Genomic DNA, 922,746 nt, shown 5'->3' on the forward strand with positions numbered 1-922,746 from the left:
CGCTCGTCGGAGTCCGGCTCGATCGTCAACGCAGGCTGACCCTTCGACGGGGTCTTCCGATGCAGCTTGTCGACGATCACATGCTGATCCACCGGGTGTGGCGGCGCGTCCAGATCGGTGCGCTGGAAGAGCTCCCCGAGCCCGCGTCCGAGTCCTGCTCGTCGTTCTGCCATCAGTCCTGCTCCGCTCCTCGTCGTGCCAGTTCTTCTGCTGCCGCCAGGTAGGCCTGGCCGCCCGCCGAGGCGGGCTGGTAAGTGATGACCGTCTGCCCGTAACTGGGTGCCTCGGCGATCCGTACGGACCGCGGGATGATGGTCTCCATCGTCTCCTCCGGGAAGTACTGCTTCACTTGCTCCGCCACGTCGGAGGAGAGACGCGTACGTCCGTCGTACATCGTGAGGAGGACCGTGCTCAGCACGAGCGACGGGTTGATGTTCGCCTTCACCATCGAGATCGAACGCTGCAGCTGGGTGAGGCCCTCGAGTGCGTAGTACTCGCACTGGATCGGGATGAGCAGCTCGGCGGCCGCGACGAAGGCGTTGATCGTGAGGATGCCGAGCGAGGGCGGACAGTCGATGATGACGTAGTCCACGTCGTTGTCCGCCAGGTAGGCGTCGATGGCCCGCTTCAGCCGTGTTTCACGTGAAACAACCGAGACCAGCTCGATCTCGGCGCCGGCAAGGTCCATCGTCGCCACCAGCACCTTGAGGTTCGGTGCCTCCTCCGACACCTGCACATGGTCCGCGATATTCTCCTGCTCGATCAGCACCTCGTACGTGCCGGGCTCCTCGTTGCGATGCTCGCCACCGACAGCCGTCGACGCATTGCCCTGTGGGTCGAGGTCCACCAGCAGAACGCTGAGGCCACCGAAACCGAGCCCGGCGGCGAGGTTGACCGCCGTGGTCGTCTTCCCGACACCCCCCTTCTGGTTGACCACGGCAATGATCCGAGGGGCGGATGGGTGAGGAAGGGGGCGGTGTGTTTCACGTGAAACATCGTCCAGGTCGTCCGGCTTCTCAACCTCAGGGATCTCGTCCGTCTCATACAGAGCCCGCTTCGGCCCATGGGGGGCCGAAACGCGCCGCTTGAATAGAGCCATCTGGGTAAGACCTTTCGCGGCCAGCGGGGGAGGTTTCACTGTTCATCCCCCATCGACGGTGCCAAGATCGCTCGGCGGACCGTTCGGTGTGTGACATCCATGAAATCACATGCACGTGATTCATGCATCCGCCACTCCGTTGATCGACACGATTCAACGCATCTCACTTCTCGTCTATATCGCGTTCATGATAGATAGCGGAATATATCCCCATCGCACGACGTCGACGGTCTCTCTCGGACCCGTGGCCCCGCCGCGGCGACGAACCGCCGGCGCCCCGAGGTTCGCCCCATGGACCTTATTCTTGCCACCGGATCATCGACGCGGGCCCAACGGTGGCGAGCCCGGACGGCCCAGGCCCAGGCCCCACTGCTTCCCAGAGATGTCACCGACTCGGCCGGGCGGCACCGCCAGAACGTCTCACGGAGGTGAGTGTTTCCCGTGAAACATGTCCGAACTGTCCCAAAGGACCGCGCTGCCCACCCGACATCGCCTGACTCACACCCGAATCTCGGGTCACCACACCGAAAGTCGTAGCGACGCCGTCGCAGGCACTCCGCTCAGAATCGCTCCTGACGAATCGTGCGCAACCGCACCACGCTCGTCGGCTCGGCCCGTGGATCCGCGCGTACGCTGAGGATCTCCGCTGTCAGGCGTGCCTTGCGCAGTTCCTTCGCAGCCTTCTCGATCTCCGCACCGGCCGAGGCGCCTTTCAGTGCCAGGATCTGGCCGCCGCCGTCCGCGCCACCGACGCGCACCAGCGGAAGGCACCAGCCGATCAGCTTGGTCAACGCCCCGACAGCGCGAGAGGTGACCACATCGAAACCGACCCCCGGATCGAACTCTTCGGCGCGGCCGCGCAACACCTCGACCCGCTCCTCCAGGCCGAGGTCCGACACCGCCTGTTCGAGGAAGTTCACCCGTCGCTGCAGCGGTTCGATCAGACTCACCCGTACGTCCGGGCGGCCGATCGCCACGACGAGACCCGGCAAGCCGGCACCGGAGCCCACATCGGCGACCGTGCACCCCGTGGGGAGAAGCTCCAGCAGTGCGGCGCAGTTGAACAGGTGGCGTGCCCACAACCGCGGCGTCTCTCGCGGGCCGATCAGTCCCCACTCGATCCCCCGGGTCGCCAGGATGTGGGCGTACGCCCTGATCACTGGTTCCTCGGAACCGAAAACCGCCCGGACGACGTCCGGGTCGGGAATCTCGACCTGGGCCTCGCCGGGCGGCGTCGTGTCCGACATCGGTCAGTCCTCGGCGACCATCACCACGACCCGCCGGTTCGGCTCCTCGCCCTCCGACTCGGAGAACAGCCCGGCGGCGGCCACCGCGTCGTGAACAATCTTTCGCTCGAACGGGTTCATCGGAGCCAGCCGCACCGACTCGCCGGTCTCCTTGACCTCGTCGATCGCGTCGGCGGCCATCACCTCGAGCTCACGGCGCCGGTGCTCACGGTGACCGCCGATGTCCAGCATCAGTCGGCTGCGGTGTCCGGTCTCGACCAGGACGGCCAGCCGGGCGAGCTCCTGGAGCGCCTCGAGCACCTCGCCGTTGCGACCGATCAGGACGTCACTGTCGGTGATGATCGCCACGTGTGCACGGCCGGACTCGACGAAGGTGTCGATGTCGCCGTCCTCGTCGGCGATGTCGAGCAGCTCTTCCAGGTAGTCGGCCGCCACCTCCCCCTCGATGTCGAGCGGGCCCTCCGGGCCTTCGTCCTCGTCGGTGTCGTCTGCGTCGTCGGCGTCCGCGTCGTCCGCGTCGTCGGACGTACCGGCATCGTCGCCGGCCTCCTCCGACTCGACATCGCCGACCGTCGCCGCACCGCGGTCCTGGTCAGTGGCCTCGTCCTGCTCGCTTGCGAGGTCGGGCCCGCCGGCAGCCTCCGGCGAGGGGTCCACGGTCTCGGCGCTGACATCCGTATCGGTCATGGGAAACTCCTCGATGGGAACGGTGAAAACCAAGGGGTACGTACGCCACCGGACCTCCGTCGGGCCCGGCGCCACGACGACCTGACTGTTGCGGGCTACTTCTTCTTGCCGGAGCGCTTCGCCCGGCTGGTCTGTGCCTGCTGGTGTCGGGTCGCGGCCGAGGGCGGCGGAGTCTTCTTCTCCTTCTTCGGCGCGGCCTGCTGCTGCGCTGCCACCTCGGCGGCTTCCGCCTCCTTCAACTCGGCGATCCGAGCGCGGGTCAGCTTGTCACCTGGGCGCACCTTGCGGGGGTTGAGACCCTTCGCACGGATCCGCTCCTCCCAGTCCAGGTACGCCGGCGTGCCGGGCGAGGGGTTGTTCCGGATGATCCACTCCTGCTGACCGAACGACCACAGGGTGGTGGTCAGCAGGTAGATCAGCACGCCGACCGGGATGGTGGCGCCGAAGAAGATGTACATCGCGGGGAAGAGGTACACCATCATCTTCTGCTGCTGCGCCATCGGCCCGTTCATCGCCGCCGGCGACATGTTGCGGGTGTACATCTGGCGGGAGGTGAAGAACTGGGCGACCACCATGATGATGGTCATGATCGCGGTGAGGACCTGGATGCCGCCGAAGCCGGCCTCACCGAAGGGCCAGAAACGACCCGACAGCGGCACCGTGAACATCGTCGCATGGGTCAGCGAGTCCAGCAGCTGCTGGTGCTCCGGGCCCGCCAGCCAGGAGCCGCGCGCCTGCCCCCGCGAAGCGCCGTCGATCACCCGGTAGAGCGACAGGAAGAACGGCGTCTGGATCAGCAACGGCAAGCAGGAGGCCATCGGATTGACGCCCTCCTCCTTGTAGAGCTTCATCGTCTCCTGGCCGAGCCGGTCACGATCGTCGGCGTACTTCTTCTGCAGCTCCTGCAGCTTGGGCTGCAGCTCCTGCATGCCCCGGGTGCTGTTGATCTGCTTGACGAACAGCGGGATCATCGCCGCCCGAACGGTCACGGTCAGCAACACGATCGACAGACCCCAGGCGGCCCCGGTGCCGGCGCCGAAGATCGGCGCGAGCAGCCAGTGGAAGGCGACCATGATGCCGGACACGAGCCAGTAGAAGGGCTGCGCGATGGTGCTGAAGAAATCGTTGATCCCGGCCAGCGGGACCAGGAGCGGCTGGAGCAGATCCATTCGTTACAGACCTCTACGACGTCGAGCGGGTGGACAAATCATCGGGGCCCGACCGTCCTGCCGGGCTCGTAGTGGAGCCCGTCGGCGGCCAGGCTGGCCTTGGCGGCCTGTTCCTCGGCCCACTCCTCGGCTGCAGGTGTTCCCGGTACGGGATCGTACCCACCGGCGGCCCAGGGATGGCAGCGGCCCAGGCGTCGGGCGGCCAGCCAGCTGCCCTTGATCGCCCCGTGCACCTGCACCGCCTCCAGGGCGTACGCCGAACAGGACGGGTAGTAGCGGCAGACCGGACCGTAGAGCGGACTGATCAAGGCGCGATAGAGCTTCAACAGGCCGATCAGCAGGTACTTCATCGCATGATCCTTCTCCGTGCCCGTGCCCCGGATTCAGCCTACTCGGGAGATCGCACGATCCCACGCCGCGGTGAAGTCGTCGACGAGACGCTCCGGCGTGGTGGCGGCCGCCGGCAGTGCCCGGACGACCACCCGCGCTGTCTCCGGCAGGCCGGTCAGCCGGGCAGCCACCAGATGGCGCAACCGACGCTTCGTACGGTTCCGCGTCACAGCGTTCCCCACGGCCTTGGATACGACGAAGCCCACCTGGGCAGGCGGGCTGTCACCGAGTCGCGCGTGGACCACGACGCTCGGTCGGGCCGCACGGACCCCGCGACGCACCGTGAGTCGGAACTCATCGGAGGAGCGCATCCGGGCGCCACTGGACAACATCCGTGCGACGGATCGTCGTACGCTCAGGCGGAGAGCTTCTCGCGACCCTTGGCGCGACGGCGGGCGATGGTGGCCCGACCGGCACGGGTCCGCATCTTGGTGCGGAAGCCGTGGGTACGGGCCCGGCGCCGGTTGCTCGGCTGGTAGGTGCGCTTGCTCACGAATATCTCCCCAGGACTGAGATCGACAGAACGTACCGAGGGCCGATACGCGTACGGACACCACGGTGGTGACCGGTCCACGGTACGCGGAGGGGTCCGCAAAGGCAATTCGCGCCACCACCGTCGACAAACCTCTGGCGTGTCCGACACCCACGGTGCAAGAATCCTGCCTACCGGCATTGTCCACTCGACACGCCGACCAGTCCGCGAGAAGTCCTCCGCCAGGTTGCACGGGCAGGATCGTCCGAGTACTCTCAAACGCTCCGGCCTCCGCCGCACAACCCCATAGCAAGCCCCCTGGAGCATCCCCCGCGGCACCGCCGCCGCGGGGCGTGATCTGTTTTCCACACCTGTGGAAAGATGTGTGGATGCGGGCTCCCACCGGGCCGTATCGAGGACAGGAAGGGCACGCGTGACTGGGACCGCCCCCCAACACCCACGGTTCACGACTGACCAGTTGCCGGAGGCTTGGGCGTACATCGTCAAGCATTCCGGGGCCCGGCATCGTGGGTTGTTGCGCAACGCGAAGCCGCTCACTGTGGTCCAGAACACCGTGATGGTGGCCGTCCCGAACGAGTACACCCGTGACCAGTTGGAGAACCGGCTGCGCCCCGGGGTGGAAGAGGCGCTGTCCGACTGCTTCCGTCACCTCACCCGGCTCGCCGTGACCGTGGATCCGGACATCACCCTCGACCTGGAGACCGAACTGCCGCTCGAGGCGCCGGAGTCGGCCACCGACGAAGACCTCGACGACGAGTGGTCCAACGAGGACGTCGCCTCCGGGGACCGGATCGGCCCGTTCGTGCCCCGCCCCAACCCGGACACCAGCCGCGACGGCAACCTGAACGGGCACGCGTTGGAGAGCACCCGGCTCAACCCCCAGTACTCCTTCGACAACTTCATCATCGGCCCGTCGAACCGGTTGGCGAACGCGGCTGCCCGCGCGGCCGCGGAGACGCCCGGCAAGGTGTTCAACCCGCTGGTCATCTACGGCGGCTCCGGGCTGGGCAAGACGCACCTGATGCATGCCGTCGGCCATTACGTGCTGCACCTCTACCCCGACGCGCGAGTGCGCTACGTCTCCACCGAGGAACTCACCAACGAGTTCATCAACGCCATCTCGGAGAACCAGACCGTCGAGTTCCGCCGCCGTTACCGCGAGGTCGACGTGCTGCTGATCGACGACATCCAGTTCCTGGAGGGGAAGATCCAGACCCAGGAGGAGTTCTTCCACACCTTCAACACCCTGCAGAACGCCGAGAAGCAGATCGTGATGACCTCCGACCGGCCGCCGAAGCTGCTCGAGGCGCTCGAGCCGCGGCTGCGGTCCCGGTTCCAGTCCGGCCTGATCGCCGACGTGCACGCCCCCGATCTGGAGACCCGCATCGCCATCCTCTACAAGAAGGCGCAGCAGGAACGGCTCGCCGTCGACCCACAGGTGCTCCAGTTCATCGCCGAACGGATCCAGACCAACATCCGCGAGCTGGAGGGTGCGCTGATCCGGGTGGCCGCGTTCGCCTCGCTCAACGGCGAGCCGGTCGACCTGCCGCTCGCCCAGGTGGTGCTGCAGGACCTCATCCCGGCCGGCAACAGCTCGGAGATCACCCCGGGCCTGATCATGGCCCAGACGGCCGGCTACTTCGGTCTCAGCGTCGACGAGCTGTGCAGCGCCTCGCGGACCCAGAACATCGCCACCGCCCGCCAGATCGCGATGTATCTGTGCCGGGAACTGACCGACCTGTCGTTGCCGAAGATCGGCCAACAGTTCGGCGGCCGCGACCACACCACGGTGATGCACGCCGAGCGGAAGATCCGCCAGCTGCTCTCCGAGCGCCGAGAGGTCTACACCCAGGTCACCGAGCTCACCACCAGGATCCGTCAGAAGGCCGACAAGGCCTGACCGTCACGCCCCGGCTTCGTCGGCCGACACCATATCGCCCCCCGGAAATCGTCCGGGGGGCATTTTTTGGCCCAGATCCCGTCTTGTCAACACCTGTGGACAGCGTTGTGGACAATTGTGGACAGCTACCCCGTGGTCTGCGGACAGATCCGGGATTGCGGTGGGCGGCCGTCTTGTCCGTCCACATCTTCTGCACCTGTAAGAGGGAGTTGCCCACCGCAGCTGTGGACGGAAATTCACGGGCTGACCAGCGGAAACGGTAGTTCTCCACACTTTCCACATGCCCTATGACTACTGCTGTATCCAAATATCGATGACCATGGCGTAGAGGCAGGGTCGGACCGCGAGCCGGCCGGCGACGAGCCCGTACGCGCCCGAAAAGACGCACGCACCGTCAGCCACCAAGAGCAGGAGGAGCGTACGTCTGCAGCAGACGGGCGCCGAAGCGCGACGCAGTCGATATGATCAGGTGGCCACGACAATCCCCTCAGGAGGGCCAGTGAAGTTCGAAGTCGACCGCGACGTGTTGGCGGAGTCCGTTGCCTGGGTCGCCCGGAGCCTGCCGACGCGCCCGTCGATCCCGATCCTGGCCGGCCTGATGATCCACGCCGAGGGCGAGTCGCTGACCCTGTCCAGCTTCGACTACGAGACCTCGGCCCGAGTCGACCTGCCCGCCACCGTGCACGACGAGGGCACCGCCCTGGTGTCCGGACGACTGCTCGCCGACATCACCCGCTCCCTGCCGCATGCCGGCGTCTCGGTCGACACCTCCGGCGCGGCGATGGAACTGACCTGTGGCAGCGCCCACTTCACCCTGCAGCTGCTGCCGACCGACGACTACCCGATGCTGCCGGCGATGCCCACCGAGACCGGCACGGTGCCCAGCGACGCGCTGGCCGAGGCCGTCTCCCAAGTCGCCGTCGCCGCCGGCCGTGACGAGCTGCTGCCGATCTTCACCGGTGTCCGTGTCGAGATCGACGGGGACACCCTGTCCATGCTCGCCACCGACCGCTATCGGATGGCCCTCAAGGAGCTCACCTGGAACCCGGCCCGGTCCGACTTCCGTGGCAACGCACTGGTCCCGGCCAAGGTGCTCTCCGAGGCGGCCAAGTCGATGTCGGGCGGCGAGACGGTCAGCATCGCCCTGTCCCAGCCGGGCAGCGGCGAGGGGATCATCGGCCTGGCCGGTGAGTCCCACGGCACTCGGCGCCGGATCACCACCCGCCTGCTGGACGGCGAGTTCCCGAAGGTGCGCCACCTGATGGACATCCAGGCCGCGCTGACCGTACGGTGCGCTACCGCCGACCTGATCGACGCGGCCAAGCGTGTCGCCCTGGTGGCCGAGCGCAACTCGCCGCTGCGGATGGTGATGGGGGAGGACACCGTCACTCTGGAGGCGGCCAGCGGCGACCATGCGCACGCGTCGGAGCAGATCGAGGCCCAGTTGGACAGCACCGGCGAGCCGATGATCGCGGCCGGCTTCAACCCGCAGTACCTGCTCGACGCCCTGGGCGCGCTGGACGCGGCGTACGTGAACTTCTCCTTCACCCAGCCGGGCAAGCCCTGCCTGCTGACCGGCGTGGCCGGCGCCATCGGCGACCCGCTGCTCGACTACCGCCACGTCATCATGCTGATGCGGCTGCCCGACTGATCCCGACGATCGACACCCACGCCGACAGACACGATCGGAGCGAGATGACATCCCTGGGACTGGTGGGTCTGGGCCGGATGGGCGGCAACATGCGGGAGCGCTGGCGGGGGGCCGGCCTGCAGGTCATCGGCTACGACCTGAACCAGGAGCTCAGCGACGCCACCGATCCGGCCGATCTGGTGGCCCGGCTCGATGCGCCGCGGGTGATCTGGCTGATGCTGCCGGTGCAGCACATCGACGCGATGCTGGCGCAGGTCGTCCCGCTGCTGTCCGCGGGCGATGTCGTGGTCGACGGCGGCAACTCGAAGTACACCGACGACCAACGCCGGGCGGGCGTCTGTGCCGAGCACGGGGTGGCCTTCGTCGACTGTGGCGTGTCCGGCGGGGTGTGGGGCCGCACCAACGGCTACGCCCTGATGGTCGGCGGTGAGGCCGCCGTGGTGGAGCGGCTGACGCCGTACTTCCAGGCACTGAAGCCGGCCGGCGACTTCGGCTTCGTGCACGCCGGCCCGGTGGGCGCCGGGCACTTCGCCAAGATGGTCCACAACGGCATCGAGTACGCCATGATGGAGGCGTACGCCGAGGGCTGGGAACTGTTGGCGACCGCCGACCTGGTGACCGACGTCCCGGCCGTCTTCCGGTCCTGGCGCGAGGGTTCGGTGGTGAAGTCATGGCTGCTCGACCTGCTCGACAACGCGCTCGAGGACGACCCGGACCTGTCCGATGTCCGCGGCTATGCGGAGGACTCCGGCGAGGGCCGATGGACCGTCGAGGCGGCGATCGAGCTCGGCGTACCGACCCCGGCGATCAGCGCCTCGCTCTACACCCGGTTCATCTCCCGGCAGACCGATTCGCCGGCGATGAAGATGATCGCCGCGCTGCGCAACCAGTTCGGCGGGCATGCCGTGCTGCCCGAGGACGACTGAGCCTGGTGTACGTCGACCACCTCACGCTGGCCGACTTCCGGTCGTACGCGTACGTCGACGTGGACCTGGCGCCGGGGGTGGTGACCTTCGTCGGGGCGAACGGCCAGGGCAAGACCAACCTGGTGGAGGCGGTGGACTACCTGGCCACCCTCGGCTCCCACCGGGTCTCCGCCGACCTGCCGCTGGTGCGGCACGGCACCGAGCGGGCGACGATCAAGGCCCGGGTCCGGGCCGGACGTGCGGACGACCGGGCACTGGTGCTGGAGATCGACATCCATCCCGGCCGGGCCAACCGGGCCCGGCTCAACCGGGCACCGCTGTCGCGGCCCCGCGAGCTGCTCGGCATCCTGCGCACGGTGGTCTTCTCCCCCGAGGACCTGGCCATCGTCAAGGGCGACCCGGCCGCCCGTCGGCAGTTCCTCGACGCCCTGGTGGCGACTCGGTGGCCCCGGATGGCCGGCGTGCGCCACGACTACGACAAGGTGCTGCGCCAGCGCAACAGCCTGCTGAAGACGATGTCCGGCCGGGGCGGGCGGGTCGCCGACCCGTACGCCGACGACACGCTGCGGATCTGGGACGAGCAGCTGGCCACTGTCGGGGCCGAGGTGCTCTCCGCCCGCCTGGACACCCTCGCCGCATTGATGCCGCACACCGCGCGGGCGTACGCCGACATCGCGCCGGCCAACAACGTGGCGACCGCGCGCTACCGCAGCTCGTTGGACCCGGACGGGCCGGCGGACCCGGACGGTGCGCCCGGGACCGACCGCGAGGAGCTGCGGGCCGCGCTGCTGGCCCGGATGGCCGAACGCCGCGGTGAGGAGATCGCCCGGGGGGTGTCGCTGGTCGGGCCGCACCGCGACGACATCGAGCTGTTCCTCGGCGAGCTGCCGGCCAAGGGCTATGCCAGCCACGGGGAGTCCTGGTCGTACGCCCTGGCGCTGAAGCTGGGCGGTTTCCAGCTGCTGCGGGCCGACGGGATCGAGCCGGTGCTGATCCTCGACGACGTCTTCGCCGAACTGGACGCCACCCGCCGGGACCGGCTCGCCGGCGGCGTGCTCGGCGCCGACCAGGTGCTGGTCACCGCCGCCGTCGCCGAGGATCTGCCGGCCGCCCTGGCCGGCCAGCGGTTCCGGGTCGCCGCCGGGGAGGTGCTCCCCGATGCCGCCTGACCCGGATCGGCCGGACGAGCCGCTGTCCGACACGCCGGAGCCGGAGCCCGGCGCGGCGACGCCCGGCCCGCCCGAGGACCCCGAGCCCGCCCCGGACACCCCCGATCCGGACGGTCTCGAGTTGGCCCGGCGGATCGCCCGGCAGGTGAACGCCGGGACCCCCGCACCGCAGCGTCCACCGCGGCGGAAGCGCCGCCGGCCGATCGAGCCGATGTCATCGGGGGCCCGCCCGGACGACCGGGACCCGCAGCCGATCGGTGATGTGCTGCGCCGGATGGTGGAGGACCGCGGCTGGCGCACCGACTTCGACGTGCACGCCCTGATTGCCCGCTGGCCGGAGCTGATCGGCCCGTCCAACGCGGCGCACTGCCGGCCCGAGGCGTACGAGGACGGGGTGCTCACCGTCCGCACCTCGTCGACCGCGTGGGCGGTGCAGATGCGCTCGATGGCGCCGGCCGTGGTCGCCCGGCTCAACGAGCAGCTCGGCTCCGAGGTGGTCCGCCGGATCCTGGTCAAGGGGCCGGACGCCCCGTCGTGGAGCCACGGCCGGCTGCGGGTGCGTGGTCGCGGCCCTCGCGACACGTACGGTTGATCCGCGGCTCCGGTGGTGGACCTCGACACGTACGGGTGATTCTGGCGCGCGGATGCCCCGCCGACGTGGTGACCCTTGCGAATGACCCTCCGGGGTCCGCAGACCGCCTTCCAGGGCCGTCTGCGCGGGTGTGTGACGTCCACTACACCCCCGGTGGGGTAGACTGCACCAGTGACCGAAGCCGAGCAGAGCACCCACGTGGCCCCTGACACGTACGACGCCAGTTCCATCAGTGTCCTGGAGGGCCTGGAGGCGGTTCGCAAGCGACCCGGGATGTACATCGGCTCCACCGGTGAGCGGGGCCTGCACCATCTCGTCTACGAGGTGGTCGACAACTCCGTCGACGAAGCACTGGCCGGCTACTGCGACACGATCCGGATCGAGCTGCTGCCCGGCAACGGGGTCCGGGTGGTCGACAACGGCCGCGGCATCCCGGTCGGCATCCACCCCAAGGAGGGCATCTCGGCCCTCACCGTCGCGCTGACCATGCTGCACGCCGGCGGGAAGTTCGGCACCGGTGGCTACAAGGTCTCCGGCGGCCTGCACGGCGTCGGCGTGTCGGTGGTGAACGCGCTGTCCGAGCGCCTGATCGTCGACGTCAACACGGATGGCTTCCACTGGCGGCAGGGCTTCCACCTGGGCACCCCGGACGGTCCACTGCAGCAGCTGGAACCGGCCGATGACACCGGAACGACGGTCACCTTCTACGCCTCGGACGACATCTTCGAGACCACCGAGTACTCGTACGACACGCTGGCGACCCGGTTCCGGGAGATGGCCTTCCTCAACAAGGGGCTGGCCATCACGATCATCGACCTGCGCCCGAGCGGCGAGCGGGACGCCGACGGTGCCGACCTCGACCAGGCCGCCGCCCCGGGAGCGGCGAAGCCGGGACGGGGGCCGCGGACCGACACCTTCCTCTACGACGACGGCCTGATCGACTACGTCAAGTACCTCACCGGCAGCAAGGAGACCGTCCACTCCAGCGTGATCGCCGTCGAGACCCACGACCCGGAGCACGGCATGGGCCTGGAGGTCGCCATGCAGTGGAACCAGTCCTACACCGAGTCGGTGCACACCTTCGCCAACACCATCAACACCACCGAGGGCGGCACCCACGAGGAGGGCTTCCGCTCCGCGCTGACCAACACGGTCAACAAGTGGGGCGAGACCTGGGGACTGATCAAGAAGCGCGAGGACCGGGTCTCCGGCGACGACATCCGCGAGGGGCTGACCGCGGTGATCTCGATCAAGATCGGTGAGCCGCAGTTCGAGGGCCAGACGAAGACCAAGCTGGGCAACACCGAGGCCCGCTCGTTCGTCCAGAAGGTCGTCAACGAGAAGCTCGGCGACTGGTTCGAGCAGAACCCGTCGGAGGGCAAGGACATCGTCCGCAAGGCCCAGGCGGCCGCGTCGGCGCGGATCGCGGCCCGCAAGGCCCGGGATCTGGCCCGCAACCGCAAGAGCCTGCTCGGCGGCGGCTCGCTGCCCGGCAAGCTGGCCGACTGCTCGTCGACCAACCCCGAGGAGTGTGAGGTCTTCCTGGTTGAGGGCGACTCCGCCGGCGGCTCCGCCAAGGGCGGCCGCGACCCGCGCACCCAGGCGATCCTGCCGTTGCGCGGCAAGATCCTCAACGTCGAGAAGGCCCGGATCGACAAGATCCTCCAGAACAAGGAGGTCGAGGCGATCATCAACGCCCTCGGCACCGGGGTGCACGAGGAATTCGACGTCGAGAAGCTGCGGTATCACAAGATCGTGCTGATGGCCGACGCCGACGTCGACGGCGCGCACATCCGTACGTTGCTGCTGACCCTGTTGTTCCGGTTCATGAAGCCGCTGATCGCCGCCGGGCACGTCTACCTGGCCCAGCCGCCGCTGTTCCGGCTGCGCTGGACCAACGCCCCGCACGAGCTGGCCTACACCGACGAGGAGCGCGACCGGCTGCGCGAGGCGGGTCTGGCGGCCGGCAAGAAGCTGCCGAACATCAACCCGATCCAGCGGTACAAGGGTCTGGGCGAGATGGACCCGGAGGACCTGTGGACCACCACGATGGACCCGGAGAACCGGATCCTGCTCCAGGTGACGCTGGAGGACGCCGCGGCCGCCGATGCGATGTTCACCATCCTGATGGGCGAGGACGTCGCCGAGCGCCGTGCCTTCATCCAGCGCAACGCCAAGGACGTCCGCTACCTCGATATCTGATCGATCGGAAGAACTGAACAATGAGTGACATCCCCCCGCAGAACGAGGACGCCCAGGGCGAGGGCCCCGACGAGCAGGCCGTCGCCGACCAGCAGGGCCTGGCGGTGGTCGCGAAGACCGACAACGTCGAGCAGGTCGACCTCGAGGCGGAGATCCAGAAGTCCTACCTCGACTACGCCATGTCGGTGATCGTCGGGCGGGCGCTGCCCGACGTCCGGGACGGCCTCAAGCCGGTGCACCGCCGGGTGCTGTACGCCATGTACGACGGCGGCTACCGCCCCGACCGCGGTTGGAACAAGTGCGCCCGCGTCGTCGGCGAGGTGATGGGCACTTACCACCCGCACGGCGACTTGGCGATCTACGACACCCTGGTCCGGCTCGCCCAGCCGTGGGTGATGCGGGCCCCGCTGGTCAACGGTCAGGGCAACTTCGGCTCCCCGGGCAACGACCCGGCCGCGGCGATGCGCTACACCGAGTGCAAGATGGCGCCGCTCTCGATGGAGATGGTCCGCGACATCGACGAGGACACCGTCGACTTCCAGCCGAACTACGACGGCCGCGACATGGAGCCGACGGTGCTGCCGGCCCGGTTCCCGAACCTGCTGGTGAACGGCTCGACCGGCATCGCCGTCGGGATGGCCACCAACATCCCCACCCACAACATGCGCGAGGTCAACGCCGCGGTGCAGTGGGCGCTGGAGCACCCGGAGGCCTCCGAGGAGGAGCTGCTCGAGGCCGCGATGGAGCGGATCAAGGGCCCGGACTTCCCGCTCGGCGCGCTGATCGTCGGCCGCAAGGGGATCGAGGAGGCGTACCGGACCGGCCGTGGCTCGGTCACCATGCGCGCGGTGATCGACATCGAGGAGGACGACAAGGGGCGTACGCAGCTCGTCGTCACCGAGCTGCCGTACATGTGCAACCCGGACAACCTGGCGCTGAAGATCGCCGAGCTGGTGCACAACGGCAAGCTCAACGGGATCGCCGACATCCGCGACGACACCTCGGCCCGTACGGGCCAGCGGCTGGTGATCGTGCTGAAGCGCGACGCCCAGCCGCGGGTGGTGATGAACAACCTCTACAAGCACACCCAGTTGCAGGACACCTTCGGCTGCAACATGGTGGCGCTGGTCGACGACGTGCCGCGGACGCTGCGGCTGGACCAGTTCATCTCCTACTGGATCACCCACCAGATCGAGGTGATCCGGCGCCGCACCGAGTACCGGCTGCGCAAGGCCGAGGAGCAGGCGCACATCTACCGCGCCCTGGTGAAGGCGCTGGACGCCCTCGACGAGGTGATCGCGCTGATCCGCCGCTCGCCGACCACCGAGGCCGCCCGGGAGGGGCTGAAGGATCTGCTGGAGATCGACGACGCGCAGGCCACCGCCATCCTCGACATGCAGCTGCGCCGGCTGGCCGCCCTGGAGCGGCAGAAGATCATCGAGACCCTGGAGGAGATCGAGGCCAGGATCGCCGACTTCCGCGACATCCTGGCCAAGCCCGACCGCCAGCGGGGGATCATCGCCACCGAGCTGCAGGAGATCGTCGACAAGTACGGTGACGAGCGGCGGACCCGGATCGTGTCGGCCGACGGCGACCTCTCCGACGAGGACCTGATCCCGGACGAGGACGTCATCGTCACCATCACCCTCGGCGGCTACGCCAAGCGGACCCGCTCCGACCAGTACCGGGTGCAGAAGCGCGGCGGCAAGGGCGTCCGCGGTGCGACGCTGCGGGCGGACGACGAGGTGGCGCACCTGTTCGCGACCACCAACCATCAGTGGATCCTGTTCTTCACCAACATGGGCCGGGTCTACCGGGCCAAGGCGTGGCAGCTCCCGGAGGCCAACCGGGACGCCAAGGGCGGTCACGTGGCGGGGCTGCTGAGCTTCCTGCCCGGCGAGTCGATCGCCCAGGTGCTCGCCATCCCGTCGTACGACGTGGCCGACTACCTGCTGCTCGCCACTCGCAAGGGGCTGGTGAAGAAGACCACCCTGTCGGCGTACGACTCGCCGCGCCAGGCCGGGGTGATCGCGGTCAGCTTCCGCGACGAGGACGACGAGCTGATCGGCGCCGAACTGGCCGGCAGCGAGGACGATGTGTTGCTGGTCTCCCGCAAGGGGCAGGCGATCCGGTTCCGGGCCGATGACGAGCAGCTGCGGCCGATGGGGCGGGCCACCTCCGGGGTGACCGGGATGAAGTTCCGCGACGGCGACGAGCTGCTGGCGATGATGATCGTCCGTGACGACTTCCCCGAGGACGACCGGTTCGTCTTCACCGTCACCGACGAGGGGTACGCCAAGCGCTCCCGGGTCAGTGACTACCGGCTGCAGGGCCGCGGCGGACTCGGCATCAAGGCGATGAAGCTCAACTCCGAACGTGGCAGCCTGGTGGGCGGCCTGATGGTGCAGGAGGGTGACGAGGTGATCGCCATCAAGACCTCCGGCCAGGTGACACGGAGCGCGGTCTCGGAGGTCGCGGTCACCTCGCGTGACACTATGGGGGTGAAGTTCGTCGGGGTATCCGGCAGCGACGCGGTGTCGATCATCGCGCTCAACCCGGAGCGCCCCGAGGACGACGACACGACCGAGGAGAGCACCAGTGAGTGACGCCCGACCGGACGGCGATGTCGATGCGACCGTGCTGCGGTCCACCGAGGAGTTCTACGGCCCCGCCGGGGTGCCCGAATCGCCCACCCCACTGCGTCGGCCCGGCCAGGAGCCGGCCGACGCGGTGTCCCGCCGGACCCGGAAGGCCACTCTGCGACTCAGCCACGTCGACCCGTGGTCGGTGATGAAGACCTCGTTCGTCTTCTCCATCGCCTTCGGCATCGCGGCGCTGATCCTGGTGCTGATCACCTGGCTGGTGCTGTCGGTCTCCGGCGTGTTCAACCTGATCAACGAGCAGATCGGGGCGCTGCTGATGTCGCCCGGCGACACTCAGCAGTTCCGGATCCAGGACTTCTTCGGGCTGTCCAAGACGATGGGCCTGACCATCCTGCTGTCGGTGCTGAACGTGGTGATCCTGACCGCCATGTCGACGCTGATGGCGTTCCTCTACAACACGGCCTGCCGGCTGATCGGCGGCCTGGAGGTCACCCTCGCCGAGGACTGACCCGGCCGACCCGGCGGCGACCCGTTCGCCGCCGGGTGCCGATTTTGCCGGCCGAGCGGCATGGGGTAGTGTTTCTCCTCGGCGCGGCAAGCGTGAAGGGCCCATAGCTCAGGTGGTTAGAGCGCTGTCCTGATAAGACAGAGGTCGCTGGTTCAAGTCCAGCTGGGCCCACCGAACAAGGCCTCCGACCGGGCGAAACGCCAGGTCGGGGGCCTTCGGCTTGTGGCTGGCGCAGATCACTCGCGGTCGAGCCGTTCCAGATCCTCCACCGCCGGGCCCTCGAGCTGGGATCCGTCCGCCGCGAAACGCGAGCCGTGCCAGGGGCAGTCCCACGTACGTTCGGCGTCGTTCCAGCCGACGATCCCGCCCAGGTGCGTGCAGACCGCCGAGACCCGGCAGGTCGTCCCGTCCACCGTGGAGACGGCCTCCGGCCGGTCGCCCGGGCCCAGTCCCACCACCCCGGTGCCTTCGGCCGGGAGGCGGTCGGGGAGGGCGTGCAGGTCGACCTGCCAGTCCTCGGTCGTCTCGCCGCCGGACGGTGCCTGGTGCCGGAGCCTGTCGGCCCACGGCATCGAGCCGCCGAGGATCCGTTCGGCGAGGGTCAGGGCGGCCGCGACGGCGTTGGTCAGGCCCCACTTGTTGAAGCCGGTCGCGGTGAACACCCGCTCCCCGCCGTCGGGCAGCGGCCCGACGAACGGGAGCCGATCGGCGGAGCGGTAGTCCTGCGCCGACCAGGCATGGGTGCGTTCGGCTCCCGGGAAGTGCTCCCGTGTCCACGCCTCGAGGTCCGCGACCGCCGCGGCGGGTGAGGCGGAGCGGCCGACGATGTGCTCGTTGCCGCCGACCATCAGCAGCTCGTGTCCGTCGACCGGCACGGTCCGCAACGAGCGGATCGGGGTGTCGGCGGACAGGTACATGCCCTGCGGGATCGGTCCGGGCAGCCGGTAGGTCGTTGCGTACGACCGGATCGGCACCATCGTCGTGAAATGGCTGCGGTCCAGGATCGGCGTGCCGGTCGCAAGGATCACGCGGTCGGCCCGCATCCGTCCCCGGGTGGTGGTGACCGTCACCGGAGCAGCCGGGTCGAGGCCGGTGACCCGCACCCCCTCGACGACCTCACCACCGTGCGTCGCCAACTCGGCGTGCAGCATGTCGAGCACCCGCAACGGATGGATCTGCACCTGGTCGGGCAGCAGGAGGGCGCCACGCACCGGGAAGGGCAGCTCGGTCTCGTCGGTCCACTGCACGTCCAGCCCGGCGATCCGGGAGGCCTTCTGCTCGACCCGGAGGTGGGCCAGCCCTTCCTCCGTCGTGGCGTACGTGCCGGCGACGCGCCGTTCGTACGGGACGCCGCGGTCGTCCATCAGCCGGGCCAGGAACGCCTGCCCCTCGCGGTTGGCCTCGACGTACGCCCGCAACACCTCGTCGGGGTGCCGGGCGTGGATGCCGGACAGGGTCAGCCCCTGCAGCACGGAGAGCTTGCCGGTGGTGTAGCCGGTGGTCACCGCCCCGATCCGGCGCGCTTCGAGGACGGTGACATGCAGACCCGCGCGGGCCAGCAGGGCCGCGGTGGCCAGTCCGGTGAGGCCGGCCCCGACGACGATGACGTCGGTGTGGGCATCGTCCTCGAAGGTGTCGGTGGCGGGGGAGGCGGTGTGCGTGGCGAACCAGACCGAGTCCATGCCCCCATCATCGGCCCGCCCCGCCGGAATGTGTAGTGGATCACATCTTCGATCTGGCCGGAGGACAGGGGACAATCAGCCATGACCTATGACGTCGTACGTCTCGCCGTCGACGAACGGCACACCCAGCTGGTGAAGAAGAGCGTCGGGCCGGTGCTGCTGCAGTTCCGGGCGTACGCGATGATGCCGCCGGAGGAGCGTCCGGACTGGCACGACCAGTTCTACATGACCTGGATGGACCTGGATCGGCGCGGCGTCCCGGTGATCGAGGTGATCCGCGCCGCGCTGGCCCCTGCCACCGCCCGCGCGATGACCGCCCGGGTGTTCGGTCACGGGGCGGATCCGGTGCCCGGACGGCTCGACTGGTGGCGTGCCGCCGACCTGATCGGGTCGCCGCAGGGCTTCGAGGCGAGGGTGGCTGCCCGGCTGGCCTGGCTGGCCGACGAGGACATGGGCGCCTTCCTGCGCTGGGACGCCCCCGAACCGGCGGAACTGGCCGCCCTTCCGCCGGCCGTCGCGCCGATCGACGCGGTCGGCCGCTGGGTGTTCGACCGCTTCACGCTGACCGACCCGGCCTCCTGGGCGCCGACCAGCCGGGCGCTGGAGGCGGAGCCGGACCTGCGGACCCGGCGGCGGCTGATGGACCTGCGGACCGATCTCGAAGGCCCCGAACCGACCACGCTGGGCGACGAACTGGCCCACGCCCGCGCGCTGGTCGCCGCCGGGGATCGGACGACGGCCGCCTCCCTGCTCTCGGCGCTGGTCACCGTACGCCCCTTCGACCCGGAGCTGCTGGACGAACTCGCCGGGGCGGTCACCGATCCCGAGCATGCGGCCCTGCTGACCCGCCGCGCGGCCAGCTATCGCGCCGTGGACGCCCTGATGGCGTGACGGTTGGCCCGGGGCGCACGCTCACGCGAGACGGCTGGACCGACGCGCCCCCAGGGCCTGAAGGTGTGGTGTCGGCGTCGGCGTCGGATCGCTACGCCCAGAGCTCGGCCAACAGCCGCAGGCTGCGCAGCCGCACCTGCGGGTCGTGGGCGTACGTCACCACGATGAGCTCGTCCGCCTCGGTGGCCGCGACCAGCTCGTCCAGCTGGCGCCGCACCGTGGCAGGGGAGCCCACCGCCCGGCAGGCCAACATGTCCTGGGCGGCCCGCCAGCCTGCGTCGTGCGGCAGCTCGACACGCGGCGGCTGCAGCGGACGTCGGTCGCCGGTGGCGTTGCCGATCGACATCTGTACGTGGGTGGAGTACTGGTACTCCGCTTCCTCGTCGGTGTCGGCGACGAGCACGGAGACCCCGACCATGGCGTACGGGGTCTCCCGGCGCGCGGTCGGCGAGTCGGTGGAGAAGGAGTTGCGGTAGACCGACAGGGCCTCGTACAGCTCGGCCGGGGCGAAGTGCGAGGCGACGGCGAACGGCAGCCCGAGCTGCCCGGCGATGGAGGCGCCGTTGGTCGTCGAGCCGAGCACCCAGATCGGCACCTCGGTGCCGCCGGCCGCGATGGCCGACACCCCGCGGGGTGAGTCGCCCGAGCCGAACCAGGACTGCAGCTCGTAGATCTGGTCGGCGAAGGACTGGGCATCGGAGGCGCCGCGGCGCAGCATCCGGGCGGTCATCGGGTCGGTGCCGGGTGCCCTGCCGAGCCCCAGGTCGACCCGGTCACCATGCAACTGCACCAAGGTGCCGTACTGTTCGGCGATCGTCAGTGGTGCGTGGTTGGGGAGCATCACGCCGCCCGACCCGACGCGCAGGGTGCTGGTCGTCGCCAGCGCGTGCGCGATCAGCAGGCTGGTCGCGGAACTGGCGAAGGTCGGAGAGTTGTGGTGCTCGGCGAACCAGTAGCGGTGGTAGCCGCACTCCTCGGCGAGAGTGACGGCCGCATACGTGGCCGCCAGCGCCGCCCTGACATCAGACCCATCGGAGACGGGAACGAGGTCGAGGAGGGAGAGCGGGACGCGCGTCATGCCCCGATCGTACGTGCGCGGAGCCGGCGGGGCCGTACGGTCGGCCGCGGGTGGATCGGATTGGGGCCGAAGGTCCCCAACGCCGTACGTTTCGCCGCGGCCACCAGGGCTTCGCGGTGGGCCTGGGCGAGATCCCCGGCCTCACGTTCGGCCTGGGCCTCCCGGATGGTGGCCGCCAAACGGCGCCGGACGAGTTCCGGCATCGGGGGGACGGACGCCTGGCGAAGCAGTTCGTCCAGTCGGTCCCCCCATCCCTGATCGTTCGCGTCGAGCGGGCGCTCGGCCTGCTCCTGCGGGTCGTCGATCACCACGCCTCCTGATGGTAAGCACGGGCTGCCCCGTGCGATGTACCCCCGTACGCCATGTTGCTCAGTGACTGACGTGTCCCATTCTGACTCATGCCGGGGTCGGGAAATCGCGCAACAGTTGCGCCAATCGGGCCCTGCCGCGGGAGCACCGGGACTTGATCGTCCCGGGGGCGCAGCCGAGCATGGCGGCCGACTCCTCGACGCTGAATCCCTCCACGTCCACCAGGATCAGCGCGGCCCGCTGGTCCGGGGTGATCTGCCCCAGAGCCTCGGTGACGGCGTCCGCCAGGGTGTCCGACGGGCGGTAACCGTCGACCTCGGAGGCGAGCCGCTCCGGGTCGAGCGGGGTGGTGGGCCGGCGCTTGAGATAGCGGATCCGGTCCAGGCAGGAGTTGATCACGATCCGGTGCAGCCAGGTGGCGACACGGGAGTCGCCGCGGAAGGTGTGTGCCCGGCGGAAAGCCCGCAGGTAGGCCTCCTGCAGGGCGTCGGCGGCGTCGTCCGGATCTCCGAGAGTCCGCAGCGCCACCGACCAGAGCCGGTCCTGGTGGCGCCCGACGAGCACGGCGAACGCCTCGGGGTCACCGTCGACGTGCGCGGCCAGCAACTGCTCGTCGGAGGGCGGCTCCCCAGACCGGGTCATGGTCGCACCTGCACCTCGTAGACCCCCCCACGGAACTGCCCGTTCCCGTCCGACGGGAGCGATGTCAGGTAGATCATCACATAGCGCGTGGTGACCGTGTGGTCGGTGGTCAGCTGTACGGTCCCGCTCCCCTCTGTGACGTTCGCCACAGTCCGCCAGGACCTCTGGGAGTCCATCGGCGCCGAGGTGGCGGCCGTGTCGGAGGGGACCCGCATCTCGAGGGCCACCCCGGTGCCGGCGATCTGGGCCGTCACCCCGCTCACGTCACGGGGCCGGCCGAGGTCGAGGACCAGGCCGACGCCCGGCTTCAGTTTGCCGAAGCGGGGGTCGCCGACGTACGTCATCGTCTGCCACGCCGTGGCCGGATCACCGTCGATCGCCCGCGGTGCGGTGCGGTCGTTCTCCTCGTCGTTGCCGCCGTCGGCGGCCGGGTCGAAGGCGGTCGCCCGGTCGACCTGCCAGGCGCCGCCGCCGGCTGCGCTGGCGGATGCCGACCGGCCGCCGGTCGTCGTGGTGGACGTGGTCGCGGGGGCCCCGGCACCGCCGGGGCGCGCGGTGCGTCCGGCGTTGATGGCGACCCCGATCAGGCCGATGACGACGGCCAAGGCCACCAGGACCAGCAGGACGACCACCCAGCCGCGCCCGGGGGTCTGCCGGGGCACCACCTGCAGCGGCCGGTCGATCGGATTCGCGGAGACCGGGGTGGTCTCGGCGACCGGCGGGACGGGCGGGGCGGCCGGGACGGCGGGCTGCTCCCGGGTGGCGTCGAGCGAGAGGGTGCCCTGGGCGGTCCGGACCCGCTGTTCGAGACGGTAGGAGGCGTCGGTCACCCCGAGCACGGTCGACAGTGCGGCGACCACCCCGGCGGCGGTGGTGATCCCGGACTTGCCCGAGGCGTTGTCCATCAGCGGGCTGACCCCGCCGATCACCTGCTGGCAGATCCGGTCCAGCGCCGGCGGGACGTCGGTGCGGACCCGCCGGGGAGAGGGCCACATGCCGCCACGGGTCGGGGCGGCGGCCAGTCCGGGCATCTCGCCCGGCCACATGCCGGTGAGACACGTGTAGAGCAGGCGGCCGAGGGCGAACACGTCGGTGCGCTCGGCGCCCTCCACCCTCGAGTCCCGCTGGTCGCCGGGCAGCAGTGCCTCGTCGATCTGGAACCCGAGGATCTTGACGTTGCCGGTGTCGGTGATCATCACCGCGTCGGGATCGAGCCGCTCGTGGTAGCGACCCTGGGCGTGCACGGTGGCCATCGCGTCGGCGATCTCGCGGACCAGCCAGGCCGACTCGGTGCCGGACAGCGGGCCGCGGGCCAGCAGGTTGGTCAGGGTCTGGCCGGGGGCGAACTCCCGCACGACGTACGCCTCGCCGTCCTCGGAGAAGTCGAGGATGCGGACGAACCGGGCGTCGGTGACCTGGGCGGCCCGCCGGGCGGCGGCGAGCAGCAGCGGACTGCGCGGGTCACCGGCCGGGAAGAACTGACAGACCACCCACCGCTTCAAGCTGAGGTCGGTGGCCCGCCACAGGTCCTGGCGACGGCCGTCCAGCGGCTCCTCCAGGCGGAAACGGCCGCCGAGCAGCCGCCCGCTCTGGTAGACGGGCGCACCGAGCGGCCGGGTGTACTCGTCGTCCGCACCGAACGCGTCGGCGTCACCCGGGTCGTCGCCGTTCCCGATCTCAGGGGTGTCCGACACCGCGCCCTCCTCCTGCCGTGGGGGGATGGTCGGTGGGGTCCGGGGGCCGCGCCGGCGCAGCAGCGCCGCCACCATCTCCTCGACCTCCTCGATCCGCAGCCTACGGGCCAGCAGCACGAAAGTCCCGACGGCGGCGGCTCCGGCGACGATCAGCGACACCAGCAGGAGCAACTGGCCGTGCCCGCCGGTGAACCGGACGATCAACCAGGCGAGCAGTCCGGCCGGCGTGACGGCGACCAACAGCCGGGCGATGTGGCGGACGATCGGTCCGAACCGGAAGTCCGGCAGTCGTCGGCGCAGCAACGGGACGGCGATGCTCAGCCCGACCACATACGCCAGGGCGTACGCCCCGCCGAGGCCCGCAGCGACCCAGCCGGGCGCATGCCAGGGGATCACCAGGGCGATCGCCAGGATGATGTTGGTCGCCACGATGGTGCTCTGCACCAGGAACGGCGTACGGGTGTCCTCCAAGGCGTAGAAGGAGCGGATCACCAGGTAGTGCAGGCTGTACGGCACCAGGCCGAGGGCCATCACCAGCAGCGTACGGCCGATGAAGTCGGCGTCCCGGGCGCCGGCGCCGTTGCCGAACATCAGCCGGCTGACCGGGAAGGCGAGCGCGAACAGTGCGACCGCACTCGGCACGATGACCGCCAGCGCGGTCCGCATCGTCCGGGCCGACTCCTCGGCCACCCCGGTGAGGTCGCCCTCGGCGGCCATCCGGGAGCTGCTGGTCATCATCTGGGTGGCCAGCGACAGGGTGATCAGCGAGTGCGGGACGATCCAGATCAGCGAGGCGGTCTGGTAGGCGGTGATGCCGGCGCCCTCACCGGTGCCACCCAGCACGGCCGTCGACCCGAGCCGGTTGACGACGAAGATCGCCAACTGGTTGACCAGCACGAAGTAGAGCGTCCACTGCGCCAGCCGGAAGGTGTGGCCCAGCCCGACCCCGCGCAGATCCCAGCGAGGCCGGTAGCGGAAGCCCGCCCGGCCGAGGAACGGCAGCAGGATGAAGAACTGGGCCGCGATCCCGACGGTCGAGCCGAGACCCAGCAGCAGCACCTGGGACCAACTGAACGGGGCACCGTCCGAGCTGCCCCACAGGCCGAGGTAGAGGCCGAAGACGGCGATCGAGATGACGTTGTTGGCGATCGGCGCCCACATGTAAGGGATGTAGACCTGGCGGGCGTTGAGCACCTGCCCGACCAGGACGGTCGCGCCGTAGAAGAAGATCTCCGGCAGGCACAGGAAGGCCAGGGCGACCATGTTGCTCCAGTAGGGAGCCATCGCCGGTGCGCGCCACCCCTCGGCGGTGTAGAGCGTCATCACCCAGGGTGCGGCGACCGTCACCAGCACCGTCATCAGGCCCAGCGCCGCGAGGAACGCCGTCATGATCCGGTTGGTGTACGCCTCGCCGCCGTCCGCGTCGTCGTCCATCGCCCGGACGATCTGCGGCACCAGGACAGCGTTCATCACACCGCCGGCGAGCAGGATGTAGAGGCTGTTCGGGATGGTGTTGGCGAGGTTGAACGCCTCGGCCGGCCGGGTGCCGTTGCCGAGCACGACCGCGATCAGGGCGGCCCGGACGAAGCCGAGCAACCGGGAGGCGAGCGTGCCGCCGGCCATCAGCACCGTCGTGGACATCACCGAACGGCGCCGCGGGGCCTCCCGCGAGGCGTCGATCATGCGTGGCTCCGCTCGGTGCGGACCTGCTTGATCCGCAGCACCGTGGTCCCGATCACGACGATTCCCGACACGATCATCAGAATCCATCCGACCCTTCCGGCCTGCGTGGCCTGTACGTCGATCTCCTCCGGGACGCCGATCACCGTCCCGGCGGGAGTGGTGAGGCGGGCCACGACGGTGTAGTTGCCGTTGGCCTCCACCCGCGGCACGGCGCCGACGGCGATCGCCTCGCCGGCGCCGATGGTGCGGATGTCGACCGAGGGTACGTGCAGGCGCTCGGCGTTCTCCGACTCGAACTCGAGACGGACCGAGACGGGGACGGGCAGGTTGTTGGTCACGGTGACCGGGAACTGGGTGTCCTGCCGGGCGGTGAGCAGCACCGGGCGGGCGCTGATCGCCACGGCGTCGCCCCCGGTGATCTGCCACACCCGGTCGCGCTGCAGGTTGCGGTAGGCGACGTACGCCTCGGAGGCGGCGGTCGGGTCGGGGGCGGGGGAGAGCGGGGTGGCGGCGGCGCCGGTCCACTGGGTGCTGGCCAGGATGGCGGTCGCCCGCCAGGTCCGGTCGGCGGCCACCCCAGGATCGGTGAACATGCTGGCCAGCCCGGTGGTCGAGGTCGCCGCCCGGCGTACGTCACGGGTCTGGTCGTCCTCGTCGCTCGGTGGAGCCTGCAACAGGGCGTCGCTGATCGGCGCGGAGGACCCCTCCGTCAGGGAACTCAGCGAGACCCGGGTGGCCGAGGTGTCGAGGTCGTCGGCGTGGGCGGTCGCGACGTCGGTGATCAGCCGCACCTGGACGGGACGCCCGGCGAGGGCGTCGAGCTGGTCGACCGCGGCGAGGGACTGGCGCTGCTGGGCGTCGGAGCCGCCCGCGTCCGGCCCCGCGGCGAAGGCCTGCGGGTCGTACGTCACCACCGGGGCGCGTTCGGCCGTGGTCCAGTAGGACGGCGCGGCGCTGCGAGTGGTGCCGGATCCCTCCGCCGGCCGGGCGGTCAGCACGATCGGGGGCTTGCCCGGGGTCGCGGAGGGCGACGCGGTCGGGGATGAGCCGGCGGACGGGCCGGCGCCGGCTGTCGGGGTGGCGAGGGTGGCCAGGCCGCGCCGGGTGAGCAGCCCGTCGGCCGGCAGCACCGCGGTCGGCAGCTCGGCGACGTCTGCCGGCAGCTCCGCCGGGTCCAGCGCGGACTGCACGATGTCGGCGTGGTCGATGCCGGCCAGCAGGTCGATGTCGGCCACGCCGTAGGGCAGCCGGTAGCCGGAGGTGGGGAGGGTGTCGAACGTCGCCAACCAGGCCTTTGCGTCGCCCTCGCCGGCTCCGGCGCTGCCGTCGGTCAGCTCGTAGCCCGCCGCCATCTCCTGCAGCGAGAGGATCAGCGCCGGGTCGACCAGATAGCTGCGGCCACTGCCGGCGGCGCTGCGCAACAGCAGGTCGAGGCGTCCGCCCGGGGCGATCTCGTGGGCGAGGTGGTCGTCCAGGAAGGTGCCGGCCGCCACCCGGGAGGGCGTCGAGGCGAGCAGCACCACCGAGGCGAGGCGCACCGGGGTGGTCTGCGGGCCGAGGTCCTGCGGCAGCCAGGCCCGGGCCCGGCCGAGGGTGGTGTTGCCCTCGCCGTACGATCCGCGGATCTGGACCCCGATCATCGTCACCCCGTCGCGGGCCGGGATGCCGAGGGCCGACCAGGGGGCGCTGACGATGAACGTGCTCTGCTGCCCCGGGGCCAGCGTGCCGGAGGGGTCGGTGCCGAGGATGGCGTAGCGCGTCACCCAGCGGGCGCCGACCGGGCCGTCGGTGGTGGCGAGCTCGGCCCTGGTGGTGCGGACCTGTTGGTCGCGCCAGAGGTAGGCCTGGACACCGGTGAGGGGGGTGTCTCCGGTGTTGGTCACGATGCCGCTGATCGTGACGGTGTCGGTGGCCGCGGTGACCGCGGGGGTGATCGAGGTGAGCTCGACCCGCACCCGGTCGTCGGCGCGGGCGGGGGCGGTGCCGACCAGCACGGCGAGCATCGCCAGCAGGAGCGCGGTGAGCAGCGCGGGTACGCCGAGGATCCGGCGGCCGGAACGGCGGCGCGGGAACGGCAGCGGGCGGAAGCTCACCACGCCATCGTACGGGCGGGCCCAGGTAGACTCGGTCAGCGTGCCCTCCCTGACCCAAGCCCAGGACAACGCGGTGACCGAGCTGATGCGGATCGCGCCGGTCATCGACCGGCTCGGCGAGGTCTTCGCGTCGGCCGGCCACGAACTGTATCTGGTGGGAGGGTCGGTCCGGGACGCGCTGATGGGCCGGCTGGGGCACGACCTCGACTTCACCACCTCGGCCCGGCCTGACGAGATCGAGCGACTGGTGAAGAAGGTGTCCCGCCAGGTGTGGGACATCGGGAAGGCGTTCGGCACCATCGGCGCCAACGTCGACGGCGGCTGGGTGGTGGAGATCACCACCTATCGGGCCGACACCTATCGGCCGGATTCCCGCAAGCCGGAGGTCGCCTTCGGGGACACTCTGAAGGGCGACCTGGTCCGCCGCGACTTCACCGTCAATGCGATGGCGGTCGACGTCCGGACGCGGACGTTCGTCGACCCGTTCGGCGGCCTGGCCGACCTGGCCGCCGAGGTGATCCGGACGCCGGGGACCCCCGAGCAGTCGTTCTCCGACGACCCGCTGCGGATGATGCGCGCGGCGCGGTTCACCTCCCAGCTCGGCTTCGTGCCGGCGCCCGAGGTGGTCACCGCGATGCGGGAGATGGCGGAGCGGCTGGACATCATCTCGGCCGAGCGGGTGCGCGACGAGCTCTCCAAGCTGCTGCTGACGCCGCGCCCGCGCAACGGGCTGAACGTCTTCGTGGCGACCGGGCTGGCGGCCCGGGTGCTGCCGGAACTGCCGGCGCTGCAGCTGGAGGTCGACGAGCACCACCGGCACAAGGACGTCTACGAGCACTCGCTGACCGTGCTGGACCAGGCGATCGCCCTGGAACAGGCCCGCGGCCACCGGCCCGATCTGGTGCTGCGGCTCGCGGCGCTGCTGCACGACATCGGCAAGCCGGCCACCCGGCGCTACGAGGACGCCGGCAAGGTGTCCTTCCACCATCACGACGTGGTGGGCGCGAAGATGGCCCGCAAGCGGCTGAAGGCGCTGCACTTCAGCAGCGACGAGATCAAGCAGGTCAGCATGCTGATCGAGCTGCACCTGCGGTTCCACGGGTACGGCGAGGGCGGGTGGACCGACTCGGCGGTGCGCCGCTACGTCCGCGACGCCGGCGACCAGGTGGAGCGGCTGCACATCCTCACCCGGGCCGACTGCACGACCCGCAACCGCAAGCGGGCGGCGGCGCTGCGGGCGGCGTACGACCATCTCGAGGCCCGGATCGAGGAGCTGGCGCAGCAGGAGGAACTGGACGCGATGCGCCCGGACCTCAATGGCGACCAGATCATGGCGATCCTCGGTGTGCCGGCGGGGCCGGTGGTCGGCCGGGCCTACAAGTACCTGCTGGAGCTGCGGATCGACAACGGGCCGTTGGGCGAGGAGGAGGCTGCCCGCCGGCTCACGGAGTGGGCGGCGGACAACCTCTGAGGTCTGTCCCCGCCGGACGGTGCCCGGCGGGCGGATCAGCTCTGGTCGGACGTGGCGAGAACGCAGTGCAGCAGGACATTGATGCCGTCCTCGCAGGCCTCCGGCGTCGAGTATTCACGGGGATTGTGACTGATCCCCTCGTACATCCCGGGGATGAAGATCATCCCCGCTGGTGCGACGGCGGCGATCTCCCCGGCGTCGTGCCCCGCTCCCGAGATGATCCGCTCGTGGGAGAGGCCCAGCCGTTCCGCAGTCGACTCGACGAGGTCCACCATCCCCGGATCGAAGGCGACAGGCGCCGTGTGGGCCGTCTCCTTCACGCTGATGCGGGTCCCGGTGCGTTCCTCGACCTCGGTCAGATAGGCCCGGAGATCTGCTCGGGCTCGGTCCATCGCGGCCGTGTCAGGATTGCGGAGGTCAACGGTGAGTAGGGCCGCCCCCGGCACGATGTTCACCAGGTTGGGCCGCACCTCGAGGCGGCCGACCGTGCTCAGCAGCGCACCCCATCGTCCGGAGTCGACCATCTCCTCGGCGCGCACCGTGATCAGTGCCGCGGCGAGGGAGGCGTTGCGACGCAACCGCTGGGGAGTCGTTCCGGCGTGAGCTGACCGCCCCTCGATCGTGACCTCCCACCAGTTGATCGCCTGGACCCCTGTGACGACGCCGATCCGGCGTCCGTTGTCGGCGAGGATCGGACCCTGCTCGACGTGACACTCGAAGTAGGCGTACGGCCTTGTCGACATCGGTACCGCGGTGGTGCCGAGCTGATCGAGGCGCTCCAGCTCCGCTCCGACCGACAGGCCGTCCCGGTCGGTGAGCGCGTACGCCTCCTCGAGGCCGATCCGCCCCGCCGCGACAGCGCTGCCGAGCATGTCGGTGCCGAACCGTGCCCCCTCCTCCTCGGTGAAGAAGCAGACCTCGACCGGACGCCGCGTGCTGATGCCGTGATCGTTCAGGGTCCGCACCACCTCCAGCCCACCGAGGACACCGAGGCACCCGTCGAACCGACCGGCGGTGGCGACCGAGTCGATGTGCGAACCGACCATCACCGGCGCCAGGCCCGGCTCGGTCCCGGCCCGCCGAGCGAAGACATTGCCGATCCGATCCTGGCGGACCTCCAGACCGGCCGCACGGAACCAGTCCACGACGAGGTCGCGGCCGGCACGGTCGGCATCCGTCAGGGCGAGCCGTCGTACGCCGGTCAGGCCGGTGGCCTCGTCAGGGTAGGCGCCGATCCGTCCGAGAGTGCTGAGGGAGTCCCACAGCCGGGCGGCGTCGACGCCCAGCTCCTGGGTGGTGCGGGTGAGGGTCACGCTTCCTCCTGAGTGCGGGTGAGGCCGGCGGAGAGGACGTCGCCGCAGATCCGTCGGTAATTGTCGGGGTCGGTGACGCCCTCGGTCGACACGATGAGGACGTGGTCGTCCGTCCCCAGTCCGAGGGCCCGGTGGTGACGGAGCAGACCGGCCAGCCCGGCGGCTCCGCTCTCGCCGGCAGGGATGCCGTCGGCAGCCAGCAGCCGCATCGCCTCCTCGGCATCGGCGTCCTCGACGGTGACGAACGTGTCGAAGCCGCGCGACACATCGGGCCAGGCGGTCAGCGAGGGGGTGCCGCAGTTGAGCCCCGCCATGGCGGAATCCTGCGGACCCGGGATCGTCGTGGGGACGCCCTGCTCGATGCTCACCGTGACGCAGTCCGCGCGTGTCGGCTCCACACCCACCAGGATCCGGGCAGCGGACCGGCCGAAGCCCCTGGCGATGGCCGCGGCGAAGGCGCCGACCCCGATCTGGGCCGCGACGACCGTGGGCTGCGGGAGGCGCTCGGCGTCGATCCGGTCGATGATCTCGGCGGTCAGGGTGGCATACCCGTCGATGACCCAGCCGGGAACTTCCGTGTATCCGGGCCAGGCCGTGTCGGAGATCACGACATGGTCCGCGTCGGCAAGGGCCGCGCTCGCGGCGATCGCATCGTCGTAGCCGCCGCGCACCACCCGCAGGTCCGCTCCCTCGGCGAGGATCGCCTGCCGCCGAGCGCCGACCATGTCGTCGGGCACCAGGATCGTCGCCGCCTGACCCAGCAGTCGGGCCATCCGGGCGACCGCGCGACCGTGGTTGCCGTCGGTGGCCGCGACCAGGGTCACCGGACGTCCTGCGAGCAGCGTACGGAGTTCGTCCAGGGTGCGGGGCTCGTCCAGGGTGTGGGGGGTCGTCACCGGGTCGACGTGGTCGACCAGCGCCCGATACGTGGCCCAGGACGCTCCCAGGATCTTGAACGACGGCATGCCCATCCGGCTCGATTCGTCCTTCACCAGCACCGATCCGACGCCGAGGGCGGCGGCCACTGCGGGGGCGGACCGCAGCGGCGTCGGCCGGTAACCGGGGAGACCTCGGTGGAAGGCGGTGCTGTGTCGGTCCGGGTCGGGGAGGCTCTGACGATCGACGTACGGATTGGGGATGATTCGGGTCGGCATCGGGTCTCTTCCGTGGGGCGGCGTTTCCGTCAGGCTAGGAATTTGTAGGACAACTGTCAAGAGTCATCCGAGGGTGTCGATGCTAGGTTGGCATTTGTCCGGTAATTGAGAGGAATGCTGTCGTATGAGTCAGGTGGCGGGAAGTGGTCGGGCCGCTGGAATCCGTTCCAGAAGGCAGCTCCAGTCCGAGATCAAAGATGCGATCCTGGCGGACTTCGTGTTGTCCGGACGGGTGCCCCCCGGGGGGCGGTTGCCCTCGGAGGCCGAGCTCTCCGAACTGTTCGGTGCCTCCCGGGTCACGGTGCGTGCCGCGCTGCAGAGCTTGAAGGACCAGGGCTACATCCGGATCAGTCGGGGCTCGGGGTCGCACGTCCTGCCGCGACCTGAGCTGATCCCCTCCGGGCTCGACCGGCTGGTCTCCTTCGACACCTTCGCACGCCAGTCGGGCCAGGAGATGCAGACCGCCGACGTCGAACTCGGAGTCGCCCCGCCGGGCGATCCGGTGGTCCCCGATTTCGATGTTGACAAGGGAGAACTTGTCATCCGGGTGTCTCGGACCAAGGTGCTGGACGGTCATCGGTGCGCTCTGGTCGTCGACCATGTGCCGGCGTCCATCCTGTCCCTCGACGTGCTCCGGGAGCGGTTCCGGGGATCGGTCCTCGATCTCCTGCTGGACACCCCCGGCGCCGCCGCCTACTCCGAGTGCACGATCACCCCCACCGTCGCCGACGCCTCGCTGGCCGCCATCCTGGAGGTGCCGATCGGCACCGCCCTGCTCCGGCTGAGTGAGCACACCCGCGATGGTGACGGTCGGCTGGTGAACCGCAGTGAGTCCTGGTTCAACCCGGCCTACTTCGAGTTCCACCTCCGTCGTCGCCGCGACGACTGAGGTATTCGTAACGGCACTGTTTCGAACCTGTTCCGATCACCCCACAATCCCTGATTCGGTTGTCCCGAGGCTGGTCAGCCCGAAATCCGGCGTGATAGACAACGGTTAGTTGTCCTACAAGTCACCCAGGAGGGGCAGTGGAAGCCGAGATCGTGATCAGGGCTGCCGACGTCGTGGAGGCGACCGGTGTCCGCCGGGCCGATGTCGCCCTCGAGGGCGGGCTGATCGCCGCGGTCGGCACGGAGCTGCCGATCGACAGTGCCGCCGAGGTCATCGACGGGCGCGGCCTGCTCCTGGTCCCGGGGTTCATCGACCTGCACGCCCACAGCGCGCTGCACGCCTTCGACGAGCCGCAGATGTCGGCCAAGGTCGGCCAAGGCTTCACCACCGAACTCGTCTCGCTCGACGGGCTGGGCCCCGCCCCGCTGTCCGACGCCGTACGCGAGGACCGCCGTCGCTACCTGGCCGCGCTCGAGCCGAGCGCCGCGGCTCCCTGGGACTGGACCAGCCTCGCGGACTATCTCGAGGCCCTCCGGGCGGCCGGGCCGACCACGTCCATGGTCACCTGCGTCCCGCACAGTGCCGTCCGGGAGGTGGTGATGGGTGGAGCCGACCGGCGTCCCACCGACGTGGAACTGCGCGAGATGCAGGACCTGGTGGCCGTGTGCTGCGAGGCCGGCGCCCGGGCGGTGTCGTTCGGGATGATCTATGCGCCGGGGCTCTTCGCCGACACCGCCGAGCTCACCGCGATCGCGGAGGTCGCCGCGCGCTACGGGGTGCCGCTGGTGCCCCATGTCCGCAATGAGGCGAGCGGAGTGCTCGACTCGATCCGCGAGTTCGTCCAGGTGGCCGAGCGCACCGGTGCACCGCTGCACATCTCGCACCTCAAGCTGATCGGGTCCGCCGACCTCTTCGGGGACCTGATGGCGCTGCTGGCCGAGGCGGCCACCCGGATCTCGCTGACCGTCGACCAGTACCCGTACGGCGCCGGGAGCACGATCCTCGCGGCCCTGTTGCCGCCGTACGCGTTCGCCGGCGGACCGGCCGCCCTCCTCGACCGGCTGTCGAGCCGCACCGAACGCACCCGGATGGCGTACGACATGATGCACGGGTTGCCGGGGTGGGAGAACCTGTTCGGTGCCTGCGGTCCGGAGCACATCGTCATCACCCAGGCGGCGGCGCCGCGCACCGACGAGGTCGGGCTGACCGTGGCCGCGATCGCCGAGCGCACCGGGGACGATCCGGCCGGAGCGGTGCTGCGCCTGTTGGCCGACACCGCCCTCGACGTCGGGATGATCGACCACTACGCCAGCGAGCAGATGGTCCGCGACATCTATCGGGAGTCCGGATCCCTGGTCGGCACCGACGGCGTGTTCAACCCACACCCCCACCCGCGTCTGCACGGCACCGCCCCGAAACTGCTCGGTCGGTTCGCCCTCGAGGAGCGCCTCGTCGACGTGCCCGAGGCGGTCCGCCGGATGTCGACCGAGCCGGCACGTGTCCTCGGCCTGCGTGACCGGGGGATCATCGCCCCCGGTTATCGGGCCGACCTCGCCCTCCTCGATCCCGCATCCTTCCGCGACAGTGCCAGCTACCAGGATCCGATCCGTCTGCCCGACGGTGTCCGCCGGGTCATCGTCGACGGGCATGTCGTCTGGCGCGAGGGCCGGCACACCGGACTGCGCCCTGGTTCCGTCATCCGTACGGCCCCGGTCGGGGCCTGACCCCCTGGTCGCCGGGTCGCTCCCGGTCCGAGTTCCACCACCCCCCTCCCGCTCGGGTCGCTCCCGGCCGGGGCCTCCGCATCGCCGCGGCTCCACCCCTCGAAAGGACCACGACCATGAGCACCATCAACGAGCAGGCCGAACGTACGACCACCGCCACCGCGTCCGTCTGGGACGTCGAGGAGGGTGAGGTCCGCAAGCCCGGCCTCCAGCACTTCGTCATGACCGCCCTCTTCACCGGTATCGGTGTGGTGGTCGGCACCTTCGGCAGCCTGGCGATCCCGCTCGGCTACATCACGGCGTTCTGGCCGGGTCAGGCCATCCAGACGGTCGGCGGCATCTGGTACGGCGGCTGGGGCGGCATCGCCGGTGCCGTCTTCCCGCTGATCTCCAACGCGATCTCCGGATCCGCTCCGCTGCCGGTGTCGCTCGCCTACCTCCCCGGCAACCTGGCCCAGGCGATCGTCGGTGGCCTCGCCTTCCGGATGCTGAAGGCCGATCCGCGCCTGCGGTCCGGCAAGGACTGGGTGGTCTTCACCGTCTTCGGCATCGTCCTCTCCAACGTCATCGGCGCGCTCTGGGGTGCCGGCGTGCTCGTCGCCTTCAGCCTGATCTCGCCCGACGCCTTCGTGGTGACCTTCATCGGTTGGTTCCTGGGCAACTCGATCGCCTCGTGGGTGCTCGGCGTCGTGATGCTGAAGTTCATCTCGCCGATCGTGCTGCGCTCCCGGGCATTCGTGAAGCGCGTCTGGGCCTGATCCAGCCCGCCCCAGCCGTACGACCCCTCACCCCCACCGAACCAGCCGGGAGGCAGTCAGATGACCACATCGGTGCACCACGAAGCGCTCACCGGAGGCGGCCCCGGGGCGACCTCGCCCCTCGAGGTCACCCGGCCACGGGAGCGCGCACTGCGCAAGACGATCGTCGGGTACATCCCGGCCCAGTCGCCGATGTATCACCTGCACCCGGCCTCCCGGCTGGTCCTCTACCTGGTGACTTCGGTCATCCCCCTCTTCATCGAGGCGCCGGAGGTGAACATCCTGGTGGTCCTGCTGAGCCTGGGCCTGTTCGCGTACGCCAATGTGAAGCTCGCTCGGCTGAGGATGTTCCTGCCGATGTTCGCCACGGTCTTCGTCATCCTCGGCCTGACCTACACGGTCTTCCCTCGACGTTTCGAGACCGACTCGGCGGTGCTCTTCGCCGTCGGCCCTGTCACCGGTCACTTCGACTCCCTGATGTGGGCGTTCGCGACCTACTGCCGGATCATCGCCCTCGTCCTGGCCTCGATCTTCTACTTCTCCACCAACCGGGAGAGCGACATCCTGGTGGCGTTGCGGACCTTCGGCGTGCCCTTCGTGGTCTCCTACTTCGTCGGTCTGACCCTGCGGTCCGTCGGGATCTTCCTGGAGGACTACGCGGTGATTCGCGAGGCCGAGATCGCCCGCGGACTGGACACCCGCACCCTCGGCCCGATCGGACGGATCCGGCACTTCGCGATGAACCTGGTGCCGTTGTTCACCCTGTCGATCCGGCGCAGTGACGACATCAGCATCGGTCTCTACGCCAAGGGCACGCGGCTCAGCGGCCGGGTCAACGGCGTGCGCCGCCCCGACTACCTGCGCTCCCGCTTCGTCATCCGGGCGAGGGATCGGGTCCTCGTCATCCTGCTGCTGGTGACGCTGGCCGGCGTGATCGCCCTGCGGTCGGCCACCCCCTGGCTCGGCCTGACCCATTCCGCCGTGTACTCCGGCCTCCTCGGCCTGCTCTGACCACCCGCCCGTCCCCTCGAAGGCAGGAACATCCATGACCTCCCCCCACGACCCTCCGGCCATCAGGTTCTCCGAGTTCTCCTGGAAGTACCAGGACGCGAAGCGGTTCGCGCTCAGCGACGTGGACCTCACCGTCCGGGAGGGGGAATTCGTCGGGATCGTCGGCCCGAACGAGGCCGGCAAGACGACACTGGTCTCCGCGATCAAGGGCATCATCCCGGAGAATCACCACGGGGTCTACCGCGGCGTCGTCGAGGTCTTCGGACGTGAGGTGCGCAGCCTGTCGACGCTCGAGGCGGCCGGTGCGGTGGGGATGGTGTTCGCCGATCCGGACGCCCAGTTCACCTCGATGAGCGTCGAGGAGGAGATCACCTTCGGCATGGAGAACCTCGGTGTCCCGCTGCCCGAGATCCACCGTCGACTGGCCTCCGTCGCCGCGCTGGCGGACCTCGCGGACCTGCTGGAGAAGTCCCCGCACGAACTGTCCGGTGGCCAGAAGCAGCGCGTCGCGATCGCGTCGGTGCTGGCGATGGAGCCCAGGATCCTGATCCTCGACGAGCCGACATCCATGCTCGATCCGCGGTCGAAGACGATGGTCTATCGCCTGCTGGCCGACCTCAAGGAGCGTCGCCGCCTCACCATCCTCGTCGTCGAGCACAACCTTGAGCGCCTGGTCGAGGTCTGCGACCGGCTGGTGCTCGTCACCGACGGCGGGGTCCGCGTCGACGCCCCCACCCGGACCTTCTTCGACCTCCTCGACGAGGACGACCGACGCAGCATCCGTGTGCCGTCGTCGATCGGCTTCCTCGGCAGGGTACGCCGCGACGGCAGCGGCGGGGCGGTCACGGTTCCTCAGGTGGCAGCCGCGGCCCGCCGCCTCATCACGTCAGGAGCACACGCATGAACAGCGCCACGGCACCCATCATCGATGTCCGCGGGGCGGCCTTCCACTACGAGGACGGCACCGAGGCGCTGACCGAGATCGACCTGAGCGTACGGTCGGGGGAGTTCCTCGCTCTGATCGGCACCAACGGTAGCGGCAAGACCACCCTGTCGAAGTGCCTCAACGGCATCCTCAAGGTCACCCGCGGCTCGGTCACCGTCGACGGCCGGGCCATCGGGCGCGACACCCGCACGTCGGACCTGATCGGCAGCATCGGTTACGTCTTCCAGAACCCTGACCACCAGCTCTTCAATGCCACGATCCGCGACGAGATCGCGTACGCGCCGCGCAACCTCGGCCTCGACGAGGCGGAGGTGGATCGCCGGGTGCGGGAGGCGGCCCGGACCGCCGGGATCGGTGCGGACCTCTTCGACGAACACCCGTTCTTCCAGCCGAAAGGCATCCGTCAGCGGATCGCGATCGCCTCGATCCTGTCGCTGCGCCCGAAGATCATCATCGTGGACGAGCCCACCACCGGCCAGGACTACCGGCAGTCGATGGAGGTGATGACGTTCCTCAAGGAGCTCAACGAGCAGCACGGCCACACCATCATCGTGATCACCCACGACATGGACATCGTCGCCGAGTTCGCCCATCGGGTGGTCGCGATGACGGCGGGCAGGGTGATCATCGACGGCTCCACCCGCGAGGTGCTGAGCCGTGCCGATGACATCGCCCGGGCCGATCTGATGCCGCCGGTGATCACCCAGGTGGCCCAGTCGCTCGGCGATCTGGGGGTGCGCCCGGACGTCCTGGACGAGGACGAGATGGTCGCGGAGTGGGAACGGATCGCGGCCGGCACCGGCAGGGCGGAGCTGCCGGCATGAGTGAGCTGATCGCCTTCGTCGGCGGGGAGATCGCCGACGAGTCCGGCAGCCGTCCCGCGGACGTCCTCGTTCGCGACGGGGTCATCGTCGGTGTCGGGATGTCCGACGCCTGGAACCTCACCGCCGCGCGGATCGTCGACTGCACCGGGCGGGTGCTGCTGCCGGGCGGCATCGACGTGCACACCCACATGGAGTCCGGCTCGTTCGAGCAGCGGACGTCCGACGACTTCTTCACCGGGACCCGGGCCGCCGCGGTCGGGGGCACCACCACGATCATCGACTATGCCTCGCAGTTGCCGGGGCTGACGGTGTCCGAGTCCGTCGCTCGACACGCCGGGTCGGCCGCCGGGAAGGCCGTCATCGATTTCGGCCTGCATGCCGCCGTCACCCGGCTCTACGACGGCTTCGACAAGGAGTTCCGTACGCTCGCCGGCGACGGGATCACCAGCGTCAAGACGTACATGGCCTATCGGGGCACCCTGATGATCGACGACGGCGAACTGTTCCGGGTGCTGTCCCGGGCCGGTTCGGCCGGCATGCAGGTGTGCGTCCATGCGGAGAACGGCGACATCATCGACGTCCTGGCGGCCGACCTCGTCGCCCGAGGCGTACGAGGCCCGGAGGGCCACCTGCTGTCCCGACCGCCGTCGACCGAGTCGGAGGCGGTCGCCCGCGCGATCCGGATCTCGCGGATGGCCGAGGCGCCGCTCTACTTCGTGCACATGTCGACCTCGGAGTCGGTCGACCTGATCGGTGAGGCGCGGGTCGGCGGGTGGCCGATCGGCGGCGAGACCTGCACGCATTACCTGTCTTTGGGGCCCGACGAGTACTACCGGCCCGACTTCGGCGGCGCCAGGGCCGTCCTCACGCCGCCGCTGCGCGAGGAGCCGCACCGCAACGCCCTGTGGCGGGGACTGTCGTCCGGGGTGCTCGGCATCGTCAGCTCCGACCACTGCCCATACTGTTTCGCCACCCAGAAGACCGACGGGCGCGACGACTTCCGGAAGATCCCCAACGGAGGGCCCGGGGTGGAGCACCGGATGCTGGTGACGTATTCCGAGGGCGTGCACGGGGGACGGATCGACCTGGGCAGGTTCGTCTCGATCACCGCCGCCGAACCGGCCAGGCGGTTCGGGCTCTACCCTCGCAAGGGTGTGCTGGCACCCGGGTCGGACGCCGATATCGTCGTCCTCGACCCCGCGGGCACCACCCACATCTCTGCCGCGTCGCAGCTCCAGAACATCGACTACACGCTGTGGGAGGACGTGACCGCACACGGCCGATTCGACCAGGTCTGGTCGCGCGGCGAACTGGTCGCCGAGCAGGGGCGCCCGACCGAGGCCGGCAACCGTGCCGGGCGAGGGCGCTTCCTCCTCCGCGCCACCGTCGGCTGAGCGGCCTGGCTCGGCGATGACCCGCATCCTGGTGATCAACCCCAACTGCAGCGAGACGATGACGGCCACGATCCGACGGTCGGCGACCGGCGCCGCACCGGCGGACACCGAGCTGGAGGTGGTGAGCACTCCCGGTGCGCCGGCGGCGATCGACACGCCGGAGGAGGAGCGGGCAGCCGTCACCGCGATGCTCGCCTCCCCGGCCATCCCGACCGGCGCGGGGACACCGGACGTCGTGGTCGTCGCCTGCTTCGGCGATCCCGGTGTCGAGGAGATCGGTGAGCGGACCGCGGTGCCGGTGATCGGTATTGCCCGGACGACACTGGACCATGCGGCGGCGACCTACGGGACCTTCGGCATCCTGGCCGCCTCCGAGGAGGCCGTCGGCCTGATGACGGACCTGGTCGACCGCTACCGGCTCAGCTCGGCATGTGTCGGCGTGGGGGCGATCGGCGTGGGGGTGGCCGCGCTGGACGCCGACCTGTGGGGGCACTGGGACAGGATCACGCAGGCGGCCGAGCGGTTGGTGGCGTCGGGCGCGGCCTGCCTCTGCCTCGGCTGCTCCGGGCTCGGGCCGGTGGCCGAGCGGCTGTCCGCCGCGGTCGGTCGCCCGGTCCTGGATCCGGTGTCGATCGCGGTCCGACACGCTGTGTCCTTCGGAGCTGCCGGAACATGTGCCCGCCGGAACATACACCAGGGGCCGCCGGTACGACACCTGACGGCCCCTGGGGATTCTGTGCTCTCGCTACGAGATTGACTCCAGAGTACTCCGTAGTCACCTTTTGGCTACCACCGTGCCGGTGTGGCGATCGCCACATCTTAGGTAAGGCTCATCAACTCGGCCCGGGAGGCCATGAAACCGGCCAACACTAGGGGTGTTGCGGACAACACCGGGGACAACACCGGATCGCGACGATGGGTGCCGTGTTCCGTTGTTCGATACGCCGCGCCCCGTGTTCCCGATGTGTTCATCCACAGCGGCCTGCTGTTGACACCACGACTCCTAGCCTCAGGGGCAACACCCGAGCCGACGACGCCTTGGAATGACGATGCTGCCCCTGAAGACACCCACCCCGTACGCCGCTGCCGCGCCTGCCCCGGTCCCTTCCACCGCCGAGAGTGTGCGTCCGCCGGGCCTCCCCGCCGGACGACCACTGCCTGCCGTGCGTCGGCGCCGGCCACGCTGGATCCTCGCCGGCGTGCTCGCCATGGTGATCGGCGCCCTGGGATCGGTGGTGCTCTGGACCCGGGTGGCTGACACGTCGTCGGTGCTCCGGCTCAACCGGACCGTCTACCGCGGCGAGATCATCCAGGCCCGGGATCTCAGCCCGGTCACCGTCGGCCGACTCAACGGTCTCGACGTGGTGCCCGCGGACGCGGTCGACACGGTGGTCGGCAAGCCCGCCCGGACCGACATCGCAGCAGGCGGTCTGCTGACCACCGCCTCCGTGGGCCCGGCGGACCTCCCGGCCGGCACCGCAGTGGTCGGGCTTCGGTTGGACGAGGGCCGAGTGCCACGGATCCCCCTCGAGCCGGGGTCGTCGGTGGTGCTGGTGGAAGCGGCCTCCGACCAGACCGGCGCCAAAGGTGGGGCCCGGGCGTTCCGTGCGGAGATCCATCGCCCTGTCGAGACCAGCTCCGACCAGGTGGCCGTGCTGGTCGACGTCGCGGTCGCCCGACGTGATGCCGAAGAGGTCGCGCGGCTGGCCGCAGCGGACCGGATCGTCCTGGTGCGGGGAAGCTGACATGACCGTACGTCTTCTGCTCGGATCCGCCGGATCACCGGGAGTCACCACGACCGCGATCGGCCTGGCGCTCCATCTTCCTGCCCCCACCCTGCTGGTCGATGCCGCCCGGGACGCGGCGCAGGCGCCGCTGGCCGGCTACCTGCGCGGCACCGTCGCCACCGGGACGGGGCTGGAGGAGTTCGCCCGACGTCGGCGCATGGGCGCGCCGTTCGACCTTGAGACGGCCGGACTGCCGCTGGACGACGCAGGGACTCGACGGTTCCTGCCCGGATTCGGACACCTGGCGGCCGTCGACCTGTTCGAGCCCAGCTGGCCGGCACTCGCAGATCTGCTGCACCAGACCGCCGACGCCGGCACCGAGGTCGTGGTGGACGGCGGACGGCTCAGCTCCGTACGGCCCGTCGAACCGTTGCTGCGCATCGCCGACCAGGTGCTGGTGGTGACCCGCACCAGTCTGCGTCACCTCGCTGCGGCCCGCCCGGTCTGCGACGCGGTGGACGAGATGCTCCGGAGGTCTCCGCGGGCCACCCACGCCGGTCTCGCCCTCGTCGGGGAGGGGATGCCGTACGACCGCCGGGAGGTGACCGAACAGTTCGGTTGGCCCGTCGACCTGGTGCTGCCCTACCTTCCTGACCATGCCGCCGTCCTCTCCGACGGGGCGCCCCCACCGCGGCGGTGGGAACGATCCCCGCTGCTGGACGCGTTGCGATGCTTCGAGCAGGTGCCCGCATGACCGACCACCTCCCGCTGGACCAGGTCCCGTTGTGGGGCCGACGTCCCGTCACCGACGTGGTCGACCGGACGTTCGAGGGCGACAACCTTCCCCGTCCGAGCCTCGCTTACGAGACTGTCGCAGGGCTCGACACCGCCCCCGACGCCCGTCCGGGCGGTCCGACCACGGTCGACTGGGGTGTCGTGGTGACGCTGCGTCGGCAGGCCGCCGCCGAGATCAGCGACCGGGTGCAGCACCACCACGACCAGTACGGTCGGACGATGCCCGAGGCCGACCGTCGGCTGATGGGGCGCGCCGTGATCCGTCAGGTGGTCCGGGCCTACGCCGAACAGCTCCAGGCTGCGGGGACCGCCCTGTGGGACCTCGACGACGAGGAGGCGTACGTCCGCGCGGTGTCCAGCGCGGTCTTCGGCTACGGCCGACTCCAGCCGCTGTTCGAGATCCCGACGGCCGAGAACGTGGAGTTGCATGGCTGGGACTCCGTCGTCATCCAGTACGGCGACGGCCACCGGGAAGAGCACCCGCCCGTCGCCGACTCCGACGAGGAGCTTGTCGAGGCGATCCGGTTCCTCGGTGAGCAGGCGCGTCCTAGCCGCCCGTTCGACGACGCTCACCCCAGCATGACGCTGGCTCTCGGTGACCGCTTCCGCCTCCACGCGATCGGCTTCGGCCTGTCCTTCCGCCCGGCGATCACGATCCGCCAGCACCTGCTCACCGACGTCACACTGCCGGACCTGGTGGCCGGCGGCATGCTGCCGGAGGAGCTGGCCCGGCATCTGCACGCCGCGGTGATGGCGCGCCGTTCGCTCGTCATCTCGGGTGACCAGGGCGCCGGCAAGACGACCCTGCTGCGGGCGCTGATCGCGGCAATCCCGGCCAACGAGCGCTTCGGCACGTTGGAGACCGACTACGAACTGCTCACCCACCTGCTGCCGCACCGACGCAACATGGTCGCGCTGCAGGCCCGCGTCGGCCAGGGGGAGGTGGTCGGCGGGCGCCGAGTCGGCGAGGTGACCGTCGCCGACCTGGTGCCCGAGGCATTGCGGCAGAACCTGTCCAGGATCGTTGTGGGTGAGGTGCGCGGGGCCGAAGCGGGCGCGATGTTCGAGGCGATGCAGTCCGGCGCCGGGACGATGAGCACGACCCACTCGCATTCCGCAGCCTCGACGATGGATCGACTCGCCGGCCGGGTGGCTCAGGGCGGAGTGCTCACCGTCGAGGAGGCCTATCGCCAGATCGCGCACAACATCGACCTTTTCGTGCACCTGCGGCTGATCGACGACACCTGGCGTGGAGGGACCCGGCGACGTCTGGTCAGTGAGGTACGTCAGGTGACCGGTGCCCTCGAGAACGGGCGGCCGGTGACCCATCTCCTCTACAACGCCCTGCCGACCGCGCTGACACCGGCGGTCTTCGATCCCGAGCCGTCCCTCGGTGCCGAACTCGAGCGTTACCGCTCGGCCTGGCCAGGTGTCCGATGACGGCCCTGATGGCGTTGTGCGGCGCGCTGCTCGCCGCCGGCCTGTGGCTGGTCGTCGCGGGCCTCATCCCGGGTGACGTGCCCGCGACAGGTCGACCCGTCACCCGCGCTGCCGGCCGGACGGCGGCGCAGAGCCTGCCCGAGCAGTGGGCGGCGCTCACCCGGCGTCCACCGGGAAGGGCCGGGCGACGTCGTGACGCCCGCCTGCTGGCCGGAGTCCTGGGCGGCTTGGTGGCGTACGCACTCACCGGGTGGGTCGTCTGGCTGGTGATCGTCCCGTTGACAGTGATCGCCCTGCCCTACCTCCTCGCCGACCCGCCGGCGCTCACCATCGAGCGGCTCGGTGCGCTGGACCGGTGGGTGCACAGCCTGGTGGCGACCCTGCCGACCGGTCAGTCGATCGGCGATGCCATCCGGACGTCGCGACGAACCGCCCCGGCCTCGTTGGCCCCGTACCTCGATCGGGTCATCCGCCGCCTCGACCAGCGCTGGACCGTCCGCGACGCGCTGCGCGAGATGGCCGATGCGCTGGCTGTCCCGGAGGCGGACGCCGTCCTCGCGGCCCTCGGGCTGGCGGCGCACCGGGGTGGTACCGGCGCGACGGCGACACTCGAGGCGCTGTCCGGATCACTCCAGCAGACCTTGGCGGCCCTGCGCGAGATCGAGGCAGAACGCGCGAAGCCGCGCATCGTCGTCCGTCAGGTCACGGCGATCACCCTCGGCATGCTGGCGATCGCCCTGGTGTTCGGCCGGGACTTCTTCGCCCCGTACGCCACCGGGGTCGGCCAGGTGCTGCTGCTCGGACTGGTCGCTGCCTACCTCGGTTCGCTGGCGATGTTACGGCGGCTGACCCGGCCACGACCTCGCCAGCGGATCCTTGCGGGAGGTCCGTCGTGACCGCCCCCACCTGGATCCTGCTCGTCGCGCTGCTGGGCGCGGTCGTCGGCGTGGGATGCATCTCTCTGCTCCGCGGGATGCGTCCGGCGGTCCCCACCTTGAAGGACGGCTTGGCACTGCTCGACACCGCTCCCGTCCCCCCGGCGGAGAAGGACGTGGTCGGGTCGACTCCGGCCGCGCCGAGGGAATCCCTGACGGATCGGGTCGGACGATGGTTGGCGACCCATCCGCTCACACCCCTGCCGGCCGCACAGCGTCGGGCCCTCGATGCCCGCGGCGTCGCGGTGAGCGATTTCATGTCGGAGAAGGCCGCGTACGCCCTGATCGGCGCGGTGACGCCCGGCGTCGTCGCCGGCTGCGTCGGGTTCCTCGCCGGCTGGACCCCGATGGTGCCGGTGGGGGTCGCGGTGGCCGGTGCCGTGGTCGGCTGGTTCTTGCCGGACCTCACGCTGCAGCGGCGGGCGCCGGCGATCCGCGAGGACCTGGCGGAAGCGCTGTTCACCTTCTTCGACCTGGTCACCCTGGAGCGACTGGCCAATCGGTCGGCGACGCAGGCGCTCACCGCTGCGGCGGCGGTGTCCGACGCGCCGTTGTTCCTGCAGATCCGTGCGGCGCTGGAGCGGGCCCGGCTGGAGCAGCGCCCTCCGTACGCCCATCTTCGCGCGCTCGCCGGCCACTTGGACCTGCCGGAACTGGCCGACATCGCCGATGTGATGCAACTGGAGGAGTCCGGTGCCTCGCTCACCGGGGCCCTGCGCGCCCGGGTCCGCGAGTTGCGCGACGCCCATCTGAGCGCGCGGAAGATCGCGGCGGCGAAGGTCTCGGAGCAGATGACCGTCTTCATGGTCGTCCCGTCGATGGTGTTCGCCCTCGCCTTCCTCATACCGCCCCTGCTCCGCCTGACCGGCGACGGAGGTGTCCCATGATCGACCGCTCCGACCGCTCCGACCGCTCCCGACGACTCGACCTTCCCGACCCATCCGACCTGTCCGCCTTATCCGACCTGAGGAGACCCGATGCGGGCCCTGACCACCCTGTTCACCACACTGTTCCTGCTGACCATCGGCCCCCGCGCCCGCGACGAGCGGGGGCTGTCACAGAGCACGGAGAACGCCATCCTCCTGGCCGGTGCAGTGGCCGTTGCGACGATCGTGATCACCGCGGTGACCGCCTATGTGCGTGCCCACATGCCGACCTGATTCCCGCCCGATGGCATGCCGGTGACGAGCGAGGGCTCACCGAGAGTCTGCAGTGGGCGCTGCTGTGGCCGCTGGTGATGCTGCTCGTGCTCGGCACTGTGCAACTGGGTGTCTGGTGGCATGCTCGCCTCACTCTCGGCGCCGCGGCCGCCACCGCCGCCGACCTGCTGAGTGTCGAGGGGACGAGTCCCACGTCGGCAGAAGCAGCAGCCCAGCGTGTGGCGGCCGCCGGCGGCGTCGAGTCCGTCACGGTCAGCGCCAGCCGTGGGCCACGACAGGTCGACGTCGTGGTGCGCGGCACCGCCCCGCTGGTCATCGATCTGGGCCTGTCCCGACTCGAGGTCAGCGCCGCCGCTCCGCGGGAGGTGGCACGATGACGACGCGGTCGCGGTCGGATCGTGGTGCCGTAGCCCTCGAACTGGTCCTCCTGGTGCCGGTGCTGATGATGCTGGTCGGGTTGGTCGTCGGCAGCGCCCGGATCTGGACCGCCCGGGCGACGGTCGACGAGGCCGCCCACCGTGGCGCCAGGACTGCCACCGTGCTCTCCGACGCCCGCAGCGCTGTCGGGGCGGCCGAGGCTGCCGCCCGGGCCAATCTCGTCGACGTGCCCTGTCGGGAGTCGACGGTGAGCGTCGACGCGTCTGCCCTGCATCGCCCGCCGGGGACGCCGGGAACGGTCGGGGTGACGGTCGGCTGCACCGTGACGTTCAGCGATCTGGTGCTGCCGGGCCTGCCGGGCGAGCTGACCCTGCAAGCGAACGCGGCCAGTGCCGTGGACCGATATCGGGGGCGATGATGCGGACCGTACGAGGGCTGATCGCCCTGACAGTGCTGCTGGGATCGGTGATCGCCGTGCCTTGGCTGCTCCTCACCTGGGGACGCTACCCGGCGCCGGGCGACCTCACCGTGGATCGGCTCCTGTTGACTCCCGACGACGGGCGGGTGTTGTTGTGGCTGGTGACCGGGATCGGGTGGGTGGTCTGGCTGCTGTTCACCCTGTCCGTCGGCGCGGACCTGGTCGGCATCCTCGGGGGACGCGCCGTACGGCTCCCCGGCCTGCGGTGGATGCAACTGGTGTCCGGGACGCTGCTGGTGGCGGTGCTGCTGATGCTCGGCGTGGGGCAGCGGTCGCGGCCTCCCTCCGTGGGGAACGACGATCTCACGGGCGCATCCCAGGGAGTTGCCGTCGCGGTGGCGTACGCCGCTCCGCCGGAGCCGGTCGCCGCCCAACAGCCGGAACCGCTCCTCGCTGAGCCGCCGGGAGGGCCGAACAACGTCCCGGAGCGGCCGACCGATGGGACGGAGTCGGGGGCTCTGGACGCCACGCGGTCGAAACCGGTCGTGACCGACGCGACAGCGATGCTGCCGGAGACCTTCGAGTACCGGGTGCAGCGCGGTGACGACTTGTGGAGTCTGGCGGAGACCTACCTCGGCGACGGTCTGCAGTGGCGCCGGATCCGTGATCTCAACCAGGCACTCCTGCGCCACGACCCTGACCATCTCGAGGTGGGGTGGGTGCTCACCATGCCGTTGCCCCATCCGACGCCGTCCGGGCCGCCGGAGCAGACCTTGGGGGCTGAGACCTCTGTTCCGACCGCGGTCGAGGCGCCGGGAAGGACCTCGGCGGTGGAGACCGATGACCCTGCCCCGGTGGAATCACCAGTCGTGGCAACGGTGCCGGCCCCCGGCGCGACCGCTGAAGAGGCCCCGTCCGGACCGACGGAGACTGCGCCCGAGGAGACGGAGTCTGAAGCGGCGAAGACGGCGTCCGAAGCGGCGGAGACGGCGTCCGAAGCGGCGGAGACGGCGTCCGAAGCGGCGGCGTCCCCTCTGGACCCCGAGCGGGAGCGGAGGTTGCTCCTGGGCGGCATCGGCGCCCTCACCGCCACCACGGTCGTGGCGGGGCTGGCCGGCCGCCGGCGCCTGCAGCTCGTCCAGCGGCCGGTCGGGCAGGTCCCGCAGCGTCCCGAACAGGGCGCCGAACGTCTTCGCAGCGTTCTGGCGGCCAGCCAGGTCTCCGATGACGTCGACGTGCTGGAGTGGGCTGTCCACATGGTGGCTCGCCACGCGCTGCGGACCGGAACGATCGGCGGTATCGATCGCTTGCGGGTCGGCGAAGCCGAACTGGAATTCGTCTGGGACGACCGACCGACCGGATTGCCCTGGGCTGCCGGATCGCCGGGTCCTGCTCCGGAGCCGTTCGTCGACACGGGGTCGTCCTGGGTGGTGTCCCACGCCGAGGTGCTGGCCGATCGTCGAGCCTCGGTCGAGGAGGACGTGCTGCGCCCGTGGCCCGCCCTGGTCACCCTCGGCGCGGACGACGAGGGCACCTACCTGATCGACCTCGAACGGTGGGGTCGCCTGAGCGTGCAGGCCGAAACGGCCGAGCGTGCCGGCGAGGTCCTCACCTCCCAGGTCCTGGATCTGATCGCCAGTCCCTGGTCAGGCGGGGCCCGGGTCACCGTGGTGGGCGACGACGGCGGTCTGGTCGACGTCAGCGGGGTCGACCACGTACGCCACGTCGATGCACTCGACGACATCATCACCTGCTGGGAGACCACCGCGGCCACCCAGCAGTCCCTGGTCGCCGTCGCTGACACCCCGGTGCCCTTACTGCGACTGGATCCCGACTTCGCGGAGGCCTGGTCGCCGCAGGTCCTCATCCTTCTGGCGGACATCACCCCCGCACAGCGGCGCCGACTCAACGAACGGTTCGGCCGCACCCACCGAGGACCGATCGTCCTCGTCTCCGAACACCCCGGTGGCGAGGCGACGCTGGTCGTCGACGAGGCGCCGCTGCGGGCACGGTTCGAACCCACCGGACTCGACCTGAGCCCGCAGCGGGTCGCCCGCCAGACCCGGGACGACGTGATCCACCTGCACCGGGTCACCGCCCCCGAAGCGCTCGTCCCCGCGCCATGGGCCGACGAGCACCCGGATGTCACGCCGTTCACTGCGCCGGCCGACATCGACACCACCGTCGAGGAGGAGCCTCCGATGTCAGACGATCCGAGGCTCCTGCTGCTGGGCCCGATCGAGCTCGAGGGCGCCCGAGGGGAACCGCCGAGACGAGCGCCGCGCCAGTGCCTCGAGTACTGCGCCTGGCTCCTGGAACACCCGAACGCCAGCTCGGTGGAGATGACCCGCGCGCTGCTGGTGGCGGAGAGCACGCGCCGGTCCAACATGAGCCGGTTGCGCGGTTGGCTGGGCCACGCCGCCGACGACCGGCCGTACCTTCCGGAGGCCTACTCGGGCCGGATCCGGCTGCACCCGGCGGTGCGATCCGACTGGCAGGAGGTACAACTCCTGCTCGGGCAAGGGATCGCCCGGACCAGCAGTGCCACACTGGCCTCGATCCTCGACATGGTCCGGGGCGCCCCGCTCGCCGACGCCCCGCCCGGTGACTGGGCCTGGGCCGAGGAGCTGCGGATCGAGTCCGCCTGCGCCATCCGTGACGTGGCCTACGAACTCGCCGATCGAGCGTTGGAGGAGAGGAAGCTCGACCTCGCCAAGTGGGCGGTCGGCCGAGGTCTGGTGGCCGCCCCGGCCGACGAACTGCTGCTGCGCCAGTTGCTGGTCGCCGAGCACCGGTCGGGCAACACCCGCGAGGTGGAACGGTTGGTGTTCACGCTGAACAAGCAGGCGCACATCCTCGGTATCGATCTGCTCCCCGAGACCGTCGCCACGATGCAGGAGGTCCTGGAGGGACGGATCAGAGGCCGATCGGCCAGTGGGTCGCGGCGGACGGCGGTCTAGAAAGCGGGGGACAGCGGCCTGCGGCTCCGGCGGAAGAAGCGGGTCCGTCGAGCAGGGTGTCCAACAGGTGTGTCCCGGTGGCGTTTCCTCGATCCATGACCGGGACCATCGGATGTCGTCCGACAGAAGAGAACGAGCGGATCCTGCGAGCGCCAGCGCTCCCCGGGAGTCCACTCGGACACACGCGTCGTACCCTCGGTTGCTCGACCACGGACCCTCCGTTGTCGACCGGCGTTGTCATCCCGACATCGACACAGGCCAGGCCCGCGTCTTCCGGCCGACCTGCAAGATCGCGGTCGCACCCGGTGCCTGCTCGTCGATCAGATCTGCGCCATCGACACCGACTATCTGGCCCGTGCCCCGTCGACTTCCTGACTCGAGGACTGGCCGTCGTCGAACTCGGCGTGGCCCACGACCTGGGCATCCGGTCCGAGACCCTCGGCGAGAGTCGTCGCCGGTGAGGCCAATGGGTACAGGGGTGTCCAGTTGGGTTCGCGACGTTCCCGCGGGAACGCGGGCTGGGATGTTTCCTGTGGGGACGCGGGCTGGGATGTTTTCCCCCGGTGACGCGGGCCGGGACGTTCCCGCGGGAACGCGGGGCTGTGATGTTCCCAACGGAAACGTCGCGAGCGCGCCGGGGTCCCGCGGGGCCGTGGCCCGCGGCACTCGGTCGTCGACATCCTGAGTGGGAGAGACCGTACGGGCGCTTCGTACGCGTCCACGATCCTGAAGGCTGCCGCTCGAGCTTGGGGGACTGCCGGTCCAGGTGACTCCCTCGGGCACCCTGCAGCCTGGTGTCTCCGTGTATCCGCGGGAGCGATGCCGGGACGCCAATACTGGCCGACGCACTGGCAACGTCAGGCGGGCACCTCGGTCTTCACCGTGGTCGTTGTGATGCACGAGGCCGCCCGGCGGTGCCGTCCGTCGCACCGTCACCCGCTGCTCGACCGCTCAGGACAGACAGACACCTGCGCCAGGTGATCAGCCTCGCCTTGACAGCGGCGGGCGGTGCGTCCACTCTAGGTGTAACAGCGTTACACCAAAGGAGGATTTGTGACGCCACTACTGGAAGACCTCTTCTCACTCAGCGGCAAGGTCGCCGTCGTGCTGGGGGCCTCTGGCGCCATCGGCAGCGAAGCCGCCCGCACCCTGCACGCACTGGGAGCCAACGTCGTGCTGTCGGGCCATTCGGTCGAGAAGCTTGATCAGGTCCGAGCATCCCTGCCGAGCGACGGCAGAGTGTCCGTCGTCGCGGCGGGGGACTGCCGTGACCAGCACCACGTCGAGGACGTGGCTGAACTGTCCCGCTCACTCGGCGGAGTCGACATCCTTGTGGACTCGATCGGCACCCAGCGGAGGCGCCCCCTGCTGGAGGCGACGTCGGAGGACCTCGACTATCTTTGGTCGGTGAACGTCGCGGGTGTGTTCGCGATGACCCAGGCGCTGCTGCCCCAGATGGTCGCCAAGGGCTACGGCAAGGTGGTCCACCTGTGCTCGATCGGCTCGTTCGTCGGTCTCGTGGACAAGACCATGTACGCGATCACCAAGGGTGCCCTCGCTCAGTACACCCGGAGCTCCGCGGTCGAGATGGCGCCGCACGGCGTACGCATCAACGCGATCGCTCCCGGCTACGTCGAGACGCCGATGACGTACGACTACATCCACTCCGAGCGCGAAGCGGAGTTCCTCAGCGCGATCCCGCTCGGTCGGTTCGCCCAGCTCGGCGACCTGGCCGGTGCCTTTGCCTACCTCACCACGCCGGCCTCGGACCATGTGACCGGGCAGGTGCTGGTGATCGACGGCGGCGAGACGGTCTAGGGAGGACATCATGGACAAGCAGACCCTCACCGACGCGGTCGTCCTCGACCGCATCCTGGCGACGGGCATCGTCGCCGTCGTCCGGCTCCGGGAGAGCACGGGCATGATCCCGCTGGCCCACGCCCTCGACGAGGGCGGGGTGGCCGCCATCGAGATCACCCTGACGATGCCTGGCGCACTCGAGGCGATCCGATCCGTTCGTGACGCGATGGGCCCGGAGTTCGTCGTCGGCGCCGGCACGGTCCTGGACGCGGACCAGGCGGCGGCCGCCATCGCCGCCGGCGCTGACTTCATCGTCGGCCCCACGGTGTCCCCGGAGGTGATCGCCACTGCCAAGGAGGCCGGACGCCCCGTTGTCGCCGGTGCGCTGACTCCCACCGAGGTGCAAAAGGCCCTCGTGCTCGGAGCCGACATCGTCAAGATGTTCCCCGGTCGGGTCGCCACGCCCGGCTACTTCCGCGACATCCTCGGGCCGCTGCCGACCGCTCGACTCATGCCCACCGGCAACGTCGACCTTGAGACGGCGCCCCAGTACATCGCGGCGGGCGCCGTGGGCGTCGGGGTCGGGAAGGCCCTGGTCGACCCGGTGGCCGTTGCCGACGGCGATTGGGGCACGGTGACCGCTCGCGCCCGGCGCTTCCGTGAGGCCATCGACCAGGCGAAGCGAGGCTGAGCAGATGAGCGACCAGACAGCCTCCTTCGTCGGCTTCGGCGACCTGCTGATGAGGCTCCAGACTCCCGACAAGCAGCGCATCGTCCAGGCGTCGTCGTTCGACGTGATGTACACCGGGGCGGAGGCCAACGCGGCGGTCATGCTCTCCCAGTTGGGCGTGCCGAGCCGGGTGGTGTCCCGTGTCCCGGACAACCCGGTCGGCCAGGCGTGCGTCAACTCGCTTCGCCGCTTCGGCGTCGACACCACCCACATCGCCCGCGGCGGGGAACGGCTCGGGATCTTCTACCTCGAGACCGGCGCCGCACAGCGCGCCTCCACGGTCGTCTACGACCGGCTCCACACGTCATTCGCCACGGCGGCCGCGGAGGAGTACGACTGGGACGAGATCCTTGCGGGCGCCGGCTGGCTGCACTTCTCCGGCACGGCGCCGGCGCTCGGCGAGCCGGTCCGCCGCGTGCTGCGCGACGCGCTCCGTACGGCCCGCGCACGGGGCGTCACGGTCAGCTGCGACCTCAACTACCGCGCCCGACTGTGGACGAACAACGATCAGCAGGCCGTGATGGAGGAGTTCGCGCCGCTGATCGACGTGCTCTTCGGCAACGAGGAGGACACCGCCAAGGTGTTCGGCATCCGCGCAGCCGGCAGCGACGTGCACCAAGGCGCCCTTCCCGTCGACTCCTACCGGCAGGTGGCCGAGCAGCTCACCGAGCGCTACGGGTTCCGTGCCGTGGCGACCAGCCTCCGGACGAGCATCTCGGCCTCCGTGAACAGGTGGGCCGGGATGATCTACGACGGCACCGACCACGCACTCAGCCGCACGTACGAGATCAACCCGATCGTCGACCGCGTCGGCGGCGGCGACTCGTACGCGGGCGGAGTCATCTTCGGGCTCCTGAACGGCTGGCCCCTCCAGCGTGTGGTGGAGTTCGCGGCCGCGGCCTCCTGCCTCAAGCACTCGATCCCGGGCGACTTCAATCTTGTGGACCTGCAGGAGATCGAGAGTCTCGTGCAGGGCGACGGCTCAGGCCGTGTGCGCCGGTGAGCGGCACCGTCAACTCTCTGAACGAAGGAACACGTGATGTCCACGATTCTTGGCCACACCCTCGGCACGCCCGACCGCACGCTTGAACAGGCATTGGACCTGTTCCGCGACGCGGGCGCGGACGGGGCGGAGATCATCTGGCAGGACGGATACTCATCGGCTCTCCCCGAGCCTCGTGGCGCCGTCGATCTCACCGCCGTGGGCCGCATGGCGGATGAGCGTGGCCTGGTCATCGGCGCGCTGACCCCGTACGTCACCGGGATCAACTCCCTCGACGAGGACGAGCGGCGGCACGATGTCCAGCGGCTCAGTTGGTGCATCGACGACGCCGCCGCCCTGGGCTGCCCGCGCATCCGGGTGTACGCCGGGGCGTTCTCCACCGAACAGCACCGTGCGAACGCTGATGCCATGTGGGACCGTCTCGTCGAGTCCCTCGGCGAACTCGGCCAGTACGCCGCCCAGCGGGGCGTGACACTGTGCGTCGAGAACCACTTCAGCACGATGACGGTCTCCGCGAAGCAATCGGTGCGCCTCATGCAGGCCGTCTCCCACCCGGCGGTGGGGATCCTCTACGACCAGGCGAACCTCACCTTCACCCATGACGAGGAATACCGCGAGGCCATCGCGCTGCAAGCGCCGTGGATCAAGCACGTCCACGTCAAGGACCTCGAGTTCATCGACCCGAACCGGCGACTGAGCACGCCGACGGTGAGCCACATCCAGGACGAGGACCGGGTGCACCGGTCCCGGATGATCGGTGAGGGCGTGCTCGACTGGACAGCCGTCCTGACCGCGCTCGTCGCGACCGGCTACGACGGCTCCTACTCTCTGGAGTACGAGTACCGGTGGAATCCGCAGGATCTTCCCGAGCCGGCCGTCGGCTTCGCGGAGAGCACCCGACGACTGCAGGCAGCCCTCGGCGCCGCAGGAGCGCGCCGAGTCGACCCTGCCGTCCGCTGACGCGCGCTGTCGCTCTGGCGGTCGCTCCCGACCTGGCCGACCGCCGGGTGACGCACCCGGGGAGACTGCTCCCCGGAGCTGGTGGGGAGCGGGGCAGACATCCCTCCCCAGGACAACCAACCACTCCACGTCAAAGAAGACCCAGGAGAAGAAGAATGACAGCACATATGGGTTACACGTACGCCGACCTGCACGAGGGACTCCGGTTCCGCAGTCCGGGGCGGACGATCACCGACGCCGACCTCGTCGGATTCGCCGGTCTCACCGGCGACTTCTCGGAACTGCACACCTCCGACGTGTACGCCAAGGCCAGCCAATTCGGGCGCCGCGTGGCGCACGGCATGCTCGGCCTCGCGTACGCCCACGGGCTGATGTGGGCACGCACCGGAGAACTGAGGCAGACGGCGATCGCCTTCCTCGGCATCGGCGACTGGCGGTTCGTCGGGCCGATCTTCGTCGGTGACACGATCTTCGTCGACTACACGATCGCCGAACTCCGGGACAGCCGCTCCAAGCCCGACCAGGCGATCGCGACCTTCGACGTCCAGGTGGTCAACCAGCACGGTGACGTGGTGCAGCGTGGCACGAAGGCCTTGCTGTGCTCGAAGGTGCCGCTCGCGGCCGTCGCCGCGGGCGAAGCCGGCGCGGCACGATGAACGGACGCTTCGCGGGTCGTGTCGCCGTCGTCACCGGTGCGGCCCAGGGAATCGGGGCCGCGGTCGCTGGTCGGCTGGTCGACGAGGGTGCCCGCGTGCTCGTCACGGACCGAGATCGGGCCGCGGCCGCCACAACGGCGACCCGTCTCGGGCCGGCGGCGGCACCGGCGGAGGTCGATGTCACCGACAAGGCGAGCGTCGAGGCGATCCCCGAACACGTCCGGCAGGCGTTCGGATCGTCCTTCGACCTGATGGTCTGCAACGCGGGCATCCAGACCTGGACCCGGGGCACCGAACTCACCACCGAGGAGTGGGACTCCGTCCTCGACGTGAACGCGCGTGGAGTCCTCTACTCCCTCCAGCTCGCCGGTCGGGCGATGACTGCCGCCGTCCCCGGCAGCGCGGGAGCACCGGCCGTGGTGGCGATGGCGTCCATCCAGGCTCGCCTGCCTGGCCCCTTCTACCCGCACTACTCGGCATCGAAGGCGGCGATCCTGAGCCTGGTGAAATCGTTCGCCGCCGAACTCGCCGAGCGCGGGATCCGGGTCAACGCCGTCGCCCCCGGGATCGTCGAGACGGAGATCTGGGAGCGTGCCGACCAGGCGCTCTCCGCGATGCGAGGGCAGGAGCCCGGGGTGGCCCGCCGCCAGCGGGTCGCCGCCGTCCCGCTGCGTCGGGCCGGCACGCCGGAAGACGTCGCCGCTGCGACCGCATTCCTGCTCTCGCCGGACGCCTCCTACATCACCGGTGAATGCCTCCACGTCTGCGGAGGGGACGTGATGTTGTGAAGCGCGACGGATTGCAGATCTCGCTCGACGAGGCGGCCGCGCTGGTCGGCGACGGCGTCACCGTCGTGGTCGGGGGCAGTGGCTCGCTCCTGCAGGTCCCGGAGTCTCTGCTCGGGGCGTTGGGTGATCGCTTCGAGCGCACCCACGCACCCCGTGACCTTCAGGTGGTGCACGTCATGGGCCTGGGCGACCATCAGGGCCGGGGCACCGACCACCTGGCTCGGCCAGGTCTGGTCCGCCGATTCATCGGATCGCATTTCGTGCTGAGCCCGCGTCAGCAGGCGTTGATCGCCGACGGACAGGTCGAGGCCTTCGCGCTGCCTGCCGGCACGATCACCCTGCTCTACCGGGAGATCGCCGCCGGCAGGCCCGGCCTGACGACCGACATCGGCATCGAGACCCATGTCGATCCGCGCCAGCACGGCGGCCGGATCAGCGAGACGACCAGTGGTGCCCTCTCCCAGGTCATCGAGCTCGGTGGCCGGGAGTGGCTGCACTATCCCACCTTCCCGATCGACGTGGCGCTGATCCGAGCGTCGGTCGCCGACGAGGACGGCAACCTGACGATGACCGACGAGGCGGCGTTCAGCGACAACCTCGCGATCGCGCAGGCGGCGCACAACAGCGGCGGTCTGGTGATCGCCGAGGTGCGGCGGGTCGTGCCCCGCAGGACGCTGCCCGGTGCGACCGTCCAGGTGCCGGGCGTGCTGGTCGACCACGTCGTGATCACCGAACACCCCTGGCAGACCCCGCTGACCCGCCTCGACCGGAGCCGGACCGGCACGGTGCCACCGGGCACCGGCCGGATCGCGCCGATCGCGCTCGACCACCGCAAAGTCGTCGCCCGGCGGGCCGCGATGGAGCTGCATCCCGGTGACCTGGTCAACCTCGGCGTCGGCATGGCCAACGGCATCTCCTACGTCGTGCACGAAGAAGACCGGATCGACGACGTCACGTTCACCGTCGAGCAGGGCATCTACGGCGGAGTCCCCGGCATCGGGCTGGACTCTGGCACCGCCGTCGACCCGGCGGCCATCATCGACATGTCCGCCCAATTCGATCTGTACGACGGCGGCGCACTCGACTTCGCCGGCCTGGCGTACGCCCAGATCGACCGCGCCGGGAATGTCAACGTCACCCGCGCCGGCCGGACGGTGATCGGCCCGGGCGGGTTCATCGACATCGCGCAGAAGGCCGGCACCGTGGTGTTCTGCGGCACGTTCACCGGCGGTGGTCTGCGTACGGTCGTCGAGGACGGCGCCCTGCGGATCGAGACGGAGGGACGTTACGGCAAGTTCGTCGACAGTGTCGACGCGATCTCGTTCTCGGCCCGTCACGCCCTGCGCACCGGCCAACGCGTGCTGTACGTGACCGAACGCGCTGTGTTCGAGCTGCGCGACGAAGGCCTGACCCTGGTCGAACTGGCTCCGGGAGTGGACCTGGTCGACGACCTGCTGGCGCTGCTCCCGTTCACCCCCGCCATGCCCGAACCGCCGCGCCCGATGGACGCTCGCCTGTTCCGCCCCGGCCCGACCGGGCTGGTGCTTCCGCGTCGGGACACCGCCATGGCGTCCCCCACACATGAAAGGGAGGCCCGCGCATGATCGACGCGTTCAGCGGGATCCGCATCCTGGATTTCACCCAGCTCGAGCAGGGCCCGAGCGCCACCCAGGTCCTCGCCGACTTCGGCGCCGACGTCATCAAGGTCGAGCGTATCGGCGCCGGCGAGATCGGCCGAGGTCAGTTCCCCACGATCAACGGGTACTCGCCCCACTGGTCCGCGACCAACCGCAACAAGCGCTCGATCTCGGTCGATCTCAAGCATCCTGAAGGCCGCGGGCTCATCCTGGCCTTGGCCAAGGAGGCCGACATCGTCGCCAGCAACTTCCGTCCCGGCGTGATGGAGAAGCTCGGTCTGGGCTGGGACGAGTTGTCCGCGGTGAATCCGCGGATCATCGTGGCGTACGCCTCCGGCTACGGCCAGACCGGCCCGTATGCCCAACGCCGGGGTCAGGACCTCGCCGCGCAGGCCCTCTCCGGCCTGATGGCGCTCACCGGCGCCGTCGACGGGCCTCCGACACCGTCAGGGACCTTCATGATCGACTACCTCGCGTCGATGCAGTTCGCCCAGGGGATGATGATCGCCCTCGCGGCCCGCGAGCGGACCGGCCGGGGACAGGTCGTCGACTCCTGCCTCCTGAACGCGGCCGTCGCCAGTCACCTGCAGGAAGGGACCACCTTCCTCACCCATGGCCAGGAATATCCCCGACCCACCGCCGGCATCGCCCACGCACACAACACGGCCCTCTACGGGACCTATCAGTGCCGCGACGGGCGGTGGCTGACACTGATCGGCGAGTTCTACATCGCCCATCCGTGGCAGCAGTGCGCGAGGGCGCTCGGGCTCGCCCCGGAGATCGTGAACGACCCGCGTTTCCAGACCAACGACGGCCTGCTGGCCCACACGGAGGAGACGGTGCGGATCGTACGGGAGGCCAGTCTCCGCTTCGACCGCGACGAACTGATGGGCCGGTTCGCGGCGGAGGACGTCCTGGCCACCCCGGTCAACCAGTACCCCGAGGTCTTCGTCGACCCCCAGGTCCTGCACAACGAGATGGTGCTCGACGCCGAGGTCCCCGGTGTGGGCCCGGTCAAGTTCGTCGGCATCCCGGTCAAACTGTCCGACACCCCCGGCCGGGTCCGGATGATCCCGCCGACCCTCGGCCAGCACAACGACGACGTCCTCGCCGAACTCGGGCTCGAGCCCGCCGAGATCGCCCGGCTCAAGGCCGAAGGCGTCGTCGGCGACGAACACGACCGGCAGACGGCCGGTGCACCCGCGACCTGGTGATCCTCGGCGCGCGCCGCCCCGTCCAACCACTCACCACTCCACCCCCACCGTGCCGCGGATCCCTTCGGACCACGGCCGGCCGATCGAGCGGATCGACACATCGCGCCGCTCTCCACACCGACCGTGCTCGCGACAGCGGGCATGGAAGACCGCTTCACTCCGAAAGGAACGAGCAATGACGCTCCAGAGCACAGCAGCCGCACCGCCCAAAGAAGCCGTGATGACCGAGTCCGCGGTCCGCCGCGTAGCGCTCGCCGGTGGGATCGGCACCGTCATCGAGTACTACGACTACGCGCTGTTCGGATATGCATCGACGATCATCGCGCCCCTCTTCTTCCCGAACGAGGACCCGGTCGCGGCCCTGTTGTCCACCCTCGCCGTCTTCGCCCTCTCGTACGTCATCCGGCCGGTCGGCGGCATCGTGTTCGGATGGGTGGGCGACCGCCTCGGCCGGCGACAGGCCCTCCTGATCACCATCCTCGGTGTCGGGGTGGCCACGACCCTGGTCGGCGTACTGCCCACGTACGCCTCCATCGGTCTGCTGGCCCCGATCCTCCTGTTCCTCGTCCGACTGGCCCAGGGCTTCTTCGCCGGAGGCGAACTCGGTGGCGCCGCCACGGTGATCTCCGAGAACGCGCCGGCGGGCAAGCGAACGCGGTACGGCGCGTACGTTCCGATGGGCACCAACGGCGGGTACGCGCTCGCGTCGGCCGCGATCGGCATGGTCGGAGCACTGCTCGGCGACGGAGACCTGAACAGCTGGGGATGGCGGATCCCGTTCCTCATCACCCTGCCGCTGACGATCTTCTGCTACTTCGTCCGGCGCACCATCCCGGACATCGACAAGGAGGTCGAGCACAGCGGCTCGCACACCTTCCCGCTCTTCTCGGCGTTCCGCACCTACCCCGGCGCTCTGCTCAAGGGACTGGGCCTGGGCATCGCCGTTCAGGGCGGCGCCTTCATCGGCTCCACGTTCATCGCCATCTACCTCGTCGCAGATCTCGGCTACCCCAAGCGGGCCGTCTTCTGGGTGACCGCGGGCGTCACTCTCGTCGCGGTCCTGCTGATGCCGCTCACCGGACGCCTCGCGGATCGGATCGGCGTTCTGCCGGTCGCCTTCACCGGGATCATCGGATATGCCGCGCTGACCTACCCGGCTCTCATCCTGATGAACCTCCACAACCTCGCCCTCGCCACGCTCGCGTACATCCTGATCATCGTGAACATGTCGTTCCTGCAGGTGGCCTCCTTCACCTTGACGCCCCGTCTCTTCCCGGATGCGGTCCGCTACACCGGCACCGCACTCGTGACCAACATGGCCGTCGTCATTGCCGGCGGCACCGCGCCGTTCATCGGCACGCTGCTGATCTCCCTCACCGGCGATCTGCGCTCGCCGTACTACTTCGTGGCGGCCACCTGCTTCATCGGTCTGGTCACCCTGGTGTTCCTCCGCCGTGACCGCGCCGTTCTGGACATCAAGCAGTAGGAAGGAGACGCGCTCCGGCGTCGGTGCGTCATCGCCTGCGGTGGCGCACCGACGCCCGGTGTCATGCCCGCTCGCCGCTGAGGCGGCGGTTCGGCCCGCCGGTCGCGACACTGCGGACACGCTCGGCGGTCTAGCATCGCGATCAACCACAACCCACCGACGAGAGGCACTGACGTGTCGAACCTGAGCCGGGCCATCGAAGTGCTTGAACTGATGGCCGACGAGCCCGACGGCGTACGTGTCAGCGACGTGGCGACCACGATGGGTCTCAATCGCGCGATTCCCTTTCGGCTCCTGACTGAGTTGGTCCAGCTCGGGTACGCGATCCAGGACCCGGACTCCGAGCGATATCGAGCCACTTTCGCCCTCGGCAGCCTGGGTTTGCGGCAGCTCGAGTCGTCCGGCATCGTGGACTGGTCGCAGGACGAACTCGGTGCTCTCGCCCGAAGCTCGGGAGAATTGGTCCGTCTCGCGATGGTGAGTGATCACCGACTCCGGTTCGTTGCGCAGGCACAGGGAGCGAACTCGTCGCTCATCGTGCACAGCCCGTTGCGCCCCGAGCTGGCACTCGGCGCGACGGCATCAGGGAAGGCCTACCTGTCCACGCTGCCCGAGGCGACGGTGCGGGAGATCGTCACCGAGCGAGGACTCGAGGCCTTCACCAACAGGACCATCACCTCACTCGATGCTCTCCTCGACGAGCTGGTGCTCACCCGTCAGCGTGGCTATGCGGTGGTGGTCGAGGAGATGGAGGTCGGCGTCAACGCCGGCGCAGCTCCGATCATTTCCGGCAACGGAGGTTCCGGGCAGGCCGTCGGAACGATCAGCATCGCTGGTCCGTCCGTGCGTCTGAGCCGCGAACGGATCGAGGAACTCTCGGACGATCTGGTCACGACGGCGACCCGGCTCGGCAAGCAGTGGAACGTCTACCGCTACCTGCAGGCGTCGCGCTAGACACCGGCGATCGGCTGACCCCGGCGATCGGCTGACCCCGGCGATCGGCTGACACCGGGGACGTCGGGTGGTGATGATGGACACACCCGTCTCATCTCCGGAGGTCAACGATGACCGATCCATCCACCGAGCCCGCGCGGGTCCCCGACGCCGTACGGCTCGATCTCTACTCCACCATGGTGCTGGCCCGCACCTACGAGCTCGCCATCCAACGCGAGTATCACGCCGACAAGGGTCCCGGCTTCGACATCGGCAAGGGGCTCGTCCCCGGCGAGATGCACCTCGCCGCCGGCCAGGAGCCCGTCGCCGCCGGCGTCTGCGCCCACCTGATGGTCGACGACGCCGTCACCGCCACCCACCGCCCCCACCACTTCGCCATCGCCCACGGCGTCGACCTCAACCGGATGACCGCCGAGATCTTCGGCCGGGAGACCGGCCTGGGCCGTGGCCGCGGCGGCCACATGCACCTCTTCGACCCGTCCACCCACTTCTCCTGCTCCGGCATCATCGCCGAGGGCTACCCGCCGGCGCTCGGCCAGGCGTACGCCTTCAAGACCCGTGGCACCGGCAATGTCGCCGTCGCCGTCACCGGCGAGGGCGCCGCCAACCAGGGTGCCTTCCACGAGTCCCTCAACCTCGCCGCCCTGTGGAAGCTGCCCGTCCTTTTCGTCGTCGAGGACAACGCCTGGGGCATCTCGGTGCCGCGCAGCGCCTCCACCGCGGTCTCCTCCAACGCCGTCCGCGCCGCGGCGTACGGCATCCCCGGCGTACGTGTCGAGGACAACGACGTCGACGCCGTCTACGCTGCCGCCGGCGAGGCGATCGCCCGGGCCCGCGCCGGGCAGGGACCGACCCTGCTCGAGGTCGCCACTCTGCGCATGCTCGGCCACTTCGAGGGCGACGCGCAGGGCTACCGGCCCGAGCTCGCCGAGGTGGCCAGCCACGACCCCATCCCGGCGTACGCCCGGCGCCTGCAGGACGCCGGCATCCTCGACGAGGACGCCATCGCCCGGATCGCCACCTCCGCCGCCGCGCGGGTCGAGGCCGCGATCACCTTCGCCAAGGAGAGCCCGCTGCCCGACCCGGCCGACGTGCTCAAGTACGCATTCGCCGAGGAGGCCTGAGATGACCACCGCACCCAGCACCCCGGTCCGCCGGCTCAACACCTCCAAGGCGATGGCTGAGGCGATCGCCCAGGAGATGCGCGCCAACCCCGAGGTGATCTACCTCGGCGAGGATGTCGGCAGCTACGGCGGCATCTTCAGCTCCACCGTCGGCCTGCTCGACGAGTTCGGCCCCACCCGGATCATCGACACGCCGATCTCGGAGACCGCCTTCATCGGCCTCGGCATCGGGGCTGCTGTCGAGGGCATGCGCCCGATCGTCGAACTGATGTTCGCCGACTTCATGGGCGTCTGCCTCGACCAGATCTACAACCACATGGCCAAGATCCACTTCGAGTCCGGCGGCCACGTCAAGGTCCCGATGGTGCTCACCACCGGCGTCGGCGGCGGCTACTCCGACGGCGCCCAGCACAGCCAGTGCCTGTGGGGCACCTTCGGGCACCTGCCCGGGATGAAGGTGGTCGTGCCGTCCAACCCGGCCGACGCGAAGGGCCTGATGACCGCCGCGATCCGCGACGACGGGCCGGTCGTGTACATGTACCACAAGGGCGTGATGGGCCTGGCCTGGATGGCGAAGAACCAGCGCTCCATCGGCCCGGTGCCCGAGGGGGAGTATCTGGTGCCGATCGGCACGGCGGCGGTCGCCCACGAAGGCGCCGACGTCACCGTGGTCACCCTCGGCCTGTCGGTGCACCACGCCCTGGACGTCGCCGAGAAGCTCGCCGGGGAGGGGATCGGCGTCGAGGTCATCGACCTGCGCTCGGTGGTGCCGCTCGACCGGGAGACCATCGTCGCCTCGGTCGCCAAGACCGGTCGGCTGGTGGTCGTCGACGAGGACTACCTGTCGTACGGCCTGTCCGGTGAGGTGATCGCCTCGGTCGTCGAGGCCGACCCCGGTCTGCTCACCGCCGCCCCCAGACGCCTGGCGATGCCGGACATCCCCATCCCGTACGCCCATGTGTTGGAGTACGCGGCACTGCCGCGGCCGGAGCGGATCGAGGCGCTGGTGCGGGAGGTGCTGGCGTGACCGACGTGCCGTTCCCGTTGATGAGCGAGGAGCGCCGGGAAGCCACCGGCGTCGTCGCCACCTGGTACGCCGCCGAGGGGGAGCAGGTGGCTGAAGGACAGCTGCTCGCCGACGTGCAGATGGACAAGGTGGACGCCGAGGTGATGGCGCCCGCCGCGGGCACCATCACCCTGCTGGTGGCGGAGGGAGAGGAGGTCGTCCAGGGCTCCGTGATCGCCCGGATCGCCTGACGACATCTCCGAGGTGTGACGTAGGTTACATCTCTTGCTGTGTGGGTGGGGTGGTGGGGCGGTGTTTGGTTATCGAACCGTTACCTTGGGTGACCGAATTGTGGTCGTCTTTCCTCTTACGGGTACGCCACCGAATCGCTAGGGTGACGACGGTCTCACAACCCTGTGAGCCGTTTCACTCCAGGAGCGATCCCATGCCCAGCCCCGCCCACTACAGAGAGGTAGAGCAGTCGGCTGAGTTCGTCGAATTGCGGAAGAGGTTCCGCAGCTTCGCGTTCCCGATGACCGTTGCCTTCCTCGTCTGGTACTTCCTCTACATCCTGCTGTCGGTGTACGCCACCGCCTGGATGAGTACTCGCGTCTTCGGCACCATCACCATCGGTCTGATCATCTCCCTGCTGCAGTTCGTCTCGACCTTCCTGATCACCTGGCTGTACATCCGCCACGCCAACACCAAGCTCGATCCGCTGTCCTCGAAGCTCAAGGCCGACCTCGAAGCCGACATGGAAGGGAGCGACCTGTGATTCCGCTCGCCACGCTGGGCGATCCCAGAGTCAACATCGCCATCTTCGTCACCTTCGTCGTCATCACCATGGCGGTCGTCATCATGGTGACCCGCGGTGGCCTGAAGCGCTCCGGCGACTTCTACACCGGCGGCGCGTCCTTCTCCGGGCGCCAGAACGGGTTCGCCATCGCCGGCGACTACCTGTCGGCGGCGTCCTTCCTCGGCATCGTCGGCGCCGTGGCCTTCTACGGCTACGACGGCCTGCTCTACTCCGTCGGCTTCTTCGTGGCCTGGCTGGTCGCCCTGCTGCTCGTTGCCGAGCCGCTGCGCAACACCGGTCGCTACACGATGGCCGACGTGATCTCCTTCCGGGTGAAGGACCGCCCGGTCCGGATGGCCGCGGCGATCTCGACCCTGCTGGTGTCCTTCTTCTACCTGCTCGCCCAGATGGCCGGCGCCGGCGGCCTGGTGGCCCTGCTGCTCGGCATCTCGAGCCCTGTCGGCCAGAACCTCGTCATCGTCATCGTCGGTCTGCTGATGGTGGCGTACGTTCTCATCGGTGGCATGAAGGGCACCACCTGGGTGCAGATGATCAAGGCGATCCTGCTGATCATCGGTGTCATCGTGATGTCGGTGTGGGTGATGGCGCGCGTCGGGTTCAACCTGTCCGAGCTGATGCAGCAGGCCATCGACCACGTCAACTCGGTCAAGCCCGGCAAGGGCGAGGGACTGCTCTCCCCGATGGGCAAGTACGGCACCAACAAGCTCGGCTTCATCTCGCTGTCGATCGCCCTGGTGCTCGGTGCCTCCGGCCTGCCGCACGTGCTGATGCGCTTCTACACCGTGCCGACCGCCAAGGAGGCGCGTCGCAGCGTCACCTGGGCGATCGTCCTGATCGGCCTGTTCTACCTGCTGACGATGGTCCTCGGCTACGGCGCCGCCTGGCTGGTGGGTGCGGAGAACATCGCGAAGATGCCTGGTGGCGCCAACGCGGCCGCACCCGCGCTGGCCTTCGAGCTGGGCGGCACCATCCTGATGGCGCTCATCTCCGGCGTGGCGTTCGCGACCATCCTCGCGGTCGTCGCCGGCCTGACCATCACCGCCTCGGCGTCGTTCGCGCACGACATCTACAACTCGGTGATCAAGGAGGGCAAGGCCGATCCCCGGCAGGAGCTCCGTGTCGCCCGGATCACCTCGATCGTCATCGGTCTGATCTCGATCGTCGGCGGCGTGATCGCCAACGGCCAGAACATCGCCTTCCTGGTGTCGCTGGCCTTCGCGCTGGCTGCCTCGGCCAACCTGCCGTCGATCCTCTACACGCTCTACTGGAAGCGGTTCAACACCCGCGGCGCCCTGTGGAGCATCTATGGCGGCTTGATCTCCGGCATGGTGCTGATCATCTTCTCGCCGGCCGTCTCCGGTAACGCTGCGGCGATGTTCCCGCACGCCCACTTCGCCTGGTTCCCGCTGGACAACCCGGCGCTGGTGTCGGTGCCGCTCGGCTTCATCCTCGGCTGGCTCGGCTCGATCACCTCCTCGGAGCACAACGAGGAGAAGGCTGTGGAGATGGAGGTCCGCTCCCTCACCGGTGCCGGTGCGGGCGGCGCGATCGACCACTGACCCCTCCGGGCGTACGCTGCTCTCGATCGCCGACCGCCACGGCACGGACCGTGCGGTCGGCGATCGGAGCTGTCAGAGTCATACAACCTTAAAGTTCCCTGTGAAACCTTGTGGTTAGGGTAACCTTTCGACTAAACTCGCCGCAGGTGCATGCAGGGTGCCCCTGCAAGGTCGTCGCACGCTGACATCATCCCCCCCGTACGCCAGCGCTGCGACAAACCCCAGTGGTCGGCCACCTCGGTGGTCGACCACTGTTGGGTTTCACCGGGCATCGGGCCTCTGGGTCTTGCCGGGCGCATCGGGCTCCCGGCCGCAGCAGTCCGGCCACCTCGGCACCGGCAGCGGCAGGTTCCGCGGGTCCGTACGCTGGGGGCGTGACTCCCGCCTCCGTCCTCATGCTGGTCATCGGTCTCGTGGTGACCGCCATCACCGTGCTGGCGATCGTACGGTCCCGCCGCACCGGCCTCGACGAGATCTACCAGGGGGTCACCCCTGGCCAACTCCCCGCGCCGGGCCAGCCGGCCCTCACCCGACGGGTGACTGACGGGGAGTACACCAAGGCCGTCGCCGTGCAGTTCACCCCGCCCAAGGGCCTGCGCCCCGGACTGGTCGGCACGGTCTTCGACGGGGTCGCGGAGAGCCGTGACGTCACTGCCACGATCGTCGACCTGGCGGTGCGGGGTTACGTGAAGATCACCGCGGTCGAGGCCGAGGGGGTCGCTCCGTCGCGGGGGCGGCAGCGCCCGGACGGCGGCCGCGGCGGCAAGCCCCGGCCGGACTGGGAGATCGTCGCCCAGGACCCGCCCGCCGGTGACGAGCTGTCGGTGATGGAGGCCCACCTGCTCAACGGCATGTTCGCGTACGGCCCCTCGGTGCGCATCTCGCAGTTGACCGGTGACTTCGGCCAGGTGATGCGCGAGGCCGTCCAGGCGCTCTACACCGAGGTCGTGCACCGCGGCTGGTACCGCCGCCACCCGCGCGCCAGGAACGGTCTGAGCGGTGCCGCCCTGTGGGGGCTGGCCGTCGGTGGTGCGCTGGTGATGGTCGTCGTCGCCGCGGTCGGTGGTGGCGCACTGGGCGGGATCGTCGGCGGGCTGCTCACCCTGGGGTCGGCCGGCGCCTGGGCCCGGTGGGGACGCGTACGCCCCGGACGGACCGCGGAAGGCACCGCCGTACGGATCCAGGCGTTGGCCTTCGAGGAGTACCTGCGGACCGCCGAGGCGGACCAGATCACGTTCGAGGAGGCGGCCGCCATCTTCTCCCGCTACCTGCCGTACGCCATCGTGTTCGGCGTGGCGGACCACTGGGCGAAGGTGTTCGGTGAGGTGGCGGCCAAGGCCCAGATCGCAGGCTACGACACGCTGGACTTCGGTCTGGACTGGATCGACATGGTGATCCTGGCCGATCTGCTCGACGTGCCTGAGCTCGCCCTGCTGCTCGGAGAGGGAGTGGCCGAACTGGTCGGCGACCTCGACGTCTCGGGGATCGCCGATGCGGTCGGCGGCGGTCTGGAGGCGTTCAGCGGCGGGGTGGCCGACTTCGTCGACTCCACCGGCGGTCTGGACAGCCTGGGGGACGGCTGCGACGGCTGCGACCTCGACTTCGGGTGAGGCGGGGACGTCGGTCAGGCCGCACCCGGCCCTAGGACTGCTGGTCCAGTGCGGTGGGTGGGATCGACGGATCCTCGATGCCGGCGATGTGCAGGGCCGTACGGATCCGGCTGAGCGCCTCGCGCTGGAAGCCCCACTGTTGGTTGGCGAGGGTGTCGGCGGTCGCGCGTAGCTTGGTCTGCACCGCGTCCATGCTGTCGACGCCCAGCACGACCGGGTCGGCGATCAACACCTGCTGCCACTCCTCCAGGGCCGCCATCTCGGTCAGCACCTGTTGCATGATCTCGATCGCGGCCCCCGGGTCGGCGGTCAGCGCGATCGGCACGTCGATGATCGCCGTCGAGGTGCCCTGGGAGGAGTTGCCCAGCTCGGTGATGTCACCGTTGCGGACGTACCAGACCACGCCGGAGAAGGCGCGCAGCCGGGTCACCCGCAGGCCGACCTCCTCCACCCGGCCGGAGATCTTGTCGTTGACCTGCACCCAGTCGCCGACCCCGAACTGGTCCTCGGAGATCATGAAGATCCCCGACAGGTAGTCCTTCACCAGCGACTGGGCGCCGAAGCCGAGCGCGACGCCGCCGATGCTGGCGCTGGCCAGCAGCGGGGCCAGCGGGACGCCGACCACGTTCATCACCGTCATCACCACGATGATCACCATCACGATGTCGGTGACGTTGCGCAGCAGGCTCGCGGTGGTGTTCGCCCGGGCGGCGTAGCGCTCGTCCGACATGTCCGCGGCCCGGCGGAGGATCTCGGTGGCCCGGATCCGCTTGCCGCTGGCGTCCTTGATGAGCATCCGGGTGATCCGGCGGATCGCCCGGACGAGCAGGCCGCGGACGATCAGGGCGACCAGCACGGTCACCACGATCACGCCGGCGTTGTTGATCCATTGCTCGGGAATCGTCCAGGGCACCGTCAACCTCCGATCTGGGCTCGGGTCGATCCTGCCACGGACCTCAGACAGCCCGTCACGGGCGGTCGGTCACGAGCTCGGCGTACGCGTCACGAGCTCCATGCGGCCAGCAGGGCCGCGGCGGCGTCCCGGGGCGACGGCCGGCCGCAGATCGCCGACACCACACTGATCCCGTCCACGCCGGTGGCCCGCACCCGGGGGACCCGGTCCAGGCTGATCCCGCCGATCGCGACGCTCGGCCACGGGCTGGCGGCGGCGATCGCGGTCGTACGCTCCGGGCCGCCGGCCTCGGCGGCGTCCGGTTTGGTCGCGGTGTCCCAGACCGGGCCGATGCCGACGTAGTCGATCAGGTCCTCGCCGAGTGCGCGCGCCACCTCGAGGTGTCGGGTGGTCTGCACCGACAGGCCGAGCAGCCGGTCGGGGCCGAGCAGCGCGCGAGCCTGGTCGATCGGCAGGTCGCCCTGGCCGACGTGGGCGCCCTCGGCGCCGATCGCCGCCACCAGGTGCACCCGGTCATTGACGATCAGCGGCACCCGGCCGGCCAGCGCGGTGTGCAGCGTACGGCCGATCCGGACGAACTCGTCGTCGTCCACCTCGGTGTCGCGCAGCTGCACCAGCGTCACGCCGCCGTCGACCGCCTCCAGGACCGTACGCACCAGACCGTGCTCGGCGGTCATCGATGGGTCGGTGACGAGGTAGAGCCGGTAGTCGGGGAGGGGCCGGTAGTCGGGGTGCGGCGAGTGGTGGCGGCGCGGCCGGGCGTCGCGGGGGAGGGTCATCGCTCCGCCAGCGCGACGCGGGCCGCGAGCTTGTCCGGGGTGATCGACCCGAGCGCGTCCAGCAGGCCGACGGCGAAAGAGCCGGCGCCGTTCTTCGGCGCCTCCTCGGCGGCCAGGCAGAGCAGCGTGGTGGCCGTGGCCGCGGCGATCAGCCGGTCCTCGGTGACCGCGGCGAAGCCTGCCATCAGGGAGCCGAGGGCGCAGCCGACCCCGGTGACCTTGGTCATCAACTGGTGCCCGTTGCTCAGTGCCAGCACCCGGCTGCCGTCGGTGAGGTAGTCGGTCGGGCCGCTGACGGCGACCACGGTGCCGAGGTCGGTGGCCAGCCGGCGGGCCGACTCCACCGCGTCGTCGGAGGAGTGGGTGGACTCGACGCCCCTGCCGCCGGTTCCGCCGCGCAGCGCGAGGATCTCCGAGGCGTTGCCCCGGACGATGGCCGGATGCGCTGCGAGCAGCTCCACCGCGACCTGCGTACGCCATCCGATGGCACCCGCTGCGACCGGATCCAGCACCCACGGCACGGCGTGCTCGTGGGCCGACGCCGCGGCCAACCGCATCGCGGCGACGGTGTGCTCCTGCGGGGTGCCGAGATTGATCAGCACGCCACCCGCGACGGCGGCGAACTCGCCGGCTTCCTGCGGGTTGTCGACCATCGCGGGAGCGCCGCCGGCGGCGAGGACGACGTTCGCGGTGAAATTGGTCACCACGGAGTTGGTGAGGCAGTGCACCAGCGGGACGGTGGCGCGGAACTGCTCCAGGGCGGCGGCGAGGGCGGACGGGACGACGGACGTGGTGGCTGCGGACGGCATGCCCCGACGATATTGCAGCGACATCTGCGCGGATCTCGGGTGATCAGTAGATGGCGCCATAGAGTGTCATCGTGGACCCGATCCAGAACCCGTACGCACCGGGGGCCGGGCAACGACCGCCCGCCCTGACCGGTCGTGACGACGAGTTGGCGGCGTTCGACGTCGTCCTCGCCCGCGTGGCGAAGGGCCGCCCCGAGCGGTCGATGGTGCTCACCGGACTGCGCGGCGTCGGCAAGACCGTGCTGCTCAACACCCTGCGCTCCTCGGCGGTCCGCGCCGGCTGGGGCACCGGCAAGCTGGAGGCCCGGCCCGGCCAGTCCCTGCGCCGCCCGCTCGGCGCCGCGCTGCACATGGCCGTCCGCGAGCTCGGTCACCCGTCGCAGACCGAGACCGTCCTCGGCACCGTACGATCCTTCGTCGAGGCGGACGCGAAGCCCGGAGCCAAGCTGCGGGACCGGTGGAACCCGGGCATCAACGTGCCGCCGACCAGGGGCCGGGCCGACTCCGGCGACATCGAGATCGACCTGGTCGAGGTGCTCACCGACATCGGCGGGCTGGCGCTGGACCTCGGGACCGGCGTGGCGCTGCACATCGACGAGATGCAGGATCTCGAACCGCCGGACGTCTCGGCGGTCTGCGCCGCCTGCCACGAGCTCAGCCAGCAGGGGCTGCCGCTGATCGTCGTCGGTGCCGGACTGCCGCACCTGCCCGCGGTGCTGTCGGCCTCGAAGTCGTACTCGGAGCGGCTGTTCCGCTACGTACGGATCGACCGGCTGCCCCGCGAGGCGGCCGACGCCGCACTCGTCGAGCCGGCCGCCGAGGAGGGGGCGGCGTACGCTCCGGAGGCGCTGGCGGCGCTGTACCGGGCCACCGGCGGCTATCCGTACTTCATCCAGGCGTACGGCAAGGCGGTCTGGGACGCGGCGCCGTCCTCGCCGATCGGCCCGGACGACGTCGCCGTGGCGGTGCCGCAGGCCGAGTCCGAGCTGGCCGTCGGCTTCTTCGGTTCGCGCTACGAGCGGGCCACCCCGGCGGAACGGGAGTACCTGCGGGCGATGGCCGAGATCGGCGGTGAGGACCCGGTGGGCACCGCCGAGGTCGCCGCGCACCTGGACCGCAAGCCGCAGAGCCTGTCCCCGGCCCGTGATTCGCTGCTGAAGAAGGGGCTGGTCTACTCCGGCGAGCGCGGCAAGGTGCAGTTCACGGTGCCGCACTTCGGCCGCTACCTGCGGGGTGCGACGGTGGCCGAATAGGCCGTCGCCGGAGCGTCTGCGGGGCGATGTCAGAGGCCGGTCCTAGCGTTCAGGCATGCGCATCCTGCACACCGCTGACTGGCACCTCGGGCGGACCTTGCACGGCGAGAGCCTGCAGACCGCCCACGAGACGTTCGCCGACCACCTGGTCGAGGTGGTCGAGGCCGAGCAGATCGACGCCGTGCTGGTGGCCGGCGACGTGTACGACCGGGCCATCCCGCCGGTCGAGTCGGTCGCGTTGCTCGGCGACACGCTGGCCCGGCTGACCGCGCGCACCCGGGTGGTGATCACCTCGGGCAACCACGACTCCGCGGTCCGGCTGGGCTTCGGCGCCGGGATGTTCCAGGACCGACTCAGCGTCCGCACCCGGGTCGCCGAGGTCGGCCGACCGGTCGTCGTGCCGGCCGCCGACGGGCACGCCGGTCTGGTCGTCTACCCGGTGCCCTACCTCGATCCGGACGGCACCCGCCAGGAGTTGGGCGGGGTGGAGCGGACCCATGCCGCCGTGGTCGGTGCCGCCATGGAGCGGATCGTCGAGGACCGCGCCCGGCGCGACCCCGCGGTGCCGGTGGCGGTCCTGGCCCACGAGTTCGTCGGGACCGGCGAGACCTCCGACTCCGAGCGGGACATCCGGGTCGGCGGGATCGACTCGGTGCCGTCGGCGGTGTTCCGGACGGCCGACCCGGCGTACGTCGCGCTGGGTCATCTGCACCGGGCGCAGCGGACCGGCGACCCGGAGCGCGACCCGCTGATGCGTTACGCCGGGTCCCCACTGGCCTTCTCCTTCTCCGAGGCGGGCCAGGTGAAGTCCAGCGTGATCGTCGATTTCGACGGTTCGGCTCCGGCGGTGCAGACCGTGCCCGCGCCGGTGCCGCGCCGCCTGGTCCGGGTCCGCGGCACGCTGGCCGAGTTGGAGTCGTCGGCTTGGGATGCCGACCGGGACGCCTGGGCCGAGGTGATGGTGACCGACCCGATCCGGACCGCCGACATGATGGCCCGGGCCCGGGCGTGCTTCCCGCACCTGCTGACCTTCGCCCACCAGCCCGCCGATCGGGTCTCCGACGGCCCGTCCCGGATCACCGCTGCGGTCGACCCGCTGGAGGTGCTGACCGACTTCGTCGCGGACGCGGGCGGTAGGGTCGCCACCGCCGACGAGGAGCAGGTGCTCCGTGAGGCGTACGAAGCCGTCCGGACGTTGGCGGTGGCCTGACATGCAGCTGCACCGGCTGGCCCTGCGGGGCATCGGGCCGTTCCCCGACGAGTGTGTGATCGACCTCGACGCGCTCGGGGCGGGTGGTCTGTTCCTGATCGAGGGGCCCACCGGCTCGGGCAAGTCGACCCTGCTCGACGCGGTCACGTTCGCCCTCTACGGCGGTCTGGCCGACTCCGCCGCCAGCGACGAGCGGCTGCACTCCGCGCATGCCGGCCCGGAGGTGGAGCCGTACGTCGAGCTGGTGTTCTCCACCGGGGCGGGTGACTTCCGGATCTGGCGCCAGCCGAAGTACGAGCGTCCCAAGCAGCGGGGCACCGGCACCACCACGCAGAACCAGCAGGTGAAGCTGTGGCGGCTCAGCCCCGGCGAGCTGGAGGAGGTGCTCGGCGGCGGTGAGGCGGGACGCCTGATCTCCAACCGTGCCCAGGAGGTCGGCGCCGAGATCCCGGCGCTGACCGGGCTGACCAAGGACCAGTTCACCCAGACCGTGCTGCTGCCGCAGGGGAAGTTCGCCACGTTCCTGCGCTCGAAGCCCGATGACCGACGGACCGTGCTGCAGCAGGTGTTCGGCACCGAGGTGTACGACCGGGTGCAGAAGCGGCTGATCGACGGGGCCAATGCCCTGCGGAAGACCTTGGAGGGCCACCGGGGGGCGATCGGGAAGGCTGTCGCCGTCTACGGGAGCCGGCTCGGGGCCGAGACCGCGGACACGGCCACGTTGGAGACCACGGCGATCGAAGGCCGCGAGGCCGTCGCCCCGCGTCTGGAAGCCGATGCGGCCCGGCTGGCCGCCGAGGTGGCCCGGACCGCGGCCGTCGCCGAGGGTGCGGAGGTCGTCGAGGCCGCGGCGCGCGGCGCGCTGGACGGCGCCGAGAAGCTGGCGGAGGCGCTCCGGCGGCGGGCGGACCTGCTGGCTCGCGATCGCGCACTGACTGCCGGGGCCGCAGAGATCGCCGCGCTGCGAGAACGGCTCGACCGACATGCCGGCGCCGCCTCGGTGGTGCCGCTGGTGCCGCCCGCGGAGCAGGCGGCCGCCGTCCTGGCCGCAGCGTTGGCCGATGGCGAGGCAGCAGGTCTGCCGCTGACCCAGGGGAGTGGCGCCGCCGACGAGCTCCTCGCGCTGGCCGATTGCGAGGACGATCGGCATGCCGTCTGCACCAGGGCTGTCGGGGAGCTGGAGCCGTGGGCCGGCACTGAGGCCGGCCTGCCGTCCCGCCGGCAGGGCCTGGCCACTCGGCGCGACCGGCTGCTCGCCCAGCGGGAGACCCTCACCCGGCGCCGCGCCGAGCTGGACGCCCGCCCCGACGCGGACGCCACGCTGGACGCGCGACTGTCCGCGCTGCGGCAGGACGCCGGGGACCTCGCCGCGGCTGAGCGGGACACCGCTCGCGCTCGCAGCGCCGTGGCCGCGGCGACCGATGCGGAGACGCTCGACCGGCAGGTCGCTGAGTCGGCGACCATGTTCGCCCGCCTGCTGGCGGCCCAGGAGCGGGCTGACGAGACGGCGCGACAGCGCCGGCTCGCCCGGTTCGCCGGGATGGCCGGAGAGATGGCCGCCGCTCTGCGCGACGGCGAGGCGTGCCCGGTCTGCGGTGCGATCGAGCACCCGGCCCCCGCCCAGCAGGATGCCGCGCACGTCTCGGCCGAGGCCGTCGAAGCAGCCGAAGAGGAGCGGACCCGGGCCGTGGCCGCGGTCACCGCCCACCAGAAGGCCCTCAGCGCGTTGGAGGCCCGGCTCGCCGCCCGGCGTGCCGAGGCCGGTGGACTCGACGTCGTCACGGCCACCACGGCGCTGGGCGAGGCCGAGGAACGGCAACGGCAGATCGTCCTCCGGCATGACGAGATCGCCGCCGGGGAACAGGCGCTGCGCGCTTTCCGGGCCGACACCCAACGGCTGGAGGCGGCGTGGACCCGGGACCAACAGAGCTGGGACCATGCCGACCAGGACCTCGCCCACGATGCCGCCCGGCTCGAACAGGACACTGCTCGGTGCGCCGAGGTGCGCGGTGCGGAGGAGTCGGTCGCCGACCGTGTCGCCGCGCTACGCCAGCAGGCCACGGCCGCCCGTCACCGGGCCGACACGGCGCGGGCCGTGGTCCGCGCCCGCGCCGAAGAGCACACCGCCCGCCTCGCCCTCGACGCCGCCCTGGCCGATTCCCCCTTCGCCGATCCCGCCGACGCCCTGGCCGCTCGGCTGGAGCGGACCGCCGAGGCCCAGGCCCAGCGCCGGGTGCGGGCGTACGACAAGGAACGCGACGCGGTCGACAGCGGACTCGCCGACCTGTCCGGGCTCACCGGCGACGAGGATCCCCGGCTGGACGAGTGCAAGCTGGCAGCTGACGAGGCCCACGCCGCGGCCCGGAGCGCCACCTCGGCCGCTGACGCTGCCGCGACACTGGCCGCCGACGTGGCCGAGGCCCGCACCGCCCTGGAGGACGCGATGGCGGCGTACGCCCGGGCTGCCGACAGCGGCCGGGCGCTGCTGCGGGTGTCCGACCTGGCCAAGGCGGGATCCCAGTCACTGATCCGGACCGAACTGGTGACCTGGGTGCTGGTGCGCCGCTTCGAGGAGGTCGTCGCCGCGGCCAACGACCGATTGCAGGTGATGTCCGACGGCCGCTACCTGCTGGAACGGGTCGACGACGAGGCCGGACAGCGCTCCCACAAGCTCGGACTGGGCCTGCAGGTGCTCGACCAGCTCACCGACCGGCCGCGGTCGCCCGGCACCCTGTCCGGCGGCGAGACGTTCTACGTGTCGCTGGCGCTCGCCCTCGGCCTGGCCGACATCGTCCGTGCGGAGGCCGGCGGAGTGGATCTCGACACGCTGTTCATCGACGAGGGCTTCGGGTCACTCGACCCGTCCGCCCTGGAGAACGTGATGGCGGTCCTCGACGGTCTGCGGGCAGGGGGCCGTACGGTCGGCGTGATCAGCCATGTCGCCGACATGAAGGACCGCATCCCGGAGCGGATCAGTGTGCGACGGCGTGCCGACGGCGCGTCGACCCTGACCGTCACCGCCTGACCGTCTCCGCTGACCGTCAGCCCTGAGCCCGTGCGTCAGTCCCTGAGCGTGGGTGCCTGGGACCGGTCGACGGCGAATCCTTAGGATCGGTCCGTGACATCCACGACAGCCCCCGCACGTCCGGTCGACCCGGTCGATGCCGTCCCGCCGATCCCGAAGCTGACGGTCCTCGGCGTCCAGCACGTCCTGGCGTTCTACGCCGGGGCCGTCATCGTGCCGCTGGTCATCTCCCAGGGCCTCGGCCTCTCCCAGCAGGACACCATCCACCTGATCAACGCCGACCTGTTCACCTGCGGCATCGCGTCGATCATCCAATCCGCCGGACTGGGCCGGCGGATCGGCGTACGACTCCCGCTGCTGCAGGGCGTGACCTTCACTGCCGTGTCGCCGATCATCGCCATCGGGCTGGCCTCCGGCGGTGGCACCCACGGCCTGGCCGCGGTCTACGGGTCGATCATCATCGCCGGCCTGGCGACCTTCTTCGGCGCGCCGTACTTCGCGCGGCTGCTGAAGTACTTCCCGCCGGTCGTCACCGGCACGCTGCTCACGGTGATGGGCACGACGCTGATCGGCGTCGCCGCGGGCGACGTGGTCCGCTGGGGGCAGGCCGATCCGGCGACGATGGTGCCCGGGCTGCTCTATGCGCTCGGCACGCTGGCCGTGATCGTCCTCGTCCAGCGCATCTTCAAGGGTTTCCTGGCGACCATCTCGGTGCTCATCGGCCTGGTGCTCGGCACCGCGGTGGCGGCCGTGCTGGGCCACGCCGACTTCTCCGGGGTGGCGAGCGCCGCTCCGCTCGGCGTCACCTCGCCGTTCTTCTTCGGCTGGCCGGCGTTCTCCCTCACCGGCGCCATCTCGATGATCATCGTGATGGCGATCACCGCGGTGGAGACCACCGGTGACGTGTTCGCCACCGGCGAGGTCGTCGGCCGGCGGATCACCCCGCGGCACATCGCCGCCGCACTGCGTGCCGACGGCCTGTCCACCACCCTCGGCGGTGTCCTCAACTCGTTCCCCTACACCTGTTTCGCCCAGAACGTCGGGCTGGTCCGGCTCACCCGGGTGAAGTCGCGCTGGGTGGTCACCGCGGCCGGTGTGCTCATGATCATCCTCGGCGTGCTGCCGAAGGCCGGCGCGCTCGTTGCGGCCATCCCGGCGCCGGTGCTGGGCGGGGCCTCGCTGGCGATGTTCGCCAACGTCGCCGTCGTCGGCATCCAGACCCTCGGCAAGGTCGACATGCACGACAACCGCAACGCGGTGATCGTGTCCACCTCCATCGGGCTGGCGATGCTGGTCACCCTGCAGCCGACGATCGCGCAGTCCGTGCCGGCGTGGCTGCAGATCCTCTTCGGCTCCGGTGTCACCCTCGGCTCGATCGTCGCGATCGTCCTCAATCTGCTGTTCTTCCACGTCGGCCGGCGGCGCGGCCCCGATGTCGCGGTGGCACACGGCAAACCGGTCCGCCTGGACGAGGTGAACGCGATGACCAAGAAGGAATTCGTCGCCGCCTTCGGTGGCCTGTTCCCGGTCAGCTGGCCGGTCGCCCGGGCTTGGGAGGACCGACCGTTCGAGAGCACCGAGGAGTTGCGGGAGGCCTTCCAGCAGGTCGTCCTGTCGGCGGAGCCGGACGAGCAGCGCGCGCTGATCGACAGCTACCACGACATCTCCGAGCTCGTCCTCACCGACCCCGAGGAGGCCACCGAAGACGTCCGGGCCCTCCAGGAGACCGGATCGCTCGCCGTCGACCGCCTCGACGACCGGGATCGTACGGAGATCGCGGCCCTCAGCGAGGCCTACCGGGAGAAGCACGGCATGCCTTGGGTGGTCTGTCTGGCCAATCTGGCCAGCCGTGACCAACTCGTCGGCGACGGCTGGCATCGCGTGGCCAGCTCCCCGGTGCGCGAACTGGCCACCGCCATCGCCGAGGTCGGCCATATCGCCGACGCCCGGTTCGATGCGCTGGTCGCCGACGCCAACCCGATCCGGTCGGCCTGGGCCCGGAAGTTCGAACAGCTCAGCTGAGCCGGCATCCCCGGGCGGTGCTCCTCGCGGTCGATCCGGCTGATCGGCCCCGGGGATCGCCGATCGGGGCAAGGATGTCGACGGGGGACACAAGGATGTCGAGGGGGACACGTGATCGACCCTGACGATGAGGAGGAACAGTGCGGTACGCGGTGATCGGGGCGGGGGGCCTCGGCGGGTTCTTCGGTGGGTTGCTCGCGGCCGGCGGCCACGAGGTCCACTTCGTCGTCCGGGGACGTACGTTGCACACCCTGCACACCTCCGGACTGAGCGTCAGCGGCGGGTTCCTGGCCCGGCTCGACCGGGTCGAGGCCACCGACGACGCGCGGACCATCGGGCACGTCGATGTCGTGCTGGTCGCCGTCAAGGCCGGCCAGCTGCCCGACATCGCCCACCAGCTGCCGCCGCTGGTCGGGCCGGACACCCTGGTGATCACCATGCAGAACGGTGTCGACGCCCCCGATGTCGTCGCCGCGACGGTCGGCCGCGACCACGTGGCCCCCGGGGTCGTACGCGTCTTCACCCAACTCGACGAGCCCGGACGGATCAGCCATCACGGCGGGCCGGACAGCATCACCTTCGCCGGCTGGGACAACGTGGAGACGCCCCTGGTCGAGGCCGCTCGGGCCGCCTTCGAGGGCGTCGGAATCCACGCTCCCGAGCCCGCCGACATCTGGGTGGACCTGTGGAACAAGGCGATGTTCATCATCCCGACCGGTGCCCTCGGCGCGCTCAGCGGGGAGCCGCTCGGGGAGTTGCGCACCGCACTGCGGGACGAACTGACCGCCTGCATCACCGAGATCGACGCGATCGGCCGGGCCCGTGGCGTGGCGCTGCCGCCCGATGCGGTGGCCCGTACGCTCGCCTTCATCGACCAGCAGCCGGCCGAGGCCACCGCCTCGCTGCAGCGCGACCTGCTGGCCGGCCGGCCCTCCGAACTGGACGGCCAGGTCGGCGCCGTGGTGCGGATCGGGCGCCAGCTGGACGTGCCGACGCCGCGCCACGCCTTGATGTACGCCGTGCTGTCGCTGCGGGAGAGGGCCGCTCGGGGCTGAGGCCGCGTACGGGACGGGACCCTGGGGCTGAGCCACACCTGCGGAGTTCACGGCACCCCCCGCGGTTCCTCAATCCGAGTTGAGCGCCGTCGCGCGAGGATTCGTGGTGGTGGTCGTCGTGGTCGTGCGGCTGACCGCCGTCGTGAGGGGCCGCCGCCCCGCAGACGCGCGGGTGTCTGCCAGCCGCCGCGTCTTCAGTCAGCTGCGGCCTACCCGCGGGCCGCGGATCGCTGAAACAGCCGCGGCTGGCAGAAGGGGCCGCATCTGCGGCGGCATGACGATCACGTCCCACGTCCTGGCCTGCCGGCCTAGCGCCCCGCGCCGAGTAGGCGGCAGCCGAAAACCTGGTCGTGGGACAGGCCGGGATCGGCGAGCAGTCCTGTGACCGGGGTCGACAGGCAGACCGGGGCTGATGGATCATCGTGGGCATCCTTCAAGGTGTCACGGTCGTCACTCCGAATCCACGGTGACCCATCCCCGCACCCGACACTCAAGGACGCCCTCCGGGCCACAGGATTCCCTCCAGCGAAACGACTCACCCCGCCGAGGGACTCACCCCACCCCACACGACTCACCCCGCCAAGGGACTTGACTCGTACAAACGCTCGGCTCTTCACCTCACCCACGCGTTCGTGCTGAATGACAGACACCTCTGCACGGGCGAAGTGCAGAGGTCGTCGAATGTGTCTGAGCCGGTGCAGCGGCAGCTGCTGTTCCGAGCCAGACCAGCCTCTCTTGTCCCCGTCGGGTCCCGGTCGCGACGTCGGTCGCGGTTCCTCACGTGTTCCCGTCGCTCGACGGGTCATGCCGAGTGGATGATTGATCGTCGCACCCTCGCCCCTGTACCTCCGCCTCCCCCCTCGCCTCTGTACCTAGAGGTATGTACACTCGAACCATGGATACGCGGGAACGGGGCGACTCACGGGAACGGCTCATCGTGGCGATGAGCGAGCTGATGTGGGAACGCGGCTACGCCGCCACCAGTCCCCGTGAGGTCCGTGCCCGCTCCGGTGTCGGGCAGGGCAGCATGTACCACCACTTCCCGAGCAAGCGAGACCTCGCCCTGGCCGCGCTGGAACGTAACTGCCAGGAGTTGCTGCCCGACACCGAGGACCCGCTCAGCGCCCCGGGCGACCCGCTGGAGAAGCTCGCGGTGCACATGACCAAGCCGCGCGAGGCCCTCAAGGGCTGCAAGGTCGGCCGGATGACCCAGGACCCGCTGGTCGCCGCCGATCCGGGCCTGCTCGCCCCGGTCGCCGACGCCTTCGAGCGGGTGCACGTCGTCCTGGTCGGCGTGATCCGTGAGGCGATCGACGCCGGGGAGCTGCGCGACGACCTCGATCCCGACCGGATCGCCTCGCTCCTTCAGGCCACCATCCAGGGCGGCTACGTGCTCGCCATCGCCCAGCAGGACCGCGCCCCGTACGACGAGGCGATCGCCGGCGCGGTGGACCTGTTGCGGGCGGCGGCGCCCGTTTCCGTCGCGCCCGCCGACACTCCGACCGCCGACACTCCGACCGCCGACCCTCCGACCGTCGGCACCCCGGTCCCCGTCGCGCCGGTGCCGGTCGCGCCTGCCACCACTCCGGCCGCCGGCGCTCCGGTCCCGGTCGCTCCGAGCCAGGACGCCCCGGACACCTCTGCCCCCAGCGCCCCTACTCCCACCACCCCTACCCACAGAAAGGTACGGCCATGACCGTACGTATCGGTATCAACGGATTCGGCCGGATCGGCCGCACCTACCTGCGCGCCGCGCTCGCCAACAACGCCGACGTCGAGGTGGTCGCCGTCAACGACCTCACCGACGCCGACACGCTGGCCACCCTCCTCGAGTGGGACTCGGTCAGCGGTCATCTCGACGACGTCTCCGTCCACGGTGGCGACTTGCGGGTCGGTGACCACGTGGTGCGGGTGTTCTCCGAGGCGCACCCGGCCGGCATCCCCTGGGGCGACGTCGGCGCCGACGTGGTGATCGAGTCCACCGGGCACTTCACCGACGGCGGCAAGGCGCTGGCGCATCTGGAGGGTGGTGCCCGCAAGGTCATCATCTCCGCCCCGGCGAAGGGCGACGTGCCGACGTTCGTGCTCGGCGTGAACGACGACACCCTCGACCCGGCGGCCAGTGACGTCTTCTCCAACGGCTCCTGCACGACGAACTCCCTCGCCCCGCTCGCCAAGGTGCTCAACGACACCTTCGGCGTCGAGAGCGGCCTGATGACCACGGTGCACGCCTACACCGGCGACCAGCGCCTGCACGACGCCCCGCACAAGGATCTGCGTCGGGCGCGCGCCGCAGCCGTGTCGACCATCCCGACCTCCTCGGGCGCCGCGAAGGCGATCGGCAAGGTCATCCCCGAGCTCGACGGACGGCTGACCGGATTCGCACTGCGGGTGCCGGTGCCGGTGGGCTCGATCACCGACCTGACCGTCGTACTGAATCGGGAAGCGACCGTCGAGGAGGTCAACGCCGCGTTCCGGGAGGCCGCCGCGAACGGCCCGATGTCCCACGTGCTCCAGTACTCGGAGGCGCCGCTGGTGTCGCACGACATCGTCGGCAACCCGCACTCGTCGATCTACGACGCCCCGCTGACCCAGGCCGTCGGCCGCCAGGTCAAGGTGCTCGGTTGGTACGACAACGAGTGGGGCTTCTCCAACCGGCTCGTGGAGTTCTCCGAGCGGATCGGCCAGGCGCTCTGACCGTACGGCGTCCGTCGGCGTCGGCACCCGCCAGGTGACCGGTGCCCGTACGGTGAGCTGTCCTTGACAACAACGATCCGGCGTCCCGTCGCGGTGACAACCGCGACGGGACGCCGGATCCTACGGGCCGGGCTCAGCAGGCCTGCGCCGTTGCAGGGCCACCCGGCAGCTCGGCTGTTGTCATCTGGACAGCTGTCTCATCTGGACAGCTGTGCTCAGAAGGACAGCAGCTTCATCCACGGCAGGATCGGCGTGAGCAGGCCGGTCGACATCCAGAACATGCCGAAGTTCATCGCGAAGCCGGCCAGAGCGGACAGCCGGAAGGCGGCCGACCCGACCGGACGCACCTCGTGGCAGGTGGCCGCAGCGGCGGCGGTCTGTTCGACAGTGCGGGTGGCGGGCATCGTCTGCGTCGAGCCGTGTCCGACGGCGGAGCCGGCCGCGCCCGCGTCTGTGTCCTTGGTGGCGGTGCCAATAGCGGTGGCGGCGGAGGTGGCCGTGGCGTCGGTGTGGACGTGCTCGTGGCCGGCCACCGCGGGGCGTACGGCCGCGACGAGCTCCCGGACCGCGGCGATCAGTAGGTAGACCATGAATGGGATGCCGACCAGGGCGATGATCCACATCGAGCCGCCCGGCTGCGAGGCCGCCTGGACGGGAGTCATGCCGCCCATGCTGCCCATGCCGGTCATGCCCGTCATGCCGGACGTGCCCATGCCGCCCATGCCCTGCTGCATGCCGCCCATCGCGGCGCCCGGCTGCGCTCCGCCGTGCTGCATGCCCGCCATGGAGCCCTGCTGCATGCTCGCGGCCATCAGCGGCATCTTCGTCACCATGCCGACCAGGTGCCAGGCCATCGCGCCGAACATCGCGGCGTGGCCGAAGAAGTGGCCGCGCGTCCCACGCCGGGCCACCGCCAGCCCGACGAACCAGGCGGTGGCGAGGCCGAAGACCGCGATCAGCACCGGGCCGGTGACCAGGCCGACGAACGGCTTCCAGGTCACCGTCGACACCATCAGCACCATGACAAGGGACATCACCAGGTGCAGCACATTGGACACCCGCTGGGATCGATCCTGCGGGCGGGTCAGTTCGTAGACCGACCACGCGGTGCACCACACGAACAGGACGAACAGGACGATGAATTTCACCGGTGTGTCGGCGAGCGTGAACACGACGGACCTCCTGGAGGACGACTGACGGGACGAACGGATGTCATCGGGTCGAGTCGTGTGGGAGGGACACGGCAACGCTGGGACGACGCTCGGTGGACCAGGCTAGGTCGCCGCGAACCCGCTGATACCCCCGGTGAGTAGCGGAAATGGAACGGCGTCAGCCGAAGTGGTAGACGATCAGGTCGGCGAAGTGGGTCACCTCGATCACCACCGCGGTCCCGGACGATCCGGCCCGTACGGCGAGGTCGTCGATCCGCCAGGTCCGGTTGACCCGACCGCGGGAGTCGCATGCGCAGCCCCACGGCTCGCCGTACGCCACGGCCAACAGGCCCAGCAGCTCCCCGGCATACGTGCGGACGGCGCCGGCCGACCGCCAGGCCTCCAGCACCGTCAGGTCGATGGTCCCGGCCCGCACCCGGACCCGCCAGCCCGCCCCCGACCGCAGCTCGGGGATGCCGTAGCGGTTCGCCGCGGCGACCAGCTCGTGGTGCTCGATGAAGCGGGCCACGCCCACCCGCACCACCTCGTCGATCAGCCCGACCGTCTCCTCCGGCGAGACGTACGCCGTCAGATAGGCGCCCCTCGTCCGGGGCGACGGCTCGACGGCGGGGACCGGGGCGGTGAACGGCAGCAGGTCGATGACGGTGGCCGGTTCGGGCGGCTGCTCCGGCACGACCGTGCCGTCCGGCCCGGCCGGTGGCTCACCGCCCGGGGCCGGCAACAGTCGGAACGGCGGGCTGGTCGGACTGACGTCGATCGTCAGGTCGCCGGGCCGGTGGTCGCGGTAGCTGGTCGCCCAGACCCGCCCGATGACCTTGCCGGCGCGCCGGGCCTGCTCCGGATCGAGGGTCGCCTCCATGCCGTCGACGCTGATCGTCAGGCTGTCCGAGTCGGCCCGGGCGGTGACCTCCCGACCTCCCAGACGGCTGCCGAGCACCACCGGCTGGCCGAACCACGACGGCGGGATCGTCGCCAGATCGGTGGGCAGCAGGGCCAGCAGGAAGCCGATCTCGGTCGCCACGTCCGACCAGGTCGGCAGCTGGAACGGCCCCGGCTGCCAGGCCGGCGCCGGTCCCTCCGCGGGGGAGAAGGACCACAGGTAGGGCGGGGACAGCTCCGGACCGGCCGCCTCGAAAGCCTGCCGTTCCCGTCGACTGACGTCAGGTTCGTACGGGAAGGCGCGGACGCCGATCTCCCACTCGTCGTAGAACCGGTCGACCCCTGCCTCGACCATCACGTCGTCGAGCAACCAGCGGAACCGCGCCTGTGGCCCGTGCACCTCGTGCGGCGGCCCGCCCAGCGCCTCAGCGATCGCCAGCAGCGTCGGGTGCGCGTCGCTCGGCCGGGGCAACAGTCGGCCCGCCAGGGCAAGGACGGTGGCCTCGACCGCGGTGAGCTGCTCGTTGATCCGCATCCTCACCCCCTGGGTCTAAGGTCGCTGCATGAAGATCTCCCGGCGTTCGGGCATCCAGGCCTTCGAGGTGATGACCATCCAACAGAAGGTTGCCACGATGCAGGCGGCGGGTCAGGACGTTCTGCTGCTCAGCGTCGGTGAACCCTGTCAGGGAGCCCCTCGGCCGGTCCGGGCGCGGCTGGCGCAGGTGGCGACCGACGGCACCGACCTGGGCTACACGCCCGGCTTCGGGCTCGGGCCGCTGCGGGCGGCGATCGCACGGCACTACGCCGACTGGTACGGCGTCGACGTCGACCCGGCGCGGGTGTGCGTCACCATCGGCTCGTCGGGCGCGTTCCTGCTGGCCTTCCTGGCCTGCTTCGACGTCGGGGACCGGGTGGCGGTGGGACGGCCGACGTACCCGGCGTACACCAACGACCTGCGCGCGCTCGGCTGCGAGGTGGTCGAGCTGGACTGTGGCCCGGCCGAACGGTTCCAGCCCACCCCCGAACTGCTTGCCGCCGCCCACGCCGAGTCGCCGCTGGCCGGCGTGGTGCTCGCCTCGCCGGCCAACCCCACCGGGACGATGCTCGACGCGGCGCGGATGGCCGCGCTCGCCACCTGGTGCCGGGAGAACGACGTCCGGCTGATCAGCGACGAGATCTACCACGGGATCAGCTTCACCGGCAGCCGTGGCGAGTGCGCCTGGACGTACGACCCGTCGGCGGTGGTCATCTCCTCGTTCTCGAAGTACTGGTCGATGACCGGCTGGCGGCTCGGCTGGATGCTGTTGCCCGAGGACCTGGTCGATCCGGTCGACCGGCTCACCGGCAATCTCTTCCTCTGCGCGCCAGCCCCGGCGCAGTGGGCGGCCGTCGAGGCGTTCACCCCCGAGGCGTACGCCGCGGCCGACCGCGCCGTCGCCGACTTCGCCGCCGCCCGCAAGGTGGCCCTGGGCGTCGACATGGGCTGGGGCACCGTCGCCCCGCCGGACGGCGCGTTCTATCTCTACGCCGACATCAGTCCGGTGCTCGGGCCGTACGCCGGCTCGCGCGAGTGGTGCGCGGCGCTGCTGGACCAGCAGCACGTCGCCGTCACCCCGGGGCTGGACTTCGACAGTCTCCACGGGGACCGGACGATCCGGTTGTCGCTGTCGGCCGGGGCGCCCGCCGTGGCCGAGGCGTTGCGCCGGATCCGTACGTTCCAGGAGGGTCTGGCCGGACCGGGCGTCAGCGGACCGGCGTGACCACGGCGACCGGGCACTTCGCGCCGTACAGTGCGTGCTGGGCGACGCTGCCGAGCTTCAGTCCCTTGAAGCCCTCCTGACCACGGCGGCCGACGACGAGCAGATCGGCCTTCTCGCTGGCCTTGACCAGGACGTCGCGGGGATGGCCGGGACGCGCCTGCAGGTCGATGGTGACCCCGGGCCTCGTACGCCCCGCAAGGGTCTGCTCCAGCATTGCGTGCGCCACTGCGGGGACCGGGTCGGTCGAGTCCTGCGGCATCGTCGACCAGCACAGCATCAGCGTGACGGTGCCGCCGTCGGCGACCAGATCGAGGGCGAAGTCCAGCGCCGCGGTGCTCGACGTCGAACCGTCAGCCCCCACCACGACCGAGGTCGGCGCGGCGTCGGTGACGTCGTCGCCGTGGACGATGACGACCGGGCAGGCGGCGTGCTGGGCGGTGGTCATCGAGACGGTGCCGAGCAGGGCCGAGGTGATCCGGCCACGGCCACGGTTGCCGAGCACCAGCATGGCGGCCTCGTCACCGGCCCGCACCATCACCCCGGCACCGGAGCCGGTGCGGTCCACACCGGTGACGGCCAGCGCGGGATGGGTCTGGTGCACCCGCTGCACCGCCTCGGCGCTGCGCAGTGGCGCCGCCTCGTTCTCCCGGGCCGACAGCACGGTCAGGGGGAGCCCGAGCCGCTCCGCGGTGCCGGCGGCCCACAACACCGCCCCGCTGGCCATCTCGGAGGAGTCGTAGCCCACGATGACAGGACGGGAACCGCTGGTGCCTTCGGACATGGCCCCAGTCTAGGAGTCCGGATGCGCCCGGAGCGGCCGTACGGTCCGATGAAGCCGTACGGTCCGATGAAGCCGTACGGTCCGATGAAGCGGTGGGACTCCGGGAGAGACACTGGTGCCATGAGTGACACCGATGACTTCCGCATCGAACACGACACCATGGGCGAAGTGAAGGTGCCCGCCCGGGCGCTCTACCAGGCCCAGACCCAGCGCGCCGTCGAGAACTTCCCGATCTCCGGCAGCACTCTCGAACCCGCCCTCGTCGTCGCCCTCGCCCGGGTGAAGAAGGCCGCCGCGGGCGCCAACCAGTCGCTCGGCGTGCTTGACCCCGACACCGCTCTGGCGATCCGTGACGCCGCGGACGAGATCATCGGCGGGGAGCACCTCGGCGAGTTCCCGGTCGACGTCTTCCAGACCGGCTCGGGCACCTCCTCGAACATGAACACCAACGAGGTGCTGGCCACCCTGGCGTCGCACCGGCTGGGCCGCCGGGTGCACCCCAACGACCACGTCAACGCCTCCCAGTCGTCCAACGACGTCTTCCCGACCGCGGTGCACGTGGCCGTCGCCTGGGCGCTGAAGCACCAGCTCTATCCGGCGCTGCAGCACCTGGCGACGGTGCTGTCCGGGAAGGCGGAAGAGTTCAGCACCGTGGTGAAGTCGGGGCGTACGCACCTGATGGACGCCACCCCGGTGACGCTCGGCCAGGAGTTCGGCGGCTATGCCACCCAGGTCAACCTCGGCATCGAGCGGATCTGGGCGTGCCTGGATCGGGTCGCCGAGCTGCCGCTGGGCGGCACCGCCGTCGGGACCGGGATCAACACCCCGCCCGGCTTCGCCCAGAAGGTGATCACCGCGCTGGCCCGGGAGACCGACCTGCCGCTGCGCGAGGCCCGCAACCACTTCGAGGCCCAGTCGGCGCGCGACGGGCTGGTCGAGGCGTCCGGCGTGCTGCGGACCATCGCGGTGTCGCTGACCAAGATCGCCAACGACATCCGCTGGATGGGGTCCGGCCCGCGCGCCGGCCTGGCCGAGATCCACCTGCCGGACCTGCAGCCCGGGTCGTCGATCATGCCGGGCAAGGTCAATCCGGTGCTCTGCGAGGCGATGATCCAGGTCGGCGGCCAGGTGATCGGCAACGATGCGGCGGTGGCGTACGCCGGCACGACCGGTGTCTTCGAGCTCAACGTGATGATCCCGATGATGGGCAACAACCTGCTCCAGTCGATCCGGCTGTTGGCCAACGTGTCGCGGCTCTTCGCGGACCGTACGGTCGCCGGGATCGTCGCCGACGTCGAGCGCTGCCGGACGTACGCCGAGTCGTCCGCCTCGATCGTCACGCCGCTGAACCGCTGGATCGGTTACGAGCACGCCGCGACGGTCGCGAAGACCGCACTGAAGGAGAACAAGACGATCCGCCAGGTGGTGCTGGAGCAGGGTTTCGTCGACCGGGGGCTGCTGACCGAGCAGCAACTGGACGAGGCGCTGGACGTGCTGGCGATGACGGTCCGTCCGGAGGGGATCGTACCGTCGGAGTGACGCCGGTCGTCGGTCACGCCGCGCGCGGCGGTGGGAAGGTGCGCGCGGCGAGGCCGAAGGCGATGGTCATGCCGACGGTGTCCGTGACGGCGCAGACGAGGTGCCCGTCGCCTCGGTCGACCAGCAGGTACGGGTCAGGGCCCTGGGCGTGGACGCCACGCCACCGCTGCAGGACCCGGGGCGCACCCAGTCCGAGGAGGTCGGTGACCTCGGCCAGCACCAGGTCGGTCGCACCCTCGTCGAGGAAGGGCGTCGGCGTCGGAGCGTACGTGTGCGTGTCGCCGGCGAGAATCGTCCCGTCGGGCCGCTGGGTGGCCATGACGTTCGCCTCGATCGCCAGCAGGTCGGGGCGCCGCTCCGCCAGACGGGCGCGCAGCGGCGTGAGCGTGGCCAGATCGGCGAACGCGGCGTAGTGCAGCAAGGAGGTGCCGCTGAGCACCGCCGGCCCGATCCGGAGGCCGGGATCGGCGAGCAGCGTCATCTGCAGCACGCAGCGCTCCAGTCCCGCGTCGTCGGCGATCTGTGGCAGCAGCCGGTCGAGGTCGGGGCCCACACAGGTCACCGTCCGCTCGGCCCGGATCATCCCCCGGCTGGTGGTGGTCACCGCGCCCTCGGTACCGAGCGAGGTCGTGTTCCACAGGAAGCGGACGCCGTCGGCCTCCAACCAGGCGGCGAGGCGGCCGACCGCCTCACGCGGATCGACCCGCAGATCGGCGTGCAGGGCGAGCCCGCCGACGACGGAGGTGGCGGCCCCGCCGAGCCGGTCACGGGTCTCGGCGGCGGTGAGCAGGGCGACCTCGTCGGCACGTACGACATCAGGGCCTGGTCCGGCGCCTGCGCCCGGCCTGGCGTCAGTGCCACGTGCAGGAACGGAGCCCCATCCGGTGTCGCCTCTGGCACTTGCCCTGTCTCCGGCACTGGTGCTGTCTTCGGAACTGGTGCTGTCTTCGGCACTGGTGCTGTCTTCGGCACCAGCCCTGCGGACCGCGGCGTACTCCTCGAGGACCGCCAGTTCCTCGGGGCTGCGCGCCGCTACCAGTCCGCCGGAGGCGACCGCCCAGAACCCTGCGCGGCGGGAGAGGTCCAGCCAGCGTTGTCGGGCGACGCGGGCGAGATCCAGCAGGTCGCCGGACTGAGCCGTCACGCAGCAGTGGCCGAAGTTGCGCACGGACTCCCCGACGGCCCGGTGGTCGCGGTCGATGACGACGACGTCGAGCCCCAGGTCGTGGGCCGCGGCGGCGTGGGCGAGGCCGACGATGCCGGCGCCGACCACCAGCACGTCGCAGGATGTCCGCACAGTGCTCACGCCGCGAATGTAAGGCCGGCAACGCCACGCCGCCAGCCCTGCAGGGCCACTGGTGTGAGGTGCCTCGGGTGGCCACTGGTGTGAGGCTGCTTCGGGTGGCCACTGGTGTGAGGCTGCTTCGGGTGGCCACTGGTGTGAGGTGCCTCGGGTGGCCACTGGTGTGAGGCTGCCTCGGGTGGCCACTGGTGTGAGGGGGCCGCGGTAGGCAGTGCCGGTCCGAGGCATGGGTGTTCAGCCGCGGTGCGCGATGTGCGGTGCACCCGTGGTGGAGGCGCTGGGTGCGCGCGTGCCTGGTGAGGGTCAGCTCGGCATGCGGTGGGCGGTGCCAGTCCGGTACGGCGTGCGGCCTTGGCGTCGAATCCGAGGTCGGCACGGTTGTGCGGATGCCAACGCGTGCCAACGAGTCCGGACAGGCACTCGTGCCCGCCCGCGCGATGCGGTCATGCGTTGTGCTGATGCGTTCATGTGTGTCTTCACGCACCAACGCATCAGCACAACGCATAACCGGGGTCGGGCGGCGATGGTGCGGTCCAGGACCGGGGTCGAGCGGCGATGGTGCGGTCCAGGACCGGGGTCGGGCGGCGATGGTGCGGTCCAGGACCGGGGTCGGGCGGTGATGGTGCGGTCCACGACGGGGTTCGGACCCGTGTGTCGCGGCGGACAGCGTGCGTCATGTCGGACCCGTGCGTCATGTCGGACCCGTGCGTCATGTCGGACCCGTGCGTCATGTCGGACCCGTGCGTCATGTCGGACCCGTGCGTCATGTCGCGCACCCTGCCTCACGCCGAACGCGGCACAGGACGCCGCCGGGGCGCCAGTCGAACGCCCCGGCGCCCCCGCCCCGCACCTCAGAGGAAACCTCAGATGAAGATGACCTGGGCCCCCTCGCTGATCACGATGAAGTCGGCGGCCGAGATGACGCCCTCGACGGCCGGGTGCAGATCGGCCTCGAGCAGCTTCATCATGTCGAAGGTCAGCCGGCAGGCGTACAGGTGTGCGCCCTGGGCGGCCATCAGGTCGAGGAACTCCGGGACATCGGGGATGTCGAGCTCGGCCATCTCCTTCTTGAAGTAGCGCGTGGCGTACGCGCCCATGCCCGGCAGGCCGCCGAGCTGTTGGGGCACCGAGAAGTGCTCGAGCCCCGGACGTACGTTGCCCAACGCCGGCATGTGCATGGCGGTGTTGCCCGAGATGGTGAACTTCAGGTTCTGGTTGGTCTTCTGGTTGACCATGTCGAGGCCCCAGAAGGTGAAGAAGATGTGCACCTCGCAGCCCTCGCTGAGGGCGGCGTTGCCCATGATCAGCGCGGGGTAGGCCATGTCGAGATTGCCCTTGGAACAGATGAAGGCGATCTTGCGCGGCCCGGCGTACGCGGGGGTGGCTCCGGCGTACGCCTCGGCGGGGGCGGTGGTGCCGGCGGGGCCGGCGGTGGTGCCGGCAGGAGCGGGGGCACGGCCGAAGTCCGGCATGATGAACCCGTCGGGGATCCGGGCGGGGCTGGTGCGGGCCTCCGTGGTGGTGGCAGTCATGATCTGGGTCTCCTTGACACAGTCGACGTGACGCGGGCGACTAGACGCAGCCGACGGGCTTGGGCAGGCCGGCGATCCAGGCCATCTTCTTGGCCGGCTTGCCGGGGTAGAGGCGGTAGAGCTCCTTGATGTCGAAGCCGCCCACGGTCTGCATCCGGCGCAGCGTGGGGGTCGGCCCGTTCTTCGCGGAGTCCTCGCGCATGAAACGGATCGGGGCCCAGTGCTCCTCGTCCATCTCGATGCCGATGAGCTGGGCCAGGTCGGTGGCCAGCTCCTCGCTCCACTCGTCGCGGTCGGTGAAGAAGCCCTCGTCGTTCACCTGGAACGTACGGTCGTTGAGGGTGTTGGTGGGCACGTCAGTCCTCCTCGTGCTTGCCGGCCATGGACATCAGGGTCGGGACGGGCAGCTTGTGGCCGGGCAGCAGCACCTTCCAGTAGATCTGCTCGAAGGCGAGCTTGCCCAGATGGTTGAGCCGGGAACGGCCGAGCAGCTTCATCGGGCCGACGCCGGCCAACGGGAAGGTGCCGGTCAACGGCTGGGTGTCGTAGTTGAAGTCGAGCAGCAACGCCTGGCCGCGGCCGGACTCGACGAAGCAGTTGGCGTGCCCGTCGAAGGAGTTGGGCATCGGTCGGCCGTCGATCAGCGCCAGGAAGTTCGGGACGAACGTCTCGACCGCGAAGTGGGCCACCGCCCCGGCCTTGGAGGTGGGGATGTTGCTCGCGTCACCGAGCACGAAGATGTTGTCGTACGCGGTGGACCGCAGGGTCTTCTTGTCGACCGGGATGAAGCCGGCGTCGTCGCCGAGGCCCGAGTCGAAGACGTACTGCTGGCCGGTGTGCAGCGGGATGGTGACCAGGAGGTCGAAGGGCTGTTCGCGGCCGTCGTACGACACCAGCACCTGGCGGTCGTTGTCGATCCGCTCCAGGGCGAAGTCGGTGACCTGGCGGATCGAGCGGTCGGTGAGCAGGTGGCCCAGTTCGCGGGAGGCGATCGGCTTGGTGAAGGCGCCGTCCAGCGGCGTGACGTACGTGATGTCGACCTTGTGGCGGATCCGGCGGGTGCGGAAGTAGTCCTCGACCAGCAGGACGAACTCCAGCGGCGCGACCGGGCACTTGATCGGCATGTCGGTGAGCTGCACCAGGAGCTTGCCGCCCTGGAACGTCTCGAGCGCATCGTGGAGCCTGGTGGAGCCCTCCAGGGTGTAGAAGTCGAAGACCTTCTTGTACCAGAGCTTGCCGTCGGCCATCCCGGGGGTCAGGTCGGGTCGGGGCACCGCGCCGGTGGCGATCAGCAGCCAGTCGTACGGCAGCGTACGACCGTCCTCGAGGTCGACTTCGTTGTCGGCGGCGCGGACCTTGCGGATGCCCGTCTGGACGAAGTCCACCCCCTTCGGGAGGAACTGTGTACGGGGCTTGACCACCCGTTCGGGCGTCGAGGTGCCGAACGGGATGAAGAGGTAGCCCGGCTGGTACGGATGGTCGTTGTCTTTGTCGACCACAGTGATCGACCAGTCGTCAGGAAGCTCGCGACGGAGGATGTTGGCGAGCATGGTGCCGGCGGTACCGGCACCGAGGATGAGGAGCCGTCTCATGCTGTGAGGATACCCCGGCGGGTATCTGAGTACTACCCCTTCCGTAGAACCTGTGGGGTGTGATCTCGTGCACCGTGGACGCGGCGCAATGACGCCGTTCCGTGGTCGACGGCGAGCGTCGTCGGGTCGCCGAAAGACGCTCGAGGCGGCCCCACTACTCTGGCGGCATGTCCCGGGCGCAGGCACTCGGATCGGCGGTGGTGGCGTGGTTGTGGCCGACCCACCCGCGCCGCTGGCGCGACGTGCCCGGACGTCTCCGGGTCACCGGGGTGTGGATCCTGCGGCTCACCACGGCCACCGTGCTCGCCTACCTGGCGAGCATGCCGATCGTGCAGGGCCCGCCCGACCTGACCGGCCCACTGACCGCCCTGCTGGTCGTGCAGGGCACCAATCTGGGCACCCTGCGCAGCATGGTCGTACGGATCGGCGCGGTGGTCACCGGGGTGATGCTCGCCGTGCTGGTCTCCCAGTTCGTCGGACTGTCGTGGTGGAGCCTGGCGATCGTGGTCGCGCTGTCGCTCGGGTCGGCGAAGGTGTTCCGGCTCGGCGAGCAGTCCCTCGAGACGCCGATCAGCGCGATGCTGATCCTGGCGGTGCAGGGCCAGCAGGTCGCGGTGGAGAACCGGGTCCTCACCACCCTGATCGGGGCGGCGATCGGCTTCCTGTTCGTCGTCATGCTGCCCTCCCCGGTGCCGTCGCGACTGGCCGCGCGGCTGGTCCGGCGGGCGGCCGGCGGCACGTCCACGCTGTTGACCCGGGTGGCCGAGTCGATGCGGTCCGAGCCGATCACCCGGGCCCGCGCGGCGTCCTGGCTGACCGAGGCTCGGGCGTTGAGCACGCAGGTGTCGCGGGCCGGGGTGGCAGTGGCCGAGGCCCGGGAGGCGCGCCGGATGAATGCCCGGGCGTTCGGCACCACCGATGTGGGCCCCGTGCTGGAACTGGGCGTGGAGACGATGGAACGGATCGTCCTCGACATCCGCAATCTGCTGCACGTGGTGACGATCGAGGCGCCGGTGCACGAGACCCCCGACGACGGCTACGGCGAGGACGTACGGCCCGCCTTCGCCTGGGTGCTGGAGACCCTCGCCGAGGCGGTCGCGGCGTACGGCCGGTTCGTCGAGGCCGAGGTGGAGGGCGAGCGCCCCGCCCGGCGGGGCCCGGCGGCCGTGGTCACCCATGCGGGTGCCGATGCCGAGCGGGAACTCGACGAGGCGCTGACCCAGGTCGGCGAGGCCCGCGCGATGCTCACCGATCTGATGACCGTCGACCCGGCCAAGGAACAGGGGCTGTGGCTGCTGCGCGGGTCGATCCTCGGGGTGCTGCATCAGATCATCAGCGAGTTGGAGGCCGAGGAACGGCTGCGTACGGCCGATCGGCTGGCCGAGGAGCGGGCGATGGGCCTGTGGCCGCGGGTGATCCCGATCCTCGCCGGCCCGACCGACCGGCCCGACGGCGAGGGCTGGATCGACCCCGATGCGTCGCTGCAGACCTCGGAGCTGCCGAAGATCGAGGAGTAGGGGCTGAGGGGAGCGCTCGTTCCCACCGCACCTCAGGCCTGCCGGTAGCGCGTGTTCCTGTCGCCCCACCGGCCGAGCATGACGACCCGATCTGCCTCGATCAACGGTTTGAGTGCGTAGCCGACCTGTCCGCTGGTGAGTCCCGTCCGAGCGACGATGTCGGCCTTTTTCAGTGGACCGTCCGCAAGGGCCTGGAGCACCAGGGGGCCGTTCTTCGTGTCCGATCGGCGCGCCGCGGATTCCGCGGTTGAGTCCTCCTCAGGCAGGGTGTCTTGATCGGGCGATGCCTCCTCGGTATCGAGCGCGGAGCGGAGGACGACCTTGGGAAGATGGGTCGACGTCGCGGGCGTGGCAAATTCTGGACGAATCTGGTAGGACGTCTGTCCGCGCTCGCCGTCCGTGGTGGCGAACCCTGCGTTCACAAGCCCCTGTAGGGCGGTGCGAGCATCCCGGGAGTCGATGGGGGAATACTGGTCTCGCACTCGTCCATTGGTCCAGACCTCCCCGTGTCGCATCGAGACAAGAATGCTTCGCTGCATATCGGTCAGGCCAGCCGGATCGGCATTCTCGCTGAGCCATTCGAGATCTTTCGCGGGGAGCAACGCGTGGCGAGGGATGATGGCCGTGAACATGACGCCTGAGTCGGAGAACTTCGGCTGGCTCATGCCTGCCGCCTCCAGAGCGGATCGGACTTCCCGGATGCCGCCGCCCTCGCCCTCGATCACTCGCGCTCCGGCCGTAGTACGGGTGAGTTTGCAGATCTCGTACAGGAACTCGTTGACTGCGGATTTGCCTCCCGGTCGGCCGAGTTGCTTTCGACTGATTCCCCACAATCCGCCGGGGTTGGTGATGACGAGGACGTCATCCTTCAGTCGCACCTCGACGCGCTTCGTCTGCGTGTGTGGGCTGAGGTCTCGATGCACCAGGGCGTTGGCGATGAGTTCCCTGATCGCCACCATCGGGATCTCGGGTTCGTCCCGCCCATGCCCGTCCGAACCGAAGCGGATCGTCGTCCGGGTGTTGCGCTGGACCCAGTCCATCGCCTGGTCGAGCAACTCAGGAAGAGGTCCGTCCAGGTGCACCAGGTCACGCGACCGCTCCTGACCGCGACCGACCACGGCAGCGGTGATGGAGAGTGAAGGCGCGAAGCGTTGGGGGTATGCGCCCAAGGCATACAGACCTGCGACCGTGAGTCGGTCACCTTCGGCTTCGAGAGCGCCCTTGCTGCGGAGGATTTCGGTGTCGATCTGAGCCCCCAACCGCCTCGACGATGCGCGAGCCGCAGCCAAGAACTGTGCCAGCAGATCCTGGTCGAGATCGTTGATCTTCGAGCCGTCGACCGGTTGCCTGTCGAACCGTGGGCGGTCGCGGACTGCCAGCAGCTGAGCTACTTCCTGTTCAGACATCTGGTAGTCGCCGTCCGACTGGCGTAGGTATGCCTTTCCGCCTGTCATGCATGGTTTCACCGAGGTGGCCAGCCCGGAGACCTGAGCGAGGAGAACAGTCTGCCCATCCACCTCGGCCTCATCGAACGCGACCTGCACCGGCGGAATGACGGCTTGGCGGGCCTGACTTGCGATGGCCGCCTCAAGTCTCCCGACGGAGTCGACCCCCGTAGCCGCGAAGTCGTCCGCCTCGTCAAGACCCAGGATGATCAGGCCGCCGCCGGGCATGTTTCCGAACGCGCACAGGGTTTGGGTCAAGTCAGGTGCGCCGCCTGCAGCCCTCTTCACTTCGACTTCGGTCCTGTCACTTCCTCGTGTGCGCAGTGCAGTGATCAAGGACTGGAGCTCGTCCACCGTCAGAGTCACAGTTGAAGTGTACGAGAGAAGAGATTCTGAGTCAGAGATCGACTCAGAGTTTCAATCTCTGACTTGATCTCTGACTCACCGAGAGGCAGAGTCAGCGCCAGAAAGTCGCAGAGTTGGGCTCGACAGAGTGAGGGGCACCCGGGTACGTGGTTGATCGGGCTCGAGTCACCGTCGATCGATACTCCCGCCGAGGGCCGGTTGCGGCCTGTCGGTGCGCCCTACCGCCGGCCCCAGCGCAGCAGCAGCGGCTTCCCGTTCTCCTCCAGCACGACGTCGGCGCCGGGGCACAGTGCCTCCACGGCCCTTCCGAACCGCAGCCCCAGCGTCGCGCCGCGTGCCGGGCAGTCCGAGCAGGCGCCGTCCAGGGCGATCGTCGCGACACTGCCCTCGATCCGTACCAGTCGGGCGGTGCCACCGTGGGAGCGTACGTACGCTCCGACGTCCCCGGCGATGACCTGCTCGACAGCCGCAGCCAGGACCGATCCGTCGTCGGCGGTCCGCCACTCGGCGGGCTCGGTCAGGGCGTCGATCAGTGCCGTCCGCACGCGGGGCCCGAGCGTACGCCACTGGCCGTCGTACGCCGCGGTGGTCAGCACCGCAGCCGGTTCAACGGTCAGTGACGCGAGGGTGCCGTCATCGAGCAGCGCCTGGAGCGGCGCCGGGACGACCTGCGGCACCCCGACGAAGTCGAACGTTCCCGCGGGAACGACCCAGCGGACGGTCCGCGGGTCCGCGGTCGCCTCGGGGTGGACGGCGATCGGCGCGGTGGATGCCGCCTCGGCCATCAGACGAACGCCCCCACCACCAGATGCGTCAGGAAGCCCATCACCCAGGCGAGCGTGAACATGTACGCCCACGCGATCAGCGGCCATTTCCAGGTGCCGGTCTCGCGGCGCATCGCCGCCATGGTTGCCATGCACTGCAGGGCGAACAGGAAGAACACCATCAGCGACGCCACCACCGGCGGGGTGAAGAGCGGTTCCCCGGCCCGGGGGCCGTGGTCGACGGTCATCGTGGTGAGGGCGTCACCCGGATTCGACGGGTCCGACGCCGCCGCGACCTGTCCCATCGTCGAGACGAACGTCTCGCGGGCCGTCAGCGAAGAGATGACGCCGATGTTGATGCGCCAGTCGAAGCCGAGGGGCGTGAAGACCGGCTCGATCGCCTTGCCGACGGCGGCCGCGGCCGAGTGCTCCAGCGTGTACGTCGCCACGGCTCCGCTGTCGGCGGGGTTGATGCCGGCCGCATCGAGGCGCGCCGCCGATGGCATGGGCAGACTGAGCAGCAGCCACATCACCACCGTCGCGCTGAGGATCACCGTCGACATCTTCTTCAGGAACGCGGCGCACGCGTCCCACACGGCGTGGACGACGGTCGCCAGTCGCGGCATCCGATAGGGCGGCATCTCCATGTAGAACGGCAACTGCCCCTGGCGGCGGCCGGTCACCCTGCTGAAGAACCACGCGGTCCCCATCGAGGCGAAAGCACCGCCGAGGTAGAGCAGGAACATCACCGCACCCTGCGCGCCGACCGGCCCGAAACGTACGTCGGAAGGCACCAGCAGGCTGATCAGCATCACGTACACCGGCAGTCGGGCCGAACACGTCATCAGCGGCGCCGCGAGCATCGTCGCGAGCCGGTCCTTGGCACTCGGCAGCGAGCGGGTCGCCATGATGCCCGGGATGGCACACGCCAGCGAGGACAGCAGCGCGACGAACGCCCGCCCCTCCAGCCCGACCTTGGCCATCACCCGGTCCATCAGGAACGCCGCCCGGGACATGTAGCCGGTGCCCTCGAGCAACGAGATCACGATGAACAGCAGGGCGATCTGCGGCAGGAAGACCAGCACCGATCCGACGCCGCCGATGATGCCCTGGCCGAGCAGCCCGGCCAGCCAACCGATCGGCACGTACGCCTGCACCAGCCCCGCCAGCCAGTCGAAGAACGACTGGACCAGGCCCTGCACCGGCGCCGCGACGGTGAAGATCACCTGGAAGAACAGGAACATCGTCACGAAGAAGACGATCGTCCCCCACACCGGATGCAGCAGGACACCGTCGATCTTCTGCGTACGACCGTCGATGTCCGGCACCCGGTAGTCGGCGGACTCCAGCACCGAGGACACCCAGCCGCTGACCTCGTCCGGGTCGGTCGGCGGGGGGATCACCGGGCGGTCCCAGTGGTGGGTGTGGTTGAGGTGGGCGCGGAGCTCGACGACGGCGCGGGGGTCCCCGGCGGCGATGCCGCGCACCGGGACACCGAGCGCACGTTCCAGGGCGACGAGGTCGAGGCGGCCGTGCCGGCGGGCGAGTTCGTCGGTGAAGGTGACGACCACGGTGGTCGGCAGGCCGACACTCAGCACCTGTGCGATCAGGCCGAGCGAGCGGCGCAGCGTGGTCGCGTCGACGGTGGCCAGGACCGCGTCCGGCGTGGCCGGGATCTGCCGCTCGGGGTCGAGGACGTCGTCGACGACCTGCTCGTCGGGGCTGATCGGGTCGAGGCTGTAGGCCCCGGGCAGGTCCTCGACGACGACCGGTCCGGCCGGAGTCTGGACCAGGCCCTCGTAGCGGGCGACGGTCACCCCGGGGTAGTTGCCGGTCTTGGCGTGCAGGCCGCTGAGAGCGTTGAAGAGGGTGGACTTGCCGGAGTTGGGGCTACCGACCAGCGCGATCCGCGGGGTGCCCTCGGCGACGGCGACCGGGCCGCCCCCGCCGCCGTGGTGCTCGTGACTCATGCCGCCGACGACCGCGCGGACTCGGCCTCGACGGTCAGGTCGGACGCCTCGGTGTCGACCAGGATGGTCAGGGCCTGGGCCGGCCGCAGGGCGATCTCGTAGTCGGCGATGCGGTAGACGGCGGGACCACCGAAGGGAGCCCGGCGGACCTTCTCCACGCGTGCCCCCGGCACGAAGCCCAGATCGAACAGCCGGCGCGCGCATGCGGCGTCGGGGCCGTCGCAGACCCGTACGATGACCGCCGGTGCGCCCTCGTGGAGTTCGGCCATCCCGCGGAGGGTGTGGTCGGCGTCGGTGTCAAGGGGGCGGTCGACCTGGCGCTGGGACAGTGTGGCGGTGATCTGGGACATGCGGCTACCTCGGGAAGAGTGCTGGGGATCGGCATCGCCGCCGACATTGGTAAGGCTAGCCTTACCTAGTCCTGAAGAGGAACCTCGAACTCCTGTTTGTGGGTGATTTCACACCGTCGCACCGCCCGATGGAACCAGGCGTGCCATTGGTGAAGCCGGGGCGCCGGTCAGGTGACCGAGGCCCCGGCCACCCGGAGATACGGCGTACTCCCGCTCAGATGACCCAGTCGTCGAAGTCCGCGGTCGACGCGTCCGGACGAGCGGTGGCGACCACCCGATCGCCGACGGCCAGACCGAGCTCGTTGGCGTCGGCCCGGGTCAGCGCGACGGTGAAGCTCTCCCCGGTGCCGATGGTGACCAGCTCCACCCGGGTCTCGAAGCCCAGGTGGGTCACCCGCTCCACCACGGCGTGCTCGGTGACCGCGTCGGCCGCTCCGCCCGGCCCACCGCTGGCCTCGTCGGCGTCCACCTTGTGCAGCTGGATGTGTTGCGGGCGGACCAGGGCGTCGCCGATCCGCGACACCGAGCCGAGGAAGCCCATCACGAACGGGTTCGCCGGGTGGTCGTAGAGCTCGGTCGGTTCGCCGACCTGCTCCAGCCGACCCTGGTTGAGCACGGCGATGTGGTCGGCGACGTCGAGGGCCTCCTCCTGGTCGTGGGTGACCAGGATGGTCGTCACGTGCACCTCGTCGTGCAGCCGGCGCAGCCAGTCGCGCAGTTCGGCGCGGACCTTCGCGTCGAGGGCGCCGAACGGCTCGTCGAGCAGCATCACCTGCGGCTGGATCGCCAGCGCCCGGGCCAGCGCCATCCGTTGCCGCTGGCCGCCGGACAACTGGGCCGGGTAGCGGTCCTGCAGCCCGCCGAGGCCGACCAGGTCGAGCAGCTCGTCCACCCGGGAGCGGATCAGCGCCTTCGGCTCCTTGCGGATCTTCAGCCCGAAACCGACGTTGTCGCGCACCGTCATGTGCCGGAACGCGGCGTAGTGCTGGAAGACGAAGCCGATCCCGCGTCGCTGCGGCGGGACGTCGGTGACGTCGCGGCCCTCGATCTCGATCCGGCCGGAGTCGAGGAGCTCCAGCCCGGCGATCGCCCGCAGCAGGGTCGACTTGCCCGACCCGGACGGGCCGAGCAGTGCGGTCAGGGAGCCGTCCGGCACGTCCAGGCTGACATCGTCGAGGGCACGGAAGTCCCCGTAGTGCTTGACCGCATGGGTGACGGTGATCATCGTTGCTTCCTCCAGTGGTCGAGCAGCGTGGTGGCGACGAGGGTGAGCAGCGCCAGCCCCATCAGGACCGTCGAGGCGGCGTACGCCCCGTAGAGGTTGTGGTCCTCGATGAAGCGGGCGTGCACCAGCAGGGTCAGCGTCTGGGAGACACCGGGAAGGTTGGACGAGACCAGCAGCACCGCGCCGTACTCGCCCAGGGCCCGGGAGATGGTCAACACGGTGCCGTACGTCAGCCCCCACCGGATGCCGGGCAGGGTGATCCGCCAGAAGATCTGCGACCGCCCGGCGCCCAGGGTCGCGGCAGCCTGCTCCTGGTCACGACCGATCTCGCGGATCACCGGCTCGACCTCCCGGACGACGAACGGCATCGTCACGAAGGCGGTGGCCAGCACCATCCCGGGCAGCGCGTAGACGATCCGGATGCCGTGCTGGGGCAGCCAGCCGAACCACCCCGAGACGCCCCACAGGGCGATCATCGCCACGCCGGCGACCACCGGGGAGACGGCGAACGGCAGGTCGACGACGGTCTGCAGCAGCGCCTTGCCGGGGAATCGTCCGCGGGCGAGCGCGAGGGCGGTGATCACGCCGAAGACGATGTTCAACGGGATGACGATGGCGATGATCAGCAGGGTGAGGTTGAGCGCCGAGACGGCCGCCGGGGTGGTGACCCACGACCACCAGGTGCGCAGGCCGGCCCCGAACGTACGGATCAGGATCATCCCGACCGGGACGGCGACCAGCACGCCCAGGTAGGCGACGGCCAGGATCCGCAGACTCCACCGCAACGTACGGGTCTGTCTCATGACGCCTCCTCGCGCTGCTGCATCCGGCTCGACACGCCGCGCAGCGTGGTGAGGACGACGAACGAGACCACCAGCAGGACCACCGAGACGGCCGCGGCGGACGCCGGGTCACCGACCTCGATCAGCTGCTGGATGTACTGGGAGGCGATCTGCGTACGTCCCGGCAGGTTGCCGCCGATCAGCACGACGGAGCCGAACTCGCCGATCGCCCGGGCGAACGACAGCCCGGTGCCGCTGGCGACGGCGGGCAGCAGCACCGGCCAGACGATCTGGCGGAAGATCGTCCAGCCCGGGGCGCCCAGTGAGGCGGCGGCCTCCTCGGCATCGGTGTCGAGTTCCCTCATCACCGGCTGCACCGCCCGGACCACGAACGGCAGCGTGACGAAGGCCAGCGCCAGCACCACTCCGGCGCGGGTGCCGGACAGGTGCACGCCGATGGGGCTCTCCGGGCCGTAGAGGGACAGCAACACGATGCTGGCCACGATCGTCGGCAGCGCGAAGGGCAGGTCGATCAGGGCGTCGATGACCTGTTTGCCGCGGAAGTCGTCGCGGACCAGCACCCAGGCGATCACCGTGCCGGCGACCGCGTTGAGCAGGCTCACGCCGGCGGCGAGGGCGAGGGTGAGGACCAGGGTGTTCAGGGCGCTCGGCCGGGAGACTGCGGCGAGGAAGCCGCGCGGACCGCCGGTGAGGCTGGTGGCGACGAGGGCGGCGATGGGCAGCGCGACCAGCACGCTGACCCACAGCACGACGACGCCGAGGGCGGCCGGGCTGACGCCGCCGAGGCGGAAGCGTTCCCGCATCCGGCGTGCGGGGCGTACGGATCGCGGGGTCACTTCGTCGCCTCACTGTAGATCGCGGTGATCGCGCCGGTGTCCTTGGCGAACAGCTCCGAGGTCACCGCGCTCCAGCCGCCGAGGTCGGCGACCGTCCACAGCGTGCCGATCGCCGGGAAGTCCCCGGCGTGGGCGGCGGCCACGACCGGGTCGACGGGCCGGTAGCCGGCTCCCGCGAGGGCCTCCTGGCCGGCCGGGGTGGCGACGAAGTCGACGAACCGCTGCGCCTCCACGTGGTTCGGGGAGACGCTGACGGCCGCCACCGGGCAGTCGATGCGTACGGTCTGCGGCGGGACGACGTACTCGAACTCGTCGCCGTTGCGGATCGCGGCGATCGCCTCGTTCTCGTAGCTGAGCAGCACGTCACCGTGACCCTGCCGGAACGTCTCGGTGGCTTCCGAGCCGGACGACGGCCGCGTCGTCACGTGGTCGTGCACCAGGGAACGTACGTAGTCCAGGCCCGCCTGCCGGTCGGTGCCGCCGTTGCTCTCGGCGGCGTACGGCGCCATCAGGTTCCATTGGGCCGAGCCGGAGCTCAGCGGGTTGGGGGTGACCACGTCGATGCCGGGGCGCAGCAGGTCGTTCCAGTCGTGGATGCCCTTCGGGTTGCCCTTGCGGACCACCATCACCACCACCGAGCTGATCGGGGTGCCCTGGTCGGGGCCAGCGGACCACGCCTTGTCGACCATGCCCGCCTTCACCAGTCGGGTGAGGTCGGGGGTGATGGAGAAGGTCACCACGTCGGCCGGCGCGCCGGCGACGACCTTGCGGGACTGGTCACCGGAGGCACCGTACGAACTGAGCACGGTAACCCGGGATCCCTGCGGGGTCGCGGCGTACGCCTCGGCGAGCGCCTCGAACCCCGGCTTGGCGACCGAGAAGCCGTACAGGTTGAGCACCTGACCGCCGGCCGGGGCCGGTGCGGCGCCGGGCACGTCGCTCGACCCCCCTGCGCAGCCGGTCAGCGTGACGAGGACCAGTACGCAGCTCAGCAGCAGCGCGCGGCGCGCTGACAGCGGACGTTGTCGGGATGCCTGCGGCAGCAGGTGTGACCGGAGACGCGGTGACAGGAGACGTGGCCGGACGCGCCACGTCCGCGGGCGGGCGTGGCGGGCGGTGAGGCGCGCGGTGTCGGGCATGGGCGGCTCCGGGGGACGGCTGTCCATAAGGACAACTTAAACGAGGGCTAACCGATGAGGATTATAGGAAAGAATCCTTGTGGCGCCCGACCGGGGTCCGGGGGATGGGCCTCCGGACCCCGTCAGTCTCGCTCAGTTGCCGTCGTGGCCCGCCAGGAGGTGGGTGAACGGGGTGATCGAGCTGATGTCGTATCCGTCGCGGACGTTGCTGCGGGCGCCTCGATTGCCGTGGGCAGCCGGCCCGGTCGGCACGAACCCCTCCACCGCATCGGCGGTGGTGACCATCAGTCCGGCGAGCTCGGTGGCGGCCCGTACGATCCGGCGGGTCAGCTGCTCCCCGCCCGCCCCGGCGCCGAAATCCTCGGTGGCCGCGAAGACGCCGGTAGGGACCACCCGCATCCGGAAGTAGGTGAACAGCGGGCGCATCGCGTGGTCCAGCACCAGGGAGTGCCGCGGGGTGCCGGCTGTCGCCCCGATCAGCACGGGGATGCCGTCCAGGTCGTCGGGTTGGAAGGTGTCCCAGAACATCTTGAAGATCCCGGCGTAGCTCGCCGAGAACACCGGGGTCACCGCGACCACCCCGTCGGCGGTCCGGACGATGTCGTGGGCGTGCTCGACCTCGGCGATCGGCAGGCCGGCCGCTGTGGTCATCGTGGCGAGGGACGCGGCGAGCTCGCGGACCTCGATCACGTCGACCCGGACGTCCTCGCCCCGGGCGCCGACCTGGCTGCGGACGGCGTCGGTGATCCGGTCGGCGAGCAGCCGGCTGGATGACGGGGTGCCGACCCCTGCGCTGATGACGGCGAGTCGGCGGGTCATGCGTTCTCCCGGGTGGTGGTCTCGGCGCCGGTGTGTCCGGTCGCGGTGCGGTCCTCCGGCAGGGTGGCCGGTTGGACCAGGTGGTGCCTGCCCTCAGGTCCCTGGGCGACCAGCGAGGCGTGCGTCGGCGGATCCGACGGCACGTCGGCCGGGCGGCGAGCCTCGAACTCGCGCCGCAGCACCGGCACGACCTCCTCGGCGAGCAGGTCGATCTGCTCCAGGACGGTCGTCAGCGGGAGCCCGGCGTGGTCCATCAGGAACAGCTGGCGCTGGTAGTCGCCCACCACGTCGGCGTACGTCAGGTACTTCTCGATCACCTGTTGGGGGGAACCGGCGGTCAGCGGGGTGAGGTTCATGTACTCCTCCAGCGACGGGCCGTGGCCGTAGACCGGAGCGTTGTCGAAGTAGGGGCGGAATTCCCGGACGGCGTCCTGGGAGTTGCGGCGCATGAAGACCTGGCCACCGAGCCCGACGATCGCCTGGTCGGCGCGGCCATGACCGTAGTGCTCGAACCGCTGCCGATAGAAGTCGACCATCTGGGCGACGTGGCCCTTGTCCCAGAAGATGTTGTTGTGGAAGAAGCCGTCCCCGTAGAAGGCGGCCTGCTCGGCGATCTCGGGGGAGCGGATCGACCCGTGCCAGACGAACGGCGGGGTGTCGTCCAGCGGCGCCGGGGTCGAGGTGTAGCCGCGCAGTGGCGTACGGAACTCGCCCTTCCAGTCGACCACCGGCTCGCGCCACAGCCGGCGCAGCAGGTGGTAGTTCTCGATCGCGAGGGGGATGCCCTGGCGGATGTCCTTGCCGAACCAGGGGTAGACCGGGCCGGTGTTGCCGCGGCCCATCATCAGGTCGACCCGCCCGCCGGCGAGGTGCTGCAGCATGGCGTAGTCCTCGGCGATCTTCACCGGATCGTTGGTGGTGATCAGCGTCGTCGAGGTGGAGAGGACGATGTTCTTCGTACGTCCCGCGAGGTAGCCCAGCATCGTGGTCGGGCTGGACGGGACGAATGGCGGATTGTGGTGCTCGCCGGTGGCGAAGACGTCGAGGCCGACCTCTTCGGCGTGCTCGGCGATGGCCATCATCGACAGGATGCGTTCGTGCTCGGTGGGCGCCCGTCCGGTGGCCGGGTCGGGGGTGACATCACCGATCGTGAAGACGCCGAACTGCATGACAAACCCTTTCGGTTGAACTGTCAACTATCGTACGAGGTGGTCGGTCCGGAACCAAGTCAGCCGGCGCGGTCCGGCGCAGTTGCTCGGACGGCCGGAGGCGTCAGTGCTCCGACGGACCGGTAGCCGCGGCCCGTCCGGTCGCCGCGGCTCGTCCGGTCAACCGCGGCCCGTCCGGTCAACCGCGGCCCGTCGGCGGGCGGCAGCTGCCTGAGCACGCGGCGGTTGGTTGATGGCGCGGCGGATTCGCCCGCGCGGGACCCGTTGCCCCTAGGGTTGGACCATGAAGGTCCTGAAGTGGCTTCTCGTGCTTGTCGGCGTCGCCGCGCTCATCGGCGCCATCATCTACAGCTACCTCGGCTGGCTCGATCTGCAGCGGCTCGTCGCCGCGGCCGAGTCGATGCGCAGCACTCCGCAGCCCAATCCGCAGCAGGAAATGATCCTCGCGCTCGGCCTGTGTCTGGTCAGCGGGCTGGTCCTCGGCCTGGGCCTGGGCCTGCCGCGGCGTACGGCCGGGCGGATCCGCAAGGAGACCCTCGAGTCGTCGGCTGCGGCGCGTGAGGCGGACATCCGGCGGCGTGCGGCGGGTGGCCGGGGCGAGACCCCGGCCACCGGCCAGGGCAATTCGCCGGCGCCCGGCCCGAACGATCCGACCGGTCAGGCGGGACCGACCGACGGGGGCGAGGCGTGACCGACGCCGCCGAGGCCGACTACATCCAGGTGACCTCCTACCCGCCGCATGCGGACCCGGTCATCAGCGTCGAGCGGGTCGCCGCGCTGTCCGATCTGCGGCTGGCCTACTGGTTGCCGGACGGTGCCGGGGTGGCCGAACGCTTCGCGGCCGGTCCGGTGGTGAGTGTGCGGCCGTGCTCCCGCGCCGGCAAGCCCAAGCTGGAGGAGCCGGTGCTCGAGGGACGGGCGTCGGTGGTCACCGAGGGACCGGTCTTCGACGAGGCCAAGGCCGCGATCAGGAGCAAGTACGGGCTCGCGGTGGCCGTCGTCGGGGCGGTCGACCGGGCCCGGGAGCTGTTGGGGGAGCGTACGCCCGAGGCCGTCGTCGTGATCGACGTGGTGTCCTAGGCCCTGGCAGCACCGGGCCACCGGGCGATCCGGGCTGCCGATGCGGGCGCGGCCGTCGGGCTCGGACGGTCCTAGCGGCCGGGGTGCCCCAACTGGCTGCGCAGCTCGGCGTCCAGTTCAGGATCGGAGTGGAACACCCGCTCCTGGTGGCATTGCACGGCGGTCTCCCGGGCCGATGGGGTGCCGAGGTCGGGGTTGGCGCCGACCGCGAGGAGGAGCCGGGCGACCCGCTCCTCACCCTTGAAGATCGCCCCCGACAGCGCCGTACGCCCCCGGTGGTCGACCACGTCGAGTTTCGCGCCCCGGGCGACCAGGGCGGCCACCAGCTCGGCGTTGCCGTAGAACGCGGCCAGGTTGAGCAGGGTCGCGCCGTCGTGGCTGGCCGCTTCGATCGGATGCCCCGCATCCAGGGCTGTCATCAGGGCGGTGGTCTCCCCGTGACGGGCAAGATCCAGGAGCGCGTCGGGCGTGAGACCGTCCGGCGACGAGGACGTCGCGTTCATGCCCGGCAGCCTAATCCGGTGCCGAAGGAGAGCAGCCTCAGCCCCCGAAGCCGTCGAAGCCTGCCTTCGCCTCCTTCAGGAGCGTACGGACGATCGGGTCGGGGTTGTCGCCGCTGAGCTGGGGTGCGAGCTTCGCCGTGGCCCGGGCCGCCTCCTCGGCCAGCCGCTCGGTGTCCTCGGGCGCCACGATCGCGACCCGGAGGTGGGTCCGCATCCAGTCGGTCAGGGCGTCCTCGTTGGTCACCGCCGGCTCGGGGCCGCGGACCAGGATTGCGCCGAGCACGCGTCGCAGCGGCGAGAGTCGTACGGATCGGCCGAGGTGCACCCAGGCGATCTGGTTGCGCAGGGTGGTGGTGGCGCTGAGGCCACTGCCGGGACGTACGGCGCCCGCCTGGCCGATCCAGATCAGACCGGGGGCGATCCGGCAGCCGAGCCCGGCGCTGAGCTGGGTGGCGCCGGCGTCGTCGACGAACCAGCTGTAGATGCCGGGACGGCGCAGCGTCGGGTCGATCCCGGCGAGCAGGTCGGAGGGGCGGGCGGCCCGGGACGCGTCGCCCAGGGCGGCGATGATCGGGTCGCCGTCGGCGTCCGCCGGGTGGCTGGCGAGCCCCGCGGTGCGTGGGACCGTGCCGTCGTACCAGGCGATCCGGTCGGGCACCGACAGGCCGCGCAGCGGCTCCAGCACGTACGCCCCGTAGCCCAACAGATGGGGCCGGAGCGCGTCGGAGACGGCCGGCGTCGGGGCGTGCAACTCGACCCGGGCCCGGCGCAGCGAGCCGGCGGCGAGTTCGAGACGGGCGACGGTCCAGGCGCCCCAGGCGGTGCGGTACTCCGCGGAACCGGTGAGCAGGCGCCGTTCGTACGGTCCGATGACCTGGTCCGGGGCGAGCAGTCCGAACTCGCCGGACAGGATGTACCACGGCGCGCCGGTCCACCGGGCATAGGCCTTCTGGCGGGCGAACAGTTGGCCGGTGTAGAGGTCCTCGGCCGGCGCGGCTTCGGTGGCCTGTTCGCGGCCGGCCTCGATGAGGACGATGTCGGGGCGGGTCGCCATGGTGCGGGTCTGGTCCGAGGCGGCCGCGGTGGTGCGGGCCGCGGTGGAGCCGGTGAACGTGGTGCGGGCCGAGGCGGTGCGGCTCGCGGCCGACCGGGCGGCGGGCGCCTCCGCAGCGATCGGCGCCGCCGACGTGGGTGCGGCTTCTGCCGCCGCCGATGGTGCCGGTGTCGATGTCGCCGGTGTCGATGTCGCCGGTGTCGATGCCGCCGGTGTCGATGCCGCCGGTGTCGCGGGCGGCTCGGACGTGGGCGCGGACGGGACATCAGTCGGCTCGGAGAGGGCAGCAGCGGGCTCGGATGGCGCGGAAACGTCGTGGGATGGCGGCTCGGAAACGGCTTCGGCCGGGGCGGCCGCCGGCGGTGTGGCGGCGCCTTCGAGCGTGACGTCCGGTGCCGCGACGGTCTCCGACACCTGTTCGGACTCCGGCGTGCCGACGATCTCCGGCTCGGGCGCGGACTCCGGGGTGGGCACGATCCCCGCCTCGGGTTCCGCCTCGACCTCGGGTTCCGCCTCGACCGCGAGCTTCGGTTCCGGCGCCACCTCGGGCTCCGGCTCGAATCCGTGCCTGGGCCGGGGCTCCGGCTCGTACTCCGGCTCAGACCCGGACTCCGGTTCGGCTTCGACCTCCGGCGTGCCCACAGTCCCCACCGAGCCCTCAGGCACCGGCGCGACCTCCGACACCGGCTCGTACGCAGGCAGGGGCTCGTACGCAGGCACCGGCTCGTACTCCGGCTCCGGCTCGGGATCGGCCAGATCCGCGGCCAGCGGCGGTGGCGTCACGGAGACCGCCCACGGCGACGGCCCGGCGACGAATGTGATCGAGCTGCCGGGCCTGATGGCGGAGATCCGCAGTCCCGCGTCGATCCAGGCCGCAGACTCCGGTCGTTCCGCGATGCCGGCCAACCACCAGGAGTCGGACGTACGAGCCTCGGTGGGCAGGCCGCCGGTGAGTTCCTCCAGCTCGGCCCAACCGAGCGTGATCGCACCTGATCCCGTCGTCAGACGCTCCGCCAGAGTGTCCGACAGTCGTTCCCAGCTGCTCATCGCACCTCCTCGTTGTCCCCGTCCGCTTTCCCTGGTCGATTCTGCCAGGCAGCGGTGTGAAGCGGTGCGGGACACTGGTCGGGTGTCCTCCTTCGACCTCGCGAGCATCGGCGCCGGCCTGCCGGCCGCGCACCTCGTGCCCGCCCTGACGGCGGCCCTCGCCGATCGTAGGGCGGCGGTGGTCCAGGCCCCGCCGGGCACCGGCAAGACCACCGTGGTGCCGCCGGCGGTGGCCTCGCTCACCGGTGACCGCGTCGTCGTCACCCAGCCGCGCCGGATCGCGGCTCGCGCCGCCGCCCGCCGGCTCGCCGCACTGACCGCCACCCGGCTCGGCCACGAGGTGGGCTACACCGTCCGCGGCGAACAGCGCACCGGAGCAGCGACCCGGGTCGAGTTCGTCACCACCGGTGTGCTGGTCCGTCGGCTGCTCCGCGACCCGGACCTGCCCGGCGTCGGTGCGGTCGTCCTCGACGAGGTGCACGAACGCCACCTCGACTCCGACCTCGCCGTCGCGATGACCCGCGAGGTGTCCGACCTGCGCGACGACCTGCTGGTGGTGGCGATGTCGGCGACCCTCGACGCCGGCCGGTGGGCGTCGCTGCTCGGCGACCCGCCGGTCCCGGTCGTGGCGGCCGAGGCCGACCGCCACGCGCTGACCGGGGAGTGGGCCCCGGTGCCGCCCGGAGTGTCCCGGTTGGACGCCCGTGGCGTGACGTACGACTTCCTCGATCACGTCGCGCGGACCACCCGACGTGCGCTCGACGCACACCCCGAGGGGGACGCACTGGTGTTCCTGCCCGGCGCATGGGAGGTCGGCCAGGTGGTGACGCGGCTGTCCGGGGCGTACGACGCCGTCGATGTGCTGCCCCTGCACGGGCGGTTGAGTCCGCGCGACCAGGACCGGGCGCTGGCGCCGGGACCGCGCCGACGGGTGGTCGTCACCACGTCGGTCGCCGAATCCTCGCTGACCGTCCCGGGCGTACGCCTCGTCGTCGACGCCGGCCTGGACCGCCAGCCGCGCTACGACACGTTGCGCGGCATGTCCGGTCTGGTCACGGTGACCGAATCGCGCGCCTCCGCCGACCAGCGGGCCGGCCGGGCGGCCCGGCTGGGCCCAGGGGTGGTCGTACGCTGCTTCGCCGAGGAGGACTGGGCCCGGATGGTGGCGTACGCGCCGCCGGAGATCGCCACCGCCGACCTGACGGGATTCGCGCTCGACATCGCCTGCTGGGGAGCTCCTGGTGGTGAGGGCCTCGCGCTGCCCGACCCGCCGCCGGACGCCGCGATGGCGGCAGCCGTCGAGACGCTGACCGATCTCGGGGCGTTGCGGGACGGCCGGGCGACGGACCGTGGCCGGGCGATGGCGGCGGTGCCGGCCGATCCCCGGCTGGCCCGGGCGCTGCTCGATGCCGCTCCCCAGGTGGGGGCGGCCACCGCGGCGGAGATCGTCGCCCTGGTCGCCGGCGACGAGCGCCCGCCCGGCGGTGATCTGGCCGCGCAGTGGCGGGCCCTGCGTCGGGGTGACACCCCGACGGCCCGGCGATGGCGGCGGGAGGCGGAGCGGTTCGAACGGTTGGCGCGGGACGGCGATGATGGGCGATCCGGAGTCGCCGGACACGCCGGCAGCGGCGGGCCCGGTGCCGAGGGCCGACCCGGCGCCGTCTCGTCCCGGGACGCTGCCCTCGGCCTGGTGGTGGCGCTGGCGTTCCCGGACCGGGTGGCGCGGCGGCGGCCGGGCCGCGACGACCCGGCCTATCTGCTCGCCTCCGGGACCGGGGCGGTGCTCGAGCGGGGCTCGGCCCTGGTGGGCCAGGACTGGTTGGCCGTCGCCCAGGTGGAGCGGTCGGCCGCCGCGGGAGCGACCGGTGCGGTGATCCGGGCCGCTGCCGCGGTCGACGAGGCGACCGTACGGGTCGCGGCGGCGCCGCTGCTGGTCGAGGAGGAGGTCGCCGAGTGGACCGGGCACAAGGTCAGTGCGCGTTGGGTGCGGCGGCTCGGCGCGATCGAGCTGTCCGTGGTGAACGTACGCCCCTCGGCCGACGCCGGTCGGGCTGCGGTCCGTACGGCCCTGGCCGACCGCGGGCTCGGCCTGACCAGCGACGGCGGGGTGTTCGGCTGGACGGAGGCGGCCCGCACGCTTGCCGGTCGGCTGGCGCTGCTGCACCGCGTGTACGGCGATCCGTGGCCGGCGATGGACGAGGCGACGCTGTTGGGCCACTGGCAGGACTGGTTGGTGCCGGAGGTCGACGCCCTGATCGCCGGCACTCCGGCCTCCCGGCTCGACCTGACCGGTGCACTGCGCCGGCTGTTGCCCTGGCGCCTGGCCGGGCGGCTGGACGAGTTGGCGCCCGAGCGGGTCGAGGTGCCGACCGGGTCGCACATCCGGGTCGACTACCCGGCGGTCGACGAACCCGACGGGCGGCCCGTGCTGGCGGTGAAGCTGCAGGAGTGCTTCGGCCTGACCCAGACCCCGCGGATCTGCGAGGGACGGGTGCCTTTGCTGCTGCACCTGCTGTCTCCGGCGCGGCGACCGTTGGCGATCACCGACGACCTGGCGTCGTTCTGGCGGAATGTCTATCCCCAGGTGCGCGCCGAGAATCGCGGTCGTTATCCGAAACATCCGTGGCCGGAGGATCCGTTGACCGCGCCACCACGACGAGGCACCACACGGTCGGGTCACTGAGGCCGGACATTCTTCGGCCTCGGGAGGGGTCATCTCCGAGCAGCTCAGCAGGGCTTGTTCCATTCTGGATACGTGACTTTCGGCACACAGATAGACCCCTAGTGGTGTAGAGCTACACCACTAGGGGTGTGGAGATCGAGATCATAGATGTGATCCGCGCCACACCGGGAACCCTGCCAATTCGCCCTGCAGTCTGTGATCAAGGCACAGCAGGAGACATTTGATACTTTTGGCTACCTAGGTGTGACCTGTGTGCCGGGATATCGTGACCCCGCAGGCGGCGAGTGGGATGAGTCGAGACAGGGGTCACGAGTGGAACTGCGGGATTACATCGCGGTGCTGCGTAAGTATTGGCGGAGTACGGTTGCCGTCACTCTTTTCGCCGTACTCGGCGCGACAGCTTTCAATTTCTTTTCGGCGCCGACCTACACCTCGAGGACGGCGCTTTTCTTTTCGGTGAACGGCGCGACCTCGGCGAGTGATCTCGCGCAGGGCACCACGTTCACGCAGAAGCAGGTCGAGTCGTACGTCGAGGTGGCCACCTCCCCGCTCGTCCTGCAGCCGGTGATTGCGAAGGTCCCGCTGGCCACCACCCCGGCCGCCCTGGCCAAGCAGATCAAGGTCGGCGTGCCCACGAACACGTCGGTGATCACGGTCGAGGTCGTGGACCGCGATCCAGCGACGGCCGCGGCGATCGCCGACGCCGTCGGCACTCAGCTCGTCTCGACCGTGCACGATCTCTCGCCGGACGACAGTCGGGGCCAGAAGACCGTCGTGGCCACAGTGATCACGCCGGCGACGGTGCCGTCCTCGCCGACCACCCCGAAGGTCGCGCAGAACCTGGCGCTCGGCCTCTTGCTGGGCTTGTTCCTCGGCGTCGGGCAGGCGATCCTGCGGGCGGCGCTGGACACCCGGATCTGGTCGACCGAGGACGTGGCGACGGTGACCGACGCCCCGGTCGTCGGCCGGATCCCCTTCGACAAGACGATCGTCGGCCGGCCCGGTGCGGCGGTGGACGGACGGGACACGGTCCGCGCCGAGGGCTTCCGCAGGCTGCGGACGAACCTGCAGTATCTCGATGCCGGTCAAGGCCGGCGCTCCTTCGTGATCACCTCGTCGATCGCTGATGAGGGCAAGACCAGCACCTCGGTCAACATCGCTGCCACGCTCGCTGCTGCCGGTCTCCATGTGCTGCTGCTCGATGCGGACATGCGCAAACCGAGCGTCGGTCGCGCTCTCGGGCTGGAAGATGCCGTGGGGCTGAGCACCTTGCTGATCGGGCGGGCCCAGCTCCGCGACGTGCTCCAGGGCGCCGGCGTGCCCGAGTTCCATGTCGTGACGTCCGGACAGGTGCCTCCCAACCCGTCCGAGCTGCTCGGATCGGCTGCGATGTCGCGGCTGTTGGAGACGGTCACCGCCCAGTACGACGCCGTCGTGATCGACGCTCCTCCGCTGCTCCCGGTCACCGACGCGGCGATCCTGTCGCGGATCACCAGCGGAGCGCTGGTGGTGGTCGGCAGCGGCGACGTCCGTACGCCGCAGCTGGCCGGGGCACTGGAGAGCCTGGAGTCGGTCGACGGCCGGGTGCTGGGCCTCGTGCTGAACAAGCTGCGCCGGGGAACCTCCGGGTACGGGAGCTACTACGGGCACTACGGCCACTACGGGCATCACGGGCAAGGCGCGGAGGATCATCGGCCTACCGCCCGGCGAGCCACCGCTGAGGAGCCGGTGGCTCGGCAACGTGAGACGGCCTGAGCACAGGAGACGCGCGGTCCAGCGGGTCCAAGAGTCTTTGGGGGAAAGATGACTCAAGAAACAGGCATCTGCAGAACCATTGGAGTTGCAGCATGAGGTCGCATTCAATTTTCTGGCGCCGGTTCGTCCTGGCGAGTTGGGACGCAGTGTCGTGGATGATCGCTTTCGCGGTCTTTGTGACGATTCGTTATGACCTGAACCTGACTGATCCCCAATGGGTGGCAGCGCTCGAGTACGCATTGGTGGCGATCCTGGCGACGGCGGTCGGCGGGTACAGTTTTCACCTTTATATGGGGCGGTCCAGGGTGGGCAGTTTCGCTGAGGCGACAGCGCTGGGCCTGCTCGTGATCGCGGTGGCGCTCCTCCTGGGAGGGTTCAGCTTCTTCGTTCCGAATTTCCCGAGGGGGATCGCCCTGCTGCTTCCCCCACTGGCGTTGGTCTTCATGGGGTTCGGTCGGTGGGCGTTCCGGAACTTCTTCAGCCAGCGGCGCCGCCGGCTCGCGACCCGCACAGGCGATGCGGGAGTAGGAGCAGCGCCTCGGGCGCTCGTGTACGGAGCGGGTAACGACGGCCACGACGTAGCGAGGTTGGTGGATTTCGCCGAGGAACCCCCGTATCGGATCGTCGGCTTTCTCGACGATGATCTGGAGAAGAAGCACCGTCGGATCCGTTCCTATCGGGTGCTCGGTCAGGGGACCGATCTGGTGGAGGCTGCCCGGGCCTCGGAGGCCGAGGTCGTCATCCTCGCGATCAGCGGCGCGTCGCGTGACCTGATGGATCGTGTCGCCACCGAGTGCCGGGCCGAGGGCCTCAAGTTCGTCACCGTGCCGCCGGTGCGGGAGCGGATCGGCGGCCGGGTCCGTCTGCACGAACTGCGTGAGTTCAACGTGGCCGACCTTCTCGGCCGACGCCCGATCCACACCGATCTCGGGGCGATCTCCGATTACGTGGCGGACAAGGTCGTCCTGGTGACCGGCGCGGGTGGATCCATCGGTTCCGAGCTGGCTCGCCAGGTCCACCAGCTGAAGCCTCGCAAACTCGTCGTGCTGGATCGGGACGAATCCGCGCTGCACGCCCTGCAGCTGTCGTTGTACGGCGTGGGGCTGCTCGACACCGATGACATGGTGCTGTGTGACATCCGCGACCGCGCGGCACTGCGAGAGGTCTTCCGGAAGCACCGTCCCGAGGTCGTCTTCCATGCGGCGGCGCTGAAGCACCTGCCGATGCTGGAGATGTACCCACTCGAGGGCTGGAAGACCAACGTCCTCGGCTCCCTCAATGTTCTCGAGGCGGCGCATGGCGTCGGTGTGGAGACCCTGGTGAACATCTCCACCGACAAGGCGGCGGACCCCTCCAGCGTCCTGGGCCAGTCCAAGCGGATCGCCGAGCGGCTGACGTCCTGGTACGCCCGCCAGCACGGCGTGCGCTATCTGTCGGTGCGCTTCGGCAACGTCCTGGGCTCCCGCGGATCGGTGCTCTACACCTTCCGGGCCCAGATCGAGCGTGGCGGCCCGATCACGGTCACCCATCCCGACGTCACGCGCTACTTCATGACCATCCCCGAGGCGTGCGAGCTGGTGCTCCAGGCCGGCGCGATCGGTGATCCGAGCGACGTCATGGTGCTGGACATGGGAGAGCCGATCCGCATCGTCGATGTGGCCCGGCGCCTGATCGAGGAGTCTCACCGCGACGACGTACGCATCGAATACACCGGGCTGCGACACGGCGAGAAGCTGCACGAGGTGCTCTTCAGCGCGCGGGAGGAGGGCATCCCCAGCGCTCATCCGCTGATCAACAGGGTCACGGTGCCTGAGATGACTCCGGGCGAGATCCGCGCGACTGATCCGCAGGATTGGAACGCGGTGCATGAGGTCTTTTCACGCCAACGGCTGTCGGATCAACCGTTGGCGATGATCAAGGCGGCCTCCTTCTCCAGTACAAAGGTCTAGGCGCGTGTCCGGGGTGCCGAATCTGCCCGGCCAACCAGGAGTGCTTGCGTGCCGATCATCCGCTTGTGGCCGCCCACCGAAATAGGTAACTCCATGATCCTTTCGGCAAAGAAGGCCGCGCTGAGGCCAGATATTGGTGGCGACGATCTTGGGCGCTGGCAATACGGAACTGAGCGAATCGCCACCTCGGGCCGACTCCGTCTCCCGCTCTATCTAGCGTTCCTTGCCGCAGCATTGAATCAATCGAACATCGTGTTAGGGGTAAACCTATCACTCGCCGACATTACTGCACTGGTAGCGTTGGTAGTTGCAGCCATCGATGGCAGGCTCTGGGTTCCGGAGAAGGCCCTTGGTTTTCTCTTGGCGGTCGCGGCCACATCGACGGCCGCAGTGCTCTTCTTCGATCCCCAATGGTTGTCGACACCGGTTCCGCTGAGAGAAGTGGCAGCCGGGCAGATAAAACTTGCAGTGGCATTCGCATACTTCATCCTCGGAGTAAATTTCACCAGATCTAGTCAGGCCCTTCCGATTCTCCGAATATTTGCCTATGCCGGATCCGCAGTTTCCATCTTGATATTCTTTCCAAGTTTATCCGAGTTGCTTGGACTGTATATGGGGGGCTTCCGTTTCAAAGGCCTTATGAATGACCCGAATTACTTCGCCGTGCTCTCAATTGCAGCGTTGGCCGTAGTTTGGCGCGACACCTCGAGACGTCGAGTCTTGCGTATCGCTAGTTCTACTGTCCTGATCTCGGCCGTACTACTTTCCGGGTCGAAAACGGGCCTTATTGTGCTTACCGCCTTAGCGACTTGGCGATTACTCGATCACGCAGGTCGCGAACGACGCAGCGGAATTTGGTCAACCTGGCGTCCGGTATTCGTACTCCTAGCGGTCGGGATGGTCGCGGTCGTTCTCTCTTCGGCTTGGCAAGGTGCCGCCACGCGCCTGACCCTTTCGACACAATCGAACCCGGCCATTCAGCGCGTGATGCCGCTGTTGACCGACTTCGGCTCAGCGATACGACAAGATGGGTCTGGGCGCGATGATACCTGGACCAACGCGCTTACCGTCATCCAGATGTCTCCTATTGTCGGTGTTGGCGCCGGCGCCTATGAAGATATCGATAGTGCCGTTAACGGGAGCGTCCTCGTCGCCCACAACACATACCTCCAGATCGCGGCGGAGTGGGGATTGCCACTTGCCGCGCTATTCCTGCTTTGGGTGTTGATCACTCTGCTACGCAAGCCCGTCGACGACCGCCAGTTTCGAACCTGGAGGACCGCTCGTGACGTGTGCGTGGTTCTACTAGTTGGGTCGTTCTCTGTCTCTCTGAACAACGCCAGAGTCCTGTGGATGGTCTTGGGAATTCTGGCGGCTGTTCTGGATCCGTCTTGGCGACATGTGGGTAGCGGGCACCGCAGGCAGCTACATGCCGATTCGGCAGAAACAGCGGTTCGACCTGAGTGAACTGGAGCGAGACGGCATGGGAATATGGGACATAACGTGGCAGAGGAAGACCGTCCGCCTGGGCTCAAGAGAGGAATCAGAGCAAGCCCCGCGGTACCAGGTTCTTCAGGTTGCCGACACGGCCGTCACGGGAGAATGAGAAGAAATGGATCTGGCAATCTGGATTTCTGTCATAGTGGTAGGACTGGCGGCCGGCCTTAGCCCGGCGCTATGGAGGCCCCTTCTGCGGCTTCTGTCAGTGGTCGATGTTCCTAACGAAAGATCCTCCCATACTCGAACGACTCTTCGAGGTGGCGGGCTCGGCCCACTTTTCGGCCTTCTTGTTGGAGCAGTTCTAATCCTTGTTGGGTCCAGTGGTTTAGCGAACAGGTCAGTTTTTCCTATCATCTCCATCATTGCGACCGGAATGATAATGTCCGGCGTCGGCCTCTTGGAAGACGTTCGGGGACTATCTGTACTCTCTCGCGCTGGTCTGCAGGTAGTCGTCGGAGCCGGGTTGGGCCTGGTCCTGTACATTTCCGGCGGCTTGGCGCTGCTGTGGACTCCGGTCGTCGCCATCGGATTCGCGGCTTTTGTGAACTTCGCTAACTTCATGGACGGAATTGACGGAATATCTAGCCTTTACGGGCTAGCTGCAGGGCTTTCCTATGCCGTTATAGGTGTCATGGCGCAACGTGATTGGCTGGTTCTCATCGGATTGATGACAGCGGTAGCATTCGCAGTCTTTCTTCCCTGGAACATATCGCCACCAAGGCTATTCTTAGGCGACGTGGGAAGTTACCTCCTAGGGGCGGTACTTGGCGGATGTGCAATTAATTCGATGGTATCAGGCGTTCCGTTCCTAGTCGCCCTGGCTCCCCTGACGTTGTACCTGGTAGATCCGCTGTCGACTTTGTACCGACGCGCAAGGAAACACGAGCGTATCTTCGACGCGCATCGAAATCATACCTACCAGCGCTTGGTCGATGCAGGCATTTCTCACATGAGCATAGCGGGTCTGATCGCAGTGCTTACATTGATCACGAGTGGAATCAGCCTGATGGTGCTGATCAATCGAGGCTGGGCTTGGTTTGCCGGAATATCTATCGTCGGGATTGCAGTCGGCTATCTCTCGCTGCCGAGCCTGTGGCGGCGCCGTGGGGTCGCCACGGCGAAGACGCTTCATGCTTGGAGACCTGATGTCGAAGTCATCTCGCCACGAGAGGCTTGGGCTCCGTCTCGGTGGGCGGTAGTGGGGGCATCAGGGTTCATCGGAACGGCAGTGGTTGATCATCTGAGATCGAATGGTGTGGAAGTGGTGCCAATCGTTGCACCGCGGGTGACGCTCGACCGAACCTCAACTGACCCCCAGGTAGTCGCGTCCGCGGCTGAGGGGCACGCTGCCACTGATGCGATGGCGCGCTCTCTGATCGGAGTCGATGTAGTGGTCAATGCAGCTGGTATGGCTGTCCCCGACGGCGAGGCAAGTCCGAGTCTATACGGAGCGAACGGCCTACTTCCTGCGATCGTCGCTCACGCCGCCATGAGAGCCGGCGTCGGGCGCTGTATTCATCTGAGTTCCGCCGCGGTCCAAGGAACTCGTCCCATGCTAGACGCCTCTACGGAAGTCCGGCCATTTTCTCCCTATTCTAAGTCGAAGGCGCTGGGGGAATTCGCACTGTTGGCGGCAGGAATGTCAAGATTGGAGACGTTTAAAGAGACGGACTTGCTCCTTATACGGGCGACGTCGGTTCAAGGTCATGGGCGACGCACTACCGAGAATCTTCGACGAGTCGCGCGCTCGCCGTTGGCAAGCGTCGCGGCTCCGGGTGACTACCCTACCGTAGTAAGTAGTCTAGACGGACTGGTAGATTTTGTGGAACGCGTTGGAGAATCGAAGGAGGCGATGCCCCAGATTCTGCTTCAGCCGTGGGAAGGGCTGAGCGTTCTCGACGTAATGGCCTTGGCTGGTGGGCGAAGACCTGCGGTGCTTCCGGCCTGGATTTGCCGATCAATTTTGCGGTCGGGGCATATTCTTAGCCGTATTTTTCCTCGAGTCGTAGGGCCTCTGCGACGTTTGGAACTAATGTGGTTTGGACAGGCGCAAGATCTCAACTCTCCTATTGAGGTAAGCAGCAACAGGACGCATATTCAGAGAGTCCTGACGAATGAGGGTAGGTAGGGTGCGACGACGTTTCCATACGAAGACAATTGTCATGGGTGTCACCATTGACTACCAGTTGAGGTACCATCAAGGGCTAGAAGAGTATTTGGTCGACGATGGCTGGGAGGTTCATATCGTTAGCAGTCCCGGGGCGACTCAAGCCGATCTCGCTGCGAGGAACGTCGCCAGCATTCACGAAGTTCACATGGATCGCAGCCCTAATACATTCCGTGATCTTGTCGCTCTTGGAAAATGGGTAAAACTCATTCGGAAACTGCGGCCCAGCGTCGTGCTGCTGGGCACACCAAAAGCGGCTCTCCTCGGGATGTTCGCTTCGAGCATTTGCGGCGTTCCTCGTAGGATCTATGAGGTTCATGGGCTGCGTTTAGAGAGCGCCTCGGGGTTGTCTCGGAGATTTCTCTCACTGCTGGAGAGAATTACCTGTCGGCTTGCAACCGACGTGGTCCCGGTGAGTCGCTCCTTGGCGGAGGCAATGGCGAACGAGAAGATCACGGCGGAAACGAAAATCAGGATTCTCGGACACGGAAGTCCCGGCGGGGTCGATATCAGTCATTTCGCCACTGTCGTATGCGATGAGAGCCTCAAGAACCGAATACGACAAAGACTAGATCTCGACTCAGGCATACCCGTGGTAATCTTCGTGGGACGACTAACAGAAGATAAGGGCTTGGCTGCTCTGTCGGCTGCGGCGGGAATTCTTTCCGCCGCACGGCCAGTTCAGTTTCTGATTGTTGGTCCCGTGGATGACGAGTCGGGGAAGGCGGGAGTCAGAACGCTGACTGAGGCCGCTTCGAGGGTGACTTTCACGGGAAACGTAGACGACGTGGCACCGTACCTGGCAGTGGCAGACGTGCTGTGTCTCCCGAGCAGACGGGAGGGTCTTCCGACGGTAATCCTTGAGGCATTTGCCGCGGGCGTTCCTGTTGTGGCCACACGGGCTACCGGCGTTGTAGATCTGGTGACTGATGGCAGGACTGGACTCCTTGTTCCGATTGACGATCCGGTTGCATTGGAAGACGCTTTAGAACGTCTATTGGATGATCCTGAGGCAGCCCGACGTCTGGCTGATTCGGGGCGTGAGATAGTGGAGGCATATTTTGCGAGAGCCGATGTTCATCGGAGATGGACAGATTTCCTAAGTCGCGATTTCGGCGACGATGTGGATAATTTTCTTCTGTGTTGAAGTAATTGACGGCACTCGAGATTAGTTACTCGTGAGGTGATGAAATAATGACGGTGACTGTGGCTATCCCGTTCACTGGCGCGAACCTTGACGCCTTCCGCCAGGCTGTGCGTTCGGTATTTGCCCAGGATTGTACGGACTGGCTCCTGCTTCTCGTGAACGACGGCGCCTCGCCAGAGCTATCTGAGGTTGCCGACAGTATTGCCGACAGCCGCGTGACACATTTTAACGACGGAGTTAATCGGGGCTTGGTGACCAGGTTGAATCAGATCGCTGGTTTGTCCGAAACACCATTGCTTGCACGGATGGATGCCGACGACATTATGTTTCCTGATCGGCTATCACGTCAGATTGAACGTTTTCGCAGGAATCCGGAATGCGACGTTCTCGGGGGGCGTGCTGTAGCGATTGATGGTCACGACAAGGTCCTTGGTCTATACACCGAACGGCCCCTCCCCGTCGAACCGGTGGGCTATCTACGGTCGAACGTCTTCACGCATCCGACGGTGACAGGTCGGACCGATTGGTTTCGTGCTAACCCATACCGAGAGATTACGCGGGCAGAAGACAAGGAACTCTGGCTGCGGACTTTTCGGTCGTCGGTCTTCGACAAAGATGTTGATCCAGTTCTCTTCTATCGAGTGGAAACCGAGTTCAATCCAGGCAAGGCCGTCAACGGAACGCGCGGTGATCGCTTGGGCACGCGGCCGTATACAAAGGAGTTCCTCAGTCCGTTAGGCAGAGCGAGATTTCTGGGTAATTCATATGCGAAGGAACTGGTCTATTCCACGGTCGGGCGTTACGTGTGGCCATACGTTCACCGCAGGCATATTTTGAAACTTCCGGGAAATGCTGTTGAGGGATATCGGAAGATGGTTCGGATCGTGTCGGATACTCACGTCCCGGGGTGGACTAGATGAGCGGACATTGGGTGGTTCTGGGCGGGGGAAACGGAACCTCCAATCTAGGTGACGAATCGATGTGGCTGGCGGCGGCTCAAATTGTTCGTGAGCTTGATCCGGAGGCTCGGATTCTGACTGAAGGGTATGGCGACTTTGACCCGTTCGTCTCGAATGTCGGGATACTTCCCCATCTGCATCTGGCGCTGCGTCGTGGGCGCGCTTTCCCGGGGCTACTCGGATCCGCCGTATCTAAGCCGTGGGCTCTAGATTACGCCGCCCGACGCGCCTCCTGGCTTGTTGATCACCCAGTAGGTTCGTCGAAGCTCTGGGCAGATGCGATCCGTTCCGCGAAGGGACTTGTCTTGGCTGGCTCGGGCGCCATATGCGACGACTATGCCGTACATGGGGTCTTCGGTTGGTCGCTTGCAGTGGAATACGCGCGTGCTCAGGGCGTGCCGATCTTGTTCATCGGTGAAGGCATCGGACCGTTGGCAGACGATCGGGTGCGGCAGGTCGCGGCTCGTATGCTCTGCGCGGCGGAACGGGTAGGAGTCCGTTCGTGCTCAAGCGCGACGTGTGCAGAAGAAGTCGGTGTGCCGGCTGCCAAACTGGTGGTGACACCGGACTGGGCGATTCCCCTTAAGCCTTCTCCGGAAGTCAGACTTGCGGCGCTTAACCATGTGAATGCTCTGAGCGGTGGGAAGCCGTTTGTCGGAGTCTCGTTCCATCGACGTGGATATGGTTCAGGTAGACGGCTCAAGGAATTGGCCGTGTTTCTCGACGATGTGTCGAGATGTGCGGATGCTTCCGGTGCGACGGTCATATTTGTCCCAAATATGACCGGCCACGGGTATTCGGATGATCGCAAGACGGCCGATCTGCTACTTCGACGGTGCACGCCAGCCACGAGGAAGAATGTTCAAGTGTGGCGACACCGGGGAAATCCGCAGCTCGTACGTGCTGCTTTGGGGCTGGGAATGTGTCTATTCACTACACGGTATCATCCGATGGTGTTTGCTCTGTCGGAAGGCGTGCCTGTCATCGGGTTGTCGTACGATGAATATTATGATGCGAAGCTGGAGGGAATCTCCAGTTTGTTCGGCGTGAATGATGCCGTGTTTCGCGTCGACCGTCTTCCGATGGCAGAAACACTCCTAAAGGCGGCCGCTACTGAGAAGGTCCTCCGTATGCGGCCATCCGAGATTAGCAGTATCACGTCACCCTTGGAATCGTTCGTTCGGGCCCATCGATGAGCTCGAATACGCGGTGAGGTGTGGCAATGAGTCTAAATCTGGTCACTAAGCATTCATTGCATATCGGAACTACGGCGTGGATCCTGGCAGGAAATTTATCGCGTTATGCTGCTCAGTTTCTTGTCTTATGGTCGCTGTCTGTCCGATTCGGCGCTGACGCTGCCGGCCGCTTGGCATTCGCGATTGCGGTTACCTCCCCGGTCTTCATTCTTTTTGGGTTGGGGTTGCGGAACTTGTACTTCACGCTCGGCCCGGATCTGGGGATCGCCAGTTTTCGGCGTGTGAGGTTTCTTTCCTCAACCGTTGCCTTAGTCCTGTCCGCGGCGGGCGTCTTTTTGCCGCTCGGGTTTCCGGCATTGGCCGTTCTTGCTGTGGCTGTAGGCAAGTGGCTTGACGGTGTGATGGACCTGGGTGCTGCGGTACTTCAGGACGTGAATCGAACCCGCAGGATGGCTCTTGCATATGTTGCACAGCTTCTCGCTTCCGTCGTCGCCATTTGCGTGACCTGGGCGATTGGCGTCGGGGAGGGGTGGTCGCTTGCCGGACCGTTGGTGGTTGGCGGAGGCGTCGGTGCAATGCTGATTCAGAGGTGGTCTGCTGTTCTGGGGCGCCAAGGAGCAGAGGGCGGAGTTCGCCCGATTGTTGCGGCGGGGGTGCCGACCGGCGTCGGGTACGCCGTGGTTGGTCTTCTCGTCAATGTCCCGCAGTATTTCCTGTTTGCTCATTTCGGGCCGGGAGATGTGGCTAGACTGGCTTCAATTCTTTATATTGGCACCGCCATTGAGATGTTGCTTAACGCACAGTCGCAGTCCGCGATCGGTCGACTGGGAGGCCTCTCACCTGCCAACGCAGTGACTTTCGTTATCAATTCTGGGTTGCGTTGGGCACTTTTTTCAGTGCCAGCAGGAATACTGGGGTCCGCAGGCTATTGGCTTCTTGCCCCACGCGTTCTGGGGCCAACCTTCACGCTCGACGCGGCTTCTGCGCTGGCGGTGGTAGTGCTGTCCGCCGCCTTCCCTCTGGTGTATTCTGCCGGGGCGTCAATCACCTTGGCGCGGCTCTATCGTTGGTTGCCGCTGATCAACCTATTCTCATTGGTCATCGTTTCAGCGACGTCGCTCGTACTAGTGCCGGTACTGGGCGTGGCAGGGGCGCTCATGTCAGTTGCTGCATCGCAGATGGGTCGGGGGCTTGTCGGATTGGTAGTCGTGCGTTTGGCAGCGCGCCGGTACGGAGGCTAGCTGTGTTTGAGTGGTTAGAATCGGGCCGATTCCGTCGAATGATAGTGACTGGCCTCAATCTTTCACCGGTCGTGCTCGCGACGTTGTCGGGGCTGGGATCTCCGCCTCCAGGCCTGATTCTGGCACGTGGGTTTGACGACGGGCCGCGTGGCGACGCGGTGGCGGGCGGTCCAGGCCGGCAGGGGGTCCTTCAGGTGGTGGCGGTCAGCGGGTAGGGCCGGCGTCAGCCGGCCGGCGCGGGTAGGCCCCGCAGCCTGCCGATCGCTTCGGCGACGAGCCCGGACCACCGGTGCCGGGCCGAGACATGCACCACGAGCCGTCGCGATCTGCGGACCAGCGTCGCCGGGACCGTGAAGAGGCGGTAGCGCAGCCGTTTCGGTTCCCAACGTCGGGCCTCGTGGGCGGATGGGCGAGTAGTCCCATCCAGGCGGTGATCTCGCCGGCGAGCGCGACGATCTGGCACCAGATCCGGTTCTGGTCGAACCCGTGCAACGGCAGGTTCGTCAGGCCGGTGTCCTTCGCGTTGCGGATCCTGTCCTCGCACCTGGCCCGAAGGCGGTGACGGACCTCCAGATCAGCCAACTGACCGGTGCGGGTGTTCGTGGCGAACGCGGTGAGGCGGTAGCCGTTCGACGTCGTCGAACCGCAGTTGGGCGCCCCGATGGGGGCGCTCGCGCCGCACGATGACCCGCATCCCGGCGGGCCATCCGGCCAGGTCGAGCAGATCGGTGAACTCGGCGACGTCGGGGCCGTCAGGGGGCTGGCCGTCGGTGTTGTAGGCCCGACTCCCACACCCGATCGGGGACGAGCCGGTAGAGCTCGGGGGTGTTCATCGGCAGGGTGAACCCGACCGAGTACGCCACCCGCCGGTTTGTCAGCGTGCCGATGGTGTCCTTCGTCGACCCGGCCCCGTCGATCCTTACCAGCACCTTGCGTCCGGGCCGTGGCCCCAGACCGATCTGGTCCAGCGCGTCCGCGATCACCGTGCGGTGGTCGGCGGCCGTGTTGGACCCGGCATTGCCGGGGCGCAGCAGGATCGTCAACGGCTCCCCAGCCCCGTCGGGGCCGTGGTCGGCGAACGCGCACAACGGGTGGAAGCCATAGCCCTTCTTGAACGTCGGACGCGCCCGCTCCTTCTCGCTGTGGGCGGTGACCAGGGTCGCGTCCAGGTCAATGACCAGCGGATCCGCCACTGTCGCCCGCCGGGCCGGGGACGCCTCACCGGCCAACTGCCAGGCTGTTTATCGGGCGATCTTGCGGACCCGCCCGATCGCGGCGACCGCCCGCTTCGCATCCCTCGCGAGCAGGCTGATCAGCCGCGAGACCGTCGGGTCGGACGCGACCCGGCTGAAGCGCCCTGAGTTTGTTGGAGGCTCCTGACCTTGGAAACGAGGATGGAGTTATGCCGAAGGAACTGGCGTCGGGGAAGCCGACGACGCGTCGCTACTCGAGCGAGGAGAAGGCCGCTGCAGTGCGGATGGTGAGGACGCTGCGGGCCGAGCTGGGTGTCACGCAGGGGACGGTGCAGCGGGTCGCGACGCAGCTCGGTTACGGGGTGGAGTCGGTGCGGATGTGGGTGAAGCAGGCCGACATCGATGACGGCGTCGCCCCGGGCGTGAGCACGGCCGAGTCGGCTCGGTTGCGGGAGTTGGAGCAAGAGAACCGGGAGCTTCGCCGCGCCAACGAGGTGCTCAAGCGGGCTGCGTCTTTCTTCGGGGCGGAGCTCGACCGCCACTACCGGAAGTAGTCGTGTTCATCGACGCGAACAAGGACGACGTCGTGGACGGTCGCCGGCTCGGAGTCGAGCTCATCTGCAGGCTGCTGCAGGTGGCTCCGAGCAGCTACTACTCCGCCAAGACCCGCGCGCCCTCGGCGCGCGCGGTGCGCGACGAGGAGCTGATCCCGCAGCTGGTCGGGCTCTGGGAGGCGAACTATCGGGTCTACGGCGTCCGCAAACTGTGGAGGGCCGCCCGCCGCGCCGGGCTCCTGATCGGGCGGGATCAGACAGCCCGGCTGATGCGCGCCGCGGGGATCGAGGGCGCCAGACGGTCGAAGCGGGTGAAGACCACCAGACCCGACCCAGCCTCGGCCAGACACCCGGATCTGGTGCAGCGGGAGTTCACCGCGACCGCCCCGAACCGGCTCTGGGTGACCGACCTGACGTTCGTGGCGACCTGGGCCGGCGTCGCGTACGTGTGCTTCATCGTCGACGCGTTCTCCCGCATGATCGTGGGGTGGCGGGTCGCGTCGCACATGCGCACCGAGATGGTGCTCGACGCGATCGAGATGGCCCGCTGGTCCCGCGGCCGCCGCCACGACGACCTGCGATGTCATTCCGACCCGACTTGCGCCACCCTGCCTGTTTTTGAGGACCGATGTGCTGGTGACTAGGGCTTACGTCTCGGGAAGTGTGCACTAAGAAGTCGCCCCGGTAGCCTGTCGGGGTGGGGTCGTTCGTGCGGAAGGTGAAGACCGCGTCCGGAGCGACCGCGGTCCAGATCGTGCACAAGCGCGGTAAGCAGCGCCTCGGTATCGACCACATCGGCTCGGCCCATGACCAGGCCGAACTCGAGTTGCTGTTGCAGGTCGCCCGCGAACGATTGGCGCTGGGCCAGGACCAGCTCGATCTAGGCTGGGAGCCTGCGGGTCGCCCGCCCGGCCAAGCAGTGGTCGAGTCGACCGCTTCCACGGTGTTGTGGGAAGCGCTCGTCGGGGTCTACGACCACCTCGGGTTCGACGTCCTGGCCGATGAGTGTTTCCGCCAGCTGGTCCTGGCGAGGGTCGTGGAACCGACCAGCAAGGCCGATTCGATCCGGGTCCTGGAGGGGCTGGGCATCACGCCGGCCTCGCTGCGCACGATCACCCGGGCTCTGCCGCGGATCAACAAGGGCGACTACCGCGACCAGCTTGCGACGGCCTGCTGGAGCCACGTCAGCGCCCATGGTGCTGTGGCCTTGGTCATGTATGACGTGACCACGCTGTACTTCGAGGCCGAGAACGAGGACTCGCTGCGCAAGGTCGGCATGTCCAAGGAACGCCGCGTCGACCCGCAGATCACCGTCGGACTACTGGTCGACCCCTCCGGCTTTCCCCTCGACCTGCACGTCTTCGAGGGCAACAAAGCAGAGACGACCACCCTCCTGCCCGTCATCGAAGCGTTCCAGGCCCGCCACCAGGTCAGTGATCTGGTCGTGGTCGCCGACGCCGGCATGCTGTCGGCGGCGAACCTGAACGCGCTGGAGGACGCCGGCTTCTCCTTCATCGTCGCCGCCCGGCAATCGAAGGCTCCCGCGGAGCTGGAGGACCATTTCGAGGCCCACGGCAACTACCTGGCCGACGGTGCGACGTTCGAGGTCACCCGCCCGATGGGTGTCGGGAAGGACCGGCGCGACCGCCGGGTCGTCTGGCACTACCTCGCCGCCAGGGCCCGGCGCGACCAGCAAACGCTGAATAAGCAGATCGAACGCGCCGAGAAGATCGCCACCGGCAAAGCACCCATCGGAAAACACCGCTTCATCAAGCTCGAGGGCGCCACCAAGGGCGTGGACTGGCCCCTGGTCGAGCGCGCCCGCGCAGCCGCGGGTTTCAAAGGGTACGTCTCAAACATCCCTGCCGTGACGCTGGACGGGCCGGCGGTCGTCGCGGCCTATCGGGACCTGTGGCACGTCGAGGCGTCGTTCAGGATGGCCAAATCCGACCTGGCCGCCCGCCCGATCTTCCACCACACCCGCGACTCGATCGAGGCCCACCTCACCGTCGTGTTCGCCGCCCTCGCCATCGCCCGCACGATCCAGGCCCGGACCGGTGTCTCGGTCAAGAAGTTCCTGCAGATCCTGCGGCCCCTGCACTCAGCGGTCATCAACACCGGCACCCAAACCATCACCATCCCGCCCGCCATCCCACCCGATGCCCAAGAAATCCTCGATACTCTCCAGGGTGGTCACTAAAGTGGCGCAACTCGGGTCCGACGCAGGCAGTCAATTCACCTCGATTCGCTACGGCGAACGGCTCGCGGAGATCGGCGCGACGCCGTCGATCGGGACCGTCGGCGACAGCTATGACAACGCCCTGGCCGAGACGATGAACGGCTACTACAAGGCCGAACTCGTCCGCGGTCCCGCACGACCCGGACCCTGGAAGACGGTCGAGGATCTCGAGCTCGCCACGCTCGGCTGGGTGCACTGGCACAACACGCAGCGCCTCCACGGCTACCTCGGCGATGTCCCGCCCGTCGAGTTCGAGACGGCGTTCTATGCTGTCCAAGCCGACCGCAAAGAGCCGGTCGGTATCAAATAGCGCGAGTCTCCATCAGACCCAGGGCGCGTCAGGCCGTAAAGGCCCGGCTCGTCGCGCAGCTGGGCGAGGTCGGCCAGACAGTCACCACCCAACGCCAACGTGAGTGCCAGGTCGCAGAGGATCTTGCCCGGGTCGTGCACCGCCAACGGTTTGCGCCAGCCCGCCAGCTCTGTCGAGAGGGCCCGGTCCAGACCCGTCGCCCGGACGGTTTCGACGAGCAGCAGGCCGCCTGCCTGCCCGACCGCTGGGACGCTGGTCCGGTCAATATGGACGCGTGGGTAGGAGCCGGTAGTCTTCACCGCAGAGGTGCTCCTTGCTACGGGCAGGAATGTGATCGAGACACTCCCATTCTCCCTAGCCAGGAGCACTTTCACATCTCCAGCCCAGCCCTCAAGACGCCCCCGCATGAAAGGGGCAGGCTAACGGGCTTACGGCCAGCTGCCCGACGCGCTCGCGTGGCTCGAGGCGCGGCCCAGTCAGTCGCTCCCGAAAAGATCCCTGGTGTAGACCTTGTCGGCCACATCGGCCAGCTTCGCGGACCGCCGGTTGGCGACGATCACGTCCGACCGCCGTTTGAAGTCGTCCAGGTCGCGTACGACCTCGCTGTGGAAGAAGGCGTCACCGTCGTACAGCGGCTCGTACAGCAGCACCGTGATGCCCTTGGCTTTGATCCGCTTCATGATCCCTTGGATGGAGGACTGGCGGAAGTTGTCCGAGCCGGCCTTCATCGCCAGTCGGTAGATGCCGACGGTCCGCGGCTCGCGGGCGAGGATGTCGTCGGCGATGAAGTCCTTGCGGGTGGAGTTGGAGTCGACGATCGCCTGGATCAGTGTCTGCGGCACCTGGTCGTAGTTGGCCAGCAGCTGCCGGGTGTCCTTCGGCAGGCAGTAGCCGCCGTACCCGAACGAGGGGTTGTTGTAGTGCGTGCCGATCCGCGGGTCGAGGCCGACGCCGTCGATGATCTGGCGGGTCGACAGGCCGAAACGGGCGGCGAAGGTGTCCACCTCGTTGAAGTACGCCACCCGCATCGCCAGGTAGGTGTTGGCAAAGAGCTTGATCGCCTCGGCCTCGGTCGCCCCGACCAGCAGCACCGGCGTGTCCTCGTCCAGCGATCCCTCGCAGAGCAGCCCGGCGAAACGCTCCCCCTCCGGTGACGGATCGGCCACGATGATCCGCGACGGATGCAGGTTGTCGTAGAGCGCCTTGCCTTCCCGCAGGAACTCAGGGGAGAAAAGGATCGCCTGGTCGGGGAACTCCGTACGCACCCGCTCGGTGAAGCCCACCGGGATCGTCGACTTGATCACGATCACGGTCTCCGGGGAGATCTCGGCGATCTGGGCGATGACCGATTCGACGATCGAGGTGTCGAAGAAGTTCGTCTGCTCGTCATAGTTCGTCGGTGCGGCGATCACGGCGAAGTCGGCGCCGGCGTACGCCACGACCGGGTCGGTGGTCGCGCACAGGTCCAGCTGGCGGTGGGACAGGTAGTCCTCCAGCTCGGCGTCGACGATCGGGCTGCGGCGGGCGTTGACCTGGTCGACGCGCTCCCGGTCGATGTCGATGGCCACCACCGTGTGGTGCTGCGCCAGCAGGACGGCGTTCGCCATCCCGACGTACCCGAGTCCGCAGATTGCGATCTTCATCGTGTGAGCTGTCCTCTGTCCGGTGGTCACGCCCTGGGGCCCGTCGCCCAGGCGTACGTGACCTCGATGACGACAGGCCGCGGATGCGGGCAGTGGCCGAAACGCCACCAACGCGAGTCTAGTCGCCGCAGACCCAGGGCGAGTCGGCCGGTCTCCCTGGAGCGGCCGGATCGCCTGGTAGCGTCCGGAGTCATGGAGGTCGTCCACACCACCCCGGCGGAGTTCTCCACCGACCGGCTCGACCTGCGTCGGATCGTGCACACGGATCTCGACCATCTCGCCGAGCTCTACTCGGTGCCCTCCGTGCTGCACTTCCTGGGTGCTGAGGGCTGGAGCACCGGCGGCCGGCCGCCCTCCCTCGACCGCACCCGGGCCCACCTCGCCGCGATCGAGAAGCACTGGGAGGTCTACGGCTTCGGCCGCAGCGCCGTGATCGAACGGGTCACCGGAGACTTCGTCGGCCTGGTCGGGCTGCAGGTCCGCGAACCGTGGGACGACATCCAGCTGGACTTCCTCATCGCCCGGGACCGTCAGCGGCGCGGTTACGGCGTCGAGGCGGGCCGCGTCTGGGTCGACTGGGCCCGCCGGGAGGACCTCACCGACCGTCTCGTGGTGGCCACCGACGCCCGCCACGAGGCCGCCTTCCGGACCGCCCGGGCGCTGGGCTTCCGCCCCGACTGGGGATCACCCCCGGCCTGGGCCAGCGGTCGGGTCGTGCACCGGCTCGCCGACCCGGCGTCCTAGCGGACGGCTCAGCGGCCGACGATCTCCCGGTACTGGCTGCGCTCGTACGCCGACGGGTCGGGCACCGACGCCGCCGACATCGAGCCGCGCAGCTGGTCCACCGACGCGTAGTCGTGCTCGGCCAGCCAGTCGCGCAGCCCGGACAGCATCCGGGTGATCGCCGCCGGACCGTCCTGGATCACCGCCGCCGTCGTACACGCCACGTCCGCCCCGACCAGCAGCGCCTTGACGACGTCCTCCCAGCCGTGCACCCCGCCGGTCGCGGCGAGGCCGGTGCCGGGCAGCTGGGCGCGGAGGATGCCGAGCCACCGCAGCGCGATCCGCAGGTCCGCCGACGCGGACAGCGCCAGCTGCGGTGCCACCGCCATCGCGTCCAGATCGATGTCGGGCGCGTAGAACCGGTTGAACACCACCAGGCCGTCTGCCCCGGACCGGCTGGCGGCACCGGCGAACTGGGCGAACGACGAGTAGAACGGCGACAGCTTCACCGCGAGCGGGACCTCCAACGAGGACCGTACGGACGAGATGACCTCGAGTTGGCGCGCCTCCACGTCGGCGGCGGACTCCGTCGGGTCGGCCGCGACAGTGTAGAGGTTGAGCTCCAGGGCGTCCGCCCCCGCCGCGGCCATCATCGTCGCGTAGCGCTCCCACGATCCGTGCCGGGTGGCGTTGAGCGAGCCGATCACCGGGATGTCCAGCGCCGCCTTCGCCCGCTCGAGCAGCCGCAGGTGCCGGTCCGCCCCGAGCTCGGGCAGCTCGATGGTCGGCAGCGGCCCGGCGGTGAACTCGGCGAAGTCGTCGCCGGCCTCCATCGCGTCCACCAGCCGCAGCTCCTCCGCCAGCACGTCCTCCTCGAACAGGCTGGGCAGCACGACGGCCGCGGCGCCGGCCTCCTGCAGTGCCAGCAGCGACTCGACGGAGCGGGTGTTCGGACCCGCGGAGGCGATCACCGGGCCGCTCAGTGGCAGGCCGAGATAGCTGGTGGCGAGGACGGGCTCGGTGGTCATCGGTCGTTCCCTTCATCGTGGATCGTCCGCAGGGGCGCGGCGCCGTCGGTCGCGGCGGGGTGGTCGGCAGGCGCGTCAGGGTCGTCATCGCCATCGACGACGACCGTACGCTCCATCCCGGCCAGTTGAGAGTAGTAGCGCCACCGCTCATCCGCATCGGCTTGGGCCAGAGTAGCGAGTTCCGCAGCCCGCTGCGGATCCGACCGCGTCAGCATGGAGAACCGCGTCTCGCCCCGCATGAAGTCGGTGACCGGCTTCGTCGGCGCCTTCGAATCCAGGCGCAGCGGGTGCCCGCCCTCGGTGGCGTCCGGGCGGAACCGGTAGAGCGGCCAGTAGGCGCTGGCCACCGCATCGGCCTGGTGGGTCATCGACGTCTCCATGTCGATGCCGTGGGCGATGCAGGTGCTGTACGCGATCAGCAGCGACGGCCCGTCCCAGGCCTGCGCCTCGAGCATCGCCCGGATCGTCTGCTGCTGGTTCGCGCCGATCGCGAGCTGGGCCACGTACACGTTGCCGTACGACTGCGCCAGCAGGCCGAGGTCCTTCTTCGGCCGGCCCTTGCCGGAGGCGGCGAACTTCGCCGCGGCCGCCCGCGGCGTCGCCTTCGACGCCTGCCCGCCGGTGTTGGAGTAGACCTCGGTGTCCAGCACCAGGATGTTGACGTTGCGGCCCGAGGCGAGCACGTGGTCCAGACCACCGGAGCCGATGTCGTACGCCCAGCCGTCGCCGCCGACGATCCACACCGTCTTCTCGACCAACTCGTCGGCCAGCGTCGCCAGCCGGCGGGCCACCGGATCCGCCGGGTGCCCGGCCAGCACCTCGCGCAGTTGCGCCACCCGGGCGCGCTGGGCGGCGATGCCCGTCTCGGTGGACTGGTCGGCGTCGAGCAGTCCATCGGTCAGCTCGTCGCCGAGCAGGTCGCGGCACAGCCCGACCAGCCGGCGGGCCTCGGCGTGCTGCTGCTCCCAGGCCAGCCGCATCCCCAGTCCGAACTCCGCGTTGTCCTCGAACAGCGAGTTCGACCAGGCCGGGCCCCGTCCGCGCGGATCCTGGGCGTACGGCACCGTCGGCATGTTCGCCCCGTAGATCGACGAACAGCCGGTGGCGTTGGCGATGATCATCCGGTCGCCGAAGAGCTGGGTGAGCGTACGGATGTACGGCGTCTCCCCGCAGCCGGCGCAGGCCAGCGAGAACTCGAACAGCGGCTGCAGCTGCGCCGCCCCCTTCACCTGGTCGTGGCGCACCAGGGAACGGTCGATCTCCGGGATGCCGAGGAAGAACTCGAAGTTGGCCCGCTCCACGTCGCGGTGCTCGCGGGCCGGCTCCAGGTTGATCGACTTGTGCTTGACCTCGGTCTTCGACCGGGCCGGGCAGACGTCGACGCAGATCCCGCAGCCGGTGCAGTCGTCCGGCGCGACCTGGACGATCAGCCGGTGGTCCTTCAGCGTACGGTCCTTGTACGGCTTGGACTGTAGTGTCTCCGGCGCACCCTCCAGTGCCGACTCGGGCATCACCTTGACCCGGATCGCGGCGTGCGGGCAGGTGATCGCGCACTTGCCGCAGTCGATGCAGATGCTCGGGTCCCAGATCGGGATCTCGGGGGCGATCGCCCGCTTCTCCCACTGCGAGGTGGCGGTCGGCCAAGTGCCGTCCACCGGCAGTGCGGAGACCGGCAGCTCGTCGCCACGGCCGTGCAGCATCGCCTGGGTGACCCGCTTGACGAAGTCAGGGGCCTGCGCGGGCACGGGCGTCTGGCGGTGCTCCGTGCCGGTCACCGCGCCGACCGGCAGCCGCGACAGGTGCTCGACCGCGGCGTCGATCGCCTGGTGGTTGCGCTCGATCACGGTGCGGCCCCGCTTGGCGTACGTCGTCGAGACAGAGGCCTTGATCGCGGCGATCGCCTCGGCCGGCTCCAGCACCCCGGAGAGGTAGAAGAAGCAGGTCTGCATCACCGTGTTGATCCGCCGGCCCATGCCGACGTCACGGGCGACCGTTTCGGCGTCGATGACGTACGGGTGCAGGTCGCGGTCGACGATGAGCTGCTGCACCTCGACCGGCAGCCGGTCCCAGGTGCCCTCGGGGCCGTACGGCGAGTTGAGCAGCACCGTCGCGCCCGGCCGGGCGATGTCGAGGGTGCGCATCGCGGCGAGCAGGCCGAACTGGTGGACGCCGACGAAGTCCGCCTCCTGCACCAGGTAGCTGGCATGGATCGGCGCGCGGCTGAACCGCAGGTGCGACACCGTGGTGGCGCCGGACTTGCGGGAGTCGTAGACGAAGTAGCCCTGGGCCCAGGTGCCGGGCCGCTCGCCGAGGATCTTGACGGTGTTCTTCGACGCGCCGACCGTGCCGTCGGAGCCCAGCCCGTAGAACACCGCGGCCCGGCCGGTGGCGGGCAGCTCGAAGGTCGGATCGAGAGTCAGCGACAGGCGGGTGACATCGTCGACGATGCCGACGGTGAACCGCCGCTTCGGGGTGGGGGCGGCCAGCTCGTCGAAGACGGCCTTGGCCATCCGCGGATCGAACTCCTTGCTGGACAGCCCGTAGCGGCCGCCGATCACCCGCGGGTGCGGACGATCCGCGGTGGTGTCGGTGGTGTCGGTGGTGTCGGTGGTGTCGGTGGTGTCGGTGGTGTCGGTGGTGCCGGTGGTGTTGGTGTCGGTGTCGGCGCCCGTGGAGCTCACGTCGCTTCCCGCCACCGGCAGGCCGTCGGCCAGCGCGGTGAGCACGTCGGCGAGCAGCGGCTCGGCCGGTGCACCCGGCTCCTTCGTACGATCCAGCACGGCGATGCCACGCACCGTCGGCGGCAACGCGGCGAGGAAGGCGTCCACCGGGAACGGCCGGTAGAGCCGGACGGTGACCACACCGACCTTCTCGCCGCGGGCGTTGAGCGCGGCCGCGGCCTCGGCGACGGTGCCGGCGGCCGACCCCATCACCACGACCACCCGGTCGGCGTCGGGGGCGCCGGTGTACTCGACCAGGTGATAGGCCCGGCCGGTCAGCGCGGCGAACTCGTCGAACACCTGCTGCACCGTCGCCGGCACCGCGTCGTGGAACGGGTTCGCCGCCTCGGCGGCCTGGAAGAAGGTGTCCGGATTCTCCGCCGTGCCGCGGACGGTCGGGTGGTCGGGGGAGAGGCCGCGGGCCCGGTGCGGCTCGACGTCCTCGTCGCGGACCAGCGACCGCACCGTGTCGTACGGCAGCAGGTCGATGGTGGAGATCTCGTGCGACGTACGGAACCCGTCGAAGAAGTGGACGAACGGCACCCGCGTGCGCAACGTCGCCGCATGCGCGACGGCTGCGAGGTCCTGGGCCTCCTGCACGCCGCCGCTGCACAGCATCGCCCAGCCGGTCTGGCGGACGGCCATCACGTCGGAATGGTCACCGAAGATGCTCAGCGCGTGCGTCGCGACCGCCCGGGCCGCGACATGGATCACCGCCGGGCTGAGCTCCCCGGCGATCTTGTACATGTTCGGGATCATCAGCAGCAGGCCCTGGGAGGCCGTGAACGTTGTGGCCAGCGACCCCTTGGTGAGAGCGCCGTGCAGCGCGCCGGCCGCGCCGCCTTCGGACTGCATCTCGATCACCTCCGGCACCTGGCCCCAGAGGTTCGTACGCCCCTGGGCCGACCACTGGTCAGCCAGCTCACCCATCCCGGAGGACGGGGTGATCGGGTAGATCGCGATGACCTCGCTGAGCGCGTGGGCGATCCGGGCGACCGCCTCATTGCCCTCCACGGTGGCGTGGACGACTGCTTCTTCGGTCTGATCCTCGGCCTCGTGCTCCTGAACCGCCATCGCTCCCGATCACCCATCTTCCTACGACGCTTTGTAGGACATTCTTCCACTCGTGCGGGCTCGACAGCGAGGGTGGTGGTGGGGTCTTAGGGATTTTAGGGTGGTTTATTCATGGTGGATAAAGGTGGGTAAAGCTTGTAAGGTGAGGACATGGATCCCGTACGGAACCCGTACACACCCAACGCCGGGGCGAAGCCGCAAGCCATCGTGGGACGCGACGACCAATTGGAATCGTTCGATCTGCTGCTCCGTCGACTGAAGCTGGGGCGCACTGAGCAGTCCATGATCATCACCGGCCTGCGGGGGGTCGGGAAGACCGTGCTCCTGGGGCAGTTCCGGTCCAAGGCGCTGACGGCGGACTGGGTGGTGGTGGAACTCGAGGTCAGCAAGCACGACGACGGTCGGTTCCGACTCGAGATCGCCTCGCGCCTGCGGACCGCGCTGCTGGAACTGTCCCCCAAAGCACGCTGGAACCAGCGTTTCGACCACGCTCTGTCAGTGTTGCGGTCCTTCACCGTGTCCATCGACCAGTCGGGGTCGCTGTCGCTGGGCCTGGGGCCGGGGCCCGTGGCGGAGGGTTTCGCCGACCACGGGGACCTCCTTCTGGACCTGACTGATCTGTTGGTGGCGGTCGGGGAGGCAGCGCAATCCGTCCGCCGCGGAGTGGTGCTGCTCTTCGACGAGATCCAGTTCCTCAACCGTGGGCAGATGGAGGCCCTCATCGCTGCGCTCCACAAGGTCGTCCAGCGCGAGCTTCCGGTGACCCTTGTGGGTGCCGGCCTGCCCCAGATCGCCGAGCTGGCGGGAGACGCCAAGTCCTACGCGGAACGTCTGTTCAAATTCCCGGAGATCGGTCGTCTGTCGGACCAGGATGCTCGGCGGGCCTTGGCAGAGCCGGCGGAGTCGGAGGGGGCTTGCTTCACCGAGCAGGCACTCGATCGGGCAGTTGAGCTGACCGGTGGTTATCCGTACTTCATCCAGGAACTCGGGTATGCGGTGTGGAGAGAGGCGCAGAGCGAGCAGATCTCGGCCGCAGACGTGGAACGTACGATCCCGGTCTACGAGTCCAAGCTTGATGCGTCGTTCTTCAGGGTGCGGTTGGACCGCGCGACGGAGCTCGAGCGTGCGTACCTGCGGGCGATGGCAAGTCTTGGTCCCGAGCCGCAGAAGGCGGCCGATGTCGCTGCGGTGCTCCGGCGACAGTCGACCCAGCTCGGTCCGACGCGAGCCAGTCTGATCAATATGGGCCTTCTGTACACCCCCGAACACGGCTACGCGGCGTTCACCGTTCCCCATTTCGATCAGTTCCTGCTGCGGGCGATGCCCGAACTCGTCGTTCCCGAGGCACGGCCGCGCAAGAAGCGGTCGTAAGAGTCCGGCGCGAGCTGCCCTGGCCGGATGCACAGGCGGCCATCGGCGGTCGGTCGCACCGTGGGGCTGGCGTGGCCCCTGTGGTCGGCGAGGATGGAGCGCATGAGCAGCAACGTGATCACCTGTCCGTCGTGCGGCACCCGCAACCGGGTGCCGGCCGCCGCCAAGGGCATCCCGCGGTGTTCTCAGTGCCATCAGCCGCTGCCCTGGATCGCCACCGCCGATGACGAGACCCTGCAGCGGGTGATCGAGTCCTCGACGGTGCCGGTCATCCTCGATCTGTGGGCGCCCTGGTGCGGCCCCTGCCGGATGGTCTCGCCGGCGCTCGAGACCCTGGCCCGGGAGCGGGCCGGCGAATTGAAGCTGGTCAAGGTCAACGTCGACAACGCGCCGCGCACCCAGGCTCGGTACGGCGTGCAGTCGATCCCGACGCTGATGATCTTCCGCAAGGGCAAGCAGGTAGCGCGGCAGACCGGCGCCATGCCGCTGAACCGGCTGCGCAGCTGGGTGGACCGGGCATTGAAGGGCTGAGCCCGGCGTGGCGGAGCGGCGTGACTCCCGCCGTGCGCAGATCAGGGGCCCCAATCTGTGGGGCCGAAGTGCCCGACCGTACGACCCTCCCGACGGCCGGTCGCTCGGTAGACTGACCGCACAGCCGTCCGTGGAGGACCTCATGGAGACCGTCCGCCCGCCGGCAGTGGCCGGCACCTTCTACCCCGGCGACCGGGACGCCCTCGCGACGATGATCGCCCGGTTGCTCTCCGACGCCCGCGCCGAGCTCGGACCGGATGACCTGGGCCAGGTGCCGAAGGCGCTGATCTCCCCGCACGCCGGATACGTCTACTCCGGCCCGACGGCCGCCCGGGGGTACGTACGCCTCGAACCCGCCCGCGACGTCGTACGCCGCGTCGTGCTGCTCGGCCCCGTCCACCATGTGCCGATCCGCGGCCTTGCACTGCCCGGCGCCAGCACGCTGCGGACCCCACTCGGCGACGTGCCTGTCGAGGTGCCGGAGGCGCTCGGCCGGTTCCGCCAGGTCGGGACCGACGCCGAGGCGCATCGCTGGGAGCATTCGCTGGAGGTCCAGTTGCCGTTCCTGCAGACGGTGCTGGAGGAGTTCACGGTGGTGCCACTGGTCGTCGGACAGGTCACCCCGACCGCGGCCGGCCAGGTGATCGAGGCGCTGTGGGGCGGACCGGAGACGGTCGTGGTCGTCAGCTCGGACCTGTCGCACTACCTGCGCTACGCTGCCGCGAACGGGGTGGACGTCGCCACCGTCGAGCGGATCCTGGCGCTCGAGGGACCGCTGGAGTCGCGCCAGGCCTGCGGCGCCTCGCCGGCGAACGGGCTGTTGGAGTTCGCCCGGCGGCGTGGGATGCACCCGGTGCTGTACGACCGGCGGACCTCCGGTGACACCGCCGGCGACAAGGATCGGGTCGTGGGGTACGCGGCGATCGGCTTCCAGGAGGCTCAGCCCGGGACCGAGGCCGCATGACCAGCGGATCCGACGAGCAGGCGGGCCGGTCCGCGGACGACGCCGTGTCCGGGGGACGGCTGCCGGCCGACGCCGGCCGGGTGCTGTTGCCGTGGGCCCGCGGCGCCATCGCCGGGCACCTGCGTCTCGAGGCAGGGGTCGAGGACGGTTTCGAGGCCGAGTCCCCCACGCCGGGGAGCCGGGTCCGGCTGCTCGACGAACACCCGGCCTGGCTCGGTGCCCCCGGCGCCGCGTTCGTGACGCTGCGGATCGGCGGGGATCTCCGCGGCTGCATCGGCACCCTCGAGGCCTTCCGCCCGTTGGGCGAGGACGTCCGGATCAACGCGATCAACGCGGCCTTCCGCGACCCCCGGTTCGACCCGCTGTCGGCCCGGGAGTTCGACCTGATCTGCATCGAGGTCTCGGTGCTGTCCACCCCCACACCCGTCGGCGACGTACGGTCCGCGGCGGAGGCGGTCGCCCTGCTGCGCCCCGGCGTCGACGGGGTGATCCTCCGCTCCGGACCGCATCGCGCGACGTTCCTGCCCCAGGTGTGGGGGCACCTGCCGTCACCGTACGACTTCCTCGCCCGGCTGCGGCAGAAGGCCGGCCTGGGGCCGGACTGGGACGAGCCGGCCCGGATCCTCCGCTACACCGTCCAGGCCTGGGAGGAGGAGTGACCCAGCACCTGCCCGGCCAGCCCTTCCCTGCTCGTTGGTGGCATGTCGGCGCCGACGACCGCCTGGTCTGCGACGTCTGCCCGAAGGCCTGCGCGCTGGCCGACGGGGAGGCGGGATCCTGCGCGGTGCGGGTGCGTGAGGGCGACCGGATGGTCCTCACCACCTACGGGCGCGGGGCCGGGTTCTGCGTCGACGCGATCGAACGGCGGCCGCTCTACCACTTCCTTCCCGGGACACCGGTGATGTGCCTGGGCACCGCCGGCTGCAACCTGTCCTGCCGCAGCTGCCGGGTGTGGCGCCCGGAGACCGTCGCCCAGGTCTCCGGGCTGCTCGAGGACGCCTCGCCCCGGGCAGCGGCCGGGCTGGCGACCGAATGGCGGTGCAGCAGCATCGCCTTCACCTACAACGACCCCGTCGTGTACGCGGAGTACGCCATCGCCGTGGCCCGGGCCGCCCACGTGGCCGGCCTGCGGACGATCGCGGTGACCGCCGGATTCCTGTCGCCGGTCGTACGTCGCGACTTCTTCGGCGTGATGGATGCCGCGGTGATCGAACTGAAGGTCTTCGACGAGGAGGCGCATCAGCGCTACGCCGGCGGCAGCCTGCTCACCGTCCTGGACACCCTGAGCCATGTCGCGCACCGCCACGACACCTGGTTGGAGATCAGCACCGTGCTGCTGCCGGGCCTGAACGACGATCCCCTGCAGCTCCGGGCGATGTGCACCTGGATCCGTGCCGAACTGGGCCGGGACGTGCCGCTGCACTTCTCGGCGCCGGTGGCACTGCGGCGGCCGGGGGCATCATCGGCGGGTCCCTCAGGAGGGGCGTCCGGCTCGGCGGGCCTGCCCGATCCGGCGGGCTCCGCCGGCTCACCTTCGGGTCCCTCGGGAGTCCGCCCGGCCTCTCCAGGCTGGGTCGACGTGGCGCGGGCGCGGGAGATCGCGATGGACGCCGGACTGCGCTACGTCTACACCGACGACCTCGCCGTTCCCGGCGGGCGGACCACTCGATGCCCGTCCTGCGGTGCCGTGCTGATCGAGCGCGGCCTGACCATCCAGCGCTATCGGCTCACCTCCGAGGGCCGCTGTCCGGAGTGTCGTACGGCGGTGCCCGGGCACTTCGGTGATCGTGCTGGTGAAGCCCGGGGACAACGGATCCCGGTGCGGGTGCCCTGAGAGGTGGGCCGCCGGCCGGGGGCCGTCACGTTCGTACGGCCTTCCCGAGGTAGGCCTTCTGCACTTGCGGGTTGTCGAGCAGTTCGGTCGCCGCCCCGTGGAGCACGATCTGCCCGGTCGCCAGTACATAGCCGCGGGAGGCGATGGAGAGCGCGAGTTCCGCCTGTTGCTCGACGAACAGCACCGCCACGCCGAGATCCCGGTTGATCCGTACGATCTCGTCGAGCACCTGGTCGACGAGCTTCGGGGACAGCCCCATCGTGGGCTCATCCATGCAGACGAGCTTCGGGCGGCTCATCAGGGCCCGGGCGAAGGCGAGCATCTGCTGCTCCCCGCCCGACAGCGTGCCGGCCGCCTGGCGTCGCCGCTCGGCCAGGCGCGGGAAGTGATCACGCATCCGCTCGAGGTCCTCGGCGACACCGGCCTTGTCCCGTCGGGTGTAGGCGCCGGCGAGGAGGTTCTCGTCGACGGTCATCTGCGGGAACACCCGTCGTGCCTCGGGGACCGAGGCGATGCCCGTCCTGACCCGGTGGCTCGTCGAGGTGTGGGTGATGTCCTCACCCTCGAAGTGGACGGTTCCGGACCTCACTGTGACCAGCCCGAGGATCGTCTTCATCGTGGTCGACTTGCCGCTGGCGTTGCCTCCGAGCAGGGAGACGATCTCCCCCTGCCGCACCCGCAGCGAGTTGCCACGCAGGGCGTGGAACGGGCCGTAATAGACGTTCACGTCGGTGAGTGCCAGCAGGTCACTCACGCCGGATCCGCTCATGCGAGTACCTCTCTTCCGAGTCCGCGACGGCGCCCGAGGTAGGCCTCCACCACCGCCGGATCGTGGCGCACCGCCTCGGGTGGCCCCTGGGCGATGATCCGGCCGCCGTCCATCACGATGATCCGGTCGGAGACCGCCATCACCAGGTCGAGCTTGTGCTCCACCAGGAGGATGGCCTGCCCCTCTGCCTTGAGGTCGAGCAGCTGTTCGAGCACCTCGGCGGTCTCGGACGGATTCATCCCCGCGGTCGGCTCGTCGAGGACGAGCAGCTTGGGCTTCAGTGCCAGCGCCCGGGCGATCTCGGTCCGACGCCGGTTGGCGTAGCTGAGCGAATAGGCCGGGTCGTCGCGGCGCGACCCCAGCCGGTCCTCGAAGCGGCGGATCTCGGTGTCGACGGTGGCCTCGATCTGCCGGCGCTCCCGTCGCGAGGCCGGGGTGCCGATGATCGCGATGAACAGCTCGCCGAGCAGGGCGATCCAGCGCAGCAGGAACAGGTGCGACAGCCCACGGAACGGCCGGTGCGCCTGCAGCGTCGAGTGGATCCCCACCTCGACGTTGTCCGCCACTGAGAGGGTGGCGAAGACCCGACCGTTCTGGAACGTACGGGCGACGCCGTGCTCGGCGATCCGCGCGGGCTCGGCCTGGTCGATGGGGACGCCGTCGAGGGCGATCCGCCCGCCGTGCGGAGGGATGGTGCCGGTCACCAGGTTGAGTGTCGTGGTCTTGCCCGAGCCGTTCGGGCCGATGATGGACACCACCTCCCGCGGTGCCACCGTGAACGAGATCCCGTCCACCGCCGTGAGGCCGTCGAACTGGCGCCTGAGATGGTCGACCTCGAGCAACACATCGTTCCTTTGTGGTGCATCGCTTCTCTGTGGTGCATCGTGTTCCAGCAGCGTGTCGCTCATGAATTCCTCACCAGGATTCCGCCCGGACGGAACCTCACCACGAGGATCAGCACCAGGCCGTAGACGATGATCCGCAGCTCGGGGGTGAACCGCAGCAGTTCCATCGCGCCGATCAGGACAATGGCCCCCACGACCGCCCCGTACGGCAGGCTGACCCCGCCCATGATGACGATCGTGACCACCAGCAGCGACATCAGCATCGTGAAGATCGTCGGGTCGATGTAGGTGTACTGGTGGGCCAGCAGCGAGCCCCCGACACCGGCGAAGAACGCCGAGACGGCGAAGGCGAGGGCCTTGTAGTCCCGTACGCGGACGCCGGAGGCCAGGGCCGCGACGTCGTCAGCGCCCACCGAGGAGATCACCTTGCCCAGGTGGGACCGGCGGATCCGCCACATCACCAGCAGGGTGAGGACGAGCACCGCGAAGTCGATCAGGTAGTAGGCGCGTGGCGTCGCGAGCGGTGTGCCGCCCCACGAGGGCATCGGGATGCCGTAGATGCCCTGTGGCACCGCCAACCGGATGACGGCCACGATGACCGTCCCGACGCCGAGGGTGGCGATCGAGATGTAATGCCCTTTCACGCCCCAGACGGGTGAGGCCAGGATCGACGAGATGATCGCCGCGACGAGCCCGGCGAGGGGGACGGCGACCCAGAACGAGACCGGCGTGTGCAACGTCAGCAGGGCCGACGCGTAGGCACCGATGGCGATCGGGCCGGCCTGGCCGAGTGCCATCACCCCGGCCTGCCCCGCGGTGACCGTGAAACCGGCGGCGATGATCGCGTAGATGAGCACCTGGGTGCCGGTGGTGAGCACATAGTCCCCGGCCACGAGCGGGATGACGAGGCCGCCGACGACGAGCGCGGCCGGCCACACCCAGCGGGGCAGCTGCAGTGGGCGGCCCTTGCCGAGGAAGGTGCCGGTGAGCGGTTCGGTGGAGATCAACGGCACCTTGCCGAGCAGGCCGCCCGGCCTGACGATGAGCACGACGATCAGGATGGCGAAGGTGATGATCTCGCGGGCCGAGTCACCGAAGAAGTGGATCCCGAAGGCCTCCAGGATGCCCAGGGCGAAGCCACCGACGACCGCCCCGAGCAGCGATCCCAGCCCGCCGAGGGTGGCGGCGACGAACGCGGTCATGCCGGTGTTGAGGCCCGAGGTCGGGTTGGCGACGCCGACGTACAGGGCGATGAAGACACCGGCCAGGCCGCCGAGCGCGGAGGCGATGACGAAAGCCACGTGCTGGACCAGTCCCACCGGGATGCCCATCTGGAGCGCGGCCTCCTGGTCCTGGGCGGTGGCGCGGATCGCCTGACCGACCTTCCCGTACTTGAGGAAGGCACTGATGGCGACCATGACGACGGCGGTGACGGCCAGCATCACGAGGTCTGACGTGCCGAACCGCATGGTCCCGAGGTGCAGGTTGGAGGTGGGCAGCACCTGGGGAAAGACCCGGAACTGGGCGGTGAAGGCGATCTGCGAGGCGTTGTCGAGGATCTGCGAAACCGCGTACGTGGACAGCATGGCCGCCAGCGGCAGGAACTGGGCCAGCGGCCGCACCACGATGAGGTTGATCAGCAGCCCCAGCCCCGCGCAGATGACGATCACGAGGGGCAGAGCGATGCCGAAGGACAGGCCCAGCTGTGCCACGAAGAACCAGGCGAGCATGGCACCCAGTCCGAAGAAGGAGAACTGGGCGAAGTTGATGACGTTCATGACGCCGAAGACGAGAGAGATGCCGACCGCTCCGAGGGCATACACGTTTCCTCGGAGCAGGCCGGCGATCAGGGTGTCGACCATGATGAGCAGACGGACCTTTCAGGCCTTCTTGTACTCGACCCACTTGCCATCCTTAAGGATGGTCGGGGTGAGCTTGGGATCCTGCACGCGCCGGGTGGCCGGGTCGAAGCTGACCGCGCCGTAGACGACGCTCGGGACGTCCTTGACCTCACGGAAGCCCTTGAGGATGCCTTCCCGGGTGGTGCCACCCTGCTTGGCTGCGGCCACGGCGACGTGCAGCGCGTCGTACGCGGTGGCCTCGAAAAGCGTGACGTGCTGCTCGGCGGGGTACTTCTGCTTGAAGGCATCGACGAACGCCTTCACCGCCGGATCGGTGCTGGTCTCCACGAACTGTGCAGCGATGATCGAGCCGGCGGCGTCGGGCGTGCCGTCGAACGACTTCTCGTCCTGGCCCCCGTAGAAGGTGCCCTGGTAGCCGATCGCACGCAGCTGGGTCACCAGCTTGGCGGCGTCCGGGCCGTAGCCGATGTGGACGAAGGCCTCGGGCTTGCCGGCCACCGCCTTGGTCAGCGACGGGCGGTAGTCGTCGGATGTGTCCAGCACACCTTCGGCATCGGTGATGGTCAGGCCGACCTTCTCGGCCTCGGCCTTGAAGGCCTGGAAGGCCGGGATGCCCCAGTCGGCGGTGTTGAGATAGCTGACACCGACGGACGTGACGCCCTGGCTCTTGATGTAGTCGGCGGTCCACCGGTAGTTCGCGGTCGTGGTGATCGCTGTCGACCACTGATACTCCGAGCCCTTCTCGGTGAAGGCCGGGTTGGAGTTGTTGAATCCGTACTGCACGAGTTTGCCGGAGGTGTAGATCGGCGAGGCGGGGATCGAAGCCGCGGAGGAGTAGTCACCGAATGCCAGGATCACGTCCTTGTCGGAGACGAACTTCTGGGCGACAGTCACCGACTGCTTGGGATCGGACTGGGAGTCCTCGTACTTGAGGGCCACCGGACGACCGTTGATGCCGCCCTCGGCGTTCACCTGTTCGACGGCCAGGTCGAACGCCTGCTTGAACTGCTGTCCGTACTGCGCGTATTGGCCGGTGGTCGCCGAGGAGACGCCGAAGTAGACAGGGGCGGTGCCGGAGCCGCCGCCGGCGGAGGCCGACGAGGAGCAGGCCGCTGTGGCCAGGGTGGCCGCGGTGAGGACGAGGGCGGCGACTCGCCGCCCGATGGTCGTGGGGAACGTCATGGTGGGGTCCTTGGTGGTGTCGGGGTGGGGTGATGTCAGTGCGGCCAGGTGTGTCGCAGGATCGGCGGTGTGAGTGGGACCGGGGTCGGTCGTTGGCTCTCGCCGGGTCAGACAACCTCGCGCAGTCGTTTCAGGGCGTCGGCGGCGGCCGGGGTGGGGACGGTGCAGCTCGGCGCGAGCAGGAAGGGGCGGTCGGGCGCCGCGGCGAGCGTCGCCCCCAGCTGGGCGGCGACCGCCGTGGGGTCGGCGTCGACACCGAACAGGTCCTTGTTCGCCCCACCGACGACCGTCACGCCGACCGGGGTGTCGAGCGGCGGATTGCCCGGCTGGAACTGGTCCCAGTGCAGGGCATCGATGCGGAGGTCGGTGAACCGCTCCGGGTGCGAGTCGGGCCCGCAGGTGTGGAGGACCACGAGGCTGTCCCCGACGGCGTCGAGCACCTGCTGGTCGTACGGCCGGGAGAACTCCTCGAACGCCCGCTCCTCGATGAGGCCGTTGTTCGCCGTGCCGGTGACGGCGTAGAAGATGCCGTCGAGCCCGGAGCCTCCCGCGGTGATCGGTGAGGTCAGGTGTCTGGCGTAGTCGCTGAGGGTCTGGGCGATCGCCGCCAGGGCCTGGTGGGTCGCGGCGGGGTCGCTCGTCAGCAGCTCGTCGGCCGAGAACTCGACGGTGGCGCCGGGGACGACGTCGCCCGGGTAGAGCGGCAGGCCGGCCAGCTGCAGCAGCACCGACAACGGCGAGAAGACCGTCTGGAGCAGTGCCCGGTCGGGGAGCTGCTCGCGGATGAGGGTCGCCGAGGTGAGGTGCTCGGCCAGGACCGGGTTGGTCGTCGGATCGAGCGGACGGATCGTCGCCAGGTCGGCGACACCGGTGATCGCCGGTGCGACGAGCCGGGGGATCACGCCCACGTAGTGCGCGGGGTCGTAGATCGCGCCCCAGGCCTCCGCGTAGTAGACGGCGCGGGGGTTGATCTTCACCCAGTCCCAGTCCCAGGTCCGATTGAACTCGACGGTCGCGGTGGCGAAGCGTACGGGGTCGTACTCCTCGCCGACGAAGTGCTGCCAGGCACTGGTGAGGAAGCGTCGCGGTGGGTCGTCGTGCAGGGCCTCGTCGCCGTGTTGTGGGGCCGAGTCACCGCGCAGGAGAGCGGTGAAGGCGGATCGTCGGTCCGCGGGGGGCTGACCGGGGCGTGCGGGGGTGCCGGGGGCGGCGGTGGTCTGCACTGCCATGTGAATCTCCTGAATCATTGGCGAGAACAACTGTAGAAAAAGTAGGAATTGATGATCTCGGGCGGCCTGAAGGCTTTGGTGAGAGCGCCGTCAGCGTGATACGCGGGCGATGGCTGGTTCGGTGCTGGGCCTGTGGGCGGTTTGTGTGTCCTTCGGCTCAGGGCCGAGGTGAGTCCCTGGCCGACGGGCGACGGTCATCTGTGGCCCTGTGGCCTTGCGGCCCTGGGGTGTGCCGGCTCTCGCTGACATGTCACGAGCAGGGGACGGCGCGACCGGGGCCGGCGGGAATGCGGTCCAGCGCTCGGAGAGCCCGAGCCGGGCGCACCCCGCTGGTGGGCTCAGGGTGACGGGTCAGCCCGCGCTCGGCATGCGGTGTCGGCGGCGACAACAGCTGCGGGTCATGATGACGGGCACCGTCAGATGGCTCAGGCCACCGATGGATCGGCTCATGTCAGACCCCTTCCTGCGCCCGGGACGCCGGGCGGCTCGCGTGATGCACTGCTGGGAGCACCGCGCGAAGAACATAACATCGGCTTAGGGGATCGTTCAAATCAGCTTAACTTCGTGCACCTGTACACCGGCCCGGGGACGTCACCGGCGGTGTGGGGCCGCCGGGCCACAGCTGAGCCATATCGTCGCGGCCGACGCGACGAGCGAGTTCGATCACGATCATCGCTGCGGTGACCGCGTCGTCCTCGGCGTCGTGGTGGTGGAACGCCGGCAGGGCCAGGGCCATGGCGACAGTGTCCAGCTTGTAGTTCGGCAGCGGCCGGTGCAGGTGGGGGAAGGCTCGGCGGGCCAGGTCGAGGGTGCAGACGAACGGCGCGGTCCCCGTCGCGATCCCGCTCTCGGCGTTGGCTGCAGCCCAGACGGACCGGTCGAACGGTGCATTGTGGGCCACTGCGACGCGCCCGTCGGTCATCGCCTCCAGCCGACGGGCCGTCTCCGTCCAGGTGAGCCCGCGGGCGGCGCAGTCGGCGGCCGTGATGCCGTGGATCGCGATGTTGCGGCGCTCGAACCGGCAGGCGCTCGCCGGCGGCCGGATCAGCCACCCCTGCTGGGCCGTGACGAGGCCGCCTTCCACCACGGCCAGGCCTACCGCGCAGGCGGAGGCGCGCGAGGAATTCGCCGTCTCGAAGTCGATCGCCACGAAATCGAGGCCCATGGTCTTCCCCTCCGGGCGGCCGCATCACCGGCGACGGACATCGTCGCCCTGGGGCCGCGCTCCGGAGGGACATTAGGAGGGGGTTATGACATTCCGCCGGAACCGGGGCCGGACATCCGGTGTGATTCTGGGCTCACCGTTCAGCCGGTCACCGCCCCGTCCGAGGCCGAGTGCACCAGGCGGGTGTACTTCGCCAGCACCCCGCGGGTGTAGCGGTGCGGCAGCGGCCGCCAGCCCGCGCGCCGTACGGCGAGCTCGTCGGGGGCGACCAGCAGGTCGAGCGTACGAGCGGCCAGATCCACCCGGATCGGGTCGCCGTCGCGGACGAAGGCGATCGGGCCACCGTCCACCGCCTCCGGCGCCAGGTGGCCGATGCACAGCCCGGTCGTCCCGCCGGAGAACCGGCCGTCGGTGAGCAGCAGCACGTCCCGACCCAGCCCGGCGCCCTTGATCGCGCCGGTGATGGCGAGCATCTCCCGCATCCCCGGCCCGCCCTTCGGCCCTTCGTAGCGGATCACCACCACGTCGCCCGCCCGCAGCAGGCCCTGGTCGAGGGCGTCCATCGCCTGCTGCTCGCGGTCGAACACCCGTGCCGGCCCCTCGAACACCTCGGCCTCGAACCCGGCCGACTTCACCACCGCACCGTCCGGCGCCAGCGTCCCGTGCAGCACGGTGATCCCGCCGGTCGGGTGCAGCGGCCGGTCCATCGGCCGGATCACCGTGCCGTCGAGCGGGCGCGGCGCGATCCGCTCCAGGTCCTCGGCGAGCGTACGGCCGGTGACGGTGAGGGCATCGCCGTGCAGCAGACCGGCGTCGAGGAGCGCGGCCAGCACCACCGGGATGCCGCCGTGCAGGTCCAGGTCGGCCATCACGTAGCGGCCGAAGGGCTTCATGTCGGCCAGGTGCGGCACCCGGTCGCCGATCCGGTTGAAGTCGGCCAGCTCCAGGTCCACGTCCGCCTCGTGCGCGATGGCGAGCAGGTGCAGCACCGCGTTGGTCGACCCGCCCAGCGCCATCAGCAGGGTGATCGCGTTCTCGAAGGCGTCGCGGGTGAGGATGTCGCGGGCCGTGATGCCCTGCCGCAACAGATCCACCACGGCCTCGCCGGAGCGATGGGCGTACGTGTCGCGGCGCCGGTCGGCCGCCGGGGGTGCCGCCGACCCGGGCAGGCTCATCCCGAGCGCTTCGGCCATCGAGGCCATCGTGTTCGCGGTGTACATGCCGCCGCAGGCACCCTCGCCCGGGCAGATGGCACGTTCGATCGTGTCGAGGTCCTCACGGCTGAGCAGCCCGGCCCGGCAGGCACCGGCCGCCTCGAAGCCGTCGATCAACGTCACCTCCCGTACGGTGCCGTCACTCAGCAGCGCCGTCCCGGGGGCGATCGACCCGGCGTAGAGAAGGACGGCGGCCAGGTCGAGCCGGGCGGCGGCCATCAGCATGCCGGGCAGCGACTTGTCGCAGCCGGCCAGCAGGACCGCGCCGTCCAGCCGCTCGGCGGCCATCACCGTCTCCACCGAGTCGGCGATCACCTCGCGCGACACCAGCGAGAAGTGCATGCCCTCGTGGCCCATCGAGATGCCGTCGGAGACCGAGATGGTGCCGAACTCCAGTGGATAGCCGCCGCCGGCGTGCACCCCCTCCTTGGCGGCGCGGGCCAGCCGATCGAGCGAGAGGTTGCAGGGGGTGATCTCGTTCCAGGAGCTGGCGACGCCGATCTGCGGTTTGTCCCAGTCCTGGTCGCCCATCCCGACGGCGCGGAGCATGCCGCGGCTGGCGGTGGCGTGCAGGCCGTCGGTGACAGCGCGGCTGCGGGGCTTGATGTCCGGCATGGTCGTCCTCGATCCGTGCGCATGTGACTCTGATCACAGTACGCCCGGGTGGGGTGGGACGAAGGGGGATGGGGATGGTCGTGGATCGGGGCGATCGGGCATCCAGGCCCGCGCCGCTCGGGGCAGCCGGACCACGCCGACGTGCTCAGCCCAGCGTCCGCCGCATCACCACGCGCGGGAAGCCGCCGGAGACCGAGTCGGTGTCCGCCGCCCAGTGGAACCCCTCGGCCTCGAACAGCCCCCGGGTGCCCACGTACGCCATGGTCAGGTCGACCTTCTCGCCGCGGTTGTCCACCGGATAGCCCTCGACCGCGGGGGCGCTGTGGGAGGCGGCGTACGCCACGGCGCCGGCGAGCAGAGCATGGGAGATGCCCTGCCGCCGATGGCCGGACCGGACCCGGATGCACCAGATCGACCAGACCGGCAGGTCGTCGACGTGGGGGATCTTGCGCGAGTGCTCGAACGGCAGCTCGGCGCGCGGCGCCACCGCCGCCCAGCCGACCACCTCGTCCGCGTCGTACGCCAGCACCCCCGGCGCCACCGGACGGGTCGTCAGCCGATGCGCGTACGCACCCCGATCCGGCCCGACGAGGGAACGGTTCGTCTTCGCGTCGAGCCGGTGGCTGAGACACCAGCAGACGGATGAGGCGGGGTTCTTGGGGCCGAGCATCGTGGCGAGGTCGGCGAACCGGTCCTCGGTCGCCGGGTGGATCTCGATGGTCACCGATCGCCCTCCTGTCGGGCTGTGCTCAGCGCGAGCGGCTCGGGTGGGTCGGCCAAGGCGAGTGGCCGGGAGTGAGTGGCCGGGAGTGAGCGGCCCGGCGGACGGCCCCGGCGGGAGCGGCGCGGGACAGGCGCCGCTCCCACCGGGCCGTCAGGGCGCGGGCCATCGGGCCGCGGGCCGTCAGGACGCGGGCCATCGGGCCGCGCGCCGTCAGGACGATGCGCGCCGGCCCCGCCGTGCGGTGCCCTCGGGGGCGTCGAAGAGCGGCTCGCCGGTCGTCACGTGCTGGCCGAGCAGGTCCGAGGCGATGCTGCCGGGGGCGGTGTCGAGCACGCAGACCAGCACCACCGGGGACAGCCCGCGGGCCTCGACGTCAGTCGGATCCCAGCGGATCATCTCCTGGCCGGCGACCACCTCGCCCTTGACCGGGCCGACGATCTCGAAGCCTGCGCCGTCCAGCTTCACGGTGTCGATGCCGAGGTGGACCAGCAGCCCGAGGCCGTCGGGGGTGGCGATGGCGTACGCGTGCGGGTGGACTTTGGCGATCTTGCCGGAGACCGGCGCGACGGCGATGCCGGGCGTACGATCCGGGTCGATCAGCACGCCCGAGCCGACCATCTCGGCGGCGAAGACCGGGTCGGGCGCTTCGCTCAGCGGTCCGACGGTGCCGGGGACAGGGGCGACGACCTTCACATCAGGTCCTGCATGTCCTCGGCGATCGTGTCGGCCTCGGGGCCGACCACGACCTGGACGATCCGGCCCTGCTTGACCACTCCCATGGCGCCGGCGGCGCGCAGGGCGGCCTCGTTGACCAGCGAGGGGTCGTTGACCTCCGTGCGGAGTCGGGTGATGCACGCTTCCATCTCAGCGATGTTGTCGGCGCCGCCGAGGCCGGCGAGGAGCGCTTCAGCCTTGCTCATGGCTGTCCCTTTCTGTGTCCCGGTCAGCCCTGACCGGGTGTGGTCGTGTCCGCCGCCGAACCGCAGTCGGCGAGCGTCTCCATTGTCACCTGACGAGTGTGTCTCGCGCCGCTTGACAGGAGTGCCGTCGCGGATGAAGACTTCGTGGTACGTACCGGACTGTACCAGACCGAACCGGTGCGGGCCAGAGGTCCATCAGGGACTCCCCGGAGCGTCCCGGACCTCGTGCGATCGAGGAGGATCACGTGAGCCAGACCAAGGTGCTGAAACTGGGCGCCGTGCCGAAGTACGCCCAGTTGGAGACCCAGCTCCTGGCTTATGTGGCCGACCTCGAACCGGGTGAGCCGATCGAGTCGGAGCGCTCGCTGATGGAGACGTACGGCGTCAGCCGCGCCACGGTGCGCCGGGCAATCGCCGACCTGGTCAACGACGGGGTGCTGGTCCGGCGGGCCGGCCAGGGCACCTTCGTCGCCGAGCCCAAGGTGCAGACCAACCTGCACCTCGCCTCCTTCACCCAGGACATGACCCAGCGCGGGCGGGTGCCGTCCACTGCGGTGCTGTCCATGCAGCTGGCCACCCCGGACGAGGACGTCGCCCAATACTTCGGCTCCTCCGCCCCGGCCTGGCACCTCGAACGCGTCCGGAGCGCCGACGACGAGCCGATGGCGTACGAGGAGCAGTGGATCAACCCCCGGTACGCGCCCGACCTGGGCACCAAGGACCTGCGCGGCTCGGTCTACGCCACCCTCGCCGAGGACTACGACTGCCCGGTCGACGCGGCCGAACAGACGATGTGGGGGATCAACGCCGACGACCGCCTCGCCGAACTGCTCGACGTGGAGGTCGGCCAGGCTCTGCTGGTCTTCGACCGGGTCTCCAGCAGCCGCGGCCGCCCGATCGAATCAGTGCGTTCCTGGTACCGCGCCGACCGCTACCGGGTGCACATGAGCCTCGACACCTCGATGGAGGCCTGAGCACCCCACTCCTCGACCGCCTCCCCTGAACAGCCACCGACCCCCAGGACCACCCCCGAACGACGTACGGCCCCCGCGACGTACGCCCCACTCCGACACGTACGACCCACCCCCGACTCCCTCGAACACTTCTCTCTCTCACCCCAGGGCCTGGACACCCCATGGCCCATTGGCGGCCGCAGGTGCGGCCACGAAAGGAACACCTCATGTCCACTGCCACCGAAGGCGTTGGCGCCGACGCCGGCAAGAACAGGGCCTGGCTCGCCTGGCTCCAGAAGCTCGGCCGCAGCCTGATGCTGCCCATCGCGTCCCTCCCGGTCGCGGGCCTCATGCTGCGACTGGGCCAGGACGACCTCCTCGGAAAGAACGGTCTGCACTGGAACGCCGTCGCCTCCGTGATCGGTGCCGCCGGCGGCACCCTCTTCGACAACCTCCCCATCCTGTTCGCCCTGGGCGTCTCGATCGGCATGGCCAAGAAGGCCGACGGGTCGACCGCGATGGCCGGCCTGGTCGGCTACCTCGTCTTCAAGGCCGTGGGTGACGCGATGTCGCCGCTGATCGGCCTGCCGATGGCCGACGGCGTCCAGGAGAAGATCAACTACGGCGTGCTCGGCGGCATCCTCGTCGGCATCATCGCCGGCTACCTGTGGCAGCGGTTCCACCGGGTCAAGCTGCCTCCGTACCTCGCGTTCTTCGGCGGTCGCCGGTTCGTCCCGATCATCACCGCGTTCGCCACCCTGGTGCTCGCCGTGCTGATGGCCTTCATCTACCCGGCCTTCAACACCGGCCTGTCCGGTCTGGGCCAGTGGACCGCGCAGAACCCGGTCCTCGGTGGTTTCGTCTACGGCACCGCCAACCGTCTGCTCATCCCGCTGGGCCTGCACCACATCATCAACACCACGGTCTGGTTCCAGGTCGGTGACTGCCTGAAGGCCGGCGCCGTCGCCCACGGCGACCTGACCTGCTTCTTCGCCACCGCGGGTGGCCAGGGCGGCACCTTCATGACCGGCTTCTTCCCGATCATGATGTTCGCCCTGCCCGGCGCGGCGCTGGCCATCTGGCGCAACGCCCGCCCGGAGACCCGCAAGATCACCGGTGGCCTGATGGTCTCGACCGCCCTCACCGCGTTCCTCACCGGCGTCACCGAGCCGCTGGAGTTCTCCTTCATGTTCGTCGCTTGGCCGCTGTACATCGTGCACGCGGTCCTCACCGGCACCTCGTTGGCGTTGGTCAACGGGCTCGGCATCCACGACGGCTTCACCTTCTCGGCGGGCCTGTTCGACTACATCCTCAACTTCAACATCGCCTCCAAGCCGCTGTGGTTGCTGGTCATCGGACTGGCGTACGGCGTCCTCTACTACTTCCTGTTCAGCTTCATCATCAAGCGGATGAACCTGAAGACCCCGGGACGGGAGGACCCGACGGACGCCAACGCCGCCGACTCCGACCCGACCCGCGCCTGAGCGACCCCGACCGTGATCGCCCGACCCGGTGCACCGCGCCGGGTCGGGCGGTCGCCGGCCGTCCCACCGACGTGGCCTCCCCGGGGAAAGCTCGGGGTGGCCCCCCTCAACCCGAACGGAACGTGACGTGGAAGTCATCATCAAACCCGCAGCAGACGACCTCGCACCGGTGGCCGCCGACATCGTTCAGCGGCTGGTGCACGACAAGCCGGCGGCCGTGCTCGGGGTCGCCACCGGATCCAGCCCGGTCGGTCTCTACGCCGAACTGGGGCGCCGGGTGGCCGCAGGACAGCTGTCGCTCGCCGACTGCCGGGCCTTCATGCTCGACGAGTACGTCGGGCTGGCGGCCGACCATCCGGAGCGCTACCGCAACTTCATCGAGCGCGAACTCGTGGCCCGTACGGACCTCCCCAGCGCCCACGTGATGGGGCCGGACGGTCTGGCCGAGGACATCCCCGCCGCCTGTGCGGCGTACGAGCAGGCGATCAGCGACGCCGGGGGCGTCGACCTGCAGATCCTCGGCATCGGTGCGGACGGGCACATCGGCTTCAACGAGCCGACCTCCTCGCTCGGCTCGCGGACCCGGATCAAGACCCTCGCCCGGCAGACCCGGATCGACAACGCGCGGTTCTTCGGCGGTGACGTCGACCAGGTGCCGACGCACTGCCTCACCCAGGGCGTCGGCACGATCATGGCCGCTCGCCGTGTCGTGCTCCTCGCCGACGGGGAACGCAAGGCGGAGGCGGTCCACCAGATGGTCGAGGGACCGGTCTCGGCGATGTGGACCGGCACGGCGCTGCAGTGGCATCCCCATGCCACGGTGATCGTCGACGAGGCCGCGGCCTCGCGCCTGGCGTTGCACGACTACTACCTGGACGTGTACGCCGACAAGCCCGGGTGGCAGGAATGACCACGATCTTCCGGGCCGCCCGGGTGCTCACCCCCGAACCGCTGGAGGACGCCTGGGTGCGGGTCGAGGGCGAGCGGATCGTCGAGGTCGGCACCGGGCCGGCTCCGACCGGTGCCGTCAGAACGGGTGGATCGGGTGGTTCGGCCGGCGTGGGTGATGTGTCGGGCGGCGCGGCCGAGGTGGTGGACCTGGGCGATCGGCTGCTGGTGCCCGGGTTCGTCGACATCCACTCCCACGGCGGCGGAGGCGCGGCGTACACCGACGGCGCCGAGGCGGCCCGGACGGCGTTGGCCACCCATCTCGCCCACGGCACCACCTCGGCGATGGCCTCCCTGGTCACCGACACGATCGACGTGCTGGAGCGCCAGGTGCGCGACCTCGTGCCACTGGTCCGCGACCGGGAGTTGCTGGGCATCCACCTGGAGGGGCCGTGGCTGTCCGAGCTGCACTGCGGTGCCCACGACCCCGACCTGCTCCGCGACCCGGTGCGCCACGACGTCGACGCCCTGCTGGCGGCCGGTGAGGGCACCATCCGGATGGTCACCCTGGCCGTCGAACTGTTGGGCGGTCAGCCGGCCGTACGCCACCTGGTGGAGTCCGGCGTCGTCGTCGCCCCCGGCCACTCCCATGCGACGTACGCCGAGGCCAATCTCGCCATCAACGGGGGCGCCCGCGTCGCCACCCACCTGTTCAACGCCGAACGCCCGATCCACCACCGCGAACCCGGGCTGATCGTCGCCCTGCTGGAACGCCCCGAGGTGGTGGTCGAGATAATCGCCGACGGGGTGCACCTGCACGCGGCGATGGTCGGCGACATCGCCCGGCTCAAGCCGCGGCAGTTCGTCCTGGTCACCGACGCGATGGCCGCCGCCGGCAGCGCCGACGGCGACTACGACCTCGGGCCGCTCAAGGTCGAGGTCCGCGACGGTGTCGCCCGGCTGGCCGGTGGTGGAGCCATCGCCGGCAGCACCCTCACCCTGGACCGGGCCGTACGTTTCTGCGTCGAGCACGCCGGGATCGACCTGGTCGACGCCGTACGCGCCGCGACGCTGACCCCCGCCACCGTCTTCGGGCGCGACGACATCGGCCGGATCGCCCCCGGGACGTACGCCGACCTGGTGGTCCTCGGGCGCGGCCTCGGCGTCGAGGCCGTCTACCGCTGCGGGCGACAGGTGCGCTGAGCCGGCGGCGGCAGGTCCGGCGGCTGGGCGGTCGGGCGGTCGGGCGGTCAGGAAGTCAGACGGTCAGGCGGCCGGGCCCGAGGAGCGTACGGTGGCCGGGCCGGACCGGCCTGCCCCATACTGATGGCCGGGAGAGGAGCCCGAGGAGGGGTGGTCCCGCGGCGCGCTCCCGAGACTGAATCGGTGGCGGACGTCGAAGGCGGTAGGGGTGTCGGATCTCACGGGCGCGGTGGTCGAGGCGTCGCGGTTCCTCGACCTGATCGGCGTGCTGTCCAACGCCATCCTCGGCGGTGTGGTGGCACGCAACGAGCGATTCGATGCCATCGGCTTCGCCATGCTGGCGATCGTGTCCGGGCTGGGCGGCGGCCTGATCCGCGACGTGCTGCTCCAGAAGGGCACCCCGATCGCGCTGACCGACCCGGCCTACATGGTGATCGCGCTGATCGGCGCGGCGATCGCCTTCCTGATCCCGGTGGCCGGCCGCAGCTGGAACCTGGTCTTCCCCTGGGTCGACGCCCTCGCCCTGGGCACCTGGGCGGTCGCGGGCGCCACGAAGACGCTGACCGTCGGTCTCGGCCCGCTGCCCGCGGTGCTGCTCGGCGCGGTGACCGCGGTCGGCGGGGGTGCGGTCCGCGAGATCCTGCTGCGGCACGTTCCCTCCGTCTTCGGTGGCAACACGCTGTACGCCACACCTGCGCTGCTCGCCAGCGGCGCCCTGGTGCTGCTGGACTGGCTGGGGCACCCCACCGTCGGACTGGTGGTCGGAACGTTCATCGGCGCCGGTCTGGTGCTGATGTCGCGGTGGCGCAACTGGCAGCTGCCCGAGGCCTACCACCTCAAGCCGATCCGGGTCTGGCGACGGCTGCCCTCGGCCAGGAACCGGCGGCGGAAGGAGCACAGGTGACCGGACCGCGTTCCACGCCCCCGCCGCCCGGCGCTGGGCCGTCCAGCGCGTCCCGTGGCTACCGGGTGGTGCCGATGAGCCGCGCCCGACGGGCGCTGGCGGTGGGCCAGGAGGCTGCCCGCCGCAAACACACCATGTTCGGGCTGGTCGAGGCCGACCTGACCATCCCACGCCGGCTGCTCCGCGACCACCGCGACGCCACCGGGGAACGGCTGTCGTTGACGGCGTACGTGGTGACCTGCGTGGCCGCCGCGCTGGCCGAGTTCCCGGCGGTCAACGCCTTCCGCCGAGGCCGCTCCCTGGTGTTCCTGGACGAGATCATCGTCGAGGTGCTGCTGGAACGGACCATCGACGGCCAGCCGGCGGTGGGATACCTGCCGATCCGGCACGCCGACACCAAGTCGCTGCGGGCGGTGCACGACGAGATCCGGGCCGGACAGGCCTCCCGACCGCAGACCATCGCCGGGCAACGCTGGCTGGACCTGGTGCCGAGCTTCCTGACCCGACCGCTGATGGAGTACATGAGTCACAGCCCCCGCTGGGTGCTCCGCCTCGGTGTGGTCGGGGTGAACAACCTCGGCATGGGCGCCTCGGTCGCCGGCTGGGGCCTCGCCCCCGGAGCGGGGACGCTGGGCGTGTCGATCGGCGGCATCACCACCCGCCCAGGGCTGGTGGCCGATGCGCTGACCCGCCAGGAAGTCGCCCACCTCACCCTGGCGTTCGACCATGACGTGATCGACGGTGCGCCGGCGGCCCGATTCACCGCCCGCCTGGTCGAACTGCTCGCGGCCGGCGAGTCGATCCGCGACCTGGGATGACTGACTTCACCTTCACCGCGCCGCTGTGGCGCTGGCCCGGGGAGAGCCCGTGGCATTTCGTCGCGCTCCCCGAGGAACTGACCGACGACGTACGGATGCTCGCGGGGCCGCGGAAGGCCTTCGGTTCGGTGCGCGTCGAGGTCACCGTCGGTGCGACGACGTGGCGTACGTCGCTGTTCCCCGACGGCGGCCGGGACACCTACCTGCTGCCGGTGAAACAGGCCGTACGCCGCGCCGAGGGACTCGGCGAGGGCGACCCGGTCGCGGTGACGCTGCGGTTGGTCGGCGCGGACGAGTGACCATCGGGGAAGGGTGACCGCTCCGCCGGCGTTGACACTCCAGGACACTCCAGCAGCGATCGGAGGCGGGTCATGGAACCCAATGACCAGAGACCTGTCGACCAGGAACCCGGCGACCAGGAACCCGGCGACCAGGGACGTGACGATCGGGAACGTGACGATCGGGAAGGTGACGATCGGCGGTCCGCCGACCAGGGGCCCGGAGCCCGCGGGGCCGCGGACGACGGGACCGACGGGACTGACGGCGAGGCCCTGGACGCCTACTCCCGGGTCGTCACCACGGTCGCCGAACACCTGCTCCCGCGGGTGGCGGCGGTCCGCATCCGCGACACCCGCGGAAGAGAGTCGGAGGGCTCGGCGGTCGTCCTCACCGCCGAAGGGCACCTGCTCACCAACGCCCACGTCGTCGGCCGGGCGCCCGCCGGGGAGGCACTCTTCGCCGACGGCAGCACCTCGCCCGTCGAGGTCGTCGGTCGGGATCGGCTGGCCGACCTCGCGCTGCTGCGCGCCGAACGCGAACTGTTGGCCCCGCCGACCTACCGCGACGTCGACGATCTGCGGATCGGCTCCCTGGTCGTGGCGGTGGGCAACCCGCTGGGCCTGACCGGCAGCGTCACCGCCGGGGTGGTCAGCGGGCTGGGCCGGTCGCTGCCGGTGCAGACCCGCAGCGGGATGCGGCTGATCGAGGACGTCATCCAGACCGACGCCTCGCTCAATCCGGGCAACTCCGGGGGTGCGCTCGCCGACTCGGCGGGCCGGGTGATCGGCATCAACACCGCTGTCGCCGGCCTCGGCGTGGGTCTGGCGGTCCCGGTCAACGCGACGACCCGGCGCATCATCGCTGCCCTGATGCACGACGGCCGGGTCCGCCGGGCCTACCTCGGGTTGGTCACCTCGCCGGCGGTCCTGCCACCGCGATGGGCCGAACGGACGGGGCGTCGTACGGCCCTGCGGGTGATGGAGGTGGTCCCCGGCAGCCCGTCGGCGTCCAGCGGCATCCTTCCGTACGATCTCGTCCTGGCGGTCCAGGGCCGTCAGCTCGGCGACGCCCAGTCGCTGCAGCGGCTGCTCTTCGAGGACGCCATCGGCAGGCGCCTGGAGATCACGGTGCTGCGTAACGGGGCGCTGGTCGACACGGTGGTGGTGCCGGCGGAGCTGGCCGACTAGGACCAAGGCCCCCGGCGGAGCTGGCCGACCAGGACCAAGGCCCCGGCGGAGCTGGCCGACCAGGGCCAAGGCTCCGGTGGCTGGCGGCCTGCTGCACCCCATGGCCGAGCAGCGCCCGGACCCGGCCGCGTCGGCCTGCTCGTGCGGGCTCGGGCTCTGCCGAGTCGATACCATAGGTCATACCTATGTGAGAGGGTGCGGAATGCCGGCGCACCGGCTATCCTGCCGGATTCGACCCGCTCCACCGTACGGCCGAAAGGGGCACCATGGCCAGCAAGAGTTCTGAGCTGTTTTCTGCCGTCCACGTCAATCGCGCATCGCAGATCATCGTCGATCAGATCAAGCTGCTCGCGCGTGAGGGGAAGCTGCAGGTGGGCGACCGCCTGCCCAGCGAGCGGGACCTCTGCGAGCGCTTCGGCGTCAGCCGTGTCACGGTCCGTGAGGCGTTCCGGGTCCTGGAGTCGAACGGCATGCTGACGATCCGGGTCGGTTCCCACGGCGGCGCCTTCCTCACCGCGCCGACTGCGGAACGACTCGGGGAGGGACTTGCCGAGCTCATCTCCTTGGCGCCGCTGACCGCCGCGGACATCACCGAGGCCCGCTTCATCGTGGAGCTCGGCACCCTGCCCCTGGCGGTCGAGAGGGCCACCGAGGAGGACATCGAGGCGCTCTTCGCCATGGTGGAGGAGGGCGAGGCAGCGGTCGCAGCGGGTGACTACCGCGTCCAGCTCTCCGCCGACTTCCACGTACGGATCGCCCACTGCGCCCACAATCCTGCCGTCGAGATGCTGATGCAGAGCTTCCATGGTCCGATGCGCATGTCGATCGAGACCTCGCACGCGGCGGCGCCGATGACCATGCGGGGCGTGGCCGAGCACCGGGAGATCGCCGAGGCCATCAAGCGGCGGGATCTCGAGGCCGCGCGGACGGTGATGACGCGTCATCTGGGTCGTACGGCGGACCGGGTCCGCACACTGCCCGCGGAATGATCCGGGGCACCTGAGCCCGACTCGCCGATCCTGACGGAGGACCTGCGTCGCAAGGTCGCCGGACGACGCCGTACGAACGAGATCGTTCGTACGGCGTCGTCGTCTTCGCGCACCGCGAATGCCGACGACGAGACGGCCGGTCAGGCTCGCACGCTGGTGACCGTGCACAAGTTGAACTGAGGATCAATGGATTGACCAATGTGATCTGGGCCACTACCGTCGTCGCCTAAGAGGTGGGTCGCCTCGGCTCCACCACGAACCCGTTTCAGGCTGACCGCAGGGAGTTCCAATGACGTATCGTCCCCGCAGCCGGCGCCGCCACCCGGTAGCGCTGTGCTCCGTCCTCCTGTCGGTCGCACTCGGTCTGACCGCGTGCGCCGGCAGTTCGCAAGCCAGTCCGCCATCCAGCGTGGAAACGCCGTCCGTCACGATCGGGAAGGCCGTCGACACGATCGGCTTCTCCGCCATCGACGTCGCCCAGGAGATGGGCTACTTCGAGGACGCCGGTGTCACCGTCAAATCGCAGCTGCTCGAGGGCAGCAGCCAGACCACCGCCGCGCTGCAGAGCCACAGCATCCAGTTCGCCACCCTCTCCTCCAGCGCGCTGCTGCTCGCCTCGAGCAAGGGCGTCCATCTTCAGGCCATCTGCAGCCTCGACCACGGCGTCTCGGTGCAGATCGTGGCGGCGTCGTTGGCGCTGTGCACGCCGTAGCCGTCGCGCATCGCCTGGACCTCGTCGGCGGTCAGTGGGCGGGTCGGGTGGTAGTCGTAGCTGAACGCCCAGCAGTGCTCGTCGTCGATCGGCACCCAGAAGTGGCCGTGCACCGGGTTGTCCGCACGCGGGGGGACCATGGTGAAGTTGGGCAGCACCCAGGGGGTGATCCGCCAGTAGTAGCTGTCCTCCTGGGCGTTGCGACGCGCACCGATGAGCAGCCCGCCCTCGTGGTCGATGACCTCGAAGAAGGGCTTGAGATCACCCTTGTTGTACGCGTTGGCGCCGCCGGCCGCGCTCTTGAACAGGGGGTCGGTGTCGACGTTGCCGCCGTGCAGGAAGGTGACGTGGCTGGAGTCGATGCCGCCCTCGAGGGCCTGCAGCCAGTTGCACTCCTGCAGCCTCTTGGAACAGAACGCCTGCTCCTCGGGCACGGTCGCGAACTCCCACTCGGGCAGCGGCGGCTGCTGCTCCGGGTCGCCCAGGTAGGCCCACAGCACCGGGCCGCGCTGGACCATCGGGTAGGACTTGAGCTTGACGCTGGCGCAGAAGTTGCTGTTGTCGGCCTCGCTGGGGACGTCGACGGCCTGGCCGGTGACATCGAACTTCCAGCCGTGGTAGGGGCAGCGCAGACCGTTCTCCTCGTTGCGGCCGAACCACATCGAGGCGCCACGGTGGGCGCAGAACTCGTCCATCAGACCGTAGCGGCCCTCGGTGTCCCGGAAGGCGATCAGCCGCTCGGAGAGGATCTTGACTCGTACCGGCGGGCAGTCGTTCTCGGGCAGTTCCTCGGCGAGCAGCACGGGCTGCCAGTAGCGGCGGAACAGCTTGCCCATCGGGGCGTCCGGGCCTGTTTGGGACAACAGTTGATTGATCTCAGGGCGCAACATTGCGGCGGATCCTTTCGGTCTGGCTGGGGCGGAGCGGCTGGAGTCCGGACCCCGGAGGACTCAGGTGGCCCGGATCCGGGGACTCAGTACTGGGTGGGCGGGACGTCGACGACCAGGCCGTCGAGTTCGTCGTTGAGGATGATCTGGCATCCGAGTCGGCTGCAGTCGCGCGGCTCGGCGACGCCCAGGTCGATGATGTCGGCTTCGAGGTCGCCGGGTTGGCCGACGAGCCCTCGGAACGGGTCCCGGACCCACACATGGCAGGTGGCGCAGGAATTGTTCCCGCCGCACTCGCCGATGATGCCGGCCACGCCATGGCGCAAGGCAGCGGACATGACCGAGTCACCGACTTCAGCGGTGACGACCGTGGTGTCGCCGTCGGCGCTGACGTACGAGATCTGGGGCATCGGATCGAACCTCCTTGGTAATGGTCTAATCATTGTACTGTTAGCCAAATCACAGTGTCAACGGATTGGTGAGACGTCCCGCTCCCGGCGCTGGGGGTCGTCCTGGCCGGTGAGAGGGACCGTCGCCCAGCGCTGCTCGATCCGGCCGAACTTCCATACACCGAGGGCGAGGATCCAGGCCGCGGCGAAGAGCCCGACGATGGCGAAGCCGGCGTAGTCCAGGTCGATCCCGGCGATGACGGCCAGTGGGCCGGTGGAGATCTCGAGCTGGTTCGCGACGACCCCCAGCAACTCGATGCCGCCGATCACCAGGGCGACCAGGACGGAGATCACGGTGATGGTGAGGTTGTAGTAGACCTTGCGGACGGGCTGGGAGAAGGCCCAGCCGTACGCCGCGTTCATGAACACCCCGTCGACCGTGTCCGCCAGGCTCATTGCGGCGGCGAAGAGCACGGGGAGCACCATGATCGCGTACCAGGGGAGGTTGAACGCCGCCGCGCCGCCGGCAAGGACCAGCAGCCCGACCTCGGTGGCGGTGTCGAACCCCAGGCCGAACAGGACGCCGACCGGGTAGATGTGCCAGGGCTTGCGGACCAGATGGGTCAATCGGCGCAGCAGGCGATTGAAGAATCCCCTCGAGTCCAGGTGCCTCTCCAACTCGGCTTCGTCGAAGGTGCCGGCCCTCATGTCGCGGAAGACCCGGCCGATCCCGACCAGTGAGCCGAGGTTGAGCAGGCCGATCGCCAGCAGGAACACCCCGGAGACGAGGGGGCCGATGATGCCGGTCAGCTGGTGCAGGAGGGAGGAGTCGTCACCGAGCTGGGTGGCGAGCGTACGGATCCCGACGGCGAGGAAGGCCGAGAGGCCGAAGACGATCGTGGAGTGTCCGAGGGAGAACCAGAACCCCACCGAGAGTGGTTGTGGCGACTGGATCCCGTCGATCGTGCCGGTCCGCGCCCGGTCGGCGATCAGTTTCCGGGTGACGTTGTCGACGGCTGCGATGTGGTCGGCGTCGAACGCGTGGCGCAGGCCGAAGGTGTAGGCCAGCAGTCCCACGGCGACGGTGAAGACGGGGTGGTCGCCGCCGAGGTGGAGCTGTGCCGGGGTGACGAATCCCAGCAGGATGCCGAATCCGAGGAGGTGGAGGATGGCGACCACCAGGAGCATGCCGCCCAGGCTTCGTCGATCCCGCGAGCTCAGACTGTGGGCGAACTCCGTCAGGCGTCCTCGGCGTGGCGTCGATGCATCCATGGGTCCCTCCAGATTCTGCTAATGGCATAACCATTATTCCCATCTGGGTTGGGTGGTCAAGGGATTTCTGTTAGCTGGGTCACATTTGATGTGAGGTCGTACGCCGCGTCGCCGTCACCGCCGGGTCGTACGCCGCGTCGCCGCCAGGGCGGTCGTACGCGCGCCGGAGGTCTCGGTATCGCCGCAGCCGTGGTGGACGTCATGCCGGCCGCCATCGTCAACCGCTCTGCCGCTGGGTATCGTTCACTTCCAAAGGGATCCGCCGGGCCGGTTCTGTGTAGGCCCACGACTCCCGGTGCACAGCTCCGGGTCCCGGGCCACCCTGAGACCCAGGTCTTCACCCCGAGTCTCCGACGTCGACGCAGGAGGCGCGATGAAGGTTCTGGTGGCATACGCGACCCGCCATGGAGCGACGGCCGGGATCGCGTCCCGGATCGCCGAGACGCTGACCGCGGCCGGTCATCAGGCGACCGCGTCGCCGGTCGATCAGGTCACGACTCTTGACGATTACGCGGCGGTGGTCCTGGGATCGGCTGCGTACATGTATCACTGGCTGAAGCCGGCGGTCCAGTTCGCCCGGCGGCACCGGGGTGCGCTCGCGGAGCGGCCGTTGTGGCTGTTCAGCAGCGGTCCCGTCGGGGCGACGACGGTGGACGACGCCGGCCGGACGGTGGACGACAAGGGGCGGGACGTGTTCGAGGGATCCCGACCCAAGGAGTTCGAGGACCTGTCCGCTCTGCATCCGCGAGGTGACCGGGTGTTCTTCGGGGCGTACGACCCGGACGCCGATCCGGTGGGCTTCGGCGAGCGCATGCTCAAGCGGATGCCGGCCGCCAAGGACTCCCTGCCTGCCGGCGATTTCCGCGATTGGCAGGCGATCGAGGAGTGGGCCCGGGAGATCGCCGCCTCGTTGGATGCGATGCCCGCGGACTGAGGGTTGGCGTGGGCGGGACATCGGGACGGGCGGACGAGGTGCCGTCACCCGGCGTGCTCAGTTTCGGGGGAAGTCGTCGGCGGTGAGCCCGTCGGGGTGTCCGCGCGGCCATTCCACCAGCTCGATCCGGTAGCCGTCCGGGTCCGAGATCCAGGCCGTCCGAGGACCGTCCGGTCCGCCGGGGAGCTCCGGCGTGCTCGGCCGCAGCCCGGCGAGGGTGAGCGCCGCGATCGACGCCTCGAGGTCATGGACCTGGACGACCAGGTGATGGAATCCGGTGCCGAGGTCCACCGGGCCGTCGGTGGGCCGGTATGCCAGTTCCAGACTCGCCACCTGCTCACCGGGGAAGGCGAGCACGAGCAGCAGCGAGCCCTCGCCGAGGTCGACGCGTCCCAGTTCGCGGTAGCCGAGCACCCGGTAGAAGTCGAGTGACGTGTCGAGATCGGTGACGCGATAGGCGGTGTGCAGTGTCTTCATCCGGAGTCCCTTGATTGCTGTCCCTCCATGGTCGCAAGCAAGGGGGTGGGCCTCAACAGGAGGTGCCCCACCCCTGCCCGGCGTGCCCCCACGTAGCCTGGACGGGTGGCCACCGTCCTCGTCGCAGCCTCCCGCCGTCGGCGGCCGTGGCTGTTCCTCGTCCTTGTCATGGTGCTGGTCCTCCCGCTCTGGTGGGCAACCGTCGCCACCGGCGGTCGGGCGTTGGTCCTCGGGCTGCCGGTCGCCGTGGTGGGGATCGTCATCCCTGCGGCCCTCGCCAGCGTCCTGGCCTGGCGTGAGGAAGGGTGGACCGGACTACACGCGGTGTGGTCCGGGTTGGTCGACGTCGCCCGGGTACGGCCGCGGTGGTGGTGGACGGTCGGTCTGGGCGCCGCCCCCGTCGCGGCGGCGCTGGGCTGGCTCATCGGCCCCCGTCCCGGTGACGCCCCGGCGGTTCCCTGGTACCTGACGCCGCTCCTCTTCGTCGTGTTCTTCCTCGGCGCCATCCCCGAGGAGGTCGGCTGGACGGGCTATCTGACCGCGCGGTTGACCGCTGACCACGGGGTGCTCGGGGCCGGGGTGATCATCGGTGCGGCCTGGCAGTTGTGGCACTCGGTGCCCTATCTCGCCCAGGGACACACCTGGTCGTGGCTCGCGGGCCAGTTCCTGGTGAGTGTGCTGGCCCGGATCCTGATGGTGTTGCTGTACCGACACAGTGGTGGCGGCTTGGCACTGGCCTGCGCGGTCCACGCGATGCTCAACACCGTGCAGATTTACCCCGATGGTTTCGCCGCCTTCGACCCGTGGCCGTCGGTGCCCGGCATGCTGTTGGTGCTGCTCGGTGCCGCCTGGTTGGCCCGCCGGACCACTCGTTCCTGATCCGGCCTCCGGGCGCGAGGTGACCTGCGCCGGCTGGGAGGGTGGACTCGAGTTACTTGACTGAGGAGAAAGCAACTCGGATGCTTGAAGCATCGTCAAGTAACTGAGGAGCGATCATGGGTGTCGACCCGCTTCCTGACCCGGACGGCGCCCAGGCCGCACTCGAGAAGGCTGCCGACGCTCGCCGCACGGCGGTCGACGGCACCCGCCGGCCGGCCTGGATCGACGCGATCCTGGCTCTCACGATGGGGATGACGATCCCGGTGGCCCTGCTCGGCCAGTGGGTCGTCGCCGCCATCGTGCTCGTCGTCGGTTCGGTCGCCGGCGTGCTGGCCGACCGAAAGTTCACCCGGCGGCGAGGCAGGATCCTCGATACCCGGGCACTGGGCGCCCGCACCCTGCCGTACGCCCTGGTGTACGGCGCGATCTTCGTCCTCCTGCAGTTCCGCGCTCCGGCGGCCTGGCAGCCCTGGTATGCGCTCGGGGTCGGTCTGTTCGCCGCGATCGGTGTGTTCGCCTGGTTGCGCTGGGAGGAGCGATATCAGGCCCGGCGCATCGCTGCCGGCGATTACCACCGCTACGACCTGCTGTGAACGGGGCTCGTAGCGTCCCTGGGTGTGTATTCCGGCCGTCGTGGATCCGGGTGCTCGTGAACCGCGTGCCCGTGAACCCGGCTGCTGGTGAATCAGATACTGTCGTAAACCGGGGTCCGCGATGAGCTGGGGGTCGATCGTCGCCCGGTTCGACGACCTCATCCACGTGCCGGTCCGGTTGCGGATCACCGCCGCGTTGGCGGCGACACGAGACCTGGAGTTCGGTGCCCTGGAGGAGTCGCTGGGGATCTCCACCTCCCTGCTGTCCAAGCACTTGCGGCTCCTCGCCGATGCCCGGTACGTCGTCCTGGAGAAGCGGCCGCAGCCCTTCGGTCGGCCGCGGACCTGGATCCGCCTCACGCCTGAGGGGCGTACGGCCTATCTCGGGCATGTGGCGGCACTCCGGGAACTGCTCGAGGGGACGGGTGGGCCGGGCGAGGTGTGAGCGGCGCAGCCCCATCTGCCTTGCGCGGGCCGCTCATGCGTTGTGTTCATGCGTTCCTGCGTGTCATCCAGCACCAACGCATGAGCACAACGCATCACTGGGGTGACCGTGTGTGCTGGGGCACTCCACGGGGATGGATCCGGCGTCCACCGTGCCAGCGGTGACCGTGTGTGCTGGGGCACTCCACGGGGATGGACCCGGCGTCCACCGTGCCTGGGGTGACCGTGTGTCCTGGGGCACTCCACGGGGATGGACCCGGCGTCCACCGTGCCAGGGGTGACCGCGTGTGCTGGGGCACTCCACAGGGATGGATCCGGCGTCCACCGTGCCAGGGGTGACCGCGTGTGCTGGGGCACTCCCTCTGGGTGGTGGCTCCTTCCCCTGAGGGCGCAGGCCGCATGCCCGCGGATCACTCCATTGAGAGCGGGGCTGTGTGACGGAGCCCTGATAAGCCTGCCGAGTGAGGCTCCTTGCAGGGATCGCTCGGCCCGGCTCAGTCGCGCCGGGCGGCTTCGGCGGGCGTGGGCTGCACCTCGACACCCAGGTCGACGAGCAACGCGGTGACCCGGCGACGGATCTCGTCGCGGATCGGCCGTACGGCCTCGACGCCCTGGCCGGCCGGGTCCTCCAGGACCCAGTCTTCGTAACGCTTGCCCGGGTAGTACGGGCAGGTGTCGCCGCAGCCCATCGTGATCACCACGTCCGAGGCCTGGACGGCCTCGGGGGTGAGGATCTTCGGCTTCTCCGCGGAGATGTCGATGCCCTCCTCGAGCAGGGCTTCGCGGACCGCCGGATTGATGGAATCGGCCGGAGCCGAGCCGGCGGAGCGGACCTCGACCATGCCGCCGGACAGGTGGTGGGCGTACGCAGCGCCCATCTGGGAGCGGCCGGCGTTGTGTACGCAGACGAACATCACGGATGCCTGGTGGTCGGACGGGGTGGTCATAGCACGCCTTTCATCGGAGTGGGGTTCATCGGAGTGGGGTGAGGACGGCGTCAACGGGTGGGGAGAGTGGGGTCGTTCGGGAACAGCCGGGGGGCGAGCCAAAGCGCGACGTACACCAGGCCGACCAGGACCGGCACCTCGATCAGCGGACCGACCACACCGGCCAGGGCCTGGCCGGAGGTGACGCCGAAGGTGCCGATGGCCACGGCGATGGCGAGCTCGAAGTTGTTGCCCGCGGCCGTGAAAGCGACGGTGGTGGAGTGGGCATAGTCCAGCCCGGTGGCGCGGGACAGCAGCAGACCGCCGAGCCACATGATCGCGAAGTAGACGACCATCGGCACCGCGATCCGGGCGACGTCCCACGGGCGGCTGGTGATCTGGTCACCCTGTAGGGCGAACAGTAGGACGATCGTGAAGAGGAGCCCGTAGAGGGCGAGTGGGCCGATCCGGGGCAGGAAGCGCTGCTCGTACCAGGTGCGGCCCTTCGCCCGCTCCCCGAGGTGTCGGGTGAGGAACCCGGCGACCAGCGGGATGCCGAGGAAGACGAGGACGGAGACGAAGATCGCCCCGAAGGAGAAGCCCGCCGAGGTGGTCGGCAGTCCCAGCCAACCGGGCAGCACCTGCAGGTAGAACCAGCCGAGGGCGGAGAAGGCGATCACCTGGAAGACGGAGTTGATCGCCACGAGCACCGCGGCCGTTTCCCGATCGCCACAGGCGAGATCGTTCCAGATCAGCACCATGGCGATGCAACGGGCCAGGCCGACGATGATCAGGCCCGTACGGTACTCCGGCAGGTCGGGCAGCAGCAGCCAGGCGAGGGTGAACATCACCGCCGGCCCGATGATCCAGTTGAGCACCAGCGAGAGGCCCATCAGGCGTCGGTCGGCGGCGACCCGGCGGGTCTCGTCGTAGCGCACCTTGGCCAGGACGGGATACATCATCACCAGCAGGCCGATGGCGATCGGCAGCGAGACCGAACCGATCTTCACCGCGTCCAAGGCGGCGGACAGCCCGGGGACGAACCGGCCGAGCAGCAGCCCGACGACCATCGCCGCGAGGATCCAGGCCGGCAGGAAACGGTCGAGCAGGCTGAGCTGTCCCGCGACCGACCTGTGGTGGGCCGACCTTTCGGGGATGACGGTCTGCGACACGGAAACCCTCTCTTCATATCGATGATCCTCAATGGGAGCCTGGCTTAGTGATTGACATTTGTCAATGTGGCCGACGAGGTCAGGGGCAGCAGGCGGGAGCACCGCTCTGATGGCTGCATTGAATCTCTCCGGGCTCACACGCACCGAACGACGACCACTCCACAACATCGACGGATCTCAATATGAGGATGGTGAGGCATGTATCGACAGTTGTCAATGCGGCCGGTAGGCTGGGGGGATGACGCAGGTTGAACTGGACAGGACTCCCCTCGTCGAGTCCGACGAGGTCTGTATCGAGGGGTCGGCGCTCATGTCGTCCGAGCGAGCCGCAGGGCTGGCCGAGATCTTCAAGGCGCTCGCGGATCCGACCCGGGTGCGCCTCCTGGCGCACATCCGTTCGTCCGAACACGGCACCGCCTGCGCCTGTCACCTTCCTGAGATCCTGGGGATCAGTCAGCCCACCCTGTCGCATCACCTGAAGAAGTTGGTGGATGCGGGGTTGGTTGTCCGCGAACAGCGGGGGCGGTGGGCACACTACACCGCCGTCGCCGACGCTCTGGGTGTCGCTCAGGGCTTCCTTGCCGAGCCGATCGTCACCGACGCCCGGTGTTGCTGACGCCATATTGACGCCGGTCAATGCAAGTGATTGACTCACATCGACAGTTTTCGATGTGAGGGGTTGTTCATGGTGGCGTTGAAGGTCTTTGAAGGGCCGTTGTGCTGCAACACCGGTGTCTGCGGGCCGGATCCGGAACAGGCGCTGGTCGACTTCACCGCCGATGCCCGCTGGCTCGCCACCCAGGGCGTCGAGGTCACCCGGGCCAACCTCGCCCAGGACCCCGCGGCGTTCGCCGAGGACCCCTCCGCCCGCGCGTTCGTCCGGGTGGCCGGTGCCGAGGCACTGCCTCTGGTCGTGGTGGACGGGATCACCGTCCTCACCGGCCGCTACCCCTCACGGGCCGAACTGGCGCGCTTCGCCGGCCTGGCCGCGCCCGCGTCGGCACCTGCGGCGGCGACCGAGTCCTCCTGCTGTGGCGCCGATGATCAGGCGTCGGGATGTTGTAGCCCGGCGCCGCAGGTCCTGCAGATCTCCGCCCCCACCCGATCCTGCTGCTGAGGCGAGCCATGCGGTATCTCGATGGCGTTCCCCGTTACCTCTTCTTCACCGGCAAAGGTGGGGTCGGCAAGACCAGCGTCGCCTGCGCGACCGCCGTCGACCTGATCGACCGGGGCCGGCGGGTGCTGCTCGTCTCCACCGACCCGGCGTCCAACGTCGGCCAGGTCTTCGGCCAGACGATCGGCAACCGGATCACGCCGGTGGTGGCCGCTCCGGGTCTGGACGCCCTGGAGATCGACCCCGAGCAGGCCGCGGCCGACTACCGCGAACGCACCGTGGCGCCCCTGAAGGGCTTCCTCTCGGCGGCGGATCTGGCGTCGGTCACCGAACAACTCTCCGGCGCCTGCACGACCGAGATCGCCTCGTTCAACGAGTTCACCGATCTTCTCGCCGACAGCGACCTGACCCGCGGCTACGATCACGTCGTCTTCGACACCGCCCCGACCGGCCACACCATCCGGCTGCTCCAACTACCTGGCCAATGGACCCGGTTCATCGACGACGGCTTGGGTGACACCTCGTGCCTCGGCCCGATGTCGGGGCTGGAGAAGTCCCGGGCCACGTACGGTGACGCCCTCACCGCGCTGGCCGACCCCGCCCGGACCCGTCTTGTCCTCGTCGCCCGCGCCCAGATCGGTGCCCTGACCGAGGCCGCCCGTACGGTCGATGAACTCGGCGAGGCCGGCGTACGCGCCACTCACCTGGTGGTCAATGCGATCCTGCCACCGGGTCCCGACCATGATCCGCTGGCCGACGCCATCCACCGGCGTGAGGAGGCCGCGCTGGCGGCGATGTCCCCCCGGCTCGCCGACCTGACCCTCGACCTCCTCCCGCTGCGCGGCACCGACGTGGTCGGAATGCCGGCCCTGCGGGATCTCCTCTGCGAGGAGAGCGCCGCCGTGACCCTCTCGGCGGCCGAAGACTCGAGCACCGCCGATCCTGTGCTGCCCGGCCTTGACTCCCTGGTCGACGTCCTGGCGGAACAGGAGCACGGGCTGGTGATGTGCATGGGGAAGGGTGGCGTCGGCAAGACGACCATCGCCACCGCGATCGCGCGCGGGCTGGTCGCCCGGGGCAAGGACGTTCACCTGACCACCACGGACCCGGCCGCCCATCTCGACCTCTCCCTGGCACGCGAGGGCATGCGGGTGTCCAGCATCAACCCCGGACAGGCCGTCGCCGACTACCGGGCCCACGTGATGGCCACCAAGGGCGCCACCCTCGACGACGACGGGCGCGCGCAACTCGCCGAGGACCTCAGATCTCCGTGTACCGAGGAGGTCGCGGTCTTCCAGGCCTTCTCCCAGGCGGTCCTCGACGCGCGTCGACGCTTCGTGATCATGGACACCGCCCCGACCGGTCACACCCTGCTCCTGCTGGACGCCACCGGCTCCTACCACCACGACGTCGCCCGCAACATGGCGCCGGGCACCCGCTTCACGACACCGATGATGCGCCTTCAGGACCCCGACTACACCAAGGTCATCCTCGTCACGCTGGCCGAGACCACCCCCGTCCTCGAGGCCGAGCAACTCCAGGCCGATCTCGAACGCGCCGACATCCATCCGTGGGCGTGGGTGGTCAACCAGACCCTCACCGGCAACCCGACCACCGACCCCCTGCTGCGTAGGAGGCAGGCCGCCGAGCGCGGCCCGCTCGACCGGGTCGGCCGAGCGAGTGCCCGCGCCGTCCAGGTCCCGCTGACCGCCGATGACCGGGCCACTCCCGGGATCACGCTCCACAGCGCCCTCGCCTGACGTCCGCTCGGCGCTCCGTTCCGACCGACCCCTGGCCCTGAGAGGATCCCCTCGTGCCCCATCTGATCGCTGTCGGCGGCTCCGACGCCGGCATCTCCGCCGCACTCCGGGCCCGCGAACTCGATCCGAGTGCAGAGGTCACCGTGGTGGTGGCCGATCGCTACCCGAACTACTCCATCTGTGGCATCCCGTACTACGTCTCCGGTGACGTCACGCCGTGGCAGTCGCTGGCCCACCGCACCATCGCCGATCTCGAGGCCGCCGGCGTACGCCTCCTGCTGGACACCCGGGCCGAGGCCATCGACGTGACGGGCCGGCGGCTGAGCGTACGCGGGCCCGGCGGCGCCACCGAGGTGGCGTACGACGAGCTGGTGGTCGCCACCGGCGCGCTGCCCTCCGGTGCCGGCATCGCCGGACTGGACCGGCTCGGCCCGGACGACGGGCTGCACGTGATGCACTCGATGGGGGACACCTTCGCCCTCGATCGCCACCTCGCCGAGCGGGCCCCGCAGACTGCGATCATCGTCGGCGCCGGCTACGTCGGACTCGAGATGGCCGAAGCGTTCACCGTCCGCGGCATCCGGGTCACCCAGCTCCAGCGCGGTCACGAGGTGCTGTCGACCCTCGATCCGCAGCTCGGGGCACAGGTGCACGCCGAGCTGTCCGCGCACGGCGTCGAGGTGCTGGTCGACACCACGGTGACTGGGGTCGAGCGGTGCGGGGCGGGGCTGCAGGTGTCCGGCGTGCACCAGGGTGCTCCGTTCACCCGATCGGCCGATCTGGTCCTGGTGGTGGTCGGCGTACGGCCCAACACGGCCTTGCTGGCCCACGCGGGAGCCACTCTCGGCGCGGGTGGCGCGGTCGCCGTCGACGAGCGGATGCGCACCGGGCTGCCGCACATCTTCTCGGCGGGCGACGGGACGGTGACCCACCACCGGTTGCTCGGCGTCAGCTACCTGCCGCTGGGCACCACGGCGCACAAGCAGGGACGCGTTGCCGGGGAGAACGCGGTCGGCGGCGACGCCCGGTTCGCCGGATCGGTCGGCACCCAGGTGGTCAAGGTCTTCGACCTCGTCGCGGCACGGACCGGGCTGCGGGACCGGGAGGCCGTCCGGGCCGGGTTCGCGCCGGTCACCTCCGCGGCCGCCGCCGACGACCACAAGCGGTACTTCCCGGGCGCGCATCCGATCGCTTTTCGGATCACCGGTGACGAGCGGGATGGTCGGCTGCTGGGGGCTCAGCTGGTGGGCCGGCTCGGCACCGAGGTGGCCAAGCGCGTCGACACGTACGCCACGGCGCTCTACGCCGGCCTGACCGTTGACCAGGTCTCCGAGCTCGACCTCAGCTACACCCCGCCGCTCGGATCGCCGTGGGACGCGGTGCAGGTCGCGACCCAGGCATGGGCGCCGGCCCGGCGGTAGCGGCCGGCCTGGCGGTCGCCACCGTCGTCGTGGCTCACCAGGTGGCGTCGCCGCGGATCGCCACGTCGGAGCCGCCGTCCACGAAGACGATCTGCCCGCACAGGTGGCTGTTCTCCTCCGAGACCAGCCAGGCGTGCAGGTGGGCCGGGACTTCCGGCTCCATCGGCCCGTTCAGCGGCATCGGGACCTGCTGCAGCAGGGCGTCGACCGCCTCCTTGGTCGCCATCAGGTCATGGGTCATCGGGGTCACCACGATGCCGGGCGCGATCCCGTTCAGCGGGATGTGTGCGCCGGCCCACTGCGGGCCGGTCGCATGGCGGCGGATCCACTTGGCGAGCGCCTGCTTCGTGGTGCCGTAGATCAGCGTCCCGGTCTGGGTGTCCGCCGCCAGCTCCTCGGCCCGGGCGAGGGCCGCCGGCTCGTCCTCGGCGAGCAGTGCGTCGAGTAGTTCGGCGTCCGGTGGGTAGAGCGAGGCCATCGAACAGGTCACCGAAGCCCGTGGCGCCGCCGATCCGGCCAACAGTGGCCGCAGCCCCTCGAGGGTGGCGAGCGCGCCGAAGAAATTCACCGCCACGGTCTTCGGGATGGGCAGCGCAAGCCCGGCGTTCGCCACGATCGCGTCGATGCTGCCGCCGGTCAGTTCCCGGACTCCGTCGACCAGCGCCGTACGTCCCTCGGTCGTGGTCAGGTCCACGGTGACATCAGCGTCATGCAGGTCGACACCGATGACGCGCTCACCTCGTTCGGTGAGGATCCTCGCCAAGGTCTTGCCGATGCCGGATGCCGCCCCGGTCACCACGATGGTTCGCATGATGATTCGCCTCCTCGGGCACAGCCAGCCCGTGAGGGGCCGGGCCCGCACGGAGTGGGGATGCTCCGTCATCGCGGCCGGCGGCGGGGCTGATCCCTTTCAGGATAGAAACCCGGCGGGACGTACGTGGGGCGATCGGTGATCTGGATCACGGCGGCTCGAAGGTCGTGTCGGCGTGGGCCACGGTGACCTCGGGGGTGCCCATGGTGACCGCGGGGAGTGCTCAAGGTGGGCCTTGGGGCAAGGGGACCTCGGAGGGGGCGCCGGAGCGTGATCGATCAGATCTATTAGAGGGATTTGTCTAATAATGGTAGGGTAGGTGCCATGACAGTGCCTGCACGGGTGCCGCAGCGCGCGGCACGCCGCCGCGCCGACATCCTCCGGACGGCCCGCCGGCTGTTCGCGGAGGAGGGGATCGGCCCGGTCACGCCGGGGCGGATCGCCAAGGAGGCGGGGATCAGCCCGGGGAACCTCTATTACTGGTTCGGTTCCAGGACCGAGATCGTCCACGAACTGTTCGCCCAGTGGATCGCCGATTCCGGACTGCCCGCCGACCTCGGCCAGGACCCGTCCCCCGATCCGGCGGACATCCTGGCGCTGCTGTGGGGACGGATCCCGGCCCAGCACCGGATCAACGAGGACTACGCCTTCTTCCAGCGCGAACTGCTGCCGCTGCTCCACGCCGAACCAGCCCTCGCCGCGGAGTACCGCCGCAACCACGCGGCGCGGGTCGATCTGCTCGTCGAACTCACCGAGCAGGTCATCGCCGCCGGACTGCTGCGACCCCCGCGGCCTCCGGCCACCGTCCGTGTGCTGGTCGAGGTGCTGTGGCTGGTCGCCGAGACCGCCGGGCCGTTCGCCCGGGCGACCGGGGACGGTGGCCTCGATGCCACCCGACTCGCCCGGGCGGTGATCGGGCCGTCGTTGACCGACGCCGGGCGCCGGGCGCTGGCTCTCGCCGACCCGTCCGACCCCGCCGCCGACCCGTCCGATCCTGCCTCCGGCCCGTCCGATCCCGCCGCCACCCCGGCCGACCCCGCATCCGCTCCGACCGACCCCGAGTCCCGACCATGACCGCCCGACCGGAGGACCTCATGCCGCAGCCCGCTGACCCACGCCCTGGCGTCTCCCCGTCGGCCGAGCCAGTGCGGATCTCGCGCCGCACCGTTCTCAGAGGTCTCGGGATCGGCACTGGCGCGGTCGCGCTGACCGCTGTGGCCGGGGCCGGCATCCGCGGAGCGGCGAACGGCGTGTGGGCGCAGGGCAAGGGGGCGCCGTACGCGCTGTGGTCGAGCTGGCAGGACGTGCCCGGCCCGGCGGCGGTGGTGGCGGCCGGGGTGCTCGCCGCCAACCCGCACAATCTGCAGCCGTGGACCTTCACCCTCGATGAGGGCGCGGTGGACACCGTCCCGGGAGCGGCCGAGGGGACGGCCACGATCGACCTCGTCGACGATCCTGCCCGGGCGACGCCGACCTGCGATCCTGACGGCCGGGAACGGGTCGCCGGCCTCGGCTGCGCCGTGCAGAACATGGTGATCGCCGCCCGGGCCCGCGGACTCGCGGCCACCGTCGAGGTCTGGCCCGGTGGCGACCCGGCCGGCCCTGCCGCGCGGCTCCGTCTCGGACCGGGCCCTGCGCCGACCGTACGCGAGCGTGAGTTGGCTGCGGCGATCTCCGCCCGGCACACGAACCGCGGACCGTACGCCGACCGTCCCCTCGACGCGGGGACCCTGGCCGCACTGACCGTGGATGCCCCGTCCGGCGCCGCCGTCCACTGGGTGACCGCACCGCCTCGGCTCGCGGCGCTCGGCGCCCTCTACGTCGAGGCGACCCAGGCAATCGTCGACGACGAACCGATGTCGGTGGAGGCGTTCTCGTGGTTCCGCAACGACCGCTCGGCCATCGACGCGCACCGCGACGGGCTGACCCTGGACTGCCAGGGGTTGGACGACGCCACCCTGGCGATGGCCAAGATCCTCCCGGCACAGTCGCGCACGGCCGGCGACCGGTTCTGGGTGAACTCCACCCGCGACGTGCACACCGCCACCGCCGTGGCGTACGGCATCATCCGGGTGACTGACACCACCGATCCGGCCGCCCGCCTGGCTGCTGGGCGGCTGCTGGAACACCTCCACCTCGTCGCCACCGCGGCCGGGCTGGGCCTGCACCACATGAACCAGATCACCGAACGGATCGCCCGGGACACCACCACCGGGGCGCCCGATCGGTTCTCCGCCCGGTGGGCCGACGCCACCGGCCTGCCCGCCGCCGAGGGACTGCTCTCGTTCCGCCTCGGGCACCCGGTGCGCACCGCAGCCCCGAGCCCCCGCCGGGCGCTGGAGGACGTGCTGCGGGTCCCCTGAGCCCGGCCGGTCGCGGGCGGTGTGAGGCCGGCGCAATGTCAGCCGATCGAGCCGGCTGCCCCGGTGGGGACGACGGTCGATTCGACCAGTCGACCGTCGCTGAACGCTGCGGCGATCTCCGCCCGGGGCCGTCCGGAGGCGCAGAGCGCGGCCAGCAGGATCCTGGCCTGGCCCGGACGCAGGGAGCGCGAGTGGATGGCGCCCGCGGCGGCAAGATCGGCGCCGCCGCCACCGCCGCCGTAGCTGGCGACCAGCGGCCCTTCGGGCACTCGACTGGACACCACCACCGGCACGCCGGCAGCAGTGCAACGGCGTACGCCCTCGACGACCTCGGGGGAGGCGTTGCCCGATCCCAGGGCGGCGAGCACCACTCCGTCGGCGCCTGCCCGGAGACTCGTCTCGAGGTGCAGCGCGTCGACGCCGGGATGGACGGCCACGATGTCGATCCGGACAGCGGCGACCGAGCCGGGCAAATGTGGTCGGCCAGCGAGAGTCTGCGACCCGGCGGGAGTGTCGTGCCGGCCCGTGGGAGGCGTGGGCGACCCGATGGGGGGAGTGGGCGACCCGGCGGGAGTGGGCGACCCGGCGACCCGGAAGGCGTCCGACTCGTCCGTGCTGTGCTTGTACGCCGTCCACGCCGGCAGCAGACGGTCACCGAAGGCGATGACCACAGCCGGCTCTCCCGCGGGGTGATCCGTGATGGCCCTGATCGCCGCCGCGACGTTGCGTGGGCCGTCCGGCTGCGGATGGTCCGCCGTACGTTGCGCGCCGGTGAACACGACGGGCTTCGGGCTGCGGTGCTGAAGGTCGACCAGCAGTGCGGTCTCCTCCATCGCATCGGTGCCGTGCAGGACGATGACCCCGTCCACAGCGTCGTCGGCGAGCTGTTCGCCGACGGCATCGCTGATCCGCTGCATGTCACGCAGCGTCAGGGCCGAGGAGTCCTTCGCCATCAGATCGACCAGGCGGAGGTCGGCCGAAGCCGCCGGGAAGAGGGCGAGCAGGTCGTGCCCCCCGAGGGCCGGGGCGCTCGTGCCGTCGGCACTCCGCCGGCTGGCGATCGTGCCCCCGGTGGCGATGACGGCGATGAGCCGATCCGCAGTACGCATCATGCGAGCGACTGTACGTCCACGCCTGCGGGACCCGTTGCGGAGTGCCCGACGCTCCAGATGGCTGGCCGTGGCGTCACCGCGCGTACTGGCCGGCCTCTGTTCCCAAGACGTTGAGCAGGGCCAGCGCCTCGGCGCTGGGAGAGCCCGGTTGCGCGCTGTAGAGCACGAGATGCTGGTCGCTGTCGGCGAGCATGAGGGTGTCGCAGTCGAGCGTGACGTCCCCGACGACCGGGTGGCGGAAGGTCTTGGTGAGCATCGGCGGTGCCTGCACGTCGTGCCGGTCCCAGAGCCGAGCGAAGTCGGTGCTGCCGTCGCGGAGGTCGTCGACGAGGCCACGTACGGCCGGGTCCGCCGGGTAGCGGGCGAGTGTGGTGCGCAGCTGCATCACCACGCTCAGGCGGAACTCGGCGATGTCGGACACCCCGTACAGTGCGGCACCGGTGCCCTGCGGGCCGAGAAAGGCCCGGCGTGCGAGGTTGCGGTCGGCTGGGGCGAGCGGGGCGAAGTCCTCCATCAGTGCCGCTGCGAGATCGTTCCAGGCGAGCACCTCGAACGCAGCGGACGTCACGATGCCGGCCGTCTGCGGCAGCCGCTCGAGCAGGGCGCGGATGCTCGGACGTACGTCGCGCCGGTGCAGCCCGGTCCGGTTCGGTGCGGTCCCCGCCAGGACGTGGAGGTGGTCGGACTCGGCGTCGGTGAGCCGCAGCGCGCCGGCGATCGCGGCCAGGACGTCGGCCGAGGGTCGTGGCGCGCGCCCCTGCTCGAGACGGACGTAGTACTCGGTGGAGATGTGTGCCAGGACCGCGACCTCCTCCCGACGCAGGCCCGGCGTACGACGTCGCGGGCCCGAGGGCAGGCCCACATCCTGCGGACGCAGCCGCTCGCGGCGGCTGCGAAGGAATGCCCCGAGATCCTGCTTGTCCATATGCCCAGTGTGTACGCGGCCGAGGCTGCGGAGGGTGGTACCGCCTGTGCCTGTCTCCGACGGGCAGCCTGACGGACGCTGGAGGCATGGCACACACCACGAACACCGCCGTCAGCGCGCCCGTCGGGCTACTGGCCGGCAAGGTCATCTTCATCACCGGCGCCAGCCGCGGCATCGGGGAAGCCGCCGCCCGGCTCTTCGCCGCCGAGGGCGCCACGGTCGTGCTCGCCGCACGCAGCACCGATGCCCTCGAGCGCATCGTGACCGAGATCCGCGCCGGCGGCGGCACCGCCGACGCCGTCACCCTGGACCTGGCCGACCGGGCGAGCATCCGCGCGGCGGTCGAGCGCGTCGACGACCTGCACGGGCGGTTGGACGGCGCCTTCAACAATGCGGGCGTGGCCCAGCAGCCCGGCCCGGTCGACGCGACCAGCGACGAGGACATCGACACCCAGTTCACCGTGAACTTCCGGTCGCACTGGACCGCCATGAACGCCGAGGTCGCGCTCATGCGGCGTAGTGGCGGCGGGGCGATCGTCAACACCTCCAGCATCGGCGCCCGCCGCGCCAACTCCGGCCTGGCCGCCTACGGGGCCATGAAGCGCGCGCTCAACAGTCTCACCGAGACCGCCGCGGTCGACCTGGCCCCCGCCGGCATCCGGGTCAACGGCATCACGCCTGGCGGCACCTCCACGGACATGGTCGACGAGTGGGAAGCGGCCGCCCCGGGGACCATCGAGCGGATCAGCGCGACCATCCCGCTGGGACGGATGGCCGAGCCCCGGGAGGTCGCCGAGGCCGCCGCATGGCTCCTCAGTGACCGCGCCTCGTTCGTGACCGGCGCGATCCTCCCGGTCGACGGTGGAGCGGGCGCCTGAGAAGCGGGTGCCAGGCTCTACCGGGCGTGACGAGATGATCATGAAGGCACCGGACTATTGGATGAGCCACTACGTCCTGGCGACCGACCCCACATTCAACGGCAGGGTCTATCGGATGCTCTCCCACCCTCGACAAGCCGCCGCGCTGGTCGGTGATTGGTTCACGCGCTCGCTGACACCCACAACGGATCAGGAGATGTCACCGGCAACAACCGCATCGCGACGCGGACTCAACGGCTCAGCGACCGAACAGGTAGAGGAGCTCAGCCACGCCCCAGACCCCGGCGATGGCGAGGAGCGGCCACTTGAAATCCGAGTCGATGAGCACATTCACGACCGCCATCGTTCCGATCGAAGCGGCCCCGGCGATCGCTGTGACGACAGCGGCGGCCGGCGAGCGCCGTCGGATCCCCGACTGCGCGACATAGACAGTCAGGACACCGGTCGCGATCACGTATCCGCCGAGCACCCAGAAGACCTGCCTGAGCCACGTGGCAATCGCCGGAGCCACCGCCTGGATCTGTGAGAGCGATGCACCGACGTACCGCGCGTCTTCCGGCAGGAGCGACGGGCGGAAGGCTGCGAAGTACATCCCGATCACGACCAGAACGATCCCGAACGCCGTCAGCAGGATGGCCGAGAAAGGTTGGGCGCGTTCGACTACCTGTGCCCGCTTCCGCCCACGATCTGCGCTTCCCATGCTGTCTCCAGTCGAAGTCGGCTCCACACAACGCACTGACAGCTGCCGGACCGAAACGGGCCAGGATCTCCCCCCTAACCCCTGGATCCTTCGCACGGGTGCAGTGTTCGCACGATTGCAGTGTTCGCACGATTGCAGTGAAGTAGAGCGCTAGCACACTAGCATTCTTGACGGCGGCTCCGCCCTCGGCTTCCGCAACCTCACGAACGACATTGCGCGCAGCATGCTCGAAGCAGGAGGCTTCAGACCCGCGCTACCGCCTCAACCATGAGGAGTCCGTTCAGTGCGCCATGTCGGTGAACCGGGAGTAGTGGCCCTGGAAGGCCACCGTCACCGTCTTGGTCGGGCCGTTACGGTGCTTGGCGACGATGATGTCGGCCTCACCGACGCGGCTGGAGTCGTCCTTGTTGTAGTAGTCGTCGCGGTGGACGAGGATGATCACGTCCGCGTCCTGCTCCAGCGAGCCGGACTCACGCAGGTCGGAGACCGACGGGCGCTTGTCGTCGCGCTTCTCCGGGTTACGGTTCAGCTGCGAGATCGCGATCACCGGCAGCTCCAGCTCCTTGGCCAGCAGCTTCATCTGCCGGGAGAACTCGGAGACCTCCAACTGTCGGGACTCGACCTTCTTGCCGGAGCTCATCAGCTGCAGGTAGTCGAGCACGATCAGCTTCAGGTCGTGCTGCTGCTTGAGCCGGCGGGCCTTGGCGCGGATCTCCATCATCGTCAGGTTGGGGGAGTCGTCCACAAACAGCGGCGCCGACCCGATCAGGCTCGCCTTGCCGGAGACCCGGTCCCACTCGTCACTCGACATGGTGCCCTGGCGCATGTGCGACAGCGGCACCGACGCCTCGGCCGAGAGCATCCGCATGGTGATCTCGGTCTGGTTCATCTCGAGGGAGAAGATGCACGAGGTCAGGCCGTGCTTGATCGAGGCAGACCGGCAGATGTCCAGCCCCAGCGTGCTGTTGTGGGTCGGAATCATCGACTCGGTCGCCAGGTAGAGATGCTCGGCATTGTCGACCTGCACGCAGCGTACGGGCACTGAGTCGATGCGCTCGACCGCCGTGACGTACCGCGTGTCGGTGCGGGATGTGCGCCGGCTGACCGGAGCCTGCAGTGCTGCCTTGCGCGAGAGGTGGAAGACCCGGGCGTCAGGCGTGAAGTTCAGGAGATAGGCGGTGCTCCGCGCCGCGTCACGACCACGGACCGCTTTCGTCCGCGCGGTGCAGCGCCATCCGAGGCTCACGACCAGTTCGCGAACGTCGTCCGCGAGTTGCTCGTCGGTGACGACGAACTGGCAGGCGCCGGCATTCGTGACTGTGCCGTCGGTGTCCATCAAACCGCGCAGCAGTTCCAGACGCTGGGCAGCGGAAGCTCGCTGGTAGGCATCGGGAATGTGCTTGTTGCCCAAGACTCCCAAGGTCCGCAGATCTGCCTGGACGGACTCCGTACGCGATTCCCGACGCAGGCTGTGGTTCAGACCAGTCCGACGTTCGATCACCAGACCGGTGGCGCGCAGAGCGTCAACAATTTCCTGGTCCGCCGTGACGAAGCGAGCCCCGTCCGTGTGGCCGTCTCCCAACCACACCCCCAAGGCGTATGGAGGGACCGGGAGCTGCGCTTCAGGAAGATCGAGCGGTGCACAGGTGCGTACGGCCCAGTTGGCGCGACCGTCGGCGCATCGGACAGACGCGGCCATCACCTCAGTGGTGACTGTGATCGGGTCGGTTGTGTGGGCGGGCACGGGGGCCGTGCGTGCGTGCAGCCGGGTCAGCATCTCGCGTCGGGAGTAGGCAGGCGCGCCCCAGGTGTACGAGCGCGAGGGGCCCTGGACCTGGACGGGGAGACGGCCCTGCACGCGCCCGCGGCCGACGGCGTGGAGCGTATTGCGGTATTCATCGCCGACCTCGTTAAGCAGATCAGCCATGGTCACCTGACGGTCCGGTTCGCCAGTGCCGGCACTGACGAGGGCGGCCAGGGAGGCCACTCGCGGGTCTTCCGCGCGACGATCCGAAGCGGGCCCCCAGCGTCGGATAGTGCGGTTCGTGGCATTCCACTCGTGCTCGGCATCGGCCACCACGGTCGTGCCGTCGGAGAACGTGATCCGGTAGCACGGGCGTTCGGTCATCACCTCGGTCGCCGCGACCACGGTCGTCGGAAGGCCGTTCGCGTCGAGCAGCCGGTCGCCGACGCGTACGTCACCCATGGTGGTCCACCCGGTCGGGGTGGGCAGCGGGGTGTCGAGAGCGAGCGCCTTCCCCATGCCCGGTCGGGCCGCGATGATGATCATCTGGCCCGCGTGCAGGCCGGCGGTCAGCTCGTCGAGCTCGGCGAAGCCGGTGGGGACGCCGCTCATCACGCCGCCCTGGGCCTCGATCAGCTCCATCTGGTCCATCGTCGGCTCGATCAGCTGCTCCAGCGGCTTGTAGTCCTCCGTCGTCCGCCGATCGGCGACGGCGAACATCGTGGCCTGGGCCTCGTCGACGATGTCGTCCACGTCGCCCTCGGCGTTGTAGCCGAGTTGGGCGATCTTGATCGAGGCCTGTACGAGGCGGCGCAGGACGGCCTTGTCGCGGACGATCTGGGCGTAGTAGCCGGCGTTCGCGGCGACGGACACCGAGGCGACCAGGTCGTACAGGTAGGTGTGGCCGCCGACGCGGGCGATGTCGCCGCGCTTGGTCAGTTGCTCGGCCACGGTGATGGCGTCGGCGGGCTCGCCGAGGGAGTACAGGTGGATGATCGCGTCGAAGATCAGCTCATGGGCGGGCTTGTAGAAGTCGTCGCTGCGGACGAGCTCGATGACCTCGGCGATCGCGTCCTTGGAGATCATCATCGCGCCCAGCACGCTCTGCTCGGCAACCAGATCCTGCGGCGGCTGGCGATCGGGACCGGGCCCAGGGCGGTCAGGCTCCCGATGGTCGGCGTTCCAGGCCTGTTCCAGCCCGACGACACCCATGACTCCCCCTTTTCCGACGCTGCGCCCATTGCTGGGACCGACCCTAGGCGCAGGCTCTGACACTGCGCGTACGACCGCTGTGCGACGTACGTTCACTGCCGGATGACGGCGCATAGAACCTGCCGCCGGACCGTCCCTCTCGGCCGTCGGGGTTCGTCTCCGCCCGGTCCTCCGGACCGGCGGAGCTCCACCGTAGACGCTCGCAGGCCCGCTCGCCAGACCGGTTATCCACAGGCCATGTGGACAACCGGGGGATGCTTGTGGAGACTGTCTCTGGGTAGGGGGACAACTTGTGGACTGCCTCGGTCCGGGATCGGTCCGACCTTTGCCGACATAGCCCTGACAAGGGCTTTTAATCTTGGCTCGCGGTGGATGAAGTTTCTTTCAAGGCAATCGTCAGACCAGTGGCATCGCTGGTCTGGCAGGTTGACAGCGGCCTTGGAATGTGGCATTTCCACACGCGTTGTGTATAACTCTTTCGATCCGTGGCGGTTCGATCGGGGCGTGACTACGGCGAACGAATCAAGAGATGTTGCGCCGCCGTGATCCCGTCGTGACCTTTTGTATACCGTGCCACCGAGCGGCTGTCCCCGGTGTTCGGCGGGTAGTCTGGGGGGACGATCCCCCCAGTATGCGGATCGGGGGCCGGGTGGATACCCCACCGGGCATCATGGGGGTGAACGGAGGAGGTTCATGATGGAAGCCGAGACGACGGCAGTCGCCGGATCGACGGACGCCACGACCTCGGTCGGGTCGGCGCCGAGCTGCTGTGGCGGCCACCGGACGACCGTTGCGGATCCCGCCCGGGTGGTCGCCCTGACCCTCGAGGAACGTACGGACGTCTCAGCGGTGGTCGATGCCGAGGACGAGGCCGTCGTGACCGACGCTCCCGCCGCACAGGAGGGTGCCGCCGGCTGCTGCGCCACCGACAACCCGTGGGGCTACGCCGACAGCAAGCAGGACTACGTCCGTCGACTGCGCCGGATCGAGGGCCAGGTCCGCGGCCTGCAGCGGATGGTCGACGAGGATCAGTACTGCATCGACATCCTGACCCAGATCTCTGCTGTCACCAAAGCCCTGGAATCGACCGCGCTGCGGCTGCTCGACGAGCACCTCTCGCACTGCGTCATGCACGCGATCGAGGCCGGCGGTGAGGAGGCCGACCAGAAGTTGGCCGAGGCCTCCGCGGCGATCGCCCGGCTCGTCCGGTCCTGACCCCGACGGTGCTGCTGAGGGTGGCACGCCTCCGCTGAGCGAGTCGTCCGGCCCGGCCGGTGCGGCGTACGCTTCTCACCAGCACAACCGCCGTGGCGCCCGTTCGCCGCGACGCCGACTCCACGGGAGGACTTCCATGGCCACCACCGCCTACACCGTCTCCGGCATGAGCTGCGGCCACTGCGTCACCTCGGTGACCGAGGAGGTCAGCGCCGTCGACGGCGTCACCGCGGTCGACGTGGACCTGGAGTCCGGCCGGATGGTCGTCACCGCCGACACCATGATCACCTTCGAGGCCATCGCCGCGGCGGTGGACGAGGCGGGCTACACGGTCGTCCCGGCCTGAGGCCCGCCGGATCCTGGCTTCACTCCGGATCAGACGTCACCCCGGATCCTGGCCCATCGGCCGGGCCGGCTGCACCCCCGGGCTTGGCCGAATCACTGATCCCGATCGCATGCCCGGGTCGACCGTATGCCCGGGGTCGACCGTATAGTCCATCGCGGCCCGCCGCCGGGTCCCAGTGACGCCTCGTGGTTCGCCCCGGGCCCTGCCTCAGCCCGGCGACCGGCTCAGTTCGGCGAGATGTCGCCGACGTTGCGCCGGAACGGCAGCGAATGCGTGGCCCGGATCAGCCCCGCCTCGCGCCGCAACCGGTCCCGCGCCACCACCAGCCGTTCCTCGGTGGTCGCTGCCGCCAGCAGCTCTTGTTGGTCGGGAATGCTGAGCGGGACCAGTGCCCCCACCGTGTAGGCCAGCTCGTCCGGATCCTCCGGCAGCGGCGGGATCTCCCCGTTCAGCGCAGTGGCGTACGTCTCCAATGCCCGGCGCACCTCGCGGGCGTGCTCGGCCACCCGGGTCGCGCTGCCCCGCATCTCCGACAGCGGCGTCACCAGACCGGTGGCGTACGGCGTCTCGGCCGCCGCGTCGATCCCGTCCAGCCGGAACCGCCAGGTGCCCATCACCCGGATCACGAAGCGCTCCCCGAGGGAGCGTGCGGAGGCCAGCCGGGCCGCGCAACCGACACTGTGCACGCTGTGGACCCGGCGGGTGCCGACCTCGGAGCCCTCGCGGATCGCGACCACGCCGAACTCCCGCTCCTGCGGATCCTGCTCGGCCAGATCCTCCAGAAGGCGCAGGTAGCGGGGCTCGAACACCTGCAGCTGCAGGGGCATGCCCGGAAACAGGACCACCCCGAGCGGGAACAGCGGGAGTCGCCTCATGAGCCCGCACCGCCGACCCCGCCACCGTCGCTCCCGGCGGTGTGTTCTTCGGTGGTGTGCGCTTCGGCGGTGCTCGAGCCGGTGGTGTGTGCTTCGGCGGTGTGTGTTTCGGTGGCGTCCGGTGCGGTGACGTCCGAGGCGGTGCCCTTCGTCTCGGCCGCCAGCGTCGCCTCGACCCGGGCGACCTTGCCGGTGAGTTCGCCGCTGTGGCCGGGACGGATGTCGGCCTTCAGCACCAAGGAGACCCGGGTGCCGTACGCCCCGACCGCTTCGGTGGCCCGCTTGACCACGTCCATCACCTCGTCCCACTCACCCTCGATCGTGGTGAACATCGCGTCGGTGTGGTTGGGCAGGCCGGACTCGCGGACGACGCGGACAGCGGCCGCGACCGCCTCGTGCAGGGAGGCGTCGGGGTTGTCCCCACCGGAGGGGGCCACGGAGAAGGCGACGAGCATGTGCCCACCGTAGCCATTCACGGACCGAGCGGAAGACCTTCCGAGCGGAGTCGGCCCGGTGCGGCCGTACGACTCCACAGCTTGGGTCCCGGACCCGGGGTGTAGCGCCGACCGCCGGTCGCCGACCACGAATTGCCCGACCGCCGGCCGACCGCTCCGTCGGCCTCAGCGCTTGATCAGTGGGGAGTTCACCCCGGCCTGCTTGTCGCCCTCGTTGAAGAAGTCCTCGTGGAAGATGTCGCGCGGGAACAGCCGCCGGCTCATGAACGACTTCAGGCAGCCCTCGACCATCCGTGGCGACCCGCACATGTAGCCCTGGTAGCCGATCAGCTTGTCGAAGTCCTCCTCCATCGCCGTGCTGACGAAGCCGGTGCGGTAGCCGTCCGGTGCCGTCTCGTCGGAGACACACGGGTGGAAGGTGAACTGGTCGGGGTACTCCTCGGCCAGCTCACGGAAGACGTCCACGTCGTAGAGGTCCGCCACGGTGCGGCCACCCGCGTAGAGGGTGATGTGGCCGTCGTACGCCTCGTCGACCAGGGCGTGCTTGACCATCGACGCGAGCGGGGCCAGGCCGGTGCCGCCGCCGAGCATGATCACCGGGGTGTCCTCCTCCCAGGTGCGCAGCACGAAGCGGCCGTACGGACCGGAGAGTTGCACCGTGTCGCCGACCGCGGCGTCCTTGAACAGCCAGCCGTCGGTGGCCACACCGCCCGGGACATTGCGCACCTGGAACTCGACCACCCGGTGCTCGGTGGGTGGGTTGGCCATCGACCAGGTCCGGTCGATGCCGTCGGTGCCCGGCACCACGACGCGCAGGTACTGCCCGGCGTTGAAGAAGAGGTCGCGGTCCAGCTCGATCCGCAGCCGCTTGATCTCGTGGGCGATGTCGGTGATCTCGACGATGGTGCCGGTGTAGTCCTGCACCGGGTGGATCTCCAGCTCCTCGTCGATGTCGATGTCGGCCTCGATGGTGACGTCGCTCTGCGGCCGGGCGCAGCAGGTGAGGGTCTTGCCCTCCTCGCGCTCGAAGTCCATCAGCGCGAAGCTGGACGCCTCGCCGTGGTCGACCTCGCCGTCGAGGACGTCCACCTTGCAGGTGGCGCAGGTGCCGTGGGTGCAGGAGTGGGGCAGCCAGACACCGGCCCGCAGGCAGGCCTCGAGGATGGTCTGGTCGTCGGCGACCTCGACCTCGCGGCCGAGCGGTTCAACGGTGACGGTGTGGCTCATGGTGTCCCTGCGGTTCTCTCTGACGGGTGGCGGAATGGGGTGGATCGGTCGAGATCGGTCGGCGATCGGACCGTTGGGCTGGGGATGCCGGGAGGGGCCGGGGTCGTCCCGGCCCCTCCCAGCGGTCGTCGGTCAGGCCCGGGTGAAGCCCAGGGTGTTCTTGTGCCGGACGCCGAGCTCCTCGAGGGTCTGGTCGTCCTGCGGGCTGAAGGCGTCGTCGACCAGGGTCCAGGCGTACGATTCGTCACCCGTGGTGTGCGGGTTGGCGGAGACGTACGGCAGGAACTGGGTCTGGTAGAAGTCCTTCCAGGTCATCGCCCGGGGCACCCGGACGGTGGCCGGCGAGCAGAACCACCGGTCGTCGATCTGCCACAGGTTGACCAGCATGTCGTCGCCGTAGAAGGACTGTGCCGACCGGGACGGGTAGGTGTAGTCGTAGAGAGCCTTGATCGCCATGGTCAGGCGTCCTTTCCGAGCTTGTCCTCGATCTGCTGGTGCCACTTCTGCCAGTTGACGTCGTCGACGCTGCCGACGAACTCCCCGTTGTCGCCCTCCTGGTAGCCGTACCAGGCCAGCACGTCGGGGATGGTCGGGCCGCCGCAATTCCCCTGGTAGATCTGGTGCACCGGCAGCCACGCCTGGCGGTACTTCTCCGGCTCACGGTCGAAGATCCACTTGCAGGCCTCGGAGCAGAAGTTGTAGTGCTCCCCCTCGTGGTCGGAGTGGAACTGCGCGATGTGGGCCGAGTCGCCGTGCACCTTGAAGGCCATCGGGATCTGACAGGTCTGGCACAGCTCCGGCAGACCCGGATAGGTGAAGCGCTTGCCGGCCTCGTCCAGGGCCCGCATCTCGTCCCACTTGGCCCGGTACTCCTGGTCGAAGGTGTCCGGGTAGGCCTGCGACAGCCAGTCCATGTGCTCTGCGTCGGGCACCGTGGTGGTGAAGTTCGCGGCGTGGCTGAACTGGTAGAGGACGTCGTACAGCCAGTGGGAGAGGTGGTCCTTCTCCCAGACCGCCTGCTCGACGTGCTTCGGCGGGCGGATGCCGTAGAGCGCCAGGTCCGGGAAGAGGCCCTTCATCATCTGCTGCTCGAAGTAGAGCTCAAAGGCCTCCTTCCAGCTCATCACCGGGCGCGGCAGCATGTAGTCGAGCATCGCGGCGACCAGGCCGGTGACCCGGTAGCCCCGCCAGAACCACTTGTCCACCCACTCCTGGACGATCGGCACGTTGGCCTCGTCCTGCTCGAGGATGAACTTGATCGCCTCCAGGCCCAGCGTCATGTGCCGGGACTCGTCGGACTGCGCGGAGAAGCCGAAGGTCATCGTCGGCAGATCGCCGTTGAAGCTGGCGGCCGACATGAACGGCACGAACAGCAGGTTGGTGAGCAGGTACTCGAAGGAGAACCCGATCGCGATCATGAACTCGAACGGGCCGGCCGACAGGGCGTCGTCGAAGTACGACTTGGTCACCGACAGGTACCAGACCCGGTCGTGCTGGGTGGTGAAGTTGTGGAAGCCGCTGTAGTACTTGTTGTAGTTCGACAGCGTGTGGATCTCGGTCTGCGCGTGGCGGATCTCGTCGACCGACTGGCACAGTGCCGCGAACCGCGGGCCCGGGCCGTTGAACTGGCGCGCCAGATACGCGAAGTGGCGGTGCGCCTGGTACTCCAGCGGGGTCACCCCACCGAGGAAGATCTTCATCGCGTTGAGGTAGCTGGCGTGGGCGAGGGTGAGGTGGCCCTGGCCCTGTGCGAAGCCGTCGAGGACCGAGTAGAGCCGCTTGTCCTTCTCCGCCTGGTAGCGGTAGTAGGCGTCGACGGTCAGCCGGAACGGGTCGTCCCACTTGGACCAGTCGTGGATCTTGATGCCCTCGTACGTGGTGTGGGGGTACATCTCCTCCTCGGAGACGTACGACGGCTGCCAGTCGAGGTCACGGGTGAGGGCGCTGTAGCGCGCCTTCATCGACAGCTTCTTCGGCTTGCCGGCCGGCTTCGGGGACTGGGCCTGCGGCTGGTCGGGCGCAGCGCTGTTGGGAGTGATGGTGGTCATGGGTCAGTCCTCGTCTTCCTCGTCGTCCTCGACCTTGGGGCCCCACGAGATGACGATGCGGTCCTCGTCCCACTCGGAGATGTTGCCGGCCAGGGTCACGATCGCCATCTGGAACTCGTGGGTCTCCCACAAGCGGCCGAGCTGGGCCTCGACGCTCTCGCGGTTGATCTCCAGACGGCCGGGGGCCTGCAGCTTCACCAGGCCCGGGAAGTGGTTGATGATCAGGTCCGGGTTGTCGCCCTCGATCGCGGTGATCAGCGCCCGGTTGTTCTCGGTCTCCTGCAGGTCGATGCTGACCGGCCGGTTGTCCAGGATGTTCTCGGTCATCTCAGGCTCCCTGGGTGTCGAGGACGGTGTCGATCGGGAGGCCGAGGGCGCGGAACTTGTCGGCGACCACGGCGGCGTGCGTACGGACGGCGGCGACCGAGTCGGTGCCGGCCAGCTCGGCGGCCCGCGCGGCCAGCGGCTCGACGGCAGCCAGCGCCCGCGGCAGCCACCCGGTGACGGCGGCGGCGATGGCGGCCTTGTTGGCCTCGCCGTACTGCTCGTCGGCGAGCCACGCCTTGTACAGCGGGTCGAGCCACTTGCGGTGCTCGGTCCACCAGGTGCCGATGTGCTGGGCGAGCAGCGAGTACGCGCCGGCGCCGGAGAGGATCGCCTCCTCGTCGAGGTGGCGATAGACCAGCGCGTCGAGCAGCTCGTCGACCAGGTCCAGCCCGATCACCGCGACCGCCCAGTCCTGCTCGACCAGCAGCTTCTCCTCGACCTCCCGCAGCCCTTGGAGGTGCGGGGCGTCGATCCACTGGGCCTTGGCGGTCTTCAGCACGGCGGCGCTCTCGGCGCCCAGGGCGATCCCGACCCGGGAGATCAGCTGGGCGTTGCCGGCCCGGTCGAAGCCCTCGTACGCGCAGCACTGGGTGATGGAGGCGCCGTAGCCGAAGCGGCAGGCGTTGGAGTAGAGCATCTGTGCGCCGGACTCGTAGTGGCGCAGCGGGATGATCACCTCGGCGATCAGCTGCTGCCAGGTCTGCGGCGTACGGTCCAGCAGGCCGTGGTCGGTCACGTAGTCGAGCGTCTTGCCGAAGGCCTCGTGCATGGCGGCCCGGTTGGTGACGTACGGCGTGTAGTAGTACTGCCGCGGGTCGGTGTAGGAGTACGGGTCGGTCAGCTTGAGAGCGCTGTAGTCCGGGTCATAGAGCTCACGCTCGGAGTCCCAGGTCGGGCGGTAGTGGAAGTTCTCCACGGCCTGCAGGCCGATGGTCCCCTCCTGGTAGCGGGTGGCGGGCTTGTCGCCGTAGCGCTCGATCAGTGGCGTGAAAGTCTGGCGAAGCGGCTCGATGATCTGGGTCTTCAGCTCGTACTGCACGTGACTGACCTCCTTCCTGTGTGGACCGGTCCTCGTCGACCGGGGTCGGGGGTGCGCACCGAGTGGTGCGGTGGGGTGGGGCGGCGGGCTGGTGGGAGTCGCCGGCCGGGAGTCGCTGGGGCCGACCGTACGATCGCGGTGTCGCCGGGCTCAGCTGATGTGGACCTGCCGGTCGTTGTGCAGACCGGCGGCGACGACCAGCCGGACCAGCAGGTCGGGCAGCGACTCCGGCCCGACCAGTTCCTGCGGTTCGCCCTGGGGCAGGTCGGCCGAGAGGATCCGGCCCACCGTCCGACCGCCGGTGTAGTGGGTGGAGACGCGGGCACGGTGGTCGCGGCAGGTGATGGTGAAGGCGAGATCCTCCCCGCCCAGTTCGTCGTCCAGCGACAGGTGGGAGTCCGGGTCCTCGATGACCGCGTTGGCCTCGCAGACCAGCTGCTCGGCCAGCGACCGCAGGGCGACCTGGCGATCCGTGCCCTCGTTGCGGGCGAGGGGGAGCGCGGGACGCAGCGCGGGCTGCGGGGCCTCCTGGGGCTCCGGTGCCCCGAGCACCTCGGCGAGCCGGTGCATGAAGAACGTCATGGACTCCTCCTTGAGTCGTGTCCGTGGCCATGAATGTAAGGTGGGTCACAGATTGCTCGGTATCCGTAGAACTACCCGTATCCGCCCCCGCGGCGCGGGTGCCGACGGGCCCGGGCGATCCCCCGTGCCGGGTGCGGGGCGGACCGGGTCGGCCCTGGTGACCCGTGGTCCGGCGTCCGCGCGCGTTACGCTGGGGAGAATCTCGCCGTCGAGGAGCCACCCGTGACCGAACTGTCGCTATCACCGGCGCCGGCGACACCGCTGACGTCCTTCATCGGCCGCGAGGAACTGGTGTGCCATCTGGTGGACCTGGTCCGGCAGCGCCGGTTGGTGACCCTGGTCGGGCCGGGCGGCATCGGCAAGACCCGGCTGGCGGCCGAGCTGTGCACCCGGCTGGACCAGGACTTCCCCGACGGGACAGCCGTCGTCACCCTGGACGCCATCTCCGACCCGGCGGACGTGCCCTGGCGCACCGCCTCGGCGGTGCAGCCGGTCGACCAGTCGGTGCAGGACCCGGTGGAACAGGTGCTCGGCCACCTGCGTCCGCGCAGCCTGCTGCTCGTCCTCGACAACTGTGAGCACCTGCTCGAGGCCGCCGCCGAGCTGGCCCGGGTGATCCTCCAGGAGTGTCCCGGGGTCCGGATCCTGGCGACCTCCCGCGAACCGCTGGGGATCCGGGGTGAACAGGTGCAGGTGGTGCCGCCGCTGCAGGTGCCCGCCTCCTGTGCCGACCTGGACGTCGTCCGGGAGTCGGAGGCGGTCCTGCTGCTGGTCGATCGGGCCGATCGGGCCGGTGTCCGGCTCATCGTGGGGCCGGACAACTGCGCGCAGGTCGTCGAGTTGTGCAGCCACCTGGACGGGATGCCGTTGGCGATCGAGCTGGCCGCCGCCCGGCTGCGGGCGCTCGGCGTGGGGGACCTGCTGGACCGGCTCGACCAGCGGTTCTCCCTGCTCAAGGGGTCGCCCCGCGACATCCTGCCCCGGCACCGTACGCTCGAGGCGCTGGTCGACTGGAGCTACGAGCTGTGCACCCCCGCCGAACGACTGCTCTGGTCGCGGCTGTCAGTGTTCCGCGGCGGCGCCGACCTGGACGCCGTCGAGACCGTCGCCGGGTACGGCGCGATCGACCCGGCCGACGTGATCGACCTGCTCGACGGTCTGGTCGCCAAATCGGTGCTGATCGCCGAACCCGTCGACGGCGGCACCCACTACCGTCAACTGGTCACCATGCGCGACTACGGGGCCCGTGTCGCGGTCCGCGCCGACGAGTGGGAGGACCTGCGCCGACGCCACGCCCGGCTCGTCCTCGAGCGCAGCGGCCAGATGCACCGGGAATGGGCCGGGCCACACCAGGCGCAGTGGCTGCGCCGGGCCCGCCGCGACGTCGCCGAGGTGGTGGCGGCGATGGACTGGGGGATCGCCGATCCGGCGGCCCACGACACCGCCGCGGCGATCGCCGCCAACCTGCGCTACTTCTGGGCCGGCGGCCACACCATGGCCGCCGGCCGCTACCGACTGGAGCGGGTGCTGGCGCTGCCCGACGTCGCCGCGCCGCTGCGCTGCGAGTGCCTGCTGGTCGTCTCCTGGGTGGCGATGCTGCAGGGTGACCACGCGGACGCGGCCCGTACGTTGGCGGAGGCGTACGACCTGGCGACCGAGCTGGGCGACCGGCGACGGCTGGCCGAGGTCGACACCTGGAACGGCCTCTACTGCCTCTTCGAGGGCGAACCGGCCCGGGGCGTCGAGCTCTACCGGCGTGGCATCGCGGTGCTGCGAGAGGTCGGCGACATCGCCGCGATGCAGACGGCCATGTTCCAGCTCGCGCTGTGCCAGATCTACTCCGGCGATCCGACCGGCGGCGGGGAGACGTGTGCGGAGATCCTCGCCGAGAGCCGCCGCAACGGTGAGGCCTGGGTCAAGGCGTACGCCCTGTGGGTGAGCGGCATCGTCCGCTGGCGACAGGGCGACCTGGCCGGGGTGCGGGCGTACGCCACGGACGCCCTGCGGCTGCAGGAGGTCTTCGAGGACGGCATCTGCACCCCGCACGTCCTCCTACTTGCCTGCCAGGTGGTGATGGCAGGCGGCGAGGTGCGCCGGGCGGCCCGATTGCAGGGCGCCGCGGACGCCCTGTGGCGGGCCCAGGGCACCGGCATCGACGCGTTCGGACCCGGTCTGGCCGGAGACGCCCGGGAGAGCCGCGAGCGGATCCTGCGGGTGCTCGGCCGTGAGGAGGCCGAGGCGCTGATGGCGGAGACCGCCGATCTGGACCTGCGCCAGGCGATCGAGGTGGGGCTTGCCGAACTCGCCCTCACCCCGGTGACGACACCGGCGGAGGCGGGCCTGACGAAGCGCGAGGCCCAGGTCGCCGAGTTGGTGGCCGAGGGGCTCAGCAACAAGCAGATCGCCACCCGGCTCACCATCTCCACCCGCACCGTCGACGGGCACGTGGAGCACATCCTGGCGAAGTTCGGCGTCACCTCGAGGGGCCAGGTGGCCGTACGCCTCCGCGAGACCAGGCCGATCCGATGAGCCCGGAGGCGCCGATGAGCCCGGAGGCGCCGATGAGCCCGGAGGCGCCGATGAGCCCCGAAGCGCCGATGAGCCCGGGTCCCGGCAGGCCACCGATCCGCCGGCTGACCGGCACCGAGCCCGCCCTGGGTGACCTCGACCTGGTCCGGGCACTGGGGGAGGAACCGGGCGTACGGGCCAACATGGTCGAGTCGGTCGACGGTCACGCCACCATCGCCGGCCGGGTCGGTGCCCTCACCGGTGCCGCCGACCAGGCGCTGCTGGCGGCGTTGCGGGGGTGGTGCGACGTCCTGCTGGTCGGCGCGGGTACGGTCCGTGCCGAGGGCTACGGCCTGCTCGACCTGCCGGCCCCGGTCCGCGACTGGCGGCTCTCCCGCAGGCGTACGCCCCGGCCGCTGCTCGCGATCGTCTCCGGCAGCCTCGACCTCGACCCGGCCCTGCCGGCCTTCGCCGATGCCGCGGCGCAGGGGCCGGATGCGCTGCCCTGGGTGGTCACCGTGCCCGGGGCCGATCCTGGGCGGCGGGCCCGGCTCGCCCCGTACGCCCACTTCCTGGAGGTCGAGCCCGGGCCGGACGGCCGCCCGTCGCTGCCCGGCGCGGTCGCCGCGCTGCGGGCGGCGGGCATGGTGCGGGTGCTCAGCGAGGGCGGCCCGGCGGTCCTCGGCAGCCTGATCGGTGCCGGGGTGGTCGACGAACTGTTCCTCACCGTCTCGCCGGTGCTGGTCGGCGGGGACGGGCCGCGGATCCTGCGGACCGACGGCTACGACGCCCCCGTCCCGCTGCAGCTGCTGGAGGTGCTTGGCGCCGGCGACGAACTGTTCCTGCGCTACCGGGTGGGAACGGGACGGCGGATGTAGCCACGACCTCCCGGGCCTCAGATGGGGCGTCGCCGGACGGGGTGTCGGGACGGGAGAGTGTCAGGTGGTCGGGTCAGCCGCCGCGTCGACCGGTGCTCCGGACCGGGCATAGCGTTGGGCCAACGCCGAGCAGGCCATCAGCTGGGCCTGGTGGAACACCATCAGAGGCAGGGCCACCAGACCGATCGGCTGGCCGGCGAAGAGCACCGCGGCCATCGGCAGACCGGTCGCCAGGGACTTCTTCGAGCCGCAGAACTGGATCGCGATCCGGTCTTCATGGCTGAAGCCGAGCCGGCCCGCCAGCCACCAGGTCAGCCCCAGCACCACGGCCAGCACCACCAGGCAGGTGGCGACCAGGGCGAGCACCTGGAGCAGCGAGACCTGCGCCCACATGTGCTCGCGGCGCCCGGCGGAGAACGCGGAGTAGACGACGAGCACGATGATGCCCTGGTCCACCAGGCGCAGTGGCTTCTTGTGCTTCGTGACGTACGCCGCCGTCCAGCGCCGGGAGAGCTGGCCGAGCACGTACGGCACCAGGATCTGCAGGACGATGTCGAGGACCGCCTCGGGATGCACCGAGGCATGCCCGGTGGTGTTCATCAGCGCGATCACCAGCAGTGGGGTGAGGAACACCCCGATCAGATTGGACATCGAGGCGGAGACCACGGCGCCCGCGACGTTGCCGCGGGCGATCGAGGTGAAGGTCACCGACGACTGCACCGTGGACGGCAACAGGGTGGTGTAGAGCAGGCCGACGTAGAGCGCCGGGGTGAGCACCCCCAGCGGCACCAGGAAGCCGAGCGCCAGCCCGATCAGCGGAAACAGGACGTACGTGAAGCCGAGGATCACCACGTGCAGCCGCCAGTGCCTGAGGCCGTCCAGGGTGTCGCGCGGATGCATCCGGGCGCCGTACAGGAAGAACAGCAGGGCAATGCCGACGGTGACCGCGTTCGACAGTGCCGTCGCGCCCGCGCCTCGGGCCGGCACCAGCGTGGCGACGATCGCCGAGGTGACGATGGCCAGCAGGAACGGGTCGAGGCGCAGGCGGGCGAACATGTCTGGCAGGTTACCCGGGCGGTGCCGCCGGCCCGCGGAAAGGGCCGGTCGGTCAGCCGGTCAGTCCCGGGCGCGGGCGGTGAGCAGTGCGGCCAGCGCGACGGCGTCCTGGTGGTCGAGCCCGTCGACGAACTCGCGGAGGGCGTCGCGGCGCTGCACGGAGGTGCCGACCAGGGCGGCCCGCATCTCCTCGGCGATCAGCGTCGCGCGCGACTCGGCGGGTCGGTAGTACCAGGCGCGCCCGTCGAGGTCACGGGTCACCCGGTCCTTCTTCGCCAATCGGTCGAGTACGGTCATCACGGTGGTGTAAGCGAGGTCCCGATCGCGAGTCAGCTCGGCAAGTACCTCCCTGACCGACATCGCGTGGTCGGAACGCCACAACACCTCCATGACCTGGAGTTCGAGGTCACCAAGGTTCGGCATGCTGCCATCCTAGAGCAACGAGGGCCTTAGTACTACAGCCCGCGTAGCAAAAATGGAACGGCTCGCACAGGTCACGCTTTGCAACGACACAGCGTCGTATGTGACGTGGGCCTCGACAGAGGCGGTCAAGGGGGCGTGCCGTTACATTCGCCTCATGGATCCGGTCTTGCTGGCCCGGTGGCAATTCGGCATTACCACCGTGTACCACTTTCTCTTCGTCCCCCTCACCATTTCGCTGTCACTCCTCGTAGCGGTGATGCAGACCATGCATCACCGCACCGGCAAGGAGTCCTACCGTCGCCTGACCGACTTCTTCGGGAAGCTCTTCCTGATCAACTTCGCGATGGGCGTCGTCACCGGCATCGTGCAGGAGTTCCAGTTCGGCATGAACTGGTCCGAGTACTCCCGCATGGTCGGCGACATCTTCGGAGCCCCGCTCGCCTTCGAGGCGCTGGTGGCCTTCTTCCTCGAGTCGACCTTCCTGGGCATCTGGATCTTCGGCCGTGACCGGCTGCCCAAGGGCGTCCACCTGGCGTCCATCTGGCTCGCCGGCATCGGCACCATGCTGAGCGCCCTGTTCATCCTGGTCGCCAACTCCTTCATGCAGCACCCGGTCGGCTTCACCTACAACCCGACCACCGGTCGGGCGGAGATGACCGACTTCCTGGCGGTGCTCACCAACCCGGTGGCGCTCACCACCATCGCGCACACCCTGACCGCCGCGTTCATGACCGGCGCCGCCTTCATCCTCGGCGTGGCCGGCTGGCATCTGCTGCGGATCGCCCGGGCCAACAGGGCGGCGACCATCACCGAACTGAGCGGTGACGCGGCCGACGACGCCGAGGGCTACAGCTGGGCGACCAAGTTCGGCGCCTGGGTCCTGATCATCGCCGGCGCTCTGGTCGCGATCTCCGGTGACGTGCAGGGCAAGGTGATGACCGACGTGCAGCCGATGAAGATGGCTGCCGCCGAGGCGATCTGGGAGACCGAGACGCCTGCCTCGTTCTCGCTGTTCACCATCGGCACCCTCGACGGCTCCCGAGAGGTCTTCTCCATCAAGGTGCCCGGCGTGACCTCCTTCCTGGCCACCGGCTCCTTCAACGGCACGGTGCAGGGCATCAATCCGCTGCGTGAGCAGTACGACGCCCAGTACACCCAGATGATCCGCGAGCGCTACGGCGACGAGGTCGCCAACTCGATGACCTACACCCCGTCGGTCCCGGTCAGCTACTGGTCCTTCCGACTGATGATCGGTCTGGGCATGCTCGCGATCGCCGTGGGCATCATCGCCCTCGTCCTGGTGCGCGGCGGCAAGCTGCCTCCGGTGCGCGCCGGCTGGTTCTGGACCCTGATGATGGTGGCGGCCCCGCTGCTGCCGCTGATCGCCAACTCGTTCGGCTGGATCTTCACCGAGATGGGTCGCCAGCCCTGGATCGTCTTCGGTCTGATGCCGACCGCCCCCGCCGTCTCCATCGGTGTGCCGGCCGTCCAGGTCCTGATCACGATGATCGGCTTCACTCTGATCTACGGCGTCCTCGCTGTGATCGAGGTCCGGCTGATGCTACGCGCCATCCGCAAGGGTCTCGCGCCGGTCCCATCCGTCCAACCGGCCGGCGCCGAGAGCGACGCGCCGCTGTCGTTCGCGTACTGAGGGGATGCCCACCATGGAAACCGCACTTCCGATCGTCTGGTTCCTGCTGATCGCCGTCCTGTGGACCGGCTTCTTCGTCCTGGAAGGTTTCGACTTCGGGGTCGGCATGCTGATGCCGTTCCTCGCCAAGGACGACCGCGAGCGGCGCGTGCTGCTCAACACCATCGGCCCGGTCTGGGACGGTAACGAGGTCTGGCTGCTCACCGCCGGCGGTGCGACCTTCGCCGCCTTCCCGGAGTGGTACGCCAGCCTCTTCTCCGGCCTCTACCTGCCGCTGTTCCTCGTCCTGCTCGCGCTGATCCTGCGCGGGGTCTCCTTCGAGTACCGCCACCAGCGCGGTGAGGTCTCCTGGAAGCGCGGCTGGGACGCCTGCATCATCGGCTCGGCGTACGTCGCCTCGCTCGTCTTCGGCGTCGCCTTCGCCAACTTCGTCCGCGGCCTGCCGATCGACGCCACCCGTACGATCCACCAGACCGTCGGCAGCTTCTTCGGTCTGTTCACCCCGTTCGCCCTGCTCGGTGGGATCACCTTCGTGGCCCTGTTCCTCACCCACGGTGCCGCCTTCGTCGCTCTCAAGACCTCCGGCGAGCTCCGTGACCGGGCCAGGACGATCGGTTCACGCACCGGCATCGTGACCATCGTCGCGATGGCCGCTCTGGTGGTCTGGATGAACCTCGGCTTCTCCGGGGCCGCTCGCGGCGTGGAGGGGGCTGCTCCGGCACTGTCGCTGTGGCCGGCCGCTCTGCTGGCCGTGCTCGGTACGGTGGTGCTGTGGCTGATGAACACCCGTGGTCGGGAAGGCTGGGCCTTCATCGGTGGCGGCGTCGCGGTCCTCGCCCTGATGGTGAACGTCTTCGCGGCGATGTTCCCGTACGCGATCCCGTCCACCCTCGACCCGGCGAACGGGCTGACCGTCTTCCAGGCGGCCTCCAGCCCGTACACGCTGACGATCATGACGATCGCCGCGTGCGTGATGACGCCGATCGTGCTGGCCTACCAGGCCTGGACCTACTGGGTGTTCCGCAAGCGCCTGTCGGTCAAGGACATCCCGGCCGACGAGTCGGTCGTCGCCGCGATCCCCGGTCCCGTCGCTGGCTGATGCCGGGACCTGTTCACCGCAACCTGCTGGCGAGGGCCCGGGCGACGAGGATCTACCTCGTCGCCGGGGTCCTCGTCGGCACGTTGACCGCGTTCCTCGTCGTCGCCCAGGCCTGGCTGCTGTCGCACCAGATCGCCGGGGTGTTCGACACCGGTCGCCTCGACGGCCTGGGCCGGACCGTCGGGCTGCTTGCCCTGGTCCTGCTCGGCCGCGCGGCACTGCGCGGGATCAACCCGTGGCTGGGCCAGCGCGCCGCCGCCCTGGTCAAGGGTCAGCTCCGCCACGAGGTGGTGGAGGCCCGGCTGGGCCGGCCGCTCGATCCGCGTACGGACACCGGCGGCCTGGTCGACCTGGTCACCCACGGGCTCGACGCGCTCGACGGCTACTACGCCAAGTACCTCCCGCAGCTCCTGTTGGCGGTCACCGTGCCGCTGGTGGTCGGGGTGGCGATCCTCAGCTCCGACCTCTGGTCCGCCCTGGTCCTGGTGCTCACCGTGCCGCTGATCCCGTTCTTCATGGCGCTGATCGGCTGGGCCACGGAACGCCGGATGGCCCGTCGCTGGGACGTCCAGGCCCGCCTCGCCCACCACTTCGCCGACCTGGTCGCCGGTCTGCCGACCCTCCAGGTGTTCGGCCGGGCCCGTGCCCAGGCGATCGGACTGCAGCGGATCGAGGCCCGCAACCGGGCCGAGACGATGGGCACGCTGCGGATCTCCTTCCTCTCCTCGATGACCCTGGAACTGCTGTCGACGCTGTCGGTGGCGATCATCGCCGTGTCGATCGGCATCCGGACCGTCAACGGCGAGATGGACCTTGCCGCCGGCCTGTTCCTGCTCGTCCTCGCCCCCGAGGTCTATCTGCCGCTGCGCGAGGTCGGCGTCCACTACCACGACTCCGCCGAGGGCGTCGCGGCCGCCGACCGGGCCTTCGCCGAGATCGACGCCCCCCGGATCGGGGCCGGCCCGTCCCAGACCCCGGGATCGGAGACCCCGATGGTCGATCCCACCGCGCCGACGGTGCAGATCCGGGACCTGCAGGTCACCTACCCCGGTGCCGGGACCCCCGCGTTGCGCAGCCTCGACCTCGACCTGGCGCCCGGTGAATTCGTCGCCGTCGTCGGCCCCAGCGGTGGGGGGAAGTCCACCCTGCTGGCGACCCTGATGGGCTTCGTCCGCCCCTCCGCCGGCGAGGTGCTGCTCGGCGGGGTGCCGATCGACCGGGTCGACCTGGCGGCCTGGCGTCGCCGCGTCGCCTGGGTCGGTCAGACTCCCGGACTGCCGGAACGTACGGTCGGCGCGAACGTCGCCCTCGGGGCGCCGGACGCCCCGGTGGGGGCGATCCGGGCTGCGCTGGACCGGGCCGGTGCCGCCGAACTGACCCTCGACCACGAAGTCGGCGACGAGTCGGAGGGGCTCTCGGACGGTGAACGGCGACGGGTCGGGCTGGCCCGGGCCCTGCTGCGGCTGAGCCACGGTGGCGGTCACCTGCTGATCCTCGACGAGCCGACCGCCGGTCTCGACCCGGACACCGAACGGCGGGTGCTGGCCGCCCTGCGCGACGCCGACCCCAGCACGAGCGCCCTGGTGGTCACCCACCGGCCGGCCGTGGTGGCCGCCTGTGATCGCGTGGTCACCGTCGGTGCGATGGAGGTGGCGGCATGACCGCACGTACGTCCGACCGTTCCCGCGACGTCGCTGGAGGCTCCCCGGCCGGATCCCGGGCCCGCTCCGACGTCGCGGGGGCTTCCCCCGCCGGCCCCGTCGGCCTGCTGTCCGGCCTGGTGCGCACCCTGCCCGAGGGCCGTGGCCGGGTGCTCGCGTCGGTGGTCCTCGCCGCCTGTGCGTCCGGCGCAGCAGTGGGCCTGCTCGGCACCTCAGCCTGGTTGTTGTCCCGCGCGGCGCAGCACCCGCCGATCCTCTACCTGATGGTCGCGATCACCGCCGTCCGCACCTTCGGCATCTCCCGCGGGGCGTTCCGCTACGCCGAACGCCTCCTCGGACACGACCTGGCGCTGCGGATGCAGAGCGCGCTGCGGCTGCGCGTGTACGACGTGCTCAGCCGGACCACGCTCCTCGGCCGGCGCCGCGGCGACCTGCTGATCCGGATCGTCGACGACGTCCGGGCCGTGATGGACGCGGTGGTCAGGGTCGTCGTGCCCGCGGCCGCCGCCGGCCTGGTCGCGGTGGCCACCACGGTGATCATCACCCTGTTCTCCGTGCCGGCGGGGATCCTGCTCGGCGCCAGCGCGGTGCTGGCCGGAGTCCTCATCCCGTGGCTGGCCGGCGCGGCCTCCCGGCGGGCGGACGCCTCGCTGGCGCCGTTGCGCGGCGAACTGGCCGACGCGGTGGCCGCGCTGCATCGTACGGCCCCCGATCTGGTGGCGTACGGAGTGCAGGACGCGGCACTCGCCCGGATCGACACCCTCAACGCCCGGCTCACCGCTGCCGAGGAGCGGGCGGCACGAGTCCGCGGACTGTCCGGTGCCTTGCAGGTGCCGGCCGCCGGGGTGGCAGTGCTCGGGTCGCTGATCGTCGGTGCCCCGGCTGCCGCGGGGGGCACCCTGCCGGTCGTCCAACTGGCCGTGCTGGTGCTCACCCCGCTCGCCCTGCACGAGGCCCTGGAACCGCTGGCCGAGGCGGCCCAGACCTGGACTCGGGTGCGGTCCTCGCTGCGGCGGGTCGACGAGGTGCTCGCCACCCCGCCGACCGGGCGCGAGACCGGCCCCGAGCGACTGGTCGGCGGCCCGTCCCTCGACCTGCGCGGGCTGGCCGCCGGCTGGCCCGGCGCCGACCCGGTGGTGACCGGTCTCGACCTGCACGTCGGTGCCGGCGAGCGGGTCGCCCTGGTGGGCCGCAGCGGTCTGGGCAAGACCACGGTCGCCGCGACCGTGATGGGGCTGCTCCCGCCGCGGGCCGGTGAGGTCGAGGTGCACGGCACGGTGGGCTACCTGGCCCAGGACGCCCACGTCTTCGACACCTCCGTCGACGAGAACGTACGGATCGGCCGGCGGGACGCCACCCCGGACGAGGTGGTCGACGCGCTGCACCTGGCGGGCCTCGACCTGGCCCCGGAACGGACGGTGGGCGAGCACGGCGGCCGGCTGTCCGGCGGAGAGGCCCGACGGCTCGCGGCCGCCCGGTTGTTCGTCGGGGACGCGAACGTGGTGATCCTGGACGAGCCGACCGAACACCTCGACGAGGAGACCGCGGCCGCCCTGGTCGCCGATCTGTGGGCGGCCACCGCAGGCGCTGCGGTGCTGGTGATCACCCACGACCCGGCGGTCCGCGACGCCTGTGATCGGGTCGTCGACCTGTCCGCGTACGCCTCGGGGGCTGCGGTCCCGACGCGGTGATCGACGGGGCGGCGGCTGCGCAGGCAGCGGCCGTCCTGCCGGGGGGGAGAACCACGCCGGCCGACTGGTCCGTGCGGCGGGGACGTCGAGGTCCGTCCCCGCCGGGCGGCGCCGCGCCGGCCGGCGTGGGCCCATCCGCCGCCCGTGCCGGGTGGGCGCTTCCGGCACGGGTGGCGGACGGGCGTGGTAGCGCATATCCCCGTGGGGGTATTATTCGAGGCCAGAGCAGTACGAGAAGGAGGGCGCCATGGAATTGCCCAGCGAGGACTTGCGCCCGGTCGTCAATCGGCTGAAGCGGGCCCGGGGCCAGCTCAACGGCATCATCGACATGCTGGAGGAGGGCCGCGACTGCGAGGAGGTCGTCACGCAGATCGCCGCCGTGGCGAAGGCGCTGGATCGCGCCGGGTTCGCCGTCGTCGCCGCCGGGATGCGCCAGTGCGTGCTGGCCGATGAGGGCCTGGACACCTCCAAGATGGAGAAGCTCTTCCTCTCCCTGGCCTGACCCGCCTCCCGGCCGCCCCGCATCCTGCCGGCCTGGCTTTGTGTCGGCCTGGCTTTGTGTCGGCCTGCCTCGTGCCAAGCTCGGCCCCCTGGGCCGGCTCAGTCCGCCTCGTCCAGGGCCTGGTCGACCTCGTCGAGGATCAATTGCATCGCGGCCCGGGCCGCCTTTGCGTCGCCGTGGAAGACCGCCTCGGCTACCGCCTCGTGACCGTCGAGGGCCTCGGGCTTGGGCGGCGACGGCATCAGACCGATTTCTTCGCGCCCGGCGAGCACCGACGCGATCTGGTCACTCAGTGCGGCGAACAGTTCGTTGCCGCTGGTGGTGAGGATCAATCGGTGGAACTCGATGTCGAGCTGCAGGAACTCCTGGCGCAGGCCGCCCTCGCCGGTCCGCCGCAGTTCCGCGGCCAGCGGCAGCAGCAGGGCCCGGTCGTGGATCGAGGCGCAGCGCGCCATCCCGTAGACGGCGGCCGGTTCGACGGCCATCCGCAGCTGAGTCAGTGACCGCAGCTGCTCGCGCCGTCGACCGGAGTGCAGCCGCCAGTCGATCAGCGTGGTGTCGAGGACGTGCCACGCCGACGCCGCCAGCGCGACGATTCCGCGGCGACGTACGGTCTCCGTCAGCCCCATCGACTCCAGCAGTCGGGATGCCTCCCGGGCGACCGTACGTGAGACGCCGAACCGTTCCTGGATCTCCTCCAGTGTCCGCGCTTCGCCGACCGGCCACTGCCCCTCGATGATCTCGGTGCCGAGCTCGCGGGCCACTCCATGGTGCATCAACGGCCGCTCGGAGTTCGTCGTCATCGCTGCCTCCTCAGGGCGTCCTTGGAGCGAGCCTAGTCGCATCGGGCCCTGAAGGCTCCCCGGTGCCGTTCGCTGCGTCACACCGCGAGTTGAGAGACTCTTTAAAAGGTGTAGCATCATCTGCAATGAGGCAAGGGTGCTTCTCAAGAGAGGTCAAGGATGACTGAAACACATGTGGTGGTGATGGGAGTCGCCGGCAGCGGCAAGTCGACCATCGCCCACGGACTGGCCGATCGGCTCGGCTGGCCGGTGGCCGAGGGGGACGACTTCCACTCGGCCGAGAACATTGCCAAGATGACAGGCGGCCATCCGCTCACCGATGAGGATCGGTGGCCCTGGCTGGACAGCATCGCCGCCTGGACCGCCGCGCAGGACGAGGCCGGACGCTCCACCCTGGTCACCTGCTCCGCCCTCCGCCGGGTCTACCGTGACCGGCTGCGGACGGCTCCCGGACGGACCGTCTTCGTCCACCTGGTCGGTTCCCCCGAGCTGCTGGCGGCCCGTCTCGCCGCCCGTACGGACCACTTCATGCCCGCCTCGCTGCTGCCGTCCCAGCTGGCGACTCTGGAGCCGCTCGACTCCGACGAGGACGGCGTCGTGATCGACATCGAGCAGAACGTCGAGCAGATGCTCGACTGCATCGTCGCCGCTCTCGTCTCCGGCGACCGTGAGGTCAAGGGGTGTGCAGAATGACCGGACTCGTCCTCGCCGCTCTCGCCGGCATCGCCACGATCGTCCTGCTGATCGTCTGGCTCAAGATCCACCCGTTCCTGTCCCTGATGGCCGGCTCCGCCGTGATGGCGCTGGCCGCCGGTGTCCCGCTGGAGAAGCTCTTCAGCAGCTTCACCACGGGTCTCGGGTCGACCATCTCCGGCGTCGGCCTGCTGATCGTGCTGGGGTCGATCATCGGCACCCTGCTGGTGTCCTCCGGCGGTGCCGATGTCATCGTCGACACCATCCTCAGCAAGACCCCGGTCCGGCGGCTGCCCTGGGCGATGGCGCTGATCGCCTTCATCGTCGGCATCCCGCTGTTCTTCGAGGTCGGTGTGGTGATCCTCATCCCTGTGGTGATGTTCGCCGCCCGACGGGCGAAGGTGCCGGTGGTCCTCTTCGGTATCCCGGCGCTGGCCGGCCTGTCCGCCCTGCACGGGCTGATCCCGCCGCACCCGGGCCCGCTGATCGCGATCTCGGCGCTGAAGGCCAACCTCGGCCTGACCCTCGCCTTCGGCCTGATCGTCGCCGTCCCGTGCGTGGTCCTCTCCGGTCCGGTGCTCGGCCGGATGATGGCCCGTTGGGTGCCGCACGAGGTCCGTGAGGACTTCCTCGGGCACAGTCCGGCCGAGGGTGTGAAGCGCCCCGGCTTCGGCGCCTCACTGACCGTCGTCCTGCTCCCCGTCGTCCTGATGCTGGCCGCGACCATTGCCGAGATGACCTTCGGCACCAAGAATCCGGTGGGCGCGTTCCTCGGCTTCGTCGGCACCCCGCTGATCGCCCTGATCATCACCACCGTCGTCGCGATGTTCGTCTTCGGCTACGGGCTGCGGAAGTCCCGCAAGGAGGTCGACAAGCTCGTCGGCTCCGCGTTCGGCCCGATCGCCGGCATCCTGCTGATCGTCGCCGCCGGCGGTGGCTTCAAGCAGACCCTGGTCGACTCCCACATCGCCGACATGCTCGCCAAGGGCCTGCTCGCCGCCGCCCTCCCGCCGCTGCTGGCCGGCTGGCTGGTGGCCGTCGTCATCCGGCTCGCGACCGGCTCGGCCACCGTGGCCACCATCACTGCGTCCGGCATCGTCGCCCCGCTCGCCGTCGGCCTCTCGCCGGCCCACACCGCCCTGATGGTGCTCGCCATCGGCGCCGGCTCGGTCTTCTTCAGCCACGTCAACGACGCGGGCTTCTGGATGGTGAAGGAGTACTTCGGCATGACAGTGGGGGAGACCTTCAAAACCTGGTCGTTGATGGAGACCGTGCTGTCCGTCGTCGGGATCATCGCAGTGATGGGGCTCAGCCTCGTCGTCTGACCCGACGTCCCCACGGCCGTCCTGAACATCGGCCGACCGTACGCCACACTCCGCGGCGCCCCGCCCGTACGGGCCGATGATCCGGTCCGTACGACAGGGCGCCGCGGACTATCGGAAAGAGGAAACACATGCAACTGGGACTGGTCGGCCTGGGCCGGATGGGCCGTGCGATGGGCGAGCGGATCAGCTGTGCCGGCCATGACGTCATCGGCTACGACCGCGACCCGGAGATCTCCGACACCCGCGACCTGGCCGACCTGGTCAGCCGGCTCACCGCACCGCGGACCGTCTGGGTGATGGTGCCGGCCGGCGCGCCGACCCAGGACACCGTCGCCCGGCTCGCCACGCTGCTGGAGCCCGGCGACCTGGTCATCGACGGCGGCAACTCGCGCCACACCGACGACACCGAGCACGCCGGGCAGCTGGCCGAGCGGGGCATCGGCTACCTGGACTGCGGTGTCTCCGGTGGGGTGTGGGGCCTCGACAACGGTTATGGCCTGATGGTCGGTGGCGCCCCCGAACTCGTCGAACGGGCGATGCCGATCTTCGACGCGCTGCGCCCGGAGGGGCCGCGGGACGAGGGCTTCGTCCATGCCGGCGGAGTCGGCGCCGGCCACTACGCCAAGATGGTGCACAACGGCATCGAGTACGGCCTGATGCAGGCGTACGCCGAGGGCTGGGAGCTGTTGGACGCGACCGACGTGGTCGACGACGTGGCCGGCTGCTTCAAGGCCTGGACTCGGGGCACCGTGGTCCGCTCCTGGCTGCTCGATCTGCTGGTGAAGGCCCTGGCGGCCGACCCCGGTCTGGCGGGCATCGAGGCGTACGCCACCGACTCGGGTGAGGGCCGCTGGACCCTGCACGAGGCGGTGGACCACGCGGTGCCGATGCCGGTCACCGCAGCAGCGCTGTTCGCCCGGTTCACGTCGCGGCAGGACAACAGCCCGACGATGCGGATGGTGTCGGCCTTGCGGGCGCAGTTCGGCGGGCACGCCGTACGGCCCGCGGAACAGGCCTGATCGAGGGGCGAAGGTGGGGCACCGCAGGGCAGCGGAGTGGTGTGCGGTGCCCCACCCGGATCGGTCAGCGAGCCGCCTCGACCTCGGCGGGCGTCTCGCTCCAGGCCGGCCGGGCGATCGGCCGGGTGGCGGTGGACCAGGTCTGGTAGCCACCGGTCAGGTTGCGGACCCGATGGCCGGCCTGGCGCAGGATCCGCTCGGCCACGTGGCCGCGCAGCCCCACCTGGCAGGTGATCACCAGTTCCCCGGCGGGCACCTCGTCGAGGCGGTCACGCAGCTCGTCGACCGGGATGTTGATCGAGCCGGGGATGTGGCCGCGATGGAACTCGCCAGTGGTCCGTACGTCGATCAGTGGCGTGCCGGCCCGGTGGACGGCCTCCACCTCGTGCCACTGGATCAGCTCGGACTGACCCGTCACCACGTTGTCGTCGATGAAGCCGAGCATGTTGATCGGATCCTTGGCGGAGCCGAACTGCGGGGCGTACGCCAGCTCGAGGTCGGCCAGGTCGGCCGCCCTGAGTCCGCCGCGCATCGCCGTGGCGATGACGTCGATCCGCTTGTCGGCGCCGTCGCGACCGATCGCCTGGGCGCCGAGGATCTCGTCGGTGTCCGCGTCGACCAGCAGCTTCAGGTGCAGCGTCTCGGCGCCGGGGTAGTAGCCGGCGTGCGAGCCCGGGTGGGCGTGGATCGCCCGGTAGGTGCGGCCGGCGGCCCGCAGCCGCTTCTCGTTCCAGCCGACCGAGGCGGCCATCAGGTCGAAGACGCCGACGATGGCGGTGCCGAGCACCGGCTGCGACGCCGTCGTACGTCCGGCGATCACGTCGGCGACCAGCCGACCGTGCCGGTTGGCGGTCTGCGCCAGCGGCACCATGGCGGCCTCGCCGGTGAGCGCGTCGCGCTTCTCGGCGGCGTCGCCGACGGCGAAGATGGCCGGGTCGGAGGTGCGCTGGCTGTCGTCGACGACGATCCCACCGCGCGGGTTGACCTCCAGGCCGGCGTCCTTCGCCAGGTGCGAGTCCGGCCGGACCCCGATCGACATCACCACCAGGTCGGCCGGGATCTCCGCGCCGGAGTCCAGCGTGACGGTCCGCTCGCCGATTGCGGTCACCTGGGCCCCGGTCAGCACGTCGATGCCGTTGTCGACCAGCTCCTGGGCGACGTACGCGGCCATCTCCGGGTCGAGCGGGGGCAGGATCTGGTCGGCCAGTTCGATGACCGTCACGTCGATCCCACGGTGCTGCAGGTTCTCGGCCAGCTCGACGCCGATGAAGCCGCCGCCGATCACCACCGCGGTCTGCGGCCGGCGGGCCACCGCGGCGACCATCGCGTCGACGTCGGCGATGTTGCGCAGGGTGAGCGCCCGCTCCTTGCCCGGGATGTCCGGGACGAACGGCGACGCGCCGGGGGAGAGCACCAGGGTGTCGTACGACTCGGTGGTGATCCGGTCGGTGTTGAGGTTGCGCACCGTCACCTGCTGGGCGGCCCGGTCGATCGAGACGACCTCGTGGCCGACGCGGACGTCGATGCCGAAGCGGCGACCGAGCGACTCCGGCGTCTGCAGCAGCAGCGCCTGGCGGTCCTCGATCACGCCGCCCACGTGGTAAGGCAGGCCGCAGTTGGCGAACGAGACGTACCAGCTGCGCTCGAAGACGATGATCTCGCATGTCTCGTCGAGCCGGCGCAGCCGGGTCGCGGCGGACATGCCGCCGGCGACGCCACCGACGATGACGACCTTGCGGGAGTGTCCGGGCTTGCGGGACTGTTCGGGCTGGCCGGAGTGCTCGGGCATGGTGGCGGTGCGCTCCGTGCTCAACGGCGGAAGAAGGACATGAACGAGCCGGAGGCCGACGAGCCGGCACCGGCGTTCCGGTCACAGGTGCACCACTGGCCGGCCGGGACGGTGGCCTTGACCGCGTCGATGTGCTGGCCACAGCCGGCCCAGGTGGTCTTGCCGCAGGACGAGCAGGTGACGGGACGGCACATGAGGGATTCTCCTTCGTGGAGGGGCTGGAAACATCCACCATGATGCCCCCGGGGGTATTCAGGTGCAAATCGAGGTGACCCGGAGGGTGGCACGGCCCGGGACACTCGACGAGTGTCCCGGGCCGTGGGTCGCCACGCCGTCGGGGCCGGATCGTGACGGCGGCGGGGTGGCCGGTCAGTCATGTCGTGGCCGATGACGCGGTCGGGCAAGGAGGAGGTGGGCTCAGGCGACCTCCGCCTCGATCGCCCCCTCGAACTGCGACCGGTACAGCCGGTAGTACGCGCCCTCCCGGGCGAGCAGCTCCTGGTGGTCGCCCTGTTCGACGATCCGGCCGTGCTCCATCACCAGGATGGTGTCCGCGTCGCGGATCGTGCTGAGCCGGTGGGCGATCACGAAGCTCGTACGATCCTTGCGCAGAGCGTTCATCGCGCGCTGCACCAGCAGCTCGGTGCGGGTGTCGACCGAGCTGGTCGCCTCGTCGAGGATCAGCAGGGCCGGGTCGGCGAGGAAGGCCCGGGCGATGGTCAGCAGCTGCTTCTCGCCGGCGGAGATGTTGCTGCCCTCCTCGTCGATCACCGTGTCGTAGCCGTCCGGCAGCGAGTGCACGAACCGGTCGACGTACGTCGCCCGGGCCGCCGCCAGGATCTCGCCCTCGCTGGCGTCGGGATTGCCGTACGCGATGTTGTCGCGGATCGTGCCGTGGAACAGCCAGGTGTCCTGGAGCACCATGCCGATGTTCTGGCGCAGTGCGTGACGGGGGACGGAGGTGATGTCGACCCCGTCGAGGGTGATCCGGCCGGCCTGCAGCTCGTAGAACCGCATGATCAGGTTGACCAGAGTGGTCTTGCCCGCCCCGGTGGGGCCGACGATCGCGATGGTGTGGCCGGGCTCGGCCACCAGCGAGAGGTCGGTGATCAGCGGCTTCTGCGGATCGTACGAGAAGTCGATCGACTCGAACTCGACCCGCCCACGGGTCGGGTTGAGCTGCCCGGGGGCGTCCGCCGACTCCTCCGTGGCGTCGAGCACCTCGAAGACCCGCTCCGCCGAGGCCACCCCGGACTGGAGCAGATTGGCCATCGAGGCCACCTGGGTGATCGGCTGGGTGAACATCCGGCTGTACTGGATGAAGGCCTGCACGTCGCCCAGCTGCATCTGGCCGCTGGCCACCCGCAGGCCGCCGACGACGGCGACCGCGACGTACGACAGGTTCCCGACGAAGAACATCGTCGGCATGATGATGCCGGAGATGAACTGGGCCCGGAAGCCGGCGCCGTAGAGCTGGTCGTTGCTCTCGGCGAAGGCCGCCTCCGCCTCGTGGCGCCGACCGAAGACGGTGACCAGCGAGTGACCGGTGTAGGCCTCCTCGATCCGGCCGTTGAGCTCGCCGGTGTAGCGCCAGTTGAGCACGAACTGCTTCTGTGACTGCTTGCCGATGATGGAGACCAGCACCACCGAGACCGGGATCGCGGCGATCGCGATCGCCCCCAGCACCGGGGAGACGACGAACATCATCACCCCGACGCCGAGGATCGTCAGCAGTCCGTTGAGCAGCTGGGAGAGGGTCTGCTGCAGGGTCTGGGCGATGTTGTCGATGTCGTTGGTGACCCGGCTGAGCAGCTCTCCGCGGGGCTGGCGGTCGAAGTAGGACAGCGGCAGCCGGTTGATCTTGCCGGCGACCTCCTCGCGGAGCCGGTAGACGGAGCGCTGGACGACACCGTTGAGGATGTACGCCTGGCCCCACATCAGCAGGCCGGACAGCAGATAGAGGCCGAGCGCCAGCCCCAGCACGGTGCCCAGTGCGGTGAACTGGATGCCCTGCCCGGGGACCACGTTCATCCCCTGCAGCATGTCGGCGAACCGGCCGGCGGTGGCCGGGGTGACCGCGCCGCCGCTGAGCCCCGGCATCGCCGGACCGCCCTGGGCGTACGACCGCAGACCCTCGATCACCATGTCCTTGGTGACTGCGACGGTGCGCCCCGCCACGGTGACGGTGGCCGGCAGGGACTTGCCGATCACGCCGGCGAAGATGATGTCGGTGGCCCGGCCGATCAGCTTGGGGCCGACGACGGTGAAGGCGACGCCGGCCGCGGCCATCACCACGACCAGGCCGATCAGCGCCCGCTCGGGCCGCAGGTGCCCGAGCAGCCGGCGCAGCGAGGGGCCGAAGTTCGTCGCCTTCTCCGTCGGGCGCCCGGCCATGTGGCCGCCCGGGCCGCGGCCGGCCCCGCCGGGACCGAACGCGGGGCGCTGCGGGGCGGCCTTCGGGGAGGACTGGGCGGTGCTCATGCTGCGGCCTCCTCGGCGCTCATCTGGGACTCGACGATCTCGCGGTAGGTGGGGTTGTCGGCGAGCAGTTCCTCGTGGGTGCCGCGGCCGACGATCCGGCCGTCCTCGAGCACCAGGATCTGGTCGGCACCGGCGATCGTCGACACCCGCTGGCCGACGATCAGCACCGCCTCGTCCACGATCTCCCGCTCCAGGGCCGCCCGGAGCCGGGCGTCGGTGGCCACGTCCAGGGCCGAGAACGAGTCATCGAAGATGTAGAGATCAGGTTTGCGGACCAGCGCCCGGGCGATGGACAGCCGTTGTCGCTGGCCGCCGGAGACGTTCGTGCCGCCCTGGGCGATCGGTGCGTCGAGGCCGCCCGGCATCTCCTCGACGAAGTCGCGCGCCTGGGCGACGTCGAGGGCGTGCCACAGCTCCTCGTCGGTCGCCTCCGGGTTGCCGTAGCGCAGGTTGCTGGCCACCGTCCCGGTGAACAGGTACGGCTTCTGCGGGACCAGCCCGATCCGGCTCCACAGCAGCTCCGGGTCGAGCCGTCGTACGTCGACACCGTCCACCTCGACCGTGCCCTCGGTCGCGTCGTGCAGCCGGGGGAGCAGGTTGACCAGGGTGGTCTTGCCCGAGCCGGTGGAGCCGATGATCGCGGTGGTCCGCCCTGGGGCCATCGAGAAGCTGATGTCCTGCAGCACCGGCGAGTCCGCGCCGGGGTAGGTGAAGCCGGCGCCGGTCAGCGTGACTGTGCCGTGGGTGGTCACCGTACGGACCGGCTCGGCCGGCGGCGCGACGCTGCTCTCGGTGTCGAGGACCTCCATGATGCGCTCCGCGCAGACCGCGGCGCGGGGCACCATGACGATCATCATCACGGCCATCATGCCGCTCATCAGGATCTGCATCAGGTACTGCAGGAACGCCGTCAGGCCGCCGACCTGGATGCGCCCGGCGTCGATCTGGTAGGCGCCGAACCACAGCACGGCGACGCTGGACACGTTGAGGATCAGCATCACCACCGGGAACATGCTGGCCATCAGCCGGCCGACTGCCACGGCGGTGCCGGTCAGGTCGCCGTTCGCGGCGGCGAACCGTTCGGTCTCGTACGGCTCGCGGACGAACGCCCGCACCACCCGGATGCCGGAGATCTGCTCGCGCAGCACGCGGTTGAGGACGTCGATCCGCTGCTGCATGGACTGGAAGAGCGGCACCATCCGGCTCACCAGCGCTCCGATGCTGGCGCCCAGGACGACCACCGCGACGACGATCAGCCAGGACATGTGCCAGTCGCTGCGCAGCGCCATCACCACGCCGCCGACCATGGTGATCGGTGCGCCGAGGATCATGATGCAGGTCATCAGCACCAGCATCTGGACCTGCTGGACGTCGTTGGTGTTGCGGGTGATCAGCGACGGTGCGCCGAACCGGTTGACCTCGCGCGAGGAGAAGGAGAGCACCCGGGAGAAGATCGCCGCTCGGGTGTCGCGGCCGAAACGCATCGCGACCATGCTGCCGAGCAACACGGCACCGATCTGGCAGATCACCTGGACCAGGCTGACCGCCAGCATGATGGCGCCGTGGCTCCAGATGAAGGGGGTGTCGCCCTTCGCCACGCCGTCGTCGATGATCGAGGCGTTGAGGGTGGGCAGGAAGAGGGAGGCGATCGTCGCGGCGAACTGCAGCGCGACGACCCCGACCAACTGGCCGGAGTAGGGGCGCAGATGGCGCACCAGGAGCCGATTGAGGGGATGCTTCACGTCAAGTCCTTCTGGAGTGCCTTCAGGAGCAGGTGGGTGAGGAGGTCCGGATCCGCCAGCAGAGCGTCGCCCAGGATCGGGTGCAGGGTCGCGGTCACCACCGATCGTACGAACGCGGCGGCGGTGGCCGGATCGGGGTCGAGGTCGGCCCCGTCGCCGGCGGCCAGCACGTCGGCGACGGCTGCGGTGAGCAGCTGGCGGTCGTGCAGGTCGGGCGGGCCGGGGTGGTGATGGCGGTGGTCGGCGTGCGGGTCTGGCGGTCCGGGGAGGTCACGGGCGGCCTCGCCCGCGGCGGTCTCGCGGCCGGGCCGGGGACGGTGCAAGGCGGCGAACAGGCCACTCACCCGCCGGCTCCGCGCCGCGAGGACGTCGACGACCTGTCGCAGCCGGGCGTCCAACGGCAGCGTCTGATCGATCGTCCGGAGCCGGGCGATGTCGGCGCTGGGGTCGAGTGAGGCCCGCAGCGTCGCCTCGAGCAGGTCGTGCTTGGTCGGGAAGACCCGGAACAGGGTGCCCTCGGCGATGCCACAGGCGGTGGCGATCTGCCGGGTCGACACCTCGGGCCCCGACTCGGCGAGCAGCGGCATGGTCGCGGCGATGATGGCGTCGCGCCGGGCTGACGGGGGCAGTGGTCGTGCTCTGGTCACTCCGCGAGTGTAGTGAGTGAGTGTTCACTCATCAAGCGCGGGGTGATCGGGAGATGTGCCCCGCGCGGGCGCCGTACGCCGCTGACGGAGTGCCGGGGTGAGGGGCGTCGGGATGGGGGCGTCGGGGTGAGGGGTCGCGGCCGCCCGGGGGCGTCCGGTCCGGGCGGCGACTAGGTTGGGGGGAAACAGCGGCCGACCGACGCGGAGGAGGGGCGATGACGGGACGTACGTTCGACGGTGTCATCTTCGACATGGACTCGACACTGGTGGACTCGATGCCGGCGATCGTGCGGGTCTGGTCGGCGTTCGCGGACCGCTACGGGCTGACCGTCGACGAGCCGACGCGGCTGCTCGGCCGGTCCACCCGCTGGATCATCGACCAGTACGTCCGGGCCGACGTCCGCGACGAGGCGATGGCCTGGATCACCGAGCACGAGCTGGCCGACCAGGACGGGGTGGTGGCCCTGCCCGGCGCAGCCGAGGCGCTGCAGGCGGCGGGTCCGCGGGGCGCGGTCGCCACCTCGGCGAGCCGGGAGATGGCGTACGCCCGGCTCGGGGCCGCCGGGCTGCCGATGCCCGCGGTGCTGGTCACCGCCAGCGACGTGGTCCGGGCCAAGCCCGATCCGCAGATCTTCCTGGCCGCGGCGGCCGGGCTGGCGGCCGTTCCGGCGGACTGCCTGGTCGCCGAGGACGCCCCGAACGGCCTGCGGGCGGCCCGGGCCGCCGGGATGGCGACCGTCGCGGTGACCACGACACACCCCGCGGAACAGCTCACCGCACTGGCCGACGTCGTGGTGCCCGACCTGAGTCACCTCGGGCTCCGCCTCGACGGTGGCCGGGTGCAAGTCAGCCGTCGGTAGCCGCCGCCCGGCGTCGGCCACCGACGGCGGGGCTACCGCCCGGCGTCGGCTGTCAGCCGGCGGTGGGGGTCTGCGGGTGGCTGGCGCTACCGCCGACGGACGGCCGCGGCAGGTCGATCCCGGGCGCGCTGAACCCCGAGGTCTCGGCGAGCCGCACCGCAGTGCCGTACGCCACGACCTCGATCACCTCGGCACTGACCTGGCAGGTGTCGAAACGCATCCCCACCACGGCGTCGGCATGGGCCCCGAGCGCCATCCGGACCATCCGGGTGACCGCCTGCTGCCGCTCGGTGAGCAGCGTCCGCGCCTGGATCTCGCGGTTGCCGCCCAGCTCGCGGGAGCGGGAGACCACCCCCATCACGTCGCCGATCACCCCGGTGATGGTGCGGCCGGGCATCGCGTCGGTCGTGGTGACCGGCAGACCGTGGTCGACCCGTCCCGGCGGGGTCGGGGCAGGGGCCTCGACACTGGTCGGGGTGGGTTGAGCGGTCTGTCCCGGGCGCGCCGGCTGGGAGGGCGGCGCGGCGTGCTGCGGCACCGGACTCAACTGCGGGGTGGCGATCCCCGATCCGGGTGTGCTCGGCACCGGTCCGCCGGTGCGGGCGGGCTGCGGGTGGCTGGTCGGCGGCTGGCCGGGGCCCGGGGTCGTGCCCTGGAGCAGAGGGTTCTGGACCGCTGGGGCGACCGGCGGTGCCTGGACCGGTGGGCCCACGGGCGCGCCCGCGGGCGGCGGACTCCATGCGGTCGGCGGCTGGTTCATGCCAGTAACCCTAGTGGTCAGAGGTCACGAAAGCGCCGTTATGGTGACCTTGACAAACATTTCCGAGTCGCCACCGGCGTACGTCCCGCGTAGTGGAGACACGTCGGAGTAGTCGCGGCCGTGCCCGATCCGGACGTACGACTCGTCCACCCGGTGCATCGCCGTCGGATCGTACGTCTGCCACGATCCGCACCAGAACTCCACCCAGGAGTGGGACTCGCCCTCGACGGTGTCGCCGCGGACGGCGTCCGGCCCGGACGGGTGCAGGTAGCCGGACACGTACCGGGCCGGGATGCCGAGACTGCGCAGCGCCCCGCAGGTGACGTGGCTGAAGTCCTGGCAGACGCCGCGGCCGCCCGCCCAGGCCTCCGCGGCGGTCGAGGTCACCCCGGTGGCGCCCGCCTCGTACGCCATCCGGTCGTGCACCAGGGCGCAGACGTCCAGTGCGGCCAGCCGGGACGGCCGGTCGGTGAGCTCGGCGGCCAGCGCGGCCAGCTCCTCGTGGGGCGCGGTCCGTCCGGTGTTGAGCAGATACTCGCTCATCGCATCCCGCACCGCCGGGCCGCGCAGTGTGGCCCAGTCGAGGTCGTCGGCGGGCACCCGGCGCTCGTCCTGGCCGGCGTCGCGCACCGGGCGGGTCTCGACCAGTGCCCGGGCCTCGATCTGGAGGCGGTCATGCGGCTCGTGCACCTCGAAACAGGTCACCGGGGTGCCCCAGTAGTCGGTGTAGGCGGTGCGCCAGGCATGCGGGGTGATGGTGAGCCGGGAGGTCCAGACCACCTGGGTCGGGGTGGAGACAGGAGTCATCCGCGCCTCGTTGTAGGACGCCCGGACCGGGGAGGCGTAGCGGAACCCGGTGACGTGGTCGATGCTCAGCCGCATGTCAGTCCTGCCTCGTGTCGGACGGCCTCATGTCAGTGCGTCTCCTCGGTCGTCCAGGCCACCTCGGTGGCCGCGGCGAAGAAGCGGTGGGTGATCGCCGCGGTGACCCGCTGGCAGGTCCGCTGCACCTGGGCCATCCGGCCGGCCAGGTCGTCCACCAGCGCCTCGGTCGGCAGGTAGGCCAACTCCTCGGTGAGCCGGCCGAGCTCGTAGCGGGCCTCGCCGGGCAGCCCGACCCCGTGGGCCCGGCCGGTGATGCCGGTCAGCGCCTCGGTGGCCCGGGTCAGTCCGTGCATCACCGAGCGCGGGAAGGCGGCGTCCTGCACCAGGAACTCCAGTGCCTGGGCCGAGGCGTGCCAGCCGCGGTAGGTGCGCAGGAAGGCGTCGTGGGCGTCGCAGCCGCGCAGCGCCGCCGACCACGGGATGGCCCCGTGGGCGAAGGTCGTCGCGGTGACCAGCCGGGCGGTCATGTCGGCCTGTTCCAGGCTGCGGCCGAGCTGGAGGAACTGCCAGCCCTCGTCGCGGACCATCGAGCCGCGGGCCAGGCCGTAGAAGAGCGCGGACCGTTCCCGGGCCCAGTCCAGGTAGCCGTGCTGGGAGCGGATCGCCCGCGGCGTGGTGCGGGGCAGCGCCTGCCAGGTGGTGTTGACCACCTCCCAGACGGGCGACGGGATCACCTCCCGAGCCCGGCGGGCGTTGTCGCGGGTCTGTTCCCAGCTGTACGCGATCGACGACGGCTGGTGGCGGTCGTACGCCAGCAGCCCGACCAGCGCCTCATGGGCCGCGCGGGGATCGGTCCGCACCAACAGCGGCTCGTACGTCGCGCTCGGCACGCCGAGCAGGGTGAGCAGGTTGCTGCAGGCGGTGTGGGTGGGCACCGCCGGCTCCTCGACGAACAGCCGCAGCTGCACCTGGAGCAGCCGGGCGGTGTCCTCGGCGCGCTCGACGTAACGGCCGATCCAGAACAGCGACTCGGCGATCCGGCTCAGCATCGGTCGACCCCCTCGGTCCTGGTGATCTCCGCGGCGGCCCGGGCCGTGAGACGGTGCGGTGGCGTACGGCCGGCCTGCTGCTGTTGCTCCTGCTGGGTCTTGCGGGCCGGCAGCTGGTCCGGCGGGCGCTGGGTCGGCACCGGCAGCGCCGCCAGGTCGGCGAGTTCGGTGGTCTCGGTGTGCGGGCCCGACTCGGCGTGGCCGGCCGTCTCGGCGGGGGTGCTCGGCGCCGGCTCGGCGAGCGGTCCGGGCTCGGCGAGCGGCCCGGTCTCGATGGCTGAGTCGACGGGTGCCGACTCGGCCGCTTCCGTCCCGTCGGTCGTCGCGGTCGGCACCGACGGCGGTCCGGCGATCACCCAGGTGTCCTTGGAACCGCCGCCCTGGGAGGAGTTGACGATCATCTCGCCCTCCGGCAGCGCCACCCGAGTCAGTCCGCCGGGCAGCACCCACACGTCGCTGCCGTCGTTGACCGCGAACGGCCGCAGGTCGACGTGCCGCGGCCCCAGCGCGTCGTCGACGAAGGTCGGCACCGTCGACAGCTGGATCAGCGGCTGGGCGATCCAGCCGCGCGGGTCGGCCTCGACCCGGTGCCGTAGCGCGGTGACCTGCTCGGGGGTCGCGAACGGCCCGATCACGATGCCCTTGCCGCCCGAGCCGTCGACCGGCTTGACGACCAGCTCCTCCAGCCGGTCCATCACCTCTTCCCGGGCGGCCGCCTCGGCCAGCCGCCAGGTGTCGACGTTCTTCAGCACCGGCTCCTCGGCGAGGAAGTAGCGGATCAGGTCGGGGACGTAGGTGTAGACCAGCTTGTCGTCGGCGACCCCGTTGCCCAACGCGTTGCACAACGCGACCCCGCCGGAGCGGACCGCGTTGACGATGCCGGGGATGCCGAGCAGGGAGTCGCGGCGGAAGTGCACCGGGTCGATGAAGTCGTCGTCGATCCGCCGGTAGATCACATGCACCGGCTGCAGGCCGCGGGTGGTGCGCATGTAGACCTTGCCGCGCCGGCACTCCAGGTCGGATCCCTCGACCAGCTCGACGCCCATCGTCCGGGCCAGCAGGGTGTGCTCGAAGTAGGCCGAGTTGTAGACGCCCGGGGTGAGCACGACGACCGTCGGGTCCTCGATGCCGTCCGGGGCGGCGGCCCGCAGCGCCCGCAGCAGGTGCTGGGCGTAGTCGCTCACCGGCCGGACCCGCTGCTCGGCCATCACCTCGGGCATCACCGAGGCCATCGCCGTACGGTTCGTCATCACGTACGACACCCCCGAGGGCACCCGGACGTTGTCCTCCAGCACCCGCATGTCGCCGGCCGGGGTGCGGATCAGGTCGATGCCGGCCACCTGGACCCGCGCGCCGTTGGACGGGTTCATCCCGTGCAGCACCCGGTGGAAGTGCTTCGAGGTGGTGATCAGCGATCGGGGAACCACCCCGTCGGCCACTGCCCGTTGGTCGTTGTAGGCGTCGTCGAGGAACGCCTCCAGCGCCCGGACCCGCTGGCGTACGCCCCGGTCGATGATGTCCCAGTCCCGGGCGGTGATGATCCGCGGGATGGCGTCCAGCGGGAACGGCCGCTCGACCCCGCCGACGTCGAAGGTGACGCCTGCGGCGAGATAGCTGTTGGACAGGGTCTCGGCGATCGCCTTCAGGTCGCCCGGCGCCATCCGGCCGAGCATGTCGGCCAGGCGGGCGTACGGTTCGCGGACGGTGCCGTACGGCCCTACCATCTCGTCGAACGCCGCGCCCGGACGGTAGTGGGCGACCATGTCTGCCATATCCGGAACCCTATTGCACCAGGTACGTCCGGGAGCGCTGTCGACCGTCCGTTCACCGCTCCGTAACACGGTGGTGCGGCCATCCCCTCGTCCCCGGCACCGCGTCCGCCGCGCTTCTGTTCAGCCGCCGCGCTTCTGTTCAGCCGCCGCGCTTCCACGCAACCGCGGCCTGCCGACGGGCCGCATCGAACTGAACGCGCGGCGGATCGTCGAACGCGCGGCGGATCGTCGAACGCGCGGCGGATCGTCGACCGCGCGGCGGCTGTGGTCGCTGACCCCGCGAGCTCGGCCGGCGCGGTGATTCCGACTCGGTCGGTCCGGGCGGGTGTCGGTAGCATGTCCCGGTGAGTACTGAGCAGAATCCGCCGGCCGAGCTTCCTGACCACGAGGTGTCCGAGCAGATGCAGGTCCGCCTCGAGAAGCGGGCGCGGCTGCTGGAGGAGGGGCGTCCCCCCTATCCGGTCTGGCTGGATCGTACCCACACCCTTGACGAGGTCCGCCGCCGGTGGGACCACCTGGAGACCGGTGAGGAGACCCAGGACGAGGTCGGGGTCGGTGGCCGGGTCGTCTTCCTGCGCAACACCGGCAAGCTGTGCTTCGCCACCCTCCAGGGCGGCTTCACCGCCGAGCACGACGCCCCGCGCCTGCAGGTGATGCTCTCGAAGGCCGAGGTCGGCGACGAGGCGCTGGCCGCCTGGAAGGCCGACGTCGACCTGGGCGACTGGGTCTTCATCCATGGCCGGGTGATCCGGTCCAAGCGCGGCGAGCTGTCGGTGATGGCCGACCGCTGGGAGATCGCGTCGAAGTCGCTGCGGCCGATGCCGACACTGCACCACGAACTGTCCGAGGAGACCCGGGTGCGGCAGCGCTACGCCGACCTGGTGGTCCGCCCCGAGGCCCAGAACGTGCTGCGGGCCCGGTCCGCGATCACCCGGTCGATCCGCGAGACGCTGCACGGTGACGGCTATCTGGAGGTCGAGACTCCGACCCTGCAGCTGGTGCACGGCGGCGCGACGGCCCGGCCGTTCTCCACCCATCTCAACGCCTTCGACATTTCGATGAGCCTGCGGATCGCCCTGGAGCTCTACCTCAAGCGGGTGATGGTCGGCGGAGCCGAGAAGGTGTACGAGTTGGGCCGCGTCTTCCGCAACGAGGGCATCGACTCCTCGCACTCCGCCGAGTTCACCATGCTCGAGGCCTACCAGGCCTGGGGCGACCAGACCACCATCGCAGCGCTGATCAAGCAGATCATCCTCGACGCGGCCGACGTCGTCGGGATGCGCCAGATCGAGACCGAGAAGGGCGTCATCGACCTGGACGGCGAGTGGAAGTGGCTCGGCGTCTACCCCGGTCTGTCCGACAAGGTCGGCGACGAGATCACCCCGGACACCCCGCTGGACCGGCTGCGGTCGATCGCCGAGCTCTTCGAGGTCGAGTACGACGCGCTGTGGGGCCCGGAGAAGATGGTCGTCGAACTGTTCGGCGAGCTGGTCGAGCCGCACCTGCTGCAGCCGACCTTCGTCTGCGACTACCCGCCGGTCGCCCAGCCGCTGGCCCGGCCGCACCGCTCCGAGCCGAACAAGATCGAGGCCTGGGACCTGATCATCGGCGGCATGGAGCGCGGCACCGGCTTCTCCGAGCTGATCGACCCGGTGATCCAGCGCGAGCGGCTGACTGCGCAGTCGCTGGCCCGGGCGGCCGGTGATGTCGAGGCGATGCAGCTCGACGAGGACTTCCTGCAGGCGCTCGAGTTCGGCGCCCCGCCGATGGGTGGCCTGGGGCTCGGCGTCGACCGGCTGGTGATGCTCTTCACCGGGGTCGGCATCCGCGAGACGATCCTCTTCCCGCTGCTCAAGCCGCTCGGCTGAGCAGCGTACGGGGCAACAGGCGACGGCGGCGTACGGAGGCAGGCTGATGGTCGGCGGTGAGGCGGTGTACGGCGGCGTCGAGGCCGGCGGCACGAAGTTCGTCTGCTGCCTGGGCACCGGCCCCGACGACATCCGCGCCGAGGTGCGGTTCCCCACCACCACGCCGGAGGAGACCCTCGGCCGGGTCGTGGCGTTCTTCCGGGAGGCCGCCGGTCGAGGCGCGGCCTCTGCCTTCCGGGAGGCCGGCGGCTCAGGCGCGGCTTCTGCCGCTGCGGCGGAGGGGGCGCGCCCGGCCGCGGTGGGTGTCGCCTGCTTCGGGCCGGTGGATCTCGACCCCGCCTCGGCGACGTACGGCCACATCACCACCACCCCGAAGCCCGGCTGGGCCGGCACCGACGTGGCGGGCGTCCTCCGGGCCGCGCTGGGTGTCCCGGTCGGCTTCGACACCGATGTCAACGGGGCGGCTCTCGGCGAGGCCCGCTGGGGCGCCGGACAGGGCATGGACCCGTTCGTCTACGTCACCGTCGGCACCGGGATCGGTGGCGGCGCGATCGTCAACGGCGCACCACTGCACGGCCTGGTGCACCCGGAGATGGGCCACGTACGGGTGCGCCACGATCGGGGACTCGACCCGTTCCCCGGCGGCTGCCCGTTCCACGACGACTGTCTGGAGGGCCTGGCCTCGGGGCCGGCGATGGAACGGCGGTGGGGTGCGCCGGCGCAGACCCTGCCGGCCGGTCACCCGGCCTGGGAGCTGGAGGCCTCCTACCTCGCCGAACTGGCCGCCGGACTGGTCTGCACCCTGTCACCACGCCGGATCGTGTTCGGCGGCGGGGTGATGGCGGGGCCCGGCCTGTTCCCGATGATGCGGCAGCGGACCCGCGAGCTGTTGGCCGGTTACGTGTCCTCCCCGGCCGTGACGGACCGGATCGACGACTACCTCGTCCCGCCGGGCCTGGGGGAGCGGTCCGGCCGGCTCGGCGCCCTGGCGCTGGCCGAGGCCGCGCTCGCCGCCGGATAGCCGACCTCGTGGCCCGGCGGTCGCGGTCACTGGGCGGTCGCGGTCACTGGGCGGTCGCGGTCACTGGGCGGTCGCGGTCACTGGGCGGTCGCGGTCACTGGGCGGTCACCCAGCGAGACTGTCAGCCCTGTCGGGTCGACGTCACTTCCACTGGGTGGCGACGACGAAGGAGGCCGCGATCAGGCCCATCCCGACCGCCAGGTTCCAGTTGCCCATCGCGGCCATGAACGGGATCAGGTAGCCCGCCACGTAGAACACCACGATCCAGGCGACGCCGAGCAGCAGCAGAGTGACCATGGTTGGCACCACCCAGGGGGCGGTGCCCGGTGCGGCGGTGCGTCGCCGGGCGCTCCCGGACTCGGTCCCGGCGTCGGGCTGGGCGTCGGGCTTGGTCGTCGCCTCGGCCTTGCGGCCCGCCGAGCGCCGGTCTGCGGTGCCCCGATCACCCTTGCGGCGATCGGCGACGGACTTGCGCTGCTTGGTCTCGGCCACGACCACTCCTCGTACGGCGTTCTGGTTGGCTATGCCGGTAGCCTAGTCGACGACGCCTGGAGGCCCGATCGGCGGACCGGAGGAGATGGACGGTGACCGAACCGACCCTGCTGGACATGGTGCGCATCGGCGCCCGTCGGCTCCGTACGCTGTTCGCACGCCGGGCGACGCGAGGCCCCCGGTCGCGACGTACGCGCCGGATGGTCGTCTCCGGCACCGCCACGGTGGCGATCTGCGTGTTGGCCGGCTACCTGATCGGCGTGAGCGGCGCGCTCGCCCGGGGCACCGACCTGCGCGGCGGCCGCAACACCGACCTGATCTCGATGGTGCAGACCGGCTCGCAGCGCAACGCGGCCCTCGCCCAGCAGGTCTCCACCACCCGGGCCGAGGTCGACCGGCTGACCAACCGAGCAGGCACCGGGGTGGACCCCGCCCAGCTCGCCGATGCCGCCCAGACGGCCCAGACCGTGCCGCTGATCGGTCCCGGGGTGACCGTGGTGCTCGACGACGCGCCCGCCTCGGTGTCCCCGCCGGGGGTCGATCCCGACCTGCTGGTGGTGCACCAGCAGGACATCCAGGCCGTCGTCAACGCCCTGTGGGAGGGCGGTGCCGAGGGGATGATGATCCAGGGGCAGCGGGTGATCTCGACCACCGGCATCAAGTGCGTCGGCAACACCGTGGTGCTGCAGGGCATCCCGTACGCCCCGCCCTATCGGATCCAGGCGATCGGCGACCCGGCGATCCTGGAAGCGGCGTTGACGTCGTCGACGTACGTCCGCAACTACCAGGACTACGTCGCGGCGTACGGGCTGGGCTACCAGGAGCGTCGCGAGGACGCTCTGAAGCTGCCCGCCTACACCGGCGGCACAGAGCTGTCGTTCGCGTCGGCGATCCCATCGCCGACGGCCACCCCCACGCCGCGCTGAGCGCAGGGACTCAGGCCAGGTCGACCAGCGGCGTCAGTCCGGCCGCGCGGTCGGGGGCCTCGGTGTCACCGCAGACCGCCAGCCAGTTGGCGAAGATCCGGTAGCCGCCCTCGCTGAGCACCGACTCGGGGTGGAACTGGGTGCCCTCGACGGCGAACTCGCGGTGCCGCAGCGCCATCACCACACCATCCTCGGTGGTCGCGGTGACCTCGAGGACGTCCGGGACGGTCGGCGGCAGCACGGCCAGCGAGTGGTAGCGCGTCGCCGTGAACGGCTCCGGCAGGCCGGCCAGGCAGCCCGCGCCGTGGTGGTGGATCGGCGAGGTCTTCCCGTGGCGCAGCTCGGGGGCCCGGTCGACCGTGGCGCCGTACGCCTCGCCGATCGCCTGCATGCCCAGGCAGACGCCGAAGATCGGCGTCCGCCCGGCCTGCTCGCGGATGATCGGGATGCACTGTCCGGCAGCGGCCGGGGTGCCGGGGCCGGGCGAGAGCAGGATGCCGTCGAAGGGATCGGCCCAGCCGGCGTCGTCCAGTCGACGGTCGTCGTTGCGCCACACCGTCACCTCGGCCCCGATCCGGGCGAGGTACTGGACGATGTTGTAGACGAAGGAGTCGTAGTTGTCCACGACGAGGACGTGGACGCCGGTCGGATCAGCCATTGCCCTTGTCCCGCCCGGCGGGGGTGTCGCTGGCCGGGCTGGCGGGCGTCGTCGTCGGCGTCGACGGCCCGCCGGAGGTCGGCGGCGGGGTCGCCTGGGGGGCCTTGGCGAGAATCACGGTGATCGCCGCGTCACGGGAGACCTTGCTGCCCGCAGCGGGGCTCTGGGAGATCACCGTGCCCACCGCGGCATTGGAGGCCTGTTCAGTGAAGGTGACGTTGGTCAGTCCGATGCCGGCCGCGTCGGTCATCACCGCCTGCCGGTTGAAGCCCGACCAGTCCGGCATCGTTACTTTTCCCGAGGCGTACGTCACCTGGATCGGCGCGTCCGGCACCACCTTGGAGCCGGACGGCGGGTTGATGCTGAGCACCTCGTTGGCGGGCCGCGACGACTCGGCGGCGACCGTCGTGACGTTGGTGAACCCGGCGGACTTCAGCTGGGACTGGACCTTGGACAGCTGTTGGCCGACCAACCCGTCGGGGATCGCCGTCGTCGACGGGCCGCCGTTGACGGTCAGAGTGACCACGCCGCCGTTGGCCAGTCGGGTCCCGCCGGGCGGGTCCTGGGCGGTGACAGTGCCGACGGTCGGCCCGGCCGGACCCTCGGTGACGTTGACCGTGGAGGTCAGCCCCTGGGCCTTGATCAGCTCCTCGGCGACCACCTGGGTCTTGCCCCGCACGTCCGGAACGGGCTGCTTCGGCGTCAGGCCGCCGTTGGCGGCGAAGATGCCACCGCCGGTGAGCAGCACGACGAGCACGGCGGCGACGACGATCCAGATGTTGCGACGTCGGCGTCGGCGGGCGAGGTCGTCCGCCTCGTCGGCGTCCGGGTCGACCATGGCCCGCTGCGGGCTGGTGGCCAGGGCGGCCTCCTCGCCCTGCGGCAGGGCGCCCATCGCACGAGTGGGCATGGCAGCCTCCACCGGGGCCATCCCGCCGACCGCGGTGGCGGTCATCGCCGCGGTCGGTGCGGCCACAGCGCCGGCCAGGGCGAGCGGAGCCTGTCCGGCCAGCACCCGGGCGATGTCGTCGTGGAACTCCCGGGCGTTCTGGTAGCGCCGGTCGGGGTCCTTCTCCAGGGCCTTCAGCACCACCGCGTCGATGCTGGGGCTGATCGTCGGCACGATGGCCGACGGAGCGGCGGCGTGCTCACGGACGTGCTGGTAGGCGACCGAGACCGGCGAATCACCGACGAACGGCGGCCGGCCGGTGAGCAGCTCGTAGAGCAGGCAGCCGGTGGAGTAGAGGTCGGACCGGAAGCCGACCTTCTCGCCGCGCGCCTGTTCGGGGGAGAGGTACTGGGCGGTGCCGATCACCGCAGCGGTCTGCGTCATCGTCGCCTGGGTGTCGGCGACGGCGCGGGCGATGCCGAAGTCCATCACCTTCACCTGGCCGCCGAGGTCGGTCAGCATGACGTTGCCCGGCTTGATGTCGCGGTGCACGATCCCGGCGCGGTGGGAGTAGCCCAGCGCATCGAGCACACCCTGGGTGATCTCCAGGGCCCGCTCGGAGGTGAACGCCTCCCCGGAGTTCATCACCTGGCGCAGCGTACGGCCCTCGACGAGCTCCATCACGATGTAGGGCACCACCTGGCCGGAGACCGGATCGTGCTGCTCGTCGGTGTCGTAGACGGCGACGATGTTCGGATGGTTCAGACCGGCCGCCGAATGGGCCTCCCGGCGGAAGCGGGCCTGGAACGTCGGGTCGGAGGCGAGGTCGATCCGCAGCCGCTTGATCGCCACCTCGCGCTGCAGACGCAGGTCGCGGGCCCTGTTGACCTCGGCCATGCCGCCGCGCCCCAGTGTCGGGCCGAGCTGGTAGCGGCCACCGAGGATCGTGGGTTGGATGTCCATTGACAGTTGACCTTCCGGGCTCACAGGAGTGCCTGCATCACGCTCTTGGCGATCGGTGCGGCAACCACGTTGCCACCGACCTCCGATCGCGGGACGTTGGCGGATTCGACGAAGACAGCGACAGCGATCTTCCGGTTGTCCTTCTCGGCGAACGCCGTGAACCAGGCGTACGGAGGCTTGTCCGGCGTCGTCTGGGCGGTGCCGGTCTTGCCGCCGACCCGAGCGCCGTTGATCTGGGCGTTCGTGCCGGTGCCTTTGCTGACGACGTTGACCATCATGCCCTGCAGCTGTTGGGCGTTCGCGGCGCTCATGGCCTGGGACAGCTCCTTGGGTTTCGTGGTGCTCACTGCGGTCAGATCGGGGGCGCGGACGGTCTGCACGACGTACGGCGTCATCAGTTTGCCGTCGTTGGCGATGGCTGCCGAGACCATCGCCATGTGCAAGGGGTTGGAGGCCACATCGTACTGGCCGATGCCGCTCAGTCCGGTCTGGGCCGGATCGGGGTCAGCAGGGAACCGGGCCGCGACGCCGTTGACGTCGCTGAGCTTGTAGTCCCAGCCGAACTTCTCCGCCTGCTTGCGCAGGGCGTCGGGTCCGAGCTTGATCGCGACGTTGGCGAACGCGGTGTTGCAGGACAGCTGCAGCGCCCGGTCGAGCGACTGCTGGCCGTTGCCGCACTGGCTCTCGTTCGGCAGCTGGGTGGTGGTCCCGGGCAGGGTCAGCTTCGCCGGGGTGTCGACCATCGTGCTCGGCTGCATGCCGTTCTCCAGCGCCGCCGCGGCGGTGACCAGTTTGAACGTCGAGCCGGGCGGGTAGATCTCGCCGGCGGCGCGGTTCGTCAGTGGTGAGTCGGGGTCGTCGAGCAGCGCACCGTACGCCTGGCCGGCGCTCTGGATGTCGGTGGTGGACAGCGTCGACGGATCGTACGAGGGGCTGGAGACCATCGCCAGCACCGCGCCGGTCTCAGCGTCCATCGCCACCACCGCACCGTGCTGGTGGCCGAGCGCCTGGGCGGCGGCGGCCTGGGCCTTCGGGTCGAGCGTCGTCTCGACGGTGGCCCCCTGCGGGGAGCGGCCGGTGACGACGTCCACCAGGCGGCGGACGAACAGCGAGTTGGAGGTGCCGGCCAGCTCGGCGTTGTAGGCGCCCTCCAGCCCGGTGGTGCCCCGGTCGTACGAGAAGTAGCCGGTGACCGGGGCGTAGAGGCTGCCCTGCGGGTAGTTGCGGCGGTAGGCGAACTGGCTGCCCTGCGGGCTGGTGTCGGAGATGGCCAGGACGGTCTTGCCCGCGACGATGGAGCCGCGGTTGCCGCCGAATTGTTCGTCGCGGACCCGCCGGTTCTGCGGATTGGCGTTCAGCGAGTCCTGCTGGAAGACGACGATCTGCGAGACGTTCAGCAGCAGCGCCACGAAGAGCACCATGGTGAGCACCGCGATGCGGCGGATCGGCTTGTTCACCGGCGAGCCTCCCCGGTGGGGACGGCGATCAGCTGGGTGCTGTCGTCGGCCATCGTCAGCTCGCTCGGAGCGGCCACCGGCCGGCGGACCTGGTGGGAGATCACCAGCAGCAGTCCGACGATCATCCAGTTGACCACCATCGACGAGCCGCCATGGGTCATGAACGGGGTAGTCAGGCCGGTCATCGGGGTGAGCCGGGTGACACCGCCGACGATCAGGAACACCTGGAGGGCGAACACGAAGGACAGCCCGGTGGCCAGCAGGGTGGAGAAGTCGTCGCGGGCGGCCAGCGCGGTGCGCAGGCCGCGGAAGGCGAACAATGCGTAGACCATGATCAGCGCCATCAGTCCGGTGACGCCGAGTTCCTCACCGATCGCCGCAGCAATGAAGTCGGACTTGGACAGTGGTGTCAGGCCGGGCCTGCCCAGCCCCCAGCCGCGGCCGAGCAGGCCGCCCCAGGCGAAGCCGAACTGGGCGCTGATGATCTGCAGGTTCTGGTCGTAGTGCTGGAACGGGTGCAGCCAGGCGTCGATCCGCACCTGCACGTGGTGGAAGACCGCCGAGGCGGCGAGCGCGGCACCGGCGAAGGACACCCCGCCGAGCACCAGCCAGGCCGGTCGTTCGGTGGAGACGTAGAGCATCATCACGAACAGGCCGAAGAAGAGCATCGACATGCCGAGGTCCTTCTGGGTGACCAGCACCGTCATGGCGATCGCCAGCATCACGCCCAGCGGCGCGAGGTCACGCGGGCGGGGGAAGGTGATGCCGAGGAACCGGGGGCCGGCCACCGCCAGCGCGTCGCGCTTGTCGACCAGGTAGGAGGCGAACGCGATCGTCATCACGAACTTCGCCGCCTCGGCCGGCTGGAAGGAGTATCTCCACACCCGGATCCACACCCGCGAGCCGTTGAGTTCCGTGCCCAGGCCCGGCACCATCGGGAGCATCATCAGCACCAGGCCGACCAGGAACAGGGTGTACGTGTAGCCCTGCAGCGGCCGGTGGTCGCGCAGCACCACGATGATCGCCACCGCCAGCGCCATCCCCAGCCCGGTCCAGACCAGCTGGGTGAGCACGTCGTGGCGTGGCGGCTCGGCGATCAGATCGATCCGGTGGATCATCGCCAGCCCGACTCCGTTGAGCAGCAGGGCGCACGGCAGCAGCAGCGGGTCGGCGTACGGGGCCCGCCAGCGTACGGCCATGTGCAGGGCCAGCCCGAGCCCCACCCACACCATCGCGACCGACAGCATCTCCGGTGGGAGCCGACCGTCCAGGTTGAGGTGGGTGAGGGCGTAGCCGGACAGCCCGATGAACTGGGCGACGAGGATCATCGCGAGCTCGACGTTGCGTCGTTTGCGGTAGACGACGACGGAATCGGTGGCGTCGGGCATCAGCACTCCCCGTAGTCGGGGACGACCGGCGTCGGCGGGGCGGCCGGCGTCGGGGAGGGCGACTGCGGTTGGGCCTGCGCGGCCGCCTGGCGGGCTTGTTCCTCGGCGGCCGCCGCGTCAGCCTTGGTCCGGACCGTACGGCAGTAGGCGGCGTTCTGGGAGAGCTCGGTCATGCTGGCCTGCGCGGCGGACAGTGACTCGACGGTGATGCCCTCGTGCACCTGCTGCTGGTAGCGGGGGGAGAGATCGGCGATGGTGATGTCCTCACCCTGGACGATCCGGTTCAGTCGCCAGGACCCGATCGTCGTGTCGAACCCGCGGTAGAGCGCGACCTTCGCGCCGTCCGCACCGATGAAGTAGCTGTTGCGCCACACCACCCAGGTGCCGGCGACCGCGCCGCCGATCAGCAGGACGGCCACCAGCAGCGAGATCAGCAGGACGACGGCCCGGCGACCCCATGACGGGTCCTCCCGGGGCGCATAGCGCTCGTCCTCCGCCAGGACCGGCCGGCGCCGGGTGGTCGAGGGCGCCAGGACCGCAGGGGTGGGGTCGATGTCGTGGCGTTGCCGCATCTCCAGTGCCTGCGCCTGGCTGGCGACGTCCTCCGGCACCGGCAGGCCCTCCGCGTCGACCAGCAGCGGCGCGACGAACTGCGCGGGATCGAGCGGGATCTCCTGCGTACGCTCCGAGACCGGGGGGATCTGGCGGGTCGCGGCGGCGCCGACAGTGACCGGCGGTGCCGCGTCCGCCGGCTCGGCGACCACGTCGGCGAGGATGATCGTGATGTTGTCCGAGCCGCCGGCGGCGTGCGCGGCGGCGATCAGCTGGTCGAGGGCCTGGGCACGGTCGGGGATCGCGACCATCCGGGCCAGATCGGTGTCGTCGACCAGCCCGCACAGGCCGTCGGAGCACAGCAGCAGGCGGTCGCCGGGGAGGGCGTCGACCAGGCCGATGTCCGGATCGTTGTTCGGGGTGCCGTTCAGCACCCGCAGCAGCAGCGAACGGTGCGGGTGGGTGGCGGCCTGGTCGGGGGTCAGGCGGCCCTCGTCGACCAGTGACTGCACCCACGAGTGGTCGTGGGTGACCCGGACCAGACTGTTGTGGCGCAACCGGTACATCCGGGAATCGCCGATGTGGACGACGGCCAGGTCGGTCCCATCGAACGCGGCCGCGGTGACAGTGGTGCCCATCCCATCCAGCGCGGGATTGTCCGCGTCCAAGTCGGCGATCAGCTCGTTGGCGTCGTGGACCCGTTGGGTGACCCGGCTCAGCAGGTCCTCCCCGCGTGGTGGCGCCGGGAGGGTCGACAACTCCTCGTCGAGCGCGCGCAACTGGGTCACCGCGACGGCGGAGGCCAGGTCGCCGGCGGCCGCACCGCCCATCCCGTCGGCCACCAGGAGGAGGTGCCCGGAGGCATAGCCGGAGTCCTGGTTGTTCTTGCGGACCAGCCCGATCTCGGAGTGTGCCGTGAAACGGAGGGACAACGGCATGCTCAAGACTCCAGTTTCAGGATCGTCCGCCCGATCCTGATCTCGTCGGCCGGCCCGATGATCGTCGCACCGGTGATCCGGATCCCGTTGACGAACGTGCCGTTGGTCGAGCCGAGGTCCTCCAGATAGAGGCCGGCGTCCCCGTTGACCACCCGGGCGTGGCGGGTGGAGACGAAGTCGTCCTCGAGCACGATGGCACACTCCGGTGATCGGCCGATCATCACGTACGTGCCGGCTTGGTCGACCTCCGCCGCCATGCCCAGGTGCGGGCCGTTGGTGACCACCAGCCGGGCCGGCGGCGCGGGCGGCGGGGCGATCGGTGCGGCGGCCCGGGGCACCCCACCGCGTCGCCCGTCACCCGGACGCGGTGCGGAGGCGGCCGGGAGCTCGGAGGTCGGCATCCGTCGGCCGAAGAGATCGGTGCGGATGACGTTGGCCGCGAGCAGGATGAACAGCCACAGCAGTGCGAGGTAGCCGATCTTCAGCGCCGTGAGGAGGATGTCGGACATCACTGATCCGTGCTGGGTGAATGGATGAGCATCCGGGTCGAGCCGATCTCGATCCGGGAGCCTTCGGTGAGGATGGCCTGGGCGACCCGCTGGCCGTTGACGATGATGCCGTTGGTCGAGCCGAGGTCGACGATGGTCACCTGCTGGTCGTCGCCGGTGCCGGAGACCTTGATCTCGGCGTGCTGGCGGGAGATGCCCGGGTCGTTGATCCGCAGGTCGGCGCTGGTGCCGCGGCCGATGATGAAGCCGGGCGGGGTGAGCGGGTGACGCATCCCGTTGACCTCCAGCACCAGCCGGGTGCGGTGCAGCGGGGTGGGCGAGCCCTGGCCGGCGGCCGGTGCCGGCCCGCCGCCGGCTGTCCCGCCGGCCACCGCCTGGGAGACGACGGTGAACTTGCCGGTCGGCAGCGAGGTGTCGAGCTCGTACGTGATGGAGATCGGGCCGTTGAAGATGTATCCCTGGCTGGACGCGTGCTGCTTGAGCTCGGGGACGATCTCGCGGCTCAACGTCTTGCCGTACGGGGTCAGGCGTTCGTAATCGTGTTGGGACAGGAAGACAGTGAACTCGTTGGGCACCAGACGGCGGTCGCGGGAAACGACCTTGGCCTCGGCATCGAGCTCCCGCTGCAGGCGGGCGGCGATCTCCACCGGCTGCACGTCGCCCTTGAAAGCGCGGGCGAAGGCACCGCTGACGGCACCCTCGAGCTTCCTTTCGAAGCGGTCGAAGACTCCCACCTTCAGTTCCTTCCGGCCGACGGTAACGGGTATCGCACCTCTGATCTTATGCGTCGGCCGTGGCGGTACGCTGACCGCCGGGCGGGGTGAGCCCCCGGAATCGAGGGTCGATCGGCCGAGTTGACGGGCCCGGCGGCGGGTGTGCTATGGTTCTCCGGTTGCTACGGGCAGGGAGACTTGCTCGGATCACTCTTGCGCGAGTGGCGGAACGGCAGACGCGCTGGCTTCAGGTGCCAGTGTCCCTTGGGACGTGGAGGTTCAAATCCTCTCTCGCGCACCAATTGATGCCCTACGGCATCCTGGACGCCCGGCCTTGGAGGTCGGGCGTTTTTCGTCTCGTGATGTCGCGTGTCTCGACTCTGCTGCGTGGTCGGCGTTGTCCGGCTCTTCACGGACGAGGGGGTCGAGGTCGGGATCCGCCGAGCGTTCGCTCGGGGCACCCGCGGACAGTCGTAACCGCTGGGCCGGGTGGGCCGGCGGACGTGGCGTGGCGCGGGCGGGGGTGCTGGCTGGGGTGGCCCGGCGGGTGGCGTTGGGGTGGCCGGACCGGGGGTGCGTCGCCTGGGGGTGGCTCGGGCTGGGGTGCGTCGCTTGGGTGGTCGGACCGGAGCCCTTGCCTGCCAGACCGTACCCGTGGTGTTCATTCCCTCCCGGTCGCCCGAGCGGGAATGAATACGAAGCGTACGGTCTGCTACGCGGCGTACGGTCTGGGTCGGGGCGCCGCAGGCTTGGCCCAGACGCGGACGAGTGCGCGTGGGCCCGTCGGACGAGCGTTGCCGGGACCTCCGTCATCGGAAGGCCGCACCCCCGTCCTCCCTCGCCCACTCCCATCCCAATGCGCGGGATGACCGCTAGGACTGGCCGGTTCCTGGGTTCCTTCGAGTCTCCGGGGTTCCCCATCTGCGGGTGACTTCGTTGCAGGTTTGCCTCGGTCCCGCGGCTGTGGGCGGGGTGCGTCCTGAAAGGCGCCTCTGGCGGCGTGTGCGTCTGGGTGTGGTGGTCGGTGTGGTGGTGGGGTGGGCGGCAGCCCTGTATAGCTGTTGCGGGTGGCTGAGGTGGCGTCGGCGTACGCCCTTGCGTGGCGCTCCCGTCGGGATGCCGTCCGGCTGTGAGGATGCGAGGTGTTCCACATGCAGGGAATGTCCACATTGGCAAGAGTCGAGAATATGGCGTCGGCCACATTGTCCGAGAATCTCGAACCAATCTTCGATATGCCTTATCTAATTTTAGCGAGGTGAGGCTTAATTGACTATTTCGGGCGTAGTACGACGCACAGTAAGAGTTAATCCTGAGTTTTCCCTGAATTGATCTGGTTGACATTGCCCGTCGATTCCATGGAGCCGTCCGGGTGACGGGAACCCTGCCGCCGCGTGGCGGCCGACGTCAGGTCGGACGGACCAGAGGAGAGGGAGAGACGTGACTCCGTTCCGCAAGGGTGTCATCGCTGCCACCGCCATCACCGGCTCACTGATGCTGGCCGCCATGCCCGGCGTGGCGCACGCCACCACCGACTCGATCGACTACGCGATCGACAGCCCGTACGCCGACGTCGACTGGGGCTGGACCCAGTACAAGGCCGGGTTTCACAACCACACCACCGAATCCGATGGCGGCAACAGCCTGCGCGAGATGATCGACCAGGCGTACGCCCTGGGCTTCAATGTCTACGCCGCCACCGACCACAACTTCCACATGGAGGACTGGGTCGGCGACTACAAGGAGGGCCCGCTCGGCTCCGGCGAGCAGCCGAAGGCGAACTACTACTACACCCAGGCCGAGGTCGACGCGATGCTGGCCGGTGAGGGCCGGGACGGCAAGCCGGGCCTGTTGGGTGTCCCCAACACCGACGAGCAGTCGATCGCCGACCACCTGAACACCTTCTGGACTCCGTGGAACAACTCGGGATCCGCCACGCTGGAATCGAAGATCGAGCACGTCGACGGGATGACCGGACAGCCCTCCCCGCTGATGCACATCAACCACCCCGGCCGCTACTACGGCGGCAGCACCACGAAGCTGGGCCCGAACGGTGAGGATCTCGGCGGGCTGGCGGCGACCGACCCGGCGAAGGTCGCCCGGTACGTCGGCCTGTTCGAGCAGTACCCGGACTCGCTGGTCGGCATGGAGATCGTCAACAAGGTCAGCGACGGGGACTCCTACTCCGACCGCATCCTGTGGGACAGCGTGCTGGCCGAGACCATGCCCGAGCGGAACGTCTACGGCTTCAGCAACGACGACGCGCACAGCACGGGCGCCCTCGGCTACGACTACAACCAGCTGCTGATGCCGGAGCTCTCCGAGCAGGCCGTGCACGACGCCATGACCTCGGGCGCCTGGTACTCCAGCGCCCTGGTCGCCAAGCGTGAGCTCGGCTCCGGCTTCAAGGGTGACCGCACCGAGCCGGCCCCGACGATCAGCAGCATCGCCGTCGATCAGACCGCCGACAGCATCACCATCCAGGGTGCCGGCTACCACCGGATCGAATGGATCGCCGACGGCAAGGTGATCGCCACCGGCAACACCCTCGACCTGGACGACGTCTCGGCCTCGGTGGACAACTACGTCCGCGCCCAGCTGATCGGCGACAACGGCATCTCCTTCACCAACGCCTTCGGCGTCACCATGAACACCACCGGCAACGACGGTGAGTTCCTCTCCGACAGCGAGGCGGCCCAGGCCGCCGTCGCCTCGGTCGGCCGCACCACCGCCGCCGTCGAGGTCGTCCGCGCGTTCGGTGCCTCGCAGGGCGCCAAGCGCTTCGATGTCGCGGTGACCACGCCCGAGGGCACCACGATGGTGAAGGTGGACGCCGTCACCGGCGCCATCCTCTGAGTCGGCGCTGCCAACACGTCTTGGACCGTACGATCGTGGCCCGCTCCCTGCCCGGGGGTGGGCCACGGTCTTCGGTGCCGGGTGCCGGGTGCCGGGTGCCGGGTGCCGGGTGCCGGGTGCCGGGTGCCGGGTGCCGGGTGCTCGGGCAGGGCGACCGTGGCTGGTCAGCGGTCCGCGGGCCGCTCGTGCTGGGGATCGGTCCGCTGCAGGATCTGCTCGGCGACGGCGGTCAGCTGGGGCACCTGGGCGTCGGTCAGCGCGTCGAACACGTACGTCCGTACGGCCTCGACATGGCCAGGCGCGGTCCGGACGACGAGATCCCACCCCGCGTCGGTCAGCGTCGCCAGGGTCGCGCGGCGGTCCTCCGGATCGGGCGAGCGGACCACCAGGCCACGGTGCTCGAGCTTGGCGACGACCTGGGAGAGTCGCGACAGCGAACCCTCGGCGAAGGCGGCGAGCTCGCTCATCCGCCGCGTACGATCCGGCGCCTCGGACAGCCCGGCCAACACCATGTACTCGAAGAACCGCAGTCCGGCGTCGCGTCGCAGTTGGCCGTCGAGCGCGGTCGGCAGGCGCAGCACCACGCCGCCGAGGGCCAACCAGGCACGCCGTTCCTCGGCGGTCAGCCACTGGGGTGCGTTCGTCTGCTCCGGCTCCATGGGCCCATCGTACGTTAGACGTTAAACATTGAAGTAATTCTGGTCCGGTGTGCTGCGTGGCGGCTCGCGGTCGCGTCGCCCTCGCCGCCGTCCCGGCTCACTGGCCGGCGGAGGCCTCCATGGCACCGATCCAGTCGAGGATGTCGGGGCGGTCGAGGCGCAGCACGCCGGACGAGCCTGCGCAGGCGGGGTTGCGGGTGTAGGAGGTGACGCCGGCGATGACGGTGCTGGTGCCGAGGAAGTTCGGACCGCCCGAGTCGCCCGTGCAGGTGCCGCCGGTGTCGGCGTTCGCGGAGAGCAGCATCCCGAAGTCGCCGACCTCGGGCATCCCGGTGTTGATCTGGAGCAGGCGCGGGTGGGCGACCCGGCGCGCCACGTCGTCCTGGTTCTTCCAGGACGCGGCCTCAGGGAAGGATGCCTGCAGGCCGTAACCCACCGAGGTGAAGGTGGTGCGGCCGCCGGGCCGCAGCGCGTCGAGCTGGTCCGCCGCGGGAAGCCGGCCGTACGTCGCCATCGGCACGGGGCGATCGAGGATGACGACGCCGACGTCGTGGGTGTAGAACGCGTCGGGGTCGTACGCCGGATGGGCGTACGGCGTCCCTCCGACGGCGCCGGGGCTCTGCGGGGTGGGGACGGCGTCGAACCACACCGTGGTGTACATCAACTGGCCGCTCGTGCAGTGCCCCGCGGTGAGGAAGACCCGCGCCGAGATCAGCGTGCCGCTGCACCTCAGCTCGGTCCGGGTCGCGACGTCGTACGTCACCATCATCCCGACGTACGGGTGGTCGTCGCCGTCGAGACTGCCGTGCGTGATGGCATGAGCCGGTGAGGCACCCGCCACGAGCAGGAGGCTCGCGAGGAATGCCGTGATGAGTGCGCGCATGTGGGCCCCTTCGACGTCAGCCGGCCCCATCGGCCGTGGTACGGCCCACAGTAGAGCGTCGGGGGTCGGGCCCGGACGAGGCGACGAGCGCCCTCAGGCGAACTGCTCGACCAGCGGAACGATGTCAGCCACCGAGGCCAGCACCCGGCTCGGCCGGAACGGGAACCGGGCGATGTCCTCCCGCTGGGTGATGCCGGAGAGCACGAGGATGGTCCGCATGCCGGCCTCCAGGCCGGAGATCACGTCGGTGTCCATCCGGTCGCCGATCATCACGGTGGTCTCGGAGTGGGCGCCGATCGCGTTCAGGCCCGAGCGCATCATGTACGGGTTGGGCTTGCCGCAGTAGTACGGCTCGATGCCGGTCGCCTTGGTGATCAGCGCGGCGACGGCGCCGGTCGCCGGCAGGATGCCGTCGGGTGACGGGCCGGTCGGGTCCGGGTTGGTGGCGATGAACTTCGCCCCGCCGAGGATCAGGTTGATCGCCCGGGTGATCGCCGGCAACGACCAGGCCCGCGTCTCGCCGAGGACCACGTACTCGGCCTCGGTGTCGGAGAGGATCATCCCCGACTCGTGCAGCGCCGTGGTCAGGCCGGCCTCGCCGAGCACGTACGCCGTCGCCCCCGGCGACTGGTCGGCGAGGAACGCTGCGGTCGACAGGGCGGAGGTCCAGATGTTCTCCTCCGGCAGGTCGATGCCGCTGCGGGCGAGCCGGGCACGCAGGTCGCGCGGGGTGAAGATCGAGTTGTTCGTCAGCACGAGGAAGCGCCGCTCGGTGCGCTTGAGCGCCTCGATGAACTCGGCCGCTCCGGGAATCGCCTGGTTCTCGTGGACCAGGACACCGTCCATGTCGGTGAGCCAGCTGTGGACGGGGGTGTCGTGCATCGGGCCCTCCTCGGGGCGGCGGCGGATGTCTCCAGCAGTATTCCAGCCGCCCTCGCGACGCCTTTCGGAGGGGGCGGGTCAGTGCGGGGCCGGGAGCCTGTGTTCCCGGATCCGCCACGGCGGCATACCGTAGAAGCATCAACTATCAGTGGAGTGTCGATTTCTTGCTGCGGGTCCCACAAGGACCTCGGGAGGTGCACCGTGAAGCTCGCCGAACAACTCGTCGCCCAGCTCCGACAGGCCGGCGTCCGACGGATCTACGGGATCGTCGGAGACTCGCTCAATCCCATCGTCGATGCCGTCCGCCGCTCCGGTGGCTCGGCTGCCGGCGGCATCGACTGGGTCCACGTCCGGCACGAGGAGGCGGCCGCGTTCGCCGCCGCCGCGGACGCCCAACTCACCGGTGAACTGGCGGTCTGTGCCGGCTCCTGCGGCCCGGGCAATCTGCACCTGATCAACGGTCTCTACGATGCGAACCGCTCCGGTGCCCCCGTCCTGGCCATCGCCTCCCACATTCCCAGCCAGCAGATCGGCACCGAGTACTTCCAGGAGACCCACCCGGACCGGCTGTTCACCGAGTGCTCGGTCTTCAACGAGCTGGTCACCGACCCGACGGTGTTCCCGCGGCTGGTGGACTCCGCCATGCACCACGCGATCGCCGAGCGCGGTGTCGCCGTCCTCACGATCCCCGGTGACGTCGCCGACCGGGACGCGACGGTGCCGACGCCGGCCTGGCATGACGTCCGCGAGGCCAGCCTGACTCCCGACCCGGCCGCGGTGCAGGAGCTGGCGGACCTGATCAACGCCGCCGAGACGGTGGCCGTCTTCGCCGGCGCCGGCGTCGAGGGGGCGCACGACGAGGTGATCGAGCTGGCCGAGAAGATCGCCGCCCCGATCGGGCATTCGCTGCGCGGCAAGGACTTCATCCAGTACGACAACCCGTACGACGTCGGGATGACCGGCCTGCTCGGCTACGGGGCGGCGGCCGCGGGGATGGAGGGGGCCGACCTGCTCCTGCTGCTCGGCACCGACTTCCCGTACGACCAGTTCCTGCCCGACACCCGGACGGCCCAGATCGACCGCAACGCGGCCACCATGGGCCGGCGGACGGGCGTGGACCTGGCCGTGCAGGGCGACATGGTGCCCACCCTGCGGGCGCTGCAACCGCTGGTCGAGCGGAAGACCCGGCGGGCGTTCCTCCAGGAGATGCTGAAGAAGCACGAGAAGTTGATGACCTCCACGGTCGGGGCGTACGCCCACAAGCCGGCCCGCAAGCGCCCGATCCACCCGGAGTACGTCGCGAATCTGCTCGACGAGGTCGCCGCCGAGGACGCGATCTTCACCGCCGACACCGGCATGTGCAACGTGTGGACCGCGCGCTACATCAACCCGAACGGTCGCCGTCGGTTGATCGGCTCCTTCCTGCACGGGTCGATGGCGAACGCACTGCCGCACGCGATCGGGGCGCAGTTCGCCTACCCGGACCGGCAGGTGATCTCGGTGTCCGGCGACGGTGGCCTGGGGATGTTGCTCGGCGAGCTGGTGACCGCGCAGATGTACCAGCTGCCGATCACCGTGGTGGTGTTCAACAACTCGACCCTCGGCATGGTCAAGCTGGAGATGCTGGTCGACGGGATGCCCGGATACGGCACCGACGTGCCGCCGGTCAGCTACGCGCAGGTCGCGAAGGCCATCGGCTACCACGCCGCCACCGTGTCCGAGCCGAAGCAGATCGAGCCGGCGCTGAAGGCGGCGCTGGCCCATCGCGGCCCCTCGCTGGTCGAGGTGATCACCGATCCGGACGCGCTGTCCCTCCCGCCGGCGGTGACCGGCGAGCAACTGATCGGTTTCGCGACCGCGATGAGCAGGACCGTCCTCAACGGGGGCGCCGGTGAAGTGGTGTCGATGGCCCGCTCGAACATGCGCAACATCCCGCGGAGCTGGAAGCTGTGACGCCGACGGCTGGGGTGCTCGTCGGGCTCACGCGTGGGTGAGCACCCAGTCGGCGGCCTCCTCCGGCGCCTCCACCTGCTCGATGCCCTCCGGTGCGGCGGGCCGGCGGACGATCACCACGGCGATGCCGAGGTCGGCGGCGGCCTGCAGCTTGGCCTCGGTCAGGGAACCGCCGGAGTTCTTCGTGGTGAGCACGTCGATCCGCCGGTCCCGCATCAGCGCCGTTTCCGACTCCAGGTCGTACGGTCCGCGGTCGACCAGCACCTCCCAGTTGGTCGGCACCCACCAGTCCGCCGGCTCGACCAGCCGGACCAGGACGTAGCGGTCGGTCCAGCCGGCGTACGCCCGCAGCGACTTGCGGCCGGTGGTGACGAACACCCGCGTGCCGAGCCGTTCAGCGGTCGTCACGGCCTCGGCGGTGCTGTCCACCCAGTGCCAGTCGGCCGCCTCGGGGCGGGTCTCCCAGCCGGGCCGTTGCAGCCGCAACAGCGGGATCCCGGTCTCCTGGTGGGCCGCCGCGGCGTTGGCGCTGATCCGGGCGGCGAACGGGTGGGTCGCGTCGACGACCGCGGTGATGCCATGGTCGCGCTCGTACGCCACCAGACCCTCGACGCCACCGAAACCGCCGACCCGCACCTCGCCGGCCGGCAGCGCCGGAGTGGTCACCCGTCCCGCGAGGGAGGAGATGACGTCGAGGCCGCGGTCGACCAGTAGGATCGCCAGGGTGCGCGCCTCCCGGGTGCCGCCGAGGATCAGCACGGTCATCTGACCAGGCCCCTCTCGGCCAGTGCGCTCGTCCCCGGCAGTTCGCCACCGGCGACGGCACCGATCACGGTGACCGCCGGCGAGCCGATCCCGGCGGCCTCGACCGCGTCCGGCAGGGCGGCGAGGGTGGAGCGGACGACCCGCTGACCTGCCAGGCCTGCGTCGGCGATGGTGGCCGCCGGGAGGGCGGGGTCCATGCCGTCGGCGAGCAGTCGGGTGCAGATCCGGCGCAAGGTGTGCACGCCCATCAGGATCACCAGGGTGGTGCCGGAACGGGCCAGCGCCGCCCAGTCGACGCCCGAGCGCGGGTCGCCGGGGGCGACGTGGCCGGACACCACGGTGAAGCCCTGGCTCAGTCCGCGGTGGGTGACCGGGATGCCGGCGAGCTCCGGGGCGGCGATCGAGGAGGTCACCCCGGGGATGACGGTCACCGGGACACCGGCCTCGGTGAGGGCGACCACCTCCTCGCCGCCACGGCCGAAGACGTACGGGTCGCCGCCTTTGAACCGGACGACGTGCGCGCCGCGGCGGGCACGGTCGATCAGCAGGGCGTTGATCGTCTCCTGGGAGGTCTGCTCGCCGCGCGGGATCTTCGCCACGTCGATCACCTCGGCGTGGGCGGGGATCTCGGCCAGGCACTCCTGCGGGGCGAGCCGGTCGGTCACCACGACGTCGGCCTGGCGCAGTGCCTGCAGCCCGGCGACGGTGATCAGCCCGGGATCGCCGGGTCCGCCGCCGACCAGGGTGACCCGTCCGGTGCCGGGCTCGGGGGCGGGGCGGGGGGCGGCCGGGTCGGCCCGGTCCGGGCGCGGACCGAGAACCAGGTCGTACGTTCCCCGGTGGTCGGCGGCCGGCGGCTCGGGGGCGTGGGTGACCAGCCCGCGCTGCACCAGGTCCTTCAGGGCGGTGGGGAGTTCTTCGACGGCGAGGGTGACCCGGGCCCCGCCGCGGAGCAGGGCGGCAATGTGCGCGGGCATGGTGGCGTCCAGACCGGTGATCAGCACCCGGCGGTCGGTGACGTCGATCTCAAACACGGGCGGCCTCCACGAGGGCATCGATGACGGCGGGCGGGCGGACGGCGACCCGGACCCAGCCGGGACCGAGACCGGGGAACGTGTCGCCGCGGCGGACCGCGAACCCGCGTGCCCGCAGCCGCGCGCGGGTCGTCGGATCGTGGGTGTCGGCCAGCACGAACGGTCCGGAGGCCGGCGTGACGACGTCCCACCCCAGGCCGGTGAGGGCCTCCACGAGGTGGTCGCGGTCAGCAGTGGTGCCGATCACCGCGAGCTGGGACTCGATCCGGGCTCGGTCGGAGGTGGCGGCGATCATCGCGGCGAGCGCCGGGGCGGAGACCGACCACGGCGGCTGCTGGGCGGCGAGCCGGGCGATCAGCCGGGGGTCGCCGACGACGTAGCCGGCCCGCAGCCCGGCCAGGCCCCAGGTCTTGGTGAGGGAACGGACGACCAGCAGGTCGGTCATCTCAGCGTCGATCTGGGTCTCGTGCTCACCGGGAACGGCGTCCATGAACGCCTCGTCGATCACCACGATCCGCCCCGGTCGGGCCAGGCCGCGCAACGCCTCCCCGTCGTGCAGGACGCTGGTCGGGTTGGTCGGGTTGCCGACCAGCAGCAGGTCCGTGTCGGGCAGCGCCGCGGTGTCGAGGGTGAACGGCGGGGCCAGGACGTGCCGGTGCGGCGTACGACCGGCGGCGAGCAGGGCCGCCTCCGGCTCGGTGAACTGCGGGTGCACGACCACCGGTCGCTCGCCCGGGACGGCCCGGGCGATCAGGGTGAACGCCTCCGCACCGCCCGAGGTCGGCAACACCATGTCCGGGGTGACCCCGTGGTACGCCGCCAGGGCCTCGCGGGCCGCGGTCGGATCCGGGTAGGCGCCCAGCCCGGTCAGGGTGGCGGTGATCTGTGCCAGCATCCAGTCCGGCGGGCCGGGGAGACGTACGTTGACCGCCAGGTCGACCAGCCCGTCACCCACCTCGGTGTCGCCGTGGTGCTGCAGGTCGGGTCGAGAGGCGGCATACGTGTGCGCGGCGTCGCAGAACTCCTGGGCCAGCTCCGGTGCCCCCGCCCAGTGCACGTGCAAGTAGGAGGCGTGAACGGTGGCGGGCATCGTCGGGGCCGCCGGGTCGGTGGTCGTCCGGTGGAACTCGTGGCCGTGCGTCCCGTCGACGTCGCGGTAGCCGAGCGTCAGCTTCGGGCCCATCGCCGCGGTGGCGTCGACCGCGCCGACCATCGGGTGGCCGTCGACCTCGCGGCACAGGTAGAGCAGGCCGGCGCACTCCCCGACGGTCGGCGTGCCCGCGGCGATCGCTTCACGGATCGAGGCGATCATCGACGCATTGCCGGACAGCCCCTCGGCGTGCACCTCGGGGAAACCGCCGCCCAGGTAGAGGCCGGCGGTGTCGGGCGGCAGCGCCACGTCCTCCAGCGGGTCGAACTCCACCGGCTCGCAGCCGGCCGCCTCCATCAGCTCAGTCGTCTCGGCGTAGCGGAAGGTGAAGGCGCGGCCGCCGGCGACGGCGATCCGCGGCCGGGCGGGATGGTCGGTCCCGGCGGTGTCCGGTGCGGCGACGGTGGCGTCGGGGAGAGCGGCGTACGCCTCGGGCGGGTGCACCACGGCAGCCGGGTCCCAGGGCCGTGCGGACAGTCGCGGGGCGGTCATCGCGATCTTCACCACCCGGGCCAGGTCGACCTCGTCGGAGATCCGCCGGGCGAGGGCGTCGAGGGCCTCCAGCGCTTCGTCCCGCTCGGCGGCGGGCACCAGGCCGAGGTGTCGCGACGGGACGTGGATCGCCTCGTCGCGCGGCAGCACCCCGAGCACCGGAATGCCCAGCCGGCGCAGCGCGCGGCGCACCTCGTCGGCGTGGCGGGGCGAGCCGGCCTTGTTGAGGATGATGCCCTCGACCTTCACGCCCTCCTCGAACGCCGCCAGGCCGCCGACCGTCGCGGCGATCGTCCGGGAGGCGTGGGAGATGTCGACGGTGAGGATGACCGGGGACTCGGTGAGCTCCACGACATGGGCGGTGGAGGCGAAGCCCTCGGTCTCCGCTTTGCCGTCGAACAGCCCCATCACGCCCTCGATGATGGCGATCCGGGCCGGTGTCGGGTGCTGGGCGGTGGTGTGCAGTGCGCCGTGCAGCAGCAGCGGGGCGATCCGCTCCTCACCCTGCAGCCACGGGTCGAGGTTGCGGCCGGGACGGCCGGTGGCGAGCTGGTGGTAGCCGGGGTCGATGTAGTCCGGGCCGACCTTGAAGCCGGCCACGTCGAGGCCGTACGGCTCGCGCGACAGCGCCGCCATCAGACCCGTCGCCACGGTCGTCTTGCCCTGACCGGAGGCGGGCGCGCCGATCACCACCCGGGCCAGCGCGGTGGTCGGGCGCTCGGCGGTGGGGGTGTCGGTGGTTCCGGGGGTGCTGGGGTCGATCACCATTCGATGCCCTTCTGGCCCTTCTGGCCGGTGTCGAAGGGGTGTTTGACCTTGGTCATCTCGGTCACCAGGTCGGCGACCTCGAGCACCTCCGGGGCGCAGTCGCGGCCGGTGATCACCACGTGCTGGGTGCCGGGGCGGGCCCGCAGCGTCTCCGCGACGTCGACCGGGTCGATCCACCCCCAGGTCATCGGATAGGTGAACTCGTCGAGCACGTAGAGCGTGTGGCGCTCGTCGGCGAGGCGGCGCTTGATCTCCGCCCAGCCCTCCTGAGCGGCCAGCGCATGATCCTCCGCGGAGCCCTCCTTGCGCGACCAGGACCAGCCCGAGCCCATCTTGTGCCACTCGATCGGGCCGCCCTGGCCGGTGGTCTCGTGCACGGTGGCCAAGGCTTCGAGGGCGGTCTGCTCGCCGATCCGCCATTTCGCGGACTTCACGAACTGGAAGACACCGATGTCCCACCCCTGGTTCCAGCCGCGCAGGGCCAGCCCGAACGCGGCGGTGGACTTGCCCTTGCCGGGGCCGGTGTGCACGACCACCAGCGGCCGGTTGCGGCGCTGCTTGGTGGTCAGCCCGTCCTCGGGCACGGTCAGTGGCTTGCCCTGCATGTCAGGCTGCCTTTCGTCGGGGGTCTGGGAGGCGGTCCTGGACGGTGGTCACGATGGTACGACCGGCCGCCGACACCTGATCACGGCCGATCTCGCCGAGCTCCACCAGGTCGGCGCCCATCGCGGCGGCAAGTCGGCCGGCCAGGCCCAGCCGGAACCGTCCGGTCTCGCAGTCGATCACCACGGCGTCGTACCCGGACAGGAACTCGGCGACCCGGCGGGCGCGGGGCAGGGCGTCCGGACCGGAAGTGGCCCGCCCGTCGGTGAGGACGACCAGCAGCGGCCGACGGCGCGGGTCGCGGATCCGTTCGCGCCGCAACACCTCGGCGGCGGTCGCCAGACCTTCGGCCAGCGGCGTACGCCCCCCGGCGGGCAGCTCGTCGAGACGGCGCGCAGCCGCGTCGACCGAGGAGGTCGGCGGCAGGACCAGCGTCGCCTCGGCGCCGCGGAAGGTGACCAGGCCGACCTTGTCGCGGCGCTGGTAGGCGTCGAGCAGCAGGCTGAGGACAGCCGTCTTGACCGCCTCCATCCGCCGCCGGGCCGCCATCGAGCCGGACGCGTCGACGACCAGCAGGACCAGGTTGGACTCGCGGCCCTCGGCGACGGTGCGGCGCAGGTCGCTCGGGGCCAGACGAAGGGCGCCGGTGGAGCGGCCGCGGGTCGCCTGGTGCGGCGCGGCGGCGCGGATCGTGGCGGGCAGGTGGAGCGTACGTCCCTCGTCGCCGGCGCCGACCGCCCGCCCCTGGGCGGTCCGTGCCCGGGAACGGCGGCCGGCCTCGCCCGCGCCGATGCCCCGGGCCTCCAACCGACGGGTGCGGTAGGGGCGGCCGGCGGTCGCGAACAGCATTGTCGGGGCGGGGTCGGAGGGCCGGCCGGGGTCGTCCTCGGTCGAGTGAGCGGTGGGGTCGGTGGCGGGGTCGGCATCCGCAGGGCCTGAGCCGGTGCCGTCGGTGCCGGTGTCCCGGCGCGCGGCCGGGGGCGTCGGACTGTCCGGCGCCGGATCGGCGGATGACGTGTCGGAGCCGGCCGACCCGGTCTCGTCGGGCAGGGTGTCGTCGGGCTGCGGAGCCGGATCGTCGGGACGGTCGTCCGGGTCGGGATCGTCGTCCAGGTCGTCGAGCAGACGGTCCAGCAGGTCCTCGTCCAGGCCCGGGGCATCGAACGGGTTGCGCCGGCGGCGGTGCGGCAGCGCCAGCCGGGCGGCGGCCCGCAGGTCCTCCTTGGTGACCCGGTCGCGCCCGTTCCAGGCGGCGTGGGCCGCCGCGGTGCGGGCCGTGACGATGTCGGCGCGCATCCCGTCGACCTCGAAGGCGGCGCAGATCTCGGCGATCTTCAGCAGCGCCCGATCACCGAGGGTGACGTGGTCGAGCAGTTCCCGGGCGGCGGTCAGTCGGGCCCGGGTGGCCTGCTGTTCGGTGTCGTACGCCGCCGCAAAGGCCTCGGGATCGGCGTCGTACGCCAGCCGTCGGCGGACCACCTCGGCGCGCAACTGCGGGTCACGCGGCGCGGCGACCTCGACGGTCAGCCCGAAGCGGTCCAGCAGCTGCGGGCGCAGCTCGCCCTCCTCGGGGTTCATCGTGCCGACCAGGACGATCCGGGCGGCATGCGAGATCGACACGCCGTCGCGTTCGACGGTGTTGCGGCCCATCGCCGCCGCGTCGAGGAGCAGGTCGACCAGGTGATCGTGCAGCAGATTGACCTCGTCGACGTAGAGCAGGCCGCGGTTGGCCTCGGCGAGCAGCCCCGGTTCGTAGCGGACCCGGCCGGCGCCGAGCGCCTGTTCGAGGTCGAGGGAGCCGATCACGCGGTCCTCGGTGGCCCCCACGGGGAGCTCGACGAGCCGGGCGGGGCGGGTGCCGGTCGGCTCGTCGGCGTCGTGCGGGCCGTCCGGGCAGCGGGGGTCGGGGGCGACCGGGTCGCAGCCGAAGCGGCAGCCGTCGATGATCCGCTGGGCGGGCAGCAGCTCGGCCAGTGCGCGGACGGTGGTCGACTTGGCGGTGCCCTTCTCGCCGCGGACCAGGACGCCGCCGATCGCCGGCGACACCGTGGTCAGCACCAGCGCCAGGCGCATGTCGTCGGAGCCGACGACGGCCGAGAACGGGAACGTACGCATGCAGCCTCCCTGCGGGTGCCTCGCCCGCGTGGTCGTGGGACGGGCGTACGCGGAGGCGCACGTCCCGGCGCCCGGCGATGCCCTGACTCGGCCTGTCGACACGACGGGTCTCACAGTGGCGGGACCGTTCCGGATTCTCACCGGATTCCACGCCGGGTGCAGGCCCGATCCTAGCGGCCGTCGGGAGGGCTGCGCCGCCGGCGATGGCCGGGGCTGCGAGAATCGGTGAGGTGTTCGAAAAGTGTCAGTGGGTGGCCCTAGCGTGATGGATGTCCGGAAGGGCGACTCGGAGTGGGTCGTCGGTCGGTCCGGGCGAGGCGTGAGGGGGAAACGATGACGACGATGTCGGTGGCTCCGCCGGCGTGGGCGAAGGTGCCCGCGTGGGTGGTGGCGGAGCGGTCAGGTGATGATCCGCCCTGGCCGGACGACCTGTTCGGCGACCCGCCGGGGCCGCTGCGGGCGACCGAGGTGGATCTGCCCGACCTGCGGCAATGGGCCCGGTGGCTGGGGGATCCGGAGGCGTTCGGGGCGACGGACGGCACGGCCGAGGATGTCTCGACGCGCTGCATCGAGGTGATCACGGCGCTGGAGCGGCTCAAGTGTGCCGCGGCGGCCGCCCAGGCACGGGTGACCGAACGGTTCGACCGGACACAGCGCCGGCTGCAGCAGGAGGCCGGGGTGCCGGCGGATCGGCTCGGCGAGGGGGTGGCCGCCCAGGTGGCCCTCGCCCGTCATGAATCGCCGGCCAAGGGTGGTCGGTTCCTCGGGGCGTCCCAGGCGTGGGTGCGGGAGATGCCGCACACGCTCGAGGCATTGGCCGATGGACGGCTCAGCGAATGGCGGGCGACCCTCGCGGTCCGGGAGAGTGCGTGTCTGTCGGTCGAGGACCGAGGTGCGGTGGACGAGGAGTTCGGCCGGATCCTGGCCTCCCGCCCGTCGATGGGCGACCGGGCGGTCGCCGATGCGGTGCGGCGACTGGCGTACGAGCGGGATGCCGAGGCGTACGTCCGACGGCTCGACGGTGCCGTGAAGGGCCGTCGGGTGACCTGCCGTCCTGCCCCCGACGGGATGACGTACGTGACAGCGCTGCTGCCGCTGCAGCAAGGGGTCGCGGTGTTCGCTGCGCTGGCCCAGGTGGCTGACGCCGCTCGTGCCGACGGTGACGCTCGCAGCCGCGGACAGCTGATGGCCGACACCCTGGTGGAGCGGGTCACCGGACACCCCGCGGAGCGGCCGTGCGACGTCCACCTCGACGTGCTGATCACCGATCGATCGCTGTTCGCGGAAGATGACGGGGCCGCGGAGGTCGATGGTGTCGGACCGGCGCCCGCCGGCTGGGTTCGCCGGATGCTGGGATCCATCGAGGACCCGGAGACACGGGTGCAGGTCCGCCGGTTGTTCCGGGAGCCGGACGGGTTGATGGCGACGAAGAGCGCCGGTCGATTCTTCACCCGCGGGATGCAACACCTGATCCGGGCCCGCGACCAGCACTGCCGGACACCCTGGTGCGATGCCCCGATCCGGCACGCCGACCATGTGGTCGGCCACGCAGAGGGCGGCCCGACCGACCTGGACAATGCGCAGGGTCTGTGCGAGCGGTGCAATCACACGAAGCAGATCGACGGCTGGTCGGCGAACGTCGAGCCCGGGCCCGGCCAGGTGATCCGGCTGGTGACGCCGACCGGCCACACGTACGCTTCCCGCCCGCCGCGTGGCCCGGGGGAGGTGCGCGATTAGGGTGTAGCCCGTGATCGAGGTCGTGGGAGTGAGGGCGGACGGGCCGGACGAGGCGGCTCGCGAACTGCTGGCGGAGGCCGAGGTGGTGCTCGGCGGTGAACGCCACCTCGCCATGGCACGCGCCCTCGGGGTCGACGCCGAACTGATCCCCTGGCCGTCGCCGATGCGTCCCGCGCTGCCCGGCCTGCTGGCGTCGGTCGCCGACCGACGGGTGGTCGTGCTCGCCTCGGGCGACCCGATGGTCTCCGGCATCGGCTCCACCCTGGTCCGGCTGCTCGGTCCGGAGGCGGTCCGGATCCGGCCCGCCGCCTCGTCGCTCGCGCTGGCCCGCGCCGAGATGCGCTGGCCGGAGGAGACCTGCGACTTCGTCAGCCTGGTCGGGCGCGATCTCGACCGGCTGCGCCGCCATCTGGCGCCGGGCAACAGGGTGATCGCCCTGTCCGGCGGCGCCCGGACACCGGCCGCGCTCGCCGAGATGCTGCGGTCGGAAGGCTTCGGGGCGACCCGGATGACGGTGCTGTCCGACCTCGGATCGGCGGATCAGGCGCGGTTCGACGGCGTCGCCGAGGACTGGCCGTACGTCACCGTCCCGCCGCTCAACGTGCTCTGCCTGGATGTCGCAGTGACCCCGGGTGCCCGACCGGTCGGGCTGTCGCTGGCACCCGGCCTGCCCGACGAGGACTTCACGCACGACGGACAGTTGTCCAAGCGCGACGTCCGGGCCTCGGCACTGGCCCACCTGCGGCCCTGCCCCGGCGAACTGCTGTGGGATGTCGGCGCCGGTGCCGGTTCGATCGGCATCGAGTGGTCCCGGCTCGACCGCCGCAACCGTACGATCGCCGTCGAACGCGACCCGGAGCGGGCCGCCAGGATCCGGCGCAACGCGGCCCGGCTGGGTGTCCCCGAGCTGCAGGTGGTGCAGGCCGATGCGCTCACCGGGGTGGCCGAGCTGCCGACGCCCGACGCCGTGTTCATCGGCGGCGGGGCGACGGAGGAGACGATCGAGGCCTGCTGGGGCGCTCTGCGCACTGGCGGCCGACTGGTGGTGCACACCGTCACTCTGGAGACCGAGCGGGTCGTCATCGATGCTTGGCAGCGCCACGGTGGCGAGCTCACCCGGCTGTCGATCGAGGTGACCCAGCCCATCGGGCGGTTCACCGGCTGGAAGCCGGCCCGCCCCGTGGTGCAATGGGCCGCCACCAAGAACCAGGAGAATGCGTGACCGTCCACTTCATCGGCGCCGGCCCCGGCGCCGCCGATCTGCTCACGTTCCGCGGCGCTGCCCTGATGGGTGCCAGCCCGGTCTGCCTCTACGCCGGGACGTACGTCACCGAGGAGATGCTGGCCCACTGCCCGGACGGTGTCGAGTTGGTCGACACCGCCGTGGTCAACCTCGACGAGCAGGTCGCCATCATGAAGCGGGCCACCGAGCAGGGCCGTGATGTCGCGCGGCTGTGCTCCGGCGACCCGTCGATCTACTCTGCGATCGCCGAACAGACCCGCCGCCTCGACGCCGAGGGCGTCGACTGGGATGTCACCCCCGGTGTCCCGGCGTACGCCGCGGCGGCGGCGCTGGTCGGCAAGGAACTGTCCGTGCCAGAGGTCGCCCAGACGGTCATCCTGACCCGTGCCCAGCGTGATTCGACGAAGATGCCACCCGAGGAATCGCTCCGCGAGCTGGCGAAGACCCATGCCACCCTCGTGCTGCACCTGGCGATCCGATTCGTCCGTGAGTTGCAGGAGACGCTGATCCCGGAGTACGGGGCGGACTGCCCGGTGGTGGTCGTCTCCCGCGCCGAACAGCCCGACGAGCTGATCATCCGCGGGACCCTCGCGGATTTCGCCGACGCCGTCGAGACGCACGGCCTGCGGCAGGCGGCGATCATCATCGTCGGCTGGGCGCTGGACGCCGAAGACTTCCCGGAATCGCACCTCTACCGCACCCGGCATATCCGCTGATCAGCCGGCCGCGCCGTCCGGGACGAGGCAGGCCGGATGGAGTGTGCCGCGAGATCGTCCTACTATCTGCATATGCATGCAGATAGTTGTATGGATCCGGACAATCCGAACGTCGTGCTGGCGGCCGAGATCTTCAGCATGCTCGCCGACGTCACCAGGGTGCGGATCGTGGTGGCACTGGTCAGCCACGACGAGATGTCCGTGGGCGAGCTCTCCAAGCGCGTCCACAAGTCTCCGGCCGCAGTGTCGCAGCATCTCGCGAAGCTGCGGTTGGCCCGCATCGTCGTCGGCCGTCAGGAGGGGACGTACGTCCACTACCGGCTGGCCAACGAGCACGTCGAGCTCCTGGTGCGGGCCGCCCTGGAACAGGCCGAACACGCCGCGTCCGACGTGCCGGCCCACCACCGGGCGCAGACAGCGGGGCTCGGGACGGCAGCGGTCACCCGGAGCGCCGGGTCCACACCGTCGGCCGACGTCGTCGCGGACCGCGCGGAGGTGCGGCGATGACCGCGCCGGACGTCGAGCGCGAGGCGATCGGGAACGGTCACACCTTTCCGCATGATCATCACCCCCACGACCACCCCCACGACCACCCCCACGACCACCCCCACGACGATGGCCACGATCACGATCACGACCACGACCATCACCATCCACACGGTGGTTGGCGCGGAGCCCTGTACGAGACCTTCGTGCCGCACAGCCACGATGCGGCCGAACGGGTCGATGACGCCCTGACCGCCAGTGGCGAGGGCATCCGTGCGGTCCGGACGAGCCTCGTGCTGATGCTCCTCACCGCCGTGGTGCAGTGCCTGATCGTGGCGATCAGCGGATCGGTCGCGCTGCTCGCCGACACCATCCACAACTTCTCCGATGCGCTGACCGCGGTCCCGCTGTGGATCGCCTTCGTGCTGTCCCGCCGCGCCCCGACCCGACGGTTCACGTACGGCCTGGGGCGGGCCGAGGACCTCGCCGGGCTGTTCATCATCGCGATGATCGCCGCGTCCGCGGTGGTCGCGGCATGGCAGGCGGTCGACCGGCTGATCACGCCCCGCCCACTCGAGCACCTGGCGTGGATCGCGGTCGCCGGTGCGGTCGGCTTCCTCGGCAACGAACTGGTCGCCCGTTACCGCCTGCGGGTCGGGCGTCGGATCGGTTCGGCGGCCCTGGTGGCGGACGGCCTGCACGCCCGCACCGACGGGTTCACCTCGTTGGCTGTGGTGGTCGGCGCGGCCGGTGCTTGGCTCGGCTTCCCGCTGGCCGACCCGATCATCGGGCTGGTCATCTCGGTGATGATCCTCGCCATCCTGTGGCGTACGGCCGGCGAGATCGGCGTACGCCTGATGGATGGGGTCGACCCGGCGCTGGTGGAGCGGGTCCGCGCCGAACTGGCCGGGGTGCCCGGCGTCCGGGACGTACGGGAGCTGCGGCTGCGCGCGGTGGGGCACGCCTACCGGCTGGAGGCGGTGCTGGAGGCGCCCGCGGAACTGACGTTGGACCAGGCCGAGGCGCTCCGGGCCCGGGCCGAGGCCGGCGCCCGGCGCCAGGTGCTGCGGCTGGACCAGGCGATGATCACCTGCCGTCCCGCGCTGCCGAGTGCCGGCGTGATGTCGGACTGAGTCCGGGCCTGCCCCTCAGGCCTCCGCCAGCAGCCGGTCGATCACCTCGGCCACCCCGCGGGGGCGTTCCGACCAGCCGAGTCGGGCGGCCAGCTGCAGCGGCCACGGGATCCGCAGATGGGCCTCGGCGACCAACTGTGCGTCGCCGAGCAGTTCGTCGACCGGGCCTTGGGTGGTCCGGCCGCCGGTGACGATGATCGCCGTGGTGGCCCAGGCGAGCGCCAGGTCCACGTCGTGGGTGGCCATGATCACTGTGGTGCCGGACGCCTCGAGGCGGGTGATGGCGGTGAGCATGTCCTCCACCGCGTCCGGGTCGAGGCCCGCGGTCGGTTCGTCGAGCAGCAGGTAGTCGGGACGCATGGCCACCGCACCGGCCACCGCGACCCGCTTCTTCTCGCCGTACGACAGCTGGTGGGTGGCTCGGGCCGCCAGATGCGTGACCCCGAGCAGTGCCAGCGCCTCCTCCACCCGGGCTCGCGCCGCGTCCTCGGACAGGCCGAGGTTGAGCGGGCCGAAGGACACGTCCTGGGTGACGTCGGCGCTGAACAGCTGGTCGTCGGGGTCCTGGAGCACCAGCTGCACCCGGCGGCGGTGGGCGATCAGGCCCCGCCGGTGGTGTGCCAGCGGCGCGCCGTCGACGACCACCTCACCCTCGTCGGGGACGATCCCGCCGGCCAGGCAGCCGAGCAGCGTCGTCTTGCCGCAGCCGTTGGCGCCGAGCAGGGCGGTCCGGTGGCCCGGGCGGATCTCGACGTCCACGCCGTGCAGGACGCGGCCGCGGGAGGGGTAGCCGGCGGCGAGGTGGCGCGCAGTGAGGCTCATGGCAGTAGTCCGAATCCGTGCGTCCCGACGGCGACCAGGGCCAGCAGCCAGGTGGTGGTGAGGGCCAGGAAGGCCGGGGAATGGGGGCGTACGTGGTGCAGTGTTCGCAGGTCGTCGGTGTAGCCGCGGCCGGCCAGGCCCTGTTCCAGCCGTCGGGAGCGCTCCCAGGCCCGGACCAGGACGCCGGCGGCGAGCGAGCCGAAGGAGCGCACCGAGCGGCGGAATCCGACGTAGCCCAGCCGGGCCGCCTGGGCCGACCGGATGGTGACCGCCGACTCCCACAGCACGAACAGCAGGCGGTAGGTGAGTGCGGCGACGTCCAGGGCGGGCCCGGGGATCCGCATCCGTCGCCCGGCGTCCACCAGATCGACCATCGGGGTGGACACGGCGAACAGGATCACCGCGCAGGTGCCCGCGATGCTGCGGCCCAGCACCGTGCCGGCCCGCGCCACCGACTCCGCGGTGACGGCGAACGGGCCGGCACTCCACCACACGGTCGACGCGTCCGCGACACCGCCGACCTGCAGCGCGATGGACACCACGCCGGTGACGACGAAGGTGAGCGGCAACAGCAGCGCTCCGAGCCAGGTCCCCCAGGGGACCTTGGCCAGGGTCAGCGCGGCGACGCTGAGGCCGACCGCGATCACCGGTCCGACCGGCCAGGCAGGCAGCGACAGTCCGACGAAGAGGGTGCCGAGCATCAACAGCGCCTTGTCCGCCACGGCGACGTCCCGCCAAGGGCTGCCCCAGGCGGCGCCGTCGATCGAGAACGCCATCAGACCCCGTCCCCGGGACCGTCCCGGTGCACGGTGTCGTCGGCAGCATCGTCGACGTCCGCGCGCCGGCTCTCCCGGAGCCGGCGGATCTCGCGGCGCGACTGGAGCCGGCCGACGGCCCAGCCCAGCACGGCACCGCCGAGCGCGGCCTGGGCGGCGAAGAGCCCGGACTCCAGCTCGGGGCTGTTGAGGACGAGGACCGGGTGGAACCACGGCGTGACGCCCTGTTCCTCCAGGGCGGCGACGGCGTTGCTGTCCGCCCCGCCGAACTGGGCGTCGGGGGAGTGGGTGCGCGCGATGGCGAAGGTCACGGCGAGCAACACCACGACCAGCCCGGCCAGCGCCCAGGTCACCCAGCCGCGCTGGGCCGGCCGATGCGCCTCGGGGTGGGAGAGATCAGCATGGGGGCGATCGGGGTGGCGGGGCTCAGACATGAGCGGCCCCCGGCACCGGCGCGACCGTACGCTCGGCGGGCAGCACGCCGAGACCGACCAGCTCGGGCCGGGCGATGGACCGCAGCACCCGGAACAGCACGACACCCACCAGCCCCTCGATGATGGCCAGCGGGATCTGGGTCACCGCGAAGATGGTGAGGAACTTGCCCACCGCGGCGCCGAACGTCGGGGTGGCGTACGCCAGCGCGAGCTGCACCGACGTGACGACGTACGTCGCCAGGTCGGCCAGGGTCATCGCGAAGAACACCTGCACCTCCAGCGGCGTCCGCAGCGTCCGCAGCGCGACGTACGCCCCGTAGCCGACCCACGGGCCGACGATCGCCATCGAGAAGATGTTGGCGCCGAGCGTGGTGATGCCGCCGTGGGCCAGCAGCAGCGCCTGGAAGAGCAGCACCACCGCCCCGAGGAACGCCATCACGGGTGGTCTGAAGAGGACGGCGCCGACGCCGGTGCCGGTCGGGTGGGAGGAGGAACCGGTCACCGACGGCATCTTCAGCGCCGACAGGATGAAGGTGAAGGCGCCCGCGGCGGCGAGCAGCACGCGGTTCTCCGGGTGTTCGCGGACCTGACGGACGGTCGACCGGACGCCGTGGACGACGAACGGCGCCGAGGCGACGGCCCAGGCGATGCAGTGTGAGGCGGGGAGGAACCCCTCGGCGATGTGCACGGTGTGTCCTTCCGGGATGACGCGTCCCGATGCTGGGTGTGCGCTCTCGGGCCGAGTTCCTGACTTGACTCACAGTGGCGCGACCGTGCCGGATTCCCACCGGCTTCCTCGGAGCCCGAGTGCGTTGCTCTGCGCCACGCTAACACGGCCGCCCCCACGGGCCCTCCGACAGCAGGGAGAGCGGCTGCGGAGCGGGCTGGGGTGCAGGGGCTGCGGCCGCCGGCGTCACTCCGGTTCGGTGACGTCCAGCACCGTCGCCGCCAGCACCCGGACCAGGTCGTCGGCCGCCAGCACCAGCGCCGTCGCGTGGTCACCGCCGCCGATCGACACCTGGCGGCCCGGCGGATCGACGAGCGTACGGTCCGCATAGACCGGCCAAGGATGGGTGGCACCGAACGGGGTGATGGTGCCCCGCTCGTAGCCGCTGGCCTCCCGGGCCTCCTCCGGGTCGGGCATGGTCAGCCGGTTCACCCCGAGGGCGGCCCGCACCCGTTTCCAGGACACCTTCCGGCCGCCCGGGACGAGCAGGAAGAAGTAGTCGCCCCCGCGGCGCCGGACGACCAGGGTCTTGGTGAGGTCCGACGGCGGCACCCCGATCGCGGCGGCGTGCTCCTCCAGGCTGGTGCTCGGCAGGTGCGTACGGACCGCGTACGTCACGCCGGTGCGGTCAATGGCATCCAGCGCGCGCCGGGCGCCGGGGGAGGGGGTCTCGGTCACGGGTTCAGCATGCCCGGCCGGTCAACCGGGTGGTCGGTCCGGCGCCGGTCATCAGTCCCGGTCGACGGTCGGGCTGCCGCTGCCGGCGGCGGCCGGTGTCCCGGGCCAGAGCCAGATCCCGTCGCCGCGCAGTTCCACCCGATGGGTCCGTTCCGGCACCGTCGCGGGCGGGCGCAGCGCCTCCCCGGTGGCCAGCGAGAACCGGGCGGCGTGCACCGGGCACTGCACCCAGCCGTCCTCGATCCAGCCGTCGGCCAGCGAGGCGTACTGGTGGGTGCAGATGTCGTCCAGGGCATAGAAACGCCCGCCGCTGCGGAACACCGCGATGTCGCGGCCGGTCCCGTTGACCATGCCGTCGACGACCAGGGCATGGCCCTCGGCCAGGTCACCGACCGCGGCGACGCGGATCGGCGGCAGCGACGCCTCCGGCGGCGCTGGTACGGAGGGTGACCGGCCCAGCGCCCGGCGGAGCCATCGTGCAGGCGATGGCCCTCGCCGGGCGCTGTCGGTCATGATCCGCGATCCGCGGCTCAGTTGTTCGTGATGAACTCGTCGACGAGGCGGTTGAACTCGGCGGCGTGCTCGATCTGCAGCCAGTGGCCGCAGCGGTTGATCAGCACCAGCCGGCTGTCCGGGATCAGCGAGGTGAGCCGCAGGCTGTGCTCGAAGTGCACCACCCGATCGTCGCGACCGTGGAACAGCAGCGTCGGCGCCTGGATCGTCCGCACCTTCGCCTGGTCCAGCTCGACCACCGCGCGCTTGCCGACGGCGTCGAGGAAGTTCTTGTTGTGCTCCGGGTGGGCGGCGACCATGTCGGCGCGGCCCTGGATCAGCGCGTCGGTGGCGAAGGTCGAGTCGTACGTCATCACGTCGACGAGTTCCTTCATCACCGCGAAGGACGGCTCGCGGTAGCCCCGCTGGAGGATCTTCAGCCCCTCGGTGAGGCCGGCCGGGCCGAACAGCGTGGTCGACCCGGAGGACGAGCCCATGGTGATCAGCCGCCGCACCCGCTCCGGGTGTTCGTAGCCGAACCGGATGGTGGTGCCGCCGCCCATCGAGTTGCCGATCAGGGTGGCCTGCTCGATGCCCAGCGCGTCCAGCAGGTCGGCGACGGCCTGCGGATGGTTGCGCTGCTGCCAGGTGACCGGGTCGGACTCGCCCCAGCCGGGCATGTCCGCCGCGACGACGTGGTACTTCTCGGCGAAGACCGGGATGTTGTTGGAGAAGTTCGTCCAGCCGGTGGCGCCCGGCCCGGAGCCGTGCAACAGGACCAGCGGCTCCCCGCCGGCCGGGCCGGCCTCGTTGATGTGGATCCGCCCCGAGGGGGTGTCCACGAACCGGCTGGTGTTCTCGTACGTCAACTCCATGGCAGTCCTTTCTGCATGCGGGCCACGGGGGCCTCAGCGGGCGAGCTTCTTGAGCTCGATCGACGGATCGGCGAGCTTGAGCGGATCGATGACCAGGCCCCGGTCGATGATCCGGCGGGCGGCCCGGACAGCCGTACCGCCGTCGATGGTGGCGGCGCCGATCATCCGGCCGTCGGCCTCCATCCGGAAGGCGGCCACCGGCGCCCCGTCCACCGACCGGACGATCGGGGTGCCGTTGACCAGGTCGCCGACGGACTCGACGTGGACACCGTAGCGATCGGACCACATCCACGAGGCGCCGTGTGCCGGCAGCGGCACCCCGGCGATCGCCGCGGCGACGGTGCGGCCGGCGTTCATCGCCGACTCCCAGTGCTCGTGGCGGCGGATCAGCGTGCCGTCGGCCAGCCGGATCCGGGCCACGTCGCCGGCGGCGTAGACCCCAGGATGGGTGGTGCGCTGGGTCGGGTCGACGATGATGCCCTGGTCGGTGGCCAGCCCGGCGGCCTCCGCCAGGTGGGTCTCCGGGACGATCCCGACCGCCACCAGCACCGCGTCGGCGGCGACGCTACTGCCGTCGTTGAGGGTGACGGTGTACTCCTCGCCGGCCAGCGAGATGCCGGTGGTCATCGCGCACCGTACGTCGACACCGTGCGCGGCGTGCATCGCGTGCAGGCGGACCGCCAGTTCGGCGCCGACCAGCGGGACCAGCGGCACCGGCACCGGGTCGATCAGGGTGACGGTGGCGCCGTCCTTGACGGCGGTGGCGGCCACCTCGGCGCCGATCAGGCCGGCGCCGATGATCGCCAGCCGCAGCCCGGGCACCAGCAGGTCCCGCAGTCGGTCCGCGTCGTCCTTCGTCCGCAGCGTCAGCAGGCCCGGCAGGTCACCGCCGGGGATCGGCAACGTACGGGGCCGGCCGCCGAGCGCCAGCACGGTGGTGGCGGCGCTGACCGTCCTCCCGCCGCCCAGCTCGAGCAGCCCCTCGTCCGGGTTCAGGGCAACCACCCGGTCGGTGATCAGCTCCACCGCGTTGTCGCGGTACCAGTCGTCGGGGACGAAGGACAGCTTCGCGGCCGGCAGCGAGCCGTCGAGGTACTCCTTGCTCAGCGGCGGCCGGTCGTACGGGATGCCCTCCGGGTCGATGATGGTGACCCGGCCGTCGAAGCCGTGCTTGCGCAGGTCCTGGGCGGTGGTGAAGCCGGCCAGCCCGCCGCCGACGATCACGACGTTGCCGCCCGCACCGGGCGCGACGGTGCCGGACATCAGGCGGTGACCTCGGTGACGGCCCCCTCGACGGGGACTCCCGGGTGCAGCCAGATCTCGTCACCGCGGAGCTCCACCTTGTGGGTCCGGGCCGGGATGCTCGCCGGCAGGCACAGCGCGGCGCCGGTGCACAGCGAGAACCGGGCCGAGTGGATCGGGCACTCGACCTCCTCGCCCTCGATCCAGCCGTCGGCCAGCGAGGCCTCCTCATGGGTGCAGGTGTCGTCGAGGGCGTAGTACTGGCCGTCGGAGAAGAAGACGGCGATGTCGCGGCCGGTGCCGTTGGCCGCCCCGTCGACGACGAGGGCCTCCTCGTCCTCGATGTCCCCGACGTCGGCGACCTTGATCGGCTCGATCTGCGTGCTCATGGTGGGTCCTTCCTCGGTGTGTCGGGCCGCTCAGCCGGCAGGCCAGGACACGGTGGTGGCGTAAGCGTACGAGTCGGCCGGGAGCCAGCGCTCGTAAAGGTGCCGGAATCTCTGCCGGCGGTAGAACTCGCGGGTCTCCGGTCCGCGTTGCGGCCGGGCGGGGATCCGCAGGGTGTCGCCGCGGAACGCGGCGGTGGCCCCGCGCAGGGCCCAGTGCCGGTCGTAGATGACCTGGTCGGCCCACAGTTCGACGAGCAGCAGGTGCCCGGGCAGGTCGACGTCCTCGCACCAGTGGTAGACCAGGCAGCCCTCCTCGCGGCGGGTCTCGGCGACCTCGGCGCCGATCCGCTCGTACATCGCCGGCGTCGCCTGCACCGCGTGCTGGATCACCACCCGTACCGCGCCGACGGCCGGCCAGCGGATCGCCCGGTGCGACTCACCGAGCCGCTCCGGCTCCCACACCCCGTTGCGGAGTGCGAAGATCTCCCGCCGGTAGAACTCCGTGGTCACCGACGTGTCGGCGTACGCCCCGGTGACCAGATCGGTGAGCACCGGGTAGTCCCCGGCCAGGGCCCGGCGCCAGAACGCGTCGTACGCCTCCTCGGTCTCCCACAGCATGGTGAGCACGTGGAAGGCGCTGCCGTCCAGGCTGGCGTACAGCTCGGCGCTGGCGCAGCCGGGGGCCCGGCGCAGCACCGCCGTCTCCTCGCGCAACGGGCCGGGGTCGGGGAGGTCGTGGAATTCGTGCAGGACGCGGAGCATGTCAGTCCTTCTCGACGAGGGTGCTGAAATCGACCTCCCAGTCGGGGGCCATGTACCTATCCTCCGCCGGGAAACGCCGGTGCACCCCCTCGATGAGGAAACCGCCGAGCCGGTCGAAGGTGTCGAAGTAGCCGTACTCCGAGGCGCCACCGCGCAGGTCGGAGCCCATGCACAGCGGCGCGCCGAGCGCGGTCATCGATTCGACCGTCGCCGCCCAGTCGCCGGCGTCGGTGGTGAGGTAGGGGAACAGGTGGTGGATCCCCGGGCCGCGCTGGTCGGTGAACTCGCGGTTGTAGTGCGAGGGACCGTACGTGCACTGGATGATCTCGAAGCCGACGTCGCCGGCGGCGCCCTGGGCGGTGAAGTAGCCGTGCTGCACCGGGGAGATGTCGCGGTAGAAGGGGTTGTCAAGCCGGCCGGGCTCGGTCTGCCAGGTCTTCACCGCGAACCGGTCGATGCCGAGGATCCGGTGGTAGTGCTCCAGGGCGGCCATGGTGTCGTCCACCACCACCCCCACGTGCCTGACGCCCTGCACCGGCAGCGCTGGCCGGCCGCCGCGCAGAGCGGCGCCGTCCAGCGTCCGGGTCTCGCCGAGGGGAACGTACGCCGTTGGCAGCACCTCCAGCAGGTAGCCGCCGAGCGCCCGCCGGGTGTCCCAGAACGTCCGGCGGACGTCCCCGTCGACGACGTGGGAGTGCGCCGCCGGGATGCCCAGGGCGGCGAAGTGGGCGGCGATCGCCGCCGCGTCGGCGCCCTCGGCGCGGACGGTGAGGTAGCCGATGCCCTCGCCCCGGGAGAGGAGGAACTCGTTGAACGGTGTCTCGCCGCCGGTCGGTTGGACCAGCTCGAACGGGACGACGCCCTGCGCCCGGCCGTACGCGGTGCGGTAGGTGCCCGCACTGCGTCGGCCGTACGACACCATCGCCGACAGCCGGTCGGCAGGGTGGTCGTTGAGCGTCCACACGGTGGTGTCGAGGACGGTGGCGTGCTGGTGCATGGCGCGGTCCAGGTCGCGGACCACCACGCCGACCTTCTCCAGGGTCGTGATCTTCATGTCTCTCCTCTCCCGGTCATCTGGTGGGCAGGGTTCCGCGGTCCTGCGGTGGACAGCCTTCCCCGGTCCTGCGGTGGACAAGGCGAGCGGGGAACGGTGTCTCGTTGCGGTTCCATAGGGCCGCCCTATGGAACGGCTCAGTAGAACAGGCTGAGGTTCTTGTTGAGGATCGTCGACATGTCGAAGAGGACCCGGCGCTCGCGGATCAGGTAGCCCCACGGCGACGAGGGATCGCGGACGATCCGGTCGATCCGCTCACCGGTGATCGAGTCCTGGGAGCGCTGGCCGTTGGAGCGGTAGTCGTAGAAGTTGGACTTCACCACGTACTCGTCGTCGGCGAGGCCCTTGGTCACCCGGATGTTGGCGATGATGTGGCGGGACCGCGACGGCGGCTCCTCGCCCCAGGCCTGGTTGGTCAGCAGGCGGTCGACCCGCTGCTTCAACTGGACCGTGGTCTCTTCGAAGTAGGCCGAGGTCCGGAAGTCGTTGATGCGCTGGCTGCGCTCGCGGGACAGCCGGTCCTCCTGGGTGGGCGCCCAGTACATGGCGTCGTCGGCGAAGAAGTCGAGCCAGGCACCCCAGTCCCAATCGTCCAGCACCTGCACCTCCTCATAGAGGAAGCGGGTGAGGGCGCGCTCGACGGCCGGGTCGATGTCGGCGAGCAGGGCGGTCAGCCGGTCGGTCGTCGCGGTGACCGGGCGGGCGGCGGCGCCGGGGTCGCCGAACGGGATCTCGGTGCCGGCGGTCTGGATATCGGCGGTCTGGATATCGGTGGTCTGGGTGTCAGTGGTCACGGTCATGGGTCACACCTCGTCGTGCGTCGGGTCTGGTGGTGGGTCGTACGGGGGTCGGCTCGTACGGCGGCGGGATCGTACGGGCGCTCAGGCCTCGGCCCGGTCGCCGGCAGCGGAGACGGGCGCCAGGCCCATCCGGTGCTGGGCGCGCTTCTCCATGAGTTCTTCCCAGGAGTCGGAGGTCATCATGTCGAGGTAGGTCGCGTACATGTTGATCGCGGCGTTGTCGGAGAAGACGTGCGCCGAGGAGCCACCGGGGTAGCAGCCCTCGTCCCACTGGATCGGCGCGCCGACCATCTGGTAGAGGTAGCCGGTGTCGCGAGCCACCCGGCCCTTCAGCACGTGCTGCATCTCTTCCCAGTTCAGGGCGTCGTCGGCCTCGAACATGCCGGCGGGGGTGAACGTACGCAGCACGTCGCGGCGGATCGAGTCCTTGATGTCCTCCGGGGCGTCCTTCGGGACGAAGGTCCAGGCCCAGACCTCCATCTCGTGCGGGCCGCGCGGGTGGGTGACCCGGATGGTGTAGTTGCCCAGCACCATGAAGGTCGGCCAGATGTTCAGATGGCCGCGGATCTCGCGGTCGTCGCCGAGGCGGCGGGCGATCATCTCGGCGATCTCCGGCTGGGCTTCGTAGCGCTGCATCGCCTGGCCGGTGTTCGGCACCTCGGCGCCCTTCTCGCCGTACCAGGCGCCGCCGTGGCCGTAATCGGAGAAGAACTGCCGGCCGGTCGGGTTGGTGCCGCGCTTGGTGCGGTCGGCGGCGTCCGAGCCCTTGTTCAGCACGGTGGCGGCGGAGACGTGGGTGATCTCGGAGTGCTGCATGTCCGAGGTGGGCTGCTCGGCCATGAACTTCCAGTTGTTCGGCAGCACCCAGCGGTGGAAGGCCACCTGCTCCATGCCGCCGTCCCAGCGGTCGATGTAGCCGTCGAGGTAGTACTTGGCCGACCCGAGGTACTCCTCGAAGTCGGGGGCGTCCTCGTCCCAGGTGCCGAACCAGAAGCCCTTGTAGTACTGCACCCGCGGGACCTTCACGGCGCCGAACCGGCCGCGCTCGAAGGTCTCCGGGTAGGCGGTGTCCTGGCGCGGGACCTGGATCAGGTCGCCCGCCAGGTCGTACGCCCAGCCGTGGAAGGTGCAGGTGAAGGCCTTGGCGGTGCCCTTGTCGACCCGGCAGATGCGCATCCCGCGGTGCCGGCACTGGTTGAGGAACGCCTTGACGCCGCCGTCCTTCTGGCGGACGACCATCACCGGGTCCTCGCCGATGTAGGTCTGCAGGAAGTCGCCCTTCCTGGGGATCATCGAGTCGTGGGCGAGCATCACCCAGGCGCGCTTCCAGACCTTCTCCAGCTCCTGCTCGTAGATCTCCTCGTCGGTGAAGATCTTGCCGGAGAGCCGGCCGTTCTCGATGTCGATGAGTGAGGCGATGTCAATGGATGACGCGGTGTCGGTCATGGAAACTCCCTTGTCAACGGACCGGCGGTGTCGGCTCTGGTGACGGTCGGCCGACGAACGGCCGAGGGCGTCCGCCTCCGGAGCCTGCGAGGTGCGGTTCTGAACTGAGCGGTGTGACGTGGAGCAGGTCTGGTGTGACCCGCTCTTGAGTGAGCACTCAAGTCTGTGGTGGGCATCACGTTAGGGGGCCCTGGCGTACGATCGACAGAGACCGTTCCACCAGGAAGGACACGAGTGGCCAGGACCCCCGGCGATCCCCGCTCCACCCGGCAGCGGATCCTCGACGCCGCGCGCCGGATCTCCGCCGAACGCGGCTACAAGGGCACCACGTTGGCGATGATCCAGAAGGAGGCCGGCGTCCACCCGGGATCCTTCTACTGGCACTTCGAGGACAAGGACGCGCTGTTCGCCGCGCTGGTGCGCTATGCGTACGCCGAGTCCCGCCCGATGGTGGACCACCTCGGCCCCGGCGACGCCGCCAATCCGGTGAAGGTCGTGCTCGACTCCATCGTGGACAATCCGGCCCGTCACGGGCTGTGGCGGTTCAACGTCCAACTGATGCTCGACGCGGACATGCAGCAGTCGAAGACCGCCGAGGAGATCCGTACGCTGCGCGAGATCACCCAGCGTGCGTTGACCAGCGCCTGGCTCGACCTGGTGCCCCCGCGGGTGCTGGCGGAGGTGCCGGAACTGCCGGTACGGATGGCTGACTTCTCCCTGGCCACCGTCGAGGGCTGCATCCTCTCCCGGGTGGCCGGCACGCCGCGCGACGAGGCGTTCATCACGGCGGTGGCCACCGCGGTGATGGCTCGGATGGTCACGCTGGCCTGCGAGGAGGTCGGTGAGCCGGTGCCGGAGTTCTTCCGGGAGCGGGCCGCCGGCATCGAGACGCTGGTGCTCGGCCGACCCGCCGGGGTTGACCTGTCCGGCCCGGCCACCTAGCCTCGGATCACCGTTCACGGCCGGAGGGCGCCCGGCCGCGAGGGGAGCGAGTGAGCACTCCGACGTTTCTCGAAGGACCCCTCATGTCGCTCGCCCTGATCGCGATGTCCCACAGTCCGCTGCTGCACACCGCGGAACTACCGCCCGCCCCCGAGGTTCGTGCCCGGGTCGACGCGGCGTTCGACCGGATCCGCGAGGTCGCCCGGGCGTACGATCCGACCCTGGTCGTCGTCTTCGCCCCGGACCACTACAACGGCTTCTTCTACGACCTGATGCCACCGTTCTGTGTCGGTCTGTCCGCCGCCGGCATCGGTGACTACGACACCGCGGCCGGCCCGCTGTCGGTCGACGAGGCGCACGCACTGGCCGTCGTGCAGCACGTCCAGCAGGCCGACATCGACATGGCGCTGTCCCGACGGATGGAGGTCGACCACGGTGCCGTCCAGCCGCTGGAGACCCTCTTCGGCGGGCTGACCGCCCGGCCGGTCGTGCCGGTCTTCGTCAACGGTGTCGCCGGGCCGTTCGTCCCGATGCGGCGGATCCGGGCGATGGGTCAGGCGATCGGCGACTACCTGTCCACCCTCGACGAGCGGGTGCTGGTGATCGCCTCCGGCGGCCTGTCGCACGACCCGCCGGTGCCGCAGTGGGACACCGCCTCGGCGCCGGTCCAGGAAGGGCTGATCGACGGCCGCCACCCCACGGCGGAGGCCCGCGCGGCGCGCCAGCGTCGGGTGATCGAGGGGGCTGCGGCGTTCGCCCGCGGCGAGGCGTCGATCCGCGACCTCAATCCGGTCTGGGACCGGGCCTTCATGGCCGACTGCGCGTCCGGGGAGCCGAGCCGTTTCGATGCGTACGAGGCCGAGGCGATGACCGCCGACGCCGGTCACTCCTCGCACGAGGTCCGTGCCTGGGTGGCCGCGTTCAGCGCGCTGGCCGCCGCCGGACCGTACGAGACGACGTACGACTACTACGAGCCGATCCCGGAGTACATCGCCGGTTTCGGTGTGATGGCGGCCCGGACCCGCTGAGCGGGCCGCGGCGGAGGAGGACTCAGGATGGGTTGGTTGGACGGACAGGTCGCGGTGCTCACCGGCGGCGGCTCGGGGCTCGGCCGGGCACTGGTCGACACCTTGCTGGAGGAAGGCGCCCGGGTCGTCGTGCTGGAGTATTCCCCCGACAAGTGCCGGGCGCTGGAGGCCGAGTGCGACCCCGACCGGGTCGCCGTGCTGGCAGGCGATGCGGGGACGTACGCCGCGAACCGGCAGGCCGTCGACCTGGCGGTCTCCCGGTGGGGCCGGCTGGACACCTTCATCGCCAACGCCGGGCTGTGGGACTTCGGCCGTACGCTCGACGAGATGTCGCCGGAGGACCTGGAGCGCGGCTTCGACGAGCTCTACCGGCTCAACGTCAAGGGTCCGCTGCTGGCCGCGAAGGCGGCCCTGGACGCGCTGCGGGCCAGCAACGGCTCGCTGATCGTCACCCTGTCCAATGCCGCGCTCTATCCCGGGGGCGGCGGGGCGCTCTACATCTCCAGCAAGCACGCCGGCGCGGGTCTGGTGAAGCAGCTGGCGTACGAACTGGCCCCCGACGTACGGGTCAACGGTGTGGCGCCGGCCGGGATGGTCAGCGATCTGCGCGGGCCGGCGTCGATGGGTCTGGCCGACACCTCGGTGAGCGGCTTCGACATGGCCGGCATGGTGGCGCGGAAGTCCGCGCTGCGCCGCTGTCCCGAGGCGGTGGACTACGCCGGGGCGTACGTCCTGCTGGCCTCCCGGAAGTACGGGATCACCACGTCCGGGTCGATCCTGGACGTCGCCAACGGGAAGGGCTTGATCGGCCGGGTGGCTGACGATCTGCTCGCGTGAGGCGCAGATGTGTCGGACTAGGTGTGATACTCGTCACATGTGTGCCGCTGTGTGAAACCTGTGGGCTAGCCTGTTTGCGGGGCGGCCCACACAGGTGGGGGACAGGTGGTGGACAGGCTGTCCCGACAGGGATTGCACGACCACTTCTGAGAGGGGCACACGATGTCCGACAACACCTCGACCCGCTGGACCCGCAGCCACAAGATTCGCGCTCTCCTCGCCGGTGGAGTCGTGCTCGGTGTCGGAGCGGCCGTCACCCTGGCCGCCTGGAACGACTCGGAATTCGCGCAGGGCGACTTCACGGCGGGCACGTTCAATCTGGAGGGCAGCACCGACGGCACGACCTACGCCCAGCACAGCACGTCCGCCGCTGCCGCGCTCGTGTTCGACTCGACGACATACAGCGGGAACATCACGCCCGACGACGTGCTCTACAAGGCCTTCTGGGTGCGCCTCGACAGCGCCACCACGAGCGATGCGACGCTGGGGCTCGCGACGACGACGCCGGATCCGACGACCGGCACCAATGCGGACCATCTTTCGTACGACATCTACCAGCTCGCCGCCGGCGACACCTGCGACGCCGCCACGGTCAGCACGGCGACAGCCGTGTGGTCCGGCGCCACGCTGAGCGCTCGTCCGGCCATCCCGCCCACCATCCACCTCACCAAGGGCGCCACCACCGGGACCGCGGGCACCGCCGTGCAGCTCTGCGTCAAGGTCACCGCCGGCCCCGAGGGCAGTCTCGTGCAGGGCGGCCCCGCCTCGACCGTCTGGGAGTTCAAGGCCACCAGCGTCAGCTGATCGGTGACCGGCGCAGCAGCGCCACGGGCACGTGAGGACCGTCCGGGAGGACGGCGGGCGATGGAGGGCTGACGGATGAGCCGTGAGTCGGCGGGATGGTCGCGGCGCGCAGGGCTGTGGAGACGTCTGCGCGCCGTACTGGCCGGCGGGCTGGTGTTCGGGATCGGGGCGACGCTCACCCTCGCCGCCTGGAACGACAGCGAGTACGCCGCCGGCCAGTTCGCGGCGAGCACGTTCGCCACCGAGTCCAGGTCCAACAGCGGAGCGATCTGGGTGAGCACCACCCAGGGCTCACCCGCCACGCTCGATTTCGCCGCCGCCACGATGTCGCCGACCGTGTCGCACTACGCGTACTTGGACGTCCGGACCACCGCGGCGAGCACGGTGGGCGGGGCAGTCGCGCTCGACTCGGCCAGCAAGACGGGCACCCTCGCCGCTGTTCTCGAATACCGCACGGTGCTCATCGGCTCGACCGCCACCTGCAACGCCGCCGCCTTCTCCGGCTCGCCGACCTGGGTCGCGGGTGGCGCGAGCACGTACCTCGCTGGGGGCACGATGCCCACCACTCCGCCGAACACCGCCCTGTCGGCCGGCGCCGCCAACACCCTGCGCTACTGCTTCGACGTCCGCGTCACCACGGGGGCCCCCAACACTTACCAAGGGACCAGCGGCACGCTCACCTGGGGCTTCCTGGCGACCTCGTCCAGCTGAGAGGAGGTGACATGGGCGCCGTACGACGCATCGCGCGCGCCACCGAAGAGGTGGTGCTGACCGTCCTATCGATCCTCGGTGCCCTGTGTCTGGTGCTGGTCGTGCTGGCGTTGGTCTTCGACGTCACGCTGATCATGTTCAAGACCGGATCGATGAGCCCGACCATTCCGGCCGGTTCGGTCGCGGTCGTCCGCAAGATCCCTGCCTCGGCGGTGAAGGTCGGCGACGTCGTCACCGTCGACCGTGCCGGACAGTTGCCGGTGACCCACCGGGTCACCTCGGTGAGGCCGGGCCCGGCCCCCGACCAGCGGGTCCTCACCCTGAAGGGCGACGCGAACGAAGCGGAGGATGCGGCCCCGTACACCGTCTCGACCGTACGCATCACTCTCGCCTCGGTGCCCGGGCTGGCGCGGGTGATCGTCCGGATGTCGAATCCCTATGTGCTCGGCGCGATCACTATCGGGGCGTCCCTGCTGGTCACCTGGGCGTTCTGGCCGCGCGACGGCGGGTCCGGGGACAAGGAGCCCCCGGCGGGCGGTGGGCGGGCGTCGGGTGACTCGGGCGAGGGGTTGATCCGACGGGAGGGCGCGGGCTTGGGTGAGGCGTCGACCTCGGACGAGGGGGCGATCCTGGGCAAGGGCCCGGTTCGCGGCGAGCGGGCGATCCCGGGGCCCTGGTCGCCGCCCGGGCACGTCCCCCCTCGGCATGCGGTCGAGTCCCCGCGCAGCGGTCCGCGACGTGCCGGCCGGTCTGCGGTCGACTCCGCGCCCGGTCCCCGCGGCCACCGCCGCCCCCGCCGCGCCGGCCTGGTGGTGACGGTGCTGATCGCTCTGGCACTGGTGGTCGGTGGCCTGGCCGCGCTCGCGGTCACCCTCCCGGCTGCGGCGGCGCAGCCGCAGACCGTACGCGGCAGATACCTCACCCTGGTCTCGGTCCCTGATCCCCGGATGGCCACGATGGGCCCCGGGGAGACCGTCCACTGGCAGGTGGGAATCTCCGTCGACGCGCCCGACCCGGGCACTGTCGACATCGGCCTGTCGGCCACCGGCAACGCCAGCATGGGGCTGACCGCCGCCGCGACGGCCTGTTCGGTCGCATGGGTCGACGGGGTGTGCGCCGGCCGGTCCTGGCCGTTGCCCGCTCTCGACCCGCTGCCGATCGACGGGGCCGAACACGCGTTGCTCACGATGCCGTCCGGCGAGGAACGGTGGGTGTTGCTGGCCGTCACGATGCCGGCCACGGCTCGACCCAGCCCCGGCGCCGGCGTGTCGGCGCTGGTGCACGCCTCCGGCCACGGCGACTCGCTGGCGGTCGGGCCGGGTGGTCTCGCCGGCACCGGTGGTCCGAGCGCCCGCTGGCCGCTGCTGCTGGCCGTCGCGGCGCTCGCCGCTGGTCTCACGCTGACCCTGTGGGCGAGGCGACCGAACCGACGCCACCTCGGTGACGCCGACAGGACCGGGGTCCGGTCGTGAGTCGACGCGCACGCCGGTCGGGCGGGAGCCGGGCAGCTCGCCGGTCGGGCGAGGGAGCAGTTCGCCCGACGTACGGGACTCGAGCAGTACGCCGGACGAGCGGGACTCGACGCGTACGCCGCTCGACCCGGGCCCGGATCATGGCCGTCCTGTGTGCGCTGTTGATGGTGCTGCCGGCCGGGCTCGGCGCATCGGCCGGCCAGACGGAAGCCTCCTGGGCCGGCAGCGAGTACGGCGAGGGGAGCTTCACCGCGAAGACGGTGCCGCCTCCCACGGTGTCCCATCCCTGCGGCGTTGACACTGTATTGATCACATTGGTGTTCACGGACGCCTGGGTCGATTTCGCTCCTCCCGCCGGATACACCAAGGACGACATCACGTGGCGCACCGGGAAGAGCACCACGAGTCTGGCTACGGTCACTCCCGCAGTCACCCCAAACGGCAACGCTTACCGTGCCAAGTTCAGTCGTGGTCTCCTCGAGTCAGTCCTGGGAGCGTTGTGGGATGCGCTCACCGGGAGCACGTTCTACATCGAGGCGAGGACGATGGATGGGACATGGACGTCCGAGTCCAGGTACTCGAAAGTCGACACCGGTCTCCTCGGCCTCAACTCTTCCTGCACCGACAACGTCACCCCCTGACCAGTCCGCCACGATCACGACGGTGTGACCGGCGTGGCGTCGGCCACCAGGACCAGCGCGTCGTACGCATCGGCCGGAACGGTCGGCACCGTCACCAGCGGCGGCACCCAGGCCTGCCAGGCCGCGAAGCTGTCGCCGGCACTGCCCATCGGCACGCTCCGGCGCAGCAGGGCGGCGTTGGCGGGGCTGGCGGTGCCCACCTCCAGGTAGCCCTGCCGTGTCCCCGCGAACATGCCGCGCAGCGGAGTGGGGTGGTCGATGACGAACTCGCGTCGCCCCGCACCGCCGTCGGCGAGGAACCGGGTCCGGATGAAATCGGTGCCGATCACCCGATAGCCGTCGCCCCACCGCCGCGCGGCGAGCGTGCCGAGGTCGTCGTGACGATAGGCGGCACTGGCCTTGTCGACGTGGCCGTCGTGGGCGAACAGCAGGACGTGGGCCCCGGTGTCCGCGGCGCCCGCGGCGCCCGTACTGTCGCGCGCGACCGCGCGGTCGAGGTTGGCGTACATCACCTGCGCCCGGGTCGCCATGTAGTCGGCGCCGTGCTGCTGCAGGTCGCGGCCCTGTTGCAGTGCTTGTGCGGCGTCCAGGGCGATCCGGCCGGTGGGATCGGTGGCCCCGGTGGCCTCGACCGCGGCCGCCAGCTCGTCCAACGCCGGCGCGATCGCGCGGTAGTCGGCGGCCGTACGGTGCTCGTCGGTCAGTCCCGCCAGGGTGTCGGACAGGCGTGCCGCAGCGGCCGGATCGTACGCTGCCAGCCGGCCGAGGGCGAGCCGCTTGTTGGCGTCCACGCGCTGCACGTCCATCCCGACCAGGTGGGTGCGCTCCCCCGCGGGCAGCGTCGCGTTCCGATCGCGGAGGACTTGCAGGAAGTCCGCGACCTGTCGGGTCTTGTTCAGTCGGAAGCCGAAGCGCAGGGCGGCCTCGCGGGCGGTGCCCGGCCCGCCCTGCACGAACCGGTCGACCATCGCCACCGAACCGACGTCCTCCTCCAGCACGATGGTGCGGAACTGCGGCAGTTTGCGGGCCAGCTCCGTCCGCAGCGTCTGGAACTCGGCGTTGCCGTGGGTGGCCTCGCCGAGCGCCAGCACGGTCGCGCCGGTCAGCTGCGGCCCGAGGGCGGCCGCGGTGAACTCGACCGCCTGCGGTTCTCCCTGGGCCCGGGTCGTCCAGGCCCGCCGACCGACGCCAGCGGCCGCGACGACCACCACGGCGAGGAGGATGCCGACCGTACGCCGCCAGGCCCGGGATCGTACGGTCCTCATCGGATCTCCGCCCGTATCTCGCGAGCGACGCCGACGGCGGCCGGCGCGACGACCCAGACCAGGAGGCTCACGGCGATCCGGCCGAGGTCGGTCCCGGTGGTGTCCTGGGCCAGCCGGGCGGCGGCCGCCGGATCCAGCCAGCTGAGCACCTCCGCGGCGGTCGGGCCGGCCTGCGCGATGAGGCTGGCGAGCATCGGCCACACCAGGAGGATCACGATCGGTGCGGGAGCGTTGCCGCACAGGTATGCCAGGGCCCAGCCGCTCAGCGCCAGCGCGATGTTCGCGACGGTGAACGCCGCGAGCGTGCGCCAGTCGACGGTCCACACCACCTGGTGGCCGGTGAGCGTCGCCCCCACCGGGGCGATGACCAGCGCGGCGACCAGCGCCGCCACCGTGACGACCAGGGCGACGGCGGCCGCGGCCGCGGCCTTGGCGGCGATCACCCGGCCACGGCGCGGCGTGAGGGCGTACGTGGTCAGGGCGGTCCGATGGGCCCGCTCGCCGGTCACCAGCAGGACGGCCGCCACGGCCGCGAGGGTGCCGCCGGGCACGCCGCTCATGGTGACGACATCGGTGAAGGTGACCGGGTCGCGGTAGAGCACCGTGCCGCCGCCGAAGACACCGGCGAGCGCGGCCGCGGTGACCACCAGGGCGATCCCGGAGCGGGTGTCGACGAGCTTGCGCAGTTCGACCAGCCAGCTGCGGGCCGCGCCGGGGACGGCCGATCCGAGCCGGGCGTCGAGGGCATCGGGGCTGCTGAGGGGATCGAGGCGACCGGGACGGTCGAGGGGATCGAGGGGACGTGTGGTCATCACAGGGCTCCGTCCGTGGCGGATGGTTAGGCGGTGAGGTCGAAGTAGAGGTCCTCGACCGAGGCGTGCCGGGTGCGGAGGACGTCCAGCCGGTCGTCGGCGAGCACCCGGCCGGCGCCGATGATGACGAGACGGTCCGCGACCCGTTCGACCTCGCTCAGGGCGTGGCTGGACAGCAGGACGGCACAGCCGCGCTCGGCGCGGGCGCGCAGCAGGTCGGCGAGCCAGCGCTGCCCCTGCGGGTCGAGGCCGTTGGCGGGCTCGTCGAGCACCAGGGCCACCGGATCGCCGAGCAGCGCCTGCGCGATGCCGAGCCGCTGCCGCATCCCCAGCGAGTAGCCGCCGACCCGCCGCCCGGCGGCCGGGGTGAGGCCGACCTCGGCGAGCACCTCCTCGGCGCGGCTGGCGGGCAGGCCGATGGTCCAGCAGGCCAGCCGCAGCGACTCGCGCCCCGTACGCCCCGGATGGAACGCGTCGGCATCCACCAGGCCACCGACGACCCGCCCAGGGGCGGGCAGCTCGGCGTAGCGGCGCCCGGCGACGTGGGCATGCCCGGAGTCGGCGTGCCCGAGCCCGAGCAGGATCCGCAGGGCGGTGGACTTCCCGGCGCCGTTCGGCCCGAGGACGCCGGTCACCGAGCCCGGTGCGACGCTGAACGAGACATCGGTGAGCGCATCCACGCCGGGGTAGTGGACGGTGAGGTGGCTGAACTCGATCATGGCTCCACTCCAGCGGATCCGGCCGGGTCGGCACATCGGCAGAGCGGCCGCGCCGCTCCGGACCATCGGCCACGGACCGGGGTCACTCGACCAGCCGATGGGCCAGCGGTCTGTGGCCGAAGGTCGCTCGTCGCCGAGCGTGCGGCCTGGGAGACTCAGGTCATGTCCACCGCCTCCCCGGTCAGTCCATCCGCGGTCAGTCCATCCGCGGTCACCCGGCAGGACGCCGCGATCGGCTGGATGGTCGCGGTGCTCTTCTGGCTGTACTACCTGTCGCCGGTCGTCGTACGCCCCGATCGGTGGACCTTCGCGCTGGTAGCCGGCCTGCCCGGGCTGGCGGCCCTCGCCGCCCTCACCCTCCGTCATCGGCGCCCGGTCGCGACGGTCGTCCTCACCGGCGCCTGCCTGATGGTGACCGCCACGGCCACCGGCGCCGTCCTGGTCGCCCAGGTCAGCCTCGCCCACCGCATGCGCCGGTTCGTCCCGGTCCTGCTGTCGGCGGGCGGCCTGCTGGCGGTCAAGGTCGTGGAAGTGGCCGTCTACGCCGTCGTGACTCGGCAACCCGTACGTTCCTCGGCGGTCGGGTTCGAACTCCTGCTGCTCATCGCCGGCCTGGTGATCGCCACCCTCTCCGGCCGGCTGCGACGCAGTCAGGAAGAGGAGGAGGTGAGCCGGGCCGCGTCCGAGCGGGCCGAGCAGGAGACGGCACGGGCGCGGATCGCGGCAGAAGAGGCCCGGCTGGCCGAGGCGCGGCTGGCGGAGCGGGCCCGGATCGCGAGGGAGATGCACGACGTGGTCGCCCACCGGATCTCGCTGGTGGCGATGCACGCGGGTGTCCTCGCCCACACGGCCGTCGACGACAGTGGCCGGGAGACGGCGCGACTCATCCAGTCGAACGCCCGGGAGGCGCTGGCCGAGTTGCGGGTCGTCCTCGCCGATCTGCGCGACGAGGATCCCCCTGGCGTACGAGGCGGTGGCGGGGGAGATGTGGGCGTACGTGGCAGCGAACCGCCCGGCACCGACCGCGCCGCAGGCCCGCGGGGCGCCGACGCCCCGCCCGAGCCGCCCCAGCCCACGCTGGCCGACCTGCCCCGGCTGGTGGCCGACAACCGGCAGGCCGGCCAGCGGATCGACCTCGCCCTGTCCGTCGTCGCCGACGAGGTGCCGCCCCGACTCAGCCGGCAGGCCTACCGGATCGTCCAGGAGGGCCTCACCAATGCGCGCAAGCACGCCCCGGGTGTGCCGGTCACCGTCGAGGTGACCGGGCGCTCCGGCAGTCGGCTGGCCGTCGCCGTCACCAATCCGCTGACCGACCTCGCCCCGCCCGACACGACCGGCAGCAGGCTCGGACTGGTCGGCATCGCCGAGCGGGTCGCGCTGCTCGGCGGGTCGGTCACCCACGGGATCCGGGAGGGGCGGTACGAACTCACCGCCTCGCTGCCCTGGACGGTGCTGGCATGACGAAGGGGTTGGCATGATCACCGTGCTGGTGGTCGACGACGATCCGCTGGTCCGCACCGGGCTGCGGATGATCCTCGGCCTCGACGTCGATCTCGCCCTCGCCGGGGAGGCGGCCGACGGCGAGGAGGCGCTGGCCCGGATCGGCGAGCTGCGGCCCGACGTGGTGCTGCTCGACGTACGGATGCCGGAGCTGGACGGGCTGGGCGTGCTGCAACGACTCCAGGGCCGCGCCGACGCTCCCGCCGTCGTCGTGCTGACCACCTTCGACACCGACGACTACGTGCTGCGGGCCCTGGCGGCGGGCGCGCGGGGCTTCCTGCTCAAGGACGCCGACCCCACCGAGATGATCGCGGCAGTCAAAGCCGCCCACCGCGGCGAGCCGGTGCTGTCGCCGTCGGTGACAGCGACGGTGATCCGGGCGGCCACCGCGGCCCCGACGACCGACCCGACGGCGGTGGCGATGGTCGCCGACCTCACCGACCGGGAACGCGAGGTGGCCCGGCTGCTGCTGGCCGGGCGGACCAACGCCGAGATCGGCGGCAGGCTGGCGATGAGCCTGGCCACGGTGAAGGCCCACGTCACCCGGATCTTCACCAAGGTCGGCGTCGACAACCGCGTGTCGGCGGCGATGGTGCTGCGCGACGCCGGTCTGTGATCAGTGCGGGCTCAGGATTCCTGGCCCGGACCCCTCGGCCACCCGACCTGGGGTGCATCTGGCGGGTGGTCTGGACGGCGGCCGGCGACACCGCCGCCGACCTGGCCACTGCCTACCCCGCTCAGTCCTCGACGAACCGCGGCGTCCAGACCTGCCCGCCCGGCGTCACCCGGGTGGAGCGGGCACCGATCATCACCAGGCACTTCATGTCCACCTCGGCCGGGTCCCACGCCCCGAGGGTGGTCACCCGCAGGGACTCCCCAGCGCGGCCGACGTCGCGGCCGATCACCACGACGGTCTCCGGCCCCCGCTCGTCGAGCAGGATGTCGCGGGCGGCGAAGAGCTGCTCCGGTCGGGCCTTGGACCGCGGGTTGTAGAGGGACAGCACCAGGTCGGCGCGGCTGATGTGCCGCAGCCGGTCCTCGATCACCGACCACGGCTTGAGCCGGTCGGACAGCGACACGATCGCGAAGTCGGCGCCCATCGGCGCGCCGGCCCGCGCAGCCACCGCCTGGGCAGCGGTCACCCCCGGCAGCACCCGGATCGGGACGCCGGCGTACGCCTCGTCCTCGGCCGCCTCGAACACCGCCGCGGCCATCCCGAACACGCCCGCATCGCCGCCGGACACCACAGCCACCCGTTCACCGCGCCGGGCCAGGTCCAGGGCGAACCGGGCCCGGTCGACCTCGACGGTGTTGCCCGAGGCGTGCCGCTGCAGTCCTTCCCGCTGCGGCACCCGGTTGACGTACGGCCCGTAGCCGACGATGTGGTCGACCGAGGCGAGCGCGGCCGATGCCTCGGGGGTCAGCCAGTGGTCCGGGCCCGGGCCCAGCCCGACGACCACCACTTCGGCGTGCGTGGCGGCGTCCTGCCCCGGTGCGGCCGGTGCGGCCGGTGCGATCCGGTCGGCGCTGTCCGATCCCGGGGCGTCGTCGGCATCCCGGCGTACGGCACTGCCGGTGGCCCGGCCGGCGGCGTCCGCACGGGTGTCCGGGCCGGGCACCAGCACCATCGACATGTACGGCACTCGGGCCGGGTCGACGTCGGCGACCCGGGCGACCACCTGGTCGGCACCACTGGCCCGCTCGACGTACCAGGCATCGGCCAGCCGGCCGGCCTGGCGCAGCGCCTCGATGACACCGGGGAACGTACGCCCCAGTTTCATGATCACCGCAGCCTGGGTGTCCGCGAGCCGACGGGCCAGCTCGGGCACCGGCAGGGTGCCCGGCAGCACGGTGAGGACGTCCTCGTGGCGGGCCAGGCCGGTGCCGGCCGCCGCGGTCGCCGCGGCCAGGGCCGGGACCCCCGGCACCACCTCGCTGGGGAACCGGTCGGCCAGCCGGTCGTGCAGATACATGTAGGAGCCGTAGAACAACGGATCGCCCTCGGCGAGCACCACGACGTCACGTCCGGCCGCCAGATGGGCCGCCAGCCGCTCGGCCGCAGCGTCGTAGAACGCGCCGATCTCGCCGTAGTAGCCCAGCGGGTGCACGGAGACGCCGGTGGTCACCGGGTAGCGGAGCAGTTCCTCGATCACACCCGTGGGGACCAGATCGTCGGCGATCCGCCGGGCGATCGAGTCGCCCTTCGGCCCCGAGTGGTAGGCGATCACGTCAGCCGCGGCGATCAGCCGGGCCGCCTTGCGGGTGATCAGCTCGGGGTCGCCAGGACCCACGCCGACACCCCACAGGTGCCCGACGCCAGCCGTCATCGGGTCGTCTCCGTGCTGCCCTCGTCCGTGCTCATCAGTCGCCTCTCCTCGATCGCATCGATGACCGAGACCACGTGGCGCGGGGCCACCACGTCGACGTACGTCCCGCGGGGGGCGCCGCAGCGGCGCTCGCACCCCGAGATGTGCACGTCCTCGGTGAGGATCACCTGCCCGTTCGTGGCGGCGTCCACCAGGCGCTCGGCCATCGCAAGAGTATCGACCTCGGTCCGGACGCACCCGATCGTGCCAGGGCAGGCGCTCACGTGCGCCCACGGTTCGGTCGGGTCGATGGCGAAGCCGGCCGCCCGGAAGGACGCCATGTCGTACATCCCGGCGGTGATCAGCAGCTGCCGCCACGGGGTGATGGTGACCTCGCCGCGGGGCAGCACGTCGACCATCTCGGGGGTGAGCAGGCCCAGCGGGACCCCCACCAGCAGGTCCTCACCGACCGGTCCGACCAGCCGGCGCCGACCGCGGTGGACCGGCCGGGATGAGCCCGGCCCGAGCTGCACCGACAGCTTCGCGCCGAATTTCGACCGGGAGCGGAAACCGAGCTGGTAGGGGTGCAGCGGCGGCGGGTCCTCCTTCACGCGCAGCCGGGCGAACTCCTGAGCCAGCCAGGTCATCGTCTCCACCGCCTGGCGGGCCAGCACGTCCCAGGTCTCGCCGGTGTTGGTGGCCACGATGCCGGCGGCGGGGGTGACCGCCTGGTAGAGCAGGTCCCAGTGCTCGGCGGCGATGTCGCCGCGGCCGTTGTCCAGGGCCCAGACGAAGCTGCCGGGCAGGTCCTCCAGCTGCGGGTCGGCCTGGATCGCCGCGTCCAGATCGGCGACCATCGGGTGCAGGTCCGGGTATTTCTCCGACGGCAGCGGGGAGCACAGGATGCTGCGGACCCGCTCGTGGCTGAGTGGGACGACGTCGGTGGCGAGGAACGCGTTGATCGCGTCGGCACTGATCGCCCCGCGCGAATCCAGCGCCATCGACCGCAGCTGGATGTTGCCGCGGACGGTCAGCTGGAGCAGGCCGTCCGCGTACGTCGCGGAGATCTCCGACAGCTGCCGCAACGTCCGGGAGGAGATGCGTCCACCGGGAATGCGCAGGCGGACGAGACCGCCGTCCTTGGCGCGGTAGGGGCGGGTCAGGCCGGGGGACCTGTCGGGGGGCGTGTCGAGACTCGGCACAGTGCGGATCTTAGGCTTTCGATCCAACTGAAGGGAACCCCACGCCGTGTATTCTCCTCGCCCCGGTCAGATCTCTTGCTCCTGAGCCAAGGCGTTGATCGCCGACGTGGCCAGTGCCGAGCCGCCGCGTCGACCGTGGACGACCAGCCATTCCAGACCGTACGGATTCTCCGCCAGCGCCTGCTTCGACTCGGGCGATCCGACGAACCCGACCGGGATGCCGATCACCGCGGCCGGCCGCGGCCCGCCCGCTGCGACCACCTCGAGCAGCTGGAACAGCGCGGTCGGGGCGTTGCCGATGGCGACCACCGCCCCCTCGAGGCGGTCCCACAAGGACACCGCGGCCGCGGTCTTGGTGGTCTGCCAGGCCGTGGCGATCTCCAGCACCCGAGGGTCGTGCAGGGCACAGATCACGTCGTTGTCGGCCGGCAGCCGGCGTCGGATGATCCCCGAGGCGATCATCGTCGCGTCGGTGTAGATCGGTGCCCCGGCGCGGAGTGCCTCGCGCGCGGCGTCGACGAGACCGTCGGAGAAGGCGATCTGCGGAGCCAGCGCCGGGTCCCCGGCGGAGTGGATCATCCGGACCGCGACGGTGGACTGCGCCGCGGTGAAGCGGGACAGATCGGCCTCGGCCCGGATCATCCCGAAGGACGCCCGGTAGATCGAGGCGCCGTCGGTGTCGTAGTCGTAGAGCTTCGGGGGACGGGCGGGGATGGTCATGCCACGGTCACCTCCCGCAGCGCGGACAGCGCGGCGGCCGGATCGGCCGGCGCCAGCAGGTCGACGTGCTCCCCGTGCGGCTTGCCGCAGCGGCGGTCGCAGCCGGAGATGTGCACCGGGCGGTGGACCAACGAGGGATCCTTCCGGGCGGCCTCGACGAGCCGTTCGGCCGCGGCCACCGTGTCGATGCTGGACTTCACACAGTTCGGCAGGCCGGTGCAGGCGCTGACCGACGCCCACGGATCGGCCGCGTCGACGACGTAGCCGGCAGCGGCGTACGCCTCGGCGTCCCGTGCGGCGCCCGGCACCAGCACCTGGCGCCACGGGGTCAGCGTGACGTCGGCCAGCACCGGCAGGGCACGGATCATCTCGGCGGTGAACAGCCCGAGCGGCACACCGGCCAGCAGAGCGTCACCGTACGTTCCGACCGCCAGCGGGCCGGTCACCTGCAGCGGCCGATCGGTCGGGTCAGGGATGTCGTCGCCGAGGTGGTAGGCCAGCTCGCGGGAGTGCCAGACCGGCCGCTCGGTCTCGGTCCGGGCCAACTGGACCTCCTGGGCCAGGGCGAGCATGGTCGACACCGCATCGGTGCGGGAGACCTCCCAGGCCCGGCCGTTGTCGAGGGCGACGATCCCGCGCTCTTCGTCCAGCGCCTGGTAGCAGACGTCCCACGGCTCCCCGGCGACGTCGCCGGTGCCGTTGTCGAAGGCCCACATGAAGCGGCCGGCCAACTGCTCCAGCAGCGGGATCTCCTGGAGCTCCTCGTCCAGTTCGGCGACCATCGGCTGCAGGTCGATCGCACCCAGCGGGGAGCACAGGATGTTGCGGACCAGCTCGTGCGTCGGCGGGATCAGGCCGGTCGCCCGGACCGCGTCGGCGATCTCGTCGGGGACCGCGCCGTCCTCCTCGATCGGCAGTGCGCGGACCTGCAGGTTGGTGCGCGTGGTCACCTGCACACGTCCGTCACCCCACCGCTCGGCGATTCCGAGCAGGTGACGCAGGACGGCGGTGGGCAGCCGGCCCCCGGGACGGCGTACGCGGACAATGGCTCCGTCGCTGGCCCGGAACGGTCGGGTGAGCCCCGGGCAGCGGTCGATCAGGGGACGAGGGTCACTCATGGGCGCTATCCTACGTGCGCCGTAGACGAGGTCTGCGCGGCGGTCGTCTGCCGCGGGCCGAGGGGTGCCGGGATGGCTAGGCTGGGCGGGCGTGCCGCGGATCACATCCGCGGGTCGCAAAAGCCCGTCCGCGCCGCGAGCGCGGCCCGCCGAGAGGGCGGCCGCCCGTCGTGACCAACAGGTCCACCCCCCCCGCCGAGGAGCCCGAATCCCGTGACGACCATCGCCCTGTTGTCCACCTCCGACACCGACCTGCTGTCCGCCCGGGCCAGCGGCGCGGATTGGGTCTGGGCGAATCCGACCCGGGCCGACGAGGCCGAGGTGGCCCGGCTGACCGCGGCCGCGGATCTGATCGTCTTCCGCTTCCTCGGCGGCCCCCAGGAGCTGCCGGCGACGTACGCCGCCGCCCGCGCCGCCGGCCGGCCGCTGGTGGTGCTCGGCGGTGAACAGCGCCCGGACGCCGCCCTGATGGCGCTGTCGACGGTGCCGATCGGGGTCGCGGCGCAGACCCACGTCTACCTGGCCCAGGGCGGCGCCGAGAACCTGCGGCAGGTGCACGGCTTCCTGTCCGACACCGTGCTGTTGACCGGGGAGGGCTTCGAACCGCCGGCCGAGCAGCCGCTCTGGGGGGTGCTGCGGGAGGTGGAGCCGGCTGCGTCCCCCGGCTCGGCTGGGTCGCCCGCCGGCACCGACGCCCCGAGCCCCCGGCCGCGGATCGGCATCCTCTTCTACCGGGCCCAGTGGGCTGCGGGGAACGTGGCGTACGCCGAGGCACTCGCCGACGCGATCGACGCGGCCGGCGGGACCGGGGTGCCGATCTTCGCCGCCTCGTTGCGGGAGGCTCCGGCCGATCTGCTGGCGCACCTGGGGACGTACGACGCCCTGGTCACCACCGTGCTCGCCGCCGGCGGCACCCGCGCGGCGACCGCCCAGGCCGGCGGGGATGACGAATCGTGGGACGTCGACGCGCTGGCCCGGCTCGACGTGCCGATCCTGCAGGGACTCTGCCTGACCTGGAGCAGGGCGGCATGGGCCGCCTCCGACGAGGGGATGACGCCGCTGGACGTCGCCTCGCAGGTGGCGGTGCCGGAGTTCGACGGGCGGATCATCACCGTCGCCTTCTCCTTCAAGGAGGCCGACGCCGACGGGCTGCCGCACTACGTCGCCGACCCGGAGCGCACCCGCCGGGTCGCCGAACTCGCCGTCCACCACGCCCGGCTGCGGCATATCCCGCCCGCCCAGCGTCGGATCGCCATCGTGCTGTCGGCCTACCCGACCAAGCACGCCCGGATCGGCAACGCCGTCGGCCTGGACACCCCGGTCTCGCTGATCCGGCTGCTGGCGGCGCTGCGGGCGGCCGGCTACGACCTCGGTGCGCCCGGCGACATCCCCGGCACCGAGGCGTACGCCGATCTGGCGGCCCGGGTCGGCGCCGTGCCCGCGGGGGAGACCGAGGACACCACCCGCGGCAACGCGCTGATCCACGCCATCATCGCGGCCGGCGGCCAGGACGAGGACTGGCTGACCGCCGAGCAGCTGTCCGGCCAGCCGATCCGGATCCCGGCGGCCCGCTACCGGGAGTGGTTCGCCGGCTTCCCCGCCGGACTGCGGGAGGCGGTCACCGGGGCCTGGGGCCAGGCGCCGGGTGAGCTCTTCGTGGATCGTACGAGCCCGGACTCCGGCGACCCGGACGGCGAGATCGTTTCGGCCGCCCTGCGCGCCGGCAACGTGGTCATCCTGGTGCAGCCGCCGCGCGGCTTCGGGGAGAACCCGATCGCGATCTACCACGACCCGGACCTGCCGCCGACCCACCACTACCTCGCGACCTACCGCTGGCTGGCCGAGGATTTCGGCGCCGACGCGATCGTCCACCTCGGCAAGCACGGCAACCTGGAGTGGCTGCCCGGCAAGAACCTCGCGCTGTCCGCGGCCGACGGGCCCGACGCGGCGCTGGGCTCGCTGCCGGTGGTCTACCCGTTCCTGGTCAACGATCCCGGCGAGGGCACCCAGGCGAAGCGGCGCGCCCACGCCACGATCGTCGATCACCTGATCCCGCCGATGGCCAGGGCCGAGACGTACGGCGACATCGCCCGGCTGGAGCAACTGCTGGACGAGTACGGCAACGTACGGGCGATGGACCCGGCCAAGGCCCCGGCCCTGCAGGCGGAGATCTGGACGTTGATCCGGGCCGCCCGGATGGACGCCGAACTCGGCCTGGACGACCGTCCCGAAGGGGATGCCTTCGACGATTTCGTGGCGCACGTCGACGGCTGGCTGTGCGAGATCAAGGACGTGCAGATCCGCGACGGCCTGCACGTCCTCGGCCGGGTGCCCGAAGGGGAGGAACTGATCAACCTGGTGCTGGCCGTGCTGCGCGCCGGCCAGGTGTTCGGCGGTGCGGTGAACGCTGTGCCGGGGCTGCGCCGGGCGCTCGGTCTCGCCGACGATGCGGCGCTGACCGAGGTCGACCGGGTGGAGGGGCTGGCACATGCGCTGGTCGCCGGGCTGGCCGCGCGCGGCTGGGAGGTGGCGGCTGTCGACGAAGTGGTGGCCGAGGTGCTGGGCGCCGCGGACGGTGAGACCGCCGTGGACACCGCGGATGCCACGGCCGCCGCGGACGGTGCGGCCTCTCGGGCCGTTGCCACGGTCTCGGCCTTTGACCGGGCCGTGGTGGCCGCGTCGCTGCGGTTCGCCTGCGAGGAGGTCGTCCCCCGGCTGCTCGGCACGGCCGGCGAGATCGACGCGGTGCTGCACGCCCTCGACGGCGGCTACGTCCCGGCCGGCCCGTCCGGGTCGCCGCTGCGCGGCCTGGTCAACGTGTTGCCGACCGGCCGGAACTTCTACTCCGTCGACCCGAAGGCGATCCCGTCCCGGCTGGCGTACGAGACCGGCTCGGCGATGGCGGAGTCGGTCGTCACCCGCTACCGCGAGGAGACCGGCGAGTATCCCCAGTCGGTCGGCCTGTCGGTCTGGGGCACCTCGGCGATGCGGACCTCCGGGGACGACGTCGCCGAGGTCCTCGCCCTGATGGGCGTGCTGCCCCGCTGGGACGAGGCGTCCCGGCGGGTCACCGGCTTGGACGTGGTGCCGCTGGCCGAGCTGGGCCGCCCCCGGATCGACGTGACCGTACGCATCTCCGGCTTCTTCCGCGACGCTTTCCCACACGTCATCGCGATGCTCGACGACGCGGTGCGACTGGTCGCCGGGCTCGACGAGGCCGACGAGGACAACTACGTCCGCGCCCACACCCGGGCCGATCGGGTCGCGCACGGCGACGAGCGCCGGGCCACCACCCGGATCTTCGGCTCGAAGCCCGGATCGTACGGCGCCGGCATCCTGCCGCTGATCGAGGCGGGCAACTGGCGCACCGACGCCGATCTCGCCGAGGTCTACACCACCTGGGGCGGGTATGCGTACGGCCGCGACATGGACGGCCGACCGGCCCGCGACGACATGGAGACGAACTACCGCCGGATCCAGGTCGCCGCGAAGAACGTCGACACCCGCGAGCACGACATCGCCGATTCCGACGACTACTTCCAGTACCACGGCGGCATGGTCGCCACGGTCCGGGCGCTGACCGGCGCCGATCCCAAGGCGTACGTCGGTGATTCGACGGTGCCCGACGCGGTCCGTACCCGGTCCCTGGCCGAGGAGACCGCTCGGGTGTTCCGCTCCCGGGTGGTCAACCCGCGTTGGATCGCCGCGATGCAGCGCCATGGCTACAAGGGGGCGTTCGAGCTGGCCGCGACGGTGGACTACCTGTTCGGCTTCGACGCCACCGCCGGGGTGGTGGACGACTGGATGTACGAGCAACTGGCCGGGGCGTACGTGCTGGACGAGGACACCCAGCGGTTCCTGCGGCACGCGAACCCGTGGGCGCTGAACGGGATCATCGAGAAGCTCCACGAGGCGGCCGACCGCGGCCTGTGGGAGCAGCCGGACCCCGAGCTGCTGGCCCGGATGCAGCAGGTCTACCTGGACGTGGAGGGCGATCTGGAGGAGTGACCCCAGATTCGGCTCGTGTTGCGGTGGCCACTCCTGTCGCGTACGAGATCGGTGGGCCGACCCTGACGTCAGTGCTCCCGGTGATGCCGCAGGATCCGCCCCACCAGATGCCACGTGGTCGGCGGATCGGCGCGGGTGAAGGCCCACTCCGGGTCGGTGAGCATCCGGGCGCCGGAGAGCCCGGCCACCATGGCGATCACCACGAGCAGGGTCGACACGCCGTTCTGCATCGCCTGGACGACGTCGGCCTGGTCGAAGTAGAGCAGCGTCCGCAGCGCGGCCGACCCGGGGATCGACACCAGCACGGTCGGGACGGTCATGATGATCTTCTCCATCGAGAAGAGCCGGGCGGCCCCGGCGCACAGCAGTCCCATCAGGAAGCAGCCGACGAACGTCGCCACATGCGGCTTCACGCCGGCCTGCAGCATCAGCAGCCGGGGCGTGTTGCCGAGGATCGCGACGACCGCAGAGGCCAGCGCCATCCGCCACGGCGAGTTGAACATCGTCGCCCAGCCGAACACTGCGAAGAAGCTCGCCGCCAGCAGGGCCGCCCAGACGGCCACCGGGTCGCCGGCCAGCGGAGGCACGGCGGCGGGGGAGACACCGCTGAGGGTCGCGACGCCCCACACGCCGATCGCCATCGCCAGCAGCACCATCGCGGCGTACATCAGGCGCGGGATGCCGGTCACCAGGTCGATCCGGGTCAGATCGAGGCCGGCGGTGACCAGCGGGAAACCCGGGATCAGAAAGATCGCCGCGCAGACCAGCCCGGCCGCCATCCGTTCACTCGGGCCGCCCAGGGCCAGGTCGAGCAGGTCGGTGAAGCCGACGTACAGTCCGGTCGCGGTGGCGGCCGAGGCCATCACCACAGCCAGGTGGTTGAGCTGCCAGCGGCTGAGCGTACGGTGCAGCCAGTACGCCAGGGCGGAGGCGGGCAGCACGGCGAGGACCTCGCGCCACCCGCCGTTGCTGAGCACCGTGACCGAACCGCAGGCCAGCGCGACGAGCAGCACCAGCCCCCAGGTCGGGTAGAGCCGGGGGGTCCGTTCGACGTCGTCCAGCATCGCGTTGACCTCGGCCACACTCGCGCGCGACGGCAGACTGTGGGCCAGCTCCTGCATCATCGCGATCCGGTGGGCGTTCACGCCCGGCGCGCTGATCTCGGCGACCTGGGTGCGGAAGATGTCGCGCCGCTGCACGGTGAGGACGATGTCGGTGTAGGTCACCTGCGCCCTGATCCGGCCGATCCCGACCGTACGCGCCACCGCCTGCATCACCTCGCGCACCCGCAGGCCGGAAGTGCCGGCGACCAGCATCATGATGCCGGCGCGGAGCACCACGTCCGAGCGGCGGATCAGGTGGCGCGGCTCCAGGGCATCCTCGTGCTCGTGTTCGTCGAACGGCGGTTCTGCATCGGGGTCGGAGGTGTCCACCGCCCCACGGTAAGGCTGGGCTTTCCTCGGACCGACCTGGGGGTGGGCCTTCGCCGGTGATCCGAGGAGTCCGGCCGGCGATCAGGCGATCCTGAACGTCTCGTCGCCGATCTCGACCTCGACGCGGAGTTTCCCGCCGATCGCCGCCACATAACGGCGAAGCGTGTCGACCTGGGTGTGCTCGATGTCGCCGCTCTCGATGCGCGACACCCGCTTCTGGCTCACGTCGAGGTGCTCGGCGACCCGGACCTGGGTCAGGTGACACTGCTCCCGGATATCGCGCAGCCGATAGGCGCGCACCTCGGGGTCGGCCGGACGTCCCGGGCGCCTCTCCGGCTCGATCGGACGCCTGTCGCTGGCGTGCTCGTCGCGGTTCATCTCGTCGTCCCTGGACCGGGCGACTAGGGGCGCAACAGGTAGGTGTCCATCACCCAGCCGTGCTCCTCGCGGAGCCTGGCCCGCAGCGCCACCAGGTCGTCGATCACGTCGGCCAGACGTCCGCTGAGCAGCACCTCGTGCGGGCCGCCGAGATAGGCACCCCAGTAGATGGTCAGGTCGGGGTAGCGGTCGACCAGTTCGCGGCAGGTGAGGTAGCCGTCCAGCATCACGACGACGTCGCCGAGGTCGGGGACGTACTCCTCGACCAGCCGGCGGCCGGTGGTGACGTGGATCGAGGTGCCGATCCGGTTCAGCGCGATGGCGTGCCGCGCCGCCAGCAGCTGCGGGGCGCTGATGCCGGGGATCACCCGTACGTCGAAGGGGCCGCACACCGGGCGCAGCCGGTCGACCACGCGCAGGGTGGAGTCGTAGAACGCCGGGTCGCCCCACACCAGGAACCCGACCTGGGCGTCGGCGGGCAGCCCCTCGATGATGTCGGCGTACGCGCGGACCCGGGCGTCGTACCAGTCCCGGACCCCCTCGGTGTACGCCGCGGTGTCACGCTCGGCGTCGGGCCCGCGGCGCGGATCGGGCACCTCGACGAAGCGGTACGGGTGGGAGTCGCCGATGAAGCGTTCGCACAGGGCCTGGCGGGCCTCGACCAGATCGTGCTTGACCTCGCCCTTGTCGGCGACGAGGAAGACGTCGACCGTACGGAGGGCCTCCGCCGCCTCGTACGTGACGAGGCCCGGATCGCCCGTGCCGATGCCGATCACCCAGATTGTGCTGACCATGGGGGTCATCCTGCCACCCGTGGATCGGGTCGTCGGCCGGGGTCAGTGGGCCGGTCGGCCCGCCGTCTGGTAGGGCCGGACCTCGGACCTCAGTCCTCGGCGACCCGCCCCAGGAACGTGCTGATGTCGCGGGCCTCCTCGGCGCTGATCCCGTGGCCCATGCCCGGGTAGCTGCGGTCCTCGAGGGCCGCGCCGGAGTCCTCGACCAGCCACCGATGGCTGCGTGACATCAGGTCGGCCGGGATGACCGGGTCGGCGGGATCGTTGCCCCAGAAGATCGGCATCCCGGACAGCAGTCCCTCCGGCGCGTCCAGGCCCGCGTCCCACGGAAGCGTCCCGGACAGCAGGACCGCGCCGGCGAACCGGTCGGCGGCGCTGAACAGCAAGCCGCCCGACATCGCGGTGCCGCCGGAGAAGCCCAGCAGGACGACCCGGGTGTGGTCCTGCTCGACCGTCGCCAGCCACGCCAGCAGGGCCGCCGCGGTCTCCTTGATGGAGGCCTCCAGGGGACGGCCGATGCCCTTGTTCTCGAACCAGGTCCAGCCGCCACCGACCGGGATCGGGCCGCGCGGAGCGACCAGGGTGGCCGACTCGGGCAGCAGCGCTGCCAGGGCGAGCATGGACGACTCGTCACTGCCACGACCGTGCAGGGCGACGACGAGGGTGGTGCCGGGGCGCTCCGCCTCCGGGCGGGACCAGGCGGCGGTGGTGATCCGGGACATCGGGACTCCTCAGGTGACGGTCGACAGTGCAGGGCAGGTAGGCGGTGGCCAATTAAGGCAGCGCCCAAAAGGCAGCGCCCGAATAATGCAGCGTTCAACCAATACTCGGCGAGTCCAGGGCTGTCCAGCGGGCGTTTCTCAGTCGACCCGACTCAGCGCCAGGTCCAGCAGCGCCGGGGCGTGTTCCTCCACCGCATCGGCCAGCGTGTCGATCATCGTCTCGCGGCGGGCGTCGAAACCGGGCGCCGTGGGATCCGGCCGCCACGTCGCCCCTGCCACCTCGGCCGCCTCGGTCAGGAAGGCCCGGCGGAACGCGTCGTCCTCCATCGTCCCGTGCCACATCGTGCCGAACACCGCCCCGGCCCGGGCGCCGTCGAGGAAGGGCTCGACGCCGGCACCCTCCGCCCCGTCCGCGACCGTCGCCACGCCGTGGTGGATCTCGTATCCGGTGACCGTACGGCCGTGCCAGGTCCCGGTCGGTCGGCCGAGGGACTTCTCGGCGCGGAACACGGTGTCGACCGGCAGCAGTCCGAGCCCGCGGATCAGGTCGGGATCGTTCCCGTGGGAGCGGTCGGGATCGGTCGCGTGGGCGCGGTCGGCACCGGTCCCGCCGGCCGCTGCCGGAGCCGTCGTCCGCTTCGCCTCGACCCCGTCGGGATCGGCGATCGTACGCCCCAGCACCTGGTAGCCGCCGCAGATGCCCAGCACTGGCCGGTCGGCCGCGGCGCGGGCCTCGAGCACCGCGCCGATGCCGGTCTCCCGCAGCCAGGACAGGTCGCCGACCGTCGAGCGGCTGCCCGGCACGACCACCAGGTCGGCCGCGGCCAGCACGTCCGGGCGCGTGGTCACCGTCAGGTCGATGCCCGGTTCGGCGGCCAGTGCGTCGATGTCGGTGGCGTTGGAGACCCGCGGCAACCGGACGACCGCGACGGTGAGCCGCGGCCCGGTGTCACGCGCGGTCGCCGTCGGCGTGCCCACCAGCAGGGTGTCCTCGCTGTCCAGCCAGACCCCCGACAGCCACGGCACCACGCCGAAGCAGGGCAGCCCGGTGCGCTGCGTCAGCGTCTCCAGGCCGGGCCGCAGCACCGCCACGTCACCACGGAACTTGTTCACCAGGTAGCCGGCGAGCAGCGTACGGTCGGCCTCCTCGAGCAGCCCCCAGGTGCCGTACACCGCCGCCAGCATGCCGCCCCGGTCGATGTCGCCGACCAGGGCGACGGGCAGCCCGAAGTGCCGGGCCAGCCCCATGTTCACGTAGTCGCCCTCGCGCAGGTTGATCTCCGCGGGCGATCCGGCGCCCTCGCAGACGATCAGGTCGTACGTCGCATCGAGCGCCTCGTACGCCGCACGGGACGCCTCGATCAGCGCACCGCGGCCGTGCGCGTACTCGCCGGCCTCCAGCGTGCCGTACGGCTGCCCGCGCAGCACCACGTGCGAACGGCGGTCGGTGGACGGCTTGAGCAGCACCGGGTTCATGTCGACGGTCGGGGTGACCCGAGCGGCCCGTGCCTGCAGCCACTGGGCCCGGCCGATCTCCCCGGCGCGACCGTCCGGGCCGGCGACGACCATCGAGTTGTTGGACATGTTCTGCGCCTTGTACGGCGCGACGCGGACGCCCCGCCGCGCCGCGGCGCGACACAGTCCGGTGACCAGCAGCGACTTGCCGGCGTCCGACGACGTCCCGGCGACCAGCAGGCCGGCCATCAGGACAGCGCGGCGATCAGCGAGGCGGCGGCCGCCTGACCGGAACGGACGACCGCGGCCATCCCCATCCCGTCGACCCCGGCGCCGGCCAGCGCCAGCCGCGGGTACGCGGTGGCCAGTTCGGCCCGCAGCGCGGCGACCCGGGCCGGATGACCCACCTCGCACTGCGGCATCGCGGGCCACCGGATCACCGTCGAGTCGAGCACGTCGGCGTGCACCCCGGTGATGCGGTGCAGATCGTCCAGCAGGCGGGCGGTCAGCTCCTCGTCGTCGAGCCCGTCGACGACGTGCAGACCGACCCGCCCCGCCGACACCCGCACCAGGAACGCGTTGTCGTCCCGCCCGTCCGCGGTGCGACGCAGGTGTGGCCACTTGGTGCCGAGGAAGGTGGCGGCCTTCATCGTCCATGGGGCGTCGGAGGGCATCAGGATGCCGTTGGTCTCCGGCGTCGCCCGCAGCGGGAACCGGTCGCCGGCGTCGTGCTGGAAGACCTGGTCGGCCCGCAGTGCGAGCAGGACGTTGACCACGGAGGCGAACCGCTGCTCCCGCAGCGTCTCCGCGGCGCGGGTCAGCGGGGAGAGCAGGGTGATGGTCGCCGGGGTGGGGGTGGCCAGCACAACGCCGTCGGTCTCGAAGCCGCCCTCGGACGTCCGCACCTGCCAGCGTCCACCGGCCCGGACGATCTCGCGCACCGCGATGCCGCGGGCGATCCGGCCGCCGTGCCCCTCGATGTCGGCGGCCAGGGCGTCGACGAAGGTCTGCAGGCCGTCGGCCCAGCTGACGAAGGTTGGCCCGTTCGTCGTCGGCCGCGGGGCGCTGCGACGCATCAGCGAGGTCCGGTGTTCCGCGGCGGCGACCAACTGCGGGGCAGTGCCGCGCAGCGACAACCGGTAGACGTCACCGCTGTGCAGGCTGCCCAACATCGGGTCCACGAACCGGCGGACGACCTCATGGCCGAAGCGGCCGGCAAGGAAGTCGCCGACACTGATGTCCTGGTCGGGCGCCAGTGGCGGGGTGAGCTTCGCCAGCAGAGGCTCCAGGCCGGCGCGGACCAGCCCGGGCAGCGACAGCATGCCCGACTCCAGCACCGGACGGATCCGGGTCGGCCCGGAGGGTCCGAGGCCGGCCGGCATCGGCTGTGCACCGCGCGGGTGGCCGAGCAGGCTGTGTCCCTGGTGCGAGCCGAGCGGCGCGTCCCACAGGCCGAGCTCGCGGAGCAGGGCGGACAGGTGCGGCGGTGTCGCGTGGATCGCCTCGGCACCCACGTCGACCCGGCGGTCGGCGAAGTCGATCGTCCTGACCTGGCCGCCGAGCCGGTCGGAGGACTCCATCACGGAGACCCGGACCCCGGCCCGGGCGAGGTCCCGGGCGGTCACCAGCCCGGCGACCCCGCCGCCGACGACGATGACGTGTCCGGACCGACGGTGACCGCCGCTCGCGATGGTCTCCTCAGCGGGGACGGGGGCGGTCGCGGGCGCAGGGGTCTCCATGTCTGCAGATTAACCGGTGGGATGCCACGGTGCCCGTACGGGGCTGGATCCGGTCGGGCGGGCGGAATCGTCAGCATCGCTCCCCGTCGGGCGCCCGCCGGTGTCACGATGGGGACAGACGTGATCCGGATCACGGAACGGTGGGGTCGGTGATTGTGGAGATCCGCCAACAGGGACTCGGGACATTCTGTGGCACCCCCTTCCTGACTCGGCAACCTACGGTCGCGTAAGGTCGCTCCCAAACAAGGCTACGGAAACGTAGGTTTCCGGGCTGCCGGACGTACGAAGGAGGCCTCATGGCCGTGCAGACCCCTGCCCGACACGGGCGGGCGACCCCATCGGGGGCATCGGGACGGGCCACGCCGCACGGCACCGAGGTCCGGATGATCAGCCTGCTGGGCGTCGACGGTGTCCGCGTCACCGACCCCGACCACGCGTACGGCGGGACCGATGCGGACATCGCCCAGCTGCTCCGTGACATGGTGCTGACCCGCCGACTGGACGCCGAGGGCACCGCTCTGCAGCGGCAGGGCCAGCTGGGGCTGTGGCCGCCGACCCTGGGTCAGGAGGCGGTCGGCGCCGGGACGATGCGAGCGATGAAGCCGGCCGACATGTGCTTCCCCTCCTACCGCGAACACGGCGCGGCGCTGGTCCGCGGGGTCGACCCGCTCGACATCATGTCGCTGTGGCGTGGCGTCGACATGGGCGGCTGGGACCCGATCGCGACCCGCTTCAACCACTACTCGATCGTCATCGGCTCCCACCCGCTGCACGCGGTCGGCTGGGCGATGGCCCTGCAGGCCGAGGGGGCGACCGGCGCCGGCGGCCCCGACGACGCGGCCGTGCTGGCGTTCTTCGGTGACGGGGCCAGCTCCGAGGGCGACGTCAACGAGGCGCTCGTCTGGGCGGCCAGCTACCACGTCCCGGTCGTCTTCGTGGTGACCAACAACCAGTGGGCCATCTCGGTGCCGTCCACCCGCCAGGCCGTGGTGCCGCTCGCCCGCCGCGGCGAGGGGTTCGGCATCCCTGGCGTACGTGTCGACGGCAACGACGTGCTCGCCGTCCAGGCGGTCACCGAGGCCGCGCTCGACCAGGCCCGGTCGGGGGAGGGGCCGCAGTTGATCGAGATGTTCACCTACCGGATGGGTGCCCACACCACCTCGGACGACCCGACCAAGTACCGCTCCCACGCCGAGGAGGAGCGCTGGCGCGCGAAGGACCCGATCGACCGGGTGCGCACCTACCTGCAGCGTGTCGGGGCGATCGACGACGGCTGGCTGGCGGCGCTGCAGACCGAGGCGGACGCGTTCGCCGCCGACCTGCGGGCCCGGACGATCGCGCTCGATCCGCCGGACTTCGCCGACTGGTTCGACGTCGTCTATGCCGAACAGACCCAGGAGCTGGCCGACCAGCAGCACGCCTTCCGGGCGTACGCGGCCTCCTTCGAGGAGCACGCCGAGAAGCAGGAGGGACGCCGATGACCCCGCCACCCCGTGGCACCCAGGCCGCCCGTCGCGCGCCGGTGCTCGACGCCCCGACCACGCTGACCTTCGGCAAGGCACTGACCGCCGGCCTGCGCGCCGCGATGGCGGCCGACGACAAGGTGGTGCTGGCCGGCGAGGACGTCGGCACGCTCGGCGGGGTCTTCCGGATCACCGAAGGACTGCTCGACGAGTTCGGCGCCGACCGGGTCCGCGACACCCCGCTGGGCGAGTCGGGCATCGTCGGCACCGCCATCGGGATGGCGATGCGCGGCTGGCGCCCGGTGCTGGAGATCCAGTTCGACGGGTTCGTCTTCCCGGCGTTCAACCAGATCACCACCCAGCTGGCCCACATCCACTCCCGCAGCGGCGGGCGGCTGCCGATGCCGGTCGTCGTACGCATCCCGTTCCAGGGCGGGATCGGGGCGATCGAGCACCACTCGGAGTCGGTGGAGAGCTACTTCGTGCACACCCCGGGCCTCAAGGTGGTCAGCCCGTCGACGCCGCACGACGCGTACTGGATGATCCAGCAGGCCGTCGCCGCCGACGACCCGGTGATCTTCCTGGAGCCGAAGCGGCGCTACCACGTCAAGGGCGAGGTCGACCCGGCCGCGCCGCCGCGCGGGCTCTTCGAGTCGGCCGTCGTCCGTCCGGGCAGCGACGTCACCGTCGTGTCGTACGGCTCGACGCTGACCACCTGCCGGGAAGCCGCCGACGCCGCGGCCGCGGAGGGCACCGACATCGAGGTGATCGACCTGCGGACGCTGTCCCCGCTCGACCTCGGGCCGGTGGAGGCCTCCGTACGCAAGACCGGCCGGCTGGTCGTGGTGCACGAGGCACCGCAGACCCTCGGCCTGGGCGCCGAGGTCGCCGCCCGGATCCAGGAGCGCTGCTTCTGGTCGCTGGAGGCGCCGGTGCTGCGGGTCACCGGCTTCGACGTGCCCTACCCGCCGAGCAAGGTCGAGCGCCACCAACTGCCCGACCTGGACCGCATCCTCGACGCCGTCGACCGATCCCTCGACTACTGAGCGCAAAGGACATCCCATGAAGCGTTTCCCCTTGCCCGATCCCGGTGAGGGTCTCACCGAGGCCGAGATCGTCAGCTGGCTGGTCGCCGTCGGCGACGAGGTCGCGGTCAACGATCCGATCGTCGAGGTCGAGACGAGCAAGTCCCTGGTCGAGCTGCCCAGTCCGTGGGCCGGCCGGGTGGACGCCCTGCTGGTCGAGGTGGGGCAGACCGTCGAGGTGGGCACGCCGATCATCGTGATCGACGACCGCTCCGAGGACGACACGGAGCAGGATCTCGGCGGCGGCGAGGCCGCTGCCGTCGTGGCGGGCGACGTGCTCGGCGGAGAGACGGCCGCCGAGGCCGCCAGCACCGACGAGGCGCCCGGCGCGGCGTCCGCGAACCTCGTCGGCTACGGGCCCGAGGCCGCCGCCACCGTGCGCCGCCCCCGCAAGCCGGGCGCGGCGATGGCCAAGCCGCCGGTCCGCAAGTACGCCCGGGACCGCGGCGTACGCCTCCGCGAGGTCCCCGGCACCGGCCCCGGCGGCACGATCACGTACGCCGACGTGGACGCCTGGCTCGCCGCCGGCAGCCGGCCGGTCGAGGCGGCGCCGCGGGTGGAACCGCCGGTGCCGGTGGTGGCCCAGGTCGCCGGCCCGGAGCACGAATACCTCGCCGGACCGCCCAAGCTGTCGTACGGTCGGGTGCCGGTGCGCGGCGTCCGGAAGGCGACCGCCCAGGCGGTGACGAAGTCGCTGTTCACCGCCCCGCACGTCACCGAATGGCTGACCTGCGACGTCAGCGCGACGATGGATCTGGTCGAACGGCTCCGGGACGCCCGGGAGTTCAGCGACGTACGGGTCTCGCCGATGCTGGTGGTGGCCAAGGCGGTGTGCCTGGCGCTGCGGACCAACCCCGAGCTCAACGCACGGTGGGACGAGGACGCGCAGGAGATCATCTACTACGGCGATGTCAATCTCGGCGTGGCCGCGGCGACCCCGCGGGGGCTGTTGGTGCCCAACATCAAGGGCGCCGACCAGATGGGTCTGCTCGAGCTGGCCCGGCACTTCGGCGAGTTGACCCGGACGGCACGGGACGGTCGTACGCCTCCCGCCGACCTGCGTGGCGGCACGTTCACGATCACCAACGTCGGGGTCTTCGGGGTGGATGCCGGCACGCCGATCCTCAACAACGGCGAGTCGGGGATCCTCTGCCTCGGAGCCATCACGCGGCGGCCGTGGGTCGTCGGGCGCGGCGCGGAGGAGCGGATCGAACCGCGCTGGGTCACCACCCTGGCGGTGTCCTTCGACCACCGGCTGGTCGACGGCGAGGGCGGCTCCCGGTTCCTCGCGGACGTCGCCCGGCTGCTGGCCGATCCCGCGCTGGCGCTGCTCTTCTGAGGTCGGGCGGGAGCTACGCCGTGGTGGTAGAGGGGGCGTCGGCGTCGTCCGACGTCTCCTCGGCCGCCGCGGCCGGTTCGTCGTCGGACGTCTCGTCGGACTGCTCCGTGGCGGCGAGCCGGGTGCGGATCTCCCGGGCGTCCGCGCCGAGGCGGATCACCGACAGGGCGACCTCCAGGACGATCCGGACGAGGAGGATCCACGCCGCCACCGCGACGCCGCCGACCACCAAGGCGGTGAGGCCCGCCGCGCCGCCGGCCGAGAAGCCGGAGACCGTCGTGCTGATCCAGGCGAGCACCCCGACGACGATCAGCAGCACGTAGAGGTGCTTGGTCACCTGGGGGGCGACCGGCTCGGCGAAGGACAGGTCCCGCAACCCGCTGAACGGGCTCTCGGACGGCGCCTTCTTCTCGCGCGGAGTCGCGTCGGTCGTCCGGCCGAAACCGCGCGACTGCAGGAAGGACAGCGGCTGGGAGTCCTCGGCGTGCGGGTCGGCGGACACTGAGGCGTACGGCCCGCCCACGCCATCGGAGGGCGCCGACTGGCCGAACGCCGGCTCGCCGTAGGCCTGACCACCGGGGGCCTGGCCGCTCGGCTGGGCGCCGGTGATCTGGGTCGGGTAGTCCTGCGCCTGCCCGGGATAGGCGTGGTCGGCGTAGCTCTGCGCCTGACCGGGGTAGCCGCTCAGGTAGCCCGGGCCGGACCGGGACTGGTCGTAGCCGCGGCCGGCGTACCCGCTGTCGGGGTAGCTCTGGGCGGACTGGTCGTAGCCCTGCCCGGCGTACGGGCTGCCGGGGTAGCCCTGCCCCGGCTGGGCCCGGTCGGCGTAGCCGGGGCTCGGGTAGGGCTGGGGACGGTTGTCGTACGGCTGTTCGGGAGACGCCGGAGCGTACGACTGACGGGGGGACGCCTGTCCGGTCGGCCGGCCGGCGGCGGCGTAACCGGTGGGCGCGCCGGACGCGCCGGACGAGCCGCCGGTGCGGTCCTCACCACTCAGACCGATGCCGTCGCCCCAGATGTGGGTCGGGTCCTCCGGACCGGCCGACGGGGAATCGGCCGCGCCCTGCGGCTGCTGGGAGCGGTAGCGATAGCCGTCCGGACCCTGCGGGTCGTACGGTCCGGTCTGGTTCGTGTCCTGGATCATCGTCCGTCCTGTATCGAGAGGGCCGCGGGTCTCCGGTCCTCGCCGGAGGCGTCCGGGGCAGGCGACCCGGCGTGCTGGTCGGGCCGTCGGACATGGCCCCCGCCCAGCCGTGTCATGTGGTGCGCACGCCTGTGCGGTGGACACCGGGGGCCGACCATTCCCTCGCGAGGGGTGCCCCACCGACCCGGTATCCCGGTCCGACTTGGGGCCGACTCTAACCGAGGTGCGCGCCGGAAACGGCGGTCCGGGGCCGTCTCCGGGCGGTTGCCACGCCGTACGTGCCCTGTCGGCGACAGCGCCCGGGAGACCGTCGTACGCCGTCGGGCGGGTCGGGTCCGCCCGGCCGGGACGCCCCGCGGACGTGGCCGTCCGGAGCGGCCCCGGCACCCCGGAATGCCGCGCTGACGTGGGCGTCGACCGGTCGTCACGGCGACACACCGGACGATCCCCGGCCCGCCGCCCCGGCCGTCGGATCGGGGCCGCGCGGGGAGCGATCGCGGGGTGCCGACCGGCGGGTTCCTATGACTTGCTGTGGATCTGACGTGGGGGGATCTGACGTGGGGGGATCTGACGTGCTGTGGATCTGGCGTGCGGGGATCCGCCCTGCGGGGATCCGCCGGTCACCGGGCCAGCAGGGCCGCCAGGTCCTCGGTGCCCGCGGTCAGCGGCACGAACTGGTCGAGCAGCGCGCGCTGGTCGGGCCCCAGCTCGCGGTCGAGGTGGGCCAGCAGCGGGTGACGGACCCGGACGGCCGTGGTGCCGTAGAGGGCGGCGAGGTTGAGCAGAGCCGTGCTGTTCGCGCCGAGCGCCACCCGGGCGGCGACCACCTCGGGATCCATCTCGGCCGGGCCGTGTCCCTCGGCGACCGGCAGGCCCCGATACAGCTCGACCGGGTCGGCAGGATGGGGGCGCACCACGAAGTCGAGACCGGCCGCGGCGGCTGCCGCGCCGACCTCCCGCAGATGGGTGAGATAGTCCGCGGCCGGCAGCAGCCCCAGGGCGACCCACGGCTGCGCGAGGTAGACCGCCCGCTCCGTACGTTCCCCGGGCGCCGGCACCCGGCCGCGGAACTCGTCGGCTACCGGCGGGTTGAGTCGCCAGCGCGCCGGGCCGGGCGTCGTGCCGGGGCCGGGCGTCGTGCCGGGATCGGGCTCCTCCCGCAGATAGAGCGGCCACCGTTCGTCGGTGAGCCGGGCGACGGCGGTCGTCACCGCCACCGCGCGGACGGTCGGCCAGATCCGACCGCCACCCTGCCGCACCCAGGCGTCCCGCCGGGTCCGCCAGGTGCCGTACGTCCCCAGTCCTTCGTCGACCACCACCACGTGCGGACGGTGCAGCGGCTGGTGGGCGACCATCCGGGCCCACGGCTTGATGCCCGGGGCGCCGACCGCCAGGTAGATCCAGTCGACCCCGCGGCCCGGGCGCATCGCCGCCGGATCGGGGTCGGTCCGCACGGTGAGCCGCGGATCGTCGGGCAGGAAGCCGGTCACGTCCTGCGCCGCCACCGTGGTCCGCCCCAGGAACCCGCCGGTGCCCAGGCTCCGCACGACCACCTCGCCGGCCCGGGTGTCGAGCAGGTGCCGGACGTACGACGCGCAATGGACGAGGTGGGTGCGGTTGCGCACCCCGGACAGGGTCACGGCGACCGGCCGGTCGGTCATCGGCGTACCTCCTGGTGGCTCACCGCGTCAGGCTACCGGTCCCCGGTCGGCGGGCGGTCGTCCGGCCGTGCCGGTGCTCACCCGGATCGTCCGACCGCCGGGCGTCGCCAGGTCGAGGGTGTGCACCCGCAGCCCGGTGCCCGCCGCCGGGTCCGTCGGCAGCCCGTGCAGTCGGATCCACACCAGGATCGGGGTGTCGGTGAGCTTCGCGCAGACCTCCGCCCGGGTCCATCGGGCCCAGAAGTCCTCGCCCCCGAACCTCCGCGCCAGGGCGACCGGCACCGGCCGGTCGGCGTATTCGGCGTCCAGGGCATAGCGCGCGATCCCGGAGAGGTCGGCGGGCCGCCAGGACAGCACGGTGTCGTCGGGCAGATGGGTGCGGGTCGGCGCACCGTACGGCGGCCGGCTGCCCCCCTGCGGGCCACGGGGCCGCGCCGGGTGCTCGGTGGAGAGGACGATCTCGGCCGGCTCCGGGGGACGGTCGGGGCCGTCGGGCCCGTCGGGGTGATCGGCCATCGGGTCGCTCAGATGATCGGCGGCCGGCCGAGGGCCGTCATCCGGGCCACGGTGCGCCAGGAGATCGGGTGGCGCGGGCCGGGGTCGGTGGTCCAGCCCTCCCGCAGCCCCTGGAACCAGATCCTCAGCGCCGCCCGGTCATGCACCCGGGCGAGGGTGATCAGCACCCAGGTCGCCACGTACGCCCAGCCGAGCGGGCGGGGCAGGTTGCGGCGGGCGACCCAGACCCGGTTGCGGGCGTTCATCCGGTAGAACACCGCGTGCCGGCTGGCCGGCAGCGCCGGATGGTGCACCCGGATGCCCGGCGTGTAGGTGATCCGCCAGCCCGCGTCCATCATCCGCATCGCCAGGTCGATGCCCTCGTGGCCGTAGAAGAAGTGCCCCGGCCAGCCGCCGACCTGCTCGAACGCGGCCCGCCGCTCCAGGTGGACGCCCTCCCAGAAGACCACCGTGTCGCCGCCGCGGTCGGCGGTCCGGGCGTCGAGGCGGGGGACCCAGCGTCGCGGCCCCGGCTTGCCGTCGGGATCGGTCGGCCGGGGCTGGACGATCCCGATGTGCGGATCGGACTCCATCACCGCCACCATCCGGGCCAGGGTGTCCGGTTCGGGCAGCCAGGCGTCGTCGTCGTAGAAGAGGATGTAGTCGCCCTTCGCCAGCCGGGCGCCCACGTTGCGGCCCTCGGGGATGCCGAGGTTCTCCGGCTCGTGGTGCGTCCGCACCCCGTCGGGCAGACCGGTCGGTTCCCAGGCGTTGCCGACGACCAGCACGTCGAGCTCGACCCCGGTCTGCGCCAGCAGTGTCTCCAATGCCGTGGCGAGCTCGGTGGGGCGGGTGCCCTGGGACAGCACGACGGCGGCGACGGTGGGCAGTGGCATGCGGACCTCCAGGGACGACGGCAGCCAGCCTAGCGGCCCGACCCGGCCCGCTGGTACGGAAGACTCCGGCCATGAACGACCTGACCCGACCGGCAAATCGCAGATCCGAAGGTCGCTGTCGGCGAGGTCGACATTTTCACCGATCAGGCGGCGTTCGTCGTCCATCCCCCTGGGCAAGTGGCTGATCGGGTCGGTGAGCAGTTGTTCGGCATGACCGGCTTCGGCTGGCGGTTCTCCTCGGTGGTGTTCGGCGCGCTGCTGGTGTTGTTCACTGTCCGGCTGTCCCGGCGGCTGTTCCGCTCGACGTTGATCGGCGCGATTGCCGGGCTGTTGCTCACCCTCGACTGCGGGGGTCGTACGGGCCGATGGTGTGGTGGCGTGGTGGGGCTGCTTGCGACCGATGGCGGTTGGGATCGCTCCTGGGGAGAGGACCACCCGTCCGCTCCGTTGACGGTGACCTTGGGGACGCGGTTGGCGTCTTTCGTGCAGTTCCACCGCGATATCTATGCCTTCCATACGTCGGACTTTGGTGCTCGGGCTGGTCCTGGGGCCACCGGGCCGGCTTGGACGGCGATGGCGCGCCGCGCTCGTCGGCGCCGTGATCGTCGGCGCCGTGATCGTTGTCGTGGCACTGGACTTCGTCTACATCTACCCCGTGCTGACCGACCGGCTGATGCTCTACCAGGACTGGCTGTCGCGGTTGTGGCTGCGCTCCTGGGCCTAGGCGCCAGGGTGTCGGTGAGTGCCGGGCCAAGTCACGACTGCCTCGTACTCGCAGCGAGCCAAGAAGGCGGCCCAACGACGATTCGCCCGTCGATGGGAGGGAGGTACCGATTCTCAGGATGGCCTCCGGGGAGATATGCTGAGCCCGAGTTCATACGGGGACGCCAGCGAACGGGCGGCACTTCAAGATCCGCTGCTTTGAGCAGGACTACGCGGCAGCTCCGACCCTTGCCACGAGTGCGAATCCGGGCAACGCTTGTCGGCGATCGGCCTTGACGGCGACGGATCACGGGGAACTGGAGACCATGCACACCAGACGCGATGGAATCGCTCGAGTGACGACCTCATCGAGGGTTCGATTCACCATCGCAACGCTCATGGCGACCTTGGTAGGCGTGTTCGTTGCAGTCCTCCACACTCATCTCGGGCTGGGTACCCTGCCCGCGGCTGCACTCGACGGCACGATCCGAGGTCTCTTCGTCGGTCTCGTGGTGGGAGTCACCGCTGACCGGGCCCTGCGTGCTCCTTGGGCTGTCCTCGCAGGGTGCATCGCCAGTTTGATCACCGGGGCCGTGAGCGCTCGTAGGGTACATCTGGACACGGCGTTACTGTTGGCCGGGGCGTTCACGGTCGTGACGGGGATCGTGGTGGTATGGGCGCTGACTCGCCTGTCCCGAAAGGTCAAGACGAGCACACTGGGCCTCGGGAGCCTGGGCGTTGTGCTTGTCAGCGCGATCGCCCTGGCGGGTTGGACACCCTGGCGGCCCTCGGACGAAGTCGCAGCGAAGCGGTTCGTCGACCTGGCGTCGCAACCGGTCCCTCTGCACTACGCCTTCGATGGTTGGACCTATTTGCGGGCCCGCGACCTCATGATCCAGGGCCAGCCGTTCTACTCCGCGATCACCCAAGCCCTCAGGGACGACTCGCCGGCCCACCGGACCATCGTCGAGAGCCCCTTCAACATTCGGCAGCCTCTCCTCTTCGAGCTGTGGAGGATACTGCCCGGCGAATTGCCATACCACCTGTTGGGCTGGTTCATCGCTTTCAGCCTCCTCGCGATCGCCGGCGCTTACCTCCTCGCGCGCACTTTTGTGGAACCCGGACCGGCATTGGTCGCACCGGTCCTGATGACCTCGTGGCTGTATTTCTTCTGGTGGTCGTATTCCTATGGTGAAGGACCCTGGTTCACCATGATGGAAGTCTGGGCGGGCTTCGTGGCCATCTTCGCCCTCGCCCTCCTACTGCGCCGCCGATGGCTGGCGAGCTTGGCTCTCCTCTGGTGCGCAGTCGCGACCCGCGAGTTCATGGTGCTGCTGATCCCCGCTTGGCTGGTGGCATGGTTTGTGGGGCAGCGGCCGGTCGGCCGCCGGCGCACCTGGTGGATACCGGTGGGTGCAGTCGTCGTGCCCGTTCTTGTGTTGCTGCTCCATATGTGGTTGGCGTCCGGGTTCCTCGAAAGGACACCGTCCAGCACACTGGGGCTGGCACACTGGCTGCACGGTGGGCCGGCGACACTCCAGAGGGCGCTCCAGTTCGGCTGGTATCACGTCCAGTTCCGCACCTATGTGGTGCCCGCCCTCAGTGTGCTCGCGCTCGCCGGCGCGTTGACCTTGCGGCAGGCTTGGCACCGTGCGACGCTGGCCGTCACGCTGGTCCTGATGTTGTTCTTCCTCTTCCGGTTCAGTCACGGCGAATGGGCCTACTACTGGGGAGGAATATTCACCCCGATCGTCGTCAGTCTGGTTCCTCTGGTCGTCAGTCGTTGGCTCCCTTCCCGGGACCGCTCAGGCTACCCCGACCCGGCCCGCCGGCCCGGCCCTGACGCAGACCGTCAGTATCTGCGGGCCTAAGGTGTGTCTCCTAACGTGTTGGTGGTGGGGGCGGCAGGGGTGGGACTCGTGCGTCCCCAACATCGTGCTGTCGTCGGCCGGGGTGCTGCTGATGGTCGAGGTGTTCGGCTGGGACCAGCGGATCGCGCCGTTGATCGCGACCGTGCTGGCGGTTCCGGTGAGCTACGGCATCGCCCGGACCATCCTCCTCGGCCCGGTCCATCGGGCCGAGGCGGCCGCTGCGGCGGCGATGGCGGCGGGGGAGCACCTGGCGGAGCGTCCCGGGCACCCGAGCCACCTGAAGGACCACTGAGGACGCCGGCCGTGACGGGCACGGCGGCGGACGATCACGCAGCGTTATAGTTCCGGCATGGGCAACCCCCCGGCGGCGCCGACGGAGCGCTGTGCTTTCCTCAGTGTGGTGGTCCCCTGTCACAACGAGGCGGCCAATCTGGAGGAACTGCACCGCGGGCTCGCCGCGACCCTGCCCGAGGTGGCCCGGACCTGGCAGATCGTTCTGGTCGACGACGGCAGCACCGACGGCACCGAGCGGATCGGTCTCGAGCTGGCCGCCCGCGACCCGTACGTCCAGTTCCTGTCCTTCTCCCGGAACTTCGGCAAGGAGGCGGCGATGCTCGCCGGCCTCGAGCACGCCCGCGGTGACGCGGTGGTGCTGATGGACGGCGACCTGCAGCACCCGGTCGCGATGATCCCCGCGCTGGTCCGCCGGCACCTCGACGGGTACGACCAGGTGATCGCGCGGCGTGATCGGCGGGCCGACCCGCGGCTGCGGACCGCCCTGTCCCGGGTCTTCTACCGGCTGGTCAACCCCCTGATCGATGTGCCGCTCGATGACGGGGCGGGCGATTTCCGATTGCTGAGCCGCCGGGCGGTCGACGCCCTGGTGGCGCTGCGGGAGACGAACCGCTTCTCCAAGGGCCTCTACAGCTGGATCGGCTTCCCCACCGCCGTTCTCGACTACACGAACGTACGACGCGACGCCGGCCGGTCCAGCTGGACCCTGCACAAACTCCTCGACTACGCCATCGACGGCATTCTGTCGTTCAACACCAAACCCCTGCGGGTGGCGATCTGGATCGGCCTGTGGATGGTCGGACTGATGCTGGCGTACGTGGTCTGGCTGGTCGTCGGCGTCGCCGCATTCGGCGTCCAGACGCCGGGCTACGTGACGACCGTGGCCGCGGTGGTCCTGCTGGCCGGTGTCCAGCTGATCGTCACCGGGGTGATCGGGGAGTACGTGGGCCGGATCTACTCCGAGGTGAAGCGCCGGCCTGCCTACCTGCTCCGGGTGGACACGGCGGAGGCCGCCGCGGGGCTCCCGGGAGCCGCCGTCCGCGGAGCCGGCGTTCCGGGGACGACCGACGCGTTCCGGGCTGGGCCGAGCCTGCCGGCCGACGGGGCCTGATGGTGGGGTTCGCCCGGGTCTGGTGGCTGCGCCTGTGGCCGCTGGTGAAGTTCTGCCTCGTCGGAGTGGTCAACACCGGGGTCTACTACGGCGTCTATCTGGTGGTCCTCCGGTTCCTGCCCTATCCGGTGGCGCATCTGATCGGCTGGACCGTCTCGGTGGTGGTGTCGTACCTGCTCAACTGCGTGTTCACCTACCGGGTGCGGCCGACCTGGCGGAAGCTGCTGGTGTACCCGCTCTCCAGCCTGCCCAATGTGCTCTTCACCACCTTCGGGGTGGTGCTGCTGATCGAGGTGTTCCACGTCGGGGAGAGGCTCGCCCCGTTGATCGCCGGCCTGGCGGCCGTGCCGTTCAGCTACCTGTTGGCCCGGCTGCTGCTGGTCGGTCGGGGGAAGCAGGAGCCGGATTCGGCCGGTGCGGTCGATGAGGCTGTGGTCGGTGAGGCCGCGGTCAGTGAGGACGGCGCGCCCGGCGACGCCGGAACAGCTCGATGGCGATCGTGAGCATCAAGGCGGCCGCGGCGATCCCCAGCCCCGGCGCCAGGCCCTGCTGCCGGTAGGTGCAGGTCAACCGGGTGACCCCGTGCACCGGGACGGTCAGCATCCCCGCCCGTGCCGTGACGGTGGCCGGCCCGGCGTCCGTACGGCACGACCAGCCGGGCAGCGCGGTGGTCAGCACCACCGCGTCGCCGGTCTGCGGAGCCGGCCAGCTGACCGCGACCTGCGATGGCGCGAACCGTACGGTCGCCCCCTGAGCCCGGGAGCCGGCGACCACCCGATCCAGCGCTGCCGGGTCCAGGCAGCCGACGTCACCGGAGCGTACGTCCGGGCGGCCGCCGGAGTCAGCCAGCACGGTGAACGCCACCCGGCCGTCCGCCGGGACCGGGCCCAGGGTGAGCACCTCGGGGGTGCCCAGGGCGACCGTACGGTCCTGCCAGGTGATCGATCCTCGGGGCGGGCGCTGCTCGGAGCCGGTGCGGACCTGGAGGATGCTGCCGGGCGTGCACCGGGCGGTGACGTCGACCCGGCCGGTGCCCGGCGTGGATCCGGTGCCCCGGCCGGCGCGACCGGCCCCGGCCAGGTCGAGGGCCGGGACCGTGTAGAGGCGGGCACCCGCGAGGGTGTCCCGGGCGGCCCAGACGGTGCCCGGCGCCGCCGGGTCGGCGGCCACTGGGTCGGCGGCCACTGGGTCGGCGGCCACTGGGCCGGCCGGCAGCACGGTGACCGGAGCGTTCACCCGGTCGCCGGCGCCGGCCTGATCCGCCGTGGTGTGGATGCCCAGCAGGGCCCGGGCCGCCGGGTCGTCCACGTCGAGGCCGATCCGCCGCCGGGCGTACGGCAGCCCGAGTCCGGACAGCGCGTCGGTGGTGATCCGCGGGATGGCGCTGGAGTAGTAGTCGATCCCGTTGTAGTCGAGCAGCAGCGGGTCGTTGTCCGAACTGTGCGGCACCCGGGTCCGTTCACCCGCGGTCACCGCCGGCACCTCGGCCAGCCGTGCCGCCAGGAACGACGCACTCAGGGTGGTCGGTGCGCCGTGGTATTTCGCCTTGTCCCGGTAGATCGCCCCGGCCGTATAGGCGCTCTCCGCCAGCACGGTCACCAGGAGGACCAGGGCCACCCACCGGCGCCGGTCGAACGCCGCCGCGGCACCGAGCAGGACGAGGGTGGCGACGGTGAGCACGATGGTGAGCGTGGACAGCCGGCCCACCACCAGCGCCCCGAGCACGGCGACGCTCAGCGTGCCGGCGAGCAGGGGCCGACGGCCCGGCAAGCCCGCGGCCAGTCCCAGCCAGGCGGTGACGACGAGGATGCCGGCCACCACGAACGCCTCCCGGTAGCCGCTCCCGTTGGGCGCGGCGAAGCTGTGCCAGGCGAGCTGGGTGGCCGGCACCTGCATGCTGACCACTGCCGCCACCGGCAGCACCGCCAGCGCCACCCGGGACCGTACGCTCAGCTCACGGTGCCACGGCGCCGCCGCGACCAGCACGAGGGTGCCCAGGCCGGCGAAGATGCCGGCGGACCCCAGCGTCCAGTTGCCCGGGAAGAGCCGGGCCAGGGTGATGTCCCAGGGCATCTGGTAGAGCGCGGCGCCCGGCACCGGGGCGGCTGCGGCGACGGCGGCCAGCACCGGCAGGATCAGCCAACTGATCATCGCGATGCCGAGCGCGAACCCGCCGATCACCCGGCCCAACGCCGCGCCGGACGCCGCCCAGCCGGCCCGGTCGACGACCAGCAGCGCGAGGAGCACCAGCCCCACCCCGAGAGTGGCCATCACCGCCGTGTAGTAGTTCGCTGTCCAGCACAGCGCGACCACCAGCACCGGCAGGACGATTCCCCGGCGTCGGGCCAGCCGCAGCGCGGCCCACAGTAGCAGCGGGAACGCGATCAGGCCGTCCAGCCAGGACAGCACCACCATCGCGTCGCCGGTGACCCAGCCGCAGCAGGCGTAGCCGGCCCCGAGCGCGGCGGCCACCCCCCAGCCGGCGCGCCGGTGCAGGCACAGCAACACCAGGGCCATCGCTGCGGCGGCGACCGCGATCTGCAGCCCGGTGATCAGCTGCACCCCGACGGTCAGTCGGTCGCGCGGGACCAGCACCAGGAGGAGGTTGAACGGGCTCGCGGCGTACGTCGCAAAATCGCCGAGGTAGGGCGCACCGAGGGCGCTGTGCCAATTGAAGAGCAGGGAGTTCGGGCCGGCCGGGTGCAGCAGCAGGTCTCGTACGTACGCCTTCTGGGGCAACAGCTGGTTGTAGGCGTCGTTCACCGCCCACGGCCGTTTGCCGAACGGAAAGACACTCGCCATCGCCATGCCGGCGACCTGGGCCGCCACCGCGAGTACCGCGGCGACCACCGCGGCCCGGAGCCGGGTCCCGGGTGGGCAGTCGGCACGTCGAGGCGCCGTCAGCACCCCGGCGGGGGCCGTCGGGGCGCCGGTGCCGGGGTTCGCGACTGCGGGGGGCTGCACGGGGAGCATGCTAGGGCACCGCGAACCAGGGCACCGCGAACCAGGGCACCGCGAACCAGGGCGCCGCCGCGGGTCTCTCCTCGGTGAGCGGCTCGTTCAGGATGCGATCAGTATCGAGCGGATAGTTTCCGGGAGGCATCGGCGGGTCCGATCGCCGCACAGCCGCCGCGGCGCGGCCTTGAGGTCAGGAGGCAGGGCGAAATGTGGACCGATCGGGAGCGGGAGACCCGCGCCGTCGGGTCGGCCCGTTCCACCGCTGTCGCTGCCGCGTCGGCCGGTGCGTTCTCGATCGCCATCGTGGTGCTGCAGTACGTGGCCAACCACGAGTACCCGTTCGGCGCGAAGACCCGGAACTACGACGACTACTTCGCGCAGTTCGTGCCCTCCTACGCCATGTTCCACGACCTGCTGCACGGACACCCGGCGATCGACGCCCAGTTCACCTGGTTCGTCGGCCTGGGGCAACCGTTCCTGCCCGGCTACGCGGCCTACCTCGGCGGCCCCTGGACGTTCCTGATCGCGCTGTTCCCGACCACCGCGGTGGAGGTCGGGATCTTCGTGGTGACGCTGGCGAAGGTCGCCGCCGTCGCGGCGTCCATGGCCGGGGCGTCGGGTGCGGATAGAGTCCTGGTCGGCCGTCACGGATCCTCCGGAGGCACAGCGAGAGGGGACCCGATGATCGACGACGGGAAGCGCGCCGCCGGGCGCCGGCGACCGATCGGCTGGGCCAGTGCCTGGGGAGTGGCGGTGATCGTCGTGGCGCTGGTGCTGCTGAAGGTCGCTCCGCCTGCTCGGCAGGTCCCCGACCAGGCGCCCGCTCCTTCGACGCCGGCCTGCACTGGGGGCGCTCTGCAGGTGGTGGCGCACCAGGACGACGACCTGTTCTTCATGACTCCTGACCTGCTGTCCGACCTGCGCACCCGCGCCGATCAGTGCTTCCGGACGGCGTACGTCACTGCGGGCGATGCGGGCAAAGGCCCGGACTACTGGCGGGCCCGGGAAGCCGGGATGGAGGCCGCGTACGCGAAGGCGGCGATGGTGGAGAACCGGTGGGAGACCAGCTCCGCATCCTTCGGGGGCCACCCGGTGCTGGTGCGGAGCCTGGTCCCGCGGCGATCGATCTCGCTGGTCTTCCTACGGCTGCCGGACGGGTTCCCGGACGGCAGCGGCACGGCCCTGTACGGCCGACAGAGTCTGCCCAAGCTCCTCGACGGGCGGATCACCCGGATCAGCGCCGTCGACGGCTCGACCGAGTACTCGGCCGTCGGCCTGCGTGACGAACTGGTGGCCCTGATCGACGCGACGCGGCCGACGCTGATCCGCACCACCGACTACGTCCACCCCTTGGGCGACGGAGACCATGGCGACCACCACGCGGTCGCCTACCTGACCCGGGATGCCAGTCGGCTGGCACATGTCGACCACACGATCCTCAGCTATCAGGGCTACCCGTCGCAGCAACGGCCGCGCAATGTCTTCGGGGACGATCTGGCGCTGAAGAGGGAGATCTACGACACCTATCAGGAGATCGCGTTGCCGAGCGAGCCGATGTGGCGCCCGGGCTTCCTCTACCGGCAGTACACGGTCGACGTCGCGACCGTGACGGCGGCCCGGGGCGACGCCCGGTTCCCGGGAGCATCCGACCTGGTGGGGCTGTCGCCCGCCTCGGCGGCGCCGGCGTACCGCCCCGGCCCTGGGAGGTGACGTCGATCAGATGGAGCTGCCGCCGTCGACGGTGATCACCTGGCCGTTGAGGTTGGTGTCGTCGAAGAGCAGCATCCGGGCGATCGGCACGATGTTCTCCGGCTCGACCAGCCGGCCGGACGGCGTCCGCCGGGTGATCGCGTCCAGTTGGTCGGCGCCGAGCACCGAACTCATCTCGGAGGCGAAGAAGCCGGGGGCGATGGAGTTGACCAGCACCCGGCCGTGCATCTCCCGGGCCAGCGTACGCATCGCCGCGTCCAGACCGCCCTTCGTCGCGGCGTACGTGGTGAGCCCGGCGTAGCCGCGCTGCGCGCCGACCGAGGTGATCATCACGATCCGGCCGCGCCCGTTGCGGCGGATCATCGTCCGCAGCACGGCGCGGGTGAGGACCAGCGGTGCGGTGAGGTTGGTCGCGACGATCCGGGCGATGTCCTCCGGCGAGGTCTGCAGGTGCATCGAGTCCTGCCCGACGGCCGCGTTGTTGACCAGGCCGTCGATCCGGCCGAGCCGGGCGCTCGCCTCCTTGACGAAGGCAGTGACGGCCGCGGTGTCGGTGATGTCGACCGACGCGACGTACGTACGCTCGGGGAACGCGGCGGCGAGGGCCTGCAGCTCGGGGGTGATCGTCCGGGCGAAGGTGGCGACGCGGGCGCCGGCGGCGAGGACCATCCGGACCAGCGCCAGGCCGAGGCCCCGCGACCCGCCGGAGACCAGCACGACCTGCGCCGGTGGGACGGCGGTGTCGCCGGACGGCACGGTGCCGGACGGCACGGTGTCGGAGGGCACGGTGTCGGTGGGGGTGGCGGCCGGAGTCACGGCGACGGGATCGACAGGTTCAGACATCGGACTTCAGGCTCTCCTTGAGCGGGATCTCGGGCAGTATCTTCAGCCGGCGCGGCACGGCGTAGTCGGGCAGCCGGGCCGCGCACCAGGCGGCGAGTTCCTCGGTCGTCGCTCCGGCCCCGGGGGACAGCACGACCTCGGCGGTGACCATGTGGCCGACGATCGGCGCCTTGCGGCCGCGGACGGCGGCCCAGGCGACCGCCGGGTGGCCCAACAGAGTGGTCCGCACCGCCGCAGCGGAGACCTTCGAGCCGCCGACGTTGATCTCGTCGGAGGCGAGCCGGCCGACGATGAGCACGCGCCCGTCGCGGATCTCGACCCGGTCGCCGGTGTGCAGGTCGGGATCCATCCCCTCGGCACGGAACGGGGAACCGATCACCAGTTCGTCGTCGACGACGCTCAGCCGGGGCCGGCCCTCGGCGTGCCGCTCCAGCCAGGCGACCGGGAACCCGGCGCGCCCGTCGTGCACGGCGATTGACGCGCCGGCCTCGGAGGAGGCGTAGATCCAGGAGATGCGGGCCGCAGGGTAGACCTCGTGCAGCCGGTCGAGGATCGCCTGGTCCACGGGCTCGCCACCGAGGGTGACCTGTTCCAGCGGCAGCCGGGCCATCGTGTCGCCGGACCGTACGATCGCCTGTCGCCAGAAGGTCGGGGTGCCGGAGGCGGCGGTGACGCCGTGCTCGAGCGCGAGCTCCGGCCAGTCCTCGAGCTGGTCGGGCTCGACGAAGACGAGGTCGTTGCTCGGGTGCGCCAAGGACAGGGTGACCAGCTGCCACCAGGCGTACGCACCGGGGGTGTACGGGCACAGCCAGGTGCGGGGCGGCTGGTCGCCGGTGACCGTGGTGAGCGAGGCGAGGGTGTGCGCGACCCGCTTCGGCCGGCCGGTCGAGCCGGAGGTGAGCAGCCAGAGCCGGCCTGGGTCGGCGGGGCGTGAGGAGGCGTTGGCGGACTCCAGCGCGACCTGTTCACCGGCGGTGCGGGCGATGGCCAGGCCGTTGCTGCGCAGGTCGGCGAGCAGGCCGTCCTCGGCGCGGCTCGCCGACGCGACCAGGGTCTCCCGTCGGGTGGTCGCGTGGGTCCAGACCGTACGGGCCGCCTCCGCGTGGTCGGCGACGAACACCGCGGCGGCCGGCGGCAGATCGTACGTCCCCAGGTCGGCCCAGGTGCCGGTGAAGCCGCGCGCCACGATCCGGTTGCCGGCGCCGGGTGGTGTCGGGGAGGTGGTCCCGGAGGCCGTCGGTTCGGCGGGAACCGACGCCGCGGCGTTCGGCCCGGCGGCGTTCGGCTCGGAGATGTCCGCGGGCATCAGGCGCTCTGCAGCTGCTCGATGAAGTCCAGAACGTCGGAGACCGTGGTGATCGACCGCAGGCCGGGGGCGTCGAAGTTCAGCTCGGTGCCCAGTTCGTCCTCCACGGACAGTGCCAGCTCGGAGAAGTCGAGGGAGCGGAAGCCGATCGCGTCCAGTGCCGCGGCGTCGTCGGCGGGCAGTTCCTTGCCCTGGTTCGTCAGCACCTCGGCCATCATGGTGCGGATCTGGTCGCGGCTGAGTCGGCTCATGCTCTCGGCTTCCTGAGTGTCGTACGGATGACGCGCCCACTCTACCGAGCGCTGCCTGTCGCGGCTCCGCGTCGGCGTACGCGGTGGATCGGCCATCGGTCGGCCATCTGACAGGCCGCCCGGCGCGGGTCCGCGCGATGCGCGCGTGAACCGTTCATACGTTCGAAAAGTGTCTGAGGGGTGCCGTAGCGTTGAGGGTATGGGGGAGGTGTCGGGCGGCTGGGCCGTTCCGGGGGTGACTGGTCGTACGACCGGTCGTTCTGAGGGTTGCCTGCCGGTGGGTCTGGTGCGTGCCGGGGAGGAGCTGGAGGGGTTTCTTGCCGACGGGGTGGATCGGTTGGGGGATGCGGATCTGTTGGCGGCTGCGGCGCGGTTGGCGGTGTTGGGGTCGATGGTGCGGGCGGGCGAGCTTGCGGTGATCGCGGGTCTGGAGGCTCGTGGGGCGACGAGTGCGGTGGAGGGACTGTCGACGCAGGCGTGGTTGCGTACGACCACAGGACTGACGCCGCGGCAGGCGAAAGGGCGATTACGGCAGGCCGAGGCGATGGCCGCGCACCCGCATGTCGCTGCCGCGCTGGCGTCGGGGCAGATGTCGATCGAGCAGTGTGAGGGGGTACTGGCGGGGCTGGCGTTCCTGGATGATCCGCAGGTCGCTGGTCTGTTCGACCCTGGTCAGGCCGATGCGGTCGAGGAGCATCTGGCCGGTCATGTGGGTCAGGATCCTGATGAGTTGCGCAGGCTGGCGAACCATGCGGTGGAGGTGGTTGCTCCGGCGGTGGCCGAGGAGGTGGATCGGCGGCGGCTGGAGGGGGTGGAGGCGCGGGCCCGGCTGACGCGTCGGCTGGTGTGGTCGCGGGATGGTGCGGGATCGGTGTGTTTCCGGGCGAAGCTGCCGACGCTGGAGGGTGAGGAGTTGATCTCGCTGGTCGGGGCTCACACGGGGGCGGCGTTGCGGCAGCAGCGGGAGGAGGCTGTTGCCGATCCCGGCCATGTGGCGTTGTCGGTGGCTCAGTTGCGGGCTGATGCTTTGGTGGCGATCGTCGATGCGGCGAAGGCGGTGGGGAGTGCGCCGGTTCATGGTGGTGATCGGCCGCGTGTGACGATCCTGCTCGATCCGGCTGCTGTGGTGGATCGGTCCGGTCCGGGAGTGGTGCTGGATTCGGGGGAGCCGGTGTCGGCGTCGGCGTGGCGGCGGCTGGCCTGTGATGCGGATGTTCTGCCCGCGGTGTTGGGTGGGGCGGGGCAGCCGTTGGATGTCGGGCGGACGGTCCGGCTGGTTGGTGGGGATCTGCGTCAGGCGCTGCATCTGCGGGACAGGGGGTGTGCTTTTCCGGGGTGTGACCAGCCGCCGCGTCAGTGCGAGGGGCACCATGTGGTGCCGTGGGCGGCGGGTGGAGTGACTGCTGTGGACAACCTGGTGTTGTTGTGTCGGCGCCATCATGCTCTCGTCGAGCCGGATCCGCGGTCGCGGCCGGGGACGCGTTGGGAGGTCCGGATGGGGCCGGACGGCATTCCCGATTTCCTTGCGCCGGTGGGTCGGGGCGGTGGTGGCCGGCGAGTGTTGCGCAACTCCCGTTACCGGGTGCTGCATCCCGACTGCGGGCCTCCCGGCCGCGCAGACCCAGCCGATCGTGCAGACCCTCCTGACCGTGCAGACCCGCCTGACCGGGCAGACCCGGCCGACGGCGAGGCCTCCGTCTCGCGCGAGACGGGCGCGCAGGGCCCATGACCGACACGGGCGAAGGACTGCTCGGATCGTCGTACGGACGCTGGACAGACCGCCGCTACGCTTGCGGCCCGGCGGGGGGACGGATCCGGCCGATCGTCTCCCGACGGAGCTTGCGGACGATCCGTCCGGTGAGGTTCTCGGCGCGGAAGGTGAGGTACTGCTTCTCGTCCCAGTGGAACCGCGACCAGGCGCCGCGCAGTTGTTCGCGCTGGCGTTCGATCACCGCGGCCATCTCCTGGCCGGTCATCGGGCGATCGTCTGCAACCTCGGCACCCGGCCAGTAAGGGGCCACGTCGTCGGGCGCGGCGACGCCGGCCATCGCGGCCAGCGCCCGGAACACTGTGTGCGGATGCATCGAGCTGGGCCAGGGCGTCCGGATGCCTGCTGCGCGCCACGTCGCCAACAGGTCGCCGAGGGCCCGCCACCGGGCTTCATCCAGTCGCGCGGGAACGCCGGTCGACTCCAGCGGCGTCGGCTCCAGCGGCGTCGGCTCCGGGGTCGCCGGGTTGTTGGCATTCGGCGAGCCTGCCAGCAGGGTGCCGAACCGCAGCTCGGCGTACGCCGTGGGCAGCCATCCGGCGGTATCCGCCTTCGTGCCCGACCAGTCGCGCCACTGAGCGAGGATCCGGCGCAGACTCGGGGTGTCGGAGGCGATCGCGGCCTCGGTCAGCTCGAGAAGCAGCGTCCGGCCCTGTGGCGGCACGGTCAGCGGGCCGGCGATCGTCACGCCGTTGCCGTTGCCGTTGCCGTTGCCGTTGCCGTTGCCGTTGTCGTTGTCGTCGCCGTCGCCGTCGGTCGCGGTGACGCGGCCGTCCGGCGCGGCCAGCCAGCGGAGCGTACGACCGTCGCCGCGCGCCTGCAGGACGGCCGGGGCCTCCTCGGCGGGGGCGGCGGGCCCCCAGACCAGTACCCATCCGGCGCAGACCTCGGGCCAGCGGTCGGCCATCGCGATGGCGCGTCGCTGCAGTAGCCCTGGGGCGGCCGGCCGGTCGGCGACCGGGCGTCCGGCGAGCCCAGCCAGCAGGTCGCGCAGCGACCGGGCGGCCTCGTCCAGCCGGGTGCCCGCGGTGTGCGGAGCCCGCCAGTCCGGAAAGAGCTGGTAGCAGGTGGCGTTCGTACGATCCGCCGGACCGACCAGCGTCTCCCCGACGGCGGCCGCGAACTCGGCGATCTGCCGCCCGGTCCGTGGCCGGGTCGCGTCCCAGGTCATCAGCGGCGACCAGTTGGCGTCCAGGTCGCGGGACTCCTCCGACCGGGCGGCGAGCAGCCGGTGCAGGCCCAGGTCGTTCTCCACCCCGAGCGCCAGGGTGCCACCGTCGGCGACGCAGGCCACCACTTCATCGGCCAGCTCGCGCCAGGTGCGCGGGGCGTCCTCCAACGAATGCACCCGGGTCACGTCGTCCAGAGCAAGGACCAGATCGTACGTTCCGCTGTGTCGCCGGGCGTCGGCGAGATTGCCGCAGAACACTGCCGCGGCGGGCAGCGCCGTCCCGATGGCTGCGGCGTCGGGGATCGCGCGGACCACCACGGTGAGATCGCCGACCTCGGCGAGCCGGGCCAACAGTCGCGGATCGTGCGGCCCGACCACGAGGATCCGTCGCCGACCCCCGGGCAGACCGCCGACCAGCCGGTCGACGAGCCCGTGCAGCAGTGCGGAGGTGGCGCCGGGACCGGGGATGTCGCCGGTGTGCGGATCGAGGTAGGTGTCCGCGGACTCCTCGGCCGGTGGATAGGCCGGCGCGCTGGTGGTGGGCGCCGCGTCGGTGGGCGCCGCGTCGGTGGGCGCCGCGTCGATGGGAGCAGCGGCGTCCGCCTCCACCGTCGCCGCTGCGGCCTCCGGGGCCGGCTGCTCCGGCAGGTCCCGCCAGTTCTGCGTCGCCCCGGGCAGCAGGGTGACGTTGGCCGGATAGGTCAGTTCGACGATGCGAGCCATGGTTCCTGCCATCCCAACACGTAGCGCAACTCTTCCGGCGACATCACGTAGTCCGATCCCAGCTCCGTACGGGTCACCGCCCGGGCGAGGTCGAGGTCGATCTCCTTGCCGAACAGGTTCGGCAGCGTCGCCTCCAACAAGCCGGTGCCGTCGAACCCCGCCTTCGCCCCGACGAACTCCATCGGGTCGCCGTACACGGCAGGTTCACACCCGGCGGCCACCCCGTACAGCACGGCGGTGGTCAGCCGGTTGGAGGCGACCCGGCGGTGTCGGCGTACCTCGGCCAACTGCCGGAAGAGGAAGAACCGGTCGGTGCCCTGCCACATCCGGCCGCGATGTCCGTGGGTGATCACCCGGAAGCCGGCGTCCTCGTACAGTCCGCGGATCTCGGGGTCCTCGTACTCCACGAAATAGAGGCACATCGTCACCGGGCCCTCCTCGGTGTCGCGGATCTCGTCGATCAGCGCTTGGTGGCTGCCCTGCACCGATTCGTAGTCCCGCGTCCCGTGGAACGGATACCAGATCGTCCCGACGCGTTCCTCGTGCGGATCCTCGAGGAGATCCAGCAGGTAGAGGTACGGCGCCCCGATCACCAGGTAGTTGCGCCAGCCGATCGCCTCGCCGCGGCGCCGGCAGACGTCGGACCAGGCGTACTTGGCCATGCTCCAGTCGGCGTTGTGATAGCCGAAGCCGTGGACGAAGGTCCAGCCGTGCTGGACCAGCCCGCGGATCGGCGGCGGGCTCTGCGGGTCGAGGCCGGCGTACTCGGCGAGGATGTGCGCGTGACCGTACCAATGATTGGTCTGGTCCACGCTGCTGCTACCTCCGGACGGTGACGCCTGTTTCGCGCCGACTTTATCAGCGCGGCCCTTGCCGGCACGGCGTCCATCAGCACGGCGTCCATCAGCACGGCCTCTGTCAGCACGGCCTCTGTCAGCACGGCGTCCATCGGCGCGGCCGCGCGCCACTACGATGCAGGCATCCGCTGCGAGGAGGTCCCGTGAGCCCACTGGTGAGCGCCGTCGTGCCGTTCTGCGGGGTCGAGGAGTACATCCGGCCCTGCCTGGACTCGATCCGCCGCCAGACCCTCACCGACTTCGAGGTGGTCCTCGTCGACGACGGCTCGCGCGACCGGTCGGCAGAGATCGCCGCCGAGGTCTGTGCCGCCGACTCGCGGTTCCGGATGGTCAGTCAGGAACGCGGCGGCCCCGGCCCGGCCCGCAATCTGGGCGTCGGGCAGGCGACCGGCCGCTACCTGATGTTCGTCGACAGCGACGACTTGCTCGCCCCCCGCGCGTTCGCGCAACTCGCCACCAGCCTGGAGGAGTCCGGGTCCGACGTCGCCGGCGCCCACGTGTGGCGGCTCGGCCTGCAGCGCGGGCTGGAGACGTCCTGGGCGCACCGCGAGCCGTTCGCCGAGCGGCTGCAGCGGACCAGCATCCGCGAGGTGCCGCTGCTGATGCGCGACCGGATGGTGTGGAACAAGATGTGGCGTCGTACGTTCTGGGACGACCACGGGTTCGCCTTCCCGGCGATGCTCTTCGAGGACTACCCGATCGCGATGCGGGCCCACCTCGAGGCCGCCGCCGTCGACCTGCTGCCCGACCCGGTCTACGTCTGGCGGGAGCGCCCGTCCGGCGATTCGATCTCCCAGCAGGGCGACCAGGTGCACAACGTCCGTGACCGGGTGACGGCCGCGGTCGCCGTACTGGACCTTGTCGACGAGCGCGGCGACGACGAACTGCGTGAACTGGTCCACAGCCACTTCGTCGACGTGGACGTCCGGGAGGTGCTCGGCTCGCTGGTGGCCGCCGCCCCGGCCGACCGGTCGGCGATGCGCCCGCTCGCCGCCGAGTTGGTCGACCGGATCGACCCCGAGCAGGTCGCCCTGGCGGTGCCGGACCTGCGCCGGGCGTACGTCGCGCTGCGGATGGGAGACGTCGAGCAGGCGCTGGCGATCGGCCGGTACCGCGCCGGCGACCGGGCCCCCGAGGTGCTCGCCGCCGCCGGAAAGACGGTCCGCCCACTGCCGGCCCGGGCGGTCCACACGGGGCTCCGGGTCGCCCGGCGCGCCGTCCCGTCCCGGCCACGGCAGGCCCGGCTCGCCGACCTCACCGTCCTGCCGCACGCCTTTCATTACCGGCTCACCGTGCCGCTGCCGAAGCCGCTGGCGATGGTCGCCACCGCCCGGGTGACCATCGGGTCCGTACGACCCGCGGTGAAAGCCTCGCCCCTGCCGGGTGGCCTGCAGCTCGACGTCACCGTCGACACCGCTGACCTGGCCCGGCTCGCCGCCATCACGCCACTGCGGATCGCCGTGCAGGCCGGGCCGCTGTCCTGGGCGGGTGGCGTGGCCGTCACCGAGGACCAGCTGCATGGCGTACGCCGCGCCGGCTACTGGGTGCAGGCGGTCCTCCGCGACGGCGCCCTGGCGTTCTCCCGGGTCCGCCGGGTGCCGGTGATCGACCGGCTCGACCTCGGTGACGCGACGGTCCGGGTGCACACCGTCCAGTCGTCGGGCGCTGTCGTCGTGGAACGCCCCTGGCCGACCCCGCCCGTCGAGGCGCCGATCATCGACCACGTCGCCCTGATCGCGGTGGACGCACTGCTGTCCGACGATCCCGCCGACGACCCGGTCGGGCGTACGGCGACCCGGCGGGTGCTGGTCCGCCGCGACGGATCCGCCGAGGCCGAACCGGCCGTGCTGTCCGGCCCCGGGATCGCGACCGTGGTTGCGGGCCGCGAGGGTGCGGGGCTGCCGGGCCGCGAGGGCGCGGGGCTGCCGGGCCGCGAGGGTGCGGGGCTCGGCGGCCGGCGGCTCCGCTGGGGCCGCGACGCCGACGGTCGTGCGGTGCTCACCCACGGCCCCGCGCTACCGTAGGGCGTCGGGCCGCCGGTCCGCCCTGCCAGGAGGTCATCATGCTGCGTCCCGCCACCGACGAGGACCGGGAGCCTGTCCGGATCTGGCGCAACCACCCGGACGTACGCGCCGTGTCGCTGACCCAGCACGAGATCGGCGCCGCCGAGCACGCCGCCTGGTGGCAGCGGGTGGCGGCCGACCCGACCCGTACGGTGCTGATCTACGAACGCGGCGGCATCCCCGCCGGGGTGGTGTCGTTGTGGGACATCGACTGGGACGCCGGCAGCCTGTGGTGGGGCTACTACCTCGACAACGCCGGACTCAGCGCCCGCGGCGAACTGCTGCCCGCCTGGATCCAGATCCAGCGCGACGCGCTGAGGTACGTCGACGCGCTCCGTGACGGGGAGCGGGCGATCACGGTGATGGAGGCCGAGGTCCTCGACGCCAACGAGGCCGTCCGCTCGTTCAACAAGCGCCAGGGCTTCGCCGACATCGAGACGTACGACCGCGAGATCGACGGCCGCACCGTCCTGGTCCACCACGTCCGCCGGACCCGGCCGGCACCGATCACCCAGCCGGCACCGACCACCCAGTCCGCCCAGCCCGAGGAGAAGTGAACATGCTCGACGAGATCCGCATCGGCCACACCGCGATCGGCCCGGGCCACGAGCCGTTCATCATCGCTGAGATGTCCGGCAACCACGACGGCTCCCTGGACAAGGCACTGGCCATCGTCGACATGGCCGCGGACGCCGGCGCGCACGCGCTCAAGCTGCAGACCTACACCGCCGACACCATCACTCTCGACGTCGACAGCCCCGACTTCCGGCTGAAGGACGACCATGAGCTGTGGGGTGGCCGGCGCCTCTACGACCTGTACGAGGAAGCGCACACCCCCTGGGAGTGGCACCGGCCGATCTTCGAACGGGCCGCCGAGCGGGGCCTGCTGGCCTTCTCCAGCCCGTTCGACCCCACGGCCGTCGACTTCCTCGAGTCGCTCGGGGCCCCGGCGTACAAGATCGCTTCCTCCGAGATCGTCGACCTGCCGCTGATCCGCCGGGCCGCCGCGTGCGGCAAGCCGATCATCATCTCCACCGGGATGGCCTCCCTCGGCGAGATCAACGCCGCGGTCGAGGCGGCCCGGTCGGTCGGCAACGAGCAGATCGTCGTGCTGTCCTGCACCACCTCCTACCCGGCCGACCCGCGCGACTCCAATCTGCGGGCGATCCCGGTGATGCGCGACGCGTTCGGCACGATGATCGGCCTGTCCGACCACACCCTCGGCATCGGTGCGGCGGTCGCCTCGGTCGCCCTCGGTGCGGTGCTGGTCGAGAAGCACGTCACCACCGACCGGTCCTCCGGCGGCGTCGACTCCGCCTTCTCCCTCGAGGGCCCCGAGTTGGCCGCACTGGTCCGCGAGACCCGGACCGCCTGGCAGGCGATGGGGGAGCCGGTGATCGGCGCCCGTGACGTCGAGGCCGAGGGACTGAGGTTCCGCCGCTCGCTCTACGTCACCCGCGACGTGGCGGCCGGCGAGGTGGTCGGCCCGGACAACGTACGCTCCGTACGTCCCGCCCTCGGCCTGGCGCCCGACCTGTACGCGGTGGTCGAGGGGCGTACGTTCCGCCAGGATGTCGCCCGGGGCACCGCGCTGTCCTGGGACCTGATCTGATCCCGGCCGCCGCTGACCGAGGGGAGGACTGTCGATGTCCGAGGTGCCGCCGAAGGGTGAGTCGTCGTCGTACGCGCCGCTGCTGAGTGTCGTCGTGCCGTTCTACAACGTGCAGGACTACATCGGCGCCTGCCTGGAGTCGCTGCGGGTGCAGACCCTCACCGACCTCGAGGTGATCCTGGTCGACGACGGCTCCCGTGACGGGTCGCTGCAGGTGGCCGAGGCGTACGTCGCCCGTGACCCGCGCTTCCGGCTGGTCCGCCAGGAGAACCAGGGGCTCGGCCCGGCCCGCAACACCGGCACCGCCCACGCCACCGGTCGCTACCTCACCTTCGTCGACAGCGACGACCTCGTCGCGCCGCGGGCCTACTCCCTGCTGATCGGCTCGCTGGAGGCGACCGGCTCCGACCTCGCCGGCGGCAACGCCTACAGGTTCAGCGCGGCGCGCGGCGCCTACCAGTCGTGGACCCACGAGGAGCCGTTCGCGACGACCCGGCTCGCGACCACGATCGATGCGTTCCCGGCGCTGATGCGCGACCGGATGGTGTGGAACAAGGTCTACCGGCGCGCCTTCTGGGACGCCGAGGGGCTCGCCTTCCCGGCGATCCGCTACGAGGACTATCCGGTCACTCTGCCCGCCTACCTGCGGGCGCGGTCGGTGGACGTCCTCGCCGACCACGTCTACTACTGGCGCGACCGCGAGTCGGGCGACTCGATCACCCAGCAGACCTTCCGGCTCGACAACGTGCGGGACCGGGTCGCCTCGGCGCTCGCCGTGCTGGACGTGCTGGACCGCTCGGCCGACCATGCCGAGGTGCGTACGCGGGTGCACGCCTACTTCATCGACGTCGACCTGGTGGCGCTCGCCGAGGCCCTGCTCGCCGCGCCGACCGACGATCTGCCGGCCCTGGCGGCGTTGGCGACCGGCCTGGCCGATCGGCTGGACCCGCGGGCCGATCGGCTCGCCACTCGGCTGGCCCGCCAGATCCACCGCTCCGTACGCTCCGGCGACCTGGCGACGGTCCGGCTGCTGGCGCGCCGGCGCGGTGGTGCGGGCGTGCGTCAGCTGGTCGCGGATCTCCGGACGGTGCCGCGCCTGCTGGTGAAGCTGCCGGCCATCGCCCGGGCTGTCGCGCCGCGGACGCGGCCGCAGCACCCGCTGCGTCGGCGGCTGCGCTCCATCCTGGTGAGCGCCGCGTGGCAGCGGGAGACGCTGCACCTGGAGATCGACTCCGCGCTGCGCGGTCGGTGGGCGGCGCGGGTCACGCCGCGCGCCGTCCTGCGGCTCGGGACGGGCAGCGGCGAGGACCTCGAGGTCCCTGCGCAGGTCACGCCCGGCAGCGACGGGCTGCGGTGGAACATCGACCTGGGCCCCGAGGTGCTGGCGCGGCTCGGCGGCCCGGCGGGGCTGGGCGGTCCGGCGGATCGTGGGCAGATCACCGGCGGGGTGCTGGCCCGCGGGGTGCTGGCCCTGCGACTGCGGGCCGGCGCCTTCCGGTGGACCGGAGACGTCCGCTACACACCGACCTCACTGCCTGCGGCGTCCCGCCTCGCCGACGGCACCCTGGCCGGGCTGGGTGGTCCGGTCGCCGACCCCGCCCCGGATGCCGGCGGACGCGATCTCGCCGTCGTCCGCTGGGCGGACCTTCCCACGGTCACGTCGATCCGGCAGGACGGCGAGGAGTTCGTGCTCACCGTGGCCGGGGTCCCCGCCTCCGGCGGACAGCTCGTCGTGGCCCGGCCGGACCCGACGGCCGACGTCGTCGCCCCGGTCAGCGTCGCCCCGGTCGGGGCGGCCGGCGTGGTCGGCGGATCGGGCGAACGGACGGTGGGCGAGGTCCGGCTCAGCGCCGCGGCGCTGCTCGCGGACGACCCGGCGGACGACCCGGTGACCGGGGTCGCCGAACGGGCGGTCGGCCTGCAGCTCCCGGAAGGACCGCGGGTGCCGGTGCTCCTCGCCGGTGACGGGGCCCGGGGCGAGGCCGGCGACCGCGTCGTCGAGCTCACGGTCGGCTGGACGGGGCAGCTGGTGGTGCGCCAGCGCCGTCGGACGGCCTGATCCCGTCTGCCCCGCACGCGCGAGGCGTCAGGCGCCGAGAATGCCCCGCAGCGTGTCGATCACCCGATCCTGCTCGTCGTACGACAGGCGGGCGAACATCGGCAGCGAGATCTCCTCCTCGTAGAACCGCTCGGCGTTCGGGCACAGGCCCCGCCGGTAGCCGAGGTCCTCGAACACCGGATGCCAGTAGACCGGGATGTAGTTGACCTGCACCCCGATGCCGGCCGCGCGCAGCTTCTCGAACACCTCGCGGCGCCGCCCACCGAGGATCCGCACCGGATACAGGTGCCAGGTCGGATCGACCCAGGAGCGTACGGTCGGCACCCGCAGCCCGTCGACGCCGGCCAGCGCCTCCTGGTAGCGAGCGAACAGCGCCGTGCGGCGGGCCTTGAAGTCGTCCAGCTTGCCCAACTGACTCAGCCCCAGCGCGGCGTGGACGTCGGACAACCGGTAGTTGAGGCCGATCGACGGCACTTCGTACCACCAGGCGCCCTCGTCGGGGTGGCGGTAGGTCGAGCGGTCCCGGGAGACACCGATCTTGTGGAACTCGTCGGCGCGCAGCGCCAGCGCGTCGTCGTCGGTGAGCACCGCGCCGCCCTCGGCAGTGGTCATGTTCTTGGTCGGGAAGAACGAGAAGGTGGTCAGATCGGCCAGCGCGCCGACCGGGCGCCCCTTGTCCGTGGAGCCGACCGAGTGCGCGGCGTCCTCGACGGTCACCGCCCCGACCCGGTGGGCGATCGTGTTCAGCCGGTCGATGTCGACCGGTTGCCCGGCGTAGTCGACGCCGGCGATCACCCTGGTCCGTTCGGAGACGACGGCCTCGACCGCGGCCGGATCGATGTTGCCGGTGTCCTCCTCGATGTCGGCGAAGACGACGGTCGCCCCGTGGTGCATCGCGCCGGAGGCGGTCGCGACGTACGTCATCGGGGTGGTGATCACCTCATCGCCGGGACCGATCCCGGCGGCGGCGTACGCGATGTGCAGCGCGGCGGTGCCGGAGGTGCAGCTCACCGCATGAGCGACGCCGGCGCGGGCGGCGAGGGCGTGCTCGAAGTCCCGTACCCACGGGCCGGTGGTCAGCCAGTCGGAGGTCAGCACCTCGGTGACCGCGGCGACGTCCGCCTCGTCGATCCACTGGCGACCGTACGGCAGCATCACTCAGTCCTCCGGCAACATCGCTCGGATGTCCGCCACGCTGTACCACAGGTCGTTGGTGCCCGAGTCGAGCCGGAAGCCGTCCGGCACCGGGACGCCGTCGGCCGGCGGCTGGTAGCCCCAGGTGGCGAGGTCGGGCTGCATCACGTAGCGATCGCCCAGGCGCAGGACGCGACGCCCCTCGTCGATGGAGATCATCTCCTCGTGCAGCTTCTCGCCCGGTCGCAGACCGATGTGTTCGAGGGCGGCGCCCGGCACCAGGGCCTCGGCCAGGTCGGTCAGCTTCATCGACGGGATCCGCGGCACGTAGAGTTCGCCGCCGCTCATCAGCTCGAAGCTGTTCAGGACGAAGTCGACCGCCTGCGGCAGGGTGATCCAGAACCGGGTCATCCGCTCGTCGGTGATCGGCAGCGGCTTGCCCTCCGCGCCGAGCTGGCGCCACTTCGGGATCACCGAGCCGCGGGAGGCCATCACATTGCCGTAGCGCACGACCGAGAACCGGGTCGGGTAGGCGGCGGCGTAGTGGTTGCCGTTGATGAAGAGCTTGTCGGCAGCCAGCTTGGTGGCGCCGTACAGGTTGATCGGCGAGGAGGCCTTGTCGGTGGACAGTGCCACGACCTTCTTGACACCCGCGTCGATCGAGGCCTCGATGACGTTCTGCGAGCCGATCACGTTCGTCTTCACGAACTCGTACGGGTTGTACTCGGCGGTGTCCACCTGCTTGTACGCCGCGGCGTGGACGACGTAGTCGACACCGTGCATCGCCCGGTTGAGCCGCGGCAGGTCGCGGATGTCGCCGAGGAACCAGCGCAGCCGCTTGTCGTCGCCGAACAGCTGGCGGCATTCGTACTGCTTGAGTTCGTCGCGTGAGTAGACCACGACCCGCTTCGGGTCCACGTCGTTCAGCAGCTTGGTGATGAAGGCCTTGCCGAACGAGCCGGTGCCACCGGTGATCAGGATCGACGAACCCGACAGAATGCTCACGAATGCTCCGCAGATGGTGGAGCGCCCCGCGCTCCGGGCTGATCCTGCGTGCCGTACGCAGTACGCAGCGCACCCAGGGACTGGCGTCCCTCAGGCTAACACTCGACCGCCGGCGCACCGTGTTTGTGGTGCACGGACAACCATGCTGGTGGTGCACGGACAACAATGCTGGTGGTGCACCAAGAAACAAGCCGGCCCGCACGCTTGGGGGGTGCGCACGGACCGACTCCGTAAAACTACTACGCCTTTCGGACACGTGCAAACGACCCGCCGCGGGTGATCCCGCACACATCGCGGTGCCTGCTGGCGTGCTCGTTAGGGTGAGCCCATGACGAACGATGACCGCCGGATCGGGGTCCGCTGCGATGGGGGCCCACGGATGGGGGTCGGCCACATCCTGCGTCAGCTCGCCCTGGCGGAGGAGCTTCGTTCCCGAAGGATCGGGGTCACTCTGCTCGGTCGGGTCGAGGGCTCCGGACTGGTCGATCGGCTGCTCGCCGCGCACGGTCTGACGATGGTGCCGGTGGACGCGGGGCCGGCGGCGCTGCTGACCGAGGTCCGGCGGCGCCGACTCGACGCGGTGATGCTGGACGGCTACCAGCTGCCGGTGGATCTCGGTGCCGCGCTCCGCGGAGCGGGCGTCCCGGTGGCGGCCATGGTCGACGGCGTCTTCGGACTGCACCAGGACGCCGACCTCTACATCGACCAGAACCTCGGGGCCGTACGTCCCGCCGCGGTCCCCGCCGACCGCCGATTCCTGGCCGGGATCGAGTACGCGCTGCTCCGCGACATCGTGCGGTCCCGGCGTGGGCGGATCGGACGCGGGCGGACCGGGCGCGTCGGGGCGGAGCCGGTCGGCACGGCTCGCGGGGAGACCGGTGACCTCGCAGGTCCGGCGGGCGAGACCCGTGATCCGGTGTCGCCACGCCTGTTGTGCGTCTTCGGCGGCACCGACGCGTACGGCGCCGCGCCCACGGTGGTGTCGTTGCTGCTGGGGACCGCAGCGCCCCTGGAGGTGGTCGTGGTGGCCGGCCGGGAGCAGATCGCCGCCGAACTCGCCGGCCTCCCGCTCGGGCCGGGGCAGCGGCTCGACGTGGTGGCCCCGGTCGACGACCTGCCCGGACTGGCGGCCGGCTGTGACGGCGTGGTGAGCGCGGCGGGAACGTCGGTCTGGGAGTTCTTCTGCCTCGGCCTGCCGACGGCGCTGGTCGCCGTCACCGCCAACCAGTTGGTCGGCTACCAGGCGGTCCTCGGCACCGGACTGGTCGCGCCGGTCGGGCAACTCGACGACCTGCGCGACGATCCGTCGGCCCGCGCCGCGGCGACCGAGGTGCTGCGGCGGTTCACCACCGACAGGACCTGGCGGGACGGCCTCGGTGCCCGCGGTGCGGCACTGGTCGACGGCGACGGCCGGGTCCGGGTGGTCGACGCGATCCTCGAGCTGATCGGCTGATCGGCTGATCGGGTTCTCCTGACTTCCGAACACCCGACCGCCTGAGCCGGGCGGACCCGACGTCCGGTGTCGGTGGCCTGCCGTATCGTGACGGCTACGTCAGCCAGGAGGTCCGTGTGCGTACCCGTGTCGTCATCCAGTCCCGCCTCAACTCGTCCCGGTTGCCGGGCAAGGCGATGATGATGATCGGCGGGATGCCCCTGATCGAGCTGGTCGCCCGGCGGGCCAGCCGGGGCGGTCACGAGGTCGTCGTGGCGACCAGCCGGGAGGAGTACGACCAGCGGATCGCCGACCACCTCACCCGGCAGGGCATCCGGGTGCTCCGCGGCCCGCTGGACGACGTGCTGGCCCGGTTCGTCGCGGCCACCGAGGACCTGGACGACACCGACCGGGTGGTCCGGCTCACCGGGGACAACCCGGTGGTCGACGCCGAGCTGGTCGACGAGCTCATCGCCGCCGTCGAGGCGTCGGAGCACTCGTACGGTCGGATCGACCTGGCCCGGGTGTCCGAGGGCCTGGGGGTCGAGGTCTTCACCGCCGCCGACCTGCGACGGGCCGCGGCCGAGGCCACCACGGCGTACGACCACGAGCACGTCACCCCATGGATCCGCCGTCACCTCGGCGAACTGCCGTACGCCCCCGAGGGCATCACCTTCGACATCGTCGCCTACCGCTGCACCGTCGACTCGCTCGCCGACTACGTCCGGGTCGCCCGGCTCTTCGACCGTCACGACGACGCGATCGGGGTGTCCTGGCGCGCCCTGATCGGTGACATCGTCCGCGAGGTCGCGATCACCGGCCCGGCACTGCCCCGGACCGGCCACGGCGGCCTGACCCTGTCCCGGCTGCTGCTCGGCACCTCCCCGCTCGGCCGGGCCACCGGGGCGATCGAACGTCACCGCCCCGATGCCGCCGAGGCCCGCTCGATCCTCTCCGCGGCGGTCGCCCGCGGCATCACCCACGTCGTCACCGGCCGCGACGACGGCGACTCCGAGGCGGCGGTCCGGGTGGCGTACGATCCGGCGCTGCGCCAGCGGGTCGGGGTGATCACCACCCTCCATGCGTTGGACGAGGTGCCGGCGGACGCCGTGGCGTACGCGGTGGAGGCCTCCCTGGAGCGCTCCTTCGCCGAGCTCGGCCGCCGGCGGGCCGATGCCGTGCTCTTCGCTTCGCCCGACGATGCCCTCGCCGGTGGCGGAGCGGCCTGGGCACGGCTGGCGGCCTATTGCGCGGACGGCGTCGTCGGACGGGCCGGCGTGGTGCTGACCGATCCGGCCCAGCTCGGCCGGATCGCGGACCTGCCCGGCCTCGGACACGTCGCCGTCCCACTCTCCGTGGTCGACCGGCGGGTCACCGCGTACGCCGCCGATCTCGCCCGGCTGGCTGCTGCCGGAGTCATCATCACGGTGCACGGGGTGTTCGGTCAGGGCGTGCTGACCACCCGCACGGCCCTCGCCCCGGTCGCGCCGGACCTGGTTGGCGCGACGCCGGCGCTGCGCACCGCCGTGGCCGACGAGGTGGCGACGCTGCGGGCCGCCGTGGCCGATGCTGCGGTCGCGCTGGGCCGGACCGATCCGGTCGACCTGTGCCTGGCGTACGCCGCGGCCCAACCCTGGGTCACCGCCCTCGTCGTTGGGGTGGACACGGCCGAGCAGTTGGTCCGGGTGATGGAAGGCGCCACCGCCCCCGCGCTCAGCGCTGAGGAGGTGGCGCGGCTGGAAGGCGTCGTGCCGGCCGCGAGTGACGCCCTCAGCGAGTGGCTCGCCCGGGCGTGACGCGGTGAGTGCCGCGCGGACCTCGGGACTGGCCTCGTGGGCGGCGCGGGCGGCCGCCGCGGAGCGATCCGTCGGCGGACGTCACCTGCACCGACCCTGGCTCACGCCGTGGGCGCGGCTGGCCTGGACGGCGTACCCGCCGACCCTCTCCGCCCGGTCGTTCGTCACTCTGCACTACTGGTGGCAGGCGCAGGTCCTCGACTGCCTCCTCGACGCTGAGCGGCGGGCCCCGTCGCCGGCGCGCCGGCGGATGATCGCCCGCTGGCCGGCATCGATGGCGGTGCACAACCGTGGATGGCTCCGCGACTACTACGACGACATCGCCTGGCTGGGCCTGGCGGTCGACCGGATGGAGCGCGAGCTCGGTCTTCCCGTCCCCACCGGTCGGGGCCGGGAGCTCGCGGTGGACCGGATCATCGCGCGGTTGGAGGCCGGCTGGGACGAGCGTCCGCTCGGCGGTGGTGTGCCCTGGCGGGTGGGCGATGCCTTCCGCAACGCCCCGGCCAACGGGCCGATGACCATCCTCTTGGCGCGCCGTGGCCGGCTCGGCCGGGCCCGCGAGGCGCTGGTCTGGATGCGGGAGCACTACCTCGATCCGGCGACCGGCCTGGTCGTCGACGGCGTTCGCCCCGACCCGTCCCGGACAGCGCCCTGGCTGGTCGACCGCGTGTTCTACACCTACAACCAGGGGGTCATGCTGGGGGCTGAGGTCGCCGTACTCCGCGCCTCCCTCGACCGCAGGCTCGGCGGCAGGGCTGATATCCGCGACACAGCCGCCCGGGTCCTGCGGCTGGTGGAAGCCATCGATCGATGGATGGCCGACAGGCACGTCCTGGTCGGGTATCAGGGGCGCGCCGAGCAGGGCGGCGACGAGGGGATCTTCCGCGGAATCCTCGCCCGCTACCTCGCTGTGGTCGTGACCGATCTCCCGGGTGACAGCGCCGATGCCGTGTCCGCCCGCCGGCTCGCCGCCACGCTGGTGCAGACGACGGCCGCGGCCTGCTGGGAGCATCGGGCTGTGCTGGGCCCGGAGGCGGTGCTGGGTCCGGAGGCGGTGCCGGGTCCACAGATGTGGTTCGGGCCCGACCCTCGGGTGCCGGCGACCATCCCGCGACGGGCGGACGCCCTGGCCGGCGGTGCCTCGGCGGCCGGGGTGGGGTCCGCGGCGGTGCCGGAGCGGGATCTGTCGGTGCAGGTGGGGGCCTGGATGGTGGTGGAGGCCGCCGCGCGGTGTCCGGGGGAGGGGCTGGGGCCCGTGACGCCGGCGTAGCGTGCGCACCCACTCCGCCGTACAGCGTGCCTGGGACGGAAGGCCGTAGGTCCCCGGCTGCGCGGGTCGGTGGTCGAAGAATTTTCCATAGGGCGGGCCTATGGAAAATTTGTCGACAACCACCTGGCGTTCGTGAGATTCGCCGTCAGGCCGTCGATGGTGGAAGTGGCCGGTGGAAGTGGCCGGTGGGAGTGGCCGGTGGAGGTGGCCGGCCTCCGACGCCCGTACGCCCTCCTGCTCCGAGCTGCGGCACGGCGAGGGCTGCGGTCGGCGGCCGTGGACCGCCGGTGTGGGTGCCCCGGGGTAGCCTGTCGGCAGCTTTGACTCGTCAGGAAGAGACACCGTGCCCGCACCCCACCCCTCCACCCCGGCCGCTCCGGACGCCTCGGCCCCCGCGACCGCGCTGGGACCGACTGCGCTGGCACCGACCGCACTGGGACCGATCGCCAGGGTCGCCGCCGGGGTCGCTGCCCTCGCCGGGGTCGTCGCGATGTGGCTCGTGATGCGCTACCTCGCTGGTCAGCCGCCGCTGCCCGCCCGCCCGGAGACCGACCCGTTCACCGGATTCGTGTCCGGGCTCGGCGATGTCGCCGCCCGGTTCGCGGCGCTGGCCACCCTCGGTGGTCTGATGGCGATCATCGGCTTCACCCCGGTCGCCGGGCACTATCGGCTCACCCCGGTCGGTGACCGGCTGCGCCGCTGGGTCGGCCGTGCCGCCCAGGTGTGGTTCTGGGCCTCCTTGGTGCAGACCGCGGCCAATGCGGCGTACGTCAACGGCGTGCCGCTGGTCTACGCCCTGACGCCCGGCGCGTGGTGGACGTTCATCACCAGCACCACGGCGGCGCTGGCCTGGTTCGTCTCGACTGTGGTCGCCCTGGTCATTGTCATCGTGGCCTACACCTCCCGGGCGTACGCCTCCTACCTGCTGCTCTTCCTCGCCGGCACCCTGGCGACCGTGTTCGTCACCGCCACCGGCAACGTGTCGGTCGGCCAGAACCACGACTGGGCCACCGACTCCGCCATCTGGCTCTCGCTGGCCTGGGCGCCGCTCGGCGCCGCGGCGGTGGCCGTGGTGCTGCGGGCGAACGACCTCACCGGCCCGGACTCGGCGACCGCCGCGGTGAACCGGCTGCGCCGCTACCAGAAGGCGGTGCCGCTGCTGCTCCTGATCGTCGTCGCCGGCCATGCCGTCGTCGCATGGCAGCAGCTCGCCGGCCATCCGTTCACCGCCAGCGCGTACGGCTGGGCGCCCCTCGGTCTCTTCGCCACCCTCGTCCTGTACGCGCTGAGCTGGCTGTGGCGGCTGCTCCGTGGGGAGGCCGACCCGGCCCGGACCACCCCGGCGATCGCCGCCCGCTCCGCGCTGCGCGACGTGCTGATCGCGCTGGCGTACGTCACCTTCCGGGCGGCCGAGAACCACCTGCCGCCGCCCCGCTTCCTCGTCCCGCAGTCGATCCAGGTCAACTACCTCGGCTACCAGGTCGACATCCCGTCGACCGCGGCCCGGATCGCCGCACTCGGCCGGCCGAACCTGCTGTGGGTCGGGCTCACCGTCGTGGCGTTGGCCGCCTACTACTGGGGTGTCCACCGGGTCCGGGCCAGGGGCGGCCACTGGCCGATCGTCCGGACGCTGTTCTGGACCCTCGGCTGGGTGCTGGTGCTCTACCTCGCCACCGCCGGGCTGTGGGAGTACTCCACCGTCCAGTACTCCTGGCACATGCTCGTGCACATGACGGTGAACATGCTCGTCCCGGTGCTCTGTCTGCTCGGCGGCCCGATCACGCTGGTGCAGGCCGCCGGCCGTCCGCATCCGAAGGGGCAGCTGCTCGGCCCGCGCGACGTCACGGTCGCGCTGCACGACCACCGTCCGTTGCGCCGGGTGATCAACCCGCTGGTGGTCTGGGTGCTGTACGCCGGCTCGCTCTTCTTCGTCTACCTGACGCCCGTGTTCCCCTGGCTGATGCGCTACCACTGGGCCCACCAGCTGATGCTGCTGTGGTTCATGCTCACCGGCTACCTGTTCTTCGACATGGTCGCCGGCATCGACAAGTGGACCAACCTGCCGCACATCGGCCGGTTGGCCCTGGTCATCGGCGTGATGCCGTTCCACGCCCTGTTCGCGGTGTTCATCCTGCAGGCCACCCAGGTGATCGGCGAGGACTTCTACCGGGCGATCGACATCCCGTGGATCCCGGACCTGTTGGCCGACCAGGTGATCGCCGGCCAGATCACCTGGATCGTCGGTGAACTGCCGCTGCTGATCGTGATCCTCGCGCTGAGCATCCAGTGGTTCCAGGCCGACTCCCGCGACGCGAAGCGCCTCGACCGGGCGCAGGACTCCGGCCTGGACGACTCGTACGAGGTCTACAACGAGATGCTGCGCGAGCTCGCCGAGCGCGACCGCGATCGGACGACGGACGAACGGAAGCTGCAGCGGTGAGCACGGACACCACTCCCGCCGGCGCCACCTCCTCGGGCCCCGCCCTGCTGGCGTACGACGGCCTCGAGCAGCGGCTGGAATTCGACATCTCCGGGATGACCTGCGCCGCCTGCGCCGGCCGGATCGAGCGCAAGCTCAACAAGATGGACGGCGTACGCGCCACCGTCAACTACGCCACCGAACGAGCGGTGGTCACCGGGCTGGGCGCCGACCGGGCGGCCGAAGCGATCGCCACGGTCGAGAAGGCCGGCTACGGGGCCACCGAGGTCACCGAGGGCGAGGAGTCCCGCGGCGCGGACGACCGGGTGCGGATGCTGCGCAACCGGCTGATCGTCGCGGCCTTCCTCACCGTGCCGCTCGGCGACGTCGCGATCGTGCTGGCGCTGACCCCGCACATGCGGTTCCCCGGCTGGGAGTGGCTGCTGGTCGTGTTGTCCCTGCCGGTGGTCTTCTGGGCGGCGCTGCCGTTCCACAAGGCGGCGTGGCGCAACCTGCGGCACGGCTCGACCAGCATGGACACGCTGGTCTCCCTCGGTGTCCTGGCCGCGTTCACCTGGTCGGTGGTGTCGATCCTGCTCGGTTCACAGGACCGGGAGGGCTACTGGCTGGTCTACGGCATCACGCCCGCGGGCGCCGACTCGCTCTACCTCGAGGTCGCCTCCGCAGTGACCACCTTCCTGCTCGCGGGGCGCTACTTCGAGGCGCGCTCGAAGCGCTCGGCCCGTAGCGTGCTCTCCGCCCTGGCCGACCTCGCCCCGCGGACCGTACGGGTGATCCGCGACGGCCAGGAGACGGTCGTGCCGCTCGGCGACCTGCGGGTCGGGGAGCGGTTCCTCGTCCGGCCGGGAGAGCGGATCGCCACCGACGGGGCGGTCGTCGTCGGCCACTCCGCGGTCGACACCTCGATGATGACCGGCGAACCGATCCCGGAGCAGGTCACCGAGGGCGACCGGGTGCTCGGCGGCACCATCAACACCACCGGCGCGCTGATCGTCGAGGCCCGCCAGGTCGGCGCCCACACCCAGCTGGCCCAGATGGCGGCCACCGCCGACCAGGCGCAGGCCCGCAAGGCCCGGGTGCAGACCCTCGTCGACCGGGTGGTGGCGATCTTCGTGCCGACCGTGCTCGGCATCGCCCTGGTCACCCTCGCCGCCTGGTTCCTCTCCGGCGCCGGGCCGCGGACGTCGTTCAGCGCCGCCCTGTCGGTGCTGATCATCGCCTGCCCGTGCGCCCTCGGCCTGGCCACCCCGACCGCCCTGATGGTCGGCGTCGGCCGCGGCGGCCAGCTCGGCATCCTGATCAAGGGCCCCGACGCGCTGGAGGCCAGCGGCCGGATCGACACCGTGGTGCTGGACAAGACCGGCACGCTGACCACCGGCCGGATGGCGCTGGAACGTACGGTCCGTGCCGCCGGTGGCCCGCTGGCCGACGACGCCGCCCTGCTGGCCCTGGCGGCGACGGTGGAACGCCACTCGGAGCACCCGATCGCCCGCGCCGTGGTCGAGGCACACGCCGAGCTGGAAAGCCGGGCCGAGGCGCACGCCGAGCTGGGAGCCCGGGTCGAGGCGCACGCCGAGCTGGAGAGCCGGGTCGAGGCCGCCGCGGCCGTACGCCCCGGCCTGGGGGAGATCGTCGAGGCCGCGGCCCTGCCCGGGATGGGCGCTCGCGCCCGCCTGGTGCACGACGGTGTCACCTCGGAGGTGCACATCGGCGCCCCTGGCTTGATGGCCGATCTGGGGGCGGACCTGCCCGACGACATCGCCGCCGCGCTGGAGGCCGCTGCCGAGGAGGGCCGGACCGGGGTCGTCCTCGCCGTGGACGGTCGGGTCGCCGGCGCCTTCGTCGTCAGCGACCGGATCAAGGAGTCCGCGGCTGCTGCGGTCGCCCAGCTCAAGGCGATGGGGCTGCGTACGGTGCTGCTCACCGGCGACCACGCACGGGCTGCCCGGGCGGTCGGTGACCGGGTCGGCGTGGACGAGGTGATCGCCGAGGTGCTGCCGACCGACAAGGCGGCGACGATCGAACGTCTGCAGGCCGAGGGCCGCCGGGTCGCGATGGTCGGCGACGGCATCAACGACGCCGCCGCGCTCGCGACGGCCAATCTCGGGCTGGCCGTGGTCACCGGCACCGATGTCGCGATGAAGTCGGCCGACATCATCCTGGTCCGCAAGAACCTCGAGGTGGTGCCCGACGCGATCGCCCTGTCGCGGCGTACGCTCCGGACGATCCGGGGCAACCTCGTCTGGGCTTTCGCCTACAACGTCGCGGCGATCCCGCTCGCGGCGGCCGGACTGCTCAACCCGCTGATCTCCGGCCTGGCGATGTCGCTGTCGTCGGTGTTCGTGGTGACGAACTCGATGCGGCTGCGGAAGTTCGAGGGCGGCCGGCGGCGCTGAGCCTGGGTCAACGGCGGCGCAGCACCACGAAACCGCCGCCGCCCAGGGCCAGGGCGCCGATCCCCGCGATGGCCCACCAGGTGCCGCCGGTGCCGGCCAGGTCCGATCCGTTGCCCGATCCCGCGAAGCTGTCGACCTGGGTGGCGGCGAAGCCGGGCGGCAGCGCCGAAGCGGACGGCGAGGGCGTGTCCGAGGCGGTCGCCGAAGGGACCGCGCCGGTGCCGTCATGCCCCGGCTGGGGCGGCAGGGCGATCAAGGGCACCGGGTCGGTGACCGAGGCCTCGGCCGACGCCGTCGGACCTGCCGTGCCGGTCGGCTGCGGGGGCTGGTCGGTGGCCAGTACCGGCGGCACCGGCCGCTGATAGTTCGCCGAGCGGGGGTTCGTACGCGAGGGATTGTCCGTGTTCGTCTCGGCGGCGGCCGGCAGCACCGGCCCCGCGATCCCGAGCGTGACTACACCGAGAGCCACCGCCGACGCGCCGAGGCGTCGCAGTGCCAGTCCCATCGCTGTCCTCCTCGTCGCCATCCCGCCGGACATTGTGTCACGGTTCGGCGGTATACGCCCCGCCGCACCGATCGGCGTCGGAACGACCGTACAACGGCACGCCATTGGCGCGCGCGGCACTGTCGCGGCCTGACGACGGGCCCGGCGGGCACGTCTGCGCGGCAGTGTCACTGCGACCTGAGAGGATAGCGCCGATGATGCTCACCGACCTGATCCCTGCCGACCCCGATCCGGATTCCCTCTACGAGGCGTTCACCGGGTGGGTGGAGGGGCGTGGCATCTCCCTCTACCCGCACCAGGACGAGTCGGCGATCGAGCTGTTCTCCGGCAACAACGTGATTCTTGCCACACCGACTGGATCGGGCAAGACGCTGGTCGCCACCGCGGCCCAGTTCGCCGCCCTCGCCCAGGACGGCGTCAGCTTCTACACCGCGCCGATCAAGGCGCTGGTCTCGGAGAAGTTCTTCGCGCTGTGCGAGATCTTCGGCGCCGAGAACGTCGGCATGCTCACCGGCGACGCCTCGGTCAACGCCGACGCCCCGATCATCGCCTGCACCGCCGAGGTGCTCGCCAACATCGCCCTGCGGGAGGGGCGGTGGGCCGACATCACCCAGGTGGTGATGGACGAGTTCCACTTCTACTCCGAGCCCGACCGCGGCTGGGCCTGGCAGGTGCCGCTGCTGTGCCTGCCGCAGGCGCAGTTCCTGCTGATGTCGGCGACCCTGGGCGAGGTGGACTTCTTCCGCAAAGACCTCACCGAGCGGACCGGGCGGCCCACCGCGGTGGTCGACCAGGCCGAACGGCCCGTGCCGTTGTCGTACGCCTGGTCGATCGACCCGATGCACGAGCTGCTCGAGGAGCTCGTCACCACCCACCAGGCGCCGGCGTACGTCGTGCACTTCACCCAGAAGTCGGCCCTGGAGACCGCTCAGGCGCTGCTGTCGGCGAAACTCGCGTCCAAGGAGGAGAAGGAACGGATCGCCGCCGAGATCGGCGCCTTCCGGTTCCACGCCGGCTTCGGCCGGACCCTCTCGAAACTGGTCCGCGCTGGTATCGGGGTGCACCACGCCGGCATGCTGCCGCGCTACCGCCGGCTGGTCGAACAGCTCGCCCAGGCCGGTCTGCTCAAGGTGATCTGCGGCACCGACACCCTCGGGGTGGGGATCAACGTGCCGATCCGTACGGTCGTTTTCACCGGCCTGACGAAGTTCGACGGCACCCGCCACCGGCTGCTCAAGGCGCGCGAGTTCCATCAGATCGCCGGGCGGGCGGGGCGGGCGGGTTTCGACACGTCGGGGCACGTCATCTGCCAGGCGCCCGAGCACGTCATCGAGAACGAGCGGGCGCTCGCCAAGGTCGGGGACGACCCGAAGAAGCGTCGCAAGGTGGTCCGCAAGAAGGCGCCGGAGGGCTTCGTCTCGTGGACCGAGGAGACCTTCGACCGGCTGAAGGCCGCCGAGCCCGAGGCACTGGTGTCCCGGATGCGGGCCAACGAGGCCTTGATCCTCAACGTCGTCGCCCGTCGCGGCGACCCGTTCGTCAACATGCGCGAGCTGCTGCTCGGTTGTCACGAGGACGAGCGCGGCAAGCGCCGGCTGGTCCGCCGGGCGCTGCGGCTGACCCGTGGCTTGCTGGAGTCGGGCGTGCTGGTGCGGCTGCCGGTGCCCGACCCGACCGGGCGCCGCTACGAGATCGCCCCGGAGTTGCAGGACGACTTCGCCCTCAACCAGCCGCTGGCCCCGTTCGCACTGGCGGCCCTCGACCTGCTCGACCCGGAGTCGGAGACGTACGCCCTCGACATGGTGTCGATCGTCGAGTCGATCCTGGACGACCCGTTCCCGGTGCTGTCCGAACAGCAGCACAAGGCGCGCGGCGAGGCGATCGCCGAGATGAAGGCCGACGGCATCGACTACGACGAGCGGATGCGGCTGGTCGAGGACATCACCTGGCCCCGCCCGTTGGCCGAGCTGCTGGAGGCGGCGCTGGAGATCTTCGCGCAGACCCATCCGTGGGTGTCCGCCGACCAGCTGTCGCCGAAGGCGGTGGTCCGCGACATGTACGAGCGTGGCCAGACCTTCACCGAGTTCGTCAGCCACTACGGGGTGGCCCGCAGCGAGGGCCTGGTGCTGCGCTACCTGTCGGATGCGTACCGTACGCTGCGCCAGACCGTGCCGGAGGCGCGGCGGACCGAGGAACTCGACGACCTGCTCGAATGGCTCGGCGAGACCGTCCGGCAGACCGACTCCTCGCTGCTCGACGAGTGGGAGGCACTGACCGATCCGGAGAAGGTGGCCGAGGCCGCCGCCAGGGTCGCCGCCGGCGAGCAGCTCGCCCCGACCCGCCCGATCACCGGCAACGCGCGGGCGTTCGGGGTGATGGTGCGCAACGCGATGTTCCAGCGGGTCCGGTTGGCGGCCGACGACCGGTTCGCCCAGCTGGCCGCGCTCGACGCGTACGCCACCGGCCTGCTCGGCGGACATCCGCCGATGAACGAGGCGGCCTGGGAGGACGCCCTCGGCGACTACTGGGACGAGCACGAGACCCTCGGCGACGGACCGGCGGCCCGCGGCCCGTCGCTGCTGATGGTGGACCAGAAGCCGAAGCAGGGCGTCTGGGAGGTCCGTCAGGTCATCGACGACCCGGCCGGCAACCACGACTGGTCGATCCTCGCCACGGTGCACCTGCGGGCCAGTGACGAGGCGGGCGAGCCGGTGGTGGTCACCGAGTCGTTCTCCCGGATGGACTGATCGGCCTGCCGGGTCACCGGAACAGGTCGAGCTTGTCGAACTTCTCCGCCAGCAGGTAGTAGACGGCCAGCCGGCCGTTGCGGGTGCCGTCCTTCATCGCCGCGCCGACCTCCTTGATGGCGGCGTCGAGGGTGGCGTTGTCGGCGGTGAGTCCGAGCTTCTTCTTGAGGAAGCTCTCCCGGACGGTCTTCAGCTCCTCGGCGTCACCGAACGACACGAGGGCGCTGTCGGGGTGGCTCAGGACCAGACGGTAGGTGCTGAGCATGTTCTGCAGTACGGCCTCGTCGGCCGTCGGGGCGTACTTCTTGACGTCGGCGATCCAGTCCGTGGTCATCCTCTGCTCCTTCGAAGGGATGCCCCCTCGCCCACGGTGGACGAGGGGAGGGTGTTCCGGTGTCTCTCCGATCATGTCAGGGCGTGCCATTCCCTGTCGTGACCTTGGGCACATTGCCCGCCGACGAGGTGGCGTACGGTCTGGGTTTCCGTCCGTGACGAGTGGCCCACCGCCCGGTGGCGGTCGTACGGCCTGCCCGCCACCGGACGTCCGCGTAGGCTCCGCCGGGTATGGAGGTGCCGGGGATGACAGGTTATCCACAGGTTCCGCGGGCTGCGTGACCGATTTGTGATCTTTCTCGTGTCCCCTCTAGGATCCTTCTCAGTCTTCGGATCCTTACCACCGTCCCCCACCGGAAGGCATGGCTCGTGACCCAGGCACGCCGCGCGGTACAGCGTCATCCTTGGGAGTCCGTCCGCGACACCATCCGTCACCGACCCGCTCAGCGGGGCACCAGGGCACACCACGGGATGTCGGCCCCGACGCCCGAACGGGCGCTGATCGACCCCGATGAGCCGACCAGGTCCGGCGTACGACGACTGCTGGTGCCCGGCGTGGCCGCCACCGTGGTCGCCGTCGGCACCGCGGGCGTCGTCCTCGGTGCGCACCGCGGCAGCGGGATGGAAGCCGTCCCGGCGGCGGTGCCCCAGGACATCTCGCTGCGCGAGATGGGTGGCGTGAGCCGCTCCGAACGGGGCCTGCGACCGGAGGCGTCGCAGACCCCGAGCGCCTCGGCGATGGCCTCGGCCACCCCGACGGCGTCGCCGGCTCCCGCGTCCCCGCGCCCGTCGGCGACCTCGAAGCCGACGGCCACCCGCAAGGCGACCACCAGCACCGCCTCGACGGCCAAGTGCGGCACGCTGACCGGCTGGCTGGCGCCCAACGGCATGAAGGTCTACCAGGCCAGCTGCGCCAACTTCCCGTACGTCACCTCCTACGGCGGCGCCCGTCCGGGCGACCCGGGCGAGCACGGCACCGGCCATGCGGTCGACATCATGGTCTCCGGTTCGCGGGGCTGGGACATCGCGAACTACATGCGCGCCAATGCGTCCAAGCTCGGGGTCACCGAGGTGATCTACCAGCAGAAGATCTGGACCACGCAGCGCTCCTCGGAGGGCTGGCGCCCGATGGCCGACCGCGGGTCGGCGACCGCCAACCACATGGACCACGTCCACGTGACGGTCAGCTGAGGTCCGGCGCCACCGCGCCGGTCTCGATCGGGGCTCCCTCAGCCGCCGCCGTTTCGCGCAGCCGCCGCTCCCTCAGTCAGCCGCCGCGATGTCAGTCAGCCGCCGCGATTTCAGTCAGCCGCCGCGCGTCGGCGGGCCGCATCTGACTGAAACCGCGGCGTGTGGCAGAAACCCGCGCATCTGGGGAGTCGAAGCGCGAGTTGCCGGGGTGGGGTCAGCGGATGTTGACCAGGTCGCAGACGAAGATCAGGGTCTCGCCGGGCTGGATCACGCCGCCGGCACCACGGTCGCCGTAGGCCAGGTGCGGCGGGATGACCAGCTTGCGCCGTCCGCCGACCTTCATGCCCTGGACGCCCTGGTCCCAGCCCTGGATCACCTGGCCGACACCGAGCTGGAAGGCCAGCGGGGTGCCGCGGCGGTAGGAGGAGTCGAACTCCTCGCCGGAGGAGAAGGCGACGCCGACGTAGTGGACGTCGACGACGTCGCCGGCCTTGGCCTCGGTGCCGTCGCCGATGATCTCGTCGACGATCTGCAGCTCGGTGGGCGCGGGGCCCTCGGGCGGATCGATCTCGGGGATGTCAGTCATGCCGGTGAGCCTACCGGCATCAGGGGTGGGACCAACCCTGCGGCGCCGAGCAGCATCCAGCCGCCGACCCCGAGCCCGAGCACGGCGACGACCAGGAACAGCCCGGTCCACAGCGGCTGGGGCAGGTGGGTGAGCCGGGCCAGCTGGGCGGCGTCCGAGCCCCGGTCGCGGGAGCCAGCGAGCTCCAGAGTGGGGCGTACGGCACCGAACAGCAGCACCCAGCACAGCAGGTAGCCGAGCCAACCCTGGAGCTCCACCGGCAGGTACCAGGTGGCGAGTCCCAGGCCGCCGCCGACCACCACGATCACCGCCAGGCCGTAGAGGTTGCGGATCGCCAGCAGCATCAGCGCCAGGACGAGCAGGAACGCCCACAGCAGGGCGCTGGCCCGGCCGGTCCCGAGGATCGCCGCGGCGCCCACTCCGACGACCGCCGGCGCCGTGTAGCCGGCGAGCAGGGTGGCGACCATCCCGGGCCCGCGCGGCCGTCCGCGGGTGACCGTCACTCCAGAGGTGTCGGCGTTGAGCCGGATCCCCTCCAGCTCCCGGCCGCACAGCCGTCCCACCACGGCATGGCCCGCTTCGTGGGTGATCGTCACCAGCATCCGGGTCGTCGGCCACAGTGGCCGGAACAGCACCAGGACGAGCGCGGCGGCACCGAGCCCCACCACCACCTCGGGGGCGGGCAGCGGTTGGCTGAGCAGGGCGCGATGGAGGAGCGCGGTGACGGAGTCCACGCCCCCAGTCTGGTGTCTGCGGCAAGCCAGCCTACGGACGCCCCTCAGCGCGCGCCGGTGAAGACCGGACGACGCTTCCCCTGGAAGGCCCGGAACCCCGGGTGCCCTTCCGTCAGACGGAGCCGCCCCCCCACAGCAGACCGGAACCACCGCGCAACCGGGACGCGGTCGCCTCCGCCTGGTGGTCGGTCATCCCCGCGACGTAGTCGATGATCCCGCGGCCACGCCCCATCCGGAGCACGTCCTCGCGGGAGGTCATCCCGTCCAGCCAGTCCGGGTGACGTCGTGCCACCCGGCGGTAACCCTCGGTGGCGGTGGCGACCAGGTCGAGCAGCCGCCGCGGCGCCCGGGTGGCGTCCAGCCGGTCGGACAGCCAGTCGTCGAAGGCCTCGACGATCTGGCGTACGACGTTCGCCTGCCCGCGCTGCATCAGGGTGAGGTCGGGGCGGTGCAGCACGAAGTACTGGTGGATGAACTTCAGCACCTGCACCTGGTGCCAGGCGCCCTGGGAGAGCTCCACCGAGGAGCCCCGGACCGGCGGGTCGTCGACCAGACGGACCGAGTCGACCAGGGCGTCGATCCAGGTGGACGTGAAGCCGGACAGCGACCGGTCGGCGGCCATCGAGCCGTCGTACGGGATCGCCAGCACCCCCTCGACGAACTCCTGGCCGACCCGCAGCACCGCCTCGAGATAGGCGTCCTCGTCGAACATCCAGGCGTCCCGGGCGGCCAGCCGGCGCCGCAGCGACTCCAGCCCCGCGCCCGGTGCCCGGGTCATCGCGGCGAGCCGGGAGTCGGTGATCATCGCGAACTCGTCGCGTTCCCCGGCCCAGGTGCGGAACTCGCTGGACACCGCGGAGAACTGCAGCACCCCGGCCCGATGGAAGTCCTCCAGGTCGTGCAGCGAGTAGGCGACGTCGTCGGCCAGGTCCATCACCGCGCAGTCCAGCGTCTGTTGGTCGCGGCGTACGTCGGGGAAGGCCGCCCGGACGGCGATCAATTCGTCCAGGTCGGGGACGTACGCGTTGAACTTGTACGACCCGCCGCTGATGTCGGGCCGGGCTCCGCGGGGCTGCTGCGGCCAGCTGCGCGGATGCGGATCCGGCCAGTGGTGGCGCCCCCACGGGTACTTGAGCACCGACGCGCGGACCGCGGAGGTCAGGTTGAGGCCCTGGTCGCCGGGTCCGTGCACCTCCAGCTCGGTGAGCACCCGGAAGGTCTGGGCGTTGCCCTCGAAGCCGTCGTTCAGCCCGAAGCGGGTCCGCGCCTGCCGGTCGAGCTCCTGTTCGCCGAGGTGGCCGAACGGCGGATGGCCGAGGTCGTGGGAGCAGGCGCCCGCTTGCGCGACCACGTGGTGCAGCCCGCCGCGGGCGGCGATCCGCTCCGGCGCGCTGGCTTCTTCGAGGCGTACGGCGATCGCCCGCGCCACCGCGGTGACCTTGATGGTGTGCGTCAGCCGGTTGTGCACGATGCCGCCGGTGGTGCCGGCGGAGACCACCTGGGTGACCTCGGCCAGCCGGGAGAACGCGGGCGAGAAGCGGATCCGTTCCAGGTCGACCCGGAACTCCGAGTCGGTGCCCGCCGCGAGTGGCCGGGGGACGCCGATCTCGGCCCGGGCCCGATCCGTACGTGTCGACATGCGGTGTCCTCCGGCCGGGCCTGTGCTCAGGCCAGGCTTCGCCTGGCCCCGGCCGGCCGTTGGGTACGGTCGACGGCGATCCGCTGGTGCAGGGTGTGCGACTGGCCGGGGGCCAGGGTGATCGCCGAGGAGCCGATGTTGGCGGCCTCGACGCACAGCATCTCCTGCCATTCGTCGTTGCCGAAGTCGCCCATCTTCACCGACTTGCCGACGAACGGGTTCCACACCACGGTCTGTGCCGAGCCGCGCTTGTTGATCCCCAGGGTCCTGCGCAGCGTCGGGTCCTTGACCGTGACGTCGCCGGCGTGCCGGTAGATCCGGTCGGTCTCGCCGACGACCACCAGCGAGCCGCGCTGCTGGTAGTCGCCCTCGAGCACCTTGTCGTGGTAGCCGCAGCCGTCGAGCCCGTCGACGGTGATCCGGCGGGCGTCGCCGACGTGCAGGTAGGTGTGCACCGCCTCCTCGTACGTGAACGGGGTGGTGCGGCGGGCGGAGGTCTGGACCTTCAGGTCGATGTCGAGCACCTGGCCCACGGTGTAGGTGATGTCGGCGGACCAGTCCCGGTCGAGGTCCTCGATGCCCTCGAGGTCGACGTCGTGGCCGTCGAGGTGGAACCGCAGCCGGACGCTGTCCGCCACCGGGGTGGCTTCGGCGAGCCGCCACGGGGTCAGCCGGGCGACGCCGTGCGGCGGGTAGTGTCGCCCGTCGCGGCCGGCGCCGAACCAGGGGAAGCACAGCGGGACGCCGCCGCGGATCGCCGCACCATCCTCGAAGCGGGACTTCCGGCTCAGCCAGACGACCGGGTCCTGTCCGGCCGGCTGCCACCCGGTGAGGTGACCTCCCTGCAGGTACGCCTCCGCCGTGCACGAATCGATGGCGACTCGCACCATCGGCAGACCTCCGCGGCCCGCCTCGAGGGTGACACCGTCGGGCAGCTCAGACTTGTCCATGGCGTCACGGTAGCCGGTGGAGCGCCCGGTGGGCGAGGATGCGGCCCGGTGGGTGAGGGTTCGGCCGGTGGATGAGGGGACGGCCGGTCGGTGAGGGGGCGGCCCGGCCGGACGGGGCGGGCCTGCGGCCATAGTCTTGCCTCATGCAGTCTCCCGTTGATGCCACCGCCACCGAGGCCTGGGAGCGGCTGAGCTCCCTCGCCCACGACTACCGACCGAACATGCGTACGTGGTTCGCCGAGGACCCGGGACGCACCGAGCGATTCTCCTTCACCGCCGGCGACCTCTTCGTCGACCTGTCCAAGAACTGGCTCGACGGGACCGTCCTGTCGGCGCTGGTCGATCTCGCCGACCAGGTGCAGCTGACCGACCGGATCGACGCGATGTTCCGCGGTGACCGGATCAACGTCACCGAGGACCGTTCGGTGCTGCACACCGCGTTGCGCAAGCCGGCCGGCCAGTCGCTGATCGTCGACGGCAAGGACGTGGTGACCGACGTCCACGGCGAGCTGGAGCGGATCTACGCCTTCGCCCGCCGGATCCGTTCCGGGGAGTGGCGCGGCGTCACCGGCAAGACCATCCGGACGATCGTCAACATCGGCATCGGCGGCTCCGACCTCGGCCCCGTGATGGCGTACGAGGCGCTGAAGCCGTACGGCCAGCTGGGCCTGGAGTGCCGGTTCATCTCCAACATCGACCCGACCGACGCGGCCGAGAAGACCTTCCTGCTCGACCCGGAGACCACGCTGGTCATCGTGGCGTCGAAGACGTTCTCCACGCTGGAGACGCTGACCAACGCCCGGACCGTACGCAACTGGCTGATCTCCAGCCTCAAGGACCGCGGCGCGATCGTCGAGGGCCAGGAGGGTGAGGCGGTCGCGAAGCACTTCGTCGCGGTGTCGACCGCCCTCGACAAGGTCGCCGCCTTCGGCATCGACCCGGCGAATGCCTTCGGCTTCTGGGAATGGGTCGGCGGGCGCTACTCGGTCGACTCGGCCGTCGGCACCGCACTGGCCGTCTACATCGGCCCGGAGAACTTCGAGGCCTTCCTCGCCGGCTTCCACGCGATGGACGAGCACTTCCGTACGACGCCGATCGAGCGCAACGTCCCGGCGCTGATGGGCCTGCTGAACATCTGGTACACCAACTTCCACGGCGCCCAGTCGCACGCCGTGCTGCCGTACGCCCAGTACCTGCACCGCTTCCCGGCCTACCTGCAGCAGCTGACCATGGAGTCGAACGGCAAGCGGGTGCGGTCGGACGGGACCCCGGTGACCTCCGACACCGGCGAGATCTTCTGGGGCGAGCCGGGGACGAACGGCCAGCACGCCTTCTACCAGCTGATCCACCAGGGCACCCGGCTGATCCCCGCCGACTTCATCGCGGTCGCCAATCCGGCGAACCCGACTCGGGACGGCGAGAACGACGTGCACGAGATGTTCCTCGGCAACTTCTTCGCCCAGACCAAGGCGCTGGCGTTCGGCAAGACGGCCGACGAGGTGCGGGCCGAGGGCACCCGTGAGGAGATCGTGACGGCCCGGGAGTTCCCCGGCAACAAGCCGACCACCTCGATCATGGCGCCCGAGCTGTCTCCGTCGGTGCTGGGCCAGCTGATCGCGCTGTACGAGCACATCACCTTCACCCAGGGCACCGTCTGGGGCATCGACTCGTTCGATCAGTGGGGCGTCGAACTCGGCAAGGCCATGGCCAAGGAACTGACCGGTGCGGTGGCCGGCGACGAGACGGCGATCGAGGCCCAGGATCCGTCGACCCGGGCGCTGATCCGCTACTACCGCGCGGAGCGGCGCCACTGAGGCATCGCCTCGGTCTCTGCGGCCCTCGACTCCCGGTGGCACCCTTCGCCCGCGCGTTTCTGCCTGTTTGCTCGGCGGGAACGTGCGGGCGAGTCCGTCCCGCGTGCGGCGAGTCCGTCCACGGGGAGTGTCCTGGTGTGCTCGGCGCGTCGCGCGGGGAAGGCATGTGTCCTCCAAACTTCCATAGGCCTGCCCTATGAAAGTTTGGAGGACACCAACCTGGGTGGCGGGCCCGCAGAGTCGTCGGCCCGTACGAGTCGGGGCCCGCAGAGTCGTCGGCCTGTACGAGTCGGGGGTCGCAGAGTCGTCGGCCTGTACGAGTCGGGGCCCGCAGGGTTGTCGTATGGGTTCTGTTAGGGGACCGACCGGTGAGGGGCTGACGCGGGTTCCATCGGGGGTGCGTCCATCGACGCCCGGGTCCTGACCGGGACCCGGCCCTTCGTCAAGGAGCTCCCATGCTCGACGTCATCTTCATCGTGGGGATGATCGTGCTCTTCGCCCTGTTCGCCCTGCTCGGCAAGGCGGTGGAGCGACTGTGATCGTCGTCGACCTCGTCGCCGCCGTCCTCGGCGTGGCGGCCCTGGCCTACCTCGTCGTCGCGTTGCTGAAGCCGGAGTGGTTCTGATGACGGCCCTCTACACCGTCGCGGCACTGCTCACCGTGGTGGTCGTCCTGGCCGTCCTGCACCGCCCGCTGGGCGACTACATGGCCTGGATCTTCACCTCGCCGAAGGACTGGCGGGTCGAGACCGCCCTGTACCGGCTGATCGGCGTCGACCCCCGGTCGGAACAGACCTGGCGCGCTTACCTGCGGGCCCTGCTCGCCTTCTCGCTGGTCGGCCTGCTGCTGCTCTACCTGCTGCAGCGCCTCCAGCAGTGGCTGCCGTACTCGCTGGGGCTGGGCGCCCCGTCGCCGCACCTGGCGTTCAACACGGCGGCCTCCTTCGTCGGCAACACCAACTGGCAGTCGTACGCCCCGGAGTCGACCCTCGGCTACACCGTGCAACTGGCCGGCCTGGCGGTGCAGAACTTCGTGTCCGCGGCGGTCGGGATCGCCGTCGCCGTCGCCCTCGTCCGGGGCCTGGCGCGACGTACGTCCACCACGATCGGCAACTTCTGGGTCGACCTGCTCCGTTGCACCCTGCGCCTGCTGCTGCCGATCTCGGTGATCGGCGCACTCGTGCTGCTGGTCGGCGGCGTGGTGCAGAACGTCGACGGGTTCACCGGCATCACCACTCTCGCCGGGGCATCGCAGAGTGTGCCCGGTGGCCCGGTGGCCTCGCAGGAGGTGATCAAGCTGCTGGGCACCAACGGCGGCGGCTTCTTCAACGCCAACTCCGCCCACCCGTTCGAGAACCCGTCGGCCTGGACCAACGTCCTCGAGGTCCTGTTGATGCTGGTCATCCCGTTCTCGCTGCCGCGGACCTTCGGCACGATGGTCGGCGACCGGCGCCAGGGCTACACGATCCTCGCCGCGATGGCCGTCCTCTACGTCGCGTCCTTCGCGATCCTGACCGCCCTCGAGGCGCATGGGGCAGGGACCGCGCCGCAACTCGCCGGTGCCGCGATGGAGGGCAAGGAACAGCGGTTCGGCATCATCGGCTCCACGCTGTTCTCCACCACCAGCACCACCACCTCGACCGGCGCCGTCGATGCCATGCACGACTCGTACACCGCGCTCGGCGGGATGCTGACGATGATCAACATGATGCTCGGCGAGGTCGCTCCCGGCGGGGTCGGCTCGGGCCTGTACGGCATGCTCGTCGTGGCGGTCATCGCGGTCTTCATCGCCGGCCTGTTGATCGGTCGTACGCCGGAATACCTCGGCAAGAAGATCGGGCCGCGGGAGATGAAGCTGGCCAGCCTCTACATCCTCGTCGTGCCCGTGGTGATCCTCGCCGGAACGGCGCTCAGCTTCGCGCTGCCCGGCGTCCGGGAGAGCGTCACCGGCACCTCGATCCTCAACCCCGGTCCGCACGGCTTCTCCGAGGTGCTGTACGCCTTCACCTCGGCCGCCAACAACAACGGCTCGGCCTTCGCCGGGCTGACGGCCAGCACCCCGTGGCTGGACACCTCGCTGGGGCTGGCGATCCTGATCGGCCGGTTCGTGCCGATCGTCGTCGTGCTGGCCCTGGCCGGCTCGCTGGCGGCCCAGGACAAGGTCCCGGTGACCGCCGGGACGCTGCCCACCCACCGACTCCAGTTCGTCGGGCTGCTGGTCTTCGTCGTGTTGATCGTGAGCGCCCTGACGTTCTTCCCCGTCCTCACCCTGGGCCCGTTGGCAGAAGGGTTGCTCTGACACCATGTCCACTCCCACCACCACTCCAACGTCCGCGACACCGGCGGCGTCCGCGACACCGTCCGGCGGACACCCGAAGCACCCCCGTACGCCGCGCGGCGCCTTCTCCTGGCAGCAGCTGTGGACCTCGCTGCCCGGCGCCGTCGGCAAGCTCGACCCCCGCGTCCAGTGGCGCAACCCGGTGATGTTCCTGGTCTGGATCGGCGCCGCGCTGACGACCGTCCTGGCCGTCGTCGAACTGTTCCAGGGCGGTCCGGCCGCCTCCGGCGGGTCCGAGGTGCCGCGCTCCTTCACCTGGGCGATCGCCGGCTGGCTGTGGCTCACCGTGCTCTTCGCCAACCTCGCCGAGGCCGTCGCGGAGGGCCGGGGCAAGGCCCAGGCCGACTCGCTGCGGCGCACCCGCACCGACACCACGGCCCACCGGGTGCTGCGGCACGACGAGGCCACCGACCCCGGGGCCGAACGGGCCGGCACCGAGGAGGTGACCTCCTCCGACCTGCGCCAGCACGACGTCGTCGTGGTCTCCGCCGGGGAGCTGATCCCCGGCGACGGGGACATCATCTGGGGCATCGCCTCGGTCGACGAGTCGGCGATCACCGGCGAGTCGGCCCCGGTGATCCGCGAGTCGGGCGGCGATCGTTCGGCCGTCACCGGCGGCACCCGGGTGCTGTCCGACCGGATCGTCGTACGGATCACCTCGAAGCCCGGGGAGACGTTCGTCGACCGGATGATCGCCCTGGTCGAAGGGGCGTCGCGGCAGAAGACCCCGAACGAGATCGCGCTGTCGATCCTGCTGGCGTCGCTGTCGATCATCTTCGTGGTCGTCATCCTGACCCTCGACCCGGCGGCTTCGTTCGCCGCCAGTCCGGTCAGCGTCACCGTGCTGGTCGCCCTGCTGGTCTGCCTGATCCCGACCACCATCGGCGCCCTGCTGTCGGCCATCGGCATCGCCGGGATGGATCGGCTGGTGCAACGCAACGTGCTCGCCATGTCCGGCCGCGCGGTCGAAGCGGCGGGCGATGTCACCACCCTGCTGCTGGACAAGACCGGCACCATCACCCTCGGCAATCGGCGCGCCACCGCCCTGATCCCGCTCGGCGGGGTGGCGGACACCGAGCTGGTCCGGGCCGCGGCGCTGTCCTCGCTGGCCGACCCCACCCCGGAGGGCACCTCGATCGTCGAGCTCGCCGCCGCGGAGGGGTTCCGGGCCGATCCCGGCGCCGAGCCGGGTGTCATCGTGCCGTTCACCGCGCAGACCCGGATGTCGGGCCTGGACCTGCCGGACGGGACGATGATCCGCAAGGGGGCCGCCTCGGCGATCACCCGCTGGTTGCAGGAGGAGGGGAGGATCCCCAGCCGTGCTCTCACCGAGGTGCAGGAACACACCGAGCACATCTCCCGCAGCGGCGGCACCCCGCTGGTCGTCGCCGAGCGCGACGCCGCCGGACGGGGCCGGGTGCTCGGCCTGGTGCACCTCAAGGACATCGTCAAGGAGGGCCTGACCGAGCGGTTCGCCGAACTGCGGGCGATGGGGATCCGTACGGTGATGATCACCGGCGACAACCCGCTGACCGCCGCGGCGATCGCCAAGGAAGCCGGGGTCGACGACTTCGTCGCCGAGGCGGTGCCCGAGGACAAGCTCGCGCTGATCCGTTCCGAGCAGCAGGGCGGCCGGCTGGTGGCGATGACCGGCGACGGCACCAACGACGCGCCGGCGCTCGCCCAGGCCGATGTCGGGGTGGCGATGAACTCCGGCACGTCGGCCGCCAAGGAGGCCGGCAACATGGTCGACCTCGACTCCGATCCGACCAAGCTGATCGACATCGTCCGGATCGGCAAGCAGCTGTTGATCACCCGCGGCGCGCTGACGACGTTCTCCATCGCCAACGACATCGCGAAGTACTTCGCGATCATCCCGGCGATGTTCATGGGCGTCTTCCCCGGGCTGGCGGCGCTGAACGTCATGCAGTTGCACTCGCCGGCCTCGGCCGTGCTGTCCGCGATCGTCTTCAACGCGATCATCATCGTGCTGCTGGTGCCGCTGGCGCTGCGCGGCGTACGGTACCGCGCGCTCGGCGCCGCGCAGACCCTCAACCGCAATCTGCTCGTCTACGGGCTGGGCGGCATCATCGCACCGTTCATCGGGATCTGGCTGATCGACCAGTTGGTCCGCCTGATCCCGGGATTCTGACCGACAGGAGGTCGGACATGAACACCACCACTCGCGTCACCGGACGCACCCTCTGGGCGGCGCTGCGCGCCATGCTGCTCCTCACGGTGCTGCTCGGCATCGTCTACCCGCTGGTCGTCACCGGGGTCGGCCAGGTCGTCGCGCCCGCCCAGGCACACGGCTCGCTGGTCCGCGCCGCGGACGGCCGGCTCGTCGGGTCGGCCCTGATCGGCCAGTCGTACGCCGACGCCCACGGCGATCCGCTGCCGCAGTACTTCCAGCCGCGGCCCTCGGCGGCGGGGGAGAACGGCTACGACGCCGCCGCCTCCGCCGGCTCCAACCTCGGCCCGGAGAATCCGACGCTGGCCGAGGAGATCCGCACCCGGATCGACCAGGTGGCGGCCTTCGACCAGGTCGCACCCGACCAGGTGCCGGCCGACGCGGTCACCGCCTCGGCGTCCGGGCTCGATCCCGACATCAGCCCCGCCAACGCCGCGATCCAGGTCGATCGGGTCGCCAGGGCTCGTGGTCTGGCCCCGGACGTCGTACGATCCCTGGTCCAACAGCACACCAGGGGCCGTGACCTCGGCTACCTGGGCGAGCCGCGGGTGAACGTCCTGCAGCTCAACCTGGCCCTGGACACGTGGAAGGGATGACCGATGACTGATCGGGGGCGGCTGCGGGTCCTGCTCGGGGCCGCCCCCGGCGTGGGCAAGACCTTCTCCATGCTGGAGGAGGGGCTCCGGCTGCAGGACGAGGGCCGCGACGTCGTGGTGGCCGTGGTGGAGAGCCACGGCCGCGCGGCGACCGCCGCCAAGGCCGCGGGACTGGAGACCGTGCCGCGTCGTACGGTGTCCTACCGCGGGGTGGAACTGACCGAGATGGACCTCGACGCGGTGCTCGCCCGGCGTCCCGAGCTGGCGCTGGTCGACGAGTTGGCCCACACCAACGTGCCGGGATCGGTGCACGAGAAGCGCTGGCAGGACGTGCAGGTGCTGCTCGACGCCGGCATCGACGTCATCTCCACGGTGAACATCCAGCACATCGAGTCACTCAACGACGTCGTCGAGCAGATCACCGGCGTCCCCCAGCGGGAGACCATCCCCGACCACATCCTGCGGGCCGCCGACCAGATCGAGGTCGTCGACCTCGCCCCCCAGGCGCTGCGGGACCGGCTGTCCGGCGGGTTCGTCTATCCGGCCGACCGGATCGACGCCGCGCTGTCCAACTACTTCCGGCTCGGCAACCTGACCGCGCTGCGGGAGCTGGCCCTGCTCTGGCTGGCCGACGAGGTCGACCAGGCGCTGCTGACCTACCGCGAGGAACACGGCATCAGCAACACCTGGGAGGCCCGGGAGCGGGTGGTGGTCAGTCTGTCGGGCGGGCCCGAGGGGGAGACGCTGCTGCGGCGCGGTGCCCGGATCTCCGCCCGCTCCGTCGGCGGTGAACTGATCGCCGTCCACGTCACCAGCCAGGACGGCCTGCGCGCCGGACGCCCCGAGGCGTTGGCCCGGCAACGCGCCCTGGTCGAGAAGCTCGGCGGCAGCTACCACCAGGTGGTCGGCGAGGACATCCCCGAGGCCCTGGTCGAGTTCGCCCGCTCGGTCAACGCCACCCAGTTGGTGATGGGCGTCAGCCGACGGGGTCGCGTCCAGGCCGCGCTCACCGGGCCCGGCATCGGCGCGACCGTCATCCGTGACGTCGGCAGCATCGACGTGCACATCGTCAACCATGCCGCCGCCGGCGGCCGGTTCCAGCTGCCGCGGCTGGGCCGGGCGCTCAGCCTGCAGCGTCGGATCGCCGGGTTCGTGTTGGCGCTGCTCGGCGGCCCGGCGCTCACCGCGCTGTTGGTCAACGTACGCACCCCGGACGCGATCACCGCCGACGTGCTGGCCTACCAGTTGCTGGTCATCCTGGTCGCCCTGCTCGGCGGGATCTGGCCGGGGCTGTTCGCCGCGCTGCTGTCCGGTGTCTCGGTGGACTTCTTCTTCATGGAGCCGGTGGGGACCATCACCATCGCCAAGCCGGTGCATCTGATGGCGGTCGGCCTCTACGTGGTCAACGCGTTGCTGGTCAGTTATCTGGTCGACCGGGCCGCTCGCCGGTCCCGCTCCGCCCGCCGCTCGGGCATCGAGTCGGAGCTGCTGCAGTCCATCGCCGGCAGCGTGCTGCGCGGTCAGCAGGCGGTGCCCGCGCTGATCACCGAGACCCGGGAGGCCTTCGGGCTGAGCGCGGTCCGGCTGGTGCAGGACGACAGCGTGGTGGCCGCTGACGGTGACCCGGCGCCGACCGAGGTGCCGACCGCCCTCCCGGTCGGGGACCACGCCGTCCTCGAGCTCTACGGCGGCGACCTGCAGGCCTCCGAGCGGCGTCTGCTGGCCGTCATCATCGCCCAGCTCGAGGCGGCCCTGGAACACCGCGACCTCGAGGAGGTGGCCAGCGAGGTCGCCCCGCTGGCGGCCTCCGAGCGGGTCCGCAGTGCCCTGTTGTCGGCGGTCGGCCACGACCTGCGCCGCCCCCTGGCGGCGGCCGTCGCGGCGGTCAGCGGGTTGCGGGCGGCGTACGACCATCTCAGCGCCGACGACCGCGACGAGCTCCTCTCCACCGCCGACGAGAGCCTGGCGACCCTGTCGTCGGTGGTCACCGACCTGCTCGACGTCAGCCGGCTGCAGGCCGGGGTGATCGCGGTGTCGCTGAGCCCGACCGACCCCGCGGAGGTGATCGTGCCGGCCCTCGACGAGGTCGGCGTCGGCCCCGACCGGGTGGAGATCGACCTGGCGCCGGACTGTCCGCCCCTGCTGGCCGATCCGGTGCTGCTGCAGCGGGTGCTGGTCAACCTGCTGCTGAACGCGACCCGCCATGCCCCGCCCGGGACGCGGGTACGGATCGCGGCGAGCTCGTTCGGCGCCACCGTGCAGATCCGGGTCGTCGATCACGGTCCGGGCATCCCGCCGGAACGGCTCGACGACGTCTTCGTCCCCTTCCAGCGGCTGGGCGACACCGACAACACCACCGGCCTCGGGCTGGGACTCGCACTGTCCAAGGGCTTCACCGAGGGGATGGGTGGGACACTGACACCGGAAGACACCCCCGGCGGCGGGCTGACCATGGTGGTGTCGTTGCCGGTTGCCGACCCGGCACGGCCGGAGGGGGACTGACCGACGATGAAGATCCTGATCGCTGACGACGATCCGCAGCTCGTCCGCGCCCTGCGGATCACCCTCGGCGCGGAGGGCTACCAGATCGTCGCCGCGCCCGACGGCGCTCGGGCCATCCAGGCCGCGGTCGACCATCAGCCCGATCTCGTCCTGCTCGACCTGGGCATGCCGGGCCTCGACGGCATCGACGTCATCCATGCCCTGCGCGGCTGGACCCAGATCCCCGTGCTGGTCGTCTCCGGGCGGACCGGGGCGGCGGACAAGGTGGAGGCCCTGGACGCCGGCGCCGACGACTACGTGACCAAGCCGTTCTCCATCCAGGAGCTGCTCGCCCGGGTGCGCGCCCTGACCCGGCGGGTGCCGAGCGCCGAACCCGAGCCGATCGTACGGATCGGCGACGTGTCGATCGACCTGACCGCCCGCAGCGTGACCCGGACCGTCCGTGGCGAGACCCACCACGTACGCCTCACGCCGACGGAGTGGCGGGTGCTCGAGCTCCTCGTCCGCAACCCCGGCCGGCTGGTGACCCGCCAGACCCTGCTCACCCAGATCTGGGGGTCGGACCACGTCGCCGACACCGGCTACCTGCGCCTCTACATCTCCCAGCTGCGCAAGAAACTCGAGCCCGATCCGCACCTGCCGCGCTACCTGCTCACCGAGGCCGGCATGGGTTATCGGCTGGAACTGCCCGATCAGCCTCCTCGTCCGGGCAGGAATGCGTAGCCTGGGGACACGGCCGATCGTCGGCGCCGGCGCGGCCGATCCCATCCGACTTGAGCAGACATCCCGACTCGAGCACACATCGGAGGCATCGTGTCCGTCCACAAGGAGTTGCCCACCCTGGATGACCTGATGGAGCTCGCCGCGCCCCATCAGCTGGCCGTCACCGTGTACCTGCCGTCGGCTCCCACGGTGATCGGCAGGGCCGAGACCCGTACGGCCGTGCACAGTGCGATCACCGCGGCGATCGGACGGTTCCGGGAGACCGGCCAGCTGACTCCCGCGCTGGAGAGCGGCCTGCGGGCCCAGCAGGACGAGCTGGAGGCCGACCCGGAGGTGTGGGGGGCGTTGTCCTCGTCGCTGGCCGTCTTCCTCACCCCGGAGTTCCACACCGAATGGGTGCTGCCGAACAAGCTGGTCAGCCAGTGGCAGGCGTCGAGCTGGTTCGACCTGGGCCAGCTGGTCCGGGCGTTCGCCGGCGAACAGCACGCGTACGTGCTCACCCTGTCGGTGAACCGCTGGGCGCTGTGGGAGGCGACGCCCACCCGGCGGGCCGAGAAGCTGACCGTGGCCGGGGCCGAGGCGATCGCCGACGCGGCCGCGGCCACCAACCGCGACTCGCTGCGCGACGCCCGGGAGGACCGCCAGTGGTCCGGCGACGAGGGGCGTACGCAGCTGCTGGAGACGTACGCCTCGCGGGTCACCGAACTGGTCGATGCGACGCTGCTGAAGGCCGACCCGTCGGCCGACGTGCCGCTGTTCCTGCTGGCCGCGGAGCCGCTGCTGTCGCGGGTCCGGCCCGCCGACGAGCGTCGTCCGGTGGTCCGGGTCCCCGGGACGCCCGACGAGGCCGGCGCCGACCAGGTGGATCGTACGGTCCGCGACCGGTTGCCCGACCTGAACGCCCGCCGGATCAGCGACCAGCTCGCCCGGATCGCCGACGACACCGCCCAGGGACTGGTCGTCACCGAGCTGGCCGACATCGCCCGGGCGGCGGTGCAGGGGGCGGTCGACGTGCTGGTCTACGAGTTCACCGTCGACGTGCTCGGCACCTTCGACGAGGCGACCGGCGAGATCACCCTCGACGAGAACGGCTACGACCTGGTCTCCCGGATCGTGGTGGAGGTGGTCCGGCGGGGCGGCCGGATCATCCCGGTGCGCGACGCCGAGGTGACGTCGCCGGTCTGGAACGGGACGGCGGTGGCCCACCTGCGGTTCGCGGTCTGAGCGCGGCGGCCCCGGGGCGGGTGGGGGACCGGGGCCGCGGTCGTCGGCCGGGCCGGGTGGCTGGCCCCGCGGTCGTCGGCCGGGCCGGGTGGCTCGCATTGATAGCCTTTGGCGGTGCGCCCCTTCCTCCGGCGGCTGGCTCCCGAACTGGCTCCCGTCCCGATCCCTGTCCTGCTCGTGGTCATCGCGATCGCGCGCCACGGGGGGATGGGAGCGAGCCCCGACTCGTTGATGTATCTCCTCGGGGCCCGGTCGCTGACCCGCGGCCAGGGGTTCCTGGATCCGGCCGGCGTACACCAGACGCTCTATCCGCCGGGATACTCGGCCGTGCTGGCCCTCATCGACCTGCTCACCCCGATCAGCGTCTTCGCCGCCGCGGCGCTGGTCAATGTCCTCTCCGCCGCCGCGATCGCCTGGGCGACGGGAGCCCTGCTCCGTTCCGTCCCACTGTGGGTCCGGGTGGTCACCGCCGCGCTCGCCGGCGCGGGCCCGGCGCTGATGTTCATCAACGGTTTCATCTGGTCCGAGCCGCTCGCCATCGCGCTGATCATGGTCGCGCTCGTGCTGCAGGTGTCCGATCGGGAGACCCGGGGTCGATGGTGGCTGCCCGTCCTCGTCGGACTGGTGCTCGGGGTCGCCGGCCTGGTGCGTACGGCCGGCACCTTCGCCGGGGCGGCGATGATCCTCGGCTACCTGCTGCGTCGGCAGTGGTGGCGCTCCGTCGTGGCCGCGGTGCCCGCGGTGGCGCTGCCCGTCGGGTGGGCCGTCGTCAACCTGCTGCTCTCCGGCAACGCCGCGGGCGATCGGTCCAAGCCGATGGACGACGTCGCGAAGATGGTGATGGACGCGGTCCGCGTCGTCGGAGGATGGTTCGCGCCCGTGCGGCTCGCCGATCCGACCGCGCTCAGCGTGGTGCTGGTCGTGCTGGCGTTGGGCCTGGCCGCCCTCTCGTGCCGGGACAGGACCGGTGTCCTCACCACGGTGTACCTGGCCGGGCTGCTGCTGGGCACGGTGGCGGCGAAGATCTTCACCCCGATGGACCAGCTGGACGACCGGCTGCTGTCGCCGGTGGTGCCGCTGCTGGCGGTGGCGCTGGTGCTCGGCTGGGATGCCGTCGGGCGACGGTGGTGGGCCACCGTGATCGCTGTCCTGCTGGCGATCGGTGCCCTGGTGAACGCGGTGGAATGGCCGTCGCGGGACGACACGATGGTCGGGCCGGCATCGTTCGACTGCAGCGTGCTGCCCGGCGGTGTGCTGATGTCGGACTCCGACGGACTGATCGCCCTGCGGTGCGATCGCCTCGTCGAGCACGCACCGCGCCGCATCTACTACGACACGGAGATCCCCACCGGGGAGCTCCAGGCCTTGCAGGAGCGCGGGACCCGGGAGTGCGTCCACGTGGTGTACACCGCGGCGTCCCCGGGCTACTGGGAGAACAAGGCGGCGCTGCTGAGTGCCGGCCTGGTCGAGGTCTCGGTCGCGCCGGGGCTCACCATCCTGGACACGCCGGCCTGCGGCTGACGGTCCGCGGCTGACGGTCCGCGCTGACGGCGGCCGCTCCGGCGGCCCGCAACGGCGCCGCAACACCGACCGTTTACGATGGTCCGCGGCGTACGCCGAGTATGCCGTGGATCGGAGGGACCGTGGCCAACACATCCAACACCCCGCAGCCCAACACCCCGCAACCGAAGGCGTCGCGCTCGTTCCTGGGATGGACGGTGCACGGCGACGGCTACCGGATCGCTCCGGGCGAGGTGGTCCGGCCGTCCGAGCGGCTGGCCTGGCCGGCGACGATCGGCATCGGCGCACAGCACGTCGTGGCGATGTTCGGTGCCACCTTCCTGGTGCCGCTGATCACCGGCTTCCCGCCGTCGACCACGCTGTTCTTCTCCGCCGTCGGCACCCTGCTGTTCCTGGTCATCACCGCCGGCCGGGTGCCCAGCTATCTCGGCTCGAGCTTCGCCCTGATCGCCCCGATCACCGCGGCCACCGCTTCGCACGGCATGGGGTCGGCGCTCGGTGGCGTGATCGCCGTCGGCGCGCTGCTCGCCCTGGTCGGCGTGGTCGTCCACTTCGCCGGTGCCCGCTGGATCAACCGGGTGATGCCGCCGACCGTCACCGGGGCGATCGTCGCGCTGATCGGTTTCAACCTGGCCCCGTCGGCGTGGACCAACGTCCAGACCGCCCCGGTCACCTCCGTCGTGACGATCGTCGCGATCATCCTGGTCACCGTGCTCTTCCGCGGCATGCTCGGCCGGTTGTCGATCCTCGTCGGCGTCCTGATCGGCTACCTCACCGCGGTGGTCCGTGGCGAGGTCGACTTCTCCGCCATCGACAAGGCCGCCTGGATCGGCCTGCCGACCTTCCACGCCCCGACCTGGGAACCGTCGGTGCTGGCGATGTTCCTGCCGGTGGTCGTGGTGCTGATCGCCGAGAACATCGGCCACGTGAAGTCGGTGTCGGCGATGACCGGCGACGACCTGGACGACGTCACCGGCCGGGCGCTCTTCGCCGACGGCCTGTCGACGGTGCTGGCCGGCGTCGGCGGCGGCTCCGGCACCACCACGTACGCCGAGAACATCGGCGTGATGGCGGCGACCCGGGTCTACTCGACCGCCGCCTATCTGGTGGCCGGCCTGTTCGCGCTGCTGCTGTCGATGGTGCCGAAGTTCGGTGCGCTGATCGCCACCATCCCCGCCGGCGTGCTCGGCGGGGCGGCGACGGTGCTCTACGGCATGATCGGCATGCTGGGCGTACGGATCTGGGTGCAGAATCGGGTCGACTTCTCCGATCCGGTCAACCTCAACACCGCGGCCATCTCCCTGATCGTCGGCATCGCGAACTACACCTGGACGGTCGGCGGCCAGGTCGTCAACGGCCAGCAGGTCGGCGGCGTGGTGTTCAACGGCATCGCCCTGGGCGCCTTCAGCGCGATCGCGGTCTACCACGTGATGCGGGGGATCGCCCGGTGGCGCGGGACCAGCCTCGAGTCGGCCTCCCCGGCCTCTGCCCCGGCCGGTGCCGAGTTGCATCCCGGGGAGCTGCGGCGGACACCGGAGGACGATCCTGTCGAGTAGGCCGCCGACGGTGGTCTGGCGGGGTGTGGGCCTTGAGTCATCCGGTGACGTTGCGGTCGTGAGGTGAGAGCCATGCGGCGCGGACGGTCGGCGAAGAGACTGTGGTTCGTGGTTGTTCTTGCAGGTGTGGCGGTGGTGGCTGGAGTCGACTGGTGGATGCGGGGGGCCGCGTTCAGAGCGGCTGCGGCTGACGTCCCGGGGGTGGTGGCGTGTGAGGGGCGTCGCGTCCTCGTCCGCGAGGACTTGAGCGCGCAGCAGCTCCAGACTGTCAGCGACACACTGGTCGCGGAGTCGCGGAGACGGGCGCGCCTGGTCACCGCGCCGCACTTCGAGGTGGCGTACGCGAACTTCGTGATCGATCCCTCGGCGAGTTTGAGCTGGACTCCGCAGCGTGGCCCTGCCGGGAACCCGCCGGCAGCCTACGCCGCGCTGTTGCGCGGGGTGCGAGGGACTCGGTCGGGGACCGTGTACGGGGTGGGATCGACGCCGTACGTGGCGCAGGTGGACGTAGAGGACAGCGTGGATCCTGACCAGTGGGGAGCAGACGCCGCAGCCAGGGCCGAGGGCGTCCCGGTCGGCGACCCCGACGTCTCCGGTGATGTTCCAGCTGTCGTCGAGCTCAGGCAGGGGTCCTCGCCGCCTGTCCTGATCAACCTCTCGGACGGAGGCCGCCGCATGCGGTGAAGCTCATAGCGGCTGGGGTACCGTGAGCGCATGGTTGGTGGGGGTGATGGATTCCTACGTGCACTATGGCGCGTTGTCGGTGATGCCCTGCGGGGCGCGGGCCGGCGTTCGGATGCGACTACGTTGTCAGGGACCGCCGTTGGTGTCACCACCCCGCGGATCATGCCTCCACAGGTGCGCGAGGGGCGACAGGCCACTGGCGAGCGAGCCGTTCCGGCCGCTGCCTCCGCTGATGCAGCGGCCCGGACCGCGGCGGCCGGCAGTGCGTACCCGGGTGACTTCACCGGCCGCCCGGCGATCAGCTACCGCCCCGCCGAGGACGGCCGACCCGACCCGGGCGAGGTGGTGTGGACCTGGGTGCCGTACGAGGAGGACCCGAGCCGGGGCAAGGACCGGCCGGTGCTGCTGATCGGTGCCGACGGGCAGTGGCTGCTCGGCGTGCAGATGACCTCCAAGGACCACGATCGGGACGCCGCCCAGGAGGCCTCGGTCGGCCGCTACTGGATGGACATCGGCGCCGGCCCGTGGGACCGGGAGGGACGCCCCAGCGAGGTCCGACTGAACCGGATCATCCGGATCGACCCGGCCGCCGTACGCCGCACCGCCGCCCGGCTGGACGAGCGACGCTTCCGCGCCGTGGCCGACGGCGTGCTGGCCCACTGCTGAGCGCCGTGGCGGTCAACCGAGCGGCGGGCTACGGGCGGCCACCGCGGCCTCGTACGCTGGGCGCATGAGCGCTGGAATGCCCGACAACATCCGGGCGTCGGATATCGACCGAGCCCGCGTCACCGACCTCCTCGATGCGGCGTACGCGGACGGTCGGCTGACTCTGGAGGAGCACCGGGAACGCGTCGCCCACGCGCTCGCGGCGCGGACGTTCGCCGAGCTGGGTCCGCTGACCGCCGATCTCGGGATGCCCGCGGGAGGGGCGGCCGGCGGACCGGCCGACACATACGGGACGGGGCCGGCCGGGCTGCCGGCGGTCAGTGACGCCGGCGCGATGCCCATCCCGACCGAGCCGGGCGCGGTGGCCCGTCCCTGGGGTGTGGTGGTCGACCCGTCGACGGAGAGCCCGCGGGACACGGTCGTCGCGGTGTTCAGCGGCGCCGAACGCAAGGGCGTGCTCCGTGTCCCCCGCGGCACCACCGCGATCGCCCTGTTCGGTGGGGCGTCGATCGACCTGCGCGAGGCGGTCTTCGAGTCCCGGACGATCACCATCGACGCGTACGCGGTGTTCGGCGGTCTGGAGGTGGTGGTGCCGGACGGCGTACGCGTCGTCAACCAGGTGTTCCCCATCTTCGGTGGCGCGTCGTCCCAGGCGCGGTGCGCCGACCCGAACGCCCCGACGGTCATCCTGCGCGGTCTCGCCGCTTTCGGGGGCGTCGCCGTCACGATGAAGCCCTCCGATGAGTGACACCGCGCCGCAGGGGGCCGGTGCTGCCCTCCTCTTCGACGGGCCCGATGTCGACTGGCACGGCATCGACCGACGGTGGCGTCAGCTCTCCTGGCTGACGTCCGGGCTGGTCGCGCTCCTCGTCGGGGTGGTGCTCGCGGTCGTGGCGCAATTGGTGTTCGGCGAGTGGCTCTTCACCGTGATCCCGCTGGTGGTGGTCGCTCTGGTGTGGGGGTGGAACGCCGTGCTGATCGGGCGTCGGTGGCCCCGCTGGGGGTATGCGGAGACGGCCGACGAGCTGTGGGTGCGTCACGGGGTGATGTTCCGTGCGTTGACCGTGGTGCCGTACGGCCGGCTGCAGGTGATCGACGTGAACGCCGGGCCGCTGGAGCGTTCCTTCGGTCTGGCGACCGTCACCCTGGTGACCGCGTCCGCCGACACCGATGCGCGGATCCCCGGGCTGCCCGCGGCCGAGGCGGCGCGGCTGCGTGACGTCCTGACGTCGCACAGCGATCCGCGGAGGTCGGGTCTGTGAGCGATCCGGCGGAGCCCGGCACCGAGCCGAACAGCGGTGTGGACCGTCCTGGTGGTGTGGACCTGCCGGGCGGTGTGGACCGATCGGGTGGTGTGGCCGAGCCGACCGACGGTCACCCGGTGATGGAGCGGCCGCACCCACTCACCCCGATGGTCCGCGGCTGGATCGTCCTCGTCGCGGGTGCCTACGCGGTGCTGCGCGACGGGGTCGACCGGACCGCCGGTGGACAACGCGGCGGCCTGCCCAACGGCTGGGTGATCGCCGGGATCATCCTCGTCATCGCCCTGATCGCCGCTGTCGCCGGCTGGGCCACCTGGTGGTTCACCCGGTTCGTCATCGACGAGCACGAGGTCCGGGTCGAGACGGGCTGGCTGCAGCGCCGGTCCCGCCGGGTCGCGTTCGAACGGATCCAGTCCGTCGACGTCGACCAGCCGCTGATCGCGCGGCTCTTCGGCCTGGCCGAACTGCGCATCGAGGCCGGCGCCGGTGAGGCGGCGACCCGGCTGCGGTACCTGTCCCGCGGCCGTGCGTACGATCTGCGCGACTACCTGCTGCGTCGCGCGGTCGGCGAACGGACCAGCGTCGCCGCCGTCGGCCTGCAGCCGCGGCCCGGGGTGATGGTCGACGCCTCGGCGGCGGACGAGTTGCTGCTGACGATGGAAGCAGGCCGGATCATCGGCGCCTTCCTGCTGTCCAGCGAGCTGTGGTGGTCGGTGGTGATCAGCTTCGGTCTCGTCGTGATCACCTGGGCCGCGGGGGCCGGCGCGTTCTCGCTCGCGGCGCTGCTACCGATGGTGCTGGCGTTCTTCTCGATGCTCTCCCGCCGGTTCAACCAGCAGTTCAACTTCAAACTGCTCCGTACGCCGTCCGGTGGGCTGCGGGTCACCTCCGGGCTGACCCGGCTGGTCTCCCAGACCCTGCCGATGGACCGCATCCAGGGCGTACGGATCCGCCAGCCGCTGCTGTGGCGGATCCCGGGCTGGTGGCAGGTCGACATCGACATGGTGGGGCTGGCCCGTGGACGCAACGCCGAGGACAACGACCGGCGCGAATCGACCGTCCTGCCCGCCGGGACCGGCGCCGAGCTCGCCTTCATCCTGCGCCAGGTGCTGCCCGGGATCGACCTGGACGCCGTGCCCCTGCGCGGGGTGCCGCGCCGGGTCCGGCTGATCCGCTGGATCGACTCACACACGCTGCGGTGGGGCGCCAGCCCGCAGGTGGCCATCGCCGACCACGGGGTCTTCCACCGGCGCGGGGCGATCGTGCCGCTGCGGAAGTTCCAGTCCGTACGCCTCACCCAGGGCCCGCTGCAACGATGGCTGGGCGTGGCCAGCGTGCACATCGACACCACCCCCGGCCCGGTCCATTTCGTGGCCCGCCACCTGCCGGCGGACGAGGCCCGTACGTACGCTCGTACGGTGCTGACCTGGGGAGCGCAGGCCCGCCAGGCGCAGGACCCCGGTGCTGGGCCCCTCGGTTCGGAGTCCGTCGCGCCGCTGTCGGGGCCGGGTGCGGGGCGGCGACCGGAGCCGATCTCGGAGCCGACACGTGAGCCGATGTCGGAGCCGACACCGGACACTCCGCAGTCGCCACCACCCGGGTCCTGACATCCGGAGCCCGGCCTCGTAATCTCGGTACATGACAGTGCGACCAGTGCTCGGCATCGACATCGGTGGGTCGGGGATCAAGGGAGCCCCGGTCGATCTGGAGGTCGGCGACTTCGCGACGGATCGGCTGCGGATCCCGACGCCGAAGAAGTCCACACCGAAGAAGGTGGGCGCGGCGGTCGCCGAGATCGTGACGCATTTCGCGGACCTGATCGGCGATGGTCCGGTGGGGATCACCATCCCGGCGGTGGTCACCCACGGTGTCACCCGATCGGCCGCCAACATCGACAAGTCGTGGATCGGGTTCGAGGCCCAGAAGATGTTCGAGGACCTGCTCGGCCGCCACGTCCTGGTCGTCAACGACGCCGACGCCGCCGGGCTGGCCGAGGCACACTTCGGAGCCGCCAAGGACCACCCGGGCCTGGTCCTCTTGGCGACCCTCGGCACCGGCATCGGCACCGCGCTGGTCCACCGCGGCGTGCTGATCCCCAACAGCGAGTTCGGCCACGTCGAGATCGACGGCCACGACGCCGAGACGCAGGCCTCCTCCGGCGTCAAGGACCGGCTGGGACTGTCCTACAAGGAGTGGATCCCGCGGATCGAGCGCTACTTCCAGGTCGTCGAGGCCCTGCTGTGGCCCGACCTCATCGTCGTCGGCGGCGGCATCAGCCGCGACGCGGACAAGTTCCTGCCGAAACTGCGCCTCCAGACGGCCATCGTGCCGGCCGAACTGCGCAACCGCGCCGGCATCATCGGTGCGGCCTGGCTGGCCGCCCACCAGGACGAGGACGGTGTCAGCGACCTGACCGTGGAGGCGGCCACCGAACGCGCATTGCGGCACGCCGCGGAGCGTACGACCCTCGTCCGAGTCGCCGACGAATCCGACCAGGTCCTGCCCGACGATCAGGCCGTGCTGGAGTCCGCCGCGGAGGAGTGACCGCCCAGGGGGTGGCTGCGACCGGGTGGCCGCGGTCGCAGTGGCGTACGCGGCGGTCGGTGATTCCTGGTGTCGGAGCGGGTGGTCCGGCCATCCGCCGCACCTTCAGCCATCCGCCGCACCTTCAGCCAGATGCCGCACCTTCAGCCAGATGCGGCGCGTCGGCAGGCCGCGGGTGACTGGACCGCGGGCGGCTGCATGGAAGCGCGGCGGATAGACGGAAGCGCGGCGGATAACGCCGGGGATGGCCGTTGTCTGAGGCGGTCTGTCGGGGGAATCGGCGGTCCGAGGTGTTGTCCGCCCGCCCCGAGGTGTTGTCCGTTCGCCCCGGGGTGTTGTCCGTTCGCCCCGAGGTGTTGTCCGTTCTCCTCAGGCGGTTCCGATCCGCCTCGTCCTTGGGTTTCATGGCTTCATGGACCCCGATTTCACGTTGCCTGTGATCCGTACGCGACAGGCCATCCTGGACACCGGACTCTGCGACAACGAGATCCGTCACGCCTTGGCGGCCGGAACCTTGGTCAGGATCCGTCGGGGCTGTTACGGCGATGGGGTGCCGGCCGACGGGGAGGGGACCCAAGCGGGGAAGGCGTCAGGGGAGCGGGGATCGGAGACCCTTGCGCCAAGGGTTGCCGCCGCCGCGATCCGGCTCGGCGACGGGCACGTCTTCAGCCACGCCACCGCGGCCGCCTTGTGGGGGCTGCCGTTTCTCGGGGATCCTTCGGAGACGATCCATGTCACGGTGCCCCGCACGGCACATGGATGTCGCCGGGCGATGGTCCATCAGCATCCAGGTGCGCTTCTGCCGGAGGAGATCGTGGTTCGACAGGGGATCCGGATCACCGGTCTGGCCAGGACCCTGGTGGACGTCGCCCGCACTGAAGGCTTCCGTCCGGGAGTGGTGATGGCGGATCACGCCCTTCGCCTCAGTCCGGATCCGGAAGGTCTGATGGGCGCCATGAGAGTATCGATCGGCCGACTCAAGGGAGCCTCGGGGATCGGTGAGGCACGTCGCATGGCGTTGTTCGCGACCGGCGCGGCCGAGAGTCCCGGCGAGTCACTGAGTCGTATCGTCCTCAGTGAGCAGCATGTGCCGATCCCGCAGCTGCAGTACCGTCTGACGCTTTCCATGCCCGGCGGAAGACGACAGACCTACCGTACGGACTTCGCCTGGGAACGGCAGAAAGTGATCGGTGAGTTCGACGGCAGGACCAAGTACGAGCGATATCGACGTCGGGGCGAGACCCCTGGCGACGTGGTCTTCCGGGAGAAGGTCCGGGAGGACGCCATCCGGGCAGCGGGGTGGCTCGTTGTGCGCTGGACCTGGGAGGACCTGACCCGTCCGGATCAGCTCGGTCGGCGTCTTCGCGACGTGCTGGCCGGCCGAAGCTGAGGGGCGGGTCGGGGCGTCCCTGCGGCGCCGGCCGTGGGTCGATCGTGGTCCGGCTACACCATCCCAGGGAGTCGACGACGGTCGACACCGGTCGGGGAGCGGTATCAACCGCCCGTAGGGGGCTTGTCGCTGCCGGTCGAAAATTGGGCCGCCTGGGAGTCCTGGGCCGCCTGGGAGTCTGCGATATCTGCCGCTTGTTCAGACATCCGCCGCGCTTTCGGTCAGATGCGGCTCGTCGGCAGGCCGCGGTTGCGTGGAAGTGCGGCGCCTGCGCGGAAAGGCGGCGCCTGCAGGAAGGCGCGGTGAATGTGGCGGAATGGGCCGGGCGGACACGGCGGCCGGGATGCCCACAGGGAATCCCGGTCCCCGTGTCACATCCGCTCGAGCGCCTCGATCCCCAGCATGCCCAGGCCGGCGGCCAGCACCGTACGTACGGCCCGGCACAGGCCCAGTCGCGAGTCTCGCACCGCGCCCTCGGACTTCAGGATCGGGCACTGCTGGTAGAAGGCCGAGTAGTGCTGGGCCAGTTCGTACAGGTACGTGCACAGCTTGTGCGGCTGCAGCGTGCTGGCCACCTCGGCCACCACCTCGCCGAAGCCGGACAGCGCCAGGGCCAGTGCCTGTTCGGTCGGCTCGTCCAACACGCTCACCTCGGTGTCGAGGGCCAGGCCCTTGGCTTCCGCTTCCCGCATCACCGCGCAGGTGCGGGCGTGGGCGTACTGCAGGTAGGGGCCGGTGTCGCCGGTGGTCTGCACCATCCGCTCGGCGTCGAACACGTAGTCCTTGTTCAGCCCGTTGGACAGGTCGGCGTACTTGATCGCGGCCAGCGCGATCGGCGGGGCGGCGATCTCCTCGGCCGCGTCGAGCAGTGAGGACAGCGTGACAGCGGATCCGTCGCGGGTCTTGAACGGTTTGCCGTCGGAGCCGAGCACCATGCCGAAGCCGATGTGCTCGGCGGTCACGGTCTCCGGCAGCCAACCGGCCTTGCGGGCGACGGCGAAGACCATCGCGAAGTGCTGGGCCTGGCGGGCGTCGGTGACGTACACGATCCGTTCGGCGCCCAGCTCGTCGACGCGGTGCCGGATGGCGGCCAGGTCGGTGGCGTCGTAACCGAAGCCGCCGTCGCGCTTCTGCACGATCATCGGCGCCTCGAAGCCCTCGACCCAGACCACCAGGGCGCCGGCGTCCTCGACGGCCAGGCCCATCGCCGTCAGGTCCTCGACGACCCGGACCAAGCCCTCGTTGTAGGTGGACTCGCCGGCCAGGTCGTCGTCGGTGAGCAGGATGTTCATCCGACGGTAGGTGGCGTTGAAACCGGCCAGCGACACGTCGATCAGCTGGCGCCAGATCGTACGGGTCTGCTCGTCGCCCGACTGCAGGGCCACCACGCGGCGGCGGGCCCGGTCGGCGAACTCCTCGTCGGACTTGAAGTGCGCCGCGGCCCGCTTGTAGAGCGCCTCGGCCCCGGCCAGGTCCAGCGTGCTTGCATCGATCCCCTCCTCGAGGATCTGCTCGACCAACTGGCCGAACTGGGTGCCCCAGTCGCCGATGTGGTTCTGTCGGATCACCTCCGAGCCGGTCGCCCCGAGCACCCGGGAGAAGCAGTCGCCGATGATCGTCGAGCGCAGGTGGCCGACGTGCATCTGCTTGGCGACGTTGGGCGAGGAGTAGTCGATGATCGTACGCCGCGGGTGCGGGTCCTGCGGGACTCCGCGGTGCGGATCGGCCATCAGGGCGTTGGCCTCCGCGGCCAGCACGGAGTTCTTCAGCCGGATGTTGATGAAGCCGGGGCCGGCGATCTCCAGCGGCTCGCACAGGTCGTCGATCCGGATCTCGTCGACGATCCGCTGGGCGATGTCGCGCGGCTTCGCGCCCTCGTCCTTGGCCAGCCGCATCGCCACATTGCACTGGAAGTGGCCGAACCGGGGCTTGGTGGCCGGCCGCAGCTCGGGATCGACGCCGCCGGTCACCGCCGCGAACCGTTCACTCAATGTGGCTACAAGGGAGGACATGGCCGCCATTCTCCCATGTCCCGACGGTCCGTCTCCCACCCGCATCGCCAGCCGGGCGGCCGGCTCGAGCACCCCACCGGCGGCCGGCCCGAGCATCCCACCGGGCGGCTGGCCCGACCCCGCCGGCCCGAGCACCGCACCGGCCTGAGCATCCCACCGGTCCGGGCTGAGGCTCTCACCACGGACATGTGCGGCACGTACAGGATGGAGGGACAGAATCGGCGCGTGCGACGATCGCTGATCTTGGCCGGCGGGCTGACCCTCCTCGTCCTCGCCGGCGGATGCTCCGGAGCGGGCGCCGGTGTCGCGACGGCGCCGGCCCCGGCCCCCACCGCCACTCCGACGCCCACCCCGACTCCGACGCCCACCCCAACGCCCTCGGTCGATCCGGAGGCGCTGCGGGCGTCGTGGGCCGACCTCGAGAAGGGGCTCAGTGGCACGGCCGGACTGGTGGTGATGCCGGTCGGCGGCGACGGGGACGAGGCGATCGCCCTCGGTGAGGTGACCACGGCGATGGCGTGGTCGACGATCAAGGTGCCGATCGCGGTGGCCGCCCTGGAGGCCCACCCCGGCTCCTCGCAGACCGGGTCGCTCGTCCAGCAGGCGATCACCCAGTCGTCGAACGACGCAGCCGAGGATCTGTGGATCGGCCTCGGATCGTCCAACCAGGCCCGCGCCGCGACGGACAAGGTGCTCACCGCGGCCGGCGACGGGGAGACCCGGGTCGGTCAGAACCGTACGTTGGGGCGTACGACCTTCGGCTACACCACCTGGGACCTGGACGACCAGGCGACCTTCCTCGCCGGGCTGGACTGCACTGACGCGGGGGCGCCGGTGATCACCCGGATGGGTCAGGTGGTCGACGACCAGTCCTGGGGCCTCGGCCACCTCGACGGAGCGCACTTCAAGGGCGGCTGGGGCCTCTACGAGAGCACCTACACCAGCCGCCAGATGGGCCTGGTCCCGGTCGACGGCAGCCTCGACGACAGCCCGGCCGTCGTGGTCACCGTGGCGGTGATCAATCCCTCCGGTGACGGCACCGCCGACCTCAACGCGATCTCCGAGTGGCTCGAGGCCCACCTGGACCAGCTGCCGGCCGGGACCTGCGACCGCGACTGAGCAACCCGGCGACTGCGACCGCGACTGAGCCCGGCGACCGAGCGGCCCGGCCGCGGAGGCGGCGACCGAGCGGCCCGGCGACTGCGGGGCCGTACGCTGGGGCCATGTCGACGCAGCCCAGGGTGACCATTCCGCATGGGGTCGACGTCACCACCGAGCTGGAGGTGAAGCGGTCGCGGTTCATCACCCTGCTGCGCCGGGTCGACGACGAGGCGGCGGCCCGGGCCCTGCTCGCCGAGGCCCGCGACGTCTTCCCGGACGCCCGCCACCACTGCAGTGCCTGGGTCGTCTCGGTCCCCGACGCGCAGCCGCTGTGGCACTCCTCCGACGACGGCGAGCCCAGCGGCACCGCCGGCCGGCCGATGCTCGACGTCCTGCTCGGTTCGGGCCTGACCGACGTGGCGGCGGTGGTCGTCCGCTACTTCGGCGGCACGCTGCTGGGCACCGGCGGTCTGGTCCGGGCCTATTCCGACGCCGTCGCCTCGGCGCTCGACCAGGCGCCCCGGGTGCTCCTGGTCACCTCCGAGCTGTGGTCCTTGCTGCTGCCGCACGCCGAGGCGGGGCGGATCGAGTCGGAACTGCGCGGTCGCGGCGTCGCGGTCCACGACGTCGCGTACGTCGCCGACGGCGTACGCCTCACCCTGGCGACGCAGGACCGGGCCGGCCTCGGACCACTCGTCGCCGCGCTGACCCGCGGCGAGGGGGTGCTCGTACCGGCCGGTCGTACGGTCCTCGAGGAGCCGTGCCCCGGACCGTCGGACGCCGACCCGGAGGCGTAGCGGCCGGCGCCGCTGACCGGACCCAGCTGAGTGACAGCGTGGCGGGCTAGGCTGAAGCTCCGACCGAACGGCGAGCGCAAGGCCTCCGCATGCAGATCCTGATCACGAACGACGACGGCATCGACGCTCCGGGGCTGGCGGCGATGGCGCGGGCGGCGGCGCGGCGCGGGCACACGGTGCTCGTGGCGGCGCCGGATCACCCGTCCTCCGGAGTCAGCTCCGCCCTGGGCATGCGTACGCCCACCGAGTCGATCGTCGTCCAGGAGGAGCATCCCGAGGGCATGCCGGCGGGGGTGCGCTGCCTGGTGGCGGAAGCGACGCCCGCCCAGATCGTCTATCTGGCGGTCCAGGGGGAGTACGGCGAGGTGCCCCGGATGGTGCTGAGCGGGATCAACAGCGGGGCGAACACCGGCCGGGCGATCCTGCATTCCGGCACCGTCGGGGCCGCGCTGACCGCCGCCGTGCTCGGGATCCGGGCGATGGCGGTGTCGCTGGCCGGCCACGCGCCGCGGCATTGGGATGCGGCCGAGGAGATCACCCTGCGGATGATGGAGTGGCTGGAGTTCCAGGCCTGTGACGGCCGGGTGCTCAACCTCAACATCCCCGATGTCCCGTTGGACCGGCTGCGGGGGCTGCGGGCGGCGCCGCTGGCCGCGTTCGGGGAGCTGCAGGCGCCCGACATCGCGTTCCCGACCGCCGGCCGGCCGGACCTGCGCCGCGCGGCCCTGACGTACGAGCCGGCGCTGGCCCGCGACGAGCCGGGCAGCGACCACTACCTGCTGGCCCGGGACTGGGCGACGGTGACGATGGTGCGCAGCCTCACCGACGACTTCTCCGGGGTCACCCTGCCGCCGCTGGACCAGCTCGACCCCGCCCACGCGCCCGATCGGCGTCGTACGGCGGCCTCGCACACCCCTTCGACCCCTTGGAGTGACTGACATGACCACCGCCGCAGTGACCGAACTGCACCGCCTCGCCCTCACCGTCGCCGAGGAGGGGGCCCGGATGGCGAAGGAGATGCGGGACGCCGGGGTGGCCATCGCCGACCGCAAGTCCTCGGTCGCCGACATCGTCACCGAGGCCGACCGGGCGGTCGAGACCGCGATCCGCGATGCGATCGCCCGGGCCCGGCCCCAGGACGGGTTCCTCGGCGAGGAGACCGACCAGGCCGGGTCGGCCTCCGGACTCACCTGGGTGGTCGACCCGATCGACGGCACCGTCAACTACGCGTACGCCATCCCGGCCTGGGCGGTGTCGGTCGCCGTCGTCGAGGGAGACCCCGATCCGGCGACCTGGACCGGCCTGGCAGGTGTCGTGATCAACCCGGCGGCCGACGAGACCTGGGAGGCGTACGACGGCGGCGGCGCCCGCCTCAACGGTCGTACGCTGCACATCGCCAAGGACGTCGACCTGCCTCGCACCCTGGTCGGCACCGGGTTCGGCTACCTGCCGGAGCGACGGATAGCGCAGGCCCGGGTGGTCACCCAGCTGTTGGGGACCGTACGGGACATCCGCCGCGCCGGGGCGGCGAGCCTGGACATCTGCGCGGTCGGCGCCGAGCGCCTCGACGCCTACTACGAGGTGGGCCTGCACCCGTGGGACCTGGCCGGGGGCACCGTGGTCGCCCGCGAGGCCGGTGCACACGTCAGCGGGCTGCGGGGCGCGGGCCCGGGCGAGTCGTTCTACCTCGCCTGCAACCCGGTGATCGCCGGGCCGCTGGAGGAGCTACTGATCGCCGCGGGTGCCGAACCGCTGGCGCCGGCCACCAAGTGACCGGGGACGGCGAGCGACCCACGGCTGTGACGGGACACGGGGCGTCGGAACGGAGCAGTCCCGGATCCTTGACGGCCGGATCCTTGACGGAAGTTTGATCCCGTCGCCCCGTGCCACCTGCCACGGGAGAGCTGACGTCGGAGGAGACGGGCACCTCAGTGACGAGACGGGCACTCGACCCGACGCCGAAAGGAGCGACGAGATGGCACGCGACCACGTACTCCCGGAGGACGAAGCCCGCTGTTTCTCGGCCGACGGTGGCCTGCCGGACTACTACGACGGTGGCGGTCCGGCTGACAGGCTGGTCCGCTGTCTCGTCACCGGCAGAACCGGTCCGCGACGGGATCGTGCCGTGCCAGGGAGGCGAAGAGCCGGGCGACCTCGATGATGAGATCGGCACCGCGATGGGCGAGGTCATCGTGGGCACCCGTCCTCTCGTCTCGGCGCCAAGCGTTGCGGACGCCGCGGGCGCCGGTGGGACACGCGTGTCCTACCGGTCGCGGGGTGTCACCCGTCAGTGATGATCCCGTCAGTGATGATCCCGTCAGTGATGATCCCGTCAGTGATGATCGTGGTGGTGGTCGCCGCAGTGTCCACAGCCGTGTCCCGACCCGGCCTTCTCCCCGAGGAAGGATGCCGGATCCTTGACGAACGCTTTGCGGCATCCCGGCGCGCAGAAGTAGTAGGTCCGGGCATCCACCTCCGCGGTGGGGGTCGACGGGGAGACCTCGACATCCATCCCGCAGACGGGATCGACAGCTGTGGTGGTCATGGGATTCCAGCCTCTCGACTCAGGGTGCATCGGACAGCACCTCCAGTACCCCAGGGGGGTATGCCTCACGCTAGGGGATTCCTGCTGCGGGACCGTCGGGAGACGGCCAAGATTCGGTCAAGACTCGCTGCCGGCCGGGCCGCTACCTTCCCACGGCCAGGAGGACGGACTCTGGCCGGTTGACCGGCCGGGTGAAGAACAGGTCGCGCTCCGCCCAGACCACGACGGCGGACACGACCAGGAGCAGGCCCGTCTGGATCACCTTGGTGTCTGGGTGGGTGAGCAGGATCTCGTTGCCGAAGTTGGCGGTGAGGTGGAAGAGGATCGCGAGCAGGACGCTGCGGCCGCCGCGGTAGTAGAGCCAGTTCATCAGGATCACGAACGGCACCATCGACAGGGCGAAGTTGACCGTGTGGATCGGGCCCTGCTCGACTACCTCGGCCTGGTAGTAGCCGTTGATGAAGCCGAGCGGGACGTGCCACAGCACCCAGATGACGCCGAACACCAGCGACGTCCACAGGATGTTCATCCGGGCTGCCAGCGCGTCGGTCCCGTAGGAGTGCCAGGCGAGTTCTTCGAGGACGGGGGCCAGGGCGAGGGTGATCCAGGCCGGGATCAGCCCGGTCGTGAAGGAGAAGCCGGCCCGGAACTGGAATTGGGATGGGTCGTAGCCGAGCGCGACCGAGACCGCGGTGGCGACCAGCAGGGACGCGGGAAGCAGTCCGACGGCCGCGATCCATACCCATGACCGGGTGCCGCGCGGGATGAGCAGGCGGCTGAGGGCGTCGCGGATGAGGCCGTCCCGGTGGAGGAACCAAGCTGCCGCGGCGGCCGGCGCGGCCAGTCCGGCAAGGCCGAGTCCGGCGATCAGGACCAGGGTGGTCGGCGCGGGTTCGGGCTGGCGGGACAGCCAGGCGGCGGTGAACCACAGCGCCCAGGGGATCGCGGTCGCGAGGACGTAGAAGGCCACCGGGTGGCGATACCGGCTGATCATCGTGTGTGGGCTGGTCGGTGCCGGCGAGGAGAGTGAGGGGGTGCTCATGGCCGCATCCTCGCGGCTCGATCCGGGCCTCGCCACCCCTCCCGCACCGGTTCCGGGAAGGCTCCCAGACGCCCATGGGGTCCACCGCACGGGCTGCATCAGCGACCTCGGGGCGATCGCCCAGGGTGGCGCTCAGGGCCCCGTAGCCATCCGGCCTCCGGCTGTAGAAGGGGTCGTCATCTGGCGGGTGCGGGATCACACTGGTGGCTATGGCCATCCAGCTGAGGCACCTGCTGTGGAGCGTGATCGGCGACCTGCGGGTTCATCCGGTCCGCAAGTGGATCCGGGCCGTCTCCCGGGACCGCACCATCGCCGACACCCGGAACGCCCGACTCGTCTGGGAGCCGCGTCGGGTGGTCGGCTCGTACGCCGTTCCCGAGACCGACCTCGACGGCGAGCTCGTTCCGGACCGCGGCGAGGCAGCGGCGGAGAATCCGGTGTCGATGGAGGACGGGCCGCCCGTCCTCGACCCGCACACGCCATTCACCGCCCACACCACCCCGGGAACCTCCCTGACGATCCGGACGCCGGACGGTGACCTGCCGGGAGCCGCGTTCCGCGCCGACGACCCCGACCTGGCCGGCTACGTGATCCTGGACTGGGCCGCCTTCTCCCAGTGGTACGAGGAGGACGAGCCCGTCATGGGCCACCCCCACGACCCGTTCGACCGGATCGATTGCCTGCGCTCGAGCCGCCACGTCCAGATCTCGTTCAACGGCGTCACCCTGGCCGACACCACCCGGCCGACGCTGCTGTTCGAGACCCCGCTGCCGACCCGGTTCTACCTTCCGCGCGAGGAGGTGGCCATGGAACTGCTCGAGCCGACGTCCACCCACACGGTCTGCGCCTACAAGGGCCTGGCGTCCTACTGGACGGCCCGTGCCGGCGAGACCGTCCTGCCCGACATCGCCTGGTCGTACGAGGATCCGCTGCACGACGCCGCCCCCGTCCGCGGCCTGATCGCGTTCTTCACCGAGCGGCTCGACCTGACCATCGACGGCGAACCCCAGCCCCGGCCCCGCACGCCCTGGTCGTGACGGGGTGTCAGATAGACGGTGTGTGGGGGCGGCGGACCGTTGGCTCTCGTCTGCGGCAGCGTCAGTGGTGATGTGCCGCCGTGGCCCCGCCGACGTACTTCTCGGGATCGGCGAGGAACGCCTTGCGGCAGCCCGGCGAGCAGAAGTAGTACGTCTGCCCGTTGTGCTCGGCGGAGCCGGCGGCGGTCGCGGGGTCGATGGTCATGCCGCAGACTGGATCGGTGGTGGTCATCGGGCGGGGTCCTTCCGTGTCGTGGTCGTGGTGTTGAGTGTGCTGGTCGTGCTCGTGGTGAACGTGCTCGGGCAGCTCGTGCCCGACGTGCTGCTCGGTCGGGTGCGGCTGCTCATGCGGTGACGCACCGGCGACGGTCTGGCCGCCGATCTCGACCACCGGGGTGGTCGCCGGGCCGGTCGCGATGGTGGGGCCGGTCGAGGTGGTGGGCTGCGGGGCCCGGTAGCCGCGCAGGCGATTGGCGTTGGTGACCACCGACAGTGACGACAGGGCCATCGCCGCTGCCGCGATCATCGGGCTCAGCAGGAGTCCGGCGACCGGGTAGAGCACGCCGGCCGCGATCGGGATGCCGATGGCGTTGTAGATGAACGCGAAGCCGAGGTTCTGTCGGATGTTGCGCATCGTCGCCCGGGACAGGTCGATCGCCGTCACCAGGCCCGACAGCGCACCCGAGATCAGGGTGATGTCGGAGGACTCGATGGCGACGTCGGTGCCGGTGCCGATCGCGGAGCCCACGTCGGCCTGGGCCAGTGCCGGCGCGTCGTTGATGCCGTCGCCGACCATCCCGACGACCCGTCCCTCCGCCTGCAGCCGGCGGACCTCGCCGGCCTTGTGCTCGGGAAGGACCTCGGCGACCACCCGGGTGATGCCGACCTGGCTCGCGATCGAGGCCGCGGTGGCGCGGTTGTCGCCGGTCATCATGACCACCTCGAGGCCTCGCTGCCGCAGCGCGGCGATGGCTTCGGCGGCCCCTTCCTTGACCGTGTCGGCGACGCCGATCACCCCGGCGGGGTGCCCGGCGATGGCGACCAGCATCGGGCTCTTGCCGTCGGCCGCCAGTCGTTCGGCGTCCGCTGCCAGCGGGCCCGGGTCGATGCCGGCCCCGGCGAGCAGCCGGGCGTTGCCGACCAGCACTTCGGTGCCGGTCACCGGGCTCTCGGCTCCGCCGATGATGCCGCGGACGCCCTGACCGGTGATCGAGTCGAATCCGGTGACCGGTCGGAGAGCGATCCCGCGGTCCTGCGCACCGGCCACGATGGCCGCTGCCAGCGGGTGCTCCGAGGAGCGTTCGACGGTGGCGACGGCGGACAGCAGCTCGTCCTCGGCGTACGGTCCGACCGCGACCACGTCGGTCAGGGCGGGGGTTCCCTCGGTGATGGTGCCGGTCTTGTCCAGCACGACGGTGTCGAGCCGGTGTGCGGTCTCCAGTGCCTCCGCCGACCGGATCAGGATGCCGTGCTGGGCGGCCTTGCCGGTGCCGGTGGTGATGGAGAGCGGTGTGGCCAGGCCGAGGGCGCAGGGGCAGGCGATGATCAGCACCGAGACCGAGGCGACCAACGCGAACACCACGGTCGGCGGTGGGCCGACCAGCAGCCAGACCACGAACGTCCAGATCGCGATCAGCACGACGGCCGGCACGAAGTAGCTCGACACCTTGTCGGCCAGCCGCTGGATCGGCGCCTTGGAGCCCTGGGCCTGGCGGACCATGGTGATGATCTGGGCGAGCAGGGTGTCCGCGCCGACCTTCGTCGCCCGGTAGGTGAAGCTGCCGGTGCCGTTGATGGTGGCACCGATCACGGTGTCGCCGGTGCGCTTGGTCACCGGGATCGGTTCACCGGTGACCATCGACTCGTCCACCGCGGAGGACCCGTCGACCACCTCGCCGTCCACCGGGAGCTTCTCTCCGGGACGTACGACGACGATGTCCCCGGCGACCACCTCCTCGATCGGCAGGTCGCGCTCCACGCGCTCGCGGACCACGTGGGCGGTGTGTGGCTGCAGGCCGATCAGTGCCCGGATCGCCTCGCCGGTGCCGGCCTTGGCGCGGGCCTCGAGCAGACGGCCGAGCAGGATCAGGGTCAGGATCACCCCGACCGCTTCGTAGTACACCTGCTGCAGGTCGCCGGGCAGCACGCCGGGGGCGATCGTGACGACCAGGCTGTAGAGGAAGGCCGCTGTGGTGCCGAGGGTGATCAGGGCGTTCATCTCCGCCGACCGGTGGGCCAGCGAGAGCCAGCCGGTCTTGTGGATCGGCCAGCCGGTGTAGACCATCACCGGCGCGATCAGGGCGAGCTGGACCCAGTGGTTCATCAGCACCATCGGCACCCAGTCCACCCGGAACAGTTCGGCCGCCATCACCGCGAAGAGCACCGGGGCGGTGAGCACCGCACCGATGATCACCCGGCGGGTCAGGTCGCGGATCTCGGCCCGGCGCTCGGCCATCTCGGCCTGTTCCGCGGACGCGGCGTCCTCCGGGGAGAGCGTGGCGGCGGCCGGCTGTCCGCCGGTCCTCCCGGATCCGATGTCGCGGACCGGTGCCAGCGTCGAGGTGGCCGTGCCGGCAGGCGCGGTGCCCTCGGCGGTGCGTACCGTGCCCGTCCCGGCGGACGGTTCGTCGAGGACGTCGAGCCGGCCGTGGATCATGTTCATCCCGCAGGCGAACTCGAACTGTCCGGCCTGCGTCGGGGTGAACTCGACCGCCGTGGTGGCGTACGCCGGCAGTGCCTGGTTGATCCCGAAGTCGGGGAACACCACGTGTGAGGTGCACTCGCCGGTCTCCCGGCGGTCGAACAGGATGCGGACCGGCAGGTCCTTGCGGACCTGCAGCAGGTCGGGGGAGTAGCCGCCCTGCACCCGGACGTCGATCACCTGGACGCCCTCACTGAGGGCAGCCCGTCGGGACGTACGGGGCCCGAAGAAGAACCACAGCGCCCCTGCGGTCAGGGCGAGTGCGGCGAGGATCGTGACGATGGCCAGTGCGCTCATCTTCTGCCTCCTTCCAGGCAATCCTCTCTGCCGAGGGTGCCTTCGTGCGGGGGACGCGGTCCCGCAGTGGCGCACGCCGACGGGCGCCGTTCCTGCAGTCCTGCACATACCCCCTGGGGGTATGCCTTGAGCGTAGTCGTCCGACGACCGGGACACCAGAGCGGAGGGTCAAGGTCGGGTCAAGACCGCACCGGTCGGGTCAGGGCCGCACCGGTCGGGTCGTCGTGCCGGGCCTCGTCCAGCGTTCAGGAAACCTTGACGGCGCCTTCGCCGTTCCGCCGGAATCCGTGCGGCACGCTCGACGCATGGTCACTTCCGCCGGCCCCGCCGAGGCCGCCACCGCCCCCGACGACGCGCCCATCGACGTCCCGGACCCTGCCGCCGCCGCGGTGCGGGCGACTGAGTGCCCGAGTCATGCCGTCGCTGCGGCATCGACCCGACCGACGCCGCGGCGCAAGGGCCCGCTGACCGCCCTCACCGGGGCGCTGGGCGTCGTCTCCGGCGCTGCGCCGCACGTGCTGCACCACGTCACCCCGCTGCTGGGAGCCGCTCTGGTGGCCGGCGCGGGCGGGACGATCCTGTTCGCCGCGCTGGGGTTCGCCGCCAGCGTGCCCTTCCTGCTCCGGCTGCGGCGGCGGTTCGGCACCTGGTGGGCGCCCGCCGTTGCCACGGTCATCTATGCGGTGATGTTCACCGCGTCCACGCTCTGGGTCGCCCCGCTGATCAACGACGTCATCCGCCCCGACCCCACGCCGCCGGTGCCCGCGATCTCCCAGGCGGACCATGCCGCCCACCATCCGTCCTGACCCCTGCCGCCAACTCCGCCGCTTCACCGCCGTCCGATCCACCGCCGTCCGATCCACCGCACCCTCATCCCGCTAACCCTCTCACCGCTCAGGAGACCCCATGTCCCACCCTGTCCAGACCTCCGATCGCTCCGACAGCCCGCGCGATCCCGTGACGTACGTGGCTGCGGACGACCCGGCGCAGCACGACCACTGCGCGCAGCACGACGGGGCGCCGGCCGGCGACCGCCCGGCTCGCGACGGGCACGGTGGGCACGGCGGACACAAGTGGATGATGATGCTGATGTGCGTGCCGATGGTCGCTGTGGCCGGCTATCTCATCGTCTTCCGGCAGGCCAGCCTCAGCACCCTCCTGCCGGCCCTGATGTGCGTCGGCATGATGCTGGTGATGCACCTGGGTCTCGGTGGTCACGGCGGGCATGGCGGTCACGGCGGGCAGAGCCGGTAGGGCTTGATGCCGCACCCTCTTGACCGGATCTTTGTGCCATCCTGACCCGTTCGCCGGGGGACCGCCGGTCAGACTGGCCGCATGAGCTCACCCCACCTGACCCGCCGTACGCTCCTGCTCGCCGGCCTCGGCCTGGCGGGGAGCGGCGCCCTCGCAGCCTGCTCCCGGACCGCCACCCCGCTCGGAGGAGCGATCGGCCCGGTCCCGAGCGCCTCACCGGCCCCCGGTCAGCGGCTGGTGACCGCCGCGCTGACCCCGAAGCCGACGACCCTCGATCTCGCGGGCACGAGCGTGCAGACCTGGGCGTACGGCGATGCGGCGCCCGGGCAGCTGATCCGGGCGGCCGCCGGCGACTTCCTGCGCGTCACCGTGGACAACCAGTTGCCGGTGGACACGTCGGTGCACTGGCACGGCGTACGCCTCCGCAACGCCGCCGACGGCGTGCCCGGGGTGACCCAGGATCCGATCAAGCCCGGGACGCAGTACGTCTACGAGTTCACTGTGCCCGATCCGGGCACCTACTTCTTCCACCCGCATTCCGGGGTCCAGCTCGACCGTGGCCTCTACGCGCCGCTGATCATCGACGATCCGCAGGAGCCCGGGGCGTACGACGCGGAGTGGGTCGTCGTGCTGGACGACTGGATCGACGGCACCGGGACGACCCCCGACGAGGTGCTGAAGAAGTTGCTCGCCGACGGCGGATCGATGGGCGGGATGAGTGGCAACGGCGGCATGGACCACGGGTCGATGGGACACGGCACGACGGGGTCCGGGATGATGGGCGGCGCCTCGACGTCCTCCTCCGGCGCGATGATGATGGGCCCCTCGCCGTGGGGTGACGGCGGCGACGTCACCTACCCGCACTTCCTGGTCAATGGCAGGGTGCCGGCCGATCCGGAGACGTTCACCGCGAAGCCCGGCCAGCGGGTCCGGATCCGGGTGATCAACGCCGCCTCCGACACTCTCTTCAGCGTCGCCCTCGGCGGGCACCGGCTGACCGTCACGCACACCGACGGGCATCCGGTGCGCCCCACCGACGCCGGCGCGTTCTGGATCGGGATGGGCGAGCGCTACGACGTGGTCGTCACCCTCGGTGACGGCGCCTTCCCGCTGGTCGCGCAGCCGTACGGCAAGACCGGCCGGGCGATGGCGATCGTCCGCACCGGCGCCGGAGCCGCCCCCACCGCCGACGCGAAGCCGTCCGAACTGGACGGTGACGTGCTGGTCGGGTCGACGCTGCAGCCCGCCGACGCCGTACGCCTCCCGGAGCGGACCCCCGACACCACGCTCGACCTGACCCTCAACGGCCAGATGCAGCCGTACGCCTGGGGCATCAACGGCGCACCGTTCGGCAAGAACACGCCACTGACCGCCACAGCGGGCCGGCGGCTGAGGATCCAGGTGGCCAACCAGACGATGATGACCCACCCGCTGCACCTGCACGGGCCGGCGTTCGCGCTGGCCGACAGTGGCCTGCGCAAGGACACCGTGCTGCTCGCCCCGATGGAGTCGCGGGCGATCGACCTGGATCCCGATGCCGGCGACTGGGCGGTCCACTGTCACAACATCTACCACGCCGAGGCCGGGATGATGACCCTGCTGAAGGCCACCGCCTGACCGGCGTCCGGGCGGGCGCACCGCCTCGGATCCTTGTCGACTTCTTGACTCGGTGTCGGTCCGCTCCCGACCGCACCGACGCAGCATGGAGATGCGGGGTGGTCCGGAGGAGGTGGCCGAGATGGTCAGTGCGAACGTATCGGCGGCAGTTGGCCGGGCCCGGGCCACTCGCTGGGGGCGAGGACAGGCGCAGGGGCGGGGGCAGGTCAACGTTCCGCTGGTGGCCGAACTGCTGGTGGCCCGGGGACGCGTACGTCGACGTGACCGGTGGCGCCCCGAGCAGGTGGCCACCTACCAGCGGCGACGGCTTGACGAGCTCCTGGCCTTCGCCCGCCAGCGGTCCTCCTTCTACCGGACGCTCTATCAGTCGCTGCATCGCGACCTGACGGCCGTACCGCTCGCGCAGCTCCCACCGGTGACGAAGGGGACGCTGATGTCCTCGTGGGACGACGTGGCGACGGCTCCGGGTCTGCGGCTCGCCGACGTCGAGCAGCGGCTGGCCCAGGTGGACGAGGTCGGCGGGGACGCCGGCAGCGCCTGGCGGGGGCGGTGGCGGATGGCGGCGACGGCCGGCTCCACCGGGCAGCGCGGGGTGTTCGTCTGGGGCCCCGCCGAATGGCTGCAGGTGTTGGCCTCGTACGCCCGGGTGAACGATTGGGCCGGGGTCGAGGTGGGGGTCCGGCGTCGGTTGCCGACGGCGATCGTCAGCACCACTCGCCCCAGCCATCAGTCGGCCGTGGTGGGCGCCACCCTGCGCAACCCGCTGGTGCCCACGCTGCGGTTGGACGCCACCCGTCCGCTCGACGAGATCGTGGCGGCCCTCAACACGTTCCGGCCGAGGCTGCTGGTCTGCTACGCCTCGATGCTCGGACCGCTGGCGGAGGAACAGCTCGCCGGCCGGCTGCGGGTCGGCCCGGAGCGGGTGATCACCGCGTCCGAGGAGACCCCGCCGGCGGCCCGCGCGGCTGCGCTCGAGGCGTGGGGCGTGCCGATCGTCGCCACGTACGCTGCCACCGAGACCGCCACCATCGCCTCGACGTGCCCGCTGGGGTCGCTGCACCTCTACGAGGACTTCGTCATCGTGGAGCCGGTCGACCAGGACTACCAGCCGGTGCCCGACGGTGAGTTGGCGGATCGGGTGCTGGTGACCGTGCTGTTCAGCCGGACACTGCCGCTGATCCGCTACGAGCTGACCGACACCGTACGGCTCGCCACCGAGCCCTGTGCGTGCGGATTGCCGTTCCGATGCCTGGCCGAGGTCGGCGGGCGCACCGACGACACGCTGACCCTGCCGGGCCACGCCGGCCTCCCCGTCGCGGTGCATCCGATCGTGTTCCATGACGCGCTCGCCGCCCTGGCGGTGCACGGGTGGCAGGTGGAACAGACCCCGACCGGGCTCGACATCTTCGTCGTCGACCCGGCCCGGGTGCTGGACCTGGCGGCCGCCCAGCGTCGGGTGGCCGAGGCACTGGAGTCCGTCGGTGTCGGTGTCGGTGTCGGTGTCGGTGTCGGGGGAGCCACCGGTCTGCGGATCGAGGTCAGCGCCGTCGACGGACTCCGCCGTACGACGCTCGGCAAGGCCCGACTGATCCGGGCCCTCGCCGCCCCGTCGCCTGACCGGCCTTCTTGATCGGATCTTCACCGTTCCCGGCGAAGGTCTCGACATCGCCGGGGCAGGCTCGTGAACGTGATGGAAGACGAGCAGGAGCCGGCACCCGATGCGGCCGTCGTGACCATGGTGACCGCCGAGGCCTGCCATTTCTGCGCCGAGGCGGAGACCGTCGTCGCCGAGGCGGGCCGCGAGTTCCCGCTGGTGGTCGAGCGGATCGACGCCCGCTCCGGGGAAGGGCGGGCGTTGCTCCAGGATTTCCGGGCACCGATGACCCCGCTGGTGCTCCTCGACGGGGCGTACGTCGGCTCCGGGCGCCTGTCGCGCCGCCGGCTGCGCCGACTGCTGCGCACCCGGGTGCGGAAGGCGGCCTGACGGATGGGTGACCTGCTCACCACCGGCTCGGTGCTGGCGGCTTTCTTCGCCGGTGGGGTGGCGCTCTTCGCGCCCTGCTGCATCGTCTTCCTGGCCCCCAGTTACCTGGCCGCCGCGGCCAAGAACCGTCGCTGGCGGCTGCTGCCGCTGACCTTCGTCTTCGCCGCCGGTCTGGCGCTGGTGATGCTGCCGCTGACCTTGGGCATGGGCCTGCTGTCCGGGGCGATCGCCCACTACCACCGGGTGCTCTACTACGCCGGCGGCCTGCTGATGATCCTGTTGGCCGTCTGGTCGCTGACCGGGCGGATGTGGTCGCTGCCGTCGATCCTGCGCGCCCCGGACACCCGGCGCGGCGACTCGGCCAGCTTCTTCTCGCTCGGCGTGTTCTCCGGGGTCGCGTCCGCGTGTTGCGCCCCGGTGCTCGCCGGCGTGATGACCCTGTCGGCGCTGTCCGCCAGCCCCGTCGGCGGGCTGGCCCTCGGCTTGGCGTACGTCTTCGGGATGGTCTTCCCGCTGTTCGTGATGGCCCTGCTGTGGGACCGGTTGCGGCTGGCGGATCGCCGCTTCCTGCGGGCCCGGCCGGTCACCCTGCGGCTGGGCCGGTGGACCGTCCATACCAACGTGGTGAACATCGTGGTGGCGATCGCCTTCGCGGTGATGGGCGGCTTCGTGATCCAGTTGGCCAACAGCGGGACGATGACCGAGGGACCGGGCTTCCAGGTCGCCATCGGCAAGGGCGTCGCCGCGGTGTTCCGGCAGATCGAGATCTGGACCCGGCCGGTCCCGGAGGCCGTGCTCGGGCTCGTGCTGCTCGCCCTGGTGGCGGTGTTCGTCGTCGCCACGCTGCGCGATCGGCGTCCCGCGCCGGCCCCCGATGCGTTCGACGGGGACGTTCCCGCGGGAACGTCCGATGGAGAGGCGGACGACGGAAACAGGTCCGACGGGGACGCGGACGCGGGGGACGCGGCTGGGGACGTTCCCGCGGGAACGTCCGGGGCCGCTCGCCCAACGCCGGAGTCCGCCGCGGCTGCCTCTGCCGCGCACTCCAACAGGCCCTCCTGCCACTGACGCCCCCGGCCTCCAGGCACGGACCATCCGACTCGTACGACGAGGTGTGACCACATGAGCACGAAGACCCGCACGTCCCCGACACCGACCTCCCACCAGGCGCAGGCGCGACAGAAGCTGGCCGAACTGGAGCGTCGCGACGCCCGGCGGCATCGCAATCGGCTGATCGCCTGGGGCATCGGCATCGTGGTGGCCGTCGCCCTGGTGGCGGCGGGCATCGTCACCAGCCTGCCGACCCGATCCGACGGAGCACAGCAGGCGCCGGACTTCACCCTGACCGACACTGCCGGGGTGACCCATCGGCTGGCGGACCTGCGCGGCAAGAACGTCGTGCTCTACTTCAGCGAGGGCGCCGGCTGCCAGATCTGCCTGGTCCAGATGGGCGAGATCGAGAAGCGGAAGGCGGACTTCGACGCCGCCGGCGTGGTCGTGTTGCCGATCGTGATGAACTCCCGCGACCAGATCATGGCCGACATGGCGGCGAACAACGTGACGACACCGTTCCTGCTGGACGACGGCACCGTCTCCAAGGCGTACGGCACCCTCGGCAAGGGGATGCACCCTGGGCTGCCCGGCCACAGCTTCGTGCTGATCGACGCGGCGGGGCAACAGCGGTGGTACGGCGAGTACCCGTCGATGTGGCTGGCTCCGGACGACCTGCTGAGGGAGATCAAGAACCATCTGGCCGGGTGAGGTGTCGGGGGTGTCGGGGCTGCGGGGGTGTCGGGGCACCGGGTCAGGGTGCGGCGATGAGCTGAATCTGGCGGCTCAGCTCCGAGATCGTCGATGGGGCGCTGCCCGAACCGCGCCGTTGCGACGATCGAGGTGATCACTCCGAGTGACCACGATGCTGAGCCGCCAGATTCGGCTCACGCTCGGCCCGGACCCGTGGGCGGTGGCGCCGTGATCGGTCGGTGGGGCGCCGGAATTGGGGCGCGCGCCCGCGAAGCGGGCGGTGACCCGTCCGTCTCTTCGCCGCCCCGAGATGCAACTCCTGCCGGGGGCTGCTAAGCTGTCCCAGCAGTTTCGCGGATGTAGTTTAATGGTAGAACATCAGCTTCCCAAGCTGAGAACGCGGGTTCGATTCCCGTCATCCGCTCCACACAAATGGTCTAGTCAGAGCACGATTCAGACGGCCGACCGTTCGATTCCGGCCAACCGTACCCACCGCGTGCCAGATACGTGCCAGATCAGAACCGGTCTTCTTCCACAGCCACCTCGGCTGGTTTGTCCGGGGCGGGCACGACCGCTGCAAGAACTGGTGGCGATGGCCGCCCCGGGCGTTCCCCTGAGCCGGCGCCCCACCCGCCGTGCTCTCAGGCGATGCCCTCTCAGGCGATGCCGGCCACCGTCAACGCGGTGCGGTAGAACTCACTGTCGGCGCGCAGCGCGGTGGGGGTGTCGAGCGCCGTCATCCGGCCCCCCTCGATCACCATGATCCGGTCGCAGATGTCGAGGGTCGACATCCGGTGCGCGATGATCACCACGGTCAGCCGGCCGTGCAGGTCGGCCAGCGTGGTGCGGATCAGCGATTCGCTCATCCCGTCCAGCGCCGAGGTCGGCTCGTCGAGGATCAGCAGTTCGGGCTTGCCGACCAGTGCGCGGGCGATCGACAGGCGCTGGCGCTGGCCGCCGGAAAGCTGGCTGCCGCGTTCGCCCAGGTGGGTGTCGAAGCCCTGCGGGAGCGCCTCGATGTCGTCGAGGATGTTGGCCTGGCGGGCGGCGGTGCGCAGCTCGGCCTCACCGATCCCGTCCCGGAAGAACCGGATGTTCTCGGCGACCGTGCCGGTGAACAGCCGGGCGTCCTGGGCGACGAACGCCACCCGTTCGCTCCACCACCGGCGGTCGATGTCCTCCAGCGGCACGCCGGCGGCCTGCAGGGTGCCGGTCGTCGGCGGCCGCAGGCCGAGCAGGAGCTGGGCCAGGGTCGACTTGCCGGCACCCGACGGGCCGATCACGCCAAGCGCCTCGCCCGGCTCCAGCCGGAAAGTGACGTCCGCCAGGGCGGTCCGCTCCGGGGTGTACGCGTACGACACGTCCTCGGCCTCGAAAGGGACCACGCCGGCGGGGCGTACGTCACCGCCCGGTGCGGGGGAGCCGGCGTAACCCTTGACGACCTCGTCGACCCACTCCAGGAAGGGCAGGAATCCGGAGATCGAGGCAGAGGCGTTGGACAACTGCTGGCCGTAGCTGAGCGAGCGCAGCATCAGCAGCATCACGGCGCCGATCACCGCCAGGTCCCGGAAGCCGACCAGTGACAGCACCGCGAGGCCGGCCAGCACCGCGCCGTACGCCAGGGAGGTGTAGATCTGCGGCTGGGCGCCCTGCAGCACCTGGGTGCGCCGCTGGGTGATGGTCGATTCCTCGGTCAGCTCGTCGATCCGGCCGGCGAAGGCGTGCTGGGCGCCGTACGTCTGCATCTCCAGGCCCAGCGCACCGAGCTCGGAGACGGCGTTGGCGAAGTCGAGGCCGGCCCGGGCGTTCTTGGCGGAACGGCGGCGGATGGCGCGGCGCATCGGCGACAGCACGCTGCCGACCAGGCCGAGGGCGAACAGGACCGCGGCGGTGGACACCGGGTCGACCGCGACGCCGGCGGCCAGGAACGCCACCAGGCTCAGCCCCGCGGTGATCGCGGTGGCGAGGACGGACACCGCCTGGGTGATCCGGCTGACGAACGAGGTGAGCAGCTCCTGAAGTCGTCCGGCGGGCTCGGTCTGCTGCACCGACCAGCTGGTCTGCAGGAACGCATGGGACAGCCGCTGCCGCTGCTCGGTCGACACGACCGCGGTCAGCGCCGCCGACAGGTGGACGGCGATCAGGCTGAGGACGACCCGCAGGACGAGGCTGCTGGACGCGACGACGAGGGCGGTGTCCATCGGCAGATAGCGCCCGAACGCCGGGCCGACGTCGTTCTTCCCGCCGACCAGCGCCATCCCGATCCCGGTCAGCAGCACGATGAACAGCGCCTCGAGCAGTGCGCTGGCGAAGGAGGCGAGGGACAGCCAGGCGATCCGTGCCTTGTGCGGGGTGAGGAGCGATCGCATCACGCTCCACCCGCCCCGCTTGGGACTCGTGGCCTTCGCGCCCTGCCCGCCCTGCTTCCGCTCAGAGCGCGTCATGCGGCCACCGTCCCCGCGACGGCATCGCGACGGGTGCACCGGCCCTGCCTGAGCGCCGGTGCTCGGCACGGACCGGTCGGAGGGACGCTGAAGATCATGGGGTCGATTCTGCCTCACCGCTCCGACACCACGAATCCGTGCCCGGCGGCGGTCCCGGGCACAGAATGAGTCCATGTCCCAGCACATGTCCCACCCGGTCCCGACCGAGGCTCCTGTACCTGGAGCCAGCACCGTCCCCGCCTCCGCTCCGGTATTGCGCGTCGGCCTCGCCGGATATGCCTCGGCCAGTTGGCTGCACGTCGGGCCGATCGTGGCGGCCGGCGGTCAGGTCTCCGCGGTCGCCACCCGACACCCCGAACGTCGCGCCCAAGCGGCGGCCGACACCCCGGGCGTACGGATCGTCGACGACCTGAACGCCCTGCTGCGGCTGCCGGACCTCGATCTCGTCGTGTTGAGCACGCCCAGCGGGATGCACCACGCCCACGCCCTCCAGGTGATCGAGGCGGGGGTGCCCGTCGTGGTGGAGAAGCCGCTCGGGGTCCACGCGGGTGAGGTGCGCGAGGTCGTCGCGGCGTCGCGGGCCGCCGGGGTGCCGTTGACGGTGTTCCTGCAGCGTCGCTGGGATCCGGCCCACCTCGTCGTCCGTCGGCTCGCCGCCGAGGGGACGCTCGGCGACCTGTGGCGGCTGGAATACCGCTGGGAGCGCTGGCGCCCGGAGCCGAGGCATCGGTGGCGCGAGGACACCCCCGCGTCGCGCGGCGGCGGACAACTGCTCGACTTCGGGCCGCACATGGTCGACCTGGCGGTCCAGCTGTTCGGGCCGGTGGCGTCCGTGTACGCCGAGATGGCCGCGCATCGTCAGGTCTCCGACGACGACACCCACCTGGCCCTGCGGCACACCGACGGGCGGGTGAGCCATCTGGACATCGGTTCGCTGGTTGCGGCACCGGGGCCGCGGCTGCGGCTGATCGGCAGTGCCGGAACGTACGTCCACAACGACTTCACCGATAACGGCAAGGTGGTGCCGATCTACCCCGATCTGGCCGACGCCCCCGGTGCGTGCGGCTGGCTCTACCGTGGGCCGCAGGAGCGCGAGCCGGTCGTACGATCCGCGGGGGACTCGGCCGACTTCTATCGGCTGCTGTTCGCCGACCTGCGCGGGCCCGACCCGATGGCCCACCTGCCCGTGCCGCCGGACGACGTCGTGCACATCGCCGAGATCCTCGACGCCGCGCAGCACAGCGCCCAGACCGGCCAGGTCGTGGCGGTGGCCCGGGGCGGAGCCGCGGTCTGAGCCGACAGGCACATCGGCCGGGTCATGTCGGTGGCATCGGTCTGTCGCTCGGCATCGGTCTGTCGCTCGGCATCGGTCTGTCGCTCGGCATCGGTCTGTCGCTCGGCATCGGTCTGTCGCTCGGCATCGGTCTGTCGCTTGACATCGGGGTCTGTCGCTCATCGGGGTCTGTTGCTCGGCATCGGGGTCTGTCCGGACCTTCGCGGTTCCGCAGGGGCGGTCCGTGATCGCCGCGATCCGGCGGGGACCGTAGGATCACGCCGATGGACCGGTGGGGGACGCCCTCCCGTCCGGAGGGACACGCACCGGCCCGTACGCCATCGGGTGCCGTTGCCTCACCCGCTCACCCGCTCACCCGCCACCGCGTCCCGCTCATCGCTCACCACTCGCCCCACCATCGTCCAGGAGGTCCCCGTGCTCGCCGCTCTGCTCCAGGTGGTCCTGCCGGTGGCGATCGTGGCCCTGGTCGGCATGGTGCTGGCGCGGAAGTTCGTCCTGGATCCGGACACCATCGGCAAGATCAATCTGTACGGGTTGACCGCGCCGCTGGCGTTCGACTCGTTGATGAAGACCAAGGTCACCCTCGGCGAGGGGCTGGTCCTCGGCGGGGCACTGCTGCTGGTGTCGGCACTTGGTGCCCTGCTCGCCTGGGCTGTGACGTTCCGCTCGCCGCGGAGCACTCAGGCCGGGGTCGTCGGGGCGGTGGTCCTCGGCAACAACGGCAACTTCGGCCTGCCGATCGCCCTGCTGGCGCTCGGCCAGGTCGGGATGGACCAGGCGATGATCCTCTTCGTGGTCTCTCTGGTGGTGATGTTCACCGTGGGGCCGATCCTGATGGGCTCCGGCGGCGGGCTGTTGACCGGTCTGAAGACCTTCGCCGCCCTGCCGGTGACCTGGGCGATGGCACTGGCCGGGGTGCTGCGGCTGCTGCACTGGCAGCTGCCGATCGGGGTCTCCCGCGGGATCGAACTGCTCGCCGGCGCAGCTGTCCCGATGGTCCTGCTGGCGCTGGGGGTGCAGCTCACCCAGTCTCGTCGGCTGCACCTCACCCGGCCGGTGCTCGCCGCGGTCGGCCTGCGGGTGGTCGCCTTCCCGCTCCTCGCGTTCGCCGTCGCCGCCCTGCTGCGGATGGACGCCATGTCGACCAGCAGCCTGCTGCTGGCGTGTGCCATGCCGACGGCGGTCAATGCGTTCATGCTCGCTCGGGAGTACGGCTCCGACCCGGAGACCGCGGCCAGTGCCGTCGCGCTCAGCACCCTGCTCAGTGTCGGGACGCTGACCTTCGTGATCTCGGTGTTGCCCGCGTCGATCGTCTGAGCGTACGGGAGGACCGCGTACGGGACGACGGCGTACGCCCCCGCCGCCGCGCTGTCAGTGCGCCGGCGAACTCCACCGGCAGCAGCGCCAGATCCAGCAGTTGCACCCACAGCAGGTCAACCGCCTGATGGCCGACCCGACGCAGGTCCGCCGCCCGCGCGACGAGGAACGGCGCCGTCGCGAGCACCGCCAGGGGACTCACCGGCGTGCCCACGGCGATCAGCACCAGCGGCAGGATCACCGCCGGGCAGGTCCAGGCGGGCGCCGCGAGTCGGTCCACCTGCAGCAGCACGCCGACCCGGTCCACCCGCTGCCCACGCACCCGGCGAGCCACGACGACGTCGCGGATCCGCGGCACCAGGGCCGACCCGCCGCGGGCCCGTCGCCGCCGCTGGGTCACCAGTGCGCCGATGTCGGAGGGGGCCTGCCGGTAGCTGAGGCGTTCCGGGTAGTTCGCCACCCGCCAGCCCCGCGCCGCGAGGTCCATGCTGGTCTCGGTGTCCGCGGTCGCCGTACGGTCCTGGAGATAGGCCCGCACCCGGAAGCCGCGTTCGGGGCGCTCGGTGGCCACTTCGTCGAGAGCGGGCCGGCGGATCACGGCGCTCCCGCCGTTCCACAGGGCGGCGTCGAGGGCGGTCCGGCCCAGGTCATCGAGGTGGCGCAGGTCGGTGGTGGCGCCGGCGACCTGACCGACCGTCGTGGTGGCGCCGGGGATCGCGCAGGACGGGGCCTGGATCAGCGCGACGTCCGTGTTGCCCGGCTGCTCCATCTCGTGTGCCAGTCGCAGGCAGTGATCGCGCACCAGCAGCGAGCCGACCTCGAGCGGCAGCACATAGTCGGCGTCGGGGACGACGCGGTCCGCCGCCTCGCCCTCGGCGGCCGGCACCAGCACCTCCGCCGTACGGGTCCGGACGATCCGCCAGGCTCGGCCCATCAGGGACAGGTAGCAGTTGAGGTTCGTCGCCATGCCCGGCACCTGCGAGAGCGACGCGTAGCGCCGCCGTTCGAAGGAGTCGGTCTCGACCGAGAAGAGCCGGACCAGCCGCCGGTGCCGGTCGAGCATCTCGACCGCACCGGGCCGCGTCCCCCGCGCGAGACCCTCCCGGAGACTTTCGGCGTCTCCCAGCAGGTCCTCGGCCAGCCCGAGGAACACCTGGTCGACGAGGAAGGTGCCGGTGGGGTCGTCCGTCGCCTCGTCGGCGGCCAGATCACGCAGCCACAGTGCGGCCTGTTCGTACGCGTCGACCAGTCGGCGGACCTCCCCGACGGTCACCTCGGGCCCGGGCGCGGCCCGGAACCGTTCCAGCGCCGCGGTGCAGAACCGTCGCGGTTCCTCCAACTGCAGGGCGATCTCGCCCGGGAGCCGGCGCATCGCCTGCAGCCGGGCGCGGGCGGCCGGTGCGGCCGGGAACGGCTGGTCGTCGATGAGCAGGACCAGCCGGAGACGCGGGAACTCCTGCAGGGCCGCCGACCACAGCGTCGCTCGGATCGCCGCCAACCCCTCGGCGTACGTCGGCACCAGCACCGTCAGCGCGGCATGCGAGAACCGGAAGTGCCGGTCCAGTTCCGTCCGCGCCGTCCGGCGGTGCGTACGCAGCGCCCGCAGCGTCGCGGCCCGACCCACCTGGTGGAGCACGGCGGAGACGCACAGGCCGGTCACGGCGAGCAGGAGCACCGCGACCGAGGTCAGCCGCAGCGTCGACGGGTGGGGGCCCATCAGCCGCAGGGTGTCGAGGACGACCGCAAGCCACAGCGCCGCGGTGAGCCCGGCGGCGAACCGGGCCGTGGTCACCGCGTGCGCCGACGGCGCGGCGTGGGTGAACGACGGGTAGTAGCTCGCCGAGGCCGCTGCCCAGCGGCTGTCGGGGCGGGGGCTGCCCGGGCGGGGTCGCGCGTCGGCCGCCGGGTCGCCGCGCCCCGGTTCGTCCTCGGCCGCCTGTTCGCCCGGCCTCGGGTACGTCGGATCGAGAGGCGGCGACTGGAGGTCGGGCACGCGACGTGCACTCCGTTCGAGTGGTGAGGAAGCGAATGCTGGGGAACGAATGCTGGGCAGACGAAGGCTGGGCAGACGAAGGCGTGGAAAAGAACGGTGGGGAAGACGTGGAGAGGGACGGCGTCGGGGGCCGGCTCCGGCCGGGCCGCGCCCCGGCCGGAGCTCAGTGTAGGGGGACGAGAGTCTAGGGGCGCAGGCCGGCGCGCCAGTGGGCCTTCTGGGCGGCCACCTCGCGCAGTTCCTCGGTGATCGCCGCGACCGCGCGGCGGGCGAACTCCCGGGGATTCGCCGCCGGATCGGCCGGTTCGGGGACGATGCGGTGGATGATGCCGTCCTCCAGCAGCTCCTCGGCCCCGACCCGCTGCAGCTCGGACAGCTCCCGGGCATGGTCGCCGTCCTTGTAGACGATCGCGCTGGCGCCCTCGGGCGGCAGCGGGGAGAGCCAGCCGTGCTCCATGGCGATCATCCGGTCCGCCGGCAGCATCGCCAGCGCACCGCCGCCGGTGCCCTGCCCGAGGATCATCGACACCGAGGGGACGGTGGTGCGGGCCAGCCAGGCGAGCGTACGGGAGATCTCGCCGGCCAAGCCGCCCTCCTCCGCCTCCGGGGACAGGTCCGCGCCGGGGGTGTCGACGACGGTGACCAGTGGCAGGCCCAGCATCTCGGCCAGACGGATGCCGCGCTGGGCGGCCCGCAGACCCGCCGGGCCGAGCGGGCCACCGGTCATCTGGATCCGCCGGTCCTGCCCGACGACGACACACGGCAGGCCGTCCAGCCGGGCCAGTGCCAGCAGCATGCCGGGGCCGTGCTCTGCACCGGTGCCGGACAGCGACAGCACATCGGTCGCGCCGTACCGCAACAGCTCGCGGATGCCCGGTCGGTCACCGCGGCGGGTGAGTTCGATGGAGTCCCAGACCGATCCCTCCCGGGCCGGCAGCGGTTCGGGAGCGTCCTTCTCGCAGGGCGCGCCGAGGTCGACCGGGGTGAGGAGACGCAGGGTGGTCGCGGCGAGCGTACGCAGGTCCTCCGGCGCGACGATGGCGTCGATGATGCCGTGGTCGACGAGGTTCTCGGCGACCTGGACACCCTCGGGGAACGGCCGGTCGTTGAGCACCTCGTAGACACGCGGGCCGAGGAAGCCGAGCATCGCCTCCGGCTCGGCCACCGTGATGTGCCCGAGCGATCCCCAGGAGGCGAACACTCCGCCGGTCGTGGGGTGGCGCTGGTAGACGATGTACGGCAGGCCGGCGTCCTTGTGGGCGATCACCGCTCGGGAGATCGACACCATCCGGACGAAGGCCGGCGTACCCTCCTGCATCCGGGTGCCACCCGACGAGGTCGAGGCGATCAGCGGGAGTTTCTCGGCCGTCGCCCGACGGATGGCGGCTTCGATCCGGATCGAGGTGTCGCGGCCGATGGAGCCGCCGAGGAACCGGAAGTCACCGACGATGTAGGCCATTGGCCGGCCCTCGATGGTGGCGCGGCCGGTGATCACCGCCTCATCCAGGCCCGACTTCTCCCGGGCGGCGAGGATCTGGTCGCGATAGTCCGGCGGGTAGCCACTGATGTCGATCGGCTCGTCCCAGGACTGCTGAGACCCCGGATCCACCACGAGATCGACCAGTTCCTGGGCACGCCATCGTTTCGCCATGGCGCACAGTGTGGCAGAGGCCGGTTCAGGCCGCAGTCGGCAACTCGATAGCGAACAGCCGTGCGGCACACTCATTGAGCCGGAAGCCCTCGCCCGCTCCGGCGGGGAAGATCTGATCCGGGCAGATCGCCGCGGTCTCCGCCGCCCGGCGGACGATCTCGTCGATCCGGTCGGGTGAGGGTTCGGGACAAACGGAGCTGACCGTCGTGCCGTCCGGCAGGACGAACCGCCACGCTCCGGGTCGGCCGGTGAGGCGTACGCCTCCTTCATGAACGTACGTGTGGTGGGTCTGGCACAGCAGGATCAGGTTCGTCAGGTCGGTCGCGCCGCCCTGGGCCCAGGCCACGACGTGGTGGGCCTTGAGACGTCGATGCTGGGCGCAGCCGGGGAACTGACAGGATCCGTCGCGTACGCGGAGTGCGCGACGTTGGGCCGGACTGGCGAGGCGTCGGGTGCGGCCCATGGCCAGGATGTCGCCGTGTCGGTCGATGATCATCCCGACGATGGTGGCGTCGCAGGCGTGCCGGGCGGCGGTGGCGGCCTCGATCGGGCCACCGCGTTCGATCCAGGCGTGGGCGGTGCGCGGCCGGTCAGGGTGGGGCCCATCCTGAAGCCTCCTGTCGTACGGCGGGGGGACGACGTCGGGCTGTACGAGCGTTCCCGCGGGAACGTCCGGGATGTCAGGAACCCGGCCGACGCCGGGACCCATGGGCGGGTCGAGCACCTCGGGCAGGTCGGCCACCTCGGGCAGGTCGGACAGTTCGGACAGTTCGGACCCCTCGGACATGTCGGGGAGGTTGGGAACCTTGGGCGCTGTCCGGCCCGGGGCAGGTCTGTCGGTGGCCGCGGTGCCGGCGAGGAGTTCGGCGTCGACGTGGACGACGACGAGATGGGGATCGTCGGTGAAGCTGGCCGGGCTGGAGGCCAGGTACCCACGAGCTACCTCGCACAGTCCGGTGACCGGGTCGATCGTCGCCTCCCTGGGCACCGCGTCCCCGGAAACTGCCTCGGTGGGCACTGCTTCGGTGGGCACTCCCTCGTGGGGACCCGGGGCGCTGGGCTCCATCCCCTGGGTGCCGAGGGTGTCGAGCTGCCGGTCGACGGCGGCGTCGACGGCCCCGCGGAGGACGGCTGCCTCCTCGGGGAGAAGGGTGACGCTGAGCCGTACCATTCCGTCGTCGGTGTCGTGCCACGACAGTCTCCGACGCGCGACCTGCGCGAGGTGGGTGCCGTCCTGGGCGCGGTAGCTGCGGACGGTGCGGGCCAGTTGTGAGGCCGTCTGCAGGCTCGCGAGGTCGCACAGTTCGACCTCGTCGACCCGGCCCGCCAGCCGGGTCAGCTCCCGTACCTTCGAGTAGGTGAACTCGCCGTTGGCGAAGCGTGCAGCCAGGGTGGGCATGGAACGCAGCGCCCGGGCGACGCGGAGGTGTTCCCTGGCGGTGCCGGGACTCATCGAGCAGGCCCAGGCGAGCCAGTGTGCGCAGGAGAGGATCCCGTTGAACCAGGCCCATCCGGTCCCGGCGTCGAACTCACCGATCAACTCCAGCAGACGGGCGTCGCAGCATGCCTGGGCGGTGGCCGCGCCCTGGATGCCGAGGCCGACGTCCTCGGCCCGGTCCTGCGGCATCTGCTCGGTGCTGTCGCTCTGCGGTCGGTCCCCCATGATCCCCCCATGTGGACAGGTGTTCGATATTGGACGTTTCCATGGTCGCTCAGGGGTCTGACATCGCTCAGGGGTCTGACATCGCTCAGGGGTCTGACATCCCGGGCCCGACATCCCAGGGACCCAGCCTCGGACCGGGCATCCGGTCTCGCCCAGGGTCGGCCGCTGCGGCCGCTGCGGCCGCTCCGACTGCCGGACGCTCTCGGGCGACCGACATCGCCCTGGGAGCGGCCGAAGCCCCAGCTCTAAGCTGTGGGCCATGAGGCATCCGCGACCAATCGCATCCGTGATCGGCATCGTGCTGGTCCTGGCCGCCCTGCTCGGGCTCGGTGGCTGCGGGTCCGCAGCGCGTTCGACGTCCGGGCCGTCGGGCGTTACGTCGGCCGCGCAGGGTGGTTCGACACCGCGGGTCACCCTCACCGTCTTCGCCGCCGCGTCGTTGGCCGGCCCGTTCGACGAGATCGGCACCGCTTTCGGCGCCGCGCACCCCGGGGTCACCGTCCGCTACAGCTACGGCGGTTCGTCCGATCTGGTCAGTCAGCTCGCGGCCGGGGCGCCGGCCGACGTGCTGGCCACCGCTGACGAGCGGACCATGCAGCAGGCCCGGGACAAGGCGTTGGTGCCGCAGTCGACACTGTTCGCCACCAACCAGCTGGCCATCCTGGTCGCCCCGCACAACCCCCTGGGCATCACCGGAGCCAAGGACCTCGCCCGTTCCGGACTGAAGGTCGTCGTGTGTGCCCCCCAGGTGCCCTGCGGTGCGGCCACCGAGCGCGCCCTGCAGGCCGCCGGGATCCCCATCACGCCGGTGAGCGAGGAAGCCAACGTCACCGACACCGCCGGCAAGGTCACCTCCGGCCAGGCCGACGCCGCAGTCGTCTACGCCACCGACGTCGCCAAGGCCGAGGCCGCCGGCACCGGCACCGGGGTCCCGTTGGGCGTCGAGCAGACACCCAACCGCTACCCGATCGGCGTGACCGCGGGCGGTGCATCCGGTGCGAACGCCGACGTCGCCCGGGCGTACGTGGCGTACGTGACCGGTGCGGAGGGGCAGGCGATCCTGGCCAGGGCGGGTTTCGGCAAGCCGTGAACCGTCCATGAGTTCCGCTGAGGAGGCCCGTCGGGGTCGTACGTCTGACGGGGGTCGTACGTCTGACGGGGGTCGTACGTCTGACGGGGGTCGTACGTCGAACGGGGATCGCGGGCGCCGGCCGGAGCACCCCGTCGACCGGTACGCGGTCCCCGGCTGGCTGTGGGTCCCTGCGGTGGTCGGCCTGCTCTTCCTCGCGCTGCCGCTCGCGGCGATGGTGCTCGGCACCGACTGGCGCCACTTCGGCGTCCTGGTCACCTCGCCGTCGGCTCGGATCGCGCTGTGGTTGTCCTTGCGCACCGCCGCGGCGGCCACCGTGCTCAGCATGGTCTTCGGCACCCCGCTGGCGGTCGTGCTGGCCCGCGCCCGGCCGCGCGGCCACCGCCAACTGCGCGCACTGGTGATGCTGCCGCTCGTCCTTCCGCCGGTCGTCGGCGGTCTGGCCCTGCTGCTCACGTACGGCCGCACCGGTCTGCTCGGCCGGTGGCTGGAGGTCGCCGGCATCCACATCGCGTTCAGCACCACTGCGGTGGTGCTCGCCCAGACGTTCGTCGCGATGCCGTTCCTGGTGATCTCGCTGGAGGGGGCGCTGCGCTCCGGCACCGAGGCGTACGAACGGGTCGCGGCCACCCTCGGCGCCCGGCCCGGCCTGGTGCTGCGGCGGATCACCCTGCCGCTCGTCGCGCCGGGACTGGCCTCCGGGGCGGTGTTGGCGTTCGCCCGGGCGCTGGGGGAGTTCGGCGCCACACTGACTTTCGCCGGTTCGCTGCAGGGCACCACCCGGACCCTGCCGTTGGAGGTCTATCTGCAGCGCGAGGTCGACCCGGCTGCGGCGGTGGCCCTGTCGTTGGTGCTCGTCGCCGTCGGGGCGCTCGTCGTGCTGACCGTCGGGGCGCGGGCCCTCGGGGGTGACCGTGGCTGACGTACGACTCGACGTGACGCTGGCGGCCCGGCAGGTGGCGGTGGACCTCGAGGTGGCCGAGGGCGAGGCGGTCGCCGTCCTCGGCCCGAACGGCGCCGGCAAGTCCACCCTGCTGGGACTGCTCGCCGGCACCCTGGCGCCGACCTCCGGCCGGGTGCTGATCGGCGGCAGGGACGTCACCCGGCTGCCGCCGTACCGCCGCAGGGTGGCGCTGCTCGCCCAGCAGCCGCTGCTCTTCCCGCACCTGAGCGTGCTGGAGAACGTCGCCTTCGCCCCGCGCGCCGCCGGACTCGGCCGGGCCGCCGCCCGCGCTCTGGCCGGGGAACGGCTGGAGACCGTCGGCATGTCCGGCTACGCCGACCGGCGGCCGGGGCAGCTGTCCGGCGGCCAGGCCCAGCGGGTGGCGATCGCCCGGGCGCTGGCCGCCGACCCCCAGGTGCTGCTGCTCGACGAGCCCCTCGCAGCCCTCGATGTGGCGGTCGCCCCGCAGCTGCGCGGGGTGTTGCGGGAGGTGGTCGAGGGACGTACGACGCTGGTCGTCACCCACGACCTGGTCGACGTGGTCACGCTGGCGGAGCGCACGGTGGTGCTGGGGGCCGGCCGGGTCGTCGAGGATCGCAGTGTCCGCGATCTGGTGGAGCGCCCGCACAGCCGGTTCGCCGCGGAGCTGGCCGGCCGGGTGCTGTTGGCGGGGACCGTGGCGCCCGGTGACGGGACGGCGGGGCGCGGTGACGGGGTGGTGCTGCAGACGGCGTTGGGCCCGGTCGCCGGCCTGTGGGAGGACGACACCGCCGCCGGCCCCGGGGCCCGTGCAGTGGCCCTGGTGGATCCGGCGGCGGTGAGCCTCCATCGCGAGGCCCCGGAGGGGAGCCCCCGCAACTGCTGGCCGGTCGAGGTCGAAGGGATGGAACCTCGGGGCGGGCAGCTGCGGGTGGTGGCCCGGGGTGTGACGTCCGATGGGCCTCCTCTGGGCCCTGTGGGCCCTCGCGATGGCGGGATCCGCGGTCTGTCGGACGTCTCGGAAAGGGGACCGGACGTACGCCTCGCCGCGGACATCACCCCCGCGGCGGCCGCCGAGCTGGCGGTCGCGCCGGGGCGACACCTGTGGTTCGTGGTCAAGGCCCAACAGGTACGGGTGTACCGCGGGCACTGACCGGTGGACGGGGGGGACGGGAACGGGGAACGGCGGGCCCGGATCAGCTGGCCTTGGGCAGCCGGTCGCCGACCCAGGAGGTCGACCAGGCGGTGTCCGCCGGCGCCGGATCCACCACGTACGCCCGGCAGCCGCGCTCGCCGGCCGCCCAGATCGCACCGTCGCGGCCGGCGACGATGAGGGCGGTGGACAGGATCTCGGCCAGGCCGGCGTTGAGCGCGACGACTGTGGCGGACCGGGCGCCGTGGGCCGGGCGGTGGGTGCGCGGGTCGACGATGTGGTCGCCGCGTTCGTACGCCCCGGAGGTGGCGATCGCCGCGTCCTCCAGCTCCTCGACCCGGACGATCGCCTCCGGGTCGTCGGGGTGGCGGATGCCGATCCGCCACGGCTGGCCGGGGACGGGGTGGCCGCGGGTGACGATGTCGCCGCCGGCGTTGACGCAGACGTTGTCGAGGCCGCGCTCGACGAGCAGATCGGCGACCAGTTCGGCCGCCCAGCCCTTGACATAGCCGGACGGGTCGAAGCCGCCGGGCACCGCCCACGGGTCGAAGCGGCCGCCGGTGACCTCGCGGCCCCAGCGGCAGGCGGCGATCACCTCCATCATCGCGGCGTGGTCGGGATCGGCGGCCCGCAGGTCCGTCTCGGCGAGCCGGCCGGCGCGCAGGGCGCTGACCAGGGACGTCTCACGGAAGGGGGAGAACACGGCGTCGACCCAGTGCATCAGGTCGACCGCCTCGTGGATCGTCGCCGCCAGCTCCTCGTCGGACGGCCACGGCCGGGTGCCCTCGACCAGGTCGATCACCACGACCGTGCCCCACATCTCCTGCAGATGGGTGTAGTGGCGGGCGTCTGGGCGGCGGCGGGTCACCTCGGGGCGGGCGGAGGCCTGCGAGCCGGGGCTGTCGGGGACGGCGCTGTCGGGGACGGCGCTGCTGGGGACTGGGGTGCCGGGGGCGGGAGTGGGGACGGCGTCGGACATCACAGACCTGCCTTCTGGATCGCTGAGGCGAGGGACGTACGGAAGCCCTCGGTGGTGTAGGTGGCGCCGGAGACGCCGTCGACGGTGGCGGACTGCGCGGCCATTGCCTGGTCGACGAGCAGCGGCGCGGCATAGCTGTTGATCCGGTTCGAGTGGCCGGCGCTCATCGGGAGCTGGGTCCACTGGATGCCGGTGATGGTGGTGCCGGAGACGGTGATGGTGACCTGCATCGGGCCGTACGGCGACTGGTAGGTCGTCCCGGCGTACCCGGTGCCCGTTGCCGTGCCGCCGGACCCGGACCCGGTGGACCCGGACCCGGCCGTGCCCGATCCCGTCGTGCCCGATCCCGTCGTGCCCGATCCCGTCGTGCCCGATCCCGTCGATCCGGAGCCAGTGCTTCCGGGGCCGGTCGACCCGAGGCCGGTCTGTCCGCCGAGGCGCCGGCCGTCGTGTTCGTCGTCGCCGTGGCGGTCGCCGTGGTCGTACGCCTCGTCCTCCCCCTCGTCGTCGCCCCGGAACAGTTCGGGGACGGCCAGTGGGCCGGACTGCCGGGTGGACGCCGACGCGCCGCCGGACGGACTGGCGCCGGGGAGCTGGCCGGTGCCGGGGAGCTGCCCGGTGCCGGTCAGGGTGGCGCGGGCGGGGTTGAGGACCAGCACGCCGGCCACCCCGGCGACGGTGGCCCCGAGGACGAGGGCGGTGGTGATCGCAGGCTTCATCGCTGCCTCACAGGTCGAAGATCTCGTGATGGATGTTCTCGGGGCGGGCCCCCAGGGCCCGGGCGGAGCGGACCACTTGGCGGTTGAGCGCCGCCGGCCCGCAGACGTAGACCTGGGCGTCGTCGAGCCGGCCGACGGTGGCCCGCAGGTGCTCGGGACTCAGCGGGTAGGCCCGTCGGTGGCCGGGCATCAGGTGCACCCGGACCCGCGGCCGGGCCTGCAGACGCCACAGCTCGTCGCGGTGCGCCATGTGGTCCATCGACTGGGACCGGTAGATGATGTCCAGCGGTGCCTCGCCGGCCACCCGGTCGGCCAGGGCGGCCACCGGGCCGACCCCGACGCCGCCGGCGACGAGCACCGTACGACGGGTCCGGTCCGCCGGATCGGGGGCCACCCGGCCGGGGGTGATCGCCCCGTACGGCCCCTCCACCAGCACCCGGGTGCCGACCCGCAGGCCGGCCATCGCTGCCGACGCGTCGCCGAGCGCCTTGACGGTGAGCCGCATCATGTCGCCGCGGATCGCCGAGATCGAGTACGGGTGCGCCTCGTAGCCGAGCCCGGGGTGCAGGAAGCGCCAGTTGAAGAACTGTCCCTCCCGGGCGCCGAGCCTCGGCAGATCCCGGCCGCGCACCCAGATGCTGGTCACGCCGGGTGCCTCGGGGACGACCGCCGCCACCCGCAGACCGTGGCGCAGCGAGCGGACCAGCGGCAGCAGCACCCGGTAACCGACGATCGCGCCGAACACGACGAGGTAGAGGCCGACCCACAGGGCCCGCGACCAACCGGAGAGGAACGGTCCGCCGGCGGTGATCTGGTGCGCGAAGGCCAACGCGACGCCGAGATAGGTGTACAGGTGGACCGTCCACCACGTCTCGTGCTTGATCGTGCGTCGGACCCGCTTCCACGAGGTGGCCCCGGCGGCGAGGAGCGCCAGCGTCCCGGCCAGCGCCGGCAGGATCCACGGGGTGGTGCGGGTGAGGTCCCACAGTTCGGCGAACCAGTTGGTCCGCGCGTCCATCCCGTAGCTGGCCACCACCAGCACGAGGTGGACCAGCACCAGCGACATCGCCCAGGGGGCGATCCGCTTGTGCCAGCTGACCAGGTGGTCCTGACCGATCGCCCGCTCCAGCACCGGCAGTCGGGAGATCAGCAGCAACAGCAGGAGGACGCCGTACGTGCCGATCGAGGCGGCCAGCACGGAGACGACGTACAGCACGTTGGACAGCGTCCCGGTGAGCGGGAGCACGGCCTGGATGGTCAGGCCCAGCACCACGCCGCCGAGCGCACCGACCGCGGCGAGGAACCAGCTCGCCACCCGGCCGTTCGCGTTGTCCTGTGCGGCCTCGACCGTCAGCGGCGTACGCCGTGGTCGGCGCGCGGTCTCGGCGGTCGGGGTGTGCGGGGCGGTCGGGGCGGTCATCGGGCCCGGTGCGTACGTGGGCTGCTGCATGACTCCACAGGACCGCCGGATCCTGTGCCCGATCTGTGTCGGCTCCCCTCGGTTTCTTGTGAACGGCCGCGGTATCTGGTGAACGCCCGTGAGGGTCCCCGAGCGGGGTCGGGGGGCATCCCTGAACGGTCCCCCGAGAGCCCGGCGCCGCGCCGCGAACGCTCGATCGGTGCCACCGACGAACCTAGACTGGCCCCACCCGCGTGGCGGGGACGGGACCCGCCGGGGTCCCGGGAGCCGTACCAGGGGGAGGAGACGGGGCGCATGGTCGCCGGACAGACCACCACGGTCGAGGCCACCGGGGTGCTCTTCGAGCCCCGCCCGGACGATCCGGGCGCGCTGGTCGACGCCGCCGGACGCCAGCCGGTGATCGACCTGACCCGCCGGCTGCGACCGGCCTCGACCCCGATCGACGAGAAGAAGCTCACCCCGTTCCTCGGCTACTGGGGCCAGCTGCGGCCGGGCCAGAGTCCCGAGGCGTACGTCATCAAGGTGATCCTGGCCGGCACCACGCCGCCCGGCCGGCCCGACGCCGGCGCCCCGATGGTCGGCCCGCAGGCCGCCCGGCTGCTGGCGAATGAGGAGGAGGCGGCCCGGCGCAACGGGCTGCTGCCCGACGGTGTGCCGGCCACCGGGGTCGGCGGCGGGTACGCCTGGGTGGTGCGGCGCTACATCCACGGTCTCACCCTCACCCAGACCCGCACTCAGGGCGGCCTGGAGGGCAACCGGGCGGTGCTGGCCCGGCTGATGCTGGAGCGGATCGTCGAGCTGCACACCCGCACCTACAACGGCCACCCGCTCTACCACGGCGACATCAAGCCGGCGAACGTCATCGTCCAGGTCTCCGGCCGGGAGATCACCGGGGTGGAGCTGATCGACTACGAGTCGGGCGGCGCGACGGGTGACGAGGGCCCGGCGTGGCGGCACGCGACGTTCCAGTTCGCCAGTCCGGAGCACTTCCTCTCGCCGCGGATCGACCAGGCCTCCGACGTCTTCTCCTGGGGGCTGACCGTCCTCGACATGTACGCCCCCAACCGCCACCCGTTCGTCGGCGGGCTGGACGATCCGCGGGAGTACGAGGACGCGTACGGCACCGGACGCAGCGCCGACGAGGCGGTGCTCGCCGCGATCACCGACCCGGTGGTGCGTGAGTGCGTCCGTCTCGCGCTGACCGTACGGTCCGACAACCGGCCCAGCGCCCGCGCCCTCTACAGCCGGCTCACCTCGGGCAGCACCGCCCGCCCGGCCGGCCCGGTGCAGGCGCCGACGACGACCTTCGAGCTGCCCCGCCGCGATCCGGAGGACCCGGATGCGACCGCCCTGCGGTCCTACGCCCTGCCGCCCGCCGCCCCGTCGGCCGGCGGGACGACGGCCCCGTACCCCGGCGTGACCGCGCCGCAGGCCGGCGTGACCGCTGCGTACGACGACGGGACCCGGGTGGCGCCCACCCGGGCGGTCTACCTGCCGCTGGCGGCGGAGGAACCGCCTCCACCGGTGGCCTGGCCCCGCGCGGGGCTGTTGGCCGACACGGCCGATCCGGACTCGGTGCCGGCCCAGCTCGGCGCGTGGTGGCGGCAAGTGTTCGCCGTCGAGGGCTATCTCGGCGCGGAGCGGTTCGGCCCCGGTCACTGGGTCGGCTATCTGGTCGCGGCGGTGTTCGCCGGCGGCGTGGTGGGCGTGCTGGTGGGCGTGGTCCTGCTGGCCCTCGGAAGGGTGGTGGTCCCGTGAGCGTGTCCTCCTTCGACGAGGCCGAGCGGCGCCGGCTGGCGCGGCTTGCCCGGCATGCTGCCCTGCTCCGCTACACCCGTCGGGTGCGGATCCTGCGATCGGTCGGGCTGGTCGTCGCGGTGCTGGTCGCCCTGTTCGTGGTGATCCACTGATGACCCGCTATCTGTGTCCCCAGTGCGCGGTGCACTACCGGGCGAACGAGTTCACCACCTACACCGCGCAGAGTGAGCGGTGGGCCCCGCCGCATCGCGACGCGATGAGCACTCTGGTCCGTGGGGTGCGGACCCTGCTCGGCGTCACCGTCGCGGACCACGACCGGGCGCGGGCCGAGCACCTGGAGATGCTGCGCCTCGGCGTGCACCACCGGTGTCCGCGCGGCCATGTGATGCCGGCCGAGTTCCTCCGCCGGGAGACCCTGCCGATCGGCCTGATCGGGCCGTCCTCGGTGTCGAAGTCGACCTATCTGGCGGTGTTGCTGCAGCGGATCGTCGGGATGACCGACCTCGCCCCGATGGGCCTCACCTTCACCGTCGAGGAGCGTTCCAAGGGCATCTACCAGCGCGACTACGTCACCCCGCTGGCGATGCGCCGCCCGCCCGAGCAGACCCGGCTGGAACGTACGTCGCCGCTGGTGGTCCGGATGCACCGGGACTGGGCCGCCGACGAGGACGTCAACTTGCTGTTCTTCGACGCCGCGGGGGAGGGATATCGCGACGCCCGGTCCAGCGCCGACCTCAACCCGTACCTGTCGGTGATGGCCGGCGCTCTGGTGTTCTGCTCGCCGGTCAACCTGGCCTTCGGCCCGGAGACCGGGTTCGCGCTCGCACCCGGGATCGAGGGGGCGACCGCGCCGGGAGCGGGCACGGTGGTCGCGGCGTTGCAGTCGGCCCGTACGGTCGCGGACGGTCGACGCGACCCGGTGCCGACCGGCGTCGTGGTCGCCAAGTGCGACGAGCTCGCCCCGCTGGAGGCCCGCCAGCCGCACCCGGGCCAGGCGATCCCGCTGGACGCCCGGCTGTTCTACGGACACGAGGACGCCTACCTGCGCCGGCAGTCCCGCTGGCCGTACGAACTGCTGGCCGCGCACGGACAGGCGATCCTGGCCGAGGCCGAGCGGTTCTCGCTGCTGACCCGCTACCACGCGGTGTCGGCGACCGGCAGCCCGGTGAACAACCTGGGGATGTTCGACACCATCGCGCCGGTCCGGGTGCACGAACCGCTGCTCGGGCTGCTGCACGACATGGGTCTGCTGGTCGGGGCGACCGCGCTGTACGGGCCGGAGCGGGTCCATGGCTGAGATCCAGCAGGCCGTCATCGGCTGGGGCCCGACCAGCAACGGGCTGGGGGTGCTCGGCGCCTCGGTCGGGTGGCCGACGATCGACGGTCTGCCGTGGCTGCCGGACGCCGCGCGGACGTTCCTGCCCCGCGGTTCCGACGCCGAGGTGATGCGCGGCACCGAACCGCCCTGCGGGCTCGAGGCCCGGCCCACCGAGCACGGCACCCTGCTGGTCTCCAAGGTCTACCTCGGCCGGGTCGGCCGGCCGGGCACCTTCACCGCGCACTGCCTGCTCGACCCGACCGGCCGGCAGTGCGCCCACGACCTGTTGGAGCTGGCCCGCGACGGCGTGTTGCTGCGCCGCGAGGAACAGCCCGTCGGCGGCACCCTCGAGGTGCTCGGCCTGCCCGCCCGCCGCACCCGGCCCGAGCCGGGCGGCGTCCCGGCCGACCTGCTCGCCCTGCTGTTGGCGCACCTCGCGGACCGTACGCCGCTGCTGCTGCGGACGGCCGACCGGGGCGGCGGGGTGGAGACCCTGTCGGCACTGGCCCACGCGCTGCCGCGGAAGGTCGCGGCGGACCTGTGGTGGTCCACCTTCGTCGCCCAGCCGGACGACCCGGCGGAGGTCGGTGGGCCGGGTGTGGGGCTGGTGGTGCCGCCGTTCTCGGCGACCGGGGCAGCGGAGCCGGACGCCTTCGGCGCGCCGGTCCGGCTGGACCTGGCCGGGCGGGCCGATCCGCTGGGCCGGGCCGATCCGCCGGGGCGGGCCGGCCTGCCGGAATCGACCGGGGAGGTCATCGATCTCGACCGCGGGCCGGTGCCGACCGACGACCGTGCCCGTGCTCTGCTCCGCAGCTACCTGGACCAGCCGGAGCGGGCGGCGGAGGCGGACGGGGCCGACGCGTTCAGCGCCGGACTGGACGCCCTGGTCGTCGACCCGGCGCTCCCGCTCGACGAGCGCGGCATGGACCTGCTGGCCGCGGAGGTGGGCCCGTCGATCTTCGCCCGGCTGCTCGCCGGCCCGCACGCGATGGCCCGGCTCGCCGAGATCGTCCGGGCCCGTCGCCGGCTGCCGTACCGCACCCTGTGGACCGCCGTCCCTGCGCTGACCGACGCGATGTTCGCCTGGTTCGGGCCGGTGCAGGCCGACCCGGAGACCCAGGCCCGGGCCCAGCGGGTGATCTGCACCACGATGGACTCCCGCAATCTCGTCCGCCTCGTCGCCCGGCCGCTGGGCCGTGACGCGGCGGACTACCGGCCGGTGGTCGCGGACCGCAGGCTGGCCTCCGCGTTGGCCGGGCTGGCTGGCCCGCTCGAGGCGTACGAGTGGCGGGTGCTGACCGAGGAGTGGAGCCCGGTCGTCGACGCCGCCGTGGTGTCCTGGCTCACCGGCTGGACCGACGCCCCGGCAGACCTCGCCCGGCTCGCCGCGGACCATCCGGCATTCGTCGCCGGGCTCGACGCGGCCCTCGCGGAGGTGGCCGCCGACCCCGGCACGACCCCGGCGGACGTACGCTCCCGGCTGGCGACCTGGCGGGGACTGCCGGCGGAGGAATGGGCCGACCTGCTGCTCGACTGCCCCTCCGCCCCTGCCGGCGCTCCCCTCGCGGCACTGGCACGTCTCGACGTCCGTGACGTACGCCAGGTCCTGCGCCGGGCCTGGCCCCGGCTGGCCGCCCAGGCCGGCATCCCGGCGGCGGTCGCCGACGAACTGCGGGTCCGGGGGCTCGGCGGCTTCTGAGGGCGGAGGTGCTCCCGCAACCACTGAGCCCGGACGTTCCCGCGGGAACGCGGCCCGGCCGAACATGGCGTGGGGTCGGCCGGATCAGCTCCGTGCGGCAGCCCGCAGCCGCGCGTCGGCGGTGTCCATGTGCTGGTTCATCTGGGCCACTGCGGCGTCGGCGTCCCCCTGGGCCATCGCGTCGAGGATCTGCCGGTGCTCGAGGAAGGCCGTGCGCATCTGCTCCTTGTCCTGGATGTGGTGTTCCATCCAGATCCGCAGCAGCGCCCGGATCGTCCCGAGCAGTTCCATCAGGGTGGCGTTCTCGGCGGCGTCGGCCAGGGCGACGTGGAAGCGCAGGTCCGCCTCGACGAACGCCTCCTCGCCGAGAGTGTGTTCCTGGGCTTCAAGGGCTTGCCGCAGCGCCCGCTCGTGGTCGGGGCTGAACCGGTCCGTCGCCAGGCGTACGGCATGGGTCTCCAACGCTCGGCGGACCGACAGCAACTCGTCGATCCGGTCGGCGTTGAGCAGGATCCCCCATTGGAGGGTGCGCGGCAGCAGTTCGGAGGTGGTGTCCCGTAGATAGGTGCCGGAGCCTGGCCGGATCTCGACGATGCCGAGGATCTCCAGCGCGGCCAGGGCCTCCCGTACGGCCGACCGACCTACTCCCAGTTCCTGCGCGAGGGTCCGCTCGCTGGGCAGCCGCTCGCCGATCGCGAAGTCCGCCGAGGTCAGCCGGGTCAACAGGGCCTGGGCGGTCTGGGCGGCGAAGGAGGCGCCGCGGATCATCGCCGGTTCGCTCGTCTCCAGGGCGATACGGGGCTCCGGCGTCGACATGGGCCCATGGTACGAGCCGGAGCGACCGACCTCGCGGCGCCGGGCCGGGCGGGAGCTCGTGTCGGCGCCGGAGCGTGAATCGGATCACCCAACAGGTCAACCGGTTGACCAATCTGCTTCGCGTATTCCATGATGGTGCCGTCGACAGAGTGGTCGGCGACCGGGCCCCCAGCGTCGCGGCCCGGTGTCCCTGAAGGAGTCAATGTGGATTCTGCACAGGCCGCTGCGGCGGCTCATCGGAGCGAAGCCGATGTCCTGGAGCGATCGGCTGTTCGCAAGGTGTCGTTCCGACTCGTGCCCTTCGTGGCACTGATGTTCTTCATCAACTACCTCGACCGGACCGCCATCTCCTTCGCCGCGCCGAACGGGATGCGGACGGATCTGGCGATGACCGCCGCCCAGTTCGGCTTCGCCTCGGGCGTCTTCTTCATCGGCTACATCATCCTGGAGATCCCCTCGAACCTGGCCCTGCACCGGTTCGGAGCACGCAAGTGGTTGGCCAGGATCATGGTCTCCTGGGGCGTCGTCGCGGTGCTCTTCACCTGGGTGCAGACGACGGGCCAGCTCTACTGGCTGCGGTTCTTCCTCGGCGTCATGGAGGCCGGCTTCTTCCCCGGCGCCATCCTGTTCCTGTCCATGTGGGTACCGGCCAAGCATCGTCCCCGGGTGCTGATGCTCTTCTATCTCGCCCAGCCACTGACCACCGCGATCGGTGCGCCGCTGGCCGGTGCCCTGATCCAGCTGCACGGCCTGTGGGGCCTCGAGGGCTGGCGAGTGATGTACCTCTTCGTCGGCGCCCCGGCCATCCTCGTCGGCGTCCTGTGTTGGTTCTACCTCAAGGACAAGCCGCGGGACGCGGCCTGGCTCACCCCCGCCGAGCAAGACTGGCTGACCGGTGCGCTCGCCTCGGAGGAGCGGGCCAAGGAGGAGACCGAGCGGATCGGCGTACGCCAGATGTTCGCCTCCGGTCGGGTGTGGGTGCTCTCCTTCGTCTACTTCGGCTTCATCTACGGCCTCTACGCCCTCGGCTTCTTCCTGCCGACCATCGTGGCCGGATTCAAGGCGCAGCTGGGCGAGATGACCCCGTCGCTGCAGGGCCTGATCACGGCCGTGCCGTACGTCATCGCCGCGGTCGTGATGTACCTGTGGTCGCGCGACGTGCAGTCACGCGGTCTGCGGACCTGGCACATCGTCGTCCCGGCGGTGGTCGGTGGCATCAGCATCCCGCTGGCCCTGTTCACCTCCCACCCGGTGCTGACCATCGCCATCGTCTCCGTCACCGCCTCCTCGATCTTCGCCGTGCTGCCCAACTTCTGGACCCTGCCGACCAAGTTCCTCACCGGTGCCGCCGCAGCCGGCGGCGTGGCGCTGATCAACACGATCGGCAACCTGGCCGGCTTCTCCGCCGGCTACATCACCGGCTGGGTGCACGATCTGACCAACGGTTACCTCGTGCCGATGATGGTCGTCGGCGGCTTCATGATCCTCTCCGGGATCCTGCTGGTCCTGTTGGCCTCGCGCGGCAGTGTCACCACCACCGACGCCGACGCGCCCGCCGGGAAGGTCCTCGCGTGAGCCTCGGACTCGGCACCTACGCCCTCTTCTGGGAGTGGTCGGACCGTGCCCCCGACCCGATCGACCTGCCGGGCATGCTGCGGCGCACCCGCGATCTGGACGCCGACGTCTTCCAGATCTGCGACTATCCGGCGCTCGAGACGTACGGGGACGCGCGGCTGCGCGACCTGCGGGCGACCGCCGAGGATCTGGGGGTCGAGCTGGAGCTCGGGACCCGCGGGACGGACCCGGAGCACCTCCGCCGCTATCTGCACCGGTGCGACCTGCTCGGGGCGCGCGTGCTGCGGTCGATGGTCCAGGTCGGTCCCGGGACGCCGAGCCTCGACCGGGTGGTGACGACGCTGCGGGACCTCCGCGGTGACCTCGACGCCCTGGGGGTGGACCTGGCTCTGGAGACGTACGAACAGCTGCCGTCGGCCACCCTGGTCGACATCGTCGAGCGGGCGGAGCACCCGCGGATCGGCATCGCTCTCGACCCGGCCAACTGTGTCGCCGCGCTCGAGCACCCCGACGACGTGATCGACCGCTGCGCGCCGTACACCCTCGACCTGCACGTCAAGGACTTCGCCTTCAGCCGGCAGGCCGGCTGGGTCGGGTTCAGCTACGCCGGGGCGCCGATGGGGGAGGGACTCCTCGACTACGCCCACGAGCTCGACGCCGTCCGCCCGCTCGAGCGCGGCATCAACCAGATCGTCGAGCACTGGCTCGTCTGGCAGGGCGACCCACAGACCACCATCGCCGAGGAACGGCGATGGACCGAACGAACACTCACCTACGCAAGGGAACGGATCCAACCATGACCGAGAACCTGACCATCGCAGTGATCGGCGCCGGCGGCAAGATGGGCCAGCGCGTGTCGAACAACCTGCGGCGTACCGATCACACCGTGTACTACTGCGAGACCAGCCCGGCCGGCCAGCAGCGGGTGCGCGACGCCGGCCTGGCGGTGACCCCGAACGAAGAGGCCGTGCCCGGTGCCGACATCGTCATCTACGCCGTGCCGGACGTCGCTCTGGAGGCCGTCACCACCGCCACCGTGCCGCTGCAGAAGGGCGGGTCCATGGTGCTCACCCTGGATCCGGCCGCTGCGTACGCCGGGCTGCTCTACCTGCGCGCCGACCTCGACTACGTCGTCGCCCACCCGACCCACCCGTCGGTGTTCCTCGAGCGGACCACCGCCGAGGAGTGGGCCGACACCTTCGGCGGGATCGCCGCCGCGCAGAACTCCGTCGCCGCCCTGCAGCAGGGCGACGAGTCGATCAAGCCGCTGGCCGAGGAGATCATCGCCACGATGTACGGCCCCGTCGACGGCGTCTACTGGGCCTCGGTCCACGATCTCGCGGTCCTCGAGCCGACCCTCAACGAGACCATCGGCTGCATGATCGGGCAGTTCCTCAAGGACGCCATGGACACCACGGTCGAGAAGACCGACATGGACGAGGACACCGTGAAGGCGATGTTCTACGGCCACGTCTACATCGCGCTGACCAACGCCCTGCGCGGCTCCAACCCCTTCTCCGACGCCTGCCTGCTGGCCATGGACTACGGCCGGGAGGCGCTGATCAAGGACGACTGGGAGCGGATCTTCAACGACGACGACCTGGAGATCGTGATCTGCAAGATGCTCGGCATCGAGGCCGTCAACCACCACCCCGAGGTCCACGCCCCGCAGCCCGCCACAGTCTGACCGCCGGCAGCAGGCAGCCACCAGGAGATCCCGATGACCCACCTCGTCAATGACCCCACCACCTTCGCCACCGACAGTCTGAGGGGCTTCGTCGCCGCCCATCCGACGTACGTCCAACCGGTCCACGGCGGCGTCGTCCGGGCCACCGGCTCGCCCTCGGGTGAGGTCTCGGTCGTCGTCGGCGGCGGCGCGGGGCACTACCCCGCGTTCGCCGGCTGGGTCGGACCCGGCATGGCGCACGGAGCCGTCTGCGGCAACGTGTTCGCCTCGCCCTCCGCCTCCCAGGTGCAGGCGGTGGTCCGTGCGGCCGACAACAGCGGTGGCACCGTCCTGCTCTACGGCAACTACGCCGGGGATGTGCTGCACTTCGGACAAGGCGCGGTGCACTGCCGGGCCGAGGGCGCCGACGTGCGCGAGATCGCGATCAGCGACGACGTGGCGTCCCGCCCGGTCGCGGAGTGGCGGGGGCGGCGCGGTATCGCCGGGGATCTCCTGGTCGTCAAGGCCGCCGGTGCCGCCGCGGCGACGGGCCGCGACCTCGACCGGGTCGTCGCCGTCGCTGAGCGGGCCAACGCCCGGACCCGCTCGGTGGGGGTGGCCTTCACCGGCTGCACGCTGCCGGGATCCCGGGAGCCGCTGTTCGGCGTGCCGGCCGGTGGCTACGCTCTCGGTCTGGGCATCCACGGCGAGCAGGGACTCTCCGTCGCACCGATGGTCCCGGCGACGGAGATCGCCCGGACCATGGTGGACACTCTGCTCGCTGAGGAACCGACGCCCGGCGTGGCCGGCTACCAGCGGCGCGCCGCCGTCCTGCTCAACGGGCTGGGGGCCACCACGTACGAGGAACTCTTCGTGCTCTACGGCTCGGTCGCCGACCTGCTGACGGAACGGGGCATCGTCATCGTCGCCCCGGAGGTCGGTGAGCAGGTCACCAGCTTGGACATGGCCGGCTGTTCGCTCTCCCTGATGTTCCTCGACCCCGAACTCGAGGAGCTGTGGACCGCACCCGCCGACACCCCGGCCTTCCGCCGCGGTGCGGTGCCGGCCGGGACCAGCCGACGGATCGTCCCCGAGGACCGCGCGGCGGCGCCGGTGGTCGAGGGATCGGCGGAATCCCGTGGCCAGGCGGAGGCCGTCGTCGCCGTGCTCGATCGGGTGGCCGATCTCGCCCGGCGGGTCGAGACCGAACTGGGCCGGATCGACGCGGTGGCCGGGGATGGCGACCACGGGCAGGGGATGGTGCTCGGCTCGGCGGCGGCCGCCCGGGCCGGCCGGGCCGCGCTCGGCGAGGGTGCCGGCGCCCGGACAGTCCTCTCCCGGGCCGGGGCAGCCTGGGCGGAAGGGGCCGGCGGCACCTCCGGCGCGCTGTGGGGCGCTGCCCTGGGCACCGTCGCGACCGGGCTCAGCGACCAGGATGCCCGTGACGGCGCGGAGCTGATCGCGGCGGTCGTTGCCGGCGGGCGGGCGATCCAGGACCTGGGTGGCGCCGCCGTCGGGGACAAGACCATGGTCGACGCCGTCGTTCCTTTCGTGGAGCGGCTCGTCGAGACGTACGCCGACGACCCCGACCTTCCCCGGGCCTGGACCGAGGCCGCCGGCCGGGCCACCGAGGCCGCCACCCGTACGGCGCTCATCCCGGCCCGGCTGGGCCGGGCCCGCACCCACGGCGACGACTCGATCGGCACCCCGGATCCGGGGGCCGTCTCGTTCGCCCTGGTGATGGCCGAGATCGGCCGGGTGCTGGCCGACTACGACGTCGACCACACCTGCGATCCATCGTCCCGATCCACGTCCACGGTCAACGCCATCGTGGCCTTCGAGGCGGAGGGAGTGCGATGACGGTGGACGAGCCGCTCACCTGGATCGGCACCAGCTGGAAGATGAACGGCTCGCTGGCGTTCGCCCGGGCGTACGCCACCGGATTGCGGGCACGCGCCGCCGCGGGGTGGCCCGGGATCCAGCCGTTCCTCATCCCGCCGGCCACGGCGTTGGCCGTGGTGAGTGAGGTGCTCCGGCCGGCCAGCGGGATCATCGTCGGTGCCCAGAACGCGCACTGGGAACAGCGAGGCGCGTGGACCGGTGAACTGTCGGTCGAGCAGGTCGCCGACGCCGGGGCGACGCTCGTGGAGATCGGGCACTCCGAGCGCCGGGCGTGGTTCGGTGACACCGATGAGGTGGTCCATCGGAAGGTCCTGGCGACCCTGCGGGCGGGCCTGCGACCGCTGGTCTGCGTCGGCGAGTCGGCCGAGGATTTCGCCGCCGGCCGCTCCGTCGAGGTGGTGACCGCCCAGGTCTCCTCCGCGCTGGCCGGCGTCGCCCCGGGAGAGGGACAGGCGCCGCTCGTCGCCTATGAGCCGATCTGGGCCATCGGGGAGCACGGCCGGGAGGCGACGCCCGAGGACATCGTCGCGACGGTGGGGGCGATCGCCGACCACGTCGGGGATCGGGTGGGATCAGTCCTGTACGGGGGGTCGGTCAACCGGGAGAACCTGACCGACATCCTCGGTGTCCCGGGGGTCGGTGGTGTGTTCGTCGGGCGGGCGGCCTGGACTCTCACCGGCTACCTCGCCCTGCTGGATCTCGCGGCAGACCAGCTGGCCGGTCGGCTCAACGTCGGATGATGGGTGCCGCCGACACCGAAGGACTGGTTGATCGTTGAACTAAATCCTTCTACTCTGGAGGGGGTCGGCCGAGGGATCGGCCCCGGCGGCGGCCCGCGGACCAAGGAGCATCCATGAGCACCCGGCTGCCCACCTATTTCGTCTCCCACGGCGGTGGGCCGTGGCCGTGGATCAAGGACATGATGCCGGGGATGGAGAAGCTCGAGGCCTCGCTCCGGTCCATCCCCACCGAGCTCGGCCTCACACCGCGGGCGGTGCTCGTCATCTCGGGCCACTGGGAGGAGCCTGAGTTCACGGTCCAGACCAGCGCCCACCCGCCGATGATCTACGACTACGGCGGCTTCCCCGCGTTCACCTACCGCATCCAGTACCCGGCGCCGGGGGCACCGAACGTCGCAGCCCGGGTCGGCCAGCTGCTCGAGGACGCCGGCATCACCACCCGCTACGACGCGCAGCGTGGCTACGACCATGGGCTGTTCGCCCCGCTGTACGTCATCTACCCGCAGGCCGACGTCCCGATCCTGCAGCTCTCCCTGAGAAGCGGCTACGACCCGGCCGCCCACCTCGCCGCCGGCCGGGCGCTGGCCCCGCTGCGCGACGAGGGCGTGCTGATCATGGGCAGCGGATTCAGCTACCACAACCTCGCCGCCTTCGGCCCGAGCGCCGGCCCCGCCTCGACGGCGTTCGGCGACTGGCTCAACACGACCTTGGTCGAGGGGCCGGTCGAGGAGCGTACGCAGCGCCTGCTGCACTGGGACGCTGCGCCCGGTGCGCGGGCGAGTCACCCGGCCGAGGATCACCTGATCCCGCTGATGGTCGCGGTGGGTGCCGCCGAGACCGAGGCCGGCGTACGCATCTACCACGAGCACGAGTTCATGGGTGCGATCGATTCTTCCAGCTTCCGCTTCGGGGAACTGCCGGGGTCGGGTCGCTGACGCCGTCCTGACCTCGTGGTCGCTGGAGTATGAGGTCGCTGGAGTATGAGGGCGCTGGGGTGATCCCCGGCCCGAGCCGGCGCCGCTCAGGGAATCGGATCGAAGTCGCCGCGCCAGCTCTGCAGCACCACGCTCGTGTCGGTGCCGGCGATCTCCTTGTGGGAGTTCAGATCGGTGACCACGAAGTCCCGCAGCGCCTGGGAATCCGGCACGGCCACCCAGACGATGAGATCGGAGTGGCCGGAGGTGAAGAACACGTGCAGGACAGAGGGTGATTTCGCCAGCCGCTGGGCCTGCTGCTCGATCTCGTCGCGCATGCCCGGATGGATGCGGACCGAGATGAGCGCCAGCAGCGGCCGCCCGACGGCCGCGGTGTTCACCTCCGCATGGAACCCGGTGATCACGCCCGCGTCGACGAGGGCCTGGATCCGGGAATGGCTGGTGGACTCCGCGGTCGCCGTGGCGGCCGCGAGGGCTGCGTTGCTCATCCGGCCGTTCTCCATCAGGAGCCGGAGGATCTGGTGGTCGATGGCGTCGAGCTGCCTGTGTCGGTGCCCCTTGCCGGGCTGCGGGACAGGGCGAGGGTTCGGCTGCTTTGCCACGGGAAAACAGTACGCTCCGCGGCTCGCCCTCGGGAAGGCCACGTACGGACGCACAGGGAGGGCCAGGTACGTACGCACCGGGAAGGCTACGTACGCACCGGGAGGGCTACGTGCGCGCTTCCTCGGCCGTCCGCACTTCCTCGGCCGCCCGGACCCGCTCGGCATCGAAGTCGATGGGCGCGGCGCCGCTGCGGGTGTTGCGCATCAGCCGCCAGACGATCGCCATGAACGCGATCCAGATCGGCGCGGCCAACAGGGAGATCCGGGAGTCCTTGGACAGCCCCAGTGCCACGAAGATGAGCAGGAAGAACACCAGGGTCGCCCACGACATCGCCGCGCCGCCGGGCATCTTGAAGGTCGACTCGGCGTGCCGCTCGGGGTGCTTGCGGAGGAAGGCGAGGTAGCTGACCATGATCAGGCCCCAGACCGAGAGGTAGAGCACCGAGGAGACGCCGGCGACGAGGCTGAAGGCGTCCATCACCGTGTCGCTGAGCATCACCAATGCGATGGCCGGGGAGATGCACAGCGCGGTCAGGATCAGGGCGTTGCGCGGAATGTGGTGCGAGGAGAGGCCCTCGAACACCCCTGGCGCGTTCTTCTCGCGGGCCAGCCCGTACATCACGCGGGAGGTCGAGAAGACGCCCGAGTTGGCGGACGAGGCCGCGGAGGTGAGCACCACGAAGTTGACGACGTGGAAGGCGATCAGGATGCCGATGAAGCTGAACATCTCGACGAACGGGCTCATGTCGGGGTTGATCAGGTCCCAGGGCTGGACCGACATGATCACGGCGAGCGCGAGGACGTAGAAGATCAGCACCCGGGCGGGGATCGCGTCGATCGCCTTGGGGAGGTTCTTCTGCGGATCGGCGGTCTCGGCGGCGGCGGTGCCGGCCATCTCGATGCCCTGGAACGAGAAGATCGCGATCTGGAAGCCCGCCAGGAAGCCCATCCCGCCGGTCGGGAAGAAGCCGCCGCGGTCCCACAGGTGGGCGAAGGAGGCCGCCGGTGCGCCGGCGGTGGGGGGCGTGAACGCCGTGATGGCCAGGTAGCCGCCGACGACGACCAGCGCGACGATCGTGACGATCTTGATCATCGCGAACCAGAACTCCAGCTCGCCGAAGACCTTGACCGCGACCATGTTCAGGCCGGTCAGCAGCAGGATGACGCCCAGGGCCGGGATCCACTTGGGCAGGTCGGGGAACCAGAGCCCGAGGTAGCCGGTGATGGCGGTGGTGTCGGCGATGCCGATGACCACCCAGCACATCCAGTACGTCCAGCCGATGTAGAAGCCTGCCCAGGGCCCGATCAGGTCGGTGGCGAAGTCGGCGAACGACTTGTAGGCGAGGTTGGACAGCAGCAGCTCGCCCATCGCCCGCATCACGAAGAAGAGGAAGAAGCCGATGATGGCGTAGACGAGGAGGATCGACGGTCCGGCGAGGTGGATCGTACGTCCGGAGCCGAGGAACAGGCCGGTGCCGATGGCGCCGCCGATGGCGATCAGCTGCAGGTGGCGGTTCCGCAGGCCGCGGCTCAGGTGCGGTCCCTCCTGGGTCGGAGTGCCGGTGCGGGAGCGGGTGGGCGCGGCCTGTTCGGCCGCGGTGGTCAGGGAGTGGGTGGTGGAGGCGGACACGCGGGCTGCGGTGGTGGGGGAGTGGCCGGGTGCCGTGGATGCTGTGGAGGTCATGTCGGGACTCCTTTGTCTCCGGTGGATGTTTCTCCGCGGGGATGCAGTGGGGGTGGGCGCCGTACGCCCACCCCCCGGGTGCCTGTGTCAGGCAGTGAGAACGTACTGGACGGCGACGGACTCGATCGAGAAGGCCTCCGCCACCGGGCGGCAGGTGAGCAGCCCGGCGGTGGTGTTCAGGCCCTTGGCGAGGGCGCTGTCGTCGAGGCAGGCCTGCTTCCATCCCTTGTCGGCCAGCTTGATCGCGTACGGCAGTGTCGCGTTGGCCAGCGCCCAGGTGGAGGTGTTCGGGACTGCGCCGGGCATGTTCGCCACGCAGTAGAAGGTGGAGTTGTGCACCTGGAAGGTCGGGTTGTCGTGGGTGGTCGCGTGCGAGTCCTCGAAGCAGCCGCCCTGGTCGATGGCCACGTCGACGAGCACCGAGCCGGGCTTCATCTGGGCGACCATCTCGTTGGTGACCAGCTTCGGCGCCTTCGCGCCGGGGATGAGCACGGTGCCGATGACCATGTCTGCGGCCAGCACCTGCTCGCGGACGGCGAGGGCCGTCGACGTGATGCCCTGGACCCGGTTGCCGTAGCGCCAGAACGTCATCCGCAGCTTGTCGAGGTCGGTGTCCAGGACGGTCACGTTGGCGCCCATGCCGAGCGCGACGTTCGCCGCGTTCTGTCCGGCGGTGCCGCCACCGAGGACGACGACCTTGGCGTTCTGTACGCCGCCGACGTCACCCAGCAGGACGCCACGGCCGCCGTACGGCTTCATCAGCGCGTGGGCACCGACCTGCGGGGCCAGGCAGCCGGCGACCTCGGACATCGGGTAGAGCAACGGGAGCATCCCGCTGGGCAGCTGCACCGTCTCGTACGCGATCGCGGTCGTCCCGGCGGCGAGCAGCGCCTCGGTCTGCGGCCGGTCGGCGGCCAGGTGCAGGTAGGTGAACAGCAGCAGGTCGTCGCGCAGCAGGCCGTACTCCTGCGGGACGGGCTCCTTGACCTTCATCACCATCTCGCCCGCCGCCCAGGTGGCCTCGGCACCCTCGACGATGGTGGCACCCTGTTCGGCGTACTCCGCGTCGGCGAAGGACGAGCCGGCACCGGCGCCGGCCTGCACGAACACCTGGTGACCGTGGCGGACCAACTCATGGACGCCCGACGGCGTCATCGCGACGCGGTACTCGTTGTTCTTGACCTCGGTGGGGACTGAAATCCTCATGGGAGACCTCCGATTTCGGCTGTGCCGCGGACCCTCCGCGGCACCGATGGAGTGAGTCTCGAATGGACAGACGCACACAGGGAGGTTCGGGGCGCAAAACCGAAGGAACCTCGATCCGGAGGGTCCTTCGACGGGCTTCGTCCGGGCATCGGGGGCACGAATCGCGAAGAATCCTCGGTGACTGGTCCGCACCTGTGCGTCGTACGTCGGTGGCCTCACAGGGTTGGACGGAACGACCGTCGCGACCCCCTCGGTCCGGCAGGCCGGTGCCCTCGGTCGGGCAGGCCGGTGCCCTCAGTCCGGCAGGCCGGCGCCGTTCCAGCTGAACCGTGCGGGCCGCCGCTCCAGGAAGGCCGCCGTCCCGTCGGCGAGGTCGGGACTGTTCGCCACCTGCTCCATCCAGGCGTCGACCCGCTGCGCGGTGAGCGTACGGTCGACCATCCGGTCCACCAGGTCCTTGGTCGCCTGGATCGACAGCTGCGAGCGCTTGGCGATGTCGTCGGCCAGCGCCAGGGCGCGGTGCAGCACGACGTCGTCGGGCAGCAGTTCGTCGACGAACCCGATGTGGCGGGCTCGTTCGCCGCCGATCAGGCCTGCGGTGAAGATCAGGTACTTCGTGGCGGCCGGGCCGATCAGCCGGACCAGGCGCTCCAGCGGGATCGGCGGGTAGACCAGGCCGAGGTTGGCCGGCGGCACCCCGAAGCGGGCCGACAGGCCGGCGATCCGGATGTCGCAGGCGCCGGCCATCAGCACTCCGCCGCCGACGCACGAACCGTTGATCGCCGCGATGGTCGGCTTGGGACAGCGGGCGATCGCCTCGTGGGCGTTGGTCGGCCGGTCGTTGTCGAGGATGGTGTCGAGTTCGCTGATGTCGGCGCCGGCGCAGAAGTGCCCGGAGGCACCGGTGATGACCACGACCCGTACGTCGTCGTCCGCCACCACCCGCTCCATCAGCGCCGGCCAGGCCGACCACATCGGAGTGGTCATCGCGTTGCGCTTGCGTGGGTGGTCGATGGTGATCAGGGCGGTCGCGCCGCGGGTCTCCAGGGTCAGTCTGCCGGTCTCGCTCACAGGCGCATTGTTCCCCCGCCGAGGGGCGTCGGCAGCCGGACAGGTCCCGATGCACCGGACGACGGCACGCCGGACGTGTCTCCGGTCACCTCGCGACGGTTCGGACGCTCCTCGGACGTTCCCGCGGGAACGCCTCGGCACCGTCACCAGCGCTCGGCGATCACCTTGTCGTACAGCTCGGAGAACTGCGCCAGCCGCTCGGAGTAGTAGGCGGTCCGGCGCGGGTGCGGTTCGGCGATCGGGCCCAGGTCGGGGGGCGTACGCTCCACGCCCGGCGCCAGCATCTCGAGTGCCAGCAGCGCCGATCCGTGCAGCGTCGCGCGTTTGATCGTCACCGGCGCGACCGGGCGGCCCATCACGTCGGCAAGGATCTGCAGCAGTTCGGGGCGGTCCTGGGTGACCCGGCCCTGGGCGAGGATCCGCACCGCCCCGGGGGCGTGCGCGACGAGCTGGACGGCGATCCGGCGGTAGGACAGCCCGACCCCCTCGACCACCCCGCGGTAGAGCGCGACCGGATCAGTGGTGGCGTGCACTCCGGTCATCAGGGCGGTGGCGTGGGAGGCCCAGCCGGTGGACCGCTCGCCGCTGAAGAACGGCAGCACCAGCGGGGTCTGCTCGGACGGCTCGGCCAGCAGCGCCCGACCGAGCGCCGGTTCGGGCGGCAGGGCGAGGGTGTTCGCGGCCCAGCTGAGGGCCCGGCCGACGTCGTTGACGGCGCCGCCGAGCAGCGAGCGGCGGCGATCCACCCGGTAGCACCACAGCCCGGTCGGCACCTGCTCCAGCGGGCCGGACACCATCACCCGCAGCGCCCCCGAGGTGGCGGCGGAGGCGCCGATCGTACGGTTGTCGGTCGCCCCGGCGCCCACGCTGGCGCCCAGCCCGTCGGCGATCGTCGGGAACCACCGGGCGCCGCGCAGTGCCGGCCAGCGGGCGTCCAGGCGGTTGTCCGCCGCCTCCAGTGGCTGGTCGGGGTCGCGGACGGCCGACAGTTGGGCGGCGCCGATCCCGCACAGGTCGAGCATCTCGGGATCCCACTGGCCGGTGCGCCGGTCGAGCAGGCCGCTCCACGAGGCGGCGGAGGTGCCGACGGCCGTCCGGCCGAGGAGGTGCAGGTGGAGGTATTCGCCGAGGCTGATCCACCGGTCGACCTTGTCGAAGGTCCGCGGATCGGTCGACGACAGCCAGCGCAGCCGCGCCGGCAGATAGGAGGCGTGCAGGCGGACGCCGGTCCGCTCGTGGATGGCGTCCTCGTCGACGAGTTTGCGCAGTTCGTCGACCTGCTGGCCGGAGCGGGCGTCGGCGTACGTGTAGCAGGGGGTCAGCGCCATCCCCTGCCGGTCGATGCCGATCAGCGAGGAGGCGAAGGTGTCGAGGGCGACGCCCTTGAGGCGGCCCTTCAGGTCCTTGGTGGCCAGGCCGTCGATGATCTCGATCACCTCGGCCAGCACCCGGTCCGGGTCGATGGTGGAGGTCCCGTCGGCGCGGGCGGTGAAGGTGTGGGCCACCTTGACCCGCTGGCCGGCCGGGCGGCCGTGGGCGTCGTAGAGCGAGCCCCGGCTCGCGGTGCTGCCGATGTCGATCGCCAGGACGAGCGGGTCGGTGGCCTTGGCGAGTTCGATCTGGAAGATGCTCCTGGCCATCCTGCCTCCGGGGGTCGTACGGGCTCGCGTCACCCGGCGCGGGCCGTGGGTCATGTGTGCTCGGGGACTCGGCTCGCCGTCAGGCGCCTGTTGCCCTCGGGGTGGTCGTGTCGTCCATGGCCCGATGTCCTCCGACAGCGTAGTCCGTTGCCAGGCAGGTGATCAGCCCGGTGCCGATCGACCGGACAAAGCCGTCGGTACGCCGGCCTGGACGTCGCCTGGGGCGGGACCCGGACTCGGATCCCGCCCCAGGCGGTCGTACGTGGCTTGGCGGCCGTCACCAGGTGGTGTCGGCGATCAGGCCTTCATGGTGCCGGTGGACAGCATCCGCTGGTGCCAGGACAGCGCCTGGGACAGGTCGTGCGGGGTGTGCTGGCCGTTGGCGACCTTGACGGCGACGGCGTAGTAGTCCTTCAGCATCGCGCGGTAGTCGGGATGCGCCACCTTGATCATCTCGGGAACGCGCTGACGCGGCGACTTGCCCCGCAGGTCCGCGACGCCGTACTCGGTGATCACCAGGTCGGTGTCGTGCTCGGTGTGGTCGACGTGCGACACCATCGGGACGATCGCCGAGATCGCGCCGCCCTTGGCGGTCGACGGGCTGACGAAGACGGTCAGTGCAGCGTTGCGGGCGAAGTCGCCGGAGCCACCGATGCCGTTCTGCATCCGCGAGCCCATGATGTGGGTGGAGTTCACGTTGCCGTAGAGGTCGGCCTCGATCATGCCGTTCATCGCGATCACGCCGAGACGACGGATGACCTCGGGGTTGTTCGAGACCTCCTGGTTACGCAGGATGATCTTCTCGCGGTAGAACTTCGCGTTGTCGTTCATCTTGGTCGCGTACTCCGGCGACAGCGAGAACGCGGTGGCGGAGGCCACCTCGAGCTTGCCGGCGTCGATCAGGTCGACCATGCCGTCCTGGATCACCTCGGTGTAGGAGGTGAGGTTCTCGAACTGGCCGTGCAGCAGTCCGGCGAGCACCGCGTTGGCGACGTTGCCGACACCGGACTGCATCGCCGGCATCGGGTCGGGCAGCCGGCCCGCCTTCGCCTCGAGGTCGAGGAAGTCGAGCAGGTGCCCGGCGATCGACTTGGAGATGTCGTCCAGCGGCTTGAACGGCGAGTTGCGGTCCGGGCTGTCGTTCTCGACGACGGCGACGACCTTGGCCGGGTCGACGCTCAGGTACTTCGAGCCGGCGCGGTCACCGGAGTGGTAGATCGGCAGGGCGAAGTCGAGCGGCACCTTGTGGATGTTGCCCAGGATGTCGTGCATGCCCTCGAGGTCCTCGGACTGCCAGGAGTTGACCTCGAGGATGACCTTGTCGGCCAGGTCGAGCCAGGCCTGGTTGTTGCCGACGGAGGAGGACGGCACGAGCGAGCCGTCGGCCTTGATGGCGCTGAGCTCGATGATCGCCAGGTCCATGTTGCCGTGGAATCCGTTGCGGAACTGCGGCGCGATGTGCGACAGGTGGACATCGGAGTAGTTGATGTCGCCGGTGTTGATCTTCTTGCGGGTCTCCGGATCGGACTGGTACGGCGTCCGGAAGTCGACCGCGTTGGCCTCTGCCAGCTCGCCGTCCAGCTCGGGCGCGGTCGAGGCGCCGGTGCCGAGGCTGACGCGGAACGGCTTGCCCGCTGCGTGCAGCGCCTTGGCGCGTGTGGCCAGGGCGATCGGCACCGCCTTCGGGTATCCGGAGCCGGTGAAGCCGGAGACACCGATCATGTCTCCGTCATTGACCAGCGCGGCGGCGTCCTCAGCGCTCATCACCTTGCTCTGGTACGCAGCGTTGTGGATCCGATTGCCCATGAAATGTCCTCCAAGTCAGGTGCGGCTTTGCAGTCCAAACTTACTGGGAAGGTATCCTGCCCGACCCCTGGGGTCGGGCCAACCGATGCGAGTGTGTCGTACGCCACACGACCCCTCGATCTGGCGTGCATCGCACGTAACGGATGGTCGCCTTTCGGTGATCCGGCTCTCACCCGGATCGGCGTCGTGCCGCGGAGCGGAACCAAGGGTGTGGGTCAGCGGGACCGGCGGGCCTCCTGGGCCATGTACTGCTCGTGCTCGCCGTGCGCGCGGCGGACCAGATCGCGGTAGTGCTGCTCGTTCTCGATCAGCTCGGACTTGAGGTGATCGGGGATCTGCGGCATCTTGCCGAGCTTGCCGGCCAGCTGGTTGTTGATCTTCGTACGCTCCTCGACGGGCGCCTCGGCGGGCAGTGCCAGGTAGCGTTCGGCCAGGTCCTCGGTGGCCCGGATGATCGCCATGGCCCGGCCGCGGGGGCTGAGCAGTGAGCTGGCGATCGTGACCGCCAGGACACCGACGATGACGACCAGCGACATCTGGGTGGTGATCTCGACGACGCGGACGGGCTCGCCGTCGTTGATGAACGGGAGATTGTTCTCGTGCAGGGCGTGCAGGATCAGCTTGACCGCGATGAACCCGAGGATCCCCGCCAGGCCGTACGACAGGTAGATCAGTCGGTCGAGCAGCCCGTCGATCAGGAAGTAGAGCTGCTTGAGCCCCATCAGCGAGAACACCACGGCGGTGAAGACCAGGAACACCTCCTGGGTCAGCCCGAAGATCGCCGGGATCGAGTCGAGGGCGAAGAGCACGTCGGTGCCGCCGATCGCGACCATCACCAGCAGCATCGGGGTGAGTGCTCGGCGGCCGTCGACGACGGTGAACAGCTTGTTGCCGTCGTACGTGTCGGAGGTGTGGAAGACCCGCCGGACCAGCCGGACGAAGAAGTTCTCGCTCTCCTCCTCCTCGTCGGAGAGGGCCTCCTTGAGGGTCGAACCGGCCGTCACCAGCAGGATCACGCCGAAGATGTAGAAGACCCAGGCGAAGGCGTTGATCAGGCCGGCACCGACGAAGATCAGTGCCGACCGGAAGATCAGCGAGACGACGATGCCGAAGAGCAGCACCTCCTGCTGGGACTGCCGGGGCACCTTGAACGAGGCCATGATGATGAGGAAGACGAAGAGGTTGTCGACACTCAGCGACAGCTCGGTGATGTAGCCGGCGTAGAACTGGGTGGCGGCGTGGCCGCCCCAGGTGGCGAGGACGAACAGGCCGAACGACAGAGCGATCGCCACGTACAGCGCGGACCACAGGGCGGATTCCCTGATGCCGGGGGTGTGTGGTCTGCGGGCGTGGAAGAGGAAGTCGAACAGCAGCATCCCCACCACGAAAAGGGTGGTGAGCGTCCAGGTGAGGCCGGAAACCTCCATGCGGGTCCTTTCAGGGGAAGGTGGGCGGTCCGGGAACGCCCCGGCGGTGGCCGTCGACCGCCGGTCCCGCGACTCGGGTGCCGCTGGGCCCTCGCGCTGCGGAACCCTTGGAGTCTACCAATCGGGTCGGCGGGCGACGGCGCATCCGCGGTGGGCCCCCGGTCACGGAAGGGCGGTCGGAGGGGCTATCCGGGGTGGTCCGTGTCGGGTCGGGAACGGTGTCGCGGGGGCAGGGCGCCGCTGGTGTCCAGCCCGGTGCCGTGCACCCGTTCGAGCAGGTCGAGGAAGTGGCGCTTGTCGGCGATCAGTTCCTGCTTGAGGTCGTCGGGGATGGCAGGCATCCGCTCCAGCTGCTGGGCGAGGCGGTGGCGGATCGCCAGCCGGTGGGCCTCGTCCGCGTCCTCCTCGAGGGCCAGGTAGCGCTCGGACAGCGACTCGGTGGCCGCGATCGCCGCCACCGCCCGGCCGCGCCGACTGAGCAGTGAGGCCGCGACGGTCGCGCCCAGCACCCCGACGATCACGCCGAGAGACAGCTGGGTGGAGATCTCGACCACCTGCACCGGCTCGCCGTTGTTGACGAACGGGAGGTTGTTCTCATGCAGGGCGTGCAGGCCGAGCTTGACCGCGATGAAGGCGAGGATCGCCGACAGGCCGTACGACAGGTAGATCAGTCGGTCGAGCAGACCGTCGATCAGGAAGTAGAGCTGCTTGAGGCCGAGCAGGGAGAACGCGACCGCGGTGAAGACGAGGTAGGTCTCCTGGGTCAGCCCGAAGATCGCCGGGATGGAGTCGAGGGCGAACAGCAGGTCGGTGCCGCCGATCGCGATCATCACCAGCAGCATCGGGGTCATCACCCGCACACCGTCGATCCGGGTGAACAACCTGTTGCCGTCGTACGTGTCGGAGGTGTGGAAGACCCGGCGGACCAGCCGGGTGACGGTGCTCTCGCCCTCGTCCTCGTCGGGGGAGATGGCGCCCTTGAGCGTGCTGCCGGCGGTGACCAACAGGATGGCCCCGAAGATGTAGAAGACCCAGGCGAAGGCGTTGATCAGGCCGGCGCCGACGAGGATCAGGCCGGTCCGGGCGACCAGGGAGAAGGCGATGCCGAAGAGCAGCACCTCCTCCTGGTACTGCCGTGGCACGGCGAACGAGGCCATGATGATGAGGAAGACGAAGAGGTTGTCGACGCTCAGCGCCTTCTCGGTGAGGTAGCCGGCGTAATACTGCCCGGCGAAGTCGCCGCCGGCGGTGGCCCAGACGAACAGGCCGAACGCCAGCGCGATCCCGACGTACGCCGCCGACCAGAGCGCGGACTCCTGGATGTTCGGCACGTGGGGCGTACGGGCGTGGAAGAAGAAGTCGAACACCAACATGGCGACGATGAGGGCGACGGTGAGCGTCCAGACGAGGGCGGAGACCTCCATGAGGGGTCCTTTCGGAGACGGCGGATGCCGGTCTCGCGAGTCTCTCCGCCGGCCGAGGGCTGGATGCCCGCCGCCGACCACACCATCCGGTCCGGCCCGGGGCCGGACGTGCTGACGTCTGATGTGTCGGGATACTCCCCCACGATTACTTCGAAAGTAGCAGGGGTGGCCCAGGGGAGCGAAATGCCCGTTCCCGGGAAGACCCGGTTCCGGTGACCCGGTCCGGCCCCCATGCCGGCGGGCGACCCGGGCATCGTCACCGTGCGACGTCCGGCAGCGCAGTGATCTCGGAAACGGGAGCGGAGCTTGCGTGGTGGACGACGTCGACGATCGTGGCGTGGAGCGCTGCCAGCGCTCGGCGGAGCGCCAGTCCGTCGGTGGCGGCGAGCCGGAGAGTGAGTCCCGCTCCCGCAGGCAGCTCGGATGCGGCTGCGTACGCACCGGTCGAGTCGCCGGCCACGGTCAGCCGGGCGAGGCAGCTGGGGCACGACATGTGGCCGGGGGCGGCAACGACGACGGAGGCGAATGCTCGGAATCCGACCGGCAGCAGCGCGATGTCGTCGAAGGACTGCCGTTCGATGGCGAGTGGGGCGGCCGCGTCGGCGACCCGCACCTGCGTGCACGACAGGAACCGGATGTCGGGCGTGTGCAGGGCGTCGGGGTGCAGCACGAACGACTCGACCAGCGCCACGGCCCCGCCGTGCTCGACGACGATGTCGCAGTCCTGGGTGAGCCACGCATGGGGGGTGAGGATCCGCGGACCGAGGTCGACGATGACCGATGATGCTGCCGCGGCTCGCACCAGGAAGGACTCGTGAGCGGCCGATCCCCCGGGGGCCCCTGAGACGTACGTGGCGCCCTGACCGCGGACGTCGACGCGCACACCGTCTGTCGCCTCGAGGCGGGCTCGCAGCTCGTCTCCGGGCTGCAGCCCGGCGCCCGCGCCCTGCACCATGACGACTGCCTGCGAGGGATCGGCCGCCGACGGCCGGAACAGTCTGTGCACGACGTACGGCCAGCGGTAGCGGTGGCGCCGGTAGGTGACGCGGCCGTGCACCGAGGTCCACGCCAGGTCGAGGACCCCGGTGGTCGGCCGGGTGGGCATGCTCACACGAACAGCACCTCGCGCTCCAGGTGGCTGATGAGGGCATCAACTCCGCCGCCCGTACGGGCATTCGTGCAGAGCACCGGTCGCCCGTCGCGCACCTGGTGGGCTTCTCGCACCATCCGGTCGATATCGGCACCGACGTACGGGGCGAGGTCGACCTTGTTGACGACGAGTAGATCGCAACGCACGACGCCGGGGCCACGCTTGCGTGGGATGTCGTCTCCACCGGCGACGTCGATGACGAACAGCCAGTAGTCGACCAGATCGCGCGAGAACGTCGAGGCGAGGTTGTCTCCGCCGCTCTCGAGCAGCACGAGGTCGGTCCCGGGGAAACGTGCCTCGAGGTCGGTGGTCGCAGCGAGGTTGAGGGAAGGGTCCTCGCGGATCACAGTGTGCGGGCAGCCACCTGCCTCGACTCCGACGACGCGCTCGGGATCGATCACCCCGGAGCGCTTGATGCGATCGGCGTCCTCCGTGGTGAGCAGATCGTTGGTGATGACGACGAGGCCGCGACCGCGTGCCTGGAAGCCCTCGGCGAGTCGCTCGACGAGGGCGGTCTTTCCCGAGCCGACGGGCCCGCCGATGCCGATCCGGGCAGCTGGCGTCGATGTCGTGGGCGCGGTCATCGCAGCAGATACCTCCGGGAGAACGGCAGGTCCTCGGCGGGCTCCGCCCGGAGCAGGGTCCCATTGATCGTGACGGCGAACGTACGTGGATCGACCTCGACCTCGGGTGTGGCCGTGTTGCGCACCATGTGCTCCTTGCGGAGCGCCCGGGTCGAGGAGATCTGGAGCACGTCCTTTGCCAGTCCGAGGCGTTCGGGCACACCGGCGGCGATCGCCAGTTCCGACATGAACACGAGCCCCAGGCGGGATGCGGCCTGCCCGAGCGCACCCCAGCTCGGTCGCTGCAGCACTGGTTCGGATGTCGGGATGCTGCCTGCCGCATCGCCCATCGCCGCCCACGCGACGTACCCCCGTTTGATGACGAGCCGAGGTTTGACGCCGAAGCTTGCCGTGGGCCAGATGACCAGGTCGGCGATCTTGCCGGTCTCGATCGAACCGAGGTGCGCGCCGGCACCGATGGAGATCGCCGGGTTGATCGTGAGCTTGGCGAGGTAGCGCTTGACCCGTTCGTTGTCGGCGCACCGGGTGGTCTCCTCGGGGAGCCGGCCGACACGGCGTTTCATCACGGCTGCGAGCTGCCAGCAGTTCGCGATGTTCTCCGCCAGGCGACCCATCCCCTGGGTGTCGGACCCGAAGATCGAGATCGCGCCGAGGTCGTGCAGGTAGTCCTCGGCCAGCATGGTCTGAGGGCGGATGCGACCTTCGGCGAACAGCACGTCCTCCGGGACCTCGGGGTTCATCAGGTGGGCGAGCATCGTCATCGGCACCCCCTCCTCGAGCCCGCCGGTGGTGGCCGGGTTGGTGGGGTTCGTCGAGCCGGGGATGACGTTGGGCAGACTGACGCACCGGAGGATGTCCGGGGCGTGGCCACCGCCGGCTCCCTCGACGTGGTACATGTGGATGGTCCGGTCGCCGATGGTCGCGAGCGTGCGCTCGGAGAATCCGAACTCGTTGATCGAGTCGGTGTGCAGATGCACGGCGAAGTCGTGCTCGTCCGCGGCGCGCAGCGTTGCGTCGATGACGGCCGGAGAGGCACCGAAGTCCTCGTGAATCTTGACCGCGCCGGCCCCCGCAGCAACCGACTCGATCACTGCGGCCGGGTCCGATGAGCCGCGCCCGAACGCCACGATGTTGATCGGGCTGGCGTCGGAGGCCTGCAGATACAGCCCCAGACCGGTCGTGCTACCCGAACCCACCTCGAAAGCCGGCCCCGGAGAGCCACCGATCAGCGTGGTCGTGCCCGTCGACAGGGCGTGCTGGACCTGTTCAGGCGAGATCACGTGGGCGTGGGTCTCGATCGCGCCCGCGGTGACGATCGCGCCCTCGGCGGGGATCGGTGTGGTCGTGTGCCCGACCACCAGACCCGGAGTCACGCCGGGCATCACGTCGGGGTTGCCCGCCTTGCCGACGCCGACGATCCTGCCGTCGCGGATGCCGATGTCGGCCTTGATGATCCCCAGCACCGGGTCGATGATCAGCGCGTTCGTGATCACAAAGTCCAGCGCACCGTCGGAGTGCTTGACCGCAGGGTGATATCCCTCGGCGTCGCGGACCGACTTGCCGGCTCCTGCCAGGAGCTCGTACCCGGGCACAGTGAGGTCGTTCTCGACCTCGATGAAGAGCTCTGAGTCGGCCAGCCGCACCAGATCGCCCGTCGTCGGGCCGAACATCCGGACATAAGCCGCCCGATCGATCGCGGTCATGCGGACTCCTTGCCTTCCTCGTCGGATCCCTGCGCGTCCACGCCGTCCCAGGCCCGGCCGGCGATGCGTACGAGCTCGACCTCCAGGGGGATCCCGGGCTCGAACCGCACCCCCGTTCCCGAGGCCACCGCAAGCTTGTAGCCCCAGGCCGCCCGCCGGTCGAACTCCAGAGCGGGGTTGGCATCGAAGAAATGCGTCTGGCTGCGCACCTGGATGTCGCGATCACCGGTGTTGACCACGACCAGTCGTCTGGTCGGTGCACCGTTGAAGAGCACGACGGGCTCGGCAGCGGGAATGATCTCGCCGGGGACCAGCCCGTGCTCCCCGGGCGGGATGGGGTCGAACACGGCGACGAGTTTGGTGCCGTCGGCGAACGGCGCGTCCACCGTGATTGTCCGGATCATCTCCGGCACGCCCGGCATGACCTGGTCGGCGGTGAGCAGGCCCGCGGCGAGGTCGCGCACCTCCTCGAACGGCAGGTCCTTGCGCGCGGCCAGCAGTATCTCGTCCGCGATGTAGGAGACCGCCTCGGGATGGCTCAGCGGCACGCCCTCGCGCAGGTTGCGGCGGGCGAGTTCGGCTGCGGCGTACAGCAGGACGCGTTCGATCTCGGTCGGTGTCAGGTTCATCTGTGGTCCTCCTTCAGCTGGCGAACAGCCGGGGGGTGGTGTGGGATCGGCATGAAGCGATCTCGGCGAATGCCGAGAAGCCGCCCGGTTCGGCCGGCGGGATCGTCGCCAGGATGTCGGCGACGGGACACTCGAGCGCGGTGAGGACGCGCTGTGCGCCCACGTGCCCCACGAGGCCCAGGCGCAGGCCGGCGGAGACGATGGCGGACGCGGCCTGCCACGCCGTCAGCATCTCTGCGTCGGCGCGCTCGACGCCGGAAGCACGCAAGCACACGGCCTGCGCCACGGGCAGGTGGCCGTGCAGGAGGCCGGACGTCACTCTCGCCTGGAGCCGTTCCGCGGGGGCACAGCCGAGCGCGGCGAATGTGCCGAGCAGCGCCCGGCCGGCTCGGCGCGAGGCCTCACGGAGCCGAGCGAGGCCGGTGGTGGCCTCGGCGAGACGGTCGGCGGCATCCCAGGCCGCTTCAACCTCGACATCATCGGTTGCCCGGGTCGCCGGCCAGGCGCGGCGCAACAGCACCCGGTCCTGACGGTGCCATCGCAGCGCCACGTGCTCGTGGACGAAGGCCGTCAGGTCGGCCTCCGAGGTCACCAGGCCGTCGGCGTGTGCGCCTTCCAGCCCGGAGGAGAACGCGAACCCGCCGGCAGGAAACGCAGAGTCGGCGAGCCTGAGCAGCCGCAGCTGGGCCGCCTTCATGCGGTCACGTCCGGCCCGGCGAAGGTCCGCTCGACCGGGGTGACCTCGCGCGATGCGATGAGGTCAGCCACTCGGTCGAGATAGTCGGAGTCGGCGCCTTCGACCGTCACCGTGACCTGGTCACCGTCGAAGGACGATGCCCAGTGCAGGTGCCCGGCCAGGAAGCCCAGGCGCAGCCCACTCTGCACGGTGGTGGCCCGGAAGGTCAGCGTGCGTCGGGTGCCGGCGCGTACGACGACGGCACCGTGGTCGTCGAGGGCCAGCACAGCTCCGTCGGTGAGTGCCTGATCCCGGGGCAGCACGATGGCGTACTCGGTCCCGCCGTCGCTCCTGACCCGGAGCCGGCGCCGCTCCAGATCGGGCGCCGTCAGGCGGAGGTACTCCACTGCGCCGTGATGCCGGAGGTGATGCAGGGCCGCGGCGATCTCTGCCTCGGTCTCATGTCCGAGGATCGAGCACAGCAGGCGCGGGCCGGCCGTCGTCGGCGCGGGCTCGATGAGCTCAGGGGCATCGGACGACATGTCAACTCCACTTCACATCGGGACCACAGTGACGGGATGGGCAGGCGGCGGGGCCGCGCGATCCGCGAGCCGGCGGATGGCGGCCCCGCCGGGCTGTCACACCGCGGCCTCGGCCGCGATCACGGGGGCGATGCGGCCCACCACGTCGGAGTGCTGTTCCAGGGCGTACCCGACCTGGAGGATCTCGCGCTCCGCGAACGGCTTCCCGATGATCTGCACCGCGATCGGCAGGCCCTCGGACGAGAAGGCCGACGGCACGACCAGCGACGGCAGACCGGTGACATTCGCCGGTGCCGACATCCGTGAGTACACGCTGGTGGCGCTCTCGACCACGCCGTCCTCCCACGTGATGTACGGGTCGTCGCGCTTGGCGGCAGTGGCGGCCACGCCCGGCGCCAGGATCACGTCGAGTCCCTCGTACAGCTCCTTGAAACCCTGCTGGATCCGGGTGCGCAGCCGCAGCGCCTGGAGGTAGTCGGTCGCCAGCACCGCCTCACCCATCTCGTTGAGGGTGCGCACCTCGTCGGTGAACAGCTGGGGAGTGTTGCGGGTGTAGTCGCGGTGGTACGCGGTGGCCTCCGGGCACAGGATCGCCCACTCGACCGATAGGAGGTACTCAGCGAAGGGGATCTCGATCTCCACCAGCTGCGCACCCAGGGATTCCAGCTTCGCCGCTGTGTCCTTCCACGCGGTCACCACCTCGGGCTGGATGTGGTGCGTGTAGAAGTTCGTGGGGATCCCGACCTTCTTGCCCGCGATGCCGGCGTCGATCCCGGTGACCAGGTCGGGCACCGGCAGGTCGACGGACGCGGGGTCTCGCCGGTCGTACCCGGACATGGCGGCGAGCACGATGCCTGCGTCGGTGACGTTGCGGGTCAGCGGGCCCACATGGTCCAGCGACCAGGACAAGGAGGCGACCCCCGCGCGGGAAGCACGACCGTACGTCGGTTTCAGACCGACCGTCCCGCACAGCGCCGCGGGGATGCGGATCGAACCGCCCGTGTCGGAGCCGAGGGCCACGTGCACAACACCGGCGCCGACGGCCGCACCCGAGCCGCCCGACGAACCGCCGGGCGTGCGGGTCGGGTCCCACGGATTGCCGGTCGTCGGCGTGGTGGCGCCGTAGGCGAATTCGTGCGTGTGGGTCTTGCCGATCAGGGTCATGCCCGCGTCGTAGAGCTTCGCGACCGCCGCCGAGTCGGTCGCTGGGACATGGTCCGCACGCTGCGCCGAGCTCGACGTCGTACGGATGCCCGCCGTGTCGTACAGGTCCTTCACCGCCATCGGGATGCCGTGCAGCGGGCCCCGGTAGTCGCCCCGGGCGATCTCGGCCTCGGCGGCCTTGGCCTGTTCCAGCAGCAGCTCGGGCGTCACAGTGACGAAGGCGGTGAGCGCCGGCTCGACCTCTTCGAGACGATCGAGCGAGGCGTGGGCCAACTCGACGGGGCTGATCTCCTTGGCGGCCACCTTGCCGGAGATCTCGGACAGGGACAGGGACAACAACTCGTTCGTCATCGTGATCACTCCCAGCTCGCCTTGAATGCCGTCTGGGGGACCGTCTCGCCGAGGCCGGGCACGTTGGCACCGCGGATCAGCTCGAGGAACCCGACGTACTCGGGCAGTTTCTCTTCCAGGCGTTCCGGCGTCACTGCGATGCCGGCGTACTCGAAAGCGGCGGCGAGCCGCTCCTTGGTGATGGGGCTGGTGGACATCAGTCCTCCTTCGTTGGTCGTCTGGCTGTGAATCCGGTTGTTGTGCTCACGTGCCGAGCACCGGGCGGGCGGGGCCGCCCTCGGCCGTGAGGCGTTCGAATGCCGCACCGATGCGCAGTGCGAGTGACTCGCCCCAGCGGGGAGTCATGACCTGCAGGCCGATCGGCAGTCCGTCCGTCCCGAGCCCGGCCGGCACGGTGAGTGCCGGCATGCCCGTGACGTTCGCCGGCACGGTGAGAGCGTTGAGCGCGGAGAGCACATCGGTCTCCGTGCTGCCGAGCGGTGCCCTCGTCGAGCCGAACCTCGGAGCCGTCATCGCGACGGTCGGCGACACCAGTGCGTCGACCTGCGTGAACAGGCGCTCGAAATCACTGATGACCCTCGCGCGGACGCGGTGCGCGTCCACGTACGTGACGCCGCTGACGAGCAGGCCCTCGCGGATCGCCGCGGCCACGTCCTCCCCAAGAAGCTCCGGGCAGGTCTCGAACCGCTCCCGGTGATAGGACGCCGCTTCCACGCTCGCGATCGCGGTCACCACGTCCGGGGCCGACCAGACGGAAGGGATGGAGACGCCGACGATCGTCGCGCCTGCCGTCTCGAGCGTCCGCAGCGCGCCTTCGAAAGCGGCAGCGACGTCGGGCGCCAGCCGGTCACAGAAATAGTCTTCCGAGACGCCGAGCCGCAGCCCGGCGATGCCGCGACCGAGTTCCGCCAGGTAGTCATCGACGGGAACATCGGCGCTGAACGGGTCGCGTGGGTCGTACCCGGACAGGGCGTTGAGCGCGACAGCGGCATCCTCGACGGTGGACGCCAGCGGCCCGGCGTGATCGAGGGTGTAGCTGCACACGGACACTCCGCGCTTGCTCACCCGGCCGTAGGTCGGTTTGATCCCCACGACTCCGCACAAGGCGGCCGGGATGCGGATCGAGCCGCCGGTGTCGGTGCCGAGCGCGATCCGTACGCCCCCGGCGGCCACAAGGGCGCCGGAGCCACCGCTCGATCCGCCCGGCACGTGCTCCAGGTTCCATGGGTTGCGCGTGGGAGGAGTCGTGACGCCGTACGCATATTCGTGTGTCGTGGTCTTCCCGAGCAGTATCGCCCCGGAATCGACCAGGTGGTGGATCGCGCCGGACGACTCGGGAACCGGGCCTGCCGGAGATGCCAGAGACCCCGAGCGCGTCGGCCGACCCTCGATGTCGTAGAGGTCCTTGGCCATCACCGGCACGCCGCGCAGCGGACCACCGGGGTGTCCGCTCGCGATCTGCTCACGCTGCGCGGCCGCGGCCGCGACCGCGTCGTCCTCGTACAGGTCGACGACCGCCTGGATGGAGCCGTCGACGGCCCTGATGTGGGTGAGGTGGGCGAGCACGACCTCGACCGGGTCGAGGTCGCCGGCCTCCACGGCACGGTGCAGCTCCGCCACGCTGAGCAGGCTGGGGTCGAGAGAGATGCTCACGATGCGACCTCGGTCGCGGCGGTGAAGAACGGACCCTGTGGGCCCGAGCCCTGGGCTGCGGCGCCGAGCCGCGTCGCCATCAGGTCGACTGTCCGGGCGGCGAGATCGGCCGCCGCGCCGCCGACGATGATGTCCGGCACGCCCCGCAGCGTCAGGGCGGCCGTGCCCCACGACGGGCGTGCCCCGGTGTCGGCCGTGGCCCCGGTGTCGGCCGTGGCCGCGGTCATCCGGCCACCGCCTCGGGCTCGAGCACGGCCTCGGGCTCGAGCACGGCCTCGGGCTCGAGCACCGCGTCGACCAGTTTCTTGGTGATCTCGGTCCGAGGATGGTGCAGCAAATCGTCCACTGCGCCGGCCTCGACGAGCTTCCCGTGGTCCAGCACGCCCGCGTTGTCACACATGTGCTCGACGAGCGCGAGGTTGTGCGTGATGAGGAGCATCGTCAGGCCGCGCTCCTGCTGCAGGTCCTTGAGCAGGTTGAGGATCTGGGCCTGCACCGACACGTCGAGGGCGGCCGTCGGTTCGTCGAGCACGATGAACTCGGGAGACGTGATCAGGGCCCGTGCGATGCCGAGGCGCTGGCGCTGGCCCCCGGAGAACTCGTGGATATAGCGGTCGTAGTGTGCAGCATCCAGTCCGACGCGTTCGAGCATCTGGATGACCCGGTCCTCGATCTCATGTCCGGGGCACAGGTCGAACTTCTTCAGGGCGTACCCGACCTGGGCTCCGACCCGGCGCCTCGGGTTGAAGGCGGAGCCGGAATCCTGGAAGACGATCTGCATGTGCTTGCGCAGCGGACGCAGCTGGGCGGCGCCCATGCCGGTGATCTCGTCGTCGCCCAGGTGGATGGTCCCGGACGAGGCGGAGATCAGTCCGAGGACGGCGCGCCCGGTGGTGGTCTTTCCGGAGCCGGACTCGCCGATCAATCCATAGGTCTCGCCCTTGAGGACGTCGAACGAGATCCTGTCGACCGCGGTGAAGTCGACCTTCTTCCCGCCCTCGCCCGTCACGCGATACAGCTTGGTCAGCTCCCGGACCCGCAGGAGCGCGTCGGGGTTGCCTGTGTGCGTCATGGTCGGGTCTCCTTTCAGCCCGCGAATTCGATCAGCCGACGCTCGGAACGGGGCACCGCCCGCGCGTCGTCGCTCAGCGAGAGGCGCGGGACGGCCTTCATCAGGCCTTGGGTGTACGGATGCTGCGGAGCCAGCAAGATGTCCTGGGCAGGTCCGTTCTCCAGGATCTGGCCGCGTCGCATCACCGCCACGTGAGTGCACACGTGTGCGACGACGCCGAAGTCGTGGGTCACGATGAGAATCGATGTCTTGAGCTCGTCGTTGATCGTGAGGAGCAGGTCGAGGATCTGCTTCTGGACGGTGGCGTCCAGCGCCGTCGTGGGCTCATCAGCGAAGAGCAGCTCCGGCTGGCCGGCCAGGGCCATCGCGATGACGACCCGCTGGCGCTGGCCGCCGGACAGCTCGTGCGGGTAGGCCTTCATCCGCCGTTCCGGGTCAGGGAGGGCGACCTTCTCGAGGGCGTCGAGCGCCATCGCCCTCGCGGTCGGCACGTTGACACCGTGCAGGCGGAAGACCTCGATGAGTTGTGCGCCGATCGTGAAGGACGGGTCGAGCGCGCTCAGCGCGTTCTGCGACACCATGCCGATGTGGTTGCCGCGGATCTGCTGCAGTTCGGCTTCGGACTTCAGCAGCAGGTCCTCACCGCGGAACAGGATCTGCCCGCTGGTGACCCGGGCCCGACGCGTCCCGAGGAGACCGAGCACGGTGAGCGAGGTGACGGACTTGCCCGACCCCGACTCGCCGACGAGGCCGAGGATCGATCCGCGCTCGACGGTCAGGTTGACGTTCCTGACCGCGTGGACGATTCCGGTGTCGGTGTGGAAGTCGACGCTGAGGTCCTTGACCTCGAGCAGGGGCTCGTGAGACTGGGGTGTGAACGGCATGTCAGCTCGTCTGCTTCCTGGGGTCGAGGGCGTCACGTACGCCATCGCCGACGAGGTTGAAGGCGAGTGCGACGATGAGGATCATCAGGCCGGGGATCGTGGCGACGTGGAACTTCCCCTCGAGAAGGACGCTTGCTCCGTCGGACGTCATGATTCCCCAGTCCGGTGTGGGCGGGACGACGCCGACCCCGAGGAACGACAGACCGGACGCCACGACGATCATCAGGCCGCACAGCGTCGTGGCGTACACCACGAGTGCCGTGACCACGTTCGGGGCGAGTTCGCGGAAGAGCAACTCGGACGTCGTGGCGCCGTAGGCGCGAGCGGCTTCGATGTACTCCTTCTGTGACTCCTGCACCGCCGCCGTGTAGGCGACGCGGGCCATGTAGGGGATCAGGGTGATCCCGATGGCCAGCATGATGTTGCCCAGCCCGGCACCGAGGACGGCCCCGAGCGCGATGGCAAGGAGCACCAGCGGGAACGCGAACAGGACGTCGAGGACTCGCATCAGGATCTCGCTCCCGACGCCTTTCGCATAGCCGGCCAGTAGTCCGATCATCAGGGCGATCGGGAAGACGACCGCGACCGGCACCACCGCGACGGTCAGCGAAAGGCGTCCCCCGAAGAGGAGCCGGGACAGGATGTCCCGCCCTTGTCCGTCCAGGCCCAGCGGGTGGCCGGGAGTGCCGATCCCCGACAACCGCTGGGTGGAGTCGCCCACCGTCGGGGCGTACGGCGTGAGCAGCGGGGCCGCGATGGCGGCGAGTGCCACGACGATCAGGACGATCGCCGAGATCACCGCCAGGCGGTCCTTCGCGAACGCGCGGAGCCCGAGCTGGAGCCGGGACACCCGGTGCCGGCGGAGCACGACCGGGGTGTCGATGGAGATTTCTGCGGCGGTCATGCGCCCGCCCTCCTTCTCGTACGCGGGTCAAGGAAGGTGACTGCAACGTCGGTCAGCAGGTTGATCAGCACGAAGACCAGGGCGATGAACAGGACTCCGGCCTGCACCACCGGGATGTCGCGCTGGGTGATGGACGTGTAGAGCTGCTGCCCGAGCCCGGGCCAGCCGAACACGACCTCGACGAAGATGACCCCACCGAGCAGGTAGCCGACCTGCAGACCGATCACCGTGGCGATCGGCGGAAGGGCGTTGCGAAGGCCGTGCTTCCACAGCAGCGACCGCTCGGGCAGACCGGATGCGCGCAGCGTCCTGATGTAGTCCTGGGAGAGGACATCCACCATGGCGCTCCGGGACATCCGTGCGATCACGGCGAGCGGCACCAGCGCCGCCGCGATCGCAGGCATCACCAGATGCAGCAACAGGTCGGGCGTGCCGCCGGGAAAGCGGCTGTTGTACATCCCGGAGGTCGGGAACCAGTCGAGCGTGACCCCGAAGACACCGATGAGGACGAGTCCGAACCAGTAGACCGGGACGCTGGCGCCGGCCAGCGAGATGAACATCGCCACCCGGTCGAAGATGCTGTGCTGATATCGGGCGGCGATGATCCCGAGCGGGACCCCGACCACGATGCACAGCACCAGCGCAGCGACGCTGAGGATGATCGTGTTCCCGAACCTGGGGACGATCACCTCCGACACGTCCTTGTTCACCGTCAGCGAGCGGCCGAGATCGCCGTGCAGCAGATTGACGATGTACTGGACGAACTGAACGGGCAGAGGCCTGTCGAGGCCGAGCTGGCGGCGGACCTCGATGACCGCCTCTTTCGTCGCCCCCATCCCGAGGATGGCGCGGGCCGGGTCCCCTGGGACGAGCTGGATCAGGAGGAAGACGACCAGGCTGACGCCGAAGAGCACCAGGAGGGTGGAGAGCAGCCGCTTGCCGATGAACACCATCCGGGTCACCCCTTGTCGATGCTGACGCTCGTGAGGTCGTACCACTCCTCGCTCGGGGACACGAAGCCCTTCACGTACGGAGCGAGGACGTACGGCGCCTTGTCGTTGACGACCGGCGCCAGGGCGTTGTCCGCCACCACGATGTCGTTGGCCTGCTGCCAGAACTTGTCGGCCGTGGCCTCGTCGGTGGCCGTGATCGCCTTGTTCATCGTGTCCATCAGCGGCTGGCTGCAGTAGTGGCCGACATTGGGACCGTTCGGCGCCTGGAGGGTGCATGAGGTGACGATGTAGAGCCAGTACGGCGTGGTCATGCCCCAGGACATCTGCGCCATGCCGGTGCCCTCGGGCGAACCCTGCGCCCACGTCCCGAGATAGGAGATCCACTCCTGGGTCTGTACGTTCACCGTGATGCCGATATCGGCGAGGTTCCGCTGGAGGTACTCGGCCATGTCCTTCGGGATGATCTGGCCGGAGCCGTCGACCGAGGTCGTCAGCGTCGTGGTGAAGCCGTCCTGCAGGCCGACCGAGGCGAGAAGCCTCTTGGCCTCCTCGATGTTGCGGGCGTACGCCGCGGTCCGCTTGGTGTACGCGCTGTTGGCCGGCGCCTGGATGTCGTACGCCGCGTTCGTCGTGTCGCGCAGCAGGTCGTGCGACATGCCTTCGCGGTCGATGGCGAGGTTGATCGCCTTACGGACCTCCGGGATCGAGGTGTACTTGTCCGTCATGTTGAAGCTCAGGTACCAGACGTGGGGCGGTGTGCCCTCGGAGACCTGGAAGCCGGCCTTGGCCAGACCATCGACGGAATCGGGGCTCGGCACCGCGATCATGTCGACGTCGCCGGAACGCAGCGCGGCCACTCGCGCCGAGGCGTCGGGAACCGGGCGGAACACGACACCCTCCAGCTTGGGCTTGGTCCCCCAGTAGTCCTCGTTGCGGTCAAGGACGATGCGCTCGCCCCGTACCCGCTCCACGAACGTGAACGGACCCGTGCCGACCGGGTGATCGGCGATGTCGTTGCCGTACTTCTTCAGTGCGGTCGGACTGATGATCGCCGTCGACCCGTTGCCACCCTGGGCGAGCATCCGGAGGAACGGCGAGAACGGCTGGCTGAGTGACACGACGACGGTCTTGTCATCGGTCGCCTCGACGCCGGTGACGTACTGCCAGATGAAGCTGGTCTGACCCGCGGCCTTGGCGTTGTACTCCGGGGAGTCCTTCTTCCACATGCGGTCGATGTTGTAGACCACCGCGGCGGCGTCGAGCGGCGTGCCGTCCTGGAACTTCACGCCCTGACGGATGTGGAACGTGTAGGTCTTGCCGTCCTCGGAGATGTCCCAGGACTCGGCGAGGGCCGGCTTCAGGGCAGGTACGGCGGCCTTGTCGGACGGGGTGGTGAGGTCCTCGGTCACCAGGGGCTCGAAGATCTGGCTGTTGATGCGCCAGGTCACCCAGCCGCCGGCGACCTGTGGGTCGAGGATGTCCGCTTCGGACTCGATCCCGATGACGAGGGTCTGCTGCGCAGCTGCGTTGTTGGAACCGGAGGCTGCGCCGGAGCACCCGCTGAGGGCGAGAGTCGCCGCGAGGGCCACAGCTGCCACGCCGGCCACTCGGCGTGCCAGCGATGTACGTCGGATTCCGCTCATGTGATCTGGGGTCCTTGTCTGCCGGGAGGGTGGTGAACGCACAGCGCTGACCCGACGACTGTCAGGTGACTCGTCGTCGGGTCAGCGCTTTGCGTTGAAAGGACTCTATGTGCGGAGCGGATCTCGGTTGAATACGCTCTTTTACGTAACCGTGCGGGCTTTGTGACTCGGGATCTACAGGGATGTTTCGACCCGGTTTCATCACTCTGGTAATCGTTAAGGACGTGTTTCGGGTGGCTCGGGGTCGGCGTGTGCTGACTAGTCTTTCCGCATGAGGACCGCTGAGTACGTGCAGGCGGCGCTCGCCATCTCCTCCGCTGCGGGCGAAGAGCGTGCTGTGTCGGTTGAGCAGCAGGCCTTCGAGGTGCTGACTGAATTCCGTCGCCTGGTGCCGTGGTCAGGAATCGAGTTCGCACGGTGGGATGCCGCTTGCAGTGTGCACCGGACCCTTGTGCAGGTCGATTACCCGGGTGATGTGCTTGATCACCTCAATGGCCGCATGTTCGTCGATGACATCTGCTGGCCGGAACTCCATCGCGACCGTCGCACGTTGTCCTGGAAGGATATGACTTTCGACCCGGGTATCTCGGAATTCTATTCGAACGTCCTGGTCCCCAACGGTCTTGTCGAGGGGATGTACACGCCGTTGATGTCGTCCGACGGTCAGTACCGTGGGATGCTCACGCTCAACACCGACTCGTGGACGTTCCCCACTCCTGAGGCCAAAGCGGTCACCGACCAGCTCGTGCCGGTGCTGACCCGCCTCGTCGGGCGTTTGGCAGGCCCCGACGCAGGGCAGGCGCAGCGTACGAGTGATCAGATCGCGGTCGTCGACGCGTCGTTGTCGTTCAGCTCCGAGCTGAGCTCGGGTGTTGACGTCCCCGAGCATGTTCAGCTGGCGGTCGGCAAGGTCCTGATGTCCGGTGAGCGCCTCGCCCGGTTCCTGGTGTGGCCGGAGAGCGAGCCGCAACCCACCCACGTCTCGCTTTCGCTGGGATCTGCCGACGGTGACAGCATGTTGGTCGTCTGGCAGGAGGTGGCGCCGCCGCACGCACTGACACGCCGGCAGCTGGACGTCGTCGCCGCGGTCGCGGACGGTCTTTCGAACCAGGAGATCGCGCGCAGACTCCAGGTCAGTCCACGCACGGTGACCACCCACGTCGAACATATCCTCGTGCGTCTGGGGCTGTCCGGACGCTCGGCCGTCGTACGGATGGCGCTCGCCCAAGGGCTGTATCTGGTGGACGTGGCGGACAGCTGAGGCTGCCGCGCCGTCGGGCGCAGCGGTGAGGCCCTGCCGGTCCCCCTCAGGCCGTCGCCAGGGCGAGGCCGACCAGCGCCACGCTGAACATCGCCTCGGCCAAGCCGAGCTGTCGGGGAGTGAAGGCCGGCCCGCTGGGGCGCATCGGCCCGATCAGCGGCAGCGCGAGGGAGCGTACGGTCGTCAGGCCGAAGAAGACGGCCCACCACGGTGCGGCGTGGGCGAGCAGGGTGGCCAGGACCGCCACCGCCGTCGCGGCGACGTGCCAGCCGACCGAGAGGGCGAGGAAACCGGCGTTGCCGCGCTCGCGGATCATCGACTTCACGAAGAACACGGTGCCGCCGAAATAGCCCAGGCAGATCAGCGCCAGCCCCACCGCCCGGCCGACCGTCGGGGTGCCCCAGCCGTCGACCACCTCCAGCGGGGAGGCGAACCGGGCGACGAGCACCACCAGGCTCGCCGCGGCCACGGTCAGCAGCCCGCCGATCAGCGCGCGCTCACGGCGGCGGGCCGCGAGCAGCAGGGCGACGGCCAGGACGGGGACGAAGGGCACCGCCCAGCCGATCAGCGCCGGACCGGCCGACCACCAGGTCGCCACCCCGAGGACGGCGGCCGCTGCGGCGTACGTCACCGTCGGGCGCAGGTAGCGGTGCTGGCGGCGCGACTTCAGCCACAGGGAAGTGGCGTGGAAGGCGAAGTAGCCGACCACCCAGAACAGTCCCAAGAGCAGGGCGTACGCGGCGCCCTCACCGTCCCGGAACCGCTGCCAGGTGCCCAGGGACCACGGGATGACGACCATCGCCCAGGCGCCGTGTTGGTTGGGCACCCAGCCGCCCGTGCGGTGGCGACGGGTGCGGGTCGAGGGTGCGGTGCTCACCGGATCATTAAACCTGATCGTGCCGGAGGAAACGTTGTGGATCGTTCTCCCGAGGCGCCGAGCGGTCGATCCGCGCTGTCCGGATCGACGTTCCCGCGGGAACGTCGAGGCCTTCTCACGGCGTCGTCTCACCGTGCCGCGCGGATGCTCCGGGTGACCAGGTAGCTGCGGTCGCGCGTGATGATCTCGGTGGGGCCGACATCGCGGCGCAGGGCCGGCAGGTAGGGCAGGTGGGCGTTGTAGACGCACCACAGCTCACCGCCGGGGCGCAGCGCGCGGGCAGCGGTGCGGATCATCCGGAACGCCGGGCTGGAGTCCTTCGCCGTGCCGACGTGGAAGGGCGGATTGCACACCACCAGGTCGAGGTCGGCCGCCGGCCAGTCGGTGAGGGCGTCGGCGCGGCGTACGTCGATCGTCAGGCCGTTCGCGGCGGCGGTGGCCGCGGTGGCGGCGACGGCTGCCCGGGAGGTGTCGACGCCGGTGACATGCCAGCCGTTGCGGGCCAACACCGCGGCCAGGATGCCCGACCCGCAGCCCAGATCCACCGCCCGGTCGGCGCCGTCGCGGGGACACAGCGACGCGATCCGGTCCAGCAGCAGCCGGGTGCCGAGGTCGAGCCGGTTGCCGGCGAAGGTGGCGCCGTACGCCACGACGGTGAGGTCCGCCCCGTGGGGCGCTGTCGCGTTCGGTGCTGTTCCGGTGGGTGCTGTTCCGTTCGGCGCCGGCCTGTTCGGTTCTGCTGCGCCCACCTCCGACGCGGGCAGCACCGCGGTCCGGGGCCAGCTCGGCGCGGCGCCGGTCGCCCGTGCCGCCGGCAGTGGGGACGCGGCGTGCAGCACCCGGCACTTGCGCACCCCCAGGCTCGCCCGCACCTCGGCGAAGTGACCGGCGAGCACCTCGTTCATGCCACGGGTCATGTGCTTCACCCGGGCACCGGCGACCAGCCGGACCTCCGGGTGGCAGTGCGCGGCGACCGCCTCGGCGAGCTCGTCCAGGGCGTTCAGATTGGCGGGCAGCCGCAGCAGCACGAGGCGTACGTCGCCCAGTCGCAGATCGTCCCAGGACTCGACGACGCCGCCGGGGATCGCCTCGCCCAGGGGCTCCTCGTCGGCCAGCAGATCGGCGCGGTGCAGCACCGTACGACCCTGACGGGCGAGCTCGGCGGCGAGGGCCGGCGCGTCGAGGACGAGCACCGGGGCCCGCCCGGAGCCGACGGCGGCGACGGCGACGGCGGCGGGGACGGCGGAGCCGGCCTCGACGGTGGCCGCCTCGGCCAGGATCAGGTCGTCGACGGCATCCAGGGTGAGCACGGTCGCCAGCCTATCGGGCCGCCGCCGAGCAGCCTGTTCCTCAACTGGTATCCACCTGCAGACCACTGAAGGGGGAGCGCTAGGGTTCTGACCGTGGCGGGCGAAGTCCTCGAGGTCCATGTCATTGCCGACTCCACAGGGGAGACGGCGGCTCGCCTTGCCCGCGCGGCCCAGGCGCAGTTCCCGTCCCGCCGTTTCCGGATCATCCGCCACCCGCGGATCACCTCCGTCGAGAGCGTCGTCGCGGTGGTGGAGAGCCTCAAGGCGCCGACCACGGACAAGATCGTCATCTCCACCCTGGTCAACCCCGACCTGCGTGAACTGGTCGGCCGGGCCTGCCGCAGCCTGGGCATCAGCCACTCCGATCTGCTCGGCCCGACCCTTGCCGCGATCGAGGAGATCACCGGCACCGAGGCCGATCTGGTGCCGATGCGGCCGGTCGGCGTCGAGGCGGACTATTTCACCCGCATCTCGGCGATGCAGTACGTCATCCAGCAGGACGACGGCCAGCATCTCGAAGGGCTCGGCCAGGCCGACATCATCCTGCTCGGCGCCTCGCGCAGCGGCAAGACGCCACTGTCGATGTACCTGGGCTACCTCGGCTACCGCACCGCCAACATCCCGCTCGTGCTCGGCATCGAGCCGCCCGCCCAGCTCGCCCTGGTGGACCGCTGGCGACTGGTCGGCCTGACGATGGACCCCGAACGGCTGGTCGAGATCCGGCGCGAGCGGATCGGCCGGCTCGGGCTGGGCACCGGCCTGCGGTCCCGCAAGGACGGATACGCCGACCTCGTCCGGGTGTACGACGAGGTCGACCAGATCGTCGCGATGGAACGCCGACTCGGCGCCGTGGTGGTCAACACCACTTCGGTGGCCCTGGAGGAGAGCGCCGCCAAGATCATCGAGATCGTCGAGCAGCGCGCCCGCCAGGCCGGCGGCCACCTGCGGGAGATCGCCGGAGAGCCGCGGGCCACTCCGCGGTCCGCGGTGTCGGTCGTCCGGGGAGCCCCGGGCGCCGCTGCTCCGGACACCCCTCCGGTGCCGCCCGGCGCCCTCCTACCGCCCCGCAAGGGGCATGGTCCGGCACTCGCCTAGAGTGCCGATCACCGGCTGACCACCGAGTTGAACGTCGCCGGACATCGAGGTCCGACACGAACGAGGAGAAGTTGATGACTGAACAGGCCCCCCACAGCCACTACATCTACGATCTCGCCGAGGGCAACGCTGAGATGAAGCCCCTCCTCGGCGGCAAGGGCGCCGGTGTGGCCGAGATGCACCGGATCGGTGTCCCGGTCCCTGATGCGTTCACCGTCACCACCACCGCGTGCGTGGAGACCATGAGGACCGGCGTGTGGCCGGCCACCCTGTGGACCGAGATCGAGGACGCCATGCACCGCCTCGAGGCACGTACCGGGCGCACCCTCGGTGGTGCGGAGAAGCCGCTGCTGGTCTCCGTACGCTCCGGCGCCGTGCAGTCGATGCCCGGCATGATGGACACCATCCTCAACCTCGGCATCAACGACACCTCGGTCGAGGCGCTCGGCGCCGAGGCCGGCAACGCCCGGTTCGCCTGGGACTCCTACCGTCGCTTCATCCAGATGTACGGCGAGGTCGTGGAGGGCATCGCCCCGCACATCTACGAGGACGCCCTGACCGCGATGAAGCAGGCCAAGGGGGCGGCCAGCGACACCGACCTGACCACCGAGGACCTGCGGGAGCTGGTCGCCGAGTTCAAGGAGCTGTCCGCGCAGGCGCTGGGCGGCGCCTGGTCGACCGATCCGATGGAGCAGCTGCGCCGCGCGGTCGACGCCGTCTTCAAGTCCTGGAACAACCCGCGCGCCGAGGTCTACCGCCGGGCCAACAACATCTCCGCCGAGCTGGGCACCGCGGTCAATGTGATGCAGATGGTGTTCGGCAACATGGGTGACACCTCGGCCACCGGCGTGTGCTTCACCCGCAACCCCTCCACCGGCGCGAAGGAGCTCTACGGCGAGTTCCTCACCAACGCGCAGGGCGAGGACGTCGTCGCCGGCATCCGTACGCCACGGCCGCTGGAGGAGATGGAGCAGGTGCTCCCCGACGCCTACCGCCAGCTGATCGACACCATGGACCGGATGGAGAAGCACTACCGGGACATGCAGGACATGGAGTTCACCGTCCAGGACGAGAAGCTCTACATGCTGCAGACCCGCAACGGGAAGCGGACCGCCCGGGCGGCGATCAAGGTCGCCGGCGACCTCGTCGACGAGGGCATCATCGACAAGCAGGAGGCGGTCCGCCGGATCGACCCGGGCCAGCTCGACCAGCTGATGCACCCCGGCATCGACCCGGAGGCCAAGCCCGAGCCGGTCACCGTCGGCCTGAACGCCTCCCCGGGGGCCGCGGTCGGCGCGGTCGTCTTCGACGCCGACACCGCCGAGGAGCGCGGCAAGGCCGGCGAGGACGTCGTGCTGGTCCGGTGGGAGACCACCCCGGACGACATCCACGGCGTGATCCAGGCCCAAGGCGTGCTGACCTCGCACGGCGGCATGACCTCGCACGCGGCCGTCGTCGCGCGCGGCATGGGCCGACCGTGTGTCGCCGGTGCCCACGAGCTGTCGATCGACGCGGCCAACAAGGTCTTCATGATCAACGGCCGGACCTGGCACGAGGGTGACGTCATCTCCATCGACGGGTCGACCGGCGAGGTGTTCGACGGTGCGGTGAAGCTGATCCCGCCGTCGATGAGCGACGACTTCGAGCGGATCATCGGTTGGGCCGACGAGGTGCGGTCGCTGACCGTACGGGCCAACGCCGACAACGGCCCGGACGCCGCGAAGGCCCGCGAGTTCGGTGCCCAGGGCATCGGCTTGTGCCGGACCGAGCACATGTTCATGGACGAGGTGCGGCTGCCCGCCGTGCAGCGGATGATCCTCGCCGACAACGAGGCCGACCGGGCCGCGGCGCTGACCGAGATCCTGCCGCTGCAGCAGTCCGACTTCGAGGCGATCTTCGAGGCGATGAGCGGTCTGCCGGTCAACATCCGGCTGCTCGACCCGCCGCTGCACGAGTTCCTGCCCGGCCTGGTCGAGCAGAACCTCAAGGTCCAGGAGATGAAGCTCACCGGTGCCGCCACCGAGGACCTGCTCCGCGAGGAGGCGCTGCTGGCCCGGGTGAAGAAGCTGTCCGAGGCCAACCCGATGCTCGGCACCCGTGGCTGCCGCCTGTCGCTGCTCTACCCGGAGATCCCGGACATGCAGACGAAGGCGATCGTACGGGCCGCCATCGCGGTGAAGCAGCGCGGCTTCGAGCCGATCATGGAGATCATGGTGCCGCTGGTCGCCTACCCGGAGGAGCTGAAGCGGCTGCGGGAGATCATCGTCCGGGTCGCCGACGAGGAGATCGCCGCTGCCGGTGTGCCGCTGGAGTACACGGTCGGCACGATGATCGAGCTGCCGCGGGCTGCCCTGGTCGCCGACCAGATCGCCGACTACGCCGACTACTTCAGCTTCGGCACCAACGACCTGACCCAGACCGGCATCGGCCTGTCGCGTGACGACGCCGAGGGATCCTTCCTCAACGCCTACATCGACAACGACATCATCCCGGCCAACCCGTTCGCCCAGATCGACCGCGACGGTGTCGGCGAGCTGGTCCGGATCGGCGTCGAGAAGGGCCGCGCCAAGAAGGCCGGTCTGAAGACCGGTGTCTGCGGCGAGCACGGTGGCGACCCCCAGTCGATCGAACTGTTCAACGAGATCGGGATGAACTACGTGTCCTGCTCCCCGTTCCGGGTGCCGATCGCCCGTCTGGCCGCTGCCCGCGCGGCGCTGGGGCAGCGCGCCTGAGGGCAGCCGCCCGAGGCGTGTCGTAGGCCCAGTCGTCGGGCTTGTCGACGTGGCTTGTCGACGTGGCTTGTCGTCGGCCGCACCGGCCGGGAAACTGGCACGGGCGGCGCCATGCTGTTGGCGTGGTTGGCGTGGTTGGCGTGGGCAGACGACGGTGGTGTTCCAGAAAACTTCTATAGGCCTGCCCTATGGAAATTTCTTCGGAACCGCCCGCCGCCAGCCGCCCGCCGCCCGCCGCCAGCGGCCGCTCGGGCCTTTCGTGCGAGGGGCGACAGGGGCGACCTTTCGGCGTCACGGCGCGGTCATCGGGCGGTCGGAGGGCTGTCTTCACTAGGATCACTGGAGTGGAGACCCTGAGTTACGCCGCCCGCACCGACAAGGGGCCGGTGCGCCCGGAGAACCAGGACGCCGTCCTGGCGGAGCCGCCGGTGTTCCTCGTCGCCGACGGGATCGGCGGCCAGGCGGGCGGCGGACTCGCCAGCCGGGCCATCGTCGAGGAGTTCCAGACGCTGGCCGGTCGCGAGCTCGATGTCGAGACCGTGTCGGCCGCCGTACGCGCCGCCCACCAGCGGGTGCTCGCACTGCACGCCGAGATGCCGGGGGCGGGCAGCACGCTGTGCGCGGTCGTCGCCGTACATGTCGACGGCGAGGATCGGTGGATGGTGCTCAACGTCGGCGACTCCCGCTGCTACCTGGTGCACGACGACGTCCACGAGGACGGGACGCGGCGGATGGTGAGCCAGGTGACGGTCGATCACTCGCTGGTGCAGGAGCTGATCGATGCCGGCGTCCTCGACCCGGCCGACGCCGAGGGGATGCCACTGCGCAACGTCATCACCCGGGCGATGGGTTCGGAGCAGGAGTCGGAGGCGGACGTACGGTGGCTGCCGGTGGTGCCCGGACAGCGGCTGATGCTCTGCACCGACGGACTCGTGAACGCCGTCCCGATGACCGAGATCGAGGGCGTGCTGATCGGCCGGACCGAGACCGAACCGGCCTGTCAGACTCTGCTTGATCTGGCGTTGGGTTACGGTGCACGTGACAATGTGTCGGTAGTTGTTGTCGATGTACAGGATGGGCGTTGATGGTTCAGGACCCGCGGCAGGCCGGTGCCCCCGAGGGCGCCGAGACGATCGGCACCTGGCGCGTGACGTACGCGCCGGGGGAGTGGGTGGTGCTCGCCGGCCCCGATGCGCTGGTCGTGATGCCCCCGGCACCCGCGCGGGTGGAGGAGTTCGTCACCTCGGTCTGGGAGAGCATCGTCCCGGCCGCGTCGATCGACGACCTGGTGGCGCAGCTGGGTCGCGCCGGGGTCACCGACATGCCCGACATGGCCGCGTTGTTCTGGGATGCCGGGTCGATGCACAGCCTGATCCGCGGCCGGCTGCGGGTCGTCGACACCGCCTCGGGTGAGGTCATCGCCAGCGGGGAGGGCGTACGGACCTGGAGCGAGAGCGGGCTCGGCGGCGTGGGCTCCGTCCGTATCGAGGCCGTCGACGGGGGCCCGGCGCCCGACGCGCTCCGCCTGCCGCTGGTCGTCGGTGCGGTGCGCGCCCACTCGCTGCTGGTCGAGACCAGCCCCGACCGTCTCGTCGCCGCGCCCGTCGCGGCGCCCCATGTCGCCGGCGCCCGGCCGCCCGCCGACCGTCCGCCGGTGGCTGAGCCGGTCCACGGGCAGGTCTACGACCCGATGCATCCCGAGCACGACGAGGCCGCCCATCTCGTCGCTGCTCCGGTCCCGGCGCCTCCCGTCTCCGCCCCTCCGGCCGCTGTCCCGCCGGTCTCGGCAGCCCCGCCGGTCGTCGGCCCGGACGCCGCGACCCAGGTGATCGGCGCTGCCGCCGCGGAGACCACCCAGCTGATCGGCACGCCGGCCCCCGCACCTGCCATGCCGGTGCCCCCTGCCGCGCCGTCGTCCGCGGGCGCGCAGGACCATGCGATGCAGGGTGCCGGCGGCCCGTCGCCGGTGATGGCCCTGCTGCGCCCGATCACCGGTGCACCGGTCGCCGTCGACCGGATGGTGTTGATCGGCCGGGCGCCGAGCCCGGATCGCGCCGGCGCCGGCGTCGTGCCGAAGCTGATGACCGTCCCCAGCCCGTCGCACGACATCAGCCGTACGCACGTGAAGGTCGAGCCGGTGGGGCGTACGGTGCAGGTCACCGACCTGCACTCCACCAACGGCACCGTGCTGATCACCGGCCCGATCGGCGGGGACCCGTCGCTGGCCGGCCAGCGGCACCAGCTGGTCCCCGGTGAGCCGGTGGCGGTGCAGCCCGGATGGATCCTGGATCTCGGCGACGGTGTGACGATCCTGATCGACCGCGCCTGACGTGACCGGTGAACGCCACCGCGTGGACCGGGGGGTGCGGCAGGGGTCCTTGCGGGAGGCCAATCTCGAGCTGATCACCCGGCACGTCTTCGCGCACAGTGACGACGCCGTGCCGATCTCGCGGGCCCGGCTGGCCGAGGAGGCACGGCTGACCCGATCGACCTCCTCGCGGCTGGTCGACGCGCTGATCGAGGGGCGGATCCTCGAGGCGCTGCCGCCGATCAACAGTGCCGGGCGGGGCCGCCCGGCCGTGCCGCTGATCCCGGCCCGCAACTCGTACGTCGGGCTCGGTCTGGAGATCGGCGTGGGCCTGCTCGCAGCGCGGTTGGTCGACCTGTCCGGCCGCGTCCTGGCCGAGAGCCTCGACGAGACGGCCGTGGCCGGCGCGGAGCCGGGCAAGTTGTTGCGTCACCTCGGCGTGATGGTCCGCGAGATCCTCGACGATCTGGCCCCCGGGTTGCTGCTGGCCGGGGCGACCCTGTCGGTGCCTGGGCTGGTGGATCGCGACGGTCGACGGCTGCTGGTGGCGCCGAACCTCGGCTGGACCGATGTCGACCCCTACCCAGTGCTGTCCGCGGTGATCGGCCCGCAGGTCGGCTTCCGCGTCGGCAACTCGGCGAACCTGGCGGCCCGTGCGGTCGCCCAGACCCGGCCGGGGCGCCCCGGGCCGTGGCCCAGCTTCGTCTACCTGCACGGCGATATCGGCGTCGGCGCGGCGATCCGGCTGGACGGGCGGGAGTTCCTCGGGGCCCACGGCTGGGCCGGGGAGATCGGCCACATGACGGTTGATCCGGCCGGTCCCGAGTGCCGCTGCGGTTCGCACGGGTGCCTCGAGCAGTATGTCGGCCGGCTCAGCCTGCTGCAGGCCGCGGGTCTGCCGCCGCGCGCCTCGATCCACACCTTGCTCACCAGGCTGGAGAGCGGGGAGCCGGCCGCGGCGCGGGCGGTGAACGCCGCCGGGCACGCGCTCGGGTCGGTCCTCTCCAGCGTTGTCAACCTGCTGGACCTGCCGACTCTGGTGCTCGGCGGTGACCTGGCCGTGATCGGTGGACATCTGCGTGGCCCGATCGCCGAGGAGATGCGGCACCGGCTGTTGTCCGACGCGTTGGCGGCTCCCGAAGTGGTGCTCGCTCCGGTGGGGACGGCGCCGGCGGCGACCGGTGCGGCGTACGAGGCCTTGGACCGGGTGATCCTCGACCCGGCGCGGTGGCTGCGCGGCGAGGGCCGGGAGGACGATCGGCCGGCCGGCGGCTCGGGTACGGTCACCGGTGGACGCGGGAACGACGTGACGGCGCCCACGATGGGGGGCGCGGACTCCGGCGCGTCGGTGTGGCGCTAGGCTCGGGCCATGCTGCTGTCGGACGGAGATATCGCCGCGGAGATCGCATCGGGCCAGATCCGTCTGGATCCCTATGATCCCGCGATGATCCAGCCGGCGAGCGTCGACGTACGCCTGGACAAGTTCTTCCGGATCTTCCAGAACCACCGCTATCCGAACATCGACCCCGCCGTCGAACAGGCCGAGCTGACCCGGCTGGTGGAGCCTGAGGGGCCCGACGAGCCGTTCATCCTGCATCCGGGTGAGTTCGTCCTCGCCTCGACGTACGAGGTGGTCACCCTCGGTACCACCCTCGCTGCCCGGTTGGAGGGCAAGTCGTCACTGGGGCGTCTCGGCCTGCTCACCCACTCCACGGCGGGCTTCGTCGATCCGGGGTTCAGTGGACACGTGACCCTCGAGCTGTCGAACGTCGCGACCCTGCCGATCAAGCTGTGGCCGGGCATGAAGATCGGACAGCTGTGCTTCTTCCGGCTGTCGTCGCCGGCGGTGGAGCCGTACGGCTCGAAGAAGTACGGATCGCGCTACCAGGGCCAGCGGGGGCCGACCCCGAGCCGCTCCTTCGTCAACTTCCACCGGACGCCGATCAGCTGATCGGCGTCACCGGGGCCCATTCCTTCGCCCGGCCGGTTCATTGACGGTGGCGGTTCATTGACGGTGGCGGTTCATTCGCGGTGGCGGATGGTGCCGTGGTTGATCAGGGGGTCAGCCGGAACCGGCAGTGGTGAGAAGTCCGACCCGAGTTGCGCCACTTTAGTGACCACCCTGGAGAGTATCGAGGATTTCTTGGGCATCGGGTGGGATGGCGGGCGGGATGGTGATGGTTTGGGTGCCGGTGTTGATGACCGCTGAGTGCAGGGGCCGCAGGATCTGCAGGAACTTCTTGACCGAGACACCGGTCCGGGCCTGGATCGTGCGGGCGATGGCGAGGGCGGCGAACACGACGGTGAGGTGGGCCTCGATCGAGTCGCGGGTGTGGTGGAAGATCGGGCGGGCGGCCAGGTCGGATTTGGCCATCCTGAACGACGCCTCGACGTGCCACAGGTCCCGATAGGCCGCGACGACCGCCGGCCCGTCCAGCGTCACGGCAGGGATGTTTGAGACGTACCCTTTGAAACCCGCGGCTGCGCGGGCGCGCTCGACCAGGGGCCAGTCCACGCCCTTGGTGGCGCCCTCGAGCTTGATGAAGCGGTGTTTTCCGATGGGTGCTTTGCCGGTGGCGATCTTCTCGGCGCGTTCGATCTGCTTATTCAGCGTTTGCTGGTCGCGCCGGGCCCTGGCGGCGAGGTAGTGCCAGACGACCCGGCGGTCGCGCCGGTCCTTCCCGACACCCATCGGGCGGGTGACCTCGAACGTCGCACCGTCGGCCAGGTAGTTGCCGTGGGCCTCGAAATGGTCCTCCAGCTCCGCGGGAGCCTTCGATTGCCGGGCGGCGACGATGAAGGAGAAGCCGGCGTCCTCCAGCGCGTTCAGGTTCGCCGCCGACAGCATGCCGGCGTCGGCGACCACGACCAGATCACTGACCTGGTGGCGGGCCTGGAACGCTTCGATGACGGGCAGGAGGGTGGTCGTCTCTGCTTTGTTGCCCTCGAAGACGTGCAGGTCGAGGGGAAAGCCGGAGGGGTCGACCAGTAGTCCGACGGTGATCTGCGGGTCGACGCGGCGTTCCTTGGACATGCCGACCTTGCGCAGCGAGTCCTCGTTCTCGGCCTCGAAGTACAGCGTGGTCACGTCATACATGACCAAGGCCACAGCACCATGGGCGCTGACGTGGCTCCAGCAGGCCGTCGCAAGCTGGTCGCGGTAGTCGCCCTTGTTGATCCGCGGCAGAGCCCGGGTGATCGTGCGCAGCGAGGCCGGCGTGATGCCCAGCCCCTCCAGGACCCGGATCGAATCGGCCTTGCTGGTCGGTTCCACGACCCTCGCCAGGACCAGCTGGCGGAAACACTCATCGGCCAGGACGTCGAACCCGAGGTGGTCGTAGACCCCGACGAGCGCTTCCCACAACACCGTGGAAGCGGTCGACTCGACCACTGCTTGGCCGGGCGGGCGACCCGCAGGCTCCCAGCCTAGATCGAGCTGGTCCTGGCCCAGCGCCAATCGTTCGCGGGCGACCTGCAACAGCAACTCGAGTTCGGCCTGGTCATGGGCCGAGCCGATGTGGTCGATACCGAGGCGCTGCTTACCGCGCTTGTGCACGATCTGGACCGCGGTCGCTCCGGACGCGGTCTTCACCTTCCGCACGAACGACCCCACCCCGACAGGCTACCGGGGCGACTTCTTAGTGCACACTTCCCGAGACGTAAGCCCTAGTCACCAGCACATCGGTCCTCAAAAACAGGCAGGGTGGCGCAAGTCGGGTCCGACGAAGGTGGTGCGGCCGAGTGGCCTGTGCCCCTCCACCTGGGCCAGGGCGTTCCGGGTGGAGGGGACATACGGATGGACCACCGGGGCTTGGTCAAGGTCCGCGATCGGTCCCGTCGCGCGGATCTCCCCGAAACGGTCACGATGGCGCCGGTGAACCTGTCAGGCTGGGTCTGCGTGCGTCGACAGGTAGACCAGGGTGATGGCGCCGCAGGCGGGCACGGTCAGCTGTTCTTCTGCTTGGGTGCCGACCTCCTCGTCGAGCCTGCTCATGTGTGCGATGTGGCCCTGGATTGTTGGTGTTTCCACCGTCACCGCGCTCCAGGTGGGGTTGAAGAAGCGCACGGCGTAGCCGCACCCCGACTCAGTCATCTTGACGGTGCTGAGCACGACGGAGGAGTCGAGCGTGAACAGTGAATAGCTGGGTGGGATCCGCTTACCGGTGGGGTTGAGCCGGAAGTCGTTGTACCTCTTGACCTGGAAGGTGCAGTCGTCGGTGTTCAGCAGGTGGGCGGCCTGGCTTGCCTGAAGAATGCCGTCCTCGCCGTCCACGAAACCGACGGCGAGATCGAATTCCACGTGCTGTTTGAGTTGTCCGTCGGGCGATGGCACCTTGATGCCGGAGGCGCGGCCCGGTCGACGCGTCAGGTCATCCTTGCCGATCTCGCCGTAGGACCGGTAGAGGGTGACGTTGAGCTCGTTGTGGGCGTCGCCGGACGCTTCGTACTCGCGCAACCCCTTGGTGGCGACGAAGGTGCCCATGGTGTCCTGCGTCAGCGCGCAGAAGCTGAGCATCGGGTAGATGGGGTCCGGTCGTTCGTGCCAGCCCAGTTCCTCGAAGCAGGAGGCCTCGGGGTGTTCCAGCTCGCGCCTGATGATGCCGAACTGGTTGTCGGCGATGGAATACTCAGGCTCCAGATCGGTGATGACCTTGAGACGGACCCGATGGTTCTCGGCATTGTTGTCGTGGCTGAGATGAAGGCGGGCGAAGCTTTCGGCATCCCGCAGCTCCACGGTTCCGGTGAAGACCGCTGCCACACTGAGGGCGCCACTTGCTCGCTCGTCGAGGTCTGCCGGTACCTTCCTTTCGGCACGGAACGCGAGCCGCTGGACCCCTTCGACGGCTGTCACCCCCTGCGGCTGGAAGACGAAGTCCTGCAGTACGAGGTCGTTGGGCGGCGGTGAGTAGTCGTAGCTGTCTCCCTCGTCGCCCGATTCTTCAAGCGTGGCGAGGACTTCAGACCCGTCGCCGCGGGTCAGCCGGATCCCGTCGGCCGTCACGTCGGCAGCCAGCATGTCGTTCCCGATGCGGGCGCCGAGCGGTCTGCGCGTTTCCACCACCGCCGCCGCGCGGCCAGGCACGATGCGATAGGTGGTGTAGCCCAGGCCGTCGAACGTCGCGTTGAAGGAGATCACCACCCGGAACATCGGGATGTGCTGGTTCAGGTGGGCGATCTGCCGGTCGAGCTTCTGGGCGTCGTACGCCTCGACGTCGACCACCGAGTACGGCACCTCGTTGCCGTCGACGTCGAGAAGAGCGAAGTCGCGGGTGCCGACGAACAGTTCCTGCTCCACCAGACGAACCGCGGGTGACGCGACGGCGTTGAAGACCAGGAGCAGGTCCTCATCGTCGCTCTTGTCGATGCTGCTGGCCATCAGGCGCAGGGTCATGTTGGTGTGGGCGTCGATGACCTCGCGGGCCTTGACGAACCGGTGCTTGATATCGGCGTTGACACGGTCGCTGTTGCAGCAGCCCATGCTGTCGTGAGCGTGGCACTGAAGGATAGTCCTCCACGCTTGGGCGACCAGCGATGGCGAGTAGTCGAACCCGAGCAGGCTCGCCACCGACAGCAACGGCTCCAATCTGTTCGTGAGCCCGGCTTCGGCCGCCGCGTTCGCCATCTTGATGTCCATGCGGGTCGAGTAGATCGAGCGATGCACCCGCATGTACTTGCCTTCGATGAACTCTCCCTCGTACACCTCGAGGCCATCGGCATCGGCGAACGTGTCGGCGATGTAGTCCTCGATCGTGCTGATGCGGTAGGAGTCGCCGCAGTTGGCCTTCTCCAGTCCGGCGAGCAGGGTCGGCAGATTCTTCTGGATCGGCATCTGGTCATGGCCGGCAGGCAGAAGGACATTGTCCGATGTCGAGTCGCACCCCAGGTGCGCCAGGATGTTCTGCATCCGTTCCTGAAGTACCTCGGGATCGGACTCGAGGTACTTGGCGACCTGATAGCCCATGGCGATGTTGGTGGCGTTGACCTGGCTGCCATCTGGGCTTCTCCACCGGAAGTTGACGTCCCGGGTGTGGCGTTCGGTCCTTCCACGCCAGAAGACGGCCGACTGGATGCCGAAGCCGTTCAACAGTTGCGGGATGCTCGCGCTCTGTCCGAACGAGTCCGGAATGTAGCCGGTTCTCATCGCCCCGCCGGCGCGTTCGGCGGTCTGCAGCCCATAGGTGAGGTTTCGGACCATCGACTCGGCCGAGACCACCTGGGAGTCGGTCTGCGTGAGCCAGGGCCCGAGCTTGAGCCGTCCCGCCGCGGCCAGCGCCCGGATGCGGTCGTGGTCCTGAGGTCGGGTCTTCAGGTAATCCTCGACCACGATGGCTTGGCCGTCGAGCACGAAGTAGCCGAAGTCCGGGTTGTCTTCCAGGTGGGTGAGGATTTCCTCCAGGTCGTGCATAAGCAGGGAGCGAGATTCTTCAATCGTGAAATACCACTCTCGATCCCAGTGGGTGTGGGGGACCACGTAGACCTTGTTGCCCATGATGTGCTTCTCCCTCAGATGCGTTCGGCGTGGGTCAGGACACTTTCGGGCTCGACCTCCTCGACGGCCCGATCGGGTCCGTGCTTGCGAACCTTCATGCGCTTGGTGACCACGATCCCCACCGTGGTGATAAGCAGACCCGCGACCAGCGCGGCAATCCAGTTGAGTGGGTGCTGGGTGATCGGGATGGTGATGACCGAACCGCCGGTCGACGGCAGTGACGAACCGCCGGTCAAGGAGATTGCAGCCGCGATCCCACCGCCGATCATGGACGGCGCGATGATGCGGATTGGGTCACGCAAGGCGAAGGGGATCGCCCCCTCGGTGATGCCGAACATGCCGAGCAACCAGACGCCCTTGGCGGTGTCGCGTTCGTCGTCGGTGAACCCCTTCGCCGCGAAGATGGAGGACAGCGCCACCGCGATCGGCGGGATGCACTTGGCAGCGGCGAACGCCGCATACGGTGCACCGTTGCCCTCGGCGAGCGCGTAGACAGCGAACAGGTAGCCCGACTTGTTGATCGGGCCGCCCATGTCGGTGCAGGCCACTGCGCCCAGCACGAGGCCGAGCACGATCAGGCTGCCACCCTGGAGGCCCTTGAGGAACGCGGTCAGGGCGGTCGTGACGGCAGCGGCCGGTCCGCCGAGCAGGAACAGCATCAGCGCGCCAATCACGAACGAGCCGATCAACGGGTAGAAGACCAGGGTCACGATGCCGGCGAATGACTGCGGGTAGGGGATCTTCTTCAAGTACTTGATCAGATAGCCGGCGGCCAAGCCGGCGATCACACCCCCGATGAATCCCGAGCCAACCGGATATACGTGGGCGTTCACGGCCGCGACCAGGCCTTCCACCGTGGTGGCCTTGCCTGCCGAGATCGAGGCGGCGATCCCGACCGGCACTCCTTGGGCGGCGATTCCGCCGACCAGGCCCGGAATCAGCGCGGCCTTGTCGGCGATGCCGTACGCGATGTAGGCGGCCAGCATCGGCACGAGCAGGACCATCAAGGATGCCCCCAACAGCCTGATCTGGTCCTGCGGCGTGCCCGCCGTGTTCGCGCCCGCCGGCCCGTAGATCAGTGTGGTGATCGACTGCAGCAGACCGCCTGCGACGACCAAGGGAATGATGGCTCTTCATAATCCGGGGTGTAGGTGGGGTCTGAATCCGCCGGCTTCGAGCAGGCAGCGGGCGATGTAGTTGGTGAGGTTGCGGAAGCCGAGGGCTGATCCTCGCAGGTGTTCCAGCCGACCATTGATGGCCTCGGTGGGGCCGTTGCTGGTGCCCGGGCGCTCGAAGTAGGCCAGGACGTCGGCGGCGCGCTTCTTCATCGTGCGGCCGAGGGTGATGATCTCGATCAGCGAACCGGGGACGCCGCTGCTGATGGCCTCGATCACGGCCTGCATACGGGTGCGGCCCTGGCCGGGGTCGGGGTCGCGGTAGGCCGCGATCATCCGCTGGTAGATGGCCCAGGTGGCCTCGACCTCGACGTGCTCATCGCCGGCGAACAGGGCCTGGATGCGTGTCTTCTGTTTGTCGGTGAGCAGGTCGATGCCGGTGTGCAGGGTCCGTCGGGCCGAGTAGAGCGGGTCGCCGGCCCGGCCGCGGTGACCGTGGAGGGCCTGCTGGACCCGGCGCCGGCAGGTATCGAGAGCCTCGGCGGCCAGGCGGACCACGTGGAAGGGATCCATCACGGCGATCGCGTCGGGCAGTTCCTCGCTGGTGGCGGTCTTGAACCCGCTGAAGCCGTCCATAGCGACAACCTCCACCCGGTCGCGCCAGTCCTGGTCCTGTTCGGCGAGCCAGGCCTTGAACGCCTGCTTGGAGCGGCCCTCGACCATGTCGAGCAGGCGAGCGGGACCAGTTCCGTCGCGGACCGGGGTGAGGTCGATGATCACGGTGACGTACTTGTCGCCGCGACGGGTGTGGCGCCACACGTGCTCATCGACCCCGATCGCCCGCACCCCGTCGAGGCGGGCCGGATCGGCGATCAGGACACGGCGTCCTTCGGCCAGGACCGCGGTATTCGCGGTGTTCCACGAGACCCTCAGTCCTTCGGCGACCCGTGCCATGGACAGGTGTTGGCAGACGATCCCGACCAGGGCCCACCGCAGTCCTGCACGGGAGATCTTGGCCCGCGGCTGGGCCGCCTTGGTGGTGTCCTGGCGCCACACGTGGCCACACTCGGTGCAGCGGTAGCGCCGAACGGTGACCAGCAGCGTGGTGGGGCGCCACCCGAACGGCTCGTGCGCCAACCGCCGCAGGACCGTATCGCGCGCCACGCCCTGACAGCCGCACCGCCCACACCAGTCGTCGGGCTCGACGACCCGGCAGGCCAGAACCGTGTGGTCGGACTTCAGGAGCTGGGCGGTGACTTCCAGGCCGAGGTCGTTCAGGCGAGTGAAGGTGGTCAGGTCGGGGCATGTGAAGGTAGCGTCAGGCACGTCGAGGTCTTCTGGATGGGCTGTGTGAGAACTCCCATCTTCGGAAGGCCTCGACCCCTCTCCGGCCCCGACGCGCCGCCCAGCCTCAAGCAGCCCCTACACCCTCAACTGCGAAGAGCCGGAATGATGTACGAGACCCCGGTCAAGATCCCCTTGTACATCTCGTGCCAGACGGTCTGCTTTTTCTTGCGCTCAATCTTGGCCATGGTTCACTTCACCGCCTCGACGACTTCGTCGATCACGCGAACCGACTTCTTGATGGCTTCCGACAGCGAGCATTCCAAGGTGGGTACGGGCTCGAACCGTTCAGCGCCGGCGATGCTGACATCGGACGCGATGATCACGGCGTCAGCGCGGGCGATGTCCTGGGCGGTGATTTCGTTCTCTCTGCCGGTGCACCCCTGGGTTTCCACCTTGATCTCGATGCCACGTTTCGCCGCGGCCTTGATGAGGTTTTCGCGCGCCATGTAGGTGTGCGCAACACCAGTTGGACATGAGGTTACTGCGACGATGAACATGTTATGCTCCTCGGGTTTGAAGGGCCGATCGGATGTCGGCTTCGGTTGTGGCATTGACCAGAGCGGTTCGGAAGCCGTCGTCCATGAGCGCAGCAGCAAAGGTCGACAGCATCTTCAGGTGGGTGGTTCCGGCTTCGCGCGCAGGAACGGCCAGCATCACGACCAGATTCGTGGTCTCGTCATCATCGGCGTCCCACAGGAACGGATCCGACAGCGTGGCGACCGCATAGGCGGCTGTCGAAACGACCTCGGACTTCCCATGCGGAATCGCCAAGCCCCGACCGACTCCGGTCGAGAACGACAGCTCGCGCGCCTGCAGATCCGCTATGAACCGTTCGAGATCGGTGACCTTCCCCGCCTCGACGAACAGGGCGGCCATGGAGCGGAGGATCTCGGTCTTCGTTCGGCCGGGCAACCTGATCCGGACCAGCCGGGAATCGTACAAGTCAGTGAGTTTCATGCGTCTGACCTCCTTTGGCTAGAACGCACTGGCACAGTCCTCCCGACAGGCGTCCCAGGCATGGTTTCGGAACTGCGGCCGGCGATAGGGTGCTGTGCTACGTCAACGTTGACCGTCAACGTTGACGTAGGATAGTGGATCATGGGCTGTAAGCGCTGTCAAGATGCCGTCGAAGTGACGTAGACGACGCGGCGCAGTGCGTCCATTGGTTGAGTCCGGTCCGTCGCCGACAGATGATGGGCCGCGTGGGGCGACGACAGCCGCCAGGGAGGATCTGAGCGTGGACAGCCACCAGGTTCCGGCCCGGCCGACGATGCGAGACATCGCCGACCAGGTCGGCTTGAGTATCAAGAGCGTGTCCCGGGTGCTCAATGGCGATCCGGGGGTGTCTGAAGCGAGGGCCGAAGAGGTGCGGGCGGTGGCCCGTGAGCTGGGGTTTCGCCGTAACGACCTGGCCCGCGGTCTGCGTCTGCACGTTGGCACCGAGACCATCGGTGTGGTGATTCGGCAGGCCTCCACCCGGTTCTACGACAGTTTGATCCGCGGCATCGATGAGGTGGCCGATCGCCACGGCGCGCTGGTGCTGACGGCGACAACGCCGGGTGTCGAACGCGAGCGGTCAGCGGTGCTCGCACTGTCCTCTCGGCGGGTTGACGGGCTGATCATCGTGCCTTCGAGCAGCGATCAGTCGTATCTGCGCGCCGAGGAAGCCACCGGGATGCCGATGGTCTTCGTCGACAGGCCGGCCAAGGGCATCAGCGCCGACACGGTGCTTGCCGACAACGCTTCCGGTGGCTACGCCGCCACCAAGCACTTGATCGCTCACGGGCATCGGCGCATCGGCGTGATCGGACCCGACCACTCGGCATTCGCGCCGAAGGAACGGGTACGTGGCTACCGTGACGCGTTGAAAGGGACGGCGCCGCTCGACGAGAACCTCATGCGTCTCGACGCCAAGGGCCAAGCGGGAGCCCGGCAAGCATGTGACCAACTGTTGGCGCTGCCGGACCCGCCGACCGCCCTGTTTGCGCTCAACAATGTCTGCACCATCGGAGTCGTCCGTGCCCTGCAAGCCGCGGGGCTGTCCCATCAGATCGCACTCGTCGGATTCGACGACTTCGACACCGCGGACCTGCTGAGCCCTCCGGTGAGTGTGATCACGCAAGAGGTGGAGGAGATGGGCCGAACGGCCGCAGAAATGGTGTTCGCGCGCATCAGCGGGGAACCGGCAGCCTCGGGCCCAACACGAACAATCCTGCCGACCCAGCTGATCATCCGCGGGTCGGGCGAGATCGAGCCTGGCGGGGTGACGGGGCGACGGCACAGCGCTTGAAGTGGCACCTACGACTTGCACACGTGCGACTTGCACACGTGCTCTGGGCGACGCGGCAGAGCAACGGTCAGACAGTCAATCGACCCCCCGATCGGATCGAGGGGTGGTGTCAGGATTCTTGATCGGCGCTCCTTCGGGCCCCGCCGGCGCCTCGAAACCCGCCGGCGCCCCGAACGCCGCCCGCCGGGTCACCCGGGCGAAGGCCCGCAGCAGCCCACGCCCGAAGGCCAGCACCAGGACCGCGGTCACCACGCCGCGCGGCAGGTCCCAGCCGAGCGACGTGGTCAGCCAGAACGCCGCATAGCGACTCACATTCGTCGCCAGCGGATCCCCGGCGACGTACGACAGGCCGGTGCCGTTGGTGGTGAACGGCCAGAACCACAGGTTCATCACCAGGCCGTACGCGAGGCCGGCGACCAGCCCGTAACCGGCCAGCAGCGCCAGCCGCACTGCGCCGATGGTGCCGCTGTGCTCGATGACGCCGTTGTGCCCGCCGGTGCCGCTCCCGACCGTGCCATGCCGTCCTCCTCCGGCGCCCGGCAGCAGACCGGCGAAGGCCCCCACCCAGCCCGCCGCGAACATCTGGAACGGCAGCCACGGCCCCACGCCGGCGGTGATCAGGCCGCCGGCGACGATGGCGAGTGCGCCGAGGACGAACCCGAATCCCGGTCCGAACGCGTAACCGGCGAGGACCAGCAGGAAGAAGCTCGGTTCCAGCCCCGCCACACCGGGCGAAATGGCCCGCAGTCCGGCGCCGACCGCGGTGAGCATGCCGAGCAGGGCGACGACCTTCGCATCCATCCCGCCCTCGGACAGCTGGGCCAGCACCACCCCCGCCAGCAGCGGCAGCACCAGCACGAACAGCCACGGCGCGTCCTGGGTGTGGCTCACCGCGCTCGCCCCGCCGGCCTGGACGACCGGCGTGAGGAACGGCCAGGCGAAGCCGAGCAGCCCGACCAGCGACGCGGCGACCAGCACCGCGACCGACCGGCGGCCGAGCGCCACCAGCGGACGCCGGGCCCCGCCCCGTCGAGCTTCGCCCGGGCGGGCCCCGCCCTGTCGAGCGTTGCCCTGGCCCCCGGTCATGCCGCCGCCCGGGCCGCGGTCACCTGGCCCACCGTCAGGTACGGGAGCGGGGCGAGCACCTTGGCGACCTGCGGAGCGAACATCGGGGAGCCGGTGACGACCCGCTGCGCCGGTCCGTCGGCCACCGCCTCCCCGTCGGCGAGCACGACGACCCGGTCGGCCACCGCCGCGACCACCTCGACATCGTGGGTGGACAGCAGGATCCCGTGCCCCTCGGCCGCCAGACGGGTCAGCTCGGCGCACAGCCGTTCCTTCGCGGCATAGTCCAGCCCCCGGGTCGGCTCGTCGAGGACCACCAGCGCGGGCGCCCCGCTGAGCACCACGGCCAGCGCCAGGCACATCCGCTGCCCTTCCGACAGGTCACGCGGGTGACGGTCGGCGGGGACATCGGGCGCGAGTTCCGCGAGCAGCGCCGCACAGGTGCCCGGCGGGACGGAGAAGTCCCGGTCGGCGGTGGCGCACTCCTCGGCGACGGTCGAGGCGTAGAGCAGGTCGGCCGGATCCTGGGGGACCATCCCGACGCGCCGTACCAACTCGTGTGGGGCGGCCCGGCGGGGCTCCAGACCGTCGACGTCGACCGACCCCGAGGTCGGGGCGATCAGCCCGGCGAGCACCGACAGCAGGGTGGACTTTCCGGCGCCGTTGCGGCCCATCAGCGCGCACACCTCGCCGGCCCGCGCGGTGAAGTCGAGACCCCGCAGGGCCTCCACCCGCCCGTACCGTACGGTCAGCCCGCTGGCAGCGGCCAGCGTCCGGCCGGGTGTGGCGGTGCCGGCGAGGCGCTGCGGCGGCAGGTCGGGGAGTTCGGCGCGGAGCGTACGGGCCCGTCGGCGGGCATCGCGGACGGACAGCGGCAGCGGCTCCCAGCCGGCGAGCCGGCCGAGCCGGACGATCGGCGGGACGACGGTGGCCTCAGCCATCACCTGATGCGGATCGCCGGAGCGGAGCAGCCGGCCGGCGGCGATCTCGGCGATCGTGTCGGCGTACTGGATGACCCGCTCCAGCCGGTGCTCGGCCATCAGGACGGTCATCCCGAGGTCGTCCACCAGCCGGCGGATCGCCGCGAGGACCTCCTCGGCGGCCTGCGGGTCGAGTGCCGAGGTCGGCTCGTCGAGGACCAGGACCCGTGGATGCGCGGTCAGCGCGGCGCCGATCGCGACGCGCTGCGCCTGCCCACCGGACAGCGCGGTGAGCGGGCGGCGGCGCAGGGCGGCCAGGCCGAGCAGGTCGAGGGTCTCCTCGACCCGGACCCGCATGGTCTGCGGCCCCACCCCGAGGGACTCCATGGTGTAGGCGAGTTCGTCCTCGACGGTGTCGGTGACGAACGTCGCGGCCGGGTCCTGGCCGACCAGGCCCACCACGTCGGCGAGGTCGCGGGGCTGCCACTGCGCAGTGTCCCGCCCGTCGACCCGGACCCGGCCGCTGAGCAGACCGCCGGTGAAGTGCGGCACCAGCCCGTTCGCGGCGCGCAGCAGGGTGGACTTCCCCGAGCCGGTGGGGCCGACCAGCAGTGCCAGTTCACCCTCCTCGACGTGCAGGTCGACGTCGTCGAGGGTGAGCGCCGGTGCACCGGCGTAGCGCAGGGACACGTGGTCGAAATCGATCATCACGAGACCATCTCCGTGGGCGGTTCGGTGGCGGGAGGAACGGGATCGGGCACGGTACCCGGGGCGTAAGGTGCAGCATCCGGAGCGTACGGTGCAGTGCCCGGGGCGTACGGCGCCGCGACCGCGGGCAGCAGCCCGACCAGGACGGCGACCAGGGGCAGCGGATGCAGCGGCGGGACCGCCAGGGCGCCCGGCATGGTGAGCCCGCCGACGCCGCGCAGCGAGCACCAGACCAGCACCCCGGCGACCAGCGCCCCGGAGCCGGCGACGAGCCATTCCGGCAGCGCCCACGGGTCGGGCCGGTAGCGGGTCCGGACGGCCCGGGTGCGGCCGGCCAGCAGCGCGCCGGTGACGAGGGCGACGCCCGCGATGACCGCGCCCAGCGACAGGGCCGGCCCGATCGACGCCGACAGCAGGCCGTACAGGCCGACCAGCAGGCCCAGCGCGCCGAGCAGGCTGAGGGCGCTGATCATCCGGCGCCGCGGGCCGGCCAGCTGCCGCATCCGGCCGTAGCCGCGGGCATCCATCGCGGCGGCCAGGTCGACCGAGCGGTCGAGGGCGGACTCGAGCACCGGCATCGCCGTGGTCCGGAAGAAGTCCCGGGCCCGCACCCGGCGGCCGCGCAGCCGGCGGGCGTGGTGCACCCGCCGCGCATCGATCACCAGCTGCGGAGCGAAGGACAGCGCCACCACCAGGGCGACCTGCACCTCGTACAGGGCGGCCGGGGCGAGCCGCAGCATCCGGCGCGGCGCGGCCAGCGCGTTCGCCGCGCCGAAGCAGATCAGGATCACCGCCAGCTGCCCGCCGGCGTACACCGACGACAGCAGCGCCTCCCAGGTGACCGGGCCGCCGAGCTTGATCCCCACCACCCAGTCCGGCAGCGGCACGAGCGGCAGGGTGACCAGGACGTGGGTGCCCTGGGTCTGGGTGGCGAGGACCGCCTGGATCACCACCCGCAGCCCCAGCACCACCAGGGCGATCCGGACGAACAGGGCGTACGCCCGCGCCCACGGTGCGTCGGAGCGCTTCAACGTCACCACCAGGCCGGCGACCAGCGCCAGCAGGACGAGCAGCACCGGGTTGTCCGTACGGCTCGCCGCGATGCCGAGGCCGAGCGCCCACCACCACCACGCCACCGGGTGCAGGTCCCGCGGGTGGCGTGGGTCGTGGGCGCTCGTACGGCGGCCGACGGTCACGAGAGGCGATTCGATCGGGGGACGGTCGTGCCAGCAGGTCAGGCCGTACGACGCCGGCGGGCGACGACGACGCCGGCGCCGGCGAGGAGGACGACGATCACGCCGACGGTGACCCAGGCCCACACCGGGGTGGCCGGGGCGGCGTTGCCGGCCGCGGCGGTCAGCGACGGGACGACGGCCGGCTCGGTCGACGGCACGGTGATGTCGGCGACCGGGTCACCGCAGCCGGTGGCCGGGAAGCCCGCGACGCCACAGACCATCCCGCTGGAGTCGGTCCGTACGTCGGTCGCGGCCTGCAGCACCTGGGTGGCGGTCGCGTCGGTCGGGGCGACCACGCACGTCGCCGTCACCTGGCCGGGGGTCGTGCCCTGCGGGGCATCCTCCGCCGTGCCCGGGTCGATGATCAGCCCGACCCGCTTCTGCCCGTCGACCGGGCGCACCTTGCCGCAGATCTCGTTGAACGGCGGGATCGTCCGCGGCGGGCGGGAGCTGGTGGCGCCGGAGACGGCGAATCGCCAGCCCTGGACCGATCCGTCGGCCGGGGTGGTGGTGCCCGGGGCGGTCTGGGAGAACGTCCACTGGCCGTTGTCCGCCTGATAGAAGCCCCAGTAGCGGTAGCCGTCCTCGGCACGAGCCACCCCGGTGCCGAGCGGCGCCACGAAGAGGGCGAGCGCGGCAAGAGTGACGAGCGCCCAGCGATGGCGGGACGGGTGATGACGGACGGACATCGGGCCTCCTGGCGACGATGTGGATGCGCGCGGGCCAGGACGGCCGGCTCTCTCGCAGTCCACGACGAGTGATTGAGCGGCTCCCGTTCCGGTGTTCCGGCTCGCCCGCGGCAGCGGGACTAACGGTTGCGGGTCAGCGCCGGCTTCTCACCGGCTTCCCCGGAACGCGAGTATTCCGAGGGGCGATTCTACACGCGACGGCCGGCGGCAGCACGGATGGCCGAGGCAGCACGGTCGGGCAGGGTCAGCACGGTCGGGCAGGGTCAGCACGGTCGGGCCGAGGCAGCACGGTCGGGCCGAGGCAGCACGGTCGGCCCCGAGCGTTGCGCAGCGACCGTACGGTCCGGGCGGTCTACCGTGGGTCCGGTGGCGCCCCTTGACGTGATCGTGATCATCGTGGCCGGCCTCGCCGCGGGCACCATCAACACCGTCGTCGGGTCCGGCACGCTGATCACCTTTCCGACGCTGCTGTTCCTCGGCTATCCGCCCGTCGCGGCCAACATCTCCAACAGCCTCGGGCTCAGTTTCAGCGGCCTGACCGCGACCCAGGGTGCCCGGGCCGAGATGGATGCGGTGGGGCCGGTGGTCCGTCTGATGCTGCCGGCCCAGCTCCTCGGGTCGGCCCTCGGCGCCGGGCTGCTGCTCGTGCTGCCGCCGGAGGCATTCACCGCGATCGTGCCGGTGCTGATCGTTCTCGCCGCACTGCTGGTGGTCCTCGGCCGTCGGATCAACGGCTGGCTCGGCCTGCACCGGGCCGATGCCCCCTTGTCGGGCGGCCGCCGGGTGGGCCTGCTCGTCGGTGCTCTCTTCACCGGCGCGTACGGGGGCTATTTCGGCGCCGCCCAGGGCGTCCTGCTGATCGGGCTGCTCAGCGCCCTCACCGGCCTGTCGCTGCTGAGGATCAACGTGGTGAAGAACATCCTGGCGCCGGCGGCGAACTTCCTCGCCGCCCTGGTGTTCGTGGTCGTCGCCTGGCACCAGGTGCGCTGGGCGGTCGCCGGACTGCTAGCGATCGGGGCGCTCGGCGGCGGCTGGCTGGGGGCCCGGATCGGCCGTCGCCTGCCGCCGGCCGTGCTGCGGGCGTTCATCGTGCTGGTCAGTGTGGTGGCCGTGGTCAAGCTGGTCTGGTTCGGCTGACGGGCCGCCGGGTAGGTTGGCTCCGATGCTCCTCGTCGATCCTCCGCTGTGGCCGGCCCACGGCACCCTGTTCGCCCACCTGGTGTCCGACACCTCGCTGGCCGAACTGCACGGTTTCGCCGACGTCCTCGGGCTGCCCGTGCGGGCCTTCGACCGGGACCACTACGACCTGCCCGCGTCGCGCTATGCCGACGCGGTCGCCGCCGGGGCACGCGAGGTGAGCCCGACCGAGGTGGTCCGGGCGCTGCGCCGGGCCGGGTTGCGGCGGACCAAGCCCCAGGCGCTGGCCGCCGAACGGCGCCGCGACGACCTGCTCCGGGCCCAGTGGGCCGCGCTGCTGCCCCGCGCCGTCGATCTCGGCGAGGACCTGTTGGGCCGCTGGTCGGAGCCGCACCGGCGCTACCACACCCCGCAGCACCTGGCCGAGCTGCATCGGGCGATGGAGGAACTGGTCGCCGACCTGCGTCGTGGCACCGACCCGGGGCGTACGCTCCGGCTGGCCGCCTGGTTCCACGACGCGGTGTACGAGGGCCGTCCGGGGGACGACGAGGAGGCGTCGGCCGTCCTCGCGGAACGGTCGCTGGATGGGCTGGTGCCGGCCCGCGAGGTCGAGGAGGTGGCGCGGCTGGTGCGGCTCACCGCGGCCCATCGGCCCGCCGACGGCGACCCGGCCGGTGACGTGCTCGTCGACGGGGACCTGGCGATCCTCGGCGCCGACGAGGCCCGCTACCTGGAGTACACCCGGCAGGTCCGGGCCGAGTACCAGGACGTTCCGGCCGAGGACTTCCGGCGGGGCCGGCTCGCCGTGCTGCACCATCTGGCCGGGCTCGATCCGTTGTACCGTACGCGGTCCGGTCAGGCCTGGTGGACCGATCCTGCGCAGGCCAACCTCGCCGAGGAAGAGCGCCGCCTGCGGCGTGCCTGACGCGATCCGTCCTCGAGCCCCCTCGCTCCGTTCATCAGCCCGCCCTAGGCAGGGGCCAGCGGCAGCAGGACGGTGAAGGTGGTCCAGGTGTCCGGGTCCTCGGCCTCGGCTCCGGCGAGGTCGTCGGCGCACCGCGAGGTCACCGTGACCTGGCCGTTGTGTGCGGCCACCACGGCGGCGACGATCGACAGACCGAGGCCGGTGCTGCCGTTGGGGGCCGAGGCGTCACGGATCCTGGACCGCGAGGAGTCGGCACGGACGAACCGGTCGAAGACCTGCCCGATCACCGCGCTGGGAATGCCCTGCCCGTTGTCGTGGACGGTGAGGATCGCCTCCTGGGCGCCCCACCGGGACGGTACGGAGGTGACGGCCACCCCCGCCGTCACCAGGGTGTCGGGCGGGGTGTGGGTGCGCGCGTTGGCCAGCAGGTTCACCACCACCTGGTGGAGCTGGTTGCGGTCGCCGATGACGACCACCGGCTCGGGCGGGACGTCGAGGGACCAGCGGTGGTCGGGGCCGGCCGCGTGGGCGTCGGCGACGGCGTTGACCACGATCTCGGTGAGGTCGACAGGCTCGGCGGCGGGAGCGGACCTGTTGTCGAGCCTGGCCAGCAGCAACAGGTCCTCCACCATGGCCGACATCCGGGCGGCCTCGGCGTCGATCCGGTCGAGCGAGCGGGCGGTCTGCGGGGACATCGTGCCCCGCTCCCGGCGGGTGAGCTCAGCGTAGCCGCGGATCACCGCCAGCGGGTTGCGCAGCTCGTGGGAGGCATCGGCGACGAACCGGCGGACCCCCGACTCGGACGCCTGTCGGGCCTTCAGGGCCGCCTCGACGTGGCCCAGCATCTGGTTGATCGCCTCCGCGACGTCGCTCACCTCGGCGGCGTGGGCGGAGCGCGGTGGCGAGACGCCGCGGCCCAGGTCGACGTTGCCGTGCTCCAGCGGCATCGTCGACACCTCGCGGGCGACCGCCGCCAGATCGGTGAGCGGGCGCGTCTTGCGTACGACGATGACGTAGACGGTGACGACACTGACGGCCACCGCGAGCAGCGAGAGGATCGCCACCGTCCAGACCAGGGTGACCACCGCGGTCCGGGTCTCGGTCAGCGGCAGGCCGATGATGACGCGATCGGTGCCGTCCTTGACCGCCATCGCACGGTAGGGGCCGAGCAGTTCGAGGTCGACGTTGTGGGCGCCGGTGCCGACGGGCAGGTTGTAGAGGGCTCGCAGGGCGGCGTTGCTGGGCACCGGGTGGATGCCGTCGGTGGCGAGCATGCCGTTCTGGGCGATGGTGGTGACCTTGCCGTCGGCGGCCACCTCGTCGGTGATGACGACCACCACGGTGCCGATCGGCTGGCCCGGCAGGTCGATGCCGCCGGGGAAGGCCTCACCGGGGTTGTTCGCCGCGTTCTGTTGACGGGCCAGGGCACTGGTGAGGCGGGCGTCGAACTGTCGCATCAACACGCCGTGGGCAACGAGCGTCGTGACCAGGCCGAGAGCGATCGCGACGACCGCGATGATGCCGCTGACCTGCACCACCAGGTTCCGGGTCAGGGTGCCTCGGGCGGGCAGCGGGCCGGCGCCCACCCGGTGCGGGGCGGCGGTGTCCGGGTGGGCGCGGGCCGGTGGTCCGCCGGACGCGGACGGGTCCAGCACGGCACCGGCGGACCGGGTGCCGGTGCGCCGCCGACGCCGGCCGCCCACCAGCCCGCCGAGGGCCGCCGGGGGAGGTTGCGGCGGCGGCGCGGGCACGTCACTCATCGGCCGGGCGCAACATGTACCCCGCGCCGCGCAGGGTGTGGATCATCGGCTGGCGACCGACGTCAATCTTCTTGCGCAGGTACGAGATGTAGAGCTCGACGATGTTCGCCTGGCCGCCGAAGTCGTAGTTCCACACCCGGTCGAGGATCTGGGCCTTGCTGAGCACCCGGCGCGGATTGTGCATCAGGTAGCGCAGCAGCTCGAACTCGGTGGCGGTGAGGTGGATGGAGTCGCCACCGCGGGTGACCTCGTGGGAGTCCTCGTCCAGGGTCAGGTCGCCGACCACCAGGGTCGAGGTGTTGACCGCCTGGGAGGCGCCGGTGCGCCGCAGCAGGGCGCGGAGCCGGGCGATCACCTCCTCGAGGCTGAACGGCTTGGTGACGTAGTCGTCCGCCCCGCTGGTGAGCCCCTCGATCCGGTCGGCGACCGCGTCGCGGGCGGTCAGGAAAATCACCGGCAGGTCCGGTTGGTCGGCGTGGATGCGGCGCATCACCTCGAGGCCGTCGAAGTCGGGCAGCATGATGTCGAGCACCGCGGCGTCGGGACGGACCTCGTGGGCCACCTGCACGGCCTCCTGACCGCTTGCCGCGGTCCACACCTCCCACCCCTCATAACGCATGGCCATCGACAGCAGCTCGGTCAGCGCCGGTTCGTCGTCCACCGCGAGGATGCGGATGGGGGAGCCGTCGGGGCGGGAGAGGGTGCCGTGGGAACGGTCGGTCATAGTCATGAGACTGCCACGCTGATCGATGGGTGGAGTCATTAAATCTGTGTGTCAGCTGTGAATGGCATGTGTGTCTGAGGGGTTGCGGGGTTCCGCCACAGCTCGAAAGGCTGCCGACGGAACCGGCCGCCTCTAATGTGGGCCCGTGGAGATTTCTGGACCGGGAGAGATGTTCGACGTACGTGCCGAGATCGAGCGTCTGCGCGACCGCGTCTACGAGCTCGAGCAGCAGGTCGCCTGGCTGCTGGACAATGCCGGTCGCGAGGCCGCCGAGAAGTCACTCGACGAGGCGGTGCACGATGCGCTGGTCCAGCGCAGCTACATCGATGCCGTGATGCTCTACCGCGAACGGACCGGGGCGGGGCTCGCCGAGGCCAAGCAGTACGTCGACCGGCTGCGCCGGACCGGGGTGCTCGGCAACGAGACCGGGGTGCTCGGCAACGAGGACGAGGCGATCGCGGTGACCGGTGACGGCCTGGCGGCCGCCGAGGCCGTCGACCGTCCGGGAGCGACCGAGGCCGGGTCCGTCGAGCCGTAGGCCCGTCGTCCGGTGCGTCCGTCGGTGCGGCCGACCCTCAGTGGTCCGCGACGACGACCGTGATCGGCTTCCGCCCCGGCAGGGCCACGGTGACGCGTTGGCCGAGCTGCAGCTGACGTCCCCGGCGGGTCTCCACCTCGCCGTCGACGCGTACGTGGCCGCCCTGGATCAGCGTGCGGGCCTCGCCGCCGGTGTCGACCAGATCGGCCAGCTTGAGGAACTGCCCGAGACGGATCGCCGGCGCGTCAGGGGCCTGGCCGGCCGGGCCGTGTGGGTCGGGGCTGTGCCGGTCTGGGTCGTGTGGGTCTGGGCGGTGCGGGTCGGGACTGTGCTGCATGCGCCCATTGTCCAGCCGCGGCCTAGGGTGGCGGCATGACCGCCACGGTACGTACGCTCCTCGACGACCTCGGATCGCCTGTCCGGCTGCCGGCCGACGGACCGCGCCGGATCGTGTCGCTGGTCCCGTCCCTCACCGAGGCGCTCGCGGTGACCGTCCCCGACCGTCTGGTCGGTGCCACCGACTGGTGCATCCGGCCCGCGGACCTTCGGGTGGCGCGGGTCCGGGGCACCAAGAACCCCGATCTCGCCGCCATCGCTGCCCTCGAACCGGACCTGGTGGTGTGCAACCAGGAGGAGAACCGGCGCCTCGATGTCGAGCGGCTGCGGGAGCGCGGGATCCCGGTCTGGGTGACCGTGATCGAGTCGGTGGAGCAGGCGATCAGCTCGATGCGACGGCTGTTCGTGGCAGGTCTCGGGGTCGGTGAACCCGGCTGGCTGGTCGAGGCCGCCCGCGCGTGGGAGATCGGATCGGTGTCTGGCGGGCCCTCCGCCGCTCGGCCCCGGGTCGCCATCGCGATCTGGCGCGACCCGTGGATGGTGGTCGGGAGTCGTACGTACACGGCCGACCTGGTCGACCGGCTCGGCTTCGACAACGCCTTCGGCGAGGCGGTCGACCGCTACCCGCATGTCGAGGTCGCGGCGATCCGTGCGGCGGCGGACCTGGTGGTGCTGCCCGACGAACCGTACGCCTTCGGCCCCGACGACGGCCCGGAGATGTTCCGCGGTGGGGCCGATGCGGTGCCCACCGTCTGCCTCGACGGCCGCGCCATCACCTGGTACGGCCCGGCGATGGTCGGTGCCCGGGCGTACCTGGAGGACGTCCTCGGGCCCTGGCGCGGCTGACAGGGGAGCCTGTCGGCTCTTACCGCTGGGTGACTACCGTGCAGGGTGTCCGCATCAACAAGGAGGTCAGATGTCCACCACCGTACGTGCCTGGGGAGCTCCCGGGGCCGGCAAGCCGCTCGAGCCGTTCACCGTGGAGCGCCGTGATCTGCGTCCCGACGACGTGCAGATCGACATCTCCTATTGCGGCATCTGCCATTCCGACGTCAGCACCGTCACCGGGGAGTGGGGCGACCGGCAGTGGCCGCTGGCGCCCGGCCACGAGATCGTCGGCGTGGTGTCCGCGGTCGGCGCGGCGGTGACGCAGTTCCAGGTGGGTGACGTCGCGGGTGTCGGCTGCATGGTCGACAGCTGTGGTGAGTGCGAGTACTGCCTGGCGGGCGACGAACAGTTCTGCGACCGCAAGGTGCTCACGTACGGCCAGACGATGCCGGACGGGGAGTACACCCAGGGCGGCTACGCCCAGCAGATCGTGGTCCGCGAGGCGTTCGCCCTGCATGTCCCGGAGACCATGCCGCGGGAGAACGCCGCGCCGCTGCTGTGCGCCGGCATCACCACGTATTCTCCGCTGCACCACTGGGGCGTCGGCGAGGGCAGCCGGGTCGCCGTCGTCGGCATGGGCGGCCTGGGACACATGGGCGTCCAGATCGCCGCGGCGATGGGCGCCGAGGTCACCGTGCTGTCGCACAGCCCCGCGAAGAAGGCCGACGCGCTGCGCTTCGGCGCCGCCGACTACGTCGCCACCTCGCAGGACGGCGCCCTCGCCGGCGCCCGCGGCCGCTTCGACTTCGTCCTCAACACCGTCGCCGCGCCGCTCGACTTCGCCGCCTACCTCAACACCGTCCGCGTCGACGGCGTGATGTGCAACGTGGCCCTGCCGCAGGAGCCGTTCCAGGCGCCGGTGCGGATGTTCACCAATCACCGCCGCTCGTTCGTCGGGTCGCTGATCGGTGGCATCGCCGAGACCCAGGAGATGCTCGACTTCTGCGCGGAGAACCGGATCGGCGCCCAGGTCGAGGTGATCGCGGCCGATCAGGTCAACGAGGCGTACGACCGGATGATGCAGTCGGACATCAAGTACCGCTTCGCGATCGACGCGTCGACCTTCTGAGAGGCTCTTGTTTCCTAATGGTGTGAGGTTTACCTTCTACATGTAGGAGGTGAATGTGGTGAGCGTCACATCTGGTCAGCGCCGTCAGCTCCGACGTCAGGCCACCATCGACGAGATCGTCGGCCATGCCGTGGACATCATGACGACCGATGGCGTCGCGGGTCTGTCCCTGGGAGAGATCGCGCGTCGGATGGGCGTCCGTACACCGTCCCTGTACACCTACGTGAGCTCCAAGGATGCGCTCTACGACGAGCTGTTCCGACGGGGGTGGGAAGCCACCCTGGCCGCTCTCAACGATGTCCGTGTCGACCTCGGACCGGTCACCCGGGAGACCGACCCGGTCTCCCGGGCGGTGACCCTCGCGGAGGTCATCACCCGATGGGGGGTGACGAACCATGCGCTCGGGCAGTTGATGTTCTGGCGTCCCGTGCCGCAGTTCACCCCATCCGTCGAGGCGTACGCCCCGTCGCTCCGCGTCGCTCAGGTCGCCCGGGAGGAGATCCGTGCCTGGATCTCCGCCGGCTGCCTGGATCCGCTCGTCGACCCGGACCTGCTGGCCGAGGCGATCATCACGGTCATCGCCGGCGTGATGACACGCAAGGTCGTCAACGAGCCCGGCGCTCCGTACGAGGACGGGCCGATCGCCCCGGTCCTCCCGTACCTCATCACGCACATCGTGAGTCCGTATGTCAGGAGTCGTCCATGAATGCCGGTGGACGTCGCGCGGAGGAGGTCCCGCTGACCGGTCTCGACCTCGGCAGGTCCGTCGTCCTCGCCCAACGGACGCGCCTGCTGGAGGAGCTCCGTGCGCTCAGCCCCGAGCAGTGGCTGGTGCCCACGGAGTGCCCGCTGTGGCGAGTCCGGGACATGGTCTGCCATGTGGTGGCGGCCATGGACGAGCACCGCCATCCTCAGTTGTTCGTCTACCACGCCGCTGTGGGGCTCATCCGGCATCGGGGCAGGGGACTGCTGGATGCCATGAACGAAGCCCAGATCGACGACCGTCGCTGGGCGCCCGTCGACTCGGTCCTTGCGGATGCCGAGAGGTTGGCGCCGACCGCCTTCTTCCCCAAGGGCCTGCACCGCGTGCTCGTCAACGACGGCTCGCTCCCACCTGGGTCCGACATCTACTACCTCCAGTACGTGATCGAACCGCGCGACGTGTGGATGCATCGCCAGGACATCGCCCGCGCCACCGGGGGAGTCGTGACACCTGATCACTCGGACACCGAGATCGTCGCCCAGGTGGTGCGTGATCTCGCGCGTCGCTGGGCCGGGCCTGCCGTTCAGCTGGAGCTGGTCGGCTCGGGTGGTGACACGTTCCTGCTGGGCGGCGGCGGTCCGGTTCCGGTCGTGGTCCTCGACGTCGTCGCCTTCCTCCGCCACCTGTCCGGCCGCGAGGCAGGATCCGGCTGGCTCGACACAGTTCCGCCGCCTCTTGCTCGCGCCCTGGGCGACGCTCGCGTCACCTTCTGACGCCCCTCCGACGTACGACACGGTGCTCTTGCCGCACCCGCCGGACGTCGATGATCCCATCCATCTGAGCCTCCTCGAGGAGACCCTCGACAACCAGGGGACATCATGACCATCGATCCATCAGGGCCTACCGACACCCGCAGCATGACCATCGCTCATTCGGCGATGCGCCGCACGCTGGTCCGGGCCCGACTCGTCCTCGCCACCCCCGGGACGCTGACGCAGCAGCGCCGCCGCGCCGTGGCCTTCGAGCTGCAATGGCTGGTGGAGTTCATCCTCCACCATCACGCCGGGGAGGACAGGGAGATCTACCCCAACCTGCCGGCCGACGACCCGCTGGCGCGTGACCTGATCCGGCGGATGGGCGAGGAACACGAGGTGATCCACCCGCCCATGGACGTGTTGACCGATGTGGCCGGCCGGTTCGCCGACGGCCGGGCGTCGGCGTCCGAGGTGCTGGCGGCGATCACGGCGTTGGAGGCGCCCTTGCTGTCCCATCTGGCCCGAGAAGAACGAGAGGCGATGCCGTTGGTCAGCCGATCGGTGACCCATGCCCGGTGGCACGAGATGGAGCGACGTGCCTGGGTCGATGATCTGTCCCCGGCCCAGCGTGCGGCGTACGGTCTGTGGCTCGTCGACTCCCAGACCCCCGACGACGCCGCGATCATCATGGCGAACGTGTCCAAGGTGCAGGAGCTCGCCCTCAAGGCGATCTTCGGCGGCAGCTACCGTCGCCGGCGTCGGCGTGCTTGGGGCGGCACCCCTGCCGATGCGGTCCCGGCGCTGTCGATCGAGCAGCAGGCCGCGTGGCCGACGCCCGTGTCGCGGTAGCCCGCACCGCACCCACGTGTGGGGCCGTCCCTTCGGACGAGCCCACACGTGAGTGACAATAGGTCCACCTGGAGGGTTGTATGGTCTGTGCCACATTCTTGGGCCTGGACAGGCGACCGCGTGATCTGCGAGCCCCCTGGTCAGGGCTCACGCACGTCGGGCCCGGTCACCAGGAAATCCCGGCGCCGGGCCCGACGTGCACACCTCACGGAGCGACCGTCAGAGCGCCCCGTAGACGGTCCTGGCCTTCTCCAGAGCGGTGATGTAGCCGGCCCGCTGGTAGGCGTTCTCGTCGTCGTGGCGCACCGACAGCTGACCGCGGAACGCGTCGAGGGAGTCGAAGCCCTTGGTCTCCATCCAGTCCTCCAGGCCGTTGAGCAACTGGCGGCCGTATTCGGAGCCGTTGCGCACCAGGGCGGAGGTGCTCATCACCACGTCGGCCCCGGCCAGCAGGTTGCGGACCAGGTCGTCCGCGTCGCGTACGCCCGAGGTGGCGGCCAACGAGCAGCCCACCCGGCCGCGCAGCGCGGCGATCCAGGTGCGCGGCAGCCGGCCCTCGTACTGCGACGACAACACCACGTCCGGCTCGACGTCGACGGCGTCGATGTCGATCTCCGGCTGCAGGAAGCGGTTGAACAGCACCAGACCGTCCGCACCGGCGTCGGCCAGCTGCAGGCACATGTTGCCGACCGAGCTGAAGTACGGCGACAGCTTCACCGCGACCGGGATCGACACCGCCTGCTTCACCGACCGGACGATGTCCAGGTGGCGCTCCTCCACGTCGCGGCCGGACAGCGACAGGTCGCCCACCACGAAGTAGATGTTGAGCTCGATCGCGGCGGCACCGGCGTCCTGCAGCTGGCGCGCGTACTGCGTCCAGCCGCCCTGGGTCGACCCGTTGATCGACCCGATGACCGGCACCCCCGCCACCGTCGCGCCCTCCTCGAGGAGCCGCAGGTAGGCCGACGGCACGTCATCGCCGGCCACCCCGGGCAGGTCGGGGAAGTACGACAGGGCCTCCCCGAAGGCATCGGCGTGCTGCTCCTCGAGGGCCAGGTCCAGCTCGGCCTGCCGCCGGATCTGCTCCTCGAACACCGAGTAGAGCACGACCGCACCGACCCCGCCGTCAGCGAGGCGCCGGATCCCGTCCACCGTCTGCGACAGCGGACCGGCCGAGGCGACCAGCGGGTTGCGCAGCGGCAGCCCGAGGTACGTCGTGCTGAGGTTCATCTCATCATCCCTTTCGTGCGTCCGCGGCGAACCGGTCGGCGCCGCGGGTGGCCATTTCCTCGTACGACTGCCAGCGTCGGTCGGCCGACTCCTGGCCGAGCTCGAGCAGCCGCTCGGCCTCCGCGGGGTCGGACTTCTGCAACATCCGGAAGCGCAGTTCCTTGGAGCGGTACTCCCGCAGCGGGATCCGCGGGCGCTGGGAGTCGAGCAGGAACGGGTTGCCACCCTCGTCGCGGATCACCGGGTTGTAACGCATCAGCGGCCAGTGACCGGTGTTCACCGCAAGATACTGCTGGTCGAGGCCCTTGCGCATGTCGATGCCGTGCGCGATGCAGTGGCTGTACGCCAGGATCAGCGACGGGCCGTTGTAGGCCTCCGCCTCACGGAACGCCCGCAGTGTCTGCTGCGGGTCGGCACCCATCGCGACCCGGGCGACGTACACGTTGCCGTACGCGATCGCCTGCATCGCCAGGTCCTTCGACTGGGTCACCTTGCCGGCCGTGGCGAACTTCGCCACCGCGCCCAGCGGGGAGGCCTTCGAGGCCTGGCCGCCGGTGTTGGAGTAGACCTCGGTGTCGAGCACCAGGACGTTGACGTCGCGCCCGGAGGCCAGCACATGGTCCAGACCGCCCGATCCGATGTCGAAGGCCCAGCCGTCACCGCCGACGATCCACACCGACCGGCGGATCAGGTGATCGACCACCGACCGCAGATTGTCGACCTTCTCCTGGTGGTAGGCGTCCAGTCCGCCGGCCTCCAGCTCGTCGAGGCGGGCCTTCAGCAGGTCCACCCGGGCGCGCTGGGAGGCGAAGTCGGACTCGCTGAACTGCGGTGCCTCGAGCAGGGAGTCGACCAGGTCGCCGCCGGCCAGCTCGCGCAGCTCGCCGGTCATCTTGCGGGCCTGGGCGGTGTGCACGTCCGCGGCCAACCGCAGCCCCAGACCGAACTCCGCATTGTCCTCGAACAGGCTGTTCGACCAGGCGGGGCCGCGGCCCTCGGCGTTCTTCGCCCACGGGGTGGTCGGCAGGTTGCCGCCGTAGATCGACGAACAGCCGGTGGCGTTGGCGACGGTCGCCCGGTCACCGAAGAGCTGGGTGAGCAGCTTGACGTACGGCGTCTCGCCGCAGCCGCTGCAGGCTCCGGAGAACTCGAACAGCGGCTCCAGGAACTGGGTGCCGCGGACGGTCCCGAAGTCCACCCGGGTGCGGTTGTTGGTCGGCAGCGTCTTGAAGAACTCGATGTTCTCCTTCTCCTGCTCCAGCCGCGGCAGCACGTGGGTGAGGTTGATCGCCTTCTTCTGCGGCTGACCCAGCGGGGAGACCGGGCAGGCCTCGGTGCACAGCCCACAGCCGGTGCAGTCCTCGGCGAACACCTGCAGGGTGAAGCGGGTGTTCGGCAGGCCGGCGGCGGCCAGCTCGGCGGACTGGAAGCCCTCCGGGGCGTTCTCCAGCAGCTCGGGGGCGTAGAACTTCGACCGGATCACACCGTGAGGGCACACGATCGAGCAGTTGCCGCACTGGATGCAGGTCTCCGGGTCCCACTCGGCGACGATCTCGGAGACGTTGCGCTTCTCGTACTGCGTGGTCCCCGACGGGTAGGTGCCGTCGACCGGCAGCGCGCTGACCGGCAGCGTGTCACCGCGGTCGGCCATCATCACCGAAGTGACCGTACGGACGAACTCCGGCGCGTCGGCAGGGATCGGGTTGCGCAGACCGTGGTCGGAGGTGACCTGGCCGTGGATCGTCACCTTGTGCAGATGCTCCACGGCCATGTCGACCGCGGCGTGGTTCTTCTTCACCACGTCCTCGCCCTTGCGGGAGTAGGTCTTGGTGATCGACGCCTTGATCCGGGTGAGCGCCTCGTCCCTCGGCAGCACCCCGGAGATCGCGAAGTAGCAGGCCTGCAGGACGGTGTTGGTCCGGTTGCCCATGCCGGCGCTGCGGGCCACCGCGGTGGCGTCGATGACGTACACCTCGAGGTCCTTGGCCAGGATCGTCTCCTGCATCGGCTTCGGCAGCCGGTCCCAGACCTCGTCGACGCCGTACGGGCTGTTGAGCAGCAGTACGGTGCCGCGCCGGGCGAAGGTCAGGGTGTCGACGTTCTCCAGGATCGACCAATGGTGGATGCCGATGAAGTCGGCCTTGGCCACCAGGTACGGCGCGTCGATCGGCTTGGGGCCGAAGCGCAGGTGGGAGGTGGTCCGCGAGCCGGACTTCTTCGAGTCGTAGACGAAGTAGCCCTGGGCGTAGCGGTCGTCATCGGCACCGAGGATCTTGATGGTGTTCTTGTTCGCGCCGACGGTGCCGTCGGAGCCGATGCCGTAGAACACCGCGCGGCGGGTCTGCGGGTCCTCGATGTCGAGGTCGGCGTCGTACGCCACGGACAGGTGGGTGACGTCGTCGTCGATGCCGACGGTGAACCGCGGCCGCGGCTCGTCGGCGGCCAGCTCGTCGAAGACGCCGACCAGCATCGCCGGGGTGACGTCCTTGGAGCCCAGGCCGTAGCGGCCGCCGTGGACCCGCGGCATGGTGGCCCGGGCGCCGGTGGCGTACGCCTCGCCGAGCGCGGTGACCACGTCGAGGAACAACGGCTCACCGTTGGAGCCGGGCTCCTTGGTGCGGTCCAGCACGGCGATCCGCTGGGCGGTCGCCGGGATCGCGGCGAGCAGTTCGGCGGTCGGGAACGGCCGGTAGAGCCGGACGTTGATCACGCCGACCTTCTGGCCGTGCGCGTTGAGGTACTCGGCGGTGGCCCGGGCGGTGTGCACCGCCGAGCCCATCAGCACGATCACCCGGTCGGCGTCGGGCGCGCCGGTGTACTCCACCAGGTCGTAGCGACGACCGATCCGCTCGGCGAACTCGTCCATCGCCGCGGCGACGATGCCGGGCACCGCCTGGTAGTAGCTGTTCGACGACTCCCGGGCCTGGAAGTAGACGTCCGGGTTCTGCGCGGTGCCGCGGATGAACGGGTGCTCCGGGTCGAGGGCGCGGCGGCGGTGCTCGCGGACGAGCTCCTTGGGCACCAGGGCGCGCAGGTCGTCGTCGGAGAGCATCTCGACGGTGTTCAGCTCGTGCGACGTACGGAACCCGTCGAAGAAGTGCAGGAACGGCACCCGGGAGCGCAGCGTGGCGATCTCGGCGACCGCCGCCATGTCGTGGGCCTCCTGTGGGGAGCAGGAGGCGAGCAGCGCGAAGCCGGTCTGCCGGACCGCCATCACGTCCTGGTGGTCACCGAAGATCGACAGGCCCTGGGTGGCGAGCGCCCGGGCGGCGACGTGGAAGACCGTGGAGGTCAGCTCGCCGGCGATCTTGTACATGTTCGGGATCATCAGCAGCAGGCCCTGCGAGGCAGTGAAGGTGGTGCTCATCGCACCGCCCTGCAGGGCGCCGTGCATGGCGCCGGCGGCGCCGCCCTCGGACTGCATCTCGATCACGCTGGGCACGGTGTCCCAGACGTTGCGCAGGCCCTTCGCGGACCATTCGTCGCACAGTTCGGCCATCGTCGACGACGGGGTGATCGGGTAGATGGAACAGAGTTCGTTGAGTCGGTAGGCCACCGAGGCGGCGGCCTCGTTACCGTCGATGATCTTGCGCATCAGAGTCCAATCCTGGTCGAGGCCTCGTGGGACTGTGCGGCGGCCGCCAGGTCGGGCGGCAGCGCGACCCCCTCGGGCACCATCTCGATCGCATGGACCGGGCACTGCTCGACGCAGGTGGCGCAGCCCGTGCACTTGTCGTAGTCGAAGCGGTAGCGGTGGCCCTTGCCGAGCCGGATCACGGCGTCCTCGGGGCAGGCGCCCAGGCAGCCGTTGCACTCGAAGCAGTTGCCGCAGGACAGGCAGCGCTGCGCCTCGAACAACGCCTGGTCGGGGGTCAGCCCGCCGACGATCTCACCGAAGTCGGACAGCCGGGTCTCCGCGTCGAGTTCCGGCTGGGTGCGCTGGGAGTCGCTGTCGCGGAAGTACCACAGGTTGAGCTTGTCGAAGGTGGCCTTCGGGTGCTTGGGGGCGTCGGCGACCTGTCCCTGGGTGAGGTACATGTGGATGTTGTGCGCGGCCCGCTTGCCGTGGCCGGTGCCGACGGTGACCGTACGCTCCGAGGGGACCGCGTCGCCGCCGGCGAAGATGCCGGGGACGTCGGACATCAGCGTCTGCGGGTCGACCTGCAGCGTGTCGTCCTCGAACCGCAGGCCGCGGATGTTGTGCAGGAAGCCGGTGTCCGGCTTCTGGCCGACGGCCATGATGACGGTGTCGGCGTCGAGCTTCTCGAACCGGCCGGTGCCGCGCGGGCGGCCGTCGTCGCCGAGTTCCATGATCTCGACGGTGAGGTCGTCCCCCACCTCGGTGATGGTCTGCAGCCAGTTGATCCGGACGCCCTCGCGCTCGGCGGCCTCCGCCTCGTCGGCGTGCGCCGGCATCTGCTCGCGGGTGCGGCGGTAGATGATCGTGGTCTCGTCGGCACCGAGCCGGCGGGCCGTGCGGGCCGCGTCCATGGCGGTGTTGCCGCCGCCGTAGACGGCCACCTTGCGGCCGATCAGCGGCCGTCCGCCGCCGGCCACATCGCGCAGGAAGGAGACCGCGTCGACCATCTTGGAGGTGTCCTGGGCCGGGATGTCGACCTTCTTGGACAGGTGGGCGCCGATCGCGATGAAGCAGGCGTCGAACCCGCCCTCGGCCATCTCCAGGGCCAGGTCGTGCACCGGGTGGTTGCAGCTGATGGTGACGCCCAGGGTGACCAGCCGGGCGATCTCGGCGTCCAGGACGTCGCGGGGCAGCCGGTACTCCGGGATGCCCCAGCGCATCATGCCGCCGGGCTTGTCGGAGGCGTCGCGGATCTCGACATGGTGGCCGAGCCGGGCCAGGTGATAGGCGGCGGAGAGCCCGGACGGGCCGGCACCGATCACCAGCACCTTGTTGCCACTGGGATGGCTCGGTCTGTCGAAGTTCCACCCGCGTTCGATCGCCAGGTCGCCGAGATAGCGCTCGACGGCGTGGATCGAGACGGATTGGTCGAGCTCCGCCCGATTGCAGGCGACCTCACACGGGTGGTAACACACGCGGCCGTGGATGGCCGGGAAGGGGTTGTCGTCCGTCAGCTGGCGCCAGGCGTCGTACGCCCGGTCCTGCTTGATCAGATACAGCCAGTTCTGGATGTTCTCACCGGCGGGGCAGCCCGCATTGCACGGGGGGAGCAGGTCCACATAGACCGGTCGGCGAGATCGCTGGGGGGTGACCCGTCCTTGCGTAGCGCCGAGGTCGGGGAGCTTGGTGACGTCCTTGCGGCTCTGCATGGCGCCACATTACTACTGACTGTCGTACCTCTTGGCACACAGGTTTGCGGACAATTCACAGTTTGTCCGCCGACGGCCTCCGGGGGTCGTGCCGGACGGATCCCGCGGGCTGGTGGCGGCCGGATGGCACGCCGCGCGATGTGATGAATCTCTCGTTGCGGGGGCTTTCAGGATGTGGCCGTGAGGGCCTCGGGGGTGACGTTCGCCAGCGCGTGCGCCACCGCGCCGAGCACGTGGGCGCGGGCGCCCAGCTCGGCCCGGACGATCTCCAGGGAGCGTACGGCGCCGGGGATCCCATGCAGGCGTACGGACTGCCGCATCGGGTCCAGCAGCAGCTCCTCGGCGGCGGACAGCTCGCCGCCCACGATGAGCAACTGCGGGTTGACGATGTTGCAGAGGTTGGCGACGGCCAGGCCGGCCACCCGGCCGGTGTCGCCGAGCACCCGCCGGCAGCCGGGGTCGCCCTCGCGGGCGAGCTCGACGATCCGCGGGATGGTCATCCGGCCGCGGGTGGGGGCAAGCAGGTCGATGACGTGGGCCGAGCTGGCCACCGTCTCCAGGCAGCCGCGGTTGCCGCACTGACACATCGCGCCGGACTCGACGACCGTGGTGTGGCCGAGCTCGCCGGCCGACCCGGTCGCGCCGCGGAAGATCTCCCCGTTGAGGATCAGCCCGGCGCCGATGCCGTTGGCCATCTTGAGGTAGACGAGGTTGCGGATGTCGCGGCCGGCGCCCCAGGTGGCCTCGCCGACCGCGCCCAGGTTGGCATCGTTCTCGACCAGCACCGGCAGGCCGAGCACCTCCTCGGCGCTGCTGGCCAGGTTGACCCCGTTCCAGCCGGGCATCAGGGTGGAGGCGCTGATCGACCCGTCGGCGTCCACCGGAGCGGGGATCGACAGACAGGCGCTGATCACCCGGGTGCGAGGCTGCCCGAGCCCGTCCAGCAGGGAGGTGAGGATGTCGTCGGCGGCGCCGAGCCCCTTGGTGAGCGAATGACCATGGGGGAGCGTACGGTGCTGCTCCGCGACCACCTGGTGGGCCAGGTCCGCCAGGGCGACGTGCACGTGGTCACGGCCCATGTCGATCCCGGCGACCAGCCCGGCGGAGGACGACAGGGCGACCAACTGGCCGCGCCGGCCCTGTTTGTCGGTCTCCATGTCCACCACGCCCGCCTCGAGCAGGGTGTGCACGATCTTGGAGACGGTCGAGGGGGCCAGCGACGTCCGTCGGGCCAGCTCTGCCTGGGTCAGTGCGCCGCGGCTGCGCAGCGCCTCCAGGACCCGGGCCTCGTTGGCGCTGCGCAGCGCCGACTGCGAACCACCGGGGCCGAAACCCTCCGGAGAACCTTCATTGGTCGACGACATGCGGAAAGTAAACCACGGGCGACATCCCGGTGACATCGCCCGGCGGCGTACGGTCGGCACCCCGGCGGGCACCGACCGTACGACCCTCACAGCCGGTACGCCGCCTCAGCAGCAGCGCGCGGAGGGGTCCCGGCCCTCGGCCTCCCACGAGCACCGCCAGAACTCGGCCTCGGAGAGCATCGGCTCGTCGGGATGGGTGCGCCGCCGGTGCTCGACATAGCGGTCGTACTTGTCGAGTCCGGACAGGCCACGCACGATCGCCACCGCGCCCCGCCAGGCGCGCCGGACGACCGTGCCGTCCCCGGTCGGGCGGGTCGGCGTGGAACCGTCGCCCCGTGCCGGTTCCGTGCTGACGGCGAACCGGGCGCCGGTCACAGCTGGTTCTCCTCCTGGACGATCTCCTGGCGGCTGGTGTGGTGCATGCCCGGCAGCCGGTCATCGCCGGACGGGTCGAGACCGGCGACCTGCCACTCGGCCAGCACCTCCTTCTCCAGCGCGGTGGGCACGAACCCGGCCGGCGCGAAGATCCGCGACGGCACGCCCTCGGCCTCGGCGTCGGGCAGGCCGCCCCGTCGGACCGCCCGGACGGCGATCGCCACGCCGACCGCGAAGACGATCAGCACCAGCCCGGCGTACAGGATCGACAGGGTGCCCTGGACCGTGGTGTTGCGGATGACCATGTCGATCTCGTGCGGGGTCTTCGCGGTCTGGAAGGTCTGCGCACCCTTGGCCCGGGCGGCGCGGGCCGCCGCGTTCAGCGCCCAGTAGCCGATCTTCGGGTCGGCGGAGAAGATCTTCTGCCAGGACGCCCACATCGTGATGAAGAGGTCCCACAGCAGCGGCAGCGCGGGGATCCAGGCCCAGCGGAACAGCCCCTTCTTCATCACCACGGTGAACACCACGGTGAGCGCGATCGCCGCGAGCAGCTGGTTCGCGATGCCGAAGAGCGGGAAGAGCATGTTGATGCCGCCCAACGGGTCGGTGACGCCCATCACCACGATGGAACCCCAGCCGAGCACCACCAGGGCGGTGCAGAGCCACGCCCCCGGCCGCCAGGACGGATCGCGGAATCGTCGCCAGCCGGGGATGTTGGCCAGCGAGTCGGACAGCATGAAGCGGGCCACCCGGGTGCCGGCATCGACCGTGGTGAGGATGAACAGCGCCTCGAACATCACCGCGAAGTGGTACCAGAAGGCCTTCGCCGCGCCGACGATCGGGATCTGGCTGAGGATGTGCGCCATCCCGAGGGCGAGGGTCGGTGCGCCGCCGGTCCGGGAGATGATCGACTTCTCCCCGACCTCTGCTGCCGCCCGGGCGAACAGGTCCGGGGTGGCCGGGGCCAGCGGTGCGCCGGTGCCGGTGGTCAGCTGCAGGCCGTTGGTGTACGCCGCGGCGCTGGCCGGGCTGCCGCCGGTCAGGCCGAGCGGGGCGTTCATGCCGAAGTAGAGGTGTTGGTCGATCACCGCCGCAGTGATCAGCGCGGAGATCGCCACGAACGACTCGGTGAGCATGCCGCCGTAGCCGATGATCCGCGCCTGCGACTCCTTCTGGATCATCTTCGGGGTGGTGCCCGAGGAGATCAGCGAGTGGAAACCGGACAGTGCGCCGCAGGCGATGGTGATGAACAGGAACGGGAACAGGTTGCCGGCGAACGCCGGGCCGGTGCCGTCCAGGGCGAAGTGGGTGACCGCCGGCATCGACATCACCGGGCGGACGACCAGGATCGCCAGCGCCAGGAAGACGATCGTGCCGACCTTCATGAAGGTGGACAGGTAGTCGCGCGGGGCGAGCAACAGCCACACCGGCAGGATCGCGGCGAGGAAGCCGTAGATGGCGATGGCGTACGCCAACTGGACCGGGGTCAGGGTGAAGATCTGCGCCAGCACCGGGTGGGAGTTGACCAGCGACCCGCCGGCGATGGCCGCCACCAGCAGCACCACGCCGATCAGCGATGCCTCGCCGACCTTGCCGGGCCGCAGATAGCGCATGTAGAGGCCCATCAGGAAGGCGATCGGGATGGTCATCGCGATGGAGAAGACGCCCCACGGGGACGACGCCAAGGCGCCGATGATGACGATCGCGAGCACCGCGATCAGGATGATCATGATGGTGAGGACGCCGATGATCGCGAACCAACCGCCGACGGTGCCGAGTTCGTCGCGGGCCATCTGGCCGAGCGAGCGGCCGTTCCGCCGGATCGACAGGTGCAGCACCATGTAGTCCTGGACCGCGCCGGCGAGCACCACGCCGACGATGATCCAGATCGTGCCCGGCAGGTAGCCCATCTGGGCGGCAAGGACCGGCCCGACCAGCGGCCCGGCGCCGGCGATGGCGGCGAAGTGGTGGCCGAAGAGGACCGACCGGTTGGTCGGCTCGAAGTCGCGCCCGTTGGCGTACTCCTCGGCGGGGGTCGCCCGGGTGTCGTCCGGGCGGTGGATCTTGCGTTCGATCAGCGTGGAGTAGAAGCGCAGGAAGATCAGGTACGTGCAGACCGCGGCGAGCACGAACCACACCGCGCTCACGTGTTCGTCCCGCAGCGAGGCGATGAAGTACCAGGCGATCGCGCCGATGATGCCGAGGACGGTGAAGAGGATCTTCTGGCCGGTGGAGATGCCCGACGGTTCGATCACCGCGACCGGGGGCAGGGACGGGTCGGTCTTCAGTTTCTGACCCGCGTCGCGGGTGGGGGACATGACGGCTCCTGTCGTCGTCGGGACGCCGCGACAACGACGGTGCGGCGGCCCGGGAAGGGAAAAGGCAGAGCGGACGCTGGCACCCTCCCCGGAGGACGCAGGATCGCCGCATCGTACGGGCACCCGGGGTGACCGGGGCCGGGGGAGGACGTCGGGTGGTGGATCGCCGCGGTGGCACCATGTCGTGGTGCTCGATCGATACCGAGAAGTCCTTGGTCTGCCCGGTGCGTGGCGATTCTCCCTGGCGGGGGTGATGGCCCGCCTTCCGATCGGCATGACCGGCCTGGCGATGGTCATACTGATCTCGTCCGGATACGGATCATATGCCCTCGGCGGAGCAACGACCGCAGCGTACGTGCTCGCGGTGGCGATCGGGGCGCCCCAGCTGTCGCGGGCCGTGGACCGGCACGGGCAGTCCCGGGTGATGCTGCCCGCGGTCACCTTGTCCGGGCTGGCCGGCCTCGGCGTGGCGTACGCCGCCGCCCATCACGCGCCGGGGGCGGTGCTGGTCGTCCTGGCCCTGGTCGCCGGCGGGGCGCAGGGCTCGATGCCCACGCTGGTGCGGGCCCGGTGGACCCACGTGGCGCGCTCGGCGAGCCAACTGCACACCGCGTTCGCGATGGAAGCCGCGTTGGACGAGATCGCCTTCATGGTGGGGCCGGTGCTGGCCACCGGGTTGGCCAGCGCGGTCGCCCCCTGGCTGCCGCTGGTCCTTGCGTCGGGCGTCCAGATCGTCGGCGGCTGGGCCTTCCTCGCCCAGCGGGAGACCGAACCACCGCCCGCCGGCGCCCCGGTGCGGGGAGACGGGGCCGGGTCGTTGCTGCGGATCCGGGTGCTCTGGCTGGTCTTCGCGGCGTACCTGATGCTGGGGATCGTCTTCGGCGGGGTGGACGTGTCCACGGTGGCGTACGCCACGGAACTCGGCCGGCCCTCCGCGGCGGGACCGGCGCTGCTGGTGTTCTCCCTCGGTTCGTTCGTCGCCGGGTTCGTCTACGGTGCCCGTCGGTGGCGCGGCGCGCCGTGGCAGCACTTCGCGGCCGGGACCGTGCTGATCGGGCTGGGGGCCGGATCGTTCTTCTTCGCGACCTCGATCGAGGTGCTGGCCGGGTTGATGTTCCTCACCGGGCTGATGCTGTCGCCGACCTTCGTCGCCGGGCAGACGCTGGTGCAGCACCTGGTGCCGGCCGAACGGGTCACCGAGGGATTCGCCTGGGTCGCGACGTCGATCAATGCCGGGGTGTCGCTGGGGTCCAGTCTGGCCGGCCTCGGGCTGGACCGCGCCGGATCGACGGGCGGTTTCGCCGTGACGCTGGCCGGGGCCGTGCTCGCCGTACTGGTGGCGGTGACGGCGGCGCCGACCCTGCGGCGGCGGGTCGCACGATGAGGGTGCCGCATGACGCTGCTGTGCCGCACGATGAGGCTGTGCCGCATGACGGTGCTGTGCCGCATGATGAGGCGGTGCCGCACGATGAGGCTGCGGCGGCGGGCCGCACGATGATGCAGACCGCCGCCGCGTTGGGGGATCGGAAGCAAGCGTCGGTGTGACGCCTGCGGGGATCAGTCCTCGCCGTTGGCGGCGCGCTTCAGCGCGGCGCCGGGGGTGAGGCGGACGGCCCGCTTGGCGGCGATCTCCATGGTCTCGCCGGTGCGGGGGTTACGGCCGCTGCGGGCGGCGCGATCGACGACCTCGAGGGTCAGCAGGCCGGGGATCTGGACCTTCTGGCCGCCGCGGGCGGCGTCCTGGAGGACGTCGTCGAGGGCGGTGATGGCGCGGTTGGCGTCTTCCTTGGACAGTCCGGCGCGCTCGGCGACGGCCGCCACGAGTTCGGTGCGGTTCATGTGTCTCCTTCAGTGATGGTCCGAGACGTGGTCGCGGACGACCCCGGCACGGTTCGGCGCTGCGCATCGACACAACGCACATGTCGTAACAACGCAGGATGCTAGTGATCGTCGGCGGCCTCTGCAATGAAGAACCGCGCAGACACGCCGATCTGCAGGGTCTGAGGGGCTCTGGAGTCGCTTTTCGGGGTGCTGGGGCGGGGCCGCGGGCGTTCAGCGGGCCGGGCGGTCCGCCGCGGGGCGCACCGGGAGGGCGGCGACCAGGGCGCCGAGCGCGGAGACGCCGCCGGCCGTTGCGGTGGCCAGCAACGGGTCCACGGCGTACAGCGGGAGCAGCGCGGGCACCGCCGCCGAGCCGAGGAACTGGATCGCCATCGTCACCGAGGTCGCTCCGCCCGGATTCTCCGGCGTGCTGCGCAGCGCCATGGTGTTGGTGAGGATCCGACCTGCCGTGCCGGCGGCGCCGATCACCGCCAGCAGCGCCACCAGTGGCACCACCGCGGGAGTGAGCCCGACCAGCGCCATCGCGACCCCCAGCACGAGCAGCGCGACGATGCCGAACCGCCGCATCCCCCAACGGTCGGCGAGGCGGCCGGCGAAGCGGCCGCTGACCAGGCCGGCGACGCCGTAGAACGCCACCACCAGACCGCGGGCGGTCGGGGAGAGCCCGAACCGGTCGGTGGCGACCAGCGCCGCCAGCACGGTGATGCCGGTGGCGGTGACCTGGGCGGCGAAAGCGACCGCCGAGGACTGGGCGACCCGGGGGTTCGCCAGCGCCCGCCAGCTCGTGGGGGTGCTCCGGTCGCCGCCGGCCCGGCCGACCGGGGTGACGACGGCCAATAGCAGCGCCGCCAGGCCGGTGAACGCGAACGCCAGCCGGTAGTCGGTGTCGGCAGCCGCGCCGCCGACCAGCGGACTGAACGCCTGACCGGCGGCCTGCATGGAGGCGAACAGCCCCAGTGCGCCGCCGAGTCGCTGCCCGGCGACGAACTCGCTCAGCAGCAGCACCATCACCGGCGTGGTGAACGCATTGCCCATGCCCTGCACGGCCCGCCCGGCCATGAATGCGGGCACCTCCGCGGCGACGGGCAGCTGCTGGGCGAGGACGCACACCAGCGACCCCACCAGGTAGAGCCCGAAACCGCCGCGGATCGTACGTCCCCGTCCCCACCGTTGGGCGAGCGAACCGGAGACCAGCAGGGTGACGCAGAACGGCAGCATGTACCAGGTCACCGCCGAGGATGCCGCGGTCAGGTCGGTGTGCAGGGCCTGTGCCAGCTCGGGGAGCATCGTGTTCGTCACCGCACCACCGAACGGTCCGAGGAAGCCCCCGACGTACAACGGCCAGACGCGCGGACGCGCAGGGGTGCTCGGCGAGGACATGATGGTCAGGCTAGCGTCCGCCGGCCTGGTGGTTGAAGGATCATGCAGGTGGGTGGACCACGGCGGGAGCTACGGATCCGGCGGTGCGGACCGTCATTAGAGTTGGCGCCATGAACATCGCGATCCCGGTCACCGCCGACGGTCAGGTCGAGCCCCGGTGGGGACGTGCGCCGATGGTGGCGGTCGCCACCGTCGAGTCCGGTCAGGTCACCGACTGGGTGGTTCACCAGGTCGGCTGGGACGTCGCCCACGACCAGGGCACCGAAGGATCCCACCACGCCCGGATCGTACGGTTCCTTCGGGAGAACGCCGTGGAGGCCGTCGTCGTCGACCACATGGGACAGGGCATGTTGCACACCCTCGGCAAGATGGGGATCCCGGTGCTGCCGGCCCGTGCCGCCGATGCCCGTGAGGCCGTCGCGCTGATCGCGCCGCGCGACTGACCGGCGTCCCCGCAGCCCATCACCAGATCGGCTGCACCGCCATCCTCACAGTCAGCCCAGGTAGGCGGTCGCCTCGATCTCGACGAGGAACTGCGGGCGCCCCAGCGCGGCCACCCCGACCACGGTGTGGGTCGGCTTCACCTCCCCGGTGAACCACTGTGCCCGGGCCGCGCTGACCACCGGGGCGTCCGTCACATCCACCAGGTAGGTCGTGGTGGCGACGATGTCGTCCATCGTGCCGCCGGCCGCAGTGACCACCTCCGCCATGTTCCGCAGCGCCTGGTCGACCTGGGCGGCGATGTCGCCCTCGCCGACGATCGTCCCGTCGGTGGCGAAGGACACCATCCCGGCGATGTGCAGCATGTCGCCGGCCCGGACGCCGTAGGCGTACGTGTTGTTCACTGCGGGGGCCGCGGGGAGCGAGCTGGGCATGATCGCCTCGTGGCGAGGGTGTGCGGCCTCACGGCGAGGACTCTCAATCGCCTCACGGCGAGGACTCTCAGTCGCCTCACGGCGAGGGGTTGCGGTCACGGTTCCTCCGTCGTCGGGCGCCGGGGCGGCGCGGTCTGCGGCGTACGTCGCTGGTCACCGTACGGGCAAGCCGTCGGCGGTGTCGCCACCCGGTGCCGCCCGACGGGTCCCACGCCACGGGGGTCCCACGCCACGGGTCCCACGCCACGGATCCCGGACGGCCGATCACGGCCCGCGACCGTGGGGCGGTGCCCCCGGGCCGTAGGCTCGGGCCATGGCAACTGTCTTCACGCGCATCATCAACGGTGACCTGCCCGGCCGCTTCGTCTACCGCGACGACACGGTGGTCGCGTTCCTGTCCGCCGGGCCGGTCGCCTGGGGCCACACCCTGGTCGTGCCGGTGCAGGAGGTCGACCAGTGGATCGACGCCGACCCGGTGCTCTGGGCGCACCTCAACGAGGTGTCGCGGCTGGTCGGCCGGGCCATGGTCACCGTCACCGGGGCCGCCCGCGCCGGCCTGCTGATCGCCGGGTTCGAGGTGTCCCACCTGCACATCCACGTGTTCGGCGCCGACGACATGCGGGGCTACGACCTGCGGGCGATCGACGTGTCCGAGGCGGAGATGGACCGCGCCGCCGCCGCACTGCGCGCGGCGCTGCGGGACCTCGGCGCCGGGGAGCACGTCCCGGCGTGAGCCGCCGCCCACCGTCGGCGGCCACTCCGTCCCGCCACGCCCGGTCCCGAGGGACTCACGCGGTGACGTCCCTGGGCATCACCGCGGAGCCTTCGCGGTGGGCACGTACTGGACGAGAACGTTGCGGGAGCCGGGCAGCACCCGGGACGCGATCGGTGTCAGGGACGTGGGCGCGGTGAACGCGGGCACCCCCTCTCCGATGGAATCCGGACCGACGATCAGGTCGAGGCGGTCGACGAGCCCGTCGGCGAGCAGTCGATTCCACAGGAGATGGCTCGCGTAGACGATGATGTCGCCACCGTCGCCCGTCTTCTCGTCGCGCACCGCTTCGCTCAGGTGCGTGGCGGGAATGACGCGTGTGGTGGTCTTCCACGGGTTGTCGTCCGGGACCTCGTAGCGGTCGCTGACCACGATCTTCGGGATGTCGCGGTAGCGACGGCTGAACTCGCGGTTCGTCTCGCTGAGCGCGGGGTTCGACGGGTCGTCGGGGGCATCGGCGATCATGGGCCAGAACGAGCTGAACAGCTCGAAGGAGGCCCGCCCGAGCAGGACGGTGCCCGCACCACACATGAGCTCGAGGTTGTGCGCGTCGAAGGCGGCGTCGAGGTTGAGAACGAGGGGGTTGCCGCCGGGGCCGGCGAAGAATCCGTCGAGGGTGACGGCGTTGGCGACGATGAGTGATCGCATGATGGGTCCTTTCGTGTCGGCGGGATGCCTTCATTCGTTGAGAGACACGCCGCGCGGCGAACTCATCGGTCGAGAGGGAAAGATCTCAGCGGTCGGCCGCTGCGAGGAGCCGAGGATCGAGGAAGGACGCGATCCAGCGGATGCCGTCCCCCTCCACGGTGAACACCATCAGAGCGGCCGGCCGCCACTTCCCGTCGATCGACCGGTCGGCGAGCACCGCGGCGCACCCGTTGACCCGCAGGCGGCGTCGGACCCGCCACGGCGTGACCAGCGACCGGTGGGCGAAGAACGCGGTCACCGCGTCCACCCCGTCGAACCAGGCGGGCAGCGGAGGCATCGTGAACCGTACGTCCACCGTCAGCAGCTCCACGATCCCGGTCACGTCGCCGGCATCGAACGCGGCCACGAATCGGTCCACCGTGCGTCGTACGTCGGGATCATCGGGCGGCCGCTCCATCGGGGACGGTGCCCCGGTCCCGATCGTCACTCGGGCACGCTGCAGCGCGCTCGTCACCGAGGCGACGCTCGTTCCGAGCTGCTCGGCGGTCTCCACAGCCGAGAAGCCGAGGACATCGCGCAGGATCAGCACCGCCCGCTGGTTCGGCGGGAGGCGCTGCAGTGCGGCGAGGAACGCGAGCGAGATCGTCTCGCGATGCTCGACCAGCTCCGCGGGGTCGTCCGCGGGCTCGATCCACGGATCGAGCCAGGCCGTCTCGGTGTCCACCCCGCCGAGATCGCCGAGCGGATCACCGGCCGGATGAGCGTCCCACGACAGCATCCTCGGCGGTCTCTGTTCCGCCAGGCGCAGACTCGCCCTCGTGGCGATCGTGTACAGCCAGGTGCGCAGCGAACTGCGGCCCGCGAAACCGCCAAGCCCCTTCCACGCGGCCAGCATCGTCTCCTGCACGGCGTCGTCGGCATCGGGGACCGAGCCGAGGATGCGATAGCAGTGAGCTGCGAGCTCGCGGCGGTGCGGAGCGGTGAGATCGCGGAACGCGTCTTCGTCTCCGGCACGGGCCCGGTCCAACAGTGCGGATGTCTCGTCGGGATGCATTGCTTCCCAGCGTGCCACGCTTCCGGCCCTCTGGTGCGGTTCCGAGCCCCAAACCCTGTCCTGCGCCCGCTGTCACAGCCAGGTGCAACACTGAACCCATGTCCGCGCTCGACCGTTTCGCCCCCGCGACCCGTGCGTGGTTCGCGGGGGAGTTCGGCCGGCCGACCGCCGCCCAGGAGGGCGCCTGGGTGGCGATCAGTTCGGGACAGCATGCCCTGGTGATCGCCCCGACCGGCTCCGGCAAGACCCTGGCAGCGTTTCTCTGGGCGCTCGATCGGCTGATGGTGGGTGCGTCCGCCGCACCGGCGCAAGGACCTGCACCCGTCGAAGCCGATGACCCGGCTGGGGCCGATCACCCGGCTGGGGCCGATCACCCCACCGGGGATCCGTCGGCCGAGCCTGATCCCGACCGACGGCCGACCCGGATCCTCTACGTCTCCCCGCTCAAGGCACTCGGCGTCGATGTCGAACGTAACCTGCGCCGGCCCCTCGCCGGGATCGCCAGGGTCGCCGCCGAGCGTGGTGAGGCGGTCCGCGACGTACGAGTGGGCGTACGGTCCGGCGACACACTGCCTGCCGACCGCCGTCGGCTGGTGCGCGACCCGCCCGACATCCTGATCACCACCCCCGAGTCGCTCTACCTGATGCTGACCTCCTCGGCACGCGAGACCCTGACCGACGTCGCGACGGTGGTGATCGACGAGGTGCACGCCGTCGCCGGCACCAAGCGCGGCGCCCACCTGGCCCTCTCCCTGGAGCGGCTCGACGACCTGCTGGACACCCCGGCGCAACGGATCGGCCTGTCCGCCACCGTCGAGCCCGCCGCCGAAGTGGCCCGCTTCCTCGCCGGCGGGGCGCCGGTCGAGATCGTCCGACCGCCCTCCGACAAGGCCTGGGACCTCACCATCACGGTGCCGGTGCCGGACATGGCCGATCTCTCCCGGGACCGTACGGCCGACGACGACCCGGAGCGGATCCACTCCATCTGGCCCGACATCGAGGAGCGGCTGGTCGACCACGTCCTGGCCCACGCCTCCACCCTGGTCTTCGCCAATTCCCGGCGCTCCGCGGAGAAGATCACCACCCGGATGAACGAGCTGTACGCCGAGCGGCTGCGCGCCGCCGGCGACCTCGGCGACGACGAGGACCCACCGGTGCTCGCCCGATCGCACCATGGCTCGGTCGCCAAGGAGCAGCGGGCCCGGATCGAGGGCGACCTCAAAGCGGGCCGGTTGCGCTGCGTGGTGGCCACCAGTTCACTCGAGCTCGGCATCGACATGGGCGCGATCGACCTGGTCATCCAGGTGGCCGCGCCGTTCTCCGTCGCCTCCGCGCTGCAACGGGTCGGCCGCGCCGGACACCGGGTCGGCGAGGTGTCCCGCGGCATCATCTTCCCCACCCACCGCGCCGACCTCGTCCACGCCGCCGTCGTCGGGCGGCGGATGCTCACCGGCGCCATCGAACCGGTGCACGTCGTCACCGGCCCGCTCGACATCCTCGCCCAGCAGACCGTCGCCGCCTGCGCGCTCGGCCCGATCGAGGTCGAAGAGTGGTGGACCACGGTCCGTCGGGCCGCACCGTTCACCGATCTGCCGCGCAGCGCCTTCGAGGCGACCCTCGACCTGCTGTCCGGCCGCTACCCCTCCGACGAGTTCGCCGAGCTGCGCCCCCGACTGGTCTGGGACCGCGACCACGGCACGTTGACCGGCCGGCCCGGTTCGCAGCGGCTGGCGGTCACCAGCGGCGGCACCATCCCGGACCGCGGCCTCTACCCGGTCTACCTGCTGGCCGGCGACGAGACGCGTGGCCCGCGCCGGGTCGGCGAGCTCGACGAGGAGATGGTGTACGAGTCGCGGGTCGGCGACATCATCGCCCTGGGTGCCACCAGTTGGCGGATCGAGGAGATCACCCCGGACCGGGTCTCGGTGCTGCCGGCGCCGGGCATCCCGGGCCGGTTGCCGTTCTGGCACGGCGAGGACGACGGGCGGCCCGCCGTGCTGGGGGCGGCGATGGGGGCGTACGTCCGGGAGCTCGACGGTCGGGTGACGGCGGCAGGGGAGACCGCCGTCCGCGGGGAGCTGCGCGAGGCCGGCATGGACGCCTGGGCCGCGGACAACCTGCTCGACTACCTGCGTGATCAGCGCCGGGCCACCGGGGTGGTGCCGGCCGACGACCGGCTGGTGGTGGAGCGGTTCCGCGACGAACTGGGTGACTGGCGGGTGGTCTGCCACAGCCCGTACGGCAAGCCGGTCAACGCCCCCTGGGCGCTGGCGGTGGCCCGCCGGGTGCGGGAACGGTACGGGGTCGACCCGCAGGTGATGGCAGCTGACGACGGCATCGTGCTGCGGGTCGCGGCGACCGACGCCACCCCGCCCGACGAGTCGTTGTTCCGCTTCGACCCCGACGAGCTGGCGCGGGCGGTCACCGCCGAGACGGAGCACTCGGCGCTGTTCGCAGCCCGGTTCCGGGAGTGCGCCGCCCGGGCGCTGCTGCTGCCGCACCGCGACCCCGGCAAACGGTCCCCGTTGTGGCAGCAGCGGCACCGGTCGGCCCAGCTGCTGAGGGTCGCGGCCCGCTATCCGGCCTTCCCGATCGTCCTGGAGGCGTTGCGGGAGGTCCTCCTCGACGCGTACGACATGCCGGCGCTGCGCGCCCTCCACGAACGGCTCGAGCGCCGCGAGGTCGCCCTGGTGACGGTCGAGACGGCGAAGCCGTCGCCGTTCGCCGCGTCGCTGCTGCTGGGGTACGTCGGCCAGTTCCTCTACGACGGGGACGTGCCGCTGGCCGAGCGCCGGGCCGCCGCGCTCGGGCTGGACCAGAAACTGCTCGGTGAGCTGCTGGGCAGTGACGATCTGGCCGATCTGCTCGACCCGGCGGTGATCGACCGGGTGGCGGCCGAGCTCCAGCACACCGCCGCCGACCGGCAGCTGCGCGGTGTCGAGGGCGTGGCGGACCTGCTGCGGATGCTCGGCCCGCTCCCCATCGAGGAGATCGCCGGACGGATCGCAGTGCCGGCCGACGTCGCGGGCGAGGACGAGGTCGTCCCCGGTTCCGCGGGCGAGGCCGCCGTGTCGTACGCCACCGCGCTGGTGGACGCCGGCCGGGCGATCCGGGTGGACGTCGGCGGCCGGCCGCGGATCGCAGCGGTGGAGGACGCCGCCCGGCTGCGGGACGCGCTGGGCACCGTACTGCCGGCGGGGATCCCCGCCGCCCACCTGGTCGCGGTGGCCGACCCGGTCGGCGACCTGGTCGCGCGGTTCGCCCGCACCCATGGGCCGTTCCTCGTCCCGGAGGTGGCCGCCGCACTGGGGGTGGGGGCCGCCGTCGTGCAGCGTACGGTGCACCGGCTGGTCGAGGAGGGCCGGCTGGTGGCCGGCGAGTTCCGTCGCCGGCCGGCGACCCCTGAGGCGTACGCCTCCTCGCAGTACGTCGACGCCGAGGTGCTGCGGGTGGTCCGGCGGCGCTCGCTGGCGGCGCTGCGGTCGCAGGTCCGACCGGTCGCCGCGGACCGGTACGCCGCCTTCCTCCAGGTGTGGCAGCACGTCGGCGGCGCCGAGCGGCTCTCCGGGGTCGACGGCCTGCTCACGGTGGTCGATCAGCTCGCCGGGGTCCGGCTGCCCGCCTCCGCCTGGGAGTCGCTGGTGCTGCCGGCGCGGATCGACGACTGGAGCCCCGGTCTGCTCGACGGTCTGGTGGCGTCCGGCGAGGTGCTCTGGGCGGGCGACGGCGCGGTCGCCGGCGGGGACGGCTGGCTCACCCTGCACCTTGCAGAGGCCGGCGACCTCACCCTGCCGCAGGACCTGGCGGAACGTGCCGAGGCGCTCACCGACCCGTTGGCCCGGCGGATCCATGCGCTGCTGCAGGAGCGCGGCGGTGCCTTCCTGGTGGAGGAGATCCTGGCTGCCCTGGAGCGGCAGGACGCGGAGCGCGGCGCACCGGCGGCCCAGGACACTTCGGCTCCGGTCGGCGGTCGGGCACCGTTGACGGTCGCGGCGGTCGCCGAGGCGGTCACCACGCTGGCCTGGTCGGGGCTGGTCACCTCCGATACGTACGCCTCGGTGCGGGCGATGCTGCGGGCCGGGCAGGGCACCCATCGGGCTCCGTCCGCCCCGGTCCGCGGCCGGCCCGGGCGGCCCGGCCGGCTGCGCCCGCTCGCGGTGCGCTCCCTGCTGCCGGGGCGGTGGTCGGCGCTCGGCCCGCGCCCGCTGGACGACACGGTCCGGGCGACCGAAGTCGCCCAATTGCTGCTCGACCGGCACGGCGTGGTGACTCGGGGCGGGGTGGAGATGGAGGGCCTGCCCGGCGGGTTCGCCGCGCTCTACCGGGTGCTGACCGCGCTGGAGGAGAACGGCCGGTGCCGGCGCGGCTACTTCGTCGCCGACCTGGGACCGGCGCAGTTCGCCGAGGCCGGCACCGTCGATCTGTTGCGCCGCGCCGAGGCGCCGGGTGTGGTGCTGCTGGCGGCGACCGATCCGGCCAACCCGTACGGTGCGGCGCTGGCCTGGCCGGACGTCCCCGGCGACGCCGCCGGTGGGGCGCGGCCAGGGCGGCGGTCCGGGGCCCTGGTCGTCCTGGTCGCGGGAGCCCCGGTGCTCTACCTGGAGCGCGGCGGACGTACGGTGCTCGCTTTCGACGAGGACCGGCAGCGTCTGGCGCAGGCCGCCGCCGCCCTCGCCGCCGGGGTGCAGCGCGGCGCGGTCGACACGCTCTCGATCGAGACGGTGAACGGCGAGCCGGCGATCGCGGTGGCCGGTGCGCCCGCCACGGTGCGATCCGCCCTGGTCGAGGCCGGTGCCTACACGTCGCCGAAGGCGATCCGGCTGCGCCGGACCTGACGGCGAGCCGCCGGTCGTCCGAGGAATGTCAGAGGCCGCGGCCATCATGGAGTCATGGGGGACCTGACTGACAACCTCACCACCCTGCTGCGTCTGCTGGAGTCGCGGACGCGGTGGTCGTCGACCGATCTCGCGGCGGCGCTCGGTGTCACCGCACCGACGATCCGCCGCTACGTCGCGCGGCTGCGCGATCTCGGCCTGGGGATCGCCCACGAGACCGGCCCGAACGGCGGCTACCGGCTCGCCGCCGGCCGGGTGATGCCGCCGCTCTTCCTCGACGACGAGGAGGCGGCCGCCACGGCGCTCGCGCTGCGCCGCTCGCTGCTGGCCCCGACACCGCTGACCGAGGACGGCACGCTGCGGGCCCTCGCCACGGTCGAACAGGTGCTGCCGGCCAGGGTCCGCGCCGCGGTGGACGCCCACGAGACCGAGCAGACCGTGCTGGGGGAGCAGCTGACCGGGACGCTGGCCGTGATCACCGCCGCGCTGCGGGACAGCCACCTGCTGCGGTTCGCCGTCTCGACCGATCCCGCGCCCGGGCCGGTGCACCGGGTCGAGCCGATGGTCGTCAGGGCCCGGATGGGCCAGTGGTTCCTGATCGGCCATGACCGGCAGCTGCGCCGGATCGCCACCTGGCCGGTGGAGAAGATCGTCGATCCGCAGGTCACCGACGTGCCGTTCGACGCCGAGCGACACCGTCGGCCCCGCCGGGCCCGGGAGATGGTCCCCGACGACCTGCCCGCCCCCGTCGTCGCTGTCGTCGAGGTGCAGGCGTCGCCGGCGCGGGTGCGGGCGGGGCTGCCCGACGGGGTCGGTTTCATCGAGCCGCTCGACGACGGCCGGTCCCGGGTGGTGATCAGCGGCACCAGCACCACCCGGATCGCCCGCCAACTGCTGCTGCTCCCGGAGGTGTTCACCGTGGTCGAGCCGGAGGAGCTGCGCGTCGAGCTGCGGGCGATCGCCGAGGTACTGGCCGGGGTCTGACGCTCACCGCCCGGGCGTCACTCCTCGGTCGACGGGGTAATCCGGGTGAAGTCGGTGTCCAGATCGCCGATCGGCCCGGTCAGCGGGGCCTCGTCGCACGGAGTGGCGTTGGCGTACGCGGCGTCGAAGAAGCCCACCTCGGCCCGTACGGCCCGACGGAACAGCGACCGGCAGCTCACCGCAGCCTGCTCGCTGCTCGGCTCCGCGTCGTCCAGTTGCTGGCGCAGGAAGCGCACCCAGTCGCGGAACTCGTGGCCCCTGTGCAGGTCGATCCACTCGCTGTGTTCGCGCCGGGTGGTCCGCACCGTACGCCCCGGGGCCTCGGCCCAGTCGAGGTAGACCCACTCCAGCACCAGCAGCACCGACAGCACGTGCGGCCAGGAGTGTGATCCGATCGCCTCGTACATCAGGTCCAGCATGTCGACCGTCGCGCAGCTCAGCGCCGGGTGCAGACGGTCCTCCAGACTGACGTCGAAGGCGTTCAGTGTCCGCTCGAAGTAGCCGTTCTCCTCGGTGGTCAACATGCCCAGCTGACGGCCCAGCCGCAGCCGTGCGGTGGCGGTCGGCGCCGTCGCCACCGCTTCGCCGAGCAGGCGCAGGAACGGGTCGAAGAACTGGTAGTCCTGCACCAGATAGTCCAGCAGCACCGGGTCGGGCAGCGTCCCGGCGAACAGTTCCTCGACGAAGCGGTGCCCCGTCGCGGCATCCCAGTCCTCCGCGCACTCCTCACGCAGACGGCGGGTGAAGTCGGTGCTGGGCGCAGTCCTCATGCCTCCAACGTACCCGTGGCGGGCCCGCTCAGGCGGCGGCCGCCGCCTCCTCGACGAATCGGTGTCCTCCGCCGTCCTGCGGTGCCGGGACGAAGGTCGCCCGGCCGGCGAGCAGCGTCGTGGTCCACAGCAGGCACACCATCGTCAGCGCGTAGACCGAGGACAGCGCGGGGTTCGTGCCGCGGGCGAGGATCACCAGGCCGACGCCCAGTTCGATCACCAGCAGGGCGGCCGCGACGACGGCGGTCGCCCGCAGCCGCGGCGTCCGCACCCCGGTGACCACCGCCACGACGACGAACGCGATGGCGACGACCGCCAGCACCATCCGGGCCCCCTGCAGCCAGACCGGGCCGTCGATCGGGACGACTCTCCACACCGGGCAGCTCACGCAGCGGGTCAGCGAGCCCTTGCCGGCCGCGAAGACCCCCGTCACGTGCACCAGCCACAGGGTGCCGACGGCCGCCCAGGCGGACGTCCCGGTCACTGTGCGGTAGGTCGTACGCGGCGTCCGGGCCAGCGCGACCGCCGCCGTGGTCATCGCGATCATCGCGATCAGCGAGGCGCCCAGGTCGGTGGCGCCCTGTGCGGTGGTCAGCCCCACCCGGATCGCCAGCATGCCGAAGACTCCCGCGGCGATCGCGCCGGCCAGAGCCACCCACGGCAGCACCGCGACGGTGAGGTCGCGACGCCGGCGCAGCCCGACCAGGGCGGCGGCCAACAGGGCCGGTCCGGTGCTGACGGCGACCACCCGATGGACGAACTCGATGATCGGGTTCAGGGCCACCCGCGGCATCAGCTGACCCACGTAGCAGCCGGGCCAGTTCGGGCAGGCCGCGCTGGAGTCGGTCGCGCAGACCAGCGAGCCCAACGCCACGGCGGCGAAGGTGAGGACGGCCGCCACGCGATAGAGCGTGACGGTGGCGGTCGCGGGGGTGGGGCTGTCGTTCACTGAGGTCTCCGCAGGACGAGGTGCTCGGTCACACACGGCCGTACGCGTCGGTGGGATCCACGCTCCCTCGGTGCTCCCAGGGACCGGCAGTTCCTACGACACACGTACTACGTCGTGTCGTCGCACATCCTACGGGGAGGCGAGGTGTCAGCGGTGGTCGGACTCCCAGTCCAGCAGGGACGCCTTGATCGCCGCTCCGTACCGGTAGTCGCCCAACCCGGCGGCCGAGCGGACCACCCGGTGGCACGGCACCACCCAGGCCAGCCGGTTGAGCAGGCAGGCCCGGGTCGCGCCGCGGACCGACCGGGGGCGCCCGGCCCGTTCCGCGAGCTCGCGGTAGGTCATCCGCTCGCCGGCGGCGCTGGCGCGTAAGGAGGACCAACAACTCTGCCGGAACGGGGTGCCAGGCTGGTTGACCCGCAGCGAGGCGAAGGCGGTGAGATCGCCGTCGAGGACGTCGCCCACCGCGCGTCGGACGGCGCTGTCGCCGTCGTTGGGCCGGATCCGCAGGCGTCGGGCGCTGCGGGGGAGCACCGGTGCGACGTCGCCGAACTCGCCGAAGCCGCAGGCCCGCAGCACCTCGTCATCCGGGGTCCAGAAGGCCGTGAACGCCCCGAACGGGGTGGCCAGGGTGGTCGCCTCCAGGCTCCTGGTGGTGGACATGTCGGGCCTCCTGGTGGCGGGGTGGTGCTGGCGATCCCATTCTGCTGACTCGATGACCGCAGGTCGAGACGGGTGCGGGGTGGATGTCATGGGCTGCGCAACGCCCGGCGTCCGGGGATGGCCACCCGGATCACGATGCTCGCCGCAATGACCAGCGCGATGCCGGCCCATTCGGTCCCGACCAGTCGCTGGCCCAGCACCACCAGCCCGGCCATCGCGGCGACGGCAGGCTCCAACGACATCAGGACGCCGAAGACGTTCGGTGCGATCCAGCGCAGGGCGATGTTCTCCAACGAGTACGGGACCACCGAGGAGAGCAGCGCGACACCCAGGCCTCGGCCCAGCACCTGCCCGCCGAGCAGTCGGCCGCCGGCATCGACCAGCCCCCAGGGGGTCACCAGCACCGCGGCGATCAGCATCGCCCAGGCCACCCCGTCGATCCCCTCGAAGTGCCGGGCCGTGTGCCCCGACGCGAGGATGTACATCGCCCAGCCGGCCCCCGCCAGCAACGCCAGGCCGATGCCGACCAGGTCCAGCTGCGTCCACGGGGTCCACAGTGCTCCGGAGATCAGCAGCACCCCGGCCAGCGCCAGCGCCACCGCGAGCAGGTCGCGTACGCTCCGCGAGGTCGCCGCGGCCAGGGTCAGCGGGCCGAGGAACTCCAGCGTCACCGCGACTCCCATCGGCAGTCGGGCGACCGCACCGTAGAAGGCCGAGTTCATGGCGGCCAGACTCAGCCCGAACCAGAGGACCACCCACCAGTCGCGGGCCCGGTGGCCGCGCCAGGAGGGACGTACGGCGACCGCCAGGATCACCGCTGCCAGGGTGAGTCGGAGCAGCACCGACCCCATCACGCCGGCCAGCGGGATCAGCGTCACGGCCAGAGCACCGCCGAACTGCACCGAGAGGATCGAGCCGAGCACGAGGGTCGGGGCCCACGCCGGTGTCGGGCGGGCTCGGCGATCCATGCCCGCCATCCTGCCACCGGCCGTACGTGACCGGACGCGCGGTGCGGCGGTCCGGGCCCGCCGGCGCAGGGTGTATGGGCGCCGGCCGGCCTGAGCCCATGGAGCCGGTGGACCTGAGCCCATGGATCCGGCGGACCTGAGCCCATGGAGCCGGCGGACCTGAGCCCATGGAGCCGACGTACCCGAACCCATAGAATGGAGCACCGGGTGGCATCCTGGCCGGCCGGCGTCGTCGGCCCGCCGCCCGTGGCCCCGGCGGCCTCCTCGGAGTGGGGGTGCGCAGGGATGGACACGGCGGTCATCTACCTGGCGATCACCTTCGCACTGGGTTTCGGGGCGACGGCCGTGCGGCTGCCCCCACTGGTCGGCTTCCTCGCCGCCGGGTTCGTGCTCCGTGCGCTGGGGGTCGGTGTGCTGCCTGCGCTGCCGGTGCTCTCCGACCTGGGCGTGATGATGCTGATGTTCACCATCGGCCTCAAGCTCGACGTACGCACCCTGCTGCGGAAGGTGGCCTGGGGGACCGCGCTGCCGCACATGGTCTTCAGCACTCTGATCGGGGCGGGGTTCCTCGGACTGCTGGCCCTGATCGGGGCGCCGATGCTGCGCGGGGCCGACGCCCGGCCGCTGTTGCTGCTCGGCTTCTCCCTGTCGTTCTCCAGCACGGTGTTCGCGGCCAAGCTGCTCGAGGAGCGCTCCGAGGACGGCTCCCTGTACGGGCGTACGGCGCTCGCGATCCTGGTGTTGCAGGACATCGTGGCGGTCGGCTTCCTGGCGGCCCGGGAGGGGTGGCAGCCCGACCCGCGGATCCTCGTGCTGGTGCTGTTGTGGCCGGCGACCCTGCTGCTGCGCCGGCTGTGGGACCGGGTGGGCCACGACGAGCTCCAGGTGCTCTTCGGCATCGCCGTCGCGCTGGTGCCGGGAGCTTGGCTGTTCGCATGGGCCGGTGTCAGCGGTGACCTCGGTGCGCTGGTGATCGGCCTGCTGCTCGCCCCCTCGAAGCGGGCCACCGGGCTGGCCGCCGCCCTGTTCAGCATCAAGGAGGTGCTGCTGGTCGGCTTCTTCCTGACTATCGGCACCCTGCATCCGCTCACTCTGCCAGCGGTGCTGATGGGCCTGGCGCTGCTGGTGCTGCTCCCGGTCCAGGCATTGCTCTACGTCCTCCTGCAGCGGCTCTTCGGGCTGCGCAACCGCACCGCTGTGCTGTCGGGATTCATCCTCGGCACCTTCTCCGAGTTCGGGCTGATCGTCGCCTCGTACGTGGTCGGCCAGGGCGTGCTCGGCGAGGACTGGCTGACCGCTCTGTCGATCGCCGTCGCGGGCAGCTTCATCGTCGCCTCGATCGCGAACCGCCGCGGCACCCGGCTGATCGCCTGGCTCGCCGACGCGCTGCCGACCCGCGCCACGGTGCGGATCATTCCCGAGGACCGCCCGGTCGCCCTCGGCGACGTCCGGGCGATCGTGCTCGGCATGGGCCGGATCGGCGCATCGGCGTACGGCCATCTCTCCCGCGGGTACGGGCTGAGTGTGGTGGGGGTGGAGAACGACCTCGACCGGGCCGCCGACCTGCAGCGCCGGGGGATGAACGTCATCGTCGCCGATGCCACCGACGCGGAGTTCTGGCAACGCCTGCACCCCGGTCGGACCGTGGCGATCGTGGTGCTGGCGATGCCCGAGCACGGCTCGAACGTCTACGCGCTGCACCTGCTCGAGGGCAGCGGGTACGACGGCACCGTCGCCGTCGTCGCGCACAACGACGACGATGTCCGCGAGATCCGGGAGCTGGGGGTGGAGGCGGTGTTCCACCTGTACGACGGCGCGGGCGACAGCCTGGCCGACCGGGCCGCCGTCCAGGCCGGGGTCAAGCGGGCCGACGGGACGGACTGAGCCCCGTCGGGTGCAATCCCGTCGGGGCTATCCCTTCGGCCCGTCCTGTCGGCCCGTGCCCGTCAGTCGATCGTGATGGCGATCTTGCCGCGGACGTGGCCGGTCATGCTGAGCCGGAAGGCATCGGCCAGACGTTCCAGCGGGAACGTCTCGGCAACGTCCACCCGCAGCCGGCCATCCTCCAGCATCGTCGCCAGGGTGGCGAGGTCGTCGGCGTCCGGGCGCACCCAGATCCACTGGCCGCCCTCGGCCAGCACCCCGGCGTCCGCGATCGAGGCGTGCCGCCCGCCTTCGGCGAGGACCGCGAGGGTCGCGTCGAGCACGCCGCCGATGAAGTCCGCGACCACGTCGACCCCGCCCGGGACCAGGGCGCGGACCGCATCGGCCAGCCCGTCCCCGTACGCCACCGGCTCGGCGCCGAGCGCCCGCACCCGCTCCGCGCTCGCCGGGGAGCAGCTGGCCAGCACCCGGGCGCTCAGGGCATGGGCGATCTGGACGGCGGCCGACCCGACGCCGCCGGCGGCGTTGTGGATCAGCACCGTCTCGCCGCGCTGCAGACCCAGCCGGGTCAGTGTCTGGTAGGCGGTGAGGCCGGCCAGCGGTACCCCCGCCGCCTCGGGCCAGGACAGCCCGGCGGGCTTGCGGGCGAGGTGGCGGACGGCGACCGTGACGTACTCCGCCATCGTGCCGCCGTGCACGTAGTCCTTGCGGGCGTAGCCGATGACCTCGTCCCCGACGGCGTACTCGGGCACGTCGATGCCCACCCGCTCGACCACGCCGGCGACGTCCCAGCCCGGCACCACCGGGAACCGGATGTCCATCAGGCCGTCCAGGCCACCCGCCATCAGCTTCCAATCCACCGGGTTGACCCCGGCCGCCTTCACCCGCACCAGCACCTCGCCGGGCCCGACCTTGGGCAGCGGCATGTCCACCAGGCGCAGCACCTCGGGTCCGCCGTAGGTGTCGTACGTCATCGCGCGCATCGTCTCAGCCATGCGCCCATCCTGCCTCGGGGGACCGACATCGCGGTCCGGCACGCCTGAGGCGACCCTCCCGGGTCGGGCCGCAGGGCGTGTCGATCAGCCGGCCAGCGCCTCCAGTCCGGCCAGCGCCTGGTCCAGGTCGGGGGCCACCACGAGCCGCTGCACCGCCGCTCCGCGGATGAAGCCGGCCTCGGCCATCCCCCGGACACTGGCCAGGAACGGGTCCCAGAAGCCGCCGAGGTTGAGGAAGCCGACCGGCTCGTCCAGCACGCCGAGGTAGCTCCAGCTCCACACCTCGACGATCTCCTCCAGGGTGCCCAGCCCGCCCGGGATCGCCAGGAATGCATCGGAGAGCTCGGCCATCAGTGCCTTGCGCTCGTGCATCGTCCCGACCACGCGCAGTTGGGTGAGGTCGTGGCGGCCCCACTCCCGCTGGATCATCGCCTCGGGGATGACGCCGATCACCTCACCGCCCGCATCGAGCGCGCCCTGCGACAGGGCGCCCATCAGACCGGCCCCACCGGCGCCGTAGACCAGCCCGATGCCGCGGCGGGCCAGCTCGGCCCCGACGTCGTACGCCGCGCTCCGTAGCGCGGGGTCGGTGCCGTCGCTGGCGGCGGCGAAGACGGCGAGGCGGCGCAGTGGGCTCATGGACCGATTCTGCCCACAGCCGGCGCGTGCATCATCTCGGTGAGCCGAATCTGACACCTCAGCGCGTGCGACCGAGAGCGGGATCCGGCCGATCCGCGCCATGGCGCGGTTTCTCCGCACGGAGCGGGCCGCCGGTCGGATCGAGCCGCCAGATTCGGCTCACGTTCGGCGGGCACTCGTCGCGGGATCGCGCGTTCGGCGGGCACTCGTCGCGGGATTGTGTGTCTGGCGGGCGACCGCCGCCGAAATCCGTGCGTCAGGCCGCGAGCGCCAGCTTGCCGGCCAGGCCGAGCATCATCACGCCTACCCCGGCGTCGATCCACCGCCAGGTCGTCGGCCGGCTCAGCGGCCCGGACAGCGCCCGGGCACCGAAGCCGAGGATGACGAACCACAGGATGCTGGCCGACACGGCGCCAGCGGTGAAGATCCACCGCCCCGGGTCGCCGAACCGGTTGGCCAGGTTGCCGAGCAGCACCATGGTGTCCAGGTAAGCCTGCGGGTTGAGGTAGGTCGCGGCGAGGATCGCCAGCAGGACCGTACGTGTCGTCCCCGTGCCGGTGGCCACCATCGCCTTCGGTCGGGCGGCGGAGCGGAACGACATCACCGCATAGCCGAGCAGATAGGCCGCCCCGACCCAGGCGAGCACCTCCATCACCAGCGGGTGCGCGGCGGCGAGCACGCCGACCCCGGCGGTGCCCGAGGTGATCAGCACGATCTCGCTGAGGATGCAGACGAGCACGACCAGACCCACGTGGTCACGGCGGATCCCCTGCCGCATCACCATCGTGTTCTGCGCACCGATCATCGCGACGAGCGTGAAACTCGCCACGAACCCGGTCGCCCAGACGCCGATCCCGATCATCCTGCACCTCCGTCGTTCCGCGCCGGAGCGGCCGGCCGACCGGGTTCCCCGTCAGGTCCCAGATCCGACGCTAGAGCGGCCCGAAGAGTAAGACAAACGTGTGATTCTGCAGCTGCATTAGAATTTCTTCATGAACTTCGAGCAACTCAGGGCCCTGTTGGCGGTGGTCGACGAGGGCACGTTCGAGGCGGCCGCAGACGAGTTGCGCGTCTCGCCGTCGGCGATCAGCCAACGGATCAAGGCGTTGGAGGCCTCGGTCGGCCACGTCGTCGTGCGGCGTACGGTGCCCTGCACGGCCACCGAGGCGGGCGCGGTGGTGCTCCGGATGGCGCGCCAGGTCGCCCTGCTGGAGATCGAGACGCGGGAGGCACTGGGAGCCGACGATCCGGGTCTGGAGGGCCCGGGACAGGCGGTCCCCGGTCGGGCGATGCTGCCGTTGGCGGTCAACGCCGACTCGCTGGCCACCTGGTTCCGGCCGGTGCTGCGGGAGGCCGCCGACTGGCGCGACACCATCCTGCGGCTGCAGTTGGAGGACGAGGAACACACCAGCGATCTGCTCCGTGGTGGGGACGTGGTCGGAGCGGTCACCGCCGCGCCGCGGGTGGTCGCCGGATGTCGTACGGAGAAGCTCGGCGTGATCCGCTACCAGCCGGTCGCCTCGCCCGATCTGCTGGAGCGGCACACCCGGCTGCGCGGCGGACGGCGGATCGTCGAGTGGAGCCGGATGCCGGTGCTGCGCTACGGGCCCAAGGACGACCTGCAGAACAAGTTCCTTCGCGCCCGGGGCGTCGAGCAGCTGCCGGTCGCCCACCAGATCCCGTCCTCGGAGGCCTATCTGGAAGCCGCCCGCGCCGGGCTCGGTTGGGGCCTCGTCCCCGAGGTCCAGATGCGGTGGGCGCTCGACGACGGGTCACTGCGGATCGTGGTGCCGGACAGCGAACGCGACGTGCCGCTCTACTGGCAGGTCTGGAAGCTCGGCTCCTCGCGGCTGGAGCGGCTCACCGCGGCGGTACACCGGGCTGCGGCGTCCTTGGGGCCGGCGGGGTCGGCCTCGGCGGGGGCCACGGCGGGCTCGCCCGGCTGACCTGGAGCGGACCCGTCCGGGGGTGGGCTCCTCCGCTGCCCTCGCCGGGGCGCTGCCCTCGCCGGGGCGCTGCCCTCGCCGGCGGCGCTGCCCTCGCCGGGGCGCTGCCCTCGCCGGCGGCGCTGCCCTCGCCGGCGGCGCCCGGGGCCGGTCACACCCGGCCGGGCCGCACCGCGTACGTCAGGTGGGCGAACTGGCCGTAGCGCTGTGCCGACACCAGGTGCAGGCGCTGTGGGCCGACGTCGCGGGGGAGCAGTGGTTTCCCGCCGGCCAGCGTTGCCGGTGCGATCGACACCTGGAGCTCGTCCAGCGCGCCAGCGTCCAGGAACTGCCCGGCCAGGTCGCCGCCGCCGACCACCCACAGGATGCCGTCGCCGACCACCTCCGCCAGTGTCGACAGGTGGTCGGCGACCGGGCCGGAGAGGAACCGTACGTCGACGCCGGCCGGCACCGGCAGGTCGCGGTGGGTGAAGACGAACAGGGGGTTGGTGCCCATCGTGGGTGCCCAGCGCTCGGGGTGCTCCAGCATCTCCTCGTGGTGCAGCACCCACTCGTACGTCGTGGAGCCGCAGACACCGGCCCGGGCGGTGGCGATGAACTCCAGCGGATCGGGTCCCTCCTCGCCCTCGACGTCGAACAGCCACTGCAGGTCGTCGTCGGGGCCGGCGAGGAAACCGTTGAGCGTGCTCGCGGTGTAGAAGACCGTACGCATGCTCCACGGTAACCACGGAAACCCCCGCGGCGACAGGGGGTGCCGGGGCAGAATCGGTCCCGTCCCTGCAGGATGGCCGAAGGAGCGACGATGCTCATCGCGGTGCCGACCGAGATCAAGTCCGAGGAGTACCGGGTCGCCGTCACCCCTGCCGGTGTCCGGGAGTTGCTGGCCGACGGCCACCAGGTGGTCATCCAGTCCGGCGCCGGGCAGGCGTCCGACATCTCCGACGAGGACTACCGGCGGGTCGGCGCACGGCTGACCGATGACGTCGATGCGCTGTGGCACGAGGCGGGCCTGATCTGCAAGGTGAAGGAGCCCCAGCCGACCGAGATCGCCCGGCTGCGCGAAGGGCAGCTGCTCTTCGCCTACCTGCACCTGGCGCCGGACGAGGCGCAGACCCGTGCGCTGATGGCGTCCGGAGCCAGCTGTGTGGCGTACGAGACCGTCACCGACGACCGCGGGCGGCGGCCGCTGCTGGCGCCGATGTCGGCGGTCGCCGGACGGCTGTCGGCCCAGGTCGGGGCGCGGCTGCTGGAGGGGATCCACGGTGGTCGCGGCCTGCTGATGGGCGGTGTGCCGGGCGTGCCGGCCGCCCGGGTGCTGGTGCTCGGCGCGGGGGTGGTGGGCAGCAACGCCATCCGGGTGGCCCTGGGGATGGGGGCCGACGTGACCGTGCTGGACGTCGACCTGGACATCCTGGCCCACCTGGACGCCCGGTTCGGCGCGGCGTTGACCACTCGGCACTCCTCCCGGCTGGCGGTCGAGGAGTCACTGGCCAGGGCCGACCTGGTGATCGGGGCGGCGCTGGTGCCGGGGGCCCGTACGCCGCAGTTGGTCTCCTCCGAACAGCTCGACCTGATGCCGGCCGGATCGGCGGTGGTCGACGTGGCGATCGACCAGGGCGGATGCTTCGCGACGAGCCACCCCACCACCCACCACGACCCGACCTACTGGGCCGGTCACGTGCTGCACTACTGCGTCGCCAACATGCCCAGCGCGGTCGCGGCCACCGCCACCCGGGCGCTGGCCAACGCCACCCAGCCCTACCTGGTACGTCTGGCCAACGGGGGCGTCGACGGGCTGCTCACCGACCATGCGCTCCGCACCGGCCTCAACGTCCACCGCGGCATGGTCACCAACACCGCCGTCGCCGACGCACACGGGTTGCCCCACGTCCGCGCCGACGAGGCCCTGCTCGACGACTGACTCGGCAGGCGTCGAACAGGGCCTCGGACCGTCGACCCGGACGGCCGACCCGGGCAGTCGGCTCAGGCGGTGGCCAGCGCCAACTCCTGCTTCGGGGCGTCGTACGCCGCCTGGTCGAGGATGCCCTCACGCTTCGACACGATGACCGGGACCAGCGCCTGACCGGTCACGTTCAGCGCGGTGCGGACCATGTCGATGATCGGGTCGATCGCCAACAGCAGACCGACGCCCTCCAGCGGCAGACCCAGGGTCGACAGGGTCAGGGTCAGCATCACCGTCGCGCCGGTCATCCCGGCGGTGGCGGCCGAACCGAGCACGGCGACCACGGCGATCAGCAGGTAGTCGACCAGGGTGAGCTGCACGTGGAAGAAGTTCGCCACGAAGATCGAGGCCAGCGCCGGGTAGATCGCGGCGCAGCCGTCCATCTTGGTCGTCGAGCCGAGCGGCACGGCGAAGGAGGCGTACGAGGACGGGACGCCGAGGTTGCGGATGGTCACCTCGCGGGTCACTGGCATGGTGCCCATCGACGAGCGCGACACCAGGCCGAGCTGGGTGGCCGGCCACACGCCGCGGAAGAACGGGGCGATGCGCAGGCCGTGGCTCTTCAGGATCAGCGGGTAGACGATGAGGCCGACGATGAGGCAGCCGACGATCACGTCGAGGACGAAGACGCCCAGCGATCCCACCGCTCCCCAACCGTACGAGGCGACGGCGTTGCCGAGCAGACCGACGGTGCCGATCGGGGCGAGCCTGATGATCCACCAGAGCACCCGCTGGACGATCTTCAACGCGGAGTTGACCAGGGCGAGGAACGGCTCGGCCTTGTGTCCGGCACGCAGTGCGGCGGCGCCGACGACGATGGCGATGACGAGGATCTGCAGGGCGTTGAAGCCGACGGTGGAGGTGCTGCCGTGGGTGGTGACCTCGAGGCCGAGGAAGTTCTGCGGCACCAGGCCGTTGAGGAAGTCCAGCCAGGTGCCCTGGGTGCTGGAGGCCTTCGCCGCGGTGGCCGCCACGGTGGTGCGGGCGCCCGGGGAGGTGAGGGTGCCCAGGCCGATGCCGATCAGCACGGCGATCAGCGCGGTGATCGCGAACCAGATCAAGGTCTGGACGGCGAGTCGGGCGGCGTTGGCGACCTCCCGCAGGTGGGAGATGGAGGACACGATCGCCAGGAAGATCAGCGGCGGGACCACGGCCTTCAGCAGGGTGACGAAGATCGTGCCGATCGTCTTCAGGGTCGCGCCCAGCCAGTTGGGGACGGCGCTGCCGTCGGGCGCGTGGCCCGCGGGCCCCATCCGGAGGGCCACCAGGCCCAGGATGATGCCCAGGGCGAGGCCGATCAGCACCTGGGTGCTGAACGAGAGGTGGAAGCGCCGCGTGGCGGGTCCGGCGGGGGTGGTGCCGGGCCGGTCGGCGGGTGTGGTCGACGTCGGGTCGGACGGTGTCGGGTCGAGTTGGGTGTGGCTCACGGGGTGAAACCATACAACGCTAAATAAGCTGATGCAAAGTCGCCCATAAGTAAAGCTGTGGTGTGCTGGTCGCTCGGCGCTCCGCCCGCGTCAGGCCGACGCGGGGACGCCGGCCAATCGTTCGGCCAGCGTGGGCAGCGCCTCCTGCAGGGGCGCCTCCCACCGGAGGGTGACCAGGTCGTCGGCCCGGGTCCGCCCGCGGGTGATCAGCACGATCGGCAGGTCCTGCTTGGCGGCGCGTCGGACGAACCGCAGGCCGCTCATCACCTGCAGCGAGCTGCCCAGCACCAGCAGTCCCTCGGCCCGTTCGACGAGGTCGAAGCAGTGGTCGACCCGGGGCCGGGGCACCACGTCGCCGAAGAACACCACGTCCGGCCGCAGCCGGTCGGCCGAACAGCGGGTGCACAGCGGCGCCCGGAAGTCGTCGACCGCCATCGCGGAGAGCACCGCGTCGCCGTCGGGGCGGATCTCGGTGCCGGCGCCGACGAAGCCCGGGTTGGCTGCGGCCATCCGGGCGTCGAGGGTGGCGCGGTCAGTGACCTCGCCGCACGCCTCGCAGACCACGCGGGCGAGTGACCCGTGCAGTTCGGTGACGTCGGTGCTGCCGGCCGCCTGGTGCAGCCCGTCGACGTTCTGGGTGATCACCGCGCCGGTGATGCCGGCCCGCTGCAGTGCGGTCAGCGCCAGGTGGCCCGGGTTCGGCCGGGCCCGGCGCAGGTTCTGCCAGCCCACGTACGACCGGGCCCAGTAGCGGCGGCGCGCCTCGGACGACGTACGGAACTCGTCGATCCGCATCGGCTGGACCCGCCGGGTGCCGTCCGGGTCCCGGTAGTCCGGGATGCCGGACGCCGTGCTCATCCCGGCGCCGGTCAGCACGAGCCAGCGTCGGGAGGGCAGCAGGGTGGTGAGGCGGTCGAGCACGCGTCGAGCGTACGTCAGTCGGCGTCGGGTCGGCGTTCCCCGGCGGTCACCGGAAAGGGGATGACGTTCTCGGCCACCGGCCGCGGGCAGATGGCGTACGAGGGCACGAAGGCGGCCGGGAAATTGAGCGCGCGGTTGAAGTCCATCGAGGTGCCACCCTCGGGATCGACCTCGCCCAGCGCCACGAACCGCCAGTCGGCGGTGTCGACGCCGTTGGTGGGGTCGTGGAAGACGACGTACGCGTCCCCGTGGCCACCGCTGACCAGCAGTTGGACGTCCTGTCCGTCGCGGGTGAACCACACCTCGCCCCAGAACGTCATCGGCTGGCGTACGTCCGGCTGGGCGGTCTCCACCTCACGGACCAGGTCGGTCGGGAACCGGTCGAAGTGCGCCGGGACGATCCATCCCGGATCCCAGTCGTACGTGGGCACGCCGGTGAAGTCGGTCCGGGTCGGCGCCTGCGGGTCGCGCAACCGCACCATCGGCCGCCCGCCCCGGACCCCGGCCTCCGCGACGATCCCGTCGTGGACGAGGGAGTCGTCGGACTCGTCCTCCTCCAGCGGGATGTCGACCGATCCGCTGACCGGTGCGTCGTAGCGCAGCACGGCGTCCTCGTCCGCCAACTCGACCCGCACCTCGACCTCGTCACCGGACCACAGTCCGGGGAACCCCTCGATCGGGCGGGGCTCCTCGTCCAGCCAGTGCAGGGCGGTGATCGACAGCCAACCGTGGGGTGCGGCGAGGCCTCTCTCCCGCATCAGGTGCCAGCGCTTCCACTCGCTGCGCTCCCACCTCGTCCAGTCGGGTCCGCTGCCCATCGCTCCTCCTGCGTCGTGTTGCAGCGAGGGTAGCGCGCGCGGCCCGGATGGCGGCCGGACCGCCACCGGGCGACTCAGGCGGGGACCGCCGCCAGCGCGTCGGTCAGCGTCGCCACGAAGGCGTCGACGTCGGCCTCGGTGGTGTCGAAGGTGCACATCCACCGGACCTCGCCGGCGGCCTCGTCCCAGTCGTAGAAGAAGAACCGCTCCCGCAGCCGCTCGGCGGCCTCCTTCGGCAGGATCGCGAACACCGCGTCGGCGTCGACGGACTGGGTGATGCGTACGTCCGGCAGGTCGCGGACGCCGGCGGCCAGCCGGGTGGCCATCGCGTTGGCATGTCCGGCCGAGCGCCGCCACAGGTCGCCGTCGTACAGGGCGAGCAACTGGGCCGAGATGAACCGCATCTTGCTCGGCAGCTGGGTGAGGAACTTGCGGACGTACTGGGGTCCGCGGACGGCGTCGGGGTTGAGCACGACCACCGCCTCGGCGCCCATCAGGCCGTTCTTGGTGCCGCCGAGGCTGAGCACGTCCGCCCCGATGGCGGTGGTGATGTCACCGAGCCCGCACCCCAGCGAGACGGCCGCGTTGGCCAGCCGGGAGCCGTCGATGTGCAGCTGCATCCCCAGTGCGTGGGCGTGGTCGGCCAACGCCCGCAGCTCGTCGGGGGTGTAGACGGTGCCCACCTCGGTGCACTGCGCCACGCTCACCACCGCGGGCTGCGCGTGATGTGCCTCACCGAAACCGTGGGCGACCCGGTCGATGAGGGCAGGGGTGAGCTTGCCGTCCGGGCTCGGCACGGTCAACGTCTTGACGCCGACCAGCTTCTCCGGGGCGCCGCACTCGTCCACGTGGATGTGGGCGGTCTCGGCGCAGATCACGGCGTCCCACCGCTCGGTGAGGGTCGCCAGCGACATGATGTTGGCGCCGGTCCCGTTGAAGACGGGGTAGGCGACGGCGCGGTCGCCGAAGTGGCGTCGGATGACCTGCTGGAGCCGTTCGGTGTAGGGATCCTCGCCGTAGCTGACCACGTGGCCGCCGTTGGCCGCCACGAGCGCTTCGATCACCTCGGGATGGACCCCGGAGATGTTGTCGGACGCGAAACCGTGGCGGGTCGGATCATGGAGCGGTGCGGGCATGCGGCCCACTGTAGTAGTGCCGGATGCCCGCACCGCGGGTGCCCCGAGGGGATCCTCAGCCCAGCTTGATGCGGTACTCGGCCTCGAGACGGCCGGTGACCTCGTGCTTGCGGGTGCGGCCGGTGGCGTTCCAGCCCATCGCCTCGTAGACCCAGATGGCCCGGGTGTTGTCGGCGTACACCCACAGGATGATGTCGGTGAAGCCCTCCTCGCGGCAGGCCTCGGGAAGGGCGATCAGCAGGCGGCGGGCCCAGCCCTCGCCCCAGTGCTCGGGGGCGACGCCGAGGAAGCGCAGCTCGCCGCGGCCCTCCTGGGTGGCCTCGCGCTCGGGCTCGACGGCGGCGAAGGAGATGATGGCCTCTTCGTCATCGGCGATCGCCAGGAGGAACGAGTGCTCGGAGGCGGCCAGCACCTCCTCGATCAGCGGGATGGAATCGTTGATCTTCACATCGCTCGCGTCGACCAGGTCGCGGTGCGCGGTGGCCTCGGCCCAGATGGTGGCAGCCTGCTTGACCAGCTTGGGGTCGCGGGTCTTGGTGGCACCCATCTCGAACTCGGTCATGATGGCTCCTTCCGTGTCATGCCGCGTCAGGCGGGAATGCCAGGACGCCTCGTGCACGAGTCCCGGTGGTGGCCGGGGTGGCACGTCCATCACTCTAATGGTTACCGGGTCGGTGCGGGATGGGCTGACGCGGCGACGGTCCGCGGGTCTCCGGGAGCCTTCGTCGGTGCCCGCGGGATGACGGCGTGGCCTGTGGAGACGCGTACGACCTGTGGGCAGCGGCCGCTGTCGGCACAGCCTGATCTCAGCCGGCGAGGACCTGGAACAGGACGTGGTCCTGCCAGCGTCCGTTGATCTGCAGGTACTGCGGAGCCCGGCCGATCCGGACGAAACCGTTCGTGATGAGGACATGCTGGGAGGCGATGTTGTGCGGCAGGGTGGCCGCCTCCAGGCGGTGCAGGCGCAGGTCCCCGAAGGCGTACGCCTTGACGGCGCTGACCGCCGCGGTGGCCAGACCTCGGCCGGTGTGGTCCAGTGACACCCAGTAGCCGATCCCGCCGGACAGGAACGCGCCGCGGGTGATCCGGGAGATGGTGATCCGGCCGACCGGCTCCTCGCCGTCGAGGATGACGAACGGGGCGACCAGCCCGGCGTCGCGTTCGCGCAGCGCCTCGGCCAGGTAGGCCTGCTGCCCCGGAACGGTGAACCAGGACTCGTCGCGCTGCGGCTCCCAGGGCTGCAGGAAGGTGCGATTGCGGCGGTAGAGCGCCGCCAGGACGGGCGCGTCCTTGAGCGTCACCGGGCGGATCACAGAACGGTGCATGTGGCAATTCTGCCAGCGCACCGTTCCGCCGGCGCGGTCGCGAGCATTGATTAGCTTGGGTAATGAACTATGCTAACGATGTGACGCCGGGTGATCGGTGTCACGACGGGGCTGGTTCCGACGGACGGCGACACCCGGCTGATCGAGCCGGATGACCGATCGAACTGCCCGGCTCCGTGAGACGGCAGGGCCCGACGAGTGCCGGACCGGAACAGGCGGAGGACGACTCACGCACAGCACGGACAGGGACGGCATGGACGGACGAGACAGCCGCAGCATGGACAGGCGCACCACGAACAGGTCGGGCGTCGACCCGCACAGCGCGGAGGATCCGGCGCCGACCGGCGCGGAGATGCCGACCCCCGACTCCGAGGCCCTGTTGAGCCTCGCCAATGATGTCCGGCTGGTCTGCCAGCAGATCAGCCGCCGGGTGCGCTTCGAGAGCGGCACCGACGTGGCGCCGCACCAGTTCAGCGTCCTGGTGAAGCTGAGGAACCGCCGGTGGACGCCGGGCGAGCTGGCGGAGGCCGAGCGGGTGAGCCCGCCGAGCATGACCCGGACGGTCAACTGCCTGTGCGAGCTCGGGCTGGTCGAGAAGGTCGGCAACCCCGACGACGGCCGCCAGCGCGTCCTGCACCTCACCCCCGCGGGGGAGGACGTCGTCGATCGTACGATCAACGCCCGCGACACCTGGATGATGCAGCGCCTCTCGGAACTCTCCGACGAGGAGCGCGCCGTCCTGGCCGCCGCCACCACGGTGCTGCAGGGGGTGCTCGCCCGATGAGCCGCACCGCCACTCCGGCCGAGGCTCTCGACCGCACATCCGAGGCCGGCGATCGTACGTCGCCCACGGCCTCGTCCGCCCGCTCGTCGGTCGGGGCCACAGCCTCGTCGGCCCGGACGTCGGCCGCCGCGTCCCGGCGTCGCTCGCGCCGGCCGCTCCCGGCCACCCCGCACGGCATCTTCGCCTCGCTCCACCTGCGCAACTACCGTCTCTACTTCTTCGGCATGCTGCTGTCGAACATCGGGCTGTGGATGTTCCGGGTGGCCCAGGACTGGCTGGTGCTGACCCAGCTCACCCAGCACTCGTCGTTGGCGCTGGGCACGATCACCGGCCTGCAGTTCCTGCCGGTCCTGCTGCTCTCCGCGTACGGCGGGGCGATCGCCGACAGGTTCGACCAGCGCAAGCTGCTGATGGTCACCCAGGCCGCGGCCGGGCTGGTCGCTCTGGTGCAGGCGGTCCTGGTGCTGACCGGCACCGTGCAGCTGTGGCACGTCTATCTGCTCGCCGCGTTGGGTGGTGTGGTCGCCTCGTTCGACAACCCGGCCCGCCAGGCGTTCGTCTCCGAGCTGGTCCCCGAGTCCTACCTGGTCAACGCCGTCGGTCTGAACGCCACCACCTTCAACATGTCCCGGTTGCTCGGTCCCGGCCTCGCCGGTCTGATGATCGGTGTCGCCGGGGTCGGCCCGGCCATCCTGGTCAACGCGATCAGCTATGCCGCGACCCTGGCCGCCCTGGTGCTGATGGATCCGGTCGACCTGCACGGCGCGCCGAAGACCCGCGGCCGGGGCTCGGTGCGGGCCGGCATGGCGTACGTGGCGCACCGCCCGGACGTCCTGCTGGTGATGTTCATGGTGTTCATGCTCGGCACGTTCGGGCTGAACTTCCAGGTCACCAACGCCCTGATGGCCACCCAGGTGTTCCGCGTCGGGCCCGAACAGTACGGCCTGATGGGCACCGTGATGGGCGTCGGCACGCTCGGCGCGGCCCTGATGGCGGCGTCTCGCAAGCAGCCGCGGATGGTGGTGCTGGTCGCCGCGCTGGGCGGCTTCACCGTCGGGATGATCGGCCTCACCGTCGCCCCGTCGTACCTCGTCTACGTCCTGCTGTTGATCCTCGTCGGCCTCACCTCACTGACGGTGATGACCAGCGCCAACGCGACCGTGCAGCTCTCCGTCGATCCGGCCATGCGTGGCCGGGTGATGGCGCTCTACATGATGGTGTTCATGGGCGGCACGCCGATCGGCGCCCCGCTGATCGGCTGGGTCGGTGCCCAGTTCGGGGCCCGCGCCACGCTGGGTGTCGGGGCCGCAGCCACCGGGCTGGCCACCGTGGCCGCACTGTGGGTGCTGCTCCGGGCCCGGCGTGGGGAGCACGCCCGCGAGGGGGCGCCGGGCGCCGCGGATCGTGGCACCATGGCGGCATGACGCGTACGCTCCACCTCGTCGGCGAGGAGAAGGCCGACGCGCTGCTCGGCAGCGAACCGTTCGCCCTGCTGACCGGGATGCTCCTCGATCAACAGGTGCCGATGGAGGTCGCGTTCTCCGGCCCGGCCAAGCTGCTCGACCGGATCGGGACCGTCGATCCGGCGGCGATCGCGGTGATGGATCCGGAGGAGTTCCTCGCGGCGTTCGCCGAGCGCCCGGCGGTGCACCGGTTCCCGCGGGCGATGGCCGAGCGGGTGCAGGCCCTGGCCACCGAGGTGGTCGCGACCTACGGCGGCCGCACGGAGACGATCTGGACCGCCGGCGACCCGACCGGGGCCGAGATCCTCGCACGGCTGAAGCGGCTGCCCGGGTTCGGCGAGCAGAAGGCGAAGATCTTCCTCGCCCTGCTCGGCAAGCAGTTCGACCTGCAGGCGCCGGGCTGGCGGGAGGCCGCCGGCGACTACGCCGTCGATGGCTCGCGGCGCTCCATCGCCGACGTGGTGGACGAGCGGAGCCTGGCCGAGGTCCGCGCGTTCAAGAAGGAGATGAAGGCGAAGGCCAAGGCGGCCAAGGCGGCCAAGGCGTCGCCCACGGCGGCCAAGGCGTCGCCCACGGCGGCCAAGGCGTCGCCCGACGCCTGACACCTGACGCGAGCCCTGAGGCGGCGGGATCGGCTCACCGGGTCAGGGCGTGCCGCAGCGCCGGCACCAGCTCCGGATGGCTGAAGCGGAATCCGGTGGTCCGCAGCCTCGCCGAGGACACGTTCAGGTCGGTGTGCACCAGGATCGCGGCCGCCTCCCGGCCGAGCAGCAGCGCGGGGCCGAAGCCCGGCGTCGGGATCAGCGAGGGCCGGTGCAGCACCTCTCCGAGGCGGCTGGCGAAGGCCCCGGCGGTGACCACCCCGGGGGCGACGGCGTTGTACGGGCCCCGGCAGGATCCCTCGAGGATGACGTGCGCGTACGCCCGGGTGATGTCGTCCAGCCCGATCCAGCTGACCATCGCCTGCGGGGAGGTGAGCCGCCCGCCGGCACCGACCAGGAACAGCGGCAGCTCCATGGCCAGCATCCCGGCCGCCGGGCCGAGCACCGTCCCGGTGCGCAGCACCACCAGCCGGGCGCCGTCCTCCGCGACCCGGTGGGAGGCCTCCTCCCACTGCCGGGCGACATCGGCGAGGAAGTCGGTGCCGGCGGGGGAGTCCTCGGTGAGCACCTCGCCGGGGCGGCGGCCGCCGTAATAGCCCACGGCGTTCGCCTGCACCAGGGCAGCCGGTCCGTCACCGGCCCGCCGGGCCGCGACGATCGCCCGGGTCAAGGTCTGGGTGGCGTCGAGCCGCGACCAGAGGATCTCGTGTTTGGTGGTCGGGGTGTAGCGGGTGACGATCGGGCGGCCGGAGAGGTTCACCACGGTGTCGACGCCGGCGAGTCGGGCCGGGTCGAGATCGCCCAGTTCCGGGGCCCAGCTGATCTCGTCCGTCCCCTGGGCGGGCCGTCGCACCAACCGGAGCACCGTGTGCCCGCCGGTGGCCAGCAGTGCGGTCAGCTGAGTGCCGATGGTTCCGGAGGCGCCCGCGATGGCGATCGTCCGGGGCGTCCGCGCCAGCCGCTGGTGCAGGGCGAGGTCGGCCCGCAGCTGGTCCTCCCGGAACCGGAACAACCCCTCCAGATAGCGGTGCATCCACCGCTCGCCGACCGACCCGGCCAGGGCCGGCGGCAGCTCGTACGTCACCCGGTCGGTGATCCGGGTGCCGCCGCCCTCGGCGTCCTCGAAGAGGTGCTCGTGGCGCCAGTGGCGCAGCGGCCCGCGGACCTGCTCGTCGACGAACAGACGACCCGACTCGTACGCGACATGTTCGACCAGCCAGCGCAGCCCGGGCCCGGTCCGGACGGCGCTCGGCATCGTACGTCCCGGCCACAGGGCGGTGAGCAGCGGTGAGGAGATGCGCAGGGCGCGGCGCGACCCGACGTGCAGCCCGTCGCTCGGGCCGTCGACGGTGACGATCGCGCCCGGCGGGCTCAGCCGGACGAACGCCCCGGGGCGTTCATGCCAGGCGAACACCTCGTCGCGCGGATGCGGGTAGGTCGCGGTGTGTTCGAAGACCGTCACGGCGGAGCCCCTCTCGGTCCACCGTCGGGTGGTGTGCCCGGCGGCGCCTGCCACCATGATGCGTCAGAGCAGCGACGCCTCCCAGTCCAGCAGCGCTTCCTTGAGGTCCTCGCGACCGCCGTACCCGCCGAGTGACCCGTCGGCCATGATCACCCGGTGGACCGGGATGATCCAGGAGACCCGGGTGGCCGCGCAGGCGTTGGCGGCGGCCCGGGCGCCGCGGGGAGCGCCGGCCGCGCGGGCCACCTGCCCGTAGCTGAGCCGTTCGCCGAACCGGGTCTCCCGGATCGCCTCCCAGCAGGCGTGGTGGAAGTCCGGCCCCGGCTGGTCGACCTGCAGTCGGTCGTACGCCTCCCGGTCGCCGTCGAGATGGGCGAGCACCGCGGAACGTACGACGCTCGCCCCATCATCGCGGATCACCGGGAGTGTGGAGACGCCACGCGCGGTGAGGCTGCGGGGCAGGTCGGACGCCGACGTACGCCTCGGGGCGTGCTGGCCACTGGCGGGGAGTCGCGACAGCACCTCGGTCACGGAGGCGAATCCGGCCGCCCGGACCACCGGCTGTTCGTTGCCGGTCCATGCCACGACGAACCCGCCGAACGGGGTCGCGATCTCTGTCCACCGCAGCCCGTCCATGGCGGAAGCCTAGCGAGCGCACCCGCCTGGCGAGCACCCGCCGGCCGGGCCGCGGAGCCGATGTCACTGTAGGACGTACGGTCCGAAACGGCCCCGTCCTCCGGACCGAGAGGGTCCGGAGGACGGGGCCGGTGATGGGGGAGCGGGAGGTCAGTCCGCCGCGGGGACGGGCACGCCCTCCGACGCTTCCGTCGCGGTCTCGGGGACCTTGGCGTTGACGATGATCACCGGAGTGCCGATCGCCACCTCACCGGAGATGGCCTGGGCGATGGGGCCGAACTTCTTGCCGTTCGTCACCAGCACCGGGGTCGCCAGCGAGTAGCCGGCCTCCTCGATGAGTTCCCGGTCGAAGGTGACCAGCGGGGTGCCCGCCTCGACCCGCTGACCGGTGGTGACCTTGACGTCGAAGCCGCGTCCTTCGAGGTTGACGGTGTCGATGCCGACGTGGATCAGCAGTTCGATCCCGCTGTCGAGACGGATGCCGAACGCGTGGCCGGTCTCGTGGGCGACCAGGAGCTTGCCGGCGGCCGGGGACACCACGGTGTCACCGGTGGGCATGATGCCCACGCCCGCTCCGACGGTGCCGCGGCTGAAGACGGGATCGGGGATGTGCTCCAGCGGGATCACGGCGCCCGCCAGCGGGGCGGTGATCTGGGTGATGGCGCCGGGGCGCATCGCGGGCTTGACCGGACGCCCGGTGGGGGCCGGTGTCCCCGCCTCGACGGCCGGGGCCTGCTCGGCTGCGGCCTCGACCGCGGCGGCGTGGACGGTCTCCTCCGCCTCACGGATCGCGGCCGCCTGGGCGCGCTGTTCCGGGGTGCGGTAGTCGGAGACGATGACCAGGATCATCGCGGTGAAGAAGGCGACGCCGATGGCCAGCGCGTACAGCGGGATGTTGTTGAACGCCGGGATGGTCAGCAGCGAGGTGAAGACGAACGCGCTGGTCTTCAGGCCGCCGCCGATGCCGATGATCAGACCACCGAGGAAGCAGCCGATCAGCATCCGCGGGTAGATCCGCTTGTAGCGCAGGTGGATGCCGTAGAGGGACGGTTCGGAGATGCCGCCCAGCAGACCCGCGGCGAGGGCACCGGTCGCGGTCTGGCGCATCATCGGGTCCTTGTCACGGATGGACAGGAAGAGGACACCGGCGGTGGCACCGAAGGCAGCGAAGTTCCACGCACCCATCGGCCCCTGGATGAAGTCGTAGCCCAGGCTCTGGATATTGAGCAGCATGATCGCGTTGATCGGCCAGTGCAGGCCCAGCGGGACCATGAAGGGGTAGGCCAGCGGGACCAGGATGGCGAAGATCAGCGGGGAGAAGTCGTTGACCGCACGCAGCGCGTTGGCCAGGCCGGCGCCGGCGTACACACCCAGCGGGCCGATCAGGAAGGCGGTCAGCGGGATCATGATCAGCATCGACAGGAACGGCACGAAGATCAACTGGAGGTTCTCCGGGATGATCCGGCGCAGCAGCTTGGTCAACGGGCCGAGGACGCCGGCCATCAGCAGCGGCGGGAACACCTGCGAGCTGTAGTTGAAGATCGTCAGCGGGACGCCGAAGATGCTCACCACGTCGATCTCGCTGCCGGCGAACTGCATCTTCGTGGCGGCATCGCCCAGCGCGGTGAAGCCGGGCAGCATCACGACGGCCATCACGGCGAAGCCGACCCACGGATCCGCGCCGAGCTTCTTGGTCGCATTGTAGGCCACCATCAGCGGCAGGAAGACGAAGACACACTGCCAGGCCAGGTTGACGAACGCCCACGACGGCGGCAGCGCGGTGCGGGGATCGGCCCAGTTGCCGATGATCCCCAGGGTGCTCATCAAGGCCATGAAGGTGATGAACAGCGAGGCGCCCAGCAGGGCACCGATGGTCGGGCGGAACGAGTCCGAGAGGAACTCGAAGAAGGTGTCCAGCCAGGCGAACTTTCCGCGCGGGCCTCGGGCGCGGGCCGCGGCCTTGACGTCGGCGTCGGACTCCTCGCCGCTGGAGACCTTCGCCATCTCCGGGAGGTTCTGGATGTCCTCGAAGACCTGGGTCACCGCACCGCCGATGACCACCTGGTAACGGTCTCCCGCCTGGGGCACGGCCCCCATCACGGCGGGGATCGCCTCGACGGCGGCGGTGTCGACCCTGGCGCCGTCCTTGAGTTGGAAACGAAGGCGTGTGGCGCAATGGCTGAAGCTCTGGATGTTTCCAGCGCCCCCCACGCCCTTCACGATGTCGCGGGCTGATGAACTCGCCATCTGGGTTCTCTCTCTTCGTGCGACCAGTGGAGCCGACTTTGGCTCCGCTCGTGTCCGACGGAGGGCCCGAGCATTCGGTTCCATCGAACGAACACAATCGTAACCTGACGGTGGATGCTCCGCTACCCGAAATTTCCTCCTGGTTCGTTCGATCCGGCCCGTGGTTACGGGCGTGTCGGGTTTTGTTGCGCAGGTGTGGGTAAATTTCTGCCTGTGAGCTACGTGTGCGTCTGTCGAACACAAGGCTCCTTCGGCACCGACTGGTGGGTTCGAGCAGTGTTGCTTTCGTACGACGTGGGATGTCGTGATCGGGTGCTGCGACGGCGGGGTGACGGGCCATCGGGCAGGTATGACGGAGATCATGCCGGTCACCTCGACACGAGGCGGGGTTACTGTGTCGGCGGACCGTACGGGTCGTGGACGGGAGGACGGGTGATGACCGAACAGAGGCGCAGCGACGAACGGACCGTCGGCGTACGGATGACCAGCAACGTCACCGACACCGCCCTGATCTTCGAGGGTGGTGGCATGCGGGCCAGCTACACCTCTGCGGTCGTCGTCGCGCTGCTCGCCGCCGGCATCCACGTCGACTGGGTCGGCGGCATCTCCGCCGGAGCCTCCAACACGGTGAACTACCTGGTCCGCGACGCCGAGCGCGCCCGGACGTCCTTCGTCGAGTTCTCCGCCGACCCCCGGATGGGCAACTTCGGCACCTGGCTGCGGGGCAAGGGCCTGTTCAACGCCGAGTACATCTACGAGACCTCCGGCTACCCCGACCAGGCGCTGCCCTTCGACTTCGCCACGTACGTCGCCAACCCCGCGACGATGGCGATCGGGTCGTTCCGGATGAGCGACGGCGCGATGGTCTACTGGGGCAAGGACGACACCCCTGACCTGCCGTCCCTGATGAAGCGGGTCCGGGCCAGCTCGACCATGCCGGTGCTGATGCCGGCCGTGACGATCGACGGCGTCGACTACCTCGACGGGGCGCTCGGCCCCACCGGCGGGTTCGCCCTCGACGCGGCCCGGGCGGCCGGCTACGAGAAGTTCCTCGTCGTTCTCACCCAGCCGCGCGGGTACGTGAAGCCGCAGCTGAAGAACGAGCGGTTCTTCGGCAGCTGGTTCCGCCGGACGCCGGCGGTGGTCGATGCACTGATCCGGCGCCCGGGGCGTTATAACAGCACCCGCGAGGAGCTCTTCGAACTGGAGCGGGAGGGCAGGGCGATGCTCTTCGTGCCGGAGGCGATGCCGGTCACCAACGGCGAACGCGACGTGGCGAAGCTGCGTGTGGCCCACGAACAAGGACTTGCCCAGGTGCGCCGCGAACTGCCGGCCTGGGAGGAGTTCCTCGGTCTCGACGGCTGACCTGATCGGGGCGGCGGGTCGCACCGTGCGTGACGGTCGCGGGCGGCCGCCAGGCATCGGCCGTCGGATCGGCCGTTACACGTCGGCCGTTACACGTCGGCAGTCACACGTCGGCAGTCACACGTCGGCAGTCACACGTCGGCCGTCACACGTCGGCCGTCACACGTCGGCAGTCACACGTCGGCAGTCACACGTCGGCAGTCACACGTCGGCAGTCACACGTCGGCCGTCGGATCGGCCCTCGCGCGGTGGCTCAGCCCTTCGTCCGTCGAGGCTTCGGCTCCTTGGGCGGCAGCGTCACGACGTACGCGTACGCCCGCTCGAACCAGGCGGTGGCCTCCTCGTCGGAGAGCCCCTCCGGCAGCGCCAGCCAACCGCCCATCGGCCGCTCGGCCGGGCCGAACGGACCCGACCCGGGCAGTGCCTGCAGGGCCGCCCTGCCCGGCTCGTCCAGCTTGACCCCGAGGTCGGTGCCGAACAGGCCGGCGAACATGTTGCCGTTCACGAACGCGCCGACCGAGCCGAACATCGGCTTGACCGCGACCCCGTCGAGGAGCGGAACCAGCGCCCGGAACCGGGCCTTGTCCTCCTCGGTGTGCGTGGGCATCTGCACGGTCGGACCTCACGCAGCGTTCGGGTCGGGCTGGTGCAGGCCGAAGAGGTTGCCCTCGGTGTCCTTGAAGTAGCCCTGCCAGGCCATCCCGGCGAGCGCGGCCTTGGGCATGGTCACCTCGCCGCCGTGGGCCAGGATCCGCTCCTCGTACACGTCGTAGTCGTCGACCACCATCGTCACGACGTACGCGTTCACCGGCTGGTCGATCGCCGGGGTGCCGGTCATCCGGGGGAGCAGCCCTCCGTCGATGCCCGGGGTGCCCTCTTCGCCGGTGGTGATCCCCCAGTAGGTGGCGCCGCCGGTCGGCCCCGACCAGTCGGTGAAGGCCCAACCGAAGACTTCGGTGTAGAAGGCCTTCGCACGGTCGATGTCGTCGGCCTGGATCTCGAAGTGCATGGGGCGGGCTGAGCTGGCCATGATGGCTCCTCCGATGAGTCGGATCGATAACTCGGGTCAGCGGGCGGATCGCCGCCGCGAGGCTCGGCGCCCTCCTGCTGGCACCAGCCTGCCGCAGCCTGGGGCCGTGCACCAGAGTCGGCGTCGATGCATCGGTGGCGTACGCGGCGCGCGTGCCGGGCGATGGTCGGCAGACCGTACCCGTGGTGTGTATTCGGACCCGGTCGCCCGAGTGGGAATGACTACCACCGGTACGGTCTGGGCGGATACGGCGGCGACGTATGACCACAGGCCGCGTACGACCACAGCGTGGTGCCGCGCGGTCAGCCCTTCGGCACCCGAGTGATCGGTCGGACGGCGATCTCCTCGACCATCCCCTCCGGGGTGGCGTCTACGGCGGTCCGTACGACGGCGGCGACCGAGGCGACCCGCAGGTGCTCGTCGGGGTTGTAGCTGCGGCCGGATTCGGCCTGGAGGTGGCGCTGCATGTCGGTGTCGACGCGGCCGGGGTAGACGGTCGTGACGCGTACGCGTCCTCGCTCGTCCTCGCGCAGGCCGTCGGCCAGCGCCCGCAGTGCGAACTTGGAGGCGGAGTACGCCGGCGAACCACCGACGCGCTGTCCGGCGCCGGAGTTGATCATGATCACCATCCCGCCGGCGGTCCGCAGGGCGGGGAGGAGCAGGCGGGTGAGGTCGGCCACCGCAATGACGTTGAGCTCCATCAGGTCCCGCCAGTCATTCCGGGTCATTTCCTCGATGAAGCGGGGAGCGTCCCGACCGGCCGAGTGGACCAGGACATCGAGCCGCTCGATCCCCCGGACGGCCGCCGCGGTGGAGGCGGCATCGGTGAGGTCCGCCACGAACGGTTCGGCCGACGGCAGGGCCGCCACCACCCGGGCGACGTCTGCGGCGGACCGCCCGCCGATCAGCAGGTGGTGGGTGTCGGCGAGCACGTCCGCGATGCCGCGGCCGATGCCGCGGCTGGCGCCGGTGATGAGGGCTACAGGTCGGTCCATGCCGGGCACGTTAGGCCGACGCCGGGCCAGCAGCAAGCGAGCGGCGATCATATGGGTGGTGGCAGCGATGGGCTTGCCGCTCTCGTGTGGTCGCCGCGGGCTCCCATTCCTCGTGTGGTCGCCGCGGGCTCCCATTCCTCACGTGGTCGTAGCCGCGGAGTGAGTCTCTCAGCGTGGCGGGAGCCCTGCGGTGGCCGTGAGCCTCGGTCTGGCCTGTCGGCCCTGATCGCAGAACCGCTCGACGATCCCGACCTGTCGCACGACCGGGTCTTCCGCCGCCTGCTCCGGGCCCGGCATGCAGGACCTCATCGTCACATCGCCGCAGATGCGGCTCCTTCTGCCAGCCGCCGCCGCTTCAGTCATCTGCGGCCCGCCGGCAGGCCGCAGGTGACTGAAAGCGCGGCGGCTGACTGAAACCCGCGCGCCTGTGGTGGCGACGGCCTGTTGGAAGCGCAGCGGCTGGCAGACACCCTCGCGTCTGCGGCGGAGGCGGCTCTCAAGACCGCGCTGCCTCAAGACCGCGCTGCCTCAAGACCGCGCTGGCCAGCCGCCCGACCACGACCACGACGTATCCTCGCCCGAGCACACCCGCTCATCGTCACGGGGTGAGTCCCTTAGCGTGGCGGAAATCCTGCGGTGGCTCGTGAGCGCATCTAGCCCCGACGGGTGAGGGCGGCTCGGAGTAGGTCCTCCCGCCGCACCGGCCTAAACACATTCGTAGACCTCTGCACCTCGTCCGTGCAGATGTGTCTGTCATTCAGCAGAAACGCACGGGCGAGGTGCAGAGCTGAGCGTTTGTGTGTGAGGGCGGCGGTGTACCGCGGTGAGGCTGCGCAGCGAGGTTCCGCGGCTGAGTCGATGTGAGGAACCGCGGAGATGTCGCCTCGGCGTGCCGTCGGGTCAGCCTCCGTACGGGTAGCTGGATCCGCCCGGCTGACCGGGGCCGGGCTGGTCCGGGCCGCCGCCCGGCTGACCGGGGCCACCGGGCTGACCTGGGCCACCGGGCTGGTTCGGATCAGGCTGGGTGGGACCGGGGTAGCCGGGGTAGCCGGGTTGGGTCTGGTATCCGGGCTGTCCGGGGTTGCCGGGCTGACCAGGGTTGCTGGGGTGGGGCGGGTAGCCGGGCTGATCCGGGTAGCCAGGCCGGGTCTGGTATCCGGGCTGACCGGGGTAGCCAGGCTGGGGCGGGTAGCCGGGCTGGGTCGAATAGCCAGGCTGGCCGGGGTAGCCGGCGGCGTACCCCGGGTCCCAGGGCGTGGGGCCTTCCGGCACGGTCTCCAGCCCCTGTCGACGATTCTGGTCGATGTAGAGGATCGTCGTGAACAGCGCCTGGAACGGCGCGGCGAGCCAGGCGACCACTTGGGAGCCCACGGTGCTGATGAGGATCAGCGGGAGCAGTGCCGCCATCTGGGCGAGGATCTGCGCCGGATCCTCGGTCTCCTCCAAGCCGGTCAGTTGGGGCGTCAGGAACGCCTGCGAGATGCCGGAGACCGCGCTGCTGGCGATGGAGACGAGCAGGCTTGCGACGATGAGGTAGCCGAAGATCCGCCAGAACGCACCCCGGGAGACGTTCCAGGAGCGTCCCAGGGCGGCCAGCGGGCCGTCCCCCTCGATCGCCAGGGTCTGCACGATGAAGGCCCACCGGATCCCCAGGTAGATCGATCCGAGGATGACGACGATGACCACCAGGGCCATCAGTGCGGGTGCAGGGCCTGAATCCGACGCGCTGCCCACCCACAGGGCGAGCAGTGTGATCACTCCGCCGACGGCCAGCGCAGCGACCAGCGCGAGCAGCACCAGCAGGACCGCCCGGCCGGCCAGACCGTGGGTGCGCCGCCACAGCTCGCCGATGGTGGACGGGCGGCCGTCCTCGATGTCCCGCCCGGCGAGCGCCATCATGCCCTGGCACTTGATCTGCACCAGCGCCACGACCAGCCCTGCGAGGAGGACCAGCAGTATCCCGCCGAGGAGCATGCCCACCGACCCTGGATCGAAGGTCGGCTCGCCGCTCAGGGCGATGCCCTGGAACATCCGGAGCAACGAGCTGATGATCATCAACGCGGCGAGTGCGCCGACGGCCAACCCGGCCAGGGTCGGGATCAGGGCGATGACGATGAGCTGGCCGAAGCGCCGCCCGTAGAAGCTGAAGGTCGCCGACAGGACGTCACCCAAGGACAGGGGACGGCGGGGGAGCGCCCCGGGCGCGGGGATGTCCCCGGGCGTGGGGAAGGCAGGCGAAGACATGTCGGGGATCCTAGTGAGTCAAGGGGCCAACGGCGGCCTGTCGGGGGCATCGCAGGTCGGTCGCCCGACCGTCCTGATCCCGCGGGTCGGCCGTCGTACGATCCGCCGCCGGCGCCGCTGCAGGTCGTTCGGACGGAACCGTGCCGGCCGTGCTCGATGCGTACGTGCTCGATGCGTACGTGGACGGATGCGTACCTGGACGGATGCGTACCTGGACGGGCCGGCCTGGCGCGTCTGCCCCGCCTGCCCGCCTCACACCGGGCCGTGCCCGCAGAAGTGCTTCCCTTCGGCCGCCGGCTGGGCCACTCTGGGGGGAAGTGCCGGCACGGAAGGACGCACCATGGCCACCTCGAAGGGTTCGAAGAAGCGGTCGAAGGACGCGGCGACACGGGCGGCGCGAGGCCATCACGAGAACGGCTCCTCGCCGGGGGACGCCCCGACCGTACGGTGGATCCTGGATCCCGAGGAGCACGACTATCCTGCCGCCGAGTCCTACCTGTGCCTGCTGACCGACCCCGAGGTGGCCCACGGCACGGTGATCGCCCTGCGGGAAGCCTCGCCGGAGCACTTCAAGGCCAAGGACATCCTGCGGTCGGCCCGGCTCGCACTGCTGCCGCTGACCAACCCCCATGTCGCCTCCGACCTGCGCAAGATCGCTGACGGCACGCCGCTGTCGCCGGTCCTGATGGTGCGCGGTGACCTGCACGAGGGCCGTCCGGCGCTGATCGCCGACGGCTACCACCGGGTGTGCGCCAGCTACCTGACCGACGAGAACACCGACATCCCGGTCCGGATCGTCGACCCCACCCGACGATGAGTTTCGCCGTCCTGGCCCTGCTGTGCCTGGTGGCTCTCGCCGGACCGGTGCTGAGCCTCACCCGGGCCTCGCACCTGCCGGTGGTGGTCGGCGAACTGGCGGTCGGGTTGGCACTGGGCGCCACCGGGCTGCGGGTGCTGCCGGCCTCCGACCACACCTTCTCCTTTCTGGCCGAGATCGGTTTCGGACTGGTGATGTTCGTCGCCGGCTCCCACGTCCCGGTGCGCGATCCGGCGCTGCGGGCCGGACTGCTGGTCGGCGCGGCCCGGGCCGTGTGCGTGGGGGTGCTCGCCGCGCTGCTCGGGGGTGGCCTCGGGCTGGTCTTCGGGACCGGGCACGGCGCCCTCTACGCGGTGGTGCTGGCCTCGTCGTCGGCCGCCATGGTGATGCCGACCCTCAACGGGGTGCCGCTGGACGGACGGGCCGTCGTCCAGCTGCTGCCCCAGGTCGCCCTGGCCGACGCCGCCTCGATCGTGTTGCTGCCGCTGGTCATCGACCCCGCCCACGTGATGCGTGCCGCGATCGGCGCCGGTGCGGTGCTGCTGGCGGCCGCGGTGATCTTCCTCTTCCTGCGCTGGTTGGAACGTACGGGTCGACGCAAAGCCATCCACGACCTCTCCCAGGACCACAGCCTGGCGATCGAACTGCGCCTGGCCCTCACCCTGTTGTTCGCGCTGGCGGCGCTGGCCGCGACCCTGCACATCTCGATCATGCTGGCGGGCTTCGCACTGGGCCTGGCGTACGCCGCGATCGGAGAACCCCGGCGGCTCTCCCACCAGATCTTCGCCGTCACCGAGGGGCTGTTCTCACCGATCTTCTTCGTCTGGCTGGGGGCGTCGCTCGACCTGCGCCAGCTCGGCGCCCACCCGACGGCGATCGGGCTGGGACTGGCCCTCGGCGTCGGGGCCCTGATCGTCCACGGCGCGATGGCGGTGACCCGCCAGCCGTTGCCGATGGCCGCGCTCACCGCCGCCCAGATGGGCGTCCCGGTGGCCGCGGCGACCCTGGGCACGAACCTCGGTGTGCTCGCCCCCGGCGAGGACGCCGCCCTGTTGCTCGGGGCGATGGTGACGGTGATCGCTGTCGGGGTGCTCTCCGGGCCGGTGACCCGGATCGCCACCACCGCCGCCGAGCAAGCGTCCGACGGAAAGGGCGGCGCCGCGAAGAACGGTGCGGCGAAGGGCGGCGGCTGAGCGGGGGTCAGGCCGCGGCGAACAGACGGCCGGCGTTGGCCAGGTAGATCCGGGCCAGCTCCGCGGTGCCCTCGGCGTACGTGTCGCCGAGCCGGACGGTTTCCGCGGCGTCGGGGTGGCTGCCCAGCCAGGCCTGCAGCATCAGCCGGCGCATCATCACGAAGCTCGGCAGCATCACCTCGTCCTTGCGGGACAACGGGCGCACCTCGCGATAGCCGGCGGTCCAGGCGTCCTGCCAGGTGCACAACCGCGGATCGGTCTCCATGAAGGACATCGCGGCGGCGAAGTCGTACATGAACCAGCCGAAGCCGCAGTCATCGAAATCGACGACCGTGTACGTCTCGCCGTCACCGACCAGGTTGGCCACCCGAAGATCGGCGTGGATCAGCCCGAACCGGCGCGGGTCGCGGCCGTACACCGCCAGCCGATTCTCCAGCAGCCGGACCGCCGGAGCGATGTCGGCGACCAGCTCGGGGCGCATCCCCGGCCCGTCCTCCCACCGGCCCCATCGGGCCGCGGCGCCGAGAGTGTGCTCCCAGTCCCAGGAGAACCGGGAGATGGGGCGGTGGATGTGCCGCACGCTCTCGTGCAGCGTCGCGGCGATCCGGCCGAGCCGTCGGACATCGGCGGTCCGCAGCAGGGTCTCGTCGGTGGTGGTGCCGGCGATCGTCGCGAACGCCACGGCGTGGCGGACCGTGCCGCCGACCGGGAACGCCAGCACCCGCTCGCCGGTGGGGGTGGGGAGGGGATGTGCCGCCGCGAGGATGCCCCGGTCGTGCAGGACGTCGAGCCAGACCAATTCCGATTCGATCGCCTCACGGTCCCGGTTGTCGGCGCGGTGCACGCGGATCACCGCCGACCGCTCGCCGTACGAGCAGCGTTCGGTGACCAGGAAGGTGGCGTTCTCCGACACCTGGAGCAGGTCGATCGTCGCGGCGCTGCCGAAGCCGTGTGCGGCGGCCGCCCGGGCGGCGACCTGCCGGGACAGCCGGCGCTCTGCGATCAGGTCGGGAAGGGGTGCGGTGTCGACCATCGTAGGTCCTCCTCCTGTCGTCAGCCCGGGTCGGGATGTGACGATCTTGGCCGATCGAGCAGGCGTCGCCCCAGCCAGGACGGGGGTGTTCACAGGACCGGAACACGACTGTTCGCTGCCGCCCCCGGGAGGCCCCCGGTCAGCCGGCCGGCGTCACCGCGCTGAAACGTCGCGGACCGTACGGCCGGTGTCGGTGTCGGTGTCGGTGTCGGTCTCGGTCTCGGCGGTCGTCTCCGTGCTTTCCGTCCGGGTCGTCCGAGGCGCCGCTCCGTCGATCGGGACGTCGGCGGCCGGAACGTCGGCCGAGCCTGCCTCGGGCGTGACCTTCGGCCGTCGGGGGACTCCCGGCACGAGCTTCAGGCCGGTCGCCGCCGCCACGATGCCGCCGAGGAACAACAGTCGCCACCCGGAGACCGGTTCAGCGCCGGTGGCCATCGCCCACCCGACGGTCAGCGCCGTGCCGACCCCCACCCAGACGGCGTACGCCGTGCCGATCGGGATCTGGCGGGTGGCGCGGCTCAGGCCGACCATGCTGGCGATCAGCGCCAGACCGAAGACGATGCCGGGCACCGGTCGGGAGAGCCCGTCCGACCGGCCGAGGGCGGTCGCCCAGACGGCCTCGAGCACGGCGCTGACCAGCAGGGTGACCCAGGCCATCGTCAGCTCACCACCTTCAGGCCGGCGACCGACCCGATCAGCAGCACCAGCAGGAGCGTACGAGCGACGGTGAGCCGTTCAGCCCCGGTGACGACGCCGCGCAGCACGGTGAGGGTCGCACCGATCCCCACCCAGACGGCGTAGCAGGTGCCCGCTGGGAGATCGGCCATCGCGACGGCGAGGCCGGCCATGCTGACGGCGAGGGAGACCACGAAGACGACGGTGGGCGCCGGTCGGCGGAAGCCACCGGAGGCATCCAGCGCGCTGGCCCACACCGCCTCCATCACTCCGGCCGCGACGAGAATCAACCACGCCATGACAGACCTGTCCGAGTCAGTCTTGTCCGTGCGGGTACTGCTCCCTCGTCCGCGAGCCCGGGTGAGGCTCCGTCGACGATCCTAGCAAGCTCCGCCGGGGTGACCGGGTGATCGAGGTTGCCGGGCTGACCGGCCCGCCCGAGGGCTCGGCCGCTGAGGGCTCGGCCGCTGAGGGTCCGGCCGCCGAGGGCCCCGGGCGATCGGGCGCCCGGACGGACCGGAACTTCAGGGAAGTCCCCCATGGTGGGAATACACCCCCGCGGGGCATGGTTGAGTGGATGCGGCTCAAGGTCGACCTTGAGCCGGTTAGACTCAACTCAACAGCAGTTCCTGGTCCGCGTGGACCGGTGCCGTCGGCACCGGGCACCGGCACCACTCGGACAACACACGGAGGTACATCACATGGCTCGTGCAGTAGGCATCGACCTCGGCACCACCAACTCTGTCGTCGCCGTCCTCGAGGGCGGCGAGCCGACGGTCATCCCGAACGCCGAGGGTGCCCGTACGACCCCGTCCGTCGTCGCCTTCTCCAAGAGCGGCGAGGTCCTGGTCGGTGAGGTCGCCAAGCGCCAGGCCGTCACCAACGTCGACCGTACGATCCGCTCGGTGAAGCGCCACATGGGCACCACCTGGACGACGAAGATCGACGACAAGACCTACAAGCCGCAGCAGATCTCCGCGTTCGTGCTGCAGAAGCTGAAGCGGGACGCCGAGGCGTACCTGGGTGAGACGGTCACCAACGCCGTGATCACCGTCCCCGCCTACTTCTCCGACGCCGAGCGCCAGGCCACCAAGGAGGCCGGTGAGATCGCCGGTCTGACCGTCGACCGGATCATCAACGAGCCCACCGCCGCCGCCCTGGCGTACGGCCTGGACAAGGCCGACCAGGAGCAGACCGTGCTGGTCTTCGACCTCGGCGGTGGCACCTTCGACGTCTCCCTGCTGGACATCTCCGACGGCGTGTTCGAGGTCAAGGCCACCAAGGGTGACAACCGCCTCGGCGGTGACGACTGGGACAATCGGGTCGTCGAGTGGATGATCAAGCAGTTCAAGAACAAGAACGGCGTCGACCTCGGCCAGGACAAGATCGCCCGCCAGCGCCTCCAGGAGGCCGCCGAGAAGGCGAAGATCGAGCTGTCCGCCGCGTCCGAGACCTCGATCAACCTGCCTTACATCACGCTGGGCGAGTCCGGGCCGCTGCACCTCGAGGAGAAGCTGTCCCGCGCCGAGTTCCAGAAGATGACCCTGGACCTGCTCGACCGCTGCCGCGCCCCGTTCAACTCGGTGCTCCAGGACGCCAGCATCCCGGTCGCCAAGATCGACCAGGTCATCCTGGTCGGTGGCTCCACCCGGATGCCCGCCGTCGTCGACCTGGTCAAGGAGCTGACCGGCGGCAAGGAGCCGAACAAGTCGGTCAACCCCGACGAGGTCGTCGCGCTGGGTGCCTCCCTGCAGGCCGGTGTGCTGAAGGGTGAGGTCAAGGACGTCCTGCTGCTCGACGTCACCCCGCTGAGCCTGGGCATCGAGACCAAGGGCGGCGTGATGACGAAGATCATCGAGCGCAACACCACCATCCCGACCAAGCGCTCCGAGGTGTTCACCACGGCCGAGGACAACCAGCCGTCGGTGATGATCCAGGTGTACCAGGGCGAGCGCGAGTTCGCCCGCGACAACAAGTCGCTCGGCAACTTCGAGCTGACCGGTCTGATGCCCGCCCCGCGCGGCGTGCCGCAGATCGAGGTCACCTTCGACATCGACGCCAACGGCATCGTCCACGTCAACGCCAAGGACATGGCGACCGGCAAGGAGCAGTCGATGACCGTCACCGGCGGCTCGGCGCTCGGCAAGGACGAGATCAACGACATGGTCAAGCAGGCCGAGGCGCACGCCGAGGAGGACCGCAAGCGTCGTGAAGAGGTCGACACCCGCAACGAGGCCGAGGCCCTGGTCTTCCGCACCGAGAAGCTGCTCAAGGACAACGCCGACAAGATCGGCGAGGACACCAAGGCTCCGGTCGACGAGGCGCTGAAGGAGCTGAAGACCGCGCTCGAGGGCGAGGACATCGACGCGATCAAGGCCGGCATGGAGAAGCTCAACACCACCTCCGCCGCGATGGGCCAGGCGATGTACGCCGCAGCCCAGGCCCAGGCCGCGCAGGAGCAGCAGGCCGCCTCGTCCGAGGGGGCCGGTTCCTCCGCCCAGGACGACGACGTGGTCGACGCCGAGATCGTCGACGACGAGAACGACAAGGACAAGAAGTGACCGATCCCGAGAGCGTGAACGGCGAGCCGGAGGAGCAGGAGGGCCTGCACATCTCCGACAAGCGTCGTTTCGATCCCGAGACGTACGAACGTCGCGTCCCGACCCCGGCGGCCGAGCAGGCCGCCGGGGAGCCGGGCCGACCGGTCGACGAGCCCGTGACGGCCGACGAGGCCGACAGCGAATCCGAGGAGGGTGAGGTGCCCGGCGAGTTCGTGGTGCCCGACGACGCGAGCGAACTCGTGGAGGACGTCCGGGTGGTGGAGCTGGAGTCGCAGGTGCGCGAACGCACCGAGGACCTGCAGCGCCTGCAGGCCGAGTACGTCAACTACAAGCGCCGGGTCGACCGGGACCGGGACGTGTCCCGACAGAACGGGATCGAGTCGGTGCTGGGTGACCTGCTGGCCGTCCTCGACGACCTGCGTGCGGCCCGCGCCCACGAGGACCTCACCGGTGGCTTCAAGGCTGTCGCCGAGGAGATCGAGAAGGTCGCTGCCAAGCATGGTCTCGAGGCGTACGGCGTTGCCGGCGAGGCCTTCGACCCGCAGGTCCACGAGGCGCTGATGCACCAGCCGGCGCCGGAGGGCACCGAGGTCGACGGGCCGACCGTTGTCGCGGTGCTGCAGCCCGGCTACCGGATCGGCGAGCGCGTGCTGCGGCCGGCCCGGGTGGCCGTCACCGGGGCCTGAGCCGTCACCACGGGTGGCAGAGGGATCGGCGGTCCGGTCCCGGAGTGTTCGTCCGGACCGCCGATCCCTCGCCCGACCGCCCGCCGATTCCTGAACGACGCAGCGCCGCAGGGCGGAACCGCCCGCTGCAGCGTGGCACGACGAACACTCCACACCACCCACACCACGGATGAGAGGCCGCGCCGGTGAGCACGAAGGACTGGCTCGAGAAGGACTACTACAAGGTCCTGGGCGTCTCGAAGGACGCCACCCAGGACGACATCAAGAAGGCCTTCCGCAAGCTGGCGCGCGAGAACCACCCCGACGCCAACCCCGGCAACGCCGACAAGGCCGAGCGGTTCAAGGCCGTCTCGGAAGCGAACGACGTGCTCTCCGACCCCAAGAAGCGCAAGGAGTACGACCAGCAGCGCAGCCTGTTCGGCGGTGGCTTCCGGTTCAACCGCGGCCAGGGCCAGGCGACGCCGAACGTCGACGACCTGTTCCGCGGCGCCTCCTCCGGCGCGGGGGAGTTCTCCGACCTGCTCGGCGGCCTGTTCGGCGGGTCCGGCGGGGTCCGGCGGGCCACCAGCCGCAGTCCCCGCCGCGGCGCCGACGTCGAGGGCGACGTGACGATCGACTTCGACCAGTCGGTCGAGGGCACCACCGTCTCCATGCAGATGGTCTCCGACGCCCCCTGCCAGGCCTGCTCCGGCACCGGCGCCAAGTCCGGCACGGTGCCGCGGGTCTGCCCGACCTGCCAGGGCTCCGGGATGCGTACGGCCACCTCCGGCGGCGTGTTCCAGGTGACCGAGCCGTGCCAGGACTGCCACGGCCGCGGCCTGATCGTCGACGACCCGTGCCCGGTCTGCGGCGGTTCCGGACGCGGCCGGTCGACCCGGACCATGCAGGTGCGGATCCCCGCCGGCGTCGAGGACGGCCAACGGATCCGGCTCAAGGGCAAGGGCTCCCAGGGCGAGCACGGCGGCGGCCCCGGCGACCTCTACGTGGACGTCCACGTCACCCCGCACAAGCTCTTCGGCCGCAGCGGCACCAACCTCACCATCACCGCACCGGTGACCTTCACCGAGGCGGCGCTGGGCGCCGAGATCGAGGTGCCGACGCTGCACGGGCAGCACGTCCGGCTGCGGATCCCCGCCGGGACGCCGAACGGTCGTACGTTCCGGGTCCGCGGCCGGGGCGTGGTCCGCAAGGACGGCTCGAAGGGTGACCTGCTGGTGACCATCGAGGTGACCGTCCCGGCGCACCTCACCGACAAGGCCCGCAACGCCCTGCTGATCTACGCCGACGAGGCCGGCGAGACCGACCCGCGGGTGGCCCTCTTCGCCCGGGAGCCCTGATGGCCGCCGAGTCGAGCCGGCTCCCGGAACGGATCGACCGGGATGCGCCGATCTTCGCCATCTCCGTCGCGGCCCGACTCGCCGGCATGCACCCGCAGACGCTGCGGACGTACGACCGCCTGGGCCTGGTGTCCCCACGGCGTACGTCCGGGCGGGGGCGGCGCTACTCGCCCCGTGATGTCGAGCGGCTGCGGTTGATCCAACACCTCAGCCAGGTCGAGGGGATCAACCTGGAGGGGATCCGCCGGATCCTCCAGATGCAGGATCTGGTCGATGAGCTGCAGGGCCAGGTGCAGGCCCTGGAGGAACGGCTCCGGGAGGCGCTGGCCGCCCCTGCCGGGTCCCGGTTCTTCACCGCCGATCCGTCGGGCAGCGTACGGATGGGCTCCTCGGTGGGTCGTCCGCCCCGCGCCCTGACCGTGCGCTGACCGCCGCGAGTGCCGCGATCGGTGCGATCGGTGCGATCGGTGTGATCGGGCTGATCACCCCTGGCGGTGCGTCCCGGTGATGCCGAGGTCGGCCAGCACCGCCTCCGCGGCGCGCTGGCCGGACACCATCGCTCCGTGGATCGAGCCGGTCTTGCGGTGGTCGCCGGCGACGTACACGTCGTCCCAGATCCGCACCTGCTGGCGGTCCGACAGCGGCGGCCGGTGCGTCGGGATCGCGTTCGGCAGCTCGAAGTGCGCGACCACCTCCCAGTCGTCGGTCGGCACACCGTAGATCGCGGACAGGTGACGGCGGACGACCCGGGCGCTGGCCCGCCCGTCGAACCGGTCGAGCAACGTCTTCGCGGCCACCAGATGGCAGTTCGGCGGAGCGTACGAGGGGGCGAAGCTGGTCACCTCGACCGCCGTCCACACCGGCCCGATGGGCCCGCGCCCGTCGAGGGCGAAGACCGGCAGCGGGAACGGTGCCGCCGGGGCCCGGAACCACCAAGTGGCGACGCCCTGCATCCGCGGGCGGCGCACCGGGAGCAGCTGGTTGACCGCCTCCGGGCTCACCGCCACCACCGCCTTGCGGGCCCGCAGGGTGTCACCCCAGGTGTGCACCTCCACGCCGCCGCCGGTCTCCAGCACGGCCGAGGCGTGCATCTCCAGCCGGACCGGTGCGCGCAGCTGTGAGGCGAGCAGTTCCGGTAGCGCTTGCATGCCGTCGGCCGGCAGTCCGGGGGTGCCGGCCAGGATCGAGTGCAGCACCCACTTGGCGTACGCAGCCGAGGTCGTCCCGCTGCTGTCGGCGAGCATGGCAGAGAGCACCGGCAGCAGCAGTTCCTCGCGCAGTGCGCCACGCACCGTGAACTCGTCCAGGGAAGCCACCAGGGTGGTGTCGTTGTCGGAGTCGAGCACCCGTCCGCCGACCAGTCCGCTGGACGACCAACGGACGAGGGCGGTGAGGTCGGTCGCCGAGATCATCCGGCTGCGGACCATCGACGGCAGCAGCCGAGGGACCCGACGCGGGTCGCCGACCAGCTGCGGTCCGTCGGTGCGGCGCACCAGGAGAGCGGCCAACGGGAGACGCAGGTCGAGCCGGGCCAGATCCACCCATCGGCGCACCGCTGGCATCTGCGGGTTGACCGTCATCAGCCCCCAGTCGCAGGTGAAGCCGTCGATCCGCGACGATCGGATCCTGCCGCCGACGGTCTGCCCGGCGTCCACGGTGAGGACCTGCAGTCCGGCGTCCTCCAGCGCCCGGGCGCAGCGCAGACCGGCCACTCCGGCCCCGATCACGATGACATCGGCATCCACGCGATCACCTCCTGCCCGGGTCCCTCAGCGGGCCCGGTCACTCGACATGTGTGCTGCCCGGCCGGTGCCGGACGGGGCGTCGATCAACGCCGATCAGCTCAGCTCGAGCTGCCCGAACTTGTTGAACCGCACGAAATCCTCGTGGGGGGTGTAGATGAACTCCCACAGATGGGCGTCGAGGTCGGCGACGACGGCGGTGTAGCCACCCCACTCGCGGTCGGCCGGCGGGCGGACGGAGTAGCCTCCCGCCGCCAGCCACTCCTCGTACGCCTCGCGGACCTGCGCGGCAGTGCGGAAGTTGGACATCAGACGCTGCCCGCGGAACCCGGCGCCGCAGGGGGACAGCTGGGCGTTGCCGGCGAGAGCGTCCCAGCTCGTCAGCGCCAGGATCGGCCCGAGGGTCTGGAAGTAGACCACCTCCGGCGACCGGCGGTGCGCTTCGAAACCGACAGCCTCGTAGAACTGCGCCGACCGCTCCAGGTCCTTCACCCCGAGCGTCACGATCGACAGGTGCGGTTTCATGCGATCACCGTAGCTCCGGCGGCCCATCGGGGGCGGCGGCGAGGGATCACGTGTGCTGCTCCTCGGGAAAGGCCAGCGCCGTCTGGAGGCGGGGTGCGAAACACATCCCCGACAGGTGACCGTCAGGGTCGGCCGCGATGCCGGCGTATCCGCCCCAGGACCTGGTGCTCGGCTGGCGGACGCCGATCGCCCCGGCGGCGATCCAGGTGCCGTACGTCGCGTCGACCGCGGCCTTGTCGCTGAAGTAGAGCGTCAGGTGGCTGCCGCGGAACCCACTGGCTTCGGGCGCCACGCCGGTGTCCTGGGCGAGGGCGGCCCAGTTGCGGAGGACCAGGTGGACGCCGTCGCGGACCAGGATGGCACCCAGCTCGTCCTCGGCCAACGGTCGGAAGCCGACCGCACGATAGAAGGCCTGGGAACGGGCGCGGTCGCGGACCCCGAGGGTGATCGAGCACAGGCAGGCCGACGTCATGTCCACCAGCTTAGGCCACCCTTTCCGGCCGAACGATACGTCATCGTATTGCGCGCCTGTGGGCTGGATGTGGGTCAGGAGCCGAAGAAGGCCTTCATGAGCGGGCCGGCGCTGGCCGACCCGGACGGCCCGTCCCCGACGTAGACGGCCACCGCGATGCCGTCACGGTAACCGATCATCCAGGCGTGTGTCTTCGGTGGCGTGGCGGTGCCGTACTCGGCGGTGCCTGTCTTCGCGCCGGTGAGCGTGCCCCGCATCCCGGAGCCGGTCCCCTCGGCCACCACGGCCTGCATGATCGACTGCAGCTGGGTCGCCTCCTGCGGGGTGAGCGGGGCCGCGGCGGGGGTGGGCTGCTGGGAGGCGACCAGGTGGGGGATGACCGTGTGCCCGCTGGCCACCGAGGCGGCGACCCCGGCCATCGCCATCGGAGAAGCTTCGATCAGCCCCTGCCCGATCATCGCCTCAGCGCCGCCGACGGTGTTCGCCGGCGGCGGGACGGAGCCGTAGAAGGCGGGGAAACCGGCGTCGTAGTCCTTCCCGAGGCCCAGGCTGGCGGCTGCCTCGGCGAGTTGTTGCGGGGTGATCCTGTCGTGCTGGCTGATCACTGCGGTGTTGCAGGAATTGGCCACGGCCTTGCGCAGTGTGGTCGGCCCGAGTGCGCTGGTGGGCAGATCGGAGTAGTTGGTGAAGGTCCGTCCGTCGACGGTCAGGGTGGGGCTGCAGGTGACCGGACTGTCGGGGGTGAGGCCCGCACGGAGCAGCGCCAGGGAGGTGACCACCTTGAAGGTCGAGCCGGGGGCGACCCGGCCGTACGTCGCTGTCGGGTTCGCGCCGTCGGCCGTCGAGGTGGCCGCGGCGAGGATCGCACCGCTGGAGGTGTCGACGGCGACGAGGGCCGCCGAACCCTTGACCGAGGCGAGTGCCTGCTCGGCCCGGGTCTGTCGTGCCTGGTCGAGGGTGGTGCGGAGCGCAGCCCCGGCGGTAGGGGTCGCCGAGAACAGCGTCGGCGGGTTGGCGGCCCGGCCGGCAGGGAGGCTCCGCGGCACGACGATGACCCGATCGCCCGGGGTGCCGCGCAGTTGGTCGTCGAAGCGCTGCTGGAGGCCGCTGACACCCACGGTGTCGCCCTCGAGCACCTTCCCGCCGGATGCCTGCGCGGTCTTCGCGTCGGCGGCGCCGACGGTGCCCAACAGACCCTGGGCGAAGGTGGCGGTCGGAGCCAGTGGGCGGGTGTCCTTCTGGATCCGCGCCCCGGGCGCGTTGAGGAAGGCGCTGGGCACCTGGGCCTGGTCGGCCCGGATGGTCAGCGCCTCGACGAAGGCGATCGGCCCGGCGGCGTGGACCCGGTCGAGATAGCCCTGCTGGTCGATGTCCAGCGCCGTGGCGATGGCCTTCGCCGACGCGTCGACCTGCTCGCTGCCGATGGTCGACTTGTCCAGCCCGAGGATGAACACGTCGCGGTCCTTGACCAGGGGGGTCCCGTCGGCACCGAGGATCTGGCCGCGGTCGGCCGTCGTCCGCTGGTGGACCAGTCGCGTGTCCTCGGTGAGCGCGGGGTGCAGGGTGGTCGCCGTCCAGTCCAGCGCCCAGCCCTCGGTGGTGCGGGAGTAGGTGGCGGTGGCCGTGTAGTGCCAGGTGCCGGCCGGGAACACCCAGTCGTAACTGAGCGGGACGGACGCTTTCGACCCGTCGACGATGGCCGCGCCGGGGGTGACCTGCGGCCTGATCCCGTCCATCCCACTGGTCAGCGCGGCCAGGTCGGCGTTCGCGTCGACGCCGTTGGACGTCCGCAGGCCGGCCATCGATCCGCGGGTCAGGCCCTGGACGAGGGCGGTGACCTGCGTGTTCAGCCCGAACCGGCCGAGGGGTGCGCAGCCGGCGGTGGCGGCCACCAGGATCACCGCGAGAAGAGGGATCGTCAGATGTCGGGTTCCGCCGCGAGTCACTTCTGCAGTCTTCGCCACTCCGCGGCTCAGGGTCAACGGGTGCAGTGCTGAATCGAGTCGGTGGTGTGATGCGTCTCACATTCGCAGAACGGGGCGAGCCTGTGCCGTTCTCTGGCGCGGCTCATCGCGAGCGGGCACGATGAGCCCATGATCACGGCGATGCACCTGCTCATCTACTCCGACGACGCCGCAGCGACGCGGACCTTCCTGCGCGACGTGCTGTTGCTGGAGTCGGTGTCCGCCCGCGGTGCCGAGCCGGAGGAGGCCTCGGCGGACGACTGGCTGATCTTCGCGGCCGGGCCCTGCGAGCTCGCCGTGCACCCGACCCGCGCCGAGAACGAGAGGCTGACCTACGAGTCGCCGCAGCACCACAGCATCGCCTTGATGTGTGACGACCTCGCCGACACCATGGCCGAGCTCGAAGGGCGCGGCGCGGTGTTCCTCGGTGAGGCGCAGGACCTGGGCTGGGGCCTGGCGGTGACCCTCCAGGTGCCGGGCGCCGAGGACATGCTGCTCTACCAGCCGCGGCACGCGACGGCGTACGCCAAGGGGCTCACGGCCGAACGGATCAGGGAGTGACCACCCTGGCGTGACGGGCCGGTGTGACGGCTCACGGAGGGGGAGTGACTGCTCAACGACCCGGCGGCGGGCCTCAGGGCCGGGCTGGTGCCGGGCCTCAGGCCGGGCACCGGGTCTCAGGGCCTGACGGCGAGGCTGCCGGCCGGAGGGAGCCGTACGGTGAACACCGTCTCCCCGGGCCGGGAGGTGCACCCGACCGTGCCGCCGTGCGCCTCGACGACGGCGCGGACGATCGCCAGGCCGAGCCCGGTGCTGCCCTCGGTCGACTTGCGGGAGCTGTCCCCGCGGGCGAAACGGTCGAACAGGTGCGGCAGGAAGTCCGCGGCGATGCCCCGCCCGTCGTCGGTCACCGTCGCCTCGACGAAGCCGTCCCCGCCACGACGGACGACGGTGCGGACCGTGCTGCCCGCCGGGGTGTGCTTGCGGGCGTTGGAGAGCAGATTGGCCAGCACCTGGGACAGCTGGCGGCCGTCGCCGTGCACGGTCATCGCGTCGTCGGGGACGTCGCAGGTGAAGGTGTGGTCGGGGCCCGCCGCGGTGGCGTCGAGGACGGCCTCGACGGCGAGTTCGCTGAGGTCGAGGTCGACGAACGTGGGCGTACGTCCCTCGTCGAGCCGGGCCAGCATCAGCAGGTCCTCGACCAGGGCCGTCATCCGGTCCGCCTGCGACTCCACCCGGCCCAGCGACGTACGCCCCTCGGGACTGAGGTCCTCGGTGAGCCGCAGGATGTCGGTGTAGCCGCGGACCGCGGCGAGCGGCGTACGCAACTCGTGGGAGGCATCGGCGACGAACGCGCGGAGCTGGCGCTCGGTGCGGGAGCGGGCGGCGAGCGCCTCGTCGACGTTGTCGATGAGCAGGTTGAGGGCGTGGCCGACATTGCCCACCTCGGTGCCGGGCTCGGCCAGGTCGGCGGGCACCCGGCGCCCGCTGAGATCGACGGGGCCGGTCTCCAGCGGCATCGCCGCGACCTCGGTCGCCACTGTCGAGATCCGTGCCAGCGGCCGTAGGGAACGGGTGATGGCCAGTGCGGCGACCAGGCCGGCCAGCGCCAGCGCCGAGGCGCCGCCGATCAGCTCGGTGACGGTGAGCAGGGCCACCGGCCCGTCGACGGTGGACGTCGGCAGACCGGTCACCACCACCTGGGCGGCCCCGGTCGACGGGTCGACCACAGTGATCGGCAGCATCCGGTACTCACCGATCGAGAGACGTACGGTCTGCAGGCCGGCCTGATGGGAGTCGTTCTCGGCATCGCTCTGCCGCAGCGTCCCCGCGCCCGCCGTGAGCAGCCCGGCGTCGGCGATGGTCTGCACGTCGGCCACCCGCAGGGCGGTGGCGGAGCCGTCCGGAACGCGGTAGAACGCCGCGATCGCACCGGAGGGGTCCCGGACCAGGGTGAGCACCCGGGTCGGTTGGCCGGGGGCGTCGATCGGGTTGCGGTCGTGCTCGTCGTCGCGGTCGTTCGTCCGCGCGTACGTCAGGGAGCGCAGCGCCGCCTGCTGGACGTCGGAGTCGAGCCGCTGGGCGAGGTTGCGGTGCATCACCGCGACGGTGGCGGCACCGAAGGCACCGAGCACGGCGGCCATGATCACCAGGATGACGGCGACCAACCGGGTCGTCAGGCTGAGTCGGCGCCGGGGGGCGGGGCGTACGCCGGGGTGCCGGACGGCGGCCGGGGTGGGCACGGGGGAGGAGCCGGACGGGCCGGCGGTGAGGGTCGGGTCAGCCGCCATCACACCGCGGGCTTCAACACGTAGCCGACGCCCCGGACGGTGTGGATCATCGGCTCGCGGCCGGCGTCGATCTTCTTGCGGAGGTAGGAGATGTAGAGCTCGACGATGTTCGCCTGGCCGGCGAAGTCGTAGTGCCAGACGTTGTCGAGGATCTGGCCGCGAGTGAGCACCACCTTGGGGTTCTCCATCAGGTAGCGCAGCAACTCGAACTGGGTCGCGGTCAGGTCGATGTCGTCCCCGCCGCGGGTCACCTCGCGGGTCTCCACGTTCATCGTCAGGTCGCCGACGACCAGTTCGGCCGCGTCCTGGGCTGCGGCTCCGGACCGCTCCACCAGCCGGTGCAGCCGCAGCAGCACTTCCTCGATCGCGAACGGCTTGGTGACGTAGTCGTCGCCGCCGCGGACCAGGCCGGTGATCCGGTCCTCGACGCTGTCCTTCGCGGTGAGGAACAGGCAGGGGACGTCGGGGAAGTGCTGCCGGATCCGGGCCAGCACCTGGTCACCCTCCAGGCCCGGCAGCATCCAGTCGAGGACGAGGACGTCGGGGGCGTACGTCCGGGCCTGCTCGACCGCGTCGTAGCCGTCGTGGGAGACCCGGACGTCCCACTGGCACATCCGCAGACCCATCGCGACGAGGTCGGCCAGGACCGCCTCGTCATCGACGACCAGGGCCCGGATCGGTGAGCCGTCGGGATGACTCAGCGTCGGCAGCGCGTCGGCGAGTGCGGCGAAGTTGTGGTGTGTGCTCATGCCGTCCCCAACGATCGGGCCGCGTACGGCGGCGGGTGGTGATGCCAGTCTAGGTTCCGGCCCCGGCCGGCGATGCGGACAGTGGCCGTCCACCATGGCACCTGCGGATGGTGTGTCGGGGGCGTACGCAGCCTGTGCCGGTGCTGTGAGGTCATGGTCGTCGCCGACGCCGGAGTGGTGTCGGAGCCGGTGGCTAGGATGTGGCGCATGACCGAGGTCACTGTCACCCGCAACGATGCCGAAGGGCGCTACGAGGCCCGCGTCGACGGCGCGCTCGCGGGGTTCGCGGAGTTCCAGCTCGCCACGAACCTGATCGTCTTCAGCCACACCGAGACCCTGCCTGCCTTCGAGGGCAAGGGGGTGGGCTCGGCCCTGGCGGAGACCGCGCTCAACGACGTACGAGCCGAGGGGGATCGGGAGGTGCTGGCCATCTGCCCGTTCATCAACGGCTGGATGCATCGTCATCCCGACTATCTGGACCTGCTCTACAAGGGCCACAGCCGCGGCGAGCAGGAGCAGGTCGAGCAGGACTGACCCATCCGACGGGGGTGGGTCGAGGGGAACGGCGCCTGTGGAGCCGTCGGGGACGGAGCCTTTCCGGGAGGGAGAGCCGGGTGGATCGTACGAGCCTGCTGACCCAGCGCCTGGCCACCCAACGGCTGACCGCGGACCCTGTCGATCCGGTGCGGGTCGTCGGCGAGGCGCTCGCCGTCCAGGCGCAGGACGCCCCGATGGCGCGCTGGTCGATCGGGATGCGGTCGGCCGTCGATGACGATGTCGTCGCCCGCGCGGTGGACCAGGGGCGGCTGGTCCGCACCCACGTGCTGCGCCCCACCTGGCACTACGTACGTCCCGAGGACCTGCGCTGGCTGTTGGCGGTCAGCGCCGCCCGGATCGAGCGGTCGATGGGGGCACGGCACCGCCAACTGCGGATCACCGAGCCGGTGCTGGACGAGGCGTTCGCGGTGCTGCGCGGGGTGCTCACCGAGCAGGGACCGTCGACCCGCCGGCAGCTGCACCCGCTGCTGCCGACCACCGGCTTTCCGGAGCAGGGCCAGGTGGTGGGACACCTGCTGATGGTGGCCGAGCTGCGCGAACTGATCGTGTCCGGTCCGTCGGCAGACGGTCAGCACACGTACGTGTTGATGGACGGTCTCGTCCCTGCCACGCCGGAGCGGCCGCGCGAGGATCTGGTGCGCGAGCTCGCCGCACGGTTCTTCGCCGGCCACGGTCCGGCGAGCGTCCGGGAACTCACTCGCTGGGCGGCGGTCACCCAAGCCGAGGTGCGGGCCGCGCTCGGGGAGCTGGGTCTGTCCTCGGCGACGGTGGAGGGGGTGGAGCTGTGGTGGGATCCGGCCGCGGAGGTGGCGGAGACCCGGCCGCGGCGGGCACACCTGCTGCCGACCTTCGACGAGGCCACCCTGAGTTACCTGGCGCCCTCGTGGGAACGGGTCCCCGGCCACCCCAAGGGCAATCAGCCGCCGACGTACGCCCGGGTCGGCGGCGGAGTGGTGATCTGCGATCTGGCGGAGGTCGGGCTCTGGCAGCGACGGGCCACCGGAGCGACGACTCGGGTCACCCTCGACCTCAGCCCGTCGGTGTCGTCCGACCAGCGGGCGGCCATCCTGGCCGAGGCGCAGCGCCTTGCGGACTTCGAAGGTCGGCCGCTGGAGCTGGACTCCTGAGCGAGGGCGACGGCTGCCGATGTCGCCGCCGCCCCCCGCACCGTACGGCGTTCCGTGTGGCACGGCGTCCCGAGGGTGGTCCGGTGCGTCTGCCGAGCGGTGTGCGCCGGGAATCAGTGCGGTTCGGACGGGGCCTGGCCGGCGACCGGGCCGTCGCCGAGCGGCCGGACCAGCCACACCACGTCCCGCCAGGCGCCGTGCTTGAACCCGATCGACGGGAGCAGGGCGACCTGGGTGAAGCCGAACGCCCGGTGCAGCGCCATGCTGGCGTCGTTGGGCTGGGTGATCACCGCGACGGCGGTCCGGTAGCCGCGTTGCGTCAGCCGGTCGAGCAGGGTGCTGTAGAGGCGCGAGCCGATGCCCTGTCCGCGGGTGCCGGCGGCCAGATAGACGCTGGTCTCGCACGACCAGCGGAAGGCGACCCGCTCCTTGAAGCGCCCGGCGTACGCGTAGCCCAGCACCTGGCCGTCGACCTCGGCGACGAGCCAGACCCAGTGCTCGGCAGCCTTCGCCATCCGGCCGGCCATCTCCTCGGCGGACGGTGCGACCTCCTCGAACGTGATGGTGGTGCCGTCGACATAGGGGGCGTAGATCGCGGCACAGGCCGCCGCGTCGGAGGGGACGGCGTCGCGGATGACCACCGGCCCGGACGTGCCCGGGGCAGCTGAGGAATCAAGGGGGGTGACGTCGTCACGGACCACGGGAGCCATGGGCCGATGGTAGGCCCGGGCCCCAGGTGGGCCGTGACGAGGTCCGGCGGGCGACACCGGATGATGTCGCCCGCCGGATCGGTCGGAGGGAGAAGGGGAGGTCGGAGGGTGGCGGTCAGATGGTGGGGGTCAGATGGTGAAGTCGCCCGGCTTCGGCTGGTCGGACGGGGTGGTCTCGTCGGGAGCGGCGGACCCGGCGGCCTGCTCGGGTGTGTCCGCGGCGGGGGCCTCCTCGGTCGTGGTTTCGGCCGGCGAGGTCGGCTCGTCACCCTCGTGCTTCTCCAGCTTCTCGCTCAGGGTCTCGCGGCCCTTCTCGATGACGTCGTCGATCTGGTCGACGGTCTCCTTGACGACTTTGGCCACCTTGTCGAGCGTCTCGTCCAGGTTGAGCTTCTTCTTGGCCTCGTCGAAGTTGAATCCCATGTCAGTGCTCCCGTGATCGTCCTGCCGGGCGGACCGGCTGCGTTGGTTCAAGGCTAGGCCGTGCCACGGCTCAGCGGTCCTGTCGGAGCGGTGGATCGGGGACTTCTGGGTGCTCGGCGACGACCTGCTCCGGGTGCCCTGGGGGATCCTCCCCTCCGCGCCGGCGCAGTCCCGCGCCGACGTGCTGCGGTGCCTGATCCGGCGGCCCCCCGCCCGTCGCACAGCGTCCGCACGTGGATCCCTCATCGGACGCTTGGTCGCAGTGAGCACGATGGAGGCGTTCCGTCCTGTCAGCATCCGGGAGCGCTCGTGGTCACGCTCGTCGTCGCCCTGGTCATCGGTCTGGTGACCTTCGCCGTGGGCCGTGACTGGCCCGGCACCCGACGGCTGCACGCCGTGTGGCTGCGCCGGGGACCGGCGATCGGCCGTTACGTACGCACCGCGCCGGCCACTTTCGTCACGCTGGCCGTCCTCGGGGTGACCACCTGGATCCTGGCCGGCACGGGCAACCGGCTCACCACCGCGCTGCTGCGCGACATGAGCACCAACCTGCACCAGCTGCAGTCCCAGCCGATGACCGTGCTGGTGCGCAGTGCCTTCTGGGCCACCCCGACCGAGATGATCGGCTGGCTGGTGCTGTTCACCCTGGTCGCCGCACCCGTCGAACACTGGCTCGGCACCCGTGCCTGGCTGGTGGTCTTCTGGGCCGGCCACATCGGGGCGACCCTGATCGTCGCCGTGCTGCTCTCGATCGGGGTCAGTTCTGGGCGGGTCCCCGCGACCGTCGCGAACACCATCGATGTCGGCGCGAGCTATGCGTTCTTCTGCCTCGCCGCGGTGGGCACGTACGGTCTGCGCGGCCGATGGCGCCTCGGCTGGGCCGGGGTCGTCCTGGCGTACGTGGTGCAGGGAGTGTTCACCGCGCCCGGATTCACCGCGTCAGGACATGCCCTCGCGGCCGCCATCGGCTTCGCGATCGGACCGGTGTTCCTCCGACGGCCCGCGGCGACCGGCTGGCCGGTGAGCGGGCTGGAGGCGGTCGGCGTACGGTTCGCCCGCGCAGTCCGGGTCGTCCGGGGCGACCGCGCCGTCCAGGGCCCGCGCAGTCGGGGGCTTCCGCGCCCTCCGGGTCTCAGTGCCCCCGGACCGACGACGGCCTCCGGCCCGGGGCCGGCGGTGGATCCCCGTCCCGGAGCAGCGGTGGGCTCCGGCTCTCGCCCGACCGTGCGGCCCGACGCCCGTACGGTGCTGGACTCCGAGGTCAGCCGGCCGTTGCGGAACGCGCCGGTTCAGGTCCCAGCACCTCGGCGAGCCGAGGGCTGAGGAACCGGCCCTGCGGATCCAGCCGGGCCCGCACCGTACGGAACTCCTCGAAGCGCGGCAGCGTGGTGAGGTCGAACAGGTCGGCGTCGAAGTACTTGCCCCAGTGCGGCAGGCCGCCGTGGGCGGCGAGGACCCGCTGGATGTCGCGCAGCAGGGTGACCGAGCCGTCCGGGACCGAGCCGTCCGGGCGCTGGTAGACCACGAAACCGAACCAGACCACCTCCCGCGCGTACGCCGACGACAACCAGGCCCGCGACGGACCGGTGGGGCGCAGGATGACCGGGTAGTGCATCCGGAACGGCGAGGCGGCGATCACTCGGTGCAGGTCGGCCGCTGCGGCGTCGAACCGGTCCAGCGGGACGCCCACCTCCATGTTGATCTGCGGAGCCGGGATGCCGTTGCGGAAGATCTCGACCAGGTCGCCGGTGGTGTCGGAGTAGTCGAAGAACCGCCCGACCGTACGCTGCGGGGCGGCATCGTTGTCGTGGTCGCCGGTGTCGTCGCCGAGCCGGGCCTGGGTCGCCTCGAGGAGAGGGTTGAGGTCGGTGTGCGGGGTGGTCGAGTGGCAGTCCGGGTGAGTCGATGTGCCGTACGGCGCCAGCGGGCGTACCTCCCAGACGTGGACGCGATCCTCCTCGACCCACCACCAGGCCTTCACGTGGGCCGAGCGGTGGTTCCAGGCCGTGAAGCCGTCGCGCAGCTCCGTGCCGGAGGTCGTGTATTTGGTGCAGTGGTAGCGGGCGTTGGGGCGGACGGCCAGGGTCACCGTGGTGAGCGCGCCGAGACCGCCGAGGTGCAGCAGGAACGCCCCGAACTCGTCGTCCTCGGCGGTCACCGTGTGCTCGGTGCCGTCGGCCGCCACGTACGTCAGCGCGAGGACGGCGTCGGCCAGCAGCCCCTCGCCCAGACCCTGGGCATGCGTGCCGGTGCCGAGCGCCCCGGCCACCGTCTGCTCGGTGATCACCGGCGGGCAGACCGGCAGGGTCAGGCCCCACTCGCGGACGTGTTCCCAGACCTCGCCGAGGGTGCAGTCGGCCGTCACGGTCACCGAATCCCGGTCCAGCCGGAGGATCCGCGGGCCGATGCTGCGCAGGTGGACGGCGAGGCCGTCGGTGCCGTCGATCAGCGTCGGGTAGCTGAACCGCGAGCCCAGCAGCTGCACCCGGGCCTCCGGGTGGGTGGCCAGCAGGGCGGCGAGACCGCCGGCACCCTGCACGGCGTACGAATGCTCCGGCAGGGCGAGGATCGAGGTCCCGCACCAGTTGCGGGTCGGCAGGTCGGCGGGCGTCGTCACCGCAGCATCATGCCATCCGGCACGTCGGCCGGCAGGCGGTTCGCCATCGTGCGGTTCAGGCGCCGAGGACGCCGGTGCCCTCGCCGATCAACAGCAGGCCGAAGAGCACGAACAAGGCGGCGGCGCCGTACTTGATCGCCTTCTCGGGAAGCTTCCGCTTGAGGATGAAGCCGACCAGGATGGCCAGGGCATCGGCGGCGACCATGCCGACGGTCGACCCGATCCAGGTCCAGAACCAGTTCTCCTGGGTGGCCAGGGTGATGGTGGCGAGCATGGTCTTGTCACCGAGTTCGGCGAGGAAGAAGGCGGTGCCGACGGCGACCAGCGAGAAGCCCTTCGCGTTACGGGCCTTGTCGGCCTCGGCATCGGTGAGTTCGTCGCCGCGCAGCGTCCACACGGCGAAGATCAGGAAGGCGATGCCGGCCACCACCGCGATGGAGCCCTGCCACTGACCGAACACGTCGCCGACGAAGAAGCCGATCCCGACCGACACCAGGTGGACCACGGCGGTCGCGATGCTGATGCCGATCAGCACGTCGCGGGGACGGTAACGGGCGGCGAAGGTCATCGCCATCAACTGGCTCTTGTCGCCGAGCTCGGCGACGAAGATGACGGCGATGCTGAGAAGCAGGGCGTACACGGGGGTGTCCTCTCCGGGCGGCCGCAGGCACCCGGGCAAGGGATGACTCCGACCGTCCCTCCGATGGGTGGGGCAAACGGCCGAAAGTCTCGTCCGCCATCGGAGATGGCCGGTCGCGCCGGGCAGGAGCCAGTGTGTCGACGCGACTGTTGGGGACTACTCCCTTTCGACCGGAATACTACGTCGCGGAGCCGGGATCCTCGACATCGGGTCGGCGATCATCGGGTGTGTCGGCCCGCGAGGGGCTTGGGTGCGTCTGTGGCAATACCCCGGACGTGATTGTCGACAAGGTGTCAGCCGCTGGGCTTGGGTGCGTCCCTTGGCATGGCGGGAATCCTGGTGTGGCCCGCCGCAGATGCGGCCCCTTCTGCCAGCCGCGGCTGTTTCAGTCAGCTGCGGCCCGCCGGCAGGCCGCAGCTGACTGAAGGCGCGGCGGCTGGCAGACACCCGCGCGTCTGCGAGGGCGACGGCTGACTGAAGGCGCGGCGGCTGGCAGACACCCGCGCGTCTGCGAGGGCGACGGCTGACTGAAGGCGCGGCGGCTGGCAGACACCCGTGCGTCTGCGAGGGCGACGGCTGACTGAAGGCGCGGCGGCTGGCAGACACCCGCGCGTCTGCGGCAGAACGACGTCACCCAGGGCCTTCGGATCGACCCGCTCCACGCCGTGAACGCGGTATCTCCACGACGTCGACGACCTCTGCCTCTCGCCCGTGCAGATGTGTCTGTCATTCAGCACAAACGTACGGGCGAGGTGAAGAGCTGAGCGTTTGTGTGTGAGGGAGGCCGCGCAGCGAGGTCCCATGGCCAACTCGACGTGAGGAACCGTGCCGGGGTGGCCCCGGTGGCAGGTATCGGCGACCGGCCTGGGGTTGTCGCCCGATGGCCCGGTTCGATCAGATGGCCCGGTTCGATCAGATGGCCCGGTCAGTGGGTGTCCGGTCGGTGGGTGTCTGGTCGGGGGGTGTCCGATCGGGGGTGTCCGATCAGGCAGCCGACGCGGCGTACGTCACTCCCGGGGCCGGACCGGATGCTCGCTCAGGATCGAGACACGGTTGTAGACGTTCATCCTGATCGCCGACCACTGCAGCGCGGAGAACTGTTCATCGGTCAGCACGTCACGGGCGCGAGCCAACTCGGCCTTGCGTACGTCCGGGTCGGGCAGCAGGGTGGCCGCTTCGCCGATGGCCAGGGCGGCGCGTTCGAAGTCGGTGAACAACTCGCCCGCCTCCCGCCAGGCGGACAGCACGGCGAGCTGTTGGGCGGTGATGCCGGCGCCGGCGGCCTTGCGGGCGTGGACGTCGAGGCAGTAGGCGCAGCCGTTGAGCTGTGAGATCCGCAGATTCATCAGTTCGATCACGGCCAACTGGATGCCGGCCGCGTGCACCGCACGCTGGATGGTGTCGGACCAGGCGTTGCCAGCGGCCCAGCTCGCGGGATCGGACTTGTCCAGGTAGAAGCGCGCCATGCCGATCAGCGTAGTCGGGGCGCGGATCCGGCCGGCCCGGCTGTCGAGGTGACCTGGCCGGCCCGGCTGTCGAGGTGACCTGGCCGGCCCGGCTGTCGAGGTGACCTGGCCGGCCCGGCTGTCGAGGTGACCTGGTCGACCCGGCTATCGATGTGACCTGGCCAGCCCGGCTGTCGATGTGATCTGGTCGACCCTCCGGCACAGCGTCGGCACAGAACCGTGACATCACCGCACTAGCGGTCCTTCCTACCGTCGATTCACTACTACCGGCTTCGTAAGGAGGACCATGTTCGGTCTGACGGTCCGTCGGGAATTGACCCGACGGCGCAAGGAAACGATCATCATCGCGCTCGGGATGGCGGTGGCCACCGCGCTGCTGATCGTCCTGAGCGGTGTCTCGGCGGGGATACGCAGCGGTCAGTCCCACGTGCTCCAGTCGCTGTACGGGGTGGGGACCGACATCACCGTACGCCAGGTCGCTGCTCCCGGGAGTGGCGCAACCCCGGGCCAGCGGTTCGAGTTCGACCGCGGCCAGGGCTCCACCCAGAACGGCACCACCTCGCTGCAGTCCAGCCGGCTGGAGACGTCGCGAGGCAGTTCGACGCTCGACGCCGCCACGGTCGACACGGCGCGCGGGGCCACCGGGGTGTTCGCGGCGGCCGGCGTGCTCAACCTCAACCTGATGAACTTCTCCGGTGAGCTGCCGACCGGCACCTCGTCGGTGCCGGCACAGGGCTCGAGGACCGCCCAGGGAGGGACGCCCGGCGGCGGGTTCGGCGGCGGCAGCTTCGGCTTCCAGCAGACCTCGGTGTCGGGTGTCGACCCGGCCTCGACCGAGCTCGGCCCGCTGGCCTCGGCCACCATCACCTCGGGCCGAGCGCTCGCAGCCTCGGACAACGACCAGGCCGTCGCCGTGATCAGCGCGACCTACGCCAGCACACAGAGCCTGAACGTCGACAGCACGATCACCATCGGCACCAGCACGGTCAAGGTGGTCGGGATCGCCTCCTCCGACTCGACCACCCTGTCGGACATCTACCTGCCACTCGGCTTCGCCCAGAGCGCTTCGGGGGAGACCGGCAAGGTGAACGAGATCTACGTACGCGCCACCTCCGCCAGCCAGGTGGACGCCGCTGCGGCCGCGCTGCGCGCGGCGCTGCCCTCGACGACCGTCTCGACCCAGTCGGACCTCGCCTCGTCGGTCTCCGGATCGCTGGCCTCCGCCGCGAAGCTGACCGAGGGATTGGGCCAGTGGGTCTCCGTGGCCACCCTGGTGCTCGCCTTCCTACTGGCGATCCTCTTCACCCTGTCGGGTGTCAACCGCCGCACCCGTGAGCTCGGCACCCTGAAGGCCATCGGCTGGTCGAACAACCGGGTGATCGGGCAGATCACCGGCGAGGCGGCCGTACGTGCCGCGATCGGCGGACTGGTCGGCATCGTGCTCGGCATCGGCAGCATCGAGATCCTCAACACCGTCGGGATCACCCTGTCCGGATCGGCAGGTCTCGGATTCGGCCGACCCGGCGGCGGGGGCGGCATGCCGAGAATGCCCGGTGGCATCGCGAGCGCGGCGGCCGCCGGCGGGCAGCCGGTCGGTGCGGCCGCCGGGACCACCGCCAACGCGGTCCAGGTGATCCTGCACAGTCCGGTCCAGCCGGTCGTGCTGGCCCTCGGTCTCGCGGCGGCCGTCATCGGCGGCCTGCTGGCCGGACTGATCGGCGGATCACGCGCGGCCCGATTGAGCCCCGCCGTCGCCCTGCGAAGCATGGATTGAGGAGCACAACGATGTACCAGCTGTCACACGTCAACAAGACCTACCAGGGCAAGCGGACCGTGGTCGCGCTGAGGGACGTCGACCTGGAGATCCCCGACGGTCAGATGGTGGCCATCCAGGGACCCACCGGGGGAGGCAAGTCGACCCTGTTGCAGATGCTCGGCGGACTGGACCGCCCCACCGGCGGCCGGGTGGCGATGGCGGGCGATGACCTGGCCGCCATGAAGGAAGGGGCGTTGACCAAGGTCCGCGCCGACGAGATCGGCTTCGTCTTCCAGGCGTTCAACCTGATCCCGACCCTGTCGGCCCGGGAGAACGTCGAGTGCGCCCTCGTCCCGGGGCGGGTGTCAGCGGCCGATCGGCGCCGACGGGCCCAGGAGGCACTCGAGGCGGTGGGATTGGGCAGTCGCGCGGACCATCTGCCGGGCGAGCTGTCCGGCGGGCAGCAGCAGCGTGTCGCGATCGCCCGGGCACTGGTCAAGGACCCCAAGGTGCTGCTCGCCGACGAACCGACCGGCAACCTGGACGAAGCCATGCGGGACGAGATCATGGAACTCCTGGAGACCTACTGGCGCGACAACCAGCTGACCATGGTGATCGTCACCCACGATTCAGCCGTCGCGGCACGCGCCCAGCGCCGGCTGCGGATCGTGGCCGGTGAGGTCTCCGAGGGCTGACCGCGGGCGCGGCGGCGCCGGTCTCGTCGGGGCCCGACGTTCCGGAACGCAACAGCGTGGGCCGAGAACCAACGGTGCGGTCCGAGCAACCAACAGTGTGATCCGGGCCACGGCGATAGACGGAGCCTATGGCGCGATAGCACAAGTTCGATCGAAATCGTCTATCGAAGTCAGGTCAACCGATATAAGGTCTGTATTGCAGTCAGCAAGTCGTCTACTCAAAGGGGTTCACCCGATGTCGCTCATGAACACCAAGATCCTGCCGTTCACCACGCAGGCCTTCCACCAGGGCAAGTTCGTCGAGGTTTCCGAGAAGGACACCGCCGGCAAGTGGTCGGTCTTCTTCTTCTACCCGGCCGACTTCACCTTCGTCTGCCCGACCGAGCTCGGCGACATGGCCGACCACTACGAGGAGCTGCAGAAGCTGGGCGTCGAGGTCTTCTCCGTGTCCACCGACTCGCACTTCGTGCACAAGGCCTGGCACGACTCGTCGGAAGAGGTCGGCAAGATCCAGTACTTCATGCTGGGTGACTCCAACGGCACCATCACCAACAACTTCGACAACATGCGTCCGGGTGCCGGCCAGGCCGACCGCGCGACGTTCCTCGTCGACCCCGAGGGCACCATCCAGTACATCGAGACGACCGCCGAGGGCATCGGCCGTGAGGCCGGCCAGCTGATCCGCAAGATCAAGGCCGCTCAGTACGTCGCCGCCCACCCGGGTGAGGTCTGCCCGGCCAAGTGGGAAGAGGGCGAAGCCACCCTCACCCCCGGCATCGACCTCGTCGGCAAGATCTGATCCTCGTCGATCTGAGTACCAGCCGAGGGTGAGTGGTGGGTGCCCGGTCCGGCCGGGCACCCACCGTCCCGCTCATCGCCCGCCCGTACGCCTGATCTCGCCCGTACGCCGGATCCCGCTCGTACGTCGCGGCTTCCCACCATCGCCTCCGCGCCCCAGCGGCGCGTCATCCGTCGACCCCGCATCCTGGAGGACCCCATGCTCGACGCCACCCTCAAGAACCAGCTGCAGCGGCAGTACCTCACCCTGCTCACCGAGCCGATCGAGCTCGTCAGCTCCCTGGACGACCGTCCGAAGTCGCGGGAGATGGCCGAACTGCTCGAGGAGATCGCCGGGCTGTCGGACAAGGTCACCTATCGCCGGGCCGACGACGACGTACGCCGTCCGTCCTTTGCGATCACCCGCCCGGGCGCCGACATCTCCATCCGCTTCGCCGGCATCCCGATGGGGCACGAGTTCAGCTCGCTGGTCCTCGCCCTGCTCCAGGTCGGCGGCGTGCCGGTCAAGGAGGACGCCGAGACGATCGAGGCGGTCAAGGGTCTCGAGGGCGACTACGAGTTCGTCACGTACATGTCGCTGACCTGCCAGAACTGCCCGACCGTCGTCCAGGCGCTGAACGCGATGGCTGTCCTCAACCCGCGGATCAAGCACACCGCCGTCGAGGGGTCGCTGTTCCAGGACGAGATCGAGGAGCGTCGCATCCTCGCCGTCCCCACGATCTACCTGAACGGTGAGGAGTGGGGCTCGGGACGTACGGACATGAAGCAGTTCGTCGAGCGTCTCGACCACCACGCCGCGGCGCGCACCGCTGCGAAGCTCGACGAGCGCGACCCGTACGACGTGCTGGTCGTCGGCGGCGGGCCGGCCGGCGCCGCGGCCGCCATCTACGCCGCCCGCAAGGGCATCCGCACCGGGATGGCCTGCGAGCGGATCGGTGGCCAGGTGCTCGACACGATGACCATCGAGAACCACATCTCGCAGGTCCGCACCGAGGGCCCCACCCTGGGCGCGGCGTACGGCCAGCATATGAGCGCGTACGACATCGACCAGATCGCCGGCGTCCGGGCCACCGGGCTGGTGCCCGGCCTGGACGGCGACCTGCACACCGTCGAGTTCGAGGGCGGCGGCTCGCTGCGGGCGCGGATGGTGATCCTGGCTGCCGGCGCCCGGTGGCGTACGCTCGGCGTCCCCGGCGAGGCCGACTACCGCAACAAGGGTGTCTCGTTCTGCCCGCATTGCGACGGGCCGCTGTTCAAGGGCAAGCCGATCGCCGTGGTCGGCGGCGGCAACTCCGGTGTCGAGGCCGCGATCGACCTGGCCGGCGTCGCCGAGAGCGTCACCGTCCTGGAGTTCCTCGACCAGCTCAAGGCCGACGAGGTGCTGCTGCGGAAGCTGGACAGCCTGCCCAACGCCGAGGTGATCACCTCGGCCCGGACCACCCAGGTGGACGGCGACGGTGGGCAGATGACCGGCCTGCAGTACGAGGACCGGACGAGCGGGGAGCTGCGCACCCTGGACGTCGACGGGGTGTTCGTCCAGATCGGCCTGCTGCCCAACACCGACTGGCTGAAGGGCTCGGTCGAGCTCACCCCGCGCGGCGAGGTCGTCATCAACGAGAAGGGCGAGACGAGCATCCCGGGCATCTACGGCGCCGGCGATTGCACGACGGTCCCGTTCAAGCAGATCGTGGTCGCCGAGGGGTCCGGTGCCACCGCGGCGCTGAGCGCCTTCGAGCATCTGATCCGCACCACGGCCCCCGCCGTCGCCTCACTCTGATGCACCGATGAACCTGCGTGACCTCGAGTACCTCGTGGCCTTGCACGAGCATCGCCACTTCGGCCGCGCGGCCGCGGCGTGCTTCGTCAGCCAGCCGACGCTGTCGACCCAGGTGCGCAAACTGGAGGCCGAGCTCGGTGTGGAGCTGATCGAGCGCAGCTCGCGCAGTGTCATCTTCACCGCCGTCGGGGAAGCGGTCGTCGTCCGGGCCGGCCGCATCCTCGCCGACGCCGAGGACATCCGGGGGCTGGCCCGACAGGCCCGCAAGCCGCACGCCGGCACCATCCGGCTCGGACTGTTCCCGACGCTGGGGCCCTACCTGCTGCCGCACATCGTTCCCGAACTGCGTCACCGGTTCCCCGGGCTGGAGATCCTCCTGGTGGAGGAGAAGACCGCTGTGCTGTTGGACGAACTGCGCAGTGGAGCGCTCGACGCCGCCGCGGTGGCGCTGCCGGTGGTCGATGAGACCCTGCACATCGAGCCGCTCTTCCGGGAGGACTTCGTCTTCGCAGCCCCGGTCGGCGACGCGGTCGCCGAGGGCGACGGGCCGCTCGATCCGGCGGCGCTGGACGGGGAGGACCTGCTGCTGCTGACCGAGGGGCACTGTCTGCGCGACCAGGCCCTGGAGATCTGCGCCGAGACCGGGGCCACCGAGCACGTCGGCTTCCGGGCGACGAGTCTGGAGACGCTGCGGCACATGGTGGCCGCAGGGGTCGGCGCGACGTTGCTGCCCGAGCTCGCCGTCTCCGCTCCGGTGACCCCCAATCCGGGGATCGCCCTGCGGCGCTTCCAGGAGCCGGCGCCGCACCGCGACATCGCCCTGCTGTGGCGGCGGACCAGCGTCTTCCGTGACCTGTTGCCGGAGATCGCGGCGGTGCTGCGTGATCTCCCGGGTGGGCTGGTACGTCCGCTGGCCGCCTGAGGGACCGTACGTACGCAGACAGCCTGAGGGACCGTACGTCCGCAGACGAACAGCCGCGGATCCCGGGCCACGGCGATGGTTTCGCTGTGGTGGTGCGGGATCCGCGGCTGTGGTGCAGCGGGTGCGACCGGTGTGGCGCTTGCTGGCGTGGTCGCGGCGGCGCTGCCGGCGCGGAGTGACGGCTCCGACTCAGGCGTTCGTCTTCTTGCTGCGCAGCGGGCCCCAGCCGAGGATGCCGAGGATCACGGCGACGACGATCGCGGCGATGCCGACGTACAGAGCGATCTGGCCGACGAGCCACCAGGCGTAGGCGTTCAGCAGCGCGCCGCGCAGCATGTCACCCTGGAAGAGGGACGTCTTCAGGTCGGCGAGCTTCTTCACCTGGGCCGGATCGGCGTTCGGATCCTTCGCCAGTGCGCTGCCGGCGCTGGAGATCTCGCTGTAGCTCTTGCCCTGGCTCGAGGCGTTCATGTGCACCAGGATGTAGTGGTTGGCGTAGGCTTGGGCCTTCGGGCCACTGTCGAGCGGGGTGCCGGCGTACTTGGTCAGGTTCGCCTTCATCTCGTCGGTGGTGAGGGCGGCTCCGGCGGGCATCGTGATCCGCTCCTGGCTCAGCTGGCCCTTCACGTAACCGTTGGCGAAGTTGCCGCCGATGATGGCGGCGATGCCCACGACCACCAGCACGACAGCCACCACTCTGCTCAGAACACCGTAGACGACGCGTTCCATGATCGGTCCCTCTTCCTCTCCATTGGTTTGGGGGGTACTCCGTTGCAGTGGGTTGTATGAGTTGCATTGGGTACGAATGAAAAGTACATCACCGGTCGACGTAGTACGACATTCTGTAGGAGAGATACACCTGTGTATTCGAATGGTCAACTTTCCTGTGAGGTCGGATCGCCCGATCCGCGGAATGACGCCAATCGTGGTGTACCCCCGGTGGGTATTCACAGGTAAATGCAAGTGACCTGGGTCACCGCTCGGAGGCCATCTCCGCACCCGTTCCGGCCGCGGATGAGGTCAGCGAGGTCTACCGGGGTGGGGTATCGCCGTCAGCCGCGCAGCCGCGGTCGGGTGGCGTACGACGGTGAGGCGAACCGCTCCGCCGGGTCGCCGCGGGTGGCGACGGCCATGTACGACAGCCAGGTCTTGGCCGGGTAGCCCGAGCCGAAGAAGGTCTGGTCGCCGGGTGCCGAGTACGGGTCGAGGTCGGACTGGCCGTCGGCGCCGGCGACGTACATCACTGCGGTGGAGACCCGTGTCGTGGCGCCGATGAACCAGGCGGCGTAGATCTTGTCCTCCGCGCCGGCGGTGCCGGTCTTGCCGGCGACCGGGAGGCCGAGGGCCGCCGCCGTGGTGCCGGTGCCGGCGCGGGTCACCTGCTGCAAGGCGTACGTGGCGTTGTTGGCGATGTCGGACTCGATCGCCTGCTCGCCCTTGGTCTCGGCGCTGTAGAGCACGGTGCCGTTCATGTCACGCACCTCGCGGACCACGTGCGGGGCATAGCGAGTGCCGCCGTTGGTGATGGTGGCGTACGCGGTGGCCATGTTCAGCGGGCTGACCTCGGGCTCACCGAGGACCATCCGGTCGTAGTTGCCCCAGCCGGTGCCGCTCGGGGCGCCGGCGTCGTTGGCGGCCTTCATCACCTTCTTCGGGCCGTCCTGCATCTGGTGGACCATGTCGACGAAGGCGGTGTTGATCGACTCCTGGGTGGCGTACTGCAGCGACACCGCGGGGCCGTAGTTGGTGTTGAACTCGTTGCGGACCGGCATCGGTTGCCGGTCCAGCTGGAAGGTGTTGCCCTTGAACGTCGACTGCAGGGTGAAGCCGTCCCGCAGTCCGGCGACGACGCCGAACGCCTTGAAGGTCGAGCCGGTCATCCGGGGAGTGGTGGCCCAGTTGCGGGAGTTCTTCACGAAGTCGTCGCCACCGTAGAGGGCCAGCACCTCGCCGGTGCGACTGTCGACGGAGGCGATGGCGGCGTGCAGGTCAGGACTCGGCGACCCGGAGGCGTCGGCCACCGCCTTCTGCTCGTAGCGCTGGGCGGCGTCCTCGGCGGCCTGCTGCGCCTTGGGATCGAAGGTGGTGGTGACCCGCAGTCCGCCGCCGTTGATCTGCGCCTCGCTGAAGCCGACCTTCGTGAGCTCCTGCTCGACCATGTTGACCAGGAAACCCTGCGGGCCGGTGTAGCGCTCGCCGGCGGCCTGCACCGGTGTCGCCGGCATGTGGCCGTGGAACTCGTCGTACTGGGCCGGCGTGATGGTGCCCATCTCCCGCATGCCGGACAGCACGTACTCGTAGCGGGCCTGGAGCCGGGGCAGGTTGTCCTGGTCGACCGACGGGTCGAGGATCGAGGAGTTCTGGATCACCGCCGCCAGCACGGCACTCTGGCCGACCGTGAGGTGCTTGGCGTCGGTGCCGAACCACGCCTGCGCCGCGGCCTGCACGCCGTACGCGTCGCGGCCGAAGAAGACGGTGTTGAGGTAGTCGCCGAGGATCCGGTCCTTGGAGCGGTCGTGGTCGAGCTTCAGGGCGTACGCGATCTCCTTGATCTTGCGGCTGAGCGTACGGTCCTGCGAGAGGTAGACCAGCTTGACGTACTGCTGGGTGATCGTCGACCCGCCCTGCACCTGTTTGCCGCTGATCGTCGCCACCGCCGCCCGGGCCATCCCGGGCACCGAGATGCCGGGGTCGGTCCAGAAGGACCGGTTCTCCGCCGCGATCGCCGCGTTCTTCATCGAGGTGGGGATGTCGCCGTACGGCAGGGTGGTGCGGTTCTGCACCGCCAGGGTGCTCAGCGCGGTCTTGCCGTCGCCGAAGTAGATGGCGGTGGTGTTGCTGGTGAAGTCCGCATTGGTGTGGTCGAGATCGGTGCGGGCGTAGAGCAGGCCGGCGCCGGCCCCGGAGCCCAGCACCACCAGGGCGACGACGGCGACGGCGAGCTGGACCAGCCGACGGCCTCGCGGCAGGCGGTCGCGCAGCCGCAGCGGGGGGTGCGTCGTCTCCGGGTCGAGGTGGGACCAGTGCGACCGCAGCGACACCGCGTCGCCGAAGCTCTCCGGGTCCTCACCGACCCGTTCGTACGACGGCGGGTCCGCCGGCCCGTCCGGACCGTACGCGTGGCGGGCGGCTGCGGCACCGGGGTGGTCGAAGCCGGGGGAGAGGATCCTGCCGAGCGGGCCCCGCTCGGCGAGGCCGCCGGTCACGCCCGCCCCGACCGGTTCCGGGAACAGGGCCGGGCGGTCGGCGAGCACGGTGGCTGTTCCCGCGCTGAGTGCCGCCCCGCCGGCGAGGGCTGTTCCCACGCTGAGTGTCGCCCCGCCGGCGAGGGCTGTTCCCGCGGGGAGTGCTGCGGCCTGCGGGGCGTACGCGTCGGGGGTGGTCGTCCGGGCCGGCGCGGATGGCGGCAGGAGCTCCGCCGGCAGAGCGGAGTGCCCGGTCTCCAGGGCCGACGGGATCCGATCCGGTGGTGGGGTGGGGATCGGGCGCCAGCCGTCCGTCGTGTGCCGCCCGGGCCGGTGGCCGGGGCCGGTCGGAGCGCCGCCCGCCGCCGCGACCCGGTGAGCGTGGAGCCGAGCACGATAGGTCCCTGCCGCGCCGGAGCCCGACCGGCCGTCGCCGAAGGGCGCCGGTTGCGGGATTCCGTGCGACGGGTGACGTACGTCGGTCATGACCACCTCGGGGACCGGGACAGAGAGCGGGCGGTGTGGCGCGGCGCCGGGAGTGACCCCGGGCACTCGCTCACGGTAGTCGATCGATCGGCCCGGGATCGCACGACGCCCCCGGCGGTGCCGAGGGCGTCGTGGCGAGTCACGGGGACGGGTGCCGGGATCAGGAGATGGAGTAGTAGCCGCTGACCGGCATCCAGCTCACCGGGTGCAGCTGGGTGCCCTCGCGCGGATTGAGCGCGGAGATCATCATGCCGTTGCCGACATAGATGCCGATGTGGCCGCCGCCGTTCTGGAGCACCAGGTCCCCGGGCTGCGGGGTGCTGGTGCGGTGGAGAACGCTGGGCTGGGAGGCTGCGGTGCGGGGCAGGCTGATGCCGACCTTGGCGTACACCCACTGGGTGAAGCCGGAGCAGTCCCAACCGCCGAACGAGGTGCCGCCGTACACGTAGGCGGAGCCGATGCCGCTGTAGGCGGCCTTGACGATCGCGGCGCGGGTCGCGGACAGCGAGGAGGTGTCGACCGAGGCGGGACGTGCGGTCGCGACGCCGGTCGAGGTGGTGGAGCCGGTCGAGCCGGCACCGTCGGCCAGGTAACGGCTGGCGACCCAGCGCTTGGCGCCCTGGTAGCTGATCTCGGTCCAGCCGTTGTCGGTGGTGCCGGTGGGGGACACCGAGGTCCCCTTCGGCAGCGTGGTGACGCGGTCGAACTGCAGGCCCGCACCGGTGCGGACGTTCAGGTTGACGGTGGTGTGGCTGGCCGCCGAGCTGGTCGACGCGGCCTTGGCGGTGGTGGTCGTGGTGCCGGTCGGGGAGTAACCCTCGGCGTGGGCGGTCGGGGCTCCGGCGACGCCACCGAGGGTGACGAGACCGGCGACGGCGGCGACACCGGCCAGGCGAGCGGCCGAGGTGTCGGCGAAGCCTGCGCTGTGGGCGGCCACGGCATGGGCGCGCCAGGTGCGGCCGACGGCGAGACCGGCGCTGCGGCGCGGCGTGGTGGACTGGGACTGCGACATGGGGGGCCTCCGTATGCCTGTGGGGTGAGCTGTCGGGTTCGGGTGGGAGGCACCCGGCCTCAGGGGATCGGTGTGATCCCCGTCGGCTTCACCCCTAGGTCGGCCCGGTGGGCCGGCCGCACGTGGTTCCCCCGCTCCTGCCTGGACGTTGATGACAACGGACACGGACGGCGGCAGGACTCGGCGGACCGCCCGCGGCGTGGTTCCTGGTGTCACCACGCGTTTGTCACGCTAACCCGAGCTGCCGGTTGATCACAAATCGGTAACGTGCCTCGGCGTGTGGTGAACGGGGTCAGGGGTGTCCCTGAGGGGTGGGGCGGATCGCTCGGCGGGTCCCGGGCGGTCCCTGTGGGAGGCGGTGACATCCCTAGTCAGGCGGTGTTCTGCCGATGTTCGGGGGCTGGTCCGGGGTGGTCCGGCGGAGTGCTTCCTCCCCTCCGTGGGGGCGGTGATGCGGATCACGACCGGTGGCGTGCCGGCCGGCGGATCACGGACAGATCTCGGCCCGGTCTCCGTACGATCACGCTTCTCGGATGGTGATCAGAGGCGCTCGACATGTGGCCGTCCGGCGCCGTGTCGCGGATCGCGGGCGATGTGCCCAATCGGTGGATCGTACGACGCCGCCGCGGTGGGGCGTCGCCGGAGCGGAGTCGGAGAGAATGCTGAGGAGCATCCGCGTGGCGTGCCGTCCCGCGGAACTTTCGATCAGGGTCGTCTTCCGGTGGTCGTCCGGACACTGCTCGGCCCGGTGGTGGTTCGGACACCGTGCCGCCCGACCCGGGCTCAGTGGAACTCCGCGGACTCCTCCGCGGTGTAGAAGAGCCCGAGGTCGTCGTCGTGCAGTGCGTCGATCGGCAGGGTGAGCAGGCGTTGCTGATGGGCGGCCCTGGCTGTCGCCGCCTCCCGGGCCAGGGCGTCGAGCCGGTCACCCACCCCGGCCGCCTCCAGCACCTGCTTGCCGGCCCGGAACACCCCGTCGTTGCCGCACAGCAGCCGGCTCTCCCGCCACACCTTGCAGGCCACCATGTCGTGGAAGCCGGTCATCGCGGACTGGGCGCGCAGCGTCTCCACCGGCTTGACGATGTAGTCCAGCTCCTCGCGGAAGCCGGGGTTGCGCAGGTAGAAGTACTTCTTCGCGTAGATCGCCTCGTCCAGTGCGGTGGCGAGCCCGTCGGGGGCGTCGTCACCGACCAGGACGACGATGTCGAGGTCCGAGCCCTGCACCAGGATCCCGGTGGACCGCTCCGGGCGCAGCACGTCGTGGGCCATCCCGTAGACGATGTCGCCGGCGATCGCGACGCAGAAGTGCTCGGCCACCTCCGGGTCGGCGAGGAAGGACCGGGTGATGTCGTCCATGATCCGGCGGGCCGTGTAGAGCTTGCGTCGGCTGACCTGCTCGATGTGGTCGGCCAGGTCATCGGCCGCCGCCTCGAGGGCGTCGGGGTCGTCGGCCGGGCCGACGACGGTGTAGGTGAGGAACTCCCGCAGGATCGACGGCGAGAGGCGTACGTAGCCGTCGAGCTTGATGTCGAGGCGTACGTAGCGCCGGCCGATCACCCGGTGTGCCAGCCGTGGGTCGGTGACGCAGGCCTGCCACAGCGGGAGACCGCCGGCCCCCAGCGCGTCGTGCAGCTGGGAGCCGGTCAGCGGCCCGCGGAAGGAGACCGTACGCAGCACCCGGTCCGCCAGCGCGGCGCGTCCGGTCACTGTCAGACGAGGGCGCCGCGGACGACCTCGGCGATCGACTCCGCGTAGTGGGTGGTCAGCTCGTGGGTGGGGCCCTCCACCATCACCCGGCAGAGGTTCTGGGTGCCGGAGTAGCGCACCAGCACCCGGCCCTTGCCGGCCAGCTCGGTCTCGGCCCGCTCGATCGCGTCGACGATCTCGGGGACGGTGTCGATGGCGGGCTTGCGGCCGACCTCGATGTTGACCAGCACCTGCGGGAAGACGTCCATCGCCGCGGCGAGGTCGGACAGGGTCCGGCCGGTCTTCAGCATGGTGGCGACCAGCTGGAGGGCGGTCAGCTCGCCGTCGCCGGTGGTGTGGTGGTCGAGGAAGATCACGTGGCCGGAATCCTCACCGCCGAGGTTCGCGCCGAGCCGGCGCATGTCCTCCAGGACGTAACGGTCGCCGACCTTGGCGGCGTGATGCTTGTAGCCGTATTCTTCGCAGGCCAGGGTCAGGCCCAGGTTGCTCATCACCGTCGACACCAGCAGGTCGTTGGCCAGTCGGCCCTCCGCGTGCAGCTGGTTGGCGCAGACGATGAGGATCTGGTCGCCGGTGATCTCCTGGCCGCGCTCGTCGACGGCGATCAGCCGGTCGCCGTCGCCGTCGAACGCCAGTCCGACGTGGGCGCCGCTGGCCAGCACGGCGGCACGCAGGTCCTGGGTGTGCTGGGAGCCGCAGTTGTCGTTGATGTTGTAGCCGTCCGGCTCGTCGTGGATGACCGTGACGTCGGCGCCGAGCTCGCGGAAGATCGCCGGGGCGACCTGGAAGGTGGCGCCGTTGCCGGTGTCGAGGACGATCTTGACGCCCTCCATCGACAGCTCCCGCGGGAAGGTGTTCTTCAGGAAGACGGTGTAGCGGCCGACCGCGTCCTCCAGCCGGTGGGCCCGGCCGAGATCGTGCGGCGCCGCGGCCAGGGCGTCGAGGCCGTCGCCGAGGATGAGATCCTCGATCTCCTGTTCGTCCTCGTCGGAGAGCTTGTAGCCGGTGCCGGCGAAGACCTTGATGCCGTTGTCCTGGTAGGGGTTGTGCGAGGCGGAGACGACGAACCCGGCGTCGGCGCGCATCGACTCGGTGATGTAGGCGATGCCCGGGGTGGGCAGCACACCGACGAGCTCGACGTTGCCGCCCATCGAGGTGACGCCGGCCTCCAGGGCGCCCTCCAGCATGTCGCCGGAGATGCGGGTGTCCTTGCCGATGACGATCCGGACGCGGTGGCCCGCGGGCTTGCCCTCACGCACCACGTGGGTGACGGCCTGCCCGAGCCGGTACGCGGTGATCGCGTCCATCGGGAATCGGTTGGCCTGGCCGCGGATGCCGTCGGTGCCGAACAACTTGCCCATCTGCTGTGTCTCCTTCTGGTGTCGGGTCCTCACCCGACGGGTCTTACCCACCGTCCAACGTCTCGCGAGACATTAGACGCCTCGGGTCCTCATCACCCGACAGGGTCCTCTCGGTGTCACCCGACGTGGGTCCCGGATGCCCACCGTACGTGTGCTGCGTGGTCGGACACCGCCCGGCCGGTCGGTGGTCGGTCCGGCGGTGCGTGGCGACCGGGCTCCGGGTGGCCCGATCGGTCCACCCGGCAGGGTCGCAACTGCTCGGTCCGGGGTGGCGGCTCAGTCGGCCTCGAACAGGCCCATGTCCGGCACCAGGGCGGCCGCCCGTGCACCGGTGTCGTCGATGATCGCCTGGAGCCAGGCGGTGCCCGCCTCCTTCGCCGGTGCCGCCAGGTCGCGGACCGCGGCGGTGTAGGCGGTGCCCGCGGCGGCCGCCGTGGCCAGCGGGTCGAGCAGGACCGAGGGGGGCGTACGCAGCGCGTCGGGGACCTGGTCGGGGGTGCAGGCGGCGAGCAGCTCGACGTGGCGCTCCACCAGTTGGCGGCGTCCGGCGGTGTCCGGCTCGATCGTCGCGACCAGGGCGGCGAGGCGCTTCGTACGCTCCGCCCGGGCGCACGCCAACATCTCCAGCGCACCCTCGAGGACGAGGTCGCCGAGCTCCTGGGCGGCGAAGAACGGGCGACGTACGGTCCGGTACCAGGTCTCCAGGGCGATCAGACTGGCGAGATAGCCGACGTTCTTCTCCAGCAGCGGGGCCAGTCGCTTGTAGCGGCGCGGCGTGTTCGGGCGGCGGACGCCGTCGGTCGGCGGAGTGAGGACGAGCAGGCCGTCCTCCCGGACGTCGTCGCGCAGGATCGACCCGGCGCCGACGACGGTGCCGAAGCCGACCTGGACCGGGCCGACGGTGCCGCCTTGTCCGCCGAGGAAGATCGGCGGCTGGTCCAGCATCACCCCGCGCGGCACGTCGCCGAAGAGTGACGCGGTCGTCTTGTTGCCGTCGGGGGTGAAGTTGAAGTGGATGTAGGACGAGCCGACCTCGGAGTGGTCCTTGCGGCTGGTGCCGCCGGCCATCAGGACGTCGCAGAAGTTGATCAGACTGCCCAGCGTGACGTACGGGAACAGGATCGTCTGCTTCAGCCCGACGGTGTGCGCGCCGCCGGACTGCTCCTCGAGCAGGGTGCCCTCGCGGACGTGTGCGCCGAGGCCCATCGAGGCGCCCTGGAGGAACACGGCGCGGTGGAAGTAGCCGGCCTTGAGGCGTACGTCCGGGCCGAGTCGGCAGTCCTGCAGGGTCACCGGGCCCTCCTCGCCGAGGACGACGCCGGCGGAGATCACCGTGCCGGCGCCATGGATCCGGCAGCCGGGATGGATGGTCACGCCGTCCGCGGAGATCCGGTCGATGTCGACCTCGTCGCCGATGTCGAGACTCCACGGGTTGGGGATGTCGACGCCGCGTTCGATGAGCTGTATGGCCTTGTCGAAGCCTCGTGGCTTCCCGTGCATGGACGAACCTCCCAGCGCCGGCGGGTGCCGACCGGGACAGAGTCTAACGGCGCGGCGGTCAGCGGGGTGCACGCTCGGCCGACCCGGGCGTGGGGCCTCCGGGTGGGGTCTCCGCATACGGGGATTTCATCAGCGGGCTGCTGCAGTCGTTGAGTCGTTGAGTCGTTGAGTCGTTGAGTCGTTGAGCCGTTGAGCCGTTGAGCCGTGACGTGACGGGCCGGTCCCTGGTCGGGGCCGGCCCGTTGTCTTGGCCCGCCTCGGCCGGTTGTCCTGGTCCGCCTCGGCCGGTTGTCCTGGTCCGCCTCGGCTCAGCGGACCAGGCCGGTCTGGTAGGCGATCACCACCAACTGGGGCCGATCCCGCGCGCCGAGCTTGGCCATGATGTGACTGACGTGGGTCCGGGCGGTCGCGGTGCTCACCACCAACCGGTCGCCGATCTCGGCGTTGTTGAGCCCCTCACCGACCAGGGCAAGCACCTCCTGCTCGCGCTCGGTGAGCACGGCCAACCGTTCGTCGGACCGTACGATCGGCGCGGCGCCGGTGAAGGTGGCGATCACCGTACGCGTCACGCTCGGGGACAGCAGCGAGGATCCGCCGGCGGCGAGCCGGATCCCCCGGAGGATCTCGTCGGGGTCGGAGTCCTTGACCAGGAACCCCGCGGCCCCGGCCTGCAGCGCGGCGAACACGTACTCATCGAGCTCGAAGGTGGTCAACACCACTACCCGGGTCGATGCGCAGTCGGGATCGGCCCCGATCCGCCGCAGCGCGGCGATGCCGTCGAGTTCCGGCATCCGGATGTCCATCAGCACCACGTCGGGGTGCAGCGTCCGGACCTGCTCGACCGCGGCGAGGCCGGTGCCTGCTTCGGCGACGACGCTCATGTCGGGCTCGGCGTCGACCAAGGCCCGCAGGCCCATCCGGACCAGCGGCTGGTCGTCGGCGATCAGCACAGTGAGGGGCGTGGCGGCGGGGGTGGGAGTCGGCTGGGTGGTCATAGGCCTGCCCTATGGATCGGGGACTGAGGGGCGAGATGCCGTCGGGGGTGGCGTGGACGGTGAGGTGACTGGTGCGGGCAGTCGGGCCCTCGGCCGCGACTCGGTCGGTCGGCCCCTTGGCGACTTGGTCGGTCGGCCCCTTGGCGACTTGGTCGGTCGGGCCTCTGGCGACTTGGTCGGTCGGCCCTCGGCTGGCGATGGGGGCGACAGCCGCCGCGCTTTCTGCCAGAGGCGGCGGTTTCAGTCAGCCGCTGCCCGCCGGCAGGCCGCGGTTGACTGAAACGCGCGCGGCTGCCTGAACGGGCGGCGTTTGTGGGGGTGACCTGGGTCTGGGCAGGACGCGGTTGACTGAAACGAGCGCGGCTGCCTGAACGAGCGGCGTTTGTGGGGGTGGTCGAGGTTCCGACGTACGCGTCGCGACGGGGGCTCGCTCGGACGGCGGCGCGGCGTGGATGAGGGCGGTCGAATCGGGGAGTCATGCGGCCGAGTCGGGGAGTCGTGCGGCCGAGTCGGGGAGTCGTGCGGCCGATTCGGGGAGTCATGCGGCCGGCCCGTGTCCGGGCGGTGTTGCACCCGCCGCGCCCGCCGCCCCGGTTGCTCCCGCCGCGCCCGCCGCCCCGGTTGCTCCCGCTCCGCCCGCGGATCCCGCTCCGCCTGCCGCTCCCGCTCCGCCCGCAGATCCCGTCGCCCCGAGCGGCAGCACGGCGGAGATCCTCACGCCACCCGGACCGGCGTCGTGGATCGTCAAGGTGCCGCCGAGGGTGGCGATCCGTTCCCGCATGCCGCGCAGGCCGTTGCCGGCCACCAGCGGGTGGGCGGGGGCCGGGCCACCGTTGGCGACCTCGATCTGCAGTCGATCCCCGAGCCGGTCGACGCGGATCTCCACCGGTGTTCCCGGGGCGTGCCGGACGGCGTTCGTCAGTCCCTCCTGGACGATCCGGTAGGCGACCTGTTGCACCGGGGTCGGCACGCTGGACACCAGCCCGGGGCCGCGATGCACCGTGATCGTCGCGCCCCCGGCGACCAGCGGCGCGATCAGGTCGTCGAGCCGGTCGAGGGTCGGGCCCGGGGCGAGCGGCGCGGCCTCCTGGGGGTCGCGCAGGATCCCGAGCGTACGGCGCACGTCGGTCAACGAGTCCTTCGCGCTGGTCCGGATCGCCTCCAGCGACGCGCGTGCCTGCGCCGGATCGTCGTCGAGGAACCGCAGCGCCACCCCCGCCTGCAGCGAGATCGTCGACAGGCTGTGCCCGACGACGTCGTGCAGGTCCTGGGCGAGCCGCAGCCGTTCCTGGTAGGCGACCCGGTGCATCTCCTCGTCGTAGGCCTGCCGGCGGGCGCGCAGCTGGCTGCGCCGCGTCTCGGTGACCAGGGTCGGCACCAGGATCGCCGCGAAGCCGAAGACGATCGCCGGATAGAGCCAGGCGCTGGTCAGCCCAAGGTAGGGCTGACGCCAGCCGACCGCCCACAGCATCGGGATCAGCGCCAACGCCCAGGCGGTCCAGGTCCGGCCGGGCCGGCTGCCGGTCAGCGCGATCAGCGCGAGCGCCGGGGCGGGCAGCGCGAACGGCAGTGACCCTCCGGCCAGCAGATAGCCGGCGACGCCGACCACGACCGTCACGTACGCCAGCCGTGGCCGGACCGTACGCAACAGCAACCCGACGCCCACCACCAGGCACGCGGCGACCAGCACCGGAAGCCACGGGGAGTCAAGCGTCTGTGCCCACGGCCCGGTCGGATCGGGGTAGCGGGGGTCGTACGGGTCATAGCGGCCGGGCATCATCGACTGGTCGCGCATGTGGGCGCGCATCGTGCGCTGTTCGGCCGACGGGAGCGCGGTGAGCAGCATCAGCCAGGTCACCGCGACAGCGCTGACCGCCGTGACGACGGCCCGGGGCCGCGGATGGGAGTGTCCGCCCGGTCGGTGCGCACCCCACGGCGGCGGGCCGGGGAGGTCGGGGCCGGAGCTGGCTGCCCCGGGAGTGCCCGGGACCGGTGCGGCCAGGCCGGAGGGTTCCATGCCCCGATCGTACGTACCCGTCCCGGGCTGCACCATCGGCGCGGGAGCGTAGCCGTCCCCCGACGACGTACGTCGAGTCAACGGGTCGACGTACGTCGAGGAGCGTACGTGAAGTGCCGCCCGCCGGCCGATGTGCGCGGCGGGCCGGCGGCCCAGACTGGAGCCATGTTCACCTCGTTGCTGCCGCTGGTCATGCCGGGCCACATGGGGTTCGGCGGCCCGATGATGGGCCACCACGCGTACGGTTATCCCATCTTCGGAGGCATTCTGATGATCCTCGGCCCGCTGCTCCTGGTCCTTCTCCTGATCTTCCTCTTCAAGCGGGCGGAACGGCGCGGCACCCCGCTGTTCGGCTGGGGTCCGGAGGGCCGCCCCGAGGGCGCCCCCGGCGCCTACCCGCACCACCATGGCCCGCACACGCCGCCGGCTCCCGAGGACGAGGCGCTGCGTACGCTCGCCAATCGCCTCGCCGCCGGTGACATCAGCCCGGAGGACTACCGCGACCGCGTCGACACGCTGCGGGCGACCCGGGCCCAGGCCACCGATCCGACCGCCGGCATGCCCTACCTGGGGCCCGAGGACAAGGGGCCGGAGCAGGGGGGCCAGCCGTCGTAGCACGCGTCACGATCGAGCAAGAAGTCCACGACGATCCAGCAAGAAGTCCACGCGGGGTCCCGGTGCCGTACGGTGCCGGGACCCGCGCCCGTTCGCTAGCCTGACCTCATGAGCGACGCCACCGAGGCCATCCGCGAGGGATACACGTTCGACAGTGACGCCATCGAGCTGGGCGTGCTGGTGGCGGACGGGCAGCCCGTCCCCGACGTGAAGATCCGGCTCGCCCTGAGCATGCTGAACCGGCACGGCCTGGTCGCCGGGGCCACCGGCACCGGCAAGACCAAGACCCTGCAGCTGATCGCCGAGCAGATCTCCGCCGCCGGCGTGCCGGTCTTCGCCGCCGACATCAAGGGCGACCTGTCCGGTCTCGCCGCCCCCGGCGCCACGAGCGAGAAGCTGCTGGCCCGGACCACCGCGATCGGCCAGGAGTTCACCCCGGCGGCCTGCCCGGTGGAGTTCTACGCGCTCGGCGGCCAGGGGACCGGGGTGCCGCTGCGGGCCACCGTCACCTCGTTCGGCCCGCTGCTGCTGTCGAAGGTGCTCGGCCTCAACGCCACCCAGGAGTCGTCGCTGTCCCTGGTCTTCCACTACGCCGACACCAACGGGCTGCTGCTGCTCGACCTCAAGGACCTCAACGAGCTGCTGAAGTTCCTGGTCTCCGACGAGGGCAAGGCCGAGCTGGCGGACCTCGGTGGGCTGGCGAAGGCCACCGTCGGTGTCATTCAGCGTCAGCTCGCCGCGCTGTCGGCCCAGGGCGGCGACGAGTTCTTCGGCGAGCCGGAGTTCGAGACCGAGGATCTGCTGCGTACGGCACCGGACGGCCGCGGTCTGATCTCGCTGCTGGAACTGCCCGATCTGGCGCAGCGCCCGGCGCTCTTCTCCACCTTCCTGATGTGGCTGCTCGCCGATCTCTACCAGCACCTGCCCGAGGCCGGTGACCTGGACAAGCCGAAGCTGGTCTTCTTCTTCGACGAGGCGCATCTGCTCTTCGACGGCGCGTCGAAGGCGTTCCTGGACGCGATCGAGCAGACCGTACGGCTGATCCGCTCCAAGGGCGTCGGCGTCTTCTTCGTCACCCAGTCGCCGAAGGACGTCCCCGAGGACGTCCTCGCCCAGCTCGGGTCGCGGGTGCAGCACCAGCTGCGCGCCCACACCCCGAACGACGCGAAGGCGCTGAAGGCGGCGGTGGCGACCTACCCGAAGACCGACTACGACCTCGCCGAACGTCTCCAGCAGCTCGGCATCGGCGAGGCGATCGTCACCGTCCTCAACCCCGACGGCGCCCCGACCCCGGTGGCCTGGACCCGGATGCGGGCCCCGCAGGCCAGCATGGCGCCGTACGAGGCGGCGGCGATGACGGCGGCCGTCGAGGGCTCGCCGCTGCAGGCCCGCTACGGCACGACGATCGACCGGGAATCGGCGTACGAGGTGCTGAACGCGAAGCTGCAGGCCGGTGCGGCAGCGGCCGCCGCGGAACAGGCGGCGGCCGAACAGGCCGAGGTGGAGGCGCAGCAGGCCAAGGCCGAGGCCGCGCGGGCGAAGGCGGAGGCTGCGGCGGCCCGGGAGGCGGAGCGTACGACCCCCTCGCGGGCGCCCCGACGGGAGAAGTCGCTGATCGAGGAGATCAGCGAGAACACCCTGGTGCGCCAGATGGCCCGGTCGGCGGCGCGGGAGATCACCCGGTCGCTGTTCGGCGCCGGCAGGCGGCGCTGAGGTCGGCGGCGCTGAGGTCGGCGGCACTGAGGTCGGCGGCGCTGAGCCAGGCGGCGGACTCGACCATCATGGCGTCACCGCCGAGGGGACGGCCGGCGCCGCCGGCTGCGGCCGGGGCAGGCGCAGGCGTTTGAGCGCCAGCGCGTTGACCGCGACGATCAGGCTGGATCCGGACATCGAGAGGGCGGCGATCTCGGGCCGCAGTGTCAGTCCCAGCGTGGCGAACGCGCCGGCAGCGATCGGGAGGGCGATGGTGTTGTAGCCGACCGCCCAGCCGAGGTTCTGGCGCATCTTCGCCACGGTGCCCCGGCCGATCCGCACCGCGGTCGGGACGTCGAGCGGATCGGAGCGCATCAGCACGACGTCCGCGGTCTCGATGGCGACGTCGATGCCCGCCCCGATCGCGATGCCGAGGTCGGCCTGGGCGAGCGCCGGGGCGTCGTTGACCCCGTCGCCGACCATGGCGACGCGCTTGCCCTGCCGCTGCAGCGCGGCGACCGTGGCGGCCTTGTCGCCGGGGAGCACCTCGGCGATGACGGTGTCGATCCCGAGCTGGGAAGCGATGCGTTCGGCGGTGGCGCGGTTGTCGCCGCTCAGCATCACGACCTCCAGCCCGAGGTCGTGCATCTCGCGGACCGCGGTGGACGACGTCTCGCGAGGGGCGTCGGCCAGACCGATCACGCCTGCAGGGCGCCCGTCGACGGCGACGAGGACGGCGGTGCGGCCACTGGATGCCAGTGCGTCGCGGTCGGCCAGCAGCGGTGCGATGTCCACGCCCTGGGTGAGGAGGAGTCTCCGGTTGCCCACCGCCACCCGGCGGCCGTCGACCGTGCCGAGCGCCCCGTAGCCGGCGACCGCCTCGAAGTCCTGCACCGCGGAGGCGGATCGGGCGCCGGAGGTGGCGGATCGGTCGCCCGTGGGGACGTACGCGCGGGCGTACGCCACGACCGCCGACGCCAGGGGGTGTTCGGAGGCTGCCTCGACCGCAGCGGTGAGGGTGACCAGGTCCGCCTCGGAGAATCCGTCGGCGACGACCACGTCGGTGACCTCCGGGGCGCCCTTGGTGAGGGTGCCCGTCTTGTCCATCACGACGGTGTCGATCTTGGCCGCCGTCTCGATCGCGGCCGCGTTCTTGAACAGCACACCGCGCTTCGCGCCGAGGCCGCTGCCGACCATGATCGCCGTGGGGGTCGCCAACCCCAGAGCGTCGGGACAGGTGATCACCACGACGGTGATCGCGTACAGCAGCGCCACCCCGACCGGCGCTCCGGCGAGCAGCCAGACCGCGAAGGTGCCGGCGCCGCCGACCAGGGCGACGAGGACCAGCCAGAAAGCGGCCCGGTCGGCGAGGCGCTGCCCGGGGGCCTTGGAGTTCTGCGCCTCCTGGACCAGGACGACGATCTGGGCGAGGGCCGTGTCCGCGCCGACCTTGGTGGCGCGGATACGCAGGGCTCCCGTGGTGTTGAGGGAGGCCCCGATCACCTCGTCACCGACCGCCTTGGTCACCGGGAGGCTTTCCCCGGTGACCATCGACTCGTCGATCTCCGAGCGACCCTCGACGACCACACCGTCGACCGGCACCTTCCCTCCGGGCCGGATGACGACCACGTCGCCGACCAGGACGTCGGCGGTCGGGACGTCCTGCTCGACCCCCTCGCGGACCACCGTCGCCCTGGGCGGGGCCAGGTCGAGGAGCGTACGGATCGCGTCGTTCGCGCCGCCCCGGGCGCGCATCTCGAACCAGTGCCCGAGCAGGACGAACGCGGCCAGGATGGCCGCGGCCTCGTAGAAGACCTCCCCGCCACCGGTGAGGGTGACCCCGAGGCTGTAGAGCCAGCCGGTGCCGATGGCCACCGCGACCAGCACCATCATGTCCAGGGTGCGGTTGCGCAGGGCTCGCCACGCCCCGTCGAAGAAGATCCACGACGAGTAGAAGACGACCGGGAGGCTCAGCAGGAGCTGCCAGACGTCGTCGCGCACTCCGAAGGGCGCCGGGACGGGGAAGCCCAGCACGACCCGCCCGATCGGCGACCACAGCGTGACGAGGGCGCCGAGCACCACGGCCACCAGGAACCGGTTGCGCATGTCGCGGACCATGCTCGCCATGGACATGCCGGCGTGTCCGCCGTGTCCCATCGCGTTGTGCGGGCTGATGGTCTGCGTCTGCCGGGTGGTCGGCAGATCGTGGGCTGTGTGCGCGGCCTGCGCGGCCTGCGCGGCGTGGCCCGTGTGTCCGGCGTGCTCGGCCTGCCCGGCGTGGCCCGCAGCGGTGGCCTCGGCCGAGGCGGTGGGCTCGGTCATCGGCTCGCACAGGTGTTCCGGAAGGGAGCGGCCGGCGCAGTGGTAGCCGCATTCGCGGATCCAGTCGGCCAAGTCCCGCACCGAGGTCGACTCGGGATCGTACGTCACGGTGGCGGTCTGGTTCATGGCGTTCGCGTCCACACCGACCACGCCTGGGCGACTCAGCAGTGTCTTCTCGATCGCCGCCTCGGACGTGGCCCAGTGCAGACCGGTGACCGTGAGGGTGGTGCGCCGGACCATGGGCGGGCCTCCTGACCTCGGCATGCCTCCACTGTAGCCATATACCCCGGTGGGGTATACGGGTACGACATGGCCTTCCCTGAGTCCTGCTCGGGTCGTCGCCATCCTGTCGTGGCCCCCCGAGTCCTGTCGCGATCCTGCACCCTAGACTCTCATTTGTCCGAACAAAGAGGGGTTGTGGTCACTATGTCACGCCGGGGACGGATCTGGGGACTGGTCCCGGTCGGCGCCATGCTGCTGCTGGCCCTGGTGTTGCGTGCGCCGGTGGCAGTGGTGCCGCCGTTGCTGCCGCAGTTCCAGTCCGCGCTGCATCTGGGCACGGTGCAGGCGGCGCTGCTGACCAGCATCCCGGTGCTGTGTTTCGGCCTGGTCACCCCGGCGGTCTCGCAGCTGGTGCACTGGCTGGGGATCAACCACGGTGTCGCCTGGGGTCTGGCCGCCGTCGTCGTCGGCTCGCTGGTGCGGGTCGACGGCACGATCGTCGGGCTCTACGCCGGCACGGTGCTGATCGGGCTCGGACTGACCATCGGCAACCTCGGCGTGCCGATGCTGATCAGCCGCCAGTACCGCCGCCGCGCCGCCCTGCTCACCGGCGCCTACTCGGCGACCATCAACATCGCGGTGACCGTCGCCACCGCGACCGCGGTCCCGGTGGCGGCGTTCGTCGGCTGGCAACGGTCGTCGGCACTGTGGGGGACGGTCATCGGTGGTGTCGCCCTGGCCGTCTGGCTGGTCGTCTATCCGCCCGGCGTGCGCGGTGCCCGAGGGGTCTTCCGCCGGCACCTCGGCCTGGAGACACCGGCGCAGACCGTCCGCGAGGGCCGCGCCGCGCTGCGTACGGCGGGCCCGGGTCCGGCGCTGCGGCGCTGGCCACTCGCCTGGCTGCTGGCCGCGGCGTTCTCCGGCCACACGCTGGCCTACTACGCGGTGACCTCCTGGCTGCCGTTGGCGCTGGTGGATCTGCGGCAGATGAGTGCCGGGTCGGCGGGTGTGGGTGCGGCGATCTTCCAGGCGGCCGGCATCGTCGGCCCGTTCGCGACCTCCTGGCTGGTCGACGGCCGTCACTGGTCACTCACCCGTACGGCCCTGCTCACCGGCGTCGGCTGGGCGGCGCTGCCGGTCGGCATCGTGCTCGCTCCCGCGGGGTGGGTGGTGTGGAGCGTGGTGGGCGGTCTGTCCCAGGGAGCGTTCTTCACCCTGGTCTTCGTCATCGTCGTACGCCGCACCCGCACCGTGGACGACAACCGGCGGCTGACCGCCATGGTGCAGACGATCGGCTACTCGGTGGCCGCGACCGGCCCGGTGGTGATGGGGTGGGTGCACGACCACCTCGATGCCTGGGGCCCGTCGTTCCTGGTGGTGCTGGCGGCGATCGTGGTGATGATCGCCGCCGTCGTCGCTGCGCTGCGGGACCGCAGCGTGCCGGCGGAGGGGCCGGGCCCGGCCGCCTGATCTGTCCGCCGGCGGTCGCTGCAAGCGCGCGCGGGTACGTCCGTCGCCCCGCCGGTGCCAGCAGGTCGGCCGGTCAGTCACCTCCCCAGCAGGCGGATCAGTCGCCCATGCAGGTGCCGACGTGCCGGGCGGCCAGCAGCCAGGGATGGTCGAGCGGCACCGTCTTGAGGTTGCCGGCGACGTCCTCCAACGGCACCGGCACGGCCGCCTGCCCCTGGGCCGCGACCGTCACCCCGAAGTGTCCCTCGGCCACCAGCCCGGCACCGGCCCCGCCGAGCAGCGTGCCCAGCAGCCGGTCCTCGGCGTCCGGGGTGCCGCCGCGTTGGACGTAGCCCAGCACGGTGACCCGCGACTCCAGCCCGGTCGCCGCCTCGAGCGCCTCGGCCAGGTCGAAGGCGTTGCTGCGGTGGGCGGCGACCACGGCGTTGAGGTGACTCTTGGCGGCGGCCTTCGCCTCCGGGGTGGACGCGCTGCGGATCAGCGCCTCGGCGGCGGCCAGGTCGGCGGTGCGCTTGATGTCGCGGGCACCCTCGGCGATCGCGACCACGGAGAAGTTGTGGCCGCCGGCGGCCCGCTCCTGGATGGAGGCCGCGACCGACTCGATGGTGTAGGGGATCTCCGGCAGCAGAATGATGTCGGCGCCGCCGGCGATCCCGGCTCCCAGCGCCAGCCAGCCCGCCTTGTGGCCCATCGTCTCCACCACGATGATCCGGTGGTGCGAGTGGGCGGTCGAGTGCAGCCGGTCGATCGCCTCGGTCGCGATGCCCAGCGCGGTGGAGAAACCGAAGCTGGTCTCGGTGTGGGCGATGTCGTTGTCGATCGTCTTGGGCAGATGGATGATGTTCAGCCCGGCCTTGGCCAGCCGCAGGGCGTTCTTGGCCGTCCCGCCGCCGCCGATGCACACCAGCGCGGCGAGCCCGTCCTTCTCGTAGTTGTCGACGATGGTGGGCACCATGTCGACGACCTCGTCGCCGATCTTCATCTTGTGCGGCTTGTCCCGGGAGGTGCCGAGGATGGTGCCGCCGGTGGTGAGGATGCCGGACAACGCCACCGAGTCCAGATCGAGGAGGCGATTGTCCGCCAGGCCGCGGATGCCGTCGCGGAAGCCGATCACCTCCATGCCGTGGTGGCCGATGGCCGCCTTGCCGAATCCCCGGATCGCTGCGTTGAGGCCGGGGCTGTCGCCGCCGGCCGTCAGCACCCCCACCCGCCGCTTCTGCTTGCTCATCGGATCCTCCTCACGCTCATCCTCCACAGCCTAACGGCAGCGGCGTACGCCGAGGCGGGGCTCGGCGTAGGTCATGTCCTGGTCGTACGACACGGACCGGGGCGTACGTCATGTGGGGTCGAGCGTCACGCGGGAGTCGTACGCCCCGGACCGGTCCACCCGGGAGCCCCCCGACGCCCCGGCGTACGTCACGCGGGAGTCGTACGCCCCAGCAGACCGGCCGCTGTCGCGCCGAGGATCGCGGTGACCTCCGCCGCTCCCAGTCCGGCCGAGCCGACGAAGCCGACCGGGTCCTTCTCGGCCAGGTCGAACGGGTGGTCGGTGCCGAGCAGGACATGGTCGGCACCGACGGTGTCGACGAGGTGGCGCAGCGCGTCGGGGCTGAAGACGGCCGTGTCGTAGTAGAGCCGGTCGAACAGCTGCGACGGCGGCACCGCGGTGGTGTGCGCGACCGGCTTGCGGTCCCAGCCCATGTCGAGCCGGCTGCGCAGGTCGCCGAGGCAGCCGCCGCCGTGCGCCAGGCAGAGGGTCAGCGGCGTACGCTCCAGCACTCCGCTGAACGCCAGGCGGGCCGTCGCGAGCGCGGTGTCCATCGGGTAGCCGAGGAGCTGCGGGAACCAGTAGTCCTTCATCCGCGCCGGCGCGGGCATCCCGGACGGATGCAGGAAGACGAAGGTGCCGCGCTCGCTGAGCAGCTGCCACAGCGGGCTGTTCACCGGGTCGTCGAGGTCGCGGCCGGCGCCTTGTGAGCCGATGGCGATGCCGGCGAAGCCGAGGGCGTCCAGGCACCGGCGGGCCTCCTCTGCCGCGCCGGGCCAGCCCAGCGGCACCGCGCCGAGCGGCAGCAGGCGGCCCGGCGCCGCGGCACAGTAGGCGGCCAGGGCGTCGTTGCCGCGCCGGATCACCTGCGCGACGAGGTCTTGGTCCTGGCTCTGGGTGGCGAAGAGGAACGGCGGCAGCGACACCAGCTCGACGTCGACACCGGTGGCGTCCATTTCGCGCAGCCGCTCGGCCGGGTCGTGCATCGACCGGGCCAGCGGCAGCGGGGCGCCCGGACCGACTCCGGAGATCTTCGGGTCGAGGACGACGATGTGGTCATCGGCACGGGACAGGTCGCACAGGCCCTCCGCGGCCAACCACTGCAGCACCGGCAGTGGCATCGCGTGGGCGTGGACGTCGATCACCGGGGCAGTGGGGCGGCCGGGGGGCGCCGGGGCGGGGCGCGCGGGGTCGGTCATGGGGCTCCTTGGGCCGTACGGACGGGTGATGAGACGCGCGGTCGACGCACGGTGGAGGACACCGTGCGTCGGTGGTCGGTCAGGGGACGAAGATGCTGGCCGGGGCCGGGGAATCCTGGTGGCCGACGGGTTCGTGCAGGACGACGCCCATGCCGTTGATCCACTCACCGATCGGCTCGTAGTCCAGCGCGGTCGTCCGCGCCCCGGGCATCGCCGCGGAACAGGCCACCCAGGCGCGGACCTCGCCGGTGCCGTTGCCGGCCAGCAGCAGTTCCTCGTTGCCGAGGTCGAGCAACTCCGGCGGGCAGCCGAGCTCGAGCTGGCGCAGGAACCACAGGTCGAAGTCCTCGTCGATGTCGCCGACGCGTGGTTCGCCGACGAAGTGCGACAGGCCGCCGGCGCCCACCACCGCGACCCGCTCCAGGCCGTCGTACGCCCGGATCGCCTCGCCGAGTGCGGTGCCGACGTCGTACGCCTGGCGCAGCGTCATCAGCGGCGGGGTGGTGCAGTTCATCACGATGGGGACCAGCGGCAGATCGGCGGCGGGCGACAGTGCGTGGTAGACGGTCATGAAGCCGTGATCGACGGTGAGGCGGTGCGACAGCGACGGCAGGACGCCGCGCTCCATCGTCCCGGTCAGGATCGCCTCGGCCAGCCCCGGGGCCCCGGGGACGATGGTCCGCGGGATGCCCAGCCACTTCTCCACCGGGCCGAGGTGGGTCTCGCCGACACCGACGCAGAGCTGCGGCAGGTTGTCGAGGAAGAAGTTGGTGAAATGCTCTCCGGACAGCAGCACCACGGCCTGCGCCCCGGAGGCCTCGACGCGGTGGCGGACGTCGTCGAGCGCGGCGAAGAACCGCTCGCGCATCGCCGGCGGCGCGGACTCGGGATTGGCCGACATCATCGGCGCGTGCGACGCCGAGTAGCCCAGCACGATCTCGGCCATCATGCCTCCTGGGGGTGGGAGCTGGCGGTCCGGCTCGGGTCGGTGGTGGTCGGGACGGTGACGGTGGCCGGGGCGCTGACGGTGCCCGGGGTGCTGACCGGAGCAGTGGCGGCGGGCGCGGCGGCCACGGGCTGCCCGAGGTGGAAGCGGCCGTAGGCGTCCAGACGGCCGTCGGCCCGGGAGCCGAATCCTTGCCAGCGGGTCTCGCCGGTGACGACGTCGGAGCCGGCCGGGAAGAGCACGCGGTAGTCGGCCCGCTTCCAGCCGTTGGCCCGGCAGTAGGCGTTGATCAGCACGGGGTGCACCGCGTGGGTGTGGAAGGCGGCCACGTCGCCGGCGGTGAGGGCCGTACGCTCCGCGTCGGTGAGGTCGTAGCCCTCGACGCGCGCCTGGTCGGGGCGGGCGGTCGTGTCCGGCTCCTCGAGCCGGCGCAGATGGTCGAACAGGCACTGCTGCAGCTGGTAGCGGCTCATCGGTCCGCCTCCGCGCGGGGAAGCGCCGGTCGGCGCCGGGGTGAGTTGGTCATGGGGCTCCTCGTCGGTGAGGTCTGGTCGGCCGTGAGGCGTGGTCGTCAGTAGGGCATGGTCGTCGGTAGGGCATGGTCGTTGGTAGGGCATGGCCCCGTCCGATGGTCTCCTGGGCGTCGCGTGTGTGCTCCCCGGAGCGCTGTCCGTGCGGTCCGGCCTGTGATGAGGCTAAGTGACGTACGTCACCAGAGCCAATAGATATTGGATGGTGGGCATATAGATATCCTCTATGTGTGGCGGAGGATCTCAACTCGTTGCGTACGCTGCTGATGCTCTACGAGACCCGCAGCGTCACGGCGACGGCCGAACGGCTGCACGTGTCGCAGCCGACGGTCAGTTACACGCTCGGCCGACTGCGGCGCAGGTTCGGCGACGAGCTGTTCCGGCGGGCCGGCAACACGTTGGTGCCGACGGCTAGGGCGGCACTGCTGTACGACGCGCTGCGGGAACCGCTGTCGCGCATCGAGCAGGTCACCGCGCTGACCACGGGCCCCTTCGATCCGTCGTTGCTGGGCGGTGAGTTCGTCGTGGCGCTGTCGTCGATGGGGGAGGTGTCGTGGCTCCCCGCGATCGCCGCGGCGTTCGGGCGGCAGGCGCCCCGGGTGCGGCTGCGGGTCACGCCGCTGGACATCGGTTCGGTGGAGGAGGGGTTGGTGCGCGGCGTGGTGGATCTCGCCCTCACGATGACCGTGCTGCCCACCGAGCGGCTGTGGCGGGAGCCCTTCTACGACGTGGAGTACGTCGCTGTCACCGGGGCAGGGCACCCGTTGGCACCCGGCGAGGAGGGGCTGCGATCACGCCGGCTGGTCGAGGTGGCAGGGCGGGCTGGACACGCCCACCTGCGTGAGGCGGTGGACGAACACGGTCTGGCCGACCGGGTCTACTTGGTCGTGGACAGCTACGCGGCGGTGCCGTCGGTGGTCGAGGTCACCGACCTGGTGGGCCTGCTGCCGCGGTACTTCGCGGAACGGTTCGCGCGTAGTCACGACCTGGCCATCCATGCCCTGCCGTGGCGGGTGCCGAGCCCGCCGACCGCGGCGTACACCCGGATGGAGTCGACGCTGTCGCGGGGGCAGGCGTGGTTGCGCGGGATCGCGTTGGAGGCACTGCGGTCGTCGTTGCCGCGGTGGGAGCCATTGGGGTGAAAGGCGGATATGGGACGAACTGGTCATCCTGAAGCCCGGCCAGAATGACCGGGACGACCGCCGGGCCACCGCGACAAGGCCGCCCGGCATGGGACGCCCGCAATGAAGCCCGGCCAGAATGACCGGGACGACGGCGGGGACAACGTGTTTGGTGTCGTCCCACGTCTCGACCCGCAATGAAGCCCGGCCAGAATGACCGGGACGACCATGATCGATGAGCCACAGCTCGCCCAGCGAGGGCCCGCAATGAAGCCCGGCCAGAATGACCGGGACGACTGGTTCGGCGGTGGCGAGGACGATGGCCGGCGGACTCCCGCAATGAAGCCCCGCCAGAATGACCGGGACGACCTCCGTGGTCCCAGCCCAGGAGTTGATCCCAGCCCGACCCGCAATGAAGCCCGGCCAGAATGACCGGGACGACGTCTCGGGTGCCCCCTCGGTCGTCTGGGCGTCGTACCACCCGCAATGAAGCCCGGCCAGAATGACCGGGACGACCGCGGATCCATGAGCGCTGCGTGCCGTACGCGGAGCCCCCGCAATGAAGCCCGGCCAGAATGACCGGGACGACACGGTGTTGACCTTCACCGCCTGGGCCTGGGCCTCGGTCCCGCAATGAAGCCCGGCCAGAATGACCGGGACGACCGAGTCCAGGGGCTGACCGGAGCGATCGGTGGGCTCCCGCAATGAAGCCCGGCCAGAATGACCGGGACGGCAACGTTCCGCTTCCGTGTCGGCCGATGTTTCACGTCCCGCAATGAAGCCCGGCCAGAATGACCGGGACGGCCTGCCCGGCAGCCAACTCCGACGGCTCGAGCATGCGCCCGCAATGAAGCCCGGCCAGAATGACCGGGACGGCCGGCGAACACGGCGCCCTCAGCGGCCACCCATTCACCCCCGCAATGAAGCCCGGCCAGAATGACCGGGACGGCCCGCTCTGGAGGCCGCTGACGGAGTGGACCGACATCCTCCCCGCAATGAAGCCCGGCCAGAATGACCGGGACGGCAACGACACAACAGCAACCGCACCGTGGCCAACACGTCCCGCAATGAAGCCCGGCCAGAATGACCGGGACGGCAGCTCCAGGATCGCGCCCGACGTCTCGGTGGCGGTCCCGCAATGAAGCCCGGCCAGAATGACCGGGACGGCCGCTTCCCGACCGGCTCACCGTCGTCGTCCCAATGGGACCCGCAATGAAGCCCGGCCAGAATGACCGGGACGGCCGCTTGGGGCTCGGAAGTGGCTGTCGACCGGGACCACCCCGCAATGAAGCCCGGCCAGAATGACCGGGACGGCAGGATCCCGCGTACCTCGAGAGCGTAGGCGTTGTACCCGCAATGAAGCCCGGCCAGAATGACCGGGACGGCCCTTGCTGTCCTGGGCCGCCCACAGGATGCCCTGGAGCCCGCAATGAAGCCCGGCCAGAATGACCGGGACGGCCGGCAACGCTGCCGCTCACGACGATCCCGCGCGCCTCCCCGCAATGAAGCCCGGCCAGAATGACCGGGACGGCGTCGTCAAGGTCTTGCCGAGGTCAAAGACCTGGCTCAAGCCCGCAATGAAGCCCGGCCAGAATGACAGGGACGGCCTGACCAGCGGGTGCACCGGCCCGTCGGAGGACGACAGCCCGCAATGAAGCCCGGCCAGAATGACAGGGACGGCCTGACCAGCGGGTGCACCGGCCCGTCGGAGGACGACAGCCCGCAATGAAGCCCGGCCAGAATGACCGGGACGGCTTCATCGCCGGCAGCGACAAGGACCCGCTGATCGGCGGCCCGCAATGAAGCCCGGCCAGAATGACCGGGACGGCGTCGCGGCGGCCGCGGAGGTGGAGAGGGCGGCGAAGACCCGCAATGAAGCCCGGCCAGAATGACCGGGACGGCACGTCGTCGACGGGACACCCGTTTGGGGGCCGCTGCCCGCAATGAAGCCCGGCCAGAATGACCGGGACGGCGCAACCAGGCCGGCCAATCCGACGGCGTCAGTGGCCCCGCAATGAAGCCCGGCCAGAATGACCGGGACGGCCTCCAGGTCGTCAGTTGCCGGCGTGGCGGCCTGCTCCCCGCAATGAAGCCCGGCCAGAATGACCGGGACGGCCGAGTAGACGACGTGGCCGTTGCGCTTGTCGGGGGTCCCGCAATGAAGCCCGGCCAGAATGACCGGGACGGCCTTGCCGCGATCCCCTCAGTGATCCGGCCCAGACGGACCCCGCAATGAAGCCCGGCCAGAATGACCGGGACGGCGAGCGCATCGCCCTTGTACCCGGCGCGGAGCGTGTACCCCGCAATGAAGCCCGGCCAGAATGACCGGGACGGCTCGCCCGGCGAGACGGCGAGGTCGCCCTGGACGTTGATCCCGCAATGAAGCCCGGCCAGAATGACCGGGACGGCGGGAACGCCGCGCAACATTCTGCCTGGCGACCGGGACCCGCAATGAAGCCCGGCCAGAATGACCGGGACGGCGCCGACGCCGTTGCAGCTCCTGACGACAGGCCGTCTCCCGCAATGAAGCCCGGCCAGAATGACCGGGACGGCCCCCCTATGATGCTTTGGCGGACCGTGTCGTCCACCTACCCGCAATGAAGCCCGGCCAGAATGACCGGGACGGCCGTACGTGTACGCGCTGTCGTCGGACGAGTCTCCGGTCCCGCAATGAAGCCCGGCCAGAATGACCGGGACGGCTCGCCCGGCGTGATGGCGAGATCGCCCTGGACGTTGATCCCGCAATGAAGCCCGGCCAGAATGACCGGGACGGCCTGATCGGGGCACAACCACACGCCGTCATCGCCCTCCCCGCAATGAAGCCCGGCCAGAATGACCGGGACGGCCACGGCGTTGCGGGCCCCGTTGATCGCGTTGGAAATCCCCGCAATGAAGCCCGGCCAGAATGAGGCTCTTCGCAGTTGAGGGTGTAGGGGCTGCTTGAGGCTGGGCGGCGCGTCGGGGCCGGAGAGGGGTCGAGGCCTTCCGAAGATGGGAGTTCTCACACAGCCCATCCAGAAGACCTCGACGTGCCTGACGCTACCTTCACATGCCCCGACCTGACCACCTTCACTCGCCTGAACGACCTCGGCCTGGAAGTCACCGCCCAGCTCCTGAAGTCCGACCACACGGTTCTGGCCTGCCGGGTCGTCGAGCCCGACGACTGGTGTGGGCGGTGCGGCTGTCAGGGCGTGGCGCGCGATACGGTCCTGCGGCGGTTGGCGCACGAGCCGTTCGGGTGGCGCCCCACCACGCTGCTGGTCACCGTTCGGCGCTACCGCTGCACCGAGTGTGGCCACGTGTGGCGCCAGGACACCACCAAGGCGGCCCAGCCGCGGGCCAAGATCTCCCGTGCAGGACTGCGGTGGGCCCTGGTCGGGATCGTCTGCCAACACCTGTCCATGGCACGGGTCGCCGAAGGACTGAGGGTCTCGTGGAACACCGCGAATACCGCGGTCCTGGCCGAAGGACGCCGTGTCCTGATCGCCGATCCGGCCCGCCTCGACGGGGTGCGGGCGATCGGGGTCGATGAGCACGTGTGGCGCCACACCCGTCGCGGCGACAAGTACGTCACCGTGATCATCGACCTCACCCCGGTCCGCGACGGAACTGGTCCCGCTCGCCTGCTCGACATGGTCGAGGGCCGCTCCAAGCAGGCGTTCAAGGCCTGGCTCGCCGAACAGGACCAGGACTGGCGCGACCGGGTGGAGGTTGTCGCTATGGACGGCTTCAGCGGGTTCAAGACCGCCACCAGCGAGGAACTGCCCGACGCGATCGCCGTGATGGATCCCTTCCACGTGGTCCGCCTGGCCGCCGAGGCTCTCGATACCTGCCGGCGCCGGGTCCAGCAGGCCCTCCACGGTCACCGCGGCCGGGCCGGCGACCCGCTCTACTCGGCCCGACGGACCCTGCACACCGGCATCGACCTGCTCACCGACAAACAGAAGACACGCATCCAGGCCCTGTTCGCCGGCGATGAGCACGTCGAGGTCGAGGCCACCTGGGCCATCTACCAGCGGATGATCGCGGCCTACCGCGACCCCGACCCCGGCCAGGGCCGCACCCGTATGCAGGCCGTGATCGAGGCCATCAGCAGCGGCGTCCCCGGTTCGCTGATCGAGATCATCACCCTCGGCCGCACGATGAAGAAGCGCGCCGCCGACGTCCTGGCCTACTTCGAGCGCCCGGGCACCAGCAACGGCCCCACCGAGGCCATCAATGGTCGGCTGGAACACCTGCGAGGATCAGCCCTCGGCTTCCGCAACCTCACCAACTACATCGCCCGCTGCCTGCTCGAAGCCGGCGGATTCAGACCCCACCTACACCCCGGATTATGAAGAGCCCAGAATGACCGGGACGGCAACAGCCCGGCCGGCGTGTGGCTGACCATCGACGGCCCGCAATGAAGCCCGGCCAGAATGACCGGGACGGCGGCCCACGACCACTACCCGGCCGCCACCCGCTACCTCCCCGCAATGAAGCCCGGCCAGAATGACCGGGACGGCGGCGCGTAGAGGAATCAGGCAGCTCCCCGAGACTCCCCCCCCCCCGCAATGAAGCCCGGCCAGAATGACCGGGACGGCGAGGCAGTCCGCGCACGGCACGCGAGGCGTGTCGGAGCCCGCAATGAAGCCCGGCCAGAATGACCGGGACGGCGGTCACCCGCCAGATGCTCACCGACTGGACCACCCACCCGCAATGAAGCCCGGCCAGAATGACCGGGACGGCACGGGTCTCCAGGTTGCCGTTGGTGAGCGCCTGCGTCCCCCCGCAATGAAGCCCGGCCAGAATGACCGGGACGGCGTCTTGGCCTGACGCAGCGCGTCGTTCTTCGCGTTCCCGCAATGAAGCCCGGCCAGAATGACCGGGACGGCGCGCTCGTCCTGCCGTGGCTCGTCCTCGGCTCCCTGGACCCGCAATGAAGCCCGGCCAGAATGACCGGGACGGCTACTCCAGCATCGGAGGCAGCAGCAGTGACGGCATGGTGCCCGCAATGAAGCCCGGCCAGAATGACCGGGACGGCAGGAGCCGAGCTGCCAGTTCCGGCCCGCCTTATCGGTCCCGCAATGAAGCCCGGCCAGAATGACCGGGACGGCGACTGGAAGGACGGCAGGCCGTGCGACGTCCCGGTCCCGCAATGAAGCCCGGCCAGAATGACCGGGACGGCGCTGTGGAAGGCTGATCCAGTTCGAGACATCTAGGTAAACCCGCAATGAAGCCCGGCCAGAATGACCGGGACGGCCAGTACCGGCCGCGATGTTCAGCCACTCGTCCGGGAGCCCGCAATGAAGCCCGGCCAGAATGACCGGGACGGCTAAGGGTTAGAATCGGGGACATCCCGGAGTTGTCCGCCCGCAATGAAGCCCGGCCAGAATGACCGGGACGGCCCGGCTGGTGCGACAACCACGCCACCCAAGCCGCACCACCCGCAATGAAGCCCAGCCAGAATGACCGGGACGGCACGGCGAGGCCTCCGACCAGCGCTCCTACAGCGATCCCCCGCAATGAAGCCCGGCCAGAATGACCGGGACGGCCGCCACCGACGGGCCGGTCGGCGCCGGGGTGGTGACCACCCGCAATGAAGCCCGGCCAGAATGACCGGGACGGCAGGGCAGTGGTGATGCCGAGCCCGGCGAAGTGCTTCTCCCCGCAATGAAGCCCGGCCAGAATGACCGGGACGGCGACCGCCGCGGCGTACGCGCCGATCTGGGCTTCGCTCCCGCAATGAAGCCCGGCCAGAATGACCGGGACGGCGCCCACGCCGTCGGCGCAGGCAACCCCGTAACCGAAGCCCGCAATGAAGCCCGGCCAGAATGACCGGGACGGCACAGTGTCACCGGGTCGGTTGTCAACTTGGAGGTCCTCCCGCAATGAAGCCCGGCCAGAATGACCGGGACGGCCCCGAGTCCCCACGACCCGCGACAGCCCTTCCACGGCCCCCGCAATGAAGCCCGGCCAGAATGACCGGGACGGCTCCGTCTGGTACCGCGACTTCGCCGGGCGGGCGTACAACGTCCCGCAATGAAGCCCGGCCAGAATGACCGGGACGGCCACGCCGGCCCACTGGTCGTACGCGGCCAGGTCCGGCCCGCAATGAAGCCCGGCCAGAATGACCGGGACGGCGGGTGGTTGCGGTAGTGGTCGTCGAGCTCGGCCGGCGCCCGCAATGAAGCCCGGCCAGAATGACCGGGACGGCTGCCCGGCGTATGACGGATGATTGGTGTCGCCCTGCGCCCCGCAATGAAGCCCGGCCAGAATGACCGGGACGGCCGCGCATGGCGGCCGTCACCTCGGGGCCGTGCCAGTCCCCGCAATGAAGCCCGGCCAGAATGACCGGGACGGCGTAATCAGCGAATCGGACGACTCTATGATCCTCTGCCCGCAATGAAGCCCGGCCAGAATGACCGGGACGGCGGGCCCGAACCTACGTCGGCGCGACGTGGGAGACATTCCCCGCAATGAAGCCCGGCCAGAATGACCGGGACGGCAGCGCCCCGGCCAGCGCCTCACGCGCGTCGTCGACGGTCCCGCAATGAAGCCCGGCCAGAATGACCGGGACGGCGTGTCACAAGCACGGGGAACCGCCCCGGGGCCAACCGCCCGCAATGAAGCCCGGCCAGAATGACCGGGACGGCCCGTCGAGTTCCCGCCCACCGTCGCCCCGGGCATGGTCCCGCAATGAAGCCCGGCCAGAATGACCGGGACGGCTATCACCTGTATCTAATGCAACTAGTACGGTTACTAGCCCGCAATGAAGCCCGGCCAGAATGACCGGGACGGCTTGGAGCGTGATGGCTGCTATTACGCGCACTACTACCCCGCAATGAAGCCCGGCCAGAATGACCGGGACGGCCGAGTGCATGCAGCTCGGGATCATCGAGTACCAGAGCCCGCAATGAAGCCCGGCCAGAATGACCGGGACGGCAACTCCGACACCTGGTCGTTGGTCACCTGCACTCCGACCCGCAATGAAGCCCGGCCAGAATGACCGGGACGGCGTCGAGCGCGAACGCCTGCCGGTCCGCAGAGACGTACCCGCAATGAAGCCCGGCCAGAATGACCGGGACGGCCTGAGACGTACTTCGAGGCGCTGCTCCACGAGCAGACCCCGCAATGAAGCCCGGCCAGAATGACCGGGACGGCTTCTGGTGTGCCGGGCTGTTCCGCCCTGGTGAGAACCCGCAATGAAGCCCGGCCAGAATGACCGGGACGGCTGTGGGCCTTCGCCTTGACGTCGGCGAGCATCCCGTACCCGCAATGAAGCCCGGCCAGAATGACCGGGACGGCCTTGCGCTCGGTGCCGCCGCACACTGCGACCGGCCACCCGCAATGAAGCCCGGCCAGAATGACCGGGACGGCCACGGTCAGTAGTGGACAGGGTCATGGGCCCTCCTAGGCCCGCAATGAAGCCCGGCCAGAATGACCGGGACGGCGTAACCACGTACTCCAAACAGGTGTCGGAAAGTATCCCCGCAATGAAGCCCGGCCAGAATGACCGGGACGGCCAAGCACAACAGCGAACATCCGCCCGCGCTCATCGACCCGCAATGAAGCCCGGCCAGAATGACCGGGACGGCCAAGCACAACAGCGAACATCCGCCCGCGCTCATCGACCCGCAATGAAGCCCGGCCAGAATGACCGGGACGGCCAAGCACAACAGCGAACATCCGCCCGCGCTCATCGACCCGCAATGAAGCCCGGCCAGAATGACCGGGACGGCATCACATATACAAGACTACCAGCGAGTGCAATAATAGCCCCGCAATGAAGCCCGGCCAGAATGACCGGGACGGCCTCGGCGACGCCATCGGCGGCGCGTTCCAGACCGTCCAGCCCGCAATGAAGCCCGGCCAGAATGACCGGGACGGCGATGCCGCGCCCGCCGGCCAGGAAGTCCATCGTGACCCCGCAATGAAGCCCGGCCAGAATGACCGGGACGGCGCACCGCGACCGGATGCCCGATGCCCTCCAGCCGGGCCCCGCAATGAAGCCCGGCCAGAATGACCGGGACGGCATCTATCTCCGAGAGGATGCAGGATTATGCCTCCTGCCCGCAATGAAGCCCGGCCAGAATGACCGGGACGGCTTCTGTCAGAGTGAGCTTGCGACAGCCCTTGCCAACGCCCGCAATGAAGCCCGGCCAGAATGACCGGGACGGCCCCCTGCAAACCTGCCGACTGGGAACCCAGGCTGGCCCCGCAATGAAGCCCGGCCAGAATGACCGGGACGGCGTTCGTCTACATGGGATACACGCCTGGTCAGGTCCTCCCCGCAATGAAGCCCGGCCAGAATGACCGGGACGGCCCCAGCCCGGTCTGCGCCGGCTCGGGCACGCCCTGCTTCGACCCGCAATGAAGCCCGGCCAGAATGACCGGGACGGCCTCCAACCCCTTCGACACGGCAGCGAGGACCGACCCAACCCCGCAATGAAGCCCGGCCAGAATGACCGGGACGGCCCCGCTTGACCGTCCCACAGCGCCGACACGTGACGTCCCGCAATGAAGCCCGGCCAGAATGACCGGGACGGCCCGCCCTTGGGCTCTGCTGGGTCAACGAGAATACGAACCCGCAATGAAGCCCGGCCAGAATGACCGGGACGGCGCCGGCCTCGTCCCCGACAGCTTCCGCAAGCAGCCCGCCCCGCAATGAAGCCCGGCCAGAATGACCGGGACGGCCCTCGAAATATGCCTTGGACTTGTACCCCACCTTTTCATCCCGCAATGAAGCCCGGCCAGAATGACCGGGACGGCGATGTCGGGCGGGGTGCCGGCCTCCAGCGAGTCGAGCCCGCAATGAAGCCCGGCCAGAATGACCGGGACGGCGCCGAGGCGGAGATGATCCGCTCGGCCAGGGCGCCCCGCAATGAAGCCCGGCCAGAATGACCGGGACGGCCCCCGCTGTTTCACGCCGACGCGTCTCTGCCGGACACCCCGCAATGAAGCCCGGCCAGAATGACCGGGACGGCGTGGCTAGCCGAGGAATCGGACCCCGGCGGTTACTAGCCCGCAATGAAGCCCGGCCAGAATGACCGGGACGGCCTGATGGGGCGAGGCAGGCGGGGGTCAGAGAGTCGACCCTCCCGCAATGAAGCCCGGCCAGAATGACCGGGACGGCGGTGAGCTTATCGGGGCAGTCGCGGGCGGGACAATCCCCGCAATGAAGCCCGGCCAGAATGACCGGGACGGCGGCGCCGGGACGCCACCCGTACGGCAGCCCACGCGGGCCCGCAATGAAGCCCGGCCAGAATGACCGGGACGGCCTCTATCTCCAGTACCCATCACGAAGGAGAACTCAGCCCGCAATGAAGCCCGGCCAGAATGACCGGGACGGCCGCCGACCGACTCATCCCCTGCAACTCCGCGATCCGATCCCCGCAATGAAGCCCGGCCAGAATGACCGGGACGGCGCCTGAGTCGGTAGGCTAGGTCTGGCGACCGGTTACTAGCCCGCAATGAAGCCCGGCCAGAATGACCGGGACGGCTGGCGCGAGACATGTCCGATATCGCCGCTATGGTGGACCCGCAATGAAGCCCGGCCAGAATGACCGGGACGGCACCCATCTAAGGTGTCGTAGTTAGTGACGCTACCGTTCTCCCCGCAATGAAGCCCGGCCAGAATGACCGGGACGGCTCCGGCATGGCTCGCAATTCAGCCATAATTTCATCGGACCCCGCAATGAAGCCCGGCCAGAATGACCGGGACGGCCGTGGCGCACGCTCGACCGCGTCATGGTCTGGGACAAGCCCGCAATGAAGCCCGGCCAGAATGACCGGGACGGCCTCACCCTAAAAGGGGAGACATTCGCGGGAATAGTCCCGCAATGAAGCCCGGCCAGAATGACCGGGACGGCGCCAGCACGGCTACTGGGGCAAGGGGCACTGGCAGAACCCGCAATGAAGCCCGGCCAGAATGACCGGGACGGCCAGGCCAGGCTGGCGCCAAGGGGCCGAGGCTCGCCGACCCGCAATGAAGCCCGGCCAGAATGACCGGGACGGCACGACACAACAGCAACCGCAACGTGGCGAAAACGTCCCGCAATGAAGCCCGGCCAGAATGACCGGGACGGCGTGCGCAGCTCCGGGAAGACTCCGGGCAACCGCACGCCCGCAATGAAGCCCGGCCAGAATGACCGGGACGGCACTTCGACTTCGGCGCTCTCGCGACATGATCCTGCCTCCCGCAATGAAGCCCGGCCAGAATGACCGGGACGGCCGCTCACCTCGCCAGCGATTCATGTGAGCACCGCATCCCGCAATGAAGCCCGGCCAGAATGACCGGGACGGCCCAGAAGAGGCGAAGACGCGCCGCGAGCGAGCGATCAACGACCCGCAATGAAGCCCGGCCAGAATGACCGGGACGGCGGCAAGCATCATCCTGAAAAGAACTGTGAACGGCTCCCGCAATGAAGCCCGGCCAGAATGACCGGGACGGCCCCCGACCTGGATACCTGGACCCCGGATGACGGCCCCCTCCCGCAATGAAGCCCGGCCAGAATGACCGGGACGGCCCGGACAGCTCGAGCCCACCGGCTGTCGGGGACCACCCGCAATGAAGCCCGGCCAGAATGACCGGGACGGCAATCAGGATTTGGCTTCCCGATTCTGGAATCTCGTCCCGCAATGAAGCCCGGCCAGAATGACCGGGACGGCCACGCGTCGACGTGATCCGGCCAACTGGTCACCGACCGTCCCGCAATGAAGCCCGGCCAGAATGACCGGGACGGCCTGACCGGGGTGGTCACCACCCCGATGTCGTTCCCCCGCAATGAAGCCCGGCCAGAATGACCGGGACGGCGGAGCTGCTCGAGCGGGCTTCCTGGGGCCTCCCACTCCCCGCAATGAAGCCCGGCCAGAATGACCGGGACGGCGCCTCGGCGTGGCCGGCAATGGTCCGACGCCGGTCGATCCCGCAATGAAGCCCGGCCAGAATGACCGGGACGGCCACGGTCGGCGCCCAGTTGGCTGGGTCACGACGTCCCGCAATGAAGCCCGGCCAGAATGACCGGGACGGCCGACGGGGACGACGGCTGGCGGATCCGCTCGTACCACCCGCAATGAAGCCCGGCCAGAATGACCGGGACGGCTTACCGGTCCAATTGCGATACCAAGCGGTTGCATTACCCGCAATGAAGCCCGGCCAGAATGACCGGGACGGCCTCCGCCAGCAAGCGGATGATGAATCCCAATCTCAAGACCCCGCAATGAAGCCCGGCCAGAATGACCGGGACGGCCCCCGGCAGCAGCCGAGACGTTGAATCCTACGCCGTTCCCGCAATGAAGCCCGGCCAGAATGACCGGGACGGCGCGACAACAACGGCCGCCCAACCGGAAGTCTGAGTCAGAGCCCGCAATGAAGCCCGGCCAGAATGACCGGGACGGCGGGCGATGATCGCCCGATATCGCCCCGATATCGCCCCCCCGCAATGAAGCCCGGCCAGAATGACCGGGACGGCGTCGGCCTCGCGCGGCCGCCGGCAGATCGCCTTCCCCCCGCAATGAAGCCCGGCCAGAATGACCGGGACGGCCCGCGATCCGATTCAACAGCGTCAGATCTTCCGGCCGCCCGCAATGAAGCCCGGCCAGAATGACCGGGACGGCTCCGCGATCCGATTCAACAGCGTCAGATCTTCCGGCCGCCCGCAATGAAGCCCGGCCAGAATGACCGGGACGGCCGGTCCGGTTGGGACTACGCGGTCTTGCGTGCGTTCCCCGCAATGAAGCCCGGCCAGAATGACCGGGACGGCCGGCTGGCGGTATCGTGGTCTGTCGAGGCGGCCCCGCCCCGCAATGAAGCCCGGCCAGAATGACCGGGACGGCCCGTGTAGGTGGCGGTCCCCATCTCCTCCCACTCCGGCCCGCAATGAAGCCCGGCCAGAATGACCGGGACGGCGAGCACGACACGTACGCTGCGACCCTCGAGCGGGTCAAGGCCCCGCAATGAAGCCCGGCCAGAATGACCGGGACGGCCGGCGGCTTCACGTTGACGACGGACAACCGGCTGGAGCACCCCGCAATGAAGCCCGGCCAGAATGACCGGGACGGCCCCGTGGCAGCCGTACGCCTCAGCGCCCTATGACGTCCCGCAATGAAGCCCGGCCAGAATGACCGGGACGGCTCGACCAGCTTCGGCCCGGTCAGCCTGCGGCGTCCCGGCCCGCAATGAAGCCCGGCCAGAATGACCGGGACGGCGTCGTGTTGGTGGATGGGGAGCCTGGCTTCTGGCCCCCGCAATGAAGCCCGGCCAGAATGACCGGGACGGCTCGTATATCGGATGGTGGTTCGCCGATCAGGGGTCCCCGCAATGAAGCCCGGCCAGAATGACCGGGACGGCTGTAGCCGGACGACCGGGTGCCGGTGCCCCACGGCATCCCGCAATGAAGCCCGGCCAGAATGACCGGGACGGCGATGCAGGCTGGAGGCGAATCCGTTGTACGAGGTGATCCCGCAATGAAGCCCGGCCAGAATGACCGGGACGGCGTAATCTGCGAGCGTCGTGGGAGGCGTTCCAGAACCCGCAATGAAGCCCGGCCAGAATGACCGGGACGGCCTTTCTCAGGCCGCGTCTGCGGCCGGGATGGTGAGGTGGTCCCGCAATGAAGCCCGGCCAGAATGACCGGGACGGCGTGTGGCCGGAGCATGGCTGGTGGTTCCCTTCGCAGGTCCCGCAATGAAGCCCGGCCAGAATGACCGGGACGGCATCCAGGTCAGAGGTGAGTTCGTCGCGGCCGTCCTTCCCCGCAATGAAGCCCGGCCAGAATGACCGGGACGGCCGGACACATCAAGATCACCCAGGCGATCCAGCCGAACCCGCAATGAAGCCCGGCCAGAATGACCGGGACGGCGTCGTCACTGCTGACTGGAAATGTCCTGGGATGCCAGCCCGCAATGAAGCCCGGCCAGAATGACCGGGACGGCGAGCCCTATGGCTCCGGCGCCCGCATGACGATCACCGGCCCGCAATGAAGCCCGGCCAGAATGACCGGGACGGCTTGACGCGCCTTACTGGACATAGTCGCCGCCCGAGTTCCCGCAATGAAGCCCGGCCAGAATGACCGGGACGGCGGGCACTCCTGCTCGGCGCATCGTACGACTACTACGCCACCCCGCAATGAAGCCCGGCCAGAATGACCGGGACGGCGACGGGCAAGATCACTGCCTCCCTTGGCCTCGACTCCCCGCAATGAAGCCCGGCCAGAATGACCGGGACGGCGGCCAGCCTCCAGAGGGTCCCGGAGGCCCTGCGGGGCCCCGCAATGAAGCCCGGCCAGAATGACCGGGACGGCGTGGGCGGAAATCCCACGACTTAGGCTGCGGCTTATCCGTCCCGCAATGAAGCCCGGCCAGAATGACCGGGACGGCCTAGAGACGGACCCTACCCAGTAGGGAGTCTGCTCCGCCCCGCAATGAAGCCCGGCCAGAATGACCGGGACGGCGACACCTCGTACGGATCCCGGCCGGACTCTCGGACGCGCCCGCAATGAAGCCCGGCCAGAATGACCGGGACGGCTTTCCCGAGATATACACGGGCCTCATCCTTGGTTAACCCGCAATGAAGCCCGGCCAGAATGACCGGGACGGCGTCGCCTGGGTCACCGACAGGTGGAACGGTCTCGTCCCGCAATGAAGCCCGGCCAGAATGACCGGGACGGCCGCCCGCAGCTCGACTACGAGCTGCGGTTGACGATCCACCCGCAATGAAGCCCGGCCAGAATGACCGGGACGGCGGCGAGTGGCCCGAGTCGGCCTCCGACTGGGTCTACACCCCGCAATGAAGCCCGGCCAGAATGACCGGGACGGCGGAGGACGGTGACGGGATGCCCCGCCAGCTGCGATTTCCCGCAATGAAGCCCGGCCAGAATGACCGGGACGGCCACCGACGCGTACAACATCACGATCCGGCTGCAGCAACCCCCGCAATGAAGCCCGGCCAGAATGACCGGGACGGCGAGCACCTCCGCGCCCGTCTCGGCGATGTACTTCGCCCCGCAATGAAGCCCGGCCAGAATGACCGGGACGGCCGCGCATGGCGGCCGTCACCTCAGGGCCGTTCCAGTTCCCGCAATGAAGCCCGGCCAGAATGACCGGGACGGCCTATCGGCGACATCAACAACCGCACCGGCGACCTCGCCCCGCAATGAAGCCCGGCCAGAATGACCGGGACGGCTACCGGGCCCGGAGCGCGCCCGATCACGGTGCTCGTGCACCCGCAATGAAGCCCGGCCAGAATGACCGGGACGGCGGCGGCACCCGCATGGAGGCCCATGGCCAGCCGCCCCCGCAATGAAGCCCGGCCAGAATGACCGGGACGGCGTCACCGTGGCGGGCGACGGCGTCGGCGGGGTGGACCCGCAATGAAGCCCGGCCAGAATGACCGGGACGGCGGTACGGACCAGGTCAGGGACGGCGAGGTACAGCAGCCCCCGCAATGAAGCCCGGCCAGAATGACCGGGACGGCGCTGCTGGAGCGTCGAGAGCGGCGCCGGCGAGAGCACCCGCAATGAAGCCCGGCCAGAATGACCGGGACGGCGCTGGACGACAAGATCACCGACACCGACGGCCAGCCCTGCCCGCAATGAAGCCCGGCCAGAATGACCGGGACGGCGTGAAGTACTCGAAGACCATCAGTCGCCATCAGGGACTCATCCCGCAATGAAGCCCGGCCAGAATGACCGGGACGGCCTCCACCCTATCCGGGACCTGATCACAGAGCACACCGTCCCGCAATGAAGCCCGGCCAGAATGACCGGGACGGCGCACCGTGCCACCAACACTAGATACAGGGTAACATCCCCGCAATGAAGCCCGGCCAGAATGACCGGGACGGCAGCTCCCCAGATTTGAGGGGCCTGGCAAGGGAGGATACCTCAGCCGGCGACCGGTGTCGGAATTCGAACACTTCTTGACTCTCTGCAGTTGTCAAGAAGCAGTGTCTCCCCTTGTGAGATGGTGAACGAGGGCTCGCAGAGGGAAGTCTGTGGCAGTGCAGCGCTCGCGACCTCAGATGATGTGGACACCTTGGGCGGGTAGTTGGCGGGGCAGGCCAAGGAGGTTGATTTCGGCGGGCTTCAGCGTGGGACCCAGGTCGATGCTGACCACAGAGTCCTTGCTCAGCTCGATGACGTCGAGGATGTCGCCACGCCAGTGCAGCGATTCTGCGCCGCTCAGATCGCAGAGGAACACCGAGTACTGGAGCCTGGTTCCGTACGACTCCATGATCTTGATGACCTGACGGAGCCGTTTGGGATCCGCGATGTCGTAGGCGATCAGGTAGCGTCGACGACTCACCGGGTGACCACCGCGGTGTAGTCTTCCAGCTCGCCGATGAGGACTGCGGCCAGGATGCGGGCCTGGACCTCGAGCGTGCGACGGTAGGAGATCCGGTAGCCGAACACGGGGTGGCGCAGTTCCTCCTCCATCCGCCGCTCGTACGACTCGATGAATTTGCGCCGACCAGTGTCGGTGAAAGCGGTCCCGCTCGACGTCTGGCGGAAGCTGCCGATCCCTATCTCCCCGTTGTTGAAGGCTCGCAGCACCGTGGACTCCGCGATCAGCGGCCGGAACTCCTCCTGCAGATCCAGGGCAAGGGACGGGCGGCCGAAACGGGCGGCATGAAGCATGCCGAGGTAGGGGTCCAGGCCGACCCCGAGGCACGCAGTGACGACATCCTTTGTGAGCAGTGCGTACGCGTAGCTGAGCGCCGCATTGACTGGGTCTGTGGGAGGACGGCGAGTGCGGCCATGGCGGTCGAACAGGCCGGCGATCTCCTCGTCGCGGATCAGGGATCCGAAGTGATCGAAGTAGATGCGCGCAGCGGTCCCCTCAATGCCCATCAGCTCGTCCCGACGCTGGGCGTTCTCACACTGGTGAGACAGTTCGCGGAGCGAGGTCAGCTCCGAGGCAGGCACACCGGATGGATGGTTTCGCATCAGCAGCGTACGTTGGTTGCGGATCTTCGCAGCGATCATCGGACGGGCGAGTCCGAGGCCCCCCGCGATATGGGCACTGAGCTGCGCGCGACGCAGATCGACGTTCTTGGACGGCTGCCCTTGGGACCACCCGTCGAGCCAGCCGGTGCGGCTGAGCCACAGGACAGGGGCACCGTGTGCCCACAGCTGCCGCAGGGCCTGGGTGGTGACCTGGACGTTCCCGTAGAGATTGACCTGGGAGACATCCAGCAGACGGATGGACTCCAGTTCTTCGCCTTGGCGCGTGATGCTCAGTCGGCCGCCGTCCACCCCGACGGACGCACCTTGCTCTAGCACATAGACGGGGCGTTGGTCTGGATCTCTTGGCACGAGCCGACGGGGTGAACGGGCGCTCCGGGCCGTCAGCAGGTTGTGCTCATCCGGCAGGCAGATGCCGACGAGTGAGCAGCGTGGGCATTTCGGCGAGTCCTCCAGCGGGGGAGGTGGCCGCAGCCCTGCGGCGGTGTTGCGGGCGTTGGCGATCGCTGTCCGCAGGTCTCGGCGGCCCTCATCGTCCCAGGCGACGTCCACCCGGCGGTGGCTCTTTCGGTAGTACAGCTCCCCGTGGTTCACCGGGTAGCCGGCGGATTCGAGGAGAGCCGCTTGGGCGAGGATCTGGATCCGATCGGCGGGCCAGGCATGACCGTTGCGCGGCGCGCTCCCGGTCTTGTAGTCCACGGGCACCGTTTCGTCGTCGTGATCCACTCGGTCGATGATGCCGGTGAGCCCCCAGCCGGGGTCGGACAGGGCTACCGCCCGTACGGCCGGCCAGGGCCCGTCGTGGTCGGGGTCAGGAAGCGGCACGCTGGGCTTGGCGATGGCCCGGTGGTCGAAGTCGCCGGCCGCGGTGTCGTCATTGGGCGCCCACTCGGCGCTCACCCACTCCAGGTAGAAGAGACGCGGACAGAACGTGAACTCGTTGAGCATCCGAGCAGGGAGCAGCTCGGGCTCGTCGCCGTTCATGAGTCCGGGACCGGACGGAATCGGCCGAACCCGAAATGGGCGAGACCGCCCAACAGGATCGGTCCGACCTGCGGCTCTCTGAACGTGATGCGCAGGTCCATCCCCTGTCGCCGGTCAGCCATGTTTTCCTTCCAGCGATACCGCCGGTACTCACGGGGCTTGTTCGTGTCCATCGTCTCGACGGTCACGATCTCGGCTCCGGCCGGATGGCGGTACGCCCACTCCGTACGTACGTCTTCCTCCACCAGCTTCTGCAGAACGCGGCTGCGTTTCATGTGGCGGGTGAGTAGGTAGGGTGAGGCGCTCTCCCAGGTGCGTGCGCCGGGCATTTCGGCGATCAACTCCGGCGCGACCTGATCGGGGCGTCCGATGCCCGCCAGTTGCAGGTCGCCCTCAACGAATCCGCGAGGCGTGTATCCGTCTGCAGGATTCTTCAGTCGTGCCGCCCCGGCGAGTGAGGGTAGCGCGGTGGGGATGATTCCGTCCGGTACCCACAGCACCAAAGCGTGAACCTCGTCCTTTTCGTCGGCCAACCACAGCCAATGTGCGTGGCCATGGTCGGTGCGCACCGACTGTTGTCCCTCGGCCGACCGTGGAAAGTGGCCGGTGAGGGACACCGGCACCTCGGCCGGGAGATGACGCAGCTTGTTCAGTTGGACGCCTCGGAGGCGGTCCGTCGCAAGGACGCCGTACGTGGCGCGCAGGGGGGCGGTGGAGGTCCAAGCCCATCGGACGACGGTCGGATCAGGATTGCGGTGGCTTCGCGGTGCGACCCTCGGGACTTCCTCCCGTGGCGCAGCGTACGCGATCCACTCTGCGCCGGGCGGTGTGAGATAGCGTGCCTTCCGCATCTGATCCGGCGACACTTCCAGCTGCTCACGGGTGATGCCCACCGTAGGGCAGAGCAGACGCATTGCGTGGTCGGAGTCCGTCATGGCCGTCGTGAGTCGCTGGCGCCGGTTGTCGGCCGGGACGTCCGCCACCATGCTCGCCTCGACGAGCGAGTCAGCGCGTCCGAGATAGGGCAGTCGGCTGACGCAACGGGCGAGACAGTCAGCCTGATCACGCGTGAGGTCGGCCTCCGGCCACGTCACATAGAGCGCGTGCGTGGGGTCGACCGACAGCATGCTGTTCAAGGTCAGCGTTGTGCCGCCGGTTTCGCCGGTCCGGTGGTCCAGATCGGGCAGGTAATGACGGGTGTGGTGGGGGACGGTGGGGGGCACGTCGTAGGACGGATACTCAGCGGCCAGGACGGAGATCACCTCCATGACGGTGCCGAGATCCTCCTGCCCAAGGCGATCGTGGGCGACGGCCAGCAGTGCCCGGCTGATCCGCCATGGGCTCGGCGGCCACTCGACGGTGCCGGAGTTGGCACTGCTGTCCCAGGCCGTCGCTGCGTACGCCCCCGACACGAAGCGGAATGCCAGGGAGACTGCCATGACTACTTCTCCGACGCCGTCTTGCGGGCCTTGCGATCGCCCCAGGTCACTGCGATGGGCGAGAACTCGCCTGCACAGGCCGCGATGGCGGCCCGTACGTCGCTGGTGGCTTGGTCCACCTCAGGCAGATCGGCCCCGTCGACATCGGCCACCTCCAGGTCGCAGGCGGTGCGGAGACGTAGACCGTTACGGAAGAGCGAGGCGATCTGGAAGGCGACGAGGGTCTCCAGCAGTTCGGTCCTCGCAGTGCCCAGGCCGTAGGAGGCGATCTGATCGTGATCCACGCTGACGAACGCCTTGATGTCCTGTGCGGTGTACTCGGTGCGCTGGTGCGGCACCATGCCGTACCCGGTGTCAGTGTTGCCGCCCTTGATCTCGACCGAGTCGGTCTTGACCCCGCCGGACACGGCGGCACGGACGTCGTACGCGTCGATGAACGCGGTCACCGCGCGGGCGATCCGCGGCTGCCAGGGCCATGCCTTGCGGGCGAAGAACACGCCGTGGATGAGTGAGACCGGGTCCCAGCGGAAGATCTGATCAGCGATGCGTTGGTGATTGAGAGGACGCCCGGCCTGCAGCTGGAAAGCCGCTTCCATCCACTGCTCTCCGGATTGTTTCGTCTCGTCGATCATGCCTTCCATCACGTACGCCGAGGCCAAGCGGTGCGCTTCCAGCCGTGAGCTGGTGAGGAACTCCCCATCGGGGCTGATCACCCGAACGTACGGGAGGCCTTCGAGTGCGGCGACCTGATCGCGGGCGCCATCGTTCCAGGTCATCGCTTCCAAATGGTTGGCCATGGACTGCGGCGATTCGACGTGCAGACTCTCGATCCAGCCGCCGTCGGCGCCCGGGCTCTGGAAAAGGGCCGGTCCCAGGTCGGGGAAACCGGTCGGCTGGAAACGAGTTCCGATGATCGGAGTCAGCTTCATGCGGTAGATGGTGCGGTTACTCATCGTTGTCCCCCTGTGTGGCGCTCGAAGAATCGGTGGTGGTGTCGTGGAAATTCTGCACGTCCCTCGGGACGGTCAGCATCCGGAGAGGAATGGATGTGGAAGTGGTCATGAGGGCAGCCACCAGACGCGGGCCCCTGACAGTCGGGATCGGCGAGGCAACCGAGCCGGCGTGCGCCCCTTGGTCGGTGGTCCGGGCAGTGGTCGACCTGCCCAGTAGGTGACTGCGGTTGAGTAGCGCGGTGGCCTCGGCCATGACCTCCGTGGTCCTGTCGGCACGCAGACGGAGGAGCCAGCCCTGTTGCAGGCCCTGGATGCGGGGTTCAGCGGCGGAATCGTCCGGGAGACGTACGTCAGCGCTGTTGAGGGCCTCGAGGATCGCGAGCTCTGGCAGCGGTGCTCGCGTCAGGTCTCGATGGCTAAGTTGAGGCTGATGGTCGCGGGGTCGCCGCCAATCCAGCGCGAGGAAGGCCAGGAAGGCCATTTCGAGATAATGGTCGTCGAGGTCGCCGCCGGCCCACGCATGGACATCGCGCCAGATCAGTGGGAAGTCCTCTTTCTGCAGTCGGAATCCGTGTCGAGAAGCCATCCGTATCCCACGATCGCGCGTGGCTGTACCGCTCGTGACGCCCGCCGCGTCGTCGGCGTCGGACGCGCTGGCAGATCGACCTCCGACCGTGTCTTTCTGATGCGGGGAGTTCGGTTGGTCAACGGCTTCCTTCGGTTTGTCGGAGTCCGGCCTGGTGCTCTTCACGACGGAGTGCTGCTCGCACCACACCGCGGCGTCACAGAGGACGTCCACCAGTGGTCGGGCGCCGAGACCGCGAACGGCGGGCTCCCTCCACTCCCGATCGGCCGGGTCCGGGATGTTGCCCAGGAGGATCTGGCGAGTGCTGACCAAACCGGTGGCCGTACGTGTCGTTCCGCTTGCCAGCGAGGCAGCTACCCGCAACTCGGGTGAGTCATCGAGTCGATCCTGGAGGATTCGCCTCACTTCGTCCGCCTTGGCGCGGGCGGGCAGGTGAAGTCCCTTCTCTCGGGCTGCACGGGAACGGATGACGGCAAGTTCCCAGCGCGTGAGCGCCGCCAGAGACTGCAACAAGTCGTCGGGGCTGGTTCTGCGCAGGTAGTCCATCAGCCGTCGGTCGAAGACCCGCTGCAGGACGTCGAGCGCATTGCTGTGGAGTGGACGGAGCGGACGTGCCCGGTGGGTAAGGGGGATCGCCGCCTCGATGTTCGGGGCGGCCGTGACACGTACGTCGTCGAGGGGGATCGCCATGTAGGCGAGCCCGTTGCGTTTGGCGAGGCCGTACCGGATGAACCTGTCGATCCGTCGGTCGGCGCCGAAGCTGCGGACCGCCCCGTACATCTGTGCCGACCGGACTGCCGTCGATCCGTCCCACGTCGCTCGGGCCTCTGCGAACACCTGCTCCACTTCGTTGAGGCGGCTGAGGTGGGACCAGACCGGGACCCACAGCTCGCCGCGGAAGTCTTCGGCTGGTGACGCCGGGGTGGGGCCATCCGGGCTGCCGAAGACGGTGAACGGCATCGATGCCCGCCCGGGCGCTTCCCCGAGCCGACGGGCCGGTGCCGCTGCGAACAGCAGGGCGCCCTCCACCATCAGCACGAACGCCCACGGGTTGATGAGCGAGCGGCCAGTGCCGAAGGTGCCTGAGCGCGGCGTGCCGGCTGCGCTTGCATCGAACTGACCGACGCTCCGGGAATCGAGCTTGCCAGCATGCGTGCCCTGGAGCAGCGCACTCGCCCAGGAGATCGACTGCTTGTGTGCGGCTCCGGCGTCGGGCAGTACGGCGAGGAGGTTGGTGTGGAAGTTGGCCGAGAAATCCAGCCGCCCATCGTTTCCGCCGGATCCCAGCAGCGGTGGGAACTGGGCGCCCTCGGTGGTCAGGACGATCGCGGCATCGAGCCATTCCAGAGCGCTGTCGGGCCATTGGTTACGCAACTGGCGAATCGCGCGTTCCTTCGCCTTGCGGTCCTTCGTCCAGTCCTTCGACGGGTTCAGAGAATGCTCCTGAGCGACAACGCGACGACCGACCTCGTCGGCAGTGCGCCAGTCGGCCAGCCGTGCGCCGCTGTCGAGCAGCTTGGTGAGCGTGGCTCGCTGGTTCTTGTCCTGCGGAGCGAACCCGCTGCCGTTGTTCCAGGGGCTCAGGATCGGGACGGGACGGTAGTCGTCCACAAGAAAGCGCGCAATGTCTTCCACCTCGGTCTCTATCAGGAGGGCGTCCGAGTTCTTGTCCCAGGCCCAGGTGGTGTGGCCAGGCACCTGCCGAGAGATCGCGCGGCCGAGGCCCAGCCCGACGAGATAGCTCAGTAGGTCTGTGGGCGGCAGGCCGGGAATCCGATGCTGCATGTCAGCCCTCCTCGGGGAGCTTGTCGCCGGCGCTGCTGCGCCAGTCGGCCATGCGTACGATCATTTCGAGCCAGGCGAGTCTGAACGGTCCCCACGTGTCGAGAAGATCGAGCGCACTACGGCTCCACGACTCGGGGCTGCCCATGCCGAAGATCGAGAGATCGACCTCGACCTCCGGAAACGACGCCCCGTTCACCGTGACGGGGGGGAGGCTCTCGTGGTCCATCAGGCCCATCAGCGTCGACCCGTTGCGTCCGTCGGCTATGGGATCACGTGGCTGGACACGGAGGTGGCCGTGGTGGGCACCGGCCAAGTAGATGGACAGCCCGTGCTGTTCCTCTGGGACGCCCGCCCGTGTCAACGCTTCGAGTCCGGCGTCGGTACGGAGCTGGAAGATGGAGACCAGTTCGTGGCGGAATCCACGTCGTACACGCGACATGCCGAAGCCTAATCGGCCGGTTCCGGGCGACTTGGCCCAAGGGCCGGTGCCGTCCGGCGGCGGGGTCCCGGTCGAGCTTGAATTGGCATTCAAGAGGGCCTCTTGCCAGTCTTTGTGGGCTTTCCCAAGGTCGTGGAAGCGAGCCGCTGCGACGACGGCGGCCTGCACGGCCGGGGAGAGGCCAGGAGGAGCAACGGCGGACAGCAGCGCTTCGGCCTGTTCGCCCGCCTCCTCGAGGTGGTCATCAAGGAGTTGCCACCCGATGCCTTGGCCGGTGCTGCCGGCGTCCTCGGTGGGGCCTTCGGAGGCGCCCTCGAACCGCGGCTCGACAGCCGTGACAGAGCGGGCTTCTGTGGTGACGGGAGCGACGGACGCGGGGGTGAAGCCGAGATCGTGGACGTAACCCCCGCCGTTCCGATCGGCCAGGACGAGGCTGTTCGGCTTCAGCACTGATGCTCGTGTGACCTCCCGCCAGCTGCTGGCAGCAGGATCGTACGACCATGCTGTTGGTGCCTTCGGGCCTTCGAGCCACTTGCGAGCAGCACTGATCGGCACGGAGCACCGCCACGGGTCTCGCGGCTTTTCCGCGATGTGACCATCAACTATGTCGGCGGGGTCGATCCAGGCGACCGTCAGGTCCGTGTCCTCGGATGGCCGAATGAACATCGACACGTCGATGTCGGCACCGGAGAGATCAGGCGAGGTGTCGAAGAGGCGAGTGAAGTCGCGTCGGCGCAAAGTGGTCAGGAGTTCTTCGGCCTGGTCCACGGTGCGGTTGAGCAGGTCTTCGCTGGTGACCTCCACGCCCTCCAGCTCCGTCAGTGCCACAGTGGACGCTGCCAGATCATCGGACTCGTACGGCCCCTTGCCGAGAGCGCCAAACCAGAAGATCTGTGCATTGTCGGTGGTCCCTGCACGATTACAGCGTCCGGCGCGCTGACAGATCGAGGACCACGGCGCCACCTCGGTGAAGAGTGTGGTCGCGTCCAGGTCCACTCCTGCCTCGACGACCTGGGTGGAGATCACGATCCTTCCATCGGCTGGAAGTGGATCGGTGAGGTGGTCGACGCGGGGAGCGCGATCCACGCCCCGGAATCGTGAATGGAGGAGGATCACGTCCAGATCCGGGCTGGCCTTGCGTACTCTCTTGTACACGTCCGTCGCGGTGTCGACCGTGTTGACCACAGCGAGAGTCAGTGTCTCGGGTCGGTGCTGCTCCGTGATCGCCACCGCCACATCGGCGGCCTTCGAGACATCAAGGAAGCGGATCTTCCGGGTGGCCTCCAGCCGCCGGGCCAACGGGCCGGTCCTGTCCGCGTCGCTGAGGGTGATGCCGCCGCCAGGAATGTAGGGGTTGTCGATGGTGTCCAGCGGGCCCTCGGGCAGCGTGGCAGACATACAGGTCAGCCGGCCTGCATGCAGTGTCTGCATGTCGTGACGGAAGGCGTCGAGCTGGCGAGCCGTCGACGTCGCTTGGGGGGCCAGTTGTACCTCGTCGATGACCCAATGGGCGTCGTCAGTGATGGAGGCGAAGTCGATCGGGGACACGGTCCGCGGCTGCGCGTACGGGCGTAGCAGCCCGCGCGACAGCACGCTGTCGACGGTGCCGATGACGATCGTGGGTTGCTGCGGATTGCGACGCCACTCATTCAGTTCGTCTCGGGATGCGGCTTCGCCGCCGCCCATCAGCACGATGACGCGGACCTTCTCGGAGAGGTCGAGGTGCTCTAGCCACCGCTTGGCGACGCTCTCAGTCTGCTCCACGAGCGTACGCATCGGGAGCATCATCACAAGCGATCGTGCGGTCCCGGGGATCGTTCTCACGAGCAGCCGAAAGAGCCAGGCCAGAATGACGGCCGTCTTCCCCGCACCTGTCGGCACCGCGAGGGTCTCCGGGAGTCCCTCCTCGGCGAGCCGGGCCTGATAGTCATACGGCGGATGGCCCGTCGCTTGGCGGAAGAAGCCTTCAAATGTCATACGTCCCCCCGACGTCTGAACTGGGTGCCGTTCACGGATCCCTCGCTCGCAGGCGTCGGCCTGTTGCGACGCCAACGTCAGCGTAGTAGTCCGTGGCTGGAAGTGTGCGGTGAAGCAGGGATTGTCGGCGACGGTCGAATCCTGAGCCGGTTTCGACGGGGTGGTTTCTACCGGTGGTCGCAACGTGACGTCATCTGGAGGTCTCGTTGTCTACTCGTCGTGTCTCTAAGGGGCCTGGTCGGCGGCCGAAGTCGCTGGCTCGTCGCCGGTTCATGGAGTTGTTGGCGGAGGGCGTTCGTAACCCAACGACACAGCGAATTTGCATCGAGGCTGAATGTGGGGGCGATCGCTCGACACGCGGCGATCTGACTTGGGTAGTTGGCACGGTGGATCAGGACCGCCCGGACGGCTTGCTTCCGGAGCTCCGTCGAAACGCGGGTGGACATGTCCGATCTCCCCTCAGTGGGAGTGGATGGATGGGGCCTGGGGCGGACCTCTGGCGGTCGCCCTCCAGATGTGGGCTCCCAGGCTGGCGGAGTGTGGCGGCGTCTAAGGCCAGTATAGTACTGATGCTTGGTACGTAGACCTCACCTACTAACACGTGTTATCATGAAGTACCTGTCGGGCTTCATTGCGGCGTGGGTGAGGTCTAGGTTGTTCTCTTACTGAGACACACTTCCCGGCAGGCTCACCGGGTCCGGCAACGAACCATGGGCCAGCGCATCTCGCGACGGCGTCCGACCTCGTAGGCAGGCGGGCGCTCACTCGACTTCACCCCGAGGGCGATCACCGGGCCGTCGCCGTACTCCATGCCGAGGTCGACCTCGGCCCTGTCATTGGTACGCCACTGCCTGGGGGAACGGCTCGTCCAACCCTGGTGCCTTTCTGCACACTTCGCCGACCACGGTCTCCAGGAGATGGCCGAACTCGGTGGGCTCTCTGAGACGCCCCTCAACGTGGCAAACGTGAGGCCTTGAAGTGAGCAAACGTGAGCGGTGTTGATGCCGGTCTGGCAGGGGCGCCGGTCTCGGTTCAGCAGCTCCCGGCGTCAGCGGACCGTACGCTCTGGCTCACCCACACCCACCTGGCGACGCGTGACGACCTTCCCGGCCACGCCGCCGACCACGCCCAGCAGCGCACCCATCGCCAGTCCCAGTACGACCAGATGGCCGATCGCCCCGGCCATGGTCTCGAGGGCGAAGTAGGTGGCCATCTCCTGAGCTGTGCCGCCGCCCTGATCGGCCCATTCGGCGATGTTCAGCGGGTCGGCGAGCAGCAGCGGCATGCCGGCGACCACCACGATCAGGCCGGTCAGGCATGCCACCGCCCCGGTGGCCAGCCCGCACCAGAGGCCCGCCGTGACGCCGGAACGTACGCTACGCCGGCGCGCCCCCTCCCGTACGGCCATGACAAGGATGCCGGCCCCGACGAGTGCCCAGAACACGTTGTCGAGGATGTCGCGCAGCGGCAGGGGAGGCTGCGTCACGTTGTTCATGGCGATCTCGACGGTCCACAACAGCCCGAGGACCAGGCCCGCCGCCGTGCTCCGCCTCGGCAGCGCCTGCGCCGGCGCGGACAGATTGCGCGGCCACGAGGTCAGGCCCAGCATGGCGAGGATCGCGAGGAGGGCGGCGACGGCCTCGGTGATCCGCATCCCCCGCCCGTCGGCGGGCGACAGGTGCTGCAGTGCGGCCACGACCACCAGCAGCGCGCCGGCCGTCAGCACGCCGCGGAGGAGCAGATCGGGTGTCGGATGCTGCGTGGTGAGAGCCAGACGGTGCGCCACCAGATGCCCTCTCGATGGGAGACAGGAACTCGTGCCCAGCTTAGGAGCTGGTCCAGAGGTCACCGGGCCGTACGAACCCCGGCCTACGAACCCCGGCCTACGAACTGCGGCGTACGAACCACGGCCTACGAACCACGGTGCACCCAACGTCCTTCATGTCACCGCCAGCCGTCCTCCTCATCGCCCTCGTCGGCCTCGCCGCCGCAGCATCGCGGGACTTCGAGGCGCAGCAGGTCGATCGCCCGCATCACCTTCTCCAGGAATACCGGCGACGGATCCACCACGTACCGGCGCGGATGGGTCGACCAGGCGGCCAGGATGCGTTCGTCGATGGCCACCGCAGCCTCCGCCGATTCCACCCGCAGCGGGTTGCGATTGTTGTAGCCCTGCTGAGCGGTGGGCGTCCGCAGATGGATCACCGCGTCGTAGCGGGCCAGCTCGTGCTCCAACGTCGTCCCCACCGCTGCCCAGTACTCGTCGGGCTCACCGGGCCAGTAGGCGGCGCCGTCGACGGTGCCGCGATCGCACAGCACGATCGCCGGGTCGCGGCTCTCGCCGACCGCCTCCAGTTCCCGCTGCACGTAATAGATCGCCCGTTGCCCGGCCTGGCGGCACACCAGCGAGTCGTCGCGGGGGAACCCGCCGCCGAACACCACACCGGCCGACTCCTGCACGACGATCACGTGGCGGCAGAAGGTCTGGCGGGCGAGTTCGAGGAAGGCGGTCTTGCCCGCCCCCGGCCCACCGGTGAAGGCCACCCGCCGATGGTCGTGGGGGCCGGTGCAGTGGCAGTCCGTCATGGCGTCACCGGGCCGGGCGTCCGGGCACGCCGAGCCACCGTGGGACGCGCCGACGATAGGAGGCGTACGCCTCGCCGAAGCGCTCCTGCAAGGCCCGTTCCTCGGGCAGGATCTGGAACGCTGTGAGGATCCCGGCCAGGGCCGCGATCGGCGGGATCGCGCGGGCCGAGCCGAGCCAGGCGGCGTGGGTGACCAGTGCACCGGTGAGGGCGAGGTACATCGGGTTGCGGGTGAAGCGATAGACCCGCTCGGTGACCAGGACACTGGCATGCTCCGGGGCACCCGGGTGGAGCGTCGTGCCGCGCCGGACGAACTCGGCGACCGCGGCGATCCCCAGCACCGCACTGGCCGTGCCGATCGCGCCGGCGGCGAGGAACCGGGCCGGGCCCGGACGACGCCGGTAGCTCGGCCGGCCGGCCAGCAGCCACTGGGCCACTCCGAGTCCCAGGGTCCAGATCGGCGGCGGGATGCGCGTGTCGAGCGGCGTTGCCATGCACGGAGCCTAGTCCGCGGCGCGGTCGCCGGCTCGGGAAATCGTCGTCAGTGCGATGTCGATGCGCCCCTCGGTGAGCCCGCACCAGTCCGGGGCGGTGCCGGGGCGCGTACGCGGCATCCCGATGAAACTCGACCGCGCCACGCCGCCGTACACGAACGCGTCGCCGGACTCCAACAGCACCGTGCGATAGGGCCGCGTCGGGGTCTGCGTGTTCCCCAGCCGGAACTCGCCGGAGTCCCCGATCGACAGGATCACCACCGGCCCCGTCCCCTTCGGCCGGTGGACCCGCAGCGCCGCGCCGGGCGCCAGGTGGGTGACTAGCGCGCTGTCGGGCGTCCACTCGTCCGGGTCCGGCTCGGACTCCGTGGAGCTCGGCAGACCGCGTCGCAGAGCCCCGCGGGCGATGTCGATCACCCAGTCGGGCACCTCCGTCACGTGCCGGCGCAGCGTGGCGCCCCGGGCAGTGATCTGCTGGCCCGCCCAGCTGCGCGCCCCGGCGACGAGTCGCCGCTGCTGCTCGAGGGTGAGCAGGTCGGGCAGATGGGTGGCGTCGGGCCCCAGACGGCGGATCGGCCGATCCACCACGTCCACGGGAAACAACGCCTCCGCCTGGACCGACGCCGCCCGGGTCGACGCCACTCGGATCGTCCCCGCCTGGATCGTCGCTGTCCCGCCCATGTCGCTCCTTCTGGCCTCCGGCCGCCCACCACGGGCGTGCACGGCTTCAGCGGAAAGCGTACATATGTTCTAGCGCGGCGGTGTGACACGCGCCGGATCCGGAGCGTACGGAGCTGCGCCGACGTCCGATCCGGGCTGCATCGGACGGGTCGGCACCGGATAGGCCGTATCGGATGGGATGGCGCCCGCCCGACCGCATCTGCGGCGCCGACGTACCTCAGGCCACCGCGAACCGCAACGGCGGCCGGCCCACCTCGGCCCGGATGCCGTCGCTCACCGCGCTCAGCCACGCAGTCACCGAGGCGTACGCCTCCGGCGTATCGGGGTAGCGGCACCGTACGTGCATGCCGTCGTCGGTGAGCAGGAACCAGACCATCACCCCCTGCGTCGGCAGCGACGCCGATAGCTGATAGGGCGACAGCCCCGGCGGCAGGGTCACCGGCAGCCGGCGATTGTCCAGCCAGGACAGGGCGAACATCCCCGGCGCGGTCGGCATCCCGCCGTACGGCGCCATGATCGGCGCCAGCGGATAGGACCCGAGCGTGACCGCCTCCCTGACCGCGGCCGCGCAGTGGCGTACGTCCGGGGTGTCCGCCTCGAGCACGGAGTTGGTGATGAACCAGCCGACCGCGTCGCGCCAGCGCGGTTCGTCACGGCTGTGCACCGGCATCACCGCGCGCAGCGGGCCACCGGTGAGCGCGAGCGTCACCCGGGTCATCACCGACACGGTCAGCGGGAGCAGCCGGACGCCGAGCTCGCCGGCCCGCTCCGCGTACGCCGCCAACTCCTCGGTGTCGAGGATGTCGACGACCTCGACCACGTCCGGTCGCGGACGGGACACGTCGCCCAGCGACAGCGGAAACACCGGCATCACCCCGCCGGCACGGCGCAGGATCTCCGCCCAACGCCCGACGACCTCGGCCGGGGCCGGCGGCCGGGCCGCCAGCACGGCGGTGTGCTCGGCGAAGGCGGGGACAGCCGGCAGGCCCGCGCCCGGCGTACGCCCCGCGAGCAGGTCGTCGAGGATCGCGGTGAGATCGCGGACCAGCACCAGCATCGACCAGGCGTCGACATGGGCGTGGTCGGCCCCGATCACCACCGTCGGCCGGCCGTCACCCTCCACCAGCAGGAGGCGGTACGACGGCCGTTCGTACGGGGAGCAGGCGGTGTCCAGCACCGACTGGACGACCTCGGCGGGCCGCTGGCCCGCGGCGGGGAGATGGTCGACCCAGCTGCCGGGCAGCACCTCGACCTCATGCAGTCGCACGGCGGTGGTCGCATCGGTCGTGTCGGCGGCGCCGGTCGCGCGGCCGGTGTCGTCGGTGCTGTCCGCGTCGTACGTGCCGTCGGTGGCATCCGCGTTGTACGCGTCATCGGTGGCATCCGCGTCGTACGGGTCGTCGTCGGTGTCCGCATCGGTGGAGAAGACCGTCCGCAGCGTGCCGTGCCGGGCGATGACGGCATGCCACGCGGCGGCCAGCAGCTCCCGGTCGACCGGGACGCCCGGCGCGAAGACCTGCGGCGTGAAACCGACCCCCATCCAGGAGCCGGGACGCGACCCCACACCTACGTGGCGGCCTTGGTCGAACGATACCGGGAGCTCGCGGCCCTCGGCCGCGGACACCCGGAGGACGTAACTGCTCACTCGTCCCCGCTCCGGCAGGGGGAACGACCCGATGCTCGTCTGGCGCACGGCTCGTAGCATAAGCAGAACATGTGACAACGCCGGTCCGTGTGTTGAGTTGATGTAACAGATGTGACGAGAAGACGTAACAGGAGGGCCCGATGGCCCGATGGAACCTGACCGACCATACGACCGGTGAGCCCGTGTCGCTCGCCTATGACGATGAGGGGGAGGGGCCCGCGGTCGTCCAACTGCACGGATTGACCTCGAGCCGCGCCCGCGACCGCCTCCTCGGCCTCGACATCATCGCCGGGCTGACGGACCATCGTCTGATCCACTACGACGCCCGCGGGCACGGGCACTCGACCGGGCCGCGGATCCCCGGGGCGTACGCCTGGCCCCGGCTCGCCGAGGACCTGCTCGACCTGCTGGACCACCTCATCCCCGACGAACCGGTGCACGCGGTCGGCAAGTCGATGGGGGTGGGCACTCTGCTGCATGCCGCGGTCCGGCGCCCCGAACGGTTCTCCGGGCTGACACTGATCATCCCGCCGACGGCCTGGGCGAGCCGGGTCGCCCAGCACGACGCGTACGTCCGAAACGCCGACCTGATCGAGCGGCGAGGGCTGCGGCACTGGTCCTCGCTGGAGAAGCGGCTGCCGCTGCCGCCGGCCGTACGTCCCGACCGGCCGTTCACCCTGCCCGACGTGGCCGAGGACCTGCTGCCGACCCTCTACCGTGGCGCGGCGGCGACCGACCTGCCGACGGTCGGGGAGTTGGCCGACCTCGACCTGCCCACGCTGATCCTCGGCTGGCTCGACGACCCCTCGCACCCGCTGTCCACGGCACGGACCCTGCACGAGGTGCTGCCCGACAGTCGGCTGGCGATCGCCCGCACCCCGGCCGACGTCGCGACCTGGCCGGGCCGGGTCGCCGACCACGTGGACGCCGTGGCGGAGCGCGGCGCAGCGGGGGTGCGGGGGCGGCGCTGACCGTCTGGGTCGTCCGACCGGGGACGTACGGGGGCGCATGCTGCGTTCCCACGCTGGCGTGCGCCTGGGCCGTCCGACCGGGGAGCGTACGCCACCTCGTGCCGAGACCTCCGGTGGTGTTCCGCCCGGGTTCGCCGCTGGCTCGCACCACCCGACCGGGTCCTCGGGGCGCGGTGGATCAGGGCACCAGGATCCCGCGCCCGCGCAGCCGACCGGTGTCCAGGTCGTCCATCGCGTCGTTGACGGCGTCCAGCGGATAGGTCCGGGTCAGCATCTCGACTCGGCCGGCGGCGGTGAGGGCCATCAGTTCCACCAGGTCGTTGTAGCTGCCGACCAGGTTGCCGACCACGTTGCGTTCGGTCGAGATGACGTCGATCGCCGGGATGGAGATGGTGCCGCCGTACCCGATGATGAAGTCGCTGCCCGCCCGTCGGGTCATCGTCCAGCCCTCTCCCTCGGCGCCCTGTTCGCCGACGAAGTCCAGGACGACCTCGGCGCCCTTGCCGTCGGTGAGTTCGAGCACGCGTTCGACCTCCGTGCCGTCGGCGAGCACCGTCTCATCGGCGCCCCAGGCGCCGGTCAGTTCGAGGGCGGCCGGGTTGCGGTCGAGCACCACGATGCGGGTCGCGCTCATCGCTCGCAGGCACTGCAGGCCGAGGTGGCCCAGGCCACCGGCGCCGATGATGACGCAGGTGCTGCCCGGGTGCAGCAGCGGCAGGGTCTTCTTGACGGCGTGGTAGGCGGTCAGTCCGGCGTCCGCGAGGGCGGCCACGGCGGCCGGCTCGATCCCCGCCGGGAGCTTGACGACCGAGCGGGCGGTGGTGCGGAGGTACTCCGCCATCCCGCCGTCGGTGTCGATGCCGGGGAACTGCTGCGCCTCGCAGTGCACGTCGTCGCCGGCGCGGCATGCCCGGCAATAGCCGCAGGTGATCAGTGGGTGCAGGATCACCGGATCGCCCGGGTGCAGGTGCTCGACCGCCGAGCCGACGGCGTGCACCCAGCCGGCGTTCTCGTGGCCGAGCGTGTAGGGCAGGGCGACCTGGGATTTCGGTGCCCACTGACCCTCGACGATGTGCAGGTCGGTGCGGCACAGGCCGGCACCGCCGATCTTCACGATCACGTCGTACGGGTGACGGATCGTGGGCTCCGGCACGTCCTCGACCACGGGACGCACCGCGTACTGATGCAGACGGACCGCTTTCATGACGCCTCCGAAGGCCTCACCGACGATTGCTGTCACCGGTCAGCCTATCGACGAAGTGGCACCCACGGGCTCTGGACAGTGATTCATATCACGGGGAAACTCGGAGAAGGGCCGAGCACCGGTTCCTACCAGAGCCGGTGCCGGTTCCGACCAGAGCCGGGCACCGGTTCCCGGCAACGACGCCGACGGAGCGGAGAGCGATTCCCATGACACGTACGTCAGAAGAAGTGTTTGCGCATCACGGCCAGGCGCTGGGCGCCGAAAACCTCGACGACATCGTCGCGGACTATTCCGACGATGCCATCCTCATCGTCAATGGCAAGGTCTATCGGGGCAAGGATGGCGCCCGCCAGGTCTTCGTCCAATTGCTCAGCGACGTCCCTCAGGCCGAATGGGCCCTCAACACCGTCTTCGCCGACGATGTCCTCTACCTCGAATGGAAGGCCGTCGGCGGTGGCCGCAAAGTCGACGACGGCATCGACACCTTCATCTTCGCCGACGGCATGATCCGGGTGCAGACGGTGATCTACCACGCCGGCGCCGCGTAGAGCGCTCCTCCCGTGGCGGTCCCGCCCCCGACAGCCTCCAAGCGCCCAGACCGTACCTGTCGTGTTCATTCCCGCTCGGTCGCCCGTGAGGGAATGCGTACGACGGGTTCGGTTTGGCGTGTGGTCGGTCGTCCCTCCGCCCGCGGCGCCTCTCGATGGCTGTCGCAAGGGCCGGACCGGTGCTCCGGCGGGCGATCTTGTCCACAGGGCGCGGCAGACCGGGGCCGAGTGTCAACAGATTCCATCAGGGGCTGGCCGTTCCCCTCCGGGGCGACTGAGATGGTGGTGTGAACAGGCCCGAGCCTCTCCGACCACCCGCGCCGCCGCGGCTGGTGCGTACGCGCATCCTGGAGCAACAAGGTCGGACACGCGCTGACATTTCGCGATCGGCCAAGGCCAGCCGCCTCGTTCGCGTAGCCCGGGGCGTGTACCTCGAGAAGGACGTAAGTGAGGCGCTGGCACGGCATGTCGCCAGGGCGTACGCCGCAGCCCCTGGGTTGGCACCCGACATGGTGTTGAGCCACGAGACGGCGGCAGTGCTGCACGGGCTGACCTCCGACGCGTCCCTGGTCCCCTCGCTGCTCCAGGTGAGTGGGCCGAGCTCAGGCGCCGGGGCGACGCGTAAGTGGCGGAAGGTCCACGCCACCCGGTTGCCGCCGGAAGACGTCACGACGCTGTCCGGGGTCCCTATCACGACGGTGGCTCGGACGGTCGTCGACTGCGCGCGTACGCTGCCGTTCATCGAGGCCGTGCCGCTCGCCGATCGGCTGCTGCGGACGGGCGCCCGCCCCGAGGAGGTCCGTCTGGCCCTCATCCAGGTGGCTGATCGGCTCGCCGGCTGCAAGGGCGTCCAACTCGCCCGAAGTGTCATCGCCTTCGCCGATGCTGGCGCCGCGAACGGTGGGGAATCGACGGTGCGGGTGATTCTCTCCACCCTCGGCCTGCCGACCCCGATCGTGCAGTACCTCATCTGCGACCCGAAGGATCCGTACTTCAAGGCCTGGGTGGATTTCGCCTGGCCGGACCTGCACACCGTGCTGGAGTTCGACGGATTGGTGAAATATAGGGCCGGCAACCCCTCCGGGCGCCCAGGTCATGACGTCCTCATCTCGGAGAAGCGGCGCGAAGATCAGCTGCGGGCCCTCGGGTGGCACATCGTACGGATCACCTGGAGCGATCTCGGTCGTCCCGAGTGGATCGCGGTCCAGCTCCGCCAAGCGTTCGCTCGGGGTGTCCGCGGATAGTCGTGACCCGCTGGGCCGGTTGGGCCGGGTGCGTCGGCTGGGGTGTGTCGGCTGGGGTGGCCCGGCGGGTGTGTCGGCTGGGTGGCCGGATCGACGCCCTCGCCTGCCAGACCGTACCCGTGGTCTGCATACCCTCCCGGTCGCCCGAGTGGGAATGAATACGAAGCGTACGGTCTGATACGTAGCGTACGGTCTGCGTCGGGCGTCGGCGTCGGGCGTCGGGCGTCGGCGTCGGGTGCCGAGGCCGGGCCGGCGGCACCGCAGCCTGGGCTCGCGCAATGGAGCATCCGTCTAGGCTCGCCCTATGGAGCATCCGTTGATGTTCGACCCGGACGACCCGTTGTTGCACCGGATCCGCGCGATCGCGCTGAGCTTTCCCGGGGCGGCGGAGAAGGTCAGCCATGGCAGGCCGACGTTCTACACCACCAAGGTCTTCGTCTATTACGGTGCGTCGATCAAGATCGACGGCGAATGGATCCAGCATCCGGAGTCGTTCGTCATCCATCCGGACGACGCGGAGCTGGCCGCCCTCGAGGCGGAGGAACGATGTTATCGGCCCGGCTACCTTGGTCCGAGTGGATGGATCGGTGTCGACCTGACCGATGACACCGATTGGGCGGAGGTTCGCGAACTCATCGAGGCCTCCTATCGTGAGACTGCTCCGGTCCGGCTCATCGCCGAACTCGACGCGCGATCGTTGGCCGACGGCGACCCCGAGGCACACGCGGAACGCTGAGGGCTTCGTGACGCCGGTGTCACGCGTCGAGCTGATCGTCGGGCTCGACTACCCGCGGTGGTTCTCCCTCCAGCGGCTCGTGCGACGTACGATCCGCCGGCTCCTCACCGGTGAGGAGATCTGCAACGGCAACCGCGAGACCTGGGGCAATGCGTTCGGGTGCGACTCGATCATCCGGTGGCATTTCCAGACCTGGCGGGCCAAACGCGAACAGATGCGGACCTGGGCGCGGGACCCGGAGGCCCCACGAACGCTGCTTTTCGGCAGTCCCGCGAAGTTGGGAGCCTGGATCGATGCCGGTGCGGGCATCACCCGCCCCCGGTGATCGCCACTGCCGACAGCCACCGTGAGCCGAATCTGACGCTTCAACCAGAGGGCGACTCCGACGCGCTGCGGCGACCCACGCAATGACACCGATCGGTGGGGGCGAATAGGCAAGGTGCCGCTGTGGCGCGCCAGATTCGGCTCACTGATCTGCCGTGCCCCCGGAGTTTGGCTCGGGCCTTTGGTCCAGAAGGTCCTCTCGTCCAGAAGGTCCTCTCGTCAGGTGGGCGCCTCGCTGATCCGCGTGTCGCTGATCCGCGTCATTGGCGCCCGGGAAGTCCGCGCTCCCGGGAATATCCCCCTCGCGACCGAGGTTGAGCCTATGTCGCTCAACTTTGGGGGAGCGGTGGGCTGGCAAGGGCTGATCGCCCGCGCCGGCCCCTGAACAGTGGCAGGCTCGTGAGGGGAGTTCGCTCCCGAGCCCAGCCGAGCCGGAGAACAAAGGACACATGGACGCCAACAAGCTCACCACCAAGAGCCGTGACGCGTACTCGACCGCCGTACGCAATGCGCTCACCAACGGCAACCCGAGTGCCGAGGCCGTGCACCTGTTGCACGCGATGCTGATCACGCCGGACAGCACCGTCGGGCCGTTGCTGGAGTCGATCGACGCCGATCCGCGGACGATCGATGCCGAAGCGGAGCGGGCGATCAAGCGCCTGCCGGCGGCCTCCGGATCGTCGGTCTCCCAGCCGACGCTGTCCGGGGCGCTGGCCCGCGTCCTCGCCGACGCCGAAACCCGGGCCGAGAAGCTCGGCGACACCTATATCGCGACCGAGCACCTGCTGATCGCGCTCGCCGCGATCGACTCCTCGGCGAAACAGATCCTCACCGCGCAGGGCGCCACCGCCGACGCCCTGACGAAGGCGTTCCAGGACGCCCGCGGGTCCAAGCGGGTCACCTCCGAGGGCCAGGAGGGCACCTCGAGCGCGCTGGAGCAGTACGGCTACGACATGACCGCCGCGGCCCGCGAGGGCAAGCTCGATCCGGTCATCGGGCGGGACCAGGAGATCCGGCGGGTGATCCAGGTGCTCGCGCGACGTACGAAGAACAACCCGGTGCTGATCGGTGAGCCCGGCGTCGGCAAGACGGCGGTGGTCGAGGGGCTGGCTCAGCGCATCGTCGCCGGCGACGTGCCGGACTCCCTGAGGGGACGACGGCTGATCAGCCTCGACCTCGGCGGCATGGTCGCCGGCGCGAAGTACCGCGGCGAGTTCGAGGAACGGCTGAAGAGCGTGCTCGCCGAGATCAAGGACGCCGAGGGGCAGATCGTCACGTTCATCGACGAGATCCACACGGTGATCGGCGCCGGCGCGACCGGCGATTCCTCGATGGACGCCGGCAACATGCTGAAGCCGATGCTGGCCCGTGGCGAGCTGCGGTTGATCGGCGCCACGACGCTGGACGAGTACCGGGAGAACATCGAGAAGGACCCGGCGTTCGAGCGTCGCTTCCAGCAGGTGTTCGTCGGCGAGCCGAGCGTGGAGGACTCGATCGCGATCCTGCGTGGCCTGCGGGAGCGCTACGAGGCGCACCACAAGGTGGCCATCACCGACCAGGCGCTGGTCGCGGCGGCGACCCTGTCGCACCGCTACATCACCGGCCGCAAGCTCCCCGACAAGGCGATCGACCTGGTCGACGAGGCGGCGTCCCGGCTGCGGATGGAGATCGATTCCTCCCCGGTGGAGATCGACGAGCTGCGCCGCAAGGTCGACCGGCTGACGATGGAGCAGATGGCGCTGGAGAAGGAGTCCGATCCGGCCACCCAGGAGCGGCTCGCCCGGCTGAACGCCGAGCTGGCCGACACCCAGGAGCACCTGCGCGGCCTCGAGCAGCGGTGGGAGGCCGAGAAGGAGGGCCTCAACCGGGTCGGTGACATCCGTCAGCAGATCGACGAGCTGCGAGTGGCCGCCGACAGGGCGCAGCGCGAGGGTGAGTTGGCGCGCGCCTCGGAGATCCTCTACGGCGAGATCCCGGCCCTGGAGAAGGAGCTGGTCACCGCCGCCGAGGCGGAGAAGAACGCCAAGCCGATGGTCTCGGAAGAGGTCACCGCGCAGGACATCGCCGAGGTGGTGTCGGCCTGGACCGGCATCCCGGTCGGGAAGATGCTGCAGGGGGAGTCGGAGAAGCTGCTGCACATGGAGGAGTACCTCGGCAAGCGGCTGATCGGCCAGTCCGAGGCGGTCACTGCTGTCGCGGATGCCGTACGTCGTTCGCGGGCCGGGATCTCCGACCCGAACAAGCCGACCGGTTCGTTCCTCTTCCTCGGCCCGACCGGCGTCGGCAAGACCGAGCTGGCGAAGTCGCTCGCGGAGTTCCTCTTCGATGACGAGCAGAGCATGGTCCGCATCGACATGAGCGAGTACTCCGAGAAGCACTCGGTCGCCCGGCTCGTCGGTGCCCCTCCGGGGTACATCGGCTACGAGGAGGGCGGTCAGCTGACCGAGGCCGTACGCCGCCGTCCGTACTCGGTGATCCTGCTCGACGAGGTCGAGAAGGCCCACCCCGAGGTGTTCGACATCCTGCTGCAGGTGCTCGACGACGGCCGGCTGACCGACGGTCAGGGGCGTACGGTCGACTTCCGCAACACGATCCTGATCCTCACCTCGAACCTCGGCTCGCAGTTCCTCGCCGACCAGTCGTTGTCCGCGGACGCCAAGCGTGAGGCGGTGATGGGGATCGTCCGTGCGTCGTTCAAGCCCGAGTTCCTCAACCGCCTGGACGAGGTGGTGATGTTCGCGCCGCTGACCCAGGAGGAGCTGACCCGCATCGTCGACATCCAGCTCGGCCGGCTCAACCGGCGGATGGCCGATCGTCGGATCAGCGTCGCTGCCACCCCGGCGGCGACGGAGTGGCTGGGACTGATGGGCTTCGACCCGGTGTACGGCGCCCGCCCGCTGCGCCGGCTGATCCAGTCGACCATCGAGGACCAGCTGGCCCGCGCGGTGCTGTCGGGTCGGCTGCACGAGGGCGACAACGTCGTCTTCGATGTGACGGACGACAACGAGGGCCTGGAGATCGTCGAATCGGCGCTGACCGGCGCCGGGGCGGTGGCCGGCACCGGCGACCAGCTCACCGATCGCCGGGATGATCTGGCCGGCGGGACGAACTGAGCCTGCTGGCCCGAGCGGGCCGGCCGGTCGGCGGGCTGGACTCAGCCGGCTGGGCGGCCCGCGCCGAGGGCGCTCGTGCCGGGGCGGCCCGCGCCGAGGGGCGCTCGTGCCGGGGCATACCGCGCCGAGGGGCGCTCGTGGAGTCGATCCATGGGCGCCACTCGTCGTCGTACGTCACCGACGCGACGTACGCCCCGAGCTCTGGAGGGCGCAGACGGCCCGCCAGGACATCACCGACACGGCGGACAGACCTGCGGCGATGGACAGCGCGGACAGGAAGGAGTTGATCGACAGCACGCTGCCGAACGATCCGATCGACCCGATGGAGAAGGCCGAACCGACCGAACCGATCGAGGCGAACGAGTTCTTGGAGGCGATGGACAGGACCGAGTCCTGGGAGGCGATGCTCCACTTCGAGCCGGAGTGCGGACGGTGCCGTGTCGTGCTCATGCGTCCATTGAACCGGCTCGGCCACCGAACTGTCTCGGGTGATGAGCGGGACTGTCTCGGCCACCGAACTGTCTCGGCCACCGAACTGTCTCACGTGAGCGGGACTGTCTCGGGCAAAGGGCGAGCTGTCCCGGCCATCTCGTGTTCCGCGGTTCCTCGCGTCGAGGTGGTCACGGCACCTCCCTGCACGGACAGGCTCAGCGGACGCTCCGGCGCCCTCCCCCTTCTCACACACAAACGCTCAGCTCTTCACCTCGCCCACGCGTTCGTGCTGAATGACGGACACATATGCACGGGCGAAGTGCAGAGGTCTGCGAATGTGTCTGAGCCGGTACGTCGGGATGGGATCCGACTCCATCCACACCGGTTCACCCCCGGCCCCCCGTCGCGGCCAGGGCCACGTGAGGAGCGGGAAGCCCGTCGCGGCTGACTCACCATGATGATCGTCGTGTTCTTGGTGAACTGGGCCCCGCTCAGGAGAGGATGGGGACCGGCCGAGGCACCGCTCGGGGGATGTGGCGGGGGCCGGACACCAGGAGGGGGACAACGATGTCGCAAGGCGAGCCCGAGGTGGGACCGCGCGAGCCCGAGGTGGGACCGCGCGAGCCCGAGGTGGGACCGCGCGAGCCCGAGGTGGGACCGCGCGAGCCTCAAGTGGGACCGCGCGAGCCGGAGGAGTCGACGACCGACCGGCCGCAGCGTCCGGGGATGGACCGTACTCCGGCCCCGGCCTCGCCGCTGCGGGCCCGGCCCCGAGTACTGACCCTGGTGATGGGCCTGTTCTACGGCGCGGTGGGCGTCGGCATCGTCGGCGTGGTCAGCGCGTTCCTCTGGCGGTCGGACAGCAGAACGGGCCTGTTGGACGCGATGGCCGGCTCGACGGCCGACCCGGGGAGCAAGCAGCAGGCCGCCGACATCGTGCTGTACGGGTCGATCGGCGCGCTGGCGCTGCTCCTCGTCGTCGAGCTCGCGCTCATCGCACGTCTCGGGACCGGGCGAGCCGGCGCCCGGCCGGCGCTCACCATCATCGTCCCGGCGCACTTGGTGGTGGTGTTCCTGGTCCGTGACGTCGTACGGAGCCAGGGGTGGCAGGGCACGATCGTCGAGGCGAGCCTGATCATCCAGGCCGCGGTCCTCGTCGTGGCGGTGGCGCTCAGCTGGATCCGCCCGATGGGGCGCTGGCTGCATCGTCGTTCGCGGGCGTCGACGTCGTAGGCGTGTCCGGGCGGGTGCCCGGCGCTGGTGCACCGTCGGGCACCGCCGGGCGGCCCGGCGCCGTCGGACCGGCCGGCATCGCCGCGACCATGTCGACATCGAGGAGCAGCGCCTCGCAGGTCCGGGTGAGCGTCTCGGCGCACTCCCGCACGGCGCGCACGGCGAGGGGGTCGGCCGCCACCCGTCGCCAGCGCGCCAGCGCCTCGAGCGCTGCGCGGCGGACGTCCTCGGCGGTCGGGTCGGATCGGCGCTGCGCGGTGGGCGCCGCAGCGGACGGCGCGGTGCCGCGGTCGCCCGCACGCCCGGCCGGCGCTGACGGGTCGTCCTCGGCAGCTCCGGTCAGGCCCAGCCGGGTGGCCGGGGCATCCCCGTACGCTCCGGCCAGGCGCAGCGCCTCGGCGACCTCCTCCGGGGACAGCCCGGGTGGGCCGCCGGCGCTCAGCCAGGTGACCAGGCGCAGTTCTCGCAGGTCGTGCGCCGCCAGCACGGTGGCCTCGAAACGTCGCGGCAGCTCGGGCTCCGGGCACGGCCCGGCGGCCAACAGGCGGCGCAGGCCGGTGAGCGCGGTGCTGGCCTTGAGCAGCTCCGCGGCCCGGGCGTAGGTGTCCACCACGGCCTGCTGCAGGGCGGGCAGACCGCTGCGGCGCAGCAGCTCGTCGGCCAGCGACATCGGCTGATCGTGACCGTACGGCAACAGCACCATCGCCAGCCGGATCCCGAACAGTCCCAGCCGGTCGACCAGGGCCCGGCGGGCGTCGGGCGCCACGTCCGGATCGGGTGCGGTGACGAATCGCTGCGCCGACAGCATCAGCAGTTCGCGGCGCTCCTTGGGCATCGCCGCCAGCTGTCGCAGGCTCTCGAACTCGGTCTGCCGCAACGTCTGCGCTCCCTGGGCGACCAGACCCGCCAGCGGCAGCACGCCCTGGCAGACCGGGCGCACCCGAGGATCGCGGGCGTACGTGGTGGCCATGTCCTTGGCCTTGATCAGGGCGTCCAGACCACCACCGCCGACCTCGTCGGCGCGGGACAGCACGCCGATGACGTTCATCGGCCGGTCCTCGGCGGCGCTCGACGGGTTGGACTGCCTCCGGAACTCCTCCAGCACCGCGAGGTCGTCGGCCTGGCGGTGTCGCATCAGGTAGATCAGCGCATCCACCCCCGGCCCGGTCGACGGCGCTGCCGCACCGGTCGGGGTGACCAGGTCGAGAGTGCGCTGGGAGGCCTCCACGGTGAGCGACCCCAGGCCGGGGGTGTCGATCAGCGTCATCTGCGCGAGCACGGGCGCCGGCCAGGCCACCTCGATCCGCGCCACCTCGTCCGGGCGGTGCCCGGCCAGGTCGAAGGACAGCCGTCCCTCCACCCGCCGCAACACCAGCGGCTGCGTACGCCCATCGGTCAGGAACAGCCGGGCCGACGGGGTGGCCCCGTGCACGTACCAGGTCGACACCAGCGTGCACTCGCCGGCATCGGTGGCAGCGACCTCCTCCCCGAGCAGCGCGTTCAACAGGGTCGACTTGCCGGCCTTCAGCCGGCCGGCGATCGCCACCCGGAGCGGTTCGTCGAGCCGGCGCTGCAGCCGTCGCACCGTTTCGGCGGCCGAGGGATCGGTGGCGTACGCCCGGGCGGCCGCGGCCAGCAGAGTCCGGGTCGCCTCCGGAGTGGAGGGCGTACGCTGCCCGGTCCACGTGATCGCCGCCTGCGTTGCCTGGGTCTGCGTTGCCGGCGCCTGCGTTGCCTGGGTCTGCGTGACCGGCGCCGGCGTTGCCTCGGGCTGCGCGCTCATGCCGGCTGTCCCATCAGCTTGCGGCCGCCCTGGGCGAGTTGTTCGGTGGTGGCCAGGAAGCGTTGCAGGTCCGCGATCCGTTGAGCCCGCTCGGCGGTGCCCTGTCGGGCGACGGCCTTGGCCGACGCGATCGATTCGGCCATCGACCGCTGCAACTCGCCGGCCACCTCGGTGTAGTGGTCACGCATCGCACGCTGGACGACCCGCAGGCGATCCTTCATCACCTTGAGCACTTGGAACTGCACGTCGTCGAGCCGCCGGCGGACGATCGTCTTGGCTTCCCCGCGGCGTCGGGCCAGCCGGTTCTGGCGATCCTCCACGTACGCCTTGCCGCCGAGCAGCACTCCGGCGCCGATCGAGATCGGGTTGATCAACGCCATCCCCGCCATGCCGGTGATCAGGCCGAACATCAGCACCCCGCCGTACGAGCCGCGCATACCGATCAGCAGCTTCTGGGTCAGGTGCACTGCATGCATGTCGAGTTCGGACATCGACGGCACCCGTTCCAGCACCCCGGTCGTGTCGGAGATCTGCGCCACCGGCATCGCGTCAGCGGCCGAGGCGGAGAAATGCTCGGCGACCTGTTGGGCGAGCCAGCGGGTGCTCTCCTCGGCCCACAGGAAGCTCTCCGCCAGGGCCGAGTTGACCCGCTCGTCGAGCCAGCCGCCGAACTCGTCCCACATGGTCGCCGGATCATCGGCGTCGATGGCCGCTTCGGCGTCGCGGATCACCACCCGGAGCCGCTCCCGGACGTCGTGTTCCAGATCGGAGACCAGATCGGCCATGCCGTCGCCGAGCGCGACCTGCCAACGCGCCGAGCGCTCGCGCAGCGCCTGGGCCTCGGCCTGCGCCTGTTCCAGCGTGCTCAGCACCTCGGGCAGCCGGCTCGGATCCTCCAGTGCGGACAGCTCCGGCTGCCAGGCCGCGCGAAGGTTGTCGGTGACGGACAGCACGTCGTTGGCGACCGTACGGGCGGTGAGTCTCCGTGCCTGTCCGACGATGTCCTCGCGCAGGTGGCGGACCAGCTCCGGGAAGCCCGATTCGTTGTGGAGCTCGGCGTCGCTGTGCTTGATGGCCAGCTCGCGCAGCCGCGACGAGACGGCGATCACCGGCAGATCGAGGCCCGCCCGCTGCAGATGTCGGCGGTCGAGCTCGACGATCTGGGCCCAGTCCACATGGGCGTCGGTCTTGGTGATGATGCAGGCGGCGTTGGGACAGCTGCGCAGCGCAGTCGTCAGGAAGGCCAGCTCTGGGGCGGTGAGCTCCCGGGACGCATCGGAGACGAAGAGCAGGGCGTCCGCAGCCGGCAGGGCGCTGGCGGTGGCCCCCGCATACCCGCTGGTGAGGGTGCCCACCCCGGGGGTGTCGACCAGTTCCAGCCCGCCGTCGAGGATCGTCCGCGGGATCGCCGCCTCGGCGTACGCCACCCGCTCGGTGTTGTCCGGGTTGGCGCGCTCGCTGGCGAAGGCGGCGAGCTGGTCGAGGGGCACCGGCCGGGAGCGGGTCGGCTCGTCGCCCAGGGCGCCGGCGAGCCCGACCTCCCCGGGTGCGTGGTCGGCGAGCACCAGCCGCGCCGCCGGTGGATCGCCGTACTTGACGACCGTCGGCACCGTGGTCGCCGCCTCGGCGTCGACCGCGCACACCGGTGCGGTGACCAGCGCGTTCACCAGGGCGCTCTTACCCTGCTTGAACTCCCCGACGACCAGCACCCGGACAGCAGGGTCGGCCCACCGACGCCGCGTCCGCGCCAGGCGGTCGACGAGGTCCGTACGGTGCGCCTCGGTGGCCAGGTCGACCGTACGGTCGACGAATTCCTCGATCTTCATCGGATCCCCCCAGTTCAGTCGGCGGCGCTGCCGGCCCGATGTGGTCCCCATCATGCCCGGGCGTCGGTTCCCGCGGGGGCCGGCGGACGCCACCGCACCAGCGGACGCCACCGCGCCACCGGACGCCGTCGCGCCACCGGACGAGGAGGCGGCTCGGCAGGGATTACCTGCCGAGCCGCCCCGCGGTCATGCGGTGGCCCCGACGGTCAGCCGGTGCGGGGTCATCCGAGCTCGCTCCGGATCAGAGGGTGACGTCGTCGACCTCGACATCGACGTTGGTGGAGTTGTCGGTGTTGACCGAGTTGTCCGTGTAGGAGTTGTCCTCCGGCTCGTACTGGAAGGAGTCCTCGACCTCGGTGGAGTTGTCCTGGAAGGAATCCTCCACCTCCACATCGGTCTCGGTGGTGGTCGAGTTGTCCGAGTTGTCGGAGTTGTCGGAGTTGTCCTGGAAGGAGTCCTCCACCTCGACGTCGACATCGGTGGAGTTGTCGGAGTTGTCCTGGAAGGAGTCCTCGATGTCCACCTCGGTCGAGTTGTCCTGGAACGAGTCCTCGATGTCCACCTCGGTGGAGTTGTCGGAGAAGTCGTTGAACGACCCGTTGATCGAGTTGTCGGTGTTGTCCTGGAAGGAGTCCTCGATCTCGACGTCGATCTCGGTGTTGACCGAGTTGTCCGAGTTGTCGGTGGTCGACTGGTCGATCGACGCGAGGCCGGAGGCAGCCGCCGAATTGTCACCCGACACGATCTGGGCGTGGTTGTCGAACGACTGGGAGAAGTCACCCTCGGTCCAGATGTTCTGGTTCACCGAGAAGTCGGCGATGGTGTCGCGGTCGTCGACCTCGGTGTAGGAGTAGTTGTTCACGATCGAGTGCAGCTGCTGCACGGCGTGCGAGTGGTCGTCGTCGTGGTGGCCGTGGCCGCCCTCGTTCTTGGACCAGATGTCCTTGGCGCCGGTCTCGTACTCGCGGTCGAAGCTGGCGGCGACGCTCACCGGGGCGAAGTCGCGGATCACCGGGACGATGGCGTCCACGTCGGCGGAGCAGATGTCGCCGAAGCCGGCGGCGGCCAGGGTGCCCTCGGGGTCGGCCTCGAAGGCGGCGGCCTCCTGCGGGTTGCCCAGCAGGCCGAGGATGTAGTCCAGCAGTTCCTGGATGGTGGCGTTCATGGCGGTTCCTTTCGGTCGGTCGCGATGTCGGTCGGGTCGCGTCGGTGGATGCCCGTTCGGTCGGTGCTCGTTCGGTCGGGCAGGTGATGCGGTTGGCTCGCGCCGGACCCCTCGCTGTCTGCCGGCTGCCTGCCGGCCACACGTCGACGCTATGGGCCGTCGCGGCGGTGGGGGAACGGGAGGAGTCCCCCTCCCGGCGGCCTGCTGGAGCGGGGACGGTCCGCAGTGCTGGCTGGGGGGTTGCGGGGTTCACTAGGGGATTCGAGGGGGGTTCGGGAAGCCCGGTGATCGGCGTCCGAGGGTTCCCCGGGCGGACTCGGTGACGTACGCTCATGGTCGGGCCATCGCGTAAGGGCTCTGCTCGGGGGGGCAAACAATGACGTTTCGATACAGCCAGCCGTACGGTGTCGTCGTAGAGATCGGCTCGTCCGGCGCTTGGCTCGCGGAGAGAGGTCCGGGACCGGATGGGGCGCCGCCACGTGCGGTCGAACTCGAGCCGGTGGCGTACGGTCCGGACGACGAGTTCCTGATCGGCCCGGCTGCCCGGGAACAGGGCATCCAGGATCCGACCACCTGCATCGCGTCCTATCTGTCGCGGATCGGCGACGATCTGCCGCTGCTGCTCGCCGGTCGTGCCACCGCGCCCGAGGACCTGCTGGCCCTCGTGCTGTGCCGCCGGATCGACGAGGTGACGGAGTGCCACGGTGGTGCCTCGGCGGAGGAGATCGTGGTGGTGCTGCCGGCCGAGTGGGGCCCGCACCGCCGGTCGCTCGTCCGCGACGCCTTGGCGCGCCAGCAGGTCACGCCGTTGCGGCTGGCCGCGGCGCCGATCGCCGCGCTGCTCGATCCGCGGCTGGACCTGCCGACGGACACGCGTACGGCCTTGGTGGTGGACGGCGGTGACCGTCGGATCAGTGCCACCGTGGTGCACCGAGTCCTGACTGAGGACATCGCTGCGGCGTCCGGATCGGCCGGGACTCCGGAGCTTCCTGACGCCGACCGGCAGGAGATCTGGGGATGGCGGGTCCAGGAGGCCACCGGGGAGGAGTTCGGCGGGCGGGACATCGACGATGCGCTGCTCGGCTTCGTCCAGGAGAGGCTCGGTGCCGCGCCGTTGCCTGCCGACGGTGCCGCCCTGCGCCGGGCCTGCCGGACGGCGCGCGAGGAGCTTTCCGTCGCGCCCGCGGTGATGCTGACCCCACCGGGGCGGAGTGAGCCGCTGCGGCTGGTCCGTGCCGAGCTGGATCTGCTGGTCGGTGGCCTGTTGCGTACGGCGATCTCGGCCCTGCTGCTCCGGCTGGACGTACGCCCCGCGGGCGGGGGCCCTGGCACCGGTGACCACGTCCCCGGCGCCGCCGTCGCCGCGGCCGCGGCCGATGGTGCGGCGGTGGACGGCGGTGTGGCCGTCGACGCCGTCGTCCTGTGCGGTGGCCTGGCGCAGATGCCGCTGCTGGTGGAGATGGTCTCCGAGCTGACGGGTCGGCCTGTGCTGGTCGCGACCGAGGCGAGCCAGGCGGCGATCCGCGGTGCCGCCCTCGCGAGCACCGTCGTCCCCGCCGAGGGGGACACATCGTCGGTGACGACGTTCGTGATGGTGCCCGACACGCCGGATGGCGTCGGCATCAACGGCATGTCCGAGGGTCCGGGCCGCTCCGACGAGGCGACCGCCATGGGGGACATCGCCATGGGGGACACGGCGTCGCCGGCTGCGGTGGGACCGCGCCGTCGCCGACGCTCGTTGGGGCGTTACAGCGGGCTGGCCGCCGGTGTCGCCGTGGTGGCGCTGGCTGTCAGTGCGCCTCTGTCGCTGCCCGGACTGGCCGGCGGGCTCGCTGACCTGATCGCCGGCAACCCTGCTGGCACAGCCGATGCGGCCGAGTCCCGGTCCGCCCCCGCCGGCGGTCTGCTGGGGTCGTTGGTCGCTGAGGCCGACCCGGGGGCGCCGCGTGGTCCGCTGGAGACTCTCGCCGACCTGCTGATCCCCGACGCGGTGGCAGCCACACTGGCCAAGGACCCTGCCGCGGACCCGACCCAGACCCCCAGCCCGCTGCGGAGCCTCGCCGAGCGGCTGTTGCCGGGCGCAGACCCGACGACCCAGGATCCCGGCTCGCCCGCCTCGACAGGCGACGGGAACGGGACCCCGTCGGGTCCGGGGACCCCCGCCAGTGCCGAGCCGACCACCCCGCCGACGGAGACCCCGTCGTCCCCCAGCAGTGGTGGTGGCACCACGCCCACCCAGCAACCGGAGCCGACCGATCCGGCCCCGGGGACCGGCGGTGGGCCCTCCACGGCGCCGAGCGATCCGGCGCCGACGACCGATCCCGCGCTGCCGTCCTCGGATCCTGCTCCTTCGGGCCCTGTCCCCGACCCCGCCCCGCCCGCACCGACCTCCGACCCGGTGCCGCAGAGCGTTGCCCCGTCCAGTGTCCAGTCGAGCGCGACCGAGGTCTGAGGGAGGTGGACCACAGCCGTGCGGTGTCCACTGGAGCAGATGTCGATGTCGATGTCGACGTCGACCTCGACGTGCACGTCGCCCGCTTCCGCGGCCTGTCCGAGCCGGCGCGTGCGTTGGTCGAGGAACTGGCCGCCGGCTTCGGTCTGGATGATTGCCCGACGGCCGGCCGGAGTTCTGCGGAACAGTACGACGACCTGCTTGCCGAGGTGGAGTCCGCCGGCCTGTTGACCGGTGCGGGGGACCTTCCCCCGGCGGTGGCCCGCAGCGTGATCGAAGAGTTGCCGTTGCACCGCCGGCGCCGGCTGCAGCGGAAGGTGCTCGAGGCACTGCCGGAGGACCCGACCGCCGACCCGCCACGGCTCGCCCGTGTGGCAGCCACGGGCGTCCAGGACCCGAAGCTCGTCACGGCGCTCATCGCGTTCGGCGACGATCAGGTGACCGACGATCCCGAGGCGGCCCTGGAGTGGTACGACCTGGCCGAGGGGGCCGGGGCGACGGCCGAGATCCTGCTCGCCCGACGGGCGGAGGCGGCTGTCCGCACCGGTGATCTGGCCGGTGCCGCCGGACTGGTCGATGCCGCTCTCGCTCTGCCCGAGCCGCCCGAACCGCGGCGTACGGCCGGCGTCGCCCTGGCGGTGCTCGGCCAGTCCGGGATCGGCCCGCTCGCCGGCGAGGTGGTGGGCCTGTTGGGGCCCCGGCCGAGCGGGAGTGACACCGCCTGCGGCGCCGCCGTGCTGATCGGCCGCGGGCACCGGGACGGTGCCGAGCAGTTGGTGGTCGCCAACAGCCAGAGCGCATCCCGCCCGACCGTACGGGAAGCGGCGCTCGCCTTGGTCGTGAACGGGCTGGCCGCCTCGATCGGGGACTCGCCGGCCGACGCATTGCCTTTCCTGGTGCGGGCGGCACAGACCATGCCCGCAGGCGGCGACGACGCCCTGCTTCCTGCGCATCCGGCGATGCTGGCGGCACTGGCCGCCCTGCACACCGGTGAACTCGGCGTCGCCGAGTCGGTGCTCGACGGGGCAGTGGACGCCGTCGACGAGGACTCACGGTGGAGCCGTCCGCTGATCCAGCTGTCCGCCTGGGCCCGGATGGTGCTCGGCGATGTCGCCGGCGCCACCGACCTGCGGCGCCGGGCCGCAGCCGGGTCCTGGCCGATGACCTCCCGGGACGCCTTCTGGGACCTGGCGCTCGGTGTCGGGCTGGCCCGCCGGGGCGACGACACTCGTGGCCTCGCGGAGGAGTGGCGCCGGGCGGGAGCGCGGCTGATCGGCCACCCGGTGGACCTCTATGACCTGCTGCCGCTCGGCGAGTTGCACGTCGCCGCGGTTCGGGTGCATGACCCGGCCAAGGTCGCCCCGCATCTGAGGATGGCCTGGGCGCTCCTGGAGAGGCTCGACTCTCCGCCCTTGTGGGCCACCGCGCTGCACTGGGACGTCATCCAGGGGGCGATTCTGGCCAATCAACCACGCGATATCGCGCCGCACGCGCAGGCCCTGGTCCGCAGCTCCGCCCGCCTGCCGTACGCGGCCATCCTGGCGGAGGCCGGCCGGGTGTGGATGCAGGTGATGGCGCAGCGGTTCGTGGTGGGTGAGGTCGTCCAGGCGGTGCATCGGCTCCGCGACGCCGGGCAGGTGTGGGACGCCTGCCGGCTCGCCGGGCATGCCGCCGCCCGGGCTGACGACCGCAAGGACACCGCCCGGCTGCTGGAGTGTGCCCGCGAGTTGATGCCCGGCACGGCGGACGATCCCGAACCGTCCGCGCGCGTCGTGGAGTTGTCCACCGGTCGGGTGCACTTGAGTGGCCGTGAACGTCAGGTCGCCCGGCTCGTCGTCGCCGGCAATACGTACCGGGAGGTGGGGGCCCGGCTGTTCCTGTCGGAACGTACGGTCGAACACCACATCGCCCGGATCCGACAGCGCCTCGGTGTCAACAGTCGGGCTGAGCTGCTCGACCACTTGCGGATCGCTCTGGACCAACTGGCCGAGGAAGATCGCTGAGACGTCCGGCGCCGTCCGGATCAGCTCGTTGCCCCGCCGTGCCTGTCCTCGACAGAGCGAGAACCCTTGGCGTGCCCGGGTCAGTAGTCCACCGGGGTGGAGACCGGCGGCGGCGTGGTGCCCGGTGCGACCAGCGGCCAGGTCAACCGGGTCAGCATGTCGTCCGGATCACCCTCGGGCGTCGGCATGGTGAGGTAGGTCTCCCACATGATCAGGGCGGCGGTGTGGCCCTCCTCCCGCATCCAGTCCTCGAGCCGCTGGTAGCTGCGAGCGAGGTTGTCGTACGACCCCTGGTGGATCATCTCGGCCACCGGGCCGGCCGGCAGTTCCGCGGGACGTACGTCGTCGCCCTCCGGAACGATGGCGCGGCCGACCGGGAAGCCGGCGGCGACGTCGACCGTTTCGCCCGGCTGACCGTAGTAGACGCCGACCGGCGGTCCGACCGGGAACGATCCCTGCTTCTGAAGAGTGGCGAGGACGGTACGGAAGGCCCGGTCGTAGAACGACGGCAACTCCTCCATGCCGACGATCTCGCGGACCACTGCCAGGGTGACCGGCCGCGCGTCGCTGAGGTGCGGTTCGAAGCTCTCGGCGGCCGGCGCCGGAGGGGGCGTCGGTGCGCCGCCCGGGTCGGGCCGGCGGGCGGGATCCGGCTGGGCGGTGGGATCGGTGGTCATCGGAGTGCCTGCCTCTCGTACGACAGAGATCTGGTCTCGGAGATCGGGTCCTTCTGACAGTCTGGTCCGATGCCGACCGGTTGGCCAGAGGCTCCGGATGCCGCGTGACGCGGACAGGTCCCGTTCGTACGACGACTCGCTGTCCGCCCCAGGATCCGTCCTCACCGGGCGCCGCTACGCGGGCTGCTGCCAGAGTCGACGTCCGGCGTCGTCGGTGATCGTGACGGCCGGCGCACCCCCGAGGTCGACGACGATGTCGAGGAACGCTCCGCCGTCCCGCGCCCGGGTGCGGTAGGCGTACCGCGTGTTGGTCAGGCTGACCCGTTCCGTGGCGGCGGCGGTGAGCCAGGGGTGGCGCCGTCGCAGGCCGATGAGGTCCTGGTGGGCGCGCAGGACCGGCTGTCCCCACGGCGCGAGCTGGTCCGGGGTCTCGGGGAATGCCGGCCGGATCGCGTCGTCGCCGCCGAGACGATCCTCCTTGACGCCGGTGAAGGCCTGCTCGTCGCCGGCGTAGATCGACGGGATGCCGCCGACCGTCATCAGGATCGCCAGCGCGGCGACCGCTCCCTGGGCGCCGACCGCCGTCGCGATGCGGGTGACGTCATGGTTGCCGACGAAGGTGTTCGGGACGAAGTGCTCCAGGAAGCCGTTGTGTCGCCGCAGCGCCCAGTCGAGTTCGAAGAGGTTGCGGTCGGCCAGGCTGGACCGGATCGCTTTCCACAGCTCGTACTGCGTCAATGAGTCGATCGTCGAGGTGGCGGCGAAGCCGGGGTAGTCGCCGTGGATCACCTCGCCGAGGAACCACGCCTCCGGATGTCGTGCGCGGACCCGCGGGAGGACCTCGCCCCAGAACGTCGGGGCGACCGCATAGGCGGCGTCGAGACGCCAGCCGTCGATGCCACGGTCGAGCCAGTGCTCCATCACCTGCACGGCGTAGGCCACGGTCTGCGGGTCGGCGTGGTCGAGCCGGGCCAGGCCGGGATGTCCCTCGAACGTCCGCGGCGCGGGGCCGCCCGGCGCGTGCCAGTCGATGTCGAACAGGCCGGCCCGCTCGCTGCCCGGCCCCTCACGCAGCACCTGTTGCAGTGCTGGGTGGTCGACCCCGACATGGCTGAACACTCCGTCCAGGACCAGCCGTAGCCCGCGGGCCCGACATCCGGCGACCAGGGCGTCGAACTCCGCGTCGCCACCGAGGCGCGGGTCGATCCGGAACTGGTCGAGGCTGTCGTAGCCGTGCGAACGGGAGGCGAAGATCGGCCCCAGCAGCAGGCCCGAGGCTCCCAGCTGGATCGCATAGTCCAGCCATCCCGTCAGTCGGCCCAACCGCGGCGTCGGCGAGGCATCGGCCTGCCGGATCGGAGCGCCGCAGAAGCCCAACGGGTACACGTGCCACCAGATCGCACAGTCTGGCCAGTTCATCACGACCTCCTACTGAATCGCACTCACTAACGTTGATGAGGCTAGTTCAGTAGTGCTGTCAGGGCAAAGTGAACGCGTGCGAGAGGTCCGTGACGAGGTGGACCGTGTGCGGTGGACCGTGCGCAAGGGGTCTGTGGCCAGGCGGACCGGACGAGGCGGGCGGGCAGCGTGGGCCTGGCGAAGTGGACCGTGTGGCGTGAAACGGGGAACTACGATGACCGACGTGCCGCGTACCGACCGCCAACCCCGCCGACGCCTGGATCCGGACGCGCGCCGGTCGGCGATCCTGGATGCGGCCGCCGCGACCTTTGCCGAACACCCGTACGGTGAGGTGACCATGTCGGCGATCTCCTCTCGGGCCGGCGCCTCGGATGCCCTGCTGTATCGCTACTTCGGTGGCAAGGAGGACCTCTACGCCGAGGTCGTACGCCTGGCGATCCGCGACCTGGGGGAGCGCCAGACGGCCGCCTTGCAGGCGTTGCCCGCGGGGGTGTCGGTGCGTGATCGGCTGCGCGAGGCCGTGCTGGTCTATCTCGACCACATCGCCGACCATCCGGCCGCCTGGGCGATGCCGTTGCGTACGCCCGGGGCCGAACCGTCGGCGGTGGCGCAGCTCCGGGTCGAGGCCCGTCGTCGGTACGTCGAACGGTTGCGTACGTTGCTGTCGCCGAGCGCCGAACTGCGCCACGAGTACGCACTGTGGGGCTACTACGGCTTCCTGGATGCCGCCTGCCTGCTCTGGGTCGAGCACGGCTGCCCGGAGGGCGAGCGGTGGGCCCTGGTCGACGCGGCCCTCGGAGCACTCGAGGGTGCCCTCGGCGACTGGGCCGCCTAGTCCGTCCCGTGTCGTTCATGTCCTCCCGGAATGTCGGGTGACTCGATGCTGCAGGGGGATCAGATCGGTGACTCGATGCTGCAGGGGGATCAGATCGGTGACTCGATGCTGCAGGGTGATCAGGTCGGTTGCCTGATGCTGCCGGGGGCAGGAATGTGCCAAGGCCAGCCTTGCCTCGTTCTGGATGCCGGAACGGACGCCGATCATGACGGGGGTGGTGTGCGGCCCGACGTCACCGTATGCTATGTGACCACCGTCACGAACGTGACGTGGGTCTCGAGAGGACGCGGTATCCTCGCCGTCACTCTGTGGGAGGAAGGAAAACACTCCATGTCGATCACCATGCCCGCCACGCGCGCCGCCGCCGTGGGACCTGAGCTCGCCCGATCGTGGCTGCTCGTCAACGCTGCTCACCCGGACCGGTTCGCCCCGGCCGTAGCCAGCGCTGCGGACGTGGTACTTCTCGACATCGAGGACGCCGTCGCTCCCGAGGGCAAGGCCCAGGCCCGCGACAATGCCGTCGAGTGGCTGTCCACCGGCGACAACGAGGGCTGGGTGCGGGTCAATGGCTTCGGCACCGAATGGTGGGAACAGGATCTCAAGGCGCTCGCCGAGGCCCCCGGCCTGCGCGGCGTCATGCTCGCCATGGTCGAGACCGCCGAACACGTGCGACGTACGGCCCAGTTGCTGCCGAACGCGCTGATCGTCGCCTTGGTGGAGACCGCCCGTGGGGTGCAGAACCTCCCCGAGATCGCCGACACCCGCAACACCTTCCGGCTCGGTCTGGGGCTCGGTGACTACCGACGTGACACCGGCTTCGACGATGACCCGTTGACGCTGGCCTACACGCGCTCGCAGTTCACCATCGCGTCGAAGGCGGCCGGACTGCCCGGTCCGATCGACGGACCCGCCGTCGGGGCGCTGGGCGTGAAGCTCGCCGACTCCGCCGGGGTGACCGTGCAGTTCGGGATGACCGGCAAGATCTGCCTGATGCCCGAGCAGACCCCGACGGTCAACGAAATACTGTCCCCGTCGATGGCCGACCGGTCCTGGGCGGTGGAGTTCCTCACCGAATTCGAGGCCCACGGCTCCCAGATCCGCAATGGGTCGGACCTGCCGCGACTGGCCCGTGCCCGCAAGGTGCTGAGCCTGTCCCAGGCGTACGGCCTGACCGTCCCGCAGGGTTATGACCTTCATTTCGAGGCCCCGCTGGACACTTATCACTGCTGATCCCATCCGATGTCCCGGCGGAAGCCGGGGTGCCCGACGTGCCGAATCGTGAGATTCGGCACGTCGGGCACTTTTTGTGCCGTGTTTCGGGACCGGATTTTGGGGATGCGGATGGACGTGGCCGCGACGGTGGACCTCGATGCGGTAGATTCCGCCACGATTGCACGTCTGTTGACTATGTCTTTCCTACGGGGGTACTCGCATGACTGACCCATCGCTCGGCTCGGAGCCATCCGCCGAAGCTGCCACGAATCGAGATCCGTTCCGCAAACCGTCGCGTCGCGCCGTCGTCGTCGGTGCCGCCTGGGCCGTTCCGTCGGTCATGGCGGTCAAGGCGGTGCCCGCCTGGGCCGCCAGCCCGACGCCCTGCACCGCATGGACGTACCAGAATCTGCGCGCCGCCAGCCAGTTCCTCAGCGGCACGCTGCTGGGCACGCGGCTGAGCCAGGTCTTCTCCGATCCCAGCTGGACCGGCGCCTCGCTGGCCCAGGTCCGCGGGATCCAGGTCACGACCGTGCCGCCGAACTCGCCGGTGCCGGATCCCGCCCCGCCGGCGAGCGAGCGTCTCGATGGTGTCGCCAACGCGCCGGCCTACCGTACGAAGCTCGACCTCGCGGCGCTCCAGGCGCTGGAGGTCATCGCGGGTGTCCAGCTCGGCTCGCTGATCAAGGCGCCGGTCGGTGTGATCAATCAGTGGGCGCAGGCGGTCTACAACGGCACGGTCAACGGGTCGACCGGTGCGATCGACAACAGCAGCGGCATCATCGACACCAGTGCTGCGGCAGGGTCGACGACGTACGCCAGCATCAACCTGAAGAACCTGCTCAACAATGCCCTGAGTGGGGGCCTCAACGGCCTCGGCACGGGCATGGCGACGAACATCACGGATCTCTCGCTGGATCTCGGCGCGATCGCGGGCCGGGCCTGGCAGGACACCTGCACCAACTGCATCAAGCGCGACTACCTGCTGGCGTGGGCCAAGCTGGTCGTGGATTCGCCGTTGCTGGCCGCCCTGTACAACCCGCTGGTCACGATCATCAATGGCCTTCAGAGCACGATCAACGGCCTGATCGGCCCGGGCAGCACCGTTGACGGACTGTTGAACCAGATCGAAAACGCGATCAACGCCATCAACGTCCTCGGGCTTGTGAAGCTGACGGCGACCGCGAACATCACCGTGTCGCTCGACACCAGTGCGGCGACGGCTGCACTGGGCAATGACCTGTTCCCCAGCACCAAGCTGCTGGATCTCGGCCTCGGCCCGAACGAGACGCTCACGGTCGATCTGGGCGTCCTTCTCGGCGGCGCTTATCAGCCCGACGGGACCAACAGTGCCCTGAACGGCCTGGCACCAAACACCAGCCTGTTGGTGAACACCAGTGCGGTCACCAACCTGGTCAACCAGATCGGCGGGATCGGCCAGGACATCGTGGCCGTTCTCGAGGACCTGATCAAGGTCAACCTCAGCATCAGCGTGCACGCATTCGCGCTTGGAATCATCGATGCTGATGTCGCCACTATTCAGCTGTACTCCGGCGCCAGCGGCACCAACCCGGTCTCCATCGCGGACCTGCTGAACAACAACTTCCACTTCGAGGTCACCCTCCTTCCGGCTGCCGGCGCTCTCGGTGGTCTGCTGAGCGCCCTGACCACGGTGCTCACCGGGACCCTTGTCACCGGCTTGGTGGGTCAGATCGGCGCCGCGCTTCACACGCTCGTGGTGAACGCGGTCCTCACCTCGACCGTCAACAGCGCGATTACGGCCCTCGGTGCCTTCGTGAACCAGCTGCTGACCGCGCTGTTCATCACTCCGGGAGTGCTCTCGCTGACGGCCAACGCCCAGAACGATCCGCAGGTGGCCTGCACGCCGCCGACGGGCGCCGGCGCGGAGCCGTCCGACTGGGCCACGCTGGAAGCCGGCGAGTACGACGTGGCGGCCTTGCGGCTGGCCGTGCTCCAGTCGGTGTCGACCAACGTCGTCACCCTTTACCTGGCTCGTGGCGCGGTCGGTCCGATCGTGGCGACTGCCGCCGCCCCCGTCGCCCCCTGATCGACCGTGTCTCGGGCTGCGGCCCGAGCACACCAGGGCCCGTTGCATCCACTCGGATGCGGCGGGCCCTCTGCTGTGTCTGGCATCGATCCGTACGGGTCGACCGTGCTGCCGTCGGACGGTCACAAGAAGGACCTCGGGCCGGTTGCCGCTCGGACGTATTCACATCTGTTTCACAACTTCGTGCCCCGTGTCACAGGCGAATGTGTCCCCGGTCACAGTTGCATCTGGCTGCCTGCGGGTGAGGTTCGCCACAGCCGCGAAACGCCTCCAGGAACCCCATGTGGTCCACGAAACCCCCATCACCCCTAGTGAAATCGTGGTGTCACCGCTCAGCGGGCGAGGCTCGAAGCCCGTATCGGCAGGCTGAGGCCTCGTGGTGGAGCGCTGCCATGTCCCGAGGGATGGCACATTGTGCCACTGATTACTGTGAAAGAATCGTGACTACGGATCCCGTAGGGGTAGGTTCTGGGCTTGGTCACAGTCCATCCACAGTTCTTCCCACGGGGGGTAAGTTCGTATGTCTGACCCAAGGCGCGGACCGGAGACGTCCGGCGCTGCAACCACTGATCCGTTCCGTAAGCCGTCGCGTCGCGCGATCGTCGTCGGTGCCGCTTGGGCTGTTCCGTCGGTCATGGCGGTCAAGGCGGTGCCCGCGTGGGCCGCCAGCCCGACGCCGTGCACCGACTGGACCTACACCCAGGTGCGGGCGGCCAGCCAGTTCCTCAGCGGCACGCTGCTGGGCACCCGACTGAGCCAGGTCTTCCTGGATCCGGCCTGGACCGACTTCCAGCTGGCCGACCTTCGCGGGCTGCAGGTCACGACGAATCCGCCGGCCGCGCCGGTGGTGGACCCCGCCGCGGGCAGCGAGCGCCTCGATGCCGTCGCCAACGCCCCGGCCTACCGGATGAAGCTCGATCTTCAGGCGCTCCAACTGCTCGAGGTCATCGCCGGGATCAAGCTCGGCTCGCTGATCAAGACTCCGGTCGGTGCGGTCAACCAGTTTGCCCAGGCGACCTACAACGGCACGGCCAACGGGTCGACCGGTGCGGTCGACAACAGCAGCGGCGTGATCGATCTGAGCAACTCGGCCGGGTCGACGACCTGGGCCAGCATCAACCTGCGGAACCTGCTGAACGAGGCGCTGGGCGGCAGCCTCTCCGGCCTCGGCGACGTGGTGGCGGACAACCTGCTGGACCTGTCGCTCGACGTCGGCGCCGTCGCCGGTCGTGCCTGGCAGGACACCTGCACGAACTGCGTCAATCGTGACTACCTGCTCGCCTGGCTCAAGTTGGTCGTCACCTCGCCGCTCCTCGCGGCGATCTACGACGCACTGGTCCCGGTCCTCGGGGGCCTCCAGACGACCGTCAACGGCCTGATCGGCACGAACAGCGTCGTCAGCGGGCTGCTGAACCAGATCGAGAACGCGGTCAACGCCCTCCCGCTCGGCCTGGGTGCCAACGCCGATCTCTCCGTGGAGCTCGACGCCAGCGCACTGTTGGCGGCGCTGGGGAGTGACCTCTTCCCGAGCTCCGATCTGCTGGACGTCGGCCTGGGCGCGGGCAAGACCCTCGGCATCGACCTGGGCGTGCTGCTCGGCGGCGCCTACCAGGCGGACGGGACCAACACCGCGCTGAACGGCCTGGCGCCGAACACCGGCCTCCTGGTGAACGCGAGTGCCGTCACCAACCTGGTCGACGAGCTCGGCAAGATCGGCCAGGACATCGTGGGCGCGATCGTGGGCCTGATCAAGGTCAACCTCAACATCCAGGTGTCCGGCCTCGGCGGCGACCTGGCCACGATCAAGCTGCAGGCGGGCGAGAACAACACCGACCCGGTCACCATCGGGGGCCTGCTGAACGGGCAGTTCTACCTGAAGGTGTCGCTCCTCAGTGGCGTGCCGATCGTGGGCGATCTGCTGAGCGCTCTGACCTCGCTGGTCACCACCACCGTCAGCGGACTGGTGGGCCAGCTCGGCGGCGCCCTCAAGACCCTCGTGGGCGACGCGGTCCTCACCACGACCGTCAACGCGGCGATCAGCCAGCTGGTCGCCTTCGTGAACCAGCTGCTGACCAAGCTGTTCGTCGTCCCGGGCATCCTGTCCCTGACCGCCAACGCGCAGAACGATCCGACCGTCGGCTGCAATGTGCGGGCCGGCGGCGGTGCGGAGCCGTCCGACTGGGCCGGGATCCAGGAAGGCGAGTACGACGTGGCGGCGCTGCGTCTGTCGGTCCTCCAGGCGGTCGACACCCGTCTGGTCACCCTTTACCTGGCGCGTGGCGCGGTCGGTCCGGTCGCGGCCTCTGCCGGCACGGCCCCGGTGGCCCCGGCGAAGCCCTGATCGACTGCACGTACGCCGATCGACCGCAGCGAGCCCGCGGTCTGAGGCACCCCGAGACCCCCTTGCATCCTCGATGCAAGGGGGTCTCGCCGTCTCTGTCAGGTCTCGCCGTCTCCGTCAGGAGGATCAGGACAGTGTCAAAGAGGACGCCTCGACCGTCCTCCGTGCTCATGACAGCGGATCGGCGGTGATCCTCGGCCGGGGCCTCAGCGACAGTGTGCAGGTTCACCGGCGCGACAGAATGGGGGCATGAGCAGAGCAGCGCTGTACGACCGGCTCGGGGATCCCGATGTCCTCTTCATCGGGGAGGTCGACGATCCTGCGCCGGGTCACGGAGAGGTGGCGGTGCACGTACGTGCCGCAGGCCTGAACCCGATCGACGCGAAGCTGCGCAGTGGCTTTGCGCGCTCCGACGCCCCGTTCCCGCGGCGGATCGGTTTCGATCTGGCCGGGACGGTCGACGCGGTCGGCGACGGTGCGACCTACTGGGACGGCACCCCGGTCGCGGTCGGCGACGAGGTACTGGGCCGCGGCGAGGGGTCTGTCGCCGAACGGGTCGTGACGTCGGCGTCCGCCGTCGTCCGCCGACCCGAGACGGTGCCGGTCGAGGTGGCCGGCGGGCTGGACATCGCCGGGCTCACCGCTGTCTCCTGCCTGGCCACCGTGCCGGTCGGTGCCGGTGACACCCTCCTGGTCGGCGGCGCCACCGGTGGGGTCGGCCTCGTGGTCAGTCAGCTGGCCGTCGCCGCCGGCGCCACGGTCGTCGGCACCGCCGCCGCCCGCAACCACGACCTGCTGCGGTCGCTCGGCGTCGTGCCCGTTGCGTACGGCGATGGGCTGGTCGACCGCCTCGCACCGTACGACACCCTTACCGCCGTGATCGACTGCCACGGCCGCGAAGCGCTCGACGCGGGGATCCACCTCGGTGTCCCGACCGACCGGATGACCGCCATCGCGGCCTACAAGGCCCTCGCCGAGCTGGGAGTGCGCAACGTCGAACGCGCCGCCCGCACGGCGAAGCACCTGGCCGAGCTGACCGACCGGATCGCCGCCGGCCGACTCGTCATCCCGATCGCTGCGACGTACCCCCTGGACGACGTGGCGGCGGCGTTCACCGCGCTGGAGTCCAGCCACGCGCCGGGGAAGATCGTCGTCCTGCCCTGACCGCGTGGGGCGATCAGGGATGTGACCGACCTGTGCCTGCAGCGACGGGGCCAACAGAAACTGGGCCTGCCGAGACCTCGCGACCGTACGTTCGCGGGGCGGGGTCCAGACGGTGGAACGCCAGCGGCGCCAGGGCGATGAAGATCGGCACGAAGCACAGGCCCCCGTAGTCGCCCCCTCGCCGGTGCTGAAGGCGGTCAGCAACGTCATCGGCAGCACGACGGCGAGGGTCAGCGCGCCGGCGGTGTCGCCCACCACTGTTGTCGTGGTACCTGGTGGTGTCCTGTTACCGCTTATGATCGGGGAGGTGCCCCAGGATCGGGGAGGGACCCCCGGAAAGGTTGAGATGCGCTCGGACGTGGCCTTCATCATTCCCGTGTACAACGAGGAGACCGTCGTTCGTGGCGTCGTCGAGAACGTGCTGCGCGACTACACCCACGTGGTGTGTGTCAATGACTGCAGCCGCGACCGTTCGGCCGACGAGATCGGCGCCACCGGTGCCTATCTGGTCAACCACCCGATCAACATGGGCCAGGGTGCCGCGCTGCAGACCGGCATCGAGTTCGCCCGCCGGCTGCCCGGCGTACGTTACTTCGTGACGTACGACGCCGATGGCCAGCATCGGCTCGAGGACGTCGCCGCGATGCTGGAGGCCATCGAGGAGTCGGGTGACGACATCATCCTCGGGTCCCGCTTCCTCGGTGCCGAGGCGGTCGGGATGACGCGGACCAAACGCGTCGTGCTGCGTCTGGCGACCTCGTTCAGCAACATCCTGTCCGGACTGAAGCTCACCGACACCCACAACGGGCTGCGGGTCTTCAACCGCAAGGTCGCCGACGAGATGCAGATCACCATGCCGGACATGGCGCATGCTTCGGAGATCCTCGAGATCATCGCCAAGCGCAAGTACCGCTACCGCGAGGTGCCGGTGACGATCGTCTACACCGACTACTCCCGCGGCAAGGGACAGTCGATCGTGAACGCGATCAACATCGCCTTCGACGCCCTGCTGAGGAAGGTGAGCCGCTGATGCTCGTCCAGATCGCCATCATCGTCCTGGGGATCGTCCTCGGCTACCTGATCCTCGCCTCCCGCGGCTCCCACGGTGCCCGTGCCTCGGTGAAGGTCGGGCTGGTCCTGTTGGTCATCGCGATGATCGTCACGGTGCTCAACCCGGAGCTGATGACGAGGATCGCCAATCTGGCGGGGATCGGCCGTGGCGCCGATCTGTTGCTGTACGCGGTGACCGGCGCGTTCCTCTTCTATGTCCTCACCCAGTACCTGAAGTCGCAGAGCCAGCGCGACGTGATCTTCCGGCTCGCCCGTCGGGTGGCGTTGATCGAGGCGAACAACCGGTACGAGGACGTGCTGGAGGCCCCCGCAGAGCCGGGGAAGGCCGTCGACGCGGCCGAACGGGAGCTGGCGGAGCGGACGGAACTGCGTCAGCCGGGGGAAGAGCCCCAGAAGTAGTCCTGCCTCAGCGGCGCCGCGCCGGTCACCCGGACGGTCAGCTTGTTGTCCCCGCAGCTTCCATAGGTTTGCCCTATGAAACTTCCATAGGGCAAACCTATGAAAGTTGTCGCGATCGCTGACATCCTCGCCGGCCGGAGGGATCTCCACCTGCGCTTTCCCCTGGGATCGCGTCATCCCCCCCGGAGCGCGGCATCGACCCGCCCGAGGCCTGCCCGGTCAGGCCCGCGCTGCCGCGACCAGGGCTGACAGGGTCTGCTCTGCCGTACGTTCCCAGGAGAACTCCGCCGCTCGGGCACTGCCCGCGACGGCCAGCCGGGCACGCTCCGCCGGGTCGTCCAGCAGCGCCGCGATGGCGTCGGCGAGAGCCTGCGGGTCGCGCGAATCGACGTACGCCGCCGCATCGCCGGCCACCTCGTGCAGCACCGGCAGGTCGGTGCACAGCACCGGGCAGCCGGCGGACATCGCCTCGAGGACCGGCAGCCCGAACCCCTCGAAGAGTGTCGGGAAGACCAGCAGGGTCGCCTCCGCGTAGAGCTGATCGACCTCCTCCGACGGCAGCCACCCGGCCAGGTCGACCCAGTCCGCCAGGCCCAGGCGTGCCACCTCGGCGGTGAGTGGGTCGTCCGGGCCGCCGCCGGTGATCACCAGGTGCGGTCGGCGAGCGGGCACGATCAGGGCGAGCGCCTCGAGCAGGCCGACGAAGTTCTTGTGCGGCATCCGGTTACCCAGGCTGAACAGCAGGTCCGTCCGGCGGGTCACCCCGGCAGGTCGGCGTCCGCTGCCGGCCGGCGGGACGACCGTGACCTTCTCGGACGGCAGGGCCAGGTGCTCGGCGAGATCGGTGGCGGTGGCGGTGCTCACCGTGAGGACCCGGCGCGCGGACCGTGCGCCCGCCCGGAGGAGGGTGCGCTGGATGCCGGCGAGCCGGCCGGGGACATACTCGGGGAACCGGAACGAGATCAGGTCATGGATGGTCAGTACGACCGGGACGGGGGAGAAGGCCGGGCCGAAGTTCGCCGGGCAGTGCACCACGTCCGCACGCAGCCGGGCCGCCCGCAGACCGACCGTCTGTTCGCCGAGCGCCCAGCCGACGCGGCCGGACGACGCGATGCCGGAGTCGATCACCGGGCCGGGGAACCATGGCGCTCCCGCGGCGGCGAGCTCCCGCGAGGCCAGTGCGACGAGCTGGACGTTCTGCAGCATCGCGGGGGTGAGCGCGCCGTAGAGGTGGCGGACCACCGATTCCATTCCGCCGCGGGTACCGGTGTAGAAGAGCAGGTCGACGAGGATCCTGGTCGGGTGCGCGCTGGGCACGATCATCGGCGGGCCTTCCGGGCCTTCCGGGTGGGCGCATCGGTCGGAGACGTCCCCGTTCGGGGCCGCATCCCGCCGGCTGCCCGGGCTGCCCGGGCCGTCTCCAGGGCCGCGAGGATGCCCTCGGCCGTCTTGGCGATCGTCCGGGTGCGGATCGCGTCCTCGTACCAGGCACGGGTCGTACGTCGCAGTCCGTCGCCGTCGCGGACCGCCCGGACGATCGCCGCGGCGAGGTCGGTGGGCCCGGCGGAGGGTGCGACGAAGCCGTTGACGCCCTCCTCGATCAGCTCGGTCGACGCGTTCGTCGGATGGTCGATCACCACCGACGGGGTGCCGTACGACGCTGCTTCGACCACGACCAGCCCGTAGCCCTCGCGGCGCGACGGGTTGACCAGGCAGGAGGCCTCGGCGAGCAGCCGGTGCAGTTCGGCCTCCTCGACGAACCCGGGGAACTCCACCGCGTCGCTCACCCCGGCGTCCGCCGCGGCCCGGACCACTCGCTCCCGTTCGGGTCCCTCGCCGGAGATCACCGCATGCAGCCCCGGGAACTCTTCGCGGGCCTCGGCCAGCGCAGCGGGCAGAGCATCGACCTGCTTGTCCTGGATGTGGCGGCCGACGAAGAGCACCATCGGGTCGCGTCCGATCGGCGTCTCCAGGCGGGGCGTGACGTCACGGACCGCCGAGATCAGTCCGGGGCTGCGGACCGGCTCCCGCGGCACCCTGTTCGCCCGCAGACCGTCGATGGTGTGTTGCGAGTGCCCCAGGGCCAGCGGGGAGAGCCGCACCGCGAACCGCTGCAGCGCATCGGCGACCCGGCCGACCACCGGCCCGGAGTACTCCAGCCACTGCGTACGTGTCCACACCTCGAGCCAGTCGACCGCCAGCACCGTACGTGACCCGAGCAGCGCGGCCCGGGCGGCGAAGACGTTGAGCACCGGGGTGGCCGACACGATCACTGCGTCGTACGTCGCGCGGTGGCGCACCAGATGGCGGAACACGTCGACGGCGAACCGCAGGGCGGTGATCGGCAGGCGGACCCCGTCGGCGTCGTAGAGCTCGTAGCCCGGTGCGATCGCCCGGGCCCGGACACCGCCGAGGTCGGGATCGGGGCCGTCCCATTGTCGGCGGGTCAGGTAGTCGACCTCATGTCCGGCCTTCACGAACTCCTCCGCGAACTGGCGGTACTGCTTCTCCCCGCCACCGGTGGTGAAGGGGTAGAGGCAGTCGAAGACGACGGCGATGCGCATCGGGACCTCACACTCGGGGACGTGTCGACCGGGCCGGCGACGGGACACTGCCAGGTGGCGCGCCATCGGACCCGGCCAGCTTAGCGAGGGTCCGCGGGCCGGTGTCGCACCTCCGCCTGGGTCGGGGGAAGGCGATGAGCGCCGTAGACTCCGACATCATGAGTTCTCGCACGCCCGTGGACGATCTCGGCCGGCTGGCCTTCGTCATCACCACCCTCGGGCGCATCGCCCCGCTGGGGCGCCTGCTGGACGGTCTGGTGCCGCAGCTGACCGCCGGCGACCAGGTCGTCATCGTCGCGCAGGACCACGTCGACGAGGTACGTCGGCTGGTGGCCGATCGACAGCCGGTGGCCGATCGACAGTCCGGCGGGGACTCCGTCGCGGGCGACCCGACGTCCACCGAGGGACGACCGGCTGACGCAGCACCGCGGATCGTGGTGGTCACCTCCGGCCGTGGCGCCGCTCGTGGGCGCAACGTCGGGGTGGAGCACGTGGTGGGCGATCCGGTGCTGCAGTTCCCCAACGACACGAGTGAGGCGCCCGAGGGCTTCGCCGCCGCGCTCCGTGGCCTGGCGCCACACCTGGGCGTCGGGGCGATCACCTTCCGCGACGAGCACGGCCCGAAGTTCGTCCTGCCGGCCCCGGGCACGCCGCTCGATCGGTGGAACGTCTGGAGCGTGATGGAGGTCGGCGTCCTCGTCCGGCGGTCGGTGTTCCTGGCGGCCGGTGGGTTCGACCCGGAGATCGGCAGCGGTGCGGCCACCCCGTGGCAGGCCGGCGAGGTCACCGACTTCCTGCTGCGGGCGATGGACCGCGGCCTGACCGGTGACTTCGTCTGGGCACCGTCGGACGTCGCGATCGCCGGCGTCGGGGAGGCGACCGGGCTCAGCCCCGCAGAACACCGCCGGAAGGTCCGTGCCTACAGCCGCGGCACCTCGCGCGTCCTCGGCCGCTGGTCCTATCCGCTGTGGTGGCGACTGGCGTTCGTCGCCGCGGGCCTGGTGATCGGCGTACGCCACGACGCCACCCACCGGCCGGTGGATGGCTGGTGGGCTTTCGTCGGCCGGCTCGAGGGTCTCCTCGGCCGGGTGCTGGGGCCGCGTGACGGGCGTGCGATGACCGCGGTGCGCCGATGATCGGGGCGATCAATCTGGGAGCGATCAACGTACGTTCCGCGCTGCGCAGCGCCGGCTCGATGGTCGGCGGAGCGGCGCTGGCGGTCATCCCCGCCACCACGCTGTCGATCGTGTCGCGGGTGTACGACACCCAGGCCCAGGGGATCATCTCGACGTTCGTGATGATCGGCACCTTCCTCGGCCAGTTGTCCTTCGCCATCATCGTCGAATCCCGACTGAGCACCCCCGGCACGGCGCGCCGGGTGATCTTCCCTCGCTGGTTCGTCGTGCTCGGGGTGGTCGCCTCGGTGGCCCTGATGGCCGGGTCGCTGCATCCGGCGCTGGTCTGCGTCAGCATCCCGATCGTGCTGTCCGCTCTGGAGGTCGGGCGCGGCGTCTCGGTCGCGGAACGTCGCGACAGCCAGGAGATCATCAGTTCCTTCGCGGTCGGCCTCGGCGCGCTGGCGGGTCTGGCGCTGGCGTACACCGGCTTCGCCGCGTTCGGGTTCATCCCGGTCGGCGCGGCCATCGGGTTCGCCACCCTGGTCCGAGCCCGGCGGATGGATCACGAGGTGAGCCCCGCCGACCCGTCGATCCGCAACTGGGTGCTGCTGGACACCGCCATCACCGGGGTGTCCTATCCGGTGATCAACGCGATGCTGCTGGGCCTGATCGGGCCGACCCAGGCGGTGCTCTTCACCGCGGTGTCGACCGTCACCGGCCTGCTGGCCATCCCCCTCACCTTCATGCGGCTGCGGCTGCTGAAGGAACACTCTCCGCTGGACATCGCGCTGGCTGCCATCGCGCTGGTGGGGGCGGTCGCGGTGCTGATCGTGCTCGACGTCACCGGACTGCTCGGCTTCCTCTTCGGCGAGGCGTGGCGGAACACGCCGATGCTGCTGCCGCTGCTCGCGGCGAGCGCGTGGCGAGCGGCATCCCTGCCCACCACGATCACGTTCACCGCGCTGCGGCGGGCCGGCCGGGCCCGGCTGATGACCGGGCTGCGGGCGGTGGCGGCCGTGCTGACCTTCGGCCTGGCGATGGCGGGCGTGCTCAGCCAGCAGCTGACCCTGGTCTTCGTCGGGCTGCTGGCCGCCGAGCTCGGCTCGGCGGTGCTGTTCGAGTTCGCGCACCGGCGGGTGGTCGGTCGCTCGTCGTTCCGTACGGCGTGAGCGCCGGCATGGTGCCGGCGCTGGCCGCGGACTGCCGGGCCGCGGCCGGCGCTCTGGACTGTCGGTCTGGGGTCGTCGCTCCGGACGGTCGGTCTGGGGTCGTCGGCCCGGACTGTTGGCCTGTGGCCGTCGGCCCGGACGGTCGGGCTGCAGGGTCATAGGACTGGGCTATGGAAGTTCGGCGGCAACCATAGGATGACTTCCGTGCTCGCCCCCGACTGGACCTGGTTCACGGCGGTCCCCGTCGTCCTCGCGATCGTCGCGCTGCTGTGGGTCCCGGGCAGCGCACTGGCCCTCGGACTGGGTGCCGGACGGTGGCCCTCGCTCGCCCTCGCGCCGCTGATGACGACCGGCCTGGTATCGGTGGGCGCGATCCTCACCGCCCTGGCCGGGGTCCGGTGGGGGCTCGGTGCGGTGCTGCTCTGGCTGGTCGGCGTCCCCGTGGTGGTCTGCGGCGTACGTTTCGTGCTGGTCCGGGTCGGGCGGAGACCCTGGCGGTTCGACGCGCCGGCCGTCCGGTGGTGGGAGGCGGCGGTCGGCCTGGCCGTCGCCGTCGTCGTCGCCGCGTACGTGTTCCAGGCGGGCACCGTACGCCCCGGCAACATCCCGCAGCAGTCCGACCAGATCTACCACCTGGGCCTGGTGCGGTGGATGCTCGACACCGGCGACCTCTCCTCGCTCACCGCCGACGGGTTCAACTATCCGGACGCGCCGCGGTTCTACCCGGCGGCGTTCCACGATGTCGCAGCGACGGTCGTGCTGCTCACCGGTGCGCCGATCGTGGTGGTGGAGAACAGCCTGCTGCTGGTCTCCTGCGGTCTGGTCTTCCCGCTCGGCATGATGCTGCTGCTCAACACGCTGGTCGCGGCCGACCGCAGACTGGTGGTGCTGACCGGCGTGCTGGCGCTCGCCTTCACCGGCTCCCCGTGGAAGGTGATGGTCTGGGGCGCGGTGTGGGCGCAGGCGTACGGTTCGGTCTTCATCCCTGGCCTGCTCGCGGTGTACGGCTGGGGCCTGCGGCAGGTCTTCGTCGGCAGGAACTGGGGCAGTGCGGCGCTGCTGTTCGCGGTCGCTGTGCCGGGGATCAGCCTCGCCCACACCAGCGCCACCTTCGGCGCCGCGGCCGGCGGGCTGGTGTTGTCGGTGGCCGTCGCCCTGCAGCACGCGTTGCGTGAGCCCCGGAGCGTACGCCGCTGGTTGCCGTTCGCCGGGGCCGTGGCACTGGCCGTGGTCGGGCCGTTGGCGGCCACGCGCCTGGCCCCGGGCGGCCTCGCCCAGCAGGGGGCGAAGGACTTCTCGCCGACGAAGACCCTGCTCGGCGTGGTGACGTTCTGGGGTGAGCCACAGACCCCGGCCCGGCTCGCCGGCATAGGGCTGTTCCTTCTCTTCCTGGTCGGCGTCGTCGCGTGTCTGCGCCGTGGGAAGGACTGGTGGCTGGCGGCGACCGGGCTGGTGTTCGTCGTGCTCGGCAGTGCTCTCGACGCCGTCGGCACCGGTGCGGTCTGGCCCTGGACATGGCCCTGGTACAACTGGGCCTTCCGGGTGCAGGGGGTGACCGACATCTACGCCCTGGCCCTGGTGGTGGTCGGTGCCGGAGCGGTGCTTGCCCGCACCCGTCGGTTGGGTGGCGCGAGTCGGGCGGGAGGCGAGGACGGCACTCGGCGGCTGCGCCCTGGCGCCGTCATCGCGTCCGGCCTCGTGCTGGCCGCGGTGCTCGCCATCGTCGCCGTGCAGGCCCGGGCGGCGGCGCGCCTGATCAGCCCGTTCTACCGTCGCGCCGGTGCGGCGGCGTGGATCACGCCCGAGAAGGCCCGGGCGTTGGTCACGCTGTCGGCGCAGATGCCGCCCGACGCCGTCGTCGCGGCCAACCCGTGGCGTGGCGGCCAGTTCCTCTACCTGCTCGGACCGCAGCGGACCGTCATCCGGACCGAGAAGGTGTACGGCTCCGACGTCTCGCAGATCTCCGACGGGCTCAAGCGGGTGACCACGGATCCCGCGGTCTGTGCCGCGGTGAAGCGGCAGGGCGTCGGCTACGTGATCACCGGCGGCACGATGACGACCGGCAACGAGCAGTGGTACGCCAAGTACGCGGCGATCGACGAGGTCGGTGAACAGGGCGGCTTCCGGGTGGTCGCGCGGGCCGACCCGTACACGCTGTGGGCGGTGCCGGACTGCCGGGTCCGATGAGCTCGGTGGGCTCGGTGGGTCTGGTGGGCTCGGTGGGCTCGGTGGGCTCGGTGGGTCCGGTGGGCTCGGTGGGTCCGGTGGGTCCGGTGGGTCCGGTGGGCTCGGTGGGTCCGGAGGGCTCGCCGCCGCGACGGCCGCGGCCCTGACGTTAGGATGGTCGGCGTGCTTGCCCCGGAGTGGACCTGGTGGGACGCGTCTCCTGTGATCCTGGTGGCCGTCGCGCTGCTGTGGCTGCCGGGGGCCGCGCTCGCCTCCGGACTGGGGGCTGGGCGGTGGCCGACCGTGGCGATCGCCCCGGTGCTCACCGGTTCCCTGGTGACGGTCGGCGGGGTCCTCTTCGGCTGGGCGGGGGTCGCCTGGCGACCGGCCTCCTTCCTGATCTGGCTGGTGGGGGTGCCGGCCGTCGTGTGGGGCGTACGTCTCCTGGTGACTGCGCTCCGGCGTGGATCGCGACGGCGGATCGGTGGTCTGGGTGTTGCTGACCCCCCGGTGTGGGCGGTGGTGGCCGGCCTTGTCACCGCGGCGTTCATCGGGACCTGCGTGATCGCGTTGTCGGCCGGAGCGCCGGGCAATGTTCCGCAGGGCAACGACACGATCTACCATCTGGCGCTCCTGCGCTCCTTCGTGGACAGCGGGAACATCTCCAGCCCGACGGCCGACGCGGTCAACAATCCGACCGCCCCGGCCTTCTATCCGGCTTTGCTGCACGGACTCGCGGCCTCGGTGATGATGCTCACCCACGCTCCTGGACCGATCGCCCTCCACGCGGTGCTGGTGGCGGCGACCGCTCTGGTGTGGCCCGTCGGGCTGATGTTCCTGGTCCACGCGGTGCTGGGGGCGGACCGTCGGCTGGTCTATCTCACCGGTGCGCTTTCCTGGGTGTTCTCGAGCTTCCCCGCCGGCTTGCTGGGCTACGGTCCGGTGTGGCCGACGGTGCTGGGGTATGCGTACGTTCCGGCGGTGGTGGCCATCTTCGCGATCGGCCTGCGCCAGGTGATGAGCCGCAGCACCGCCGTGGTCGCCGTAGTGCTGCTGGCGCTGATGGTGCCCGGCCTCGTCGTGGCGCACGTCAGCGCCTTCTTTGTGGCGGCGATCGGTGCACTGCTGCTCACCCTGGCCGCGACCTGGCGTCATGCCCGGGTCGTCACGGGTGCGGCACGGCGCGGGCACCCGGTCTCTGCGATCCGCCGGTGGCTGCCCTTCGGCATGGTCGTCCTCGGGGCGGTGGCGGCGTTCGCCGTGCTGACGGTGGTCGCACCGTCGGGGATGGTGGAGACGGCCTACGGGCGGACGACCCTGTCCCAGGGCTTGGTCGCGGCGGTGACCCTGTGGGGTCCGCCGCGATCGCGCCTGACGCTCGCCGGCACGGTCCTGCTGGTGGTCACCGTCCTCGGCGCCGTCACGATGATCCGTCGGAAGGTCGGCGGGTGGCTGGCGGTGGGCTGGGTCGGCTTGGCCCTGCTCGGCTTCCTCGCCCACGTCCAACCGGCCGGCCGCTTCTGGCCGCTCACCTGGCCCTGGTACAACGTGCCGGCCCGGATCCAGGGGACCGCTGCCGTGTTCGGCGTGCCGCTGGTGGCGTACGGGATGTCGGCCCTCCTCGCCGGTGCGGCCAGGGTGCGTGTGACGCGAATGCGACGCGTCGGCGTGGTGGTCGTGCAGGTCGTGCTCGCACTGCTGGTCGCCGTCCAGGCCGTCAACGGCGTACGGATGCTGCAGCCCTACTACGTGCCGCGCGCGAACAACGTCTGGATCACCGCCGAGGAGGCCGACGATCTGCGGCAGTTCTCCGCGATGTTGCCCGATGACGCCGTCGTTGCTGCGGATCCGTTCACCGGGGCCGCGTTCCTCGCCGTCGTCGGCCCGGAACGGACCTTCATCCCGACGGAGAAGGCGTACAGCCCGGACATGACGCTGGTCTCAGAAGGCCTCACGCGGGTGCGGGTCGACCCGACGGTCTGTCAGGCCGTCCAGCGCAACCGGATCGACTACGCGATCACCGGCGGTCGGCGGACCCTCGAGGCGTACGGCGGCATCGATCGGGTCGGTCCCGCCGACGGATTCGTGCAGGTCGCCCAGGCCGGCCCCTACACCTTGTGGAGGGTGCCCGCCTGCACGGCGTGATGGCGGTGTCGCGAGTCCGCGGTGTCGCGCCGCCGGCGGCGGTGAAACACCACGTGGCTCCTGCCGCCTCGCAGGAGGCGGCAGGAGCCACGTGAAGGGTGCCAGATGCCGGAGGCACTCAGATCGTGGAGATCCTCAGATCCCGCGGCGCGGTGCGGAGGATCCGGTCAGGTCATCGGCCTCCTGGGCCGGCAGCTCATTGCTGTAGCCCGCGTACGCGGAGGCCTGCGGGTTCGCGTCCCAGGCGGTGCGGGGCGAGGGGTAGCTGACGGCCTGCTCAGGGGCAGGAGCCGCGGCGTAGGTGGTCTGCCACTGCTCCGTACCGGTGGGGGAGCCGGTCCACGACGGATTCGCGGCGGGGGCGGCGGAGGCGGCAGGCACTCCGGAGGTGGACTGGGAGCCGAAGCTCGACGAGGAGGGCGCGGCGTACGCGGCCTCGTCGCCGGCCCACGAGGATCGGGAGGCCTCGGCCGGGTGGGGCGCGACGGGCGGGGCCTCGACGCGGCTCTCCGGGGGACGGACATCGGCCGTGCTGTCCGCCGACCGCTTGGACCTGGACCTGTCCCGCTTGCCCTTGCGCTTGCCGCTGTCCTCCTCGTCGTGGCTGACGTAGCCGTAGTAGTCCGCGGTCTTGCCGTAGCCACCGTAGCCGGCGCCGTAGTACACCGAGCCGACGCCCTTCTTGGGGGCCCGGTTGAGGACCGAGCCGAGCAGTCGGCCGTCGACCTGGGCGATCACCTTGGCGCAGTGGCGCACCTGGTCCTTCTGCGTACGTCCCACCGACATCACCAGGATCGCGCCGTCGGCCGCCGCGGTGGCCAGTCCGGCATCGGTGACCGGGAGCATCGGGGTGGTGTCGATGATCACCATGTACGAGGCGCTGAGCTGGGCGATGAGGTCGCTCAGCCGCTTCGAGCCGATCAGTTCGGAGGGGTTCGGTGGGATCCGTCCGGCCGGCAGCAGCCACAGGCCGGGGGTGTCGGTCTCCTGCAGCGCCTGCTCGATCCGGACGTCGCCGGCGAGCACCTGGGTGAGGCCGACCGATCCGTCGAGTCCGAACCGCTTCGCCTGCGTGGGGCGCCGCAGGTCGGCGTCGATGACGATGGTCGGCGTGCCGGAATCGGCCAGCAGCCGGCCGAGGTTGCCCGCGATCGTGGACTTGCCCTCACCGGGCTGGGCGGAGGTGACGACGATGCTGCGCGGCGGGTGGTCGACATCGACGAACCGCAGGTTGGTCCGCAGCTGGCGCAGTGCTTCGGCGGCCGGGCTGTGGCGGCTGGGGCCGCCGTGATGCTTGGCGAGGTCGGAGGTCGTCGGGATGACGGTCATCGCGCTGGCGCCGGTCAGTTGCTCGACGTCCGCGGTGGTCCGCACCCGGGCATCGGTGGTCTGGCGCAGGAACATCACGAGGAAACCGATGACGAGGCCGGCGATGACGCCGGCGAGCAGATTGCGGGGCCAGTCGGGCGATGAGGGCGCGCCGGGCAGGTTGGCGTCGGTCATCGGCACGATGCGGACGATCGGGTCGGCCCGGCCGCCGATCTTCTCGAAGGCGACGGCCTCGTCGGCGGTGGCCTTGGCCAGGGCGTTCGCCTGGTCGCGGGCGGACTGCGGGGACGACGCCGTCGCGGTGAAACGCATCACCGACGGGATGTTGCTGGTGGAGGCGGAGTAGGTGCCGAGGCGGTCGGTCCCCAGGTCCTTGGCGATCCGGTCGCGTACGCCCTGGGAACCGGCGAGCGCAGCGTACGTGGACGCGCGGGAGGCGGCGAGTCCGGAGCTGGACTGGGCCTCGGTGATGGTGCCGGCGCCGCCGGCGGTGACCACGCCGGTCGAGCTGGAGGTGTAGAGCGTCGGCTGCAGTGCGGTGTAGCCGGCAGCCAGGACCAGGCCGGCCAGCATGGCGACCAGCAGCATTTTGGCGTGTGCTCGGGTCAACCGGATGACATCAAGCAGTGTCACGTGTTTCCTCTTCGCTCAATCGATCGCGGCGACTCCACACCTGCGCGCGTCGACGCCCCCCTGTGCGAATCATCATAGGATGCTGAGGATGCAAGTTCCGATCGACGTCTCAGTCTGGCAGCGGATCCATCTGGGTCACGCGGCCCTCGAGGTGGTGGCCGAGGACGCCGGTGTGGACCTGCTGCATCTCAAGGGTCCGGCCCTCGATCCGGTGCTGGCGCCCGACCCGCGCTACTCCACCGACGCGGACGTGTTGGTGCGCCCTTCCCAGCTTTCGGTGTTCCTCACGGCGCTCGAACGGTGTCGGTGGGAGCTGGTCGCGGACTTCCCGGAGGGCTCCCCGTTCGAGCACGCCGCCACCTATCGGCACCCGGAGTGGGGGCTGGTCGACGTCCACCGCCGGTTTCCCGGCATGCGGGGGGACGAGCAGGCGTTCGACACGCTGTGGCGGGACCGCGGTGCCACCGAGATCGCCGGTCGGATGTGTCCGGTGCCCTCCGTGGTGGCCCAGCGGCTGGTGCTGATCCTGCACGCGGCCCGCAAGGACTCCCCGCACGCGAAGTTCGACATGCTCCGGGCCTGGACCGAGGCCGACGAGGAGTCCCGGCGAGCGGTCGAGCAACTCGTCCGCGACCTGGGTGCCGAGATCGGGTTCGCCGCCGCGACCGGCCGGTTGGAGGAGTACCGGGGCACCCCGGAGTGGCGGATGTGGACCGCGTTCACCGGCCACGGCAGCCGGCTGGGCGAATGGCGGGCCCGCTTCCTGCTCGCCCGCGGCTGGCGGGCGAAGTGGCACATCCTGGGCCGGCTGGTGCGGGTCAACAAGGCGCACCTGGCGCTCGACCTGGGGCATCCGCCGACCCGCGCGGACGTGGCCCGGGCGTACGGCTCACGTGTGGTCCGCGGCGCCCGGGAACTGGGGCAGGCGGCCGGTCGCGGTGTCGTACGGCTGGCTCGGTCGGTCAGGAGGAGCCGATGAGGTATCGGTGGCCCGAGCGGATCGGGCACGTGGTCGAAGGGAAGAACGTGATCGTCGCACTGCTGCCCGACGGCGCGCCGAAGGCCCTCGACGGCACCGGCGGGGCGATCTGGCAGCTCGCCGACGACGCGACGGCCGAGGAGATCGCGGCCGAGCTGGCGGAGGCGTACGGCGCCGCGATCGCAGATCTGCTGCCCGCAGTGGAGGCGTTCTGCGCCGAGTTGGTGGACTGGGGCTTCCTCGAGACGGAGTGAGGTCAGCCGGGCGCACACAGACGCCCGGCATCGGGCTGACCGGCCGGATGGTGTGTTGTATCGGAGCTGACCGACCGGAGGGTGTCCCATCGGGGCTGATCGACCGGGTGGTGTCGCTCGAATTTTCCATAGGGGAAACCTATGGAAGTTTGAGGGAGACGTCCCTTCCGCCGAGATCGGTCCGCGGGGCAGGTCGATCCGGTCCGCGGGGTGGATCGATCGGTCCGTGGGGCAGGCCCGACCGGTCCGCGGGGCAGGCCCGACCGACTCAGCCCAACCGGGGCAGCAGGTCCATCAGGTAGTCGTCGATGATCTGTGCCGCCTCGTGGGCTGCAGCCTCACCACGGTGATACGGATCGGGCACGTCCTCCGACGGATCCGGGGCAGGACGCTGCTGGGCCACCCATTCGACGAGGTCGCCGGCCCGCAGGCGTCGGCCGGCCTCGGCGGCGGCGCGGGTGAACTGGCCCAGGGTGAAGACCCGGCCATGGCACGCCGGGACCTCGTCGAGCAGCCGGAGGCGCTGCTGGTCGGTCATCGGCAGCACCAGATCGGCCGTCCGCAGATCCTCGGGGCGGTAGCGGACGCCGAAGACGCCGCTCGCGTCCCCGCCGCGGGCCATCAGCTCGGCGGCCATCAGACGGTCCATCGGCTGCGCGGCGATGCCGTCGGTGCCGGCGCTGGTGAATCGCACCCAGCCGCGGCGCCCGACCAGGGCCTGGCTGCGGCGCTCCGCATAGGCGGAGCGGCAGATGTTGGCCGCGCACACGTAGACCACCCGGAAGCGCCCGGGCGCCTTCGGGGCCGGCCGTACGGTCGGCTCGGGTGCCGGTTCCTCCAGGATCGCCCGCCGCGGCGGCGCCTCGATCAGGGTGAGCGACGGGCGTGGGTCGGCCCGACGCCCGTCATATCCGGTCAGAACCACTCCTCGAGCAGATTGAGGGCGTGCCAGAAGCCCTGCCCGGTGTTGACATGCCCCATCCAGATCTCCGGGATGAACGAGCGTCCCGGCGCCATCCGGTCCATCGCCTCGGCCAGTGCCGCGAAGTCGACCTCGCCCTCGCCGACCTGGACACCCTCGCCGTCCACGCCGGTGGCGTCGACGACGTGGAAATGCTCCGAGAGCGGGGTGAGCTGTTCGACGTACGCCGACCAGGGGGTGCCGGTGTGGTTGGCGGCGAGCTTGGAGTGCGAGATGTCGAAGGTGAGGCGGTAGCCGTACGTCTCGGCGAAGGCGACCGTGTCGTCCAGGTGGAGGAACAGGTTGTGGTACTGCTGTCCGCCCATCAGCCACGGATAGGGCGGCAGGGTCTGCGGGCACAGTCGTACGCCGCTGGTGTCGACCCGGGCCAGACCGTCGGCGATCCGCTCGTACATCGCCGGCACCCGGTCGCGGTCGACGAACCCGTCCTTGGTGAAGCCGCCGAGGGTGGCGACGAAGATCGGGTCCTCGTCCTGGGTGAAGTACGGCCGCAGCTGGCGGGTGCGGTCGATCGAGCGCTGCATCTCGTGGATGGAGCGCTCCCAGACAGCGTCGTCGAAGGAGGCCAGGTCGAGGATGAAGTCGCCGGCGAACAGGTCGGGCAGGTGGCAGGTGTAGCCGATCGGCAGCCGCTCGGAGAACACCGCGGACGGCTCGATGTCGAGGTCCTTGTAGGAGTAGTGGAACTCGACGAAGTCCGGGTTGGAGCCGGCCTCGAGGATCGGGAAGAGGTCGTGGTAGCGCACCGGCACGCCCCACGGACGGTGGAAGGTGTAGGGCCGAGGGCGGGCGGCGGTGTCGTCCACGTCGCCGTCATAGAAGAAGTCGCCGGCCTCGACGACCCGTACGCTCTGTCGGCCGACCAGCTCGCCCATCCGGTTCGGCTGCAGGCCGCGGCCGGGGCTCTTCACCGCGACGGCGTCGGCGTCGATCCGCTGGCCGACCTCGATCCGGCGGGTGGCGACCAGGCTCTTGGCGAGATTGGCCCGGTTCATCACCTCACCGGCCGACACCACCCGCGGGGCGGTGCTGCCGAGGGACTCCTCGACCTCGCGGATCTCGCGGACCATGGCGGCGAACTCGTCGGGCAGCAGCGACACGACGTGGTCGTTGCCCTCCATCGAACGGTCGACGGTGAAGTGCTTCTCGACGATCTTCGCGCCGCGGGCGACCGCGGCGATCGGCACGTGCCAGCCACGCTCGTGACCGGAGTAGCCGACCGGGCAGGCGCCGATCTCGGCGAGCCGGCCCATGTAGGCCAGATTAAGCGAGGCGTACGGCGCCGGGTAGGTGGACTGGCACTGCAGCAGCGCGAACGGCACCCCGGCGCCCCGCACGAGACGTACGGTCTCGCGGATCTCCGCTTCGGTCGACATGCCGGTCGACAGCACCATCGGCAGGCCGTGTCCGGCGGCGGCACGCAGCAGGGTGTGGTTGGTGAGGTCGGCCGAGGCGATCTTCAGCGCCGGGACGCCGTACGCGGCGAGGGCGTCGAGGCTCGGGATGTCCCACGGGGTGCACATCACGTCGATGTCGCGGGCCTTGGCGTGGTCGAAGACCTCGTACATCTGCTCGGTCGACAGGGAGAACTTGCTGAGCAGATCGAGGGTGTACTGGGCGCCGAGGTCCTCTCCGGTGGTCAGCGCGTCGCCCTGGTGGCGGTAGAGCGCTGCCATGTCGCGCAGCTGGAACTTGACGATGTCGGCACCGGCCTCGACCGCGAGGTCGGTGAGCTCCTTGGCCAGGGCGACCGAACCGTTGTGGTTGTTGCCGATCTCGGCGATGACGACCGCCGGAGCGTCCGGACCGACCAGGTGGCGGCCGAGTCGCAGCTCGGCGGCGCCCTGCACCGCGATCGCCACCAGCCGCTCCTGGGCGTCGACGATCGGGATGTGGGTGATCCCGGGCCGGAACAGCGCCTCGATGTCAGGGATCGGGGTGCCCTCGACGACCCGGGTCAGCGAGGTGTTCGCGACCGAGAGGGTGGCGGTGGCCAGGTCGGGCGTCGGCTGGTCGACGATCCAGCGCCGGAAGTCGCCGTCGGAGAGCGATCCGTCGAGGTGGCCGTGTTCGCTGACACAGAAGATCTGGCGGGCCTTGTTGGCGGTGATCTTCTGCAGCGCGGTGAGCAGGGGATCCTCGGAGAACACGACGTACGGCGCGAGCTGACGTTCGATGATCATGCGGTGATCCATTCCGGGTGCGAGAGGTAGGCGTCGGCCAAGTGCAGGTCGGCGAGGGTGTCGATGTCGATGCCTTCGACCTGGCTCATCACGAACAGGCCGATCCGTCCGCCGATGCGGTTGTGGTGTTCGCGGTAGATGGGCGTACGGGTGAGGTAGAGCGAGCCGTTCTCGTAGTAGCGCAGCTGCTCGGGGCGCATGTCCTGGCGACGTTGGCGATGGTCCGGGTCGTAGTCGGCGCGCGGCGGGTCGGAGGCCCACCAGAAGAAGGGCGAGCGGGGGATCACGCCGATCAGCGAGTCGACCCCGGTGTCGCGGAACTGGGTGACGGCCCGGTCGAGGGTGCCGGGCAGGCGGATCGGTGAGGTGGCCTGGAGCAGCAGGACGGCCTCGGGCTCGACGCCGCTGGCGGCGGAGACCTGGTCGATGGCGTGCTCGACGGTCGGCTCGGTGGCCGCGGTGTCGACGGCCAGCTCGGCCGGACGCAGCCAGGGCACGTCGGCGCCGGCGGCCCGGGCGACGTCGGCGATCTCCTCGTCATCGGTGGACACCAGGACGTGCAGGTCCGCCTCGGCGGCGAGGGCCTGCTCGATGGTCCAGGCGATGAGGGGACGCCCCCCGACTTCCCGCAGATTCTTGCGGGGGATCCCCTTCGACCCGCCCCGTGCCGGGATCACACACAGAATGCTCAACGGTCGCCCCCCGCGCTCGACTCAACGGGACGACTCTAGCCCGCTGCGCTGACAGGCTGTGCCAGTGGACCTCTCTGTCGTCTGGGGAACGGAACGACGTGAACGCGCCAGGAGGACCTGACGCAGGGCGCCAGACATCGGATGCCGTGGGTTTCCGATCGGACGCCACCGCCGGTTCCGGCAGGGGGACGACGGGCCGGCCCGGTCGATCGCCGCGTGTTAGGGTGCGGTGGGGTCGGCCGGGTTTCCGGTCTGTGGGTCCGGCGACGCAGTTCTGAAGGAGTGAACTGCAGGTCGCGAGGACGGAGGGGGAGCACTCGGTGTCGGGAATCACTCTGCAGGTGCCGCCTGTCGGAAAGCTCGCGGATTCGCCGGACGGCGAGTCGGAGACGGGCGGCCTGTTTCATGACGTCAGGCTCCTCGAGTTCCTCCTGGCCATCGTCCTCTTCGCCCAGACAGCCGTTCCGGGCCTCCCGGTTTCGTTCCCGGCGACCTACTTGGCCATGGGGGTGCTACTGGTCGTCGCCGCGATGAGACATCCTCGGTGGCCGCTGACGCCGCTCAACGGGTACGTGTGGGCGTTCGCTGTGTTGCTCGGCTACTACGCGCTCGTGTCGGCGACCGGGGTGCAGAGCTCGGGGGCGGGCGACTGGGTACGGCGGCTGATCCGGATGGTGATCCTGCTGTTCTTCGTAGGAGCGTTGGCGAGTGGCCGCCTGCACTTCCCCTCAATCATCAAGGGATTCGCTGCCGGTTTGGTGGCCAACGTCGTGTTGTTCTATGCCGGAGTCGCTCCGCACCCTTACCAGGACTTCCTCACTGGCTTCGCCGGGGACAAGAACACGGCCGGTCTGGTGTACGCGATGGGCGGACTTCTTCTGCTGACAACGCTGAAGTCCCGGCGGGAACGCATCGTCGTCTTCCTGGTCTTTGCCAGCCTCGTCTTCCTCACCGGCTCGCGCACGACCATGGCTGGGATGACGGCGGCAGCCCTGTGGATCATCTTCGCCGCCAGGCTGCCGGCCCTGTTCCGTCTAGGGATCGGTGGGCTACTGGTCTGGGGTCTGCAGTTCGGTGAGTCACGTTTTGCGAGGATCGGGATCTTCGCCGACCGGTCGGGGACCGACTGGTTCCGGGAGCAGATCGCGACAGCAGTGACGGAGAAAGTCGCCATCACTCCGCCCCAGGGCCTTGGGCTCGGTGAGGCCTACGTGAACATTCCGCAGGGAATGTTCTTCTTCCACAACTCCTACGACACCTTGTTTGTCGAGGGCGGCTATGTCGCCTTGATCCTTGTGGTAGGCATCACCCTGCTGGCGGCCCTTCGGCCGTTCCGGGCACCGACCGTTTCGTGGACCGAGCTGGTGGTGGAGGGGGCGACCATCACCCTGCTCGTCTGTGCCTGGCAGCTGGGTGAAGTGTTCCTCACTGTGAGCTGGGCGCTGCTGGTCGCGGCTGGTCTGCAAGCGGCACTGATGAGGCGCGCCGACGCTTCCGGGGGTGAGCTGGGGGAAGAGACCGGTATTCCACTCCCCTGAGCTGGCGGCAGCGCGAGGCCTCGGCTGGCCTGTCCTGCACATCCTGTGAGGTGGGAATGGCTCAGAAGTCCGCCCGCGCCTGGTCGGCGTGGACATACCCCGACACAGCGGAGCCCTCCACAGTCAGGGCGACGAGCTTTCGCGCCAGAGGATCGGGCAGCATGCCGAGCCGACCGTCCAACCGCTCGGCCGCAGCCATCAATCGTGTCTTGTCCAGCCGTCCGATCGCCCGGACAAGGACGTTCCACGGGCTTCGACCTGGCGGGATCGCTGCGGGCAGATGCTCGTTGCCGTGCTTGGCCTCGAAGATCCGCCGCGCGGCGCCGGAGTGGAAGGCTCGTTTGGCCCGCGACTCTACGGATTGGGCGGCGGCGTGGTGCGGCGTGGCCAGCTCCGGGGCGAGCACGATCCGGACGCCGGCCTCGTGCAGCCGGAAGCCCCAGTCGACGTCCTCCCAGCCGTACGCCCGGTAATCAGAGTCGTACGGTCCGACCCGGTCGTACGTCCCGCGGGTGACCGACACATTTCCGGCCCAGTAGCGCCATGCGGCGTCTGGGGAACCGGCGTAGGCATCTGACCGGAACCGTGTGTCGCTGGGACGTCCATACACGCGGGCATAGGGGGAGTCGGGGAAGGAATTGAGATAGATCCCGACCACCCCCACCGGCTCATCGTGGTGACGTGCGATCAACCGGGCCACGTAGTGCGGACCGGGCTCCAGGTCGTCGTCACAGCGGGCCAGGATCCGGCCCCGCGCGGCCTCGAAGCCGGCGTTGAGGGCGCTGACCCGGCCACGGTTCTCGGGAAAGACGATGGTGCGGACCGGCAGGTGGGCGTACGAGGCCAGGACCTGCTCGGAGTCGTCGATGTCGCCGTCGAGCACGATGACAGCCTCCCAGGAGCGATTGCTCTGTCCCTCCAGTGCCCGCAGCAGGACCGGCAACCGTGCGGCGCCCGCCCGGGACGGGACGACGATCGAGACGTCGGGGGTGGGCGTCATTGCTGTCCTTTCGCCGGGAGCACACCCAGCTCGGTGAGAAGGGTCGCGAGGCGGTCCCGGGCGGCGTCGGGGGAGTAGTGGGTCTCCCATCGGCGCCGGGCATGCGCCACGTACGTCGTGTGGGCGGCGGGCACGGCGTCCTCGAGGGTCTCCATCAGGCTCACCGGGTCGCCGCCCCGGGCGACCCAGGGGTGGTCGGGGCCGGCCACCTCGGGCAGTGCCCCGGCGTCGCTGATGACGAACGGCACCCCTGACGCCATCGCCTCGGCTACGACAAGCCCGAACGACTCGGCCCGGACCGAGGGGAACACTGCCAGGTCCACCGCGGCGAAGAAGTCGCGGCGATCCATCCAGCCGCGCCGGTCGGTGATCGGGGCCAGCGGGGCGAGCGCCTGCTCGACCAGGCGCTGGTCCTCCGGGCTGACGAAGTGGGGTGCGCCGGCCAGCAGCAGGCGCACCTTGCCGGGGTGGCGCTTCTCCAGGCGGCGTACGGCCTCCGCCAGCACGAGGATGCCCTTGTCAGGCGACAGCCGTCCGATGAAGCCGAGCACCACCGGTGCATCCTCTTCGCGACGACGAACGATGACGTCGAGTGAGGCGGTCCAGTTGGGCAGTGCCGTGGTGCCGGGCAACCGGGAACGCATGAACTCCGAGGGGACCACGGCCTTCGCACTGCCGGCCGCGCTGATCAATCCGGCCGGGCCTGCGAGGCCGCGCGGGCGCTGGTGTAATTGCACCACGCGACGCGGATGACCTGTGGTGGCCAGCGAGGGCACCAAGCCATGGCACCACAGCAGTCCTTCGCGCTCGTGCCTGTCCCAGCGACGCAGGTTGGGGATGTACTCGCTCCTGTCGCGCCCGGTGATCCCGGTGGCCGGGAAGCCGAGTTCGCCGGATCGCCGCAACACCGGGGACGCGTCCGGCGCCACGATAGCGACGTCCAGCCCCAGCTCGCGCGCCAATTGGGCCATCAGGAGAAGCATCACTTCGCCTCCGCCGATGGCCCCGTTGTTCGCGGCGAGGGTCAGGTCAGCCACGGCCTCTCCTTCGCGGTCGCGGCCGACGCGTAGATGCCAGCGAGACGGGCCGTCATGTCGGAGCATGACGGCCAGGAGTCGGGAAGAGTCGGACGACGGGCGATGGTGAGGCCCTGGTCGACGAGGACGGCGGCGATAGCTTCGGGGTCGTCGCGGCCGACCAGGCACCGAGCCGGGAGGATCTCCGGGTTGCCGCCGACAGGCGTAGCGACCACACCGACGCCCGCTGCGACGGCGTCGAGCAGGCTGTAGGAGCAGTTCTCCCACACCGACAGCTGGGCCAGCACGTCGGTGCGGGACAGCTGCGCGGCGGCGTCGACGAACCCGGGGAACTTGACCGCATCGTCGATGCCCAGGACCCGGCTGCGTCGGACGAGCTCGTCGCGGAGCGGCCCCTCCCCGGCGACCGTGAGCCGGGCGTCCGGATGGTCGGCCAGTACGACGGCGAAGGCGTCCAACAGTTCCGGCAGGCCCTTCTCCGGGGAGAGCCGAGCCAGGGAGGTGATCCGCAGTCCGGGGGCACGGTCGTTGGCCGCCGGGTCCGGCGCGGGACGGTCGACACCGTTCGGCAGCACGGTGATCGGCCGGCGTGGGTGCCACTTGGCCTGCATGGCCCGCGCGGTGGCGGCCGAGACGGCGATCAGGGCGTCGAACCGGGCGAGTCGGGCGCGGTGGGCGGCCGCCGCGGCGGCGGAGCGGACGGACGAGCCGTGATAGACCCGGTCATCGGCGGCGATGCCGTGCTCGGTGGAGATCAACGCGGCGGGGCCCCGCGCGATGGTGGCGGCGGTCAGGTCGGCGAAGGCCAGATGGGTGTGCACCACGTCCGGCCGCAGCCGGCTGACGGCGTGGGACAGCGCTCGCCGGGACGCCGCCAGACCCGCCTCGGGGCCGAACGACTCCACCAGCGTCGGGACCCCGAGGCCATGGAGCCGATCGCTCAGCGGACCCGCCGGGGTGAGGACGACGATCCGCCACCCGGGGATCCCGGTCCGTACGACGTCCAGGACGTGCCGGGCCACGCCGCCGATGGCCCCCACAGGCACCACCCAGAGTGCTGTCCCCCCACCGGCCATCTGTCCCTCCCCTGTCAGCCCGCTGAGTGCCGCAGCCAGTCTCCCACAGCGAGCGCCGGTGGCCGGTCAGGTTCTGGTGGTGGTGGGGTGGGTGCCTCGCCGAGCCTGTGCATGCCGTAGCGGTCCCAGAATTCGATCAGCCAACGAGGCGGCCGGCCGAAGTCGACCCAGGCCGGGATGCCGCGGGCGGCGGCCTCGAGGATCCCGGTGGAGAAGACGCCGACGACGGGCGCCTCGACCTGCGGGAGGGGCCCACCGTCGCGATCGATCGTGATGCCGCGCCGCTGCCACCACCGGTGGATCGACCGTGACAGGATGTCGCGTTCCTGTGGATGCGGACGGTAGATCGCAGTGGTGCGCAGAACGGTCCGCTGTGCGGCACCGGCCATCCGCCGGCGTCCGATCTCGGCACCGTGCAGTTGGCCGAGGTAGATCGGGCGACGGCCGGCCCAGGTGATCATCCGCTCCTGGGACAGGGCCTCAGCCTCGGGAACCCGTGCTTCCCAGAAGAGCTGGGAGCCGATCACCTCGACGGTCACGTCGGTGCGACCGGATCGCCAGAAGTCGCCGTCGGCCGCACTCCACGCCAGCAGGTGGGCGCCGGCAGGCAGCGGCGGAGCCATCGGGACGAGGAGCCCGTGCTGCACGACCCCGAAGGGAAGGCCACGTCGAGACGCGAGGTCGTACGCCGCGGCTCCCCTCGGGAGAAAGTGCCCGGCCGCCAGGACCGTGGCGATGCTGTCCAAGGTCTCATCAGCGGAAGGGTCGGTGATCGTCTCCTCGCGCCAGGGGTGGTCGGGAAGCCACCTGGTGGCAGGCTCAGGAGAAAGCACTGCCACCTCGTCCAGCGGCAGGTGGTGTACGGGGGCCAACAGAGCGGCCCGCTGACTCGACGACAGCGACTCCACGGCGATCAGGATCCGCGGGTGTTCACTGCCCGCGGTGAGGTGGAACCGCTCCGGCTCCGGGTGTCGTGCGGCGCGGAGCTGGCCGATCAGGCCCCGTACTCCGCGGCGGCGGGTCTGCCAGCGCTGCCAGGCGGCGAGGTCGGACGGATGGATCAGGCCCACCACTGCTCCACCTCTCGCATCCGGTGGTCGAAGGTGTGCTCGGCGAGGGTGCGGCGGCGGGCCTGTTCCCGCAGGCCGGAGGCCCAGGCGGTGTCGACGGCGGCGCGCTGGCTCAGCTCGATCGCCTCCTCAGGGGAGGTGAAGACCGCGACCTCCCGGCCCGGCTCGTAGAACTCGGTGACGTCGGGGCGGTCGAGCAGTTGGACGGCGCCGACGCCGCAGGCTTCGAAGGTGCGCATGGTGAAGCCGTCCTGGTCGTGGTGCATGTTGACCGTGGCGGTGCTGCCGGCCATGATCCCCCAGGCCTCCGCCAGCGGGACGTCGCGACCAGCCGCAAGAGCGGGCCGGTGCCACTGCCAGGTCCGTAGCCGGTCGATCGGGTGATGTGACCAGTCCCGGCCGTACGCGCGCACGGGCACCCCGGCGGCGGCGAGCTGGGTGAGCAGCTCCTCCCGGTTGGCATAGCGGGCACCGACGAAGGTCACCGCCGGCACCGGGTGGGGGATCAGCGCCGCAGCCGGATCGTACGCGTTGGCGAGGAAATGGGTGGTGAAGCCGCGGTCGGCCAGGGCGGCGACATCGAGATGACTGTACGAGGCGATCGGACCGACCCGACGGAGCCGCTCGTCGGTCCACCGGGTGCGCCGGTACTCGTCGTAGAGCCACAGCAGTGATCGAGCGCCGACTGTGTCGATGGCGTCCCAGTACTCCTCGGTGAGGGTGTCGCCCTTGATGGTCAGGACCACGTCCGGCCGGGCTTCACGCACGGCAGCGGCCGCCGCCGTGGTGTGGCTGGCGGTCAGCGCCGAGGAGCCCTGCAGACCGACCCTGGTGGGCAGCTCGTACCGCAGCTTGTGGTGGAGCTTCGCTGTGCCGGTGGCCAGCTCGTCGTAGCGGAAGGCAGTGGCCTCGTGCCCGAGGCGACGCAGGGCACCGATGACAGATCGCCAGTAGCCGTGGAACGCGGGCGTCACCAGCAGCACACGTGCCACAGTCAGCTCTCCCCCCGGAGCAGGGACAATTCGTAGCGAAATGTAGCCCACGGGGTGATGTCCCGGCCAGATGCGCGTCGTCCGGCGTTCCACGCCAGGTTGATGACCGACGCGACGGTGAGTGCGGCGACCAAGGAACGTCGTCCGCCCGGGTAGCCGTCGGTGGACCACTTGTCGGCGTATCGCAGGCGCGAGGTGACCAGCCACCGGCGGCGCTTCTGCGGGTCGGACGAGCCGCCGCCCTCGTGCTCGGCGGTCACCCCGCCGAGATAGACCGACGGGATGCCGCGGTCACGCAGACGACGTTGCAGGTCGACTTCCTCGGCGTTCATATGGAAGTCCTCGTCGAACCCACCCACCTCGCGGAACACCCGGGTCGGCATCAGCAGCGCGGCGCCCATCACCCAGTCGACGACCTGGGTGGCCTCACCGGTGGCCCTCGTGTCGTGGCCGACGGCCTCGTGAAGGGGACGCAGGTGACGCCAGCGGGCGAGAGGGATCAGCCATTCGACGAACTGGTGACCGACGGTCGGAAAGTGGCGCCCTGGCCACGCCTCCGCACCTCGGCTGTCCAGGATCCGTGGGGCGGTGACGGCATCACCCCACGGTGCGGCGGCGGTCAGCCAGTCGGTGACGAAGCGGTCGGAGACGGTGAGGTCGCTGTTGAGAATCATCAGCCAGTCGCCGGTCGCCCGTTGGACCCCGGAGTTGACCGCACTGCCGAAGCCGCCGTTGACAGGCCGTCGGACGACGGTGATCTCGTCGTCATCGGGATAGGGCTCCGGGGAGGCGTCGTCGGACACGATGATCTCGAGCTTCTCCGTCGCCGTCTGGGATCGGAGGGACGCGACCAATGCCTGGGTCGGTCCTGCGCTCCCATAGTGCGGAATCACGATGGAGACGGTCGGATCGGATGTTCCGGGCATTGCTCTGTTTCCCCCAGTCCGGACAGTTGCATGCTGATGCAGATGAACGTACGTCAATGAGCTTCGTTCCTGGAGATCAGCCCGGGCGATCCGTGCTCGCCATTCGAAAGGCTGTGGGAACCGGGGGCGAGGTAGATCGACCGGACCTTCTCGACGAAGGTCTCTTGCCCGTAGCGGCCCTCGGCCCAGCGCCGCGACGCGGCGGCCTTGTGTTCGGCCTCCGACGCGTCGTGCAGGACGGCGATGATCGCTGAGGCGAATTCGGCGGGATCGTCGGTCACCGCCGTGAGGACGGCCCCGTCTCCGATGCCTTCGGCACCCACGGTGGTGCTGACAACGGGCGTTCCGGCGAGGAGGGCTTCGATCGTCTTGAACTTCACCCCCGCTCCCGTCAACAAGGGGACGACAGCAAGCGTGGCTTGTGCGTACTCCCCCCAGAGGTCGTCAACGAACCCGGTGGCCGAGGCGTTGTCGACGCCGTCCGTCAACGATGCGGCAGCCCCGTCGGGGTCAGCCCCGACCAGTCGCAAGCGAACCTGAGGCTCCGCCTGTTGGACGACCGGCCAGACAGTCGCCAGCAGCCACTCCGCGGCCTCAAGGTTGAAGCGGCGCGCGAAGAAGCCGACGAATATCACCGTGGGGGGCATGATCGGGCTTCGCGTGAGTACGTCGGGTGAGCCTAACGGCGGATCGACGACAACGACACGCTCGCGGCGGGCAACGCCGCGCTGATTCTCCAGCAGGAGACGGTCCTTGTCGCTGAAGACGATGGTGTGGTCCAGATGGCGTGCAGCGGCCACTTCGAAGCGCTTGGCGATCCAGGCTCCGACCATCCATCGGGCGCGACGAAGCCGGCCGACTTTGGATGCTGCCACGCGGCGTAGCCGCTGTGAATCGACGTCGTGAAAGGTTCCGATCAACGTCGCTCGTGGGTTCAGCATCCGCAGCAGCGGCCACAGACGACCGTATTCCGACCATTGGATATCGATCACGTCGGCTCCGGTCATCAACCGCCGCGATTCTCGATTCCATAGCAAAAGGAAGACATAGGAGAGATCTGGGCATCCTGGGTCGACCCGGTACAGGGAGTCCTGAAGTCTTCGCGCCAAGGCCGAGATCGTACGCTGCGCCGTTGTCGACGGTTTCAGTAGTAGGTGTGGCGGCACCTGACCGCTGTCGTCGTCGCATGCGGCCAGATTTGCGGCGCTTTCCGTGGAGAGGACGACTACATCCGCGGAGTCTCGAAGGACCTCGGTGAGTTGCCACACGTATCTTCCGCCGGCGTGCGGGATGCTCGGGTGTGGCAGTTTTGGCGAAATCATGAGAATTCGGGTCTGCTGTAGGGGTGCCGAGAGGTTGGCGGAGGCATTTTCGAACAATGTCAGTCTCCAGCAATCTGTCGGAGGTGCTCTACCCGACGTCTGAACTCTTGCTCGAATGAATGCTTGCGCATGAAGGCGATGCCGTTGGCGGAGGCTGCAGTGAGTGACTCGCCATCGGCTGCGAGTTCGGCGACTTTGTGCAACAAGGATTTCCTGTCGCGCATGGGGACCACCCATCCAAAGGCGGCCTCCTTGGTCAGTGTGCGGAGGGCTTCGTTGTCGAAACCTATGACGGGAACGCCGAGGCCTGCCGTCTCCAAATACGTGCCCGCTGGATCACCTTGTACGTGGGGGAGGACCATCAGGTCGATGGCGTCGCGTACGAACGGGACCCAATCGCGGTCGAACGAAACGTCCCCATGGAACTTGACGCCCTCGCCGGCTTCGCGGCGCAGGTCAGGCTCCATCGGCCCAGTGCCGAAGATGTCCAGTGTGCAGGGGATTCCTGCTTCCTGCAGGTCCCGTGCGAGCTGCACCGCATGCTGCGGGCCTTTGATCGGGATGTGGCGTCCGGAGAAGCCGAGGCGCAAGGGTCCGTCTGGCGGTCGCCTGGATCGCCCACGCGAGGGCAGTTGATCAGTGCGGAGCCTCGTGTCGAAGAACAGCAGAGGTGATGGGGATTCTCGGTGAAGAGCAAGCCATGTCGGCCACCCGTTGGCCTGGAGTCCATCGGCGCGTCTCACTAGCCGGCGAAGCAAGAGTTCTTCCTTGACCGCCCCACCGAAGATCCGAAGGCGCTCGGAAGCGGGTGGCTTCCCGGCAAGTTGAATACCTATCCTTGTCTGCAGGGACTGCTCCGAGATATAGACGACCCGGGCGCCGGTGGTCAGCAGTTGTGCATTCGATACCCGCAGCAGAGCCACAACGATCGCTGAGGTGCCGAAAGACCGTACCGTTGAGATGGGGTTGCTGGCCGGCATGTAACAAAAGTTCTCGGCGTTGGGGTCGATCCATTGTGAGCCAAGATTCTCCCCGTCAACTGAGTCGGTGTGTCGGGATTCTTCTGGGGTGATCCAGATCGTTTCGCCCGGCCAGTATTCGGCGTAGGCGCGGAGCCCGGAAAGTGTTTTGCTCGTCATTCTTATGCAGCCGTCCTCCCTCCGCCGCGTGGTGCCAGGGGTCAGGATGATGAGCTTGCGCACGAGCCGTTCCTTCCCTCGATATCCGTGGTCGGCATGCGGTCGACCCTCGGTGTGCGGCGGTGCCTGATCTCGACCGTACGGGACGTCAGACCAACTGACCGAGCTCGACCAGCCGTGCAAACTCGGCGTTCGTCTCGCGCAACGAGGACATCGTCCCTCGGTCGGCGAGCCGGCCTCCGGAGAAGAAGAGGATCTCGTCGGCGTTCCGTACGGTCGACAGTCGGTGTGCCACGACGATGACGGTCATCGTGCCGTGCAATGCTTCGAGCGTCGCTGTGATCTCGTGCTCGGTCTCGTTGTCTAGGGCACTGGTTGCCTCGTCGAGCACGAGCACTTCGGGCCGGAAATAGAGTGCACGAGCGATGCCGATGCGTTGGGCCTGCCCGCCGGAGATCCGTGCGCCGCCCTCGCCGACGAAGGTGTCGAGGCCATCGGGCATCGCGTCGAGAAGATCCTGGAGTTGGGCCTGGTGAATGGCTCGCTGCAGGGCCCCCGGGTCGATGTCTGCCGATGGTTCACCGAAGGTGATCAGGTCACGGACGGTGGCGTCCCACAGGTAGACCTTCTGGGAGACCGCGGCCACAGTGCGCCGCCATGCCCGCGGATGTTGCGAGATGTTGGTCCCGTTGACAGTAATCGTCCCCTCGGTGGGGTGGAACAGGGTGAGAAGGAGATCAGCAAAGGTGGTCTTCCCGGCACCCGACGAACCCACCAATGCCACGGTGTGGCCTTGGTGGATGGTGACGGAGACACCCGACAACACCGGGGTGCTGGAATCTGGATAGCAGAAGCCAACGTCCGTCACCACGATGTCGCCGCTCGGCAAGGGCATGTCGTGTGAGGCTTCCTGGGGTGTTTGTGATTCGGCGGACGCCAGTTCGTCCATTTGCTCCACTACCCGGTCGAGCGCCGATCGGTTGGCCCGTACGCCGTTGACCGCCGCGACGACTCGATTGAGTGCCGGCGCGATGCGGATCGAAGCCGCTGCGAACACGGCCAGCAGGCCGAGCGCTTCGGCTTCGGGATGGGCCCCGAACATCAGAATGCCGATGATCAGCACGCCGGCGATCATCACGATTTCCATCAGGTAGCGAGGCAGCTCGCCGAGTACCTGCTGCACACGAGCAGGATGAACGTAGGCCAGGCGATTGTCGGCGAAGCGGTCGGCGAACATGTCTTCGCGTCCGAAGATTCGGGATTCGCGGAAGCCTTCGATGGCGGGATTGAGAGCTGCCCACATCTGGGTGTTGAGGGTCAGCGCTTGGAGACCGTAGCGCAGGGCGTGGGGCTTGATCACCCGAACCATGAGAAGGGCCGCCCCTCCGAAGACCACCACCGCGACCGCGGATGACGCGGGTGCGAGAACCACAAGTGTGCCCAGAAGGACCACTGACGTGACGATATCCGTGATCATTCCGATCACGTTGAGCAGAATTCCACTCAGTGCTGAAGTGATTGAACCGGTTACCGTCTGGATGATGTCGGCCTTCATGCGGCGACGATGCGTCAAGTAGCTCGCATGGACGTATCGCCGGAGCATCTCGGCTGAAGCCGCCGCAGCCGCTCTCGACATCTCGCCGATACTCCACCATCGCATGGCGATCATGGTGACGTTCTTGAAGATGAACATCAAACCTACGAACAGAGTCGTGTACAACAACAGAATCTTGCGATCACTGGTGTGAGCGATAGGGACGAGATAGAGTTCCACAACTGGAGGCAAGCCCTGCGGTGTGGTGAGGATCTGCATCAGCGGCGCCATCGCGACGACCGCGAGCATATCCATCAGTGCGGAGATCACCGAGACGAAGGCCATCAGAATGAGCGGCCAGCGCATTCGCCAAGGGACGAGCGTTAAGACTGCGCGCAGTTTCGCGACCGTCGATCTTTCCGATACGGGCTCCGCGCTGCTTCCCATCCAGTTCCCCCTCATGGCTGGCTCGGCCCCGTGGATACGGGCTGCCAGCATCCTATCGGGCATGAGAGACTCTGGCCGGGACGACCGTTGCCGGACCGCGGACGCTTCCCACTGGCCACGACCGTGGCGGACCGGAGTGCCGCTGGGCTCTGTGGATCCTGCGAGCTGGCCGCTGTGGTTCCGGGGACGGCCTTGGTGACACCTTGAACTGCGGAGGCGTCTTGGACGCGCGGCGCACGCCGGCGCCTCGCAACCGATGTCCCCGTCAGAGAGGGCTGGACGTGTGGCGCCGGATCGTCTCCGAGAAGCGAGCCCCTTCGAAGCTCACGGCGCCGAGTGCCCGGCTCAGCCCGCCACGCCGTGCGACGCCGGGGAGCTGCTTTGCCCACTCCCAGAACCAGCGGAGGGATGTCCGTATCGAGGCCGGTGCTGGTATCCCCGGATCGTGGCGATGCTTGTCGTAGAGGTGAACATGGCCGCGTCCATAACGCCATTGCTGACGCAGCAGTGTTCTGAGCCCGGGGCGTTGGTAGTAGTCCACCACGGCTTCGGGCGCCAGGGTGATATCCAAGCCTGCCGCGGTGATTCGCCAGCCGAAGTCGACGTCCTCCTGGCCCAGCGACAGGTCCTCGTCGAACAACCCGACCGATGTCAGCACCTCACGGCGCATCCCCATGTTGCAGCCTGGCATGTATCCGCGGAACTTCATCGCGATCGGGACGGCGTCGGTGTTCCACATCTCGATCGGATCGCGCTGGTCCGGATGGATGATGTGGAGCGGCCCTGTTGCTGACGATGACGTTGCCAGTGCTCGGACCATGGCCTCGACCCATCCGGGGTGGACGCGATCATCGGCATCGCAGATGAGGATGAGATCTTCGGTCGACGCGGTGATCGCCGAATTCCTTGCGTGTGCCACACCTTGCCGTGCGTACGCCTCCACCAGGTCAAGTTGCAGAAACTTCGGTTTCCAGCCCGCACAGAGGGATTTCGTGTTGTCGGAGGAGCGATTGTCGCTGACAATGACGCGGAAATTCAGGTTGGTTTGGGAGTCCGGGGCGCTCAACTGGCGTGGCAAGGTGTGGGCAGCATTGAATGCGGGGACGATGACGACGACGCTCATTCAAGTGTCTCAATCCTTGTGGCTGACGGTCGGGGAAATCGGACCTTTTTGAATCTCATCACCGGCTTCTCGACCCAGATCCACGAGGCGGCTGCCAACGGGATCGTCAGGGCTAGCGCCAACAGGCAGGTCACGACGAATGGGAGACGATCACCCGCAACGATCGCCAGGAACTGCTGAACGGGAAAGGCGTAGATGTAGACGCCGTAGGAGAGGTCGTTCCGCGCGCCCCACCTGACCGGCAGTCGGGCACCCAGCCACAGAAGCAATACGCCGTAGGGGAGTTGCCCCCAAGCTGGCGCGAGTCCGAACGCGCTCAGCAGTGCGACCGTGCCCAGTGCAGTGGCTCCGACCCACCAATGCGTCGGGATGTGGTCACGTACGAAGAACAGGAACATCCCTGTGCAGAAGAAAGCTGCCAGGCGAAGCCCGTTCAGATAGAGGTTCGTGGTGACATCGAGTGGCCCGATCGCCAACGGGAGTCCGACCACCGTGGCGAAGGTCAGTGTTCCGAAGACGACCGCACCGTGCTTCCGGGCCAACGGAATCGTCAGCAGCACACCCGCCACGAGGTAGGCCCCGAACTCGTACCAGAGGGTCCAGAGTGATCCGTTCCAGACGTTCGGATACGGGACGTCCGCCAAGGTGGTGCCGACGTTCCAGACGTTCATCCGGAGTGCCCAGTCGGCGGCGAGGTATCTGAAGCCGTCCAACGGGGAGTATGTGTTCCCGGTCAGCAAGGTCGACAAAGGCGCGAACAGAAAGGCCGTGAGGGCGAGGTTCACCCAAAAGCCTGGCAGGATGCGGAGTGCCCGTCGCCACAGATAGGTGACCGGTCCGGTGCGCAGTCGACTTCCGGCGATGAGGTAGCCCGAGGCGATGAAGAAGCCGTTCACCGCCCATCCTCCCCAGCCTTCCAGGCGGTCGTACCAGCCGGCACCGTACCCGGCGACGGGGATGGTGTGGCTGACGATGACCGCCGAGGCCAGGCACAGGCGCACGAAGTTGAGCGCATTGTCGTGGGAGCTGAGTGCCTCCCCAAGGCTTGTCCTCACGGAGGCACCCTCTCAGGCCTTCGCTTCAAAGGTCAACTTATCTACTCGGTCATGCGGCGTGCTGGTTTGCTCCGGACGCGCGGAGCCCTTGACGCCTTGACTCCGCGGGCAGACTCTGGGCATGCGGATGCGAGCGGGGGGCCGGCGCGGCCATCGGCGATGGCGGGCGGTGCTCGCCGGGCTGGCGGTGCTGCTGCTGTCGGGATGCGCGACGGTGGCGGCGACCTTCGTCGCACGCCCTCGGGTCGACGCGGTGCAAACAGTGGATGCCCTGTATGTGATCGGACCGGCCGAGGGCGGGATCGCCGACGCCCGGCGGCTGATGGCGGAGGGAAAGGCGCGGACGCTCGTCGTCACGATGACGATGGACACCAGAACCGGCAAGGTCTACCCGAAGGACATGTGCGACCCGGCGGCCTGGGAGGTCGTCTGCGTCAAGCCTGATCCGTACACCACCCGGGGCGAGGCGGCAGCGTTGGCACGCCTGGCCACGGAACGTGGCTGGTCGCGGGTGGCGGTGATGACCGATACCAGCCACATCGCCCGGACCCGCCTGTGGATGGACCGCTGTGTGCCGGTGCCGGTGTCCGTGTGGGCCTCCAGCGAGCGACGTACGCCCCTCTCCTGGGCGGGGGCCGTCGTGTACCAAAGCGGGGCATGGGTCAAGGCGCAAATCCAGCCCCGCTGTCCCTGATCCGCTGTTTTTGGTGCGTGGCCGACAACGTGTTGGGTTCTGAATGGTCTCTCGCCGTCGCGGCCTCCGATTGAGCCCGACAGGCACTCATGAGCGACGACCACATCGCTCGTGAGCGGATCGCTGTCGCGCTGTTCGGCCCTGCGATCGCTCCGTCTGAACCGGTGGTCCGGGGCACGTTCGCCCCAGAGCGGCCGGGTGTCCTCCTCGTCGCCAGCGATTGGGAGCGTAAGGGAGGGGCGGACGCACTGGCGGCGTTCACCGAACTGCGGAAGGCGATTCCCGGTGCCACACTCACCGTGGTGGGCGACGCTGTTCCGCGTCTGCCGGAGGGGGTTGTCGGCCTTCGTCGGGTCGACCGGACCCGGATGGCCGAGGCGTACGCCTCGCACGATGTGCTGCTGGAACTCGCTCGCAGCAATGCCGCCGGCGTGACTCTCACCGACGTCGCCGGATTCGGTTTACCCGCGGTGGCAACGGACATAGGAGGCGTGAGCAGTGTCGTCAGGAACGACACCTCAGGAGTGCTCCTCGCTCCGGGCCCCCATCTGGCGGAGCGGGCGGCGTCCGCCATCACTCGCATCTGCACGACGCCGGGCCTCTGGCACCACCTCGTGCAGGGATCTCTCGATCATGCGCGCGAAGTACTCAATTGGGATCACTGGGCTGACGTGACGCTCTCGGTGCTGGGTGAGTGTGCGGCTGAGTATTCTGGTGACAAGGACGACCGCGACAGGCAGGTCATCGGCTGCGGGGTAGGGTCCCCTGATGTCCAAGTCGAGACTTTCTTTGAGAAGGCCTTACTGCTGATTTCCCGACATGTTCCCCGGGGTGGCCGCTAGGGTGGTTCGTAGGCCGCCAGGGGAGAGATGAAGGGTTCGAGGGGGGATCTATGACGACAGAGTCGTTGCATGAATTGGTGGGTCAAATCGCTGGGTTCGATGCCGCGGTTGACTGGTGGCTCATGCTTATCGCAGCCGAGGTGGTGGGTGTTGATGAGCGCGTCATGAGAATCTTGCTCCGCAGCGACTCGTCGGCAGCGAAGGTCTCCAAGATAAAGCAGCTCATTGAAGGAGCTGGTGCGCCTCAGGCTGCCGTCTTCGAGCCGTTGACTCGAGTGAGCAAGCTTAAGGATCGCCGTGATGAGGCCGTTCATGCCTACTACGTTGAAGGCGTTGAAGGTGAGTACACCAGGCACCGAATCCGCTCGGCTCCTGTCACGGTGAATCGCGTCGATCTAGAGGAGTTGCGCGACGATTACCAGCAACTGGTCGGCCGGAGTCGCGCTGCTGCTGGGGACGCTGCGGAATTTCAGCGCGATTGCTTCGAAGTTCTTGCCGCCTATCGGCTTCAGCAGTCGGGGCGGATCGATGCCTTGCAGGAAGCCTCGGAGACAGGGGAGTTGGTACTCACTTTGTTCGGCCAAGGGAGATTCGAGGTCGGCGTCGTCGAGGCGTCCGACCCGCGTGACGACCTCAGTCAACCGCAGGCGACAGCACGCATTCAGCTCCGAAACGGACGGGTGGACCTGACGTTGGCCGACGGTCGCGAGGTGTCTGGAGGAGATACCGGCTGGCGTGATGTACTTGAGCAAGTCAGGACGGTAACGCCGTCGGCTCGCCGCCGCTACTGGCGGCGAACGAACGACCTTGAGCAGTATGTCAGCGACGAGCGTGAGTGGTGGCCGCCCGCCGGCCTCGACGAGCGCCTGACTTCAGAATCTGCTGTCGATTTGATGGCCCGGTGGCAGCGGGAACGGCAAGCCTTCTTGTCGACAGGGTTGGATGTGCGAGACCCCGGTGTCGTCTGACCCCTACCGTCCGCCGGGCGAGACCTCGCCCGGCGCGCGCCGCTGCCGGACGTGTTGGACGACCCCAATGACGATGATCGCCACGATGCCGAGGATAAGCAGGATCGGCGCGGCGAACATCCCGTAGAGCACGATCGCGTCGGCCGGAGCGGGGACGCAGCCGAAGCCGATGCCGGTGCACTGCCCGTTGGCGTTCACGGTGGGCAGCGTCAGGTGGAGGATCCAGACGAGCACCGCCGGCACCACCCACAGCAGTCCCAGCGCGACGACGTACGGGATCCAGCCGTGTCTCTTCACGGCCCCAGCGTTCCAGCAATTGGGAGTCGCCCCGGTCGGCATGTCGAAGGGGCTGGTCTCGGTTGCCTGTGATCTGAGGGAAGAGGTCGCCCCGGCCCGGCCGGCACCTTCCGGCAAGCACTGGAAACTACTATAAAAATGTTAGAGTAAGTTCATGTCGTCAGGGGAGATCGACGAGGCGCTGGCTCTTCCGCCGGCGCAGGTAGCGCAGCGACTGCTGGCGATCCGGGAAGGGCAGTGGTTCGAACGCAAGTCCGGAAGGATCAGTCCGCGTGACCTCGCGGTCCCAGTGGTTGCGCTGGCGAACGCAGAAGGCGGGACCGTCGTGGTCGGCCTCAGTGACGGTGATGTTGATGGTGTGCCGGCAGCCAGAGTCAATGAGTTTCGCCAGGTGGCTTTCGACTTCACGGCTCCGGTCGTGCGGATGCATGCCGCCGAGGTCGTGGACCCGGGGTCGGGAAAGACGCTGCTTCTCCTGTCGGTCGAGCCGGGCGAAGTGGTGCATGAAACCTCGAAGGGCGAGTGCTATCTGCGTGTCGGTGACGAATCGAGGCGCCTGACCTTCGCGCAGCGGCGGGAACTCGAGTTCGATCGAGGGCACGCGCCCTATGACGGGACGTCGGCGGGGGTTGCTGTCGCCGACCTCAATGCGGAGGCTGCAGAGGCATACCGGAAGGCGCTCGGGTCGGCCAGCCCCGAACTCATGCTGCGGGCGCGGAACCTCCTCACCCGCGATGGACAGGTCAATGTGGCGGGCTATCTGCTCTTCGGGGCTCATCCGCAGGACCTCTTTCCCAGCGCGTACGTGCGGGTGTTGAGGTACACCGGCCTGGATCGGGGCACCGGCAGTTCGCTGACGTTGGCCGACGAAGGGGACCTTCGCTGCGAAGGCTCGATCCCCGAACAGATCGACGCGGCGTCGCGCGCGATGGAAGCGTGGGTGCCACGGCGTCGGGCGCTCGCCGAGTCCGGACGCTTCGAAGGGGTGCCGATCGTCCCGCGCGACGCCTGGCTGGAGGGATTGGTCAACGCCGTCGTCCACCGCTCGTACAGCATTGCCGGCGACTGCATCCGGGCGGAGATATTTCCCAACCGGATCGAGATCACCAGTCCCGGTCGGTTTCCCGGCCTGGCGGACCCGACCCAGCCGCTGTCCATCAGCCGCCACGCACGCAATCCGCGGATCGCGCGGGTGTGCGCCGACCTCGGCATCACGCAAGAATCGGGTGAGGGGATCCGGCGGATCTTCGCGGAGATGCGTCGCCGCGGCTTGACCGACCCTCTCTACACCCAGACCGCCGCCGCGGTGCGACTGACGCTGTCGTCCGCCGACGCGCTGCCTGCTGGCGTTCGGGCGAAGCTGCCGAAGCGGGCCCTGGAGGTCCTGGATGCCCTCCGCGTCGCTGACCGCCCGCTCGGCACCGGCCAGGTCGCCGAGCTGCTGGGGCTGACGCGTCCGACCGTCATCAGGCATCTGCGCGCACTGCGGGACGCGGGGGTGGTGCTGTGGGTCGGTGAGTCTGCGAAGGATCCGCACGCCACCTGGAAGCTCACCGGATGATCAGGCCACGCTGGGGACCTGGCGGGTCGCCGGCGTCGGCTGTCCCGCTCAAACTTCAAGACTGGAAGTGTAAATTTGCCTAACTAAAACTTGAAATCTGAGGTCAGCTCGGGTGTCAAGTTCAACTTTCAGGTGTGAGCTGCCGGCTGGCCTGATGGATGACCCCAACTGCCTCACTGCGGTGTCGGCGTGTGTCGCGCGTAGGTCGTCGCCCGCACTCCCGGTCCGCCTGACCTGACCACCTCGCCCGACCTCATGAGCTGTGCGAGTGCGTAGCGCACTTGGCTCTCAGTGAGACTGCTCATCGTGACAACCTGGCCGAGGGACCGTGGCTCGGTCAGCGTGTCCAAGACAGCCTTGCCGTGCCGGGTCGTGCCCCCGGATCCTTCGTTCTGCGAGGTGACGGAGTCCACCGGCTCCTCGGGAGAGGTGAGATCTGTGTGGCGGTCAAAGGGAGGCTGCTGCGCTCCTGGAGAAACCTCGACGAGCATCTCCTGACCGGTAGCCGATAACCGGTAACGAGCGGAGATTGTGTAGCTGGTGTTGCCTCGTTCGCCGTGTGATTCCGCCAGTCCGGTGTCGACCATCTGCTGCAGCAGGCGTCGCGCAGCCACGGAGTCCATCGGGGCGAACTGGTGTCGAACGCGACTGTTGTTCCAGGTCTCGCCGCGGCGCATCGAGACCAGAATGGCTCGTTGCTCACTGGACAATTCGGTGTCGCCGGCCACTTCTCCCAGCCAGACGAGATCCTCCTCGTCGACCAGGGTGTGCCGGGAAATCACGACGGTGAACTGAACGCCCGTGTCGATGAACCGGGGTGGCCTCAGGCCGGCCGCACGGAGGGCCTCGATCGCCTCCCGGATACCGCCGCCCTCGCCTTCGATAACCCGGCTGCCGTCGGGCATGCGTACGTATTTGCATACGTCGTAGAGGACGGGGTTGACCGCGCTCTTGGCCCCGGGGTGGCCCAACTGGCTCTCTGACACTCCCCAGAGGCCTCCAGGGCTGGTGATGACCAGGCGGTCATGCAGCAATCGAATCTCCACCCTCTTCGCGTCGGTGATGGGATCCAGGTTGCGGTGGACCAGAGCGTTGGCGACGATCTCTCGCACCGCTCGCATGGGGATCTCTGTCTCGTCGACGCCGTGGCCACGCTGGTCGTACCCCATAGTGGTGCGGGTATTGCGGACAACCCAGGCCATCGCGTCCTCGAGCAGGTCGGGGATCGGGCCGACCAGGTGTGCCAGGTCGCGTGTGCGCGCTCCGGTGCCGGGTGGCAGTTGGACGGCCGCGGTGATACTCAGGCTCGGTGAAACCGACTGGGGGGACATACCCAGGGCGTACAAGCCGGCCAGGGTGAGTTCGCCACTGCGGGTCGTGACTCCCGTGTAGTGAAGGACCTCGTTGTCGCTGGCTGTCGCATAGCGCCGCGAGGCCTTCTTCGCCACGGCTAGGAGTGCGGCCAACAGGGAGGGGTCCACATCGTCGATGGACGTGTTGGGCACTGGCCGGCGGTCGGGCTGCGTGGGGCGTACGGCCTGGGTCTTGGCCAACTCGAGTTGAGCGATCTCCTGTTCGCTCATGACATAGTCGCCGTCGGACTGCCGCAAATAGGCTCGACCCCCGTGCCTGGCGGGGCGCTGGTGAAGGGGGAGTCCCTCAACTCGTGCCAGGAGGACAGGCTTCCCGCTGACCTGAAATGTCTGGAAGTCGCATCGCGCCGGAGGTTGCACGCCGGTGCGTGCCTGGGCGGCCACGCCCTGCTTGAGACCAGCGATGTCGGCGAGCCCGACGGGGGCGAACCCCGCGGACTCGTCAAGGCCGAGGATGATGGTGCCGCCCTCGGGCATGTTGGCGAACGCGCAGATCGTCGGGCCGAGGTCGGGGCATCCTCCCGCCGCGGATTTGACCTCCACGTCGGTGGTGTCGCCCTGGCGGCTCCGCAGGTCTGAGATGAGTTCCTGGAGATGTGCTGGTGTCCACTCCACACTCAAACTTTAAAACTTAAAGTTTGAGTGTGGCAAGGGAGTCGGGTGCAAGTTTGACGTCCAGTGTGGTGTGACCCGTGGTGCCTGGTGGTGCACGTCGCGCAGGGGGCCTGGCGCCGGGCGTGGCCGCCGAGGGACGGGCCGCCGAGGGATGGTCCGCGGCGGGGAGATCCGCCGCCCGCATGACGAAGGCCCGGAGAGCAGGGGCTCTCCGGGCCTTCGGGGGGCCGGGCGGCGTCAGTGTAAGGGGGACACGAGGTGGGGACACCTGGGGCGCCGCCCGGGGATCAGGAGCCACCGCGGTCAGCGATGGCGGTCGGTGGGCTGGGGATCGGTGGAGTGGGGGATCAGGGCTCGTTCGGCATCAGGACCCAGCCGATCAGGTAGAGCCACAGCGGCAGGCCGCCGAACCAGATCAGCAGGATGAAAGCGAGGCGCACCCAGTTGGCGCCGATGCCGAGCTTGCGGGCGATGCCGGCGCAGACACCGGCGATCACGCGGTTGCTGCGCGGGCGGTACCAGTCCTTCATGGCGGTCCCCGTCACTTCTCGCTGGGCATCAGCACCCAGAGGATCGCGTAGACGAGCGCACCGGCGCCGCCCCAGAACAGCGAGACAGCGAAGATGATGCGGAGGATGAGCGGCTGGATGCCGAACTTGGCGCCGAGGCCGGCGCACACGCCGGCGATGACACGGCCCTCGGCCGGGCGGGTGATGCCGATGTCGAGCATGGCGGGTTCCTTCCGGGTTCCTTGCCCCTGGCGGACCCGACGATCGGGCCCGGTGTGATCGTGGAGCGCCGTCTGCGGCGCCCTTCCCTTCCAGCGTCGCCGCTCACCGGGCCTTCGTAAAGGGATGAGGAGAGTCTTCCGGGTGCAATGGGGGACACCGGCGCCCGGCGATGGGGAGTCGCCCCCGGGGAGTCCCGTACGGTGGTGGCCATGTCCCGCCGCCGACCTCGTCCGTACGATCCGGCACCGGAGGACGGCCCCGACTCCGCCGCGCCGCCCCGGGTCCTTCCCGACCCGGACCGACCCGGCGCCTGGGTCGTCCGGATCGGCACGACCGACCAGTCACACATCGATCCCGACCGTCCGACAGTGCTGGAGTTCGACTACATGCAGCGGATCGCCGAGGCGATCGACGCGTACGCCCCGCCGGGGGAGCGGATCCGGATCGTACACATCGGCGGGGCCGGGATGAGCCTGGCCCGCTACGTCGCCGCGACCCGGCCGACCTCCGCGCAGGTCGTGCTCGAGCCGGATGCGGCGCTCACCCAGGAGGTCCGGGACAAGGCGCCGCTGCCGCGCCATTCCGGGATCAAGGTGCGGCCGGTCGACGGCCGCTCGGGGATCGCCGAGATCCCGGCCGACCACGCCGACATCGTGGTGCTCGACGCGTTCGACGGGGCCCGGGTGCCGGCCGACCTGGTCACCGCGGAGTTCCTCGCCGAGGTCCGGCGCGTCCTGGTCACGGGTGGCCTGTTCCTGGCCAACGTCACCGACGTCGGCACGATGGACTGGTCGCGGCGGGTCGCCGCCGGCGTACGGTCCACCTGGGCCCATGCGGCGATCTCCGCCGAACCGTCCACCTGGCGGGGGCGGCGCTTCGGCAACGTCATCCTCTACGGGTCGGCGGCAGCGCTGCCGACCCGGCAACTGGCCCGGGAGGCGGCCTCGGCGGTGTTCGCCTATCGCTTCCTGGACGAGGACGAGCTGGCTGACTGGTGCGCGGGCGCGCGGCCGTACACCGACGCAGACACCGAACCGTCCCCGATGCCGCCGGAGCTGTTCCTGGGCCACTGACCGGGAACCAGGTGGGCGCCGGCACGCGCCGGCGATGCCGGTGACGGCGCCCCGGGACACTCCGGGAGGCGCGCCGACTTGGGGTGCGTCGTGCCGATGGCGAGAATGGGCCCGTGAGTGCCAGAGCCACCCGTCAGTCCACCGCGCGCCGCGGATCCCCCGTGGGCATGGCCGTGGGGGTCCTCCTGCTGGTGATCGGCCTCGTCGTGCTGGGCTGGTTCGGCTACCAGTACGTCGGCACGACGATCCTCTCCCGACAGTCGTACGACCGCACGACGGCCCAGCTGCAGCAGGACTGGTCGAGTGGGCAGGCGACGGGCGGCAGCGGTGAGGTCCGTGCCGACGGGACACCGACCCGGATCCCCGGCGACGCCCTGGGAATCATGCGGGTGCCCGCCTTCGGCGCGTCCTGGGCGGTGCCGATCCTCGACGGGACCGACCAGGGCGTGCTGGCCCGGGGCCTGGGCTGGTACGAGAACACCGTCGGTCCCGGCCAGGTCGGCAACTTCGCCGTCGCCGGCCACGTGGTGACCCACGGCCAGCCGTTCCGTCAGTTGAAGAGCCTGCAGAAGGGCGCGACCATCGACGTCGAGACCCGCGACGCCGTCTACACGTACGTCGTGGACTCCTCGACCACGGTGACCGACACCGACACCTGGGTCCTCGACCCGGTGCCGGGCCATCCCGGCGCGCACCCGACCGACAAGCTGATCACCCTGACCACCTGTGCCGACCTGTTCCGCTCCCCGGACCGCTACATCGTCTTCGGCCACCTGGTGAGCACCCGACAGAAGTGACGGGGTCGGCGGGCGTCCGGGCTCGGCGGGTGTCTGGGCTCGGCGGGTGCCCGCCATCGCTGCCGGGGGACGACTCTCGCTAGAGTCCCGGGTATGGCTCGCTCCGATATCTCCGCCGCCGATCGCGAAGCCCTGATCGGTCTCGTCGACGACCTCGCCGTCGTCCGGGAACACGTCGTGCTGTCCTCCGGCCGGGAGGCCGACTTCTACGTCGACATGCGCCGGGTGACGCTGGACGGCGTGGCCGCGCCGATCGTCGGCCGGGTGATGCGGGCGCTGACCGCCGACCTCGACTTCGAGGCCGTGGGCGGACTGACCCTGGGAGCCGATCCGGTCGCCGGCGCGATGCTGCATGCGGCGGCCGCCGACGGCGGGCGCCTGGACGCGTTCGTGGTGCGCAAGGAGGCCAAGCAGCACGGGCTGCACCGCCGGATCGAGGGCACCGATGTCGCCGGTCGGCGGGTGCTGGTGGTCGAGGACACCTCCACCACCGGCGGGTCCGCACTGACCGCCGTCGAGGCGCTGCGGGAGGCGGGCGCCGAGGTGGTGGCCGTGGCGGTGATCGTCGATCGGGGGACCGGAGCGGCGGAGAAGGTCGCCGAGGCCGGGCTGGAATACCGCTATGCGCTGTCGGCGGCGGACGACCTCGGGCTGGTCTGAGGACGGACATGGTCGGCGCGGACGCGGACTGCTCTCTCTGCGGTCCTCGCGCTCCCGGCGCCCCCTGCACTTCGCGCACTCCGCGCAGGACCTGTGGGCTGCGCCGCAGCCCCGCTAAGCTGGCAGTGCCCCTGCATCGTACGAACAGGAGACCCATGAACGGGCTCATCATCTTCCTCATCCTCCTCGTGCTGGTCGTCATCGGCGTCGTCGGCTGGACGATCGGGGCCTACAACGGCCTGGTCCGTCTGCGCAACCGGGTGCAGGAGTCGTGGCGCCAGATCGACGTCGAGCTGAACCGCCGCTACGAGCTGATCCCGAACCTCGTCGAAACGGTCCGCGGGTATGCCTCGCACGAGCGGGGGACGCTGGAGGACATCGTCCGGCTGCGCAACCAGGCAGCGTCGCTGGCCGCGCAGGGGGGCGCCACTCCGTCGGCCCGGCGGGCTGAGGTCGAGGAGCAGCTGTCCGGGGCCATCAGCGGCCTGATGGTGAGCGTCGAGGCGTACCCGAACCTGAAGGCGAACACGAACTTCCTCGAACTCCAGCGCGCCCTGGCCGAGACCGAGGACCGGATCGCTGCCGGGCGCCGCTACTACAACGCGAACGTACGGGAATACAACACCAAGATCGAGTCGTTCCCGACGAACATGATCGCGGGCAACTTCCACTTCGAGAAGGCCGCCTACTTCGAGGTCAACGAGACGGCACGTACGTCGCCGGACGTGAACTTCGGCGACATCGGCTCCCGTGGTCAGGGGGCGCCGCAGGCGCTGCCACAGCAGCAGTCCGGCACCCCGGCGATGCCGACCGGATGGGGCCAGGGCGAGGGCCAGCAGCAGTACCAGCCGCAGCCCGGTCAGGGGCAGCAGGGTCAGGGGCAGCCCGGCCCCCAAGGGCAGCCCGGGCCGCAGTGGCCGCAGAACCCTCAGCAGTGAGTCGCCGGTCGCGCATCGCGTGATGATCCTTCAGTGGCCCGGGCTTCGGCTCGGGCCACTGGCATTTCGGGTGAGAACTGTTCGCGAAGGCACAATCGGCGTCTGCGTCCAGGGTGCCGGGCCTTTCCCAGGTGGGGAGGTTGGTGGGGACCATCCGGCTAGAGTGAGGGACATGAGCGCCGGTTCGCCCCCGCCTGACCCGTACGCCGTGCCGCCTGGTGTCGACGACTACCACCACCCGCTCGTTCCGCCGAGTCTCCCGTTGACCGCACCCCAGGGTGGCCCCTCGGTTCCCTCGAACCACCCGGCCGCACCGCTGGTGGACCCGGCCGATGCGCGGGCGACTCTCGAGGCGCGCCGCGAGCTCGGGGCCGAGATGGAGCAGGCGCTCGTCGATTCGTTCACCGCCCGGGTCGAGGAGGCGCTGGTCGCCAGGATTGCCTCGGAGGAGGCCGAGCGGGTTCGTCAGCACGAGCTCGCCACAGCGGAGAGCAAGAACCAGATGGTGCTCGGCATCGTCTCGCTCAGCCTGGCGATCCCCCTCACGGCCATCTTCGCCGGCATCAGTGGCATCGTCGGCGGCCTTGTCGTCTGGATCGGCATCGTGCTGGTCAACATGGCGTACGCCCTGCGCAAGGGGCGCCGCTGAGCATGCCTGTGGATGCCCATGCGACCGCGGCCGGCGCCGGATGACCGGGCTTGATCGGCGTACGACCGGGAGCGAGGCCCCGGCGGCTGAGCGCCAGCTACCCGACGGCACGGCACTCGAGGGCCACGCTCCGCAGGACCCGCCGGCCGCCGCCCCCGGCGTCGGCCCGCATCCGCGGCCCTGGCCCGATGATCCGCGGCTGGATCCGGCGCTGCTCGTCGCCGGCGACCACCGCAACGTCGTCGACTCCTACCGCTACTGGAGCGTCGAGGCGATCGTCGCCGACCTGGACACCCGGCGCCATCCGCTGCACATCGCGATCGAGAACTGGGAGCACGACTTCAACATCGGGTCGATGGTGCGCACCGCCAACGCCTTCAACGTCGAGGGCGTGCACATCGTCGGCCGCCGCCGCTGGAACCGCCGTGGCGCCATGGTGACCGACCGCTACCTGCACGTGCAGCACCATCCCGACGCCGCCGACCTGGCCGACTGGGCGCGACAGGGCGGCATCCCCCTGATCGGCGTCGACAACCTGCCCGGGTCGGTCCCGCTGGAGCGTACGACCCTGCCGCGGGCCTGCTGCCTGGTGTTCGGCTCCGAAGGGGCGGGGCTGACCGACGACATGGTGGCTGCCTGCCAGCAGCTGGTCGCCATCACCCAACATGGGTCGACCCGGTCGATCAACGCCGGGGCCGCCGCGGCGATCACCATGTACCACTGGGCGCTGCGCTGGGCCGGGACCGCGGGTGCAGCGACCGAGATCGGCGGGACCGCGGGTGCAAGCGCCGGGACCGGAGGCTCGGCGGCCGGGACCCCGGACGGATTTGAGTGCGTATTCAACGAGGAACCCCCATCCGTTCCGCCTGCTGGTCCCGTAGGATCCCAAGGGGGCCGGCCGTGGGGCGCGACCGGGTTGGACGCGAATCGACCGCCATCAGGAAGGTGACCCGTGGACCCATCGGCGACGACGCCCGGTGATCTCTTGGCCAAGCTCTCGACCGACCAGGAGGGCGGGACCGCCACCAAGCGAGTCCGTGTGCGCCGGAGGCTCGAGGATCTGATCGACACCGGGCTCAAACCGGGTGACGCCATTCCTTCCGAACGCGCGCTGGTGGCCGCCCTCGGGGTGAGTCGGGTGACCGTACGCCAGGCGATCGCCGATCTGGTCGAGGTCGGTCGACTCGAACGGGTGCACGGCAAGGGGACGTACGTCACCGGTCCTCAGGTCGACTCCCAACTGCACCTGACCTCGTTCTCCCGCGAGATGCGCGAGCGAGGCCTGCGTCCCGAGACCAAGGTGCTCGCGGCGAGCCAGGTGGCCGCCGACGCCGAGGTCGCCGAGAAGCTGCACGTGCCGGTCGGCCGACCGGTGGTCCGGGTCGAGCGACTGCGGCTCGCCGACGGCACACCGATGGCGCACGAGGTGGGCTACTACCCGTCCGCGCTGTTCCCGGGCCTGCTGGAACAGAAGCTCGACACGCTCTACGAGATCTTCGCCACGAAGTACGGCTTCGTGGTGTCGTCGGGCTACCAGACCGTACGCTCCGAGGCCGCCGACGCGATCCACGCCCACGTCCTCCAGATCCCGCGCAAGGCCCCGCTGCTGGTGCAGGAACGGGTGACGAAGAGCGGCGACACCACGATGGAGTTCGCCACGTCGTGGTATCGAGCCGACCGCTACCGGATCCACATGAAGATCACCCCGGCGGGCGCCAACGGGTCCTGAGCGCGGCGGACACGTCCGGGAGGACCTGTCCCGGGCGACTGGGCCCTGTCCGGGGCGGCTGCATCCTGGGAGGCGCCTGGCAGACTGGCCGCATGCGCCCCGCACCCGCCGAGAACCTGGAGGACTTCCTCCACGTGGCCTGGGACCCGCGGCCGGCCGAGACCCGCTGCGCGCTGACCCGGCGGCGGTTCATCGCGGCGGTCGGCGGCCTGGTCGTCACCCTGCTGGTGTGGGGCGGGTACTACGGCTGGACCCGCTACAACGGTGACACCTGGCAGGGCACCGGCCAATGGCCGGTCTCCGGCGTCGTGGTCGGGCTCGCGGTGGTCCTCGTGGTCGTACGTCTCGTGCTCTGGCGCCTGGCCGTACGCCACCGACGCCGAGTGGGCAAGGGCGAGGTGGTGACCGCCTCCTGGCCGGGCATCCAGATCGCCGGCCACTACTGGGACTGGGACCGGTTCGCCGCTGCCGGGACGGGCCGGGAGGGCCCGGCAGGCGTCGCAGCCGGTGGTGCCGGGGTGGCCGAGCCGGCTGTGGCTTCGGCCGCGGCGACGGCGACGGCGCCCGGCGTCCCCGAGGCCGTGGTCGCGACGGTCCCCGGGACCCGTGGCCGCGGCGACCGCTACGTCGTCACGACGCCGGAGGGCACCTGGGAGTGCGACATCGACGACCTCGCCGTCAGCCCGGCCGCCCTGGACCAGGCGCTGCGGCTCTACTCCCGGGGCCGCTGTCGCGTGGACCTCTCCGGCATCGCGCACTGAGGCGGCATCGCTGGGTCGCTTTCCTGCTGAGGTGCCATCGTGCTGGCGCGGCCTTGCGTGCTGGGTCGGCTTCCCGCGCTGAGCCGGCATCGCACACCGCGCCGTCGCGATCCACTCGGACGAACCACCGGGGGTCCCCGCGCCGCGGAAACGGCACACATTAGGCTTGCCTCGTGAGCACAACCACCGTCGATACCGCCGATGGAGTCCGGATCGCGGACGGTGGGGAGCAGACGCCGGTGACCGGTCCGGGGCCCCGAGGGTGACGGTCGGCACGATGAGAGAGAAGAGAGCACATGCCCATCGCAACTCCTGAGGTCTACGCCGACATGCTGGACCGGGCCAAGGCGAACGGCTTCGCCTACCCGGCCATCAACGTCACCTCGTCGCAGACCCTGACCGCTGCGCTGCGCGGATTCGCCGAGGCGGAGTCCGACGGCATCGTCCAGATCTCCACCGGTGGTGCGGAGTACCTCTCCGGCTCCACCGTGAAGGACAAGGTCACCGGTGCGGTGGCCCTCGCCGAGTTCGCCCACGTCGTGGCCAAGAACTACCCGATCAACGTGGCCCTGCACACCGACCACTGCCAGAAGGACAAGCTCGACTCCTACGTACGTCCGCTGATCGCCGTCTCCCAGGAGCGGGTCGATGCGGGCAAGGAGCCGCTCTTCCAGTCGCACATGTGGGACGGTTCGGCCGTTCCGCTGGGCGAGAACCTGGAGATCGCCCAGGAGCTGCTCGCCAAGGCTGTCGCCGCCCGGATCATCCTCGAGGTCGAGATCGGCGTCGTCGGTGGCGAGGAGGACGGTGTCGTCGGCGAGATCAACGACAAGCTCTACACCACCCCCGAGGACGCCCTGGCGACCGTCGAGGCTCTCGGCCTCGGTGACAAGGGCCGCTACCTGACCGCGCTGACCTTCGGCAACGTGCACGGCGTCTACAAGCCGGGCAACGTCAAGCTGCGCCCGGAGATCCTCAAGCAGTGCCAGGACGCCATCCAGGCCAAGTACGGCACCGAGAAGGGCCTCGACCTGGTCTTCCACGGTGGCTCCGGCTCGCTGCCGCAGGAGATCGCCGACGCCGTCTCGTACGGCGTGGTGAAGATGAACGTCGACACCGACACCCAGTACGCCTTCACCCGCCCGGTCGTGGAGCACATGTTCCGCAACTACGACGGTGTGCTGAAGATCGACGGCGAGGTCGGCAACAAGAAGCAGTACGACCCCCGCACCTGGGGCAAGGCCGCCGAGGCCGGCATGGCTGCCCGCGTCGTCGAGGCCTGCCAGAACCTGAACGCGGTCGGCACCCACAAGTGACCGTCGTTGCCACCCCGCACTGACGGGGCGGCTCGCCGGGCACACCTGAGGGGCGCTCGTCCACCGGGGCTCCGGACCATCGGTCCGGAGCCCCGGTGGCGTTTCCGGGGGGTGTGCCCGACGCCAGGCAGACAGCGGAGGATCCCCCGCTGAGTCGATAATGGTTAGGCTAATGACATGAGCGAGACCCACCACAACCTGCTGGCCGATGATGCTCCGGTGACGCGGCTGCCGACGGACCCGGCAGTCGCCGAACTCGCCGATCACGGTCGAGAGCGGTTCCTTGACATTGTGTGCGCCTACCCGCAGTCCAGTCTGTGCTGGGCGCTGTTGGCCGAGGGTTCGCTCAACATGGGCTCGCAGGACGGGGACGTCGCTGCGTACGCCTATGCGCGGACCGGTTACCACCGCGGCCTGGACCTGCTGCGTCGCAACGGCTGGAAGGGTGCCGGCGCGGTGCCGTGGGAGCACGAACCCAACCGAGGCTTCCTCAAGGCGCTGTGGGCGCTGGCGGTCGCTGCGCACCGGATCGGCGAGGACGACGAGTTCCAGCGCTGTGCCCAGTTCCTCCGCGACTGCTCGCAGGCCGGCTACGACGTCCTCACCGCTGAGCGGCCGGTCGACCGCGGCACCGGCAACGAGGGTGTCGGTGACGGCACCGACGAGCAGATGGACGAGGTGGTCGAGGAGGCCGGCGAGCGGCAGACCGGCTCCCCGATGTCCGGGCCGAACCGCGACGAGCGCGAGGCCTGGGCCGCCGAGGAGGACGAGCCCTCCGACCGGGTGCTGGACAGCCCGTACGCCGGCTGAACCCGTACGTCGGCTGAAAACACTGCGGGCGGCGGGGCCCTCGAGAACCGGTGGCGGCCCCGCGCGCCTGTCCGGCCCGTGTCCCGCCGGGCCGCTGTCGGTGCCGGTCGGTAGAGTGAGCGGGTCGGCCCGGCGAACGTGGGCCGTCCCGGGAACGACGACGTCGTACGACCCGGTCGAAGGGACCCGCGCCGCGGCGCGGGGACGTCGCATGTCGGGGAGAGGTGGCACGTCGTGTCCGGAATCATCGTGATCGGCACCCAGTGGGGTGATGAGGGCAAGGGCAAGGCGACCGACCAGCTCGGCGATTCGGTCGACTACGTCGTCCGCTACTCCGGCGGCAACAACGCCGGTCACACCGTCGTGGTGAACGGCGAGTCCTTCGCCATGCACCTGCTGCCGTCCGGCATCCTCAACGAGAACGCGATCCCCTGCATCGCCAACGGCGTCGTGGTCGACCTGGCGGTCCTGTTCCAGGAGATCGACGACCTCGCCGCCCGTGGGGTGGACACCGACCGCCTGCTCATCTCGCCCAACGCGCACCTGATCACCCCGTACCACCAGACGATGGACAAGGTGACCGAACGCTTCCTCGGCAAGCGGAAGATCGGCACCACCGGCCGCGGCATCGGCCCGGCGTACGCGGACAAGGTCAACCGGCTCGGCCTGCGCGTCCAGGACCTCTTCGACGCGTCGATCCTGCACCAGAAGGTGGAGGCCGCGCTGGCCCAGAAGAACCAGCTGCTGGTCAAGATGTACAACCGCCGCGAGGTGGACGCCGAACAGATCACCGAGGGCCTGCTGGAGTACGCCGAGCGCGTCCGCCCGCACGTCGCCGACGTCGCCCGCGTCCTCAACGGTGCGCTGGACGAGGGCAAGACCGTGCTGTTCGAGGGGGCCCAGGCGCACCACCTCGACGTGGACCACGGCACCTACCCGTACGTCACCTCCTCCAACCCCACCGCCGGCGGTGCGCTGACCGGCTCCGGGGTCGGCCCGACCCGGATCGAGCGGGTGATCGGCATCGCCAAGGCCTACACCACCCGGGTGGGCGAGGGGCCGTTCCCGACCGAGCTGTTCGACCAGGACGGCGACAAGCTGCGCGAGATCGGCCACGAGTACGGCGTCACCACCGGGCGGAAGCGCCGCTGCGGCTGGTTCGACGCGCTCGTCGTCGAGGCCGCGGCGACCTACAACGGGGCCACCGACATCTTCCTCACCAAGCTCGACGTGCTCTCCGGCTGGGACAGGATCCCGGTCTGCGTGGCGTACGACATCAACGGTGAGCGGGTCGAGACGCTGCCGGCGAACCAGACCGACTTCCACCACGCGAAGCCGGTCTACGAGTTCCTCGACGGCTGGAGCGAGGACATCAGCGGCTGCCGTACGTTCGAGGACCTGCCGGTCAACGCGCAGCGCTACGTCCACCGCCTCGAGGAGCTCGTCCGGTGCCGGATCTCCGGCATCGGCGTCGGCCCGGGGCGCGAGCAGGTCGTGATGATCCACGATCTGGTCGGTCCGGTCGTTGGCTGAGCCGGGCGTGCTCCCCGAGGCGCCGTTCCCGCTGGATTCCTCCGCGGATCTGGCGGCGGACCTGGACGAGGCGGGCTTCCTCGAGCCCTCGGAGCTCTACCCGCGCGCCGATGTCCCGACGACCGTCGTGCTGGCGTTCCTCCCGCAGACCGTTCAGGAGATCGGCGAGCGGGAGGGGTCGCGGCTGAGCCGTACGATCAGCGACGTCCTCGAGCCGCGCCCACTGCATGAGCGCGAGCATCGGGGCGTACGGGTCGGCTGGTGCTATCCGTCGATGGGCGCGCCGCACACGGCGATGGTGATGGAGGAACTCATCGCCCTCGGCGTCCGCCGGTTCGTCGCGGTGGGCTCGGCCGGCGTGCTGCGCTCCGAACTGGTGATGGGGCATCCCTTCGTCGTCACCAGTGCGCTGCGCGACGAGGGGACGAGCAGCCAGTACCTGCTGCCGTCGCCGGTGGTCGAGGCGGACCCGGTCGGCGTCCGGGCCTGCCGGGAGGCCCTGGTCGAGGCCGGGGTGGGCTTCTCGGCCGGACGGACCTGGACCACCGACGCTATTTACCGGGAGACGCGCGGTCGGGTGCAGCGTCGGATGGACCAGGGCTGCGCCGTGGTGGAGATGGAGGCCGCGGCGATGATGGCGGTGGCCCGTTACCGGCAGGTCCGTCTCGGCCAGATCCTCTTCGGTGCGGACTCGTTGGCCGGGGAGGCCTGGGACTCCCGGGCCTGGCCGACCGCGGCGGCGGTCCACGAGGCGATGTTCTGGTGGGCGATGGATGCGGCCGTACGGTTGGCGGAGCTGGACGGCGGCGCCCAACGGTCCTGAGCGACGGATGAGGAAACGTGAAAAGTTTCTGTGAAGATCCTGTGCATCCTGGCTGAAATGTGCCGGTTGGGTGGCCCGCGGTCGGGTCCTCTCGGATCGATGTCGCACCATGGGAGGCATGGATTTGGTGACACTCGTGCCTCAAGCGATTCCCGGACTGCACTACCTCAGTGACCCCGCGGGCTTGCTGCACCAGCTCGGGCCCTGGGCGCTGCTGGGCATCGCGCTGATGGTGTTCATCGAATCCGGCCTGCTCTTCCCCTTCCTTCCTGGCGACTCGCTGCTGTTCACCGCGGCCCTGCTGCACGTGGCGCTCGGCCTCAACATCTGGGTGCTCGTCCTCGTCGCCTTCGTCTGCGCCTTCCTCGGCGACCAGGTCGGCTACTTCCTCGGCAGTCGGTTCGGCCGTCGGCTGTTCAAGGACGATGCGCGCGTCCTGAAGACCGAGCACCTGCATCGGGCCGAGGCCTTCTTCCACAAGTACGGCGGCCGGTCGCTGGTGCTGGCCCGGTTCGTCCCGGTCGTCCGGACGTATGTCCCGCTGGTCGCCGGGATGGTCCGGCACCCGTACCGCCACTTCATCGGCTGGAACGCCCTCGGCGGTGTGCTGTGGGTCGGGCTGATGTCGACGGCCGGCTACTTCCTCGGCGGTGTCCCGCTGATCGCCAACCACGTCGACCTGATCGCCATCATCATCGTCGTCGTGTCCCTCATCCCGATGGGCATCGAGATCGCCCGCAACGTCCGTTCGAAGGACGACCCGGTGCCCGCGCGGGCCATCGAGGCGTCGGTGGACCGCGAGAACGTCTGAGCCACTGCCTGCCGGTCGTACGGCTGTGCTGGTCGTACGACTGTGCTGGTCGTACGGCTTGTGCTGGTCGTACGGCTTGTGCTGGTCGTACGGCCGGATGCCCGTCGCGCCCGCGAGGTGTGGCGGGCATTCGCGGCCGGCCACCGGGTCGCCGTACGTCTCGAGTGGGTGGGTCGTCGGGCGATCGGTAGGCTGAGGGGGTGAAGCAGCCGCAGTCAGTCCTGGTCATCGGCTCCGGTGGCCGCGAGCACGCCCTCGCCCTGGCCATCAGTCGTGACCCCGCCGTGTCGCGGGTCCACGTGGCGCCGGGCAACCCGGGCACCTCGGTGTTCGCCGTCAACCACCCGGTCGACCAGAACGATCCGGCGGCCGTGGCCGCCCTTGCCGCCGAGCTGGGAGTCGACCTGGTGGTCGTCGGGCCGGAGGCACCGCTGGTCGCCGGTGTCGCCGATGCCGTACGGGCCGCGGGGATCCCCTGCTTCGGGCCCTCGAAGGACGCGGCCCGGCTCGAGGGGTCGAAGGCCTTCGCCAAGGAGGTGATGGCTGCCGCCGGTGTCCCGACGGCTGCCGCCCGGGTGTGCACCACGGCCGAGGAGGCCGCTGCTGCGCTGGACGAGTTCGGTGCCCCTTACGTCGTGAAGGACGACGGCCTTGCCGCGGGTAAGGGTGTCGTGGTCACCTCCGACCGCGACGCGGCCCTGGCGCACGCGGTGGCCTGCGGGCGGGTCGTCATCGAGGAGTACCTGGATGGCCCCGAGGTCAGTCTGTTCGCCATCTGTGACGGCACCACCGTGCTGCCGTTCGACCCGGCCCAGGACTTCAAGCGGGTCGGCGACGACGACCGCGGCCCGAACACCGGCGGGATGGGTGCGTACACTCCGCTGCCGTGGGCGCCGACCGACATCAAGCAGCAGGTCGTCGACACCGTCATCCAGCCGACCGTCGACGAGATGGCCCGCCGCGGCACACCGTTCGTCGGTCTGCTCTACGCCGGGCTGGCGCTCACCTCGAAGGGTCTGCGAGTCGTCGAGTTCAACGTACGGTTCGGCGATCCGGAGACCCAGCCGCTGCTGGCCCGGCTCAGCTCCCCGCTCGGCCAGGTGCTGCACGCCGCCGCCACCGGCGCGCTCGATCCGGCGGCGCCGCTGGAGTTCGGGTCCGGCTTCGCGGTCGGCGTGGTGCTGGCCGCCGACGGCTACCCGGAGGCCCCCCGCAAGGGCGACGTGATCATCGGGGTGACCCCCGACACCAGTGGCGTGATCCAGGCCGGGACCGCGCTCGACGGGCAGGGCCGGCTGGTGTCGGCCGGCGGCCGGGTGCTCACCGTCGTCGGCACCGGCGACTCGCTGGCCGAGGCCCGGGCCCGTGCCTACCACCGACTGGCGGACGTCCATCTGCCTGGCGGCTTCTTCCGCACCGACATCGCGCTGCGGGCGGCCCGCGGCGAGGTCTCCTACTGAGCCCCTGGCCCCGCCGGGCCGCCCCCCGCCGCCGCCCCCACCGCCGTCCGTCGAAAGGATCACTGTGACCGTCCCCAACGTCCTCGCCACCCGCTACGCCAGCGAGCAGATGCGCCGCATCTGGTCGCCGGAGAACAAGATCATCGCCGAACGACGGCTGTGGATCACCGTCCTGGAGGCGCAGCGCGACCTGGGCGTGGACTTCGGCGGTGACGACCCCGACACCGTGATCGAGGCCTATCGGGCGGTGATCGACCAGGTCGACCTCGACTCGATCAACGCCCGTGAGAAGGTCACCCGCCACGACGTCAAGGCGCGGATCGAGGAGTTCTGCGCGCTGGCCGGCTACGAGCACATCCACAAGGGGATGACTTCGCGCGACCTGACCGAGAACGTCGAGCAGTGGCAGACCCGTGAGGCGCTGGGCGTGATCCGGGACCGGATCGTCGCCGCCCTGGCGCAACTCGGCCGGCTGGCCGCCCAGTACGCCGAGCAGCCGATCGCCGGGCGTTCGCACAACGTCGCCGCCCAGATCACCACTCTGGGCAAGCGGTTCGCCACCGGCGCCGACGAACTGCTGGTGGCGTACGCCCGGGTCGAGGAGGTGCTCACCCACTTCCCGCTGCGCGGCATCAAGGGCCCGGTCGGCACCAGCCAGGACATGCTCGACCTGCTCGACGGTGACGCGGCCAAGCTCGACGAGCTCGAGGCTCGGGTCGCGTCCGGGTTGGGCTTCGAGGCCCTGCTCACGTCCACCGGCCAGGTCTACCCGCGGTCCCTCGACTTCGACGTCGTGTCGGCGCTGGTCCAGGTCGCCGCCGGACCGTCCGACGTGGCCACCGCGATCCGCCTGATGGCCGGCAACGAGCTGGTCACCGAGGGGTTCAAGCCGGGCCAGGTCGGTTCCTCGGCGATGCCGCACAAGATGAACACTCGGTCCTGCGAGCGGGTCAACGGCATGGCGGTGATCCTCAAGGGCTACCTGACGATGATCGCCGATGTCGCCGGCAACCAGTGGAACGAGGGCGATGTCTCCTGCTCGGTGGTTCGCCGGGTCGTGCTGCCGGACGCGTTCTACTGCCTCGACGGACTGTTCGAGACCTTCCTCACCGTGCTGCACGACTTCGGTGCCTTCCCCGCCGTGATCGAGGCCGAACTGCAGCGCTACCTGCCGTTCCTCACCACCACCAAGGTGCTGATGGCCGCCGTACGCAAGGGTGTCGGTCGCGAGCACGCACACGAGGCGATCAAGGAGAATGCGGTCGCCGTGGCTCTGGAGATGCGCGAGACCGGTCGCAAGGACAACGACCTCTTCGACCGGCTCGCTTCGGACAGCCGACTGGGGCTGTCGCGCGAGGAGCTGGCCGGGCTGGTCACCGATCCACTGGACCTGACCGGCACCGCCCGCCAGCAGGTCACCCGGATCGCCGAGCGGATCCAGACGATCCTCGATGTGCACCCCGACGCTGCGGCGTACGTTCCTGGCTCGGTGCTCTGAACCGAGCCCCGGAACGTTCCCGCGGGAACGTGCGATCGGGCTGGGGCGTTCTGCGGGGACATGTGATCGGGTTGGGGCGTTCTGCGGGGACGTGTGATCAGGCTGGGGCGTCTCCGCGGGAACGTATTGCAGGTGGCGTTCCTGCGGGAGCGTCGGGAGTGTGTGGTCGGCAAAATTTCCATAGGGCAGGCCTATGGAAATTTTGCGGATCACCGTGTCCCGCGCCCGTCGGCAGGGGCGTCGCTTGGTCGTCAGCCTTGGTCGTCAGGCCTGGTCGTCAGCCTTGATCCTGGGCCTGGTTGTCAGCCCTGGCCGTCAGCCTGGTTGTCCGGTGGGTGGTCGGGTGGTCGTCAGCGTGGTTGTCAGCGGGCAGTGGCAGGATGATCCTGTGAGTCGATACCGGGAACTGGGACTGCCGCTGATCCATGCGGGCAAGGTGCGCGAACTCTACGCGCTGCCGCAGGACGACCGGATGCTGATGGTGGCCACCGACAACATCTCGGCCTTCGACTGGGTGCTGCCGTCGACGATCCCCGACAAGGGGGCCATCCTCACCCAGATGTCGCTGTGGTGGTTCGACCAGCTGCGCGACATCGTCCCCAACCACGTCATCTCCACCGAGGTGCCGTCGGCGGTCGACCGGCGCGGTCTGGTGGTCGAGAAGCTCGAGATGATCCCGGTCGAGTGCGTCGCCCGCGGCTATCTGACCGGCTCGGGCTGGGTCGAGTACCAGCAGTCACGTACGGTCTGCGGGATCGGTCTGCCCGAGGGGCTGGTCGACGGGTCCCGGCTCGCGGAGCCGATCTTCACCCCGGCGACGAAGGCCGAGCTCGGCGAGCACGACGAGAATGTCGACTTCGAGACCATGGTCGGCACCATCGGGCGGGAGACCGGCGAGGCGATCCGTGACCTGACGTTGCGGATCTACCGCACCGCCGAGGAGATCGCCCGCGAGCGCGGCATCATCCTGGCCGACACGAAGTTCGAGTTCGGCGTACGTCCCGACGGGACGATCGTGCTGGCCGACGAGGTGCTCACCCCCGACTCGTCCCGCTTCTGGGACGCCACCACCTGGCAGCCCGGCGGGCGGCTCGACTCGTACGACAAGCAGTACGTCCGCGACTGGCTGCTGCACGACTCCGGCTGGGACCGCACCTCCGGTGAGGCCCCGCCGGAGCTGCCCGCTGCGGTGATCGAGCAGACCCGCGAGCGCTACGTCAGGGCGTACGAACAGCTGACCGGGCTGCGGTTCGCCTGATCCCCGGTTCGCCTGATCCCCGGTTCGTTTGATCCCCGGTCTGGGCGGGGGCGTCCGGGGCGGTCCACCACTCGCCTCGACGGATATTTACACGGGATGTATGTGCATAATGAGGCCGAATGGAGGCCTCATGACGAATCCCGCCCAGACCGGCCCGATCACCGCTGCGAGTGTCCCGAGCCGTGTGACGCCGAGTGCTGGATCGCGCACCGCGCCAAGCATCGGCCCGCGCACCGCGCCAAGCATCGGCCCGAGCGGCGCGCCGAACACCGAACCGCGCACGGCGCCGAACACCGAACCGCGCACCGGATCGCGCAGCGCGCAGCGCCGGGTGATCCGTGCCCAGCACCAGGACATCGACGACAAGCCTTTCATCGTGATCTGGGAGGTGACCCGGGCCTGCCAGTTGGTCTGCAAGCACTGCCGGGCCGACGCCCAGACCCGAGCCGATCCGCGCCAGCTCTCGACGGCCCAGGGCAAGGCGCTGCTGGACGACATCGCCCGGTGGGACACCCCGCGCCCGCTGGTGGTGCTGACCGGCGGTGACCCGTTCGAACGGGCCGACCTCGCCGAACTGGTGGCGTACGGCACCGCCGCGGGCCTGTCCGTGGCGTTGTCGCCGTCGGTGACGCCGAAGTTCACCGCCGAGCGGCTGGCCGAGCTCCACCGGGCCGGTGCCAAGGCCGTCTCGCTGTCGCTGGACGGTGCCCGTCCGCAGACCCACGACGCCTTCCGGGGCTTCGAGGGCACGTACGCGGCGACTCGGCGCGCGGCCACGACGGTGCGCGACGAGGGCCTGCGGCTCCAGGTGAACACCACCGTCACCCGTGACAACGTGCACGAGTTGCCGCAGCTGCTGGGCGACGTGCTCGAGATGGGGGTCGGCCTGTGGAGCGTCTTCTTCCTGGTGCCCACCGGGCGCGGCGAGCACCTGGGGGCGCTGGCTGCCGAGGAGGTGGAGGACGTCCTGCACTGGCTCGCCGACGTCTCCTCGCTGGTGGCGATCAAGACCACCGAGGCGCCGCAGTACCGCCGGGTGGTCATCCAGCGGGCCGCCGCCAGGGCGAGCAACCTGCCCCTGCCCGTCACCGGACCGCTGCACGACCAGCTGGTCGCCGACACCGTCGAGGTGCTCGGTCATGAGATCGTGCCGACCCGGGTGCCGCGGCCGCCGATCGACGTCAACGCGGGCCGCGGCTTCGTCTTCGTCGACCACACCGGTGACGTCTACCCGTCGGGATTCCTGCCGTTCCGCTGCGGATCGGTGAAGGACGCCGGTCTGCGTCGGATCTACCGCGAGTCGCCGATCCTGCGGTCGCTGCGCCGACCGGAGGAGTTCGGCGGGAGCTGTGGACGCTGCGAGTTCCGTGACGTGTGCGGTGGCTCGCGGTCCCGGGCGTACGCGGTGACCGGCGACCTGCTCGGCGCGGATCCGTCGTGCGTCTGGCAGCCAGGTGCCGTCGCCCCGGCGACGTCGGTGGCCGGCCTGCCTGCGACCGCCGTGGCCGGCCTGCCCGCCGTCGGCCCGTCCGCAGCAGGAGGGCCGGGCGACACGATAGGATCGGCGCCATGGCCCGAGTAATTGTGGACGTCATGCCCAAGCCGGAGATCCTTGACCCCCAGGGCAAGGCCGTGACCGGCGCCCTCGGACGCCTCGGGTTCGCCGGCTTGTCCGTACGCCAGGGCAAGCGGTTCGAGATCGAGGTGGACGGCGACGTGACCGAGGATCGCCTGGTCGAGGTCCGTGAGGCCGCCGAGCGGCTGCTGGCCAACACCGTGATCGAGAACTTCGACGTCCGGGTGGAAGAGTGACCACCAGGATCGGCGTCGTCACCTTCCCGGGCACCCTGGACGATTCGGACGCCGCCCGCGCGGTGCGGCTGACCGGCTCGGAGCCGGTCGCCCTGTGGCACGGCAACGACACTCTCGAGGGCGTCGACGCGGTCATCCTGCCCGGTGGCTTCTCGTACGGCGACTACCTGCGCTGCGGGGCCATCGCCCGGTTCTCCCCGGTGATGGGTGAGCTGATCAAGGCCGCGAACGACGGCCTGCCGGTGCTCGGCATCTGCAACGGCTTCCAGGTGCTGGCCGAGGCGCATCTGCTGCCCGGCGCGCTGATGCGCAACGCCTCGCGTACGTTCGTCTGCCGCGACCAGAAGCTGCGCGTCGAGACCCGCGACACGGTGTGGACGAACTCGTTCAAGCGTGACCAGGAGATCACCATCGTCCTGAAGTCCGGCGAGGGCAACTACATCGCCGACGAGGACACGGTGAAGCGTCTGGAGGACAACGACCAGGTCGTCTTCCGCTACCTCGACAACCCGAACGGGTCGGTCAACGACATCGCCGGCGTCACCAACGAACGGGGCAACGTCGTCGGACTGATGCCGCACCCGGAGCACAACGTGGACCCGTCCGCGGCGCCGACCACCGACGGGGTGGCCTTCTTCACCAGCCTGGTCAACTACCTGCAGCAGGTGTCCTGAGGCCGTGCCGACGAGCACACCGGACGGCGGGTTGGGGTCCGCTGCCGGGGCTTCCGGGGCAGGTGCGGACCCCGCCGCACCCAACGGTCGTGGTGGTGGTCGAGGTCGTGCGCGACGTCGGCGCGTCTGGCAGTACCGCTGGCTGCGTCACCTGATCGGCCTCGCGGTCGTGCTGGGGGTGATCTTCGGGCTCTCCCGTACGGTGCAGCAGATCACCCCGTCCCCGGTGGCCGGCGGCGACCTGGTGGTGATCGGGGTGGGGGAGCGTACGTCCCTGGTGCCGCTGGACCGTGACCTGCTCGACTCCCGGTCGGCGACCGCGGCGTACGGCGTCGTCTCCTCCAGCCGTGACGACGGCGAGTGCATCTCGGCGGCCTGGCTGAGCCTGGGCGCGGCGGCGCAGGCTCGCACCGGTGACCACTGTGCTCCCGAGATCGTCCTCACCCCCGCAGCCCGGTTGTCCGGCAGCGGCGGGGCGGCGGTCTCCAACTGGTCCCAGCTCGTCGCGTTGAACAGTCCGCACGGTGTCGACCTGGGGCGGCTGCAGAGCGATGTCTCGGGCTCGGGGGCGGGCCCACAGCGCTCCGGTACGCCGGCGGAGCCGGTCGATCCGCGGTCCTGCATCACCGCCGTCGGGCCGGGCGCGGTGCTGGCCGCCGCGGCGCCGGACGGCTCGGTCGCCCACTACGTCGAACCCAGTGCCTGGGCCGCAGGCGGCTACACGGCCGACTGCCGGGTGACCATCGTCGATCCGGTGCTCGGCTCCGAGCAGGTGATCCGCCGACTCGCCGACCGGCCCGACACCACCGTGCTGGTCGTCGGGCTGGGGCCGGCCGGGGCGCTGTCGTCGCCCGGTTTCCGACTCGATCCGACGGCGAGCCGTACGCTCACGTCGGTGCAACTGGCCTACCGCCTCGACCCGCGCGGAGCGTCCGTCGTCCCCGGTGCGCTGTCCTCGGCGACCACCGGGGAGCCGGGCGTGATCACGCTGTCCGACGTCAGCGCGGCGATCACCGCGCACCTCCGCGCGGCGGGCGCATCGGGTGCGGCGTCGCCGGGGACATCGGCAGTGGGGATGGCGCGATGGAGGGCGGCGGCTCGCGGCGACCTCGGTGTGGTGCCCGGCGCTGTCTCCGCGACGGCCGCTGACCGGCTGCTCGCCGACACCGCGGCCCTGCAACGGCGTGGCCCGATCATGGCCACCGCGGCCGGCGTCTTCGTGGCGCTGCTCGCCGCGGCGGTGGCGATGCTCCTACGGCGGCGCTGGCGGCCGGCACCGCTGGTGGCGGCCGCCCTCACCACGTGGCCGGTCGCCCTGCTGGTCGGCGGACTGGTGCCGTGGTACCGGACCGGGCAGCCGGTGCTGGCCGGGATCGGCACCCTGTTGGGCGCCTGGGTGATCGCCGCCGGGCTGGCCCGGCTGCTCGCCACCTCTCGGCGTCCCGCAGGGATCGCCGGTGCGGCGATCAGCCTCACGGCGACCGCGGCCTGGGCGGCGGCCGGCAACCTGGGCCTGGTGGGCATCCCCGACATCACGGGCGTCACGGGGGCCGTTGGCGTCCTCGGGTGGGGCACCCTGTTGGACTCGACGACGGTCGTGGGACCCGACTGGCTCGGCACCGGGCCCGGTGCGTCCGGGGTCTGCGTCGGGGCGGCCCTGGCGATCGCCGCCTGGTGGGCGGAGCGCCTACCTCGTCGGCAGAGCCTGGTGGCGATCATCGGACTGGTGGTCATCGTCGGCGCAGCACTGTGGCCGAATGTGCCGTACGGCGTCGCCCTGATGGCCGGTGGTGCGGTGCTGACCTTCGCCGACACCGCGCGCAGCTGGGTCCGCCAGGCGATCCCGTGGGCGGCTCCGCTGTTCGTCGGCACCGCGGCCGCCTCCCTGGTGGCGGCCATGGTCGGCACCGTCCTGCTCTCGCTCGGCTCCGGCACCATCCTGCTGCAGCTCTCCCCGGACAGCCCCCGCTTCGGCGGCGTGGTGATGGGCTGGCTCGCCTCGGTCACCCTCGCGGTGTGGCTGGAATGGCGCGCAGAGGCCTGGTTCGCCGCGCGTGACGAGGGCCGGCTGCCGGACCCGATGAAGCTCTGACGCGCCGGCCGGTCGCTGGGAGTACTCGGAACGCGTCCAGGCAGCAGCTCAGCGGCGGGGGCGTACGAACGGGAAGGTCAACACCTCGCGGATCGGGCGATCGAGCAGGGCCATCACCAGGCGGTCGATGCCGACGCCGAGGCCACCGGCGGGAGGCAGCCCCACTTCGAGCGCGGTGAGGAAGTCCTCGTCCACCTCCATCGCATCCGGATCGCCCGCGGCGGCGCGCCAGGACTGCTCCACGAGGCGGCGGCGCTGCTCCAGCGGATCGGTCAGCTCGGAGTAGGCGGTGCCGAGCTCCATCCCGCCGGCGACCAGGTCCCACCGCTCGACCAGGCCCGGTGTGCTGCGGTGCGGCCCGGCCAGCGGGGACGTCTCCGCCGGGAAATCGGTGTAGAAGGTGGGGAGCACGGTCCTCGCCTCGACCAGCTCCCCGTACAGTTCCTCGATCAGCGCGCCGGCGCCCCAGCCGTCACGGACGTGGATGCCGTATTGGTGGGCGAGGGCGAGCAGGGTCTCGAGGTCGGTGTCGATGCTGATCGGGCGGCCGACGGCCGCCGACACCGCGTCGCACACGGTGATCACTGGCCATTCCCCGGAGATGTCGACAAGCTCGGTGCCGGTGCCGGTGCCGGTGCCGGCGGTGCTCGTGGCGTTGCCCGTGTCCGTGGCGTTGCCCGTGTCCGTGGCGTTGCCCGTGTCCGGGGCGGTGTCCGCGTCGCCACCGAGGTCGAGCGGCATCACCTCGCGGCCGTGCACGGCCACCGCGGCAGCCCGCACCAGCCGTTCGGTGAGCAGGCGCATGTCGGTGTAGTCGGCGAAGGGTTCGTACGCCTCGAGGACGGTGAACTCGGGGTTGTGGGTGGCGTCGGCGCCCTCGTTGCGGAAGTTGCGGCCCAGCTCGAAGATCGGCCCGAATCCGCCGACCAGCAGGCGCTTCAGCATCAGTTCCGGCGCGATCCGCAGCACCAGGTCTGTGCGGTACGCGTTGATCTCGGTCTGGAACGGTCGGGCCGCCGCCCCGCCGTGGATCGTCTGCAGGATCGGGGTCTCCACCTCCAGGTAGCCGGCGTCGCGCAGGGTGGCGCGGATCGCGTCGATGGCGCGGGAGCGGGCCGACAGCACCTCGATCTCCTCGGGATGGACGATCAGGTCCAGCGAGCGGTTCCGCAGCCGGGCATCGGGGTCGTCGAAGCCCTCCCACGGCACCGGCCGCAGCGATTTGGCCAGCATCCGCCAGGAGTCCACGGCCCACGACGGGGTGCCGTTGCGGGTCCGGGTCGGTTCCGCGCCGAACTGGACGAGGTCGCCGGCGTCGACCAGCCGGGCGAACTCCCGCACGGCGTCGCGCCCCAGCCGCTCGGCCTCCAGGACGAACTGGCCACTGACCCGCCCATCCACCACATCCACGAAGCACACCCCGCCGTGGTCGCGGACCCGCCGGATCCGTCCGACGACGGCCCGAGCCGGGCCCGCCCGGTCGACCGCCGACAACCGCGCCACGTCGGTGCGGCCCAGCGGGTAGCCGGATCGGCCGGTCGCCGTCAACTCTTCGAGATGGGCGAGCCGGTGGCGGGTCTGGTCGTCGCGGCGTGGGTGCAGGCCCTCGATCGGGCGGCGGTCCGCCAGCTCCCGGACAGCGGCCAGGTGGGTCGCGTCGAGCACGCCGACGCCTTCAGCACCGCGCATCCAGGGCCAGAGCGGCAGGAACCCTTCCGCCCGGGCGGCCGCCAGCGCGACCGGCACCAGGTCGATGACCGACGGCAGGAAGACGTAGCGGGACTGCCAGGTGGGCTGGTACTTGGCGTTCGACAAGTAGAGGCGCTGCACCTGCCAGTAGCGATCCATCCATCCCAACACCTGGGAGTTGAACCGGGTCAGCGCTCCGGCGCTGACGTCCTCGGCCTCGGCGAACACCCGGCGGAAGAAGGCGAAGTTGAGCGAGATCCGGCTGATGCCGTTGTCCACCGCCCAGGCCATCAGCTCGGTGACGATCAACTCGTTGGTGCCGTTGGGCGCCTCGGGCGAGCGTCGCATCAGGTCCAGCGACACGCCGCGCCGACCCCACGGGACGAAGGTGAGCAGCGCGATCGGCTGCTCCTCGGTGTCGTACGCCGTGACGACCAGGCACCGGCCGTCGGCCGGATCCCCGACCCGGCCCAACGCCATCGAGAAGCCGCGCTCGGTGCCGCCGACCCGCCAGTCCCCGGCGAGTTGATGGAGGCCGGCCAGGTCCACCTCGTCGAGTTCCTCGGCTCGCTGGACCCGCACCGTGACGCCCGCCCGGCGGGCCCGGCGTTGGGCGTGCCGGACCGGCGTCATGCTGGTCGAGTCCAGCCGGAATCGGTCCGGGTGCAGGATCGCCTCGTCGCCGAGGTTGATCACCTCGGTGCCGATCACCGCGTCGTAGACGCGGGCACCGGCCTCGGAGCAGGCCAGCACCGCCGGCGTCCAACCGTACGTCCGGGCGTACGACGCCCACGAGCGGACCAGTTCGGGCCACTGCCGCCGGTCGCCGATCGGATCACCACTGGCCAGGCACACCGAGCCGATCACCCGATAGGCGATCACCGCCCGCCGGTTGTCGGAGAAATGGAGCATCTTGTCGCGGCGGGTGGCGTAATAGCCGAGCGAGTCCTCCTCGCCGTACTCGGCCAGCAGGGTGCGCAGTGCCACCTCGTTCTCCTGCTGCCAGCCGCCGCTGAACCGGGCCGACCGGAGGAAGGCCCCCACCGCGAGCAGCAGCGACAGACCGGCGATGGCACCGGTGACCTGCGGGATGACACGACCCGCACTGACCACCCAGTCGCGCGGCATCGGCAGCCCGACGGCGTTGAACAGGGCCACCACGAGCACCTGCCAGGCCGGTCCGCGGGCCTCGGTCGAGGTGCGCAACAGCAGCTGAGTGAGACCGAGGTCGAGCAGCAGCCCCGCGGCGAGGAGGGTGATCGCGATCCCCCAGGAACCGCGCCGCACCCGCGCGGGGAAGGCCGGTCGGAGCCAGACGACGGTGGCCAGCAGCGCCACGGAGATGGCCAGGTTGACCACCGCCAGTCCACCGCGGTCCACGTCGGTGAACGGCAGCGGCGGCATCGGCCGGTGCCGCGTCGCGAAGACCAGGGCGGTGACGTCGGTGGCCAGGCCGATCACCTGGAAGGCGCCGATCACGCTCAACGCGAACCGCTTGCGCCGCATGATCGCGGCGGTGAGCAGCCCCAGCCCGACCACCGACACCAGCGAGGCGGTGACTGGGATGTTCAGCGTGACGAAGAACTCCTGCAGCCCCCACCGTGGGGCGTGCCGGACGATCCGGTGGCGGATCCAGTCCACCGCCGCCACGACCGCGGCGATGACGTAGAGCCAGGTGATGACCTCGGCGACGATCCGGCGGGCCCGTGTGGTGACGCCCGGGGTGGTCGGCGTACGACGGGCCATGCCGCGGGTCGTCGCTGCGCGCGCGGTCATGCCGCGCGCCAGGCGAAGGAGGGCGAGACCTGCCCGAGCCACTGCAGCCCGGCCGGCAGACCCTGCATCCACACGCCCCACGGGTGGCCGCCGGAGGCCTGCAGGGTGGTGGTCACCGCCCATCCGCGGACGTCCGTGTCGACGTACGTCTCCCACAGGCCCTGGTCGGGGCCGGCATCGACGTCGGTGCACTCGGAGATGCCCGATGCCGGGCCGGCGATCGTCACGGTGAGGTACTGTCCGCCCGCCGCGTCCGCCGTGTAGCCGCTCAGGGCCTGGTTGTGCGCCGGGTCCGCCTGCAGCGCGGTCGGATGGCCGACCGCCTCCGGGGCCGCTGCGACGCCCTTGTCGCCGGCGCCGCGGGTGGAGTGGGTGACGCTGGTCGCCGAGGTGAGCCCGAACACGTCGGCCCAGGTGGTGTACCAGCCGTTGTTGCGGTTGAGTGCCAGGCCGACCAGCAGCAGGGACAACGTGATGCTGCCGGCGAGCGCCAGCGCCTGGTGGAGGGCCGCCCGGACGGCCCCGGCCCGATGCCGGGGCAGCCAGACGACGGCCCACCCGAGCAGCGCGGCCAACAGCAGGCCGACGAGCGCGAGGAGCCATAGGGAGGTGAGGCTGGACACCTGGTCACCCTAAGCCACCCCCTCAGTGCATGTGTTGGAACGTGATGAGCGCCCGGTGCGGCAGGATGGGGACATGTCCGCGTCTCCCGGAGTCCGCGGCCAGGCAGCGCTCGTCGCCGTCCTGGTGCTGGCCTTCGCCCTGTTCACCGGCGGCGGCATCATGGTCGGTGCCCTGTCGACCACCCTGCGCCGGGGGATCGAGGACACCCAGCGGGCCCGGCTGACCGAGGCGGTCGCTGTCGTCGAGCAGCGCGGCATCGACGGACTGGCGGCGGCCGACGACGCCCATGCCCTGCGGGCCGGCGGGCCGCTGCAGGTCCTCGATCCGTCCCGCACCGGCCCGGAATCGGTGGTGTACGCGTCCGATGCCCGGTGGGACGTGCCGCTGACGACGGCCCGTCCGGCACCGGGAGTGACGGTGATCGACCGGCGCGCCCGGGCCCCGCACACCGACATGCGCTACCTCGCGGCCGCCCGGGGCATCACCTCGCAGGGTGCGGCGTACGTCGTGGTGACCGGCGGGTCGCTGGTGGGAGTGGACCGGGCGGTGCGCCAGGACGTCGCGTCGTTGGCGGCCGGCGTGCCGCTGCTGGCGCTGCTCGGTGGGTGGGCGGTCTGGCTGCTGGTGGGGCGTACGCTGCGCCCGGTCGAGGAGCTGCGGACCGCGGTCGAGGAGATCGGCGCGGCGGACGTGACCGGCCGGGTGCCGGTGCCGCCGCGCCACGACGAGATCGGCCGACTGGCGGTCACCATGAACGCCCTGCTCACCCGGATCCAGCGCTCCCGCGACAGCCAACGTCGCTTCGTCGCCGACGCCAGCCACGAACTGCGGTCTCCGGTCGCGGCGCTCGGCGCGGGCCTGGAGATCCTCCAGCACCGTCCCGAGGAGTTGCCGGAGGTGCTGCCGCTGATGGTGACCGAGACCCGGCACCTGGCCTCCCTGACCGACGGACTGCTGGTGCTGGCCAGGGCCGACGCCGGGATGCTGCACCGGCGCAGCATCGACGTCGACCTGGACGACATCGTCGGCGCGGAGGTGGCCCGGATGCGGGCGTCCACCGAGCTGACCGTGGAGGCCCGGCTGGCCGCGGCCCGCGTCGTCGGCGAGCCGGACGACCTGTTCCGGGCGGTCCGCAACCTGGTCGACAACGCCGCGCGGGCGGCGCGCGGCCGGATCGGCCTGTCGGTCGGGGTGGAGGGTGCGGACGTGGTCGTACGGGTCGACGACGACGGGCCCGGGATCCCGGCGACCGAGCGGGCCCGGGTGTTCGGCCGGTTCGTCCGTCTCGATGCCGACCGTGCCCGGGCGCACGGCGGGGCGGGCCTGGGGCTGGCGATCGTGCACAGCATCGTCACCGCCCACGGCGGCACGGTCACCGCCGGGGAGTCCCCGTGGGGCGGTGCCCGGCTGGAGATCCGGCTGCCGGCGGTGGGCACCGGGGCCGGGACCGGCGAGCTGCCGGTCGGCTGAGCGTCGACTGGCGAGCGCCGGTCAGCTGAGCTGTGTGTTGAGGCGGTAGCCCCGGCCGCGCAGCGTCTCGATGGTGTGTACGCCGAAGGGTTCGTCGATCTTGCGGCGCAGGTAGCCGACGTACACCTCGACGATGTTGAGGTCGCCGTCGAACGCGGCGTCCCACACATGGTCGAGGAGGTCGGACTTCGACAGCACGTCACCGGCGCGTCGCATCAGGTACTCGAGCAGGGCGAACTCCTTGCCGGTGAGCCGGATGTCGGTGCCGCCGCGGGAGACCCGTCCGCTGGACGGGTCCAGGGTCAGGTCGCCGACCGCCAGGACGGACGGCCGCGGTGGGGCGCCACGTCGGATCAGGGCCCGCAGCCGGGCCCCGAGCACCGCCAGGCTGAACGGTTTGGTCAGGTAGTCGTCCGCGCCGAGGTCGAAGGCGTCGACCTGGTCGAGGTCCCCGTCCTTGGCGGTGAGCATGATCACCGGCACCCACACCTCGGCCTTGCGGATTCCCTTGAGGACGTCGTAGCCGTTGAGCCCGGGCAGCATGATGTCGAGCACCACGGCGTCGTAGGACTGTTCGGTCGCCGCCCACAGCCCGTCCGGACCGGTCCGGGCCACCTCGACGGTGAACCCGTCCGGCGCCAGTCCTCGCCGGACGAGTTCGGCGAGGGAGTCGTCGTCCTCCACCAGCAGCACGCGCACGCGTCGGCACCTCCCTGACGTGGGCTCACCCGAGCAGGAACGCCCCCGTGGACAGCCACAGTACGACATCGGCGCCGAGCAGGAGACCCACCAACAGGATGACGGCGGTGCCGATCCGACCCAGCGGGCCGGCGACCCGCCGCCAGGTCCGCCGGATCCAGCTGCCGACCGGTTCGCCGGCGCCGAGGGCGATCGCCACGGTCAACGCCACCAGCGGCGACTGACTGAGCAGCCACCACAGCGCGGCGATGCCGAGAGCCGGCCCGGCATGCAGCCGGTGGACCAGCGCGACCAGTCCCCAGAAGCCCGGGTCACCCAGCACGGTCAGCCCGTACGCCGCTCCGGCTACCGCCATCGCCGCCGGCCCGGTGCCGGTCGGGCGCCGGGGTGTGTCGGTCGGGTCGGCGGCCGCGGTCGGTCGCTGCCCCGCCGGTCGGTGTCCGATGTCGGGCCGGCCGGTCAGCCGGCGTACGCCCCAGACGAGCAGGCCCAGGGCAGCGATCGCCTCGACGGATCCCCAGACGATCTCCGGGACGTGCGGCACACCGTGCGCCAGCACGGCGTACGCCGCCAGATCGAGCAGCATCGCCGCGACCAGGATCACCGCCGCACCGCTCGCCGTGAAGGCGACGGCGGCCCGTCGGCCCGCCCCTCGGGCGGTCCCGGCCAGCAGCGCCAGGGCACCGAACGGATCGAAGCCGGCGACAGCCAGCGCCACGCACGCGCCGAGCACCTGCCAGGGCGTCACCGGGCGGATGTCCCGCCGTCCACCGGCGGCTCGCCCGGACCGTCCACCGGCGGCTCGCCCGGACCGTCCACCGGCGGCTCGCCCGGACCGTCCACCGGCGGCTCACCCGCACCGGCCACCGGCGGCTCGCCCGGACGGGCCGGCGGGGCGTCGGACGGGCTCGTCGGCCGGACGCGCCGTCGGGCGGTGACCTGGGCGTACGTCCTGATCCCGGCGTTCGCCATCGCCAGGAGCGGGACGGCGAACAGGGCGCCCACGACGCCGAACATCATCGAGCCGGCGGTCACCGCGAAGATCACCGCGAGCGGGTGCAGGGCGACGGCGCGCCCCATCAGGAACGGTTGCAGCACGTGGGACTCCAGTTGCTGCACGCCGACCACGATGGCCAGCAGCACCAGGGCGGCCACCCAGCCCTGGATCACCAGCGTGGCGAGGATCGCGATGCCGCCGCCGAAGACCACGCCGATGACCGGCACGAACGCCGAGACGAACACCAGGATCGCCATCGCCATGGCGAAGGGGGAGCCGAGGATCGCGGCGCCGACGCCGACGAGCACCGCGTCGAGAGCGGCGACCAGGAACTGGGTGTGGATGTAGGCCGACAGGCTGCGCCAGCCGCTGCGGAAGGCGGTGTCGATCCGGACGCGCTCGCCGAGCGGGACGCCGCCGATCAGGAAGGTCCAGATCCGGCGGCCGTCCGCCAGGAAGATGACGGTGGTGACCAGGCACAGGAAGGTCCCGACCACCGTGTCGACGGCGGAGGAACCGACCCGGAACGCGCCCTGGGTGAGGTTGGTGGTGTGCTGGCTGATCCAGTTCTGGATCTCGCTGAACACCCGCTGGACCTGCTCGGGGCGCAGGTGCAGCGGGCCCTGGGACAGCCAGGCCTGCACCTGCCCGACGCCTCCGGTGAGGTCCAGATGGACGTGGGTGACGCCACTGGCGATCCGCTGGCCCACCAGCGCCAGTAGACCACCGGCGATCGCCGCCGCCAGCAGCACACTGATCACGGCCGCCAGCCCACGGTGCAGGCGGACCCGCCGGTGCAGCCAGAGCGCGACCGGACCGAGGAGGACGGCGAGCAGCAGGGCGACCATGGTGGCGGTCAACAGCACCGGGACCTGCAGCAGCACCCAGGAGATGCCGTAGCCGACCACCGTCAGGACGATCAGCCGCCACCCCCATGCGGCGGCGACCCGCAGCGCCCGGGGCACCGCCTCGTCGATCGAGGAGGGTGGGGGTCCGGGCGGACTACTGGTCACAGCTCAAACCCTACGGCCGACGTGCCTGAGAACGGACTGAATCCGTTGCCCGGTCTTGGTCCGGCGGGGAATGATCGAGGCGTCCGTCCCGACACCGAAGGAGCTGCCTCCATGCGCCTCGCCACCCTCCGCACCCCCGACGGCACCGCCGCCGCCCGCCTCGACGGCGAGACCTACACCCTCATCGAGGGATGCGAGGACGTCAGTGAACTCCTCGCCGATCCTGAGTGGCGCGAGGTCGCCGCCGGCGCCGCTGGGCCGGCGGTTCCGGCCGACGGGGCGGACCTGGCGACCCTGCTGCCGGCGCCGGGCAAGGTGATCTGCGCCGGGCTGAACTACGCCACCCACATCCGGGAGATGGGCCGCGAACTGCCCGAGTTCCCGACGCTCTTCGCGAAGTTCGCCGACAGTCTGACGGGGCCGTACGACGACGTGGTCGCCCCGGCCGAGGACCCGATGCTGGACTGGGAGTGCGAGCTCGGCATGGTGATCGGCGCGGACGCCTACCGGGTGGCGGAGGAGGACGCCGCCGCGTACATCGCGGGCTACACGGTGGTCAACGACGTGTCGATGCGCGGCTTCCAGCGTCGTACGGTCGAGTGGTTGCAGGGCAAGATCTGGCAGTCCTCCACCCCGGTCGGCCCGGCGCTGGTCACCCCGGACGAGTTCGATCCGGCCGATGCGGAGATCACCACCCGGGTCAACGGCGAGCTGATGCAGCAGGCGAACACCGGTGACCTGGTCTTCACCGCGGCGAAGCTGGTGGCGTACGTGTCGTCGATCGTCACCCTGCGCGCGGGCGACCTGCTGCTGACCGGCACCCCGGGTGGGGTCGGCCTGGCCCGGGACCCGCAGGTGTTCCTCCGTGCCGGCGATGTCGTCGAGGTGGCGGTGGCCGGTCTGGGCCGGTTGGAGACCCGCTTCGTCGCACCGCGGGCCTGAACCCGGGGCGAGGCAGGAACGCGGCGAGGCGCGTGGGTCGAGCCGCGGGTCGAGACGGCGGGGTTGCTTGCCTCCTGCGTTCCATAGGGCCGCCCTATGGAATGCCAGCGGCAACAGACTCCGGTCTCGCCGTCGGCGAGTCCGTGCCTCTCCCGGGGGTGAGCCACGTGGCCTGCCGGCGGCGGGCCTGCCGTGCCCGCCGTGCCTGCCGTGCCGGCCGTGCCTGCAGTGCCGGCCGTGCCGGCCGTACGCCCGAAAGACCTCGCGGTTAGGCTGATCGGGTGACCAGCGCGAACCTGACCAAGGTCGAGGCCGAGCGGCGTTCCGCGAGCCTCGAGGTGCATGCGTACGACGTGGATCTGGACCTGTCGGGCGCCCCGGATCCGGCGGTCACGGGTTTCCCGTCGACCACCACGATCACCTTCCTGACTGCTGAGGAGGACGTCCGCCTCGACTTCATCGGGGAGTCGGTGGAGTCGGTCGAGGTCAACGGCGACCGGCTCGACCCGACGCCGAGCTGGGACGGTGCCGCCCTGCACCTGACCGGTCTGGTGCCACACCGGGTGAACCGGGTGGTGGTCCGCGCCGTCGCCGCCTACTCGCGCACCGGTCAGGGCCTGCACCGGTTCGTCGACCCGGTCGACGGGGAGACCTATCTCTACTCCCATCTGGAGCCGGCCGATGCCCGGCGGGTCTTCGCCACCTTCGAACAGCCCGATCTCAAGGCCCCGCGGATCCTGCACGTCACCGCGCCGCCGGCCTGGTCGGTGGTCGCGAACCAGGCGATCGGGTCCCAGGTCGAGGTCGGCGATTTCGTCCGCACCACCTTCCAGCCGACCCCGCCGCTGTCGACCTATCTCACCGCGGTGTGCGCCGGACCGTGGCATCACGTCCACGACGTGTGGACCCGGCGGATCGGGGCGACCACCGTGGAGGTCCCGCTCGGCCTGTGGTGCCGCGCCTCGCTGGCCGAGCATCTCGACGCCGACCGGCTGTTCGAGACCACCAAGCGCGGCCTGGATCACTACCACGACCTGTTCGGCTTCCCCTACCCGTGGGGCAAGTACGACCAGCTCTTCGCCCCGGAGTACAACATCGGCGCGATGGAGAACCCGGGCTGCGTCACCTTCAACGAGAAGTACCTCTTCACCTCCCGGCCCACCCGCCAGGAGCTCGAGCAGCGCTCGAACACCATGCTGCACGAGATGGCCCACCTGTGGTTCGGCGACCTGGTCACCCCGGCGTGGTGGGACGACCTGTGGCTCAAGGAGTCCTTCGCCGAATACATGGGCGTACGGACGAGTGTCGAGGCCGACGACCACGCCGAGGGCTGGGTGACCTTCGCGGGTGCCCGCAAGGCCTGGGCGTACGCCGCCGACCGGCTGCCCACCACCCATCCGGTCGCCGCCGACATCCCCGACCTGGAAGCAGCCCGGCAGAACTTCGACGGCATCACGTACGCCAAGGGCGCCGCAGTGCTCAAGCAACTGGTGGCGTACGTGGGCGACGAGGCCTTCTTCGCCGGTGCGCGGCGCTACTTCGCGCGGCACGCCTTCGGGGCGGCGCGGCTGGTCGACCTGCTCGACGCACTGGAGGAGGTCTCCGGCCGCAACCTGCGTGCCTGGGCCGAGCAGTGGCTGCAGACCTCCGGGGTCGACGAACTGACCACCGACGGCCCGGGCCCCGACGGGGTGATCCGCCTGCGGCGTACGTCCCCCGATGACGCCCGCCGCCCGCACCGGCTGTCGGTCGGCCTCTACCTGCCCGATCCTGACGGCCGGCTGCGCCGTACGCACCACGCCGAGGCCGATCTGGTCGGCGACGGGGTGGACCTCGACCTGGCCGACGTCGACCCAGCGGGGGAGGGGCCCCGGCTGGTGCTGACCAACGACGACGACCTCACCTACGCGATCAGCCGACTCGATCCGGTGAGCCGCGACACCGCCCTGGCGTACGCCGGCGGGATGGTGGACCCGCTCGCCCAGTCCCAGGTGTGGGCGGCGCTGTGGAACGACGTCCGCGACGCCCGGATGCCCGCCACCGCGTTCATCCGGGCGGTGGTGGAGCACGGCGGACGGCTCGACGGCCACGACGACGCGAGCGCTGCCACCCTGCTGCCGCATCTCGTCGGCGACACGGTGACCGCGGTGTCCGAGTTCCTGCCCCGCTGCCTGCGAGAGGCCGCCTGGGCCGACGCGTTCGACGGTGCATGGGACCGGCTGGTCTCCGCCGTCCCGGGCTCGGACCAGCAGCTCGCCTGGGCGCGGGCCGCGACGCTGCTCGGCGGGCAGGTCACCGGGCAGGACGCCCCGGGGGTCGCTGCCCGGCTCGCGATGTTGCTCGACGGTCCGGTGCCGCCCGGCCTCGAAATGGGCTCCGAGTTGCGCTGGCGGACCCTGATCGCCCTGTCGGCGCTCGGTCGGGCGACCGACGACGACCTCGACGCCGCACTGGCGGCCGATCCGACCGCGCGGGCGCGGGCCCACCACCTCACCGCCCGAGTCGGGCGACCCGATCCTCAGGCCAAGAAATGGGCCTGGGAGCAGGTGCAGCTGCACCCGTCGGTGTGGTCGAACGAGGAGATCAGCGCCGCGCTGGCGGGTTGGAGCACCCCGGCCCACCGCGACCTGGTCACCGCGTACGCCACGCCGTACTGGGACCGGCTGATCCAGTGGTGGGAGCGGTTCCCGAACGAGATCGCCACCCGGCTGGTCGGCGGCCTCTTCCCGGCGGTCGTCGATGTCGACCTCACCCGACCGGTCGCCGAGCATCCCGTCATCGCTGCGGCGCGCCATTGGTTGGACTGGCACGATGCCGCCCCGGCCGCGCTGCGGCGGCTGGTGATGGAGCATGCCGACCACGCCGCACGGGCCGCCCGGGCCCAACTGGCGGTGCTGGAGACGGTGGCCGCCGAGAACGGCTGAGGGCACTTACCCGCGCCCGGTCCGGTCGGGCGGTGTCCGGTCGGGCGGTGTCCGGTCGGGCGGTCGCTCGTCGGCCGTCCCGTCAGCGGGCGGTACCCCGGCCTTCTGCAGGGACCTCGACGTTCTGCAGGGACCCCGGCCTTCTGCAGGGACCTCGACGTTCTGCAGGGACCCCGGCCTTTTGCAGGGACCCCGACCTTCCGCAAGAACCCCGACCTTCCGCAAGAACCCCGATCCTCTCCAGAAGCCCCGATGAAATACGATGAAATACGGTCGGGGTCGCGGGTTTAGGTCGGCCTGCCGGAGATTCGTCGGTCCCGGTGAGAATCGTCGGGGAATGTCTCGGGGAATGTCTCGAGGAGCCTCGGGGAGCCTCGGGGAATGAACGCGTCGGGGAAGGCGTCGCGGAATGCGCCGGGGCGGGCCGCAGGAGAGGGCCGAACATCAGAGGGCCCGGCGAAGCCGACGGTCCTTCAGACCTGGGCATATTCCCGGTGACCGCCTCGACATCTGTCCAGTTCGTCGCGGTGGGGTGCCTCAGCCCGGCACAGCCCGGTCGGGGCCGCCACCGCACTCCTAATGTGACCGACGCCACAAGGGTGCGGTGTCCGCCGTGCTCGACGTCGCCCACTCGGGCCGTACGACCAGGACGGTGACATGGACCAGTCGACGCTGACCGTGACAGACCCCGCGCAGGGGAAGGGAACGGGGAGTGAGGCGGCCCTCGGGCCGCATGCCCCTGAGGGAGGACCGCAAGCCCCGCAGCCCCGACCTGATGCCCCTGAGGGAGGACCGCAGGCCTCGGCGCCCCGACCGCATGCCCCTGAGGGAGGACCGCAGGCCCCGCAGCCCCGACCGCAGGATCCGCAGCAGAGCGGGCCGCGCCGGGGACCGTTGCGCACATTCCGCGACCACCTGTCCGTCTCGGCGATCGTCGCCGGGTTCGTCGCCGTCGCGATCTCGTACGCCGGGCCGCTCCTCGTCGTCCTGCAGGCCGCCCGCGCCGCCGGTCTGTCCACCGAGCTGACCGGCTCGTGGGTCTGGGCGATCTCGGTCGGCTCCGGCGTCGCCTGCCTCCTCGGCAGCATCGTCACCCGGCAGCCGATCATGATCGCCTGGTCGATCCCTGGCGCCGCGGTGCTGATGGCCAGCCTCGCCGACTACTCGCTGAACGAGGCGATCGGCGCCTACATCGTCTGCGGCCTGCTCAGTGCGCTGCTCGGCGCCACCGGCCTGATCGGTCGGCTGCTCGCCATGGTGCCGAAGCCGATCACCCAGGCGGTGCTCGCCGGTGTGCTGATGCCGTTCGCCATCACCGTCGCCGGGGCGGTCGTCTCGAGTCCGGTGGTCGCCGGCGGGATCGTGGTCGGCTATCTGGTGGGGCGTCGCTTCCTGGCGCGGTACGCGGTGTTCGCCGCAATGGTGTTGGGCGGCATCCTCTCCGTCGCGACCGGTGCGACCGGCACCTTCGATGTCCATCCCGGCATCACCGTCCCGATGCTGCTGATCCCGCACTTCACCGTGGGATCGATCCTCGGCATCGCGGTGCCGCTGTTCATCGTCACCCAGGCCGGGCAGAACGCGCCGGGGCTGATCGTGATGCGCGCCTCCGGCTTCGAGCCGAACGACCGGCTGCTGCTCACCGGCTCCGGGATCGCGTCCATCGTCTTCGCCTTCTTCGGCGCGCACGCCCTCAACCTGGCGGCCGTCACCGCGGCCATCGCCACCAGCAGCGAATCGCACCCGGACAAGCACCGACGCTACGTCGCCGGGATCTCCACCGGTGTCTTCTACATCATCGGCGGCTTCCTCGCGATGATGATCGTCGGCCTGTTCGCGGCGATCCCGCCGGCGATGTTGACCGCCCTGGCCGGGGTTGCGCTGCTCGCGCCGACGCAGAACGCCCTGCACGGCACAATGCAGGAGGGTGACTGCGGGCCGGCGGTGATCGAGGCCGCGCTGGTCACGCTGGTGGTCTCGCTGTCCGGGATCCACCCGTTCGGGATCGTCGCCGCGTTCTGGGGCCTGCTGGCCGGGATCGTGACGTACGCCGTTCTCAAGCGCCGGCGGTTGCGTGCCTGAGGGTCGGTCGCGGGGCGTACGACCGGGTCGGTCGCGGGCCTGAGGGTCGGCCGTGGAGCGTACGACCGGGCCCACGGTGCTCCGATCCGTGGTGCGGATGCCCTCCCTGCGGCCGAACCGATAGATTGACCCCGTGGCCGACACTGTGAAGAACGCGCAGGAGACCCCCGACGTCGAGCAGCCCTGGGCTGAGCTCGGGCTGAAGGAGGACGAGTACCAGCGCATCCGCGAGATCCTCGGACGCCGCCCCACCGGGTGTGAGCTGGCGATGTACTCCGTCATGTGGTCGGAGCATTGCTCGTACAAGTCCTCCAAGCTGCACCTCAAGCGGTTCTCCGTCCTGCCCCAGACGACGCCCCGCGGGCCGCTGCTCGCCGGCATCGGCGACAACGCCGGGGTGGTCGATGTCGGCCAGGGCTATGCGGTCACCTTCAAGGCGGAGTCGCACAACCACCCGTCGTACGTCGAGCCGCACCAGGGCGCCGCGACCGGTGTCGGCGGCATCGTCCGTGACATCCTCGCGATGGGCGCCCGGCCGATCGGCGTGATGGACGCGCTGCGCTTCGGCCCGCTGGACGCCCCGGACACCGCACGGGTGCTGCCCGGCGTCGTCTCCGGCGTCGGCGACTACGGCAACTGCCTCGGCCTGCCGAACATCGGCGGCGAGGTGGAGTTCGACGCCTCGTACGCCGGCAACCCGCTGGTCAATGCGCTGTGTGTCGGCGTGCTGCGTCACGAGGATCTGAAGTTCGCCAAGGCCACCGGCGTCGGCAACCAGGTCATCATGTACGGCGCCCGCACCGGCGGCGACGGCATCGGCGGTGCGTCGATCCTCGCGTCGGAGACCTTCGACGAGGGCGGCGAGGGCAAGCGTCCGGCCGTCCAGGTCGGCGACCCGTTCATGGAGAAGCTGCTGATCGAGTGCACCCTCGAACTCTTCGCTGCCGGCGTCGTCACCTCGATCCAGGACTTCGGCGCTGCGGGCCTGTCCTGCGCCACCTCCGAGCTCGCTTCCGCCGGGGATGGCGGCATGTGGGTCGACATGAACGCGGTCCAGCTGCGCGACCACACGCTGTCGCCCGAAGAGATCCTGATGAGCGAGTCGCAGGAGCGGATGATGGCCGTCGTCCACCCCGACGACGTCGCCCGATTCATGGAGATCTGCGCCAAGTGGGATGTCGAGGCCGCGGTGGTCGGTGAGGTCACCGACACCGGCCGGCTGGTCATCGAGTGGAACGGTGAGGTCGTCGTCGACGTCCCGCCGCGCACCGTCGCCCACGAGGGCCCGGTCTACGACCGACCGCAGCGGCCGCGTGCCGACCAGGCCCGGATCGAGGCCGACACCACCGCGTCGCTGGCCCGCCCGGCGAACGGCGAGGAACTGGGGCGTACGGTCCTGCAGCTGATCGGCTCGCCCAACCAGGCCGACAAGTCCTGGGTGACCGACCAGTACGACCGCTACGTCCGCGGCAACTCGGTGCTCGCCCAGCCGGAGGACTCCGGCATGCTGCGGATCGACGAGGACAGCAACCTCGGGATCGCCCTGTCGACCGACGCCAACGGCCGGTTCACCTGGCTCAACCCCTACCTCGGCGCCCAGCTGTCCCTCGCCGAGGCCTATCGCAACGTCGCTGTCACCGGTGCCACCCCGGTCGCCATCACCGACTGCCTCAACTACGGTTCGCCGGAGGACCCGGAGGTGATGTGGTCCTTCGTGGAGTCCATCAAGGGCCTCGTCGACGGCTGCGCCACGCTGGGCACCCCGGTGACCGGCGGCAACGTCAGCTTCTACAACCAGACCGGCGACACCGCGATCCTGCCCACGCCGCTGATCGGCGTGCTCGGTGTGATCGACGACATCTCCCGGCACACCCGGATGGGCTTCCGTACGCCGGGTGACGAGGTCTGGCAGCTCGGCGTGACCCACGAGGAACTGGACGGCTCCGCCTGGGCCGGGGTGGTGCACCAGCACCTCGGTGGCGTGCCGCCGCGGGTCGACTTCGCCGCCGAGCAGCAGCTCGCCGGACTGTTGGCCGCCGCTGCCCGCGAGGGCTTGTTGACCAGTGCCCACGATCTGTCCGAGGGCGGCCTTGCGGTCGGCCTGGTCGAGTCCGCTCTGCGTCACGATGTCGGCGTACGGGTGCGGCTCGAGGGCGACCCGTTCGTCGGGCTGTTCTCCGAGTCGGTGGCCCGCGCCGTCGTCTCCGTCACGCCGGGGAAGGCCGGTCGGCTGGCCCAGCTGGCCACCGAGTACGGGCTCGCCGCGGGCCGGATCGGTGAGGTCACCGAGGACGCCGCGTTCGAGGTCGAGGGGCAGTTCCGGCTCGGTCTGGACGAGATCCGCGCCGCCTGGACCGCGCCGATCCCGGCGGCGCTGGCCTGATCGCCGCGCTGGCGGGCATCGGTCGGGGTCGTCGCCTCGGTGGGCCGCGTCGGTCGGCAGTGCAGCGTCCGGACGCCTGTTGACGGACGTCTGTGGGCGGACGTCTGCGGGCGGATGTCTGTGGGCGGGACTGACATCACGGTCTGCGCCGAGTCAGTGTCCCGGAATTTTTCCATAGGTCTGTCCTATGGAAGCGTGGCGGTTCGCCAGTCGGCTCGAGGAGCATCCTGGCTGCGTGCCGCCCCGCCCTGGCGTGCCGCCCCGCCCTGGCGTGCCGCCCCGCCTGACGTCCCGCCCCGCCTGGCGTCCCGCCTGACACCCCCGCGTTTCGACCGTGCCAAGGTGTCCTTCCGGTGGTCGACATGCACGGGCGACATGCCCGGCGACATGCGGGAGTGGGCGAGATCTGGGTGGTCGGCATGATCGCCGGGACCGGATCGTCGACATCATCGGGATCGTCCGCATGACCCGGGAGACGGAGGCCGCCAGGCCACCGGCGAAGTGGCAGGGCCTAGGGTGTTGCCATGACCGAAGCCCCCGACACGCTTGCCCAGACCCGTGATGCCCTCGCCGACCGTATCGACGAGTTGTTGCCCGGGGTGCTCGATGACCTGGCGCGGTTGGTGGCGATCCCGTCGGTCAGCGCCGACCCGGCGCACGCCGCGGACGTCCGCACGAGCGCGGAGACGGTCGCCGCATTGCTGACCGACGCCGGCTGCCCCGATGTCCGGATCGTCCGCGCCGGCGGCGGCCCGGCGATCCTCGCGCGCTACCCGGCGCCGGAGGGTGCACCGACCGTCTGCCTCTACGCACACCACGATGTCCAGCCGACCGGCGACGTCGCGCTGTGGACCTCCGCACCGTTCACCGCGACCCGGCGTGGTGAACGGCTGTTCGGCCGCGGCACCTCCGACGACAAGGCCGGCATCGCCGTCCACCTGGCCGCCCTGCGGGCGTTCGATGGTCGGCCGCCGGTCGGCGTGACGCTGTTCATCGAGGGCGAGGAGGAGGTCGGCTCACCGACCCTGCGGACGCTGCTGGAACAGCATCGCGAGGAGCTCGCCGCCGATGCGTACGTCATCGCGGACTCCGGCAACTGGGCCGTCGGCGTCCCTGCCTTCACGACCACCCTGCGCGGCGTGCTCGACTGTGTCGTCACCGTACGCACCCTCGACCACGCGCTGCACTCCGGGCAGTACGGCGGAGTCGCGCCGGACGCTCTGACCACACTGTGCCGGTTGCTCGCCACCCTGCACGACGAGGTCGGCAATGTCGCCGTCGAGGGTCTCGTCTCCCGTCCCGGCCCCGGTCTCGACTATCCCGCCGACAGGCTGGCCGAGGAGAGCGGCGTGCTGCCGGGTGTCTCCTACCTCGGCGACGGACCGGTCACCGACCGGTTGTGGACCCGCCCGGCCGTCTCGGTGATCGGGATCGACGCCGCCTCCGTCGCCGGCGCCTCCAACACGCTGGCGCCGAGCGCCCGCGCCAAGATCAGCCTCCGGCTGGCCCCGGGCCAGGACCCGACGGCGGCAATGGACGCCCTGGTCGCGCACCTCGAGTCGCACGCCCCGTGGGGCGCCCGGGTGGAGGTGGTCCGTGGCGAGATGGGCGCGCCCGGTGAGGCGCCTCTGGAGGGGCCGTACGCGGACGCCGCCGTCGCCGCCTTCACCGCGGCCTGGGGCATCGAGCCGGTGACCATCGGCCAGGGCGGCTCCATCCCGATGGTGGCCGACTTCCAGCAGCTCTTCCCGGAGGCGACCGTGCTGGTCACCGCCGTGGAGGATCCGGACTGCCGGGCGCACGGCATCGACGAGTCGCTGCATGTGGGCGACTTCCGCCACGCCTGCCTCTCCGAGACGCTGTTGCTGGCCACTCTGGGGGCGTCCGGCCGCTGACCTGCGGGCGGCTCGCGGCTCGGGACATCGGCGGCCGAGCGTGCCGACCCCGGCGGAGGTCGGTCGCCGGTCCCGGCCGCCTGCTGTCCGAGGAGTTGAGGATTCGGACGGGACTGTTAGGCTGACAAGGTGCCACGTCCTGATGGTCGGCTGACCGCCGAGCTCGACCCCCTGGAGAAGTCCCCGCAGGACGAATGCGGCGTGTTCGGCGTCTGGGCGCCGGGCGAGGATGTCTCGAAGCTGGCCTATTACGGCCTCTACGCCCTGCAGCACCGCGGCCAGGAGTCGGCCGGGATCGCCGTCTCCGACGGCGAGCGGATCATGGTGTTCAAGGACATGGGCCTGGTCTCCCAGGTGTTCGACGAGGGCACGCTGAACTCGCTGACCGGCGACCTCGCCATCGGCCACGCCCGCTACTCGACGACCGGTGCCAGCGTCTGGAGCAACGCCCAGCCGACCTTCCGGGCCACCTCGACGTACGGCATCACCCTCGCCCACAACGGCAACCTCACCAACACCGACGACCTCGAGGCGTGGCTGCACGAGCGCCGGCCGGCCGAGGAGGTGCCGCACAAGAACACGATGGACTCCACCAACGACACCTCGATCGTGACCGCCCTGATGGCGACGTACGACGACCTGCCGTTGGGGAGTGCGGCGCTGCAGGTGCTGCCGCACCTGCGGGGTGCCTTCTCGCTGGTCTTCATGGACGAGAAGACCCTCTACGCCGCCCGCGACCCGCAGGGCTTCCGCCCGCTGTGCCTGGGCCGGCTGGAGCGCGGCTGGGTCGTCGCCTCGGAGACCTGCGCCCTGGACATCGTCGGCGCCTCCTTCGTCCGCGAGGTCGAGCCGGGTGAGTGCATCGCCATCGACGCCGACGGGCTGCGGTCCACCCGGTTCGCCGAGACCCGACGCAAGGGCTGCGTCTTCGAGTACGTCTACATTGCCCGGCCCGACTCCACCATCTACGGCCGCTCGGTGCACGCCGCGCGGGTCGAGGTGGGCCGTACGTTGGCCCGTGAACATCCGGTCGAGGCGGATCTGGTGATGCCGGTGCCCGCCTCGGGGGTGCCGGCCGCGATCGGCTACGCCCAGGAGTCCGGCATCCGCTACGCCGAGGGACTGGTCAAGAACAACTACGTCGGGCGTACGTTCATCCAGCCCTCCCAGACGATCCGCCAGCTCGGTATCCGGCTCAAGCTCAACCCGCTGCGCCACGTCATCGAGGGCAAACGGCTGGTCGTCGTCGACGATTCCATCGTCCGGGGCAACACCCAGCGGGCGCTGATCCGGATGCTGCGGGAGGCCGGGGCGGCCGAGATCCACGTACGGATCTCCTCCCCGCCGGTCCGCTGGCCCTGCTTCTTCGGCATCGACTTCGCCACCCGCGCCGAGCTCATCGCCTCGGGCCTGAACGTCGAGGAGATCTGCCGCTCGATCGGCGCCGACTCCCTCGGCTACGTCAGCCTCGACGGACTGGTGGCGGCCACCGAGCGCCCGGGCGACAGCCTGTGTCGCGCCTGCTTCGACGGGATCTACCCGGTCGAGCCGCCGCCGCACGCCCTCGGCATCCTCGGCGACGGGTTCGTCGCCCCGCCGAGCAGCCAGCCGCCGCTGATCGGCGGCTCCGGCGACCCCCTCGTGCCCGTCAGCACCGAACCGGCCGGGCTGGGTGTCGCGGCCGCCGACTCCGCGGAGGACCGATGACCCAGGAACGGACCAGCTCTGATGCCGCTGCGGCCGGGGCGGTGCTGAGCGATCCCGCTCCCTCCGCGTACGCCGCCGCCGGCGTCGACATCGAGGCGGGTGAGCGTGCCGTCGAGCTGATGAAGGCCTCGGTGGCGGCGACCCGACGCCCCGAGGTGCTCGGTGGGCTGGGTGGTTTCGCCGGCTTCTTCGACGCCTCGGCCCTGGCCGGCTACCGCCGCCCGGTGCTCGCCACCTCGACCGACGGGGTCGGCACCAAGGTCGCCGTCGCTCAGGCGATGGACCGGCACGACACCATCGGCCAGGACCTGATCGGCATGCTCGTCGACGATCTGGTGGTCGTCGGCGCCGAGCCGCTGTTCGTCACCGACTACATCGCCTGCGGCCGGGTCGTTCCCGAGCGGATCGCCGCGATCGTCGCCGGCATCGCCCGGGGCTGCGAACTGGCCGGTGCGTCCCTGCTCGGTGGGGAGACCGCTGAGCACCCGGGCCTGCTCGGCCCCGACGAGTACGACATCGCCGGCGCCACCACCGGGGTGGTCGAGTACGACCGGATCCTCGGCCCGGAGCGGGTCCGCCCGGGCGACGTGGTCATCGCCATGCGGTCGTCCGGCCTGCACTCCAACGGGTACTCGCTGGTCCGGCATGTGCTGCTCGAGCAGGCCGGCTGGGCACTGGACCGTGAGGTGCCCGAACTCGGCGGTGCGCTGGGCGACGAACTGCTGGTGCCGACCAGGATCTACGCCCGCGACTGCCTCGCCCTGGCCGAGGCCACCGAGGTGCACGCGATGAGCCACATCACCGGCGGCGGCCTGGCCAACAACCTGGCCCGGGTCATCCCCGACCACCTCACCGTCCGGATCGACCGGGCGACCTGGACCCCGCAGCCGATCTTCGGCCTGGTCCAGCAGGTGGGCCGGATCTCCCAGCCCGACATCGAGGCCACTCTCAACATGGGCGTCGGCATGATGGCCCTTGTCCCGGCCTCCGGGGTCGAGGTGACACTGGCCACCCTGCGGGCCCGTGGGGTGGATTCCTGGGCCTGTGGAGAGGTCCGTACGGCCTCCTCGGACGACGGTGGGACGGTGATCCTCGAGGGACGACACGCGGCCTGATTCTGGGCGTCGACACGAGTGCTGACGGCCGGTGGAGGACTTTGATTCATCCACCGGCTCGGGTAGCCTGTGTCTCACGACAGTTACCAGATACATGCCGCGGCCCAGCCGCAGGCGCTACCAGATGCGAGGGGGTCGACCCACATGGGGCGCGGCCGTGCAAAGGCAAAGCAGACCAAGGTTGCTCGCGAGTTGAAGTACCGTTCGGTTGACACGGACTTCTCCTCGCTGGAGCGTGAACTCCGAGGTGATTCGTACCATCAGGACGATGATCGGAGTGACTCCCACGACAACGATGTCCCGGACGCGTACGCGGACCTGGCGGCTCGTTACAACGTCGATGAGGACGATGACTACGGCGGCTACGGTGACATGCGGAAGTCGGGCTGATGGCCCGGACACCCGCGTCCTGACCTTGCTTCGGTGATCGCCCCCAGGGGGGTCCCTGCGGTCTGGCGCCCGGACGTCCTCGACGGTTTCTCCCGCACCGACATCCCGTTGTTGCCGGGCAGCACCTTGGTCGCCGGCGAGTCGGACACCCCCATCGGGGGTGTCCTCGTACGTCGCGATCCTCCGGGTGACGAGCGGCCGGCGGTGCTGTACCTGCACGGCTGGAACGACTACTTCTTCCAGACCCACCTGGCCGATTTCTGGGCGGGACTGGGATACGCCTTCTATGCCTTGGACCTGCGCCGCTACGGCCGGGCGCTGCAGCCGGGACAGTACTTCGGCTACATCACCGATCTGGGGGACTACGCCCGGGAGATCGACGGGGCGGTGGCGACCATCCGGTCGGCGGGACACGACCGGATCGTGTTGATGGGGCACTCCACCGGCGGCCTCACCGGCGCGCTCTACGCGGACTCCCATCCGGGGGTCTTCGAGGCGGTCGTGCTGAATTCGCCGTGGCTGGAGCTCTCCGGCAACGCCGTGCTGCGCCAGCTGGTGACCGGGCTCGTCACGGGCGCGGCGCGGATGGCTCCCACCACCGTCCTGCCGATGACGGACCAGGGCTTCTACCGTCGGACCATCCTGGCCTCGGAGGGCGGGGAGTGGGACTTCGACACCGCCTGGAAGCGTTCACCCGCTCCGATCCGGCTCGGCTGGGGGCGGGCGATCGTCCGCGGTCACGAGCAGGTCGCCGCCGGTCTCGACATCGCGGCACCGGTGATCGTGCTCTGCTCCGACCACTCCGCCACCGGGCTGACCTGGACCGACGAGATGGAGCGGGCCGACACCGTGCTGGACGCCGACGGCATCGCCCGTCGCGCCCCGTACCTGGGCCGGCACGTGACGGTGGTCCGGATCCACGACGGCCTGCACGATCTGACCCTCTCCCCGGCGCCGGTGCGGGCCGCGTTCTTCCGCGCCCTCGGGACGTGGGTGGCCGCCTACTGTGGCCTGTGACACCATGACCACGTGAACCAAGGGCCACATGTCGTCGTCATCGGTGCCGGTTTCGCCGGGATCCAGGCCTCGCGGGCACTGGCCCGTGAAGGCTGCCGGGTCACCCTCGTGGACCGGCACCCGTACAACACGTTCCAGCCGTTGCTCTACCAGGTCGCGACCGGCGGTCTGAACCCGGGCGACATCACCTACTCGTTGCGCAACTTCGCCGGCAAGAACCCTGGCGTACGGTTCGTCTGCGGCAACGTCGGCGGCATCGATCCAGCGGCCCGGACGGTCTCCCTGGACGACGGCCGGGAGATCGGCTACGACTACCTGGTCCTCGGCTTCGGGGTGACCGCGAACTTCTTCGGCCTGCCCGGCGTGGCCGAGCATGCGCTGCCGATGTACACCCGTGCCCAGGCCCTGGCCTGCCGCGACGCCGTCTTCGGACGACTCGAGCACTACGCGGCCCTGCCGGAGGAGCAGCGGGCCGCGACGGACCTGCACATCGTGGTGGTCGGTGGCGGCGCGACCGGCGTGGAGATGGCCGGTTCGCTGGCGGAGATGCGCTCCACCGGCGTCCCGAACATGTATCCCGAGCTGGACCGCAAGCGGATCAGGGTGCATCTGATCGAGGCCGGGCCGGTGCTGCTCGGCCCGTTCCGGCACGATCTGCAGGAGTACACGTACGACGAGATGGTGAAGCGGGACGTCGACGTACGTCTCGGCACCTCGGTGGCCGAGATCGAGGACGGCCGGGTCGTCCTCAGCGGCGGCGAGGTGATCGAGAGTGAGATCGTCATCTGGGGCGCCGGTGTGGCCGCGTTCGACTGGGTGCGGTCCCTCGGCTTCGAGCTGGGGCGCGGTGGCCGGATCGTCGTCGACCAGATGCTGCGGGTGAAGGGCCAGGACCGGATCTTCGCCGCCGGGGACTGCTCAATCATCGAGGACCAGGCGCTGCCGCAGCTGGCCCAGCCGGCCATGCAGATGGGCGTCCACATCGCCGGCCAGATCGCCGCGCTGGCCCGCGGGGACAAGCTGGAGCGCTTCGAGTACTGGGACAAGGGCACGATGGCCACCATCGGTCGCAACGCGGCGGTGGCCGAGGTCGCCGTGCCCGGCCGCAACAAGCCGGTGGCCTTCACCGGTTTCATCGCGTGGGTCGCGTGGGTCGCGGTGCACCTGTTCATGCTGCTCGGGGGTCGCAACCGGGTGGGCGCGATGATCAACCTGGGCTTCCGCTACATCGCCTGGGGTGCGAACACCTGGAACATCGTCGGTGACCTGGTCGCCCCGCGGCGGCCCGCCACAGGACGTTCCCGCACTGAGGACTGAGGTCGGTCAGGGCAGCGGCCGGCGCGCGCCCGTGGTGAGGGTCAGAGGTAACGCTCGGCGAGCCGGACCGCCTGAGTGCCGTACGCGGCCGAGTGGGTCACGGCGTGCACCAGCAGCGGATGCAGCTGGTGGAGACCGATCAGCCCTCGCCAGCCGTCCGCAAGATGGGCGCTCTCGGCGTACGCGTCGAGGATGACGTCGATGTGCGGCGCGCCGAACAGCGAGAGCATCGCCAGGTCGGTCAGCCCGTGGCCGCCGTGCGCGGCGGGATCGATCAGCACCACTCCCTTGGGCGACCAGAGCACGTTGCCCGCCCACAGGTCGCCGTGGATGCGTGCCGGGGGCCGCCCGTCGTCGTACACCCCGTCGGCGAGCCGTGCGGCGATCCGCTCGATGGTCCGCATCCCGGCATCGGAGAGATTGCCGAGGGCGTGGGCGGCCTGGGCGTACGGCAGCACCCGCTGCTCGGCGAAGAAGACGCCCCAGGTCGGCTCGGGGCGCAACGTCATCGTCTGGACGCCGATGAACCCGTCGCCGTCCCAGCCGTCGGGTCCCTGTCCGAAGGCGGCGGCCCCGGCAGCGTGGGTGTGGGCGAGAGCGTGCCCGAACGCCTCGGCGGCCACCTTGGACGGGCGGGCGTTGGGCACGTTGTCGAGGACGATGCGGCCCTCCTCGACGGAGCGTACGCGGACCACTCGGGCGCTCCCGGCGCCGGCGAGCGAGAGCCACCTCAGACCCGCGGCCTCGACCTGGAAGTAACCTTCCGGTGCCGTCGCGGATTCCTTGGTGAACGTCTCGTGCGCCATGACGGAATCCTATCCGTTGAAGGCCGGATCTCCTACATGCGCCGTAGTGTGGGTCCGTAGGTTAGCGGGCCGTGAGTGGGATGACAGTTAATGTGACAGAGATCATAAATGGGAACTGTGGGTGTGGTGCGCCCGATCGTCGGTGCGGTGCGGTGCGGTGCGGTGCGGTGCGGTGCGGTGCGGTGCGGTGCGGTGCGGCGGGGTGCGGCGCGGTGCGATGCGGCCGTGGCCCGCTCGGCCGACAGGGGCGGGTGTCGCCTGGGTGGCCGGACCTGTGCTCTCGCCTCGGGCAGCTGGGCCCGTGGGCACCTTCAGCGGTGAGATCGGCGCCCTCGCCTTCAGTGGTCGGACCCTGGGCCTCGCTTCAGTGGCCGTATCGGCGCCCTCGCCTGCCAGACCGTACCCGTCGTATGCATTCCCTCCCGGTCGCCCGAGCGGGAATGCATACGAAGCGTACGGTCTGAAACGATGCGTACGGTCTGGGCCGGGCGGCCGGGGTGGCCGGGAGCTGAGGGGCGAGCGCCGACCGCTGAGGATGGGGCCGACCGGAGCCGAGGATGGGGCCGACCGGGGCCGAGGATGGGGCCGACCGGAGCCGAGGATGGGCGCCGACCGGAGCTGGGAGCCGGAGCTGGGAAGAGGCCGCCGGGAGTCGGTGGAAGCCGTCCAGGGTGGCGGCGGGCTGCGTACGCCTCGTGGAACGCGTACGTCCGGGAAAAGCAAGAGGGTCGCACCATCGGTGCGACCCTTGTGGTGGCCAGGACCGGGTTCGAACCGGTGACCTTTCACTTTTCAGGCGAACGCTACTACCAACTGAGCTACCTGGCCGAAGATCAACCCTGATACGAATGATTTCGTGAAAGGGGTGACTCTTTCAACAGAAAAACGGTGACACGAGCGATTTGTCGTCTCACCGCTTCCGCGACCCCGACGGGACTCGAACCCGCGACCTCCGCCGTGACAGGGCGGCGCGCTAACCAACTGCGCTACGGGGCCATCCGGTCGTCCGAACCGCTGCGTCCCACCGTTCGGCGATCCATCTCGCCTGCCCGGTGGAAGCGGAAGTTCCTCTTTCCGGTGACCTGCTGCCGTTTCAGGCAGCTCGAGAACTATAGCGCGGGTCGGAAGGAAAAGTGAAATCGGGGTGTCCAGTGCCGGACGAAAGGGGCCTGATCCGCGCCGTTGCGCCGATCGGGGGATCTCTTGGAAGCCCGGCGTTCCCTCTGTCGTCACTCATCGCGCGCTCACCGCGCCGGGCCGGTATCGTCGGGCGGGACGAACCACGGGCGCCCATGGGCGGCGACAGGGAGATGACGGATCGATGACGATGGCCGGAGCTTGGATCTACACCCAGGGCACGCGGAGCGGGCGGTGGGCCAACATTTCGTTGCTCGGGATCGAGGATGCCAGCGGCATCCCGTCCGCCGAGTGGAACAACCTCGGCACTGGCGCGGGCCTGCTGCTATTCCCTGACGGAAAGTGGAGCCAGGGCGGACGCTTCCACCTCTTCTACAAGTCCGGTGGTGCGGAGGGGGCGTCCCAGGTCGACGCGCTGCTCGATCCAGCCGATCCGCACTACCCGAGCAGCCCGATCGCCTGGCAGGCGGTGTGGCGCCGCTGTGTCGACTACATCAACCACCTCGTCGGCGAGGAGGTGGTCGTCCTGGAGGACTTCGCCGCGGAATGGCGGGCGGGGGTCGAGGCCCGTGAGGCGGCCGAGGCCGAGGCTCGGCGCGATGTCGAGCAGCCCGACCCCGAGGAGGCCGTACGTCGCGCCGCCGAGGGGGCCAAGCGTCGCCTCAACGGCATCAGAGCGCGCCGGATCGAGGAGCGGGAGGCTCGTGAGGCCGCAGAGGCGGCCGAGTCCCGGGGCGGCGCCGAGGCGTAATCGGCCTGGGTAGGCCCCAGCTGCCCGGACCTGTCCCCGGGGGCGCTGCTGGGCTGGGAGGTCGCCGAGGGCCCCAAGGCCCGGATGTGCGGGACGCCGGCGTGGCCTCCGCTCTGGATGTGCGGGACGCCGGCGTGGCGTCCGCTTCCGTCAGGGTCGACCTCAGCGCCAGGCGTCCTCCGGGTGGGCGCCCGGCGTGCCGGTCCCTGGCTCGTACGGCACCCGGGTGAACAGAAAGGTGCCGATGTCGAGGGCGTACGGTTCGGCGTCGCCGCGGCTCAGTGGGCGCAGTTCCTCGCCGAGCCAGTAGTCGCCGACCACCCCCACCCACGTCCCTCGCGAGCCCGCCCGCTCGAACGTCGTCTCTCGCCGGCCGCCGGTCAGCGGGGCGAGGGCGAGGCGTACCGACCGCCCGGGTGCCAGCGCCGGAAGAGCGGTGAGCGTGTAGGGGTTCGGTCCCCAGTACCAGACCCCGCAGAGCCCTGCGACGTCGGCCTGGTCAGGATCGAGGACGTACGGCCGGGTGGGTGCCGGCTGGGTCGCGGCGACCAGGTCGAGCAGTCCGTGGGCGGCGCCGACCGGATGGGTCGCCGACGCGCACACCGCCGCGACGTCACCGGACGCCGGGTCGCACCACAGCTCCGCGGTGAAGCCGGGCACCGAGCCGCCATGCCCCCAGCGTCGGGCGCCGCCCTGGTTGGTGATCTGCAGGCCGAGGCCGTGGGCACTCACCCACGGAGTATCCGGGGTGTCGGCCAGCGTCCGCGGCTCGTACATCTGGGCGAGGAGGTCGGCGGGCAGCACCGTACGGTCCGCGACGACGTTCCCCAGGGTCCAGGAACCGAACCGGACGAGATCGCGCGGCGTCGACCACATCGCGCCGGCGGGAGCCATCGCCTGGTGGTCCATCACCGGCTCGGGATGCCAGACGTCGGCGAACGGGTGCACCGCCACACCGGTCGCCGAGGAGGCGTCGGCGGTCGGGCCGGTGTGCGCCAGGCCCAGCGGATCGAGGACGCGGCGACGCACCACCACGTCCCAGGGCTCCCCGTCGAGCACCTCGAGCAGATGGCCGAGGACGGCGTAGCCGGTGTTGGAGTAGTGGTGACGCCTGCCGGGGGCGGTGAGCAGTGCCGGCGGGGCGGCGACGAGTTCCGCCCACGAGGGGCCGGGGGAGCGCTCCCACCACGCCCCGGTCGGTTCGGCGGCCAGGCCGGACGTGTGGTCCAGGTGCTCGGCGACCGAGGCGGCCCGTGACGGGGCGTCGGGCAGCACGTCGCCGATCGGGGCCTCCAGGTCGAGGCGGCCCTCGGCGACGAGCTGTAGCACGGCGACGGCCACCAGCGGCTTGGTGATGGACCCGACCCGGTAGCGGGTGTCGGTGGTGGCTGCGGAGCCGGTGGACTCGACGGAGCCGGTGGACGCGCCGGACGCGACGGAGCCGGTGGACGAGCCGGATGCGACGGACTGGCTGGGTGCGACGGACTCGCTGGACTCGGCGGTGCGGCGGGCGGGATCCCGGACGCCGACGGCACCGGTCCAGACGACCTCGCCGGCACGTGCCACCGCCGCTGACAGCGACGGGACCCGGGCGGCGCGCTGGGTGCGTGGCAGCCACTCGTCGAGGATGCGGACGGTCGCGGGATGGAGCGTCATGGGACGACGGTAGCCCCGTGCGGCCGCGCTGTCCGTCGTCGGCGTGGGAGACGCGTCAGGAGGCGGCGGTGGCCGTGGCCGGCGTGGGAAAACCGGCGCGCAGCGAGGCCGCCGCCGCCTCCAGGGTGGCTCGGATGTCGGCCGTGTCGTCGGCGGTGAGGGCTGCCGGGCCGGCGGCGCCGGTGCGGGCGTGCAGGAAATGGGCGGCGGCGGCGCGCAGGGTGGCCACCGAGGCCTCGACCAGGATGGTGGGGTACGGGTCCAGCTCCGGGTCGGTCCCCAGCCGTTCCGCGACGGCTGAGCGGAGCACCCGGGAGATCTCCCGCGACGACCCCATCGCCAGCGGCAGGAGTTCGGGGTGGCGGCTGGTCACCTCTTTCACCAGACGCCAGGTCGTACGGTCGGAGGCCAGCTCGAGGGCGTGGTCGATCAGCACGGTGAGCAGGACGTCGCGGACCTCTGGCCCGGGAGGTGCCTGGAGGATGCGTGCCCGCAGGTCGGCCCCGTGGTGCGGGGTGGGGTCGACCAGTGCCTGCTCCTTGCTGGTGAAGTAGTTGAAGAACGTCCTGGGGGACACCCCGGCCCGATGGGCGATGTCCTCGACCCGTACGTCCGACAGGCCTCGTTCGGCCACCAACTCGAGCGCGGCGATCCGCAGCGCGCGATGACTCTCCCGCTTCTTGCGTTCGCGCAGCCCGCAGGTCTCATCTCGGTCGGGAGTGGTGGCCATGCCCACCAGCGTACGCGACATCTCGTTCAGTCACTGCAAAGTTGCATATCGCGCAACAATTTCTGTGGCGATGTGCGGGGACCGGGACAGGTCAGGGCCGGCCCGGTGAAGAACCCGATCGTCCCGTGCTGGCCGCCCGCCTACGGTGGGGGCGTACGCAGGCCAAGACGGTGATGCCCAGGAGGATGAATGACCAATGTGCTGGTGGCCTTCGCCACCAAGGGTGGCACCACCCAGTCGATCGCCGAGCGCCTCGGAGCCCGGCTCACCGAGGCCGGCCATGCCGTCGCGGTCGTGTCGGTGCAGGACGACCCTGATCCGGCAGCGTACGACGCGGTGGTGGTCGGCGCCGGCATCCTCGGGGGGAGCGTGTACGCGCCGGCCGGCCGATGGCTCACCGCGCACCGCGGCGGCCTGACCGACAAGCCGGTCGGGATCTTCGTGGTCTGCCTCAGCATGCTGGTCGACGATCCGGAGCGACGTGCCGAGGCCACGAGCTATCCCGGCCAGCTCGCCGAGGTGTTGCCCGGCGAGCCGGTGGCGTCGACGGTCTTCGCGGGCTCGTACGATCCGGCGACGCGGCGTTGGTGGGAGCGCCTGGCCGCGCGGCTGGTCCGGTCGCCGCGCGGCGACTTCCGCGACTGGGCGGCGGTGGACGCCTGGGGTGACGAGCTGGCGGGCAGGCTCTGAACGACGTCTCCTGACCGCCCTGGCGCGGTGAGGGGGCACGCGCAGGGTGGACCCCACCCGGCGATGTCGGTCCCGGGCCGTAGGATCGTCGCCGTGCCGTACACCACCATGCACCTCTTCACCTCCGAGTCGGTCACCGAGGGCCACCCGGACAAGGTCTGTGACCGGATCTCCGATGCGATCCTCGACGCCATGCTGGAGCAGGACCCGCAGGCGCGCGTGGCCGTCGAGACCCTGACCACGACCGGGCTGGTGCATGTCGTCGGCGAGGTGACCACCACCGCGTACGTCGAGATCCCGCAGATCATCCGCCAGGAACTGCAGTCGATCGGCTACACCTCCTCGAAGGTGGGCTTCGACGGCGCCTCCTGCGGGGTGATCGTCTCCATCGGCCAGCAGTCGCCCGACATCGCCCAGGGCGTCGACAAGTCGCTGGAGTTCCGCACCGACAGCGGCGACCACGACCCGTACGACCTGCAGGGTGCGGGCGACCAGGGCCTGATGTTCGGCTACGCGACCGACGAGACCCCGACGCTGATGCCGGTGCCGGTCTTCCTGGCGCATCGGCTGGCCGAGCGGCTCACCGCAGTCCGCAAGGAGGGGCTGGTCCTCGGCCTGCGGCCCGACGGCAAGACTCAGGTCACCATCGCGTACGACGGGGAGCGCCCGGTCGGGATCGACACAGTGCTCGTCTCGACCCAGCACGACGAGGACGTCACCCAGCCGGAGCTCGCCGAGATCATCCGCACCATGGTGGTGGAGCCGGTGCTGGCCGGGTCCGGTCTCGACCTCGCCACCGATCGGATGGCGCTGCTGGTCAACCCGACCGGCCGGTTCGTCGTCGGCGGCCCGATGGGCGACGCCGGGTTGACCGGGCGGAAGATCATCGTTGACACGTACGGCGGCATGGCGCGGCACGGTGGGGGCGCGTTCTCCGGGAAGGACCCGTCGAAGGTGGACCGGTCCGCGGCGTACGCGCTGCGCTGGGTGGCGAAGAACGTGGTGGCCGCCGGCCTCGCCAAGCGTTGCGAGGTGCAGGCGTCGTACGCCATCGGACGGGCCCGTCCGGTCGGCATCTACGTCGAGACCTTCGGCACCGGCACGGTCTCCGACGAGCGGATCCTCGAGGCGATCCGGACCGTCTTCGACCTGCGTCCGGCGGCGATCGTCGACCAGCTCGACCTGAAGCGCCCGATCTACAAGGCGACGTCGTCGTACGGTCACTTCGGCCGCGAGCTGCCGGAGTTCACCTGGGAGCGTACGGACCGCGTCGAACAGCTGAAGGCGGCGATCGCCGGGGCCTGACACCCCACCTCTCGTGGGGTGCCGTGGGGTCTCGCGGGGTGCCGCGTAGTCGTCACCGCGCGGGGCCTGGTGGGCCTTTCGCGGTCCCCGCTCGCGGGCCCTTCGGTGCTTTGCCTGGCGGGCCCCTTTCGGTGCTTTGCCGGCGGATGCACCCCGTGGTCATCATTCGTTCGTGGGCGCCCACGAACGAATGATGACCACGGGGTGCGTCTGTACAACGGGGTGAATCTGATTCAGTGCCGGATCGTGGGGAGTCCCGGGGCCAGCGCGCGGCCGCGGGAGTGGCTCGGGGGGCGTGGGGTCGGGGGATGCTGGGCCGGTGCCCGGTGCCCGGTGCCCGGTGCCCGGTGCCCGGCGGCTGTGGCCGGAGGCCGGAGGCGGGACGCCCTCAGGCCGGCAGGAGATGCTGCAGCAGCACCCGGGCCGCGTCCTTGTCCAGGAACTGGTTGGCGTTGCCGCACTTGGGTGACTGGACGCAGCGTGGGCAGCCGTCGGCGCACCCGCAGGTGCTGAGGCGTTCGTACGTCGCCTGCCACCAGCGCTCGGCGATCCGATACCCCTGGGCGGCGTAGCCGGAGCCGCCGGACTGGCCGTCGTGGATGAAGATCGTGGCGGCGCCCGTGTCGGGGTGGAACACCGTGGAGACGCCGCCGATGTCCCAACGGTCACACGAGACGAACAGCGGCAGCAGGCCGATCGCAGTGTGCTCGGCGGCGTGCACCGCACCGGCCAGCTGCACCTGGGTCAGCCCGGTGGCCCGGACGACGGACTCGGGGATGCGGATCCACATCGCTTGGGTCTCCAGCGCGTGCTCCGGCATCACCATCGGCGTACGGTCCCAGACCTCGCCGGTGAGTTCGTCGCGACGCAGGTAGCCGATCACCTGACCGGTGAGACGTACGCTTCCTCGACAGATCTCGACGGTGTCGTCGGGGCCGGTGGTGTCGATCCGGCCGGCGGTGTCGATCCGGCCGGCGGTGTCGATCCGGCCGTCGGCGATAGGGCCGTCGGTAGGGATCGGGCCGCTGGGGCCGCTCGGGCGGGCCATGCCGGCGGGACGACCCGAATCGCGCCCGAACGGCCGACTCTCCGCCGTGTCGAGCACCTCGATGTCCATCGTGGAGACCGGTTGGGTGGTGTAGCCGGGCCGGTCGCGGTGCACGATCGCCTCGAAGTTGTCCAGGTCGAGGGTGTCGACCATCCAGGAATCGCCCTGGTGCAGGTAGACGGCCTCAGGGTGCACCGCCCGGTCGGCCGAGCCGACGTCGGCCACCCCGACCAGCCGGCCGGTGTCCCGGTCCACGATGTCGACCGCGCGGGCACCACCGCCGCGGATGTCGATCATCGTCGCGGCCCGTTCGGGTCGGGTCCAGTACCAGCCCGCACGCCGCTTGCGCAGCACGCCCTGGGCTGCCAGCGTGTCGGCGATGCCGGCCATCGCCGGCCCGAAGAACCGGGCGTCGGCGGCGGTCAGCGCCGCTTCCTGGGCGGCCGCCGCGAGGTGCGGCCCCAGCACGTACGGGTTCGCCGGGTCGAGGACCGTACGCTCCACCGAGCCGTCCAGCAGCTCCTCGGGGTGGGCGAAGAAGTAGGCGTCCAGCGGATTCTCCCGGGCCACCAGGAACACCAGGGCATCGCTGCCGCGTCGGCCGGCCCGACCAGCCTGCTGCCACAGGGCCGCCCTGGTGCCGGGATAACCCGACACGATGACGGCGTCCAGCCCCGCGATGTCGACGCCGAGTTCCAGGGCGTTGGTGGCGGCGACGCCGTGGAGCTGACCGGTCTGCAGGTCGCGCTCGAGTCGACGCCGGTCCTGGGGCAGGTAGCCGGCGCGGTAGGCGTCGATCCGGCCGGCGGGCCCGGCCAGGTCCTGCGCGGTGACCGCGACCCTTTCGGCCATCGCCCGGGAGGCGATGAAGGCGACGGTCTGACGCCCCTCGGTGACACAGTCCGCCAACAGGTGGGCCGACTCCGTGTCGTGGTTGCCTTCGGGCTGCCACAGCACCAGATCGACCTGGCCGTGCGGCGAGGTGTCCTCGGTGACCGTGACCACGTCCTCGGGCGCGACCCCGGCAAGATCCACCAGCAGCTCGGCGCCACCGTCGACGGTCGCCGAGGTGGCGATCACCACCGGGTCGGCCCCGTACAGTGCGGCGAGGCGCCGCAACCGCCGGACGATCGCCGACACGTGGGCGCCGAACACGCCCCGGTAGCGATGGCACTCGTCGAGGACGATGTAGCGCAGCGAGCCGAGCAGCCGCGCCCACCGGGCGTGATCGGGCAGCACCGAGTAGTGCAGCATGTCGGGGTTGGTGAGGACGTACGTTCCGAAGTCGCGGGCCCAGGCCCGCTCCGCGTCGTCGGAGTCGCCGTCGAGGGTGGTGACCCGCCAGCCGTCCAGTCCCAGCTCGCGGCAGGCCCGCAGCTGGTCGTGGGCCAGCGCCTTGGTCGGGGCGAGGTAGAGGGCGGTGCCGGTCCGGCCGGCGCCGAGATCGGCCCGCAGCTGGGCGGCGGTCAGTCGGGGACGGGGGACGACGGCGGTGTCGGTGGTGACGGCGGTGCTGGTGGTGACGGCGGTGCTGGTGGTGACGGCGGGGCCGGTGACGGCGGTGCTGGTGGTGACGGCGGTGCTGGTGGTGACGGCGGGGCCGGTGACGGCGGTGCTGGTGGTGACGGCGGGGCCGGTGACGGCGGCGAGGCGGTCGTGGTGGGGGGCGATCGGCCCGACCGTGCGGTCGCGGTGAGGGGTGGCGTCCCCGCCGGACCGTACGCCCGGCGGGGCCTCCCGGGGGAGATCGCTGGTCGTCGCGGTGGCGACCGGGGCGAGGTACGCGAGGGACTTGCCCGACGCGGTGCCGGTGCTGAGCAGCACATGGCGCCCGGCATGGACGGCTTCCATCGCCGTCGCCTGGTGCTCCCAGGGCGCGCCGATGCCGAGGCCGGCGAAGGCCGCTACGACGTCGTCCGGCACCCAGTCCGGCCAGCTGACCGTACGCCCGTCGCGCGCAGGGATGCGGTGGAGGTGACTCACCCGCGCATCAGTGGACTGGAACACGCGGTCAGTCTAGGCGGCAGGTCGGACAGTTCCGCGGAGCGCGGCGGGGCGCCGGCGGGCGGAAGGGACCGGCGAGGGACCGGCGAGCGAGGAGCTCAGCCGTTCGGTCGGTTGGGGAGGTACTGGATGGCCCAGCGGTTATCGTCGGGGTCCGCGAACGTCACGAAGTGACCCCAGGCGAGGACCTCGACGTCGGTCACATCGACGCCGCGGGCCGCGAGTTCGTCGTGGGCCTGGTTGATGTCGGCGACGACGATCTGCAGGGACGCCGTGCCCGGTGGCACCTCGCTCAGACCCTGCCCGAAGGCGATCGAGCAGGCCGAGCCGGGCGGAGTGATCTGGACGAAGCGGAGGTCGTCACTGACCCGCTGGTCGTAGTCGAGGTGGAAACCGACCTTGTTGACGTAGAAGTCGATGGCGCGGTCGATGTCTGTGACGGGGATGAACGCCAGTTCGAGTTTCCAGTCCATGGGGAGATCCCCTCGTCGGAGGCGGTGGCTTGGAGCCATCCAAACACGGTCGACCGCGCGGTGTCACCCCCTGTCAGGAGTGCGATGCCGGTCCGGGCTGCGACCAGACCGACGGGCGCAGGCCGGCAGGGGCGGGGGCCGGCGCGACGACGGCCGTGTCGCCGATGCCGGTGTCCGCAGCGTCGGCGCGGTCCGGGTCCACTCCCGCGGCAGGGGCCTCGGCCAGTGGCGGACGGGCAGCGTCGCGCCAGACGGTCTGGATCGCGTCGGCCGTCCGGATGATCGAGAAGCGTTCCTGGACCTCGCGCCACGCCGCGAGAGCCCGGGACAGGGCCACCTCGGGCTGATCCAACACCGCGATGATGGCCTCGGCGAGGGCGTCCACGTCGTCGCGCGGGACCAGCCAGCCGAACGGCTCGATCTCCGGCGACGGGTGCACGATCTCGGTCACCCCGCCGCCGCGGGTCGCCACGACCGGGACGCCGCGGGCCATCGCCTCCACGATCACTTGGCCGAAGGGCTCCGGTTGGCCGGAGGCATGCACGCACACGCTCATCCGATCGAGCTCGTCCGTCGGGTCCTCGAGGAAGCCGGTGAACTCGACGGCGTCGGTCATCCCCAGCTTCTCGACCTCCGCCTTCACCCGGGCTTCGTACGCGTCCTCTCCGAAGAGCGGGGCACCGACGATCCGGAATCGTGCGCCGGGATGGCGAGCCTGAACGACCGCGGCGGCGCGGACGAAGGACAGCTGACCCTTCGTCGGGCTGATCCGGCCGACGATCCCGATGACCGGGGGCTCCGGGCGGGCCCGGTTGTGGGGGGAGGGGCCCAGCTGGGCAGGGCTGAATCCTGGATAGGCGATGGTGAGGCCCTTGGCCTTCGGCAGAGTGACGGCGGTGCCGGCGGAGTTGACGATCACCCGGCTCGGGGCCCAGCGGGCCAGCCGGCGCACCAGCGTGACCAGCGGCATGGGGAGGTAATCGGGGCTGATCCGGTCGTGGATGTGCCAGACCATGGGGCGACCGGCCACCCGGGCGGCGACGAGGCCGATCAGGTCCGCCTTCAGCGACGTGGTGTGGATGAGATCGGGGTCGAGCCGACGCAGATGCAGGCCGAGCCGCACCGCGTACGGCAACACCCGGATGGCGTTCACCAGTGCGGTGATCCGGGTGCCACCGGAGGCTTCCCGACCGGCTGCGGCGATCTGTGGGGAGAGCGGAAACACCTCGACGTCGTGGCCGGCGTCGGCGATGGCCCGGGCGAGCGGACCGTCGCTGAACAGGATGGTGCGTACGCTGATGTCGGCGTCGATGTGGTCGAGCAACCGGAGCAGGGCGAGTTCAGCGCCCCCCACTGCACCGGTGTGGTCGAGTACGACGATTCGCAGGCTCGCGCTCGGATTCGAAGGGTCCCCCATGCGGCCACAGTAGCCTTTTGATCTTAAATTTCCGAGCCCCCCATATGGCCGGGACAACAGGAAAGACCCAGGTCTATGAAACCTCTGGGTGCGCGGTGTGCGACGGATCGGCCGGCGGTCGGGGTCGGCGCCTCCGCCTCCACCGACACCTCCGCCGCGGGATGGAACAGGGCCGCGCGGAACGGCTGCGCGAGCCGGGCGTGGAAGGAGAGTGACCGCTCGGCCGGTGCATGCCACGATGGGGACATGCCTGCCGATCCCAGCTCCGGCGCCCCGTCCAGCCACGTCGCCCCGCCGTCGTACGCGGCGGATCCGCGCCGATTCGCCGACGCCCTGCGCACCGCGGACTTCACCGTCGACCGGGTCGGCGAGCGACTGGGCGAACGAGCCGGCGCCGCGCTCGGCCGCAACACCACGCTCGCCGCGCTGCGGGCCCTGGGCGGGGACGACGATTCACAGGCAACACTGCTGCGGCTGTTCGTCCTGCAACGGACCGTGGACCCCGAGGCCGCCGAGCGGGCACTGCCCGGTCTGGTCGCTCCGTTGCTGGCCGACGGGATGCTGACCGAGGTGGCGGGACGGCTGGAGGCGACGGTCGACGTCCGACCGTACGGCGCCGACGAGGCCTCCGGGGCAGCGGTGGACGGCTGGATCGTCGCCGACCACGTGCCGGGACTGGACGGCAGGGTGACCCGGACCCGGCCGGACTTCGTGCTGTCGGCGAGCCCGGCGTCGGTAACACTGACCCAGATGACCGTACGCCGCCCGGTCGGCCGGGCCCTTGACCTGGGCACCGGCTGCGGGGTCCAGTCACTGCACCTGGCCACCCACGCCGACCGGGTCGTCGCCACCGATCTCAATCCGCGAGCGCTGCGGCTGGCCGACCTGACGCTGCGGCTCAACGAGGTCGAGGACCGCGTCGACCTTCGCCTGGGCAGCCTCTACGAGCCGGTGGCCGACGACCGCTTCGACCTGATCGTCAGCAATCCGCCGTACGTGATGTCACCGCCCGGTGCCGAAGGGGTCCGGCTCGCCTACCGCGAGGGTGACTTCCTCGCCGACGAACTGGTCGCCCGGGTGGTGCGGGGGGCCGGCGACATGCTCACCGAGGGCGGCACGCTGCAGGTGCTCGCCAACTGGGCACACATCGCCGGGCAGGACTGGATCGAGCGTCTCCATGGCTGGATCGACCCGACCGGCTGCGATGCGCTGGTGCTGCAGCGGGAGGTGCTGGACCCGTACGAGTACATCGAGCTGTGGCTCAACGACGCCGGCCTGGTGGGGTCACCGGAGTATGCCGGCCGATACGCCCAGTGGCTCGAGTACTTCGACGGCCTCGGCATCGAGGCGGTCGGGCTCGGCTGGGTCAGCCTGCACCGGGCCGGCCACGACCGTCCGCACGTCCAGATCGAGGACTGGCCGCACAGCGTCGTGCAGCCGGTGGGCGCCGCGTTCGCGGCGCAGCAACGCGGTGTGGCGTTCGCCCGCCGCAGCGACGAGGAGCTGCTCGCGACGTCCTGGCGGCTGGTCGGCACCGTCCAGGAGACGTACGGCGTGCCGGGCGCGGCCGACCCGGAGCACATCGTGCTGCGCCAGCAGGCCGGCCTCGGGCGAGCCGTGGAGGCCGACACCGCGCTGGCGGGGGTGCTCGGCGCCTGCGACGGCGAGTTGCCGCTCGGGGTGATCATCACCGCGGTGGCCCAGCTGCTCGAGGCCGATGCCGAAGCACTGCGGGCCGAGCTGGTCGGGCGGATCCGACCGTTGGTGGTCGACGGGTTCCTGGTCGCCTGAGGCCGTCCGCTCTGCCGGCCGTTCCCGGGGGTCGTTCGGGACGCGCAGGGAAGCTGGTGTCCTCTGGCGTTCCATAGGGCAAACCTATGGAACGCCAGAGGACACCAGGGTGCTGTCGGGACCGAGGTGAGCGGGCGGGCGCCGGGTCTGGGCCGAGCGGGCGCGCCGGGCGTCAGGTCCGGGCGGCTCAGTAGGCGCCGGCGGAGGCCAGGACGGCCCGCGCGGTGCGCATCAGGATCATCACGTCCTTGGCCATCGACCAGTTGTCGACGTAGTAGAGGTCCAGCCGCACCGTCTCGGTCCACGGCAGGTCGGATCGTCCCGAGACCTGCCAGAGCCCGGTGATGCCGGGGCGTACGTCGAGGCGACGGTGGACGTGGTCCTCGTACAGAGCGACCTCCGACGGCAGCGCGGGGCGTGGGCCGACCAGGCTCATCTCGCCGGCGAGCACGTTGAAGAATTGCGGGAACTCGTCGAGCGAGAACCTCCGGATGACGTGCCCGACCCGGGTGATCCGCGGGTCCTTCTGCATCTTGAACAGCACCCCACCCTCGGACTCGTTCTGCGCCCGCAGCTGCGCCAGGAGCTTCTCGGCGTCGACGACCATCGAGCGGAACTTGAAGCAGCGGAAGAGGGTGCCGTCCTTGCCGACGCGCACCTGGCGGAAGAAGACCGGGCCGCCGTCGTCGAGCTTGATGGCCAGTGCCACCAGCAGCATGATCGGGGTGCTGAGCACGATCATCGCGGTCGAGCCGACGATGTCGAACAGTCGCTTGCCCCAGCGTGAGGCTGCCTCGGACTGCGGTTTCTCCACGTGCACCAGCGGCAGACCGGCGATCGGCCGGACCTGGAGGCGTTCGGCGGAGACGTCGGTCATCGTCGGTACGACGATCAGCTGGGTGTGACTGCTCTCGAGGTCCCAGGCGAGCCGTCGGAAGTCGCGGCTGCCGGGGAAGGAGCCTTCGGTGCAGATCACCATCTCGACGTCCGCGGCACGGACGGCGTCACCGAGCCGGTCGGTGTGGCCGATCACCCGGATGCCGCCGGGCGTACGGGCCGACGAAGCGGTCGCCGGGACGATCGCACCGACGATGTGGTAACCGAGCCAGGGCTCGCGGTCGATCACCGTGGCGATCTCGTCGACGTGCCGCGGGTCGCCGGACAGCACCACCCGGTTGAGCAACATCCCAGCCGCGCGCGCCCGCTGGACGACGCGGCGGACGATCAGCCGGCCGAGTAACAGCAGCGTCAGGCCGACGGTGAACTCGATCACGAAGAACCCGCGGGACAGCTGGCTCTTGCTGAGATAGAGCACGGCGGCGGTGAGGCCAGCGGCGATCCCGGTGGCGGTCAGCATCGACTGGTACTCCACCGAGCCCGCGCCCATGTTCTTGGTCCGGTAGAGCCCCCAGGCGGCCAGGATCGCGATCCACAGCGGCACCTCCCACACGGCCAGGCCAGTGACCACCGAGGTCACATCGGCGCCCTCGGGGAAGAAGGGGAGCGAGTTGCGGCCCAGCACGCCGGCCACCGTGGCGAGCAGGATGGCCACCACATCGGTGACCATCGCGACGATGCTGACGAAGCGTGATGCGCCGCGTCCGACCAGCGTGGTGCGCCCGGCCGCAGACCGGTCAGCGGCCGGCGAGGTGGCGTCGGTGCGCTTCGTGGCGTCGTGACCGGTCGGAGTCTCAATGCTCATGGTTCCCCCGAAACCTGAACCGTTCGAGCCGCCGAGCGGCTCCTGTGTCGAGGGGCGGCGACCGCCTCCCGCGACTGACTCGCCCATTGAAGCATCGACCGATGACATCCGCCAGCCATTGAGCGCCGTACGAAACACCGGGGTTGTCCCGCGCCGACGGCCGGGTTGTCGCTGATCCGTCCCGGACTTCCGTCGGTGCGGCCCGGCGGCACGATGCGTCCCGGCGGCACGGTGCGGCCTGGTGGCACGGTGCGGCCCAGCGGCACGGTGGGGCCGGGTGGCACGATGCGGCCGCGGGACAGGTGGGACCCGGTGCGGCCGGGCGGCAGGTCGGGCTGGTGCCGATGGATCGGCGCCGGCCGGGGTCTCAGCGGCCGGTGAGAGCAGCCACCTCGGCGCGGACGCTGGCGATGAAACGGGCCTCCGAGAAGGTGTCGGCGTGCCGGCGGATCGCTGCGGAGTCCCATGGACGGGAGGCGGTCGAGGTGACGGCGTCGGCGATGGCGTCGGCCGTGGCCGTCTCGAAGAAGGCGCCGTTGATCGCCGGGTCGATGGTGTCCAGGTAGCCACCGGCGTGCAGCGCGAGGGTGGGGCGCCCGAACGCCGCGGCTTCCAGCGGGGTGAGGCCGAAGTCCTCGTACGACGGTGCGATCAGCGCCGTGGCGTGGGCGTACGTCCAGCGCAACTGGGCGTCGCTGAGCCCGGAGACCAGACGGGCGTTCGCCGGGGCGAGCGCCCGCAACTGCTCGGCGAGCGGGCCCTTCCCGACGACCACCAACCGGTGCTGTGGCAGGGCGCGGAAGGCTTCCAGCGCACGGTCGACGTTCTTGTACGGCTGGAGACGGGAGACGACCAGGTGGAAGCCGTCCTGCCAGTCGACCAGGGCGGGCACCGGCTCCTGGGGGCCCGCCGCGTCGATACTGTGCGGCGGCGGGACCAGTCCGGCGTCGATGCCGTACGTGTCGGCGATCCGCCGGACGACCACCCGGGAGTTGCCCAGGTAGCGGTCGGCCCGGTGGGCGGCCCGCCGGTCCCAGGCCTGCAGCGGCCCGCGCAGTGGCGCCAGGACGAGTCGCTTCGGCGACAGTCGGCCGGCATCGCCGAGGTACTCGCCGGTCTGGTAGAGCCAGCGGGCGGGGTTGTGGCAGTACACCAGGAGACGGCCGTCGGTGGGGAAGGCGTGGGCCCACCCGCTGGACGAGGCCACCACCACGTCGGCGTCGATCCGCATCCGGCTGCTGGCCCAGGCCAGCAGCGGCAGCGCCAGTCGGGGATCCCGCCGCAGCAGCCCGATCCGGTTGAGCGGTGAGGTGACGATCCGTACGTCCCGGAAGGCGGGGAAGGTGCCCTCCGGGTCGTACACCGTGGTGTGGACGACCGCGCCGGGGAAGGCCCGGAGCAGCGACAGCACGACCCGCTCGGCCCCGCCCCGTTGGGTCAGGTAGTCGTGGGCGATGGCGATCCGCAGGCCGCTGAGGTCGACCGCGCGGTCGGTCGGCGCGTCGGAAACGGCGGGATCGTACGTCTGCGAGGAGTCGGCCCGCACCGCGTGGTCGTCTCGGACGTCCTCGCCGTGGGCGTCGGGACGTGATCCGGCGGTCACCGGCGCCCCTCGGCCCGGCGCAGCACGTCGCCGGAGAGCAGATCCTCGACCAGTCGGTGGGTCGCCTCCAGCAGCCCGCCCTCCGGGGGCTCGCCGAACTCCGCGGCCAGCCGCTCGGCGATCTCCGCCTCCGTCAGCGGCTGCTCGCACATCTCGACGACGGCCCGGCCGAGATCGGTGAGCCGGATCACGGTGCGGTCGTACAGCAGCAGGACGCCGTCGTCCAGTTCCAGCCGGTCCACCGGCTCGACCCTGGTCACCCGGCGGGGTTGCGTGGTCGTCATGCCGCCTCCAGCAGGCCGGACAGGATCGGGGCGAGGTCGGTCGCCTCGCGGTAGTGCCACCGCAGCACCGGACCGGCGGCGGCGAGCAGGTCGGCCACCAGGTGGAGCGGGCGATCCAAGCTGCTCAGCGACGACGTCTCGGGGGCCAGGGCGATGATCGCGTCGGCGACGTCGAGTTCCTCGCAGCGCGGGGCCCCGGTGTGGTCGTCGCTGCGGTCGAGCAGCACGATCCGGCGCAGCCACGGGTCGGCCGGCGCGGCCACCAGCCCGAGCGTGTCCGGGGAGGTCTCCGCCTTGGGGGCGGTGAGGCCGCCGGTCCTGATCGACAGCGGCTTCGGGTAGGGCCGGATCCGGCCGGCCGGGGTGATCCCGACCGTCTCGTCGGTCAGGTAGCCGAGGGACTGGCCGAGCACCCGGGACAGGGTGGTCTTGCCGGTCCCGCCGGGGGCCACGAACACCACCGAGGCTCCGGTCTCCGGATGGGCGCAGGCGCCGGCGTGCAGCATCAGCAACCGGCCGGCCTGGGCGGCGATGAAGGCGCGGGTGACGGACTGGGTGACCTGTTGCAGCACCGTGTCGAGGCGGCTCCCGTCGATCGGGCTCGGGTCGGGGATCGGGCCGGGAACTGGGCCCGTCGTGGCCGGGGTCGCGGAGGAGACGGGTGTGGCGGAGGAGACGGGGCTGGCGGAGGAAACGGGGGTGGTGGGGGTCGCCGGGGCCGCGGCCACGGGGACCGCCCCCGGGGCGCGCAGCCGGACCGCGATCGACTCCGCCGGACGTTCGCCGTCCTGCGGCGTACGACACCGGGACCAGGCCTCGTCCAGGGCTGCGGCCAGTTCCTCGGTGCGGTCGCCGAGCAGCTGCACAGTGAGGGCACAGGCCAGGCCGTGCAGCGTCACGGAGGTGCGCGGGTCCGGACGCGACGTCGAGGCTGGCATGGTGCTCAGGGTAGCGGAGTCGGTCGCCGGGATCGGCCTCGTACCGGGGTGGGGTGAGCGGGATAAGCTGCCGCCATGACCGACCCGTCCCCCGAGCCGCCGCTGGCGGCCGTCGTCCAACTCGGTCATGCGGCGGTCCAGCGGGTCGCCGATCTGGCGGGCATCGAGGTGCTGCACCTCAAGGGGTACGCGATCGACCCGTCGCTGGTCCGCCCGGGCAGGGCCGGCACCGATGTGGACGTTCTGGTCCGGCCATCACAGGTCTCCGGCTTCCTCCGGCGGCTGGAGGACGCCGGGTGGCAGCGGGTGATCGGCTTTCGTGCCGGCTCCCCGTTCGGCCATGCCGCGACACTGCACCACCCGTGCTGGGGATACGTCGACGTGCATCGCTTCTTTCCCGGCATCGGTCTCGACCCCGCCGCCGCCTTCGAACTGCTGTGGGGGAGACGGCAGGTCCGGCGGATCGGCGGGGTCGACTGCGTGGTGCCCGATCTCGTCGGCCAGACCCTCGTCCTGGTGTTGAACGCGGCGCGGTCCGGCCCCGGGCAGCGGCTGAAGGGTGACCTCCAGGTCGCCTGGGAACAGGCCACCGCCGCCCGCAGGGTCGAGGTCGAGGCCCTGGTGAAGGCCCTCGACGCCGAGGTGGCGTTCGCTGCCGCCACCGGTCGCCTGGAGGCCTACCGCGACCGGCGGGAGTACTGGTTGTGGAAGGTGATGTCGTGCGGGGGGACCCGCCTCGAGGAGTGGCGGGCGCGGATCATCGCTGCGCCGTCCCGCCGTGACCGGCTGCGTCTGGTCCTCAGCGCGCCGTTGGTGAATGTCGAACACCTCACCGTGCTGTGGGGACGCCGCCCGACGCGATGGGAGATCGCCCGCGAGTTCGTCCTGCGGCCGATGCGGGGCATCGCCGAGCAGACCCGGGCGTTCCGCGTCGGACGGGCGAACGGCCGATGAACGCGAAACGTACGCCACCAGCCGCCGGGACACAGCGGGACCGACCCGGCTACGCCGTGCCGGACGGCGTGGGCGTCGTCGAGGTGGACGGGGTCATCTATCTGGCCCCGCTGCCACGGGGACCGATCCGTGTCCTGGCGGGGAGCGCGGCGGTGATCTGGCAGGAGCTGCTGGACGGGGCGCCGGACACGGTCGACGAGCGTGTCGCCGCCATCTGCGGGGTCGAGCGGTCCGCGGTGACCGACGGGGTCGCCGGATTCGTGGGCGAGTTGTTGCGCAGCGGCCTGCTGGAGCGGCGCTGAGCCGCTCGGCGTCTCATTCCGCGAAGCGGCGCCCCTGTGGCAGACCGCTGGCGGTCTGCCTGGTCTCCCTGTCCGGCGCCGGAGCAGCCAGCGGCGTGCCCTGGGCCAGCGGCGCCGCGCCGATGCCGCCCTGGGCGAGAGCGGCGTCGTCCGGCGGAAGCGCCGGGACGGTGTGATGCCGACGGGCGCGTACGGTCGGGTCGTCCTGGGGAGTGTCGACGGGGAAACCAGGGACGACCGCCGAGGTGACCGGGATCGCCTCGTCGAGGCTGCCGTGCCGCGAGGCCACCGCGGTCCGCTTGCGCTTGTCCTTCTTGCTGCGGCCGTACGCGTAGTACCCGCCGTACCGGCTGGCGGAGTCGTCGTTCGGCATCCGGTTGAGCGCGAAGCCGGCGACCTTCGCTTCGACCGTCTTCAGCTGCTTCATGGCCTGGGCGAGATCCCGCTTCAGCGTGGTGTTGACGCTGACCACCATCAACAGACCGCCGACCAGACGGTCGATCAGCACCGGATCGATCACCGGCAGCACCGGCGGGCTGTCCACCAGGACGTAGTCGTACGCCGCGAGCAGCTGCCCGAAGAGGGTCTCCATCGCCGTGGATCCCAGCAACTCACTGGGATTCGGCGGAATGGCGCCGGAGGGCAGCACATAGAGCGTCGAATCCCCCCACTTCTGGGCCGCTTCGGCGACGGTCGCCCGACCGAGCAGCACGGTGGTGAGGCCGACGTTGCCCTCCAGGCCCATCGCGGTGGCGACGGACGGGTTGCGCAGGTCTCCGTCGACGAGCAGCACCCGGGCGCCGGAATCGGCCAGCGCGATGGCGAGGTTCACCGCGGTGGTGGTCTTGCCCTCGCCGGGCATCACCGAGGAGATCACGAACGAGTGCTTGCCCCCGGTGGTGACGTCGGCGAACTGCAGATTGGTCCGCAACCGGCGGTACTCCTCGGCGGCCACCCCGTGCGGGTCGTTGTTCATCACCACGGCGTTGGTGGTGCCCTTCGGCAGCTGACGGAGCTTGCCCAGCAGTGGCCGGTCGGAGACGGCCCGCAGGTCGGCCTCCGAGCGCACCCGGGTGTCGAGGAAGTGGCGCAGCAGGGCGAGGCCGATGCCGAGCGCGATGCCTGCCAGCAGACCGAGCGCGGCGTTCTGCGGGAGATTCGGTGAGATCGGAGCCGATGGCACCGCCGCGGGGGAGACGGGGGTGGCCCTGACGCTCTGGCCCGCGCTGTTCAGCAGCGGGGCGAAGTCCGGGCCGATCGAGGCCAGCTGGGGGCCGACCGCGTTGGCGGCGTCGGCCGCCACCTGGGCCGACGACGAACGGGCGGTGATGATCAGCATCGGCGACCCCTCGGACGCCTTCGCCGAGACGGTCAGCGTGGTGCCGGGGGCGAGCTTGAGCTGGTTGCGCAGCGGATCCATCACCACCGGAGAGCCCACGAGATCCTGGTAGGTGCCCAGGTCGTTGGTCGTCAGGGTGTAGCCACCGGCCTTGGTGGACTCGGCGGAGAAGAACACCTGTGCGCTCGCCTCGTACGTCGGGGTGATCCGCAGCGTCGTCACGACGCTCGCGGCGAGCACGAGGAGCAGACTGACCAGCACGGTCTTCCATCGGGAGCCGAGGATGGCCAGGAACTCACGGAACTGCACGGCTGCTCTCCAGTCATCGGTCGATCGGTGGGCGCTGTCGGCATCATATTCACACAGTCCTCGGACAGTCCGGGTTGTCAGCCCGGTCGGTTAGGGTGTGGCTGCAGTCTCTCGACCGGAGGGGGGTCGGCCGTTGCGCGTCCTGCGTATCTTCCACAGCGCTGTCGTCGACGCCTGGCGGGAGCGTGAACGGGCCCTGGTGCGGGCCGGAGTCGAGGTCGCCACCCTGAGCGCACAGCGCTGGGACGAGGGCGGCCGGATCGTCGACCTGGTGTCCCGGCAGGGCGAGTCGGTGCGCGCAGTGGCGACGCTCGGGCACCATCCGGCCCTCTTCCTCTATGACCCCCGACCGATCTGGCGGGCCCTCGGGGAGGGGTGGGACGTCCTCGACATCCATGAGGAACCCTTTGCGCTGGCCACCGCGGAGATCCTGCTGCTGCGGGCGGTGCGTCGCCGCCGGGTGCCGTACGTCCTCTACTCGGCACAGAACATCCGCAAGCGATACCCGATCCCGTTCCGATGGTCGGAACGTTTCGCCCTACGCCATGCGGCCGGCCTCCAGGTGTGCAACGTGGAGGCGGGCCGGATCTGCGAGGACAAGGGGTTCCCTGGGACGGCGCGGGTCGTTCCGCTCGGTCTGGACCTCGAGCACTTCGCTCCGCAGGAACGCCCCGGTGAGCGCACGGGCGGCGGTGCGGACGGCGACCCCGAGGACGGTGCGGACGTACGTCCTGAGGAGGCTGTGGGCGTACGTCCCGTCGAACGTACGTCTCGACCGCTCGAGGACGGCCCGAGGGAGATCGTCGTCGGATACGTCGGTCGACTGGCCGCACACAAGGGCGTCGCCGTGCTGATCGACGCGGTGGCCGGGGAACCGCGGTTGCGGCTGCGGATCGCCGGGGACGGCCCCGACGCGGAGGCCCTGCGGCGCCGCGTCGCGGACGGGGGGGTGGGCGACCGGGTCGAGTTCGTCGGGTCGGTCACCCAGCACGGACTGCCGGCCTTCTACCGTGGGCTGGACATGCTGGCGGTGCCCTCGCTGACCACGCCCTCGTGGATGGAGCAGTACGGCCGGGTGGCCGTCGAGGCGATGGCCTGCGGCACCCCGGTGGTGGCCAGTGACAGCGGCGCCCTGCCCGACGTGGTGGGCGGCGCCGGTCTGCTGGTGCCGCCCGGCGACCCGGCCGTTCTGCGCGCCGCGCTGCTCCGCCTCGGCACCGACCCGGCGTTGGCCGCCGATCTGCGGGCCCGAGGTCTGGAGCGGGCGGCGACGACCTCCTGGGACCGGGTCGCCGCGGACCTGCTGGCGCTCTATCGCACGGTGCTCCACCGGCCGGCCGCCGCGGTGGAGGGGGGCGATCCGGACGGATCGGTCGACCCGGGGGATCGGGGCGATCCAGCGGGTCCGGCCGACCCGATCGACGACCGGCGCGGGGTCGAGGTCGTCCTCGTCGCGTACGGGACGCCGGACCTGGTGCGGCGTGCCCTCGCCCCGCTCGCCGGACACCGGCCGATCACCGTCGTCGACAACTCGTCACTGCCGGCGATCCGTACGATCTGCGCCGATCTCGGCTGCCGCTATGTCGATGCCGGACGCAACGGGGGCTTCGCGTCCGGGGTCAACATCGCGCTGCGCCACCGGCAGGCGCCGGACGCCGATGTGCTGCTGCTCAATCCTGACGCCGTGGTGTCGCCCGACGACGTCGTGGCACTCCATGCGGCCCTGCTGGCCGACCCGGACCTGGCCGGTGTCGGACCGTCCCAGGTCAACGGGGCGGGCCGGCCGTCGCGGGTGTCGTGGCCGTTCCCGTCGCCACGCTCGACCTGGCTCGAGGCGGTCGGCCTGGGCCGATTCCAGGGGCCGGACCGGTACGTGATCGGGTCGGTGCTGATGCTGCGGGCCGAGGCGCTGGCGCAGGTCGGCGGTTTCGACGAACGCTTCTTCCTCTATGCCGAGGAGACGGACTGGGCCTACCGGGCCCACCTGCTCGGCTGGCACCATGCTGAGGTGACCACCGTGACGGTCGAGCACCTCGGTGCCGCCACCAGCACCGACTCCGCGACGCGCGCGGCGCACGTCCACGCGTCCCAGGAGCGCTACCTGCGCAAGCACTTCGGCACCCTCGGTTGGCAGGTCGCCCGCGTCGGGCAGGTGGTCGGCTCGGCGCTGCGCGCGGTCGTCCTGTCGGGTGGGCGGGCCCGCGCCGCCGCGGACCGGGCCAGGACTTTCCTCCGCGGACCCGTCCGGGTCGAGGCCGAGCTCAGGGAGGGCACCTGATGGGCGCGCTGATGGCGACCCGGTGGGGTCGACGCCTGGTCTGGCTGGTGGGCACCCTGCTGGCCGTCGGGCTGGCGCTCGGGGTCGGGCGGATCGTGCCGGACCAGCCGCAGGTCGCGATCGGCGTGGTGGGCGTGGTGCTGGCCCTCGGCCTGACCGTGGCGGATCCCGCGGCGATCCCGCTGATGGCCATGCCGCTGCTGCTGGTGGTCAAGCGGGTCGGGACCAGTGAGGTGGACCTGTCGCTGTCCGATGCCGCGCTGGGGATCGCCACGGTGACGGCCCTGGTCTTCGCGCCCCGCCCGTTCAGCCGACCGCTGCGCACCCTGCTGTGGCTGTCGGCCCTCTACCAGTTCGCCACGCTGTTCACCGTGGTGGCGAATCCGTTCCTCGCCGGCGTCATCGAGTGGTTCCACGCCTGGATGCTGGTCGCCGGTGCGTTGCTGGTCGGCTGGACCATCGGTCGGACGGGGCACGCCCGGGCCGGGTTGTCCTTGTTCCTGGTGACTGCGCTCGCGTTGGCCGCCGTCACCCTCGCCCAGGGCACGCTGCAGTACGCGCAGGGCAACTTCGGGCCGGTCTTCGTGTCCTGGCCGTACGGCATGCACAAGAACTTCGTCGGCACGGTGATGGGGTTCGCGGCGGCGGTGGCGTACGCCCGGCCGGTCTGGATGGGATGGCGGAAGGGGTGGGCACTGACGGCGTTCACGGTGCTGATCGCGGCCCTGGCGATGTCGCAGTCGCGGCAGGCCCTGGTCGGTCTGGCGGTCGCCCTCGTCCTGGTCGCGCTGCGCAGCGACGCCCATCGTCGTCGGTCGAAGCTCATCATCGTGTTGGTGATCCCGGCGCTCCTGGTGGTCGCCACCACAGTGCGGGACCAGATCGCCACCGGCAACATCCACAACTCGATCTTCCAGCGGGTCAGCTGGTTCCAGGACACCCTCGGCTACTGGTCGGCGTCGCCATGGTTCGGCCACGGCCTGCGCTACTGGTACCGACCCGGCGAGCCCGGGTTCCAGCCACCGAACGCCGAGCTGGAGCTACTGGCCACCGCCGGGATCGTCGGGCTGATCGCCTTCCTGATCCTGGTGCTCGGGACACTCGGCACCCTGTGGCGGATCGACCCGGCGTACGGCACACTCGCCGTCGCCGTGCTGCTCTCCCGCCTGGCGCAGTCCCAGCTCGACCTGTTCTGGATCTCGGTGCAGACCCCGCTCCCCTTCGTCATCGCGGGGATCTGTCTGGGCGCGCTGGCCCTGGCGAAGGACCGAGGGACTCCGCCGGACGGCGGGGTGGCGAATGATCGGGAGGTGGTTCCCGACGGTGGCGACCGGGAGGCGGCGCTCGACCGGGAGGCGGTGCTCGACCGGGAGGCGATGGCGGTCAACGGTGCGGCCGGCGACGGCCGATGGATGCCCGTCGGCTGGCGGCTGCGATGAGGATCGTCCAGATCGTCCCCGAGGTGCGGGCCGGCAGCGGGGTCGAGGGCGTGGCGTACGCCCTGGAGCAGGCGTTCCGCCGGCGCGGGGTCGCCACGGAGCGGTTCACGCTCGCCGAGGCCGGTGCCGGTTGGCTGAGGCTGCCCGAGGGGCAGTACGGCCGGATCGTGGTGCGGGCGCTGCGGACGATCTGGTTCTCCACGGTCGGCACCATCCGGGCCCGCCGCTTCCTGGCCCGCCGGCCGGACGCCGTCGCGGTGTGCCACAACGACGTGCTGGCCGGTGAGGTGTACGTCAACCACGGCATCGTCCGGGCCGCGATGCGCGCCCGTGGCCGGTTCGCGTGGCGGATGGTGCGCAACCCGCTGCACCTGTTCACCACCGCACGCGACGTCCTGCGGTACCGCGGCGGCGTGCACCGGGTGGTGGTCAATCTCACCGAGGGGGAGCGCCGGCTCCTCGTCCACACCTATCCGCGGCTCCGCCCCGCGGCGGTCGTCATCCCCAACGGGGTCGACATCCAGCGGTTCCACCCGGTCGGGCCGGCCGAGCGCGCCGTCCTACGGGGCCGGCTGGGACTGCCGGTCGACCGTACGCTCGCCGTGTTCGTCGGCCACGAGTTCGACCGCAAGGGGCTCCCGCTCGCGCTGGCAGCGCTGGTCGACCGGCCCGGGACCGACCTGGTCGTGGTCGGCGGCACCCCGGCGATGATCGCGGCGGCCCGGCACCGCGCGGTGACCCTCGGGGTGGCTGAGCGGGTGCACTTCGTCGGACGGCAGGACGACCCGGTGCCGTGGATCCAGGCCGGCGACGTCTTCGTCCTGCCCAGCGCGTACGAGGCGAACGCCCTGGTGCTGCTGGAGGCCCTGGCCTGTGGCCTGCCGGTGATCGCCACCCGGGTCGGCTTCGCCCCGGACCTCCTCGACGGACGCAACGGGCTGCTGATCGACCGGGACGCCGGCTCGCTGGCGACGGCGCTGCGCCGACTCGACGAACTGCCGGAGGACTCCTGGCGTACGGCCGCCCGAGCCACGGCCGAGTGCTACTCCTGGGATGCGGTGGCGGGCCGCTATCTCGAGCTGGTCGAGGCGCTCCGGGCCGGGACGGAGTGACCATGCGGATCGTGCACGCTGTCCGCTCGGACGGGTTCGCCGGGGTGGAGAGCCACATCGCACGTCTGGCGGTCGGCCAGTCCCGGGCCGGACACCGGGTCGCGGTGATCGGCGGAGATCCCGCGGCGATGCGACAGGCGATGGCGGGGGCGGGGGTCGTGCAGCGGGCCGCTGCCACCGTCCTCGAGGTGATCCGTGGTCTCGACGCGCTGCGCGACGGCGACGTGCTCCACGTGCACATGACGGCCGCCGAGACCGCCGCGGTGGCCGCGGTCGGGGCGTGGTCGCGTCCGGTGGTGAGCACCCGGCATTTCGCCGCCCGCCGTGGCGCGACCCGGCTCGGCCGGCTGGTCGCCCCGCTCATCGAGCGCCGGATCAGCGCGCAGATCGCGATCAGCGGGTACGTGGCCGCCGCCGTCGAGGGCGCGAGCGTGGTGATCCACCCCGGCCTGCCGGTCGTTCCGGTGGCTCCGGCGGGGGAACGGACCCGTACGATCCTGGTGGTGCAGCGGCTCGAGGCGGAGAAGCGCACCCAGGATGCGCTGGAGATCGTCGCCCGCTCCGGTCTGACGGACCGCGGCTGGCGGCTGACGATCGCCGGCGACGGCGCGCAGCGGGCTGCGCTCGAGGAGACCGCCGGCAGGCTGGGGATCGCTGCCGCGACGGACTTCCTCGGCCACCGGCAGGACGTGCCGGCCCTGATGCGCACGGCCGGGCTGCTGCTTGCGCCGTGCGACATCGAGGGACTGGGCCTCACCGTGCTGGAGGCGATGGCCGCCGGACTGCCCGTGGTCGCCTGCGCCGCGGGCGGTCACCTGGAGACCGTCGGGGCCGCCGCCGAAGGAGCCCTCTATCCTCGCGGCGCACTGGCCGTCGGCGCCGAGCTCGTCGGTCGGTTGGCGGGCGACGACGCCGGTCGGGCGGCGTACGGGGCGACGCTGCGGGAGCTCCAGTCCACCAGGTTCACCGTCGAGGCCCAGGTCGCCGCCGTCGACGCCGTCTACCGGGAGGTGCTGCGATGACCGCAGGGGCGGCGACGGGGAGGCCGGGGACGGACCTGGTGGTGCTCTCCCTGGAACCCTGGGACCGGGTGTGGCGACGCAACCAGCACCTGGTCGCCGGCCTGCTGCGCACCGATCCTGCCTTGCGGGTGCTGTTCGTCGAGCCGGCCGCGGATCCGCTGCACGACCTGGTCTCCCGCCGCCGGCCGCGGTGGGGCCGCCGCCCGCGGACCGTCTCGCTCGACGGGGTGCCGGACGGCCGGCTGCGGGCCTATCGGCCGACGAAACTGCTGCCCCGCCGCTGGGACCGCGCCGCCGACCGCCGTCTCGCCCGGCGGATCCGTCGGGTCGTCGCCGGGTCGGGGTCGACCGATCCGCTGCTGTGGGTGAACGACCCGGGCGGCGCCGCCGTGCTGACCCTGACCGGGTGGCCGGCACTGTACGACGTCACCGACGACTGGTTGGAGGCGGAGCGTACGCCCGCCGAGCACGACCGTCTGGTGCGCGACGAGGCGCTGCTGATGGCGCGCTGCGCCGAGGTGGTGGTGTGCAGCCCCGGCCTGCAGGCGACCAAGGGGGCGCGCCGCGACGTGACGTTGGTCCCCAACGCCGTCGACGTCGCCGACTATCGCCGTCCCCGGCCGCGACCCTCCGACCTGCCTCCGGGACCGGTGGCGGTCTACGTCGGCACCGTCCATCGGGACCGGATGGATCTCGACCTGTGCGTGGCCACCGCCCGTGCCCTGGCCGGTCGTGGCCACCTCGTGCTGGTCGGGCCCGCCCCGCTCGACCCGGCCGACCGGACGCGGCTCGTCCGGGCCGGGGTGGTCCTGCTGGGGGCGAAGGACCGCACGGAGGTGCCGGGCTATCTGCAGCACGCTGACGCACTCGTCGTGCCGCACCTCGTCACCCCGTTCACCGAGAGCCTGGATCCGATCAAGCTCTACGAGTATCGGGCGGTCGGGCGTCCGGTGGTGAGCACTCCGGTCGCCGGTTTCCGCGACAGCGGCGACCCGCGGGTGATCGTCGCCTCGCCCGCCGCCTTCCCGGCCGCTGTGGCCGACGCGATCCCGGCCGCCGCACCGTTCCCCGCGGGCGCCGACGGCGAGGTCGACGACTGGCAGGACCGGGTCGTCCGGATGCGGGGAGTGCTGGATCGTCTGGCCGGCGGAGGGGGCGCGGTGGGTGCAGGGGACGCAGCAGGTGGCGAGGCCGAGGACGGCACCCGGGGTGGAGACGGGACCCGATGACCAGCCGCCGGCACGTCCACGTGATCACCCCCGGGGACCACTTCTCCCCGCGGACGGGCAGTGCGATCCCCACGGTGGTGCACGGCCTGTGCGGAGCCACCCCCACGGGCGCGCCGCGGCCGGCGGTCGTCGTACGTCGCGACACCTACCCGGACCGCTACGACACCGCCGACATCATCGAGTACGACGGTGCGTCCGAGTTCCCGATCCGTGGCGGACGTGCCCGGCAATATCTGGACCTGGGCTTCGGCGCGCTCGGCATGCCGCGGCCGGCCGTACGCCACGAACTGGCGGCCGCGGTACGCGACCAGGGTGCCTGGGAGCCGTCGATCGTGCTCGCCCACAATGCGCCCCAGTTGGTGCCGGTGATCGACGCCGGCCGGCACGTGCCGGTGCTCTACGCCCACAACCATGTGCTCCGCACCTATCGGACGGGCGAGGCGCGGCGGGTGCTGGACCGGGTCGCCGCGATCATCTGCGTGAGCGACGCGCTGGCCGAGCAGACCGCGTCCCATCTTCCGCCGTCACTGCGCCGACGGATCCGGGTGGTGCACAACGGCGTCGACGCGGCCGCTTTCCGGCGTCCCGCCATCGGCGAGGAGGCCGGGCCGCTCCACGTCATGTTCCTCGGCCGGATGATTCCCGACAAGGGGGCGGACGTCCTGGTCCGCGCGGTCGAGCGCCTCGACCGCCCCGACATCCGTCTGACCCTGGTCGGTTCCCGCGGCTTCAGCGCTGCGGACCCGCTGACTCCTTACGAGCGCGACGTACGGACCGTGATGGCACGGCTGGGGGACCGTGCCGAGGTGCGGCCGTTCGTCCCGCGCTCCGAGGTGTCGCGCCTGCTGCAGCGTGCCGACGTGGTGGTGGTCCCGTCGCGGTGGCCCGATCCCTGCCCGCTCACCGTGTTGGAGGGGATGGCCGCGGGAGCCGCCGTGATCGGATCGGAGATCGGCGGGATCCCGGAGACCCTGCGCGGTGTCGGGATCCTGGTCCGACCCGGGGACCCGGAGGAGTTGGCGGCGGCGATCGCAGCGCTGGCGGACGACGGCGACCTGCGGCGCCGGACGTCGGCGGCCTGCGCGGCGTACGCAGAAGCGCACGACTGGGCGACTGCGGCGGCCGCCCTCACACAAGCACTGGAAGGGGTGGTCTGAGTGGCCGCAGGATCCGGAGGGGAAGCGCCGCCAACGGGGCGGCCGGCGCCACTGGTGTCGATGATCCTGGCGACCAACCGGGTGTCCTCCTATCTGGTGGAGTCACTGGAGAGCATGGCGGCGCAGACCTACGCCGACATCGAAGTCATCGTCGTGGACGACGGTTGTCCGGACCGTACGTCGCTCGACGCGGTGCTCGGCTCCTATCCGGACCTGGTGGTGATCCACCAGGCGCCGTCCGGTGTGTCGGTGGCGCGGAACGTCGGGGTGGACCGGGCCCGGGGCAGCCTGATCGGGTTCTTCGACGATGATGACCGCTACCCCCCGGACTGGGTGGAGAGGCATGTCGGCGCGCACCTGGCGCAGCCCGGGGTGGTGCTGACGTACGCGGATCTGCGCTCCATCGACGACCAGGGACGCGACCTGGGAGTCGACCGCTCGCGGCAGGCGGACATCCACGACTTCTTCCGTCGCGAGGTGGCGGTGCTCGCGGGGTCGATGGTCGTCGACCGGGCCGCGTTCGTCCGGCTGGGTGGATTCAACCGGATCTTCCCCCTCGCCGCCGACCTGGATCTGTCCCTGCGGTTGGTCACCGAGGGACCGGCGCGGTACATCCCGGGGCTGGTCCGCGACTACCGGACCCACGCCGGGAACGTGACGCGGTGCCACCGCGAGCTGGTGGCGTCGATCGACGGCATCCTCGACCTGCACCGACGGGCGGCGATCCGGTGCGGTCGCGATGATCTGGTCGCCGATCTCCGCGTCGGCCGCGCGGCCAACGGACGGTTCGCGTTCTGGAGCGCTGCCCGCGTGGCGCGTGCCTCGCTCGCCTCGCGGGATCCTGCCGCCGCCGTACGGGAGATGTTCTGGGCATGGCGGGCGGCTCCGAGCGCGCCGTTGAGCTGGCTGCGACGGCTGGTCGACGGACGAGGCGGACGCACCGTGCCGCGCCGGATCGCCTGAGGACCTGTCGACCGGAGCGAGGACAAGGAAGGCGATGCTAAGGTGACGCCGCGAATACACGGCTGCACGGCGGGGGGATGAGTGGATTCGACCACAGCGATCTCGGTCTCGGGGCTGTCCAAGTCCTATCGCATCAGCCGCTCCGGATACCGCCCGACGCGAGCCACCGAGGCGATCGTCGAACGCCTCCGGCATCCGCTGCGGCGGGAGGAGTACGAGGTCTTCGAGGCGCTGTCGGACATCACCGTCGAGGTGCCCTTCGGCGAGGCGGTCGGCATCATCGGTCGCAACGGGGCTGGCAAGTCGACACTGCTGAAGATCCTCACCCGGATCACCGCGCCGACCGCCGGCCGGATCGAACTGGGCGGTCGCGTCGGCAGTCTGTTGGAGGTGGGCACCGGCTTCCATCCTGAGCTCACCGGTCGGGAGAACATCTACCTCAACGGCACCCTGCTCGGCATGCGGCGCCAGGAGATCCGGCAACGGTTCGACGACATCGTCGAGTTCTCCGGGGTCGCGAAGTTCCTCGACACCCCGGTCAAACGCTATTCGTCCGGCATGTACGTACGCCTCGCGTTCTCCGTTGCGGCGCATCTGGAGACCGAGATCCTCGCCATCGACGAGGTGCTCGCCGTCGGCGACGCCGAGTTCAAGAACAAGTCCTTGGCCAAGATGCGGGATGTCGCCAAGGACGGCCGTACGGTCCTCTACGTCAGCCATCAGATGGCGACGGTGACCGCACTGTGCACGAGCGCTCTGTACCTCGACGCGGGGAAGCTGACCTACAGCGGCCCGGTCGACGGCGCGCTGGCGATGTACCGCGACAGTTTCGAGTCGTTCGCCCAGTCCACCCGGGTCGCACAGCGGCGGCCCGGCACCGGGGAACTGCGCGCTGCCGACGTACGGCTGTCCGAGTCGTCCTTCTCCTCCGCCGAGGACAAGGTCATCGAGATCGACGTCCCGGCCAACCCGGCGATGACCGGTGACTATTTCGTCTCCTGCCACATCAACGATGTCAACGGTGTGCTCATCACCAAGTGCGATTCGCGACTGGTCGAGGCCTGGTTCGCGCCGGACACCGATCAGCGGGTGCGGCTCACGGTGACCGGCCTGTGGCTGCGGCCCGGTCGCTACACCGTCGACGTCTTCGTCTGCAGGACAGGTGTCCTCGACGCCTGGGAGGCGGCCGCGGCCTTCGAGGTGCTGCCCGAGCTGCCCTATCCGGAGACCTTCAACGACGAGGCCGTCAGCGGCGCCCTGGTGCTGTCGGACTTCACCTACGAGAGGAGCAGCGCGTGAACCGTACGGTCATCACTCCTCCCGGCCGGCTCAATCTTCCCCACTGGAGGGAACTCTGGGAGGCCCGCGAAGTCGCCTACCGTTTCGGGCAGCGTGACGTCGTGCTGCGCTACCGCCAGACGGCCGTCGGGGTCGCCTGGGTCCTGCTGCAGCCGTTGGCGTCGGCCGGCATCTTCTCGGTGATCTTCGGCAATGTCGCCAAGTTGCCCAGCGACGGGGTGCCCTACTTCCTGTTCAGCTTCATCAGCATGCTCGCCTGGACCCTCTTCAACGGTGTCGTCAGCCGGTCCTCGAACTCGGTCGTCGGCAACCAGGCGCTGGTGTCGAAGGTGTTCTTCCCGCGGATGCTGGTGCCACTGTCGACACTCTTCTCCGTGCTTCTCGACTTCGCGGTGGCGTTCGTCCTCGGGATCGTGCTGTTGGTCGTCTACCGCGTGAATCCGGGCTGGCCGGTCCTGCTCGTCCCGGTCTGGACCCTGCTGGTGTTGTCCTTCGGCACCGGGATCGGCCTGGCGGCCTCCGCCATCATGGTGAAATACCGCGACGTCGCGTACGTCCTGCCGTGGCTCCTCCAGGTCGGGCTCTACGCGACACCGGTGGCATACTCCCTGACTGCGGTGCCCGGGCGCTACCACTGGCTGTTCCTGGCGAATCCGATGTCCTGGCTGATGGAGTGCTTCCGCTGGTCGATGCTGGGCACCGCGATGCCGCCACTGTGGCAGATCCTCGGGGCGGTCGGCGCCGGGGTGCTGGTGCTGTTCGGGGGCGTGCTGGTGTTCCAGAGTCGCGAACGCGTCTTCGCCGATCTGATCTGAGCCTCGAGCCGAGGGAGCCCCGATGATGAGCGCCGCCGAGACGATCGTCTTTCTGAACAACAGCAGGGAGACCTTCACCCCGACCCGCAGCGGTGCCATCGCGACGTGTCTCCTCGAGGTCGGCCGGGCGGCGATGGCCGGTGGCGCGAGCCCGGTGGTGATCAGCCGGCGGCACGGCCAGGAGTCGCAGACGTACGACTGGCCGCGGCTGCGCCTGGTCGACCCGATCGGCCCTGATCCGGCGCGCTTGGTGGCGAAGGCCCAGCGCGTCCGTCGCCGGCTCAACGGCTGGGCGCGACCCGACCAGTGGCAGTACGCCCGCGGGGTCGTGCCGTTGCTGCGGGAGATCGCGCCGCGCGCCGTGCTGCTCAACAACGACCCCGAGCTCGCGGTCCACCTCAGGCGACGGTTCCCCGGACTCCGGGTCGTGCACTGGTTCCACAACCTGGAGCTCAGCAGCGACCGATTCCGGCGCGCGTACGCCATGGATCCGGGGATCGTCTCCGTCGCGGTGAGCCGCTACCTGGCCAGGGCGATCGAGAACGTCTACCGGCTGCAGCCGCTCAGCGTGCACGCCTCCCTCAACGGCGTGGATGCGGGCACGTTCCGGTGCGACGAGCGACCGGCACGGGTCCCGGTCGTCGGTCACCTGGGTCGGGTCGGCATCGAGAAGGGCCTGGACGTCCTGTTGGACGCGGCCCTGATCCTGCAGGCGCGGGGCGCCGAGTTCGCCGTGCAACTCGCCGGGGACACCAACTGGGGCGAGCACAACGAGAATCCCTTCTCCCGAAAGGTCGCCCGACAGGTCGCCGCGTTGGAGGATGCGGGGGTGGACGTACGCCGGCTGGGGCATGTCCCACGCAGCCGGATCCCGGCGGCGCTGGCGGGCTCCGACATCCATGTGGTGCCGTCCCGGTGGGACGAGCCCTGCGGGCTGACCACCCTCGAGGGACTGGCCAGCGGTCAACCGGTGGTGGGCAGCGCGACCGGTGGCACGCCTGAGGTGCTGGCCGGGGCCGGGCTGTTGTTCCCCCGGGAGGACCCGGCGGCCCTCGCGGACGTCCTCGAACCGCTCGTCCGGGACGCCGACGTACGACGCCTGTGGGGGGCCCGGGCCGCCGCCCGGGCGGCCGAGTTGCCGTGGTCGGCGACCTGGCGGTGTCTGGAAGGGGCGTTGACCTTGTGACCGGCGGCCCGGTCGGTCATCAGCGGGTCCCGGGGCGGAGGAGCTCTATCAGGTCGGCGGCGGTCGCCGACCACGGGAACCGCTCCGCCTGCCGGCGTGCGTCCCGCTTCGCTGCGGCGAGGGAGTCCCGGTGCCGGACCCAGTGGCGGATCGCGTCCGCGACCTGTCGGGGGGCATCTGCGTCGACGAACGCGCCGGCGGTCCCGACGGCCTCGGGGATCCCACCGCGGCGGGTGGCCACGATCGCACAGCCGGACGCCATCGCCTCCAGATTGACCAGCCCGAAGGGCTCGTCGACGCGGGACAGCACGCAGGCGATGTCGTGGGTGCGGAGTTCCTCGGCGAGCGTCGCGTGGGGCAGCCAGCCCTTCCGTGTCCCGTGCGCGGCGGCCACCGCGGCCTCGAGCTGCCGACGGTAGGCCTCTTCGGCCTCCCTGCTGAACCCGAACGTCCTGACCTGCCCGATGAGGGTGAACTCGACCGGCAGCCCTTCCTCGCGGAGCAACCGTACGGCCTCGGCGGCTGCTTCGTGCCCCTTGTTGGGATCGATCCGGCCGTGACAGACGATGCGCACCGGATCGCGCGGGTCGAGCCAGTCCGTCCGTGGCGCGAACTGCCGCAGATCGACCCCGCTGTGGATCACCCGGATCTCCCGCTGGGGGAGGTAGCGATCGCGGGTCCACGCGGCGACGGCCGCACTCACCGCGACGACCCCGACCTCGGCCGGCAGGTCCCGGAACGGCTCGGCCTCCGCCCCTTCCAGCCGGTTGTGCAGCCAGAGGAGGGTCCGGTCGCCGACCCGCCGGTGCGCGAGGTGTGCTGCGGCGCGGGGATCGTTCGCCACCACCACGGCGTCGACCGGCCCCGGCAGCTCCGCGAGACGACGGGTGACCGCCCGCAGGTAGCGGCGGTGGGCGCCGGAGCCGGCGGAGCGGTCCGCTCGGGCCAGCAGTCCGGAGGTGGCCCTGCCCAGGGTGGACACCGGATGCGCCGGCCCGTACGCGAGGCGTCGGGGAGAGCCCTCGGCGTAGAGGGTGCCGCCGTCGTCGGGGGTCAGCACGGTGGCCCGGTGGCCGAGGAGGTCCAGTTCCCTGGCGAGATGCCGGGTGATGGTGGCGATGGCCCCGGTCCATTCCTGGCTGTAGTACTCCCCGACGGGCAGGACGAAGACGATGTTCACGATTCGCCGACCCAGTACCGGCGATCGGCGGGCAGCCTGGTGATCCGGAAACGATTGTCGAGCGGCTGGAACGGTGCACTGAGCGCCGTCAGCAGGGGATGCTTCATCCGCCGGCGCCACGCACGCATCCGCCGCGGCTCCGAATAGGTGTCGGCGTGCCCCGACCACCGGGCCTTCCGGTGCATGTACTCCTCGCTGCGGACCCAGTAGTAGTGCAGGATGCCCGCGTCGCGCGGCACCGTGCGGTGGACGACGGCGTCGAAGGGATGCCGTGGATCGGTGTTGTGGGGCGAGAAGTCGACGCGGAACAGATCCACGTCGGCCTGCCGTGCATGCCGGGGCGTGGTCCCGGCGACGACAGCCACCGGGCCCGGGTAGTTGGCGATCGTGCCCCAGCATCGCGAGGACATCTCGAGGAAGTCGCCCCCGCGCGTCCTGGCGTACAGGTAACGCGACGGATACTCCAGGCCGCCGGCTCCTCTGTCGGCCGCCTCCGCCAGGCAGGAACGGAACTCGTCGGGGGCCTGCAGGACCTCGTCCGTGTCGAGCTGGATCACCCAATCGCAGCCTTCCGAGGCCTGTCCCAGGGCGATCGTCCGTTGGTGGGTGTCGTTGTCCAGCGGCTCGTGCTCGAGACGGGCGAAGTGGCCCGGCCGGTAGTCACACTTGCCGTCGACGTCGATGGCCTTGAGACGGGCGAGGCAGTCGTCGATCGGCAGCGGCGTCCCGGTCCACGAGATCGCGTCCTGATCGTACGAGACGACGATCCGATCCACCAGACCGTAGTAGCTGCGGACGCTCTCCTCCAGCCACCACGGATCAGCGGCCAGGACGTAGGCGTTCAACCGCAGGTCGCGGGAGACCGGCATGGGATCAGGCGTCCGTACGCAGGGCCGACTGGCGGGCCCGATCGTCCCGGATGGCACGTCGTGCCGCAGGGAATCCGGCCGCGACACCGGCGGCGACGACAGCGCCCCGGGACAGCCCGCCGAGGAAGGTCCGTACGGCGCGCCCCGGGCCGGTGCGCCGGATCTCCAGCAGGCCTTTGACCGCGCGGCGTACGTCGTGGAGCGTCTCCCGGGCAGCGGTCACCAGGAACCGCCGCAGGATGGGGGCGTCCATCCCGTAGACGCGGGACAGCAGAACGACGCTGTTGCGGTTGGCGTAGAAGACGTAGCGACGGTCGAACCGCTTGCCCTTCGCGTACTCGCCGGGCAAGTGATCGACCACGGCGGCGGGCGTGTAGACGAGGCGGTGGCCGCGGGTCCTGATCCGCAGCGCCAGATCGCTCTCCTCGCGTAGGCAGGTGCCGGGATAGTCTCCGTAGATGCCACCGATGTCGTCGATCGCCGTACGCCGGAAGGACATGTTCGCTCCCAGCAGATGGTCGACGTCGATGTCGCGCCCCGGATCCGCCGCGAAGTTGCCGGTGAGCCGGCCGTCCGGAAGCAGCAGGCCGATCGAGCCGATCCCGGCCCGTCGCTCTCCAGGAACGCCGTTGAGAGCGGACCCCCCGACGCCGGCGACCTCGGGGGAGTCGTAGCGGGCCAACAGCTGCTCCAGCCAGTCGGGCCAGGCGTTGGCATCGTCGTCGAGAAAGGCGACGATGTCCTCCCGTGTCATCGAGTAGCCGATCTGGCGTGACTCCGGCGTCCGGCCGCGGCCCATCGGATTGCGGGCGTAGAGCACGTCCGGGAAGTCGCGTACGACCCGCTCGGTCCGGGCATCCGGCGAACTGTCCACCACGATCACCCGGTCCGGTGCGGTCGACTGCCGGGCGAGGTGGTCGAGGCAATCCCGCACCCGATCGGGACGGTTGTACGTCGCGATGATCACGGCGGTGGTCAGCGGCGCGGGGGACGACGGCGCGGCGGACAATGGCGCGGCCGACAACGGCGCGGCGGACAATGGCGCGGCCGACAACGGCGCGGCGGGCTCAGGCTTCGCGGGCATCTCTCTCCTCGGTGCGGACCGTCGCGTAGACGGCCTCGTAGTCGTCGGCGGTGCGGTCCCAGGTGAAGGCCGCGACGCCCCTTCGCCCTGCGGCGCCGAGGCGGCCCAGGGTGACTCGATCCGACAACAGGGCCGACAGCGTGGCAGCGAACACCTCGCCGTCCTCCGGGGCGACAAGGACACCGTCGACTCCGTCGGTGATCAGGTCGGCCGGGCCGCCGTGGGAGGTGGCGATCAGCGCTGTCCCGCTGCGCCACGCCTCGAGCACGACGATCCCGAAGGCCTCGACCCGGCTCGGCACCACGATCAGGTCCGCGTCGGCCATCGCCTGGATCACCTGTGCCCGATCGAGGCGGCCGAGGAAATCGACCTGCGCCGCCACTCCGAGGTCGTCCGCAAGCACCCGGAGAGTGGCGAGCTCCGGACCGTCGCCACCGATCACCAGGCGTGTCCGCGGCGGGCGGTCGGCAGCCGCGAAGGCGCGGAGCAGCAGGTCCAGGCCCTTGACCCGGACAGCACGTGCCACGGCGACGACGGTCGGAGGCCGGTCCGGGTCCCGTTCACTCGGCCCGATGCCGAGCCGTTCGGCCTCGAGCAGATCGATGCCGTTCGGCACCACCAGCGCCGGGCGGTGCAGGCCGAACCGGGTCGACAGATCATCGAGGACCAGCTGTGAGCACCCCGTCACGGTGGCAGCGTCGCCCAGGGCCCGCCGGAGGCTCCAGGCCATCAACCGGGACCGGGTGAAAACGTCCTCCTCGTCCATGAAGGTCTCGCCGTGGGCGCTGACCACCAGGGGGATCCCGGTCATCCGGTGCAGCGCCCACGCGTACGCCCCGTTGGGGCCGAAGCACTGGACGTGCAGCACCTCGGGGCGGAACTCGCGTCGGGCCCGGCGCCAGCCGGCCCAGGCCGGGAGGACCGCCAGGGCGAAGGACGCCACCCCGCGCAGCGTGCGTGACGGCAGGGGCGTCGGCAGGTAGCGGACGACGATGCCATCGACGACTGTGGTGCCGAGGTGCTCGCCCCGATCGACGGTCCACACCTCGACCGGGTGACCGCGGTCGCGCAGTGCGCGTGCGACGTTCCGGGTGTGCTCCTCCACGCCTCCCGGGTAGGGGGCGAAACTGGAGGAAATGAGCGCCACGCGTGGTGCCACCGAGCTGTGCCTCCCCCCGTGGTGTCGCGGCCGGTGAGCAGATCCATGTCATCATAAGCGAGAAGTCCGCCCCACCTGGGCGTACGATCTGTCGCCTTCTCAGGAGCCGAGTCAGTGCCGCGTCTGAGCATCGCCACCCTTGCCACCGAGGCGCCGATGGGGGCGCAGGTCTATCAGGAGGAGATCGCTTCCCGGGCCGCCGCCGCGCTGGACGCGCTGGCGCCGGACTGGGCCGTGGAGCGTCTGATCGCCCGCTCGCTGCGCTCGCCGCTGGCCGGCAACCGTCGACTGCCGATGGGTTGGCTCACCCACGCGTCCCCGGCCGCCCGCCGGGCCCTCGGCAGGGTCGTCTACCGGCCGGACGCCGTGGTGCACCGGATGAACCTCGAGTTGCCGCCGCCTCCCGGACCGGACGTGATCACCCTGCACGACGTCGTCGCCTGGAAGTACTCCGACGAGTCCGCGCCGGTCGCCGCGGCGGCCGAGGAGGCGCGGCGGGCGGACGCGGTGATCTGCGTGTCGCGGTTCACTGCCCAGGAAGCGGTCGAACTGCTCGGCATCCGCGACCCGTACGTCGTCCACAACGGCGTCGATCCGCGGTTCTTCGACCCGACGCCGCTCGACCGTACGACCCTCGCGACGCTCGGTGTGAGCGGGTCGTACGTGCTGACCGCCGGCGGCGCGTCGCGGCGGAAGAACCTGGAGGGACTGGCCGCGGCCTGGCCGGCGGTGCACAGCGCGCGTCCCGACCTCACCCTGGTGCTGTCCGGGCCGGACCATCCGCGACGTACCGCACTCTTCGGGCACCTGACGGGGGTCCGGTCGGTCGGCCGGGTGGCGGCCGAGCTGGTGCCGGGCCTGATGGCCGCGGCGTCCGCGGTGGTGGTGCCGTCGCTGTACGAGGGCTTCGGGCTGCCGGCACTGGAAGGGATGGCGGCCGGGGTCCCGGTGGTCGCCGCCCGCACGAGTTCCCTCCCCGAGGTGGTCGGAGACAGCGGCGTGCTGGTCGATCCCACGCCGGACGAACTCGCCGCGGGGATCCTCTGGGCGACCAGCGACGATCCGGCGATCGCAGCGCTGGTCGCGGCGGGCCGCCGGCGGTCGCGCAGGTTCACCTGGGAGGCGAGCGCCGCAGGACACGCTGAGGTGTGGGCCGCGGTGTCGCGCTGAGGTGTGGGCCGCGGTGGCGCGCTGAGGTGTGGGCCGCGGTGGCGCGCTGAGGTGTGGGCCGCGGTGGCGCGCTGAGGTGTGGGCCGCGGTGGCGCGCTGAGGTGTGGGCCGCGGTGGCGCGCTCATCTGCGTCGACGCGGAAGATCGGCGACGCAGTTGCTGCTCGGGTGGAGAGCATCCACCCGAGCAGCATCAGTTCAGCGTCGATCTCCCCGGGACCTCTGGACGAGGTCCCAGCGCCAAGGACTCAGGCGGCGCAGGGAGTGCTGCCGGCGCACTCGCCGAGGTTCGGTCCGGCCAGTGCCTCGCCGATCTTGGTGGTGGTGCCCCCGTCGACCTTGCCGAAGATGAAGATGGTGCTGGCGGAGTTGGTGGAGCTGAACGCGCCCAGCGAGCCGGTGCAGGCCGAGCCGCCGGCGGGGATCACCAGCTGCTTCGGGAACGGGCTGGTCCCACACGGCACGAGGCTGGCCCCGGAGTTGGTCTGCAGGTACTCGATGGTGATGGTCACGCTGCCACCGCCGGTGCAGGTGTTCTGGACGCACAGCTCGAGGTTGTACGACCAGTTGTTGCCCGAGCCCGGCCACTTGCAGGCGGACGGACCGAGGGTGAACTGGAGGCACTCGGGCGACGCGGCCATGGCGGGCGTGGCGCTGGCGACGGCGATGGCCGGGACTGCCCACGCCGCACCCTTGACGATGGTGCGGCGAGACGGCTGCGACCCCGACGCCTTGATCGGATTGTCTGAATTGCTCATGGTCAGTCCCCCAGGGTCCTGTGGATCCTACAAACGAACTACAACGGGCATACGTTTTGCATCGAAAGACTATCGGCGCGCGCTCAGCCTACAAAGACATCGAGAAAGATGCCACTGGGGGTTTCCTGAGAATGCCCGCAACGGCGATCTGCACGGTTTCTGCCCGTCCCGTGGTCCGGCACGGCGTGCTGGGCATCGGGCCGGGAGGCATGGTCGACGAGCCGGGCCGGGGACCGCCGTCGGGTAGCGTTCGGGCCATGGCGAGGTATCTGGTGACGGGGGGCGCGGGGTTCATCGGTTCGAACTTCGTGCGCCAGGTGGTGGCGACGACGGATCACGACGTGACGGTGCTGGACGCGTTGACGTACGCGGGCAATCGTGACTCGTTGACCGGTCTGCCGCCCGCCCGGGTGAGGTTCGTCCAGGGCGATGTCGCCGACGCCGAGCTGGTGGACGGGCTGGTGGCGGACTCGGACGTGGTGGTCCATTTCGCCGCGGAGTCGCACAACGACAACTCGCTGCGGGATCCGTCGCCGTTCATCCGGACCAACCTGGTGGGCACGTTCACTCTGCTGGAGGCGTGCCGACGCCACGACGTACGCCTGCATCACGTGTCGACCGACGAGGTGTACGGCGACCTGGCGCTGGATGATCCGGCGAAGTTCACTCCGGAGACCGCGTACCGCCCGTCCAGCCCGTACTCGGCGTCGAAGGCCGGTTCGGACCATCTGGTCCGGGCCTGGGTGCGGTCGTTCGGGGTGGCGGCGACGCTGAGCAATTGCTCGAACAACTACGGGCCCTACCAGCATGTGGAGAAGTTCATTCCGCGTCAGATCACCAACCTGCTCGACGGTGGCCGGCCGAAGCTCTACGGGGCCGGACTGAACGTTCGTGACTGGATCCATGTCGACGATCACAACGCGGCGGTGCTGGCGATCATCGAGCGTGGTCGGATCGGCGAGACCTACTTGATCGGCGCCGACGGGGAGAAGGACAACAAGACGGTCATCGAGACGATCCTGCGGCTGATGGGGCACCCGGCCGACGCGTACGACCACGTCGCCGACCGTTCCGGTCACGACCTGCGGTATGCGATCGACGCGAGCAAGCTGCGCGAGGAGCTCGGCTGGCGGCCGCGGTATCGCGACTTCGAGGCCGGGCTGGCCGCGACGATCGACTGGTACCGCGCGCACGAGGAGTGGTGGCGGCCGCAGAAGGCTGCGGTCGAGGCCGCGTACGCCGCCCGCGGGCAGTGACACGGGGTTGGGGAGTCCGGGGCGCGGCTCCGGACCACGACGCCGATCGGGGCAGGGGCGCCGCGCGGACAGTGATGATCGACCGAGGGAGATGACGATGGGGGAGTTGGGCGTCCACGCGACGGCGATCCCGGGACTGCTGGTGATCGACCTGCAGGTGCATGGGGATGCCCGCGGCTGGTTCAAGGAGAACTGGCAGCGGGAGAAGATGACGGCGCTGGGCCTGCCGGACTTCGGGCCGGTGCAGAACAACGTGTCGTTCAATCCGCAGGTCGGGGTGACCCGCGGGATCCACGCCGAACCGTGGGACAAGCTGGTCTCGGTGGCCACCGGGCGGGCCTTCGGGGCGTGGGTCGACCTGCGCGAGGGCCCCTCCTTCGGGGCGGTGGCGACCGTCGAGTTGGGGCCGGAGACCGCGGTGTTCGTGCCGCGCGGGGTGGCCAACTCCTACCAGACCCTGGAGCCGGCCACCGCCTACTCCTACCTCGTCAACGACCACTGGAGCCCGCAGGCCCGCGCCTCGTACACGTACGTCAACCTGGCCGATCCACAGCTGGCGATCGCGTGGCCGATCCCGCTGGCCGAGTGCGAGATCTCCGACGCCGACCGGCGGCATCCGCTGCTGGCCGACGTGGTGGCGATGCCGCCGCGACGCACGCTGATCCTCGGTGCGAACGGCCAGCTCGGCCGGGCGCTGGCCGCGGTGCTGCCGACCGCCGAGGCGTGGGGGCGGGACCGGTTCGACGTCACCGACCCGGCGGCGTACGACGCGGTCCGCTGGCAGGACTACGACACGATCATCAACGCCGCCGCCTACACCAAGGTCGACGTCGCCGAGACGCCGCAAGGGCGTCGCGACGCCTGGGCCGCCAACGTCACCGCGGTCGGACGGCTGGCCCGGATCGCCACCGAGCACCGGCTGACGCTGGTGCACGTCTCGTCGGACTACGTCTTCGACGGCACCGCCGAGCTGCATGACGAGACCGAGGCGCCGAGCCCGCTCGGGGTGTACGGGCAGACCAAGGCCGCCGGTGACGCGCTGGTGGCGACCGTGCCGCGGCACTACCTCGTGCGGACCAGCTGGGTGATCGGCGACGGGCCCAACTTCGTCGCGACGATGGCCGGGTTGGCCGGCCGGGGGATCAGCCCGACGGTGGTCGACGACCAGTACGGCCGACTCACCTTCACCGATGAACTGGCCCGCGGCATCGCCCACCTGCTGGCCACCCGGCCGACGTACGGCACCTACAACCTCACCGGCGACGGGCCGGTGCAGTCCTGGGCCGACATCGCCGCCGAGGTGTACGCGCTGTGCGGCCGGGACCGGGCCGACGTCACCCCGGTCAGCACCGCCACCTACACCGCCGGCCGGCAGACGGCGCCCCGGCCGGAGCACAGCGCCCTGTCGTTAGAGCGGATCGGCGCGACAGGATTCGCGCCGCGGCCGGCCGAGGAGTCGCTGCGGTCCTACCTGGCCGGGTGGGCCGGGCTCGAATGATGGGTGCCCGCGGTGGGGCCGGAGATCCGTCCGAGGGGCCGGTCCCGATGCCGTCCGACGGGCCGGTCCCGATGCCGCCCGACGGGCCGGTGGGCCCGTCGCGGCGGGTCCGGCGCGGGCGACGGGCGGCACGTCATCGGCGGATCCGTACGGTCCTGGTGGTGGTCGGCGTCGGCGTGGTCCTGGTGGCCGTCTGGCTCGGTCTGTGCGACCGCTACATCGTCCACCCGCGGATCGACCCGGTCGGACCCGTCGACGCGATGTACGTCATCGGCCCGGCGGAGACCCGGTGGCCCGAGGCGCTGGCCCGGGGGGACGAGGGGGTGGCCCCGGTGTTCCTGGTCACCCGGTCGCTCGACGCGTCCGGACACTCCTACTTTCCCCCGGACTGCGGGGAGCAACGCGCCGGCTACGTCGTCACCTGCGTGACCCCGGTGCCGTACACCACCCGGGGCGAGGCGCGCGTGCTGGCGGCGCAGGTGCGCGAGCACGGCTGGACCCATGTCGCCGTCTTCACCAGCACCGGGCATGCCGCGCGTGCCCGGATGCTGATGGAGCGCTGCGTGCCGGCGCAGGTCAGCGTGTGGGACTACCCGCGCCACCAGACGCTCCTGGGCCGGCTGGGCGAGTTCGGCTATCAGTCCGCAGCCTGGCTGAAGGCCCAGATCATCCGGGATTGCTGACGCGGCTTGGGCCGCGGTGAGCGCGTGTGAGACAGTCGGCGCATGCGCGGAATCATCCTGGCGGGGGGCTCAGGGACGCGGCTGAACCCCATCACCCTCGGCATCAGCAAGCAGCTCGTACCGGTCTATGACAAGCCGATGATCTACTACCCGCTGTCGGCACTGATCTTCGCCGGCATCCGGGACATCCTGGTGATCACCACCCCGCACGACGCGCCGGGGTTCGAGCGGCTGCTCGGGGACGGTTCCCAGTACGGCGTCTCGATCACGTACGCCCAGCAGCCCGAGCCGAAGGGTCTGGCGCAGGCCTTCACCATCGGTGCGGACTTCATCGGTGCCGACCGGGTCTCGCTCGTGCTCGGCGACAACATCTTCTACGGGCCCGGTCTGGGCACTCGGCTGCAGCGCTTCGGTGACATCGAGGGTGCCGCGGTCTTCGCCTACTGGGTGGCCGACCCGACCGCGTACGGCGTGGTGGAGTTCGACGCCGACGGCCGGGCCCTGTCGATCGAGGAGAAGCCGGCCGCGCCGCGGTCCAACTACGCCGTGCCCGGCCTCTACTTCTACGACAACGATGTGGTCGAGATCGCCCGGTCGCTGCGGCCCTCCGCCCGCGGCGAGTACGAGATCTCCGACGTCAACAGCCACTACCTCGACCGGGGACGCCTCCAGGTCGAGGTGCTGCCGAGAGGCACCGCCTGGCTCGACACCGGCACCTTCGACTCCCTCCTCGACGCCTCCAACTACGTGCACACGCTCCAGAAACGCCAGGGACTCCAGGTCGGTTGCCCCGAGGAAGCGGCCTGGCGGATGGGATTCCTCAGCGACGATGAGTTGTGCGCCCGCGCGGAGCGACTGCGCAAGTCCGGATACGGCGATTACCTGCTCCAGCTGCTGCGCCGCGGGCACACCGGGGACTGACCACACGGGGACTGATCCGGAGCGCGGACTGATCCGGAGCGCGGCCGCCTCCGGTCCATCGAGGCCTGATCGGACTGGTGTTGCTGATCGGCCTGGTGTCCGATCGGCCTCGGGCCGACGGTCGCCTGCCCCCACCAGCCAGACGCACCCCGTAGTGCCCATTCGTTCGTGGACGGCCACGAACGAATGACTACAACGGGGTGCGTTTGTGGGAGACGCGTCCAGCGGCCGACATCCACACGACGCTGACACCGACACCGACACCGACACCGACCTCGGCCGACCGGCGACTAGGGTGGACGGAACATCAGCGCGGAAAGGCTGGGTCATGTCACGTGTCGATTCCTGGCTGTGGGCCGTACGCATCTACAAGACCCGCACGATGGCCAGCGATGCGTGCAAGGGCGGTCACGTCCGGGTCAACGGCAAGCCGGCGAAGCCCGCACAGGACGTCAAGCCCGGCGATCGCGTCCTGGTCCGCAGCCCTGGCTGGGACCGCGAGTTCGAGGTGGTCGAGCCGATCGTCAAGCGTGTCGGCGCGGCAATCGCCGCGAAGGCGTACGTCGACCACTCTCCTGAACGGCCTGCATACCTCTCTGCCCCGGTCGCCCGGCGGGATCGCGGCACCGGCCGGCCGACCAAGAAGGAACGGCGGGAGATCGACGCGTTGCGGGGACGGCCCTGACGGACACTCTCGCCCTGACGGCACTCTCGCCCTGAAGGAGACCCTCGCCCTGATGACCAGGCGTTGGGCCCCCGCGATGGTCCCGCGGATGACTATCCTTAGCCGTGCCTGTGAGCGCTTGCGCGGCGCGCAGAGCTGCGGATGACAGGATGACTGCGTGGACGACCGACCTGTGCGTTACCCAGGATTCTGGATCGACCGGACGGCGAAGGTGGCCCTGCCGCTGCTCGCCGGGCTGGTGTCCTGGTTCCTTCCGATGCTGTTCCAGGGCGGGTGGCCGCACGGCGGGATGGCCGACTTCGACATCTATGTGGAGGGGGCGCGGACGGCCTGGGCCGGCGGTCAGCTCTATCGGACCGGTCCGGATGCCTTCGTCTACCCGCCCGTCGCGGCGCTGCTGTTTCTGCCCTTCACCGTCGGGCCGCTGATCGTCTGGAAGCTGCTGTGGGCGCTGGCCGGGTGGGTCGGCATCATCGCCATCGTCCATCGCTTCGGCCTGCGCAGTTGGCCCGCCAGCGTCGTCGCGGCGGCCTGCATCACCACAGCGACCCCGGTCACTCTCGGCACCGACCTGGGCCAGATCGAGCTCATCCTCACCTGTCTGGTGATCCTCGACCTGGTGCCCGGTCCGCGGCTCTTCGGGCGCAAGCTGCTGCCGGTGCCGGACGGATGGCTGGTCGGGCTGATGACGGCGATCAAGCTCACCCCCGGGCTGTTCATCGTCCATCTGCTGATCAACCGCCGCTGGAAGCAGGCCATCACGGCGTCCGTCAGCGCCGCGGTGCTGACCGCGATCGGGTTCCTCGCCTATCCGCAGCTGTCGATCTTCTACTGGAAGCGACTGCTCGTCACCCGCTCGGTCGGCTTCGAGTCGGATCCCGTCTACATCGACAACCAGTCGTTCCAGGGCGCCGCGCTGCGGCTGTTCAAACTGTCGTCGCTCGGCTCCGAGGTCGGCACCCTGCTCTCCCTCGTCACCATCGTGGTCGGCCTCGCCGCGGCCTGGGTGCTGCTGCGGCGGGGTCACGAGGCCCCGGCGGTCGCGGTCATCGGCATCGCCACCGCCCTCGCCTCGCCGGTCTCGTGGACCCACCATTTCGTCTGGATCGTGCCGCTCGCGGTGGCACTGGCGACCCACTACCCGACCCGGCCGGTGGGCTTCTCCGGTGCGGTCTTCGTGCTCTGGGTGTGGATCGCGCCCTACCGGGTGCTCAAGGGCGGCGGGATGCTCGAGTTGGCCTACACCCGTCCCGAGGCGATCCTCAGTGCGATCACGCCGGTCCTCGGGCTCCTGCTGCTGATCGCCTCCTTGTTCGCCGGGTTCCGTCGGCGGGCCGCGCCCCGCCGGGGCGAGTCGACGGACGCGCAACCCGGGCGGGCCGAGCTTGCGGGGCAGACGTAACGGGTCGACCGGCCAGTCCGGCCAGTCCGGCCAGTCCGGCCGGCCGATCAGGTGGCGACGGTGAGCCGAATCTGACCCCTCGGTCCGGGCAGCGTCGGTGCCGCGGCGCCATTGCGTGGGTCGGCACGTACGACCTGCGCTGAGCCGCCAGATTCGGCTCACCGCTCCTGACCACCCGCCGTTCCTGACCACCCGCCGTTCCTGACCACCTGACCGCTCCTGCCCACCCGCCGTTCCTCGGCACGTCCGTTCCGTCGCCCCGGGTGGTGATGGAGCCGTGGGCTATGGTGTGCCACGTTGCTGGACACAGTCTTGTCACCGGGCCGATCCGGGTCACGATGACGAGCGTTCGGCCGGATCCGGGACGGACCGGAGTCGAGACAGCGGAGAGGTGAACTGTGGCGGGTCAGGAACTGGGGCACAGCCTGGTGATTGTGGAGTCACCGACCAAGGCCACCAAGATCCAGGGATACCTGGGGCCGGGCTATGTCGTGGAATCCAGCCGCGGCCACATCCGTGACCTACCCACCGGCGCCGCTGAGGTGCCGGCCAAGTACAAGGGTGAGAAGTGGGCCCGCACCGGCGTCGACATCGACGGCGGTTTCAATCCGCTGTACGTCGTCGCGGCGGACAAGAAGGCCACCCTGCGCGGCCTCAAGGAAGCCCTCAAGGGCGCCAAGGACGTCTATCTCGCCACTGACGGTGACCGCGAGGGGGAGGCGATCGCCTGGCACCTGCAGCAGGAACTCAAGCCCAAGGTGCCGGTCCGTCGAATGGTGTTCCACGAGATCACCGAGGACGCCATCAAGGACGCCGTTTCCCATCCGCGCGACATCGACACCGACCTCGTCGACGCCCAGGAGACCCGCCGCATCCTCGACCGGCTGTACGGCTACGAGGTCTCCCCGGTGCTGTGGAAGAAGGTCATGCCGCGGCTTTCCGCCGGCCGGGTGCAGTCGGTGGCGACCCGCCTGGTGGTCGACCGGGAACGGGAGCGGATCGCCTTCACCGCCGCCGGTTACTGGGACATCGAGGCCACCCTGGACGCCGGTGAGGGAGCCGAACCGCAACGGTTCCCGGCCCGGCTCAGCACGGTCGACGGCCTGCGGGTCGCCCAGGGCCGCGACTTCGACGCGAGCGGTCGGCTGCAGGCCGGTGTCAAGGGCCGGGGCGCGGCGGAGCAGCTGGTCCATCTCGACGAGGCGCGGGCCCGGGCGCTGGCCGCTGCCCTGGAGGCGACGCCGATGCTGGTCGCCGCGGTCGAGGCCAAGCCGTACGTCCGCCACCCGTACGCCCCCTTCCGGACCACCACCCTGCAGCAGGAGGCCGGCCGCAAGCTCGGCTTCACCGCGCAGCGCACGATGTCGGTCGCCCAGGAGCTCTACGAGGGTGGCTTCATCACCTACATGCGTACCGACTCCGTCGAGCTGTCCGGCGAGGCGATCCGGGCCGCCCGCACCCAGGCCACCAAGCTCTACGGCGCGGACTACGTGCCGCCGAAGCCACGGATCTACACCTCCAAGGTGAAGAACGCCCAGGAGGCGCACGAGGCCATCCGCCCGGCCGGCTCGACCTTCCGCACGCCGCGGGAGACCGGCCTGTCCGGCGACCGGTTCCGGCTCTACGAACTGATCTGGATGCGGACGGTCGCCTCCCAGATGACCGACGCCCGCGGCGAGTCGGTGGCGATCACGCTGACCAGCACCGCGACCACCGGTGAGGACTGCACCTTCGTCGCCCGCGGCCGGACGATCACCTTCCCCGGCTTCCTGCGGGCGTACGTCGAGTCCGTCGACGACGGGATGGCCGACGACTCGCAGCGCCGGCTGCCGCAGCTGGCCGAGGGGCGTACGGTCGACGTCGCCGCGCTCGAGCCGCAGGGCCATGAGACCAAGCCGCCGGCCCGCTACACCGAGCCCTCGCTGGTCGCGAAGCTGGAAGAGCTGGAGATCGGCCGGCCCTCGACGTACGCCTCGATCATCCGCACCATCACCAGCCGCGACTATGTGTTCAAGAAGGGCGCCGCGCTGGTGCCGACCTGGCTGGCGTTCGCCGTCACCCGGCTGTTGGAGGAGCACTTCACCAAGCTGGTCGACTACGACTTCACCGCCGAGATGGAGCAGGACCTCGACAAGATCGCCAACGGCGAGGCCGAGCGGCTCCAGGTGCTCAACGACTTCTATTGGGGCGGTGCGCCCGGCGTCGACCATCTCGACCATGCCGGGCTGCACGACCTGGTCAACCAGCTCGGCGACATCGACGCCCGGGCACTGTCGACCTTCCCGATCGGCGACATGGACTCCGGCATCGTTGTCCGCGTCGGCCGCTACGGGACCTACGTCGAGGAGGTCGCCACCGAGAAGCGGGCCAACGTCGCCGACGACCTGCCGCCGGACGAGCTGACCGCCGAGGTCGCCCGCGACCTGCTGGCCCGGCCGATGGGCGAGGAGCGGGCGCTCGGGCTGGACACCGGTTCCGGCCTGCCGATCGTCGCGAGGGCCGGCCGGTTCGGGCCGTACGTCGCCGAGGTGCTGCCCGACGACGCCGCCAAGGGCGCCAAGCCGCGGACTGCGTCGCTGTTCGCCTCGATGGATCTGCAGACGGTCACGCTGGAGGACGCGCTGCGGCTGCTGTCGCTGCCGCGTACGGTCGGGACGGCCGAGGACGGCACCGCGATCACCGCGCAGAACGGCCGCTACGGCCCCTACCTGAAGAAGGGCACCGACTCCCGGTCGCTGGGGTCGGAGGACCAGATCTTCAGCATCACCCTGGCCGAGGCGGAGGCGATCTACGCCCAGCCCAAGCAGCGTGGCCGGGCGGCGGCCAAGCCGCCGTTGAAGGAACTGGGGCCCGACCCGGTCTCCGGCAAGCCGATGGTGGTCAAGGACGGCCGGTTCGGACCGTACGTCACCGACGGGGAGACCAACGCCACGCTGCGCCGGACCGACGCACTGGAGACGCTGACCGCTGAGCGCGGCGCCGAGCTGCTCGCCGAGAAGCGGGCCAAGGGGCCGTCGACGCGGAAGACCGCCGCCAAGAAGACGACGGCGACGAAGACGACGAGCGCGAAGAAGACCGCGGCCAAGAAGGCTCCGGCCAAGAAGACGGCCGCTACGAAGGCGACGACCACGACGTCCGCCACGAAGACGGCGACGAAGAAGACGGCGACGAAGAAGACCACGGTGAAGGCGGCGGCCACCCGGTCCACCGCCGCGAAGACCGCCGCCAAGAAGACCACCGGGGGGACGGTGACCAAGAAGACCGCGACGGCGCCCACCGCGGATCCGGCGGGCGACTGAGCCGACCTTCCGGGTAAACCCCCTGTTTCGGGGGGATCGGCATCGCGTGGTCCTCGGACGCGATGCCGGGAGGCGGTGCAATAATGAGCGATCCCCGTTCGAGCCCGAAAGGCAGCACCGTGCGCCGCTACGAGATGCGTGACCTGGCCGCCGCGCCCCGCTTCGCGAACCCCGATCTGGACCTGGGCAACCCGGCGATGGTCAGTACCAAGCCGGCGGTGTGCGACCTGACCGTGCTCGACACCGCCGACCGTCGGCTGCTGCGGGCCGGGATCGTGCTCGCCCACCGGTCGACCGACGGGGTCGGGGAGTGGCTGATGGCCGCGCCGACCTGGGCCCCTCAGCTGCCGGCCGAGTACGTCGAGCCGATGACCTCCGGCGAGGTGCCGCAGCAGATCCGGATGTTGCTCGCACCGTTCCTGCGTCATGCGGCGTTGGCACCGGTCGGCACCCAGCACCGGACCCGGGCCACCTACCTGATCCGCACCGCCGAGCGCGAGCCGCTCGGCTCGGTGGTCGACGACGTCTTCACCGTCCGCCGCGACGGCTCTCTGGTCACCCGCTACCGCGAGGTGGACATCGACACCGGTGCCATGTCGCGCGACCAGACGGACTGGCTCGACGACGCCCTGCACAGCGTCGAGGCGGTCCGGGTGGAGCGGCATCTGTCCTTGCCCGCACGGTTCCGGGTGCTGATCGAGGACCCGACCGGCGACGACGCCGACGTCGCGCCGGTGGCCCTGGGCGCCGGCGGATCGGTGGGCGCGGACGCATCGATGGCGGAGATCGTCGCGCACTTCGTCGGCGAGGAGGCCCGCGACGTGCTGCTGGCCGACCTGAACGTCCGTTCTGGGCGCACCCGCAAGGTGCAGCCGCTGGTGCGTGGTCTGCGGGCCTTCGCGGATGCCCTGCCGGTGCTCGCCCCGGTGGTGGAGCCGGGGCACCTCGACGACCTGGTGGCGGCACTGGATGCCGCCGCGGACCAGCTGGACGGCGCCTTCGGGGCCGACCAGCAGCGGGTGCTCAACGGCGAGGAATACCTGGGCATCTACGAGCGGATCGACGCCCTGCGGACGCCCCCGCTGGCCGAGGGGATCGGCCTGCGCCCGGCCCGCGAGGAGATCGGACAGATGGTCGAGGCAGCCACCCGGCGGATGCTGTCGGCCGGCGGAGCCGCCCCGGACGCCGCCGACGACGGCGGCTGGCACGCCGCCGCGGTTGCCGCCGACCTGCTGGTGTCGACCGCCGAGCTCGCCTCGTTGCTGGCCCCCAAGCAGGCCAAGCGACTCCGCGACCGGGCCCGGGACCTCTACGACGAGCTGATCGGCTGCGACAACGAGGAGCTCGAGGCGTTGCGTACGTCGCTGGAGGGCGCCTCGGTGGAGGAGGCCTTCGGCATCGGCCGACAGTACGCCGATCTGGCCGAGAGCCGGTCGGTGGCCCGCGCCGAGTTCGTCGCACACTGGGGCAAGAGCGGGCGCAAGGTGCGGCGGGCCGGTCTCGACCTGCTGGCGCTGCTCGGTGTCGACGCCCCGAACGCGCTGGACACCGCCCCTCCGACAGCGGACGCGGACGGAACGGCGGGTGACCGGACGACAGGTGACCGGACGACGGGGGATGCCCCCGCCGCGTCGGCCACCGAACTGGAGGGCGAGGTGGCGGATGAGTGAGCCGCGGGGTCTGTTCATCGTCTTCGAGGGCGGCGACGGGGTGGGCAAGACCACCCAGGGCGCGCTGCTGGCCCGGCACCTGACCGATCTCGGGCACGAGGTGGTGATGACCCGCGAGCCGGGTGACACGGCGGCGGGCGCGGTGATCCGTCGACTGCTGCTGGATCCGGCGACGGGCGATCTCGACCCGCGTGCTGAGGCCCTGCTCTATGCCGCGGACAAGGCCCAACACCTCGCCGAGGTCGTCCGTCCCGCGCTCGCCCGGGGGGCGATGGTGGTGTGTGATCGCTACATCGACTCGATGCTGGCCTACCAGGGCGCCGGGCGGGTGCTCGACATGACCGAGGTCGCCAGGATCGCCGGCTGGGCCACCTCCGGGCTGCGGCCGGACCTGACGGTGCTGCTCGACCTCGATCCGAGCGAAGCGGTCGGCCGGATCGCCGAGAAGGACCGGCTCGAGGGGGCCGGAGACGACTTCCACCGCCGGGTGCGCGAGCAGTTCCTCGGGCTCGCCGAGACCGCCCCGGATCGCTACCTGGTGCTGCCCGCCCGCCACGACCGGACGGCGATCGCGGGCCGGGTCGCGGCGGCGGTCGACGCCCTGCTCACCCGGATGTCTGCCGAACACGGCACACTGGCCCCGTGACGATGACCACCGGCCGCACCACCCCCGCGGCCGACCAGGGGGTGTGGGCCGACCTGGTCGGCCAGTCGACGGCGGTCGAGGTGCTGCGCCGTGCCGTCTCCGGCGCCGCCCACGCGATGACCCACGCCTGGCTGATCACCGGTCCGCCCGGTTCGGGACGGTCCAATGCGGCACGCGCGTTCGCGGCCGCCCTCCAGTGCCCCGACGGCGGCTGCGGCGTCTGCAAGGCGTGTCGTACGTCGCTGTCCGGCGCCCACCCGGACGTCACCCTGATCCGCACCGAGAAGCTGAGCATCGGCGTGAAGGAGGTACGGGACTACGCCCTCCGCTCGATGATGGCTCCCACGGTGGGCCGCTGGCAGGTGGTGGTCGTCGAGGATGCCGATCGGATCACCGAGGCCGGGGCCAACGCCCTGCTGAAGAGCGTCGAGGAGCCCGCCCCGGGCACCGTGTGGATCCTCTGCGCGCCCACCCCGGACGACGTCATTCCGACCATCCGGTCGCGGACCCGGGGCCTGACCCTGACCACTCCGAGGGTGCGCGACGTCGCCGCGTTGCTGGAACGTCGTGACGGGATCGATCCTGCCACCGCCGATGCCGCCGCCCGGGCGGCCCAGGGCCACATCGGCCGGGCCCGGCACCTGGCCCGCGACGAGGCGGCCCGACAGCGGCGCCGCGACGTGCTGCGGATCCCCAGCCAGCTCGGCAACATCGGTGCCTGCCTGCGGGCTGCGGCGACTCTCGTGTCGGCCGCCCAGGCCGAGGCGACCGACCAGACCGCCGAGGTGGAGGCGCAGGAGCGGGCGGAGCTGGAGCAGGCGCTCGGTGTGGGCACCCGAGGGGCCCGGCCCCGCAACGCGGCGGTCGCCCTCAAGGAGCTCGAGGACGAGCAGAAGCTGCGGGTCAAGCGCCTGCAACGCGATGCCATCGACCGCGCCCTCACCGAGCTCACCACCTGGTATCGCGACGTGCTCAGCGTGCAGCTGGGCACCGGCGCCGACCTGGTCAACGTGGAGCTCGCGGATGCGGTGGCGGCGGAGGCGGCGCGCGCCACACCGGATCGTACGATCGCGCGGATCGACGCCATCCTGGCCTGCCGGGAGGCACTCGCCGGGAACGTGGCCCCCCAGCTCGCTGTGGAGTCGATGCTGGTCGGGCTCGGCGCGGACGAGCCGGTGGACTGACCGGCCCGGACGGGCGAGGTGGGGATGACGCGGGCGCGCTGCCGACGCGGGGATGGCGCCGCCGCACGGGCGAGGCGGGAATGTGGCTCGGAGCGGCTGCAGAGTCGGCTCGGGGTGGCGACACTCCCGGCGGGCTCCCGGATCGCGGGCCGCTCAGCGATCAGAATGGCTTGAGTGTTCCCCGACCCTGAGGACGTGAGCCGTGACTACTCGTGACTTCGACGAGGCCGACGACGCCGGTGCCGACGTCGACCGTCCCGAGACGTTCGGCGCTGGTGAGAACGAGCCGACGGTGACCCGGATCTCCCGCGCCGATCTCCGCCGCTACACCGATCGACTGGCCGATGAGGCGGGCTCGCAGTCACCGCAGGACCGTCCGCTCCCGCCGCTCTCCGGCGACGTCGCGAAGGGCGTCTTCGGTGGTGAGGCCGAGGACGAGGACGACGATGTCACGCCGACGACCGTCGCGTCCCCGCCGTTGGTGACCCGTCGGCCGGCGGCGACGACGCCGACGGAACGTACGACTCCCGTGGCGGGTGAGGTTGCGGCAGAACGGCCTGCTCCGGCTGTGCCGACGGCTCCGGCAGAACGGCCTGCTCCGGCTGTGCCGACGACGCCGGCAGAACGGCCGACTCCCGTGGAGCGTACGGCGCGGGTCGAACGTACGACGCCGGCCGAGCGCAAGGCCCCGGTGGAGGCGACGATGCCGGTTGAGCGTACGACCCTCGGGGAACGCATGGCGCGGGCCGAGCGGCCTGATTCGGTGGAGCAGCCGACCCAGGTGCAACGGACGGTCCCGCTGCGGCCGCCGACGGCGGCGCCGCCCGTGGATCCGCAGAGCGGAGTCACGCCGCCGTCCGTACGCTACGACGACCCGGTGGATGATGAGTCCGTCGACGAGGCGGCGCTGTTGGCCGAGCGTCGCGCGGACCGGGATCGGGCGCTCGGCAAGCGCCGCCCCCAGCCGGCACCGATGGCGGTTCCGACCCCGCCGTCGACCGCGCTCGACCGGACCACCGACCGCTTCCCGGTGGCACTTGCCATGTTCCTGCTGCGTCTGGCGGTGGCGGCCGTGCTGGGCATCCGTGGCGCACAGCAACTGATGGACATCCCCGGCACGATCGCGACGTTCGCCGGGACGGCGCTGCCGTACCCGGAGATCTTCGCCTGGGCGACCGCGTCGGCGTCCGTCCTGATCGCCGTGGCATTGGTCTTCGGCCTCGCCACTCGGGTCGCCGGCCTGGGCACGATGCTGATCGGGGTCGGTGCGCTGGTCTTCGTGTACTGGTGGAAGAGCCCCTTCGAGGCGGGGATGCCCGGCTTCCACGGTGAGACCGAACTGTTGCTCGCCGTGCTCGGCCTGCTCCTCCTTCTGGCCGGAGGTGGGAGCTGGGGGATCGACGCGGCGGTCCGCAAGGGACGGCTGCAGCGCAAGGCGGACAGGTACGACGCCGAGCTGATCTGACCCCGGCCTGATCTGATCCCGGTCCTGATCTGGGGCCCGATCTGATCGTGGGCTGCCGCCCCCTCGTCCCGCCGCGTTAGGCTGGCGGGGTGCAGCAGGTGATGGCGGTCACGTTCGAGAAGCACGGTCAGCTCCACTACGTGGATCCGGCCGGGCACCGGGTGTCCGTGGGTGACCACGTGATGGTGCCGACCGGCGAGGGGCCGGAGGTGGCTCTGTGTGTCTGGGCGCCGGAGGGTGTCCAGGCGGCCGACTTCGGTGAGCTGCCGTCCTGCCTGGGGCCGGCCACCGACGCTGATCTGGCGAGGGACAAGGCGAATCGTCGGTTCCGGGCGCAGGCCCGCATCATCGTCAATCGCCTCGTCCGCGAGCAGGAGCTGCCGATGAAGGTGATCGGCATCGACTACCTCGACCGCTCCACAGAGTTCGATCGACAGGTCGTCGTCTACTTCACCGCTCCCCACCGGGTCGACTTCCGACAACTCGTCCGTGACCTGGCCAAGACCCTCCAGGCCCGCATCGACCTGCGCCAGATCGGCGCGCGCGACGCGACCCGGGTCACCGGCGGCATCGGCAACTGCGGCCGTGACCTGTGCTGCTCCACGCACCTCAGCCGTTTCGAACCTGTCGGCCTGCGGCTCGCCAGGGACCAGGACCTGCCGTCCAACCCGTTGCGGGTGCAGGGTGCGTGCGGGCGGTTGATGTGTTGCCTCAAGTACGAGCACCCGCTCTACCAGGACTTCGTCAAGAAGGCACCCAAGGTCGGCTCGAGGGTTCGTACGCCCGACGGCGAGGGCCGGGTGATCGGCCACTCCGTCCCCTCGGAGTCCGTCGTGGTGCGGGTCGACGGCACCGGCGAGGTGACCCGCTGTCCCCAGGCCGAGGTCTGCCCCGCTCGGCGTGCGTACGACTCGCGGGGCAAGGACTAAGTGGTTGTCATCCACGAGGTGGGCCGTCAACGCGGTGGAGACACGCGGCGTCGTCGTGGGCGGGTGAGCGTGGCGCCCAGGAGTGCTGCGATTGGAGCTCTGCTGCGGGGGTCGCTATAGTTGTCGCTTGTCCGCCCGGGCCTTTCCCGGCGCGGTCGGCCACCTTAGCTCAGTAGGTAGAGCGACGCTCTCGTAAAGCGTAGGTCACCGGTTCGATCCCGGTAGGTGGCTCCATCAGGTCCCGTGGGGTGACGTCGTGGCCCGCGGCGCTGTCGCTTCGCGGAGCATGTCGCATGGCGGACCGCGCACATCACTGTCGGGGCCACACACCACCTTCGGGGCCGCACACCTCACTGTCGCCATCCGCTCACGACTGCGCGGTCGGCTCGGTGGCGTGCCCGGTGCCCCCTCGTTTCCCCACAGTTCAGCGATTTCCCCACGGCGGCGATCTGCTCGATCTACTCTTGAAACAGCCGCGAACTGTGACAGGAGTCACAGTCGCGACTTTGTGTCACCAAGGGGGAACCGTGATGCAGACCGTACGACATCGGGTCGGTGTCTTCGCGGCCGTCGTGTTGCTCGGGGCGGCAGGGGCGCTGGGTGGTGGCGTCGCCCGCGGCGCGCCCTCCGCATCGGCACCTGCTGCGCCGACGAGTTCCGCGCCGATCGAAGCGAACGCGACCGCAACACCGACCGGTGGGGCATCGGCATCCCCGTCCCCGACCTCTGCGGGTGCTGAGGCGATCGCCGCCAAGGCGGCCGCCGATGCATCGGTCGTCGGATCCGCGGTGTCGCCGGTGCGGTGCGACCTGGTGCGGGGTGGCTGCGTGCAGACCTATCAGTACGCCACGATCTACTGGTCGTCGACGACCGGCGCCCACTGGGTGCGCGGCGGGATCATGACGAAGTGGGTCGCCCTGGGGGCGGAGAACGGCGAGCTCGGATACCCGCTGTCGGACGAGATCTGCGGGCTCGCCCGGGGCGGATGCCGTGCCGAGTTCGAGAACGGGACCCTGTTCTGGTCGGCCCCGACCGAGGCGCACTGGGTGCGCGGCGCGATCCGGGCGAAGTGGGAGAGCGAAGGTGCCCAGAACGGGTTCCTCGGGTATCCGACGTCCGACGAGTACTGCGGCCTGATCCAGTCCGGCTGCGGCAACGGTTTCGAGGGCGGCCTGATCTACTGGACCTCGCCGATCGGCGCCCACTGGGTCCGCGGCGCGATCTCCGCGGCCTGGGGCAGGGCCCAGGGCGAGGACGGGCCGCTGGGCTATCCGCTCACCGACGAGATCTGTGGGCTCGCCCGGGGAGGATGCCTGCAGACGTTCCAGGACGCGACGATGTACTGGTCGCCGCCGACCGATGCGCACTGGGTGCGTGGCGCGATCCTGAAGAAGTGGGGCACCGAGGGCTGGGAGGGCGGATTCCTTGGTTATCCGACCTCGGACGAGTACTGCGGTTTGGCCCAAGGTGGGTGTGGCCATCATTTCGAGGGTGGTCTGATCTATTGGTCGCCGTCGACCGATGCGCATTGGATCTTGGGGGAGATCAGCAAGGAGTGGGGCCGGAACGCCTGGGAGGGCGGCCGGTACGGCTACCCGACCTCCGATGAGATGTGCCGCACCGGCAGCGGCGGCGGCACGCTCTGCCGGCAGACGTTCCAGGGTGGCCTGATCAAGTGGCGCAACGACCTCGGCATCATCGACTGCGGTCGCCTGAAGTGCATCGCGCTGACCTTCGACGACGGCCCCAGCCAGTACACCAGCAGGCTGGTCGACATCCTGGACGCCAACAACGTCAACGCGACCTTCTTCGTGGTCGGTCAGAACGTCGGCAACTATCCGTCGACACTGCGCCGTTCGTACGTCAACGGCAACGAGATCATGAACCACAGCTGGAGCCACCCTCAGCTGACCACGCTCAGCGCTTCGGGTGTGTCGTCCGAACTGTCGCGTACGTCCGACGCCATCGAGTCCGTCATCGGCGTACGACCGACCCTGATGCGCCCGCCGTACGGCTCGTACAACTCGACGGTCACCTCGATCGCCGGCCAGCAGGGCATGGCCGTGATCCTGTGGAACAACGACACGCTCGACTGGCAGAGTCGCAACACCGCGTCGGTGATCTCGCGGGCCACCGGCAGTGCGACACCCGGCGGCATCATCCTGATGCACGACCTCTACCCGACGACGGTGGACGCGGTGCCCTCGATCATCAGCAACCTCAGGTCCCGGGGCTACGCGATGGTGTCGGTCTCCGACGTCATCGGCGATCCCCAGCCAGGACGGGTGTACAGCCGACGCCCCTGAGAAGACGCTGAGCGACGGGCTCAGGGGCCGACCGTTTGGATCCCTTTGCTGTGCGGACAGCGCCGGGACCTGTGCCCTACGCTGAGGCCTGTCGCCAGACAGTGGCTTAGGTCACATGGTGGAAGTGTCGCAAAGGGGGTTGTGATGCGTTGTCTCAGTCGTCGCCGCGTCAGTCGTCGCGCCGGTGCGTTCCTTGCTGCGGCCCTGTTGGGGACAGTGCTGGGCCTGGGCGGCGGCATCGCCCGCGGCGCGCCGCCGACATCGGCCCCCGCTCCGCTCGAACCGACAGCGACCGCGTCTCCGTCCCCGGTGGACGCTGCGACACCTGCCCCGTCCTCGCCGGCCGCGGCGGCCCCGACCTCGGCCGCCACGACGACCGCGCCGCCGGCCGGCCCGTCGCCGGCTGTGACCGGTCCGTCCGCGAGCAGTCCACCGGCGACCGCCCAGGCCGCACCGTCGCCGTCGGCCACCACCTCGACTCCGCCACCGTCCGGTGCCGCCGCGATCGCCGCCAAGGCCGCCGCCGATGCGTCCGTCGTGGGAGATGCGGTGTCGCCGGTGCGGTGCGATCTGGTGCGGGGCGGCTGCCTGCAGACCTATCAGTACGCCACGATCTACTGGTCGTCGACGACCGGAGCCCACTGGGTGCGCGGCGGCATCCTGAAGAAATGGGGCACCCTGGCCTGGGAAGGCGGCATCCTCGGGTATCCGCTCACCGACGAGATCTGTGGACTGGGCAGCGGCGGGTGTCGTACGGACTTCGAGAACGGAACGATCGCCTGGTCGCCGACGACCGACGCGCACTGGATGAAGGTCGAGACGCAAACGGCCTGGGACGGTGCGCGCGGGGCGGACGGGTTCCTCGGGTTCCCGACGTCCGACGAGTACTGCGGTCTGATCCAGTCCGGCTGCGGCAGCCACTTCGAGGGCGGCCTGATCTACTGGTCGTCGGCGACCGGCGCCCACTGGATCCGGGGTGCGATCTCCGCGGCCTGGGGACGAGCACAGTGGGAAGGTGGGCCGCTGGGCTATCCGTTGACCGACGAGATCTGTGGGCTCGGCCGGGGCGGATGCCGGCAGACGTTCCAGGGGGCGACGATGTACTGGTCGCCGCCGACCGACGCGCACTGGGTCCGGGGCGCCATCCGCGCCAAGTGGGAGAGCATCGGGGGAGAGGACGGCTTCCTCGGCTATCCGACCTCGGACGAGTACTGCGGTCTGGCTCAAGGTGGGTGTGGCCATCATTTCGAGGGTGGTCTGATCTATTGGTCGCCGTCGACCGATGCGCATTGGATCCTGGGGGAGATCAGCAAGGAGTGGGGTCGGAACGCCTGGGAGGGTGGTCGGTACGGCTATCCGACGTCCGATGAGATGTGCCGCACCGGCAGCGGTGGCGGCACGCTGTGTCGGCAGACGTTCCAGGGTGGTCTGATCAAGTGGCGCAACGACCTCGGCATCATCGACTGCGGTCGCCTGAAGTGCATCGGGATGACTTTCGACGACGGCCCCAGCCAGTACACCAGCAGGCTGGTCGACATCCTGGACGCCAACAACGTCAACGCGACCTTCTTCGTGGTCGGCCAGAACGTGGTGAACTTCGCGGCGACCACACAGCGGTCCTTCGCCAACGGCAACGAGATCATGAATCACAGCTGGGACCATCCCGACCTGGTCACCCTCGGGCCGAGCGACATCGCGAGCGAGCTGTCGCGGACCTCGGATGCCATCGAGTCCATCGTCGGCGTACGACCGGTCCTGATGCGCCCGCCGTACGGCTCGTACAACTCGACGGTCACCTCGCTCGCCGGCCACCAGGGCATGGCTGTGGTCCTGTGGAACGTGGAGACCTCCGACTGGGACGTCCAGGTCACCGCCAAGGTGATCGACAACGCGACCTCCCGGGCTCAGCCGGGCGGTCTGATCCTGATGCACGACCTCTACCCGACCACGGTGGATGCCGTGCCCAGCATCATCACGACGCTCAAGGCCAAGGGGTACGCCCTGGTCACCGCGTCCGATGTGCTCGGCTCCACCGCACCCGGGCAGGTGTACGTCGGCCGACCGTGACCGGCAGGCACGTACGGAACACAGGACGGTCTGTCCCCGCCCGAGAGGCGTGGGGACAGACCGTCGTTGTGTGCCTGTGTGCCTGTGTGCCTGTGTGCCTGTGTGCCGGTGTGCCGGTGTGCCGGTGTGCCGGTGTGCCGAGATGTCGGTGTGTCGCGTCACCGTCCGGCGGGTGTGGTCAGCGTGCCGGGTCCGGCGCCGCCGGACGGGCCGTGGTCAGCGCAGGCCGAGCTTCGAGGAGCATGCGGGCCAAGCACCCCAGCCCTGGGAGGCCTGCACGCGCTGGGCGACGGCGATCTGCTCGGCGCGGCTGGCGGTGCTCGCCGAGCCGGTGCCGCCGTACGCGGACCACGTCGAGGGGGTGAACTGGAGCCCGCCCGAGAAGCCGTTGCCGGTGTTGATCGACCAGTTGCCGCCGGATTCGCACTGGGCGAGCCGGTCCCACACGGTGGACCCCGAGGCGGCGGCCTGGGTCGTCGAGCCGGAGCGGGTCGCCGCCGTGGCCTTCGTAGTCGAGGCTGACGCCTTCGTGGTCGAGGTCGAGGACTTCTTGGCCGTGGTCGTCTTCGCACTGGACCCGGTGGAGATCACCGACGTGGTGGCGGGGGTCAGGTAGCGGCTCGCCACCCAGCGGTGCTTGCCCTGGTAGCTGATCTGGGTCCAGTGCTCGGTCTTCGCGCCGGTCAGGGTGACCCGGGTCCCCTTCGGCAAGGTGGTCAGCCGCTGGTTGTCGAGCGAGGGGCCGGTGCGGACGTTCAGATTGACCGTCGTGCGCGCGGTGCGGATGGTCGTCGTGGTGCTGCGCCCGGTCGCACTCGACGAGGCTGTGGCGGTCCCGGTCGACGAGGATGTCGTGCTGACCTGGGAGGACCTGGTCTGCGCCGGTGCGGCGTGGGCGGTGGCTGCCGGCACGCCGAGGGCGAGCGCGGACAGCCCCACCAGCGCACCGAGGGTGCGGGTCATCGTCTTGCTGGTCATGTTCCTCCCGGAGATCCGGATAGGGGACGTACGAACGGACCCGACCCTAGGTAAAGATCACGAGAAGATAAAGACGTGGTTACGGAAAGGTAACGGTTTGATGGTGTCGTGAGACGTGAAAACCCCGGCGGACCGTGGATCCGCCGGGGTTCCTGTGAAAATGCGTCAGTGTCCCGCCAGGCGACCCTTGACCATGCCGGCGACGGCGCCACCGTCGAAGCGGCCGGCGATCCGAGCGTTGACCGCCTTCATGATGGCGCCCATCTGCTTCATCGTCGGCGCTGCCCCGGTCTCCGCCTCGATCGTGGCGAATTCCGCATCGATCAACGCGCCGACCTCCTCGGGGGTGAGCGGCTGGGGCAGGTAGGCCTGCAGGATCTCCGCCTCGGCGGTCTCCTTGTCCACCAGGTCCTCGCGGCCCGCCTGGGCGTACGTCTCGGCGGAATCGCGCCGCTGACGCACCTCCTTGGCGATCAGCTTCTGCTCCTCGTCGGCGGTCAGCTCGTGGGCGGAGCCCTCCACCTCGGCGTTCATGATCGCGGCCAGGGCCATCCGGATCGTGCCCAGCCGCTGCTGGTCGTGTTCCTTCATGGCGGCCTTCATGTCGGCGCGCAGCCGGTCCTTGAGTTCTGCCATCGTCTGCTTCTTCCTTCGTGGCGTCCGGTGTACCCCTCATCCTGTCACGCCATGCGTCGCGGCCCGCGCGGCGTCACCGGACGGATCGTACGTACGGAAAGGAGTAGGAGGAGCGGGGCGTTGCGGGTGAGGCGTACGGGCGGGGCCCCCGGCGCCACGGCGACATCGGGTGTTCATTCGGCGTTCATCGGACCGGGAGGATCGGTTCACCGGGAGAGTCGACATCGCGTTCACCAGGGGAGGAAGGCTTCTCCGGGCGGCGCGGATCCGTGGCAGAGGTGGGTTATCGTGGGGCGAGCGGCCGGTGGACAGTGAGTGACCGGCGGAGACAGGGAGGCGTTGTGAAAGTTCTGGTCCTCGGCGGCGATGGATTCTGTGGGTGGCCGACCGCGCTGCACCTGTCCGACAGGGGCGACGACGTCGTCATCGTCGACAACCTGTCGCGCCGTGCCATCGACCAGGAGTTGGGCGCCCAGTCGCTGACCCCGATCGCCACCGTCGGTGATCGCCTCACGGCGTGGCACGAGGTGACCGGCAAGGACATCCGATTCCGCAACGTCGACCTCGCCCAGGACTACGCGGGTGTGCTGGCGCTGCTGGCGTCCGAGCGCCCCGACGCCGTGGTCCACTTCGCCGAGCAGCGCTCCGCCCCGTACTCGATGAAGGACTCCGGGCACAAGCGCTACACCGTCGACAACAACGTCAACGCGACGCACAACCTGCTCGCCGCGGTCGTCGAGTCCGGGCTGGACATCCACATCGTGCACCTGGGCACGATGGGCGTGTACGGCTACGGCACCGCCGGGATGGAGATCCCCGAGGGCTACCTCGACATCCAGATCCCGCGCAAGGACGGCGGCGAGCCGGTCGAGCAGCAGATCCTCTACCCGACGAACCCGGGGTCGGTCTACCACATGACCAAGACCCTCGACCAGTTGCTCTTCGCCTACTACGTGAAGAACGACCGGCTGCGGGTCACCGACCTGCACCAGGGCATCGTCTGGGGCACCAACACCCCGGAGACCACCCGCGACGAGCGTCTGGTCAACCGCTTCGACTACGACGGCGACTACGGCACCGTGCTCAACCGCTTCCTGATGCAGGCTGCGGTCGGCTACCCGCTGACCGTGCACGGCACCGGCGGCCAGACGCGTGCCTTCATCCACATCGTCGACACCACCAAGTGTGTCGCGATGGCCCTCGACAACCCGCCGGCCGCCGGCGACCGGGTGAAGATCATCAACCAGCAGGCGGAGACCCTGCGGGTGCGCGACCTGGCGAAGAAGGTCGCCGGGATGACCGGTGCCGAGCTCGCCCTCGTGCCCGATCCCCGCAAGGAGGATCAGGAGAACGAGCTGCGGGTGGCGCACGACACCTTCCTCTCGTACGGCTGGCAGCCGATCATGCTGGACGACGGGCTGATGATGGAGGTCACCGACATCGCCCGCCGCTACTGCGACCGCTACGACCGGTCGAAGATCCCGGCCCGTTCGCTGTGGACCAAGGACCAGCGGGCCGGGGTGCCGGAGGGCTACGAGGCGGATCCGTCGATCGGCGAGGGGGTCGGTCGCTCCGGCGGACAGGGAGCCGGCGCCCAGGCCTGACCGGATCGGCCCATCGCCGTGCGCATCGCCATCTTCACCGAGGTCTTCCTGCCGAAGATCGACGGCGTCGTCACCCGACTCGTCCGGACGATCGAGCAGCTGCGGGCCCTCGATCAGGAGGTCGTGATCTTCTCCCCTGGCTCGGACCTGGAGGAGTTCTGCGGCTATCCGGTGGTCCGGGTGCGTTCGGCGCGGCTGCGCCCGTGGTATCCGGAGATCCACGTCGGCCTGCCGACGCCGCGGATCGCCCGGACGCTGGAGGATTTCACCCCCGATGTCGTGCACGCCGTCAACCCGGTGGCGTTGGCGGCGTACGGGGTGCTCTCCGGCAAGCGGCGCAACATCCCGCTGCTGGCGTCGTTCCACACCGACCTGCCGAAGTACACCGAGGCGATGGACCTCGGCTTCCTGCAGAGCTTCGCCAAGAGCTACATCGGCGGTCTGCACAACCTGGCCGACATGAACCTCTGCACCTCCCCGCAGATGGTCCAGGCGGCACGGGAGATCGGCATCCGCCGGGTCCGGCTGTGGCCGAAGGCGGTGGACACGGTCACCTACCACCCGGACAAGCGCAGCGCCGCGATGCGGGCTCGACTCACCGGCGGCCATCCCGAGCAGCCGTTGGTCGTGTACGTCGGTCGGGTGGCCCCGGAGAAGAAGCTCGAGGTGCTGCGCCGTGCGCTGGACCGGATGCCCGGCGTACGCCTCGCCATCGTCGGGTCGGGACCGGCCCGTACGCAGTTGGAGAAGGACTTCGCCGGCACGCCGACGGTCTTCACCGGCTACCTGAGCGGTGACGACCTGGCGGCGGCGTACGCCTCGGCCGATGTGTTCGCCTTCCCGTCGACCACCGAGACCCTCGGGCTGGTCGCGCTGGAGTCGATGGCCAGCGGGGTGCCGGTGGTCGGGGCTCGGGCCGGCGGCATCCCGGACGTCATCGCGGACGGGGAGAACGGGTTCCTGTTCGCCCCCGGGGACGCCCAGGAGCTCGCCGACCAGGTGATGCTGCTGGTGAACGACCCGGACCTGCGGCACCGCTTCGCGCTGGCCGGGCGGGCCGAGACCGAGAAGTGGGGCTGGCGGGCCGCCACCGAACGCCTGCTGGACTACTACCAGCACGCCCAGGAAGTGCACTGGCGGGCCTGGCGGAACCGCCAGTACACCGACTGATCGACTGATCGGGCGGCGTCAGCCGAACGTCCAGTGCCGTCCCCGAGGCGTCAGCCGAAGGTCCAAGACCGCCCCGAGGCGTCAGCCGAAGGTCCAGGATCTCTTCGACAGGCCGATCCAGCTGCCGTCGATCGCGGTGGCACCCTTCTCGTCTCCGGTGCCGACCACTGTGCCGAGGACGGCGTGGATCGGCGCCCAGTGCTCGGTGCGGGGGTGGGCGATCCGGGCTTCCGGCGCCTTCGTGGCGAAGTCCAGGATGGCGTCCACGTCACCGCGGGTGACCACGTCGGCGGCCCAGGCGTCGAACTCGGCCAGCTGCGGCAGCGGCGGGGAGTCGACGTACTGCGTCATCGCCCGCAGGTTGTGCGTGGTGAAGCCGGAGCCGACGATCAGCACGCCCTGGTCGCGCAGTGGCGCCAGCTGTTGGCCGAGCGCGAAGAGGGCCCGCGGGTCGAGGGTGGGCAGCGAGAGCTGGAGCACCGGGACGTCGGCCTGTGGATACATCTCCGCCAGCGGGACGTACGCCCCGTGGTCGAGGCCGCGGGACTGATCCACCTGCACCTCGGTGGTCGAGCCGAGCAGTCCGCGGACGGTCGCCGCGAGCTCGGGGGCGGTGGGGGCGTCGTACGTGACCTGGTAGTACTTCTCCGGGAAGCCCCAGAAGTCGTAGACCAGCGGTGCGCCGACGGTCGAGGAGACGCTGACCGGCGCCTCCTCCCAGTGGGCGGAGATCATCAGGATCGACGCGGGGCGCGGCATCGTGCCGGCCCAGGCGCGCAGCTGGCCGGGCCAGACGGGGTCGTCGGCGAGCGGCGGGGCACCGTGGCTGAGGAAGATGGCAGGCATGCGATCGGGCATGCCCTCAGTGTAGCGAATAGTTCAATCTTCAATAAAAGGCGTTTCAATGTTCACCCAAGGCAAGGTCGCCACTGAGCTGAGGGACGCCGCGATGCCGCCGTCAGTCGACGCGGGCGTGGGTGAGCCGGGCACGGTCGAGGTCGTGCCAGCTGCCGTCGAACTCCAGCCGGATGATCGTCGCCGGTGGGAAGTGGTGGGCGATGGTCGCCCGCGCCGCGGAGTCCGACAGCTCCGGCTCGATCAGGTCCCAGGCGAGTGCCGGGATCCCGGGGGCATGACCGACGACGAGGAGCGTACGTACGCTCTCGTCGACCGTCTGCAGCTCGGCGAGGATCCGGTCGGCGCCGGAGTTGTAGAGCTCCCACAGGTGGCTGGTCGGAGCCTCGACGCCGAGCCCTTCGAGGGTCTGGCGGGTCCGCGCCGCCTCCGAGCAGAGCGCCAGATCGACCCGGTCGCCACGCCTGGCGAGCCAGCGGCCGACCGCGTGGGCCTGCTTGCGGCCGTGGGCGGTCAGCTCGCGCTTGTCGTCGGTCCCGCCGGCGTGCAGCACCTCGGCTTTGGCATGTCGCAAGAGATAGAGGACGTGCGCGGCGGGGGCGGTGTCACGCGCGGCCGCGGCATGGCGCTTCTCCATGGCGGCCAGCCTAGTGGGCCGGGTCGGTCTCCAGGGGCTTGACGGCGACCAGGACGTCGCGCTGGATGGCGGAGTCGACACGGTGGTCGAAGCCCAGCCACGGACCGTCGTTGCGCACCACCAGCCCGGTCTCCTCGACCATCGCGACGAGATCGTCCCGGCCCAGGCCGTGGGTGTTCCAGGCCAGCCCCAGGGCGCCGCCCTCCTTGAGCTGGTGCGCCCAGACCCCCAGTGATCCCTTCAACAGGCCGGCCGGGGAACGGTCCCGCTTACCGGTGGTGCCGACGACGTCGGAGCGTGAGCCGTGCACGACCCCGTACGGTGCGTCGGTCACCACCGCGTCGAACCGCCGCTTGCCCCACAGCTTCGCCGAGGAGCGGGTGTCGCCGGTGAACACGCCCATCGTCAGGTCCCGGTCGGGCAGGTGCACGGTGGCCTCGAACTTGCGGCCCAGGCTCTTGCCCTCCCGGCGCACCGGGACCATGTCGGCCTTGTGCTTGACGCGCTTGCGGCGCAGATAGGTCTTGAGGAACGCCGACAGCTGTTCCACCGCCTTCTCGTCGACCTCCACCCCGGCGGCGTTGAGGCCGGCCGTCCACGCGGTGGTGAGGGTGGTGCCGCGCCCGCAGAGCGGGTCCAGCACGGTCGCGTGCTCGTCCAGCGGACGCTCCACCGCGGCCAGCGTGACGTTCAGCAGCAACCGGGTGAACTGCTCGTTGGTCTTGCCCTGATACTTCGGGATGGTGACCAGGTCGTCCTCGAAGAGATCCGGGTCGGCGACCTCGATCGGCGCCAGCAGCCCGTCGGCGCGCTCCTCGAACAGCGCCAGGAAGGTCGACTGCCGGGCGATCAGCCGCAGCGCCGCCGTACGGTCCGCCTCGTCGGCGTCCAGTGCGTCGGTCTCGAACCCCAGGTAGCTGACGCCGGCCACCGTCCGAGGCGTCACCTCACGGGCACCGGGTGCGCAGACCGCCAGTTCGGCGGCCGCCATCGTCATGGCGTGGGCGGCATAGACACGGTTGGCACCCGGGTTGGCGAGCATGAGCAGACGCATGGGATGAATGATCCCACGGCTCGCCGACGGGAGTAGCCTGCTGGGTGGGCGATGGATCCCGCCCGGGCGTACGTCCTCCAGCCGTGCCGCCCGAACCGCCTTCCTGGCTGATGGTTCCTGTCTCGCATCCACGGAGCGGGCAGGTCTGTGCCACCCGCAGGAAGAGGTCCGATGCCCCACGTCGTCCCGCAACCCCATCCGTCCCGGCTCACTCCGTTCGCCGGCCGGCCGATCGTCGTCGGCCTGGTGCCCGGCCAGGCCGACCTGGTGGCGCTCACCGCGATCGCGCTGGCCCGGGCCACCGGAGGCGTGCTGTGGTTCGCGTACGCCGACCCGGAGCGGGTGACGCTCGAGGAACATCCCGACGGCACCGTCCTGCACACCCCGCTGGACCCCGACGGGGTGGCCACCGACTGGCGACGGACCGACGAGGACCTGCGCGCCGGATTGACCGCGCTGCTCGCCGATGCGCCCGACGTGGCCTGGCAGTTCCGCTACCTGGCCGGCCGGCCGGACCGGGCCCTTACCCACCTGGCCCGCGCGGTCGACGCCGCGACCCTCGTCGTCGGCGCCCGGACCCCCGGCGTCCGCGGCCGGGTGCGGGAACTGCTCGACGGCTCGGTCGCCTTCCACCTCACCCACCACCAGCACCGTCCGGTGCTCGTCGTCCCGCTGCAGGTCGTCGACTGGTCCGACCCGGTGGTGCGCGGATGACCCGGCCGGCACACCTGCAGGGGCGGCTGGTCGCTCTGGTGATCGTCGGCGGGGTGCTCGGCACCGGCACCCGCCAAGCACTGGGGCTGGTCGTCCCGCCCACCGGGGACTTCCCGCTGGCGATCTTCCTGATCAACCTCACCGGCGCGTTCGTGCTGGGCGCGCTGCTGGAGGCACTACTGCGCTCCGGACTCGACGAAGGGTGGCGCCGGGGCCTGCGGCTGACCGCCGGCACCGGGTTCCTCGGCGGCTACACCACCTACAGCAGCCTGGCGGTGGCCACCGGCCAGCTCTTCGGCCACGGCCGGGTGCTGCTCGGCGTGGCGTACGCGCTCGGCAGCGTCGTCCTCGGGGTGGGTGCCGCGGCGCTCGGCATCGTGGCGGGGCGGCGGCTGATGCGGCGTCGTACGGTCGGTGATCGTACGGTCCGCGGGGGTGCCCGATGAGTCCGCTGGTCTTCGTCGGAGTGTGCCTGGCCGGGGGCGTCGGGGCGGCCCTGCGGTTCGTCGTCGACGGCTGGGTCAGGTCGGCCGTGCCGACGCAGTACCCGCTGGGCACCGTCGTGATCAACGTGTCCGGGTCGTTCGTCCTCGGTGTCGTCACCGGCCTGGCCGCGGTCGGTGTCCTGCCGGCGGTGTGGGGGAGTGTGCTCGGCGCCGGTCTGATGGGCGGCTACACCACGTTCAGCACGGCCAGTGTGGAGACGGTCCGTCTGCTGCTGTCCGGTGACGTCCGCCTGGGCCTGCGCACCGGGCTGGGGATGCTGGTCGCCGGCGTGGCGGCCGCCCTGGCCGGACTGTGGGTGGGCTCGCTGGCCGGCTGATCGGGAGGCTCGGGTCGGCCGGCGGGGTCGGCGTGCCTGGCCTGAGGTCGGCGTGCCCGGGTCGGCCCCGGCGTGCCCGGGAGACGCCGATGGCCCCATCGTCCGAGGACGATGGGGCCATCGCAGGTCGCTATCGGTGACGGGATCAATCAGTAGTGGTTGACCTGGAGCTGCTCGTAGTCGGTGCCCTTGGCGCGGTCCATCGAGGCGCGGATCTCGGCCTCGGCATCGTCGCGGGAGGCCCAGGTGGCGCCCTCGACCGACTTGCCGGGCTCGAGGTCCTTGTAGACCGTGAAGAAGTGCTCGATCTCCAGCAGCTGGAACTCGGGGATGTCCTCGAGGTCCTGCAGGTGGTCGCGGCGGTGGTCGGCCACCGGCACGCACAGCACCTTGTCGTCGCCGCCGGCCTCGTCGCGCATCCGGAACATGCCGATCGCCCGGCACTTGATCAGGCAGCCGGGGAAGGTCGGCTCGGGAACGAGCACCATCGCGTCGAGCGGGTCGCCGTCCTGGCCCAGGGTGGTCTCGATGAACCCGTAGTCGGACGGGTACTGGGTCGCGGTGAAGAGCGTACGGTCGAGGACGATGCGGCCGGTGTGGTGGTCCATCTCGTACTTGTTCTTGGTGCCCTTGGGGATCTCGATGGTCACGTAGAACTCCAACCCACTGGGCTGCGTCGCCGAACCACCGGACACGCGGTAATCGTCAGTCACCTTTGGCTCTCCCTATGATGTGTGCGGACCGGTCAGGGCGAGACTACCGAACCGGCCGACGGGGTGTGAGGAGTGTGCTGCTATGCGTCGACCGGGCGGTGCGCGTCCGCTGATCGTCGCCGGGTCACTGGTGTGCGCCGTGGCGCTCGCCACCGTCGCCACCGAGGCCGGCGCCGGCGCGTGGATCGAGCAGCGTACGAGCACCCCCGCGATCGGGTCGCCGACGCCGGACGTCGACGCCAGGGCACCGTACGAGGCGCCGCTGCCCGCCGGGCACACCATGGGCGTGTCGGCGGTGTCGGGTGGCGCGGTCCCCGCGCCGTCCGCAGTGGCCTCCGCCGTCGCGGCGGTGCCGCGTGAGGACCTGCAGGGCGGTATCGCCGGCACGGTGACCGACCCGGCCACCGGAACGACGCTCTACGACGACGGGGCCGGCCGCGCCGTGATGCCCGCCTCGAGCATGAAACTGCTCACCGCCACCGCGGCCCTGGACCTGCTCGGCCCCGACCATGTCTTCACCACCCGAGCGGTGCAGACCGACCCGGGCACCGTCGTGCTCGTCGGCGGCGGCGATCCCTATCTCTCCTCCGGGTCGGTCGCCACCGACCACCCGGAACGGGCCAGCCTCGACGACCTCGCCACCGCGACGGCCGAGGCCCTGACCGCGGGCGGCACCACCACCGTCGCGCTGCGCTGGGACGCCTCCCTGTTCGACGGCCCCGCGCTGCATCCCGACTGGCCCGCCACCTATGCCGACCAGGTGACCCCGGTGTCCGCGCTGGTGACCAACGAGGGCCGACTGGCCGGGGCGAGCCCCGGACCGCGGACCACCACACCGGCGGGCGACGCCGCGAGAGCATTCGCCGCCGCGCTGGGCGCCCGCGGGATCACCATCACCGGCACCGCGGGCCTGTCCGGCACCCTCCCCGCCGAGGCCCACGAACTCGCCGCGGTGCGGTCGATGCCGCTGTCGACGATCGTCCAGGACCTGCTCACCACCTCCGACAACGACGCGGCTGAGATCGTCGCCCACCAGGCCGGCGTCGCCGCCGGGACGGGTGGGTCGTTCCAGGGCGGGGCCGCCGCGGTCGAGCGGGTGCTCCGAGCACGCGGGGTGTGGGACGACGGCGCCGTGCTGCGCGACGGCTCGGGCCTGTCCCGCGACGACCGGGTCACTCCGCGGATGCTGGCCGGGGTGCTCGCCCTCGGCACCTCGGACGCGCCGTTCCGGCCGCTGCTCACCGGCCTGCCGGTGGCCGGCGCCACCGGCACGCTGGCCTCCCGGTTCAACCGCCCGGGCAGCGAGGCCGGGCGGGGCGAGGTCCGCGCCAAGACCGGCACCCTGAGCGGCACCAGCGCGCTGGCCGGCTACGCCGTCACCGTCTCCGGCGGGGTCGTGGTGTACGCCTTCGTGGTCAACGACGCCTCCAACGACGATGCGGCCCGGGCCTGGTTGGACCGGGCCTCCGCAGCCGTGGCGGGCAGCTGAGGGGCGGCCGGAAAGGTCTGGGCCGGGGCGGGTTAGCCTTCGATCCATGACTTCCCTTCCGCGCGTCGATTGGGCCACCGCCGCAGCCACCGCCGCTCGGCTCGCCCCGGCGGGGCCCGTCCCCGCGCCGGCGGAGGCCGCGGCCGTGGTGGCGGACCTGCGGGACGCCTCGGTGCGGGCCCAGGCGTACGTACGTGAGCTCACCCTGCTCGCCCCGCCCGGCGGACGATGGACGTACGTGGTCGACCGGGCGTCGTGGATCCGGGCCAACCTGGCCAGTTTCGCCGAGGTGTTCGACGATCCGGCTGACAGCATCGCTGGGGCCACTTGGGCCACTGGGGCCACTGGGGCCACCGGGGCCACGGAACTCGCCGCCTCCCCGGGACCGTTCGGGCGGCTCGCGTCAGGGGTGGCCAGGGCCCGCGACGTGTCGGCCGGCGTCGCGGCCGGGGCGGTGCTGTCCGCGTTGTCGCCGCGGGTGCTGGGGCAGTTCGACGTGTTCCACGGGGTGAGCGCGCGGACGGCCGCGGGCGATCGCGCAGGCGACCACGGCCGGTTGCTGCTCGTCGCGCCGAACATCCACGGGCTGACCCTCCGGCTCGGGCTGGTCGGGGCCGATTTCCGACTCTGGGTCTGCCTGCACGAGGAGACCCATCGGGTGCAGTACGGCCAGGCGCCCTGGATGGCGGGGCACCTCGCCGATCTGGTACGTACGGCGGTGAGCGCCGGGCCGGCGGCGGCGGACCGGGCGACCGACGGGATCACCGCGCTGATGAGCGTGGTCGAGGGCCATGCCGACGTGGTGATGGACGAGGTCGGCCCGCAGGTCATCCCCACCCTGCACACCATCCGGGCCCGTTTCGACAAGCGTCGGGAGGGCCGGCCCGGCCTGGCGCGGATCCTCGGACGATTGCTCGGCATGGAGAAGAAACTCGCCCAGTACCGCGAGGGGGCGGTGTTCTGCCGGTCGGTGCAACGCGCCGTCGGCGTCGAGGGGTTCAACCGGGTGTTCGACGCCCCGGAGACGCTGCCCACGCTGGCCGAGGTGCGAGACCCCGACCGGTGGGTCCGGCGGATGGGGCTGTGATGGCCCGGCGCGTCCTCGGGGTGGCGACCCTCACCGTTGCCCGGGCGGTGCTGGACGCCTGGCAGGACCCGGCCCATGACAGGTCCGGTGGGTGGCTGGTCGGCTGCTCGGGAGGCTCGGACTCGCTGGCCCTGGCCGTCGGGGCGTACGAGGCCTGCCGCCGGGTCGATGCGCTGGACCGGCTCGGCGCGGTGATCGTCGACCACGGTCTCCAGGAGGGATCGGCGGCAGTGGCCGCGACGGTCCGCGAGCAACTGGTCGGGATCGGTTATCCGGAGGCGGCGGTCCAGGTGCGCCGGGTGCGGGTCGACCCGGCCCGGATCCGCGCCGACGGCGTGGAGGCCGCCGCCCGCACCGCGCGCTATGCGGCGTTCGAGGACGCCCTGGCCGCGATCGACACGACCCCGGGCGTGACCGGGACATCAGGACCGACCGATTCCGCTGTCGATCCGCCCGGCCACGAGGTGCTGCTCGCCCACACCCGCGACGACCAGGCGGAGACGGTGCTGCTCGGGCTGGTCCGTGGTTCCGGTGTCCGCTCGCTGGCCGGGATCGCGCCACGACGGGGACCGTACGTCCGGCCGTTGCTCGACCTCACCCGGGCGACGCTGCGTGAGTGCTGCCGGGAGAACGATCTCGGCTGGTGGGAGGACCCGTACAACGCCGACGACCGTTACGCCCGGGCACGGATCCGCCATCGGGTGCTGCCGGTGCTGGAGGACGAGTTCGGTGGCACCGGTAGCGTGGCGGTGGCTCTGGCCCGCACCGCGGCGCTGGCCCGGGTGGACGCCGACTTCCTCGACGCGTTGGCCGAGGCGGCCGAAGCGGACGCCGTGGTCGCCCCCGAGCCGGCCGGCCCGGAGCCCGTCGCGGCCGACACCATCGGTGACTCCTCCGAGGTCGCCTCGACCGGACCCACCCCGGCCGGCCCCGGTCGGCGATGCGTGGGAGACCTGGACTGCGCCGAACTCGCCTTCCTGCCTGAGGCGCTGCGGACCCGGGTGGTGCGCCGGTGGCTGGTCCGGTGTGGGGCCCGGGAACCCGGTGCGGGCCACGTCGCGGCGGTCTGCCGGCTGGTGACGCACTGGCGCGGCCAGCAGGGCGTCGACCTGCCCGGGCTGCGAGTCGTCCGCCGGGAAGGACGGCTGCGCGGCCGGGCCCCGGGTGACGTCCGGGTGCCGGGTGTGTGAAGCTGTGACACGTGGATGCTGACACGATCGCAGGTGACCTGGCCACCGTTCTCTACACCCCGGAGCAGATCCGGGCCCGGGTGGTGGAGATGGCGCGGCAGATCGACGCTGACTACACGGACAAGAACGTCCTGTTGGTCGGGGTGCTCAACGGGGCGGTGATGGTGATGGCCGACCTGTGCCGCGCCATGCAGAGCCACTGCGAGATGGACTGGATGGCCGTCTCGTCGTACGGCTCGGGCACGAAGTCCTCCGGCGTCGTACGGTTCCTCAAGGACCTCTCCGCCGACATCCATGACCGGCACGTCCTCGTCGTCGAGGACATCATCGACACCGGTCTGACGCTGAGCTGGCTGCTGTCCAACCTGGCCTCCCGCGGCCCGGCGAGCCTCGAGGTGGCGGCGATGTTCCGCAAGCCGGACGCGATGCAGGCCACCATCGACTGCAAGTACATCGGCTTCGACATCCCCGGCGAGTTCGTCGTCGGGTACGGCCTCGACTTCGACGGCAAGTACCGCAACTACGACGGGCTCGCCATCCTCGACCCGCGGGTCTACGCCTGAGTTCCGGCAGCGGAACCGACGGCCGGGGTCCCGTCTGCGGGCCTGCGCGCCGCCTCCGCGTGAGCCTGTCCCGGAGCAGGGACTGTCCGTCGTCGTGGCGGGCGGGCGGATCGTCGCGGACCTGTGCGATGTTGGACGTGCAGGGTAGAGTCAACATGCTCGTCCAAGCCTGAGGCAGGAAACAACTGTGCAGCGAATCTTCCGGGGTCCACTGATCTGGGTCATCATCGTGCTCGTCGCGCTGGTGCTGATGAGCCAGTTCGCGGGGCAGTCGACCGGCTACCAACAGGTGCCGACGTCCAGGGTCGTCCAGATCCTCGACGGCACCGACAAGATCGACACGGTCGAGATGCAGACCGGTGAGCAACGCGTGCTCATCACGATGGCCGATGCCAAGCAGACCAAGTACAGCTCGTACTGGGCCGGCAACCAGGACGACCAGATGATCGCCCGGCTCAACGAGCGGGTGGCACAGCAGACCTTGACCTCGTGGAACGCGACCAGTCCGCGCCCCGGCTTCTGGGCCGGGCTGCTGAACACGCTGATCCCGTTCCTGCTGCTCGGCGGCCTGTTCTTCTTCCTGCTGAACGCCATGCAGGGCGGCGGGTCCCAGGTGATGAAGTTCGGCAAGTCCCGGGCGAAGGTCGCCAACAAGGACACCCCGAAGACCACCTTCGCCGACGTCGCCGGCTGCGAGGAGGCGATCGAGGAGCTGCAGGAGATCAAGGAGTTCCTCGCCGAGCCGGCCAAGTTCCAGCGGGTCGGGGCGAAGATCCCCAAGGGCGTGCTGCTCTACGGCCCGCCCGGCACCGGCAAGACGCTCCTCGCCCGTGCCGTCGCCGGCGAGGCCGGGGTGCCGTTCTTCTCCATCTCCGGGTCGGACTTCGTCGAGATGTTCGTCGGTGTCGGCGCCTCGCGCGTCCGTGATCTGTTCGAGCAGGCCAAGGAGAATCGCCCGGCGATCATCTTCATCGACGAGATCGACGCCGTCGGCCGCCATCGCGGCGCGGGCATGGGCGGCGGCCACGACGAGAGGGAGCAGACCCTCAACCAGTTGCTGGTCGAGATGGACGGCTTCGACGTGCACGGCGAGGTCATCCTGATCGCCGCCACCAACCGGCCCGACGTCCTCGACCCGGCGCTGCTGCGCCCGGGCCGGTTCGACCGGCAGATCCCGGTGGAGGCCCCGGACATGAAGGGCCGGGAGAAGATCCTCCAGGTGCACTCCGCCGGCAAGCCGATGGCACCCGACGTCAACCTCTCGACGGTCGCGCAGCGTACGCCCGGCTTCACCGGCGCGGACCTGGCGAACGTGTTGAACGAGGCGGCCCTGCTGACGGCCCGCAACAACGCCGCGATGATCACCAACTCGGCGCTCGACGAGGCCATCGACCGGGTGATCGCCGGCCCGCAGAAGCGGACCAGACTGATGAACGAGCACGAGCGACTCGTCACCGCCTACCACGAGGGCGGCCACGCCCTGGTGGCTGCGGCGATGCCCGGCACCGACCCGGTGCAGAAGGTGACGATCCTGCCGCGCGGCCGCGCCCTCGGCTACACGATGGTGATGCCGGACGCCGACAAGTACTCCCAGACCCGCGGTCAGCTGCTCGACCAGCTCGCCTACATGCTCGGTGGCCGGGCCGCCGAGGAACTGGTCTTCCACGACCCCTCGACCGGCGCCTCGAACGACATCGACAAGGCCACCAAGACGGCCCGCGCGATGGTGACCGAGTACGGCATGTCGCAGCGGATCGGCGCGGTCAAGCTCGGCACCGGCGACTCCGAGCCGTTCCTCGGCCGTGACTTCGGCTCCCAGCGCGACTACTCCGAACACGTCGCCGGCATCGTCGATCAGGAGGTGGCCGACCTGGTCGGCGCCGCCCACCAGGAGGCGTTCGACTGCCTCGAGGAGAACCGCGCCGTGCTCGACGAGTTGGTCCGCCAACTGTTCGAGAAGGAGACCCTCGGCCGCGAGGAGGTGGAGAAGATCTTCGAGCCGCTGAAGCGGCACCCCGAGCGGGGTGCCTGGACCGGTTCGGACACCCGCCGTCCGTCCGAGATCCCGCCGATCACCCCGCCGCAGAAGCCGATCACCGCTGCACCGGTGCCGGCACCGCTGCCGGTCGGTGGGATCGCACCGGTCCCGGTGCCGCCTGTCCCGGTCGACCCGAACTGGCCGGCCCCCCAGCCGCCCGCCGGCTGGGTCGCCCCGCAGGCTCCGGGCACCCCACAGGGTCCGATGGCCCCGCAGTCGCCGGGAGCGCCGCAGCCCCAGGGCACCCCGCAGTCCCTGGCGCCGCAGCAGCCGCCGGCCGGCCCGTGGCAGCCCCCGGCGCCGGGCGCCCAGCCGGGGCCGTGGAACGGTGCACCGACCCCGTGGCAGAGCCCCGACGGTCAGCAGGCACCCGGCCAGGCTGTGCCCGGCCAGCAGGGCCCGACGACTCCGGACGAGCGACAGGACGGTCCGCGTGGCTGAGCGCGACGGCGGGGGCAATCCTGAGGCCTGGGGCAGCGCCCACCGGGACTTCGACCACGAGCGGATCGTCGCCGCGGTCCGGGAGATCCTGGTCGGGATCGGCGAGGACCCCGATCGAGAAGGCCTGCTCGACACCCCGGAGCGGGTGGCCCGGATGTACGGCGAGGTGTTCGCCGGGATGCGCCGCTCGGGCGCCGAGGTGCTGTCGACGACGTTCGACATCAACCACGACGAGCTCGTCCTGGTCAAGGACATCGAGGTGTGGTCGATGTGCGAGCACCACCTGGTGCCGTTCAGCGGTGTCGCACACGTCGGCTACATCCCCGGCTCCGACGGCCAGGTGACCGGCCTGTCCAAGCTGGCCCGGCTGGTCGACGTGTACGCCCGCCGCCCGCAGGTCCAGGAGCGGCTGACCACCCAGATCGCCGAGGCCCTGGTCACCTACCTGCATCCGCGGGGCGTCATCGTGGTCATCGACTGCGAGCACCTGTGCATGACGATGCGCGGGGTGCACAAGCCGGGATCGCGTACGGTCACCTCGGCCGTACGCGGCGTGCTGCGCAACCCGGCGACCCGTGCCGAGGCCATGGGCCTCATCTTGGGCCGCTGAGCGGGCGCCCGGTGTCCAGGATCCCGTCCGCGTCACGCACCCAGGTGATGGGGATCGTCAACGTCACCCCCGACTCCTTCTCCGACGGCGGCGAACACTTCGGCACCGAGGCCGCCGTACGCCACGGACTCCGGCTGCTCGCCGAGGGCGCCGACATGCTCGACGTCGGGGGCGAGTCGACCCGGCCGGGCATCGCGCGGACGGCGGAGACCGAGGAGTTGCGCCGGGTGGTCCCGGTGGTCGAGCAGCTCGCTGCCCGCGGGGCGATCGTCTCGGTCGACACCATGCGGGCCTCGGTGGCTCGGGCCACCGTCGCGGTGGGCGCCCGGATCATCAACGACGTCTCCGGTGGCCTGGCCGATCCCGAGATGTACGACGCCGTCGCCGAGGCCGGGTGCGCGTACGTGTTGATGCACTGGCGCGGCCACTCGACCGACATGGACCGCCGCAGCAGCTACCACGACGTCGTCAGCGAGGTCCGTGACGAGGTCGCCGCCCGGCTGGAGCTGGCCGTCGCCGCCGGGGTCCCGGTCGACGACATCATCCTCGACCCCGGCATCGGCTTCGCCAAGACGCGCGAACAGGACTGGGAACTGCTGCGCCACGTCGACGCGTTCGGTGCCCTCGGACGCCCGGTGTTGATCGGGGTGTCCCGCAAGCGGTTCCTGGGCGAGGTGGTCGCCGGGACCCGGCCGGAGCAGTCGCCGAAGGACCGTGACTTCGCCACCGCGGCAGTGACCGGCTGGATGGCCGAGCGCGGCATCTGGGCCGTCCGGACCCACGAGGTCCGTGCCCAACGCGACGCGATCGCCGTGGTGCAGGCGCTGCGCGGGAAGGGCCCGCGGGACGCGGTCACCGACCGCGTGGTCGGCACCTTCCTGGACAGCGAGGAGCCGCGCTGATGGCCCTGTTCCCGCCAGAGCTGGACCGGATCACTGTGACCGGGATCCGGGCGATCGGTCACCACGGGGTGTTCCCCGAGGAGAGGCGCTCCGGGCAGCCCTTCGTGGTCGATGTAACGTTGGGCCTGGATCTGTCGGTGGCTGGACTCTCCGACGATCTGACCGCCACCGTGGACTACGGGACGGTGGCCCGGCAGATCCGGGACGACATCGTCGGCGAGCCGTTGGACCTCATCGAGGCGCTCGCCGAGCGGATCGCCCGGACGTGCCTGGGCCATCGGGCCGTACGTGCGGTGGAGGTGACCGTCCACAAGCCGGAGGCACCCATCCCGGTGCCCTTTGGGGACACGAGCGTGACGATCACACGGGTCCGCTGAGGCGACCCGGCGTCCCACCGGACGGCCGTCACGCAGGCCGGCACCAGAGCACCCGGCCCAACGATGCGCCGGCTCCGCCGAAGTGCCACTCCTACGACGAGAGGAACGGACATGTCCACCATTCCCTTCGGAATCAACGCTGACACGCTCTCCCTGCGCCCGCTGCGCACGGTGGTGTTCTCCCTCGGTGCCAATCTCGGCGACCGCCTCGGTCATCTCGATGAGGCGGTCACCCAACTGGGGGCGACCCCGGAACTGACGGTCGTCGCCGTGTCCCCGGTGTACGAGACCGTCGCCGTCGGCGGACCTGCCGACAATCCGGACTTCCTCAACGTCGTCGTCGTCGCGGAGACCACCCAGTCGGCCGAGGCGATGCTCGCCCGGATCCACGCGATCGAGGAGGCCGCCGGCCGCACCCGCGAGGTGCACTGGGGCCCGCGGACCCTCGACGTCGACATCATCGTCTACGGCGACCGGACGATCGACGAGCCGGATCTCACCGTGCCGCACCCGCGTGCCCACGAGCGTGCGTTCGTGCTGGCGCCGTGGGCCGACGTCGACCCCGACGCCGTCATCCCGGGCCGCGGCCGGATCGCCGAGCTGCTCGCCGGACTGGACACCACCGGCGTCCGACGGCTCGAGGACAGCATCGCCGGATGAGTCGGGAACTGCCGCCGGAGGACCGGTCGGACGAGCCGGACGAGGAACCGATCGAACCGAGCATCCTGCCCACCCCGCCGCGGGTGCTGTTGGTCGCCGCCCTCCTCGGTGCCGTGGTCGGGTGGCTGCTCGGGCCGGTGGTGGAGAACCTCGGTCGTACGCCCATGCACGTGCCCTGGACGACCGCCGCGATGCTGGCCGTCGCGGCGGTCGCCGTCGCGGTGCTGGCCCGGCGGATGTGGCGTACGGTGCACGTCCGGCGACGCCCGGTGACCCCGGAACGGGGTCTCTACTCGCTGGTGCTGGGCAAGTCGGCGGCGTTGCTGGGGGCCGCACTGTTCGGCGGCTACTTGGTCTTCGGTGCATCCTTCCTGCCCCGGCTGGAGATCGCCGCAGGGCTGACCCGGGCGATCAACTCCGGGCTGGCCGCCCTGGCCAGTGCCGGGCTGTGCGCCGCCGGGTACGCGCTGGAGATGGCCTGCCGTGTCCCGCAGGACAAGGACCGCCGGGCCGACCGGAAGGGCGACGGATCCGCTCGGAACGGGGACACGCACGACGATCGGCGGGGCTGACCGGTCACGTCAGTGGACCCGGTCGGGCGGTAAGCGAGGCTGGACGTACGAACGGCCGTGCCGAGTGGTCCGCGGCTCGGCACGGCTACCGTCGCCACCGACGGCACTCCCGGCGGTCGCGACGTCCCACTCCGCGGCTCACAGTGTGATAACGGCGCGGGACACGCGTGTCAGGGGAGACCGGCGCCCTCCCGGCCGACTAGTCTCGTCCTCGTGAGTAGTGCAGCTTCCGGCCGTCGTGCCGTTTCTTCCCCCGCACGTAAGGTGACCGTCGGCGTCCTCGTCGCGGGTGCTGTCGTTGCGGCTGCCCTGGCCATCGGTGGCCTCTGGGTGGTCCGCGGCGGCGTGGCGCTCGCCATCGTGACCGCCGTCACCAGCGTGGTCCTCGCCTGGCGCGAGGCCACCCTCGACCGCCAGGAGGTCGCTCGCCGGGACCTCGAGAACGCCCGCGCCCAGGGCCTCGAGCTGACTCGCGAGCGCCGGTCGAACATGTCCGTGGTGAACACCTTGGAGTCGCGCAACACCGCGATCGCCAGCCGGGTGGACGATCTCACCACCGAGATCCGTACGCTGCGCGCGGAGATCGCCAGCCTGCGCAAGATCAAGGGCGAGCTGGTCGAGGGCATCGCCGAGCGCGACGTGGAGCTGCTGGCCCTGCGCACCGAGCTGGCCAAGGCCCAGCAGGAGCTGCGCAAGCTGGTCGGTGACGAGGCCGAGGTCTTCGCCATGCCGCGTCGTGGCGCGGTCAAGGAGAGCGCCTCCGAGTGGGCCGCGCTGCCGACCGCCGAGGAGCTGTGGTCCGACGGTGACCACCCGACCGTCGTCGACATGAAGGCGCTCGTCTACCCCGAGACCGACGAGCAGGTTCAGCGCAAGCACGCCTGATCCGCTCCGTCCGGAGCCCGGCACCACCCACGGTGGGGTCTGCACAGTGTGCAGGCCCCACCTTCGTGTGTGCCCTTCGTGGTTGCACCGTCATGTCTGCGTCGGGCGCCTGGAGCTGGTGCCCGCACTGTTGGTTCTGTGCGGACGACGACGGAATACGACTGCGTGTCGTACGCAACTGTGCGTAGAATGTGTTTCGCCGCTGTGTGCCGAATGACCTGTGCGGCACCTGGTATCTCCGCGGCGGCTCGGGTACCGTGCGTGTGTTTGCTGTGAATAGGGACCAGACACGGGAGAGAACGCATGGTGTTGCCGACGGGGGAGGAACGGTCATTCACCGCGGAGGAGATGTTCTTCTCCACCACAGATGACCGCGGCGTGATCGCCGAGGCAAACACGACGTTCGTACGTCTGTCCCGCTACTCCTGGGACGCGTTGATCGGTGCACCGCACAACATCATCCGGCACCCGCAGATGCCCGGCGCTGCTTTTCGAGTGATGTGGGACACGCTGCAGGCCGGTCGGCCCTTCGCGGCGTACGTCCACAACCTCGCGGCGGACGGCGTCCGTTACGACGTCTTCGCTGCGATCACCCCGCTGCGCCGGGGCGGATACCTGTCGGTGCGTTCCCGGCCCTGCCGCCCTGATCTGCTGCAGCTGGTCGACACCGTCTACCAGCCCGTCGCCGAGCGGGAGGCCGCCTTGCGTGCCGCCGGTGTCGGGCGCGCTGAGGCAGCGGTCCAAGGCGCCGAGATGCTGGGGGATCTGCTCCAGCAACAGGGTCTGAGCAGCTATCAGGACCTGCAGCGCATACTACTCCCGGCGGAGGTCACCGCCCTGGACGAGGCGATCGGGGGGATCCCGGCCCGCCCCGAGGCCCGCGGCGAGTTGGCCATCATGCTCGACGAGGTGCACCAGGTGTTCGACGAGCTCGGTGCCTGGATGGCGGACCTGTCGGTGCTGTCCGACTCCGCCCAACGGATGTCCGACACCGTCGACCACCTCGATCACGCCATGCGGGAGTCGATGGAGACCGCCCGCCAGATCGGCGAGGTGACCGACCTCGACGCCGTCTGGGTGCCGATGATGATGCCGCTGAACCTGTGGGCCGCGATGGGCGTGGAGGTCAGCAGCGTGCTGAACGCGCTGATCCAGGACCTGGACACGGCCAGGGGCGGGGCGTTGGACAGCCGGATGCAGATCGCGCTGGCGCGGATGTTCACCCAGATGGTCGGCCGGTTCCTCGTCGAGCTGATCGACGGCGGCCCTGGCACCGAGAGGGCCATGCCGGCAATAAGAGGTCTGTGCGAGGCGCTGGTCGAACGGATCGACGAGATGGAGACCCGGCTGGCCGAGCATTCCCAGGCCCGCAACCACGCCCGCCAGCAGGTGGACGAGGCCGCAGGGCTGCTGCAGATCCCGGTCGACCTGATGGACGCCTGGCGGGCGATGGCTGCCGGCCGGGCCCTCCCGGACTCGATCGCCACCCTGGTGCCGCGGATCGAGCAGCAGGTCGCCGAGTCCCGTCAGGCGATGGACCGCCTGCGGGAGCTCGTGCCGCGCCGCAGCGCCACCGAGGCCAGCCGTGACTCGAGCGGGCTGCGGTCCCGGGTGGCCGCGATCGCCGCGGCCGCCGGTGGGCACAGCATCGCGGTCTGACCTCAGCGGTCGATGTCACCGACCACGTAGCCCAGCGACGCCAGCGCCAGTTCGAGGTCGGCGACCCGTACGCCCGGCAGGACCGCCGGCAGTGCCGACACGGTGGCGAAGGACGGGGTGCGCAGATGCAGCCGCCACGGCGTCTTGTCGCCGCGGGAGACCAGGTGCGCCCCGGCCTGCCCCAGTGGGGCCTCGGTCGCCAGGTAGCCCTCGTCGTCGGGTAGCTTGATGATCTTCGGCAGGGCCTGGGCGACCGGACCCTCGAGCGTACGTAACTGCTCGGCACAAGCCTCCACCAGGTCTGCCCCGGTCGCCACCTCGGCGGCCAGCAACCCGAACCGGGCGTACGCGTCGCCCGCTCCGCCTCCTGGGGCGACCGGCACGTCGAGGTCGGCGTACGCCAGGTAGGGGCGCTGCCGCCGCAGATCGACGTCCTCGCCCGCTGCACGGCAGGCCGGTCCGGTCACGCCGTACGCTCGGGCCAGCTCCGCCCCGAGCGGGGCGACCCCGTCGGCACGTGACCACTCCGCGTCGAGCAGGGACCGCAGTGCGCCGGCCAGGTCCCGGGCCCGGCCGACGACGGCGAGCTCCGCGTCCAGCCAGGCATCATCGGCGTCCGCGGCCAGCCCGCCGATCCGGGTGACCATCGGGTGCACCCGATTGCCGGTGAGCGTACGCAGCTGTTCACGCAGGTCCTCGCGCAGCCGGGCCACCCGTCGGTCGGTCGGGTCGGTGCGATGGGCGAGGTAGCCCAGGAAGCCCAGGTGTGAGGCGATCCGGGTGTGTTCGGCGAGCAGCGTACGCAGCCACACCGCGCGCGGCGGCACGGTCATCCCCAACAGCTCCTCGCAGGCCAGCGCGACGGTGAGTTCCGCGGCGAAGGGGGCCTGCCAGTCGTGCCGGTCGGCCAGCATCAGGATCTGGCGGTAGTCGCGCACCTCGAACAGCTTCTCGACCCCGCGGTGCATCGCCCCGACGTGGACGTCCGCCCGGTCGACCAGTTCGCCGGTCGGGTCGGTCCACAGCTCCAGCTCCAGCAGCCCCGCGCGGCTGGGATGGTCCGGGCCGAGGTCGAGCAGCAGGGTGCCGTCGGGGATCTCCCCACCCGGCAGTGCCCCGGCAGCGGCCGATCCGACCAGGACACGCAGTGAGGACATGGCGACAGCCTAGGACGTGGCCGACCCGTTCCCGGCATCGACGGTGTGCACCAGCCACCAGTTGGCGCCCCAGCGGTCGGGATCGGCCAGCGCGCGACGCCGGTTGGCCGCGACCAGGGCAGCGAGCGGCGCACGTGGTGCGGCGGGTGCGGGTCGGCTGACCAGCTCGTGCTGGCGGGCGATCGTGTGGCGCCGTACGCGGGGCAGCGACTCGATGGCCGCCGCCAGCGCGTCGACCGCCACCGGGGCGCTGAGGTTGGTCCGCCGGTCGGGCACGGGTGGCACCCGGCGCCCGTCGCGATAGCCGATCAGGCCACCCTCCGGGGGCCGGTCCGCGCGCCGGTGGCCGTAGTCGACGGCGACCAGGATCCCACCGTGCGGCAGGGCGGAGGCGACCGCCGCCCACGCCCGGTCGCGGGTCAGCCCGACCTCGACCCCTCGCGCGGCGCCGGCCCACTCGGTCAGCCAGGCCAGTTCGTCCGCCGCGGCTCGGTCACCGGTCGGCCCGTCGGGTCCGAGCAGCTCCCAACCGTCGGCCGTACGCTGCGCGATCCGGCACGGCAGCTCGTCGAGCCACTCGTGCGCGACGACCATCACGGGGCCGCGGGTGGCCAGATCGTGCCAGGGTGGGCGACCGAGGGGCCCGCTGGGCCCGGTCCAGGACGCGGAACGGACGTCCCAGACGGCGCGGCGCCAGCTGCATCCCGGTGGCAGGTCGCTGGGAGCCTGCCGTACGTCGACGCCCAGCAGGGACCAGTCCGGGCGTGCCGCAGCGACGGCCCGCAGCAGGGAGCCGTCGCCGGCCCCGAGATCGACCAGGCCGATGATCGGCGTCGTTCCGCGGGCGGTGTCCGGTGGGCCGGTCCGGGGCGTGGGGGTGGCAGGCATGAGGACTGCCGGCGTGGGGGCTGCAGGCGTCGCGGGCGCGGTGGGCCTGCTGTCGGCAGCGGGCGGGCTGCCCGGTGGGCGGTCGATCGTGTCGAGCAGGACGCGGATCATTTCCTCGGTCCCGGCCGGATCGCGTCGTTCGCCGGCCGAGGTCCGGAAATGCTGGGCCGCCGCCTCATGCCACCAGAATCCCGCCGGTCCTGTCGAGGCGGCCCACCATTCGTCGCGCCAATCCATAGCCACCTCACAGCCAGGGAAATCTTGAGATCGATCGGGCGGGTGGGGATTGCGGAATAGGGGCCTATTCCGCTCGCCCATTGTCGGAAGTATTATCGTAGTGTCTCGTTGAACGCGCCAACGGTCGGATCACGGGGTGCGTTCGCCGATGGACCCCACGACGATGCCCACATCGGGCACCACAGAAAGGCACACGATGGCTCGCCGTACCCAGATCATCCTCGAGGATGACGTCGACCAGACCCCCGCGGAGCACGAGGTGTCCTTCACCTTCGAGGGCGTTTCCTACGAGATCGACCTCAATGCCGAGCACTACGCGGAACTCCAGGAGGCGGTCGCCCCGTGGATTTCCCACGCCCGTCGTATCAGCGGCCGCCGGGCCGTCCGCCGGCCGGGTTCTGCTGCGGCCCCGAAGGAATCGGAGGGCCCGTCGGCCACCGACATCCGGGAATGGGCCAAGGAGCAGGGAATCGATGTTTCGGCGCGCGGCCGGGTTCCGGCGAATGTCCGGGCCGCGTACGAGGAAGCACATTCCTGATCGCTTCCTGAGCGGAGGCGCGGCGATTGGCCGGGCCGGCCCGTCCCGTACGCTGTCGGGCGTCGGGGCGGGCTTCTGCACACCTGCCCCGCCCGATGACGCCTCGGATTGCGCTGGAGGCGAACAGGCGGTCCGACCGGGAACATTGTGGGCCCCTGCCGGGTTACTAGACTTGACGCACTCCGGCCCCCGGGTCGGTGTACGGCGTTCCGGCCACCAGGCCGGCCGCAGACGGAGGAGATTCTATGTTCGAGCGCTTCACCGATAGAGCCCGACGAGTGGTCGTGCTCGCCCAAGACGAAGCACGCGCCCTGAACCACAACTACATCGGCACCGAGCACCTGCTGCTGGGCCTGATCCACGAGGGTGAGGGCGTCGCCGCCAAGGCCCTGGAACAGCTCGGCATCTCCTTGGAGGCGGTGCGCGAGAAGGTCGTCGAGATCATCGGTGAGGGGCAGCAGGCGCCGAAGGGGCACATCCCGTTCACCCCGCGTGCGAAGAAGGTCCTGGAGCTGTCCCTGCGGGAGGCGCTCCAGCTCAACCACTCCTACATCGGCACCGAGCACATCCTGCTCGGCCTGATCCGCGAGGGGGAGGGTGTCGCCGCGCAGGTGCTGGTGAAGCTCGGCGCCGACCTCAACCGGGTCCGGTCGACGGTCCTGCAGCTGCTGTCCGGCTACCAAGGGCGCGAGGTCGGTGGCGCCGAGTCCGGCGAGCCGCAGACCGCCGGGGTGGGGGCCGCGACGCCCGCGTCGTCGGCCGAGCTCGACAAGTTCGGCCGCAACCTCACCCAGCTGGCCCGCGAGGGCAAGCTGGACCCGGTGATCGGCCGCGACACCGAGATGGAGCGCGTGATGACCGTGCTCTCCCGTCGTACGAAGAACAACCCGGTGCTGATCGGTGAGCCCGGCGTCGGGAAGACCGCGGTGGTCGAGGGCCTGGCCCAGGCCGTGGTCCGCGGTGACGTCCCCGAGACGCTGCGCGACAAGCAGATCTACACCCTGGACCTGGGCTCGCTGGTCGCCGGTTCGCGCTACCGCGGTGATTTCGAGGAGCGCCTGAAGAAGGTGCTCAAGGAGATCAAGACCCGCGGCGACATCGTGCTGTTCATCGACGAGATCCACACCCTGGTGGGTGCGGGTGCCGCCGAGGGCGCGATCGACGCCGCCAGCATCCTGAAGCCGATGCTGGCCCGCGGCGAACTGCAGACGATCGGCGCGACCACGCTGGACGAGTACCGCAAGTACATCGAGAAGGACGCCGCGCTGGAGCGCCGGTTCCAGCCGATCCAGGTGCCGGAGCCGTCGATCGCCGAGACCATCGACATCCTCAAGGGGCTGCGCGACAAGTACGAGGCGCACCACCGGATCACCATCACCGACGACGCCCTGGTGGCGGCGGCGACGATGTCCGACCGCTACGTCTCCGACCGGTTCCTGCCGGACAAGGCGATCGACCTGATCGACGAGGCCGGCGCCCGGCTGCGGATCAAGCGGATGACGGCGCCGCCGGACCTGCGGGAGTTCGACGAGCGGATCGCCAAGGTGCGGGTCGAGAAGGAAGCGGCGATCGACCAGCAGGACTTCGAGCGGGCCGCCTCGCTGCGCGACGACGAGAAGAAGCTGCTCACCCAGCGTGCCGCCAAGGAGGAGGCCTGGAAGGTCGGTGACGCCACCGTCACCCCGCAGGTCGACGAGGAGGCGGTCGCCGAGGTGCTGTCCAGCGCGACCGGCATCCCGGTGTTCCGCCTCACCGAGGAGGAGTCGAGCCGGCTGCTCAACATGGAGCAGGAGATCGGCAAGCGCTACATCGGCCAGACCGATGCGGTGCGGTCGCTGTCCCGGTCGATCCGGCGCACCCGGGCCGGTCTGAAGGACCCGCGGCGCCCGTCCGGGTCGTTCATCTTCGCCGGCCCCTCGGGCGTCGGCAAGACGGAGCTGACCAAGGCGCTGACCGAGTTCCTGTTCGGTGACGAGGACGCGCTGATCCAGCTCGACATGTCCGAGTACTCCGAGAAGCACACCGCCTCGCGGCTGTTCGGGTCCCCGCCCGGCTACGTCGGCTACGAGGAGGGCGGCCAGCTCACCGAGAAGGTGCGCCGCAAGCCGTTCTCCGTGGTGCTCTTCGACGAGATCGAGAAGGCCCACCCCGACATCTTCAACTCGCTGCTGCAGATCCTCGACGAGGGTCGGCTCACCGACGCGCAGGGCCGGGTCGTGGACTTCAAGAACACGATCATCGTGATGACGACGAACCTCGGTTCGCGTGACATCAACAAGTCGGTCAGCCTCGGTTTCTCCACCGGTGCCAGCGACGAGACGTCGTACGACAAGATGAAGGCCAAGGTCTCCGAGGAGCTCAAGCAGCACTTCCGGCCCGAGTTCCTGAACCGCATCGACGAGATCATCGTGTTCCACCAGCTGACCCTGGACAACATCAAGTCGATCGTCGACCTGATGGTCTCCCAGGTGGAGGAGCGTCTGCGCGACAAGCACATGGGCATCGAGCTCACCCCGGCCGCGAAGGACCTGGTGGCCCAGCGGGGCTTCGACCCGGTGCTCGGCGCCCGGCCACTGCGCCGAGCCCTGCAGCGTGACGTGGAGGACCCGATGGCCGAGAAGATCCTGTTCGGTGACCTGAAGCCGGGCGAGGTCGTCCTGGTCGACGTCGCACCGAAGGGTTCCGAGGATCCGTTCGTCTTCCGCGGCGTGCCGCAGTCGGACGTGCCGGACACCCCGCCGGTGGAGCTGGACGGTGGTTCGTCGGAGAGCCAGCAGGCGGAGGGCGACCAGGCCGCCAGCTGACCGAGGCCGTCGTACGTCCGGCGGTGACCGTCGGAAGCCGTCACACGTACGAGCGACGAAACGGCTGAACCGAACGGCTGAACAGCGAAGGCCCCGGCGCAGGGATAACCTGCGCCGGGGCTTTTCGCGTTGTGGCACCGAGAGGAGTCCACCGGCGGGACCGCGCACGTACGACCTCTGCAGCGGGTCACCGCGATCCCCGGCCGCGTCGGGCCATCCGCCGGGCCGATGGGGCCGGTCGGTAGGGTGGCGGGCATGTTCCGCCTCACCCACGATTGCCGGCTCGACCCGCGTCCGACCACGGTGCTGATCGACATGGACGGCACCCTGCTCGACTCACTCTCGGCCATCACCGGCGCCCTCTCACGGGCCCTGGGTGACTACGGGCATGAGGCAGCGCCGGAATCCCTGCGGCGGTATGTCGGGCCGCCGATCCGAGAGGCGATGACCGAACTGCTGCCGGAGGTTCCGCTCGACGAGGCGGTCGCCCACTATCGGGCGGTCTATGGCGCCTCGATGCTGGAATCCCCGCTGTTCGCCGAGACCCGGCCGTTGCTGGATGCCCTCGCGCTGTCGGGGCTGCCGCTGGCCGTCGCCACGTCGAAGAAGGAGGTCAACGCCCGCGAGGTGCTCGTCCACCACGGGCTGGACGACCGGTTCACGGTGATCAGCGGGGCGGGGGAGGGCGACCGGAACGGCGACAAGGCCGCAGTGGTCGCGGATGCCCTGCGCCGGCTGGCCGCAGGCGGTGCGGACGTGTCAGCGCCGATCATGATCGGGGACAAGATCCACGACGTCGAGGGCGCGGCCAGTTCCGGTGTCGACACCATCCTGGTCGGCTGGGGGTACGGCAGCGCCGAGGAGCGCTCGCAGGCCCTGGCGGTGGCTGACGACGTGGCGGGACTGCGCCGGATGCTGTCAGTCTGACCCGGCCTCGGTCAGGTGGTCGGCAGGGTCCAATGCTCACCGTCGGTCCTGCCGGTCGTACGGGTCGTGCCGGTCCCGGTCCGGCCGATCGAGGCGATCAACCCGTCGGCTGCCAGACCGGACAGGGCGCGGTCGAACTGCTCGGGGTCGGCCGCGCGGCGCGGGGGCCACACTCGGCGCAACTCGGCGGTCGGGACCGGGGCCTCGGCCTCCCGGAGCACCGCGAGCAGCGCCCCCCGGCACTGGCGGTCGGTCCCCTCGTACGACTGGGTGCGGGGTGCGTACGTCGCGTCCGGGCGGCCGGCGAGCTGCCATGCGCACAGGTCGGCCACTGGGCAGGCCTCGCACCGAGGGGAGCGTGCCGTGCAGACGAGCGCCCCGAGCTCCATCGAGGCCACCGCCCAGGTCGCCGCGCGCTCCGGGGCGTCCGGGACATGGGCGACGGCGAGCGACCGGTCCGCGGCCCGTGGGTGCGTCGGCGCCTGGGCCTCCCCGCGGACCAGACGGGCGAGCAACCGTCGTACGTTCGTGTCGATCACCACGGTCCGCTGACGGTAGGCGAACGCCGCCACGGCGGCCGCCGTGTACTCCCCGACCCCGGGAAGGCCCCGCAGTGCGGCCTCGTCGTCAGGGACCCGTCCGCTGTGCCGCTCGACGAGTGCCTGGGCCGTACGGTGCAGCCGCAGCGCACGACGCGGATAGCCGAGCCGCCCCCACATCCGGATCGCCTCGCCGGCAGGTGCGGCGGCCAGGGCGGCCGGCGTGGGCCACCGCTCCATCCACGCCGTCCAGGGGCCGAGAACCCGGCCCACCGGTGTCTGCTGCAACATGAACTCGCTCACCATCACCCCCCAGGCCGAGCACTCGGCTCGGCGCCAGGGCAGGTCGCGGGCGTGGACGGCGTACCAGTCGAGGACTCTGGCGACGACCTGCGCGGGATCGGTGCGGTCCGGGACGACGCGTTCCGGGTCGGTACGGTCCGGGTCGGTACGGTCCGGGACGGGGGGGTGATCAGGCGGCGTCTCGGCGGGATCGGCTGGCACCGGTCCAGCGTAGGCGGTGCCCGACAGGTGCGCGGATCGCTGCGGGCGCGCCTCCAGAGATGGCACAACCCACTTCCGTAGGGTGAGCCCATGAGTGGAATGCTGCACCCGGTCGGGCCGGAGGACCCGCAGGTGTACTGGATGCGTCGAGCCACGATCGGCGTCGTGCTGGTGGTGGTGGTGCTGGTCATCGTGGCGTTCGCCCGTCCGGGCAGGGGCGCAGGCAATGCGGCCCCCACGGGCAGCCCGACCCCGCTCGTCCTCAGCACGCCGACGCCGACTCCGACCCCGACGCCGACTGACACCCCGACACCGGGCACCACGCCCGGAGCCGGATCCACGCCGGCGGCCGGTTCCACCCCCGCGACCCCGACGGCTGCGAAGACGCCGGCCGCTCCGACACCCTGTGGCCCCGCCGACATCAGGGTCGCCCTCAACGGCGGTGCCACGGCCATCGGCCAGAAGACCGACTTCACCGTCCAGCTGACCAACGGCTCGGCTACTCCCTGCACCATCGGAGTGGACCGGTCGGTCCTCGACCTGACGATCGTCTCCGGCAGCGACCGCATCTGGTCCACCGCCGACTGCGAGGCCTGGTTGGAGGCGAAGGGGCCGGCCGAGGTCAAGGCGGGGGAGTCGACCTCGGTCACCGTCAGCTGGCCCGGACGACGTTCCTACCCCGGCTGCAAGCTCGCCTCGAAGGACATCTCCGCGGGAACGTACATCGCCACCGCCGAGTACAAGGGTGCCGGGACGGCCAAGAAGGTGATGGGGCTGCGCTGATCCGGTGATGGGGCTGATCCGGTGATGGGGCTGATCCGGTGATGGGGCTGATCCGGTGATGGGGCTGATCCGGGCCGTCGAGGACCGAGCCGCCGGTCAGGCGAGTTCGTCGAATTCCGATTCGGCCATCCAGGCCAGGGCATCGCGGATCGCCCTGGCCCGGCGCAGGCCCACGCCGTCGACCGCCTGCAGGTCGCCCAGCGAAGCGGCGAAGATCTCCTGCAGTGACCCGAAGTGGTCCAGCAGTCGGGCCGCCACGGCCCGCGGCAGCGTACCGATCCGGGACAGCTGACGGTAGCCGCGCGGATAGAGCTGTGCCTCCAGATCGGTGGTGCCGAATCCGACCGCCCGTTCGATCGTCGTCAGATCGACCAGGTCGGTGGTGCTCAACTCCGCCAGGTCGGTGAGGTCGAAGACGACTCCGTTCGCCTCGTCGCGGTAGTCCTCGATGAGCAGTTCGGCGATGTTGTCCGTCCCGGATTCCAACTCACGGATCTGCAGGTCGACCAAGCGCCCCTCGGTGCCCAGATCGATCACGTAATCACGCAGCTCGTCCTGGATCCGGTGGACCATCTCCAGACGCTGCAGGACCACCGCGACGTCGCGTACGGTCACCTGGTCGCGGATCTCGAGGGTGGACAGGTGGTCGGTCACCTCAGCGAGCCGGTTGGTGTACCGCTCGAGCGTACGCAACCCCTGGTCGGCGCGGCCGAGGATGGCGCCCGGATCGGGGAAACTGAGCCGCTCCCCGTCGACGAACAGGCTGATCACCTGCATGGAGGCCGAGACCGAGATCGTCGGCACGCCGGTCTGCCGCGACACCCGATCGGCGGTCCGGTGCCGGGTACCCGTCTCCACCGAGTCGTACGCGGGATCGGGCATCAGATGGACCCCGGCCGCGACGATGCGGGACAGGTCGGCGCTCAGCACGATGGCGCCGTCGAGCTTCGACAGCTCGCGCAGATTCTGCGGGGTGACGGGGGCATCGAGGTGGAATCCCCCGGTCATCAGTCCCTCGACCTCGCGGTTCAGGCCGAGCACGATGAGGCCGCCGGTGCGCCCCTTGACGATCCGGTCGAGCCCGTTCCGCAGCGGCGTTCCTGGTGCGGTCAACGCCCGGAATCGCCGTGTGCGGCTCTGCTGGTCCTCCGCGGTCACCGGTTCCTCTCCCCCGTATCGCCTCGTCGCGTGGCTGTCGCTGCGTCGGGGTCAGTCTACGGTGTCGCGTCAGTGGCCACCGACGAGGCCGAAGAGGTCCAGCGCGGCCAGCACGGTGCCGACCCCCAGGACGCGTACGGTGCCCGGCAGCCGGCCCAGATCGTCCTCCGAGCCTGCCGGCACCAGGATGGTGCGGAATCCGAGCCTGATCGCTTCCGCCACCCGCCGGGAGGCACCCGGCACTCGGCGCAGTTCCCCGGCCAGCCCGATCTCGCCGAGGGCCATCAGCCCGGGCGGCGGGGCGATGTCGCGGGTGGCGGAGGCGATCGCCAGCGCGATCGCCAGGTCGGCGGCCGGGTCGACGACCCGTGCCCCGCCGACGGTGGAGACGTACACGTCCTTGTTGCCCAGTGGCTGGGCGGCCCGCCGCTCCAGCACCGCGGTGAGCATCGCCACCCGGGAGGAGTCGACCCCGTGGTTGGTCCGACGGGGGATCTGCAGGGGCGAGGCCGCCACCAGCGACTGGATCTCGGCGAGCAACGGGCGGCGCCCCTCGACCGTCACAGTGATGCAGGTGCCCGGCACCGTCGTCTCCCCACCGGTGGTCGAGGTGAACAGCCCCGACGGATCCGGCACCTCGACGATCCCGTTCTCCCGCATCTCGAAGCAGCCCACCTCGTCGGCGGCACCGAAGCGGTTCTTCGTCGCCCGGACCATCCGGAACCCCGAGTGCCGGTCGCCCTCGAAGCTCAACACCACGTCCACCAGATGCTCGAGCGTACGAGGGCCGGCGATCGAACCGTCCTTGGTGACATGGCCGACGATGATCACCGCCAGGTGGCGCTGCTTGGCGACCCGGACCAGCTCGGCGGTCACCTCCCGCACCTGGGTGACACCGCCCGGCGTGCCGTCGGCGCCCTCGGCGGTCATCGTCTGGACCGAGTCGACCACCAGCAGGGTGGGGGAGACCTGGTCGACGTGGCCGAGCACGGTGCCCAGGTCGCTCTCCGCCGCCAGGTAGAGCTCCTCGGAGAGATCGCCGGTCCGCTCGGCCCGCATCCTCACCTGGGCGGCGGATTCCTCGCCGGTGACGTAGAGGGTCCGCCGGCCCCGCTGCGCCCACGCCGCAGCGACCTCCAGCAGCAGGGTGGACTTGCCGACCCCGGGCTCCCCGGCCAGCAGCACCACCGCGCCCGGGACGAGTCCGCCGCCGAGCACCCGGTCGAGCTCGCCGACCCCGGTGACCGTACGATGCGCGGCCTCGCCGTGGACCTCCGAGATCGGCACCGCCTGGTGGCTCGGCGTGATCGGCCGGGTCGCCCGGGAAAGCGATCCGGCCCGGGCCCCCTGCTCCACGACGGTGCCCCACTGCTGGCACTCGCCGCAGCGGCCGACCCATTTGGCCGTGGTCCATCCACAGTCGGAGCAGACGTACGCGTCACGGGTGGCGGTGGCCTTCGGTCGGGACATGGCAGCAGCCTAGGACGGACCACTGACATCGACCGGCAGTGATGGTCCGACGGGGACGGTGGGCCGTGCGGACGCCGGCCGAGGACCCGGGGCCGTACGGGCCAGCCAGGGCCGTACGCCAGGCCCATACGATGCCGGCGCTCAGCCCAGCAGCGTGCCGGCCACCTCCAGCAGGCGGTCGTTGGCGTCCGGCTCGGCGATCGACACCCGCAGGCCCTCCCCAGGGAACGCGCGGGTCATCAGACCGGCGTCCCGGAACGCGTCGAACCAGACCTGGGTGTGTTCACCGGCAGGGAACCAGACGAAGTTGCCCTGAGTGGCCGGGATCGGATGGCCCATCCGGCGCAGTTGCTCGGCGATCCGGTCGCGCTCGTGCACCGTCACCCGGACCCGGCCGATCAGCTCCGGCTCGGCCTCCAGCGAGGCGAGCACACCGGCCTGGGCAGGGGAGGAGATCGCGAACGGCATCGTGACGCCCCGCACCGCGTGAGCCAGCGCGGGATCGGCCGCGGCCATCCAGCCGACCCGCAGGGCGGCCAGGCCGTACGCCTTGGAGAACGTCCGCAGGGACACCACACCCGGGTGCACGTCGAGCAGCTCCAGGCCGCGGGCGGCGTCCGGGTCGGTGACGTACTCCACGTACGCCTCGTCGACGATCACCAGGATGTCGTCACGGACCGCGCCGAGGAAGGCCACCAGGTCGTCGTGACGGACCGCCGGACCGGTCGGATTGTTCGGGGTGCAGACCATCACCGCTCGGGTGCGGGGGGTGATCGCGGCCAGCATGGCGGTCAGGTCGTGCTCCCCGGTCGGGGTCAGCGGCACCGGCACCGCGCAGGCGCCGAGCACCTGGACGGCGAGCGGGTAGGCCTCGAAGCTGCGCCAGGCATAGACCACCTCGTCGCCGGGGCCGCAGGTGGCCTCGAGCAGGTGCGCCAGCACCTCCACCGATCCGGTGCCGAACGCCAGCCGCTCCTCGTCCAGCCCGTGACGGGTCGCCACGGCGGAGGTGATCTCGGTGTTGCCGGCGTCCGGGTAGCGGTTCATCTCCGTCAACGATCGGGAGACCGCCTCCAGCACTCCGGGCAGCGGACCGTACGGGTTCTCGTTGCTGGAGACCTTCCAGGCCCGGCCGTCGGGGCCCGGTTTCGGTGAGCGACCCGCACGGTAGGGCGGCATGCTTGCGATGTGCGGGCGCAGCGTCAGCGACATGCGTTCTCCTAGGAGGTCGATGAGTCCCTGACTGTACGCCAACGACGGGGCCGTCCTGAGGGTGTGTCGCACGCCTCGGGACAGCCCCGCACAGTGGATGACGACCCGATGGCGGGTCAGGGCGTGCCTCCGGCCGCCGAAGGGCGGGTCGGCCGGCACCAGGGGATTCAGATGGTCACCGCTCCCCGCGGGGTGTCGAAGGTGGCCGACATGATGCCCGGCTGGCCGTGGCGGCTGGTCCAGGTCAGGTGGAAGCCGTCCAGCAGAGCCTCCGGGTCGCCCCCTAGCCAGTCGGTGAGCCGTGCCGGATCACCGGACAGCTCGAGAGACTGCAACGACACCGTACGGCCCTCCTCGGACAGCGCGGCGGGCAGCAGCTCGTCGGCGCTGATCCAGCGGATGAAGAAGGGCAGCTGCGGGTCGGCCTGGAGGCCCTTGATGCCGAGCTGGCGCCATTCGAGCTGGCGACCGTCAGGGAACCGGCGGGTGCCGACCGCCGCCTCGCGACCGAGCTTGGCCTCGTAGGCGGTCAGGTCGTCGATGGCCACCGCCCAGGACATCCAGCCGCCGCCGGCCTCGGACCGGGCGCGGACGACCTGCCCGAACGGCGCCTTGTCGGCGGCCGGGTGGTCCAGCACCTCGACGATCTCGATGTAGCGACCGTCGGCGAGCGGGATGAGGCGGTTTCGGGTGCCGAACCGCGGGTGGAAGCCTCCGTCACGGGAGTCCACCCCGAGCGCGTCGCTGAGGAACTGGGCCGATGCCAGGAGTCCCTCCGGCCCGGCGGCGTACGAGAGGTGGTCTACATGCATGGGCCTATTGTGCGCCCTCGGGGTCCGCTCCTTTTCCCGGGGGCCGAACGTGGAAGTCAGGACCTGTGTGGTAAGAGGTCTTGTCCGGCGAGACTCGCCGGATGACCGACCAGCGGCGGCCGCACTGCCTCCAGATCCGCGCAGTGCCGGGCAAGCGCGGCGTAGCCGGCCGGGCCCATCAGCGCGGTCAGCTCGGTGGCGAGTGTGCGGTAGACGGGCTCGGCGGCCCGGTGGGCGGCCGGGGTCGAGGTGCAGTACCAGTCGAACTCGTGGCCGCCGTCGCCCCAGCCGGAGCGTACGTACTCACCGATGCTGACCTCGGTGTAGGTCGAGCCGTCGCCGCGCTCGACGTCGCGGAACAGCCGCCGGATCGGCAACTGCCAGCACACGTCCGGCTTGGTCTCGGTGATCGGCACTCCCTCCCGGGCCGCCAGATGGTGCAGGGCGCAGCCCTGGCCACCGGCGAACCCGGGGCGATTGAGGAAGAGACAGGCACCGTCGACCAGCCGGGTGGCCCGCTCGACCTCACCGGGGTCCTCCTCGTCCGACACGTCCACTGCCCAGCCCTGCCGGGCCGACCACGGGCTGCCGTCCGGATCGGTGCCGTACACCTCGGCGAGTTGCCACAGGGAGGAGTCCAGTCGGGCGACCCAGCCGGCGACCCGCTGCTCGTCCTCGGGACCGCTGAAGTGGGCGCCCAGGGTGCAGCAGCCGTCGTCCGGGCGGCCCGCGTAGAGGCCGGGGCATCCGGCGCCGAACAGACAGTTCCACCGGGAGGTGAGCCAGGTCAGGTCGCAGCGGAACACCTGGTCGTCATCGGCCGGATCGGCGAACTCGACCCAGAGCCGGGGGAAGCCGTCCGGCACCTCGCCCTCGGCCAGCCGAGCGCCGGCAGCGACCTGAACGGGGACCCGGGACCCGACCGATTGTGCCGCAGACATGCGGACATCCTAGGCGTCGGCCGGAGGGGCGGGGAGCCGTCGGTCGGACGCCGGGGACCGCGGCCGGACGGTGGTCGTACGCCTGTTCCGCGCACGGCGGGAGCGCGGCGAGGGGCGGGTGCATTACGGTATGGCGCATGCGGCTCGGAGTGCTCGATGTGGGGTCCAACACCGTCCACCTGCTGGTCGTGGACGCGAGGGTCGGCGGTCCGCCGATCCCGGCCGCGTCCCACAAGCGGGTGATGCGGCTGGCCGAGCACATCACCGCCGACGAGACGCTCTCCGTGGAAGGCGCCGAAGCGCTGGTGGGGATGGTGCAGGAGTGCACCGAGTTCGCCGAGACCACCGGGTGCTCGCGGGTGCTCCCCTTCGTCACCTCGGCGCTGCGCGAGGCGAAGAACACCGAGGAGGTCCTGGCGACGGTCAAGGACCGCACCGGGGTCGAGCTGCGGGTGCTGTCCGGGCAGGACGAGGCGCGGGCCACCTTCCTCGCCGTCCGCCGCTGGTACGGCTGGTCGGCCGGGCGCCTCGGAGTGCTCGACATCGGCGGCGGATCGCTGGAGATGGCCGGCGGCTCCGACGAGGAGCCGGAGGTGGCTCTGTCGGTGCCGGTCGGCGCGGGCCGGATGTACCGGATGTTCAAGGACGACGGCGGGCCCGCTGCGTGCCGACGCCACGTCCGCGCCGAGATCGGTGCCGTCGTCGGTGACCTGCTGCGCCGGGCGCCGTTCGACCGGTGGGTGGCGACCTCGAAGACCTTCCGCTCGCTGGGCCGGATCACCGGCGGGGCCGCCCCGTCCAGCGAGGGCCCGTACATCCAGCGCCAGCTGCGACTCGCGGACCTGTCGGGCTGGGTCGACCGACTCGCCGAGATGTCCCCGGACGAACGGGCGGAACTCCCGGGGGTCTCGAAGGACCGCGCCGAGCAACTGCTGTCGGGCGCGATCGTCGCCGAGGCGGTGATGGAGTTGACCGGTGCGGAGTCGGTCGAGCTGTGCCCGTGGGCGCTGCGCGAGGGTGTCATCCTCAACTACCTCGACCACCTGCAGTACTGGCAGCGCAACGGCCTGAAGGCACGATCCATCAAGCACCTCGACACCGACCTGTCGCCCGCCGCCGCACCGCTGGGCTGAGCCGCCGGTGGGGTCGTCGGCGGAGGTCTCCCACCCGGCGGCACCGGTCCCCGGCCCTGCCCGGCGGGTCCGACGGCGTGGCTACTCTTGGACCGTGCCCCGCAGCGGCGGGACGTACGCCACCGACCGGTCGTCGGCCCCAGGACTCCGGAGAACGACAGATGGACAGCACGCAGGCGGACGCGACGGCGATCGGCGGGGGGCTCCACCATCCGGTGACCCTGTCCACCTCGTCGCTGTTCCCCGAGTCGACCGCGAGTGCGTTCGAGGTGGCGGCCCGGCTCGGTTTCGACGGCGTCGAGGTGATGGTCGGCATCGACCAGGTCGCCGCGGATGTCGATGCGCTGGAGAAACTGCGGGACTACCACGGGGTGCCGGTCACCTCGATCCATGCCCCGACCCTCGTCGTCACCCAGTTGGTCTGGCGCGGCACCGGGCACTGGGACAAGCTGCGCCGTTGCGCCGAGATGGCATTGGCGCTGGACTGCGACGTCGTCGTGGTGCATCCGCCGTTCCGCTGGCAGGGCGACTACGCCACCGGGTTCGTGGCCGGCATCGCCGAGATCCGCCGGGAAACCGGCGTACGGTTCTGCGTCGAGAACATGTACCCGTGGCGTACGCCGGCCGGCGAGTACGCCGCGTACCGGCCGACCTGGGACCCGACCGACGAACCCTTCGAACACCTCACCCTCGACCTGTCCCACGCCGCGACCGCGCAGGTGCGCTCGCTCGACCTGGTCCGGGCCTGGGGCGACCGGCTGCAGCACGTCCACCTGACCGACGGCCAGGGGTCGTTCCGCGACGAGCACCTCGCTCCGGGGGCGGGCAACCAGGACGCCGACCAGGTCCTGCACCATATCCTCGGCCACGGCTACACCGGAGACCTGTGCCTGGAACTCAACACCCGCGCCGCGGACAGCCGGGCGGACCGGGAGCGCATCCTCGCCGACGCACTCGCCTGGACCCGTGACCGGGTCGCCGAGTCGGGTCGGCTGGCCCCGCAGCCGTCGTGACCGGGCGACCGCCGCAGGCTCCGGTGCGGGACGCGGCGCCGGGGGACGGCCCGACGGAGTCGACGCCCATGGCGTGGCGCGCGGCGTACGGGGCGGAGGTGGCGCTGCTGCTGCTCGTCTCGCTGGGCCGGTCGGCGGTGTACGCGGTGCTGACGATCCTCGACATGTCCACCCGGCCGGGCGGGGTGGCCGCCCAGACCGCTCAGATCAATCCGATCGTGGTGGCCGACCGGCCCTGGCTCGACGCGATCTATCAGGTCGTCGACACCCTGCTGCCGGTGGTGCCGGCGCTGCTCGCGGTGTACCTGCTCGGTCTCTCCCACCGCCGTCCGTGGGCGGCGATCGGGATGGACCTTCGTCGACGCGGCTGGGGACGCGACCTGGCGGCCGGGCTGGGGCTGGCGGCGCTGATCGGTGTCCCCGGGCTCGGGCTGTTCCTGGTCGCCCGGGCCACCGGACTGGCCGCCGACGTCCAGGCCACCGGGCTCGGCACCAGCGCCTGGGCGGTGCTGGTGCTGGTGGCCCGGGCGCTGATGAACGGTGTCGTCGAAGAGGTCATCGTCGTCGGCTACCTCTTCGACCGGCTGCCACGGCTGGGCTGGCCGCCGTGGCTGGTCCTGGTGGCCTCGGCCGTGCTGCGTGGCAGCTATCACCTCTACCAGGGGTGGGGCGGTTTCGTCGGCAACATCGTGATGGGGCTGGTATTCGGCCAGTGGTACCGGCGATCCGGCCGGGTGCTGCCGCTGGTGGTGGCGCACACCGCGATCGACGTGGTGGCCTTCGTCGGCTATGCCGTGCTGGCCCCGCGGGTCGGCTGGCTCTGAGGTCGTACGGTCCACCCTGAGGTCGTACGGTCCACTCTGAGGTCGTACGATCCCGCTGGGGTGGGCGCGGATCACCCGGTGGAATCGGAGAGTTCGCCGCGGTGTGCGGCGAGCTCGGTACGGGAGCGTACGCCGAGCTTGCTGTAGATCCGGGTCAGGTGGAACTGCACCGTCTTCACCGAGATGAACAGCTCCCGGGCGACGTCGGCGTTGCTCAGGCCACGGGCCACCAGCCGGGCCACCGCCTGTTCCTGGGCGGTCAGCGACTCGACGTCGAGCCCGGCCGACCGGGTCCCGCCGGCGCCGCCGGCCTGCAGTTCCCGGTGACAGCGTTCCACGTAGACCGTCGCACCGACGGCGGAGAAGCCGTCCAGGGCCCGGCGCAGCACCACGCCCGCCTCCCGGCGCTTGCCGGCCCGACGTAGTGCCTGGCCGTAGAGGAAGTTGATCCGGGTCCGCAGGTAGAAGTAGGGCGACGCCTCGACCAGCGCCAGCGCCTCCTCGAACGACCGTCGGGCCTCCTCGATGTCGCCGCGCAGGGAGGTCAGTCGACCGCGGCCCATCGCCAGCCGGGCCATCGCGCTGTGCCGGCCGGCCTGCCGGGCCCGCTCCTCGTGCGGGCGCAGGAACCTGTCGGCCTCGTCGAGGCGTCCGGTGAGCGACAGGGCGCTGGCCCACATGTCGTGCCACGGCCAGAAGCCGGGCTCGTCGACGCTCGCCGGCCGATCGGCCGTGGCGATCGGTTCCATCGCATGCAGACTGCCGTCCGCGTCGGAGCGGGCCTGCGCCACCCGGGTGCGGGCCATCGCGGTGGGCAGCCGGGTGATCATGTACTCCGAGCTCACCGCCAGCGCCTGCGAGACGTGCCAGTCGGCCTCGGCCGACTGGCCGCGGAGGGCACAGATCTCCGCCCCTGTCCAGTGGATCAGCGGGGCGATCAGGTCCATCCCGGTGCGGTCGAGCAGATCCTGCGCCCGCTCGACGACGGCCATCGCGCTGTCCCACTCGCCGACCTCGAGGTGGGCGCGGGCCAGCCAGCCCGAGGCCCACAGGGCGACTCGGGACGAGCCCTGCCAGAAGCCCTGGGGGATGGCGGCCTGGAAGTCCTGGATCGCCTGCTGGGGCCGGTCCCAGGCCAGTTCCAGCCAGCCGTGGCCCATCAGGGCGCGCTGCCGCTGGGCCCCGGTGGCCAGTGCCTCGAGGGTGCGGCGGTAGGCGGCCTCCGCGTCGGCCACCCGGCCGGCCATCCCCAGCCCGAGGCCGAGCAGGGTGTGCGCCTCGACCGCCGCGGGCAGGCCCGGTCGGCCCAGCCGGTCGGCCGCCGCCAGACAGCGTTCCCCCCAGGTGACCAGCGCCTCGCCGTCGACCTCGCCCAGCGCGTGCAGCGACAGTCGGTGCGCGCCGACCGCTTCCGCCTCGGGGTCGTCGCCGGCCTCGTCCATCGCCCGGTGCAGCAGTTGCTCGGCCGCGCCGCGGCGGGCCTTGAGAGTAGCCAGATAGCCCAGCGCGACGTCCCGTCGGGCGTTGCCGGGGAAGGCTTCCACCTCGGCGGCCAGCGCCTCGGCGGCGTGCAGGTCGCCCGAGCCGGTCATCGCGTCAAGAGCCAGCACGAGATAGCGCCGGCTGAGGTCGCGGTCCGGGTGGCCGCGGGAGGCGAGCACCCAGCTGTCGGCGGCCCGCCGCCAGCGCCCGTCGGCGGCGTACGTCTCGGCCAGCGCCGCGGTCCGCTCGGCGAGCGGGGCATCCGGCCCCTGACCGGCGGCGAACAGGTGTTGGGCCCGGTCGAACTCGTCCCCGGCCCGGTCCGCGGCCGCCAGGTGCAGGCGCCGCCGGGTGACCAGGTCGAGCGCCTCGTACGCGGCGGCGGCCAGCATCGGATTGGTGAAGGTGAGGGTCAGCCGGTCCTGGTGGCTGCGCACCTGCAGCAGACCACGTGCCCGTGCCTCGTCGATCGCCGGCAGCATGTCGGCCAGACCGGCCAGCGCGGCGACCTCGATCGCCGGGGTGCCGGGTCCGCTGACCGCCAGCGCGGTGACCAGGTCGCGGACGTCCGGGGTGGCCTCGCCCAGCACGGCGGCGAGCTCCTGGCGGACGCTGCGCGGCGCGGGCAGTGCATCGTACGACGCTTCCCGGTCCAGGCCGGGGAACTCGTCGAGCAGCTCGACGACCAGCCCGGGCAGACCGCCGGTGAAGGCGGCCAGCCGGCGTGCCGCGTCGGGGCTGAGCAACTGGCCGCGGGAGCGGGCCAGGTCGCGCACCGCGTCCGCACCGAGGCCGCCGACGACCACGGTGTCGGCCCGGTGGGCCCGTAGTACCGTGGCGAGCTCCGGGTCGGCGGTCTCCTCGGCGGTGACCTCCAGGACCACCGCGACCGGCGCGTCGGTGAGCCGTTCCACGGCCGAGGAGATCGCTCGCAGGGAGGCCGGGTCGGCGTGCTGGGCGTCCTCGACCACGACGAGGAGGCCACCCGCCGAGCAGTCCCGGAGTCGGTCCAGGATCGCCGCGGTCGCCGCCTGCGGATCCGCCCCGATCGCCGGTGCCGGCTCGGCGGAGCGTACGCCGGCCGGGCCGTCCGCCGCGGCGCACAGCCGACGGGCGAACTCGCCGGGCAGTCGACGCTCCCAGACCAGTCCCCGCAGTCGCAGTTCCCGGGCGCCCGGGACCGCCCGCCGTGCTCGGCGGACGGCCTCGGCGACCAGTGCGGTGGTGCCCACGTGGGCAGTCCCCGCCACCACGATCACCGCTGGTGCCCCGGCGAGGGCCCCGGCGAACGACGCGATCAGTGTCCGGAGCTCCCGCTCCCGCCCGATCAGTGGCGACTCTGCCGGCTGCATTCCTGCATCATAAGTGGGCCACCCCGGCGCGGACACCCTTCGCTCGGGGCTCACCCGCCGAAGTCTCCGCCCGCCACCGGCAGGATCGAGCCGGTGATGTAGGAGGCTTCGTCGGAGGCAAGGAAGCAGATCGCCGCCGCCTGTTCCTCCAGGGTGCCGTAGCGTTTCAGCAGCGAGGACTCCACCGTCTGGTCGACGGTGACCTGGTGCCAGGCCTCCTCCTGCGGGTTCTGCGGCTCCCCGCCCCGCAGGACGCGGCGCGGCGGGGCGTCGGTGCCGCCCGGTGCGGTGGCGACCACCCGGACCCCGTGCGGTGCGGCCTCGAACGCCAGCGATTTCGTCAGAGTGTTCACCCCACCCTTCGCCGCGGCGTACGGCAGCCGGTTGAGCCCCATCGTCGCGGTCGAGGAGACGTTGACGATCGTGCCGTGACCCTGCGCGTACAGCTGCGGCAGCACCGCCCGGCAGGACCACAGGGTGGGGAAGAGCGAACGGCGGATCTCCTTCTCGATCTCCTCCTCCCGGTACTCCTCGTACGGCTTGCGCCAGATGGTGCCGCCCACCACGTGGATGGCGACGTCGACCCGGCCGTACGTGGCGACCGCGGCGTCGACCACCGCCTGCGCCCCGGCGTACGTCTCGAGGTCGGCGGTCACCGCGACCGCGGTGCCGCCCTTGCGGGTGATCCCCCGGGTCACCTCGTCGAGGATGACGGCGCGGTCGGCGAGCACCAGCCGGCCGCCCTCGGCGGCGATCCGGCGGGCCACCCGCTCACCGATGCCCTGGGCGGCGCCGGTGACCAGGACGACCTTGCCGGCGAACCGACCGGGGCTGAGGAAACCCGGCTCGTCCAGCAGGCCACCGCGGATCATCGCCCGGCGGGTGGTCTCCTTGCCGTGTTCGCCGTGCTCGATGATCAGCCGGCGGGCCAGCTCACGGTCGCCCTGCTCGAAGGCATCGATGATCCGGTCGTGATCGCCGATCACGTCCGGGTGGCACCACTCGCCGTGCGGCAGCATCTCGTGCATGTGCCCGGCGACGCCGAGCCGCTGGTAGGCCGCGAGCAGGTGCTCGTTGCCGGTGAAGGTGAACGGGTACTCGTGGAACAACGCGTTGGCGTCGGTGAACGCATCCGCGTCGACGAACCGGTCGCCGTCGACGAATGGACGGCAGGCGTCGGCCAGCATCCGGAAGCCGGTGATCCGCCCGCTGCTCAGCCGGCCGATCGTCAGCTCCATCACCCCCAGCTCCAGCGCGGTGCGCGCGTCGAACAACGAGTCCGACGTCAGGATCGACGGGTGCTCCTCACCGATCACGTAGCCGTCCGGCGCCACGGTGTCCGCCGGCGGGGCGGGCAGCACGACGGGGGCCAGCACCGGGTCATGCCGGGCGGCGTATGCCGCCGGTCGCTGCAGGGTGCCGCCGATGGCGTACGCGTTCCCGGGACCGGCGGCCGCGGGACCAGCGGTCGTGGCGGTGGTGCTCGGCACGGTGGCCTCGGCCGCGGCGTCCCGGGAACCGGACAGGGCCAGCCCACCGATGCCGTACGCCGTCGGGTCGGCCGGGAGCGCGGCCCGGCCGGAGCCGAGCGGTGCGCTCTGCCCGGTGCCGGACAGGGCCAGCCCACCGATGCCGTACGCCTCGGTGCCTGCGACGGCCGTGACCAGGGCCACGGTGCCCGCAGGCAGTGTCATCGTGATCGGGGCCACTGTGATCGGGGCCAGCGTAATCGGGGCCATTGTGCTCGGGTCCAGCGTGGTCGGGTCCAGCGTGATCGGCGCCTGCGGAGTGACGGCAGCCGGTGCGACGATCGCCTCGCCGAGCCCGGCCTCACGGGCCTCGGCCTCCGCCTTCACCTGGGCCGCCGTCTCCTGGGTCGCCGTGTCCTGCACCGGGGCCACTCGGACCGGGGCCTCGGCAGCCACGGCCTCCCGGGACGCGGCCTCTGGGGTCACGGCCTCTCGGGTCACCGACTCCAGCGCCTCGACCCCGTGGGCACGGGAGGCCGAGGAACTGGCCAGTGAGAACTTCTCGTAGAAGAAGCCCTCGGGCTCCAGGCCGGTCGCCTGGAAGTGCGTCCGGACGGCCTCCACCATCGGCGGCGGGCCGCAGAGGTAGACCGACACGTTGCCGTCGTGGAGGTGCTGTGGGTCCATGTGGGCGGTGACGTAGCCCTTCTTTCGGGCTTTCGCCGCCGGGTCGGTGACGGTGTAGTCCCAGGTGAAGTGCGGCAACTGCTCCTGCAGAGCGGCGAGGGTGCCGAGCTCGACCGCTTCGCTGTCGGTGTTGACCCCGTAGATGAGGTGCATCGGACGGGTGCTGCCCGCCTTCGCCGCGGTCCGCAGCATGGCGAGGATCGGCGCCAGACCGGTGCCACCGGCCAGCAACAGCAGTGGGGTGGTGCCCTCTCGCAGGAAGAACGAGCCGTTGGGCCCGTGCAGGGTGAGCCGGTCGCCGACGGCGGCGCGCTCGGCCAGCCAGGTGGACATCGCCCCACCGGGGGTGATCTTCACCAGGAAGGTCAGTCGGTCCTCGTCCGGCGAGGTGCTGAACGAGTACGAGCGACGCTCGTCGGTGCCCGGCACCTCGATGTTGACGTACTGTCCGGGCAGGTACGACAGCGACGCCCGGTCGTCGACCTCGATGGTGAAGCCGATGACGTTGTCGCTGTGGCGACAGATCTCCACCACGGTGGCGGCGAAGGTGCCGGCGACGGTTTTCGCCACCTCGGAGGTGGCGGCGATCCGCACCACCAGATCCGTCCGCGGCGTCATCTGGCACGGCAGGCAATAGCCCTCGGCGGCCTCGGCCGCACTCAGCGCGTCCTCGATGTAGCAGCCGGGATCGTACGAGCCCGATTCACAGAACGCCTTGCAGGTGCCGCAGGCGCCGTCCAGGCAGTCCACCGGGATGTTGATCCGCGCCCGGTAGGACGCCTCGGCGACCGTCTGGCCCGGCTGGGCCGTGACGAACCGGGTGACACCGTCCTCGAAGGTCAATGCGACCTGATGCGACATGTGCTGCCTCTCAGACGTGGTAGATGTCGATCACGTGGTGGATGTAGTCGTTCTTCAGCACGGCGACCTTGCGGCGGATCAGCGGGGTCTCGCCGGAGAAGTCGATGGTGTAGAACGAGGTCCCGTAGTACGGGTCGACGGTCTGGTAGCGGAAGTACATCGTGTGCCAGTTGAAGCGGACGTCCACCAGGGCGCCACGGCGGTCGAGGATCTCCACGTTGGCGATGTTGTGCGAGGTCCGCGGCTCCGGCAGCGAGGTCGCCGAGGAGCGCTCGGTGCGGATCCGGAAGACCCGGTCCTCCAGGCCCGCCTTGCTCGGGTAGTACATCAGGGAGATCTCGGTCTGCGGGTCGCGGGTGAGCTCGTCGTCGTCGGCCCAGGCGGGCATCCAGAACTCGGCGTCCTCGGCGTAGCAGTCGAGCCAGCGGCTGAAGTCGCGGTCGTCGAGGTGGCGCGCCTCGCGGTAGAGGAACTGTTCGACGGCGTGCTGGTCGACGTAGATGTCGGCGGCGGCGGGTGCGGGGGCGTTCTGTACGGTCGTCATCGTCCTGTTTCCTTTCACGCCAGCTCGGACAGCAGGGCGGACTCGGCGGCCTTCTCGGCGGCCTGGGCCCGCTTCATCTGCGACAGCCAGTACTCGTGCTGGATGGGGTAGAGGCCCTCGTCCTCGTTCTTCACACCGGAGGAGAGCAGGTCGTCCATGCCGAGCTCCCGGGCGAAGTCGCTGGAGCCGGCGATCTGGTGGGTCTGGCCGCGGGACATGTCGTTCCACGGGGCGGCCGAGGCCTGGAAGGTCTTCTGGCAGGAGCGGAACTCCTCCAGGTCGTCCGGGGTGGCCATGCCGGAGGCGTTGAAGAAGTCCTCGTACTGGCGGATCCGCTGCGCGCGGGCCTCGGCGGCCTCGCCCTTCGGGGCGATGCAGTAGATGGTGACCTCGGTCTTGTCCACCGCGACCGGCCGGAAGTGACGGATCTGGGTGGAGAACTGGTCCATGATGAACACGTTCGGGTAGAGGCACAGGTTGCGCGAGCCGGTGACCATGAACTCGCCCTTGGCCTGGCCGAACTGCTCGGTCAGCTCCGCCAGCTTCGGGAACAGCGGGCGCGACTGGTAGTTCGCGGCGTACGTCCACAGGCACAGGTGGCCGTTGGGGTAGGACCAGTAGCCGCCGCCCTGCTTGCCCCACTTGCCGGCGTCGACGGTCTGGGTGGTGTTCTTCGACTCCCCGGTGCTGCGCCGGCCGGTGGTGGCGGCGTAGTTCCAGTGCGTCGCGGTGACGTGGTAACCGTCGGCGCCGTTCTCGGCCTGCACCTTCCAATTGCCGTCGTACGTGTAGGTGGAGGCGCCACGCAGCACCTCGAGGCCCTCGGGGGACTGGTCGACGAGCAGGTCGATCACCTTCGTGGTGTCGCCGAGGTGATCGGCCAGGTCGGCGACGTCGGCGTTCAGCGACCCGAAGAGGAAGCCGCGGTAGCTGTCGAAGCGGGCGACGTGGGTGAGGTCGTGCGACCCGTTCGTGTCGAACTGCTCCGGGTAGCCGGCGCCGTCGGGATCCTTGACCTTCAGCAGGGTGCCGTCGTTGCGGAACGTCCAGCCGTGGAAGGGACAGGTGAGGGTGGTCCGGTTGTCGGTCTTCTTGCGGCACAGCATGGCGCCGCGGTGGGCGCAGGAGTTGATCATGCAGTGCAGTCGGCCGTCCTTGCCGCGGGTGATCACCACCGGCTGGCGGCCGATGTAGGTGGTGAAGTAGTCACCGACGTTCGGGATCTGCGACTCGTGGGCGAGGTAGATCCAGTTGCCCTCGAAGATGTACTTCATCTCGAGCTCGAACAGCTGCTCGTCGGTGAAGACCGAGCGGTTGAGCTGCCACTTGCCCTCGTCGGGCTTCTCGACCATCAGCGAGTCGAGATCGATGCTGAGCGCGTCGATGCTGGGATGCGCCATGTGTTCCTCCAGGTGACTTCGTCGGCACCCGCCCGGTCGTCGGGCGATGGCGTTCACTGTGGCAAAGGCCACGGACGAGGCGCACCAGACGTTTCCCCAGCCCTGACCCAGGTACCCAGGTGGACCCCGGTGGGGCCGCCGTGAGGGCGCGGCGGTCGTCTCCCGGGAGGTGCCGGAGCGTGCCGTACGCTGGGATCCATGCGAGTTGGAGTATTCGGGGCGACCGGGCAGGTCGGCGGCGTGATGCGTACGCTGCTGGCGGAGCGCGGGTTCCCCCTCGACGAGGTCCGTTTCTTCGCGTCGGCCCGGTCGGCCGGCACGAAGCTGCCGTGGGGCGACGGTGAGGTGATCGTGGAGGACACCGAGACCGCCGACTTCTCCGGTCTCGACATCGCGATCTTCTCCGCGGGCAAGAAGACCTCCCTCGCGTTCGCTCCGAAGGTCGCCGCCGCCGGTGCCGTCGTGATCGACAACTCCTCGGCCTGGCGGATGGATCCGCAGGTGCCGTTGGTCGTCTCCGAGGTCAACCCGGACGACACCATCGACCCGCCCAAGGGCATCATCGCCAACCCGAACTGCACCACGATGGCCGCGATGCCGATCATGAAGCCGCTGCACGACCTGGCCGACCTGCGCCGGTTGATCGTGGCCACCTACCAGGCCACCTCGGGCTCCGGCGTCGCCGGGGTCGCCACTCTCGCCACACAGACCGCCGCGGTGCCCGACCCGCGGGCGCTGGCACTCGACGGGTCCGCGGCCGGGATCACCCCCGACATGTACGGGCCGTACGTCAAGCCGATCGCCTTCAACGCGCTGCCGTTCGCCGGCAACCTGGTCGACGACGGCACGGGGGAGACCGACGAGGAGCAGAAACTGCGCAACGAGTCGCGCAAGATCCTGCACATCCCCGACCTGTTGGTCGCCGGCACCTGCGTGCGGGTGCCGGTCTTCAGCGGCCACTCGCTGGCGATCCACGCTGAGTTCACCCGCGACATCACCCCCGAACAGGCCGTCGAGGCGCTGCGGGACGCGCCCGGCGTCGAGTTGATGGACGTGCCGACCCCGCTCGATGCGGCCGGCAAGGATCCGTCGTACGTCGGCCGGATCCGCCGGGACCAGTCCGCGCCGGAGGGCAAGGGGCTGACCCTGTTCATCTCGAACGACAACCTGCGCAAGGGCGCCGCCCTGAACGCGGTGCAGATCGCCGAGCTGATCGCCGCCCGCGGCTGACCTGCGTCGGTCGAGGCCGGACCTGCGTCGGTCGAGGCCTGACCCGCGCCGGTCGAGGCCTGACCCGCGCCGGTCGAGGTCGGACCGCGACGCCCGACCCTGATCCCCTCGCCGGCGGCCGGTGGCATGTTCGGAAAAATGGTTATAGGACATCCCTATGGAACCAGGGCCGCCCCCCGGTTCCATAGGTCTGGCCTATGACGTTTGTGTCGAACACTCACCCCCGATCCGACACGCGTCCCGGACGACTCACCGGAAGCTCCACCAGGGGAGGGGGTCCTCCCCCAGAAAGGCAACAGCACATGGACAACGCATCTGGCGACGGCTCCGCCCGCTCGATCCCTGGCACCTCCGCCTCCCCTGCCAACTCCGCCCTCACCGTCGCCGTGATCGGCGGCGGGGTGATGGGAGGCACGCTCTTCCGGGCCCTGCTCGCGGTGGACGACCCGCCGGTCGCCCACGCCGTGGTCGCCGAGCACCACGCTGCGCGGCGTACGGAGCTGCTGGCGGCGGTGGCCGAGCTGGCCGCCGGCCGGGACGTCCGGGCGACCGCCGATGCGGTCGAGGCCGTCCACGGAGCAGACGTCGTCGTCCTGGCGGTCAAGCCGCAGGACGCCCATGCCACGCTGACCTCCCTGGCCGGCGAGCTGGGGCCGCAGACGATCCTGCTGTCGGTGGCCGCCGGGCTGTCCACCGCGACCCTGACCGGCTGGCTGCCGGACGGCGTCCGGGTCGTCCGGGCGATGCCGAACACCCCGGCCCGGATCGGTGAGGGGGCCACCGCCGTGTGTGCCGGTGCGGCGGCGAGCCCGGCCGACCTCGACCTGGTGGTCCGGCTGCTCGGCCGCTCCGGCGTGGTGGTGCGGGTGACCGAGGACAAGATGGGCGCGGTGACCGGGGTGTCCGGGTCCGGGCCGGCGTTCGTTCTGCTGGCCATGGAGGCGATGATCGACGCCGGCGTGGAACTCGGACTGACCCGGGCCGTCGCCCACGACCTGGCCGTGCAGACGTTCCGGGGCACTGCCGGCCTCGCCCAGGAACCGGGCGCGCACCCCACCCTGCTGCGTGAGGCGGTGACCTCGCCCGGCGGGACGACCGCCGCCGGCCTCGCCGCCCTGGAGAGTCATGGCGTACGGGCCGGGATCGCGGCCGCTGTCCGGGCGACTGTCGAGCGCAACGCAGCACTGGGCGCCTGACCGGCCGCTCACCACGAGGTCGCGTTTTCGCGTGGCGGCGGCCGTCGGGATAGGATGGGGAAGTTGCGACCGGCGTGGTCGCGAGTCGTCGCCGCGTCGGCGTCGACCATCCGTCCTGTCCGGGCCCCTGCGCTCGGCGATCGAGAGGTCCATCCGTGGGTTCTGTCATCAAGAAGCGTCGCAAGCGCATGGCGAAGAAGAAGCACCGCAAGCTGCTCAAGAAGACGCGCATCCAGCGTCGTCGCGCCGGCAAGTGACGCTCGGGCCCGTCCGGGCCCGATGACGTGATCACGCCCCGGGTCCCCTCAGATCGTCCCCCGACCCACCGGTGGATCCCCCGGTGGGGCCGGTCGGTCACGCCCGTCGGCGCGGCCGAGGCGGACCCGGGTGGTCCGACCCCGGCGCGTGTCCGGGTGCTGAGCAGGACCGGGTGTCACCTCTGTGTCGAGGCGGTCGCCGTGGTCGACCGGGTCTGCGCCCGCCACGGTGCGGCGTACGACGTGGTGGACGTCGACACCGACCCGGCGCTGCAGGCCCGCTACGGGGACCTGGTGCCGGTGGTGTTCGTGGACGGCGCCGAGTTCGCCACCTGGCGGGTGAGTGACGATGCCCTCGACGATGCCCTGGCGCACCCTCCGAAGGCGGCTCGATGAGCCCGGACGACGGCTTCTCCGTCGCCCCTGTGCCACCGCGGCCCGATGAGTTGGAAAGGCCTGACCGGGCTTCTAGAGTGGTGGCGCAGGCGTCAACGAACGATGTCAGGAGGGCTGTGTCCGAGGTCGTTCTTCCGCCGGCCTCCGGTGGGATCCCCGAGGCGACGATCGCCAGGTTGCCTCGTTACCTCCAGGTGCTTCGTGACGTCCGCGGCCGCTCGACCATCTCCTCCCAGCAGCTCGCGGAAGCGGTCGGGGTCAACCCCGCCCAACTGCGCAAGGACCTGTCCTACTTCGGATCCGTCGGCACCCGGGGCGTCGGCTACGACGTGGGCCGGCTGATCGCGCTGATCTCCGACCACCTCGTCGGCCCCGACACCAGGCCGTTCCTGATCGTCGGGATGGGCAAGCTCGGCACCGCGATGGCCGGCTTCACCGGTTATCCCGAGCGAGGGTTCCGGATCGCCGGTCTGATCGACGTGGCGCCCGAGCTGGTCGGCACGAAACTGCGGGTGGCCGCCACCATCGGCCCGACCAGTCTGGTCGTACGACACCTCGACGACCTCCCCGCCATCGTCGCCGAGACCGGCGCCAGCATCGCCCTGCTCTGCGTGCCCCCGCGGGCGGCGCAGGACACCCTGCAACGGCTGGCCGCCTGTGGTGTCACCAGCGTCCTCAACTTCGTCAGTGACGGGGTCCACGCTCCCGAGGGCGTACGTCTGCGCGACGTCGACCTCGGCCGGGAACTCCAGATCCTCGCCTACTACCAGCAGCACCCTGACACCGCAGCCTCGCACGCGGACGCGGCGGAGGGCCAGGGGACGTCGACCCAGAAGAAGGTATCGGTGTGAGCATCCTCGTCCTCAGCGTCTCCCACAAGACGGCCCCGGTCGATCTCCTCAGCCGGGCGTCGATGGACGCCGTCACCGCGGCCAAGCTGGAGACCGGGCTCGCCGAGAGCGAGCACATCGACGAAGCGGTCGTGTTGTCCACCTGCAACCGCACCGAGGTGTACGCCAACGTCTCCCGCTTCCACCACAGCCTGGACGACATCACCGCCCGGATCGCCGAGTCGACCGGGCTGGCCGCCGGCACCCTGCAGCAGCACTGTGCGGTGTTCTACGACGAAGCCGCGATCAGTCACCTGTTCAACGTCACCGCGGGACTCGACTCGATGGTGGTGGGGGAGAACCAGATCCTCGGCCAGGTGAAGACGGCGCTGACCCGTGCCCAGGAGTCCGGCACGGTCGGCCCGCAGCTCAACCACCTCTTCCAGCAGGGCCTGCGGGTCGGCAAGCGGGTGCAGTCGGACACCGAGGTCGGCGCCGCCGGTCACTCGCTGATGACGGCGGCGCTCGACGAGCTCTACCAACAGGGCATCCGGTTGGTCGGCCAGCGGGTGGTGATCGTCGGCGCCGGCTCGATGGCCGCGCTGTCGGCCCACACCCTGGCCGCCGAGGGGGTCGACCTGACGCTGGTCAACCGTACGTACGACAAGGCGGCTCACCTCGCCCGCGCGGTGGGGGCGGTGGCCCGCCCGATGGCCGAGCTGGACGACGCCCTGGAACAGGCCGACATCCTGGTCACCTGCACCGGCGCCCGCGGCACGGTGATCACCGCCGACCAGGTCCGCGACGCGGCGCTGTCCGCGGTGATCGACCTGGCCATGCCGGCCGACGTGGAGCGGGAGGCCGGCCGCTACGCCCCGCTGATCAACATCGCACTGCTGATGGAGCGCGACACCGACCACGCCACCGCCTCCCAGCTGCGCGACGCCCAGCAACTCGTCAGCGAGGAGGCCCATGCCTTCCTTGCGGCCCGACGGGCCGCCCAGGTCAAGCCGACCGTGGTGGCGCTGCGGACGATGGCCCATGACGTGGTCGAGACGGAGCTGGACCGGTTGACCGGCCTGACCCCCGACCTCACCGAGGCCGAGCGGGCCGAGGTGCACAAGACCGTCCGCCGGGTGGTCGACAAGCTGCTCCACCAGCCCACGGTGCGGGTGCAGCAGTACGCCCGCAGCGAGCAGGAGGTCGACTACGCCGCTGCGCTGCGTGACCTGTTCGCGCTGGATCCCGACCACATGCGAGCCGTGTTGACGCCCCCGCCGGACGGTGCCACGCCGGATGGCGTGACCGTCTCCGTGCCCGCCGCGGTGATCCCCGCGGCCGGCCCGGTCACCTCCGGAGCGAACGGGCTGCGGGCATGACGGCCGGGGGCGCGGCCCGGGAGTCGCAGACCGCGGACCGTACGCTCGTCGGCGCCGGCCTGCACGTCAGGGTGGGCGCCCGCCGGTCCGAGCTCGCCCGCACCCAGGCCGAGTGGGTCGCCGGGCAGCTGGCGGCGCTCGGTGCGACGACCGAGTTCGTCGGGGTGGTGACCGCGGGGGACACCGACCGGCGCCACCTCACCGAGATCGGCGGGACCGGCGTCTTCGCCACCGCCGTCCGTGGCGGGCTGCTGGACGGGTCGGTCGACGTCGCCGTGCACTCCCTGAAGGACCTGCCGGTCGACCCGGCGCCGGGCCTGGTGGTGGCCGCCATTCCTCCTCGCGAGGATCCCCGCGACGTGCTGGTCGGCCGCCGCCTGGACGATCTGGCCTCCGGGATGCGGATCGGCACCGGGTCGCCACGACGCGCCGTGCAGCTCGCCCGGCTGTTCGCCGAGCGTGGCCTGGAGATCGAGATCGTCCCGGTCCGGGGCAATGTCGGCACCCGCGTCGACCTGGCGCGGCACGGCGAGGTCGACGCGGTCGTACTGGCCGCCGCCGGCCTGCGACGGCTCGGGATGCTGACCGGTGACGCGGACCGGCCGACCGTGGCCGGCCTGCCGGCGGATCCGGTGGCGGTGTCCGACCTGTTGCCGGCCGCAGGCCAGGCGGCCCTCGCCTGTGAAGTGGCTGAGACGGCGGATCCCCGACTGATGGCGCTGATGGCGGCCCTCGACGACCTGCCGACCCGGCTCGCGGTGACGGCCGAACGGCGGTTCCTGGGCAGACTGGAGGCCGGCTGCCTGGCACCGGTCGGGGTGCACGCCACGGTGACCCGGGGGGCCGGACAGGGGCTCGACTTGACTCTGCGGGCCGTTGCTGGGCAAATGATAGGTAGAACTTCCTCGAGCGACACGGCGACCCCGTTGACCCTTGTGGAGGGCGGTACGCCGGCACCGAAGGACGAGTCCCGGGAGGGCGCCGTGGATCGCGCCGCGACCCTCGGCGAGGGACTCGCCGACGCGATGCTGCTTCGGCTTCCGGCGTCACCCGCCTGATGCAGAACGCCATCGTCGCCGGCGGGCGGATCGGCCGCCGGCAGCCGCTCGTAGGCCTGAGAACGAGAGAACGCAGTTGACGACGATTCCGGCTTCGAATCAGCGGGACGACACTCCCGGTGACCCGCACCACCCCGCCCCGGCGGGCACCGCCCCCGGCGGCCAGACCGAGGGGCTCGGTGCGTTGCCCGGTGAGGGTGCAGCCGGTCGTGGCCGGGTCATCTTCGTCGGCACCGGTCCGGGTGACCCCGACCTGCTGACTCTGATGGCGGTCCAGACGCTGTCCGACGCCGACGCGGTGATCATGGACAGCCCGGATCTGTCCGCCATCCTCGACCACCCGGCAGTCCGCCTGAGGTCCGGTGTCCAGCCGGAGTCCCTCGCCAGTGACGAGGACGGTCGCCCGCTCACCCCGTCCAACCGCGCCAAGGAGGTCCTCCGGCTGGCCAACCGCGGCCAGCGGGTGGTCCGGTTGGTGAAGGGCGACCCGTTCATGGACGCGAACGTCGCCGACGAGGCGGCCGTGTGCGTCAAGGGCGGCATCGACTTCGAGATCGTGCCGGGCGTCTCCTCGCTCACCGCGGTCCCCGAGTACGTCGGCATCGCGCTGAACAAGACCGACGGCATCCACTTCGTGTCCGCCACCGACGGCACCTTCACCCGTGCCCAGTCGGCCCAGTGGGCGCCGACCGGCACCCTGGTGGTGAACACCCGGGTGGACCTGGTCGCCGACATCGCCGACGCCGCGGTGTCGTCCGGCCGCCCGTCCACCGAGGCCGCTCTGGCCGTGCTCGGCGGCGGATCGACCGCCCAGACCACGGTGCTCACCACCCTCGCCCAGCTGGACGAGACGGTGCAGGCCGCGGGGCTGGCGGACAACGCTCTGGTGCACGTGATGATCGGCCCGGCGGTCGAGCAGCGCGACGACCTCACCTGGTACGAGTCGAAGCCGTTGTTCGGCTGGCGGGTGCTGGTGCCGCGCACCAAGGACCAAGCCGGCCCGCTGGTCACCCGGCTGCGGACGTACGGGGCGATCAGCGAGGAGGTGCCGACCATCTCGGTCGAGCCGCCGCGCAGCCCCCAGCAGATGGACAAGGCCATCCGCGGGCTGGTCGAGGGCCGGTTCGAATGGGTGTGCTTCACCTCGGTGAACGCCCTCAAGGCGGTCCGGGAGCGGTTCGAGCAGTACGGGCTGGACGCCCGCGCCTTCTCCGGCCTCAAGGTCGCCGCGGTCGGCGCGACCACCGCGAACGCTCTGCGCGCCTGGGGCATCGAACCGGAGATCGTGCCCACCGGCGAGCAGTCCGCGCGCGGCCTGACGGCCGAGTTCCCGCCGTACGATCCGGCCCTCGACCCGATCAACCGGATCTTCCTGCCGCGGGCCGACATCGCCACCGAGACCCTCAAGGCCGGCCTCACCGCGCTCGGCTGGGAGGTCGAGGACGTCACCGCCTATCGGACCGTACGGGCCTCGCCGCCGCCGGCGCCGGTGCGTGAGGCGATCAAGACCGGTCGGTTCGACGCCGTCGTGTTCACCTCCTCCTCGACCGTCCGCAACCTGGTCGGGATCGCCGGCAAGCCGCACTCCTGCACGGTGATCGCGGCGATCGGCCCGCAGACCGCGAAGACCTGCGAGGAGCACGGTCTGCGGGTGGACGTCGTCGCCCCGACGCCGTCCGCGGTCGGCCTCGCCGACGCCCTGGCCGGCTTCGCCGCGGACCGTCGTGACGGCTATCTCGCGAAGGGCCAGCAGGTGCCGAAGCCGTCCGAGACCCGGCGCGGCGCGCGCTCGCGGAAGCGTACGTCCTGAGCCGTACGTCCTCGCACACCACGTTCTCCCGGGCGCCCGTCGGGCGCCCGACCAACCCTGGAGGCAAGCATGGCCGTCCCGTACCGCCCGCGTCGCCTCCGCACCACCCCCGTCATGCGGGCGATGGTCGCGGAGACCTCCGTCGAGCCGCGCAGACTGATCCACCCGGCGTTCGTCGCCGAGGGGCTGACCGAGCCGAGGCCGATCACCTCGTTGCCCGGCCAGGTGCAGCAGACCCTGGACGGCATCCGCCGTGATGCCGAGGAGTGCGCCGAGCTGGGGCTGGCCGGGATCATGCTGTTCGGTGTCCCGGAGCACAAGGACGCCACCGGCTCCGGTGCGCTGGCCGAGGACGGGATCCTCAACCTGGCGACCGCCGCGGTCCGCGACGCGGTCGGCGACGACCTGCTGGTGATGACCGACGTCTGCCTCGACGAGTTCACCGACCACGGCCACTGCGGCGTGCTGACCGCCGACGGCGTGGTCGACAATGACGCGACCGTCGAGCTCTACGCCCGGATGGCCGTGCTGCACGCCGAGCGCGGCGCGCACGTGGTGGCCCCCTCCGGGATGATGGACGGTCAGGTCGGCGCGATCCGGGCCGCCCTGGACGACGCCGGCCACCAGGACGTGGCGATCATGGCGTACTCGGCCAAGTACGCCTCGGCCTTCTACGGACCGTTCCGGGAGGCCGTCTCCTCCACCCTCACCGGCGACCGGAAGACCTACCAGCAGGACCCGGCGAACGCCCGTGAGGCGTTGGTCGAGGTGGAGTTGGACCTGGCCGAGGGCGCCGACATCGTGATGGTGAAGCCCGCCCTGCCCTACCTCGACATCCTGCGCCAGGTGCGCGACGCGGTGAACGTGCCGGTCGCCGCCTACAACGTCTCCGGTGAGTACGCGATGGTCGAGGCCGCCGCGGAGAAGGGCTGGATCGATCGGGAGCGTACGGTCCGGGAGATCCTCACCTCGATCCGCCGGGCCGGCGCCGACACGATCCTCAGCTACTGGGCGCGGGATTTCGCCCGCTGGGAGCGCGCCGGGCGCTGAACTCTTCCGAAGTGCCGGCGGGGGCGGGCGGCGGCACCGGCCGGCCGGGCCCTGAGCCGGGGTGATGAACGGCGTTCGTGCTCCGACGGGCGGTGAACGTAGGCTGGGGCTGCCCAGCCACCCTGCAGGAGGTCCGATCGATGCCGTCGTTGCCCAATCCCGATAGTCGGGGCGCCCAGGAGGCCGGGCAGTCCGCCGCTCTCTACGAGCGTGCTGCGAAGGTGATTCCGGGCGGGGTGAGTTCCCCGGTCCGCGCCTTCCGTGCGGTCGGCGGGACGCCCCGGTTCATCCGGTCGGCGAAGGGGGCGTACGTCACCGACGTCGATGGCAACGAGTACGTCGACCTGGTCGGCTCCTGGGGGCCGATGCTGCTCGGCCACGCGCACCCCGAGGTGCTCGACGCGGTGGCCCGGGCGGCCGCGGACGGCACCTCGTTCGGTGCGCCGACCGAGGCCGAGGTGGACCTGGCCACGGAGATCATCGCCCGCACCGCGGTCGAGCAGGTCCGGCTGGTCAATTCCGGCACCGAGGCGACGATGTCGGCGCTGCGGCTGGCCCGCGGCGCGACCGGGCGGGACAAGGTGATCAAGTTCGAGGGCTGCTACCACGGCCACGTCGACGCCCTGCTGGTCGCCGCCGGCTCCGGCGCGGCGACCCTCGGCCACCCGTCCTCCCCGGGGGTCACCGAGGCGACCACCGCCGACACCATCGTCTGCGCCTACAACGACCGGGCCGGCGTCGAGCGGGCCTTCGCCGAGCACGGCGACCAGATCGCCTGCGTGATCGCCGAGGCCGCCGCCGGCAACATGGGCGTCGTCCCGCCGGCCGAGGTGGACGGGGAGAACTTCACCGCCTTCCTGGCCCGGATCGCGCACGCCCACGGCGCCCTGCTGATCACCGACGAGGTGATGACCGGCTTCCGGGTGTCCCGCTCCGGCCAGTGGGGTCTCGACGGCCAGCACGGCGACCTGATGACCTTCGGCAAGGTGATGGGCGGCGGCTTCCCCGCGGCGGCCTTCGGCGGCCGCGCCGAGCTGATGCAGCAGCTCTCCCCGGTCGGCCCCGTCTACCAGGCCGGTACGCTGTCCGGCAACCCGGTCGCCACCGCCGCCGGGCTGACCACCCTGCGGCTGGCCACCGAGGAGGTCTACAGCCAGCTCGACCGCACCGCCGCGCTGCTGCGCGCCGAGATCGACAAGGCCCTCGACGCCTTCCAGGTGCCGCACGTCATCCAGCACTCGGGCAGCCTGTTCTCCGTCTTCTTCACCCCCGAGGGGGTCACCGCGGTGCCGGACTGGTCGGTCGCGGCGACCCAACGCCAGGACGTCTTCGCGGCGTTCTTCCACGGCCTGCTCGACAACGGGGTCTACCTCGGGCCGTCATGCTTCGAGGCCTGGTTCCTGTCCGCCGCGCACGACGACGCGGCGATGGACCGGATCGTCGAGGCGCTGCCCAAGGCCGCGGCGGCCGCCCGGGTCGCCATGACCGCCGCCTGACGCGTCGAGCCGACCAGGAGCCCCGATGACCCACGCCCTCGTCCACCTGTGCCGCCACGGTCAGGTCCACAACCCCGAACACGTCCTCTACGGGCGACTGCCCGACTACCACCTCTCCGATCTCGGCCGGGCGATGGCCGACCGGCTGGGGGAGTACTTCACCGGGCGCGACCTGGCGCACCTGCGGGTCTCCCCGCTGGAGCGGGCGCAGGAGACGATGGCGCCGATCGCCGCGCAGCACGGCGGGCTGGACGTCGTCACCGACGAGCGGGTGATCGAGGCCTGGAACCACCTGCAGGGTCGGGTGCTCAACGGCGCCGACTCCGAGCTGCGCGACCCGCGGCTGTGGCACTACCTGGTCAATCCGTTCGCCCCGTCCTGGGGTGAGCACTATGTCGACCAGGTGACGCGGATGGGCGCGGCGATCCGTGACGCCGCGGCGGCCGCCGACGGCCACGAAGCGGTCATCGTCTCCCACCAGCTGCCGATCTGGATGGCCCGCAGCAGCGCGGAGGGCCGCCGACTGGTGCACAACCCGATGCGCCGCCAGTGCACCCTGGCGTCGGTGACCACGCTGGAGGTGACCGACGGCACCATCCGGTTCGCCGGGTACGCCGAGCCGTGTCGGGACCTCCTCCCGGTGAAGCAGCGGAAGGGGTTCGTCGCCGGTGCCTGACCCTCGCCCGTCCCGTACGCCCCTGCCGTCCCGTACGCCCCGTCACGCGTGGACGCCCCGACCGTGCCGTACGCCTCGCTCCACGGACACCGGCCGGGTGCCCGGGCGCGTGTCGCGCGCACTGGCCGCCGTCGCGCTGTCCGTCGGCCTGGCCGGCACCCTGGCGGCCTGCGGAGCGGGCACGTCCGACATCGCCTCCACCCAGGGCGGGTTCGTCAGCGGCGACGGTGGGGTGACCATCCTGCCGGTCGGCAAGCGGCCCGCGGCGCCGGTGGTCAGCGGACCGACGCTCGGCGACCAGGGCACCGCGCTCACCACCACGGCGGCCCCCGGCAAGGTGCTGGTGCTCAACGTGTGGGGATCGTGGTGTGCGCCCTGTCGCGCGGAGGCACCGGACCTGGTCAAGGCGTCCGCGCAGACCGCGGACCGGGCCGACTTCATCGGCCTCAACACCCGCGACCTCGACCCCGTCCCGGCGGAGGCCTTCGTCCGCAGTTTCGGGATCAGCTATCCGAGCATCTACGACCCGGCCGGCAAGCTGCTGCTGGAGTTCTCCAGCCAGCTGCCGCCGTCCGGCATCCCGTCCACCCTGGTGGTCGACAAGGACGGCAAGGTGGCCGCCCGGATCATCGGCAAGACGACCGAGGCGACCCTGGTCGGGGTCATCGACGACGTGGCGGCCGGTAAGTGACGCCGCTCGACCTCGGCGACTGGGCGAGCCAGGCGGTCGGCGGATCGATGCTGCTGGCCGTCCCGGTGGCGGTGCTGGCCGGACTGGTGTCGTTCTTCTCCCCGTGTTGCGTCCCGCTGCTGCCGGGCTACCTGTCGTACGCCACCGGTCTGGGCGCCGCCGACGTGCTGCAGGACGGTCGCAGCCACCGCGGTCGGATGCTGCTCGGCAGCTCGCTGTTCGTGCTCGGCTTCGGCGTCGTGTTCGTCGCCGCCGGGGTGGCGGCCGGGTCCGTGGGGCGGGTGCTGCTCACCCACCAGGACGTGATCTCCCGGGTGATCGGGGTGCTGGCGATCCTGCTGGGACTGGTGTTCGCCGGGGTGATCCCGCTGGGCGACCGCGACCTGCGGATCCACCGGTTGCCGAAGGCGGGCCTGGCGGCCGCTCCGGTGCTCGGTTTCGTCTTCGGTCTGGGCTGGACGCCGTGCATCGGCCCGACCCTGTCGATGGTGCTGACCCTGGCGATGAACGAGGGCAGTGCGATGCGGGGCGGCCTGCTGGCGTTCATGTACGTGCTCGGCCTGGGCATCCCGTTCGTCGTCGCGGCGGTCGCGTTCACCCGGATGCAGCGGGTCGTCCGGTTCGTCCGTCGCCACCAGGTCGCGGTGCTGCGGATCGGCGGGATCTCCATGGTGCTGGTCGGGCTGCTGCTGGTGACCGGACTGTGGGAGCGACTGATGGCGATGATGCGGATCTGGGCCGCCGGATTCGGGACCGTGCTGTGAGCGAGGGTGATGTGGGCGAGGGTGCCGTGACCGACCGGAAGGACCTGGCGGGGCCGGAGGTTCCGACCGGTCGGGAGACGCCGACGGACGGCCGGGACCCGAAGCGCGGGCACGCCCCGAGGGGACGCCGGGACCGGAAGGTCCGCGGGCGGCACACCGGTGCCGAGCGGCCGGCGGCGCTGACGCTGCAGGAGACCGGCCGGTGGATCTGGACCCAGCTGACCTCGATGCGGACCGCGTTGATCCTGCTGTTCCTGCTCGCGCTGGCGGCGATCCCCGGGGCCATCGTGCCGCAGAAGCCGGTCAATCCGACCAAGGTGCTCGACTTCCGCAGCGCCAACCCGGGCCTGTCGAAGGTCTACGACGCGCTCGGCCTGTTCAACGTCTACACCTCGCCGTGGTTCTCGGCGATCTACCTGCTGTTGTTCATCTCGTTGGTCGGCTGCATCCTGCCGCGGATCCGGGTCTACGTACGGGCCCTGCGGGCGGAGCCGCCGGCCACCCCGAGCCGGCTGGACCGGCTGCCCGAGTCGGCCACCTCGGCCACCGCCCGCGGCGCCGACGAGGCGCTCGACGCGGCCGCCGCGGTGCTGCGCCACAAGCGGTTCCGGGTGACCCGTCGTGACGGGTCGGTCGCCGCGGAGCGCGGCTACCTGCGGGAGTTCGGCAATCTGCTGTTCCACCTCAGCATGCTGGTGCTGCTGGTCGGCATCGCCTGGAGCAACCTGTACGGCTACAAGGGCACCTCGATCGTGGTGGCCGGTCAGGGATTCTCCAACAACGTCACCCAGTACGACGACTTCACCGGCGGCGGCCTGTTCCGCGACCGGGCGCTGCTGCCGTTCTCGCTGTCCCTGGACGCGTTCACCGTACGGTTCGAGACCGGGCCGGTGCAGACCGGCGCGGCCCGGCAGTTCACCGCTGACGTCACCGTCACCGAACGGCCGGGGGCGACCCCGCGTAAGGAGGTGCTCGAGGTCAACCACCCGCTCAACATCAACGGCACCGACGTGCACCTGATCGCCCACGGCTATGCCCCGGTGGTGACCGTCACCGACGGCAACGGCAACGTCGCCTTCAACGGCCCGGTGGTGTTCCTGCCCCAGGACGGCAACTTCACCTCCACCGGCGCCGTCAAGGCGCCCGACGCCCGACCCGAGGCGCTCGGCTTCCAGGGCTTCTTCCTGCCGACGGCCACCGTCGACGCCCGTGGCCCGCACTCGCTCTTCCCGGACGCGCTGGTGCCCGAGCTGTTCCTCAACGCCTGGGCCGGGCCGCCGAAGCCGGAGAACGGCACCCCGCAGAGCGTCTACACGCTCGACACCACCGGGATGCAGCAGATCAAGGACGCCAACGGCACGCCGGTCGCCGTCCGGCTCAAGGAGGGTGAGTACGTCGACCTGCCCGACGGGCGCGGCCGGCTCACCTTCATCGGCTGGCAGCGCTGGGCCAAGCTGCAGGTGTCCGCGAGTCCCGGCCTGCCGCTCACCGTCGGCTCGGTCGCCGCGGCGATCATCGGCCTGATGCTGTCCCTGTTCGTCCGGCCGCGCCGGATCTGGGCCCGCGCCACCGTCGGGGAGGACGGCCGCACCCGGGTCGAGGTCGGCGGTCTGGATCGTGCCGACGCGCGGACCGGGCTGGACGGCGAAGTGGCGACCGTACTGGCGGCGATGGATGATCCGGGGGAAGATGGACCGCAGCCCCCGGCCGACGAGGGATCACCGAGGACAGATGTGGTGCCGACGACATCCGGAAGGACGGAATAGATGGACTTCGCTGCCTATTCGAACCTGGCCATGATGACTGCCTGGTTGCTCTACCTGGTGGCCATGGCGGTCTTCGGCGTGGAGTGGGCGATGGCCCGCCGCCTGCCGGAGGGGTCCGGCGCAGCGGTTCCGGCCGAGGCCGCGACGGCGCCCGCCGAGCAGGCCCCGGTGCTGGTCGGCGCCGGCGCCCCCGCCGCCGATACCCCCGCCGCGTCCGCCGATACCCCCGCCGACACCGAGCCGCCGACCGGGACCGGCCGGCGCGACGTACGCACCGCGACCGAGGCCGCCCCGGCACCCGCTCCCGAGCGGAGCGACCGCTGGGGGCGCCTGGCGATGGCGCTGACGGCGATCGCGTGGCTGTCGAACGCGCTGGGGGCGGTGTTGCGGGGCGTCGCCGCCCACCGCTTCCCCTGGGGCAACATGTACGAGTTCACGATCACCACGATCGCGTTCATCGTGCTGGCCTACCTGGTGCTGGCGCAGCGCTTCCGGATGCGCTGGCTCGGCCTTCCGGTCACGCTGCTCGCCACCATCGGCGTCGGGCTGGCCGTCGAGGTGTTCTACGTCGCCGTCGCCGACCTGGTGCCGGCGCTGCACTCGGTGTGGTTCGTCGTGCACATCGTCGCCGCCTCCATCGCCGGTGCCCTGTTCAACCTCGGCAGCCTGTTGTCGGTGCTCTACCTGGTGCGTCGCCGCGCCGACGAGAAGGGCACCACCCGCGGCTGGCTGGCCCAGTTGCCCGGCCAGAAGACCCTCGACCTGTGGGCCTACCGGACCACCGCCATCGGCTTCCCGCTGTGGACCTTCGCGGTGGCGGCCGGCGCGGTCTGGGCGCAGTACGCGTGGGGCCGGTTCTGGGGCTGGGACCCGAAGGAGACCTTCTCCCTGGTCACCTGGGTGATCGTCGCCGCCTACCTGCACGCCCGCCTGACGGCCGGCTGGAAGGGCTCTCGGGCGGCGATCCTGTCGATCATCGTGCTGGTGTCCTTCTGGTTCAACTTCATCGGGGTGAACCTGATCTTCTCCGGCCTGCACTCGTACGCCGGCATCTGAGCGGCGTACGCGCCGGCCGGGTTGCGGGCCGGGACGCGGCCGTCAGGCGGTGGTGGCCGCCTGCTGGGCGGTCCGGATGCGGTTGACCGCCGAGCCGACCCAGGACGCCTCACGCACCTGCGCGGCGAGCCGCTGGATCGACCGGACCCGTGGTGCGAGACCCATCCGGCGAGCCACCGGGGCGATCGCCCCGGTGGCGCTGAGCAGGGCGGTCGCCGAGGCACACTCGACGTCGTCGGTCGCCTCCCGGTAGGTGGAGGAGGTCCACCAGTGCCCCAGACGTTCCTCGAACGGCGCGCGGACGTCGGGGGTCCGCGACGGCCACTCGTCGATGGGCAGCACGATCAGCACCCGCCCCTGCCGGTGGGACACCACCCCGCGCTCCTGCAGCCGCTCGTAGAGGGCGCGGCGGATCCCCGCCTTGATCCGGTGCAGCGCCGCCACCGGGCGGCGGTCGGCGTCCGCCAGGGCGGCCAGCACCCGGTCGAGGACATCGTCGCCGGTCGGTGAGGCGTCGACCACCCGGATCCGACCGGGCCGCCGGGGGTGGTCGGGGTCGTCCACGTCGATCCGGCCGGTCCGCCAGAGCTGGCCGAGCACCGAGCCGGCCAGCGCCAGGTCCGCCATGTTCCATGGGACGACGAGACGGCCGGTGCGCTGGTCGGTCAACAGCAGAAGGATGTCCTCGGCCCAGAGCATGTGCCCACTCTAGGCGCGGCCCGGTCACCCGCCGTCGCCGGGAAGGGCCCTCGGGCGGCACTCACTAGAGTGGACCCCATGCGTCACTTCGACCTGTGCGTGATCGGCACCGGCTCCGGCAACACCATCGTCGACGAACGGTTCGCCGACCGCAGGGTCGCCATCATCGACGCCGGTGTCGGCCCGGACCGGCTGTTCGGCGGCACCTGCATCAACCTCGGCTGCATCCCGACCAAGATGTACGTCCACCCGGCCGACCTGGCCGCCCAGGTCGACCACGCCCGGGCCCTCGGCGTCGACCTGCACCTCGACGGGGTGCGCTGGCGCAGCATCCGGGACCGGATCTTCGGCCGCCTCGACCCGATCGCGGCCGGCGGGCGGCAGTGGCGCGCGTCCGGGATGCCGAACGTCGAACTGATCGAGGGCAGGGCCCACTTCACCGGTCCGCGTACGCTCCGGGTGGTCGCCGCGGATGGCGGGGTCCAGGACATCACCGCCGACCAGATCGTGATCGCCGCCGGATCCCGGGTCCGGATGCCCGACGTGCCCGGCACCGACCGGGTGATGCTGCACACCAGCGAGACGGTGATGCGGATCGACGACCTGCCGCGGGAGATGGTGATCCTCGGCGGCGGCTTCGTCGGGATGGAGTTCGCCCACGTCTTCGCGTCCTTCGGGGTCGACGTCACCATCCTCAACCGGTCCGGGGTGCTGCTGCACCGCGAGGACGAGGACGTCGCCCGGCGGGCGACCCAGTTCGTCTCCGAACGCTGCCACGTCAAGCTGCACCAGCACCTGGACTCCTTCGCGCCGCTGCCGGACGGCCGGATCCGGGTCGCTGCGACCGGTCCGAGCGGCCCCCGGGCGTACGACACGGACCTGGTGCTCGTCGCGATCGGCCGGATCCCGAACGGGGACACCCTGGGACTCGAGGCGGCCGGCCTGACCCTCACCGAGGACTGCCGGGTCCCGGTCGACGAGTACCAGCGGACCCCGGTCGACGGCATCTGGGCGCTGGGTGACGTCTCCTCGCGGCACCTTCTCAAGCATGTCGCCAACGCCGAGGCGAGGACGGTGCAGCACAATCTGCTGCACCCCGAGGCACCGGTCGCGACCGACCACCGGTTCGTGCCGCATGCCGTCTTCGGCTCACCGCAGATCGCGGCGGTCGGCCTCACCGAGCAGGATGCGCGGCTGCGCGGCGTCCGCTACATCACCGCCACCCAGGACTACCGTGACGTGGCGTACGGGTGGGCGCTGGAGGACGAGGGCCACTTCTGCAAGCTGTTGGCGGATCCGGCCACCGGCCGGCTGCTCGGCGCGCACATCGTCGGCCCGGAGGCGTCGGTCCTGATCCAGCCGCTGCTGCAGGCGATGAGCTTCGACCTCGACGCCCGTACGCTCGCCCGCGGCCAGTACTGGATCCACCCGGCGCTCGCCGAGGTGGTCGAGAACGCTCTGCTCGCCCTTCCCTGGGAGTGATCACCATGGCCGCTGCCACTGTCTCCACCGGGTCGTCCAGCACCGGGCCGTCCAGCACCGGGCCGTCCAGCACCGGGCCGTCCCGGCCCCGCGGCCACGTACGTCGCGCGCTGCTTCCGGTCGGACTGGCCCTGGCCGTCGGACTGACCGCCTGCTCCGGCCGTCCCGCCGGCCCCGGCGCGACGACCGGTGCCGCCCCGAGCCCCGACGCCACCGCCTCCGCGACCGCCTCGCCGTCGCCGTCCGACGGGGTGCTCGGCGTGCCGAGCGTGGTCCCCGCGGACAGCTGCCGGCGCGCCGTCGACGCGATGACCCCCGCGGAGCAGGCCGGCCAGCTGGTGATGGTCGGCTACGACCTGAAGGGCGACACCCCGGGCGCCGGCGGGAAGCTGATCGCCTCCCAGCACCTCGGCTCGGTGTTGCTGATGAACACCAGCTCCGGTGGGGTGTCCGCGGTTCGTACGGTCACCGACGCGCTGCGCACCGCGGCCGGTTCCGACGGGTCAGGGCTCCTCATCACCGTCGACCAGGAGGGTGGCCAGGTGAAGCGGCTGTCCGGCCCGGGCTTCGCGTCGATGCCGTCCGCCGCCGACCAGGGCGGGATGACGACCCCGGCACTGACCGACTCGGCCCGCCGGTGGGGCAGGGACCTGCACGGGGCCGGCGTCGACATCGACCTCGCCCCGGTGGCCGATGTCGTCCCGCCGGACCTGCAGGCGGTCAATCAGCCGATCGCCCGGTACGGCCGCGGGTTCGGGGCGGACCCCGCGGCGGTGGGGCCCCACGTGGCCGCCTTCGTCAGCGGACTGCGGTCCGGCGGCACCGGCACCGCTGTCAAACATTTCCCCGGGCTGGGTCAGGTCGTCGGCAACACGGACTTCACCACCGACGTCACCGACACCCGGACCACCCGCCACGACCCGCTGCTGCAGCCGTTCGCCGCCGGCATCGACGCCGGCACCGACATGGTGATGGTGTCCACCGCCCGCTACACCCGGATCGACGCTGACCATCCTGCCGTGTGGTCCTCGGTGGTGATCGAGGACATGCTCCGTGGCGACCTCGGCTGGCACGGCGTGGTGGTCTCCGACGACCTCGGTGTGGCGAAGCAGGTCGCGTCCGTGCCGGCGGGGGAGCGGGCCGTGCGCTTCATCGGCGCCGGTGGCGACATCGCGGTCACCGTCGATCCGGCGCTCGCCGACGACATGGCGCAGGCGATCGCCGACCGGGCCGGCTCCGACCCGGCGTTCGCCGCGAAGGTGCGGGCGAGCACGCTGCGGGTCCTCGACCTCAAGGCCGAACGGCAGCGGGCTCACTGCCGACCAGCCTGACAGCGCCGACCGGCGTGACGCTGCCGTCGGGACCGATCAGCCGGAGACGGTGAGCCCGGCGAGCGCCTGCCGGGCCGGTGCCACCAGCTCGGGGGTGGTGTCGGGGATGGAGGCGTAGTAGATGCCCGAGCCGGCCGGCCCGGTGCTGACGATCGCCACGATCATCAGCTCCCCCTTGGTCTTCAGGCCCGCGATGTCGAAGGAGAGCTGCGACTCCACCACCCAGGCGTCGTGGCCGTCGATCGTGGTCGCCTCGTTGCGGACGTCGTGGCGGGTGACCTGTGCGTCGCCGTAGAAGCGGCCGACGACGCAGTCGACGACGATCCGTGATCCGTCCTGCGGGGTGAAGAACCCGTCGCCCGCGAACAGGTCGCCGACCATCACGGTGGCGACCCAGTCATTGCCCGGCCCGTCGTAGTCCGGTTCCACCAGCACCATCTGCTGGTGGGTGTCGCGGGCGAACGGCACCTCGTACTCCGGGACCACCGGCCCGAACGGGTCGGCAAGCTGCGGGAAGGACAATTTGCCGCCGTGCACCCGGCCGTCCGTCGGCTCGGCCTCCGGACTGGGACTGTCGAACGAACTGGGCGGACAGACCTGGGTGGTGGGCTCACCGCCCGGGCCTGCCCCGGGGGCGAGGACACGGCTGAGGCGTACGGCCCCGACGACCACCAGCACCAGCACCAGCACGGTCACGATGGCGGCGGCGGCCAGCCACCAGCCGATCGCGCCGCGGCGCGGGGTCGGCGAGCCGGGGACCGGAGGCGTGCCCGGCGAGGCGGCGGAGCCGTACCCACCCTGCGGGCCGGACGGGCGGTAGGCGCTCGGCGCGCCCTGCTGACCGGCGGCGTACGGTGCACTGCCGTACGGTGCACTACCGTATGGGGCACTGCCGGGCGGGGGACTGCCGGGCGGGGGAGCGAACGGGGCCCGGGACACCGCCGGGGTCCACTGGGTGCCGTCCCAGTACCGGAACAGTCCTGGAGTGCCGGAGGGATCCGGGTACCAACCCGCCTGAGTGCTCACCCGTCGAGTCTAGGGGCGCCGCTGCCGGGATCCGTGTTCTGCGTGTCCGGCGATGATCCCGGTCGAGCTCCGCGTGGGCCCAGCTCGGACAACGGGGCCGCTCGGACACGAGGCCCAACTCAGACGTCGGGGCGCCGCTCGGACACGAGGCGCTGCTCGGGGGCGCTGCTCGGACACGGGCCCAGCTCAGACACAAAGCCACGGCTCTACGTTTCGCCCGGACGAATGTGCGTGTCATTCAGCAACTCTGCATGGGCGAAGTGCGGGAGCGTACGGGGCGTGTGCCGCGTACGCGGCGTGTGCCACGTACGCGGCGTGTGCCACGTACGGGACGTGTGCGGTGTACGGGACGTGTGCCGGAACGGCGACGCGCCGCCGGCCCGGTGGGGTCGGCGGCGCGTCGCGCGGGCGGGAACCGTGGGGCTCAGCCGAAGCGACCGGAGACGTAGTCCTCGGTCTGCTTGTTCGACGGGTTCGAGAAGATCCGCTCGGTGTCGTCGTACTCGATCAGGTGGCCCGGCTTGCCGGTGCCGGCGATGTTGAAGAAGCCGGTCTTGTCGGAGACACGGGCCGCCTGCTGCATGTTGTGCGTCACGATGACGACGGTGTACTGCTCCTTGAGCTCCTCGATCAGGTCCTCGATCGCGAGGGTGGAGATCGGGTCCAGAGCGGAGCACGGCTCGTCCATCAGGATCACCTCGGGCTCGACCGCGATGGTGCGGGCGATGCAGAGGCGCTGCTGCTGGCCACCGGACAGGCCGGAGCCGGGCTTGTCGAGCCGGTCCTTGACCTCGTTCCACAGGTTCGCACCGGTGAGCGAGCGCTCCACGATCTCGTCGGCGCGGGTGGTGCTCAGCCGCCGGCCGTTGATCTTGTAGCCGGCGAGCACGTTGTCACGGATCGACATCGTCGGGAACGGGTTGGGCCGCTGGAACACCATGCCGACCATGCCGCGGACGTTCACCGGATCGACACCGGGGCCGTAGATGTCGTCCTTGTCGAGCAGGATCTCACCCTTGACGTGCGCGCCCGGGATGACTTCGTGCATCCGGTTGATGGTGCGCAGGAAGGTGGTCTTGCCACAGCCCGACGGGCCGATGAAGGCGGTCACCGTACGCGGTTCGATCTCGATGTTCACGTTCTCGACGGCGAGGAAATCACCGTAGTAGACGTTGACGTCCTTGGCCTGGATTCGCTTGGACATTGCTTTCCTTCTGTGTCGTCGGAGCTCAGCGGCCCGAGGTCTTCGGAGCGAACCGGCTGGCGACCAACCGGGCGATGAGGTTGAGCAGCATGACCACGATGATCAGCGCCAGTGCTGCACCCCAGGCACGGTCCGTCGACGGCGCCGGCGCCGCGGGAGCCGTCGGATTCATCAACTGGCGGTAGATGTAGACCGGCAGGGTCATCATCCACCCCTTGAAAAGGTTCCAGTTGACGGCGGTCGCGACGCCCGCGGTGACCAGGATCGGGGCGGTCTCACCGACCACCCGGGCGATCGCCAGAGTGACGCCGGACGCGATGCCGGAGATCGCCGTCGGGATGACGACCTTGAAGATCGTCCGCCACTTGCGGATGCCGAGGGCGTACGACGCCTCGCGCAGCTCGTTCGGCACCACCTTCAGCATCTCCTCGGTGGATCGGACGACGACCGGGATCATCAGCACCGACAACGCGATGGCGGCGCTGATGCCCATGATGTGCTTGCCGCCGGAGACACCGTTGTTGGCCCAGTTGAAGAGGGTCAACATGATGCCGGCGGCGAACAGACCGGCGACGATCGACGGGATGCCCGTCATCACGTCCACCAGGAAGGTGATGGTCCGGGTGAACCAACCGCCACGGCTGTACTCGACCAGCCAGATGGAGGTGAGCAGGCCGATCGGCACCGAGATGACGGTCGCCGCGAGGGTGATCAACAGGGAGCCGACCAGGGCATGCCCGATGCCGCCCATCAGCGGGCCGTGGCCGAGGGCGGCGTTGCGGTCCTGGACGCCGGAGACGCCGGCCATGTCGGAGGTCAGGAAGCCGGGCTTGACCAGGGTCGGCCCGCCGACCGAGATGACGGTCCAGAGGATCGAGACCAGCGGGATCAGGGCCAGGAAGAACGCCAGCCACACGAGGGTGCCCCAGAAGGTGTCCTGGCCGTGCCGGGGGCCCTCCGTGACGTACGCCCAGATGGTGAAGCCGATCAGGAAGAGCACGGCGGCGATGATGGCGAAGCCCGCCCAGGACCAGCCGATGAGGAGCATCGCGACGGCCGAGACGACGATCGAGGCGCCGAGCGCCGCGGGCCGTGCCCAGCGGGGCAGCTGACCGGCGGTGAGCGCATTGGTGGGGCCGGCGGCGCGCTGCGGACGGGGCGTCAGGTTGGGGGACTGGGTGACGGTCGACATCAGTTCGCTCCCGAGAACTCGGAGTAACGGCTCACGATCCACCGGGCGATCATGTTCACCAGGAAGGTGATGACGAACAGGACCAGGCCGGCGGCGATCAGCTCGCTCTGACGGATCCCGAAGGCCTCGGGGAAGTTCAGCGCGATCTCGGCCGGGATGGTGTTGTTGCCGACGCCGATGAGGTTCGGCGTGAGCTCGCCGCGGGAGAGCACCAGGGTGACGGCCATCGTCTCGCCGAGGGCGCGGCCCAGGCCGAGCATGATGGCGGAGACGATGCCGTTGCGGGCGAACGGGAAGACCGCGGTGCGGATCATGTCCCACTTGGTCGCCCCCAGCGCGAGAGCGGCCTCCTGGTGGAGGGCCGGCGTCTGGATGAAGATCTCCCGGCACTGCGAGGTGATGATCGGCAGGATCATCACCGCCAGCACGAGGGAGGCCGTCAGCAGCGTACGTCCGGTGGTCGACGGCTCCCCGAAGACCGGGATGAAGCCCAGGTGGCCGTTCAGCCACTTGTACCCGGGGACGAGGGCGGGACCGAAGACGGTGAAGCCCCAGGCGCCGAAGACGACCGACGGGATGGCGGCCAGCAGGTCGATGACGTAGCCGACGCCCTTCGAGATCCGGGCCGGTGCGTAGTGCGAGATGAAGAGGGCCACGCCGACGGCCACCGGGGTGGAGACGATCAGCGCGATCAGCGAGGCGACCAGCGTGCCGATCACCAGCGGGGCGACGTAGGTCCAGAACGAGGTCCCGGTGGACGTCGCGGACGGCGCCGCCGTCATGGCGGGAACCGATTGGATGACCAGGTAGAGGGTCACCAGCGCGAGGACGACGAAGATGAGGATGCCGGCGCCCAGCGCCAGACCGTTGAAGATCCTGTCGCTCGCACGTCCTGCGGCGCCGCTCCGGGCGAGATTGCCGGGGGCGTCGGGCGGAGTCACAGTGGTCTCGGACAAGGTTTCCTCCTTTGCAGGGTGGGAGTGACGAGCGTGACAGATGGCGAACAGCCGTCGGACGTCAGGTGGCGTCCGACGGCTGCCCTTGGGGTCTAACCGATCATGGCAGAGCCTGAGGAGCTCAGGCGACCTTGATGGTGGCGATGGCCGCGAGGGCCTCCTTCTCGGTGTCGCCACCGATCGGGGCGGAACCGGCGGCGTCGGCGGCGGCCTTCTGGCCCTCGGCCGACAGCACGTACTCACCGAAGGCCTTGACGGCGTCGACGGTCGCCTGGTCCTTGTAGGTGGTGCAGAAGATCTGGTACGAGACCAGAACGACCGGGTAGGTGCCGGCCTCGGTGGAGGTCCGGTCGAGCTTCATGCCCATGTCCTGCGGGGCCTGGCCGCCGACCTTCTTGGCGGTCGAGACGGACTTGGCGGCAGCCTCGGCGGTGTACTTCACGTAGTCGTTGCCGACCTTGACGGCCACGGTGCCCAGGGTGCCGATCGCGGAGGCGTCGGCGTAGGTGATGGCGCCCTCGGTGGAGGTGGTCAGCGAGACGACACCGGTGGTCTGCTGGGCCGACTCCTGGCCGGTCAGCTGCTTCGGCCAGGCCTGGGCCTTGGCGTCGGTCCAGACGGACGGCGCAGCGGCGTGCAGGTAGTCGGTGAAGTTCTCGGTGGTGCCGGAGTCGTCGGCGCGGTGCACGACGGTGATCTTGGTGCTCGGCAGGGTGACACCGGCGTTCTGCGAGGCGATGGCCGGATCGTTCCAGGTGGTGATCTTGCCCGAGAAGACCTTGGCGATGGTGTCGGCGTCCATCTTGATGTTCTCCTTGACCGACGGCAGGTTGTAGGCCACCGCGATCGGGGAGATGTAGGCCGGGACGGCGAAGGCGCCGTCGGTGCCGCAGAGGGCCTTCGACTTCTCCCACTCGTCGGTCTTCAGCGAAGCGTCGGAGCCGGCGAAGGTCACCGAGCCGGCGAGGAACTGGGTGCGGCCGGCGCCCGAGCCGACCGGGTTGTACTGGACGGTCACGCCGGGCTGGACAGCCTTGAAGCCGTCGATCCAAGCGGTCATCGCGGACTCCTGGGTCGACGCGCCCGCGCCGGACAGGGTCCCGGTCAGGTTGCCGGCCTTCGCGGACGGCGAAGCCGCCGGGGTGTTGGAGGAGGAGCAGGCCGACAGGCCGAGGACCAGAGCGGTGGCAGCGGCGACGGAAGCGCCAACACGCGAGATCTTCACGAGGTTCCCTTCGGGACGAGGATGGTCGAGCACGGGGCCGCACTACGTGGTCCCGTGTCGGACGTTAAGGGCGGGCGGTGACGTGACGAGGATTCTTCGGTGAACTCTCGGTGAACAAGCTGTGGGTGACGGTCACGATTTGGTCACGTATCGATACCAGTCACCAGCAGGTTGCCGCGGCCGGCAGGTAACCTGTGCCCGGCCTGTGGGTGCCCGTAGGCCCATGCCGTCCTCAATCCTCCTCGGCTCCCTCGAAGTGGTCGGGGTCCGCTCCACTGGTGCCGTCCGCTGCGACGTACGCCACGACGGCGTCCGCGGTGCCGAACGGCCGATCCGCCACGTCGATGGCCGCCAGCATGAACGGGAGCACCGGCCGATGGCCGCAGACGGCGGTGGGGACCCCTGCGGCGGCGGCCTCGGCGGCGAGCGCACGGGTCCGGTCGCCCGCCTGCTCGGGCGCGGTCTCGGCGGCCTCCTCATCGAGGGAGGCGTGGGTGGTCAGAGTCAGGCCGGTGGCCTGGGCGTACGGGTGCAGGGTGTCCTGGCAGCGTACGGCGCGCGAACTGTGCACCCGGCCGATGCCGAAGGCATTGAGCAGCGGCACCAGGGCGAGGGCCTGCCGCTCCCCGCGGGGGGTGAGCGGTCGACGCCGGTCCGCCCGGCTCCACTTGGCCCGGGAGAGAGCCTTGCCGTGCCGGATCAGGACGAACGGCACCAGCGGCCGGCGCTCGACCGCCTGGCGGACCAGTCGCCGGTCGGAGTCGAAGGTGAGCAGTCCGGCCGCAGCCTCGATGCTCACCCAACGGACGTCGTCGGTCTCGGCGTCGGTGTCCAGACCGCTGTCGGTCACCGGTGTGCCCACCCACCAGTGGACCTCCTTGGGATGCCCGTTGACCGGGTAGGAGGTGGTGTCGAGCCGGGCGCCGAGGCGCACCACCCAGCCGGTCTCCTCCCGGACCTCGCGGACAGCCGTGACCGGCAGCTGCTCGCCGGGGTCCAGGTGACCCTTCGGCAGCGACCAGTCGTCGTAGCGGGGCCGGTGGACGACGAGGACCTCGACGGCGCCGTCGTCGGTGGGCGACGGGCGGAGCACGACGGCGCCGGCGGCAAGCACCGGACTCGGGCTCGGAGTGGTCATGGGCGGTGAGACCTTCTCGAGGTGCGGGGGCGGCTTGGGCGGAACCATCCTAGGGCCGGCCGCCGGAGCCTGCGGTGCCCGGTGACCGGTGCGGCGTCGTCCGCGGTCAGCCGGCCAGGTACATGACGTCGGTGTGGACCGTCCGGAAGCCGTGCGCCCGGTAGAGCCCGACGGCGGTCGCCTGGTCGCCCTCGACGTAGAGCTGCACCCGCCGCCCGCCCCGGTCGGCCATGTGGTGCAGTCCGCTGCGGAGCAGCGCCTTGCCGATGCCACCGCCGTGGACGGTGGGGTCGACGGCGATCACGTACACCTCCCACAGCGCGGCGTCGTGCCGCTTGGTCCAGTGGAAACCGAGCAGCTGCCCGTCACGGTCGGCGACCAGGAGATCCTCGGGGCGATACCACGGCTCGGCCGTCCGGGCGGCGAAGTCGGCGGCGTCCATCGCCCCCTGTTCGGGGTGGTGGGCGAACGCCCGGGCGTTGATGTCGAGCAGCGCGGTCTCGTCGTCGGGCCGGAAGCCGCGGATGCCCACCCCGGTCGGCAGCCGGACCGGCGGCAGCTCGGCCAGCGGGGCCTCCATCACCAGCAGCTCCCGGGACTGTCGCAGGCCGTGGGCCCGGGCGAAGGCCCGCGCACCGGGCAGGTCACCGAAGGCCCAGAGCGCCGCAGTGGCGCCCTCCGGGACGGCCGCCAGAGCGGTCGCCAGCATCGCCGAGCCGAGCGCGGTGAACCGGGCGTCCGGGGCCACCACGAGCTGGATGGTCTCCAGGTCGCCGGTGTGCTGCAGGTTGGCGTACGCCTCCGGACCGGCCGGCCCGTCCAGCAGGACGTGCCGCGCCGTGTGAGCCCCAGGCTCCAGACTCATCCGGGCCGCCTCGTTGAGCGGGTCCTGCCCGTCGATGGCGGCAGCCTCGGCGGCGAGGGCCAGCACGAGGGTCCGTTGGGTGGGGTCCAGATCGTCGAGGAGTGCCGGCTGGTAGCGCATGGGGCCACGGTAATCACCGGCCGGAGGGCGGTCCAGCACTCGACGATCCTGATGTGTGGTGGCCACGAAGAGCATCCGGGTCCTCCTGTCGTCCTCGCGACGGGTGCGGGTGGCCCGGAGCAGTTCCTCTCGCTGCACCGGTTCAGACACATCCGACGACCTCTGCGTTTCGCCCGTGCAGAGGTGTCCGTCATTCGGCACCAACGCACGGGCGAGATGGAGAGCCGAGCGTTTCTGTCTGAGGGAGGCCGCGCGGGGAGGCTCCGCGGCCGACTCGACGTGAGGAGCCGCGTTCGACAGATCGGCGGCCAGGACCGGACCACAGCGGCCCCAGGATCAGTTGCTGCCCTCGGGGACCAGCCGGTAGCCGACGTTGCGGACGGTGCCGATGATGCCCTCGTGCTCGGGACCGAGCTTCGCCCGCAGCCGGCGGACGTGGACGTCGACCGTACGGGTGCCGCCGAAGTAGTCGTAGCCCCAGACGTCGGCCAGCAGCTGTTCGCGGCTGAACACCCGGCCGGGGTGCTGCAGCAGGTACTTGAGCAGCTCGAACTCGGTGTAGGTGAGGTCGAGCGGCTGGCCGTTGACCGCGGCCGCGTAGCTGGCCTCGTCGATGGTCACACTGCCGGCCGCGATCACCTCGTCGCGGCCGACGGGGGAGGTGACCAACCGCAGCCGGGCCTCCAGCTCGGCCGGCCCGGCGCTCGCCAACAGGAAGTCGTCGAACCCCCAGTCGGTGGACAGTGCCGGCAGCCCGCCCTCGGCGGTGACCAACAGGATCGGCGCGTGCTTGCCGCTCGTCCCGATCACCCGGGTCAACGCCCGGGCGGCGGTCAGTGCCGTGGTCGCGTCGACCAGGATCACGTCCGGCAGCTGGGCGTGCAGCAGGACGGCGGCGTCGAGTGGAGCCACGGTGACCTGGTGAGGGAGCAGCGCAAGAGAGGGCAGCACGCTCTCCGTGTCGCTGCGCGTGGTCATCAGCAGTAGTTGCACCGCGTTCACCTCCCGGGAGAAAAGTACCGCTCCGACGTCGCACCGCGAGGCCGGATCGGCGTGTCCCGAGGTGAATGTGGCCTGTGGATCGGCCTGAACACAGGGATCGACCCAGGCGGCGGCATCTCACCGCAACAGGCTTGTTACCCGCTCGGAACATCGGGTCCGCCCCGCTCGGTACATCAGCTCCTCCGCTCGGGACGTCGCGTCTGCTCGGGACGTCGCGTCTGCTCAGGACATCGCGTCTGCTCGGGACATCGCGGCGGGCGGTCGCGGGCGGTCGCGGGCGGGTCGGCCGCCGCGGTGGCGTCATCGACCGCATGGCAGCATGGCGGTATGGCGACAGTGATCATCCGCTACTGGGCCGGGGCCCGGGACGCCGCCGGCGTCGAGTCGGAGGAGTTCGAGGCGGCGACCGTCGCGGACGCGCTCCGGCAGGCCGAGGAACGCCGGGGCGCCGATCCCGAGTTCCGCCGGGTGATCGGGCTGTGTTCCTTCCTGCTCGACGGGGCGCGGCTGGGCGCCGAGGGGCGTACGCGTCCGCTCACCGGCGGGGTGGAACTGGAGGCGCTGCCGCCGTTCGCCGGCGGCTGACCGCCTCAGCGCAGTGGCGCCAGCGGTGGTTGGTCCAGCACCAGGGTGACCGGACCGTCGTTGACCAGCGACACCTGCATCATCGCGCCGAACTCGCCGGTCGCCACCCGCGCCCCCAGTTCCCGCAGGGCGGCGACGAAGGTGTCCACCAGGGGCTCGCTGACCGGACGGGGCGCCGCGGCGCTCCAGCCGGGACGCCGCCCCTTGCGGGTGTCGGCGTAGAGGGTGAACTGCGAGACGACCAGGATCGGGGCACCCACCTCGGCGCAGGAGCGTTCGTCGGCCAGGATCCGCAGCTGCCAGATCCGTTCGGCCAGCCGTCGGGCGTACGCCTCGGTGTCGTCATGGGTGACGCCGAGCAGGACCAGCAGGCCCGGGCCGTCGATCGCACCGACCGTACGCCCCTCCACCGTCACCGACGCCTGACCGACCCGCTGGACCACCGCTCGCACAGCGAGCAGCCTAGGCCGTCGGAGGCCGGGGGTCTGGTGGGCGCCCGTAGACTGGCGCGGTGGCGACCTTCTACTCGGCACTCCTGATCGGGATGTGCACGCTCGTGGGCCTGCTGGCCCTCTACGGGATCGTCCGCCTGATCACGCACCGACAAGGACGGAACTGACATGTTCGAGATTCGCCCGGACCTCGCCCCCGCATTGATGCCGATCGCCTGGATGATCGGCCGCTGGGAGGGCACCGGCAAGGGCCAGTGGCCCGGAGAGGGCGAGTTCGAGTACGGCCAGGTGGTCGAGTTCACCGAGAACGGCGGCGACTACCTGCACTACCTCTCCCAGACCTTCGTCGCCGACGCGGACGGTCGTCCGGTGGCCCCGCTGTCGATGGAGACCGGCTTCTGGCGGCCGCAGGCCGACCGGTCGCTGGAGGTGGTGATGTGCCACCCCGAGGGCTGGTCCGAGGTGTGGTTCGGCACGGTCGAGGGGGCGAAGATCGAGCTGGTCACCGATGCGGTGGCCCGTACGGTGACCGCCCCTGGCTACACCGGTGGGCAGCGGCTGTACGGCCAGGTCGAGGGCGACCTGCTGTGGACCTTCGACCGCTCGACCACCGAGCACGAACTCCAGCCGTACATGTGGGCCCGGCTCAAGCGCACCGCGGTCTGAGGGGCACCGATGGGACTCGTACGCGCCGAGACAGGCGTCGACGCCGGCGCCGTGGTGCACTGCGGCGACCCGGCCCGCGAGCAGCGCGACCTCGATGCCGGGGCCGGCTGGGTCGACCTCTCCCACCGCGGGGTGTTCACCGTCGCCGGACCGGACCGGCTGAGCTGGCTGCACGCGATGACCACCCAGCACCTCGTCACGCTGGCGCCGCACCAGGGCACCACCGCACTGCTGCTCGATGCGCAGGGCCACATCGACCACGCCCTGTTCCTCGTCGACGACGGGGAGGTGCTGTGGGGCCACACCGAGCCGGGTCGGGTCGGCGATCTGGTCGGCTTCCTGGACCGGATGCGGTTCCTCAGCCGGGTCGAGGTCACCGACCGATCCGCCGAGGTGGCGGTGGTCTGGACCGTGGAGGACCCCGCCGGGTTCCCGACCCCGCTGGTCACCCGCCGTGCCGACGACAGCCTGGGCGGCACCGACCTGTTCCTGCCCCGGACGGCGCTGACCGCGCTCGACGACCGGCCGCGCCGGGCCGGCCTGTGGGCGTACGAGGCTCGGCGGATCGCCGCCGGCGTGGCCCGGATCGGCCTGGACACCGACGCGCGCACCATCCCCAACGAGATCGGTGTGCTCGGCGGGGCGGTGCACATGGACAAGGGCTGCTACACCGGCCAGGAGACCGTCGCCCGGGTCTGGAACCTCGGCCGGCCGCCGCGCCGGCTGGTCCGGCTCCAGCTGGACGGCTCGGCGGACCGGCTGCCCGGCCATGGCGAGGAGATCGCGCTGCGCGACGCACCGGAGCGTCCGATCGGCGTCATCGGGTCGTCGGCCCGGCATCACGAGCAGGGCCCGATCGCGCTGGCCCTGGTGAAGCGTACGGTCCCGGTGGACGCGCCGCTGGTCGTCGGGGACGTCGCCGCCGGCCAGGAGGTGCTCGTCGATCCCGAGGTCGGCCTGCACGTCCGGCCCGGCCGGAGCTGAGCGGTCCCCGCGTGATCTCACCGTGCTCGGTACCAGGAGTGTTGCAGCGCACACCCGGTGCTTTCCGGGCCGGCGGGTCGCGCCTACAGTGACGTCCATGACGTCCTTGGACTGGTGCTCGGTCGATGCGGTCCTGTTCGACCTGGACGGGGTGATCACGCCGACCGCCGCGGTGCATCGGCGGGCGTGGGCCGAGCTCTTCGAAGACGTCCTCACCGCCGACAGCGGCGTCGCGCCCTGGAGCGATGCCGACTACTACGCGTACGTCGACGGCCGGCAGCGCTACGACGGGGTGCGCGCCGTGCTCGCCTCCCGCGGCCTCACCCTGCCCGAGGGGGAGCCTGACGATCCGCCGGGTGCCCGTACGATCCACGGGCTCGGCAATCGGAAGAACGACGCCTTCCTGGCCGTGTTGCGCCGCGACGGCATCGCCGGCTACCCGGGCTCGCTGCGGTTGCTCGACTGGCTGGAGCGCCGCGGCATCGCCACCGCACTGGTCTCCTCGTCCCGCAACGCCGCCGCCGTGCTGGAGGCCGCCGGCCTCGTCGGCCGGTTCCGGGTGGTCGTCGACGGCGTCGTCGCCGCCGAGGAACGACTGGCGGGCAAGCCGGCCCCCGACACCTACCGCTACGCCGCCCGGCTGCTCGGGGTGGCGGATGACCGGGCCGTCGTCGTCGAGGACGCCGTCTCCGGAGTCGCCGCCGGACACGCCGGCGGGTTCGCCGTCGTCGTCGGGGTGGACCGCGGAGTCGGCGCGGCGGCGCTGCGCGAAGCCGGCGCGGACGTCGTCGTCCCCGACCTGTCCGATCTCGTCCCCACCGCCGACCCGGCCACCCCGGCCCCCTGATCCATCCCCTCGCGAGGACACGATGCGCTCACCGCAGGATTCCCACACCCCGCCGGACCCGGTCGACCCGTTGGACCGCACCCGGTTCCCCGTCGACACCTGGCGTCTGGTGGAGTCCTCCCCGAACCGGGCCGACCTGGGCAGCACCGAGACGCTGTTCGCCGTCGGCAACGGCTACCTCGGGATGCGCGGCAACCCGGAGGAGGGCCGGGAGAGCTTCGCCCACGGCACCTTCGTCAACGGCTTCCACGAGACCTGGCCGATCCGGCACGCCGAGGAGGCGTACGGCTTCGCCCGGGTCGGCCAGACGATCATCAACGCCCCGGACACCAAGGTGCTGAAGCTCTACGTCGACGACGAACCGATCAACATCCCGGTGGCCGACCTGGAGGAGTACGAGCGCAGCGTCGACTTCCGCGACGGGGTGCTGCGCCGTCACCTGGTGTGGCGTACGCCGGCCGGCAAGACCGTCCGCATCGACACCACCCGGATGGTGTCGATGACCGAGCGCCACCTCGCGGTGATGACGATGGAGATCACCCTGCTCGACTCCGACGCGCCGGTGGTGATCTCCTCCCAGATCCTCAACCGCCAGGACGGCGAGGACGAGTACCACGTCCGCTCCGCCGCCCAGGGGCTGGATCCGCGGCGCACCGACGGCCTCGACCGGCGGGTGCTGGAACCACAGATGAACTGGACCAAGGGGCTGCGGGCGATGCTCGGCTTCCGCGCCGCCGAGTCCGGGATGACGCTCACCGTCGGCATCGACCACATGATCGAGACGCAGAACGACAGCGAGTCCCTGATCATGTCCGAGGACGACGTGGCCAAGGTGATCTTCCGGGTCCGGGCCGAGCGCGGCAAGCCGATCCGGCTGGTCAAGTACGCCGCCTACCACACCTCCCGGACGGTGCCGGTGCGCGAGCTGATCGACCGGGTCCGGCGCACCTTGGATCGGGCGATGACCACCGGGGTCGACGAGTACCGGACGGCGCAGCGCGACTGGTACGACGGGTTCTGGGCCGACGCCGACGTGGTGGTCGGCGCGGACGACGCGGTCCAGCAGGCGATCCGGTGGAACCTCTTCCAGCTCGCCCAGGCGTCCGCGCTGTCCCAGACCTACGGGATCGCGGCGAAAGGCGTCACCGGATCGGGCTACTCCGGTCACTACTTCTGGGACGCCGAGATCTACGTCCTGCCGTTCCTGATCTACACGATGCCCGAGGTGGCCCGCAGCGCCCTGCGGTTCCGCTACCTGATGCTCGACCACGCCCGCCGGCGGGCCGGGGAGATGTCGACCCGCGGGGCGCTCTTCCCGTGGCGGACCATCAACGGCGAGGAGGCCTCGGCGTTCTACGCGGCCGGCACCGCGCAGTACCACATCGACGCCGACATCGCGTACGCCCTCAACCGCTATGTGGAGGCCACCGGCGACGTCGACTTCCTGCTGCGGGAGGGCATCGACGTCCTCGTCGAGACCGCCCGGATGTGGGCCGACCTCGGGTTCTGGACCGACAACGGCAACGAGGTCTTCCACATCCATGCGGTGACCGGTCCGGACGAGTACACCACCGTGGTCAACGACAACCTGTTCACCAACGTGATGGCCCGGCACAATCTGTGGCTGGCCGGAGACGCCGTCGCCACCCTGGCGACCGCCTGGCCGGAGGCGTACGAGCGGATGGTCGCCCGGCTCGGCCTGCGGGAGGACGAGCCGGAGGAGTGGCAGCGCTGCGCCGACCACCTGGCCATCCCGTTCGACGAGCACATCGGCGTGCATCCTCAGGACGCCCATTTCCTGGACCGTGAGGTCTGGGACCTCGACGCGACGCCGTCCGACCGATTCCCGTTGATGCTGCACTACCACCCGCTGGTGCTCTACCGCTTCCAGGTGCTCAAGCAGGCCGACGTGGTGCTGGCGATGCTGCTCCAGGGCGACCAGTTCACGTTGGAGCAGAAGCGGGCCGACTTCGAGTACTACGACCCGATCACCACCGGCGACTCGACCCTGTCGAGCGTCATCCAGACCATCATCGCCGCCGAGGTGGGCTATCAGGAGCTGGCGCTGCGGTACTTCTTCGCCGGTCTGTTCGTCGATCTGGCCGACCGGCACGGCAACACCGCCGACGGGGTGCACGTGGCCTCCACCGGCGGGGTGTGGCTGGCGCTCATCGCCGGCTTCGCCGGGATGCGCGACCAGCACGGCGAACTGTCCTTCGACCCGCGGCTGCCGGCCCAGTGGGACGCGATGCGGTTCCGGCTGCGCCGCCGCGGCGGGGCGATCGCGGTCGAGCTGGGCCGCGACGCGCTCACCGTCACGCTGGTCGACGGGACGTACGAGACCTTCCTGGTGCGCGACGTGCGCTACGAGGTCTGCCCGGAATGCCCGAGCGTCCGGGTGCCACTGGCCGACCAGGGACCGGTGGTGCCCGGCCCGGTGCCGCCGCAGACGGTGATCGGCGTCCGCCGCGACGGCAGCCGGATCACCGCTGGCGTCCCCGGCACCTTCCCGGGCTCGCTCCCCCGACCGGTCGGCCAGTAGCGGCGGGCGTCAGTTCTTGGCCCGGCGGGCCGCCTTGACCCGCTCGCTGTGGTCGAGGATCGTCTTGCGGATCCGGACCGCATCGGGGGTGATCTCGAGGCACTCGTCGGCCCGGCAGAACTCCAGCGACTGCTCCAGGCTCATCACCCGCGGCGGGACCAGCCGCTCCAGCTCTTCACCGGTGGAGGACCGTACGTTCGTGACGTGCTTCTCCTTGGTGGGGTTGACGTCCATGTCGTCGGGGCGGGAGTTCTCGCCGACGACCATGCCTTCGTAGACCTCGTCGCCCGGCTTGATGAACAGCGTGCCGCGCTCCTGCAGGTTGAACAGGGCGTACGAGGACACCGTGCCGAGCCGGTCGGCGACCATCGAGCCGCTGGGGCGGGTGCGCAGTTCGCCGACCCAGGGCGTGTAGCCCTCGAACACGTGGTTCATCAGGCCGGTGCCGCGGGTCTCGGTGAGGAACTCGGTGCGGAAGCCGATCAGGCCGCGGGACGGCACGATGTACTCCACCCGCACCCAGCCCGAGCCATGGTTGGTCATCGTCCGCAGCTGGCCCTTGCGGGTGCCGAGCATCTGGGTGACCGCCCCGACGTACTCCTCGGGGACGTCGACGGTGAGGAACTCGGTCGGCTCGTGCAGCTTGCCGTCGATCTGGCGGGTGACCACCTCGGGCTTGCCGACGGTCAGCTCGAACGACTCACGGCGCATCTGCTCGACCAGCACGGCGAGCTGTAGCTCACCACGGCCTTGCACCTCCCAGGTGTCGGGGCGCTCGGTCGGGTTGACCCGGATCGACACGTTGCCGATCAGCTCGCGCTCCAGGCGGGCCTTGAGCAGCCGGGCGGTGAGGTTCTTGCCGGACTTGCCGGACAGCGGCGAGGTGTTGATGCCGATGGTCATCGAGATCGACGGTTCGTCGACGGTGATCAGCGGCAGCGGCTGTGGGTTCTCCGGGTCGGAGAGGGTCTCACCGATGGTGATCTCCGGGATGCCGGCGATCGCCACGATGTCGCCCGGGCCGGCGGTCTCGGCGGGGACCCGTTCCAGCGCCGAGGTCATCAGCAGCTCGACGAGCTTGACGTTCTCGATGCTGCCGTCGCGCTTGCACCAGGCCACTGTCTGGCCCTTGCGCAGCTCGCCCTGCTTGACCCGGCAGAGCGCCAGTCGGCCCAGGTAGGGGGAGGCGTCGAGGTTGGTGACGTGCGCCTGCAAGATCGCGCCCTCCTCGTACCGGGGGGCGGGGATGGTGTCGAGGATGGTCTCGAACAGCGGCTGCAGGTCCTCGTGGTCGGGCATCCCGCCGTCGGCCGGCTTCTCCAGCGAGGCGCGGCCGGCCTTCGCCGAGGCGTACACCACCGGGAAGTCCAGCACCGAGCCGTCGGAGTCCTCCGGCAGCAGGTCCATGAAGAGGTCGTACGTCTCCTCGAGCACTTCGTCGATCCGGGCGTCCGGACGGTCGACCTTGTTGACCACGACGATCAGCGGGAGGTGCTTCGCCAGCGCCTTGCGCAGGACAAAACGGGTCTGCGGCAGCGGCCCTTCGGAGGCGTCGACCAGCAGGACGACCCCGTCCACCATCTCCAGGCCGCGTTCGACCTCACCGCCGAAGTCGGCGTGGCCGGGGGTGTCGATGATGTTGATGGTGACGTCCTCGCCGCGGATCACGTGCTTGACCGCGGTGTTCTTGGCGAGGATGGTGATGCCCTTCTCCCGCTCCAGGTCCATCGAGTCCATCACCCGGTTGTTGACGTCCTGACCTTCCCGGAAGGCGCCGGACTGCCACAGCATGGCGTCGACGAGGGTGGTCTTGCCGTGGTCGACGTGGGCGACGATGGCGATGTTGCGCAGATCGGAGCGCTGGGGCATATGCGTGACTTCCCGATGTTTGAGAGCAGAGTCACGCTGATGCTAGTTCCCGCAGGCGGCACGACGTGAATCACGGTGGCACCTCAGGGCGTAAGGGCGTGCGGACGGCCCTAGGCTCGGTTCCATGCCCGACTGGTTCACCGACGCCTTCCGTACGGAGTACGAGCGGCAGCTCGAGCTGCTCGGCCGGTTCAACCTCGCCCTGTTCGGCAAGACCGGTGTCGGCAAGTCCACCCTGGTCAACGCCGTGTTCGGCGAGCCGGTGGCGGCCACCGGCATCGGCGAGCCGGTGACCCGTGACTCCCACCTGTACCTCGACGAGCGCGGACAGCTCGGTCTGTTGGACACCCGCGGCCTGGAGATCGGTCGTGACGACCGACAGCTGATCAAGGAACTGGAGACGTACGTCCGGCAGATGCGCCGCGAGCCGGTGGACGCCCAGATCCACGTGGTCTGGTACTGCGTGCGGGGGATGGACCGCCGGTTCGAGCCGTTCGAGGCGGAGTTCATCCGCCGGCTGGACGCCCTCGACCTGCCGGTGATCGTGGTGCTCACCCAGGTGCCGCGCGACAGTGCCGGCAATCTCCACCCCGACGCGGTGGCCCTGGCCCGGCACATCACCGGGCTGGGCCTGCCGATCGTCGACGGACGTCCCTATCTCACCTACGCACTGGAGGACCCGTTCAGTGGTCAGTCGTCCTACGGCTTGACGGCGCTTCTCGAGGCGACCTTTCGCGGCGCACCGGAGGCGGTCCATGCGGCGCTCACCGCGGCCCAGCAGATCGATCATCGGCGCAAGGCGGCCCAGGCGCGCCGGTTCATAGCCGGCACCGCGGCGGGGGCGGCGGCCACCGCCGCCACCCCGATCCCGTTCTCCGACGCCACGGTGCTGGTGCCGCTGCAGCTGGCCATGATGGCGCGGATCTCGCAGCTCTACCGGGTGCCGGTGGATCGGGCGGCGCTGATGGCGGTGGCCTCCACCACGGTGGCCACCCAGGCGGGTCGTGCCTCGGTGACCGGCCTGCTCAAGCTGATCCCGGGCGCCGGGACGATCGCCGGTGGGGCGATCGGGGCCGCGGTGGCCTCGTCGTTCACGTACGCCATGGGGGAGGCCTGGCTGGCCGTCGTCCAGCGGGCCGCGGCGGGCGCGCTGCGCGGCCTCGACGGGGTGCTCGACCCCGACCAGGTGCGTGCGGTCTTCCAGGCCGAGCTGCGCCGCCGGGTCCCGGGGTTGCGCGGCCGGTCCTGACCTCTGGCGGAGGCGCTTGTCAGGGGGCAAACTACTTGTTCCGGCAGGTAGTTTGTGAGATTTACGACATTCTGTCGTACGACGGAACACGTAGCGGATCACGATTGGTCCGACCAAACCCTTCTGAAATGACATCATCCCTAGTGGGGCGGTGTTTCGAGGGAAGGGGAGGGTGCCGGAAGGCGCAGCATACGACGATGGCAGGATGGGGTCATGAAGCCGCGAGAGATTGGTATCACCGAACTCGTCCTTCGCGACGCGCACCAGAGCCTGATGGCGACGCGCATGGCCATGGAAGACATGGTCGAGGCCTGCGCTGACATCGACGCTGCCGGTTACTGGAGCGTGGAGTGCTGGGGCGGTGCAACGTACGACGCTTGCATCCGCTTCCTGAACGAGGACCCATGGGAGCGACTGCGGACCTTCCGCACGCTCATGCCCAACAGCCGCCTGCAGATGCTGCTGCGTGGGCAGAACCTGCTGGGCTACCGCCACTACGAGGACGAGGTTGTCGAGAGGTTCGTCGAGAAGTCGGCGGAGAACGGCATGGACGTGTTCCGTGTCTTCGACGCGCTGAACGACCCGCGCAACCTGGCCCACGCCATGCAGGCCGTCAAGAAGGCGGGCAAGCACGCCCAGGGCACGATCTGCTACACCGTGAGCCCGGTGCACACCACCGAGGACTACATCGCGCTGGCGGGCCGCCTGCTCGACATGGGTGCCGATTCGATCGCGCTGAAGGACATGGCCGCGCTGCTGAAGCCCCAGCCGGCGTACGACATCGTCAAGGGCATCAAGGACACCTATGGCGAGGGCGTGCAGATCAACGTGCACTGCCACTCCACCACCGGCGTCACCCAGGTGGCCCTGATGAAGGCGATCGAGGCCGGCGCCGATGTGGTCGACACCGCGATCAGCTCGATGTCGTTGGGCCCCGGTCACAACCCGACCGAGTCGGTGATCGAGATGCTCGACGGCACCCCGTACACCACCACGGTGGACCGGACGAAGCTCGCGCCGATCCGCGAGCACTTCGCCGCGGTGGCGCCGAAGTACAAGAAGTTCATGTCCGCCGTGACCGGCGTCAAGACCGACATCTTCCAGTCCCAGATCCCCGGCGGGATGCTCTCCAACATGGAGGCTCAGCTCAAGGCGCAGGGCGCTGGCGACCGGATGGAAGAGGTGCTGTCCGAGGTGCCGAACGTCCGCAAGGATGCGGGCTACCCACCGCTCGTGACGCCGTCGTCGCAGATCGTCGGCACCCAGGCCGTGTTCAACGTGCTGATGGGCAAGTACAAGGTGCTCACCGGCGAGTTCGCCGACCTGATGCTCGGCTACTACGGCGAGTGCCCCGGCGAACGCAACGCCGAGGTGGTCGAGAAGGCCAAGGCTCAGACGAAGAAGGACCCGATCACCCAGCGTCCGGCCGACCTGCTCTCCCCTGAGTGGGAGCTGCTGTCCGAGCAGGCCAAGGGGCTCGAGGGCTTCAACGGCACCGAGGAGGACATCCTCACCAACGCGATGTTCCCCCAGGTCGCCCCGAAGTTCTTCAAGGAGCGCCCGCAGGGTCCCCGCAACGTGGGGATGACCGAGGAGCAGGTCGAGGAGGAGCGCCGCAAGGCCGCCGGCCTCGACAAGGCGATCCACGAACCCATCCAGTACAAGGTCACCATCAACGGTCAGTCCCGTTCGGTGTCCGTCGAGCCGGCGTGAGGTGACGACCATGCCAGATTCCACGACCAAGGCAGAAAAGACCAAGGACATGTCCGTACGCCTCGAGACGCTGCACGAGCGTCGTGAGGAGGCCGTGCTCGGCGGCGGCAAGGCCCGCCTCGAGAAGCAGCGGGAGAAGGGCAAGATGACCGCGCGGGAGCGCGTCGACGCGCTGCTCGACCCGGGCACCTTCCAGGAGACCGGGATGTTCCGGACCCACCGGACGACCACCTTCGGGATGGACACCGCCAAGGCCCCGGCCGACGGCGTGGTGACCGGCTCCGGTGCGGTGCTCGGCCGCCCGGTGCACGTCGCCTCCCAGGACTTCAGCGTGATGGGCGGCTCTGCGGGCGAGACCCAGTCCAAGAAGGTCGTCGAGATGATGGAGGCGTCGCTGTCCACCGGCACGCCCTTCGTCTTCATCAACGACTCCGGCGGCGCGCGGGTCCAGGAGGGCATCGACTCGCTGTCCGGCTACGGCCAGGTGTTCTACTCGAACGTACGGCTCTCCGGCGCGGTCCCGCAGATCTCGATCATCGCCGGCCCGTGTGCCGGTGGCGCCGCCTACTCCCCGGCACTGACCGACTTCATCATCCAGACCCGCAAGGCCCACATGTTCATCACCGGGCCGAACGTGATCACCGAGGTGACCGGCGAGAAGGTGACCCAGGACGACCTGGGCGGCGCGGACGCACACATGACGCGTTCCGGTGTCAACCACTTCGTCGCGAACGACGATCAGGAGGCCATCCTGATCGCCAAGAAGCTGCTCAGCTTCCTGCCGGAGAACAACCTCGCCGAGCCGCCGCGGGTCAACCCGGACGACGTGGTGGAGCCGAACGCCGCCCTGCGCGACATCGTGCCGGCCGAGGCCAAGAAGGGCTACGACGTCCGCGACATCATCCGCGGTGTCGTCGACCACGCCGACTTCCTCGAGGTGCAGGCGGGCTACGCCCAGAACATCGTCGTCGGTTTCGCCCGGATCAACGGCTACACCGTCGGCGTGGTGGCCAACCAGCCGAGCGTGATGTCCGGCGTGCTGGACATCAACTCCTCCGACAAGGGCTCGAAGTTCGTCCGTTTCTGCAACGCGTTCAACATCCCGCTGCTCACCTTCGTCGATGTGCCGGGCTTCCTGCCGGGCGTCGCCCAGGAGCACGGCGGCATCATCCGCCACGGCGCGAAGATGCTGTACGCCTACTCCGCGGCGACGGTCCCGAAGGTCACCGTCGTGCTGCGCAAGGCGTACGGCGGTGCGTACCTGGCGATGTGCTCCAAGGACCTGGGCGCCGACAAGGTGTTCGCCTGGCCGACCGCCGAGATCGCGGTGATGGGCGCCGAGGGCGCCGCGAACATCGTGTTCAAGAAGGAGATCGCCGAGGCCGAGGATCCGGCGGCGCGCAAGGCGGAACTGGTCGAGGAGTACCGCGAGACCTTCGCCACGCCGTTCATGGCCGCGTCGCGGGGGCTGGTCGACGACATCATCGATCCGGCCGACACCCGCCACGAAGTGGCGATGGCGCTGGAGATCCTGCGGACGAAGCGTCAGCTGCGCCCGGACAAGAAGCACGGCCTCGGGCCGGTGTGATCGGGAGTGACGATGACTGACGAGAACGAGATCACTGCTCTCAGGGACCGGGTGGCCGAGCTGACTGCTCGACTCGCTGCGGCGGAGCAGCGGATGGTGGAGTTCGACCGGATGGCGGTCGTGTGGGCCGAGGAGCACCAGGTCGACGAGGACACCCTGATGGTCATCGCGGCGGCCGTCGCGGCCGTGCTCGGGCACCGGGCCAAGGTCCGCCAGGTCCAATTCCATGAAGGCGCGGGGTGGACCACCGCCGGCCGGATGGAGGTCCAGGACCACCGCAAGACCCAGGCGCGGCCGGCCCACCTGACCGCGCTCACGCTGCACTGAGGACGAGGAGGAACAGACATGAGACTCAAGGTGACGGTCAACGGAACCGCGTACGACGTCGACGTCGAGGTCGAGCAGACGCACCCCTCGCTCGGTGACCTCGGCGTGATCGGTGCCTACACCGGTCCCGCCCCGACCGCCCCGGTCACCTCGACCATGCCGGCGGCGAGCGCCAACTCGGTGGTCGCCCCGCTCGCCGGGTCGGTCGCCCGGATCATGGTGGAGGAGGGCCAGGAGATCACCGCCGGCCAGGTGCTGGTGGTGCTCGAGGCGATGAAGATGGAGACCGAGATCACCGCGCCGGCCGCCGGCACGGTGGGCTCGATCCTGGTCGAGGTCGGCGAGGCCGTCCAGGGCGGCCAGGCTCTGATCGCGATGGCCTGACCGAGCCGGACGACGGTCTGACCGCGTGAACACCGTGGGGAGGTGAGCCGAATCTGGCGGCTCACCTCCCCACTCTGCGAGACTCTCCCGCCCGATCCGCGCCAATGCGTGGATCGGGCGGGAGAGGTTTCGGGCTCGACGGCTGAGATGTCAGATTCGGCTCACGGCACCGGGAAGACCTCACGACGGCCGGGAGACCTCACGACGGCCGGAGGCCTGAGTGCGGCCGGGAGACCTGAGTGGCCCTGGAAGACCTCACTGCACCCGGAAGACCTTGTGCTGGGCCGGCTGCACCCGGGGCCGGACGACCATCCGGTCGATGTTGACGTGGGCCGGCAGGGACGCGACGAAGCCGATGCAGGCGGCGATGTCCTCGGCGGTGAGCACCCCCTCGACCCCCGCGTAGACGGCGTCCGCGCGGGCCTGGTCGCCGCCGAACCGTACGAGCGAGAAGTCGGTGCGCACCATCCCGGGGACGATCTCCACCACCCGGAGCGGCCGGTCGTACGTCTCCAGTCGCATGGACTGGGCCATCGACCGCTCCGCCGCCTTGACGCCGCAGTAGCCGGCGCCACCCTCGTACCCGCCGTCCGCGGCGACCGAGGTGACGAAGACGACCTGCCCACGCCCGCCGTCGGCGGCCAGCAGAGCAGGGGTGAGAGCGCGGGTGACCCGGGCGGCGCCGAGCACGTTCGTCTCGTACATCCGCTGCCAGTTGTCGAGATCGGCCTCGGCGACCGGGGCCAGGCCGAGCGCGCCGCCGGCGTTGTTGACCAGCAGATCGACCCGGGGGCCGGCCGCCGCGGCGAGTGCCGCGACCGAGTCGTCGTCGGTGATGTCGCAGGCCTGGGCGCGGCCGCCGATCTCGTCGGCGAGGTCCCGCAGCCGGTCCTCCCGGCGGGCGGCGCAGAGGACCTCGTACCCCTGGGCGGCGAGGGTGCGGGCTGTCGCGGCCCCGATGCCGCTGCTGGCACCGGTGACGACGGCGAGGGGACGGGTGGGCGTGACAGGAGCGTTCATGCCCGGAGTATCCCGCGCGTCGGGGGCCTCGGGAAGCCGGGGTCTGTTCCGGGGCACTGTTCGGGCGGTGTGCTCGGGAACCACTTCGGGACACTGCTCGGGCGGTGTGCCCTGGCACTGCTCCGGTGCTGCTCCGGGCGCTGCTCGGGGGGCGGTACCACCCGCGGGCAGCCGACCACTAGGCTCAAGGCCATGACTGCAAAGCTGATCCTGCTGCGCCACGGCGAAAGCGAGTGGAACGCCAAGAACCTCTTCACCGGCTGGGTCGATGTCGACATCAACGACAAGGGCAAGGCCGAGGCCCAGCGCGGTGGCGAGCTGCTCGCCGCCGAGGGCCTGCTGCCGGACGTCCTGTTCACGTCGACCCTGAAGCGGGCGATCCACACCGCCGATCTGGCGCTGCTCGCCTGCGATCGACACTGGATCCCGGTGGAGCGTTCCTGGCGTCTCAACGAGCGCCACTACGGCGCGCTCCAGGGCAAGAACAAGGCCGAGATCCGCGAGGAGTTCGGTGAGGACCAGTTCATGGTGTGGCGCCGGTCGTACGACCAGCCGCCGCCGGTCCTCGACACCGACGACAAGTGGTCGCAGTACCACCACCCGCAGTACGCCGATCTGCCCAGCGAGATCCGTCCGCAGACCGAGTGCCTGAAGGACGTCGTCGCCCGGATGCTGCCGTTCTGGTACGACCGGATCGTCCCCGAGCTGCGCGCCGGCCGGACCGTCCTGGTCGCGGCGCACGGCAACTCGCTGCGGGCCCTGGTGAAGCACCTCGACGGCATCTCCGACGAGGACATCCCCAGCCTCAACATCCCGACCGGCATCCCGCTGTTCTACGAGCTGGACGAGGACCTGAAGCCGACCGTGGCCGGCGGGCGCTACCTCGACCCGGAGGCCGCGAAGGCGTCCATCGAGGCGGTCAAGAACCAGGGCAAGAAGTAGTCCGCGAGGCGGCTGCCTTCACGGGTGTGCTTCCGACGACGAACCGGGCTGACGGTGTTCCGTCAGCCCGGTTCGTCATCGGTCGGCCCCCGTCCGGGTCGTCGCCGCGAACGGGGGAGGGGGAGACCGGTCAGACCGGGTCGTCCCCGGTCACGACGTAGACGAGGCGTTCGGCGATCTCGACCGCATGGTCGGCGATCCGCTCGTAGTAGCGGCCCAGCAGGGCGGTGTCCACCGCGGTCTCCACGCTGTGCGGCCAGCTGCCGCCGACCAGCGCCCGGAACTGGTCGCGGCGCAGGTCGTCCATCACCTTGTCCTCGGCGGCGAGGTGCTCGGCGGTGTCGATGTTCAGGTCGCGCAGCATGGCGCCGGCGTCGGCCACCATCGAACCGGCCACCTCGGCCATCCGACGGAAGTTGTCCTGCAGGGTGTCCGGGACGGCGCGCTCCGGGAAGCGGAGCCGGGCGATCTTGGCGACGTGCGCGGCCAGGTCGCCCATCCGGGTGAGTTCGCCGAGCATCCTGATCGCGGAGAAGACCGTACGCAACTCACCGGCGACCGGAGCCTGCCGGGCGAGCATGGAGAAGGTCCGTTTCTCCAGTTCCTCGGCGAGCTCGTCGATCATCCGATCGTTGGAGATCACCTGCTCCGCCAGCTGCAGGTCACAGGTCAGCAGCGCGGTCGTCGCGTCGGCGAGAGCGGTGTGGACGAGATCCACCATCCGCGCCAGGTCGGCCATGGTCTCCCGGAGCTGCTCCCGGTAGGTGTCCCTCATGCCGATCCTCCTTTCGTGCCCCACCCCGTCCGGCATCGGGCCGCCGACCGTCGGGTCGTCGACCGGAGTATGCGGTGCCGCGGCCGACCCTCGCCGTCCCGGTCGCCGTCGCGGCCTGCCTGGTGTCGGATCGTCCCTTGTCACGTGCTGCCGTCCTGTCTGCTCTACAGGGGGGTGACAAGCCAATCTAGCCTGTCGGATGCTCATGCGGTGTCCCGGTCCCGGAGGATGGCGCGGGGGTCCCTTTACCGCATGCCGGAGGTTATCCCACCCTCTCTGACCTCAGGAGCATCTCGGCTGAACTCCGCGTGAACAGTGCGTGAATCGGTCCTCTCGTCGTCGAGGTGCGAGGTCGGCCCCCGTATGATCTGGCCTGTGAACGCCTACCTCGCCGCCGGTGGCGGTCTCCTGGTGGGTCTGCTCCTGGGGATCGCGGTGATGCTGCTGCGCGTCCAGCAGCGGCGGGCCCAGGAGGATCGGCTTCGGGTGGAGATGGCTGCGCGGGTGACCGTGCGCCCTGAGGTCTCCCAAGTGCTCAGCGTGCTGCGTTCGGGGGCGATGGTCGTCGGACCACACGACGAGGTGCTCCAGTCGACCGCACAGGCCCGTACGCTCGGCGTCGTCCGCGGCGCCCGGGTCGTCGTCCCGGCGGTGCTCACGCTGGTCCGGAAGGTGCGTGAGGATCGGCAGTCCCGCAGCACCGAGCTGGACCTCAAGCGGGACGGCCTCAGCCTGCACCTGATGGCGCGGGTGGCGCCGCTCGATGACCGTACGCTGCTGGTCCTGGTCGAGGACCGTACGGCGGCCCGGCGCGTCGACGAGACCCGGCGTGACTTCGTCGCCAACATCTCCCACGAGCTGAAGACGCCGATCGGGGCAGTGACCCTGCTGGCGGAGACGCTCGAGGAGGCGGCGGACAGCCCGGACGACGTCCGGCGGTTCGCCCGGCGGCTGCAGGTCGAGGGTGCCCGGCTGTCCGACCTGGTGCGCCAGATCATCGACCTCAGCCGGCTGCAGTCCGACGATCCGCTGCTCGACCAGAACGAGGTGCTGGTCGACGACGTGATCGGCGACGCGGTCGACCGCAACCGGGTCGACGCCGATGACCGGCACGTCGCGCTCACCGTTGCCGGCACGTCCGGCCTGGAGGTGCTCGGCGACGAGGAACAGCTGACGGTGGCGGTGGCGAACCTCATCGAGAATGCCATCATGTATTCCGAGCGGGGGGCTCGGGTCGCCGTCGCGGCGCGTGCGGTGGTGCTCGGTGAGGAGGACTTCGTCGAGATCAGCGTCTCGGACAACGGGATCGGCATCCCGGAGGACGAGGTGGAGCGCATCTTTGAGAGGTTCTACCGGGTCGACTACGCCCGCAGTCGGGACAACGGGGGCACCGGTCTCGGCCTGTCGATCGTCAAGCACATCGCTGCCGCGCACGGCGGCTATGTCCATGTCTGGAGCAAGTTGGGGCAGGGCTCCACGTTCACCATCCGTATCCCCCAGCACTATGAGCGAGAGGTGGCCGCGGACGACCCGTCCGTGGACGACCACGACACCATGTACCAGCTCGACGCGTCGGGGGCGCGGGGGGCACATTCCCAGGAGGTAGAGGGATGACCCGAGTTCTCGTGATCGAGGACGAGGAGTCCTATCGCGAAGCGCTGTCCTACATGCTGCGCAAGGAGGGCTTCGATGTCGTCGAGGCACCGGACGGCGCGGAGGGCCTGGCGGAGTTCGATCGGGCCGGCGCCGACATCGTGCTGCTCGACCTGATGATGCCGGGCATCTCCGGCACCGAGGTCTGTCGGCAGCTGCGGCTGCAGAGCTCGGTGCCGGTGATCATGGTCACCGCCCGGGACTCCGAGGTGGACAAGGTGGTGGGGCTCGAGCTCGGCGCGGACGACTACGTCACCAAGCCGTTCTCCCAGCGTGAGCTGCTCGCCAGGATCCGGGCCGTGCTGCGGCGGGGCCAGGAGGTCGAGCTCGTCCCCGACGTGGTCGAGTCGGGTGGCGTACGGATGGACGTCGAGCGTCACGAGGTGGCGGTCAACGGTGAACCGGTCCGGCTGGCCCTGAAGGAGTTCGAGCTGCTGGAGATGCTGCTGCGCAACGCCGGGCGGGTGATGACTCGTGGCCAGCTCATCGACCGGGTGTGGGGGGCGGACTACGTCGGCGACACCAAGACCCTCGACGTGCACGTCAAGCGGTTGCGCGCCAAGATCGAGGAGAACCCGGCCCGTCCGGTCCACCTGGTCACCGTTCGCGGGCTCGGCTACAAGTTCGAGGGCTGACCGCCGGGGCCGCTCGCCTGTGCCGGGCCGCTCACCGCAGATCTGCACAGACAGCACACCCCGGTCGGGAGATCGCCCGACCGGGGTGTGTCGCGGCGTACGGGTGCCGGGCAGCCCCGCCGCTCAGCCGTTCGTTCGCGGCGTGGCGGTCGCGCTCGCCGTCGCGGTGCCGGTGCGGGGGGTGGCCGAGCTGTTCGGGGTCTCGGCGGCGACCGGCGCGAGGGTCGCGAAGTCCGGCTTGGTCACGTCGATGACGGGGACCCGGGCGGTGAGCCGGCCGTTGTTCTGGAAGGTGAGCGTCAGCTCGACGTCGACGCCGGGCACGAGCTTGGCTCCGGTGACGGTGGTGTCCTGGTTCTCCAGGATGATCGGCTCCTGGACGGTGACCGGCAGCGGCTGGGGGAGAGCGACCGACAGGGTGCCTGCGGAGTCGCCCGTCGCGGTCAGCGCCCGACCGGAGACCGACTGGAGCGTGTCGAGCGTGGGGGCGGCGGCCTGGGCGGTCTTGGTGTTGCTGAACGGCGTGCTGGACGGGGACCCGTAGAGGGAGCCGGCCAGTCGGGCCTGCGTGCCGTCGGGGCGGGCCAGCACCATCAGGTTGCGCACCTTGACGTAGCCGCGGCCCTGGTCCACCTGGTGTCCGTCGGCCAGGTCGAGGTTCACGCCCTCTGCCTGGGTGTACTGCTGGAGCGTCTGGTGTTCGAAGCCCAGGCGGCAGCCCGCGAGCCCGAACAGGGAGGCGGTGGCAACGATGACGACGGCGGCGCGCTTGGCGTGGTTCTTCAGGGTGGGCACGATTCGGGACTCCTCGTTGGGCCAGGTCAGACTCGTGGACAGAGTAGCCAGAAAGGCGGTCGCCGGGCACCTCGTTTGCCATCGACGGGGGTCACGATCGCGCGGCAATCGAACCCACGCTAATACGTGGGAGGGGGTGTGCCAACTCGATCCGGGCGTGTCTGAGGGCCCACGTGATAGAATCGGCACGCGAAAGGGGACCTGTATGACGTTTGCAGTCGGTGAAACGGTGGTCTACCCCAATCATGGGGCGGCCGTCATCGAGGACATGGAAACCCGCAAGATCAAGGGAGAGGACAAGCTCTACCTGGTGCTGAGGATCGTCGGCCAGAACGATCTGGTGGTTCGCGTTCCAGCGTGCAATCTCGACCTCGTCGGCGTCCGGGACGTCGTGGATGCCGATGGCCTGGAGAAGGTGTTCGAGGTGCTCCGCGCACCGCACGCGGAGGAGCCCGCGAACTGGTCCCGCCGCTACAAGGCCAACCTGGAGAAGCTGCATTCCGGCAATGTGCTGAAGGTCGCCGAGGTCGTCCGTGACCTGTGGCGCCGCGGCAACGATCGCGGGCTGTCGGCCGGCGAGAAGCGGATGCTGGTCAAGGCTCGCCAGGTGCTCGCCTCGGAGGTCGCCCTCGCCGAGAAGTGCGGCGAGGAGCGCGCGGAAGAGTTGCTGGACGAGGTCCTCGCTTCCTGATCCTGCTTCCATGACACATCTCCACACTGCAGTACTTCACAAGGCAGCTCACGCTGCAGTCGAACCGGTCGTCGCCGTGGTGGTGGCGGCCGGTTCCGGCGTCCGGCTGGGGGAGGGCGTCCCCAAGGCGCTGCGTACGGTCGGCGGACGTGCCCTCGTCGCGCATGCGGTGGACGCTCTGGCCGCCGGCGGCGTGGCCCGGGTGGTCGTCGTCGGCCGCCGAGAGCTGGCTGACGCGTTCGCGGCCGCGCTGGCCGATGTCGCCCTCCCGTGGACTCTCGTCGAGGGTGGGGTCGAGCGCCAGGACTCGGTCGCGCACGGTCTCGCCGAAGCCGCCCGGGTGGAACCGTCGGCCCGGCACGTGCTGGTCCACGACGCCGCCCGGCCGTTCGTGCCTGGTGCGGTGGTGTCGTCGGTGGTCGACGCGCTGCGCGGCGGCGCCTCGGCGGTGATCCCCGCGATCCCGGTCATCGACACCATCCGGGTGGCCGATCCCCGCCCCGGTGAGGCCACGGTGGTGGATCGGTCGCGGCTGCGGGCGGTCCAGACACCGCAGGGCTTCGATCTGGCGACGCTGGTCCGGGCCCACGACCACGTACGGTCCGCCGGGGTGGCGGTCACCGACGATGCGATGGCCTGTGAGGCGATCGGTGTGCAGGTGGCCCTGGTGGAGGGGTCCCGCGACTCCCTGAAGGTCACCGAACCGTTCGACCTGCTCGTCGCCGAGGCGGTGTGGCGGCAGCGTACGGTCGACGCGGGCGGCACTGACAATGAGGACGGCACTGACAATGCGGACAGCATCGACACCGCGGACGGCGGAAGTGCCGCCTGGTGACCTCGGAAAGGACTCCCCGGTGAACCACGAACCCCTGCCCGTCGGGCCGGCGCGGATCCGCACCGGCATCGGGACCGATGTGCACCGCTTCGCCGAGAGCGTGCCGATGTGGGTGGCCGGCCTGCACTTCCCCGAGGAGGCGTACGGCCTGGAGGGTCACTCCGACGGCGACGTCGCCTGCCACGCGGTCTGCGACGCCCTGCTGTCCGCGGCCGGGCTGGGCGACCTCGGCTCCAACTACGGCACCGCCGACCCGGAGTGGGCCGGGGCAGCCGGTGTTGCGTTCCTCGCCGAGACCGCACGACGCGTCCGGGCGTCCGGGTGGGACATCGGCAACGTGGCTGTCCAGGTGATCGGCGTACGCCCCCGGATGGCGGCGCGCCGGGCGGAGGGCGAACGGGTGATGGCGGAGGCCCTCGGCGCACCGGTCGGCCTGTCGGCGACCACCACCGACGGACTCGGATTCACCGGCCGGGGGGAGGGGCTGGCGGCGATCGCCACCGTGCTGCTGTTGCGCCGCGATCCGGCCCGGGGGCCGGTGCCGCACTGAGTCGGGGGTCTGATGGGCCCGGCGCCCGGTGGCCTCGGGTGATGGCCTCGGGCCCGGCAAGCCCGGTGCCCCTGGAGATCGTGCCCGATCGACCCCTCTGCCTGAGATAGCCGTGCTCGATCGACCCCGTGCCTGGTCGACCCCGTGCCCGACTCCCTGCCTGAGATACCCCGTGCGGGTGGATCCTCGGCCCGAGGAGATGGCCACGCGGTAGATTGGTGCCGGCCTGCCGTCCCATCTCTCGAGGAGAAGCAAGTGTCCGACACCACTGCCGCCGCCACCCGTGCCTATCGGGAGGCGCTCTCGGTCATCGAGAGCGTCGAACCCCGGATCGCCGATGCCACGCGTCAGGAGTTGACGGACCAGCGAGGTTCGCTCAAGCTCATCGCCTCGGAGAACTACGCCTCGCTGCCGGTGCTGCTGACGATGGGCACCTGGTTCTCCGACAAGTACGCCGAGGGCACCGTCGGCCACCGCTTCTACGCCGGCTGCCAGAACGTCGACACCGTCGAGTCGGTCGCCGCCGAGCACGCCCGTGAGCTGTTCGGCGCCGAGTACGCGTACGTCCAGCCGCACTCCGGTATCGACGCCAACCTGGTCGCCTACTGGGCGATCCTGGCCCACCACGTCGAGGCCCCCGGCCTGGCCGAGAAGGGCGTGAAGAACGTCAACGACCTCACCGAGGCCGACTGGGAGGCGCTCCGCAAGCGCTTCGGTGAGCAGCGGCTGATGGGCATGAGCCTGGACGCCGGCGGCCACCTCACCCACGGCTTCCGGCCGAACATCTCCGGCAAGATGTTCCACCAGCACTCGTACGGCACCGATCCGGCGACCGGCCTGATCGACTACGACGCGCTGCGGGCCCAGGTCCGCGAGTTCAAGCCGCTGATCCTGGTCGGCGGCTACTCCGCCTACCCGCGTCGGGTGAACTTCGCGACGATGCGCGAGATCGCCGACGAGGTCGGCGCGGTGCTGATGGTCGACATGGCGCACTTCGCGGGTCTGGTCGCCGGCAAGGTCTTCACCGGCGAGGAGAACCCGGTGCCGTACGCCGACGTGGTGACCACCACCACCCACAAGTCGCTGCGCGGCCCGCGCGGTGGCATGGTGCTGGCCAAGGCGGCGTACGCCCCTGACGTCGACCGCGGCTGCCCGATGGTGCTCGGCGGTCCGCTGTCGCACATGATGGCGGCCAAGGCCGTCGCGCTGGCCGAGGCCCGTACGCCCGCCTTCCAGGCGTACGCCCGCAACGTCGCCGACAACGCGAAGTCGCTCGCCGAGGGCCTGATGAAGCGCGGCGTGAAGCTGGTCACCGGTGGCACCGACAACCACATCGTGCTGGCCGACATCGCTGCGTCGTTCGGCCTGACCGGTCGCCAGGCCGAGTCGGCGCTGGTCGACTCCGGCATCGTCACCAACCGCAACTCGGTGCCGGCCGACCCGAACGGTGCCTGGTACACCTCGGGCATCCGGCTGGGCACCCCGGCGCTGACCACCCGTGGCTTCGGCGCCGACGAGTTCGACCGGACCGCGGAGCTGATCGTCGAGGTGCTGTCCAACACCACCGCCGCGGACGCCCCGAAGGGTGGTGCCTCCAAGGCGAAGTACGTGATCGCCGACGGCATCGCCGACCGGGTCAAGGCCGAAGCCGGCGAGCTGCTGGGCAAGTTCCCGCTGTACGCGGGCCTGGAGCTCTGAGCGTCGACCGCTGGTCGGTTCTTGCTGATTGTCGCCGGAGGGCGGTCCCGCTGGGGCCGCCCTCCGGGCGTTCGATGGTGGTCCCCAATGACTCGCGCTACCCCCGATGATTCGTGGGCTCTCGGCATACAGCGCGATGACCTGGGGGAGGTCGGGCGGGTGATGATTCCTGGGTCCCGGACGACTCTCAGGATCCCTTCGTCGGTTCCCCGACGAATCTCAAGATCGCCTCGTTGGCTCCCCGACCGTCCCTCGGTTCCCCGACGACTTTCAGGATCCCCGACCTTCCGCGTCATCCCCGACCTTCCACGGCCGAATACGGTCGGGGTTGACGACGTACGTCGGTCTCGTTGAGAGACGTCGGTGTCTGCGGAGAACGTCGGTCTGTAGGGACGTGGGGGTCTCGGTGGGGACGGGGTCTCGGTGGGACGGGGTCTCATGGGGACGCCGGTGCCGGTGCGGACGGGGTCTCATGGGGGACGCCGGTGCCGGTGCGGACGGGGCGTCGGTGGAGACGCCGGTGCTGTCGAGCCCCGCCACAGGGGCAGGGTCCCGGCTCAGCGACGACGTAGGCCCCGCCCGGCAGCTGCCGGACAGGGCCCTACGGAGTGATGTCAGAAAGTCGGTCGATCAGCGCTCGGGGCGAGCCGCGTCGACGCCCTCGAGCATCCAGCGCGGGGTGAACGAATCGGCTCCGGTGATCGCCAGCAGCGCGGCCTCGTCGAGGTGAACAGGCTTGGACATGGTGGGTTCCTTCTGTTGTCGTCCGTGGCGGAGGCGGATGACGTCCTTGTCCGTCCTGCTGCTCCACCGTACGGGAGGGCGCCGTCGCGTCCCAAAAAGGTGACGACGCAACGACGCCTCGGGCCGCGTGATTTCGGACACCTGGGCCTCTCGGTGCTCGGGCCGCGGAACAGCGGGACGTCACATGAGAGGCCGAGGAGGTGACGAGGCCCGGACCGGGCAGGCCGAGCGCCCGTGGCTGGGTGGATCATGCGGCCGGGGACCCTGCGGTCACACCCGTACGCTCCACGGACCGTCGACTCAGCCCTCAGTCCTCGGCGCCCGCCCGGGCCCGGCTGATCTCGTAGAGCGCGATGCTGGTGGCCACACCGGCGTTCAGCGACTCCACCTCACTGCTGATCGGGATCGAGGCCAGCACGTCGCAGTTCTCCCGGACCAGCCGTTGCAGGCCCTCGCCCTCCGACCCGACGACCAGCAGCACCGGTCCGTCGACGCCGGGGATCGCGGCGACGTCGGTCGCGCCCTCACCGGCGAGCCCGACCACCACGAACCCGGCCTTGGCGTAGTCCTGCAGCACCCGGTTGAGGTTGGTCGCGCGGGCCACCGGGATCCGGGCCGCAGCACCCGCGGAGGTCTTCCAGGCCGCGGCCGTCATGCCGGCGGACCGTCGCTCCGGGATCACCACGCCCTGGGCGCCGAACGCCGCCGCCGAACGGATGATCGCCCCGAGGTTGCGCGGATCGGTGACCTGGTCGAGGGCGACGACCAGCGGCGCGCCCGGCGCCTGCAGGGCGTCGGCCATCAGGTCGCTCGGGTGGGCGTACTCGTACTCGGGCAGCTTGATCGCCAAGCCCTGGTGGGTCGCCCCCGCGGTCAGTCGGTCCAGCTCCTGCTTGGTGGTCTGCAGCATCGGGATGGACGTGTCGGCGCACAGCTTGAACACCTCGCGCACCCGGTCGTCCCGGTCGATCCCCTCGGCGACGTAGACGCTGACCACCGGGATCCCGGCGCGCAGCGCCTCGACCACCGGGTTGCGTCCGGCGACCCACTCCGCGCCGCCGCCGCGCGGCTGCTGCGGCGTACGCTTCGGCCGGGAGACCTCCCGGGCCTGTGCGGCCACCTTCGCCTTGTGGGCCTTGTGGTAGACACGGTCCTCGGCCTTCGGCGTCGGGCCCTTGCCCTCCAGCCCGCGGCGGACGCGCCCGCCGGACCCGGCGGTGTTGCCCTTGCCGCTGTTGCCCTTGCCCTTGTGCCGTACGGCGCCCTTGCGCTGCGAGTTACCGGCCATCAGTGCTCCACGCTCCACTTCGGTCCCTGGGGCGTGTCCTCGACGTGGACGCCGAGCGCCGCCAGTGCGTCCCGGATGCCGTCGGCCGCCGGGTAGTCCTTCCGCGCCCGGGCTTCCTGGCGCTGGTCCAACAAGGCCTTCACCAGGCCGTCGACGACCGGCTCCAGTGCCGCCCCGGCGCCGGCCGACTCGCTCCAGACCGGGTCGAACGGGTCGAGGCCGAGCACCCCGAGCATCGCCCGGACGGCGGCGTACGCCTCGCGGACCGAGGCCGTGTCGCCGGCCTCGATCGCCTGGTTGCCCGTCTTCACGGTGGTGTAGAGGGTGGCCATCGCCGCCGGCGTGCCGAGGTCGTCATCCATCGCCGCCACGAAATCCGCTGGCAGCTGGGTCGCCGGGGCGGTCTCGCCGACGACATCCTGCGCCCGGTCCAGGAAGGAGTCGATCCGGGCCAGCGACGCCGTCGCCTCGGCCAGCGAGGTGTCGGAGTACTCGATCGCCGACCGGTAGTGCGGCGCCACCAAATAGAACCGCACCGCGCGCGCCGGGTACTGCCGGGTCACCTCGGTGACCAGCGCGCCGTTGCCGAGCGACTTCGACATCTTCTCGCCGGCCGCGGTCACCCAGGCGTTGTGCATCCAGTAACGGGCGAACGGCCGCCCGGCCGCGGTCGACTGGGCCAGCTCGTTCTCGTGGTGCGGGAAGCGCAGATCCAGCCCGCCACCGTGGATGTCGAACTCGTCGCCGAGGTACTTGCCGGCCATCGCCGAGCACTCCAGGTGCCAGCCGGGACGCCCACGCCCCCACGGGGTGTGCCAGGACGCCGTCGCCGGCTCGCTGGAGTCGGTGCGGCCCTTCCACAGGGCGAAATCGCGCGGATCGCGCTTGCCGCGCGGGTCGGAGTCCTCGGCCGGCGCCATGTCGGCGACCCGCTGGCCGGACAGCCGGCCGTAGTCGGGCCAGGAGCGTACGTCGAAGTAGACGTCGCCCGAGCCGTCCTCGGCGACGTACGCGTGCCCCCGGTCGATCAGCTGCTGGACCAGCTCGAGCATCTCGGGGATGTGGCCGGTGGCCCGCGGCTCGTACGTCGGGGGCAGGCAGCCGAGCGCCTGGTAGGCCTTGTGCAACTCCAGCTCGAAGCGGTAGGCGAGGGCGTACCACTCGACGCCCTGCTCGGCGGACTTGCGCAGGATCTTGTCGTCGATGTCGGTGACGTTGGCGACGACCTTCACCTCGTAGCCCGACCAGGCCAGCCACCGGCGCAGGACGTCGAAGACGACCTCCTTGCGGATGTGGCCCAGGTGGGGGGCCGACTGCACCGTCAGGCCGCAGTGATAGATCGAGACCTTCCCGGGGACGACGGGGACGAACTCCCGTGTCCGGTGGGTCATCGAGTCGTAGAGCTGGAACGTCACGGGCCAAGACTACCGGGAAGGCACCGGACGACCGGGACGGTGCCGTCCGTTCGGGCGGATGCCCGTCGGCGGAGGTGCCGTACGCCGCCGACGCGGCCCTCGGTCACGGCACCCGACGGCGGGCGGCCTTGGCGCGGATCGCGGCCATGTCCAGATAGCCGTTCGTGGCGACCGCGAGGTCCTCACCGGTCTCCCACGGATCGTCCGGCGCCGGCTGGTCGTCCAGGTCGTCGGCGCTCACCGCGGCGATCACCTCGCGCGGCTGGTCGCTGCCGGTCGGGGCGACCGACAGCTCCTCGTCGGGCAGGTGGCTCAGCACGTCGCGTACGTAGCCCTGGGTCGCCTCCAGCAGCGGCACCTCGTGCCCGGCGGCCTCGGAGCGATACCAGCGGTAGTCCAGCATCTCGTGGTAGATCTGCGCCGGCTCCAGCTTGGAGGCGAACTCCTCCGGCACCAGGTGGAGCACCGGCTCGAAGCACTCGGTCAACCACTGGTGGGCGACGACCGACTCGTCGAGGTTCTGCTGGCCGGTGCGGGCCCGGTAGGAGTCGAGGTCGTTGAGCAGCCGGCGGGCCTGGTTCTCCTCGGTGTCGAGGCCGGTCAGCCGCATCAGCCGACGGGCGTGGTGCCCGGCGTCGACGACCTTCGGCTGGATCCGGATCGTGGACCCGTCGATGTCGGTGGTGATGTCGAGCTCGGCGACGTCGAAGCCGAGTGCGTTGAGGCGGCGGACCCGGCCCTCGATCCGGTGCATCTCGCTGCCGTCGAACTCCTCGACCCCGGTCAGCTCATGCCACAGCTCGCGGTAGCGGGTGACGATGGTGTCCACCAACTGCTCCGGGTCGAGGGCCGAGTCCAACAGCCCACCCGCCTCCAGGTCGAGGAACTCGCCGAAGAGGTTGACCCGGGCCATCTCCAGGTCGTGCTCCCGCTGGCCGTCGGACAACCGGTCGTGGAACTCGCCGGTCTCGGCGTCGACCAGGTGGGCGGCGAAGTCCGAGGCGTCGCGGCGGAACAGCGTGTTGGACAGTGACACGTCGCCCCACAGGAAGCCGATCAGGTGCAGCCGGGCCAGCAGGACGACCATCGCGTCGAGCAGCCGGGTGACGGTGTCGGACCGTACGCCCTTGGAGAAGAGCGTGCGATAGGGCAGCGAGAACTGCAGGTGCTTGGTGATCAGGATCGGGTCGAGCGGCACCCCGGCCGGGGTGGACCGCAGCGTGACCACGCCGACCGGTTCGACGGCCGGCGTGCCGAGCCGCATCAGGTCGTGCAGCAGCCGGTACTCGTGCATCGCCAGGTGTTCGACGACCTCCTTGGCGGCGTACACCTCGTTGCCGACCCGGATGAACCGGACGACGTGCCGGGAGATACCGCGCGGGAGCGCGACGAGGTGCTCCGCGGGCCACTCGGCCAGCGGAGTCCCCCAGGGCAGCGGGAGCAACCGGGCATCCGGATGCGCGGAGAGGAACCGAGGCACGTTTCTCAGTGTGGCAGGGAAATCAAGCGGTTGCGGTCCGGGGCCCAGGGATGGCCGGGGCCCCGCAGGCTGGCACGGACGTGCCCGGACCACCGATCGGCCGGGCAGGAGCGGATCGGGCAGACGGGCAGGGGACGTGCGGTCAGGAGATCCGCAGGCCGGTCGCGTTGTCGAAGACGTGCACGTCGCCGGGGTCGACCATCAGCCGCACCCGTTCGTGGCGCTTGGGGGTGTGCCGGGTGGAGATCCGGGCCACCAGCCGATCGGACTCCTGGCGGCTGCTGAGGATCGTCGCGGTCGGCGCACCGTAGAGGTACGCGTCGGCGCCGAGCTCCTCGACCACCTCGACGGACAGTTCGACACCGCGCTCGTCGTGGGACAGCGCGAGCGATTCGGGCCGGATGCCGAGGGTGACCCCGGCGCCCGGGTCGGCCCGGTCGAGCACCTGGCGCGGGATCGGGGCGATCCAGTCGCCGAGGCGTACGCCGCCCTCGACGACCCGGCCCTGCAGAAGGTTCATCGACGGGGAGCCGATGAAACCGGCGACGAAGAGGTTGCGCGGCGTGTCGTAGAGGGCGATCGGGCTGTCCACCTGCTGCAGCACGCCCTCGTCGAGCACGGCGACGCGGTCCCCGAGGGTCATCGCCTCGATCTGGTCATGGGTGACGTAGACGGTGGTGATCCCCAGTCGAGTCTGCAGGGAGGCGATCTGCGTACGGGTGGTCACCCGCAGCTTCGCGTCGAGGTTGGACAGCGGCTCGTCCATCAGGAACACCTGGGGCTTGCGGACGATCGCCCGGCCCATCGCCACCCGCTGGCGCTGCCCGCCGGAGAGCGCCTTCGGCTTGCGGTGCAGGAAGTCCTCCAGGCCGAGCAGCTTCGCGGCCTCCAGCACCCGGGCGGCCCGCTCCTCGTTCGGGACGTTCTGCATCTTGAGGGCGAAGCCCATGTTGTCCGCCACCGTCATGTGCGGGTAGAGCGCGTAGTTCTGGAAGACCATGGCGATGTCACGGTCCTTGGGCGGCAGCGTGGTGACGTCCTGGTCGCCGATCCACACCGAACCGGCAGTCACCTCCTCCAGGCCGGCCAGCATCCGCAGCGTCGTCGACTTGCCGGACCCCGAGGGGCCGACCAGCACCATGAACTCGCCGTCGGCGATGTCCAGGGAGAGCTTGTCGACCGCGGGGCGGTCGGCGCCGGGATAGATGCGGGTCGCTTCGCGGAAGGACACGGTGGCCATACGGGTGGTTCTCCTTTCCACGGGCAGGTACGTGCCCGACGATCCGACTGGAATGTGCTCCCAGTATGACCGTCGGGGTACCGGAGCCCGACGCCGGCCGGTGGAAGTCGCGACAGGCGCCGGTACCGGACGCTACCATTCGCACCGGTCGGCCGCGGGGCGGCCTCCCGCGACCGCGGGTCCGCCGGGTCAGTCCCGGCCGGGTCAGCCGAGCAGCACCGCGGTGAGGTGGTCGTCGGTCGCCGGCTCGTCCACGTCGGCCCGGACGGTGTAGCCGGTGAGCCGCAGCCCGGCGCCGTAACTGGACAGGAAGGCGCTGTCGGCGGCGTCGCGGCCGGTGGCGATCCGGACCATCGTCCGCCGCGGCGCCAGGTGGGTCGGGTCGACGACCAGCCACTGGCCGTCGAGCCAGGCCTCGGCCACCGCATGGAACTCCATCGGCGACAACCCCGGCGCCCACACCGACACGAACCGGGCCGGCGTGTTGCGGGCGCGCAGCAGGCTGATCACCAGGTGTGCGTGGTCACGGCAGACGCCCCGACGCGACTCGAGCACGTCCATCGTCGAGTGCGAGGGGCCGGTGGAGCCCGGGACGTACGCCACGTTGTCGTGCACCCAACCGCCGACCGCCTCGATCAGCGCCGGTCCGGTGAGACCGCCGAACTGGGTGCGGGCGAACTGGCCGAGCCGGTCGCTCTCGCAGTAGCGGCTGGGTCGCAGGTAGGTGGGCAGGTCCACCGGGTCGTCGAGCGGTGGTGGGGCCTCGCCGTCCAGCACCGCGTCGTACGCCAGGGTGAAGTGCACCGGATGCTCGGTGCCGGCCTCGGTGCCGAAGCGATGCAAGCGGGTGCCGTGCGGGCCGACCAGCTGGGAGACGTCGGCGGGCTTCCCGTCGAGGGTGACCACCAGTGACTCCTGGGTCGGGGCGTACGTGGTGGCAGCGGCCACGATCGCGTACACGGTCTGGGGCCCGGACAGGTCTCCGGACAGGCTGGTGTGGAGGGTGCGCCGCATGGCGAATTCCTATCGATGCCGGTGACCGGTTGTCGACTCGACACGGTGTGGTTCCCGGCACGTATCATCCGAACAGCCGTCCGGAAGGAGCGCCGATGAGCGACCCAGCCCCCGAGCCCGTGTCGCGGGCCGACGAGCCCGCCACCGACGAGGTTGCCGTCGACGAGGCTGCCGTCGGTGAAGCCGTCACTGACGAGGCCGCCGAGGGGGAGACGCAGGACCGGCCCTGGTGGGACGACCCGTCGCTGCCCTGGTCGCACGAACCGACCCGGCGTGACCTGGTCTGCTGGAGCGGGATCGGACTGGTCGGCATCTACTCGCTGGTGATGCTGCCGCTGCGCCCGGTGCTGCTCGGCTACACGCCGTACGTGCTCGCTGCGGTGTCCGGGTCTCGGACCGCCGTGGTGATGATCGGCGCGCTCTCCGCCACCGGGGACCACTGGTGGTGGCTCGGCTGGCTGCTGGCCACCCTCAGCATCCTCAAGTTCGACTGGGTCTACTTCTGGGCCGGCAAGCTGTGGGGACGCGGGTTGCTGGAGGTGATGACCGGCACCTCGGAGCGGGCCCGGAAGCGCAACGAACGGGCCGAGCGGTTCGCGCTGCGCTGGGCGGTGCCGGCTGTGCTCGTCACCTACCTGCCGATCCCGCTGCCCGCCCCGATCATCTACGCCTCGGTCGGCGCGGCCGGAATGTCGTGGCGCCGGTTCCTCGTCGTCGATGCGGTCGGTGCGGCCGTCCTGCAGGGGGTCTACCTCCTGCTCGGTCACCAACTGGGCGAGCCGGCGGTCCGGATCGTCGAGACGTACGCGAAGTACAGCATCTGGCTGTCGCTGGTGCTGCTCGCCGTGGTGATCGGCGGCATGCTCTGGGGCGACCGGCGTCGGAAGGCCGTCCGGGTCGCCGACTGAGGACGTCGGCTCAGCCCCGCAACTCCTGCAGGGCCTCCTGGAAGACCCGGAAGGTCTGTTCGTCGCGCAGCACGAAGGTCGCCTCGGCCACCTGGGTCGGGGTGGTCGACACGGTCGTGACGGCGATCCGGGCGGCGTCACGCACCGGCCAGCCGTACGCTCCGGCGGAGATCGCCGGGAAGGCGATGGTCGACACGGCGAGTTCGTCGGCCACCCGGAGACACTCCCGGTAGGACGACATCAGCAGGTGGGTGCGGTCCTCGGCAGGCGTCCACATCGGGCCCACGGTGTGGATCACCCACTGGGCGTCGAGACGGCCCGCCGTGGTGGCCACCGCCTGGCCCGGCGGCAGACCGTCCGGCAGGCTCGTCGCCCGCAGCCGACGGCAAGCCTCCAGCAACGCCGGGCCGCCGGCGCGATGGATCGCCCCGTCGACACCGCCGCCGCCCAGCAGGCTGGAGTTGGCGGCGTTGACGATCGCATCGGCGCGCTGCTCGGTGATGTCGCCGAGCACCAGGGTGACGGACGCGTGGTTGCTCATGAGAGGTGGTTCTGGCCGGGGTCCCAGAAATTCGTCTGGTAGTTGAGCACCTCGCCGGGGTCGAACAGGTCGTCCACCCCGTCGGTGGCGTCGATCTCGCGGCGGGACGGGGAGGTCGGCCGTGACGAGACGGCATTGACCTCGAGCAGCGGACGGAGCCCCGGCGTGGTGGTCAACTGACCCAGCCCCATGTAATTGAGGATCGCCATGGCGTAGCCGAGATCGCCCGGCGGCACCGGCGTCGCCCCGGCGAGGTTGGCGAACTGGCGGGCGGTGTCCTCGACGGCGTCCTGGTCGACGAGCTCGAAGTCGTGGCGGGTCAGTACCGAGACGACGTCACCGTGCGGGATCGGTCCCGGGGCCGATCCGGGAAACCCGGCCGCCCCGGACGCCGACGGCCCGCGGCCTGCCATCGCGCCCGGCCCCCCCGCCGGTCCCGACGTGCCGGTCGCACCGCCGGCGGACGACGTACGTCCCTCGTCGGCGTCGCCGAGGAAGCCGAACCCACGCCCGCAGTAGGCGACCTGGGCGTCCTGAAAATCGAGCAGGGCACCCTCCAGTCGGATGTCGGCATCCTCCAGGTCACGCGGATCCGAGCCCGGCCGCAGCGCCGCCAGCCGCTCGAGATGGATCAGGACCTGCTCGGCGAACTGACGACCGGTGCGGACGACCTCGTGGTACGCGGTCTCGGACCACGGGGCGCCGGCGGAGGGAGAGGTAGGGGCCATGGGGTCTACGGTATAGCGCCACCAGGCTCCCCGGAGGGGAGACCGCCGATGGAGCTCCCACAGGGAGTCGAACCCTGGTCTGCTCTTTACAAGAGAGCTGTTCTGGCCGTTGAACTACGGGAGCGCAGGCCAACATTGTGCCGTGCCCCGCGAGGGATGTCGAAACCGCGCGCGGCGCCCCTACCATGGCTCCATGACCGCCTCCGTCCCCGCCGCCCCTTTCCCGGAACTCGGCGAACGGGAGCGGCGGCTGCTCGATTTCGAGGGTGCCTGGTGGAAGTACGCCGCCGGCAAGGACGAGGGCATCCGCGAGCAGTTCGGTCTCTCGGCGACGCGCTACTACCAGGCGCTCAACGCCCTGCTGGACGACCCGGCGGCCCTGGCGTACGACCCGCTGCTGGTCCAGCGGCTGCGCCGGGAGCGCGACCGACGTCAGCGGGAACGCTCGGCCCGCCGTCTGAACGGCCGCCCCGGCACGGCCTCCCGATAACCGCCGTCGGCCAGCCCGGCGCGCACCTCGAAGGCGTTCGCGGACGCCAGGTCGCCGGTCCGCAGCCACGACCAGGCCATCGCGACCAGGTAGGCCGGCAGCATCGGCAGCCCCAGCCAGGCACTCCACTGGGTGGCGTGGCGTTCCTCGTGGGCGAGCAACCGCGGCAGCCGTACGGTCATCTCGTCGAACCGGCCCCCGGTGATCACCACCGACCCGACGGTGAAGGCACCGGCGATCGGGAAACCCCATCGATAGCCCTCGGCCAGCCACAGCCCGCGCGGGCCCCGACCGATCCGGCAGCGGCCGGCGGCGGCCAGCGCCAGCCCGAGCGGGGTGGACAGGTTGATCCAGTTGGTCACCGTCCGCACGTGCACCAGCCGATCGTGGTCGGCCGCGGGTTCCTCCATGTGGTGCAGTCTCCCACCCGGAGTGTTTGCACTCCCTCGGGGCGAGTGCTAACAATTGCTTTGGCACTCCCCGCGGGTGAGTGCTACGTACGTGGGACTGGTGAGGCCCGACCGGGCCGTCCGTCGCGGGCACCGGTTGCATGGACACCAGACACTGGAACACCCAGACACTACGGACAAGCAACGGGGCCGCGTGCCTCGATTTGCGGGAGGACTCCCGGGACATGGCAAAGCTGATTGAATTCGACGTCGAGGCCCGCCGCGGCCTCGAGCGGGGGATGAACACCCTCGCCGACGCAGTCAAGGTCACCCTCGGCCCCAAGGGCCGCAACGTCGTGCTGGAGAAGAAGTGGGGCGCCCCCACCATCACCAACGACGGTGTCTCCATCGCCAAGGAGATCGAGCTCGAGGAGCCGTACGAGAAGATCGGCGCCGAGCTCGTCAAGGAGGTCGCCAAGAAGACCGACGACGTCGCCGGTGACGGCACCACCACGGCCACCGTGCTGGCCCAGGCCATCGTCCGCGAGGGCCTCAAGAACGTGACCGCCGGCGCCAACCCGATGAGCCTGAAGAAGGGCATCGAGAAGGCCGTCGCCGCGATCAACGAGCAGCTGCTGGCGATGGCCACCGATGTGGAGACCAAGGCGCAGATCGCCGCCACCGCCTCCATCTCGGCCGCTGACACCCAGGTCGGCGAGATCATCGCCGAGGCGATGGACAAGGTCGGCAAGGAAGGCGTCATCACCGTCGACGAGTCGAACACCTTCGGCCTGGAGCTCGAGCTCACCGAGGGCATGCGCTTCGACAAGGGCTACATCTCGCCCTACTTCGTCACCGACACCGAGCGCATGGAGACCGTGCTCGACAACCCCTACATCCTGCTGGTGAACTCCAAGGTCTCCAACCTCAAGGAGCTCCTGCCGGTGCTCGAGAAGGTCATGCAGGCCGGCAAGCCGCTGGTCGTCATCGCCGAGGACGTCGAGGGTGAGGCCCTCGCCGGCCTGATCGTCAACAAGATCCGTGGCACCTTCCAGTCCGTCGCCGTCAAGGCCCCCGGCTTCGGCGACCGTCGCAAGGCGATGCTGGCCGACATGGCCATCCTGACCGGCGGCCAGGTCATCTCCGAGGAAGTCGGCCTCAAGCTGGAGCAGGCCGACCTGACCCTGATGGGCTCCGCCCGCCAGGTCATCGTCACCAAGGACGAGACCACCATCATCGAAGGTGCCGGCGAGGCCGACGCCATCGAGGGCCGGGTCAACCAGATCCGCGCCGAGATCGAGCACAGCGACTCCGACTACGACCGCGAGAAGCTGCAGGAGCGGCTGGCCAAGCTGGCCGGCGGCGTGGCCGTGATCAAGGTCGGCGCTGCCACCGAGGTCGAGCTGAACGAGCGCAAGCACCGCATCGAGGACGCCGTCCGCAACGCCAAGGCGGCCGTCGAGGAGGGCATCCTGCCCGGCGGTGGCGTGGCCCTGATCCAGGCCGCCAAGGCCGTCTCCCTCGACCTGCAGGGCGAGGAGAAGGTCGGCGCCCAGATCGTCTTCCGCGCGGTCCAGGCCCCGCTGAAGCAGATCGCCGAGAACGCCGGCCTCGAGGGCGGCGTGGTGGCCGAGAAGGTCGCCAACCTGCCCGCCGGCCAGGGACTCAACGCCGCGACCGGTGAGTACGTCGACATGGTCGCGTCGGGCATCATCGACCCGGCCAAGGTGACCCGCTCCGCGCTGCAGAACGCCGCCTCCATCGCGGCGCTGTTCCTCACCACCGAGGCCGTCATCGCCGACAAGCCGGAGCCGGTCCAGGCGCCGGCCGGCCACGCGGGCGACGAGATGGGCGGCGTCGGCTTCTGAGCCGACCCTTTCCTGGTCCTCACCTCGGAGGGCGGTCCCGTACGGGGCCGCCCTCCGTGCCGTCATCCGGGGGGCGGGCCGTCACCGTTGACGGCCGGCCGGCTCTGTGGGGCCCGGACCGGCGGGCTCGGCGGGCGTGGCCAGCAGGTCGGCGCACTCCTGGACACTCAGCGACCGCCCCCGCGCCAGCGCGGCGCGGCGGACCCGGGCGGCGCCGGCCAACGGCTCGGCGGCGCCGACCAGTCCGGCGACGGCGGCCCGCCCGGCCCCCCGCCCCAGCCGCCAGGTGCGGGTCGCGCCGACCAGTTCGGGCGGATAGGGCTCGTACGTGGCGGGGTCGGCGACCAGCCCGGCCAGGTGCAGTCCGGACTCGCAGGTGAACAGGTCCGCGCCGACGACCGGCGCTTGCGGTGGCACCGGCCGCCCCACCCAGCTGGCCAGCCGCCGGGCGATGTCGCGGGCGGCCCGCAGATCGTAGTCGGCGCCGCAGCGGGCGACATACCATCCGGCCACCTCCTCGGTGCGGGAGATCCCGGCACGCTCGCCCAGCCCGGTGAGGCTGACGTCGGCCCAGTCGGCCCCGGCCTGCAGCGCCGCCACCGCGCCGGCGGTGGCCATCCCGAAGTCGTCGTGCAGGTGCACACCGACATCCCCGTCGAACCACCGGCGCGCCAGGTCCACCAAGGCGACGAGCTCGCCCGGCGCGGCGATCCCGACCGTGTCCGCGATCCGGATCCGGTCCGCGCCGGCCACCCGGGCGGCCCGGAGGACCGCCGCGAGGAAGCCGGTGTCGGCCCGAGTGGCGTCCTCACACCCCACCGACACGTAGCCGATCCCGGCGTCCCGGGCGATCCGCACCAACCGGCCGACCTGGGCCAGGGCCCAGTCGTGGCCGCGCCCCAGCCGGCGGGACAGGTGCAGGTCGGAGACCGGCAGGGCGAACGACACCACCTCCGGCCGCAGCGCCGCCGCCGCGCGGAGGTCGTCCGGCCGGGCCCGGCACCACAGCGCCCGGCGCACCCCCGGATCCAGGTCGTGGGCCAGGTCGAGCAGGTCGGCCACCGGCTCGGGATCGTACGTCGCCTCGGCGGCGGTGTGACCGACCTCGATCTCCTCCACGCCGATCCGGATCACCCCGGCCAGCAGCTCGCGCTGCCGGCCGGGGTCCAGATAGCCGACCGGAGCCTGGGCGCCCTCGCGCAGGGTCGTGTCGACCAGACCCGGCATCGGATCACTCGCCCGCCAGCCGGGCATAGAGCGCCCAGCGTTCGTCCACCACCGTCTGCGCCCGCTCCAGCAGGGCGCCGCTGCGCTCGGGATCGGCCCGGGCCACCGACTGGTACCGCGACTCGGCGGCGTAGAACTCACGCAGCGGCAGGAAGGGCGCCGGGGAATCCAGGGTGAACACCGGATCCGCACCGGGCGTGGGCTCGGGGTGGTAGCGGTAGAGCGGCCAGTGGCCACTGTCGACCGCCGCCCGCTGCCGCTCGGCGCTCCGGGCCAGATCGACCCCGTGCGAGATGCAGGTGGCGTACGCGATCACCAGTGACGGCCCTCGATAGGCGGCCGCCTCGCGCATCGCCCGCACCGCCTGCTCGTCGTCGGCGGTGATCGAGATCTGGGCCACGTACACGTCTCGGTAGGCCTGGGCCAGCAGGCCGAGGTCCTTCTTGCGGGTGGTCTTCCCGGAGGCGGCGAACTTCGCGGCCGCGCCGATCGGGGTGGCCTTGGAGGCCTGCCCGCCGGTGTTGGAGTAGACCTCGGAGTCCAGCACCAGGACGTTGATGTCCTCCCCGGAGGCCAGCAGGTGGTCCAGGCCACCGAACCCGATGTCGTACGCCCAGCCGTCGCCGCCGACCACCCACACCGAGGTCGGCACCAGGGCGTCGGCCAGTCCGGCGAGGGCGTCCACCGCGGTGGCCTGCTGCGGCGTCGGGTCGAGTCGGTCGAGAGCGGTGCGCAGTCGGCCGACCCGGGCCCGCTGGTCGGCCATCGCCCGTTCGTCGGTGACCGCGATGTCCTCGCTGAGCAGCCCCGTCAGTACCTCGGCGGGCAGGTCCAGGTCGTCGGCCAGCCCACTGAGCAGGGCCCGGGCCTGGCCGGCCCGTTCGCCGGCGCCCAGGCGGAGGCCGATGCCGAACTCGGCGTTGTCCTCGAACAGCGAGTTGTTCCACGCCGGTCCGTGCCCCGACCCGTCGCGGGCCCAAGGGGTGGTCGGCAGGTTGCCGCCGTAGATGGAGCTGCAGCCGGTGGCGTTGGCGACGATCATCCGGTCGCCGAAGAGCTGGGAGACCAGCTTCAGATACGGGGTCTCGCCGCAGCCGCTGCAGGCTCCGGAGAACTCGAAAAGCGGCTGCAGCAGCTGCGAGCCCTGCACCGTGTCCACCGGCAGGGTGGTGCGGTCGGTCTCCGGGATGGTCAGGTAGTGGGCGAAGGCGGCGCGTTGGGCGCTCCGGACACCGGCGGCCGGGACCATGCCGAGGGCGGAGGTGGGGCAGACGCTGGTGCACACCGTGCAGCCGGTGCAGTCGTCGGGGGCGACCTGGACCGTGAGCCGGCTGCCCGCGGCGAACTCCCGCCCGGCGGCCTCCTTGGCCTGGAAGCCGTCCGGGGCGTCGTCGAGCCACTCGGGGCCGAAGACCTTCATCCGGATCGCGGCATGCGGACAGGCCAGCGTGCACTTGCCGCAGTCCAGGCACATCTCCGGTTCCCAGGAGGGCAGCTCGGTCGCCAGCGCGCGCTTCTCGAGCGCGGCAGTGCCGGTCGGGAAGGTGCCGCCGGCGGGCATCGCGCTCACCGGCAGTCGCTCGCCGGAGCCGGCCAGCAGGTGGCGTACGGTCCGCAGCGCGAGGTCCCCGTCGGACGGGAGCGTCGTCTCCGGGGGCAGGTCGTTGAAGGTCGGGTCGTCGGGCACCACCAGCGGTGCCATCGCGGCGAGGGCGGCGTCGAGGGCATCCAGGTTGGCCTGGACGATCGCCGGGCCACGTTTGGCGTACGTCCTCCGGGCGCTGTCCTTGGCCAACGCCAGCGCCTGCTCGACCGGCAGGACATCGGCCAGGGCGAGGAAGCAGGCCTGCATCACGGTGTTGATCCGTCGGCCCAGACCGACCTTGCGGGCGACCTTGGCGGCGTTGACCGTGTACACCTTCAGGTCCTTGGCCAGGACGGCCCGCTGGATCGCGCCGGGCAGCTTCTTCCACAGCACGTCCGGTTTGTACGGTGTCGCCAGCAGCACCGTCGCCCCCGGCTTGGCCACGTCGAGCACCGGCAGGGTGGAGAGCAGGCCGAACTGGTGGACGGCCACGAAGTCGGCCTGCTCGATCAGGTAGGGAGCGTCGATCGGGTCCGGCCCGAAGCGCAGGTGGGAGACGGTGGTCGACCCGGACTTCTTGGAGTCGTAGACGAAATAGGCCTGTACGGTGCGGTCGGTGTTCTCCCCGATCAGCTTCGCCGAGGCCTTGTTGGCTCCGACCGTGCCGTCCGAGCCCAGTCCGTAGAAGACCGCCTGGACCGCCGTGGTCGGCAGCCGGAAGCCCGGATCGGTCGGCAGGCTCAGCCGGGTGACGTCGTCGGTGATGCCGACCGTGAAACGCCGCCGGACCGCCTCCCCGCCCAGCAGCCGCTGCAGTTCGTCGAAGACGGCCGCCGCGTCCCGCGGTGCGAACTCCTTCGACCCCAGGCCGTAGCGCCCACCGATCACCCGGGGCGGATCGGCCAGCCACTCGGTCAGGGCGTCGACGACGTCCAGGTGCAGTGGTTCGGCGGCGGCGCCCGGCTCCTTGACCCGGTCCAGCACTGCGACGGCGCGCACCGTGCGTGGCAGGGCGGCGGCCAGAGCCGCCGCCGGGAACGGTCGGTAGAGTCGTACAGTCAGCACCCCGACCCTGGCCCCGGCGGCGTTGAGCGCGTCGGCGGTGGCCCGTACGGTGTGGCTCGCCGACCCCATCACGACCACCACCCGGTCCGCCTCGGGAGAGCCGTGGTACTCGACCAGGCCGTACCGGCGGCCGGTGAGCTGGTGGAACCGGTCCAGCAGACCCTCGACGATGCCGGGGGCGGCGTCGTAGAAGGGGTTGGCCACCTCCCGGCCCTGGAAGTAGACGTCGGGGTTCTGCGCGGTGCCGCGCAGCACCGGACGGTCGGGGGTGAGGGCGCGGGCGCGGTGGGCCAGCACGTCCCGCTCGTCGACGAGCCAGCGCAGCTGGTCGTCGGTGAGCATCCGGATCCGGTTGATCTCGTGCGAGGTGCGGAACCCGTCGAAGTGGTGCAGGAAGGGGATCCGCGCCGCGAGGGTGGCCGCGTGGGCGACCGCCGCCATGTCGTGGGCCTCCTGCACGCTGGTCGAACCGAGGATCGCCCAGCCGGTGGAGCGGGCGGCCATCACGTCGGAGTGGTCCCCGAAGATGCTCAGGGCGTGGGTGGCGATGGCCCGGGCGGCGACGTGCAGCACCGCCGGCGTCAGCTCACCGGCGATCTTGTACATGTTCGGCAGCATCAGCAGCAGCCCCTGGGAGCAGGTGAAGCTGGATGCCATCATCCCGGACTGGACTGCTCCGTGCAGGGTGGCGATCGCTCCGGCCTCGGACTGCAGCTGGTAGATCCGCGGCACCCGTCCCCACAGGTTGGTGCGGCCCTTGTTGCTCCAGACATCGGCCGCCTCGCCCATCGGTGAGGCCGGGGTGATCGGGTACAGCGCGCAGATGTCGCTGAGCCGGTGGGCGACCGAGGCCGCGGCCTCGTTGCCGTCCAGACAGTGCCAGCGGTCGGGCCTGGCAGGGGGTGGCGTGGTGGTCGGGGTCGGGATGGTGAGGGTCATGGTGTCCTCCGAGGAAATGGGTGGGAGCGGGCGCCGGTGACGGTCCTAGCCGCAGCCGGTGCCGGGCCCGGAGCAGGAGGTGGCGCAGTCCCGTGGCGGGAGCGCCCGGCGCGGGGTCCGGCCGGCGAAGACGTCGGTCACCGCCTCGCTGATCAGGCCGTCGGACTCGTAGACCGAGATGCCCGCGCTCTGCAGGACCGTACGGGGGGAGCCGCCGAGCTGGTGACAGATCAGCGCCCGGCAGTCGGACAGCGTGCCGGCGAGGGTGGCCCATCGTCCGGCGCCGCCACCCTCGGGCGGAGTGGTGCGGGTGTCGATCAGGCGGGGAGTGATCCGGCCGTCGACGTCGGCGTTCTCGTAGATGTAGACCACGTCCGCGCCGCCGAGGTGTTGGTTGACCAGGAACCCTTCCTGGGAACAGACGGCGATGTGCGGTCGGGCGTGGCCACGGTTGACGCGGGCCGCCATCAGCCGGTCGACGTCGGTCTGGTCGTGGTCGTCGTCGAGCATGCCGACCGCGTCAGCGCGGCAGCGCTGGCAGTGGGTCATCTGGGGCAGGTGCTGGCCGGCGTCGCTGCGGGCCCGGGCGACCTGGTCGGTGCTGGGGGCGCCGAGTTCACCGAACGGGGTGCCCTCGACGGGGTAGAGCGGCATCGCGTTCATGGTGTCGACGCCGAGGGCGGCGACGGTGCGGGCGACGTCGGCGACGCCGTCCAGCGTCACCTCGGGTACCAGCACGGTGTTGACCTTGACGGTCACGCCGCGCTCCTTCAGCCCGCGGATCGCCTCCAGCTGCCGGGCGATGATCAGCTCGCCTGCCTCCCGGCCGCGGTAGACGCGACGGTCGGCGTCGCGGACCCAGCGGTAGATCCGGGCGGCGACACCGGGGTCGACGGTCGACATGGTGATCGTGACGTGGCTGATCTGCAGGCCGGCGATCTCGTCGAGGTGACCGGGCACGCCCAGGCCGTTGGAGGAGACGCAGAGCAGCAGATCGGGGTGGCGTTGTTTGACCAGGCGCAGGGACCGCAGGGTGGCGTCGGCGTTGGCGAACGGATCACCGGGGCCGGCGATGCCGACCACGGCCAGGTGGGGCACCTCGCGGCGGACCGTGTCGACGTAGTCGGCGGCCTGTTCGGGGGTGAGGACGGTCGAGGAGACGCCGGGGCGGGACTCGGCGACGCAGTCGAACTTGCGATTGCAGTAGTTGCAGGCCACGTTGCAGCGAGGGGCGACCGGCAGGTGCACCCGGGCCGTACGCGACCGGGCAGCCTCGTCGAAGCAGGGATGGTCGGTGAGCGGGACCTTGGTGGGGGTCAACGGTGCGGTCATCGGGATCTCCTCACATGTAGGCGTAACCGACGGAGGAGGAGTCCTGCCGGTCAGCGATGAGTGTGTTGGCGACCCGGTCGAACAGCTCTTGGGCGCCGCGGTAACCGAGGTGGCGGACGCGCTGGGCGCCGACCCGGTCGTGGATCGGCAGGCCGACACGGACCAGCGGGATGTCCAGCTCGCGGGCCAGCCGGTAGCCCTTCGAATGCCCGATCAGCAGGTCCGGTCGGATCCGGCGGGCCGCCTCGCCGATCCGGCGGAAGTCGGTGTCCTCGACGACCTCGACGCGGCCGTCGAGCTCGGGGGCGAGCCGGGCGATCTCGGCGGCCAGCCGGCCGGAGCGCCCGCCGGTCGCACAGACCGCCGGGGTGATGCCGATCTCGGCCAGCCAGACGGCCAGCCCGAGCACCAGGTCCTCGTCGCCGTAGACCACCGCGGTGCGTTCGGCGACGTACTTGTGGCCGTCGACGTACGCGTCGATCAGTCGCCCGCGCTCGGCGGCCGACCAGTCGGGCATCGGCCGGTCGGAGAGGTCGGTGAGCCGGTCGGTGAGGGCATCGGTCAGCCGGATGCCGACAGGCATCGCCAGCCGGTGGTGTGGCACACCGAAGCTCTCGGCGAGCAGGTCACCGGCCAGGGTGATCCCGGGGCTGACCAGACCGCCCAGGGTGATCGAGGCGGCGGCCGCTCCACTGGCGGCGACCTCGGTGAGCGGGGTGCCACCGGCGGTGAGCATCTCGTAGTGGTCCATGCTGACCCCATCCAGGCGGTCGCTCCAGTCCGGCATCAGCCGCGGCGCCAGGCCGTAGCCGGCGACCAGCTCGCGCAGGTGGCGCAGGTCGGCGGTGGACACGATGCCCGGCAGCACGTTCACGCTGCCGTCCGATGCGCCGGGCACACTGCCGTCGGAGGCGGGCCGGGCCAGCGCGGTCACGGTCGAGGTGACCGCGGCATGGAAGCCGTCGGCGTGCGTCCCGGCATAGGACGGGGTGGGGACGTGCACCAGCGCCGGGCCGGGGGTGCCGTCGGGCGCCGTACGCTCCTCGGGAGGACCCATCCGCCCGAGCATGCCGGAGACGTCCTCACCGATGGTCTCGGTCAGGCAGGTCGTGGCGACGCCGATCATCTCCGGACGGTAGACCCGGGTGACGTTGCGGACGCCCTCGCGCAGGTTCGCCTCACCCCCGAAGACGGTGGCGGCCTCGCCGACGCTGGAGGACGCGATGTCCATCGGCTCGCTGAAGTGACTGATCAGGTAGCGGCGGATGTAGGTCGCGCACCCCTGGGACCCGTGCAGGAAGGGCACGGTGCCCTCGAAGCCGGAGAAGGCCAGGCCGGCGCCGAGCGGCATGCACATCCGGCAGGCGTTGGTGGTGGAGACCGAGCCGGAGGCCAGGGCCTCGGAGGATGTGGAGACGCTCATGACAGGACCTCCTCGGTCGGCGTCGGGCGGACCGGCTCGCGATGGCGGGGGGCGAACTGCCAGACCGGGCTGCAGACCGACGCCCGCACCTCTTTCGCGAAGTTGGCCATGCCGATGAATCCCTCCAGGGGGATCTTGCGTTCGTGGTTGTGGTCGCAGAACGCCACGCCCAGCTTGTAGGCGAGCGGACGCTCCTTGACCCCACCGACGAACAGGTCGACCTTCTCCTCGGCCAGGAATCTCGCCAGCTCGGCGGGATTGGAGTCGTCGACGATCACGGTGCCGGGATCGCACAGCTCGGCCAGGTAGCGGTAGTCCTCGGCGGTGCCGGTCTGACTGCCCACCAGCACGGACGTCATGCCCAACAGCCGGAGCGCCTTGACCAGCGAGATCGCCTTGAAGGCGCCCCCGACGTAGATCGCCGCCCGACGGCCCTCCAGGGCGGCCCGGCATTCCTGGACCACCGGCAGCACCGCGGCGATCTCCTCAGCGACCAAGCTGCGGGTGCGGTCCAGCAGGACCGGGTCCTTGAAGTGTTCGGCGATCCCGTAGAGGGCCGCCGCCATGTCGTCCAGGCCGAAGTAGGACACCTTCTGGAACGGGACGCCGTAGCGGCGTTGCATCTGTCGGGCCAGTTCGGTCGTGCTGCCCGAGCACTGCACCAGGTTGAGGGCGGCGCCGTGGGCCCGGCGGATCTGGTCCACCCGGCCGTCGCCGGTCAGATTGGCGACGACTTCCACCCCCATCCGGCGCAGGTACTCGGTGATGATCCAGATCTCCCCGGCCAGGTTGAAGTCGCCCAGCAGGTTGACGCTGTGCGGGCTGATCCCGGTGGTGTCGCCGGTGCCGATCAGGCTCAGCAGTGCCGTGCAGGCGGCGTCGTAGCCCTGCCGCTTCGATCCCTGGAAGCCCTCCGACTGCACCGGGATCACCGGGATCCCGGTGCGGCCCGACACGGTCCGGCAGACCGCGTCGACGTCATCGCCGATCACGCCGACGATGCAGGTGGCGTAGACGAAGGCAGCCCGGGGCGAGTGCCGTTCGATCAACTCCATCAGACTGTCCTCGAGTTGGCGCTCGCCACCGAACACCACGTGCCGTTCCCGCAGGTCGGTGGAGAAGCTCAGTCGATGCAGCTCCGGACCGCTGGACAGGGCCCCGCGGATGTCCCAGGTGTAGACCGCGCAACCGATCGGGCCGTGCACCAGGTGCAGGGCATCGGCGATCGGGTAGAGCACCACCCGGGACCCGCAGAACGTGCAGGCCCGTTGACTGACCGAGCCGGCCACCGACTGCTTGTCGCAGTCGAGATCAGCACCTCCGGAGCCGGCGCGGGCGATCTGGCGGGTCCGTGCGGCGAGCACCCCCGCCATGGCGCCCTCCCGGGGAGACATGGCTACAGCACCAGCTCGAACTCGTGCTCGACGGCGTCGCGGTCGCGCCGGTCGAGCAGGGCGTCCAGCATCCGGGTGGCCAGCTGCACCCCGCCGGCATAGCCGAGGGTCGGCAGCAGACCCTGGCCGTAGCGGTCGAGCACCGGCCAGCCGACCCGGACCAGGGGAATGTCCTCGGCCCGGGCGATGTACTTGCCGTACGTGGTGCCCAGCAGCAGGTCGACCGGCTCGTTCTTGATCCACTGGTGGAGCGTGAACAGGTCGGCGTCGGCGGCGATGTTGGCGGCCGAGGCGGCTGGTCCGAGGATCTCGCCCGCCCGCTTGACGAACTTCTTGCCCGGCGTCCCGGTCAGCACGTGCACCGGGATCATGCCCAGGTCACGGCAGAACTCGGTCAGCGACAGCACGTGGTCGGGATCGCCGAAGATGGCCACCTTGCGGCCGTAGAAATGCTGCTGGGCGTCGACGACCAGATCGACCAGCCGGCCGCGCTCGGCCTCCAGCTCGGACCCGATGGTGCCGCCGCGGGAGGCCAGCACCTGCAGGAAGCGGTCGGTGGCGGCGATCCCGATCGGCAGGTCGAGCAGTTCACGAGGGACGTCGGCGCGCTGCTCCACCTCCACCGCGGCGTCCCGCGACGCCCACGGACCCAGCGCCAGGGTGGCCTTGGCCCGGCCGAGGTTTCGCAGTTCTTCCACCGTCGTGCCGCCGGCGGGATAGAACTCGTGGTGGCCGGTCTGTGGGGCGTCGAGCACCCCGGAGGTGTCCGGGAACATCGTCACCGCCAGGCCGGTCGCCTCGGCCAGCCGGCGGATCTCCCGCATGTCGGACGGATTGACGAAGCCGGGCACGATGTTGACCCGGGAACGGTCGGTGCTGCGCGGCTTGGTCGTGATCGGCGTGGCGAAGTAGCGGGCCATCGCCGTACACATGTTGGCGAAGCCGGTGACGTGCGAGCCGACATAGCTCGGCGTGTTGGCGTGGATGACGTACTTGCCGTCGGGGATCAGGTGCTGGCGCTCGGCCTCGCCGACGATCTGTGGGATGTCGTCGCCGATGGTCTCCGACAGGCAGGTGGTGGTGATCGCCACGACATCCGGGTCGTACGCGGAGAAGACGGTGCCGAGGCCCTGCAAGAGGTTGGGCTGGCCGCCGAAGACCGATGCGCCCTCGGTGAACGAGCTGGTGGCGGCCATCACCGGCTCCTTGAAGTGCCGGGTCAGGTGGCTGCGGTGGTAGGAGCAGCAGCCCTGGCTGCCGTGGCTGTAGGGCAGGCATCGGTGGATGCCCATCGCGGCGTACATCGCGCCGATCGGTTGACAGGTCTTGGCCGGGTTGATCCGCAGCGCACTGCGTTCCACCACTGGGGTGGGGGTGTGTTCGAGCATGGGAGTTCCTCGGGGCTCAGTGGGCCGACGTGGCGGAGCCGGACGTGGCGGCCCAGGGCGGGGCGATCAGGTTCCATACCTTCGCGTTGACCATCCGGTCGATCTCCTTGTAGAAGTTGATCGCACCGCGGAATCCGGCGTACGGGCCGCCGTAGTCGTAGTTGTGCAGCTGCTTGCAGGGCACGCCCATCTTCTCGATGACGTACTTGTCCTTGATGCCGGAGCAGACCAGGGCCGGGTGGTAGGCCTCGATCAGGCGCTCGAGCTCGACGTGGCTGATGTCGTCGACCACCATGGCGCCCTTGGCCATCTCGGGCATCATGCCCTCGTACTCACCCACCTTCAGGCCGTTGAGGGCGAGTTCGGCGACGTCGGTGACGGACTTGCGTGGCCGGTAGGCCTCCGGGTCGGGGGCGACGTCCAGTTCCTCGATGTTGCGGGAGTCCGCGTCGATGGTGATCGAGCCGAGGACGGTGCTGCCCTCGTAGTCGTCGCGGTGGGCGAACTCGTAGCCGGCCGCCACCACCGGCATCTCCAGGTCGCCGAACAGCGACTGGTAGTGGTGGGCGCGCGAGCCGCCGACCCACAGCATCACCGGACGGCCGGCGACCCGGGGCCGGATGGAGCTGCGGATCGGCTCGACGGCGGCCATCTCCTCGGCGATGACGGCCTCGATCCGGGCGGTCAGGGCGGGATCGTCGAAGTAGCGGGCGATCTTGCGGAGTGACTTCGCGGTGGATTCGGCGCCGATGAAGTTGACCTTGACCCACGGGATGCCGTACTTGGTCTCCATCATCTCGGCCATGTAGTTGATCGAGCGGTGGCACATGATCAGATTGAGGTTGGCGTCCTGGGCGTGGGCCAGCTCGGAGTACTGCGCGTTGCCGCTGAAGGTGGCGACCAGCTCGATGCCGCAGCGGGCGAAGACCCGCTCCAGCTCGAAGGCGTCGCCGCCGATGTTGTACTCGCCGAGCAGGTTGACCCGGAACGGGTTCTCCCGCAGCTCGGCCGGGAGCTCCTCGGTGCCGACCACGTGCTTGAACAGGCCGTTGTTGGCGATGTGGTGGCCGGCGCTCTGGCTGACCCCCTTGTATCCCTCGCAGGAGAAGCCGAACACGTTGATGCCCAGCTCCTTGCGCATCTGGGTCGCGACGGCGTGCACGTCGTCGCCGATCAGGCCCACCGGGCAGGTGGAGAAGACGGCGATCGCCTTCGGGTGGAACAGGTCGTACGCCTCGCGGATCGCCTGGGCGAGCTTCTGCTCCCCGCCGAAGATGATCTCGTGCTCGGTCATGTCGGTGGTGAAGGCGTAGTTGAGGAAGTTCTGCGCACCCTCGGGGACGTCGGCCTGGTTGCGGCGGGTCATCCAGGCGTAGTAGGAGCAGCCCACCGGGCCGTGCACGATGTGCACGATGTCGGTCACCGGGCCCAGCACCACGCCCTTGCAGCCGGCGTAGCAGCAGCCGCGCTGGGTGATGATGCCCGGCACGGTGCGGACGTTGGCCTCGATCTCGGGGATGGTGTCCGGATCGTTGACCCGGATGTGGCGCCGGCGCTTGCGCAGCACCTGGGGCGGGTAGGACTTCAGCAGCTCCGGCACCAGGGTCTCGGCGTCGGGGGCCTGATGGGGCAGTGAGACCGGGGTCCGGGGAGTGGCCAGGTCGAGGCGGGAGACCGCGGTCACGTCGACCGCAGCCACGGAGGCCGCGGAAGGAGCGGGGATCTCGGATAGTTTCTTCATGGTCGGCTCCGGGGTCGGAAGGGTCAGGCGGCTTCGAGCATGCCGTGCTCGAGCAGCAGGCCCTCGAGGGTGTCCTGGCTCATCGGCTTGGGGATGACGAACATGTCGTTGTCCTCGATCGCGCGGGCGAGCGTGCGGTACTCGTTCGCCTGGTTGCACTCGGGGTTCCAGTCGATGACCGTCTTCTTGTTGATCTCCGCGCGCTGCACGTCGTTGTCCCGGGGCACGAAGTGGATCATCTGGGTGCCGAGCTCGCGGGCGAAGTGGTCGATCAGCTCGTACTCGTTGTCGACGTTGCGGCTGTTGCAGATGATGCCGCCGACCCGGACCTTGCCGGTGGTGGCGAACTTCTTGACGCCCTTGCAGATGTTGTTGGCGGCGTACATCGCCATCATCTCGCCGGACGCGACGATGTAGATCTCCTCGGCCTTGCCTTCCCGGATCGGCATCGCGAAGCCGCCACAGACGACGTCGCCGAGGACGTCGTAGAAGACGTAGTCGAGGTCCTCGTCGTAGGCGCCGAGGCGCTCGAGGAGGTTGATGGAGGTGATGATGCCACGGCCGGCACAGCCGACCCCGGGTTCGGGGCCGCCGGACTCCACGCAGAGCGAGTCACTGAAGCCGGCGGAGCGGACGTCCTCCAGCTCCACGTCCTCGCCCTCGGTACGGAGGGTGTCGAGGACGCTGCGCTGGGCCAGGCCGCCCAGCAGTAGTCGGGTGGAGTCGGCCTTGGGGTCGCAGCCGACGACCATGACCTTGCGGCCCATCTCGGTGAGCCCGGCGACGGTGTTCTGGGTGGTGGTCGACTTCCCGATCCCGCCCTTGCCGTAGATAGCGACTTTGCGCATTGGAACAGACCTCTCAGGTGTGGGGCACTGGGTGCGGACGGCCGAGAGATCCCGACGGGTGCTGCACCGGCATGGTGCCCGGTGCGACCGCAGATCATGCTGCTGTCGTCCGTCGGGGCCTCTTCGCCGTCGGTACGCAAAAGTCTTCCAAGGCGTTGTTACGGTCACGAAAAGGAATGTTTCCGTCGTGTTGAAAAATTCCCTACCGGTCAGCCGTTTGCCAGTTCACAGAATTATCAAAGGGAGTCGCCGCGGGGCCTCTGTGAGGAATTCGCGTCACTCGCACGGGTTTCCTCCGACGGACGACAAAGACAGCGTTCCACCTTGTCATATTGGCTTTCGAGGCGAGCTGTCCGCGATCCGACGATTTTCAACGAGATATTGTGGGGCGCAGTCGACCAAGCACCCCAAGAAGTGCTTTTCCGGAGTGTACTACGCGACGTCATACTACAACAAGTGTGAGCCTTGTCACCTGATTTGTACACATCCTGTTAAGCGTTCGATCGAACTCTTTTTCGTACGCGAATCAGTGGCTTTCATGGATGATATGACGCAGTTACGGATTCGGGACGCCGCGACCTTCCTCGGCGTGAGTGACGACACGGTGCGGCGCTGGCTCGAGGGTGGGGTGCTGGTCGCCGATACCGACGCCGGCGGACGCAAGGTGATCGACGGACGGGTGCTGGCAGAGTTCGCCCGCTCCCGCGCCGCCCCGGTGCCGGACCCCGCCCCGGTCGGACGGTCGGCGCGCAACCGGTTCGTCGGACTGGTCACCGCGGTGACCTCCGACCCGGTGATGTCCCAGGTGGAGCTCCAGTGCGGCCCGCACCGGGTGGTGTCGCTGATGAGCACCGAGGCGGTCCGCGAGCTCGGGCTGGCACCGGGGGCGGTGGCGGTGGCGGTGGTGAAGGCCACCCAGGTGATCGTCGAGACCTCCGCCGCGCTGCCGTGAGCGGCGGGTCGTGTTGTCCGACGGCCGCACCGCGCACCGGTGGGCCACAATGGCCCCATGGAGCTGATACCGGTGGTCGACGGACACAATGACCTCGCCTGGGCACTGAGGGAACACGGCTACGACCTGCTGGCCCATGAACTCGACCAGCCCCGCCCCGAGTTCCACACCGACGTACCGCGGCTGCGGGCCGGCGGGGTCCGCGCCCAGTTCTGGTCGGTCTGGGTCCCGGGCACGCTGGCCGGCGACCGGGCGGTCGCCGCCACCCTGGAGCAGATCGACGCCGTCGACGCCTTCATCGGCCGCTATCCGACCCATTTCCGCCGGGTCGACGACGCGGACGCCTTCGACCGGCTGGTCGCGGCCGGCCCGGACGCCCCGATCGCCTCCCTGATGGGCGCCGAGGGCGGACACTCCATCGCCAACTCGCTGGGCGTGCTGCGTACGCTGCACCGGCTCGGCGTGCGCTACCTGACCCTCACCCACAACGAGAACAACGACTGGGCCGACTCGGCCACCGACGAGCCGCGCCACCACGGGCTGACCGCTTTCGGCACCGAGGTGGTCCGCGAGATGAACCGGCTCGGGATGATCGTCGATCTCTCCCACACCTCGGTCGACACGATGGCCGACGCGCTGGCGGTCTCCACCGCCCCGGTGATCTTCTCGCACTCCTCGGCCCGAGCGGTCTGCCCGCATCCGCGCAACGTTCCGGACGAGATCCTCGCCGACCTGGCCGCCCAGGGCGGGCTGTGCATGGTCACCTTCGTCGCGCCGTTCGTCTCCGAGGCGGCGTACGAGTGGCGCAGCCGCGCCGAGGACGAGGCCCGCCACCAGGGGCTCGACGTGCACGACCACGACCAGATGGGCGCGTTCTACGAGACCTATCCGATCGCCATGCCGCCGACGGGTCTGGAGGACGTCGTCGCGCATTTCGAGCACCTGCGCGAAGTGGTCGGCGTCGACCATCTCGGCGTCGGCGCCGACTTCGACGGCACCACCTGGTTGCCCGACGGGCTGTCCGACGTGTCCTGCTATCCGCGGCTGTGGGAGGCACTGGCCCGCGGCGGCTGGAGCCACGACGACCTGGCGAAGGTCGGCTGGCGCAACATGTCCCGGGTGCTCCACGAGGTCGAGGACCGGTCCTCGGCGATGCGTGCCACCCGACGCGACCCGGCCGACGAGGCCGCGGCGATGCGGCCGGCCTGACGGAGGGGCGATGGACAGTGTCCTCGAGGTGCTGATCGGGCACGCCGACGACGCCCGCCGGGCCGAGGAGGGCGGCGCCGATCGGGTCCACCTGGTGGCCCGGGCGGGTGCCGGTGAGCACTCGCCGGAGCCCGACCTGGTGGCGCAGGTCTGCGCCGCCACCCGGCTGCCGGTCCGCGTCACGCTGCGCCTGCGGGAGGGGTGGACGACCGACGGCGGCGAGGTGACCCGGCTGCGCGGCCTGGCGGCCGGCTACCTCGACGCCGGTGCCGAGGGCATGGTGATGGGCTTCCTGGACGCTTGGTCGGCGGTCGACGTGGCGGTGTGTGCCGCCGTGGCGGACGACGCCGGCTGGCCGTGGACCTTCGACCGGGCGGTCGACCAGTGTCTCGACTTCGACCACGCCTGGGCGGCGCTGCGCCGGCTGCCCGGGCTCGACCAGGTGATGAGCGCAGGCTCGGCCCGCGGTGTGGAGCACGGCCTGGACGACCTGGTCGAGCGGGCCCGCACCGACCGGTGGGCGGCGGAGAACCTGATGGTCGCCGGCGGTCTGCAGCCCGAACACGTCCCCTGGCTGCATCGTGCCGGCATCCGCGCCTTCCACGTCGATGTCCAGGTGCGCCCGCTGGGATCGTTCAAGGCCTGGGTGGATGCCGGGCTGGTGCACAGCTGGCGCGACCTGCTCGACCGCGCCGACCGACGGGCCGCCGGCGCCCGTGGGGCATGATCGGGAACATGTACATTCCGCAGCACTTCGCGATGAGCGACGACGAGATCCGTACGCTCCTGGCCGCGGTGGACGCGGCCGACCTGGTCACTCGGCACGGCGAGGAGCTGGAGGCGACCTACCTCCCGTTCGTCCACGACCCGACGCCAGCACCGTACGGTCGCCTCATCGCCCACGTGCAGCGCAACAACCCGCAGGTGCGCGAGCCGATCACCGGGCCCGGCCTGGTCATCGCCCACGGCACCGAGCACTACGTCAGCCCGGTCGGGCTGCCGTCGAAGGCCGAGCACGGCAAGGTCGTGCCGACCTGGGACTACGTCACCGTCCACGTCCGGGGCGAGGTGCGGCTGCACGACGACCTCGACTGGGCCCGCGAGGCGGTGACGGTGCTGACCGAGCGGCACGAGCCGGCGGCGGAGTGGACGGTGCAGGACCCGCCAGGCGACTTCGTCGACCGGATGCTGCGCGCCGTCATCGGGGTCGAGTTTGTCATCACCGGCTGGTCCGGCAAGGCCAAGATGGCCCAGAACAAGACGCCCGCCGACCTGGCGGTGCTGATCGACCGGCTCCGTGCGGCCGGGGACGACGAGGGCGCCGGTTACCTGGAGCGGGTCAGCCTGCCGGCCGCCACCGCCCGGGCGGCGCTGGTCGCCGACGTACGCTCCCGCGGCCGCGGCTGAGTCGCCGGTTACCCTGGGGCCGTGAGTTCCGCGCACCAGCCCCACTTCCATGAACGTCCCGGCATCGCGGTCGATCCCGCGCAGCGGCCGTGGAAGTTCCGACGGGCCTCCCGGGTGGTCATCGTCGGCCCGGGCGAGCAGGAGCCGGCCGTGCTGCTGTTCCACGACTCCGATCCCGGCCTGGAGGGGTCGCGCTGGTGGGTCACCCCGGGCGGCGGCATCGACGGCGACGAGACCCCGGCACAGGCCGCGGTGCGGGAGGTGCAGGAGGAGACCGGGTACGTCGCGGCCGAGGAGGACCTGGTCGGGCCGATCGCGCATCGTACGGTCCGGCACGGCTACTCCGACCAGGTGCTGGAGCAGGAGGAGTGGTTCTTCCTGCTCGCCACCCCGCACTTCCGGGTGTCCACCGACGGTCACACCGAGGACGAGCAGCTGACCCTCAAGGGCTCGCGCTGGTGGCCGCTGAGCGCTATCGCCGGGACGGAGGAGTGGATCTGGCCGGAGGGTCTGCTCGACCTGGTGGCGCTCGGCGACCTGCCCCGGGACTGGCCGCTGGAGCTCGGGCTGGTCGAGGCCGAGTCGACGGTGCCGGTGGTGCCCGTCACTCCTGGTAGCGACTGACGCCGGTCGCCGCCTGGCCGATGGCGACCAGGGTGACCAGTTGCCGGCCGAGCGGGCGCCGGGGCAGCCGCGGCTCAGCCCCGGTCGAGCTCCTCGATGTCGTCGGCGTCCACGATCCGGTAGCTGTAGCCCTGCTCGGCCAAGAACCGCTGCCGGTGCTGGGCGAAGTCGGCGTCCGAGGTGTCGCGGGAGACGACCGCGTAGAAGCGTGCCGTCTTGTCGCCGGAGGGGCGCAGCAGCCGGCCGAGCCGCTGGGCCTCCTCCTGGCGCGACCCGAAGGCGCCGGAGACCTGGATCGCGACCTCGGCGGTCGGCAGGTCGATGGAGAAGTTCGCCACCTTGGAGACCACCAGCAGGGTGATCTCGCCGCGCCGGAAGGCGCCGAAGAGCTCCTCGCGTCGGCTCTCCGGCGTCGAGCCCTTGACCAGCGGCGCGTCGAGTGCCTCGGCGAGTTCGTCGAGTTGGTCGACGTACTGCCCGATCACCAGCGTCGGCGTCCCGCGGTGGCGTTCGACCAGCTCGATGATCGCCCGCTGCTTGGTCTCGGCGGTGGCGGCCAGCCGGTAGCGTACGTCAGGCTCCGCCATGGCGTACGCCAGCCGCTCGTCCTCCCGCAGCGTGACCCGCACCTCGATGCACTCGGCGGGGGCGATCCAGCCCTGGTTCTCCAGGTCCTTCCACGGGGCGTCGAAGCGCTTCGGCCCGATCAGCGAGAAGACGTCCCCCTCGTGCCCGTCCTCGCGGACCAGCGTCGCGGTCAGCCCGAGCCGGCGGCGGGCCTGCAGGTCGGCCGTCATCCGGAACACCGGGGCCGGCAGCAGGTGCACCTCGTCGTAGAGCACCAGCCCCCAGTCCCGGGCGCTGAACAGCTCCAGGTGCGGGTGGATGCCGTTGCGCTTGGTGGTGATCACCTGGTAGGTCGCGATGGTCACCGGGCGGATCTCCTTGCGGGCGCCGGAGTACTCGCCGATCTCGTCGGCCGTCAGCGACGTACGCCGCAGCAGCTCGTCGCGCCACTGGCGGGCGGAGACGGTGTTGGTGACCAGGATCAGGGTGGTCGCCCCGGCCCGGGCCATCGCGGCCGCGCCGACCAGGGTCTTGCCCGCCCCGCAGGGCAGCACGACGACCCCCGAGCCGCCCTCCCAGAAGGAATCGACCGCCTGGCGCTGGTAGGTCCGCAACTGCCAGCCGTCCTCGACCAGGGCGATCGGGTGGCGTTCGCCGTCGACGTATCCGGCGAGATCCTCGGCCGGCCAGCCGAGCTTGAGCAGCACCTGCTTGAGGTGGCCCCGCTCGGACGGGTGGACGGCCACCGTGTCGGCGTCGATCACCGCGCCGAGCATCCCGGCGACCTGTTTGGCCCGGACCACTTCGGTGAGCACCGCCGGATCGGTGGAGACCAGCACCAGGCCGTGCCCCGGATGCTTCTCGATCCGCAGCCGCCCGTACCTGTCCATCGTCTCGGCCACGTCGACCAGCAGGGTGCTGGGCACCGGATAGCGCGAGTAGGTGAGCAGCACGTCGACGACCTGCTCGGCGTCGTGACCGGCAGCGCGGGCGTTCCACAGCCCCAGCGGGGTCAGCCGGTAGGTGTGGATGTGCTCGGGGGCCCGCTCCAGTTCGGCGAACGGCGCGATGGCCAGCCGGCACTCGTCGGCCAGCGGATGGTCGACCTCGAGCAGGAGCGTACGGTCGGACTGCACGACCAAGGGGCCCGGATCCAGGCGTGACATGCCGACCATTCTCGCACCGCGGCCAAGGCCGGACCGCTCAGCGAACGGACGCCGCCAGCTCCTCGGCCAGTGCCGCGATGGCCTCCGGCCCGGGCGGGCCGGCCGGCGGCTCGACGGTCCGCGGCCGGGCCCGCGGGCGCGGCGGGGCGGTGACGAGCCGGCCCGCAGAGTCCTCGGCGGCGGGGGAGAGGCCGAGCTGGTGCAGCAGCACGACCACCTCGTCGGCCTCGGCGTCGGCGACGATCACGCCCGGGGCGAGCCGGCGCAGGCCGAGCGCGGCTGCCTCGGGATGGGAGAGCAGCTGGGTGACCACGGCCGCGTCGTCGGTCTGGATCCAGGCACCGACGCTGCCGACGCGGATCCGGCCGTGCCGGCGGGCCACGTCTCCGACCAGGTATTCCAGCGGCTGGGGCATCCCGGTGCCGGAGTGGTCCCGCAGCCAGTCGAGCACCCGGTCGGCGGTCCAGCCGGCGTCGAACGCCCGGCGCAGCGACGCCTGGCTGAACCGGAACACGCCGCCCGCGCCGCGGGACTCCTGGTCGGCCAACAGCCGGATCACCCGGCTGGTGTCGTGGTCCAAGGGGCCGGGGGCGACGGCGGTGAGATCGGACTGCAGGATGAGCTCGCTGACCGGCTCGGGGAACTCGGCGGCGAGATCGGCCGGCATCGCCACCCCTTCGTCGGCCGCCACGTGCACCAGCCCGGTCACCGCGTCCAACGCCTGCAACCCGAGCCAGCCGGCCTCCTCCCACCACTGCGCAGTCAACTCGGCGAGGTCGACCTGGGCGGCCACCACCGGGCGGTGCCAGGCGTACGCCCGGGCCAGCCGCTCGGCGCCGACCATGGTGCCCGGCGTCACGTCGGCGCAGCAGCCGATCAGTCCGCGGCGCAGGTCGGCCGCACCGCGCCAGTCTGCGTCCGGGCCGAGCGGGTGCGCCTTGGGGCGTACGGACCAGGCGAACCAGCGTGGCGTCGCGGCCCACACCCGGATCAGGTCGACCCAGCGGTCCGCGGCCGGCCGGTCGAGCCACTGGTCGAAGGCCGGCGTCGGGAGCAGCGTCTCGCCGTTCACCTGGTTGACCAGTCCGGCGGCCCAGGCCAGCTCGACGACGAGGGCGGCGTACGCCCGGGAACGGGCCAGGTGGGCGGCGGGCAGCCGTAGCAGCGACACCGCGGCGCCGAGGTCCTTCATCGACAGCCCGCCGTCGCGCAACAGCCGTACGTCGAGGTCCGGCAGTGAGGAGACCAACTGTTCGACGTCGCGCAGCAGGGTGATCGCCGCGCCGACCCCGGCCCGGTCGATCAGTTCGGCCCGACGCCGTCGACCGGAGCCCAGGTCCGGCGGGGTCGGCGACGGGAGCGCACGCATCAGCCGGTGCTCGCGCAGCCGCCAGGCCACCTCGCGGGGCATCACCACGGTGTCGTGGTCGAGCGGGCGCAGCAGGCCGTGAGCGAGCGCGACCTCCATCGGGGTGCCCGCGCTCTCCGGGGTGACCTGGCGGTCGGCGTTGCGCACCCGACCGGTCGGCGGGCCCCAGGTGAGCTGGTCGAGCAGTGGCCGGACCACCTCGCCGGCGGCCGCCAGGGCCCGGTCGATCTCCTGCTCGGTGAGCGGGTGGACCGAGTCGTCGGCCAGACCGGCGGGCCAGGGGCCGAAGGCGGTGCGGGCCGGGACGAGCAGGTGCAGGTCGGTGTCGGGGCCCCAGACCAGGCCGCGTTCCCGCAGGTCGGCCAGCCCGCGACGGACGGCCAGCTCGTCGCTGGTGCCGAGCAGGTCGGCGATCGCCGCCCGGCTGGTGCCGTCGGGCAACGCGGCCAACGCCTCGGCGACGACGTGCTGCCAGGCGTTGAGCCGGTGCAGGGCGGTCAACGCGGACCCGCCGGTCGTCATCCGGGTGACCAGGTCGCCGACCGAGCGCGGTGGGGGCGAGCACAGGTCGGGGCGGGCCGCCAGCAGGGCGGCGAAATCGGCGGCCGTCCACCGGCGCAGCGACTCCGCGAGGGATCGCGGGGTCGACCTGCGGTTCATCGGCCCACCCCCGTGCCGCCGGGGTGCTGTTCCCGCCGGCGCCGCTCAGCGTCCACCACCGACCGTTGGCGCACGTACCACGAAGCCAGCGCGATGCAGTAGACCAGCCCGATCAGGCGGGCGGCGCCGGCCGGCTCGGTCCAGCTGCCGCCGACCAGCAGGCCGAGCAGCAGCAGCGCGCCGACCAGACCGGCGACGATCCGCGACAGCACCCGGGCCGCGGCGGGGGCGGCCGGAGCCGCGGCGAGCAGGATGGCGCCGGTGAGCAGGGCGATGGTGACGAACGGTCCGGCGATCGCACCGAGGATGTAGAGAGCGATCGGCAACAGCAGCCAGCGGGCCGCCCGGACCTGGTGGTCGAGGTCGGCGAAGCCGGTCGGACGGGGCGCCCACTTCGGCTGTTCGGGGGCGTACGTCCCGGGCGGGTACGTCGACGGGGCGTACGGCCCGATCACCGCAGCCTGCGGCACGGTCGGCGCGTCACCGGTGCCCGCGGCGTGCACCGACCGCCAGGCCGAGCCGGTCCGCTGGGGACGGGAGGCCGCCGGGAACGGGTGGCGCGGATCGCGGGACGGGCGCCGGGCCGGGCCCAGGCCGGCCAGCGGGACGGTGCCGCTGGGCGGGGCGAACGCCGGTGTCGGTGCCCCGGCGCCCGGCCCGCCAGGCGCCGGAGCGACCCGCGGGAGCGGCGTCGGGGCCGCCGGGGTGCTCGCGACCGCGGGTTCGTACCCCGTGGGAGGCGCCAGGGGCGCGTATTCGGGGCCGTCCTGCCAGGTCGCCATGCGGTCGATGCTACCCGGGGTGTGCCGGGGCTCCGCCGTGCGTCGCCGATGGCCCGCGGATCCGCCGGCCCGCGGGTATGCTGGGGTCTCCGGACCCCGCCAGGCTCGTTTCCGGGCGGCGGTCACCCCTGCTGCACCCGGTCACGCTCGCCTCCAGGGACCAGACCCAGATCCAGACGAAGCGTTCGGACACGACGCGGACAGACACGAGTGAGGTTGCTGTGCCCACTGGCAAGGTGCGGTTCTACGACGCCGAGAAGGGCTTCGGATTCCTGACGAAGGACGGCGGCGGGGACGTCTACGTCCGTTCCAACGCGCTGCCGCAGGGCGTGACGACGCTCAAGCCCGGTCAGCGGGTGGAGTTCGGTGTCATCGAGGGGCGCAAGGGCGAGCAGGCGCTCAGCCTGCACTTGGTGGACAAGCCCGTGTCGGTCGCCAAGGCGGCCCGCAAGCGCCCGGAGGACATGGCCGTCATCGTCGAGGACGTGATCAAGATGCTCGACCACCTTGCCGCCAGCTACCGTCGCGGCCACCATCCGGACGCGAAGTCGGCGGAACGTACGGCCCACCTGCTCCGCGGTATCGCCGACGAGCTGGAGCTGTGACCCCGTCCCGACGTGAAAGAATGGCGGACATGTCAGCCCCCAGTGCACCCCAAGCCCGTAGGGCACCCCGGCCCAAGCTGGACGCGGTGACCGCTGCGGCGGTGGATCTCGCTCGCGAGGCGGTGCTGGCGAGCTCCGGCCCGCACGCGGTGGGCGAGCACCTCGGGGTGATTGCCGAGGGCGACCGGGTCGTCACGCACCTGTTCGCGTGCACCCACCCGGGCTATCGCGGCTGGCGGTGGAACGTCACCCTGGCGCGCGCCTCGCGGGCCAAGGCGCCGACCGTCGACGAGGTGGCGCTGCTGCCGGGCGAGGGATCCCTGTTGGCGCCGGCCTGGGTGCCGTGGTCGGAGCGGGTCTCCCCGGACGACCTCACCCCCGGCTTGCTGATGCCGACCCCGGCCGACGACGAGCGGCTGGAGCCCGGCTTCACCGGCGGCGACCAGGCGGCCGACCGGGACCCGGCAGAGGCCTCCCAGCTGCGGGCCGTGGTCGCCGAACTCGGCCTCGGCCGCGAGCGACTGCTCTCCCCGTACGGCCGGGAGCGGGCCGCCGAGCGGTGGCTCGCCGGTGACGGGGGCCCCGACAACCAGATGACCAAGCAGGCGCCCGGTCCGTGCGTCAGCTGCGGCTACTTCGTCCGGCTGCAGGGCAGCCTGGGCACCGTCTTCGGGGTCTGCGCCAACGAGTCGTCGCCGTCCGACGCCACCGTGGTGGCCGTCGACCACGGCTGCGGTGCGCACTCCGACGTGCCCGATGAGGCGCACGCTGCGGACCGGTCCGCCCCGGTCTGGGACACCATCAGCGTCTCCGAGGGGTCGCTCTTCGACTGACGGCGCTTGACCGGGGACCCACGAGACCAACGCGTAACGTGGGCCCCCTAGGCTGCCGCCATGGACTCTGCTGCATCCACCACCGCACCCACCCCGACAGGTCAGGGGGAGCGCGGCATCCTGGACCGTTGGTTCGAACTCACCGCACGTGGCTCGACCTGGGGCCGCGAGATCCGCGGCGGTCTGGTCACCTTCTTCGCGATGGCGTACATCATCGCGCTCAACCCCGCGATCATCGGCACCGTGCCCGACATCAACGGCCATCTGATCACCGGTCAGGAGGTCTCCGACGCGAACATCGCCGTCTCCAAGGCGGCGGTCGCCGCCGGCACCGCACTGATCGCCGGCGTGATGACCATCCTGATGGGCGTGGTGGGCCGTTACCCCCTCGCCCTGGCCGCCGGACTCGGTCTGAACGCCCTGCTGGCCTACACCCTGGCCCCGATCATGACCTGGCCGCAGGCGATGGGCCTGGTCGTCCTGGAGGGCGCCCTGATCACCATCCTGGTGCTCACCGGCTTCCGCACCGCGGTCTTCCGGGCGGTGCCGGCGTTCCTGCGCGCGGCGATCAGCGTCGGCATCGGCGTCTTCATCACCTTCGTCGGTCTGGTCGACGGCGGCGTGATCCGCCCGGCCCAGGGCACCCCGGTGACCCTCGGCATCAACGGCAGCCTGATGGGCTGGCCGATCGGCATCTTCCTATTCGGCCTGCTGCTCGGCGCCGTGCTCTACACCCGCAGCGTCCGCGGCGGCCTGCTGATCTCCATCGTGGTGGCGACCATCGTCGCGGTGATCGTCCAGAACGTCCACCCGCTCGGCACGTTGCTCGGTGGCCAGGTGGACGGCTGGAAGGCGAATCCGCCGGTGCTCGGCAGCTGGGGTGCCCCGGACTTCCAGCTCCTCGGCCGGGTCGACATCTTCGGCGCCTTCACCCAGCGGGGCCTCACTGCGCTGGGCATCGTCCTGCTGATCTTCTCGCTGCTGCTGGCGGACTTCTTCGACACCATGGGCACCGTGGTGGCCGTGGGTGCCGAGGGCAGGCTGCTCGACGGCAACGGTAACCCGCCGCACCTCACCGGCATCCTGCTGATCGACTCGCTCGCCGCGATGGCGGGCGGCCTCGGGTCGTCGTCCTCCAACACGTCGTACGTCGAGTCGATCTCGGGTGTGGCCGAGGGGGCCCGGACCGGCATCGCCTCGGTCGTCACCGGTGCGTGCTTCCTGATCGCGATCGTGGCCTCCCCGGTCGTGTCGCTGATCCCGGCCGAAGCGGTCTCCCCGGTGCTCGTCATCGTCGGCGCCCTGATGATGTCGAGCGTCACCGAGATCAAGTGGTCGCAGATGGAGCAGGCGATCCCGGCCTTCCTGACGATCGTCTTCATGCCGTTCGCCTACTCCATCACCGTCGGCATCGGCATGGGCTTCGTCATGCACGTGGTGCTGGAGATCGCCAAGGGCCGGGCCCGGCGGATCCACCCGCTGATGTGGCTCGTCTCCGCACTGTTCGTCCTCTACTTCATGCAGGGTCTGCTCGGCCGCCTCGTCGGCTGACCGATCGGCCACGGCCGGCCCCCCTGGACGTGCGTGGGGTCGGCCGGCGGGCCCCGGAGGCCGGCCCGGCCGGGCGGGGTGACCGATCCACCGGCTCACCGGGGACCGGGGACCGGGAGCTGTTGGCCGTACGCCCCTTGACGATCCCGATGAAGTAGTCGGTGCGCTCGTCGGAGCGGTCGGCCGGCCAGGCCAGACCGACCCGGGACGCCTCGACTCCGGTGACCGGCCGGGCGGTCACGTCCTTGCGCTGGTGCAGCCGGGCAAGGGACATCGGCACGATGACGATGCCGGTGCCGGCCGCCACGGTGGCGATGGCCTGCTCCAGTGTCATCGGGGGCACCGGATAGCGCGTGCCGGTGGCGATCTCGGTGGCGACGTCGCGCCAGGCGGGCACCTCGTCGGGGTCCTGCAGCAGGTGTTCCTCCGAGAGGTCGGCGACGTCGACCGCCTCGTACGCTGCCACCGGGTGGTCCTTCGGCACGACGACGACCGGCACCTCCTCGTACAGCCCGATCACCGACAGCCCGTCGGGCTCCACCGGGAGACGGACCAGCGCCATGTCGGCCCGGCCGTCACGGAGCACGGCGAGCTGGTCCGCAAGGGGGATCGGCAGCAGTACCAGCGGCACCCGGCGGACCCGCTCGCGCCACTTGCGGGCCCAGGTGTCGGGGGAGACCCCAGGCACGAAGGCGATCCGCAACGGCGGGGGCACCTCGCGTGGGACACCGGACATCGTGATCCTCCTCGTCGGCGGCTGTCCGCCACCCTAGCGCCGGATCGCTCTGGGCCGGATCGCTCTGGGCCGGATCGCTCTGGGCCGGATCGCTCTAGGCTTGGGGGGTGACGAAGCCAAACTCCCAGAGCATGAAGCCCGAGACGGCCGCCAAGAAGCTCGGCGTCCACCTGCCGGCGACCCCCGAGGGGTTCCGCGAGGGCGTCGTGACCCGCGAGGAGCTCAACGCCCTGATCGCCGAGCCGCCCGCCTGGCTGGTCGAGTTGCGCCTCAACGGCCCCTACCCGCGTGCCGAGATGGCCCGCAAGCTCGGCGTCTCCAACTCCGGTCTGGTCCGCGTCGGCATCACCGAGGCGCTCACCGCGGACCAGATCCGGGACCTGCTGCGCACCATGCCGGAGTGGCTGGTGCGGGAGCGGGCCACCCAGGCGGAGGTGCGTGCCGAGAACGCCCGGCTCAAGGGCGTACGGGACTGACCCGGAGGTTTCTCCGGTCCTGACCACGGGCCTCCGGGTCGGTGATCCGGCCGGGCCCGGACGGTCTACACTGCGATGTGGTCCCCCTCACAATGGCGTGTCGGTGGCCTTTTCCTCAGCCTGTCTGCCTGTTCTGCCGCGAAGGTGTGTGCATGTTCACAAAGGTCCTGGTCGCCAATCGTGGCGAAATCGCTGTTCGTGCGTTCCGCGCCGCGGTCGAACTGGGGGCGAAGACCGTCGCCGTGTTCCCGTACGAGGACCGCAACGCGGTGCACCGGATCAAGGCCGACGAGGCCTACCTGATCGGCGAGAAGGGCCACCCGGTCCGTGCCTATCTCGACATCGACGAGATCATCCGGGCCGCCAAGGAGGCCGAGGCGGACGCGATCTACCCCGGCTACGGATTCCTCTCGGAGAACCCGGACCTGGCCGAGGCCTGTGCGAAGAACGGCATCACCTTCATCGGTCCCTCCAAGGAGACCCTGGAGATGGCCGGCAACAAGAAGCACGCCATCGACTCGGCCCGCCGGGCCGGCATCCCGACCCTGGAGTCCTCCGACCCGTCGACCGACCCGGACTACCTGCGCGCCGAGGCCGAGCGGATCGGCTTCCCGGTCTTCGTCAAGGCGGTGGCCGGTGGTGGTGGCCGCGGCATGCGCCGGGTGGACGACCCGGCGGCCCTGACCGATGCGATCGGCGCGGCGATGCGCGAGGCCGAGTCGGCGTTCGGTGATGCCACCGTCTTCATCGAGCAGGCGGTCGGCCGGCCGCGTCACATCGAGGTGCAGATCCTCGCCGACCGTGAGGGCAACACGGTCCACCTGTTCGAGCGGGACTGCTCGATCCAGCGTCGGCACCAGAAGGTCGTCGAGCTCGCCCCCGCCCCGCACATCTCCGAGGAGCTGCGGGCGGCGCTGACCCGCGACGCCGTCGCGTTCGCGAAGTCGATCAACTACACCCTGGCCGGCACCGTCGAGTTCCTGCTGGAGACCGAGGGCCCGCGGGCCGGCCAGCACGTCTTCATCGAGATGAATCCGCGCATCCAGGTCGAACACACGGTCACCGAGGAGGTCACCGGCGTCGACCTGGTCCAGGCCCAGATGCGGCTGGCCGCGGGGGAGACCCTGGCCGACCTCGGCCTGACCCAGGACTCCATCCACCTGATGGGTGCGGCGATGCAGTGCCGGATCACCACCGAGGATCCGGCCAATGACTTCCGCCCCGACACCGGGGTGATCTCTGCCTACCGGTCTGCGGCCGGCGCCGGCGTACGCCTCGACGGTGGCACCGCCGCCACCGGCGCGGTGATCAGTCCCCACTTCGACTCGCTGCTGGTCAAGCTGACCACCCGCGGCCGCGACCTCGACCAGGCGATCGCCCGCGCGCGTCGGGCGCTGGCGGAGTTCCGGATCCGTGGTGTGGCGACGAACATGCCGTTCCTGCGGGCCGTGCTGGAGGACCCGGACTTCCGCAGCGGTGACATCTCGACCGCCTTCATCGACGAGCGGCCGCACCTGCTCAAGGCGCGGGTCTCCCAGGACCGCGGCACCAAGGTGCTCAGCTGGCTCGCCGACGTGACGGTGAACAAGCCGAACGGCGCCGCCCCGATCAGCGTCCACCCGCGGACGAAGCTGCCGCGCACCGACCTGCGTTCCCCGGCACCGGCCGGGTTCCGCCAGCAGCTGCTGGAGCTGGGCCCCGACGGGTTCGCCGCCGCGCTGCGCGCCTCGGACCGGCTGGAGGTCACCGACACCACGTTCCGCGACGCCCACCAGTCGCTGCTGGCCACCCGGATGCGGACGTACGACATGCTGGAGTTCGCCCCCTACCTGCAGCGGATGCTGCCGGGGCTGTTCTCGGTCGAGGCGTGGGGCGGGGCGACGTACGACGTCGCACTGCGGTTCCTCGGCGAGGATCCGTGGGATCGGCTGGCGAAGTTCCACGAGGCGCTGCCGGGCATCCCGGTGCAGATGCTGCTGCGTGGCCGCAACACGGTGGGCTACACGCCCTATCCGACCGAGGTGACCGACGCGTTCGTGCACGAGGCCGCCGAGGTCGGGGTCGACATCTTCCGGGTCTTCGACGCCCTCAACGACGTCTCCCAGATGACCCCGGCGATCAAGGCGATCCGGGACACCCCGTCGGTCGCCGAGGTCGCGATGTGCTACTCCGGCAACCTGCTGGACCCTCGCGAGGACCTCTACACGCTGGACTACTACCTGCACCTGGCCGACCGGATCGTCGGTGCCGGTGCGCACATCCTGGCGATCAAGGACATGGCCGGCCTGCTCCGGGCCCCGGCGGCGGCGAAGCTCGTCACCGCGCTGCGGGAGCGCTTCGACCTGCCGGTCGTGCTGCACACCCACGACACCGCCGGCGGCCAGCTGGCCACCCTGGTGATGGCCGCCCAGGCCGGCGTCGACGCGGTCGACGTGGCCGCCGCCCCGATGGCCGGCACCACCTCCCAGGTGTCGATGTCGGCGCTGGTCGCGGCGATGGCCGACACCGAGCGGGAGACCCGCCTCGACCTGCGCAGCGTGATGGACCTGGAGCCCTACTGGGACATGGTCCGGCGCGAGTACAAGCCGTTCGAGTCCGGACTCGGATCGCCGACCGGCCGGGTCTACGACCACGAGATCCCCGGCGGTCAGCTGTCCAACCTGCGCCAGCAGGCGAAGGCGCTGGGCCTGGCCGACAAGTTCGAGCAGATCGAGGACATGTACGCCGCGGCCGACAAGATCCTCGGCCGGCCGAGCAAGGTCACCCCGTCCTCCAAGGTGGTCGGCGACCTCGCCCTGCACCTGGTCGCGGTCGGTGCCGACCCGCAGGCGTTCGCGGACGACCCGGCCTCGTTCGACATCCCCGACTCGGTGATCGGCTTCCTCTCCGGTGACCTCGGCACCCCAGCCGGCGGCTGGCCGGAGCCGTTCCGCAGCAAGGCGCTGCAGGGTCGTACGATCAAGGCGGTCGAGGAGACCGTGCCCGCCGACGATGCCGCACTGCTGAAGGTGCCCGGCCGGGACCGCCAGCGCACCCTCAACCGGCTGCTCTTCCCCGGCCCGTCCGCAGCCCTCGACGAGTTCCGGGCGCAGTACGGCGACCTGTCCTCGATGACCACGATCGACTACCTCTACGGGCTGAAGCCCGGCGACGAGCACGCGGTGCGCCTCGGCAAGGGCGTCGACCTGCTGATCGGTCTGGAGGCCATCGGCGAGGCCGACGAACGCGGCTACCGGACGGTGATGACGACGATGAACGGCCAGATCCGGCCGATCCGGGTCCGCGACCGGTCGGTGGAGACCGACGTCGCCGTCGCCGAGCGGGCCGACACCACCAACCCGGGCCACGTCGCCGCGCCGTTCCAGGGCGTGGTGTCGGTGAACGTCGCCGAGGGTGACCGGGTCGAGGCGGGCCAGCCGGTGGCCACCATCGAGGCGATGAAGATGGAGGCGGCGATCACCACCTCGGTCACCGGCATGGTCGAGCGGGTCGCCCTGCACGGACCGCACCAGGTGCAGGGCGGCGACCTCGTCCTGGTCGTCCGTCCGCTCTGAGCCGCCCGGCTCGGCACGGTACCGTGGGAGCGTGAAGCTCCGAACCGGTCACCATCTCGTCAGTGCGGTCGCCGTGGCGTTGCTCCTCATCGTCATCATCGGCTCACTGCTGGCGCGCTGAGCCGTGCAGAAGGGAGATCACGTGCGGGTCACCATCGTCGTCCGTGCCGTCGCCGTCACTGCCGCCGCGCTCGTCCTCAGCGGTGCCCCGCAGCGGGCGTACGCCGCGCCGGCTTCCGGCACCGACCGCACCGGCACCTGGATCGCCCTGGCCGTCGCCGTGGCGATCGCCCTGGCGGCGGGCCTGGTCGTCCTGCTCGGGCCCGGCCGTGCCAGGCGCGGTGGGCACGGCGGTGACGGCCCTGGTGACGGGCGTGAGCAGGAGGCGCGGGACAAGGAGCTGGATCTCCAGCGTGCCCTCGCCGCCGAGACCCATGCCCGGCGGGCGGCCGTCGACCATCCCGGCCCCGACCAGTGGGACCAGCCTGAGCCGGATCAGTGGGCCCAGCCGGCTCCGGATCAGTGGGCCCAGCCGGCCCCGGGCCGCTGGGAGCAGCCCGAGCCGGATCAGACCTGGCGTTCCAGCACGTAGTCGATGCAGGCGGTCAGCGCCTCGACATCGGCGGTCGGGACATTGGTGAACATGCCGATCCGCAGCTGGTTGCGGCCCAGCTTGCGATAGGGCTCGACGTCGATGATGCCGTTCGCCCGGAGGGTCTTCGCCAGCGCCGCGGCGTCGACCCGTACGTCGAAGTCGATGGTGCCGACCACCGGTGAACGGTAGGCCTCCTCGACGAACGGGGTGGCCAGTTCGTGGGCATCCGCCCAGCTGTAGAGGTGTGCGGCGCTCGCCCCGGTCCGGGCGGTCGCGAAGGCCATGCCACCCTGGGCGTTGAGCCAGTCGATCTGTTCGGCCAGCAGCCACAGGGTCGCCACCGCCGGGGTGTTCAGCGTCTGGTCCTTGCGGGAGTTGTCCAGCGCGATCTGCAGCGACAGGATGTCCGGGATCCACCGGCCGGAGGCGGCGATCCGGCCGATCCGCTCGATCGCGGCGGGGGAGAACAAGGCCAGCCACAGCCCGCCATCGGAGCCGAAGTTCTTCTGCGGCGCGAAGTAATAGGCATCGGTCTGGGCCAGGTCGGCGTCGAGACCGCCGGCCGCCGAGGTGGCGTCGATGAGGGTGAGCGCGCCGGGGTCGGCGGCGACCCGGCGGACCGGGGTGGCGGCACCGGTGGAGGTCTCGTTCTGCGCCCAGGCGTACGTGTCGACGCCCTCGGTCGCCACCGGCAGCGCCGCGCTGCCGACAGGCGCCTCGGCGAGCACCGGGGCCTCGAGGAACGGGGCGCGGGCGGCGGCGGTCGCGAACTTCGAGGAGAACTCACCGTACGTTCCGTGCGCGGAGCGCCGCTCGATCAACGAGCAGACCGCGGCATCCCAGAAGAGGGTCGACCCGCCGTTGCCGAGAGCCACCTGGTAGCCCTCCGGGGCGCGGTAGAGCTCCGCCAGTCCCTCGCGGATCCGGTGGACCAGGGCCTTCACCGGTGCCTGCCGGTGGGACGTGCCCAGCACTGCGGCGCCCGGACCGGCCAGGGAGGCGAGCGCCTCGGGGCGGATGCGGGCGGGGCCGCATCCGAATCGTCCATCGAGCGGCTTGAGGTCTGCGGGGATCTGCACGGTCACGGCTTCATCCTGCCATTGCGGGCCGCGCCGTCCCGGCCGGGCCGCGGCGCGGACGGCCCTGGGGTGGGCATGGTAGGACAGGGGCATGCACGACATCGCGGCCGACCGTACGGAGTATCACGGTCAGACCTTGGAGGGCGTGACCTCCGACACCGACCCGCTGGCGCTGTTCCGGGTCTGGCTGGAGGCGGCATACGACGCCGGCACCCCGGAGCCGACGGCCGTGCAGCTCGCCACGGTCGCGGTCGGCCCGGACGGGCGGCCCCGGCCGAGCGTCCGCACGGTGCTGCTCAAGGAACTCGACGAGCGCGGCTTCGTCTTCTTCAGCCACTACGACTCCCGCAAGGGCCACGAGATCGCGGCCGAGCCGCACGTCGCCCTGCAGTGGTATTGGCCGAGTCTGGCCCGCGCCGTACGTGTCGAAGGTGTCGCCGTCCGGGTGGACCGAGCCGAGTCCGAGGCGTATTTCGCCAGCCGGCCGCGGGGCTCGCAGCTCGGCGCCTGGGCCTCGCACCAGTCACGCGAACTCGGGTCGCGGTCCGAGCTGCTGGCGGCGTACGCCCGGGCGGGGGAGGACTTCGCCGGGCGGCCGGTGCCGTGTCCGGAGACCTGGGGCGGCTGGCGGGTGACGCCGCAGACGGTGGAGTTCTGGCAGGGCGAGCCCGGACGACTGCACGACCGGGTCGAGTTCTGTCGCGACGGGTCGTCCTGGCGGACCCGTCGGCTCGCGCCCTGACCGCGGGGGCCGACCACGTCGCACAGCAACGGGCCGGCGGACACAGGAATCGGCGTCCGAAGGCACAGGCACCGGCTCCGGGCCGGTGAGGCTGTCCTTCGCTAGGGTGAGACCGGCGTGGCCGCCGGCTCGCCGAGCCCCCACGCCTCCGAAAGGAGTGGCAGGTATGAAGGGTTTCAAGGAATTCCTCATGCGCGGCAACCTCATCGAGCTTGCCGTCGCGTTCATCATGGGCTCGCTCTTCGCGGCCGTCGTGAAGGCTTTCACCGATCTGATCCTCGACCTGATCGGCAAGACGCTGCCGCTGGACGGTTCGGCGTTCTCCAGCGTGGTCATCGCCGGCATCACCATCGGCCCGTTCCTGTCGGCCATCGTGACCTTCGTCCTGACGGCGTTCGTGGTGTACGTCGCCATCGTCAAGCCGTACGAGATCTACAAGAACCGGCACAAGACCGAGGAGCCGGCGGTGCAGACCTCGGAGGATCTCCTCGCCGAGATCCGCGACCTCCTCGCCGAGGGACGCACCCGGAGCTGAGCCGCGGTCACGCGACCGGCAGCAGACCTCGTTCGGCGAAGACCTTCTTCGCGGTGAACGTGGCGTTCAGCGCCCGCGGGAATCCGCAGTAGACCGCGGCGTGCAGGAACGCCTCGGTGATCTCCTGCGATGTCAGCCCGACGTTCAGGGCGGCGTTGATGTGGACCTCGAGTTGCGGCTCGCAGCCGCCGAGGGCGGTGAGCATCCCGAGGGTGACCAGTTGCCGGTCGCGTGGCGAGAGTCCGGGCCGGGAGTAGACCTCACCGAACCCCCAGGCCACCACCTGGTGGCCGAGCTCCGGTGAGATGTCGTCGAGCGCCTCGATGACGTTCGCGCCCGCCGTGCCGTCGATCGCGTCGAGGACCGTACGACCGCGTGCGTAGCGCTCGGCGCGGGTGGTGGGTTCATCCATGGGGATTCACTCCTTCGGAGGTGTGTTCCCCGCTGCGCTGGCCGGCCGGGTCAGGCGTGTCGCCGCGGTGAGCAGCGAGGTCGTGGCGATAGGTTTCGATTTTGGCCTCCAACGCCTGCTCGTGCCGGCGCAGGGCGGCGATCCGCGCGCGTACGGCGGTTCGGTGGGTCTCGAGCAGCGCAAGGCGCGCCTCGGTGGTTGCCGCCCCCTGGGCTCGCAGCACCGCGTACTCGCGCATCTGGGCGATCGGCATGCCTGTCTCGCGCAGCCGCAGCAGGAACTCCAGCCACGCCACGTCGTCCGGGGAGTAGCGCCGCTGGTTGCCGGCGGTGCGGGCGATCGGATGAATCAGTCCCGCCCGCTCGTAGTACCGCAGGGTGTGCGTCGACACCCCGGTCGCGGTGGCCATCTGAGCCACGGTGAGCCCCGATGCCTCCAGGTCTTCTGTCACATCCAGCAGGCTAGGAGTTGGAGTGCGCTCGAAGTCAAGGGGTGAGTCGCGCGAAGAGACTCCGCCTGCAGGACCAGACGCGTGGTCGACCGATTCGGTCTCATCGGTCTCACCGAATCGGTCGATCCGATCACGGGTTCGATTGAGTGTCTGACCCCAGGTCTAGCGTGGGGGTCAGTGTCAGTGTGGGTGGTGCCGCTGTTGTTGCGGTGGTTGGATCCGGATCACTGGTCGGCTGACTCGTAGCGTGGGTGTCTTCGTGGCGTGCATGCGTTTTGTCGTCGGCCGTTGTGAAGGACCGGCCGGCGTGACTTGATAGGAGCGTGGCACCGCCCCCACTGAGATGTGTCCGCCGACCGGCCCGACCGTCCCTCACTGATCAGGGTGAAAGGAGGCAACCACCATGGTTGTCGTCGGAGCCGATGTTCACAAGCAGACCCATACCTTCGTCGCGGTCGATCAGGGTGGCCGCAAGCTGGGCCAGGTGACCGTCCAGGCCACCACGGACGGGCATCTGAAGGCGCTGGGCTGGGCCCGCCGGGAGTTCGGTGACGAGCTGGAGTGGGCCATCGAGGACTGCCGTCACCTGTCGTCGCGTCTGGAGCGGGACCTGTTGGGCGCCGGTCAGGCGGTGGTGCGGGTTCCGCCGAAGATGATGGGCCAGGCTCGCGCGATCGCTCGCACTCGCGGCAAGTCCGACCCGATCGACGCGCTGGCCGTGGCGCGGGCCGCGCTGGCCGAGCCGGGCCTGCCCCGGGCCTGTCATGACGAGGCGGCACGGGAGCTGAAGCTGCTGGTCGACCGGCGTGACACGCTGGTCAAGCAGCGCACCGCCACGATCAACAGCCTGCGTTGGCGGGTTCATGAGCTCGACCCCGAGTATCCGCTGAAGCCTGCCGGGCTGGACCGGGCCAGGCACCAGCAGGCATTGGCGGTCTGGCTGGCCGGAAAGAGCGGCATCGTGGCCGAGCTGGCTGGCGAGGAACTGGACGACGTGATCGCCTTGACCGGGCGGATCAATGCGATGGAGAAACGGATCAGCACCCTGGTCGGGCAGCGGGCTCCCGAACTGGTCGCCCTGCCCGGTTGCGGGGCCCTGACCGCGGCGAAGCTGGTTGGGGAGATTGGCGGGGTCGACCGGTTCGCTCATGAGGCCCAACTGGCCCGTCATGCCGGGATCGCTCCGATCCCGGTCTGGTCGGGCCGGACCGCGGGCAGGGTGAGGATGACACGCTCGGGCAACCGCCAGATCAACTGCGCCATCCACCGGATCGCCCTCACCCAGACCCGTCTCAAGGACAGTCTGGGGAGGGCCTACTACGAGAAGAAGAAGTCTGAAGGCATGTCCAACCGTGAGGCCCTGCGCTGCCTCAAACGCCAACTCGTCCGCCTGGTCTTCACCACCCTCAAGAACGCCCAGCAATCGGTCCCGGGGGCTTGCCTTCCGGCAGCCGCTTGACATAGGAGAAACTCATGGATGAGGAGCGTGCGCCGGCGTTGCCGGGGTTGCCGGATTGGCCGGGGTTGTGCCGGCCGTCGGTGGCGTTGCCTGTTGCGGACGGTGCGGAGTTGGTCCGTGACGGGGTGATGGTCACCCTGCTCGGCTCGGCTCTGGACGATGGTGAGGGGGATCCGGTGGCGGTGACCGCTGGGTACGGTCTGCCGGAGGATCCTGCCGATCATGTCGGCCAGTTGGCCGAGGTGGAGGCGTTGATCCGGTTCGGGGAGATCCGCAAACTCGCCTTGATCGCGGATCTGGTTGAGGCGGCGGGGCCGGTCGACCGGGAACAGACCGTTCCGTTGGGTGGGGAGGGGACCCCGGTGGTGCCGGAGTTCCTGCATCTGGAGGTGGGTGGGGCGTTGGGATTGGCGCCGGACCGGGCCCGGTTGGTGATCTCCGACGCGTTGGATCTGAAGTGGCGTCATCCTCGGTTGTGGAATCAGATGGTCCACGGTCACATTCCGGTGTGGCGGGCGGTGCAGGTTGCTCGTCGGTGTCACCGGCTGCCGTTGCGGGTGAGTCTGTGGATCGATGATCGGATCGGTGAGGTGGTGCCTGGGCTGTCCTGGGCCCGGGCTCAACGCCTGCTGGAGGGGGAGATCGCCGCTGCTGACCCCGCCACGGCAGACCGGGAGGGGCAGGCTCGTCATCGGCGTCGGCTGGGTGTCTATCCCCGTCCGGGGACGGGCGGGGCTTGTGACGTGTTCGGTGTGCTGGATGCCGCCGATGCGGTCCAGCTCGACCGGACTCTGGCGGTGATGGCGGCCCAGCTCGCCGCTGCCGGGGACGGTGACGATCTGGACACTCGCCGCGCCCGGGCGTTGGGGATCCTCGCCCGTGGCGGCCGTCCTGATCAGACGCCGGTGGTGCATCTGTATGTGCACACGACTCCGGACGCCGACCTGGCCCGGGTGGAGGGTGGTGGCCCGCTCGGCCGGACTGCTCTCGCCGGGCTGCTCATCCACAGCAGGGTGCGGCTGACCCGGGTGATCGACCATGCCGATTCGGTGCCGGTGGATGCGTACGAGGTGCCCGACCGGATGCGCGAACAGGTGACGCTGGCTCAGCCGGTCGAGGTCGTCCCGTACGGCACGGTTACCGCGCGTCGGGCCGATATGGACCACACCGTCCCGTGGGGGCGCGGCGGGCCTACCTCACCGGAGAACCTGGGCCCGCTCGGCCGGACCGCGCACCGGGCTCGCACCCACGGCGGGTACCGGCTGAGTCAGCCTCGACCCGGTGAGTGGCACTGGCACACGCCTCGTGGGCAACACTTCATCGTCACCAACCACGGCACCACCCGCATACGCCAATGAACCGACCAGTCGAAGGACCAGACAGCGGGAGCGATCAGAGTTTCCCGAAATGCGGCGGCAGATCGCGGAGCAACCGCTGATCGGCGGCCGACGGGCGGTCCGTTTCGGCGTGCCTCACCCGTCGTGCGGCGGGCGCCAGCCGCCACTCCAGCGTGACGGCCCGCAGTGCCGCGGCGAATTGTGCCGCCGACAGTCCGGCCATGAGATCCGGGGGCACCCGGTGTGGCCAGGCGGAGCCGGCGTCCCGGGCGTCGCGGGCGTGACGACGCAGGGCGGTGCGATCCCAGCCGGCCGCAGCCAGTTCCTCGGCCAGCACAGCCGGGTCGGGCGCCCGGTGATCGGGCAGATCGATCAGTTCCCCGCACACCGCGTACGCGAGGGCGCGGTGCCAGCCGGAGTCACCGGTGCGCATACGGGCGCCCGGTCGTGCTGTCCAGGATGCTGCTGGCCGGCACCCGGCTCGGCTCGTCGGTCGGCGGGAGCACCGCATCGCCGCGGACGATGACGTTGGGGCCGAAGATCCAGTCGCCCTCGACGGTGAGCGAGCCGGCATCGCGCAGGCTGGGTGACCCGTGCGGGAAGTGGTGCTCGAAGTCGGCGATCAGCCGGTAGTGACCGGGGTCGAGGGTGACCAGCGGCGTGGCGGGGCTGACCCGATCGAGCGTGCCGTCGTCGTTGACCCGATAGACGTCCGAGCGCAGCACCAGCAGGTCGTTGGTGGTCTTCACCGGCAGGAACCGGCTGCGCGGGACGACGATGGCGGCGGCCCCCTCGAAGACCTCCACCGCGGCCCCCATCGCCGTCTCCAGTTGGACGACCTCCGGTGAGGACGCATCGGTCGGGTCGACGTGCTTGCGGTTGCAGATCAACGGGAGTCCGAGCACCCCGTTCCGGCTGGCCAGCGCGTCGGCCAGTTGCACCAGGTCCAGCCACAGGTTGTTGGTGTTGAAGTATCGGTGGCGGGAGATGTCGGCGAAGCTCTCCTTGTCCGCGGCCGCGGTCTGCGCGGCCTCGCGCAGGACCAGCCGGCCGTCGGCCTTCCGTACGGCCAGGTGGCCGCCCTTGCGGTCGGACCGGGTCCGCTCGCACACCTCCATCGCGAACGGCGCGCCGGTGCCGGCGAACCACTCGGCCAGCTCGGCGGACGGGCAGGCGCCGAGGTTGTCGACGTTCGACACGGCGGCGTAGCGGTAGCCGGCGTCCAGCAGCCGGCGCAGCATGCCGGACCCCTCGAGCGCCGTGTAGAGGTCGCCGTGGCCGGGCGGGCACCACTCCAGCTCCGGGGCCGCCGGCCAGTCGACCGGGGTGAGATCGTCGGCGCGCAGCTTCGGCTCCTGGTTCTGCACGAACTCCAGCGGCAGCCCGGCGGTCCGCACCGCGGGGGAGGAGGACAGTTCCGCCATCGTGTCCGCGCTGGTCACGAAGGAGTCCATCATCACCAGCGGGAGATCGACGCCCTGCTCGGCGCGGGCCGCCAGCACCTGGGCGACGGTGAGGTCGAGGAACGTACGCCCTTCGCGGACCGGCAGCAGCGACTTCGCCCGCTGCATGCCCATGGAGGTGCCGAGACCGCCGTTGAGCTTGATGATGACCGTACGTCCGAGGGCCGGTCGGGCGCCCGCTGACGGGGTGACGGCATCGGCGGGCAGGTCCTCCAGCCGCGGCAGGTCGTCGACCGGACTGATCGACTCCTCGGGGATCATCCCGGTGCTGCCGTCGGCGAGCTGCTCGTAGTAGTGGCTGAACACAGCGATGGCGTTTTCGGCCACCCCGGCGCTGCGCATCTTCCGCTGTGCCTGTGCCAGGCCTTCGTTGGTCATGGGGTCAGTCTAGGGAACGGCGAACCGCCGGTGGCGCGTACGCCGGATCGGTCCGTGGTGTCTGCCGGGCCCCGCCCGGGTGTCGGTTACCCTTGGGAAGGTCGTGGCCCCGTAGCTCAGGGGATAGAGCGACGGTTTCCTAAACCGTGCGTCGGAGGTTCGAATCCTCTCGGGGCCGCCATGCACAGCGAGAGGGTCGCCACTGTCGACAGTGGCGACCCTCTCGCAGGATCCGGCCCCGAACGGGGCGAACGGCTCAGGCCATCGGCTTGGCCTGCGCCTTGACCTCGTCCATGTCGAGCTCCTTGATCTGGGAGATCAGGGACTTCAGCGACGAGCCGTTCATGGCGCCCGCCTGGTTGAACAGCAGGACCCCCTGGCGGAACGCCATCAGGGTCGGGATGGCGGTGATCTGGAAGTTCATCGCCAGCTCCTGCTCGGCCTCGGTGTCGACCTTGCCGAAGACGATGTCGGTGTTCTCCTCCGAGACCTTCTCGTACACCGGGGCGAAGCGCTTGCACGGGCCGCACCAGTCGGCCCAGAAGTCGACGAGGACGATGTCGTTCTCGTCGACCGTCTTCATGAAGTCGTCGGTGGTCAGGTTCGTGGTGGCCATGGGTGTCTCTCGTTTCCTCGGCGGTCGCGCGTGGGCACGGCGGTGTCGTCGATCAAGCAGTGTCGTCGGGTCAGGCTGTCTCGTCGGGTCAGGCAGGCGGCAGCATCGCCGTACGGGAGTGCAACAGTAAGGGCGCCCCCGGTATTCCCGCCGTTTCGTACGACGTGCCGTCGCCTCCGGCGACCGGCCGATCGGGCGGGAACGCCCCCAGCGTAGCCGGGATGCCGCCCCTGCCGAACCGCGGACGCCGGGGCGTCGGCGTCACTTGATGCCGACGAAACGGCGCATCGGCACGCTGATGCGGACCGGCCGGTGCCCAGCGGTCTCGGTCAGGGTGTCGATGGCACGGCTGATCCGGCCGGCGGCGACACCGGGGAGGTAGAGCGCCTCGAGCAGTCGTTCGGCGTCCTCGCGGGTGCGTACGGTGTAGGTGTAGCGCTCCTTCGCATCCTCCACCTTGCGGATCCCGTGCGCCGCGAACAGTGACGGCAGGCCCGGCTGGGACCGGCCGGAGGGGAAGTGTGGCGTGGAGTGGAGGATCGACAGCACCTTCGACACGACCGGGATGTCGTGCAACTGCACCGACTGCCAGGACGGGGACATGATGGCGACCACGCCGCCGGGCGCCAGCACCCGTTCCACCTCCCGGGCGAGCACCGGCATCGGGCGGACCACGGCAAACCCGAGGCTGCTGACGACGGCCTGCATGCTGCCGTCGCGCAGCGGCAGCCGGCGGGCGTCGGCCCGCAGGAACACCCCGTCCGGGGACCTCCGCCGGGCCTCGGTCAGCTCGAAACCGGACATGTCGACGCCGATGACCGTACGTCCGGGCCGGGCCAACTCCCGGCCCACCCCGCCGGTCCCGCAGGCCAGGTCGAGGACCGTGGTCGAGGACTCGGAGATCGCCCGCGCCAGCCAGCTGTAGGGGCTGCGGCCACCGGACTCGATCCGCTGCAGCAGCTCCTCGATCGCCCCGACGTGCTCGCGGTGGAACTGGCTCAGGTAACGGTGCCAGTCGACTCCGTCGGCTCGCCGCGAGAAGACACTCATGCGGCCCACTCTGCCATGCGGGTGCCGCGTCCGACGTCGGGGGACACCGCCATCAGAGGACCTGCCCGGATCGTGCGGCCGGCGCGCCGCCAGGCTCGTCGAACACGGCGATGACATCCGCGCCGATGTCCTCGATCACGTGGCCGGGACCGATGGGGCGGTCGGCCACCGCCGATACCAGGGCCGACAACCCGGGCAGCGCCTCGTCAGGGACCGCGACGCGCGGGGCGTCGGGCGCCAGCAGTGGATTGCTGCCGTCCGGCCACTGCTGGGTGAGCTTGTCCCAGGTGTGCAGCCACGCTTCGGAGATCTCGGCGACCGACGGGACACCGAAGAAGTGCCCGACCGGGGCGTGGTGGCGCAGCGCGACGATCCGGGAGTCCTGGTAGATCTTCGCCAGCCGCACCCGGGCGTCGAGATGGCGACGGTGGGCCAGTCCGCGGCGGAGCGCGAAGCCGCACGGGGATGGGCAGGTCTCGCCGACATCGGGCCGCTCGCCCGCCTCGACGGTGTCGTGGTTCATCGCGCAGACCGAGAGGGCGTCGCCGAGCCGGGAGTGGAACCGGTCGAGGTAGGCGGTGTAGCCGGCAACGTCGCCGTCGCAGGCGTTCAGCGACCGCTTGGCCGTCGCCCGCTGCGCCGAATTGTGCGGACAGGCGGGGTCATCGGTCCCCCAGAGTCCGTCGGTGGAGGCCCGCATCCGGGCCGGGTCACCGGCGTGCCCGAGGGTGCCCTCCCAGGCGAGGTGTCCGAGGTACTCGCCGATCAGGTGGGCGGTGACGACGACCTGCAGGGACTCCTGGCGAGCCGAACGGTGCTGGACCACCTCGAGCATCAGCTCGTAGAGGGGGACCAGGGACCCGAGCGCGCCCCGGTTCGCCTCTCGCGGACCGAGGGGGAAGCGTGCGGCGGCCAGGGAGGCGGCCCAGGGCTGGTGGAAGCCGGCCGCGATCGGGCCGAAGTCCTCGGCGTCCAGGTCGAGCACCCGCTTCGCGGCGATCGCCAGCTGTCCGGCGCGGTCGATCCGGCTGCGATCGTCACCCGGCTGGGGGGTGGCGGCCCGGACGGCCAGCATCGAGGCGGCCGCGTCGTACCAATGATGGCGGACCAGGGCGATGACGGCTTCCGGTAGGCGCAGCGGCGGGTGGGCGGCGGTCATCACCCGATCACGCGGCCCCGTCCGGTGCGACGAAGACGAACGATGCCGCGTCGCGGGCGAGTTCGCAGCCGGGATGGCCGTCGGGGACGAGGGCCACGCCGCCGTTTGCCGGGAACACCTGCACTGTGGTGCCGGGGGCGACGCCGGCGGCGTGCAAGGTCTGCAGCACCTGCGGATCGGTCTGCAACTGTTCGCTGAACCGTACGACGACGGCCCGCACCGCGCCGTTCGGGCCGGCGCCCGGCCGCCGGCCCAGCAGGTCGACCAGGTTGACCGCGGTGGACTCGTCGTGCTCGGCCTGCTCGGTGACGCCCAGCTCGTCGAGCCCGGGGATGGGGTTGCCGTACGGCGAGTCGACCGGGGCGTGCAGGATGGTGACGAGCTTGCGCTCCACCTCGTCGGAGATGACATGCTCCCAGCGACAGGCCTCGTCGTGGACCAGCTCCCAGTCCAGGCCGATCACGTCGGAGAGCAACCGCTCGGCGAGTCGGTGCTTGCGCATCACCCGCATCGCCCGCTCGTGGCCCGCCGGGCTCAGCTCCAGGTGGCGGTCGTTGCGGACGGTCAGCAACCCGTCGCGTTCCATCCGGGCCACGGTCTGGGAGACTGTCGGACCACTCTGGTGCAGACGTTCGGCGATCCGCGCGCGCATGGGGACGATCCCCTCCTCGCCCAGTTCGAAGATGGTTCGCAGGTACATCTCCGTGGTGTCGATGAGGTCGCTCACAGCTACATCCTAGGCGGTCCCGCCAGCCGGTCCCGGTGTGCGGCCACCGCGGCGGCGAGCACCGGGTCGACCAGCCCGGCGGGCAGCTTGCGCAGGTAGCGGGGGCTGTCCGGATTGAGACCGAGCTTCATCGCCCGGCCCAGGGCGAGCCGCTGGGCGACGACCAGCTCCGCCTGGGGATCCCGACGGGACTCGACCAGGGTCGCGCCGGTGTCGAGGATCTGCTCGCCGAGCCCCTCCGGCGCCGCGCCGAACACCCAGACCAGGCGGCCCTGCTGGGCGACGGTGATCGGGCCGCGTCGGTACTCCAGCATCGGGTAGGCCTCGGCCCAACTGGCCGAGCTCTCCCGGAACTTGAGCGCGGCCTCCTCGGCCAGCCCGATCGTCCACCCGGTGCCGAGGTAGGTGATCTGCTCGGCGGCGACATGGCGCTCGTCGAGCTTCTCCCGCAGCGCTTCTCGCGCCTGGTCGATCACCGGGCCCATGTCGTGGCCGAGCCAGGCACGGTGCAGGGCCAGCACACTGGTGGCGAACCGGGTCTGCGTGTAGCCGGCCTCGTCGGCGAACGGCAGCGCGATGTGGGCGTCGCACAGTGAGCCGATGGTGGAGTCCTCCGCGCCGACGAAGGCCAGGGTCGGCACCCGGTCCGCCAACTCGTGCAGCAGGGCCACGACGTCGACGGTGTCCCCGGAGCGGGACAGCACCACGACACGATCGAAGGCCCGTCGGGCGGGAAACTCGCTCGCCACGAAGGAGTCGCTCTGTCCCTGACCGGCATCCTCCCGTAGCCAGGCGATCGACTGGGCGATGTTCCAGGCGGTGCCACAGCCGACGTACGCGACCCGCTCCCCGGGCCGGGGCAGCATGTCGGCCACGGTCGCCACCAGGTCGACCGCCCGCGCCCAACAATCGGGCTGCGAGGCGATCTCGTCGGCCACGTAGAAACTCATCGCATCGCTCCGCTCCGGTCCGCCCGGCCTCTGCTGTCCTCCTCCCTCACCCTACGGGCAGGTGGGGCGAGGGGGAGAGGACTCTTGCGAAGAGGCTACGGCGTGCCGGGCAGCACGACACTGAGCCGGGCGGTCGCCGCGGCCCGGGTCACCTCCTCCGCCTCGGCGGTGGTCACGTCGAGCAGCACCAGCACGTCCTCGCCCGACCCGGCCGAGCCGCCCGACAACAACCCGTCGTCGCCCGCGGTGGGTATCGCGGCCACCCGTGCCCGGGCGGCCACCTGGCGGACCTCCCCGGTGCCGGGGTCGGTCGCCATCACCTCGATGGTGTCGCCCACCCGGAGCACCCGGACGATCCCGGCGTCGGCGAGCCGAGCCGGCACCGCGACACGCCCGGGCGTCATCCCGGACAGGCCGGGGCCGACCAGTGCGGCCTCGGTGAGGATCGATCCGGCGGCGAGCGGACCGGCCGGCGTACGTCCCGCGGCCTGGTCGAGCGAGACGACGGCACCGTGCGGCACCAGGTCCACCGGCACGGACCGTTGCACCAGCTGCTCGCGGGTCAGCGGGCTGCCGCCGGCGACGTCGGCGGCCAGGGTGACCACCGCAGTGCCGCCCGGGTCGGGCGCGGAGAGCACCCGGAGTGCCCCGAGCACTGCGACGAACGTCAACACCGCCGCGACGGCGCGGCGGTGCCAGGACACGAAGCGGCGTACGGAACGGATCCAGGACACCAGGGAGGAAGAGCCCTCGGCAGCAGTCGGCATACCGGGGTGTGGGACAACCGCCGGGAGGAGCGGCGGTTGTCCACAGGGCTCAGTCGCCGACCGCGTCCCGGCCGCGACGGACGATCTTCGGATCCGGCGCGAACACCACGTCGGTGTCCTTGCCGGTGTACTCGAACTGGTTGAGGAAGAAGCGGATCGCGTTGATCCGGGCCCGCTTCTTGTCGTTGGACTTGATCGTGGTCCACGGTGCCCAGTCGGTGTCGGTGCGCAGGAAGGTCTGTTCCTTCGCCTCCGTGTAGTCCTCCCACTTGTCCAGCGAGGCGATGTCCATCGGGGACAGCTTCCACTGCCGGACCGGGTCGAGCTGGCGGATGGCGAAGCGGGTCCGCTGCTCGTGCTGGGTCACCGAGAACCAGAACTTGGTCAGTGAGGTGCCCGACTGGATCAGCATCCGCTCCATCAGCGGCGCCTGCTCCATGAAGGTCTCGTACTCCTCGGGTGTGCAGAACCCCATCACCCGCTCGACATTGGCCCGGTTGTACCAGGACCGGTCGAACATCACGATCTCACCGGTGGTCGGGAAGTGGCGGACATAGCGCTGGAAGTACCACTGGCCGAGTTCGCGGTCGGAGGGCTTGGCCAAGGCGACCACCCGCGCGTACCGCGGGTTGAGGTGCTCCTGGAAGCGCTTGATCGTGCCGCCCTTGCCGGCCGCGTCGCGGCCCTCGAAGACCACGATGTGCTTGAGGTTGTTGTCCTGGGTCCAGTACTGGAACTTCAGCAACTCGATCTGGAGGAGGTACTTCTCGACGTCGTACTCCTCGCGGGTCATCCGGGTGTCGTACGGATAGTCCTCACGCCAGGTCTCGACCGCCGAACCACCGGGATCGATCAGGTCAGGGTCGGACCCCTGGTCGTCGCGGACGGTGTAGCCCTGGGCATGCAGGGTATCGATGAACTCCCTGATGTTCTGCATGGCACCAGCGTAGGGGTAAGGCTGCCCTGTCCAGACCATCGTGCCGGGACCGTACGCCGGCCGTACGCCGGCATCGCGCCCGAGGGGTCAGTCGGTCGTGGCGGATGCGCCCACGGTGGCCGGCGCGGACGACGTCGAGGACCCGGCCGAGCTGTCCGACGTCGCGGCGGGGGAATCGGTGCCGGACGAAGAGTCGGCCGACGAGCCCTTCCCGGCCGGGATCGAGGCGCTGGACCCGCTACGGCTGTCCGTCTTGTAGAAGCCGGACCCCTTGAACACGACACCCACCGCGTTGAACACCTTGCGCAGCGTGCCCTCGCACTCGGGGCAGACGGTCAGGGCCGGCTCGGTGAAGGACTGGCGGACCTCGAGGTCGCGGCCGCAGCTGGTGCAGTGGTACTGGTAACGGGGCATCGGCACATCTCGTTCGGGTGGGGGACGGGGACGATCCAGAAGGATACCGCCCGGGGTAACGTCATTCTGACCCCGGCGTGTTCCCGGCCGTCCCGATCGGTCCCGGTCGGCGGCACGCCGGGCCCGTCCGCCGGCTCAGTGGCCGAGGTTCAGTGATCGAGATCCGCGTCGCGGACCGCCACGCAATTGACCAGCCCGGACGGCACGACGATCAGGTCGACCTCCCGATCCCAGGGCTGGATCGGCAGCACCGGCATCAGCTCGTCCTCGTTGAGGAACAGGCAGGTGACGGCCTCCGGACCGGCGTGCTCCAGCGCCCGGTCGTACCACCCGCCGCCGGTGCCGAGCCGCTCGCCGCGCCGGGTGCCCGCCAGCCCCGGGCAGAGGATCAACTCGGCCTCCGCGATCGCTCCCGGACCGAGGGCCGCGGTGGTGGGTTCCGGGATGTCGCGGGCGCCCAGCCGGAGTCGATCGGTGCCGCGATAGACCGCCCAGTCAGGGCCGGTGCGGCGGGTGCCGTCGGCGGTGCGGCCGAGCAGCGGCAGCAGCACCCGTACGTGACGCTGGTGCAGCCACTCCACGATGCCGAGCGTGGACGGCTCCGGATCCACCGACAGATAGGCGGCCACCACCAGATCCGGGCCCACCCCGTCGCCGAGCAGGTCCCGCAGGTGACCGAATCGGGCAGCGTCGTCCAGCTCCCGTTCGGCGCCGGTCCGCATCCCTCGCCGGGTCACCACCGCGTCGCGCAGCAGGTCCTTGGCGCGGCCCAGCGCATCGAGGTCGGCGTCGGTCAGGTCATCGGGGGTGGAAGGGGAACGGGACACCACTCGCTTATCCTACGGGCATGGGACTGTTCCATCGGAAGAAGCAGACCGAGGACGAGGTGACCGTCGAGCCCGAGCCGAGGCGCGGGCTGCCCCGCCGCCCCGAGCCGAACGTCGACGGGCTGCGGCCGGTGGCGGAGCACCGCGACTACCTGCTGTCGATGGTCCGCGAGCTGCCGGCCTTCGGGCAGACGCTGCTCGACGCGGCCGGGCTGAGCCTGTGTGAGGAGATCGTCGCCGATCTCGACCTGCCGCGGTTCGACAACTCGGCGATGGACGGTTACGCCGTGCGCGCCGAGGACCTCGCCGGGGCCTCCCGGGCCCACCCGGTCGTCCTGCCGGTCAGCCGGTCGATCACCGCCGGCGACCCTGCCGGCGACGAGATCGAGCCGGGGACGGTGGTCAAGATCATGACCGGCGCGCCGGTGCCGCCCGGG

774 protein-coding genes, 8 tRNA genes, 13 pseudogenes, 2 CRISPR repeat arrays, 6 riboswitches and 1 other annotated feature (2 of these 804 only partly in view) are annotated in these 922,746 nt (G+C 70.6%); of the genes and pseudogenes, 412 read left to right on the plus strand and 383 right to left on the minus strand.

Annotation, left to right across the window (positions count from 1 at the left end; genetic code table 11):
- From R0146_RS04750 to rpmH, 8 genes are all read right to left on the minus strand, one after another.
- On the minus strand, positions 1–173 hold the 5' portion of the coding sequence (locus R0146_RS04750) for a ParB/RepB/Spo0J family partition protein (protein ID WP_317691714.1). It extends 1,144 nt beyond the left edge of the window; the window shows 173 of its 1,317 coding nt (coding positions 1–173); the start codon lies at positions 171–173; its stop codon lies beyond the left edge, outside the window.
- A complete protein-coding gene (locus tag R0146_RS04755) occupies positions 173–937 on the minus strand; it encodes a ParA family protein (protein ID WP_317691715.1) in 765 nt (254 codons plus the stop codon). The genes R0146_RS04750 and R0146_RS04755 overlap by 1 nt, the downstream gene beginning before the upstream one ends.
- Positions 938–1,659: 722 nt before the next feature.
- Positions 1,660–2,346 (minus strand): 16S rRNA (guanine(527)-N(7))-methyltransferase RsmG, encoded by a 687-nt coding sequence (rsmG, locus tag R0146_RS04760; RefSeq protein WP_317691716.1) that lies wholly within the window; start codon positions 2,344–2,346, stop codon positions 1,660–1,662.
- A gap of 3 nt (positions 2,347–2,349) precedes the next feature.
- The gene (locus tag R0146_RS04765; RefSeq protein ID WP_411567187.1) at positions 2,350–3,003 is read right to left on the minus strand and encodes a Jag family protein; all 654 of its coding nucleotides are present in this window, start codon (positions 3,001–3,003) and stop codon (positions 2,350–2,352) included.
- 125 nt (positions 3,004–3,128) lie between these two features.
- Positions 3,129–4,202: a membrane protein insertase YidC gene (gene yidC, locus R0146_RS04770; RefSeq protein WP_317691717.1), complete on the minus strand. Its 1,074-nt coding sequence runs from the start codon at positions 4,200–4,202 to the stop codon at positions 3,129–3,131.
- Positions 4,203–4,240: 38 nt separating this feature from the next.
- On the minus strand, positions 4,241–4,552 hold the full coding sequence (yidD, locus tag R0146_RS04775; RefSeq protein ID WP_317691718.1) for a membrane protein insertion efficiency factor YidD: 312 nt from the start codon (positions 4,550–4,552) through the stop codon (positions 4,241–4,243).
- 33 nt (positions 4,553–4,585) lie between these two features.
- Positions 4,586–4,924, minus strand: coding sequence for a ribonuclease P protein component (gene rnpA, locus R0146_RS04780; RefSeq protein WP_317691719.1), 339 nt, complete (start codon positions 4,922–4,924; stop codon positions 4,586–4,588).
- Between the two features lie 23 nt (positions 4,925–4,947).
- A complete protein-coding gene (gene rpmH, locus R0146_RS04785; RefSeq protein ID WP_153571839.1) occupies positions 4,948–5,085 on the minus strand; it encodes a 50S ribosomal protein L34 in 138 nt (45 codons plus the stop codon).
- Between the two features lie 412 nt (positions 5,086–5,497).
- On the opposite strand from rpmH, the gene dnaA reads away from it, so the two are divergent.
- The 9 genes and pseudogenes from dnaA (at position 5,498) to R0146_RS04830 (ending at position 16,807) form a co-directional block, all read left to right on the plus strand.
- The gene (gene dnaA, locus R0146_RS04790) at positions 5,498–6,985 is read left to right on the plus strand and encodes a chromosomal replication initiator protein DnaA (protein ID WP_411567173.1); all 1,488 of its coding nucleotides are present in this window, start codon (positions 5,498–5,500) and stop codon (positions 6,983–6,985) included.
- A gap of 499 nt (positions 6,986–7,484) precedes the next feature.
- Positions 7,485–8,636, plus strand: a complete 1,152-nt coding sequence (gene dnaN, locus R0146_RS04795) for a DNA polymerase III subunit beta (protein WP_317691720.1) — start codon at positions 7,485–7,487, stop codon at positions 8,634–8,636.
- Positions 8,637–8,680: 44 nt separating this feature from the next.
- On the plus strand, positions 8,681–9,562 hold the full coding sequence (gene gnd / locus R0146_RS04800) for a phosphogluconate dehydrogenase (NAD(+)-dependent, decarboxylating) (RefSeq protein WP_317691721.1): 882 nt from the start codon (positions 8,681–8,683) through the stop codon (positions 9,560–9,562).
- Positions 9,563–9,567: 5 nt separating this feature from the next.
- Positions 9,568–10,731 (plus strand): DNA replication/repair protein RecF, encoded by a 1,164-nt coding sequence (gene recF, locus R0146_RS04805; RefSeq protein WP_317691722.1) that lies wholly within the window; start codon positions 9,568–9,570, stop codon positions 10,729–10,731.
- Positions 10,721–11,323, plus strand: a complete 603-nt coding sequence (locus R0146_RS04810) for a DciA family protein (protein WP_317691723.1) — start codon at positions 10,721–10,723, stop codon at positions 11,321–11,323. The genes recF and R0146_RS04810 overlap by 11 nt, the downstream gene beginning before the upstream one ends.
- 171 nt (positions 11,324–11,494) lie before the next feature.
- A complete protein-coding gene (gene gyrB / locus R0146_RS04815) occupies positions 11,495–13,525 on the plus strand; it encodes a DNA topoisomerase (ATP-hydrolyzing) subunit B (RefSeq protein WP_411567174.1) in 2,031 nt (676 codons plus the stop codon).
- 20 nt (positions 13,526–13,545) lie between these two features.
- Positions 13,546–16,119, plus strand: a pseudogene (gyrA, locus tag R0146_RS04820) (DNA gyrase subunit A); the annotation flags it as partial.
- A 4-nt stretch (positions 16,120–16,123) separates the two neighbouring features.
- A complete protein-coding gene (locus R0146_RS04825; RefSeq protein ID WP_317691725.1) occupies positions 16,124–16,636 on the plus strand; it encodes a DUF3566 domain-containing protein in 513 nt (170 codons plus the stop codon).
- Positions 16,637–16,733: 97 nt separating this feature from the next.
- Positions 16,734–16,807, plus strand: a tRNA-Ile gene (locus R0146_RS04830).
- A gap of 65 nt (positions 16,808–16,872) precedes the next feature.
- Here R0146_RS04830 and R0146_RS04835 read toward each other — a convergent pair.
- The gene (locus R0146_RS04835) at positions 16,873–18,318 is read right to left on the minus strand and encodes an FAD-dependent oxidoreductase (protein WP_317691726.1); all 1,446 of its coding nucleotides are present in this window, start codon (positions 18,316–18,318) and stop codon (positions 16,873–16,875) included.
- Between the two features lie 81 nt (positions 18,319–18,399).
- On the opposite strand from R0146_RS04835, the gene R0146_RS04840 reads away from it, so the two are divergent.
- A complete protein-coding gene (locus R0146_RS04840; protein WP_317691727.1) occupies positions 18,400–19,209 on the plus strand; it encodes a hypothetical protein in 810 nt (269 codons plus the stop codon).
- 91 nt (positions 19,210–19,300) lie between these two features.
- Here R0146_RS04840 and R0146_RS04845 read toward each other — a convergent pair whose 3' ends face one another.
- The 5 genes from R0146_RS04845 to R0146_RS04865 form a co-directional block, all read right to left on the minus strand.
- Positions 19,301–20,287: an LLM class flavin-dependent oxidoreductase gene (locus R0146_RS04845; RefSeq protein WP_317691728.1), complete on the minus strand. Its 987-nt coding sequence runs from the start codon at positions 20,285–20,287 to the stop codon at positions 19,301–19,303.
- Complete coding sequence (locus R0146_RS04850; protein ID WP_317691729.1) at positions 20,284–20,598, minus strand: hypothetical protein; 315 nt, start codon at positions 20,596–20,598, stop codon at positions 20,284–20,286. Before R0146_RS04850 ends, R0146_RS04845 begins: the two co-directional genes overlap by 4 nt.
- Positions 20,599–20,683: 85 nt before the next feature.
- On the minus strand, positions 20,684–21,238 hold the full coding sequence (sigM, locus tag R0146_RS04855; protein ID WP_317691730.1) for an RNA polymerase sigma factor SigM: 555 nt from the start codon (positions 21,236–21,238) through the stop codon (positions 20,684–20,686).
- Entirely contained in the window at positions 21,235–24,615 is a 3,381-nt protein-coding gene (gene murJ, locus R0146_RS04860) for a murein biosynthesis integral membrane protein MurJ (RefSeq protein WP_317691731.1), read from the minus strand. The genes sigM and murJ overlap by 4 nt, the downstream gene beginning before the upstream one ends.
- On the minus strand, positions 24,612–26,708 hold the full coding sequence (locus R0146_RS04865; protein WP_317691732.1) for a DUF6049 family protein: 2,097 nt from the start codon (positions 26,706–26,708) through the stop codon (positions 24,612–24,614). The genes murJ and R0146_RS04865 overlap by 4 nt, the downstream gene beginning before the upstream one ends.
- A gap of 40 nt (positions 26,709–26,748) precedes the next feature.
- Here R0146_RS04865 and R0146_RS04870 point away from each other — a divergent pair, with 40 nt between their 5' ends.
- On the plus strand, positions 26,749–28,179 hold the full coding sequence (locus R0146_RS04870; protein ID WP_317691733.1) for a CCA tRNA nucleotidyltransferase: 1,431 nt from the start codon (positions 26,749–26,751) through the stop codon (positions 28,177–28,179).
- Between the two features lie 35 nt (positions 28,180–28,214).
- Here R0146_RS04870 and R0146_RS04875 read toward each other — a convergent pair whose 3' ends face one another.
- Together R0146_RS04875 and R0146_RS04880 are read right to left on the minus strand one after the other, a co-directional pair.
- The gene (locus R0146_RS04875; RefSeq protein ID WP_317691734.1) at positions 28,215–29,492 is read right to left on the minus strand and encodes a Zn-dependent hydrolase; all 1,278 of its coding nucleotides are present in this window, start codon (positions 29,490–29,492) and stop codon (positions 28,215–28,217) included.
- Positions 29,489–30,646: a diaminopropionate ammonia-lyase gene (locus R0146_RS04880; protein WP_317691735.1), complete on the minus strand. Its 1,158-nt coding sequence runs from the start codon at positions 30,644–30,646 to the stop codon at positions 29,489–29,491. Before R0146_RS04880 ends, R0146_RS04875 begins: the two co-directional genes overlap by 4 nt.
- A gap of 124 nt (positions 30,647–30,770) precedes the next feature.
- On the opposite strand from R0146_RS04880, the gene R0146_RS04885 reads away from it, so the two are divergent.
- From R0146_RS04885 to R0146_RS05045, 33 genes are all read left to right on the plus strand, one after another.
- Positions 30,771–31,535, plus strand: a complete 765-nt coding sequence (locus R0146_RS04885; RefSeq protein ID WP_317691736.1) for a GntR family transcriptional regulator — start codon at positions 30,771–30,773, stop codon at positions 31,533–31,535.
- A gap of 137 nt (positions 31,536–31,672) precedes the next feature.
- Positions 31,673–33,259, plus strand: a complete 1,587-nt coding sequence (locus tag R0146_RS04890; RefSeq protein ID WP_317691737.1) for an N-acyl-D-amino-acid deacylase family protein — start codon at positions 31,673–31,675, stop codon at positions 33,257–33,259.
- Between the two features lie 116 nt (positions 33,260–33,375).
- Positions 33,376–34,017, plus strand: coding sequence for an MASE1 domain-containing protein (locus R0146_RS04895; RefSeq protein WP_317691738.1), 642 nt, complete (start codon positions 33,376–33,378; stop codon positions 34,015–34,017).
- A gap of 60 nt (positions 34,018–34,077) precedes the next feature.
- Positions 34,078–35,028, plus strand: a complete 951-nt coding sequence (locus R0146_RS04900) for an energy-coupling factor transporter transmembrane component T family protein (RefSeq protein ID WP_317691739.1) — start codon at positions 34,078–34,080, stop codon at positions 35,026–35,028.
- A 34-nt stretch (positions 35,029–35,062) separates the two neighbouring features.
- On the plus strand, positions 35,063–35,932 hold the full coding sequence (locus R0146_RS04905; RefSeq protein ID WP_317691741.1) for an energy-coupling factor ABC transporter ATP-binding protein: 870 nt from the start codon (positions 35,063–35,065) through the stop codon (positions 35,930–35,932).
- The gene (locus tag R0146_RS04910) at positions 35,929–36,798 is read left to right on the plus strand and encodes an energy-coupling factor ABC transporter ATP-binding protein (protein ID WP_317691742.1); all 870 of its coding nucleotides are present in this window, start codon (positions 35,929–35,931) and stop codon (positions 36,796–36,798) included. The genes R0146_RS04905 and R0146_RS04910 overlap by 4 nt, the downstream gene beginning before the upstream one ends.
- Entirely contained in the window at positions 36,795–38,192 is a 1,398-nt protein-coding gene (hydA, locus tag R0146_RS04915; RefSeq protein WP_317691743.1) for a dihydropyrimidinase, read from the plus strand. Before R0146_RS04910 ends, hydA begins: the two co-directional genes overlap by 4 nt.
- 16 nt (positions 38,193–38,208) lie before the next feature.
- On the plus strand, positions 38,209–38,949 hold the full coding sequence (locus tag R0146_RS04920; protein WP_317691744.1) for an aspartate/glutamate racemase family protein: 741 nt from the start codon (positions 38,209–38,211) through the stop codon (positions 38,947–38,949).
- Positions 38,950–39,355: 406 nt separating this feature from the next.
- Positions 39,356–39,937, plus strand: a complete 582-nt coding sequence (locus R0146_RS04925) for an SAF domain-containing protein (protein ID WP_317691745.1) — start codon at positions 39,356–39,358, stop codon at positions 39,935–39,937.
- Between the two features lies 1 nt (position 39,938).
- Positions 39,939–40,673: a CpaE/TadZ family protein gene (locus R0146_RS04930; protein ID WP_317691746.1), complete on the plus strand. Its 735-nt coding sequence runs from the start codon at positions 39,939–39,941 to the stop codon at positions 40,671–40,673.
- A complete protein-coding gene (locus R0146_RS04935; RefSeq protein ID WP_317691747.1) occupies positions 40,670–42,154 on the plus strand; it encodes a TadA family conjugal transfer-associated ATPase in 1,485 nt (494 codons plus the stop codon). The genes R0146_RS04930 and R0146_RS04935 overlap by 4 nt, the downstream gene beginning before the upstream one ends.
- The gene (locus R0146_RS04940) at positions 42,151–43,050 is read left to right on the plus strand and encodes a type II secretion system F family protein (protein WP_317691748.1); all 900 of its coding nucleotides are present in this window, start codon (positions 42,151–42,153) and stop codon (positions 43,048–43,050) included. Before R0146_RS04935 ends, R0146_RS04940 begins: the two co-directional genes overlap by 4 nt.
- Positions 43,047–43,976, plus strand: a complete 930-nt coding sequence (locus R0146_RS04945; RefSeq protein ID WP_317691750.1) for a type II secretion system F family protein — start codon at positions 43,047–43,049, stop codon at positions 43,974–43,976. The genes R0146_RS04940 and R0146_RS04945 overlap by 4 nt, the downstream gene beginning before the upstream one ends.
- Before the next feature lie 90 nt (positions 43,977–44,066).
- Positions 44,067–44,249: a hypothetical protein gene (locus R0146_RS04950; protein WP_317691751.1), complete on the plus strand. Its 183-nt coding sequence runs from the start codon at positions 44,067–44,069 to the stop codon at positions 44,247–44,249.
- Positions 44,250–44,308: 59 nt separating this feature from the next.
- Complete coding sequence (locus R0146_RS04955; RefSeq protein ID WP_317692335.1) at positions 44,309–44,626, plus strand: TadE/TadG family type IV pilus assembly protein; 318 nt, start codon at positions 44,309–44,311, stop codon at positions 44,624–44,626.
- Positions 44,623–45,045 carry a TadE/TadG family type IV pilus assembly protein gene (locus tag R0146_RS04960; protein WP_317691752.1) on the plus strand — a complete coding sequence of 141 codons (423 nt, stop codon included), beginning with the start codon at positions 44,623–44,625 and terminating at the stop codon, positions 45,043–45,045. Before R0146_RS04955 ends, R0146_RS04960 begins: the two co-directional genes overlap by 4 nt.
- A complete protein-coding gene (locus R0146_RS04965; protein WP_317691753.1) occupies positions 45,045–48,005 on the plus strand; it encodes an AfsR/SARP family transcriptional regulator in 2,961 nt (986 codons plus the stop codon). The genes R0146_RS04960 and R0146_RS04965 overlap by 1 nt, the downstream gene beginning before the upstream one ends.
- A gap of 1,053 nt (positions 48,006–49,058) precedes the next feature.
- The gene (locus R0146_RS04970) at positions 49,059–49,823 is read left to right on the plus strand and encodes an SDR family NAD(P)-dependent oxidoreductase (RefSeq protein ID WP_317691754.1); all 765 of its coding nucleotides are present in this window, start codon (positions 49,059–49,061) and stop codon (positions 49,821–49,823) included.
- 10 nt (positions 49,824–49,833) lie between these two features.
- A complete protein-coding gene (locus tag R0146_RS04975) occupies positions 49,834–50,496 on the plus strand; it encodes a bifunctional 4-hydroxy-2-oxoglutarate aldolase/2-dehydro-3-deoxy-phosphogluconate aldolase (RefSeq protein WP_317691755.1) in 663 nt (220 codons plus the stop codon).
- Positions 50,497–50,500: 4 nt separating this feature from the next.
- Positions 50,501–51,538 (plus strand): sugar kinase, encoded by a 1,038-nt coding sequence (locus tag R0146_RS04980; RefSeq protein ID WP_317691756.1) that lies wholly within the window; start codon positions 50,501–50,503, stop codon positions 51,536–51,538.
- Between the two features lie 36 nt (positions 51,539–51,574).
- Positions 51,575–52,498: a sugar phosphate isomerase/epimerase family protein gene (locus tag R0146_RS04985; protein ID WP_317691757.1), complete on the plus strand. Its 924-nt coding sequence runs from the start codon at positions 51,575–51,577 to the stop codon at positions 52,496–52,498.
- Between the two features lie 155 nt (positions 52,499–52,653).
- Complete coding sequence (locus tag R0146_RS04990) at positions 52,654–53,154, plus strand: MaoC/PaaZ C-terminal domain-containing protein (RefSeq protein ID WP_317691758.1); 501 nt, start codon at positions 52,654–52,656, stop codon at positions 53,152–53,154.
- Positions 53,151–53,942, plus strand: coding sequence for an SDR family NAD(P)-dependent oxidoreductase (locus R0146_RS04995; RefSeq protein WP_317691759.1), 792 nt, complete (start codon positions 53,151–53,153; stop codon positions 53,940–53,942). The genes R0146_RS04990 and R0146_RS04995 overlap by 4 nt, the downstream gene beginning before the upstream one ends.
- Positions 53,939–55,546 (plus strand): acyl CoA:acetate/3-ketoacid CoA transferase, encoded by a 1,608-nt coding sequence (locus R0146_RS05000; protein WP_317691760.1) that lies wholly within the window; start codon positions 53,939–53,941, stop codon positions 55,544–55,546. The genes R0146_RS04995 and R0146_RS05000 overlap by 4 nt, the downstream gene beginning before the upstream one ends.
- The gene (locus R0146_RS05005) at positions 55,543–56,793 is read left to right on the plus strand and encodes a CaiB/BaiF CoA transferase family protein (RefSeq protein ID WP_317691761.1); all 1,251 of its coding nucleotides are present in this window, start codon (positions 55,543–55,545) and stop codon (positions 56,791–56,793) included. The genes R0146_RS05000 and R0146_RS05005 overlap by 4 nt, the downstream gene beginning before the upstream one ends.
- Before the next feature lie 220 nt (positions 56,794–57,013).
- Positions 57,014–58,279: an MFS transporter gene (locus R0146_RS05010; RefSeq protein WP_317691762.1), complete on the plus strand. Its 1,266-nt coding sequence runs from the start codon at positions 57,014–57,016 to the stop codon at positions 58,277–58,279.
- 174 nt (positions 58,280–58,453) lie between these two features.
- Positions 58,454–59,233, plus strand: a complete 780-nt coding sequence (locus tag R0146_RS05015) for an IclR family transcriptional regulator (RefSeq protein ID WP_317691763.1) — start codon at positions 58,454–58,456, stop codon at positions 59,231–59,233.
- Between the two features lie 110 nt (positions 59,234–59,343).
- Positions 59,344–60,357, plus strand: coding sequence for a thiamine pyrophosphate-dependent dehydrogenase E1 component subunit alpha (locus tag R0146_RS05020; RefSeq protein WP_317691764.1), 1,014 nt, complete (start codon positions 59,344–59,346; stop codon positions 60,355–60,357).
- A 1-nt stretch (position 60,358) separates the two neighbouring features.
- Complete coding sequence (locus tag R0146_RS05025; RefSeq protein ID WP_317691765.1) at positions 60,359–61,384, plus strand: alpha-ketoacid dehydrogenase subunit beta; 1,026 nt, start codon at positions 60,359–60,361, stop codon at positions 61,382–61,384.
- Positions 61,381–61,614, plus strand: coding sequence for a biotin/lipoyl-containing protein (locus tag R0146_RS05030; protein ID WP_317691766.1), 234 nt, complete (start codon positions 61,381–61,383; stop codon positions 61,612–61,614). Before R0146_RS05025 ends, R0146_RS05030 begins: the two co-directional genes overlap by 4 nt.
- A gap of 194 nt (positions 61,615–61,808) precedes the next feature.
- Positions 61,809–62,138 (plus strand): DUF485 domain-containing protein, encoded by a 330-nt coding sequence (locus tag R0146_RS05035; protein ID WP_317691767.1) that lies wholly within the window; start codon positions 61,809–61,811, stop codon positions 62,136–62,138.
- A gap of 68 nt (positions 62,139–62,206) precedes the next feature.
- A complete protein-coding gene (locus R0146_RS05040; RefSeq protein WP_317692336.1) occupies positions 62,207–63,739 on the plus strand; it encodes a monocarboxylic acid transporter in 1,533 nt (510 codons plus the stop codon).
- Between the two features lie 374 nt (positions 63,740–64,113).
- Entirely contained in the window at positions 64,114–65,349 is a 1,236-nt protein-coding gene (locus tag R0146_RS05045; RefSeq protein WP_317691768.1) for a DUF2207 domain-containing protein, read from the plus strand.
- Between the two features lie 31 nt (positions 65,350–65,380).
- On the opposite strand, the gene R0146_RS05050 is transcribed toward R0146_RS05045, so the two are convergent.
- The 3 genes from R0146_RS05050 to thiM form a co-directional block, all read right to left on the minus strand.
- On the minus strand, positions 65,381–66,262 hold the full coding sequence (locus tag R0146_RS05050) for a mechanosensitive ion channel family protein (RefSeq protein WP_317691769.1): 882 nt from the start codon (positions 66,260–66,262) through the stop codon (positions 65,381–65,383).
- An 89-nt stretch (positions 66,263–66,351) separates the two neighbouring features.
- Positions 66,352–67,041: a thiamine phosphate synthase gene (thiE, locus tag R0146_RS05055; protein ID WP_317691770.1), complete on the minus strand. Its 690-nt coding sequence runs from the start codon at positions 67,039–67,041 to the stop codon at positions 66,352–66,354.
- Positions 67,038–67,850, minus strand: a complete 813-nt coding sequence (gene thiM, locus R0146_RS05060) for a hydroxyethylthiazole kinase (RefSeq protein WP_317691771.1) — start codon at positions 67,848–67,850, stop codon at positions 67,038–67,040. Before thiM ends, thiE begins: the two co-directional genes overlap by 4 nt.
- Before the next feature lie 71 nt (positions 67,851–67,921).
- On the opposite strand from thiM, the gene R0146_RS05065 reads away from it, so the two are divergent.
- The 7 genes from R0146_RS05065 to gap all read left to right on the plus strand — a co-directional run bounded on the left by R0146_RS05065 (position 67,922) and on the right by gap (position 79,112).
- On the plus strand, positions 67,922–69,103 hold the full coding sequence (locus tag R0146_RS05065) for an ATP-binding protein (protein ID WP_317691772.1): 1,182 nt from the start codon (positions 67,922–67,924) through the stop codon (positions 69,101–69,103).
- A 55-nt stretch (positions 69,104–69,158) separates the two neighbouring features.
- Positions 69,159–70,313, plus strand: a complete 1,155-nt coding sequence (locus tag R0146_RS05070) for an exonuclease SbcCD subunit D (protein WP_317691773.1) — start codon at positions 69,159–69,161, stop codon at positions 70,311–70,313.
- Position 70,314: 1 nt separating this feature from the next.
- Positions 70,315–73,338 (plus strand): AAA family ATPase, encoded by a 3,024-nt coding sequence (locus tag R0146_RS05075; RefSeq protein WP_317691774.1) that lies wholly within the window; start codon positions 70,315–70,317, stop codon positions 73,336–73,338.
- A 93-nt stretch (positions 73,339–73,431) separates the two neighbouring features.
- Entirely contained in the window at positions 73,432–75,360 is a 1,929-nt protein-coding gene (locus R0146_RS05080) for a solute carrier family 23 protein (protein WP_317691775.1), read from the plus strand.
- 140 nt (positions 75,361–75,500) lie between these two features.
- The gene (locus R0146_RS05085; RefSeq protein WP_317691776.1) at positions 75,501–76,415 is read left to right on the plus strand and encodes a 2-dehydropantoate 2-reductase; all 915 of its coding nucleotides are present in this window, start codon (positions 75,501–75,503) and stop codon (positions 76,413–76,415) included.
- 895 nt (positions 76,416–77,310) lie between these two features.
- Positions 77,311–78,111: a TetR/AcrR family transcriptional regulator gene (locus R0146_RS05090; RefSeq protein WP_317691777.1), complete on the plus strand. Its 801-nt coding sequence runs from the start codon at positions 77,311–77,313 to the stop codon at positions 78,109–78,111.
- Entirely contained in the window at positions 78,108–79,112 is a 1,005-nt protein-coding gene (gene gap / locus R0146_RS05095; RefSeq protein WP_317691778.1) for a type I glyceraldehyde-3-phosphate dehydrogenase, read from the plus strand. Before R0146_RS05090 ends, gap begins: the two co-directional genes overlap by 4 nt.
- A 215-nt stretch (positions 79,113–79,327) precedes the next feature.
- Here the strand turns inward: gap and R0146_RS05100 are convergent, their stop codons facing one another.
- Positions 79,328–80,284 (minus strand): hypothetical protein, encoded by a 957-nt coding sequence (locus R0146_RS05100; protein ID WP_317691779.1) that lies wholly within the window; start codon positions 80,282–80,284, stop codon positions 79,328–79,330.
- A 157-nt stretch (positions 80,285–80,441) separates the two neighbouring features.
- Positions 80,442–81,698, minus strand: a complete 1,257-nt coding sequence (locus tag R0146_RS05105; RefSeq protein WP_317691780.1) for a hypothetical protein — start codon at positions 81,696–81,698, stop codon at positions 80,442–80,444.
- A 28-nt stretch (positions 81,699–81,726) separates the two neighbouring features.
- On the opposite strand from R0146_RS05105, the gene R0146_RS05110 reads away from it, so the two are divergent.
- Positions 81,727–82,923, plus strand: a complete 1,197-nt coding sequence (locus R0146_RS05110; RefSeq protein WP_317691781.1) for a pyridoxal phosphate-dependent aminotransferase — start codon at positions 81,727–81,729, stop codon at positions 82,921–82,923.
- On the opposite strand, the gene R0146_RS05115 is transcribed toward R0146_RS05110, so the two are convergent.
- A complete protein-coding gene (locus R0146_RS05115; protein WP_317691782.1) occupies positions 82,907–83,704 on the minus strand; it encodes a universal stress protein in 798 nt (265 codons plus the stop codon). The two genes, R0146_RS05110 and R0146_RS05115, sit on opposite strands and share 17 nt — an antisense overlap.
- Before the next feature lie 120 nt (positions 83,705–83,824).
- Here R0146_RS05115 and R0146_RS05120 point away from each other — a divergent pair, with 120 nt between their 5' ends.
- On the plus strand, positions 83,825–85,243 hold the full coding sequence (locus R0146_RS05120; protein ID WP_317691783.1) for a class II fumarate hydratase: 1,419 nt from the start codon (positions 83,825–83,827) through the stop codon (positions 85,241–85,243).
- 13 nt (positions 85,244–85,256) lie between these two features.
- On the opposite strand, the gene R0146_RS05125 is transcribed toward R0146_RS05120, so the two are convergent.
- From R0146_RS05125 to R0146_RS05140, 4 genes are all read right to left on the minus strand, one after another.
- A complete protein-coding gene (locus R0146_RS05125; RefSeq protein WP_317691784.1) occupies positions 85,257–86,549 on the minus strand; it encodes an FAD-dependent oxidoreductase in 1,293 nt (430 codons plus the stop codon).
- A gap of 860 nt (positions 86,550–87,409) precedes the next feature.
- Positions 87,410–88,078, minus strand: a complete 669-nt coding sequence (locus R0146_RS05130) for a DsrE/DsrF/DrsH-like family protein (RefSeq protein WP_317691785.1) — start codon at positions 88,076–88,078, stop codon at positions 87,410–87,412.
- Between the two features lie 40 nt (positions 88,079–88,118).
- Positions 88,119–88,433: a TusE/DsrC/DsvC family sulfur relay protein gene (locus tag R0146_RS05135; protein WP_317691786.1), complete on the minus strand. Its 315-nt coding sequence runs from the start codon at positions 88,431–88,433 to the stop codon at positions 88,119–88,121.
- Between the two features lies 1 nt (position 88,434).
- Complete coding sequence (locus R0146_RS05140; RefSeq protein ID WP_317691788.1) at positions 88,435–89,670, minus strand: type III sulfide quinone reductase, selenoprotein subtype; 1,236 nt, start codon at positions 89,668–89,670, stop codon at positions 88,435–88,437.
- Between the two features lie 167 nt (positions 89,671–89,837).
- Between R0146_RS05140 and R0146_RS05145 the strand changes: the two genes are divergently transcribed.
- On the plus strand, positions 89,838–91,187 hold the full coding sequence (locus R0146_RS05145) for an FUSC family protein (RefSeq protein ID WP_317691790.1): 1,350 nt from the start codon (positions 89,838–89,840) through the stop codon (positions 91,185–91,187).
- Between the two features lie 32 nt (positions 91,188–91,219).
- Here the strand turns inward: R0146_RS05145 and R0146_RS05150 are convergent, their stop codons facing one another.
- The 10 genes from R0146_RS05150 to R0146_RS05195 form a co-directional block, all read right to left on the minus strand.
- Positions 91,220–92,998 carry an ATP-binding protein gene (locus tag R0146_RS05150; RefSeq protein WP_317691791.1) on the minus strand — a complete coding sequence of 593 codons (1,779 nt, stop codon included), beginning with the start codon at positions 92,996–92,998 and terminating at the stop codon, positions 91,220–91,222.
- 218 nt (positions 92,999–93,216) lie between these two features.
- Entirely contained in the window at positions 93,217–93,783 is a 567-nt protein-coding gene (locus R0146_RS05155; protein ID WP_317691792.1) for a NifU family protein, read from the minus strand.
- Positions 93,783–95,732: a ferrous iron transporter B gene (feoB, locus tag R0146_RS05160; protein WP_317691793.1), complete on the minus strand. Its 1,950-nt coding sequence runs from the start codon at positions 95,730–95,732 to the stop codon at positions 93,783–93,785. The genes R0146_RS05155 and feoB overlap by 1 nt, the downstream gene beginning before the upstream one ends.
- Complete coding sequence (locus R0146_RS05165; protein WP_317691794.1) at positions 95,729–96,082, minus strand: FeoA family protein; 354 nt, start codon at positions 96,080–96,082, stop codon at positions 95,729–95,731. Before R0146_RS05165 ends, feoB begins: the two co-directional genes overlap by 4 nt.
- 214 nt (positions 96,083–96,296) lie before the next feature.
- The gene (locus R0146_RS05170; RefSeq protein WP_317691795.1) at positions 96,297–97,307 is read right to left on the minus strand and encodes a sulfate/molybdate ABC transporter ATP-binding protein; all 1,011 of its coding nucleotides are present in this window, start codon (positions 97,305–97,307) and stop codon (positions 96,297–96,299) included.
- Positions 97,304–98,110: a sulfate ABC transporter permease gene (locus tag R0146_RS05175; RefSeq protein WP_317691796.1), complete on the minus strand. Its 807-nt coding sequence runs from the start codon at positions 98,108–98,110 to the stop codon at positions 97,304–97,306. The genes R0146_RS05170 and R0146_RS05175 overlap by 4 nt, the downstream gene beginning before the upstream one ends.
- Positions 98,107–98,946: a sulfate ABC transporter permease subunit CysT gene (gene cysT / locus R0146_RS05180; protein ID WP_317691798.1), complete on the minus strand. Its 840-nt coding sequence runs from the start codon at positions 98,944–98,946 to the stop codon at positions 98,107–98,109. The genes R0146_RS05175 and cysT overlap by 4 nt, the downstream gene beginning before the upstream one ends.
- Positions 98,943–100,085 (minus strand): sulfate ABC transporter substrate-binding protein, encoded by a 1,143-nt coding sequence (locus R0146_RS05185; protein ID WP_317691799.1) that lies wholly within the window; start codon positions 100,083–100,085, stop codon positions 98,943–98,945. Before R0146_RS05185 ends, cysT begins: the two co-directional genes overlap by 4 nt.
- Positions 100,086–100,217: 132 nt before the next feature.
- A complete protein-coding gene (locus R0146_RS05190; protein WP_317691800.1) occupies positions 100,218–100,904 on the minus strand; it encodes a CE1759 family FMN reductase in 687 nt (228 codons plus the stop codon).
- Positions 100,901–102,073 carry an LLM class flavin-dependent oxidoreductase gene (locus R0146_RS05195; protein WP_317691801.1) on the minus strand — a complete coding sequence of 391 codons (1,173 nt, stop codon included), beginning with the start codon at positions 102,071–102,073 and terminating at the stop codon, positions 100,901–100,903. Before R0146_RS05195 ends, R0146_RS05190 begins: the two co-directional genes overlap by 4 nt.
- Positions 102,074–102,356: 283 nt before the next feature.
- On the opposite strand from R0146_RS05195, the gene R0146_RS05200 reads away from it, so the two are divergent.
- Positions 102,357–102,764 (plus strand): hypothetical protein, encoded by a 408-nt coding sequence (locus tag R0146_RS05200; protein WP_317691802.1) that lies wholly within the window; start codon positions 102,357–102,359, stop codon positions 102,762–102,764.
- Complete coding sequence (locus tag R0146_RS05205; protein ID WP_317691803.1) at positions 102,761–103,153, plus strand: PNPOx family protein; 393 nt, start codon at positions 102,761–102,763, stop codon at positions 103,151–103,153. Before R0146_RS05200 ends, R0146_RS05205 begins: the two co-directional genes overlap by 4 nt.
- 71 nt (positions 103,154–103,224) lie before the next feature.
- Here the strand turns inward: R0146_RS05205 and R0146_RS05210 are convergent, their stop codons facing one another.
- Both R0146_RS05210 and R0146_RS05215 read right to left on the minus strand, forming a co-directional pair.
- A complete protein-coding gene (locus R0146_RS05210) occupies positions 103,225–103,656 on the minus strand; it encodes an ankyrin repeat domain-containing protein (RefSeq protein ID WP_317691804.1) in 432 nt (143 codons plus the stop codon).
- A 37-nt stretch (positions 103,657–103,693) separates the two neighbouring features.
- Entirely contained in the window at positions 103,694–105,757 is a 2,064-nt protein-coding gene (locus tag R0146_RS05215; RefSeq protein ID WP_317691805.1) for a DUF6884 domain-containing protein, read from the minus strand.
- Between the two features lie 82 nt (positions 105,758–105,839).
- Between R0146_RS05215 and hrpB the strand changes: the two genes are divergently transcribed.
- The 9 genes from hrpB to R0146_RS05255 all read left to right on the plus strand — a co-directional run bounded on the left by hrpB (position 105,840) and on the right by R0146_RS05255 (position 120,354).
- Positions 105,840–108,440: an ATP-dependent helicase HrpB gene (hrpB, locus tag R0146_RS05220; RefSeq protein WP_317691806.1), complete on the plus strand. Its 2,601-nt coding sequence runs from the start codon at positions 105,840–105,842 to the stop codon at positions 108,438–108,440.
- Positions 108,441–108,635: 195 nt separating this feature from the next.
- Positions 108,636–110,195: a tyrosine-protein kinase domain-containing protein gene (locus R0146_RS05225; protein WP_317691807.1), complete on the plus strand. Its 1,560-nt coding sequence runs from the start codon at positions 108,636–108,638 to the stop codon at positions 110,193–110,195.
- A 155-nt stretch (positions 110,196–110,350) separates the two neighbouring features.
- On the plus strand, positions 110,351–112,144 hold the full coding sequence (locus tag R0146_RS05230; protein ID WP_317691808.1) for a polysaccharide biosynthesis protein: 1,794 nt from the start codon (positions 110,351–110,353) through the stop codon (positions 112,142–112,144).
- A gap of 48 nt (positions 112,145–112,192) precedes the next feature.
- Positions 112,193–113,611 (plus strand): O-antigen ligase family protein, encoded by a 1,419-nt coding sequence (locus tag R0146_RS05235; RefSeq protein WP_317691809.1) that lies wholly within the window; start codon positions 112,193–112,195, stop codon positions 113,609–113,611.
- Between the two features lie 145 nt (positions 113,612–113,756).
- Entirely contained in the window at positions 113,757–115,772 is a 2,016-nt protein-coding gene (locus tag R0146_RS16170) for an NAD-dependent epimerase/dehydratase family protein (RefSeq protein WP_411567175.1), read from the plus strand.
- Between the two features lie 34 nt (positions 115,773–115,806).
- Positions 115,807–116,958, plus strand: coding sequence for a glycosyltransferase family 4 protein (locus R0146_RS05240; protein ID WP_317691810.1), 1,152 nt, complete (start codon positions 115,807–115,809; stop codon positions 116,956–116,958).
- Positions 116,959–117,005: 47 nt separating this feature from the next.
- Positions 117,006–117,878 (plus strand): glycosyltransferase, encoded by an 873-nt coding sequence (locus R0146_RS05245; protein ID WP_317691811.1) that lies wholly within the window; start codon positions 117,006–117,008, stop codon positions 117,876–117,878.
- The gene (locus tag R0146_RS05250) at positions 117,875–119,113 is read left to right on the plus strand and encodes a polysaccharide pyruvyl transferase family protein (protein WP_317691812.1); all 1,239 of its coding nucleotides are present in this window, start codon (positions 117,875–117,877) and stop codon (positions 119,111–119,113) included. Before R0146_RS05245 ends, R0146_RS05250 begins: the two co-directional genes overlap by 4 nt.
- A 26-nt stretch (positions 119,114–119,139) precedes the next feature.
- The gene (locus R0146_RS05255) at positions 119,140–120,354 is read left to right on the plus strand and encodes a polysaccharide biosynthesis protein (RefSeq protein WP_317691813.1); all 1,215 of its coding nucleotides are present in this window, start codon (positions 119,140–119,142) and stop codon (positions 120,352–120,354) included.
- A 223-nt stretch (positions 120,355–120,577) separates the two neighbouring features.
- Here R0146_RS05255 and R0146_RS05260 read toward each other — a convergent pair.
- Positions 120,578–121,706: pseudogene (locus R0146_RS05260) on the minus strand (IS1380 family transposase); the annotation flags it as partial.
- Positions 121,707–121,756: 50 nt separating this feature from the next.
- On the opposite strand from R0146_RS05260, the pseudogene R0146_RS05265 reads away from it, so the two are divergent.
- From R0146_RS05265 to R0146_RS05275, 3 genes and pseudogenes are all read left to right on the plus strand, one after another.
- Positions 121,757–122,703, plus strand: a pseudogene (locus tag R0146_RS05265) (IS3 family transposase); the annotation flags it as partial.
- Positions 122,056–122,190: a sequence feature (AL1L pseudoknot), on the plus strand. Its footprint overlaps the pseudogene before it by 135 nt.
- 95 nt (positions 122,704–122,798) lie before the next feature.
- Entirely contained in the window at positions 122,799–124,301 is a 1,503-nt protein-coding gene (locus R0146_RS05270) for an IS1634 family transposase (RefSeq protein WP_317688991.1), read from the plus strand.
- A gap of 16 nt (positions 124,302–124,317) precedes the next feature.
- A pseudogene (locus R0146_RS05275) lies at positions 124,318–124,650 on the plus strand (integrase core domain-containing protein); the annotation flags it as partial.
- 32 nt (positions 124,651–124,682) lie between these two features.
- On the opposite strand, the pseudogene R0146_RS05280 reads toward R0146_RS05275, so the two are convergent.
- Both R0146_RS05280 and R0146_RS05285 read right to left on the minus strand, forming a co-directional pair.
- A pseudogene (locus tag R0146_RS05280) lies at positions 124,683–124,949 on the minus strand (transposase); the annotation flags it as partial.
- A 177-nt stretch (positions 124,950–125,126) separates the two neighbouring features.
- Positions 125,127–126,293, minus strand: coding sequence for a nucleotide sugar dehydrogenase (locus R0146_RS05285; RefSeq protein ID WP_317691815.1), 1,167 nt, complete (start codon positions 126,291–126,293; stop codon positions 125,127–125,129).
- Positions 126,294–126,485: 192 nt separating this feature from the next.
- On the opposite strand from R0146_RS05285, the gene R0146_RS05290 reads away from it, so the two are divergent.
- On the plus strand, positions 126,486–127,037 hold the full coding sequence (locus R0146_RS05290) for a GNAT family N-acetyltransferase (protein ID WP_317691816.1): 552 nt from the start codon (positions 126,486–126,488) through the stop codon (positions 127,035–127,037).
- A gap of 8 nt (positions 127,038–127,045) precedes the next feature.
- Here the strand turns inward: R0146_RS05290 and R0146_RS05295 are convergent, their stop codons facing one another.
- Both R0146_RS05295 and nifJ (R0146_RS05300) read right to left on the minus strand, forming a co-directional pair.
- Positions 127,046–128,044, minus strand: coding sequence for a dihydroorotate dehydrogenase-like protein (locus R0146_RS05295; protein ID WP_317691817.1), 999 nt, complete (start codon positions 128,042–128,044; stop codon positions 127,046–127,048).
- Positions 128,041–131,838, minus strand: a complete 3,798-nt coding sequence (gene nifJ / locus R0146_RS05300) for a pyruvate:ferredoxin (flavodoxin) oxidoreductase (RefSeq protein WP_317691818.1) — start codon at positions 131,836–131,838, stop codon at positions 128,041–128,043. Before nifJ (R0146_RS05300) ends, R0146_RS05295 begins: the two co-directional genes overlap by 4 nt.
- A 150-nt stretch (positions 131,839–131,988) precedes the next feature.
- Between nifJ (R0146_RS05300) and R0146_RS05305 the strand changes: the two genes are divergently transcribed.
- The 5 genes from R0146_RS05305 to amrS all read left to right on the plus strand — a co-directional run bounded on the left by R0146_RS05305 (position 131,989) and on the right by amrS (position 136,538).
- Positions 131,989–133,209, plus strand: coding sequence for a DUF8462 domain-containing protein (locus R0146_RS05305; RefSeq protein WP_317691819.1), 1,221 nt, complete (start codon positions 131,989–131,991; stop codon positions 133,207–133,209).
- Positions 133,210–133,311: 102 nt separating this feature from the next.
- Positions 133,312–133,740 (plus strand): thioredoxin, encoded by a 429-nt coding sequence (gene trxA / locus R0146_RS05310; RefSeq protein ID WP_317691820.1) that lies wholly within the window; start codon positions 133,312–133,314, stop codon positions 133,738–133,740.
- Between the two features lie 142 nt (positions 133,741–133,882).
- Positions 133,883–134,704: an AmmeMemoRadiSam system protein B gene (amrB, locus tag R0146_RS05315; protein WP_317691821.1), complete on the plus strand. Its 822-nt coding sequence runs from the start codon at positions 133,883–133,885 to the stop codon at positions 134,702–134,704.
- Complete coding sequence (amrA, locus tag R0146_RS05320) at positions 134,701–135,363, plus strand: AmmeMemoRadiSam system protein A (RefSeq protein ID WP_317691822.1); 663 nt, start codon at positions 134,701–134,703, stop codon at positions 135,361–135,363. The genes amrB and amrA overlap by 4 nt, the downstream gene beginning before the upstream one ends.
- On the plus strand, positions 135,360–136,538 hold the full coding sequence (gene amrS / locus R0146_RS05325; RefSeq protein ID WP_317691823.1) for an AmmeMemoRadiSam system radical SAM enzyme: 1,179 nt from the start codon (positions 135,360–135,362) through the stop codon (positions 136,536–136,538). The genes amrA and amrS overlap by 4 nt, the downstream gene beginning before the upstream one ends.
- Before the next feature lie 25 nt (positions 136,539–136,563).
- Here amrS and R0146_RS05330 read toward each other — a convergent pair whose 3' ends face one another.
- The 10 genes from R0146_RS05330 to R0146_RS05375 form a co-directional block, all read right to left on the minus strand.
- On the minus strand, positions 136,564–137,307 hold the full coding sequence (locus R0146_RS05330; protein ID WP_317691824.1) for an ABC transporter ATP-binding protein: 744 nt from the start codon (positions 137,305–137,307) through the stop codon (positions 136,564–136,566).
- The gene (locus R0146_RS05335; protein ID WP_317691825.1) at positions 137,304–138,215 is read right to left on the minus strand and encodes an ABC transporter ATP-binding protein; all 912 of its coding nucleotides are present in this window, start codon (positions 138,213–138,215) and stop codon (positions 137,304–137,306) included. The genes R0146_RS05330 and R0146_RS05335 overlap by 4 nt, the downstream gene beginning before the upstream one ends.
- Entirely contained in the window at positions 138,212–140,014 is a 1,803-nt protein-coding gene (locus R0146_RS05340) for an ABC transporter permease (RefSeq protein WP_317691826.1), read from the minus strand. The genes R0146_RS05335 and R0146_RS05340 overlap by 4 nt, the downstream gene beginning before the upstream one ends.
- Positions 140,015–140,032: 18 nt before the next feature.
- Complete coding sequence (locus R0146_RS05345) at positions 140,033–141,196, minus strand: ABC transporter substrate-binding protein (protein ID WP_317691827.1); 1,164 nt, start codon at positions 141,194–141,196, stop codon at positions 140,033–140,035.
- Positions 141,197–141,303: 107 nt separating this feature from the next.
- Entirely contained in the window at positions 141,304–142,425 is a 1,122-nt protein-coding gene (locus R0146_RS05350; protein WP_317691828.1) for a uroporphyrinogen decarboxylase family protein, read from the minus strand.
- 556 nt (positions 142,426–142,981) lie between these two features.
- On the minus strand, positions 142,982–143,590 hold the full coding sequence (locus R0146_RS05355; protein WP_317691829.1) for an exonuclease domain-containing protein: 609 nt from the start codon (positions 143,588–143,590) through the stop codon (positions 142,982–142,984).
- 140 nt (positions 143,591–143,730) lie between these two features.
- Positions 143,731–145,419 (minus strand): dihydroxy-acid dehydratase, encoded by a 1,689-nt coding sequence (gene ilvD, locus R0146_RS05360; protein WP_317691830.1) that lies wholly within the window; start codon positions 145,417–145,419, stop codon positions 143,731–143,733.
- 145 nt (positions 145,420–145,564) lie between these two features.
- On the minus strand, positions 145,565–146,143 hold the full coding sequence (locus R0146_RS05365; protein ID WP_317691831.1) for a GNAT family N-acetyltransferase: 579 nt from the start codon (positions 146,141–146,143) through the stop codon (positions 145,565–145,567).
- A gap of 210 nt (positions 146,144–146,353) precedes the next feature.
- Complete coding sequence (locus R0146_RS05370; RefSeq protein ID WP_317691832.1) at positions 146,354–146,836, minus strand: PTS sugar transporter subunit IIA; 483 nt, start codon at positions 146,834–146,836, stop codon at positions 146,354–146,356.
- Positions 146,833–147,090 (minus strand): PTS sugar transporter subunit IIB, encoded by a 258-nt coding sequence (locus R0146_RS05375; RefSeq protein WP_317692337.1) that lies wholly within the window; start codon positions 147,088–147,090, stop codon positions 146,833–146,835. Before R0146_RS05375 ends, R0146_RS05370 begins: the two co-directional genes overlap by 4 nt.
- Positions 147,091–147,308: 218 nt before the next feature.
- Here R0146_RS05375 and R0146_RS05380 point away from each other — a divergent pair, with 218 nt between their 5' ends.
- The 10 genes from R0146_RS05380 to R0146_RS05425 all read left to right on the plus strand — a co-directional run bounded on the left by R0146_RS05380 (position 147,309) and on the right by R0146_RS05425 (position 156,480).
- Positions 147,309–148,037: a GntR family transcriptional regulator gene (locus R0146_RS05380; protein ID WP_317691833.1), complete on the plus strand. Its 729-nt coding sequence runs from the start codon at positions 147,309–147,311 to the stop codon at positions 148,035–148,037.
- Positions 148,038–148,243: 206 nt separating this feature from the next.
- Positions 148,244–149,500: a PTS transporter subunit EIIC gene (locus R0146_RS05385; RefSeq protein WP_317691834.1), complete on the plus strand. Its 1,257-nt coding sequence runs from the start codon at positions 148,244–148,246 to the stop codon at positions 149,498–149,500.
- Between the two features lie 127 nt (positions 149,501–149,627).
- A complete protein-coding gene (gene nagB, locus R0146_RS05390; protein ID WP_317691835.1) occupies positions 149,628–150,410 on the plus strand; it encodes a glucosamine-6-phosphate deaminase in 783 nt (260 codons plus the stop codon).
- Positions 150,407–151,591: an N-acetylglucosamine-6-phosphate deacetylase gene (gene nagA, locus R0146_RS05395; protein WP_317691836.1), complete on the plus strand. Its 1,185-nt coding sequence runs from the start codon at positions 150,407–150,409 to the stop codon at positions 151,589–151,591. Before nagB ends, nagA begins: the two co-directional genes overlap by 4 nt.
- A gap of 208 nt (positions 151,592–151,799) precedes the next feature.
- A complete protein-coding gene (locus tag R0146_RS05400) occupies positions 151,800–152,495 on the plus strand; it encodes a trimeric intracellular cation channel family protein (RefSeq protein ID WP_317691837.1) in 696 nt (231 codons plus the stop codon).
- The gene (locus R0146_RS05405) at positions 152,492–153,313 is read left to right on the plus strand and encodes a 2-oxo acid dehydrogenase subunit E2 (RefSeq protein ID WP_317691838.1); all 822 of its coding nucleotides are present in this window, start codon (positions 152,492–152,494) and stop codon (positions 153,311–153,313) included. The genes R0146_RS05400 and R0146_RS05405 overlap by 4 nt, the downstream gene beginning before the upstream one ends.
- Entirely contained in the window at positions 153,310–153,612 is a 303-nt protein-coding gene (locus R0146_RS05410) for a DUF1905 domain-containing protein (protein ID WP_317691839.1), read from the plus strand. Before R0146_RS05405 ends, R0146_RS05410 begins: the two co-directional genes overlap by 4 nt.
- A 72-nt stretch (positions 153,613–153,684) precedes the next feature.
- Positions 153,685–154,779, plus strand: coding sequence for a S1C family serine protease (locus tag R0146_RS05415; RefSeq protein ID WP_317691840.1), 1,095 nt, complete (start codon positions 153,685–153,687; stop codon positions 154,777–154,779).
- 266 nt (positions 154,780–155,045) lie between these two features.
- Complete coding sequence (locus tag R0146_RS05420) at positions 155,046–155,768, plus strand: FadR/GntR family transcriptional regulator (RefSeq protein ID WP_317691841.1); 723 nt, start codon at positions 155,046–155,048, stop codon at positions 155,766–155,768.
- 409 nt (positions 155,769–156,177) lie between these two features.
- Positions 156,178–156,480 (plus strand): ABC transporter substrate-binding protein, encoded by a 303-nt coding sequence (locus R0146_RS05425; RefSeq protein ID WP_317691842.1) that lies wholly within the window; start codon positions 156,178–156,180, stop codon positions 156,478–156,480.
- Here the strand turns inward: R0146_RS05425 and R0146_RS05430 are convergent.
- The 3 genes from R0146_RS05430 to R0146_RS05440 all read right to left on the minus strand — a co-directional run bounded on the left by R0146_RS05430 (position 156,405) and on the right by R0146_RS05440 (position 158,944).
- Positions 156,405–157,370 carry a Rieske 2Fe-2S domain-containing protein gene (locus R0146_RS05430; RefSeq protein ID WP_317691843.1) on the minus strand — a complete coding sequence of 322 codons (966 nt, stop codon included), beginning with the start codon at positions 157,368–157,370 and terminating at the stop codon, positions 156,405–156,407. The genes R0146_RS05425 and R0146_RS05430 overlap by 76 nt on opposite strands.
- An 83-nt stretch (positions 157,371–157,453) precedes the next feature.
- Positions 157,454–157,777 carry a 2Fe-2S iron-sulfur cluster-binding protein gene (locus R0146_RS05435; protein WP_317691844.1) on the minus strand — a complete coding sequence of 108 codons (324 nt, stop codon included), beginning with the start codon at positions 157,775–157,777 and terminating at the stop codon, positions 157,454–157,456.
- Positions 157,778–157,834: 57 nt separating this feature from the next.
- Complete coding sequence (locus tag R0146_RS05440; protein WP_317691845.1) at positions 157,835–158,944, minus strand: Nickel transporter NicT; 1,110 nt, start codon at positions 158,942–158,944, stop codon at positions 157,835–157,837.
- A 457-nt stretch (positions 158,945–159,401) separates the two neighbouring features.
- Here R0146_RS05440 and R0146_RS05445 point away from each other — a divergent pair, with 457 nt between their 5' ends.
- Entirely contained in the window at positions 159,402–159,962 is a 561-nt protein-coding gene (locus R0146_RS05445; RefSeq protein WP_317691846.1) for a flavodoxin domain-containing protein, read from the plus strand.
- Positions 159,963–160,019: 57 nt separating this feature from the next.
- On the opposite strand, the gene R0146_RS05450 is transcribed toward R0146_RS05445, so the two are convergent.
- Entirely contained in the window at positions 160,020–160,439 is a 420-nt protein-coding gene (locus R0146_RS05450; protein WP_317691847.1) for a VOC family protein, read from the minus strand.
- A gap of 105 nt (positions 160,440–160,544) precedes the next feature.
- Here R0146_RS05450 and R0146_RS05455 point away from each other — a divergent pair, with 105 nt between their 5' ends.
- The 3 genes from R0146_RS05455 to R0146_RS05465 all read left to right on the plus strand — a co-directional run bounded on the left by R0146_RS05455 (position 160,545) and on the right by R0146_RS05465 (position 162,356).
- A complete protein-coding gene (locus tag R0146_RS05455) occupies positions 160,545–161,318 on the plus strand; it encodes a CPBP family intramembrane glutamic endopeptidase (protein ID WP_317691848.1) in 774 nt (257 codons plus the stop codon).
- A gap of 116 nt (positions 161,319–161,434) precedes the next feature.
- A complete protein-coding gene (locus R0146_RS05460) occupies positions 161,435–161,911 on the plus strand; it encodes a hypothetical protein (RefSeq protein WP_317691849.1) in 477 nt (158 codons plus the stop codon).
- A gap of 121 nt (positions 161,912–162,032) precedes the next feature.
- Positions 162,033–162,356: a transcriptional regulator gene (locus R0146_RS05465; RefSeq protein ID WP_317691850.1), complete on the plus strand. Its 324-nt coding sequence runs from the start codon at positions 162,033–162,035 to the stop codon at positions 162,354–162,356.
- A 493-nt stretch (positions 162,357–162,849) separates the two neighbouring features.
- On the opposite strand, the gene R0146_RS05470 is transcribed toward R0146_RS05465, so the two are convergent.
- Both R0146_RS05470 and arsB read right to left on the minus strand, forming a co-directional pair.
- The gene (locus R0146_RS05470; protein ID WP_317691851.1) at positions 162,850–163,302 is read right to left on the minus strand and encodes an arsenate reductase ArsC; all 453 of its coding nucleotides are present in this window, start codon (positions 163,300–163,302) and stop codon (positions 162,850–162,852) included.
- Between the two features lie 50 nt (positions 163,303–163,352).
- The gene (gene arsB, locus R0146_RS05475) at positions 163,353–164,453 is read right to left on the minus strand and encodes an ACR3 family arsenite efflux transporter (protein WP_317691852.1); all 1,101 of its coding nucleotides are present in this window, start codon (positions 164,451–164,453) and stop codon (positions 163,353–163,355) included.
- A 238-nt stretch (positions 164,454–164,691) separates the two neighbouring features.
- On the opposite strand from arsB, the gene R0146_RS05480 reads away from it, so the two are divergent.
- The 4 genes from R0146_RS05480 (at position 164,692) to R0146_RS05495 (ending at position 168,748) form a co-directional block, all read left to right on the plus strand.
- Entirely contained in the window at positions 164,692–165,069 is a 378-nt protein-coding gene (locus R0146_RS05480; protein WP_317691853.1) for an ArsR/SmtB family transcription factor, read from the plus strand.
- 69 nt (positions 165,070–165,138) lie between these two features.
- Entirely contained in the window at positions 165,139–165,570 is a 432-nt protein-coding gene (arsD, locus tag R0146_RS05485) for an arsenite efflux transporter metallochaperone ArsD (RefSeq protein WP_317691854.1), read from the plus strand.
- Positions 165,571–165,578: 8 nt separating this feature from the next.
- Positions 165,579–167,327, plus strand: coding sequence for an arsenical pump-driving ATPase (gene arsA, locus R0146_RS05490; RefSeq protein WP_317691855.1), 1,749 nt, complete (start codon positions 165,579–165,581; stop codon positions 167,325–167,327).
- A gap of 53 nt (positions 167,328–167,380) precedes the next feature.
- Positions 167,381–168,748 (plus strand): FAD-dependent oxidoreductase, encoded by a 1,368-nt coding sequence (locus tag R0146_RS05495; RefSeq protein WP_317691856.1) that lies wholly within the window; start codon positions 167,381–167,383, stop codon positions 168,746–168,748.
- A 34-nt stretch (positions 168,749–168,782) separates the two neighbouring features.
- On the opposite strand, the gene R0146_RS05500 is transcribed toward R0146_RS05495, so the two are convergent.
- Positions 168,783–169,559 carry an SDR family oxidoreductase gene (locus R0146_RS05500; protein WP_317691857.1) on the minus strand — a complete coding sequence of 259 codons (777 nt, stop codon included), beginning with the start codon at positions 169,557–169,559 and terminating at the stop codon, positions 168,783–168,785.
- 324 nt (positions 169,560–169,883) lie between these two features.
- On the opposite strand from R0146_RS05500, the gene R0146_RS05505 reads away from it, so the two are divergent.
- Positions 169,884–170,633 (plus strand): TetR/AcrR family transcriptional regulator, encoded by a 750-nt coding sequence (locus R0146_RS05505; protein WP_317691858.1) that lies wholly within the window; start codon positions 169,884–169,886, stop codon positions 170,631–170,633.
- On the plus strand, positions 170,630–171,922 hold the full coding sequence (locus R0146_RS05510; protein WP_317691859.1) for a nitroreductase family protein: 1,293 nt from the start codon (positions 170,630–170,632) through the stop codon (positions 171,920–171,922). The genes R0146_RS05505 and R0146_RS05510 overlap by 4 nt, the downstream gene beginning before the upstream one ends.
- Positions 171,923–171,960: 38 nt before the next feature.
- Here R0146_RS05510 and R0146_RS05515 read toward each other — a convergent pair whose 3' ends face one another.
- Both R0146_RS05515 and R0146_RS05520 read right to left on the minus strand, forming a co-directional pair.
- A complete protein-coding gene (locus R0146_RS05515) occupies positions 171,961–173,034 on the minus strand; it encodes an asparaginase (protein WP_317691860.1) in 1,074 nt (357 codons plus the stop codon).
- 73 nt (positions 173,035–173,107) lie between these two features.
- On the minus strand, positions 173,108–173,959 hold the full coding sequence (locus tag R0146_RS05520; protein ID WP_317691861.1) for a helix-turn-helix transcriptional regulator: 852 nt from the start codon (positions 173,957–173,959) through the stop codon (positions 173,108–173,110).
- A gap of 86 nt (positions 173,960–174,045) precedes the next feature.
- Here R0146_RS05520 and R0146_RS05525 point away from each other — a divergent pair, with 86 nt between their 5' ends.
- Positions 174,046–174,837 carry an SDR family NAD(P)-dependent oxidoreductase gene (locus R0146_RS05525; protein ID WP_317691862.1) on the plus strand — a complete coding sequence of 264 codons (792 nt, stop codon included), beginning with the start codon at positions 174,046–174,048 and terminating at the stop codon, positions 174,835–174,837.
- 238 nt (positions 174,838–175,075) lie between these two features.
- On the opposite strand, the gene R0146_RS05530 is transcribed toward R0146_RS05525, so the two are convergent.
- The gene (locus R0146_RS05530) at positions 175,076–175,537 is read right to left on the minus strand and encodes a hypothetical protein (RefSeq protein WP_317691863.1); all 462 of its coding nucleotides are present in this window, start codon (positions 175,535–175,537) and stop codon (positions 175,076–175,078) included.
- A gap of 280 nt (positions 175,538–175,817) precedes the next feature.
- Positions 175,818–178,607 (minus strand): replicative DNA helicase, encoded by a 2,790-nt coding sequence (dnaB, locus tag R0146_RS05535; protein ID WP_317691864.1) that lies wholly within the window; start codon positions 178,605–178,607, stop codon positions 175,818–175,820.
- Between the two features lie 762 nt (positions 178,608–179,369).
- Between dnaB and R0146_RS05540 the strand changes: the two genes are divergently transcribed.
- A complete protein-coding gene (locus tag R0146_RS05540) occupies positions 179,370–179,708 on the plus strand; it encodes a metal-sensitive transcriptional regulator (RefSeq protein ID WP_411567188.1) in 339 nt (112 codons plus the stop codon).
- Positions 179,709–179,844: 136 nt separating this feature from the next.
- Positions 179,845–180,054: a heavy-metal-associated domain-containing protein gene (locus R0146_RS05545; RefSeq protein WP_317691865.1), complete on the plus strand. Its 210-nt coding sequence runs from the start codon at positions 179,845–179,847 to the stop codon at positions 180,052–180,054.
- A 224-nt stretch (positions 180,055–180,278) separates the two neighbouring features.
- Here R0146_RS05545 and R0146_RS05550 read toward each other — a convergent pair whose 3' ends face one another.
- The 8 genes and pseudogenes from R0146_RS05550 to R0146_RS05585 form a co-directional block, all read right to left on the minus strand.
- Positions 180,279–180,929, minus strand: coding sequence for an LON peptidase substrate-binding domain-containing protein (locus R0146_RS05550; RefSeq protein WP_317691866.1), 651 nt, complete (start codon positions 180,927–180,929; stop codon positions 180,279–180,281).
- A gap of 161 nt (positions 180,930–181,090) precedes the next feature.
- Positions 181,091–181,384: pseudogene (locus R0146_RS05555) on the minus strand (MTH1187 family thiamine-binding protein); the annotation flags it as partial.
- Between the two features lie 165 nt (positions 181,385–181,549).
- The gene (locus R0146_RS05560; RefSeq protein ID WP_317691867.1) at positions 181,550–182,611 is read right to left on the minus strand and encodes an NADH:ubiquinone reductase (Na(+)-transporting) subunit F; all 1,062 of its coding nucleotides are present in this window, start codon (positions 182,609–182,611) and stop codon (positions 181,550–181,552) included.
- Between the two features lie 132 nt (positions 182,612–182,743).
- Entirely contained in the window at positions 182,744–183,067 is a 324-nt protein-coding gene (locus R0146_RS05565; protein ID WP_317691868.1) for a phenol hydroxylase subunit P4, read from the minus strand.
- Between the two features lie 2 nt (positions 183,068–183,069).
- A complete protein-coding gene (locus R0146_RS05570) occupies positions 183,070–184,659 on the minus strand; it encodes a YHS domain-containing protein (RefSeq protein WP_317691869.1) in 1,590 nt (529 codons plus the stop codon).
- 3 nt (positions 184,660–184,662) lie between these two features.
- Positions 184,663–184,986 carry an MmoB/DmpM family protein gene (locus R0146_RS05575; RefSeq protein ID WP_317691870.1) on the minus strand — a complete coding sequence of 108 codons (324 nt, stop codon included), beginning with the start codon at positions 184,984–184,986 and terminating at the stop codon, positions 184,663–184,665.
- Position 184,987: 1 nt separating this feature from the next.
- Positions 184,988–186,025 carry a ferritin family protein gene (locus R0146_RS05580; RefSeq protein WP_317691871.1) on the minus strand — a complete coding sequence of 346 codons (1,038 nt, stop codon included), beginning with the start codon at positions 186,023–186,025 and terminating at the stop codon, positions 184,988–184,990.
- Between the two features lie 150 nt (positions 186,026–186,175).
- Complete coding sequence (locus R0146_RS05585) at positions 186,176–186,607, minus strand: hypothetical protein (RefSeq protein ID WP_317691872.1); 432 nt, start codon at positions 186,605–186,607, stop codon at positions 186,176–186,178.
- 222 nt (positions 186,608–186,829) lie between these two features.
- On the opposite strand from R0146_RS05585, the gene R0146_RS05590 reads away from it, so the two are divergent.
- Together R0146_RS05590 and R0146_RS05595 are read left to right on the plus strand one after the other, a co-directional pair.
- Complete coding sequence (locus R0146_RS05590) at positions 186,830–189,136, plus strand: ATP-binding protein (RefSeq protein ID WP_317691873.1); 2,307 nt, start codon at positions 186,830–186,832, stop codon at positions 189,134–189,136.
- Complete coding sequence (locus tag R0146_RS05595) at positions 189,133–189,993, plus strand: dihydrofolate reductase family protein (RefSeq protein ID WP_317691874.1); 861 nt, start codon at positions 189,133–189,135, stop codon at positions 189,991–189,993. Before R0146_RS05590 ends, R0146_RS05595 begins: the two co-directional genes overlap by 4 nt.
- Positions 189,994–190,053: 60 nt before the next feature.
- Here the strand turns inward: R0146_RS05595 and R0146_RS05600 are convergent, their stop codons facing one another.
- The gene (locus R0146_RS05600) at positions 190,054–191,049 is read right to left on the minus strand and encodes a bile acid:sodium symporter family protein (RefSeq protein ID WP_317691875.1); all 996 of its coding nucleotides are present in this window, start codon (positions 191,047–191,049) and stop codon (positions 190,054–190,056) included.
- A gap of 60 nt (positions 191,050–191,109) precedes the next feature.
- Entirely contained in the window at positions 191,110–191,472 is a 363-nt protein-coding gene (locus tag R0146_RS05605) for a BlaI/MecI/CopY family transcriptional regulator (RefSeq protein ID WP_317691876.1), read from the minus strand.
- A gap of 154 nt (positions 191,473–191,626) precedes the next feature.
- Between R0146_RS05605 and R0146_RS05610 the strand changes: the two genes are divergently transcribed.
- From R0146_RS05610 to R0146_RS05630, 5 genes are all read left to right on the plus strand, one after another.
- Positions 191,627–193,123 (plus strand): cytochrome ubiquinol oxidase subunit I, encoded by a 1,497-nt coding sequence (locus R0146_RS05610; RefSeq protein WP_317691877.1) that lies wholly within the window; start codon positions 191,627–191,629, stop codon positions 193,121–193,123.
- Between the two features lie 13 nt (positions 193,124–193,136).
- Entirely contained in the window at positions 193,137–194,222 is a 1,086-nt protein-coding gene (gene cydB, locus R0146_RS05615) for a cytochrome d ubiquinol oxidase subunit II (protein ID WP_317691878.1), read from the plus strand.
- Positions 194,222–195,883: a thiol reductant ABC exporter subunit CydD gene (gene cydD, locus R0146_RS05620; RefSeq protein ID WP_317691879.1), complete on the plus strand. Its 1,662-nt coding sequence runs from the start codon at positions 194,222–194,224 to the stop codon at positions 195,881–195,883. Before cydB ends, cydD begins: the two co-directional genes overlap by 1 nt.
- On the plus strand, positions 195,880–197,574 hold the full coding sequence (gene cydC, locus R0146_RS05625) for a thiol reductant ABC exporter subunit CydC (protein ID WP_317691880.1): 1,695 nt from the start codon (positions 195,880–195,882) through the stop codon (positions 197,572–197,574). The genes cydD and cydC overlap by 4 nt, the downstream gene beginning before the upstream one ends.
- A 247-nt stretch (positions 197,575–197,821) precedes the next feature.
- A complete protein-coding gene (locus R0146_RS05630) occupies positions 197,822–198,076 on the plus strand; it encodes a metal-sensitive transcriptional regulator (RefSeq protein ID WP_317691881.1) in 255 nt (84 codons plus the stop codon).
- Between the two features lie 98 nt (positions 198,077–198,174).
- Here R0146_RS05630 and R0146_RS05635 read toward each other — a convergent pair whose 3' ends face one another.
- Positions 198,175–198,879, minus strand: a complete 705-nt coding sequence (locus R0146_RS05635) for a FadR/GntR family transcriptional regulator (RefSeq protein WP_317691882.1) — start codon at positions 198,877–198,879, stop codon at positions 198,175–198,177.
- A 159-nt stretch (positions 198,880–199,038) separates the two neighbouring features.
- Between R0146_RS05635 and R0146_RS05640 the strand changes: the two genes are divergently transcribed.
- From R0146_RS05640 to gnd (R0146_RS05650), 3 genes are all read left to right on the plus strand, one after another.
- Positions 199,039–199,572, plus strand: a complete 534-nt coding sequence (locus R0146_RS05640) for a gluconokinase (protein WP_317691883.1) — start codon at positions 199,039–199,041, stop codon at positions 199,570–199,572.
- A complete protein-coding gene (locus R0146_RS05645) occupies positions 199,569–200,897 on the plus strand; it encodes a GntP family permease (protein ID WP_317691885.1) in 1,329 nt (442 codons plus the stop codon). Before R0146_RS05640 ends, R0146_RS05645 begins: the two co-directional genes overlap by 4 nt.
- Positions 200,898–201,025: 128 nt before the next feature.
- Positions 201,026–201,916 carry a phosphogluconate dehydrogenase (NAD(+)-dependent, decarboxylating) gene (gnd, locus tag R0146_RS05650; RefSeq protein ID WP_317691886.1) on the plus strand — a complete coding sequence of 297 codons (891 nt, stop codon included), beginning with the start codon at positions 201,026–201,028 and terminating at the stop codon, positions 201,914–201,916.
- A 64-nt stretch (positions 201,917–201,980) separates the two neighbouring features.
- Here the strand turns inward: gnd (R0146_RS05650) and R0146_RS05655 are convergent, their stop codons facing one another.
- The 5 genes from R0146_RS05655 to R0146_RS05675 form a co-directional block, all read right to left on the minus strand.
- Positions 201,981–203,729, minus strand: a complete 1,749-nt coding sequence (locus tag R0146_RS05655) for an FAD-dependent oxidoreductase (RefSeq protein WP_317691887.1) — start codon at positions 203,727–203,729, stop codon at positions 201,981–201,983.
- On the minus strand, positions 203,726–203,899 hold the full coding sequence (locus tag R0146_RS05660; protein ID WP_317691888.1) for a DUF8730 family Cys-rich protein: 174 nt from the start codon (positions 203,897–203,899) through the stop codon (positions 203,726–203,728). Before R0146_RS05660 ends, R0146_RS05655 begins: the two co-directional genes overlap by 4 nt.
- A 223-nt stretch (positions 203,900–204,122) precedes the next feature.
- Positions 204,123–206,186, minus strand: coding sequence for an ABC transporter ATP-binding protein (locus tag R0146_RS05665; protein ID WP_411567176.1), 2,064 nt, complete (start codon positions 206,184–206,186; stop codon positions 204,123–204,125).
- Positions 206,183–207,928 carry an ABC transporter ATP-binding protein gene (locus tag R0146_RS05670; protein WP_317691889.1) on the minus strand — a complete coding sequence of 582 codons (1,746 nt, stop codon included), beginning with the start codon at positions 207,926–207,928 and terminating at the stop codon, positions 206,183–206,185. The genes R0146_RS05665 and R0146_RS05670 overlap by 4 nt, the downstream gene beginning before the upstream one ends.
- A complete protein-coding gene (locus tag R0146_RS05675) occupies positions 207,925–208,575 on the minus strand; it encodes a TetR/AcrR family transcriptional regulator (protein ID WP_317691890.1) in 651 nt (216 codons plus the stop codon). Before R0146_RS05675 ends, R0146_RS05670 begins: the two co-directional genes overlap by 4 nt.
- 215 nt (positions 208,576–208,790) lie before the next feature.
- On the opposite strand from R0146_RS05675, the gene R0146_RS05680 reads away from it, so the two are divergent.
- On the plus strand, positions 208,791–209,435 hold the full coding sequence (locus R0146_RS05680) for an HAD family hydrolase (RefSeq protein ID WP_317691892.1): 645 nt from the start codon (positions 208,791–208,793) through the stop codon (positions 209,433–209,435).
- A gap of 52 nt (positions 209,436–209,487) precedes the next feature.
- Here R0146_RS05680 and R0146_RS05685 read toward each other — a convergent pair whose 3' ends face one another.
- Genes R0146_RS05685 through R0146_RS05700 form a run of 4 tightly spaced genes read right to left on the minus strand, consistent with a single transcriptional unit; the run spans position 209,488 to position 213,841 of the window.
- Positions 209,488–210,195 (minus strand): heavy metal-binding domain-containing protein, encoded by a 708-nt coding sequence (locus R0146_RS05685; protein ID WP_317691893.1) that lies wholly within the window; start codon positions 210,193–210,195, stop codon positions 209,488–209,490.
- Between the two features lie 24 nt (positions 210,196–210,219).
- Positions 210,220–211,077, minus strand: a complete 858-nt coding sequence (locus R0146_RS05690) for a transglutaminase family protein (RefSeq protein ID WP_317691894.1) — start codon at positions 211,075–211,077, stop codon at positions 210,220–210,222.
- 32 nt (positions 211,078–211,109) lie between these two features.
- Positions 211,110–212,069 (minus strand): alpha-E domain-containing protein, encoded by a 960-nt coding sequence (locus R0146_RS05695; protein ID WP_317691895.1) that lies wholly within the window; start codon positions 212,067–212,069, stop codon positions 211,110–211,112.
- Positions 212,063–213,841: a circularly permuted type 2 ATP-grasp protein gene (locus tag R0146_RS05700; RefSeq protein ID WP_317691896.1), complete on the minus strand. Its 1,779-nt coding sequence runs from the start codon at positions 213,839–213,841 to the stop codon at positions 212,063–212,065. The genes R0146_RS05695 and R0146_RS05700 overlap by 7 nt, the downstream gene beginning before the upstream one ends.
- A 401-nt stretch (positions 213,842–214,242) precedes the next feature.
- Between R0146_RS05700 and lysS the strand changes: the two genes are divergently transcribed.
- Both lysS and R0146_RS05710 read left to right on the plus strand, forming a co-directional pair.
- A complete protein-coding gene (gene lysS, locus R0146_RS05705; protein WP_317692340.1) occupies positions 214,243–215,709 on the plus strand; it encodes a lysine--tRNA ligase in 1,467 nt (488 codons plus the stop codon).
- A 46-nt stretch (positions 215,710–215,755) separates the two neighbouring features.
- Entirely contained in the window at positions 215,756–216,730 is a 975-nt protein-coding gene (locus R0146_RS05710) for an ROK family protein (protein ID WP_317691897.1), read from the plus strand.
- Positions 216,731–216,871: 141 nt separating this feature from the next.
- Here R0146_RS05710 and R0146_RS05715 read toward each other — a convergent pair whose 3' ends face one another.
- A complete protein-coding gene (locus R0146_RS05715; RefSeq protein ID WP_317691898.1) occupies positions 216,872–217,222 on the minus strand; it encodes a cell division protein CrgA in 351 nt (116 codons plus the stop codon).
- 92 nt (positions 217,223–217,314) lie between these two features.
- On the opposite strand from R0146_RS05715, the gene R0146_RS05720 reads away from it, so the two are divergent.
- Entirely contained in the window at positions 217,315–218,148 is an 834-nt protein-coding gene (locus R0146_RS05720) for a DUF881 domain-containing protein (protein ID WP_317691899.1), read from the plus strand.
- Positions 218,149–218,158: 10 nt separating this feature from the next.
- On the opposite strand, the gene R0146_RS05725 is transcribed toward R0146_RS05720, so the two are convergent.
- Genes R0146_RS05725 through R0146_RS05755 form a run of 7 tightly spaced genes read right to left on the minus strand, consistent with a single transcriptional unit; the run spans position 218,159 to position 226,236 of the window.
- Positions 218,159–218,806: an aminodeoxychorismate/anthranilate synthase component II gene (locus R0146_RS05725; RefSeq protein ID WP_317691900.1), complete on the minus strand. Its 648-nt coding sequence runs from the start codon at positions 218,804–218,806 to the stop codon at positions 218,159–218,161.
- Complete coding sequence (pknB, locus tag R0146_RS05730; protein WP_317691901.1) at positions 218,799–220,658, minus strand: Stk1 family PASTA domain-containing Ser/Thr kinase; 1,860 nt, start codon at positions 220,656–220,658, stop codon at positions 218,799–218,801. The genes R0146_RS05725 and pknB overlap by 8 nt, the downstream gene beginning before the upstream one ends.
- A 20-nt stretch (positions 220,659–220,678) precedes the next feature.
- Positions 220,679–222,115, minus strand: a complete 1,437-nt coding sequence (locus R0146_RS05735; RefSeq protein WP_317691902.1) for a peptidoglycan D,D-transpeptidase FtsI family protein — start codon at positions 222,113–222,115, stop codon at positions 220,679–220,681.
- On the minus strand, positions 222,112–223,503 hold the full coding sequence (locus R0146_RS05740; protein ID WP_317691903.1) for an FtsW/RodA/SpoVE family cell cycle protein: 1,392 nt from the start codon (positions 223,501–223,503) through the stop codon (positions 222,112–222,114). Before R0146_RS05740 ends, R0146_RS05735 begins: the two co-directional genes overlap by 4 nt.
- On the minus strand, positions 223,503–224,993 hold the full coding sequence (locus tag R0146_RS05745; protein WP_317691904.1) for a protein phosphatase 2C domain-containing protein: 1,491 nt from the start codon (positions 224,991–224,993) through the stop codon (positions 223,503–223,505). The genes R0146_RS05740 and R0146_RS05745 overlap by 1 nt, the downstream gene beginning before the upstream one ends.
- A 2-nt stretch (positions 224,994–224,995) precedes the next feature.
- Complete coding sequence (locus tag R0146_RS05750; RefSeq protein ID WP_317691905.1) at positions 224,996–225,502, minus strand: FHA domain-containing protein FhaB/FipA; 507 nt, start codon at positions 225,500–225,502, stop codon at positions 224,996–224,998.
- The gene (locus tag R0146_RS05755; RefSeq protein WP_317691906.1) at positions 225,502–226,236 is read right to left on the minus strand and encodes an FHA domain-containing protein; all 735 of its coding nucleotides are present in this window, start codon (positions 226,234–226,236) and stop codon (positions 225,502–225,504) included. The genes R0146_RS05750 and R0146_RS05755 overlap by 1 nt, the downstream gene beginning before the upstream one ends.
- Before the next feature lie 194 nt (positions 226,237–226,430).
- Between R0146_RS05755 and R0146_RS05760 the strand changes: the two genes are divergently transcribed.
- Positions 226,431–226,516, plus strand: a tRNA-Leu gene (locus tag R0146_RS05760).
- Between the two features lie 1,136 nt (positions 226,517–227,652).
- Positions 227,653–229,068, plus strand: a complete 1,416-nt coding sequence (locus R0146_RS05765; RefSeq protein WP_317691907.1) for a CehA/McbA family metallohydrolase domain-containing protein — start codon at positions 227,653–227,655, stop codon at positions 229,066–229,068.
- Positions 229,069–229,232: 164 nt separating this feature from the next.
- Here the strand turns inward: R0146_RS05765 and R0146_RS05770 are convergent, their stop codons facing one another.
- The 3 genes from R0146_RS05770 to R0146_RS05780 form a co-directional block, all read right to left on the minus strand.
- Positions 229,233–229,727 carry a MarR family winged helix-turn-helix transcriptional regulator gene (locus R0146_RS05770; protein ID WP_317691908.1) on the minus strand — a complete coding sequence of 165 codons (495 nt, stop codon included), beginning with the start codon at positions 229,725–229,727 and terminating at the stop codon, positions 229,233–229,235.
- A 97-nt stretch (positions 229,728–229,824) separates the two neighbouring features.
- Complete coding sequence (locus R0146_RS05775; RefSeq protein WP_317691909.1) at positions 229,825–230,610, minus strand: trypsin-like serine protease; 786 nt, start codon at positions 230,608–230,610, stop codon at positions 229,825–229,827.
- A gap of 93 nt (positions 230,611–230,703) precedes the next feature.
- Positions 230,704–231,492 (minus strand): HAD-IIA family hydrolase, encoded by a 789-nt coding sequence (locus R0146_RS05780; RefSeq protein WP_317691910.1) that lies wholly within the window; start codon positions 231,490–231,492, stop codon positions 230,704–230,706.
- Between the two features lie 201 nt (positions 231,493–231,693).
- Between R0146_RS05780 and R0146_RS05785 the strand changes: the two genes are divergently transcribed.
- Complete coding sequence (locus tag R0146_RS05785; protein ID WP_317691911.1) at positions 231,694–233,445, plus strand: pyruvate dehydrogenase; 1,752 nt, start codon at positions 231,694–231,696, stop codon at positions 233,443–233,445.
- Between the two features lie 27 nt (positions 233,446–233,472).
- Here the strand turns inward: R0146_RS05785 and R0146_RS05790 are convergent, their stop codons facing one another.
- The 5 genes from R0146_RS05790 to R0146_RS05810 all read right to left on the minus strand — a co-directional run bounded on the left by R0146_RS05790 (position 233,473) and on the right by R0146_RS05810 (position 240,372).
- Positions 233,473–234,210 carry a cobalt-precorrin-6A reductase gene (locus R0146_RS05790; protein WP_317691912.1) on the minus strand — a complete coding sequence of 246 codons (738 nt, stop codon included), beginning with the start codon at positions 234,208–234,210 and terminating at the stop codon, positions 233,473–233,475.
- Positions 234,207–235,034 (minus strand): uroporphyrinogen-III C-methyltransferase, encoded by an 828-nt coding sequence (cobA, locus tag R0146_RS05795; protein WP_317692341.1) that lies wholly within the window; start codon positions 235,032–235,034, stop codon positions 234,207–234,209. The genes R0146_RS05790 and cobA overlap by 4 nt, the downstream gene beginning before the upstream one ends.
- Before the next feature lie 202 nt (positions 235,035–235,236).
- A complete protein-coding gene (locus R0146_RS05800) occupies positions 235,237–237,654 on the minus strand; it encodes a bifunctional hydrogenobyrinic acid a,c-diamide synthase/histidinol phosphate aminotransferase CobBC (RefSeq protein WP_317691913.1) in 2,418 nt (805 codons plus the stop codon).
- The gene (cobO, locus tag R0146_RS05805; RefSeq protein WP_317691914.1) at positions 237,648–238,259 is read right to left on the minus strand and encodes a cob(I)yrinic acid a,c-diamide adenosyltransferase; all 612 of its coding nucleotides are present in this window, start codon (positions 238,257–238,259) and stop codon (positions 237,648–237,650) included. The genes R0146_RS05800 and cobO overlap by 7 nt, the downstream gene beginning before the upstream one ends.
- Before the next feature lies 1 nt (position 238,260).
- A complete protein-coding gene (locus R0146_RS05810) occupies positions 238,261–240,372 on the minus strand; it encodes a putative cobaltochelatase (protein ID WP_317691915.1) in 2,112 nt (703 codons plus the stop codon).
- 67 nt (positions 240,373–240,439) lie between these two features.
- Positions 240,440–240,532: riboswitch (adenosylcobalamin (AdoCbl) riboswitch) on the minus strand.
- 173 nt (positions 240,533–240,705) lie between these two features.
- On the opposite strand from R0146_RS05810, the gene R0146_RS05815 reads away from it, so the two are divergent.
- The 5 genes from R0146_RS05815 (at position 240,706) to R0146_RS05835 (ending at position 245,687) form a co-directional block, all read left to right on the plus strand.
- Positions 240,706–242,109, plus strand: a complete 1,404-nt coding sequence (locus R0146_RS05815; RefSeq protein ID WP_317691916.1) for an HNH endonuclease — start codon at positions 240,706–240,708, stop codon at positions 242,107–242,109.
- Positions 242,110–242,119: 10 nt separating this feature from the next.
- The gene (gene cbiE / locus R0146_RS05820; RefSeq protein ID WP_317691917.1) at positions 242,120–243,331 is read left to right on the plus strand and encodes a precorrin-6y C5,15-methyltransferase (decarboxylating) subunit CbiE; all 1,212 of its coding nucleotides are present in this window, start codon (positions 242,120–242,122) and stop codon (positions 243,329–243,331) included.
- On the plus strand, positions 243,328–244,068 hold the full coding sequence (cobM, locus tag R0146_RS05825) for a precorrin-4 C(11)-methyltransferase (RefSeq protein ID WP_317691918.1): 741 nt from the start codon (positions 243,328–243,330) through the stop codon (positions 244,066–244,068). The genes cbiE and cobM overlap by 4 nt, the downstream gene beginning before the upstream one ends.
- Positions 244,069–244,158: 90 nt before the next feature.
- A complete protein-coding gene (locus R0146_RS05830) occupies positions 244,159–244,575 on the plus strand; it encodes an ArsR/SmtB family transcription factor (RefSeq protein ID WP_317691919.1) in 417 nt (138 codons plus the stop codon).
- A complete protein-coding gene (locus R0146_RS05835) occupies positions 244,572–245,687 on the plus strand; it encodes a cation diffusion facilitator family transporter (RefSeq protein WP_317691920.1) in 1,116 nt (371 codons plus the stop codon). The genes R0146_RS05830 and R0146_RS05835 overlap by 4 nt, the downstream gene beginning before the upstream one ends.
- A gap of 15 nt (positions 245,688–245,702) precedes the next feature.
- On the opposite strand, the gene R0146_RS05840 is transcribed toward R0146_RS05835, so the two are convergent.
- The 13 genes from R0146_RS05840 to R0146_RS05900 all read right to left on the minus strand — a co-directional run bounded on the left by R0146_RS05840 (position 245,703) and on the right by R0146_RS05900 (position 256,184).
- Complete coding sequence (locus R0146_RS05840; protein WP_317691921.1) at positions 245,703–246,509, minus strand: energy-coupling factor ABC transporter ATP-binding protein; 807 nt, start codon at positions 246,507–246,509, stop codon at positions 245,703–245,705.
- A complete protein-coding gene (gene cbiQ, locus R0146_RS05845; RefSeq protein ID WP_317691922.1) occupies positions 246,506–247,285 on the minus strand; it encodes a cobalt ECF transporter T component CbiQ in 780 nt (259 codons plus the stop codon). Before cbiQ ends, R0146_RS05840 begins: the two co-directional genes overlap by 4 nt.
- Positions 247,285–247,719 (minus strand): cobalt ECF transporter S component CbiN, encoded by a 435-nt coding sequence (locus R0146_RS05850; RefSeq protein ID WP_317691923.1) that lies wholly within the window; start codon positions 247,717–247,719, stop codon positions 247,285–247,287. The genes cbiQ and R0146_RS05850 overlap by 1 nt, the downstream gene beginning before the upstream one ends.
- Positions 247,712–248,407, minus strand: a complete 696-nt coding sequence (locus R0146_RS05855) for an energy-coupling factor ABC transporter permease (protein ID WP_317691924.1) — start codon at positions 248,405–248,407, stop codon at positions 247,712–247,714. Before R0146_RS05855 ends, R0146_RS05850 begins: the two co-directional genes overlap by 8 nt.
- A 4-nt stretch (positions 248,408–248,411) precedes the next feature.
- A riboswitch (adenosylcobalamin (AdoCbl) riboswitch) is annotated at positions 248,412–248,544 on the minus strand.
- Positions 248,545–248,632: 88 nt separating this feature from the next.
- A complete protein-coding gene (locus R0146_RS05860) occupies positions 248,633–249,124 on the minus strand; it encodes an aminoacyl-tRNA deacylase (RefSeq protein ID WP_317691925.1) in 492 nt (163 codons plus the stop codon).
- A gap of 51 nt (positions 249,125–249,175) precedes the next feature.
- On the minus strand, positions 249,176–249,637 hold the full coding sequence (locus R0146_RS05865) for a non-heme iron oxygenase ferredoxin subunit (protein ID WP_317691926.1): 462 nt from the start codon (positions 249,635–249,637) through the stop codon (positions 249,176–249,178).
- A gap of 17 nt (positions 249,638–249,654) precedes the next feature.
- On the minus strand, positions 249,655–250,491 hold the full coding sequence (locus R0146_RS05870) for an alpha/beta fold hydrolase (RefSeq protein ID WP_317691927.1): 837 nt from the start codon (positions 250,489–250,491) through the stop codon (positions 249,655–249,657).
- A gap of 33 nt (positions 250,492–250,524) precedes the next feature.
- Positions 250,525–251,754, minus strand: a complete 1,230-nt coding sequence (locus R0146_RS05875; protein WP_317691928.1) for an NAD(P)/FAD-dependent oxidoreductase — start codon at positions 251,752–251,754, stop codon at positions 250,525–250,527.
- Positions 251,754–252,122 carry a non-heme iron oxygenase ferredoxin subunit gene (locus R0146_RS05880; RefSeq protein ID WP_317691929.1) on the minus strand — a complete coding sequence of 123 codons (369 nt, stop codon included), beginning with the start codon at positions 252,120–252,122 and terminating at the stop codon, positions 251,754–251,756. The genes R0146_RS05875 and R0146_RS05880 overlap by 1 nt, the downstream gene beginning before the upstream one ends.
- A 30-nt stretch (positions 252,123–252,152) precedes the next feature.
- Positions 252,153–252,884: a putative quinol monooxygenase gene (locus R0146_RS05885; RefSeq protein ID WP_317691930.1), complete on the minus strand. Its 732-nt coding sequence runs from the start codon at positions 252,882–252,884 to the stop codon at positions 252,153–252,155.
- Position 252,885: 1 nt separating this feature from the next.
- Positions 252,886–253,938: a VOC family protein gene (locus tag R0146_RS05890; protein ID WP_317691931.1), complete on the minus strand. Its 1,053-nt coding sequence runs from the start codon at positions 253,936–253,938 to the stop codon at positions 252,886–252,888.
- A gap of 137 nt (positions 253,939–254,075) precedes the next feature.
- Complete coding sequence (locus R0146_RS05895) at positions 254,076–254,738, minus strand: aromatic-ring-hydroxylating dioxygenase subunit beta (protein ID WP_317691932.1); 663 nt, start codon at positions 254,736–254,738, stop codon at positions 254,076–254,078.
- Positions 254,739–254,819: 81 nt separating this feature from the next.
- On the minus strand, positions 254,820–256,184 hold the full coding sequence (locus R0146_RS05900) for an aromatic ring-hydroxylating oxygenase subunit alpha (RefSeq protein ID WP_317691933.1): 1,365 nt from the start codon (positions 256,182–256,184) through the stop codon (positions 254,820–254,822).
- A gap of 234 nt (positions 256,185–256,418) precedes the next feature.
- Here R0146_RS05900 and R0146_RS05905 point away from each other — a divergent pair, with 234 nt between their 5' ends.
- From R0146_RS05905 to R0146_RS05935, 7 genes are all read left to right on the plus strand, one after another.
- Complete coding sequence (locus R0146_RS05905; RefSeq protein WP_317691934.1) at positions 256,419–257,126, plus strand: TetR/AcrR family transcriptional regulator; 708 nt, start codon at positions 256,419–256,421, stop codon at positions 257,124–257,126.
- 83 nt (positions 257,127–257,209) lie between these two features.
- Positions 257,210–258,154 (plus strand): 3-carboxyethylcatechol 2,3-dioxygenase, encoded by a 945-nt coding sequence (locus R0146_RS05910; RefSeq protein ID WP_317691935.1) that lies wholly within the window; start codon positions 257,210–257,212, stop codon positions 258,152–258,154.
- Between the two features lie 27 nt (positions 258,155–258,181).
- On the plus strand, positions 258,182–258,991 hold the full coding sequence (locus tag R0146_RS05915; RefSeq protein ID WP_317691936.1) for an SDR family NAD(P)-dependent oxidoreductase: 810 nt from the start codon (positions 258,182–258,184) through the stop codon (positions 258,989–258,991).
- A gap of 162 nt (positions 258,992–259,153) precedes the next feature.
- Positions 259,154–259,795 carry a SipW-dependent-type signal peptide-containing protein gene (locus tag R0146_RS05920; RefSeq protein WP_317691937.1) on the plus strand — a complete coding sequence of 214 codons (642 nt, stop codon included), beginning with the start codon at positions 259,154–259,156 and terminating at the stop codon, positions 259,793–259,795.
- A gap of 75 nt (positions 259,796–259,870) precedes the next feature.
- Positions 259,871–260,506 (plus strand): SipW-dependent-type signal peptide-containing protein, encoded by a 636-nt coding sequence (locus tag R0146_RS05925; protein ID WP_317691938.1) that lies wholly within the window; start codon positions 259,871–259,873, stop codon positions 260,504–260,506.
- 11 nt (positions 260,507–260,517) lie between these two features.
- Positions 260,518–261,978, plus strand: coding sequence for a signal peptidase I (locus R0146_RS05930; RefSeq protein WP_317691939.1), 1,461 nt, complete (start codon positions 260,518–260,520; stop codon positions 261,976–261,978).
- Positions 261,979–262,118: 140 nt separating this feature from the next.
- Entirely contained in the window at positions 262,119–262,619 is a 501-nt protein-coding gene (locus R0146_RS05935) for a hypothetical protein (RefSeq protein WP_317691940.1), read from the plus strand.
- A 14-nt stretch (positions 262,620–262,633) separates the two neighbouring features.
- Here R0146_RS05935 and R0146_RS05940 read toward each other — a convergent pair whose 3' ends face one another.
- The 3 genes from R0146_RS05940 to R0146_RS05950 are packed head-to-tail and all read right to left on the minus strand — an operon-like array spanning position 262,634 to position 265,415.
- Entirely contained in the window at positions 262,634–263,884 is a 1,251-nt protein-coding gene (locus R0146_RS05940) for an erythromycin esterase family protein (protein WP_317691941.1), read from the minus strand.
- A complete protein-coding gene (locus R0146_RS05945; protein ID WP_317691942.1) occupies positions 263,881–264,696 on the minus strand; it encodes an ABC transporter permease subunit in 816 nt (271 codons plus the stop codon). The genes R0146_RS05940 and R0146_RS05945 overlap by 4 nt, the downstream gene beginning before the upstream one ends.
- 26 nt (positions 264,697–264,722) lie before the next feature.
- Positions 264,723–265,415 (minus strand): ABC transporter ATP-binding protein, encoded by a 693-nt coding sequence (locus R0146_RS05950; protein ID WP_317691943.1) that lies wholly within the window; start codon positions 265,413–265,415, stop codon positions 264,723–264,725.
- 162 nt (positions 265,416–265,577) lie between these two features.
- Here R0146_RS05950 and R0146_RS05955 point away from each other — a divergent pair, with 162 nt between their 5' ends.
- Entirely contained in the window at positions 265,578–266,876 is a 1,299-nt protein-coding gene (locus R0146_RS05955) for a sensor histidine kinase (RefSeq protein WP_317691944.1), read from the plus strand.
- Positions 266,877–266,889: 13 nt separating this feature from the next.
- Positions 266,890–267,531, plus strand: a complete 642-nt coding sequence (locus tag R0146_RS05960) for a response regulator (protein ID WP_317691945.1) — start codon at positions 266,890–266,892, stop codon at positions 267,529–267,531.
- Positions 267,532–267,652: 121 nt separating this feature from the next.
- On the opposite strand, the gene cobJ is transcribed toward R0146_RS05960, so the two are convergent.
- The 4 genes from cobJ to R0146_RS05980 form a co-directional block, all read right to left on the minus strand.
- Entirely contained in the window at positions 267,653–269,242 is a 1,590-nt protein-coding gene (gene cobJ, locus R0146_RS05965) for a precorrin-3B C(17)-methyltransferase (RefSeq protein WP_317691946.1), read from the minus strand.
- Entirely contained in the window at positions 269,239–270,423 is a 1,185-nt protein-coding gene (locus tag R0146_RS05970; RefSeq protein WP_317691947.1) for a ferredoxin-like domain-containing protein, read from the minus strand. Before R0146_RS05970 ends, cobJ begins: the two co-directional genes overlap by 4 nt.
- Before the next feature lie 66 nt (positions 270,424–270,489).
- A complete protein-coding gene (locus tag R0146_RS05975) occupies positions 270,490–271,143 on the minus strand; it encodes a precorrin-8X methylmutase (protein WP_317691948.1) in 654 nt (217 codons plus the stop codon).
- Positions 271,140–272,261, minus strand: coding sequence for a ferredoxin-like domain-containing protein (locus R0146_RS05980; protein ID WP_317691949.1), 1,122 nt, complete (start codon positions 272,259–272,261; stop codon positions 271,140–271,142). The genes R0146_RS05975 and R0146_RS05980 overlap by 4 nt, the downstream gene beginning before the upstream one ends.
- 213 nt (positions 272,262–272,474) lie before the next feature.
- On the opposite strand from R0146_RS05980, the gene cobN reads away from it, so the two are divergent.
- A complete protein-coding gene (gene cobN, locus R0146_RS05985; RefSeq protein WP_317691950.1) occupies positions 272,475–276,269 on the plus strand; it encodes a cobaltochelatase subunit CobN in 3,795 nt (1,264 codons plus the stop codon).
- A 68-nt stretch (positions 276,270–276,337) separates the two neighbouring features.
- On the opposite strand, the gene R0146_RS05990 is transcribed toward cobN, so the two are convergent.
- The 6 genes from R0146_RS05990 to hemG form a co-directional block, all read right to left on the minus strand.
- On the minus strand, positions 276,338–277,702 hold the full coding sequence (locus R0146_RS05990; RefSeq protein WP_317691951.1) for a threonine/serine exporter family protein: 1,365 nt from the start codon (positions 277,700–277,702) through the stop codon (positions 276,338–276,340).
- Positions 277,703–277,783: 81 nt separating this feature from the next.
- Entirely contained in the window at positions 277,784–278,080 is a 297-nt protein-coding gene (locus R0146_RS05995; RefSeq protein ID WP_317691952.1) for a type II toxin-antitoxin system RelB family anti-toxin, read from the minus strand.
- A 23-nt stretch (positions 278,081–278,103) separates the two neighbouring features.
- Positions 278,104–278,874: a precorrin-6A synthase (deacetylating) gene (gene cobF / locus R0146_RS06000; RefSeq protein ID WP_317691953.1), complete on the minus strand. Its 771-nt coding sequence runs from the start codon at positions 278,872–278,874 to the stop codon at positions 278,104–278,106.
- A gap of 89 nt (positions 278,875–278,963) precedes the next feature.
- Positions 278,964–279,596, minus strand: a complete 633-nt coding sequence (locus R0146_RS06005) for an alpha/beta hydrolase (RefSeq protein ID WP_317691954.1) — start codon at positions 279,594–279,596, stop codon at positions 278,964–278,966.
- Positions 279,597–279,734: 138 nt separating this feature from the next.
- Positions 279,735–281,300, minus strand: a complete 1,566-nt coding sequence (locus tag R0146_RS06010; RefSeq protein ID WP_317691955.1) for a cobyric acid synthase — start codon at positions 281,298–281,300, stop codon at positions 279,735–279,737.
- Positions 281,300–282,790 (minus strand): protoporphyrinogen oxidase, encoded by a 1,491-nt coding sequence (gene hemG, locus R0146_RS06015; protein WP_317691956.1) that lies wholly within the window; start codon positions 282,788–282,790, stop codon positions 281,300–281,302. Before hemG ends, R0146_RS06010 begins: the two co-directional genes overlap by 1 nt.
- A gap of 383 nt (positions 282,791–283,173) precedes the next feature.
- Here hemG and pdhA point away from each other — a divergent pair, with 383 nt between their 5' ends.
- The 3 genes from pdhA to R0146_RS06030 are packed head-to-tail and all read left to right on the plus strand — an operon-like array spanning position 283,174 to position 286,677.
- Positions 283,174–284,271, plus strand: a complete 1,098-nt coding sequence (gene pdhA / locus R0146_RS06020; RefSeq protein WP_411567189.1) for a pyruvate dehydrogenase (acetyl-transferring) E1 component subunit alpha — start codon at positions 283,174–283,176, stop codon at positions 284,269–284,271.
- Positions 284,268–285,299 (plus strand): alpha-ketoacid dehydrogenase subunit beta, encoded by a 1,032-nt coding sequence (locus tag R0146_RS06025; RefSeq protein WP_317691958.1) that lies wholly within the window; start codon positions 284,268–284,270, stop codon positions 285,297–285,299. The genes pdhA and R0146_RS06025 overlap by 4 nt, the downstream gene beginning before the upstream one ends.
- 16 nt (positions 285,300–285,315) lie before the next feature.
- Positions 285,316–286,677 carry a dihydrolipoamide acetyltransferase family protein gene (locus R0146_RS06030; protein WP_317691959.1) on the plus strand — a complete coding sequence of 454 codons (1,362 nt, stop codon included), beginning with the start codon at positions 285,316–285,318 and terminating at the stop codon, positions 286,675–286,677.
- A 13-nt stretch (positions 286,678–286,690) separates the two neighbouring features.
- Here R0146_RS06030 and R0146_RS06035 read toward each other — a convergent pair whose 3' ends face one another.
- The 4 genes from R0146_RS06035 to R0146_RS06050 all read right to left on the minus strand — a co-directional run bounded on the left by R0146_RS06035 (position 286,691) and on the right by R0146_RS06050 (position 290,873).
- Entirely contained in the window at positions 286,691–287,821 is a 1,131-nt protein-coding gene (locus tag R0146_RS06035) for a DUF4282 domain-containing protein (protein WP_317691960.1), read from the minus strand.
- Positions 287,822–288,441: 620 nt separating this feature from the next.
- Positions 288,442–289,482, minus strand: coding sequence for a hypothetical protein (locus R0146_RS06040; RefSeq protein WP_317691961.1), 1,041 nt, complete (start codon positions 289,480–289,482; stop codon positions 288,442–288,444).
- A 27-nt stretch (positions 289,483–289,509) separates the two neighbouring features.
- Entirely contained in the window at positions 289,510–289,998 is a 489-nt protein-coding gene (locus R0146_RS06045; RefSeq protein WP_317691962.1) for a hypothetical protein, read from the minus strand.
- 8 nt (positions 289,999–290,006) lie between these two features.
- On the minus strand, positions 290,007–290,873 hold the full coding sequence (locus R0146_RS06050; protein ID WP_317691963.1) for a glycosyltransferase family 2 protein: 867 nt from the start codon (positions 290,871–290,873) through the stop codon (positions 290,007–290,009).
- A 144-nt stretch (positions 290,874–291,017) separates the two neighbouring features.
- On the opposite strand from R0146_RS06050, the pseudogene R0146_RS06055 reads away from it, so the two are divergent.
- The 6 genes and pseudogenes from R0146_RS06055 to R0146_RS06080 form a co-directional block, all read left to right on the plus strand.
- A pseudogene (locus tag R0146_RS06055) lies at positions 291,018–291,218 on the plus strand (dolichyl-phosphate-mannose--protein mannosyltransferase); the annotation flags it as partial.
- Positions 291,219–291,378: 160 nt separating this feature from the next.
- Positions 291,379–291,597: a hypothetical protein gene (locus R0146_RS06060; RefSeq protein ID WP_317691964.1), complete on the plus strand. Its 219-nt coding sequence runs from the start codon at positions 291,379–291,381 to the stop codon at positions 291,595–291,597.
- Between the two features lie 394 nt (positions 291,598–291,991).
- Positions 291,992–293,446, plus strand: a complete 1,455-nt coding sequence (locus tag R0146_RS06065) for a hypothetical protein (RefSeq protein ID WP_317691965.1) — start codon at positions 291,992–291,994, stop codon at positions 293,444–293,446.
- Between the two features lie 64 nt (positions 293,447–293,510).
- Complete coding sequence (locus R0146_RS06070) at positions 293,511–293,738, plus strand: hypothetical protein (RefSeq protein WP_317691966.1); 228 nt, start codon at positions 293,511–293,513, stop codon at positions 293,736–293,738.
- Positions 293,739–293,795: 57 nt separating this feature from the next.
- A complete protein-coding gene (locus tag R0146_RS06075; RefSeq protein ID WP_317691967.1) occupies positions 293,796–294,851 on the plus strand; it encodes a glycosyltransferase family 2 protein in 1,056 nt (351 codons plus the stop codon).
- Positions 294,851–295,354 (plus strand): GtrA family protein, encoded by a 504-nt coding sequence (locus tag R0146_RS06080; protein WP_317691968.1) that lies wholly within the window; start codon positions 294,851–294,853, stop codon positions 295,352–295,354. The genes R0146_RS06075 and R0146_RS06080 overlap by 1 nt, the downstream gene beginning before the upstream one ends.
- Here R0146_RS06080 and R0146_RS06085 read toward each other — a convergent pair.
- Positions 295,302–297,815: a YfhO family protein gene (locus tag R0146_RS06085; RefSeq protein WP_317691969.1), complete on the minus strand. Its 2,514-nt coding sequence runs from the start codon at positions 297,813–297,815 to the stop codon at positions 295,302–295,304. The genes R0146_RS06080 and R0146_RS06085 overlap by 53 nt on opposite strands.
- Positions 297,816–297,825: 10 nt before the next feature.
- Positions 297,826–297,954, minus strand: coding sequence for a hypothetical protein (locus R0146_RS06090; RefSeq protein WP_317691970.1), 129 nt, complete (start codon positions 297,952–297,954; stop codon positions 297,826–297,828).
- Positions 297,955–298,016: 62 nt separating this feature from the next.
- On the opposite strand from R0146_RS06090, the gene R0146_RS06095 reads away from it, so the two are divergent.
- Positions 298,017–299,519, plus strand: coding sequence for a PIG-L family deacetylase (locus tag R0146_RS06095; protein ID WP_317691971.1), 1,503 nt, complete (start codon positions 298,017–298,019; stop codon positions 299,517–299,519).
- Positions 299,520–299,525: 6 nt separating this feature from the next.
- On the opposite strand, the gene R0146_RS06100 is transcribed toward R0146_RS06095, so the two are convergent.
- From R0146_RS06100 to R0146_RS06110, 3 genes are read right to left on the minus strand one after another with little or no spacing between them, the layout of a single operon-like run.
- Positions 299,526–300,362, minus strand: coding sequence for an SDR family NAD(P)-dependent oxidoreductase (locus R0146_RS06100; RefSeq protein WP_317691972.1), 837 nt, complete (start codon positions 300,360–300,362; stop codon positions 299,526–299,528).
- The gene (locus R0146_RS06105) at positions 300,355–301,668 is read right to left on the minus strand and encodes an ANL family adenylate-forming protein (RefSeq protein ID WP_317691973.1); all 1,314 of its coding nucleotides are present in this window, start codon (positions 301,666–301,668) and stop codon (positions 300,355–300,357) included. The genes R0146_RS06100 and R0146_RS06105 overlap by 8 nt, the downstream gene beginning before the upstream one ends.
- Positions 301,668–301,919: a phosphopantetheine-binding protein gene (locus R0146_RS06110; RefSeq protein ID WP_317691974.1), complete on the minus strand. Its 252-nt coding sequence runs from the start codon at positions 301,917–301,919 to the stop codon at positions 301,668–301,670. Before R0146_RS06110 ends, R0146_RS06105 begins: the two co-directional genes overlap by 1 nt.
- Positions 301,920–302,196: 277 nt before the next feature.
- Between R0146_RS06110 and R0146_RS06115 the strand changes: the two genes are divergently transcribed.
- Entirely contained in the window at positions 302,197–303,648 is a 1,452-nt protein-coding gene (locus R0146_RS06115; protein WP_317691975.1) for an HNH endonuclease signature motif containing protein, read from the plus strand.
- Positions 303,649–303,703: 55 nt separating this feature from the next.
- Here the strand turns inward: R0146_RS06115 and R0146_RS06120 are convergent, their stop codons facing one another.
- On the minus strand, positions 303,704–305,581 hold the full coding sequence (locus tag R0146_RS06120) for a class I SAM-dependent methyltransferase (protein ID WP_317691976.1): 1,878 nt from the start codon (positions 305,579–305,581) through the stop codon (positions 303,704–303,706).
- Complete coding sequence (locus R0146_RS06125; RefSeq protein ID WP_317691977.1) at positions 305,560–306,393, minus strand: hypothetical protein; 834 nt, start codon at positions 306,391–306,393, stop codon at positions 305,560–305,562. Before R0146_RS06125 ends, R0146_RS06120 begins: the two co-directional genes overlap by 22 nt.
- A gap of 188 nt (positions 306,394–306,581) precedes the next feature.
- On the opposite strand from R0146_RS06125, the gene R0146_RS06130 reads away from it, so the two are divergent.
- Genes R0146_RS06130 through R0146_RS06145 form a run of 4 tightly spaced genes read left to right on the plus strand, consistent with a single transcriptional unit; the run spans position 306,582 to position 312,172 of the window.
- Entirely contained in the window at positions 306,582–308,462 is a 1,881-nt protein-coding gene (locus tag R0146_RS06130) for a glycosyltransferase (protein ID WP_317691978.1), read from the plus strand.
- A gap of 38 nt (positions 308,463–308,500) precedes the next feature.
- Complete coding sequence (locus R0146_RS06135) at positions 308,501–309,058, plus strand: GNAT family N-acetyltransferase (protein WP_317691979.1); 558 nt, start codon at positions 308,501–308,503, stop codon at positions 309,056–309,058.
- A 2-nt stretch (positions 309,059–309,060) separates the two neighbouring features.
- Positions 309,061–310,113: a pseudaminic acid synthase gene (pseI, locus tag R0146_RS06140; RefSeq protein WP_317691980.1), complete on the plus strand. Its 1,053-nt coding sequence runs from the start codon at positions 309,061–309,063 to the stop codon at positions 310,111–310,113.
- A gap of 34 nt (positions 310,114–310,147) precedes the next feature.
- Positions 310,148–312,172, plus strand: coding sequence for a glycosyltransferase (locus R0146_RS06145; RefSeq protein ID WP_317691981.1), 2,025 nt, complete (start codon positions 310,148–310,150; stop codon positions 312,170–312,172).
- A 27-nt stretch (positions 312,173–312,199) separates the two neighbouring features.
- Here R0146_RS06145 and pseC read toward each other — a convergent pair whose 3' ends face one another.
- Both pseC and pseB read right to left on the minus strand, forming a co-directional pair.
- Positions 312,200–313,327 carry a UDP-4-amino-4,6-dideoxy-N-acetyl-beta-L-altrosamine transaminase gene (pseC, locus tag R0146_RS06150; RefSeq protein WP_317691982.1) on the minus strand — a complete coding sequence of 376 codons (1,128 nt, stop codon included), beginning with the start codon at positions 313,325–313,327 and terminating at the stop codon, positions 312,200–312,202.
- A gap of 3 nt (positions 313,328–313,330) precedes the next feature.
- The gene (pseB, locus tag R0146_RS06155; RefSeq protein WP_317691983.1) at positions 313,331–314,311 is read right to left on the minus strand and encodes a UDP-N-acetylglucosamine 4,6-dehydratase (inverting); all 981 of its coding nucleotides are present in this window, start codon (positions 314,309–314,311) and stop codon (positions 313,331–313,333) included.
- 328 nt (positions 314,312–314,639) lie between these two features.
- On the opposite strand from pseB, the gene R0146_RS06160 reads away from it, so the two are divergent.
- From R0146_RS06160 to R0146_RS06180, 5 genes are all read left to right on the plus strand, one after another.
- Positions 314,640–315,764: a PseG/SpsG family protein gene (locus tag R0146_RS06160; protein WP_317691984.1), complete on the plus strand. Its 1,125-nt coding sequence runs from the start codon at positions 314,640–314,642 to the stop codon at positions 315,762–315,764.
- Positions 315,765–315,880: 116 nt separating this feature from the next.
- On the plus strand, positions 315,881–317,539 hold the full coding sequence (locus tag R0146_RS06165; RefSeq protein WP_317691985.1) for an aldo/keto reductase: 1,659 nt from the start codon (positions 315,881–315,883) through the stop codon (positions 317,537–317,539).
- A 4-nt stretch (positions 317,540–317,543) separates the two neighbouring features.
- On the plus strand, positions 317,544–318,809 hold the full coding sequence (locus tag R0146_RS06170; protein ID WP_317691986.1) for a glycoside hydrolase family 76 protein: 1,266 nt from the start codon (positions 317,544–317,546) through the stop codon (positions 318,807–318,809).
- A 343-nt stretch (positions 318,810–319,152) separates the two neighbouring features.
- Positions 319,153–321,249, plus strand: a complete 2,097-nt coding sequence (locus R0146_RS06175) for a cytochrome c oxidase assembly protein (protein ID WP_317691987.1) — start codon at positions 319,153–319,155, stop codon at positions 321,247–321,249.
- Between the two features lie 44 nt (positions 321,250–321,293).
- The gene (locus R0146_RS06180) at positions 321,294–323,645 is read left to right on the plus strand and encodes a heavy metal translocating P-type ATPase (RefSeq protein WP_317692342.1); all 2,352 of its coding nucleotides are present in this window, start codon (positions 321,294–321,296) and stop codon (positions 323,643–323,645) included.
- Positions 323,646–323,652: 7 nt separating this feature from the next.
- On the opposite strand, the gene R0146_RS06185 is transcribed toward R0146_RS06180, so the two are convergent.
- Positions 323,653–324,150: a hypothetical protein gene (locus tag R0146_RS06185; protein WP_317691988.1), complete on the minus strand. Its 498-nt coding sequence runs from the start codon at positions 324,148–324,150 to the stop codon at positions 323,653–323,655.
- 194 nt (positions 324,151–324,344) lie between these two features.
- Here R0146_RS06185 and R0146_RS06190 point away from each other — a divergent pair, with 194 nt between their 5' ends.
- Complete coding sequence (locus R0146_RS06190; RefSeq protein ID WP_317691989.1) at positions 324,345–326,897, plus strand: DEAD/DEAH box helicase; 2,553 nt, start codon at positions 324,345–324,347, stop codon at positions 326,895–326,897.
- A gap of 13 nt (positions 326,898–326,910) precedes the next feature.
- On the opposite strand, the gene R0146_RS06195 is transcribed toward R0146_RS06190, so the two are convergent.
- Positions 326,911–327,231: a DUF2853 family protein gene (locus R0146_RS06195; protein ID WP_317691990.1), complete on the minus strand. Its 321-nt coding sequence runs from the start codon at positions 327,229–327,231 to the stop codon at positions 326,911–326,913.
- 470 nt (positions 327,232–327,701) lie between these two features.
- On the opposite strand from R0146_RS06195, the gene R0146_RS06200 reads away from it, so the two are divergent.
- Complete coding sequence (locus R0146_RS06200; protein ID WP_317691991.1) at positions 327,702–328,421, plus strand: VldE C-terminal domain-containing protein; 720 nt, start codon at positions 327,702–327,704, stop codon at positions 328,419–328,421.
- Between the two features lie 214 nt (positions 328,422–328,635).
- Here the strand turns inward: R0146_RS06200 and R0146_RS06205 are convergent, their stop codons facing one another.
- From R0146_RS06205 to R0146_RS06220, 4 genes are all read right to left on the minus strand, one after another.
- A complete protein-coding gene (locus R0146_RS06205) occupies positions 328,636–329,007 on the minus strand; it encodes an FKBP-type peptidyl-prolyl cis-trans isomerase (protein WP_317691992.1) in 372 nt (123 codons plus the stop codon).
- Entirely contained in the window at positions 329,004–329,741 is a 738-nt protein-coding gene (locus R0146_RS06210) for a M50 family metallopeptidase (RefSeq protein WP_317691993.1), read from the minus strand. Before R0146_RS06210 ends, R0146_RS06205 begins: the two co-directional genes overlap by 4 nt.
- 112 nt (positions 329,742–329,853) lie before the next feature.
- Complete coding sequence (locus tag R0146_RS06215) at positions 329,854–331,380, minus strand: deoxyguanosinetriphosphate triphosphohydrolase family protein (RefSeq protein ID WP_317691994.1); 1,527 nt, start codon at positions 331,378–331,380, stop codon at positions 329,854–329,856.
- Positions 331,381–331,406: 26 nt separating this feature from the next.
- Complete coding sequence (locus tag R0146_RS06220; RefSeq protein ID WP_317691995.1) at positions 331,407–332,330, minus strand: D-hexose-6-phosphate mutarotase; 924 nt, start codon at positions 332,328–332,330, stop codon at positions 331,407–331,409.
- A gap of 143 nt (positions 332,331–332,473) precedes the next feature.
- Here R0146_RS06220 and pgi point away from each other — a divergent pair, with 143 nt between their 5' ends.
- From pgi to R0146_RS06305, 17 genes are all read left to right on the plus strand, one after another.
- Positions 332,474–334,144, plus strand: coding sequence for a glucose-6-phosphate isomerase (pgi, locus tag R0146_RS06225; RefSeq protein ID WP_317691996.1), 1,671 nt, complete (start codon positions 332,474–332,476; stop codon positions 334,142–334,144).
- A gap of 535 nt (positions 334,145–334,679) precedes the next feature.
- A complete protein-coding gene (locus tag R0146_RS06230) occupies positions 334,680–334,769 on the plus strand; it encodes a potassium-transporting ATPase subunit F (protein ID WP_317691997.1) in 90 nt (29 codons plus the stop codon).
- Positions 334,769–336,442: a potassium-transporting ATPase subunit KdpA gene (kdpA, locus tag R0146_RS06235; protein ID WP_317691998.1), complete on the plus strand. Its 1,674-nt coding sequence runs from the start codon at positions 334,769–334,771 to the stop codon at positions 336,440–336,442. The genes R0146_RS06230 and kdpA overlap by 1 nt, the downstream gene beginning before the upstream one ends.
- A 4-nt stretch (positions 336,443–336,446) precedes the next feature.
- The gene (gene kdpB / locus R0146_RS06240; protein ID WP_317691999.1) at positions 336,447–338,633 is read left to right on the plus strand and encodes a potassium-transporting ATPase subunit KdpB; all 2,187 of its coding nucleotides are present in this window, start codon (positions 336,447–336,449) and stop codon (positions 338,631–338,633) included.
- 17 nt (positions 338,634–338,650) lie between these two features.
- Positions 338,651–339,268 (plus strand): potassium-transporting ATPase subunit KdpC, encoded by a 618-nt coding sequence (gene kdpC / locus R0146_RS06245; RefSeq protein ID WP_317692000.1) that lies wholly within the window; start codon positions 338,651–338,653, stop codon positions 339,266–339,268.
- A 3-nt stretch (positions 339,269–339,271) separates the two neighbouring features.
- Positions 339,272–341,770, plus strand: a complete 2,499-nt coding sequence (locus R0146_RS06250) for an ATP-binding protein (RefSeq protein WP_317692001.1) — start codon at positions 339,272–339,274, stop codon at positions 341,768–341,770.
- 6 nt (positions 341,771–341,776) lie between these two features.
- The gene (locus R0146_RS06255) at positions 341,777–342,493 is read left to right on the plus strand and encodes a response regulator (RefSeq protein WP_317692002.1); all 717 of its coding nucleotides are present in this window, start codon (positions 341,777–341,779) and stop codon (positions 342,491–342,493) included.
- Between the two features lie 90 nt (positions 342,494–342,583).
- Positions 342,584–343,717 carry a baeRF11 domain-containing protein gene (locus R0146_RS06260; RefSeq protein WP_317692003.1) on the plus strand — a complete coding sequence of 378 codons (1,134 nt, stop codon included), beginning with the start codon at positions 342,584–342,586 and terminating at the stop codon, positions 343,715–343,717.
- Positions 343,718–343,831: 114 nt separating this feature from the next.
- Positions 343,832–345,238 (plus strand): hypothetical protein, encoded by a 1,407-nt coding sequence (locus R0146_RS06265; RefSeq protein ID WP_317692004.1) that lies wholly within the window; start codon positions 343,832–343,834, stop codon positions 345,236–345,238.
- Between the two features lie 122 nt (positions 345,239–345,360).
- Entirely contained in the window at positions 345,361–346,794 is a 1,434-nt protein-coding gene (locus R0146_RS06270) for a uracil-xanthine permease family protein (protein WP_317692005.1), read from the plus strand.
- A 72-nt stretch (positions 346,795–346,866) separates the two neighbouring features.
- The gene (locus R0146_RS06275; protein ID WP_317692006.1) at positions 346,867–347,478 is read left to right on the plus strand and encodes a hypothetical protein; all 612 of its coding nucleotides are present in this window, start codon (positions 346,867–346,869) and stop codon (positions 347,476–347,478) included.
- A 162-nt stretch (positions 347,479–347,640) separates the two neighbouring features.
- A complete protein-coding gene (locus tag R0146_RS06280; RefSeq protein ID WP_317692007.1) occupies positions 347,641–348,144 on the plus strand; it encodes a type II toxin-antitoxin system PemK/MazF family toxin in 504 nt (167 codons plus the stop codon).
- Between the two features lie 64 nt (positions 348,145–348,208).
- Positions 348,209–348,892 carry a DUF1707 SHOCT-like domain-containing protein gene (locus R0146_RS06285; RefSeq protein ID WP_317692008.1) on the plus strand — a complete coding sequence of 228 codons (684 nt, stop codon included), beginning with the start codon at positions 348,209–348,211 and terminating at the stop codon, positions 348,890–348,892.
- Positions 348,885–349,406: a PH domain-containing protein gene (locus R0146_RS06290; RefSeq protein WP_317692009.1), complete on the plus strand. Its 522-nt coding sequence runs from the start codon at positions 348,885–348,887 to the stop codon at positions 349,404–349,406. The genes R0146_RS06285 and R0146_RS06290 overlap by 8 nt, the downstream gene beginning before the upstream one ends.
- The gene (locus tag R0146_RS06295; RefSeq protein WP_317692010.1) at positions 349,403–351,013 is read left to right on the plus strand and encodes a PH domain-containing protein; all 1,611 of its coding nucleotides are present in this window, start codon (positions 349,403–349,405) and stop codon (positions 351,011–351,013) included. The genes R0146_RS06290 and R0146_RS06295 overlap by 4 nt, the downstream gene beginning before the upstream one ends.
- 31 nt (positions 351,014–351,044) lie before the next feature.
- On the plus strand, positions 351,045–351,950 hold the full coding sequence (gene ppgK / locus R0146_RS06300; RefSeq protein WP_317692011.1) for a polyphosphate--glucose phosphotransferase: 906 nt from the start codon (positions 351,045–351,047) through the stop codon (positions 351,948–351,950).
- A gap of 814 nt (positions 351,951–352,764) precedes the next feature.
- Positions 352,765–353,340 carry a putative endonuclease domain-containing protein gene (locus R0146_RS06305; protein ID WP_317692012.1) on the plus strand — a complete coding sequence of 192 codons (576 nt, stop codon included), beginning with the start codon at positions 352,765–352,767 and terminating at the stop codon, positions 353,338–353,340.
- Positions 353,341–353,711: 371 nt separating this feature from the next.
- Here R0146_RS06305 and argS read toward each other — a convergent pair whose 3' ends face one another.
- Entirely contained in the window at positions 353,712–355,352 is a 1,641-nt protein-coding gene (gene argS, locus R0146_RS06310; RefSeq protein WP_317692013.1) for an arginine--tRNA ligase, read from the minus strand.
- A 225-nt stretch (positions 355,353–355,577) separates the two neighbouring features.
- Here argS and R0146_RS06315 point away from each other — a divergent pair, with 225 nt between their 5' ends.
- The 4 genes from R0146_RS06315 (at position 355,578) to R0146_RS06330 (ending at position 359,023) form a co-directional block, all read left to right on the plus strand.
- Positions 355,578–356,471, plus strand: a complete 894-nt coding sequence (locus tag R0146_RS06315) for a serine hydrolase (protein ID WP_317692014.1) — start codon at positions 355,578–355,580, stop codon at positions 356,469–356,471.
- A gap of 104 nt (positions 356,472–356,575) precedes the next feature.
- Entirely contained in the window at positions 356,576–357,250 is a 675-nt protein-coding gene (locus R0146_RS06320) for an IMPACT family protein (protein ID WP_317692015.1), read from the plus strand.
- A gap of 89 nt (positions 357,251–357,339) precedes the next feature.
- A complete protein-coding gene (gene surE / locus R0146_RS06325; RefSeq protein ID WP_317692016.1) occupies positions 357,340–358,188 on the plus strand; it encodes a 5'/3'-nucleotidase SurE in 849 nt (282 codons plus the stop codon).
- A 1-nt stretch (position 358,189) separates the two neighbouring features.
- Positions 358,190–359,023, plus strand: a complete 834-nt coding sequence (locus tag R0146_RS06330; protein WP_317692017.1) for an inositol monophosphatase family protein — start codon at positions 358,190–358,192, stop codon at positions 359,021–359,023.
- A 559-nt stretch (positions 359,024–359,582) separates the two neighbouring features.
- Here the strand turns inward: R0146_RS06330 and R0146_RS06335 are convergent.
- Together R0146_RS06335 and R0146_RS06340 are read right to left on the minus strand one after the other, a co-directional pair.
- Positions 359,583–359,795 carry a YHS domain-containing protein gene (locus tag R0146_RS06335; RefSeq protein ID WP_317692018.1) on the minus strand — a complete coding sequence of 71 codons (213 nt, stop codon included), beginning with the start codon at positions 359,793–359,795 and terminating at the stop codon, positions 359,583–359,585.
- A gap of 142 nt (positions 359,796–359,937) precedes the next feature.
- Positions 359,938–360,837 carry a CPBP family intramembrane glutamic endopeptidase gene (locus tag R0146_RS06340; RefSeq protein WP_317692019.1) on the minus strand — a complete coding sequence of 300 codons (900 nt, stop codon included), beginning with the start codon at positions 360,835–360,837 and terminating at the stop codon, positions 359,938–359,940.
- A 209-nt stretch (positions 360,838–361,046) separates the two neighbouring features.
- On the opposite strand from R0146_RS06340, the gene R0146_RS06345 reads away from it, so the two are divergent.
- The gene (locus tag R0146_RS06345; protein WP_317692020.1) at positions 361,047–361,874 is read left to right on the plus strand and encodes a DUF427 domain-containing protein; all 828 of its coding nucleotides are present in this window, start codon (positions 361,047–361,049) and stop codon (positions 361,872–361,874) included.
- Positions 361,875–361,935: 61 nt separating this feature from the next.
- Here R0146_RS06345 and R0146_RS06350 read toward each other — a convergent pair whose 3' ends face one another.
- On the minus strand, positions 361,936–364,872 hold the full coding sequence (locus R0146_RS06350) for a heavy metal translocating P-type ATPase (protein WP_317692021.1): 2,937 nt from the start codon (positions 364,870–364,872) through the stop codon (positions 361,936–361,938).
- Positions 364,873–365,177: 305 nt separating this feature from the next.
- Between R0146_RS06350 and R0146_RS06355 the strand changes: the two genes are divergently transcribed.
- The 8 genes from R0146_RS06355 (at position 365,178) to R0146_RS06390 (ending at position 371,897) form a co-directional block, all read left to right on the plus strand.
- Positions 365,178–365,678: a hypothetical protein gene (locus R0146_RS06355; protein WP_317692022.1), complete on the plus strand. Its 501-nt coding sequence runs from the start codon at positions 365,178–365,180 to the stop codon at positions 365,676–365,678.
- 100 nt (positions 365,679–365,778) lie between these two features.
- Entirely contained in the window at positions 365,779–366,126 is a 348-nt protein-coding gene (locus tag R0146_RS06360; RefSeq protein ID WP_317692023.1) for a hypothetical protein, read from the plus strand.
- Positions 366,127–366,207: 81 nt separating this feature from the next.
- Positions 366,208–367,743, plus strand: a complete 1,536-nt coding sequence (locus R0146_RS06365; RefSeq protein ID WP_317692024.1) for a multicopper oxidase family protein — start codon at positions 366,208–366,210, stop codon at positions 367,741–367,743.
- Between the two features lie 85 nt (positions 367,744–367,828).
- On the plus strand, positions 367,829–369,373 hold the full coding sequence (locus tag R0146_RS06370; protein ID WP_317692025.1) for a phenylacetate--CoA ligase family protein: 1,545 nt from the start codon (positions 367,829–367,831) through the stop codon (positions 369,371–369,373).
- Positions 369,374–369,430: 57 nt separating this feature from the next.
- Positions 369,431–369,727, plus strand: a complete 297-nt coding sequence (locus R0146_RS06375; protein ID WP_317692026.1) for a thioredoxin domain-containing protein — start codon at positions 369,431–369,433, stop codon at positions 369,725–369,727.
- 3 nt (positions 369,728–369,730) lie between these two features.
- Positions 369,731–370,795 (plus strand): cytochrome c biogenesis CcdA family protein, encoded by a 1,065-nt coding sequence (locus R0146_RS06380; RefSeq protein WP_317692027.1) that lies wholly within the window; start codon positions 369,731–369,733, stop codon positions 370,793–370,795.
- Positions 370,796–370,849: 54 nt separating this feature from the next.
- Complete coding sequence (locus R0146_RS06385) at positions 370,850–371,488, plus strand: peroxiredoxin family protein (protein WP_317692028.1); 639 nt, start codon at positions 370,850–370,852, stop codon at positions 371,486–371,488.
- Between the two features lie 335 nt (positions 371,489–371,823).
- Positions 371,824–371,897, plus strand: a tRNA-Gly gene (locus R0146_RS06390).
- Between the two features lie 229 nt (positions 371,898–372,126).
- Here R0146_RS06390 and R0146_RS06395 read toward each other — a convergent pair.
- Complete coding sequence (locus R0146_RS06395) at positions 372,127–373,914, minus strand: ABC transporter ATP-binding protein (RefSeq protein WP_317692029.1); 1,788 nt, start codon at positions 373,912–373,914, stop codon at positions 372,127–372,129.
- Between the two features lie 172 nt (positions 373,915–374,086).
- Here R0146_RS06395 and R0146_RS06400 point away from each other — a divergent pair, with 172 nt between their 5' ends.
- Together R0146_RS06400 and R0146_RS06405 are read left to right on the plus strand one after the other, a co-directional pair.
- Positions 374,087–375,208 carry a Gfo/Idh/MocA family protein gene (locus tag R0146_RS06400; protein WP_317692030.1) on the plus strand — a complete coding sequence of 374 codons (1,122 nt, stop codon included), beginning with the start codon at positions 374,087–374,089 and terminating at the stop codon, positions 375,206–375,208.
- A 414-nt stretch (positions 375,209–375,622) separates the two neighbouring features.
- The gene (locus R0146_RS06405; protein ID WP_317692031.1) at positions 375,623–376,525 is read left to right on the plus strand and encodes an AEC family transporter; all 903 of its coding nucleotides are present in this window, start codon (positions 375,623–375,625) and stop codon (positions 376,523–376,525) included.
- On the opposite strand, the gene R0146_RS06410 is transcribed toward R0146_RS06405, so the two are convergent.
- From R0146_RS06410 to R0146_RS06420, 3 genes are all read right to left on the minus strand, one after another.
- Positions 376,470–378,518, minus strand: coding sequence for a glycosyltransferase family 2 protein (locus R0146_RS06410; protein WP_317692032.1), 2,049 nt, complete (start codon positions 378,516–378,518; stop codon positions 376,470–376,472). The two genes, R0146_RS06405 and R0146_RS06410, sit on opposite strands and share 56 nt — an antisense overlap.
- A gap of 184 nt (positions 378,519–378,702) precedes the next feature.
- Positions 378,703–380,169, minus strand: a complete 1,467-nt coding sequence (locus R0146_RS06415; RefSeq protein WP_317692033.1) for a carboxyl transferase domain-containing protein — start codon at positions 380,167–380,169, stop codon at positions 378,703–378,705.
- Between the two features lie 25 nt (positions 380,170–380,194).
- Positions 380,195–381,832 carry an HNH endonuclease signature motif containing protein gene (locus R0146_RS06420; protein WP_317692034.1) on the minus strand — a complete coding sequence of 546 codons (1,638 nt, stop codon included), beginning with the start codon at positions 381,830–381,832 and terminating at the stop codon, positions 380,195–380,197.
- 286 nt (positions 381,833–382,118) lie between these two features.
- On the opposite strand from R0146_RS06420, the gene modA reads away from it, so the two are divergent.
- From modA to R0146_RS06435, 3 genes are read left to right on the plus strand one after another with little or no spacing between them, the layout of a single operon-like run.
- Positions 382,119–382,922: a molybdate ABC transporter substrate-binding protein gene (modA, locus tag R0146_RS06425; protein WP_317692035.1), complete on the plus strand. Its 804-nt coding sequence runs from the start codon at positions 382,119–382,121 to the stop codon at positions 382,920–382,922.
- Between the two features lie 7 nt (positions 382,923–382,929).
- A complete protein-coding gene (locus R0146_RS06430; RefSeq protein WP_317692036.1) occupies positions 382,930–383,844 on the plus strand; it encodes an ABC transporter permease in 915 nt (304 codons plus the stop codon).
- Positions 383,837–384,997, plus strand: a complete 1,161-nt coding sequence (locus R0146_RS06435; RefSeq protein WP_317692037.1) for a sulfate/molybdate ABC transporter ATP-binding protein — start codon at positions 383,837–383,839, stop codon at positions 384,995–384,997. Before R0146_RS06430 ends, R0146_RS06435 begins: the two co-directional genes overlap by 8 nt.
- A gap of 43 nt (positions 384,998–385,040) precedes the next feature.
- On the opposite strand, the gene R0146_RS06440 is transcribed toward R0146_RS06435, so the two are convergent.
- From R0146_RS06440 to R0146_RS06450, 3 genes are read right to left on the minus strand one after another with little or no spacing between them, the layout of a single operon-like run.
- Positions 385,041–385,976, minus strand: coding sequence for an FAD:protein FMN transferase (locus tag R0146_RS06440; RefSeq protein WP_317692038.1), 936 nt, complete (start codon positions 385,974–385,976; stop codon positions 385,041–385,043).
- Complete coding sequence (locus R0146_RS06445; RefSeq protein WP_317692039.1) at positions 385,976–386,695, minus strand: FMN-binding protein; 720 nt, start codon at positions 386,693–386,695, stop codon at positions 385,976–385,978. The genes R0146_RS06440 and R0146_RS06445 overlap by 1 nt, the downstream gene beginning before the upstream one ends.
- A 7-nt stretch (positions 386,696–386,702) precedes the next feature.
- Entirely contained in the window at positions 386,703–388,145 is a 1,443-nt protein-coding gene (locus tag R0146_RS06450; protein WP_317692040.1) for a ferric reductase-like transmembrane domain-containing protein, read from the minus strand.
- Positions 388,146–388,409: 264 nt separating this feature from the next.
- Between R0146_RS06450 and R0146_RS06455 the strand changes: the two genes are divergently transcribed.
- Genes R0146_RS06455 through R0146_RS06470 form a run of 4 tightly spaced genes read left to right on the plus strand, consistent with a single transcriptional unit; the run spans position 388,410 to position 392,890 of the window.
- Complete coding sequence (locus R0146_RS06455; protein WP_317692041.1) at positions 388,410–389,873, plus strand: serine/threonine-protein kinase; 1,464 nt, start codon at positions 388,410–388,412, stop codon at positions 389,871–389,873.
- Positions 389,870–390,025, plus strand: coding sequence for a hypothetical protein (locus R0146_RS06460; protein WP_317692042.1), 156 nt, complete (start codon positions 389,870–389,872; stop codon positions 390,023–390,025). The genes R0146_RS06455 and R0146_RS06460 overlap by 4 nt, the downstream gene beginning before the upstream one ends.
- Entirely contained in the window at positions 390,025–391,170 is a 1,146-nt protein-coding gene (locus R0146_RS06465) for a hypothetical protein (RefSeq protein ID WP_317692043.1), read from the plus strand. Before R0146_RS06460 ends, R0146_RS06465 begins: the two co-directional genes overlap by 1 nt.
- On the plus strand, positions 391,163–392,890 hold the full coding sequence (locus R0146_RS06470) for a hypothetical protein (RefSeq protein WP_317692044.1): 1,728 nt from the start codon (positions 391,163–391,165) through the stop codon (positions 392,888–392,890). Before R0146_RS06465 ends, R0146_RS06470 begins: the two co-directional genes overlap by 8 nt.
- An 84-nt stretch (positions 392,891–392,974) precedes the next feature.
- Here R0146_RS06470 and R0146_RS06475 read toward each other — a convergent pair whose 3' ends face one another.
- Positions 392,975–393,706, minus strand: a complete 732-nt coding sequence (locus R0146_RS06475) for a FadR/GntR family transcriptional regulator (RefSeq protein WP_317692045.1) — start codon at positions 393,704–393,706, stop codon at positions 392,975–392,977.
- A 204-nt stretch (positions 393,707–393,910) separates the two neighbouring features.
- Here R0146_RS06475 and R0146_RS06480 point away from each other — a divergent pair, with 204 nt between their 5' ends.
- From R0146_RS06480 to R0146_RS06505, 6 genes are all read left to right on the plus strand, one after another.
- The gene (locus R0146_RS06480; RefSeq protein ID WP_317692046.1) at positions 393,911–395,281 is read left to right on the plus strand and encodes an MFS transporter; all 1,371 of its coding nucleotides are present in this window, start codon (positions 393,911–393,913) and stop codon (positions 395,279–395,281) included.
- Positions 395,278–396,081: a sugar phosphate isomerase/epimerase family protein gene (locus R0146_RS06485; protein ID WP_317692047.1), complete on the plus strand. Its 804-nt coding sequence runs from the start codon at positions 395,278–395,280 to the stop codon at positions 396,079–396,081. Before R0146_RS06480 ends, R0146_RS06485 begins: the two co-directional genes overlap by 4 nt.
- Complete coding sequence (locus R0146_RS06490; protein ID WP_317692048.1) at positions 396,078–396,968, plus strand: phosphogluconate dehydrogenase C-terminal domain-containing protein; 891 nt, start codon at positions 396,078–396,080, stop codon at positions 396,966–396,968. Before R0146_RS06485 ends, R0146_RS06490 begins: the two co-directional genes overlap by 4 nt.
- Before the next feature lie 33 nt (positions 396,969–397,001).
- Positions 397,002–398,807: a dihydroxyacetone kinase family protein gene (locus R0146_RS06495; protein ID WP_317692049.1), complete on the plus strand. Its 1,806-nt coding sequence runs from the start codon at positions 397,002–397,004 to the stop codon at positions 398,805–398,807.
- On the plus strand, positions 398,804–399,589 hold the full coding sequence (locus R0146_RS06500) for a triose-phosphate isomerase (RefSeq protein WP_317692050.1): 786 nt from the start codon (positions 398,804–398,806) through the stop codon (positions 399,587–399,589). The genes R0146_RS06495 and R0146_RS06500 overlap by 4 nt, the downstream gene beginning before the upstream one ends.
- A gap of 113 nt (positions 399,590–399,702) precedes the next feature.
- Complete coding sequence (locus tag R0146_RS06505) at positions 399,703–400,524, plus strand: DODA-type extradiol aromatic ring-opening family dioxygenase (RefSeq protein WP_317692051.1); 822 nt, start codon at positions 399,703–399,705, stop codon at positions 400,522–400,524.
- Between the two features lie 86 nt (positions 400,525–400,610).
- Here R0146_RS06505 and R0146_RS06510 read toward each other — a convergent pair whose 3' ends face one another.
- The 23 genes from R0146_RS06510 to R0146_RS06620 form a co-directional block, all read right to left on the minus strand.
- Positions 400,611–401,126, minus strand: a complete 516-nt coding sequence (locus tag R0146_RS06510; RefSeq protein ID WP_317692052.1) for an Lrp/AsnC family transcriptional regulator — start codon at positions 401,124–401,126, stop codon at positions 400,611–400,613.
- Between the two features lie 106 nt (positions 401,127–401,232).
- Positions 401,233–402,810 (minus strand): amino acid permease, encoded by a 1,578-nt coding sequence (locus R0146_RS06515; protein WP_317692053.1) that lies wholly within the window; start codon positions 402,808–402,810, stop codon positions 401,233–401,235.
- An 87-nt stretch (positions 402,811–402,897) separates the two neighbouring features.
- Positions 402,898–404,016: an alanine dehydrogenase gene (gene ald, locus R0146_RS06520; protein WP_317692054.1), complete on the minus strand. Its 1,119-nt coding sequence runs from the start codon at positions 404,014–404,016 to the stop codon at positions 402,898–402,900.
- 294 nt (positions 404,017–404,310) lie between these two features.
- Positions 404,311–405,087 carry an enoyl-CoA hydratase/isomerase family protein gene (locus tag R0146_RS06525; RefSeq protein ID WP_317692055.1) on the minus strand — a complete coding sequence of 259 codons (777 nt, stop codon included), beginning with the start codon at positions 405,085–405,087 and terminating at the stop codon, positions 404,311–404,313.
- A gap of 143 nt (positions 405,088–405,230) precedes the next feature.
- A complete protein-coding gene (locus R0146_RS06530) occupies positions 405,231–406,727 on the minus strand; it encodes a gluconokinase (RefSeq protein WP_317692056.1) in 1,497 nt (498 codons plus the stop codon).
- Positions 406,728–407,024: 297 nt separating this feature from the next.
- Positions 407,025–408,533, minus strand: coding sequence for a succinyl-CoA:acetate CoA-transferase ScpC (locus R0146_RS06535; protein WP_317692057.1), 1,509 nt, complete (start codon positions 408,531–408,533; stop codon positions 407,025–407,027).
- A gap of 215 nt (positions 408,534–408,748) precedes the next feature.
- Positions 408,749–409,960: a TerC family protein gene (locus R0146_RS06540; protein ID WP_317692058.1), complete on the minus strand. Its 1,212-nt coding sequence runs from the start codon at positions 409,958–409,960 to the stop codon at positions 408,749–408,751.
- 185 nt (positions 409,961–410,145) lie between these two features.
- Positions 410,146–411,384 (minus strand): TerC family protein, encoded by a 1,239-nt coding sequence (locus R0146_RS06545; RefSeq protein WP_317692059.1) that lies wholly within the window; start codon positions 411,382–411,384, stop codon positions 410,146–410,148.
- A gap of 256 nt (positions 411,385–411,640) precedes the next feature.
- Positions 411,641–412,489, minus strand: coding sequence for an urease accessory protein UreD (locus tag R0146_RS06550; protein ID WP_317692343.1), 849 nt, complete (start codon positions 412,487–412,489; stop codon positions 411,641–411,643).
- Positions 412,490–412,491: 2 nt separating this feature from the next.
- Entirely contained in the window at positions 412,492–413,118 is a 627-nt protein-coding gene (ureG, locus tag R0146_RS06555; RefSeq protein WP_317692060.1) for an urease accessory protein UreG, read from the minus strand.
- Positions 413,115–414,821 (minus strand): urease subunit alpha, encoded by a 1,707-nt coding sequence (gene ureC, locus R0146_RS06560; protein ID WP_317692061.1) that lies wholly within the window; start codon positions 414,819–414,821, stop codon positions 413,115–413,117. Before ureC ends, ureG begins: the two co-directional genes overlap by 4 nt.
- Entirely contained in the window at positions 414,818–415,450 is a 633-nt protein-coding gene (gene ureA, locus R0146_RS06565) for an urease subunit gamma (protein ID WP_317692062.1), read from the minus strand. The genes ureC and ureA overlap by 4 nt, the downstream gene beginning before the upstream one ends.
- Positions 415,451–415,463: 13 nt before the next feature.
- On the minus strand, positions 415,464–416,147 hold the full coding sequence (locus R0146_RS06570) for an urease accessory protein UreF (RefSeq protein ID WP_317692063.1): 684 nt from the start codon (positions 416,145–416,147) through the stop codon (positions 415,464–415,466).
- Positions 416,144–416,668 (minus strand): urease accessory protein UreE, encoded by a 525-nt coding sequence (locus R0146_RS06575; protein ID WP_317692064.1) that lies wholly within the window; start codon positions 416,666–416,668, stop codon positions 416,144–416,146. Before R0146_RS06575 ends, R0146_RS06570 begins: the two co-directional genes overlap by 4 nt.
- A gap of 96 nt (positions 416,669–416,764) precedes the next feature.
- Positions 416,765–418,183, minus strand: coding sequence for an amidase (locus tag R0146_RS06580; protein ID WP_317692344.1), 1,419 nt, complete (start codon positions 418,181–418,183; stop codon positions 416,765–416,767).
- A 5-nt stretch (positions 418,184–418,188) separates the two neighbouring features.
- The gene (locus R0146_RS06585) at positions 418,189–418,380 is read right to left on the minus strand and encodes a hypothetical protein (protein ID WP_317692065.1); all 192 of its coding nucleotides are present in this window, start codon (positions 418,378–418,380) and stop codon (positions 418,189–418,191) included.
- A gap of 46 nt (positions 418,381–418,426) precedes the next feature.
- Positions 418,427–419,836 (minus strand): amidase, encoded by a 1,410-nt coding sequence (locus tag R0146_RS06590; protein ID WP_317692066.1) that lies wholly within the window; start codon positions 419,834–419,836, stop codon positions 418,427–418,429.
- Complete coding sequence (locus R0146_RS06595) at positions 419,833–420,063, minus strand: hypothetical protein (RefSeq protein ID WP_317692067.1); 231 nt, start codon at positions 420,061–420,063, stop codon at positions 419,833–419,835. The genes R0146_RS06590 and R0146_RS06595 overlap by 4 nt, the downstream gene beginning before the upstream one ends.
- Positions 420,060–420,908: an ATP-binding cassette domain-containing protein gene (locus R0146_RS06600; protein ID WP_317692068.1), complete on the minus strand. Its 849-nt coding sequence runs from the start codon at positions 420,906–420,908 to the stop codon at positions 420,060–420,062. Before R0146_RS06600 ends, R0146_RS06595 begins: the two co-directional genes overlap by 4 nt.
- 14 nt (positions 420,909–420,922) lie before the next feature.
- The gene (locus tag R0146_RS06605) at positions 420,923–421,792 is read right to left on the minus strand and encodes an ABC transporter ATP-binding protein (RefSeq protein ID WP_317692069.1); all 870 of its coding nucleotides are present in this window, start codon (positions 421,790–421,792) and stop codon (positions 420,923–420,925) included.
- A 1-nt stretch (position 421,793) separates the two neighbouring features.
- On the minus strand, positions 421,794–422,696 hold the full coding sequence (locus R0146_RS06610) for an ABC transporter permease (protein ID WP_317692070.1): 903 nt from the start codon (positions 422,694–422,696) through the stop codon (positions 421,794–421,796).
- Positions 422,693–423,649 (minus strand): ABC transporter permease, encoded by a 957-nt coding sequence (locus R0146_RS06615; RefSeq protein ID WP_317692071.1) that lies wholly within the window; start codon positions 423,647–423,649, stop codon positions 422,693–422,695. Before R0146_RS06615 ends, R0146_RS06610 begins: the two co-directional genes overlap by 4 nt.
- 5 nt (positions 423,650–423,654) lie before the next feature.
- Complete coding sequence (locus tag R0146_RS06620) at positions 423,655–425,247, minus strand: ABC transporter substrate-binding protein (protein WP_317692072.1); 1,593 nt, start codon at positions 425,245–425,247, stop codon at positions 423,655–423,657.
- A 316-nt stretch (positions 425,248–425,563) separates the two neighbouring features.
- Between R0146_RS06620 and R0146_RS06625 the strand changes: the two genes are divergently transcribed.
- Positions 425,564–426,553: a helix-turn-helix transcriptional regulator gene (locus R0146_RS06625; protein ID WP_317692073.1), complete on the plus strand. Its 990-nt coding sequence runs from the start codon at positions 425,564–425,566 to the stop codon at positions 426,551–426,553.
- Between the two features lie 46 nt (positions 426,554–426,599).
- Here R0146_RS06625 and R0146_RS06630 read toward each other — a convergent pair whose 3' ends face one another.
- A complete protein-coding gene (locus R0146_RS06630) occupies positions 426,600–427,430 on the minus strand; it encodes a YwiC-like family protein (protein WP_317692074.1) in 831 nt (276 codons plus the stop codon).
- A gap of 128 nt (positions 427,431–427,558) precedes the next feature.
- Positions 427,559–428,740 carry a class I SAM-dependent methyltransferase gene (locus R0146_RS06635; protein WP_317692075.1) on the minus strand — a complete coding sequence of 394 codons (1,182 nt, stop codon included), beginning with the start codon at positions 428,738–428,740 and terminating at the stop codon, positions 427,559–427,561.
- A gap of 93 nt (positions 428,741–428,833) precedes the next feature.
- Between R0146_RS06635 and R0146_RS06640 the strand changes: the two are divergent.
- The 6 genes and pseudogenes from R0146_RS06640 to dcd all read left to right on the plus strand — a co-directional run.
- A pseudogene (locus R0146_RS06640) lies at positions 428,834–429,718 on the plus strand (pyruvate, water dikinase regulatory protein); the annotation flags it as partial.
- Positions 429,719–429,909: 191 nt separating this feature from the next.
- Entirely contained in the window at positions 429,910–432,567 is a 2,658-nt protein-coding gene (ppdK, locus tag R0146_RS06645) for a pyruvate, phosphate dikinase (RefSeq protein WP_317692076.1), read from the plus strand.
- Between the two features lie 344 nt (positions 432,568–432,911).
- The gene (locus R0146_RS06650; RefSeq protein WP_317692077.1) at positions 432,912–433,652 is read left to right on the plus strand and encodes a PP2C family protein-serine/threonine phosphatase; all 741 of its coding nucleotides are present in this window, start codon (positions 432,912–432,914) and stop codon (positions 433,650–433,652) included.
- A complete protein-coding gene (locus tag R0146_RS06655) occupies positions 433,652–434,896 on the plus strand; it encodes an FHA domain-containing protein (protein ID WP_317692078.1) in 1,245 nt (414 codons plus the stop codon). The genes R0146_RS06650 and R0146_RS06655 overlap by 1 nt, the downstream gene beginning before the upstream one ends.
- 34 nt (positions 434,897–434,930) lie before the next feature.
- Positions 434,931–436,235 carry an ROK family protein gene (locus R0146_RS06660; protein WP_317692079.1) on the plus strand — a complete coding sequence of 435 codons (1,305 nt, stop codon included), beginning with the start codon at positions 434,931–434,933 and terminating at the stop codon, positions 436,233–436,235.
- Between the two features lie 9 nt (positions 436,236–436,244).
- Positions 436,245–436,826, plus strand: a complete 582-nt coding sequence (gene dcd / locus R0146_RS06665; RefSeq protein ID WP_317692080.1) for a dCTP deaminase — start codon at positions 436,245–436,247, stop codon at positions 436,824–436,826.
- A 159-nt stretch (positions 436,827–436,985) separates the two neighbouring features.
- Here the strand turns inward: dcd and R0146_RS06670 are convergent, their stop codons facing one another.
- From R0146_RS06670 to R0146_RS06695, 6 genes are all read right to left on the minus strand, one after another.
- Positions 436,986–438,488, minus strand: a complete 1,503-nt coding sequence (locus tag R0146_RS06670) for an IS1634 family transposase (protein ID WP_317688991.1) — start codon at positions 438,486–438,488, stop codon at positions 436,986–436,988.
- A 270-nt stretch (positions 438,489–438,758) separates the two neighbouring features.
- Entirely contained in the window at positions 438,759–441,365 is a 2,607-nt protein-coding gene (locus R0146_RS06675) for a glycoside hydrolase family 38 N-terminal domain-containing protein (RefSeq protein WP_317692081.1), read from the minus strand.
- Positions 441,366–441,379: 14 nt separating this feature from the next.
- Positions 441,380–442,483, minus strand: a complete 1,104-nt coding sequence (locus tag R0146_RS06680) for a PTS fructose transporter subunit IIC (RefSeq protein WP_317692082.1) — start codon at positions 442,481–442,483, stop codon at positions 441,380–441,382.
- Positions 442,484–442,498: 15 nt separating this feature from the next.
- Positions 442,499–443,806 (minus strand): ISL3 family transposase, encoded by a 1,308-nt coding sequence (locus tag R0146_RS06685; protein WP_317689725.1) that lies wholly within the window; start codon positions 443,804–443,806, stop codon positions 442,499–442,501.
- 209 nt (positions 443,807–444,015) lie between these two features.
- On the minus strand, positions 444,016–444,324 hold the full coding sequence (locus R0146_RS06690) for a PTS fructose transporter subunit IIB (RefSeq protein ID WP_317692083.1): 309 nt from the start codon (positions 444,322–444,324) through the stop codon (positions 444,016–444,018).
- A gap of 1 nt (position 444,325) precedes the next feature.
- On the minus strand, positions 444,326–444,784 hold the full coding sequence (locus R0146_RS06695; protein WP_317692084.1) for a PTS sugar transporter subunit IIA: 459 nt from the start codon (positions 444,782–444,784) through the stop codon (positions 444,326–444,328).
- A gap of 280 nt (positions 444,785–445,064) precedes the next feature.
- Here R0146_RS06695 and R0146_RS06700 point away from each other — a divergent pair, with 280 nt between their 5' ends.
- Positions 445,065–446,117 carry a LacI family DNA-binding transcriptional regulator gene (locus R0146_RS06700; RefSeq protein WP_317692085.1) on the plus strand — a complete coding sequence of 351 codons (1,053 nt, stop codon included), beginning with the start codon at positions 445,065–445,067 and terminating at the stop codon, positions 446,115–446,117.
- 75 nt (positions 446,118–446,192) lie between these two features.
- Here R0146_RS06700 and R0146_RS06705 read toward each other — a convergent pair whose 3' ends face one another.
- The 4 genes from R0146_RS06705 to R0146_RS06720 are packed head-to-tail and all read right to left on the minus strand — an operon-like array spanning position 446,193 to position 450,734.
- Positions 446,193–447,203, minus strand: coding sequence for an ECF transporter S component (locus R0146_RS06705; protein WP_317692086.1), 1,011 nt, complete (start codon positions 447,201–447,203; stop codon positions 446,193–446,195).
- Complete coding sequence (locus R0146_RS06710; RefSeq protein WP_317692087.1) at positions 447,200–448,810, minus strand: ABC transporter ATP-binding protein; 1,611 nt, start codon at positions 448,808–448,810, stop codon at positions 447,200–447,202. Before R0146_RS06710 ends, R0146_RS06705 begins: the two co-directional genes overlap by 4 nt.
- A complete protein-coding gene (locus tag R0146_RS06715) occupies positions 448,810–450,006 on the minus strand; it encodes a CbiQ family ECF transporter T component (RefSeq protein WP_317692088.1) in 1,197 nt (398 codons plus the stop codon). The genes R0146_RS06710 and R0146_RS06715 overlap by 1 nt, the downstream gene beginning before the upstream one ends.
- A gap of 38 nt (positions 450,007–450,044) precedes the next feature.
- Positions 450,045–450,734 (minus strand): SCO2322 family protein, encoded by a 690-nt coding sequence (locus R0146_RS06720; protein WP_317692089.1) that lies wholly within the window; start codon positions 450,732–450,734, stop codon positions 450,045–450,047.
- 90 nt (positions 450,735–450,824) lie between these two features.
- Positions 450,825–450,894: riboswitch (cobalamin riboswitch) on the minus strand.
- Between the two features lie 206 nt (positions 450,895–451,100).
- Here R0146_RS06720 and R0146_RS06725 point away from each other — a divergent pair.
- Positions 451,101–451,871 (plus strand): sulfite exporter TauE/SafE family protein, encoded by a 771-nt coding sequence (locus R0146_RS06725; protein WP_317692090.1) that lies wholly within the window; start codon positions 451,101–451,103, stop codon positions 451,869–451,871.
- Between the two features lie 25 nt (positions 451,872–451,896).
- Positions 451,897–452,796 (plus strand): DUF4031 domain-containing protein, encoded by a 900-nt coding sequence (locus R0146_RS06730; RefSeq protein ID WP_317692091.1) that lies wholly within the window; start codon positions 451,897–451,899, stop codon positions 452,794–452,796.
- Positions 452,797–452,840: 44 nt separating this feature from the next.
- On the opposite strand, the gene R0146_RS06735 is transcribed toward R0146_RS06730, so the two are convergent.
- Both R0146_RS06735 and R0146_RS06740 read right to left on the minus strand, forming a co-directional pair.
- Positions 452,841–454,556, minus strand: coding sequence for a sensor histidine kinase (locus R0146_RS06735; RefSeq protein WP_317692092.1), 1,716 nt, complete (start codon positions 454,554–454,556; stop codon positions 452,841–452,843).
- Positions 454,549–455,280, minus strand: a complete 732-nt coding sequence (locus R0146_RS06740; RefSeq protein WP_317692093.1) for a response regulator transcription factor — start codon at positions 455,278–455,280, stop codon at positions 454,549–454,551. Before R0146_RS06740 ends, R0146_RS06735 begins: the two co-directional genes overlap by 8 nt.
- Before the next feature lie 145 nt (positions 455,281–455,425).
- On the opposite strand from R0146_RS06740, the gene R0146_RS06745 reads away from it, so the two are divergent.
- Positions 455,426–455,818 carry a hypothetical protein gene (locus R0146_RS06745; RefSeq protein WP_317692094.1) on the plus strand — a complete coding sequence of 131 codons (393 nt, stop codon included), beginning with the start codon at positions 455,426–455,428 and terminating at the stop codon, positions 455,816–455,818.
- Positions 455,819–455,855: 37 nt separating this feature from the next.
- On the opposite strand, the gene R0146_RS06750 is transcribed toward R0146_RS06745, so the two are convergent.
- Complete coding sequence (locus R0146_RS06750) at positions 455,856–456,053, minus strand: RNA-binding S4 domain-containing protein (protein WP_317692345.1); 198 nt, start codon at positions 456,051–456,053, stop codon at positions 455,856–455,858.
- A 137-nt stretch (positions 456,054–456,190) separates the two neighbouring features.
- On the opposite strand from R0146_RS06750, the gene R0146_RS06755 reads away from it, so the two are divergent.
- From R0146_RS06755 to R0146_RS06775, 5 genes are all read left to right on the plus strand, one after another.
- Positions 456,191–457,000, plus strand: coding sequence for a helical backbone metal receptor (locus R0146_RS06755; RefSeq protein WP_317692095.1), 810 nt, complete (start codon positions 456,191–456,193; stop codon positions 456,998–457,000).
- Positions 457,001–457,070: 70 nt separating this feature from the next.
- Entirely contained in the window at positions 457,071–458,111 is a 1,041-nt protein-coding gene (locus tag R0146_RS06760; RefSeq protein ID WP_317692096.1) for an NAD(P)-dependent alcohol dehydrogenase, read from the plus strand.
- Between the two features lie 58 nt (positions 458,112–458,169).
- Positions 458,170–458,817: a TetR/AcrR family transcriptional regulator gene (locus R0146_RS06765; protein WP_317692098.1), complete on the plus strand. Its 648-nt coding sequence runs from the start codon at positions 458,170–458,172 to the stop codon at positions 458,815–458,817.
- On the plus strand, positions 458,814–459,587 hold the full coding sequence (locus tag R0146_RS06770) for a maleylpyruvate isomerase family mycothiol-dependent enzyme (protein WP_317692099.1): 774 nt from the start codon (positions 458,814–458,816) through the stop codon (positions 459,585–459,587). Before R0146_RS06765 ends, R0146_RS06770 begins: the two co-directional genes overlap by 4 nt.
- A 144-nt stretch (positions 459,588–459,731) precedes the next feature.
- Positions 459,732–460,418: a hemerythrin domain-containing protein gene (locus tag R0146_RS06775; protein WP_317692100.1), complete on the plus strand. Its 687-nt coding sequence runs from the start codon at positions 459,732–459,734 to the stop codon at positions 460,416–460,418.
- A gap of 219 nt (positions 460,419–460,637) precedes the next feature.
- On the opposite strand, the gene R0146_RS06780 is transcribed toward R0146_RS06775, so the two are convergent.
- The 6 genes from R0146_RS06780 to R0146_RS06805 all read right to left on the minus strand — a co-directional run bounded on the left by R0146_RS06780 (position 460,638) and on the right by R0146_RS06805 (position 470,994).
- Complete coding sequence (locus tag R0146_RS06780; protein ID WP_317692101.1) at positions 460,638–461,648, minus strand: dihydroorotate dehydrogenase-like protein; 1,011 nt, start codon at positions 461,646–461,648, stop codon at positions 460,638–460,640.
- Between the two features lie 4 nt (positions 461,649–461,652).
- Positions 461,653–465,243, minus strand: a complete 3,591-nt coding sequence (gene nifJ / locus R0146_RS06785; protein WP_317692102.1) for a pyruvate:ferredoxin (flavodoxin) oxidoreductase — start codon at positions 465,241–465,243, stop codon at positions 461,653–461,655.
- The gene (locus R0146_RS06790) at positions 465,243–466,937 is read right to left on the minus strand and encodes an NAD(P)-binding protein (RefSeq protein ID WP_317692103.1); all 1,695 of its coding nucleotides are present in this window, start codon (positions 466,935–466,937) and stop codon (positions 465,243–465,245) included. The genes nifJ (R0146_RS06785) and R0146_RS06790 overlap by 1 nt, the downstream gene beginning before the upstream one ends.
- A 167-nt stretch (positions 466,938–467,104) precedes the next feature.
- Positions 467,105–468,301 carry an ROK family transcriptional regulator gene (locus R0146_RS06795; RefSeq protein ID WP_317692104.1) on the minus strand — a complete coding sequence of 399 codons (1,197 nt, stop codon included), beginning with the start codon at positions 468,299–468,301 and terminating at the stop codon, positions 467,105–467,107.
- Between the two features lie 105 nt (positions 468,302–468,406).
- On the minus strand, positions 468,407–468,676 hold the full coding sequence (locus R0146_RS06800) for a YbdD/YjiX family protein (RefSeq protein ID WP_317692105.1): 270 nt from the start codon (positions 468,674–468,676) through the stop codon (positions 468,407–468,409).
- Complete coding sequence (locus tag R0146_RS06805) at positions 468,673–470,994, minus strand: carbon starvation CstA family protein (RefSeq protein WP_317692106.1); 2,322 nt, start codon at positions 470,992–470,994, stop codon at positions 468,673–468,675. Before R0146_RS06805 ends, R0146_RS06800 begins: the two co-directional genes overlap by 4 nt.
- Between R0146_RS06805 and R0146_RS06810 the strand changes: the two genes are divergently transcribed.
- Complete coding sequence (locus R0146_RS06810) at positions 470,993–472,378, plus strand: MFS transporter (protein ID WP_317692107.1); 1,386 nt, start codon at positions 470,993–470,995, stop codon at positions 472,376–472,378. The genes R0146_RS06805 and R0146_RS06810 overlap by 2 nt on opposite strands.
- Before the next feature lie 173 nt (positions 472,379–472,551).
- On the opposite strand, the gene R0146_RS06815 is transcribed toward R0146_RS06810, so the two are convergent.
- Together R0146_RS06815 and R0146_RS06820 are read right to left on the minus strand one after the other, a co-directional pair.
- Entirely contained in the window at positions 472,552–472,833 is a 282-nt protein-coding gene (locus tag R0146_RS06815) for an HU family DNA-binding protein (protein ID WP_317692108.1), read from the minus strand.
- 213 nt (positions 472,834–473,046) lie between these two features.
- A complete protein-coding gene (locus R0146_RS06820; RefSeq protein WP_317692109.1) occupies positions 473,047–474,216 on the minus strand; it encodes an MFS transporter in 1,170 nt (389 codons plus the stop codon).
- A gap of 110 nt (positions 474,217–474,326) precedes the next feature.
- On the opposite strand from R0146_RS06820, the gene R0146_RS06825 reads away from it, so the two are divergent.
- The gene (locus R0146_RS06825; protein WP_317692110.1) at positions 474,327–474,659 is read left to right on the plus strand and encodes a NifB/NifX family molybdenum-iron cluster-binding protein; all 333 of its coding nucleotides are present in this window, start codon (positions 474,327–474,329) and stop codon (positions 474,657–474,659) included.
- A gap of 51 nt (positions 474,660–474,710) precedes the next feature.
- Here R0146_RS06825 and R0146_RS06830 read toward each other — a convergent pair whose 3' ends face one another.
- On the minus strand, positions 474,711–475,091 hold the full coding sequence (locus R0146_RS06830) for a RidA family protein (RefSeq protein WP_317692111.1): 381 nt from the start codon (positions 475,089–475,091) through the stop codon (positions 474,711–474,713).
- 313 nt (positions 475,092–475,404) lie between these two features.
- Here R0146_RS06830 and R0146_RS06835 point away from each other — a divergent pair, with 313 nt between their 5' ends.
- Entirely contained in the window at positions 475,405–475,824 is a 420-nt protein-coding gene (locus R0146_RS06835) for an HIT family protein (protein WP_317692112.1), read from the plus strand.
- Positions 475,825–475,902: 78 nt separating this feature from the next.
- On the opposite strand, the gene R0146_RS06840 is transcribed toward R0146_RS06835, so the two are convergent.
- On the minus strand, positions 475,903–476,511 hold the full coding sequence (locus R0146_RS06840; RefSeq protein ID WP_317692113.1) for a dihydrofolate reductase family protein: 609 nt from the start codon (positions 476,509–476,511) through the stop codon (positions 475,903–475,905).
- A gap of 85 nt (positions 476,512–476,596) precedes the next feature.
- On the minus strand, positions 476,597–477,583 hold the full coding sequence (locus R0146_RS06845; protein WP_317692114.1) for an RNA polymerase subunit sigma-70: 987 nt from the start codon (positions 477,581–477,583) through the stop codon (positions 476,597–476,599).
- Between the two features lie 80 nt (positions 477,584–477,663).
- Here R0146_RS06845 and R0146_RS06850 point away from each other — a divergent pair, with 80 nt between their 5' ends.
- Together R0146_RS06850 and R0146_RS06855 are read left to right on the plus strand one after the other, a co-directional pair.
- Positions 477,664–482,400, plus strand: coding sequence for an ATP-dependent helicase (locus tag R0146_RS06850; RefSeq protein ID WP_317692115.1), 4,737 nt, complete (start codon positions 477,664–477,666; stop codon positions 482,398–482,400).
- A gap of 54 nt (positions 482,401–482,454) precedes the next feature.
- Positions 482,455–483,384: a helix-turn-helix transcriptional regulator gene (locus R0146_RS06855; protein ID WP_317692116.1), complete on the plus strand. Its 930-nt coding sequence runs from the start codon at positions 482,455–482,457 to the stop codon at positions 483,382–483,384.
- 17 nt (positions 483,385–483,401) lie between these two features.
- On the opposite strand, the gene R0146_RS06860 is transcribed toward R0146_RS06855, so the two are convergent.
- The 4 genes from R0146_RS06860 to R0146_RS06875 all read right to left on the minus strand — a co-directional run bounded on the left by R0146_RS06860 (position 483,402) and on the right by R0146_RS06875 (position 486,734).
- Entirely contained in the window at positions 483,402–484,154 is a 753-nt protein-coding gene (locus tag R0146_RS06860; protein WP_317692117.1) for a TenA family protein, read from the minus strand.
- 28 nt (positions 484,155–484,182) lie between these two features.
- Complete coding sequence (locus R0146_RS06865; RefSeq protein WP_317692118.1) at positions 484,183–485,103, minus strand: COX15/CtaA family protein; 921 nt, start codon at positions 485,101–485,103, stop codon at positions 484,183–484,185.
- A gap of 147 nt (positions 485,104–485,250) precedes the next feature.
- Positions 485,251–485,766 carry a methylated-DNA--[protein]-cysteine S-methyltransferase gene (locus tag R0146_RS06870; protein ID WP_317692119.1) on the minus strand — a complete coding sequence of 172 codons (516 nt, stop codon included), beginning with the start codon at positions 485,764–485,766 and terminating at the stop codon, positions 485,251–485,253.
- A gap of 86 nt (positions 485,767–485,852) precedes the next feature.
- Positions 485,853–486,734, minus strand: a complete 882-nt coding sequence (locus tag R0146_RS06875; RefSeq protein WP_317692120.1) for an EamA family transporter — start codon at positions 486,732–486,734, stop codon at positions 485,853–485,855.
- 207 nt (positions 486,735–486,941) lie between these two features.
- Between R0146_RS06875 and R0146_RS06880 the strand changes: the two genes are divergently transcribed.
- The gene (locus tag R0146_RS06880; RefSeq protein ID WP_317692121.1) at positions 486,942–488,618 is read left to right on the plus strand and encodes a cation:proton antiporter domain-containing protein; all 1,677 of its coding nucleotides are present in this window, start codon (positions 486,942–486,944) and stop codon (positions 488,616–488,618) included.
- A 62-nt stretch (positions 488,619–488,680) separates the two neighbouring features.
- Here R0146_RS06880 and R0146_RS06885 read toward each other — a convergent pair whose 3' ends face one another.
- The 3 genes from R0146_RS06885 to R0146_RS06895 all read right to left on the minus strand — a co-directional run bounded on the left by R0146_RS06885 (position 488,681) and on the right by R0146_RS06895 (position 491,114).
- Entirely contained in the window at positions 488,681–489,613 is a 933-nt protein-coding gene (locus R0146_RS06885; protein ID WP_317692122.1) for an NADP-dependent oxidoreductase, read from the minus strand.
- Positions 489,614–489,697: 84 nt separating this feature from the next.
- Complete coding sequence (locus R0146_RS06890; RefSeq protein ID WP_317692123.1) at positions 489,698–490,252, minus strand: LOG family protein; 555 nt, start codon at positions 490,250–490,252, stop codon at positions 489,698–489,700.
- 256 nt (positions 490,253–490,508) lie between these two features.
- Complete coding sequence (locus R0146_RS06895) at positions 490,509–491,114, minus strand: LysE/ArgO family amino acid transporter (RefSeq protein WP_317692124.1); 606 nt, start codon at positions 491,112–491,114, stop codon at positions 490,509–490,511.
- Between the two features lie 130 nt (positions 491,115–491,244).
- Between R0146_RS06895 and R0146_RS06900 the strand changes: the two genes are divergently transcribed.
- Complete coding sequence (locus R0146_RS06900) at positions 491,245–492,198, plus strand: LysR family transcriptional regulator ArgP (RefSeq protein WP_317692125.1); 954 nt, start codon at positions 491,245–491,247, stop codon at positions 492,196–492,198.
- Between the two features lie 151 nt (positions 492,199–492,349).
- On the opposite strand, the gene R0146_RS06905 is transcribed toward R0146_RS06900, so the two are convergent.
- The gene (locus tag R0146_RS06905) at positions 492,350–492,910 is read right to left on the minus strand and encodes a dihydrofolate reductase family protein (protein WP_317692126.1); all 561 of its coding nucleotides are present in this window, start codon (positions 492,908–492,910) and stop codon (positions 492,350–492,352) included.
- A gap of 90 nt (positions 492,911–493,000) precedes the next feature.
- Here R0146_RS06905 and ald (R0146_RS06910) point away from each other — a divergent pair, with 90 nt between their 5' ends.
- A complete protein-coding gene (gene ald / locus R0146_RS06910) occupies positions 493,001–494,119 on the plus strand; it encodes an alanine dehydrogenase (RefSeq protein WP_317692127.1) in 1,119 nt (372 codons plus the stop codon).
- 62 nt (positions 494,120–494,181) lie between these two features.
- Here ald (R0146_RS06910) and R0146_RS06915 read toward each other — a convergent pair whose 3' ends face one another.
- From R0146_RS06915 to R0146_RS06940, 6 genes are all read right to left on the minus strand, one after another.
- Positions 494,182–495,588 carry a dicarboxylate/amino acid:cation symporter gene (locus tag R0146_RS06915; protein WP_317692128.1) on the minus strand — a complete coding sequence of 469 codons (1,407 nt, stop codon included), beginning with the start codon at positions 495,586–495,588 and terminating at the stop codon, positions 494,182–494,184.
- Positions 495,589–495,678: 90 nt separating this feature from the next.
- Positions 495,679–496,509 (minus strand): NAD-dependent protein deacetylase, encoded by an 831-nt coding sequence (locus R0146_RS06920; protein WP_317692129.1) that lies wholly within the window; start codon positions 496,507–496,509, stop codon positions 495,679–495,681.
- A 14-nt stretch (positions 496,510–496,523) separates the two neighbouring features.
- The gene (locus R0146_RS06925; RefSeq protein WP_317692130.1) at positions 496,524–497,327 is read right to left on the minus strand and encodes a DUF1684 domain-containing protein; all 804 of its coding nucleotides are present in this window, start codon (positions 497,325–497,327) and stop codon (positions 496,524–496,526) included.
- 74 nt (positions 497,328–497,401) lie between these two features.
- Positions 497,402–498,463, minus strand: coding sequence for a threonine aldolase family protein (locus R0146_RS06930; protein ID WP_317692131.1), 1,062 nt, complete (start codon positions 498,461–498,463; stop codon positions 497,402–497,404).
- 55 nt (positions 498,464–498,518) lie between these two features.
- A complete protein-coding gene (locus R0146_RS06935; protein WP_317692132.1) occupies positions 498,519–499,025 on the minus strand; it encodes a GNAT family N-acetyltransferase in 507 nt (168 codons plus the stop codon).
- 244 nt (positions 499,026–499,269) lie between these two features.
- The gene (locus R0146_RS06940) at positions 499,270–499,788 is read right to left on the minus strand and encodes a GNAT family N-acetyltransferase (RefSeq protein WP_317692133.1); all 519 of its coding nucleotides are present in this window, start codon (positions 499,786–499,788) and stop codon (positions 499,270–499,272) included.
- Positions 499,789–500,065: 277 nt separating this feature from the next.
- Between R0146_RS06940 and R0146_RS06945 the strand changes: the two genes are divergently transcribed.
- From R0146_RS06945 to R0146_RS06955, 3 genes are read left to right on the plus strand one after another with little or no spacing between them, the layout of a single operon-like run.
- Positions 500,066–500,572, plus strand: coding sequence for a MarR family winged helix-turn-helix transcriptional regulator (locus R0146_RS06945; RefSeq protein WP_317692134.1), 507 nt, complete (start codon positions 500,066–500,068; stop codon positions 500,570–500,572).
- Entirely contained in the window at positions 500,569–501,996 is a 1,428-nt protein-coding gene (locus R0146_RS06950; protein WP_317692135.1) for an MFS transporter, read from the plus strand. The genes R0146_RS06945 and R0146_RS06950 overlap by 4 nt, the downstream gene beginning before the upstream one ends.
- The gene (locus R0146_RS06955) at positions 501,993–502,637 is read left to right on the plus strand and encodes an HhH-GPD-type base excision DNA repair protein (RefSeq protein WP_317692136.1); all 645 of its coding nucleotides are present in this window, start codon (positions 501,993–501,995) and stop codon (positions 502,635–502,637) included. The genes R0146_RS06950 and R0146_RS06955 overlap by 4 nt, the downstream gene beginning before the upstream one ends.
- Positions 502,638–502,671: 34 nt before the next feature.
- Here the strand turns inward: R0146_RS06955 and R0146_RS06960 are convergent, their stop codons facing one another.
- The 3 genes and pseudogenes from R0146_RS06960 to R0146_RS06970 all read right to left on the minus strand — a co-directional run.
- Positions 502,672–504,099, minus strand: coding sequence for a TIGR01777 family oxidoreductase (locus tag R0146_RS06960; RefSeq protein ID WP_317692137.1), 1,428 nt, complete (start codon positions 504,097–504,099; stop codon positions 502,672–502,674).
- A gap of 63 nt (positions 504,100–504,162) precedes the next feature.
- Positions 504,163–504,735: a methylated-DNA--[protein]-cysteine S-methyltransferase gene (locus tag R0146_RS06965; protein WP_317692138.1), complete on the minus strand. Its 573-nt coding sequence runs from the start codon at positions 504,733–504,735 to the stop codon at positions 504,163–504,165.
- A gap of 216 nt (positions 504,736–504,951) precedes the next feature.
- Positions 504,952–506,982: pseudogene (locus R0146_RS06970) on the minus strand (glucose PTS transporter subunit IIA); the annotation flags it as partial.
- 480 nt (positions 506,983–507,462) lie between these two features.
- Here R0146_RS06970 and R0146_RS06975 point away from each other — a divergent pair.
- Complete coding sequence (locus tag R0146_RS06975; RefSeq protein WP_317692346.1) at positions 507,463–508,347, plus strand: patatin-like phospholipase family protein; 885 nt, start codon at positions 507,463–507,465, stop codon at positions 508,345–508,347.
- Positions 508,348–508,600: 253 nt separating this feature from the next.
- Here R0146_RS06975 and R0146_RS06980 read toward each other — a convergent pair whose 3' ends face one another.
- The 4 genes from R0146_RS06980 to R0146_RS06995 all read right to left on the minus strand — a co-directional run bounded on the left by R0146_RS06980 (position 508,601) and on the right by R0146_RS06995 (position 512,616).
- Entirely contained in the window at positions 508,601–508,954 is a 354-nt protein-coding gene (locus R0146_RS06980; RefSeq protein ID WP_317692139.1) for a TfoX/Sxy family protein, read from the minus strand.
- Positions 508,955–508,969: 15 nt separating this feature from the next.
- The gene (locus R0146_RS06985; protein ID WP_317692140.1) at positions 508,970–509,377 is read right to left on the minus strand and encodes a VOC family protein; all 408 of its coding nucleotides are present in this window, start codon (positions 509,375–509,377) and stop codon (positions 508,970–508,972) included.
- Positions 509,378–509,679: 302 nt separating this feature from the next.
- On the minus strand, positions 509,680–510,372 hold the full coding sequence (locus R0146_RS06990) for an SDR family oxidoreductase (protein ID WP_317692141.1): 693 nt from the start codon (positions 510,370–510,372) through the stop codon (positions 509,680–509,682).
- A 900-nt stretch (positions 510,373–511,272) separates the two neighbouring features.
- A complete protein-coding gene (locus tag R0146_RS06995) occupies positions 511,273–512,616 on the minus strand; it encodes a DUF7847 domain-containing protein (protein ID WP_317692142.1) in 1,344 nt (447 codons plus the stop codon).
- Positions 512,617–512,956: 340 nt separating this feature from the next.
- Here R0146_RS06995 and R0146_RS07000 point away from each other — a divergent pair, with 340 nt between their 5' ends.
- Together R0146_RS07000 and R0146_RS07005 are read left to right on the plus strand one after the other, a co-directional pair.
- Positions 512,957–513,433 (plus strand): hypothetical protein, encoded by a 477-nt coding sequence (locus R0146_RS07000; protein ID WP_317692143.1) that lies wholly within the window; start codon positions 512,957–512,959, stop codon positions 513,431–513,433.
- On the plus strand, positions 513,430–514,626 hold the full coding sequence (locus tag R0146_RS07005; RefSeq protein ID WP_317692144.1) for a cation:proton antiporter: 1,197 nt from the start codon (positions 513,430–513,432) through the stop codon (positions 514,624–514,626). Before R0146_RS07000 ends, R0146_RS07005 begins: the two co-directional genes overlap by 4 nt.
- A 7-nt stretch (positions 514,627–514,633) precedes the next feature.
- On the opposite strand, the gene R0146_RS07010 is transcribed toward R0146_RS07005, so the two are convergent.
- The 3 genes from R0146_RS07010 to R0146_RS07020 all read right to left on the minus strand — a co-directional run bounded on the left by R0146_RS07010 (position 514,634) and on the right by R0146_RS07020 (position 516,633).
- Positions 514,634–515,659, minus strand: coding sequence for a phosphotransferase enzyme family protein (locus R0146_RS07010; RefSeq protein WP_317692145.1), 1,026 nt, complete (start codon positions 515,657–515,659; stop codon positions 514,634–514,636).
- 153 nt (positions 515,660–515,812) lie between these two features.
- Entirely contained in the window at positions 515,813–516,316 is a 504-nt protein-coding gene (locus R0146_RS07015; protein ID WP_317692146.1) for a DMT family transporter, read from the minus strand.
- 2 nt (positions 516,317–516,318) lie between these two features.
- Positions 516,319–516,633: a DMT family transporter gene (locus R0146_RS07020; RefSeq protein ID WP_317692147.1), complete on the minus strand. Its 315-nt coding sequence runs from the start codon at positions 516,631–516,633 to the stop codon at positions 516,319–516,321.
- Between the two features lie 10 nt (positions 516,634–516,643).
- Positions 516,644–516,706, minus strand: a riboswitch (guanidine-III (ykkC-III) riboswitch).
- Between the two features lie 329 nt (positions 516,707–517,035).
- Between R0146_RS07020 and dnaK the strand changes: the two genes are divergently transcribed.
- The 4 genes from dnaK to R0146_RS07040 all read left to right on the plus strand — a co-directional run bounded on the left by dnaK (position 517,036) and on the right by R0146_RS07040 (position 521,346).
- Positions 517,036–518,895 (plus strand): molecular chaperone DnaK, encoded by a 1,860-nt coding sequence (gene dnaK / locus R0146_RS07025; RefSeq protein ID WP_317692148.1) that lies wholly within the window; start codon positions 517,036–517,038, stop codon positions 518,893–518,895.
- The gene (locus R0146_RS07030) at positions 518,892–519,581 is read left to right on the plus strand and encodes a nucleotide exchange factor GrpE (protein ID WP_317692149.1); all 690 of its coding nucleotides are present in this window, start codon (positions 518,892–518,894) and stop codon (positions 519,579–519,581) included. Before dnaK ends, R0146_RS07030 begins: the two co-directional genes overlap by 4 nt.
- 185 nt (positions 519,582–519,766) lie before the next feature.
- Positions 519,767–520,918, plus strand: a complete 1,152-nt coding sequence (gene dnaJ / locus R0146_RS07035) for a molecular chaperone DnaJ (RefSeq protein WP_317692150.1) — start codon at positions 519,767–519,769, stop codon at positions 520,916–520,918.
- A complete protein-coding gene (locus R0146_RS07040; RefSeq protein WP_317692151.1) occupies positions 520,918–521,346 on the plus strand; it encodes a heat shock protein transcriptional repressor HspR in 429 nt (142 codons plus the stop codon). Before dnaJ ends, R0146_RS07040 begins: the two co-directional genes overlap by 1 nt.
- A gap of 54 nt (positions 521,347–521,400) precedes the next feature.
- Here R0146_RS07040 and R0146_RS07045 read toward each other — a convergent pair whose 3' ends face one another.
- The 4 genes from R0146_RS07045 to R0146_RS07060 form a co-directional block, all read right to left on the minus strand.
- Positions 521,401–522,663 (minus strand): flavin monoamine oxidase family protein, encoded by a 1,263-nt coding sequence (locus tag R0146_RS07045; RefSeq protein ID WP_317692152.1) that lies wholly within the window; start codon positions 522,661–522,663, stop codon positions 521,401–521,403.
- 93 nt (positions 522,664–522,756) lie between these two features.
- Positions 522,757–523,185: a VOC family protein gene (locus R0146_RS07050; protein ID WP_317692153.1), complete on the minus strand. Its 429-nt coding sequence runs from the start codon at positions 523,183–523,185 to the stop codon at positions 522,757–522,759.
- Between the two features lie 46 nt (positions 523,186–523,231).
- Complete coding sequence (locus tag R0146_RS07055) at positions 523,232–523,657, minus strand: VOC family protein (protein ID WP_317692154.1); 426 nt, start codon at positions 523,655–523,657, stop codon at positions 523,232–523,234.
- A gap of 74 nt (positions 523,658–523,731) precedes the next feature.
- Positions 523,732–525,603 carry a penicillin-binding transpeptidase domain-containing protein gene (locus tag R0146_RS07060; protein ID WP_317692155.1) on the minus strand — a complete coding sequence of 624 codons (1,872 nt, stop codon included), beginning with the start codon at positions 525,601–525,603 and terminating at the stop codon, positions 523,732–523,734.
- Between the two features lie 147 nt (positions 525,604–525,750).
- Between R0146_RS07060 and R0146_RS07065 the strand changes: the two genes are divergently transcribed.
- Complete coding sequence (locus R0146_RS07065) at positions 525,751–526,182, plus strand: VOC family protein (protein WP_317692156.1); 432 nt, start codon at positions 525,751–525,753, stop codon at positions 526,180–526,182.
- Between the two features lie 116 nt (positions 526,183–526,298).
- Here the strand turns inward: R0146_RS07065 and R0146_RS07070 are convergent, their stop codons facing one another.
- Entirely contained in the window at positions 526,299–527,912 is a 1,614-nt protein-coding gene (locus R0146_RS07070) for a sensor histidine kinase (RefSeq protein ID WP_317692157.1), read from the minus strand.
- Complete coding sequence (locus R0146_RS07075) at positions 527,912–528,661, minus strand: response regulator transcription factor (RefSeq protein WP_317692158.1); 750 nt, start codon at positions 528,659–528,661, stop codon at positions 527,912–527,914. The genes R0146_RS07070 and R0146_RS07075 overlap by 1 nt, the downstream gene beginning before the upstream one ends.
- 207 nt (positions 528,662–528,868) lie before the next feature.
- Between R0146_RS07075 and R0146_RS07080 the strand changes: the two genes are divergently transcribed.
- Together R0146_RS07080 and R0146_RS07085 are read left to right on the plus strand one after the other, a co-directional pair.
- The gene (locus tag R0146_RS07080; protein WP_317692159.1) at positions 528,869–529,195 is read left to right on the plus strand and encodes a GNAT family N-acetyltransferase; all 327 of its coding nucleotides are present in this window, start codon (positions 528,869–528,871) and stop codon (positions 529,193–529,195) included.
- A gap of 80 nt (positions 529,196–529,275) precedes the next feature.
- A complete protein-coding gene (locus tag R0146_RS07085; protein ID WP_317692160.1) occupies positions 529,276–530,346 on the plus strand; it encodes a winged helix DNA-binding domain-containing protein in 1,071 nt (356 codons plus the stop codon).
- A gap of 113 nt (positions 530,347–530,459) precedes the next feature.
- On the opposite strand, the gene R0146_RS07090 is transcribed toward R0146_RS07085, so the two are convergent.
- Positions 530,460–531,056 carry a GNAT family N-acetyltransferase gene (locus R0146_RS07090; RefSeq protein ID WP_317692161.1) on the minus strand — a complete coding sequence of 199 codons (597 nt, stop codon included), beginning with the start codon at positions 531,054–531,056 and terminating at the stop codon, positions 530,460–530,462.
- Positions 531,057–531,185: 129 nt separating this feature from the next.
- Positions 531,186–531,479: a hypothetical protein gene (locus R0146_RS07095; RefSeq protein WP_317692162.1), complete on the minus strand. Its 294-nt coding sequence runs from the start codon at positions 531,477–531,479 to the stop codon at positions 531,186–531,188.
- A 309-nt stretch (positions 531,480–531,788) separates the two neighbouring features.
- On the opposite strand from R0146_RS07095, the gene R0146_RS07100 reads away from it, so the two are divergent.
- The gene (locus tag R0146_RS07100; RefSeq protein ID WP_317692163.1) at positions 531,789–532,802 is read left to right on the plus strand and encodes a rhomboid-like protein; all 1,014 of its coding nucleotides are present in this window, start codon (positions 531,789–531,791) and stop codon (positions 532,800–532,802) included.
- Here the strand turns inward: R0146_RS07100 and R0146_RS07105 are convergent.
- From R0146_RS07105 to R0146_RS07115, 3 genes are all read right to left on the minus strand, one after another.
- Positions 532,741–534,096 carry a D-arabinono-1,4-lactone oxidase gene (locus tag R0146_RS07105; RefSeq protein ID WP_317692164.1) on the minus strand — a complete coding sequence of 452 codons (1,356 nt, stop codon included), beginning with the start codon at positions 534,094–534,096 and terminating at the stop codon, positions 532,741–532,743. The genes R0146_RS07100 and R0146_RS07105 overlap by 62 nt on opposite strands.
- A gap of 55 nt (positions 534,097–534,151) precedes the next feature.
- Positions 534,152–534,736 carry a TMEM165/GDT1 family protein gene (locus R0146_RS07110; protein WP_317692165.1) on the minus strand — a complete coding sequence of 195 codons (585 nt, stop codon included), beginning with the start codon at positions 534,734–534,736 and terminating at the stop codon, positions 534,152–534,154.
- 1,007 nt (positions 534,737–535,743) lie between these two features.
- Positions 535,744–536,202: a carboxymuconolactone decarboxylase family protein gene (locus R0146_RS07115; protein WP_317692166.1), complete on the minus strand. Its 459-nt coding sequence runs from the start codon at positions 536,200–536,202 to the stop codon at positions 535,744–535,746.
- A gap of 286 nt (positions 536,203–536,488) precedes the next feature.
- Here R0146_RS07115 and R0146_RS07120 point away from each other — a divergent pair, with 286 nt between their 5' ends.
- From R0146_RS07120 to R0146_RS07140, 5 genes are all read left to right on the plus strand, one after another.
- Positions 536,489–537,976, plus strand: coding sequence for an ABC transporter permease (locus tag R0146_RS07120; protein WP_317692167.1), 1,488 nt, complete (start codon positions 536,489–536,491; stop codon positions 537,974–537,976).
- 11 nt (positions 537,977–537,987) lie between these two features.
- Positions 537,988–538,653 carry an ABC transporter ATP-binding protein gene (locus R0146_RS07125; protein ID WP_317692168.1) on the plus strand — a complete coding sequence of 222 codons (666 nt, stop codon included), beginning with the start codon at positions 537,988–537,990 and terminating at the stop codon, positions 538,651–538,653.
- Positions 538,654–538,888: 235 nt separating this feature from the next.
- Positions 538,889–539,452, plus strand: a complete 564-nt coding sequence (ahpC, locus tag R0146_RS07130) for an alkyl hydroperoxide reductase subunit C (RefSeq protein WP_317692169.1) — start codon at positions 538,889–538,891, stop codon at positions 539,450–539,452.
- A 198-nt stretch (positions 539,453–539,650) separates the two neighbouring features.
- Complete coding sequence (ahpF, locus tag R0146_RS07135; protein WP_317692170.1) at positions 539,651–541,228, plus strand: alkyl hydroperoxide reductase subunit F; 1,578 nt, start codon at positions 539,651–539,653, stop codon at positions 541,226–541,228.
- 7 nt (positions 541,229–541,235) lie between these two features.
- Positions 541,236–542,150, plus strand: coding sequence for a LysR substrate-binding domain-containing protein (locus tag R0146_RS07140; RefSeq protein ID WP_317692171.1), 915 nt, complete (start codon positions 541,236–541,238; stop codon positions 542,148–542,150).
- Positions 542,151–542,339: 189 nt separating this feature from the next.
- On the opposite strand, the gene R0146_RS07145 is transcribed toward R0146_RS07140, so the two are convergent.
- The 8 genes from R0146_RS07145 to R0146_RS07180 all read right to left on the minus strand — a co-directional run bounded on the left by R0146_RS07145 (position 542,340) and on the right by R0146_RS07180 (position 554,413).
- A complete protein-coding gene (locus R0146_RS07145) occupies positions 542,340–542,879 on the minus strand; it encodes a hypothetical protein (protein ID WP_317692172.1) in 540 nt (179 codons plus the stop codon).
- Positions 542,880–543,202: 323 nt separating this feature from the next.
- Positions 543,203–545,821, minus strand: coding sequence for a transglycosylase domain-containing protein (locus R0146_RS07150; protein WP_317692173.1), 2,619 nt, complete (start codon positions 545,819–545,821; stop codon positions 543,203–543,205).
- Between the two features lie 160 nt (positions 545,822–545,981).
- Positions 545,982–546,833 carry a C40 family peptidase gene (locus R0146_RS07155; RefSeq protein WP_317692174.1) on the minus strand — a complete coding sequence of 284 codons (852 nt, stop codon included), beginning with the start codon at positions 546,831–546,833 and terminating at the stop codon, positions 545,982–545,984.
- 2 nt (positions 546,834–546,835) lie between these two features.
- A riboswitch (cyclic di-AMP (ydaO/yuaA leader) is annotated at positions 546,836–546,997 on the minus strand.
- Positions 546,998–547,616: 619 nt separating this feature from the next.
- Positions 547,617–548,540, minus strand: a complete 924-nt coding sequence (locus R0146_RS07160) for a hypothetical protein (protein WP_317692175.1) — start codon at positions 548,538–548,540, stop codon at positions 547,617–547,619.
- 2 nt (positions 548,541–548,542) lie between these two features.
- Positions 548,543–549,901 carry a phosphoglucosamine mutase gene (gene glmM / locus R0146_RS07165; protein WP_317692176.1) on the minus strand — a complete coding sequence of 453 codons (1,359 nt, stop codon included), beginning with the start codon at positions 549,899–549,901 and terminating at the stop codon, positions 548,543–548,545.
- Positions 549,902–550,177: 276 nt separating this feature from the next.
- Entirely contained in the window at positions 550,178–551,401 is a 1,224-nt protein-coding gene (locus tag R0146_RS07170) for a UDP-N-acetylglucosamine pyrophosphorylase (protein WP_317692177.1), read from the minus strand.
- A 308-nt stretch (positions 551,402–551,709) separates the two neighbouring features.
- Complete coding sequence (locus R0146_RS07175) at positions 551,710–552,396, minus strand: response regulator (protein WP_317692178.1); 687 nt, start codon at positions 552,394–552,396, stop codon at positions 551,710–551,712.
- 538 nt (positions 552,397–552,934) lie between these two features.
- Positions 552,935–554,413, minus strand: coding sequence for a sensor histidine kinase (locus tag R0146_RS07180; protein ID WP_317692179.1), 1,479 nt, complete (start codon positions 554,411–554,413; stop codon positions 552,935–552,937).
- Positions 554,414–554,578: 165 nt separating this feature from the next.
- Between R0146_RS07180 and R0146_RS07185 the strand changes: the two genes are divergently transcribed.
- Together R0146_RS07185 and R0146_RS07190 are read left to right on the plus strand one after the other, a co-directional pair.
- Entirely contained in the window at positions 554,579–555,028 is a 450-nt protein-coding gene (locus R0146_RS07185) for an SHOCT domain-containing protein (RefSeq protein WP_317692180.1), read from the plus strand.
- 108 nt (positions 555,029–555,136) lie between these two features.
- The gene (locus tag R0146_RS07190) at positions 555,137–556,741 is read left to right on the plus strand and encodes a helicase HerA-like domain-containing protein (protein ID WP_317692181.1); all 1,605 of its coding nucleotides are present in this window, start codon (positions 555,137–555,139) and stop codon (positions 556,739–556,741) included.
- A 66-nt stretch (positions 556,742–556,807) separates the two neighbouring features.
- On the opposite strand, the gene R0146_RS07195 is transcribed toward R0146_RS07190, so the two are convergent.
- Positions 556,808–559,306 carry a heavy metal translocating P-type ATPase gene (locus R0146_RS07195; RefSeq protein WP_317692182.1) on the minus strand — a complete coding sequence of 833 codons (2,499 nt, stop codon included), beginning with the start codon at positions 559,304–559,306 and terminating at the stop codon, positions 556,808–556,810.
- Positions 559,307–559,468: 162 nt separating this feature from the next.
- Between R0146_RS07195 and R0146_RS07200 the strand changes: the two genes are divergently transcribed.
- Positions 559,469–560,734 (plus strand): MFS transporter, encoded by a 1,266-nt coding sequence (locus tag R0146_RS07200; RefSeq protein ID WP_317692183.1) that lies wholly within the window; start codon positions 559,469–559,471, stop codon positions 560,732–560,734.
- A 97-nt stretch (positions 560,735–560,831) separates the two neighbouring features.
- Here R0146_RS07200 and R0146_RS07205 read toward each other — a convergent pair whose 3' ends face one another.
- The 4 genes from R0146_RS07205 to R0146_RS07220 all read right to left on the minus strand — a co-directional run bounded on the left by R0146_RS07205 (position 560,832) and on the right by R0146_RS07220 (position 564,619).
- A complete protein-coding gene (locus tag R0146_RS07205; protein WP_317692184.1) occupies positions 560,832–561,962 on the minus strand; it encodes a 6-phosphofructokinase in 1,131 nt (376 codons plus the stop codon).
- A gap of 188 nt (positions 561,963–562,150) precedes the next feature.
- Positions 562,151–563,200 (minus strand): amidohydrolase family protein, encoded by a 1,050-nt coding sequence (locus tag R0146_RS07210; RefSeq protein WP_317692185.1) that lies wholly within the window; start codon positions 563,198–563,200, stop codon positions 562,151–562,153.
- A gap of 79 nt (positions 563,201–563,279) precedes the next feature.
- Complete coding sequence (locus tag R0146_RS07215) at positions 563,280–564,146, minus strand: DODA-type extradiol aromatic ring-opening family dioxygenase (RefSeq protein ID WP_317692186.1); 867 nt, start codon at positions 564,144–564,146, stop codon at positions 563,280–563,282.
- Positions 564,146–564,619 carry a hypothetical protein gene (locus tag R0146_RS07220; protein WP_317692187.1) on the minus strand — a complete coding sequence of 158 codons (474 nt, stop codon included), beginning with the start codon at positions 564,617–564,619 and terminating at the stop codon, positions 564,146–564,148. Before R0146_RS07220 ends, R0146_RS07215 begins: the two co-directional genes overlap by 1 nt.
- 287 nt (positions 564,620–564,906) lie before the next feature.
- On the opposite strand from R0146_RS07220, the gene R0146_RS07225 reads away from it, so the two are divergent.
- Together R0146_RS07225 and R0146_RS07230 are read left to right on the plus strand one after the other, a co-directional pair.
- Positions 564,907–565,818 carry a LysR family transcriptional regulator gene (locus tag R0146_RS07225; protein ID WP_317692189.1) on the plus strand — a complete coding sequence of 304 codons (912 nt, stop codon included), beginning with the start codon at positions 564,907–564,909 and terminating at the stop codon, positions 565,816–565,818.
- A gap of 22 nt (positions 565,819–565,840) precedes the next feature.
- Positions 565,841–568,643: a CRISPR direct-repeat array (repeat unit 36 nt; unit sequence CCCGCAATGAAGCCCGGCCAGAATGACCGGGACGGC).
- A gap of 183 nt (positions 568,644–568,826) precedes the next feature.
- A complete protein-coding gene (locus R0146_RS07230; RefSeq protein WP_317689725.1) occupies positions 568,827–570,134 on the plus strand; it encodes an ISL3 family transposase in 1,308 nt (435 codons plus the stop codon).
- 59 nt (positions 570,135–570,193) lie between these two features.
- Positions 570,194–580,622: a CRISPR direct-repeat array (repeat unit 36 nt; unit sequence CCCGCAATGAAGCCCGGCCAGAATGACCGGGACGGC).
- 172 nt (positions 580,623–580,794) lie between these two features.
- Here the strand turns inward: R0146_RS07230 and cas2 are convergent.
- The 11 genes from cas2 to R0146_RS07285 form a co-directional block, all read right to left on the minus strand.
- Positions 580,795–581,082: a CRISPR-associated endonuclease Cas2 gene (gene cas2 / locus R0146_RS07235; RefSeq protein WP_317692190.1), complete on the minus strand. Its 288-nt coding sequence runs from the start codon at positions 581,080–581,082 to the stop codon at positions 580,795–580,797.
- Entirely contained in the window at positions 581,079–582,725 is a 1,647-nt protein-coding gene (cas1, locus tag R0146_RS07240; protein ID WP_317692191.1) for a CRISPR-associated endonuclease Cas4g/Cas1g, read from the minus strand. Before cas1 ends, cas2 begins: the two co-directional genes overlap by 4 nt.
- Positions 582,722–584,164 carry a type I-G CRISPR-associated protein Csb2 gene (gene csb2, locus R0146_RS07245; RefSeq protein ID WP_317692192.1) on the minus strand — a complete coding sequence of 481 codons (1,443 nt, stop codon included), beginning with the start codon at positions 584,162–584,164 and terminating at the stop codon, positions 582,722–582,724. Before csb2 ends, cas1 begins: the two co-directional genes overlap by 4 nt.
- Positions 584,165–584,166: 2 nt before the next feature.
- On the minus strand, positions 584,167–585,117 hold the full coding sequence (gene cas7u, locus R0146_RS07250) for a type I-G CRISPR-associated RAMP protein Csb1/Cas7g (protein WP_317692193.1): 951 nt from the start codon (positions 585,115–585,117) through the stop codon (positions 584,167–584,169).
- On the minus strand, positions 585,110–587,488 hold the full coding sequence (csx17, locus tag R0146_RS07255) for a type I-G CRISPR-associated protein Cas8g1/Csx17 (protein ID WP_317692194.1): 2,379 nt from the start codon (positions 587,486–587,488) through the stop codon (positions 585,110–585,112). Before csx17 ends, cas7u begins: the two co-directional genes overlap by 8 nt.
- A 1-nt stretch (position 587,489) precedes the next feature.
- Positions 587,490–589,904, minus strand: a complete 2,415-nt coding sequence (gene cas3, locus R0146_RS07260) for a type I-G CRISPR-associated helicase/endonuclease Cas3g (RefSeq protein WP_317692195.1) — start codon at positions 589,902–589,904, stop codon at positions 587,490–587,492.
- A gap of 1,048 nt (positions 589,905–590,952) precedes the next feature.
- Complete coding sequence (locus R0146_RS07265; RefSeq protein ID WP_317692196.1) at positions 590,953–591,690, minus strand: hypothetical protein; 738 nt, start codon at positions 591,688–591,690, stop codon at positions 590,953–590,955.
- Between the two features lie 158 nt (positions 591,691–591,848).
- Positions 591,849–592,448, minus strand: coding sequence for an ATP/GTP-binding protein (locus R0146_RS07270; RefSeq protein WP_317692197.1), 600 nt, complete (start codon positions 592,446–592,448; stop codon positions 591,849–591,851).
- 46 nt (positions 592,449–592,494) lie between these two features.
- The gene (locus tag R0146_RS07275; RefSeq protein WP_317692198.1) at positions 592,495–592,983 is read right to left on the minus strand and encodes a methyltransferase family protein; all 489 of its coding nucleotides are present in this window, start codon (positions 592,981–592,983) and stop codon (positions 592,495–592,497) included.
- Positions 592,984–592,992: 9 nt separating this feature from the next.
- Positions 592,993–593,664 carry an alpha-ketoglutarate-dependent dioxygenase AlkB gene (locus R0146_RS07280; protein WP_317692199.1) on the minus strand — a complete coding sequence of 224 codons (672 nt, stop codon included), beginning with the start codon at positions 593,662–593,664 and terminating at the stop codon, positions 592,993–592,995.
- A gap of 217 nt (positions 593,665–593,881) precedes the next feature.
- Positions 593,882–595,357, minus strand: coding sequence for a peptide synthetase (locus tag R0146_RS07285; protein WP_317692200.1), 1,476 nt, complete (start codon positions 595,355–595,357; stop codon positions 593,882–593,884).
- 92 nt (positions 595,358–595,449) lie between these two features.
- On the opposite strand from R0146_RS07285, the gene R0146_RS07290 reads away from it, so the two are divergent.
- Positions 595,450–596,280, plus strand: coding sequence for an alpha/beta fold hydrolase (locus R0146_RS07290; protein WP_317692201.1), 831 nt, complete (start codon positions 595,450–595,452; stop codon positions 596,278–596,280).
- Positions 596,281–596,458: 178 nt separating this feature from the next.
- Here R0146_RS07290 and R0146_RS07295 read toward each other — a convergent pair whose 3' ends face one another.
- Positions 596,459–597,484, minus strand: a complete 1,026-nt coding sequence (locus R0146_RS07295) for an NAD(P)-dependent alcohol dehydrogenase (RefSeq protein WP_317692202.1) — start codon at positions 597,482–597,484, stop codon at positions 596,459–596,461.
- Between the two features lie 206 nt (positions 597,485–597,690).
- On the opposite strand from R0146_RS07295, the gene R0146_RS07300 reads away from it, so the two are divergent.
- The 5 genes and pseudogenes from R0146_RS07300 to clpB form a co-directional block, all read left to right on the plus strand.
- Positions 597,691–598,032, plus strand: coding sequence for a nuclear transport factor 2 family protein (locus R0146_RS07300; RefSeq protein WP_317692203.1), 342 nt, complete (start codon positions 597,691–597,693; stop codon positions 598,030–598,032).
- Positions 598,033–598,457: 425 nt separating this feature from the next.
- Positions 598,458–599,276, plus strand: coding sequence for a hypothetical protein (locus R0146_RS07305; protein WP_317692204.1), 819 nt, complete (start codon positions 598,458–598,460; stop codon positions 599,274–599,276).
- Positions 599,277–599,580: 304 nt separating this feature from the next.
- On the plus strand, positions 599,581–600,012 hold the full coding sequence (locus R0146_RS07310) for an MmcQ/YjbR family DNA-binding protein (RefSeq protein ID WP_317692205.1): 432 nt from the start codon (positions 599,581–599,583) through the stop codon (positions 600,010–600,012).
- A 7-nt stretch (positions 600,013–600,019) separates the two neighbouring features.
- Positions 600,020–600,337 (plus strand): hypothetical protein, encoded by a 318-nt coding sequence (locus tag R0146_RS07315; RefSeq protein ID WP_317692206.1) that lies wholly within the window; start codon positions 600,020–600,022, stop codon positions 600,335–600,337.
- Positions 600,338–600,785: 448 nt separating this feature from the next.
- Positions 600,786–603,359: pseudogene (gene clpB, locus R0146_RS07320) on the plus strand (ATP-dependent chaperone ClpB); the annotation flags it as partial.
- A 264-nt stretch (positions 603,360–603,623) separates the two neighbouring features.
- Here the strand turns inward: clpB and R0146_RS07325 are convergent.
- On the minus strand, positions 603,624–603,899 hold the full coding sequence (locus tag R0146_RS07325) for a hypothetical protein (protein ID WP_317692207.1): 276 nt from the start codon (positions 603,897–603,899) through the stop codon (positions 603,624–603,626).
- 708 nt (positions 603,900–604,607) lie between these two features.
- Between R0146_RS07325 and R0146_RS07330 the strand changes: the two genes are divergently transcribed.
- Positions 604,608–605,114 (plus strand): hypothetical protein, encoded by a 507-nt coding sequence (locus R0146_RS07330; protein WP_317692208.1) that lies wholly within the window; start codon positions 604,608–604,610, stop codon positions 605,112–605,114.
- On the opposite strand, the gene R0146_RS07335 is transcribed toward R0146_RS07330, so the two are convergent.
- The 3 genes from R0146_RS07335 to R0146_RS07345 form a co-directional block, all read right to left on the minus strand.
- Complete coding sequence (locus R0146_RS07335; RefSeq protein ID WP_317692209.1) at positions 605,053–606,897, minus strand: dynamin family protein; 1,845 nt, start codon at positions 606,895–606,897, stop codon at positions 605,053–605,055. The two genes, R0146_RS07330 and R0146_RS07335, sit on opposite strands and share 62 nt — an antisense overlap.
- Positions 606,894–608,723: a dynamin family protein gene (locus R0146_RS07340; RefSeq protein ID WP_317692210.1), complete on the minus strand. Its 1,830-nt coding sequence runs from the start codon at positions 608,721–608,723 to the stop codon at positions 606,894–606,896. The genes R0146_RS07335 and R0146_RS07340 overlap by 4 nt, the downstream gene beginning before the upstream one ends.
- 241 nt (positions 608,724–608,964) lie before the next feature.
- On the minus strand, positions 608,965–609,888 hold the full coding sequence (locus R0146_RS07345; protein ID WP_317692211.1) for an IniB N-terminal domain-containing protein: 924 nt from the start codon (positions 609,886–609,888) through the stop codon (positions 608,965–608,967).
- A 376-nt stretch (positions 609,889–610,264) separates the two neighbouring features.
- Between R0146_RS07345 and R0146_RS07350 the strand changes: the two genes are divergently transcribed.
- Positions 610,265–612,340 (plus strand): Hsp70 family protein, encoded by a 2,076-nt coding sequence (locus tag R0146_RS07350; RefSeq protein WP_317692212.1) that lies wholly within the window; start codon positions 610,265–610,267, stop codon positions 612,338–612,340.
- 23 nt (positions 612,341–612,363) lie between these two features.
- A complete protein-coding gene (locus R0146_RS07355) occupies positions 612,364–614,343 on the plus strand; it encodes a LuxR C-terminal-related transcriptional regulator (protein ID WP_317692213.1) in 1,980 nt (659 codons plus the stop codon).
- A gap of 80 nt (positions 614,344–614,423) precedes the next feature.
- On the opposite strand, the gene R0146_RS07360 is transcribed toward R0146_RS07355, so the two are convergent.
- Positions 614,424–615,020, minus strand: coding sequence for a GyrI-like domain-containing protein (locus R0146_RS07360; RefSeq protein ID WP_317692214.1), 597 nt, complete (start codon positions 615,018–615,020; stop codon positions 614,424–614,426).
- Positions 615,021–615,194: 174 nt separating this feature from the next.
- On the minus strand, positions 615,195–616,439 hold the full coding sequence (locus tag R0146_RS07365; protein ID WP_317692215.1) for an alpha-amylase family protein: 1,245 nt from the start codon (positions 616,437–616,439) through the stop codon (positions 615,195–615,197).
- 214 nt (positions 616,440–616,653) lie between these two features.
- Between R0146_RS07365 and R0146_RS07370 the strand changes: the two genes are divergently transcribed.
- The 7 genes from R0146_RS07370 (at position 616,654) to R0146_RS07400 (ending at position 625,529) form a co-directional block, all read left to right on the plus strand.
- Positions 616,654–617,274, plus strand: coding sequence for a TetR/AcrR family transcriptional regulator (locus R0146_RS07370; protein ID WP_317692216.1), 621 nt, complete (start codon positions 616,654–616,656; stop codon positions 617,272–617,274).
- Between the two features lie 45 nt (positions 617,275–617,319).
- Positions 617,320–618,504 (plus strand): HpcH/HpaI aldolase/citrate lyase family protein, encoded by a 1,185-nt coding sequence (locus R0146_RS07375; protein ID WP_317692217.1) that lies wholly within the window; start codon positions 617,320–617,322, stop codon positions 618,502–618,504.
- Between the two features lie 202 nt (positions 618,505–618,706).
- Positions 618,707–620,554 (plus strand): choice-of-anchor G family protein, encoded by a 1,848-nt coding sequence (locus R0146_RS07380; protein ID WP_317692218.1) that lies wholly within the window; start codon positions 618,707–618,709, stop codon positions 620,552–620,554.
- Between the two features lie 634 nt (positions 620,555–621,188).
- Entirely contained in the window at positions 621,189–622,895 is a 1,707-nt protein-coding gene (locus tag R0146_RS07385) for a choice-of-anchor G family protein (protein WP_317692220.1), read from the plus strand.
- A 249-nt stretch (positions 622,896–623,144) separates the two neighbouring features.
- A complete protein-coding gene (locus tag R0146_RS07390) occupies positions 623,145–624,059 on the plus strand; it encodes an NADP-dependent oxidoreductase (RefSeq protein ID WP_317692221.1) in 915 nt (304 codons plus the stop codon).
- Positions 624,060–624,405: 346 nt separating this feature from the next.
- Complete coding sequence (locus R0146_RS07395; protein WP_317692222.1) at positions 624,406–625,089, plus strand: glycosyltransferase family 2 protein; 684 nt, start codon at positions 624,406–624,408, stop codon at positions 625,087–625,089.
- Positions 625,089–625,529 carry a DUF2304 domain-containing protein gene (locus tag R0146_RS07400; protein ID WP_317692223.1) on the plus strand — a complete coding sequence of 147 codons (441 nt, stop codon included), beginning with the start codon at positions 625,089–625,091 and terminating at the stop codon, positions 625,527–625,529. The genes R0146_RS07395 and R0146_RS07400 overlap by 1 nt, the downstream gene beginning before the upstream one ends.
- A 219-nt stretch (positions 625,530–625,748) precedes the next feature.
- Here the strand turns inward: R0146_RS07400 and R0146_RS07405 are convergent, their stop codons facing one another.
- Together R0146_RS07405 and R0146_RS07410 are read right to left on the minus strand one after the other, a co-directional pair.
- Positions 625,749–626,852: a glycosyltransferase family 4 protein gene (locus tag R0146_RS07405; protein ID WP_317692224.1), complete on the minus strand. Its 1,104-nt coding sequence runs from the start codon at positions 626,850–626,852 to the stop codon at positions 625,749–625,751.
- Positions 626,849–628,093, minus strand: coding sequence for a glycosyltransferase family 4 protein (locus R0146_RS07410; protein ID WP_317692225.1), 1,245 nt, complete (start codon positions 628,091–628,093; stop codon positions 626,849–626,851). The genes R0146_RS07405 and R0146_RS07410 overlap by 4 nt, the downstream gene beginning before the upstream one ends.
- 158 nt (positions 628,094–628,251) lie before the next feature.
- Between R0146_RS07410 and R0146_RS07415 the strand changes: the two genes are divergently transcribed.
- The 4 genes from R0146_RS07415 (at position 628,252) to R0146_RS07430 (ending at position 634,691) form a co-directional block, all read left to right on the plus strand.
- Positions 628,252–629,229 carry a glycosyltransferase family 2 protein gene (locus R0146_RS07415; protein WP_317692226.1) on the plus strand — a complete coding sequence of 326 codons (978 nt, stop codon included), beginning with the start codon at positions 628,252–628,254 and terminating at the stop codon, positions 629,227–629,229.
- Positions 629,226–630,380, plus strand: a complete 1,155-nt coding sequence (locus R0146_RS07420; protein ID WP_317692227.1) for an MATE family efflux transporter — start codon at positions 629,226–629,228, stop codon at positions 630,378–630,380. Before R0146_RS07415 ends, R0146_RS07420 begins: the two co-directional genes overlap by 4 nt.
- 204 nt (positions 630,381–630,584) lie before the next feature.
- Complete coding sequence (locus R0146_RS07425; RefSeq protein ID WP_317692230.1) at positions 630,585–632,567, plus strand: DUF6541 family protein; 1,983 nt, start codon at positions 630,585–630,587, stop codon at positions 632,565–632,567.
- A 162-nt stretch (positions 632,568–632,729) separates the two neighbouring features.
- Positions 632,730–634,691 (plus strand): DUF6541 family protein, encoded by a 1,962-nt coding sequence (locus tag R0146_RS07430; RefSeq protein ID WP_317692232.1) that lies wholly within the window; start codon positions 632,730–632,732, stop codon positions 634,689–634,691.
- A 135-nt stretch (positions 634,692–634,826) separates the two neighbouring features.
- Here the strand turns inward: R0146_RS07430 and R0146_RS07435 are convergent, their stop codons facing one another.
- Positions 634,827–636,653 carry a tyrosine-protein kinase domain-containing protein gene (locus R0146_RS07435; protein ID WP_317692233.1) on the minus strand — a complete coding sequence of 609 codons (1,827 nt, stop codon included), beginning with the start codon at positions 636,651–636,653 and terminating at the stop codon, positions 634,827–634,829.
- 88 nt (positions 636,654–636,741) lie between these two features.
- On the opposite strand from R0146_RS07435, the gene R0146_RS07440 reads away from it, so the two are divergent.
- Positions 636,742–637,632, plus strand: a complete 891-nt coding sequence (locus R0146_RS07440) for a nucleotidyltransferase family protein (protein ID WP_317692234.1) — start codon at positions 636,742–636,744, stop codon at positions 637,630–637,632.
- Entirely contained in the window at positions 637,629–637,886 is a 258-nt protein-coding gene (locus tag R0146_RS07445; RefSeq protein ID WP_317692235.1) for a PqqD family peptide modification chaperone, read from the plus strand. Before R0146_RS07440 ends, R0146_RS07445 begins: the two co-directional genes overlap by 4 nt.
- Before the next feature lie 268 nt (positions 637,887–638,154).
- On the opposite strand, the gene R0146_RS07450 is transcribed toward R0146_RS07445, so the two are convergent.
- The 3 genes from R0146_RS07450 to R0146_RS07460 are packed head-to-tail and all read right to left on the minus strand — an operon-like array spanning position 638,155 to position 641,728.
- On the minus strand, positions 638,155–638,811 hold the full coding sequence (locus R0146_RS07450) for an arsenate reductase/protein-tyrosine-phosphatase family protein (protein ID WP_317692236.1): 657 nt from the start codon (positions 638,809–638,811) through the stop codon (positions 638,155–638,157).
- Complete coding sequence (locus R0146_RS07455; protein ID WP_317692237.1) at positions 638,802–641,051, minus strand: N-acetylneuraminate synthase family protein; 2,250 nt, start codon at positions 641,049–641,051, stop codon at positions 638,802–638,804. The genes R0146_RS07450 and R0146_RS07455 overlap by 10 nt, the downstream gene beginning before the upstream one ends.
- Complete coding sequence (locus R0146_RS07460; protein WP_317692238.1) at positions 641,048–641,728, minus strand: acylneuraminate cytidylyltransferase family protein; 681 nt, start codon at positions 641,726–641,728, stop codon at positions 641,048–641,050. Before R0146_RS07460 ends, R0146_RS07455 begins: the two co-directional genes overlap by 4 nt.
- Before the next feature lie 335 nt (positions 641,729–642,063).
- On the opposite strand from R0146_RS07460, the gene R0146_RS07465 reads away from it, so the two are divergent.
- Positions 642,064–643,281 carry a hypothetical protein gene (locus R0146_RS07465; protein ID WP_317692239.1) on the plus strand — a complete coding sequence of 406 codons (1,218 nt, stop codon included), beginning with the start codon at positions 642,064–642,066 and terminating at the stop codon, positions 643,279–643,281.
- Between the two features lie 61 nt (positions 643,282–643,342).
- On the opposite strand, the gene R0146_RS07470 is transcribed toward R0146_RS07465, so the two are convergent.
- From R0146_RS07470 to R0146_RS07520, 11 genes are all read right to left on the minus strand, one after another.
- Positions 643,343–644,281, minus strand: coding sequence for a glycosyltransferase family 2 protein (locus R0146_RS07470; protein ID WP_317692240.1), 939 nt, complete (start codon positions 644,279–644,281; stop codon positions 643,343–643,345).
- The gene (locus tag R0146_RS07475; RefSeq protein ID WP_317692241.1) at positions 644,278–645,318 is read right to left on the minus strand and encodes a glycosyltransferase family 4 protein; all 1,041 of its coding nucleotides are present in this window, start codon (positions 645,316–645,318) and stop codon (positions 644,278–644,280) included. Before R0146_RS07475 ends, R0146_RS07470 begins: the two co-directional genes overlap by 4 nt.
- Positions 645,306–646,367, minus strand: coding sequence for a glycosyltransferase family 4 protein (locus tag R0146_RS07480; protein WP_317692242.1), 1,062 nt, complete (start codon positions 646,365–646,367; stop codon positions 645,306–645,308). Before R0146_RS07480 ends, R0146_RS07475 begins: the two co-directional genes overlap by 13 nt.
- A 41-nt stretch (positions 646,368–646,408) precedes the next feature.
- Complete coding sequence (locus R0146_RS07485) at positions 646,409–647,467, minus strand: prephenate dehydrogenase (RefSeq protein ID WP_317692243.1); 1,059 nt, start codon at positions 647,465–647,467, stop codon at positions 646,409–646,411.
- Positions 647,455–648,456 (minus strand): CgeB family protein, encoded by a 1,002-nt coding sequence (locus R0146_RS07490; RefSeq protein WP_317692244.1) that lies wholly within the window; start codon positions 648,454–648,456, stop codon positions 647,455–647,457. Before R0146_RS07490 ends, R0146_RS07485 begins: the two co-directional genes overlap by 13 nt.
- 2 nt (positions 648,457–648,458) lie before the next feature.
- Complete coding sequence (locus tag R0146_RS07495) at positions 648,459–649,349, minus strand: glycosyltransferase family 2 protein (protein ID WP_317692246.1); 891 nt, start codon at positions 649,347–649,349, stop codon at positions 648,459–648,461.
- 86 nt (positions 649,350–649,435) lie between these two features.
- The gene (locus tag R0146_RS07500; protein ID WP_317692247.1) at positions 649,436–650,389 is read right to left on the minus strand and encodes a glycosyltransferase; all 954 of its coding nucleotides are present in this window, start codon (positions 650,387–650,389) and stop codon (positions 649,436–649,438) included.
- A gap of 374 nt (positions 650,390–650,763) precedes the next feature.
- Positions 650,764–651,906 carry a glycosyltransferase family 4 protein gene (locus tag R0146_RS07505; protein ID WP_317692248.1) on the minus strand — a complete coding sequence of 381 codons (1,143 nt, stop codon included), beginning with the start codon at positions 651,904–651,906 and terminating at the stop codon, positions 650,764–650,766.
- 85 nt (positions 651,907–651,991) lie between these two features.
- On the minus strand, positions 651,992–653,824 hold the full coding sequence (locus R0146_RS07510) for an ABC transporter ATP-binding protein (protein ID WP_317692249.1): 1,833 nt from the start codon (positions 653,822–653,824) through the stop codon (positions 651,992–651,994).
- Positions 653,825–654,089: 265 nt separating this feature from the next.
- Positions 654,090–654,947 (minus strand): glycosyltransferase family 2 protein, encoded by an 858-nt coding sequence (locus tag R0146_RS07515; RefSeq protein WP_317692250.1) that lies wholly within the window; start codon positions 654,945–654,947, stop codon positions 654,090–654,092.
- Positions 654,944–656,002: an acyltransferase family protein gene (locus R0146_RS07520; protein ID WP_317692251.1), complete on the minus strand. Its 1,059-nt coding sequence runs from the start codon at positions 656,000–656,002 to the stop codon at positions 654,944–654,946. The genes R0146_RS07515 and R0146_RS07520 overlap by 4 nt, the downstream gene beginning before the upstream one ends.
- A gap of 121 nt (positions 656,003–656,123) precedes the next feature.
- On the opposite strand from R0146_RS07520, the gene R0146_RS07525 reads away from it, so the two are divergent.
- The 3 genes from R0146_RS07525 (at position 656,124) to R0146_RS07535 (ending at position 658,506) form a co-directional block, all read left to right on the plus strand.
- Positions 656,124–656,696 (plus strand): hypothetical protein, encoded by a 573-nt coding sequence (locus R0146_RS07525; protein WP_317692252.1) that lies wholly within the window; start codon positions 656,124–656,126, stop codon positions 656,694–656,696.
- An 89-nt stretch (positions 656,697–656,785) separates the two neighbouring features.
- Positions 656,786–657,538, plus strand: a complete 753-nt coding sequence (locus R0146_RS07530; RefSeq protein WP_317692253.1) for a glycosyltransferase family 4 protein — start codon at positions 656,786–656,788, stop codon at positions 657,536–657,538.
- Between the two features lie 50 nt (positions 657,539–657,588).
- Entirely contained in the window at positions 657,589–658,506 is a 918-nt protein-coding gene (locus R0146_RS07535; RefSeq protein ID WP_317692254.1) for a hypothetical protein, read from the plus strand.
- A 3-nt stretch (positions 658,507–658,509) separates the two neighbouring features.
- On the opposite strand, the gene R0146_RS07540 is transcribed toward R0146_RS07535, so the two are convergent.
- Positions 658,510–658,803 carry a hypothetical protein gene (locus R0146_RS07540; RefSeq protein WP_317692255.1) on the minus strand — a complete coding sequence of 98 codons (294 nt, stop codon included), beginning with the start codon at positions 658,801–658,803 and terminating at the stop codon, positions 658,510–658,512.
- A 154-nt stretch (positions 658,804–658,957) separates the two neighbouring features.
- On the opposite strand from R0146_RS07540, the gene R0146_RS07545 reads away from it, so the two are divergent.
- Positions 658,958–660,364, plus strand: coding sequence for an ATP-binding protein (locus R0146_RS07545; RefSeq protein WP_317692256.1), 1,407 nt, complete (start codon positions 658,958–658,960; stop codon positions 660,362–660,364).
- Between the two features lie 173 nt (positions 660,365–660,537).
- Here R0146_RS07545 and R0146_RS07550 read toward each other — a convergent pair whose 3' ends face one another.
- The 3 genes from R0146_RS07550 to R0146_RS07560 all read right to left on the minus strand — a co-directional run bounded on the left by R0146_RS07550 (position 660,538) and on the right by R0146_RS07560 (position 663,082).
- Positions 660,538–662,352 carry an ATP-binding protein gene (locus tag R0146_RS07550; RefSeq protein ID WP_317692258.1) on the minus strand — a complete coding sequence of 605 codons (1,815 nt, stop codon included), beginning with the start codon at positions 662,350–662,352 and terminating at the stop codon, positions 660,538–660,540.
- Between the two features lie 347 nt (positions 662,353–662,699).
- On the minus strand, positions 662,700–662,882 hold the full coding sequence (locus R0146_RS07555) for a PspC domain-containing protein (RefSeq protein WP_317692260.1): 183 nt from the start codon (positions 662,880–662,882) through the stop codon (positions 662,700–662,702).
- Between the two features lie 11 nt (positions 662,883–662,893).
- The gene (locus R0146_RS07560; protein WP_317692261.1) at positions 662,894–663,082 is read right to left on the minus strand and encodes a PspC domain-containing protein; all 189 of its coding nucleotides are present in this window, start codon (positions 663,080–663,082) and stop codon (positions 662,894–662,896) included.
- A gap of 147 nt (positions 663,083–663,229) precedes the next feature.
- Between R0146_RS07560 and R0146_RS07565 the strand changes: the two genes are divergently transcribed.
- The 20 genes and pseudogenes from R0146_RS07565 (at position 663,230) to R0146_RS07660 (ending at position 683,777) form a co-directional block, all read left to right on the plus strand.
- The gene (locus tag R0146_RS07565; protein WP_317692262.1) at positions 663,230–664,156 is read left to right on the plus strand and encodes a spermidine synthase; all 927 of its coding nucleotides are present in this window, start codon (positions 663,230–663,232) and stop codon (positions 664,154–664,156) included.
- A 113-nt stretch (positions 664,157–664,269) separates the two neighbouring features.
- Positions 664,270–664,953 carry a class E sortase gene (locus tag R0146_RS07570; protein WP_317692263.1) on the plus strand — a complete coding sequence of 228 codons (684 nt, stop codon included), beginning with the start codon at positions 664,270–664,272 and terminating at the stop codon, positions 664,951–664,953.
- A 93-nt stretch (positions 664,954–665,046) separates the two neighbouring features.
- Positions 665,047–665,613: an orotate phosphoribosyltransferase gene (pyrE, locus tag R0146_RS07575; protein ID WP_317692264.1), complete on the plus strand. Its 567-nt coding sequence runs from the start codon at positions 665,047–665,049 to the stop codon at positions 665,611–665,613.
- 155 nt (positions 665,614–665,768) lie between these two features.
- The gene (locus R0146_RS07580; RefSeq protein WP_317692265.1) at positions 665,769–666,551 is read left to right on the plus strand and encodes a LemA family protein; all 783 of its coding nucleotides are present in this window, start codon (positions 665,769–665,771) and stop codon (positions 666,549–666,551) included.
- A 172-nt stretch (positions 666,552–666,723) separates the two neighbouring features.
- Positions 666,724–667,200, plus strand: coding sequence for a hypothetical protein (locus R0146_RS07585; RefSeq protein ID WP_317692266.1), 477 nt, complete (start codon positions 666,724–666,726; stop codon positions 667,198–667,200).
- 40 nt (positions 667,201–667,240) lie between these two features.
- Positions 667,241–667,936, plus strand: a pseudogene (locus R0146_RS07590) (TrmH family RNA methyltransferase); the annotation flags it as partial.
- 216 nt (positions 667,937–668,152) lie between these two features.
- Positions 668,153–668,929 carry a GntR family transcriptional regulator gene (locus R0146_RS07595; protein WP_317692267.1) on the plus strand — a complete coding sequence of 259 codons (777 nt, stop codon included), beginning with the start codon at positions 668,153–668,155 and terminating at the stop codon, positions 668,927–668,929.
- Positions 668,930–669,021: 92 nt separating this feature from the next.
- The gene (locus R0146_RS07600) at positions 669,022–669,690 is read left to right on the plus strand and encodes a hypothetical protein (RefSeq protein WP_317692268.1); all 669 of its coding nucleotides are present in this window, start codon (positions 669,022–669,024) and stop codon (positions 669,688–669,690) included.
- A gap of 296 nt (positions 669,691–669,986) precedes the next feature.
- On the plus strand, positions 669,987–671,006 hold the full coding sequence (fbaA, locus tag R0146_RS07605; RefSeq protein WP_317692269.1) for a class II fructose-bisphosphate aldolase: 1,020 nt from the start codon (positions 669,987–669,989) through the stop codon (positions 671,004–671,006).
- A gap of 177 nt (positions 671,007–671,183) precedes the next feature.
- Positions 671,184–671,816, plus strand: a complete 633-nt coding sequence (locus tag R0146_RS16175) for a DUF3151 domain-containing protein (protein ID WP_411567177.1) — start codon at positions 671,184–671,186, stop codon at positions 671,814–671,816.
- A 234-nt stretch (positions 671,817–672,050) separates the two neighbouring features.
- Complete coding sequence (locus R0146_RS07615; RefSeq protein ID WP_317692270.1) at positions 672,051–673,349, plus strand: adenylosuccinate synthase; 1,299 nt, start codon at positions 672,051–672,053, stop codon at positions 673,347–673,349.
- A complete protein-coding gene (locus R0146_RS07620) occupies positions 673,342–674,172 on the plus strand; it encodes a nucleoside phosphorylase (protein WP_317692272.1) in 831 nt (276 codons plus the stop codon). Before R0146_RS07615 ends, R0146_RS07620 begins: the two co-directional genes overlap by 8 nt.
- Before the next feature lie 118 nt (positions 674,173–674,290).
- On the plus strand, positions 674,291–674,983 hold the full coding sequence (locus R0146_RS07625) for a DedA family protein (RefSeq protein ID WP_317692273.1): 693 nt from the start codon (positions 674,291–674,293) through the stop codon (positions 674,981–674,983).
- A gap of 200 nt (positions 674,984–675,183) precedes the next feature.
- Positions 675,184–676,443 carry a phosphoribosylamine--glycine ligase gene (gene purD, locus R0146_RS07630; protein ID WP_317692275.1) on the plus strand — a complete coding sequence of 420 codons (1,260 nt, stop codon included), beginning with the start codon at positions 675,184–675,186 and terminating at the stop codon, positions 676,441–676,443.
- Between the two features lie 64 nt (positions 676,444–676,507).
- Entirely contained in the window at positions 676,508–677,941 is a 1,434-nt protein-coding gene (gene purB / locus R0146_RS07635; protein WP_317692276.1) for an adenylosuccinate lyase, read from the plus strand.
- Between the two features lie 388 nt (positions 677,942–678,329).
- Positions 678,330–679,184, plus strand: a pseudogene (locus tag R0146_RS07640) (phosphoribosylaminoimidazolesuccinocarboxamide synthase); the annotation flags it as partial.
- A 145-nt stretch (positions 679,185–679,329) separates the two neighbouring features.
- A complete protein-coding gene (locus tag R0146_RS07645; protein ID WP_317692277.1) occupies positions 679,330–680,781 on the plus strand; it encodes a TIGR04053 family radical SAM/SPASM domain-containing protein in 1,452 nt (483 codons plus the stop codon).
- Positions 680,754–681,011: pseudogene (purS, locus tag R0146_RS07650) on the plus strand (phosphoribosylformylglycinamidine synthase subunit PurS); the annotation flags it as partial. The gene R0146_RS07645 and the pseudogene purS, both read left to right, overlap by 28 nt.
- The gene (gene purQ, locus R0146_RS07655) at positions 681,008–681,685 is read left to right on the plus strand and encodes a phosphoribosylformylglycinamidine synthase subunit PurQ (RefSeq protein WP_317692278.1); all 678 of its coding nucleotides are present in this window, start codon (positions 681,008–681,010) and stop codon (positions 681,683–681,685) included. The pseudogene purS and the gene purQ, both read left to right, overlap by 4 nt.
- Positions 681,686–681,689: 4 nt before the next feature.
- Entirely contained in the window at positions 681,690–683,777 is a 2,088-nt protein-coding gene (locus R0146_RS07660) for a hypothetical protein (protein ID WP_317692279.1), read from the plus strand.
- 48 nt (positions 683,778–683,825) lie between these two features.
- Here R0146_RS07660 and lysX read toward each other — a convergent pair whose 3' ends face one another.
- Both lysX and R0146_RS07670 read right to left on the minus strand, forming a co-directional pair.
- Positions 683,826–687,242, minus strand: coding sequence for a bifunctional lysylphosphatidylglycerol synthetase/lysine--tRNA ligase LysX (gene lysX / locus R0146_RS07665; RefSeq protein ID WP_317692280.1), 3,417 nt, complete (start codon positions 687,240–687,242; stop codon positions 683,826–683,828).
- Positions 687,239–687,865, minus strand: coding sequence for a hypothetical protein (locus R0146_RS07670; protein ID WP_317692281.1), 627 nt, complete (start codon positions 687,863–687,865; stop codon positions 687,239–687,241). The genes lysX and R0146_RS07670 overlap by 4 nt, the downstream gene beginning before the upstream one ends.
- Before the next feature lie 73 nt (positions 687,866–687,938).
- Here R0146_RS07670 and R0146_RS07675 point away from each other — a divergent pair, with 73 nt between their 5' ends.
- Positions 687,939–689,336 (plus strand): sensor histidine kinase, encoded by a 1,398-nt coding sequence (locus tag R0146_RS07675; protein ID WP_317692282.1) that lies wholly within the window; start codon positions 687,939–687,941, stop codon positions 689,334–689,336.
- 21 nt (positions 689,337–689,357) lie between these two features.
- Here the strand turns inward: R0146_RS07675 and R0146_RS07680 are convergent, their stop codons facing one another.
- From R0146_RS07680 to R0146_RS07690, 3 genes are read right to left on the minus strand one after another with little or no spacing between them, the layout of a single operon-like run.
- Positions 689,358–690,035: a response regulator transcription factor gene (locus R0146_RS07680; RefSeq protein WP_317692283.1), complete on the minus strand. Its 678-nt coding sequence runs from the start codon at positions 690,033–690,035 to the stop codon at positions 689,358–689,360.
- A 25-nt stretch (positions 690,036–690,060) separates the two neighbouring features.
- Complete coding sequence (locus R0146_RS07685; RefSeq protein ID WP_317692284.1) at positions 690,061–690,783, minus strand: hypothetical protein; 723 nt, start codon at positions 690,781–690,783, stop codon at positions 690,061–690,063.
- Complete coding sequence (locus R0146_RS07690; RefSeq protein ID WP_317692285.1) at positions 690,780–692,045, minus strand: AI-2E family transporter; 1,266 nt, start codon at positions 692,043–692,045, stop codon at positions 690,780–690,782. The genes R0146_RS07685 and R0146_RS07690 overlap by 4 nt, the downstream gene beginning before the upstream one ends.
- A gap of 111 nt (positions 692,046–692,156) precedes the next feature.
- Between R0146_RS07690 and R0146_RS07695 the strand changes: the two genes are divergently transcribed.
- The 10 genes from R0146_RS07695 (at position 692,157) to R0146_RS07740 (ending at position 707,817) form a co-directional block, all read left to right on the plus strand.
- A complete protein-coding gene (locus tag R0146_RS07695; protein ID WP_317692286.1) occupies positions 692,157–692,987 on the plus strand; it encodes a fumarylacetoacetate hydrolase family protein in 831 nt (276 codons plus the stop codon).
- A 281-nt stretch (positions 692,988–693,268) separates the two neighbouring features.
- Positions 693,269–695,911, plus strand: coding sequence for an aminopeptidase N (pepN, locus tag R0146_RS07700; protein WP_317692287.1), 2,643 nt, complete (start codon positions 693,269–693,271; stop codon positions 695,909–695,911).
- Positions 695,912–696,805: 894 nt separating this feature from the next.
- Complete coding sequence (locus tag R0146_RS07705) at positions 696,806–697,993, plus strand: benzoate/H(+) symporter BenE family transporter (RefSeq protein WP_317692288.1); 1,188 nt, start codon at positions 696,806–696,808, stop codon at positions 697,991–697,993.
- Between the two features lie 133 nt (positions 697,994–698,126).
- Complete coding sequence (gene purL / locus R0146_RS07710; RefSeq protein ID WP_317692289.1) at positions 698,127–700,376, plus strand: phosphoribosylformylglycinamidine synthase subunit PurL; 2,250 nt, start codon at positions 698,127–698,129, stop codon at positions 700,374–700,376.
- 524 nt (positions 700,377–700,900) lie between these two features.
- Complete coding sequence (locus tag R0146_RS07715) at positions 700,901–702,271, plus strand: dipeptidase (RefSeq protein ID WP_317692290.1); 1,371 nt, start codon at positions 700,901–700,903, stop codon at positions 702,269–702,271.
- A 129-nt stretch (positions 702,272–702,400) separates the two neighbouring features.
- Complete coding sequence (gene purF, locus R0146_RS07720) at positions 702,401–703,978, plus strand: amidophosphoribosyltransferase (RefSeq protein ID WP_317692291.1); 1,578 nt, start codon at positions 702,401–702,403, stop codon at positions 703,976–703,978.
- On the plus strand, positions 703,975–705,093 hold the full coding sequence (gene purM, locus R0146_RS07725; protein ID WP_411567178.1) for a phosphoribosylformylglycinamidine cyclo-ligase: 1,119 nt from the start codon (positions 703,975–703,977) through the stop codon (positions 705,091–705,093). Before purF ends, purM begins: the two co-directional genes overlap by 4 nt.
- Positions 705,094–705,237: 144 nt before the next feature.
- Positions 705,238–705,483, plus strand: a complete 246-nt coding sequence (locus tag R0146_RS07730) for a DUF3073 domain-containing protein (protein ID WP_317692348.1) — start codon at positions 705,238–705,240, stop codon at positions 705,481–705,483.
- A 33-nt stretch (positions 705,484–705,516) separates the two neighbouring features.
- Positions 705,517–706,500: an alpha/beta hydrolase gene (locus R0146_RS07735; protein ID WP_317692292.1), complete on the plus strand. Its 984-nt coding sequence runs from the start codon at positions 705,517–705,519 to the stop codon at positions 706,498–706,500.
- Positions 706,501–706,512: 12 nt separating this feature from the next.
- Entirely contained in the window at positions 706,513–707,817 is a 1,305-nt protein-coding gene (locus R0146_RS07740; protein WP_317692293.1) for an NAD(P)/FAD-dependent oxidoreductase, read from the plus strand.
- Positions 707,818–707,858: 41 nt separating this feature from the next.
- Here the strand turns inward: R0146_RS07740 and R0146_RS07745 are convergent, their stop codons facing one another.
- From R0146_RS07745 to R0146_RS07755, 3 genes are all read right to left on the minus strand, one after another.
- Complete coding sequence (locus tag R0146_RS07745) at positions 707,859–708,623, minus strand: fructosamine kinase family protein (RefSeq protein ID WP_317692294.1); 765 nt, start codon at positions 708,621–708,623, stop codon at positions 707,859–707,861.
- Positions 708,624–709,374: 751 nt separating this feature from the next.
- Positions 709,375–709,451 (minus strand) — tRNA-Phe (locus tag R0146_RS07750).
- A gap of 94 nt (positions 709,452–709,545) precedes the next feature.
- Positions 709,546–709,619 (minus strand) — tRNA-Asp (locus R0146_RS07755).
- Positions 709,620–709,944: 325 nt separating this feature from the next.
- On the opposite strand from R0146_RS07755, the gene R0146_RS07760 reads away from it, so the two are divergent.
- A complete protein-coding gene (locus R0146_RS07760; protein ID WP_317692295.1) occupies positions 709,945–710,511 on the plus strand; it encodes a hypothetical protein in 567 nt (188 codons plus the stop codon).
- A 162-nt stretch (positions 710,512–710,673) separates the two neighbouring features.
- Here R0146_RS07760 and R0146_RS07765 read toward each other — a convergent pair whose 3' ends face one another.
- Both R0146_RS07765 and R0146_RS07770 read right to left on the minus strand, forming a co-directional pair.
- Entirely contained in the window at positions 710,674–712,167 is a 1,494-nt protein-coding gene (locus tag R0146_RS07765; protein WP_317692297.1) for a serine hydrolase domain-containing protein, read from the minus strand.
- 55 nt (positions 712,168–712,222) lie between these two features.
- Positions 712,223–712,897, minus strand: coding sequence for a TetR/AcrR family transcriptional regulator (locus R0146_RS07770; protein ID WP_317692298.1), 675 nt, complete (start codon positions 712,895–712,897; stop codon positions 712,223–712,225).
- Between the two features lie 189 nt (positions 712,898–713,086).
- On the opposite strand from R0146_RS07770, the gene R0146_RS07775 reads away from it, so the two are divergent.
- Both R0146_RS07775 and metK read left to right on the plus strand, forming a co-directional pair.
- A complete protein-coding gene (locus R0146_RS07775) occupies positions 713,087–713,587 on the plus strand; it encodes a flavodoxin domain-containing protein (RefSeq protein ID WP_317692299.1) in 501 nt (166 codons plus the stop codon).
- A 108-nt stretch (positions 713,588–713,695) separates the two neighbouring features.
- Complete coding sequence (gene metK / locus R0146_RS07780; RefSeq protein ID WP_317692349.1) at positions 713,696–714,892, plus strand: methionine adenosyltransferase; 1,197 nt, start codon at positions 713,696–713,698, stop codon at positions 714,890–714,892.
- Between the two features lie 388 nt (positions 714,893–715,280).
- On the opposite strand, the gene R0146_RS07785 is transcribed toward metK, so the two are convergent.
- From R0146_RS07785 to R0146_RS07795, 3 genes are all read right to left on the minus strand, one after another.
- A complete protein-coding gene (locus R0146_RS07785; RefSeq protein WP_317692300.1) occupies positions 715,281–717,947 on the minus strand; it encodes a DEAD/DEAH box helicase in 2,667 nt (888 codons plus the stop codon).
- Between the two features lie 95 nt (positions 717,948–718,042).
- Entirely contained in the window at positions 718,043–718,417 is a 375-nt protein-coding gene (locus R0146_RS07790; RefSeq protein ID WP_317692301.1) for a VOC family protein, read from the minus strand.
- Positions 718,418–718,490: 73 nt separating this feature from the next.
- Entirely contained in the window at positions 718,491–719,834 is a 1,344-nt protein-coding gene (locus tag R0146_RS07795; RefSeq protein WP_317692302.1) for a glycosyltransferase, read from the minus strand.
- 246 nt (positions 719,835–720,080) lie between these two features.
- On the opposite strand from R0146_RS07795, the gene R0146_RS07800 reads away from it, so the two are divergent.
- The gene (locus R0146_RS07800; RefSeq protein ID WP_317692303.1) at positions 720,081–721,625 is read left to right on the plus strand and encodes a DUF7059 domain-containing protein; all 1,545 of its coding nucleotides are present in this window, start codon (positions 720,081–720,083) and stop codon (positions 721,623–721,625) included.
- Positions 721,626–721,812: 187 nt separating this feature from the next.
- On the opposite strand, the gene R0146_RS07805 is transcribed toward R0146_RS07800, so the two are convergent.
- The 4 genes from R0146_RS07805 to R0146_RS07820 form a co-directional block, all read right to left on the minus strand.
- Complete coding sequence (locus R0146_RS07805; protein ID WP_317692304.1) at positions 721,813–723,327, minus strand: sugar transferase; 1,515 nt, start codon at positions 723,325–723,327, stop codon at positions 721,813–721,815.
- A gap of 367 nt (positions 723,328–723,694) precedes the next feature.
- Complete coding sequence (locus R0146_RS07810) at positions 723,695–724,930, minus strand: glycosyltransferase (protein WP_317688378.1); 1,236 nt, start codon at positions 724,928–724,930, stop codon at positions 723,695–723,697.
- A complete protein-coding gene (locus R0146_RS07815) occupies positions 724,927–725,214 on the minus strand; it encodes a PqqD family protein (RefSeq protein ID WP_317688380.1) in 288 nt (95 codons plus the stop codon). The genes R0146_RS07810 and R0146_RS07815 overlap by 4 nt, the downstream gene beginning before the upstream one ends.
- On the minus strand, positions 725,211–726,152 hold the full coding sequence (locus R0146_RS07820) for a hypothetical protein (protein WP_317688382.1): 942 nt from the start codon (positions 726,150–726,152) through the stop codon (positions 725,211–725,213). The genes R0146_RS07815 and R0146_RS07820 overlap by 4 nt, the downstream gene beginning before the upstream one ends.
- 75 nt (positions 726,153–726,227) lie before the next feature.
- On the opposite strand from R0146_RS07820, the gene R0146_RS07825 reads away from it, so the two are divergent.
- Together R0146_RS07825 and R0146_RS07830 are read left to right on the plus strand one after the other, a co-directional pair.
- A complete protein-coding gene (locus tag R0146_RS07825; protein ID WP_317688384.1) occupies positions 726,228–727,106 on the plus strand; it encodes a nucleotidyltransferase family protein in 879 nt (292 codons plus the stop codon).
- A complete protein-coding gene (locus tag R0146_RS07830; protein WP_317688386.1) occupies positions 727,103–727,408 on the plus strand; it encodes a PqqD family peptide modification chaperone in 306 nt (101 codons plus the stop codon). The genes R0146_RS07825 and R0146_RS07830 overlap by 4 nt, the downstream gene beginning before the upstream one ends.
- Positions 727,409–727,421: 13 nt before the next feature.
- Here the strand turns inward: R0146_RS07830 and R0146_RS07835 are convergent, their stop codons facing one another.
- Positions 727,422–729,056, minus strand: a complete 1,635-nt coding sequence (locus tag R0146_RS07835) for a tyrosine-protein kinase domain-containing protein (protein WP_317688388.1) — start codon at positions 729,054–729,056, stop codon at positions 727,422–727,424.
- A 133-nt stretch (positions 729,057–729,189) separates the two neighbouring features.
- Between R0146_RS07835 and R0146_RS07840 the strand changes: the two genes are divergently transcribed.
- From R0146_RS07840 to R0146_RS07885, 10 genes are all read left to right on the plus strand, one after another.
- Positions 729,190–731,334 carry a glycosyltransferase gene (locus R0146_RS07840; RefSeq protein ID WP_317688390.1) on the plus strand — a complete coding sequence of 715 codons (2,145 nt, stop codon included), beginning with the start codon at positions 729,190–729,192 and terminating at the stop codon, positions 731,332–731,334.
- Positions 731,334–732,773 carry an O-antigen ligase family protein gene (locus R0146_RS07845; protein WP_317688392.1) on the plus strand — a complete coding sequence of 480 codons (1,440 nt, stop codon included), beginning with the start codon at positions 731,334–731,336 and terminating at the stop codon, positions 732,771–732,773. The genes R0146_RS07840 and R0146_RS07845 overlap by 1 nt, the downstream gene beginning before the upstream one ends.
- Positions 732,770–733,885, plus strand: coding sequence for a glycosyltransferase family 4 protein (locus R0146_RS07850; protein ID WP_317688394.1), 1,116 nt, complete (start codon positions 732,770–732,772; stop codon positions 733,883–733,885). Before R0146_RS07845 ends, R0146_RS07850 begins: the two co-directional genes overlap by 4 nt.
- A 2-nt stretch (positions 733,886–733,887) precedes the next feature.
- On the plus strand, positions 733,888–734,907 hold the full coding sequence (locus R0146_RS07855) for a glycosyltransferase family 4 protein (protein ID WP_317688397.1): 1,020 nt from the start codon (positions 733,888–733,890) through the stop codon (positions 734,905–734,907).
- Complete coding sequence (locus R0146_RS07860) at positions 734,904–736,136, plus strand: glycosyltransferase (protein WP_317688400.1); 1,233 nt, start codon at positions 734,904–734,906, stop codon at positions 736,134–736,136. The genes R0146_RS07855 and R0146_RS07860 overlap by 4 nt, the downstream gene beginning before the upstream one ends.
- Positions 736,133–737,293 carry a glycosyltransferase family 4 protein gene (locus R0146_RS07865; RefSeq protein WP_317688402.1) on the plus strand — a complete coding sequence of 387 codons (1,161 nt, stop codon included), beginning with the start codon at positions 736,133–736,135 and terminating at the stop codon, positions 737,291–737,293. Before R0146_RS07860 ends, R0146_RS07865 begins: the two co-directional genes overlap by 4 nt.
- 60 nt (positions 737,294–737,353) lie before the next feature.
- The gene (locus R0146_RS07870; RefSeq protein WP_317688404.1) at positions 737,354–738,256 is read left to right on the plus strand and encodes a glycosyltransferase; all 903 of its coding nucleotides are present in this window, start codon (positions 737,354–737,356) and stop codon (positions 738,254–738,256) included.
- A gap of 81 nt (positions 738,257–738,337) precedes the next feature.
- Entirely contained in the window at positions 738,338–739,555 is a 1,218-nt protein-coding gene (locus R0146_RS07875; protein WP_317688406.1) for an ABC transporter ATP-binding protein, read from the plus strand.
- On the plus strand, positions 739,552–740,370 hold the full coding sequence (locus R0146_RS07880; RefSeq protein ID WP_317688408.1) for an ABC transporter permease: 819 nt from the start codon (positions 739,552–739,554) through the stop codon (positions 740,368–740,370). Before R0146_RS07875 ends, R0146_RS07880 begins: the two co-directional genes overlap by 4 nt.
- A 22-nt stretch (positions 740,371–740,392) precedes the next feature.
- Positions 740,393–741,556, plus strand: coding sequence for a glycosyltransferase family 4 protein (locus tag R0146_RS07885; RefSeq protein ID WP_317688409.1), 1,164 nt, complete (start codon positions 740,393–740,395; stop codon positions 741,554–741,556).
- Positions 741,557–741,575: 19 nt separating this feature from the next.
- Here R0146_RS07885 and R0146_RS07890 read toward each other — a convergent pair whose 3' ends face one another.
- Genes R0146_RS07890 through R0146_RS07905 form a run of 4 tightly spaced genes read right to left on the minus strand, consistent with a single transcriptional unit; the run spans position 741,576 to position 745,794 of the window.
- A complete protein-coding gene (locus R0146_RS07890) occupies positions 741,576–742,736 on the minus strand; it encodes a glycosyltransferase family 4 protein (protein ID WP_317688411.1) in 1,161 nt (386 codons plus the stop codon).
- Positions 742,733–743,605: a glycosyltransferase family protein gene (locus R0146_RS07895; RefSeq protein WP_317688412.1), complete on the minus strand. Its 873-nt coding sequence runs from the start codon at positions 743,603–743,605 to the stop codon at positions 742,733–742,735. The genes R0146_RS07890 and R0146_RS07895 overlap by 4 nt, the downstream gene beginning before the upstream one ends.
- A gap of 4 nt (positions 743,606–743,609) precedes the next feature.
- Positions 743,610–744,689 carry a glycosyltransferase gene (locus tag R0146_RS07900; RefSeq protein ID WP_317688413.1) on the minus strand — a complete coding sequence of 360 codons (1,080 nt, stop codon included), beginning with the start codon at positions 744,687–744,689 and terminating at the stop codon, positions 743,610–743,612.
- Positions 744,673–745,794 carry a glycosyltransferase family 4 protein gene (locus R0146_RS07905; protein ID WP_317688415.1) on the minus strand — a complete coding sequence of 374 codons (1,122 nt, stop codon included), beginning with the start codon at positions 745,792–745,794 and terminating at the stop codon, positions 744,673–744,675. The genes R0146_RS07900 and R0146_RS07905 overlap by 17 nt, the downstream gene beginning before the upstream one ends.
- Positions 745,795–745,962: 168 nt before the next feature.
- Here R0146_RS07905 and R0146_RS07910 point away from each other — a divergent pair, with 168 nt between their 5' ends.
- A complete protein-coding gene (locus R0146_RS07910; protein ID WP_317688417.1) occupies positions 745,963–747,018 on the plus strand; it encodes a glycosyltransferase family 4 protein in 1,056 nt (351 codons plus the stop codon).
- A 247-nt stretch (positions 747,019–747,265) separates the two neighbouring features.
- Here R0146_RS07910 and R0146_RS07915 read toward each other — a convergent pair whose 3' ends face one another.
- Complete coding sequence (locus R0146_RS07915; protein WP_317688419.1) at positions 747,266–747,775, minus strand: hypothetical protein; 510 nt, start codon at positions 747,773–747,775, stop codon at positions 747,266–747,268.
- Between the two features lie 257 nt (positions 747,776–748,032).
- Here R0146_RS07915 and rfbB point away from each other — a divergent pair, with 257 nt between their 5' ends.
- The 15 genes from rfbB (at position 748,033) to R0146_RS07990 (ending at position 767,786) form a co-directional block, all read left to right on the plus strand.
- Positions 748,033–749,031: a dTDP-glucose 4,6-dehydratase gene (rfbB, locus tag R0146_RS07920; protein WP_317688421.1), complete on the plus strand. Its 999-nt coding sequence runs from the start codon at positions 748,033–748,035 to the stop codon at positions 749,029–749,031.
- Between the two features lie 97 nt (positions 749,032–749,128).
- The gene (locus tag R0146_RS07925; RefSeq protein ID WP_317688423.1) at positions 749,129–750,529 is read left to right on the plus strand and encodes a sugar nucleotide-binding protein; all 1,401 of its coding nucleotides are present in this window, start codon (positions 749,129–749,131) and stop codon (positions 750,527–750,529) included.
- Between the two features lie 47 nt (positions 750,530–750,576).
- A complete protein-coding gene (locus tag R0146_RS07930) occupies positions 750,577–751,212 on the plus strand; it encodes an ElyC/SanA/YdcF family protein (RefSeq protein ID WP_317688425.1) in 636 nt (211 codons plus the stop codon).
- A gap of 42 nt (positions 751,213–751,254) precedes the next feature.
- A complete protein-coding gene (gene rfbA / locus R0146_RS07935; RefSeq protein WP_317688427.1) occupies positions 751,255–752,133 on the plus strand; it encodes a glucose-1-phosphate thymidylyltransferase RfbA in 879 nt (292 codons plus the stop codon).
- Between the two features lie 328 nt (positions 752,134–752,461).
- Complete coding sequence (locus R0146_RS07940; RefSeq protein WP_317688429.1) at positions 752,462–752,818, plus strand: Hsp15 family ribosome-associated heat shock protein; 357 nt, start codon at positions 752,462–752,464, stop codon at positions 752,816–752,818.
- A 157-nt stretch (positions 752,819–752,975) separates the two neighbouring features.
- Positions 752,976–754,220 carry a glycosyltransferase family 87 protein gene (locus tag R0146_RS07945; protein ID WP_317688432.1) on the plus strand — a complete coding sequence of 415 codons (1,245 nt, stop codon included), beginning with the start codon at positions 752,976–752,978 and terminating at the stop codon, positions 754,218–754,220.
- Between the two features lie 413 nt (positions 754,221–754,633).
- The gene (gene topA / locus R0146_RS07950; RefSeq protein WP_317692350.1) at positions 754,634–757,519 is read left to right on the plus strand and encodes a type I DNA topoisomerase; all 2,886 of its coding nucleotides are present in this window, start codon (positions 754,634–754,636) and stop codon (positions 757,517–757,519) included.
- An 83-nt stretch (positions 757,520–757,602) separates the two neighbouring features.
- The gene (locus R0146_RS07955) at positions 757,603–759,189 is read left to right on the plus strand and encodes a CHAD domain-containing protein (RefSeq protein ID WP_317688435.1); all 1,587 of its coding nucleotides are present in this window, start codon (positions 757,603–757,605) and stop codon (positions 759,187–759,189) included.
- Positions 759,182–759,835 carry a dTMP kinase gene (gene tmk, locus R0146_RS07960; RefSeq protein ID WP_317688439.1) on the plus strand — a complete coding sequence of 218 codons (654 nt, stop codon included), beginning with the start codon at positions 759,182–759,184 and terminating at the stop codon, positions 759,833–759,835. The genes R0146_RS07955 and tmk overlap by 8 nt, the downstream gene beginning before the upstream one ends.
- Before the next feature lie 2 nt (positions 759,836–759,837).
- Complete coding sequence (locus tag R0146_RS07965; protein ID WP_317692351.1) at positions 759,838–761,019, plus strand: DNA polymerase III subunit delta'; 1,182 nt, start codon at positions 759,838–759,840, stop codon at positions 761,017–761,019.
- 202 nt (positions 761,020–761,221) lie between these two features.
- Positions 761,222–762,484 carry a DoxX family membrane protein gene (locus tag R0146_RS07970; protein ID WP_317688441.1) on the plus strand — a complete coding sequence of 421 codons (1,263 nt, stop codon included), beginning with the start codon at positions 761,222–761,224 and terminating at the stop codon, positions 762,482–762,484.
- Positions 762,485–762,573: 89 nt separating this feature from the next.
- A complete protein-coding gene (locus R0146_RS07975) occupies positions 762,574–763,413 on the plus strand; it encodes a PSP1 domain-containing protein (RefSeq protein ID WP_317688445.1) in 840 nt (279 codons plus the stop codon).
- A 158-nt stretch (positions 763,414–763,571) separates the two neighbouring features.
- A tRNA-Thr gene (locus tag R0146_RS07980) sits at positions 763,572–763,647 on the plus strand.
- Between the two features lie 296 nt (positions 763,648–763,943).
- Entirely contained in the window at positions 763,944–765,719 is a 1,776-nt protein-coding gene (locus tag R0146_RS07985) for a polysaccharide deacetylase family protein (protein WP_317688448.1), read from the plus strand.
- A 144-nt stretch (positions 765,720–765,863) separates the two neighbouring features.
- Positions 765,864–767,786, plus strand: coding sequence for a polysaccharide deacetylase family protein (locus R0146_RS07990; RefSeq protein WP_317688450.1), 1,923 nt, complete (start codon positions 765,864–765,866; stop codon positions 767,784–767,786).
- A gap of 216 nt (positions 767,787–768,002) precedes the next feature.
- Here the strand turns inward: R0146_RS07990 and R0146_RS07995 are convergent, their stop codons facing one another.
- A complete protein-coding gene (locus R0146_RS07995) occupies positions 768,003–768,764 on the minus strand; it encodes a transglycosylase family protein (protein ID WP_317688452.1) in 762 nt (253 codons plus the stop codon).
- A gap of 165 nt (positions 768,765–768,929) precedes the next feature.
- Positions 768,930–769,400, minus strand: a complete 471-nt coding sequence (locus tag R0146_RS08000; RefSeq protein WP_317688454.1) for a GatB/YqeY domain-containing protein — start codon at positions 769,398–769,400, stop codon at positions 768,930–768,932.
- A 341-nt stretch (positions 769,401–769,741) separates the two neighbouring features.
- On the opposite strand from R0146_RS08000, the gene R0146_RS08005 reads away from it, so the two are divergent.
- The gene (locus R0146_RS08005; protein ID WP_317688456.1) at positions 769,742–771,004 is read left to right on the plus strand and encodes an NAD-dependent epimerase/dehydratase family protein; all 1,263 of its coding nucleotides are present in this window, start codon (positions 769,742–769,744) and stop codon (positions 771,002–771,004) included.
- A gap of 18 nt (positions 771,005–771,022) precedes the next feature.
- The gene (locus R0146_RS08010; protein WP_317688459.1) at positions 771,023–772,174 is read left to right on the plus strand and encodes a glycosyltransferase; all 1,152 of its coding nucleotides are present in this window, start codon (positions 771,023–771,025) and stop codon (positions 772,172–772,174) included.
- A gap of 81 nt (positions 772,175–772,255) precedes the next feature.
- Here the strand turns inward: R0146_RS08010 and R0146_RS08015 are convergent, their stop codons facing one another.
- The 3 genes from R0146_RS08015 to R0146_RS08025 form a co-directional block, all read right to left on the minus strand.
- On the minus strand, positions 772,256–773,032 hold the full coding sequence (locus R0146_RS08015; RefSeq protein WP_317688461.1) for a DODA-type extradiol aromatic ring-opening family dioxygenase: 777 nt from the start codon (positions 773,030–773,032) through the stop codon (positions 772,256–772,258).
- Between the two features lie 100 nt (positions 773,033–773,132).
- Positions 773,133–773,666, minus strand: coding sequence for a SixA phosphatase family protein (locus tag R0146_RS08020; protein ID WP_317688463.1), 534 nt, complete (start codon positions 773,664–773,666; stop codon positions 773,133–773,135).
- Between the two features lie 10 nt (positions 773,667–773,676).
- Positions 773,677–774,720: a TRM11 family SAM-dependent methyltransferase gene (locus R0146_RS08025; RefSeq protein ID WP_317688465.1), complete on the minus strand. Its 1,044-nt coding sequence runs from the start codon at positions 774,718–774,720 to the stop codon at positions 773,677–773,679.
- A gap of 38 nt (positions 774,721–774,758) precedes the next feature.
- Positions 774,759–774,847, plus strand: a riboswitch (Fluoride riboswitch).
- Between the two features lie 44 nt (positions 774,848–774,891).
- Here R0146_RS08025 and R0146_RS08030 point away from each other — a divergent pair.
- Genes R0146_RS08030 through R0146_RS08040 form a run of 3 tightly spaced genes read left to right on the plus strand, consistent with a single transcriptional unit; the run spans position 774,892 to position 776,257 of the window.
- Positions 774,892–775,434 (plus strand): universal stress protein, encoded by a 543-nt coding sequence (locus tag R0146_RS08030; protein ID WP_317688466.1) that lies wholly within the window; start codon positions 774,892–774,894, stop codon positions 775,432–775,434.
- Positions 775,431–775,880 (plus strand): fluoride efflux transporter FluC, encoded by a 450-nt coding sequence (locus R0146_RS08035; protein WP_317688468.1) that lies wholly within the window; start codon positions 775,431–775,433, stop codon positions 775,878–775,880. The genes R0146_RS08030 and R0146_RS08035 overlap by 4 nt, the downstream gene beginning before the upstream one ends.
- A complete protein-coding gene (locus R0146_RS08040) occupies positions 775,877–776,257 on the plus strand; it encodes a fluoride efflux transporter FluC (protein WP_317688470.1) in 381 nt (126 codons plus the stop codon). The genes R0146_RS08035 and R0146_RS08040 overlap by 4 nt, the downstream gene beginning before the upstream one ends.
- A 149-nt stretch (positions 776,258–776,406) precedes the next feature.
- On the opposite strand, the gene R0146_RS08045 is transcribed toward R0146_RS08040, so the two are convergent.
- Entirely contained in the window at positions 776,407–776,970 is a 564-nt protein-coding gene (locus tag R0146_RS08045) for an inorganic diphosphatase (protein ID WP_153572455.1), read from the minus strand.
- An 82-nt stretch (positions 776,971–777,052) separates the two neighbouring features.
- On the opposite strand from R0146_RS08045, the gene dacB reads away from it, so the two are divergent.
- From dacB to R0146_RS08105, 12 genes are all read left to right on the plus strand, one after another.
- Positions 777,053–778,459: a D-alanyl-D-alanine carboxypeptidase/D-alanyl-D-alanine endopeptidase gene (gene dacB / locus R0146_RS08050; RefSeq protein WP_317688472.1), complete on the plus strand. Its 1,407-nt coding sequence runs from the start codon at positions 777,053–777,055 to the stop codon at positions 778,457–778,459.
- Positions 778,460–778,505: 46 nt separating this feature from the next.
- A complete protein-coding gene (locus R0146_RS08055) occupies positions 778,506–779,546 on the plus strand; it encodes a zinc-dependent metalloprotease (protein WP_317688474.1) in 1,041 nt (346 codons plus the stop codon).
- The gene (gene tilS / locus R0146_RS08060) at positions 779,546–780,736 is read left to right on the plus strand and encodes a tRNA lysidine(34) synthetase TilS (RefSeq protein ID WP_317688476.1); all 1,191 of its coding nucleotides are present in this window, start codon (positions 779,546–779,548) and stop codon (positions 780,734–780,736) included. Before R0146_RS08055 ends, tilS begins: the two co-directional genes overlap by 1 nt.
- 11 nt (positions 780,737–780,747) lie before the next feature.
- Entirely contained in the window at positions 780,748–781,299 is a 552-nt protein-coding gene (gene hpt / locus R0146_RS08065; protein WP_317688478.1) for a hypoxanthine phosphoribosyltransferase, read from the plus strand.
- 187 nt (positions 781,300–781,486) lie between these two features.
- Entirely contained in the window at positions 781,487–783,778 is a 2,292-nt protein-coding gene (gene ftsH / locus R0146_RS08070; protein WP_317688480.1) for an ATP-dependent zinc metalloprotease FtsH, read from the plus strand.
- Positions 783,771–784,388 (plus strand): GTP cyclohydrolase I FolE, encoded by a 618-nt coding sequence (gene folE, locus R0146_RS08075; protein WP_317688481.1) that lies wholly within the window; start codon positions 783,771–783,773, stop codon positions 784,386–784,388. Before ftsH ends, folE begins: the two co-directional genes overlap by 8 nt.
- Before the next feature lie 11 nt (positions 784,389–784,399).
- Positions 784,400–785,290: a dihydropteroate synthase gene (gene folP, locus R0146_RS08080; protein ID WP_317688482.1), complete on the plus strand. Its 891-nt coding sequence runs from the start codon at positions 784,400–784,402 to the stop codon at positions 785,288–785,290.
- A complete protein-coding gene (gene folB, locus R0146_RS08085) occupies positions 785,290–785,667 on the plus strand; it encodes a dihydroneopterin aldolase (RefSeq protein WP_317688484.1) in 378 nt (125 codons plus the stop codon). Before folP ends, folB begins: the two co-directional genes overlap by 1 nt.
- Positions 785,668–785,778: 111 nt before the next feature.
- Positions 785,779–786,327, plus strand: coding sequence for a 2-amino-4-hydroxy-6-hydroxymethyldihydropteridine diphosphokinase (gene folK, locus R0146_RS08090; protein ID WP_317688486.1), 549 nt, complete (start codon positions 785,779–785,781; stop codon positions 786,325–786,327).
- Complete coding sequence (locus R0146_RS08095; protein ID WP_317688488.1) at positions 786,324–786,899, plus strand: DUF3180 domain-containing protein; 576 nt, start codon at positions 786,324–786,326, stop codon at positions 786,897–786,899. Before folK ends, R0146_RS08095 begins: the two co-directional genes overlap by 4 nt.
- Positions 786,900–787,112: 213 nt before the next feature.
- Entirely contained in the window at positions 787,113–787,784 is a 672-nt protein-coding gene (locus R0146_RS08100; RefSeq protein WP_317688490.1) for a hypothetical protein, read from the plus strand.
- A 303-nt stretch (positions 787,785–788,087) separates the two neighbouring features.
- A complete protein-coding gene (locus R0146_RS08105; protein ID WP_317688492.1) occupies positions 788,088–789,443 on the plus strand; it encodes a PAS domain-containing protein in 1,356 nt (451 codons plus the stop codon).
- 2 nt (positions 789,444–789,445) lie between these two features.
- Here R0146_RS08105 and R0146_RS08110 read toward each other — a convergent pair whose 3' ends face one another.
- Both R0146_RS08110 and R0146_RS08115 read right to left on the minus strand, forming a co-directional pair.
- Positions 789,446–790,600: an NADH-quinone oxidoreductase subunit D-related protein gene (locus R0146_RS08110; RefSeq protein WP_317688494.1), complete on the minus strand. Its 1,155-nt coding sequence runs from the start codon at positions 790,598–790,600 to the stop codon at positions 789,446–789,448.
- 9 nt (positions 790,601–790,609) lie between these two features.
- On the minus strand, positions 790,610–791,488 hold the full coding sequence (locus R0146_RS08115) for an SAM-dependent methyltransferase (RefSeq protein WP_317688496.1): 879 nt from the start codon (positions 791,486–791,488) through the stop codon (positions 790,610–790,612).
- Positions 791,489–791,921: 433 nt separating this feature from the next.
- Here R0146_RS08115 and R0146_RS08120 point away from each other — a divergent pair, with 433 nt between their 5' ends.
- The 3 genes from R0146_RS08120 to R0146_RS08130 all read left to right on the plus strand — a co-directional run bounded on the left by R0146_RS08120 (position 791,922) and on the right by R0146_RS08130 (position 795,994).
- Positions 791,922–792,263 carry a histone-like nucleoid-structuring protein Lsr2 gene (locus R0146_RS08120; RefSeq protein ID WP_317688498.1) on the plus strand — a complete coding sequence of 114 codons (342 nt, stop codon included), beginning with the start codon at positions 791,922–791,924 and terminating at the stop codon, positions 792,261–792,263.
- Between the two features lie 245 nt (positions 792,264–792,508).
- A complete protein-coding gene (locus tag R0146_RS08125; protein WP_317688500.1) occupies positions 792,509–795,067 on the plus strand; it encodes an ATP-dependent Clp protease ATP-binding subunit in 2,559 nt (852 codons plus the stop codon).
- A gap of 255 nt (positions 795,068–795,322) precedes the next feature.
- Positions 795,323–795,994 carry an HAD hydrolase-like protein gene (locus R0146_RS08130; protein WP_317688502.1) on the plus strand — a complete coding sequence of 224 codons (672 nt, stop codon included), beginning with the start codon at positions 795,323–795,325 and terminating at the stop codon, positions 795,992–795,994.
- Between the two features lie 11 nt (positions 795,995–796,005).
- Here R0146_RS08130 and R0146_RS08135 read toward each other — a convergent pair whose 3' ends face one another.
- A complete protein-coding gene (locus R0146_RS08135) occupies positions 796,006–797,037 on the minus strand; it encodes an iron-sulfur binding domain-containing protein (protein ID WP_411567128.1) in 1,032 nt (343 codons plus the stop codon).
- 90 nt (positions 797,038–797,127) lie between these two features.
- On the opposite strand from R0146_RS08135, the gene R0146_RS08140 reads away from it, so the two are divergent.
- Complete coding sequence (locus R0146_RS08140) at positions 797,128–797,820, plus strand: hypothetical protein (protein WP_317688504.1); 693 nt, start codon at positions 797,128–797,130, stop codon at positions 797,818–797,820.
- Between the two features lie 96 nt (positions 797,821–797,916).
- Here R0146_RS08140 and disA read toward each other — a convergent pair whose 3' ends face one another.
- The 5 genes from disA to R0146_RS08165 all read right to left on the minus strand — a co-directional run bounded on the left by disA (position 797,917) and on the right by R0146_RS08165 (position 803,413).
- Positions 797,917–798,978, minus strand: a complete 1,062-nt coding sequence (gene disA, locus R0146_RS08145; protein ID WP_317688506.1) for a DNA integrity scanning diadenylate cyclase DisA — start codon at positions 798,976–798,978, stop codon at positions 797,917–797,919.
- 69 nt (positions 798,979–799,047) lie between these two features.
- A complete protein-coding gene (radA, locus tag R0146_RS08150; protein ID WP_317688507.1) occupies positions 799,048–800,448 on the minus strand; it encodes a DNA repair protein RadA in 1,401 nt (466 codons plus the stop codon).
- A 141-nt stretch (positions 800,449–800,589) separates the two neighbouring features.
- Entirely contained in the window at positions 800,590–801,660 is a 1,071-nt protein-coding gene (locus R0146_RS08155) for a histidinol-phosphate transaminase (RefSeq protein ID WP_317688508.1), read from the minus strand.
- 167 nt (positions 801,661–801,827) lie between these two features.
- Entirely contained in the window at positions 801,828–802,472 is a 645-nt protein-coding gene (locus tag R0146_RS08160; RefSeq protein WP_317688510.1) for a VOC family protein, read from the minus strand.
- A gap of 56 nt (positions 802,473–802,528) precedes the next feature.
- The gene (locus tag R0146_RS08165; protein ID WP_317688512.1) at positions 802,529–803,413 is read right to left on the minus strand and encodes a DUF3109 family protein; all 885 of its coding nucleotides are present in this window, start codon (positions 803,411–803,413) and stop codon (positions 802,529–802,531) included.
- Positions 803,414–803,550: 137 nt separating this feature from the next.
- Here R0146_RS08165 and R0146_RS08170 point away from each other — a divergent pair, with 137 nt between their 5' ends.
- From R0146_RS08170 to R0146_RS08180, 3 genes are all read left to right on the plus strand, one after another.
- Positions 803,551–804,546 carry a Ppx/GppA family phosphatase gene (locus R0146_RS08170; protein ID WP_317688515.1) on the plus strand — a complete coding sequence of 332 codons (996 nt, stop codon included), beginning with the start codon at positions 803,551–803,553 and terminating at the stop codon, positions 804,544–804,546.
- Between the two features lie 161 nt (positions 804,547–804,707).
- The gene (locus R0146_RS08175; RefSeq protein ID WP_317688518.1) at positions 804,708–805,559 is read left to right on the plus strand and encodes a sugar phosphate isomerase/epimerase family protein; all 852 of its coding nucleotides are present in this window, start codon (positions 804,708–804,710) and stop codon (positions 805,557–805,559) included.
- A gap of 68 nt (positions 805,560–805,627) precedes the next feature.
- Positions 805,628–806,383, plus strand: coding sequence for a CPBP family intramembrane glutamic endopeptidase (locus R0146_RS08180; RefSeq protein ID WP_317688520.1), 756 nt, complete (start codon positions 805,628–805,630; stop codon positions 806,381–806,383).
- A 71-nt stretch (positions 806,384–806,454) separates the two neighbouring features.
- On the opposite strand, the gene R0146_RS08185 is transcribed toward R0146_RS08180, so the two are convergent.
- From R0146_RS08185 to benA, 4 genes are read right to left on the minus strand one after another with little or no spacing between them, the layout of a single operon-like run.
- Entirely contained in the window at positions 806,455–809,217 is a 2,763-nt protein-coding gene (locus R0146_RS08185) for a helix-turn-helix transcriptional regulator (protein ID WP_317688522.1), read from the minus strand.
- 50 nt (positions 809,218–809,267) lie between these two features.
- Positions 809,268–812,234, minus strand: coding sequence for a benzoate 1,2-dioxygenase electron transfer component BenC (gene benC, locus R0146_RS08190; protein ID WP_317688524.1), 2,967 nt, complete (start codon positions 812,232–812,234; stop codon positions 809,268–809,270).
- 10 nt (positions 812,235–812,244) lie between these two features.
- Positions 812,245–812,778, minus strand: coding sequence for a benzoate 1,2-dioxygenase small subunit (benB, locus tag R0146_RS08195; RefSeq protein WP_317688526.1), 534 nt, complete (start codon positions 812,776–812,778; stop codon positions 812,245–812,247).
- Between the two features lie 14 nt (positions 812,779–812,792).
- Positions 812,793–814,178: a benzoate 1,2-dioxygenase large subunit gene (benA, locus tag R0146_RS08200; RefSeq protein WP_317688528.1), complete on the minus strand. Its 1,386-nt coding sequence runs from the start codon at positions 814,176–814,178 to the stop codon at positions 812,793–812,795.
- Between the two features lie 189 nt (positions 814,179–814,367).
- On the opposite strand from benA, the gene R0146_RS08205 reads away from it, so the two are divergent.
- The 15 genes from R0146_RS08205 (at position 814,368) to ccsB (ending at position 829,833) form a co-directional block, all read left to right on the plus strand.
- A complete protein-coding gene (locus R0146_RS08205) occupies positions 814,368–815,408 on the plus strand; it encodes an aspartate-semialdehyde dehydrogenase (protein WP_317692353.1) in 1,041 nt (346 codons plus the stop codon).
- 302 nt (positions 815,409–815,710) lie between these two features.
- The gene (proC, locus tag R0146_RS08210) at positions 815,711–816,604 is read left to right on the plus strand and encodes a pyrroline-5-carboxylate reductase (protein WP_317688531.1); all 894 of its coding nucleotides are present in this window, start codon (positions 815,711–815,713) and stop codon (positions 816,602–816,604) included.
- 155 nt (positions 816,605–816,759) lie between these two features.
- Positions 816,760–816,861 (plus strand): 30S ribosomal protein bS22, encoded by a 102-nt coding sequence (locus tag R0146_RS08215; RefSeq protein WP_002550589.1) that lies wholly within the window; start codon positions 816,760–816,762, stop codon positions 816,859–816,861.
- Positions 816,862–817,017: 156 nt separating this feature from the next.
- The gene (locus R0146_RS08220; protein ID WP_317688580.1) at positions 817,018–817,257 is read left to right on the plus strand and encodes a glutaredoxin family protein; all 240 of its coding nucleotides are present in this window, start codon (positions 817,018–817,020) and stop codon (positions 817,255–817,257) included.
- Between the two features lie 116 nt (positions 817,258–817,373).
- Positions 817,374–818,108, plus strand: coding sequence for a redox-sensing transcriptional repressor Rex (locus tag R0146_RS08225; RefSeq protein WP_317688582.1), 735 nt, complete (start codon positions 817,374–817,376; stop codon positions 818,106–818,108).
- On the plus strand, positions 818,105–819,466 hold the full coding sequence (locus R0146_RS08230) for a glutamyl-tRNA reductase (protein ID WP_317688584.1): 1,362 nt from the start codon (positions 818,105–818,107) through the stop codon (positions 819,464–819,466). Before R0146_RS08225 ends, R0146_RS08230 begins: the two co-directional genes overlap by 4 nt.
- A complete protein-coding gene (gene hemC / locus R0146_RS08235; protein WP_317688586.1) occupies positions 819,463–820,524 on the plus strand; it encodes a hydroxymethylbilane synthase in 1,062 nt (353 codons plus the stop codon). The genes R0146_RS08230 and hemC overlap by 4 nt, the downstream gene beginning before the upstream one ends.
- Positions 820,525–820,600: 76 nt before the next feature.
- Positions 820,601–822,334 (plus strand): bifunctional uroporphyrinogen-III C-methyltransferase/uroporphyrinogen-III synthase, encoded by a 1,734-nt coding sequence (locus R0146_RS08240; protein WP_411567129.1) that lies wholly within the window; start codon positions 820,601–820,603, stop codon positions 822,332–822,334.
- A gap of 69 nt (positions 822,335–822,403) precedes the next feature.
- Complete coding sequence (gene hemB / locus R0146_RS08245; RefSeq protein WP_317688588.1) at positions 822,404–823,384, plus strand: porphobilinogen synthase; 981 nt, start codon at positions 822,404–822,406, stop codon at positions 823,382–823,384.
- Positions 823,385–823,524: 140 nt separating this feature from the next.
- Positions 823,525–824,880, plus strand: coding sequence for a glutamate-1-semialdehyde 2,1-aminomutase (gene hemL / locus R0146_RS08250; protein ID WP_317688590.1), 1,356 nt, complete (start codon positions 823,525–823,527; stop codon positions 824,878–824,880).
- 25 nt (positions 824,881–824,905) lie between these two features.
- Complete coding sequence (locus R0146_RS08255; RefSeq protein WP_317688592.1) at positions 824,906–825,556, plus strand: histidine phosphatase family protein; 651 nt, start codon at positions 824,906–824,908, stop codon at positions 825,554–825,556.
- Between the two features lie 97 nt (positions 825,557–825,653).
- Positions 825,654–826,247, plus strand: a complete 594-nt coding sequence (locus tag R0146_RS08260) for a TlpA family protein disulfide reductase (protein ID WP_317688594.1) — start codon at positions 825,654–825,656, stop codon at positions 826,245–826,247.
- Positions 826,248–826,294: 47 nt separating this feature from the next.
- Positions 826,295–827,011 carry a cytochrome c biogenesis CcdA family protein gene (locus R0146_RS08265; protein ID WP_317692355.1) on the plus strand — a complete coding sequence of 239 codons (717 nt, stop codon included), beginning with the start codon at positions 826,295–826,297 and terminating at the stop codon, positions 827,009–827,011.
- Between the two features lie 26 nt (positions 827,012–827,037).
- Positions 827,038–828,777: a cytochrome c biogenesis protein ResB gene (locus R0146_RS08270; protein WP_317688597.1), complete on the plus strand. Its 1,740-nt coding sequence runs from the start codon at positions 827,038–827,040 to the stop codon at positions 828,775–828,777.
- Entirely contained in the window at positions 828,778–829,833 is a 1,056-nt protein-coding gene (gene ccsB / locus R0146_RS08275; protein WP_317688599.1) for a c-type cytochrome biogenesis protein CcsB, read from the plus strand. It abuts the gene before it with no gap.
- A 42-nt stretch (positions 829,834–829,875) separates the two neighbouring features.
- Here ccsB and R0146_RS08280 read toward each other — a convergent pair whose 3' ends face one another.
- A complete protein-coding gene (locus tag R0146_RS08280) occupies positions 829,876–830,532 on the minus strand; it encodes a GOLPH3/VPS74 family protein (protein WP_317688601.1) in 657 nt (218 codons plus the stop codon).
- A gap of 78 nt (positions 830,533–830,610) precedes the next feature.
- On the opposite strand from R0146_RS08280, the gene R0146_RS08285 reads away from it, so the two are divergent.
- Positions 830,611–832,014, plus strand: coding sequence for a mycothione reductase (locus R0146_RS08285; protein ID WP_317688603.1), 1,404 nt, complete (start codon positions 830,611–830,613; stop codon positions 832,012–832,014).
- A gap of 5 nt (positions 832,015–832,019) precedes the next feature.
- A complete protein-coding gene (locus R0146_RS08290; protein ID WP_317688605.1) occupies positions 832,020–833,345 on the plus strand; it encodes a glycoside hydrolase family 3 N-terminal domain-containing protein in 1,326 nt (441 codons plus the stop codon).
- A 36-nt stretch (positions 833,346–833,381) separates the two neighbouring features.
- Here the strand turns inward: R0146_RS08290 and R0146_RS08295 are convergent, their stop codons facing one another.
- From R0146_RS08295 to R0146_RS08330, 8 genes are all read right to left on the minus strand, one after another.
- Positions 833,382–834,371, minus strand: a complete 990-nt coding sequence (locus tag R0146_RS08295) for a DUF2510 domain-containing protein (protein WP_317688607.1) — start codon at positions 834,369–834,371, stop codon at positions 833,382–833,384.
- A 424-nt stretch (positions 834,372–834,795) separates the two neighbouring features.
- Entirely contained in the window at positions 834,796–835,575 is a 780-nt protein-coding gene (pstB, locus tag R0146_RS08300; protein ID WP_317688610.1) for a phosphate ABC transporter ATP-binding protein PstB, read from the minus strand.
- 25 nt (positions 835,576–835,600) lie between these two features.
- Positions 835,601–836,767 (minus strand): phosphate ABC transporter permease PstA, encoded by a 1,167-nt coding sequence (gene pstA / locus R0146_RS08305; RefSeq protein WP_317688612.1) that lies wholly within the window; start codon positions 836,765–836,767, stop codon positions 835,601–835,603.
- Positions 836,767–837,723, minus strand: coding sequence for a phosphate ABC transporter permease subunit PstC (gene pstC / locus R0146_RS08310; RefSeq protein ID WP_317688614.1), 957 nt, complete (start codon positions 837,721–837,723; stop codon positions 836,767–836,769). Before pstC ends, pstA begins: the two co-directional genes overlap by 1 nt.
- Before the next feature lie 121 nt (positions 837,724–837,844).
- Complete coding sequence (gene pstS, locus R0146_RS08315; protein ID WP_317688617.1) at positions 837,845–838,948, minus strand: phosphate ABC transporter substrate-binding protein PstS; 1,104 nt, start codon at positions 838,946–838,948, stop codon at positions 837,845–837,847.
- 232 nt (positions 838,949–839,180) lie between these two features.
- Positions 839,181–840,086, minus strand: a complete 906-nt coding sequence (locus tag R0146_RS08320; protein WP_317688619.1) for an NUDIX hydrolase — start codon at positions 840,084–840,086, stop codon at positions 839,181–839,183.
- 106 nt (positions 840,087–840,192) lie between these two features.
- Positions 840,193–841,221 carry a mycothiol synthase gene (gene mshD / locus R0146_RS08325; RefSeq protein ID WP_317688621.1) on the minus strand — a complete coding sequence of 343 codons (1,029 nt, stop codon included), beginning with the start codon at positions 841,219–841,221 and terminating at the stop codon, positions 840,193–840,195.
- Positions 841,222–841,407: 186 nt separating this feature from the next.
- Positions 841,408–842,049: a winged helix-turn-helix domain-containing protein gene (locus R0146_RS08330; protein ID WP_317688622.1), complete on the minus strand. Its 642-nt coding sequence runs from the start codon at positions 842,047–842,049 to the stop codon at positions 841,408–841,410.
- Between the two features lie 351 nt (positions 842,050–842,400).
- Between R0146_RS08330 and R0146_RS08335 the strand changes: the two genes are divergently transcribed.
- Positions 842,401–842,658, plus strand: coding sequence for a MoaD/ThiS family protein (locus tag R0146_RS08335; RefSeq protein WP_317688624.1), 258 nt, complete (start codon positions 842,401–842,403; stop codon positions 842,656–842,658).
- Between the two features lie 5 nt (positions 842,659–842,663).
- On the opposite strand, the gene dtd is transcribed toward R0146_RS08335, so the two are convergent.
- Positions 842,664–843,110 carry a D-aminoacyl-tRNA deacylase gene (gene dtd / locus R0146_RS08340; RefSeq protein ID WP_317688626.1) on the minus strand — a complete coding sequence of 149 codons (447 nt, stop codon included), beginning with the start codon at positions 843,108–843,110 and terminating at the stop codon, positions 842,664–842,666.
- A gap of 168 nt (positions 843,111–843,278) precedes the next feature.
- Between dtd and R0146_RS08345 the strand changes: the two genes are divergently transcribed.
- The 4 genes from R0146_RS08345 (at position 843,279) to R0146_RS08360 (ending at position 848,149) form a co-directional block, all read left to right on the plus strand.
- The gene (locus R0146_RS08345) at positions 843,279–843,776 is read left to right on the plus strand and encodes a heme-binding beta-barrel domain-containing protein (RefSeq protein WP_317688629.1); all 498 of its coding nucleotides are present in this window, start codon (positions 843,279–843,281) and stop codon (positions 843,774–843,776) included.
- A gap of 9 nt (positions 843,777–843,785) precedes the next feature.
- Positions 843,786–844,760 (plus strand): CAF17-like 4Fe-4S cluster assembly/insertion protein YgfZ, encoded by a 975-nt coding sequence (locus tag R0146_RS08350; protein WP_317688631.1) that lies wholly within the window; start codon positions 843,786–843,788, stop codon positions 844,758–844,760.
- Between the two features lie 97 nt (positions 844,761–844,857).
- Positions 844,858–845,607 carry an HAD family hydrolase gene (locus tag R0146_RS08355; protein WP_317688633.1) on the plus strand — a complete coding sequence of 250 codons (750 nt, stop codon included), beginning with the start codon at positions 844,858–844,860 and terminating at the stop codon, positions 845,605–845,607.
- 22 nt (positions 845,608–845,629) lie between these two features.
- Positions 845,630–848,149 (plus strand): glycoside hydrolase family 65 protein, encoded by a 2,520-nt coding sequence (locus R0146_RS08360; protein WP_317688635.1) that lies wholly within the window; start codon positions 845,630–845,632, stop codon positions 848,147–848,149.
- A 9-nt stretch (positions 848,150–848,158) separates the two neighbouring features.
- Here R0146_RS08360 and typA read toward each other — a convergent pair whose 3' ends face one another.
- Positions 848,159–850,018, minus strand: a complete 1,860-nt coding sequence (gene typA, locus R0146_RS08365; protein WP_317688636.1) for a translational GTPase TypA — start codon at positions 850,016–850,018, stop codon at positions 848,159–848,161.
- Between the two features lie 124 nt (positions 850,019–850,142).
- Here typA and R0146_RS08370 point away from each other — a divergent pair, with 124 nt between their 5' ends.
- From R0146_RS08370 to R0146_RS08390, 5 genes are all read left to right on the plus strand, one after another.
- Positions 850,143–851,267, plus strand: a complete 1,125-nt coding sequence (locus R0146_RS08370) for a GTPase family protein (protein ID WP_317688637.1) — start codon at positions 850,143–850,145, stop codon at positions 851,265–851,267.
- 213 nt (positions 851,268–851,480) lie between these two features.
- Positions 851,481–852,980 carry a methylmalonyl-CoA carboxytransferase subunit 5S gene (locus tag R0146_RS08375; RefSeq protein WP_317688639.1) on the plus strand — a complete coding sequence of 500 codons (1,500 nt, stop codon included), beginning with the start codon at positions 851,481–851,483 and terminating at the stop codon, positions 852,978–852,980.
- Positions 852,981–852,990: 10 nt separating this feature from the next.
- Positions 852,991–854,568, plus strand: coding sequence for an acyl-CoA carboxylase subunit beta (locus tag R0146_RS08380; RefSeq protein ID WP_411567130.1), 1,578 nt, complete (start codon positions 852,991–852,993; stop codon positions 854,566–854,568).
- A gap of 12 nt (positions 854,569–854,580) precedes the next feature.
- Positions 854,581–854,895 carry a hypothetical protein gene (locus R0146_RS08385; protein WP_317688642.1) on the plus strand — a complete coding sequence of 105 codons (315 nt, stop codon included), beginning with the start codon at positions 854,581–854,583 and terminating at the stop codon, positions 854,893–854,895.
- An 18-nt stretch (positions 854,896–854,913) separates the two neighbouring features.
- Positions 854,914–855,279: a biotin/lipoyl-containing protein gene (locus R0146_RS08390; protein WP_317688644.1), complete on the plus strand. Its 366-nt coding sequence runs from the start codon at positions 854,914–854,916 to the stop codon at positions 855,277–855,279.
- Between the two features lie 255 nt (positions 855,280–855,534).
- Here the strand turns inward: R0146_RS08390 and R0146_RS08395 are convergent, their stop codons facing one another.
- On the minus strand, positions 855,535–856,299 hold the full coding sequence (locus R0146_RS08395) for an SDR family NAD(P)-dependent oxidoreductase (RefSeq protein WP_317688646.1): 765 nt from the start codon (positions 856,297–856,299) through the stop codon (positions 855,535–855,537).
- Positions 856,300–856,491: 192 nt separating this feature from the next.
- Between R0146_RS08395 and R0146_RS08400 the strand changes: the two genes are divergently transcribed.
- Positions 856,492–857,241: a phosphoglyceromutase gene (locus tag R0146_RS08400; RefSeq protein WP_317688648.1), complete on the plus strand. Its 750-nt coding sequence runs from the start codon at positions 856,492–856,494 to the stop codon at positions 857,239–857,241.
- Between the two features lie 130 nt (positions 857,242–857,371).
- Here the strand turns inward: R0146_RS08400 and phoU are convergent, their stop codons facing one another.
- Positions 857,372–858,016, minus strand: coding sequence for a phosphate signaling complex protein PhoU (gene phoU, locus R0146_RS08405; RefSeq protein WP_317688650.1), 645 nt, complete (start codon positions 858,014–858,016; stop codon positions 857,372–857,374).
- A gap of 375 nt (positions 858,017–858,391) precedes the next feature.
- Between phoU and R0146_RS08410 the strand changes: the two genes are divergently transcribed.
- Both R0146_RS08410 and R0146_RS08415 read left to right on the plus strand, forming a co-directional pair.
- On the plus strand, positions 858,392–859,630 hold the full coding sequence (locus tag R0146_RS08410; RefSeq protein WP_317688654.1) for a sensor histidine kinase: 1,239 nt from the start codon (positions 858,392–858,394) through the stop codon (positions 859,628–859,630).
- Positions 859,627–860,304: a response regulator transcription factor gene (locus R0146_RS08415; RefSeq protein WP_317688656.1), complete on the plus strand. Its 678-nt coding sequence runs from the start codon at positions 859,627–859,629 to the stop codon at positions 860,302–860,304. Before R0146_RS08410 ends, R0146_RS08415 begins: the two co-directional genes overlap by 4 nt.
- Before the next feature lie 123 nt (positions 860,305–860,427).
- On the opposite strand, the gene R0146_RS08420 is transcribed toward R0146_RS08415, so the two are convergent.
- Positions 860,428–861,099 (minus strand): hypothetical protein, encoded by a 672-nt coding sequence (locus R0146_RS08420; protein ID WP_317688659.1) that lies wholly within the window; start codon positions 861,097–861,099, stop codon positions 860,428–860,430.
- 205 nt (positions 861,100–861,304) lie between these two features.
- On the opposite strand from R0146_RS08420, the gene R0146_RS08425 reads away from it, so the two are divergent.
- The 4 genes from R0146_RS08425 to R0146_RS08440 all read left to right on the plus strand — a co-directional run bounded on the left by R0146_RS08425 (position 861,305) and on the right by R0146_RS08440 (position 864,873).
- Positions 861,305–861,790 (plus strand): CarD family transcriptional regulator, encoded by a 486-nt coding sequence (locus tag R0146_RS08425; RefSeq protein WP_317688661.1) that lies wholly within the window; start codon positions 861,305–861,307, stop codon positions 861,788–861,790.
- Between the two features lie 10 nt (positions 861,791–861,800).
- Entirely contained in the window at positions 861,801–862,625 is an 825-nt protein-coding gene (gene ispD / locus R0146_RS08430) for a 2-C-methyl-D-erythritol 4-phosphate cytidylyltransferase (protein WP_317688664.1), read from the plus strand.
- Positions 862,626–862,644: 19 nt separating this feature from the next.
- Positions 862,645–863,175 carry a 2-C-methyl-D-erythritol 2,4-cyclodiphosphate synthase gene (ispF, locus tag R0146_RS08435; RefSeq protein ID WP_317688667.1) on the plus strand — a complete coding sequence of 177 codons (531 nt, stop codon included), beginning with the start codon at positions 862,645–862,647 and terminating at the stop codon, positions 863,173–863,175.
- Between the two features lie 255 nt (positions 863,176–863,430).
- Positions 863,431–864,873 (plus strand): glycine hydroxymethyltransferase, encoded by a 1,443-nt coding sequence (locus R0146_RS08440; protein WP_317688669.1) that lies wholly within the window; start codon positions 863,431–863,433, stop codon positions 864,871–864,873.
- 1,051 nt (positions 864,874–865,924) lie between these two features.
- On the opposite strand, the gene rlmB is transcribed toward R0146_RS08440, so the two are convergent.
- The 5 genes from rlmB to R0146_RS08465 form a co-directional block, all read right to left on the minus strand.
- On the minus strand, positions 865,925–866,905 hold the full coding sequence (gene rlmB, locus R0146_RS08445; RefSeq protein WP_317688671.1) for a 23S rRNA (guanosine(2251)-2'-O)-methyltransferase RlmB: 981 nt from the start codon (positions 866,903–866,905) through the stop codon (positions 865,925–865,927).
- Positions 866,905–868,296 (minus strand): cysteine--tRNA ligase, encoded by a 1,392-nt coding sequence (gene cysS / locus R0146_RS08450; RefSeq protein ID WP_411567190.1) that lies wholly within the window; start codon positions 868,294–868,296, stop codon positions 866,905–866,907. The genes rlmB and cysS overlap by 1 nt, the downstream gene beginning before the upstream one ends.
- A gap of 127 nt (positions 868,297–868,423) precedes the next feature.
- The gene (locus tag R0146_RS08455) at positions 868,424–869,800 is read right to left on the minus strand and encodes a DUF4032 domain-containing protein (protein WP_317688675.1); all 1,377 of its coding nucleotides are present in this window, start codon (positions 869,798–869,800) and stop codon (positions 868,424–868,426) included.
- A gap of 142 nt (positions 869,801–869,942) precedes the next feature.
- The gene (locus R0146_RS08460) at positions 869,943–871,040 is read right to left on the minus strand and encodes an ABC transporter ATP-binding protein (protein WP_317688677.1); all 1,098 of its coding nucleotides are present in this window, start codon (positions 871,038–871,040) and stop codon (positions 869,943–869,945) included.
- A gap of 204 nt (positions 871,041–871,244) precedes the next feature.
- Entirely contained in the window at positions 871,245–872,054 is an 810-nt protein-coding gene (locus R0146_RS08465; protein WP_317688679.1) for a transglutaminase-like domain-containing protein, read from the minus strand.
- A gap of 95 nt (positions 872,055–872,149) precedes the next feature.
- Between R0146_RS08465 and R0146_RS08470 the strand changes: the two genes are divergently transcribed.
- Complete coding sequence (locus R0146_RS08470) at positions 872,150–872,962, plus strand: DedA family protein (RefSeq protein ID WP_317688682.1); 813 nt, start codon at positions 872,150–872,152, stop codon at positions 872,960–872,962.
- Positions 872,963–872,972: 10 nt separating this feature from the next.
- On the opposite strand, the gene R0146_RS08475 is transcribed toward R0146_RS08470, so the two are convergent.
- The 3 genes from R0146_RS08475 to R0146_RS08485 form a co-directional block, all read right to left on the minus strand.
- Positions 872,973–873,503: an O-acetyl-ADP-ribose deacetylase gene (locus R0146_RS08475; RefSeq protein WP_317688685.1), complete on the minus strand. Its 531-nt coding sequence runs from the start codon at positions 873,501–873,503 to the stop codon at positions 872,973–872,975.
- Complete coding sequence (locus R0146_RS08480; protein WP_317688687.1) at positions 873,500–874,231, minus strand: hypothetical protein; 732 nt, start codon at positions 874,229–874,231, stop codon at positions 873,500–873,502. Before R0146_RS08480 ends, R0146_RS08475 begins: the two co-directional genes overlap by 4 nt.
- Before the next feature lie 49 nt (positions 874,232–874,280).
- Positions 874,281–874,355 (minus strand) — tRNA-Thr (locus R0146_RS08485).
- A gap of 69 nt (positions 874,356–874,424) precedes the next feature.
- Between R0146_RS08485 and R0146_RS08490 the strand changes: the two genes are divergently transcribed.
- A complete protein-coding gene (locus R0146_RS08490; RefSeq protein WP_317688689.1) occupies positions 874,425–874,721 on the plus strand; it encodes a DUF3263 domain-containing protein in 297 nt (98 codons plus the stop codon).
- Here the strand turns inward: R0146_RS08490 and R0146_RS08495 are convergent.
- The gene (locus tag R0146_RS08495) at positions 874,664–875,131 is read right to left on the minus strand and encodes a hypothetical protein (RefSeq protein WP_317688691.1); all 468 of its coding nucleotides are present in this window, start codon (positions 875,129–875,131) and stop codon (positions 874,664–874,666) included. The two genes, R0146_RS08490 and R0146_RS08495, sit on opposite strands and share 58 nt — an antisense overlap.
- 224 nt (positions 875,132–875,355) lie before the next feature.
- Here R0146_RS08495 and groL point away from each other — a divergent pair, with 224 nt between their 5' ends.
- On the plus strand, positions 875,356–876,978 hold the full coding sequence (gene groL / locus R0146_RS08500; RefSeq protein WP_317688693.1) for a chaperonin GroEL: 1,623 nt from the start codon (positions 875,356–875,358) through the stop codon (positions 876,976–876,978).
- Between the two features lie 81 nt (positions 876,979–877,059).
- On the opposite strand, the gene R0146_RS08505 is transcribed toward groL, so the two are convergent.
- The 8 genes from R0146_RS08505 to nifH are packed head-to-tail and all read right to left on the minus strand — an operon-like array spanning position 877,060 to position 889,920.
- Complete coding sequence (locus R0146_RS08505; RefSeq protein ID WP_317688695.1) at positions 877,060–878,205, minus strand: LeuA family protein; 1,146 nt, start codon at positions 878,203–878,205, stop codon at positions 877,060–877,062.
- A gap of 4 nt (positions 878,206–878,209) precedes the next feature.
- On the minus strand, positions 878,210–881,794 hold the full coding sequence (gene nifJ, locus R0146_RS08510; protein ID WP_317688697.1) for a pyruvate:ferredoxin (flavodoxin) oxidoreductase: 3,585 nt from the start codon (positions 881,792–881,794) through the stop codon (positions 878,210–878,212).
- 45 nt (positions 881,795–881,839) lie between these two features.
- Positions 881,840–883,126 (minus strand): radical SAM protein, encoded by a 1,287-nt coding sequence (locus R0146_RS08515; RefSeq protein ID WP_317688699.1) that lies wholly within the window; start codon positions 883,124–883,126, stop codon positions 881,840–881,842.
- Positions 883,127–883,136: 10 nt separating this feature from the next.
- On the minus strand, positions 883,137–884,549 hold the full coding sequence (locus R0146_RS08520; RefSeq protein WP_317688701.1) for a nitrogenase component 1: 1,413 nt from the start codon (positions 884,547–884,549) through the stop codon (positions 883,137–883,139).
- Positions 884,546–885,943, minus strand: coding sequence for a nitrogenase iron-molybdenum cofactor biosynthesis protein NifE (nifE, locus tag R0146_RS08525; RefSeq protein ID WP_317688703.1), 1,398 nt, complete (start codon positions 885,941–885,943; stop codon positions 884,546–884,548). The genes R0146_RS08520 and nifE overlap by 4 nt, the downstream gene beginning before the upstream one ends.
- Positions 885,944–885,945: 2 nt before the next feature.
- Complete coding sequence (gene nifK, locus R0146_RS08530; protein WP_317688704.1) at positions 885,946–887,331, minus strand: nitrogenase molybdenum-iron protein subunit beta; 1,386 nt, start codon at positions 887,329–887,331, stop codon at positions 885,946–885,948.
- 16 nt (positions 887,332–887,347) lie between these two features.
- A complete protein-coding gene (gene nifD / locus R0146_RS08535) occupies positions 887,348–889,072 on the minus strand; it encodes a nitrogenase molybdenum-iron protein alpha chain (protein ID WP_317688706.1) in 1,725 nt (574 codons plus the stop codon).
- A 23-nt stretch (positions 889,073–889,095) separates the two neighbouring features.
- Positions 889,096–889,920 carry a nitrogenase iron protein gene (gene nifH, locus R0146_RS08540; protein WP_317688708.1) on the minus strand — a complete coding sequence of 275 codons (825 nt, stop codon included), beginning with the start codon at positions 889,918–889,920 and terminating at the stop codon, positions 889,096–889,098.
- 547 nt (positions 889,921–890,467) lie between these two features.
- Here nifH and R0146_RS08545 point away from each other — a divergent pair.
- Genes R0146_RS08545 through R0146_RS08565 form a run of 5 tightly spaced genes read left to right on the plus strand, consistent with a single transcriptional unit; the run spans position 890,468 to position 894,112 of the window.
- Positions 890,468–890,872, plus strand: coding sequence for a TOBE domain-containing protein (locus tag R0146_RS08545; RefSeq protein WP_317688710.1), 405 nt, complete (start codon positions 890,468–890,470; stop codon positions 890,870–890,872).
- A gap of 57 nt (positions 890,873–890,929) precedes the next feature.
- The gene (locus R0146_RS08550) at positions 890,930–892,081 is read left to right on the plus strand and encodes a dipeptidase (protein WP_317688712.1); all 1,152 of its coding nucleotides are present in this window, start codon (positions 890,930–890,932) and stop codon (positions 892,079–892,081) included.
- Between the two features lie 10 nt (positions 892,082–892,091).
- The gene (locus R0146_RS08555; protein ID WP_317688713.1) at positions 892,092–892,808 is read left to right on the plus strand and encodes a copper homeostasis protein CutC; all 717 of its coding nucleotides are present in this window, start codon (positions 892,092–892,094) and stop codon (positions 892,806–892,808) included.
- A gap of 8 nt (positions 892,809–892,816) precedes the next feature.
- The gene (locus tag R0146_RS08560; protein ID WP_317688715.1) at positions 892,817–893,488 is read left to right on the plus strand and encodes an FMN-binding negative transcriptional regulator; all 672 of its coding nucleotides are present in this window, start codon (positions 892,817–892,819) and stop codon (positions 893,486–893,488) included.
- A 21-nt stretch (positions 893,489–893,509) separates the two neighbouring features.
- Positions 893,510–894,112: an NUDIX hydrolase gene (locus tag R0146_RS08565; protein ID WP_317688717.1), complete on the plus strand. Its 603-nt coding sequence runs from the start codon at positions 893,510–893,512 to the stop codon at positions 894,110–894,112.
- 74 nt (positions 894,113–894,186) lie between these two features.
- On the opposite strand, the gene R0146_RS08570 is transcribed toward R0146_RS08565, so the two are convergent.
- Genes R0146_RS08570 through R0146_RS08580 form a run of 3 tightly spaced genes read right to left on the minus strand, consistent with a single transcriptional unit; the run spans position 894,187 to position 898,656 of the window.
- Positions 894,187–895,845: a DNA repair helicase XPB gene (locus R0146_RS08570; RefSeq protein ID WP_317688719.1), complete on the minus strand. Its 1,659-nt coding sequence runs from the start codon at positions 895,843–895,845 to the stop codon at positions 894,187–894,189.
- 37 nt (positions 895,846–895,882) lie between these two features.
- Positions 895,883–897,874, minus strand: a complete 1,992-nt coding sequence (locus tag R0146_RS08575; RefSeq protein WP_317688721.1) for a helicase-associated domain-containing protein — start codon at positions 897,872–897,874, stop codon at positions 895,883–895,885.
- Entirely contained in the window at positions 897,871–898,656 is a 786-nt protein-coding gene (locus R0146_RS08580) for a hypothetical protein (RefSeq protein ID WP_317688724.1), read from the minus strand. The genes R0146_RS08575 and R0146_RS08580 overlap by 4 nt, the downstream gene beginning before the upstream one ends.
- A gap of 221 nt (positions 898,657–898,877) precedes the next feature.
- Between R0146_RS08580 and R0146_RS08585 the strand changes: the two genes are divergently transcribed.
- Genes R0146_RS08585 through R0146_RS08595 form a run of 3 tightly spaced genes read left to right on the plus strand, consistent with a single transcriptional unit; the run spans position 898,878 to position 901,645 of the window.
- Positions 898,878–899,261 (plus strand): cold-shock protein, encoded by a 384-nt coding sequence (locus tag R0146_RS08585; protein WP_317688726.1) that lies wholly within the window; start codon positions 898,878–898,880, stop codon positions 899,259–899,261.
- Positions 899,262–899,290: 29 nt separating this feature from the next.
- Positions 899,291–900,094, plus strand: coding sequence for a DUF3027 domain-containing protein (locus R0146_RS08590; protein WP_317688728.1), 804 nt, complete (start codon positions 899,291–899,293; stop codon positions 900,092–900,094).
- A gap of 60 nt (positions 900,095–900,154) precedes the next feature.
- A complete protein-coding gene (locus R0146_RS08595; protein WP_317688730.1) occupies positions 900,155–901,645 on the plus strand; it encodes an NCS2 family permease in 1,491 nt (496 codons plus the stop codon).
- Here R0146_RS08595 and R0146_RS08600 read toward each other — a convergent pair.
- Positions 901,611–902,381 (minus strand): LysR substrate-binding domain-containing protein, encoded by a 771-nt coding sequence (locus R0146_RS08600; RefSeq protein ID WP_317688732.1) that lies wholly within the window; start codon positions 902,379–902,381, stop codon positions 901,611–901,613. The genes R0146_RS08595 and R0146_RS08600 overlap by 35 nt on opposite strands.
- 131 nt (positions 902,382–902,512) lie before the next feature.
- Between R0146_RS08600 and R0146_RS08605 the strand changes: the two genes are divergently transcribed.
- The 3 genes from R0146_RS08605 to R0146_RS08615 all read left to right on the plus strand — a co-directional run bounded on the left by R0146_RS08605 (position 902,513) and on the right by R0146_RS08615 (position 907,003).
- Positions 902,513–902,857: a DUF5997 family protein gene (locus tag R0146_RS08605; protein WP_317688734.1), complete on the plus strand. Its 345-nt coding sequence runs from the start codon at positions 902,513–902,515 to the stop codon at positions 902,855–902,857.
- Positions 902,858–903,009: 152 nt separating this feature from the next.
- Entirely contained in the window at positions 903,010–906,411 is a 3,402-nt protein-coding gene (locus R0146_RS08610; protein ID WP_317688736.1) for a pyruvate carboxylase, read from the plus strand.
- A 142-nt stretch (positions 906,412–906,553) separates the two neighbouring features.
- Entirely contained in the window at positions 906,554–907,003 is a 450-nt protein-coding gene (locus R0146_RS08615; RefSeq protein WP_317688738.1) for a hypothetical protein, read from the plus strand.
- On the opposite strand, the gene serC is transcribed toward R0146_RS08615, so the two are convergent.
- Complete coding sequence (gene serC / locus R0146_RS08620; protein WP_317688741.1) at positions 906,979–908,091, minus strand: phosphoserine transaminase; 1,113 nt, start codon at positions 908,089–908,091, stop codon at positions 906,979–906,981. The genes R0146_RS08615 and serC overlap by 25 nt on opposite strands.
- 85 nt (positions 908,092–908,176) lie before the next feature.
- Here serC and pdxH point away from each other — a divergent pair, with 85 nt between their 5' ends.
- Together pdxH and R0146_RS08630 are read left to right on the plus strand one after the other, a co-directional pair.
- On the plus strand, positions 908,177–908,827 hold the full coding sequence (gene pdxH, locus R0146_RS08625) for a pyridoxamine 5'-phosphate oxidase (protein ID WP_317688744.1): 651 nt from the start codon (positions 908,177–908,179) through the stop codon (positions 908,825–908,827).
- Between the two features lie 166 nt (positions 908,828–908,993).
- Positions 908,994–909,362, plus strand: a complete 369-nt coding sequence (locus tag R0146_RS08630) for a large conductance mechanosensitive channel protein MscL (protein WP_317688745.1) — start codon at positions 908,994–908,996, stop codon at positions 909,360–909,362.
- Between the two features lie 7 nt (positions 909,363–909,369).
- Here R0146_RS08630 and R0146_RS08635 read toward each other — a convergent pair whose 3' ends face one another.
- Together R0146_RS08635 and R0146_RS08640 are read right to left on the minus strand one after the other, a co-directional pair.
- Positions 909,370–909,774, minus strand: coding sequence for a carboxymuconolactone decarboxylase family protein (locus R0146_RS08635; RefSeq protein WP_317688748.1), 405 nt, complete (start codon positions 909,772–909,774; stop codon positions 909,370–909,372).
- A complete protein-coding gene (locus tag R0146_RS08640) occupies positions 909,767–910,225 on the minus strand; it encodes a MerR family transcriptional regulator (RefSeq protein ID WP_317688751.1) in 459 nt (152 codons plus the stop codon). Before R0146_RS08640 ends, R0146_RS08635 begins: the two co-directional genes overlap by 8 nt.
- Positions 910,226–910,628: 403 nt before the next feature.
- On the opposite strand from R0146_RS08640, the gene R0146_RS08645 reads away from it, so the two are divergent.
- Positions 910,629–911,684, plus strand: a complete 1,056-nt coding sequence (locus R0146_RS08645; protein WP_317688753.1) for an IS110 family RNA-guided transposase — start codon at positions 910,629–910,631, stop codon at positions 911,682–911,684.
- 14 nt (positions 911,685–911,698) lie between these two features.
- Positions 911,699–913,042 (plus strand): HNH endonuclease signature motif containing protein, encoded by a 1,344-nt coding sequence (locus R0146_RS08650; protein ID WP_317688755.1) that lies wholly within the window; start codon positions 911,699–911,701, stop codon positions 913,040–913,042.
- Positions 913,043–913,076: 34 nt separating this feature from the next.
- Here the strand turns inward: R0146_RS08650 and R0146_RS08655 are convergent, their stop codons facing one another.
- Together R0146_RS08655 and R0146_RS08660 are read right to left on the minus strand one after the other, a co-directional pair.
- Entirely contained in the window at positions 913,077–913,454 is a 378-nt protein-coding gene (locus tag R0146_RS08655; protein ID WP_317688757.1) for a hypothetical protein, read from the minus strand.
- Positions 913,441–914,862, minus strand: coding sequence for a UTP--glucose-1-phosphate uridylyltransferase (locus R0146_RS08660; RefSeq protein ID WP_317688759.1), 1,422 nt, complete (start codon positions 914,860–914,862; stop codon positions 913,441–913,443). The genes R0146_RS08655 and R0146_RS08660 overlap by 14 nt, the downstream gene beginning before the upstream one ends.
- Before the next feature lie 105 nt (positions 914,863–914,967).
- Here R0146_RS08660 and R0146_RS08665 point away from each other — a divergent pair.
- Positions 914,968–915,043, plus strand: a tRNA-Arg gene (locus tag R0146_RS08665).
- Between the two features lie 75 nt (positions 915,044–915,118).
- Here R0146_RS08665 and trxA (R0146_RS08670) read toward each other — a convergent pair.
- From trxA (R0146_RS08670) to R0146_RS08710, 9 genes are all read right to left on the minus strand, one after another.
- Positions 915,119–915,478, minus strand: a complete 360-nt coding sequence (gene trxA, locus R0146_RS08670; RefSeq protein WP_317688760.1) for a thioredoxin — start codon at positions 915,476–915,478, stop codon at positions 915,119–915,121.
- A gap of 261 nt (positions 915,479–915,739) precedes the next feature.
- Complete coding sequence (locus R0146_RS08675; RefSeq protein ID WP_317688761.1) at positions 915,740–916,528, minus strand: class I SAM-dependent methyltransferase; 789 nt, start codon at positions 916,526–916,528, stop codon at positions 915,740–915,742.
- A gap of 52 nt (positions 916,529–916,580) precedes the next feature.
- Positions 916,581–917,687, minus strand: a complete 1,107-nt coding sequence (locus R0146_RS08680) for a hypothetical protein (RefSeq protein WP_317688764.1) — start codon at positions 917,685–917,687, stop codon at positions 916,581–916,583.
- A 7-nt stretch (positions 917,688–917,694) separates the two neighbouring features.
- The gene (locus R0146_RS08685) at positions 917,695–918,414 is read right to left on the minus strand and encodes an iron-dependent transcriptional repressor DtxR (protein ID WP_317688766.1); all 720 of its coding nucleotides are present in this window, start codon (positions 918,412–918,414) and stop codon (positions 917,695–917,697) included.
- A 2-nt stretch (positions 918,415–918,416) separates the two neighbouring features.
- The gene (locus tag R0146_RS08690) at positions 918,417–919,364 is read right to left on the minus strand and encodes an SIS domain-containing protein (RefSeq protein WP_317688768.1); all 948 of its coding nucleotides are present in this window, start codon (positions 919,362–919,364) and stop codon (positions 918,417–918,419) included.
- 95 nt (positions 919,365–919,459) lie between these two features.
- Positions 919,460–920,131: an SAF domain-containing protein gene (locus R0146_RS08695; RefSeq protein WP_317688770.1), complete on the minus strand. Its 672-nt coding sequence runs from the start codon at positions 920,129–920,131 to the stop codon at positions 919,460–919,462.
- 49 nt (positions 920,132–920,180) lie between these two features.
- A complete protein-coding gene (ppk2, locus tag R0146_RS08700) occupies positions 920,181–921,068 on the minus strand; it encodes a polyphosphate kinase 2 (RefSeq protein WP_411567131.1) in 888 nt (295 codons plus the stop codon).
- A gap of 87 nt (positions 921,069–921,155) precedes the next feature.
- Complete coding sequence (locus R0146_RS08705) at positions 921,156–921,482, minus strand: FmdB family zinc ribbon protein (protein WP_317688774.1); 327 nt, start codon at positions 921,480–921,482, stop codon at positions 921,156–921,158.
- A gap of 149 nt (positions 921,483–921,631) precedes the next feature.
- On the minus strand, positions 921,632–922,309 hold the full coding sequence (locus tag R0146_RS08710; protein ID WP_317688777.1) for a 5-formyltetrahydrofolate cyclo-ligase: 678 nt from the start codon (positions 922,307–922,309) through the stop codon (positions 921,632–921,634).
- A gap of 20 nt (positions 922,310–922,329) precedes the next feature.
- On the opposite strand from R0146_RS08710, the gene glp reads away from it, so the two are divergent.
- A protein-coding gene (gene glp / locus R0146_RS08715) for a molybdotransferase-like divisome protein Glp (protein WP_317688779.1) crosses the window boundary here: on the plus strand, positions 922,330–922,746 show its 5' portion. Its footprint extends 906 nt past the window's final position; 417 of the gene's 1,323 nt are visible here — the first part of the coding sequence; it begins with the start codon at positions 922,330–922,332; the stop codon falls past the right edge of the window.

It is taken from the genome of Raineyella sp. LH-20, from assembly GCF_033110965.1.
Taxonomy (GTDB): Bacteria; Actinomycetota; Actinomycetes; order Propionibacteriales; family Propionibacteriaceae; genus Raineyella.

Bases quoted from the DNA above. Each gene is read 5' to 3' on its own strand.
- R0146_RS06925 (WP_317692130.1), bottom strand. From the start codon at position 497,327: ATGGGCAGCGGACCCGACTGGACGAGGTGGGAGCGCAGCGAGTGGAAG.
- trxA (WP_317691820.1), top strand. From the start codon at position 133,312: ATGAGCAGCAACGTGATCACCTGTCCGTCGTGCGGCACCCGCAACCGG.
- R0146_RS07145 (WP_317692172.1), bottom strand. From the start codon at position 542,879: ATGGAACGCGTCGTCTACGGTGTTCTGAGCAGAGTGGTGGCTGTCGTG.
- fbaA (WP_317692269.1), top strand. From the start codon at position 669,987: ATGCCCATCGCAACTCCTGAGGTCTACGCCGACATGCTGGACCGGGCC.
- R0146_RS05850 (WP_317691923.1), bottom strand. From the start codon at position 247,719: ATGTCTGAGCCCCGCCACCCCGATCGCCCCCATGCTGATCTCTCCCAC.
- R0146_RS07070 (WP_317692157.1), bottom strand. From the start codon at position 527,912: ATGGCGGCTGACCCGACCCTCACCGCCGGCCCGTCCGGCTCCTCCCCC.
- R0146_RS06490 (WP_317692048.1), top strand. From the start codon at position 396,078: ATGACCGAGAACCTGACCATCGCAGTGATCGGCGCCGGCGGCAAGATG.
- gnd (WP_317691886.1), top strand. From the start codon at position 201,026: ATGCAACTGGGACTGGTCGGCCTGGGCCGGATGGGCCGTGCGATGGGC.
- csb2 (WP_317692192.1), bottom strand. From the start codon at position 584,164: ATGGCAGTCTCCCTGGCATTCCGCTTCGTGTCGGGGGCGTACGCAGCG.
- R0146_RS07280 (WP_317692199.1), bottom strand. From the start codon at position 593,664: ATGGGCGGGACAGCGACGATCCAGGCGGGGACGATCCGAGTGGCGTCG.
- R0146_RS05340 (WP_317691826.1), bottom strand. From the start codon at position 140,014: ATGGTCGACACCCTGATCGCCGGCCTGCTCCGAGGAAACGTGTATGCC.
- R0146_RS06200 (WP_317691991.1), top strand. From the start codon at position 327,702: ATGTCGGCCCCGACGCCCGAACGGGCGCTGATCGACCCCGATGAGCCG.
- R0146_RS05875 (WP_317691928.1), bottom strand. From the start codon at position 251,754: ATGTCCGGCACCGTCGCGCCCGGTGCGGGCGGCAACGTCGTGATCGTC.
- R0146_RS08400 (WP_317688648.1), top strand. From the start codon at position 856,492: ATGACTGCAAAGCTGATCCTGCTGCGCCACGGCGAAAGCGAGTGGAAC.
- R0146_RS05305 (WP_317691819.1), top strand. From the start codon at position 131,989: ATGGATCCCGTACGGAACCCGTACACACCCAACGCCGGGGCGAAGCCG.
- cas7u (WP_317692193.1), bottom strand. From the start codon at position 585,117: ATGAGTAACCGCACCATCTACCGCATGAAGCTGACTCCGATCATCGGA.
- ccsB (WP_317688599.1), top strand. From the start codon at position 828,778: ATGGACTTCGCTGCCTATTCGAACCTGGCCATGATGACTGCCTGGTTG.
- R0146_RS08655 (WP_317688757.1), bottom strand. From the start codon at position 913,454: ATGCGCACCGGTGACTCCGGCTGGCACCGCGCCCTCGCGTACGCGGTG.
- R0146_RS06075 (WP_317691967.1), top strand. From the start codon at position 293,796: ATGGGCAACCCCCCGGCGGCGCCGACGGAGCGCTGTGCTTTCCTCAGT.
- R0146_RS05660 (WP_317691888.1), bottom strand. From the start codon at position 203,899: ATGTGCCGTCCCGTCACCTGCTCGTCCTGCGGCAAGACCACCTGGGCC.
- R0146_RS06030 (WP_317691959.1), top strand. From the start codon at position 285,316: ATGAAGCGTTTCCCCTTGCCCGATCCCGGTGAGGGTCTCACCGAGGCC.
- R0146_RS06335 (WP_317692018.1), bottom strand. From the start codon at position 359,795: ATGACCACCACAGCTGTCGATCCCGTCTGCGGGATGGATGTCGAGGTC.
- R0146_RS05530 (WP_317691863.1), bottom strand. From the start codon at position 175,537: ATGGGAAGCGCAGATCGTGGGCGGAAGCGGGCACAGGTAGTCGAACGC.
- R0146_RS07410 (WP_317692225.1), bottom strand. From the start codon at position 628,093: ATGCGCATCGCCGTCGTCTTCGACTGCCTCTACCCCTTCACCACCGGT.
- R0146_RS05710 (WP_317691897.1), top strand. From the start codon at position 215,756: ATGGTCGGCGGTGAGGCGGTGTACGGCGGCGTCGAGGCCGGCGGCACG.
- R0146_RS05335 (WP_317691825.1), bottom strand. From the start codon at position 138,215: ATGAGCGACACGCTGCTGGAACACGATGCACCACAGAGAAGCGATGCA.
- purM (WP_411567178.1), top strand. From the start codon at position 703,975: ATGACCCAGGAACGGACCAGCTCTGATGCCGCTGCGGCCGGGGCGGTG.
- R0146_RS07820 (WP_317688382.1), bottom strand. From the start codon at position 726,152: ATGCCAGCCTCGACGTCGCGTCCGGACCCGCGCACCTCCGTGACGCTG.
- R0146_RS04895 (WP_317691738.1), top strand. From the start codon at position 33,376: ATGAGCACCATCAACGAGCAGGCCGAACGTACGACCACCGCCACCGCG.
- R0146_RS06255 (WP_317692002.1), top strand. From the start codon at position 341,777: ATGAAGATCCTGATCGCTGACGACGATCCGCAGCTCGTCCGCGCCCTG.
- R0146_RS07545 (WP_317692256.1), top strand. From the start codon at position 658,958: ATGTCGTCAGGGGAGATCGACGAGGCGCTGGCTCTTCCGCCGGCGCAG.
- R0146_RS07625 (WP_317692273.1), top strand. From the start codon at position 674,291: ATGGATTTGGTGACACTCGTGCCTCAAGCGATTCCCGGACTGCACTAC.
- R0146_RS06610 (WP_317692070.1), bottom strand. From the start codon at position 422,696: ATGACCGCCGCAGAAATCTCCATCGACACCCCGGTCGTGCTCCGCCGG.
- R0146_RS07405 (WP_317692224.1), bottom strand. From the start codon at position 626,852: ATGATCGTGCCCAGCGCGCACCCGACCAGGATCCTCGTCGACCTGCTC.
- R0146_RS07895 (WP_317688412.1), bottom strand. From the start codon at position 743,605: ATGCCGGTCTCCCGCGACCTGCGGTTGAACGCCTACGTCCTGGCCGCT.
- kdpB (WP_317691999.1), top strand. From the start codon at position 336,447: ATGTCCACTCCCACCACCACTCCAACGTCCGCGACACCGGCGGCGTCC.
- R0146_RS08680 (WP_317688764.1), bottom strand. From the start codon at position 917,687: ATGACCGCCGCCCACCCGCCGCTGCGCCTACCGGAAGCCGTCATCGCC.
- R0146_RS06215 (WP_317691994.1), bottom strand. From the start codon at position 331,380: ATGTCGACACGTACGGATCGGGCCCGGGCCGAGATCGGCGTCCCCCGG.
- R0146_RS06050 (WP_317691963.1), bottom strand. From the start codon at position 290,873: ATGCCACTGCCCACCGTCGCCGCCGTCGTGCTGTCCCAGGGCACCCGC.
- R0146_RS06820 (WP_317692109.1), bottom strand. From the start codon at position 474,216: ATGTCCTCGCCGAGCACCCCTGCGCGTCCGCGCGTCTGGCCGTTGTAC.
- proC (WP_317688531.1), top strand. From the start codon at position 815,711: ATGGACAACGCATCTGGCGACGGCTCCGCCCGCTCGATCCCTGGCACC.
- kdpA (WP_317691998.1), top strand. From the start codon at position 334,769: ATGACGGCCCTCTACACCGTCGCGGCACTGCTCACCGTGGTGGTCGTC.
- R0146_RS08645 (WP_317688753.1), top strand. From the start codon at position 910,629: ATGGTTGTCGTCGGAGCCGATGTTCACAAGCAGACCCATACCTTCGTC.
- R0146_RS08370 (WP_317688637.1), top strand. From the start codon at position 850,143: ATGCCCGACTGGTTCACCGACGCCTTCCGTACGGAGTACGAGCGGCAG.
- R0146_RS06990 (WP_317692141.1), bottom strand. From the start codon at position 510,372: ATGGACCGACCTGTAGCCCTCATCACCGGCGCCAGCCGCGGCATCGGC.
- R0146_RS05865 (WP_317691926.1), bottom strand. From the start codon at position 249,637: ATGACCGACAGCGCCCGGCGAGGGCCATCGCCTGCACGATGGCTCCGC.
- R0146_RS08490 (WP_317688689.1), top strand. From the start codon at position 874,425: ATGACCGCCTCCGTCCCCGCCGCCCCTTTCCCGGAACTCGGCGAACGG.
- R0146_RS07205 (WP_317692184.1), bottom strand. From the start codon at position 561,962: ATGAGCAAGCAGAAGCGGCGGGTGGGGGTGCTGACGGCCGGCGGCGAC.
- R0146_RS07125 (WP_317692168.1), top strand. From the start codon at position 537,988: ATGTACCAGCTGTCACACGTCAACAAGACCTACCAGGGCAAGCGGACC.
- rfbB (WP_317688421.1), top strand. From the start codon at position 748,033: ATGGCGAGGTATCTGGTGACGGGGGGCGCGGGGTTCATCGGTTCGAAC.
- R0146_RS05040 (WP_317692336.1), top strand. From the start codon at position 62,207: ATGGCGGTCGTCATCATGGTGACCCGCGGTGGCCTGAAGCGCTCCGGC.
- R0146_RS04885 (WP_317691736.1), top strand. From the start codon at position 30,771: ATGAGTCAGGTGGCGGGAAGTGGTCGGGCCGCTGGAATCCGTTCCAGA.
- benA (WP_317688528.1), bottom strand. From the start codon at position 814,178: ATGGCGCATCCCAGCATCGACGCGCTCAGCATCGATCTCGACTCGCTG.
- R0146_RS07075 (WP_317692158.1), bottom strand. From the start codon at position 528,661: ATGAGCACACACCACAACTTCGCCGCACTCGCCGACGCGCTGCCGACG.
- R0146_RS06330 (WP_317692017.1), top strand. From the start codon at position 358,190: ATGACCACCGCCGCAGTGACCGAACTGCACCGCCTCGCCCTCACCGTC.
- pseC (WP_317691982.1), bottom strand. From the start codon at position 313,327: ATGCTGCCGTACGGTCGCCAGTGGATCGACGAGGCGGACGTCGCCGCG.
- R0146_RS05185 (WP_317691799.1), bottom strand. From the start codon at position 100,085: ATGCCCGACACCGCGCGCCTCACCGCCCGCCACGCCCGCCCGCGGACG.
- R0146_RS08520 (WP_317688701.1), bottom strand. From the start codon at position 884,549: ATGAGCGTCTCCACATCCTCCGAGGCCCTGGCCTCCGGCTCGGTCTCC.
- dacB (WP_317688472.1), top strand. From the start codon at position 777,053: ATGCGTCGACCGGGCGGTGCGCGTCCGCTGATCGTCGCCGGGTCACTG.
- R0146_RS06730 (WP_317692091.1), top strand. From the start codon at position 451,897: ATGCTCCTCGTCGATCCTCCGCTGTGGCCGGCCCACGGCACCCTGTTC.
- R0146_RS07380 (WP_317692218.1), top strand. From the start codon at position 618,707: ATGACTGACCCATCGCTCGGCTCGGAGCCATCCGCCGAAGCTGCCACG.
- R0146_RS07440 (WP_317692234.1), top strand. From the start codon at position 636,742: ATGCAAGTTCCGATCGACGTCTCAGTCTGGCAGCGGATCCATCTGGGT.
- R0146_RS06090 (WP_317691970.1), bottom strand. From the start codon at position 297,954: ATGCCTCCCGGAAACTATCCGCTCGATACTGATCGCATCCTGAACGAG.
- R0146_RS06995 (WP_317692142.1), bottom strand. From the start codon at position 512,616: ATGTCTTCGCCTGCCTTCCCCACGCCCGGGGACATCCCCGCGCCCGGG.
- R0146_RS07855 (WP_317688397.1), top strand. From the start codon at position 733,888: ATGCGGATCGTGCACGCTGTCCGCTCGGACGGGTTCGCCGGGGTGGAG.
- R0146_RS07005 (WP_317692144.1), top strand. From the start codon at position 513,430: ATGAGTTTCGCCGTCCTGGCCCTGCTGTGCCTGGTGGCTCTCGCCGGA.
- R0146_RS05190 (WP_317691800.1), bottom strand. From the start codon at position 100,904: ATGACCCGCCGACTCGCCGTCATCAGCGCAGGGGTCGGCACCCCGTCA.
- R0146_RS06205 (WP_317691992.1), bottom strand. From the start codon at position 329,007: ATGACTGACATCCCCGAGATCGATCCGCCCGAGGGCCCCGCGCCCACC.
- R0146_RS08355 (WP_317688633.1), top strand. From the start codon at position 844,858: ATGACGTCCTTGGACTGGTGCTCGGTCGATGCGGTCCTGTTCGACCTG.
- groL (WP_317688693.1), top strand. From the start codon at position 875,356: ATGGCAAAGCTGATTGAATTCGACGTCGAGGCCCGCCGCGGCCTCGAG.
- R0146_RS08330 (WP_317688622.1), bottom strand. From the start codon at position 842,049: ATGACCACGCGCAGCGACACGGAGAGCGTGCTGCCCTCTCTTGCGCTG.
- R0146_RS05915 (WP_317691936.1), top strand. From the start codon at position 258,182: ATGGGTTGGTTGGACGGACAGGTCGCGGTGCTCACCGGCGGCGGCTCG.
- surE (WP_317692016.1), top strand. From the start codon at position 357,340: ATGCAGATCCTGATCACGAACGACGACGGCATCGACGCTCCGGGGCTG.
- R0146_RS07170 (WP_317692177.1), bottom strand. From the start codon at position 551,401: ATGCACGGGAAGCCACGAGGCTTCGACAAGGCCATACAGCTCATCGAA.
- R0146_RS08255 (WP_317688592.1), top strand. From the start codon at position 824,906: ATGACCCACGCCCTCGTCCACCTGTGCCGCCACGGTCAGGTCCACAAC.
- feoB (WP_317691793.1), bottom strand. From the start codon at position 95,732: ATGAGTCACGAGCACCACGGCGGCGGGGGCGGCCCGGTCGCCGTCGCC.
- R0146_RS06895 (WP_317692124.1), bottom strand. From the start codon at position 491,114: ATGATCGGGATCGGCGTCTGGGCGACCGGGTTCGTGGCGAGTTTCACG.
- R0146_RS05210 (WP_317691804.1), bottom strand. From the start codon at position 103,656: ATGAACGCGACGTCCTCGTCGCCGGACGGTCTCACGCCCGACGCGCTC.
- R0146_RS06495 (WP_317692049.1), top strand. From the start codon at position 397,002: ATGACCCACCTCGTCAATGACCCCACCACCTTCGCCACCGACAGTCTG.
- R0146_RS04840 (WP_317691727.1), top strand. From the start codon at position 18,400: ATGACCTATGACGTCGTACGTCTCGCCGTCGACGAACGGCACACCCAG.
- R0146_RS07805 (WP_317692304.1), bottom strand. From the start codon at position 723,327: ATGAGCATTGAGACTCCGACCGGTCACGACGCCACGAAGCGCACCGAC.
- R0146_RS08660 (WP_317688759.1), bottom strand. From the start codon at position 914,862: ATGACCAACGAAGGCCTGGCACAGGCACAGCGGAAGATGCGCAGCGCC.
- R0146_RS06935 (WP_317692132.1), bottom strand. From the start codon at position 499,025: ATGACCGAGTTCGAGATGGGTGCCACCAAGACCCGCGACCCCAAGCTG.
- R0146_RS06930 (WP_317692131.1), bottom strand. From the start codon at position 498,463: ATGCCCGCACCGCTCCATGATCCGACCCGCCACGGTTTCGCGTCCGAC.
- R0146_RS06005 (WP_317691954.1), bottom strand. From the start codon at position 279,596: ATGTCCCGGATCACCACCGCCGCCTGGTCCCGCCCGGAGGCGGAGCGC.
- R0146_RS07990 (WP_317688450.1), top strand. From the start codon at position 765,864: ATGCGTTGTCTCAGTCGTCGCCGCGTCAGTCGTCGCGCCGGTGCGTTC.
- R0146_RS08390 (WP_317688644.1), top strand. From the start codon at position 854,914: ATGAGACTCAAGGTGACGGTCAACGGAACCGCGTACGACGTCGACGTC.
- R0146_RS06875 (WP_317692120.1), bottom strand. From the start codon at position 486,734: ATGGATCGCCGAGCCCGCCCGACACCGGCGTGGGCCCCGACCCTCGTG.
- R0146_RS07200 (WP_317692183.1), top strand. From the start codon at position 559,469: ATGTCACGCCGGGGACGGATCTGGGGACTGGTCCCGGTCGGCGCCATG.
- R0146_RS07350 (WP_317692212.1), top strand. From the start codon at position 610,265: ATGACGTTTCGATACAGCCAGCCGTACGGTGTCGTCGTAGAGATCGGC.
- R0146_RS07565 (WP_317692262.1), top strand. From the start codon at position 663,230: ATGGGGGACACCGGCGCCCGGCGATGGGGAGTCGCCCCCGGGGAGTCC.
- ald (WP_317692127.1), top strand. From the start codon at position 493,001: ATGCTCATCGCGGTGCCGACCGAGATCAAGTCCGAGGAGTACCGGGTC.
- R0146_RS05980 (WP_317691949.1), bottom strand. From the start codon at position 272,261: ATGAGTGACCCTCGTCCCCTGATCGACCGCTGCCCGGGGCTCACCCGA.
- R0146_RS06360 (WP_317692023.1), top strand. From the start codon at position 365,779: ATGTCCCACCCTGTCCAGACCTCCGATCGCTCCGACAGCCCGCGCGAT.
- R0146_RS05470 (WP_317691851.1), bottom strand. From the start codon at position 163,302: ATGACCACCCCGTCCGACCACCAGGCATCCGTGATGTTCGTCTGCGTA.
- R0146_RS08030 (WP_317688466.1), top strand. From the start codon at position 774,892: ATGCCCCACGTCGTCCCGCAACCCCATCCGTCCCGGCTCACTCCGTTC.
- R0146_RS05560 (WP_317691867.1), bottom strand. From the start codon at position 182,611: ATGAGCCACACCGTCACCGTTGAACCGCTCGGCCGCGAGGTCGAGGTC.
- R0146_RS08155 (WP_317688508.1), bottom strand. From the start codon at position 801,660: ATGTCGCTGACGCTGCGCCCGCACATCGCAAGCATGCCGCCCTACCGT.
- R0146_RS08495 (WP_317688691.1), bottom strand. From the start codon at position 875,131: ATGGAGGAACCCGCGGCCGACCACGATCGGCTGGTGCACGTGCGGACG.
- cas3 (WP_317692195.1), bottom strand. From the start codon at position 589,904: ATGACATTTGAAGGCTTCTTCCGCCAAGCGACGGGCCATCCGCCGTAT.
- R0146_RS07585 (WP_317692266.1), top strand. From the start codon at position 666,724: ATGAGCGCCGGTTCGCCCCCGCCTGACCCGTACGCCGTGCCGCCTGGT.
- ppk2 (WP_411567131.1), bottom strand. From the start codon at position 921,068: ATGCAGAACATCAGGGAGTTCATCGATACCCTGCATGCCCAGGGCTAC.
- R0146_RS08290 (WP_317688605.1), top strand. From the start codon at position 832,020: ATGGCCGCTGCCACTGTCTCCACCGGGTCGTCCAGCACCGGGCCGTCC.
- R0146_RS05635 (WP_317691882.1), bottom strand. From the start codon at position 198,879: ATGACGACGAACTCCGAGCGGCCGTTGATGCACCATGGAGTGGCCCGC.
- R0146_RS06440 (WP_317692038.1), bottom strand. From the start codon at position 385,976: ATGTCCGACGCCGTCCCCACTCCCGCCCCCGGCACCCCAGTCCCCAGC.
- R0146_RS08575 (WP_317688721.1), bottom strand. From the start codon at position 897,874: ATGAACCGCAGGTCGACCCCGCGATCCCTCGCGGAGTCGCTGCGCCGG.
- R0146_RS06950 (WP_317692135.1), top strand. From the start codon at position 500,569: ATGAGCCGCACCGCCACTCCGGCCGAGGCTCTCGACCGCACATCCGAG.
- ureG (WP_317692060.1), bottom strand. From the start codon at position 413,118: ATGACCGCGCCCACGACATCGACGCCAGCTGCCCGGATCGGCATCGGC.
- R0146_RS05770 (WP_317691908.1), bottom strand. From the start codon at position 229,727: ATGGAGCCGGAGCAGACGAACGCACCCCAGTGGCTGACCGCCGAGGAA.
- arsD (WP_317691854.1), top strand. From the start codon at position 165,139: ATGGTGGCGTTGAAGGTCTTTGAAGGGCCGTTGTGCTGCAACACCGGT.
- R0146_RS08035 (WP_317688468.1), top strand. From the start codon at position 775,431: ATGACCCGGCCGGCACACCTGCAGGGGCGGCTGGTCGCTCTGGTGATC.
- R0146_RS08285 (WP_317688603.1), top strand. From the start codon at position 830,611: ATGCGTCACTTCGACCTGTGCGTGATCGGCACCGGCTCCGGCAACACC.
- R0146_RS07560 (WP_317692261.1), bottom strand. From the start codon at position 663,082: ATGCTCGACATCGGCATCACCCGCCCGGCCGAGGGCCGTGTCATCGCC.
- R0146_RS05830 (WP_317691919.1), top strand. From the start codon at position 244,159: ATGGATCCGGACAATCCGAACGTCGTGCTGGCGGCCGAGATCTTCAGC.
- R0146_RS07860 (WP_317688400.1), top strand. From the start codon at position 734,904: ATGACCGCAGGGGCGGCGACGGGGAGGCCGGGGACGGACCTGGTGGTG.
- R0146_RS07535 (WP_317692254.1), top strand. From the start codon at position 657,589: ATGACGACAGAGTCGTTGCATGAATTGGTGGGTCAAATCGCTGGGTTC.
- R0146_RS07675 (WP_317692282.1), top strand. From the start codon at position 687,939: ATGTCCGCGTCTCCCGGAGTCCGCGGCCAGGCAGCGCTCGTCGCCGTC.
- R0146_RS08165 (WP_317688512.1), bottom strand. From the start codon at position 803,413: ATGTCTGCGGCACAATCGGTCGGGTCCCGGGTCCCCGTTCAGGTCGCT.
- R0146_RS05480 (WP_317691853.1), top strand. From the start codon at position 164,692: ATGACGCAGGTTGAACTGGACAGGACTCCCCTCGTCGAGTCCGACGAG.
- R0146_RS06385 (WP_317692028.1), top strand. From the start codon at position 370,850: ATGAGCACGAAGACCCGCACGTCCCCGACACCGACCTCCCACCAGGCG.
- R0146_RS08055 (WP_317688474.1), top strand. From the start codon at position 778,506: ATGACTTCCCTTCCGCGCGTCGATTGGGCCACCGCCGCAGCCACCGCC.
- R0146_RS05420 (WP_317691841.1), top strand. From the start codon at position 155,046: ATGGCCAGCAAGAGTTCTGAGCTGTTTTCTGCCGTCCACGTCAATCGC.
- R0146_RS08125 (WP_317688500.1), top strand. From the start codon at position 792,509: ATGTTCGAGCGCTTCACCGATAGAGCCCGACGAGTGGTCGTGCTCGCC.
- R0146_RS08635 (WP_317688748.1), bottom strand. From the start codon at position 909,774: ATGGATGAACCCACCACCCGCGCCGAGCGCTACGCACGCGGTCGTACG.
- R0146_RS07375 (WP_317692217.1), top strand. From the start codon at position 617,320: ATGCTGCAGGGGGATCAGATCGGTGACTCGATGCTGCAGGGGGATCAG.
- R0146_RS06220 (WP_317691995.1), bottom strand. From the start codon at position 332,330: ATGGACAAGTCTGAGCTGCCCGACGGTGTCACCCTCGAGGCGGGCCGC.
- R0146_RS04985 (WP_317691757.1), top strand. From the start codon at position 51,575: ATGTCCACGATTCTTGGCCACACCCTCGGCACGCCCGACCGCACGCTT.
- R0146_RS06145 (WP_317691981.1), top strand. From the start codon at position 310,148: ATGTCCGAGGTGCCGCCGAAGGGTGAGTCGTCGTCGTACGCGCCGCTG.
- rnpA (WP_317691719.1), bottom strand. From the start codon at position 4,924: ATGTTGTCCAGTGGCGCCCGGATGCGCTCCTCCGATGAGTTCCGACTC.
- R0146_RS05885 (WP_317691930.1), bottom strand. From the start codon at position 252,884: ATGCTCCGCGTCCTGCACGAATTCCACGACCTCCCCGACCCCGGCCCG.
- R0146_RS06840 (WP_317692113.1), bottom strand. From the start codon at position 476,511: ATGCGATCACTCATCGTCGCCAACGCCGTCACCCTCGACGGATTCTTC.
- R0146_RS08480 (WP_317688687.1), bottom strand. From the start codon at position 874,231: ATGGCCCCTACCTCTCCCTCCGCCGGCGCCCCGTGGTCCGAGACCGCG.
- gnd (WP_317691721.1), top strand. From the start codon at position 8,681: ATGACATCCCTGGGACTGGTGGGTCTGGGCCGGATGGGCGGCAACATG.
- nifJ (WP_317688697.1), bottom strand. From the start codon at position 881,794: ATGACCCTCACCATCCCGACCCCGACCACCACGCCACCCCCTGCCAGG.
- nifK (WP_317688704.1), bottom strand. From the start codon at position 887,331: ATGCTCGAACACACCCCCACCCCAGTGGTGGAACGCAGTGCGCTGCGG.
- R0146_RS08185 (WP_317688522.1), bottom strand. From the start codon at position 809,217: ATGCAGCCGGCAGAGTCGCCACTGATCGGGCGGGAGCGGGAGCTCCGG.
- R0146_RS08610 (WP_317688736.1), top strand. From the start codon at position 903,010: ATGTTCACAAAGGTCCTGGTCGCCAATCGTGGCGAAATCGCTGTTCGT.
- gap (WP_317691778.1), top strand. From the start codon at position 78,108: ATGACCGTACGTATCGGTATCAACGGATTCGGCCGGATCGGCCGCACC.
- R0146_RS07925 (WP_317688423.1), top strand. From the start codon at position 749,129: ATGGGGGAGTTGGGCGTCCACGCGACGGCGATCCCGGGACTGCTGGTG.
- R0146_RS05935 (WP_317691940.1), top strand. From the start codon at position 262,119: ATGGCCGTCCTGTGTGCGCTGTTGATGGTGCTGCCGGCCGGGCTCGGC.
- R0146_RS05945 (WP_317691942.1), bottom strand. From the start codon at position 264,696: ATGACCACACGTCCCCTCGATCCCCTCGACCGTCCCGGTCGCCTCGAT.
- R0146_RS06775 (WP_317692100.1), top strand. From the start codon at position 459,732: ATGACCATCGCTCATTCGGCGATGCGCCGCACGCTGGTCCGGGCCCGA.
- R0146_RS07310 (WP_317692205.1), top strand. From the start codon at position 599,581: ATGGAGCATCCGTTGATGTTCGACCCGGACGACCCGTTGTTGCACCGG.
- arsA (WP_317691855.1), top strand. From the start codon at position 165,579: ATGCGGTATCTCGATGGCGTTCCCCGTTACCTCTTCTTCACCGGCAAA.
- R0146_RS08425 (WP_317688661.1), top strand. From the start codon at position 861,305: ATGACGTTTGCAGTCGGTGAAACGGTGGTCTACCCCAATCATGGGGCG.
- benB (WP_317688526.1), bottom strand. From the start codon at position 812,778: ATGACGACCGTACAGAACGCCCCCGCACCCGCCGCCGCCGACATCTAC.
- R0146_RS08475 (WP_317688685.1), bottom strand. From the start codon at position 873,503: ATGAGCAACCACGCGTCCGTCACCCTGGTGCTCGGCGACATCACCGAG.
- R0146_RS06965 (WP_317692138.1), bottom strand. From the start codon at position 504,735: ATGGACGGGCTGCGGTGGACAGAGATCGCGACCCCGTTCGGCGGGTTC.
- R0146_RS06885 (WP_317692122.1), bottom strand. From the start codon at position 489,613: ATGGCTGAGACGATGCGCGCGATGACGTACGACACCTACGGCGGACCC.
- tilS (WP_317688476.1), top strand. From the start codon at position 779,546: ATGGCCCGGCGCGTCCTCGGGGTGGCGACCCTCACCGTTGCCCGGGCG.
- R0146_RS05505 (WP_317691858.1), top strand. From the start codon at position 169,884: ATGACAGTGCCTGCACGGGTGCCGCAGCGCGCGGCACGCCGCCGCGCC.
- ureA (WP_317692062.1), bottom strand. From the start codon at position 415,450: ATGAACCTGACACCGACCGAGATCGAACGCGTCCTGCTGTACGCCGCA.
- R0146_RS06320 (WP_317692015.1), top strand. From the start codon at position 356,576: ATGTCGACGCAGCCCAGGGTGACCATTCCGCATGGGGTCGACGTCACC.
- R0146_RS08170 (WP_317688515.1), top strand. From the start codon at position 803,551: ATGCGGCTCGGAGTGCTCGATGTGGGGTCCAACACCGTCCACCTGCTG.
- R0146_RS08470 (WP_317688682.1), top strand. From the start codon at position 872,150: ATGAGCGACCCAGCCCCCGAGCCCGTGTCGCGGGCCGACGAGCCCGCC.
- R0146_RS06355 (WP_317692022.1), top strand. From the start codon at position 365,178: ATGGTCACTTCCGCCGGCCCCGCCGAGGCCGCCACCGCCCCCGACGAC.
- R0146_RS05925 (WP_317691938.1), top strand. From the start codon at position 259,871: ATGAGCCGTGAGTCGGCGGGATGGTCGCGGCGCGCAGGGCTGTGGAGA.
- R0146_RS06080 (WP_317691968.1), top strand. From the start codon at position 294,851: ATGGTGGGGTTCGCCCGGGTCTGGTGGCTGCGCCTGTGGCCGCTGGTG.
- R0146_RS06275 (WP_317692006.1), top strand. From the start codon at position 346,867: ATGCGGCGCGGACGGTCGGCGAAGAGACTGTGGTTCGTGGTTGTTCTT.
- R0146_RS06420 (WP_317692034.1), bottom strand. From the start codon at position 381,832: ATGGGGGACCGACCGCAGAGCGACAGCACCGAGCAGATGCCGCAGGAC.
- R0146_RS08600 (WP_317688732.1), bottom strand. From the start codon at position 902,381: ATGTCCGGTGTCCCACGCGAGGTGCCCCCGCCGTTGCGGATCGCCTTC.
- R0146_RS06755 (WP_317692095.1), top strand. From the start codon at position 456,191: ATGACCGCCACGGTACGTACGCTCCTCGACGACCTCGGATCGCCTGTC.
- R0146_RS08465 (WP_317688679.1), bottom strand. From the start codon at position 872,054: ATGCGGCGCACCCTCCACACCAGCCTGTCCGGAGACCTGTCCGGGCCC.
- R0146_RS08590 (WP_317688728.1), top strand. From the start codon at position 899,291: ATGTCAGCCCCCAGTGCACCCCAAGCCCGTAGGGCACCCCGGCCCAAG.
- R0146_RS07845 (WP_317688392.1), top strand. From the start codon at position 731,334: ATGGGCGCGCTGATGGCGACCCGGTGGGGTCGACGCCTGGTCTGGCTG.
- R0146_RS07055 (WP_317692154.1), bottom strand. From the start codon at position 523,657: ATGACGTCGGCCTGCCTGTGCTCGATCACCCTCGGGGTCCGCGACCGC.
- R0146_RS05410 (WP_317691839.1), top strand. From the start codon at position 153,310: ATGACTGACTTCACCTTCACCGCGCCGCTGTGGCGCTGGCCCGGGGAG.
- R0146_RS07865 (WP_317688402.1), top strand. From the start codon at position 736,133: ATGACCAGCCGCCGGCACGTCCACGTGATCACCCCCGGGGACCACTTC.
- R0146_RS05700 (WP_317691896.1), bottom strand. From the start codon at position 213,841: ATGGCAGACATGGTCGCCCACTACCGTCCGGGCGCGGCGTTCGACGAG.
- R0146_RS06900 (WP_317692125.1), top strand. From the start codon at position 491,245: ATGAACTTCGAGCAACTCAGGGCCCTGTTGGCGGTGGTCGACGAGGGC.
- R0146_RS05870 (WP_317691927.1), bottom strand. From the start codon at position 250,491: ATGGAGTTGACGTACGAGAACACCAGCCGGTTCGTGGACACCCCCTCG.
- tmk (WP_317688439.1), top strand. From the start codon at position 759,182: ATGAGTGAGCCGCGGGGTCTGTTCATCGTCTTCGAGGGCGGCGACGGG.
- R0146_RS05585 (WP_317691872.1), bottom strand. From the start codon at position 186,607: ATGACGTTCTTCATGCACCGGCTCGCCGAGGTGCTCGGGGCACCGGAG.
- ahpF (WP_317692170.1), top strand. From the start codon at position 539,651: ATGCTCGACGCCACCCTCAAGAACCAGCTGCAGCGGCAGTACCTCACC.
- R0146_RS05975 (WP_317691948.1), bottom strand. From the start codon at position 271,143: ATGACCATCCCCGCCCGTCCCCCGAAGCTCTACGACTACGACACCGAC.
- R0146_RS05640 (WP_317691883.1), top strand. From the start codon at position 199,039: ATGACTGAAACACATGTGGTGGTGATGGGAGTCGCCGGCAGCGGCAAG.
- R0146_RS06470 (WP_317692044.1), top strand. From the start codon at position 391,163: ATGGCTGAGATCCAGCAGGCCGTCATCGGCTGGGGCCCGACCAGCAAC.
- R0146_RS06985 (WP_317692140.1), bottom strand. From the start codon at position 509,377: ATGGCCAGCTCAGCCCGCCCCATGCACTTCGAGATCCAGGCCGACGAC.
- R0146_RS06395 (WP_317692029.1), bottom strand. From the start codon at position 373,914: ATGACGCGCTCTGAGCGGAAGCAGGGCGGGCAGGGCGCGAAGGCCACG.
- cydC (WP_317691880.1), top strand. From the start codon at position 195,880: ATGACCGCACGTACGTCCGACCGTTCCCGCGACGTCGCTGGAGGCTCC.
- R0146_RS07580 (WP_317692265.1), top strand. From the start codon at position 665,769: ATGAACGGGCTCATCATCTTCCTCATCCTCCTCGTGCTGGTCGTCATC.
- R0146_RS07330 (WP_317692208.1), top strand. From the start codon at position 604,608: ATGGACCGTACTCCGGCCCCGGCCTCGCCGCTGCGGGCCCGGCCCCGA.
- sigM (WP_317691730.1), bottom strand. From the start codon at position 21,238: ATGACCCGGTCTGGGGAGCCGCCCTCCGACGAGCAGTTGCTGGCCGCG.
- R0146_RS05895 (WP_317691932.1), bottom strand. From the start codon at position 254,738: ATGACCGTGACCACTGACACCCAGACCACCGATATCCAGACCGCCGAT.
- cydD (WP_317691879.1), top strand. From the start codon at position 194,222: ATGCCGGGACCTGTTCACCGCAACCTGCTGGCGAGGGCCCGGGCGACG.
- R0146_RS05520 (WP_317691861.1), bottom strand. From the start codon at position 173,959: ATGGACAAGCAGGATCTCGGGGCATTCCTTCGCAGCCGCCGCGAGCGG.
- R0146_RS07445 (WP_317692235.1), top strand. From the start codon at position 637,629: ATGAGGTATCGGTGGCCCGAGCGGATCGGGCACGTGGTCGAAGGGAAG.
- R0146_RS07175 (WP_317692178.1), bottom strand. From the start codon at position 552,396: ATGACCACCCAGCCGACTCCCACCCCCGCCGCCACGCCCCTCACTGTG.
- R0146_RS07765 (WP_317692297.1), bottom strand. From the start codon at position 712,167: ATGACGCTCCATCCCGCGACCGTCCGCATCCTCGACGAGTGGCTGCCA.
- thiM (WP_317691771.1), bottom strand. From the start codon at position 67,850: ATGCCGTCCGCAGCCACCACGTCCGTCGTCCCGTCCGCCCTCGCCGCC.
- R0146_RS07825 (WP_317688384.1), top strand. From the start codon at position 726,228: ATGACCGACCCGTCCCCCGAGCCGCCGCTGGCGGCCGTCGTCCAACTC.
- R0146_RS05345 (WP_317691827.1), bottom strand. From the start codon at position 141,196: ATGACGTTCCCCACGACCATCGGGCGGCGAGTCGCCGCCCTCGTCCTC.
- R0146_RS06830 (WP_317692111.1), bottom strand. From the start codon at position 475,091: ATGCCCAGCTCGCTCCCCGCGGCCCCCGCAGTGAACAACACGTACGCC.
- argS (WP_317692013.1), bottom strand. From the start codon at position 355,352: ATGTCCTCCCTTGTAGCCACATTGAGTGAACGGTTCGCGGCGGTGACC.
- R0146_RS05750 (WP_317691905.1), bottom strand. From the start codon at position 225,502: ATGTCCGACATCCTCCTCACGGCGCTGAAGATCGGCTACCTCGCACTG.
- R0146_RS05295 (WP_317691817.1), bottom strand. From the start codon at position 128,044: ATGACCACCGAGCCCGTCCTCGCCACCAGCTATCTCGGCCTGCCACTG.
- R0146_RS07760 (WP_317692295.1), top strand. From the start codon at position 709,945: ATGACGATGGCCGGAGCTTGGATCTACACCCAGGGCACGCGGAGCGGG.
- cydB (WP_317691878.1), top strand. From the start codon at position 193,137: ATGGAAACCGCACTTCCGATCGTCTGGTTCCTGCTGATCGCCGTCCTG.
- R0146_RS05250 (WP_317691812.1), top strand. From the start codon at position 117,875: ATGAGCGGACATTGGGTGGTTCTGGGCGGGGGAAACGGAACCTCCAAT.
- R0146_RS07885 (WP_317688409.1), top strand. From the start codon at position 740,393: ATGATGAGCGCCGCCGAGACGATCGTCTTTCTGAACAACAGCAGGGAG.
- R0146_RS05120 (WP_317691783.1), top strand. From the start codon at position 83,825: ATGAGTGACACCGATGACTTCCGCATCGAACACGACACCATGGGCGAA.
- R0146_RS05955 (WP_317691944.1), top strand. From the start codon at position 265,578: ATGTCCACCGCCTCCCCGGTCAGTCCATCCGCGGTCAGTCCATCCGCG.
- R0146_RS07295 (WP_317692202.1), bottom strand. From the start codon at position 597,484: ATGAAAGCGGTCCGTCTGCATCAGTACGCGGTGCGTCCCGTGGTCGAG.
- R0146_RS07195 (WP_317692182.1), bottom strand. From the start codon at position 559,306: ATGCCGAGGTCAGGAGGCCCGCCCATGGTCCGGCGCACCACCCTCACG.
- phoU (WP_317688650.1), bottom strand. From the start codon at position 858,016: ATGAGGGACACCTACCGGGAGCAGCTCCGGGAGACCATGGCCGACCTG.
- R0146_RS06580 (WP_317692344.1), bottom strand. From the start codon at position 418,183: ATGACGAACGAGTTGTTGTCCCTGTCCCTGTCCGAGATCTCCGGCAAG.
- nifE (WP_317688703.1), bottom strand. From the start codon at position 885,943: ATGTCTCCCCGGGAGGGCGCCATGGCGGGGGTGCTCGCCGCACGGACC.
- R0146_RS06535 (WP_317692057.1), bottom strand. From the start codon at position 408,533: ATGGGCAATCGGATCCACAACGCTGCGTACCAGAGCAAGGTGATGAGC.
- R0146_RS05790 (WP_317691912.1), bottom strand. From the start codon at position 234,210: ATGACCGTGCTGATCCTCGGCGGCACCCGGGAGGCGCGCACCCTGGCG.
- R0146_RS05200 (WP_317691802.1), top strand. From the start codon at position 102,357: ATGAAGGTCCTGAAGTGGCTTCTCGTGCTTGTCGGCGTCGCCGCGCTC.
- R0146_RS06585 (WP_317692065.1), bottom strand. From the start codon at position 418,380: ATGTCCACCAGCCCCATCACCAAGGAGCGGCTCGCCGCCGCTTTCGAG.
- folK (WP_317688486.1), top strand. From the start codon at position 785,779: ATGTCCACCATTCCCTTCGGAATCAACGCTGACACGCTCTCCCTGCGC.
- R0146_RS05465 (WP_317691850.1), top strand. From the start codon at position 162,033: ATGAGCTGGGGGTCGATCGTCGCCCGGTTCGACGACCTCATCCACGTG.
- R0146_RS05215 (WP_317691805.1), bottom strand. From the start codon at position 105,757: ATGAGCAGCTGGGAACGACTGTCGGACACTCTGGCGGAGCGTCTGACG.
- R0146_RS06250 (WP_317692001.1), top strand. From the start codon at position 339,272: ATGACTGATCGGGGGCGGCTGCGGGTCCTGCTCGGGGCCGCCCCCGGC.
- R0146_RS08375 (WP_317688639.1), top strand. From the start codon at position 851,481: ATGAAGCCGCGAGAGATTGGTATCACCGAACTCGTCCTTCGCGACGCG.
- R0146_RS06095 (WP_317691971.1), top strand. From the start codon at position 298,017: ATGTGGACCGATCGGGAGCGGGAGACCCGCGCCGTCGGGTCGGCCCGT.
- R0146_RS07790 (WP_317692301.1), bottom strand. From the start codon at position 718,417: ATGGACTGGAAACTCGAACTGGCGTTCATCCCCGTCACAGACATCGAC.
- R0146_RS04920 (WP_317691744.1), top strand. From the start codon at position 38,209: ATGACCCGCATCCTGGTGATCAACCCCAACTGCAGCGAGACGATGACG.
- R0146_RS06770 (WP_317692099.1), top strand. From the start codon at position 458,814: ATGAATGCCGGTGGACGTCGCGCGGAGGAGGTCCCGCTGACCGGTCTC.
- R0146_RS07930 (WP_317688425.1), top strand. From the start codon at position 750,577: ATGCCGTCCGACGGGCCGGTCCCGATGCCGCCCGACGGGCCGGTGGGC.
- R0146_RS08395 (WP_317688646.1), bottom strand. From the start codon at position 856,299: ATGAACGCTCCTGTCACGCCCACCCGTCCCCTCGCCGTCGTCACCGGT.
- R0146_RS07220 (WP_317692187.1), bottom strand. From the start codon at position 564,619: ATGAGCCGCTACCAGCTGCAGCAGTGCCTGTTCGACCATCTGCGCCGG.
- cysS (WP_411567190.1), bottom strand. From the start codon at position 868,296: ATGACCCACCGGACACGGGAGTTCGTCCCCGTCGTCCCCGGGAAGGTC.
- R0146_RS07775 (WP_317692299.1), top strand. From the start codon at position 713,087: ATGACCAATGTGCTGGTGGCCTTCGCCACCAAGGGTGGCACCACCCAG.
- R0146_RS08160 (WP_317688510.1), bottom strand. From the start codon at position 802,472: ATGCATGTAGACCACCTCTCGTACGCCGCCGGGCCGGAGGGACTCCTG.
- R0146_RS06105 (WP_317691973.1), bottom strand. From the start codon at position 301,668: ATGCCCGCGGACATCTCCGAGCCGAACGCCGCCGGGCCGAACGCCGCG.
- R0146_RS07415 (WP_317692226.1), top strand. From the start codon at position 628,252: ATGAGTTCTCGCACGCCCGTGGACGATCTCGGCCGGCTGGCCTTCGTC.
- hydA (WP_317691743.1), top strand. From the start codon at position 36,795: ATGAGTGAGCTGATCGCCTTCGTCGGCGGGGAGATCGCCGACGAGTCC.
- R0146_RS04950 (WP_317691751.1), top strand. From the start codon at position 44,067: ATGCGGGCCCTGACCACCCTGTTCACCACACTGTTCCTGCTGACCATC.
- radA (WP_317688507.1), bottom strand. From the start codon at position 800,448: ATGTCCCGACCGAAGGCCACCGCCACCCGTGACGCGTACGTCTGCTCC.
- R0146_RS06945 (WP_317692134.1), top strand. From the start codon at position 500,066: ATGGACAGGCGCACCACGAACAGGTCGGGCGTCGACCCGCACAGCGCG.
- R0146_RS08505 (WP_317688695.1), bottom strand. From the start codon at position 878,205: ATGCCGGGTCTGGTCGACACGACCCTGCGCGAGGGCGCCCAGGCTCCG.
- R0146_RS05680 (WP_317691892.1), top strand. From the start codon at position 208,791: ATGACGGGACGTACGTTCGACGGTGTCATCTTCGACATGGACTCGACA.
- R0146_RS07325 (WP_317692207.1), bottom strand. From the start codon at position 603,899: ATGAGCACGACACGGCACCGTCCGCACTCCGGCTCGAAGTGGAGCATC.
- R0146_RS07555 (WP_317692260.1), bottom strand. From the start codon at position 662,882: ATGAAGGACTGGTACCGCCCGCGCAGCAACCGCGTGATCGCCGGTGTC.
- R0146_RS07795 (WP_317692302.1), bottom strand. From the start codon at position 719,834: ATGGGGGACCCTTCGAATCCGAGCGCGAGCCTGCGAATCGTCGTACTC.
- R0146_RS05810 (WP_317691915.1), bottom strand. From the start codon at position 240,372: ATGCGTACGTTCCCGTTCTCGGCCGTCGTCGGCTCCGACGACATGCGC.
- R0146_RS05695 (WP_317691895.1), bottom strand. From the start codon at position 212,069: ATGCTGAGCCGGATCGCCGAGTCGCTGTTCTGGATCGGCCGTTACGTC.
- R0146_RS06475 (WP_317692045.1), bottom strand. From the start codon at position 393,706: ATGTCGACGCCGGAGCCCCGTATCGCCCTGGAGACGAGCGAACCGGCG.
- rlmB (WP_317688671.1), bottom strand. From the start codon at position 866,905: ATGGCCGGTAACTCGCAGCGCAAGGGCGCCGTACGGCACAAGGGCAAG.
- R0146_RS07360 (WP_317692214.1), bottom strand. From the start codon at position 615,020: ATGACCACCGATCCCACCGCCCAGCCGGATCCCGCCCGCCGGCCCGAC.
- rsmG (WP_317691716.1), bottom strand. From the start codon at position 2,346: ATGTCGGACACGACGCCGCCCGGCGAGGCCCAGGTCGAGATTCCCGAC.
- R0146_RS06980 (WP_317692139.1), bottom strand. From the start codon at position 508,954: ATGCCCACGCACACCGAGGAGGACAAGGCCCGGTTCCGGGCGCTGGTT.
- R0146_RS08690 (WP_317688768.1), bottom strand. From the start codon at position 919,364: ATGAGTTTCTACGTGGCCGACGAGATCGCCTCGCAGCCCGATTGTTGG.
- R0146_RS08130 (WP_317688502.1), top strand. From the start codon at position 795,323: ATGTTCCGCCTCACCCACGATTGCCGGCTCGACCCGCGTCCGACCACG.
- R0146_RS06625 (WP_317692073.1), top strand. From the start codon at position 425,564: ATGAGGACCGCTGAGTACGTGCAGGCGGCGCTCGCCATCTCCTCCGCT.
- R0146_RS05350 (WP_317691828.1), bottom strand. From the start codon at position 142,425: ATGGCAGTGCAGACCACCGCCGCCCCCGGCACCCCCGCACGCCCCGGT.
- R0146_RS06575 (WP_317692064.1), bottom strand. From the start codon at position 416,668: ATGTCGTCCGATGCCCCTGAGCTCATCGAGCCCGCGCCGACGACGGCC.
- R0146_RS05025 (WP_317691765.1), top strand. From the start codon at position 60,359: ATGACCACCGCACCCAGCACCCCGGTCCGCCGGCTCAACACCTCCAAG.
- R0146_RS05240 (WP_317691810.1), top strand. From the start codon at position 115,807: ATGGGTGTCACCATTGACTACCAGTTGAGGTACCATCAAGGGCTAGAA.
- R0146_RS04905 (WP_317691741.1), top strand. From the start codon at position 35,063: ATGACCTCCCCCCACGACCCTCCGGCCATCAGGTTCTCCGAGTTCTCC.
- R0146_RS05595 (WP_317691874.1), top strand. From the start codon at position 189,133: ATGAGCCCGGAGGCGCCGATGAGCCCGGAGGCGCCGATGAGCCCGGAG.
- R0146_RS16170 (WP_411567175.1), top strand. From the start codon at position 113,757: ATGGATCTGGCAATCTGGATTTCTGTCATAGTGGTAGGACTGGCGGCC.
- R0146_RS08650 (WP_317688755.1), top strand. From the start codon at position 911,699: ATGGATGAGGAGCGTGCGCCGGCGTTGCCGGGGTTGCCGGATTGGCCG.
- R0146_RS07345 (WP_317692211.1), bottom strand. From the start codon at position 609,888: ATGAACGCCACCATCCAGGAACTGCTGGACTACATCCTCGGCCTGCTG.
- R0146_RS04995 (WP_317691759.1), top strand. From the start codon at position 53,151: ATGAACGGACGCTTCGCGGGTCGTGTCGCCGTCGTCACCGGTGCGGCC.
- R0146_RS05090 (WP_317691777.1), top strand. From the start codon at position 77,311: ATGGATACGCGGGAACGGGGCGACTCACGGGAACGGCTCATCGTGGCG.
- R0146_RS08280 (WP_317688601.1), bottom strand. From the start codon at position 830,532: ATGCTCTGGGCCGAGGACATCCTTCTGCTGTTGACCGACCAGCGCACC.
- R0146_RS07420 (WP_317692227.1), top strand. From the start codon at position 629,226: ATGATCGGGGCGATCAATCTGGGAGCGATCAACGTACGTTCCGCGCTG.
- R0146_RS07290 (WP_317692201.1), top strand. From the start codon at position 595,450: ATGGCCCGATGGAACCTGACCGACCATACGACCGGTGAGCCCGTGTCG.
- R0146_RS07510 (WP_317692249.1), bottom strand. From the start codon at position 653,824: ATGGGAAGCAGCGCGGAGCCCGTATCGGAAAGATCGACGGTCGCGAAA.
- R0146_RS07730 (WP_317692348.1), top strand. From the start codon at position 705,238: ATGGGGCGCGGCCGTGCAAAGGCAAAGCAGACCAAGGTTGCTCGCGAG.
- R0146_RS07210 (WP_317692185.1), bottom strand. From the start codon at position 563,200: ATGACCGACCCCGCGCGCCCCGCCCCGGCGCCCCCCGGCCGCCCCACT.
- R0146_RS06835 (WP_317692112.1), top strand. From the start codon at position 475,405: ATGGCAACTGTCTTCACGCGCATCATCAACGGTGACCTGCCCGGCCGC.
- R0146_RS08020 (WP_317688463.1), bottom strand. From the start codon at position 773,666: ATGGAGAAGCGCCATGCCGCGGCCGCGCGTGACACCGCCCCCGCCGCG.
- R0146_RS06100 (WP_317691972.1), bottom strand. From the start codon at position 300,362: ATGTCTGAACCTGTCGATCCCGTCGCCGTGACTCCGGCCGCCACCCCC.
- typA (WP_317688636.1), bottom strand. From the start codon at position 850,018: ATGCCCCAGCGCTCCGATCTGCGCAACATCGCCATCGTCGCCCACGTC.
- R0146_RS08265 (WP_317692355.1), top strand. From the start codon at position 826,295: ATGCTGCTGGCCGTCCCGGTGGCGGTGCTGGCCGGACTGGTGTCGTTC.
- ispD (WP_317688664.1), top strand. From the start codon at position 861,801: ATGACACATCTCCACACTGCAGTACTTCACAAGGCAGCTCACGCTGCA.
- R0146_RS06615 (WP_317692071.1), bottom strand. From the start codon at position 423,649: ATGGTGTTCATCGGCAAGCGGCTGCTCTCCACCCTCCTGGTGCTCTTC.
- dnaK (WP_317692148.1), top strand. From the start codon at position 517,036: ATGGCTCGTGCAGTAGGCATCGACCTCGGCACCACCAACTCTGTCGTC.
- R0146_RS07525 (WP_317692252.1), top strand. From the start codon at position 656,124: ATGCGGATGCGAGCGGGGGGCCGGCGCGGCCATCGGCGATGGCGGGCG.
- R0146_RS05570 (WP_317691869.1), bottom strand. From the start codon at position 184,659: ATGACCACCATCACTCCCAACAGCGCTGCGCCCGACCAGCCGCAGGCC.
- R0146_RS06735 (WP_317692092.1), bottom strand. From the start codon at position 454,556: ATGAGTGACGTGCCCGCGCCGCCGCCGCAACCTCCCCCGGCGGCCCTC.
- R0146_RS06570 (WP_317692063.1), bottom strand. From the start codon at position 416,147: ATGAAGGCGGCCCAGCTGCGGCTGCTCAGGCTCGCCGACTCTGCGTTT.
- R0146_RS07080 (WP_317692159.1), top strand. From the start codon at position 528,869: ATGACCGAGGTCACTGTCACCCGCAACGATGCCGAAGGGCGCTACGAG.
- pdhA (WP_411567189.1), top strand. From the start codon at position 283,174: ATGATCAGCCTGCTGGGCGTCGACGGTGTCCGCGTCACCGACCCCGAC.
- R0146_RS05800 (WP_317691913.1), bottom strand. From the start codon at position 237,654: ATGGTGATCGACCCCAGCACCCCCGGAACCACCGACACCCCCACCGCC.
- R0146_RS05510 (WP_317691859.1), top strand. From the start codon at position 170,630: ATGACCGCCCGACCGGAGGACCTCATGCCGCAGCCCGCTGACCCACGC.
- R0146_RS05630 (WP_317691881.1), top strand. From the start codon at position 197,822: ATGGAATTGCCCAGCGAGGACTTGCGCCCGGTCGTCAATCGGCTGAAG.
- R0146_RS05665 (WP_411567176.1), bottom strand. From the start codon at position 206,186: ATGAGCACCGCCCAGTCCTCCCCGAAGGCCGCCCCGCAGCGCCCCGCG.
- R0146_RS05880 (WP_317691929.1), bottom strand. From the start codon at position 252,122: ATGAGCACGCAGATCGAGCCGATCAAGGTCGCCGACGTCGGGGACATC.
- R0146_RS06760 (WP_317692096.1), top strand. From the start codon at position 457,071: ATGTCCACCACCGTACGTGCCTGGGGAGCTCCCGGGGCCGGCAAGCCG.
- R0146_RS06710 (WP_317692087.1), bottom strand. From the start codon at position 448,810: ATGATCGATTTCGACCACGTGTCCCTGCGCTACGCCGGTGCACCGGCG.
- R0146_RS08570 (WP_317688719.1), bottom strand. From the start codon at position 895,845: ATGTCACGCCTGGATCCGGGCCCCTTGGTCGTGCAGTCCGACCGTACG.
- R0146_RS08320 (WP_317688619.1), bottom strand. From the start codon at position 840,086: ATGACCACTCCGAGCCCGAGTCCGGTGCTTGCCGCCGGCGCCGTCGTG.
- R0146_RS06810 (WP_317692107.1), top strand. From the start codon at position 470,993: ATGACGGCTCCTGTCGTCGTCGGGACGCCGCGACAACGACGGTGCGGC.
- R0146_RS05610 (WP_317691877.1), top strand. From the start codon at position 191,627: ATGGATCCGGTCTTGCTGGCCCGGTGGCAATTCGGCATTACCACCGTG.
- R0146_RS07870 (WP_317688404.1), top strand. From the start codon at position 737,354: ATGATCCTGGCGACCAACCGGGTGTCCTCCTATCTGGTGGAGTCACTG.
- R0146_RS07390 (WP_317692221.1), top strand. From the start codon at position 623,145: ATGAGCAGAGCAGCGCTGTACGACCGGCTCGGGGATCCCGATGTCCTC.
- R0146_RS08605 (WP_317688734.1), top strand. From the start codon at position 902,513: ATGAAGCCCGAGACGGCCGCCAAGAAGCTCGGCGTCCACCTGCCGGCG.
- R0146_RS06870 (WP_317692119.1), bottom strand. From the start codon at position 485,766: ATGTCCACCACCAGGAGCCTGGAGGCGACCACCCTGGCCACCCCGTTC.
- R0146_RS07370 (WP_317692216.1), top strand. From the start codon at position 616,654: ATGACCGACGTGCCGCGTACCGACCGCCAACCCCGCCGACGCCTGGAT.
- R0146_RS06365 (WP_317692024.1), top strand. From the start codon at position 366,208: ATGAGCTCACCCCACCTGACCCGCCGTACGCTCCTGCTCGCCGGCCTC.
- R0146_RS05170 (WP_317691795.1), bottom strand. From the start codon at position 97,307: ATGATCACCGTCACCCATGCGGTCAAGCACTACGGGGACTTCCGTGCC.
- R0146_RS07850 (WP_317688394.1), top strand. From the start codon at position 732,770: ATGAGGATCGTCCAGATCGTCCCCGAGGTGCGGGCCGGCAGCGGGGTC.
- R0146_RS08110 (WP_317688494.1), bottom strand. From the start codon at position 790,600: ATGTCCTCACTGCGTGTCCTGGTCGGATCGGCCGCTGCCGGGGCACTG.
- R0146_RS07770 (WP_317692298.1), bottom strand. From the start codon at position 712,897: ATGGCCACCACTCCCGACCGAGATGAGACCTGCGGGCTGCGCGAACGC.
- R0146_RS06825 (WP_317692110.1), top strand. From the start codon at position 474,327: ATGAACATCGCGATCCCGGTCACCGCCGACGGTCAGGTCGAGCCCCGG.
- R0146_RS08115 (WP_317688496.1), bottom strand. From the start codon at position 791,488: ATGCCTGCCACCCCCACGCCCCGGACCGGCCCACCGGACACCGCCCGC.
- R0146_RS06540 (WP_317692058.1), bottom strand. From the start codon at position 409,960: ATGGAGGTTTCCGGCCTCACCTGGACGCTCACCACCCTTTTCGTGGTG.
- R0146_RS07050 (WP_317692153.1), bottom strand. From the start codon at position 523,185: ATGAAACCGCACCTGTCGATCGTGACGCTCGGGGTGAAGGACCTGGAG.
- R0146_RS07180 (WP_317692179.1), bottom strand. From the start codon at position 554,413: ATGGAACCCTCCGGCCTGGCCGCACCGGTCCCGGGCACTCCCGGGGCA.
- R0146_RS05415 (WP_317691840.1), top strand. From the start codon at position 153,685: ATGGAACCCAATGACCAGAGACCTGTCGACCAGGAACCCGGCGACCAG.
- cbiQ (WP_317691922.1), bottom strand. From the start codon at position 247,285: ATGGCGTTCTCGATCGACGGCGCCGCCTGGGGCAGCCCTTGGCGGGAC.
- R0146_RS08415 (WP_317688656.1), top strand. From the start codon at position 859,627: ATGACCCGAGTTCTCGTGATCGAGGACGAGGAGTCCTATCGCGAAGCG.
- R0146_RS06815 (WP_317692108.1), bottom strand. From the start codon at position 472,833: ATGAACCGCACCGAACTCGTGGCGGCCGTCGCCGAGCGCGCCGGACTG.
- R0146_RS06695 (WP_317692084.1), bottom strand. From the start codon at position 444,784: ATGAAACTCACTGACTTGTACGATTCCCGGCTGGTCCGGATCAGGTTG.
- R0146_RS08560 (WP_317688715.1), top strand. From the start codon at position 892,817: ATGTACATTCCGCAGCACTTCGCGATGAGCGACGACGAGATCCGTACG.
- R0146_RS06805 (WP_317692106.1), bottom strand. From the start codon at position 470,994: ATGTCCCCCACCCGCGACGCGGGTCAGAAACTGAAGACCGACCCGTCC.
- R0146_RS05330 (WP_317691824.1), bottom strand. From the start codon at position 137,307: ATGAGCGGATCCGGCGTGAGTGACCTGCTGGCACTCACCGACGTGAAC.
- R0146_RS08385 (WP_317688642.1), top strand. From the start codon at position 854,581: ATGACTGACGAGAACGAGATCACTGCTCTCAGGGACCGGGTGGCCGAG.
- R0146_RS05460 (WP_317691849.1), top strand. From the start codon at position 161,435: ATGGGTGTCGACCCGCTTCCTGACCCGGACGGCGCCCAGGCCGCACTC.
- R0146_RS05005 (WP_317691761.1), top strand. From the start codon at position 55,543: ATGATCGACGCGTTCAGCGGGATCCGCATCCTGGATTTCACCCAGCTC.
- R0146_RS05230 (WP_317691808.1), top strand. From the start codon at position 110,351: ATGATCGCTTTCGCGGTCTTTGTGACGATTCGTTATGACCTGAACCTG.
- hemG (WP_317691956.1), bottom strand. From the start codon at position 282,790: ATGGAGACCCCTGCGCCCGCGACCGCCCCCGTCCCCGCTGAGGAGACC.
- R0146_RS05995 (WP_317691952.1), bottom strand. From the start codon at position 278,080: ATGAACCGCGACGAGCACGCCAGCGACAGGCGTCCGATCGAGCCGGAG.
- ilvD (WP_317691830.1), bottom strand. From the start codon at position 145,419: ATGCCGGACATCAAGCCCCGCAGCCGCGCTGTCACCGACGGCCTGCAC.
- R0146_RS05115 (WP_317691782.1), bottom strand. From the start codon at position 83,704: ATGTCCGAAGGCACCAGCGGTTCCCGTCCTGTCATCGTGGGCTACGAC.
- R0146_RS06370 (WP_317692025.1), top strand. From the start codon at position 367,829: ATGGAGATGCGGGGTGGTCCGGAGGAGGTGGCCGAGATGGTCAGTGCG.
- R0146_RS08040 (WP_317688470.1), top strand. From the start codon at position 775,877: ATGAGTCCGCTGGTCTTCGTCGGAGTGTGCCTGGCCGGGGGCGTCGGG.
- R0146_RS06690 (WP_317692083.1), bottom strand. From the start codon at position 444,324: ATGTTCATCGTCGCAGTAACCTCATGTCCAACTGGTGTTGCGCACACC.
- R0146_RS04880 (WP_317691735.1), bottom strand. From the start codon at position 30,646: ATGCCGACCCGAATCATCCCCAATCCGTACGTCGATCGTCAGAGCCTC.
- R0146_RS06110 (WP_317691974.1), bottom strand. From the start codon at position 301,919: ATGAGCCGACTCAGCCGCGACCAGATCCGCACCATGATGGCCGAGGTG.
- pyrE (WP_317692264.1), top strand. From the start codon at position 665,047: ATGGCTCGCTCCGATATCTCCGCCGCCGATCGCGAAGCCCTGATCGGT.
- R0146_RS06290 (WP_317692009.1), top strand. From the start codon at position 348,885: ATGAGTGACACCGCGCCGCAGGGGGCCGGTGCTGCCCTCCTCTTCGAC.
- R0146_RS08380 (WP_411567130.1), top strand. From the start codon at position 852,991: ATGCCAGATTCCACGACCAAGGCAGAAAAGACCAAGGACATGTCCGTA.
- cobJ (WP_317691946.1), bottom strand. From the start codon at position 269,242: ATGACGGCTGGCGTCGGGCACCTGTGGGGTGTCGGCGTGGGTCCTGGC.
- R0146_RS06430 (WP_317692036.1), top strand. From the start codon at position 382,930: ATGAGTTCCGCTGAGGAGGCCCGTCGGGGTCGTACGTCTGACGGGGGT.
- R0146_RS05385 (WP_317691834.1), top strand. From the start codon at position 148,244: ATGTCCACTGCCACCGAAGGCGTTGGCGCCGACGCCGGCAAGAACAGG.
- R0146_RS07340 (WP_317692210.1), bottom strand. From the start codon at position 608,723: ATGAAGATCGAGGAATTCGTCGACCGTACGGTCGACCTGGCCACCGAG.
- R0146_RS04845 (WP_317691728.1), bottom strand. From the start codon at position 20,287: ATGACGCGCGTCCCGCTCTCCCTCCTCGACCTCGTTCCCGTCTCCGAT.
- R0146_RS07300 (WP_317692203.1), top strand. From the start codon at position 597,691: ATGACACGTACGTCAGAAGAAGTGTTTGCGCATCACGGCCAGGCGCTG.
- R0146_RS04975 (WP_317691755.1), top strand. From the start codon at position 49,834: ATGGACAAGCAGACCCTCACCGACGCGGTCGTCCTCGACCGCATCCTG.
- R0146_RS07955 (WP_317688435.1), top strand. From the start codon at position 757,603: ATGAGCGATCCCCGTTCGAGCCCGAAAGGCAGCACCGTGCGCCGCTAC.
- R0146_RS04810 (WP_317691723.1), top strand. From the start codon at position 10,721: ATGCCGCCTGACCCGGATCGGCCGGACGAGCCGCTGTCCGACACGCCG.
- R0146_RS06160 (WP_317691984.1), top strand. From the start codon at position 314,640: ATGACGAACGATGACCGCCGGATCGGGGTCCGCTGCGATGGGGGCCCA.
- R0146_RS05920 (WP_317691937.1), top strand. From the start codon at position 259,154: ATGTCCGACAACACCTCGACCCGCTGGACCCGCAGCCACAAGATTCGC.
- dnaB (WP_317691864.1), bottom strand. From the start codon at position 178,607: ATGCGCCGTCATCCGGCAGTGAACGTACGTCGCACAGCGGTCGTACGC.
- R0146_RS07385 (WP_317692220.1), top strand. From the start codon at position 621,189: ATGGCGGTCAAGGCGGTGCCCGCGTGGGCCGCCAGCCCGACGCCGTGC.
- nifH (WP_317688708.1), bottom strand. From the start codon at position 889,920: ATGCGCAAAGTCGCTATCTACGGCAAGGGCGGGATCGGGAAGTCGACC.
- R0146_RS05745 (WP_317691904.1), bottom strand. From the start codon at position 224,993: ATGCCGTTGTCCCTCCGTTTCACGGCACACTCCGAGATCGGGCTGGTC.
- R0146_RS07715 (WP_317692290.1), top strand. From the start codon at position 700,901: ATGACCGAAGCCCCCGACACGCTTGCCCAGACCCGTGATGCCCTCGCC.
- R0146_RS06060 (WP_317691964.1), top strand. From the start codon at position 291,379: ATGCCTTCCATACGTCGGACTTTGGTGCTCGGGCTGGTCCTGGGGCCA.
- R0146_RS08695 (WP_317688770.1), bottom strand. From the start codon at position 920,131: ATGCCGACTGCTGCCGAGGGCTCTTCCTCCCTGGTGTCCTGGATCCGT.
- R0146_RS06035 (WP_317691960.1), bottom strand. From the start codon at position 287,821: ATGATCCAGGACACGAACCAGACCGGACCGTACGACCCGCAGGGTCCG.
- R0146_RS05105 (WP_317691780.1), bottom strand. From the start codon at position 81,698: ATGCGGATCAACGAGCAGCTCACCGCGGTCGAGGCCACCGTCCTTGCC.
- cobO (WP_317691914.1), bottom strand. From the start codon at position 238,259: ATGCAGGGCAAGCCACTGACCGTGCCCGAGGACGGGCTGACCACCAAG.
- R0146_RS04980 (WP_317691756.1), top strand. From the start codon at position 50,501: ATGAGCGACCAGACAGCCTCCTTCGTCGGCTTCGGCGACCTGCTGATG.
- R0146_RS05440 (WP_317691845.1), bottom strand. From the start codon at position 158,944: ATGCTCCTGGTGGTCGCCATCCTCCACCTCCTCGGATTCGGCATCCTG.
- R0146_RS05910 (WP_317691935.1), top strand. From the start codon at position 257,210: ATGTCGCTCGCCCTGATCGCGATGTCCCACAGTCCGCTGCTGCACACC.
- R0146_RS08555 (WP_317688713.1), top strand. From the start codon at position 892,092: ATGGACAGTGTCCTCGAGGTGCTGATCGGGCACGCCGACGACGCCCGC.
- R0146_RS06595 (WP_317692067.1), bottom strand. From the start codon at position 420,063: ATGACCGCGGCCACGGCCGACACCGGGGCCACGGCCGACACCGGGGCA.
- R0146_RS06190 (WP_317691989.1), top strand. From the start codon at position 324,345: ATGATGCTCACCGACCTGATCCCTGCCGACCCCGATCCGGATTCCCTC.
- hemL (WP_317688590.1), top strand. From the start codon at position 823,525: ATGCCGTCGTTGCCCAATCCCGATAGTCGGGGCGCCCAGGAGGCCGGG.
- R0146_RS06975 (WP_317692346.1), top strand. From the start codon at position 507,463: ATGACCAGCAACGTCACCGACACCGCCCTGATCTTCGAGGGTGGTGGC.
- R0146_RS07140 (WP_317692171.1), top strand. From the start codon at position 541,236: ATGAACCTGCGTGACCTCGAGTACCTCGTGGCCTTGCACGAGCATCGC.
- ppgK (WP_317692011.1), top strand. From the start codon at position 351,045: ATGACAGTGCGACCAGTGCTCGGCATCGACATCGGTGGGTCGGGGATC.
- R0146_RS06445 (WP_317692039.1), bottom strand. From the start codon at position 386,695: ATGAAGCCTGCGATCACCACCGCCCTCGTCCTCGGGGCCACCGTCGCC.
- R0146_RS08550 (WP_317688712.1), top strand. From the start codon at position 890,930: ATGGAGCTGATACCGGTGGTCGACGGACACAATGACCTCGCCTGGGCA.
- R0146_RS05940 (WP_317691941.1), bottom strand. From the start codon at position 263,884: ATGAGGACCGTACGATCCCGGGCCTGGCGGCGTACGGTCGGCATCCTC.
- nifJ (WP_317692102.1), bottom strand. From the start codon at position 465,243: ATGCGCAAGATCATCGACGGTAACGAGGCCGCCGCCTCGGTGGCCTAC.
- R0146_RS07150 (WP_317692173.1), bottom strand. From the start codon at position 545,821: ATGACCGACGTACGTCACCCGTCGCACGGAATCCCGCAACCGGCGCCC.
- R0146_RS06340 (WP_317692019.1), bottom strand. From the start codon at position 360,837: ATGAGCACCCCCTCACTCTCCTCGCCGGCACCGACCAGCCCACACACG.
- R0146_RS07500 (WP_317692247.1), bottom strand. From the start codon at position 650,389: ATGACCGGAGCCGACGTGATCGATATCCAATGGTCGGAATACGGTCGT.
- R0146_RS06280 (WP_317692007.1), top strand. From the start codon at position 347,641: ATGCCTCCACAGGTGCGCGAGGGGCGACAGGCCACTGGCGAGCGAGCC.
- R0146_RS07115 (WP_317692166.1), bottom strand. From the start codon at position 536,202: ATGGCGCGCTTCTACCTGGACAAGTCCGATCCCGCGAGCTGGGCCGCT.
- R0146_RS06740 (WP_317692093.1), bottom strand. From the start codon at position 455,280: ATGACCGACCGTTCCCACGGCACCCTCTCCCGCCCCGACGGCTCCCCC.
- R0146_RS06675 (WP_317692081.1), bottom strand. From the start codon at position 441,365: ATGGGCAACAAGGTCTACGTGGTCCCCCACACCCACTGGGATCGAGAG.
- R0146_RS06530 (WP_317692056.1), bottom strand. From the start codon at position 406,727: ATGGCCAGGAGCATCTTCCAGATCGAACTCGCCAAGGCCACCGACCCG.
- csx17 (WP_317692194.1), bottom strand. From the start codon at position 587,488: ATGCAGCATCGGATTCCCGGCCTGCCGCCCACAGACCTACTGAGCTAT.
- ahpC (WP_317692169.1), top strand. From the start codon at position 538,889: ATGTCGCTCATGAACACCAAGATCCTGCCGTTCACCACGCAGGCCTTC.
- R0146_RS07815 (WP_317688380.1), bottom strand. From the start codon at position 725,214: ATGACGACCACGCAACCCCGCCGGGTGACCAGGGTCGAGCCGGTGGAC.
- R0146_RS05605 (WP_317691876.1), bottom strand. From the start codon at position 191,472: ATGCCGAACCTTGGTGACCTCGAACTCCAGGTCATGGAGGTGTTGTGG.
- R0146_RS07090 (WP_317692161.1), bottom strand. From the start codon at position 531,056: ATGGCTCCCGTGGTCCGTGACGACGTCACCCCCCTTGATTCCTCAGCT.
- R0146_RS08345 (WP_317688629.1), top strand. From the start codon at position 843,279: ATGTTCGAGATTCGCCCGGACCTCGCCCCCGCATTGATGCCGATCGCC.
- R0146_RS08000 (WP_317688454.1), bottom strand. From the start codon at position 769,400: ATGGCAGAACTCAAGGACCGGCTGCGCGCCGACATGAAGGCCGCCATG.
- R0146_RS05290 (WP_317691816.1), top strand. From the start codon at position 126,486: ATGGAGGTCGTCCACACCACCCCGGCGGAGTTCTCCACCGACCGGCTC.
- R0146_RS06550 (WP_317692343.1), bottom strand. From the start codon at position 412,489: ATGCCCACCCGGCCGACCACCGGGGTCCTCGACCTGGCGTGGACCTCG.
- R0146_RS05430 (WP_317691843.1), bottom strand. From the start codon at position 157,370: ATGTTGCGCCCTGAGATCAATCAACTGTTGTCCCAAACAGGCCCGGAC.
- R0146_RS06500 (WP_317692050.1), top strand. From the start codon at position 398,804: ATGACGGTGGACGAGCCGCTCACCTGGATCGGCACCAGCTGGAAGATG.
- R0146_RS08180 (WP_317688520.1), top strand. From the start codon at position 805,628: ATGGCGTGGCGCGCGGCGTACGGGGCGGAGGTGGCGCTGCTGCTGCTC.
- R0146_RS07695 (WP_317692286.1), top strand. From the start codon at position 692,157: ATGCGCCTCGCCACCCTCCGCACCCCCGACGGCACCGCCGCCGCCCGC.
- R0146_RS07900 (WP_317688413.1), bottom strand. From the start codon at position 744,689: ATGCCCGCGAAGCCTGAGCCCGCCGCGCCGTTGTCGGCCGCGCCATTG.
- R0146_RS05545 (WP_317691865.1), top strand. From the start codon at position 179,845: ATGGCCACCACCGCCTACACCGTCTCCGGCATGAGCTGCGGCCACTGC.
- R0146_RS05195 (WP_317691801.1), bottom strand. From the start codon at position 102,073: ATGCAGTTCGGCGTCTTCACGATCGGTGATGTCACCCCCGACCCGGCC.
- R0146_RS05165 (WP_317691794.1), bottom strand. From the start codon at position 96,082: ATGTCCCAGATCACCGCCACACTGTCCCAGCGCCAGGTCGACCGCCCC.
- R0146_RS04990 (WP_317691758.1), top strand. From the start codon at position 52,654: ATGACAGCACATATGGGTTACACGTACGCCGACCTGCACGAGGGACTC.
- R0146_RS07120 (WP_317692167.1), top strand. From the start codon at position 536,489: ATGTTCGGTCTGACGGTCCGTCGGGAATTGACCCGACGGCGCAAGGAA.
- murJ (WP_317691731.1), bottom strand. From the start codon at position 24,615: ATGATCGACGCCTCGCGGGAGGCCCCGCGGCGCCGTTCGGTGATGTCC.
- R0146_RS05035 (WP_317691767.1), top strand. From the start codon at position 61,809: ATGCCCAGCCCCGCCCACTACAGAGAGGTAGAGCAGTCGGCTGAGTTC.
- R0146_RS04960 (WP_317691752.1), top strand. From the start codon at position 44,623: ATGACGACGCGGTCGCGGTCGGATCGTGGTGCCGTAGCCCTCGAACTG.
- R0146_RS07020 (WP_317692147.1), bottom strand. From the start codon at position 516,633: ATGGCGTGGTTGATTCTCGTCGCGGCCGGAGTGATGGAGGCGGTGTGG.
- R0146_RS07065 (WP_317692156.1), top strand. From the start codon at position 525,751: ATGATCACGGCGATGCACCTGCTCATCTACTCCGACGACGCCGCAGCG.
- R0146_RS08545 (WP_317688710.1), top strand. From the start codon at position 890,468: ATGACGCAGTTACGGATTCGGGACGCCGCGACCTTCCTCGGCGTGAGT.
- trxA (WP_317688760.1), bottom strand. From the start codon at position 915,478: ATGGCCACCACGAACCTGACCACCGACGACTTCATGAAGACGGTCGAC.
- R0146_RS08705 (WP_317688774.1), bottom strand. From the start codon at position 921,482: ATGCCCCGTTACCAGTACCACTGCACCAGCTGCGGCCGCGACCTCGAG.
- R0146_RS05890 (WP_317691931.1), bottom strand. From the start codon at position 253,938: ATGAAGATCACGACCCTGGAGAAGGTCGGCGTGGTGGTCCGCGACCTG.
- yidC (WP_317691717.1), bottom strand. From the start codon at position 4,202: ATGGATCTGCTCCAGCCGCTCCTGGTCCCGCTGGCCGGGATCAACGAT.
- R0146_RS07215 (WP_317692186.1), bottom strand. From the start codon at position 564,146: ATGGCCGAGATCGTGCTGGGCTACTCGGCGTCGCACGCGCCGATGATG.
- R0146_RS07645 (WP_317692277.1), top strand. From the start codon at position 679,330: ATGACGAATCCCGCCCAGACCGGCCCGATCACCGCTGCGAGTGTCCCG.
- cobF (WP_317691953.1), bottom strand. From the start codon at position 278,874: ATGGTCAGCACAATCTGGGTGATCGGCATCGGCACGGGCGATCCGGGC.
- R0146_RS07965 (WP_317692351.1), top strand. From the start codon at position 759,838: ATGACCACCGGCCGCACCACCCCCGCGGCCGACCAGGGGGTGTGGGCC.
- R0146_RS06705 (WP_317692086.1), bottom strand. From the start codon at position 447,203: ATGACCGGGGGCCAGGGCAACGCTCGACAGGGCGGGGCCCGCCCGGGC.
- R0146_RS05355 (WP_317691829.1), bottom strand. From the start codon at position 143,590: ATGGGCCTCGATTTCGTGGCGATCGACTTCGAGACGGCGAATTCCTCG.
- R0146_RS05525 (WP_317691862.1), top strand. From the start codon at position 174,046: ATGGCACACACCACGAACACCGCCGTCAGCGCGCCCGTCGGGCTACTG.
- R0146_RS08675 (WP_317688761.1), bottom strand. From the start codon at position 916,528: ATGAGTGTCTTCTCGCGGCGAGCCGACGGAGTCGACTGGCACCGTTAC.
- R0146_RS06855 (WP_317692116.1), top strand. From the start codon at position 482,455: ATGGGGGACCTGACTGACAACCTCACCACCCTGCTGCGTCTGCTGGAG.
- R0146_RS07095 (WP_317692162.1), bottom strand. From the start codon at position 531,479: ATGGGATTCAACTTCGACGAGGCCAAGAAGAAGCTCAACCTGGACGAG.
- R0146_RS08025 (WP_317688465.1), bottom strand. From the start codon at position 774,720: ATGCGTCTGCTCATGCTCGCCAACCCGGGTGCCAACCGTGTCTATGCC.
- R0146_RS05775 (WP_317691909.1), bottom strand. From the start codon at position 230,610: ATGCGCGCACTCATCACGGCATTCCTCGCGAGCCTCCTGCTCGTGGCG.
- R0146_RS07275 (WP_317692198.1), bottom strand. From the start codon at position 592,983: ATGGCAACGCCGCTCGACACGCGCATCCCGCCGCCGATCTGGACCCTG.
- R0146_RS07830 (WP_317688386.1), top strand. From the start codon at position 727,103: ATGAACGCGAAACGTACGCCACCAGCCGCCGGGACACAGCGGGACCGA.
- R0146_RS05600 (WP_317691875.1), bottom strand. From the start codon at position 191,049: ATGTTCGCCCGCCTGCGCCTCGACCCGTTCCTGCTGGCCATCGTCACC.
- R0146_RS05075 (WP_317691774.1), top strand. From the start codon at position 70,315: ATGCAGCTGCACCGGCTGGCCCTGCGGGGCATCGGGCCGTTCCCCGAC.
- R0146_RS06045 (WP_317691962.1), bottom strand. From the start codon at position 289,998: ATGGCCGATCACCCCGACGGGCCCGACGGCCCCGACCGTCCCCCGGAG.
- R0146_RS06380 (WP_317692027.1), top strand. From the start codon at position 369,731: ATGGGTGACCTGCTCACCACCGGCTCGGTGCTGGCGGCTTTCTTCGCC.
- yidD (WP_317691718.1), bottom strand. From the start codon at position 4,552: ATGAAGTACCTGCTGATCGGCCTGTTGAAGCTCTATCGCGCCTTGATC.
- R0146_RS07985 (WP_317688448.1), top strand. From the start codon at position 763,944: ATGCAGACCGTACGACATCGGGTCGGTGTCTTCGCGGCCGTCGTGTTG.
- R0146_RS06400 (WP_317692030.1), top strand. From the start codon at position 374,087: ATGTCCCAGCACATGTCCCACCCGGTCCCGACCGAGGCTCCTGTACCT.
- hemB (WP_317688588.1), top strand. From the start codon at position 822,404: ATGGCCGTCCCGTACCGCCCGCGTCGCCTCCGCACCACCCCCGTCATG.
- pgi (WP_317691996.1), top strand. From the start codon at position 332,474: ATGCAGTCTCCCGTTGATGCCACCGCCACCGAGGCCTGGGAGCGGCTG.
- R0146_RS05155 (WP_317691792.1), bottom strand. From the start codon at position 93,783: ATGGCCGAGGCGGCATCCACCGCGCCGATCGCCGTCCACCCCGAGGCG.
- R0146_RS06905 (WP_317692126.1), bottom strand. From the start codon at position 492,910: ATGCGTACGGTCTTCTACACCGCGAGCACGCTCAACGGTTTCCTCGCC.
- R0146_RS05900 (WP_317691933.1), bottom strand. From the start codon at position 256,184: ATGACCGACACCGCGTCATCCATTGACATCGCCTCACTCATCGACATC.
- ppdK (WP_317692076.1), top strand. From the start codon at position 429,910: ATGACTGAACAGGCCCCCCACAGCCACTACATCTACGATCTCGCCGAG.
- R0146_RS05780 (WP_317691910.1), bottom strand. From the start codon at position 231,492: ATGCACGACACCCCCGTCCACAGCTGGCTCACCGACATGGACGGTGTC.
- R0146_RS06040 (WP_317691961.1), bottom strand. From the start codon at position 289,482: ATGACCGACCGGCCGGTCGCCGTGACCCTGTCCGGGGTGCGCAACCGC.
- nagA (WP_317691836.1), top strand. From the start codon at position 150,407: ATGACCACGATCTTCCGGGCCGCCCGGGTGCTCACCCCCGAACCGCTG.
- R0146_RS07800 (WP_317692303.1), top strand. From the start codon at position 720,081: ATGCCTGCCGATCCCAGCTCCGGCGCCCCGTCCAGCCACGTCGCCCCG.
- R0146_RS05450 (WP_317691847.1), bottom strand. From the start codon at position 160,439: ATGAAGACACTGCACACCGCCTATCGCGTCACCGATCTCGACACGTCA.
- R0146_RS07155 (WP_317692174.1), bottom strand. From the start codon at position 546,833: ATGTCGCAGTCCCAGTCCACCACGCCGCGCCGCAGCGCCGGTCTCGCC.
- R0146_RS06780 (WP_317692101.1), bottom strand. From the start codon at position 461,648: ATGAACCTCAGCACGACGTACCTCGGGCTGCCGCTGCGCAACCCGCTG.
- R0146_RS06940 (WP_317692133.1), bottom strand. From the start codon at position 499,788: ATGCACCGTTCTGTGATCCGCCCGGTGACGCTCAAGGACGCGCCCGTC.
- R0146_RS05435 (WP_317691844.1), bottom strand. From the start codon at position 157,777: ATGCCCCAGATCTCGTACGTCAGCGCCGACGGCGACACCACGGTCGTC.
- R0146_RS07940 (WP_317688429.1), top strand. From the start codon at position 752,462: ATGTCACGTGTCGATTCCTGGCTGTGGGCCGTACGCATCTACAAGACC.
- R0146_RS06285 (WP_317692008.1), top strand. From the start codon at position 348,209: ATGAGCGCTGGAATGCCCGACAACATCCGGGCGTCGGATATCGACCGA.
- folB (WP_317688484.1), top strand. From the start codon at position 785,290: ATGGCCCTGTTCCCGCCAGAGCTGGACCGGATCACTGTGACCGGGATC.
- R0146_RS05140 (WP_317691788.1), bottom strand. From the start codon at position 89,670: ATGAGACGGCTCCTCATCCTCGGTGCCGGTACCGCCGGCACCATGCTC.
- R0146_RS08580 (WP_317688724.1), bottom strand. From the start codon at position 898,656: ATGGCGACCTGGCAGGACGGCCCCGAATACGCGCCCCTGGCGCCTCCC.
- pstB (WP_317688610.1), bottom strand. From the start codon at position 835,575: ATGTCCAAGCGAATCCAGGCCAAGGACGTCAACGTCTACTACGGTGAT.
- R0146_RS08335 (WP_317688624.1), top strand. From the start codon at position 842,401: ATGGCGACAGTGATCATCCGCTACTGGGCCGGGGCCCGGGACGCCGCC.
- R0146_RS05145 (WP_317691790.1), top strand. From the start codon at position 89,838: ATGTCCCGGGCGCAGGCACTCGGATCGGCGGTGGTGGCGTGGTTGTGG.
- R0146_RS06790 (WP_317692103.1), bottom strand. From the start codon at position 466,937: ATGCAGAGCCGCAAGGACGTCACCAAGCTCCCCGACCTCGGCGCTACG.
- R0146_RS05110 (WP_317691781.1), top strand. From the start codon at position 81,727: ATGAAGATCTCCCGGCGTTCGGGCATCCAGGCCTTCGAGGTGATGACC.
- R0146_RS04935 (WP_317691747.1), top strand. From the start codon at position 40,670: ATGACCGACCACCTCCCGCTGGACCAGGTCCCGTTGTGGGGCCGACGT.
- R0146_RS04835 (WP_317691726.1), bottom strand. From the start codon at position 18,318: ATGGACTCGGTCTGGTTCGCCACGCACACCGCCTCCCCCGCCACCGAC.
- metK (WP_317692349.1), top strand. From the start codon at position 713,696: ATGCACCTCTTCACCTCCGAGTCGGTCACCGAGGGCCACCCGGACAAG.
- R0146_RS06600 (WP_317692068.1), bottom strand. From the start codon at position 420,908: ATGACGCACACAGGCAACCCCGACGCGCTCCTGCGGGTCCGGGAGCTG.
- R0146_RS07000 (WP_317692143.1), top strand. From the start codon at position 512,957: ATGGCCACCTCGAAGGGTTCGAAGAAGCGGTCGAAGGACGCGGCGACA.
- R0146_RS05685 (WP_317691893.1), bottom strand. From the start codon at position 210,195: ATGAACCAGCCGCCGACCGCATGGAGTCCGCCGCCCGCGGGCGCGCCC.
- R0146_RS07995 (WP_317688452.1), bottom strand. From the start codon at position 768,764: ATGACCAGCAAGACGATGACCCGCACCCTCGGTGCGCTGGTGGGGCTG.
- nifD (WP_317688706.1), bottom strand. From the start codon at position 889,072: ATGAAGAAACTATCCGAGATCCCCGCTCCTTCCGCGGCCTCCGTGGCT.
- R0146_RS08175 (WP_317688518.1), top strand. From the start codon at position 804,708: ATGGACAGCACGCAGGCGGACGCGACGGCGATCGGCGGGGGGCTCCAC.
- R0146_RS05020 (WP_317691764.1), top strand. From the start codon at position 59,344: ATGACCGATCCATCCACCGAGCCCGCGCGGGTCCCCGACGCCGTACGG.
- R0146_RS07395 (WP_317692222.1), top strand. From the start codon at position 624,406: ATGCGCTCGGACGTGGCCTTCATCATTCCCGTGTACAACGAGGAGACC.
- R0146_RS05835 (WP_317691920.1), top strand. From the start codon at position 244,572: ATGACCGCGCCGGACGTCGAGCGCGAGGCGATCGGGAACGGTCACACC.
- R0146_RS07365 (WP_317692215.1), bottom strand. From the start codon at position 616,439: ATGAACTGGCCAGACTGTGCGATCTGGTGGCACGTGTACCCGTTGGGC.
- R0146_RS06345 (WP_317692020.1), top strand. From the start codon at position 361,047: ATGGCCATCCAGCTGAGGCACCTGCTGTGGAGCGTGATCGGCGACCTG.
- lysS (WP_317692340.1), top strand. From the start codon at position 214,243: ATGCAGGTCCGCCTCGAGAAGCGGGCGCGGCTGCTGGAGGAGGGGCGT.
- R0146_RS07335 (WP_317692209.1), bottom strand. From the start codon at position 606,897: ATGAGCGCGCAGCCCGAGGCAACGCCGGCGCCGGTCACGCAGACCCAG.
- R0146_RS06850 (WP_317692115.1), top strand. From the start codon at position 477,664: ATGTCCGCGCTCGACCGTTTCGCCCCCGCGACCCGTGCGTGGTTCGCG.
- R0146_RS06605 (WP_317692069.1), bottom strand. From the start codon at position 421,792: ATGCCGTTCACACCCCAGTCTCACGAGCCCCTGCTCGAGGTCAAGGAC.
- R0146_RS07400 (WP_317692223.1), top strand. From the start codon at position 625,089: ATGCTCGTCCAGATCGCCATCATCGTCCTGGGGATCGTCCTCGGCTAC.
- R0146_RS07190 (WP_317692181.1), top strand. From the start codon at position 555,137: ATGAGCGACGCCACCGAGGCCATCCGCGAGGGATACACGTTCGACAGT.
- R0146_RS08595 (WP_317688730.1), top strand. From the start codon at position 900,155: ATGGACTCTGCTGCATCCACCACCGCACCCACCCCGACAGGTCAGGGG.
- pseI (WP_317691980.1), top strand. From the start codon at position 309,061: ATGCTCGACGAGATCCGCATCGGCCACACCGCGATCGGCCCGGGCCAC.
- R0146_RS06185 (WP_317691988.1), bottom strand. From the start codon at position 324,150: ATGGGACTGGCACTGCGACGCCTCGGCGCGTCGGCGGTGGCTCTCGGT.
- pdxH (WP_317688744.1), top strand. From the start codon at position 908,177: ATGCACGACATCGCGGCCGACCGTACGGAGTATCACGGTCAGACCTTG.
- R0146_RS07515 (WP_317692250.1), bottom strand. From the start codon at position 654,947: ATGAGCGTCGTCGTCATCGTCCCCGCATTCAATGCTGCCCACACCTTG.
- R0146_RS04900 (WP_317691739.1), top strand. From the start codon at position 34,078: ATGACCACATCGGTGCACCACGAAGCGCTCACCGGAGGCGGCCCCGGG.
- R0146_RS05500 (WP_317691857.1), bottom strand. From the start codon at position 169,559: ATGCGAACCATCGTGGTGACCGGGGCGGCATCCGGCATCGGCAAGACC.
- R0146_RS08120 (WP_317688498.1), top strand. From the start codon at position 791,922: ATGGCTCGCCGTACCCAGATCATCCTCGAGGATGACGTCGACCAGACC.
- R0146_RS04930 (WP_317691746.1), top strand. From the start codon at position 39,939: ATGACCGTACGTCTTCTGCTCGGATCCGCCGGATCACCGGGAGTCACC.
- R0146_RS04940 (WP_317691748.1), top strand. From the start codon at position 42,151: ATGACGGCCCTGATGGCGTTGTGCGGCGCGCTGCTCGCCGCCGGCCTG.
- R0146_RS05725 (WP_317691900.1), bottom strand. From the start codon at position 218,806: ATGGCTGATCCGACCGGCGTCCACGTCCTCGTCGTGGACAACTACGAC.
- pknB (WP_317691901.1), bottom strand. From the start codon at position 220,658: ATGGACATCCAACCCACGATCCTCGGTGGCCGCTACCAGCTCGGCCCG.
- R0146_RS07915 (WP_317688419.1), bottom strand. From the start codon at position 747,775: ATGAGCAATTCAGACAATCCGATCAAGGCGTCGGGGTCGCAGCCGTCT.
- hemC (WP_317688586.1), top strand. From the start codon at position 819,463: ATGACGGCCGGGGGCGCGGCCCGGGAGTCGCAGACCGCGGACCGTACG.
- R0146_RS06195 (WP_317691990.1), bottom strand. From the start codon at position 327,231: ATGACCACGGACTGGATCGCCGACGTCAAGAAGTACGCCCCGACGGCC.
- R0146_RS07040 (WP_317692151.1), top strand. From the start codon at position 520,918: ATGGCCGCCGAGTCGAGCCGGCTCCCGGAACGGATCGACCGGGATGCG.
- R0146_RS05255 (WP_317691813.1), top strand. From the start codon at position 119,140: ATGAGTCTAAATCTGGTCACTAAGCATTCATTGCATATCGGAACTACG.
- R0146_RS07455 (WP_317692237.1), bottom strand. From the start codon at position 641,051: ATGATCATCGAACGTCAGCTCGCGCCGTACGTCGTGTTCTCCGAGGAT.
- lysX (WP_317692280.1), bottom strand. From the start codon at position 687,242: ATGACCGCGCGCGCAGCGACGACCCGCGGCATGGCCCGTCGTACGCCG.
- R0146_RS07745 (WP_317692294.1), bottom strand. From the start codon at position 708,623: ATGGCGCACGAGACGTTCACCAAGGAATCCGCGACGGCACCGGAAGGT.
- R0146_RS08350 (WP_317688631.1), top strand. From the start codon at position 843,786: ATGGGACTCGTACGCGCCGAGACAGGCGTCGACGCCGGCGCCGTGGTG.
- R0146_RS05070 (WP_317691773.1), top strand. From the start codon at position 69,159: ATGCGCATCCTGCACACCGCTGACTGGCACCTCGGGCGGACCTTGCAC.
- R0146_RS08630 (WP_317688745.1), top strand. From the start codon at position 908,994: ATGAAGGGTTTCAAGGAATTCCTCATGCGCGGCAACCTCATCGAGCTT.
- R0146_RS06720 (WP_317692089.1), bottom strand. From the start codon at position 450,734: ATGTCCGTCCGTCATCACCCGTCCCGCCATCGCTGGGCGCTCGTCACT.
- R0146_RS05950 (WP_317691943.1), bottom strand. From the start codon at position 265,415: ATGATCGAGTTCAGCCACCTCACCGTCCACTACCCCGGCGTGGATGCG.
- R0146_RS06545 (WP_317692059.1), bottom strand. From the start codon at position 411,384: ATGGAGGTCTCCGCCCTCGTCTGGACGCTCACCGTCGCCCTCATCGTC.
- R0146_RS06515 (WP_317692053.1), bottom strand. From the start codon at position 402,810: ATGACCTCCACAGCATCCACGGCACCCGGCCACTCCCCCACCACCGCA.
- R0146_RS08360 (WP_317688635.1), top strand. From the start codon at position 845,630: ATGCGCTCACCGCAGGATTCCCACACCCCGCCGGACCCGGTCGACCCG.
- R0146_RS05930 (WP_317691939.1), top strand. From the start codon at position 260,518: ATGGGCGCCGTACGACGCATCGCGCGCGCCACCGAAGAGGTGGTGCTG.
- R0146_RS08140 (WP_317688504.1), top strand. From the start codon at position 797,128: ATGAGTGGAATGCTGCACCCGGTCGGGCCGGAGGACCCGCAGGTGTAC.
- R0146_RS05740 (WP_317691903.1), bottom strand. From the start codon at position 223,503: ATGCCCGACGCCACCGATTCCGTCGTCGTCTACCGCAAACGACGCAAC.
- R0146_RS06505 (WP_317692051.1), top strand. From the start codon at position 399,703: ATGAGCACCCGGCTGCCCACCTATTTCGTCTCCCACGGCGGTGGGCCG.
- R0146_RS05960 (WP_317691945.1), top strand. From the start codon at position 266,890: ATGATCACCGTGCTGGTGGTCGACGACGATCCGCTGGTCCGCACCGGG.
- R0146_RS05245 (WP_317691811.1), top strand. From the start codon at position 117,006: ATGACGGTGACTGTGGCTATCCCGTTCACTGGCGCGAACCTTGACGCC.
- amrB (WP_317691821.1), top strand. From the start codon at position 133,883: ATGGAGACCGTCCGCCCGCCGGCAGTGGCCGGCACCTTCTACCCCGGC.
- R0146_RS05690 (WP_317691894.1), bottom strand. From the start codon at position 211,077: ATGCGGCTGAGCATCGACCACGTCACCGGGTTCCGCTACGCCTCCCCG.
- ureC (WP_317692061.1), bottom strand. From the start codon at position 414,821: ATGACCGCGATCGATCGGGCGGCTTATGTCCGGATGTTCGGCCCGACG.
- R0146_RS08105 (WP_317688492.1), top strand. From the start codon at position 788,088: ATGGTGTTGCCGACGGGGGAGGAACGGTCATTCACCGCGGAGGAGATG.
- R0146_RS08460 (WP_317688677.1), bottom strand. From the start codon at position 871,040: ATGGCCACCGTGTCCTTCCGCGAAGCGACCCGCATCTATCCCGGCGCC.
- R0146_RS06450 (WP_317692040.1), bottom strand. From the start codon at position 388,145: ATGCAGCAGCCCACGTACGCACCGGGCCCGATGACCGCCCCGACCGCC.
- thiE (WP_317691770.1), bottom strand. From the start codon at position 67,041: ATGACCCTCCCCCGCGACGCCCGGCCGCGCCGCCACCACTCGCCGCAC.
- R0146_RS05130 (WP_317691785.1), bottom strand. From the start codon at position 88,078: ATGACTGCCACCACCACGGAGGCCCGCACCAGCCCCGCCCGGATCCCC.
- R0146_RS05285 (WP_317691815.1), bottom strand. From the start codon at position 126,293: ATGAAGATCGCAATCTGCGGACTCGGGTACGTCGGGATGGCGAACGCC.
- R0146_RS06955 (WP_317692136.1), top strand. From the start codon at position 501,993: ATGACGCGTACGCTCCACCTCGTCGGCGAGGAGAAGGCCGACGCGCTG.
- R0146_RS07185 (WP_317692180.1), top strand. From the start codon at position 554,579: ATGTTCACCTCGTTGCTGCCGCTGGTCATGCCGGGCCACATGGGGTTC.
- pstA (WP_317688612.1), bottom strand. From the start codon at position 836,767: ATGTCGACCGTCACCCAGTCCCCCAACCTGACGCCCCGTCCGCAGCGC.
- R0146_RS05645 (WP_317691885.1), top strand. From the start codon at position 199,569: ATGACCGGACTCGTCCTCGCCGCTCTCGCCGGCATCGCCACGATCGTC.
- cas1 (WP_317692191.1), bottom strand. From the start codon at position 582,725: ATGAACGGCGACGAGCCCGAGCTGCTCCCTGCTCGGATGCTCAACGAG.
- R0146_RS07600 (WP_317692268.1), top strand. From the start codon at position 669,022: ATGCGCCCCGCACCCGCCGAGAACCTGGAGGACTTCCTCCACGTGGCC.
- benC (WP_317688524.1), bottom strand. From the start codon at position 812,234: ATGTCGCATCAGGTCGCATTGACCTTCGAGGACGGTGTCACCCGGTTC.
- R0146_RS05575 (WP_317691870.1), bottom strand. From the start codon at position 184,986: ATGACCGAGAACATCCTGGACAACCGGCCGGTCAGCATCGACCTGCAG.
- R0146_RS04965 (WP_317691753.1), top strand. From the start codon at position 45,045: ATGCGGACCGTACGAGGGCTGATCGCCCTGACAGTGCTGCTGGGATCG.
- R0146_RS06890 (WP_317692123.1), bottom strand. From the start codon at position 490,252: ATGAGCCCACTGCGCCGCCTCGCCGTCTTCGCCGCCGCCAGCGACGGC.
- R0146_RS06010 (WP_317691955.1), bottom strand. From the start codon at position 281,300: ATGGCCGGCCTGCTGGTCGCCGGGACGTCGTCGGACGCCGGCAAGTCG.
- R0146_RS05515 (WP_317691860.1), bottom strand. From the start codon at position 173,034: ATGATGCGTACTGCGGATCGGCTCATCGCCGTCATCGCCACCGGGGGC.
- nifJ (WP_317691818.1), bottom strand. From the start codon at position 131,838: ATGGCGGTTCAGGAGCACGAGGCCGAGGATCAGACCGAAGAAGCAGTC.
- glmM (WP_317692176.1), bottom strand. From the start codon at position 549,901: ATGGGCAAGTTGTTCGGCACCGACGGCATCCGCGGCCAGGCCAACCGA.
- R0146_RS06415 (WP_317692033.1), bottom strand. From the start codon at position 380,169: ATGGCGAAACGATGGCGTGCCCAGGAACTGGTCGATCTCGTGGTGGAT.
- R0146_RS05175 (WP_317691796.1), bottom strand. From the start codon at position 98,110: ATGAGACAGACCCGTACGTTGCGGTGGAGTCTGCGGATCCTGGCCGTC.
- R0146_RS08515 (WP_317688699.1), bottom strand. From the start codon at position 883,126: ATGACCGCACCGTTGACCCCCACCAAGGTCCCGCTCACCGACCATCCC.
- R0146_RS07530 (WP_317692253.1), top strand. From the start codon at position 656,786: ATGAGCGACGACCACATCGCTCGTGAGCGGATCGCTGTCGCGCTGTTC.
- R0146_RS05010 (WP_317691762.1), top strand. From the start codon at position 57,014: ATGACCGAGTCCGCGGTCCGCCGCGTAGCGCTCGCCGGTGGGATCGGC.
- R0146_RS04910 (WP_317691742.1), top strand. From the start codon at position 35,929: ATGAACAGCGCCACGGCACCCATCATCGATGTCCGCGGGGCGGCCTTC.
- R0146_RS07015 (WP_317692146.1), bottom strand. From the start codon at position 516,316: ATGGCCTGGGTCACCCTGCTGGTCAGCGCCGTGCTCGAGGCCGTCTGG.
- R0146_RS06795 (WP_317692104.1), bottom strand. From the start codon at position 468,301: ATGTCGTCGACCAATGAAGGTTCTCCGGAGGGTTTCGGCCCCGGTGGT.
- R0146_RS08015 (WP_317688461.1), bottom strand. From the start codon at position 773,032: ATGCCCGATCGCATGCCTGCCATCTTCCTCAGCCACGGTGCCCCGCCG.
- R0146_RS06655 (WP_317692078.1), top strand. From the start codon at position 433,652: ATGGTTCAGGACCCGCGGCAGGCCGGTGCCCCCGAGGGCGCCGAGACG.
- rfbA (WP_317688427.1), top strand. From the start codon at position 751,255: ATGCGCGGAATCATCCTGGCGGGGGGCTCAGGGACGCGGCTGAACCCC.
- R0146_RS07010 (WP_317692145.1), bottom strand. From the start codon at position 515,659: ATGGTCGACACCGCACCCCTTCCCGACCTGATCGCAGAGCGCCGGCTG.
- R0146_RS05565 (WP_317691868.1), bottom strand. From the start codon at position 183,067: ATGGCGATCAAGGCTCTCTACGACTACACCTACCCGTCCCGGTCGGCA.
- kdpC (WP_317692000.1), top strand. From the start codon at position 338,651: ATGAACACCACCACTCGCGTCACCGGACGCACCCTCTGGGCGGCGCTG.
- dcd (WP_317692080.1), top strand. From the start codon at position 436,245: ATGCTGCTGTCGGACGGAGATATCGCCGCGGAGATCGCATCGGGCCAG.
- R0146_RS05815 (WP_317691916.1), top strand. From the start codon at position 240,706: ATGACGACGATGTCGGTGGCTCCGCCGGCGTGGGCGAAGGTGCCCGCG.
- R0146_RS06025 (WP_317691958.1), top strand. From the start codon at position 284,268: ATGACCCCGCCACCCCGTGGCACCCAGGCCGCCCGTCGCGCGCCGGTG.
- R0146_RS05550 (WP_317691866.1), bottom strand. From the start codon at position 180,929: ATGAGGCGACTCCCGCTGTTCCCGCTCGGGGTGGTCCTGTTTCCGGGC.
- R0146_RS07470 (WP_317692240.1), bottom strand. From the start codon at position 644,281: ATGACGCCCACCCCCGACGTCTCGATCGTCGTCCCGTCCCGGGCGGGC.
- R0146_RS06120 (WP_317691976.1), bottom strand. From the start codon at position 305,581: ATGGCTCGCATCGTCGAACTGACCTATCCGGCCAACGTCACCCTGCTG.
- ald (WP_317692054.1), bottom strand. From the start codon at position 404,016: ATGAGGATTTCAGTCCCCACCGAGGTCAAGAACAACGAGTACCGCGTC.
- amrA (WP_317691822.1), top strand. From the start codon at position 134,701: ATGACCAGCGGATCCGACGAGCAGGCGGGCCGGTCCGCGGACGACGCC.
- R0146_RS08095 (WP_317688488.1), top strand. From the start codon at position 786,324: ATGAGTCGGGAACTGCCGCCGGAGGACCGGTCGGACGAGCCGGACGAG.
- R0146_RS16175 (WP_411567177.1), top strand. From the start codon at position 671,184: ATGAGCGAGACCCACCACAACCTGCTGGCCGATGATGCTCCGGTGACG.
- R0146_RS06465 (WP_317692043.1), top strand. From the start codon at position 390,025: ATGACCCGCTATCTGTGTCCCCAGTGCGCGGTGCACTACCGGGCGAAC.
- R0146_RS05840 (WP_317691921.1), bottom strand. From the start codon at position 246,509: ATGAGCCTCACTGCGCGCCACCTCGCCGCCGGCTACCCCTCCCGCGGC.
- R0146_RS06860 (WP_317692117.1), bottom strand. From the start codon at position 484,154: ATGAGGACTGCGCCCAGCACCGACTTCACCCGCCGTCTGCGTGAGGAG.
- R0146_RS06135 (WP_317691979.1), top strand. From the start codon at position 308,501: ATGCTGCGTCCCGCCACCGACGAGGACCGGGAGCCTGTCCGGATCTGG.
- R0146_RS06455 (WP_317692041.1), top strand. From the start codon at position 388,410: ATGGTCGCCGGACAGACCACCACGGTCGAGGCCACCGGGGTGCTCTTC.
- R0146_RS05445 (WP_317691846.1), top strand. From the start codon at position 159,402: ATGAAGGTTCTGGTGGCATACGCGACCCGCCATGGAGCGACGGCCGGG.
- R0146_RS06350 (WP_317692021.1), bottom strand. From the start codon at position 364,872: ATGAGCGCACTGGCCATCGTCACGATCCTCGCCGCACTCGCCCTGACC.